Raw genomic sequence first — 718,507 nt, 5'->3', positions numbered from 1 at the left:
AGTCACCATCGGGGGTTTCGTTCATGATTTTCACCAACGCCCCGTCGGTGTCCGCTTCGAGCAGGGAATCCCACTCACGGCCCCAGACGACCTTGATCACGTTCCAGCCCGCGCCGCGGAAGAACGCCTCGAGTTCCTGCATGATCTTGCCGTTACCGCGCACTGGCCCGTCCAGGCGCTGGAGGTTGCAGTTGATCACGAAGTTCAGGTTGTCCAGGTTCTCGTTCGCGGCGAGCTGGAGCAAGCCACGGGACTCGGGCTCGTCCATTTCCCCGTCACCAAGGAACGCCCAGACCTGCTGGTCCGAGGTGTCTTTGATGCCACGGTTCTGCAGGTACCGGTTGGACTGGGCCTGGTAAATCGCGTTCATCGGGCCGATACCCATCGACACGGTCGGGAATTCCCAGAAATCAGGCATCAGGCGCGGGTGCGGGTACGAGGACAACGCGTGCCCGGCCTTGGACTTCTCCTGCCGGAACCCGTCCAGGTCCTCTTCGGTCAAACGGCCTTCCATGAACGCCCTGGCGTACATCCCCGGGGAAGCGTGGCCCTGGAAGAACACCTGGTCCCCGCCGCTGGGGTGGTCCTTACCGCGGAAGAAATGGTTGAACCCCACCTCGTACAACGTCGCAGCACCGGCATAGGTCGAAATATGCCCGCCCACACCAATATCCGAACGCTGCGCACGATGGACCATCACCGCGGCGTTCCACCGCATAAACGCCCGGTACCGGCGCTCGAACTCCTCGTTCCCCGGGAACGGCGCTTCCTGGTCCACCGGGATCGTGTTCACATAATCAGTGGTCGTCACCATCGGCACACCCACCGACCTGGCCCCAGCACGCTGCAACAAACTCCGCATAATGTACTGGGCCCGCTCGGTACCCTGCTCAGCGATCAACGCATCAAGGGACTCAATCCACTCCGCGGTCTCTTCCGGATCACGATCAGGCAGCTGGGCAGTCAACCCGCTGAGGATGTGTGAGGTCTCTTCTCCTGCAGCCACGTCCAACCTCTCTTCATTGAATGTCTGGGCGCTTGCTCTGTGGGGGCGCTCAAGGAATTTCGTATTGTGAGAATAAAATTCTGCAATTCGAGATTACGTCCGCCGATGGGCAGCGTCAACACGGATTGCGTATCCGAAACAGTCAACCCGCAAAGCTGGCGGCAAACAACCAAATGTGACCCTGCATACAGCGCGAAGCCTTGACCGGGCGTGACCTGCGTCATAGAGTTCTTTCACTATTCAATAACTCGATTCCGCAATGTGGAATCAGTACGAAGTGGAGATCCACGATGCAGACGACTTCATCAGTCGGCGTCAATGAGACTCCGGAAGACGCAAAGACGGGTGCCCCTAACCACCCGGTCGTGGGAAACACGGATCTTTGCGCGATTGCTTCCGAAGCCGCAGGCCGTACCATCAGTCCCAGTCTTTACAACATCGACCTCGCACCCACAAAGGCCAAGGGCCGCAAGTGGACCAGCTACAGCATCTTTACCCTCTGGGCCAACGACGTCCACAGCCTGGGTAACTATGCCTTTGCCATCGGGCTGTTTTCCCTGGGACTGGGAGGCTGGCAGATCCTGGTGGCCCTGGGCATTGGCGCCGTCCTTCTGTTCGCCCTCCTGAACTTCTCAGGCTTCATGGGCCAGAAGACAGGTGTCCCGTTCCCGGTCATGAGCCGCATCAGCTTCGGCATCAGGGGAGCCCAGATTGCCAGCCTCGTCCGCGGCGCCGTTGCCGTTGCGTGGTTCGGCATCCAGACCTACCTGGCGTCGGTGGTCCTCCGTGTCCTGCTGGTGGCTGTGGCTCCTGGCCTGAAGGACCTGGACAGCAACTCCATCCTTGGCCTTTCAACCCTTGGATGGTTCTCCTTCGTTGCGTTGTGGATCGTACAGCTGGTGATCGTGAGCTTCGGCATGGAAATGATCCGTAAATACGAAGCTTTCGCCGGACCAATCATCCTGGTGACCATGGCGGCCATTGCCGTATGGGTCTTCATCGAAGCCGGCGGCGCCATCCAGTGGAGCGGCATCAAGGGCCTCGAGGGTACCGAAATGTGGCTCACCATCTTCGCCGGCGGCGCGCTTTGGGTCTCCATCTACGGAACGTTCGTGCTGAACTTCTGCGACTTCACGCGCTCCTCCACCTCCAAGAAGTCGATCGTCAAGGGCAATTTCTGGGGCATCCCCATCAACATGCTCGTGTTCGGTGCGATCGTCGTGGTCATGGCCGGCGGCCAGTACAAGATCAACGGCACGGTCATCCAGAGCCCGTCGGATATTGTCCAGAGCATCCCCAATACGCTCCTGCTGGTCCTGGCGTGCCTTGCCCTGTTGATCCTGACCATCGCGGTGAACCTGATGGCCAATTTCGTGGCCCCCGTCTACGCACTGACCAACCTCTTCCCGCGGCACCTGAATTTCCGTAAGGCAGCATGGGTGAGCGGCACCATTGGCTTGATCATCCTGCCCTGGAACCTCTACAACAACCCGATCGTGATCGTGTACTTCCTCGGTGGCCTGGGTGCTTTGCTCGGCCCGCTGTTCGGTGTGGTCATGGCTGACTACTGGTTGGTCCGCCGCGGCAAGGTCAACGTTCCGGAGTTGTATTCGGAGGACCCCAAGGGGGCGTACTTCTACAAGCGCGGCGTCAACCCCAAGGCCATCATTGCCATGCTCCCGGCTGCTGCCATGGCTATAGCCATCGCCTTCATCCCCGCGCTGGCCGCGGCAGCTCCGTTCGCATGGTTCATCGGGGCGGGCGTCGCTGCGCTCACGTACTTCGTCGTGGCCGACAAGAAGCAGGTCCACGAGGACGTTTCCGGCGAGCCCATCGCCGTCGCCAGCACGCACTGAGCGCCGTCATCCCAAGATATAGAGGACATCCCATGCGAATCCTTGTCGCAAACGTCAACACCACCCAGTCCATGACCGATTCCATCGCAGCCCAGGCCCGTGCCGTGGCAGCACCGGGTACGGAAATCGTCGGAATCACTCCGCGGTTCGGCGCCGACTCCTGCGAGGGTAATTTCGAAAGCTATCTCGCAGCGATCGCCGTCATGGACGCCGTGGTCAACTATCCGGAACCTTTCGACGCCGTTATCCAGGCGGGCTACGGCGAGCACGGCCGTGAAGGCCTCCAGGAACTGCTGGACGTACCCGTTGTGGACATCACCGAGGCTGCGGCCAGCACGGCGATGTTCCTTGGCCACAAGTACTCGGTGGTGACCACCCTCGACCGGGCGGTTCCCCTCATCGAGGACCGCCTCAAGCTCGCCGGGCTGGAAGCGCGTTGCGCGTCAGTGAGGGCCAGTGGCATGGCTGTGCTGGAACTCGAGGAGTATCCGGAACGTGCCGTCGAGGCGATCGTGGGCCAGGCGGAGGAGGCTGTGCACAACGATAAAGCCGAAGTGATTGTCCTTGGCTGCGGTGGCATGGCCGGACTGGATGAGCAGATCCGCCAGCGCACGGGGGTTCCCGTGGTGGACGGAGTGGCCGCCGCGGTCACCATTGCGGAGTCACTGGTACGCCTCGGCCTGTCCACGTCCAAGGTCCGAACCTACGCAACGCCGCGTCCCAAGACTGTCGTAGGCTGGCCGATAACCGCAGCCCAGCCCGCAGCCCAGCCCGCGGACGCAACGCGCTGAACGCATCGCGCTCGTAGCAACCTCCTCGAAAGGCAACCACATGACTGACTCCAGCCTGCCCGCGGACCCCAGGGTCGCCGTCGTGACCGGTGCCGGTTCGGGTATCGGGCGGGCAGTTGCCCGGCTGATGCTCGCCGAGGGCTACCGTGTAGCGCTGGCCGGGCGTCGGGAGGCGCAGCTGCTGGAAACGGCCGGCGGCCACCCGGACGCACTTGCGGTTCCGTGCGATGTGACAGCGCCCGACGACGTCGCGCGCCTTTTCGCCGAAGTACGCCAACGCTGGGGCAGGGTGGATGTGTTGTTCAACAATGCCGGGGTCTTCGGACCCGCCGGGGATGTTGGCGAGATCAGTATTGAAGAGTGGGAAGCGACGCTGCGGGTCAACGTGACCGGCTCCATGCTGTGCGCGGCCGAAGCCGTGCGGACCATGAAGGAACAGCAGCCGCGGGGTGGTCGCATCATCAACAACGGCTCCATCTCGGCGCATTCGCCCAGACCACGATCCGTGGCCTATACGGTGACCAAGCATGCGATGACTGGTCTGACCAAGAGCATTGAACTTGATGGCCGGGAGTTCGGGATCACCTGCGGGCAGATCGACATCGGTAATACCCGCACGGAGATCATGGACACCATCGGCGTTGGCTCGGGCGCGCTGCAGGCCGACGGCAGCCGCAAGGTGGAGCCGATGTTCCCCGTGGAGGACGCTGCCCGTGCCGTGCTGATGATGGCCAACATGCCGGCAACAGCCAGTGTTGGCTCATTGGTGGTGACGGCTGCCGGCATGCCGTTCGTGGGCCGCGGCTAGAGGGTTTTCGTTCACTAACCGCCCGGCCGGGACCTCGCCGTACCGCCACCACCCACATTGAGTCCCGTATGCCTGCGACACGCCTGAACTGGGGTGTGTCGCAGGCATTTCTGCGTTCAAAGCCGGTGGTGGAGGCCCGGGCCCAAGACGTCCCAACCAAATGTGACTTCCGCATTATGGAAAAGGAATTTCCCCTTGCGGAATGGTGTGAGCGGGATTACATTTGAAAAACCCCCTCAAAACGTGGGGCTGTTCCCAACTGATTGGTTCAGATCAATGAAGATCCCAGACCCCGCGGCGCTGAAGGCGAGTTCGGCCCCGCAGAAGAAAAAGCGGCTGTACCAGTCGCTCTTTTTTCAAATCCTGATCGCCGTCGTCGCAGGTGTGCTCATCGGTCATTTCTGGCCGAACATCGGGTCCGCACTCCGGCCACTGGGTGATGGATTCATTCAACTCATCAAGATGATCATCGCCCCGCTGATCTTCCTCGTGATTGTCACAGGCATCTCGGCAGTGGGCGACGTAAAAGCGGTCGGACGGGTCGGGGTCAAAGCACTCCTGTACTTCACCGGCGCCACCCTCTTCGCCCTGGTTTTCGGGCTCATCGTGGGCAACATTGTCCAGCCGGGCGCCGGCCTGAACATCGATCCCTCAACGCTCTCCCAGGACGCCCTTAACGCCAAGACCGGCAACGCGCCTCCCAAGGACGCCGCCGCGTTCATCCTGGATGTCATTCCCGTCAGCGTGATCGGCGCCTTCGCCAGCAACAGCCTGCTCCAGGTGCTGTTCTTCTCGGTCTTCTTTGGTGCGGCCATCGTGGTCATCGGCCGCGAGCGGTGCCTTCCGGTCATCAGCCTGATGGAAACGGTCCTGGAGCTCATCTTCAAGATCATGTCCTGGATCATGAAGGTGGCCCCCATCGGCGCCTTCGGTGCCATGGCGTTCATCATCGGCCAATACGGTGTGGGCACGCTCGGAACTTACGCTCTCTTGATAGCGTCCTGCTACGGCGCGGCCATCATCTTCATCGGCTTGCTGTTCCTGGTGGCGTGGGGCTTCGCCCGGGTTCCGCTTTGGCAGTTCCTGAAGTACACCCGTGAAGAGTTCCTGCTGGCACTTGGCACGGCCTCCACCGAGGCTGTCATGCCACGCATCATGACCAAGCTGACCAACGCGGGCTGCTCCCGTGCCACCACAGGTCTTGTGGTTCCCACCGGCTACTCCTTCAACCTTGATGGCGCCGCGATCTACCTCTCCATCTCCCTGTTGTTCCTGGCCCAGGCATTCGGCCACAACCTGGACCTCGGCCAGCAACTGGCCGCGCTGGGTGTGCTGCTCCTGACCTCCAAGGGCATGGCCGGCGTCCCCGGTTCATCCTTCCTGGCACTCTCCGCCACCGCGGCCGCACTGGGGATCTTCCCGGTAGCCGGCGTGGCACTCCTCCTGGGAGCTGACCGCCTCATGGACTCCATGCGGGTAGTGGTCAACCTGCTCGGCAACTGCGTAGCGACGTTCGTGGTGGCCAAGTGGGAAGGCCAGTTCGACCGCAGCGTCATGGTCCGCGCCTTCAATGGCGAGATCACCAATGAGGACACCGCCATCATGCTTGGCAAGGAAGACGTCTACGCACAGCAGGAGCTGGAGCGCATCAGCGGCGGCCAGAACCCTTCACCGAAGTTCCGCGGCGGGCCAGCCGCAAACGAGATACCGCAGTTCGAAATGAGCAAGCCCGGCCAACCGTCAAACCCGGTCTGCCCTGACTAAGCAAGCAAACCTAAAGCCAGTGCCCTCAAGATCACGTCTTGAGGGCACTGGCTTTTTGCCGGCTAGAGGGGCAGCAGTTCAGACAGATCAGCGCGCAGGCCCGAGGCAGTGACTTTGTGGGCTGAAACAGCCTCCGCCCAGTTGAGGCGCCCCGTCACCAAACCCAGCCAGGTGTCGGCGTCGGTCTCTATGACGTTCGGGGGAGTGCCGCGCGTGTGGCGGGGCCCTTCCACGCACTGCGTGACGCCGAACGGCGGCACGCGGACCTCCACCGAATTGCCGGGCGCGCGTGCGGTGACTTCCTCCAGGGAGTAGCGCACCGCCGTCGCGATCACAGCGCGCGACGGCGGATTCCCGGCAGCGGCGCCGGACCCACCGGCGGCTTCACCGCTGGAAGGCCCGACGGCGGCTTGCCAGGCTGCCAGCGCAGCGCGGCCCTCGGAGATGTCGACGCGGCGTCGTGCAACAGCCATGGGTTCATTCCTTCTTAACTACTAGTCCAGCAGGGCAGAAACTGCGTGGCCCAACCGGATCCTGCCCACTTCGTGTCCGCCACCAAGAACAGGCTCCACCACCCGTTCAAGGACGTTGGAGACGGCCGGGATGTCCACGGCTCCGCTCACGGCGAGCAGGGTCAGTCCTACCAGGGAGGTGGCGCGGAGGTTGCCGTCGAGGACCTTGACTGCCACGGTGGCGCCGGTGGGTGTGGCCAACACAAGGACGCCCTCGGCCCCGATCTTGGCCAGGACCTCCAGTTCCTCCATGACCACGGTGTTCGATTCGCCCTTGCCCTGGACGGCCCACGGGTAATCCAGCATGGACGTTGCGATGGTGGCCGCGCGTGCGTTGGAAGATTTATCTCCCGGGGACTTGGCCAAGCGGGAGTAGGCGCGGGCGAGTCCGGTCAGGGAGATGGCGGCAACGGGTGCTCCGCAGCCGTCGATGCCAAGGTGCGAAATGGTTTCGCCGCTGTATTCCTCAATGACGGAGCGCACCCTTTGCTGGAGGGGGTGGTTTGGTTCCAGGTAGCTACGGAGGTCCCAGCCGTTTTCGGTGCACGCCCACAGGAAGGCGGCATGCTTGCCGGAACAGTTGAAGGCAAGCTTTGACTGTCCCCGCTCCGAGCGGACCAGCCAGTTACGGGCCGTCTCGTCCTGCGGCCACGCGGTGGGGCATTGCAGGTGTTCTTCCCGCACTCCGGCGGCCTTGAGCATTCCCTCCACCACATCCATGTGATCCAGGGATCCTGTGTGGCTTCCGCAGGCGACAGCAACTTGGGCACCGCGCAGGGGAACGCCTGACTGCATGGAGGCGAGGGCCTGGAAGGGCTTGAGGGTGGAGCGGGCGAAGACGGGAGCATCGATGTCGCCGAGCCGTGTGACCACCGAACCATCACCGGCGAGGACCACAGCCGCGCCGACATGGCGGGACTCGATAAAGCCACTGCGTTCGATCACTGCCAGTTCGACGGCGGACTCAACGTTGAACGTTTCATGCGAACTCATGGGCATGAAGCAAGTCTAGGCGCGGCTGAGTGCTTCCAAGGTCAGGTGCAGGCGTGCCGGGTCCGCTGAATGACACAGCTTAGACCGTGCGCTCCACACAAAGTACCCTTGAAGACTGTGAAGGTACTCGTCATTGGCCCAGGCGGCCGCGAACACGCCATTGTCCGCTCTCTGCTCGAAGACCCCAACGTCTCCGAGGTCCACGCGGCCCCGGGCAACGCGGGCATCAGCAAACTCGTTCCCACCCACGCGATCGACGGGAACAGCCCGGAAGCCGTGTCCGCCCTCGCCACCAAGCTGGGCGTGGACCTGGTTGTGGTCGGCCCGGAGGCTCCGCTTGCAGCCGGTGTCTCCGACGCCGTGCGCGCGGCCGGCATTCCGGTGTTCGGCCCCAGCAAGGAAGCCGCCCAGCTGGAAGCTTCCAAAGCATTCGCCAAGCAGATCATGGCCGAAGCCAACGTTCCCACGGCCATGGCCCGCGTTGCCATCAACGCGGAAGAAGCCGCAGACGCCCTGGACACCTTCGGCGCACCGCACGTTGTTAAGGACGACGGCCTGGCCGCGGGCAAGGGCGTAGTGGTCACCAACGACCGTGAAGAGGCCTTGGCCCACGCGCAGGCCTGCTTCGACGCCGGTGGAACCGTGGTCATCGAGGAATTCCTGGACGGACCCGAGGTTTCCCTGTTCGTCCTCTGCGACGGCCGCACCACCGTCCCGCTGTCCCCGGCGCAGGACTTCAAGCGCATCTTCGACAACGACGAAGGCCCCAACACCGGCGGCATGGGTGCTTACACTCCGCTCGAATGGGCTCCCGAAGGCTTGGTCCAGGAAGTCATCGACCGCGTGGCCCAGCCCACCGTGGACGAGATGGCCCGCCGCGGCACACCCTTCATTGGTGTCCTGTACTGCGGTTTGGCCCTGACCTCCCGTGGCACGCGCGTCATCGAATTCAACGTCCGTTTTGGCGATCCCGAGACTCAGGCTGTCCTTGCCCGCCTCAAAACGCCGCTCGGTGCGCTGCTGCTGGCAGCCGCCAAGGGCGAACTGGACACCGCAGAAGAGCTGCGCTGGTCCAAGGACACCGCGGTCGCCGTCGTCGTTGCAGCCGAAAACTACCCTGACGCGCCCCGCACCGGTGACCGTATCCGTGGCCTGAAGAAGGTTGACGAGCTGGACGGCGTCCACGTCGTCCACGCCGGTACCAAGCTGGACGACGAGGGCAAGGTTGTCTCTGCCGGCGGCCGCGTCCTCGCGGTTGTGGCGCTCGGTTCGGATCTGGTGGAGGCCCGGGAAAAGGCGTACGACGGCGTGGAGCTGGTTCAGCTTGAAGGCTCACAGTTCCGTACGGACATCGGAGGCAAGGCCGCGCGCGGCGAAATCCGGGTGCCGTACGCGGCTACCGGCACCATCCCGAAAGTGCAGGCCTGAGCATGACTGATTCCCTTCCCGCAGGTGGTTTCGAGACCGAGACCCTGAATCTTCCGGGCTGGACCCATGTCTATTCCGGCAAGGTCCGCGATCTCTACGTCCCGGCCGATGAAGCGATCACGGAAAAGATCGGCCAGGAATGCGTCCTGGTTGTGGCCAGCGACCGCATCAGTGCCTACGATCACGTCCTCAGCAGCGAAATCCCGGACAAGGGCCGCGTTCTGACCCAGCTGAGCCTGTGGTGGTTCGAGCAGCTGGACGTGGAGCACCACGTGCTGGCCTCAACAGTTGAGGGCGGCGTGCCCGCCGAGGTTGAGGGCCGGGCCATGATCTGCAAGAAGCTGGAGATGTTCCCGGTGGAATGCATCGCCCGCGGCTACCTCACTGGTTCAGGCCTGGTGGAGTACAAGGAGCACGGCACGGTCTGCGAGATCCCGCTGCCTGAGGGCTTGGTGGACGGCTCCCGCCTGGAGAAGGCGCTATTTACCCCCTCCGCAAAGGCCGAGGTGGGCGAGCACGACGTCAACATCACGTACGACGACGTCGTGGCCATGGTGGGCGATGACATTGCTGCCCGCTTGAGCGAGCTCACGTTGAAGATCTACACCCGCGCCGAGGAGATTGCCCGCGAACGCGGCATCATCCTGGCCGACACCAAGGTGGAGTTCGGTATCGACGCCGCCACCGGTGTGATCACCCTTGGTGACGAGGTCCTTACCCCGGATTCTTCACGGTTCTGGGATGCGTCCACGTATGCGCCGGGGAAGTCGCAGCCTTCGTACGACAAGCAGTACGTCCGCGACTGGCTGACGTCCGCCGAATCCGGCTGGGACAAGTCCTCGGACACCCCGCCGCCGGCACTTCCCGCCGACGTAGTGCAGCGCACCCGCGCCCGCTATGTGGAGGCTTACGAGAAGCTCACGGGCCGTACTTTCGCCTAAAGCACCCAACTGAGTCGCAGTTCATGCCGTTTTGAGCTCTCATAACGGCATGAACTGCGACTCACTTGTTTAATCAGGCTTCCGAGTGTTCTTTCGCTGCCCGACGCTCGGCAAGGCGGATCTCCAGGACGGCGTCCATGGCTTGCTGCACCCTGTCCGAGGCGCCGGCTGCACTGAAGTCGTGCTGGGCCTCTTCCAGGAACTGGAGTGCCTCCGCGGCTTCTCCGGCTGCCTTCAACGACTTGCCAAGCAGGAGTGAGACTTCACCGGCGGTGTGCCGGGCCAGGACCTTGCGGTCGGCGTGGATTTCGCGGAGTTTCTCGACGGCGGCCGGAATGTCACCCGTGAGGTACAGCCAGCGGGCGCGGATGAACGCGACTTCCAGCTGGTCCGTCTTGTTGCCGCCCACAATGGACAATGCGAGTTCAGCGCGCTCAATGGCGGACAACGTCTCCGGTTCCACGATGCCCGAGGACAGCCGGACTGCAGCCGATGCCTTGTTGAAGCGTGCCCACAGTTCGATGTCGTTGGCGGGGGAGAGCAGTTTGGCGGCGCGTTCGTGGTGCTTGATGCCTTCCACGTAGTCGTGCCGCATGAACGCGACGTTGCCCACCACCCAAGCGACCTCACCGGCCAACTGGGACATGGAGTGTTCGTCCATGTGCTCGATCATCGCCAGGCAGTAGTCCCAGGCCTCATCGAGCTTGCCGCTCTCAGCCAACGCACCGATCAGCGCGCGGTGCGCGCCGATGATGAGCGTGGAGCCCTTGGGCAGCTGCTCGCTCAGCTTCACTGCCTGCTTGGCATGCTCGACGGCGGTGGCCAGCTGCCCTTGTCCGTGACACACGGCGGCAAGCATCTGCCAGGCGCGCACTCCGAGGCCGGCCGATTCGGTGGCCATGGGATGCTCCAGCAGGTGCTCAACGATCTGCTGGCATTCCTTGAGCTGGCCTTGCTTCATGACGCACTCGGCCTGCATATAGGTCATGTTCCACCAGGCGCTGTTGTTCTTGGCCTCAAGGGCGATCTGCGCTGCGGTGGCGGCGTGGCTGGCGGCCAGCTGGTAGTCGCGCAAGTCCCATGCCTGCCGGGCGTAGAGACCCGCCAGGACGTATTCGGCATCGCTGACAGAGACGGGCTGGCTCCATGCTTCCAACGCTTTGGGAGCCAGTTCCAGCCGGCGTGCCAGCTCTTCGATGACCTCTGCCGTTGGCTCGCGCCGGCCGGTCTCAAGCAGCGAGATGTAGCTGGGCGAGTACAGGTTCTTGCCGAGCTCCGCCTGCGTTAACCCGCGTTCGAGCCGTTCGGCACGTAGTTTCTCGCCGAATCCGTTTCCCACGGGCCCCTCCTACAGGTGTCTTTTGACCAAAACCTTGACAGTCTCTGTGGAAAACATTTTACAATGTATGTCAACAGGGACCGCGCAATTTCCGTAACGAATCCGACTCGCATTGGGGTACATCATGTTCAAGAAAATCTTCGCGTCAGTGGCCTTGGCAGGCGCACTGACCGTCACGGTTGCGGCTCCCGCAGTCGTCTCTGCCGCTTCGGCAGCAGATTCCTCCACCGTAAGCGCCATTGGCAACTGGCCGGATCCTATGCGCATTGCGGCTCCGACCAAGTCAACGGACACCACGTACACGCCGATGTCCATTGGCAACTGGCCGGATCCAATGTAAATCAATTGTAGTTAGTAAAACCCCGGGGCGTGACGAGCGATGCCCCGGGGTTTTCTTTTGACCTTTGCGGCGCGCATTGCTGACGGGAAATATTCATTTGGTCAGCGATTCACGTTTGGCAGCAGCTGAAGCCACCAGAGCCGCTATGACGAGGAACAGCACCACCCCGGCTGCGGTGATCGAAGCCAAGGTTGGCGGTGCTGGCGTGGGAACCAGAAGTATGGCCGCCGCGCCTGCAGCAGAGCAGATGCCTCCAAGGATCACATACGGACCTGCTGCCTTGTGACCTGCAATCCACGCTTCCTCGGAAACCATGGTGGCCGCCAAGCGGATCCCGACCAGGGAGTTCATGGGGAGCTTGCCCTTGATGCAGACTGCCCCCACGACGATAAGCAGCACGCCCAAGCCGCCCAGAACGGCCATAAGTTGAATGATTTCTGCCTGCATTGTCCCGTCCGCCCCATTCCGCGATGTCGATGACGCCGATGTCGATGACTGCCAGGATGTTGCGCTGGCCCTTGAAAGCGTAGTGACAGCGGCTTCCCGTGCAAACAGCAGGAAGGCAGCCTGTGGATAACCGCGGGGGGAGTGGCGGACTTAAACAAAAAATGGCGCCGATTTCTCGACGCCATTTTCGTGTTTGGTCGGGATGACAGGATTTGAACCTGCGACCTCTTCGTCCCGAACGAAGCGCGCTACCAAGCTGCGCTACATCCCGATCCGCTGCGAAAGCAACTGTTCAAGAATAGCCGAAACGTCCCGTGATGCGAAATCGGGGAGCGGGTGTCCCTCGCCACACCCGCACCTGGCACCAGGACTACACCAGCGAGTCCCGCCAAGCCCCGTGCAACTGCGCAAACCGTCCTCCGCCACTGATCAGTTCAGCAGGCGTCCCGTCCTCGACGATTTGTCCGTCATGGACCACCAGCACCCGGTCGGCCGTCTCCACGGTTGAGAGGCGGTGGGCGATGATGATGGCTGTTCGGGCAGCGTTCCCGCCTGCGACTCCCTCCAGGAGGTGAGCCAGTCCTTGCTGGACCATGCGCTCGGAGGGAATGTCCAAGGAGGACGTAGCTTCGTCCAGAATCAATACGGCCGGTGCGGCAAGGAATGCCCGGGCAAAACCGATGAGCTGCCGTTGACCCGACGACACACGGCCTCCGCGCTTGTTGACGTCCGTGTCGTAGCCCTCGGGCAGGCTCGCGATGAACTCGTGCGCACCAACTGCTGCTGCGGCGGCTTCGATTTCAGCGCGCGAAGCCTCGGGGCGACCCAGAGCAATGTTGTCGGCAACCGAACCGCTGAAGAGGAAGGCCTCCTGGGTCACCATCACCACCGCCCGGCGGAGGTCCGCAGTAGCCAGGTCCCGCAGGTCCACTCCATCCAAGGTGATGGCGCCGGACGTGACATCGTAGAAGCGGGCCACCAGCTTGGCCAGCGTGGACTTACCGGCACCTGTCTGTCCCACCAAGGCGACTGTCTGCCCCGCAGGAATGTGCAGGTCCAGGGTGGGTACAACCAACTGGCCGTCGCTGTAGCCGAACTCCACGCCCTTGAAGTCGATCTCTCCGCGTGAGCTCTTCAAAGGCACGGGGTTCTTGGGCGGACGGACGGTGGGTACTTCTTCCAGGAGTCCGGACACCTTCTCCAGCGCTGCTTGGGCACTCTGGAAAGAGTTGTAGAACATGGCCATCTGGTCCACCGGCTGGAAGAAGCGTTTGGTGGAGAGGATGAGGGCCAGCAGGACGCCCACCGCGAGGTCACCGCTGAGCACCCGGAAGCCGCCAAACAGCAGGACTACAGCCACGCAGACGTTGCCGATCAGCACCAGGCCGGGCTGGAAGATGCCATTGAGGTTGATGGAGCGGACCGTGTTCTTGCGGTAGTCCTCAGCAAGTTGGCCATAGCGGACCGCATTTTCGCGTTCCTTGCGAAAGGCCTTCACCGCGCGGATACCCGTCATGGTCTCCACGAAGTGCACAATCAGTCGGGCTGAGACCACTCGCGATTCCCGGAACGCGATCTGCGAGTGTTTCTGGTACCAGCGGGCCAGGAAGAACATCGGGACGCCGGCCGCCAGCATGATCAGGCCACTGCGCCAATCCAAGGCAAACACCGTGAAGGCCGTAAACAGCATGAACAGCATGCCGGAAGCGAGCGAACTTACGCCGGAATCCAATAGCTCGCGCAGGGCCTCGAGGTCCGAGGTCTGCCGGGCAATAATGCGGCCCGAGGTGTACTTCTCATGGAATTCCAGGCTCAACCGCTGGGTGTGCCGGAAGACCCGCAGCCGCAGGTCCAGGAGCATGGCCTGGCTCAGCCGGGCCGTGGACGTCACATAGAGCGCAGTCATCCCGGCCGTGGCGATCGCGGCCGCCAGATAGAGGGAACCAGCCAGCACCAAGGGCCCGTTGTCCCCGGCCTGAAGTGCCGGTAGGGCGTTGTCGATCCCAAAGGCGATCAATGCCGGTCCGGCAACGCGGGTGAGCTGCGAAACAACCACCATCACGATCGTCAGCCAGAAACGCAACCGCACCGGGCGGATCAGCGAGGCAAGCAAGGTGAGCGACCGGCGTCGTACGGCTTTGCTGTCAGCCTTGCTGAGGAGGGTGTTGTCCTCGTTGGCAGTACCAAAGGTTGTGGCGCTCACCGGCGGGCCTCCTCAGCTTCTTCGAGTTCGTCCAGTTCGGTGTCAAGGTCCTTCGGACCGGCATCCAGGCTGGCGATGACGTAACGGTAGTGGTCGTTTTCGGCCAACAATTCCGCATGGGTTCCGACGGCGGTGATGGTCCCGTTTTCGAGCAACGCCACGCGGTCCGCCAAGGCCACGGTGGAGGGCCGGTGCGCGACGATCAGTGTGGTGGTCTCGCGGAGGACCTCCCGCAAACGGGCCTCCACGCGTTCCTCGGTGTTCACGTCAAGAGCCGACAGGGGATCGTCCAGTACCAGAACATGAGGCTTGGCGGCGATGGCGCGGGCAAGTGCGATGCGCTGCCGCTGGCCACCGGACAGGCTCAGGCCTTCCTCTCCGATGAGAGTGTCCACGCCGTCCGGCAACGAGTAGGCGAAATGGGCCTGTGCCACATCCAATGCCTCATCCAAGGCTGCGTCGCTGGGATCCGGTGCGCCGAGGAGCACGTTGTCACGCACCGAACTTGAGAAGAGCGTGGTGTCCTCAAACGCTACGGCAACCACCCGGCGGAGTTCGTCGATGTCGAAGTCGCGGACATCCACGCCGTCGATGGTTACGGCACCGGCCGTGACGTCGTACAGGCGGGGGACCAGTTGAAGCAGCGCGCTCTTGCCGCTTCCGGTGATTCCCACCAGAGCCATGGTTTCGCCGGGACGGATGTCCAGGGTGATGTCGTGCAGGAGGGTACCGCCGTCGTCGAACCCGAAACCTGCATGGTCAAAGCGGAGGGCGCCCTTGACGGTTTCCGGCACCACGGCCTTGTCCGGGGAAGTGATGGTGTTCTCTGTGTCCATGACTTCGAAGTGACGGTCCAGCGCGGTCTTGGCCGTGAGCGCCATGGCCAGGAGCATGCCCGAGAATTCAACCGGGGTAGCCACCACGGCGGCGGTGGCGAAGAATGCCACCAAGGAGCCGATGCTGAGCTGACCGCTCGCGGCGAGCATGACGCCAACCACCAGCCCGACACCCAAGGCGAGTTCCGGCAGCAGCGTCACAACCAGGGTGAAACCGGCTTGCTGCTTGGCCTTCGCGATCTCGGTCTGGCGCAGTTCTTCGGCCTGGCCATTGAAGTTCTCCAGTGCCTCGCGGCTCCGTCCGAACGCCTTTAGGACGCGGATGCCGTGAACGGACTCCTCAACGGTGGTGGCGAGGTCGCCGGCCTGGTCCTGGCTGAGGCGGGCCACCAAACTGAAGCGCCGCCGGAACCGGAAGGAATTGATCATGATCGGCACCGCGGCGGCGAGGAAGATGAGCGCCAACTGCCAGCTCATGGAGAACATCACTCCGACGCCGATGATCACCGTCAGCGTCGTGACTACCAACATGATTGCGCCAAACGCCATCCAGCGGCGCAGGAAGCTGAGGTCCGTCATGGCGCGGGAGAGCAGCTGCCCGGAACCCCAGCGATCATGGAACGCCACCGTAAGTTCCTGCAGGTGCCCATAAAGGGTCACGCGCATCCGGGTCTCCACCGTGGTGGCCGGGTTGATCACGAACTGGCGGCGTAAAGCCACGAGCCCGGCTTCGGCGACGCCAAGCGCAAGAATCACGACGGCGGCAATCCAGACTGCGTCAGTGGAACCGCCGGGCTGCAAAGAATTGTTGACCAGGACCCGCAGGACCTGCGGGATGGTCAACGCGACAATGCTGGCAAGCAAGGCGCAGATCAGGCCCATGAAAAGGCGCGGGAGTATGGGCCGCACGTGAGGGTACAGGCGGCCGACGGAGGTGAAAAATGAGGTTTGCTTGGACATGCCCGCTTCTCAACAGCTGGATCTTCAGATGGTGCGGAGGTAGTTTCCCGTAGCAACTACCCTATGCCATGGCGTGATTCGTTTCACAGGACCACGCACCCCAGGTGAAATGTTTGACCCAGTTATTGGGAATCGTAATGCTGTGCGAAGTTCAGTTGCGCGACGTGAGCGTCAGCAGCACCGCTTCCGGGCGGCAGGCGATGCGGACCGGGGCGAAGCGTGAGGTTCCGATGCCGCCCGAGACGTTCACCGGCGTCGTGAATCCGTTGCTTTCCCAATCGTGAAGGCCTTTGGCACGCCACGTGGGGAGATCGCAATTGGAGACCAGCGCGCCGTAGCCGGGGACGCAGACCTGGCCACCGTGGGTGTGGCCGGCGATGATCAGGTCTGCGCCCGCCTCGGTGAAGTGGTCCAATACGCGTTGGTACGGAGCATGGATCACGGCGACTTTGAGGTGCGGCCGGGCGTCCTGGTTCACGGTGCCGCGGGGCCAGCCAGCATAGCGTTCGCGGCCCAAATGAGGATCGTCCACGCCCGAGAAATCGAAGCGCAGGCCATTGAGCACCACCGACTGGGCGCGGTTGGTCAGGTCAATCCAGCCACTCATGCCGAAGGCCGAGCGGAGCTTGGGCCAATCGAGCTGCAGCGGCTCGGTCTTGGGTTTCGACGGGCCACGGAAGTAGCCCGCAGGGTTCTTGATCCGCGGGCCGTAGTAGTCATTGGAACCGGGAACGAAGACGCCGGGGAACTCGAGTAGCGGCCGAAGTGCCTCGACCAGAGGATCGATGGCCTTGGTGTGGCTCAAGTTGTCGCCCGTGTTCACCACGAGATCGGGCTTGAGCTCCGCAAGTGACTGCAGCCACTGGGTCTTCTTCAGCTGTCCGGGAACAAAGTGGATATCGCTGAGGTGCAGGACGCGAAAGGGCGCCGAGCCCTCAGAGAGGACCGGCAACGTTTCGTGGCGGACCCCAAACTGGTCCTTCTCCCACCACCCGTAGGCGGCTGCAGCGGTGCCTGCTGCTGCGCCGACGGCAGCAGTGACGGCGAAACCGCGCCCGAAAGAACGGACGCGGTCTGCCAGTGAATCCCGGAACGTCACCCGCTAGTCCTTGCCCGGGGCGTCGCCGCTGTTTCCATTGCCGTTACCGTTGTTGCCTGTCCCGGTGGACGGCGCCGGGTTCGGCGCCTGCTTCGGCGCGGACGGAGTGGTGTTCGACGGCGTGTTATTACGTTGCGGTGTCGGCTGGCCCAGCAGGTTGGATGGCGGCATCTGGAACGGGTTGGTGCCGTACGCCGGTGCAACAGCCAACATGTAGTTGGTGAACTGCGGGCCGGCGATCATGTAACCGTCAATGAAATCATAGAACTTACCGTTAACCGTGATGTTGCGTCCCTCACGCTTCTGGCTGCCCAGGGGGTCACCAAACCAGGACGCTGTCGCGAGACCCGAGGTGTAGCCAACAACCCACGTGGAGCCGTTCGTGTCGTTAGTACCGGTCTTGGCGGCGACTGGGAAGTTCTTGGAGTTCAGCGCAGGCCGGATCAGGGAGCCCGATCCTTCGTCCAACACCTTGCCCATGGCGTAGGCCACACCTCGAGCGACTTCGGGCTTCACAGCATCCTTACAGCTGGACGACTGGGCCGGAAGATCGGCGCCCGACTGGTCCTTTACCGAAGTAATGGCGATCGGTGCACAGTACTTGCCGTCGGCGGCGAAGGTTGCGAAGGCAGTGGCCATGGTCAATGGCGCCGTTTGGGTTGAACCGATGAGGTTGCCCAGGGTCGTCATTGGAACCTTGGGATTAGGATCCGAAATTTTGCCTGTGTCGTCGCGAGCTGGAAGTCCCCCATGGATGCCAGTGGCGTCAACAATCCCCTGGATACCGCAGAGGTCAAGTTGCGCCGCTGAGGCAAATGTCGCGGTGTTGATGGAGTTCTTCAGACCCCAGAGGACAGTCATGTTGCGGTAGTACTGCGGTTCGGCATTCTGCAGGTCGAAGCTGCCCTCGACGTTGGAGTCGTAGACACCGCTTGTCGGCGTAGGACAGGTGTTTCTCCATGGGTAGTTCACGCCGTATTTGCGTTGCGCAGCATTGATGGTGGTTTCCATCGACTTCCCCTCGTTCAGCCACTCGGCGAACGTAAAGGGCTTCATCGTGGAACCAGGCTGGAACCCACCGATGCCGTTGAGGTCGTTGCCGTTGGCGTCAAGGACGTCCACGTTGAAGTTCTGGGTCTGATCGAACTTGCCCTCTTGAGGGAGCCACACGGTGTTCTGGGCCATGCTGACGATCTGGCCCGTGCCCGGTTGAACGGAGACGATCGAGGCGCCCCACTTGTCCGGGTTGGCACCTGCCGTGGCGTCAACCTGCTGCTGGGCGACGTTCTGGGCGGTCGGGTCGAGGGTGGTCTGAATGGTCAGGCCGCCGCGCATAACGCGCTTTTCGCGCTCCTCCGTTGTGTCACCGTAGGCCGGGTTGTTCAGCAGGAGGTGGAGGACGTAGTCGCAGAAGTACGGAGCCATGGTGGCGTAGGCGCAACCTTGGCGGGCCGGGGTCACCTTGGTGGTCACGGGCGTGGCGACAGCTTCGTCGTACTGGGCCTGGGTGATCTTCTTCTGGGCCAGCATGGCGTTCAGGACAAGGTCGCGCCGCATCTTTGAGTTGTCCGGGTTGGTGATCGGATCGAAAGCTGACGGGCTGTTGACCAGGCCGGCGAGCAGCGCAGCCTGGGGAAGCGTCAGGTCTTTGGCGGTGGTGCTGAAGAAGAACTTGGACGCAGCTTCAATGCCATAGGCATCGCGGTTGAAGAAGACGATGTTGAGGTAGCCCTCAAGGATCTGCTCCTTGGAGAACTTCTTCTCCAGGGCGATCGCGAGCTTCATTTCGCGGAGCTTGTCGCCCACGCCCTTGTTCACACCGTTAAGGAGGACGTCGTCGCCCTTGCCGGAGGCCACCAGTGACTCGTTGATGACGTTGTTCACGTACTGCTGGGTGATGGTGGAGGCGCCCTGCTTGTTGCCGCGGGCGGTGCTCACCAGTGCTCGCATGATGCCGGTGGTGTCGATTCCGCCGTGCTCATAAAAACGGCTGTCCTCGATGGCGATGACAGCGTCCTTGATGAACGGGCTCATGGAATCCAGCGGAACCTTGGTCCGGTTCTCCGCGTAGATCGAGGCGATCGGCGAACCGTCCTTCGCCAGGATCGTGGTGTTCTGGCTGGGCGGATCCACCTGGAGCTCCGCCGGCAGAGTGTCAAAGAACTGGATTGAACCACTTGCGGCACTGCCCGAGACGGCAGCGGCGGGGACCAAAAGTCCCGCCACCAGGACGCCACAGATCGCACTCACGCCAAGGAAACCTAAAATCTTTCCGAGGGTGGTGGCAGTATCGAATATGGGGTTCTTGCGAGTCACCATGTTTTCCAGTTTACCGGCAAGGGCTAGGCTTTCTGTCATGACCAAATGGGAGTACGCCACGATTCCGCTCATTATTCACGCCACCAAGCAGATCCTGGACCAGTGGGGCGAGGACGGCTGGGAGCTTGTCCAGGTTGTCGGCGGCCCCGATGGCAAAGGCCTTGTCGCATACCTCAAGAGGGAGAAGCAGTAACCATGACCACCCCCGCAGAAACCACCTCTCCCGCGGAATCCGGCGCCCCGACGTCGGCCGTTGAGCAGCGTCTCGCCGAGCTCGGACTGACTCTTCCCGAGGTCGCTGCCCCCGTGGCCGCCTACGTCCCTGCCGTCGTCTCCGGCAACTACGTTTACACGTCCGGACAGCTGCCCTTTATTAACGGCAAACTCGAAGCTACGGGCAAGGTCTCCTTGGGCGAGTTGGGTGCCTCGGATGAGGCAACTGTTGATCCCGAAGAAGCCAAGCGCTACGCCGCCGTCTGCGCCATTAACGCACTGGCCGCCGTCAAGAGCGTCATCGGCGATCTCGACCGCGTTACCCGGATCGTCAAGGTTGTCGGATTTGTATCCTCCGAGCCCACCTTCACCGGCCAGCCCGGCGTCATCAACGGTGCGTCCGAACTTCTCGGCCAGGTATTCGGCGACGCCGGCATCCACGCACGTTCCGCCGTCGGCGTTTCCGTGCTGCCCCTCGACTCTCCCGTAGAGGTCGAACTCATCGCTGAATTCAGCTAAGGAACCGGTTCACTCACGTGCCGCAGCTTGCCCGCCGATTGTTTGTTCTCCCTCCCGAACTCGAGGGGGCAGCGCAAAACTGGCTTGAACTCGGCGAGCGGACCCCCCGGGCCGCCCGCTACGCATCATCCGTAGTTCTTCTGCGTGACTCACCCTCCGGCTTGGAGACCTGGCTTGGATACAGGCCAGGTTCCTCGCCGTTGGGTGTTGTGGCGTTCCCTGGGGGTTCCCTGGACCCGTCCGACGACGACCCCGTCGGTTGGGTAGGCCCCTCACCCCAGCATTGGGCTGAGCAGATGGGAACGGACGACGTCGGACTCGCCCGCCGTCACGTGGTGGGCGCCATTCGTGAGCTCTTCGAAGAAACGGGCGTCCTGCTGGCAGGTCCCGACGCTTCCTCCACAGTGGAGGCCAACTCAACAGTGGACTGGATGCGTGCCCGCGAAGCAGTGGCCTCCCAGGAGAAGTCCTTCACGGAAATGCTCACCAAGCGTGGGTTGTCGCTGCGCACCGACCTGCTGAAACCACTGGTGAACTGGCTCAGCCCGGACTTTGCGCACACCCGCTTCAACACCCGGTACTTCGCCGCAACGGTTCCGGTGAACCAGCAGCCCAGCATCCTGGGCAGCAAAGGCGTGTGGGGCCGATGGGTGTCCGCAGCAGAGGCAATTGCCCTCCGCGAGACCTCCGCACTGGGCGACGAAATCGCCCAGCCAAACACGGTTGGCCTGGCCCTCGGACAGCTTTTGGTGCCGGGCTCAGAAATCATGCTGGAAAAGATGGCCCACGCCAACGGGTGCATCGCCTACTTGAGCTACAAACGCAAAGCCCACGTTTACCAGCCCAAACTGGTGAACGAGGGCGGCATCCTGATGCTCGAAGTCGAAGCCGCCAAGACCGTCGCGGGAGAGCCCCAGCGCGAACGCTGACGCTTGCTCTCAAGACAAACAAAAAGCCGCCCCGGTTCCAGACCGGGGCGGCTTTTCTTGACGCTTTAGCGCGAACGCTGGCGGAGGCGCTGCATGTCGAGAATGACGACGGCGCGGGCTTCCAACCGCAACCAGCCACGCTGAACGAACTCGGCCAGAGCTTTGTTCACGGTCTCGCGGGAAGCGCCGACCAGCTGGGCCAGTTCTTCCTGGGTGAGTTCGTGGGCTACCAGGACGCCGTCGGTGGCCGGACGGCCGAAGCGGTCAGCCAGGTCCAGGAGGGCCTTGGCCACGCGGCCGGGCACGTCGGAGAAGACGAGGTCCGAGAGGGAGTCGTTGGTGCGGCGCAGGCGGCGCGCCAGTGCCTGCAGCAGCTGAGCGGAAACCTCGGGACGCGTGCGGAGCAGTGCGTTGAGGCTCTCGTTCTTCAGGCCGGCAAGGCGCGTCTCGGAGACGGCCGTGGCCGTGGCAGTACGCGGGCTGGGATCGAACAATGCCATCTCGCCGAAGAGTTCGCCCGGGCCGAGGATGGCCAGCAGGGACTCACGGCCGTCGGGGGAGGTGCGGCCGAGCTTCACCTTGCCGGAAACGATGAAGTAGAGCTGGTCACCCTGGTCGCCTTCGCGGAACACGGAAGCCCCGCGTGAAAGGTCCACCTCTGTGAGTTCGTCCGTCAGCAGGCGGAATGCGTCGTCGTCAAGGGTGGCGAAGAGGGGTGCGCGGCGCAATACCTCGATGTCCATGAAATCTCCTGAATATAAGTTTCGGTCGTGGCGCTCCAGCCATTGTTTCAGAATTTTTGAGCTTCTGTGACGTACTTGGCACCCGAAACGCTGAAATGGCGCGGGTTTGGGGCGTTCCGGGCCCCAAACGACGGCGTGAGAGAGGCGTAATGCCGCCCTGGGGAGGTGATGTGACTAACGGTTGGCTGTCAGGGTGCGCAACTACAATTGGCGCTACCCGGCTATGAGGAGCATTGGTGTTTGGCTTGACGATATTGGATTTGGCATTGATCCTGATGCTGCTGTCCTACCTGATCTATGGCCTGCGCAACGGCTTTATGGTCACCCTGGGCGGAATTGCAGGTTTCATTGTTGGTGCCATCGCAGCTTTCATTGCCGTGCCGCTCGTCAGTAACTGGGTTACCGACAGCGGCTGGAGGCTGACCGCCACGGTAGGCGCCGCCGTCGTACTTATCGCGTTGGGACATGGGCTGGGAACCATGATCGGACGCAAAGTCCGCCACGCGGTGCGGATCAAGCCGCTGCATGCAGTGGACCGGTTGATCGGTGGCGTTGTGAGTGTGGTGGTTGCAGCGCTGGTGATGTCCATGCTGGCCTTCAGCATCAGCTCCTTGGGTGTGCCTTTTGTGTCACAGCAGCTGGCTGAATCCCGCGTCATCCGTTACATCGACAACATCACGCCCACACCGGTCAAGAGCACCATGGCGCAGCTGCGCTCCACGGTGATCGGCGACGGCATTCCGAAGCTCATTGAAGGCATCGGCCCCGTCACACCCGTGCCTGTTCCCAACGCGTCCACGGACACTCCTGCGCTGAACCAAGCCGCGGAATCCGTCCTGAAGATCGCCGGAACCGCCTTTGAATGCGGGCAGAACCAGACCGGATCAGGATTCGTCGTCTCGCCCGGGCGCGTCGTGACCAATGCCCACGTTGTGGCTGGCGTGTCGCAGCCCGTTGTTGAAGTTCCCGACGGCGGTGCGTTGCCGGGTCGGGTGGTCTACTTCGACCCGCAGCGGGACATTGCGGTCCTGGCCGTGGACGGACTGCAGTCCAACCCTCTGCCGCTGAGCCCGGACCTGCCTGACGGAAGCCCCGCCGCTTTCGCCGGCTACCCGCATGGGGGTCCGTTCCAGTCGAAACCGGCAACCGTGCAAGGGATTTCCCCCATCCTGGTGCCGGACATCTACGGCAACAATCCTTCCCCGGAGCTCGTGTACAAGCTGGCCGGCGACGTCCAACCGGGCAACTCCGGCGGCCCTCTGCTGACGATGCAAGGCCAGGTGGCGGGCCTGATCTTCGCCAAGACCACCACGGACGCCGCCCTGGGGTTCGCTCTGACCATGACCGACCTGGAACCGGTGGCCGCCCAGGCTCCGGGTCTCAGCGATTCGGTCTCCGCTGGGCAGTGCACCCGCAAATAGCAGATGACCTCTCACATGGTGGGTGTTTTTGGTTGCTGCTCTCTCACGTTTTGGTCGTGATTCCCGGAGCCCTGCCCGCAGCTATAGATTGGGAACCATGACTGAAGCCACCCCCGCCACCGAAGCCGGTCGCGGCACCATCCTTGTGATCAACGGACCCAATCTGAACCTTCTGGGCACGCGCGAGCCCGAGAAGTACGGAACCTCCACGCTGGCCGACGTCGAGCAACTCGCCATGACGGCGGCTGCGGCCCACGGGTACACCGTCGACTGCGTGCAGTCGAACCACGAGGGCGACCTCCTTGACGCCATCCACGCAGCCCGCGGCACGGCCATCGGAATCGTCATCAATGCGGGGGCTTTCACTCACACGTCCGTGGCTCTTCGCGATGCACTCGCGGCGGTGCAGCTGCCCGCCGTCGAGGTCCACATCACCAACGTCCACCAGCGCGAAGAATTCCGCCACCACTCGTACCTCTCGGGCGTGTGCAACGCGATCATTGTTGGTGCGGGCGTGCTCGGGTACAAGCTTGCAATCGACTACCTGGCCGAGGCGGTCTAGCGCCAACCGGTGAGCGAGCGTTCCCGGGATGCCCGTGGGAGGTGAGCGAGGGTCAGAGGGCCGTGAGCCGCAGGAGAACTGCGTGCTCGGGGTTCAACACAGGCATTGGTAGCCCGACTTCGCCCAGGAACCGCCCGTTGGCCTCCGCCCCTGAGGCCAACCAGGGTGCCGGTTTGGCCTCAATGAACGTGTGCCCGTAGTCGGCGTCCGCCGGGGTCGGGAAGAGAAGTTCCACCCGGTAGGAACGCAACGGATCCAACCCCGGCAGCGCCACGCGCCCACTGTGTTCGGCGAAGCCCGTCCGGGTCTTGACCACAGCGAAAAGGGCTGCGGTGCTGCCAACCGGAGTGCCGCCGTCGCGGGATGGGGCCACCACGCCATGGACCATCAGCGACTCATCCGGCACGTCGGCCCGGACCATTCGCCCACTGTGGATCAGGCCGCGGTGTTCCTTGTACAGGGCGATGAAGCGTTTGAGTTCCTCGCGCGCGGGGCCCGCGACCGAGCGGACGTCCCACTCCATACCGAAATGTCCGAACAGGGCTGTGATGGCGCGGAACGAGAGGTCATGCGTGCGTCCAGTCGTATGCGAGGTGTCCGGTCCAATGTGGGCGCCCACCAGTTCAGGAGGCACTACCAGCCCGGTCCAGCGCTGGATGGTCTGCCGCTCCAGGGCATCGTTGCAGTCCGAAGCCCAGATCCGGTCTGTCCGCTCCAGAATCCCGAGGTCCACGCGGGCACCACCGGAAGAGCAGCTCTCAATCTCGACGCCGGGGTGTGCCGTCCGCAAAGCGTCGAAAAGCCGGTAGGCGGCCAGTGTTTGCTCGTGCACCGAAGCCCGTCCCGCATGGCCGTGCTCCAGAAGGTCCCGGTTTTGGTCCCACTTGAGGTAGCTGATGTTGTTCTCCCGCAGGAGGGAGTCAATCCGGTCGAAGACGTACTGCCAGGCCGCGGGGTTGACGAGGTCGATGACGTGCTGCTGCCGCCACTCCAGCGGAAGCCGGCCGCCGTCCTTGTAGGTGGCCGCGGAGGGGCCGACGATCCACTCCGGATGCGCCCGGGCAACGTCAGAATCCAGGTTCACCATTTCCGGCTCCACCCAGAGCCCGAACTCCATGCCGCGCGATGTCACGGCGTCGATCAACGGAGCTAGGCCGGATGGCCACACGGTTTCGTCCACATACCAGTCGCCCAATCCGGCGTGGTCGTCGCGGCGTCCGCGGAACCAGCCGTCGTCGAGCACGAACCGTTCAACGCCGAGCTCGGCAGCGGAGCCTGCCAGTTCGATCAGCGACTCCAGGTTGTGGTCGAAGTACACCGCTTCCCATGTGTTGAGGACAACTGGGCGCGGCGTGGCCACGTGATGCGGACGGGAACGGAACCAGCTGTAGAAAGCCTCACTGATACCGTCCAGCCCGCGGTCCGAGTAGGCGGCAAACAGCGCAGGAGTCGTGTAGCTCCCGCCCGGCTGCAGGACCACTTCAGCAGGTCCCAGAAGCTCAGACCCACCCACCATGGTCCGGCCGTCGGCAACGCTGTCAGCAAACTGCTCGTGATTGCCGCTCCACGCCAGATGAGTGGCCCACACCTTGCCGTGACGGTTTCCGAAACCGGCAGTCCCGGCTGCCAGCAACAGCGACGAATCATGGCCCGTGCGGCCGTGGCGCCCGGTGCGGACCCACGTTCCCTGCTGGATGGAGCGCCGCTGTGGATGCCGTTCGCGGCACCAGCGGCCGGTCAGGTCCAAAAGTTCGACGGCGTCAGGCGCCACCGGGAGCATGGTGGCCAGCTCGTCCACCTGGAAGGGTGACGAGCCGTCGTTGCTCACAGTGTGCCGGAGTTCCAAAAGCCCGCCCGGGTGCAAGGTGAGGTTGCTGGTGACGGTGATACCGGCGTCGGGATCCGACTGAAGCACGACGGCGGTGGTCCCGTCCGTGGTGGCGCTCACCGCGCGCAGGCGTACTGAAAAGTCAAAGCCGGGTACGCCGTCGGTGACGCGGTGGCCGCGGAGTCCGGGCCGGCCCTGCCACGATGACGATGCCTGGGGGAGGAGCCCGGCCGGGACGTTGGCGTCGATGGACGACGGGGGAATGGGGGCGTTGAGGATGGAGAGGTCCGGCAGGGTATCGCCCAGGTCTGCTCCCCAGTGGGTTATCTCAGCCTCTCCACGGTGGGTGCTGATCACCAGGCTGGTACCTGCGGAACGGAGATGGAGCGGTTGCATGCTGTGAGTCACTTTCGCATAAGGGGCGTAGTTCGAGTCTATGGATGAGTCGCTGGGCCCGCACTGCGCGTTTGAGGGGCGTCAAAGTGCGCAGTGCGGGCGCTTCAGGGAAAGGGGTGTTACTTCGCGAAGAGTGCGTTGACTTGCTCGTTGGCGGCTGTCAGCGAACTTGCCGGGGATTTGCCGGAGACCACCGCGTCCATGGCCGGCTTCATGATTCCAGCAACCTTGGATGCGTTGTCCGTGATGGGGAGCATGAAGGTGGTCTTGTCCTTCACATGCTGGGTGAATGCGCTGACGTCCACGTTCTTGGCCTTGAAGGCGTCTGCGGCTTTCTCGGAAGAGGTGGTGATGGCCGGGAACACGACGGCCTTGGAAGCAACAACGTCCTGGCAGGCGGCGGAGCCGAGGTATTCGACCCACTTGACGGCGGCATCCTTCTTCTTGGTGCCGGCCCACACGGAATCGGCCAGGCCATTGAACATGGAGGCGCGCTTGCCTTCGGGGCCCTGAGGCGTGGGGGCGATGCCGAGGTCGATGCCCTTGTAGCTGGTGTACTGGCCGATCATCCAGGAGCCATTGCTGTTGATGGCGGCTTTGCCTGCACCGAAACTGTCGGCGGCGTTGGCACCAACGGTGGTTTCAAGCTTGGGCATGTAGCCCTTCGCAGCGAGCGAGGCCCACCAGTCGATGGTGTCCTGGAGCTTCTTGTCGTCGTAGTTGAAGTGGGTGCCCCAGGGGTTCTTGTCTGTGGTGGTCCAGCCAGTGGTGGCGGACAAGTAGCTCCACTGCGTCTGGCCGGCGTTCTCGGCATCGGAGCCCGGCAGGCCCAATCCGTAGACGGCAACATTGTCCTTATCGAAGCCCGCTTCGTCGCCGCGCTTGCCGTTCTTATCGACCGTAAGGTGGGCAATTGCTTTCTCGTACGTGCCGCCGTCCTGCGCGTTCCAGGTCAGGGATCCCATCTGTTCCGGGGTGATGCCGGCGTCGGCGGCCATCTTCTGGTTGTAGAACAGCGCCACGGTGTCCCAGTCCTTGGGCAGGCCGTAGCGTTTGCCGTCCTGTCCCACCCAGAGGTCAGCGAGGCCTTCGTTGTACTGGGAAAGGTCCACGTTGTCCTTCGAGACGGCGTCATCGAGGGCCACCAGCTGTTTGGTCTTGAGGAAGTCCGGGTACTTGGACAGGTGGTCCGTAAAGACGTCCGGCGCAGTTCCGGAGGCCATACCGTTGGTGAGCTTGGACCAGTAGTCGTCCCAGCCTGTCTGGGTGATCTTGACGGTAATATCCGGGTTGGCTTTGGTGAAGTCAGTGGCGCACTGCTGGTAGGCAGGGAGCTGGTTGGCGTCCCAGAGCCAGTAGTTGATCTCGCCCTCGGCGGAGTCTCCGCCGGAGCTGCCACCGGAGTTACCGCCCGAGCAGGCGGACAGTGCGAGGACAGCGGCAGCGGCTACGACGCCGATTGCCTTCTTTTTCATCATGGTTGGTCCTTTCGGGACAGGATGGGTGCGTGCCGGCGCATGCCGGTTTCCGCGTGGAGGAGGCAGAGCTATTTGGTGCCGTTGAAGCCGATGGAGTTGACGATCCGTTTGCCGAAGATGGCGAAGAGGATCAACACGGGTGTGGCGGACACGAGCGTTGCGGCCATGAGCCCGGACCAGTCCGGAGCGCCCTGCGGGGACTGCGATTTGAAGACTCCCAGCCCTACGGTGAGCACCCGGGATTCCTCGGAGGTACCTACGAGCAGTGGCCAGAAGTATTCGTTCCACTGACCCATGAAGGTCAGCAGCGCCAAGGTCGCGATCGGGGCTGCGGCGTTGGGCATGATGATCTGGAAGAAGATCCGCCAGTGCTTGGCGCCGTCGAGCATTGCAGCTTCTTCAACTTCCCGGGACATGTTCAGGAAGAACTGGCGCATGAAGAAGATCGCGAACGGCGTCATGAACAGGTACGGCAGCACGAGTCCCAGCATTGAATTGAGCAAGCCCAGGTTCTTGATGAGCAGGAAGTTGGGCAGGGCGGTGAAGATCGGCGGGACGAGCATGGTGGCAAGGAACAGGGAGAAGACAGTGTCGCGGCCTTTCCACCGCAGGCGGGAGAAAGCATAGGCGGCCATTGAGCTGAAGAACACCGCACAGGCCGTGGTGATCCCGGAGAAGAGCAGCGAGTTCCAAAGGTACTGCCAGAAATTGATCGATGCGCCCGAGCCGCCTTCTGCGATTGCTTCCGAGGCACTCTGGAGGCCGAAGACCCGCTTGAACGCGCCCAGGTTGAAGTCGGCCGGCAGCAGGTTGGCGGAGTTCGCGGCGAGGGAGCCGTTGGAGGACAAAGCTGTGCGCAGCACCCAGTAGAAAGGCAGGATGCTCACTGCTATGGCCACGGCGAGGAGGATCAGGGCGATGGTGCGGCGCCAGTTGAAGGGACGGCGGAGTGGACGGCGGACGGCGTTCTTGGGTGAGGTAAAAGTGGTCATGGCGTGTCCTTAGTCCAGGTCCGACTGGTTGCCGCGGAGGAATTTCATCTGGATAAAAGCGACGACGGCGAGGATAAGGAAGAGGATGACCGCCAGGGCCGATCCGTAGCCGAAGTCCTGTTCGTTGAAGGCGCGCTGGTAAATGTAGAACTGCAGCACGCGGGTCGCGTTGACGGGACCGCCGGCAGTGGTGACCGCAACGGTGTCAAAGACCTGGAAGGAACCAATCACGGTCACTACAAGGACCAGTACCAGGACCGGTCGCAGCAGCGGCAGGGTTATCCGCCGGAAAGTGTTCAGGGCCTTGGAACCGTCGATGCTGGCGGCCTCGTAGACGCTGTTAGGGATGGCCTGGAGCCCGGCGAAGATCAGAAGCGCCGTGTACCCCATATGCCGCCACGTATTGATGAGGGCCTGCGTGGGGATGGCCCATTGCTCGCTGCCGAAGAATGCCACCCGGGGCAGCCCGGTCCATTCGATGATCTGGTTGATGATGCCGATCTGGTAGTCCAGCATCCAGAACCACAGCAGGGCCGCGATGACGTTTGCCATCAGATACGGCATCAGGAGCGCGCCGCGGATGAGGGTCGACTTTGCGACTCGGTGCATCAGGATTGCAAGGCCCAGGGCCAACGCCGTCTGAAGGACAATGTTGATCACCACGTATTCCGCCGTGACGCCCAGGGCGTTCCAGAACAGCGGATCCTTGGCTATGCGTTCGTAGTTCCGTGCCCCAATCCATTCCGGGTCTCCCAGGATGCTGTACTCGGTGAAGCTGAGGTAGATGCCCCGGATAGTGGGGACGAGGTAGAAGAGGATCAATCCGACCATCGCTGGAGCGATGAAGAAGAGCGCGACCTTCAGGTCTCCAATACCGCGGAACCCGTCGGATGGTTTTCCCCGCTTCCGTGACTTCCGCGGCGCCCTGGCGGAGAGCCCCGGATCCGGTTGCTTGGTTAGCGTGGTCATCTTCGACCCTTTCTGGGAGTGATGCGGGTAACAACTGAAGGCGAATCTACACGAGTAGATTTTGGCTTGGCAAGGGTTGACGCAACATTTTGATGAAAAATGTTCAGAAATGTTGTTTCTGTTGACTCGTGTAGATCGCGATGCGAAACTCGTCCGTACGTCCCGAATGACAAACAAGCGGCTGCACCCGTGGCCCCAGGAAAGGTAAACAATGACGTTTTCGATTGGTGTTGTGGGAGCCGGCCAGTTCGGCAGCCAGTTCGCCCACCTCTTCAAGCTCCACCCCGGTGTCAGCGAGGTCTACGCGGTGGACGAGCTGCCCGAACGCGCCGCGGCGGCGAAAGACCGCTGGGGCTTGGACGGCACCATGGCCTCCTTCGAGGATTTGCTGGAGTCCGACGTCGATGCTGTCGCCATCTTCACGCAGCGGTGGACGCACGGCCCCCTGGTTGAGCGGGCCCTCAGGGCCGGAAAGCACGTCTATTCAGCGGTTCCCATGGCCATCTCCGAAGAGGAGATCGAGCGCATCATCGAGGCCGTCCGCGAAACGAAGCTCGTATACGCGATGGGGGAGACCAGCTACTACAACCCCGCCACCGTCTTCGCCCGTCAGCAGCACCAGGCCGGCAAATTCGGCCGGATCTTCTACACCGAGGGCGACTACGTCCACGACATGGACCTCGGCTTCTATGAGGCCTACCAGTACAGCGGCGGGGAGCGCTGGAAGGAAACCGCCAGCTACCCGCCAATGCTCTACCCCACGCACGCCATCGGCGGGGTCCTTGGTGCGGTGCCCGGCCACGCCGTCAGCGTGAGCTGCATCGGGGTCAAGGACGAGCGGGGCGACGGCGTCTTCGACAAGGACGTCAGCATGTTCGCCAACGACTTCTCCAACGCCACGGCCTTGTTCGAGATGAACGACGGCGGTGCGATGCGGACCAACGAGATGCGCCGCGTGGGGTATCCCTCCCACATCCGGGAGTCGCGCTTCCGCTTCTTTGGCACCGAAGCCAGCTTTGAGCAACTAGCAACCACCACGGTGTGGCAGGACAAGTCCACAGTTGAAGACGTTTCGGAGCAGGTGGAGACCAAACCGACCATGTCCGCCGACGATCCCTCTTTGGCAGACGTGGCGCCGGAGCTACGGGATGCCTTTATCTCCGGACTGGCTCCGGTGCACGATCAGTCCCGGCTCCCGGAGGAGTTCCTCGGAGCGCCCAACGGACACGAGGGGAGCCACCAATTCCTGGTGGACGACTTTGTGACCGCCGTGAACAACCGCAGCCTGCCACCGGTCAACGCATGGGTGGCCGCCCGGTTCACGTTGCCGGGAATCGTGGCCCATGAGTCTGCGTTGCGCGGCGGGGAACGCCTTCCCATCCGCGACTTCGGTGATGCTCCCGTGGAGTAGCTAGCATTTACCCCATGACAACAACAGCTGTACCCACCCCGCGCGGCCCGGTAACACGCAAAGACGTGGCCCGGTACGCCGGGGTGAGTACCGCCGTCGTCAGTTATGTGGTGAACGGTGGGCCCAAGAACGTGGCCCCCGCAACAGAAGCGAAAGTCCGGGACGCCATCCGCATCCTCGGTTACCGGCCCAACGCGGCTGCACGTGCGTTGAAGCTGGGTTCCAGTGAGACCATCGGCGTTGTGGTGCCGGACAACACCAACCCTTTCTTCACGCAGCTTGCCCACGCGGTTGAGGATGCCGCTGCGGAACTGGGCTTCGGCATGGTGCTCACCAACTCGGACGGAAGCCTGACGCGTGAGCGCAAGAACATCCGCACGCTCGCTGCCCGGCAGGTGGATGGTGTGTTCCTGGCCAGTTGCGTGTTCGATCCCGATGTCACGGAACTGGAAGCCTCGGAAATCCCGGCCGTTCTGCTGAACAACGCCGGATCTCCGCCGGGTTTCAACAGTGTGGGTGTTGATCTGGAAGCTGGAGCGCGGGCTGCCGTGGACCACCTTATTGGCCACGGCCACACCAACATCGGCCTGGCAATCGGAACCAACACAGGCAACCAGCTGGACGGGCGCGAAGTCGGCTGGCTCGCGGCCCTTCGTGAGGCCGGCCTGCCCGACGGCCCCATGCTGCACGGACCCTTCAGTCGTCCAGGCGGCTATGAGGTAGGCAAACGGTTCCTGTCCATGGCGAACCGGCCCACCGCGATTTTTGCCAGCAACGACATGCAGGCCATCGGCATTCTCCGGGCGCTCCATGAGGCAGGCGTCCAGGTTCCCGGCGAGCTGGCGTTGGTTTCGTTCGACGGCTCCCTGGACGCCGAATACAGTTGGCCGGCCCTCACCACTGTTGCCCAGCCGGTCAAGGCGATGGCCCAGGCGGCCGTCCGGGCCTTGGTGGGCAAGGGGCGCGGCGAGGAGCTCCAGCACCAGATCCTGCCCACCGAGCTCATCATCCGGCAGTCGTGCGGCTGTAAATAGCACCGCGGAGCCGTCGGACGCGGCGCCGGCGGACGCGGAGCCGTCGGACGCGGACGACGGCGGCTCCCGGGCTAGGAGTCCACGCTCGCGTAGCGTTCGGGACGGGCCAGGACTTGACCGATTTGCGCGGTGCCGGCGGCTACGGCAAGGCGCACCAGCAGGAACCCGGCGGCGAACACACCGCCGATGGTCAGGAACACCACAGGCCGGGTCAACAGCACGGCACCGGTCAGCGGCAGCACCAGGACAGCGGCAGCGGCTGCAGAAATCCCCGCCACCAGGAACAGCGGCGACATCACGGCCTTGACGCGCGCTGCCACCATCAGCTTCCGCGGCATGCCGACGCGGTCAAGTGCCACCAAGGTTGACGCGCGGTCCAGCACGGCAGCAGCCTGGTTTACACCGGCTGAGCAGGCCACCATCAGGAATGAGCCCAGCAAGGTGATCATCACGCCCGTGTTGATGTCCCGCACCAGGAGAGTGGCTTCGGTGTCGCCCGCGGTGCCCATCGTGTCAGCTACCGCCATGCCTACACCCACAAAGACCCCCACAAAACTGGTCATCGCGACGCCCCCAACTTGCCGCCACGATTCCTTGGGACTCTCCAGCACGGTGCGTGCCGCCAACAATTGCTCCGGCCCTTTGGCCCGCTTCAGTTGCGAAGATGCCCGCAAGCGCAGAATCCAGGGGCCCATCAGGTTCAGTGCCAGCAGAGCAAGACCGAAGCAGCCACCCATGACGGCGATGATCACAATGAAGGCCCCAAAGCTGCTGAGCATGCCCATCGCAACCACACCGATCGCCACAACAACAGCCGCAATGAGCCCGCGGACCCAATGCGCGCCGTCGGCCGTTTGCCGGGTCCGGACACCCAACGGTGTCACCACAACTTTGCGGAGCCCCAATGCGGCGCTTGCCGCCGCGAGGACGCAAACGGCCAGGATACAGCCGGCAATGGACGGCACGGACAACCATGCATGGCTGCCGATTGACTGGCCACGGAACTGGATCAAACCCAGGAACGGGGCCGTGCACGCGTAAAGTCCCGCACCAGCCACCGCTCCCACTGCCGCGAGGACGGTTGATTCGATGACCGTCATCCAGACCACTGTGGCGCTGTTGGCGCCCAACAAGCGCAATGAAGCCAGGCGGTCATCACGACGCCGGGCGGCCAGCCGGGCGGCTGAGGCACCGAGCGTCAGCAACGGGATGATGAGCAGGACCATCGCGACGACGGCCAACGCTTGGTAAGTGCCCGCGATGTCGTCAGTCCAGGACCAGAAAACCTGTGAGCCGCCGGCAACTGTGAGGAGCAGCGCGGTTACGGTTCCAAAGGCCAGGATGGGCAACCCGGCATCCCGCAGTCCCGTTTCCCGGAGGCTGCTGCCGCTGCTCCGGGCAAGGTACGGCGTGAGGCGCAGGGCCATTGTGAGGCTAGACATTGAAGGCACCCTTGAAGTTGTTGCCGGCGGCAGCGTTATCGGCAGCATTGTGAATTGGCGCAGCGGTTTGGGCCGGTGGGGCGGCTGGCACGTGCACGCCGCCCGCACTGTCCGCAACGATCCTGCCGTCCCGAAGCTCCACCACCCGTTGGCAGCGTGCGGCCACCTGCGGATCGTGGGTGACCACCAGAAGCGTCCGCCCATTGGCAGCCACGGAGTGGAGCAGGACATCCAGGACTTCGGTGGACGTTGCCGAATCCAGGGCACCGGTGGGCTCATCGGCAAAAACCACCCGGGCACCGGTTACCTGGGCGCGGGCGATGGCCACACGCTGGACCTGCCCGCCGGACAGTTCGCCCAGCCGGCGTTGCTCCATCCCGGCCAGACCCAGGGCCGCGAGCCACTCCGCGGCGCGGGACTCCGAGGTAGCCCTGTCCGTTCCGTTCAGCATGAGCGCCAAGGCTACGTTCTCCACGGCAGTCAGTTCCGGCAGGAGCATGCCTTGCTGGAACACGAAACCGAACTCCTCACGGCGCAGACGGGACAACGCAGCGTCCGCCAAGGTGTCCAGCCGCAAAGGCGCCGAAGGGGTGTTCAAGGTGATCGAACCGGCGTCGGGCCTCAAAATTCCGGCGAGGCAGTGCAAAAGGGTGGTCTTACCGGAACCCGAGGGGCCGATGATCGCAATGGACTCACCGGCGTTCGCTGTGAAGTCGACGTGGTCCAGGGCGATACTGCCGGGGTAGTGCTTGGTGAGCTGTTGGGCGTGGAGGATGGCGTTCATATATCCAGCATCCCTGCGGCCCCTGTCCTGGGGCGTCAGCCTGGTGGTTGAACTCTGCGGGCCGGCCTCCACCCCCGGTATGAGACCCAAGTAAGTCGCAGATGACGTCGTTCTGAGCTCTTATAACGACGTCATCTGCTACTTACTTGGGGTCATCTGCTACTTACTTGGGTCAGGCGCCCGCGATTCTCAGCTTCGCCACGTTTTCGGCCAGCACCCGGCGCGCATCCTCTCCGAGGAGCGAATCGGTGATGAGTTCGTCGGCCTCATCCAGCTGGGCGATCGAGGCTATGCCCACCACACCCCATTTGCTGTGGTCCGAGAGGACTACTGTGCTGCGGGCAGAGGCCATAAAGGCACGGTCGGTCTCCGCTTCCAGCAGGTTCGGTGTAGTGAAACCAGCCTGGGCATCCATGCCGTGGACCCCCAGGAAAAGCAGGTCCAGGTGCAGTTGCTTCAGGGATGAGGTGGCGATCGGACCCACCAGGGCGTCCGACGGGGTGCGCTCGCCGCCGATCAGGATCACCGTGGAGCCGAACCGTGCCGGGCCTGACGACGCGCCGTGGTGGAAGAGATCCGCGATCCGCACCGAGTTGGTCACCACGGTGATGCGTGGACCGTTGACGAGTTCCTTGGCCAGGGCCCAGGTGGTGGTGCCGGCGCTCAGTCCAATCGCCATGCCTTCCTGGACCATGGAGGCGGCTTCGACCGCGATCGCATGCTTCTCAGCGGTGAGCTGGGTGGATTTCAGCTCGAACCCGGGTTCGTGTGTGCTGGCATCACCCGGCAGTTTGGCCCCGCCATGGATGCGCTCCACCCGGCCCGTTTCCTCGAGGGCTTCGATATCTCGTCGGACGGTCATGGGGGAGACACCCAGCAATTGGGCAAGGTCCGAGACGCGCACCACGCGTTCGCGCTGGACGGCATCAATGATGGCGGAGTGGCGTGCTGCCTGAAGCATCAGGACCTTTCTGGGTACCTCGTCAAACATGCGTCTGAGTCTGGCTCCAGTCTAGGACGCGGCCTCCGTTTATACGCGCGACGACGCCCCTAAACGCCCGACGACGCCGCTCGCCCCGGGCGGCGAGCGGCGCCGTCGTCGTATTGGTACCCCGGGCGACGCTACTTGCGCAGCGACTCGGCGATCTGGGTCATGATGCCGGGGTCTGCCAAGGTGGTGGCGTCGCCGGTGTCGCGGCCCTCTGCAATGTCCTTCAGGAGGCGGCGGACGATCTTGCCCGAGCGGGTCTTGGGCAGTTCCGGCACGACCAGCAGTTGCTTGGGCTTTGCGATCGGTCCGATTTCCTTGCCCACGTGGTTGCGCAGTTCCAGCACCGTTTCGTCGCCGTTGTTGACGGCGTCACCGCGGAGGATGACGAACGCGACGACGGCCTGGCCGGTGGTCTCGTCAGCGGCGCCTACGACGGCTGCTTCTGCCACGGACGGGTGGCTGACCAGCGCGGATTCGATTTCGGTGGTGGAGAGGCGGTGACCGGAAACGTTCATGACGTCGTCCACGCGGCCCAGGAGCCAGACGTCGCCGTCCTCATCCTTCTTGGCACCGTCGCCGGCAAAGTACATGTCCTCGAACCGGGACCAGTAGGTGTCCTTGAAGCGCTCCGGATCGCCCCAGATTCCGCGGAGCATGGAGGGCCACGGTTCGCGGACCACCAGGTAGCCGCCTTCGCCGTTGGCCACCGAGGCACCGTTTTCGTCCACCACGTCAACAGCGATGCCGGGAAGCGGGACCTGCGCCGAGCCGGGCTTGGTGGCGGTGACGCCGGGCAGCGGGGCGATCATCTGGGCGCCGGTTTCGGTCTGCCACCAGGTGTCCACAATCGGAGCGGGGTGTTCCTTCTTCTCACCGTTGTTGCCTGCGTTTCCGCCGATGACGTCCCGGTACCACATCCAGGCTTCCGGGTTGATGGATTCGCCCACTGAGCCCAGCACACGGATGGAGGAGAGATCGTACTTGTCCGGGATGTCCCGGCCCCACTTCATGAACGTCCGGATTGCGGTGGGGGCTGTGTAGAGGATGGAGACCTTGTACTTCTCCACGATTTCCCACCAACGGCCCTGGTGCGGGGAGTCCGGGGTGCCTTCGTACATGACCTGGGTGGCGCCGTTGACGAGCGGTGCGTAGGTGACGTAGGAGTGGCCGGTGACCCATCCGACGTCGGCGGTGCACCAGTACACGTCCGTTTCGGGGTGGAGATCGAACACGGCCTTGTGCGTGTAGGCACCCTGGGTGAGGTACCCGCCGGTGGTGTGCAGGATGCCCTTGGGTTTGCCGGTGGTGCCGGAGGTGTAGAGGATGAACAGCGGGTGCTCGGAGTCATGCCCCACAGCGGTGTGCTCGGTGGAGGCCTTGTCCACGGTGTCGGACCACCAGAGGTCGCGGCCTTCCACCCAGTTGACGTCCTCACCGTTGCGCTTGACCACAACGACGTTCTGAACTGTATGACCTTCTTTGGACAGGGCTTCGTCAACGGCCGGCTTCAACGCGGAGGGCTTGCCGCGGCGGTACGTGCCATCAGCAGTGACCACGAGCTTGGCTTCGGCGTCCTCGATCCGGGAACGCAGCGCGTCGGCGGAGAATCCACCGAACACCACGGAGTGCACGGCCCCGATCCGGGCGCAGGCAAGGAGCGTGATGACGGCCTCGGGGATCATGGGCAGGTAGACGGCTACGCGGTCGCCCTTGGCCACGCCGAGGGACTCGAAGGCGTTCGCGGCCTTCTTGACCTCTTCGGTCAGCTGCGCGTACGTGTAGGTGCGGGTGTCTCCGGGTTCGCCTTCGAAGTAGATGGCAACGCGGTCGCCCAGCCCGTTTTCGACGTGCCGGTCCAAAGCGTTGTAGGCAGCGTTGACTTCGCCGCCAACAAACCATTTGGCGAACGGCGGGTTGGACCAGTCCAGCGTCTCGGTGAAGTCTTTGTCCCACGTCAGCAGCTCGCGGGCCTGCTTGGCCCAAAAGGCCGGGCGGTCAGCCTCAGCCTCTTGATAAGCATCCGCTGATGCTATGGCGTTCGCGGCGAACTCGTCCGAGGGCGCGAACTTGCGGTTCTCGTGAAGGAGGTTTTCAAGGGCCTCGACGTGTGTGGATCCGGTGGTGTCCTGAGACATGGTGAACCTCATTATTCATCGATCTTTGCTGCGGGAGCCCGCCGTTAGGCCCGCAGAGTACTGTCCGCCTTCCACACTATCGCCTCGAGAGGTCCTACGTGTGCGTGGTCACAAACGCGGCAGCGAGCGGCGTATTTTTAGCGCCGAATGGCACCTTGGGCCTCGGGGAAACGCTTACATGACGTACGACGGCGGTACGCGCCTGCCGCGGTGGGGCCCGGGACAGCGGGTCACTTTCTGTAAGTAACCTTGGAGTTCCCTGTGGGCCGGACCGCGGGACCGTTTTCAGCTAGAAGGCTGTCAGTGGGGTGGCATAGGCTGAAGAGGTCTTGGGACGCATCTTCAGGCGTGTCCAATGATGCCGCGGAATCCCGCGTGGATCATCGGGCGGACTGCCCAAGGCGCCGCCGTACGAAGGAGAAATACATGAACCAGCTGAGCCCAGGACCGCACGACTCACAGCCGACGGGACCGGACACCACGGCTGGAACGGCCACTGCAACAGGTGGCAACGCTGCTGCGCAGGGTACCTCTGCCGTACCAGGAAAAAGTGACACCCCCGCCAGCGGAGCGTCCAGGTTCGACGCCGTCGCCGGCCCCTTCACCGTCCGGGACCTGACCGTCTTTGGCTCCGCGCTCCTGATGTTCATTGCATCGCTACTGCCTATGTTCGGCTCGCTCTACAACCTCTGGAATGTAGGAAGCCTGTTCTTCCTTTTGTTGGGCATCATCCTGCCGTTGATCGTTGTGGCGCTTTTCGTTGCCCGTCGGCTGCAGCCGGGAACCATCGTCCGCGTCGGATCCCTTTCAATTGACCAGTTCGCGTCCGTCGTAGCGTCCTTTGCGTTCACGTTGTTCTTCCTGGTCGCCGCCAGCTCATTCAACGGCAGCGTACTTCTGGGCCTGGTGGGCTCCGTTGGCTTGCTGGCCTCCACGGTTCTTGCGCCGCACCTGCCTTTGCTCTCCGCCGACTTCAAGGGACGCGCTGAAACTCCGGCCCATGTGGTTGCCCGTGAGGCAGCAATTCCCAGCCGTAAGCCTGCAGCTCCCAAGGCACCGAAAGAGCCCAAGGCTCCCAAGCCCGCCACGACGACTTCGCCCGCCACGACGACTTCGCCCGCACCGGGCGCTTCCAATGCGGGTGCAGGCTTCCACGGAACCGCTGCGGCATACCCGGCTTCCGGAACCGCTGCCGCATCTGCAGCAGCCCCCGGCGCTGGTTCTCCTGCCGCTGTATCTCCCGCCACGGGCAACCCGGGCGCGGAATCAGGCAATGCCAGTGCCGTCGCCAGCCCGTTCGCCCCGCCGGCAACGTACGGAAGTGCACCGTCGCCGGCAACGGAAGCACCCGCCGTCGTGCACTCTGCTGACTCCAAGCCCGCTGGGGAGCCGGTAGCCAGCCCCGAAACGGCCGCCGCCGAACCCGCCTCAACGGCGCCGGAGCGCGACGACGCTGCGAAAGACCAGCAGCTCGCGGACGCATCGGCGGATTCACGGCCCGTGGCTGCCGAACCGGCCACCACGCAGCACCCGCAGCAGCCGGCCGCACAGCAGGCGGGAACCCAACAGCCGTGGGCTGCCACCATGGCCACCCCGATAGTTTCCGGCGACACCCGGAAGGTCAGCGACACGATCGGCGCCACAGTGGACCCCGCCAGCCGGCCCGAAGAGTCCGACGCGCCGCAGTACGAGGCCTTTTGGTTCGCCGTAGCCCAGCCCCGCACCGCGTACGACGAACACTCGGGCGCTCCCGCTTTCATCATCGAACCCGGGGGCTGGGTGCTCGCGCTCGAAGACCGCGGACATGAGTTCCTGGTCCAGGACACCGACGGCAAGGTCGGGGTTCTCCGGGAGCTCAGCAACATCGAACGCGGCTAGGCAGGAACGCCGTGGCCATCACCCCAGCAGGTTCGCTGCTCGCACTCAAGCGCAGGGCCCGCAAGATCAACAGGGTCCTCGCTGAGAAGTATCCCTACGCGCATGCGGAGCTGGACTTCAGGAATCCCTTCGAGCTGGTGGTGGCCACGGTCCTTTCCGCCCAAACCACGGACGTCCTGGTCAACCAGGTCACCAAAATCCTGTTCGCCCGCTACCCCGATGCCCGGGCCATGGCCGAAGCCGAGCCCGCCGAACTGGAGGCGATCCTCCAGCCGACCGGCTTCTTCAGGGCCAAAGCCCGGAATGTCCTGGCGCTGAGCACGCGGCTTGTTGATGAGTACGACGGCGAGGTCCCCGGCAGGCTAGAGGACCTGGTAACGCTTCCGGGTGTCGGACGCAAAACCGCCAACGTGGTGCTCGGAAATGCGTTCGGCATTCCCGGAATCACCGTTGATACCCACTTTGGACGCCTGGCCCGCAGGTTCGGCTGGACGGAGTCGGATGACCCCGTCAAGATCGAATTTGACGTTGCCGAATTGTTTGAGCCCCGGGACTGGACCATGCTGTCGCACCGTGTGGTTTTCCAAGGACGGCGGGTTTGCCACTCACGGAAGCCGGCCTGTGGTGCCTGCCCGGTGGCAAGCCTGTGTCCCAGCTACGGAGAAGGCGAGACGGACCCCGTCAAGGCCGCAAAACTCCTGAAGTATGAGTTGGCCCCGGGCAATGAGGAATTGCTGGCAAAACTGCTGGCCGAGACAGACCGTGCCGCGGAGATCCGCATGGAATCGCAAAGGAGGCCCGGGTGACCGCGCTGGAGGAACTGACCGCCCTGGTGTCCCGTTTCGAGGCGGGTCAGCAGCAGCACTCCGCCCTCTGGGAGCTGCTCCCGGTCACCACCGAGACCAACCGCGCAGCTGCCGTCCTCATGCTTTTTGGTGTGCTGGACGACATTCCCGCCGAATCCGGTCAACAGATCGCTCCCGCAGATCTGGACGTCCTGCTGCTCGAGCGGGCGCACACCCTGGACGACCATCCAGGGCAGGTGGCCTTTCCGGGCGGCAGCGTGGACCCCGAAGACGAATCCGTGGTGGCAGCCGCCCTGCGCGAAGCAGTGGAAGAAACAGGGTTGGATGCCGGCGGTGTCCGCGTGCTTGGAGTCATTCCGGAACTTGGACTCATCCGCAGCAACTTCCGGGTCACCCCGGTGTTGGCGTGGTGGGATGCCCCATCGCCTGTCCGTGTAGTGGATTACGCCGAATCAGCGCAGGTCTTCAGGGTCCCGGTCCGGGACTTGCTGGACCCTGCCAACCGGGTCACTGCCACGATTTCCCGTTTCGGCCGGACCTACACAAGCCCGGGCTTCACCATCAACGGCGTGCTGGTGTGGGGCTTTACCGGCATGGTCCTCAGCGGCCTCTTCGACGAACTGGGTTGGACTGTCCCCTGGGACAGAGCCAGGCTTCACGACATCGACCTCTGACACCGCCGCCGGTGCAGCCGTTCAGGCGGCCTTGCGTGCCGGCGTCGAACGGTCCACGATCAAGCCAGTGGCGGCATTCTCCCGCACGGCCTTGATGCCGGCCACAACGCCGTCAAGGTGCGGGAACGTTGGCGATTCCGCCACCACGGTCCCATCGGCTGCTGTGAGACGGAACCGGTATGCCCGATCGTTTTCCTTGAGAATTTCAAACCTGCCTGCCATGCTTTTCCCCCTTGTGATGCTTCCCTGCATGCCGCGTGGAACGTGTCCACATAGCGAAAGTAGCGGGAAGCCGTGGTAAAGCAAAGTCATCCGTCATCCCTCGGTCATCGCGCCTCATACGGCGAGATATGACTGGAGAGTCTTAAATGCTGCCGCTAATGTGCGGCTATTTCGCCTTGTCATAGGATTCGACGACGGCGACGCTCACCGGAAACTCCACCGGGATCCGGCCGAACATGAGCTCTTTCGCGGCGGCAGCGGACTCTTCTATGGCGCGGATGCATGCGTCCACGGCAGCATCGGGGGCGTGGACCATCACCTCGTCGTGCAGGAAAAAGACGAGTTCCCCGGACGGCGACCCTTCCGCGCGCAAAGCCCGCAACCGGCGTCGTAATTCGGCCAGCCAGCAGGCCGCCCACTCAGCTGCGGAACCCTGGACGACAAAGTTGCGGGTGAAGCGGCCGCGCGAACGGGCCAAGTTGTCCGCCCGGCGTTGTTCCTCGGCGGTGGTCGATTGCTGGCTCCGCAGCCAGCCGGCCGACGGCGGCGGGCTGCTCCGGCCCAGCCGCGTGGTCACAGTCCTGCCGGCTTCGCCTTCCCGGGCCGCCTGTTCCACGAAGCCCACCGCGCGGGGATACGTCCGCGCAAGTTGTGGCATGAGCCTTCCCGATTCGCCAGTTGTGGCACCGTAGATCGCTCCCAGCAGGGCAATCTTCGCCTTCGCACGGTCGCCACCGAAGCCTTGGGCTGCGATGCCGGCGTAGAGGTCCTTGTCGCGGGCGGCCTCAGCCATTTTCGTGTCCTGGGCCAGGGCCACCAGAACCCGGGGCTCCAACTGTGAGGCATCAGCCACTATCAGCTTGTGTCCCGGGTCAGCGTGGACTGCTGCCCGGATATTGCGCGGAATCTGCAGAGCGCCTCCGCCACGCGAAGCCCAACGGCCGGACACCACGCCACCCACCACGTACTCGGGATGGAACCGCCCATCACGCACCCACGCATCCAACCAGGCCCATCCGTTGGCGGTATGCAGACGGGAAAGCTTTTTGTAGGCGAGCAGTGGCTGGATGGCCGGGTGTTTGGACTCCTGGAGTTCCCACTGCCGCGTGCTCTTGACCTCGATGCCGTTGCGGTGGAGCGCCCGCATGAGATCCTGCGGGGAGTCAGGGTTCAGGCTGGGGGAATTGAGCATTGTCCTCAGCTCAGCGCAGAGGGCCTCCAAAGCCGGGGGCCGGTGCCCGGGCGCAGGTCGGGGCCCGAGCACATCGGCCAGGATCTGCTGATGCAACTCTTCACGCCAAGGGACCCCGGCGTGCTGCATCTCGACGGCAATGATCGCGCACGCTGATTCCGCTGCCAGGAGCAACTGCAGCCGTTGCCTGAGCTGATTGTCCGTGGCCAAGTGGGCCACCGCTTGCTGCTGGGCCGCGAACTCTGCCTTCAGTTCGGCCAGGCCCGCCCCGGGAGCCGACTGGGAGAGGTCCTCGAAGAGGGCGCCCTGGTCCGCGGGCGGCGGTGGCGGCTGGAGGACGCGGGGAGGGGCGTCGTCATCCTGGGTTAGCTTGACCGCATTCTTCGCATAGTCCGTATGGGCGGTGAACTCGGAGTGGGCCAGGATCGCACCGCACAGCGCCAGGTCATGGCACCGCTCCAGCTCGACCCCCTGGGCCAGCAGTTCCGGGTACCAGTCCTGCGCGCGTTGCCACACCCAGCGGGGCCGCTGGGCTTCGAATTCACGGACGACGCCGGGCAGCTCACCGCGCGTGAGGACGCGGGCGTCGGCAGTGCCTTTCCCGGTGGGAGAGATCCGCTGTATGGCTGCGCCATCCGGGTGGGCGGCCAGCAGCAAATACATGCGTTCCATTCTGCCTTGTTGCTTGTGCTCCCGGCGTACAAGCGCCTTGTTGCAGGTGACTTGTCCTCCACATCCCTTGTTGGCGCATCCCGGGAGCGGGCTTTTGCACATAGGGGCAGCTGCTCCTTATCCGGATTCCGGGATACGGCCACTGTGGTTCCATGAGCAAACGAAATCGTCGGCACCGGCAATCCTTCAGCCAAGCCCCCGAAGGGGATGCAGACCGCCATTGGCTACCCCGGGATGCCTCCGGGGTACTCCTCGTTTCGGCGGACCCGTACCTCCAGGAGGAAGCAAAACGGGTTGTGGCCGCGGCGGGTGGAACGCTTCGAACCGCCGCCAGCGTAACGGAAGCCGTCCACGGATGGGACAGCGCGGACGTTGTCCTGGTGGGCAGTGATGTCCGTGAGCTGCCACCACGGCGGCGGGCGCCCTCAGTACTGTTGGGCAGGGCCGGTGAAGGGGACGGGCTCTGGCGGTTGGCTGCAGCGCTGGGGGCGGAGCGGGTGGCAGTTCTTCCGGAAGCCGCTGCCTGGCTGGCTGAGCACCTGAGCATGTCCGGCTCGCCCGACCCCGGGGGCACAGTGACAGGGATCGTCGGTGGTTGTGGCGGCGCCGGTGCGTCAACAACAGCCGTCTGGCTGGCCCAGGCCGCAGCTTCGGAAGGCGTCAGTACCCTACTTGTCGACGGGGATCCCTGGGGAGGTGGGCTGGAGCTTGCCCTCACTGATGGGTCAGTCCCCGGTCTTCGCTGGCCGGACTTCCAGGAAAGCCGGGGAAGCATTGATCCAGCCCAATTCCGGGATTCCTTGCCTGCTGCCGGTGGATTCACGTACTTGTCCTGGCCCGGTACACGGGAAGCGGTAAAAAGCCCGGATGCCGGCGCCGTTGCCGCCGTCATGGATGCTGCGCGCCGGGGCTTCGAACTCATCATCGTTGACCTGGGACGCAGTGGCGAGGGCGTGGGGAGGCTCGCATGGGACTGCGACAAACTATTGCTTCTGACCACCGCGCACCTCAGATCAGCAGTCGCATCTGCCCGGATCCTGAATGAACTGCCCCCAGTGGAGACCGGACTGATCGTGAGAGGGAACAATGCATTGCCCGTGGACCCCTCATTCATCGCCGAATCGCTCGGGCTCCCGCTGCTCGGCGTCGTTCCCGAAATACGGGGAGTCGCCGCAGGCACGGAAATGGGCCGCTTGCTTGAAATGGGCAGGCGCAAGAGCATCAGTCGCTTCACAGACGAGGTGCTGGAACTGAAGGGAGCCCTCAAATGAACCGTTTCGCCGACGGACCACGCCGCCGGCAGAACCCGAAACTGGACTCTGGTCTGCTTGAAACGGTTCGCGAGTCGGTACTTGCCAACAACGGACCAGTCACCCCGTCATCGGTGGCAGCAGCCGTGCAGGCGAGCGGCAGGTTGTTGGGTACTGCGGGCGCTTTGGAAGCCGCGTATTCGATCAACGCCGAACTGAACGGGCTCGGACCTTTGCAGCAGCTCGCCCAGAATCCGGCTGTCACGGATATCTTCGTCAATGCACCGGATTCGGTCTGGTTCGACCGTGGTCGGGGCCTGGAACGCAGTTCACTCCGCTTTGACGCCGAGCACCAGGTCAGATCGCTCGCCTCCCGGCTGGTTGCCGCTGGCGGACGCCGCCTGGATGATGGCTCCCCGTGCGTGGACGTGCGGCTCAAGGGCGGCTACCGGGTACACGCAGTGCTGTCTCCGATCTCCACCTCCGGAACCCTCCTGTCCATTCGGATTCGTCGCGAAGAAGTCTTCACACTGTCGGAGCTACGGGCAGGCGGCATGTTTTGCGAGATGGTCGAGGCAGTTCTCCGGGCCATCGTCGAGCAGAGGCTGAGCTTCCTCATCAGCGGCGCCACGGGATCAGGGAAGACCACCCTCCTGTCCACCATGCTGGGCCTCAGCGACCCGGGCGAACGTTTGGTTCTGATTGAGGACGCCGCCGAGCTCAACCCGGTCCACCCCCACGTTGTCAGCCTTGAATCACGCCACGGAAACCTTGAGGGTGGAGGCTCTTTGGACCTGGGCGAACTGGTCCGCCAGGCGCTCCGCATGCGGCCTGACCGGTTGATCGTCGGTGAATGCCGGGGCGCTGAGGTCCGTGAACTGCTGACGGCCCTGAACACTGGACATACCGGCGGAGGTGGCACGATCCACGCCAACACAGCCGAAGCGGTGCCCGCGCGCCTTGTTGCCCTCGGCGCGCTCGCGGGGTTGAACGCCGAAGCCGTCCAGTTGCAGGTTGCCTCGGCACTTGACGTCGTCATTCACGTCGCCAGGACCCAGTCCGGACGCAGGGTTGCTTCCATTGGAATAATGACCCAAACAGCCACAGGACCGGAGGTGGTGTCCGCACTCAGCCTGGGTCCAAACGAAATATTGCACGGACCGGCGTGGCCCGAGCTCTCGGGGCGCCTCGCCCTGAAACAACAAGCATGAGCAGCGTCTTCATCCTGGTCCTGGCCTCGGTTGCGTGGCTGCAGCTCCGGGGCAACCAGGCTGATCGTCGCCGCCTGGCGAGAAGCCTTGGCCGACAAGAGCAGCCGGGCGCCGGGTCTCCACAGCAGTTTCCGGCCCTGCGATTACGGCGCCATAGAACTCCCGAACCCCTGTCCTTGGTCGTCCTGGTCCAGCAGTTGGCAGCATTGCTGCGGGGTGGCCGCGGAACGTCGCGGCTGTGGGAAGAACTGTGGCTTGTCCATGCCGCCGGATCACCAGGGAAACCCGCCTCAGCCACTGGCGCCGGAGACGGCAAGGCCTCGCTTTCCAGTGCGTCGCTGAAAGTCCTGGCAGCGGCCCGGGCCGCCTCCAGCGTCGGAAATTCTCCTGCTGCAGCGATCCGTGGAACTGCAGCACACATCTACCCACCTCGCCGAAGCTCCGAGCGCAGGGTGTGGATGGAACTGGCCGCGTGCCTGGATGTTGCCGAAAGCAGCGGATGCCCCTTGGCGGACCTCCTGGCCCGCTTCGCGGCGCAACTGGAAGCCGAGGAAGATGCCGAGGCGGCACGCCAAACAGCACTCGCAGGGCCCAAGGCCACCGTCCGGCTCCTGTCGTGGCTCCCGTTGCTGGGACTGGGGCTCGGCATGGCCCTGGGCGTGGACCCGCTCGGTATCCTGCTGGGCAACCCCTGGGGCGTGGCCACCTTCGTGGCCGGACTCGTGCTCACAGCAGCCGGACGCATGTGGTCTTCGAAATTGGTCGCAGCCGCAGCGGGAGGAAGCTGATGCCCGAAGCCTGGGTCCTCTTGATGATGGGTGTACTGGCACTCGCAGCATTCGTTTCATTTCCGCCCCCTCACAGCCCCCGCTGGCTGCTTGCGGACGGGACCGGCCCATCGACTAAGTCCGGCGCATCGACTGTCTCCGGCGCATTGAAGGCCGGCGAGGCTCCGGGCAATATTGGCTCCGGAAAGGACGGCCTTCGCGATACCGCCATGATGCTTGAGCTCATGGCTTCCATGCTGGACGCCGGGTCCGGGATAGGGAGGGCCTTGGAACTCCTCGCCAGAGCGGCATCGCCTCCCATTGGTCAGTCCTTGCGACCAGTCGTTGCAGCGCTGGCCATTGGCGCGGATTGGGACACTGCCTGGCAAACGCCGGCAGGGCACGCCCCCGAAGTTCTGCGCCTCAGGGATGCGCTGACCTTCGCCGCTCTTACCGGGGCTCCGTCAGCGTCGATCCTCTACGCGCAGGCTGCCAGGGAACGGCGCGGGCGCTTTCGGGCTGCAGAAAAACGGGCTGCGGCCTTGGGCGTGAAACTCGTGGTGCCCTTGGGGCTTTGCTCGCTTCCGGCCTTTATCTGCCTGGGCATCGTGCCCGTACTGATCGCCATGCTTCCCGCGGCGTGACCGAATGTTTCACCGTCCGTCAGCCGCGCTCCGACCAGCACTGTTCCTCCACAGTCAGTCGATCCGGACGGGTTTTCCACTTGCAGGAATCCCATTCTTCCGGCGCCCAACGGGCCTGCGGAAGAGTCGAAGCAGCCAGTGGATGCTGGCGTCCCTTGAAAGGAACACACCGTGAAAACAACTGTCAGTCCGCCCGTCGCCGCGCTCATCGGCCCGGTTGCCCCGTCCCTGTCCGCCCGTACGGAAGAACCAAGCCACGCGGTTCTGGCGCTCCGGGACCCCGAACCTGGGGTGCAGTCCGTTCCGTTGCGAACCGGGCAAGGTCGCCGGTCCAACAACCGGCCACGGACAGGTCCCGGCAAACGGCGCATGGGCTCGGAAACGGGCATGGCTACTGCCGAATACGCGATCACCACCTTGGCCGCGGTTGGTTTGGCCGGATTGCTCGTGGTCATCCTCCGCAGCGAGGAAGTACGGGGCTTCCTGCTCAACGTTATCCGCACGGCTTTGTCCTTGCCATGACGGAGGTGCTGCCTGCCCGCAGGACAGTGGTCGCAGCAGTGCGGGAGCACGGCGCGGTCACTGCCGAGTTCGCTGTTGCCTTGCCGGCCGTGGTGCTGCTGCTGGCTTTCCTGTTGGCAGGCGGCGCTGCCGGCCTGACGCAATTGCGGCTGGAGGAGGCAGTGAGGGCCGGGGCCCGGGCTGCGGCGCGGGACGAGTCCATTGGCTCGGTGGAAGGTGCTGTCAGGCGGCTTGCGGGAGAAGGCGTCACGTCGTCGGTGACAGAGGACGGCGGGTGGCTGACGGTCACTGCTTCCTCACCGGTAGGGGGCGCCTTGGGTTCATTGATCCCATGGCGTCTGACAGCTTCTGCGGCCGCTCGCGCAGAGACGGCAACTCCGTGAGGACCCGAGCCATCAGTGTCGGTTCCGAGCGTGGATCGGGGACGATGCTTGCGCTTGCCTTGGGTGCTGTGGTGATGGCCCTCCTGCTCGGTCTGCTCCTTTTGGCGCAGGCGGGGGTCTTGGCGTCCCGCGCGGCCTCTGCTGCCGACCTTGCGGCCCTCGCGGGAGCCGATGCCGCCCGCGGCCTGACATCGGGAGAGCCATGTGAAGTGGCTGCGAGCGTCGTGGGACAGCACAACGCAACCCTGACATCCTGCGTGGTAACGGGCGGAGAAATAGTGGAGGTGGTTACGGAATTGCCCTATCCATTCAACGTGGGAGTCGCCACGGGCCATGCGAGAGCGGGGCCACCTCCATAGCGGCTGCTTAGGCGGCGTCCTTCAACAAGACGCCGAGGAGCGTGATGGCGGCTGCCTTGTCCAGGGGATTGTTCTTGTTGCCGCATTTTGGGGACTGGACGCAGGACGGGCAGCCGGCCTCACATTCACAGGCCTTAATGGCGTCGCGCGTGGCGGTCAACCAGGTCTTGGCTTTTTCGAACCCCCGCTCCGCGAATCCGGCGCCTCCGGGATGCCCGTCGTAGACAAAAATCGTAGGCACCCCGGTATCGGCGTGCAGGGCAGTGGAAACGCCGCCGATGTCCCAGCGGTCGCTTGATGCAACCAAGGGCAGAAGACCGATGGCTGCGTGCTCTGCGGCATGGAGCGCACCGGGGAACTCCGATTCCACCAGCCCGGCGCCATGCAGCGAACGATTGTCCACCACGAACCAGACGGCCTTGGTAAAGAGATCCCGGGCTCCGAGGTCCAGTGGTTCCTCGCCGAGGATCTCATTTGAAATCAAAGCCTTGCGTTGGAAGGAGACCACTTGGGTGGTTACTTTGACGTCGCCGAAGTGCACTGTGACGTCTCCCCATTGAACGGTTCGTGTGGTTTCCAGAACCTCGATCTGCGTCACATCCCGCGCCGTCGTGTAGAAATCGGGATTCACGCGGCGCACCATGACGCAGTGGTCGGTCTCATTGAGATCCTCCACCAGATAACTGTCGCCCTGATGGACGTAGATGGCCCCCGTGTGGGCCTGGTAGTGGGTTTGCGGCGAGTCCATGGTTCCCAGCAGGGATCCGGTCTCGGCATCCACGATGCTCACAGGCCCACCGCCGTCGGCCCGCAGGTTCACCATCCCGGCTGCGCTTTCGGGATGCGTCCAGAACCATCCCGCCGGCCTCTTGCGCAGATACCCTTGGGCCACCAAGCGATTGAGGAGACCCTCTGCTGTGGGGCCAAAAAGATCGAGTTCAGCCGGGCCGATGGGCAACTCGGCAGCAGCCGCGCAAAGGTGCGGGCCCAGGACATAGGGGTTGCCAGGATCGAAGACCGTTGCCTCCACCGAGACGTCAAAGATGGCCTCGGGGTGATTCACCAAGTAGGTGTCCAGGGGGTCGTCGCTGGCCACAAAAGCAGCGATCGCGTCCTGCCCTGCCCGCCCCGCCCGGCCGATTTGTTGGAAGAGGGAGGCGCGGGTACCAGGCCACCCCGCAACCAGCACCGCGTCCAGTCCCGAGATATCGATGCCGAGTTCGAGCGCAGACGTGCTGGAGACCCCCAGCAGCTGACCGGACCTCAGCGCCTGCTCCAGGGCCCGTCGTTCTTCGGGCAGGTAGCCGGATCTGTACGCCGCCACCCGCCCCGGGAGGCTGGGATCCACCTCGTCCAGAAGCCTCTTCGTGATGGACGCTATGGACTCTGCTCCACGCCGGGACTTGATGAACGCGATGGTGCGGACCCGGGACGAAACCAGGTTCGCCAGGATGTCGGCCGTTTCTGCGACTGCCGTCCGCCGCTGTTTGGCCCCGTTCTCACCTTTGACATCGGTCAGCGCAGGTTCCCAGAACGCCACCGTGGTGGATCCGTGCGGGGAGCAATCCTCGGACACTTCCCGCACAGGAGCGCCAATAAGCCTTCCAAAGGAGACGGCGGGATCCGACGCGGTGGCCGAGGCCGCGATGAACACGGGTTCGGGGAAGGAGGTCCCTGCGCCGTAGTAGGCGCAGATCCGGCGAAGACGCCTCATGAGATTCGCGACATGCGAGCCAAAGACTCCACGGTAGCTGTGTGCTTCGTCCACGATCACGTAGCGCAGCCTTCGGAAAAACCTTGCCCACCACGTGTGGTTGGGCAGGATCCCGAAGTGCAGCATGTCGGGGTTGGCCAGGATGAAGTTGGCGTGGTCCCTGATCCATCGACGGGACGAGACGTCAGTGTCGCCGTCGTATGTTTCGGCCCGGACGGTGGGCAACTTCAACGCGCGGATCGCGGCGAGCTGGTCAGCGGCCAGCGCCTTGGTGGGGGAGAGGTAGAGCGTGACGGCCCCGTCCTCGTGGATCTTTCCGGGATCGGCCAGAACCTGCAATTCGGAACGGTGTATGGCATCCAAAGCCGGCAGCTGATACGCCAGCGACTTACCGGAAGCGGTTCCCGTGGCGATGACCACGTGCTGGCCGCCATGGGCGATGTCGGCGGCCTGGATCTGGTGCCGGTACGGCTCCTGGATTCCCAAGGTTCCGTAGGCGGCCACAACATCCGGATGCACCCAGCCCGGCCAAGGCTCGTTGACGGCCTTCCGTGCGGGAATCGTGTGGACATGGCGAAGCTGCTCAGGGTCGGAGGTCCGGCCCAGCAAGGAGATCAGCGAATTCGGTGCAGCCACCGAATCATTCTGTCACTCTGCGGAGGCGCTGACGGCGGCCCCCGGGGAAGCCGCCGTCGAACCTGGCCGCAAAGCGGCAAACTTCAGGCGCCGGAGAGATCCGAGCCATCCGCCCCGCTGGCCGACATCATGAGCACATGGCAGACGACGTCCCAGCCAAGGTGCGAGTACAGCTTCTGGCCATCCAGGGATGCCAGGAGGAGACCGTTTTCGACGTCATGGGAGAAGGCCTGGGCGGCGAGTGCCTTCATGATGAAGCTGCCCAGTCCGCGGCGTTGGAACCGGGGTTCGGTGACGATCTTGTCGAACACGGCGGTGCCGTTCACCACATACACCCTGCCGCTGGCGGCCACTTCTTCGCCGGCGTGCACCACTGCGTAATGGACTCCGTTGGATTCGGACGTGGCGAGTTCAAGGTCATCGTCAGGAAGCCATGGATCCTCGGCGTCCTGCGTTTCCATGTCAACGATCATCATGGTTTGGGAAGCGGAGGTCACTTTCAGGCCGTGCTTCTCAGCCAGATACTTGTACCGCTGGACGTCGTTGGTGAGCACCGTCAGGATCCGGGTGGGGGCTTCTCCGGTTTTACCCGCCAGGACAGCGAACTCTTCGTCAGAGGGATCGTGGGCAAAATACTCCCAGTCACCTGTCTTGTCGGCGCGAAGCGCGGCAGGGAAGCGTCCCTCTTGGCGTGACTCATAGCCCCGGCAGCCGGACCAACCGGCCACCCAGACTTCCAAGAGGTGAGCAATGTCTTCAACCAAGGCGTCTGGACTCATGTAGAGAGAGTATGCCAGCGCCCCCTGAAGGAACAGTCCGAGGTCAGCAGAAGGATCGTTGCTTATTGAATTGTGACGTGCGCCCCGGGCGCATCCGGATTTTACTGCACCAAGTACCCTTTAAAAGTGGCTTTGAACCGAATTGTGCTCTTCTATGGCTTTACTCCGATCGCCGACCCGGACGCCGTCCGTCTGTGGCAGCGCGCCCTCTGCGAAAAGCTGGGCCTCACCGGCAGGATCCTTATTTCCAAGGACGGCATCAACGCCACCGTGGGCGGCGAACTGAACAACATGAAGCAGTACGTCAAGACCACCCGGGAGTACAAGGGTTTTCACGGGATCGACTTCAAATGGTCGGAAGGCAGCGCTGCGGATTTTCCGCGGCTCAGCGTCAAGGTCCGCGACGAAATCGTTTCGTTCGGCGCGCCGGGTGAGTTGAAGGTTGATGAGAACGGAGTTGTGGGCGGCGGCAAGCACCTGCAGCCCGAGGAACTTCACGCCTTGGTGGATGCGAAAAAGGCCGGGGGCGACGACGTCGTGTTCTTCGACGGCCGCAACGCTTTCGAGGCCCGGATCGGCAAGTTCAAGGACGCGATCGTTCCGGACGTGGACACCACCCACGACTTCATCAAGGAACTCGATTCGGGCAAGTATGACGACCTCAAGGACAAGCCTGTAGTTACCTACTGCACTGGGGGAATCCGTTGTGAAGTGCTCTCCAGCCTGATGGTCAACAGAGGGTTCAAAGAGGTTTACCAGCTGGACGGCGGGATCGTCCGTTACGGCGAAACGTTCAAGGACCAAGGCCTGTGGGAAGGCTCCCTCTACGTGTTCGACAAGCGCATGCACGTCGAATTCAGCGAGGAAGCCAAGACCATCGGCGAGTGCGTGAGGTGCGCCTCGCCTACCAATAAATTCGAGAACTGCTCCAACCCCAGTTGCCGCACGCTCACCTTGTACTGTGCCGAATGTGCTTCAAGCCCGGAAACGCTTCGCTGCCCCGGTGGCTGCGACGCTGCCTGAGTGAAAGCTCACAGCCTGCTCACCCGATAGGCGAAGTTCGCGTTCGCCCCTGCGCCCACCGTAATTGACAGCACAGCGTCCTTTTCGAGCTGGACCACGCTGACCCGGGCGTTGGCGCACCCCAGCGTGAGGTCGACAAGATCGGCCTCTCCCAGCTTGACCGCAAACGATACCCGCCGTGTGCCGCGGCAGGCCAAGGTAACAGCATAGGTGCCGCCCGGCAGCTGGACAGTTTGCTCGGTCCGTGACTCACCGGCAGTCAGGGAGCCGCTGCTTGAATAGAACGACCGCCCCTGGGATTCGGGCAAAGCAGCGGTGGCCCACTCGTCCAGCGCCTTGCCGGTCACCGTGGATTCCAATGCTGGATCCGGTGGCAGAACCACGTTGGTCGGGCTTGGGGCAGCACTGGTCGCGGCCTTGCTGCCGTCCTCGTACGTATATTCGCAAGCGCTCACGCTTCCGCAGAGCACAAGCAGTCCGACGGCGGCCCTTGCCAGCCGCTGTGCCGTTCCGGGGGGAGCTGCCCTGCTGCCCATGAGCTGACTTTACGCCCGTGCGGTCTCCGGCTGAAGGCCACCGTGAGGTGGTTGTGGCGGCGTCCTAGCTGCCTGCCGGCACCAGGTGGTAAGCAAAGATCAGAGGGGCGTCAACACTGCTGGTGGAGATGCTGACAGGACCGTTTCCAGGTACCTTGATCTTCACCACATCGAGGCTGGCGTTGCAGGCTGCTGCGGCGTCGGTGATCTTCTTTCCGCCGGAAGAGACTGCGAAGTAGGCCTTGCCGCCGCCATCGCATGCCATGGTCAGCGTGTAATTTCCGGCTGGAACCCCGGCTGACTCCTTAACCAGCGGATCCCGGTTGAGGATCTTGCCCGAATCCTCCAACACAGCGGTGCTGGCTGCGGGGAGGACCTTCTCCTTCCACGCAGGGACGTCGGCGTCCTGGATATTAACCGGAGCCTGGCAGGCGGAAACCCCCAGCAGCGCAGCGGCAGTGATGGAAACAAGGCCGGCAAGGCGCCTTGCGGTGGAGAAAGTGAGCATGGATCCAACGCTACCGGGTTCAGGAGGCAAGCTTTGTCCACATAGCGCGAACTACGAACCATGGTGCAGCTGTGCCGCACCTACACTGGCAAGGTGACTGACACAGCTTCCTTGTTTACCGCCGGCAATACTGATGATGCTCCCCGCAGCGACCGGCCGGACCTTCTCCTGGCCCTGGCCTCGGACCTTCGCGCTGTCTCCTACACCGTTGACGGCGTTGCAGTTCTCCTCGGCGGATCCGCCTCCGAAGCTCTGTCCCGGGACCAGCTCGTTCCAGCCCTGTTGGCCAGTGAACGTCAGGTGCTGTCCGAGGACCCGGAGGTCCGCGCGCTGGCCGTCATTGTCCGCCTATGGCTTTTGGCGGTTCCGCAGACCGCCGCTGATGTTGATGCCGCCCTGCCGGGAATTCGGTCCCGTGGGCTGGAAATTCTGGGATTGGTCACTGTTGAATCCGGTCTGGTCAGGGCCAAGGTGGACCTTCGGCCTTATGGCTGGGATGCCAACGCCGATGGCACTGGAGGGGCGGAACTCTGGGTGGCCAGCGACCTCGCTGCCCATCAGCAGCCAGGAGTCTTGAGGCACGATCATGTCTTGGGGATTGGCCAGGCCTCCACAACCCTTGTCCGGACAACGTCCCGGCGGCACACCGGGCGCGCACTGGATCTGGGAACAGGCTGCGGAATCCAGACCTTCCATCTCCTGCACCACTGCGAACATGTCACCGCTACGGACATTTCCGCCCGCGCCCTCGCGTTCACCCGCTTCAACCTCCTGCTCAACGCCGCCGAGCTGGACCTGGACCCAAACAACCTGGAAACCCGGGTGAGCTTGCGGCTGGGCTCGCTGCTGGAGCCGGTATCGGGGGAATTGTTTGGTTTGGTGGTGTCCAATCCACCGTTCGTCATTACGCCCCGCACCGGCGGGGAATCGTCGGCCGAGCAGTTCACCTACAGGGATGGCGGATTACCGGGTGACGGGATCGTGGCCTCACTCGTGCAGTCCCTCGGCTCTGTCCTGGAACCGGGCGGGACTGCGCAGATGCTGGGAAACTGGGAAATTGCTGCCGGGGCCGGCTGGAAAGACCGTCCGAAGGCGTGGCTGAAGGATTCAGGCTTGGACGTGTGGTTTATCCAGCGCGAGCAAGTTGGCCCTGAACAATACGCGGAAACCTGGTTGCAGGATGCTTCGCAGAACCGTGAAGGCGGGCATTACAAGGACGCCTACGCCGCCTACCTCAGTGACTTCGCCTCCAGGAAAGTAGAGGGTATTGGTTTTGGCATGATCCTCCTGCGTCGCCCCGAGGAGGGGCACAGTGCAGTGATCAACAGTTTCGAGGAAATCACGTACCCCATAGAGCAGCCGATCGGGCCGCATCTGGGTGCCGCGGTAGGGAGGGCAGACTGGGTGTCTGCGCACCCGATCCCGGAGGCGCATCTCATCGTGGCCGAAGACGTTACCGAGGAACGCCACCAGCGGCCCGGAGCGGCCCATCCGGGTGTCATTCTCCTGCGTCAAGGTGCCGGTCTGCGACGTACCAACCTGCTGAGCACCGAACTGGCCGGCTTCGTTTCAGCCTGCGATGGGCAGCTGTCTGTCAGGCAGATCGTTTCTGCATTGGTGGCATTGCTCGGCGGTGACGACACCTTCGACGAGGATGCTTTCCGTGAGGGATTGTTCAGCGAGGTCACCAACCTTGTCCTCGATGGTTTTCTGCTCCCCGATCCGGAGCGGTACGGCTCATGAATGGCCCAGGCGTGCCGCGCCCGCGGAAGACCGGTCCCCCGGATAGTGACCCTGACTACACTGATGAAGTGATTGCGAACAACGAGACATCCCAAACGTCGGGAGATGCCCCGCGGCGGAAGCGGGCCGAGAAGACGGTTGAGATTACCGATCCCAAGGCTATCCGCGCTCTTGCGCATGCCGCCCGCATTGAGGTCATCTCCGAGCTCTATGCCACCCAGGTAAGCCACACGGCCACCGAACTGGCTGCCAGGACGGGGCTCACCCCGAGCGCCATGAGCTACCACCTCCGGGCTCTCCAGAAGTGGGGAATCGTGGCGCCCGCGGAGAACTCGGGAGACGCCCGTGAAAGGCGTTGGAAAGCGGCCGGGACGGACTTCACGATTTCCGGGGGCAGCGTCGCCAGCCCGGAGATCGCTGTGGTGGACCTGGAACTGGACGCTTTCCGCCGCAGGGCTTCCGCATTTGCCAAAGCCCGTGGTGAGCGGCGGCAACGGGGGGATACGGGGGAGGAGCCCGCAGCAGTGGTCCTCTCAAGCAACCTGTTGTACCTGACCAACCCGCAGAGGAAGGAGCTTGCGGACAGAATCCGGGAGGTTGTGCGGGAGTACGAACTTGAGGATCCCACCCGGATTCCCGAGGGCGCACAACGGATGGCAACCCTGTGGTCGATGATCCCGGACGACCGCGTGGCGCCGGGCCAATAGCACCATCCCAGGTCCCCGAAGGACCGCCTGGTTTCCTTGGCCAAAACGCAGGATTCTGCAAACTATGGTGAACTAGGCCAATATGGGCAGCAGCCCAATTACACATTTTTTCTGTAGGAGCACCGTGCCCAGCAAGGCAAAAACCGGCAAGAAACTCGTGATCGTGGAGTCTCCGGCCAAGAGCAAGACCATCGCCAAGTACCTGGGCGAGGGCTTCATCGTCGAGGCTTCCATCGGCCATATCCGGGATCTTCCCCAGCCGTCCGACCTCCCTGCAGAACTGAAGAAGACTTCGCTGGGCAAGTTTGCGGTGGACATCGAAAACGACTTCAAGCCGTACTACGTGGTGTCCCCGGACAAGAAGAAAAAGGTTGCCGAGCTCAAGGCCCAGCTGAAAGATGCTGATGCCCTTTACCTCGCAACCGATGGGGACCGCGAAGGCGAGGCCATCGCGTGGCACCTCCTGGAGGTCCTGAAGCCCAAGGTCCCCGTGTACCGCATGACCTTTGGTGAAATCACCAAGGAGGCCATCCACCGGGCCATGGACAACCTTCGCGACGTCGACACCGCCCTGGTCGACGCGCAGGAAACCCGCCGTATCCTTGACCGGCTCTACGGTTACGAAATTTCCCCGGTTCTGTGGCGCAAGGTTGCCCGCGGACTCTCGGCCGGCCGCGTCCAATCCGTGGTGACCCGCATGGTGGTTGACCGTGAACGCGAACGCATGGCGTTCCGGGCAGCCTCCTACTGGGACCTGACGGGTCAATTCGGCGCAGGATCAGGATCCTTCAAGGCCAAGCTTGCCGCCGTGGATGGTTCCAAGGTTGCCAGTGGCCGGGACTTCAACGACAACGGCCAGCTCACCTCCAGCAACGTAGTCCACCTCAACGAGGAACAGGCCACGTCCCTGGCGACCGGGCTGGAAAACGCTGATTTCCGTGTCCGTTCCGTAGACACCAAGCCGTACACGCGCAGGCCTGCAGCTCCCTTCACCACCTCCACGTTGCAGCAGGAGGCCGGCCGCAAGCTCCGTTTCTCCTCCAAGAGCACCATGCAGATCGCGCAGCGACTGTATGAAAACGGCTACATCACCTATATGCGTACCGATTCTTCGGCACTGAGCGATGAAGCACTGACCGCTTCCCGCCGCCAGGCTGCGGAACTGTACGGACCCGAGTACGTGCCCCAGAGTCCCCGCGTCTACGCAAACAAAGCTGCCAATGCCCAGGAAGCCCACGAAGCCATCCGCCCGGCTGGTGACTCCTTCCGTACGCCCGCCCAGGTTGCCAAGCAGCTGAGCGGCGACGAATTCCGTTTGTACGAACTCATTTGGAAGCGCACGGTCGCTTCGCAGATGGCCGATGCCAAGGGATCCACTGCCACGATCCGCCTGGGCGCAGTTGCCGCCGATGGACGTGACGCAGAGTTCTCCGCCTCCGGCACGGTCATCACGTTCCCCGGCTTCCTTGCTGCCTACGAAGAGGGCAAGGACGAAAGCCGCGGCGACGACGACTCCGATGAAGCCCGACGCCTGCCGAACGTTGCCAAGGACGATTCCCTGACGGCTTCGGACATTGTGGCTGTGGGCCACGAAACGTCCCCGCCCCCGCGGTACACGGAAGCGTCCCTCACCGCTGAACTGGAAAAGCGCGGCATTGGCCGGCCCTCCACCTATGCGTCCACGATTTCCACCATCCAGGACCGCGGATACGTCCGGAAACAGGGCTCGGCCCTGGTTCCCAGCTGGATTGCATTCTCGGTGATCCGGTTGCTGGAGCAGCACTTCACGGACTACGTGGACTACGAATTCACGGCTGACATGGAAGGCGACCTGGACAAGATCGCCAATGGCCAGGCCGCGGGTACCGCCTGGCTCAAGCACTTCTATTACGGTGAAGACGCCGATCCTGGCCTGCTCAGCATCGTCAACAACCTGGGCGAGATTGATGCGCGGGAAATCAACTCGGTGCCGATCGCAGAAGGCATCACGCTGCGCGTTGGCAAGTTCGGACCCTACCTGGAGAGCTCCATCCCCACAGTGGATGAGAAGACCGGCGAGGTAGTCGAGTCTGCCCGTGCCAACGTCCCGGAGGAACTCGCTCCCGACGAGCTGACGGCCGAAAAAGCCAAAGAGCTGATGGAGACCGCTGCTCCCGAAGAGCGTGTTTTGGGGACCGACCCGCACACCGGTCACACGGTGGTGGCAAAGAACGGTCGCTATGGTGCCTACGTCACCGAGATCATCCCGGAAATGACCGAGGAACAGTTGGCCAACCAGCCGGTGGAGTACTACAAGAACGGCAAGCCCAAGCCTCCCAAGAAACCTGTCAAGGCAAAGCCGCGTACCGGTTCGCTGTTCAAGTCCATGACGGTGGACAGTGTGACGCTGGAGGAAGCCCTGCAGCTCATGAGCCTTCCGAGGGTCCTCGGCGAGGACGCTGAAGGCAACCCCATCACCGTCCAGAACGGCCGTTTTGGTCCGTACTTGAAGAAGGGCACGGACTCCCGGTCCATCGGATCCGAAGAGGAAATCTTCACGATCACCCTGGACCAGGCCCTGGAGATCTACTCTCAGCCCAAACAGCGCGGAGCACGGGCAGCGGTCCCGCCCTTGGCCGAGTTCGGCCCGGACCCCGTCTCGGAGAAGAACATCGTGGTGAAGGAAGGCCGCTTCGGGCCGTACATCACGGACGGCGTCACGAACATTACTGTCCCGCGCTCAACCTCGCTCGAGGAACTGACCCGGGAACGCGCCGTCGAACTTTTGGCTGAAAAGCGGGCCAAGGGTCCGGTCAAGCGGACCACCACGCGCAAGGCCCCCGCCAAGAAAGCCGCAGCCAGGAAGTAACCGACGACTCGGCCGGGAAGCAATCGCGAATTGCGTCCCGGCCGTCATCGTGGTCGAGTAGAACCATGACTGAACAGACGGATTCCCCGGACAACGGACCCTTGAACGACCTCGAGGCGAAGCTTGCCTCGGCCGACCAGCCGGACGCGAACCCCGTGGACGTCATCCTCGCCTTCCTGAACAACGAGGTCTACCTGGTCAGCTCCGAAGCCGTGGACGGACCTGATTCCTCGGTTGAGCCTTTGGTGCTCTCGAACGCCGATGGGCAACCCGTGCTGGCTGTCTTCAGCCACCCCAGCCGTGTTGACAACCGCTTCCTCGAAGCCGCGCCGCACGTCCTGGGCACCATGGGTTCGGCCATCCTTGGAAATATCGGTGATGAGCTCGGCATGGTCATCAACCCCGGAAGCGAATTCGGCTTCGAAATCGATCCAGAGGGCATTGCGAATATCCGGCGCGACTTCAGGCGTGCGGATGAGGCAGCAGATCAGGCGGAGTAACGGCAGAGCCTGTTACATTCCGTCAGCGAAACGTCACCGCCAAGTTGCTTACCGGGCTTCGAATCGGTGAATAATGGCAGAATGCGTCTTGGCGTTCTCGACATCGGGTCCAATACCGTCCACCTTCTCCTGGTGGACGCCCACCCAGGCGCGCGCCCGGTGGCTTTCGCCTCCCATAAGCGTCCGCTATCGCTGGTCCAGTACCTTGACGGTGACGGGAATATCAACGACGCCGGCCAGCATGAGCTGATTGAGTTCGTGCTCGAGGCCTGGGAGTTCGCTGCCAGCCATAAGGCTGAGGACCTGCTGGCGTTCTGTACTTCGGCAATCCGCGAAGCAACCAACGGCGCGGAGGTCCTGGCAAGGGTCAAGCACGAAACAACAGTGACCCTCCAGGAACTGACAGGCAGCGAAGAAGCCTCCATGACGTTCTTCGCCGTCCGCCGTTGGTACGGCTGGGGTGCCGGACCGATCCTGGACCTGGACATCGGAGGCGGCTCCTTTGAAATGGCCTACGGCACTGACGAGCTCCCGGAGTTCGCCACATCGGTCCCCCTTGGTGCCAGCCGCTTGACGAGGGACTGGCTCCACGACGATCCGCCCAGCGCCAAAAGCGTCAAGGAACTGCGGCGCTACATCCGATCCACGCTGAAGCCCGTTGTCCGCAACTTCCACAAACTTGGCCGTGCGAATCTTGTCGCCGGAACGTCCAAGACCTTCCGCTCACTGGCCCGAATTGCCGGGGCAGCACCGAGCGCCGCCGGACCCTATGTGAAGCGCGAGCTCCATGCGGCGGACCTTGGATTGTGGGCACAGCGGATTTCCGCCATGACGGTGGAAGACCGGCTGTATCTGCCGGGAGTTTCGGATGCCCGCGCGCGGCAGCTGCTGGCCGGTGCGTTGGTTGCCGAGGCCGCCCTGGAGCTCTTTGAGTTCCCCAAGATGGAGATCTGTCCCTGGGCCCTGCGGGAAGGGCTGATCCTGCGTCGCCTGGACCAGTTGGTCTTTGAGGAAGCCCTTGATCCTGCGCCACATGTGGGTAAAAGGAAGAAGAACAAGTCAAAGAAGAAAGCGGCCAAGGAAGACGGCCAAACAGCCGACACTGAAGATTCCCACCCGGAAGTCAAAGAGTTTCCGGTCCCGGTTAATACCCCTGCCCCTTCCCCCATTCCAGCCCCCGCGGCAGGCGGGCTGGCCTCCTGAGATGAGCAACGACGTCGAACCTGCAGTGAATGACCGCCAAATCCCAGTGGCGCTGTCCAGCGCCTCCGTCTACCCCCTGAGCGTCCATGACGCTTTCGCCGTAGCCCAGGACCTGGGCTATGAGGGCGTCGAGGTGATGGTCACCAACAACGCCGTGAGCCAGGACCCCGCTGCCCTGATCCAGCTCAGCCACCGTTACAAGCAGGAGATCGTCTCCATCCATGCACCAACCCTGCTGTTGACCCAGCAGGTGTGGGGCACGGCGTGGAACAAGATCGAAAAATCCTGCCAGATGGCCGCTGAAGTGGGCTGCGACACCGTGGTGGTTCATCCGCCTTTCCGTTGGCAGTCCAACTATGCGGAGAACTTCGTTGAAGGTGTTCGAGAAATAGCGACGACCTACCAGGTCCGCATCGCCGTGGAGAACATGTACCCGTGGCGCGTTCGCGGCCGGGAGGCGGTGGCCTACCTGCCGCACTGGGATCCGCTGGGACAGGACTACGACGACGTCACGTGGGACTTCTCGCATGCCGCCACTGCCGGGGCCAACAGTTTGGAAGCCATCAAGGCCCTGGGGAGCAAACTCCGGCACGTTCACCTGACCGACGGCTCGGGTTCTGGCAAGGACGAACATTTGGTTCCCGGCACCGGAACCCAGCAATGCGCCGATGCCCTGCAGCACCTGGCAGCGACCGGTTTTGACGGCGTCGTGGTGGCGGAAATTTCCACCCGCAAGGCGAAGGTGGCGGGGGAGCGGGAGGAAATGCTCGCCGAAACCCTTCGTTTCGCACGGCAACACCTCACGGTTCCGGCGACCGCGGAGCGCGGCTAGAACCGGCCCTGCGGGGTTCCCACCGCTTCTGCGGAATCAGCAATGGCCTGGCGGCGTTTGGATGCTGCCGGGCCATTGCGCGTCTGCAACGCCTGGAGCATGGCTGCGGCGTCGAAAACGCGAAGGCACCGGTTAAACGCGAAGGCACCGGTTAAATGCGAAAGCACCGGCGGCCGAATCGGGAAATGGGGGAAAACCCGCCCGGCCACCGGTGCTGCTGGCGGACATCCCCATGCCCGCCTCATCACTCGCACCCTCAATGAGGTAACTACTAAGTTACGGACCAAGGATGGGTGCTGCCTGCAATAACCTTGGGAACAAGCTGTGAATCCGGAATCCATTCGACCCCGTCCGAGGTCTGCTGCAATGATGGAGCCATGAGCAACCGAATCGCTTTCCTTGGCTGTGGATCCATGAACGAGGCAATCATGGGGGGTCTGCTCGCTGCGGGCACAGACCCTTCCGACATCGTCGCAACGGTTCGCCGGCCGGAACGCGCCGATGAACTGGCCCAACGCTACGGCGTCATGGCGATTGCCGGCGAGGAAGAACCAGACAATAACAAGCTGGCCACCAAAGGCTCCGGCATGGTCATCCTGGGCGTCAAGCCTGTAGGAATCCTGGACCTGGCCCGGGAGATCAGTCCTGCCTTGTCGAAGGACACCGTCGTGGTGAGCGTCGCAGCGGCGGTTTCCATCGCGCAGCTGGAAGCGGCACTGCCGGAAGGCCAGCCGGTGATCCGCACCATGCCGAACACGCCCGCCCGGCTTGGCCGCGGCGTCGTCTCTGTTTCGCCGGGCACGCACTGCACCCCGGAGCAGCTTGAACAGGTCAAGAAGGCGCTGGCCGGTGCCGGCAAAGTGGTGGAGATCCCGGAAGAGCAGGTGGACGCGTTGTCTGCCATCAGCGGTTCAGGCCCGGCCTACGCGTTCTACCTCGCCGAAGCCATGGCAGCTGCGGGCGTTGAGCTTGGTTTGGACGAAGAACTGTCGGTGATGCTGGCCCGCGAAACGGTGGCCGGTGCAGGTTTCATGCTGGCCGAACCCGGAGCGGACCCCCGGGCCCTTCGCGTTGCCGTGACGAGTCCCAACGGCACCACTGAACGCGCCATCATGGCATTTGACGACGGCGGGATCCCCAAGATTATCGCCGACGGCGCCAGGGCCGCAGCGGCCCGGGCAGCGGAGATCACCAAGCAACTCGGCTAAATCTCCCAGCAACCCGGCTAAATCTCCAAGGCGCGCTACGGCCTCGCGGCGAAGCGTTCCAGCAGGTCCACGTGTCCGGACACGATCAACATGTCGTGGCCGGACACTTTGGTTTCCGGCCGGGCGTAGGTGAAGTCCTCGCCCGGGGTTTTCACACCGACAATCGTCACGCCGTACTTGGAACGGACCTTGGATTCTTCCAGGGTGAAGCCGACGGTTTCCTTGGGCGGGTACATCTTGACGATTGCGTAGTCGTCGTCGAACTCGATGAAGTCCAGCATCCTGCCCGATACCAGGTGGGCAGCGCGCACGCCGGCGTCGGCTTCAGGGTAGATCACGTGGTTGGCGCCGATGCGGGTGAGGATCTTGCCGTGCGAGGGAGTGATGGCCTTGACCCAAAGGTGCTGGATGCCAAGGTCCACCAGGTTCACGGTGATGAGCACAGAGGATTCAATGGAGGTTCCCACACCCACTACGGCGGAGCTGAACTCCTGGGCACCGAGCTGGCGGAGGGCGTCGATGTTGGTGGCGTCGGCCTCCACAACGTGGGTCAGCACAGGAGCCCACTTTTGGACCAGCGTGCGGTCGCGCTCGATGGCCAGGACTTCGCGGCCTTGCTTCACCAGTTGCTCGGCTGTGGCGGAGCCGAACCGGCCCAGGCCAATGACCAGCACTGGGGCATTGTGTGCGGGGCGGTTGGCAGCCCCCGTGGTGTTAGCCAATGATTGGCCTCTCTTCCGGGTAGTGGAACAGCTGGCTGCGCTGGCGCAGGGCCAGGCCGGCTGCAAGGGTTACGGTGCCGACGCGTCCGGCGAACATCAGCGCTGTCAGGACATAAACTCCCGACGGCGGCAGCTCGGCACTGAGGTTGGTGCTGAGTCCCACGGTGGCGAAGGCGGAGATGGATTCAAAAAGCACCCTGTCCAGCGACGCTCCGCTGATGGAGAGCAACAAGAATGCTGCCACGGATACCAACGTGGCGCCAGCGACGATCACGGAGATGGCCACGCGCATGGTCCCCTGGGGAATGGTGCGGCCGTAGACCTTCACATCGGCGTCACCGCGGGCTTCGGCCATGATGGCGAGGAACATCACGGCAATGGTGGTCACTTTGATGCCGCCTGCCGTGGATGCGGAGCCGCCGCCGGCAAACATGAGGGCATCGGTCAGGAGCATCGTGGTGGACTCCATGTGGTTCTGGTCCACCAGGTTGAAGCCGCCCGAGCGCGTCATCACCGAAGCAAAGAGCGAATGCGTAATTTTGTCGCCGAGGCCCATGTTGGCGATGGTCCGCACGTTGTCCCACTCCATCATGGCCCAGAGCACCGTGCCGGCGGCGAGCAGAATGAAGGAAACCTGGATGGTGAGCTTGGTGTGGAGGTTCCACTTCTTCCAGTTGAGGCCGTTCTGCTGCAGCACCATCACTACGGGAAAGCCAAGGCTGCCCAGGAATACCCCGAGCATCAGGGGCACCAGGATCCAGAGGTCTGTTTCGTAGGGAACGATGCCGTCGGAGTGGGGCGTGAAACCGGCGTTGTTGAACGAAGAGATCGAGTAGAAGACCCCGTGCCAAACGGCTTGCCAGAAGTCTTCACCGAGTACGATGAAGCGCGGAATCAGGGCCAGGGCGAGCGCCCCTTCGATCACTACCGAGGTCACGATCACGATCCGGAGCAGGGTACCGACTTCGCCGAGACGGCCCGCGTTGTTCATGGCTTCCTGCGCGATGAGTTTGCCGCGCACGCCCAGCCGCTTGCTGACCATGAGGGCCAGGAGCGAGGCCAGCGTAAGGGTGCCCAAGCCTCCAACGAAGATGCCCACCAGGATGACGAGCTGGCCGAAGAACGTCCAATGGGTGGCTGTGGACACCACGGTCAAACCAGTGACGCAGACACTCGATACGGCCGTGAACAGGGCCTGGTGCAGCGGCGTCACTACTCCTTCCGCCGAGGCCGCGGGAAGGGACAGCAATCCAGTGAAGAACAGGATGACGACGGCGAACACCGTCAGTGCCAAACGCGCCGGTGAGGTGTTGGCAATGTTGTCGATGAAGTCACGCACCCGCGTGAAGATCCACAGACCTTCGCGCTCCTGCTGGACGGGTTGCCAGTTGCTCGGGCTCGTTGACCGCGACTGGCTGTGGGACATGGCGTTCTTCCTTGGTTGAAACAAGCTTTCCTGAGTAGTAAACCACTATTCGCGCGCGTAACCGGGCGTTGAGGCGTTCCAGGCTCAGGTAGCCTGTTCTGGATGAACTCCAGGCTCGGAACAGCTGCTTCCAGCATTACGCGGTCCGCACTGCCAACGACGGTGGTGTGGGATCCAGCCATGACTGCCTACAACTTTGGTCCGGGCCATCCCATGGCTCCGCAGCGGCTGGAACTGACAGCCCGCCTGGCCGAATCGTTGGGTCTCTTCGGACACCGGCACGTTGCGGTGGAGGCGCCCGGCCTGGCGACCGACGTCGAACTTCTTTCAGTCCACAGCTCCGGGTATGTGGCGGCCGTGCGGCGGGTCAGCGCGGACCCGGGCAATCCTGAGGAAGACCGCGGCCTGGGCACCGAGGACGACCCCGCCTTCGCGGGAATGCATGAGGCCAGCGCCCGACTGGCCGGGGGGTCGCTGCTGGCAGCCGAGACCATCCTTTCCGGCCGCGCCGTGCGGGCCGTGAACTTCAGCGGCGGGATGCACCACGCCGCACGGGAGCGGGCCAGTGGATTCTGTGTCTACAACGACGTCGCCATGGCCATCCAGCGGCTTCTCGACGGCGGCGTGCAGCGGGTGGTGAGCATCGACGTCGACGCCCATCACGGGGACGGCACGCAGAGTATTTTCTGGAACGACCCCCGGGTCATGACCATCAGCCTTCACGAAACAGGACTCACGCTGTTCCCCGGAACGGGCTTTGCCAATGAAACCGGCGGGCCGGACGCGACCGGAACAGCAGTCAACGTTGCGCTTCCCACGTTTACCGGAGACGCGGCGTGGCTGCGGGCCTTCCATGCTGTGGTCCCGCAGCTCGTGGGTGCCTTCCAACCCGAGGTGATCGTCAGCCAGCACGGCTGCGACTCCCATCGGAACGATCCGCTGACGCACCTCAACCTGAGCGTCGACGGACAGCGGGAGGCCGCTTCCGCCGTCGCCAGCCTTGCGGCCCGGTACTGCGACAATCGCTGGATCGCCACCGGGGGAGGCGGCTACGACGTCACCGGCGTGGTGCCCCGTGCGTGGAGCCACCTGATCGGGATGGTGACCCAGCGCCCCGTGCCCCTCAGCACTCCGGTGCCGGAAGCCTGGCGGACTTATGTGAAGGAAACGTACGGAGTGGCGGCCCCGGAATCGATGGGTGACGGAGTGGACGTGTGGTGGCGTTCCTGGGAGGTTGGCTACGATCCCGCTGACGAGGTTGACCGGACCGTCATAGCCACGCGCAAGGAAATTTTCCCGCTGTACGGATTGGATCCCTGGTTCGACTGAGACGTGGTTCCTGGTTCGACTGAGACGCGGTTCCTGGCGCGCGCTTCGACTGGCGAAGCTTCAACCCGGAACAGGGATGCCAATCGGCGTATATGTCGCTAGGGTGTAAGGCATGGTGACTGACGACGTATTTGCCGTCATAGCTGAGGCAACCAGGCGCGACATCCTGGTCTCCCTCCGCTCTGGGGATAAGGCTGTAGGCGAACTGGTGGAAGAACTGGCTGCAAGCCAGCCCACTATCTCCAAGCATCTGAAGGTGCTCCGCGAGGCCGATCTCGTCAGCATGCGCGCCCAGGGCCAGAAGCGCTTCTATGCGCTCAATCCAAAGCCGCTCGCCGGCGTCGCCACCTGGCTGGAGACGTTCGACGTCGGCCCCTCGGCTCCCGCCGCCGTCGCGCCTTCCGCTGCGCCGGCTCCCGCCGCCGTCGCACCAGCCGCGCCCGTCGTGCCTTCCGCTGAGCCGGCAGCCACCCCAACAGGGGCGCCGACACTTCCCGAAGCAATCAACCAAGCCGCAAAGGTCCATGCAAGCGGCACCCCTGTCGCGCTCGATCCGGCGTCCGACGATACTGTTCCCCAGCAGATCGGCCGGACCGTGGGCCGGGCGGCCACGAAGGCTGCCGATCTGTTGGCCAATCTTCCGAATCTGCCCAATCTTCCCAAGTTTGGGCGCAAACGCTAAGAACCCCCGATCTAACGTGATCCTCGTCACATTGTGAGTTTGCTTTAACCTTCCATTTCCTTGATTTATCGCTGATTTTCTACAGTTGTGTTAACTCCATGCGGCGGGTCATATTGGCTCCGGATGGAGATCCTATGTCCTCGGGTGCAACCATGGGCGGGACTGATTCGTCCCGCCGCTGGCCGGCGCACCGAGGTTAGGAAGACGCATGGATTCAAGGCTCGAAGCCGTCCGCGACACCGTTCTGGCGAGGAACCCGGGGGAGAAGGAGTTCCACCAGGCCGTCAGCGAGGTCTTCGAAAGCCTTGGCCCGGTGCACGACCGTCATCCCGAGTTCCTTGAGGGCGCCGTCCTGGAGCGCCTCTGCGAACCCGAACGCCAGATCATCTTCCGCGTCCCGTGGACCGACGACGCCGGACGCGTCCACGTGAACCGCGGCTTCCGGGTGGAGTTCAACTCAGCGCTCGGCCCCTACAAGGGCGGACTCCGCTTCCACCCCTCGGTGTATCTGGGCATCGTCAAGTTCCTTGGCTTTGAGCAGATTTTCAAGAATGCGCTCACCGGGATGCCAATCGGCGGCGGCAAGGGCGGTTCTGACTTCGATCCCCGTGGGCGCTCAGACGCCGAAATCATGCGGTTCTGCCAATCGTTCATGACCGAGTTGTACCGGCACATCGGCGAGTACACTGATGTGCCCGCCGGTGACATTGGCGTGGGTGGCCGTGAAATCGGCTTCCTCTTTGGCCAGTACAAGCGCATCACCAACCGCTACGAATCCGGCGTCCTCACGGGCAAGGGCATTTCGTGGGGCGGTTCCCTGGTGCGACCCGAAGCGACCGGGTACGGCACTGTGATCTTCGCCGGGGAGATGCTTAAGACCAAGGGCCAGTCCTTTGACGGCCAGCGTGTTGTGGTGTCCGGTTCGGGCAACGTCGCCATTCACGCGATTGCCAAGGCCCAATCCCTCGGCGCCACCGTGGTTGCCTGTTCCGACTCCGCCGGTTACGTCGTGGACGAGGCGGGGATCGACGTCGGGCTCTTGAGTCAGATTAAGGAAGTGGAGCGCGGACGCCTCACGGACTACGCCGCGCGCCGTCCGGGTGCCAGTCACGTCGCCGGCGGTTCCGTATGGGATGTGAACGGTACTGTCGCGCTGCCGTGCGCCACGCAGAACGAACTCGACGGCGAGGCCGCCGCCAAGCTGGTCAGCAATGGATTGATCGCGGTAGCTGAGGGTGCCAACATGCCTTCCACGCGCTCGGCTGTGTCGGTCTTCCAGGAGGCCGGGATCCTGTTCGGGCCGGGCAAGGCCGCCAATGCCGGTGGTGTCGCGACCTCCGCCCTGGAAATGCAGCAGAATGCCAGCCGCGATTCCTGGTCTTTCGAGCATACCGAGCAGCGCCTCACCGAAATCATGGTGGGCATCCACGACCGCTGCGCTGAGACGGCCGAGGAATACGGTGCGCCCGGAAATTACGTGGTGGGCGCCAACATTGGTGGTTTCGTCAAGGTGGCCGACGCGATGCTTGCCCAGGGCCTGATCTAGCGCCCAAACCCAACTGAGTAGCAGCAGAGGCCGTTCTGAGCTTTCAAAACGGCCTCTGCTGCTACTTACTTGGGTGGCCTCAGCGCTGCAGGAGGCGCACGTGGTCCGGGTTGAGGTCGGAGACCTTGCTGACGCCCAGGAGTGCCATGGTGCGGGTCATATCCTTTTCCAGGATCTGGATGGTGCGGTCCACGCCCTCGCGGCCACCGGCCATCAGGCCGTAAAGGTAGGCGCGGCCGATCAGTGCGAAGTCGGCACCCAGGGCCAAGGCGGCCACGATGTCGGCACCGCTCATGATGCCCGTATCCAAAATGACCTCGGCCTTGCTGTTGTCTGCCTTCAGCGCCGAGGTGACTTCCGGGAGCAGGTGGAAGGGAATGGGCGCGCGGTCCAGCTGGCGGCCGCCGTGGTTGGACAGGATGATGCCGTCCGCACCGTGGTCAACAACGCGCCGGGCGTCCTCAACGGTCTGGATACCCTTGACCACCAGCTTGCCCTTCCAGGTTTCGCGCAGCCAGTCCAGGTCTTCGTAGGTGAGGGTGGGGTCGAACATGGAGTTGATCAGATCCGCCACAGTCCCGGTGTAGCGCGAGAGCGATGCGAACGTCAGGGGTTCGTGTGTGAGGAAGTTGAACCACCAGGCCGGTCGGTAGGACGCGTCCAGGACCGTCTTCACCGTCAGTGCCGGCGGGATGGTCATGCCGTTGCGGACATCGCGGAGACGTGCCCCTGCCACCGCTGTGTCCACGGTGACCATGAGGGTGTCGTTTCCGGCTTTTGCGGCGCGTTCGATCAGTTCGAGCGAGCGGTCGCGGTCGGTCCACAAGTACAGCTGGAACCAGTTGCGGCCGTTCGGGGCAGCCGTGGCGACGTCCTCGATGGATGCGGTGCCCATGGTGGACAGGGTGTAGGGAATGCCGGCAGCTTCAGCGGCCTGGGAACCGGCGTACTCGCCTTCGGACTGCATCATGCGGGTGAAGCCAGTGGGTGCAATGCCGAACGGAAGCCGGGATTCCTTGCCGAGGATTTCCGTGCGGAGATCGATCCTCGACACGTCCCGAAGGATGCCCGGGCGGAACTCGATGTCCTGGAATGCCTGGCGGGCCCGCCGCAGCGTGATTTCTTCTTCGGCTGCACCATCGGTGTAATCAAACGGCGCCTTCGGGGTGCGGCGCTTGGCGATGTCCCGCAACTCCCAGATGGTGCTGGCGCGCTTGAGGCGCGCGGTCTTGCTGAATTCGGGTTTCTTGAACTGCATCAACGGCGCAAGGTCCGAGACTTTGGGGACGCGGCGCTTCAGTGCCGGGGGCTGCACGACGGCGGGACGCGGCTGGGGCGGGCGGCTCACGTTTTCGTCGCTGCCGGCATTGGCGGGCGCGGCCGTGATTTTGGGATCGAGGGTGTCGGTCATGCGGTTCTCCCTTGAATTCGGTGTGGTCTAACCACACTGTAATCCATGTGGTTGGACCACATCAACTAGTATTCCGTTATGCGTACCCACGAACTTGTCCTGCAATGGATCGAGAAGCAGCTCTCCGACGGCGACCTCACGCTCGGAGGGCGCCTGCCCGGTGAGAGGACCATGGCGGAGCAGCTGCAGGTATCCCGGACCTCTGTTCGGGAAGCGGTCAGGATTCTTGAAGCGATGGGTGTGGTCCGCGCCGGCGTTGGTTCGGGAAAGGATGCCGGAACCGTGGTCATCGCCGAGCCGGGCTCGGCGTTGGGGTCCACCCTTCGGCTCCATGTCGCCACACGGCATCTTCCCGTGGCCGACATCGTGGAGACGCGGGTCCTCCTGGAATCCTGGGCGGCAGAGCGCGCCACAGCGGGTGTTCCGGCGCTTGGGGAGGCCGCGGATCTGCTGGACCGGATGGATTCGGAGCAGGATATCGATGCCTTCCTGGCGCTGGACGCCCGTTTCCATGTTGCCCTCGCCGAGGCGGCGGGAAACGCCGTCGTCAGTGCGATGATGGCGTCGCTGCGGGGTGCGATCGAAAACTATGCGGGTGAATTGACGGAGAACCTGCCCGACTGGAGCGCGACGTGCGTCAGGCTCCGGGCGGAACACCGGGCCATCCTCGCCGCGGTGAACAACAACGACGGCGGCACGGCGGCCGCGCTGGTGGCGGCCCATATCCAGGGCTTCTACAAGGAAGCCGGAGTGGGTTCGAACCCCGCGCGTGATTAAGGCAACGCGGGGTCACTTGGGGCCCATGAAAACCCTCTACATGGGACTTAAGTGACCCCGCGTTGCACCTAGGCGTGCTTAAGGGCCGGGGCTGCGGTGCTCTTTCGGATCTCGACCCTCGGCGGGAATTCGTCCTGCGCCTGGACGGGGGCATCGCCGGCCTGCTGGATCTGTTCCCGCATCCTGCGCCAGGCCAGGCTTCCGAGCTCATTGATGGGCACGGCCGCAGTGGTGAGCGGGGGTGTGGTGTATTTGGCGAACGGAATGTCATCGAAGCCAGTGACTGAAATGTCCTCGGGGACGCGGATTCCGCGCTCGTGCAGACCGCTGAGCAGGCCCATGGCAACGAGGTCGTTGAAGGCCAGGATCCCTGTGGCGCCGCTGGCGATGATGGCGTCCGTGGATTCGTGACCCGAGTCGAAGTTGGATCCGCCATGGAGCATCTGTAGTTCGATCTCAGGGTGTTCCTTCCGGAACTGGTCCAAACCCACCAGGCGCTGCCGGTTTGAGGCGCTGTGCTCGGGTCCTGACAGGAACACGAGGCGGCGGTGACCCAGGGATACCAGGTGCTGCGCCAGTTCCTGGATGCCCTGGCCATAGTCCACGCTCAGGCTCGGAGTGTTGGTGGCAATGGTGGTGCGGTTGATGAGCACCAGCGGGTGCAGGGTCGGTGCCAGCTCCTCAAGTTCGGCGTCGCCCATGCGGGGCGCGCACAGGACGACGCCGTCACAGCGGCGGCGGGCTTCCCCGGCCAGGATCGCTTCTTCGCTGGTGACTTCCGAAGAGTCGGCAATGAGGACGCGGTACCCATCCTGGGCTGCTGCGATGCTGAGCCCGCGCAGAATCGCCTGGAAGGTCGGGTTTGCCAGGTCCGGGACCACTATGCCGATGGTGTCGGTTTTCCCGAGTGCCAGGCTTCGGCCCACGGGGTTGGGTTGATACTTGAGCTCGGCCGCAGCTGCCCGGACCCGCGCGGCGATGCCGGGATCAACCGCGGCGTTACCGTTCATGACGCGTGAAACCGTGGCGTGCGAAACGCCTGCCTTCTCCGCGACGTCGGCAATCCCAACGCGCCTGTTGGTGTTCCTGCGTGCCATGTAGCCCCTTCCCTTTTGCCTGTCTCCCGTGTGCTCCGTCGTTGGAGCAGTGGTTGACGTGACCACCAGAGTCTTGATAGAAAGCTTATATCCCTCCGAGAAAACGCTTTCTCACTTATTCTTCCACACGAACCCGGGCCGTCAAACGGTTCACTCCTGCCTTTTGAAAGGGGCATTCACATGGTCAACGTCGACTCAGCCGAGACCCGGACCCCAGCAGCAGAAACGGCGAGCCGGACAGAAAGCCGCCCACGGACCAGGATCGCCCTGATCGGAACAGGCGGCCGCTCGGAAATGTACATCCGGGCCATCTACGGACAGCACGCGGATGTCGCCGAACTCATTGCCTTGTCTGACGTCAACCAGGGCCGGGTGGACTTCTATCGGGAGCTCATCAAGGAACTCGGTGGAACAGTGCCGGTGGCGTCATTCGAGCCAGGCGAATTGACCGGTTTCATCCAGTCCAACGGCATTGAGCGCGTCATCGTCACCACCCCCGACTACACCCACGCGGACTACATCGTGGAGGCACTTGAGGCCGGCGCCGACGTCGTGGTTGAAAAGCCGCTGACCATCGACGTCGAGGGCTGCCGCCGCATCACCGAGGCGGTCGCCAAGACCGGCCGCAACGTGGTTGTCACGTTCAACTACCGCTACTCGCCCCGCAACAGCGCCCTCAAGGAAGTTATCCAGAACGGCGTGATCGGCAAGGTGACGTCCATCGACTTCAGCTGGGTGCTGGACACCGTGCACGGTGCTGACTACTTCCGCCGCTGGCACCGTGAAAAGAAGAACTCCGGTGGCCTGTTGATCCACAAGGCCTCGCACCACTTCGACCTCGTCAACTGGTGGATCAACGACGTTCCCGAGCGTGTGTTCGCCTCCGGCGGTCTGCGGTTCTACGGTGACAAGAATGCCGCCGAGCGTGGCTTGGGTGCCCGTCCGGAGCGCGGCACGGTTGACGGCCTCGAGCACGACCCGTTCCGGCTGGACATGCGCGAGAACGAACGCCTGAAGGCCCTCTACTACGACAACGAAAAGTTTGACGGCTACCTCCGCGACCAGGACGTCTTCACCGAGGGCATCACCATCGAAGACAACCTCGCACTGGTGGTGGACTACCAAGGCGGTCCCACACTCAGCTACTCCCTGAACGCCCACAGCCCGTGGGAAGGCTACCGCGTCACCGTCAACGGCAGCGAGGGCCGGGCGGAACTCGAGGTGGTGGAACGCGCCGCCGTCGAATCCAGCACCGACAAGAAGACCGTGGTGGACCCGAGCGCTACCCCCATCGAAGAGGACGATGCTGTCCGCCGCAACGGCGAACGCCTGGTGGTCCAGCGCCACTGGGAAGCTGCCTACGAGGTGCCGATCATCAACGGCGAAGGTGGCCATGGTGGCGGCGACAACCTGCTGCTCTCGGATCTCTTCAATGGTCCCGGCGTCGATCCCTTGGGCCGCCCGTCCGGTTACATCGACGGACTCCGTTCAGTGTCGGTGGGCATTGCCGGCAACCAGTCCCTGGACACAGACCTCCCTGTCCGTATCAGCGAACTTGGTCTCGGGGCTGATCTCAGCCGCAGCCAGGCCTGACCGGTTCACTACCCACGCAAGGAACAGATCATGAGCAGGATTTTCGTCACCGGTGGTTCCGGCAGGCTCGGCCGCAGCGTTGTCTCCGGCCTGGCCGGAGCCGGCCACACGGTGATTTCCGTTGACAGGGACGCCATCCCGGCCGAACAGCTGCCGGCCGGAGCCGAGCAGTACACCGCAGACCTTCTGGCACGGGGGGAAGCGGAGCGGCTCATCCGCGAAACAGCGCCCGACGCCGTCATCCACCTCGCCGCTATTGCCGTGCCTTTCAGCGCACCTGAGGACGTCATTTTCAGCACCAACACGCGGCTCGCCTACGCGGTGGTCAGCGCGGCCACGGACGCAGGTGTCCCCAAGATCGTGACGGCAAGCAGCCCGACGGCCCTGGGCTATGGTTCCCCGGCCGGGTGGCTTCCGCCGTCGTTCCCGCTGGACGAGCGGACGCCGCCCAAACCGTGGAATGCCTATGCCCTTTCCAAGCTGATCGCCGAGCAAACGGTACAGATGTTCGCAGCGGCGCAGGGAGACAAGATCCGGTACGCGGCATTCCGGCCGTGCTTCGTGATCTCGCCGGAGGAGTGGGAAGGAGCGCTCACGCAGCAAGGCCACACGGTCCGTGAACGCCTGGATGATCCCGCGCTGTCCGCTCCGGCCCTGTTCAACTACGTCGATGCCCGGGACGTGGCTGACTTCCTGGATGTCCTCCTGGACAAGATGGACACGATTCCCAACGGCGAGGTGTTCTTCGTGGGTGCGAACGATGCCCTGGCCACGGCGCCGCTGGCCGGGCTGTTCCCGCGGTTCCTGCCCGGCAGCGGCCCTTTGACCGAACACTTGACCGGAACAAGCCCGGCGTTTTCCGTCGACAAGGCCCGAGGGCTCCTGGGCTGGGAACCAAAACGCACGTGGCGCACCGAACTCACCCCGCCCTATGCGGGTCCCGACACTGCCGCAAACCGAGCACCACTCAATGACGAGATCCCCGCCGGCTTGGTTCCGGCGGGAGCAACCAAGGAGACACCATGAATTTCGACGGCGTACTGTTCTTCCCCGTCACACCTTTCGCTGAAGACGGCTCCGTGGACATAGCCCTGCTGAAGGAGCACATCACCTCGCGGCTGCCGTTCGGACCGGGCGGCGTCTTCCCGGCGTGCGGCACCGGTGAGTTCCATGCCCTGTCCATCGATGAGATCCGCACCGTGGTGACTGCCGCCGTCGAGGCCGTTGCCGGGGCCGTTCCGGTGGTCTCAGGTGCCGGCGGTCCACTGGGCCACGCCATTGCCGCTGCCAAAGTTGCTGAGGAAGCCGGTGCGGACGCCCTCCTGGTCCTCCCGCCCTACCTGGTGACCGGTCCCACCGACGGCGTGGTGGCCTACGTTGAGGCCATCGCTGCGGCCAGCAGCCTGCCCGTGATCGTCTACCACCGCGGTACGGCGAAGTTCACGGCAGAAGCCATCACCCGCCTCACCGCCAATCCGAAGGTTGTTGGCTTCAAGGACGGAATCGGGGACGTAGGGCTGGCCCAGGAAATCGTGTCGGCCATCAATGCGAGCGGGCGCAAGGACTTCGCGCTCTTCAACGGACTACTCACGGCGGAACTGACCCAGGGCGCCTACCGCGGCCTGGGGATCCCGCTGTACTCTTCGGCAGCGTTCGCCATGGCTCCTGAAATCGCCAAGGCTTACTATGACGCCTACATCTCCGGTGACGAAGAGCGCCGTCACGCGCTGCTTGAAGGTTTCTATGGGCCGCTGGTCCGCCTTCGCGACCAGACCCCCGGTTTTGGCGTCTCCCTCATCAAGGCCGGCCTGCGGCTCGCGGGATTGCCCGTTGGCCCGGTCCGTCCGCCGTTGGTTGACCCCAGCGAGGAGCAGCTCCTGGAACTCAAGGCCATCCTGGCCAAGGGCCACGAGCTGGCCGGCAGCTGATGGCCGCCCGCATAACGGGCCTCACCACCCGGCTCATCACGGTTCCGCTGCTGCGCAGCTGGGGTGCGGAGGCGCCCGAGAACCACGTGATTGTCACCGAGCTGACCACGGACGACGGCGGCACGGGCCACGGCTTCTCGTGGACACCCACCATCGGTCCCCAGGCAGTGAAAGCCCTGTTGGATCACGACATCGCGCCCTTCGTGGCCGGCATGGACACGAACCCTGAGACCGTCTGGGACCAGCTGTGGAAACGGCTGCATGAAGCGGGCGGGGGAGGGCTGACAACCATCGCGATGGCCGGCGTTGACCTGGCCCTGTGGGACCTGAAAGCACGTCAGGCTGGAACGTCCGTCACGGGGCTCCTGGGCCAGCGCCAGGAATCCGTGGAGGTGTACGGCTCCGGGGTAAACCTGCACTACACCCTCGAACAGCTCGTGGAGCAAGCCGAACGCTGGGTTGCCGCAGGACACAACGCTGTGAAGATCAAGGTGGGTAAGCCCGAGCTCCGCGAGGACGCCGAACGCGTTGCTGCTGTGCGCCAGGTGATCGGTCCCGACCGGCTGCTCATGATCGACGCCAACCAGCGCTGGGACCTCGCCCACACCTTCCGTGCCTTGGATATTTTGGGGGAGTACGGACTGGAGTGGCTGGAGGAGCCCATCCGCGCCGACGACCTCTGGGCCTACCGCCGCCTTCGCAAGCACTCGCCGGTACCCATTGCCCTGGGGGAGAACGTGCACACCATCTACCGCTTCCGCGACTTCATCGAAGCGGAAGCCGTGGACATCATCCAGCCCAACATCGTCCGGGTGGGCGGCATTACCCCATTCCGCAGGATTGTGGAGTTGGCCCGCACCCACAGCATCCGGGTGGCACCGCACTTGCTTCCGGAACTCTCCGGACAGTTGGCGCTCACTTTGGCTGAGCCGGTCAGCGTTGAGGACGTGGAAGATGCCTCGTTCGGCCAACTCGGGATACTGGCCGGATCTTCCCCGGTGCGGATCAGCAACGCCACAGGCACCATCAGGCTCAGTTCAGCGGGTCTTCCCGGCCTCGGATTCGAGTTCGCCGGGGCATCGCCGCTGACGCCGGCCCCTGACACTTCAGCCCTCGAAAGCAAAGGAAACCGCATTGAGTACAGCAACTCTTGACCTGACAGCCGTCACAGCCGCAGCCACGGCAGCGGCGAAGGTGACCGCAGCAGCTTCCGACGCCGAACGCGCGGCCTGGTTGACCGCCGTCGCCGACGCTTTGGACGCCAATGTCACTGAGCTGGTAGCTATCGCCGACTCTGAAACGAGCCTGGGGACCGTCCGGCTCACGGGCGAGGTGGCCAGGACCAGCGGGCAGCTGCGCCTGTTCGCCAACGTCATCACCGAAGGCTCGTACCTCGAAGCCGTCATAGACCACGCCGACCCGTCCTCCACTCCGCCCAAGCCCGACCTGCGCCGCATCCTGCGGCCGATCGGCCCCGTGGCGGTGTTCTCGGCGTCGAACTTCCCGTTCGCGTTCTCCGTGGCGGGCGGCGATACAGCGTCCGCGCTGGCTGTCGGCTGCCCGGTGATCGTCAAAGCACACTCGGGCCACCTTCGCTTGTCCCAGCGGACTGCGGAGATCGTCAGCGAAGCCCTGGCCCAGGCCGGAGCCCCGGACGGAATCTTCGCGCTGGTCAGCGGACGCGAAGCCGGCACGGCACTGGTCCAGGACCCAGCCATCAAGGCAGTTGGCTTCACCGGATCCATCCCCGGCGGCAGGGCCCTGTTCGATCTCGCGACGTCCCGCCCTGAGCCCATCCCGTTCTACGGCGAGCTCGGCAGCTTGAACCCGGTGGTCATCACGGCGGAAGCGCTCGCGGAACGCGGACAGCAGCTCGCGGCAGGCCTGGCGGGTTCCTTTACCCAGGGCGCCGGCCAGTTCTGCACCAAGCCCGGTCTGGTCTTCATCCCGGCAGGGTCGGATTTCGCTTCGCACCTTGCCGAGGCCAGCAAGGACAAGCCAGCAGCCGCCATGCTGACCGAGCGCATCGCCGAGGCCTATCCGGATGGGTTGCGCAACGTCGCTGACCAGCCGGGGGTCGCCGTCGTCAGCGGCACGGTGGAGCAGGACAGCCTGGCGGACGGCGCCGCGCCCGTGGTGTTCTCCACCAGCGCCGCCAATGTGCTGGAACGCCCGGAGGAGCTGCTGGAGGAATGCTTCGGCCCCACCACGCTGCTGATCGAGTACACCTCGCAGGACGAACTGTCCGCCGCGCTCGCGAAAGTTCCCGGGAGCCTCACGGGCACGGTGCACGCGCAGCCCGGCGAGGACGTTTCTGCGTTGGTGGAGCAGCTCAGCACTTTGGCAGGCAGGGTCTTGTTCGATGGCTGGCCCACCGGGGTTGCCGTGAATTGGGCCCAACAGCACGGTGGCCCCTACCCGGCCACCACTTCCCTGTTCACGTCCGTGGGGGCCACGGCAGTCCGCCGTTTCCAGCGCCCTGTTGCCTACCAGGACGCGCCTGAGAGCGTGCTGCACCCGGCCCTGCACGACTCCAACCCGCTGGGTATCCCGCGCCGCGTGGACGGTGTCCTGACGCTCGGCTAACGCACCCAACCGCACCCAACCAAGTAGCAGATCAGGCCGTTCTCAGCGCTCAGAACGGCCTGATCTGCGACCCAGTTGGGTAGGCACGAACGAAAGGGGCGGGGTCACCATCACGGTGACCCCGCCCCTTTGGTAGTGGGTGCAGGAGCTACGGGCGCAGTGTCAGGGGTCGACGGTGGCCGTCAACGTCGGTGGTCGGCCACCGCTCGTCTGCCGTCAGGACGCGCAGGCCGGAATCCGTGAGCAGCACGGTGTCCTCGATCTTCACACCAGGGCCGGACGGGTTCCACGTGAAAGGCTGGTTGAGCACGATGGAGTCCGCCGCCTCGGCCGTCACCCGGGGATCGCGTCCGGCGTAGCCTGCGGGACCGCCCTGATGGTGCAACGTCCACTGGTCGGCGCCGAATCCGTGCCGTGCATAGGCTTGCTGGATCTCGGTGAAAACCTGGTTGAGCCGCGCTCCCGGGACTGTGGCCCGGAAGATGTCGGCCTCCACCGCTGCGATGCGGGCTTCGGCGTCGAGCTCCTGGGGAGTACCGGCGTCGAAAGCTACCCAACGGGTCACGTTGGCCACCAAACCGTTGCGGCGTGCGCACACCACGGCCATGGCCCGGCGCCCGATCGGGGCATGGGTGGCCAGGGGATGGCGGAAGTCGCTGCGGCTGGAACCGTTGCACAGGAGCACGAGCGGCTCGGCGCCTACCGACACAATGCGGGCGGCCAGCTGTGAGACCAGCTGGAATTCCGTTGTTTGCGGGGTTGCGGCCGCCAGGACATCTGTCATGGCCTGTGCCGCATCGACGGAGAGTTCGTGATAGCGCGCCGTTTCTGCCGGGAGCAGCTGTTGGCGGGCAGCCCGCAGCTCCGTGGTGACGGTGGCTTCCACCAGCGGGTCACCATCGACGGCCAGGGCTGCTGCTGCCGCATGCAACTGCCCGTGCCACGGGACGGTGTCCAGGCTGACCCCCGTAGGCAACTCCTCGGCCGCCATGCGCCCGGCCTCGTTGTTGAAGGTGACCAAATGGTCGCCGCTACGGTCCACCAGGAGGGCTGCGATGGGGTCGCCAGCAAGGCTGATGTGCACCCGGCTGCCGTCCAGGTACCAGGTGAGGGCGGTGTTGGAGGTCAGCAGAAGTGAGTCGCGGCCCGCTGTGTCCAGGATGTCCAGGACACGGCGACGCTTCACGGCACGGTCTGCAACGTTGCCCGGAGCGGTGGTCGCCCGAGCCGTGGCGGATTGAGTAGGTGTGGTCATGCCTGTTCCCCCAAAGTGGTGATGAGTTGTTCAATGTCGTGGGTTGCGAGGAACCCGTCCGCGATCAATACGGTCACTGTCCGGTGGACCGGGCGGTCGGGTTCCGTGGCCACCGGGCGGTCCCATGCCAGGGACAGCCCGACGCCGGGATAGCCCGAATGCCGCACGAACCATGGGTCCGGGGCCTGCGGCGAGGCGAGGAACACGAGCGTTGCCGGGGGTCCCAGCCCGGGGTCACCGGTGACATGCGCTGCGCTGGAGGTTCCGGCGTCGAACGTTCCCGACCACGCCAGCCACGGGGCCACGCTGCCGTGCACCGCATCCTCGCCCCGGGTTTCCGGGGTCCAGATGGTGGCATCTCCTACTTTCGGTAAACGCCAGAAGAAGCCGCCGTAGCCGCCCTGCGGCCGCCCGTTGGAACCCGGGCTGCCCAGCAGCACGGGACCACCAGTGGCGGACTCAAGCGTGAAGTCCAGCGTCAGTTTCCATACGGAATTTCCGACGGCGGCCCAGCGCCACCCGCGCTGCTCGCGGAGCAGGGGTGATCCGTCAGGCCGTACCCAGCTCAGCCTCTCCTGCCTGTACCCGTCGCCCTGTACCGCGGAGTCGGTGACGATCCTGCCGTGGTCCTTGCGCCAGACATACGCTCCGGCGTCACGGGTGTAGGTCCTGCCTCCCCAGAAGTTGATGCCATCCACGTCCTGGAGGGCCACGCCCGCCCCGAGGTGCCACACGTGGTCCTCCGGGACGTGGTCGGTCACGACGGTTCCGGCGAGGGTCCGCACGGGGTGGAGGTAGGGGCGGGGCGAGGAGGTGGGCCGGATGTGGGATCCGTCCTGGAGGGTAGCCACCGGTGTGTCATTGATCCTGAAAGCGGGGTCGCCGGACGCAGTCCAGGGTGCCCCGAGTTCCGCGAAGGTGGCCTGGCCAAGGGCTGCCCGTCGGATCAGGGATTCAATGCCGTGGACTACGGGGTGGGCGTCGTCGCCGTCGCCTTCCCACGACACCCAGTCCGGGTGGATCGGCTGTGGTGAGTAGGCAGTGCGGATGGCCTCCAGGACCGCCATGTACGCGCCGGCACCGCTGAGCGGGCTGAGCAGCTCTGCCTCGCTCCTGGCCCCCAAGAGGTTTTCCAGGAGGTCGATACGTCCGAAGGCGACGGTCCGGACACCTTCAGCGGTGGTGATCTCCACGCGGTCTTCCGTGTAGGAGAGTGTGAGCTGGCCCAGCGTGCCGAACACGGTGACCGATGGCTTGGACTGCACGGGCGCGCAAAGCGTCAGCGCGCAGGTCAGCACCATGCCGTCAGTCGTCCGCACCCGCACTACGGAGGTGTCGTCGCTCTCCGTATCGTTGGCCCTGTAGAGATCTGTGTCCACGGACTGCACGTCGGTCACGGTCCGCGCACCTGCAAGCCGCAGCCCGGTAGCGACAGCGTGCGCCAAGGCATTGGTGGCTACGCCGTCCACCACGTCCGTTCCGTTGAGGCTTCGCTTGCCGGCCCAACGGGAACGCTTGAAGTATGCCTTGTTCCGCAGCCACAATCCTGTGGCGCTGATGCCCCGGATTTCGCCGATTTCGCCTGATTCCACCAGTTTTTCGATAGCGGGCAACGCGTGCGACCCCAGGCTCTGGAACCCCACTTGCACCAGGCGGCCCGCGCTCGCTGCGGCTGCCATCACTTCCTCGTATTGCGCCATGGACGCCACGGGCGGCTTCTCCAGGTACACGTTGGCACCGGCCTGCAGGGCTGCGAGTGCCAGGGGAGCGTGGGTTTGGATGGGGGTGGAAACGATGACGACATCGGGGGCGGTCCCTGCAGCCAACAGTTCATCGAGGGAAGCGAAGACGCTGACTCCGGGGCCGAGTGTGCCGCCGGCAGGAGGCAACGGATCGGCGACGGCTACCAGTTCAAGGACACCGTCAGCGCCCAGGCGCCCAAGGTTTTCCAGGTGCCTTTCGCCGAAGCCGTGCACACCCACCAATGCGATGCGGGGAAGCCGGGGGCGGTTGTCCACTGGGATGGCGGTTGCGGGTTGGGTCATGAGTCTGTCCTAGTGCGGTCAGGTACGGGTGAATTGATGCGGTGCCCGGGCCGCAAGGCAGCGGCGAGGAACGCTGCCGCCTCCTCCTGCATGGCCCGGCTGAAAACGTGTGGTTCCCGCCAGAAGCTGCCGCCGTACAGCCCGGGCGGCAGGTGACCGGCCAGGTAGGCATGGGCGTCACGCATTCCCTGTTCCGGGAAGAGGGGGTCATCCAGGGCGTACTGGACCAGCGCCCGGGCCGTGGACCGCGTGGCCAGGTCCGGCCATTCCCCGAGCCTGGCGAGGCCGGGGGAGTGCAGCAACCACGAGTGCGCGTCCAGGTAGGCAGGCAGCAGCGAGGCGAAGGTGGTCATCATGCACGTCACCACGTAGCTGCGGATCACGGGGCTCAGGGCGGCAAGCAAGAGGGCCCGGCCGCCCCCACCTGAAAAACCAAGGCAGGCTATCCGGTCCTGGTCCACCCCGGGCAGCGAGGCGAGGACACCCAGCGCAGCAAGGTCGTCGTGGGCAACTGTCCCGGCAACGGTGGTTCCCATGAGTGTCGCGGCTTTCGCCACGGTTTCCTCGTGGGCCGCCGCCGCGGCGTCGTAGCGTTGCTGCGTGGAAGGTTCGACGCCGGCCTCCCGCCAGAGTGCCTGCTGGCCGTCGATTGCGTTGGCCGTCCGCCGCGGCAGGGGATCGAGTCCGAAGCGGCGGCTGCCCCACATGAAGGTGTCATGGGCCAGGACCGCGAAACCCTGCTGGGCCAACCACGTGGCCAGCGCCCGTCCGCCGTAGAGGCTTGCCCGGATCTCCAAGGGCGGAACACCGGCGTCGTGATCCGCGGGTTGATCCTGGAGGGCCACCAACCGCTCGGCTCCGCAAAACTTGAGTCCGCCGTGGCAGTGCAGGGCGAGCACGGCCGGAAGCGGGCCGGTAACTCCTGCAGGGCGCACAAACCAAGCAGCTGTCCGTGGTCCGAAGCCCAACTGCCAGGACAGCGAAGAGGTGATGACGCCGTCGTGCTCCGTCTCCCGGTGCGTTGTGTACGCAAGGTTCGAAGGGACGGCCGGTACGCCCAGGACATCGGCGAGTTGCCGGCGCTCAGGGGAGTCAGCCTCGTGGCGATGGGCTGCCATGTAGACGGGCCAGTCTTCGTAGCCGCCCAGGGCGGTGGGACGGGTGGGCGGCATTGCCACGTCAGTCCGGGTCATGGCAGGCGGGGTCGGTGGGAAACAATGGTGTCCTGCCTTGTCGGTGCGGAGGGTATGCGAATACTCACGCCGGGCTTCTTCAGCGTGAAAAACCATATGCGGCGGTTTCGCAAGAAAACGCTTTCTCAAAAATTAGCAAAAGGCTGTACATGGGTCAAGAAAACGTTTACTTTGGTACGGAGCCGCTGAAACCGGGACCCGCATCCTGGCACTTCGAAGGGGTAGCGCCAAAGGATTGGCGACGTCCCGGCAGGCAAACACCAACCACACCCGTACTACGTGGATGGCCACGATGACCAAAGGAGACCACATGGCCGCATACGAATACGCGGGGACGCCGCAAGGCGCCCGCGGGACGGCGAGGGGGAAGCAATGAGCGCTATAGGCGAACTCTCATCCATGACCCGCCGCAAGGGCCCCATGACCAAGGAGGAGAAGAAGGCGAACGGCCGCGACAACAAGGCCGCCTATGTCTTCCTCCTTCCGTGGCTGCTTGGCCTGGCGGTCATCACGGTGGGGCCCATGCTCATGTCGCTCTACCTGTCCTTCACGGACTACAACCTCCTCCAGCCCCCGGAATGGGTAGGCCTGGACAACTTTGTCCGCATGTTCGGCGATGCCCGGCTGCACAACTCGCTGCGGGTCACTTTCACCTACGTGCTGGTGGGTGTCCCCCTCCAGCTGGCGGTTGCCCTGGTGATTGCCCTGGTCCTGGACAAAGGCCTTCGCGGGTTGCCGTTCTACCGTTCCATCTTCTACTTGCCCTCCCTGCTGGGCGGCTCCGTAGCTGTTGCCATCCTCTGGAAGCAGATCTTTGGCACCACCGGCCTGGTGAACCAGGTCCTGGCAATGATCGGAATTGAGGGGCCGGGCTGGATCTCGGATCCCAATACCGCCCTTGGCTCCATCATCCTGCTCCACGTGTGGACCTTCGGCAGCCCCATGATCATCTTCCTGGCCGGGCTGCGGCAAATCCCGGTGATGTACTACGAGGCAGCCAAGGTGGATGGGGCCACCACGCTCCAGCAGTTCTGGCGGATCACCCTGCCCATGCTGAGTCCCATCATCTTCTTCAACCTGGTGCTGCAGATCATCGGTTCGTTCCAGTCGTTTACCCAGGCGTTCATCGTCTCCGGCGGCAATGGCGGACCATCGGACTCCACCATGTTCTTCACCCTGTACCTCTATCAAAAGGGCTTCGGCCAGTTTGATATGGGCTACGCCTCAGCGATGGCCTGGTTCCTGCTGGTCATCATCGGTGTCTTCACTGCCATCAACTTCATCGCTTCAAAGTATTGGGTGTTCTACGATGACTAAACTCCAGACCCTCCCCGCCGCCAGTGGCGGTCCCGCCGAAAAGTCCGGGAAGAACCCTCGCCGGCGTGAGTCCCGTGGAAGCCTGGCTTTCAGCCGCAGTGCCCGCGTCAAAGGCCTGATCAAGCACGCGATCCTCATCGTTGTTGGTGGCGTGATGATCTACCCGCTGCTGTGGATGGTGATTTCCTCCCTGCGGCCAAACGACCTCATCTTCCGCGAGCCCGGCCTGTGGCTGAACAACCTCGAAATGAGCAACTACACGGACGGCTGGTCGGCGCTGACGCACCCGTTCGGGCATTACATGATCAACTCGGCGATCGTGGTCCTGGGCTCGATTGTCGGCAACCTGGTCTCCTGCTCCATGGCCGCCTATGCTTTCGCCCGGCTGCAGTTCACCGGTAAGAAGCTCTTCTTCGGCATCATGCTGCTGACCATCATGCTGCCATTCCATGTGGTGATCGTTCCGCAGTACATCCTGTTCTCGCAGATCGGCTGGGTAAATACTTTCTGGCCGCTGATTGTGCCCAAGCTGCTGGCCACGGATGCGTTCTTCGTGTTCCTGATGGTCCAGTTCATCCGCGGCATTCCGAAGGACCTCGATGAGGCGGCCCGCATCGATGGTGCAGGGCACCCCAGGATCTTCCTCCGGGTCATCCTTCCGCTGATGGTCCCGGCCCTGGCCACCACCACCATCTTCACGTTCATCTGGACCTGGAACGACTTCTTCGGGGCCTTGATCTACCTGACGGACCCGGACATGTTCACCGTTCCCGTCGCGCTGCGCGCCTTTGTGGACTCGCAGTCGGCCACCAGTTGGGGATCGCTGTTCGCGATGTCCATCGTGTCCCTGCTGCCGGTGTTCCTGGTGTTCCTCTTCGGCCAGAGGTTCCTCATCAAGGGCATCGCAACCACCGGTATCAAGTAGCCGTGCCGGTTTCCTGCCAGAGGGGGCGGTCCGCTGCCCCCTCCAGGTGGGCGCCGCCGTCGGACTTTCCGGACAAAAACAAGCACACATCTTGTCATACAAGAATGTGACTTGTACCATAAATTGGAACCAAGAAAACGCTTTCTCAGCCATTCCATCGCATCAGGATCAACGAAGATCGGAGACATCAGTGCCCGTACATCCAGAGGGTGAAGCAGTCGCCCCCGCAGCAGCAACAGCAACAGGAGGTCCTTTGGTTGCCAAGGCCAAACGCACCAAGCGCAAGCTCCGTGCCTCAGCCCTGATCGCAGCCACGGCGGCCGCGGTTCTTGCGCTTACCGCCTGTGGCGGCGGCTCGGAACCCAAGAGCGCCGACGGCAAGGTTGAACTTCGCTTCTCCTGGTGGGGCGGCGACAAGCGGGCCCAGCTGACCCAGGAAGCCATCAAGGCTTTCGAAGCCGAGAACCCCAACATCACCGTCAAGGCCGAGTTCGGGGACTGGTCCGGATATTGGGACAAGCTGGCAACGCAGGTGGCTGCCAACGACGCTCCGGACATTATTCAGATGGACGAAAAGTACATCACCGAATACTCCACCCGCGGTGCATTGCTTGACCTCTCCAAGTACAAGATCGATACCTCCAAGCTGGACGAAGCTGCGCTGAACGCAGGCAAGGGCGAGAAGGGTCTGACGGGCATCGCGGCAGGCATCAACGCAGCCACCATCCTCGCTAATCCGGCGGTCTTCCAGGCTGCAGGCGTAGCCCTCCCGGACGACAAAACCTGGACCTGGGAAGATTTCGAGCGCATTGCCGCCGAAGTAACGGCCAAGTCTCCCAAGGGCACCTACGGTGCCGCAGCCTATGGCACGGACGAGGCTTCGCTCGGGGTCTGGCTGCGACAGAACGGCAAGTCCCTCTACACCCAGGACGGCAAGCTCGGCTTCGAGCCCTCCGATATCAAGGGCTACTGGGAATTCCTGAAGGACATGAGCGAGAAGAAGGCGGTCCCGTCGGCGTCGGAAATCGTTGAAGCGGAAGCCGCGCCGCTTGACCAGAGCGGGCTCGCAACCGGCAAGAACGGCATGGCGTTCTGGTGGTCCAACCAGCTCCCCGCCCTGGAGAAGGCAGCGGGTGGCGAGCTCCAGATCCTCCGTTTCCCGTCCAAGACGGGCAAGGCTGACGACGCCGGGCTTTGGTACAAGGCTTCACAGTTCTGGTCTGCGTCCTCACGGACCAAGCACCCTGAGGAAGCTGCCAAGTTCATCGACTTCCTGACCAACAACGTCAAGGCCGGCGAGATCCTCCTGGCTGACCGCGGTGTCTACCCGAACTCCGACGTCCGGGAGGCAATCGCACCCAAGCTTGCCAAGGCCGACGTCAAGGTAGTGGACTTTATCGGCGCCATCAAGGACGAACTCGGTGAGGCGCCCGCAGCCCCGCCGAAGGGTGCCGGTGCCATCCAGGAGATCATCAAGCGCTACACCTCGGAAGTCATGTTCAACAGGCTTTCGGCCGAAGAAGCCGGCAAGAAGGCCGTGGACGAAATGAAGTCCGCCATCAGCTAGCTTTCCTGCAACGGGAACCGCGCCCCGGGCTGGTCATTAGTGACCACCCGGGGCGCGGTTTTTTGTGGAGTCAGTCTTCCGCGATGACGGCGACTGCGCCGGCGGGAACCACGCCGGTGAAGCGCTCCCCGCTGAGGAGGTCCTCGCCGTCGGCCTTGACGGTGGCGTCCTCCGTGCTGTGGTTGAGGGCGAACAGGAAGGTCCGGCCGTCGTCGGACTGCCGACGGGAAAGCTCGACGCCGGCGGAAGCTTCGGTCACGGGCCTCACCCCGGCTTCCTGCACCAGTCGTGCGGTCAGCGCTTCGATCCCGGCGGCGTCCGGGAGGGTCGCGAGGTACCACGCAAATCCTGTTCCAACGCTGCGCCGGGTCAACGCCGGAACGCCCTCCAACGGGTAGCCGGTGAATGTGGCCTCCACTTGCGTGCCAGGTTCCGCGTGGACATGTTCGCTCCACACCGAGCCCGCCGTTCCGTCGCTCAGGGTGACGGTGGTGCCGGGGAACAGCGGATGGAATTCCTCGCTGCGGACTCCCAGCAGTTCCCGGAATGCGCCGGGGTAGCCGCCCAGGCGTACATGGTCCCGTTCGTCCACGATGCCACTGAAGTAGCTGATGAGGACCGTGGCCCCGCCCTCGGCTGCGGCGGCTATTGAACCGCTGGCAGCGTCCGTCACGGCGTAGAGGGTGCAGACCAGGATCAGCTCGTATCCAGAGAGATCGGCGGTAGGGTGCACGAAATCAACGGTGATCCCACGCAGGTAGAGTTCCCGGTGGAAAGCCCGCATGGTGTCCAGGTATTTCAGCGAATTGCTCGGATGGGAGTCCAGTTCAGAAGCCCACCATGCTTCGTAATCGAACACGATTGCCACCTGGGAAACCACCCGCGAACCCTTGACCGGTTCCAGCCTGGTGAGGGCCTTCCCGAGCTCCACAACGTTCCGCCATACCTGGGTATCGCGGCCGCCGTGGGGGACCATGGCCGAGTGGAACTTCTCTGATCCGGCTTTGCTTTGCCGCCACTGGAAGAACATGACAGCATCAGCGCCGCGGGCCACATGGCCGAGCGAGTTGCGCAGCATTTCACCGGGCATTTTGGGCTGGTTGTGAGGCTGCCAGTTGACCGCGGATGTTGAGTGCTCCATCAGGATCCAGGGCGCGCCGCCTGCCACGCCGCGGGTAAGGTCCGCGCTGAACGCCAGTTCGATCCCGCGCTCCGGGTCGGCGGCCACCAGGTAGTGGTCATTGGCCACCACGTCCATGTCCTTGGACCAATCGAAGTAGTCCAGTGACTTGGTCGCGCTGGACACCATGAAGTTGGTGGTGGCCGGTATGTCCGGCGTGACCTCGCGGATGACAGCCAGCAGTTCCCGGTAATAGTCGATGAACGCCCACGAGTTGAACCGGGCGAAATCAAGTTGTTGCCCTGGGTTCAGGGTTGTGGGCGCGGCTCCCGGCGGGATGATCTCCTCAAAGGAGGCGTAGTGCTGGGACCAGAAGGCTGTTCCCCAGGATTCGTTGAGTTCTTCAATGGAGCCGTACCGCCGCTCGAGCCACGCCCTGAACGCGGCGGCATCCTCTTCGCCGTGGAACTCGCCCACGTGGCAGCCGAGTTCATTGTCCACGTGCCAGAGGGCAAGGGCGGGGTGGTCTTTGTAGCGTTCGGCGATGACCCTCGTCATGGTGGCGGCGTACCTGCGGTACACAGCGGACGACGGCGTGTAGTGGCGCCGCGAGCCCCTCTCAAGTCTGGTTCCTTCCGCCGTGACGGGCAGGATTTCGGGGTACTTGCGGGCCAGCCAGGCCGGGGGTGATGCGGTGGCCGTGGCAAGGGCAACTTTGATGCCGGCACCGTGGAGGTTGTCCATGACCTCGTCCAGCCACGCAAAATCGTAGTTGCCTTCGGTGGGTTCGAGCAGGCCCCAGGAGAAGATCCCGACGCTGAGGAAGGTGACGCCGGCTTCCTTCATGAGTTCGATGTCTTCCAGCCGGACATCCTCGGGCCACTGTTCCGGGTTGTAGTCACCGCCGTATGCGAGGCCGTCCAGGCTGCTCCACACGTTGGGGCGGTGGGGTGTTTCGGGGGAGGTCATGGTGACTCCTTGCTCGGGTTGGCGGATTCGGAGGGAAGCGGTGCGGCGGAATGGGCTAAGCGGTTGTCTTTGGAAAACGCTTGCCCAGATTGTCCAATGAGGATATTGTATCGATTCAGAACGAGTGTAAGCGAGATCACTGCCACGTTGCAGAAACTCGGAAAGCTTGCACCAACTGAGCAAGGAGGCTCTCATGATCGATAGAAGGAAATTCCTCACCACGGTGGCTCTCGGCACGGCATCTGCCGCGTTCCTCTCCGCTTGTGGCCAGTCCTCGTCCAGCGGACAGGCCGGTACCGCTGACAAGCCGGTCACTATCACCTACACCTGGTGGGGCAATGATGACCGCGCCGAACGCACCCGCAAGGCCATCGCGTTGTTTGAGTCCAAGAACCCGGACATCAAGGTCAACGGCAACTTCTCGGACTTCGCCGGGTATTGGCAGAAGCGCGCTACGGAGGCCGCCGGCGGCGGCTTGCCGGACGTGATGCAGTGGGATCTGTCCTATCTGCGCGATTACGGCCAGCGGAACCAACTGCTGGACCTGGGGACCGTAAAGATCAATACGGACGCCTTTGAAAAGTCACTCCTTCCCTCGGGCCAGATCCGCGGCAAGACCTACGGCATCCCCACCAGCACCAACGCCTTCGCGGTGTACTACGATCCCGCCAAGCTCGCTTCACTGGGCATCGCGGAGCCGGACGGTTCCTGGAACTACAAGGAATTCAACGCCTTCCTGGCGGAGGTTGGCGCCAAGGGCAACGGCACGTTGTTCGGCGGCACCGACTACACGGGCATCTGGTGGAACTTCAACATCTGGCTGCGGCAGAACAACATCAAGGCCTTTACTGACGAGGGCAAGCTCGGATTCTCCAAGGACGACCTGAAGAAGTGGTGGAACCTCACTGCTGACCTGCGCGGCACCGGTGCGATTGTGGGCGAAGACAAGGCAACCCAGCTGCTGCCCAAGTCCCCGTTCGGGTCGAATGTCACCGCTACCGAAGTCACGTGGGACAACTTCATGGCCGGTTACCTCGCAGACAGCGGCGCCAAGGAACTCAAGCTGGTTCCCGTCCCCTCTGATGACCAGGACAACCTGGGCCTGTTCCTCAAGCCCTCCATGCTCATGGTGGCCAGTGCCAAGACCAAGTACAAGGATGCTGCTGCCCGCTTCATCGACTTCATGGTCAACGATCCCGAGGTCGGCCAGATCTTCAAGACCTCCCGCGGTGTGCCGGCGTCGAAGACCCAGCGTGACGGCACAACCTTTGAAGGCACCGACAAGCTGGTGGTCGATTACGAGAAGTCCATCGAGAAGTACCTCAAGGACGCACCGGAGCCGCCCATCGTTGGTTTCGGCACCCTCGAGTCCACGTTCAAGCGGGTCACCCAGGACCTGAACTACGGCAAGCTCACCGTGGACGGCGCAGTGGATGCGTGGTTCAAGGAAGCTGAAGACCTCATTAAGCAGAACGCCTGATCCAGACCTTCTGTGTCTGATCCTGGCTTCCCAACTGACGGACTGATCTCGTGACTCAAAGCCCAACCCTGAGCAGGCGCACCGCCTCCGCTCCCTCGCAACCGCGCAAGTCGCGGCGGCGCGGGGCGGACGCCCGCGCCGGCTACACCTTCCTTTTGCCCTGGCTGCTGGGATTCATCGCCCTGACCGTGGGCCCGATGATTTCCTCGCTGTACCTCTCCTTCACCAACTACAACCTGTTCGATGCCCCCAAGTGGATCGGATTCGATAACTACGCCACCCTCTTCCAGGACGAGCGCTTCCTGCAGTCGGTGGGTGTGACCCTGCAGTATGTGGTCTTCGGTACCCCGCTGAAGCTCGCAGCAGCATTGGCCATCGCGATGTTGCTCAACAGCAAACGCAAAGGCCAGGGCTTTTACCGGTCCGCGTTCTACGCCCCGTCCCTGATCGGCGCGTCGGTGTCCATCGCGATCGTCTGGAAGGCGATGTTCGGCGATTCCGGGCCTGTGGACCAGGGACTGTCCTTTTTCGGAATCAACCTCGGCGGCTGGGTGGGCAATCCCAACATGACCATGGGCATGATGATTCTGCTGACCGTCTGGCAGTTCGGCGCACCCATGGTGATCTTCCTCGCCGGCCTCAAGCAGATCCCCACCGACCTTTACGAAGCAGCATCGATGGACGGCGCCGGCCCGGTCAGGAAGTTCCTGAACATCACCTGGCCCATGCTGTCCCCGGTGATCTTCTTCAACCTCCTGATGGAAACCATCCACGCCTTCCAGATCTTCGCCTCCGCCTACATCATTTCCAACGGTGAAGGCGGGCCGGCAGGATCCACCCTCTTCTACACCCTTTACCTGTACTTGCGCGGTTTCTCCGATTTCCGGATGGGCTACGCCTCGGCAATGGCCTGGCTCCTGGTGATCGTGGTCGGCATCATTACGCTGATCTTCTTCAAAACCTCCAAGTCCTGGGTCCACTACAGCGGTGATGCAAAATGACAACCACGGCAACGCCCGTCACGTCCACGTCCAGCAGTCCGGCGCCGGCCTACAACCCGAAGTCCGAATCCACCACAGCCAAGCGGATCAAGAGCGCAATCTTCCACATCATTGCCCTGGCACTGGTGGCCATGGTCCTCTACCCGGCCCTGTGGATGATCACCTCGGCCTTCAAACCGAACTCCGAAATCGGCGGGGCGAACAATGCGTTGTGGTCGAACAACTTCAGCTTCGACAACTTCGCCACGGCCATGGAAGGCATCGGCGGGGTTTCAACCCTGACGTTCTTCACCAACTCGTTGATCCTGGCAGTCGGCGCCGTCGTCGGAACCGTGCTCTCGGCATCCATCTCCGCCTACGCCTTCGCCCGTATCAACTTTCCCGGCCGCGGGCTGTTCTTCGGCATGATGATTGCCACCTTGCTCCTGCCGTTCCACGTGGTGATCATCCCGCAGTACATCGTGTTCCAGCAGCTTGGGCTGGTGGACACCTACGTGCCCCTGCTGATCGGCAAGTTCCTCGCCGCGGACGCGTTCTTCGTTTTCCTCATGGTCCAGTTCATGCGCGGCCTCCCGGCCGAACTGGACGAAGCCGCCCGGATCGACGGCGCCGGACACGTGAGGATCTTCGGATCGATCATGCTCCCGCTCATGAAACCGGCACTGATCTCAACGTCGATCTTCTCCTTCATCTGGAGCTGGAACGACTTCCTGGGTCCGCTGCTCTACTTGAACACCCCCGAAAAGTACCCGCTGCCGTTGGCCTTGCGGCTCTTCGTGGACCAAACCCAGTCCTCGGACTACGGAGCCATGATCGCCATGTCGGTCCTGGCACTCCTTCCGGTGCTGGTCTTCTTCCTCGTCTTCCAGCGCTACATCGTCGAAGGCGTTTCAACGCAGGGCCTCAAGGGCTGAAGGAGCGACGGAAATGAGCACCATGGACACCGCCGGCAAGTCGACATCGAAACCAGGAATTCCGGTCAACCGCTTTGCCCTCTTCGCCGAGACCATCCTGGCCGGAGTCATCGTGCTCCTCCTGTCCATCCCCCTGGTGACGGCGCCGGCTGCCTACGCGGCCGGCGTCGCGCACCTGGAAAGGCACCTCAGCGGAAGGGACGATTCGCTTCGCAGCCTGTGGGGGAATTTCCGCCGCGCACTGCCCGGCAGCTGGAAGATGGGAATCACGACGGCGGCAGCCGCCGTCGTGATTGTCCTTAACCTGTTGCTCGCGCTGGTAGGCCAACTGCCCGGCCGGGCAGCAATCCTGCCCGCAACCCTGATACTGGCCGCCGCAGGGGCCGTGCTGTTCCTGCGGATCGCCGCGAACTGGAGCGGGGCAGTGACCTGGTATGGCGACGCGGGCCGGGAAACCGCCGACGTCCCCGGTCCCCAGCGCTGGGCTGCTGCCTATGCCGGTGCCAAGGCTGACTCGCTCCGGGACTGGAGCGGCTCACTGCTGCTGCTCGCGGCCGTGTTCATGGCAGTGGTGTTCGTTTGGATGCTGCAGGCGCTGTTTGTCATTGTCCCCGGAACGCTGGTCCTGGCCGCCGCAGGCATCAAAATCCGTTCGCAACGCCAGGTCAAACCTTCCCGTCCACTACGCTGAATCGAGCAGTCCTCCCAGTGCCGCCGCGCCTGTTTACACGTCGATCTTCCTCCGCCAAACCCGCAAGCCGGCGTGTCCGCCCGGTAGAGACCTGGCACTATCCGTTGCGGCACCACAATTACCGGCTCTTCGTGGCTCTCTCCTTGGTGGGCAGCGGCGGGGTCTGGATGCAGCGGCTGGCCCAGGACTGGCTGGTTCTCCAGCTCACCGGCAGTCCGGCTGCCGTGGGTCTGGCCGTCGCTCTCCAATTCCTGCCCATGCTGGTGGTTGGGCCCGTCAGCGGTGTCCTGGTGGACCTTTTTCCCAAACGCCGCATCCTTGTTCTCTGCCAATCGGTGGCCATCGCACTGGCTGCCGGGCTCGCTGTCTGGAACGCGATGGGAGGCAGCGACGTCTGGGTGGTCTACGCCGCATGCATCGCACTGGGAGTCACCAGCGCCATTGACGGACCCGCGCGGCAGGTTTTCGTCAACGAAGTAGTGGGCGACGCCGGGTTGCCGGCGGCCATCGGATTGAACAGCGCCATCGGCCAACTGGGCGCCATGGCCGGACCGGCACTGGCGGGCGTTGTCATTGCCCATGCGGGCCCGGCGGCGGCTTTCGCGGCCAATGCCTGCCTGGGGGCAGCGGTCCTGGTGATGATCGCCGCCATCAGGCCAGGAGAACTCCATCACTCAGCGACGGCCCCGGATCCGGCGGCCCGGAAAGGCCGTGTGCTGGCTGGATTCCACTTTGTCCGTGCCCGCCCACGACTCCTTCTCACCATGCTGTTGGCAGGGCTGCTGGGTGCCTTCGGCATGAACGGTCCTGTGGTTCTGGCCGCCTTCGCCGACCGGGTCTGGCACAGCGGTCCTGCGGGCTTCGGCCTGTTCAATACTGTCAGCGCCCTCGGCGCGTTGGCCGGGGCGCTGGTGGCCACCCGGATCAAGCGCTTTGGCCGCAAAGGGATCGTAGCCAGTGCGGGGCTTTTCGGGTTGACGCAATCGATCGCGGCAGTGATGCCCACGCAGGAATGGTTTGTGGCCATGCTGGTGGTGGTCGGCTTCATGACGCTCGTTTTCCTGACCAGCGCGGCCACCGCTGTGCAGCTTGAAGCCGGCGCGCATGTCCGGGGACGGGTCCTCGCCCTCTATTTTCCGCTGCTCCTGGGCGGCCATGCCCTGGGTGGGCTGCTGGCAGGATGGCTCACCGAAGACTTCGGCGTACGGACCGGGCTGGTGGTGACCGGTGCTTTGGGCATGGTCTCCGCCGTGGTCATTGGCCTCCTGATGTGGCGCTCAGGGCGTCGTCGCGTCCAGCCGCAACCAAGTCCTCGATCTCCGTCGGATCCAACAAGCCGTCACTGATCCAGACGGAAATTGTCCGCGTCAGCGACTCTCCGGCAGCCAACTCGACGGCCTCATCCCAGGCCAGGGCCGAACCAACTGCCGGGTAGCCCCCACACCTGACGAACCAAGGGTCCGCCGATTCCCGGGGTGCGGCGAACACCAAGGTGGCAGGGCCGGCGTCGAACTCTCCCGTCCACGCCAGCCACGGCGAAACCGAGCCGTGCACGGCGGCTTCGCCGTCGCCTGTGGAGGAAAAGACGCGCGGTGAGGCATTGGCCGGAAGCCGCCAAAAGAACCCGCCGTAGCCGCTGCCGGCGGCACCATGCGATCCCGGGCTGCCCAGGGAGGCATTGACGACGGCGGTGAGCCGGGTCCGGATGTCCAGTCGCCACGTCCGGGCGGTAATGACGGTCCGTTCGAAGGTGCGGCGTTCCTGGAGAAGGAGACTGCCGTCTGAACCGAACCAGTCGAGGTCCAAGGTGGTGCGGTCGGCATCGAGGGCAGCGCCGGCAATCCCGACTCGGCCGTGATCCATCAGGTCCACGTACTTTCCCGCGTTCCGGCGGTAGCTCCGGCCTCCCCAGAAATTGCTGCCGTTGACGTCCTGCAGGGCGAAACCCACCCCCAGGTGCCAGACGTGGTCCGACGGAAGATGGTCAGTCACCACTGTCCCGGAGGCGGTGCTGACGGGGTGCAGGTAGGGGCGGGGCGAGAGCCAGGACTCGAGGCCACTGCCGTTCCGGAGCATGGTGTCGGCCGGGCCGCTGCCGTCGGTCGGGCCGGCCGCGAAAAGCGGTTCGCCCGCGAAAAGCGGTTCGGTGTTTGTCGTGGCCCGTCGTGCCCAGGGCAGGCCCAGCCCGGCGAAGGTGGCGTGGGCGAGCGTTGCACGTTCCACGGCATCCTGGATGCCCGGAATCACCGCATGCGCCTCCAAGCCCGTGCCTACCCACTCCACGTAGTCCGGGGGGATCGGCTGGGGTGGTTCGGCGGTGCGGATGGCTTCCACAACGCGCATGAACGCGCCGCTGTGGTGGAGTGGACTGATCAGCGGGACGCCGCTGGAGAGGTGCTCGATCAGGTTCACAGTGAGGTCCTCGCGTCCGAAGACGCGGGTGCTTTCGCCGGCCTCCGTGGTGACGGTGACGCGGTCCTCCGTGTAGTGAAATACGGCCGTTCCTTCTGAGCCATGCAGTGTGATGTACGGTTCCACTGATTCGGCCGAGCAGAGGGTGAGGGCACAGGTGATCGGCAAGCCGTTGAGGGTCCGGAGACGGATCACGGAGGTGTCGTCAGCTTCAATGTCGTTTGCACGGTAGAGGTCGGTCTCCACCGAGGCCAGCTCGTGTGCTTCCCGGGCCCCGGCGATGCGCAGGGCCGTGGCAATCGCATGGGCCAAGGGATTGGTGGCAACGCCGTCCACCACGTCCACCCCGTCCAGGCTGCGCTTTCCTGCCCAGCGAGAGCGTTTGTAGTATGCCCGGTCCCGGACCCATCGCCCGGTTGCGGAGATTCCTTTGAGGGTGCCTATGCCGGGGAAGTCCGCCGTGGATTCGCCGGCCGCCAGTTGTTCCATTGCGGCCAGGGCATGCGAGCCAAGGCTTTGGAAGCCCACCTGGACACTCCGGCCGGTGGTGGATGCTGCTTCCTGGAGCCGCAGGAAATCCGACATGGAGGCTACGGGTGGCTTCTCCAGGTAGAGGTTCGCGTGGGAAGCCAGCACGGACAGCGCCAGGGGAGCGTGGGTCTGGATGGGTGTTGCCACGATGATGATGTCCGGACGATGGTCTGCGGCAAGCAGTTCATCCAGCGTCCCGTGGACTGCCGTGGTCTCCGGCAGGGCTCCTGCAGCGGGGGGATTGGGGTCAGCCACTGCAACAAGTTCCACCAGCCCATCGGCGGTGAGGCGCTTGAGGTTCTGGAGATGATGCGTGCCGAATCCATGGACTCCAACCAAAGCGATCCTTGCCCGTACCGGAGTGGTTCCGGATGGGCTGTGCAAGGGCATCGAACTCATGGCGGGCTCGAGGGACGGGGTATCCATGGCTCTCCTCTGCTGGGGCTGCAACGAAGGCGCGTGACGTCGTCGTCGAAGTAATTACGGTGTACGGTGCTGCCTAAGACTCTACTCAGCAAGCGCTTTCCAATGGAAGGTTCAGTCCAGTGTAGCGCCGAAAAAGCAAAAATGTAACGATTCAAAAAGTGAACTTACCGGTCGGCTTCCAGGTCGGCTTCCAGGTCGGCTTCCAGATCGGAAGCTGGGCCCGGTGCGGCAAGCTGCTGCAGGGGACCGGCGGCCCCCGCGCCCTGTGACAGCGCCCACAAAACCATGACGTAGGATGACCTCATGCCTCTCTTTGACCTCCCCCTCGAGCAACTCCGCGAGTATGTCTCAGCCGCGGTCCCGCCGGCAGATCTGGATCGGTTCTGGGACCGGACCATAGCCGAAGCCCGCGCTGTCCCGCTGGATGCGGTGTTTGAGCCGGTGGACAACTACCTCAGCGTCATCGACACCTTCGACGTCACGTTCTCCGGCTTCGGGGGAGCCCGGATCAAGGGGTGGCTTCACCTTCCGGCGCACCTGGAACCGGGCAAGCAACTTCCCGTGGTGGTGGAATACATTGGCTACTCCGGCGGGCGCGGCCTGGTCAACCAGAACACCCGCTGGGCACAGGCCGGCTACGCGCACTTCATCATGGACACCAGGGGGCAAGGCTACGGCGGTGTCTCCGGCGACACCCCGGATCCGCACCCGTCAGCGGGAGAGGTCAACTATGCGGGCCTGATGACCCGGGGCGCGGACCACCAGGACAACTACTACTTCCGGCGGGTCTACGTGGACGCCTTCCGGGCGGTGGAAGCGGCACAGCACCATCCCGCCGTCGACCCTTCCGCTGTGGTCCTCACCGGCGTGAGCCAGGGTGGCGGCATTACTGTTGCGGCTGCCGGACTGACGGCCGGAAGGCTCGACGGCGTTATCGCCGCGCTGCCCGACGTCCCCTTCCTGCAGGACTTCCCGCGCGCCATCGACATCACACCACGTGGCCCGTACCCGGAGATCGCCGGATTCCTGGGCCGGCACCGCGACCGTTACGAGCCCATGCTGGCTGTGCTCAACTACTTCGACGGCGTCCACCTCGGCCGGGCGGCAAGCGTTCCGGCGTTGTTCTCGGCAGCACAGATGGACGATATTTGCCCGCCGTCCACGGTGTTCGCGAGCTACAACAACTACGGCGCTGATTCCCTCGCAAAGGGCAGCGCGCCCGCCAAGGACATGGAGGTCTACCGCTTCAACAACCATGAAGGCGGCCAGGAACACCACTGGATCAAGCAGTTGCAGTTCCTGCGCAAACTTTTGTCATCATGACGAACGCGATTTGCCGGTCCCGATCGGCCGCGGTTATGGTGTGGCTATGACAAACCGTTGGTATGCGTATTTTTCGTTGGCTCTGGAGGGGCCCGCGTCTAACTGACACGCATCCAACTTTCCTTCAGAGCCAACAGGGCAGAGATGATTCTCTGCCCTTCGCCATATCCGGCGGGTTCTGAAAAGGGGCCCGCTCCGTTTCCCGGACAGGACCCAGACATGACCAGCACCGCCCCAGAATCCATCGAAGCGATCGACTCCCCAGCCGCCACGAACGTCGCGCAGCCTGCCACCTCCAACCTGAGGGTGGCCCGCTTCGAGCCGCTTCCGGCCCCGCAGGACCTCATCGCCGAGTTGCCGCTGGACGCCCGCTCAGCAGCCGTCGTCGACCGCGGCCGCGACCAGGTCCGCGCCATCATGGACGGCGTCGACGACCGCCTGCTGGTGATCGTGGGACCCTGCTCCATCCACGACCCCAAGGCCGGGCTTGAATACGCCCGCCGTCTGGTCAGCCAGGCCGAGAAGCACAAGGAAGACCTTCTGGTGGTCATGCGGACGTACTTCGAGAAGCCGCGCACCACAGTCGGGTGGAAGGGCCTCATCAATGATCCCCACCTGGACGGCAGCCATGACATCGCTGCAGGCCTGCGTGCCGCCCGTGGATTCCTGAAGCAGGTCACCGCGCTGGGCCTGCCCACAGCCACCGAATTCCTCGAGCCCATCAGCCCGCAATACATGGCTGACCTGGTCTCGTGGGGTGCCATCGGTGCGCGCACCACCGAAAGCCAGATCCACCGCCAGCTTGCCTCGGGGCTGTCCATGCCCATCGGCTTCAAGAACGGCACCGACGGCGACCTCCAGGTTGCCATCGATGCTTGCGGCGCCTCGGCCGCTGAGCAGGCCTTCCTGGGAATCGACGACGACGGCCGGGCGGCTCTTGTGGCGACCTCCGGAAATCCGGACACGCACGTCATTCTCCGCGGCGGACGCAAGGGACCGAACTACTCGAAGGACGACGTTGCAGCGGCTTCCGCCAAGCTGGCGTCCAAGGGGCTCAACCCCCGCTTGATTGTCGATGCCAGCCACGCCAACAGCGGCAAGAGCCACCACCGCCAGGCGGAGGTCGCACTGGAAATCGGTGCCCAGCTCGAAGCAGGCGCCTCCTCCCCGATTGCCGGCGTCATGCTGGAGAGTTTCCTGGTGGGCGGCGCGCAGAACCTGGATGTGGCCAAGCAGCTGGCCGGCGAGCAGGAGCTCGTGTACGGCCAGAGTGTCACCGACGCCTGCATGGAATGGGATGTCACCGCTTCGGTGCTGGAACAACTCGCGGCCTCGGCCAGGAAGCGCCGGGAAGTCTCGGGGGAGTAGTTCGGAGGGCGCCGTTTCGTGGCCGCGCTGCGCAACCTGCCACGCGTTCGGCACTCCCGGCAGCGAGCCCACGAATCGGGCGCTGCCGGTGCCGGCCGAGCAGGGGGAGTAGGGTCCCACTTCCTGGAAAAGCTTTCACATAGGCCCCATCAGCCTCTAGAGTATCTAGCACATGGTTGTTTGATGGCTCAGCATCGTCACACCGTTCCTGGGGGTGTCCTAGTCGGCTGAGAGCAAAGGAATATGGGAAATGTCCGCGGAGACTAACTTCTCGAATGCGCGTTTCATGACGGTGGCTGAAGTGGCCGACGTCCTGCGTGTTTCCAAAATGACCGTGTACCGCCTGGTCCACTCAGGGGAAATGCCGGCCGTCAGGTTTGGCCGTTCTTTCCGGGTCCCCGAAGAAGCCGTGGCCCAGTACCTCAAGGGCGCTGTGGTTGACGGGCAATCCGAGACCGCCTGAGGCTTCCGGGGTCCGTCCAACGGACCGTGGTCATGGGGTGCCCCTTTGAAGCGGTACTCTGTTAAGGAACGTTTTACGTCAATGTAAGAATCTGTCAGTTGTACTTGTCTGCTTCCGCGGATCTGTTCCAACAGACAGGAACTTCTAGTTTGTAAGGAACTTTCGTGGGTTCAGTTATTAAGAAGCGCCGCAAGCGTATGGCAAAGAAGAAGCACCGCAAGCTGCTTCGCAAGACTCGCCACCAGCGCCGCAATAAGAAGTAGAGATACTTCATCAAGCGTGAATGCCCGTTGCCTCTCGAGGTGGCGGGCATTTTTGCATCCCTGACGCTTGCTCACGTCCGCGGCCGGGCGAAGCCGGAGGGGGGTGAGGGAGGGTTGGGCTAGAGGCGGGGGCCGCGGAATCGTGAGAAGCCACGCCACAGGCCGTAGATCGCCCCGCCGACGGTGGCGGCTTTGAGGCCGAGGGTTGCTGCACGTCGGCCGGAACGGAAGTCGTAGACGGGCCAGTTGTTGTCGCGGGCATGGCGCCGCAGCTTGGCGTCAGGATTGATGACGACTGGGTGCCCCACCATTGTCAGGAGCGGGATGTCGTTGGCGGAATCGCTGTAGGCCCAGCAGTGGTCCAGATCCAGGCCCTCCCGGTCAGCGATCAACTGGACAGCCACTGCCTTCGCGGGTCCGTGCAGGATGTCTCCGACCAGTTTCCCCGTGTACATGCCCTCATGCACCTCGCCCACGGTCCCCAAGGCGCCGGTGAGCCCAAGCCGGGTGGAAATGACAGTGGCAACTTCGATCGGCGTCGCCGTCACCAACCAGACCTTACGGCCAACTCTGAGGTGTTGCTCAGCCAGAGCCTTGGTTCCGGGCCAGATCCGCGACTCGATCATTTCGTCGTAGACCTCTTCACCCAAGGCCTTGATGTCATCAACAGTGATGCCGGCCGCCAAAGTCAGGGCGGAGTCGCGAACGGCATGGACGTCCTCCATGTTCTCGCCACGCATCACGAACTTGAACTGCTTCCAGGCGAAACCAGCCGCTTGCGGCAAGGTGAAAGCTTTGCGTTCATACATTTTGCGTGCCACGTGGAAGAGGCTGGCACCCTTCATCAACGTGTTGTCGACGTCGAAGAAAGCAGCTTCGCCGCTGTGCTTCTGCGCTTGGGCAGCAGCGGCAACGGCGACGTTCTTCTCCTCGGGCATGCCTTGAGTCTAGTCAATGGCGGGTACCTCGCGTTGAGGGCGCACTCTAACCGCCCTCACGGGCGGGACGTGAGGGAGGGGTGCGGGGCGGTTACCGTTAATGACATGCCTACTCCCGACGTCGTTCTCCTCACCAAAGCTGACTGCCACCTCTGTACGGCCGCCCGTGCCGCCGTCGAGCGGGTTACTGCGGACCTCGGCCTGGGCTGGTCCGAACAGTCGATCGACGCCGATCCCCAGCTTCGGGAACGCTACGCGGAAGAGATTCCGGTGGTGCTGGTGAACGGTATCCAGCGCGATTTTTGGAAGATCGACGAGGACCGGCTGACCCGCACCTTGAAGAAAGCCCTGGAGGGCTGAGGGTGGGGTTGTCCGTATGTAGCGGCTTTTGTTGAGTCCGGCCGGGGGTCATAGAGTGGAACAACAAAGCGACGCAATGGAGAATACCGTGACTGCGCTGGAACCGTCCGCGGATGCACTATCCGGGGACAACGAACCTGCGGCAAAGCAGATCCCGCCCGCGGCTGTGGCCCGGATGACCCTCTATTTGCGTGCGCTGAACTCTCTGCTGGCCGAAGGGGTTGAGCGCGTTTCCTCCGAGGCGCTGGCAGAGGCGTCAGGTGTCAGTTCCTCCACGCTCCGCAAGGACCTTTCCTACGTAGGCTCCTATGGAACCCGCGGCGTGGGCTACGAGGTCCAGTACCTCAGCCGTCACATTGCCGCGGCGCTGGGCCTGACCCATGACTGGAAAGTGGCAATCGTCGGTGCCGGTAACCTCGGCAAGGCCCTTGCCAGGTACGGCGGCTTCGAGTCCAGGGGATTCGACGTCGTCGCCATCTTTGACGCCGACCCCATGGTGATCGGCAACGAGGTGGGTTGGCTGCGCGTCAGCGATTCGGCCGAACTTGAGCGGGTCCTGGAGCGAACCCACACGAACATGGTGGTGCTTGCCCTGCCGGCCACGGTGGCGCAAGCAGTGTGCGACCGCGTCATCTCCGCCGGAATCAGGAGCATCCTGAGCTTCGCGCCGGTGCTCCTGCAGGTCCCGCCGCATGTGAATCTGCGGAAAGTGGACATGGCCACCGAGCTGCAGATTCTGGCTTACCACGCACAACGGGCGCAGACCCCGGGCCAGGCTGTTTAGCCTTCGCCGGATCCGCGCCCGTTGTGGTGTGCTTCCAGTCCTGTCGCTTTAGCGTCCGGAGGGAGTCTGGTACGGGTTTCCGAACTGCGCCGTCTTCCGGAAGTACGGAGCCGACGCCGGGAGGTACAGAAGGACGATCGCTGCGATTCCGAGCAGTGCTGAAAGCGTGGCAAGGCTGAGCGGCACGAGGGCAAAGATCGACAACGCAGCAAGGACGGTGCCAAGGATGCGTGCCCAGTTGCGGCCCTTGCGGACGTTGATGGCGACGAGAGCGTACAGGCCGGCACCGATGACTCCGAGTGCAACCATGACGCCCACGATGAAGCCCTGGACATCTTCGAAGCGGACATCCGCGGCGCCGCCGGCCGACATCTGGTCTTCGAACATGCTCCTGAAGGAGGGGTCGTTCATCGCCGCCATGGAAATAAGGATGGAGATAAGCCAGATTGCGCCGGCGCCGATAATCAACCAGAAGGCGATGTTGACCATTTGCGGGACTGTGGCAGGGCCCGGCTGCTGGCTTGGCCAGTTGGTGTCCTGGCCGTACTGCGGTGCCTGTCCATAGGGGGAAGCGCCGGTCTGGCCGTACTGGGGCGCAGGAGGCTGGCCGTACTGCGGGGCTGCCGGCGGCTGGGTCTGCTGGCCGTACTGGGGCGCGGCGGGCTGGCCGTACTGCGGGGCTGCCGGCGGCTGGGACTGCTGACCGTACTGAGGCGCGGCGGGCTGTGCGCCCGGCTGCTCAGGCTGGTTGGAGTCGCCCGGGTTCGACGGCGGGTATGGAGGGTTGCTCATGGCATTCCTTTGCTTGTTCGACTGCAGGTACGGCCGCCGGGATCAGCAAAGTGACCCTGCCCCCAGCGTGGTTCTGTTTCCACCGTACCCCCAGGTCCCCGCGCCGTTGCATACCACACGCAGGAATTTCAAGAGGGCAGGGAAAATCATCATGTTGGCGTACGTCTTCATGATGAAGGCCGCGGGGATCCCCGGGATCCGGCCGCGGCCTTCTGCTCAGAACATGCCTAAACGAAGTGTTTTTGCGATTCGGGGAGCCACATCATGATCGCTGCGGCAACAGCGGCCGCTGAACTGAGCAGCCCCAGGTTGAAAGTAATCAGAAGGAAAAGCAGGGAGAAGACCGCGAAGCCACCCAAAATGGAGAGGACGAGCCGGGCCCAGCGGGCTCCCTCCTTCATGCGGATGGCGATGAAGGCGTAGACGGCGGCCATGATGATGCTGAAGACGAAGTTGAAGATCCCCGTCCCGATGGCCAGTGCTCCAAAGTAGTCGCGGTAGATGAAGATGTTGGCGAAGTTGGCGATGACGCCCAGTGTCGCTGCCGCGATCCACAGCCAGTAGGACGTCGTGAGGGTCTTCGGGATGCCCGTGGTATCACGGAACCTTTGTGCGATGTTGCTGAAGTCCAGGCCGAATACGTTCCGCGGAGGTGCGTTGTAGCCCAATCCGGCGGGAGGCGCGGGGTTCGGGCCGGCGGGTGCTGTGTAGGCGGGTTGTCCCGGCTGCTGGTAGGCCGGGGGAGGTTGGAAACCTTGCTGCCCTTGGTAGCCGCCTGGCGGAACTGATCCGCCTTGGGGAGGCTGGTAACCACCGGGAGGTTGGTAGCCCGCAGGAGGAACATTGCCTGGCTGCGGTGGCTGGGCGCCGGGCTGCTGTGGCTGAGGTGCTTCATCTGGGGTACTCATGGCATCACTGTAGACCGCAGGTTGAAGGTTGCATAGGAAATTCGGAGCCAACTCGCAGCTAAATACAGGGTGTTTGCCGAACAATAGCCGGGTGACTCATGTGTATGCGAAACGGCGCCCCTGCAGCGCGAGGCTGAACAGGGACGCCGTCCGGTGTGTTCTGGAATCAGGCTGCGGCCGGAGCGATGAACGCGAGTTCCAGGTTGATGACCACCTTGTCGCTCACCAGGACGCCACCGGCTTCGAGGACTGCGTTCCAGGTAAGGCCGAAGTCCTTGCGGCTGATGGTGGTTTCGCCGGAGACGCCTGCCCGGGTGTTGCCGAACGGGTCAACTGCAACGCCGTTGAACTCGGTCTCGATGGAGACCTCCTTGGTGACGCCCTTGATTGTGAGATCGCCCACGAGGTCGAAGCTGTTGCCGTTGGCCTTGACGTGGCGGGACACGAAGGTGATTTCCGGGAACTTCTCAACATCAAAGAAGTCTTCGCCCTTGACGTGGCCATCGCGGTTGACGTCGCCGGAATCGAAGCTGGCGGTCTGGATGGTTGCGTTGACCTTGGAGTCGGTGAGGGTCTCGCCAACTTCCAGGGTGGCCGAAGCGTCCTTGAACTGGCCGCGGACCTTGCTGATGCCTGCGTGGCGAACGGTGAAGCCGATCTCGCTGTGGGAAGCGTCGAGGGTCCAGGTGCCGGTGGTGACGGAAGCGGGGAGGGTCATCATGGTTGTTGCTCCTATAAGTAGTGGAAGGTACTGCGTGCTTGCCTGGTTGAAGCCAATTGCTTGAAGCCAATTGCTTGAAGCGTCAACCGAGCTTCGTACCCAGTATAAACATGCATATGCATCTTTTATTCCAACTCCGCGGAACATTTCGGAAAAACTTTGAGTTCTACTTCCTGTAGAAGATTTCGGATCGACCCGCTTCTTTGAGAAACTGGTAAACATGCCCCAAGCAACTGTCCATCTGCTTCGCCATGGCGAGGTCCATAATCCCGACGGCGTCCTCTACGGTCGCCTGCCGGAGTTCCAACTCTCCGAGCGTGGCCGGGAGATGGCCCGTATGCTGGCCGACCACTTTGTTGCCCGTGCCGCCGATGGTGCGAAGATCGTCCACCTGGTGGCCTCGCCGTTGACCCGTGCCCAGGAAACGGCAATGCCGACAGCGGAAGCGCTGAACCTCGAGATCACGGTCGAACCGCGCATCATCGAAGCCGAGAACCACTTCCAGGGACTGCACCCCACCAAGAGTGAATTCCTGAAGCCCAAGCACTGGTTCTACTTCCGGAACCCGATGCGACCCTCCTGGGGCGAGCCGTACAAAGAGCAGGCGGCCCGAGTGCTGGCTGCCGTTGAGGACGCCCGCGTAAAAGCAATTGAACTGGGCGGGGACGGAGCTGAGGCCATCCTGGTCAGCCACCAGCTTCCGATCTGGTCAACACGGCTCACGGCGGAGGGCCGGCGCCTGGCGCACGATCCCCGCAAGCGTGAATGCACTTTGACGTCGCTGACGTCCTTGACGCTCGACGACGACGGCAAGATCATCCGGGTTGAGTACAGCGAACCTGCCGCCGCCCTGCTTCCCGGTGCGGCCAGCACTCCGGGGGCATAGGAAGACATGGACAACAACCTTTCACGTCGAGGCGTTCTGACCGCCGGTGGTGTCCTGTTGGCGGGACTGACCATGGGGCTTTCCGCGTGCGCCCAGAAAGACTCCCTTGCAGAGCAGGCCAAGGCGGGGGACAACAAGAACTACGTTGCCGGCGACGGCTCGGTGACCGAATTCGCCAAGGCCGACCGCGCAGCGCCCGTAGCACTCAAGGGCACCCTGTTCAACGGAAATGAAGTCAAGCCCGAGGACCTCAAGGGCAAGGTCACGGTCCTGAACTTCTGGTTTGCTGCCTGCGCTCCCTGCCGGATCGAAGCGCCACAGCTTGAAGCGCTGCACCAGGAATTCAAGGACCAGGGCGTCCAGTTCTTCGGTGTGAACCTCCGCGATGAGAAGGCCACCGCTGATGCCTTCGACAAGACGTTCAAGCTCACCTACCCGAGCTTCAACGACAAGGACGGGTCCGTGCTGCTGTCCGTGTCCGGCATCGTTCCCCCCGGTGCGGTCCCCACCACCTTGGTCCTGGACAAGGAAGGCAAAGTTGCCTCCCGAGTGCTCGGTGAGATTGAAAAGAGCACCTTGAAGGCCCTCATCAGCTCTGCAGTGGCCGAGTAGTCGCCGTGAACAGTCCTTTCGCCGAGACCATCCTTAACGGTTCCCTGCTGCTGGCCGTGCCGGTGGCATTGCTGGCCGGCCTGGTCTCGTTCCTGTCGCCCTGCGTGCTGCCCTTGGTGCCCGGGTACCTCGGGTACGTCACGGGACTGACCGGCGTCGACCTCGAAAAGCAGCGGCGAGGCCGCATGCTGGCGGGGATCGGGCTGTTTGTCCTCGGCTTCTCGGTGATTTTCGTGCTCCTGGGCGGCGCTTTTGGCCAGCTCGGCACACTCCTGACCGGTCCGCAGAACGCCTGGATCACCCAGCTCTTGGGCATTCTGGTGATCATTATGGGCGTGGTGTTCATGGGTGGTTTCGGCTGGTTGCAGCGTGACGCCAAGATCCACGCGAAACCACCGGCAGGTCTGTGGGGTGCGCCGCTGCTTGGACTCACCTTCGGTCTCGGCTGGGCACCATGCATTGGGCCCACCTACTCCGCGGTACAGTTGCTGAGCTTGTCCGGGGGATCCTCGGCTGCCAAGGGGGCGCTGCTGGCGTTCATCTACAGTCTTGGCCTGGGCATCCCGTTCCTCCTGATCGCCCTGGCCGTCCGCCGGGGCATGGGTGTCATGTCCTTTTTCCGCAAGCACCGTTTGGCTATCCAGCGGATCGGCGGAGGCATCCTGATTTTGCTTGGCATCCTGATGGCCACCGGGGTGTGGGGCCACTGGGTGACCGAGTTGCAGTACTGGTTCCAAAACGACGTGAAGTTGCCAATCTGATGAGCGAGTCCGTGAAAGCCAAGAAGAAGTCACCATCCGCCGGCAGTATCAAGGCAGCGGAAGGAAAACTCCAGCAGGCCAAGTCCGACGCCGCGGTACCCGTGCTCGGATTCAAAGGCATGCTCCGGTGGGCCTGGACCCAGCTGACCAGCATGCGCACGGCACTGTTCCTGCTGCTCCTGTTGGCCGTGGGTGCGGTGCCCGGTTCGCTGTTCCCGCAGCGCGCCGCCAACCCTGTCACGGTTACTGAGTGGATCAAGAACAACCCTGCAACCGGGCCGTTCCTGGATGCCCTCCAGATGTTCGATGTCTACTCGTCCGCCTGGTTCTCGGCGATCTACATCCTGCTGTTCATCTCGCTGATCGGCTGCGTGACCCCCCGCGCCATCGCACACTACAAAGCCATGAAGTCCCAGCCGCCGCGCACCCCCAAGCGCCTTTCGCGGCTTCCGGAGTACGGAACCCTGGCGCTGCCCGCCGACGCCGGGATCCCGGCGTCGAAGGCCATCAACGATGCCGCCGGGCTGCTTAAGAAGCGCGGCTACCGCGTTGACGTACGCGACGCCGACGGCGCCCTGCCGTCCCTGGGTGCCGAGCGCGGCTTCCTGAAGGAAGTGGGCAACCTGGTGTTCCACACCTCGTTGATCGGCGTGCTGGTATCCGTGGCGATCGGTGGCCTCTTCGGTTACAGCGGCCAGCGCATCCTGGTGGAAGGCGAAACGTTCGTGAACACCTTGGTGGGCTACGACCAATTCACGCCAGGGACAAACTTCCAGAGCAGCTCGCTTCAGCCCTATTCCGTCCGTTTGGACAAGTTCCAGGCCACTTTCGACCGGGAGTCGCCCAAGAAGACCGGCCAGCCGATTGACTACACGGCCGAGGTGACTACCAAGGAAAACCCGGACGCGCCCGAGCAGAAGGAAGTCCTGAAGGTCAACGACCCCATTTCCCTGGGCGGAACAAGCCTGTACCTCACGGGCAACGGCTATGCACCCGTGGTCACGGTCCGGGACGGTGACGGCAACGTGGCTTTCCAGGGTCCCGTTACGGCGAAAGTCCAGGGCGCCAACTACTACTCGTCCGTGGTCATCAAGGTCCCGGACGGCACGCCCGACCAGCTCGGCTTCAACGGCTTCTTCCTGCCCACGGCCTTCGAGTCGGAACAAGGGATCTCCTTCAGTGCCGACCCCGCTTTGGCGAACCCGCAGTTGAACCTGGATTCCTACTACGGCGATTTGGGCCTGGACGAGGGCACACCCCAGAACGTCTTTGAGCTGGACGTCAAGAACCTCACCCAGCTGAACGGCCGCAAGCTGGAGGCGGGCGGCATCGTCCTTGGCCTGGGCCAGACCGCAACGCTGCCCGAAGGCAAGGGAAGCATCACCTTCGACAGCGTCAAGAAGTACATCGGCGTGGACATCCACCACAACCCCGGCCAGCTGTACGCCCTCATCTTCGGCCTGTTGGCGGTGGGTGGCCTGATGGTTTCCCTGTACGTCAACCGCCGTCGCGTGTGGGTCCGCACCGGAACCCACGAGGACGGCCGCACCATGGTGGAGTACGGCCTGCTGGCACGCGGCGAAGACCACCGCCTCGCCGGAGAAGCAGCAGCATTGCGTGAACTCTTTGCCCGCGAATGGAACATCCCGGAATCACCGGAGCCTCCCGCACCACGAACCGTCTCTTCCTCAACCTCGAAGGACCAGTAATGCCAGCCATCAACGAAACCCTGGGCCAGTACAGCGAGCTGTTCATGCTGTTGGCCGCCGGCACGTACACCGTGGCGTTCATCGCCTTTGCCTGGGATCTGGCGAAGAGCAGCAAGACCTTCCAGGCGGTGGATCTGAAGGCAGCAGCCAGTTCCACCAGCGAAAAGGTAAGCGTTGCCGCCGGCCGCGTTGGAGCTGCCCTGTCGGGTGCCGACGCCGGCGGGCCGGCCGGGCGTGCCGAGCGGCCGACGTCGGGCCTCACCCACGCGGGGGGAACCGCCGCAGGTGACATGAAGTACACCGCTGAACGCCGTGTCCCGGCGCGCGTAGCGGTTGCCCTGACGGTGCTGGGCGTGCTGATCCATGGTGCAGGAGTTGTGACACGTGCGCTGGGTGCCGGTCGTGTGCCGTGGGGCAACATGTACGAGTTCCTCACGACGGGTGCGTTCGTTGCCGTAGCTGTCTTCCTGATCACGCTGATCCGCCGCGACCTGAGGTTCCTGGGCACGTTCGTCCTGGGCTTGGCGATCATCATGCTGGTGGCTGCGTCGGTGTCCTTCTTTACCCCGGTTGGACACTTGGTCCCCGCTTTGCAGAGCTACTGGCTCATCATCCACGTCTCCATCGCAGTTCTGTCATCCGCATTGTTCACCCTGACCTTCGCCATGTCCGTTCTGCAGTTGCTGCAGTCTTACCGGCAGAAGAACCTGAGCGCTGGACGCAACGACAATCTCGCCTTCATGAGCGTGGTTCCCAATGCGCTGAGCCTGGAGAACCTTTCCTACCGCATCAACGCGATCGCCTTCATCGGCTGGACGTTCACGCTCATGTTCGGTGCCATCTGGGCCGAGAAGGCCTGGGGCCGGTTCTGGGGCTGGGACCCCAAGGAAGTCTGGACCTTCGTGATCTGGGTTGTGTACGCAGGCTACCTGCACGCCCGGGCCACCCGTGGTTGGACCGGAACCCGCGCAGCGTGGTTGTCAATCGTTGGATACGCCTGCGTCATCATCAACTTCACGTTGGTAAATACGGTTTTCAACGGCCTGCATTCCTACTCCGGCCTCTAAGGTCCAATCCGGCGCTGAGCAGGAGCTTTACTCCCGTAGTCATCTGCGGCCTCGAGAAATTGACAATTCGGTGTAGCAATTAAGCCTTTTGCGGGCTCATGGCAGGTGCTAACTTGTTCAGGACCCGCTAGTGAAGCAGCCCGCTTGCGCCGTGCCATGCGATCTTTCGAGGTACCAATGAGCTATGTTCTCGCCATTGACGTCGGGACAAGTTACACAGCCGCAGCCCTCATCAAGCCTTCCGGGAGCTCTGCACCCACCCCTGAAATCCTTCCGTTGGGGATACATGGGAATGCTGTGCCCTCGGTGCTTTTCTACGCGGACGACGGCCGGATCCTGGTAGGTGAGGCCGCTGAGCGTCGGGGTTTGGATGATCCCCGGCGTATGGTCAGGGAATTCAAGCGCCGCATCGGCGACTCCGTTCCACTCGCAGTGGGTGAAGCATGGATGTCGCCCGAGGACGTTTACGCCACCATGGCCCGATGGGTGGTGGACAGGGCCGAAGAACGCGAGGGATGTCCGCCGTCGTCGATCGTTCTGACACATCCCGCCGTGTGGGGCGGGCACCGCACCTCAACGGTCCTCGCGGCGTTGAACGCAGCGGGGCTGCGGGATGCGACCCTGATCAGCGAACCGGTTGCGGCCGCCCTGCACTACGCCACCCAAACCCGCGTGGAGGATGGCAGTACCGTTGCCGTGTATGACCTTGGCGGCGGAACATTCGATACCGCCGTCCTGCGAAAGGCGGGTGCCGGCCGCTTCGAGCTCCTGGGCCGTCCCGACGGCATTGAGACCCTTGGCGGCGCGGATTTTGACGCCGCCGTGCTGCGCCACGTGGTCGGTCAGCTCGGAGACGCACTGGCGGGAATCGAACCGGAGGCGCCGGAAAGCAAGGCAGCATTGTCCAGGCTGCGGAGGGAGTGCCGCGAAGCCAAGGAAGCGCTGTCCATGGACAGTGAGGCCAGTATCGCCGTCGCGCTGCGGGGAATCCAGCGGACGCTGCGGCTGGTGCGGTCCGAGTTCGAAGCCCTGATCGAGGCCCCCATCCGGGAAACCGTGCACGCCCTCGAGCGGAGCCTGCGCAGCATGCACATTGAGCCCAAGGACCTGAGTGCCGTGCTGCTCATCGGTGGCTCGTCGCGGATCCCCCTGGTGGCGGAAATGATTTCGGTGGAACTGGACCGGCCTATCGCCGTCGATGCCGACCCCAAGTCCTCCATCTGCCTGGGTGCCGCTGTAGCCGGACTCGGCATGGGAACTGCAGCAGACAAGTACACGGTTGAATCCGCTGCCGCCCTGCCAGCGGCACCCGAGGGAAACGACCCTCCTGAACGGGCCAGGGCCGCACGGCCGCACATCGTCAGCTCCAGGCCTCACTTCGGTGCCGTCAAGGCCGCGGCCACTCCCGGCGGCGCTCACCGTTCCCACGTCCGGCTGGCTGCAGCGGCGGTTGCAGCAGCAACAGCGCTGACCATCGCCACCGCCACAGCGGCACAGAGCCCCGAGGGCAGCGGCATGCTGGCGTCCATGTTCGGAAGCCAGGCTGCCGACGTCATGCGCGGCGACGGCCCCCCGGTTGCCGCAGCGCAAGCCAACGGCGCGGGCGGTGGAGGCGCGGGTGCGGTACCGGCAGTCGGGGGTCCGACGGCGGGACTTGAGGCGAGTGCCAGGGCTGGAGTGACGCGGGCGGGGACAGGGACCGGTAAGAGCCCGGCGCGGTCGGGAAGCACAGGAAACAGCGGCCCGGGCGCAGGATCGGGGACGGCCACAGGTCCGTCAGCCGGGACGGGCGCAGTGGGCACGGGTAACACTGCCGCGACGGGCGGGGCTGCCGCGACAGGCAGTCCGGCAGGAGCTACGACGCCGGGAACGCCCGGGAGCGGCTCCAGCAACCCGCCGGTGTCGACGCCCACCCCGGAGCCTACCGGCGGGGCCGCCAGTGGCCCCACGCCACCTCCCGCAACCACGCCACCCACCGTGCCGCCACCGGCAACCGATCCCACAACGCCTCCTGTGGTTCCAACGGACCCGGTCATTCCGTCGCCGGAACCCACGGTGCCGCAGCCGGAGCCGACAGCGACCCAGGATCCTGTCCCACCGTCGCCCGAACCCACTGTGCCGCAGCCCGAGCCCACCATCCCGCCGGCCACACTCGCCCCCGAACCCCTGCCAACGGAAACAAGTCCGGCTCCGGACCCGGCTCTGACCCCGGCGGTCTGACCCATGGCGGGGCAGGACCATCGACCCCGGCTTTTTTCGTCTGGGCGGGCCGAGCCGCCGCCCGGCCACACGGCCGGCGCCAGGGCGGAAGTGCCAGGCCACCTGGCCGGCGCCAGGGCGGACGTGCCAGGCCGTGAACTGTCCGGTCAGCCTGCCGCAGTCCAGGAGTTGCTGCTGGGGCTGTCCCTGGGGTTTTCCCTCCACTCCCTGCTGCCCGGCAGCCTTGAACACCGCGAAGACCTGGACTCCGTCATCAACCTGGCAGAGGACGCCGGATTGATACTGCCGGACGGATCAGTGGTGGGGACCGTCCACAATGCCCTGCTTGCGAGTACACCGCCGGCTCGCCTCCGAGCACTGCAGAAGGAATTGGTGGACAGGACCGCTGCGGCGGGGCGCCCCTTGGGCGACGTAGCCCGTCAGCTTGCGCGGGACGGCTTTCAGGATCCACGGGTTGCCGCGGAGCTGGAGCATTCTGCGGACGGGGTTCTGGAATCCGATCCGGGCCTCGCGGCCGAACTCTATGCCGAGGCACTGCTCGCCGGGGGACAGGAGAGCACCACCGCAGCCAGGCGGGCACAGGCAGCAGCCGCCTTGGGGGATCTGGACACGGCCGGCAGGATCGTGGACCGGCTGCTGGCAACACCGGATGCCCCGGAGTTGCGCCTCGGAGTTGACGTTGCTGCGGCTGTCTGGGCGCAGCGGGGCATGCTGTCCCGGAGCGCGGACACCTACACCTGGCTGGGGCCGGACAGGATCGGGGGCTCGGCGCCCCTTGCGGCCGTGGCCTCGATTGGTTCGGGCAACGTGGCGGGAGCCAGGCAGTTGGCGGCCGCCGCCCCGCCGGATGGCTCACCCACCCTGTTGGCTGTTGCACTGTCCTTGACCCAGCAGGGACTTCTTCAAACACTGGGGCCCAGGCCGCAACCAGCGCTGCCGGAGCTCATTCGGGCCTCCGACATGATGAACGCGGCCGGCACGTCCATTCCCCTTTTGGAGACTCCGGCGGCCCTCGCAGCGCTGTGCGCCCTGCACACCGGGGAAGCCGGCATCGCGGACACCGTCCTCAAGGCAGCTCTGGCCGCTGGACAGGGAGGCAATACGGCCCGGCCCAGGCTGTTCCTGTTGCAGGCGTGGAGCGCCATGCAGCAGGACAATGCGGACGAAGCCCGCTTGGCGATCAATGAGGCCGTCAAGGCGAACCACTGGCCCCTGACGCCCCGTGATGACTTCCTGCTGGCGGCACTGGATGTCGGCTTGGCACGCCGGGGCAGCGAAGTCCACGAACTGGTACTGGCGTGGGAACGCGCCCGCGAGGCAATGATGCATGTGTCCGTGGACCTGTTCAGCCTCTTGCCGTGGGGAGAGCTCATGATTACCGCCGCACGGTTGAGGGAAACCCGGAGGGTGGGGCATTACCTGGACGGAGTCTGGCATTTCCTTGGCCGGCTGGGGGATGCTCCGTTGTGGTCGGTGCCCCTGCATTGGGCCGGAGTGCAGGCCGCCCTGCTGGGTGAAAGCCCGGCCGGACTTGCCCCGCATGCTGCTGCGCTGGTGCGGGCCTCCGAACACAGCCACCTGGCGTCCGTACTTGCTGCGGCCGGCAAGGCCTGGGTTTCGGTCCTGGCCGGACGGTTTGAAGCGTCCGACGTCGAAACCGCCGCCCGCGGTTTGGCCTCCACAGGGTTGCCGTGGGAAGGCGCACGGCTTGCCGGCCACGCTGCGGCACACGCCGAAGAGCGGCGGGACATGGTACGGCTCCTTGCCTGTGCCCGGGACATCCATCCCCAAGGCGCTTCCGCATCGGCCCCACCTCCAGAGCGGGCCGGCGCCCCGCAAGCTGAAATGTCTTTGCAAGCACCTGCCGGTGACTTTGGGACCCAGGGGGGCCATGACTTGTCCGGCCTCAGCCCCAGGGAGCGTGAAGTGGCCCGGCTCGTCCTGGAAGGCAAGACTTACCGTGAGATCGGCGAGGCCATCTACATCTCTCCCCGCACTGCGGAGCACCATGTGGCCCGCATGCGGCGTCGTTTGGGGGCGGAGAACCGTTCCGAACTTCTGGTCCGCCTGCGCCTGGCGTTGGGGGAGGGGCACCCGCCTCCGTAAGCGCGGCCCCCTCAACCCCCTAACGCAAAACCCGGCAATCCCCTAAAGGCGGGGCACAGGGTAGGGGGACCACCCCCGATGCCCGGTCTTTGGTCCCGGCAATACGTTGAATGCAAGCCCGGCAAAGGCGCCGGGCCAATGTCAAAAACCACAGAATTTGAGGGAGCACTCCAATGCCAACACTCGCACAACAGCTCGTGCAGTTCCTGATGAGCCTGTTCAACGATCCTGACGCCGCGGAAGACTTTGTTCGCGATCCAGAGGCGGCACTCGCCGCAGCCGGCCTGCGTGATGTCTCCTCCGCAGATGTCGACGCCGTCCGCCCGGTGGTCCTCGACTACGCACCCATCAATGCACGGTCGTCCTTCGACCGTGAATACAACACCGGAGGTAACCACGCCACGACCGGCGGCGGACGTCCCGAGCACGACGGCGGCGGATGGAGCGGCGGCGGGCGCCCCGGGCACGATGACGATGACGAGCACGACGGCGGCGGGGGCGCTGGCGGTGCCGGCGGTGGTTGGGGCGGCGGCCACGACGACCACGATGACGAGCACGACGGCGGTGGCGGTGCCGGCGGTGGTTGGGGCGGAGGCCATGACGATCATGATGACGAGCACGACGGCGGTGGCGGTGCCGGCGGTGGTTGGGGAGGCGGCCACGACGACCACGCACACGCCGTCCAGCAGCTTGTCCACGTGGTGAACAACTACTCCTACACCACCACCATCGATGACCGCGACACGATCACCGACCAGTCCGTCAACCAGAACATCTGGGCAGACGGAGACGTCACGCAGTTCTTCAACCAGGATGCCGTCACGGCCTCCGGTGATGGTGCGATTGCCGCCGGTGACGACGTCACGAACTCCGGCAACACCACCACCACAACCACTACTACCAACAACGATGACCACTCCGTGGACAACTCGGTCAACGTCAATACCAGCGGTGACAACAACGACGTCTCCGTAGGCAACGACTACTCGGATCATTCGGTGACCAAGGACTCCTACAACACGGACGATTCCTACAACACTGAGGATTCGTACAACACCGATGTTGATCTGGACGTGGAGATCGAGGATTCATTCAACGAGGACAACTCCAACCACACAACGAACACCACCAACACAACGAATACGACCACCACGACGACCACCACCAACACGGCCACGGATTCGTTCAACGACAACTCCACGGACGTGGATGTCGACCTGGAGGACGTACAAGTGGTGAACGACTCCGTGGTGGTCCAGGACAACGAACTGGACCTGGAGTACTCGCCGGACAACTCCACGAACGTGGAAGTGGACGACGTCAACGTCATCAACGATTCCATCGTGGTGGCAGACAACGAGTTGACCTACACCGAGGACAACTCCACCACCGTGGGCGACGTCGATGTTGACTACACCAACGTCGAGGACAACGTGGTTGTGACCGACAACGAGCTCGATGTCGAGTACAACGACATTGATGATTCGGTGGTGGTTGCCAAGAACGACGTCGACATCGACTGAGGCAGCACCCTCCGCGCAGGAACAACAAGCACAGCGCGGTACCCCAGCAGTGCCCGGCAGGTGGACACCTCCTGCCGGGCACTTCGTGGCCCCCGGACAACGGGTGGCATGTGAGGCAAAGGAAGAACCGTGGCGGAAACTGTACGCATGACCACCCTGGTGGAGCACGGGATAGTACTGGCAGGGGAGCGGAACGACCTCCGGCGGCGCTTGGACAACACGCTCCGACGACTGCAGGACCCCAACGTCAGGGTGATCGTGGTGGGCGAGTTCAAACAAGGAAAGAGCCAGCTCATCAACGCCTTGGTCAACGCTCCTGTGTGCCCGGTGGATGACGACATCGCCACGACGGTTCCCACGCTGGTAAGGCAAGGTGATCCGGCGTCGGCGGTTGTCCTGGTCCCTGCCGCTGATGCGCCCGGAGCGGACGGCAGTACGGACGTCGACGGCGGGGAGGCCCGCCTGGAGCGCAAGCCCGTACCGTTGGCCGAATTGTCGGACTTTGTCTCCGAGAAGGGAAACCCCGGAAACGCCAGGAACATTGTTGCCGCGGAGGTGGCCCTTCCCAGGAAGCTCCTCTCAGGCGGGCTCTGCATTGTGGATTCCCCGGGAGTGGGCGGGCTTGGCTCAACCCATACCCTGACCACGCTCACAGCGCTGCCCTCGGCGCACGCCATGCTTTTTGTCTCAGACGCGTCCCAGGAGTACACCGAACCGGAAATGCGCTTCCTCCGGCAGGCGATGCGGGTAAGCCCCAACGTGGGCTGCGTACTGTCCAAAACAGACCTCTACCCGGCCTGGCGCCAGATCGCTGAGCTGGACAAAGGGCACCTGGCCGACGTCGGGCCCGGCATCCCGCTGTTTCCTGTCTCCTCGGAGCTCCGTCTTCAGGCCGCGAGGCTCCAGGACAGTGAGTTGAACAACGAATCCGGATTCCCCGAGCTGGTCTCCTATCTGCGAAACACCATCGTTGCGGAGGCCGCCATCATCCAGCGTCGATCCGTAGGCAACGACCTCATGTCGGTTACCGGGAACCTCATGCTGGCGTTGCGGTCAGAACTTGGAGCACTGGAAAATCCCGAAGACACACCGCAGATGATCGCCGGCCTGAAGGCGGCCAAGGAAGACGCGGACGCGCTCCGCAAGAAGTCCGCCCGATGGCAGACCACCCTGAACGACGGCATCGGCGATCTCATTGCGGACATGGAATATGACCTCAAGGACCGTCTCCGGCGGATACAACGCGAGGCCGAGGCAGCCATTGACCAGGGCGATCCCGGCCCCGCGTGGGAACAGTTCGCCAAGTGGCTTGAACAAAGTGTTGCCGCTGCTGTGTCCGACACCTTCGTGTGGACCAGCGAGCGGGCCCAGTGGCTGGCCGGACAGGTGGCGGAGCATTTTTCCGAGGACGAAGTGGCCTTGCCTGCCTTCCACGTCGCTGACACCGGCGGCGTGCTTGACCCCGTGGCAGAGATCCAGGACATGGAAGACGGCCGCATGGGACCGGTACAGAAGATCCTGATCGGCATGCGCGGCTCCTATGGCGGGGTGCTGATGTTCGGGCTGTTGACGGGTTTGTTCGGCTTGGCCCTGATCAACCCCCTGTCTGTGGGGGCAGGCCTCATGCTGGGCCGCAAAGCGTACAGGGAGGAACAGGAAGCACGACTGAAACGCCGGCAGTCAGAAGCCAAGATCCTGGTGCGGAAACAGGTGGACGACGTCGTATTCCAGGTGGGCAAGCAGCTCAAGGACCGCTTGAGGCTGGTTCAGCGGGCAACCCGGGACCACTTCACCGACATCGCGGAGGAACACCACCGTTCCCTTACCGAATCCGTGGCTGCGGCGCAGAAGGCCGCAGCAACGTACGCTGCGGAGCGGGACCTGCGGATCAAGGAGATCAAAAACCAGCTCAAAGCCGTGGACACCCTGCATGCGGTTGCCCGGCAACTCCAGGAGGAGGGGGCCGACGGACAGCACCCGGTGCCGGCGTCGTCCACGGTTCCGGCGGGATGAACGAACCGGGTATCGCCGGCGCAGCGGAGCTCCTCCGGCAAGCACGCGAGGTCTTCCAGGGGGACCCGGCCGCCCTGGCTGTCCTGGACGAGCTCGACCAACGCCTCGCCGGGCCGTTACGCATAGCCATCGCCGGGATGGTCAAAGCCGGAAAGTCCACCCTTCTCAATGCCATCATCGGCGAGGAGATCGCCCCCACCGACGCGGGTGAGTGCACCAGGATCGTCACCTGGTACCGCTACGGGCACGCCCCTCGCATCACCCTGCACCCGTTGGCCGGCGGACCCCAGGCTCTGCCGGTGAACCGTGAAGATGGCCGCCTGGTGTTTTCATTGGGGGGATTCCAGGCAGAGGATGTGGAAAAGCTGGTAGTTGATTGGCCCGCGGCCAGCCTCCGGGACCTCACCCTGATCGACACCCCGGGCATCGCTTCCCTGTCCAGGGACGTGTCCGGGAGGTCCACGGCTTTCCTGCTTCCCGAAGACGCTCCCACTGCGGCCGACGCCGTCATCTACTTGATGCGGCACCTGCACGCCTCGGATATCCGGTTCCTGGAATCGTTCAAGGACACCGCCGCAGGGAAGTCCGGGACCGTCAACGCACTGGCTGTGCTCTCACGCGCAGACGAGATAGGAGCCGGCAGGATAGATGCGCTCATCTCGGCTGCCGTGATCGCCGACAGATACAGCCGGGACGAAAACCTCAAACCTCTTGCCTTGGGAGTGGTACCCGTTGCGGGGCTGCTGGCGCAGAGCTCCCGGACAATGCGCCAAAACGACGTCGACGCCCTCATGCTCCTGGCGCGCATGGAACGGGCCCAGCGCGAAAAGATGATGCTTTCTGTTGATCGCTTTGTCCGTGCCGACGGACCGGACGGAGTGGAGCCCGCGCTGAAGGCTTCCCTGGTTCAACGGTTCGGCCTGTTCGGGATCCGGCTGGCAGTGGCCCTGATCCGGGGCGGAATCACCCATCCGACTGAACTGGCGCACGAATTGGCGCGACGCAGTGGGTTGGGCCGTTTGCTGGACACCGTGGCCTCGCTGTTCCAGACCCGGGCCGACGCCCTCAAGGCGCGTGCCGCCGTCGTAGGTTTGGAAGCATTACTGGGCGGCTCCCAACCGGGCCAGGCAGCCGTCTTCGAACCGGCACTGGAACAGTTGCTTGCCGGGACACATGAATTCCGGGAACTGAGGCTCCTGGGCTCCCTGCGGACCGGTGGGGTGGTCCTGCCACCCGGGCAGGCGGAGGAAGCCGAGCGGCTGGTGGGCGGCCGGGGCAACCTTCCGTTCCAGCGGCTGGGACTAACCCCGGAAGCTGGCACGGAGGAGATCGCGCGGGAAACCCGGAGCACCCTGGACCGTTGGCGGCAGATCGCCGAAAACCCGCTGTTGGTAGAGTCGTCGGCGGTGGACGCCTGCCGGGTGGTGCTGCGCAGCTGCGAAGGTATCCTGGCGGCTATGCCCGCCGTCCGCTGAGCAGCCAGGCGGATGTGGAAGGCAGGAAAAGCAGGATCAAGCCGGCTGCCGCCAGGATGAATTGCGCGGCGAGGAGAACCATGGCCATGACGCCGTCATTGCCCGGAGCCACCACATAGTCCGCTGTGATCACGGTGACCACCGCGTGGAGGAGGACCAGGGGAGCCAGAGCCCACCGGGGCCACGTGCGTAGCCTGAAGAGGATTGCCAGAAGGACAGCTTCCATCGCCACCACCCCTGCGATCATGGCCAGGCTGCCGAGGAATACGACGGCGGTGGCCCCGTCGACGGCTTTGGCGTCGCCGTCCGGGACCATGGACTGGATAATGCCCTTCAAACGCTCAAAATGAGCGTCCCTGCCGAGGAATCCCGTGAACACGACCGCGATGCCGGCCACGAAACTTGCCAGCCACAGCGAACGGGACAACCGGGCCGGGCCGGGAGGCTTCACGGCCACGGGTATGGGAGGCGGCGTGGAAAGGGACATGCCGGGGCGCTGAGGTGGAGCCGGTGGCCCGCTGACTGATGGCGTGGAGGGTGTCTGCCGTGAACCATCAGCTTGCTGGGCCATGTTCGCCTACTTCAGCTCGTCGGTATCATGCGTATCCGGCTCACCGCGTTTGGCATCATCCGTGCCTGACGACGTGTCCCGGAGTTTGCGCTCCTTGGCTTCGAGATCGGCCTTGAGCTTCTTCAGGCGGTCCTCTTCGGCTTGGTTGCGGCGTCGGGTCTCCAGGTTGCGGAGGAACTCGGGGTCGTCGTCCGGTGCGGTGGGGTGGCGCCGTACAGGCGTGGCTGTGGGTTTGTTGTACGGACGGCCGAAAATGAACCACAGAACGGCACCCAGCAACGGCAGGACGATCATCACAATGATCCATGCCGTTTTCGAAATGCCGCGGGTCTGGTGACGGTCCGTGCGTATGACATCCACCAGGGCATAGACGAAGACAACAAGAACGACGACGACGCCTATAACGCGGAGCATGCATCAAGTCTAGTGCCCGGAAGCCGTTCGCTGGACGCCCTCTTTGGGCCGTGACCAGAGTGCAACCATCCGGGCGGCTAAACTTGGATGGTGGCTTTCCTGAAGTATTCCCTCATCCGCCTGGCGCTGTTCGTGCCGTTGTTCATTATCTTCGCCCTTTTGCAGGTGGGTCTGCTGCCGGCGGCGATCTTCGCAGGGCTCATGGCCTTCGCCATCAGCTACCTGTTCTTCCAGAAACAGCGCGACGCCGCCACGGCCGCCATGCGCGAGCGTTTCTCCGGGCGAGCCAAGCCCATCCGCACCGCCGGCGAGGTTGAAGACGCCGAAGCTGAGGACAGCCTGGTGGAGAAGAACCCGGACATTGCAGTCAACAACGACAAGCGTCCCGGCACGGTTTAGGCAATTCAAACGAAGAACGCCCCTCAGAACATTTCTGAGGGGCGTTCTTTGTTGTGAAGCCTAGAAGCCGCGGCTCAGGATGAGCCCCAGCGAGAACAACAAGCTGTAGCCGAGGTTGATCAGGCCGGTCTGCTTGAGCACCGGGATCAGGCTCTTGCGCTTCTTGCCGTTGACCATCAGCCATGCAGGCATGAGGCAGGCGGGGATCAGCAAGAGCACGATCAACATCCACGGCTTGGTAGGCGCCAGGACGATCACCAGCAGGATGGACACGGCGAGCATCAGCACGTAGCTTTCGCGGGCATGCCGGTCGCCCAGACGAACCGCCAAGGTCCGCTTTCCTGCCGCAGTGTCCGTAGGGATGTCCCGGACGTTGTTGGCCATCAGCAAGGCGCAGGCGATGAGGCCGGTACCTATGGCGCCGATGACTGCCGCCAGGCTGACCTGGCCGGCCTGGGTGTAGGTGGTCCCGAGGGTGGCTACCAGTCCGAAGAACACAAAGACAAAGACGTCGCCCAGGCCCAGGTAGCCGTAAGGGTTCTTCCCGCCCGTGTAACCCCACGCGGCAAGGACGCAGCCGATACCCACCAGGATGAGCCACCAGGTCTGGGTAATGATCACCAGGATGAGACCGCACAGCATCGCAGCGCCGAACAGGGCGAAAGCTGCCCATTTCACCTGTTCCGGCTTCGCTGCCCCGGAACCCACCAGGCGCAGCGGGCCAACCCGGTCTTCATCGGTTCCGCGGATGCCGTCGGAGTAGTCGTTGGCGTAGTTGACGCCGATTTGAAGCAGAAGCGCGACGAGCGCCGCGAGGATCGCGTTCGGCAGCCGGAAAGCATGGAGCTCGTACGCCGCTGCCGAACCGATCAGGACCGGCGCAATTGCCGCGGGCAGGGTGCGGAGCCGGGCTCCTTGGATCCATTGTGCAGCTGTCGCCACGTGTAATACCTCGTGTGTTTCGCGTTTGATCCCAGTTGGGGGGAAGAATCAGTTGGGGGAAGAACTTGTCTATTGTCCCTGATGCAGATTGGAAAGCTGTTCAATCATGGCCAGCCTGTCCGGTTTTCCGTTCGGCAGCATCAGTAAATCCTTGTCGGCAAGCACCGTTTTGGGTGCCAGGACGCCCAGGACGGCTTCCCGCCGGGCCGTGAAACCTTTAATGCCTTCGGGGCTCGGGTCGGCGACAGCCACGTAGGCTGCAACAGCCTGGCCCCATTCCCGCGAGGGGACGCCGGCGACGAAAGCCGCGTTGACGCCGTCGAGCTCTTCCAGCTTGCTTTGGATGTAGGCGGCGGAAGCCTTGACGCCGCCGGTGATGATGACGTCGTCGGCACGCCCCAGTACGGTGAGTTTGCCGTCGGGGGACAGTTCACCGAGGTCGCCGGTGACGTACCAGCGTGTGCCGTCCTCTTCGAAGAAAGCGTCGGGACCGGCGTCCAGGTAGCCCGCTGCCACAGTGTCGCCACCCAGCAGGACGCGGCCTTCCAGTTCGCCGTCACCGATCCGGATTTCGACGCCGTCCAGCGGCTCGCCGTCGTAAACGCACCCGCCGCACGTCTCGGCTGAGCCGTAGGTGGTAACCACCTTCAGGCCCTCCGCCCGGGCGGTGGCGAGGAGCCCGGGTGATGCCGGTGCGCCGCCCAGCAGGATGGCGTTGAAACGGCGCAGGACGGCGAGGGTTTCGGGTGCGGGGGAGTCCAGGAGCCGCTGCAGCTGCGTAGGTACCAGCGAGGTGAACCGGATCTTGTCCGTCAGTTCCTCCGCCGCGGCGGTGAAAGCCTCCGGCGTGAAGCCGTTGGACTGGTCCATTACCCACGGCCGGGTCCCCGCGTAGAGCGAACGGACCAGCACCTGCACGCCGGCCACGTACTGCAGGGGCAGTGCCAGCAGCCACTGGCCTTCGCCGCGCAGCGCCATGGCGGTTGCCACCGACGACGCCGCGAGGGCATCGACGGTCAGGACGGTTGCTTTGGGTGCACCCGTGGAACCGGAGGTGCGGACCACCACTGCGGCATCGTCGACGCCGGTCTCCACAGGGACGGCTTTCGGCTCGCCGTCGCCGTCCACGACGATTTCCACGGCGGGACCCTCGCCGTGGAGGGCGGCCATCAGGGCTTTGAGAACAGGATCGACGTTCACAGGGGAGTCCTAGAAGTAGTAGGGGAAGCTGGACCAGTCGGGATCGCGCTTCTGGAGGAACGCTTCTTTGCCCTCCACGGCCTCGTCGGTCATGTAGGCCAGGCGCGTGGCTTCCCCGGCGAAGACCTGCTGCCCGGCCAGGCCGTCGTCGGCCAGGTTGAACGCGAACTTGAGCATCCTGATGGCCTGCGGGGACTGGCGTGCGATGTCCGCGGCGTATTCAAGGGCTACTTCTTCGAGGCGCTCGTGGTCCACAGCCTCGTTCACGGCGCCCATGCGGACCATGTCCTCGGCGGAATATTCGCGGGCCAGGAAGAAGATCTCCCGCGCGGCTTTCTGGCCGATCTGGCGGGCCAACAGCGCAGAGCCGTATCCGGCGTCGAAACTTCCTACGGTCGCGTCCGTCTGCTTGAACTTGCCGTGCTGGCGGGAGGCGATGGTGAGGTCGCTGACTACGTGCAGGGAGTGCCCGCCGCCGGCCGCCCAACCGTTGACGACGGCGATGACCACCTTGGGCATGGTCCGCATGAGCCGCTGGACTTCCAGGATGTGGAGGCGGCCTGCTCGGGCGGGGTCGATGAATTCGGCGGAGTCCCCCTCTGCGCCTTCCACTTGGTAGCGGTAGCCGTCACGGCCGCGGATCCGCTGGTCGCCACCGGAACAGAACGAGTGTCCGCCGTCCTTCTCCGAGGGGCCGTTGCCGGTGAGCAGAACGGTGGCGACGTCGGGGGTCATGCGGGCGTGGTCCATGGCCCGGTAGAGCTCGTCCACTGTGCCCGGACGGAAGGCATTGCGGACTTCGGGGCGGTTGAAGGCGATGCGGACTGTGGGGAGGTCCTTGACGGTGCCGTCCGCTGAAGGCTCAACCTGCCGGTGGTAAGTCATGTCCTTGAAGTCGTCGAAGCCGGAAACTGTGCGCCAGCGCGAGGGGTCAAAGATGTCGGAAACCTTGGCAGGGAGATCAGTGTTCACATACCGAGTCTAGTAATGGCCTTAGCTGATGCAGAACTCGTTGCCTTCCGGGTCCGCCATGGTGTGCCATTCGTGGGGTCCCTGGCTGGCGGTCCAGAGGTGCTTGGCGCCGCGGGCCTCGAGCTCCTTGCGCACAACGTCCTTGTCGCGGCCGTCCAGTCGGACATCCCAGTGCACCCGGTTTTTGACGGTCTTTTCATTGGGATCCGTCTGGAACAGGATCCGCCGCCCGGTCGTGGGAGTGGTGTCCCCGGCGGGGATGATCGCGCAACCTTCGGCCCACACCAGCTTGCCGTTGTGGATGATGGTCTGGTCTTCGGTGGCATAACCCTGCTCGATCATGGAGCGGATGAAGGCCTCATCCTGTGGCTCAACGCTCCATTCGAGGGTTTGGGCCCACCAATCGGCGAGGTCGTGGGGCTTCTTGCAGTCGACTACTACCTGGATGTTGAGTGTCATGCCCACCAAGCTATTCCGACGGCGGGTGGCTGGGTAGCGGGATGCGGTCAGTTTCCGTCCGGGTTACCCAGCTGGGTCGCAGATCAGGTCGTTCCCAGCGCTCAGAACGACCTGATCTGCGAGCTACTTGGACAGGAGTTCGGGCGGGACTGCATAGATCAGGACGACGGCCATGAGGTTCTTGGCGGCGTGAACAAAGTAGGAAAACATTAGATTTTTGCCGGTCCAGACGTAGACGGCTACCAGCACTGCGGCCATGCCCAAATAGGGCGCCAGGGCGGACAGCACCAGCCCCTCACGGCCCACCACGTGGATCGATGCGAAGACGAGCACCGAGATCACGCAGCAGATCCAGATGTTCACATGCTGCGACAACTTGCCGATCAGGAGATGGCGGAACAGGTATTCCTCAACGAACGGCCCCAGCACCACCAGCAGGGGAACCATCAGCCAGGCCGGAACGTGTTGCAGCAGCCCCTGGATTCCCAACTGGTTCTCGGAGCTCTGGGCGGTCCCGAACGCCGCCACGAGCAGAGCCGTGAGGATGAGCATCACCACGATCGCCAAGGGAATCATGCCCAGGGTGAACCACGGACGCGTTCCCAGGATCTTGAGGTCCCGCCCCACCACGCGCCAGGCTGACGCCACGGCAAATATTCCGACGCCGGCATAAAAGATAGCGTTGACGGCATAGGACGCGGTGGCCGGGTCGGTGAACAGCTGAAGCATCAGCCTCTCGACAGCTTCACCGCTGACCGTGAAGTACACGGTGAATCCGAGATAAACGGCTACGGCCAAGGCATCCAGGGCAGTGAATCTGTACAAAGATGCCTTGGTGTGAAGAGTGCCCATGGGTCAAGCCTAGCTTTGCTGCCCGATGCTCCGGATCAGGTGAGGCCCGACCTCAGGACTGCCCTGTGAGGGTGAGGGTGATGAGGACGCAGTTCAAACCGACGATCAGCACGGCACTGGTCCAACCTGCGATTTTCAGCGGCATGCTGTCGGCGTGGAGGCCCATGACGTCCTTCTTGCCGGTGAGCCTGATAAGGGGAATCAACGCGAAGGGGATACCGAAGCTGAGCAGCACCTGGCTCAGCACCAAAGCGAGTGTCGGCTCAATGCCCGCGCCCAGGACGATCAGCGCAGGGATCAGGGTGATGACACGGCGGGTGAGCAGGGGAATGCGGACTTTGAGGAGACCGCCCATGATGGTCGCGCCGGCGTAGCAACCAACCGAGGTGGATGCCAGCCCGGACGCCAGGAGCCCGATTGCGAAGATCACGCCGATGGCTGGGCCCAATGCGGATGTCACTGCGGCGTGGGCGCCTGCGATGGTGTCCGTGCCTTCTATGCCGCGCAGGCTGGAGGCGGCGAGCAGGAGCATCGATATGTTGACGACTCCGGCCAGCAGCAGGGCGCCGACGACGTCCGTGCGGGTGGCGCGGATCAGCTTGGTCCGGATGACGGGGTCGGGGGAGAAGCCATGCCGGTCACGGGCAAGTGCCGAGTGGAGGTAGATCGCGTGGGGCATCACTGTGGCGCCAAGCATGCTCGCTGCCAGAAGGATGGTGTCCGTGCCTTCAAAACGCGGAACCAACCCGCCAAAGGCGCTGCCGGCATCAGGGGGATTGACGAACAGTCCGGACACGAAGCCCACGGCGATGATCCCCAGGAGAACCAGGATGGCGTATTCGAACGAGCGCTGGCCCCGCCGCGACTGCAGTGCCAGGAGCAACATGGAAGCGACGCCGACAATCACTCCTCCGGCAAGCAGCGGGATTCCGAACAGCAGGTTCAAGGCCACGGCTCCACCGATGACCTCTGCCATGTCCGTGGCGCCGGCGACGACCTCCGCTTGCAGCCAATACAGGCGCCGGCGCTTGTTTCCGAGCCGCTTGCCCAGGATCTCCGGCAGGCTCATGCCCGTGGCGAGGCCGAGTTTGGCTGACTGGTATTGGACCAGGACTGCCATGGCGTTCGCTACCACCAGTACCCAGACCAGCAGGTAGCCATAGTTGGCACCGGCTGTGAGGTTGGCTGCGACGTTTCCGGGATCCACGTAGGCGATTGCGGCAACGAAGGCTGGTCCCAGGAGCAGGAGCCGGGACCATACTTTGCCGGATGTGGCACGTGTTTCCAGGGCGGGTGCAGCCATTGGGGTTCCTCATCGTTGGGGGGGGGTACTCACTAAGAGGATAGCGAAATTTAGGCATACCGAAAAGTTTTATTTAGGCAATCCATTGGAGAACCTCCCTGCCAACTGCAACGCGGGGTCAGATATGGCCCATCCGGAGGCCAAACATGGGCCATATCTGACCCCGCGTTGCTTTGAGGGGGAGGGGTGTTGTTGCCTGCGTCACGGGCCTTCCGGTTAATCCCGTAAGATAGACGGGTTGCGCGAAGCTTCGGCGTTCTGCGTTCTTTGTCACACTTCGGGATCCTCAAAGCGGGAAAGCTCGAATTATGTGTGCCAAAGCCGCCCGTGTCCCGGCACTGGGCGAAACCCCTACAGCAATACCCCAACCCACAAGGAACAGCTGTGCCGCAAAGTACTCCCACAGATCTCCAGAGCCCCAAGGCGTCATCCGCAGCCGCGGGCTCCACCCTCAGCGCCGAGGGATACAAAAAGACCCTGAGCCGCCGTCACGTCACCATGATCGCCATGGGCGGTGCCATCGGCGTCGGCCTTTTCATGGGTGCCGGTGGCCGCCTGGCCTCCACGGGCCCGGCCCTGATCTTCTCCTACGCCATTGCCGGCGTCATCGCTTACCTGCTGATGCGTGCGCTCGGTGAACTCATCATGTACCGCCAGACGTCGGGCTCCTTCGTAAGCTACGCCGGCGAGATGTTCGGTAAGAAGGGCGCCTTCCTTTCCGGTTGGATGTACTTCATCAACTGGGCCATGACAGGCATTGCCGAACTCATCGCGATCGGCCTGTACTTCCAGTTCTTCTTCCCCAACGTGCCGATTGAACTGTCCGCCATCGCCGCATTGGTGCTGCTGGTGGCCGTGAACCTGTTCAGCGTCAAGGCATTCGGCGAGTTCGAATTCTGGGCATCCTGCCTCAAGGTCGCAGCAATCGTGATCTTCCTTGCTGTTGGTACCTTCATGGTTGTCACCAACGCCAAGGTTGGCGAGGGACACGCGTCTGTCGCGAACCTCTTCCACGAAGACGGCGGCATGTTCCCCAAGGGCGGCCTGGTGATGATCCTGGTCCTCAACGCCGTGATCTTCGCCTACAACGCCATTGAACTCGTCGGCATCACCGCTGGTGAGATGGAGAACCCGGAACGTGAAGTTCCCAAGGCGATCCGCGCCGTCGTGATCCGTATTGTGGTCTTCTACGTCGGTTCGGTGACGCTGCTTGCCATGCTGCTTCCATCCGACCAGTACGTTGCAGGCACCTCGCCGTTCGTTACCGTGTTCGGCCAGATGGGCCTTGGCTGGATGGGCGATGTCATGAACATGATCGTCATCACCGCCGCGCTGTCCTCCTGCAACTCCGGTCTCTACTCGATCGGCCGCATCTTCCGGACCATGGCCAACAACGGCCACGCCCCGCAGTGGCTCACCAAGATGTCCACCCGCCACGTGCCGTACGCGGCCATCCTGGCCATCGGCGGCGTTTACCTGGTGGGTATCCTCCTGAACATCTGGCTGGGCGGCTCGCACGCGTTCGATCTCGCGCTGAATACCGCCTCCATCGGCGTCATCTTCACGTGGGGATCCATTTTCGCGAGCCAGATTGCCTTGCGGAAGAAGCGTGGCAAGGTCTCCAGCCTTCCCATGCCCGGTTCGCCGTGGACCAGCTGGCTTGGCCTCATCGCGCTGCTTGTCATTACTGTGCTGATCGGCTTTGACACCATGACCGACAAAGCCACCGGAGAGGTGTTCCTGTTGGGCCTGTGGACCCTGGCGACGATTCCGTTCTTCGCCTTGGTGCTGTGGCTTGGCTGGCAGAAGGTCAAGAACAACCAGCCGAAGAGCGAACTTTTCAGCTGACGCTTGTGACATAACAAACGCACGACGACGGGCGCCCCTTCCGGTGATTGGTTCACCGGAAGGGGCGCTTGTGGTTGTTCTGCGTGGGTTTTGCTGGAAGGTTTTGCTGGAATCAGCCCGCCAGGTGCTTCGCGAAATGCTCCTCGATACGCTGCCAGGCTTCGGGGGCCGAGGCAGGGTCCGGCTTGATCCCCATGACCCGCATCAAGGGACGAAGCAGCTTGGGACCGACCGGGGCGTCGTTCATGAAGGCGTGGCCCGCCGTCGGAAATTCCTTGACGTCGTGCTCGACGCCGAGGCTGGTGAGGGACTGCTCCAGCTTGGCGGCGGCTCCGGGCAGGGTCCGGTCCTTGCCGCCGTAGTTGGCGACCACCGGGCAGGCACCCAGGAGGGCACTGTCCAGGTCCCGCGGCAGTTGGCCGTAGTTCACGGAGGCTGCGTCAAAACCGTCGTTCGCCACCAGCAAGGCGAATGCGCCGCCCATGCAGAAGCCGATGACGCCCACCTTGCCCGTGCACCTGTCATCGCTTCGCAGCCACTCCCGGGCGATTGCCACGTCGGTGAAGGCCCGGCCCCCGCCTGAGAGCAAAGAGCGCATGGTTGCGACGAGGCAGCGCCTGGTGCCGCCGTCGCTGTACAGGTCCACAGCGATTGTCAGGTAGCCCGCCGCAGCCAGCCGGTCTGCCTGCCGAAGCATCACGTCGTTCAGGCCAAAGGCCTCATGGATCATCACAACGCCCGGGAACGGCCCCTCTCCCCGGGGTTCGGCGAGGTATCCCTTGAGGGATGCGGAGCCTCCCGCTGCCTTGCTTTGCCCGCTCAGATCGATGGTGACCATGGTTTGGCCTTTCAACGTGGTTTCCCCCGACGGCGGTTTTTGTCAGTGCCCGGGGATAGGCTCGAAGCATGGAATTACCCACCACTTTGACGCAGCATATCAACGCCGGACCGGGGAAGGCTTGCCCTGGCATGCCGGATCTTCCGCAGGAATCCGGGAAGGCGGAGGCACTCTGATGGCGGCTGCGAAGGTTGCGGCCCCTAAAATCTCTCCGGTGCGCCTGGAGGAACTGCGCGACGACGACGCCCCGGACTTCCAGCGCGGCGAAAGGTACGACGGCGTCCGGCTCACCCGGGTCTCGGCGGACGGGGAGGAGCTGAGTGGCGCGGATTTCATCGAGTGTGAATTCAACGGTGTGTCCTTCAATGAGGCGCAGTTGCGTGGGGCGACGTTCCGTGAGTGCATTCTGGCTGAGCCGTACGCGCCCGTGTTCATGGCTGCGCGTACTTCCTGGCAGGATGTGGAGATCACCAATCCGCGGTGGGGTTCGGCCGAACTTTATGAGGGCATCTGGCGTTCCGTCCGAATCGACGGCGGCAAGCTGGACTACGTGAATCTCCGCGGGTCCAAGCTCATGGATGTGCAGATCTCCGATTGCATCATCAATGAACTCGATCTCGGTGGATGCACAGGGACCCGGGTTGCTTTGAAGAACTCCACCATCGGCACCCTGGACGTCACGGGTGCCAAGCTCAAGGACGTGGATCTGCGGACGTCGGAATTCCGGGGCATCAATGGTTTGGCAGGGTTGGCTGGGGTGGTGATTGACGACTACCAGCTGAGTCTGATGGCGCCCCTGCTGGCTGGTCACTTGGGGATCCGGGTGGTCTGAGCGGGGTCGCGGGACGGTCCGGCGGAGAGGTTCATCTGTTGACCGTCCCGCAGGGCCGTGTAATCTTTATAGAACGAACGGTCGGTATATTATTCCGGGCCGGTCCCTTTCACTTTCGCGAAGGATGTTCTCATGGTCGAGGCTTTTCTTGTTGGCGGCGCACGGACGCCCGTAGGTCGCTATGGTGGGGCGCTGTCCTCAGTCCGCCCCGACGATCTCGCCGCATTGGTGGTCCGGGAAGCTGTGGCGCGTGCCGGCGTCGATCCTGACTCGATTGATGAAGTGATCCTCGGCAACGCCAACGGTGCCGGCGAAGAAAACCGCAATGTTGCCCGCATGGCAACCTTGCTTGCCGGACTGCCCCTCCACATCCCGGGCATCACGGTCAACCGACTGTGCGCCTCGGGTTTGAGCGCCATCATCATGGCCAGCCAGATGATCAAATCCGGTGCCGCGGACATCGTGGTGGCCGGCGGCGTCGAGTCCATGAGCCGTGCACCCTGGGTCCAGGAAAAGCCCGCCACCGCGTTCGCCAAGCCGGGCCAGATCTTCGATACCTCCATCGGGTGGCGCTTCACCAACCCGTTGTTCACCAAGGGCGGGCTGTCCCGTGACGGCAAGATGACCTATTCCATGCCGGAAACGGCTGAGGAAGTGGGCCGTGTGGACAACATTTCGCGCGAAGACGCTGATGCTTTCGCCGTCCGTTCGCATGAACGCGCCCTGGCAGCCATTGCCGGCGGCCGGTTCATGGACGAGATCGTTCCCGTCACCGTCAAAACACGGAAGTCCGAGACTGTGGTGGACACGGACGAGGGCCCCCGCGAGGGAACCACCATGGACGTCCTTGCCGGGCTGCGGCCCGTTGTTCCGGGCGGATCCGTAGTGACCGCTGGCAACTCCTCAACGCTCAACGACGGCGCCTCGGCCATCATCGTCGCTTCCGAAGCCGCCATCAAGAAGTTCGGCCTCACGCCCCGCGCCCGCATCATCGACGGTGCCTCGGCCGGTTGCGAGCCGGAAATCATGGGCATCGGACCGGTCCCGGCCACGCAGAAGGTCCTGGGACGCACCGGGCTATCAGTGGACCAGCTCGGGGCCGTGGAACTCAACGAGGCCTTTGCCACCCAGTCGCTGGCCAGCATGCGTCGCCTTGGACTCGACCCCGAAATCGTCAACAACGACGGCGGCGCCATCAGTTTGGGACACCCCCTCGGTTCCAGCGGCTCAAGAATCGCCATCACGCTGCTGGGCCGGATGGAACGCGAACTGACCACGGTGACGGGACCAAAGCTCGGTCTGGCCACCATGTGCATCGGCGTAGGCCAAGGCACGGCAATGCTGCTGGAAGGCGTGTAATGGCACTGAATCCCGAGGATTTCACCACGCTTCTGCTCGAGGAGCGCGACGACCGCCTGACCGTTCTGCTGAACCGCCCCGAGGTCCGCAACGCCATCGACCAAAAGATGGTGGACGAGCTTCATGCGGTGTGTGCCGAGCTGGAACGCAACCCCAAAGTCCTGATCATCGCGGGAACAAATGGGGTCTTCGCCTCCGGGGCCGACATCGGACAACTGCGGGAGCGGCGCCGGGACGACGCCTTGCAGGGGATCAACTCGACCATCTTTGTCCGCATCGCCAAGCTGCCCATGCCCGTCATTGCCGCCTTGGACGGCTACTGCCTGGGAGGCGGTGCCGAGCTCGCCTACGCTGCGGACTTCCGGATCGGCACCCCGAGCGTGCGGATCGGAAACCCGGAGACCGGCCTGGGCATCATGGCCGCTGCCGGCGCTACCTGGCGCCTGAAGGAACTCGTCGGTGAACCGAAAGCCAAGGAGATACTACTGGCCGGCGCGGTGCTGCGGGCCGAAGAAGCCCTGCGGATCAACCTCATCACGGGAATCTACGAGGCACCCGAGCTGATTGATGCGGCTCATGCTCTGGCGGACCGGATCGCCCGGCAGGATCCGATGGCCGTGCGCATCACCAAGTCGGTGTTCCATGCGCCGGCGGAGGCCCACCCCGTGATTGACACACTCGCCCAGGGAATCCTCTTTGAGTCCCAGGCCAAGTTCGACCGCATGCAGGCATTCCTCGATAAGAAATCGGCCGCTTCGCACGACAAAGACGCCCCCGCGCAGGACAGGAACCGGAAATGACCGCAGTACCCGAAATTCCGCACGTCGTAGGAGTGCTGGGCGGTGGCCGGATGGGTGCCGGCATCGCGCACGCCTTCCTCACCAAGGGGGCCACCGTGGTGGTGGTGGAACGCGACCATGAGGCTGCAGCCGGTGCCCACTCCCGGGTAGCCGACGCCGTGGCAAAATCCGCTGCCCGCGGCACCCTCACGGAAACTACCGAAGATGTGATGTCCCGGTTCAGTGCCTCCACGGACTACGAATCGTTCATCCACTGTGGCTTGGTGGTGGAAGCCGTGCCGGAGGACTACGACCTCAAGGTCACGGCGCTCAAGGCGGTGGAGGAGCACCTCTCTGCCGATGCCTTCCTGGCCTCCAACACGTCGTCGCTTTCGGTCACAGGACTCGCCAACGAACTTCGCCGTCCCGCCAACTTCGTCGGGCTGCACTTCTTCAACCCTGTTCCCGCCTCCACCCTCATCGAAGTGGTGCTGGCCAAGGAGACGTCTCCCGAACTCGCTGCTGCGGCGAAAAGCTGGACTGAGGCACTCGGCAAGACCGCCGTCGTCGTCAATGACGCTCCTGGCTTCGCGTCCTCACGGCTGGGCGTGGCGATTGCCCTGGAAGCGATGCGCATGGTGGAAGAAGGCGTGGCCTCAGCGGAAGACATCGATGCCGCCATGGTTCTCGGCTACAAGCACCCCACAGGACCGCTGAAGACCACGGACATCGTTGGGCTGGATGTGCGGCTCGGCATTGCCGAGTATCTCCATTCCACGCTGGGTGACCGTTTTGCTCCGCCGCAGATCCTGCGGGACAAAGTGGCGCGGGGCGAGCTGGGCCGCAAGACCGGCAAGGGTTTCTTCGACTGGAACGACTAATCGCCGCAGCCGGTTAGGCTATCCGGGTGACTTTCATTGAACCCATCACCTTGACCGGCAAGTTCGTGACCCTTGAGCCGTTGACGCAGGAACACCACGATGGCCTGGTGGACGCGGCCCGGGATGGCGACTTGTGGAAGCTCTGGTACACCTCGGTTCCCACTCCGGAGGGCATGGCTGCGGACATCGAACGCCGCCTTTCGTTGCAGGAGGCCGGCTCCATGCTGCCCTTCGCCACACGGTCCAGGGCTACGGGCAAGCTGATCGGCATGACCACCTACATGAACATCGACGCAGCGACCCCTCGCGTGGAGATCGGTTCCACTTGGAACGCGGCCTCGGCGCACGGCACGGGAACCAACCCGGATTCCAAGTTGCTGCTGCTGAGGCACGCCTTTGAAGTGTTGGGCTGTCCTGCCGTGGAATTCCGCACGCACTGGCTGAACCACCAGTCCCGCGAAGCCATTGCCCGGCTCGGCGCCAAGCAGGACGGGGTGCTCCGGAACCACTCCCGCACCAAGGACGGCGTGCTTCGCGACACCGTGGTGTTCTCCATCCTCGAGCACGAGTGGCCGGCTGTCCGCAACGGTCTGGAGTACCGGCTGGCCAAGTACGGCGCCGAGGGGTGAGCTTTCGGCGGTAAGCGCCGGCGTTTAGTCCCGAGAGCTCACCCCTCGGCGGGCAGTTAGTCCCGAGAGCTCACCCCTCGGCGGGCAGTCCCTTCCTCGCACCCAATGTGCTTAGCTGGCTGCTATGGATGGGACTTCTTCAACTCACCAAAGTGTCCACTGGGATGGCGCTGTCAACGCCTGGAAGATCGCCGGCGACGTGTACCGGATGGGTCGCCACGAATGGGTCACCGGGGACGGCTGGCAGCAAATGTACGACGACGGCGTCCGCACCGTGATCGACCTCCGCGCCTCGCGCGAGCGGCGGCAACGCGACACCGATCCCGAGGTGCCGGACGATGTGAAGGCGCGGATCGACGTCGTCCATTGCCCTACGGAAGACCCGGACCACAGCCAATTCGATGAGTTGTTTGGTCCGTACCTGAGGGATCCGGCACAGTACGGCGACTATCTGCAGCTGTTCGGGGACAAAGTGGCCGCGGTTTTCAAGGCCATTGCTGCCTCACCGGGCAAAGTGGTGGTGCACTGTTCTGCCGGGAGGGACCGGAGCGGCATGATCGCCCTGATGCTGCAGCGGCTCGCGGGGATGGACGATCAGGAAATCCTTGCCGGGTACGAGCTTGCGGCCCGGGGAATCAACGAGCGGCACCGGACCCATGGCGCGCCACACGCACATGATCCGTACCTTCCCGATGAGCAGCTCGAGGCCATGGTGGCCGAACGCCTGAGGAGCCTGCGGATCTTCCTGGCTTCGCTTGATGTTGCTGGATTCCTCACGGACAACGGGGTTTCTCCGGAGGAGCTGGGCGCGGTCCGGGCCAAAGTGGGAGCCAGGCCGGACTTCCCCGGTTGAAAAACAACTGCTGTACTCGCCGGGGGATTCATGTACCCTGTATATATTACCGAACGGCCGGTCAGTAATGTTGGCTTCTGTCATCAATGACCGTGCCGATTTCATGTGCCTTGGAAGGACCCGTCGACGATGACCACTACCGCAGTCGCCCCGGAAACCACAGCCGTTGCCACCGTCCCCAGCTACGTCCAGGGGGCCTGGTGGACCCCGGCGCCTGACGCCAGGAAGGTTCCTGTACGCGACGCCAGCACCGGAGAAGTCCTGGCGAACGTGAGCACCGACGGACTGGACCTCGCCGCCGTCGTGAATTTCGCGCGCACTACCGGCCAGGCCGAACTTGGAAAACTGACGTTCCACCAGCGCGCACTCAAGCTCAAAGAGCTTGCCATGTACCTCAACGGACGCCGTGAAGAGCTCTACGCGTCTTCCTCGCAGAGCGGCGCCACCAAGATCGACAACATGATCGACATCGACGGCGGCATCGGTGTCCTCTTTACCTTCGGTTCCAAAGGACGCCGCGAACTCCCGAACTCACAGGTCATTGTTGACGGCCCCATGGAGGTGCTCTCCAAGGACGGCTCGTTCGCCGGTCAACACATCTACACCCGCATTCCCGGCGTCGCCGTGCAGATCAACGCCTTCAACTTCCCGGTCTGGGGCATGCTGGAAAAGTTCGCACCCGCGTTCCTGGCCGGCGTTCCCACCATCGTGAAGCCGGCGACTCCCACGGGCTATGTGGCCGCTGACGCCGTGAAGGCAATAGTCGAGTCCGGCATCCTCCCGGCAGGTTCCCTCCAGCTGATTTCAGGCTCCGCGCGGACCATCCTGGACGAACTCGACTACCGCGACCTCGTCTCCTTCACCGGCTCGGCGTCCACCGCGAACTCGCTCAAATCCCACCGCAACGTGGTCCAGGGCGGCGTTCGCTTCACCTCCGAGACCGACTCGCTCAACGCCGCCATCCTCGGTCCCGACGCCGTCCCCGGTACCCCCGAGTTCGACGCCTTTGTCAAAGCGGTCGTCACCGAGATGACCGTCAAGGCGGGCCAGAAGTGCACCGCCATCCGCCGCATCATCGTTCCGCAGGAGCTGACCGCCGACGTCGCGGCCGCCGTCGGGGCCCGCATCAACGAGCGCGTTGTCCTCGGTGACCCGCGCGCCGAGGGCGTCACCATGGGCGCCCTGGCTTCCCTCGAACAGCTCGCCGACGTCCGCGCGGCCGTGCAGTCAATGCTCGACGCCGGAGGTGAACTTGCGTACGGATCTCTCGATTCGCCGTCGGTGACCTCCGTTGGTGGCGCGGTGGGCGTTGTGCAGGGCGGTGCGTTCATGTCGCCCGTGCTCCTCAACTGGGCCAACGCCGAAGCCGAGGAAGTCCACTCCCTGGAAGCTTTCGGGCCTGTTTCTTCCGTGCTCGGGTACTCCGACCTTGCCGACGCCATCCGCTTGGCAGCCCGCGGCTCGGGTTCGCTGGTGGCCTCCGTGTGCACCAACGATCCCGCTGTCGCCCGCGAACTGGTGACGGGAATCGCCGCCCACCACGGCCGCGTGCACATGCTGAACCGCGAAGACGCGCGCTCATCCACAGGGCACGGATCGCCCGTACCCCACCTGGTCCACGGCGGTCCCGGCCGGGCCGGCGGCGGCGAGGAACTGGGCGGCATCCGCTCCGTCCTGCACCACATGCAGCGCACGGCCATCCAAGGGTCCCCGAACATGCTCACCGCGGTCACTGGCCAGTGGCACACCGGTGCCGACCGCAACTTCACGGTCGAAACCGAAGGCGAGCACCCGTTCCGGAAGCACCTCTCAACCCTGCGCATTGGCGACGCCGTCCGTTCGGACCTGCGCCAGGTGAGCCTCGAAGACATCACCGCCTTCGCGAACTCCACGGGCGACACCTTCTACGCGCACACCAACCAGGAGGCTGCCGAGGCCAACCCGTTCTTCCCGGGCATCGTGGCCCACGGCTACTTGCTGCTGAGCTGGGCCGCAGGTCTGTTCGTGGAGCCCGCGCCGGGTCCCGTGCTGGCCAACTACGGCCTGGAGAACCTGCGCTTCATCACCCCTGTTGCAGCGGGTGACTCCATCCGGGTCACGTTGACCGCCAAGAAGATCACCCCGCGTGAGACCGACGAGTACGGCGAGGTGGCCTGGGACGCCGTCCTGACCAACCAGAACGACGAAATCGTCGCCACCTACGATGTCCTGACCCTCGTGGAGAAGTAACCCTCCCTCAGGTCCCTGGGGTTTGGTGGTGACGCCGGCTCACGAACAAAACGCCTTCCCACATTGTGGGAGGGCGTTTCGTTTTGAGCCTGCGCGTCTGAGGGCGTGGGCTGTGCGGGAGGGTCAGGCTGCGGTGTGGAGTCCGTCGAAGGCCATGGTGATGACGTCGTCCGCGAGCTTCTCGGGGGACAGTGAGCCGCCGGGCTTGTACCACTCGACGATCGAGTTGATGGTGCCGAACAGGAGGCGTGTGACGGTCCGGGGATCGATGTCCTGGCGCAGGGAGCCGTCCTCGCGGGCAGCGGAGATCAGTTCAGCTACCTTGTGGTCGAACGCGCGCCGGCGTTCCAGTGCGTCCCGTTCGATCTCCGTGTTGCCACGCAATCGCAGGAGCAGGGTCACGAACGGCAGCCGGTCCACCAGCACGGCGATGGTCTGCCGCAGCACGAACTCGAGGCGTGCATCGGCGGGCCCTGACGTGGCCGAGGGCTCCTCCAGGATGGCCTCAAGACCGCCCAACGCGTGGTCCAGGGCGAGCTTCAGAAGATCGCCCTTGGACGGCACGTGGTGGTAGATGGCTGACTTGGAGATCCCGAGGTTCTCGGCCAGAATGCCCATGGACGTTGCGTCGTACCCGTGGCGGTTGAAGACGTCGACGGCGATGCGGAGCACCGACTGCTGGTCATAACCGGGCCGTCCGCGCTTGGTGGTGGTCTCAGTAGGCATGCTGGCATTTTCTCATGATCTCAACGGGGGGAGGCGCTCAGCCCTTGGGCCGCATGTCGTAGATCCGGCGGAGCTTGCCATTTGACCGCTCAAGCGAACCTGGCTCCACAACATCGACGACGCAGGATGACCCGACGTGGATCTTGATCTGCTCACGCAAGGCGTGTGCCGCCGTCGTGCCGGCATCAGCGGTGACGTTTTCGCGCCGCTCGATCTTCACGGTCAGCGAGTCCATGCGTTTGCCCTCCGGGCGGGTGATTTCAAGTTGGAAGTGTGGGCTGAGCTCGGGGATACGGAGCGCGATTTCTTCGATCTGGGACGGGAAGAGGTTCACGCCGCGGAGGATGATCATGTCGTCGCTGCGTCCGGTGATGCGGCCCATACGGCGGTGCGCGGGGCGTGCGGTGCCGGGGAGCAGGCGGGTGAGGTCCTTGGTGCGGTACCGGATGATGGGCAGGGCTTCTTTGGTCAAAGAGGTAAACACCAACTCGCCCGGTTCGCCGTCAGCAAGGACCGTGGAGTGATCAAAGGGATCGATGATTTCGGGGCGGAAGTGGTCCTCCCAGATGTGGCAGCCGTCCTGCGTCTCAACAGCTTCGCCGGCGACGCCCGGACCCATGACTTCGGAGAGCCCGTAGATGTCCGAGGCTTTGATGTTCATGGTGACTTCGAGTTCGTGGCGCATCTCTTCGGTCCACGGTTCGGCGCCGAGCACGGCGTACTTGAGCGAGGTGGACGTGGGATCGATACCCATGTGCGCCATGGCGTCGGCGATGGTGAGCAGGTACGTGGGGGTGGCCAGGATGGCGTCCGGCTTGAAGTCCTGGATGAGCTGGATCTGGCGTTCGGTCTGGCCGCCCGACATGGGGATGACGGTGCAGCCCAGCGCTTCGGCGCCTGCGTGCGCACCGAGGCCCCCGGTGAAGAGGCCGTAGCCGTAGGCGTTGTGCACCTTCATGCCGGGCCGGACGCCGGAGGCGCGGAAGGAGCGGGCCACCAGGGTTGCCCAGTTGGCGAGGTCGTTCTTGGTGTAGCCCACCACGGTTGGCCGTCCGGTGGTGCCGGAGCTGGCGTGGATGCGTGCCACCTGGTCCTGCGGCACGGCGAACATGCCGAACGGGTACTCCAGGCGGAGGTCTTCCTTGGTGGTATACGGGAACTTGCCAAGATCGCTGAGCTCGCGCAGGTCGGTGGGGTGCACGCCGGCTTCGTCGAACTTGCGCTTGTACAGGGGAACGCGGTCGTAGGCGTAGGCCACGGTGTGCTGCAGGCGGGTGAGCTGCAGTGCCTCGAGTTCGTCGCGGGAGATGGTCTCTTCACGGTCCAGCACGGGAGCACTGGCCTTGGAGTCGGCAGTAGCGGGTGCGGCCACGGTGTTCTGGGTCATGGGGGTTCCTACTTCTTGGAGATGGTACGGCTGCGGCCACGGAACTCGGCAATGAGTTCGCCGGGCGCGGTGTCGGGGGTGGCGTCGGGTGAAGCCGCGAAGATCTGGATGTCGTACAGCCCGCTGCGTCCGGTGCTTGCTCGGCGGTTTGCGACGGCGGTAACCACCTGGCCTTGGAAGGCCGGCTTGATGAAGTTGATGTCGACGCCGGAGGCTACCGTGATGGAGGCCGCCTCCTCGGGCGTCGGGTTGGCCGGGTTGCAGGCCAGTGCGAAAGCGGTGTCGCCGAAGGCAAAGATCATGCCGCCGTGGGCCATGCCGAATCCGTTGAGCATCTCCTGCCGGAGGTGCATGCGGATGGTGGCGTGGCCGTCGTCGAGTTTGAGGACCTCGATACCCATCCATTCGGACGCGTAGTCGTTCGTCAGGATGTGGTGCGATGCACCGGAGAGGGTTGTTTCAACCATGCGTCATTGCCTCCAGCTTTATTTACCGAATGTTCATTAGGTAATCCCAGATCGCGCCACGTGTCAAGACTGGGCCACTATTCGTCCCGGCCTAGTAGCCTCGTGTGCATGCCCGAAATTGAGCTCCCGATTGTCACCGACCGCCTGATCCTGCGCCGTTTCGTCGTGGAAGATCTCGAACGCTTCCACGAATACCAGGCCCTCCCCGAAACAGCCCGCTTCCTGTTCCGCCACGAACTCACCAAGACCAGGTCCATGGAAGTCCTGGGGCGCTACGCCAACTTCGAGTTCAACCAGGAAGGGGACTGGGTTTGCCTGGCCATTGAGCGCCAGGACCAGCCGGGCCTGGTGGGGGAGGTAGTGCTGAAATGGCTGGAGGGCACCGGGCAGGGAGAACTTGGCTGGATCCTGCACCCGGATGCCCGCGGCCACGGGTACGCCACCGAAGCAGCCGAAGCCGTTCTGCGCCTGGCATTCGAGCACTTGTCCTTCCACCGCGTGGACGCCAAGCTGGACGCCCTCAACGAAGGCTCGGCAGCGGTCTGCCACCGGCTCGGGATGCGTTTGGAGGCAACCTTGGTGGACAACTGGCACTACAAGGGCCAGTGGGCCACGGAGAACATTTACGCAATCCTGGATTCTGAGTGGCGCAACCGGCACCGTCCGTGGACCCGCAGCGTCAGCTGACCGGCCAGGTGTCGTGGTGCTTTAGTTGCTCGGTCAGCTGCGCCTCGGCCAGCGGCCTGCTGAAGAAGTACCCCTGTCCACTGGTGCAGCCGATGCCCAACAGATACTCAGCCTGTTCCGCAGTTTCGATGCCCTCCCAGACGGCCTTCAGCCCGCATGCCCGGATGAGCTGCAGGACCGCTGCCAGGAGGGCAGGCTGGGAAGGATCGCTTCCCAGTGCTGACAGGAGCGTCCTGTCCACTTTCACTGTGTCCACGGGCAACTGCCGCAGATAGCTGATGGACGAATAGCCCGTGCCGAAGTCGTCGATCTCCAGGCCCACGCCCAGGCGGCGCAGGCTGTTAAGGGTGTATCGGTCCAGGTCGTTTCCCTGGATGACGGCGCTCTCGGTCAGTTCAAGCACCAGGAGTGACGGGTCCAGATCCGCCGAAGCAAGTGCTTCCCGCACGTCCTCCACGAACTCCAACCGCTGCAGGTCCGCCGCCGAAACGTTGATGCGCATGCTGAAGTGGTGGCGTCGGGTCAGTGGGTCGCTTCGCCACTGCTTCAACTGTTCGACGGCGGTGCGGAGCACCCAGCCGCCAAGATCGGAAATCATGCCCGTTTCTTCGGCAATGGGGATGAATTCATCGGGCATGACGAGTCCGCGGGTGGGGTGGTTCCAGCGGACCAGCGCCTCTACGCCTTCGATTTCCCGGGTGTCCAGCCTGACGATGGGCTGGTAGTGGAGCACCAGCTGGGATCCGGCGATTGCCTCCTTGAGTTCGCCGACGAGTTGGTTGCGCATCTGCCGCGCATGCAACATGGCCGGTTCGAAGACTTTCAGTCGCCCCCGGCCGTCGGATTTGGACTCGTACATGGCGATGTCCGCTTCCATCATGAGTTCCTCCGCGCGCTGGCCGGGCTCGGCCATGCGCAGGCCCATGCTGGCACCGCACCGGAGGTGCTGGCCCTCAATCGCCATGACTTCCACGACGGCGGCAAGGATGCGGTTGCCGATGACGGCGGCTTCGCTGGGGGTTACTCCGGGGATCAACACCGCGAATTCATCGCCACCCATCCGCGCCACCATGTCCTGTTCCCGGACCGCTCCGCTGATTCTCCCGGCTACGGTTTCCAGGACTTTGTCGCCGATGGTGTGGCCCAGGGAGTCATTGATGGCTTTGAAGCCGTCCATATCCAGCAACAGGATGGCCGCGCGCTTCCTGCCGTCCGCTTCCCCGGCCTGCACTTCGTTGAGCGCGGAGGCGAATGCCGAACGGTTGTGCAGGCCCGTCAAAGGATCGGTCATGGCCATGCGGCGCATGGCGAGGTGGGCTTCGTTGAGCTGTTGGGTACGGGCCTGCACCCGCTGTTCGAGCTCCTCGTAGACTATCTGCAGATCCTCGGCCAGGAGGTTGGTGCCCATGATCACGGCGTCGATCTCATCGCGCGCTTCGGAGACCTGCACCCGGGTGGTCAGGTCCCCTGCCGCGAGCCGGACGATCCCTTCGAGGAGCAGCTCCAAGCGGGGATCGTTGCCGGAATACATGCTTGCTTCGGACACGACTAAACCTTGGGGGGCCCGTCCTGCAGTTCAACAGTTTTCTGCAGGTAGTCGCGAACGGCTGCACTCCGCTCGGGCAGGGCCGCTTGGTCGAAGAGCCTGGCGGCGAGTTCGCAGGCTGCCAGGCCCTCGTCGGTCCGGCCGGAGTCCAGCAATGAGCGGGCCAGGAGGAAGTGGGCCTCGGCCGCAGTTTGGGTGGCCAAAATGGAAGAGCGGGCACTCAACGGCTCAAGGATGGCCAGTGCTTCCTGCATTTGGCCGTTGAGGTAATTCCAGTGGGCGCGGACCAGCGACATCTCCAAGTGGTCCCGCTCGGATCCGCCAACGATATCGGTGGCGAGCTCAGCCCGTTCGATGCAGCGCAAGGTGGCGGCGTCGTCGAGTTTGGCCTGGAGGCGCATTTCGGCTGAGGCACGGTTGAAGCGTGCCCACAGATCGACGTCTTTCGACGGCGACAGCCGTTCTGCGGCAAGGTCGTGGTACCTGCCCCCGTCGGCGACCCGGTCGGCCAGGAAAGCTACGTTGCCGATCACCCAATAGCCCTTACCGGCTGTGTCCTCGTCAATGTCGTCGTTGATCAGCGTTTCCAGGACAAGGCATTCCCGCCATGCGTCATCCAGGAGCCGGCTCTCGGCCAGGGCAGCGATGAGCGCCCGTTGGGCCAGAATCTGCACGTACAGCAAGTCAGGGTCCAGAGAGGCGAGCTTCGCGGCATCGGCCGCGGTGGTGGCAGCCTCCGCGAGCCGGCCGAGGCCTTGGAATGCCACGGCCACCATGGTTCCGGCTTTGGCACCAAGCTCGGGCGAAGTGGCTGTGAAGCTGTGGTCCTTCAGGTCCGTGGCCAGGTGCAGATATTCCTCGATCCGTCCTTGGTCCCGGAGGCATTCGGCCTGCAGGTAACGCATGTCCCACCAGGAATGGTCGTCCCCGGCGGCCGAGGCGAGCTCCGCGGCTTCACTTGCAAGCCGGAAGGCCTCGTCGAAATCCCGTTCCTTCCATTTGGCCCGGGCCGTAAGACCGGCCACGAGGTGCGAGGCGAGGTGGGGACTATTCATCTGCCTATTATCCATGTCATTGCCGACGAAAAGCTCGTATAGTTTGCCCCGTGACTTTATTCAAGTCACAGTCAACAATTCGCATCAGTACGAAAGGGCATAGCGGATGAAGAAATTTGCGGCAACCCTGCTCATGGCGGCAGTTCTGGCAGTAACGGGATTCGCTGCTCCGGCTAATGCCGAGCCTTCGCAGGACAGCACGGCAATCGGCTGGTGGCCGAACAGCACCACCACGACCAAGACGAGCACCACCAGCATCGGGTGGTGGCCGAACTAAACATTGGGGGAGCCTCTCAAGGCCACTTGACATAAAATTGATGCCCCGGGCCACGGCCCGGGGCATCAATTTTTGTTTCAAAGTATGTCGCGCATTAGTGACCGCCCGGGTGTGGTCCCGCCGAGGCATTGACAGGGCTGTCACAGGGCCTTGAACCTACGGTCCGCCGACAGGCAGCTCAACGGACACTGTGGTTCCGGAGCCGAGGGTGGAGTCAAACACCATGCGTCCCATGTGGCGGCTGATGATGTCGTGTGCGATTGCCAGGCCCAAGCCGCTGCCGGGAACTGCGGCCGAAGTGGCATTGGATGCCCGGTAGAAGCGAGTCAGGATGTGGGGGAGGTCGTGTTCGGGAATGCCCAGGCCGTTGTCCGCGATCTTCACCAGCGCTGCCCGCCCGCCATCCTCGGAAGATGACACGGCGCTGCTGATGCCCACGCGGCCGCCCTCGGGGGTGAACTTGATGGCGTTGGCCACGATGTTCGTGAAGACCTGTTCCAGCTTTGCCTCGTCCGCAGTGACTTCGATGTCCTCGGGACCCTCAGTCACGGACACCGACACGTGTCGTGACTCTGCCAACGGCCTGAGCGTAGCGACGACCACCTGGAGGAGCTTGGCGATGTCCACGGGCTTGAGGTCGAGATTGCTGCCGTCCTGCATCGACACCGTCAGCATGTCCTCGATGAGCTTCCGCAGGCGGCTGGAGTTTCGGGCTATGACGTCCAGCATCCTGTTGATCCCGTCAGGAACCGGGCCGCCTGAACCGTCCTGGATCATGTCCAGGTACGCGGTGATGGAGGTCAACGGGGTGCGAAGCTCGTGGTTCACGGTGGCCAGGAAGTCGGTCTTGGCCTTGTCCAGTTGCCGCAGTTGATGCAGGACCCGCTGCTGTGCGCTGATCAGGTGTCCCTGGATAAGCCCGTGTGCCACGTTTCCGGCTACGTGCTGCAGGAGCGCGATTTCCGGTCGGGTCCACTCATGGCGCTCCTCCACAGTGGAGAGCAGGATGATGCCCATGGCTGAGGCGCCTTCACCCACGGGCAGCAGCACGGTGGAAACGGGGTTGAGTTCAGTGGACCAGGTTTTCAGGGCGGAGGCGATGGCCGAACCGGGGTCCTCGCGGTGGTCGGTTACGGCCAGCACATCGGCCGCGGCCCACAACTTGTTGGCCACCTCCATGATGGTGCCCTCACTCTCACCCAGCCTGGCCGGAAGCATGGGGCATCCCGGGCGGCTCCATTGGGCGCGGATGGTGGGGACCCGTTCGTCCTGGAACGTCGCAAACCAGACGTGGTCCACGCCCAGGGCGTCGCCGAAACCTTGGACAACATGGTCTGCGATCAGTTGGGGGTCATTGGTTTCCCGGATAGCCGACGAGACGCCGCGCAGGCTTTCGCGCAATGCCTCGACCTCACCCCGGGAGCGTGCCCGTTCCTTTGAGCGGCCGATCAGGGTCTGTACCCGATGGACAATTTCGTCACCGCGGACAGGGCCCATGACGTAGTCGGCCACCCGCCACGACTCGAGTGCTTCCACATCCAGCGATTCCGCTTCACCGAGCAGGAGCAATACCGGGATTCCGGGGTTGTGGAGGGACCGGCCGAGCGCGCATTCCGCCACTACTACCGAAGGACCCTGGTGCTGGAGCAGCGAAGCCATTTCCCCGGCGTTCCTGGCAGGAAGAACGCGGAAGCCGGCTGCGACGAGGGCCTCCGAGGCCAGGGCCAGGCGGTCCGCATCGGTATCTGCAACCACTGCGGAAAGGGAGAGCTGTACTTCGGCACCGTCCTGGCCCACTGAGCCCCTTCCCTTCACCGCTTAACCACGTAAATTCCGGATGTGGCAACACCCTATCAGCGGCATGGCGGGGTACGGACGCCTCGCAGCAAATGGGCCGGATGAGTCGTAGGTCACGCCTTTACATTGTCCTTCGGATTCGACAGCCTTGAGGAAGCACCGCAGCCCCACTGTCGGTGGCACAGAATTGGATGAGGAAAATCGTGGACCAACCCACCACACCCCAGGAACACCAGCAGGTGACGTTTCAGCTGGATCTTGAAGAGTCCGGAATTTTGCGTCTGACCTGGCCCCGCGGCGCAAGGATCAAGGAATCGGATGCCCAGCGGGCCATGGACCGGGTCAACGAACTGTGCGGCCAGGAACGCCACCCCATGATTGTGGATATGGCAACCACGGACGATGTCACCCGCGGCGCCCGTTCCGTGTTCGCCAAACCCTGCCAGGCCAACAGGATCGCCCTTTGGGGTTCGTCGCCGGTGGACAGGGTCATCGCCAATTTCTTCCTGGGCATCATGAAGCCGCCGTGTCCCACCAAGTTCTTCACGTCCGAAACAGAAGCGCTGGAGTGGCTGGGGCAGGCCTAAGGCACCCTATATTTGGAGCATGCTCTCTGCGCTGAGGAAGTACCTGCTGATTCCACGCCTCATCAGGCTTTCCTCTTCCGCGCCCAAGGATCCGCTGACCGCCTGGGACCAGTACTGGGGCAATGTTCGCTCAACGGGGGCCAACGGCGATGTCCTGTGGGACTCGGGAAGCGACCATGAACTGAACGGTTACCTTCCCAAACTGGCGCAGCTCGATCCGACCCTCCCGGTGGTGGATGTTGGATGCGGCAACGGCAGTTTTACCCGGCTTCTCGCCGAACACTTCCCCTTGGCCTTGGGGCTGGACTACTCCGCCAACGCCGTGGAACGCGCCCGGCAAGAGTCTGCAGGCATCACGACGGCGGCATTCGCCGTGTGCGACATGACGGCACCGGACGCTGCACAGACTGTCGCAACGGCGCTGGATAATGCAGGCTGGGCCGGCGATGCCAACGTCTTCATCCGCGGCGTGCTGCACGTGCTGGACCGCAAGGGACGTGCCGCCATGGCAGCAAACCTGCTGCCCGTCGTCGGAGGCCGCGGCAGCGTGTTCCTGGCAGAGACAAATTTTCCCGGCACCCCGGTGGACTACGTCAGTCACCTTGGGGCCACCCGGAAGTCGATCCCCGCGCCGCTTGAGTGGGCCATCCGGGGATTGCCCATGCCGGGACGGTTCGGCGCAGCGCAACGCGCCAAGGCCTTTCCGACGACGGACTGGACCCTTGTGGAGGACGGCGCAACCAGCATCGAAACCCGTCCGTTGAGCAACCCAACGGTTCCGGATGTGATCCCGGGGTATTACGCACTGCTCCGGGCGCGGCAACTCAACTGAGTAGCAGATCAGGCCGTTCTCAGGGCTGACAACGGCCTGATCTGCTACTCAGATGGGTGCGCTTGCCTATTTGAGCCCGGCGCCGGGGAGCAGTTCCGTGGCGCCGAGGGAATCAGCGATGAACGCGTAGTCCCAGGCCCTCTCCCGCCACTGGACGTAGCGGCCGGATGCGCCACCGTGGCCGCCATCCATCTCGATTTTCATGACCACCGGCTCCGTTCCCGTGGCGGTGGCGCGCAGCGCCTGGACCCACTTTGCCGGTTCAACGTAAAGCACCCGGGTGTCATTGAAGGACGTCACGGCCGCGATCTTTGGATAGGCCGTGGCTCCCACATTCTCGTACGGAGTGTAGGACTTCATGTACGCATACGCCTCGGGATCGGTGATCGGGTTTCCCCATTCCTCCCACTCGAGGGCGGACAAGGGCAGCTCAGGGTCCAGGATGGTGGTCAGGGCATCCACGAACGGCACTTGTGCCACCACGGCAGCGTATTTTTCGGGGGCCATATTGGCGATGGCGCCCATGAGCAGTCCGCCTGCTGAACCGCCCATCGCGGCAATACGCGAGGGGTCGACCAGGCCTGAGACGGCCAGCCAATCCGTGGCCGCGATGAAGTCCGTAAAGGTGTTCTTCTTGTTGAGCTTCTTCCCGTCCTCGTACCAGTGGCGCCCCAGTTCGCCCCCGCCCCGGATATGGGCGATGACCATGACGATGCCACGGTCCAGGAGGGACAGCCGTGCTACGCCGAACCCGGGGTCCATGCTGACCTCGTACGAGCCGTATCCGTAGACGAGGCCCGCCGCTGTGCCGTCCGGCTGTACCGAAGCGTGACGCAGCACCGACAACGGGACCCGCGTGCCGTCGTCGGCGGTTGCCCACTCACGAGTCGCAACGTAGTCCGAAGAGGAGTAGCCGCCCAGGACCGGGCTTTCCTTGCGGAGCAGAAGCTGTCCCTCGGGCAGCCCGGGCGTCGGGAGCACGAAGTCGTACACCCGTGACGGTGTGAAGTAGGAGGTGTAACCCATCCGGATAACCGGGGCTTCATAGTCCGACCCCGAAACGCCTGCCGTGTAGAGCTCTTCGTCAAAAGCCGGTTCCACCGGTGCGCCCTGCGCAGGGGTGCCCAGTCCTGCCAACGGCAGCACCTGCACCCTTTCGATGGTGTCCTTGCGGATGGAAAGAACCAGATGGGTGGAGGTCACGCCTGCGCCGTTGACCCGGACGTCGTCCGAATGCGCGACGACGGTGCGCCAGTTCTGCGCGGCGATGGGCTTGGTGAGCTCCGACGGGTCCACCAGGCTGACCATCGAGTTGATGGCGTCCTTGTTGTGGGTCAGCAGCAGCGTCTCCCGTCCTTCGAGCAGGAAGGGCTCGGCCTCGTAGAGGATGTGCTCCCCGCGTGGGATGACAGTCTTGAGGCCGGCGTCATAATCGTGAAAGCGGAGCAGACGGGTTTCGCTGAACTCCGAGCAGCCGATGCTGAGCACGAGGTGGCGCCGGTCGGAGGCGAGGTCGAAGCCCAGCCACATGGCGACGTCGTCCTCCTGGTAAAGCACCTCATCCTCGGCGACGGGCGTGCCCAGAACGTGGGATTTCACCTGGTAGGGCCGCCATGACTCGTCAACCACTGTGTAGAAGAGTCGGGTGCCGTCCGGGGAGAAAGCAACCCCGTAGAAAATGTCTTCAATGACATCCGGGAGGAGTTCGCCGGTGCGCAGGTCCTTGATCCGGAGCGTGAAGCGTTCGTCCCCGGAGTTGTCCACCGCGTAGGCGTAGAGGTTGCCGTCCACGGGCACGGCAGCGCCGCCGACGCTGAAGAACGGTTGGCCTTCGGCTTCGACGTTGCCGTCAAGGAGCACCTCCTCGCCCGGAAGTTCCACGCCAGCCTCCACGGCCGGGGGCGTCCAGTCAGCCACGGGATCGCCTGTGTTGCGGGCCAGGACACGGCACTGGATGCTGTACTCTTTGCCCTCCACCGAACGGCTGTAATACCACCAGCCGTCCTTACGGCTGGGGACCGAAAGATCCGTTTCCTGGGTGCGGCCCTTGATCTCCTGGAACATTGTTTCGCGCAAGGGTTCCTGGTGCGCAGTCACGGCCTCCTGGTAGGCGTTCTCCGCCTTCAGGTGCTCCACGACCTCCGGCGATTCCTTGTCCCTGAGCCATTCGTAATGGTCCACGAAAACATCGCCGTGATGTTCCCGGCGGGTGGGAACCCGCTTGGCAACGGGCGGCTCCGGAACAGTTTCGCGGGCGACCGGGGATGCAGAAGAAATGTGGCTCATGGGGCCACTCTATAGATGCGCTCCGACACTGAACCAGCAATTTCGCTCAGAGCGCCGGGGCCTTCCCGTGGTCGCTGATTGTTGCCTGTGACTTGAAAGTTCAACCGGGGATTGGCGTCATGACTTATGCCTATCCCTCACTCCATTTATTGCGAGCACGATTTCGTACGGTGCCCGGAAAGTTGGAGGTTCGGATGTTCACGATTTACCCGCAAAGTCTTCACCCAGTCAAGAGAGGGAATCCTCATCCGCGGTGGCCCTCCGACTCCATGCGCCGGTCCATCGTGGACCTTGAGGTGATTATTCCTGTGTACAACGAGGCCACGAGGATTCCCCACACCCTGCAGCAAACCATCGACTTCCTGGCCGGCCAGGCGTGGTCGTCGCGCATCGTAGTGGTGGACAACGGAAGTGTGGACGAGACCGTTGCGGTGGTGCGGCGGATCTCCCGCGGGCAGCGGGGCATCGTGCCGGTGTCCGTGGTGGGCTGTGCCCGCCGGGGCAAGGGGGCGGCAGTCCGCCGGGGCCTGCTCAGCGGAACATCGAAATTCACCGGCTTCTTCGATGCCGACCTTGCCACTCCGCTGGAAACGCTCAGCAAAACCATGGCCCACCTCTCGCGCGGCGCGGCAGCAGTCATCGCCTCGCGCCATTCACCCGGTTCCACCTTTGTGCGGCCCCAGCATTTGGGACGCAGGGTGGGCGGCACCGCCTTCCGGGTATTGACGCGTTCCAAGGTCAAAGGCATCCAGGACACCCAGTGCGGTTTCAAGTTCTTCGAACGGGACGCGCTCACCGCGGCCATGGTGCAGTGCCGGAGCACCGGGTTCGCCTTTGACGTCGAACTCCTCCTGCGGCTCCAGAACAACGGCGCGAGGATCATCGAACTCCCCGTGGCCTGGACGGATGGTGCTGAGTCCACTTTCCGGCCCTTCCACGATGGCGTGGCCAGCTTCGCGTCAGTGATCCAACTTCAGAAAGCAACACCATGACCTTTGTCCTGCCCGACCTGAACTCTCCCGCGAAGCTTGCCGGAAAGCACGTGCTGGTGCTCAACTGGCGCGACATCCGGCACTCCCTGGCCGGCGGGGCCGAGCAATACATGCACCAGATATCCAGGAGGTGGGTGGACAGCGGGGTCAAGGTCACCTGGTTCACCGCGCGCGACGCCGGCCAGTCGCCGGAGGATGCGATCGACGGCATCCGGATACTCCGGGCCGGCGGCGCGCTGTCCATCTACGCCAAGACCGCACGCCGGCTCCTGCGCAGCGCCGGACAATTCGACGCCGTTGTGGATTGCCAGAACGGGATTCCCTTCTTCTCACCGCTGTTCCTGCCTAAGGATGTTCCGATCATCCAACTGGTTCACCACGTACACCAGGAGCAGTTCCGCAGCAGGTTTTCTCCACCGTTGGCCGCTGTGGGCCGGTTCCTGGAGGGCACCGGAGCCAAGAGGGTCTACGGGCAGCGCTCCATGGTTGCGGTGTCGCCGTCCACACGGCTGGAACTGCGGAAGCTTGGCTTCGGGAGCCCCATCCACGTGGTTCCGAACGGCACCAACGATCTCCCCAGGACGGTGGCCCTGCGGGCAGCTGAGCCAACTGTCGCCGTCGTCAGCCGTTTGGTGCCGCATAAGCGGCTGGACCTGCTCCTGGGCCAGTTCGCCATCGCTGCCAGAACCGTTCCAAAGCTGAAGCTGGACATCGTTGGGGACGGGCCGGAACGGGGACGTCTGCAGCAGATTGCCATGGACCTGGGCCTGGATCATGCGGTGACATTCCACGGCTATCAACCCGACGGCGTTCGCGACGAATTGCTGGGCAGGGCGTGGCTGACAGCTTCCACCTCGGCTTCCGAAGGCTGGGGTTGTTCGGTGGTTGAGGCCGCGGCGTGGGGAGTTCCCTGCCTGGCCCTTCGGGTGCCCGGAATACGGGACTCCGTGGTTGATGGCAGGACGGGCTGGCTGGTGGACAACCCGGGCGATATTGGCCGCACCATGGCTCAGGTCATCGCCATGTTGTCGCGGCCCGGCAGCTTTACGGATATTGCGGCAGATTGCAGGGAGTGGGCACGCTGTTTCACCTGGGAGCGCAGTACCAGGCTGCTCACAGGAGTGCTGCTGGAGGAAGGGAAATTGCGGCGGAACGGTGGAGATCCCCGTGCCTGCCATTCGGATCTCTCCACCCTGGTCCGTTTCGAACTGCCGCACGGAGCCTCCCTGGCGTCGATTTTGCGGCCTACCGATGAAGTAGCGCTTAGCGATGACGGGCGCGTGGCGATCCTCATGAAGGGGCGCGACGAGTTCGAGGCCTTCGCTGCCGCACAGAGCATTGGCGTTGCCAATCCGGAACTCCGCCACGCGGGCCGCAACACGCTTCTTGCCGGACCCGAAAGCCTGTTTGTCCCGGCTGATGCCATCGATGGCCAATAGCAGTACTCCATCAGCAGATGGATCCCAGCGCCCCACGACCATCGAAGTGCAGGACGGACCCCTGGCCAGGACACGGTCAGAACGCAAAGACACAGCACCGGAACACGACTCAAAAGTAGCCCGCAACAGTGGCTTTCTCGCCGTATCCGCAGGAGTGGTGGGCGCGGTCAGTTACGCCTGCACGCTACTGATGGCGACAATGCTTGAAACCACGGAATACACTCACTTCGCCGCGGCGGCCATGATTCTGGGGGTGGTTGGAATTGTGGCCAATGCATTGGTCCCCCTTCCCTTGTCGCATGTGGTTGCCGTTCATCCGGAAGCCAGCGAGGAGCGGCGGAACGGGATGGCATTCTCGGTGTACGTGTCGGGTTTGGCGGGACTTGCCGCAGCCATCGTCACAGGCGGCGTGACACTTGCGCTCGCTACTCCCGCCTTGGCTGCAGCAGTTGCGTTGGCCGCGCTTGCGATTTTCGTGGCGAACGCACCTGCCGGCTGGCTGCAGGGTGAGCTCCGCTTCACTTGGTACGCCGTGTCCACCATCGGCGAGGTTGTCCTCAGGTTCGGTTTCAGCCTGCTGGTGATCTGGATGGCTTGGGGCGCCGGGGGAGCAGTTCTTGGCTTCGTCGCCGGGTGTTTGGCGCCGCTTGTTATCCCGTGGTCGTTCTACCGGGACCTCCGGTGGCGACCCCGCGTGTTGCTGGAGAAATGGCGATGGGCAGAAACGAGCGATATCGCGCTGGTTCTCTGCGTGGTCTCCGTTCTGGTGGGCGTCGACGTTGTGGTGGTGGGCTATCTCGACGGCGGTTCCACCGCCGCGGCCGGTTTCCAAGCACTCGCCACGATCGCCAAGGGGCCTGTCTACGTTGCCGCAGGGACGGCATTGGTGGCATTTCCCCTGCTTCGCATTCCCGGTGCCAGGACAGCAGAGGTACTCGGCGCGTCCTTCGCCTCCTTCGGGCAACTGGCAGTGGTGGCCTTCGCCATCATCGCCACGGCACCGCCGCTGCTGGCTGGCCTGGTCATTCCACAGAAATACCACGGCTCATTGGGGCTGTTGCCCTGGCTGGCGGCCTCCGGCCTTGGCTATGCGGTCCTCATGGTGCTCTCCACGATCCTTCTTGCCGTGCGCGCCTACCGCCGCTGCCAACTCGGGCTGGCGTGCGCTTGCTTCCTGGTGCTTGGCGGGCTCTGGGTCGGCTGGGAGGTAAATGCAGTGGCGGGCATGGCGGTAGGTGCCGCCATCGGTGCCGTAGCGGCTGGCCTGGTCATGGCAGCCCTGGCACGCCCTGTACTGGCCGCTGCCAACCCGGGAAAAGGAACACGCCGGTTCGTCATCCTGGCGACCGCCCTGATCCTGATCCTTGCCGTGGCGGCCCATCTGCAGCCATTGCTTTGGCTTGCGATCGCCATGATCAGCGGTGTTAGCGTACTTGCCCACCAGCGCGGCCTGCTGCCGCGGAGGAACGACTTCAAGCTGCGACGACGACAGCGCGCGGGTACCGGTAGGAGCGCGGGTACCGGTAGGAGGAGGTCCAGCAGCCGGGCCCATCACGGCATGGCCATTTTCGCACGCCACCTGCCCGCCCGGAGGAACCCCGCTTGGATGAACAAGACGCTCACCCGCACATGGCCCGCCTTCACTTTCATTGTCGTCGCGGCATTTGGCGTCCGTGCGCTGGGCCTGGAGCGCGGTTTCGAGTTGTGGGTGGACGAGATGTTGTATGTGCGGCTGGGGGAGTCCGTGAGTAACGGCGAGTTCCCCAGGTTGCCGGACGGGCCATTCTTCCTCCATCCGCCCGGCTATTTCATGCTCGAAGCCATCTTTATCAAGTTCCTGGGCATCACAGGAGACATCATCGACGTCACACTTCAGGTACGTTGGCTCAACAGCGTCATGGGCGCCGTCACGGTGGGCCTCGGATTCTTGTTGGTTGGCAGGGTGGCTACGAACGTTGCCGCCTGGCTTACCGCTGTTCTTCTGGCCTTCGAGCCTTTCGTCCTTCGCAACAACAGCCATGCCTTCCTTGAGACGTCAGCAATGGTTCCCGCGTTGGCAGGGATGCTGGTGGTGGTGGGTACCCGTGTTCCGGAGAACAGGCTGCGATGGTTCCTGAGGCTGGCGGCGTCCGGGCTGCTGTTTGGCTACTCCATTTTGTGCAAGGACTTCTTCTTCATTTGTACGCTGGCGCCAGTGGCGGCTGCTGTCACGTGGAAGAAGACGCTACGGGGGCGGGAGGCACTGGTGTTGTCCGGCTTCGGACTCCTGCCCTACGGAACCTATCTGGTGGCGGTTGCTGCCAGTGGTCATTTTTCCGACTGGTTTTGGGCCAAGTCCAACGGCTTGGTGCGGATGTCCGGGGTAGAGAAGAGCACGGGGTTCACGGCTGAAGGATCGCCAAGCCTGGTGTCCCGTCTTGTCGAGCAAAGTGGCCACTTTGGTACGAGCTACCTCCTTCTCGGCTTGTGCCCATTGGTGGGACTTTTTCTGTGCTTCAGCCACCATCCAGGGAGGCGCCTGATTGGCCTGGTCGGTGTGGCACTGGGTTCTGCGGGCGTCTACAGCGCAGCGTTCGGAACGTTCGAGGAACAGTACGGCTACGGCGTGATGGTTGCTGGCGTGCTGTGTTCCGTCCTTGCAGTTGTGGAGTTCAAGGAGCGGTTTTCCCGGACTCGCAAAACGCTCGGGATCATGAGTGTCCTGTTCGTGGCGTTGACCGTGATGTTGGGACTTCGCACGGAGCTGACGCCCGATGACGGCTTTGCCCGGGCCAACGACTGGATTCAGGCCAATCTACCCGCAGACGCGAGAGTCAGCGTCACGAACAGCACGGGCCAGTTCGCCTATATGGATGATCCGCGGTTCGGCATCTGGCCATCGGCGCCGCTGATGCAACAGAACGGGGCAAGTTACATACTGACTCAGTCCCAACCCACCAGCCAAGGGTACGGCTACGCAAATCCCACCATGCTCGCCTGGTTGAAGCAGCATGCAACACCCATGATCACCACGCCCGGCCCGACCAACGGCGAAACGACCATCTGGTTTGTCGATCCAGCCGTTCTCGAACGGGCGGCGATGGCCAACATCGGCGAACCCTCCAAGAGCTACGGAACGGAACGATAGATGAGAGTCCTGCATTTGGGTTTCGAGGATCCACGCATGCCCGGCGCAGGCGGGGGATCTGTGCGGACCCATGAAATCAACCGACGGCTGGCGGCCCAAGGCTTTGACGTTACCGTGCTGACAACCCGGTACCCGGGCTGGCGGGAACGCTTCCAGGACGGTGTGCACTACGTCCCGATCGGCTTTGGAAGGGGATCGAACCGGCTGACCAGGCTGATTGGCTACATCGTGCGCTTGCCCTACGAGGTACATAAGCGCCGGTCCGCGACAGAGCTGGTGGTGGAGGACTTTTTTGCTCCGTTCTCCACGATGGCTGCCCCGCTGTGGACGAATCGACCCACGATCGGGGTGGTGCAATGGCTTCATGCGGCGGAAAAAGCGCGGCAGTACAAACTGCCACTGCAGTGGATCGAGCGATTGGGCGTCCGGACACACAGCAGGCTCATCGCTGTCTCGGAGGGAATCAGTGAGCGGCTGAAAGAGGTGAACCCGGCACTCCATGTCGATGTCATCGGCAACGGTGTGGACCCTGGAATATGGGATACGACGCCGCACGTTGGTCAGGATGTCCTTTTCGTAGGCCGCCTTGAAGTGGGGCACAAGGGCCTGGACCTCCTTTTGCAAGCGTGGGCCGAAATCCGTGGACGGATAGATGGCAAGCTTCTGATCGCCGGCACCGGCCCGGACGAAGAACGGTTCCGCGCGTCCATCGACGACGCCGGCCTCTCAGGCTCCGTACAGATGCTTGGCTGGTTGGCCGGTGAAGAAAAGATCCAGGCATTGAGCAATGCACGGTTGCTGGTGGTGCCCTCCCGCCACGAGACTTTCGGGTTGGTGGCCATCGACGCACTTGCAGCAGGAACCCCGGTGATCGCATTCGACATTCCCTGTTTGCGGGAGATCATCCCGCCCGGCGTTGGGTGGCTTGTCGAAGCGTTCAAGGTCGAACAATTCGCCCACCAGATAGTCCGCAGCTATGGCCAGGACGGACTGGAGGAAGTAGCAGCCCGGGGACGGAAGTTCGCTGCCGGCTACAGCTGGGATGCGCTCGCCGGAATGCAGGCCGGGGCATACCGCACGGCTCTTGCTGAACTACGGAATCCACAAAGCCGGGCCCACCACGCTGAGAGGGCTTAGATGCCTGTCCGATCACGGGTTGAAAGGTCAATGGCCGGTAACGCGCCGTGGCTGTTCCTGTCACCCCATCTCGATGATGCTGTGTTGTCCTGCGGCGCCTTGCTCGAGGCACAGGCCAAGGAACGCGAGATCATTGTGGCCACGCTCTTCACCGAGGCGCAGCCGTCGCCGCACACCCGGGCAGCCCGGTCCTTCATGCGCCAATGCACCATACCGGACGCCGGCGAACTGTTCGAGGCCCGGCAACGTGAAGACCGGGCGGTCCTGGAAGCAATGGGGGTTCATCCCATCCACCTTGGCCAAGTGGACGCGCTCTTTCGACGCCGGCGCAAGCCACCAATGGTGTGCAGCAGCGCCTGGGACCGGCTCCTTCCGGAGTTGACCCATCGCTACCCCACCTACCGTTTCGACATCGCGATGGGCAGGATCGCAAAGGGCGACTACGCCCTCATCCGTTCGCTCGGAGCCGCCGTCGCGACGCTGTTGGCGGAGACCGAAGCGGAACTGCTCTTCTGCCCGGCCGGCGTGGGGAAGCACGTGGACCACCTGATCACCCGCCAACTGGGTCAGGGGTATCCGGAGCACGTGGTCATGTACTCAGACTTCCCCTATGACGTGGCGACGGCTCCGGATCAACGGCACATGTCGAAAATGGGGTTTGTGCCGTGGACCTGGGACACGGGACTGAACGCCAAACAAGCGCGGATCAGGGAGTACGCAACGCAAGCGGACGCCCTGTTCCCTGGCGGAAACATTCCACGGAAACCGGAAACCTACTTTGTGCCCGCGCCCGTACGGGCAGGGTGACCTTCATTCCGCATGGAATGAATCGGCCAAGGCCACCCTGTTCCTGCCTGCAGCTTTGGCGGCGTACAGGGCGAGGTCGGCCTCCCGCAGGAGATGTTCGGTTCCGGCGGGGTGGCCGCCCGGGGAAGCTGCGATTCCCGCGCTGATGGTCAGGACGCCGTCGGGGTCGCCGGAGTGCTCGATTGTCAGGTCATGCACGGCTGACCTGACCCGTTCCATGACCAAATCCGCCGTGGCGGCCGACTGCTCCCGGAGCAGCAACAGGAACTCTTCCCCGCCAAAGCGGTACACGGCATCGGTGGCCCGGACTTGGCTGGCCAGGGTGTCGGCAATGGCAACCAGTGCGGCATCTCCGGCTTGGTGGCCGTAGATGTCGTTATAGCTCTTGAAGTTGTCAACATCCACCATTGCCAGGCAGTATCCATGGCTCCCGTCATGCAGCTCGCCCAGATCCTCGGACAGCTTGAGCCGGTTGTGCACCTTGGTGAGGGGATCCGTGCGTGCTTGCTCGGTCAGCGCCGAACGATACCGGGCCAGGTCCGCATGCAAGGACGTAATGCGCTGGGCCGCCAGTAGCCGGATGTGCAGGCTGAAAGGGTCCAGGGGCTTGGTGACGTAGTCGTCAGCACCTGCCTCCATTCCGGCAAGGACGTCTTTCCGTGACCCATGGGAAGTCACCAGGATGACGTACGTGTACCGGTCCTTTCCCGCTGCCCGGATGGCACGGCAGAGGTCCAGCCCGTTGAGCCCGGGCATCATCAGGTCCGTCACCACGGCTTCCGGGCTGTGCTCCTGGAAGAGTTGCCACGCCGAGTCCCCGTCCACGGCCACAATGCAGTCGTGCCCGGATTGCTCCACCGCCGCTTTGGTGATCATGCGGGAGATTTGGTCATCGTCCGCGATAAGGATCTTCATATGGCTCCCAATAAGATGCGCTCAAGGGCGTCGTCAGCCCTTGCCAGTTCTTCGGTCAGCCGCTCCAGAAGCCGTGTTCCGTCCGCGACCAGCTCCGGGCCGCCTTCCCGTCCAAGGGTTTCCAGTTCCCGGCACAGGGCTGCGGCTCCCACGGCTCCGATGTTGGCTGCCGCGCCGGAGAGTTTGTGCGCCGCCGCTTCCACCCCGGAGGGTTGCCCGGCGTCGATGGCCGAACGCAGCGCCTCCACGGTTCCACCGGCATCCTCGCGGAAGGCTTGGATGGCTGCCGGGAGCAGGCCAACGCCGTCGTCGGGTCCGAGTTCGCGGAGGATCTGCAGCCGCCCGGTGTCGAGAACCTCCGCATCCGACGACTGCGCGCCCGACGACGGCGCGTCCGACGGCGGTGCTGCCGCCGGCTGCGGCTCCCCGGCGGCTGGCTGCGTGACAGCGGCAGCGGATGCCGCCGTCGTCGGTTCCTCCAGCTGCGGTACCCACCGCGCCAGGACGGTGCCCAGCGTTGCGAGGTCGACGGGCTTGCTGATGTAGTCGTCCATGCCGGCCGCGAAGCAGCGCTCGCGGTCCTCGTTGAGGGCTCCGGCTGTCATGGCGATGATGGGGATCCTGGCCGAATGCCCGTTGCGGGCACGAATGGCGCGGGTGGCATCGAACCCGTCCATGACCGGCATGTGGCAGTCCATGAGGACCGCCGCGTAGTTTCCGGACAGGGCCGCCGTCACGGCCTGTGCGCCGTCTTCGACAATATCCACGCCGTATCCGAGGCGGTTGGCCATGCCGCGTGCCACCAGTTGGTTGACCTCGTTGTCCTCTGCCACAAGCAGCTTTCCCAGCCGCGGTACCGGCTCGGCGGAGGCAGCGGCGGCTGTTGGTGACGGTGCTGCGGGGGCGCGCATGGTTTTCGTGGCCACGAGGCGAAGGAGCCGGTTGTAGAACTCGGAGCTGCGGACGGGTTTTGTGAGGTACTCGCGGATCCCTGCTGCCGCCAGGTCAACTTTGTCCACCAACATGGTGGAAGTCAGCAGGATGATCCCGGGCGTTCCGGGGTTGGTGCTTTCATTGTTGATGAGCCGCGCCAGTTCCAGGCCGTCTGTGTCGGGCATGCACATATCCACGACGGCGATGTCGTAGGGATGGCCTGCCTGGACGGCGGTACGGTATTCGGTCATTGCCGAGGAAGCATCAGCCACTGCCACCGGCGTCATGCCCCAGCTGTCCAGCTGGGTTTCCAACACGAGGCGGTTGGTGGCGTTGTCATCCACCACCAACACCCTCTTGCCCGCCAGGGAAGCAGGCAAAGTGAGGGTTTCCGAGGCCGGCGGCCCGACCGGCAGTTCCAGTTCAAACCAGAATTTGCTCCCTTCGCCGAGCTCGCTGTCCACACCGATGCGGCCACCCATGGCCTCGGTGAGCCTCCGGGATATGGCCAGTCCCAACCCTGTTCCGCCGTACCGGCGCGTGGTGGACGCATCTGCCTGGGCGAAGGACTCAAACAGTCGGTGGTGGTCGTCGGCGCCGATACCGATTCCCGTGTCGCGGACTTCAAAGCGCAGCGAGGCGTTACCTGCATCTGTCCCCAGCACGGAGACTTTGATTTCGACTTCGCCCGACGGGGTGAATTTCACGGCGTTGGAGGAGAGGTTCACCAGGACCTGCCGGATGCGGCCGGAGTCGCCCATGAGCCGTACCGGGACATCAGGATGGCAGTAGGAAATGAGTTCCAGGTTCTTGCCTTGTGCCGCCTCGGCAACGAGCCCGGCCACTTCTTCCACGAGGGCCCGGGGATCGAAGGCGGTGACTTCCAGGTCCACTTTCCCGGCTTCGAGTTTGGAGAAGTCCAGGATGTCGTTGATCAGCGTGAGGAGGACTTCGCCGGCGCCCTTCACACCTTGGGCGTATTGCCGTTGGCCCTCGCTGAGCGGCGTGTCCATCATCAATGAGGTCAGACCGATCACGGCATTGAGCGGCGTGCGGATCTCGTGGCTCATGGTGGCGAGGAATTCGGACTTGAGCCTGCTCGATTCCAGTGCTGCTTCACGTGCGGCCAGAAGTTCGGATTCCACGGCTTTGCGCTCTGTGATGTCACGGGAAATGAAGGCCACACCGCGTATCCCGGACGCGCTCCGGACCGGTGAGAGGGTGACGGATACGGGGATGGTGGCGCCGTCGCCCCGTTTGCGTTGCGTTTCGTAGTTCTGGACGTCCCCGGTCAGGGCGGTGGTTTCCAGGGCGAGGCGTTCCTTCTCCCGCACGTCCGCCGGGATGAAGAAGTCGCCTTTGCTGCCGATCACCGCGGACGCCGGGTAACCAAAGATCTTCTCCGCGCCGGGGTTCCAACTGGTGATGACGCCGTCCAGGCTTTCGCCAACGATCGCGTCGCCGGAGGAATTGACGATCGCTCCCAGCCCTTCAAGTTCGGCCGTGCGTTCGGCCACTTTCGACTCAAGGTCGCGCGTGAGAGTCACGTTTTCGACGACGATCAGCACCTGGCGCACTATGACGAACCCCAGGACCAGCAGGCCGGTGACAAGCAGGACGCGGTCAGCGCCGATGGGACCGGTCCTGGAAAAGAACACGGCGCTGAAGACGGGGAGGTAGGGGAGCAGCTCGAGCGCTGCCGCGTAGCCGCGGCCATCCTTGCGTGCGCTGTCTGTCTCCGGAATCAGGGGGCTCAACGCCACCAAGAGGAAGGCGAGCACCCACCCCAAGGCCAGGGGTGAGCCGGTGACACCGGAAATGCCTTCCAAGGTGAGCCGCATGTAGGCAAGGTCCGTGAGGGCAAGGATCCAGAAACCGATGCCCAGGCTTAGCCACGGCAACCGGCGGCCGCGGGCTGCGCGCATGGTGAGGACGATGACCACGGAGACCATGAAGACGTCCGCGATCGGGTAGGCCATCTGGGTTATGCGGGCAAACGTGTCAGTGTTTTGGGCGCCGGCAAGGGGCCCAAGGACGGCGCTCCAGGCGATGAAGAACGTGGCAGTTGCCACCACGCCCGCGTCAAGGATGGCGCGGCGCAATGGCAGCCGCAGCCCCTGTCCGCGCAACAGCAGCACCAAGCCGATGGAGGACGGCAGCGCGTACCAGACAAAACCGACGTCGGCGAACGACGGAAAAGGGTAGTTGTGATCCAGTGTGATGCCATTGAAGGTCCAGATGGCCTGTCCGGCGGACCAAAGAGCCAGACCCGCAACAACGAACCATCGGCCTGTGGTGTTGTCACGCCTTTTGGGGGCTGCGCGGGTGTGGGTAGTAAGGGCGGTCAGCACGGCTGTGAGAATCGCCAGGTCACCTGCCAGCTGGGCAGTAGGTGTGCCGTTTCCGCTTCCCAGGCCAACGGCCAGCAGCACCGCACAAAAGGCGACAGCAATCAGGAAAAACGGCAGACCGTGTCCTGACCACGAGCGCTTCGAAAGTACCTCGTGCTTCACTCCCGCCACTGAACCCCTGCCTTCAAAAGTGGCCCCACACCAAAGCGAACAACGCCGTCTTAGCTGCGCTGAGGAGAGCATACGCTGAAACCACGCATTCAGGGCACAATAAATGGCCTGTGAAGCGGGCATGACTCCATGTACTCCCGTAAACCGGGTCCGAGTACTGCCAAGTAGTCCATTCCTTGAATCTGCGTAATACCTGACAGCTCCGTGCTTCCGCTACCGGGAAAGTCGAGTAGCTCCTACTCGTGCAGCGGGCAATACACAATTCCTATATTTGAATTCGCAGGGGTTTATTGCAATTCCGTTCCTCCGGCTCAGCGGTGGATCGCACCCCGCCCTTGTGCGGCGGTGCTCTTCCCAATACATAGCTGCGCTATCTGCACCAGGGCCGCAACGGCTCCCACGCGCGGTCCGAGCCATGGAGTCCCGGGGTTCCCATGAACATGAACGATGTAGATTTCCAAACGTCCCTCAACAAGAACAATGGCGTTGGCCGGCAAACGCCGTTCAGCAAATCAAAGCTCATGATTGCCGGTGCCGTGCTTGCATTATTGGCGTTGATCCCCCTGCTTTTCGGGGTGGTCAATTGGGCCACGCACCCGGCCGGCAGCGAGCAGCAATCAGTGTCGAATGAACAAGCGGCTGCGCCGGAGGCAGTGCCCTCTGCCCCTGCCGCCGATCCTGCTTCGGCAGCACCGTCACAGGATCCGGCAACCCAAGTGGCTCCGGCTGCCGAGGTACCGGCGGCAGCTCCTGCCGCTGAGCCTGCCGCCGTCCCTGCAGCGGCCGCCGAACCAGTTCCGGCTGCCGATCCCGCACCTGCCGCTCCCGCCGGTGATCCCAACCTTTATACCGTGGCATCGGGTGACACAGTGGGCTCCATTGCCGCAAGGTTCGGCGTGGACGTCAACGCCATGTTGGCTGCGAACGGCCTGGGTGCCTACTCGGTGATCGTCCCGGGCCAGGTCCTTAAGCTGACGGGACCGCCTGTTGCTCCCGTCGCCGCGCCGGCCGCAGTGCAGGCCCCGGTTGCACAGGCCCAGGCTGCAGCCGCCCCCGCCGTCGTGGCGGCACCAGCACCGGCACCGGCACCAGCACCCGCGCCGGCACCAGCCCCGGCTGTCCGGACGATTTACGTGGCAGGCGCCGGTGGCCAATCACTGGTGGACGCGTGCATCGGGCCGATCAACTACACGCCAACCAACGCCTACGCCGTGTTCATCACCGAGCATGATTTCTGCGGAGGATGGGCCCGGTTCTCGGGGATCGGGGTCGGGGAGACCGTTTCCATTCCTGGTTACGGAACCTTCACGGCCACAGGCAGGGGCCAGGTGCCCAACCCGGGAACCACCAACGATGTAGCAGCAGTGTTCGGCGGATTCCCTGCAGTAGTCCTTCAGACCTGCATTCCGGGCACCAACCAGATGCTGGTGATTGCCCTCAACTAGCAGCTGTTAGCTGGCCGGCGCCGTCAGGCGCGCAAACCGGAGGATCCCCAGGATGGCCGGGGCCAACTGATCCTCCATCTGGTGGTAGACCTCTTCCGCTCGTCGGTAGGGGTCTACCACGTCGTTGTCGGCAGGATCGGACGGCAGTGCCAGGTGCCGGACAGATGCTGCCCGGGCGGGGAGGGCCCGCCAGAAGTCAACGATGTCCCCGGTGGCGGGAGCGTCGTCGCGGGTCTCCAGGACGGCCAACATGCGCGCAAATTCCCGGACGGTGAAGGTGCGTTTGAGCAGGGAGGCGTCCAATTGGAGCACTTCGCCGCGGTGTTTGGACGTCATGGCCAGCACCAGGTCGGTTTCCCGGAGGATTTTCTGGTTCAGTTGCCGGGCGGCGAAATCCTCCGGCGTCCCGCGGAAGGTGCTGATGATCTGCGCGGACAGGGGCTGGATGGGTTCGCCCACCATGGCCCGTGTGCCGGCGCTGCGGACCTCGAATGATCCGGGACTTACCTGGTTGAGCCCAGCCTGGAGCAACCTCTCGGCCACGGGGGAGCGGCAGATGTTTCCGGTGCAGACGGTGAGGATTCTGAAGGGCTGGGGCGATTGCACGTAGGGCTCTTTTCTTGCGTTGGCGTGGGGCGGTTGAGGCCCCATCCCAAGTTAACACGGGGAATCTCAGGAGCCTTGTCAACAACGCCAGGCCTCCGGAACAGTCATCAACGGGTCGCGCGGCCTTCCTGTGAACGCTTGACTGAATTCACCCGCTCCGCATATTCTGAACGAACGGTCGGTAATTTATTAGGAGCAACCATGGCATCGCAGAATCTGCAGTCAGTGCCCGCTGAGCTGTCCCCGGAAGAGCAGGAGCGGGAGGCGGCCGGACAGGCGTATTTTGATCGCATCATTTCGGAAGACTCACGCATCGAACCGCGTGACTGGATGCCTGCGGCTTACCGCAAGACGTTGCTGCGCCAGATCTCGCAGCACGCACACTCGGAAATCATCGGCATGCAGCCGGAAGCCAACTGGATCACGCGCGCACCCAGCCTGAAGCGCAAGTCCATCCTCATGGCAAAGGTCCAGGATGAGGCGGGCCACGGCCTGTACCTGTACTCCGCAGCAGAGACGCTGGGGCAGAGCAGGGACCAGATGATGGAAGACCTGATTGCAGGCAAAGCCCGGTACTCCTCCATCTTCAACTACCCCACGATTTCCTGGGCAGACATGGGGGCCATTGGCTGGCTGGTGGATGGCGCCGCCATCTGCAACCAGGTGCCCCTGTGCCGTGCCTCGTACGGTCCTTATGGTCGCGCAATGGTGCGCATCTGCAAGGAAGAGTCATTCCACCAGCGCCAGGGTTTTGAAATCCTGCTGGAGCTGTCCAACGGCACGCCTGCGCAGAAGCAGATGGCCCAGGACGCCGTGAACCGCTGGTACGCGCCGTCGCTGATGATGTTCGGCCCGCCGGATGACGATTCACCGAACTCCAAGCAGTCCATGGCCTGGAACATCAAACGCTTCAGCAACGACGAGCTGCGCAGCCGGTTCGTCGGCATGATGGTGGAGCAGGTCAAGGTCCTGGGCCTCACCCTCCCGGACAAGGACATCCGTTTCAACGAAGAAACCAAGAAGTGGGAGCACGGACCCCTGGACTGGAATGAGTTCAAGGAAGTCCTGGCCGGCCGCGGTCCCTGTAACTCGCAGCGCATCGAGCGCCGCCGCGAGGCACACGAAAACGGTGCCTGGGTTCGGGAAGCAGCAGTGGCCTACGCCCGCAAGCAAGCAGAGAAAGTGAACGCAGCATAATGGCTCCCCACGGTAACCCGGAAGAACCGGCAAGCGCCGCCAGCGAGATCAAGCGCGAAGCCCCCAAGGTGGCGGCTGCCAACGCAGAAAGCACGACGACGGCCCCCGCCGCGCGCCCGGGCGGCACCACCGGCGGCGCCAAGGAAGAGCACCCGTGGTCCTTGTGGGAGGTCTTCGTGCGTTCAAGCCGTGGCCTGTCCCACGTGCACGCAGGTTCCTTGCACGCCCCGGATGCGGCGATGGCCCTCCGGAACGCCCGCGACCTTTACACCCGCCGCAACGAGGGCGTCTCCATTTGGGTGGTCCCGGCCGAGGCGATTTCCTCCAGCGATCCCGACGCCAAGGGTGCCTTCTTCGAGTCCCCGCAGGGCAAGGACTACCGCCACGCCACCTACTACACCAAGAGCGAAGGCGTGAAGCACCTGTGAGCACCAAAGACACTGACTTCGCAATCGAGGGACACGGCGATATCTCCGTCGGCGTTCACGGAGCCGGGGCTTCCGGAGACGGTTCGGCCAGCGCCACCCGCATCACGCCAGGCAACGCGCTGCGGCCCGAGGACATCGCGCTGGAAATCAGCCGCGGACAGGTCAAGCCGAGTGAGGACATCGCTGGGTTTGCCCTTCGTTTGGGCGATGACGGTCTGATCCTCGCCCAACGCCTGGGCCACTGGATTTCCCGTGCGCCGGAGCTTGAGGAGGACATCGCCCTTGGCAACATTGCACTGGACCAGCTGGGCCACGCACGCTCCTTCCTGACTTACGCCGGAGCCGCCTGGGACAAGTCCGAGGACGACCTTGCCTACTTCCGCCGCGAGCACGAGTTCCGCTCGGCTCACCTGTTTGAGCAGCCCAACGGGGACTTCGCCGTCACCATTGCCCGCCAGTTCATCGTGAGCTTCTACCAGTACGAGCTGTACAGCCGGCTGGTGGAGTCCACGGATTCCACCATCGCCGCCATCTCTGCCAAGGCTGTCAAGGAAGTGGACTACCATCGCGACCACAGTGCCCAGTGGGTGTTGCGCCTTGCCGGCGGGACCGATGAGTCCCGCGCCAGGATGATTCAGGGCTTCAAGCTCGTGTGGCCGTACGTGGACGAACTCTTCGAGGACGACGAACTCACCACCCGCCTGTCCGAATCCGGAGTGACAGTCCAGCCTTCCTCCCTTCGCGACGAATTTGACCGCCTCACGGGGCAGATCCTGGCCGAGGCCGAGCTGGACATTCCCGGTGTCCCACAGGCGCCCGGTGGCGGCCGGCGCGGGAAGCACTCCGAGTTCATGGGCTACATCCTGGCCGAAATGCAGGTTCTGGCCCGCGAGCACCCCGGCGCGAGCTGGTGAGCAGCATGACGACTCTGTCACGGACGCAGGTACGCACTCAGGAGGAGAGGGCCTGGGACATCGCGTCCACGGTCTGCGATCCGGAGATCCCGGTCCTCACCATCGAGGACCTTGGGATCCTGCGCGGCGTGCGGGTTGTTCAGTCGCCTGAGGCGGCCACCGCTGATGGCAAGCACGACGGCGGCCCGGCAAGTACCGCCGTCGAGGTCACCATCACGCCCACGTACTCGGGCTGCCCCGCGATGGACGCCATTGGCGACGACCTTCGCAAGGCTTTCGAGAAAGAGGGCTACGCGAGCGTTCACATCAACCTGGTGTTGTCGCCGGCATGGACCACTGACTGGATGACCGAATCCGGCAAGGCCAAGCTGGAGGAGTACGGGATTGCTCCGCCCAGCGGCAGGGCTGCAGCAGGCGGCCATTCTGGTCCCGTCCGCCTGAGCCTTGCCGTGAAATGCCCCCAGTGTTCCTCACTCAATACCAAGGAACTCACCCGCTTTGGTTCCACTTCCTGCAAGGCGCTGTTTGTCTGCCAGGACTGCAAGGAACCGTTCGACTACTTCAAAGTCCTCTAAGGAAGCAGCCATGACCACCGAAACACAGACGGCCAGTCGCCGTCGTGCGTCTTTCCACAATCTGACCGTCGCGGAAGTCCGGCGCCTCACGGACGATGCCATCGAGGTCACGTTCGGTGTCCCGGCGGATTTGGCGGGCCAGTATGACTACCTTCCCGGCCAGTACGTTGCCTTGCGCACCACGCTTCCGGACGAGGACGGTGAACCCCATGAGGTCCGCCGCAGCTACTCGATCTGCGCAGAGCCGCGCAGCTTCGAGGACGGCAGCAGCGAGATCCGCGTGGCCATCAAAAAGGACCTGGGCGGCCTGTTCTCCACGTGGGCGAATGCCGAGCTGAAGGCCGGGGACGTTTTGGATGTCATGAGCCCCCAGGGTGCGTTCATTTCGCGGCATGGCAAGGACGGTTCACCGGTCCAGCACAACGTCATGAATTCCATGAACCATCCCGAGGAACTGGCGGGGGAGCCGGGCAACTTCGTGGCGATCGCCGCGGGTTCTGGCATCACGCCTGTTATCGCGATTGCGCGCACGCTCCTTGCCGCCAACCCGGAAACCACGTTCGACCTCGTGTACGCGAACAAGGCTGCCATGGATGTCATGTTTCTGGAGGAACTGGCGGACCTGAAGGACAAGTACCCCACCCGCCTTGCGCTGCACCACGTGCTGTCCCGGGAGCAGCGGATCGCGCCGCTGATGACCGGCCGCATTGATTCGGAGAAGCTGCAGGCCCTGTTGTCGTCGGCGATTCACGCCGAGGACGTTGATGAATGGTTCCTGTGTGGGCCGTTCGAGCTGGTCCAGCTGTGCCGGGATACCCTTGCCGCCCGCGGCGTGGAACCGGAGCACGTCCGTTTCGAGTTGTTCACTACCGGCCGTCCCGACCGCCCTGAGGGCAACGCCGGCCGCCCTGTTGTGGAGGACGAGTCGCAGGACACCTACAAGATCACGTTCACGCTGGATGGCCTCACCGGCGACGTCGCCAGCCCCACGCACGCCCGCGAGTCCATCCTCAACGCAGCCCTTCGGGTCCGCCCGGATGTTCCTTTTGCCTGCGCCGGCGGCGTGTGCGGCACCTGCCGCGCCAAGTTGATCACCGGTACGGTGACCATGGACGAGAACTACGCCCTTGAACAGGACGAACTGGACAAGGGCTACGTCCTCACCTGCCAGTCCCACCCCACCAGCGAAGAAGTTACCGTCGACTTCGACGTCTAAGGAGTCCCATGATCGAGCTCTCCATTGCCAACGGCATTGCCGAAATTGTCCTCAATGCCCCCGAAAAGCTGAACTCGCTCAACGAGGACGCGCTGGCAGAACTGGATAAGGCGTACGACGACGCTGCTGCCGCCGCCTCGCGCGGCGAAGTGCGGGCGCTGCTGCTTCGCGGCGAGGGCCGGGCCTTCTGCGCCGGCCGCGACATAGCTGCCGTGACTCCTGAAACCGATGACGCACAGGCGTATCTCGGGGGACTCGTGGAGCCGCTGTTGAAGAAGATGGCAGCGTTCCCGGCCCCCACATTTGCTGCCGCCCATGGCGCCTGTCTGGGAGTCGGGCTGGGGCTGCTCCTGGCCACCGATGTGGTCTATGTAGCGGAGAATGCCAAGTTCGGGTCTCCGTTCGCGAAGCTGGGCGCAACCCTGGATTCGGGCGGGCACTGGTACTTCACCGAGCGCCTGGGCATGCACCGCACCCTGGATTTGATCTACACCGCAGATCTGATCTCAGGGGCCGAAGCCGTGGCTCAGGGGATGTTCAGCCGGGCGATGCCCGCGGATGTTTTGCTGGATGAAACGCGGGCCATTGTTTCGCGGGTGGCCGTTGGGGCGACCCAGGCGTTTGTTGCGTCCAAGGAGCTTGTTGCCCACATCCGCGACCAGCGCCTGGGGCTGTGGGATTCCATGGTGGAGGAGAACGCCGAGCAGGCACGCCTGTGCAAGACCGACGACTACGCCGAGGGTTTCCGGGCCTTCCAAGAGAAGCGGGCGCCGGTTTTCAAGGGCTAAACGAATTCCTTGAGGAGCTTGTACCCGGCCACTTTTCCTTCCAGTGAGATCACTGCCATGTCCTGATCCGTGGTGGTCACATCGGTCAAAGCGCCGTAGGTAAAGGCCAGGGTAGCCGAGCCCCCCTTCAGACACGGGAAGGCCGTTTGAGTGCCAGCGCCTATTTCTCCGCCCGGCCGATCCTTATAGGGTCCGTTCGGTGGAACGGTGTATGTTGCGTTCTTCCAACAAATGAAGCCGTCGTCGAAACCTGCCCCGCGGGGCTTCCCGGTGCGGGTGTCTACCAGGTTTGAGTCCCAGAACGTGCCTGCAATCAGGAACTCACCGTGGCTTGCTGAAGGGATGAGGCCGTACTCGTCCCAGCTGTAGACATAGACAGGTTTGCTTTCCCAGGATGCTTCGCCGGTCAGGGGATCGTAGCCCACTACTTTGGATCGGGCGCCCCGGTATTTGCCCGCGGGAAACTCGATGTAGCCGTCCACGTATTCGCACCGTATGGGCAATGCAGTTCCATTGCCCATCTTGGTGTCACCAGGACTCATTGTCTTTGAGCATTGGAGTGTGGAGGCATCCGCTGTCCACAAAACCCGTCCGCTGGAGGCACGGAAACCGACGGTTTTAGTAGAATCGCGAAGGTTTACCGACAAGGAGTTTTCCAGGAATTTTTCGGGGTCGACACCCGTGGGATTGATTCCGACCGAGCCCACGTAGAGATCAAGCTTCTCGGAGTACGTGAAATGCCAACCCAAATCGGTGGAGGCACCTTTTCCAAAAACCTTCTCTACCTCGACCTGCCACTTGACCTCGCCGTAAGAGACGTGAGCCAGCTTTTCGACACCGTCTTTTTCCACCGCATACAGTTCTTTGCCTACTGGCTGGAAGACACCGGTGAGATCGTTGATGTCGGCGCCGCCGGACTCATCGCCGGATTCCAAGTCCACCCAGTGTTCAACTGACTGCGCTGAGTCGTCAAAGGCGATAAAGCACATGTCGAAGAGTTCGTCACAGGCGAAAGGGCGCGTACTGACCAGTTCAGGCCTTCCGCGGTAGAGCTCTTTGCCGGTGCCCAGGTCAAAGGCGACAGGCGAAGTCCACCAGACGACGTCAGTGTCGAAGCCCGCCGGAGCGGCAGCAGCCTGCAGGAAGATCGCGGCACTTTTCCCCGAAGCTGTCCTTGTCAGGGCAGGTTTCAACGGGTTCCCCGGAGCGTCGTATCCCGGATGAACCGGCTGCTTCCACAATTCCTTGCCCGTAGCCACGGAAAGGGCGTGCGCCTCCACGCCTTCGGTACCGCGGGTGTAAACCAAGGCCACGCCGTCGGCCACCACAGGCTGGCCGATGGGATCCAGCGCAACTTCCCAGGCCGCCGTCGCGGTTTCCTTGTTACGCGGGGGCGCCTCGCTGGAGGCGGGTGGTTTGGAGGTCCCGGCCGGCGCTGAGAGTGGCAGCGGGAGCATGGTGCACGCCGAAAGCAGGACGGCGGTCCCGAGTGCCAGCGCACCGAGCCCCCAGGAGGTGAGGTGGGCGCGCAGCATCGCGGGTTGTGAATGAGTCAAAATTCCCCCAGAAAAAAGGCCATCCAGACGTGGCTCAAATAGAGAATACAGCCACCGGAGTCAAGTCAACATCCCATGACAAAGGTTGTGTGGCCGGACCTGAGGGCGTTAATAGTCAGGCCGGCCACACTGGCTGCTGCCGGGGAAGGGGGAAAGCAGCCGAAGGCGCCGCTGGCTTCGTCGTCCAAAGGCCAGTCGGTGCTCCGTGATTGGTCAGCAAGGGCGTTGCCCTCCGACTACGGCTGTCTCTCGTCCCCCATTTGGACAGCCTCACATCAATTGAGTGGGAACAATTGCCGGAACGTGTCGTGATTCCGGGGTCCTGTTCGTAATGGATTGGGCAGCTTCCAGAATGCCTGCAATCCAGCGCTCTATTCCGCCGTTCGCCGGGCGGCTGATATAGGTGCCGGTGCCGGGCAGATCCAGGACAGCTACAGGGCTGCGGCCGGTGTGATGCGGGCCTGCGTAAAGGGTCAGCTTTCCCCGGTGGATCCCCGTCACGGAGAGGCAGAGCTCGGTCCGGGCAGCCAACGTGGACTCCCACGCGGCAAGCGAGGCGGGTGTATGGGTGGTGATGGCCATCTTTTCCTCGTTCGAAGTTGATGCACAAAAGCGACGGCCGGGAGTCGGGGGGACGTGATCCGGCCGTCGCTTCGTGTTCCCGGCGGGCACCCGGGAAGTGTGCGGCTTCAGCTCAATGAGCGAGCATCAGCTTTCTGTCATGCGCGACGCCGGCGGGTCATCACAGCCAGCACCACGCCTGCGGCCAGGAGTACTGCGCCGATGCCGGCCACCAGGAACGAAACGCCACCGGTGACGGCCAACGGTGCCGGCTGGGCCTTGGGACCAACCGGGGTTTCAGCAGAGTCCGTGGGTGAGGAAACGTCGCCATCGGGGCCGACTGCCTTGGCGCCGGCCACGTTCCGGATCGGCTGACCGGACTCCACATCCTTGGCCTGCACCTTGTAGGCAGCGGTGCAGGTCACCGTTTCTCCCGGGGCGAGGCTCGTCGCCGGGCATTCGATGGTGACCCCGGCGTTGCCGAGCATCGGATCGTCAACCGCGACGTCGTTCAGCGTCACCGTCCCGGTGTTGGTCACCGCGAATGTGTAGTTGACCGTTTCCCCGGCGTCGGCGAGGTTGTCGCCGTCGGCATCAACCAGTGCAGCAGACTTGTCGATCACCAGTGCAGCAGCGTGCGGCACGTTCGTGGTGGTCGAGTCTTCATTCGAGGTGGTGGGCTGGTTGTCGGGGTCGGTTCCGGTGGCCGTAGCCACGTTGTGGACCTTGCCCGCATCCACGTCAGCCTGGGTGAGCACGTAGGGTGCAGTTGCCCTGCAGTGAGTGGATGCCCCCACCGCGAGATCGACGGCTTCACAGGTCACCGCACCGGCCAGGGGATCGTTCACTGTGATCTGGCGGACCGGTACATTGCCGTCGTTGGTGACCACGAAGGTGTAGTCGATGGTGTCTCCGGCATCGATGATGCCCGAGGCGTTGGCGTCCTTGATGGCCCCTGCGGACTTCTCAAGGGTCAGGGCCGGGGCCTGCTCGGTGACTGGAGTGTTGGTGGTATCCGGGTCGGAGACAACCTTTTCCGTGTCGGGGTCCATGCCCTCGGCGTGGGCGGTGTTACGCACTACGTGTGCTGCTTCATCGGCTGATGTCACAACGTACGGTGCATCGGCGGCACAGTTGGTTGTTGCGCCTGGAGCCAGCTCCGTGACTTTGCAGGTGACGGCGCCCGCAAGCGGATCCACCACTTCCACGGCGGTTACCGGGACGTTGCCGGTGTTGGTGACCGTGAACGTGTACGCGATGGTGTCTCCGGCATCAGTGATCCCGGAATTGTTCACATCCACCGGAGCCGCGGCAAACTTCTCCAAGGACAGGGACGGGGCGGGAACCGTGACCTTGGTGGTGGTGGTGTCCGGAGGGGAGGTGACGGGGTCGCCGTCGGGATCCGTACCGGTAGACGTGGCGGTGTTGTCCACCGAACCGTGAAGCTCATCCACGGTGGTCACAACGTACGGGGCGTCGCCCGTGCAGCTGATGCTCTCGCCGGGTGAAAGAGCGTTCTTTTCGCACGTGACGGAACCGATTTTTGGATCGTTGACCTTGACGTCATGCAACGGGATATTGCCGGTGTTGGTGACCACGAAGGTGTACGCAATGGTGTCTCCGGCGTCCGTGATGCCCGAGTTGTTCTTGTCCACCGGCGTGCCGGCAGTCTTCTCGATGGACAGCGACGGTGCGGGAGCGCTGACCGGGGTTTCGGTGCTGTCTTCGTTGGAAACTACAGGCTGGTTGCGGGGATCGGTGCCCTGGGCCGTGGCAGTATTGAGCACCTTGCCGGCCGTTTCGTCTGCTTCGGTGATGGTGTAGGGCTGATCAGCCTTGCAGTTCGTGGAGGCGCCAGGGGCAAGTGATGTGGCCTCGCAGCTTACTGCGATTGCGGGGTTCCGGCCGCTCAGCAACTTGTCATTGATGACGACGCCGGAGACCGGCAAGTTGCCGCTGTTGGTCACCAGGAACGTGTACGCGATGGTGTCTCCGGCGTCGGTCAGACCCGAATTGTTGACATCAACCGGCGTGCCGGCACTCTTTTTCAGGGTCAGCGCCGGTGCGGACGCGATCGGCGTCGTGGTGGAATCGTCGTCCGTAGCGTCAGGCAAACCGGCTACCGTTCCGGTGGCTGTGGCCTTGTTGATCACTTGGCCGGCAGTGACATCGTCCTGGGTGAGTTGGTAGGGCGGAGCCGTGCAGGTGACGGTCGCTCCGACGGCCAGGGGGCCGGGAGGGCATGTGACTGCTCCCACCAGGGGATCGTTTACGCTGACTGTTTCCAGCGGGACGGTTCCGGTGTTGGTGACGTCAAAGGTGTAAGGGACAGTGGAGCCGGCTGTGTTCCCGCTGGGGGCGCCGGCCTTCTTGTCGAGGACCAGATCCGTGATTCGTGCGGCGTTGGTGAACGTGCAGAGCACAGCAACCCCATCGGATCCAGCTGCGGGCATGGTGAAGCTGCCGCTGGTTCCTGTGCCGCTGGAGATCGGAGCACCGTTGTTTTCATTGATGCACGACCAGCTTGAGGCGTATCCCACGCCCGTGCTGCCGGACTCGGAAATGGCATATGTGGTTCCTGTGCGGCCGAAGACCGGGCCCACTACTTCGCCGGGCTGGACCTGAAGTCCGTTCTCAGTGCCGGCGGTGGTGGCTTGAACGCCGGATACCGGAAGACCGTCACCCGTCAGGGTGAGTGTGGCCTGGTCGGCAGGGGCGACGCGGCCGTGCGGGAAGTCTTTCTTGACCGTGATGGTGTTGGGGGTTGCACAGGAGCCCAGGTCCACGGAACCGGCCTGGGAGAAGGGCTTGGAACTCAGGACTTCGCCGGAGATGGGGTCCACTTGGCGGAGGGTGTCCGAGCTGCCCAGATAGACCAGGCCGTCACCACCAAACGCGATGCCGTTGATGGGCTGCGGCGTGGCGATTGAGACCAGCTGGTTGGCCGTCACGGCAACGGATGCGCCCGCTGCCGCGGGTATCTCCTGCTGGATGACAGAGAGGATGCTGTGGGTTGACCCACCGCCCATCACGTACAGGCGGCCCTGTTTGTCGAAAGCCCAGTCGCCGTTGGCTCCGGCATTGGGGATGTCACCGCTGGCCACCAGGCCGATTGAGACATTGTTGACGGTGTCGAACCCGTAAACGCGGATCGTGTTTCCGGTGAATCCGCCGTAGTAGTAGAAGCCGTTTTCAGGATTGATGGCACCGTGGGTGACGGGAGTTCCTGCTTCGCCCGCGCCCAGGACCGAGGTGGTGTTGGACGCACGGTCGTGGCGGTAGATGGTCCGGCCGGTGTCGTTGCTGTTGGGCAGGACGCCGATGGCAGCACTGCCATCGCCTGCAATGCCAAGACCATTCAGGTTTTGGTTGGATCCGGCAATGGTGAAGTTCCCCACGCTGGTCTGTGTCCCTGTCTCGGTGTTGACGAGCCACAAGTTGCGGTTGCCGCTGCCTTGGACCGAGTACACGGCCCCACAGCTCAACGCATCTGCCGCCGTGGCCGGGCCTGCCGACAAAGTCAGCGCACCTCCGGTAAACAAACCGGCGACGACGGCGCTGCTCGCCAAGAGTGCCAAAGCCTGCCTGCCGCCGCGCCTGCCTTTGCCGGTCCGTGGCCGGCGTCGGGCAGGAAGCCCGGCCGGCCTGTGTATATGTCGTTGATCTGCACCGACGGCGGGACCTGTCGTCCCGCCGCTGAGTCGGTTAGTGCCGTCAGCCAATTACTGCACCCCTTTAAGGTGTCCGGTGGGAGCAGAACCTTCCGCTCCCAGAGATTCGGGCGCTCCGTAGCTGTTAGATCCTGCACGCAAGAGCCACCCCCCATGACCCGGCGATGGGCATCGCCGGGCCGTAAACTTTCACTTCCGTAGCCCGCGTCTGGGCGCGAGCCATCAACAATTCGGTCTGGTTTGCCTCCCAAAGCCTCTTTGATGCCGTTTCGGCACAACTGTGATGCGCCCGGCTAACCGGCAGGCACACAGGAGTCGGCGCCGTTACTTTGAACGGTTAGCCGATGAAACGGAGTCAGGGCACACGCCCTTCACGATGTATACGGCTGTCACTTAAAAACGTGACGCGGGAAATCGAAAGTTTTTTTATTCAGTCCTTCTCAGGGGACTGGGGGAGCTACGCGGTGCAGAACCACCACCACCAGGGGCAGGGTTCCCCTGGTGTGACGGTGGGAGTGGGAGTGGGAGTGGGAGTAGGCGTAGGTGTTGGCACGGTTGTGCTGGTGGGCGAGGGGGTTGGATCTACGCTGGGCGTCGGCTGTTGGGTTTGGGTGGGGCTCGGCTGCTGCGTTTCGCTGGGGCTCGGCGCAGGTGTGGGGTTTGTGGGCAGGGGTGTGCTGGTTGGCAGGGAAGTCGGGGAGGAACCCGGCGTGGGAACGGCGATGGTCGGTGCGGCCATAGTCCCTTGCGGTGAGAACCCGGGTTCGCGCCTTGGGGTGGTCTGCGGCGTCGAACCGGTGGGTGAGTCCGATGGAATCGGGCGGATGGATACAGGCAGCGGGACCTGGAGTGCTTTGGCAGCTGGCTGGTCCAGCCAGATCACGGTGTGATCCGCGTCCGGACCTTCCTGCGGGACCCCGGCGCTGCCCGCGCCACCGTCCGCAAAGTTGTTTCCTGCCGGAGGCGCTCCAAGGGGTCCCGATTCTGCTGGCGAATTCGCCGCATCCGTAGCTGATGGGCTTGAGCCCAAGCCCGTCGTGACGGCGATGGCTCCGGTTGCCACGCAGGCAACCACAGCGATGGCCGCCGCCCACGCCCCGATTCCCATTCCTGCGGAGTGCGCAGCGGAACCGGTGGCGCCTTGGGCTCCCGGAACCTGTGTGCCTGGCGGGGTGCCCGTGCCGGGCAAGGCCACAGCTCCGGGAGCAAGCATCACGGGTACAGCGGCCGGTCCCACAAGCCAGGGCGCGACAGCCCGGCGCATGGTGGATCGCACGTCCATCAAAGCCACGGCAGCTGAGGTGCAGGCGAGGCATTTATCGAGGTGCTTCTGCAGGCGCACGTCGTCAAACGGGGACAATCCGTCAACCACCGACTTGGCCAGGAGCGGCACATACGGCTTGCACGTTTCATCGAGGGAGGAGTCCACGTACGCTTCCAGGTAAGCGAGCCGGAGCCCCTTGCGGGCCCGGGCGGCGATGGCTGAAACGGCGTTGGGTTCCAGGCCCAGCAACGGGCCTACCTGGCGGGGCCGTTCGCCCTCGACGTCCACATGCCACAACACGGTCTGCCAACGGGCCGGCAGGGACGCGAAGGCAGCACCAGCCAGTTCCCGGTCCTTCTCGTGCAGGATCTGCTCGTAGCCGTCCTCGTCGTGCGGAAGCTCTATCGGCTCCTCCACAAGTTCCTGGCGGGACCGTGCTGACCAGTGGTCTGCAGCGGTGGTCTTGATGGCCCGCAGGAGATAGGGACGGAATGGTCCATCCGGTCCGTTTCCCCGCTGGATGGCGTGAATGACCTTGAGGAAAGCCTCGGAGCTGATGTCATCGGCGTCGAAGTCGTTGCCCAAGAGCCTCTTGGCGTAAGAGAGCCCGGAAGGGGCATGGCGCCGGTAGAGCTCTTCGATGGCCGCGGCGTCCTGGTCGTGGACGGAAGAAATCAGTTCTTCATCCGACGGATTGACAGGCAATTTCCCGGGATGCCCGGTCACGGCATTTCACCGGTGAAAGCCTGCCTGGTGCTGCCCGAAGGCAATAAAAGGTACTTCCGTGTGGTTTTCATCGTTCTGTATCGCCCCCATAGCGTTTTCAAAACCGGTGTCGGCTGGAATAGCAATTGCGCCTGTTTCCGGACACGTCAGCGCGTTCCACCATTGAAGTTCCGTAATGGGATTTCCAGGTATGGATAGTGGCGAGCCGACTGGACCCCTCCAGGCTCTGTTGCCCGCTGACGCGTAGCCATTCTTCCTGCATCCTATATGAGAAGCATGAATGCAGAATGGGGCCGTATTCCGCAGAGGCCCGGCCCTGGGTAAATGCCGGTGATGGGCGTGACCCGCACCACATCCGGGGATTGCCCGGTCTACACTGGGAAGGCGGCGCACGCTCGTGGAACGGGGTCCGCGCAATTCGATGGCGAATTGGAGGAAAACTGCATGCCAAGTGTCACTGCCGCTGCAGCGCGCATGGATGGCCTGAGGCTTTCCGCTCCTTCGGAGTACGCCCGCATCCTTCGCAAAGCCCACGAAGCCACCATTTCGGGTCGTCCTGATCCCCACATTCCGCAGTCCCTCCTGGAGTCCTGGCAGCGTTCCCTGGCGCTGGGGATCAATCCCGAGCGGCACAGTCCTGTCAGGCGCCACGAGGTGGAAGACGCTCGCAAGCTCGGCGCCGGTCATCCTTTGGCGCCTGTCATCCCGGCACTCACGCAACTTCTTGCCGATGAATCGGCTGACGGCCGGCACCTCCTGATTGTCACGGACCATCTGGGTGAGGTGCTGTGGCGGGTGGGCAGCAGCCACGCCCTTCGGCAGGCCGATTCCTTGGAATTCGTTGAAGGCGCGGACTGGTCGGAGTCTGGAATCGGCACCAATGCCATCAGTGAGGCCCTGATTACGGGGGCGCCGGCACAGCTCCTTTCAGCCGAGCACCTCGTGCGTTCACACCACGAGTGGGCCTGCACCGCTTCTCCCATCCGCGACCCGCACAGCAACCGGATCCTGGGCATTCTGGATGTATCCGGGCCCATCGACTCCGTGACGCCGGACAGCCTGCGCATGGTGCGTTGCGCCGTAAGGCTGGCCGAGGAGCTTTTGCGCTCAGCCCGTCCGCACGCACCTCACACGGTTCCCGCCAGCGCGGACCCCACCAGCGCGGTCAAGGGAACAACCGCCACGCTGAAGCTCAACCTGTTGGGGGACACCCCCACAGCGGAGGTCGACGGCGGTGGGCGGCTGCCGTTGACGCTCCGGCGGGCTGAAATCCTGGCTTTGCTGGCCTCGCGTTCGAGTGGTTGGAGCGCCGAGGAGTTGGCCTTCCATTTGCACGGCGAGGATGGCGCGGCGGCTTCTGTCCGCACCGAGATGCACCGGATCCGTGCCGTCCTGGGAAAGGTCCTGGAGGCCAACCCCTACCGTTTCGCCGCCGGACTGACTGTGATCACCGATGTCTCTACGGTGACCGAACATTTGCGGAAGGCCCGTATTGCTGAAGCACTCCAGGCCTACAGTGCTCCGCTCCTGGTCCGCTCCGGAAACCTCGCCATCGAGATCCTCCGCGAAGAACTCAACGCGGCCGTCAGCGCCTCGGTGCGCGCCAGCGGCGACCCGGACCTCATCCTGCAATGGGGTTCCAGTGATGTGGGGGCCGACGATTTCGAAGCGTTGGCTGCCGCGCGGGCAGCGGCCGGGGACGATCCCCGCCTCGGAATGCTGCAGGCGAGGATGGCCAGGCGCGAGCGCGAGTTCAGGGCCTAGCCAGCCGCGTAAAACGTACGACCACGCCACCCGCCGCGGGTGGCGGGCAGCGCCGTCGTCGATGTTGTATGTCAGTGCCGCCGGCGTGCTTGGGGCTTGAGTTCGTGCGCGCCGTAGCTGTTGTCGTCCGGATTGACCGTGACGCCGGGTTCCACGATCTCGTCGATGCGGTCCAGAACGTCCGGGGTGAGAGTGACCGAGGCCGCCGGAAGGTAGGACTCCAGCTGTTCCATGGTGCGCGGGCCAACGATCGCTGAGGTGATACCGGGATGGTTGATGACAAAGGCGATGGCGAGCTCTATAAGACCAAGCCCGGACTGTTCAGCCAGTTGTGCCAGGTCTTCCACAAGATCGAGCTTGCGCTGGTTAGCGAACTTCGTCATGTCGAACCTGGCGCTCGGACGTGCACTCGATGTGGGCGCCGATGCCGAATCCTTCCGCCATCGGCCCGAGAGCCAGCCGCCGGCCAGCGGACTGTAGCTGAGGGCACCCATCCCATGGCGCTGAACGGTGGGAAGGACATCTTCTTCGATCCCGCGCGCAAGAATCGAGTAGGGCGGTTGCTCGGTGACGAAGCGCTCCAGATTCCGTTCCCGCGCCGCCCATTGCGCCTCCACGATTTGGGATCCTGAGTAGGACGAGGAGCCGATGTAGCGGACCTTGCCCTGACGGACCAGGTCCGTGAGCGCACCCAGTGTTTCCTCCACGTCCGTATCTGGACTGGGGCGGTGCACTTGGTAAAGGTCGATGTAGTCGGTGTTGAGACGGCGCAGGGAGTTCTCCACCTCACGGATGATCCATCGGCGGGAGCCGCCGCTCTGATTGGGGTCGTCGGGGTCCATGGGCATGAAGAACTTTGTGGCGAGAAAGACGTCGTCGCGCCTGCCTTCGATTGCCTGCCCCACGATCTCTTCAGAGATGCCGCCGGAGTAGACATCCGCGGTGTCGATGAAGTTGATTCCGGCGTCCAAGGCCCGGTGAATGATCCGGGTGGCGTCGGCGTGGTCATTGTTGCCCCAGGGGCCGAACATCATGGCACCCAGGCAAAGGGGGCTGACCCGCACGCCGGTGCGTCCCAGAAGTCGGTATTCCATAGCGGTTCCTTAGTTCGGTTTCAGGCTTCAGGTTTGCTCGGTTCTAGGCTTCAGGAATGACCATGGCGAACCGCTCCTCGCGGGCTACGTCAGGGTCCGGTCCGTTGCGGACGCCGGTGTCCAGGGCATCGATGGCGCCAAGTTCTGCCTGGCTGAGTTCGAAGTCGAAGACGTCGAAGTTCTCGGAGATACGTGCCGGGTTGGTCGATTTCGGAATGGCTGACCGGCCCTGCTGCAAGTGCCAGCGAAGCATGACCTGGGCCGGGCTCTTGCCATGCCTGCCGGCAATGTCGGCAATGGTGGGGTCCTCCATCACGTTCCGGCGGGCTTCGCCCCAGCCGGGGTAGAACGTGATCCCACCGATCGGCGACCACGCCTGGGTGAGTACACCGTGCTCATGGTTCGCTTCCTGGACGTTCCCTTGGATGAAGTACGGGTGCAGTTCCACCTGGTTGAGTGCGGGAACGACGTCCGTTGCGGCCAGGAGCTGTATCAGGTGGTGGGGCATGAAGTTGCTGACGCCGATGGCACGGACCTTGCCTTCCGCGAGCAGACTTTCCAGTGCCTTGTACGCGGCGATGACCTTGTCAAAACGGTCCGGAGCGGGCTGGTGCAGGATCAGCAGGTCGAGATAGTCCACACCCAGCTTGGCCGTGGCCTTCTCCCATGCGTGCCGTGTCTGGTCGTATCCGTAGTCGCTGACCCAGACCTTGGTTTCGATGAATACCTCGGACCGGTCCAGGCCGCTGTTGCGGATGCCTTGTCCGACTTCCCGCTCGTTGCCGTAGGCAGCGGCAGTGTCGATATGCCGGTAGCCTGTGGCCAGGGCAGCTTCAACCGCCGCTGTTGTCTGCTCCGGGGGACTTTGGAAGACACCCAGGCCGAGGGCGGGCATCGTGACGCCGTTGTTGAGAGTAAGTTCCGTATTCATGCTTTCCATGGAACAGCACTTCCAAGCACTCCGGGAGTAACTCGTGTTCAGGGTAATGTCAGTGCCTCCCACCACGGCCGGCCCCCGCGTAGCGTAGAGCCATGACACTAAGCGACGACGTTCGCAAATTCCTGACCTCCCGCCGTGCACGGATCACTCCGGAGGAGGCAGGCCTGCCCGCGTACGGAGGCAAGCGCCGCGTGACCGGACTGCGCCGCGAAGAGGTGGCGATGCTTGCCGGCATGAGCGTGGACTATTACATCAGGCTTGAACGCGGTAATCTCTCCGGCGCTTCGGACAGCGTCCTGGAGGGGCTGGCCCGCGCCTTGAAACTCGACGACGCCGAGACGGCCCACCTTTTCGATCTGGCCCGCTCCACGGCGGCGTCGCCGCGGGCCCGACGAAAAAGCAGTCCCCAGACCGTGCGTCCCAGCGTGCAGCGCGTCATCGACGCCATCAGTTCGGCGCCCGCTTGGGTCCGCAATGACCGCGGTGATGTCCTCGCGTCCAACGAGCTGGGGAGGGCTCTCTACCTGGACATGATGGCTGAGCGTCCCGGCCCGCCGAACAGTGCCCGGTTCACTTTCCTCAATCCGAAGGCCCGCGAATTCTTCATTGATTGGGAACGCAGCGCTGACGATATTGTCGCGGCCCTGCGGTCGGCTGCGGGAAGGAACCCCTACGACAAGGACCTCAGCGATCTCGTCGGAGAACTTTCCACCCGCAGCGAGGAGTTCGGTACGCGATGGGCCCGGCACGATGTGAAGTACCACCGGACCGGGCGCAAGCGTCTCCACCATCCCATCGTGGGCGACCTGGACCTCAGCTACGAGGCCCTGGAGCTGGCAGCAGATCCAGGGCTGCGCATCAATGTCTACACTGCCGAGGAATCCACGCCCTCGGCCGATGCACTGAAAGTACTTGCCAGCTGGGTCGCCACCCAGCGCGAAACGGCCAAGGCCACCGTCAACGAGGAGCAATAATCCGCGGTACTCCTTCCGCCGATATGCCTAGGGGTGGACATACCTAGGGATGGACTTGCCTAAGGATGGACGAGGATCTTCACTGCGGTGTCATTGTGGTGAATGAGCGTAGTGAAGCCTTGCTCCACCAGGTCTTCCAACGCGATTTTCGCGGTAATGAAGGGCTCCAGATCCACCTTCCCCTCCTGGACCAGCTTGATGGCTGCGGCATGATCCCGGACGTAGGCTATGGTGCCGCGCAGGTCGATCTCCTTCAGCACGATCTTCTGCATGTCCACTGTTGCCGGGCGGCCCCAAATGGACACGTTCACCACCACGCCCGCGGGTTTCACCGCTGTCAGGAGAGTATCCAGCACCGCGTTGACTCCGGCGCACTCAAAAGCCACGTCCGCGCCCACGCCGTTGGTCAGCTCCAGCAGCCGTTCCTGCAGGTCCTCCTGGCTGGGGTCAATGACATAGTCAGCCACCCCGCTGGACATGGCTTTGTCCTTCCGGGCCGCGCTGAGCTCGCTGATAACTGTGGTGACTCCCTGGCTTTTCAACACAGCGGCCGTCAATAGCCCGATAGGTCCGGAGCCACCCACCAAGGCAACATCTCCGGGCTTGGCACCGCTTCGGGCGACCGCATGATGCGCCACGGACAGGGGCTCGATCAATGCAGCCTGATCCAGCGGGATATTGCCCACCTTGTGGACCCATCGGGTGTCCACAACCACCATGCCGCCCAGGCCTCCACCTCCGCCGGAGAGCCCAATGAAGCCCATCTTGGTGCAGAGGTGATAGTTGCCTGCTTTGCAGGGCGGACACTCGTCGCACACGAAATATGGTTCCACCACCACGTTGTCGCCCACTGCGAGCGCGTGGACGCCGTCGCCGACCTCCACGATTGTTCCCGAGAATTCGTGGCCCATGGTGACGGGGGCTTCTTCCCCTGACAGGGGATGGGGGTGTCCGGGTGCCGGGACAAAGATGGGCCCTTCCAAGTATTCGTGGAGATCGGTTCCGCAGATGCCGCACCATGCCACCTGGATCTTGACTGTGCCGGGCCTAACCTCAGGCTCGGGGACGTCGTCGATCCTGATGTCGTTGCGTCCGTGGAATCTTGCTGCTTTCACAATGGGCTCCTTCAGCGGGTGTGGTGGGATGGCTGCAGGCTGTACACGGGGGTGGGGATTCCCTCCATGCGGGCCTTGAGCTGCAGGGCGAGGTACTTGGAGTAGTGCCGGCTCTGGTGAAGGTTTCCGCCGTGAATCCAAAGGTTCTCCACATTGGTTGGCTTCCACATGTTGCGCAGTTCTCCCTCCCAGGGACCCGGGTCTTTGGGAGTCTCGGAGCCGTAGCCCCAACACCTGCCCACCTGGTCTGCCACTTCGGGGGAGACGAGGTCGGCGAGCCAGCCGTTCATGGAGCCATAACCGGTGGCGTAAATGATCACGTCGGCTTCGAGTTCATCGCCGTTGTCCATGATCACGGCGTTGCCGGTAATTTTGCTGACCTGGCCGTTGGCGAGTTTCACGCGGCCGTCGATGATCAGCTGCGAAGCACCGACGTCGATGTAGTAGCCGGAGCCGCGCCTCAGGTACTTCAGGAACAGACCGGAGCCGTCCACTCCGAAGTCCAGCTCGAATCCGGCGGCTTCGAGCTGGGAGTAGAACCCGGCGTCGCGCTTTGCCATCTCCTGGTACACCGGGACCTGGGCCTCCGGGAGGATGCGGTAGGGGAGTGAGGCGAAGAGGAGGTCGGCCTTTTCGGTGGTCACTCCGTTGGCCAATGCCTTTTCGGAGTAGAGGTCCCCGAGGGCCAGGTCCATCAGCGATTCGCTGCGGGCGATGTGGGTTGAAGAACGTTGGACCATGGTCACGTCCGCCCCGTGCTCCCAAAGGTCAGCGCAAATATCGTGGGCTGAGTTGTTGGAGCCGATCACTACTGCTTTTTTGCCGGTCCAGTCGCCACCGCCGGGGTGCTTGGAGGAGTGGTATTGCTCTCCAAGGAAGGTTTCGGCGCCGTCGAACACCGGGATGTTGGGGTAGCCGGAAACGCCCAAGGCGAAGACGAGTTGCCGGGGACGCAAGGTGACCCGTTCGCCGTCGCGGATGACGGCTACCTCCCACGTGTTGCTTTCCTCATCCCACCGCGCTTTGGTGCATTCGGTGTTGGACCAGTAGTTGAGCTCCATGATGGAGGTGTAGTGCTCCAGCCAGTCGCCGATCTTGTCCTTGGCCGCGAAGACCGGCCAGTCGTCGGGGAAGTTCAGGTAGGGCAGGTGGTCGTACCAGACGGGGTCGTGCAGGTGGAGGGACTTGTACCGGTTGCGCCAGGCGTCACCGGGGCGCGCGTTCTTGTCCACAATGATGGTGGGCACGCCCATCCTCCGGAGCCGCGCGCCGAGGCCGATGCCGCCCTGCCCTCCGCCAATGACCAAGGCGTACGGCTGGTCCTCGTAGCCGAGCCTGGCAGCTTCTTCTTCTTTGCGTTCCAGCCAGGACTTCCTGCCCTTTTCAATGCTGTGGGCCACTCCTTGTTCGCGGTGTGGGCCCTTCTTTTCTTCGAATCCTTTGAGCTCCTGCATGGTTGTCAGCAGGGTCCAGCACTTTCCGTTGCGGAGCCGCAGGTGGGCGTAGCCCTTTCCTTGCAGGGTCTCGAAGTTCACCCAGGCTTCGGGATTTGTGGCGTCCCCTGTAGCGTTTTCGGCCAAAGCCCAGTTGGATGGTTGGACGTCGCTGAGCACGGCCTCCAGCATGTCCTTGATCCCGGCCTTGCCCTCCATGGTCTTGAGGTTCCAGGTGAAGGAGACGAAGTCGCGCCAATACGATTCGTCGTCAAACAGCGCCAGTGCTGCTTCGATGTCGCGGCTGCGCAGGGCTGCATCGAACTGCGCCAGCCAGGTTTCCACGGCACCGTTGGGTGTTTCAGGCATGATTCCTCTTTCCGTTGCTTGCGGGTGGATACCATCCGGCACATCATTCGCTGGAAAGTGGTCCACATCACAAGTAAAGGGCTTTGGGGGTTACAAGAGGGTTACACGGGAGGTTGGGGGTGAGCACCGTGGGCAGGATATGCAACTTCCATAGCCGGGGAGGGTTACGGGTGTTCTACTTGCCTCTATGACTGAGTTGTTGAAGCAGCACCCCAACGAACCGCACAATGACGGCATCGCGGCGCGCCTGAACTGGCTGCGAGCGGGAGTCCTTGGTGCCAACGATGGCATCGTCTCGGTGGCCGCCACAGTGGTGGGCGTCGCTGGGGTGACCAACGATGTCACTCCCATTCTCGTGGCAGGTGCGGCGGCTGTGGTGGGCGGCGCTGTCTCCATGGCCCTGGGCGAGTACGTCTCGGTCAGCAGCCAAAGTGACAGCCAGCGGGCCCTGATAGAGAAGGAACGGCAGGAACTTCTCGACGATCCAGACGGCGAGTTGGAGGAGCTTGCCGCCATCTACCAGGCGAAAGGTCTCACCGAAGCCACCGCGCGGAAAGTGGCACGCGAACTTACCGAGCATGACGCCCTGGGTGCCCATTTGGAAGCCGAATTGAGGATCGACGAGACGGAGGTGGCCAGCGCTTGGCATGCAGCCCTTGCTTCGGCCATGGCGTTCACGGTCGGCGCGATACTTCCCTTGCTGGCGATCCTGCTGCCACCGGCCGAAATCCGGATCCCCCTCACGTTCGTGGCCGTGGTCATCGCCTTGGCCATCACCGGCACGGTGAGCGCCAGGATCGGTGGCAGCTCCAAGCGGAAAGCTACTCTGCGCCTGGTCATCGGTGGGGCCCTTGCCATGGCGTTCACCTATGGCGTTGGCCTGCTGCTGGGTACCACAGGCATAGCTTGATACAGGAGCCCGGGCACGCTGGGGGAAACGTGCCCGGGCGGTCTTTGGAGTGAGATCCCGGTTAGGCTGCCGGGACGTTGTTCTTCCAGGACTTCCAACCGGCGTAGCTGCCGTCAAGTTCGACGACGTCGTACCCGGCCCGGCGCAGGGCGCTGGCGGACACCGAGTTCCGGACGCCGGACTGGCAGTAGGTGACGATCGTGCCGTTGGCGGGCAATTCGTCCAAGTGCCACATGAGTCGGCCGCCGCTGAGCTGATATGAGCCCTGGACATGACCGGCGGCATGCTCGGTTTTGTTCCGGATGTCCAGCACCATTGCGGCGTTGAAACCTTCGAGTTCCTCCGGCTGGACGAGTTTGGGGATGGTCGTGGGGAGCCCTGTGATGCTGGTGACGTAGCCGGCGACGTTATCGATGCCAACCCGGACCAGGTGGTCCGACATATCCTGCGCCTGTTCCTGGTCGTGGGCCAAGAGGACCAGAGGGTTCTTATCGGTCTCCGGGTTGACCACCCATGCGCTGTAGCTGGCCACGGATTTCCCGGCGGGAACGTTCAGCGACCGGGCTACGGTGCCGTGATGGACTTCGCTGTTGGAACGGGTGTCGATGAAGGTCAGGCTGTCCGCCTCCAGTCCCGCGGCAACAGTTTCGGTCGCGAGTTCAGGCAGCGGCGTCCGCTCACCCAACACGGCAGGGCCTTCGCGGTTTTCCCGTTTCATCCGTCCGAAGTAGGCGTGCGCGTCAGGCTGTCCATGGAGGAGTTCGTCGATGAAACCCTGCTCGTCGTTGGCGGCGAGGTAGGGTCCCCACCAGGCGTAAAGCCGTTCATAGCCGACTGTGGAGGACGGGATCGCCCCGAGGGCCTTGCCGCACGCACTTCCGGCCCCATGGGCGGGGTGGACCTGGACATAATCGGGAAGGGTGAGGAATTTGTCCCGCAGGCTGGAGAAGAGCTGCTTGGCACCCTCGAAGCGGGTGTCCACGCCACCGGCTGCCTCGTCCAGCAGGTCCGGCCTTCCCAGGTCGCCAGAGAAGACGAAGTCACCGGAGAGGAGGTAGCCGGGCTGGCCGCTGAATGCGCCGTCGGTAACCAGGAAGGACAGGTGTTCCGGCGTGTGCCCGGGGGTGTGGACGGCTTGAAGGCTGATGTTGCCCACTGTGATCTCATCGCCGTCGTACAGCCGTTCGCCGTCGAATTCGTACTGCCACTCCGGGCCGCCCTCGCCGGAGACGTAGATCGTCGCGCCGGTGGCCGCGGCCAGCTCGCGGGTGCCGGACAGGTAGTCGGCGTGGATGTGCGTTTCGGTGACGGCGGTGATCTTCATGCCGTTCTTCGCCGCCAGCTCCAGGTAAACCGCGATGTCGCGGCGGCCGTCGACGACAACGGCTGTGCCGTTGGCTTGGCATCCGATCAGGTAGCTGGCTTGGGCGAGGTCTTCGTCGTAAATGCGCTCGATGAGCATCTGGGTGCTCTCCTTTTGATGGAGGGTTTGTCTGGGATTATTTTTTATACCCCTGGGGGTATTACGCAAGGTGTGTTCGTGGCTGGACCTGGTGCTGAATATGGGTCGGTCCTCGGGCAAAATAGTGGGAAGTCCCGCTTGAGTTCAGGCGGTCATGCCGCCAGTCACGGTGTCGGCCCTGAATCCCGCGCATTTCAGGACATCGGCGACGCCGGCGCTGCGGCGCTGGTTGGTTTCTGTCACGGTGATTTCAGCCATGGGATTCTCCTTCAGGTTGCGAGGCTTATGCGGTAATGGTTCCGGCGGTGACCCAGGCCGCGACGGCGAAGATCAGTACCGCGAATGAGATGCGGATGTGTTTGTCATGCAATCGGCGGGCCAACCGGGCCGCGACGACCGAACCCACAATGGCCGGGACCGCGAAGGCCGCGGTGGTGGCCCAGTGGATGGTGTAGCCGGTGGCGTGGGCGCTGAAGCCGGCGGCGGAATTGATGACGATGATCGCCAACGAGGTCCCGACGGCCTGCTTCATGCGCAGGCCCAGGAAGATGGTCAGTGCGGGGTGATGAGGAATCCGCCTCCCACGCCGAGCAACCCGGTGAGGAATCCGACAAGCAGCCCCACTCCTACGGCTTTGGGGGCGCATGCTCTTAGCACCCTGCTCGGTCCAGTGCTGCAGGAACCTTCGATTTCGCGGGTCTTCATGAGCATTCGGATGCCCGCAGCCACCATGATCACCGCAAATGCCAGCATGAGCATGTTTGGATCCAATAGTTTGCCAACCGCCGCCCCGGCCCAGGCTGCCGGAATGCCCGCACCTCCCACCAGGGCTATCACGGGCCAATTGAGGCCCTCGCGAATCCGTGGGAGTAGGGCCGTGAGTGACGAAATTCCTACCACCAGGAGCGAGGTGGGAATGGCCTGGGCCGGGTTCATGCCTACGCCATATACCAAAGCCGGGACGGCGATGATGGATCCGCCACCGCCCACCACGCCCAGTATTATTCCGACGAACAGCCCAAGGCCCAGGGCGGGAATCATGCCGCGGCGTCCTCGTGGGGCTGCTGCACGGGAAGCCGCAAGATGGCGCTTTCGCGGCTGGGTTCCTCGGCGGCCTTGTTCCAGGGCATGGCGGCGAGGGCCTTGCCCATGGCGCAAGTGTTGGTGGTGGCCGAGAACGTCAGTCCGGCTCCAATGGCGCCCGACAGCATTCGCACCTTGGGGGAGAGCAGCCTGCCTCCGGCGAGGCCGAGTATCACCAAGGAGCCTGCGGCCAGGCGGACTTGGCGTTCAAGGTCCCAGCGGTCCTTTCCTTTGACGACATCGCCGCCTGCTGCAGCGAAGGCGGGAACTCCGCCGGTGAGGACATGGGCTGAGTCCAGGCCCACAGATGCCATGCGCTGGCGGGCTTGCTCGGCCCGCACTCCGGACTGGCAGACCAAAATCACGCGTGAACTGAGTCGGGCCGCCAGCTCATCCGTGTGCTCGGACAACAGCGGCAGCGGCACGTTATATGAGCCACGGATGTGCAGGGAGTCGAATTCAGCAGCTGAGCGCACGTCGATCACCATGAGGTTCTGGTGCTCCTGGAGCCAGGTCTTCAGTATTTCAGGAGCGAGTGCTGGTGCCTTGCTGGGGGATGTCATATGTGGCCTCTCAAGGAACTCGGTAAAATACCCCGCCGAGTATTACAGATACCCCCCGGGGTAGTCAAAACACCCGTGGGGGTATACTGCTGGGGATAGCAGACGCACCGATGGAGAATTCATATGGAACTGAACCCAGCCGAACTCACGCCCGTGATTAACCGCCTCAAGCGTGCCCAAGGCCAGCTCTCCGCCGTCACGCGGATGCTGGAGGAAGGGCGGGACTGCAAAGACGTAGTCACCCAGTTGGCTGCGGTGTCCAAGGCCCTTGACCGTGCCGGGTTCGCCATCATCGCTACCGGCCTTGAACAGTGCATAGTCCAACAGGACGCCACTATGGATAAGAAGGACCTGGAAAAGCTCTTCCTGTCCCTCGCCTGATCCGACCCAAGGAAACCCTGAATGGTTACCATAGGCGGCCTCCCGGCCCACATCCTCTTGGTACACGGCGTGGTGGTCCTTGCGCCCCTGGCGGGCTTGATGGCAGTGATCTTCGCGCTTTGGCGTCGCAGCAGGGACCTATCTGGCGTGGCCCCTAAGCGTCCTTGCGGTGATTCTGGTGCCGTTGGCGGTCTTGACCGCAGAAGCGGGCGAACAGCTGGAGAAAGCAAAACCTGTATCGGATCTCATCAGGGAGCACGCAGCACAGGGCAGCTTCTTCAGGTTCGTGACAGTGCTTTTCCTGGTGGCGGTCATATTGCAGGTTCTCGCTGCCTTCCCGTCCGTGTTGAGCCGCTGGAATACGCTCGAAGGACTCAATCGGGCACTGGCAACACCGTGGCTCGTGCCGGCCACATCCATTCTTGGGGTTGCCGCCGCCCTGTTCCTGATCTACGAGTCGGTGGTGACCGGTCATTCCGGGGCGGCCTCGGTGTGGAGCGGAATCTCCGCCGATGGAGCGCCCTGAAGTCGAAGGCGCCGGGCCTACATCGGAACTGCCCCAACAGCGGAGTATTCGCTCTTCAGTTTCGTGGTCAGGCGCTCGATGTTCTTCGTTGACGGATTCCCGGACGCGACGGCGCTGAAGTCCACAACCATCCAGTTCCTGCCGCGCACAACGTTGATATCACCTTGCCGGGAATCGGCCAGAATCCTGTAACTCGTCTCCACGCTTTCCGGGTCCGGGTAGAGGTCCACCTGCACGTGCTGCGAGCAAAGTCGCTGGGCCGTCACCAATTTCCCGCCGTCGCCCATGGGAACGATCGGATCGCCGACGGGCTGGGCATCGCAATCCAGGACGTCATCCACGGCCGCGAACGCTTCGTCGATGGAGTTGAAAGAGTGGAGGTCAGAGGTGGGCTTTTGTTGCCCTGTGCACGCCGTGATGCCGGCATGAGTGCGGAAACGTTCGACGGCGGCAATGTACGACGACGGTAGCGTCACCGTCCGCTGGTGCTCGACCAGGGTTAGGCTGGGGTTTCATAAGTTTTGGGGGAATGAATGAGACGTGGCTGGACGCTTTGCTGCGCAATGGTCATCCTGTTGGCCTTGTCTTCATGTGCCCGGCCTCGCATCGAGGAACTGGGACGAAGCGCCATCCGGGACCGCGCTGCAGAGGGCATGGACTGGTTCAAGGGGTTTACCGCGGCCACGGATATGTCCGATAGAGACGGCGTGCGCTCAAAGTTGCAGGGAAGCAATGTCACTTACTCGTTCGGCTGGGAGGCCGACGGCGACTTCTACGCCGACCGGTACTTCCGCGAACACCTAACCACCAGTGGGGGTTGGTGGGCTGAGCAGCGAACTGTCAACGCGTGTGTGCGATACACGGCAAAACCCGAAGGGCCGATCATGTCATCGGTGGCCTGTCCGGACAGGCCACCGTTCACGGAGCGGGTCGACGAGCAGGTCACCATTGGCGGGAAAGAATGATGAGTATCTTCCTTGGGTACGCGGCGCCGTGACCGAATGACACCGTGGAGCTAAGCATCATCGCCGACGGACAAAAGCAGGCACTGCTGTGGAGGCCGGAAATCGACGGCGTCAGCCTCGTATATACCAATAATCCACCTGCATTTGTTGCCTGACGGAGCTCGGCTTGCTCAAGCCGGTAAATCGCTCGGAGATCGCGGGTCCTAGTCTTCTTGGTTCTCCTGCGCCGCGCGCTGTCGCAAAACCTGCCGATCCTCCCAGACTCTGGCACCGATGAGGGCACCTCCACCAATCCCAATCACGGCAGTCACAGTCAACGCGACCAGACCGGGACTTCCCTTGCCCAGAGCCGAGAGCACCAACCACGCGGTCGGCACTGCGGCAACGCAAACTCCAGCCGTAAAGAGCACCACAAACAAGGGCTTCTTCATATCTCGATCTTCCTGTGACGCGTCAGCCCTCGGACCAACCGATGACTAGATGTTGAACGGCCGCATCACTACCAGCACCAAAATCGCCAAGACGATATCCATGACCGCCAACACGATCCCGGCAGTGGCTTTGACGCCTTGGGTCTCGGCTTTGCGGGCATAAATGAAGGCAGCGATGCCCAAGGGAATTCCGAGGATGAACATCCCAATGACGCCCATGATGATGGAGGTCCTTTTGTAGGTTCGCCCGAGTCTTCTTTGAAACTCAATGTCAGTGGTGTCGGTAACAGTCGTCATTTGTCTCTCATTTCTTGGTATCCGGCTTGAAGGATAACCCGGTGGGACGTTGACTCCTGTAATTGGTGCCCCAGCACCGTTGTCACGTTTGCCGGTAACCGCCCTATCCTTGATTAATGAGTGACATCGCCCCGTCCACCATTGCCTTCGAGGGCCACTTCGCCCGCGAGTTCCCCGAGCTGGCTGTTCCGTGGCGGGCGGAGGAGGCCCCGGATCCGCGGCTTCTGCTGGTTAATGAACCACTCGCCGTCGAACTTGGCTTTGATCCTGGTTTCCTTCGGAGCCCGGAGGGCGTGCGGCTGCTGATTGGCAACGCCCTGCCGGAGGATGCAACCCCGGTGGCGCAGGGCTATTCCGGGCACCAGTTCGGCTTTTATTCGCCGCGGCTCGGGGATGGGCGTGCCCTCCTTTTGGGCGAGATCGCCGGCGCTGACGGGAAGTTCCGTGACATCCATTTGAAGGGCTCCGGCCGGACGCCGTTTGCGCGGAACGGTGATGGTCGGGCCGCCGTGGGCCCCATGCTGCGGGAGTACATCGTCAGCGAGTCGATGCATGCCCTGCACATTCCGACCACCAGGTCCCTCGCAGTGGTTGCCACGGGCCGATCGGTTCAGCGCGAGACGGTCCTCCCGGGCGCGGTCCTCACCCGAGTGGCGGGCAGCCACATCCGGGTGGGCAGCTTTCAGTACGCCAGGGCCAGCAACGACATCGAACTGTTGCGCCGCTTGGCCGACCATGCAATCGAACGCCACCACCCGTCGTCGAGCACTGAAGACAACCCGTACCTCGCCCTGCTCAAGGGCGTCATAGCGGTCCAGGCGCGGCTTGTGGCCCAGTGGATGCTGGTGGGCTTCGTCCACGGCGTCATGAACACGGACAACATGACGGTGTCCGGCGAAACCATCGACTACGGTCCATGCGCCTTCATGGACGGGTTCGATCCCATCGCGGTGTACAGCTCCATCGACGAGCAGGGCCGCTACGCCTACCGCAACCAGCCGGTGGTGGCCGAATGGAACCTGGCCCGGTTCGCCGAATCGCTGGCACCCCTGATCCACGATGATGAGGAGCAGGCGGTGGCGCTCGCCGTCGAAGCACTCGGCGGGTTCCGGCAGCAGTACAGCGCCGCATGGTTCGGCGGCATGCGAGCCAAGCTTGGGCTGCCGGAGGGAATGGACGACGCCGTTGCCTCGCCTTTGGTGGATGACCTCCTTAAGTTGGTGCAGGAGGCCCGCGCCGATTACACGTCGTTCTTCCGTAACCTCGGCAAGGCGGCGCGCGGTAATGCCGAACCCGTCCGCGGCGTGCTTCTTGACCTCCCGGCCTTTGACGACTGGCTGGAACGGTGGCGTGCCCGGAACCCGGATGCTGACGCCATGGACCGCGTCAACCCGGTCTATATTCCGCGCAACCACCTGGTGGAAGAGGCTCTCGCGGCTGCGACAAACGGGGACATAGGCCCGACGGCGGAGCTGCTGGAGGCGCTCAGTTCCCCTTATGTGGAACGTCCCGGCTTGGACAGGTTCGCGGATCCCGCGCCGGAGAGCTTCGGCCCGTACCGGACGTTCTGCGGAACGTAGTTTTAGGAACCTAGTTTTAAGTGCCAAGGGGAGGCGACCCGGACGGGTCGCCTCCCCTTGGCGTCTTGTCGTTGGACTTAGCTCCAGACGGCCCTGACCACCATGTCTGCACCCGCAGCCAGATGGTTGCCTGTGTGTCCCGCATCCAGAACACAGACGTCTTCTGACTCGGGTGGTCCTGTTGATATCAGGCACTCTGATGCCCTGAAACTCAGGAGGTCTACTGGGAGGTTGTCGCCTATGCGAAGTTCACTCATGATGCCCTTTTTTGTGATGGTCCCGGGCATCGCCACAAAGTCGCTGGCCCGGGGGTTTGGAGAGTTTTCTCCTGTGTGGACGCCGGACTTCATCAGCGGATAACTCCATACTGCCTTGATTTACCGGTGTCCGTCTACGCGGGCGTTTGAGAGCCTTAGGTGATTTTGGTGTCGCGCACGATTGCCATGAGTTCATCGCGGAGGCCTTGAGAGTCCAAATTGATGGTTGAGAGCACGGTGTTTTCCTGGCCGTGGGACTGTTCCAGCAGATCAAGTCCCAAGGGGGTGATTGACACCAGTTGGCTGCGGCGGTCGAAGCGGTTGGGTTCTTTGAGGATGAATCCCCTGGCTTCGAGCCTGTTGAGGAGTGGACCCATGGTCTGGGCTTGCACGCGGACGCTCTGGGCAAGCTTTCCGGGAGTGATGGGACCGCCGGAAGCAACGGCGTCGAGGGTGAGCACGGCCGGATAGGTGAGGCCAAGTGGGCGCAACTTATCGTTCCAGGCCAGCTCCACCAGCCTCGCCGCCGTAGACAGCAACCGGCTGGTTGGCCAACGGTCCATATCAGGCATTCAGGCACCCCCGGCCTTTCGCAAATAGTCAGCTTACTTACTAGGTTACATCAGCCGTCCGCTTGAGTGTTGCGAACCAGTGTCGACCGAGGGCCGGCCGGATCAATTGTTCACCTTTTGTATCCGCTGGTCGGCTAGGGTTTCGCTATGTCCAAGCCCCTTGTTGATGACACCGCCGGGCACGTCGTGCACTTCGTTGAGCGGCTCGATGCATCGGCCCCTGTTCCTTCCTCGCTCATGCTTCCCAAGCATCTGGGGGCTTTCGGGCGGCTGTTCTTCGCCTTGGTGAATGTGCTTGCGACGACTGCCGCAGTGGACGCGGTGTATCTGCTGTGGACGGAGGAGACTCCCGGGCTGTGGTTCAATGTGCTGTTCTCAGTCATGATCGGCGCCATCCCCGTGGTCTTATGGGCCATCCTGATCGGGACAGGTGCCGAAGCGAAAGCTGACCTCCAGAGGCAGGCCGTGTGGGAACGGGGCCGCCATCTCGCCAAATCCTGGCCAGGGATAATTCTGGCGCGTGACACGAGACTGGCTGAGGAGGGCTCCGTATCTTCATTCCACGTCACGGTTGAGCTTGACGATGGTTCGAAAGTCAGTGGCTGGTGGCGGCCCCTGAAGGCTTCCAGCAGGTTGCTGCTTCAGCCGCAAGTTCCGGGGATTGGTTCGGCGGTCCTGGTTTGGCGGGTGGCCGGGGACAACAGGGCGGACAGTCCGCTCATCATCCAGGTCATCGATCCGACCGTTGTGCAGCAACGGCGGCCCCTGTAGGAAAGGCTCAGGAGAGCTCGTACGCCGGCCGTCCGCCGCTGCGCTCATCGCTGTGCACTTGCAAGGCGCGGCGCATGGCCTGGCGGTTTTCTTCGACTGCTTCGAGGTTGCCGGCCACCCGGTAAAGATCGGCGGCCCATTGGAACTCGTCAGCGGCGGCACGGAAACGGGCTTCGTCGAACAGGCGCCGGCCAATGTGGTGGCGGACGTAGGCTTCCTCATCGGGGGTCCGAACGGTACGGAGGGCCTTTTCGTGCAGAACGGCGGCGTCGTGCCAACGGTATTGCCGTTGGTAGACCTGTGCGAGGATCAAAAGCAGCTCACGGCGGTCGGGGGAGTCGGGGAGCAGCTTGAAGCCTTCATCCAGGGCTTCGGTGTCCCGGCGAAGCAAGCCCAAGTACCTTATGCGCTCCATGGGTGGACAGTCACCGGCCAGTGCAGCTTCCAGCGCGGCGCGGTTGATCACCACGTCGCGGAATGTCGAAGGGTCAGTACGCCAAAGACTTGCAGTATCTTCCACCGTGTTGTGCCCCCCATAGGACTGTTACGGAGCCGACTGGGTTACAGCCGCCGTCGACGGCAAGCTGCACAAGTCTCCATAATCTCATGAAGTGAACGCCCCGCAAGCCAATCGTCAGTGGAGCTGGCTGTCAGGGGGAGTAACCCGCCAGGAGTGGAACGGAACAGTCAGGCCGGCGCGGGTTGGGGCGCAGGTGAAGGGGCCGGCGAAGGCAGCGAGTTCGGGGGAGAAGGGGACCACGCGCACCAGTTGCAGTGGGCCGGTTCCTGCCGCGGCCCGGATTGTCAGTGCGTCGCCCGAGCGGCTGATCCGCACACGGACCCGGCCGCCGTTCCATTCCGGGACCGGGGCCAAGGACCAGTCCGAAAAACGGTCGGTGACCACCGCGCCCAGTTGGGCGGCGCCGTCGGCGAATTCAACGCCCGCCTTGACCCAATGATCGGCACTGACGCGGACGAAAATCCCTGCCTGGTCAAACTGCTGCGAGAAGGCGGCGGTGAACTCAACCTCCATGGCGCTGTCCAGCGGAAGCGGGGCGAGCAGCGCGTGTTCGGTGTCGTGCACGAAACCATAGGAGGTGACGCGCCAGGCGTCGCTGCCTTCGGCCGCGGTGACCAGGAGGTCGGTTCCATGCTCGACGACGGCGGCCGGCCGGGTGGTCCACTCGCCGCAGCTCCACGCTAGTTCCGTACTCACAGTGCTCCTTGTTTCCCGCGAACAGTGACTCCACTCTGACATATGGCACGGCAGTGCCAATGACGCGAACACGGGTAGGTATTTTGTTGTGCTGATGGAGACAAAAGGCAAGTACCAATTACTCGGGTGCTGTGAAGATAATTGTTCTTTACTGGGTCCAGCGGATCGCCGCAGCGGCTGACGGTCAGGTAGGAGGTGTGGGATGGAACAGATTGAGTTGGACGACAGCGTCCTCAGTGTGGAAGAAGGCGTCCTGCATCTGGTGTGGCATCACGGTGTCCGTATCGAGGCGGGGAACGCCCGTGCAGCCGTGGATGCCGTGAACAAACTTGCGAATGGCCGGACACTTCCGCTGCTGGTGGACATGGCTGCCACCCGGTTCCTGAGCAGGCGGGCGCGGGAGGTCTTCGAGGAACCGTGTGCGGCCTCAAGGATCGCAATTCTCGGCGAGAGTCCGGTAGACCGCACGGTGGTCCAGTACCAGCTCCACACCAGCAAGGTCCCGTGCCCCACCATGTTCTTCACATCGAGGCTGGAGGCGTTGGGATGGCTGGCTGAGGCTGCCACGGCCGAGGGGGCGTCTGTTGGTGCCGCTGGCTGATCCTCAGGCACGATTCCTGCGGATGTAAGTACAGTCGCCCATGAATACATCCAAATCTGTATCATGGACCCATGGAGACCCTCACGCACGCGCCCGTGCTGGCACGTTTCGGATATGCCGTTTCGGATACGACCAGAGCCCAGGTCCTGCTTGCCCTTGCTGAGGCTTCGGCCTATCCCTCAGATCTTGCGGAGTCCATAGGTGTTTCCCGTCAGAGCATGTCCAACCACCTGACCTGCCTGCGCGGCTGCGGACTGGTAGTTGCTGTTCCGGATGGACGCAGGATCCGCTACGAACTCGCCGATGCCCGGCTCGGACACGCGATCAAGGACCTGCTGGGTGTCGTGCTGGCTGTGGACCCGGCCTGCTGCGCCCCTGATGGGACGTGCCTGGCATGAGCACCACTCTTCCCTCCGCAGCCTTGGACCGTCGTCTTGTCCTGATGAGGCGAATCCGCCTCTTCGCGGCGGCGACCATCACCTATAACGTGATCGAAGCGGTCGTAGCGCTCTGGGCGGGCGGCGTCGCGGACTCTTCGGCCTTGATTGGCTTCGGCCTGGACTCTGTGATTGAGGTGACCTCTGCGCTGGCCTTGTCATGGCAGTTCTCCTCCAAGGACCCGGAGCGGCGAGAACACCTGACGCTTCGGATCATCGCAGTGTCGTTCTTTGCCTTGGCAGTGTTTGTTGCTGTTGACGCCATCCGGTCCCTCGCCGGAGGCGGCGAGGCGCAGCATTCCACGGCAGGCATTGTGATTGCAGCCCTGAGTTTGGCGATCATGCCGGTCCTGTCCTGGGCGCAGCGCCGCGCCGGCCGTGAACTCGGCTCAAAAACAGCTGTCGCCGACTCCAAACAAACACTTCTGTGCACTTACCTTTCGGCCGTCCTCCTTATCGGCCTGGTGCTGAACAGCACGCTGGGCTGGTGGTGGGCCGATGCCGGAGCGGCACTCGTCATCGCGGCAATTGCCGTCCGCGAAGGCATCGAAGCCTGGAAAGGCGACACTTGCTGCACTGTTCCCGGGAAGGCCGCGGACCTGGGTGAAGCCTCCGCCGACACCGACGATTGCTGCACGCCTTCGGGCTAGTCCTCGAAGTTCAGGTTCCCTTCGGCGCTTCCGGTTACCCTTGCCACGATCTCTTCCGCCACAGTGCGGAGTTTTTGGTTGCGATGGCTGGAGGCCGTGGTCAGCAACTGGAAGGCCTCGTCGTGTCCACAGCGGTTCTGGGCCATGATCACGCCGCAGGCAAGGTCAATCACGGTTCTGCTGGCCATGGCAGCCTTCAAATCTGTGTTCAGCTGCTCTGTGGCCTCGATCCGGATGGCGAGGCGCAACGTGCTTCCGGCAACCTCCGCGAAATCAGTGGCCTCCCTGATGACGTCCTGGGTGAACAATCCCGGTGCCGGAGCGAAGAAGTTCAGAACTGCCTCCGAGGTTTCGCCCAGCATCATAGGCACCCCGAGGGCGCTGTGGACGCCTTCCGCAGCCAGGAGCCGGCTGTACTCGGGCCAATCGACGTCAGTTTCGACGTCGGCCAGCAGCACCGGGCGCCCCTTGTCCAGGGCGTCCAGGCAGGGACCCTCCTTGAGGGTTTGTTCAATATGGTCCAGGTGCACAGCCTTCTCACTGCTGCCTGCAACGGTGGCCGTGCGTTTGCGGCGGCGAAGAGTCACGGCGCAGTCGATGTGGGCTCCGCTGGCCTGGCTGATGGCAGTTGAAGCGAACCGGGTCAGGCCATCCAGGATTGCCTTGATGTCCGCGGAGCCAGCCACCAGCTCGTGCAGCCCGCGGATGTGCTCGGTAGGGTCAAAGGTCTCCATGGGCCTAATGGTAGGCCACTCCAGCCTTGCCTGCCCCCTGCTTTAGCCACCTACGTCGATGTGGGTACACGCAGCCCGGGACTATCCGCCTCCGCCCGGCGTACATGCGGGAGCTACCTGCCCGTAAGGCTCACCTGGGGTGATGCCATGGGGACCAGGGTTTACAAGCTCACTGAGACCAACGATGGCCGCTGCCTCTTCGAGATGTCCGAAAAAATCGGCGGCCCCATCTTTCCGCTTTTCGCCAACAAGATCCCGTCCTTTGACGCCAGTTTCACCACGTTCGCGGCCGACCTGAAGTCTGCGGCGGAAAAGGCTTGAGGTTAACGACGGCGGAAACCGGCCCCCGGACTTAGGGGACAAACCTGTAGCCCATCCCTGGCTCGGTGATCAGGTGCCGCGGGCTGCCCGGTTCTTTTTCGAGCTTGCGGCGGAGCTGGGCCATGTAGACGCGCAGGTAGTTGGCTTCTTTGGCGTAGGCAGGTCCCCAGACTTCCGTGAGGAGTTGCTGCTGGGTGATGAGCTTGTCCGGATTTCTGATCAGGATGTCCAGGATGTTCCACTCCGTAGGTGTCATCCGGACGTCCTGGCCCTCCTTGGTGATCTGCCTCTTGCCCAGGTCCACGGTAAAGGAACTGGTCTCAACCTTGGTGACCTCTTCCATGGGCTCGGTGCTTCGCCGCAACAACGCCCGCAGCCTGGCCAAGAGTTCCTCCAGCCCGAAGGGTTTGGTGATGTAGTCGTCGGCACCAGCGTCCAGAGCTTCAACTTTGTCGTTGGAGCCGTGCCGGGCGGAGAGCACCAGAATCGGTACGGCGCTCCATTCACGCACGGCTGTGATGACGGCGTTCCCCTCCATATCGGGCAGGCCGAGGTCCAGGATCATTACCGCGATGGGCCGTTGGGCGGCGGCGCGAAGAGCGGATTCGCCATCGGTGGCGGTCACCACCGTGTATCCCTGGCCTTTCAAGGTGATGGCGAGCGCCCTGACAATGTGGGGGTCGTCGTCCACGACCAGAATGTTCACTAGGGGCCTTTCGGGGCAGGCAGTGCGGGGACGGAGGACGCCGCGGGGCGGTGCGGCAGGTCCGGGGCGGGACCTGTGGAGAGGGGCAGCCTGATGAGCATGGTGAGCCCGCCTCCAGGTGTTTCTTCGGCGGTGAGTGTGCCACCCATGGCCTCGGTGAATCCTTGGGCTACGGCAAGACCCAGGCCAACTCCTGTGGTGGTGGGAACGTCGTCCAGCCGTTGGAAGGGCTGGAACATTTTGAGGACGTTGCTGGCCGGGACGCCTTGGCCGTGGTCGATGATGCGGAGTTCACCGGCGGGCCTGCCGTCCAGGGTCGTGGTGCTGAACCCTCCCGCGGCGCCGGCGATGACAACCTCGGAGTCCGGGGCATACTTCACCGCATTTTCCACGATGTTCGCGATCACCCGTTCCAGCATTCCGGCGTCGGCGTCCACTTCGGGCATGTTGGGTGGCAGGTCCACCCGGACGCGGCCGGAGGCGACGCCGTGCAAGGCGGCAGGTATCACGTCGTACCAGCGGAGGGGTTTGATGAGGGCGTTGACGGAGTCGGAGGTGATGCGGGACATGTCCAGCAGATTGCCCACCAGTCCGTCCAAGCGGTCCGAGCATTCGTCGATGGTGGCCAGGAGTTCCTGTTCCTCTTCCTCGGTGTACTTCACACCGGGCTGGCGCAGGCCTCCAACAGCGAGCTTGATGCCGGCCAGGGGAGTGCGGAGGTCGTGGGAAACGGCCCTGAGGATGGAGGTCCGCATGGTGTTGCTTTCGGCCAAGCGGGTCACTTCCCGGCGGGTGGCGGCGAGCTGGCGTCGTTCCAACAAAGCGGAGAGGTGGGCGCCGAAGGCGCCGAGGAGACGGCGGTCGCTGGCGGGGAGCACCCGGCCTGTGAGAACCAGCCTGGTGGTGCTGTCCACTTGTTCAATGTTGTCGGTATCGTCCGGGCCGCTTTGTGGTGTTCCTGCCGCAGCCACACGACGCCATTCCGGGTCAGCTGGGGATCCCCGGAGCTGCCGGTTGTCCGCGGCGGAGGATACGTAGAGGGCCGCACTGTGGACCTGGAAGACCTCCAGTGCTTGTTCCAGGAGATCCTGCACAGGGTCCTCTGCAGTGGTGGCCCCGCGGGTGAGGTCTGCCAAGGTGGCTGCTTCAGAACGTGCGCGTGCTGCCTCTTTCGAGCGCCGGGCGGAGAGGTCCACCACCACAGCTACGGCGGAGGAGACCCCGGCGAACACCAGGAGGGCCAGGAGATTCTGGGGATCGCTGATGGTCAGGGTCCCCATCGGGGGGATGGAGAAATAGTTGACCAGGACGCTGCTCCAAAGGGCACCCAGGAGGGCCGGCCACAAGCCACCGACCAAGGCAACGGCTACTGAGCCGCTGAGCTGGATCAGAACGGCCGTGGCGATGTTGTGCGAGGGCGCCGCGGCAAGCATCAACTGCAGGAGCACGGGGACAATGACGGCCATGGCAAAACCAACGGCTACCCGCACCCGCCCCAGGTCGCGTTTGCGTGTGCGCTCCAGGCCCCGGCCTCCCAGGGGGTGGGAGACCATGTGGACGTCGATGTCGCCGGATCCCCTGACCACACGGCTTCCCACCCCGCCGCTGAGCAGGCTCGCCGGGAATTTGCGCCGTGATACTCCCACCACGATCTGCGTGGCGTTCACACTCCGGGCGAAGTCCAGCAGTGCCTTGGCGGGGTCTTCTCCGGAGACGGTGTGGTAGCTGCCGCCGAGGTCTTTGATCAGGGTGCGCTGGGCTTCCAGGTCCTGGGGTGATTCGGCGGCAACACCGTCGGCGGCGCGGACGTGGACTGCCAGGAGGTCGCCGCCGTTCACCCTTTTGAGGATCCGGGCGGCGCGCCTGATCAGTACTTCGCCTTCGGCTCCGCCGGTCAGCCCGATGACGATGCGCTCGCGGGCGGGCCAGCTTTCCTCGATCTGGTTCTCTGCCCTGTAGCGTGCCAAACCTTCGTCCACGCGGTCGGCAAGCCAGAGCAGCGCCAGTTCGCGCAGTGCTGTCAGGTTGCCCACGCGGAAGTAGTTGGAGAGCGCAGCATCGATTTTGTCGGCGTGGTAGATCTTGCCGTCGCCCAGGCGCTGCCGGAGGAGCTCGGGCGAGATGTCCACCAGGTGAATCTGGTCAGCTCGGCGGACGACGTCGTCGGGGACTGTTTCTGCCTGTTTTACGTCGGTGATGGCACTGACAACATCGCCCAGGGAGGCCAGGTGCTGCACGTTCACGGTGGACAGGACATTGATTCCGGCGTCCAGCAGTTCCTCAATGTCCTGCCAGCGTTTCCCGTTACGGCTTCCGGGAATGTTGGTGTGGGCGTATTCGTCCACGACCGCGGTGTGCGGGCGCCGGGCCAGGACCGCGTCCAGGTCCATCTCTTCGAAGGTGCTTCCCCGGTATTCGATGGTCCGGGTGGGCAGGATCTCCAGCCCCTGGGTGAGTGCCTGGGTGTCGGCGCGTCCGTGGTGCATGGCGAACGCCACCACAACGTCTTCGCCGCGCCCCAGCAGCCTGTGGGCTTCTTCGAGCATGGCGTAGGTTTTGCCGACGCCAGGTGCTGCCCCCAGAAAAATCCTCAGTGTTGCCCGCGCCATGTCCTCATTCTTCCACTCGGGAACCGCAGCTGATTACGGGTTCGCGGCCAGCCGGGCGACATCGAGATTCAGCAGTGTCACGTTGACCGATGGCTGGCTGAGGAATGCCTCGAGCCCGCTGCTGGTCTGCTGGTCCACCAACGTCTGAACGTCGGTTGCTTCCAATCCGTGGGCTTGGGCCACCCGTTGGACCTGAAGATCCGCGTAGGCCTTGGAAATGTGCGGATCCAGTCCCGATCCGCTGGCCGTGAGGGCATCGGCGGGAACGTCGGACGGGCTGGCGCCCTCCTCTGCCGCGATCGCTGCCCGGTTGCTGTTCACGGCGTCCAGGAGTTTGGGATCGTTGGGCCCGAGGTTGCTGGCAGAGGACGACGCCGGGTCCCAATTGACTGCCGACGGCCGGGCATGGAACCACTGCGGGCTCTGTGTGCCCGATGAATCTGCGGCAGCCTGCACTATGAGCGCCGATGCCGCGGGCTGCCCGGCGGAGTCCTTCACGATGGACCCGTTGGCTTGGAACGGCGCAACCAGCTGTCCTGCGCCGAAGACGGCCAGGGGGTAGAGCAGCCCCAGCACAATGGTTGCCAGCAGCAGGAACCTGGCTGCGGTGCCTGCTTGGCGGAGGTATCCGGAAATGGTGTTCATGGGTGGCTCCTAGCCGATGCCTGGGATGAGGGAGAGGACCAGGTCGATGAGTTTGATTCCGAGGAACGGGGCAACCAACCCTCCCAGTCCGTAGAGCAGCAGGTTGCGGCCCAGGGCCTGGTTGGCGGACACTGCCCGGTACTTCACGCCCCGCAGTGCCAGGGGAACCAGGACGACGATGATGAGGGCGTTGAAGATCACGGCCGACAGGATGGCCGACGCCGGACTGGCCAGTCCCATGATGTTCAGCAGCCCAAGCCCGGGGAACGCCGCTGTGAAGAGCGCCGGGACAATGGCGAAGTACTTGGCAACATCGTTGGCCACGGAGAACGTGGTCAGGGCACCCCGGGTGATGAGCAGCTGCTTGCCGATGCCCACAATGTTGATCAGTTTGGTGGGGTCCGAGTCGAGGTCCACCATGTTGGCTGCTTCTTTGGCCGCCGGTGTACCGGAATTCATGGCCACTCCAACGTCCGCTGCCGCAAGCGCCGGGGCATCGTTGGTGCCGTCGCCGGTCATGGCCACCAGGCGCCCTTCGCCTTGTTCCCGGCGGATGACGTCGAGTTTGTCCTCGGGCGTGGCTTCGGCCACGAAGTCGTCCACGCCGGCTTCCGCGGCGATCGCTTTGGCCGTCACCGGGTTGTCGCCGGTGATCATCACGGTTCGGATCCCCATGGCGCGCAGCTCGGCGAAGCGGGCTTTCATGCCTGGCTTGACCACATCGGCCAGGTGCACGGTTCCCAGAACCCGTGCGCCGCCGTCGTGCGTGTTTTCGGCTACCAGCAGTGGGGTGCCGCCTTGGGCGGAAATCTCCTGGACGCGGCGCTGGACTTCGGCTGGGAGCCGGCCGCCGGCGTCGGTGACGAAATGCGCGACGGCGGACGCCGCACCTTTGCGGATGAGGCGACCGTCCAGGTCCAGACCACTCATGCGTGTGCTGGCGGTGAACTCCACAATGGTGATGTCGGAGTAGGCGGTGCGCAGGCCGGCGAGGTCGGGGCCGCCGATGCCGCGGGCGTCGGCGAGCTCCACGATGGAACGGCCTTCCGGTGTTTCGTCGGCCAGGCTGGAGAGCCGGGCGGCGGCGGTGAGTTCATCGAGTTCGACGTCGTTGGCCGGGAAGAAGTTCACGGCGCGGCGGTTTCCGTAGGTGATGGTGCCGGTCTTGTCCAACAGCAGGGTGGTGATGTCGCCGGCTGTTTCCACGGCCCGGCCGGAGGTGGCCAGCACATTGTGCTGTACCAGCCGGTCCATGCCCGCAATGCCGATGGCCGGGACCAACGCACCGATGGTGGTGGGGATGAGGCAGACCAGCAGGGCAACCAGCACGATGGGCGAGGGCGTGGCGTTCGCCAGTGACGCGAAGGGCGCCAGGGCCATGGTCACTACCAGGAACACGATGGTCAGTGAGACGAGCAGGACGTGGAGGGCGATCTCGTTGGGGGTCTTTTGCCGGACGGCGCCTTCCACCAGCTTGATCATCCTGTCGATGAACGTTTCGCCGGGCTCTGCGGTGATGCGCACGACGATCCTGTCGGAGAGGACCCTGGTCCCGCCGGTGACCGAGGACCTGTCGCCGCCGGATTCCCGGATGACGGGGGCTGATTCGCCGGTGATGGTGGACTCGTCCACGCTTGCCAGGCCTTCGATGATTTCGCCGTCGGAGGGGATGACGTCCCCGGCTTCGCAGATGACGACGTCGTTGAGCTTCAAGTCAGTGCCGGCCACCTCTTTGGTGGTCCCGTCGTCCTGGCGGAGCCGGGCCATGACGCCCTGGCGGCTTGCCCGCAGACTGTCCGCCTGGGCTTTTCCGCGGCCTTCGGCGATGGCTTCGGACAGTGTTCCGAACAGCACTGTCAGCCACAGCCATGCGGTGACCGCGATACCGAAAATGTCGGGCTTCACGGCGCTGATGACAGTGCAGGCGGCTGCTCCCACCAGCACAACGAACATCACGGGGGAATGGACCATTTGCCGGGGGTCGAGCTTTTTGAACGCGACCGGGAGGGCTGCCCGCAACGAGGCGGCATTGAGCTTGGCCGGCGCCTTGGTGTGGTGCTTGTGTTCCGGTGGAACGGGCGGAGCGTCAACGGGATGGCTGAGGTTTTCGGACTCCGCGGCCGGAGCCGTGCTGGAGTTGGTCATTTGATAAGTCCTTCTGCGAGGGGGCCCAGAGCCAGGGCGGGGAAGTAGCTGAGCGCGGTGAGGATCACGGTCACGGCCAGCAGCAGTGAGCCGAACAGCGGGCCGTGGGTTGGTACCGTGCCGGAGGAGGCAGGGACTTTCCTTTGCCGTGCCAGGGAGCCTGCGAGCGCGAGGACCAGGGCAATGGGCAGGAACCGGCCCAACAGCATGGCGAGCCCCAACAGGGTGGAGAGGTAGGGACCGGAGCTGGTGATGCCGCCGAAGGCTGAGCCGTTGTTGTTGGCGCCGGAGGTGAACGCGTAGAGCAGTTCGCTGAATTGATGCGGTCCTGATGCCGGGGCATTTGCCATTACTTCCGGCAGGAGTGCCGAAACCGCTGCGAGTACCAGCACCAGGGTGGGGGTCACCAGGATGTAGAGGGCCGCGATTTTCATTTCGCGGGGCGTGATTTTCTTGCCCAGGAATTCCGGGGTCCGCCCCACCATCAGCCCTGCAATGAAGACCGCGATGATGGCCAGGACCAGCATGCCGTAGAGCCCGGATCCTGTTCCGCCGGGGGCCACTTCGCCGAGCATCATGTTCAGCATCGCGACGCCGCCGGCCAGGGGAGGCAGCGAGTCGTGGGCGACGTTCACCGCTCCGGTGGAGGTCAGGGTTGTGGACGCGGCGAAGATGGAACTGGCCGCGGGGCCGAGGCGCTGTTCGAAGCCTTCACCCAGGCCGCCGGCTGCCGCCGTCGATGTTCCTTGTGCGGAGGAGACCGCCCACGCCATGAGGCACGTCGAGGTCAACCAGAGGGCCCCCATCACCGCGGCGACGGTGTAACCCTGCCGTTGGTCCCCGACCATCCGCCCGTACATGTAGGGCAGTGCTGAAGGGATGAGGAGGATGAGGAACACCTGGAACAGGCTGGTGAAGACGTTCGGGTTTTCGAAGGGGTGGGCTGAGTTGGCGTTGAAGTAGCCGCCTCCGTTGGTGCCCAGGACTTTGATGGCTTCCTGCGAGGCCACCGGACCGCCGGGAATGGTCTGGGCGGCGCCGGTGGCGGCGTTCGTGACGTCGGTGGACCAGAAGTTCTGTACGACGCCGCCAATCACCAAGGCGATTGCCGCTACGGTGGCGATGGGCAGCAGGATGCGGAACGAAGCGCGTGCCAGGTCTACCCAGAAGTTGCCCAGCCGGTCGGTTGTGGTTCTGACGATGCCGCGGATCAGGGCCACTACCACCACGATTCCCACTGCTGCCGAGAGGAAGTTCTGCACGGCAAGCAGGCACATCTGGACGAAGATGCCCACAGTGGCCTCGGGAACGTACGTTTGCCAGTTGGTGTTGGTGACGAACGAGATGGCGGTGTTCATGGCAACCCATGGGTCCACGCCCGGCAGGGAGTTGCTGCCCGGGAGCACGTCCTGGAGACGCTGCAAAGCGAAGATCACAAGAATGGAGATCAGGGAGAAGAGCAGAACGCTGCGCAGATAGACAGACCAGCTCTGTTCAGTCCCGGCGTCCACTCCGGCCAGGCGGTAGAGGACCTTTTCAGGCTTTGAGTGTTTGGTGCCGGAGAAGACCCGGGCCATGTACACGCCCAAAGGCTTGTGCAGCAGAACCAGGACCAGAACGAGTACGGCAACTTGGGTGATGAAGGATGCAGTGCTGAAGACCACCCGGGGTCACCACTTTTCCGGGTTGAGGAGCACTGCCAGCAGGTACCCTGCCACAGCCAGGCCGAGGATGAACAGGCTGACCCACATGATCGCGTCCGCGTTCATCGCCCACTCACCGGGCCTTCGCCGTCCACCATCTTGCCCAACAGGTGGGCCACCCACATCACGATTCCCATGCTCACCACAAGAATCACCACAACAGCCACGTCGGCCACTGGAACGTCCTTTCATCAGTGCCCCTTCTTCTGGGGCTGATGCCAGTCAACTCCTGCAAAAGTGGCGAAAAGACGTTCCTTACGGTTCCTTAATGCGGACGTGGGAAATCTTGATGCGGTCTTAACGCCGGGGCGTTTGGGAGGCGTTAAGGATTCGTCAAGATCGGCCTGGTTCCTGCCCGTTCTTTGGTGGTCGGTGCTATTTTCGGCACGAACCTTAACCACTGGAAAGATGGGCATGACTGAACGCACCTTATCCCGCCGCAGCCCGCTGCAAGTGGCTGTTGCCGAGCAAGGACAGCGGCTGATGTCGGCGCTCCTTCATCCCGTCCGTTTAGTCCCGCTTGCGTTCCTGGCTGTGATCATCGTGGGCGCCGGCATGTTGATGCTGCCCATTTCCCGGGCCGGCGAGACCGGCGACGTCGTCACCACCGCGTTCTTCACTGCCGTGTCTTCTGTGTGCGTCACCGGTCTCATCACCGTGGACACTGCCACGTTCTGGACGCCGTTCGGGCATGCCGTGATTCTGGGGCTGATTCAAGTGGGTGGCTTCGGGATCATGTCTTTGGCAACCTTGCTGGCTTTGTTTGTTCGCAAGACCATTGGCCTGCGTGGCCAGCTGGTGGCGCAATCGGAGACCCACACCCTGAACTTCGGAGATGTGAAGTCCGTACTCTTCAAGGTCCTCAAAATCATGGCTGTTTTCGAAGCTTCCACGGCGCTCGTCCTCACGGCGCGCTTCTGGATCGCTTACGACGACAACCTTGGTACCGCTCTATGGCATGGGATCTTCCATGCCATTTCCGCTTTCAACAACGCAGGCTTTGCCTTGTACAGCGACAACCTCATTGGATTCGCCGAGGACCCCTGGATCATCGTCCCCATTTGCGCGGCCATCGTTGCCGGAGGCTTGGGGTTCCCGGTGATCATCCAGTTGTTCAGGACCGGGCTCAAGTTCAAGAACTGGACCATCCACCTTCGCCTGACCCTGTATGGTTCGTTGCTGCTGCTGGCCGTTGGCGCAGTCCTGTTCGCCGCTTTCGAATGGAACCGCGCGGAGACTTTGGGACCACTGAGTTTTGGTGGGAAATTGCTGGGTTCCCTGGCAGGCAGCGTGTTCCCCAGGACGGCGGGCTTCAACAGCATCGACTACGGTGCGGCCACGCCGGAAACCTTGATGATCACCAACATTTTGATGTTCATCGGCGGCGGTAGCGCGGGAACGGCCGGCGGTATCAAGATCACCACCTTCCTGGTTCTGGGCTTCGCCATCTGGAACGAGGTCCGGGGACGCGAGCAGGTCACCATCGCGCACCGCTCCATCAGCTCTTCCACTCAACGACAGGCGCTCACTGTGGCCCTGCTGGGTGTGGGGGCCGTCATCCTGGGGACACTGCTGCTCCTCATGGTTACCGACTACAGCCTGGAGAAGGTGCTGTTCGAAACCATCTCCGCTTTCGGCACGGTGGGCCTCAGTACTGGGATCACCTACCACCTGCCGCCTACAGCCGAGTGGGTGCTGATGGCCTTGATGTTCACAGGCCGTATCGGCTCAGTCACCGTGGCCTCAGCCATCGCGCTGGCCTCCCGGCCAAGACTGTTCAATCTCCCGGAGGAACGGCCGATCATCGGTTAAGGGCGGAAAATTACGACGGCGTTGCTGCCGCCGGCTTTTGCGTGAGCCAGCTCCGGACGGAGGCCCGGCGGACCCGGCTATTGGAAGCAGTATGTACTGCTGATTCTGAGTCTCACCATCAGATGAGGTCTTTGAAGATGTCCCATCCGGTTCCGGGTTGGCCCTGGTTGAAGAGCGAGTAGTCGCCGTCTACGCCGATGTTGGCGTAGAGGAAGAGATCGCCGTCGTGGTTATAGGCGATGAGGTCGTTCCTGGAAGTGTTGTATGCCTTGGTGTAGGGGCCGGCGCTGCTGATTTCCGTCATTTCACCCCAGCCATGGCCCACCCACAATGGTGGGTTCCAGCCCCCGTGCCCGTTGGTGGGGTACTGATAGAGGAAGCCGCTGCGGTCTCGGGCGAAGATGTCCGGGGTCCCGTCACCGGTGGAATCTCCGGCCGCGATGATCTTGTCGAAGATCTGCCAGCCTGAACCTACTCGTGACGGCGCAAGCCATCCTCCGGTGCCGTCGCCGGGGTAGAGGTGCAGGTTACCTGAGCGGTCACGGGCGAGGACGTCGTTGATGCCGTCACCGTTGAAATCCCCGGGACCGACGATCGAGTCGAAGATGTTCCAGCCGGATCCGACCTGTTTGGGTGGGAGCCAGCCGCCGTCCCCGTCGCCGGGGTAGAGGTGCAGGTTACCTGTGGCGTCACGGCCCAGAACGTCGTTGTTTCCGTCTCCGTCGAAGTCGCCCGGGGAGAAGACGATGTCGAAGATGTTCCATCCCGTTCCGACCACTCGGGGTTCGTCCCAGGAGCTGGGGAACTGGAGGAGCTCTGTACCCGGCCCCCAGTAAATCCATTTCGGCTCGTACGTCCGTGGATAGAGAACCAGGTCCCCGTCATTCGTGCGGCCCAGCAGTTCAAAGTTGCCCCGGCCTGTCCAGCCCATGGCACGGTTGGATGCTTCAATGGGAGGCGTCTCCCTGCTGTGGAAGACCTTCGGTGTTTCGCACGTGGTGTGGACAACCATGGAGATGCGGTTGCCTCGGTCCTCGGGGATGAGTTTCAGGAATTCCCCTTGCCGCTCCGCAGGCAACGGATCACCGTTGCTGAGCCATTCGAGGACGAACCCGTTCGGGGCGTCCTCGGTCTTGCACTTCTGGAACTGCGCTATCCCCAAGGTCAGCTCGGACCCTACGTATGGGAGCCCCACTATGGGCGGGACAAATTCGGATACTTGCGGCGTTGACCCGGTGCCTTCATCAGCGATCGCCGGAGCAACGCCGACTGGTCCCATGACCAAGACGGCAAGTACCGCTGACTTCAACGCGAACGAACGAAAATTTCCCATGATCCCCCAATTTCTGCCCTAAGGCCATTTTGCAGTCCCGGACCCGCGGTACGCCAGCGCCTCACCGGGCCATGTCGACGTCGATCCCCAGACCGTGGAGCACTGCCGTGTCGTAGAGCAGCCGCCCGATCGCGAGGTCCAGCATTCCGATTCCCACAGAATTGAAGAGCGTAATATCGTCCGCGTTAATGCGTCCCGGAATGTCTTGGGTAATCACCGGGCCAAGCTCGCCCTGGATGTCCTCAACTGTCATGGCTCCTTCCGAGACAGCCATCATGAGGTCACCGGATTTCTCCTTTGCCGTCGCCAGGCTGTCCACAAATACCCGCGCCCTCCGCATTCCTTCTGAATCGATTTCGCGATGCGTGGGCCGTGGCCGTGCGCCCACTGCGTTGATGTGTATTCCCGGGCGGAACCAGTCACCCCTCACCAAGGGTTCCACGGACGGGGTAAGGGTGCACAGGATGTCGGCGGCTTCAAGCACGTGCTGGATGTTGGATGCCGTCTCTACTTGGACCGGGTGGTGGGCTGTCTTGGCTTTGAATGCTGCCAGGGTGGTTGCGCTGCGGGACCACACAACTACCTTTTCGATGGGAAGAACATGCAGCATCGCCTCCACATGTGCGATTGCCAATGCACCTGCGCCCACCAGGCCCAAGGTTGAACTGTCGGGGCGCGCCAGGTACTTACTGGCAACGGCGCTGGCGGCAGCGGTCCTGGTCCGGGTAGGTATGCGGCCGTCCAGGAGGGCGAGTGTTTCGCCGGTTCGCCGATCAGCCAAGAGGATGCTGGAGCGCTGCGTTGGCAGGCCGAGCGCGTGGTTGTCGGGTATGTCGGAGAGCAACTTCACGGACGCGAGCTGTTGAGCCTCCGCGAGCCCGGCCATGAGAAGGTGCCGGGCTTCGGAAGTGGGCAAATGGAGGGATACGGGTCCCGGCTGGACTGCGGTTCCGCGGGCGATGTCGCCAAAGCCGCGTTCGACGGCGGCAATGGTTTCAGACATGTTCGTCAGGGACTCCAAAACCGAAGCTGTCAGTACGAGTGTCATGGGCGTCTCTGTTCGTGTGGTGAGGAGTTCTTGGTTGATTGACCGCCCCGGGAGCGGCGGGTCGGGAGTTTCCCTTCAAGCTGGGAAATGGCAGGAGCCCGGCTGTGCTCGATGTGGGCGATGGCCAGTGCCGAGGCAAGTTCGGCTTGTCCCATGCAGATCGCCTGGCAGAGTTGCCTGTGTTCGTGGCAGAGCACGGCGGCGTCCTGATGGACTACGTTGCCGAAAAGCCACCGCATGCGGTTGGCCACGGGGCGTATGACTGACGTCAGCAGTTCGTTGCCAGTAAGCCGGAAGATCTCGTCGTGGATGGCCACGTTGGTTTTGGCGCGGAGGTCTTCATCGTCGCTTTCCACCAAGTCCTCGGCGAGATCCATGACGGCGAGCAGCCGGTCCGTGGCCGCGCCATCTGCAACCTGGCGGGCTGCGATGCTGGCCGCCGAGACCTCTATGCTCAAGCGAATGTCGAAGACTTCGTTGACGTCCTGAATGGTCATTTGCCGGACCAAGGCACCATGCCGTGGCCCTACGGTGGTGAAGCCGTCTGCTTCAAGCTGGAGCAGGGCCTCCCGGACCGGCACACGCGAAACGTTGAGTTCGGACGACAGCTCCCTTTCCCGCAGCCAAGTACCCGGCGGGAGGTCACCGCTGATGATGCGGTCCCTGATGTGCACGTACGCCAGTGTTGTCCGGGACGTTGAGGCCGGGGTGTCCTGTTCGGGTTCAGTCATGGGCGTGTTCCTGTTCTGATGGTGTGGGGTCCGGGCAAGCCGGACCCCACACAGTCATTTGACGTGTCGAAGGAAGTTGGCGGTGCGTTCGTTTGTGGGGTTGTCCAGCACTTCGGCGGCCGTTCCCGATTCGATGATTCTTCCTTCGTCCATGAACACCACCCTGTCCGCGACTTCCCGGGCGAAGGCAATCTCATGGGTAACGATGATCATGGTCATACCCTCCTCAGCCACCCGCTTCATGACCGCCAGGACATCGCCCACCAGTTCCGGGTCCAAGGCGCTGGTGGGTTCGTCGAAGAGCATTAGCTGTGGTTTCATGGCCAGTGCTCGTGCGATGGCGACCCGTTGTTGCTGACCGCCGGAAAGCTGAGCCGGGTAGGAATCCTTCTTCAGGCCCAGGCCTACTTTGTTGAGGGCATCAAGGCCCAGCTTGTTTGCTTCAGCCCGTGAAATGCCAAGGACGTGCCGTGGCCCATAGGTGACGTTCTGGAGGACGGTCATGTGGTTGAACAGGTTGAAGTGTTGAAAGACCATGCCGATTCTTCGCCGCATCCTGGCCGCTTCGCGCTCCGTGTGCTCATAAAGCTGTCCCCTGTGGGTCTTGAAGCCAACCCGGTCTCCATCAAAGGAAATGACGCCGGATTCGATGCTTTCAAGCCCATTGATGCATCGCAGCAGTGTGCTCTTGCCCGAGCCGGAAGGCCCCAGGACACAGACGATTTCGCCTGCCTCCACGCTCATGTCCACACCGCGGAGGATGTGATTGCTTCCAAGCCATTTGTTGACGTCCGCGGCCACCATCAACGGGGACGCTACTGCAGTTGAAGTCACGGTTGTCCTGCCTTTCGAAGCTGCTGTTGTCCCGGCGGGCGGCGTGTGAAGAACCCTCGAATTGTCAGCCTGGCCGGCACTCCCTCCGGATTGAACCGGCGTTCCAGGAAGTACTGGCCCACACTGGCGACGCTGACCAGGACGAGATACCAAACCGTGGCAACGATCAGCAACGGAACAATTTTGAAGTTCTGCCCGTAGACGAGTTGCGTCTGGGTCAAAAGATCACTGCCTCCGATGGCCGAGACAAGGGAGCTTGCCTTCAAGAGCCCGATGAACTGGTTGCCCGTGGGCGGAATGATGACCCGTATGGTTTGTGGCAGCACGATTCTGCGAAGGGCTTGGCCGCGGGTGAGACCAATACTCAGGCCTGCCTCCGTCTGTCCTTTGTTGACCGCCAGGATGCCTCCGCGGATGATTTCCGCCATGTACCCGGACTCGGCCAGTGAAAGCGCACAGAGCCCGGCGGTGAAACCGGAAATCAGCTCATTCGTGTCCCGCCCCAGGATGGTGGGGTAGAGGACTGCGAGGTTGAACCAGATGAGGATTTGTACCAGCAGCGGTACGCCACGGAAGAACCAGACGTAGAGCTTGCCCACGGCGGATGCCACGCGGTTTCGGCTTTGGCACATCAGCGCGACACCGAAGGCGAGAACTACCGAAATCAGCATGCTGAAGACTGCGAGCTCCAACGTCACCGTGATGCCTTTGAGGATGGCGGGATGAAACATGAACTGGGCCACGCTGGGCCAGTCCAGCTTCTCGTTGGCTGCCTGGGACCAGGCGAACGCACCAAGGGTGGCCAGAATCAGTGCACCTGCGGCCCACTGCCCGTAAGGTATCCGTTTTCTGGCCCTATCCGGCGCCGCATGCCCCGACTGGCCCGGAGCTTGCCGGGACGTGGTGAGAGGCACCTCGGCTGCAGCCTGCATATTCATCAGCGCTCCGTCCTGAACGCTCATTTGGCGAGGTTGATTCCGGGCTGGGGGAGATCAATAACGGCCACATCCCACTTCTTCAGGATGGCGTCGTAGGTCCCGTCGGCGTGGATCGCTTCCGTTGCCTTCAAGAAGGCGTCGCGAAGTTGGGGACTCTGTTTGTTGAAGATCATGCCCAGGAAGACTTTTTCTTCGAAGTTCACCGGGACGGAATCGAGTTTCCCGCCGGTTTCCCTTTGGACTACTGAGACGGCCATATCGGGCCAGAACATGGCATCCACACGTCCTGAGGTGAGCGCCAGGTTCTTGTCGCTGCCGGTGGGAAAGGTCACCAGTTCCGGTGCGGGTTTGCCTTCAGCGGTGCATGCGGTGGCCATGAGGTTGACCAGGCGTTCGTCGTCGTTGCCTTTGACTCCGCCGATCTTGATTCCGCAGCCGCCGTTGACTTCACTGGTGATTTTCTTCGGGTTGCCTTTGGCCACCATGAAGACGGTTCCGGCCACCTGGTAGTCCACGAAGTCCACTTTTTCCTGGCGTGAAGGCCGGTCTGTCATGCCGGCGATCGAGGCATCGAACTTGCCGTTCTGTACGCCCACCAGCAGTTGATCGAAGGGTACTTTCTGGTAGGTGACTTTCAGGCCAAGCTTGGCTGCCATGGCATCCATCAGGTCGATGTTGAAGCCCTTCACGCCGTCTTCGCCGATGGGGGTGTAATTCGCGGGTTCAAAGTCTGGCTGGGTACCAACGGTGATCGAGCCTTTGGCCTTGACCTCTGCGGGCAGCAAGTCGCTGAGCGTGGGATCCACCGCAGCTGATGGTTCAATATTTGCGGCGGGCTGGGCAGCGTCACCGCAGCCGGCTGTGCTGGCCAGCACGGCGGCGAGAAATGCCGTAGCGGCAGCTTTCTTCCAGTTTGCAGATACCTGCGGAGCAAAGTTCTTCATTGATCAATCTCCTAGCAATGTGAAGGGAACAAATTGGGCAGCACGGATCGGCCCGAGGTATGACCTCAGGTGTTTCGGGAGGGGTGGTTGTTAGCGGGCGGCCGCTGGAATCAGGTCGCTTCGCGGTTCGTCCACAAAGACGCCGTCGGATGCCATTTGGTCCCAGATCCTTTGGACGACCTTCCCGGCGTCGCGGACCAGCCGGGCTTCGTCGACGATCGTCAGGGCACCATCGCGGACCTGCCATTGGCCGTCGGTCATGACGTTCCTGACGGAGAGCCCGTTGGCGTACATGAGGTGGTTGAGGGGCTCGCGTGGAATTGTTCCCACACCTACAAAGAGGCCGCTGACATCGATGCTGGTGAGGTCGGCTTTGGCTCCGGCTTCGATGCGGCCCAGATCTTCGCGTCCCAGGCCCCTCGCTCCACCAAGCGTGGCTGCCTCCACCGCGGTCCAGATGGAGGGGCGAACCATGGGGACGGGTGTGGTGTCGCCCAGGAAATCAGCGCGGATGCGACCATAAATGACTGCCATCTTCAGATTTTCGATGTAGTCGTTCGAATGTGTGTCCAAGCCGATGCCCGAATTCACGCCTGCCCCCAGGACTTCGGGCCAGGGCCATTGCGCCGGCGTCACGCCCGCTCCTGTCCCGGAGGGACAATTGGCGAACGTGAAGCTGGAATTGGCCAGCAGCGGGAGGTCACGCTCGTAGTCGATACCCAGCAGGTGGGCGCCAAAGACGCGGACTGATCCATCAAAGATCCCCATGCTGTGCAGCCACGGAATCTCGTCCTGGCCCCATAGCCGGTTCATTGCCACCTTGTCAGGTTGGGGTGACCGTCCGTATCCGGCCTGCAGGTGAATGTGCAGGCCGTGCAGCTCTTGGGCCGCGGATTTCATTGCCGCAAAGGTCTCCGGTGTATGAACCGCATTGGTTGCCGGTGCCATCATGGGGAGGATCCGTCCATCGTCCGCTCCGTTGATGGTCCGGGCATAGGCCAGGTTTTCCTGGATTTCGGCCAGGGTTTCGGGAACCGAGTCAAACAGCACACGATCATCTGTTCCCCGTTTCCAGATGGGAAGGATCCTCTTCATCCCGGGGACGGCGCCGGATGGATATCCGCGGATCCCGAACTGTCGGGCTACCCGGACGTAGGACTGCATTGAGCGGAGCCCTTTGGACATCTCCACTTGGGTGGTGCAGCCGCCGCGAAGGATTTCTGCCAGGTTAAGTGCGGTCATGGTGTCCAGGTCTTCGTCGGGAAGATCCTCCAACAGCACCATGGCGTTCAGGAATTGCCGGCCCTGACGCAGTGGGGCGCCCTTGCTCATGGGCGTCAGGTTTCCTTCGACGTACCCTCGCGTGGCCGCTCCTCCAGCCACGTGGCTGTGCATGGAGATCAGGCCGGGCAGGAGCAACTGCCCTGTCATGTCCACACGCTCGTCCGTTGTGCCGCTCCGGGGACGGACGGATTCGATGACGCCGTTCTTCACCACTACGTCGTGGTCGGCCAACAGCACCATTTCGTCATTGATATGCGCCAAGACCCAGCTTGGGGCCAGGACCAGCGGCTTGCTGTGGTCGCGCAAGCCGTCGACGCCGAAGCCGCGCACCTTTGCGCGGTTGGCGTCACGCAGAACTTGGCCCGCCAATACTGCGGAACGCGACGACTGTTCCCTGAGGGTTTCAACTCCATTGTCGGCTTCTCCGTCATTACCGCAGGTGGCGCAACCCGTTGCGGTTCCTTCCGGGACCGCCTCTATCTCAGCCATGCGTTCTCCTCTTCATCGAGGCGCCACCAAAATGACGCCGAATGCGCTCACGGTATACCAAGCTCGAAATAAGCGTCAATGGCCTGCTGGCAAAGTCTCTACATGGCAGTCAAGTCTCGATTTGAGAGCCCTCCTTGGCATACCAAGTCGCTATTGCTTTCACCTTCTCTTGGACTTAGTCTTGATAGTGTTTTGAAAATATGACGATCGTTACACAAGCTCAATACTTCTCGACTGCCTGCTGGGACAGGCAGTTGCGCTGGCCGGCGCAGGGATCGCGTGCTATCTGCTCAGATGGAGGGATCTCAGCGCGTAGGAAGCCTGGGTGCACCCCGCGGAGGATGACGTCCGGCCGGCGCATCTCATCCTGAGGGCGACTCGCGTGTACCCCGAACGGACTACCCAAGTGAGCACCCTGGGGTGACGCGCCCGCGGGCAGGAAAAGCGAGGCTGGATACAGGGCGCACGGCGCGCGCTGGAAAGGCATGTTTGAAGAAGTCAGTTAAGCGATTGCTCGTATCAGTGACAGCCGTTGGGGCGGTGTTGGGGCTCGGGCTGGCCACTACAACCGTGGTGAATGTGGTGGCGAGCAATTCCGAGAGCAGCAGGATCGAATCCTACGGGCAACGGGTGGACGTGGATGGCAGCAAGATCAACGTCCTGGTTACTGGCAGCGGCATCAAGGACATCGTCCTTCTGCCGGGATTCGGAACATCGTCGCCGGTGCTGGACTTCGCACCTCTGGTCCGTGATCTTTCCAAGGACCATCGGGTCATTGTGGTTGAGCCCTTGGGATATGGCTTGAGCGATGGCACTGACCGGGAACGAACCACCCAGAACATCGTGCAGGAAGTCCATGGCGCGCTGCAGGCCCTGCACGTCAACCGCTACATCTTGATGGGACACTCGATCGCTGGCCTCTACGGGATCGACTACGCCAACCGATACCCGGAGGAAGTCAGTGCCTTTGTCGGCATCGATACCTCGGTGCCGGGGCAACCGGGCATGGATACAGAGTTCCCTACGGGCCTGATGTCTGCGGCGAAAAACCTTGGTCTGCTGCGGCTGCTCACAGCTGCCGCCGGCCCCACCAAGAGCCCCGCCTATACCGACTATGCCCGTGACCAGATGCAGATGCTCACCAACCGCAACTCCATGTCGCCCACGTACCTGAACGAGATGAGCCACATTTCCTCGAACTTCCAGAACGCCCTGGGAACCAGCTTCCCGAAAGAGCTGCCGTTGTTGCTGTTCGTGGTGGCGGAGAACCGTGAGAACCCGGAGTGGCTCGAGCTGCATCGGGACCAGGCTGCCAGCGTCACCGACGGCACCGTGGTGCCCTTGCCGGGCGAGCACTACCTCCACCACACGCACGCGGGGGAGATCGCGGATGGAGTTAGGAGCTGGGAGGCAGGGCGGCGTTAGGTCGTGCAGTGGAGTTGTAAGAAAGCGCACGACGGCGGTGCTGAAGTCACGAAGCCGCGGAACCATGACTACTTCAACCGTTGCCAGGGAAGGACAGAGTGAAGGAGCAGCAGATTTGGCGCTCAGTCTATGGTCATGCCTAAATCCCAACATATATGCTCCAACAAACACGCATCTCACTCGGGCGATCTTTTCGGAAATGCGTGCTTACTAAATGGGTGCAAACTATTGAATTGAGGCATTTCAATGGTGAATCGATTTCCAAGATGCTTGGAGGCCTGGGCGCTGGCTTGGCGATCGTGGTAGCCGGCGCAGCCGGTGTCTCTTGGTTTACCCGCCCAAAATCCAACGTCGGGGATGGCCAGATGGCCGAGCGAACTGTCCAGTCTCCTTCCGGTGCGGCCGACGGGAACGGCACGCAAGATCAGGTCTCGTGAGTGATCCCGGCCGCCGCCTTAGCGGCGACCTGCACGCTCTCCCATCCGCGTCTAGCTGCTGCCACTGTCTTATCGTGCACCTGGGCGTCTTTGTCAAGCAGGATAGCCACCAGCGTCGCGTTGACGATATCTTCGCGAATTTCAGCCAACCAACGGCTGCGTATAGTCGGCATCACTGGCACGCGTGCCAGTATCGTCAGGTAGTGACCGCCGGCGAATGCAGCGGCCAAGCAGATGGCCCCCGTGACTACAAGTTTGACGAGGTCGTTCTGGTTTGTGGCCACGATGTACGCAGGAGGCGCGATCAAGGCAATGATGAGTCCTGCACGTAATAGTAAGATCTTTCGTGCCCCGCCGGAGGCCCGTCGCCGCCCTATCGTTGCGGCCAGCCGCTTGTCGCGGATCCCCTGTGCTTTTAGCCGCCACTGACGTTGAGTACCCAGATGTTCGCTAACGATGGCACGAGCTTCGGCTAACTCTTCTGGATTGTCTTGCCTGAGCTCAGCTACGGAAGGATCGGTAACGTCCGCCCAAGCACTTTCGAGGCGACGGTCGATGGCAGCAGCCATATCATCCAGACTTAGGCGCGCTGCGCCCTGGGCGGCCTCTTCGACCCGGATTTTTACAGTGGACGTTGGGTATCGTTCCCCAATGGTCTCCGTCCGATTCCCGTAGCGGGGTGATCCATCCGGCAGATGGTAGTCGTTGCGCATGCTTGTCCCTGGATCGATCGCCAGGAGTCGAAATCCAAAAGGTGACCATGGCGCGCGGCACCTTGCCGTCCATCTACATTCTGAGCTACATCGCCAGACGTTACGCGACTTGACGCAATCATTACCGCCGTTCCTGGTTCATGCTCTGTCGGCTAGGCCCAACGGTGGCTCCGACGGCACCGTAGTGGCCCTGCCCGGTGAGCACCACCTTCACCACACGCACTCGGGGGGAGATCGCGATCGGGGTTAGGGAGTGGGCGGCGGGGCGGCGGTAGGTCGTGCCTTTCTGCCAGCGGCGAGGCGAGCGTACGCTGAGGCCATGGAGTCCGAAGTCAGGACCTTGTCTCTGAACACCGGGATCAGCGTGCCTTGTTTTGTTCAAGGAAACCTTGAACAAGCAATTGACGACGGCGGCGCCCCACTTCTGCTCCTGCACGCCTGGGGCGAGTCCTGGCGGAGTTTCAATCGCCTTATTGCCTTGCTTCCGACGTTCAAGATCATGGCCCCTGATCTGCGAGGTCATGGTGCGGCCGACAAGCCGGCAGACGGCTACTCGCTTTCTGAAGTTGTTGAGGACGTCGTGGCGGTGTTGGAGGATTTCGGCGCCAAGCAGGCGCATGTCCTGGGTTCATCCAGTGGTGGCTACGTTGCCCAGCAACTTGCTGTCTCTCATCCGGACCTTGTTGCATCCTTGACGATGGTAGGTGCACCCCTGACGCTCCACGGAAGGCCACCATTTGCAGCCGAGGTGGAGCAGCTCACCGAGCCAATCTCTGAGAACTGGATTCGAGAGTCTTTGTCCTGGTACAGAATGCTGCACGCCGTGCCGACCTCATATATTGAGGACCGAGTGCAGGACGGTCTCGCCATGCCAGCCTCGATTTGGAAGGCTTCACTGCGGGGATTCTACGAGGCCGTTCCTCCGACGGAGACCGGCGAGATTTCCGTCCCGACGCTTATGCTGTGGGGCGCCCACGATCACCTTGTGCCACGACAACATCAGGAAACACTTGCCAGCCGTATCAAGGGTGCGCGATTGCAGATCTACGAGGGGACCGGTCATCTGGTGCTCTGGGAGTGTCCGGAGAGAGTTGCCGAGGATTTGACGCGCTTTCTCGGAGGGCTGTTCAAACGCCAGTAGCTTCGCCGATCGACTCGATGTAGCCCTCGGTTGCTTTCACCGTACGATGCTTCGTGCGCCGCCCACACCCTGTTATTGACGAGAACCTGCAGTACCGCTGAGAAGGGGATTAAACTGGGACCGGCGGAACATTCGCCGTCGGCAAGCCAGCAACCGGGGGTCGTGTCGGGAGCTCCTCCACCAGGCACGCGGGCGAGATCGCAGACGGAGTGGGAGTTACACCGGCTATAGTGTTAGGGTTCGCCTTCCGGTCAAATATACATGCGGTGTTGGTGTCGAAAGACCATGTCACGTCCGGAGCGCAACATCTTTGATCGAAATTGGGGCAAACTCTTGCCTCCTCGAGATATTTCCAACAACAATGCACGCGCTACCGATTATCAGCGGGAGCAAGTGAGCGAAAGGCGCTAGTCCGAACTTACCGGGTTGCACGGGAGCCTCGACAATGCCGAGGGCCAAGAGCGAAATCAACATCATGATGATGGCATAGCGCTCTTCCTTTGCAACCTTGCGTAACAGCGTGATACCAGCGATTGTGAGACACAGGATACCGAAGACGCCGCCAGCAACAGCGAATTCGAGCCAGATGTTGTGGGGGCTGTAGTTCGCGGTCAGCGACAGCTCAAGTGGTTGATTTGACCAGAAGGTAGGGCCGTATCCAAGTGCTGGGCTAGCCTGGAAGAGTTCTTGGGCCCTCGCCCAAAGTCCGCCCCGGAACGTCGCGAATTCACGGGGAAACGAGCCTACGGCCGTAACAACGGACGCCACCAAGACGCATGCTAGGGCTAAAGAGCTAACCCACTTACGTCGATCCCAATTCCCCGCTGCGAGCAATACTACGACTACCACAACCCATGCGGACAAGGCTGCTGATCGGCTACCGGAGGCTTCGATCACCACAAGACCGACAATTGCTGTGAGTACCAACGGAGTCGCTCGGAGCCCAAGAAGGGCCAAGGGCAGCAGGATCGCAATAGCCACACCCACAAAGTTCCCGTTATTTGTGATGGGAGACGTAAGCACCTCGCCAAAAATCGAGCACTTATCCAGCCGGCAGAGCCCAATCACATTTTCAGGGGCCGCAAACGAGGTCGCGGTGACTGCGAGGAGAACGCAGAATACTGACCATCGAGCTGAAGCGAACCAAGCCTCAAGGGGTATCGGCGCCGCACGCCGAAGCAACGCCGGTAAGAGCAAAACGGCGGGAAGAACCCCTGTAAATCCGGATCCCGCAAAGAGCGTAAATGGGATAGAGAACGCCACTCCAGCGAAGATCCACACGCCGGGAGCGAAGGGCTTGGCATCTTTTCTAAGCCGTGAAACCAGCATGACCAGCGCCATCAGAAGGGCCGGACCGTAAGTCACGAGCGTGTAGCTGGTGCCACTGTCTGCATCAGCTGCAAAGATAAACGATCCAAGCGCCGCCTTAACCGCGATGGGCCAAGTAACGGATCCGTGAAACCACAGCCACTCAATTCTTGGGAGCTGGAAAGTAGCTTTGCGGGAGAGGAACAGCGCCAGTCCCAGAAGCGCGAGGCATCCAAGGAGGGCGCCCTGAATGGTCACAGGCTCTCTTTCAAGTAGCGGCAGATCGTGACCGTCGCTAAGCAGCCACAGAGCAGCGGGAACACCAGCCACTGGTAGGTTGCTGTAATCCCCATGAAGATGATGGCCAAGAGTAAGACCACGCCCATTGCGAAGACCAAATAATCCCGCCTCTCGGAATGGGCTACAGGTTGAGCCGAGTAGTCCTCAAGGCCATCAGTGCTCTTGAGCTTCAAGGAGCCTGCAGGTGTTATTCCCCCAGTTGTCATGCAGCGATTCTACCGGAGCTGGCATTGCGAGCAGGATTCCGCTCCTCCTGACGCGTCGGCTCCCATTCAATCATTGAGGCAAAATATGTAAGCTCCTGGAGGACGGGTGGCTTGTCCGAGTTTCCTCACTGCCGGGTCAGGGAAAAGTGGTTCCTAGAGTCATTGACATCGGTCGGTGCCAGTGAGAAATAGACCACGCCTGAGTCGTTTCTGCCGCACCTAGCAAGCCGCGACGTCTCGGAAGAATCTTGATGGTGCAGGGTGGCTCCTCCAGGAAGCGCCCCCCTGACCGACGTAGCAGTGGCGGTTAGAGTTGTCTAGCGAGTCGTCAGTGCTAGCGTCACTATGAAAATAGTGACCCCCAGCACTATCACAAGGCCCAAATAGGCTCGCCACTTTGACCCTGTTTTGTGAGGGTTTATGTCTATGTACGGCACGTGGTGTCAATTCCCTTCAACAACAGCGTCAATGCTAGTTCTCATACCTTCGGCAGTTGGGTCCTTGCATGTACAAGGCAGGCAGCCGGCAGCGGCACGCCCCTTGTTGGGCAACATGTGATCGAGGCGTGCCGCCCACATCATCATAAGGCTACTTTCGAAAATGACCGAAAGATTAACGAACCTTGTTAGGTGGTCAGATTCGGTAAATGATTTACGAACCCCATGGGTGCATGTACCAGCTAAAAGAGGGTTATGCCTTCGTCGCCATAGTGAGCGCTCCAACGCAGCCCATATGGTCAGTCACTTCAGAACGGGCTGCGCTCGTCAACCGGCGCAAGATTAAGGAGTACACAAGATGCACCACATTGGATGTAGATTCAACCGTTTGCCGGTTGAATCGGTACTACGCTTCTGCCCGTTTAGGATCGGCGCTTCGCCTAATGAAGCGCGAACCGACGATCCCGATCATCGCGCCAAGTGTGTTCGTTACGACATCGCCGAGGCTGGGCACGCGTGCTGTTGTAAAAAGCAACTGTCCGAGTTCTATGCAGATAGATGCCAGTAAACCTGACGACGCTAATTTCCACCATGTCTGTGTGGGCAGGGCCATTGCTAGCAAGGCGCCGAACGGAATGAACATGGCGACATTCGCGGAGGCTTCTACGAACCTGTAGTCGAACCATCCTGGCACGCCAAGTCGGTGGAGATACTTCAGGGCCGAAGTGAGTGCTCCATTGATGGGCTTATCTACAGGTGTCGGCCAGAAGCCAATCACGGCGAGGCTTAAGAGGTAAAATACCGAGGCTATCCGCCAAGGGAATGGGTGCTGTTTCAAGCTCGCCTTTACGAATACAGAACTAGCGCGTAAGCGCTGACGGCGACGGCGGCCACAGCCAGCAAGGTTAGCAGCGAGTATTGAACGAGGTCGTGGGGGAACATGGGGCGACGCAACGGGGTCACCCGAAACGAACGTAGCCCCCTACGTCTTCTCCAATGCCGCCCCATAGTTCCTATGGATACCACACGTGGGATTCCTCATGAAAGGCGAATAAAAAATTAGGGTGGATTGCCAACGAATGCATCAGTTGGCAATCCACCCTCAAGTGGTCAAATTTCGACTAAGCGGAAACCTCGGAACCCTTTGCGCGGCGACGAGCTACCACAACGGAAGCCGTTCCTGCTGCCAGGGCGCCTGCGCCGACGAGGGACCACAGGATCAGGCTGGAGTCTGCACCAGTGTTTGCCAGCGGTACGCCGCCAGTATTTGCCAAGCCAGTGCCCGTTCCGGTACCGGCGTTGCCGCCAGTGTTGGAGAGTGCGGCTCCGCCCACTACCACCGTGACGGGCCCGACTGTGACACCAGAGGAGTTGCCAGTAGCGGTAACTGCGTAAGCGCCGGGCTCGTTAATGACAATCGGAGTCGAGAATGCGCCATTTCCATCGGCCGTGGCCGACAGTGTGGACGGAGCCAACGGGATAATCGCGGACACTGAGAGGCTTCCGGCGGAAACGCTTCCGCTAGCAGCGGGCGTGCCTGTCGGTGTCACGGTGATGGTAATGCCTTCACCAGGCGTGAAGCCCGTGCCGCTGAAGACGAAGGCTTCACCCGGCGCGACGGAAGCATCGGAAACTGCGACGCTGGTGTTCGGCGCCGGGTAGTTGGCGTTGTTAGCTACGGCCGGTACTGCGCCGAGAAGTGCGATGGAACCTGCGAGCGTAAGTGCTGCAAGAGATTTCCTCATGTGTGTCCCCCCTGAGACCCTAAATGGTACGACGTGGTGTTTGGAGATTTCCGAGACCCTACGAGACCGTAAGAGAAATCTCATGTGCTGCCCACGTAGAACTTACCATTCAATGCATGTCAGCGGCAAAGAAAATCCATACCCGTTACAAAGGATTAACGCGTTTGCCTCATCCTATTCACAGGCTGCAGGGCTTGCCGGTTTGATCACCTCATTGACAGGCTGTGTTGTTGGCGTGACAACTATATCTGGTTGGGCGTGCTGAACGATGTGTCCAAAATTGAACTCCAGACTCGTACTGGCCCCCGGAGCCAACTGTATGGTGCTTGTGGCTACGGCCCGTTGGCCATGACGTTGAGCGGCAAACGGGATCTTTTGACCATCTTTCACAACGGTGTCAATATTTGATTGCGCCGGTCCGTAAGCGACCACGTTCGTCTGTACTGTGCCGGCGGGTACTCCAAACGCTCCGCCGCCGGTCACATATTGCGGTAACGACGAGGCGGCGTCGTTGGGGGCCACGTTCGTGCTCGTTACCCGTACGGTGATTTCTCTGTATCCGTCACGCGTGCAATCTCTAACGACTTGGACGCTCCGCTTAATCCAGTAGTCCATTTTGGCTCCTGTGCCGTCGTTGAAATAGATTCCGAACTGAGCTGGCGAGATCGCGGGTCCGGATATCTTGCCGCTTAGCGAGTACTGCGCGATGATGGCCTGTTCCTCCGCTGCCGCTGACCAAAGGAGCAATCGATGCTCCGTAGCCCCCTTCGTGATGGCGTCCACGAGCTTCTTAGGATCAGCTTTGCCTGAAGACACGGCCCCGAAGATCTCCTTTGCGGCGCCCGCAAAATAGACATCTTGGAGTTTTGGTTCCTCTATCTTGGCGTAGGCATCTGACAAAAGCGTTCTTACGACGTTCTTGCCCGTTAACTCCGTAGGCAGGTCGCGGCCGATCTGTAGAACAGCGGGATCAGTGATTTTCACAGGACCGGTGGCGTCGAGAATGAAGCTCAAGGCGACAGGATCGAGTGACAAGACGCCATCCAGTTTTTCGCCCCTGCTCTTATCCCACATGGTTTGAGCCGTACTTGCAGTAGTCGCGAAGTCGGGGGTGAGATTGACGTCTTGCATGAACCTGCCCACACGAGCGGAGTATATCGCCCGTTCGTCAGCATCGATGGCTATGGGGGGCACGAAGACACCAAGTGCGGTCGCGCTAGTCTGCGACTCCAGCTTCAGGCTTCCCTTGTCCGCCTTGAGAACTGCGAGTGCACCCGGTATTCCGCCCGTTGCCCTCGATTCGGCATTATTCTGCATAAGAAGCAGGTATCGCCTTGGACCGTCAGCTCCCAACATAGATGGAGCTAAGTTGGCGGCATTCGCGGCTGATTCGAGGTCACCGCTGAGTTCGGCGAGTTCTTTGCGGGCCTGAACCAGGGGAGCGGAGACCTGGGGAAGAAGCGCATCGGAGTCGATTGACTCCAGACGTTTTGATGATTCTCGTACCGCATGGGCGGCTGCTTCCACGCGCGGGGCAGCTGATCGTAGCGGCTGTAGATCCATGCCTTCGGGCCCGGGAGACAGCGTCTCCCATTTCAGTGACTGAAATGCCTTCACAAGTGGGACGGCGCCGAGTCGCGCGACGTCGTCTGCCGAGGTTGCAACTTCGCTAGCGGCTTGAAGGTTATATCCAACTCCAGGGAGGGCCGAAACCATTTTCCAGACAGGATCGTTTGCGGCGTCGCGGGCTGATCCCGTGTGCTGGACCAACGACTGAACAGTTGCCGCCGCACCAGTCGCATCGTTGGCAGCCATCTGTGCCTTCAGTGTCGGAAGGAGACCTGTCGCGGCCTCCAACTCGGATTTGACTGTTGCTGCCTTAGACATCGTCCATGCCGCCGAACCGCCGAAGAAGACGGCGAAAGCCAGTACCCAAAGGGCCATGGACAAGACTCTCCTACGAAGGCGCCGCTTCGACCTGGTTCCGTTACCCGCAGTTCTTGCGCCTTGGCGGGATCCGGCAGCTGTTCCTGTGCCCACTGCTTATGGCCTTCCCAGTCCACGGTACTGCCAGCCTGCAGAGCGCCATTTTCCGGGATCTAGGATATTTCGCCCATCTAAAATGCGAGGGGAAGCAACAGAGTCTCGTAGTAGATGGGGATCGAGGTCCCGGTATTCTTGCCACTCGGTGAGAAGCAAAACCGCGTCTGCTTTGTCTACGGCCGAATCAACGTCTTCTACGTACTGGAGTTCGGGGAAGCGCCTGGCGGCATTTGGCAATGCCTTCGGATCTGTCACCGTCACCACAGCCCCCTGCAACTGAAGCTGCGCAGCGATGCTTAGGGCGGGGGAGTCACGTACGTCATCGCTTTCGGGTTTAAACGACGCCCCCAAAACTGCAATTCGCATGCCTAGGAGGCTCCCACCGCATAGTTCGCGCGCCAATTCTACAACGCGGGTGCGGCGCCGCATGTTGATGGCGTCAACTTCCCTGAGGAATGTCAATGCTTGGTCGGCCCCCAGCTCCCCGGCTCGAGCCATGAAAGCGCGGATGTCTTTCGGCAGGCAGCCCCCACCAAAGCCGATTCCCGCATTCAGGAATTTCCGACCGATTCTGTCGTCCATTCCAATGGCGTCGGCTAGGCGCGTCACGTCTGCCCCGGCCGCTTCACAGAGTTCAGCCATAGCATTGATGAACGATATTTTTGTGGCGAGAAAAGAGTTCGCCGCAGTTTTTACCAGCTCAGCGGTAGGTAGGTCAGTTACAAGGCGAGGCGTTCCAGCAGACAAGGGTGATTTGTAAACTTCGTCAAGCACTGCAACAGCATCGTGATCTTCAGAGCCACCATCTACACCGTAAACGAAACGATCAGGATGAAGTGTGTCTGTCACAGCATGTCCCTCGCGCAAGAACTCAGGGTTCCAAACCAAGTGAGCGAGGGGCTGGTGTCCTGCTACCAACTCTGCAAGCCGTGCAGCTGTGCCCACAGGAACGGTTGATTTTCCAACTATGACGTCGCCAGGAGCCAAATGCGGAAGCAGACTCAAGGTCGCAGCATCGACATAAGTCAGATCGGCACCGTTTTCGCCCTTTTTTTGAGGTGTGCCAACGCAAATGAAGTGCACATCGCAGTTTGCGGCAGCGGCCATATCTGTCGTGAAGGAGAGCCTGCCCGTCTCTTGGACATCTTTTAGAAGATCTTCCAAGCCCGGCTCATAGAACGGGGCCAGTGCACCTGATAGGTCGGAGATCTTACGCTCATCCACATCAATTCCAACGACTTCGTGACCAAGTTTCGCCATGCATGCCGCATGGACGGCACCAAGGTAACCGCAACCTATGACCGAGATTCGCATGAAAGAGCCTTCCGATTACCTACATACTTATGGCGACAGCTTGCCAACCACTTGAACTTATTTAGACTGCGCCGCTACTTGTGAAGACGGCCTTGAAAGTCTTAAAGAGAATCAGCACGTCGCCCATCAGCGACCAGTTCTCTACGTAGTAGAGGTCGAGGCGAATGCTCTCCTCCCACGTCAGATTCGAGCGGCCGCTGACTTGCCAAAGTCCGCTCATTCCCGGACTCACGTAAAGGCGCCGATAGGCAGCATCGTCATAGAGGGCGACTTCTCCGTGCCGTTGCGGTCGCGGCCCGACCAAGCTCATGCTTCCACCCAGAACATTTAGCAGTTGTGGCAGTTCATCAAGGGAATACTTGCGCAGAACTCGACCGATCGGTGTGATCCGGGGATCATTCTCCACCTTAAAGAGTGGCTTGTCCGCCGTACCCTGAGCCTCGAGCAGCGCTTTTAGCTCAGCGTCGGCGTTCGGCTTCATGGAACGGAACTTGAACATGTCAAATGTCGTTCCTCGAAGTCCAATCCGTTCTTGGCGGTAGAAGATAGGTCCGGGGCCGCTGAGCCTGACGAACAAGGCAATGCTCACAAGCAGCGGAGAGAGCGCTAGCAAAAGAGAACCGGCGATGGCAATGTCGAATGTACGCTTGGCGACTCTCTTGCCACCTGTGAGTTTTGGAGTCGAGACGTGGATCAATGGTAGACCTGCGACTGGCTGGGTGTGGATGCGAGGACCAGCAACGTCAGTAAGGGCGGGAGCCAAAATCATCCCGATGTCGCGAGCAGAAAGTTCCCACCCCAAACGCCTCAGATCCTGCGGGTGCATGTTGACCCCGGCGGAGATTGCCACTGCATCAACCTTAGCCTCAAGAATCGCCGCCAATATCGAGTCGAAGTCGCTACCTACTCCTGTAAGCGGCACGCTTAGACGAGAGGCTGACTCCGAATCGTCAGGGGCCCCAGGGACATGGGCAGCAACGGGAAGATACCCTGCATGGGGCGCACCCAATAAGGAGCGAATGAGGTGTTGGGCGGAGTGGGTTCCACCGATAATCAAGACCCGAGACATGCTCTTACCGTGCTGCCGGTCAAGACTTAAATGCTGGCGAACGAGCCATCTTGCTGCGAGAAGTGTGACTGCGCCAGCCGGGAAGGCTAATCCAACGTAGCCCCTGGCTGTGTCTATTTTTGAGAGCATAGGAAAATATCGCAACAAAACCGAACAGCCAAGCTGAAGCCGCTATGACCCGTTTATACTCCTCGCTTCCAGAGCCTAGAATTTTTGCTTCGCGACTTCCCCAAACTTCCAACATCAACCACCACGCAACAGCCAAAACTGCTGAAAAAACAATGTAATCACCGTCTTTGACATCCTGGGCGTTCAGATCACTGAAACCAAACCGAACACCAAAGGCTCCAACGACAGCCCAAGCAACTACGGCTGCGTCAACAAATCTGAGGCGTCGCGCGTATCTACGGCGCCACTGAGGCAGCAGGCCTGCGGCTTGCTGGACTGACATAGTCTCCGGCTTGGTCATTCCATCCCCCATTCAAAGGCCGTGGGTCAATCTCTAATGTGGTCAATATTGCTTTTGTACCAGTCCACTGTGGATCGGATCCCGGAAACAAGATCGATACTGGCCGTCCAGCCTGACGTGGTCAGTTTCGATACATCGAGCAGCTTTCTTGGAGTCCCATCCGGTTTCGACGTGTCCCAATTAATGGCACCCGAGTACCCTACGGCTTCCGCCACTATTCCTGCGAGTTCCTTGATGGTGACGTCCTGCCCGGTCCCTACATTGACCTGTTCAGGGCCGTCGTAGTTTTCTAATAGGTGCAAGCAGGCGGAAGCCATGTCATCGACATGAAGGAACTCTCGACGGGGTGAACCCGAGCCCCAGTTTGTCACTATCGGGGTTCCCGAGGCCGCAGCTTCGTCATATCGACGGATCAACGCGGGAAGCACATGCGAACCCTCAGGAGAGAAATTGTCGCCAGGGCCGTAAAGGTTGGTTGGCATAGCGGAAATCCACGGGAGGCCATACTGCCTTCTGATGGCCTGCACGTGCATGATGCCAGCAATTTTTGCTATCGCGTACGCATCGTTGGTTGCTTCAAGATGGCCAGTGAGGAGTGACTCCTCGCGAATGGGCTGCTCTGCAAACTTCGGGTAGATGCAGGAGGACCCGAGGAATAGAAGACGCTCGGTACCATGTTCCCGCGCGGCGTCCAATACGTTCACTTGTATGCGGAGGTTATCGCTGAGGAAGTCGACAGGATAAGTACTGTTTGCAAGAATCCCACCGACTTTTGCGGCAGCCAAGACCACGTAACGCGGCTTGTTACTTGCGAAGAATGCAAATACTGCTTCCCGATCCTTGAGATCCAGCTCCGAAGATCCTCTACCAATGAGGTTTTCAAAACCCTCTGACTCGAGCCTGCGCCAGATAGCTGAGCCGACTAGCCCCTTGTGGCCAGCAACATAGAATCGCGCCTCGCGATCTAGCGGGGCCGGCTGAAACTGGGTCAAAGCCGTCACTAGAGCTTCCAACTCTCAAGATCGACGGAATCGATCCAGTGGTTCCCGGCGTGCTTCAAAGCCTCAATATCTGCGTCGACCATGATTCGGGCCAGTTCCGGCGTCTGAACAGTTGCCTTCCAGCCCAATTTCTCGTGAGCCTTGGAAGCGTCGCCTACTAGAGCATCAACTTCCGTCGGTCGCAGGTAACGCTCGTCGAAACGCACGTGTTTCTCCCAGTCCAGGCCGGCATGCTCAAAGGCAATTTGGAGAAAATCCTTCACCGTATAGTTTCCACCTGTAGCCAAAACGAAATCTTCGGGCTCATCGGCCTGAAGCATACGCCACATGCCTTCGACGTACTCTGCTGCGTAACCCCAGTCTCTGACAGCATCCAGGTTGCCCATATAAAGCAGCTCCTGGCGTCCAGCTTTGATGGCAGCGACGGCGCGCGTGATCTTACGCGTCACGAATGTTTCCCCGCGGCGCGGTGACTCATGATTGAAGAGGATGCCGTTCACCGCATACATGCCGTATGCTTCACGGTAATTTTTGGTTACCCAGTAGCTGTAAACCTTGGCTGCTCCGTAAGGAGAACGAGGGTAGAAGGGGGTGTCCTCATTCTGCGGGGGCGGGGTTGCCCCGAACATCTCCGAGGACGATGCCTGGTAGAACTTAGTTTCGATTCCGGACATGCGAACTGCTTCGAGAAGCCGAATGGATCCGATGCCAGTCGTGTCACCCGTGTGCTCTGGCTCGTCAAATGAAACACGGACATGAGACTGAGCAGCAAGGTTGTAGACCTCGTGAGGACGGATTTCTGCCATGAGCGTCACGAGCCGAGCGCCGTCGCTTAGATCCCCATAGTGAAGGAAAAGTTTGGCCGTTGGATCGTGAGGATCCACGTAGAGGTGGTCAATCCGAGCCGTATTGAACGTGGATGCTCGGCGAATGAGTCCGTGTACCTCGTACCCCTTCGCGAGAAGTAGTTCCGCGAGGTACGAGCCGTCCTGCCCAGTGATACCCGTAATGAACGCGCGTTTTGTCATTTTGTCCCCATGGTACGTAATTGATCAATCGCGAGCCCAGCGGCCGCGCGATGATGCCAGGCTTGTATCGGACATATCTTATGTCCGGTCGTCCGTGTCTCGGAAATTTTGGTTGGTCATGATGCCAGCGTTACAGGCTGTTGAAAGAGAACACTCGATTGGTCTACGAGTCCCTTTGAATGAGCTGTTGCGTGGGGGATCCTGTCGAACGGACCACTCCTACGGCTGAGGCTGGGTTTCCGGCGATGATGCTGTGATCAGCAAATTTACCACTTACCACAGCTCCAGCTCCGACTACCGAGTTGTCGCCGATCGTGGACCCTTTGAGAATGATGGCATTGGCGCCTATAAAAACGTTCTTCCCGATGACAATGGAATGCGACGGCTCAGGCGCAGGCATGGGCAGGTATCGCCGATCAAGAGCATGTATCGGATGAAAGTCTGTGTCAACGATCATCGCATTGGCTCCGACCAGGCAACCGTCCCCGACTTGGATGGACCTAGCTGCAACGATCGTGGCGCCACTTATGCCGCAATCCTTGCCAATCCTGATTTCTGCATCAGGCTGGACGGCTCGAAGAATAGCCGGATGGTTGACGCCGATGACTTGAAGTCTTGCCCAGGATACAGCTACAAAATTTTCACCGATGCTAATATTCGCACCTGAACGACAAGATACAACAGGGAGGCCGACGAAACGAGCGTTCTTAAGGCCGACCACTCCTTTTCTTCGAAGAATAAAAACTATGAATCGAGATAATGCCGAAATTATAAAATTTTTCACAGGAACCTCTTTAGTAGCCGTAAGCAAGACTAAGTTCTTTACTGCTTTCCCTGCCGATTCACGCGCTTGAATGCAACTCGAATGCTTGGGATAACTTGTAGGACAAGCATTGATGAAGCCATGGCAAGATATGGTGCTGCAGCACCGAGGTGCGGCACGGAAAGCACGATTAGGGCAACGGTACTGGCAGCAACAAGGACTACACATGCAGCTTGGAACCACAGCCCTTTGGTATCACTCAGCAACATTGCGCTGGGTTGGTGAACCGCCGTAACAAGCAAATAGAGCGCTGCCGCTAGCGCAAGCAGGATTGGTGGCGAAACCTGGCCGTCGGAAAGTACGGCCGCTGCCGTAGGGGCGAGGAGGAACAGCATCGCTGAGAAAATGAGTCCAATGAAAGCAAAGAGCAACAAGTGGTGCTTGTAGGCGGTCATCGAGAGACTGTTATTGTGAAGATCTTTTCTGTATCGCGCCCACAGGTTTTGGCCCACTACGCCCGTAATCGCAAGAAGCGGTCCTAGGAACTGGGCAACCAAGGAGTACTCGGCTACATTCTGAGGCGTGCCAAAGTGGGACAAAAGTACCCTATGGCTTTGGAATCCAATCGACATTCCGATGGAGACGATGAGGAATGGTGCTGCAGTTTGCCAAAGTGGAGTTTCTATCGGGTTCCTAGAAAACCAGGAAGTAAATGGACGATTCAGTCGCAGTCCATAACGTCGGCGGGCGACAAGATATCCTACTGCGGCCGTCGCGAGGTAAGCCGTCCCCGGACCCAAGAAATAAGCGTATGCAGGTGCGCCGAGGGCCATCAGCGGAATATAAATACACACCTGTACTAGTGGCCCAACCAACCCGATGCGGACGACATCGATCATCCGTCCAAGCCCCTGAAGCACGCGGCCGCCCATGCCGAGGGGGATTGCCAGCGCTATACAAGCAAACGTATAGGCAGTTGCTTCCGGTATGCCCGGGGTATCGGCGAGGTTTCCAAGTAGGCCATCAAACGAAAATACGTAGTATGCAAGGGCGGTAACGCAGATCACGAGCAGCATTAAGAGGACCATGAAGTCTCGCGCCTTAGAGACTGTCCGTCGGTACTGTCCGCGTGTCAGCCGTGCAGCGGAACGATCTGAGGTGGCGTTGACGATGCTGGCCCCGAGGCCCAGATCCGCGAAGGGGAGGAGGTTGACGAGTGACGCAACGATGGCGAAGGCCGCGTAAGCCGAAGAGCCATGCTGACGTGACAAAACGGCGATAGCTATGACATTGGCCCCGAAACCCGCTATCAACGCAATTAGGCGGTAGAGGGCCACCCCTCCCAGGTCGATGTCTCTTGCCCTTGCAAGTAAGGCTGTCATGTTCGTCCTTACTCCCGGCTTGGGGCAGGACGCGAGATGCGCTTCAGGAGCTTCCCTGGCAGGATCTTTGGGGCAACCATGATTGAACGAAGTATCCAGGTAACAGCACTGGTCTTTCGACCGTTTGCCCATGCTGTTCTTGCGGCGCGAGTGTATGCCGCCCCTTTGATTTCCTGGAACGACATGAGGTTTGCACGTATCCCTGTAGCGGAGGCGTAGTGCTTTCTGATGGCTTCTTTGTCCGCTATGGCTCTAGTTGGTGCGTGACTCGATTTTCCTGCATAAAGGCGGTATCTGGTTGCTGGCTGGTCATGCATTCCAACTCGTCCCACCATGGACAGGCGAATTATCATTTCGTAGTCCTCGGCGTAGCGAGTATCAAGCGATGGAATGCTGAGGCGAGCTGCGCGGTCGAATGCCGATCGGCGCATAACTGCCGCAGCCGGTGGCCAAGGTCCGAAACCGGTAAGCAGCAAGTCTTCCGTGGACACGGCCCGGTAATGACGCTCAAGCAGATGTTCGCGGCCGTTTGGATCTACTCCGATGACGCGCCCACCCACGACGCAGAGATCAGGGTCCGATTGGAGCATGCGAACTGATTCTGTTACGCCATCGGGTATCAGTTCATCATCGGCATCGAGCAGGGCAATAAAGTCTGTTGAGCTGTGGCTGATTCCGTTGCGGCGGGCATGGGATGCGCCAGCATTGGACTGCGCGATTACTTCAGCTCCAGCGTCCCGGGCGACAGTCGCAGTCGCATCTGTTGAGCCGTCATCAACGACCAGTATTCGGCATCTTTCTATGTCGCGGCAGCTATCGATTGCTCGGCGAATCGTGTCCTGCGAATTGTAGGCAGGAATAACCACAGTGACGACATTCATGGTGCTCAAGATGCATCTCCCGTCGATAGCTTGGGATTGGCCCTACGAAGAGGTCTCCGCAACAGGCGTTCAAGCATGGTGAAGCCTGCAAAGAACACTGACAAGGCGCTATCGATTGTGGCCGAACGGGTGACGCGGACATTCGCAACGCCTCTGGCTCGAATCATGTCCTTGTAGTGAGCCCATGCGTTCCTGGTGGAACCAGCGCCAAGTGCGTCGAAGTCGCACAATACTTCGGCCCAAACTGCCGGTAAGGACCTCATGGAGCATTCCATCATAAATAACTGATCCGCGGTCAGTCCAAATTTAGTATCGTATCCTCCGACCTCCCAGAACAGCTCGCGGGAGAAAACCGTGGCTTGATGGGGAATGATACGTCCGCCGATAAGGAAACGCGCGTGCTCAAAAGGAACTTGGCCGCCGACGCCGATGGAAGTGGACTCGCGAATGATATTGCTGAGTCCATAGCCCCAATGGAATTCTGACTCAGTAAACTTTGAGGCAACAAACGATGCGGATTCCGAAGAGTGAAAAGTATCTGAGGAATGCAGGAACCAGAGCAAAGATCCCGTGGCCATCTTTGCGCCCTTGTTCATGGCATCATAGCGTCCGTCATCTTTTTCGCTTATCCACTGGAGGGAATCATCCAGGCTCGCCAAGTATTCAGCAGAACCATCCGTCGAGCCGCCGTCGACGATAATATGTTCGATGTCAGACCATGCCTGGTCCTTCACGCTGGCAATCGTCTTCTTAAGGCCCTCAAGATCATTCCATGCAATCGTAATGACGCTAATTTTCATTGAGATGCCTTTCATTCCGATGGCGGTGCCGTCGCTGGTGTGCCCGTATGGCGGAGCCGTACGCCTGCGCTAGGATTCGTCGGGCATCCTGCACGGAGTGTCTTTGAGCAACCGCTTCGGTCATTTCAGTAACTAGCTGTTCGTGGCTCGGATCAGAGAAGAATGTTATAACGCTTTCGGCTATTCGGTGGGCGGGCGCCGAGACCGTGTAATAGCCCAGGGAGCTCATCGTGGGGATAGCGCGTGCGATGACAGGCGTACCTAGGCTGGCGGCCTCAATCGCCGAGATGGGGGCCGCTTCCCACGCCCCCGTATGAACGTAAAGGTGGGATGCAGCTACCTCGCGGCGAGCTTGTTGGGGGCTCACCCATCCACTAACCCGGACACCGGACTCAAGCAGTCGCTTCTTCATTTCGGTGTCTCCGTCACCTACCCAGACAAAGTCGATTTTCCCACCCACAAGCTCCGCCACTTCCGCAAAAAGAATGGGATCCTTTTGCGGTCCGATTCGGCCCACCATGGTTACGCTTGGGCGTTCGTTCTTGGTCACGTCCGCATTCATTTTGGGGACTGCGTTGGGAACGAAGTGAACAGGCATGCGAGCGTTGAGCAGAGAACCCAACTTAGCCTCGTGTGGACTCACGGCAACCAAGGTCTGGGTACGTGCGGCCAAAAGTTGTTCCACCATCCTTAGCGCCTTTTGCCACGCCTGAGACTTGTCGCGCCGCTCAAAGGCATAGCAGTGTGGGGAGTAGACCAGTGGGCTTGTTGTCGGTGCCAATAGACGTGCTAGGCCGGCAAAACTTGAGTGGATATGTACGACGTCGGGGACTTCACTCTTTATCAGGGTGCGGACCCTGAGCAAGTAATTGAACAACGAACCGCTGTACTCAATAACGCGTGTGTTAGCCGAAAACTCGCCGGCAGATTCACCGTGTCGTGGCCGTCCGAAAACGATATGCTGGTCCGTGGCGAGTAGATGGGTGTATTTAGATATTGCATTTTGAACACCTCCACCCATGGCTTCAGTGACGTGCAGGATCTTCACGAAGCCTCCAAGGATCTGGTGGCAGACCGCGGGGAACCATTTGCGATGGAAGAAATGATGTCAAGGAGCCTATTTTCCTTTAGGCGAACTTCGGCCTTTTTTGTCTCTATAACACTCCAGAAGGCCTCTGGATCTTCATGTATTCGCTTCATCAGCGCCTCTACTTGGGGCAGCGTCGCATCACGTGCGTTGAGTACGAATTCATCCAAACCGATATCCTCATATGCGCCCCACCCTTTGCGTTCATAGCTGAGATGGATCGCGGGGAAGCCGGCTATCAAGGATGACAATGCGCCGTGCAGACGGGTGCTGACCACGATGCGCGGGGATGCATCTGCTAGGACTTCGGCCATGGGCCGGGGAGTGCCCGTGCCCAGACGCTGAGTTAGCGGAAGGTCGTCGTTCCCCCCTCCCGTCGATTGGAGGGCCCACTCGAATCGCTTGGAATCGCTGGCGTCATTGAGAAAATCGTAGTAGGTGCGTGGCCTAGGAAGTTCGCGCGCGACAATAATCGGGTCTTCCATCAGGCGGGCTGAGGCTCCTGTTTGCCTATGTTGGCGAGCAAGCTCAAGCACGGCTAGGTCGGGCATCCGTAGGACAGACGCTACGTTGGAAAACTCCGTCAAGGACCTGTCGTCTCTGACGCATACGGTATGGACTTTGGCGAGTTGACGCGCTACTGCGCGTTTGTAAACTCCCCTGAATGGACCAATACTCTGCGAAAGATAAATAGCCTTATGGCCATAACGAGCAGCCAACTTCAACTGACCGTAATGAGCGCCCCAGCTCTTGATTGCTGGGCCGATGCTACCGCCCCGGAGGTATCCTCCGCCGACTGCCACAATCAAATCTGCTTGCTCTGCTAGTTCCCTGATCTCGTTGGAGGGTCCAAGGAAACCCGTTGCCAACATTGCTGCACGACGGGGAATCCGTGCGGATTTACCCAATAAGCGATCACGCCATTGGATGTAGTCGGCGCCTGCAAATGCGCTTGCCTCGGAAGCAATGACGCGGAAGTCTGCGCTGCCCAAAGCCCGCACAACTGTAGCCTTCGCCAGCTCGACTAGTAGCCCATCACCGGAGTTCTTCGGGCTATACGCGTGTAGTAGTAGAACGCGTGGTGAGCTAGCTGCCCAGGTAGTCGACAATTGAACTCCTCAGGTTTAGGTTCTGTGATGATTCGAGCGCATCGGCAAAAGCCTTGGCGCGAACGTCAGGCTGTGTTGCCAGCGTCGACACGATTGACTCGAACTCTTGCCCATTGCTAAATAGCCACATCGGGCCGTTCTTTTCGAGATCCTGGAATGCTTCGATTCGGCTGCCGACAGTCGATCGCCCTCGCGCTCTTGCTTCCCAGACAACCAAAGGATTCAGTTCCCATCGGCTCGGCATGATGACAGCATCGGACCAGTCAAGGTGCGAGACCACGTCGTCCACGTGGGAAAGGAACTCTAAACTGTGCATGGGTTTGAGTTTTTTGTGAAGCTCTGCGACATTACGCTTCTCCTCGCCGTCGCCGAGGCATCGGATATGCACCGGAACCGTGACGTCTTTGAGTAGGTCTGGAAGCCGATCGAGCCCCTTTTGTTTCGAAATTCTTCCTGCAAACACCAGACGCACAGAATCAAGGACGCCGGCTCTAGGCGGAACGAGCGGCTTCACCGCTCGCTTAATGATGTTGTGCTCGACCTTGACTCTTCGCGAGTCCCCAAATCCGCCTTCAATTAATTCGTCCACGGCTCGGTTGGAAGGGGCTGTAATCAGTCCAGCCCGCCGCACGCCACGCTTCACGATGATGTTTTCAACTTTGCCCTGGACTCCAGCAGAGTCCGTGGAGGGCAGTTGGTGAAAGCTCGCTGCAAGACGTTTACCTGCCAAGGCTCCGGGTGGAAGAAGACCAAGCACTAGGTGGCTGCCTCGCATGAGCGAATATATTTTATCGCTAGCGCTGACGAAACCGCGGAGGCGGAGCGCAGCTTTCAGAACTCCTATGGGATTTCTAGGGAGTTCAAGTTCGATAGTTCTACCGACTAACTTTTTTACCGGCTCGTGATTGCGGTTACCCGAAAACAGGATTAGCAGGGTCAAGTCTTGAGCTGGGAGCTTTCCGAGGATTCCTTCCAGTGCGCCCTGTGCGCCCCCGCCCTCCAGCCAGGGGACCAGGATAAGGGTTTGCGACATCCGGGGTTGTCGTTCTTGTCCGCTAGGCATGATGGATTCACTTTCGTATCGCGTAGACCCAATGGCTAGTTACGCATGACCCTTTTGTCCTCGGTGTTTACCACGCCATTTGCCGACGCGGATCCGTCATCGAACGCTGGAACGGTTCGACTCGTGCTCTGGGGCAGTTGAGCTTGCTGAGCTTTGAGGGCTGTCATGCCCGTTGACCAGCGCGGTGGGGAATACTTTCGAGCCTCGCATGGGAGTGGTTTCGTCCGTGGGGCGGTGGCTTTCGTAGTTGGTGTAGGAGTATGCGTATGCATCCGGCCCCTTGGTTGGAAGCCGATTGAGCACGACTCCGAGAATGTTCGCTTCCACGAGTTGCAAAGCGGCAAGCGACTTGGTCAGGTCTTGCGTCCTCGTCTTTTGCGCGCCGACCACGACTACTACACCGCCTGCGTGTTGCGAAAGAACTGCCGCGTCAGTTACAGGCAGCAACGGTGGGGCATCGATGATCAGCGTGTCGAAGACGCTTTCCAGACGCTCAATAAGGACCTTCATGTCATCGGACCCCAACAGCTCACTGGGGTTAGGGGGTATCTGCCCTGATGCGAGTACATACAGGTCGTTTGCACCCCAAGGTTGCAGAAGGTCGTTCACGTCGGCAGAGCCCACCAAAGCTGTCGTTAAACCCGCGCTTCGCTCTAGTCCAAGGTATTCGGCGACCATCGGTCGTCGGAGGTCGGCGTCGATTAGGCAAACACTTTGTCCTGCCTCGGCCAACGCAATCGCTAGGTTTATGGCGGTTGTGCTCTTGCCTTCGCCGGGGAGGCTGGATGTCACGACAAAGCTCTTCGCATGACCAGCAACGTTTGCGAATTGCAGGTTTGTTCTCAGCTGACGGAAAGACTCTGCCCGAGGACTTTGGAATGCCGCCTGAGTGAGCAGGGGCTTCTTTTCAGCGTCAGCTTCGAACGCTATCCCACCGAGCAAGGGTTCGTTGGTTACTGCCCGAAGGTCCACCTCACTCTTGATTCTTGTGTCGAGGAGAGTACGAAGTGCCGCGATGCCTAGCCCTGCGACCAATCCGATCAAGAACCCCAGGGCAAGATTAAGTTTCGTGTTGGGTGCGGAAGGAGATGCCGGGGCAACCGCCGGGGAGATGACAGACAGACTGATGGGGGACGTTCCTCCAGCCTTCGGTCGTTCAAGAGTGTCAACAGCATTGACAAGGCTCGAAGAAATCGCCTGCGCGATTGCGGCCGCCTGAACCGGTGAGGAATCAGATACTTCGATGCTGATAAGTACAGTGTTGAGATCAGACGAAGTCTTTACTCGCTTGCTTAGTTCTTTAGGCGTAATGTCCAAACCCAATGCATCAATTGCCGGTTGCAGGACTACCGGCGTTGCAACTGTCTTTACGTATGACTGAACACGAGCTTGACTGAAGGTGTTTCCTTGCTGCAGTTCCTGAACGGATCCGGAACTCTGGATGGCAACGAACAATTGAGTTTCGGCGGTGTAGGTCGGCTTCGCTGCGATGGAAACCCCGCCACCCACTGCTAGCCCTGCTAGCGACATGGCAACAACTAATATCCAGTTTCGGCGAAGGATTCGAAGATAGTCGCGAAGATCCAAACCATGGCCCCCTATTTTGCATTTATGAAAACCTGCCTTGAGGCATGTCCCCAGCACGGCACTTCCTGCGGTCCTGATGATTCTACCCGTTGCAGGGCCCCCACAGCGCTCCATGGTTGCCTCGCACTTACTGTTACGGCAGAACCATCGAACTGTGAAAAGTGACTTCTTCTCTTAAGTTTGTGACATGGGAGCTGATTACTTCGACTGTCAGCCGTACTGATGTGACATATGCCCTGCTACCTGACCTGAACAGCCCGAGGTGAATGGCTTAGGCGACGACTGGTGCCTTGAGTTGTTGCAAGCACTCCCTACCTGAGTCTGATCTTCTAAACCACCCGCTCCATCCCGAACTCCTCCACGCGGCTGCCCACTCCCAGCAACTCGGCAATCGCCGCAATAGTCCGCTCGGAAGCCAACCCGTCTCCATAAGGGTTCACAGCGTTCGCCATGGCCTCGAAGTGCGAGTCGTCGTGCAGCAGTCGGCTCACCTCGGCCACAATCCGTTCTTCATCCGTACCGATCAGCGCAACCGTCCCGGCTTCAACGGCTTCGGGGCGCTCTGTGTTGTCGCGCATCACCAGCACGGGCTTGCCCAGGCTCGGTGCTTCTTCCTGCACTCCGCCCGAGTCGGTCAGGACAATGTGCGCCAGGGAGAGCATGCGAGTGAACTCGCCGTAGGCCAAAGGCTCTGTAACAACTACATTCGGCTTCCCGTCCAACGCGGGGAGCACGGCTTCGCGGACCACGGGGTTTTTGTGGGCGGGCAGGACGATCGTCAGCTCGGGTTCGGCGTCGGCAATCCGTGCCAAGGCCCGGCCCACTCCGCGCATGGCATCACCCTGGTTCTCGCGTCGGTGGGTGGTGACCAGAAGAATGCGGCGGCCACTCGCAGCAAGCGACTCCAACGCGGGATCAGAGAACGGCACCTGCTTATCCACGGTGGTCAGCAGAGCGTCGATCACCGAGTTGCCCGTCACCACGATGTCAGCAGCAGCAACGCCCTCGGCCAGCAGGTTGGCCCGGCTGGTGGTGGTCGGTGCCAGGTGCAGGGATGCGATCTGGCTGGTGATCTTGCGGTTGGCTTCTTCCGGGAAAGGGGAGAGCAGGTTCCCGCTGCGGAGGCCAGCCTCCACATGGACCACAGGAATGCCGTGATAAAAGGCAGTAATGGCGCCGGCGGTAGAGGTAGTGGTGTCGCCCTGCACGATCACCGCGTCCGGCTTGCCCGCAGCAAACAAAGTATCCAGCCCACTCATGGTGCGGGTCATGATGTCCGTGAGGGATTGACCGGGCTGAAGAATGTTCAGATCGTGGTCCGGAGTTATCCCAAAAAGCTCGTTGACCTGATCCAGCATTTCCCGGTGCTGGCCGGTGACCGTCACTACGCACTCGAAGAGCTCCGACTCCATCAGTGCACGCACAATCGGAGCCATTTTGATGGCTTCCGGCCGGGTCCCAAAGATAGGCATGATGGTGTGCACGTTTTCCCCCAAAAAGACCGGCCCTAAGGCGCCCGAAACTAGTGCAATCCTAGCCGTTCAACAGGACGCAAGATTCACCAGAACCCTTAGCATTCCGGGCGTAACCAGACATCGAACAGGCCACCGGTTTCCACCACGAACCGCCACAGCCAACCGGTCGGCGAGAGCTTCGGTTCAGCGCCCACCATCTGCACGTCCGCGCCGATGCACTGCTTCATCAAAGTGCCCGCCCGGAGCAGGTGATAATCGGAGGTCACCACAGTCACAGACTTCCACCCGTGCTCCGCGGCAAGATCCCTGAGGTGGGCTGCTTCGCCCCTGGTGTTCAGCGGATCCGGACGGAAGCAGTCAAGGTGAGCGTCGCCGTCGTGCGCTTCACAAAACTCATCCGAACCGGCGTTGGCTGGCAAGCCGGTGGTGACCACCACCAGATCCGGAATGTCCAACTGCTCACGCAAAGACAAGCCCACTGGGAGGCGTTCACTGCTCATGCCGCCCAACACCACAATGGCGTCGGTCCGCTGGGGAGTGGCGTGGGGCGGGTTGTGGAAGAGCTGGTAGGCGGCAATCAGCCACAGCAACCCGGCGAGCAAGCCAGCGAAAAAGGTCCAGGCGAGCTTCCTCCGGAACGTCACCGGGTATCAACGTCTTCGAACACCAGGAAGGTTTGGGTATCCAGGATGCCCTCCATGGACTGCAGCTGATCGAAGATCACGCGGCGGAGGTGGATGTTGTCGGTGGCGCGGACTAGCAGGATGACGTCGAAGTCGCCGCCCACCAAGGCGATGTGGTGGATCTCCGGAATGGCCCGGAGCTGTTCCTTCAGCTCACGCCAGGAATGCTGCTGCACCTTTAACGTCACGTAGGCGGAAGATCGCAAGCCGGCCTTGATGGGATCCACCAGGGCCGTGAACTTGGTCAGCACGCCCTCGCCGGTGAGCCGGGCAATGCGCGAATACGCGTGGGCGCGGCTGATGTGCACGTTCTCGGCCACCTGGGTGATGGACATGCGCCCGTCGGTGGTGAGCTCGCGGATGATGTCCCGGTCCACACTGTCCAGCGGTACGGCGGTCTGCTCCGCCTCCGTCTCACTCAAAGCAGGCTCCAATTCGTCTACAGCACAGGGGCGTAACCCAGCTCACAATTGCAATTCGTCTTTCAGAATACCCAGTTTAGGCAAGGGCTTCCATGATTCGGCGGAAAGCTGGATACGAAACTTCGCCAGGGAACATACTGGAAGCACATAGTGGCTAGAGAAGGACGGACCAATGACGATCCACGCAGACCACTCTGCGCCGGAAACGGCAGTAGAGGACCAGGCTGCTGACGTTCGGACAAAATTCGGCATCAGCGTTGAGGACTACATGCTCCCCGCCCGGCACCAGATCCAAATGGTGAACCCGGATGGCACCCTCCGCCCCCATGACGAGCAAGGCACCGAACCCGGCCACGAGTACCCCACGCCAAGCGACGCTGAACTGATGGCCGCTTACGAGCAGCTCGTCGTCGGCCGTCGCGTCAACGACCAGAACTCGGCGCTCGTCCGGCAGGGCCGCATGGCCGTCTACCCCTCAAGCCACGGCCAGGAAGCCTGCCAGGTGGCAGCTGCCATGTGCCTCAGCGAAGGTGACTGGCTGTTCCCCACCTACCGCGACGCCGTCGCCGTCATGACCCGCGGGGTGGACCCCGTAGAGGTGATGACCATCTTCCGCGGCGACTGGCACGGCGGATACGACCCCAAAGAACACAACGTCGGCATCCAGTGCACACCGCTGACCACGCAGCTGCTGCACGCCGTCGGTGTTGCCCACGCGGCCAAGCTGCGCGGTGAAAACACGGTGGTGATGGCCATGTGCGGCGACGGCGCCACCAGCGAGGGTGACTTCCATGAGGCCCTGAACTTCGCCGCTGTCTTCCACTTGCCCGTCATTTTCTTCGTGCAGAACAACAAGTACGCCATCTCCGTACCGCTCAGTCACCAGTCCGTGGCGCCGTCGCTGGCCCACAAGGCTGTTGGCTACGGCATGGCCGGTGAGCGCGTGGACGGCAACGACCTCGTAGCGCTGCTCGCCGTGATGGACCGTGCCGTGAAGCTCGCCCGCGAAGGTTCCGGACCTCTGCTGATCGAGGCCCACACCTACCGCATGCAGGCCCACACCAACGCCGACGACGCCACCCGCTACCGCCCGGACAGCGAAGTCGCCGAGTGGCAGGCCAAGGACCCGCTCACCCGGATGAAGTCCTACCTCGCGGACAAGGGTCTGCTGGACGACGCCGCCAGCAACCGCATCGCCGAGCACGCCGAAGCCGTTGCCACCCAGCTCCGCGAAGGCCTGGGCGAGGAAGTTCCGGTGCAGCCGCTGGACCTCTTCAAGTACGTCTTCGCCAAGCCCACCCCGCAGCTGAAAGAGCAGTCAGACATGCTCGCCGGCGAACTCGCACGAGAGGAGAGCGCAAAATGACCGTCACCACCACTGCCGCAGGCACCGCCAACGTCAGCGCCGCCACCGCCAACGCCGCCGCTTCCGCCGCGGCCACGGCCGAGGCAACCGGCCCGCAGAGCCTCACGATGGCCAAGGCCCTCAACACAGCCATGGCCGACGCCATGCGCGCCGACTCCTCCGTCCTGGTCTTCGGCGAGGACGTGGGCATGCTGGGCGGCGTCTTCCGCATCACCGACGGCCTCATGGCCGAGTTCGGCGAACAACGCTGCTTCGACACCCCGCTCGCAGAATCCGGCATCGTCGGCATGGCTGTGGGCATGGCCATCAACGGCATGCGCCCCGTGATCGAAATGCAGTTCGACGCCTTCGCCTACCCGGCCTTCGAACAGATCGTCAGCCACGTCGCCAAAATGCACAACCGCACCAAGGGCAAGCTCAAAATGCCCATGGTCATCCGTGTTCCCTACGCCGGCGGCATCGGGGGAGTGGAGCACCACTGCGACTCCTCCGAGTCCTACTACGCCCACACCGCGGGCCTCAAGGTCTACACCCCCGCCACCGTGGCAGACGGCTACCGGATGCTGCGCGAAGCCATCGATTCCGATGACCCTGTCATGTTCATGGAACCCAAGAAGCTCTACTGGTCCAAGGACCAGGTTGACTTGGGTGCCCTCCGAGCAGAGCACGACGCCGGTACCTCCACCGAGGGCCGCGCGGCTGTCGCCCGTCCCGGCACGGACGCCACGCTCATCGCCTACGGACCGTCGGTCCCCACCGCGCTCGCCGCTGCAGCTGCCGCCGCCGAAGAGGGCCGCTCACTGGAAGTCATCGACGTCCGCACCCTGGTCCCCTTCGATGACGAAACCGTCTGCGCGTCCGTGCGCAAGACGGGACGCGCCGTCGTGATCGCCGAAGCCCATGGATTCGCGTCCGTGTCTTCCGAAATCGTGGCCCGCGTCCAGGAACGCGCCTTCCACTATCTCGCCGCGCCGATCCTCCGCGTAACCGGCTTCGACGTCCCCTTCCCCTCTCCCAAGCTGGAGCACTACTACCTGCCGAGCGTCGACCGCATCCTCGACGCCGTCGACGACCTTCAATGGGAGGACTAACCATGAGTTCAGATATGCAGGTCTTCAAACTGCCCGACCTCGGCGAAGGACTGACCGAGGCCGAACTGGTGAACTGGCTCGTCGCCGTCGGTGACGAGATCGTAGTTGACCAGCCCATCGCCGAAGTTGAAACGGCCAAGTCCATGGTGGAGGTGCCCTCGCCTTACGCCGGCACCGTTGCCGAGCTGCATGGTGAGGCCGGCCAAACGCTCGACGTCGGCAAGCCACTGATCTCGATCGCCCGCGCCGGTTCTTCGGCAGGTTCGCCCGCTGCCGCGGCTCCTGCTCCGGCTGGTTCCGTTGATCCTTCGCCGGTGTCCTCGGGTCTCGACGTTTCCTCCGCCGTGGAAGCTGCTGCCGAGACGTACCGGACCGAGGAGAAGGCAGGCTCGGGCAACGTGCTGATCGGCTATGGGACGCCCGGGGGAGCAACCGGTGGCCGGACCCGGCCACGTAAGGCGAGCGTCGCCGTCGTCGATTCTCCTGTTGCTGAGCCTGCACCCGTGATGGAGCCGGCTGTTGCCGGGACGCGCATCCCGGGCAAGCTCAGCGCCGTCATCTCACCGCTGGTGCGCAAGATGGCGCGCGACCACGGGGTTTCCCTGGACGCGATTGAGGGTTCGGGTGCCAGCGGGCTGATCATGCGCAAAGACGTGGAGGCTGCGATTTCTGCGCCGGAGGCTCCTGCTGCTGTGGAGGCTCCGTCTGTTTCTTCGGCTCCTGCTTCTGCCCCTGCTGATGCGGGTGCCGTTGATGGCAGGACCGGCTTGGCTGTGTCTGCCCGGACGCCGGTCCGTGGAGTCCGCAAGGCCGTGGCCGCAAACATGACCAAGAGCCGTTCGGAGATCCCCGAGGCCACGGTATGGGTGGACGTGGATGCCACCGCATTGTTGGAGATGCGCGCTGAACTGAAGGAGCGTGCACCGCACGATACCCCTGGTCTGCTGGCCTTCATCGCTCGTTTTGTCACGGCTGGGTTAAAAAAGTACCCGGCCCTGAACACCCGCCTTGAAACCGTTGCCGACGGCTCGCAGGAAATCGTGGGCTTCGACGGAATCAACCTCGGTTTCGCAGCACAGACCGATCGCGGACTCGTAGTCCCGTCCGTGCGCAACGCCCATGGGATGAGCGCCCGCGAGCTGGACGCAGAGATCCGGCGACTCACCGCCGTCGCGCGCGACGGGAAGGCGACCCCCACCGAACTCGGCTCCGGCACCTTCACCCTGAACAACTATGGCGTGTTCGGCGTGGACGGCTCGGCCGCGATCATCAACTACCCGGAAGTTGCGATGCTCGGCGTCGGCCGCATCATCGACAAGCCCTGGGTGGTCAACGGTGAACTCGCCGTCCGCAAGGTCACCGAACTGACCCTGGCCTTCGACCACCGCGTCTGCGACGGCGAAACCGCTGCCGGCTTCCTCCGGTACGTGGCCGACGCTATCGAGAACCCCGGTGGCGCGCTCGCGGACATGTAACCCCCGACGCTCCCTCACGTCCCTAGGGTTTGGGCTGGTCGCTCAACTCCCGGGGGCTCGGGGTGCCCGGGACCAGCTCCTGGCCAACCGTGGGCACCGACCCCGGCCACTCGCCGTATCGGGCCACTAGATCGGCCCCGATCAAACTGACCGCCGAGCCGGCGTACTTCAGGGAGCCGAGCCCAAGGCTGGCAAGCGCCGCCGAGGTTGTTTCTGCGGTGCGGCCGGGACCGCTGACTCCCAGAGTGACGTATTTCTCCGGCGCGTCCTCGTCCTGGGACCACACCTGGGCCAGGACATGGTCCAGCAGGGTGGCCTCGTCGCCGGTAAAAGCCTCTGTGACTTCCACGTTCACGGAAAGGTAAGGGGTCAGGCCGTCGTATGCCCTGCCAATGCGCGCCGTAACTCCAGGTGTTTTGGCGATGTCGGCTTCGGCCATGGAAGTGCTGCGCCGGGGCTCTGAACTATCGGCGGGCACTGTGCATCCGGCGAGCAAAGCAGCGCAGAGCAACAGGATGGTGAGGCCCGCTCCGGAGCGTCTCCCCATCACTTGCCCGGCGGATCTATGTCGGCACGCTCGGCAATGACGATGTCTTTCACATCAGTAACGTCCGACGGCTCCGGCGCCGGCACAAACAAGGCCATGGGAAGGGTGACATCCGAGCACTCCAAGTCTGGGATCCCTACGCTGGTCTCCACCCTCATGGTTCCATCGGGAAGCCGTTCCATCCGGTACTCCACCCCGTAGCCCTTCAACTCGGTTGTCACGTCCCCCTCCGCTGAGGACCATTCCGTTGCTTTGCAACCCCTCACGGCGGCCCGGTCCGGGTCTCCCCGAAAGTTGGGCGTCACGGAAAGGGGCAAGAACGGTGTCGGGCCGGGGAGAATGTCCGGGCGCCGTTTCTGTTTCACGTCGTCCAGTGCCGGCCTCGCAGCACGACTCCGCGCGTCCCTGCTGGCAGTTTTGACCAGCTCAGGTATGGAAAAATCGTTGATGTTGCGTGCCACAGCCTCAGCTTCGAGGAACTTGCGCGTGGCTTGAACCCAGGGGTCGGACTCCAAAGGCCCGCTGGGGGCGGCGCCTTGCCACTCGACTGCGGGATACGGCGGCGCGGGCCGCTTTTGAACCCGGCCTCCTGCCAGCCCGCCGGCCGTAACTGCGGCGAGCACAACCATTGCCGTAGCTGAAAGCAGGCAGCGTTGCCGCCGTCGTGAATGTGTACTGCGCATGTCTTCCCCCAAAGTTGCCCGAACTTTTCCCGGGCACCTTCAACCCTAGGGGTGAACAGGGGAGGCTGCGATGGGCACCGCAACCCATCGGGGGCGAATGGGTCCTCAGCCTGGTGAGGACACGCCGGGAATTTTGGCAACTGCTTCTTCCGCTGCCGCCATTGGGCGTGACGGTGTTGCGGGGGTGGTGCAACCGCTCAGCAGGAAAACGACGACGGCGGCCGCCGCGCCCTTTCGGAGGGTGCTAGTGATCCGCAGGGTTCACATCCTGGTTGTCGTCGCGCAGTGCGTGGACCATGCTTCGAAGGACTATTAGCGCATTGCTTTGTTCCTCCTGCGTCAGGCCGGCCAGCATCCGGTCCTCCACGGCACGGACCGCGACAGTGGCCTTCTCCAGGCTGCGCCGGCCGCGAGGCGTGAGCTGCGTGGGAAGGACTTTCCCCACGCGGGCCTCCTCCGGGCGGGTGACGAAGCCGTCCCGTTCCAGTGCCTGAAGCAGCACGTTCATGGATTGGCGGGTGACAAACGCTCCACGGGCCAGCTCTGAGTTGGACAGGCCGGGGCGCTGGGCCAGGAGTTCAAGACAGGAGTAATGAGTGATGGTCATTCCGAGTGGCCGGAGCGCTTCTTCCATGGCGGTGCGTAGGGCACTCGATGCTTCTTTGAGCAGATACCCCAGCGACGTGGTGAGGTCGATGCCGCGTTGACTCATGTCAGTATTCTGACATAGGTTGTCCGTGTCAGATAACTGACATCCAATCGAAGGAGCAGCACATGCCCGTCACCGGCCCCGACTTCATCTCCCTCCAAACACGCGATCTCAAGGCTTCCCAAGCTTTCTACGAGCAGTACCTCGGCCTTGTCCGCTCCCAAGCCGGTCCGCCCCACGCCGTCGTGTTCGACACGAAGCCGATCGCCTTCGCACTCCGCACCATCGCTCCCGGGACGGACCTGACGTCCGTCGATCAGCCGGGCATTGGTGCCGCGATCTGGCTTCACGCCACTGATGTCCAGGAAATACACGACGCCTTGCTCGGCGGCGGCCACACCATCATCACCGACCCGATCGACGGCCCGTTCGGCCGCACCTTCACCTTTGCCGATCCTGACGGGTATCACGTGACGCTTCACGACCGCGCCTAGGCGCTTCGCCCGCGAAAGGTTCCCGCCGGCGTCGAGTAGCCTTGCACGCAACCGACCAACAAACATGCGGCCGGCCAACAACAGAAGGAAGTGGTGCAATGCAGCAGTATGTCGTGCTCCAGGTGATCCTGAAAGAGAAGATGTGGGGCGCCGGTTCGGGCAACCTTCCTTCCCTGGAAAAGGCCATCAACGATCAAGCCGCGAAGGGTTACCGGCTCCACACTATTACCACAGCCAGCAGCGGGAGCAAGGGAGTGATCGGCGGCGGAGATCGCATTCAAGCCACCATGGTGTTTGAGCGCATCGGCTAAGTCGTTCAGCAACGAGGATTCCTGACCCTGTCATAATCGGCGTTGTGTAGCTTTTGCAGCCGATAGTCAGCTTACAATTTCCTGGGGGTCAGCTGGTGGTCTCCAGTTGCCCGCGGTCAGCCGCTCAGAGCTGCCGCGATTTTCCCTAGGATGCCCAGTGAATAGACCCCGACTCCGCCCTGCAAGAACCATCGGTTTGGCCATGGCCACACTCTTGATCAGCGGAGGGTTGGCCGTCCAGCCGGCCGTCGCCGGTCAGATAGACATCATCCCGAGCACTCCGAAGGTCCTCAAGCCTGCCACTGACACCTCGACTGACCAGTTCATCGTGGGTATTCGGGACAGCGCCGCCCAAGCGGCCGCAGTGAAAGCCGGGAACGCAGCAGACCATGCAGCCGCCAAGCTTGGTGTGCAGGCTAAAAGCTCCCGCGAGAACGCAACCGGTGGCCACGTCATCAAGCTCGATGAAGCACTTTCGGCCTCGGAAGCCCAAGCATTCGTGGAAACCCTGCGCGCGGATCCCAATGTGGCCTACGCAGAGGCTGACGACATCATGCGCCCCACCTCGCACTCCCAGGATTATGGCTACCTGGAGCAATGGAATCTGTGGGACAACTTCTCAGGCATCCGCACCCCCGGAGCCTGGGACTACAACCACGGCGAAGGCGTAGTAGTTGCGGTGGTGGATACAGGCATCACCAGCCACCCCGAGCTCAACGCCAACGTGCTGCCCGGCTACGACATGATCTCCAGCGCCGCCGATGCGCGCGATGGTGATGGCCGCGACCCCAACCCTGCCGACCAAGGCGATTGGGTGCCCGCAGAAGAGTGTGAGTCCGGCAGCCCCGCTGAGAACTCTTCATGGCACGGAACCCACGTTGCCGGAATCGTGGCAGCCCTCGGCAACAACAGCATCGGGATCTCCGGTGTAGCGCCATCGGCCAAGATTCTCCCCGTCAGGGCGCTCGGCGTCTGCGGCGGCTACAGCTCCGATATTGCCGATTCCATCATCTGGGCCGCCGGTGGCGTGGTGGCTGATGCTCCTGTCAACCCCAACCCGGCAAAGGTCATCAACCTCAGCCTCGGCGGCATCAAAGAGTGCTCCACCACGTACCAGAACGCCATCAACTTTGCGTACAACGCCGGCGCCGTGGTCGTTGCCTCTGCAGGCAACTCCAACCGCCCCGCCGCTGATGCGAGCCCCGCGAACTGCCAGAACGTCGTCGCAGTAGCTGCCAGCGACAAGGCTGGAGCGCGGGCCGTGTACTCCAACTACGGCTCCACAGTGGACGTCACGGCACCCGGTGGCGACATGTCCACTGACGTGAGCCGTGGAATTTTGTCCACCCTGAACTACGGAACCACCACGCCCGGCGAGCCCGCGTTCGCCTGGATGGAGGGAACGTCCATGGCCGCTCCCCACGTGGCCGGCGTTGCAGCACTTCTCATGTCCGCAGAGGGAAGCACCGTCACTCCTGCACAGGTGGAGCAGCAGCTCAAAGAATCGGCCAGGCCGCTGCCGGGTGGTTGCTCGGCCGGATGCGGCGCGGGCCTGGTGGATGCAACCACGGCATTGAAGAAGTTCGGTGGCACCGCTCCCGCTGCGGCACCGAACAAAAAGCTCACCGACTTCAACGGAGACGGTACCAGCGACGTCATTGCCCGCGACGGCAGCGGTGCTCTGTGGCTTTACCGGGGCAACGGCTACGGAGGCTGGAAGGGCGGCCGCACCCAGATCGGTGTGGGCTGGAACGGAATGACCTCCATCGAGGCGCCGGGCGACTTCAACGGCGACGGCTACGCAGATGTCATTGCCCGCGACGGCAACGGCGTGCTCTGGCTTTACCCGGGCAACGGTTGGGGTGGCCTGCTGGGTGCCCGTCAGATCGGCGCCGGCTGGAACGTGATGACCTCCATCAAGGCATCCGGCGACTTCAACGGCGATGCAACAGCTGACATCATTGCCCGCGACGGCAACGGTGTGCTCTGGCTTTACCCTGGCAACGGCACCGGCGGCTGGCTGCAGCCGCGCCAGATTGGCGCCGGCTGGAACGTCATGACAGCCATCGACGGCGTGGGCGACTTCAACGGCGACGGCAAAGCGGACGTCATTGCCCGCAACGGATCCGGTGCACTTCTGCTGTACCCGGGGAACGGCGCAGGCGGGTGGCTTGCCACCAGCCAAATCGGCTCGGGCTGGAACATCTTCAACGCCATCGAGGCGCCGGGTGATTTCGACGGTGACGGCAAGGTGGACGTCCTGGGGCGCAGCACCGGCGGAGACCTGGTGCTCTACGCAGGCAACGGCTCCGGCTGGTGGCTGTACTCCGCACAGATCGGCGCGGGCTGGAACGTCATGACCGCCATTCTCTAAATCCCTTCACCGGCGGTCCGGTTCATTCCGCTCCCTCCCAGCTTTCCGTGGGTAGAGTAGAGGCCTGAACATCGCCGGATTGCAGTGGATACGGAGAACGCATTGTCAGCTTGGCTGGAACTTGGACCGGACAACTACGTCTTGGAAACCGAGGGATCGTTACTCAACACCGGGCTGGTGGTGGGCTCTGAGCTCGCCATGGTCATCGACACCGGCTGTGGCCCGCGCCAAGGCCGGGAGATCCTTGCCGCGGTTCGCGAAAAGACCCAGCTGCCGCTGGTGGTGGTGAACACCCATGCGCACTACGACCACTTCTTCGGTAACGCCGTTTTCGCTGACGACGGCGTTACCGAGTTTTGGGCGCACGCCAACTGTGCGGCCACCATCGAACGCGACGCCGACAACCAGCGGCGCTTCGTGGCCACCAACGAACCCGAGATGGCAGCGGGGGAGGGCGACGCCGTCGAGATTGTTGTCCCGAACGCGCTGGTCCGCGACCAGCCTGTGCTGGTGGACCTCGGCGGAATCACCGCCACCCTGTTCTACCTGGGCCGTGCCCACACGGACGGCGACCTGCTGGTAGGCACCAGCTCCACCCTGTACGTGGGGGACCTCGTGGAGCAGGGCGCTCACCCGTCGTTCGAGGATTCCTATCCTGAAGAGTGGGCGGATGCGCTGCGGCACATCTCGGCGCTCAGGCACCGTTACGAATTCCTGGTCCCCGGCCACGGAAAACATGTGAGCGACGAATTCGTCAAGACCATGGCGGACACCATGGGCACCGCCGTTCGCCAGGCAACCCAGTCCATCCGCGACATGCCGTCCGACGCCACCAAGGCCATCCCCGTGTTGCCCTACGGCCCGGAACAATCCCGGTGGTTCATCAAGCGGCTGCAGGAAACCAACGCCCAAGGACGCACCTCACTGGGCACACCGGACTTCGGCCCAGGGGCCACAGGCTCCTACCCGTCATAAACAAGGTTCCTTATAAATTTCTCATCTTCTTTACTCCTGACTATGGACTATTCCAATAGTCCTTCCTAGGATGAAGGCGACCATTGGTTCGCGACTACCTGGGGGTGTCGAGATGAGGGGTTCACGCGTTTTCCCGCGTGCTGCCAGCATTCTCCGCTCTGTCATGGTCGCGGGAGCAGGTACCGCAATTTGGATGGCGCTCTCAGCCACCGCCGCTAACGCGGACGCGAGCCATACCGAAAAGAACCTCTTGGAGAGCACCACCTCCTCCAGCACCATCAGCGTTCCGCTTCCCGACGTAGCACTGCCGGCCGCCGTCAAAGGATTGCTGCCGGCCGATCAGCTCACCGTCCCCCTTCCTGCCGTCACGCCTGCGATGCAGCACTCTGGCGGGGCAGCGGATCAGGTGGTCGGCGCAGTGCCGGTGGTCAACCAGATCCTTCCCGCGGACACAGCGGGAACAGTCGTCAACACAGCGCTGGTTCCGGCTACGGATGCCGTGGACCGCACGGTGGACGTTGTTGTCCCGCCGGTTAACTCAGTTCTTGAACCTGTGCGCCTGGAACCCGTGACGGATGCGGTCAACCCGGTGGTGGAGCCAGTCGTGGGCGTGGTTGATACTGTTCTGCCACCCCTTGATTCTGTGGTTCCTCCGGTGACCATTCCACCCGTGGTCGTGCCGCCGGTAGCCGTTCCTGACATCGATGTACCAGCCGCACCCGGCACCGACGGGGCAGTAGCGCCCGCAGCGCCGGACGCTGGCACCCAGCCCGCGACCGGCGTCGTAAGTCCACCTGAACCGGCCACCAGTGCCCCGGCTGCACAACCGAATCTTTCCGCACCATCAACTGCCGTTGGGCTCGAGTTCGAGGCCTCACCGTGGGTGATGTCCACCCGCAACTTCGGCCCCACCGGCATCACTGCAGTGCTCGGCGGGTCCTCCTCACCCGCCGATCCCGCAACACCTACCGGGCTGCCCGGTGATCGCGACGCGGTCCCATCAGGCCTGGCCGGCAGTGGTTCCGCCGGGTCCTCGAACGCTCCGCCAAACCCGGCGGCAGCGTTCCTCTCCGCCGCCCTGATTATCCCTGCCGACGCACTTCCTGGCCTCACAACGGCCAGCGACGAACAACATCCCAAGCCGGTTTCATTCGATCCCGGCTCCTCTCCTGACTAGGTCCCCAGCCTTGCTGCACCGACTTTCGCGGCAGACGGCACTACAGGCGATCCGTCATCGGACGTCTCCGGGAACAAGACCTTCAGGAGAAAAACACCATGAACACGACCATTCGCAAGTGCCTGATCGGCACCTGCTTTGCCGGGGGCATGATTGTCCTCAGCGCCACCGCGGCAAACGCCGCGGACACCACCAGCGGCAAGGACGGACTTCTGTCCGGCACGCAGGTGGTGGCGCCAGTAGCAGCGCCCATCAACCTCGGCGCAACCTCTCTGGGCCTGGTGGGGGACTCGGCGGCAACCAGTTCAGCCACACCTGCTGCCAGCTCGGGTTCAGCACCCGCAGCCACCACCAACGGTTCCAACGGCATCGGATCCGGGACGCAAGTCGTAGCTCCGGTAACGGTGCCCGTAAACCTGGGCTCGTCGTCAGTGGGTCTGCTGGGGGGCTCCACTGCGGCGAGCTCAGCCACACCTGCCGCCCCTGCCGGGGCAACAAGTTCGACGCCGGCAACCACCACCGGCGGCGCCGACGGCGTCGCTTCGGGAACCCAGGTTGTGGCGCCGGTGGCGATCCCCATCACGGTGGGGTCGACGTCGGTCGGCGTCCTCGGTGACTCGGCAGCAACCTCAGGATCAACAGCTCCTGCACCGGCCCAAGCGCCTGCGCAGGCAACAACGTCGGGGGGAGAGGGTATCGCGTCCGGCGCTCAGGTAGTGGCTCCGATTTCGGTCCCTGTTAACATCGGAGCCACTGCCGTGGGGGTGGCCGGTGATTCCGCAGCTACGTCCACTGGCGGAGGTTCGGCTGCTGCTCCTGCTGCCTCAGGTGCTTCGACGTCCGGGTCTGAGGGCATTGGTTCGGGAACGCAGGTTGTCGCTCCGATTACTGCCCCTATCAACCTGGGCGCTACCTCGGCTGGGCTGTTGGGTGACTCGGCAGCCACCACTGGCGGGACCAATGGTTCCACGGGTGGCACGACCGGCACGGGCACCACGCCCGGAGCCAGCACTTCCGGTTCCGAAGGTATCGGTTCCGGGACGCAGATCGTTGCTCCGATTACGGCTCCGGCAACCGTTGGCTCCACGTCGGCTGGTGTGCTGGGTGATTCCTCGGCTACTACTGGTTCCAATGGTTCGACGGGCACCACCGGCACGGGCACCACGCCTGGTGCCAGCACTTCCGGCGATGACGGACTCCTGTCCGGTACGCAGCTGATCATCCCGATCACGGCTCCGGTAACCGTTGGGTCAACCTCAGTGGGCATCGGTGGCGGTTCCGTCGGTACCGTGACCCCGCCGGTAGTAACGCCTCCGGTCGTAACCCCTCCCGTTGTCACGCCTCCGGTCGTAACCCCTCCCGTTGTCACCCCGCCGGTTGTCACGCCTCCGGTCGTAACCCCGCCGGTTGTCACGCCTCCGACCGAGACGCCGATTAGTGGAGGCCCCTCGACCGGTGGAGAACCCGGCGTTGACGAGCCCGTTGCCGGCACCGTGACGGGAAACCTCACTGGCGGAAGCATCCAGACCGCAGGCAGCGTCCACACCACTGCTGGCACCAAAGGTTCAGTGACCGCGGCGGTCCCCACCGCCGTCGGGAGTGCCAATACCCTTGCTGCCACGGGACTGAACAGCAGCTTTGCACTCTGGGCAGGGGCATTGCTTGTGATGGGCCTGGTCCTGACCGCCCTTGGTCGCCGGAAGGCAGCCGCCATCCGCAGCTAAGGAGCCGGTAGCAATCCCGCTTCGCATGTAGTTGTTGCGGCTCCGATCACCGGAGCCGCAACAACTGCGCGCCGCCCCCGTTGGCGTCACGCGGTCATCGCGGCGCTTCCACGAGTTCTAGGATGAAAGGGATGACCACCACCCAAGCAGACAAGAACTTCAGCCTTCGCAGCATTGCGCTTCCGGCCTTCGGGCCCGCTCTGCTGTTCTGTATAGGCGAGGGGGCGGTCCTGCCGGTTATTGCGCTTTCGGCCCGGGAGCTTGGGGCTTCGGTGGCGGTCTCTGCGTTGATCGTGACCCTGATCGGACTCGGTTCGTGGATCTTCAACATCCCGGCGTCGATCATCACGGAGAAGTTTGGCGAACGATGGTCGATCGTTGGTGCCGGGGCATTGGGCGCCATGGCACTGGGAGCGGCCGCCTTTGCCCCGCAACTGGAGCACGGGCTTTGGCTGCTCGCCGCTTCCATGACGTTGGTAGGCATGTCTGCGAGCGTCTTCAACCTCGCCCGGCAGAAGTTCCTCACCGAGGCCGTGCCGGTGATGTTCCGCGCCCGTGCGCTGTCCACCCTGGGCGGTGTCACCAGAATCGGTATCTTCATTGGACCGTTCATTGGTGCCGGCATCATGCAGTTCGCCGGCATCAGCGGGGCGTACTGGGTAGGTTTCGCAGGGATGATGGCCGCGGCTGCCTTGTCGCTCACCATCCCGGATCTGGTGGTCCCCGAAACGTCCGACGGCGGCCCGCGCCCTCCCGCTTCCACCCTGCGGAACGTTGCGGTTTCGCATGCCGGGGTGTTCCTGAGCGTCGGATTCGGGATCCTGCTGCTCAGTGCGCTGCGGGCGTCACGCCAGGTTGTTATCCCACTGTGGGCCGATCACCTGGGCCTCGACGCCACCCACGCCTCCCTGCTGTTCGGCTTGTCCGGGGCCATCGACATGCTGGTCTTCTACCCGGCAGGCAAGCTCATGGACAGGAAGGGGCGGCAATGGGTGGCCATACCGTCAACCGTGATCATGGGAACGTCCCTGATCCTCATCCCGTTCACCGCCGGCTTTGTTCCGTTGCTCCTGGTGGCTTTGCTGATCGGGTTCGGAAACGGCATCAGCTCCGGGCTGATCATGACGCTCGGGGCTGACTTCTCGCCCGACAACGGGCGGAGTCACTTCCTGGGAATCTGGCGCTTCATCGCGGACTCGGGTGCCACCGGGGGGCCAGTGCTGCTCTCCGGTCTCACCGCAGCAGTCTCGCTCTCCGCCGGGATCTGGGCCACAGGCATACTGGGCTTCGCAGCGGCGGTGGTGTTCGCCGTCGCAATTCCGCGGCTGAAGCACCGGCGCAACTACTGAATCGGGCGTGGCTTCCCCACCCGCTTTCAACCCGCTGGGGCCTCAAAACAACCCGAACCAGCTTGTTCCAGAGCCGGTGCCAGTTAAAGAACGTCAGGATGCCGAGGAGCCAACGGGAACGGGGCGCCTCCAGGCCCGATCCGGGACGTTGCCTGTCACCAAGGCGACGGCGATCACCAGCAACACCAGCCCCCACGTCGCGTTGGCCGTATCAAGGGCCGTCCGCATCACCACGAAGGGCGGAATGATGGCCAGCACAGTCGCAGCGACGATCCGCCACATCGCCGGCCTCGACGCACCCGGGGCAAGGGCTGTGCTTGCAAGTTCCAGCCGGACCAGTGGCAAGGAGGCCAGCAGTACCAGGGCCCACGCCGCCACGTAGAAGAGGGGACGGCTGAGCCACCAATCCACGCCCGCAGGCTCAGGGAACGGCAGCCGCAGCAGCAACGCGATCCCGAACATGGCGATGATCAACGGCAGGTGCCAGAGGTAGATGGTCATGGCCCGGCTGCCCACAACGAACATCACTTTCTGCACCCAGCCCTGACGCACACAACGCTGCAGTGCCCGGTATGCAGCCTTGACCAGCAGCACGTGCGCCAGGCCCACAAGGATCAGGGGAAACATGGGCGGATTCTGGTTGGTCAGCATGTCCACGGGATACGGGCCAGAATGGGTGAGCAGAACCATCGCCGCGTAGCAACCCGCCGCAGCCAGAACCAGCTGCCACCGCGCAAAGCGGTCAAAAAAGCCATCGGCGTAGAAGAATCCCAGCTGCTGCAACAGGCCCCAAACGAAAACCATGTTCAGCAGCCCGATCGGGTTGGAGTCGAAACCCCAGGGATTGTGCTCCAGGCCCAGGCGGAAAACATCTACGACGACGGCGCCCGCGGCCAACGCTGCGACGGTCCGGTAGGGTGCGGCTTCGTGAAGTTTCGCCATGGTGGGGACAATGGCCTGGCAGATCAGGTACGCGGCAAGGAACCACAGCTGCACGCCTGCTCCTGCAGCGATGACGGCGAGCAGATCGCCCGGGACGCCGGCCGCCGTCGCACTCCACAACGCAATGGCGAGGAACGCATACAACGCAACCGTAGGACGAACCAGGCGCAGCACACGGTTCCTCAGGTAGTCGCCGGCGTCGCCGCCCTTGCGTCGCAGGCTCCGCCACGAGGTCAAGGAGGCGAAACCGCCCACGATGAAGAAGAGGGGCATGACCTGCCCGAACCAAGTGCCTTGCGCGAACCAGTTAAGGGAGGTCAGCGGATTGCCTACGCCTATACCGGACTCGTCCACGCTGATGCCCATCATGAGAAGGTGCACGGCCACCACCGCGAACATGCACGCAACCCGGATGAAGTCCACCACCAGATCCCGGGTGGCGGGTACGACGACATCCGGGGTAGCGCTCCGCCGTGAGGCGGACTTGCGGGACGCTGAGCCAAGGGCGGATGACATGGGAACTCCTCGAATTAGCCACCGTTTATCCATCGATTGGATTAACTGTAACGTATGAAGAGCGGACAGTCGACGTCATCCCCGGAAATGTGCCTACATGCAGGGTGGGGTGGGCATAACCGGGCGTAGTCTGGAAGAGGACCTTCGTCCGCGATCAACAAAGTGTTTCACCGGCGCGCATGGCGCATTTTGCGAATCCACCCCCCACCAATGAAGGGCAGTGCTGATCGTTGTGCACATCAAAGAATTCTGGGACCAGCTTTCTCCCGAAACACAGCAATGGCTCGTCGACAATCCGGGAACCAGGATTGTGCCGAGGACCGTCACCGCAATCATCAACGGGGAAACGGGGGAGGGCGACACCGTAGACGCGCATGGTGGCACGGTGCTCACGGAAGAGGATCAGCAGTTCATCCACGAGCAGGCGCGGCGGCGTGGAGCTGCTTCTGAGGGAGAGCCCAAGTTCTTCGACTCGGTGGGCCCGGAGGACTAGAGCCTCCGAGCGGCGCGTCCCTTAGCGCCGATCGCCCCCGTAACCAGTGGTGCGTGGGGCGCGAACGGGTGCGCCGCCGTCGCGTAAGTGGTGCGTGGGGCGCGAACGGGTGCGCCGCCAGTCGGCCGTCGCCCCACCAAGCGCGTTAGGCCTTGCGGGCCGCCAGGCCAAACAACCACGTGCCGCCCAGCGCTGAAAGGTAGCCGGCGATCACGATGAAGGCCGTGCCCGCCCAGAAGTAGTCGATGGTGCTGTCAGTGCTGAGCCCAGGCATCACCTGGAGCAATGAGTAAGCGGCCACAATCAAGGCCATCAGCAGCGCGGCAACAGTGAGCCACACCCAGATCCGGGAGGCGGCCCAATGCTCGCCGTAGCCCTTCCATACGTTCCATGTGCGGCCTGTCCGCAGGACCAGCCATCCCGCCGGTAGCATCACTGCGCCCACCACCAGGAACGCGGCGATGACATCGGCGGGGCGGTGCCACTGGTTGATGAGGGTGGAGACTCCGGTGGCCACAGCGAAGGTGCTTCCCAGGAAGCCTGCCAGTGGACGCCAGCGCGGGGACACCATCAGGAAGACGGCTGCTGCAGCGGAGGCGGCGAGGGTGGTGTGCCCTGAAGGGAGCGAGTTCAGTTCCAGTGTCTGCACGCCACGGTCGGGGCGGTCCGGGATGAAGAACTTGAGGACCTGGGTGGCCAGGTTTGCGGCGACGCATGCGGCCACGGCGATGCCCGCGGCCTTCCAGCGGCGGCGCGCCACCGTCACGAAGAGCACCATGATGGTGGCTATTGCCAGCGAGAGCATCGGAAGCATGTCCAGGAATTCCGTGGAAGCCCGGCCCGCGGTTCCACTGAGGGTTGTGGCTTCAACCAGCGCCGACTCGTCAATGAACTGGCCGGGGGTGGTCCGCACAAAGAAGTAGTACGTCGCCACGAGGCCCACGATGCTGGCGGCCGTGGCCAAGCAGAAGAGGAAGCCTGTGCCTGTGCCTGCGTCGCGTGCTTGAAGCGGCCGTTTGCTCGACCTCCCGCTGGTGCGGAATTGCTGGGAACTCATTCTGACTAGACTGCCACAATTCGCTGGACGCCTCATGTGAGCTTTCCCCGCGCGTTGCGGGGTTAGTGAGGCACTCGCAACATTCCTGTGACACTTGACACGTGTTAGGTGCGCGTCATAGTCTTCCTAACACGTGTTAGGGAAGGAAATCTACATGTCGGGAACCAATGGGGCTTTGCGCGAATTCACACGTAGAAGTGCCCTTACAGCCCTCGGCGCCGGGATTGTGGGAGTCACTGCGGCATCGTGGCCGCGCTTGACCGGGGCCGATATCCCAGGCCGGGGCGACAACAGCCTCAGCATCGCCATCATGGGCACCGCCGCGGACGCCGCAGCCCGCCAGAAGGTCATCGACGCCTTCGCAAAGGTCCACCCCGAGATCAAGGTCAAAGTCCAGGCCATCCAGGCCGTGGACTGGAAGGACTTCTTCACCAAGATCCTCACCATGGTGGCAGCCGGCACTCCGCCGGACGTCGTGTATGTGGCCACTGAAGGCGCCCAGCTGTTCGCTGAAAAGCTGGCACACCCACTGGACGAGTACCTTCGCCGGGATGCCGGGCACATGAAGGAATACTTCGCAGACGTCCACCCCAGCCTGGTGGAAGCGTTCATGTACAAAGGCAGCCTGTTCCAGCTTCCCATCGACTGGAACGCCGCCAACATGTACTACAACACCACCGCGCTGCGGCAGGCCGGCCTGGACAGGCCGGCCGACGACTGGACGCACACCGACTTCCGGGCCACCCTCGCGGCCATGAAGAAGGCGAATCCCAAGGACTTCACGCCGTACTACTGGACCAATCGCCTGTTCGGCGGGGTGGTCCCGTGGCTCTACGCCAACGACACCAGCTTCCTGAAGGAAACCAAATCCTCGGGCGGCGAATGGCTGTGGGACGGCTTCTACGCCAACGACCCCTCCCGCAGCCTCCGCTCCGGCGGCTACCAGTGGCTGGAGCCCAACGCGGACGATCCCCGGGTCTTCGAATCCTTCGACTACCTCCGAGGACTGGTCAAGGACGGGCTCGGCGTCCGGCCCGAGGAAGGCGGCGGCAGCGCCCTGATCGGCCTCTTCGCCTCCAACCGGATAGGTACGACGCCGGCAGGCGGCTATTGGGTCCAAGGTCTCCATGAAGCGGGGATGACAGAGGACGGTTTCGACGTCCAGTTCTTCCCCAAATGGCGGTCACAGCGGCACCAGTTCGGCACGGCCGGCTACGCGATCATGAAGACCGCCAAGGACAAGGACGCCGCCTGGGAATGGGTGAAGTTCAGCTCCAGCCTGGAAGCCATGCGGATCGTGTTCCCCACGCCAAACACCACCCCCGCGCGCCGCTCCATGGTCAATGAACAGCTCTATGCGGGAACAGGTCCACGGAACTGGAAGGTCTTCTACGACACCCTGGACAAGTTCCCCACCACAGGTCCCATTCCGGCGCCACCCCAGCAGGCCGCCGTCGAAACAGCCCTGATGAAAAACGTAAGCCTGGCCGTCAGCGGCGACGAGCGCCAACTCAAGGACGCTCTCAACTCCATGCAGCGCGACCTTGAACTGGCCCTGAGGAGGCAGCCATGAGTACCGCAACCAGTACCCCCACCGGTACGGGGAGCGAGCCGGGTCGCCGGCAAGCTGCCCATAAGAACGCGCAGGGGACCAAGCGCGGCCGCGTCCAGCAGCGCTGGCTGCCGTGGGCTTTCCTGGCCCCGACCATCGCGGGCATGGGCATCTTCACCCTGCTTCCGATCGTTGCCTCGATAGCACTGGCCTTCTTCCGCTGGGACATCATCTCCGCACCGACGTTCGTTGGCTTCGACAACTTTGCCGAGGTAGTCCAGGACCCCACCGTCCGGGTCTCGTTCCTGAACACCATCGTCTTTGTGGTGGTGGCCGTAGCACTCCAGTTGGGCCTCGCGCTGGGCCTGGCGATCATGGTGCAGGAAAAGCTTCCGGCCTGGCTGCGGGTGTTCTTCCGCTCCGCGTTCTTCTTCCCGCTGATCCTGTCCGCAGCATCGGTCTCAATCTTCATGCGCTACCTCTTCAACGAGCAGTTCGGCGTCGTGAACTGGTTGCTGTCCATTGTTGGCATCCCCGCGGTTCCCTGGCTGACGACGCCAGGTGGGTCGGCCGCCGTCGTGATTCTTGTGTACGTGTGGCAGAACTTCGGGTTCTCGTTCCTGCTGTTCATCGGCGGGCTCGCCTCCATTCCGGTGGAGACCTACGAGGCCGCGTCCATTGACGGCGCCACCGGTTGGCGCAAGCACTGGTTCGTCACGTTGCCGCTGCTGAGCCCCACCACCCTGGTGGCCTCCGTCATGGCCATCATCAACGCGCTCCAAGTGTTCGACCAGCCCTACGTCCTCACCCGCGGCGGGCCCGGCGACTCTACGCGCACAGCCGTCATGGTGATCTTCGAGTCCGCGTTCCAACGCCTCGAGTTCGGCCAGGCCTCGGCGATCGGTGTGATCCTCACGCTCATCATCATGGCCATCACGGCCGCGCAGTTCCGGCTCAGCAAACGATTCGTCTTCTACCAGTAAGGCCCGCCATGACAACCATTCAAGAACGTGTCACCACCACGGAGCCTGTAGTCACCCGGAAGAAGCGCGACTGGTCAGTGGCCGTCCGCGTCATCGTCTTGCTGATCGCGTCCGTCTTTGTCCTGGGCCCCGTGCTGTGGACCCTGTCCACCTCGCTGCGGCCGCCGTCGGAATCCTTCAAGCTGCCGCCCGCGTTCCTTCCGCTGAACCCGGACCTGACCTCCTACGAACAAGTGTTCAAGCAGCTAAACATCGCGGCGTTGGTAGTGAACAGTGCCTTGGTGACGGGCCTGATCGCCGTGGGGCAGATGATCACGGCTGCCCTGGCCGGGTACGCGTTCGCGCACCTGAAATTCCGCGGACGTGGCGCACTGTTCTCCATCGTCCTGGCCACCATGATGGTGCCCGCGCAGGTCACGATCGTGCCCGTCTTCATGCTGATCCGCGGCGTGGGTCTGTCCGACACGCTGCTCGCGCTGATCATTCCGGCCATCCCGACGGCGTTCGGCACCTTCCTGATGCGCCAGTACTTCATGGGGTTGCCGGGTGAGCTCGCTGAAGCGGCTGCGATCGACGGAGCCTCGCCATGGCGGACCTTCCGTTCCGTGTATGCGCCGCTGGCGATGCCCGGGCTGGCGATCGTAGGCATCCTCGCCTTCAACTTCCACTGGAACGAATTCTTCCGGCCCCTCATCATGACCATCTCCGAGCAGAACTTCACCCTGCCACTGGGCCTGGTGTCGCTCCAAGGCAACCTCGGCACCGGAAGCATCTCCGTGGTCCTTGCCGGTGTTGTCCTCTCCATGATTCCCGCGCTGGTGGTGTTCATGTTCGGCCAGCGTGCGCTGCAGGACGGGCTCACCGCAGGCACAGGCAAATAATTTCCCTCTCCACCCTGAAAGGTGTTCCGTTGACGGACCTTGCACTCTCTTCCTCCCTGCTTTCTGCTTCGACGCATCCGGATCCGGCGTTCCCGCGCTTCCACCCGAGGCCGGCGCAGGGCTGGATCAACGACCCCAACGGTGTCAGCTACATCAACGGCCGCTACCACGTGTTCTTCCAGTACAACCCGCACTCGGCCAGGCATACCCAGATCCAGTGGGGGCATGTCAGCTCCCCGGACCTGGTCCGCTGGGAAGAGCACCCGGTGGCGCTCGTTCCCCAAGCCGGCGGACCGGACTCCGCCGGGTGCTGGACCGGGGTGGTGACCTCCGACGACGGAGTCCCCACCGCCGCCTACTCCGGTGTGCAGGACCACGGCGGGCATTCACAGGTTGTCATCGCACGCGGCTCCTCGGATCTGGTGTCCTGGGAACAGAACGGGCACGTGGCTGCGTCAATGCCTGAAGATCCGTTGGTGACTGCGGTCCGTGACCCCTTCATCTTCCGCTTCAACGGTGGCCGCTACGCCATGCAGGGAGCCGGACTGGCCGATGGGCGCGCCGCCTTGCTGCTGTACTCGGTGTCCGACATGGAGAACTGGGAATACCAGGGAATCTGGCTGACCACGGCTGACCCGGTAGCCGCCGTCCACACCCCGGCAGAGATCTGGGAATGCCCGCAGCTGGTGCAGGTTTCCTCGGGCGAATGGGTCATGATGTTCTCTCTGTGGCTCTCAGGGGACGATCACGAGCACGCGAACGGTGTAGGCCACCTGATCGGTTCCCTCTCTGCGGATCCCGAAACCGGGCTGCCGGTGTTCAGCCCGGTCTCAGGTGGGAAGTCCGACCTCGGCCGCGACTTCTACGCCCCGCAAATCATGCAGCTCTCTTACGGTTCCGCGGATACTGAGCCTGCGGCGCTCCTGTGGGGTTGGGCAAACGAGGGACCCGGACGTGACGGGCGGCGTGGCCGCACCCAGGAAGAAATCGACGACGCCGGGTGGTCGGGTGTTCTGACGCATCCCCGCGTTTTGTCGGTGGTTGACGGGACGCTCGTGGTAGCTCCTGCGTCCGAGGTTGAAGCGTACCGGGGTGCTTCCGTGGTTGCCGGCGCAGCCGGTTCCGTGGCGGTCCCGGGGTTTGCCGAGGTGCTGGTTCGGGGTGCCGGGTCCGGTTCCGTGGACCTGGTGCTGGGTTCGGGGGACGAGGCCCAGGTGGTCTACTCAGGCACCCTGGCTGCCGGCGAGGAACTGCGGATCTTCATCGATGCCTCCCTTGTAGAGGTGTACCGCTCCGGGGCCGTGGCGACGACGCTCCGGGCGTACCCCGCTCCGGGGGAGTCCTGGACGCTGGCCCTGCCCGAGGGTGCGACTGCCGATGTGTGGGAGTTGGCGCTGCCCGCTCAGTAGTGCCGCGTGGCGACGGGCTCAGCGTGGTGCTGGGCCCGTCGACTCACGTACCACCAAGCGGCAGGGGACCATCGTCTCCATGCTGCGTGCCGCCGTCGTACCTTCACCGCCCTCGATGGTGTCCAGCAGCGTGGTCATGGCCGCGCGGCCTATCTCACGCAACGGAAGTGCCATGGTGGTCAGTGCCGGGACCATGGTGTCCGCGATGCGGGCCTCGTCGTCGTAGCCCATGATGGACAGATCCCGGGGGACACTGAGGCCCAAACGGGCCGCGGCCAGGGCAACGCCCACAGCCAAGCGGTCGTTGGCGCACATGATGGCCGTCGGCCGATCAGCCGGGGACACGTCGTCGAGCAGTTTCATGGCGCCGTGGTAGCCGGCATCAATGTCCCATCCCGCCATGAAGACCCGCTCTTCACGGACCGGAACGCCGGCCAGGCTGTGGGCTTCCCGGTAGCCCTGGACGCGCAACGGTGCTGCAGGCGAATCCTCGGAGCCGGCGAGCAGCGCGATGTCCCGGTGCCCCCATTGCAGCAGGTGTTCCGTGGCTTCCCTGCCGCCGGTGACCTCGTCCGGAATGACATGGTGAAGCTGCGGTTGCGGCTGTTCGTCGTAGCAGTTGGCCAGCACGGACGGGACGCGGATCATCCCCTGCGGGATCTCGATCGGCTTCAAGCCGACCGTCACATACATCAGTCCGTCCACCTGCCGGTCCAGGAGAGTTTCTATGGCGCTCGCATCCCGGGCAGTATCGCGCTCGGTGTCCATGACCACAGTGACGAATCCACGGCTGCGGGCGATGTCGTCGGCCCCGCCGATGATGTTGCCATCGAACGGGCTCACCACCACTTCGTCGGACAGGATGCCGATGACCCTGGACCGCTGGTTCCGGAGGCTGAGCGCGATCGCGTTGGGGGAATACTTCAGCTCCTTGGCCGCCTGGCGGATCCGGTCCTGGCTTTCCTTGGCCACGTTCCCGTCACCGCGCCCGTTCAGGACCAGCGAGACCGCGCTTCTGGAAACTCCCGCCAACTTGGCGACGTCCAACGCGGTGGCCTTGCGGTTCATTGGCTTCCTCTCCTGCCGGTTACTCAGCAGTCTACCTAACGCGTGTGAGGGTGCCCCTCGGGGCTCAGGAGCCATAACCCATCCCGGAGTTGAAGGACTGCACCCACTGCATGCTTTTAGCGGAACCCACCACGATGTAGGTCAGCCAACCGGCAACAAGAAGACCCACCGGCCACCATCCTCGTCCTGAGGCGACCTTGTTGACCACCACTGCCCGGCCGATCACGTATACCAGCCCGCCCATGTACATAAAGGCCCAAGCCCAGTGGAATGGCCGGACCACACCCTTGCCTCGCAGACTCCGGTAGTCGAAGAAGGCCAGGGCAACCGACCCCACATAGACCAACGCCAGAGCACCCAAGAGAAGGAAGTAGCCGGCATCAAAAATGGACGCCGGATCAGGAACGGGGTCGCCCGCACGTGTTGTCACGAAACGGAATTTCGGATTCCACGCGAGCATAAGGATTACGGGAAGCAAGGGCATCCCCGCCATGATCCAGATGAAGGGGTTGTACACCGGCGTCTCGGGGCTGATGGGTGGGCGACGCCCCAACTGCTGCGAAGCGGGTGGTCCCACGAGTTCCGTCCAAGCGGTGCCGTTCCACCACCGCAAACAGCGGGGATCAACCGTGTCGGGATACCATCCCGGCGCCGCCGTCACGTGGTGACCGAATAGCCGAACTGGTTGTACATCGACTGCATCATGTTCGACGTCCAGATGCCGGCAACCACCAAGCTGACAACGAACACGGCAATGGTTACCCAGATCGGCCACAGGCCGCGCTTGGGGGCGACCTTGTTGACGATGATCGAACGGCCAATCACGTAGACAACCGAATTGAGGAACGCCCACGCCCAATGGAACGGACGCTCGACGCCGGACTTCAGCAGGCGCTGACGGTCCAGGTAAGCGAAGAACACCGAGAGTCCGTAGGAGATGAAGCCCGACCCCAGGAGCAGGAAGTACGCCGGGGTATAGATGGAAAACGGATCAACGGTGGTAACGCCCTGCCGTGTGGTGATAATCCGGAATTCCGGCTGCCACGCCAGCATGAAAATGACCGAAACCAGCGGGAGCAAGGTGATGACCCAAATGAACGGGTTGTAAACCGGCGTCCGCTCGTTTATCCGGGGACGCGGCTGAGGGACCGGCGCCTGGTACTGCATGGTGCGCGGAGCCTGTTGGGCAGTCCACGCCGTGCCATCCCACCAGCGGACAAACCGCGGGTCCGATGGGTCCGGGTACCAGCCCGGAGGTGTTGTTGAACCGGGCATTGCTTGAGTCATTTTTCCCCCACGTTGTGTTGTGACTTCGAGAATATCGCGGTTGCCCTGTCTCGGTAATCAGGCGACCTTCCCCAAGGGATATGTGGCGGTGTATGGATGGAGCATGAGCTTCTTCGACGACCTCCCTGAGCCACCGCCCCGGCCACGCCAACCCCAGCCGGTTCGGCCGGAATGGGCAGGGCCGCCGTCGGGCGAACTGCCAGGTGTTGTGTCTCCCTTGGGCTTCGTGCTCCGCGGTCCCAACGCGGTGGTGGCGCTGAAAATGGTGGAGGTCTTCTCCACGGGTTGCCTGTTGGACCTCGTATGGTGCGTGCGACGTTCGGACGAATCCGATCAGGAGTGGCGGGAGGTCATGGAACGGAGCTTCCAGGGGCCTGGGCGGCCGGGAATCCTGATCGGGGCCAGGCTCCCGGACGGGCGCAAGGCTTTTGCCGGGACAACAACACCATCCATGTTCGAAGGTTCCGAAGAGGTTGCCGGACCAGTTCTTGTGGACTGGGGAGGCGCCGGCGGCAGTGCCGGTGACCAACAGGCAGAAGGCTCTGTCCGGTACTGGCTGTGGCCCCTGCCTGCCGAGGGGAGCTGCAAATTGTTGCAAAGTGGGATGACCAGGGGTTGCCCGAGAGCACCCTGAAAGTGCCTGGGGATCGCTTGGCAACGGCACGAGGAGAAGTGCGCGAATACTGGCCGGTGTAGTTTTCCACATAGCCCATTTCGCTTGTCCCGGGCCTAAAATGCCGCCGGTACAGTGGCACTATGCCTGTTCGCCTTCCTGACCTTCAAGAACTGCTCGATTCCGCTCATGTCGTCTCGTTACCCATGCGCGTCAAGTTCCGGGGCATCATGGAGCGGGAGACCCTCCTTTTGCGCGGACCGCTCGGCTGGGGAGAGTTCTGCCCCTTCCCGGAATACGACGACGACGAATCCTCCCGTTGGTTGGCGGCCGCCTTGGAAGCGGGCTGGCTTGGGTTCCCGGACGCGCTGCGGGACAACATTCCGGTAAATGCCACGGTCCCTGCCGTTTCGGCAGACCGCGTGCCCGAGGTGCTTGCCCGGTTCGGCCGCGTAGATGCAGTCAAGATCAAAGTCGCTGAAAAAGGACAGCAGCTGTCCGATGACCTGGCAAGGGTAGCTGCTGTGCGCGAGGCCCTTCCGGATGCCGCCATCCGGGTGGACGCCAATGGGGGCTGGGACGTGGAGCAGGCAGTGAACGCGCTGGGGAAGCTATCAGCTGTCGGCTTGGAATACGCAGAACAACCCGTTCCAACCATTGACGGCTTGGCAGAAGTCCGCCGCAGGCTCTCTACCGCGGGAACACCGGTTCTCATCGCCGCTGACGAGAGCGTACGCAAGGAAGATGACCCCCTGCGCGTGGCAAAGGCCGGGGCCGCCGACCTCATAGTGGTCAAAGTCGCCCCCCTTGGGGGAGTACGCCGTGCGTTGGACATCGTCCAGCAAGCTGGGCTGCCCGCCGTCGTCAGTTCCGCGCTCGATACCTCCGTGGGAATCCGTGCGGGTCTGGCGCTCGCGGCGGCCCTTCCTTCGCTCCCGTACGCCTGCGGCTTGGGCACCGTTTCGCTGTTTGCATCAGATATCACAAGGGACCCCTTGGTGTCCGACGACGGCGCCATCCGCGTGCGGGACACTGCTGCGGATCCCGGGCTGCTTGAGCAGTACGCGGCTTCGGGGGAGCGCCGGGATTGGTGGCTGGACCGCCTGCGACGCGTCCACTCCGTCCTGGCTGAGCACCAGCACCGTTTGTTCACCGGGTCTTAACCGGAGGGACCTCTCAGCTTTGGATTCCGCTGAAAGGCTCAGCGGGAACCTCGTACACACTCTGGAAGGTCCCCCATGTCTGAAACCACCGGACGCTCGTTTCCGCTGCTCCCCATGCTCGGCCACACCAAAGGCAAGCGCAGCGCCGTAACGTGCGCACTCAAGTGTGACAACGCCTGCGCCGGCGATGTCTGCAACACCAGCGCCAACGGCTACTTCCGGGACATCGCCTCAACGGCCATGTCCCGCCGCGCCGCCCTGGGACTCGGCGCAGCAGGTGCGCTCGCCGTCGTACTTGGTGGTGCCGTCACCGGAACTGACTCTGCAGTCGCCGATTCAGGAAACGGACTGTCCAACGCTGCCAAGAAGGGCTTCGAGAAGTCCAAGCTCCAGTTCACGGCCATCAAGCCGGTCGACGCCGCCGTCGACGCTTTTACCGTTCCCGAGGGCTTCGGCTGGAACCCCATCATCCGCTGGGGCGACCCCCTGTTCGCCGACTCGCCTGCTTTCGACATCACCAAGCAGACGGCTGCCGCCCAGGCCCGTCAGTTTGGCTACAACAACGACTACACGGACATCCTGCCGATCCCCGATTCCAAGGACCGCCGTGCCGTGCTCTTTACCAACCACGAGTACACGAACGAGAACATCATGCTGCCGGTCGGCTTCGATGCAGCAGAGGCCCGTGCCATCGGTCGGGCAGCACACGGCCTGGCCGTCGTGGAGCTGGAACGCAAGAACAAGAACAAGCCGTGGAGTTACGTCCAGGGTGCTGCCCTCAACCGGCGCTTCCTCACCGACACTGTGTACGAACTGACCGGTCCTGCCGCCGGCACAAACCTCGTCAAGACCATCGACGACCCCGCGGGCCGCTGGATCAAGGGCACCCTGGGCAACTGCTCGGGTGGCACCACGCCTTGGGGCACTATCCTCTCCGGCGAGGAAAACTTCAACGGCTACTTTGCAGCACTCGGAACCAGCGACGCGGACAAGCGTTACGGCCTCTCCTCCAAGGCAACCACCCGCCAGTGGGAGCTCGACGAGCCGCGCTTCGACACCCGCAATTCCGGATACGCCAACGAAAGCAACCGCTTCGGCTGGATCGTGGAAGTCGATCCGTTCGACCCCACCTCCACCCCCAGGAAGCACTCTGCAATGGGCCGCTTCAAGCACGAGGGCGCCAACGTCATTCTTGCTCCGGACGGTCGCGTTGTGGCCTACATGGGTGACGACGAGCGCTTCGACTACCTCTACAAGTTCGTCTCCAAGGGCAAATACCAGGCGGGCGATTCCAAGGCCGCACGCAAGAACAACATGAGCCTGCTCTCCGAAGGCGACCTGTACGTTGCCCGCTTCACCGGCGACTCCCCGGCAGCGGAGATCGACGGCACCGGCAAGGTCCCCGCCGACGGAGCCTTCGATGGTTCGGGCGAATGGCTGCCGTTGGTTGTCGGCGGCGCCTCAGCGGTTCCCGGCATGTCCGTGGCAGAGGTTTTGGTGTACACGCGGCTGGCCGCTGACAAAGTTGGCCCCACCAAAATGGACCGATGCGAAGACGTGCAACCCAACCTGCTCACCGGCAAGGTCTACGTCGCCTGCACCAACAACTCCGACCGCGGCAAGGCCGGCAAGGAAGGAGCAACGGAGGTCAACCCGCGCACGCTCAACCGGGATGGCCACATCGTCGAGATCACCGAAGGCAAGGCGCAGACCGGTACCAACTTCAACTGGACCCTGCTGCTGGTCGCCGGCGATCCCGCCAAGAACAACTCCACATACTTCTCCGGGTTCCCGGCCAACAAGGTGTCGCCGATTTCCTGCCCCGACAACGTAGCCTTCGACTCCGTCGGCAACCTCTGGATCTCCACCGACGGCGCCCCGTCCACCATTGGCTACAACGATGGCTTGTTCAAGGTCACTCTTGAAGGTCCGGAGCGCGGCAAGGTGGAGCAGTTCCTCGCTGTTCCCCGCGACGCCGAAACGTGCGGCCCGATCGTCCACGACGACGAGCGCACAGTGTTTGTCGCAGTCCAGCACCCGGGTGAAGAAGGCACGTTTGACGCGCCCCACTCTTACTTCCCGGACTACGTTCCTGCAGGAACCGCCCCGGCGGCCGGCGCGGTTCGGGCACCCCGCCCGTCCATTGTGCAGGTTTTCCGCAAGTAGCTGAAACACTGAAACGCTCCCTTGTCCTGCGGAGATAAGGGAGCGTTTCTGCACCCCACGCTTGCTCACCTCCCGCGTGTTTGCTGCGATCGTTCGCTCACCTACAAGGCCTCTGGCAGGTTACGGTTCAGCGGCGTATGGTCAGTCGCACCATGACTGAACAGCAGCCCTACGATCTGGTCCAGCGTTATCCCCACTTCGAACTACGCCGTTATCCCAAGCACGTTCTCGCCGAGGTGCAAGTGCACACGGCTTTTGATCGTGCCGCAAACGAGGCTTTCCGTTACCTCTTCAACTACATCAGCGGGAGCAACAAGGCCCGGCGGAAGCTGTCCATGACCGCCCCCGTGCTTCAAGAGAGCGCATCGTCCGAGGAAATGGTCATGACGGCGCCAGTTCTGCAGAGCGGTCCGGTCCTGGGAGGCGGAGACGAAGACTACGTCGTGGCTTTCGTCCTGCCGTCCGGAGTGACAGCGGCCAATGCCCCTATACCCGACGAACCCAGGGTCAAAATCCGTGAGGTTCCGGGCTCGTTGACAGCGGTGGCCCGGTTCACTGGAAATGGATCAACGACGGCTTTCCAACACCACAGTGTTGCGCTGCTGGAGGCACTCCGGCTGGCTGGCCTGACGCCCGTAGGGTCTGCCAGGTTCGCGCGTTTCGATCCTCCCTTCAAACCGTGGTTCCTTCGGCACAACGAGGTCGTGATCGACGTCGAAGAACCCGAAGGCACCCGCGCGTAAGGAAGGGTTTGGATGAACGGCGTGGGATGTGAGCGAGCGTTGGGGGACCGCGTGCGCCAATAGACTGGAGCGGTGACTTCCCAGGACTCTCTGACATCCATCGCCGCCGCCCGGATCGCCGTGACTGCTCTGCTCGACGGCGGCGTGCGGCACGCGGTGGTGGCTCCCGGTTCGCGGTCGGCGCCCATGGCGTACGCTCTCGCGGAAGCTGAGGCAGCTGGCCGTGTTCGCCTTCATGTCCGGATAGATGAACGCGACGCCGGGTTTACGGCCCTTGGCCTCGCGCTCTCCACCGAAGCCCCGGTCGCCGTCCTGACCACCTCCGGCACAGCAGTGGGGAACCTGATGCCGGCCGTGATGGAAGCCAACCACTCGGCCGTACCCGTGGTGGTAATTTCCGCGGACCGTCCCGAAGAGCTGCACGGCACCGGGGCGAACCAGACCACCATCCAACTGGACCTTTTTGGCGATCACGTGCGTTTCGCCGTCGACGTCGCTGCGGGGGACAACCCTCAGAAGGCTGTTGCCACCGCTCTCTACGCTGCCACCGGCGCACTCGAGGACACGCCGCCAGGCCCCGTCCAGGTGAACATCGCTTTCCGCGATCCGCTGACTCCCGAAAACGGTGATGCCCTGCCGGACACGCAGGGACACGGGGTGTTCCATTACGACGCCGGGCCGCAGGCTTTGGATCTTGCGGCAGCTTCCAGCGAACTCGCTGAGCGACGGACCGTGGTCCTCGCAGGCCATGACGCCGGGCCTGTGGCTGAGGCGTTCGCACGTGCCCATGGCCTTCCGTTGCTGGCAGAGCCGTCCTCGAACGCCCGCTTCGGCCCCAATGCTGTTGGCCCGTATCGCGTATTGCTGGAGCATTTTGGCCCCGGTTCGCCTGCTCCCATTGAACGTGTGGTCCTTTTTGGCCGCGCCACGCTGTCCCGCCCTGTGGCGTCACTTCTGGCAAGCGAATCGGTGGAATCAGCCATCTACCAGCCGGTTCCGGTTGCTTGGTACGAAGCTGGCCGCCGACGCGAAACTCCCATCGAAACCCTCCCCGAACTTGGCGCTTTCGCCGGCCGCGGTTCTGCGGATTGGCTGGATTCCTGGCTTCTTGCCGGTGCCGCAGCCCAGCATGCGTTGGACGGAGTACTCGCGGGTGAGACTGCGGCAAATGGCCCCTCGGTGGGAGCTGTGGTCTGGGAACACTCCCGTGGCCAACTTGTCCTGGGTTCCTCCAATGGCATCCGCGACGTCGACCTCGCCGGCCTGCCCCACCACCACCCGATCGCCACCGTTTACGCCAACCGTGGTCTCGCCGGCATCGACGGCACCATCGCCACGGCTACAGGAATCGCGCTGGGCAGTGGACGCGAAACCACCGTCCTCCTGGGGGACGTCACGTTCCTGCACGACGCCGGTGGCCTGCTGCTGGGTCACGGTGAACCGGTGCCGGACCTCCGCATCGTGGTGCTCAACGACACCGGTGGCGCCATCTTCGCACTCCTCGAACATGGCGCCGTGGAAGACTCAGGCGCCTACGGCACCGCCGTCGAACGCCTCTTCGGCACCCCGCACTCAGTGGACATCGCGGCACTCGCGGCGGCGTACGGCGTCGGACACCAAGCGGTAAGTACGACGGCGGAACTCGCCGACGCGCTCAAGGCGCCGCTGAAGGGGCGCACCATTGTGGAAGTGCGCGTGGACCGGGCGGGCCTGCGCGGACTGCACGCCCGGATCAAGGAAGCCATCAACGCCGCCGTGGGCCACGGAAACTGACGAGGGCCACGGAAACTGACGTGGGCCACCGGAATTTGGGTGTCGCTGGTCCGTTGTCCGGGCACTGGGGAGTGTGCGTGGCGTGCGGCGGGTTGTCCACATAGGCAAACTCTGCCCTCGAACCTCAGCTGCCTTCGACGAAGACTGTTGGAATGCGAAGGCTACCCAAACTCATTCTCGCCAAGGATCTTTCCATCCTCGGAGGCGATTCCAAGCGACTGTCCATGGATGCGAAGGCCGGAAAGCTCGTTCGCATCAGGCACGGTGTCTACGTCGACGCCCCGCAATGGCAGAAGTTGGAGAGCTGGGAGCGGTACGCCCTGAACATAGAAGCGGCAGCGGAGTGCTTGGCTGCTCCGACCATCTTCTCGCATCACTCGGCGGCGTCGATCCACGGGATCCCCACTATCCTGCGCCACCAGCCTGTCCATGCGCTGACCACTTACGCCGGCGGAGGCCGTTCCCGTGCGGGTGTGAAACGCCACTTTGTCATCAAAGGAAGCGAGCGGGCCCAGGAGGTCAAGGGATTCCTGGTCACTGACAGGACCCGGACGGTATTGGACATCGCTGCGTCGGTTCCGTTTGCCGAGGCCATTGTTCCGATCGATTTCCTGCTGAACAAAAAGCGAAACTCCCAGCCTGTGACCAAGGATCAGCTCCTGGACGGCATCCGCGGGACCTACTCCAAAGCGGCGGACAGGCGTATCACGGCGGCGATAAATTTTGGTGTCGGAAACTCTGGTTCCCCCGGAGAGTCCTATGCCCGCGCCTTGATGCACGTCGTCGGATTCGAGATGCCTCAGCTCCAGTACGCGGTGAACACCACGAAAGGAACCGTGTACACGGACTACTACTGGAAGGAAGTCGGGTTGGTTGGGGAATTCGATGGCCGCGAAAAGTACATGAAACCGGAGTACTTGAAGGGACGTACTCCTTCCCAAGTAGTGATCGAAGAGAAGGACCGCGAGGACGCCATACGCGCCACCGGCCGAAGAGTGTTCCGGCTGGTGTGGAGCGACCTGACGGTGAGCAAGCTGGAACGCGCGCTTGAGGCAGCCGGGGTTCCCCGCCGTCGTCGTGCTTCTGCAGGCCACGCAAATTCGTAGGTGACCCGGAAACGGGAGGGCGACACCCGAATGTGGGTGTCGCCCTCCCGTTTCTGTGGCGCTAGCGAATATGCACGGCGCCAGCGAATATGCGCGGCGCTAGTTCTCCTCGACGCCGATGTGCGTCGGGTCAAGGACGCGGCGCAGGAATTCCTTGGTACGCGGCTGGGTGGGGGCGCTGATGACGTGCTCGGCCGGCCCTTCCTCCACCACAACACCGGCATCCATGAAGACCACGCGGTCGGCCACTTCGCGGGCAAAGCCCATCTCGTGGGTAACAACCAGCATGGTCATGCCTTCCTGGGCCAGCTTCCGCATGACAGCAAGGACGTCGCCGACGGTTTCAGGGTCCAGAGCGGAGGTGGGCTCATCGAAAAGCATGAGCTTCGGATCCATGGACAGGGCACGCGCGATGGCCACGCGCTGCTGCTGGCCGCCGGAGAGCTGGTCCGGGAAGCGGTCGGCCAGGTGTCCCAGGCCAACGCGTTCAAGGTTGTGGCGCGCAACGTCGGCTGCTTCGGACTTGGAGCGCTTGAGAACCTTCATCTGTGAGATGGTGCAGTTCTCCAGCACGCTGAGGTGCGGGAACAGGTTGAAGTGCTGGAAGACCATACCGACGCTTTGGCGCATCTTGTTGAGGTCCACGTCGGGATCTGTCGCTTCGAACTCGCCCACGTTGATGGTGCCGGCGTTGGGGTGTTCCAGCAGGTTGACGCAGCGAAGAAGGGTGGACTTGCCTGAACCCGACGGTCCGATCAGGCACACAACCTGGCCCGGTTCCACGGTCAGTGAGATGCCCTTGAGGACCTCGTTGTTGCCGTAGGACTTGCGCAGGTCTTTGATGTTGACGCCGGCGGCGCGAACGGTGGCCGTGCTCCCAGTGGAGTTATTCATGACTGTCCTGCCTATCGCTTGGTCCGCGCGGAGCGGCTTTCGAACTTCCTTGCAAGGAGGCTCAAGGGGATGGTGATGACCAAGTAGAAAGCGCCTGCCACGAGCAGGGGAGTGAGGCCCGCGCCCAGGCTTGAGATGCCGTCGCGGCCGAACTTGGTGAGCTCGTACTGGGAAGCTGTGAGGCCCAGGACGTAGATCAGCGAGGAGTCCTTGGTGAGCAGGATGATCTCGTTGGTCAGCGGGGGGAGGACGATCTTGAACGCCTGGGGAATGACGATCGAGACCATCGCACGCCAATGCGGCATGCCCAGGGAACGGGCTGCTTCCATCTGGCCCTTGGGCACGGCCTGCAGACCGGCGCGGAGGGTTTCAGCGATGTACGCCGACGCCACCATGCCCAGCGAAACCATGACCACGATGTTGACGTCCCACTGCACCCCGAAAGCCAGGGGGACACCGTAACCGAAGGCGATGAAGACCAGCAGGGCCGGCACGCCGCGGAAGAACTCGATGTATCCGGTGGCGATCCAGCGGTACAGAGGGAAGGAGGAAAGCTTCATGAGGGCCAGCAGGAGGCCGCCCGACAAGCCCACCACGAAGGCCAACGCCGTGTAGATGAGGGTGTTCTTGAGGCCCACCAGGAAAATGTCCGGGAACATCGGCCCGATCTTGGCGAAGTTGAAGACGCTGGTGCCGATCGTCTTCCAGTCCACAGCAAGGATCACTGCGGCCAGGACCACGACGAATATCCCGGCCTGGACGTACAAACTGACTTTGGCTCGTTGACGTGCAGTCATTGCCATGGTGTTCTCACATTCATGTTGCGCAGCCGGGCCCCGAAACAACGTGTCGTTTCGGGGCCCGCCTGCGTGGATCTCGGGAGAGCCGGGGCTCGGACTACTTGGTGGCTTCGCCGAACCAGGTGGTCTGGAACTTCTTCAGGGAGCCGTCGTCCGTGAGGCGCTTCAGGGTGCCGTTCACGGCGTCTGCCATGGCGGTGTTGCCCTTCTTGATGGCGATGCCGAGCTTCTCGCCGGTCGCGTAATCCTCAACACGCTTCAGGTTGGAGTCGTCCTTGATGGCGTAGCCCAGAACGGACTGGTTACCGATGGCTGCGTCGATGGTGCCGGCCTTGAGGGCCTGGACCAGGAGTCCGGAGTCCTCGAACTGCTGCGCGTCGATGCCCTTGTCCTTGGCGTACTGGGCGCCGGTGGTGGCCTGCTGGACGCCCACCTTCTTGCCCTTGGCGCCGTCGATATTGTTGATGCCGGAGGACGAGGTAGCCACGAGGGTCAGGTCGTCATCCAGGTACGGGTTGGAGAAGTCCATGACGCTCTTGCGGACGTCGGTAATGGAGATCGAGGAGATGGAGACGTCGCAGCCAGTCAGTGCGGTGCCGGTCTCGATGGCCTCGAAGGAGCTGTCCACCACGTTGAGTTCTGCCTTGGCGTCCTTGGCGATCTCTGCGGCGATGTCCATGTCGAAGCCGACGATCTTGCCGTCCTTCTGGAATTCAAAGGGCTCGTAGGGGACGTCCGAGCAGACGGTCAGCTTGCCGGCATTGATGAGTTTCAGGCCCGAGCCATCCGAGGCCGCGGGAGTAGAGGAACCACCACAGGCGGTGAGGGCCAATGCGCCGGCTGCAAGCACGGCGGCAATCTTGGTGCCGGACAGAACCGAACGGGAGATCTGCATGTTGTTTACCTTTTGTTGCGGTGGATGCTGAACTGAGTCGGTTTTAGTGTAGCGCCGAACATGAGATGTGCATCACAGGAAACGAAGTTTCACTATTAGATAACTACTTTACGCACTTATCAACCACAGAAAAGGAAGAGCTGTCTGGAATCCCAGATTCAGCGCTTGATTCCCAGAGCCTCCAGCATGGGCCGGAACTTGGCCCAGGTCTCGGCCAGCTCCGCCTCCGGCTGGGAGCCTTCCACAATGCCGCACCCTGCATAGAGACGAACGGTGTTGGCATCTTCAATGACAGCCCCGCGCAACGCGATGCCCCATTCGCCGTTGCCTGCGGCATCCAGCCATCCCACCGGTCCGGCGTACGGACCGCGGTCCAAGTGTTCGAGTTTCCGGATCAAGGCACCCGCCACCAAGGTAGGTGTTCCGCACACCGCGGCAGTGGGATGCAGCGCGTTGATCAAGGCCAGGCACGTGGGCACGTGACCTTCGATATCGGCGAGTTCGGCCTTCACATCCGAAGCAAGGTGCCACACATTTGGCAGCTCAAGGATGAAGGGCTCGCTGTGGGAATTCATCGCCTCCGAGAAAGGAGCCAGTTGCCGGGTCAGCGAGTCAATGGCGATCTCATGTTCATGGCGTTGCTTTTCCGAACCGGCCAGAACCCGTTCGGCATATTCCATGGGGGAGCCATCCATGCCGTCCGCATCCCGGCGATCCAGCGTCCCTGCCAGCACCCGCGCCTGCGCAGTGCGGCCCTCCACCTGGATGAGCATCTCGGGCGTCGCGCCTACCAGGCCATCAACACCGTACGTCCAGCATTCGCGGTACCTTGCGGCCAGTTGCCGAAGAACCTCCGCAGCGTTGACGCCCGCTGGAAGGCTCGCAACGACGTCGCGCGCCAAAACCAACTTCTCCAGCTTGCCGGCGCGGATCTCCTCCACTCCGTCGGCCACAGCCTTCATCCAGTTCGCCTCGCTGAGGGAACCATGGCTGAGGAAACCCGCCGAACCGTTTGCGGCAACAGCCTCAGGTGAGGGTCCGACGTCGGACCCTCCGGCCGCAGGGTCGTCGCCGTTCGGCTCCGGCTGGCTGAGCCAGTGTTCCACCGAGGCGAGGACGCCCGCCTCGGTGAGGGGAGCGTCGTCGAAAGTCAGTTGGGTAGCCCAGCCGCGGCCATCGCGGATGCCCACCACCAATTCCGGGAGGATCAGACGGGACACGTGGGGGGATGTTTTGGAGAACGCGAACGAGCCAAATGCCACTGGGCCGGTGCCCGGAAGCTCCACATGGTCCGTGATCTCTGCCTCAAGAATGAGGTGCCGCCACCAGATGTCGGCCTCAAGGAAGCGGTCCGGGCCGGTGGCGTTGAAACGGGTCAGCTCGCCGTAGCCCACCAGGCCGGCTTCGCGTCGGGACCAGCAAAGGACGTCGTCCCGCACCAGAAACGACGGCAGCCCCCCTGGGGATGATTCAACATCGAGGGGGACTGTCAAGGTGCGGAGCGTGCTCGTCATGATGGAACAACAGTACTCCCGCACGCAGGCAGAACCTGAGCCGACTTCTACAGCGCAGCAAAGTCGGTTGAATGTCTGAGACAATTACAGGGTGAACCGAGCATCCTTGGAAAAGCGTCCGGACGAAGTTGCGACGATGTTTGATGATGTCGCCCCAAAATACGACGTCGTCAACGACGTCCTGTCCATGGGACAGACCCGGCGCTGGCGCCGGATCGTGGTGGACGCCATGGATGTCAAAGCGGGCCAGAAGGTCCTTGACCTCGCCGCCGGAACGGGCACTTCCAGCGAACCCTACGCCGACTCCGGCGTGGACGTAGTGGCGTGCGACTTCTCCCTGGGCATGCTCAAAGTGGGCAAGCGCCGCCGCCCGGACATCGACTTCATCGCCGGTGACGCCACCAACCTGCCGTTCGCTGACAACAGCTTTGACGCCTCCACCATTTCCTTCGGCCTGCGCAACGTCGTGGAACCCCGCAAGGCCCTGGAGGAAATGCTCCGCGTCACCAAGCCCGGCGGTCGCCTGGTCATTGCCGAGTTCTCGCACCCCGTGGTTCCCCTCTGGCGCAACCTCTATACCGAGTACCTCATGCGCGCGCTCCCGGCCATCGCCACCAAGGTGTCCTCAAACCCGGATGCCTACGTCTACCTGGCTGAGTCCATCCGCGCCTGGCCGGACCAGGACCACCTTGCCCAGTGGCTCGCAGACGCCGGCTGGACGGACATCACGTACCGCAACCTCAGCGGTGGCATTGTTGCCGTGCACCGTGCGCAGAAGCCCGCCGAGCACCGCGAAAGTGTTCCCGTTGCCAAGCTGCGACGCCAAATCAAGCCGCGCCACCAGGCCGGCTAGCTCCGTACTGCCTGCTGACTTAGGACGACGTGAAAGTACTGATTGTTGGCGCGGGCCCGGCCGGGTCCACCGCCGCGTATTACCTCGCCCAAGCGGGCATCGACGTCACGGTGCTGGAAAAGACGTCGTTTCCCCGCGAGAAGGTCTGCGGAGATGGCCTCACCCCGCGCGCCGTTCGCGAGATCCAGAAGCTCGGCCTGCCCCACGCTGTTGAGGAAGGGTGGCGCCGGAACAAGGGCCTGCGTCTCATCGCCGGCGGCCGCACCATCGAGTTGCCCTGGCCGGAAGTAGCGGACTTTCCTGCGTATGGACTGATCCGCACACGTCTTGGCTTCGATGAGGACCTTGCCCGCCACGCCGAGTCGGCCGGTGCAGTGGTGTTGGAGCGCCACAGTGTCACTTCCGCACTGACTGCCGACGACGGCCGTGTCACCGGAGTCCGCGCTTCAATCCTTGACGAGTCCGGGCGCAGGACGGGCGAAACGCGTGACTTCCATGCCGACGTCGTACTCGCCGCCGATGGGAACTCAACGCGAACCGCGGTGTCGCTGGGAATGCACAAGCGTGACGACCGCCCGCTGGGCGTCGCCGTGCGCACCTACTTCACGTCCCCCCGCCATGAGGACGACTGGATGGAAGGCTGGCTGGAACTGCCCGGCAAGTCCGGCAAACCGTTGCCCGGTTATGGCTGGGTGTTCGGCGTCGGCGACGGTACGTCCAACGTGGGCCTGGGCATCCTGAACTCGTCCAAGGAATTCGGCAAGCTCGACTACAAGCAGGTCCTGCGCGAATGGACCGCCGGCATGCCCTCGGAATGGGGTTTCACCCCCGAAAACCAGGTGGGGGAGATCCGCGGTGCCGCGCTGCCCATGGGCTTCAACCGCACGCCGCACTACTCACCCGGTCTGCTCCTGCTGGGCGACGCCGGCGGCATGGTGTCCCCGTTCAACGGCGAAGGCATTTCCTACGCGATGGAGTCAGCCCGGTTTGCCGCCGAGTTCATCATCGACGCTTCCTCCCGTTCGGCGTCAGCCGGATGGACCGCCGACGACGCCGATGCGCACCTTTCGCGGTACGCGGACTACGTGCGGGACCAGTGGGGCTCGCATTTCACGCTGGGGCGGATGTTTGCCTCCTTGATCGGCAAGCCTGCCGTGATGAAGCTTGCCCTGCGCACCGGCATGCCCATTCCAGTGCTGATGCGCTTTGTAGTGCGCATGCTCGCGAACCTCACCGACCCGTCCGCGAAGGGCTTCGAAGACCGTGTGATCCGGGTCCTCGAGATGCTGGTTCCGGCAACGTCCAACACTTCCTCTGCCCGCGCTTTGACGCCGGCAGGCTCCGACACCGCGGTTTCCGCAACAACTAGTTAGGGTTAACCCGTGACGAACTCTGCCGAACACAGCTGGACGCATGCCGGGCACGGCTTGCCGGATTCCACCGAGCCTTCCCTCAACACCACGGCAATTGCAACGGGCCTCCAGCTGCCCGCAGGTTTTGCTGCCATTGCAGGTGACCCCGAGCTTGGCCCTGCCATCACCAACAACCTGGCCCGGGTGGAGAAGAAGCTTCGCGAAGCCATCTCCAACTCGGACCCCCTTGCTGATGCGACGTCGCGCCACCTGGTGGAAGCCGGTGGCAAGCGGATCCGTCCGTTGCTGACCCTGCTGTGCGCACACTTGGGCGACGCCTCCCGCCCCGAGGTTGTCCAGGCCGCCGTCGTGTGTGAGCTCACCCACCTGGCTACGCTGTACCACGACGACGTGATGGACTCGGCCCCGTTCCGCCGTGGAGCTCCCACCGCCCATGAAGTTTGGGGCAACTCGGTGGCCATTCTCACTGGTGACCTCATCTTTGCCCGTGCGTCCATCCTTGTCTCCGAGCTCGGTTCGCGTGCCCTCGGCATTCAGGCCCGTACCTTCGAGCGGCTGTGCCTTGGCCAGCTCCACGAAACCGTGGGACCGCGCGAAGACGAAGATCCCGTTGAGCACTACCTCTCCGTGATTGCTGACAAGACCGGTTCACTGGTGGCAGCTTCCGGCCAGCTCGGTGCGATCTTCTCGGGCGCTGACGAGTCGTTCGAAGACCTGCTGGTGGAATACGGCGAAAAGGTGGGCGTGGCCTTCCAGCTGGCCGACGACGTCATCGATGTCACCGGTGTGAAGGTCAAGTCCGGAAAGTCCCCGGGCACCGACCTCCGCGAAGGTGTTCCAACTCTTCCCGTCCTGTTGCTGCGCCGCGATGCTGCGGCAGGGGACACCTCCGCTGCAGAGCTCCTTGAGTTGATCGACGGCGACCTCTCCTCCGACTCCGCACTGGCAGAGGCTGTGGCCGGCCTGCGCGAGCACCCGGTCACCAACGAGTCCTGGAAGATCGCACGCCAGTGGTCCGCCGAGGCCGTTGCGGCGTTGGCACCGTTGCCCGAAGGCGTGGTGAAGGCGTCCCTGACCAACTTCGCCCACGCAGTGGTGGACCGCAGCAGCTAGTTTTCCTCGACTTAGGCAGGCGTCCGGACTTTCATAGTCCGGGCGCCTGTTTCGTTCCGGGGCCCATCGGGTGGCCATCACCGGGGCGGATGCGGTGTCTGCACCACCTACTTTGAGGTTCCAAGGGTGACGAAACGCCAGCGGTTACGGCGTGTTGGGTGGTTGGGAAATCAGAGTGGGTGGTGGCCGCACGTACCGAGACTTGAACTCACGGGAAAAACGGAATGGCCCCGGCTCGCTGCAACGTTACGAGTCATACGCTGCACCGAACCGGGACCACAATCTCCGTTCGCATCAGACCCACCGGAGGCATTTAGTGGATCCGTGAAAAGTTTATGACAAACCTGTCACATATGCAACTCCTTAGGTCATTGGGTTTCTCCCTTAGCTAGGGCGATTTACAGCAGGCGCCAGTCCTCCACCACCAACTTTGAATTTCGGAAGCGACGGACACGCCGGTTGGGGGTGTGTTGCAGCTTTCCAAGTGTTCAAAGGGGGTGGTGGACGTACTCGGAGTTGTCCACATACGGGACTTCCCAGCAACCGCAGACTCCCCGCCGAAGCCAGCATGGCTGTATGAACATCGAGAATTTCCTCCGCAGCCGGCACGGAGCAGCAACTACAGGCACCCTGCTGACCGCGGGCTTCACTCGTCGCATGCTCACGAAAGCGGTAAGGGACGGAGTAGTGAACCGCCTTCACCGTGGCGTTTACACGTCCAGAGAAGCGGACCCCGACGTCGTTGCCGCCTTTCGGGCCGATGGCATGCTTACCTGCGTTTCAGCAGCTCGCTTCTATCGGCTTTGGACCCTTGAGGACCCCGGCTCCCTCCATTTGAGCTGCAGCACTGGACAAGCGAGGCGGGGTGTAGTCCATCACGGAGTCTGCGTGCACCCGGCGCACCCGTACCTTCCTGTCGCAGGGGTGGCCGATGTCTTGATCCACGCCCTCAGATGTCTCCCGGAACTTGCAGCTCTCGTCATGGTGCAGAGCGCGGTTAGCCAAGCCCTCCTGTCTACAGATTTCTTGAAGTCGAAGCTCCCAGGCAACAGAAATGGCAGAACCCGTGGAACCTTGGACTTGGTTCTACCTCGTGCCGACTCCCTCTTAGAGGTGCTGGCCCACACACATTTCACGCGGGCAGGCCTCCGAGTCCGTATGCACGTGGATGTGCCCGGTGTGGGAGAGGTGGACTGCCTGGTCAATGAATGCCTGATTGTAGAACTCGACGGCGGCACTCACCTGGAGCCGAAGCAGGTCAAGAAGGACCAATACAGGAATAATGCAGGCATGCGCGGAGGCCTGCTGACCCTGCACTACTACTACGGCGACGTCGTTCATCAGCCGGAGCGCATGGTTGGTGAAGTCCTGGCAATCCTGCGAAACCGGGAAGCCGGCCGCTTCGGCCCATTCCGATACATAGCCGTCGCGCCGCCGTCGACATAACCGTCGCGCCGCCGTCGTAAATTCCTGTCTGAGGCGTACCGCCATCACCAACTTTCGCCACATACTTCCGGCTATACGCCGTCGACGCCGCGTGTCGGGGCGTCGTCAACATCAATGTGGGTGGTGGCCGCACAGGCCCGGAACACAAAACAGCCCCTATGCAATCAATTTAGGTTGCTTAGGGGCTGCGCGTCGTTCAATCAGGGTCAGGAAGCCGCGGGGGCGCCGGGAGAACTAGTCTTCGTCGTTGAACGCCCACTCGAACATGTCGAAGACGAACTCGGAGAACGTGCCTTCCTCGCTCTTCCACTGGCCGCGGGCGTTGTTGCGGCGCCAGACGATGGGATCCGGGACGCTGAGGTCGGCCGTGCGGAAGCCCCACGTGAACTGCTCGTCCTCGTCCTCAAGGAACATGAGGAAGCCTTCGTCATCCACTTCCAGTTCTTCAGGGTCCCAGAAGTAGTGGTAGGCCTCCATGAGGTCCTCGCAACCGCCGATGGCCAGGTAGAACTCGCGAAGAACCAGCGGGATGGTGAAGGAGTGTTCGGCGAGGGCGTCGTCCAGTTCGTCGGGCGTGAGGCCGTCTTCTTCCTGCCATTCATCCTCGAGATACTTTGGGACCAGCGCGCGGAACTTCTCGAGGAACATGTCAGTCATGCTCTTATCCTAGCTAATCCCGGGCACCCGAAATTGCGCCCCCACCGGTACCGGCACGGTGCCATCCCCGGACAGCCAATGGCACATACCAGCCGCGTCGCCAGGCCGTCACCCGGAAGGCGAAAACAACACCGGCAATGACACAGGCCGTGAGTCCGGTGAAGAGCCCAAGGTGCCACATCAACGTGGTCAAGCCCGCCCCCACGAAGGCAGGCAGCGCATAGATATCGCGGTTGTTGAACAGCGTTGGGATTTCATTGGCCGTGATGTCCCGCAGCAAACCGCCGCCCACTCCCGTGGTTACGCCCAGCAAAATCGCGGCTACCGGGTTCATGCCCGCGCTGATCGCCTTCAGGGTGCCGGTGATGCAGAACAGGGCGAGGCCGCCGGCGTCGAACAGTGTCAAAAGCGAGGTGAAGCGCTGGACCGACGAAAACAGGTAGTAGACCAGCATGGCTGCGAGCAGCGGCGGCGCCAGATAGGCAGGATTCGTGAAGGCGATGGGAGGCCCGGCATTGATGACGATGTCGCGGATCACCCCGCCGCCCAGGGCCGCGATGGAGGCAAGCAGTATGGAGCCAACAAAGTCGAACTGCTTCCGGGCGGCCAACAATGACCCGGAAACTGCGAAAAAGAACACGCCGATGAGGTCAAGCCAGAGAAGAACAATGTCAATGGAAATCAAGTGGACTGGTTCTTTCTTAACGTGCTTCACAACAGGTGCTGGCTCAACGTTACGCTAGCTCCCATGAACAGCCCCGTTTTGATCGCTTGCGCCCACGGAACCCGCAACGCTGAGGGCCAGGCGGCCATCCGCCGGGTCATGGCCGAGATCGGGGAACTCCGTCCCGGACTGCGGGTGGTTGAGGCCTACGTTGACGTCCAGGAACCCGAATTGGGCGGCGTGGTGGAGGGCCTGCCCGAGGGGACTGCCGCCGTCGTCGTACCGCTTTTGCTGTCCACCGGCTTCCACATCAAGGTGGACGTGCCCAAAGCGATCAAAAGCCGGCCCGAGGTGGTGGCCGCCAGGCCGCTAGGCCCGGATCCGCGGCTTGCCGAACTACTGGCGACCCACTTGCGGGCGGCAGGCCTGCAAGAGGACGACGGCGTCCTGCTGGCCGCCGCGGGCTCGTCGCTGCCGGACGGATCGGTGGACTCGGAGGAGCAGGCGCGCCTGCTGGGGGAGCTGCTGCCGAACAAGGTGCGGGTCGCCTATGGTGCCAGTGCCCAGCCAACAGTGCCCGACGGCGTCGCCTCCTTGCGTGCCGAACTCGCCGCCGACGGTGGGACAGGCAGGGTCTTCATTGCCTCCTACCTGCTGGCAACCGGCTACTTCCACGACCAGCTGGCCAAAGCAGGTGCGGACGTTGTTGCGGCTCCACTGCTGCCATCGAAGGTTCTGGCCGAGATTGCCCTGGAACGCTACGACGCTGTGTTGGAAAGCCTCTCCTAACCTTTGTTTGCAAGGAAAACCGGACTTCGGGGAACTGCATATCCAGCGGCCCGGAACAAGGCCGCTGGCGTGTTCGTGACGAAATGTTTCCCTAGGTGACTCAACATTTCCGGACCTTTGCTGGCGAAATCTGGCCAGACCTACAGTCGATGTATGACAGATACAGCTGTAGCCGGTGCGTCCGCTGACGCCGCAGTCCCTTCGCGCCCAGCACGCACCCGCCCGGCGGCCAAGCCCCACGGCCAGTGGAAGGTTGATGGCACTGCGCCGCTCAACGCCAACGAGACCTGGAAGCAGGAAGACAACGGCCTGAACGTCCGTGAGCGGATTGAGTCTGTCTACTCCAAGGAAGGCTTCGACTCGATCGACGGAACCGACCTCCACGGCCGTTTCCGCTGGTGGGGCCTCTACACCCAGCGCAAGCCCGGGATCGACGGCGGCAAGACCGCAACGCTTGAACCGCACGAGCTCGAAGACAAGTACTTCATGCTGCGCGTCCGCATCGACGGCGGTGCACTCACCACCGAGCAGCTGCGGGTCATCGGCCAGATCTCCGTGGACTTCGCACGCGGCTCGGCCGACCTTACGGACCGCCAGAACATCCAGCTGCACTGGATCCGCGTGGAGGATGTGCCGGAAATCTGGCGCCGTCTGGAGGGCATCGGCCTGTCCACCACTGAAGCGTGCGGCGACGTCCCCCGCGTTATCCTCGGCTCCCCGGTTGCGGGCATTGCCAAGGACGAGATCATCGATCCGACGCCGCTCATCCACGAACTCGCAGAGCGCTTCATCGGCGACCCCGAGCTCGCCAACCTGCCGCGCAAGTACAAGACCGCCATCACGGGCCACCCGTCCCAGGACGTAGTGCACGAGATCAACGACTTCGCCCTGGTCGGCGTGGTCCACCCCGAGCTCGGCGCTGGCTATGACCTCTGGGTTGGCGGCGGCCTGTCCACCAACCCACGCCTGGCCGAACGCCTGGGTGTTTTCGTTTCCGCCGACGTGGCCGCTGAAGTGTGGCTCGGCGTCACCAGCATCTTCCGTGACTACGGTTACCGCCGCATGCGCACCAAGGCCCGCCTGAAGTTCCTCATGAACGACTGGGGTCCAGCCAAGTTCCGCCAGATCCTCGAAGACGAATACCTTGGCTTCAAGCTTCCGGACGGCCCTGCCGCGCCCAAGCCCACCGCGCCGGGTGACCACATCGGCGTGCACGAGCAGAAGGACGGCAAGTTCTTCATCGGCGTCACGCCAACCGTGGGCCGCACGTCCGGCGAGGCACTGGTGACGCTGGCTGACACCCTGGAGAAGCACGGCAGCTACCGTCTGCGCACCACTCCGCACCAGAAGCTCGTCATCCTGGACGTGGCCAAAGATGAGGTGGAGCCACTCATCGCTGAACTGGACACCCTGGGCCTCTCCGCCCGCCCGTCCGTGTTCCGCCGCGGCACCATTGCCTGCACCGGCATCGAGTTCTGCAAGCTGGCCATCGTGGAAACCAAGGTCACCGCGGCCACGGCCATTGCCGAACTGGAACGCCGCCTGGCCGACCTCGTGGAGACCAAGCAGCTGCCCTCGGCACTATCCCTCCATATCAACGGCTGCCCGAACTCCTGCGCCCGTATCCAGACGGCCGATATCGGCCTGAAGGGCATGATGCTGCCAACGCCCGACGGCGACCCCACCCCCGGTTTCCAGGTCCACCTCGGCGGCGGGCTGGCCAACAACCAGCGCGAGGAAGCCGGTTTGGGACGTACCGTCCGCGGCCTCAAGGTCACGGTGGAAGACCTGCCCGATTACGTGGAGCGCGTGGTCCGCAAGTTCGTCGCCGTAGGCGCCGAGGGCCAGACCTTCGCCGAGTGGGCACACTCCGCAGATGAAGGAGACCTCCAATGACAGATCCCCAAACGCTCCCGGCCGTGCGCACGCTGAGGTCCCACGACGAGCTCAAAGCATTGGCCGACGCCGGTGCAGCGGAGCTCGGCTGGAACGCCACGGCCCAGGAAGCGATCGCCTGGGTGGCGCGGAACTTCGAGCTGCCCGCCATCACCGTTGCGTGCTCCATGGCCGACGCCGTCCTGCCGGCTTTGGTCGCGGACCAGCTTCCCGGCGTCGACGTTTTGTTCCTCGAAACCGGCTACCACTTCAAGGAAACCTACGAGACCCGCGACGAAGTAGCCGCCAACCTGCGCGTCAACGTAGTGGACGTCCTGCCGGAGAACACCGTGGAGCAGCAGGACCGCCTGCTGGGCAAGGATCTGTTCGCCCGGGACGCCGCACAGTGCTGCGCGTTGCGCAAGGTCCAGCCGCTGCGGCGTTCGCTGTCCGGCTACGAGGTGTGGTTTACCGGCGTCCGGCGCGACGAAGCCCCCACCCGCACCAACACACCGGTAGTCACCTGGGATGAAGGTTTCGGCCTGGTCAAGGTGAACCCGATGGTGGACTGGTCCTTCGATCAATTGCTGGAGTACTCCGAGGACAACATCCTCCCCGTTAACCCCCTCCTGAGCCAGGGCTACCCGTCCATCGGCTGCCAGCCCTGCACCCGCAAAGTGGCCCCGGGTGAAGACTCCCGAGCCGGCCGCTGGGCAGGTTCCGACAAGACAGAATGCGGACTACACACATGAGCACGTACACAAAAGAGGAGTCCACGGTGGAAGTTGCAGCGGCAGTCGACGCCCCCTCAGTCGAGCGCCTGAGCTCCCTGGACACCCTCGAGTCCGAAGCGATTCATATCATCCGCGAGGTTGTTGCCGAGTTCGAGAAGCCTGCGCTGCTGTTCTCCGGTGGCAAGGACTCCGTGGTGATGCTGCACCTGGCCACGAAGGCGTTTTGGCCGGGCAAGGTTCCTTTCCCGGTGCTGCACGTCGATACCGGCCACAACTTCCCTGAGGTCATCGACTTCCGTGACCGCACCGTTGAGCGCCTGGGCCTGAAGCTCGTGGTTGGTTCCGTGCAGGAATTCATCGACCGTGGTGAATTGGCTGAGCGTGCCGACGGCACCCGCAACCCGCTGCAGACCGTTCCGCTGCTGGACGCGATCCAGCGCAACAAGTTCGACGCCGTGTTCGGCGGCGGCCGCCGTGACGAGGACAAGGCCCGTGCCAAGGAGCGCATCCTGAGCCTCCGTGACGAATTCGGCCAGTGGGATCCGCGTAACCAGCGCCCCGAACTGTGGAACCTGTACAACGGCCGCCACACGGTGGGCCAGCACGTCCGCGCGTTCCCCATCAGCAACTGGACCGAGCTGGACATCTGGCGCTACATCGAGCGCGAGAATATCGAGCTCCCCAGCCTGTACTACGCCCACGAGCGTGAAGTCTTTGCCCGCGACGGCATGTGGCGCGCTGTGGGCGAAGTGTCCCAGCCGCTGCCCAACGAGGACGTCATCACCAAACTGGTGCGCTACCGCACTGTAGGTGACATGTCCTGCACAGGTGCGGTTGAGTCCGATGCACGCACCGTGGCCGACGTCGTAGTTGAAGTCGCCGCCTCCACCCTGACAGAACGTGGCGCCACCCGGGCAGATGACCGCATCTCCGAGGCCGCCATGGAAGACCGCAAGAAGGACGGCTACTTCTAAATGAGCACCGAAACATTGGCTGCCGGACTGGAAACAGCCCTGCCCACAACACTGTTCCGTTTCGCAACTGCCGGATCGGTCGACGATGGCAAGTCCACTTTGGTGGGCCGCCTCCTTCACGATTCCAAGGCGATTCTTGCTGACACGCTCGACGCAGTCGCCCGCACCTCCGCGGACCGCGGCTTCGGTGGGGAGAAGGGCGGCATTGACCTGGCCCTCCTGACCGATGGCCTGCGTGCCGAGCGTGAGCAGGGCATCACCATCGATGTGGCTTACCGCTACTTCGCAACGGACCGCCGCAGCTTCATCCTGGCGGACTGCCCCGGCCACGTTCAGTACACCAAGAACACGGTGACAGGCGCTTCCACTGCGGATGCCGTCGTCGTACTCATTGACGCCCGCAAGGGTGTGCTGGAGCAGACCCGCCGGCACCTGTCCGTTCTGCAGTTGCTGCGTGTTGCCCACGTGATTGTGGCTGTGAACAAGATCGACCTGGTGGACTTCAGCGAGCAGGTATTCCGCGACATCGAGACCGACGTGCAGAAAGTTGCGCGTGAACTCGGCCTTGGTTCGGATGGTGTCGCAGATTTGCTGGTGGTCCCCGTATCCGCCCTGGACGGCGACAACGTGGTGGACCGCTCCGAGCGCACCCCTTGGTACACCGGTCCTGCGCTGCTGGAGGTCCTCGAAACCCTCCCCGCTGCTGACGAACTCGAAGCCGAACTGGAGAGCTTCCGTTTCCCGGTCCAGCTGGTGATCCGTCCCCAGGGTGCCCTGGCTCCGGATGCTGTAGCTGCCGGGCTCGATGTGGAGGCGTACCGCGATTACCGCGCCTACGCCGGCCAGATCACCGAGGGCTCCGTGAAGGTCGGCGACGAAGTTTCCGTCATCAGCCCGGGCCACGAGCCCCGCACCACCACGGTGATCGGCATCGACTTCGCCGGCCAGTCGCTGGACGAAGCCGCAGCGCCCCAGTCCGTTGCCATTCGTTTGGCTGACGAGATCGACATCGCCCGTGGCGACACAATCGCCGCAGCCGGGACTGTCCGGGAAAGCACGGCTGACCTGTATGCGTCGCTGGCGTGGCTCTCGCCGAAGCCCCTCCGTGAAGGCCAGAAGGTCCTGGTGAAGCACGGTACACGCACGGTCCAAGCGCTGGTCCGCAACGTTACGGGCAAGCTGGATCTGGCCACGTTCAACGTGGAGCCGGCGTCCACCCTGGAGCTCAACGACATCGGACACGCGCAGCTCCGCCTCGCCGCAGCGTTGCCGCTGGAGAACTACCTGCACCACCGCCGTACCGGAGCGTTCCTGGTGATCGACCCGATCGACGGAAACACCCTGGCCGCCGGTCTGGTCAAAGACCACCCGGGTGACCACGAAGACGAACGTTACGTCATCTAGGGTCATACGTAGTCACAAACCGCAGCTTGTTCGCGACTCCTCACGTTGTACGGCGGGAATTTCGAACAAGCTGCGGTTTTCTTTTTTGGGGAAGGACCCATGCCACAGAACACCACACTCAGCACCCTTTTGGCTTCCGGGAAGGACCTTGTCCTGGACGGGGCGCTGGCCACGGAACTGGAAGCCCACGGCTGCGATCTGGAAGATGCCCTGTGGTCGGCCAAGGTCCTGCTGGAACAGCCGCACCTGATCAAGCAGGTCCACCGCGACTACTTCGACGCCGGAGCCTCCGTGGCGATTACCGCCAGCTACCAGGCCACTCCGCAGGGATTCGCGCGGCGTGGGCTTTCCGTTGAAGAGTCGTTGGAACTGGTTGCCCTGAGCGTCCGCTTGGCCGATGAGGCCCGGAACGAACACGCTGCGGCCAACCCGGATGCGGGCGCACTGTTGGTGGCCGGATCCGTTGGTCCCTACGGCGCCTACCTTGCTGACGGCTCCGAATACCGGGGCGATTACACGCTTTCCGCCGCGGAATTCCGGGACTTCCACCGGCCCCGGATCGCAGCGCTCGCGGAGGCTGGCGCGGATTTCCTGGCGTGCGAGACGCTGCCGTCGTACGCCGAGGCAGGGGCGCTGTTGGCGCTCGTGGCGGACTACGACGTCGAATCCTGGTTCACGTTTACGCTGCGGGACAGCGGCCACATCAGTGACGGAACGCCGTTGGAGCAGGTTGCTGCGCTGCTCAGCGCGGAACCGCGCGTGGCCGCCGTCGGCGTTAATTGCGTGCCGCTGGAACTGGTGTCGGATGCGCTGGGCAACCTTCAGAAGTTCTCCAGTAAAGCCTTGGTGGCGTACCCGAACTCGGGCGAGAGTTACGACGCCGTGACGAAAACCTGGGGCCCGTCCGAAGGCACTCACGGTGGCGGCACGCTGGCGGGCAACGCTGCGCACTGGCGCGGGCGTGGAGCCCGTCTCATAGGTGGATGCTGCCGCACAACTCCGCGCGACATTGAAGAGCTGGCAGCGAATATGACGCCACGTGAACCTGCGTGAACCTTGATTTCTACGGGATTGAAGCCGAAATATGACAGTCCCTACTGTGAAGGCATGACCTCTCCGGAATGGTCCTTGCTTGCCCAACACGGGCGATGTCACGGGGCCTGATCTTCGCCCCCTTCGCATCCCACTTCCCATAAGGACCTCCCATGGCAAACACACCCGAGTCACAGAAACCCGATTCCGGTACCACCCGCATCGTCGCTGGTGAGACTGCGTCCAAGCCCAAGCGTCGCCGCACAGTAGAGATCGCCCTGGCCGTTGGTTTGGTGCTGCTCATTGGTGCTGGTGCTGCGGTTGCGTCGGCTGTTTCCAACAGCAACCAGGCAGCCCCGGCTCCTGCCACCACGCCCGCGGCGGAGCTCAAGCTCGGTTACTTCAGCAACGTCACGCACGGCCCGGCGCTGGTGGGCACCAGCAAGGGCATTTTCGCCAAGGAACTGGGCGAGACCAAGCTCAGCACGCAGGTCTTCAACGCCGGCCCTGCCGCCATTGAAGCCCTGAACGCCGGAGCGATCGATGCCACGTACATCGGCCCGAACCCGGCGATCAACTCCTACGTCAAGAGCAATGGCGAGTCCATCAGCATCATCGCCGGTGCCGCTTCCGGTGGTGCGCAGTTGGTGGTCAAGCCGGAGATCACCTCCGCTGCCGACCTCAAGGGCAAGGTCCTGAGCACGCCCCAGCTCGGTGGAACCCAGGACGTGGCATTGCGTGCCTGGTTGGGCCATCAGGGGTTCAAGACCAACACCGATGGCAGTGGTGATGTGAACATCAATCCGACCGAGAACGCGCAGTCGCTCAAGCTCTTCCAGGACGGAAAGCTCGACGGCGCGTGGTTGCCTGAGCCGTGGGCTTCCCGTCTGGTCCTGGAGGCCGGGGCGAAGGTCCTGGTGGACGAGAAGGACCTGTGGGAGAACGGTGACTTCACCACCACCATCCTGATTGTGAACAAGAAGTTCGCCGCGGAGCACCCGGAAACTGTGAAGGCACTTTTGAAGGGTCACGTGGAGTCGGTGAACTGGCTCAACAATGCTTCGGCGCAGGAGAAGGCGACCACCATCAACGCGGTCCTCAAGGACACTGCCGGTAAGCCGCTCCCGGCGAACGTGATTGAGCGTGCGCTCCAGAACATCAAGTTCACCACTGACCCGCTCGCCGGGACGTACAAGAAGCTCCTCCAGGACGGCGTGGACGCGGGAACCACCAAGACCGCCGACATCAACGGCATCTTCGACCTCCGCACCCTGAACGAGGTCGAAGGCAAGAAAACCTCAGCCGCAGGACTCGGCCAGGATTAAGCAGTAACGGGCTGGTCCGCTTCCCTTGCGATTCGCGCGGGGGAGCGGACCGGCCCTTAGGCACATCAGCTCTACCAATCAACACGAAGGACGGGACCATGCCAGTCGTACTCGAGAACCTGGGGAAGCGCTTCGGCGACGGTGCCCCGGTGCTGGACGACGTCAACGCCACCATCGCGAAGGGTGAGTTCGTCGCCCTCCTTGGTGCGTCCGGCTGCGGCAAGTCCACGCTGCTGAACATCATGGCGGGACTTGAGAAGCCGACGTCGGGCGCTCTTGAAGTACCCAGCGACGGCGCGGCCTTCATGTTCCAGGACGCGTCCCTGTTCCCGTGGCTTACCGCGCGGGGAAACATTGAGCTTGCGCTGCAGTTGGCCGACAAATCCAGCACCAAGGCCGGCCGCCGGGACCGGGCCAACGAGCTGCTGGAACTGGTCCACCTGGGCGGCGCGGGTGACAAGCGCCCCCACGAACTTTCCGGAGGCATGAGGCAGCGCGTTGCGTTGGCCCGTTCGCTGGCCCAGGATCGTCAGCTTTTGCTGATGGATGAACCGTTTGCGGCCCTTGATGCGATCACCCGGGACCTCCTCCACGACGAGCTTGAGCGCATCTGGAAGGAAACCGGGCGGACCATCGTGTTCGTGACCCATAACGTCCGCGAGGCCGTACGCCTGGGCCAGCGCGTGCTCCTGTTGTCTTCGCGTCCCGGCCGTGTGGTGGCTGAATGGGACGTCACTGAGGAACACCGTACCGATGCCGGTCACGCTGGGGAGCTGACCGGTGTCATCACCCGCCGTCTTCGCGAGGAGATCCGCCGCCATGCCAAGTAACCCCATCACCACCGAAGAGCGGACCCTTCCCGTGACTGAATCCAAAGAGCACATCACGTCGCCGTCGCTGAAGGGCAACGCCTCGGAACTCCGCGACCTCGAAGCCGGCCTGGACAATCTCCAGTCGGACCTTGGCCGCAAGCGCGGCATCGAATGGAAGCGTGTCCTGCTTCCCGTTGTAGCGCTGGTGGTTCTCATTCTCGCCTGGCAGTTCTATGTATCGCTGGGCCTTAAGCGCCGCGACCAGGTTCCCGGGCCCTTGGACGTTCTCAACCAGCTGGTTGTTTTGTGGGGTGAGGGCAAGGTCCAGGAATCCGTGTGGACCTCGTTGCAGCGCGGCCTGGTGGGCTTCCTGATCTCAGTAGTGGTCGCCACCCCTGTGGGCTTGCTGCTGGCACAGGTTGCTCCTTTGCGCCGTGCCTTTGGGCCGCTGATTTCCGGCCTCCAGGTGTTGCCGTCCGTTGCCTGGGTTCCTGCGGCCATCATCTGGTTCGGCCTCACGGACGCAACGGTGTACTTCGTGGTGCTCATGGGTGCCATCCCGTCCATCATCAACGGGCTCATCTCCGGCGTCGACCAAATTCCGCCGCAGTACCGCAGCGTCGGTACCGTCCTCGGTGCGAACCGGCTGCAGATGGCGCTGCAGATCATCCTCCCTGCGGCTCTTCCCGGGTACATCGGTGGCCTGAAGCAAGGCTGGGCGTTCTCCTGGCGTTCCCTCATGGCGGCTGAAATCATCGCCGTCGGTGGCACCATCGGCTTCGGTCTGGGCTCGCTTCTTGACCAGGGCCGTGCGTTGTCCGACATGGCAATCGTCATGTCCGCGATCCTGCTGATCCTGTTCGTGGGCATCCTGATCGAGCTCCTGGTGTTCGGCCCGATCGAGAAGCGTCTGCTTCTGCGTCGTGGTCTGCTGGCGGGCAGCTCGCGGTAACCCACCCTTCTAAGGCAACGCGGGGTCACTTATGGCCCATGTTTGGTATCAACATGGGCCTAAAGTGACCCCGCGTTGCTGTGTCCGGGCGTCAGAGACCGGTCAGGAGGCCTTTCATGTCCTGGATCTCCTTTTCCTGCGCCGCCACGATGTCCTTGCCGAGTTGGACCGCGTCCGCGTATTTTCCTTGGCTGATTTCGGTTCTAGCCATGGACACAGCACCTTCGTGGTGAGCGATCATCTGAGTCAGGTAGAGCTTGGCTGCTTCCGTGCCTTGGGCGTCCTTGAGCTTCTGCAGTTCGGCCTCGCTCAACACGCCGTCCATGCTGTGGCCATCGTGCCCGGAGGAGTCCATGACTGGCATGTTCCAGCTCTGCAGCCAGCCCGTCATCGTTTGGATTTCAGGGGCTTGGGCGGCTTTGATCTGAACTGCCAACCCGTTCACGGCTGCCGGGATGTCTTTCTTGGCCAGGATCGCGTCCGACATTTCGACGGCTTGCGCGTGGTGCGGAATCATCATCTGGGCGAACATGACGTCTGCCGCGTTGTGAGCTGACTCAGAGTTGTTTGGCGAGGGGTTGGTCGTGGGCGCCGACGTCCCATGATCCATGCCCGGCATCGAATCCGAGCCGGAATTCGAAGCGCAGCCGGCCAGCGCGATCAGTGCCGCGAGAGCAGTGCCCGTGATGATAAAGCGTGTTTTGTGCATCAGTGAATGGTCCTTTGACGATTCAGGCGGCATTTTGGTCTGCCGCGGAGGGTAAGCAATGGAGACCCGGAGCTGTGGAGCTCCGGGATGGGAGGGGACGGACGCGTGTCGGCGACCCGTTCCAGTGCTTACGTCCTGCTGATGCTGAGCTGCCCCGGAGTGGGGGCTGTCGGTTGATAGGTCCAGGATGGCTGGGGCTCGTCGTGTCCCCGGTCCGGGGAATCGGCTGGGACGGCGTCACCGGGAGGCGATGCGGCGAGGGAGCCGGTTTTCAACGAAGGGGTGCAATTGGCGCTGGCGGCCTGGGAGCAGGCGCAGCTTCCCGACGTGCACTTGTCTGCCTCAGCAGGCGGAGTTTCCGAAAGGTGCTGCGGGGAGCCGTGTGCGTTGTGGATGGCAGAGGCCGTCGGAAGCGGCGTGGCTGCGTTGACCGAGTGCGTACCGTGCGATCCGTTGACCACGTGCATCCCCAAGATGCCGGCAATGACGGCTGCCACCAGCAGCAGGAGCGGAGCGCGCCGTCGGAAAGCCGCAAGAGTCAGGTGGGACAAGCGATTGTTCACTGTACCTGTCCTCCTTCCCCTTCGCTCCGGACATCAGCAGCATACCCCGGGAGGGTATTTAGGTCGAGTTGGCAGCAGCGGAGGCCGCTCCGACCCGCAAACCCTCCGGACGTGGAAATCCCTGGAGTCCGGAAAAGGATCCCGCGATCCGCTGCGTCGATCTGCTTGGAGCCCTAGAATCGGCGAATGGGCCTTCTAACGTTCAGCATCAATGTCACCTTGGACGGTTGCGTCGACCATCGGGAGGGCATCGCCGATGACGAAACACACGCCCACTTCACCCGGCTCCTGGAGGAAAGCGGTGCAATGCTCTGGGGCCGCACCACCTACGAAATGATGGAGAGCTACTGGCCGCTGGTGGCCCGCGGCGAAGTAGAAGCTCCACCAGCCCTGCGCGATTGGGCGCTCGCCCTGGAGAACAAGCCGAAGTACGTCGTATCGTCCACCCGGAGTGACTTTCCGTGGACCAACAGCCACCACTTGGTGGGCGAACTCCGTGCGGCGGTGCAGGACCTCAAGGATGCAACACCCAACGGGGTGCTTGTCGGCAGCGGCAAACTCGCCACAGAGCTGGACAGGCTGGACCTGGTCGACGAGTACAAATTCCTGATCCACCCCATGATCACCGGCCACGGTCCCACCTTGTACCAAGGCGGACTGCCCGGCACAAGGCACCTGGAACTGATCTCAGCGGTGCCGCTGAACGACGGCGCAGTCGCCATGCACTATCGGCGTGCTGATTGAGGAATGAGCGGGCACTGGTCAGCGTTGTTCCGGACATGCACAACAAGCGGATCGGTTTCCTGTCCTTTGGCCATTGGGCCCGCGTCCCAGGCTCCCTGGTTCCTACGGCCGGCGAGGCCCTGAAACAGGCGATCGAGCTGGCCGTCGCCGCGGAGGAAGCGGGCATCGACGGCGCGTTCTTCCGCGTGCACCACTTTGCGCGTCAGCAGGCATCGCCGTTCCCTCTTCTGGCAGCCATCGCAGCACGGACAAGCCGTATCGAGATGGGCACCGGCGTGATCGACATGCGCTACGAGAACCCGCTCTATATGGCCGAGGAAGCCGCTGCCACGGACCTCATCAGTGACGGCAGGCTGCAGCTCGGTGTGAGCCGTGGTTCACCCGAGCCTGCCCGGAACGGCGCAGCGAATTTTGGTTACGTCCCAGCCGACGGTGAAGACGGCGGTGACATGGCCCGGCGTCACACAGCGTTGTTCCGCAAAGCCATCGCCGGTCACGGCGTGGCCCAAGCAGATCCGCACTACTCCGGAGGTGCGACAGGCTTGCTTCCCATCCAGCCTCAATCACCGGGCCTTCCGCAGCGGATCTGGTGGGGAGCAGGGACCCGCAAAACAGCAGTCTGGGCCGCGGAGCAGGGCATGAACCTCATGAGCTCAACGCTCCTCACTGAAGACACCGGCGTGCCCTTCGATGAACTCCAGGCAGAACAGATCCGGATGTTCCGCGAAGCCTGGGCCGCTGCAGGGCATGATTTCGAGCCCCGGGTTTCGGTCAGCCGCAGTGTCATCCCGATTGTGGATGCTGAGGACAACCGCTACTTCGGCCTCCGCGCCCAAGCAGACAGCCAGGATCAAGTCGGAATCCTCGACGGCGCGTTGTCCCGTTTCGGTAAGAGCTACATCGGCGAGCCGGACGCGCTCGCCGATGAATTGGCTGGAGACGCCGCGGTCCAGGCGGCTGACACCGTCCTGCTCACTGTACCGAATCAGCTTGGTGTGGATTACAACGCCAAGCTGCTGGGTAATGTGGCCAAACACATCGCCCCGGCGTTCGGGTGGCAGGCCACTCACGTGGTGTGATCCGGGTTGTGAACTGGACGGCCCTGCAAAGGCCGGTAGTGTTGCTCGCTGTGCGCGGTTGCCGCGCACCCCAAGAGCATTCGTGCGTTACGTCAACGACGACGGGACGCACCCGGACATTTAAGGTTTCCCATGGACATTCAGAATCTCCTCGAAGACATCGTCGGCGCAGTCCAACCGCACGTTGGCCAAGGGAAGGTGGCCGACTACATTCCGCAGCTGGGATCTGTAGATCCGGATCAGTTCGGGATCTCGGTGGTTACCCGGGAAGGTGAGGTGTTCTCGGCCGGGGATGCCCACGTGGAGTTCTCCATTCAAAGTATCTCCAAAGTCTTCGCCCTGGCTTTGGTACTGGCTTCCGACGGCGATCGCATCTGGAAGCGTGTGTTCCGGGAACCCTCGGGCAATCCGTTCAACTCGCTGGTTCAGCTGGAGAGCGAGGAAGGCATTCCCCGGAATCCGTTCATCAATGCCGGTGCGATCGTGGTGACGGACCGGCTCCTGAGCCTGACGGGGAACGCTGCCCACGCTGTCCGGGATTTGATGCGCCAGGAGACCGGTAATGAGGGCGTCGATACGGATCAGGTGGTGGCGTCGTCCGAACTGGGCAAGGGGCACCGCAATGCTTCATTGGCGCATTTCCTGGCCAGCTGCGGCAACTTGGAGAACCCGGTGGATGACGTCCTGGATTCCTACGCCAAGCAGTGCGCCTTGGCCATGACCTGTGAAGATCTTGCCCTCGCAACCCGGTTCCTCGCCTCGAACGGCCTGGGGGCGGACGGGACGCTGGTGTTGTCGCCGGCACAAACCAAGAGAATCAACGCCGTGATGCTGACCTGCGGAACGTATGACGCCGCAGGCGAGTTCGCGTACCGGGTGGGCTTGCCGGGAAAGAGCGGGGTTGGCGGCGGAATCGTGGCCGTGGTTCCCAACAAGTGCGCCATCAGCGTGTGGAGCCCGGGTCTGGGCCGGTCCGGCAACTCGGTTGCGGGAGTGGCCGCATTGGACGAGTTCACTACCCGTACCGGGTGGTCGGTCTTTTAGGACGCCGGATCACCGCATCCTGTTGCAGAGTTTTTGTGACGTTGGATTACCCAGCGTTACCGGTTGTTTCCGAGCCTTTGAAGCATATTACGGCGCCGCCCTACAGTTTTTTCATGGCAATACAGGACATTTACCCCACCGCGCTGCGGCTGCTCGGCCGCCCGGTGCTGGTTGTGGGCGGCGGCCCCGTCGCGGAGCGCCGCGCCAAGGGGCTGCTCGACGCCGGTGCGAAAGTCACCGTGGTCGCTCCCGTTGCCACTGAAACACTTCAAGGCCTGGGCGCATCAGGACTCCTCACCTGGGAAGCGCGCGAGTATCGCACGTCAGACCTCGACGGCGTCTGGTTCGTCCAGACGGCCACTGGCACTTCCGCTGTTGACACCCAAGTAGCGGCCGACGCCGAGGCGCAGCGTATCTGGTGCGTCAACGCTTCGGACCACGAAGCGTCAGCGGCGTGGACCCCCGCCGTGGCTGTGGTGGATGACGTCAAGATCGCCATCAACGCCGGGGGAGATCCGCGCCGCGCCATGGCTCTGCGCAATGCTGTCGCCACCGCGCTTGAGACAGGCGACCTGCCGCTCCGCCGGCACCGCAAGCCGGACGTCAACGGCAAGACTCCCGCAGGTTCAGTCGCTCTGGTCGGGGGCGGTCCGGGCGACTCGGGACTCATCACCGTCCGTGGCCGCCGCCTGCTGGGCCAGGCCGACGTCGTTGTTGCCGACCGTCTTGGTCCCCGAGGGCTGCTCAAAGAGCTTGCGCCGGACGTCCGCGTGATCGAGGTCGGCAAGACGCCGGGCCATCATCCCGTGCCGCAGCTTGAGATCAACAGCATCCTCGTGGACGAAGCCCTGAAGGGCAACCGTGTGGTCCGCCTGAAGGGCGGCGACCCCTATGTCCTGGGCCGCGGTGGCGAGGAAGCAGAATTTTGCCGGCAAAACGGCGTCGAGGTTGAAGTGGTGTCCGGCGTGACATCCGCGATCTCGGTTCCGGCAGCGGCCGGCATCCCGGTGACGCACCGCGGACTGGCGAAGGGCTTCAGCGTCGTCACCGGCCACGAGGAGCTGTCCGAAGTCCCCGCACGCCCGGATCACACTGTGGTGTTGCTCATGGGAGTGGCGCAATTGCGCGATTCCGCGGCTGCCTTGGCAGGCTCGGGTCTGCCTTTGGACACTCCAGTAGGTATCGTAGAGAACGGGTATTTGCCGGATCAGCGCGTCACCATCGGCACCTTGGGAAGCATCGCGGACCAGGCGGAAGCCGTGGGTGTGGCCAATCCAGCGGTCATCGTGATCGGCGATGTGGTCCGGGTCAGCCCCTTTGCGCCACAGCATTTCAAGACCGCTGACTACAGCACTATTACCCCAAATCGTCCCCGCGTCCGCAGTAACTGAGAAGAAGAAGGAACACAGCCGTGTCAATTAGCACCCCCGTAGGTTCTGCGGACCGTCCGCTCCGCGTCGCCGTCATCGGCTCCGGCCCCGCCGGCGTGTACGCAGCTGACATCCTGACCAAGAGCGAGGCCGTCAAGAGCGGCGAACTCAACGTCAGCATCGACCTCTTCGACCGCTACCCGGCCCCCTACGGCCTGATCCGTTACGGCGTTGCCCCGGACCACCCCCGCATCAAGGGCATCGTCAACGCCCTGCACAAAGTGCTGGACCGCGGCGACATCCGCTTCTTCGGCAATGTCGACTACGGCACGGACATCTCCATCGAGGACCTCCGCAAGCACTACGACGCCGTCATCTTCGCTACCGGCGCCATCAAGGACGCCGACCTGAACATCCCGGGCATCGAGCTTGAGGGTTCCTTCGGCGGCGCGGACTTCGTCTCCTGGTACGACGGCCACCCGGACGTTTCCCGCGAATGGCCGCTGGATGCCAAGGAAATCGCCGTCTTGGGCAACGGCAACGTGGCACTCGACGTGGCCCGTGTCCTGTCCAAGCACGCCGACGACCTCCTGGTCACCGAGATCCCGGACAACGTCTACGCCGGGCTGAAGAACTCCCCGGTGACGGACGTTCACGTCTTCGGCCGCCGCGGCCCCGCCCAGGTCAAGTTCACCCCGTTGGAACTGCGCGAACTTTCGCACTCCAAGGATGTGGACATCATTCTGTACGCCGAGGACTTCGAATTCGACGAAGAGTCCGACCGCCAGATCCAGTCGAACAACCAGACCAAGACCATGGTCGGCACGCTCACCAACTGGATCGCCGAGCAGCCGGAGGACCTTTCCGAGCTGAAGGCTTCCCGCCGCCTGCACCTGCACTTCCTGCACAGCCCGGTGGAGATCGTGGACTCCGCAGAGACGCCGGGCAAGGTTGCCGGCATCAAGTTCGAGCGCACCGAGCTGGACGGTACGGGCAACGCCCGCGGCACCGGTGAGTTCATCGACTACCCGGTGCAGGCCGTGTACCGCGCCATCGGTTACTTCGGTTCGGCGCTTCCGGACGTTGAGTTCGACCACAAGAAGGGTGTCGTGACCAACGACGGCGGCCGCGTCCTGGACGCCGATGGCCAGCACGTGCCGGGCCTCTACGCAACGGGCTGGATCAAGCGCGGTCCTGTGGGCCTCATCGGCCACACCAAGGGTGATGCCTTGGAGACCGTCACGTACCTGCTGGAGGACCGCGAAAACCTGCCGCTGGCCGAGGTTCCCGCGGCAGACGCCGTCGTGGATCTGCTGGACGCCCGCGGCGTGAAGTTCACCAGCTGGGAAGGCTGGCTGGCACTGGACGCCCACGAACTCGCCCTCGGCGCGGCAGCTACCGAGGCCGGCGGTTCGCACGGTGTTGAGGTCAAGCGCGAGCGCGTCAAGGTTGTGCCGCGCGAAGACATGGTGGATATCTCCCGCGACGGCGTATCCGCGCAGGTCTAATCTCTCTGAAAACAACGCGGGGTCACTTATGGCCCATTCCGGTCGTCGGGATGGGCCATAAGTGACCCCGCGTTGCTTTAACCTGAAGTATGGACGTCGTCGTCATTGAAACGCCCCAACTGGGCGACCGCAGTTACCTGGTGCACGACGGAACCGTTGCGCTGGTGATCGACCCGCAACGGGACATCGACCGGGTGGAAGCGGCAGCAGCCGACGCCGGCGTCCGGATCACGCACGTGGCCGAAACCCACCTGCACAACGACTACGTCACCGGCGGCCTGATCCTGGCGGAGAAGCATGGTGCCGACTATTTGGTGAACGGTGCGGACGAGGTTTCGTTTGCCCGGGTCCCCGTCTCCGACGGCCAGGTTCTTCGCGTCGGCCGGCTCCTGGTGACAGTGGTGGCCACTCCGGGCCACACGCACACGCACCTGTCATATGTGGTTCGGGATGACGCGCACGACGGCGGCCCGGAGGCTGTGTTTTCCGGCGGCAGCTTGCTTTACGGTTCCGTTGGGCGGACGGATCTGGTCTCGCCCCATGACACTGCGACGTTGGCTCACCAACAGTATTCTTCGGTCCGTCGACTGGTGGACTCCGCCAAGCCGGACGCGGCCCTCTACCCAACCCACGGCTTCGGGTCGTTTTGCTCCATCGGACCCGCGAGCCACCAGGATTCGTCAACCATCGGCGAGCAGACGGAGGCCAACCACGCTCTGACCGATCCCAATGAGGAACATTTCGTCTCTGAGCTACTGGCGAACATCACCGCCTATCCCGCGTATTACGCCCACATGAGTCCGCTCAACGCGGCCGGTGTTGGCCCGGCGCACTTGGCTGTGCCGGACTCCGTGGACGCCAAGGAACTGGACCGGCGTCTCACAGCGGGGGAGTGGGTGGTGGATCTGCGCAACCGCGTGGCGTTCGCGGACAACCACCTGCACGGCAGCGTGAGCTTCGAGTACGGCCGCGGGGACAATTTCACCAGCTACCTCGGCTGGGTGATCCCGTGGAAGCAGCCGCTCACGTTGCTGGGGCCACGGGATGAGGTGGAGAAGGCGATTCGTGACCTGGCGAGGATCGGAATCGAAAGTCCGGATGCCGCCGTCGGGCCTCATGGCAGGACAATCGACTTGAGGGCCTTGGCACCGGAGTCTCCACAAGTGAGCTACCCGCACGGGGACTGGAGCCTTTTGTCCAGGGAGAGAAAGCCGGAGGACGTGGTGCTGGACGTTCGTCGCCCGGAAGAGTTCGAGGCCTCCCACGTGCTGGGTGCACTGAACGTACCCGTCCATGAGCTGCTGGGAAGGATCACGGAGCTGCCCGAGGCCAGGACCTGGGTGCACTGTGCCACGGGGTATCGGGCGAGTGTTGCCGCCAGCCTGCTGGACCGGACCGGACGCGAGGTGGTGCTGATCGACGCCAGGTTCAGGGACGCGGCCGGGGCAGGGATTGAAACGAGCTAGCTAGCGCGGGTTCTGGTCCGAGCAGTAATCGAGGTTCCGGTACACGCTGCGTACTGCGGCGTCGGGATCGCGGGTTTCCAGGGCGTCCACCAGTTCGTCGTGGCCCTCGCGGGGAATGCCGTTGAAGCCGCCCTTGCGTTGCTGCCGGAGGAGGTCGTTGTGGAAGACTCCGCCAAAGGAAACATAGAGCTGGTGCAACAGAGGATTCCCTGATGCCAAGGCGACGCGTTCGTGGAACTCCCAATCGGCGCTGGCCCACGCGGGGTAATCCTCGGCCAGCCACGCATCGTGGCGGGCGGCCAGGAGGCGGCGCATCTCGGCCAGGTCTTCCGCGGTGGCGTGTTTTGTCGCCAGGCGGGCAGCCTGGGTGTCCAGGCCGAGCCGGACCTCCACAATGTGTTCCTGGGTGTGCTCCAGGTACATGCGCTGGGCTGCTCCGGACATCTCGCTGTTTGCACGCACATACGTGCCGTCACCGCGACGGACTTCCAACATGCCTGAATGCGCCAGTGCTTTGATGGCCTCGCGGAGGGTGCCGCGGGAAACTCCCAACGTGGACATGAGCTCGGGCTCAGCCGGGATGCGTTCCTGCAATGGCCACTCGCCGGATTTGATCATGTCCCGCAGCTTCGCGGTAATTTCCTCGGCCAGGGCAGGGCGGTGGGAAGGCGTCAGGGTCATGCGGTCCTCGGTGCGGTCTTGGTGGCAGTGCGCTTGCTGGTAAGCAGGTGGCAAGTGACCATGAGTGCCACAGCCACGATGGACAGCAGGCTCATGGGCAACACCCAGCCGCCAGTGGCGCTGTGGAGCAGCCCCATCCCGAACGGGCCGATTGCCGCAATCAAGTATCCCAGTGATTGGGCGATGGTGGAGAGCGCTGTGGTTTCCGCCGTCGAACCTCCGCTGCGGCTGATGATCACCAAAACCAGCGGGAAGATACCCAGGCCGAAACCGAACAGCACAGCAGGCACAACGGCCATCGACGTCGGCAGCCACAGCATGGCGGCGATGGCCAGGAGCGTGGAGCTGCTGGCGAGGTACAGGGCGGGGCGGAGCATGCCCGGCCGTGAGCCGAAAGCGAGGAGGATCATTCCGGCCGCCACCGACACCAGCTGCATGACGCCGAACTGCAGCCCGCTTTCGGAAGCGCTCAGGCCCTGCGAAGTCAGGATGTAGGCGAACCAGCTCATCACCGCATAAGCCAGGAAAGCCTGGAACGTGAAGATGGCGGTGATCAGGATGCCAAGGCGGGTCCGGAGCAGCGGCCACATGGAGACGCGGGGCCGATCGGTTTCGGTGCTGTTCCGGTGCGTGTGCAGGACAACCGGCAGGAAGCCCAGAAGCGCGGCAACCCCGAGCAGGCCCCACGCAGCCAGCCCCATGGACGGCGAGCCAAGCTGCTGGGCCATCGGGACGCTGACCGCTGCGGCAAAGGTGGCACCGCCGGACATCGTGAAGGTGTAGAGCCCGGTCATCATGGACGTGCGGTCCGCGTAGTGCTCGCGGATGAACGACGGCATGGCCACGTTGCACACGGCCAGGCCGGACATGGCCAGTACGGTGCCGCCCAGCAGTGCGCCGGTCACCGGCACGCCACGGACCAGAAGGCCTGCAGCCAACAGAGCCAAGGCGATGGCAATGGCTTTCTCAACACCGACGCGCCTGGTCAACCAGGAGGTTCCCATGCCCGCAACGGCAAAGCACAGCAGCGGGATGGAGGGCAGGATCGATGCCACCAGGGCCCCGTAGCCCAGGACCTGCTGCAGTTCGTGGAACAGGGCAGCGGCGCTGGTGATGCCGGCACGCAGGTTCAGTCCGATGAGCACCACGGCAATAATGCCGACGACGGCGACGACCCTCGTTCTCGGGACTGCCTGGTTAGCCGAAGCGGAAGAAGCCTGGGTAGCAGCAATCGTCGGGATGTTTCCTGTCGTGGGTGTCAGAGGGGTCGTCGCCATATCTAAAGGTTAGACGTTTGACGTCTAATGTCTACAGTTTTGTGGCGAAGCTCTCCGCCTGCTGCCTAGCGGGGGTTTCGGGAGCCCAACCGCTGGACCGCCAGGGCAAGCCACAGCTGCACCCGGTCCTGCGTCTGCGACGGGTCGTAGCCAGTCAGCTCGGTGATCTGGGCAAGGCGGTACCGAACGGTGTTCCTGTGGAGGGTGAGTGCCTCGGCCACCGCGGCAACAGAGCCGTTGTGGTTCAGATAGCTCTCCAGGGTGGCCACCAGCTCTGCACCATGGGCAGCATCGAACTTGCGGAGCGGGGTGAGCGACTCGCTGGCCATGTCTGCCAGGGGAACGTCCTCGCTGGCCAGCAGCAGTGAGGTCAGGCTCAGCCGTTCCGGCTCGTTGACCGGCAGGCCGTGCGCCGCGGCGTCGCGCGCTTCAAAGTAGCTCCAGCGCAGGCCGTTCGGCTTGGTATAGGCCCCGCCGATACCGATCACTGCATGGATGCCGGCCTCCTGCAGGTGGTCGCTGAGGCTCTTGGCCAAGGCGGTGGCGGAACTGCCGTCGTCGCTGACCACCGTCACCAGGTCCTTCCCGACGACGGCGCTGACGCCGCCTTCCAGCGCCTGGGGCAGGGAAATGCTGACCAGCTGTTTGTGGTGTGCCGTGGACTCGGCAACCAACACCACGTTCTTCCGGGTGCTGTTGATGCCCACGCCGGCCAGGCGGCGGGCGGCCTCGATGGTTTCCAGGGTGCCGTGGATGACGTCGTCCAGCACTTGCCCGGCCATGGCACGCTGGGACTGGCGCTGCTTGACCATGTTGTTGAGCTCCACGCTGATGAGGTTCTGCGCGTAGCTGACGATTCCCGAGTCGATGAAAGGCTGCCGCAACCAGAGCGTGCAGGCGTCCCTGCGGCCGGTGGGAATCGGATACGAAGCCCAGCCATCCGCCGTCGGGGCCGGCTTCCCGGGCACGCTGTTGTAAAGCTGCGCGCTGAACTGGGTGAGCACCACGTCAGTGCGCAACATGCTGCCAAGCTGCTTGAGGAGTTCATTGAGGCCGCCGCCGGTCAAGAGCGAGCGGGCCAGGATCTGGTGGCCGGCGAGGAGGCGCTCCAGGTTGGAATAGTGGTCTGCGGAGTGGGACTCTGCCACCAGTTTCCCGATGGCGATGAACGGGATTTCGTAGGGCACCTCCACCAAGGGCAGTCCCCAGCGGTTGGCCTCGGCGATCAGGGCCTCCGGAACGGATTCATGGGTGAGGCCTATGCCGAAGCCGATGCCCACGGCCCCCGCCCGTTGGACCTGGCGGACGAAGCGCCGCTGGTCAGCTGCGCTCTTAAGGCGAAGGCCGGTAGTGAGGACCAGCTCCCCGCCGCTCAGGAACCGCTGAGGGTCTTCCAACTCGGTCACGGCAACCCAGCTGATGTCCTGGTTCCACGTGGTCTCGGCAAGGCCGGATTGGCGGAGTTTCAGGGAGGGGACAGCGACGAGTGAAGCGAGGGACAGGGCCATTGTTAAAGCGTAACCCGGCGCTGGGCAAGCGCACTAAGCGGGGTGGGCTTGTGTGTGCAGCTGACTATTCCTTGGACCCCCTCCCTGGCATAGGCTCTGATCAGCTAAACCCATGCCCAGACACCGAAAGAGGGTTGCACACCGTGGTTCAAACCTTGCAGAACTTCATCAATGGCGAATTCGTCACGCCGGCAGGTACGGGTCTCCTGGACATCGTGAACCCCGCCACCGGGGAAATCGTTGCCAAGTCTCCCATTTCGGTGCAGGCCGATGTGGACGCTGCCATGACCGCCGCGAACCAGGCCTTCAAGACCTGGAAGAAGGCAACCCCCGGCCAGCGTCAGCTCATGCTGCTCAAGCTCGCCGACGCCGTGGAAGCCAACAGCGACGAACTGGTTGAAGCCCAGCACCGCAACACCGGCCAGGTCCGCTCCCTGATCGCGTCCGAGGAAGTTGCCGCCGGTGCAGACCAGCTCCGCTTCTTCGCCGGTGCCGCACGCATCATGGAAGGCAAGTCCGCAGGCGAATACTTCGAGGGCCACACCTCCTACGTGCGCCGCGAACCGATCGGCGTCGTAGCCCAGGTTGCTCCGTGGAACTACCCGTTCCTCATGGCCATCTGGAAGATCGGTCCCGCACTGGCTGCCGGCAACACCGTTGTCCTGAAGCCCTCGGACACCACCCCTGAATCCACCCTGGTGCTGGCCCGCCTCGCCGGGGAGATCTTCCCCGCCGGCGTGCTCAACGTTGTCCTGGGTACCGGCGAAACCGGTGCCATGATGGTTGACCACAAGGTCCCCGGCCTGGTCTCCATCACCGGCTCCGTCCGTGCAGGCATCGCAGTGGCCAGCGGCGCAGCCAAGGGCCTCAAGCGTGCCCACCTGGAACTTGGCGGCAAGGCACCGGCAATCGTCTTCAAGGACGCCGACATCAAGAAGAGCGCAGCGGCCATCGCCGAGTTCGCCTTCTTCAACGCCGGCCAGGACTGCACCGCCATCACCCGCGTGCTGATCGAGGACTCCGTCCACGACGACGTTGTGGCAGCCATGGTGGAGCACACCAAGACCCTGCACACCGGTTCGCAGAACGACGAAGACAACTACTTCGGCCCGCTGAACAACGTGAACCACTTCAACGCAGTGACCTCCGTGGTTGAGCACCTGCCGGCGAACTGCAAGATCGAAACCGGCGGCCACCGCGCAGGCGAGAAGGGGTTCTTCTTCGAGCCCACCATCATCACCGGCGCCAAGCAGAGCGACGACATCGTGCAGAAGGAAACCTTCGGCCCGGTCATCACTGTGCAGAAGTTCAGCACGGAAGAAGAAGCGCTCGAGCTGGCCAACGACGTCGAATACGCCCTGGCGTCCAGCGTCTGGACCACCGATCACGGCACGGCCATGCGCATGAGCCGTGACCTGGACTTCGGTGCGGTCTGGATCAACACCCACATCCTCCTCACGGCAGAAATGCCGCACGGCGGCTTCAAGCAGTCCGGCTACGGCAAGGACCTCTCCATGTATGGCGTCGAGGACTACACGCGCATCAAGCACGTGATGTCTGCACTCGATGCATAACCCGGCTTCCCAGAAAGGCAACCACCTCATGACCACCACCGCGAACGAACTCTCGTACCGCATCGAGCAGAAGCGCAACATCAACGGCGCCTTCCCCGGCCCCAAGTCGCAGGCACTGGCTGAGCGTCGCTCCGCCGTCGTAGCTGCCGGCGTCGCCTCGGGCGTCCCCGTCTACGTTGAAGACGCCGACGGCGGCATCATCCGCGACGTCGACGGCAACTCCTTCATCGACCTCGGCTCCGGCATCGCCGTGACCAGCGTCGGCGCGTCCGACCCCGCCGTCGTCGCCGCTGTCCAGGAGGCTGCCGCGCACTTCACGCACACCTGCTTCATGGTCACCCCGTACGAGGGTTACGTTGCAGTTGCCGAGCAGCTCAACCGCCTCACCCCGGGCGACCACGCCAAGCGCACCGTGCTGTTCAACTCCGGCGCTGAAGCCGTGGAGAACGCCGTCAAGGTTGCACGCCTGGCCACCGGCCGCGACGCAGTGGTTGCTTTCGACCACGCGTACCACGGCCGCACCAACCTGACCATGGCACTGACCGCCAAGGCCATGCCGTACAAGACCAACTTCGGCCCGTTCGCGCCCGAGGTCTACCGCATGCCCATGAGCTACCCGTTCCGTGAAGAAAACCCGGAAATCACCGGTGCCGAGGCCGCCAAGCGCGCCATCACCATGATCGAGAAGCAGATCGGTGGCGACCAGGTTGCCGCGATCATCATCGAACCCATCCAGGGTGAGGGTGGTTTCATCGTTCCTGCCGAAGGCTTCCTGCCGGCACTGTCCGCATGGGCCAAGGAAAAGGGCATCGTCTTCATCGCCGACGAGGTCCAGTCCGGTTTCTGCCGCACCGGTGAATGGTTCGCTGTTGACCACGAGGGTGTTGTCCCGGACATCATCACCATGGCAAAGGGCATCGCCGGCGGCCTCCCGCTGTCCGCGATCACCGGCCGCGCAGACCTGCTCGACGCCGTTCACCCGGGCGGCCTCGGCGGTACCTACGGTGGCAACCCGGTTGCTTGCGCAGCAGCACTCGCAGCGATCGACACCATGGAGCAGCACGACCTCAACGGCCGTGCCCGCCACATCGAAGAGCTCGCCCTGGGCAAGCTCCGCGAACTGGCTGAAGAAGTTTCCGTGGTTGGCGACATCCGCGGCCGCGGAGCCATGCTGGCCATCGAACTGGTCCAGCCCGGTTCCAAGGAGCCGAACGCCGAGCTCACCAAGGCCGTTGCCGCCGCTTGCCTCAAGGAAGGCGTCATCATCCTGACCTGTGGCACCTACGGCAACGTGATCCGTCTGCTCCCGCCGCTGGTCATCAGCGACGAGCTGCTCATCGACGGCCTCGAAGTCCTCGCCGCAGCCATCAAGGCCAACGCGTAACTTTCACCGCTTGACGCACACAAGGAGGGCCGGGATTTCCCGGCCCTCCTTCTGCGTTCCGCGCCGGGATCGCCGGAGCGCGCCGGGATCGCCGGAGCGCGCCGGGATCGCCGTAGCTACACAGCGATTCCGCAGGGCTCCCGCGATCTCGACGCCGGAACGCCCTAGGTGCCCAGCGTCAGGTTCTTCTGGTGGCCATGCCCGTCCAGCTGGACCTCGATGACCACGGGCCCGGCACTGACCAAGGCCACGCCGTCGTCGGCCTGTACAACGGTGCGCCACTGGGAACCAGGCGGCGTGATCCGGAGGCTGGCCTGGGTCCGGGATGGGTCGGACAGGGACAGTGTGAGCTGGTTGCCGGCCTGGTGTGCTGCCAGGGTGCAGGGGCCGGAGACTGTATAGCCCCCTGCGGTGCCTGCTGCGAAGAAGTTGGCCAGGACAAGGTGGTCCTTGTCCACCTCCACCATCTGGGCCTCCGACGAATTGGCCAGGACTTTGACATCGGGGTTGGCCGACTGGGAGAACGTGGTGGAATGGCCTGCCGCGGGCAACACCATGTAGGCATAGCCCGAGCCCACCGGATCAGTGCCATGGCGGTGCGTGATGGTCACATAGTCCCGGGTAACAGGATCGGTTGACCCGCCGGTGTCGGCCCCGGAGTTCACGTCGAACCAACTCCCTGTCCGGCGGACCACGGCCACTTCAGGCTCCCCGGATACTCCCGGCGCCTCGAGGAACACATAACCGCCGTGCCCCTCGATGTGCACGGACCTCTTGAGCTGCACCGCTGCATCCCCGGGAGCCATGCGACGGTTCCGGGAATCGGTCCGCAACGCAGGCACGGTCCCTGACGCGAACGCCCTGTTCTCCACCGTGGTCTGGACAGCAGCCCCACCCGTGCCGGTAATGCCCGCCCCCAGGCAGACCACCGCGTCATCAAGGGAGAACCAGGACTTCCTGCCGGACAACGTCTTGTTGTGGTTGAGGTGATCCATGCCGATGACACCCCATCGACCGTCCATGGTGAGCCCACCGGCAAAAGCCTGGAAAGCGCGGGGAATTCCGGTCCCGGCGCCTCCCGCGCCGCTGGCTCGTACTTGGTCGTTGACCGTGGTGCCGGGAAGGGCATAGGGATCCACCGTGGGCCAGAAATCTGAGCTGAATTGCGAGGGGTCCTGGCGGGTGTAAACGAACGTCATCCCGTCGCCCTGGTACCAGCCGAGGTTGTTCTCACTGTTGCCCCACTCGTACCTGCCGATCCGCTTGGAGGACAGGTTCACGGTGCAGCCCCATTGCTGCCGGTGGTGGACCAGTCGGTCCTGGTCAGCGAACATGCGGCTGTACACCGGTGCCGGCGCGGAGACCACGGTGGTATTGGAGAGGACGTCCAGGGACAACAGGGACTTTGCCAGGCTCTGCGTTGGGTGTCCCACGAGTTTCTGGTCCGCACAGCGTTCCAGCCAGCCCTTGGCCAAGGCCAGGAACCGGGAACGATACGGCTCTTCGCAGCCTGGCGCCAACAGCAGCACCGCAGAGATCAGGCCGAAGCCGCTGACGTAGTCGGGTTCCCGTTGCCGCGACACGGCGCGGCCGCGGACGGTGTCCATGATCCGGCCGTCCCATACGAACGGGGCATAGGTCCGTTCAACTGCGTCAAGGAGCACGGTTCTTTTCGGGTCGTTGACGGCCCACGTGCTGCCACCGAGCATTGCGATGATCTCAGCGATACCGGCTAACGCCACCACGCCGTAGGTCCCGGCATAGGGCAGGTAGGTGTGCTGCACGAAGGACCCGTCGGTATAGAAGCCGTCGCCGCTGGTCACGTAGGTGAAAACACTGTTGACGCCGCCGCGGACGGTGTCGCTCAGGGCATCGCGTCCCAACACGATTTCATCGGGACTTTTGTCGAGGATGCCGCGCATGCAGCAGGCCAGGGCCTTGTCCACGCGATTGGCGCCCGTCTCGGCGAAAGTTGTAGCACGGCCGCGCCAATTCGGGTTGGGCGTGAACCAGCGGACAGCTGCCAGCAGGGACGTCCGCAGGCTTTCGGGGACCTCGGAATGAAGCAGTGTCAGGATATCCACGGACTTGCGGGGAATACCGATTTCCCAGAACCACCAGTTTCCGGCAGCGCGCATCCCGGGCTTGTACGCGGTGTCGTTGAGGAGCTTCAACCCGGCAACGATGTCAGCGGCCAGTGCCGGGTTCCCGGCGTAGGGATTGCCGGGTACTGCGTAGCCCAACGCCATGTCGTGGAGGCGGTTGAAGTGCAGGCCCAGGTTGCTGGTAGCCGTAGCCGACTGTCCTATGCCCGTCAGCGGGATATCGGGCCACAAAGACGTCCGGACCGGCGCTTTGTCCATGGTGGTCCACCACGTACCGGCGGTGTTTCCCGTCCCTTCGAGCTGCCCTGCGAGTTCGGGGACATCCGCGGCGCTCCGGCTCCCGGTAAGGACCAGGCGTCGGCGATCCACGAGTTCCTGCAAGCCGGCGTCGCCCGCGGCCATGGACGGCGCTGCCTGGGACAGCAGGGCCCCGGCGAGGGCGGCAGCCCCCGTGGTGCGGAAGAGATTTCGGCGGCTCATGGTGGGTCCAGTGAAGTTCAAAACTGCTCCGTTCAAAACTGTTTCGGGGGTGAAGGGAATGCGGCTGCGGTGATGCTTTCCGCAGCTTTACGTCCGGTTCCCGGGCCCCTCAACAGCAGTGAACGGAGTGTTCACGACTGTTTGGGAGGTGACACCGAGTCGCGGATGACTATGTGCGTGCCCACGGTGAGGGTGTTGTCAGAGGAGGCACCGGCGTCGTGCGGTGACTGGGCCAGCGCCAGCCGCACGGCTTCGCGTCCCAGTTCCTCAAGCGGCACCCGCACAGTTGTCAGGCGCGGACGCAGCTCGCTGGCCACAGGAACGTCGTCGTAGCCAACCACCGAAATGTCCTCCGGGACCCTGATTCCGCGTTCTTCGAGCGCCTCCAGGATTCCGGCGGCCACGAGGTCGTTGGCGCCAAAGACGGCTGTGAACCCAAGGTCCTGCTCCAGCAGTTCGCGCATCCGGCTGTAGCCGAAGCCGCGGCCAAAGGCTCCTTCGTGGACCAGTGCAGGATCGCGTTCAATACCGCGGGCATCCAGGGCGCGGTAGAAACCGGCCAGCCGGGACGCCGTCGTCGAAAAATCACGGGGGCCACCGACGTAGAGGATCCTCCGGTGTCCCTGCGAGATCAGGTAGTCGGTGATGGCGAAGGCGCCTCCTTCGTTGTCGTAGGTGACCATCTTGGTGGGAACACCAGGGCCCAGGGACGGCCTGCCGCAGAGGACCAACGCGGATCCTGCCGCTGCGAGTGCACGGGCACGGTCGGCCATCTGCTTCCGATACCTGGGATCATCCGACGCTCCGCCCACCACGATCACCGCGTCAGTCCGCTGCTCGCGCATCAGGTCCACCAGCGCGAGCTCACGTTCCTTGTCGCCGTGGGTGGCGGTGATCAGGCACAGGCGGCCCTCGGCGCTCGCCTGCCGCTCCACGCCCCGTGCAATGTAGGCGAAGAAGGGGTCGGCGACGTCGTTGATGATGATTCCGACAGTGCGGGTGGTGGCGCCGGCCAGGGCACGGGCATGCGCGTTGGCCACGTAGCCGAGGTCCGTCACGGAGCGGAAAATCCGCTCACGCGTGGCTTTGGCCACTGGGTAATTGCCGCTCAGGGCCCTGGAAACGGTGGCCACGGACACGCCGGCCGCCTGCGCGACGTCGGCAATGGTGGCGCCGCTGCCGCCGCGGGCATGGATCGGATCTGTGGGGGAGCTTTTGTCAGTCACTAGGCGATTCTCGCAAGATCCGCCGCCAATACCGGATAAGCCAAGGGCAAGCCCTCGCTCAATCGCCGGACTTCCATGACTGCGTGGCTGCCCAAACGGTGGATCTCGTTGCCCATTGCCCCCGCGATATGGGGAGTCAGCACCACATTGGGCAGGGTGTGCAGGACCGAGCCGGCAGGAAGCGGTTCTGGATCCGTGACATCCAGATACGCGTCAAGCCGTCCGGAAACGAGCTCCGAGGTCAGGGCTGCTGCATCGATCAGGGCGCCGCGGGCGGTGTTGATGACCAGTGTCCCGTCCTTCATGAGGGCAAGTTGCTGCGCACCGATAATGCCGCGCGTTTCAGCGATGTCCGGTGCGTGGATGCTCACCACGTCGGAAAGGGCGCAGAGCTGGTCCAGGCCAACGGCTTCAACGCCCAGTTCGGCGGCCTCGACGGCGGTGAGGTAGGGGTCGTAGACAAGTACCCGTGCGTCGAGGTTCTTGAGCAGTCCGATCACTTGGCGACCGACGCGGGAGGCGCCCACCAAGCCGATAGTGACGCCGTTGGTTCCGATGGCAGGGAACCCTGCGGTGTTGCGGGAGGCGCCTGTGATGCGCAGTTGTTCGCTGAACCTCCGGGCCCTTTTGAGGCCCATGACGATCGCGGCGAAGGTGAACTCGGCCACCGGCACAGCATTGGCCGCGGCCGACGACGACACCTGGATTCCCCGTGCGTACACCTCAGGGGACAGGAAAGTTTTCACGGTGCCTGCCGCGTGGATGATGCAGCGCAACCGGGGCAAGTGGTCCAGCACGAAGGCATCAATGGGAGGGGCACCCCACCCGGTGATGAGCAGTTCGACGTCTCCGAGGCGCTCCAGGGTGCCCGGGACGGTGAAGTCGGAGACGGGTTCGGGATCCAGCAGGGTGACGATTCCGCGGAGCCGGGCAAGGTCTTCGGTGCTGAACAGCGTGGGCAGGTTACTGAGGCCCATCACGAACGCAGCCTTGATGATGCCGGCGTGCTGGAGGTTGGTGGTCACTGCAGGTTTCCGTCCGGTCGTGGTGGTCATGAATAGAAAGCGCTTGCTATTTTGATGTCAGCGTAGGTGCGTCATGGAAAGGCTGTCAATCCCGGATTCCAATGAATATAAGGATCTGAGCGTGTTATTGACATCACACATTTCTTCTGGGTAGCTTGTTCCCCATAGTAAACGCTTACTATTTCTAGCCGTTGAGCGCTTCCGGGCGCCGGGCCACTCCACATCCGCCGGTTACGGCGCAGACAGAGGAAATACATGAGCAGCAACAGCCAGACACTTACGCCCCAGGCGGGCACCGACGTCGGCATCCCGGCGCCGGTGGCGGAAGGCCGCCGTCGTGGTCGCCCACCGGCGGACGCGGGGCAGGGCCGCAAGAAAAGCCTCATGGCCCGGATCCGACGCGACAAAGTGATGTTGCTGTTGATCGCGCCCGGCTTCCTGTACTTCGTGGTGTTCCACTACGTCCCACTTGCCGGCAACATCATCGCGTTCCTGGATTACAAGCCGTACCTCGGTTTCGTGGACAGCGTCTGGGTGGGCCTGGAGAACTTCGCCGCCATGTTCCAGGACGGCGCCTTCTGGGAGGCCCTCCGCAACACCCTGGTGATCACGGGGCTCCAGCTGGCACTGTTCTTCCCGGTTCCCATCTGCCTGGCCCTGCTGCTGAACAGCATCGTGTCCAACAGGATCAGGAAGTTCGTCCAGAGCGTGGTCTACCTGCCGCACTTCATCGGCTGGGTGATCATCGTGGCCGTTTTCTCGGAAGTCCTCGGTGCCACCGGCGCTGTCCCGCACCTGCTGGAGAGCCTTGGCCTTCCGCGCTTCGACGCCATGACCACTCCCGGGTTCTTCCCCTTCCTGGTCACCATCCAGTCCATCTGGAAAGACGCGGGATGGGGGACCATCATCTTCCTGGCAGCCCTGATGAACGTGGACCAGGAACTATACGAAGCCGCGGCCGTGGATGGAGCCAACGCACGCCACCGGCTGTGGCACATCACCCTCCCGGGGATCATGCCGGTGATCATCCTGCTCCTCATCCTGAACCTTGGCAGCATCCTGTCCGTCGGCTTCGAACAGATTGTCCTCCAACGCGACAACGTGGGCCCCGGAGCCGGCGAAGTGCTGGATACATACGTCTATTTCCACGGCATCCAGGACGGCCAGTGGGGTCCTGCAGCAGCCGTGGGTCTGGTGAAGGGCATCGTCGGCCTGGTCCTGGTGCTCAGCGCCAACAAACTGGCCCATCTCTTTGGACAGGAAGGTGTCTATTCCAATGGCAAATCCAAGTAGCACGCTGGCGTCCGGCCTGGGCCGGCTGAAGGCCAAGGACACCCGCCCCATCTGGATGGAGAAGCCCAAGCCCGCCGTCCAGGTGTCCAAAGCCATCGCCCTGGTGATCATCTGCTTCCTGGCCCTGTACCCGTTGCTTGCCGTCCTGGCCACGAGTCTCTCCAGCCAAAGCGAGATCGCCAACAACAACGGCCTGGTCCTGTTTCCCAAAGAGCCCACGTTCGCTGCCTACCAAACAATCTTTGCCGGCGGCGTCGTGACTGATGCGTTGATCCGCTCACTCCTCATCACCACAGTGGGAACAGCCCTCTCCGTGGTGGTCACGGTCGCGATGGCGTACGGCCTCACACGGAGGGATCTGGTGGGCGGGCGTTTCTTCCTCATGACAGCCCTCTTCACCATGCTCTTCAGCCCCGGCATCATCCCCAGTTTCCTCATGGTCAAGGAACTCGGACTGCTGGACAGCTACGCGGCCCTGGTCCTGCCCACGTTGATGAGCGCTTTCAACCTGGTGGTGGTCCGGTCGTTCTTCATGAACCTGCCGCAGGAACTGTTCGAAGCCGCGAAGATCGACGGCGCGGGAGACTTCCGCATCCTGGTCCAGATGGTGCTGCCACTCTCACGGGGCGTGCTGGCCGTCGTCGGGCTCTTCTACGCGGTGGGCTATTGGAACGCATTCTTCAACGCAATGCTCTACCTGAACGACGACAAGTGGCCGCTGTCCATGATCCTGCGCCAGTACGTGCTGCTCGGCCAGCCCATGGGCGACTCCGCAGTAGCCGAAATCGCGGTGCCGTCGCAGGCGATCCAGATGGCCGTCGTCGTGATTTCCCTGATCCCCATCGTGATCGTGTTCCCGTTCCTCCAGCGGTACTTCACCAAGGGCGTCCTCACCGGCGCCATCAAAGGCTAGTCAAACTCTCCATTCTTGAAAGGGAAGACCCATGAACGCAGTACCTTCTGCCGGCCCCAGCCGCCGGAACTTCCTCTCGGTAGCCGGCATCGGTGCGCTCGCTCTCGTCAGCGGCGGAGCCCTGGCCGGGTGCGGACAGCGCACTACCAGCGTTGCGTCGAACGCCAGCGAAGCTTTGTTGCCCACGCACATGCCCCTCCAGGCAGCCGCCGCCGACATCCCCGGTACGGCCCAAGGTGTGCCGTCAGCGTTCTACAAGTACCCCGCACCTTTCCGCAGTGTGCAGGCAGCACCGCTGAAGGGTGGCAAGATCACAGCTATCACCAACCTCTTCGGGACGGCCCCGAACGCGCGGGCGGACAACCCGGCGTGGCAGGCCATCGAAGCCCGCTTGGGCGGGCAGGTGGAGATCACCTCGGTCTCCTCGGACGACTACGCCACCAAGTTCAACACGATCATCGCAGGCGGCGAACTGCCCGACCTCATGCTCAACGACGGCGCCGCAGTGCCCAACATCGTGGAGTTCCTGCAGGCCAAATGCGCGGACCTGACCCCGTTGCTCGGTGGCGACAAGATCAAGGACTACCCCAACCTGGCCGCCATCCCTGAGGTGTTCTGGAAGCAGACAGTCCAGGCCGGCAAGCTCTACTCGCTGCCCATCCCGCGCAACCTGACCGGTGGATCCGGCTTCGTGAACCAGACGCTGCTGGAGAGTGTCGGCATCAAGTCCACCGAGGACATCAAGGACAAGGACGACTTCTACCGTGTGGCCAAGGAGCTCACCAATCCCTCGAAAAACCAGTGGGCGTTGGGCAGCACCAAGTTTGGGCTCACCATGCTGCACCATATGTTCCGCACACCAAACGTGTGGAAGAACGACGGCGGCAAACTCACCCGGGCGTTCGAAACGGACGAATACCTGGCCGCGATCGAATTCGCAGCCAAGCTCTACAAGGACGGTCTGTACGTGCCTGGTTCCGAGGGCTGGACGAAGTCGCAGATGGTGAACTCCTTCATCTCCGGCAAGGTGGCCATGATCTATGACGGACTACCGGCCTACATCGGACCTACAGGCTACGGCCGCAGCATTCCCGCGGCGAACAAGGCCAACAAAGCCGTGCCTTTCATTCCCGTAGGCCACGACGGCGGCAAGGCCCAGACCTGGCTGGACAACGTCACGTTCGGCACCGTGATGCTGAAGAAGGCGGACGAAGCCAAGCTCAAGGAAGTCCTGGCCGTGGCCAACTTCCTGGCGGCACCGTTCGGCAGCGAGGAATACCTGCTGCTCAACTACGGTGCGGAAGGAGCCGACTACACCTTGGACGCCAACGGAAACCCGGTGGTGACCGAGCGTGCCCTGCTGGACAATGCGGTTCCGTGGAAGTACCTGGCTGCACCCCAGCAAGTGGTCTACGACCCGAGCAATAAGGACATTGTGGATGTCATGCACAACGCCTACTCCAAGCTCATTCCACTGGGCGTCGAAGATCCCTGCGGCACGCTGTTCAGCCCCACCAACGCCAGCAAGGGTGCCAAGCTGGGCCAGCCCGTCTCCGATGCTGCCACTGCGGTCATTGCCGGGCGCGGCACCATGGACGCGCTCAAGAGTGCCGTGGCTGACTGGAAGAAGAATGGTGGCGACACCATCCGCAGCGAATACGAGTCAGCGCTGGCCAAGTAGCCAGTCCGAACAAACCAAGGATCCAACACTGTGACACAGCCTCCGCCAGTAACACAGCCCTGGCTTCCCAGTCCCGACCCCGTCCTGTCCCCGTTCACGGGCTGGACCCGGGGCCACTGGGAGAATACGGCCGACCACTGGCTCGAATACATCCGTGCGTATTCCAGCCCTCTCAAGGCCAGTCCGCGCCTGCCGGGCCCGGTGACGCGTGACGGCGAGCGCCGGGAAGGCATGGAGGCCATCGGCCGGAGCCTGCTGATGGCTGCGCCGCGTATCGCCGGTGCCCGTGGCCAGGACCGGTTGCAGCTGGCGGCTTGGTACCGGGAGGCGCTGCTGGCCGGTACTGATCCTGACGGCGCGGAGCGTTGGCCGTTGGGCGTCACGTGCAAGTCTCCTTTGTTGGGGGTGACCAACTCGATCGTGGAGGCTGCGAATATTGCCTTCTCGCTCCACATTGCCAGGGAGTGGTTGTGGGAGCCGTTGGATGTAGGCGGGAAGAAGCAGGTTGCCGACTGGTTGCGGCACCATGCCCGGCTTGAGGTGTGGGGCAACAACTGGCAGCTCTTCCCGGCTATGGCGGAGGGCTTCCTGCGTTCGGTGGGCGAAGACGTTTCGGGCTGCACGGGGGCTCGGAACGTGGCCCGTGTGGAGTCCTGGTACTTGGGCGACGGCTGGTACACGGACGGGCCGGAACATGCCATCGACTACTACAACGCGTGGGCCATCCACCCCTATTTGTGGGCTTGGTATGACATGACCGGCCGGGGGGACACCCCTGAGGGTCGTCGTCACTTGGAGCGCTTGCGGGAATTCGTGGGCACGCAGAGCCTGATGTTCGCCGGTGACGGGGCCGTGCTGCATGTCGGCCGATCTCTGGCGTACCGCACTGCGGTCCTGGCGGCCCTGTGGTGTGCGGAGATCTCGGGAGTGAACCCGCTGTCCCCGGGTGCTACGCGTCGCCTGGCATCGGGCGTACTGGCGAACTTCACCGCGAAGGGCGTTGGTGTTGATGGTCCGCCGAGCCTGGGCTGGTACGACGAACACCTCGGGTCCTGCCAGGCGTACAGCGGCTTCGGTTCACCGTACTTGGCCGGCATCGGCTTCCTTGGTTTGGCGCTGCCGCCGGAGCACAGGGTTTGGCAGGACGTGGAAGAGCAGCAGCCCACCGATGGCCCGGCTACCGTTCGGGCTTTGCCGGATGTGGGGTGGACTTTGGCCGGCGGTGCCGGTTTGGTCCGTCTCACGAACCATGGCAGCGATCATTGCGGCCTGCCGGTGGGTGGCGGCACGGACCCTGACGATCCGCACTACGCCAAGTTCTCCTACTCCACCCACACAGCGCCGGGGACGGGAGTTGCGTGGGAGGACAACGTGGACGGTCACCTTGCGTTGTTGGGCTCCGACGGCGTGGCGAGCCGGCGTTGTGCCCTCCGCGCCACCCGCACGGACGGAGCCGTCAGCGGTTCTGTCCACATCCCGCAGTTGTATGGGAAGACCTTGCCCGGCACGGCTGTTACTACAGTTTCCGTGGCGGACGGCATCTACGAGCTTCGCTGCCATCTGGTCCGCGGACCGGTGGAGTATGCGGTCCGGGAAGGTGGGCATGCCGTGGCCAACGCCATGCAGATGGACGTGGGAATCACCGGGGACACCGCGTGGGTGAGCAACGGCGATGTGTTCGCCGCTGTGACGGCCGTCCACGGCTGGGAGGAGCCACGGACCACCCGCTATACGGGTGCCAACGCCATGGGCGAGCACTCAGCAGTCCCCAGCTTCAGCGCGCAGCGCAGCGGTGAGGAAACGGTCCACGTTGCCCTCCACACGCTGACCCGGGGACAGGCTCCGGCGCCGGAAACGCTCAAGGCGGCTGCCGCCGTCGTGGTTTCCGGCACGGACGTCTCCGTGTCATGGGCAAGCGGAAAGTCGCAGACTTTTGACTTGCGGACGTTTGTTCCGTGGGACGGGCAGGTGGGTAAATGATGGACCTCAAGTACGGGGCATCGCGGGAAAAACCCCGTGAGGATGCGGCAATGAAGCGGTTCCGGGGCCATCGCGTGGGCCAGTTCATTCACTGGGGTCTTTACGCCCTGCCGGCAGGCCGCTGGGAAGGGAAGGACGTGGAATTCGCGGCGGAGTTCCTGCCGCGCGTGGCGAAGATTCCCCAACATCGCTGGGAGGCGCTCGCCAACGATTTCACGCTGGCGGATTTCGACGCCGAACGGTGGGCAGACACGGCCGTGGCGCTGGGTGCCCGCTACATGACCATCACCACCAAACACCATGATGGTTTCTGCTTGTGGCCGAGCGCGCATACCGACTTCCATATGGGGAACACCCCTTCCGGTCGCGATGTCCTGGGCGAACTGGTGGCGGCGTATGAAGCCCGGGGGATTGACGTCAACTTCTACTACTCGGTGCTGGATTGGCGGCACCCGGACTGGCGTTTCACACTGGAGAACGACGCCGACAACCTGGCTTTCGCCCGTTACCTCGACTTCGCGATGAAGCAGTTGGTGGAACTGGCCGAACGCTATCCGAGTGTGAAGGGTTTCTGGTTCGACGGCACGTGGGACGAATCAGTGAAGGCCAACGGGTGGTGGACGTGGGAAGTCGAACGGATGCTGAAGGAACGTATTCCCGGCGTGGTGGTCAACAGCCGCTTGCGCGCGGACGACTTCGGAGCCAGGCACGTGGACTCCAATGGCTTACTCATGGGCGACTACGAAAGCGGCTACGAGCGCAGGCTGCCCGAGCCGTGGGACCGGAGCGTGGCAGCCCACGACTGGGAAGCGTGCATGACCATCCCGCAGGCGAGCTGGGGCTACCACCAAGGGCCTTGGGCGCAGTCGACACTCAAGCACCCGTGGGATGTGGTGGACATGATCGCCCATTGCACGTCCTTGGGCGGCAACTTCCTGCTGAATTTCGGACCCCGAGGCGACGGCTCCATGGCACCGGCAGAGGTGGAAATCGCCCGCACGGTGGGGCAGTGGCTCGGAGTCAACGGTGAAGCGATCTACGGCTGTGGCTTCGCCGAGGGCTGGGACTACCCGGGGTGGGGATACTTTACCCAGGACAGCAGCACGGGGCAGGTGTTCGCGGTGGTGACACGGGAGCCGGCGTCCGGGCGGATCCGTTTGGAACTGCCCACGGGCATGGAGCTTGTGGGTCTGCAGTTGCTGGGCTCCGCCGGGCACCCGTTCAACGAGCACCCGTTCAAGAGGCTGGCCGGCTCCGTGTTCGAGGTGGATTTTGAGGGTGCACCGAGCGCCGGTCCGCTCGTGTTCGCGCTGGAAACCGGTGCCATTACCGGTCCAGTGGCCGAAAAGGAACCCAACCCGGACGCGCTCGACTAAAGCAACGCGGGGTCACTTATGGCCCATAAATCCCCTCGGGATGGGCCATAAGTGACCCCGCGTTGCTGTTTAACGGGCGGCAGCCAGACGGGCCTTCTTCTTGATCACCGAGTTCTTCCGGGTGGTGCGCAGCATGTCGATGGTCAGGAGGACCAGGGCGAGCCAGACGACGCAGAAGCCGACCCAGCGGGCGGTGGTCATGGTTTCGTGGAACACCAGCAAGGCCACGACGAACTGGAGGATCGGGGCGAAGTACTGGAGCAGCCCGATGGTAGTCATCGGCAGTCGACGGGCCGAGGCGCCAAAGAAGAGCAGCGGCACGGCCGTGATCACACCAGAGGACACCAGGAGCCAGAAGTGTCCTGCGCCCAGGGTGGTGAGGGTCTCAGCCCCCGTGACGCCCAGGACTACCATTGTGATGGCTGCGAAGGGAGCCAGCACCATGGTCTCGACGCTCAGGCTCGTGAGGGCATCCACTTTGGGACCGACACGCTTTTTCACGAATCCGTACAGGCCGAAACTGAACGCAAGAATCAGTGCGATCCACGGGAGTTGACCGTAGGAGAAGGTCAGGACACCCACAGCGACGAAGCCGATGCCCACGGCCGTCCACTGCAAGGGGCGCAGTTTCTCTTTGAGGACAAACACACCCAGAAGGACCGAGACCAGCGGGTTGATGAAGTAGCCCAGGGACGTCTCAACGGCGTGGCCGGTGGTGACGCCGAAAGTGTAGGTGAGCCAGTTGATGGCGATCAGTCCGGCGGCCAACGCGAGCGGCCCGAACACACTGCGGTCCTTCAACGCGGCGCCGAAAACCCTCCAGGCCCGCGTGATGGTTATCAGGAGCGCGCAGAAGATGAGGGACCACACGATCCGGTTGGCCACAATTTCAATCGCCCCGGCAGGCATGAGGATAAAGAAGTAGAGGGGAAGCAGCCCCCATAGTCCGTACGCGCCGATGCCGAACAGAATTCCCGCGGTCGACTCGCTCCTCACCGGTTTGGCCGGACCGCCGGTGCCTTTGCCGCCGCTCCCGGGTTCCGCCGTCGCGGGCTGGTTTGAAGGGGAGCCTGAGATGATCTGTTCGGGAGTCGACACATTTTCGCCAACACCAACAGTCCCCGCAATATTCCGCAATCTTTGTGAATCTTTGTGACTCCTGCCATATAAGCGGCCGGGTGTAGGGTCGGCACCTAGAATTGAAGTCTGCGCGCCCCCAACAGCGGCGTGGCTCACTGCTTCGGAAGGGCTCACGGTGTCCAACTCAGCCGCAACCATCCCCAATCGTCCGCTTCGCATTGCCATTGTGGGCGCAGGCCCTGCAGGTGTTTACGCCGCGGATATCCTGACCAAGTCCAACGAGGTCAAAGACGGACACGTGGAAGTGAGCATCGATCTCTTCGAGGCGTATCCCGCACCATACGGGCTGATTCGCTACGGCGTTGCGCCGGACCATCCCCGCATCAAGGGCATCGTGAACGCCCTGCACAAAGTGCTGGACCGCGGCGACATCCGCTTCCTGGGCAACGTCACCTACGGCCGGGATCTGACCCTTCACGACTTCCGCGCCTTTTACGATGCCGTGATCTTCTCCACCGGCGCCATCAAGGACGCGGACTTGAAGATCCCGGGCATCGACTTGGAAGGCTCTTTTGGTGGCGCGGACTTCGTCTCCTGGTACGACGGCCACCCCGACGTGCCCCGCGAATGGCCGCTGGACGCCAAGGAAATCGCGGTCATCGGCAACGGCAACGTGGCACTGGACGTGGCCCGGATGCTGGTCAAACACCCCGAAGAACTGTTGGTCACCGAGATTCCGGACAATGTCTACGCCGGCCTCAAAAGTTCACCCGTCACTGACGTGCACGTCTTTGGCCGCCGCGGCCCCGCGCAGGTGAAGTTCACGCCCCTGGAACTGCGCGAACTGTCCCACTGCAAGGATGTGGACATTGTGCTGTATCCGGAGGACTTCGAGTTCGACGAAGCCTCGGATGAGGCGATCAAATCAAACAACCAGATCAAGACCATGGTCAACACCATGACCAACTGGTTGGTGGAGGAGCACGCAGAATCGGAGCAGCCCTCTTCCCGGCGCCTGCACCTGCACTTCCTGCACAGCCCCGTGGAGATCCTTGACTCGCCCGAAACCCCCGGCAAAGTGGCTGGCATCAAGTTTGAGCGGATGGAACTGGACGGTACCGGCAACGTCAAGGGCACCGGCGAGTTCATCGAATATCCGGTCCAGTCCGTGTACCGTGCCATCGGCTACCACGGATCGCCGCTGGAGGAACTTGAATACGATGCCCGCCGCGGTGTCATACCGAACGACGGCGGCCGCGTCCTGGGTGCCGACGGCAAGCCCGTGCCGGGAATCTACGCCACCGGCTGGATCAAGCGCGGACCCGTTGGGCTGATCGGTCACACCAAGGGTGATGCCCTGGAGACCATCGGGTGCCTCCTCGAGGACCGGCTTGCCCTGCCTCCGGCCGAGAATCCGGACCCGAAGGCCATCATCGACCTCCTGGACGAACGCGGCATCGAATACACCACGTGGGAGGGCTGGAACAGGCTTGATGCCCACGAAGCAGCGCTCGGTGCCTCATGGTCCGCTTCCGACGCGAACCCGAACGGCGTGGAACGCGAGCGGATCAAGGTTGTGCCGCGCGAGGAAATGATCCGGGTCTCCCGCGGCTGACAATCTTCTCCGCCCGAACTAGACTGCTGGGTACTGTGCCGCCCACCACATGCACGGTATCCAGGGGAGTTCGATGAGGAATCCAGTCCATCCAATGGCTCCAGGCGGTGATGCCGCGGAGCTGCTGCAGAAGCGCGCCCTGGCCGGCCACGAGCATTTGGAGGCTTGGCGCGGAGGAACCAGCGTTGAGATCCCGGGCCTTCGTCGCCTGGTCCACGAATCGTGGCAACGTTCGGCCAGCCTGAAAGCCAATCCGGATGTTCCCGAGGCGCCCTTGGCGATGGATCGCGACGAGCTGGGAGAGTACCGCCGTCAGCATCCCTTGGCCACCATCATGCCCGTCATCAAGAAACTCCTCGTCCAGCCAAGCCATGACAGTGGGCTGCTCGTGGCGGTGGGCGACGACGTTGGCCGGCTTCTGTGGGTGGATGGCGATCCTGTGATGCAGCGGCGGGCCGAAGGCATGATGTTCGTGGCGGGCGCCGACTGGTCCGAAGCGTCCGTGGGCACCAGTGCACCCGGTACGGCGTTGGCCCTGGACCGCAGCATCCAGATTTCCGGTGCCGAGCACTTTAAACGCTCCGTCCATCCGTGGAGCTGCACCGCCGTTCCCTTCCACGACCCCGATTCCGGAGCCGTGCTGGGCGTGGTGGACATTACCGGTACCGAGACTGCCGTAGCGCCGCACACCCTTTCCCTGGTGGAGGCAACGGTCGCAGCCGCCCAGGCGCAGTTGCGCATCGAGCGGCTGCAGCTTGCCGCTGCGGTTCGCGAGAAACCACGACGCCGGAGCACGGCGGCCGCCTCCGGCAACGCCCTGTACCGCAACAGCCTTCAGTTGCTGGGGCGTGACCAGGCCTTGTTGAGCATCGATGGCCGGACAGTGTCCTTGTCCGCACGACACAGCGAGATCCTTGCCATCCTGGGCAACTATCCGGAGGGGCTCAGCGCCGAGGACCTCTGCGCCCAGCTGTACCCGGGCGAGGGATCTTCAGCGACGCTCCGTGCCGAGATGGTGCGGCTCCGTAAGGTGGTTCAGGAGCTCAGCCCGGACGCGGTCCCCGAATCGCGTCCGTACCGCCTGCCCGTGGAACTGCTTCCCGACTCCGGCCAGGTGCTTAGCTGCCTGCAGCGCGGCGCCCACCGCATTGCCTTGGAAATCTACAAAGGTGCCCTGTTGCCGCGTTCGGAAGCGCCCGGCGTCGTGCAGTTGCGTGAGCGGGTTTCGCACCTGCTGCGCGAGGCGCTGCTCACTGATGGCAGCGTCGAATCCCTCCTCAAGTACGCGGAGCTGCCCGAGGCGAAGTACGACGTCGACCTCCGCCTTGCCGTGTTGAAGCTGCTGCCGCCGCGCTCACCCAAGCGGGCCGCCGTCGTGGCTGATCTTGAACGGATCGACGACGAGCTCACTGCGTGAGTTGAATCACATGGTTGCAACGTAGCTGCAACCTCCCCGCTCCTAGGCTCGAATCAATGGCGACAGCCACCGTGATTCGCAGCAAAGGAGCTAGCAATGACCGTTTATGCACAGCCGGGTGCCGAGGGTTCGAAGGTTACTTTCAAGGACCGCTACGAAAACTGGATCGGCGGCGAGTGGGTTGCCCCGGTCAAGGGTGCCTACTTTGAAAACATCACACCGGTGACGGGCAAGGCTTTTTGTGAAGTGGCCCGTGGTACCGCCGAGGACATCGAACTTGCCCTGGACGCCGCGCACAAGGTCGCCCCGTCCTGGGGGAAAACCTCCGCGACCGAACGCGCTGCGATTCTGAACAAGATCGCCGACCGCATCGATGAGAACGTCGAACTCCTGGCCGTTGCAGAGACCTGGGACAACGGCAAGCCCGTCCGCGAGACCCTCAACGCCGATATCCCGCTGGCCGCCGACCACTTCCGCTACTTCGCCTCGGCAGTGCGTGCCCAGGAAGGCCACCTCTCCCAGCTGGATGAGGACACCACGGCGTACCACTTCAAGGAACCGTTGGGCGTCGTTGGCCAGATCATCCCGTGGAACTTCCCCATCCTCATGGCCGTGTGGAAGCTCGCCCCGGCGCTCGCCGCCGGCAACGCGGTCGTCCTCAAGCCCGCCGAGCAGACGCCCACCTCCATTCTGGTCCTCATGGAACTCATCGGTGACCTCCTTCCGGCCGGTGTGGTGAATGTGGTCAACGGCTTCGGTGTCGAGGCCGGAAAGCCGCTGGCGTCCAGCCCCCGCATCCGCAAGATTGCCTTCACGGGTGAGACCACCACAGGCCGGTTGATCAGCCAGTACGCCTCCAACAACCTCATTCCCGTCACTCTGGAACTTGGTGGCAAGAGCCCCAACATCTTCTTCGACGACGTCGCCGCACAAAACGACGCCTTCTACGACAAGGCCCAGGAAGGGTTCACGCTCTTTGCCTTCAACCAGGGCGAAGTTTGCACCTGCCCGTCCCGTGCTCTGGTCCAGGAAGGTATCTACGACTCCTTCATGACCGACGTCGTGGCCCGAACCAACAAAATCATCCAGGGCAACCCGCTGGACACCGAGACCCAGATCGGCGCGCAGGCCTCCAACGACCAGCTGGAGAAGATCCTGTCCTACATCGACATCGGAAAGCAGGAGGGTGCCAAGATCCTCACAGGTGGGGCCAGGGCCGAGCTGTCCGGAGATCTGGCCGGCGGTTACTACGTGCAGCCCACCATCTTCGAAGGCCACAACCGGATGCGGATCTTCCAGGAGGAGATCTTCGGCCCGGTGGTGTCCGTTACCAAGTTCAGTGACTACAACGACGCCATTGGAATCGCCAACGACACCCTCTACGGGCTCGGTGCCGGCGTCTGGTCACGCAACGGAAATGTCGCCTACCGCGCAGGCCGGGAAATCCAGGCCGGCCGCGTGTGGGTCAACAATTACCACGCCTACCCGGCAGGTGCCGCCTTCGGTGGCTACAAGTCCTCAGGTATTGGCCGTGAAAACCACGCCATGATGCTGGACCACTACCAGCAGACCAAGAACCTCCTGGTCAGCTACAACGAGAACAAGCTCGGCTTCTTCTAAACCCGTCCTGTTCATCGATCAAAGGAGATCGTCAATGTCCACCATGCAAGCAGCAGTAGTTACTGAATTCGGAACCGACCTGAAGGTCATGGAGGTCGAACGCCCGACGCCGGGTCCCGGCCAGGCGCTGGTCCGCCTCATCACTTCCGGGGTTTGTCATACCGATCTGCACGCCGCCGAAGGCGACTGGCCGGTCAAGCCGACACCGCCGTTCATTCCCGGGCATGAGGGAGTGGGTGAAGTGGTGGCCCTGGGCGAGGGGGTTACCGACGTTGCTGTCGGCGACTTGGTAGGAAATGCCTGGCTGTGGTCTGCCTGCGGAGACTGCCAGTACTGCCGGACTGGGTGGGAAACCCTGTGCGAGTCACAACAGAACGGTGGCTACAGTGTGGATGGTTCGTTCGGCGAGTACATGCTGGTGGACACACGCTTCGCTGCCCGCATCCCGGCAGGCTCGGATCCGGTGGAAGTTGCGCCGGTGCTCTGCGCCGGAGTCACGGTTTACAAGGGGCTGAAGATGACCGAGGCCCGGCCCGGGCAGTGGGTCACCATCTCGGGTATCGGAGGCCTGGGGCATATCGCGGTGCAATACGCGGTGGCGATGGGCCTGCGTGTGGCAGCAGTGGATATCGCCGATGACAAGTTGGCACTGGCCAGGGAACACGGTGCCGAGCTAACCGTCAACGCGCTGCATGAGGATCCCGCCGAGGTGATCCAGCGGGAAACCGGTGGCTGCCACGGGGTACTGGTCACGGCTGTGCACCCCTCGGCGTTCGGTCAGGCCATCGGCATGGCCCGGCGCGGTGGCACGATCGTTTTCAACGGGTTACCCCCGGGCGACTTCCCGGCACCGATCTTCGAGATCGTCCTCAAAGGCCTCACGGTCCGTGGTTCGATCGTGGGTACCCGTCAGGACCTGGAAGAAGCATTGGAGTTTTACGCCCAGGGAAAGATCAAGCCGACGGTCTCCACCCGCGAGTTGTCAGAAGTCAACGCGGTCTTTGACGAGATGAAGCACGCCAAGATCGACGGCCGAGTGGTTCTGAAGTTCTGATGAACCACAACATGTCCCAGGACATCCTGAAAGCTTCCGTGACGCTGCCCGGGGAGGACTTCTCCCGGGTGGCGCTCACAGGAGCATCCGTGGAACTGCTCCTGAAACTATGGGAGCAGCACGGACCCCTGATGTTCCACCAATCAGGCGGCTGCTGCGACGGTTCGTCACCCATGTGCTACCCGGCGGGGGAGTTCCTGACAGGTGACTCCGACGTTCTTCTTGGTCGTTTTGACCTTGGGAATGGCGGGGAAACCAAGCCCTTGGAGTTTTGGATGTCCAAGGAACAGTTCAACTACTGGTCGCACACCCACCTCACTGTGGATGTGGTCCCGGGCAGGGGCAGTGGGTTCTCGGTTGAGTCTCCCGAAGGGAAACGATTCCTGATCCGTTCAACGCTTATGGACTGGGACGTGCCGGCCTTTTAGGGCGCACGGCTGGTGTGATGGGGACTACGTGCTTTCATCACACCAGCCACACCTGTCACTGGCATTCCGGGGGCGTCTCACTATTTGGGATAAATATGGCCGTCCAATGGCCGGACACTATTCTTGATGAGTCCTATACCACCCCCCTCCAGAATGTGGCATTTTTATGAACATTTTCAGGACCAAGTCGATTGAACAGTCGATCGCCGATTCCGACGAGCCAGGTCGCAAGCTCAAACGCAGCCTGAGCATCTGGGATCTCATGATCATGGGCGTCGCCGTCGCTGTCGGCGCCGGGATCTTCTCGGTGGGCGCCAAGGCTGCCGCCAACTTTGCCGGCCCCGCCGTCACCATTTCCTTTGCCATCGCTGCTGTTACCTGCGCGCTGGCCATCATGTGCTACGCCGAATTCGCCACCGCCATTCCCGTGGCCGGCTCCGCCTATGTGTTCACCTACGCCACCATGGGTGAGGTCCTCGCGTGGATCATTGGCTGGAACCTCATCCTTGAACTTTTCACGGCAGCGGCCGTGATCGCCAAGTACTGGGGCATCTACCTCAGCACGGTGTTTGGCCTGATGGGCCTGGACGTTCCGCCGTCCATCCCCGTAGGCGGAATTGACCTCTACTGGGGCGCCTTCCTCATTGTTGCGATCTTCACCGTATTGCTGGTGCTGGGGACAAAGTTGTCCGCACGCGTTGGCAACGTCTTTACGTTGATCAAGATCGCTGTTGTGCTGTTCGTGATCGTGGTGGGTTTCAGCTACGTGAAGTTCTCCAACTACACCCCGTTCGTTCCCGCTTCCGAGCCGACGGCCGGTACGGGAGCAGCGGACGTCATGAAGCAGTCCTTCTTCGGCTTCCTCACCGGCGCAGCTCCGGCCCAGTACGGGACGCTGGGTATCTTCGCCGGCGCTGCTTTGGTCTTCTTCGCTTTTATCGGCTTTGACGTAGTGGCAACCTCGGCAGAAGAGGTCAAGAACCCGCAGAAGACCCTCCCGCGGGGCATCTTCGGCGGCCTGGCGCTGGTGACTTTGCTCTACATCCTGGTCTCCCTGGCACTCACCGGAATGGTCTCGTACACTCAGTTGGCCGAGGTCAAAAACCCCACGCTGACTACAGCATTCGAAGCCGTGGGCAACACAGACGCAGCCAAGGTCATCGCCTTCGGCTCCTTGGTGGGCCTCACTACTGTCATCATGGTGCTGCTCATGGGCCTGTCCCGTGTTGTCCTGGCCATGAGCCGCGACGGGCTGCTGCCCCGCTCGCTTTCCAAGACCAGCGAGAAGCGTTCCACCCCTGCTCGATTGCAGATCATCTGCGGTGCTGCCGTGGCGATCGTTGCCGGCGTGACGAAGGTGGACCTGCTGGAGGAAATGATCAACATCGGAACGCTCTCGGCGTTCGTGATGGTCAGCCTGGGCATCCTGGTGCTCCGCAAGAAGCGCCCCGACCTCAAGCCTGCCTTCCGCGTTCCGTTCGGCAAGGTTGTTCCATGGGTCTCTGCAGTTCTCTGCCTCTACCTGATGACCAACCTGGCGGTGGAAACCTGGATCTTCTTTGCGATCTGGCTGGTAATCGGCATGGTGATTTACTTCTCCTACGGCCAGCGGCACTCGCGGCTCAACGAGAAGTTCGCATCCGCCAAGGCCGCCGTCAACGACGCCAAGGGCGACCGTCAGACCGAGGGCGACGAGGACGAAGACAGCTTCACCAAGGTCTGAATCCATCGCTGCTGCTTGTCAGACAGCTGCCTGTTTTACCTCGAGGTTTTACCTCAAGGAGAACGCCCGGGAACCGTTGGTTTCCGGGCGTTCTCCGCGTCCGGGAGTGTTTCCTTTCACCGGCCGTCCTCACAGGCACCAGTCCTGACGGTCACGAGTCCTGACGGCCACCCCTTAGGGCGCCGCGTGCTCACTGACCCACTCCACCAGGGGCCTCAGCGTCTCCCACCGCGAGGCGATTTCATCCTTGGCCGCTACGGTGGACAACCATGACGGCTGTCCGACCTCCACGCCGGCCGACAGGGACTTGTGTTTGAGCAGCTCAGCCCTTGGATGATCTTTGTCGAAACCGCGGGGAACGGTCTTGAGTTTCTCCCCTTCAACCGCGAAGCCGGCGTCAGCCACAGCATCAACGATCTTTTGCAGTGCCAGGCCACTGTCCGGCGCGTCGACTGCTGCCCGGTAGCGTGCCAGCTGAGCCGGCGTATGGGAGTGGTAGCCTCCACCAATCAAGAGACCGTCGGCACTGATCTGCACATAGTAGCCAACGCCCTCCTGGCTGGCCGCGAAGGCACCCTGTGCTGTTTTGTAGGGTGACTTGTCCTGGGAGAACCGGATGTCCCGGTTGGGGCGAAAGATCTTGGCGGGCCCAAACCGGGGCTCCAGCTCCGCGAGGAGAGCCGTCAGCGGCTCCCTGACCTCGGCGTCGTACGTTGCCTTATGTTCCAGCCACCACTCGCGGTTGTTGTTCTCTTCAAGATCCTCGTAAAAGCGGAACGCGGCCGCATGAATGCCTTTGAATGTGTCCATACAGGGATCCTATGGACCGGAGCGAGGGCACAGCCATAGGAGGACTGTCCTATGTGGAAACAACGGATATGTGGAAACAAAAGAACACCCCGCTGCGGTGTAAAACCGCAGCGGGGTGTTCCCGGAATTGCAGAAAGGAAAGACGCTTAGAGCTTGTTGGCTGCTTCGGCGTCGGACTCGGTCTGGCCAGCGCCCAGGTTGGCACGCAGCTTGGAGCCGAGATCGGCGTCAACGTTGGTCCAGTACTGGATGGCGCGTTCCTTGATGTCGGCGTTCTTCACGCCGCCCACGGCACCGGTGATGGTGTCCAGGAGGCGGGCCTTGGCGGCGTCATCGTAGACCTCGCGGTACAGGGTACCGGCCTGGCCGAAGTCGTCATCCTCAGCGTGCAGGGTGTGTGCGGAGAGCGTGAGCTCGCCGTCGTTTTCCCAACCACCGGCGGGGGATGCGGGCTCAACAGCAGCCGGGCCACCAACGGAGTTCGGTGCGTACACCGGGGTGCTGGGGGAGTTGAACAGGAAGCGTCCCTGTCCATCCTGGCTGTAGTTGTTGACCTGGTTCTTCGGCTGGTTCACCGGGATCTGCGCGTGGTTGGTGCCCACGCGGTAACGGTGTGCGTCTGCGTAGGAGAAGATGCGGGCCTGCAGCATCTTGTCCGGCGAAGCCGCAATACCCGGAACGAAGTTCGACGGCGCGAAAGTGGCCTGCTCGATCTGCGCGAAGTAGTTCTCCGGGTTCTTGTTCAGCTCCATGGTGCCCACGTGGATCAGCGGGTAGTCGGAGTGCGGCCACACCTTGGTGAGGTCGAACGGGTTGAAACGGTACGTCTTGGCATCCTCGTACGGCATGACCTGGACGTGCAGTTCCCAGGAGGGGAAGTTGCCATCGGCAATGTTCTCCTGGAGGTCGCGGATGTAGAAGTCCGCGTCCGAACCGGCCAGCTCTTCAGCCTGGTCGCCCGTGATGGTCTTGACGCCCTGGTTGGACTTGAAGTGGTACTTGACCCAGAAACGCTCGCCGGCGGCGTTGATCCACTGGTACGTGTGCGAGCCGTAGCCCTGCATTTCACGCCAGGAAGCCGGGAGGCCGCGGTCGCCCATGAGCCAGGTGACCTGGTGGGCGGACTCGGGGGAGAGGGTCCAGAAGTCCCACTGCATGTCGGCGTCACGCAGGTGGGTACCCGGGAGGCGCTTCTGGGAGTGGATGAAGTCCGGGAATTTGATGCCGTCGCGGATGAAGAAGACGGGGGTGTTGTTGCCCACGAGGTCGTAGTTGCCCTCGGAGGTGTAGAACTTCACGGCGAAACCGCGGGGGTCGCGCCACGTGTCGGGAGAACCGTTCTCGCCTGCAACGGAGGAGAAACGGATCAGCATGTCCGTCTCGACACCCGGCTGCAGGAAGGCAGCCTTGGTGTAGGCAGAAACGTCAGAGGTGGTCTTGAAGGTACCGAAAGCTCCGCCACCCTTGGCGTGAACTACGCGCTCCGGCACCCGCTCGCGGTTGAACTGGGCGAGCTTTTCCACCAAGTAGTGGTCGGCGAGGATGATGGCACCGTCAGCGCCGACGGACTTCGAGTGCGCGTCGGACGTAACGGGGGCACCTGACTGAGTTGTTGAAATGGCAGTCATTGTTCTCCTTTTTCCTATTTCTGGGTTACTGAAGTATTTACGGGAAGCTGTTGTTTAGCCTGGCAATCCTGGCAGATGCCCTGGTACAGGACGTCTGCGATCTGGATGGTCATCGGCTTGGAATTTTCATCCCAGTGTGGAGTGAGGCACGGAGCGTGTCCCACTGCGCAGTCCACGTCCTCCACCTTGCCGCAGCTGATGCAGACAGCGTGGTGGTGGTTGTCACCGACCCGGGTTTCATAGAGTGCCGGGGAGTGCGGGGGTTCAAACCGGCGCAGCATCTGCAGGTCCGTGAGATCGCTGAGCACTACATAAACGGACTGCGCCGTCAGTTCAGGAAGTTCCTGGCGGGCAGCGGCAAGGATGCCTTCTGCCGGGGAATGCGGATGGTGCTGGACCGCGGCGAGCACTGCCAACCGCTGTTTGGTCACACGACGGCCGTGGGCATGCAGGGCGGCTGCCCATTCTGCCTGTTCGGCGGTGTGATCTGTCATGCATTCATTGAAACACTTATTTTGAGGAGTTCACAATAAGGCAAGGCTAACTTCCGGTGAACGTAATAATTCCACTACCGGGTTGACGTCCTCTCCGGCCGAACGGCCGAGCGCATGCACCCGCAATGGCCTTCCCGGTGCCGGCGACTCCACTGCCAGGCAACTGAATCCGCTGACGCCACCGGCCAGCGGCAGCCCGCCCAGGGATGCAGCGATTGCCAGAAGGTCGGCAGGCAGGAAGTCCCGGACGGAAGCTACGCCTCTCACAGGCTCCATCACGGTATGGCGCTCACCCGCCGGGATTGTCCGCACCAGCAGTGCGGGGTCAAGGACAGGTTCGACGGCGGCACCGGGCCCCTCCGCGAACGCCAGGACCGCGTCCGGCAGGTCGCGGCGAAGCACCTCACGGATCGCCTCGTCAGTGACCTCCAGTTCGGACTCGGGGAGTGCCACCCGGCGGTGGGCCGGAAGCGAGAGCTGATGTCCCGGCGTCGTGGTTTCTCCATCCCAGCGGCCGAAAAGGTGGAACGTGGGAGTTGACGATTCAGCCACCGGTTCTCCCAGCCCGGCCCCCAACGGATGCCACTGATGGGCGAACATGACGACGCAATGCTCAACTCCCAGCACTTTTGCCAGGGCTGTGCGCGCCAGATGGTGGCAAAAGAGCCAGTCCGTTGCGGACGGGAGCGCGAAATCGGTGGAGGGATCCGACAACCTGATCACAACGTGCGCGGCTGTGAGGGGGTGACGTGGCCGGGCGATCTCCCAAAAGCCCGAACGGTACAGCAATCGTCGTGACATGACCATGTCAACTCCTTCCCCGGGGTGAGCCTACCAAGCCGTGGCGCTGGTTAGGGTTGGACGGTGGCAAAACTACTGGCAGATATCACTCCCCTCAAGGAGAGTCCTGCTTTTCGTCGTCTCTGGCTGGGGGCGTCCGTTGCCGCCATCGGCACCCAACTGACCCTCGTGGCCGTCAGCCTGGAGGTGTACCGGCTGACCCAGGAAAGCTTCTACGTAGGGCTCCTGGGCATCTTCGCGTTGATTCCCCTGGTGATCTCCGGCCTTTACGGCGGATCCATCTCCGATGCCTACGACCGCCGCAAAGTGGCCCTGATCGCATCCCTCGTCCTATGGGCCTCCACAGCCGGCCTGGCCATGCAAGCCTGGCTCGGGCTCGGCAACATCTGGGTTCTTTACGCGTTGGTAGCCATCCAAAGCGGCGCGCAAGGCATCAACGGGCCTGCCCGGAGCGCCATCATTCCACTCCTGGTCCGCAAGGACCTGCTGCCCGCTGCCAATGCCTTGAGCATGCTGACCTTTGGCCTCTCGATGACCGCCGGACCTCTATTGGCCGGGGTGCTCGTTGCAACCATTGGCTTTGGCTGGACCTACACGATTGATGTCATCAGCTTCACGTTCGCGCTCTGGGGGCTTTTCAGACTGCCGCCGCTGCCGCCCTCCAAAGATGCCGTGCGGCCCGGGTTCCGCTCGGTGGTGGAAGGCTTCCGCTTCCTTGGCGGCCGGCCCAACGTCCGCATGACCTTCATCATCGACCTCATCGCCATGATCTGCGCGCAACCCCGGGCACTGATGCCCGCCATCGGCGCCGTGATGATCGGTGGCGGTGAGACCACAGTTGGGGTGCTGCTTGCCTCAACGGCTGTAGGGGCGTTTCTTGCAGGCCTCTTCTCGGGGCCTTTGGGAAGGGTACGCCGGCAGGGCAGCGCGGTGGTGTGGTCCGTGATGGGGTGGGGCGCCTCAATCGCCGGCTTTGGACTGGTGGTGCTCCTGGCGGCTGATGCTGGACGCAATGGCACCACGCCGTGGCTAATACCAGCTGCGTTCTGCTGTGCGCTGGCCGGTATTTCGGATTCGGTCAGTGCTGTTTTCCGGACCACCATTCTCCAAGCGGCCACCCCGGACCATCTGCGCGGGCGATTGCAGGGGGTATTCATTGTGGTGGTAGCGGGCGGACCCCGGGTGGGGGACATGCTTGCCGGCGGAGTGACACAGTTCCTCAGCGAAGGTGGGGTGCTGCTGCTCGGTGGACTTTTGTGCATTGCCCTGGCGTGGCTCGCGTCCCGTCTCCAACCCGGCTTCGTGGCCTACGATTCAAAGCACCCGGTGCCCTGAACGCCCGTCAGCCGGGTCACCCTACAGCGGAACATGGCGGGCGGCGTCGGCGTTAAACGGGTGACGGCCCCTGCCGGAACCGAAGAGACCAGAGCCGAAGAAAGAGAACGAGAGCAACGTGCATAAACACAACAATGGACTCAAGACCGCGGCATTGTTCGGTGTGCTGTGGGCGGTGTTGTTGGGTTTGGGTGCCATCATTGCCGCAGGAACCCGGAGCACTGCGCCCATCTGGATCATGGCCCTGATCGGCGTCGGCACTACCGCGTATGGCTATTGGAACAGCGACAAGATCGCCATCCGTTCCATGGCTGCTTACCCGGTCACTGAGGTCCAGGCACCCCAGCTGTACCAGATCGTCAGGGAGCTTTCCGTGCGGGCGAACAAGCCCATGCCACGGATCTACCTCTCACCCACCATGACGCCCAATGCCTTCGCCACGGGCCGGAACCCCAAGAACGCGGCTGTGTGCTGCACTGAAGGGATCCTGCACCTGTTGGACGCCCGCGAACTCAGGGGTGTGCTGGGCCATGAGCTGATGCACGTGTACAACCGCGACATCCTGACGTCCTCGGTGGCCGCGGCCGTGGCCGGTGTCATCACGTCCGTGGGCCAGATGCTGCTGATCTTCGGGGGCGGTGACCGGCGCAACGCGAACCCCCTGGCCACCATCGCCATGGCACTGCTGGCGCCCTTTGCTGCCTCGCTCATCCAGATGGCGATCTCCCGGACCCGCGAATTCGACGCCGACGAGGACGGTGCAGAACTCACTGGCGACCCGCTGGCGCTGGCCTCGGCGCTGCGCAAGATCGAGTCGGGGGTGAGCCAGTTGCCGCTTCCGCAAGACCAGCGGCTGGTCAATGCCTCGCATCTCATGATCGCCAACCCGTTCCGTGGCGGCGGGATGCGGCGCATGTTCTCCACCCACCCGCCCATGAAGGAACGCATCAGCCGGCTGGAGGGCATGGCAGGACGCCCGCTCGCCTGACCTGATTGAAGCAAGAAGCTTGGCGGAGACAGCGCAGTGGTGCTACTTGCTTTGTTCTGCGCGCCGCGCTGCTCCGTTATGGGGGGAGCCGCTGACGGATCTCCTCATCAAGTCCCGTGGCCAAGCCACGCTGTCAGAAGCGTTCCGGCAGTGACGTGACTAAACAGTTGACCAATAGTTTGCGTTTGGGTTCATCTCTGCCGCGAGTTCATTAAATTCGGATGAATCCATGTCAAGAGAACCATCCTCACCCACGTGAAAGACGGCTCGAACGATTGCTTCAGCAAATGCTCGCAGCACATCTCTAATGGAGCAGAAAATGATCTTGTGATCCGATAAGGAGGATCGCATTGAGGGAAAACTTAATAAACGGGGGGCAATAGAGAATTAGTTTGGTTTCGACCGGCTGTGTTTCTATGACAGTACGGCTACTGAGGTATCTCGGACGCCAGCATGTCTGGTTCCAATACGTGCCCGTTCCCGTCTGTCTCCACAATATGCCCATTGCCGTCTTGAACGATGAATTCACCGACCACGGTTGTCCCATCAGGGTCGTAGACGGGGATCGCGTAACTCTTTCCTTGGCGTTCTGCCTGCCAGGCCAAGGCCTCCTCAGGGGTCCTGAACGTTTGCATCATGGACACTCCTGTGGCGTCATCCAGTTCGGCTTTTCTGACATACCCGAACTGTCCGTTGGTGGCTTTCACAGCAACCAATTCTGGTTGCCCATTTTCGTTCTCAGCCCCGTAGGTTTCTCCGTTCGCATTTGTGGCCCAGTCGGTCGACTCTACGTCGACAAAGGTCCAGGTCAGTCGCCACTGGCTCTGCGCTTGGGTGTTGATGGTCGTAGTCTCTTTGCCGGGAGCGACAGGAAGCTGGAACCTGGTGGTGGCGCCACGTCCTTCAAGGTCATGTTGCTTGCACGTACTGGTCGCCCCTGATTCGTAGGCCCAGGAGCCAGTTGTCAGACACGTCATCTCCAGTCGGATAGCCTTGGCTTCTTTCGGCGCCGTACCTAAATCGATGGTGGCCGGACCGGTATGGGATTCGGTCGTTGGGGTACCCAAGGGGGTGACGATTGGCGCTCCAGGGATGTTCAGAAGACCGGCTGCAGTTGCTCCGACTCCACCAAGCACCACGGCACCGGCGAACACACCTGCACCAAGCCACCAACGCGCGGCTTTTCGAGGCCGGGCGGAGGCTGTCTTGTTGACCCGGGAAACCAGCTCAGCGCGTAATGCCTGACTGAAGCTCTCGTCGACTTTGAGATCGCTCATGATCCGTTTCCTTCCATGACAAATTGAGAAGGGGGTGCTGGCTTCGGTTGCAGGACATCCTTGATCTTCGAGCGGGCACGGTGCATCCGGCTCTTGGCGGCGGCTGGTGAAAGATTCAGGAGTTCCGCAGCCGCATTCACCGAATACTCTTCGAAGACAACAAGGCTGATCAAATGGAGATCGATTGAGCCGAGAGTCTTCAGGGCGTCAACAACGTCTTGATCCAGCACAGACTGAAAGTATGTAGCTTCGCCACTGTCTACCTGGGCTTCGTCCTGCCGTGGCAACGAGTCGAGCATTCTTCGATACCTGGTGGATGCCCTGTTGGTATTCCGGGCGACATTGGTTGTTGTCACCAAAAGCCAGGGAAGGATGGAGTGTTCCACCAGAACGACCTTCCGGCGTTTCTTCCACAGCTCAAGGAATGCCGTTGCCAAGATGTCTTCGGATGTGTGGCGATTGCCGCAGAGGCGGTACGCATGCCGGAAAACCCTGTCGCGGTGCCGATCGAACAGCGCGCCGAACGCTGCGCCGTCACCGGCCAGACTCCGTGCCCACAAACCGGCATCTTGAGATCCCATGTTCCCCATAACCTGTAGTGTCCGCGAGGAGGCAAAAGGTTCCATAATTTCGCAAAATTTATGAAAGTTCTTTAATTCCTGCGCTGAATCCCGGGAGGCAAGACAGCGCACGACGGCCGTTGGAAGCAGCCTGAGGAGTCGTCACAGCAGGGTCATAGACGGCGGCCACGGCCTTGGCTGTGGTTGCCCGGACGTGTGGCGCTCGGGCAACCACATGATCTCCGTGACCCAAGGGGTATCCGCCCGGAGCCGCGTACAGAAGGCCAGCGCACCGATGTCCGATCTGCCGATGCTTGAGGATTCCCTGATCCGTCCGGCGATCTCATTGAGGACCTCGTTATAGGCGGGAGAGATCTCCGCCTGGAAGGAGGTGTGCACGGTGAGCAGGGCTGTGCACTGTTGGCGCCGGGGGTCGTTTTCGGTGCTCCGCGTGCCGAATCAGAAGATGCCGTTGGAATTGGCCTTGGGCAGCGTAGAGACTGCTACGGGAACAGCCCTTCGCCGATGTATCCACCCGCTTGCACTCCGGGGGGCACCGCAAAAAGGCCCGAACCTGTGTGCTTCAGGTACTCCACGGACAACGTGTCGCCCTTGGCCAGCGCCAGTTGCATGGGCACGTAGTGCGTCCGCGGATCCTTCACGAAAGCGATGAAGAACAGCCCGGCGTCGAGGTGTCCCAGGCCGTCTGAACCATCCGTGAAGTTGTAACCGCGGCGCAGCATCCGCACTCCGTTGTTCTGGTCCGGATGGGCCAGCCGCATGTGTGAGTCCATCGGAATCAACGGTTCCCCATTACGGCCCGCCATGGCAAAGTCCGGCGTGGTGAACTCATCTCCGCCCGACAAAGGAGCGCCGGCTCCCTTGGTGCGCCCGATCAGTCCTTCCTGCTCCCGCAGCGAGGTGCGGTCCCAGATTTCGATGTGCATCTGGATCCGACGGGCCACCAAATAGCTGCCGCCGGCCATCCACTGCTCGGACGCCGGACCACCGGGCGCCACCCACACGTGCTCGTCCAGCAGTGCGTTGTCCTCGACCTTGAGGTTGTTGGTGCCGTCCTTGAAACCGAAGAGGTTGCGGGGAGTCACCTGCGCCCGGGACGTTGAGGAGGTGCGTCCGAAGCCGAGCTGGGACCAGCGGACGCGGACCTTTCCGAATCCGATCCTTGCCAGGTTACGGATCGCGTGGACGGCAACCTGCGGGTCATCCGCGCAGGCCTGCACCACGATGTCACCGCCTGTGCGCCCCGGCTGAAGGTCGTCGCCTGGAAAATGGGGAAGATCGATCAAGGCCTCCGGCCGCCGCCCGTCCAGTCCGAACCGGACTTTGCCGTCCTTCTCGAACAGTCCGGCCCCAAAGCCAAAGGTCAGAGTGAGTTTCGAGGCCGCCAGGTCCAAGGCCTCACCGGTGTCTTCCGGTGGGGCGTCATAAGGGCCATCGACGGCGCCGGTCTTGCCGGTGGGATCACCTGCGGCCATGGCCTGCGCTGCGGCGGTCCAGTCCTTGAGCAGCTTGATGAGTTCTTTGCGGTCCTCGGTGGTTACATCGAACGCGGCCATATGAAGACGGTCCTGGGCAGGTGTCGTGATGCCTGCCTGGTGGTCGCCAAAGAATGGAACTACTGCTTCGGCGGCAGTGGGTACGGAGGCTGATGCCGCGTTCGCTGTCACGGCGTCGTGGCCCAGGAAACCGGCGGCCAGTCCGGCAACGGCTCCGGCCCCGCCGACGCCCGCCAGAGACAGCAGGCCACGGCGCGACATCCGCGCGGTGCCGCTTCCAGCGGCAGCCGCTGCGCCGCCGTCGGACGCCTCCCGGGACTTTACGACGTCGTTCGGCTCACCGGAACGCTCGACGTCGGCGGCGTCACCGGTGTGCCCGAAGGGGCAGCCGCTCACAGAACCACGGCTGAAGTGAGCTTGGAGAGGGGCTCACCCAGCGAGTCAACCAGCGATGCCAGTCCCTGGACCTGCTCCGGGCTGAGCTCGTTGTAGTACGTGAAGCCGTCGCCCTTGGCGTGCTTCTTCAGTTCGGCCTGGAGGGCGGCAAACTTGTCGTCCAGGGACTTGGAGAGCTCTGCGTCTTTCTGCTCCAAAGCAGGCTTCAGGCTCTCGAAGGCGATCCGGGCGCCATCAACGTTGGCCTGGAAGTCCCAGATGTCCGTGTGCGACCAGATTTCCTCTTCGCCGGTCACCTTGCCGGTGGCTACTTCGTCAAGGAGTTCCTTGGCGCCGTTGCCCAGTTTGTCCGCCGTGAGTTCAACGGTGCGCGTGCGGGTGGCGAGGTCTTCGGTGTCGGCCACCAATTGCTTGGAAATGGCGGTGCGCTCAGCGGCGGTCATGGCCGTGTAGCCGGTGGGCGGGAAGAGGTCCTTTTCGGCGCGGTGCCATCCGGTCCATTCCTGTCCTGGTTCGAGATCGGCTTCACGCGCGTCCAGTTTCGGGTCGAGGTCGCCGAACGACTCGGCCACGGGCTCGATCCGCTCCCAGTGCATGCGAGTGGCTGCGTAAAGATCGCGTGCCTTGGCTGCATCCCCGGCAGCGAAGGCATCCGCGAAGGCCTTGGTTCCGGTGACGAGCTGTTCGGTCTGGTCCTTGACGTAGGCTGCGTACTGCTGGGTTCCGGTGTCCAGGAGCTTCTGGAAATCGGCGTCGACGCTGGGCTTGTTGCCGGACTCGGTGACCTCGAAGGAAGCGCGGATACCGTCGCCCTGCATGCCTGGCTTGCACGCGGTGTTGTATTTGCCGGCCGGTGCTGTGACCACCAGGTTGCGGGTGATGCCGGGCCCGATGTTCTCTACTTCGCCGAGGATCCGCAGCCCATCCTCTGCCAGCAGGTAGAACTCTGTTACCTCGGTGCCTTCGTTCTTCACCGCGAAAGTGAGGTTGCCACTCGGTGCCGTGGAGGCGGACACCTTGCATTCGCTGGCCGTGCTGCTGACCTGGATGGGGCCATCCGCGGCAGCGGTGGTCTTCGTGTTGTCGGTGCACCCCGCAAGGACCAAGGGCACTGCTGCGGCCGCACCGATCACGGCAAGGGTCTTACGAAGTTTCGGTGAAACGGGCATGGGTGAATCCTTTGTCTACGGAGAATGCGGGTGGCCCGGCGGCTTGGGGGATGGGGCCTTAGGGCTGTGTTGCAACAGCGGGAGCTGAGATGGTGCTGGCGGCTCTGGGCGTTGAGGAACGGTTGGCCCGGATGTACAGGGTCAGGACGGGGATTACGTACAGCAGCCACGCTGCCGCTTCCAGCCAGGTGGTGGCGGGGGAGAAGTTCAGGGTGCCCTTGAGCAGGGTGCCGTACCAGGACGACGGCGGGATGGCGGCTGAGACGTCGAAGGCCAGGTTATGCAGGCCTGGGAGGATGCCGGCTTCCTGGAGGTCGTGGACGCCGTAGGCCAGCACTCCGCCTGCAATGACGATGAGGCCCACTCCGGTCCAGGTGAAGAAGCGGCCCAGGTTGACCTTGAGGACACCCCGGTGCAGCAAGTATCCCAGTCCCGCGGCAGTAACCAGGCCAAGCAGCGCGCCGAGCAGGGGAAGGGTTGTTTCGCCGGTGGCCTGGGCTGCGGCCCAGATGAAGAGTGCGGTTTCGAGCCCTTCACGGCCAACGGCCAGTGCGGCCACGAGCACGAGGCCCCATGCGGCGCCGTCGGCCGCTTTGTCCACCTGGGAGCGGAGTTCGCCGCCCAGGCTGCGGGCGGTCTTGGCCATCCAGAAGACCATCCAGGTCACCAATGCCACTGCAACGATCGACAGTCCTCCGCCGATCGCTTCCTGTGCCTCGAAGGTCAGACCACGGGGTCCGAAGGTCAGCAGTGCGCCGAAGCCGAAGGAAAGTGCGATGGCGATGCCCACGCCGATCCAGAGGCGCGGGATCAGGTGCCGCCGCCCGGTCTTGATGAGGTAGGCCATCAGGAGGACCACGATGAGTGAGGCCTCGAGGCCTTCACGCAGGCCGATCAGGAAGTTGGCGGTCATGTGGAGTGTTCTTTCGCTAAGGGGAGCCGTACTTAGGCTCGCCTAAGGAAGAAGAATACTGTGCCGCGGCTATTACGCAAACTAATCGTGCTCTAATTTTCCCGTCCATTACGACAGTCGCTGTAGTTACGGGCAGCAAAAAGCCGGGATGCGCCGCCCTGATGGGGCGCGTATCCCGGCTTTTTGCTTGCTGTTGCCGGCTGCGTTAGCTGCGGAAGTTCACGAACTGGAGGTCGGCCTCTTCGAACTTCTTGAGGATGTTCATGGTCTCCTGAAGGTCGTCGCGGGACTTGGAAGTCACGCGGAGTTCGTCGCCCTGGATCTGGGACTTGACGGACTTGGGGGCTTCATCGCGGATGATCTTGTTGATCTTCTTGGCGATGTCCTGCGCGATGCCTTCCTTGATGGTGCACTCCAGGCGGAACTCTTTGCCGGAGGGGTAGGGCTCGCCCTGGTCCAGCGACTTCAGGGAGATGCCGCGCTTGATGAGCTTGGACTGGAAAACGTCCAGGACTGCAAGGACGCGGTCCTCGGAGTTTGCCTTCATCAGGATCTTCTCGCCGCTGAAGTCGATCTCTGCGCCGACGCCCTTGAAGTCGTATCGCTGCGCGATTTCCTTCTGGGACTGGTTCAGTGCGTTGGCGACCTCTTGCTTGTCTACCTTGCTGACGACGTCGAATGTGGATTCGCCTGCCATGACTCTCCTTAGGTTGGGGGCCCTGTGAGGGCGGGTTGGGTCTGGCATCCAGCCTAGTACGGAAGCCGGCACTTGGGACGGTGGAGGTCTTTCACAGTTCGCTCACAGCACACGCAAGGTGGGAACCGAGGTAGGTGGCCGAGAGTTGTACCAGTTGAAAGAACGTATCGTCGGAGGATCAGCATGAGCAGCAAGGCCGTCCAGTCCATCAGCAAGTCCGCCACAGCAGCGGCCGGTTCAATCGGCACGGCGGCCGTAGCTGCTGCAAGCGCCGTAGCTGCGGCGGCCGTGGCAGCGTCGATCGTGCTGAGCCCGGTTCCCGATGCCACCGCACGCATGGACGGTGTTCATGCGGATCTTCTGCGGGCTGTGCAGCTCAACCAGATCACCGCCGAGCAAGCCGAGAGGTTCGAAGCCAAACTTGCCGGCCGGATCCTCGGAGAAGCCTGAAATACGCGGAAATCCGGGGTGTCTGCGCTCGATTAGATTCTTCGCTGAAACTTCTGTAAGGTTGTCTCTGCCTTCGGTTACCGGATCGAAAGAAATGGTCTCCGGAAGTGATCTTCTTTTGAAGTTCGGCAGATTACCCGAGCGGCCAAAGGGGGCTGACTGTAAATCAGCTGGCAACGCCTACGGGGGTTCGAATCCCTCATCTGCCACCCAAGGAAAATCCCCGGAACCAGTGGTTCCGGGGATTTTTTTGTGCTCTTGAGGATGCCGTCAGGGCCGAGGGGTGTACGGCCACCACCCATTTTGATTCTCAGAGCCGGGGGACACGCCGAAGACCACGGCATGTCACGGGGCACGAGTGGCCAAAGTGGGTGGTGACGGCCCGGCCGACCTGTGCGCGAAAGGTCCGAAGCGGCCGCTCAGCGACTCTCGGAGATTTTCCGGAGTTCCGCGATCTCCAGCCGCAGGGCAGCAATCTCCTTGACAAGATCCGCCATCTCGGCCAGGACGGGTTCCTCGGCCGCTGCAGCCTTTTCTCCCGCGGCGGCGGCGACGCCCTCGGCATTCTCCTCGATCCGCTGCACGAGCCAGGACGCGATGGAGGCTGTCACGATACCCAGGACCGCAATGCCGCTCATCATCAGGGCCGCGGCCACCACCCTGCCAATAGGCGTCACCGGGTACAGATCGCCGTAGCCCACGGTGGTGATGGTGGTGACGGCCCACCAGGCTGCATCACCAAAGGTCAGGATCTTGGCGTCGGGGGCGTTCTGTTCAACATCCAACACCGCAAGGGCGCCGATGAGGATGAGCATGGCGGCGGCCCCGGCGACGTAGGTGGCCACCCGTCCCCGAAGTGTTTCGCCCACGGTGCGTTGCAGCACGGAGAGCAACGTGACCAGGCGCAGCAGCCGCAAGGGCCGGAAGAAGGGGAGCACCACGATCAGGAGTTCGTGGAGGTTCCAGACAAACCAGCGCATGCGGTCTTCGGCAAGCCAGAGGTTGACGAAGTAGTCCAGCGCGAAGATCCCCCAGGTGATCCAGAGAATCACTTCGAAAGGCGCTGCCGAGGGCCCGTCGACCCGGCCAATGACCTGCCACGCGTAGGCGGCGAGGAATATCAGTGCCGTGGCCATGAGTGGCCATTCGACGAGGTCCCGGTATCGCGCTTGAGTCATACGGGAATACTAGCCACTGGCCGGGCCGGCGGAAGGCGTTCTCAGGCGGTGGTTTCCAGCCAGTAGCCGTCCAGGTGGTGCACCAACTGACGGCCCAGGCCACCCTTGAGCTGGATCCAGAGGGTGCTGCGGTCGTCGGTCATTCCGTCCAGGGTTCCTTCGATGCGGTTCCCGCGCGCGTCCTGGAGTGCCACGGCCTGGTGGCGCTGGAGTTCGGGCCAGACGTCGCCGCTGGGCCTGGTGGTTTGCAGCGTGCTCAAAGGGACCCCCTGATGTGTTCTTCCAATACGAGTTCCAGATATTGTGCACGTCTTTGATGAACCTGCGGTAAACGTTAGTGCAATCGTTGGACATAAAGTTGAACCAACAGCCCGGCGCGTGCTCGGTCCTTCGGCGAAATCCGGGTGGCGTCCCACATTGCGGGCGGCATCTTCCACATGAAGTTACTGATGGGTAACATTGCTGTCATGCACCTGCTTCTTCGCACCCTCATGTTGCTGTTTACGTCCTCCAAGCGCCCGGCCCTCAATGTTTGGGACGAATCGTCGCTGCCCTTGCGGGTGCTGCCCACAGACATCGACATCGCCATGCACGTCAACAACGGCATGTACTTTTCCCTGATGGACTTGGGCCGGTTCGACCTCATGGTACGCAGCGGGATCTGGAACAAGATGCGCAAGCGGGGCTGGAGCCCGGTAGCTGCGGGGGAGACCATTGCGTTCCGTAAATCCTTGCAGTTGTGGCAGCGCTACACCATTGAAACCCGAATCATAGGGCTCGACACCAAAGCGATCTACTTCGAGCAGCGCATGGTGGTTGACGGCGAGATCTACGCCCGTGCCCACATCGCCACCCGACTGGTTGCCAAGGGCAAGCCGGTAACCCAGGAAGAGATCATCGCAGAGTTCGGTGCGCCGCCCGCGGACCTTGAACTGCCCGGATGGATCCACGAGTGGCGCGAAAACAACGCGCTCCCGGGAGCGCGCCGTCCCGCACCGCACGTCTGGAACTAGACGCCGACATCGCGGCGCTGCAAGGCCAAGGTTCCCAGCGCCACCAGTGCCGCCGATATGCACAGCAACCCTGTCACGGCGCCCCAATCAGCCCCGTTGGACACGGGTGAATTGCCGTAGGCCCAGTGATACGGCGAAAGGTTCAGCAGCCACTCCACGTCGGGACTTTGCCGTCCCACAGCGTTGAAAACGTAGCCGAGGACCGCAACAGCAGCACCGGCAGCGACTCCGTACACCTTTCGACCTGTCAGGGCGCCGGCGAACAATGCCGCTGTACCGCTCAGAAGGGCCAGGGCGGCAAACAGCAGCACGGCGCCAAAAAGGTGCCCGACGTCGATTTCAAGTTTCGCGGGTCCGTTCAGTACCAGCACCAGCACGAAGACCAACGCAGCGAGCAGGACAATGCGGACCAGAATGGCCAAAGCCCGCTCAAGGACTACCTGCACGCGGGTCACGCTATGGGCAAGGGTAAGTTCCAGGAGCCCGGATTCCTCATCCCCTCCCACCGCGGCCGCGCCCCAACCCACCGAAGCCATGGACATCAGCAGGAAGCCGATCAGTCCGAAAAGGGTGGCCTGGGTGTAGCCGGGACCTGTGGCTATTTGGTCGTAGTTCAGGGCCTTGGTCATGCCTTGGGGCAGGGCATCGATCATCTGCTGCATCTGGGCGCTGCCTCCGATGGAGGGGTACAGCGGCAGGTACAGCATGATCGCGCCCGTGAGCCCCACGGCCCACGCCACAGTGGAGCGCCACGAATCAGTCAGAGCTTTGGTGAACAGGGGCAGTGGCCTAGGCACGGTGGGCTCCTTCCGGTTGTCGGCTGGCTCCCGGTGCATTCCCAATACTGGAAGCATCTCCGCCCGTGTAGAGGGTCAGGACAGCCTCTTCCAGGTCCGGCTCTTCAAGGACCAGGTCTGTCAGGTGCAGCCGCGCCAGTTCCTGGACCAGCGGTTGGATATGACCGGACAGCGTGGCGGTGGCTTCCACGGTTCCTGCCGCGTGGCCATCGGCCGGCAGCTCCCGCACCGCCACATTGGCGACGCCGGGCACCCGTGCCAGCAGCGCGCCGACGTCGTGCGCTTCCGTTCCGGTGCTGTTGAAGCGAAGCTGCCTGACCGCCGCAGTCCGCAGGGCCTCCACGGTGGAAACGGTGACAATGTTGCCATCGCGGAGGATGGCGACGGCGTCGGCGGCCAGTTGGACTTCGCTCAGCACGTGCGAACTGAGGAACACGGTGGCACCGCCATCCACGGCCTCGCGGACCATGGCATGGAAAACCTGCTGGACCAGGGGGTCAAGCCCGCTGGTGGGTTCGTCCAGGACAAGAAGCTCAGGCTTGTGCATGAAGGCCTGCAGGAGTCCGAGCTTTTGCTTGTTTCCCTTGGAAAGCTTGCGGGTCTGCCGGTCCAGGTCCAGGTGGAGCCGGTCCGCGAGATCGTTCACGTGCCGTTGGTCCACCGGGCCACTGATCGCAGCAAAATGCTCCAGCATGCGGCGGCCTGTGGTGCGGTTCTCCAGGTACAGCTCTCCAGGAAGATAGCCGATCCGCTTGCGGAGCTCCGTCCCCGCCCGCCTCGGATCCTGGCCCAGGACGGAGATGGAACCCGCGCTGGGCCGGATGATGTCCAACAGGCAGCGCATGGTGGTGGTCTTTCCAGCGCCGTTTGGCCCGATCACCCCGAACACAGTGCCGGGTTCCACAGCGAAATCCAATCCGTGCAGAACCTCGCGCTGACCGAACTTCTTGCGTAACCCCTCGACGACGATTGCCTGGGTCACGGGGCATGCTCCCTTCCGTTGTTGGCGTTGTTTTCTTCCAGGGCTTCGCGGGCTGCGTTCAAAAAGCGCGGGTCCGAGTAGAAGCCATGCGTATAGATCTCAAGGAGTGGCAGGGTGAGCTGACGCAGGAGGTCAGGGGCGATGCCGTTGGGCTCCGGAGCCGGAACGCCCAAGGACCGTGAGAGATGCCTGCCCAGCATGAGGACTGCGAGGCTGTTGGAGGCGATGACCACCGCGACGGATCGGATGTCGTCGAATTTCCGGATGGTGCCCGCTTCGATGCCGGTGTGAATGATGTCCTGGCACTGCTTCACGACGGCGTCGAAGAAGGCATCGCCCGCGTCGGACTCATCGCCCAGGCTGCGTCGGATGTAGGCGATCTCTTCCGTGTATTGATCCGGATTGTTCAGGTAGTCCTGGATGAGCCTGCCGGTGGAACCCGGGTCCGCCTTTTCCCGGCCCTGGGTGGCTGTTTGGGCGAGGACGTGCTGGTCGCAGGCCTCGCGGAGACCGGCCTTGCTGCCGAAATGATGAATGACCAGCCCTGGGCTGACGCCGGCAAGGGAGGCGACCGCCCGGACTGTGGCGCGGGAGAAACCCTCGCGGCCGAAGAGCCCGATGGCGGCGTCCCTGATGCGGGCCCGGGTGGTTAAATCGTCTGCGGTTGAACGCATGTTTCATACGCTAAACACTTGTTCAATGCGAATCAAGGGGTTCCTGATTCGGAAGGCTGCCGCTTTATTCCCAGTGACGCGGGAAGCGAACAGGGGGACATCCGGCGGGACTTCACCGGCCGGGACGCGTACCGTGGGACCATGGCTACAGTTGACATCACTGGTGAACAGTTCGCATCGACCATCGAGGACAACGACATTGTCCTGGTGGATTTCTGGGCTGCATGGTGCGGCCCCTGCCGGCAGTTCGCGCCCACCTACGGAGCAGCATCGGAAAAGCACTCCGACGTCGTCTTCGCCAAAGTGGACACCGAAGCCGAGCAGCAGCTCGCCGCCGAAGCCGGAATCACGTCCATCCCCACGCTGATGGCTTTCCGCGAAAAGGTGCTCGTCTTCTCGCAGCCCGGCGCGCTGAATGCCCAGCAGCTTGAGCAGGTCATTGATGCCGTGAAGGGCCTGAACATGGAAGAAGTCCACGCCCACGTCGCCAAGTCCCGTGCCGAAGCACAGGAAAAGGCACAGGAAAACTAGACTCCACCCGGCGAAATCGCCGTTAAAGCCTCGAGGTCGCCGGAAATTTCCGGCGACCTCGAGGCTTTAAGGCGTCCTGGCAGTGCTTGAGCGGTCTCCTATAGACGTTCCAGCTTTACGGGCTCGGCAAGCAGCGCGCTGAGTGACTCGTTCAGGTCCTGGACAGCGATGCCCTTGGAGTGCTTGTCCAGCAGCTCCTCGGATTCCCAACGCTCGGTCAGGACGAGCTTTTCCTCGGTGGCTTCAGTCAGTTCGTAGCGGATGCAGCCGGGTTCGTTGACGACCTCATCGATCGCGATTTCCAAGGCGAGCTTCACGCGGAAGAACTCGCCTTCGTTGGGGATGAACGTGGCCTGCAGGTCAATGGGTGCACTCATGGTTTCAACCCTACCGGCAGGACACGGTGCCACTGGAGGTGGTTACGGTTCTGTTGCGCGGCAGGGCTTGGTAGCGTTCCGTCATGTTGTCCTACACTGCCGGAGACACTGACGTCCCGCTGCTCGAAGAGACCATTGGCGCCAATTTTGAGCGAATTGCCGCCCAGTTCCCTTTGCGGGACGCCCTCATCGAAGCCGCCGCGTCGCCCGGCGGTGACGCCCGGCGCTGGAGTTACCAGAAACTGAACGACGACGTCGATCGCCTCGCCCGCGCCCTGCTCGCCACCGGCGTGGCCAAGGGCGAACGGATCGGCATCTGGAGTCCCAACTGCGCCGAGTGGACCATCCTCCAGTACGCCACCGCCAAGATCGGTGCGGTGCTGGTGAACGTGAATCCCGCCTACCGGAGCCACGAACTGGAATTCGTGGTGAAGCAGAACGGGATGCGGATGCTGGTGTCCGCCCCGACGGACAGGAACAGCGACTACGTTGGCATGGCCAGGCAAGCGGCGGCCACCTGCCCTGAACTCAAGGAGGTTGTGTTCCTGCCCGGAGATCCTGCAGCGGGGCTCAGCGTGGGCATTCCGGAAGCCGGCCACGAACTGACGTACGCCGAGCTGCTGACCCGGGCGGACGGCGTCGGGCTTTCGGCCCTGCGCGACCGTATGGCCCAACTGGACCCGCATGACCCCATCAATCTGCAGTACACCTCGGGCACCACGGGTTTTCCCAAGGGCGCAACCCTGACCCACCACAACATCCTGAACAACGGAAACTCGATTGGGCGGCTGCTGGGCTACACCGAGCACGACCGCGTAGTGATTCCGGTGCCGTTCTACCACTGTTTCGGCATGGTGATCGGGAATCTCAATGCTCTGAGTTTCGGGGCGGCCACCATCGTTCCGGGCAGGGGATTCAGCCCTTCGGCCGCGCTGGAAGCGGTGCAGGACTTTGGCGGGACCTCGCTGTATGGAGTGCCAACCATGTTCATCGCGGAGCTCGCGCTGGAGGATTTCGGCTCCTACGACCTCTCAACCCTGCGAACCGGGGTGATGGCAGGTTCGCTGTGTCCCATCGAAGTGATGCGCCGGGTCATCGACGAGATGCACATGGTGGATGTGGCCATTTGCTACGGCATGACCGAGACCTCGCCGGTGTCCACCATGACGCGTGCCGGGGACACCCTGGAACAACGGACGACTACCGTGGGCCGGACCATGCCGCACCTGGAGAGCAGGATCGTGGACCCGGGTTCCGGGGAAATGGTGGAGCGCGGGGTGATCGGCGAGCTCTGCACCCGGGGATACGCCGTGATGGAAGGCTACTGGGGGCAGCCGGACAAGACGGCCGAGGCAATTGACGCTGAGGGATGGATGCATACCGGGGATCTTGCGCGCATGGACGAGGACGGCTACCTGGTGATTGAGGGCCGCATCAAGGACATGGTGATCCGGGGCGGGGAGAACATCTACCCGCGCGAGATCGAGGAGTTCCTGTATCTGCACCCGTCCATCCAGGATGTGCAGGTGATTGGCGTGCCGGACGCGAAATACGGCGAGGAACTGATGGCCTGCATCATCCTCAGGCCCGGCGCGGAGCCGGTGACGGCGGCGGACCTGGCGGAGTACTGCCGGGGCAAGCTGGCGCACTACAAGATCCCGCGATACATCGACATCCGCGAGAGCTTTCCCATGACGGTTTCCGGCAAGGTCCGCAAAGTGGACATGCGCCAGGAAGCCGTGTCCCGCCTCCACCTCTAAAGCAACGCGGGGTCACTTATGGCCCATGTTTCCGCCATTTATGGGCCATAAGTGACCCCGCGTTGCAGTTGGGCGAAGGGAACCTGTGGATAACTCCATTCGATGGCCCCATTGCCGAGACACTGGAATGCATGGTTCGCATCAGTCCCTTGCCCGAGGTCCTCGGCGCCCGTCCTTTTACCGTCTATGAGTCGCGCGCTTTGGGTGTGCCCAGGAAGCGTCTTCGGGCAAAGGACATCAAGGATGGCGGCCGGCTTATCTACCTGCCAAAGGAAACAGATCCGGATCTCATCGAGCGCGCTCGGGTGCTTACGGCAGCTACCCCCGGTGCCTGGGTTTCGCACGAAACCGCGGCCGTACTGACCGGGTTGGGGCTGCCGCCGTGGATGGGGAACGGCGAAACGGTACACCTGAGCAAGCCGCATGAACTACCCCGGGTTCGGCGGGCCGGTGTGACTGGTCACAGAGTTCGTGTTTTGCCGGGCGAAGTCATGGACCACCAGGGGATTCCGGTAGCGGTCCGCCCCAGAACCTGGCTTGATCTGGCGAAGTCGTTGCCGCTTCCGTATGTGATCGCGATGGGCGACCAACTCATCCGCCAGCCCAGGCCGGCCCTGGAGATGCGTACTGAGCCGTATGCCCATAGTTCCGGTTTGAGGTTGCTCATCCGGCAACATCCCAACCTCCAAGGGGTGGAGAAGGCGCGTTTGGCGTTGGACGAAATGCGGGTGGGCGCGGACTCATTTCCTGAGACCTTCCTGCGCCTGGCTATGCGGGACGCCGGTCTTCCGGAACCTGAACTGCAGTTGCCGCTGAATCCCGAGGACCCGTGGTCGCCGACGGCCGATCTTGGCTATCGACGCTTCCGGATCGCGATCCAGTACGACGGCAGACATCACCTTTCCAGGGAACAGCAGTCAAGGGACAACCGGCGTGATGAAGCGTTCCTCAGCGCGGGGTGGTCGTATTTCAAAGTGAACGCCGATGACTTGGCGGAGGGGTTCGCCGGAGTGATCTCACGCATCAGATCGGTGTAAGCCAACGCGGGGTCACTTATGGCCCATAAATGGCGGCAACATGGGCCATAAGTGACCCCGCGTTGCTTTAGTGGTGGCGGTGATCCTGGACAGTCATTCTGGGGCCGAAGGTTGGCTTGCGGAATCCACTGAGGTACAGCATCCGGACCAGCCGTTGCCTCTGCCCGCGCCACGGCTCCAGCAGTTCGATCATCCCGGCGTCGTCGGTCTTCTGCCCGGTCAGTGCGTAGCCCACGTAGGACGCCAGATGGTAGTCGCCCACGGAGATTGAATCCGGGCAACCATGGGTCCGCTGGACAACCTCGGCTGCCGTCCACACCCCGATCCCCGGAATGGTCTGCAACCTGGCACCGGCCTGCACGGAGTCCAGCCCGGCCAAACGTTCAAGCGCGACGGCGGACTGCAGCGCCCGCATGACAGTGGCCGAACGCTGTGGTCCAACTCCGGCTTTGTGCCACTCCCAGGAAGGAATGGCCAGCCATTGACGTGCGGTGGGAGGAACCAGGAGACCAGCTGGTGCTTTACCGGGGGCAGGCGTTCCATACCGGTACATCAAATACCGGTAGCCACGCCTTGCCTCCAAAGTGGTGACCTTTTGCTCCAAAATGGTGGGCACCAGTGAGTCAACCACACGCCCGGTGGAGGGCAGGCGCACGGCCAGGTTCCGGCGTCGTGCTTCTGTGACGCGGCGCGGGAGCGTGGCATGGAAAGTGGGGTCATCAAAAGCCGACCAGTCGTCGTCGGCACCCAACAACCGGGGGACCCCGGCCACTGCGTCCGATGCTCCCGGACCCCAGGCCTGGGCGTCAACGAATGAATCCGGACCCAGGCCACCGCAGGAGAGCCGAAGGGTCACCGGCCCGGCCGGAGCCGTGAAAGCCATCCAGTAACCGCTGGCGTGCGCCGCGAAGGACGGGTCCGCGTTGCCGCGCATGAGCGGAAACATGGTTTGGTCCAGGCGGAAGGAGCCGCCCGGATGCCATCGGACGGCTGCATCCGCCGCGGCCGCGACAAGAGGCGGGGCGTCTGCAATGGTCATGTTTTCATGGTCCCACGACGGGCTGACAATCCCATCAGAAGCCCCTTACGGCGGCGGCTGTCGGGGGCTAGACTCCGTGCTGTGGCGTGGGTGGGCCGCGCCGGAACCAGCCAAAACTCCAGGAACCAAACCCGCAGAAGCGAGGAGCGCCAGCCATGGCCGCCATAGTGCATTTTGAGATACCCACCGAAGACACCGAACGGGCAAACACCTTCTACCGGAATACCTTCGGGTGGAACCTGAGCCCCATGCAGGGGATGGATTACACGATCGCCCTCACGGCTCCCTCCGATGAGCAGACGGGCACCCCCAAGGAACCGGGCGCCATCAACGGCGCGCTGTTCCCGAGGACCGATGCGTTGAAGACCCCCATCCTGACCATCGACGTGGACGACATCGACGCCGCTCTTGGGCAGGTGGAGTCCGCGGGCGGTTCGGTGGTCCAACCCAAGAACGCCATCCCCACCATGGGCTGGTACGCCTACTTCAAGGACACCGAAGGCAACGTCATGGGTGTGTGGCAGACAGACCCGTCGGCAGGGAGCTAGCCGGACGAAGCAAGTCCCAAAGCGGGCAGGCGGTAACTTTGTACCTATGAAGTACGCCCAGTCCGTGTTGGACCTCATCGGCAATACGCCCCTCATCAAGCTCAACCATGTTACGGACGGGATCCGGGCAACCATCCTGGTGAAGCTCGAATACATCAACCCCGGCGGCTCCATCAAGGACCGGATCGCCGTGAAGATGATTGAAGAGGCCGAGAAAGACGGACGCCTCAAGCCGGGCGGAACCATTGTTGAGCCGACGTCGGGCAACACGGGCGTGGGGCTGGCACTCGTCGCCCAACAGAAGGGCTACAAGTGCGTCTTCGTGGTCCCGGACAAGGTGGGCGAGGACAAGCGTGCCGTCCTGAAGGCGTACGGTGCGGAGGTGGTGGTGACCCCCACCGCCGTAGCTCCTGACAGCCCGCAAAGCTATTACGGCGTCTCCGACCGCCTGGTCAGCGAGATACCGGATGCCTTCAAACCCGACCAGTTCTCCAATCCAGCGGCCCCCGGCAGCCATTTCGAGTCAACCGGCCCGGAAATCTGGAACGACACCGATGGCCGTGTCACGCACGTGGTGATCGGGGCCGGCACCGGCGGGACCATCACGGGCACAGGACGGTACCTCAAGCAGGTTTCCGCTGACCGGCCGGAGTCCGACGGCGGCCCGGTCAAGGTCATCGGTGCGGACCCGGAAGGTTCGGTCTACTCAGGCGGTACCGGCCGTCCTTACTTTGTTGAGGGCGTGGGCGAGGACATGTGGCCCGCGAACTACGATCCCTCCATCCCTGACGAGGTCATTGCCGTTTCGGATGCGGATTCCTTCGCCATGACGCGCCGCCTGGCAAGGGAAGAAGGACTGCTGGTGGGTGGTTCCTCCGGCATGGCGGTGGTGGCTGCGCTGCAGGCCGCCAAGGACCTGGACGACTCTGCCGTGGTGGTGGTCATCCTTCCTGACTCGGGCCGTGGTTACCTCGCGAAGATCTTCAACGACCAGTGGATGCGCTCCTATGGTTTCCTTTCCGGCGGCGAAGAAGCCTCTGTTGGGGAATTGCTCAAATCCAAGACGGGCGAGATGCCGGACCTGGTCCACATCCATCCCACCGAGACCGTCCGCGACGTCATCAACATCATGAACGAATTCGGCGTCTCCCACATCCCCGTCCTCTCGCAGGAGCCCCCGGTAAAGATGGGCGAAGTCCTGGGCGCGGTGGACGAGCGAAGCCTCACCAGCAAGCTGTTCCGGGGTGAAGCGAAGCTCTCGGACAAGATCGCCGAGCACATGGGGGAGAGGCTCCCGGTGATCGGCTCACTGGAGACCATCTCCGCCGCGCGCGAGCTGCTGTCCGACGTCGATACCGTCATGGTGACTTTCGCTGGCGCCCCGGTTGGAATCCTGACCCGCCACGACCTTCTCGCCTATCTGAGCAACTGAAGCGCCCCGCTTCATCCATACTGTTGAACGAACAAAGAGGAGCTTCCATGTCTGCCAACCCCAACGCCGGTTTCAACACGCGCGCTGTCCACGCCGGACAGGCCTTCGAACCCCGCACCGGCGCGGTTGTACCGCCGCTGCACTTCAGCTCAACCTACGCGCAGGATGGCATTGGCAACCTGCGTTCGGGGTATGAGTACGGCCGCGGCGGCAACCCCACCCGGGACGCCCTCCAGGAACAACTGGCAGCCCTGGAAGGTGGCTCAGCCGCATTCTCCTTCGGTTCAGGACTCGCAGCCGAAGACTCCCTGATCCGGGCCGTGGCCCGTCCCGGTGACCACATCGTTTTGGGCAACGACGCCTACGGTGGCACCTACCGGCTCATCAACCGGGTACTCGGCGACTGGGGCATCGGGAACACCCCGGTGGACATGTCCGACCTCGACGCTGTTGCTGCCGCGGTTGCTGCGAACAAGACCCGCATGGTGTGGGTTGAGACGCCGTCCAACCCGATGATGAAGATCACGGACATCGCTGCGCTCGCCGCCGTGGCGCACGACGCCGGGGCCCTCCTGGTGGTCGACAACACCTTCGCGTCCCCCTACCTGCAGAACCCGCTCGCCTTGGGTGCCGATGTGGTGGTCCACTCGACCACCAAGTACATTGGCGGGCACTCCGACGTGGTGGGCGGCGCCATTGTGGTCAACGACGCCGAACTGGCCGAAAAGATCGGATTCATCCAGTTTGCCGTGGGCGCTGTTTCCGGTCCGATGGACGCTTTCCTGACCACCCGTGGCTTGAAGACCCTGGGAGTCCGCATGGACCGCCACAGTGACAACGGCCAGGCCGTGGCCGAGTGGCTGCTTCAGCGTCCGGAAGTGGAAGCTGTGCTGTACCCGGGCCTGCCCGACCACCCCGGCCATGAGCTCGCTGCGAAGCAGATGAAGAAGTTCGGTGGCATGGTGTCCGTGCAGTTCAAGGGCGGTGAAGCTGCGGCACGGACGGTTGCTGAGAACACGTCCGTGTTTACGCTTGCCGAATCCCTGGGCGGCATCGAGTCCCTCATGAACTACCCCTCGGAAATGACCCACGCTTCCGTGAAGGGAACTGAACTCGCGGTCCCCGTCAACCTCCTGCGCCTCTCCTGCGGCATCGAGGAAGCCGAGGACCTGATCGCTGATCTTGAACAGGCCTTCGCCAAGATCAGCAACGGCTGACATGGTGGCTTCTCCTTCACAGACGGTGGCTTCCACCACCAAACGGGGCTGGATCCTCACAGTGGCAGCTGCCGTTGCCCTCGTGGTGGCGGTGTGCTTCCTGTACGCGTACTACGAGCCCGCCCTGAACGACTTCGAGGTCTACTACTACGGTGGTGGGAAGGTCATGGAGGGTGGCGACCTCTACGCCATCCGCGATGGACTGCCGTTTACCTATCCGCCGTTCGCAGCCCTCCTCTTTGCAGGGCTGGCGGCGCTGGGGTTCTTCGCCGGCAGCATGGTTTTCATTCTGGTGGCCCTGCTCGGTGCGGCCACCGTGGCAGCCTGGCTGGCCAGGCACTATTTCGGCCTCACGACGTGGCGGGCAGCTTTTGCCGACTACCGGTTCAGGACCACGGCGCTGCTGGGAACCGGCGCCATCCTGCTCCTGGGCCCATGGCGCGACACGTTCGTCTTCGGGCAGATCAACATCATCCTGATGGGCGTGATCCTGGCTGATTTTGCCCTCTATGGGAAGGCCCGTGCGGGTGCCATCCAGTGGCCCGCGGGTTTGCTGATCGGCTTGGCTGCCGGTGTGAAGCTCACTCCTCTTGCCTTTGGTTTGTACTTCCTGGTCCGCCGCGACTTCAAGGCACTGGGGTGGATGGCCGCTGGCTTCTTTGGCTCGATTGCGGTGGCGTGGGCTGTACTGCCCCAGGCTTCGGTGGATTTCTGGACCAAGATCCTTCCCGACACCGGCCGGATCGGTGGACCGGCCTACGTTGACAATCTGTCCGTCAAGGGCCTGCTCCTCCACTTCGGCATGCCGGACTCTTCGGTCACCAATCTTGTGTGGATGGTGCTGTCCTTGGTCCTGGTGGTGATCGCCGGCCTCATCATCCGGTGGTCCGTGGCTGTGGATGAGAATTTCGTTGCAGTCTCTGCCACCGCCATCCTGATGCTCCTGATCAGTCCGGTGTCGTGGTCGCACCACTGGGTGTGGGTTGCCGTGGCCCTGCCCAGCATGGCGTTTGCGATGCACCGTGTGCCCTCCCGGAACGGACGGATGCGGCTTGCGGGGTGGGTGATTGTGGTGTGCTCCACCGTTGCCTTCTACATGACACCAAAAAACCTGGCCGTGTGGGCGGGTGCCGCCGAATGGGGCAAGGACCCCCAGACCCAGTGGCAGCTCATGGTGTCGAGCCTGGGTGTAGTGTGCGGGATTGCCATGCTGGTCTACTGGGCCTTGGCGTACCACCCTTCCCGGGCCGGTTTGCTTCCCGGCGCGCCTGCCCTGAAAGTGCGCTGACCGCCTGACGCAAGCAGTCCTGCCCTTGTCCGCTGTGCCGGGCCGTATGCGGCCGGCAGGCAGGACAAGGGCAGGATCCGCCCCGGCACTTAGCCGGAGACGCCCTCCCGTCCGTCCTCTTCGCGGCCGGTCAGCCTGCGGCGGAACGTGGCGTCTTCGGCGGCCGTGATCTCCACGTCATACCAACCGTTCATGGTGTCCCAGCCGATCTTCTTCGAGTGCCCGGCTTTGAGCTTCACGCTGTCGCGGCCCGGCGCGTACTGCAGCGACTGCAGGGCCAGCGTCACCGTGGTTGCACCGTTGTTGCGCACTTCCAGTTCCACGGCCTTATTGCCGCGCCGTCCGTTGACTGAAACGTCGACGCCGGACGCCGCACCCGCCGTCGTGCCCTTCAGTTCGTACTGGAAGCGGTTGGGGCCGGTGACGACGACGTCGAACGCGCCTGAGCCGAGGGGGAGCTCCACGCTCTGGCTCCCGAGGACGTCCACGTGCCGGGGTTCGGTTACCTCGCCGGTGTAGCCATACACGGTGAAGTGGGTGGAGCGTGTGCCGCTGTTGCCCAGTGCGAGGACCAGCTTTCCCGGCTGGGCTGTGGCTGAGACCCTCGGACGGTAAGGGAGCGGGCGGGCCGGGCGGCTGCCGTCCTCCTGGATTGGGGCCACCTGTACCGTCGGGGGATTGGGGCGCCAGCGGCTGATCTTTGCCGGAACAGCGGCGGGGTGGTCGAGCGTTGGCGGAGTTCCGGGCGCCTGGAAGTTGAAGACGCCGGTCAGGTCGCCGCAGACTTCCCGGCGCCAGGGCGAGATGTTTGGTTCCTGCACGCCGGTCCACCGTTCAAGGAAGCGGAGGACGGAGGTGTGGTCGAAGATTTCGGAGCTCACATAGCCACCCACCGTCCATGGCGAGACCACCGTCATGGGTACCCGCGGACCGAGCCCGATGGGCCGTGCCGTGGTCCAGTCCGCTGACTCACCCGAGGCGGGGCGTGGTTGGACAGGTGGCGGAACGTGGTCGAAGTAGCCATCGTTTTCGTCGAAGTTCAGGAAGATCGCGGTGCTGTCCCAGGTGTCGGGGTTGCTTGCCACGGTGTCCAGAAGACGGTAGACGAAGTTCGCGCTGCCCACCGGAGTTGAGGCTCCGGGGTGCTCGGAGTCGGCGGCCGACGGTACCAGCCAGCTGACCTGCGGGAGGGTGCCTGAGGTGATGTCGGCGCCTAACCGATCCAGGAGGGTGTCCGGCCGGCCACGCCACATGGCTTTGTCGAAGAGGGACCTTTCAGCGTCCGTGAGGGTGGCCCGGCCCTGCTCCAGTTGTGCCAGCAGGCGTTCCTGTTCAGCGGCCGGCTTGCCCGCCAGGTTGTCGTAGAACTCTTCGGTGGTCCGCAGCTTGCCCTCAACGGAGGCGAGCATCTTCCGGCCGATCGCTTTGAATGTCTGGAAGTATTCCACGGCGTTGTCCGTGAAGTTGTCCCAGTCCTGGTAGATCCGCCAGGAGACCCCGGCCTGTTCCAGCCGTTCGGGGTAGGTGGTCCAGTCGTAGCCGGCGTGGTCATAGCCGTAGGCAGCATTGGTCACTGCCCGGTTGTTCGTGCCGGGCTCTTTGCCGGTGGTCCCGCTCCAGAGGTAGTTGCGGTTGGGATTGGTGGAGCCGTTGACGGAGCAGTGATAGGCGTCGCAAATGGTGAAGGTGTCTGCGAGTTCGTATTGCAGCGGGATGTCCTGGCGCTCGTAGAAGGTCATGGTGGATGCGCTCTTGGCAGGAATCCACTGATCGCACCAGCCGTTGTTCCAGGCCGTGGTGGTTCCCTTGAAGGAGTGGTCGAGGTCTCCCAGGTATTGGATGTCGGTGCCGGGCCGTCCCGCGAGTTCGGCCGCTTTGCGCAGGGAGAACGGCAGGACGGTCTCCCCGGTGGCGCGTGGTTGTTCGAACATGGATTTGCCGTTGGGAAGCCGGGGGACGGAATGGTCACCGTAACCGCGGACTCCGCGGAGTGAACCGAAGTAGTGGTCAAAGGAGCGGTTCTCCTGCATCAGCACGATCACGTGCTTGATGGATTGCAGGCTCCCCGGCGCTGTTGGCCTGGCCATTGCGGCCTGCACCGAGGGGGGAAGCAGTGATCCGGCCGCCGCAAGCGCCGTCGCTGCAGCTGCTGTGCCGAGGAATCCGCGCCGGGAGATTCCGGGTGATTCGGTTGAACGTTTCACCATGTCAGGGTTGTTCAAGGACATTCAGGGTGCCTTTCGTGGTCAGAGTTGACCCGGCAAGCGTAGGCACGGCAGATGAACCGCCGGTGAACCCGGGAGAACCTGCAGGGTGTGTCGCCGTCATACTATGGCTTTCTTTAGGAAAGTCAGCTAGCTTGGTGCGCATGCCTCTTCGCTCTGACTGGTCTGCCCGCACGTGCAGCCTCGCCCGCGGCCTCGATGTCCTAGGCGACCCTTGGGGAAGCCTGGTGCTCCGGGAAATCTTCTTCGGCAACGGTCGTTTCGAGGCCATCAAGCACCGGCTCGAGGTAGCCGACACGGTCCTCAGTAAGCGTTTGGGATGGTTGCTCGACGCCGGTTTGCTGGCACAGCGCCCCTACCGGGACGGGAGCCGCACCCGGCAGGAGTACGTCCTCACCGCCAAGGGCGAGGACGCCCTGCCCGTCCTGAACGCCATCATCATTTGGGCAGAGAAACACCTGGACGCACCCAACGAGGTATCCCACATGCGGGTCATCCACACGGACTGCGGACAGGCGACGTCGTCAGCCGATACCTGCACCCACTGCGGCACCCGCCTCACAGCCGCCAACACCAGCTGGCACAGCTTCAAGCGGACAGAGCAGCCCGTCCCCCTGGCCGTAGCACCCCGTGAACCCCAAACCAAAGACGCTGAAACGGAGATCCCCGCATGACCGCTCCCGACGTCACAGGAACCTCAGCCGAGAAAACCGGAACGCCGGGCTCCCCCACCGGGAAACGGCGACGCTTGCACCCCGCCTGGATCGTGGCGGCCGTGGCCTTCCTTGCGCTGGTGGGGGCAGCCGGTTTCCGTGCAGCGCCCGGCGTGCTGATGGTCCCGTTGCAGCAGGAGTTCGGCTGGTCCACCACGGTGCTGTCATTGGCTGTCAGCATCAACCTGGTCCTCTTCGGACTGACGGCACCTTTCGCAGCAGCCCTCATGGAACGCTTCGGCATCCGCAAAGTCACCTCGCTGGCTCTCTGCCTGATCGGCCTGGGTTCAGCCCTCACCGTCCTGGTAAACCAGTCCTGGCAGATCCTCCTCACCTGGGGAGTGCTGATCGGGCTGGGTACCGGGTCCATGGCCCTGGTCTTCGCCGCGACCATTGCCAACACCTGGTTCGCCAAGAGCCGCGGCTTGGTGATCGGCATCCTCACCGCAGGAAGTGCCGCGGGCCAGCTGGTCTTCCTGCCGTTTATCGCCGCGCTCGCCCAAAACCCGGGCTGGCGCGGAGCGTCACTCCTGATTGCCGCAGGTGCGCTCGCCGTGGTGCCGCTGGTGCTGCGCTGGTTGCGGAACTCGCCGGCCGACGTCGGGGTGTTGCCTTATGGTGCCCAAGCACCTGAGTCCACGGCCGTCGACGCCGGGACCACAGGGGCGACGTCGGGCAAGGCCGCCGCTGTGGTTGAGTCGCCCGGCTCGTCGGATTCCCCCAACGCAGCCGTCCGGGCCTTGCAGGTCCTCAGGCGTGCCATGAAAGTCCGGACGTTCTGGGCTTTGGCGGCCGGGTTCGCGATTTGCGGAGCCACCACCAACGGGCTCATCGGTACGCACTTCATTCCGTCGGCCCACGATCACGGTATGCCCGAAACCACAGCGGCAGGCTTGCTGGCCGTCGTCGGGATTTTCGACATTGTGGGGACCATCGCCTCCGGCTGGCTGACCGACCGCTTCAACCCGAAAGTCCTGCTGGCCGTGTACTACCAATTCCGTGGGATCGGGCTGCTGGTGCTGCCCTTGCTGCTGGGCTCGTCCGTTGAACCGAGCATGATCATCTTCGTGGTGGTGTACGGGCTCGATTGGGTAGCCACCGTGCCGCCCACCGCAGCGATCTGCCGTTCGGTGTTCGGCGCGGACGGTTCTGTGGTGTTCGGCTGGGTGTTTGCCGCCCACCAACTCGGAGCCGCTGCGGCTGCCCTCGCTGCCGGGTTCATCCGCGACGCCACCGGGCACTACAACTATGCCTGGCTGGGGGCGGCAGCCATGTGCACGGTGGCTGCGGTCATCAGCGCCACCATCCGCAAGGACGCGGTGAAGAAGGAACCCGTGGCGGTTGTCTGATACGGGGTTCTTGAGGCCCCGCAACGCAGGGGGTGGCGTTGTGGGGCCCGCTCTGCGCGGAATTCCCGCGTTGAATCGCGCAAAACAGGCCCCGCAACGCAGGGGGTGGTGTTGTGGGGCCCGCTCTGCGCGTTTCGAGAGCTCGGAAACGCGCAGAGTAGGCCCCACAACGGGGGAATCTAGCCCGTTTCGGTGATCCGGAGGGTCAGCGTCCGGGCTTCCGGCCGCAAGGCGTAGTCCGGCCAGACGTCCGGACCGCACGCCCTGGACCCCAGGCCGTGCTGGGCGGCGTCGAGGTACAGGTAGCTGCTTTGGCTTGCCGGCAACTCGTGCGGATGTGCGGCCGCGGAGATCTCCTGGGCTGTGTGCCGGGAAAGCGTGAAGCCCGGCAAACGGCCACGGGAGTCCGGGAACGCGTTGAGCTGCAGCCACGGACTGCCGGAGTTCTGCAGCTCCAATGATCGGACGGCGCTCCTGTGACCCGACTCCTGCGGCTTGGCGTACTGCACCGAAAGCTCCTCGATTCCGGAGGAATACCGGCCAACCAGCGTCGCGTGCATGCTGTCGGGGTAGGACTCGCGGGGACCCGTGCCGAACCACGAGGCGCCATCAACAGAGCCAGGCAGATCCAAACGGACGCCAACGCGTGGCCAGATGATGTTCCAGCCGGTGCTCGGCACCAGGTCCAAGCGGAGCCACAGCTCGCCCTCGGAAAGTTGCCAGTTTTCCTCCACGGAGACCCAATGGGCGGTGTCGGCTGCGGCGTAGCGGGTATGGATGACCACGCCCGAATCGTCGGCAGCCACCTTTTCCACCCGGCCCGTGAGCCTGTCCAGGCCAGCGGCACGCCAGATGGTTTCCATGGACGGGGCTGGAACGCCGTCCCCGTTGTTGAGCCAAGGGTCGGCGAGGTCGTAGCTGCCGCGGCCGGCACCGGCGTCGTTATCCGTGGGAGCACGCCACAACTCCAAGCGGGGGCCGGACACTGGCAGCCCCGCCAGGGAAACCAAGCGCCCTTCTTCGAACCGGGCAGGACCCAGGGTTACAGTGGGCTCCACCCTGGCAGCGCCACGTCCGGCGGATGTCAGGGGCCGAGGGGCTGCCGGGCGGGAACGTGACCCCGCCAGCTCCAGCTGAGCCGCCGAGATCACGTGGCCGGCCTGAGCCCAAGCAGTGTCCTTGCGGAGCACCGCCTCTACGGTCAGCCAGTGTTCGCTGCTTCCCGTCACCTGCAACGCGGGCAGTTCCACCCGGGCCGTGTCACCAGCCCGGAGCGAAGCGCTCATGGAATCAACAACCTCGAGCTCTCCGGCCATGCCAAGGACGCCGTCCACCTCGGTTCGCCAGCGAATCATTACGTCCGACGCGTCTGCGGTGTGCCGCAGGTTGGCGACGGAGACGAAGCGGCGTGTGCCGCCGTCGTGCGTTTCGGTGGAGAAGCCCAAGCGGATCGGTGCGACGATCTGCTTGTACTCGAAAAGTCCCGGGCTGGGGGTCGAGTCCGAAAGGACCATGCCATCCATCACGAAGTTGCCGTCGTGCACCACCTCCCCAAAATCCCCGCCGTAGGCGAAGAACTCCGTGCCATCGGCGGTGGTGGTCCGGATGCCGTGGTCCCGCCATTCCCAGACGAAGCCGCCGTGCAGCCGCGGATAACGGTCCATGAGGTCCTCGTACTGGTCGATGGCGCCCGGGCCGTTGCCCATGGCGTGCACGTACTCGCACAGGATGAACGGCTTGGTGCGCTGCCGCGCCGACTCCGCAGCGGAGCAGCCAAGCAGGAGGGAGCCTGCGTCATCCCGGCCGATCGCCTCTGTTTCCGGCACCGACGAGTACATCCGCGAGTACACGTCGGTATAGGCGCCCGTGTAATCACCCTCGTAGTGGACGGGGCGGCCGGCATCGCGGGCATGGGTCCACGCAGACATCGCTGCGAGGTTGGAGCCGCTACCGGACTCGTTGCCGAGGGACCACATGACGATGGAGGGATGGTTTTTGTCCCGCTCCACCGTGCGCTCCATGCGGTCCACGTACGCCTCACGCCAGGCGGGGTCGTCGCTGGGGTTGCCCACCCAGCCGTGCCGTTCGAAACCGTGGGTCTCAAGGTCGCACTCCAGGATCACCCAGAAGCCCAGCTCATCCGCGATGTCCAGCAAACGCGGGTGCGGCGGGTAGTGGCTGGTGCGGATCGCATTGACGTTGAACTGCTTCATCATGGCAAGGTCCGCACGGGCGAAGTCCTCGTCGAACACCCGTCCCCGGTCCGGATGCGTCTCATGTCTGTTTACGCCGTGGAACACCACGCGCCGGCCGTTCACCAGGAACTGGTCGCCCCGGATCTCCACGGTGCGGAAGCCCAACCGCAGCGAAACGGTCTCGCCTTCGCTGGCCACGGTCGCGTTGTAGAGGCGCGGAACTTCGGCGGACCACGGCTCGACGGCGGTGATCGCCACCGGGGCGACGTCGGCAGCGGAGTTCCAGACGACGTCGATGTCCAGTTCGGGGACGGACAGGCGAACCGGGAAGGCGGCCTCATCTGCCGTGATCTCCGGATCAATGACCCCGGCGCCGGCGGTGAAGGACGTCTGCAACCAGACGTCGTCCAGTCCGGTTCGTGCCCGCGACTGGAGCGTCACGTCGCGGTAGATGCCCGGCATCCACCACTGGTCCTGATCCTCAACATAGCTCGACGCCGACCACTGGTGGACACGGACGGCCAGTAGGTTGCTTCCCGGGCGGAGCGCCTCGGTCACATCAAATTCCTGCGCCAGCCGGCTGCCTGTGCCAACACCGACCTCGGTTCCGTTGAGCCACACCTTGTAGCGGGATTCCACGCCGTCGAAACGCAGCACGGTCCTGTCCGCCCCGTTCCAGTCCGCCGGAAGTTCGAAGGTCCGGCGATAGTCGCCGGTAGGGTTTTCGTCCGGGACATGCGGTGCGTCAGCCGGGAAGGGGAACTGGACGTTGGTGTAGATGGGCCGCCCGTAAGCGCCGTCGCCCTCCAACACCCAGTGCGCGGGAACCGGGATCCGGTCCCAGCCGGAATCGTCCAGGTTCTCTTCGGCCAGGCCTTCAACTGCTTCGCCCGCGGGCAGGACGCCGCGTCCGCCGGGTGTGCCCGGTGCGCCGGACAGCAGACGGAACCGCCACTTGCCGTTTAAGGAAAGAGTGGGTGCGTCGCTGTGCAGCCATGACCTCGCGGGGAGCCGGTTGCCCGTTCCTGGACCTGGGTCTGTGATGTAGCCGGCTGTTTGGTAGGTGGTCATTTACTTGACGGCTCCTTCTGTCAGTCCTCCACGCCAGAAGCGCTGCAGGACAATCATGGCGATGCTGAGCGGAATGATGGAAAGCAGCACCCCGCCCGTGGTCAGTTCGTAGAATTCAGGCAGGCGGTCCACTTGGCTGAGCCAGTTGTTCAGGCCCAGGGTGATCGGGTAGAGCTCGGAGTCCGAGAGCATGACCAGCGGCAGGAAGTAGTTGTTCCAGATACCCACCAGTTGGAACAGGAACACCGTTACCAGTGCCGGGGTCAGTACCTTGAGTCCGATGGTGTGGAAGATCCGGAGTTCGCCGGCACCGTCGATCCTCGCGGCCTCGATCAATGAGGTGTCAACGGTGGCCTGCGCGTAGATCCGGCACAGGAACAGGCCGAACGGCGAGACCAACGACGGCAACAGCACGCTCCAGTACGTGTTGGCCAGGCCCATCTGGCTGAACAGCAGGAAGAGCGGGAGCGCCGTCGCTGTACCGGGAACCAGGACGCCGCCAAGGATGGTGCCGAATACCAGGTTCCGTCCCTTGAACTCGTACTTGGCCAGGGCGTAGCCGCCTGCTGCCGCAAAATACGTGGCCAGGAGCGCACCAACGCCGGCGTAGATGGCCGAATTCAGGAACCAGCGGCCAAAGATTCCATGGTCGTAGCTGACCACCCGGCCGAGGTTCTCCCACAAAGAGAATGTGGGAGCGAACCAGAAGCCGTTGGTGGAGAAAAGGTCGGACGTGGACTTCGTGGAGGCAACGAAGACCCAGTACACGGGAATCAGGAAGTAGAGGGCAACCACCACCAAAAGGGCGGTGACAATGATGGTGGACGACCGCCGTCGGCCGGCTGATCGGTCTGGACCAGCGGACCGGGTCCTGGCAGCGGGTGTGACGGTTGGCTTGGTAGCAGTAGCGGTCATGATGACTTCCTGTTGGTCAGTGCGAGGAAGGCGAAGGAAAGGGCGAAGGCGGCCACGGCGATGATGACCGACTGGGCAGCAGCAACGTTGTAGTCGTTGTAGGCGAAGGCCGTGGTGTAGGCGCTGAGGTTGGGCGTGTATTGGCTGTCGATGGCAGGGGCCACCGTTTTGAGTACCTGTGCTTCAGCGAACAACTGCAGTGTGCCGATGATCGAAAACACGGTGGTCAACATGAGGGCCGGACGGATCAGGGGGAGCTGGATGCTCCGGGCCACGCGCCACGTCGAAGCACCGTCCACTTTCGCTGCCTCGTAGAGTTCCACCGGAATGGCCTTGAGCTGCGCCACGATGATCAGCATGTTGTAGCCCGTGTAGCTCCAGGTGACGATGTTGGCGATGGACCACAGCACGCTGTTGGCGCCCAGGAAATCCGGGGTGAGACCTACGAGCTTGGCCGCATCAAACAGGGGACTGAGGCCGGGCACATAGAGGAACGACCACAGGATGGTGGCAATGACACCAGGAACGCCGTAGGGCATGAAGTAGGCGGCACGGAAGAAGCCGGGCCACTTGGCCGAGGCCGATTCCAACATCAATGCCAGGACAGTGCAGAGAACGATCATGACGGGAACCTGGACGATCCCGAACAGCAGCATGCGGCCGATCGATGCCACGAAACTGCCATCGGCCATGGCCTGGGCATAGTTGCCGAACCCGGCGAATTCACTGGTCACGCCGGCCTCGCCGAAAAGTCCGTTTCTGGTCACCTTGGTGAAGCTGGAGAGGATCGCCACCACGATGGGCAGCAGGAACGTCAGGGCGAAGAGCGCCAGGAACGGGGCCAACAGGAGCCAGGGTGCCCGTCCTGCTGCGCCAGTGCGTTTGCCGCGGCGGGGCGTTTGGGCTTGACGCTCTGCGCCAGGTGCCACACGGGTGGTCGTCATGCCGCTTCCTTCCGGATGGTGAGGCCCTTGTTCTTGAAAACAGTGATGATCTGCTGCTCGGAAGCGGCAATCGAGTCCACCAGGGAAGTCCCGAAGGCCTTCTTCCGGAAACCGTCACTGAGGATGTTGAAGGACTGCTGGGTCACGGGCCACCAGGACCAGTCGGGGTTTTGCTGCCGGGCCGCCGGGACGAAGACGTCCTGGTTGTAGTTCTGGCCGCCGAAGAACGCCGATGGTTGCTGACGGTCGGTGCCAATGAAATCGGGATTCGGTGACCAGCCGATGCCGCTGTTTTTGATCTCGGCGTCAATGCCTTCTTTGGAGGTGGTCAGCCAGATGGCGAACTCCAGCGCTTCCTTGGGGTGCTTGCTGTTGGCCAGGACTGCCGCGGTGGAACCGCCCAGATAGCTGGAGCCAAATCCTGTGCCGCCCCACGTGGGCATGGGGGCAACCCGCCACTTTCCCTCGGAACCACTGACGCCCTCGACCAACGCATCGCCCCAGCTGCCGGTGACGGTGGAGGCGATGCCACCCTTGCCTGCCGCAGCGAACCATCCTGGAGTGAAAGCGCCGTAAGCGGTGGTGACGAGGTCGTCGTCGATCGCTTTGTCGAAGAAGCGTGCGGTGTTGAGCGTGGCGTCGTCTGTCATGTTGATGACCCAGCCATCCTCCTCCGGACGCAGCCACGCCGCTCCTGCCTGTCCGGCGAAGGAAGCAAAAGGTGAGGCGTCGCTGATCGGGAAGCAGTCCAGGTACGCGTCCACGGAGCGGAGCTCGCGGGCCAGTCCGGCCCATTCCTCCCACGTTTTCGGGGGAGTTCCGCCCACCTTGTCCAGAATGGCCGGTTGGTAGAACATGGCCATCGGGCCGGAGTCCTGGGGGACTCCGTAGACGCCGCCCGTGTAGCTGACCTGCTTCCACAAAGTGGGGTCGAAGAGGTGCGCGTAGTCGTTGGCGCCGTAGCGCGAGATGTCCACCAGTCCGTTCACCAGCATGAATTCCGGAATCGACCGCAGCTCCACCTGGGCCAGGTCCGGGCCGCCCCCGGCTGCCAGCGCCGAGTAGAGCTTCTGGTATCCGCCTGCGTTGCCGCCCGGGATCCACACGACATCCACCTGGATGTTTGGATTCGCTGCGTTCCAGATGTCGGCAACGTTCTGGAAGTCCTTCAACCACGCCCAATAAGTGAGCCGGACGGGACCGCTGGCGGCGGGGAGGGTGGGAGCAGCGTTGACGGACTGGGTTCCCGGCGTTGCGCAGCCGGACAGCAGTCCCATGGCTGCGGTGCCCAGGCCTGCGCCCAGAAGTTGTCTTCGAGTGAAACGGGTCATGAGCCTTCACCTCTTTGTGTCAGGTTGACGTTGCCAGGCACCCGGAGGGCGGGGCCCGGCATGTCGATTGTGACCACGGTAACAGATAATTCGAGTGGTTACTCGAATTTCGACAGGGGTCCGTATCCGCGTACACTGGCTAGCCATGACCACAAAGGACGTGGGCCGCACAGCGAAGCGCGGCCCCTACGCGAAATCCGAGGAACGGCGCCAGACGATACTGGATGCTGCGCACGCGGTCTTCGCTGCCCGTGGTTACCGTGGCGGATCGTTGCAGGAGGTTGCGGACCGAGCAGGGATGAGCCAGACCAGCTTGCTGCACTACTTCCCATCCAAGCGCGACCTCCTGATGTCAGTGCTGGAACGTCGCGACGAGATCACCAGTGGCGCTTTTCCCGATGACATGGAGGAAGGCTTGGCGGATTCCGTCATCCGGACGGCCCTCCACAATGAGGACATTCCCGGCGTGATCGAGCTCTACACCGTACTCTGCGCCGAATCGGTCACGGATGAGCATCCTGGGCGGGACTATTTCACCGAGCGCTACGGGCGATTGCGCGCAAGCTACGGTCGGCGGTTCGCTGAGTTGGCCGCTGAAGGCAGGCTCCGCCCTGGAGTGGATCCGGACCAAGCTGCGACCTCCTTGGTTGCGCTCTGGGACGGGCTCCAAACCCAGTGGCTTCTTGCTCCGGATCAGGTGGATGTGGCCAAGGGTCTTCGCGGCTACCTGAACCTGGTGATCCTCCCCGGTGCTGACCCAACTGGGTAGCAGATAACGTCGTTCCCAGCGCTGGGAACGACGTCATCTGCTACCTACTTGGGTGGGCTAGCCGCGGAAGGCCCCGATGCCCGTGATGTGCTGGCCCAGGATCAGGGTGTGAACCTCGTCGGGGCCCTCGTACGTCCGCACCGACTCCAGGTTGTTGGCATGCCGGAGCGGTGAGTAATCCAGCGTGACGCCGTTGCCGCCCAGGATAGAGCGGGCGTCGCGGGCGATCTTGATGGCTTCCCGGACATTGTTCAGCTTGCCCATCGAAATCTGCTGCGGCTGGAGCTGCCCGGAGTCCTTCAACCGGCCCAGGTGCAGGGCCAGCAGCGTCCCCTTCTGGATTTCCAGCAGCATGTTCACCAGCTTCTCCTGGGTGAGCTGATAACCGGCCAAAGGTCGCCCAAACTGTAACCGGTCTCCGGCATAGGAAAGTGCGGCCTCGTAGGAATCGCGCGCCGCCCCCATGGCGCCCCAGGCGATTCCGTAGCGTGCCTCGTTCAAGCACGAGAAAGGTCCCTTGAGTCCCATGGCACCCGGGAGGAGTGCCTCCGGCCCCAGCCGCACGGCGTCGAACGTTACATCGCACTGAACGGACGCGCGCATGGAGAGCTTCGGCTCGATCGGCGTGGCGGAAACGCCGTCCGTCCCGGCGGGAACAAGGAAACCGCGGATGCCATCATCAGTCTTTGCCCACACCACCATCACATCGGCAAGGGAAGCGAGCCCGATCCAGCGCTTGGCGCCAGCCAGAATCCAGCCGTCGGAAGTCTGCCGGGCAACGGTGGTCATGGACGACGGATCGGACCCCGCCGTGGGTTCGGTCAAGGCGAAGCAGCCGATCAGTTCGCCGGCAGCCATCCGGGGGAGCCATTGCTCCTTCTGCTCCTCGGAGCCCCACTTGTGGATGGCGGTCATGGCGAGTGAACCCTGCACCGAGACGAAGGTCCGGATGCCGGAATCGCCCGCTTCCAGCTCCATGGCTGCCAAACCATATTCGACGGCGGTCCGGCCGGGACAGCCATAACCGTCCAGGTGCATGCCAAGGACACCGAGCTCGCCAAGTTCAGGGGCGATCTCCCGGGGAAAGACCGCGTCCTCGTACCAGCGGGAGATGTTCGGGCGGATCCGCTGGCTGGTGTAATCGCGGACTTTATCGCGAAGGGCCAGCTCATCATCCGAAAGCAAAGAGTCCAGGGCAAGGACGTCGGAGGTGTTCGTCGTTGAATCTCTCATTCCAGCATCGTAGGCGCACCCGGCTGCCGGAGGGCCACCCTCTTCAGGGGTCATTGAAGGCCCTTCAGTAGGATGGGTGCGGGGGCGACACACTTCCCCCACTGAGACTTTGCTAATTTGGGGGATTTTGTATGGCACTGCCTGACGTCGATTCAAGGGCCGCAACCGATGCCTCGCGGACGCAGGGAACCGCGCCGACGTCTCCGGTGCTGCTCCGCCTGCTGCTCCGCCTGCTGCCCCTGGCCGTGGTGGTCTTGCCGGTGTGGATGATGCTCGCGGAGTGGGCCAAACAGGGGCTGGACTTCAGCGTGTACTGGTTCGGCGGGAGCATCCTGAACCATGCTGGTTCCTCGCCCTCGGACCTTTATGGACCCACCGTCGCGACGGCAGGCGGCCCCCAGCTTCCCTTCACGTACCCACCTTTTGCCGCGCTCGTGTTCGGGCTGCTGGCCCGGCTGCCGCAAACCACTGCACTTAACCTGTTCAATGTTGCCGGTGTGGCCGTTGCCGGCTGGGTTGCCGTCACGATTGTCCGTTACTGGTCAGCAAAGGCAGACCTTCGGAGCGCGCTGTCCTCCACGAAGGGTTGTTGGATTGCTGCAGCCCTCTTCCTGGCGATCCTGTTCCTGGGGCCGTGGCGCGAGACGTTGGCTTTCGGTCAGATCAACATCCTGCTCATGGGCCTCATGGTGGTTGACTTGCTGGTGCTCTCCAGGCGCCGGGGTTCCCGGGCAAGCGGGTTCCTTGTGGGTGTCGCCGCAGGCATCAAGCTGACACCCTTGGTGTTCGGACTGTATTTCCTGATGCGCAAAGACTGGCGTGGCCTTGCGAATATGTCCCTGGGGTTCGTCTTTACGGTGTTGCTCGGCTGGGTTGTGCGACCGGCGGAGTCCCTGAAGTTCTGGCTGGAGATCCTGCCCGACACCTCGCGGATCGGAGGAGCCGGCTACGTCGACAACCTTTCCATCAAGGGTGCCCTGCTGCACTTCGGAGTTCCGCAGGATGCCGTGACCCTGCCGTGGCTCGCGCTGAGCCTGGGAACGTTGGTTCTGGCGGCCTTCCTGATCAGGGCAGCGAGCCAGCAGGGAGCCCGGGTCGTAGCGGTCTCCACCACCGCACTGGCCATGCTCCTCATCAGCCCGGTTTCCTGGTCGCACCATTGGGTCTGGATGGCTGTGGTCCTGCCGGCGTTCGCCTGGACCATCAAGGAGACCCCGGCGCGGTTGAAGGCCCAGCGGACAGCGATGTCAGCCGTTCTGGGTCTCTCCACGCTGGTGTTCTTCTTCTCGCCCAAGACCATCGGCACAATGCTCGGCGCCGCGGACCTGAACGTCCAGACCCCCGGGGTGTGGATCATGGCCTCCAGCGCCGGTGTCTTCTGCGCCGTTGCTGTCCTGGTGTGTTGGCTGGGAGCCCTGCGCCGGAACGCCATCCGCACTGAAGAGGTGCCGGACGTTCCCACGCGTTTGCGTGAGTGGGCCGCAGCCCAGGTTCAAGCCCGCAACTGAGCCGGTTGGGAGCGCGGGCTACTCTCCGCGCACCACACCGGCGTCGGCCCGTTCACCCGTGAAGTAGGCCCGGGTGGAGGGAGCGAAGCGGCACACAATTGCCAGGACCACGCCGAGTGCCAGGAGCAGCACACCGCTCACGAAGGCTCCGCCGATCCCGAAGATCTGCGTATCGCCGTATGCCGGGTCCCACATCTGAACCGCGGAGATGAAGAACGCCGCCGTGAGAGACAGGGCACCCAGGAGCGGGAATATGCCCCGGAACCAGAGATTGCGGGCAGAATCCCGGAGTGTCGAGCGGAAGAACCAGACGCAGGAGAACCCGGTCAGGGCGTAGTAGAAAGCGATGAACAGGCTGATGGCGCTGATGGAGTCGGAGAGCAGGTTCTCGCTGAGGAAACTCATGGCTACGTAATAGACCACGGCCACCGCGCCCATCACCTGGGTGGAGTAGCCCGGCGTCATGAAGCGCTCGTGGACCTTGCCGAAGCGTGCCGGGAGGGCGCCATGGACGCCCATGGACAGGGTGCCCCGCGCCGTTGGCAGGATGGTGGTCTGTGTGGAAGACAGGACCGACGCCAGGACGGCGACGACGATCAGCCAGCCCCAAGGACCGAGAACGACATCCTTCATGGCCAGGAAGACGTCGTCCTGGTTGGCTTCGTTGCCCAGGCCGATTCCATCGGTTCCGATGGTCGCGTACATCATCACCAGCAGGGCGACGGAAACATAGATCGCTACCAGCACGGAAGCAGAAATCACCGCACCGCGGCCGGGAGTCTTGGCCGGGTTCTCGGTTTCTTCGTTCAGGGCGAGGCAGGTGTCCCAACCCCAGTAAATGAACAATGCCAGCAAGGCGCCGTGAACCACGGCCCCGGGATCGGCAAACGCCCCCGCCGGGTTGAACCATTCGAAATCGAATGCCTGCCCCTCCGGCGCACCGCCCGCGATCCGGAAAATGATCGCCACCGCAAAAATGCCGAGCGAGATGTACTGGATGTACGTCAGCGTCCGTTGGACGTGTTCGCCCAGCCTGATGCCGCGGTGGTTCACGTAGGTCATGAACACGATGAACAGCACGCCGGTCGCGGTGACCAGCCACTTGTTGTCGGCCAGTGAACCATCTCCCACCAGCAGCCAGAGGTACTTCCCGGCGATCTGGGCCAGATTTGCCAGCACCACGATCCCGGCCAGGGCCACGCCCCAACCTCCCAGCCAGCCTGCCCACGGACCGAACGCTTTGCGGGCCCAGAAGAACGTGGTTCCACAATCCGGCATGGCGCTGTTGAGTTCACGGAAGGCGTAGGCAATGAACAGGACGGGAATGAAACCGAGGACCAGGATCAACGGCGTGTAGTTGCCGTTCACGGCAACGATGAGTCCCAGCGTGGCGGCCAGAGAGTACACGGGCGCGGTGGACGCCAGCCCCAGCATGACTGAGTCGCCGAGGTCCAGGATCCCTGCGTGGAGGCCTTTGGAAGGTACGACGGCGGCAGTGTCGCCGCCCGCTGGGCCGCCACCCGGCGTCGAGGTCTCAGTGCTCATGGTTTTCAGTCCTCATAGTGCAGCTCCGTAAGAAGTGGCAGGGGGCGCTATGGGCGCCGGGGCGTCGATGGTGTTGGGAACAAAGCGGCAGAAATAGTCCGTGATGGGTCCGTCCGACTCGCGGATTCCGCACCCCACCGACTCGCCGTCAACCACCCAAAGTCCCAGCACGGGGTGGTTTCCGTCGTAATCGGGGAGTGGATGGTACTGCTGGTAGCACCAGCCTTCCCGGCCGTAACCACCAGGCTGGGAGATGTCGATGCCTGGGGCGTGGATCCGGATGTTGTCGCCTTCGCGGCCGTGAAGAGGCTTGGCCACCCATTCCTTCAGCGGTCCGGGGTCCCCCAGGTAGGCGGGCAACAGGTTTTCATGGTTCGGGTAGAGGTGCCACAGCGCAGCCAGCAGGGCTTTGTTGGACAGCAGCATTTTCCATGCAGGCTCAACCCAGCGCGGGTTGTGCGCGCGCTGTAAAAGGCGGTGCCCGAAAGGTTCCTTCATCATCAGTTCCCACGGATACAGCTTGAACATGGTGCTGATCATGAAATTGTCCAGGTCCACGAACCGGTTCAGGTTCGGGTCCCAGCCAATGTCCGACATGTTGATGCCAATGGTGGTCCAGCCGCCCTGGCTGGCGACGTCGCGCATGTAGGCGGCCGTCATCCAGTCCTCGCCGGACTCCTCGGCTTCGGAGTGGGCAACATGCAGGGTGCTCATGCCGGTCCGGAACTGCAGTTTCTTCCACTGCCGGATCAAGGCCTCGTGGATACCGTTCCACTGGTCCTTCTCCGGGAAGACGTCCTGCAGCCAGAACCACTGGGCCACCGACGCTTCGATCAGTCCGGTGGGGGTGTCGGCGTTGTACTCCAGCATTTTGGCCGGACCGCCTTTGCCGTCATAAATGAAGTCGAAGCGGCCGTAGATGTCCACGTCCCCGGCCTGGAGCGACTCGGCGGCAAGCTCCAGCGCCTGGCGCCCGATGCCGATGTCGCCCATGGCGCCGCTGGCAAGGTACTTCGCTGCCTCCAGGCACATGAGGTGCATGTCTTCGGCGGTCTTCTCGAGCGTTTCCACCTCGTCCATGGTGAACTCGTAGTAGGCCGATTCGTTCCAGTACTCGATTTTGCGGCCATCGGGCATGGTGGTGGTGGAGAAAACCAGGCCCTGTTCTTCGATCTTTTGCTTCCAGTCCGGCCTGGGCGCGGAGTGCAGTCGACGCACGCCTAGCCTCCCGAGCTTCCGCCGCTTTTGGAACTGCTGCCGAAGCCGCCACGACTGACCGTGCCGCCCTTGGTGCTGTATCCAGTGGAGGACTTGGCTCCCTGGGGCACCGTCTTGGTGGCGCTTGGGTAGGAGCTGCGGTTCTGGCCGACGGCGGGCACGCTGGCACCGCGCGAGTAGAAGTACCAGGCGTAAACCCCGGAGCTCCGGCCGGCCGAGCTGCTGTTGTTGCATTGGTCATCGTCAACGCGCTCGCCGGTTTCTTCGTTGAAACAGACCTGGGCGTAGTCAGCTTCCTGTTCGTTGGAGGCGACGATGGCGGTGATGGTTCCAGCCAGCAGGGCGGTCACACCCAGTCCCACCACGACGGTGCGGCGCTGGGAACGCTTTTTCTTCTTCGCTGCCGCGGCGGCATCACGTTCGCGTTCGCGTTCGAACGGGTCCACGACGGGAAGCGGTTGCCCCGGCTGGGCTTGGCCTGCAGTGCCGGCAGCGGCTGATGCCCCGGCGGGTACCTTCTTGTTCCTTGCCGGTTTGTTCCTGGCAGGTTTTCCGCCCTCTTCCGGAGCGTCTTCCACAGGGGTGAAGAGCTCAGGGTGGAGTTCGGGCTTGGGCACCTGCCAGGGAGGCGGCTTGGGAGGGTTGTTGGCCGCGTTGAAGGCATCGTTGTTGTCCCCGCCGCTGCCTTTGTTGCCGGCCGCGTCAGGGCTGTCTTTCGGGTCCATTTGTATCCCCCTGGATAGACCGTGGTGTGCCCGGCGCCACGCCGGGACCGGAATGCTCAGAGCAAGCCTAGTCCTTGCGAACGCTGCAGGCACTCACCCCGGCTCAAAGTGGGGAGAAGTACCCACCTTGGGAACCGTGTAAGGATGTAGCCATGGCGGGAACTGAGGCTCAGGGCAACGGCGATGACGGCACCCTGCTGAAGTTTCCGACCGTGCGCGGAATCGGCCGTGGACGGGTAACGGCAGGACTGGTTCTGGCACTTCTGCTCCCGCCGGCGGTGGAACTGGCCGTGACCGTCCTTAACTTCCGTAACTTCGCCATGATCATGCTTCTCCAGCTGGCTGTGGCTGTGGCGGTGGCGGCCATTGGGGGTCTCTGGCCGGCCGTGGTTGCGGCGGTGCTGGGCAGCTTCCTCCTTAACTACTTCTCGGCAGACCCTGTTGGTTCGTTGTCCATTGCGGATCCCACCACGTTGTTCACCCTGGTGGTGTTCCTGGCCGTTGCCTGCGGGGTGGCCTTGGCTGTGGGACTGGCCAGCCGCCGGGCACAGGAAGCGGCGAGGTCCGGGGCGGAAGCCACGGCGCTGAGTGAACTTGCCCTCCGGATACTGAGTTCGGACGGAAGCCTGGAGACCTTCCTCGAGAAAGTACGCGGCAATCTGGGCATGGACGCCGTGACGCTCCTCGGCTCGACGGTTACCGCTGTCCGTGGTGCGCCGGCTGAATGGCGGGTCCTGGCCAGCGCCGGCCCCAATCCGCCGGTGACGCATGCCGCGGCCGACCATGCCGCCGTCGTCGATCCGCATTACACGTTGCTGCTGCGCGGAGGTCCCCTGTCTCCGCATCATCAGCGGATGCTGGTGGCGTTCGGCGCGTTCGTGGTTGCGGTGCGGGAGCGGCAGCAGTTGGTGAAGAGCCGGAGGGACAACATCCGGTTGTCCGAGGGCAACAAGATGAGGACGTCCATCCTCCGGGCGGTTTCCCACGATTTGCGGACTCCACTGGCTGGGATCAAGCTCGCCGTGAGCAGTCTCCGGCAAGACAACGTGACCTTCCCTCCGGAGGTTGAGCGGGAACTGTTGGAGACCATCGAGGATTATGCGGACCGCCTGGACCATTTGGTGGACAACCTCCTGGACATGTCCCGCATTACTGCGGACGCCGTGAATCCGTTGTTGAGCGGGATTCTGTGGGCGGATGTGCTGCCGGATGCGTTGCGGGGCCTACCGCACGAGCGGCTGCGCAACGAGCTGCCGCCCAACCTCCCGCCTGTGCAGGCGGACGCAGGAATGCTGGAACGGGTCGTGGCCAATATTGTGGAGAATGCCATGAAGTACGCCCCCGATTCGGACGTGGTGCTGACGGCCCGGGCCGGCGAAGGCATCACCTTGGGGGAGCAGCCCGCCAGCGAACTGCGGATCACGGACCACGGAAAGGGTGTGGGCCACGAGGAAGTCCTCACCATGTTCCAGCCGTTCCAACGCTTTGGTGATTCGTCCGCGGCCTCACCCGCGGGAGGTTCAGGGACCGGTGGCGGAATCGGCTTGGGGCTTGCCGTGGCGAAGGGCTTCAGCGAGGCCATGGGCGGCAGGCTCGCGGCGGAGCCGACGCCGGGTGGCGGCTTGACCATGGTTGTGACCCTGCCGCTGTGGACAGGTGACCCGCTATGACGCTGGTGTTGATCGTTGAGGACGAGGCCCGCATTGCCCGGGCCATGCAGGTCACCCTCCAAGCCCACGGGTACCAGGCGATGACCGTGGGCAACGGAGCCGACGCGCTGAGTGCAGCTGCGAAGCATCCGGTCAACATCGTGGTGCTGGATCTTGGCCTGCCGGACATCGACGGCGTGGAGATCATCCGCCGCATCCGGGGCTGGAGCAGCATGCCCATTATTGTCTTGTCGGCCAGGCACGCTTCCGAGGACAAAGTGGAAGCGCTCGACGCCGGTGCGGACGACTACGTGACCAAGCCTTTCGGTTTGGATGAGCTTCTTGCGCGGCTTCGCGTGGCTTCGCGTCGTGTCGTCACCGGAGCAGAAGAACCTACCCTGGCGACCGCCGATTTCGTGGTGGACCTGGCCGGGAAGCGGATCGTGAAGGACGGGTCCGAGATCCGGCTGACCCCCACTGAGTGGAACATCCTTGAGCTGCTGGTCCGGAACAAAGGCAAGCTGGTCAGCCAGCAGCAGATCCTTACCCAGGTCTGGGGACAGGCCTATGCCAAGGAGACCCAGTATCTGCGGGTCTACATCGCCCAGCTGAGGCGCAAACTGGAAAGGGACCCCGCGGAGCCACGCCACCTGCATACGGAAGCAGGGATGGGCTACCGTTTTGATCCTTAGCCCCCTGCCCGTCCATCCGTAGACTGGTGCCCATGAACACCGCTTCCGTCCTTGCCGTTTGCCGCGTCCATCAGTTGCTTCCCGATCCCCTCGGAAGTGTGGGCGTCACCGCCATCGACAAACGTCCCATTGAGGGACCGGTCAAGGTCCACAAGCTGGGTGTCCACGGGGACGTGCAGGCCAGCCGTTTGCACCATGGTGGGGAAGACCAGGCCATCTACGCCTACTCGCAGGAGGACGCCGATTACTGGTCCGGCGGGTTGCAGCGGGACCTTCCGGCGGGAATTTTTGGCGAGAACCTGCGCGTGTCCGGAATTGAGACCACGGGAGCTGTGATCGGCGAGCGGTGGAAGATCGGGCTGGATGTGGAACTGGAAGTGACCTCTCCACGGACACCCTGCGCCACGTTCCAGCGCGTCTTGGGGGAACCAACCTGGGTCAAGCGCTTTTCCGAGGCCGGCCGGGTGGGTACCTACCTGCGGGTGGTCAAGACAGGAAGCATCTCAGCGGGGGACCACATCCACCGCACGTTCATTCCCAAGCACGGCATCACCGTGGGCCAGTGGTTCAGCGAGCCCACTCCGGAGCTGGTCCAGATCCTGCTTGATGCGGAGGCAGACGGGGAGATCCGATTGCAGGAGGATTACCGTCCCGAGTTCGACAAAGTGCTGCGAAGGAGCGGACTCTAGCAGCTCCGGACGCCGGGTGTGAACAAGCTCACCCGGCCTTCGTGTGCTCTTAAGTCGCGGTGGGGCCACCCTGTGCCCTACACTTGAAATATCCCCCACTCCGGAAATCCCTTTATCCTGCCCAATTCTTGAGGCAGGACTGGTAAGTGTTGGGGCCCGCAAATGTGTGCGGGCATTTTCATAGGGAGAGCCGGCTAAAGAAAACGCTGTACAGACTGCTGGGATAGCAGCCAAGAGATGCAGCGGGAAGTCCTGCCATGGGATTGCGATAGCGCCGGACTTCTTGCGAAAGCAGGGCACCTTGCCTGCTCTCGCGACGAGTAATGCGGCCAAGCCCAACCGGGCCGCGCCGACTGCCCTATGGATGAGGAATTTCCCCCTATGACCGAAAATCTCAACGAAAACTTCGACGCCCGGAACGCTGAGTCTGCTGAAGCAGCAGCCGAGACCTCCGCTCCCGCCGAAGCTGAAGCACCGGCTGTTGCCGCTGCCCCCGTCGAGACCGCTGCAGCTGAGACTGCAGCCCCCGCCTTCACCGAAGCTCCTGCCCCCGCGGCAGAAGAAGGCGAAGAAGAAGGCGTCAAGTTCGTCGATCTTGGCATCGACGGCCGTGTTCTGGCCGCCCTGCAGGATGTTGGCTACGAGAAGCCGTCCCCCATCCAGGCAGCCACCATCCCCCTGCTCCTTGAAGGCCGAGACGTCGTGGGCCTCGCCCAGACCGGCACCGGCAAGACCGCAGCATTCGCTGTTCCTGCCCTGTCCCGCCTGGCTGAACTGCACGACCTCAACGGCCCTTCCCGCAAGACCCAGGCCCTGGTCCTGGCTCCCACGCGTGAACTGGCCCTGCAGGTTGCCGAGGCCTTCACTTCCTACGCCAAGCACATCGACGACTTCACGGTCCTCCCGGTGTACGGTGGCTCGGCTTACGGCCCCCAGCTGGCCGGCCTGCGCCGCGGTGCCCAGGTTGTCGTCGGTACGCCCGGCCGTGTAATCGACCACATCGCCAAGGGTTCGCTGGACCTCTCCGAGCTCCAGTACCTGGTTCTTGACGAAGCTGACGAGATGCTCCGCATGGGCTTCGCCGATGACGTGGAGCAGATCTTCCAGCAGACCCCGGAGAGCCGCCAGGTTGCACTGTTCTCTGCCACCATGCCGGGCCAGATCCGCCGCATGTCCAAGCAGTACCTGAACAACCCTGCCGAAATCTCCGTGAAGTCCAAGACCACCACGGGTGCCAACACCAAGCAGCGTTACCTCCAGGTCATGGGCCCGCACAAGCTGGACGCCCTGACCCGCATCCTTGAGGTTGAAGACTTCGACGGCGTTATCGCCTTCGTGCGCACCAAGATGGCTACCGAGGACCTCGCCGACAAGTTGAAGTCCCGTGGCTTCCAGGCTGCCGCCATCAACGGCGACATCCCGCAGCAGCAGCGCGAACGCACTGTTGACGCGCTGAAGGAAGGCCGCATCGACATCCTGGTTGCTACCGACGTCGCGGCCCGTGGTCTTGACGTTGAGCGCATCAGCCACGTCATCAACTACGACATCCCGCACGACACCGAGTCCTACGTGCACCGCATCGGCCGTACCGGCCGCGCAGGCCGTTCCGGTGACGCGATCCTGTTCATGACGCCGCGTGAGAAGTACTTGCTGCGTTCCATTGAGAAGGCCACGCGCCAGCCGGTGGAGCAGATGCACCTGCCCACTGCCGAAACCGTCAACACGCTTCGCCTGGGCAAGTTCGCCGAGCGCATCACCGAGACCCTCGCCTCCGAGGATGTTGCGGCGTTCCGCGACCTCATCTCCTCCTACGAGGAAGAGCACAACGTTCCGGCCTCGGAGATCGCTGCTGCGCTGGCCGTCATGGCACAGGGCGGACAGCCCCTGCTGGTCAAGGAACTGCCTGCAGCTCCGGAGTACCAGAAGCGCGAGCGCTCCAAGGACGGCTTCGGTTCCCGTGGCCCGACCCGTGCGCTCACCGAAGGCAACGCCACGTACCGGATCGCCGTCGGACGCCGCCAGCGCGTCATGCCGGGCTCCATCGTGGGTGCCATTGCCAACGAAGGTGGCATTTCCTCCGCTCAGATCGGTGGCATCGACATCCGCTCGGACCACTCCCTGGTGGAGCTTCCGGCAGACCTGAGCCCGGAGCAGTTGCGCGCACTGTCCCGCACCCGCATCGGCGGCGAGCTGATCCACCTTGAGCTGGATAACGGCCGCAGGCCCAACGCCGAGCGTGGCGGCTACTCCGGTGGTGGACGCGGTGGCTACGGCGACCGCGAGAACCGCGGTGGCGGCAACTTCAAGGGCAATGGCGGATTCAAGAAGGAGTTCCGCAAGTCCGACGGCGAGCGTTCCTCCGCTGACCGTGGTGGCCGTTCCTACAGCGACCGCACCGAGCGCACCGCAGGCAGCTACGGTGACCGCGACCGCGGCCAGGCGAGCGGCTCACGCTTCGGTGGCCATGGTGACGGTGCCCGCAAGCCCCGCACCGGTGGCGAAGGCAGCAACCGCGACTTCAACCGCAAGGGCAAATGGTAAACACCAGTCCAGCGGTAGCTATTAGGTAGTTCCCGTCAGGGGGCCGGCTTTCGAGCCGGCCCCCTGCGGCGTTTAACGGGGTTCCGCGCGGGACGTCACCGGCCGTACGATCAAGGCACGGGCCGGACCGCAGAACAGGGGAGAGTGCTCCATGGGCTTGCTGGATAACTTGAAGAAGAACCTTGGCTTCGGGGACAAGGGATACGGGGACAGGGACCACGGAGACAGGGAACACGGGGACAGGCAGCACACGGACAGCGTTCCTGCTGACAGTGCGGCGCCGGCGTCATCGGAGGAACAAACTGCCGTGACCCAGGCTGCAGAGGATGCCGCCGTCGTCGAGGTTTCAGCATCGGACACCGCCGCAGCCGAAGCCGCGGCAGCCCAGGCAGCGCAGCAGCAGGCAGCAGCGGATGCCGCAGCCGCTGCGGAGGCCTCGCAGGAGGGCTTGGAGCCCGAGGCCCCGGAAGTCCGGCCACAGGCCCAGGAAGCGGCTGCTGAGGCCGCAGCAGGGTCAGGACAGCCCGGGCCGGTGGCACCGCGTGTCACAGAAGTTGTTGTGGAGCACGGGGACACCATGAGCGGGATCGCTGCGCAGTTCGGAGTGGACCTCGGCGCATTGATCGCAAGCAACGCGGACACGGTGCCCAACCCGGACCAGATCTACCCGGGTCAGGTGCTGCGCTTGCCCTGATTTTCTCCGTTTGTAGATCAGGAAAAAGGCGTCTTTGCAAATTGTGTCGACGCCATTTTTCCCGGTCGATTCGCCGATTTGTAGCTTCTGAAAACGTCCGGTAGAGTATTTACTCGTTGCCCCCCTAGCTCAGTGGTAGAGCGCGTTCTTGGTAAGAACGAGGTCACCGGATCGATTCCGGTGGGGGGCTCTGGATGAGGGCCTGTGTCAAGGCGGTTTTGACCGGCTTGACACAGGTTTTTCTCATTCGTGGCGGTGTAGCTCAGTTGGTTAGAGCGCACGACTCATAATCGTGAGGTCGGGAGATCGAGCCTCCCCACCGCTACAGAGCAAGACCCCGCAGATGATGTCTGCGGGGTTTTTCGTTTATGGGACACAATGGGTCCATGAGCCGAATCGCGATTATTGGCGGCCACGGGAAAGTGGCCCTGCATCTGTCCCGGATTCTTAGTGGTGAAGGTCACGACGTCACGTCGTTCATCCGCAATCCCGATCATGTGGCGGATGTCACGGAGACCGGAGCCTCTGCCGAGGTGCTTGACGTTGAAAATTCGACGACGGCGGAACTCGCCCATGTGCTCCGGGGCCATGACGCCGTGGTCTGGTCCGCGGGGGCCGGCGGGGGCAATCCTGCCAGGACGTACGCCGTGGACCGGGACGCGGCAATCCGTTCCATGGACGCGGCAGCGGAGGCGGCTGTCCGCAGGTATGTCATGGTGTCCTACCTTGGGGCTTCCAAGGACCACGGGGTCCCGGCAGAGAACCCCTTCTTCGCTTACGCGGAGTCCAAGGCGGCGGCCGATGACTACCTGCGCGGCACTGACCTGGACTGGACCGTGCTGGGCCCTGGCACCCTGACGAACGACCCCGCCACTGGCCTGATAGAGCTGAATCCGGAAAACCCGGGCGACGGCACACAGACCTCCCGGGCCAATGTTGCGCTGGTGGCCGCGGCGGTCCTGGAGCTGCCCGGGACCGTGGGCCGGACCATCCCGTTCAGGGACGGTACCGAGGACGTAGTGGACGCCCTGACCAAGGACTGACCACCGGTTCTGTCTGTGCCTCGGGATATGTTGGTAGGGAACTTTTCCGGTGTTGCCCGGGGAGGGGCCGTACACCATTCGGGGAAGCAGGAACATGGATCAGCTGGCGCTCATAGTCGGATTGCTGCTTGCAACGGTGGTTGCTGTCGGTGTGGGGGACCGGCTCCGGCTGCCGTACCCGGTCCTGATGCTGCTCCTTGCGGTGGCGCTCACGTTTATTCCGGGCTTCCCCGAGTTTGAGATTTCGCCGGAACTGATCCTGCCGATCTTCCTTCCGCCGCTGTTGTTCGCCACGGCCCAGAAGAGTTCGTGGGCGGTGTTCCGGGTGCGCTGGCGGACTTTGCTGCTGATGGCGGTGGCGCTTGTGGTGGTCTCCACTGCCGCGGTCGCGGGTGCTGCGTGGCTGATGATTCCGGGGATCGGAATCCCCGCGGCGATCGCTTTGGGTGCCATGGTGGCGCCGCCTGATCCCGTGGCAGTGGAGTCCGTGGCCGGCCGGGTGCATATGCCGCGACGGCTCGTGACGGTCCTCCAGAGCGAAGGCCTCTTCAACGATGCCGCGGCCATCGTGATCTTCCAGGCTGCCGTGGCCGCCACGATGTCGGGCAAGGAAGTGGGCCCGGAAGTGATCCCCCAGTTCGTGCTGGGTGCGGCACTTGCCGTGGTGATCGGCATTGCGATGGGTTTGCTGACCCGGTTCATCACCAAACTGGTGACGTCCATGGTGGCCAGGAGCGCCGTGACCTTGGTGGTTCCTTTTGCGGCCTACATCCTCGCCGAAGAGTTGCACGCCTCAGGCGTGGTGGCCGTCGTCGTCACTGCCTTGGAACTGCAGCGCCATGCCCGTCCCCAGGACGCCGCTGAGCGCGTCACAAGGACGGCATTCTGGGACGTGGTGGAGCTTCTGGCCACGGGCCTTGCCTTCGGCCTGGTGGGGCTGGAAATCCGCCAGGTCATCCGGGATGAAGGAACGGCCATCTTTGGGATGATCGGGATGGCGGTTGTCATCTGTGTCCTGGTTTTTGTGGTGCGGTACCTCTGGCTTGGGCTGCTTGCCCTGACTGCCCGACGGCGGCGCAACCTTCTGCAGCCCACCTCACCCAAGGAGGTGCTGATTTTGACGTGGTGCGGCATGCGGGGTCTTGCCACGCTGGCCCTTGCGTTGGCGCTGCCGCTGACGTTGCCCGACGGCAGCGACTTCCCTGCCCGGCACGAGATCCTGGTCATTTCCTGCGCCGTGCTTTTGGCCACCTTGGTTCTTCCCGGGCTCACCCTTCCGTGGCTGATGCGCGTGCTGGATGCCACGGAGGACGGCTCCCATGAAAAGGACGCCGCCAAGGAGCTGGCCAAGCGGGCCCAGTCCGCTGCAGTCTCCGCGCTCAAAGAGCACGATCTCATGAAGGAACTACCGCCGGAGAAAGTTGCGCTGATCAAGGAGAAGATGCGGCGCCTGCATGCCGAGCTTTTGGACGGCACCTTGCGGAATGAATCTGCGGCCGAAAAGCGCAAGCGGGGACGTGAGCTTTCCATCGCCGTGCAGACCATCGCCTTGGATGCTGCCCGCCAGGAAGTGGTGGCGGCCCGCAATGAACTGGGGACTGATCCCGAGGTGGCTGACAGGGTCCTGCGGCAGCTGGACCTGCGCACCATGTCGATGCCGGACTAGCCGGCCGCTGTGTGTCCCGCCGCTGTGTGTTCCGCCGCTGTGTGTTTCGGCAAGGACGCCGGGTAGAGGTCCAAGGCGTGTTCCTCGACGTAGTCCAGGGCGTGGCGGATTGCGCCAAGTGACACGATCCCGTCGCCAAGGACCGAGGCAGCCAGCCGCGGTGGAGTGAAGGTGAAGTCCGGCAGCTGTTTGCCGATGCCCGGAAGCAGGGCTTGGGCTGACGGCGCAACGCCGCCCGCAATGACTACCAGCTCCGGGTTGACCAGCGTGGCGATGGAACCAATCACCCGTGCCATGCGCCCGGCCACCCGGTCCAGGGCTTTTAAGGCGGCGTGGTCGCCGTCGGCTGCTGCCTTGAAGACCATTTCAGCGGTCAATGCGGCAGGATCCTGCCCGCAGAGCTCGCCCAATACTGTGCTGTCCCGCGCCGTTTCAAGGGCTTCCTGTCCCCAGAGCACGGCATAGTGGGCGATTCCGTAGGTGTCGCCCACGCCGTCGACGTTGTCGAGGAACCCCAGCTCCCCGAATCCGCCTCGCTGGCCGTGGAGGAGGCGGCCGGATTCCAGGATGCCGGAGCCCAGGCGGTCGCCGGCCAGCATGACCACCAGGTTGTCCACGCCTTGGGCTGTGCCTTGCCATCTTTCGGCCAAGGCCGCCAGGTTGGCGTCATTTTCCAGGAGTACTTTCCATCCGTGCCGCTCGGAGATGATGCCGCGCACATCGAAGGACTTCCAGAATTCCTGCACGGTAAGGACGTCCCCGTCACGGCTGACCGGGGCAGCCACTCCCACCGACACGGCCAGTACGGAGTCCGTTGTCGCGCTGGCCTTATCCAGTGCGTCTGCAGCGATTTTGTCCAGGACATCAGCGCGCTCATCGGCGCCCACGGTGTCTGTCCGGAAGGACATAGTGACCTGGGACAGGGGAGTGCCGGCCATGTCAGCCACGATCGCGGTGATCTTGTTGGCGCCGATGTCGATTCCGATCACGGTGGCCGCGCTGTCGTCGAAAACAAAGCGTCGGGCCGGCCTGCCTTTGACGTATTCCCCGGCTCCCCGCTGGTTCTCCAGTTCCTGGAGCCAACCCAGTCGGACCAGTTCGTCGCAGATGGAGATGACCGTGGCGCGGGAGAGTCCCGTGGAGGCCATCAGCTCCGTGCCCGTCACCACTCCGGCGCCGCGCATGGCCTTGAGCATCGCGCCGGCATTGACCCGGCGGACGAGTTGGGTGGACGGAGCAGTTCCGGTCAGCATTCCGACTCCCGATGAATGAGATGCCGCCCATCGGGGTGACAGGACGGTGCATCTAAATTTAGTGCATAAATTTAGATGACAACACATTTCGTCCTTCACTTGACGGTGTGGCGGCCATCACCCAACATTATCGATGGGTTGTAAATTTATGACCTATCAAAAGTTGGGCAGCGGCCGCACCAGGCCACTCCGCCACGGCACGGAAGCCAACGGAGTTCCCGCGACGAAAGGACTATGGAGTCTGTGAAAGCAACGCGCAGGAAACGCCTGGCGGCGATGGTCCTGGGGCTGGCCCTCCTGGCCGGCCTCCTCTCGGGCTGTACCGGAACGCCGGGCAAGGAGACCATCCGCTTCACCTTCAGCAAGCGCGAGGCCATCGGCTTCATGACCAAGCTTGTCGCGGACTACAACGCCTCCCAGGACAGAACGGAGGTAGTGCTGGACACCTCCGGTGTGGACGTCGTTTCCGCCAGCTTCGTCAGGGGTAATCCGCCGGACGTGGCCCTGGCGAACTACAACATGGAGACCTCCCGCTTCGTGCAAAGGGGAGCCCTGAGTGACTTGTCCGGCACGGAAGCCGCCGGCCGCATCCGGGGGGACCTCCAGCCACTCATGGACCAGTACGGTTCCTACCCCGGCCGCACCAGTGCGTTGCCGTACTCGGTCATGGCGTCGTCGGTGATCTACAACAAGGAGATCTTCGCAGCTCACAACATCGCCGTACCCAAGACCTGGAGCGAACTGATCGCGGCGTGCGAAGCCCTCAAGGCAGTGGGTGTTACCCCCTTCTATGCCACGTGGAAGGACGACTGGACGATTGCGCAGGGGTGGTTCGACTACTCGGTGGGCGGCCAGGTGGACACCATTGACTTCTTCAAGAAGCTCGCCGCCGAAGGCACCCGAGTGGGGCCGGATTCATCGGCCTCCTTCCAAAAGGACTTTGACCAGCCAGTGGGGAAGATGCTGACGCTGGCGCAGAACTATGTCAACAAGGACGCCGCGAGCCGGGCCTACGGGGACGGCAATCTCGCTTTCTCCCAAGGTAAGGCGGCCATGTACCTGCAAGGCCCCTGGGCGTTCAGCGAGATTGCCAAGACGGCCCCCGGCATGGAGCTGGGTACGTTCCCCCTGCCGATGACCGAGGACCCCCAGGACCTGCGCGTCCGCGTCAACGTTGACCTCGCAGCCTGGATCCCGGAAGCGTCACAGCACAAGGAGGCCGCGCGCGAATTCCTGGAGTACCTCTACCGTCCGGAGGTGATCGACGCCTACAACGCATCGCAGCTGGGCTTTGGGCCCACCAAGGATTCCGCCAAGGCCACCGACCCGCGGGTTGCGGGCATGGCGGAGTACTACGAACAGTCCCGCGTGTACCAGGGCCCGTCCGTGCTGGTTCCGCGCACCATCCCCATCATGAACTACACGCAGGCAATCGTCTTCGGCGCATCCCCTGCATCCACCCTCCGCACACTCGACGCAGATTGGGCGCGGCTGGCGTTCCGCCAGTAGTGCAGATTCCAGGGAGTCAGACACATGTCCAGCATCAGCACGTCATCCACGTCCAGCACGTCATCCACCTCCAGCGCGTCATCCACATCCAGCACATCCGCCACGTCCAGCCCGGCCAGCCAACGGAAGGCCGGGCGGCCACTGCGGAGCCGGCGCCGGGTGGAACCCATCTTCTACTTCTTCCTGGTGCCCAGCCTGGTCCTGTTCACCTTGGCCATCACGGTTCCGGGCATCATCGGCATCTTCTTCAGCTTCACCGACTCGATCGGAATCGGCGACTGGGACCTCATTGGCATCACCAACTACATAGCGATCTTCAGTGATCCTGCCATCCTGCAGAGCTACTTGTTCACGTTCGGCTTCTCGATCGTCACGGTGATTGCGGTCAACCTGGTTGCCTTCCTCCTGGCTGTGGGGCTGACCGCCCGCATCCGGATGAAGACGGCATTGCGGACCGTCTTTGTTATTCCGATGGTGGTCTCCGGCATCATCATCGCCTACGTCTTCAACTTCCTGTTCTCAAATTCCCTCCCGGCGGCAGGTGCTGCGGCAGGAATCCCGTGGCTGGAGAACAGCCTGCTGGCCAACCCGGACCTTGCGTGGATCGCAGTGGTGCTTGTGACTGCCTGGCAGGCGGTGCCGGGGGCATTGCTGATCTACATCGCTGGCCTGCTCGCCGTGCCGGAAGATGTCTACGAGGCCGCCGGGATCGACGGCGCCGGAAAATTCCAGCAGCTGACCAAAATCACGCTTCCCCTCGTCGCCGGCTACGTGGTGATCAACGTCATCCTCGGTTTCAAGGGCTTCCTTAATGCCTTCGACATCATTGTGGGGCTGACGAACGGCGGCCCGGGAACGTCCACAAGGAGCATCGCCATGACAGTGATTGCGGGCTTCAACGGCGGGGACTATGCCTACCAAATGGCCAATGCCACGATCTTCTTCGTGGTCGCCATCCTGATCTCTCTCCTTCAGCTTTCGCTGACTCGCGGACGGAATGCACTCTGATGACCACTCAAGCCACCCTCCCCATCGATGACACCCAGCGTGGGTCCGGCGCGCGGACCCACCGGCGGAAGAAAGCGGCTCCGTCCCCGGAGCGGGTCAACTGGCCCGCAACCACCATCCTTGTGCTGTGCGCTGTGACTGTCCTGCTGCCCCTGTACGTGACGGTTTCCATGGCTTTCAAAACACAGGGTCAGGCCGTGGACGGCAACGCATTCTCGCTTCCGGCGCCGTTCAGCATTGACGGCTTCGTCCAGGCATGGACCCTGACGAACTTCCCTGTGGGGGCAGCCATGTCCTTGCTGGTCACGGCGGGGACTGTGCTGGCCACCATTGTCCTGGCCGCCTTTGCCTCGTATGCCATCGTGCGCAACTGGGAGCGCCGGTTCTTCCGGTACTCGTTCTTCTACCTGCTGGGCGCCATGTTCATCCCGTTCCCTGTTGTTGCCCTGCCGCAGATCCAACTCACAGGCCACCTGGGCCTGGACAACCCGTTCGGCGTCATCCTGCTGGCCACCATGTTCCAGCTGAGTTTCAGCGTGTTGCTCTTCACGGCGTTCCTCCGTTCGATCCCCCTGGAACTGGAAGAGAGCGCCAGGATTGACGGCGCCACCACGTGGCAGACGTTCTGGAAGCTGATCTTCCCGCTCCTGGCACCCATGAGCGCCACGGTGGGGATCTTCGCCTTCCTCTATGCCTGGAATGACTTCATGATGCCTTCGCTGATCATTTCGGATCCGGCGCTGCAGACTCTTCCGGTCCGTCAAAACCTGTTCCAGACCCAGTTCAGCAACAACTACCACGTGTCCTTTGCCTCGTATCTGATGGCGATGGCGCCGGCGATCGTCGCCTACCTTTTCACGCAGAGGTGGGTCATGGCCGGTGTCACCCAGGGTGCCGTCAAGGGCTAGACCAATGTTGACCTTCCGCGACCTGCGTTTCATACTGGTCCCGGAGCTAAATTTAGATTCTAAATCAAAGGAGTTTCGTGAGCACCTCCGCCACCCAGGCACACCGAACCGACGCAGAGCGCATGTCCGATCCCAACTGGTGGCGCCAGGCGGCTGTCTACCAGATCTACCCGCGTAGCTTTTATGACGCGAACGGAGACGGTCTGGGCGACATCAAAGGCATCACGGCCAAGGTTCCCTACCTGAAGGAACTCGGGATCGACGCCGTCTGGCTGAGCCCCTTCTATCCGTCGGCGCTCGCCGACGGTGGGTACGACGTCGACGACTACCGCAACGTGGACCCGAAGCTCGGGACGCTCGAGGACTTCGACGAGATGGCAGCTGCCCTGCACGAAGCGGGCATCAAGATCGTGGTGGACATCGTCCCCAACCACTCCTCCGACCGCCACGAATGGTTCAAGGAAGCCCTGGCATCACCCAAGGGCTCAGCGGCCCGCGATCGGTACATCTTCCGTGACGGCAAGGGCGAGAACGGCGAACTGCCGCCGTCGGACTGGGATTCGGTGTTCGGCGGACCCATCTGGGAACGCATCACGGAACCCGATGGAACGCCAGGCCAGTGGTACCTGCACATCTTCGCGAAGGAGCAGCCGGACTTCAACTGGGAGAACCCGGAGATCCGGGAGGACTTCCTGAAGACCCTGCGCTTCTGGTCCGACCGCGGCGTGGATGGGTTCCGCATCGATGTTGCCCACGGCATGGCCAAGGACCTTTCCGAGCCGCTGCCCATGAAGGCCGACCTTGAAGCCAAGGCACACGGCACCGACGGCTTCATTGACGGTTCCCACCCGTTCTGGGACCGCGATGAAGTCCATGAGGTCTACGCTGAGTGGCGCAAGCTCTTCAACGAGTACAACCCACCACGCACCGCCGTGGCAGAGGCCTGGGTCCACGAGTCCCGCCGGGCCCGTTATGCCAGCCCGGAAGGCCTCGGCCAGGCATTCAACTTTGACCTCCTGCAGTCCGACTTCGATGCCGCGTCGTTCAAGAAGATCATCACGGACAACCTGGTAGCAGCCAAGGAGTCCGGAGCGTCCTCCACGTGGGTCTTCTCCAATCACGACGTTGTTCGGCACGCCACCCGTTACGGCCTGCCCAAGGGCGGCTCCGTAGCGCAGGGAACCAACGCGGCACAGGACGTTACGGGTGGAGAGCCCAAGGGCCAGGACGGCAAGGGCTGGTTGCTGGCCGGCGCGCCGGCCGAGGAGCTCGACGTCGAACTCGGCTTGCGTCGGGCACGCGCCGCGACGCTTCTGCTGCTCGCGCTTCCGGGCTCCGCATACCTGTACCAGGGCGAGGAACTGGGTCTTCGCGAAGTGACGGAGATCCCCGACTCCGAACGTCAGGACCCATCGTTCTTCAGGAACCCCGGCGTGGAGATCGGCCGCGATGGTTGCCGTGTCCCGTTGCCGTGGACTGCGGAGGGTTCGTCCTTCGGCTTCGGCACCGGTCCGGCGCACCTGCCTCAGCCCGAATGGTTCGCGGACTATGCAGTAGCCAAGCAGGAAGGCGTTGAGGGCTCCACCCTGGAGCTGTACCGCAGGGCACTCCACCTGCGCAGTGAACTGCAAACGGATGAAGAACTCGAGTGGGTGGAGACCGGCAACGCCGAAGTGCTGCACTTCCGCCGGCCCGGAGGATGGCACACCGTCACCAACTTCGGCGGGGCGCCGGTTGATCTGCCCGAAGGTGAAGTCGTGGTGGCGAGCGGTCCGTTGGACAACGGAAAGCTCCCGTCCGACACCACGGCCTGGATCGTTTCCAAGGCCTAAGGAGCCACATTGACCAACGCGAACGGGCGGGGACGCCTCATTTACGGCTGCATGGGGCTTGGCGGTCCTTGGGACGGCACGTCCTACGGCGCTGCCGAGATTGACCAGGCCGCCGCCGTGATTGACGCTGCACAGGGCATCGGCATAGGCCTTTTTGACCATGCGGATATCTACCGCAACGGCAAGTCCGAGGCCGTGTTCGGCGAAGTCCTCGCCCGTTCGCAGGGTCTGCGCGAAAAGATCACGCTGCAAACCAAATGCGGAATCAGGCTGGGGGAGCGGGGCCTGCAAACCCACTACGACCTGAGCCGTGAAGCAATTCTTGAACGGGTCAATGAAAGCCTGAAACGCCTTCAAACGGACTATGTGGACGTCCTGCTCCTGCACCGCCCCGATCCGTTGATGGACCCGCGCGAGGTGGCGGACGCCGTCGGGCAGTTGATGGCCGAAGGCAAGGTGCGGCAGTTGGGCGTGTCCAATATGTCCGCTGCTCAGATCGCGTTCCTGCAGGATGCGCTGGAGGCGCCCATTGTGGCCAACCAGCTTGAAATGAGCCTGCTTCGCAGCGACTGGTTGGAAGGCACCGTGCTGGTCAACCATCCCGCGGATGCCGGCTACAGCTTCCCGCACGGGACGTTGGAGTACTGCATGTCCAAGGGGGTCGAGCTGCAGGCCTATGGTTCGCTGGCCCAGGGACGCTATACGGGCGCCAGGTCCGGGGATCTGTCTCCGGCTGAGTCGGCAACAGCGACCATGCTCGAAGACCTGGCGGGGGTGCATGGCACAACCCCTGAATCGGTTTTGCTTGCCTGGCTGATGAAACACCCGGCCAGGATCTCGCCGGTGGTGGGAACCACGAATCCGGCCCGGATTTCAGCGTGCGCGGACGCCGCGGCGGTTGCCGGGAAGATGACCCGGGCGCAGTGGTACGGCCTGTGGACGACGGCCCGGGGAAGCAACCTCCCCTAACCCAACTGAGTCGCAGTTGACGTCGTTTTGAACGCTCAGAACGACAGTTACTGCGACTCAGTTGGGTTAAAACAGCAACACATGACTACGAATCGCGGTTGATCGGAGCAACCACGGAGTACGTGGTCGAATCGCCCTGGAGTGCCTGGCTCGGCTTGCCGTCGATGCTGACAGGGATGTCACCGGCAATGGTCACCCGGTTGAGCTTGCGCGGCTGGCCGTCGTAGTTGTCCGGGGCGTAGTGCTGCGTGATGCGGTTATCGAACAGGACCACCTGGTTCGGCTCCCAGTTCACCCGGACCACGTTCTCCGGACGGGTCACATACGCCTGCAGGAGACGGATGATGTCCTTCGATTCCGTGTTGGACAGACCAACGATCCTGAGCCGCTGCGCGAAGCCCCCAATGAACAATCCGCGCTCGCCGGTCAGGGGATGGACCCGCACCACCGGGTGGGCCGTCTCGAACTTCAGCCGGGTGAACTCCTTGCGGCGCTCCTCGGCGTTCTGGTGTTCCAGGTTCTTGGGCACCGAGTAGTCGTAATCGTTGGTGTGGATGGCCCACAGGGAGTCCGCGAAGGTGCGCAGCTCATCGGGGAGGTCCTGATAGGCGCCGGCCGAGGACGCGATCAAGGTCTCGCCGCCGTAAGCGGGCAGGTCGATGCTGCGCAGCGTCGAAGCCTGCGGCGGGTTGACCACGAACGTGACGTCAGTGTGCCAGTTGTTGGCCGAGCCGTTCTCGCTGTCCACGGGCAGGACGTTCTCTTCGCCCTCCACCGATGCCACTGTTGGGTGCGCCTTGGTGAGCGGGCCGAAGTGCGAAGCGAACTTCACCTGTGCCTCATCGCTGAGGATGTTCGCCTCACGGAACACCAGGGCCTTGTGTTCATTGAGCGCTGCCCGGATCTGGGCCACGGTGTCCTCGCTGAGATCCCCGCTGATGTCCAGCCCGCGGATTTCGGCGCCGATGCGTGAGCCGAGTTTGGCGAATTCGAGTTTGGTTTCGGTAATGACGGTCATGATTCTGTTTCCTTACTTGTTGTGATGGTTGCGGCGGATGCCGCGGGGGTAGGTTCTAGGAAGCTGCGGCGCCCACGGCGGTCCGCCAGCGGGAGAAGTGCCGTTCAAGTCCGACCAGCAGGAAGTTCACGCCAAGTCCCAGCAGGGACACCGTGAGGATGCCCGCGTACATGTCGGGGATCAGGAAGCTGCTCTGCGCGTTCACGATCAGGTAGCCCAGGCCAGCCTTGGCGCCCACCATTTCGGCGGCAATCAACACCAGGATGGACGCGGTGCCGGCCATGCGGATCCCCGTGAAGATGGTGGGAACGGCGGAGGGCAGGATGACCTTCTGGAACAGCCGGAAACTGTTGAGCCCCAACGAACGCGCGGCCCTGATCAGCAGCGGGTCCACGGTCTTCACACCGGCGATCGTGTTCAGGAGGACCGGGAAGAACGCGGCATACGCCACGATGCTGATCTTGGATTCCTCGCCGATGCCCAGCAGCAGAGTGAAGACCGGCAGCAAGGCCAGTGCGGCAGTGTTCCTGAACAGCTCCAGCAGCGGGTTCAGGACCGAATTCAGCCGTCCATACCAGGCAATCAGGAGGCCCAGGGAAACACCGGCCACCAAGGCTGCGCCGAAGCCGGCCACCGAGCGGGTAAGGCTGGCCGCGATATGGCCCTGGATGGTCCCGGACTCGAACAGCTTTCCCCAGGCCAGCAGGACTTCGTGCAGCGGCGGCAGGAACACCCGCGTCGAGGGACTCGCCAGGTACGTCGGTCCGAGCTCCCACAGCGCGAGGAACGCCAGGATGGCGGCGGACTTCCACAAGCCCGACCCCAGTGCCGCGGTGACCCGGCGGACACGGCCGGCGGCCGGCGTCGGACGTTCCGTTGCGGGAACCGGTGCAGCGGAAGGCTCGACGGCGGTCCTCGCCCCGGTCACGACGCCCGCCTGGGGTGCCGCTTCTTTTTGCGTCAGCGTGGTGGTCATCAGGCTGCGCTCCTTTCGGGAATGGTTGCGGGTTCGTCGGGGGCGCTGCCGTCGGGCAGGATCTTGCGGTGGCCCGCGTCCTGGGCCCGGCGGACTTCGTCGTGCAGGAGCGTCCAGACCTGATGGCGGTGCTCCACGAAGGCGGGGTTGGAACGGATGTCCTCGTCGCCGTCGCGGTCCGGAATGTTGATGTCCACGATTTCCTTAAGGCGTCCCGGGCGGGCGCTGAGCACGGCAACGCGCTGGCCGAGATACACGGCCTCGTCGATGCCGTGGGTGATGAACACGATCGTCTTGCCGGTGGCCTTCCAGATCCTGAGGAGCTCGTCCTGCAGCTGCTCCCGGGTCTGGGCGTCCAGGGCCGCGAACGGCTCATCCATCAACAGCACATCCGGCTCGTAGGCCAAACTCCGTGCGATGGCTACCCGTTGCTTCATGCCGCCGGACAACTCGTGCGGGTAACGGTCCTCAAAGCCCGCCAGCCCTACCAACGCCAGGTACTCGCTGGCTTTCGCAGCGCGCTCACGGCGGTTCAGCTTCCTGCCATCCGGGCCCACTCCTTCAAGCCCGATCGATACGTTGGCCGAGGCCGTGCGCCAGGGAAACAACGCGTACTGCTGGAACACCACGGCCCGGTCCTTGCCCGGTCCGCTTACTGCCTTGCCGTCCACCAATACCTCTCCCGAGGTGGGCGTGGAAAGCCCGGCAAGCAGGTCCAGAAGCGTGGTCTTGCCCGAACCGCTGGGCCCCACCAGGGTGAGGAACTCGCCGTCGCGGACATCCAGGCTGAGGGAGTCGATGGCTGTGAGCGTCGTCGCGGGAGTGGTTTTCGTGGCCCGGACCGTAAATTGTTTGCTGACATTCCTGAGACTGATCTTCGCGGTCATTCTCATCCCTTCTTCGCGGCGGCGAGATCGTTGAAGTCGTTGGTGTAGTACTTGGACGGCGTGAGCTTGTCCTTGACGATTCCGGCCGAGTTCAGCCACGTCTCCCACCGTGTGAAGTCCTGGTCCTGGATCACGCCTGCATCCGGCACGCCGGGGCTCTTCCAGAACTTGAGGTTCGCCGTGCTCTCGTTGCGGCCGCGGCTTTCGATGATCTTGGTAAAGCGGGCAATGACTTCATCGCGCGGTGTTTCCGCCGCCCATTTGATGGCCTTGGCAACGCCCGTGGTGAAGGTGCGTGTGGTGTTCGGGTTCTTTTCGATGAAGTCGTTGCGGAGGACGATCTGGCCGCCGGCAAAGTTACCGAAGAGTCCCACATCGCTGAACAAGGACCGCAGACCGCCGGCCTCAATGGCCCGGTCCTGGAGCACGCCGCCCAAAGTGCCCGCATCCACCTGTCCGCGGCGGATTGCTTCTTCCGTGTCGTTGGGAGCCAAGGGAACAAGCTGAACCTGCGCGATCTCGTCCTGGCTCAGGCCGTTCTTGGTGAGGTAGCTGTTGATGACGGCTTCATGGTGGGCGCCAAGGGTGTTGACCGCGATCTTCTTTCCGATCAGGTCCCGGGGTTCCTTGATGGGGCTCTCTGCCTTCACGTAGTAGCCGCTGAAGGTCTTCTCATCCGAGCCGTAGTAGTTGACCACAGCCTTGACGGGGGCGCCGGCCTCGATCAGCTTGACCACCGCGCCGGAGAACGCGCCACCGAAGTCTGTCTGGTTCGTCGCAGCTGACTGGATGTCCTGGGGGCCGCTGGTGGTGTTGCCTACCCAGTTCAGCTTCAGGTCGCCAAGGTATCCGAGGTCTGCTGCCAGCTCGGGGAAGGTCACGTTGTTGGCGGAGCCCTGGTACCGAAGTTCTTTGACCTCGTTGCCTGGCTGACCGCCCTGACCGGCTTCGGCTGCACCGCCGCAGCCGCTCACCGTCAGCGCTAGTACGACGGCGGCCGCGACGCTCAGGAGGGGCAGATGCAGTTTCATGGGAGCTACTTTCGATGGGTTGGAGTGGGTATCGGGTGGGCCGCTGACGTAATGGCCAGGGACCCTGCGCAATGGCTTGGGAACGATGAAAGCCCATGGCGACGGCGTGTGGGAAGTGGCGCGGTAACGCCCGGAAACGCTGCGAAACAGCCCGAAACGGGACGAAATCCTGAGCCACGCCCGGCAATCGGAGGACTCAAGACGCAGTGTTGAGTCCCGTGAACAACAGCGACAGGTGCGACGGAGATGACTGGCGCGGACCGCCGTCGGACGTTCATACTGCGGGACTCCACAGTCATATGGGGTTTAGTTCGTATTGATCCTCACAAGGAGGCCGGATTCTTCGCCTTGCGGGCGGCAGGGCAGATACGGTAGATACATGACGTCTAGCATCGCCGCCGAGTCCATTCGGCCCACCCGCAACATTCCCGCCGACATCGCCCGTTCATGGCTTCTTGTGAATGCGATGAAAACGGAGCTTTTCGACGAATCCGCTGGTTCGCGCGCAGACGCCATCATTCTTGACATCGAAGATGCCGTGGACCCTTCCCAGAAGGATGCCGCGCGCGAAAACGTGGTGAACTGGCTGACCGCAGGTGGCCAGGCCTGGGTCCGCATCAACGATGCCACCAGCAAGTTCTGGGCCGACGACCTCGCCGGACTGCGCGGCACTCCGGGTCTGCTCGGTGTGATGCTGGCCAAGACCGAGTCCGCCGACCAGGTCACCGAGTCCTACCACCGCATGGACGGCAAGACTCCCGTGATCGCGCTGGTGGAGTCTGCCCTGGGCATCGAGGAAGCCAACCACATTGCCCGTGCGCAGGGCGCTTTCCGTCTTGCTTTTGGTTCCGGTGACTTCCGTCGCGACACCGGCATGGCTGCCACTCCGGAAGCCATGGCCTACCCGCGTGCCAAGCTGGTTGTCGCCAGCCGCGTCGGCAACCTGCCGGGACCGATCGATGGCCCCACCGTAGGCACCAACCACCCCATCCTGCGCGAGCAGACGGGCATCACCGTGACCATGGGCATGACCGGCAAGCTGTGCCTGGCCATCGACCAAACCACTGTGATCAACGAGGTCATCAGCCCCACGCCGTCGGACGTCGCCTGGGCCACTGACTTCATGAACGACTTCGAAGCCAACGGCCGCGTCATCCGCGACGGTTCCGACCTGCCGCGCCTGGGCCGTGCCGAGAAGATCATGAAGCTCGCCGTGGCTTTCGGAGTCCAGCCTTCCCTGTAGGCAAGCTGGTCAGGTAAAGATGCTGGTCCACGGAGTCGTTTGGGACTCTTCCTCTCCGGCGTTGAGGCTCTGGTCCCCGGAGCCGGAGTTCACTGATGTTGCGTTGGCCCGGGGCTCAGCCCTGGGCCTGCGCGTTTTCCCCGGCTTGTGGTGCCTTGGCCACACCAAGGTCCACGGCCCGGGAGACCGCACTCATGTTCCTTGTGGCAGCGGCTCCCGTGCGGAGCGGGGCAAGCAATGCGGTACCTGCTTCGCCCGCGACGATTCCCGGCTGATGCACGACTTCCACCGGGGCGGCTCCGTCCCTGCCGGCCTCCGCGCGTACCTCATGCAACCGCATTGGCTCTACGTTGCTACCTTTGCGAACGGGGCCACCAAGATCGGTACCGCGTCTGCGCCACGCAAGTGGAACAGGCTCGCCGAGCAGGGAGCGGTTCACGCTTCCTATGTAGCCCATGCTGAAGATGGCCGCGTGGTCCGGGTCCTGGAGGATCTTGTGACCCGTGAGCTCGGCCTGGTGCAGCAGGTCCGCTCCGCTGCCAAGGTGGCCGGACTCGTGGAGCCGCGCGACGCCGTCGAGCTTGCAGGGGTGAACCGGCAGCACTCCGGGCGCGTGCGGAGCTTGCTGGGTGGGCTGGCCATGACCGGTTTCGCCGTTGTGGAGGAAGAGTGGGACAGGCCAGCCTTGGCCGACACCCTCTGCGCCGTTCGAACCGGCGGCGTGCGTCACCGCTATCCGTCAGCCTTCGACGACGGCGGGCACGGCCTGCGGATCCGCTCACTGTCCGGGGCGGTCGCCTTGGCCGGCCTGCCGGACGCTTCAGGCAACGAGGTCGAGGGAAGCTTCGTCGCAGATCTGGGCGCTTTGAAGGGCCGCAAGATCGAGTTCGGCCCGCACACTACCGAGATCCCGGCCTTGCAGGACTCGCTCTTCTGACCCTTCTCCTTCGGCGAGGGGCGACGTCCCGACCCTAAAGAGGGCTCCTTTCCCTTGAAAGCCAACCCCTCGCACCCACCCCGTTAGACTTGTACGGTGCTAGAACAATTCTGGGCCACCGCCTCAACCTCCTACAAAGCGCTGGTTTTCAGCGCCATGGGGCTGATCGCCGTAGGGCTCATCCTGTCCATTGTTGGGAACACCACGGGGAACCAGGGGCTGGCGTTGGCCTCTTTGCCCGTGATCGGTGTCGGTTTGATCCTGCACGTCACAGGACTGGTGGTCCGGGGCCAGAAGATCCGCAAGAGCTACAAGAAGTAGCGTGCCTCCGGGCTTCACTCGGCCCGGGAAGCTGCCGCCCGATAGGGTTGGACCATGAGTATCAATCCGGACCTGCAGGGCCGAAGCTACCCTGCCGCAGAGGTATACGACGTCGGCCGTGAAAAAATCCGCGAGTTCGCCAAGGCCGTGAAAGCCACCAACCCGGCGCACTTCGATGTTGAGGCAGCAAAGGCCCTGGGCCACAGCGACCTCGTGGCACCGCCAACGTTCGCCATTATTGTCGCCCAGCGTGCTGACGCCCAACTGGTGGAGGATCCCGAATCGGGCATCGACTTCTCCCGGGTGGTCCACGCCGACCAGCGGTTCACGCACCACCGCGCCATCGTTGCCGGCGACCGCCTGGTAGCCGAGCTGCACGTGGACGGCGTCCGGGCCATGGGCGGGGGAGCCATGATCACCACACGCTCCGAAATCTCCACGGAAGCCGGCGAAAAGGTCGCCACCACTACCTCGTCCATCCTGGTCCGCGGAGAGGGACAGTAACCATGAGCCACACTTTCGAAGAACTTAGCGTCGGCCAGGAAATCGGCACGCGCAGCATTCCCGTCACCCGGCAGGACCTGGTGAAGTACGCAGGAGCGTCGGGGGACTTCAACCCGATCCACTGGAACGAAGCCTTTGCAACGTCCGTGGAACTCCCGGGCGTCATCGCCCACGGCATGTTCACCATGGGCGCCGCAGTCCAGCTGGTGAGCGACTGGGCCGGCGACCCCGCCGCCGTCGTCGATTACCAGACGCGCTTCACCAAGCCGGTTCTGGTGGCCGACACGACCGGCACCGATGAAGCCGGCGCTGTCATTGACGTCACCGGCGTGGTGGGAGCGCTCGACGCCGATGCCCGCACCGCCCGCATCGACCTCACCGTGGTAGCGGCCGGACAGAAAGTCCTCATGAAGTCGCAGGCGGTTGTGAAGGTCTCTTGAACCAACCGAACACCACCCACCAAGGCAGCGAACCGCGCGCCACCGCGACTGCGATGCTGCGGTGGCGCGCCGCTGTTCTTGCTTCCTATGCTGCCAGCGGGGTGGCTTTCGCAACGTGGGTGTCCCGGCTCCCGGCCATCCGTGACGGCCTGGACCTGACGCCGGGCGGCATCGGCCTGTTGCTGATGTGCATGACGGTGGCGTCGTTCATCTCGATTTCGGCCTCAGGCCTCATCGTGCTTCGCCTGGGTCCGAAGCTGACCACGAGAATCGGCAGTTGCATGGTGGGGGCGGGGCTGGTTGTGGTCGGCGTAGGGACCTCGCTCGCCGCCAACCCGCTGGTGGTTGCGGCTGGACTGGTGGTGCTGGGCCTGGGTACAGCAAGTTGGAATACGGCGTCCAACGTGGAGGGAGCGGCCCTCGAACGGGCACTCGACCGGCACATTATGCCGCACCTGCACGGGGCGTTCAGCCTGGGAACTGTGGCTGCGGCAGGCTTTGGTGCCTGGGCAGCCGCCGTGGACATGCCGGTTTTCTGGCACTTCCTGATTTCGGGCTTCGTGGTGACGGCCTCGGTAGTGACGGCGGGCTTCTGGTTCCGCTCGGAAAAGACGGCCCAAGCCGCCACAAGCTACCGGCCCAGGGAGACCGATACCTTCCGTGACCCTTCCACGGGCCCCCTGCCTGTCATCACTCCCGCGCCATCCGGCCAGGATGGAGACAAGGCAGCCGCCCCGCTGGACAACAAGCGTCTTGTTGCCCTCGCATGGCGCGACCGCCGGACGCTGCTGATCGGTGTCCTGGTCCTTGGCCTGGCTTTGGCTGAAGGCGCTGCGGGCGACTGGGTGGCCTTGGCGCTGGCAGACGGGCACGGCCAAAGTGATGCTGCCGGCGCCGTAGGTTACGGGGTGTTCGTGACGTTCATGACCATCGGGCGCTTCACAGGGACGGTCATCCTCGACAGGTTCGGGCGGGTTCTGGTGATGCGCTGGTGCTCGGCCACCGCCGTCGTCGGCCTTGCGCTTTTTGTTTTTTCGCCGGTTCCCTGGCTTGCCTTTGTTGCGCTGGCCGTGTGGGGACTTGGCGCTTCGTTGGGTTTCCCCGTCGGAATGTCTGCCGCCGCCGACGACCCCGTTCATGCCGCCGCCCGCGTCTCTGTGGTGTCCACCATCGGCTACGGGGCGTTCCTGTGCGGCCCTCCGCTCCTTGGACTGCTGGCTGAGCACTTCGGCATCCTCCATTCCCTGCTGGCACCGCTGGTGCTTTTGGTGGTCAGTTTCTTCCTGGCCCCGCTGGCCGGCCGGCAAAAGGCCACGTCTGTGGAGTCGGCCGACGCCCGTTAGGCTTGATTGGTGACCCAGATGCTCCTTTCAGAATTGACCACAGCTGCCGTCGGCGGCCCCGCAGGGAACTATGTTGAGGCCCGCACCGAAGCAGAAATCATCGACGCCGTCCGCTCGGCCGACGCTGCGGGGGAGAAGCTCCTGATCATCGGCGGTGGCTCCAACCTGCTGATTTCCGACGACGGCTTCCCTGGCACAGTGGTAAAGATCGCGTCCGAGGGCTTTGCAGTGAACTCCGAGGACAGCTGCGGTGGTGTTTCCGTGGTGGTCCAGGCGGGCCACAACTGGGATGCACTGGTGGAGCACTCCGTGCTGCATGCGTGGTCCGGCCTGGAGGCGTTGTCCGGCATCCCCGGAGCCACAGGCGCCACCCCGGTGCAGAACGTGGGTGCGTACGGAGCGGACGTGTCACAGACCATTGCCGCCGTCCGGACATGGGACCGGGAGCGCAACGCCGTCCAGACTTTCACCAATTCCGAGCTGAAGTTCGGCTACCGTGAGTCAATCCTGAAGCAAACCACTGTTGAAGGGTCCCCCCGCTATGTGGTCCTGACCGTCGAGTTCCAGCTGCCGTTGGGCCGGATGAGCGCCCCTGTCCGTTACGCAGAATTGGCCCGGGCGCTGGGTGTCGAGGCAGGCAAGCGTGCCTACTCGAACGACGTCCGCCGGGAAGTCCTTCGGCTCCGGGGTTCCAAGGGCATGGTCCTGGACGCCGCCGATCGCGATACGTACTCCACCGGTTCCTTCTTCACCAACCCCATTGTCCCCGCAGACCAGGCTGCCGGGCTCCCGGAGAATGCCCCCAAGTATCCTGCCGGCTCAGACGGCCTGGTGAAACTCTCCGCTGCCTGGCTGATCGACCAGGCCGGATTCGGGAAAGGCTTCGGGCTGGAGGAATCCAGTGTGTCCGGGGGGCGGGCTTCCCTGTCCACCAAGCACACCCTTGCCATTACCAACAGGGGCTCGGCCTCCGCAGAGGATATGCTCGCCATCGCGCGCGAGGTGAGGGCCGGCGTCGTCGAACGCTTTGGCATTGAACTGCACCCGGAACCGCTGCTGATCGGCGTCAACCTCTAGCGCACTCCCGCGAGGGGTGAGATCTCGGCTCTATGTGGGGCGTGGCTTTGGGTTGAGACCTGACCCCTCGGCGCGCAAAGGCTAGCGCGTGCGGCGTTCGGCGATGGGCAGCACTTTGTTGAGCAGCAGGAAGGTGAGCCCGCAGCTGACCGCTCCCAACAGGAAGATCTGGCTGAACGCGATGCTTTGCGGCGACGGGCCGCTGGGCATGAACACGCCCGCCGTGGCAAAGCCCACCAGGCCCAGCAGCAACACGATCGCGCCGAGGAGGAAGCTGCGGACCTGCGCTGCGGCGGCGGGGTAGTACCAGGGCTCGGGAGCATCGTCATGACGGCCCGCGGGAGGTTGGCTGGCCGCTGCCGTTCCGATCAGCAGCGCCGCAGCAGCTGTCGCCACCAAACTGACGGTCTGGATGGCCTGCATGGAGGGGGAGAGGCTCACTCCCGTTCCCACCGCCACAATCAGCCCGGATCCGAGTCCCACAAGCGTGCAGAACCAGCCGGCGGTTGCCAACCACCGGCTCAACGGCCGCACAAACGGAGCGAGATCACCAAAAAGCATGAATTCATCCTAGAAGCCGCTGCTGGGTGACGGCTGGGAGGCGCGGCAAGGTTCCCTGTACTTGCCGGTCCTTTTAGGATGAAGCATGCCTGTACCCCTTACCCCGCGCGTTCTGGGCCGCTTGCGGCTCGCCAACCAAGGCCTGTTGGGTGGCGGCTTTCCCACGGTTCCCGGTGCCGTCCGCTGGATGACCGCCATGCAGGCACAGGACCTTGGCGCGGCCCTGTGGGCTGTGGGCCAACGGGTCCCCGGTACTGCCGCCTCGGATGTCCGGGCGGCCCTCGACGCCGGGACGGTGGTTCGCTCGTGGCCGATGCGCGGCACGCTGCATCTGCTGGCACCGGAGGACCTTCGTTGGATTCTGGGCATCACCAGTGGCCGGCTGATGAATATGGTTGCTGGGCGCCACCGGGAGCTTGCCATCACCCCGGACGACATCGCACACTGCCGGGACATCGCCTTCAAAACCGCCGAAGCCCTCAAAGCAGAAGGCAGACCAGGGGCAAGCCGTGAGCAGCTCTTCCAGGCCTTCGAGGAAGCCGGCCAACTCACCAAGGCCCAACGGGGCATTCACTTGCTGGGCAGCCTCTGCCAGCGGGCGTGGCTGGTTCAAGGGCCCATGGCGGTGAACAAGGGCAAGGTGGGGGTGCAGCAACTGTTCGTACCGTTCGACGAATGGATCCCGGAGTCACGCGACCTGAGCCGTGAGGAAGGCATTGCCGAGTTGCTCGTCCGGTACGTCAGGAGCCGCGGGCCCGCGACCATCAAGGATTTCTCGTGGTGGAGCCAGATCCCGCTGAAGGAGGCACGGGCCGCGCTCGATGCCGTCCGGGACAGCCTGGTTGAGCTGCAGTTCGGCGGTTCCAGCTATTGGCTCACGCCGGAGTCGGCCGCAATGCTCGACGACGGCGTCCCCGGCTCGCGCTCGTTGCTGGCTCTGCCTGGGTTCGACGAGTACCTGCTCGGTTACCAGGACCGGAGCCTTGTCCTCGCTCCCGGCTATTCGGAGCTGGTGGTGCCCGGAAAGAACGGTGTGTTCAAGCGGATCATGGTCTCCGGGGGCGAGGTGATCGGTACCTGGGCCAGGACCGTGAGCGGCAAGACGGCAGGAGTCGCAACTGAACCCTTCGCTGGTCCGCTGGGGCCGGGAACGGAGAGGTCGTTCCAGGCCCAGGGCCGTGCGTACTTGAAGTTCATGGCGGCCTGAACGTCGAAAACCCGCTGTTCCATTGCCGGGAGGCAGCGGAACAGCGGGTTTCGAACGCGAGGGCAGAAGCCTAGAGCTTGCCCGTCACAATGTTAAGCATGCGGCGCAGGGGCTCCGCTGCGCCCCACAGGAGCTGATCGCCCACGGTGAAGGCGCTGATGTATTCCGGACCCATTTCGAGCTTGCGGATACGGCCCACGGGGATGTCCAGCGTGCCCGATGCTGCAACCGGGGTCAGGTCCGCCATGGAGGCTTCCTTGGTGTTGGGAACAACCTTGGCCCACTCGTTGTCCTTGGCCAGGAGGTTTTCGATCTCGGTCACGGACAGGTCTTCGCGCAACTTCAGCGTGAGGGCCTGGGAGTGGGAACGCATGGCTCCGATGCGGATGCACAGGCCGTCCATGGCGATGTGGTCCTTGCCCGCGGTTCCGGTTCCGGTGCCGAGGATCTTGTTGGTCTCGACGCCGGCTTTCCACTCTTCCTTGGACTGTCCGTTGCCGAGGTCCGCGTCGATCCAGGGGATCAGCGAGCCTGCAAGCGGCACGCCGAACTGGGTGGCGTCGACGCCGGTGCGCTGGGTGGCCAGTACCTTGCGGTCGATCTCCAGAATGGCCGAGGCGGGGTCTTCCAGTTCGCTGCTGACCTCGTTGTTAAGCGTGCCGAACTGGTTGAGGAGCTCGCGCATGTGGCGCGCGCCACCGCCCGAAGCGGCCTGGTACGTCATGGACGTGCCCCACTCCACGAGGTTGTTCTTGAAGAGGCCGCCGAGACCCATGAGCATGCAGGAAACCGTGCAGTTTCCGCCAATGAAGTCCTTTACGCCGCCGGACAGTCCGGCGTCGATGACGTCTCGGTTGATGGGGTCCAGCACGATGATGGAGTCATCGTTCATGCGCAGAGTTGAGGCAGCGTCGATCCAGAGGCCGTCCCAGCCACGGCTGCGGAGTTCGCCGTGGACCTGCTTGGTGTAGTCGCCGCCTTGGGCGGTGACAATAATCGGCAGCTTGGCCAGCGTCTCAATATCGAACGCATCCTCGAGCTTGCCTGCCCCCTCAGCAAAGGACGGGGCGGCACCTCCTGCGTTCGAGGTGGAGAAAAATACCGGGTTGATGTTGGCGAAGTCGTTCTCTTCCTGCATGCGCTGCATCAGGACGGAGCCGACCATGCCACGCCAACCGACCAGTCCTACGGACGGATTAGCTGCTGTAGTCATTCACCAAGTCTAGACTTTCGGAGCTAAGTGCCGCTGTTGGTTACGTCACGCGCACGAAGCGCGACGACGACACTCGCCGGTGGGGGCAAGAGGCGGCTGACGCGCTTGCCTAGTGGCCGGCGTCGGGCCCTTGCAGTGCGTCGGGTTCTTGCAGCAATGCGGCCTTGCGCTTGCGCAGGGCAAAGAAGGCACCGAAGGTGAACACCTGGGTCACCACCACCAGGACGATGATTCCAACAATCTTGTTGCCGCCCAGGATCATGGTGAGGCCAACAACGGCCGAGAGCAGCGCGAAGAGTGGCAGCAGCATGTAGCCCAGCACGAACAAGGTCTCAGGTTTTTTCAGCATTTCCGGTACGTCCTGCTTTCCTAGCTTTCGTTCCGGCGCCACGTAGTGAACCGGTAGTTGGTGCCGTTCTTTGCGGTGAGCCAACCCTCTGCGGGTGCCATGGTGTCAAAGGTCCAGTCGTCGCCGAGCTCGGGCGCGTAGGTGTCGCCCTCAACATCGGTATCGATGATGGTGATGACCGCCAGGTTGGCGATGCCCATGGATTGGCGGTAAATCTCGCCACCGCCGACGATCCACACTTTCTGGCCGCCCGGCGCGAACTGGGATTCCAACAGGGCCGCGTCAAGCGATGAAACCACGACGGCGCCCTGTGCCTCGGGCGAGGATGCCCACTTTTCGTTGCGGGTCACCACGATGTTGGTGCGCCCCGGGAGGGGGCGGTACTTTTCGGGGAATGATTCCCAGGTCCTGCGGCCCATGATGACGGGGTGTCCAGTGGTGATCTGGCTGAAGTGTTTCATGTCCTCGGGCAGCTGCCACGGCATGGTGCCGTCCTTGCCGATGACACCGGATGTGGTCTGGGCCCAAATCATGCCGATGCCGGTCATTTTGGCAGCGGTCTCCTGGGTGAAGATGACGCCTGGGAGCTGGTCCGGGCCGGGGGAAGACGTGCTCATACTGCGATCGGCGCCTTGATGGTGGGGTGGTGCCGGTAGCCGACAATCTCGAAGTCATCCAGCGTGTAGTCAAAGATCGAATCCGGCTTGCGAAGGATCTTCAACTGCGGGTACTCGTACGGTTCACGGCTGAGCTGCTCCGCGACCTGCTCCACGTGGTTGTCGTAGACGTGGACGTCGCCCCCGGTCCACACGAATTCGCCGGGTTCGAGACCGAGCTGCTGCGCCACCATGCACGTCAGGAGTGCGTAGGAAGCGATATTGAAAGGAACGCCCAGGAAGGTGTCCGCGGAGCGCTGGTACAGCTGGCAGGAGAGCTTGCCGTCCGCAACGTAGAACTGGAAGAACGCGTGGCACGGTGGCAGCGCCATGTCCTTGAGTTCGGAGACGTTCCAGGCGGAGACGATGTGGCGCCGGGAGTCCGGATTGGCGGCGAGGCTCTTCATGACCTCGGAGATCTGGTCGATGTGTCCGCCATCGGGCGTTGGCCAACTCCGCCACTGCACGCCATACACAGGACCCAGTTCGCCGTCGGCGTCGGCCCATTCGTCCCAGATGGAGACGCCCTGATCCTGCATCCATTTCACGTTCGAGTCGCCGCGGAGGAACCACAGGAGTTCAACTGCCACGGATTTGAAGTGGACCCGCTTGGTGGTGATCAGCGGGAAGCTCTCGGCGAGATCGAACCTCAACTGGCGGCCGAACACGCTGCGCGTTCCGGTTCCGGTGCGGTCCGACTTGTGCGTGCCGTTGGCCATGACGTCGCGCAGGAGGTCTTCATATGGGGTGGGGATGCTCACGGGTCCAGCTTACTGGTCAGCCTGCCTCGAACCAGATCTATGAGAGTGTCGTCACGAATGCCTGCCTCACGCGCGCTCCGTATCAAAACGTCGACGGCGGCCATTACCGCAGCGTCTCCGCCCGCCACGCCGTGCGGCGCCCCAGGCGGCCCGACGACGATGGTCCCGTTCCGGCGTCGTGATTCTATGAGGCCGGACTGTTCAAGTTCCTTGTAGGCACGTGCCACCGTCCCCGCGGCGATGCCGAGGTCCGCTGCCAGGCTGCGGACCGTGGGCAGCCGGCTTCCCGGTTCCAGGACCCCGACGGCGATCAGCGAGCTCAGTTGCCGTCGGATTTGTTCATAGGGCGGGACGGGATCGGAGAGGTCCAAAGTGACCCGGGCGGTCATCGTGCCCGTTCCGCATGCGGGGCGGGTTCGCCGCGGGGGATGGCGCGGAGCAGGCTGCGGACCGGTACGACGGCGACAATCACCGCCACCGCCGCCAGAACCATGCCCGCCGTGGTGGCCGGACTGGGGGCCAGAGAAAATTCGCCGCCTGCCGGTTGGACCACCCTGGACCAGGCATCGCCGGTTATGAGCAGCAGGGCTGCTGCCTGCCCCAGGCAGTACGCGGCCAGTGTCCGCACGATCCGGTACATGCTGATCGCCCGCAACGCCGCATCCAGCCCCGCTTCACCGTTGCCTTCCGGAACACCACGACGACGGCGAACGGCCAGAATGGCCAGCGTGCCTGCGATGCCAACGACCGCAGACAGCACGAGCACCCCAAGCCACGACCTCAAGCCGCTTGGTTGGACTTCGGCCGCGATGGCGAAGGCCACTGCAAGGCCGAACACCAGGGCGCTCCCGATCGCGAAAGCGAGAAGTCCTGTCGAAACAGGCTGATGTGGCCACTGGACGGGAGCCTCGGGCCGGCCGTAATTTCGTGCCGTGAGCATGTCACCCGCTGCAATGGTCGCCAGCAGGATCATTGCCGCAACGGCTGTGAGGGCGGGGAATGCCCACGGATCCAGCGGGCGGGAAGCGCCAAGGATCACCACGATTCCGGCCACGAGCACCAGTCCGCCCACCACGCCCAACGCCGCACCGGTTGAGATGCTCAGGCGCGCGGCTCCGTGGGTTCGGGGGTTGGCCCGGAGCGTACTGATGCTGATGTCCTTTTGTGCTGTGGCGAGGGACGGGAGCTGGGGGACCCGCCACCACCACATGACGAGCAACACGGCCATGTTGACAAGACCCAGCACGTTGAACAACGAACTCTGCCACAGTGCTCCAGGAGCTGGCTGAGTGGCGAAGTTCCCTGCGATGGCCGCCAACCCGGCGGCGATGGTGGCCACCGTCCGCAGCAAACGGTTGGCACCGATGGCCCGGAGTGCCCGGTTGTCGTCGTCGTCGAGCGTTTCCAACCGGCGACGACGTGCTGTCAGCACCAGGACCAGCCAGGTTCCCAGGGCGAGGACCAGCAGCGCTCCACCCAACCACGCGGCCAGCTCCCAGCCGGGAATCCGGCCCTCCTGGCCTTGGCCCACATATCCGTTGTCGGATGGCTGTGTCACGCCCCCTGGGGTCGGCATCACCGGTGTGTGCCCGGGAAGCGTCGCAGTCCACGCGATCACCAGGGCTGCGAAGACGAAGACTCCTGCAGTGGTCCATGCAAGTTTGCGCGGAAGGAAATCGCGGATCCGGCGCACTGTGAGTTCGGCGTACCTGCGTGGTGCCTTGGGTGCGGGGTAGCTCAGTTGTCCAAGGGCATGCACGGTCAGGCAAGCCAGAACCGGCCAAGCAAGTGCGCCGGCGATTTGGCCGGGGGTTGCGGCCGCACTTGAGGCCGTGGGGTTCGCAACAATGATCCCGGTCCTCATGGCGCCTTGCAGGGAACTGGCCATCCAGCCAATGATGCCCACCCACAGGCCGTGCGAGGCTACGGACTCGGCGTCCGGCTTGGACCACACCTGCATACGCAGGAACAGGTAGACGAGCACTGCACCCACCACCGGGCCCAGGAAGAACAACGTTGGCATGGCAACCACGACAAGACCCCCACATCTTTTGTATCAATCTAGTGATACAAAGACGTGGGGGTCAACCCTGAGTGGGCTTCTAGTCGTCGAAAGGTTTGACCTGCTCTACGGAAACTATCTTCCGCTCGGAACCCCGTGCTACCTGGCAGACAATGACCTCGCCGGGCGAAAGAAAGGGATCCGCGGAGGGCAGGACGGCGCGCAGGTTCTGCGGCATGTGCTGGCCCAGTTGCTTCAGGGCTGTGGGCAGGGCCGGCCGGTGCGTGCACACCGCTATGGGCAGCTGCTTGTCGAACAACGCCTCGATGGCTGCAGCCGTCTTTTTTGGAGAGCGCTGATGGTGGTGCTCGGTGAGCGCTTCCACCAACTTGACCTTGGCTCCCGAGGCTTTCGCATACGGCGCGATGGTTGCCACGCAGCGGGCCCACGGGCTGCTCACCAGGCGCTGCGGTTTCCACACGTTCAGGAGGCGCTGGACCGCGATGGCCTGTCGCTGGCCAGTGGCCGCCAAAGGACGGTCCCCCTCAGCCTTGGTCCAGGACGATCGCGGCTTGGCTTTTGCATGACGGATCAAAATCAAAGGCCACGTATCCAACTCCCCGCGGACGTGTGCCTTCTCCAAGTACTCCAGGGGCAAAACGTCCGTAGGATTGCTGAGAAATGACGCCGCCCGGTCGGGGCTGCACCACATCACGCTGTCCACTTCCTTGCCGTCGGGACGCAGCTGTTCGCCGTTGACTTTGGCAGCCCAGTATTGGACCACCTTGAGGCCGGCGGACACGTGGTAGTGGATGGCCGGGAGGGGAATGCCCAGCGGAGCCTGCAGGCCAATCTCTTCCCACACTTCACGGGCCGCGCATTCCGGAACCGTTTCGCCGGCGTCGAGCTTTCCCTTGGGCCATGACCAATCGTCGTAGCGGGGCCGGTGGATCAACAGAACCTCCAAGGCGCCCTTGTTCAGGCGCCATGGGATGGCGCCGGCAGCGACGACGGCTACCGGTTCGCCGGGATGCTCTGTTTGGTCCGCCACGGGGGTATCGCTGTTCAAATCTTCTTACCTCCGTGCCGACGCGCGCTGGCGCGAACGCGACTCCAACAGCCAGGACTGCATATCCAGCAACGGCTTGCCGTCGGCATCCAGGTGGTGCCTGGTCCAGTGTCCTTGGTTGTCCAGGTGCCAGCTGGCAGTTCCGTCGTCAACGTAGCGGCGCATCAAGTCCATGACCGTGGTGATGTCCTCCTTGCTGGACAGCTGCACCAGGGCCTCCACGCGGCGGTCCAGGTTGCGGTGCATCATATCGGCGGAGCCGATGTACACCACGGGTTCGCCGCCATTGCCAAAAGCGAACACCCGCGAGTGCTCAAGGAAGCGGCCAAGGATGGACCTGACCGTGATGTTCTCGCTGAGGCCGGGAACACCGGGACGGAGGGAGCAGATGCCACGCACCACGACGTCCACCTTCACACCCGCCTGGGAGGCGCGGTAAAGGGCGTCAATGATGGCTTCGTCAACCATGGAATTGACCTTGATCTGCACCAGGCCGGGAATGCCGGCGCGGGCGTTGCGGATCTCGGTTTCAATCCGCTCCACGAGGCCGGCCCGGACCGAGCGCGGTGCCACCAGCAGCCTCTTGAAGGTGGACTTGGGCGCGTAGCCGGAAAGCTGGTTGAAGAGCTTGGAAAGGTCCTCGCCCACCTGTTCGTTGGCCGTCAGCAAACCAAGGTCTTCGTAGTAGCGGGCGGTGCGGGGGTGGTAGTTGCCTGTACCGATGTGGCAGTAGCGGCGGAGGCCATCCACTTCCTGGCGCACCACCAGGGACAGCTTGCAGTGGGTCTTCAGGCCAACAATGCCGTAGACCACGTGGACACCGGCCTGTTCCAGCTTGCGCGCCCAGGAGATGTTGGCTTGCTCGTCAAAACGGGCCTTGATCTCCACCAGGGCCAGAACCTGCTTCCCGGCCTCCGCAGCATCGATCAAGGCGTCCACGATCGGGGAGTCACCGGATGTCCGGTACAGGGTCTGCTTAATGGCCTGGACCTTGGGGTCCGCTGCAGCCTGCTCAAGGAACGCCTGGACGGAGGTGGAGAAGGAGTCGTAAGGGTGGTGGAGCAGGATGTCCCTGCGGCGCATGGCCGCGAAGACGTTAGCGGCTTTGGAAGTCTCGGACTCATTGAGGTACCGGGAGGTGTGCGGGACGTGCTTGGGGTAGTGGAGGTCGGCACGATCGATGCCGCTGATCGCGGACAGCCCGCGCAGGTCCAGCGGCGCTGGCACGGAGTAGACCTCGGACTCCTCAACACCCAGTTCCCTGATCAGGAGGGCCTTGATGTTCGGGTTGATGTCCGTGGTGACTTCCAAACGCACGGGAGGGCCGAACCGGCGCCGCAGCAGTTCCTTCTCCAACGCCTGCAGAAGGTTCTCGGCGTCGTCCTCTTCAACTTCCAGATCCTCGTTGCGGGTCACCCGGAAGGTGTGGTGTTCCAGGACCTCCATGCCGGGGAAGAGCTTGTCCAGGTGGACGGCGATGACTTCTTCCAGCGCGATGAACCGGGCAACGCGGCCGGGAATGGCACCTGCGCGCGGCCCATCCACGGAGATCAGGCGGGGCAACTGGTCCGGAACCTTGACGCGGGCGAAGAGCTCCTTGTCGCTGATCGGGTTGCTGACAATCACGGCCAGGTTCAGGGAGAGTCCCGAAATGTACGGGAAGGGGTGGGCAGGATCCACGGCAAGGGGAGTCAGGATGGGGAAGACCTTCTCCTGGAACATGACGCTGATCCGCTGGCGGGCATCTTCATCCAGCTCATTCCAATGCATGAGGTGGATGTGTTCGTAGGCAAGGGCCGGCCGGATTTGCTCGGCGAAAACGCGGGCGTGGCGTTCCTGCAGCTTGTGCGCCTCTTCACCGATCTGTTCGAGCACCTCGATGGGGCTGAGCCCAGCGGGGGAGGGGACAGCGAGTCCGGTGGCGATACGGCGTTTGAGGCCGGCCACGCGGACCATGAAGAACTCGTCCAGGTTGGAAGCGAAGATCGAGAGGAAGTTGACGCGTTCCAGCAGGAAAAGATCAGGATCTTCGGCAAGTTCCAGCACGCGGGAGTTGAAGGCAAGCCAGCTGAGCTCGCGGTCCAGGAAGCGGTCCGGGGAGATGTCGCCTTCGGGTTCCAGGCTTGGTGCGAATTCGGGGATATCGATGCGGTCCTGGGTGGCCCGCGAGGCCGGCACTTCCGACGATCCGAAGCGCGGAGGCAGTGTCGCCCCCTTAGAGGTGGATCCGGCGATGCCGACGGGGTCCGGCTGCATGGGGCTCTCCTAAGCTCAGGACTGGGTTTGTCTCCCACATTACAAGCAATCGCGGTGTCCGAATCCAACGAGCCACCGCCTTTCCCCGCGGTGATCCCGCCAGGTTAATTTTTCGTTAACGGACCGTACATCACATCGGTGTCCCAGCGGACGAATCCCAATTTCTGGTATAGGGCCACAGCTGCCTCGTTGTCGGCGTCCACGTACAGCATCACGGCATGGAGGCCCTTGTCCTGCAGGTGTTTGATTCCGGCAACAGTCAAGGCTTTGCCGAGTCCCAAACCCTGCGCAGCCGGAGTTACTCCCACCACGTAGACCTCGCCGATCGCCGGGTGCGGGCCTTGCCCGGGGTGGACCTTGGTCCAGTGGAATCCCAGGAGTTCGCCGGCGGTGTTGACGGCCAGGAAGAAGCCTTCGGGATCGAACCAGTCTTCTGCTTTCCGTGCCTCGAGGTCTTCCAGGGTCATGGAACCCTGCTCGGGGTGGTGGGAAAATGCGGCGCGGTTGGCGGCCAGCCACGCCTGTTCGTCCTGGCCCGGCACGAAGGCGCGCAGCGAAACACCGTCCGGGAGGACGGCGTCGGGCAGTGCGGACGTTGAAGACATCAGCCGCATCTTCCACAACTCCCGCACCGGCCCGTAGCCGAAACGGGTGGCCAACTGCGCAGCAGCCTCGTGGTCGCCGTGCGACCATGCGCTGAGGCCTTCAAGGCTCCGTTCGTTGTGCAGTGCGTCCAAAAGCCGTCCGGCCACCCCCTGGTTCCGGTAACTGGGATGGACGGCCAGTTCCAGCACACCGCTCGCGTCCGGCGCTTCAACGACGACGGCGATTCCCGCCAGGTCTTCGGCGGTCGCCGGATCTGAATCCTCGGTTGGCGCGTAAAGCGCGAACGACTGGACGGAATGGTCACCCCCGTCGGCTCCGCGCAGCATCACCAGGGTCTGCTCGGACAGGGGCGGGTTCCCGTCGGATTCCTCCGCCGCGGCCGTGAGTGTCTTGAAATCCCTGAGGAGTTCGGCGTCCAAAGCGCCCTTGATGATCAGTACAGGCCAGTTCTCCGGGTGCGCATGACTCATGGTGCAAGGCTATACGCCCCGGGCAAGCCCTGGGATTTGATGTCTCGGAGCAACGGCGGTAGTGTCGTTATCTCATTCGGCTTTGGCCGGGTACAGGGGGGATCCACCAGTGGGGTGGCCTCGATACGTTCGACCCGTATGTCCTCCACCAAGCAATGCAAGGAAAGGCCGGGATCCGTGTGGATCCCGGCCTTTCCTTTTATCAACAACTCAGGCTTCGGAGAGCTCGTCGTCAGGCAATCGCACCAGGGTGAGCCTGTAGCCGACGTTGCGGACCGTGCTGATGAGGTTTTCGTGGTCTACGCCAAGCTTGGCGCGAAGACGCCTGATGTGGACGTCCACCGTCCGGGTGCCTCCGTAGTAGTCATAGCCCCAGACCTCCGTCAGCAGTTGCTGCCGGGTGAATACCCGGCCGGGGTGCTGTGCCAGGTATTTCAGGAGCTCGAACTCCTTGAACGTCAGGTTCAGGGGTTGGCCGCTGACACGGGCGGTGTAGCTGGCTTCGTCAATAACGACGCCGGCGGCCCGGATCTCAGTCTGGGTCTCTTCCTCGCCGGGCACGGCACGTGCCATGGCCAGCCGGATGCGGGCTTCCACCTCGGCAGGTCCGGCGGAGTCGAGCACGATGTCATCCACGGCCCAGGCCGAAGAAACGGCAGCCATGCCACCCTCGGTAAGGATCAGCATCAACGGTGCGCTGAGTCCGGTGGCCTTGAGCAACTGCGTCAGCGAGCGAGCCCCCACCAGGTCCTTGCGGGCATCGAGGAAAACTATGTCCGTGGGGTCGGTTTCGAGCAAAGCGGTTGGTTCTGCCGGGAGGATGTGCACACGGTGGTTCAACAACTCCAAGGCAGGCAAAATGTCCACCGAAGAGCCGGTGCTGTTCGTCAGGAGCAGGATGTGCGACATAGTTCCTCCAATGGGCTGTACGCGCATCATCGGGCGTCGAAACCGGAGTTTCACCGGCCGGTCCCAGCGCCCTGCGGCCCTTGCCCGTTGTGACGGGATCGAGGCCGGGACAGTGCGCTGTTGAAGTCTGAGTATACCCATCAGTGCCCTGCGACACATGGATTCGTGACGGCCTGGCAGGGGAATTACGACATATTGGGTCGGTTTAAGGCAGGATTGTCGGGAGGCCGTAGAAGGCGCATCGGATTGAGGTCGGGCACACAGTGAAGTCTTGGAGCATCGGGGTATTCGGACTCGTGGCGCTCGCGGCCATCGTGGCCAGCACCTTCGTTTCCCGGGAAGCCATGGTGGGGGTGGGCATTGCGGCGTCTGCAGCAGTGGGCATCGGCTGGCCGCATTTCCTGGGCGTTCCAGCCAAGAAGACGCTGGCGGCCGTCATCGGATTGGCCGGCGCGGGATCGGCAGTAACGGCCGCGTACCTGCCTGCCCCCGGCTTTCTCGACGGAACTCCGGCATTTGTTGCCCTGGGTGTGATGTCCGTCTTCATTGTCCAGCTCGTCCGGGGCACCGGCCAGGCCCAACGCCTGGAGTCCACGCTTGGCTGCAGTGCCGGCGTGCTGCTGAACTGCCTGGGCGCGGGCTGGATAGCCGGTGCCAGGTTCAATGGCGTCAAGGAAATGGTCCTGGTTGCCGGCCTGAGCGCAGCTGTTGCCCTGTTGGTAGGCATCATCCGTTGGCCGGACCGCATCGTGGCGCCGCTCGGGGTGGTCATGGCGGGCCTCATGGGTCCCCTCGCCGGCCTGGTTTTCTCGGACATCGCGGTACTGCCCGCTGCCTTGGTGGGTGTCGTGGTGGGTTCGGTACTGGTGTGTTTCCGCCGCATGACCACCCTCAGGCGGGGGAGGCTTAACATTCCGGCAGCTGTTGGAATGGGTGTAGCCCCGGTCTGGGCCGTGGGTGCCTTGGCATACTTCATAGACAAACTACTCATCTACTAACGGTTAGGATTGCATCATGTCTGTACTCGCATTTGAAATCTTCTTCCTCGTTCTCCTTGGCCTGGCCAGCATCGCCATGGCGTGGTTTGCGGGATTTGTTGTCTACCGCCTTTTCAAGGGCCAGAAGTAAGCCTTCTGGTTCTGCAGCCCAACCGAGGTAACCGTTGTGCCTATTGAGATCCCCACAGATCTGACACCCGAACTCGTTCCGCTTTCCTGGCTCATTGGTGAGTGGGAGGGCCGCGGCCGGCTCGGCAGCGGCGACGAGGATTCGGAACATTTCGTCCAGCACGTTTCGTTCACCCACAACGGCCTGCCGTACCTGCAGTACCGGGCCGAGACCTGGATCAGCGACGACGCCGGCGCAAAGTTGCGCCCGTTGACGGTGGAGACCGGGTTCTGGGCGCTGGAACGGAAACTTGAGGAAGGCGACGGCGGCCCTGGACTGATTCCGGCCGATATTGTTCCCGTTCTCAAAACGGCAGACGAGGTCGAAGAACGCCGCAACAAGGACGGCGGCTTCGATATCTCCGTTTCGATCGCCCACCCCGGTGGAATCACCGAGCTTTACTACGGCCAGATCAAGGGACCCCAGATCCAACTGAGCACCGACATGGTGATGCGCGGGAGCCACTCCAAGGAATACACTGCAGCCACCCGGATCTTCGGCTTGGTGGATGGCAACCTCCTGTGGCGCTGGGACGTCGCTGCCAACGGAAAGACCCTCGAAGCCCACGCATCGGCGTTCCTGCACAAGGTTTCCTGACCCAAGGGTTCACCGTACGTTCCGCGCAGCACGCCAGGCAGAAGGAGCAGACAGTGACCGAAAATTCCAAGCCCGGGGGTTACGAGGGCCTCAAAGCCGTCTTCTTCAACGGCACGCTGAAGCCCTCCCCGCAGCTCAGCAATACCGATGGCCTGATCCGGATCAGCCGGGACATCATGGAGAAGCAGGGCGTCACAACCAGCCTTATCCGCACTGTGGACCACGACATCGCCAGCGGTGTCTATCCGGACATGCGTGAACATGGCTGGAAGACGGACGAATGGCCTGAGCTCTATCCAGCTGTCCGCGAGGCCGATATCGTGGTGGTTGCCGGTCCCATTTGGTTGGGCGACAACTCCTCCCAGACCAAGAAACTCATTGAGCGGCTGTACGCCCACTCCGGTGAGCTGACCAGCAAGGGTCAATGGGCTTTCTACCCGAAGGTGGGCGGTTGCCTGATCACCGGCAACGAGGACGGCATCAAGCACTGTGCCATGAATGTGCTCTACAGCCTCCAGCACATAGGTTTCACGATCCCACCGCAGGCCGATGCCGGATGGATCGGCGCTGTTGGCCCTGGTCCCAGCTATTTGGATGAAGGATCCGGCGGTCCGGAGAGTGATTTTACTAACAGGAACACCACTTTCATGACCTGGAACCTGTTGCACATGGCCAAGCTCCTGCGCGATGCCGACGGTATTCCCGCTTACGGCAACCTGCCGGAGGAGTGGAAAGCGGGCACCCGGTTCGATTTTGATAATCCCGAATACCGTTGAACCGAAAAATTGCCCAATCCGGAATACCCCTGAGCCGCAAGGACTTCTACTACATATGACTTACAAGAGCCCTCTGTTGTCGCGCCCTGGCGCCGTCGAAGATACCGGCCTGGACGAAGGTGTCGCGGCGCACTATGGCGAACCGTTGCGTGAGCAGCGCGCTTTGGCAGCGGGCACCGCCGTCGTGGATCTTTCCCACCGCGGCGTGGTGACTGTGGCCGGCCCGGACCGGCTGAGCTGGCTGAACACGCTGTCCTCCCAGCAGCTCACCAACCTGCAGGCAGGTGTCTCCAGCGAACTTCTGTTGTTGAGCGTCCAGGGCCGCATTGAGTTCGACGCGCGGGTTATCGACGACGGCGGCACCACCTGGCTGATCGTCGAAGCAGCTGAAGCGGCACCCTTGGCTGACTGGCTGAACAAAATGAAATTCATGCTCCGGGTCGAGATCCACGACGTCTCGGAGCAGTGGGCCGTGGTGGGAGCCACCAAGCCGCTGGAGCAGTTCTCCTCCCGCCTCGTCTGGGAGGATCCATGGCCGCACGTCGGTCCGGGTGGCTACGCGTACAGCATCGTGCCCGAGGAATCGCACCCCGGGCTGGAGCGGCCCTGGTTCGAATACCTGGTTCCTGCAGCTGAGCTTGAGAGTGCGGTGGAGGGTCTCCCGCTGGCCGGCGCCATGGCTGCGGACGCGTTGAGGGTGGCCGCCTGGCGGCCCCGTCTGGGCGCGGAGACCGATGAGAAGACGATTCCGCATGAGCTCGATCTGCTGCGCACCTCGGTGCATCTGAACAAGGGATGCTACAAGGGCCAGGAAACCATCGCGCGGGTGCACAATCTTGGACACCCTCCCCGGCGGTTAGTATTCCTCCAGCTCGACGGTTCCCAGCACACCTTGCCGGCTGTGGGCAGTGTTGTCTTTGCCGGGGAACGCAAGGTGGGTACTCTGACATCGGTGGCGCAGCACTTCGAGATGGGGCCTGTGGCTTTAGCCGTGATCAAGCGGTCCGTTTCGGCGGAGGAAACCCTCACAGTAATGGACGGCGAGGAGCCTTACATTGCAGCCCAGGAAGTGATCGTCGCCCCCGACGCCGGACAGGTTGTCGGGCGCCAGACCGGATTCCTGAAGGGACCCCACCGATGACCCCAAGTGATGGCCCTGCTGCCACCAACCCCCAGACCGGCCCCGATGAGGAGACGCTGGCCTTGGCCCACGCCCTGTTCGACGCCGCCCGCGGGGGAGACACGGAGCTGCTCCGGGGCTACTTGAATGCCGGAGCCCCCGCCACCCTCACCAATGCGGCAGGCGACTCGCTGCTGATGCTCGCGGCCTACCACGGACATGAGGACGCGGTGCAGCTGATCATCCACCATGGCGCGGATGTCAACGCTGCGAACGACCGCGGACAGACGCCCCTCGCTGGTGCCGTTTTCAAGGGATACACCGGGGTCGCCAGGGCTTTGCTGGATGCGGGAGCGGATCCCGACGCCGGGACGCCCAGTGCGCGCGACGCCGCCTCGATGTTCGCCAGGACGGAAATCCTGGCCCTCCTGGGCTGACCCATTCTTCCAAGCAACCCCGGCTGCTGCTGCAGCCGGGGTTCACTTGCACCTGATTACTCCACGTGGAATAGTTGTTGTGGAATATTCTTGATGTGAGGGGCAGGCTGTGGCCAAAAGTGCTGAGTTGACGCCGTTGGGCGTTGCGTCGCTGGCGCTTCTCGCCGAGCAACCCATGCATCCCTACGAGATGTACCAGTTGCTGATGGCCCGTCACGAGGACCGGTTGGTGAAGGTCCGTCCGGGCACGCTCTATCACGCGGTCGGCCGGCTTGAGGAACACGGACTCGTGGAGGCGACAGGGACGGAGCGCGAAGGCAACCGTCCCGAGCGGACCACCTATCGGATTACGGAGGCCGGACACGCGGCGTTGGACGCACGGCTTCAGGCCATGCTCGCCGCTCCCGTCAACGAATACCCCGTCTTTCCCCATGCCATTGCCGAAGCCCACCATCTCCCCGCCAAGGTGGTGACCGGCCTCCTGGAGGACCGGGTGGTCGCCTTGAACGCCGACCTCGACTTCCTGATCCACGCCCAGGAGGCTGTGACGGCCAAGGGGCTGGACCGCAAGTACTGGATCGACATCACTTATCAGCAAGCCATGCTTCGAACCGAGATCGCGTGGATCCGCGGTCTCCTTGAGGAGTTGGGCACCGGGCAGCTGCCTTGGGACGAACCCCGCCCTGCCCTCACCGGACTTTCAAACAAGCCAAAGGAATCCCTTGGAAAACATAGCTAAGCCATGGCCCGCATTGTGGTCACTCGTGGTGGGCTTCTTCATGATCCTCATCGACACCACCATTGTGTCGGTCGCGAATCCGCGGATCATGGAAGGCCTTAACACAGACATCAACGCCGTCATCTGGGTCACCAGCGCCTACCTGCTGGCCTATGCGGTACCTCTTCTCATCACCGGCAGGCTTGGCGACCGCTTCGGGCCCAAGAACCTGTACCTCATCGGCCTGGTCGTCTTTACTTTGGCATCCCTGTGGTGCGGACTCTCCGGTGACGTGACCATGCTGATCGCAGCCAGGGCTGTCCAAGGCCTCGGCGCCGCGATGATGACGCCCCAGACCATGGCCGTCATTACGCGCATCTTCCCGCCGGACCGGCGCGGTGCGGCCATGGGTCTGTGGGGAGCCACGGCAGGCATGGCCGTGCTGGTCGGCCCCATCCTGGGCGGCGTGCTGGTGGACAGCCTCGGCTGGGAGTGGATCTTCTTCGTCAACGTCCCCATCGGTCTTGTCGCTTTCATCCTGGTCACCCGGTTCGTGCCCAAACTGACCACGCACAGCCACTCCTTCGACGTCCTGGGCGTGCTGCTTTCCGCCGTGGGGATGTTCCTGCTGGTCTTCGGAATCCAGGAAGGCCAGACCTACAAGTGGGGCACCGTGACCGGTTTCATTTCCGTGTGGGGCCTGATCATCACCGGCCTTGCGGTTCTGGTGGTCTTCGTCCTCTGGCAGTGGATCCTTGAACGCCGCGGCGGTGAACCGCTGCTTCCCCTGGGCCTGTTCAAGGAGCGCAATTTCTCCTTGGGCAACACCGCCATCATGGCCGTCGGCTTCACGGTGACAGCCTTCCCGTTGCCCACCATCTTCTATTACCAGACAGTCCGGGGCCTGACACCAACGCAGTCGGCCCTGCTCATGATCCCCATGGCAGTGATCTCAGGTGCCCTGGCCCCGTTCGTGGGCAAGCTGATCGACCGGGCCAACCCCCGATGGTTCGCGTCCTTTGGCCTGGTATGCCTCTCCGCGGCCCTGTTCTGGACCGCTTCCTTGCTGGGTCCGGACACTCCCATCTGGATGTTCCTGCTGCCCAGCGCCTTGCAAGGTGTTGCCAACGCCTTCATTTGGGGGCCGGTGTCCAACGCCACCACCCGCAACCTGGAACCGCGCCAGGCCGGTGCGGGCTCGGGCGTCTTCAACACCACACGCCAGATCGGTGCCGTGCTGGGTTCGGCCGCGATCGCTGCCCTGATCCAGTCGCGGCTGGCGGCTGAGCTTCCTGCCGCACCAGCGGGTGCGCCCGTCGGCGAGGTATCCATGGGCGGCACTTTGCCGGAATTCCTGCACGCAGGCTTCTCGACGGCGATGAGCCAGTCCATCCTGCTGCCGGCCTTCGCGATCCTGCTGGGCGCCGTCGTCACCTTGTTCTTCGGCAAACCGAAGTCCGTTTCCGGTTGGGGTGCCAAGCCGCCGGTCCAGGCTGAGGCAGCTGACGCCGAACTCCCGCGCTAAGAGTAGATAGTTTGTCCAGCTGATGCCCGGGGCGGCCGCCTGAAGGGTATCGGCTGGACAAAACTCTGAGCAGAATCAGCCCAGGAGCACGCTCGCGTGGAGCCCGCCCGTGGCGAAGCCAAGGCTGCGGTCCATCGCGAGCGCTCCGGTGTTGCTGACGTCGGCTTTCCATTGCAGGGTCAGCCCCGCAGCGAGGGCTTCGTGCGCGGCGATCGAAGCGGCCAGCGTCCCGATTCCGCGCCTGCGCCACGGGGGAGCCACCAGGACTCCCATGTTGGCCAGGATGCCCTCCCACTCGGAGTAGGCCCCGCAGGCTACAGGGGTGGGCTGCTCCTCTTCCGGATGCATGATGGTGAACCGGTGTTCCAGATTGTGGAGTCCCACTTCATTCACGTCATCCGGAGGGCAGAGTCCTTCAAGACTGATGGCCTCGGGGTTGCCGTGCGAAACGGTGAGGTCCTCGGACGGCTGCTGCAGGGGAAGATCGTCCGCGAAGAACAGGGCCGACGAACCAAGTCCGTGCCCACCGTGCGACCGCGTCAGCGTCAACAACGTCACGTGCTGGGCCAATTCGGTATCGGGGATTCCGGCCGCCGCATCAATCGCCCACTGCGGACCCACCAGGGCCGAGACGCCGAACAAGCGCAGGAAGACCAGCGCCCGGGCTGAGTCGTCAACGCGGATGATCCTGGCGCCAGGGTCGCCCGGAGTAGTCCCCTCAGAGGAGAGTTCGGCAGCAGCGCCGGCGAAAGCGTCGTCGTCGAGCCCCAAATGGCGAGCCCACGCCAGCTGGATGATGGCAGCGGACGTGGGCTCCAGAGTCATGGATTCAGCCTAGCCGAACAGGACCGATGCTTCGTCGTAGCGGTGCTGCGGCACGGTCTTGAGCTTGCCGAGGGCTTCCTCGAAGCCCACGTGCGAGATGTCCGTGCCCTTGAGGGCAACCATGGTGCCCCAGCGGCCTTCGACCACGGAGTCGATGGCAGCCATGCCGAGCCGGGTAGCAAGGACGCGGTCGTAGGCGGTGGGTACGCCACCGCGCTGGATGTGTCCGAGGATGGTGGCGCGGGTTTCAATGCCGGTACGGGCCTCGATCTCCGGGGCCAGCTGGTCGGCGATGCCACCCAGGCGGGGCCGGCCGAAAGTATCCAGGCCACGCTCGGAGTGCGGGGATTCCATGTGGTCCGGAACAAAGCCCTCCGCCACAACCACCAAGGGCGCACGGCCACGGTCGTGGGCTTCCTGGACCCATTCGGTGATCTGTTCGATGCTGGCCTTCTGCTCCGGAATCAGGATCGCGTGGGCGCCGGCCGCCATGCCTGCGTGGAGGGCAATCCAGCCAACGTGGCGACCCATGACCTCGGCGATCATGCAGCGGTGGTGCGATTCGCCCGTGGTGCGGAGCCGGTCGATGGCTTCGGTGGCGATCTGGACTGCGGTGTCAAAGCCGAAGGTGTAGTCAGTGGCGTCGAGGTCGTTGTCCACCGTCTTGGGCACGCCAACGATTTTCAGGCCGGCGTCGGTGAGGCGTTTGGCCGCAGCCAGGGTTCCCTCGCCACCGATCGCGATGATTGCGTCGATCCCCAAACGTTCCATGTGGGCCTTGATGACATCCGGACCGCCACCGTTTTCGAACGGGTTGGTGCGGGAAGTTCCCAGAATGGTTCCACCCTGCTTGGCGATGCCGCGGACCATGGTGCGGGGAATGTCGATGACATCGCCTTCAACCACGCCGCGCCAGCCGTCGCGGAAGCCGACGAATTCCTGGCCGTGGATGGCGATGCCTTTGAGGACTGCTCCCCGGATCACTGCGTTGAGTCCGGGGCAGTCGCCACCGCTGGTAAGAATGCCAATTTTCATGTTTGCTCACTCATGGCTTGGAGGAATACGTGCAAGAGCGCCACGCTGAGCTCCCCATGATTGTAGACGGGCATGTGGGGTGCGACACAAACGGTTACCTTTGAGTCCAACTGTGCGGTGCTCGAAACATGGCCGAAATCAGCAAAAAAGCGCCCCGCCGGTTGACGGGGCGCTTCCTGTGTGTCCGGGTTTGTCCAGCTGGTTACCGGGACCGTTGGCTGATGAAGGATTCGAGGGCGATCTTGCCGTTCTGGTCCGGAAGGATGAGCCAGCCGAGGATGTACACCACCACTGCCGGTCCCGGAAGCAGGCAGAACAGCAGGAAAGCAACCCGGACATAAGCTACGTCCACCCTGAGCTTCGCGGCAATGCCTCCGCATACGCCGCCCAGCCAGCGTTGTGGTCCCCGCTTCAGGCCGAAGCCCCTGACGATGCTGAAGAACTTGTCCATGGCTACACACTTCCCTGTTGTGGTTGCTTTGTCACGTGGATTGGATGGATCAAGGGGCCGGGTTCGTTGATTTCCCGGATCCCTTGCGGGCCGAGAGGAGTCCGCCGACCACCAAGGCGGCGCCGGCTCCGATCATCAGGCCGATCAGCACATACGTACCGTTCAAGGACACCCAGCCAAGAGTGGAAATGATGATCAGTGCAGCCAGAGCCACCACGATCAGCCCCCACACCACGGTTCCAATGCGTGCCTGCGTGGGATCGGCCTCCTTCTCTTGTTCCACCCGGAAGGCAGGCTCCAAGGGAGGCGTCAGGGGGATCTGCTTAAGGCCGGGCTTCGGCAGTGCTTCGGTAGGGCGGGTTCCCTTGGGCAGTGGCTCGGTGGGCTGTGACCCGGGGGTTTCGAAAGGCTCGTTCGTGCTCATGTCAGTTTCCTTCCTTGATGGTCACGTTGCTGAAGGTTCCGTCAATTTCCACAACGAGATTGGCCCCCGGTTTCCCGGTGTTGTAGAGGGTTCGGTCGTCCTGGAGGCGTCCACCCCGGTCGGCCCCGCGCTCGTTCAGGTTGCCGAAGGTCATGTCCGCCTTGACCTCCACTGGAACATCGTCGGGGATGATGACCGTGACGTTGCTGGCGGTGGCGTCCACCGGGACAAGGACCTCGGAGATCAGCGGCGGCGTGGTTGCGACATTGCTCAGGTCCACAGTGCCCTTGGCACCGGTGACACTAATGCCCTGTTTTGCCTGCTCCAAGCTGGTCGGTGCCCAATTGACATCATGGAATGTCCAGCGGTCGCCGTTCCTGGGAACCACGTTGAAGATTCCTCCAATGATCAGTGCGACCACGGCCAGGAAGCCCAGGAATCCCGACGTCCTTCCCCGGAGCCCGGCGATCACAATGCCCAGGCCCAATACGGCTGCGGCCGTAGCCCACACCACAGCGTTGGCAGTGTTGCCCAGGTCGATGACGTGACCGGCGTCGAGGGCCTTCAACGTGCCGCCGGCCAGGAGCGCTGCACCTGCCGACACTGCGACGATGGCGGCGCCGGGTCCTTTGCGTTTGGGCGTGACCGGCTTCGGGGCCCAGCCTTGCGGGGGAGTGGGGCCGTACGGCGGCCGCGGACCTGAAGGAGGGGTCGGCCCGGAACCGTACCCGCCCGGAGCATGGACTCCGCTGCGGGGTCCCGAAGGAGTGCCCGCACCGTAGACAGGTACGCCGGTGTTGCTTGTCGCAGCCGGGGAGGCCGGGTAGGCGGCCGGAGCGCCGTAGGCGGCGGTTCCGCCGGGTGCCGCCGCGTAGTTCTGCGGGCTCATGGGAGTGGCCCCTTTTGACGCCTTGTTCCGCTGGACCAGGTAGTAGATCAGGTAGAAGACACCGCCCATCCAGAACAGCGTCCAGAACAGGCCGGGCAGTCCGTTCCAACCCCATCCCCAGAAACCGCGGCCCAGGCTTGGAAGTCCGATGATGACGGTGATGAGCGCGCCTGTCATTCCTCCCGACCAGCGCCCGGCGCCTGCCTCCTGGACGTGGATCCGGCCGTCCGGTTCGGGCAGGAGTGCCCACGCGATGCCGTAGAGGAGAACCCCGACTCCGGCGAAGAGCGCCAGGACAATGAAGATTCCGCGGACGATCAGCGGATCAATGCCGAACCGGTGGGCCACTCCACTGGAAACTCCGCCGATCCAGCGGTCAGGTCCGCGGCGGATGCCTTGGCTGCGGATCCAGTCGAAGAAGTTCTGTTGGGGCGCCTGGGGAACGTCGCCCGCTGGCGCATAGCTGCCGGCTGCGGGGCCCGTCCCGGCGGACGCTCCGGCGGTGGGCTGGTCCGCAGCCCCGGAGGTTGATCCGGAAGCCCCGGAGGTTGATCCGGAAGCCCCGGAGGTTGATCCGGAAGCGCCGGAGTCGGAAGGGCCGGCGGAGCCGCTGGAGCCGGAAGGGCCGGCGGTGCCGGGCGTTCCGGGTTCCTCTGGGTTCATGCTGTTCGCGTTCATACTTCGATCCTGCCGTCCAGGCCTGCTTGCCCTCTACTGGGGGATACCCTGAATGATCCCTGAGAGAGCCCCTGACCCTGCCGGAATCCGGTTCGGGGAACCCTGATCCGTGTTTGGATTGGTACATGACAACCGCCGTTGAACGCCCCCCGCTGGTCCGCAGCAGCGACCGCATGATCGCGGGCGTCTGCAGCGGACTGGCGGATCACCTGGGGTGGCCGGTCAAGTTCGTGCGGCTGGGCATGGTGCTGGCCTGCTTTGCCGGCGGCGCAGGCGTGGCGTTCTATGCGTGGCTGTGGACCATGGTTCCCACCGCGGATGAGAGCGCCAAGCGCAATGCCCGCCGTCCGGCGTCGCCCATTGCTCCTGCCGTCAGCCTGCCGCCACTGCCGGCCGGCGGCGCCACTGCGGCCCGGCCGCAACAAACGTACGACGCCGGACCCGCACCGGCGGCTTTCAGCGGACCGGCGGTGGCTGGTGCGGCGGGTGGTGGCTCGGTGGCGGCCGGAACCACGGGGCCGGCCGCAGCAGTTGCAGAGGACGTCCCAAATCCGCCTGGAAGCTGGTGGGACGGCAACCCGCTGGGCTCCTGGTTCTCCTTCCGGAAGATCCAGTACGGCAAGGAGATCCTCCTCGGTGCTGCGCTGCTGCTGGTGGCCGCCATCCTGATCGCCCGCCAATTCGGTGTTGACGTACCTTTGGGGACTTTGATTCCCGCAGCGGCCATCCTGGGTGGAGCGGCCATCGCGTGGATGCAGCTGGATGAAACCCGCAGGGCGGGCCTGGTGGACAAGACAAAAGCGGACCAGGCCGGTGGCTGGGTCCGCCTCGCAGCGGGCCTGGCGCTGGTTGTGGCAGGCGTCCTGGTGATGGTGTCCGGTTCGGGCTCGTGGGAACAGACCTGGCTTGCCCTGCTGGCCTCCGTGGCTGTCCTGGGTGGCGTTGCCTTGGTGTTGCTGCCCTGGGGGCTGAAGTTCTGGAAGGATCTGGAAACCGAGCGGGCCGGACGTGTCCGTGAGACCGAGCGCGCCGAAATCGCCGCCCATCTACATGACTCTGTGCTCCAGACACTGGCACTTATCCAGCGGAGGGCGGGATCCGAACAGGACGTCGTCCGCCTTGCACGCGCACAGGAACGCGAACTGCGGGCCTGGCTCTTCAGCGACCCGGCCAAGGAAACAGGCCTCCTGGCTGAGCGGATCAAGTCGATCGCGGCCGAAGTTGAGGACTCCCACGGCAACGCAGTTGAAGTGGTCACAGTGGGCGATACCGAAATGACGGAACGGCACGAGGCCCTGGTGCAGGCGGCCAGGGAAGCGATGCTCAATGCGGCCCGGCATGGTGGCGGAACGGTCTCGGTTTACCTTGAGAGTACCGAGGGCAACACTGAGATCTTCATCAAGGACCGGGGTCCCGGTTTTGTCCTTGACGCCGTGCCCGACGATCGACTGGGCGTCAAGGAATCGATCATCGGCCGAATGAAACGGCACGGTGGCACCGCGGTCATCAACAGCAGCAGCGACGGCACGGAAGTCCGGTTGGCCCTACCGTCGGCTCCTTCGGATGCGGGTGAGCAGCGAAAAGGTGAAACCCTCGTCAGTGAAGCCCGAAGCAGTGAAGCCCGAGCCAGCGAAACCCGAAGCAGTGAAACCCGAGCCAGCGAAACCCGGAACGGAGAAATGAAGCAATGACGATCAACCCCGATGGTGGCCCAGGACGCAGCGTACGCGTGGTGATCGTGGATGACCACACCATTTTCCGCTCCGGGTTGAAGGCCGATCTTGACGCACGCATGGACGTGGTGGGCGAAGCCGGCACGGTGGAGCAGGCCATTGCGGTGATCGCGGAGACCCGCCCCGAGGTGGTGCTCCTGGACGTTCACCTTCCCGGGGGATTGGGTGGCGGCGGCCGTGAAGTCATCGCCGGTTCCTCCGCTTTGCTGGGCACCACCAGCTTCCTGGCCCTGAGTGTTTCCGACGCCGCGGAGGACGTGGTTTCAGTGATCCGGGCCGGAGCCCGCGGTTACGTTACCAAGACCATTTCCGGCAAGGAGATTTCCGATGCCGTGATCCGGGTTGCCGATGGCGACGCCGTGTTCTCCCCACGGCTCGCTGGATTCGTGCTGGACGCGTTCGGGACGGCTCCGGCGGACATCGCCGATGATGAACTGGACAAGCTCTCTGCCCGGGAACTCGAAGTCATGCGGCTCATCGCCAGGGGATACAGCTACAAGGAAGTTGCCAAGGAGCTGTTCATCTCCATCAAGACGGTGGAAACGCATGTCTCGGCTGTCCTGCGGAAGCTCCAGCTCTCCAGCCGCCACGAGCTCACCAAGTGGGCCGCAGAGCGACGCCTCCTCTAACGCCCGCTCACATCCCAGGCCTTAAACGCGAACGCTCTCCCACCTGTCCTGGTGGGAGAGCGTCGCTTGGCTGTTGCTATTTGGCCTTGCCCAGGAATTCCTGGATGCGGCGGACACCCTCAGCGAGGTCGTCATCGCCCAGCGCGTAGGAAAGCCGGACGTAGCCCGAAGGGCCGAATGCCTCGCCCGGAACCACGGCCACCTCGACTTCGTCGAGGATCAGTGCGGCGAGTTCAGCAGAAGTGGTCGGCCGGACCGGACCGTTCGAGGTCTCGAACTCCTTGCCCAGCAGCCCGCGGACGTCCGCGTACACGTAGAAGGCGCCGGTCGGCGTCGGGCATTCAACGCCGTCAATCGCGTTGAGGCCGGCGACAATCGCCTTGCGGCGGCGGTCGAAGGCAACCTTCATCTCGTCGACGGCGGTCAGCGGACCCGTGAGGGCAGCGGCGGCTGCGATCTGCATGATGTTGGAGACGTTGGACGTCGCGTGCGACTGCAGGTTGGTGGCGGCCTTGATGACGTCCGTGGGGCCGATCATCCAGCCCACGCGCCAACCGGTCATGGCGTACGTCTTTGCCACGCCGTTAAGGATGACAACTTTGTCGCCAAGCTCCGGGGCCGCCGTGGCGATGGAGGTGAACTCCACGCCGTCGTAGGTCAGGTGCTCGTAGATTTCGTCGGTGACAACCCACAGGCCCTTGGCTGCAGCCCACTTGCCGATCTCCGCAACCTGCTCCGGGCTGTAGACGGCGCCGGTCGGGTTTGACGGAGAAACGAACAGGAGGATCTTGGTCTTGTCCGTGACGGCGGACTCAAGCTGGTCAATCGTCACCAGGTAGCCCTGCTCCGGGCCGGCGAAAACCTCGACAGGCACGCCACCGGCCAGGCGGATGGCCTCCGGGTAGGTGGTCCAGAACGGGGTGGGGATGATGACCTCATCGCCCGGATCCACCAACGTGGCGAAGGTGTTGTACACAGCCTGCTTGCCGCCGTTGGTCACCAGGACCTGGGCCGGATCAACCTTGTAGCCCGAGTCCCGGAGGGTTTTGTCGGCAATGGCTTTCTTCAGTTCCGGCAGCCCGCCCGCGGGTGAGTAACGGTGATACTTCGGCTGCCCGGCTGCCTCGATGGCTGCCTGGACAATGTAATCGGGAGTGGGGAAATCCGGTTCCCCGGCACCGAAACCAATCACGGGACGACCCGCGGCCTTCAGTGCCTTGGCCTTGGCGTCAACGGCAAGGGTGGCGGACTCGGCAATGGCTGAGATTCGCTGTGAAATGCGGGCGGCAGTTGTTCCGGCAGACATCTATGTACCGTTCTTCGCAGGCAGCTCGTGGGCTGGATGATGGGATTCGACGTAAACTACCTTATGCTGTTCTGCGGAGCTCCCGCGTGCCCACCCGGCTTTGTGACTGATAATGCTGGTCACAGGCCGAAAAGGGGACTGGGAGGTCCGGAACAGGGCCGGTTCGACTATCGCGAAATTCTTGCGTAGACTGGTTCACCGGTGTTGAAAAGCATCACAGGCTGAAGTGCGGCCTGAAACATGGATTCGATCCATAGGGTAGTGGCGCAATTGGTAGCGCAGCGGTCTCCAAAACCGCAGGTTGCAGGTTCGAGTCCTGTCTGCCCTGCGCAAGCTGTTCCGGCGGAAACGCCGGGGCAAGCGCAGCAACCATGGCTCTGATCAGAGTCGGGTCAACGACTTTGCAAGGTGAGTGAGGACCAGGTGACCGAAACAGCTGCCAGCAGCTCGAAGGGCCGTCCCGCCAAGAAAGCCGATCGCGGCTTCTTCGCCCGTATTGCACTCTTCGTACGCCAGATCATTGGCGAGTTGAAGAAGGTCGTTGCGCCCACCCGCAAGGAACTGATCAATTACACGCTCGTGGTGCTGGTGTTCGTGGTCATCATGATGGTCATCGTCACCCTTCTGGACCTCGCCTTCGGCACGGGAGTCAGCTGGGTCTTCGGTGGGTCAGGCGCTACGGACCGCTAAGCGGATCTGTCCGCAAACTGTGTGAAATCCCTTGGTTCGCCAGGAATTTTGCGGGGTTTGCGGAATTGAGCCATTTAAATAGGCATGTTAGGCAATGAGGAAGCAGGAGACCAAGTGTCTGAGCAGGAGCTCGAGGTAAACGAGACTGAGCTGGATGGGCCCGCTGAAAGCACGGACGAGGCTGCAGCTACGGCTGTGGAAGAGTCCGAGGTCGATTCCGCTGCGCCCGAATCTGCCGATGTCGACTCTGAGGATTCCGAGGAGGACTTCGAGTCCGACGTGGATGAAGAGTCTGACGACGCTTCCGGCGAGGCTGCCGACGTCGACACCGCGGAAGCGTCCGACGGCGACCAGCTGGCTGCCGCCGCTGCGGCAGCGCCTGCTGATCCCGCAGAGGAGTTCAAGGCGAAGCTGCGCCGCCAGGAGGGTGACTGGTACGTCATCCACTCCTACGCCGGTTACGAAAACCGCGTCAAGGCCAACCTTGAGACCCGAATCCAGACCCTGGACATGGAAGATTACATCTTCGAGATCCAGGTGCCCATGGAAGAGGTCGTCGAGATCAAGAACGCGCAGCGCAAGGTTATCAACCGCGTTCGCATCCCCGGTTACGTCCTGGTCCGTATGGACCTGACCGACGCTTCCTGGGGCGCCGTCCGGCACACTCCCGGTGTTACCGGCTTCGTGGGCAACGCCCACAACCCGGTCCCGCTCCGCCTTGACGAGGTCTTCTCCATGCTCGCCCCGGTCTTCGAAGAAGAGCAGGCAGAGCAGGGCAAGCCGGTCAACAAGCAGAACCAGGCTCCCGTGGCCGTCGACTTCGAGGTCGGCGAGTCGGTCATCGTCAAGGAAGGTCCGTTCGAGACCCTTCCGGCAACGATCTCCGAGATCAAGCCCGAGTCCCAGACCCTGGTGGTCCTGGTCTCGATCTTCGAGCGCGAAACCCCGGTGACGCTCGCATTCAACCAGGTCACCAAGATCTAGCTGATTCCAAAATTTCGCTCCTGTTCTGCCTGCTTAGCAGTCCGGGAGCGGCCGGCCGCCTCGCCATGGCGGCCACCAACCTGGGACGCGCTCCTGTGTCCCAGGAAGCTATTGAGAGAAGGACCCTACATTGGCTCCCAAGAAGAAGGTCACCGGCCTCATCAAGCTGCAGATCCAGGCAGGTGCCGCTAACCCGGCCCCGCCGATCGGTCCTGCGCTTGGCCAGCACGGTGTCAACATCATGGAATTCTGCAAGGCGTACAACGCTGCAACGGAATCCCAGCGCGGAAACGTTATCCCGGTTGAAATCACGGTCTACGAAGACCGTTCCTTCACCTTCATCACCAAGACCCCGCCGGCTGCAGAGCTCATCAAGAAGGCTGCAGGCGTCGCCAAGGGTTCAGCAACCCCGCACACCGTCAAGGTTGCCAAGCTGACCCAGGCACAGGTTGAGGAAATTGCTTCCACCAAGATGGAAGACCTGAACGCCAACGACATCAAGGCAGCTGCCCTGATCATCGCCGGCACCGCCCGCTCCATGGGCATCACGGTCGAAGGCTAGAACCCTCGAAGGCCAATCGCGGCCTTCACCCGCCGGGCAACCGGCATCTGAAACATTGAAATGTCGCAGGATCCTTGCCGGATCCGCGGCTTGTGGCAGGGCCCAGCGCGGTCCGCAGACCACAACTGCACAAGGAGAAACAGCAGCATGGCAAAGCGCAGCAAAGCATATGAGGCAGCCGTAGCCAAGATCGAGGCAGACAAGGTCTACGCCCCGTTCGAGGCCATCACCCTCGCGAAGGACACCAACCCTTCCAAGTTCGACGCAACCGTTGAGGTCGCTTTCCGTTTGGGCGTTGACCCGCGTAAGGCCGACCAGATGGTTCGTGGCACCGTCAACCTGCCCCACGGCACCGGTAAGACCGCCCGCGTCCTCGTGTTCGCAACCGGCGACAAGGCTGAAGCAGCAATCGCTGCCGGCGCCGACTTCGTTGGTTCCGATGACCTGATCGAAAAGATCGCCGGCGGCTGGACCGACTTCGACGCCGCAGTGGCAACCCCTGACCTCATGGGCAAGGTTGGCCGCCTCGGTAAGGTTCTCGGCCCGCGTAACCTCATGCCGAACCCGAAGACCGGCACGGTTACCCCGGACGTCACCAAGGCTGTCAACGACATCAAGGGCGGCAAGATCGACTTCCGCGTCGACAAGCACTCCAACCTTCACTTCATCATCGGCAAGGTGTCCTTCGACGCCACCAAGCTGGCTGAGAACTACGCAGCAGCACTGGAAGAGGTGCTTCGTTTGAAGCCGTCCGCTTCCAAGGGCCGCTACATCCAGAAGGCCACCGTTGCCACCACGTTCGGCCCGGGCATCACCGTTGACCCGAACGTCACCAAGGTTCTCACCGACGCGTAAGCTTCGCGAGCACTGGCTCTGAAAGGACCGTCCGGCTTTTGCCGGGCGGTCCTTTTCTTGTCACTTCCCGTTTTCCTGTCAGCGCTTGTCTTTTTGACCGTCTGTTCCCGGCGGCGGGGGAGCCGTAGGCTGTGGTGCGTGACGTCGTCGATCATTTCCTGGCCTGCCGGACTGACCGTGGAGCGGATCTCTGTCCCCACCAGTCCAGACGCCATGGGCGCCCCTGATTTCCGGGCATTTCACCAGCTGAACGTCGCCCACGCCCTGGAACTGTGGGGCAACCTGGACCGTTGCGCCACCTTGGCCGAGGCCGTCCTTTTTTGGCAGGGAAACGAGTACGAGGAGCGCCAGGTCCACGTGGCCCGCCTTGACGGCGTGGTGGTGGGCTGGGGCACGCTGACGCTGCCCCTGAGTGAAAACACCACGACGGCGGGTGTGGACGTGCTGGTCGACGCGGACTTCCGGCGTCGCGGCTTTGGATCCCGGATCCTGGCCGTGATGGAAGAGCTGGCCAGCGGGCGGGGGCGCGTCTCCTTCGACGCGTACTGCGGTGAACCCATTGCCCCTGTCGAGGCCGGTGTGGAGCTGCTGGAGGCCAAATCCGGCTCAGGCGGAGTCCCACTGGGTGCGGCGTCCACCCGCTTCGCCCTCCACCACGGTTATTCGTTGGAGCAGGTGGAAACGAACAGCACACTTTCCCTTCCCGTTCCTGAGGCATTGCTCGGGCCCTTGCAAGCGGGCGCCTTGAAGCGCTCCGCAGGCTACAGCGTCCTGGGCTGGCAGTCGCGTTGCCCCGACCACCTTGTGGACGCCTTTGCCCGCCTCAAGGGCCTCATGAGCACGGAGGTTCCCATCGCGGGCCTGGGCTGGGAAGGTGAGGAGTGGGACAACGCTCGTGTCCGCCGGGAGGAAGCCACCTGGCAGGCAAGCGGTGTGGACTCCGCCGTGTGCGCAGCCCGCTTCGACGCAACAGGTGAGCTGGCTGCCTATACGGTCCTGACGCACCGGGAAGAGGCGCCGGCGGTGATCTACCAGGAGGACACCCTGGTTGCTCCCGGGCACCGGGGACACGGCCTGGGGATGCTGGTTAAAACCGGCAACCTTCGCCGCGCAGAGGAACTGTGGCCGGCCGCCACGTCGGTTATGACATGGAACGCCGTTGAAAACCAGCATATGCTGGCCATAAATATCGCCCTTGGATTCAAGCCGTCCGGCTTTGAAGGCGAATGGCAGAAACGGCTGGGATGACTGTAGACGAGACGGGTACCGTTCAGGTCGGGCAGCTGTGGGTGCCTGACACCCTGGATAGCCCTGATGCCCAGGATTTCCTGGACGCCGTGGAAGTCGGGCGCCGGGTGCGGATGGAAACGTGGGGGAGCGACGACCTCGCCTACACCCCTTTGGAAAAGCTGTTGGAATTTTCCGATCCCTATGAACGCCAGATCATCCTGGTTGCCAAGGTTGAAGGCGTCATCGTCGGAGTGGTGGACATCGCCCTGCCGTTGGCCGACAACATGGACCTGGCCGAGTTCACCTTGGACATCCTGCCCGACTACCAAGGGCAAGGAGCCGGACGGCAGCTGCTGGAGGCCGCAGAACAGCTGGCCCGTGCCGAAGGCCGGACCATGATCCTGGTGGACACCAACCATCCTGCGACGTCGCTGACGGAGGTACCGGAGGATCAGATGATTCCGGGCAGCGGGGCCGGCTTTGTCCCTGTGAGCAGCAGGGAGGTGGACTTCGCCAGGAAGGCCGGTTACACGCTCCAGCACATCGAACAGTTCAGTTCGTGCATCCTTCCCCTGGACTCCCAGCTCGTGGCTGACCTCCAGCTTGAAGCGGAGGAAGCCAATGGCGGCCGTTACGCGCTCCACCACTGGACCGACCGTTGCCCGGAGGCCTGGCTGGAGGCTGTTGCCGCGCTGGAAAACGCCGCGGGCGAGGTTGTGCGGGAGGACGCCGAGGACGATGCTCCGGAGGTTGAGGCCAGCGGCATGGTCTTCGACACGGCCGTTCTTCGGGAAACAGAAGACGCCGCTTTGGCGCAGGGACGACGCACGGTGGTTACCGCCGTCGAGCATCTTGAGAGCGGCAAGCTGGTGGGCCTGACCACCATCAGTGTCCTGGCCCACCGCCAGGACGTGGTCTTCCAGGACGACACCCTGGTCCTCCAGGAGCACCGCGGAAACAAGCTTGGCTTGCTCATCAAGGTGGCCAATATGGAACGGCTCAGCGAGCAGTTTCCGGATGCCCGGGTGATCTACACGTGGAACGCGCCTGAAAACCGCTATCTCTTGACAGTAAACAAGCAGCTGGGATTCACCACCGCCGGTATCACCGGACTGTGGCAGAAGGAGCTTCCCGGGCGCGACGACGGGCCAACGGTCTCCGAATAGCTGCCCCTGACGTGCTGTGCCGGCCCCGATTTGGTTTGCCGAACGCTGTCCCGTAACCTTGAAGTACCAAAGACCGTCGGTTGATGGGAATCCACTCTTTCGAGCACAGCTCAATTCTGTAGCCACGCCCCTGAGAACAAAGTGAATTCCTTGACGAAGGACCCTGAACATAGGGCGGCCGGCGCAGGTGAACGAAGCTGACTCCATGGATAAAACCGTGTTGAGCCAAGCCCCGTGCATCTGCGCGGGGCGTTTTTAGTTTTAGCTCTCGTGAGCGGGGACCCGGAAGACCGGCTTTATTCCCCGGAAGGAGGGTTATGACAACGCCTAGCAAGGTTTCCGCAGTTGCGGAAATCACCAACGATTTCAAGGAATCGAACGCGGCTGTCCTGACCGAATACCGCGGGCTCACTGTTGCACAGCTCAAGGAACTGCGTGTTGCGCTCGGCCAGGACACCAAGTTCTCGGTCGTCAAGAACACCCTGAGCGCCATTGCAGCCAAGGAAGCTGGAGTTGAAGCATTCAACGATCAGCTTGCCGGCCCTACTGCAATCGCCTTCATCAAGGGTGACGCTGTTGCTGCTGCCAAGAGCCTGACGGACTTTGCCAAGGCCAACAAGCAGCTGGTTATCAAGACCGGCGTCTTCGAAGGCAAGGCATTGGACGCAGCAGGAGTTGCCGCACTGGCAGCCCTCGAGTCCCGCGAACTGCAGCTCGCACGTGTTGCTGGTGTCCTCAAGGCTCCTGCATCTGCTGCTGCACGCATCATCGACGCTCTGCGCCTCAAGCTTGAAGAAGAGGGCGGCGCATCTGCACCGGCCGCTGAAGAAGCCCCGGCCGCTGAAGAGGCTGCTGCTGAAGAGGTTGCGGCTCCGGCCGAAGCCGCTGAAGCTGCAACCGAAGAGAACTAAGTTCTCCCCTCAATCAAACTCTGGTGCATGGACCGGCTTGGCCCGGACCTGCACCAACTAATGGAAGGACGCCACCATGGCGAAGCTCAGCAACGAAGAGCTCATTGAAGCTTTCAAGGAACTGACCATCATCGAGCTCTCCGAGTTCGTCAAGCTCTTCGAAGAGACCTTCGAAGTTACGGCTGCTGCTGTTGCAGTTGCTGGCCCCGCTGCCGGCGGTGCTGCTGAAGCTGCTGAAGAGAAGACCGACTTCGACGTCGTCCTCGAAGCTGCTGGCGACAAGAAGATCGCAGTGATCAAGGAAGTTCGCGCCATCACCTCCCTCGGCCTCAAGGAAGCCAAGGACCTGGTTGACAGCGCACCGAAGGCTGTTCTCGAAGGCGCCACCAAGGAAGCTGCAGAGAAGGCAAAGGCTCAGCTCGAAGAAGCTGGCGCAACGGTTACCCTCAAGTAACTCGTTTTGCTTTTGGAAGCCCCGCCCACTCCGACAAGGAGCGGGCGGGGCTTCCTGCTTTTAACAGCAACGCGGGGTCACTTATGGCCCATCCCAAGGGGATTTACCGGCCATAAGTGACCCCGCGTTGCTTTAAGAAGGTTCGCTGATGTCCGCTACTACAGCGCCCAGGGCCGAAGTCAGTGCATCGGCGTCGACGAACGCACTGCGCCCGTGGGCTCCGGCACCCATGGAAATCCGGCGGCCGGCGATGGTGGCGTCGGCGTACACGGGCCACGCGGTTGTGCTGCCCAGGGGAGTGATGGTTCCGCGTTCGTAGCCCGTTGCATCCAAGGCAACCTCCGCAGGCGGGAGCGACAACTTGTTGACGCCCACCAACGCGCGCAGCTTGGGCCAGGAGATCTGGCGGTCCCCGGGAATAAGGGCGAACAGGAAGCTGCCGTCACGGTGCTTGACCACCAGCGACTTCACAATGTCCCCCGGCCTGATCCCCAGGATGGCGGCGGCCTCTTCCAGGCTGCGCGCTGCGGGACGCTCGACGACGTCGACGTCCAGTCCGCGGGCAGCGGCGTCGGCCAGGAACCGCTCCGCACCCTCAGTCTCAATGCCGCCCATCAGTCGCGGTACAGCAGTAGTGCTTCGCCCTGGCCGCCTCCGCCGCACAGGGAAACCGCAGCCTTGCCCGTTCCCCGGCGCTTGAGTTCATGGGCAGCGTGCAGGGCAAGCCGCGCGCCGGACGCTCCAATGGGATGGCCCAGAGCGATGGCGCCGCCGTGGATGTTGCACTTTTCCAGGGGATAGCGCAGGTCCTTGAGGGACTGTACCGCCACCGACCCGAAGGCCTCGTTGATTTCGATGAAGTCGAGGTCTTCGGCCGTCCACCCGGCACGCTTCAACGCCTGCGCGATCGCATTCGACGGCTGCGAGTGCAGCGAGTTGTCAGGCCCGGCCACCTGGCCGGGCTTGCCGACCACAGCGAGGTATTCCAGCCCGTTGTCCCGGGCGAAGCGGCGACTGGTCAGCACGAGTGCGGAGGCGCCGTCGGACAGGGGAGAGGAGTTACCCGCTGTGATGGTGCCGTCCGTAGCGAAGGCAGCCCTGAGCGGAGCAAGGGTTTCCACCGTGGTGTTGGGCCGGACACCTTCGTCCGTGGTGAGGACCAGTGGATCCCCTTTTCGCTGTTTGACCTTCACGGGAGCAATTTCGACGTCGAAGATTCCGTCCGCGATCGCGGCGGCGGCGCGCTGGTGCGAAGCCGCAGCGACTTCGTCCTGGGCCTTGCGGTCTATGCCGAGGGTGACGTTCTTGGTTTCGGTGGACAAGCCCATGGACTGTCCGTCGAAAGCGTCAGTGAGGCCGTCGTGGGCAGCAACATCCAACGCCTGGATGGAGCCGTACGTCCAGCCCTGGCGGGAACCGGGGAGCAGATGAGGGGCCCGCGTCATGGACTCCTGGCCCCCTGCGACCACCACTGTGGCATCGCCGCTGCGGATCATGCGTGCGGCATCAATGACCGCGGTCAGTCCCGAGAGGCACACCTTGTTGATGGTCACGGCCGGGATGTTCCAGCCCACGCCCGCAGCGATGGCGCTTTGCCGGGCCGGATTCTGGCCGGCACCTGCCTGTAGGACCTGGCCCATGATGACGGCATCGACCTGTTCGGGTTTTACTCCGCTCGCCGCCAGTGCGGCGCCGATGGCGTGCGCACCAAGTTCGACGGCGGTGAAGCCGGCCAGTTGTCCGTTGAGGCGACCCTGTGGGGTGCGGGAAGCGGCGAGGATGACAACGTCATTGTCGTCAGCGGAGTTGCTCATGGTCTCTCTTCCGGTCCGGGAATGGTGTAGCAAGGCTATCGCGGTGTTTGCCGCTAACCGTTAAACGATCCTGCCCGTCCAGGCATTCCGGGCATTCCAGGTGGTGCGGTCTTCCGGCATTCGGTGCCTGCGGCAACGGTGCTTGCAATCACGGACGATCTGGGGTAGACAGGAAGACTGCTTTGCCGTATCGTAGATATTTGCGTCTTCCCTGTTAACCTTCAGCCTTCATATAGCGGTGGGCTTTACCTCTCAGCTGCGTCATTGACGTGCCGTTCCGAAACGTGCACAGCCATGCGCAGACTGGGTCCGGGTCATATAGCGGAACCGGATTAAGTATCCTGCGGAGCACTCTGCAGAATGCAAACGGGGGAGATCTGAAAACGCCTGAAGGTCTGTGGAAGGATCCCTCTTGGTCGCCTCGAGCACCTCTAATAACGAAACCGCTAACACGGCAAGCACCGATGGTGCCACCCGCCGCCTCTCATTCGCAAAGATTCACGAACCCCTTGATGTTCCGAATCTTCTCGCCCTGCAGACGGACAGCTTTGACTGGCTCGTCGGAAACGAACGCTGGCAGGCGCGGGTAGCGAAGGCTGTCGAGGAGGGCGACCTCAGCGTCGCCACCACCTCCGGACTTGCCGACATCTTCGAAGAGATCTCCCCTATCGAGGACTTCCAGGGCACCATGTCCCTGAGCTTCTCCGAGCCGGAGTTCGCTGACCCGAAGTACACCATGGCCGAATGCAAAGACCGTGACGCCACCTACTCGGCCCCGCTGTACGTCAAGGCCGAGTTCATGAACAACAACACGGGCGAAATCAAGCAGCAGACCGTGTTCATGGGCGACTTCCCCCTCATGACTGAGAAGGGAACGTTCGTCGTCAACGGCACCGAGCGTGTTGTTGTCTCCCAGTTGGTCCGTTCGCCGGGCGCCTACTTCGAGCGCACAGCAGACAAGACCAGTGACAAGGACATCTTCACTGCGAAGATCATCCCGTCCCGTGGTGCTTGGTTCGAACTCGAAATCGACAAGCGCGACCAAGTGGGCGTACGCCTTGACCGCAAGCGCAAGCAGTCGGTCACGGTTCTCCTGAAGGCCCTCGGCTGGACCGAAGGCCAGATCCTGGAAGAGTTCGGCCAGTACGACTCCATGCGCGCAACGCTGGAGAAGGACGCCACCGAGACCCGCGAAGACGCGCTTCTGGACATCTACCGCAAGCTGCGTCCGGGCGAGCCGCCCACAGTCGAGGCTGCCCAGTCCCTGCTGGACAACCTGTACTTCAACGCCAAGCGCTACGATCTTGCCAAGGTTGGCCGTTACAAGATCAACCGCAAGCTCGGCATCGACCGCTCCCTTGGTGACAAGGAAGCTTCGGTCCTGCACGTTGAAGACATCGTTGCCATGATCAAGTTCCTCGTTGCGCTCCACGCCGGCGAGAAGACCATCATGGGCAAGCGCGACGGCGAAGACCACGAGCTCCGCGTCGACATCGATGACATCGACCACTTCGGCAACCGTCGCATCCGCGCCGTGGGCGAACTGATCGAGAACCAGGTCCGCACCGGTCTTTCCCGCATGGAACGCGTCGTCCGCGAACGCATGACCACGCAGGACGTCGAGGCCATCACGCCGCAGACGCTGATCAACATCCGCCCTGTTGTGGCAGCCATCAAGGAGTTCTTCGGAACCTCGCAGCTGTCGCAGTTCATGGACCAGAACAACCCGCTCTCGGGTCTGACCCACAAGCGCCGCCTGTCGGCACTTGGCCCGGGTGGTCTGTCCCGTGACCGCGCAGGCATGGAAGTTCGAGACGTCCACCCGTCCCACTACGGACGTATGTGCCCCATCGAAACTCCTGAAGGCCCGAACATTGGTCTGATCGGTTCGTTGGCTTCCTACGGCCGCATCAACCCGTTCGGCTTCATCGAGACCCCTTACCGTTTGGTTTCCAATGGTGTTGTCTCGGACGAGGTCCAGTACCTCACGGCCGATGACGAAGCCGAGGTCCTGATTGCACAGGCCAACGCTCCGCTGGATGCCGACAAGAAGTTCTCCGAAGAGACCGTTCTTGTCCGTGCCCGCGGTGGTGGAGGCGAGCCCGTTCTGGTTCCCGCTGCAGACGTTCAGTTCATGGACGTTTCCCCGCGCCAGATGGTGTCCGTGGCAACGGCATTGATTCCGTTCCTCGAGCATGACGATGCCAACCGTGCGCTCATGGGTGCCAACATGCAGCGCCAGGCTGTGCCGCTGGTCCGCTCCGAGGCTCCTTTCGTGGGTACCGGCATGGAGCGCGCAGCAGCAGTCGACGCCGGTGACGTTGTCATCGCGAAGAAGGCCGGTGTGGTCACCGAGGTTTCCGCCGAACTCGTTGTCATGATCAACGACGACGGTACTGAGACCAACTACCGCATCAACAAGTTCGCCCGTTCCAACCAGGGCAACTGCTACAACCACCGTGTTCTGGTCAACGAAGGCCAGCGCCTGGAGGTTGGCGGCATCATCGCCGACGGTCCCGCAACGGACCAGGGTGAGCTTGCCCTCGGTAAGAACCTGCTCGTGGCATTCATGTCATGGGAAGGCCACAACTTCGAGGACGCCATCATCCTGTCCCAGCGCATTGTTGCTGAGGACGTCCTTTCCTCCATCCACATCGAGGAGCACGAAATTGATGCCCGCGACACCAAGCTTGGTGCCGAGGAAATCACCCGTGACATCCCGAACGTGTCCGAGGAAGTCCTGGCTGGCCTGGACGAGCGCGGCATCATCCACATCGGTGCCGAGGTTGAAGCAGGCGACATCCTGGTAGGCAAGGTCACCCCCAAGGGTGAAACCGAGCTGACCCCGGAAGAGCGCCTCCTCCGCGCCATCTTTGGTGAGAAGTCCCGCGAAGTCCGTGACACCTCGCTGAAGGTTCCCCACGGCGAGTCCGGTACGGTCATTGGCGTTCGCGTCTTCGACCGCGACAACGACGACGAACTGCCCCCGGGCGTGAACCAGCTGGTCCGCGTTTACGTTGCAGCCAAGCGCAAGATCACCGACGGCGACAAGCTCGCCGGCCGTCACGGCAACAAGGGTGTTATCTCCAAGATCCTCCCGATCGAGGACATGCCCTTCCTTGCAGACGGTACCCCGGTGGACATCGTCCTGAACCCGCTTGGTGTTCCGGGTCGAATGAACGTTGGCCAGGTTCTGGAAACCCACCTCGGTTGGGTTGCCAAGACCGGTTGGAAGATCGAAGGCGAGCCGGAGTGGGTCAAGAACCTCCCGAACCTGCCCCGTGAAACCGGCCAGACCACCGTTGCTACGCCGGTGTTCGATGGCGCCCGTGAAGAAGAAATCACGGGTCTGCTTGACTCCACCAACGTGACCCGCGACGGCGACCGCCTGATCGATTCCTCCGGCAAGACCCGTCTGTTCGACGGTCGCTCCGGCGAGCCGTTCCCGGACCCGATCTCCGTCGGTTACATGTACATCCTGAAGCTCCACCACCTGGTGGACGACAAGATCCACGCGCGCTCCACCGGCCCGTACTCCATGATCACGCAGCAGCCGCTGGGTGGTAAGGCTCAGTTCGGTGGCCAGCGCTTCGGTGAAATGGAAGTGTGGGCGCTCGAAGCTTACGGTGCCGCCTACACGCTTCAGGAACTCCTCACGATCAAGTCCGATGACATCCATGGTCGTGTGAAGGTCTACGAAGCCATCGTCAAGGGCGAGAACATCCCTGAGCCTGGCGTTCCCGAGTCCTTCAAGGTCTTGATCAAGGAAATGCAGTCGTTGTGCCTGAACGTGGAAGTTCTTTCCACCGACGGAACCACGATCGAAATGCGTGACTCTGATGACGCAGTCTTCACGGCTGCGGAAGAACTGGGCATCGATCTGTCTCGCGCAGAGCCCAGTTCCGTAGAAGAGGTCTAGCAGCCGTTCCGGCGGGCAGGGCAACACCACTGCCCGCCGGGACAGCTCCCTCTTCCCGTAACCAAGACTTCAGAATTTAGAGAACAAGAGAGAACAGGGACCATATGTCCAGCGAATCCTCCTTCGGCCTCATGCAGATCGGCCTCGCCACCGCGGAAGACATCCGTGGCTGGTCTTACGGTGAGGTCAAGAAGCCGGAAACCATCAACTACCGCACGCTCAAGCCCGAGAAGGACGGCCTCTTCTGCGAGAAGATCTTTGGCCCGTCCCGCGACTGGGAATGCTACTGCGGCAAGTACAAGCGCGTGCGCTTCAAGGGCATCATTTGCGAGCGTTGTGGCGTTGAAGTCACCCGCGCCAAGGTGCGTCGTGAGCGCATGGGCCACATCGAACTGGCTGCACCTGTAACCCACATCTGGTACTTCAAGGGCGTTCCCTCGCGCTTGGGCTACCTTTTGGACCTGGCACCGAAGGACCTTGAGAAGGTCATCTACTTCGCTGCCTACATGATCACCAGCGTTGACACCGAAAGCCGTCACGCCGAACTGCCGAACCTCCAGGTTGAGCACGACCTCGAGAAGAAGCAGATGATCGACAACCGCGACAGCGACATCGCCACGATCGCCCGCGACCTTGAAGACGAGCTTGCCCGTCTTGAGGGCGAAGGCGCCAAGGCTGCCGACAAGAAGAAGGCCCGCGACTCCGCCGACCGCCAGATGGCGAACGTCCGCAAGCGTGCCGACGCCGACATCGAGCGCCTTGAGCAGGTCTGGGACCGCTTCAAGAACCTCAAGGTCGCCGACCTTGAAGGCGACGAGGGCCTCTACCGCGAACTGCGCGACCGCTATGGTCTGTACTTCGAGGGCTCCATGGGCGCCGAGGCAATCAAGAAGCGCCTCGAAACCTTTGACATGCAGGCTGAGGCTGAGTCCTTGCGCGACACCATCCAGAACGGCAAGGGCCAGCGCAAGACGCGTGCCCTGAAGCGCCTGAAGGTTGTCAACGCGTTCCTGACCACCAACAACAGCCCGCTCGGCATGGTTCTGGACGCCGTCCCGGTGATCCCGCCGGAACTGCGCCCGATGGTCCAGTTGGATGGTGGCCGCTTCGCGACCTCCGACCTCAACGACCTCTACCGTCGTGTGATCAACCGCAACAACCGTCTCAAGCGCCTGCTTGACCTGGGTGCTCCGGAGATCATCGTCAACAACGAGAAGCGCATGCTTCAGGAAGCTGTTGACAGCCTCTTCGACAACGGTCGTCGTGGCCGCCCCGTCACGGGTCCGGGCAACCGTCCCCTGAAGTCCCTGAGCGACATGCTCAAGGGCAAGCAGGGCCGCTTCCGCCAGAACCTGCTCGGCAAGCGCGTCGACTACTCCGGCCGTTCGGTCATCGTTGTCGGTCCGCAGCTGAAGCTGCACCAGTGTGGTCTGCCCAAGCAGATGGCCCTGGAGCTCTTCAAGCCGTTCGTGATGAAGCGCCTGGTTGACCTCAACCACGCCCAGAACATCAAGTCGGCAAAGCGCATGGTCGAGCGTTACCGTCCGCAGGTTTGGGACGTGCTGGAAGAGATCATCACCGAACACCCGGTGCTGCTCAACCGTGCACCTACCCTGCACCGCCTCGGCATCCAGGCCTTCGAACCGCAGCTTGTGGAAGGCAAGGCAATCCAGCTTCACCCGCTGGTTTGTGGCGCCTTCAACGCTGACTTCGACGGCGACCAGATGGCAGTCCACCTGCCGCTGAGCCCGGAAGCCCAGGCCGAAGCACGCATCCTGATGCTGTCCTCGAACAACATCCTGAAGCCGTCCGATGGCCGTCCGGTGACCCTGCCTTCGCAGGATATGATCATCGGTCTGTACCACCTGACCACCAAGCGTGTCGGTTCCGCCGGCGAAGGCCGTATCTTCTCCTCGGTTTCGGAAGCAATCATGGCGTACGACGCCCGTGAGCTGCACCTGAACTCCCAGGTCAAGATCCGCCTGGACGACTTCGTGCCGTACGCAGGATGGGAAGCTCCGGAAGGTTGGGAGCCCGGTCAGCCGGCTCTCGTTGAAACCTCCCTCGGCCAGGTCATCTTCAACCAGACGCTGCCTGAGGATTACCCGTGGGTTGAGGCTGTTGCAGACAAGGGCGAACTGTCCCGGATCGTCAACGACCTCGCAGAGCGCTACCCGAAGGTTGTAACGGCGGCAACGCTGGACAACCTGAAGGATGCCGGCTTCTACTGGGCCACCCGTTCGGGTGTCACGGTTGCCATCTCCGACATCGAGGTACCGACCTCCAAGCCCGCCATCCTGGCTGGTTACGAGAACATGGCTGCCAAGATCCAGGGCCAGTACGACAAGGGCCTGATCGACGACGACGAGCGTCGCCAGGAACTGATCGAGATCTGGAACAAGGCCACCAACGAGATCGCCCAGGCGATGCGCGACAGCCTGTCCCCGATGAACACCATCAACCGCATGGTGTCCTCCGGTGCACGTGGTAACTGGATGCAGGTCCGCCAGATTGCGGGTATCCGTGGTCTTGTGGCCAACCCGAAGGGCGAGATCATTCCCCGCCCGATCAAGTCCTCCTACCGTGAGGGCCTGTCGGTTCTGGAATACTTCATCGCCACGCACGGTGCCCGTAAGGGTCTGGCCGATACCGCTCTGCGTACCGCCAACTCGGGTTACCTGACCCGTCGTCTGGTGGACGTTTCGCAGGACGTCATCGTCCGTGAAGAGGACTGTGGCACCGAGCGCGGTCTGGTCACCCCGATCGCCGTGCCGGATTCCAACGGTGAGCTCGTCCTGGACGAGAACGTCGAGAACAGCGCCTACGCACGTACGCTGGCTGTCGACGTCGTCGATGCCCAGGGCAACGTCCTGGCTGCCGGCGGCACCGACTGCGGCGACGTCGTCATCGACCAGCTGCTGGCTGCAGGCATCACCGAGGTCAAGGTCCGCTCCGTACTCACCTGTGAGTCCAAGGTCGGCACCTGCGCGCTTTGCTACGGCCGTTCGCTGGCCACCGGCAAGACCGTTGACATCGGCGAGGCTGTGGGCATCATCGCCGCACAGTCCATCGGTGAACCCGGTACCCAGCTGACCATGCGTACGTTCCACACCGGTGGTGCTGTTTCCGCCGGCGGTGGCGACGACATCACCCAGGGTCTGCCCCGTATCCAGGAGCTCTTCGAAGCCCGTACTCCGAAGGGTGTCGCACCGATTGCTGAAGCAGCCGGCCGCATCACCATCGAAGAGTCCGAGCGCCAGATGCGCCTGGTCATCACTCCGGACGATGGTTCCGAAGAGATTGCCTACCCGGTGCTGCGCCGTTCCCGTCTCCTCATCGAGGATGGCGAGCACGTCAGCGTCGGCCAGAAGCTGATCAACGGTCCGGTGGACCCGAAGCAGGTTCTGCGCATCATGGGCCCGCGTGCCGCACAGAAGTTCCTCGTGGACGAAGTGCAGGGCGTTTACCGCAGCCAGGGTATTGGTATCCACGACAAGCACGTCGAGGTTATCGTCCGCCAGATGCTGCGCCGCGTGACCGTCATCGAGTCCGGCGACTCCGACTTGCTCCCCGGTGAGCTTGCAGAGCGCGCCCGCTTCGAGGACGAGAACCGCCGCGTCGTGTCCGAGGGCAAGGCCCCGGCTTCGGGTCGTCCGGAACTCATGGGTATCACCAAGGCTTCCTTGGCTACCGAGTCCTGGCTGTCGGCAGCTTCCTTCCAGGAGACCACCCGCGTCCTGACGCAGGCGGCCATGGAGGGCAAGAGCGATCCTCTGCTCGGCCTGAAGGAAAACGTCATCATCGGTAAGCTCATCCCGGCTGGTACGGGTCTGCCCCGCTACACAGAGGTCACTGTGGAGCCGACGGAAGAAGCAAAGGCAAGCCTGTTCACGGGCCCCAGCGCTTTCACCGACTTCTCCTATGACGCCCTGGGTGGCGATGGTGCTCCCGAGTTCCACGCCATCCCGCTGGATGACTACGATCTCGGCAACGACTTCCGGTAAAAACGGCAGTCAGCGTTTTGACGGTCGGGCCCCGCACTTTCGAGTGCGGGGCCTGACCCGTTAACGCACCTTGTGCGCGGCGACCCGGGGGAGGGGAGGACGACGGCGGCAGTCCAGGGCCGCCGTCGTCCTCCATACACCCGATTAAGGCTCCAGATCAAGCCGTGCTAGACTTTTGGTAATTGTTCTGTGTGGCAGTGGATGAAGGCCGCCGCAGCATCATTTTGGTTTTGTTCTCATGGTGCTGGGTGGAGCCTGTTTCCGGGTTGCGGGCAACATGCGCAACGAATGCCGCACTTTTGCACGCCTACCGGAGTTTCGGCCGGCTGCACGAGCAACGCCAAAGTTCCCACGTTTACACCGGCTGGCGCCTGTGTGTGGGGGCAGAGATCAAACAACGGAGAACACGAAAGTGCCTACGATTAACCAGCTGGTCCGCAAGGGCCGCACGCCGAAGGTCTCCAAGACCAAGGCTCCCGCGCTGAAGGGCAGCCCGATGCGTCGCGGTGTTTGCACCCGCGTTTACACCACCACCCCCAAGAAGCCGAACTCGGCTCTTCGTAAGGTGGCACGTGTGCGCCTCAACGGTGGCGTGGAAGTTACCGCTTACATCCCCGGTGTTGGCCACAACCTCCAGGAGCACTCCATCGTGCTCGTTCGTGGTGGTCGTGTGAAGGACCTTCCGGGTGTCCGCTACAAGATCGTCCGCGGCGCACTCGACACCCAGGGTGTCAAGAACCGCAAGCAGGCCCGCAGCCGTTACGGCGCAAAGATGGAGAAGAAGTAATATGCCTCGCAAGGGTCCGGCCCCGAAGCGGCCGCTAGTTTCCGATCCCGTTTACGGCTCCCCGTTGGTCACTCAGCTGATCAACAAGGTTCTGGTTGACGGCAAGAAGTCCACCGCAGAGCGCATCGTTTACGGCGCACTCGAAGGTGCACGTGCCAAGTCCGGCGGCGACCCCGTTGCCGCTCTCAAGAAGGCCATGGACAACGTCAAGCCTTCCCTCGAGGTGCGTTCACGCCGCGTTGGTGGCGCCACCTACCAGGTTCCGGTTGAGGTCAAGCCGGGCCGCTCCACCGCCCTCGCTCTGCGTTGGCTCGTGGGCTACTCCAAGGCCCGCCGGGAGAAGACCATGACCGAGCGCCTCCAGAACGAAATCCTGGATGCCTCCAACGGTCTCGGTGCCGCTGTCAAGCGTCGCGAAGACACCCACAAGATGGCCGAGTCGAACAAGGCCTTCGCACACTACCGCTGGTAAAACTTCCCGAACGCCGCCGGCTCCACCGAGCCGGCGGCGGACGTGTAGTCCATCCGAAAGGGAGACCCCGTGGCACAGGACGTGCTTACCGACCTTAACAAGGTCCGCAATATCGGCATCATGGCCCACATCGATGCCGGCAAGACCACCACTACCGAGCGCATCCTGTTCTACACGGGTGTGAACCACAAGATCGGCGAGACGCACGACGGCGCCTCGACGACTGACTGGATGGAACAGGAAAAGGAACGCGGCATCACCATCACGTCTGCCGCCGTGACTTGCTTCTGGAACCAGAACCAGATCAACATCATCGACACCCCGGGCCACGTGGACTTCACGGTCGAGGTTGAGCGCTCCCTGCGTGTCCTCGACGGCGCAGTCGCAGTGTTCGACGGCAAGGAAGGCGTGGAGCCGCAGTCCGAGACTGTTTGGCGCCAGGCTGACAAGTACAACGTTCCGCGCATCTGCTTCGTCAACAAGATGGACAAGCTCGGTGCCGACTTCTACTTCACCGTAGACACCATCATTTCCCGCCTTGGTGCCAAGCCGCTGGTCATGCAGCTGCCGATCGGTGCCGAGAACGACTTCATTGGTGTGGTTGACCTCCTCGAAATGCGCGCCCTGGTTTGGCCTGGCGACGCTAAGGGTGACGTCACCATGGGCGCTTCCTACGAAGTGCAGGAAATCCCGGCGGACCTCCAGGCCAAGGCCGAAGAGTACCGTGCACAGCTCGTTGAGACTGTGGCCGAGGCTTCCGAAGAGCTCATGGAGAAGTACCTCGAAGGTGAAGAACTCACCCTTGAGGAACTCAAGGCCGGCATCCGCAAGATGACCATCAACTCCGAGTTGTACCCCGTGTTCTGTGGCTCTGCCTTCAAGAACCGCGGCGTGCAGCCGATGCTTGACGCTGTTGTCGACTACCTGCCGAACCCGCTCGACGTCCCGCCGATGATCGGTCACGATCCCCGCGACGAAGAGAAGGAACTGACCCGCAAGCCGTCTGCAGACGAGCCGTTCTCGGCCCTCGCCTTCAAGATTGCTGCGCACCCGTTCTTCGGCCAGCTGACCTTCGTTCGCGTGTACTCCGGTCACGTCGAGGCCGGCGCCCAGGTTGTTAACTCCACCAAGGGCAAGAAGGAACGTATCGGCAAGCTGTTCCAGATGCACGCCAACAAGGAAATGCCTGTTGAAGGCGCTACCGCCGGCCACATCTACGCAGCCATTGGTCTGAAGGACACCACCACGGGCGACACCCTGTGCGATGCCAACAACCAGATCGTCCTCGAGTCCATGAGCTTCCCGGAGCCCGTGATCTCGGTTGCCATCGAGCCCAACACCAAGGGTGACCAGGAGAAGCTTTCCACGGCCATCCAGAAGCTCTCCGCTGAGGATCCGACCTTCCAGGTCTCCCTCAACGAAGACACGGGCCAGACCATCATCGCCGGCATGGGCGAGCTCCACCTGGACATCCTGGTGGACCGCATGCGCCGCGAATTCAAGGTCGAGGCAAACGTCGGCAAGCCGCAGGTTGCTTACCGCGAAACCATCAAGCGCGCAGTCGAGCGTCATGACTACACGCACAAGAAGCAGACCGGTGGTTCGGGTCAGTTCGCAAAGATCCAGATTGCGATCGAGCCGATGGACACCTCTTCAGGCGAACTGTACGAGTTCGAGAACAAGGTCACTGGTGGCCGCGTTCCGCGCGAATACATCCCGTCTGTTGACGCCGGTATCCAGGATGCACTGAACGACGGCGTCCTGGCCGGTTACCCGGTTGTCGGCATCAAGGCCACGCTGATCGACGGCGCGTCCCACGATGTTGACTCCTCGGAAATGGCGTTCAAGATCGCCGGACGTATGGCTTTCAAGGAAGCTGCACGCAAGGCGAACCCTGTTCTGCTTGAACCGCTGATGGATGTTGAGGTCCGCACACCTGAGGAATACATGGGTGATGTTATTGGTGACCTGAACGCCCGCCGTGGCCAGATGCAGTCCATGGAGGACGCAGCAGGTGTGAAGGTTATCCGTGCACACGTTCCGCTGTCCGGCATGTTCGGCTACATCGGTGACCTGCGGTCCAAGACCCAGGGTCGCGCTGTGTACTCCATGACGTTCAACAGCTACGCGGAGGTCCCGAAGGCAGTAGCCGACGAGATCATCCAGAAAACCCGCGGCGAGTAATCTCCCGGTAACGGATGCAATTCCGGTATCGGGAAGGCATCTAAGCGCTTGAGGCGGGGCTGTGGCGAGAGCTGCAGCCCGGCCCCTGCGCAAACAGGCTCTAGGAACTATCATTGGTTCCTGAATCTGCAATTTCACCAAAACCAAGCCCCCAAGTAGACTTGCTAAAGTTTCTGCCGCGAAAAGCGCGGCCGAGGAGCACTTCACTTGAAATCGTTCTAGGAGGAACCTGTGGCAAAGGCAAAGTTCGAGCGGACTAAGCCGCACGTCAACATCGGCACCATTGGTCACGTTGACCACGGTAAGACGACGCTGACTGCCGCCATTTCCAAGGTGCTGTACGACCAGTACCCGGATCTCAACGAGCAGCGCGACTTCGCGTCGATCGACTCCGCTCCGGAAGAGCGCCAGCGCGGTATTACCATCAACATCTCCCACGTGGAGTACCAGACCGAGAAGCGCCACTACGCACACGTAGACGCCCCCGGTCACGCTGACTACATCAAGAACATGATCACCGGTGCTGCCCAGATGGACGGCGCAATCCTCGTGGTTGCTGCAACCGATGGTCCGATGGCTCAGACCCGTGAGCACGTTCTGCTCGCCCGCCAGGTTGGTGTTCCCTACCTGCTGGTCGCACTGAACAAGTCCGACATGGTTGATGACGAAGAACTCCTCGACCTCGTCGAAATGGAAGTTCGTGAGCTCCTGAGCTCGCAGGGCTTCGATGGCGATGAGGCTCCGGTTGTTCGCGTTTCCGGTCTCAAGGCTCTGGAAGGCGACCCGGTTTGGGTCAAGTCCGTCCAGGACCTGATGGCAGCTGTCGACGAGTCCGTTCCGGACCCCGTACGTGACCGCGACAAGCCGTTCCTGATGCCGATCGAAGACGTCTTCACGATCACCGGTCGTGGCACCGTTGTTACGGGCCGCGCCGAGCGTGGAACCCTCGCCATCAACTCCGAGGTTGAGATCGTTGGCATCCGCCCGATCCAGAAGACCACGGTTACCGGTATCGAGATGTTCCACAAGCAGCTCGACGAAGCATGGGCCGGCGAGAACTGTGGCCTTCTGCTCCGCGGTCTCAAGCGCGACGATGTCGAGCGTGGCCAGGTTGTCGTCAAGCCGGGTTCCATCACCCCGCACACCGACTTCGAGGCAAACGTCTACATCCTTTCCAAGGACGAAGGCGGACGTCACAACCCGTTCTACTCCAACTACCGCCCGCAGTTCTACTTCCGTACCACGGACGTAACCGGCGTTATCACCCTGCCGGAAGGCACGGAAATGGTTATGCCTGGCGACAACACTGAGATGACCGTTGCGCTCATCCAGCCGATCGCTATGGAAGAGGGCCTCGGCTTCGCTATCCGCGAAGGCGGCCGCACCGTTGGTTCGGGACGTGTCACCAAGATCATCAAGTAGTCACTGCTTGTAGATCAGTGATCTCCCGGCCCAGCCGGTAGTTTGCTTGGAAGAACCCCACCGCTTCTGCGGTGGGGTTCTTCTTTGCTATTGTTTATCTATCGAATGGATAAAACGCTGGCGGATGCCCACTGCCAGCGACACCAAGGAGTTGCCATGAACGCCCTGCTGATCGTGATGCTTGTTGCCATCTCCGGGGTGATCGGCAATGCGTTGGGTCGGAGCCAAGGGCGTCGGTCGGCGCTTCGCGAGGACACCCACTCCCGGATGCCGGGCACCCAGGCGTACCAGGCAGGCTACCTGGCCGGACATGTGGCGGGTTGGCGCGATGCCGAGGCCAAACGCCAGGGGAGCAGCACACAGTCCCCGGCGCAACGGTCGCCTGCGGCTGTCCGCCCCACAGTTCAACAGTCTGCTTCACCGCGGCCCATCCCAGTGCCGTTCCCGCCCGCGCATCCTGCCAGTGCACGGTCAGCGCCTGTGCAGGTACCACTCCCTGCGCAGGGTCCACGTCCTGTGCAGGGGCAGTCTCCTGTGCAGGGTCCACCTCCTGTGCAGGGGCAGTCTCCTGTGCAGGGGCCGTCTCCCGTTCGGGAATCCCCGGCGGAGGTGGCGGCCCGTAAGGCGCGGCGCGATCAGCAGAACATCAACATCACCCTCTACGTCGCCAGCTTGCTGCTGGTGGCCGCGGGGGCCTTGTTTGTAGGGACCAGCCTCCCGGAATTGTTCCGATTCGCGGGGATCTGGTTCATCACGGCGTTGTTCTACATCTCAGGATTGATCATCCATGCGAAGATCCCGCGGCTTAGGCCGGCAGCGACGGCCTTCGTCGGGACCGGATTGGCACTGATTCCCGTTACCGGCTTGGCCATGTACAACTTCGTTCTGCACAATGGGCCCGCTGCCTGGCTGGTTACTTCATTGCTGGGGACCGTCGTGTATGCGTATACGGCGGTGAAGCTGGACAACAAGGTCCTGGCCTACTTGTCGATCAGTTTCGTTGTCTCCACGGCGTGGTCTGGAGTCTCCATGCTTGGCGGTGCGCTGGTGTGGTACTTCACTGCCCTGATCGGCGTTGCCATCCTCCTGACATTGGGGGCGTTGCTTCGTCCGCGGTGGATTCCTCCGCTGTATGTGCGCCCACTGATGCTGCTGCACCCCTATGTTGTTCCCCTGGTGGCCTTGGCCGTGACTTTCACTCCGCACCTTTTGTCGTACGGTGAGTATGCCCTGGTGATGCTGATGTGTGGCTGCTACTTCACAGTGATGGTCATGGTGCCTCGCGCCCGGTACAGGCTGCAACACTTCCATGCGGCCAGGGCCGCGCTGACTCTGTCCCTCCTGGGGCTGGTGTGGGACGTCTCTTCGGATGTCAGCGCAGTGCTTCTGGTTACTGTGCTCTGCCTCGGCGTCCAGTCACTGGGGGTTGCGTTCGGTGGTGCCAAGCTGGCTCCCCGCCTGCGATGGACTGACGCGGTATTGTGCTGGGGCCTGCAACTCGTGGCCGCCGCTGTTCTGACGGCGGTTCTGGGCTTCGGCAGCTTCGACCTTCCCGTCCATGTACCCCTGTACGTGACCATGCTGACGTCCATGGTGTTGGGCTGGAGGCTTGCACGGGAGCCGGCGCCCGCAGCCGCCGCTGTCCTGTTTGCGCCAGCTGCTGTTGCCGGGACCGGCCTCGCCCTGGCAGTCCTCGTGGGTGCTTGGCCGGTTGCCCTGCTCTTGGCAACGGCGGGCTTCTACTGGCCGGTGGCGGCGTTGCTTAGGCAGACGGCCAACCGGCAGCACTTGGTTCTCGCCGGCCGGATAGCACTGACGGCGGCTGTCCCGGCCACCGTGGCGGCCATCTTCGAACACAGCCCGGACAGGTTTGCCCATACCTTGGTGGCGCTCGTTGCCGCGGCGGGCCTTCAGGAACTTGGCAGTGCGGTACTGTGGCGGCGCGGCGTCCAGCTCGTGGCGCCGCAGGCAACTGCAGCCGTGGCCGGGGGCGTCGCGATGGCTGCGCTTCTGCTGCTGCCGGTCGTTGACCATGTCGCGGGTCGTCCGAGTGTTTCGTTGGCGGTTCTCCTGGTCCTGGCCACGGGACTGGCCTCCGGAATGCTGCTCTTGCGCTCCGTGAAGGGCACGCAAGGTGGCGTGGGGACGTGGACTCCGACAAGCGGGGAGGTGCTCGCTCCCGTCACTGCCATCGTTGCCGGCGCCGTCGCTGCTGCTGCCGTATCGCTGACGTTGGCGAACCTGGTGCTTCTGGCAATTACCATCTACTTCGGCGCCACTGCGTTACGGTTCAGGGGTCCGTACCCCCGCCAAGGCTACTGGTGGTTTGCACGCGCTGCTGGAACCTTGCTGACGGCCTCTGTCACTGTTGACGCGTTGCGTAGTGGCTGGACTCTGCAGATCGCGGGGGAGACTCCCGGTGTTCCGCTCGTCGTAGCAACTGTTGCAGCATTGCAGTTGGTGTTCCCCTTGTCCAGCCGGTTCCGGCCCCGGTTCCCGCGGGCTTCCGTTGTCGATGCGGCGGTTACGGTCGCGGTGATGGCGGGAGCCACCATCACGTTGTCATTTGGTGCGACGGCGGGAGGCTGGTTGCCCAGGGACAGTTGGCAACCGGGGGTGGTCGCCATCGCCACGGCCGTCGCTGCGGTCGCATGCACCGTGGTCCTGCGTGGTGGCCCGGGCGCCTGGGTTTTCGCTCCGGCAGCGTTGGTGCTGCTTCTGCCACTTCGGCTCGGGCACATCCACGACGTCGAGGTCCTCCTTGCCATTTTCGCTGGCTGCAGCGCCGTCATGATGGCCCTCGCCCGCAATTCCCGTGTACGCGGCGCGTACCTTGCGGGGCTTCGGATTCTCGGGGCGTCCTTCATCACCGTAGTGGTGGCGGATGCTACAGATTCCCCGGCTGCTGTGGTCATCGTGCTGGCTTTGCTTCTGCTGCTCCAGCATGTTCTGACCCTGTTCCTGCGTCAGCGCCACGTGGCCGTTGCCTTCCAACAGCCAACCACGTGGGCCGCCTTGGGTGCCCAGCTCTTGCTTCCTTTCGGCTACTTGGCGTCCGGGGCTTACGACGGCGGTGGTCGTTGGGTGGTCATGGCCGGCTTGGTCGTCGTCCCGGCAGCGGTGGCCATCGCCTGGCGTTTCCTGGGTGTGCGTGGAGCCCAATACCTGGGTGCCGCTGCTCTCGGGGCGCTGGTGATGGTTTCGGGGCCGGCGCTTCGATTCCCTTCTTCCACGTGGCTGTCGCTGCCACTGTTGAATGAGTCCCAGGTGCCCGTAACGCTGTTGGGGCTCGCTGCCTGCCTGGTTGTTTTCCGGATTGCCTTCCCGCCGCGGACCCAAAAGCCCGGTTCCACCACCCTGGTCGCCGTGGAGCGCTGGTTCTGGTTGGCGACCTCCATGGCTTTCGTGGGCCTCGGCTGCCTGTTGACCTTGCCTGTGGACTACGCCCTTACCGGGTTGTCGGTGCTGACACTGGCTGGCGTCCTGTTCGCTGCCTCCCATGTGGAAGGACTGCCTCGTCTTTATGCTGCGGCCGCGCCGGCGGTGCTGCTCGGTGCGGTGCCCGCCGTCGAGGGTTTGCTCCGCAACCTGCCCTTTGACGTCTGGTCGCATTACGCCGTCTGGCTCCTGGGTGCCGGCGGTGCGGCTGCGGGCCTGTACGCAGTGAGGATCATGGGGCCGGCGGCCATCCGCGGTGAGCTGTGGCGCGAGCGATCCCTGGCCGGCACCGCGGTGCTCGGACTGGCGGCGGCGGCCGTAGCTGGCATGATCCACGATGAGACTGCCTTGGTGGCCTTCGTGCTGGTGTCAGCCACAGGTGCGGTGGTGGTGGCCGAAGCTCCCCGGGGGAAGTGGCTCGCCGGCGAAGCGGCAAGCGTGATCTCCCTCGCCGCCCTGCAGCGGGCAGTGTTGTTCGTTGGTGATGCCCGCCCCGACTGGTTCTGGACTGTGCAGTGGTACGTCGTGGCAGCTGCTGTTTTGGCAGGACTGCGCTACATCAAGGGGCGGCGCTTCAACCAGGATCAGAGCCGGGCGGGCCTGCTGCGCCTGTGCATCGGGGCCGGGATCCTGTCTGTGACCTCAGTGGGCACCATTTTTGGTGGAACCGCGGGGCAGCAACTGTATGTTCTTGTGGCACACGTGGTGCTGCTCGCGGTGGGACTCATCGTGGCCGAGCGCCTGCTGGTTGCCTGGGGTGCCGTCGGCGTGGTGCTGAGCATCATGTGGGCGCTCCGCACCTACGCGTTCGCGATGCTGGCGCTTGTGGCCGTGGGCCTCATTGTGCTCGCGGTGTGGCGCTTGAACCGTAAACCGCCCACCGGCCCCGACGACGCGGCCGTCAGCGATGGCTCGAATAACACAGAGTCCTCGCGGGGCTACGGCGGCGTCCGATAGGGTTGGATTCTACGAAGAGGAGCACGGTGTGGAATTCCTGATTTTCCTGGTAGTCATAGCTGCCATTGCTGGTGCGGTTGTGTGGGGACGCAAGAACTTCCGGCAAGAGATCGACAGGGCCAAGCGCATCAGGCGGGCCAACAAGAACCAGTAGCATCGGGCGGCGAGGGCCGGGCTACCCGCCTACCGGGCCAGCGCCGCCAATTGATCCCAGCACCGACCCGGCAGCGATTTAACCCGCTTGCGCTACTCAGCCTGGCTGCCCTGCTCCTCCCGACTGTGCTGCTCCCGGACGCGCTACTGGTCCCGGACGCGCGCCCGCGCCAAGGCCCTGAGCCAGTAGAACGATTCCTTCGGCGTCCGTTCCAACGTCTCGAAGTCCACATGGACCAGGCCGAAGCGTTGCGAGTAGCCGGCTGCCCACTCGAAATTGTCCAGCAGCGTCCACACGTAGTATCCGCGCAGATCCACGCCCTCCGCCACGCCACCCGGGCCGGTCGCGCTGACGGCGTGGCCCAGATGCTCAGCCAGGTACGCGATCCGGTTGGTGTCCTGGACAGGGCCGTCCACATGGGCGGGCTCCGGAAAGCTGGCTCCGCCCTCAGTGATGAACACAGGGGGCAACGCATCCCCGTAGCGCTGCTTCATCTCCTGGAGCACCGTGGCGAGTTGCTCCGGTGCTTCGGGCCAGCCGAAGCCCGTGGTCTGGTACTCCTGATAGGCGGCCAGGTGGAACGGGATGTTTGCCATCTCCTCCGCCTGCCCGGTAGGAATTTCAGCCGGGCCCCGCCCCGAAGCCACCTTGATGGGGTAGTAGTAGTTCAAGCCATAGAAATCCAGGGGCTGGCTGATTGTCTCGAGGTCGCCGTCGAGCACAGGGCCCAGGGAACGGAACCATGGCCACAGGGGAAGTGATGGCTTGGGGTACTTGCCCAAGAGGACTGCGTCGGCGTAGATGCGGTTCAACATCAGGTCCAGGGCCTCAGCCATAAGGCGGTCCGAGAGCCGGTTGCTTGCCGGCCGGACGGGGGAGTGCATATTGGACAGGCCGATCTTGCCTTTAACACCCTCTGCCCTGAGTGCTTTGACTGCCAGCCCGTGGCCCAGCAGCTGATGATGGGCGGCGGGCAGGCTGTCGAACAGGAGCTGGCGGCCCGGGGCGTGCGCCCCCAACGCGTAGCCCTGCAGGGTGACGGACACGGGTTCGTTCACTGTGACCCAGTGGTCCACGCGGTCGCCGAACCGGCGTGCGGCCACAGCGGCATAGTCTGCCAGCCGCCGCGCCGTGTCCCTGTTCATCCAGCCGCCTGCATGCTCAAGGGCCAGCGGGGTATCCCAGTGATAGAGGGTGACCATGGGGGAGATGCCAGCGGCCAGGAGCTTGTCCAACAAGCGATCGTAGAAGTCCAGTCCCCGCTGGTTGACCGCCCCCCGGCCGTCGGGTTGGATCCTTGGCCACGACAACGACAACCGGTAGGAATCGACGCCAAGCTCCTGCATGAGGGCTATGTCCTCGTCCGCGCGGTTGTAGTGGTCGCAGGCCACGGTGGGGGAGCCGCCGTCGACGATTGCTCCTGGCTTTTCCGCGAACGCATCCCACCCGGACGGCCCGCGGCCATCGGCCGTGAGGGAACCCTCGATCTGGAAGGCGGCAGCTGCCACCCCCAACGTGAAACCAGGCCGCAGGCGTGCAGCGAGATCTTCCACTGAGCCTGAATCCTGGACGGACATGCCACCATCATCCCCAGTTGGCGAAGGCCGGGCAATGCCCAATGCGGGCCGATTGGCCTTTGCTCCGGATTTCCGCCATACTGGATGAGTTGTTCAAGCGCTTCTTCGTGTCCCGATCCGGATAATGCCGGGTGTCAGGGTCCAGGTTGAAGCCCAAACATAACCCTGAACCCCATGGAATGCGGTCGAGTCTGCGTGGAAATCGCGACACGCCCGACCGCGGGGGTCGGTGCGCCGGCAGGTTGAGGAACCCGGAATATCCGGATTCAGCTTGTGCGGCGTGTGGTGGTAAAACCTCAAACGCCTCGGCGGCCACATCAACAGGTAAGTAAACAGAGCAGCCCTAACTAGAGCAGCACTAGCTGAAAGAGAGTCAGGCGACATGGCGGGACAAAAAATCCGCATCCGGCTGAAGTCATATGACCACGAGGTCATTGATGTTTCAGCGCGGAAGATCGTTGAGACGGTCACGCGCGCAGGCGCAACGGTAGTCGGCCCGGTGCCGCTGCCCACGGAGAAGAACGTTTACTGCGTTATTCGCTCTCCTCACAAGTACAAGGACAGCCGTGAGCACTTTGAAATGCGTACTCACAAGCGTCTGATCGACATCATCGACCCCACGCCGAAGGCCGTTGACTCGCTTATGCGTCTCGACCTGCCTGCAGACGTGAACATCGAAATCAAGCTCTAGGGAGGTGCTGAGAGACTATGACCGCAACCCGTAACGTAAAGGGCCTGCTGGGCACGAAGCTCGGCATGACCCAGGTCTGGGACGAGAACAACAAGCTCATCCCGGTAACTGTCGTCCAGGCTGACTCCAACGTCATCACGCAGCTGCGCAACGCAGATGTCGATGGCTATGTCGCCGTCCAGATCGGCTACGGCCAGATCGACCCCCGCAAGGTCACCAAGCCGCTGGCTGGTCACTTTGAAAAGGCTGGCGTTACCCCTCGCCGCCACGTCGTCGAACTGCGTACCGCAGACGCCGCATCCTACGAGCTGGGCCAGGAGCTCTCTGTTGAGATCTTCGAAGCCGGCCAGAAGATCGACGTCGTCGGCACCTCCAAGGGTAAGGGCTTCGCCGGTGTTATGAAGCGTCACGGCTTCCACGGCGTTGGCGCTTCCCACGGTGCCCACAAGAACCACCGTAAGCCTGGCTCCATCGGTGGCGCATCCACCCCGAGCCGCGTCTTCAAGGGCCTGAAAATGGCCGGCCGCATGGGCGCCGAGCGTCACACCACGCTGAACCTCACGGTTCACGCTGTTGACGTTGAGAAGTCGCTGCTCCTTATCAAGGGTGCCGTCCCCGGTGCCCGCGGCCAGGTCGTACTCGTACGCACCGCCGTGAAGGGAGCCTAGTTCAATGACTAGCACTGTCAAGGTAGACCTGCCTGCAGAGATCTTCGACGTCCAGACCAACGTGCCGCTGCTGCACCAGGTCGTCGTCGCACAGCTCGCTGCTGCACGCCAGGGTACTCACAAGACGAAGACCCGCGCCGAGGTTTCCGGTGCAGGTCGCAAGCCGTTCAAGCAGAAGGGCACCGGCCGCGCCCGTCAGGGTTCCATCCGTGCTCCTCACATGACCGGCGGTGGCGTTGTCCACGGTCCGACACCTCGTGACTACAGCCAGCGCACCCCCAAGAAGATGAAGGCTGCTGCACTCCGCGGCGCCCTGTCTGACCGCGCCCGCAACGGTCGCATCCACGTCATCGCTGAACTGGTAGCCGGCACCAAGCCGTCCGCCAAGGACGCACTGGCTTCGCTGCGCTCTGTCACTGAGCGCAAGAACCTGCTCGTCGTTATCGAGCGCGCCAACGATGTTGCTGCACTTTCCGTGCGCAACCTCCAGGATGTTCACGTTCTGTACGCAGACCAGCTGAACACCTACGACGTGCTCATCTCCGACGACGTGGTCTTCACAAAGGCTGCTTTCGAGGCGTTCGTCGCTGACAAGGCAAAGAACGAGGAGGCCTCCAAGTGAGCGTAACCACCATCAAGGATCCGCGCGACGTCGTGCTTGCACCCGTCGTTTCGGAAAAGAGCTACGGTCTGATCGACGAAGGCAAGTACACCTTCCTGGTGGACCCTCGCTCGAACAAGACCGAGATCAAGCTGGCCGTTGAGAAGATCTTCTCGGTCAAAGTTGACTCGATCAACACCATCAACCGTGCCGGTAAGCGCAAGCGCACCAAATTCGGCTGGGGACAGCGCAAGAGCACCAAGCGTGCAATTGTCACCCTCAAAGAAGGCACAATCGACATCTTCGGCGGTCCGCTCGCGTAGCGGAGACCACTTTAACGAGGAAATAAATTATGGGAATCCGTAAATACAAGCCGACTACCCCGGGCCGTCGTGGCTCGAGCGTAGCCGACTTTGCTGAAATCACGCGATCGACTCCGGAAAAGTCGTTGCTGCGTCCGCTGCACAAGACTGGCGGCCGTAACAACTCCGGTAAGATCACCACCCGTCACAAGGGTGGTGGGCACAAGCGCCAGTACCGTCTGATCGACTTCCGTCGTCACGACAAGGACGGCATCAACGCCCGCGTTGCCGAAATCGAGTACGACCCGAACCGCACGGCTCGCATCGCACTCCTGCACTACGTTGATGGCACCAAGCGTTACATCATCGCCCCCAACAAGCTGTCCCAGGGTGACTTCGTCGAGGCTGGCCCCGACGCTGACATCAAGCCGGGCAACAACCTGCCGCTGCGCAACATCCCGGTTGGTACCGTAATCCACGCAGTTGAACTGCGTCCGGGTGGCGGCGCCAAGATGGCACGTTCCGCAGGTGCTTCGGTACAGCTCGTTGCCAAGGAAGGCCGTTTCGCCCAGCTGCGTCTGCCCTCCGGTGAAATCCGCAACGTTGACGTGCGCTGCCGCGCAACCGTCGGCGAGGTCGGCAACGCCGAGCAGTCGAACATCAACTGGGGCAAGGCCGGCCGCATGCGCTGGAAGGGCGTTCGCCCGACTGTCCGTGGTGTAGCCATGAACCCGGTTGACCACCCGCACGGTGGTGGTGAAGGTAAGACTTCCGGTGGACGTCACCCGGTTAACCCGAACGGCAAGCCTGAGGGCCGTACCCGCCGTCCGAACAAAGAGAGCGACAAGCTTATTGTTCGTCGCCGCCGTACTGGCAAGAACAAGCGATAGGAGCCTGGACACATGCCACGCAGCCTGAAAAAAGGTCCTTTCGTTGACCAGCACCTCTTTGTGAAGGTCGCACGGGAAAACGATAAGGGCACCAAGAACGTCATCAAGACCTGGTCCCGTCGTTCGATGATCATCCCCGACATGCTCGGGCACACGATCGCCGTACACGACGGACGCAAGCACATCCCGGTGTTTGTCACTGAGTCGATGGTCGGGCACAAGCTCGGCGAATTCGCTCCCACGCGGACATTCCGCGGCCATGTTAAGGACGACCGTAAGGGCAAGCGCCGCTAAGGCGCCTGACCTTACGTCTTAGACGAGAGAAGGAAAGCAATGGAAGCCAAGGCTATTGCGCGTCACATCCGCGTAACGCCTATGAAGGCCCGGCGCGTCGTCAACCTTGTTCGTGGTAAGCAAGCGAATGAGGCTCTGGCAATTCTGAAGTTTGCCCCCCAGGCAGCTTCGGAGCCGGTATTCAAGGTACTTCAGTCGGCAATGGCCAACGCACGTGTCCTCGCGGACCGTGACGGCGTTGCATTCGACGACAGCGACCTGTTCATCAGCGAAGCATTCGTTGATGAAGGCCCGACCATGAAGCGGTTCCAGCCGCGTGCCCAAGGCCGCGCCTACCGCATCAGGAAGCGGACCAGCCACATCACGTTGGTCGTGGCAACCCCCGAGAAAGAGGAGGCTCGCTAAGTGGGACAGAAAGTAAACCCGCACGGGTTCCGACTCGGCATCACCACCGACCACGTTTCGCACTGGTTCGCTGACAGCACCAAGCCGGGACAGCGCTACAAGGACTTCGTCCGCGAGGACATCAAGATCCGTCAGCTCATGTCCACCGGCATGGAGCGCGCCGGCATCGCCAAGGTCGAGATCGAGCGCACCCGTGACCGTGTCCGCGTGGATATCCACACGGCACGCCCGGGCATCGTCATCGGTCGCCGCGGCGCCGAAGCAGACCGCATCCGCGGCGAGCTCGAAAAGCTCACCGGCAAGCAGGTTCAGCTGAACATCCTCGAGGTCAAGAACCCCGAGATGGAAGCACAGCTTGTTGCCCAGGGCATCGCTGAGCAGCTGACTTCCCGCGTGGCTTTCCGCCGTGCGATGAAGAAGGCAATGCAGTCCGCACAGCGTGCGGGTGCCAAGGGCATCCGTGTTGCTTGCTCGGGTCGTCTGGGTGGCGCAGAAATGTCCCGCTCGGAGTTCTACCGCGAAGGCCGTGTGCCCCTGCACACCCTCCGCGCGAACATCGACTACGGCTTCTACGAAGCCAAGACCACCTTCGGCCGCATCGGTGTGAAGGTTTGGATCTACAAGGGTGACGTAACCGCCAAGGAACTGGCTCAGCAGGCAGCTGCTGCTCCGTCCCGTGGCCGTGCAGGAGACCGTCCGGGCCGCCCGGGTGGCGACCGCCGTCGTCGTAACGACCGTCCGGCAGCTGAGGCAGCACCTGCTGCCGTTGAAGCACCGGCCGCTGAAGCTGCTGCTCCGGCAGCAGAAGGAGGACAGGCTTAAATGCTTATCCCACGTCGAGTCAAGCACCGTAAGCAGCACCACCCGGGTCGTTCCGGCGCTGCTACGGGCGGCACCAAGGTCAGCTTCGGTGAGTACGGTATCCAGGCCCTGAGCCCGGCATACGTTACCAACCGTCAGATCGAGTCCGCTCGTATCGCGATGACCCGCCACATCAAGCGTGGCGGTAAGGTCTGGATCAACATCTACCCGGACCGTCCGCTGACGAAGAAGCCTGCTGAAACCCGTATGGGTTCCGGTAAGGGTTCTCCGGAATGGTGGGTCGCAAACGTCAAGCCGGGCCGGGTTCTCTTCGAACTCTCCGGTGTCAATGAAGAGGTAGCTCGCGAGGCCCTGCGCCTGGCAATCCACAAGCTGCCGTTGAAGGCACGCATTGTGCGTCGCGAAGGTGGTGAATAGAAATGGCAGTAGGGTCGAAGGATCTCGCACCCGCACAGCTGGACGGTTTCGACAACGAGCGTCTCGTTGAAGAACTCCGCAAGTCCAAGGAAGAGCTGTTCAACCTGCGTTTCCAGTCCGCCACCGGACAGCTGGAGAACCACGGTCGCCTGCGCGCGGTAAAGAAGGACATCGCACGCATCTACACCGTTCTCCGTGAGCGCGAGCTGGGCATTCGTGCCGAGGTTGCCGCACCGGTTGTGGAAGCCAAGGAAGAAAAGAAGTCCAAGAAGGCTGCCAAGGCTGAAAAGGCCGAGGTTGAAGCTGGAGAGGACGCCAAGTGAGCGAGAAGGAAACTGTGACGGAAGCAGCAGCCAGCGCTGAACAGCGCGGTTACCGTAAGACGCGTCGCGGCTACGTTGTCTCTGACAAGATGGAAAAGACCATCGTTGTTCAGGTTGAAGACCGCGTAAAGCACGCTCTGTACGGCAAGGTTATTCGCCGCACCTCGAAGATCAAGGCTCACGACGAAGAGAACACCGCCGGCATCGGCGACCTCGTTCTCATCTCTGAGACCCGCCCGCTGTCCGCTACCAAGCGGTGGCGTCTGGTGGAGATCCTCGAAAAGGCCAAGTAAATCCAACGCCAGGCACGCCTGGCCGTGATTCACTGGAAAGGTCCGCATTCCCTACGGAATGCGGGCCTTTCCGCTTTCCGGCCCGTTTCGGCTGCTGGCCTTAAACGTGCTAGGATATTGAGTTTGTATGGCGCCACTTGTGCGTCGTCCACTACCTCGTAAACAATCGTGCCGCTGCATACTGCCCCGCGCAGAGTTTTCTGCAAGGGAAGCTGATGCTTGTGGCACGGGCGTTTAGGCCTGTTCTGGCAAAATCCAGGCAGGTCAAGAGACACCCCGATCAACCGTTCCGCAAGGCTCATTCCGTATGCATGATTTCGGTCTGAGAACCGGCGCGACGCAAGGAGTAGAAATTGATTCAGCAGGAGTCGCGACTCAAGGTCGCCGACAACACGGGTGCTAAGGAAATCCTTACCATTCGCGTTCTCGGTGGATCCGGTCGTCGCTACGCAGGCATCGGCGACGTCATCGTCGCCACCGTCAAGGACGCTATCCCTGGCGGCAACGTAAAGAAGGGTGACGTCGTCAAGGCTGTCATCGTTCGTACCAAGAAGGAACGCCGCCGTGCGGATGGTTCCTACATCAAGTTTGACGAAAACGCAGCTGTGATTCTGAAGAACGACGGTGACCCCCGCGGTACCCGTATCTTCGGCCCGGTTGGTCGTGAACTTCGCGACAAGAAGTTCATGAAGATCGTTTCGCTGGCCCCGGAGGTGCTTTAGTCCATGGCTAAGATCAAGAAGGGTGACCTCGTTCAGGTCATCACCGGCGCCAAGCAGGAACGCGGCGGAGACCGCGGCAAGCAGGGCAAGGTTCTGCGCGTATTCCCGGACACCAACCGCGTGCTGGTAGAGGGAATCAACCGCGTCACCAAGCACACCAAGGTCGGTCAGTCGCAGCGCGGCACCAAGACCGGTGGCATCGAGGTCGTTGAGGCCCCGATCCACGTTTCCAACGTTGCTCTGGTAGACCCGTCGACCAAGAAGCCGACCCGTGTTGGTTTCCGTCTCGACACCGTTGAGAAGGATGGCCGCACCAAGACCGTCCGTATCCGCGTGTCCAAGGCCACCGGGAAGGACATCTGATGAGTGAAACACTGTCTGAGACCACTGTCGCAAACAAGATCGTTCCGCGTCTGAAGACGAAGTACGCAGAGACCATCAAGAAGTCGCTGCAGGACGAATTCAACTACGCGAACGTGAACCAGGTTCCCCGCCTGGTGAAGGTTGTAGTGAACATGGGTGTTGGAGATGCCGCCAAGGACTCCAAGCTGATCGACGGCGCTGTCCGCGACCTCACCCTGATCACCGGCCAGAAGCCGCAGGTAACCAAGGCCCGCAAGTCGATCGCCCAGTTCAAGCTGCGCGAAGGCATGCCCATCGGTGCACACGCAACTCTGCGTGGAGACCGCATGTGGGAATTCGTGGATCGTCTGGTTTCGCTGGCTCTGCCCCGCATCCGTGACTTCCGCGGCCTCAACGGCAAGCAGTTCGACGGTAACGGCAACTACACCTTCGGTCTGACCGAGCAGGTTATGTTCCACGAAATCGACCAGGACTCCATTGACCGCGTACGCGGCATGGACATCACGGTTGTCACCACCGCCAAGACCGACGACGAAGGCCGCGCGCTGCTCAAGGCGCTTGGTTTCCCGTTCAAGACCGAAAACTAACTACGTGACAGGTCCGACTGCGCAGGCTCCTAAGAGCAAGCACAGCGGAAACCGGTACGAGGAAGGGCTATAGCCCAAATGACTATGACAGATCCTGTCGCAGACATGCTCACGCGTCTGCGCAATGCAAACTCGGCATACCACGACACCGTGTCCATGCCGTACAGCAAACTGAAGGCACGCGTTGCTGACATCCTGAAGGCAGAAGGCTACATTGCCGGCTGGAAGGAAGAGGACGCCGAGGTTGGCAAGAAGCTGACCATCGACCTGAAGTTCGGTCCGAACCGCGAGCGTTCCATCGCTGGCGTCCGCCGCATCTCCAAGCCGGGCCTCCGCGTTTACGCGAAGTCCACCAACCTGCCTCACGTGCTGGGTGGCCTGGGTATCGCAATCCTGTCCACCTCTTCCGGCCTCCTGACTGACAAGCAGGCCGGCAAGAAGGGCGTGGGCGGCGAAGTCCTCGCGTACGTCTGGTAACGGGAAAGGAAGAGAATAATGTCACGTATTGGACGTCTCCCCATCACCGTTCCTGCCGGAGTTGAGGTCAAGCTCGATGGCTCCGTCATCAGCGTCAAGGGTTCCAAAGGCGAGCTGAGCCACACTGTGGCCAGCCCGATCGAGGTCTCCCTGGAAGAGAACACTCTCACGGTCACCCGCCCGAACGACGAGCGCAACTCGCGTTCGCTGCACGGCCTGACCCGCACCCTGATCGCCAACATGATCCAGGGCGTTACCGAGGGCTACGAGAAGAAGCTTGAAATCGTTGGTACCGGTTACCGCGTTCAGGCAAAGGGTTCTGACCTGGAGTTCGCTCTGGGCTACAGCCACCCGGTTAACGTCTCTGCACCCGAAGGCATCACCTTCGTAGTAGAGGGTCCGACCAAGCTCTCTGTTGCGGGTATCAACAAGCAGCAGGTCGGCGAGGTTGCTGCCAACATTCGCAAGCTGCGCAAGCCCGACCCCTACAAGGGCAAGGGTGTCCGTTACGCCGGCGAAGTCATCCGCCGCAAGGTCGGAAAGGCTGGTAAGTAAACCATGGCCATCGCAATTAACAAGAAGCGTACGAACAAGAGCAAGTCGGCTGCACGCAACCGTCGCCAGCTTCGTATCCGCAAGCGCATCACCGGTACGGCTGCACGTCCTCGTCTGGTCGTCAACCGCTCGGCACGCCACATGTTCGTCCAGGTTGTCGATGACAGCAAGGGTGTAACCGTGGCTTACGCTTCCACTCTGGAAGCTGACCTTCGTGCACTTGACGGAGACAAGACTGCCAAGGCCAAGCGCGTCGGCGAGCTCGTTGCCAAGCGTGCAAAGGCTGCAGGCGTCGAGGCTGTTGTCTTCGACCGTGGCGGTAACAAGTACCACGGCCGCATCGCCGCCGTCGCTGACGGTGCTCGCGAAGGTGGGCTGGCACTGTGACCGTTGAAAATAACGAAAAGGACATTCAGGTGACTGAAGCTGTAGCTGCTGAAGCAACTGAGACCGCACCCGCTACCGATGACCGCCGCGGCGGACGTCGTGGCGACCGTGGCCAGGGCCGCGGCGACCGTGGTGGCCGTGGTGGCCGCGACGGCGGTCGTGAAGCCGAGAAGAGCCAGTTCGTAGAGCGCGTTGTCACCATCAACCGCGTTGCCAAGGTCGTCAAGGGTGGTCGTCGCTTCAGCTTCACCGCCCTGGTGGTCGTCGGTGACGGCAACGGCATGGTCGGCGTCGGCTACGGCAAGGCCAAGGAAGTTCCCGCTGCTATCGCAAAGGGCGTAGAAGAGGCCAAGAAGTCCTTCTTCCGCGTTCCCCGCGTTGGCAACACCATCCCGCACCGTGTCCAGGGTGAGGCTGCTGCAGGCGTTGTCCTGCTGCGTCCGGCTTCCGCCGGTACCGGTGTTATCGCCGGTGGTCCGGTCCGCGCGGTATTGGAGTGCGTGGGTATCCACGACATCCTCTCCAAGTCGCTCGGTTCTTCCAACGCGATCAACATCGTTCACGCGACCGTTGCCGCTCTGAAGCAGCTCGAAGAGCCCGCTTCCGTGGCTGCCCGCCGTGGCCTGCCGCTGGACGAGGTTGCTCCTGCTGCTCTGGTGCGCGCGCTCCAGAACCAGAAGGCAGGTGTTTAGTCATGGCTAAGAACCTGACTCCCTCCGACGCCCAGTTGGAGATCACCCAGATCAAGGGCGTCATCGGCGCCAAGCAGAACCAGATCGCTACCCTTCGGTCCCTCGGCCTGAAGCGCATCGGACACACTGTTGTCCGTACCGCTGACGCCGTAACCGTTGGCATGCTGAACACGGTTCCGCACCTCGTGAATGTAGAGGAGGCGAAGTAATGGCAGAGAACAAGACCGCCGCAGAGGCTGCTGAGAAGCAGAACACTCTGAAGGTCCACCACCTGCGTCCCGCCCCGGGTGCCAAGACAGCCAAGACCCGTGTTGGTCGTGGTGAAGGCTCCAAGGGTAAGACCGCTGGTCGCGGTACCAAGGGTACGAAGGCCCGCTACCAGGTAAAGGCTGGCTTTGCCGGCGGCCAGCTGCCGCTGCACATGCGCCTGCCGAAGCTGCGCGGCTTCAAGAACCCGTTCCGGGTTGAATTCCAGGTTGTAAACCTGGAGAAGCTCAACGAGCTGTTCCCGGAAGGTGGCACTGTCACCGTTGAGTCCCTGGTTGAGAAGGGTGCCGTTCGCAAGAACCAGCCCGTAAAGGTGCTCGGCACCGGCGACATCACCGTCAAGGTTGACGTCACCGTGCACGCATTCTCTTCCAGCGCTGCGGAAAAGATTGCCGCAGCAGGCGGATCCACCACTGCCCTCTAAGGGTTTGTGGGGCATCAGCCCGCTGTAACAAAGAATCCCGGTATGCGGGGCTTCGGCCCCGGATACCGGGATTTTTTTCGTGGTTGTGGACTCTCGATTATTACGACGGCGTCACAAGCAGTTAGACTCGGTTGTTGGGTTTCATTGAGCCCGACCACATCCTTGTACTTTCTACTCAGGAGGACGCTTGCTAAGCGCATTCGGCCGGGCGTTTCGGACGCCTGATTTGCGACGCAAGTTGTTGTTCACGCTGGGAATCATCACAATCTTCCGCTTGGGAGCTTTCATCCCCTCGCCTGGTGTGAACTACCAGAATGTCCAGCAATGCTTGAACAACGGTGACACCTCGCAGGGCATCTACCAGCTGGTGAACTTGTTCAGCGGCGGCGCGTTGCTGCAGGTCTCGATCTTTGCCCTGGGCATCATGCCCTACATCACGGCGAGCATCATCGTGCAGTTGCTCCGGGTGGTTATTCCCCGGTTCCAGCAGTTGTACGAGGAGGGCTCATCGGGCCAGTCCAAGCTGACGCAGTACACCCGGTACCTCACCATCGCACTGGGCCTGTTGAACGCCACCACCCTGGTGTCCTTGGCCCGTTCCGGTCAGTTGCTTCCTGGCTGCAACCTGCCGATCATCCCCGATGAAAGCATCATCACCACCCTCCTGATCATCATCACGTTGACAGCGGGCACGGGCTTGATCATGTGGATGGGCGAGCTCGTCACCGAGCGCGGCGTCGGCAACGGCATGTCGCTGCTGATCTTCACCTCCATCGCTGCCGGCTTCCCCCGCTCACTTGGTTCCATCTGGGAGACCAAGGGCCCGGGAACGTTCTTCATCGTTCTTGCCATCGGCCTGCTTACCGTGGCCCTCGTGGTCTTCGTTGAGCAGTCGCAGCGCCGTGTCCCGGTGCAGTATGCCAAGCGCATGATCGGTCGCCGCACCGTGGGCGGCACCAGCACCTACATTCCCATCAAGGTGAACATGGCCGGCGTCGTGCCTGTCATCTTCGCTTCCTCCATGCTGTACCTGCCCGGCTTGATTTCGCAGTTCAACCAGCCGAAGCCAGGGGAGCAGATGGCCCCGTGGGTTGAGTGGATCAACAACAACCTCACCCGTGGCGACCATCCCATCTACATGGCGCTTTACTTCGCCATGATCGTGTTCTTCACCTACTTCTACGTAGCCATCACCTTCAACCCTGAAGAAGTGTCGGACAACATGAAGAAGTACGGCGGGTTCATTCCGGGCATCCGGGCGGGTAAACCGACCGCGGACTACCTGCAGTACGTGCTCTCCAGGATTACTTTGCCTGGAGCCCTCTACCTGGGCTTCGTGGCGTTGATTCCGCTGGTTGCACTCGTCCTGATCAATGCCAACCAGAACTTCCCGTTCGGTGGCACGTCAATCCTGATCATGGTGGGTGTTGGCCTGGAGACCGTCAAGCAGATTGATGCGCAGCTACAACAACGTCACTACGAAGGGCTTTTGCGATGACGAGAATGCTGATCATTGGACCTCCCGGTTCGGGCAAGGGTACACAGGCTGAGCGGATTTCCGAGCGCCTCGGCGTAGTCGCCATCTCCACCGGCGACATCTTCCGTGCCAACGTCAAGGGCGAAACCCCCTTGGGCATCGAAGCCAAGAAGTACATGGATGCCGGCGATTTCGTTCCGGACAGCGTTACGAACAACATGGTTCGTGACCGCCTGAGCCAGAGCGACGTCGAGAACGGCTTCCTCCTGGACGGTTACCCGCGCACCACTGCGCAGGTTGACTACCTGGACCAGATCCTCGCTGAAGGTGAGCAGGAGCTCGACGTCGTGCTCCAGCTGACTGCGGACGATGAAGAACTGGTTGCCCGGCTTTTGGGCCGTGCCAAGGAGACCGGCCGCTCGGACGACAACGAGACCGTGATTCGTCACCGTCTCGACCTCTACCACGAGCAGACCGAAGCCGTTGTGGCGAAGTACGCCGAACGCGGCATCCTCACCAAGGTGGATGGCATCGGCGGTATCGATGAAGTTACCGACCGCGTGCTGACCGCTATCGAGTCGGCCAAGGCTGTCTAGGGTTTTCCACATAGCCGGGCAACCGGAACTTGAGTGAAGGGTGTGTCCCGTACCATAGGTGCGGGACACACCCTTTTTCGTTGACGCGGCACATCCTTGGGGGAATCGCATGCAGACAGCTCTGTCGGGACGTAGCCGGATTTCGGGGCTTGAGGTTTACCTGCCGCCCACGCGGCTGGACACTGCCGCCGTCGAACGCCGCATCGCTGATTCCAGTCCCGGGTTCCGGGTCCCGAAAGGCCTCATCGGCCGGGTCACGGGGATCCGTTCCCGGAGTGTCATGTCCGCGACGGAGCAGGCCTCCGATCTGGCGGCCAACGCTGCTGCCAAAGTCCTGGCCGAATGTGGACTGCAGGCACCTGACGTGGATCTGCTGGTCTTCGCCTCTGCCAGCCAGGACATGGTTGAACCGGCCACAGGACACATGGTGGCGGCGAAACTGGGACTTTCGTGCCCGGTGATGGACGTCAAGAACGCCTGTAACAGTTTCCTCAACGGTATGGAGGTTGCCGATGCGTTGATCGCCGGAGGGCGTTACGCGAGGGTTCTGGTGGTCACGGGGGAGTCGCCCTCCCGGGCGGTGCGGTGGTCGGTACCGGACTTCCCCACGTTCGCCTCCAGCTTTCCCGGGTACACCATGAGCGACGGCGGGGCAGCAGTGTTGCTGGAAGCCGCGGTTGAGCCTGGCTCAGCTGGGGGCGGGGCGGCCGGAATCCTGGCCATGGGCTTTACGGCGCGAAGCAGCCATTGGTCAGTAGGTACCTTGGCGGCGGGAGGTTCGGCGTTCCCGCGTGATCCCGAGGCCAGCTATTTCAGCATGGACGGGGAAAAGCTCAAGGACGCGTTCCTGGACCTCGGTTCGGACATCCTTGATGAAACGCTCGCGGAAATGCACCTCGCATGGACGGATTTTGCCGTGGTCTGCGTGCATCAGGTCAGCGCACCCTACCGGCAGATTTTCGCCGAAGGAGCCGGCGTTCCTCCGGAACTGCTGGTTCATTCCGTTGAGGACTTTGGCAACCTCGCCTCTGTCAGCCTTCCCCTGCAATTGAAGCTTGCCGTGGACAGTGGCAGGGCTGGTCCCGGTGACCTTGTGGCGTTGGTCGGTTTGGGTGGCGGCGTGAGCCTGGGCATGGCGGTGGTGCGGCTATGAACGCGGAGTTGCATGACAGGCTATCAAGCACGGCACCCACCCGGTCCTTGTGCGTGGCCATGCCGATGCTCAATGAAGAGAAGCTGGTACGGCAGGCACTGGACTCCTTGGCAGCACAATCTTTTCCGGACTTCACCGTGGTAGTAGTGGATAACGGCTCCACGGACCGCAGCTGCGACATCGTGGCCGGCTTTGCGGCGGAACATCCGCGCATGGACATCAGGTTGGTTCACGAAAGCCAGAAGGGCACGGGTGCGGCAGCTGATTCCGGTATGCGCTTTGGCGTGGAACACGGTGCGCGGTGGCTGGCCCGCACCGACACCGACTGCCTGGCCGCGCCTGACTGGACCGCGCGGATCATGGCTGCATTTAAAGACGGCCTGGAGCTCATCGCCGGACAACTGAATCCCCGCGAGGACGAGGGCATTACCTCCCGTGAACGGCTCATGATGCTGTTGGCCGTCGAGGTAGCTTCGTTCTTCGGCCGGATCCGGCCCGGCAACAAGGGTGAGGGGTACTTGGGTCCATATCAGATGCTCCCCGGTTGCAACATGGCCATCACTGCCGACATGTACCAGCGCTCAGGCGGTTTCCCCAGAAGCAAAATCGAGGACCTCCATGAAGACCGGGCCTTGTCCAACCGGGTACGGAAGCTGACGCGGAACTACGCCCTCAGACGCGATGTTGTGGTGTTTGGTTCCTCCCGCCGGGTGAAGGCGTGGGGGCTGAAGAACACGCTGGCCTGGTATGCGGACCACCGCTACCGGCCCGAACACGTGGATATCCGGTGACGCGCGGATTCCAGGAGACCAGCGCGCGGGCCGCGGCGCGCAAGATTCCGGCGAACCCGGCGGCAAACCGCCAACAGAACACTGCGGAACGCTGGGAGCGCCGTGTCCATCTCGGAGCCCACCCGGTGTTGTATCCCATCATCCGCGGACTGGGCGGACTCCGTCCGGTGCTTCGCATCCCCGGGCTGGGTGTACTGGTCAGCGAAGCGGGACTGGTACGCGAGGTCCTGATGAGTCACGACGCCTACGTCAAGAACGGCCCATCAGGCTCGGGTGCATTGTGGACTCCCGTTGTAGGGCCCAAGGCGCTGGTGAACATGGACGGTGAGGAACACCGGCTACTGCGACGCCGTTTGGGTGACCTCTTCACGCCCCGCTCCGTGGAAGGCATCGTGGAACCGGCAGCGGCCGCGCTGAAGTCGCGCGTGCACGAAGAACTGGAAGCGCGCGGCCGCGTGGACCTGGTGGACTGCGTGAAAGAACTGGCCGGCGGCGTCATTTCGCGCCTGCTGGGGGTTCCCGAACATGCCCCGGGAAGGCTGGCAGACAGGGAGCTCTTCGACCTGGGGTCCTCCATTTCGTCGCTTGTCCGCCTGGGCCGACCGACGCTCACCGCAAGGCAAGTGGCCAAGGGGCGATCCGCCGTCGACGTGCTGGCCGGACCAGTCCGGGCGGCCTACAGGGAAAGCGACCCCGATACCTTCCCCGGCAGGCTCCGCGAACTCGGCATGTCCGAGGACGAGGCCATGGGCATCATCAGTGCTTTCGTGATGGTGGGCACAGAAACCCTGGTGTCGTTCGTGCCAAGGCTGGTGGCGTTGCTTGCCGACAGTGGACGGCTCGGTGAACTGGCCGCGGACCGGTCCGCTGTTCCGGCCGCAGTCAACGAGGCCTTGCGCTTCACGGTTCCCTCACCGATGATGCTGCGGGACGCAGTGGTTGATGGATCACTAGGCGGCACGAAGGTCCTCGCCGGGGACAGGATCCTGCTCTCAACCATCCATGCCGCCAAGAGCCTGGGTGGCTTTGATCCGGCGCAGGCAACACCACAGCAGGCACGTCAGCTGTGGTTCGGTGCCGGACCGCATTTCTGTATTGGCATGCCGCTTGCCATGGCAGAAATCAATACGACGCTGGAGCTGCTGCTGGACCTGTATGCACAGCGGCCCTGGCACATTGCTGCCCGCCAGGTCAGCAGGGGAGTGCTGATTCCCGGGTACCGGAAGTTGGAGCTGGCCCATGCCTGATGAAACACCTGGGCAATCCTTGGTGACCCGGGATTTGATCACTGCAGTCTATGCCTCGGCGGATCGCGTTCCCGACCGTCCCGCCATCACGGCGCCGGGCAAAAGACAGCCTCCGTGGGCGCGATGGGGAAACGACTGCGTCCGGCCCGGCCGTACCATCACGTACCGCGCGTTGGTGGACGGCATTGAGGCCACGGCCCGGCGTTTACAGGATGACGGATTCGGGACAGGGGAGCGGATGCTCTTCTCGGTCCGGCCCAGCCCCGAAGCGTTTATTCTGGCACTCGGAGCCGTGAGGGCGGGTGGCTCCGTGGTGTTCATCGATCCCGGCATAGGGCCTGCGCTTTTCCGCGACCGGGCAGAACTCGCTGCCCCGCGCTGGGCCGCATCGGAATCACTTCTGTATGCCATCAGTGCCAAGAGCCCGCTTCGCCCCATCGCACGCGGCCGCGGCCTGCTCCTCCCGGACTACGGGGCAATGGACGTCCGCCACTACTACTCCGGGCCGTGGCTCCCGGGCGTACCCCGCGGTGCCTCACCGGTCAAAGGGCTTGCGGCACCGCTTCCCCAGGGGCAGGACTCCGCCGGACCCACGGAAACAGTGACCGAACAGGAGGCGGTGATCATCTTCACCTCCGGCACCACGGGCGCACCCAAAGGGGTCATTCATACGAGGGGATCCCTGGCCGCAGGCTTCGGGCAGTTATCGACGCGATGCAGCTTCGGTGAGGGCGACCGGATCCACTCCGAGCAGCTCATGATGGGCCTTCCCGCCTTGATCGCCGGTGCCCACTGGACCATGCCCGGTTATGGTTTCTCGGCACACATTGACCCGCTACGCCTGGCAGGCGAGTTGGGCGCCGTTGCCGGGAAGGAAGCGTCGTACGACGCCGCCACCCACCTTTTCCTGGTGCCCTCACAACTGGCACCCATCCTGGATGCCATCGAAGACGGTTCCGTCACCCTGCCCGCGACGCTGAGGACGGTGATGCTGGGGGCCGCGCCCATCCTGGCACCCTTCCTTGAACGGGCAATGAGGCTCATGCCCGGAGTCGGGTTCAAGCTCATCTACGGCATGACCGAGGTACTGCCCATCGCCATTGCCGATGGCCGGGAGAAACTGGCCTTCGCATCCGGGGCCGAAGCAGAGTTCACCGGGCCCGATGGCAGCGGTGAAGGCGACTTCCTCGGAGAGCCGCTGCCCGCCGTCGGGATCCGCGTAGCAGTCGACCATGAGCTGTTCGCCCGCGGGCCGAACATGTGCCTCGGCTACTTGGGCGAGGACCCGATGGTGGAGCACGCCACTGGTGATCTGGTACGGCTGGACCACGGAGGAACCGGTGCGCCCAGGCTGGTCATGATCGGACGAAAGAAGGACATGATCATCCGGGGTAAGACAAACATCTACCCGGCGTTGTATGAGCCGGTCATCGCAGCTGTGCAAGGGGTCCGGAATGCCGTCATGGTGGGCGTACCGGACAGCATCGGAGATGAAGCGGTATGGCTGGCGGTGGTCCCTGAACCCGGCGGGCCCGCTGCTGCGCTGAAGTCCCGGTTGGCCAGGGAATTGCCGATGATCATCGATGAGTCCGCCCTTCCGGACCACATCGAAATCCTGGAATCCATCCCTTCCTCCGGCAGGCACCGGAAGCCTGACCGGGTGGCCCTGCGTGGGATGTTTGCCGCGCGGCGGGACCCAGGGGCGGACGCATGAGAATCGCTGTAACCGGCGCCACGGGGTTCATCGGTGGGGCCGTGGCCAACGCTGCCGAAGCCCGGGGCTGGGAGGTCGTCCGGTATGCCCGACGTCAGGGGAAGGGCTTGAGTTACTGGGACCTGGCCGGTCTGCCACCCGCTCGTATTCCGCACGTGGATGCGGTTGTCCACGCCGGCGCCCATGTGGCCGACTGGGGAGACACTGCCGTCTTTCACCGGGCAAACGTCGAAGGGACCAGGGCCGTTGCTGAAGCATTCGCAGGGACACGCCTGGTGTACATCTCAAGCTCCAGCGTCTATCCCTGGTGGGAACCGTGCGTGGACCGTGCTGAGGAAGAGGTGGCTGCGAGGCACCTGAACGCCTACGGACGCAGCAAGGCGCTCGCCGACGTCGAAGCGAGGAGACACGGTAATGCCCTGGCACTGCGCCCCCACGCCGTTTACGGGCCGGGAGATCGGACACTGTTGCCCCGTCTCGTCGGCAACATTCGTGGAGGGCGGCTGCTGAGCATCGGACACGCCGGGGTGAAGCATCAACTGACGCACGTGGACAACCTGACGCGTGCCATACTGGCCGCCTGCCAGTCGACGGTGCGCGGTGCCGTGAACGTGGGCGATGCCCGGCCTGTGGAGTTGGGGGCAGTGCTGCGGCAGGTGCTTGACGTTTCAGGCCACAGCGACGTCCCTGTCACCTATCTTCCGGAGCCTGCAGCCATGGCGCTCGCGGCCGTTTCGGAGGCAGCCTCACGGGTTACCGGCCGTGTTCCGAAGATTACCCGCTACGCCGTCAGCCAGGTGGGGAAGCAGCGGACGTACTGTTTGGACCGGCTGCGCGGAGAGCTGGGAATCGAGCCAATTTCGACCACAGTCGCGGATGCGGGAAAATGGTTGGAGCACGGGGCCTGATCGGTCCCAACAGCAACCTTCCAGAGGAGAACATGGCGTTCGGTCAGCCCCGCATTGAATATAAGAACAACGAGCAGATGCGTACGATGCGCCAGGCCGGGCTTGTCCTGAGCAGGGCACTCGATGCTGCCGTTGCGGCTGCCAGGCCCGGTGTCACTACCAAGGACCTGGACGACGTCTTTGCCGCGGTCCTCAATGACGCAGGAGCCAAGTCCAACTTCCTCGGATACCACGGATTCCCCGCGACCATCTGCGCCTCCGTCAACGAGGAAGTAGTCCATGGCATACCCGGTGGCCGTGTCCTGCAAGACGGAGACATCATCTCCATCGACGGCGGCTGCATTGTGGATGGCTGGCACTCCGACTCGGCGCGGACAGTGATCGTGGGCACCGCGGACCCGGAGGACCAGCGGCTTTCGGATGTCACCGAGGCCGCCATGTGGAGGGGCATCGCCGCCTTGGCCAAGGGCAAGTTCGTGGGTGACATCGGTAACGCAATCGATGACTACGTTTCCTCGGTCCCCGGCAAGCCCCTGGGCATCCTGGAGGACTACGTCGGCCACGGCATCGGTTCCGAAATGCACATGGCCCCGGATGTCCTGAACTACCGGACCAGCCACCGCGGTCCCAAGATCCGCCCGGGGCTGTGCCTTGCCATCGAGCCCATGCTGGTTCGCGGCGACATCGAAACTGCCACCCTCGACGACGACTGGACAGTAGTCACCACTGACGGAAAGCGTTCCTGCCAGTGGGAGCATTCGGTAGCAGTGCACGAAAAGGGCATCTGGGTCCTGTCCGCCCCCGATGGAGGCGCGGAGCAATTGGCGCCGCTCGGCGTCGTGCCTGTCCCCATCCCGTAACACCTCCAAAAAGAAGAGCGCGGCTACCGAAGTAGCCGCGCTCTTCCTTTGCCAGGAAGTGGGTCAGGACTTCAGCTTCGGCTTGACGTCCTTGGTGTAGATGCCCTCGAGCGTCTTCTTCAGCTCGGTCATGGTCGCCTGCACGTCGCCTTGCTGCGTGAGGATTTTGGCTGCGGACTTGGCCATTTCCTGGTCTGCGCCCGGCAGGAACACGCGGGCGTTGTCCTGGACCTTGGTGGCAGCGAGCTGGTCCATGGCTGTCTTGATCTGCGGAGTGGCCGCGAGGACAGAGGATATGTCTGCCGAGAGCCGGGTTGGCATATAGCCGGTGGCGGCGGAAAAGGCGGCAGTGTTCTCTGGCTCTGTCATGAACTTGAGGAAGGTTGCCGCGGCCAGTTGCTCTTCCTTTGTGATGCCGCTGGGAATGCCCAGACCCGCACCGCCGGTGGGGCAGACGCTGCTGGGGACTTCGGGGCCGCCGGGAAGGAACCCGACGCCCACGTTGAATTTGGCTGCCTTCAGGACCCCCAGGAGCGAACCCGTGGAAGAGATGGTGGACGAGGTGATTCCGGCGGCAAAGTCGTCGGCGGCTTCCTTGGAGGAAACACCGGCCCAGCCGTCCTTGTAGATGGAGTCCTGGGCCCACTGAAGGGCGGCCACGGATTCCTTGGAGTCGCAGGTGATGTCCCAGCCCTTGGACCAGGCGCCGCCCCAACCCCACAGGTTGTTCTGCAGAGTCCACCCGGCGTAGCCGGCCAGCGCCGGGTAGATGTAGGCGTACTGCGCGCCGGAGGTGGCTTTGAGCTTGGGAGCCCACTCCGCGAACTCCTGCCATGTGGCCGGTGCGCGGTCCGGCAGGCCTGCTGCCTTGAAGTGGTCCTTGTTGTAGTAGAACAACGGGGTGGAGCGGCCGTACGGAAGGGCCCACTGCTTGTCGTCGTACTTGTAGTCGTCCACCAGTGATTTCTGGAAGTCGTCGATCTTGATGTCCAGCTGCTTTACCAGGGGGTCGATAGGGATGATGCTGCCGTTGGAGAAGTAGCGGAACCACCAAACGTCGGAGAGCACAACCAGCCCGGGCAGTCCGGTCTTGGCTGCCTGGGACGTCTGGAACTTTTGCGCGATCTCCTCATAGTTGGCGCCCGCGGTCACCAGGTTCACCTTGATGTCCGGGAACTTGGCCTGGAACTTCTCGATGATCGCCTTTTCCACGTCCTGGGACTTCCCGGGGTGGTTCGTCCAGAAGTCGATGGATGCGGCCGGCTTGACGCCGCTGAAGTCGATCGTTGCGGTGTCGACGGCGTCTGCCGTGCCCGCCGTCGACGGCCCGCCGCATGCGGCGAGGGCCGCTGCTCCGGCTCCGAGGCCCGCCAATCCCAGGAAATGGCGGCGGTCAAGGTTGGTACGCATGATGCTTCCTCTCAATAACTGACTTTGATGCGAATGGTGTGGTGGAGAATCAACCGGTGACACTGCCTTGGGTCAGTCCGGCAACGATGTAGCGCTGGAGCGCGGCAAACACCAGCAGGATTGGCACGATCACCAGTACCGCGCCGGCCATGAGGATTCCCCAGCCGGCTCCGTTGCTTTCGGAGTTCTGGAGGAGGGTCAGTCCTACCGGAAGCGTCATGGTTTCGGGCCGGTCCGTGATGATGAGGGGCCAAATGTAGTCGTTCCATTCGCTGACCACGGTCACCAGCGCCACGGTGGCGATCGACGGGACGGACACGGGAACGATGATCTGCCACAGCCTGCGCCAGTGGCCGGCGCCATCAATTTCGGCCGCTTCAAGGATCGACGGCGGCAGGGTCAGGAAGTGTTGGCGCAAGAGGAACGTGCCGAACGCCGTACCGAGTCCGGGAAGGATGATGCCCCACAGGGTGTTCTTGCCGCCCATGCCGGCAATCAGGATGTAGTTGGGCAGTATCGACACCTGCGCCGGGACCATGAGGGCCACAAGGATCAGCACGAAGATCACGTTCTTGAACGGAAAGCGTACGAAGACCAGCGCGTAGGCGGTGAGGATCGCAAGGACCACTTTCACTGAGGAGCCCACCATGGTGACGATCAGACTGTTGGCGAAGAACTGCGCGAACGGGACGGTAGTCATGGCCGTGACGTAGTTCTGCAGGTTCAGTGACTCGGGAAGAATCTTGAGATCCATGGTGACGATCTCGCCGGGTTGCTTGAAGGAACTCAGGAGCATCCACAGCAGCGGCAGGAAAACCACCAGCGTGGCAATGATCAGCGGGACGTACCCTGTTGCCACTGTCTGGACAAGATTGGATTTGGACAGAGGACGCTCCAGTGGAGCGTTTTGTTGCGGCTCTTCACGCTCGACGACGGGTGCTGGGGCGCTCATGAATAGTGGACCTTTCGCTCAACGAACCGGAGTTGGAGGACCGTGATGACCAGCAGGATGGCGAAGAGGATCACCGAGATTGCGGCCGAGTAGCCCGCCCTGTTGTATGCGCCGAAGGCCTGCAGATACGCCTCATAGATCAGCGTGCTGGTGCCGTTGCCCAGAGGGGTCATGATGCGGATGAGGTCGAACGCCTGCAGGGAGCTGAGCATGGTGGTGATGAGCAGGAAGAACGTGGTGGGCGAGAGCAGCGGCAAGGAGATGTTGAAGAACCTTCGGAAACTGTTGGCCCCGTCCAGTGCCGCGGCTTCCATCACATCGCGGGGCAGGGACTGCAGTCCGGCCAGGAACACGACCGCGCAGTAGCCCAGGTTCTTCCACACGTAAACGATGATGACCATCACCAGGGAGAGCTGTGGATCGTTGATCCACTGGGGGCTTTGTTGGCCAAGCCCGCGGAGGATCCAGGCCAGCACCCCGTATCCGGGATCGAAGATGAACAGCCACACCAGGCCGACGCCGACGCCGGACAGCACGTAGGGTGCGAACACCGCGGACCGGGCGAATGTGGTACCCCGGACCTTGGAATTCAGGGCCAGGGCGACCAGCAAGCCAAGGACCATGGAGCCGCCAACGGTCAACACTGTGAAGATTGCCGTGGTTCCCAGCACCTTGGACGCGTCCTCACTGGTGAAGAACGTGACATAGTTCTGCAGCCCGACCACGGTGGCTGATGCCGAGCCAAGGGTCCAGTCCAGTGTGGAGTAATAGATGTTGTTGATCAGCGGCCAATAAGTGAAGGTGCCGATCAACACGAGGTTGGGCAACGCCATGGCCAGGAACACCACGAAATCCTTGCGGCTGCGGCCTGACCAGCGGCGTCTGGCCTGAGCGGGATTGGTTTTCGCAGCGGGTCCGCCGGGCGGGGCGGCGTCCGGCCGGGCTGACCGGTCAGCGGGCGTGGCGCTGCTGTTGTGCATCAATGGGGCAGTCATGTATTACTCACGGTTTCGGCGGATTGCGGGGCGCCTGCTCCCTGCCAGGGGCGGCGAAGACAGGCTTAGCTCACCACATTGGCGCTACTCGCCCCGGCCAAAACGGGCCTCTGTAGCGAGAGTTGTCTTACACTTCCGGACCCGTTTACCGTGCGTTACGCGCAAGTTCGTATTTGAGGCGCGGCTCCCACTTCCTCGCGCTGGCGGGGTGGAGAATGGATCCATGAACGCAATCACAGACGTGCCGGGGATCCGTGTTGGGCATGCGCAGAAGAACGACGCCGGCTGGCTGAGTGGCGTGACTGTGGTCCTTCCGCCCGTGGGCGCCGTGGGCTCCGTGGACGTGCGCGGCGGGGGCCCGGGCACGCACGAGACCGACGCCCTGGATCCAACCACTCTGGTGTCCACGGTTGATGCCGTGGTCTTGACCGGCGGCAGTGCTTTTGGATTGGCTTCGGCTACGGGTGCCCAACTCTGGTGTGAGGAACAGGGGCGCGGCTTCGCCGTTCCGGGAACTGTGGTGCCGATTGTTCCGGCCGCAGCCATCTTCGACCTCGGACGGGGCGGTGACGTCACAGCGCGGCCAAACGCGGACATGGGTTACCAGGCAGCCGCCGCAGCGTTCGCCTCAGGCGACCGTGCCGCCGTCGAGCGTGGAAACATTGGCGCGGGAACCGGTGCCGTTGTTGCCCGCGGACAGTTCAAGGGTGGGATTGGTACGTCGTCCATCACTCTTGACGGAGGAGTCATTGTTGGGGCCATTGCCGTGGTGAACGCGTTGGGGGCGCCGGTGTTTGGTCCTGCGGAGCCGCGACCCTCCGCGGGTGGGAAGTCCGAGCCGCAGGGCCTGAACACGACGCTCGTGGTGATCGCGACGAATGCTGTGCTCGATGTGGCTGAGTGCAAACGGACTGCCTCTGCCGGGCATTCCGGTTTGGCCAGGGCCCTGGACCCTTCCCATACCCTCGCGGACGGTGACACCGTTTTCGCTCTGGCGACAGGCGCCGTCGCTCTGGACCGCAGCACCGAACAGGCGCGGCAAGTATCGCTGATCACCCTCCAAAGCGCGGCGGCAGAGGCAGTCCGGCTGGCCATTCTGGACGGCGTTTTGGCGGCCGAAAGCGTCACGACGGCGGCCGGTCACTTCCCGGCCTATCGCCAGCAGGGGGAGTGACGGCAAGGGACACGTGCGCTACCATGGTCGGATTTAACTTTCCAGCCTGATTGGCGTAGAGTTATTTGTTGGTTGTCTGTGCAGCCGCGCCCTTTTTGGTGTCGTGGTTCCAAGGCGGTCAAGCAAACAAAAAACGTCCGCTGGATCTTCGGTGCCTAACCGGAGGACGGTGGCAAACAACAGTTAGCGGAGGATATGGCCAAGAAGGACGGGGTCATTGAGATCGAGGGCGTTGTGACTGAGGCGCTGCCCAATGCGATGTTTCGTGTTGAGCTCACCAACAAGCACGTCGTTCTCGCACACATCTCTGGGAAGATGCGACAGCACTACATTCGAATCCTCCCCGAGGACCGGGTAGTGGTTGAGCTGAGCCCATACGACCTCACACGTGGTCGTATCGTCTACCGCTACAAGTAAATTGCTGGGCGGCAGGCAATAGTGCCAAGCCGCTCCAGCAGATCAACTGCAAAACACGCAAAGGAACGCCATGAAGGTCAAGCCGAGCGTCAAGCAGATCTGCGACAAGTGCAAAGTGATCCGCCGTAACGGCCGGGTCATGGTGATCTGCGAGAACCCGCGCCACAAGCAGCGCCAGGGCTAATTCCCCTTAAGGGAATCAGCGCCCGCAAGGGCAAACCTGGGTTGCTAGCCCACGCAAGTAAATAAAGGCAGCACAAGCTGTGCCAGGACTGCTTTACAGAGCCTGGTCAGCGAACCCCCGGTCGGAGGCTGGGGCCGCACTGAACGTGCGGGTGTACTGCCTACGACCTCCGGTTTATTCAAGGAGTACTGCCACTATGGCTCGTCTCGCTGGCGTAGACATTCCCCGCGAAAAGCGGTTGGAAATTGCGCTTACTTACATCTACGGCGTGGGCAAGACCCGTGCACACGAAACCCTGGCTGCCACCGGCATCAGCGCTGACGTTCGCGTCAAGGACCTGACTGACGCCGAACTGGTTCAGCTGCGTGACTACATTGAAGGCAACTACAAGGTTGAGGGTGACCTTCGCCGCGAGGTAGCCGCTGACATCCGCCGCAAGGTTGAGATCGGCAGCTACGAAGGCCTGCGCCACCGCAAGGGCCTGCCCGTACGCGGACAGCGTACGAAGACCAACGCTCGTACCCGCAAGGGCCCGAAGCGCACCGTCGCCGGCAAGAAGAAGGCCGGACGTTAATCCCTCGGGATTGACCTGGTTTTCCCCCGATAACTTTCTGTAGGAGAAACAATGCCCCCGAAGACTCGTGGAGCGGTTCGTAAGCCGCGTCGCAAGGATAAGAAGAATATTGCGCTTGGCCAGGCGCACATCAAGAGCACCTTTAACAACACCATCGTGTCCATCACGGACCCGAACGGTGCTGTTATCTCATGGGCTTCCGCCGGTGAGGTTGGCTTCAAGGGCTCCCGTAAGTCCACCCCGTTCGCTGCCCAGATGGCTGCCGAAGCTGCTGCAAAGCGCGCCCAGGAGCACGGTCTGCGCAAGGTTGACGTCTTTGTCAAGGGTCCGGGCTCCGGACGCGAAACCGCAATCCGTTCACTTCAGGCCGCTGGCCTCGAGGTTGGCTCCATCCAGGATGTCACCCCCAGCGCCCACAACGGTTGCCGCCCCCCGAAGCGCCGCCGCGTCTAATTAGGTCTTCCCTGCCTGACCGGCCGGGCCTGCTATGGAGGTTTTCCTTCCATCAGCATGGCCCGGCTGGTCAGGCTGGAAACCGAAGCCGATTTCCACCACCTGTGTTGCGTCATATAGCGGATGCTCGCCGAAAGGAAACCTAAGTGCTCATTGCACAGCGCCCCACCCTGTCTGAAGAAGTTGTATCCGAGAACCGCTCCCGTTTCATCATTGAACCGCTGGAGCCGGGCTTCGGCTACACCCTCGGAAACTCCCTCCGCCGTACCCTGCTCTCCTCCATCCCCGGTGCCGCTGTAACCAGCATCCGGATCGATGGCGTGCTGCACGAGTTCACCACGGTTCCCGGTGTCAAGGAAGATGTCACTGAGATCATCCTGAACATCAAGAACCTTTCGGTTTCCTCCGAGCACGATGAGCCGGTTGTTGCTTACCTGCGCAAGCAGGGCCCCGGAGTCGTCACCGCCGCGGACATCGCTCCGCCGGCCGGCGTCGAATTCCACAACCCGGATCTGCACATTGCCACTCTGAACTCGAAGGGCAAGTTCGAACTCGAACTGACCATCGAGCGCGGCCGTGGCTACGTTTCGGCAGCTCAGAACAAGTCCGGCGACTCCGAGATCGGCCGTATTCCGGTTGACTCGATCTACTCGCCGGTCATGAAGGTAACTTTCCGCGTGGAAGCTACCCGTGTTGAGCAGCGCACCGACTTCGACAAGCTCATTGTCGACGTCGAGACCAAGCAGGCAATCGCTCCCCGCGATGCTGTCGCTTCCGCAGGCACCACCTTGGTGGAACTGTTCGGTCTGGCTCGTGAGCTGAACACCGCAGCTGAAGGTATCGAGATTGGCCCGTCGCCGACGGACGCTGCCCTGGCAGCGGACATGGCTCTGCCGATCGAGGATCTGGACCTTACGGTCCGTTCCTACAACTGCCTCAAGCGTGAGGGCATCCACACCGTGGGTGAACTCGTTGCCCGCTCCGAGGCTGACCTGATGGACATCCGTAACTTCGGTGCGAAGTCCATCGACGAGGTCAAGGCAAAGCTCGTGGAACTGGGTCTGTCCCTCAAGGACTCCCCTCCCGGTTTCGATCTCGCAGCCCGCGCCGCAGCCATCGAAGAGGACGACGCCGCGTTCAGCGACGACGAGCTCTAAACAGCAGATCTTGGCCGCCGGGTCCAGCAATGGACCTGACCGGCTTACATAACAGGAGAAATAACTATGCCTACCCCCACTAAGGGTCCGCGCCTCGGAGGCGGCCCGGCTCACGAGCGTCTGATGCTCGCGAACCTGGCAGCTGCTCTGTTTGAGCACAAGCGCATCACCACCACGGTCACCAAGGCCAAGCGCCTCAAGCCGTACGCAGAGCGTCTGGTCACCTTCGCCAAGCGTGGCGACCTCGCTTCCCGCCGCCGCGTTCTCGGCCTGATCAGCGACAAGGGCGTTGTCCACGAGCTGTTCACCGACATCGCCGGCGCCGTTGCCAACCGCGATGGTGGCTACACCCGCATCACCAAGATCGGCAACCGCAAGGGCGACAACGCTCCCATGGCTGTCATCGAGCTCGTCCTCGAGCCGGTTTCCCCGAAGCAGGCCGTTGTTGCTGAAGCAACTGCTGCTGCTGCCAAGGCTGCTCCGGCTGCCGAGGAAGAGGTCGTAGAGACCGAAGCCGCTGAAGCTGAGACCGCTGAAACCGAAGAGGCTCCGGCCGCTGAGGCAGAAGCTGCTGAGACCGAAGAGGCTCCGGCCGCTGAGGACAAGAAGTAATTCACTGAATTCTTCACAGTAGACTTAAGTCTATGAACGAACGAAAACCCGCTGCCCCCGTTTTGGGGGGCGGCGGGTTTTTGCGTGTCCGGCTGGATCTCTCGTACGACGGCGGCCCGTTCAGCGGGTGGGCATTGCAGCCGGGATTGCGGACCGTACAAGGCTCCCTCGAGGAGGCTTTGGCGCTCCTTTTGCAGCGACCGGTCCGGGTCACGGTGGCCGGCAGGACCGACGCCGGAGTCCACGCCCGCGGCCAAGTGGTCCATCTCGACGTCACCGAAGCTGAGTGGCTGTCACTGCCGCGCGGGCACGAACTTGATCCCGCCGTCGCGCTATTGCGTCGGCTCCGAGGCGCTTTGAGCCGCATCCTCGGTGACCTCACCGGTGCGGTGGAAGTGCACGACGCCGGCCTGGCGCCCGAAGGTTTCGACGCCCGCTTTTCCGCGCTGTGGCGCAGGTACAGTTACCGGATTGCCGACGGTCCCGAAAGGTGGGACCCCGTGCTCCGCGGGATAACGCTTTGGCACAAAGCGCCCTTGGATGTTTCGTTGATGAACGACGGCGCTCAGTCCTTGTTGGGGCTCCAGGATTTCCGCTCGTACTGCAAGCCCAGGGAAGGTGCCACCACCGTCCGTGAGCTGCAGAAGTTCGTCTTTGAACGTGGGAGCGATGGCGTCATTGTTGCGACCGTTCAGGCTGACGCTTTCTGCCACAACATGGTGCGCTCGTTGGTTGGTTCGGCCCTGCGGGTAGGGGAGGGGCTGGAATCTCCTGAGTGGCTACACTCGCGGCTCTTGGAGCGCAGACGCGATGCAAAGTCAGTGTTGGCAGCGCCTCATCCGTTGGTCCTGGAAGAGGTGGCGTATCCCTCCGACAGCGAGCTGCTGGCCAGGGCTGAACTGACGCGGGCGCGGCGGGAGTAGCTTTTCTGTCCTTGCCCGGATGTCGTTAGCCCGGACGTTGGAGGACCCCCTCCCGGCTCTGGGTACCGGAAGGGGGCCGTTGTGGCACTCCGTGGTCTGGGATCCGCGAAGTGCCGGTCTATTCCCCGCGGGCAGGATCAGCTGAAGGCCTGAATGATCCTGATTGCCGCGGGACCCAGAAGGACTATGAACAGCACCGGAAAGATGCAGAACAGCAGTGGAAACAGCACCTTTACCGGGAGTTTCATCGCTCGCTCTTCTGCGTTCTGTCTGCGCCTGACGCGTGCCTTCTTAGCCTGGGCCCGAAGCACGTTTGCAATGCCGATTCCGTATTTGTCGGCTTGGATGACAGCCAGGACAAAGCTTCGAATGTCCGGGACCGCGCATCGCTCGGCCAAGGCCTCATAGGACTCTTGCCGGGGACGTCCCACTTGGATGTCTTGCAAAGTTCGCAACAGTTCGTCCGGCAGGTGCCCCGATCCCTGTACTGCTGCCCTTTCCATGGCCGACTCGAACCCGAGGCCGGCCTCGACCGAAATCAGCATTTGATCGAGAGTATTCGGAAACTCAAGTTTGATGGACTCTTGCCGTTTGATCCCTGTGTTGTAAATCAAGAGATCGGGTAGGAAGTACAGAAATATGGTCAGGAAGAGGCCAAGACCGACCATTCCTGGACCGGGGCTGAGAAGAAACAGGAAGACGCCGCCGACTGCTCCGGCCAGTGCCAGGGCCGGCTTCAGAGACATGAGCTTAGGCAGGGGCATCGACATCGGGCGCCCAGCCAGGGCAAGCCAGTGATCCAGCTTGGCCTCGTAGCTTCCAGGAGTCAGCTTCCTGGCAACACCCAGAAGGAGCGGTGGGCGCCGAAGATTCGCACCGCCACTTTGCGTGAAGCCGGAACCGAGGTTGCTCTGAATGGCAACAATGCCCTTCCGGTCAATGCTGAGCAATGACCAGGCAAAATAGGCCAGAGGAAGAACGATGAGGGCGATAATCAGCCATGCGATGGGAGTCATGATCATTGTCTCCTAGAACTTGATCTTCACTGTGCGGCTCATCCAGAAGCCTCCGACGGCGAACAGGATCACACTGACAACTATCAAGGCAATCCCAAGGGGGTGGCCGGTGAAGAGTTTCAGGTACCCGGGGTTTAGTGCTGACATGAAGATCCCCACTGCCACGGGAAGAATCATCAGAACCACGGCTGACATCTTTCCTTCAGCGCTCAAAGCACGCACGTGCCCCTTGATCTCGCTGCGTTCACGGATGGTTCCTTCAACCTGCTCCAGAACCTCGGCTAGGTCACCGCCCACTTCACGGTTGATCTGGATGGCTTGGCCAATCCAACGGAAATCTTCGCTGTCCATCCGCGCAGCGCAGTCTTCTATCGCCTGACGTGCGTCTTTGCCGACCCTTACTTCGTTGACGATCCGGCTTAACTCTTCTGATGTCGGAGCCTGGGACTCCTGGGCTGCGGCTTGCAGGGACCTCATAATGCCGTGCCCGACCCGAAGCCCGCCGATCAGCATCTGGATAGTGTCCGTCAGTTGTCCCTCGAATTTGGCGCGTCGTTTCTGTGTTTTGGAAACCAATACCAATTTCGCCAGAAACGGCACCGAAAGCGCCAAGAAGATACCGACGAAGAGGTTGAAGACAAGTGCGCCAACGACTGCCGTGACTACGGCGCCGGCGACAACCAGAACCATGAAGTCGGCAGGGGCCTGTTTGACTCCGGCTTGGTAAAGAACTTCCCGATTGAAGGGTCCCCCCGAACGTCCCAGTACGTTGTCCATGAAGCGAACGGCGGTATCGGAGACCAGGCCTACGGCGGACGTATCGCTAGAAGTTTCCAAACGACGCCGCTCGATGGGAATACTGTCGCGTCGCGGTTTAAGGACAATCGCGACCAGAATGGAGAGAGCAACCATGCACAGTGTGACGGCAAGGATGAAAACCCCTGGGGATTCCACGGCTACCGCCTCCCTGCATTGATGGGGGCGACACCAAAGATAGCCGGCGATACCTGGATCCCAAGTTCGGCGAACCGGTCCAGGAAACGGGGACGAATGCCCGTCGGGATGACCTTGCCCAAGAACCGGCCTTGGACATCCAAGCCTGCCGAATAGTCGAAAAGGAAGACATCCTGCAAGGTCACGACGTCACCTTCCATCCCCTGAACCTCAGTAACGTGGGTAACACGGCGGCTCCCATCGCGTAACCGGGTGACCTGAACAATGAGGTCAACTGCCGAAGAGGCCTGTTCGCGGATCGCCCGGAGTGGAAGATCCATTCCAGCCATGAGCACCAAGGTCTCCAGGCGGGCGACCGCATCGCGGGGGGAGTTGGCATGCACGGTGGACAACGATCCATCGTGGCCGGTGTTCATGGCCTGAAGCATGTCCAGTGATTCACCCCCGCGTACCTCGCCCACGATGATCCGGTCCGGACGCATACGAAGAGAGTTCCGAACCAAGTCGCGGATGGTGATGGCGCCCTTGCCTTCGATATTGGGTGGCCGGCTCTCCAACCTGACCACATGACGCTGCTGCAACTGCAGTTCGACCGCATCCTCGATGGTGACGATCCGGTCGGATTCGGGGATGAAGGATGACAACACATTGAGCATGGTCGTCTTGCCGGTGCCTGTGCCACCAGAAACGATGATATTGAGTCGGGCCCGAACGCACGCGCTCAACAGTTCGGCCATCTCCTGGCTCATCGATCCCCATTCGATGAGGTTTCGAACAGTCAGTGGAACATGACTAAATTTCCTGATGGTAAGTGAGGGACCGTTGATCGCCAAAGGAGGGATGATCGCGTTGACACGGGAGCCGTCTTCCAGCCTGGCGTCCACCAACGGAGAAGATTCATCGATGCGACGCCCAACCTTGGAAACGATTCGTTCGATCACCTTCCGCAGGTGATCATCCGAGCTGAACTGGAGTTCAGTGAGAGCCAGATGACCGTGGCGCTCCACATAGATCTGGTCGAATCTGTTCACCATGACTTCCGTGACGGAGGGGTCCTCCAATAGCCTCTGAAGGGGACCGTAGCCCATCACTTCGTCGGATATTTCGCGGATAAGCCGGCGCCGTTCCTCTGGTGTAAGAGGTACTTGCTCGTCATCGATAACCGCTGAAAGTTCCTCCACTGCGAAGGAGCGGAGATCCTCTTCAGATGAAGAAGTGTCCCCCAAGCGGCTTCCTATGCGTTCAAAGAGGGAAGCTGCAGCACGTTTTTTGAGACCGGCCAGAGCATCTACTGCCGGTGCCGTCGGCGCACCGCCCAACATTGGGGTTGATGCCGAAGGGAGCGCGGCCCATTCGCCCCCGGCAACCACTGCCATTGGTTGTGAATCACTTGGGGCAATGGCGGACAGCGGATTGTTTTTCGAAAGCCTCTCGGAGAGCTTCATGACACCACCACCCTCCGGTGCAGCTTGTTCTGGGGAGCCGATTCCAAGCGGGGGTCGAAGCGCTGGACCAGCTTCTTCAGGCCCTTGAGGGCCGAGTCCCTGGCCGTCCCTTGAAGTACAGGAATGCCGCGATTGGTTGAATACGGCAACGTCCTGGATCGCGGTATCACCGTGTCGACAGGCACTCCGATGGTGGCTTCGACATCCTGGACAGAGAGCCCGCTTTTTCGGTCCGCAAAGTTCAGCACTGTGTGCCGGCCCTGTGGCAAAAGCTGGAGTTCCTTCAGAACGCTAAAACACTTCCGCAGACCCCTGATGCTCGGCACATCCATGCCGCAGACCCACACGCCGTCGGTAGCCAACTCCAGGGTGGCCAGGCAGTGTTCGCCTAGACCTGGTGCAGTATCCACTACTACGTACTTGAACTCCGTAGCCAACTGGTTGAGGAGGCGGGTGACGTGTTCGGCAGTAATGTAGTCCGAGTCAGAGGGCCTCTGAGGTGCGCAGAGTGCATAAATTCCTGCCGGGTGGACGGTCAAAAACGCCTTGAGGACCATGGCGTCCTGCGCCGCGGCCCCATGCACTGCCTCGGTGATGGAGTGCTCCGGTTCCAGCAGCAGACCTGAAGCGACGTCCCCGAACTGCAGGTCCAGATCCACGATCACCACGCTCATCGGTGCGATGTTTCCCAGCCCGATGGCCAAATTTGTGGCGACGGTGGTCTTGCCCACTCCGCCTTTGGGTGACATCACCGCAATGATGCGTCCCCGCTCCTGCCCGGATTCGGCGGCAGGCTGCATTCCGCGTCGGCGGCTCGCTGCGGCCAAGCAGGCGCGCTCCAGAAGCACCCGAAGCTCGTTCACCTCTGCTTCAGGCGCCACAACATCCCTGACCCCGGCATGCATGGCTTTGAGCACAACGTCGGCTGTCGGATCGGCGACCATGAGAAGGCTTATTTCCGGGTATTGGAGGTCGAGCACAGTGGCCAGCTTGAAGGCATCGTCGGGATTCACTCCCGGGCCGAGAATCATGACCTCAGGAGGCGCCCCAGTGAGTTGCTTGAAGATTTCGTCGGTGCCGGCTTGAAGGACTGTGGGCGACAAAGTTTGAAGGTCGCCATGCAGGGCTCCAGTGATTGCTTGGCGTACGCGGGTCTCGAAATCACGTACTGCAGTGATGGCTACGAAGCGGCTCATTGGACCAGCCCTCCGAACGTGGTTGTTGGTGGATCGGTTTTGACGGTCTTCTCTGTCTGCTTGGAGAGCCAGAGGGTGCCAAATTCTGCGCCAAAGACCATCTTGGCTGCGTTCGCGTCGCTCAATGCCACGGTGACATACGCGGACCCATTGGGAAGTGCGACTGCCTTTTCAGTTCCGGCGGATTTTTCCGCTTCGGGGGCAGCCTGCTGGACCGCTGTGACCAGAACGTCGTGGTACAGGAGCTCAGTGAAGTCCTTCCAGCCACTTAACCCGGCCGGCACGTTGGCTCCTGCCTGGATCGCCTCATCGAGTTTGAAGGAAGCGAAGACAGTCACGGTATCCCCGGCCTCTACCCGGCCCCCCAGCATGCGCTCAGGAGCAAGGACAAAAGTGGCTTCCTGCAAACCCTCCGGTACGGGAACAGTTCCCGGGACCAGCTCTTTGGGGCTGACCAGCTTTACCCCCAGAAGCTGTTCACCCGGCTGAAGGTCAGCCGAGGTCACCTTTCCTTTTTGATCGGTGAGGGTGTTGATGGTTCCCGGTGCCACCGCGGACTGAGGCAAAGTTTCGGTTTTGAGCTTGGACTGGATGTCCTCTGCCTTGGTGCCGGCAGGAATGCGTTCCTTGACGACAAGTACACTGACGGGATCAAGCCCTTGCTGTGCCCGTTTGTCTGCTCCCTGTACGTAGGTGACCAGTAGAACGATGCCTGTGACTGCCAACAGCAATGCAGCAATGCCTCCCAGTAGGCGTGTTTTCACTTTGTAACTCCCTTCGAGTTCTCGTGAGATTGGTGGCGGGGCGCTCATCGAGTGCCTATTTGGTGAGCGTGACCACCGACGCTCCATAGTTGGGAATGCCACCGGAGACTTGTGAACCTTCTTCGAGTGACACGAAACGGGAGAAAAATCCCTGTAGGGCCCTGCAGTTGTTGGTGCAGCTGGGCGCTGCGGGGTCCAGCTGCTGGCCGCCGTCGAACTTGTACCCGGTCACCTGGAACGCGGCGAAACCAATGAGGGTGTATTTGGTCTTGTTGCCGTTTTGCGCTGCCGTCTTGAAAAGCGGGATTAGTGCGGGTTCATCCATGATGTGCGCAAGCACGGTGTTACAGGTGGCGGCATTGGGAAAATGGTTGCCGGGCTGGCCCTGCACCACCGCGCCGATGTTGATGTCTGTGGAACATGCGGAAGTGGTTTCCAGCCAGCCAAAACCGCCAGGCTGGTAGCCATTTTGCGCTACGCACCCACCCACAGCGGGTGCGTTGGTGTCGTAGCGAAGGGTGACGTGGGTGGGAACAGGATCGCCTGAGAACGTGCCGGTTGAGTTCAGCGAGGCAAGTTGGGCAGGCGATAAGTACTTCTTGAACACGCACTCGCTGATGGTCCAGGGCAGGGTCGTCGCTGACGACGGAGCTCCCCACGAGGCTTCGGCAGAAGCGTCAACCGACGCGGTGTCGAAGCCCATGGACTGTGCGAAGAACAGCGAGAGGCTGTTTTGCCCGGCTGTGTCCCTGGCATTGGTCACGACCCGCACGGTGGTGGCAGCGGGAAAGGTGACGACAGCGCCGCTGGTGTTGTCGTTGGCATTGCTGTTGGCGAACTGATTTCCTGTGGAAGTGCTGCTTCCACAGCTGCCTCCAGCACAGTCGGTTGCGATGGCCAGTGCCGCAGCATCGGCACCGTTCTGCAGTTGCGCCTTTTCCGCATAGATCGCCCCGACGTCCACTGCCAAGGCAGCAAATCCCAAAAGAACCACCATGAGGACTGCGACGATGACGGTGGATGCGCCCCGTTCCTTGGAATAGTCGCCCGCATCCTCTCGAACGTGCTGCCGGACTTTTGTCAGCCACCGCATCTCATCACCCCTACTCCGGAAAGATTGAGGGGGAAGATGCCGATGCCATCCAGAAAGCCGGTCATGGAAGGCAGCGAAACGCTTGTGGTTACCTTGACGTTGGAGCCCGGAGCGCAGCTCGAAGCATTGTTTGTGACCGTAACGCCTAAGCCGTCCAGAGCCGGCGCGGCGGTCAAAGCTGCTCCGGAGACATTCAGACTGCCGTCCTGATAGTGCACCGCCGCGTAGCGGGCCCCTTCGCGGGCAGCCTCGGTCAGCGAAACCTGGACATTGTAGGCGCGTCCAAACTCGATGATGCCGAAAAGGATGAGCAGCAAGAGTGGCAGTATGATGGCCAATTCCACGGCCGCAGCGCCACGCTCATTCGTTGTGGATTTCACGTCCATCTCCCGGTCCCAGATCCCAACAGTAGGTGCTCTTAAAGCAACGGGTTGGCCGGGCTTGCCAGTGGGCAGCCGCGACCAACCGCGTCACGGATCAGGCCTAAAGGACGCCGTCGAACAGGGCGGTGACCCGCAGGCCGAGAGCTACGGCGGCAACCCCCACGACGACGGCGATGGCGGCGATGATCAGGCCGTATTCAACCATCGTTGCTCCCTTCTCTTCCTTGGTGAAGCGGTCCTTGACGCCGGCGATGAAAGCGATGGTGTTGATCATGAAAGCAGACATTGGAAAATCCTTCCCAGAAATGAATTTGATTAGAAGAAAACGAGTGAGTAAAGCTGATGTATAAAGCAGTTCGAGATTTGAAAGGCTCTTGTTGCTTCCAGCCGTTCGAATTCGATGACATAAGAATTGACCCATCGCACAACAAGCCACAATGCGTAGCCGTACTCGAATTATTCGGGCGTGCATTACCTGCCCGAGGGGGGAGTGGGCGCGAAGTACTCAGTTCCGGTTCCCGTGCAGGGCGAAACTACTTGGTTCCAGCAGGAGCCTTATTAGTTAGAGGACGCCCTTCAGTGGGGGTAAGGACGTACTTGGTCCGGGTCAGTGCAGGGCGAGAATTACCGCAAAAACCGCAAGAACCATTGCCGGGCCATGTGCCGTTTCGGCTGGTTTCCCGGCGGAACGCAGGCGCAACATCGCGAGCGTCAGCACTCCGCCCACCACGAATCCCAGCAGGCCGCCGAACAGTACTTGCTGCCAACCCAAGTAGCCCAAGTACATTCCAAGTGGTGCCGCGAGCTTCACATCGCCCATTCCGAGGCTTCCGGGCGAAATAAGTCCCAGAATCAGGTAGCCAGCGAAGAGGATGAAGCCGCCGGCGAGTGCCCGGAGCAGCTCTGTCCAGCCCGGTTCCAGCGAGGAAGACAGGGCCAGGAGTGCCAGGCCACCGCTAAGAAGGGTCAAAACCAGGCGGTTCGGGAGCAAATGCAGCATGAAATCAATACGTGAAAGTTGCACGCCCAAAAGAGCCAGTAACAGAAAGGCCGGCAATTCTGCCCCCATCCCAAACCGCCACCCAAGGAGTGCAAAAAGCAAGGCGGTGACTGCCGCCGTCGTGATCCTTACCCCTGAGGAGGGGAGTCCGCCGAGCCGCGGCAGGGCGCGGGCGATCAGGAACTCCGCGGCGGGACTCAGGAGGAGGCCAGCGAGAGCCAGCAGAAGCGGCATGGCAAGTCCGTCAGTCACGTGCACTCCCTCATTAACACAGGTTCACCCATGTGTGCTCACCCCATTTTGACCCGGGCGCCCCGTTGAAGGTATTGTTTAGAGTCGTTGTGCGTGTCCTATCTCGATGACACATGCCTACAGGGGGATCCAGTTGCAGGATCGCTAACTCCATGGGCATTTCGAGATCCTGGGATAACTGGTACATAGAGCCCTCACCTCTGCTCCGGTAGCGCATACATAGTAGGTACACGCCTCACTGCGTGTCGCCTAAAACATGAACGCCAGAACAAGAACGAGGCAAAACCGTGCGTACGTACACCCCGAAGCCCGGCGATATCAACCGCCAGTGGCACGTCATTGACGCCACCGACGTTGTCCTTGGTCGTCTTGCCAGCCAGACCGCAACACTGCTGCGCGGAAAGCACAAGCCGACCTTTGCGTCCCACATGGACATGGGCGACTTCGTCATCATCATCAACGCTGAAAAGGTTGCCCTCACCGGCGCCAAGCTGGAGCAGAAGCGCGCATACCGCCACTCCGGTTACCCGGGCGGCCTGACCTCCGTCAACTACGCCGAACTGTTGGAATCCAACCCGGTTCGCGCTGTTGAGAAGGCCATCAAGGGCATGCTCCCCAAGAACTCCCTGGCAGCTCAGCAGCTGGGCAAGCTCAAGGTCTACGCAGGCCCGGAGCACCCCCACGCGGCACAGCAGCCTAAGACTTTCGAAATCACCCAGGTCGCCCAGTAGTCCTGGCCACCAACCAACTTTTCATTACAAGGAGAACCGTGGCTCAGAACGAAGAACTGACCGCCGAAGCCGTCGAGGCTGAGGAAACCCTCACCAGCTACACCTCTGAAAGCAGCGCAGCTGCTGAAGATGCTCCCAAGAAGGAGCGCCCGGCACTGACCGTTGCCGGCGCAGCTGTTGGCCGCCGCAAGGAAGCCGTTGCACGCGTTCGCGTTGTTCCGGGTTCCGGCAAGTGGATCATCAACGGCCGCGAGCTGGCCAACTACTTCCCGAACAAGCTGCACCAGCAGGATGTCAACGAACCGTTCCGCGTTCTTGACCTCGAAGGTGCATACGACGTCATCGCCCGCATCCACGGCGGTGGCCCCTCCGGCCAGGCTGGTGCACTGCGCCTCGGCATCGCCCGTTCACTGAACGAGATCGACGTCGACAACAACCGCGCCACCCTCAAGAAGGCAGGCTTCCTGACTCGTGACGCCCGCGTCATCGAGCGTAAGAAGGCCGGTCTCAAGAAGGCACGCAAGGCTCAGCAGTACTCCAAGCGTTAATTCGCTTCACCCCATTACAGGGGTATCGGAAGTCCGTTCCGCCGTTTCGGTGGGGCGGACTTCCGTCGTTTAAACCGTGCGGCGCCGCGGGCCGGGACAGGCCGCGACAAGACGCTCCGGTGGCCCGGTGAACGGGTGGTGCCGTGGCGTCGTCTAAACTTGACCCGATGTCTAGATTATTTGGAACAGATGGCGTGCGCGGTCTCGCGAACGGATTACTCACCGCCGAACTGGCTATGCAGCTCGCGCAGGCGGCCGCCGTCGTACTCGGCCATGACCGCGCGACGGACGGAAAGCGGCCCCGCGCCGTGGTCGCCCGGGACCCCCGGGCCAGCGGTGAATTCCTCGCCGCCGCCGTGGAGGCAGGGCTTTCGAGCTCCGGAATCGACGTTTACGACGCCGGTGTCCTCCCCACCCCGGCTGCGGCTTACCTGGTGGCAGATCTCGACGCCGATTTCGGTGTCATGCTGTCCGCCTCCCACAACCCTGCACCGGACAACGGAATCAAGTTCTTCGCCCGGGGCGGCCAGAAGCTTCCCGACGACGTCGAGGACGCCATCGAAGCGCAGCTTGGCAAAGAGCCGCAGCGGCCGGTAGGCGCCGACGTCGGACGCATCCAGCGCTTCTCGGACGCCGAGGACCGGTACATCGTGCACTTGCTCGGCACGCTCCCGAAGCGCCTGGACGGCCTCAAAGTAGTGCTTGACTGCGCCCACGGTGCCGCAAGTGGCTGCTCGCCCCAGGTGTTCAAGGACGCCGGCGCGGATGTGGTGGTCATCGGAGCAGAGCCTGACGGCCTGAACATTAACGAAGGCGTTGGTTCAACCCACCTGGGTCCGTTGAAGGAAGCCGTGGTCAAGCACCGCGCGGACCTCGGCGTAGCGCACGACGGCGACGCCGACCGCTGCCTCGCCGTTGACCACGAAGGCAACGAAGTGGATGGTGACCAGATCATGGCGATCCTGGCACTGGCGCTCAAGAAGGCCGGCAAGCTCAAGGACGACATCCTGGTCGCCACGGTCATGAGCAACCTCGGGCTGAAGATCGCCCTGCGCGATGCCGGCATCACCATCCGCGAAACCGGTGTTGGTGACCGTTACGTGCTGGAAGAAATGCGCGACGGCGGTTACAACCTCGGCGGCGAACAGTCGGGCCATGTGATCTTCTCCGATTACGCAACCACAGGCGATGGCGTCCTGACCGGACTGCAGCTTGCCGCGCAGGTGGCCCTCACTGGCCGCACCCTCCAGGACCTTGCCGGTGCGATGACCAAGCTTCCGCAGCTCATGATCAACGTCAAGGGTGTCGACAAGGCCCGTGCCGCGACTGACGAAGGCGTGGCTGCGGCTGTGGCCGCAGCCGAGCTTGAACTCGGCGAGACCGGCAGGGTGCTGCTGCGTCCTTCCGGCACTGAGGCGCTGGTCCGCGTGATGGTGGAAGCGGCAGACATGGAAACGGCCGAGCGCATCTGCACCGAGCTCGCTGCCGTGGTCAAGGAGCGCCTGGGGGCCTCCAGCGAAATGGCCGTCTAGGAACCGGAGCTAGAGGTAGTCCGGAGCGGCTTCCAGCCCGAAGTACTCTTCGAGAGTCGTGATGCCGCGTGTGGCCATGTCCACCGCGGCATCCACTCCGATGTACCGGAGGTGCCAGGATTCGTAGAAGTAGCCTGTGGTGTCGTGGAACATCCAGGGGTACCTGACGACGAATCCGAACTTGTGCGCATTGGCTTTGGCCCAGATCGCTGCCGGCTGCTCGGCGAAGCATGGCTGGAAGCTGCACGCTCCGCCTCCGTCGCCGATGTCGAATGACCAGCCCGTCTGGTGTTCGGAGTGCCCTGGCCGGGCCGAGGCACGGTCGGCTGCGGCCTGGCCCGTGCTGGCAACATATCCGTTGTATGTGGATACCTGGGTTGTGTAGGAACGGTAACCCGAGGCCAGTGTCATGATGACGCCCTCCGAGGCCGCCGCCCCGAACATCTTCTCTGCGGCAGCCGCCGTCGTGCTGTTCAAGAGGGCCGCTTCGCCGCTGACGGCGAGCCTGATGGCCGGCTGCACCAAATCGGCCGGCACAAAGTCTTGCGGGTTCAAGGGCCTGTGCTTGTTGACGATCACCCAAGGACTGGTGGGATCCGTCAGGGAGTGCTGGGGCTTGATGGTGCTGGAAGGAGCCGGAGCGGGCGTAGCGGCGATGGTGGGCTCTGTGGTGGCCGACGGCGTCGCGGTTGCGGCAGGGGAGCTTGAGGCGGGCGCAGCGGACGTTACGTCGCCCTGGGCCGGCATGCTGGCGGCAGCAGGGGAGGGTACCCCGTCCTTCGGAGTGCACGCTGTCAGGGCGGCGAGGCCGGCGCTGGCCGTGAGCAGCCCGGCGAAAGCCCGGCGGCTGGGCATCGGCGTGTTGTCGTTTGGCATCTAGACCTTCCTCAGCAGCATGCGCCTGATGGAGTGGTCTGCGTCCTTGGTGAGCACCAGCTGTGCCCGACCCCGTGTAGGCAAGACGTTTTCCTTGAGGTTGGGCTCGTTGATGCGCTTCCAAATACCGCGGGCGGTGGACTCGGCGTCCTCGTCCGACAACGTGGCGTACCGGTGGAAGTAGGACTCCGGCTGGGCGAAAGCCGTACTGCGCAGCTTCCGGAAACGGTCCACGTACCATTCCTCGATGTACGAGGTCTTGGCGTCGACATAAATGGAGAAATCGAAGAAGTCGCTGACGGCCAGGCCCTGCTTGCCGTCCATGCGGGGCCGTGCCGGTGCAAGCACGTTCAAGCCCTCGACGATCAGGACGTCGGGGCGGCGCACAACGACTTCCTTGCCGGGCACGATGTCGTAGGTAACGTGCGAGTACCAGGGCGCCCGGACTTCCTCGGCTCCGCCCTTGACCTCCGAAACGAAGCGAAGGAGTCCGCGCCGGTCGTAGGACTCCGGGAAGCCCTTGCGCTCAAGGAGGTGCCGGCGCTTGAGCTCTGCCAGGGGGTAGAGGAAACCATCGGTCGTGATGAGTTCCACATTTGGCGTACCGGGCCAGCGGCGCAGCATTTCGCGGAGCACACGGGCGATGGTGGACTTGCCTACTGCCACGGAACCGGCCACTCCGATCACGAAGGGCGTGCGCTGGGTTTGCTCACCCAAAAAGGTGGTGGTTGCGGCGTGAAGCTGGTGTGATGCCTGGACGTACAGGTGGAGAAGCCTGGACAAGGGAAGGTAAACCTCCCGGACTTCCTTCATGTCCAGGGGGTCACCGAGCCCGCGCAGACGGAAAATGTCCTCTTCGTTGAGGGGCTGCTCCATCTGTGCTGCGAGCCGGGACCAGGTCTGGCGGTCCAGCTCAACAAACGGGGAAGCGCCGTCGCCATTAGCTTCGGTGCGTTGCAAAGTCACGATCATGATTCTGCCCTCCGCGCGGCTGAACAGGAAATGCGCGGTGGCTGTTGGATGAATTATGGGCGCTGTGGGGGTCGTGAGCGGCAGCAGGAAATGGGATGTCCCACATCAGTTGTTTGCGCTAGCCGTTAGGCTTGTACCCATGTGTGGAATCGTAGGCTATGTTGGCAATTCGTCTCGCGAGGCAGCTGGTTACAGCGCCCTTGACGTCGTGGTGGAAGGGCTGCGCCGTCTGGAGTACCGCGGCTATGACTCCGCCGGCGTCGCAGTAGTGGCTGATGGGGCCATCTCATCCCGTAAAAAGTCCGGCAAGCTGAGCAACTTGATCGAGGAACTGGAAGCGCATCCCGTTCCCAAGTCCCTGACAGGCATTGGCCACACCCGGTGGGCCACGCACGGCGGACCCACCGACCGTAACGCCCACCCGCACCTTTCCGACGGTGGACGGTTGGCTGTCATTCACAACGGCATCATCGAGAACTTCGCTGAGCTCCGCCAGGAACTGCTCGCCAAGGGTGTCACGTTCGAATCCGAAACGGACACCGAAGTCGCTGCGGCACTTCTGGGAGACATCTTCCGGAACCAGCTCAACGGCGACGGCGGCAACCTCACCGAAGCGATGCGCCTCGCCTGCCAGCGCCTTGAGGGTGCTTTCACGCTCCTGGCCGTGCACGCCGACCAGCCTGACCTCGTAGTTGCGGCCCGCCGCAACTCCCCCCTGGTGGTGGGCCTGGGCGATGGCGAGAACTTCCTCGGCTCCGACGTCTCAGGCTTCATTGACTACACGCGCCGCGCTGTGGAACTTGGCCAGGACCAGATCGTCACCATCACCGCGGACACCGTTGAGATCACCGATTTCTTCGGCGCACCGGCCGAAGGCAAGGAATACCACGTTGACTGGGACCCGGCTTCGGCTGAAAAGGGCGGCTTCAGTTCCTTCATGGAGAAGGAAATCAACGACCAGCCTGACGCCGTGGCACAGACCCTCCTGGGCCGCTCCGACCTCAACGGCAAGCTGACGCTGGACGAGCTCCGTATCGATCCCGAGCTCCTCAAGCAGGTGGACAAGATCATCGTCCTCGCCTGCGGTACCGCAGCCTACGCGGGCCTGGTGGCCAAGTACGCAATCGAGAACTGGTGCCGTATCCCCACCGAGGTGGAGCTTGCCCACGAGTTCCGCTACCGGGACCCGATCGTTGACTCCAACACCCTGGTGGTTTCCATCAGCCAGTCCGGCGAAACCATGGACACCCTCATGGCTGTCCGTTACGCCCGGGAACAGGGCGCCAAGACGATTTCCATCTGCAACACCAACGGATCCACCATTCCGCGTGAATCCGATGCCGTGCTGTACACGCATGCCGGCCCGGAAATCGCGGTTGCTTCCACCAAGGCCTTCCTGGCGCAGATCACGGCTGCCTACCTCCTGGGCCTCTACCTCGCCCAGCTGCGCGGCAACATCTTCTCCGGCCAGATCAAGGATGTCCTCGCGGACCTTAACAAGATCCCGGCCAAGATCCAGTCAATCCTGGACAACGCCGGACCCCTTCGCGAGCTTGCCCGCAGCATGAAGGACGAAAAGTCGGTGCTGTTCCTGGGCCGCCACGTTGGCTACCCCGTAGCACTCGAAGGCGCCCTGAAGCTCAAGGAAATCGCCTACATCCACGCTGAAGGCTTCGCCGCCGGCGAGCTCAAGCACGGCCCGATCGCCCTGATCGACGACGGCCAGCCGGTCTTCGTCGTCGTGCCGTCCCCGCGTGGCCGTGACTCCCTGCACTCCAAGGTGGTCAGCAACATCCAGGAAGTACGCGCACGTGGTGCACGCACCCTGGTGATCGCCGAAGAGGGCGACGAGTCGGTCAAGGACTACGCAGAGCACGTCTTCTACGTACCGGAGACGCCTACTCTGCTCATGCCGCTGCTCACCACGGTTCCGCTGCAGATCTTTGCTGCCGAACTGGCCGGGGCGAAGGGTTACGACGTCGATCAGCCGCGTAACCTTGCCAAGAGCGTGACCGTAGAATAACCGCATGATTGTTGGCATTGGCGTAGACGTCGTAGACATTGAGCGGTTTGGCCGGCAGCTTGAACGGACTCCAGGGTTGAGGGATCGCCTGTTCGTGCCTGCCGAGCGTGAACTCAACACACGGTCCCTGGCCGCCCGCTTCGCAGCGAAGGAAGCTGTGGCCAAGGTCCTGGGCGCACCGGCAGGCATGAATTGGCAGGACTGCTGGATCGGCCTGGACCAGAATGGTCCCACCATCCAGGTCAAGGGGACTGTGCTTGCCGTCGCAGAGGCCAAGGGCGTCAAGCGCTGGCACCTGTCAATGAGCCACGACGGCGGCATCGCCACGGCAACTGTCCTCGCTGAGGGCTAGACGGACACTTCAACAATGATCAGCGCCTTCACCGGACAACAGATCAGGGACGCGGAACAACCGCTCCTGGACTCCGGTGAGGGCGCTGTTCTCATGCAACGGGCAGCCTACGGCCTTGCCCAGGCAGTCATCCGTGAACTGAAGAAAAAGCGCCGGTTGGCTGGAGCGAGCGTCACGGTCCTTGCCGGCAAAGGCAACAACGGCGGTGACGGCCTCTATGCTGCCGCGCATCTCGCCCGACGCGGAATGCGCTCGACGGCGGTACTCGCCGCCGATTCCGTCCACGCGGAGGCATTGGCCGCTTTCCGGGCCGCAGGCGGGCGGGTCTTGCAACTCGGGACTTCCAATGCCGAAGAACTCGCCGTTCTGTGCGCCGGCGAGGACGTCATCATCGATGCTTTGCTGGGCACTGGTGCCCGCGGAGGATTGCGGGACGCCCCTGCGGAATTGATTGCCGCGCTGCAGGAACTCGGCCCCCGGCTGGTTGTAGCCTGCGATGTCCCCAGTGGGCTGGATGCCGGCACGGGAGAGGTCCATTGGCCGGTGCTGGATGCGGATGTCACGGTCACCTTTGGTGGCTTCAAGGCAGGGCTCCTGACCGATCCGGGCGAGGGCTGCGCGGGGCGGGTGGAACTGGTGCGGATCGGCATCGAACCTGCACTTCCGGAACAAGCGCCGGAGCTGCGCCGCCTTACTGGCCGGGACCTGGGCGCGTTGCTGCCCCACCCCGGCCGGCGGTCCCATAAATACTCCCGTGGCGTCCTGGGCGTCGTCGCGGGCTCGTCCCGTTTTGCCGGCGCCGCTGCCCTGGGTGTGCACGCAGCGGCCCTCGCGGGGGTAGGCATGGTGCGCTACATCGGCCCCGAACCAGCGGCACGAATGGTTCTTTCCCGAACCCCGGAGGCTTTGTGGGAGAGCGGGGATCCGGGCCGCGTGCAGGCTTGGGTGGTGGGTCCGGGCGTCGACGGCGAGGAGCAGCTGGGCCGGGCAGGAGCTGCCGTGGAGATGGCTCTTGGCAATGATCTTCCGGTGGTGGTGGACGCCGGGGCACTGAGCCTGCTGCCGGAACGCTGCCCGCCCCACTGGATCCTCACCCCGCATGCCGGTGAACTTGCGTCGTTGCTGGACTCGCTTCCTTCCACCGGTGAAGTGGCGGTGACCCGAGCCGACGTCGAATCCCGGCCCCTGCACTTCGTACGCCAGGCTGCGCAGCAAACCGGAGCCACAGTGCTCCTGAAGGGTGCCACGACACTTGTGGCGTCGCCGTCGGGAATTGTTTTCAGCCAGTCCGAAGGCACCCCCTGGATGGCGACCGCCGGCAGCGGCGATGTCCTGGCCGGAGTGCTGGGAGCGTTGGTGGCGCAGGCTGCTGACGGGATTGCCGACGACGACGCCGCGTATGCCGGCTTGGGCCTGGATCCCGCCGACCGCTGGGCTGCTGTGGCGGCCGTCGCGGCCAGCGTCCACGGACGGGCCGGGACCGTCGCATCGGCAGCTTGCAACGGTGGCCCCCTTACAGCCTCGGCAATCGCTGAGGCTGTACCGGGCGTTATTGGTTCGCTCAGCGCGGAATACGACCGAACAATACCGTAAGGTTACTGTCGTTGTCAGGGTACTGAGTAGGCTTGCAACAGTTGTTCGCATCATCAAGAGGAGAACGCATGGAAGTCTGGCCTGGATCGGCTTATCCGCTGGGTGCCACCTTTGACGGCACCGGCACCAACTTCGCGCTGTTCAGCGAGAAGGCCGAAAAAGTGGAGTTGTGTCTCTTCGACGACGACGGCGGGGAAGTCCGCGTAGAAGTTACCGAAGTAGATGGTTACGTATGGCATTGCTACCTGCCGCAGGTGCAGCCGGGACAGAAGTACGGCTATCGGGTTCATGGGCCCTACGATCCCGATGCCGGTCAGCGCTTCAACCCCAACAAGCTGCTGCTGGATCCGTACGCCAAAGCCATTCACCGGCAGATCGACTGGGATCCGTCCCTGTTCTCCTACAATCTGGGAGACCCGGATTCGCGGAACGATGAGGATTCAGCGCCGCACATGATGCTGGGCGTGGTCATCAACCCGTTCTTCGACTGGGACGGCGACAAGCTCCTGAGGATTCCGTACCACAAGTCGGTCATCTATGAAGCCCACGTCAAGGGGCTCACCCAGCTGCACCCGGAAGTACCCGAAGAGCAGCGCGGCACGTACGCCGGCGTGGCACACCCTGCGGTCATCTCGCACCTGCAGAAGCTCGGGATCACCGCCATTGAACTCATGCCGGTGCACCAGTTCGTCAACGACGGCATCCTGCAGGACAAGGGCCTGAACAACTACTGGGGCTACAACACCATTGGTTTCTTCGCGCCCCACAACAGCTACAGCTCCAAGGGCGACACCGGCCAGCAGGTTCAGGACTTCAAAGCCATGGTCCGTGCGCTGCACACCGCGGGCATCGAAGTCATCCTGGACGTCGTGTACAACCACACTGCCGAAGGCAACCACCTGGGGCCCACGTTGTCCTTCAAGGGCATCGACAACTCCGCGTACTACCGCTTGGTGGAGGATGACCAGAAGTACTACATGGACTACACGGGTACGGGTAACTCGCTGAATGTCCGAAGCCCGCACTCACTGCAGCTGCTCATGGACTCCCTCCGGTATTGGGTCACGGAAATGCACGTCGACGGCTTCCGCTTCGACCTCGCCTCCACACTTGCCCGCGAGTTCTACGACGTGGACAAACTCTCCACCTTCTTTGAACTCATCCAGCAGGATCCGGTTGTTTCCCAGGTGAAGCTCATCGCTGAGCCGTGGGACGTCGGTCCCGGCGGCTACCAGGTTGGCAACTTCCCCCCGCAGTGGACCGAATGGAACGGCCAGTACCGCGACACGGTGAGGGACTTCTGGCGCGGCGAACCGTCCACGCTGGGCGAATTCGCATCACGCCTCACAGGCTCGGCCGATCTCTACGAACATTCAGGCCGGCGGCCGGTTGCGTCCATCAACTTCGTCACCGCCCACGATGGCTTCACGCTGGCGGACCTGGTCTCCTACAACGAGAAACACAACGAGGCCAACGGCGAAGACAACAACGACGGCGAATCCCACAACCGTTCATGGAACTGCGGGGAAGAAGGGCCCACGGACGACCCCATCGTCCTTGGCCTGCGGGCACGCCAGCAGCGGAATTTCATTGCCTCACTGTTCCTGTCCCAGGGTGTTCCCATGCTTCTCCACGGTGATGAACTCGGCAGGACGCAGAACGGCAACAACAACGGCTACTGCCAGGATTCCGAGCTCACCTGGATCAACTGGGACAATGTGGACCAGCCGCTCATCGAATTCACCGCGGCGGTCAGCGCCCTGCGCGCCAAGCACCCCAGTCTGCGGCGAAGCCGGTTCTTCGACGGGCGCCCCGTGCTCCGCGGAGAGGGCGAGCGGCTTCCGGACATCGTATGGCTGGATGCCGATGCCAGCACCATGAGTCCTTCGGATTGGGACGAAGCCCTTGGCCGCTCGGTTGGCGTGTTCCTTAACGGTGACGGCATCCATGGACGCGACAACCAGGGCCGCCGCATCACCGACGTCAACTTCCTGCTGTACTTCAACGCAGACCAGGAAGACGTGGACTTCAGGATTCCGTCCGACGAATATGCGCCGGCTTGGGATGTCATGATCGATACTGCGGGAGAGGGCGCTGAAGCGGGTGTCATCAAGCCCGACCAGATCCTCTCCGTGGGCGGCAAATCGCTGGTTGTCCTGCGTGCGCACAGCACACCCGAGATTGAACCTGACCACTCCGTTGCTGCCTCGCTTGCAGCATTGACGCAGACGAGCACCCCTGAAACGGCCTCGATGACGGCTCCCGCTGTCACCTCGCTGCCGTATGACTACAAGGGCACCGCCCCGGAGGACGACGCCGGCGACGCCGCGGAAGCGGGCGAAGCGAAGGAATCCGAATCATGAGGACGCCGGTCTCCACCTACCGCCTGCAGATCCGTCCCGGCTTCACCTTGCAGGATGCCGCCGAACTGACAGGTTACCTCCACTCGCTGGGCATCGATTGGGTGTATGTCTCGCCCATCCTGACCGCGGAGCAGGGCTCGGACCACGGCTATGACGTGACCGATCCCTCCACAGTGGATCCCGCCAGGGGAGGCTCCGAGGGCTTGGCTGCCCTGTCCAGGGCCGCCAAGGACAACGGCATGGGGATTCTTGCCGACATCGTGCCCAACCACATGGGCGTTGCCTCTCCCAAGCAGAACGCCTGGTGGTGGAGCCTCTTGAAGGATGGGCGGGATTCCAAGTACGCCGAGGCCTTCGATGTGGACTGGGAATTCGGCGGCGGAAAGATCCGGATCCCGGTCCTGGGCAGCGACGACCACCTCGACCAGCTCAAACTGATGGACGGCGAACTTCGTTACTACGACCACCGGTTCCCCCTGGCCGAGGGAACGTTCGCACCGGAAGACAACCCGAAAGACGTTCACTCGCGCCAGCATTATGAACTGATCGGCTGGCGGCGGGCAGACGCAGACCTGAATTATCGCCGCTTCTTCGCCGTGAACACCCTGGCGGGCATTCGGGTTGAAATTCCCTGGGTGTTCGACGAGTCGCATGCCGAGGTTGTCCGCTGGTTCCGCGAAGGCCTGGTGGATGGACTCAGGATCGACCATCCGGATGGGCTGGCCGATCCGGAAGGCTACCTTGCCAGGCTTCGGGAGGTGACCGGGGGCGCCTACCTGCTCGTGGAGAAGATCCTCGAACCAGGTGAGCAGCTTCCGGAGACTTTCAGTTGCGAAGGCACCACCGGTTATGACGCCCTCGCGGACATCGACCGCTTGTTCGTGGATCCAACCGCTGAGGATTACCTCAATTCCCTGGACGCACGGTTGCGGAACACGGAAAAGCCGGCCGATTACGCCGAGATGATCCATGGGACCAAGCGGCGGATTGCTGACGGTATCCTGCGCTCGGAGATCCTGCGGCTCGCACGCTTGGTGCCGGCCTCCCTGGAGCTGCCGTTCGCCAAGGTGGCCGACTCCCTTGCCGAGGTCATCTGCTGGTTCCCCATCTACCGGACATATTTGCCCTATGGCGGGAAGACCCTCGTGGAAGCAATCGAGCGGGCGGGCCGGCACCGTCCCGAACTCGAACCCGTCCTTGGGAAATTGCAGCCGCTCCTGTTGGATCCAGAAAGTGCTTTGGCACGGCGGTTCCAACAGACGTCCGGAATGGTGATGGCCAAGGGCGTGGAGGACACAGCGTTCTTCCGCTACACCCGCCTGGGCTCACTCACCGAGGTGGGCGCAGATCCTACCGAGTTCTCGCTGCCCACCGGAGTTTTCCACGAACGGATGGCCCGGCGCCAGCAGCTCCTGCCACTGTCCATGACCACCCTGAGCACGCACGACACCAAGCGGAGCGAGGACGCCAGGGCACGGATATCGGTCATTTCCGAGGCCGTGCCGGAGTGGGAACTTTTCCTTGGAACAGTCCAGCAGCTCGCACCGATCCCGGATGGTCCGTTGGCGTCCCTGGTCTGGCAGTCGATCGTGGGTGCCTGGCCGGCAGACCGCGGACGGCTACAGGCATACGCCCTGAAAGCGGCGCGGGAGGCCGGCAACTCCACCAACTGGACCGACCCGAACCCGGAGTTCGAACGGCAGCTCGCAGCCGCCGTCGACGCCGCGTTTGACGTTCCCGAGGTCGCGGCCGCCCTGAGCAACTTCGTGGCGGAACTGGAACCCTACGGGACCTCCAACTCGTTGTCCGCCAAGTTGATCCAACTCACCATGCCCGGCGTCCCCGACGTTTACCAAGGCACGGAGTTCCGGGATGGCTCACTGACCGACCCGGATAACCGGCGGCCCGTGGACTTCGCGGAACGCAAAGCGGCTTTGGCGGCATTGGACCAGGGGGCGACGCCATCGTTCACGGAGGAATCGGCCAAACTCCTGGTGCTCTCGCGGGCGCTGAGGTTGCGTCGGGACCGGCCCGGGCTGTTCGAAGGGTACTTGCCCGTCGCAGCGCAGGGAGCGGCAGCAGGACACGTGGTGGCCTTTGACCGCGGCGCTGGTCGTCGTGGCGCGCTGACCGTCGCCACGCGCCTTCCCCGACGACTGGCCCGGGAGGGCGGTTGGCGGGACACCGTCATCGAACTCCCCGCGAACTGCAAGGACGAACTCACGGGGGCAAGTTACGCCCCCGGTGCTGTCCAGCTAAGCACTTTGCTGGAGCGGTACCCCGTGGCGCTGCTGGTGCCCACCGACTGAGGCCACCACGCATCACGGCAACGCACGCTTAAGGAACGTACAGGGGAACATTATGCTGAAGCACGCTGCTGGAAAGAATCTCTTTGATGTCTGGGCGCCGAACGCAAAGACCGTTCGGCTGGTGGCCGGAGGCCACGAATACGTCATGGAGCAATATGACGACGCCGCTGCCCAAGGTTGGTGGCGCGCCCCGGCTGACGCAACGGCAGGGAAAGCCGACGGCGTGCCGTACGGCTACCTCGTGGACGGAGAAGGTCCATTCCCTGATCCGCGTTCGCGGCGCCAACCAGAAGGCGTCCATGGCTTGTCTTCCACGTTCGACCCGTCCGTCCACGAATGGAAGGACGCCGGCTGGAAGGGACGGAGCCTGAAAGGCTCTGTCATCTACGAGCTGCACCTGGGCACCTTCACTCCGGAGGGCACACTGGATGCCGCCGCTGGAAAACTGGACTATCTGGTGGACCTCGGCATTGATTTCATTGAGCTCCTGCCGGTCAACGGATTCAACGGCGTCCATAACTGGGGCTACGACGGCGTCCTTTGGTACGCCGTGCATGAGCCCTACGGTGGGCCGGCGGCCTACCAACGGTTCGTGGACGCCGCACATGCTGCGGGGCTCGGTGTCATCCAGGACGTGGTCTACAACCACCTCGGTCCGAGCGGAAACTACCTGCCAAAGTTCGGTCCCTACCTGAAATCGGGGGAGGGCAACACCTGGGGCGACTCAGTGAACCTTGACGGCCCGGGGTCCGATGACGTGCGCCGCTACATTCTGGAAAATGCGGCGATGTGGCTCCGTGACTACCACGTGGACGGACTCCGGCTCGATGCCGTCCACGCACTCCGGGATGAACGGGCCGTGCACATCCTTGAGGATTTTGGTGCGCTGGCTGACCAGATCGAATCCGGGACGGGGATACCGAAAACCCTGATCGCAGAATCGGACCTGAACAACCCACGCCTCATTTATCCCCGCAAGGACAACGGCTATGGGCTCGAAGGGCAGTGGAGCGACGACTTCCACCATGCCGTTCATGTCAACCTCAGCGGAGAAACTACCGGCTATTACTCGGACTTCGAATCGCTGTCCGTGCTGGCCAAAGTCCTGGAACACGGCTTCTTCCACGACGGCAGCTACTCGAGCTTCCGGGGTCGCCATCATGGTCGGTCAATCCGGCACGACCTCGCGCACCCATCGGCTTTGGTGGTCTGCCTGCAAAACCACGACCAAATTGGAAACCGGGCCATTGGTGACCGGCTCACGGCAACGCTGTCGTACGGCAAGCTGGCCGTGGGTGCCGTGCTGACCATGACCTCGCCCTTCACCCCCATGCTGTTCATGGGGGAGGAGTTCGGTGCTTCAACGCCGTGGCAGTTCTTCACCTCCCACCCGGAGCCGGAGCTGGGCAAGGCCACCGCAGAGGGACGGATCAAGGAGTTCGAACGGATGGGTTGGGACCCCGCCGTTGTCCCCGACCCCCAGGATCCCGGGACTTTCCAACGCTCCAAGCTCAAGTGGGAAGAGGCCAGCGAGGGAGACCACGCCCGACTGCTCCAGCTGTATAAGGATTTAGCACAGCTGCGTCGGAACACGCCTGAGCTCGTGGACGGCGGCTTTGGAGATACCTCCGTGGAATTCGACGACGAGGAACACTGGCTGCAGATGTCCCGCGGCAACGTCCGCGTGGTGTGCAACCTCGGGGATGAAGCACTTGCCACACCCCTGAAGGGTTCCCTGTTGCTGGCTACCGACCCCGAAGCAGCCCTTGACGAGGAGACGCTGACCCTCCCCGGCGCCAGCGCCGCCGTCGTGCGCGTCTACTGACCCAAGCAATGAACCGGGGTGACGGCGCCCACATGGCGGACACCGCCGTCGCCCCGGTTTCTGCAGTGGCAGGATGGTACGTATGACTTATTCGGCTGCGGAAAACCGCTACGAAACCATGCCCTATCGCCGTGTCGGACGCAGTGGACTCAAGCTGCCCGCCATCTCGCTGGGCCTTTGGCACAACTTCGGCGACGACAAGCGCTTCGACGAACAGCGCGCCATCCTTCGGCGTGCTTTCGACCTCGGCGTCAATCACTTCGACCTCGCCAACAACTACGGTCCGCCGGACGGGTCCGCCGAGACGAACTTCGGACGCCACTTGAAGGACGACTTCAAGCCCTACCGCGACGAACTCGTCATCTCCACGAAAGCCGGCTACTACATGTGGCCCGGCCCGTATGGAGAATGGGGTTCCCGCAAGTACCTCATTTCCAGCCTCGACCAGTCCCTGGAACGCATGGGCCTGGAGTACGTGGACATCTTCTACAGCCACCGACCGGACCCGGAGACGCCGCTTGAAGAAACCATGGGCGCCCTGGACTACGCGGTCCGCTCAGGCAAGGCGCTGTACGCGGGCATCTCGTCCTACACCCCGGAGCAAACCCTGGAAGCGGCCCGGATCCTCAAGGAGCTCGGTACCCCGCTCCTGATCCACCAGCCGAGCTATTCCATGCTCAACCGGTGGACCGAGAACGGCTCGCCCAACCTTTACGAGGCATTGGACCAGGTAGGTGCAGGCTCCATTGCTTTCTCGCCGCTGGCCCAGGGAATGCTGACCGACCGGTACCTCAACGGTGTGCCGGCCGATTCCCGCGCAGCGAAGGAACGCTTCCTGTCCGAGTCGCAGCTGACCGAGGACAAGCTGGACCGCGTGCGCGGACTCAACGCCATTGCCCAGGGCAGGGGACAAACGCTAGCCCAAATGGCTGTGGCCTGGATCCTCCGTGATCAGCCGAAGGGTTCACCGGTGACGTCGGCCCTGATTGGTGCCTCCAGCGTGAAGCAGCTGGAAGACACGCTCAGCGCCATCCACAACCTGGAGTTCAGCACGGAAGAGTTGACGGCGATTGACGAATTCGCCGTGGAATCCGACATCAACCTGTGGGCTCAAAAGTAGCCGTTCACGACTGACATGAAACTGGAGGGGCCGGCCGGGAACAAAGCCGGCCCCTCCGGTGTTGGATACAATGCAAGTGTGCGCCGAATGGCGCCGTGCCAATCAGTCGTGCGTTGAACTCAGTCAGCGGCATGCCTGGCACCTGAGGTTTAGTTCTCAAAAGGAGTTCCGTGTCTTCACATCCGATTCGTGTTGCCATTGTCGGCGTAGGTAACTGCGCCGCATCGCTGGTCCAAGGTGTTCAGTACTACCGCGACGCTGACCCCAAGGCCACGATCCCGGGTCTGATGCACGTCGAGTTCGGCCAGTACCACGTCAACGATGTCCACTTCGTTGCTGCTTTCGATGTTGACAGCAAGAAGGTTGGACTGGACCTGGCAGATGCCATCGGCGCCAGCGAAAACAACACCATCAAGATCGCCGACGTCCCCGCCACGGGCGTCACCGTTCAGCGTGGCCACACCCTGGACGGCCTGGGCAAGTACTACCGCGAAACCATCGTTGAGGCTCCGGAAGAAGCCGTGGACATCGTCGCTGCCCTGCGCGAGGCGAAAGCGGACGTCATGGTCTGCTACCTGCCGGTTGGTTCGGAGCAGGCTGCCAAGTTCTACGCCCAGTGCGCCATCGACGCCGGCGTCGCTTTCGTCAACGCCCTCCCCGTCTTCATCGCCGGCACCAAGGAATGGGCTGACAAGTTCACCGAAGGCGGTGTGCCGATTGTTGGCGACGACATCAAGAGCCAGATCGGTGCCACCATCACCCACCGTGTGATGGCCAAGCTGTTCGAAGACCGCGGCGTGACCCTGGACCGCACGTACCAGCTGAACGTCGGCGGCAACATGGACTTCAAGAACATGCTGGAGCGCGACCGCCTGGAGTCCAAGAAGATCTCCAAGACCCAGGCCGTGACCTCCAACGTCGAGGCCGAGCTGCACGCCGATGATGTCCACATTGGCCCGTCCGACTACGTCGCCTGGCTTGATGACCGCAAGTGGGCGTTCGTCCGCCTGGAAGGCCGCAACTTCGGCGATGCCCCCGTCTCCCTTGAGTACAAGCTCGAGGTATGGGATTCCCCGAACTCTGCCGGCGTGATCATCGACGCCATCCGTGCCGCCAAGATCGGCCTTGACCGCGGCATCGGCGGTCCGTTGCTCTCGGCTTCCAGCTACTTCATGAAGTCCCCGCCGGAGCAGTTCAACGACGACATCGCCCGCGAGAAGGTCGAAGCCTTCATCCGCGGCGACATCGAGCGCTAAACACCGGCAACAAACCCTGGTTTTATCTGACGCCCCTGCACACTGTGTGGGGGCGTCAGTCGTCTCCCGGACCCTCCATCAGGTTCCGGTCGTTTGGGGCCAACGCTCCATCACGATCCGGTGGGATGTGATGGAGGGTTAGAAGAGGCCCGTGGGATTGCCGTCGGCGTCGACATCCATGCGCATGGCAGCCGGTTCCTTCGGGAGTCCGGGCATGGTCATGACGGCCCCGGTCAGTGCGACGATGAAACCGGCACCGGTTTTCGGGATGAGGTCTCGAACATGGACCCTGAAACCCTTGGGCGCTCCTAGCCGGGAGGCGTCGTCAGTGAAGGAGTATTGTGTCTTGGCCATGCAGACAGGCATGCCGGACCAGCCGTTCTTCTCGATCTCCACAAGGCGTTTGAGGGCCGGCACGGAGAACTCCACGCCATCGGCCCCGTAGATCTCCAGCACAATCGTCCGGATCTTGTCCTCCACGGGCAGCTCGAGCGGGTAGAGGTGATGGAAACTGGACGGCGCGTCCAATGCTGCTGCCACCTTGGCGGCGAGTTCGTCCCCGCCGTCCCCACCCCCACCGCGCCCCCAAACGTCGGCGACGGCGGCCTCCACCCCTTCCGCGGCACACCAGGCCAGGAGCCAGTCGAGTTCCTCCGGAGTATCAGTGGCGAACTTGTTGATGGAGACAACGGGGGTGATGCCGAATTTGGCGACGTTCCGGACGTGCCTCTTGAGGTTCTCAACTCCGGCGGCCATGGCATCCATGTTGGGTTCGCCCAGCTGCTCCTTGGGAACGCCGCCCTGCATCTTGAGCGCGCGGATGGTGGCAACAACCACGACGGCGGATGGTGCCACCGCTGCGATCCTCGCCTTGATGTCCATGTACTTTTCGGCGCCAAGGTCCGCTCCGAAGCCTGCCTCGGTGACCACCACGTCGGCAAGCTGCATGGCCGTCCTGGTAGCGATCAGTGAGTTGCAGCCGTGGGCGATGTTCGCAAACGGGCCCCCATGAACCAGGGCCGGAGTTCCGGCGATGGTCTGGACAAGGTTTGGCTTGATGGCGTCTTTCAAAAGCATCGTGAGGGCGCCCTCAACACCGAGATCCGCCACGGTGACCGGTGCCCGCTCGTAGGTGTACCCGAAGGTGATCCGGCCCAGCCGGCACCGGAGATCGTCCAGGTCCGTTGCCAAACAGAAGACGGCCATGATCTCGGACGCCACGGTAATGTCGAATCCGTCCTGCCGGGGCACGCCCTGCGCGGGACCGCCGAGGCCGATCACCACTTCACGCAAGGCACGGTCGTTCATGTCCAGGACGCGTTTGAACGTCATGCGGCGGGGGTCGATTCCCAGTTGGTTACCTTGGAAAATGTGGTTGTCCACCAGGGCCATGAGGGCGTTGTTGGCCGAGGTGATGGCGTGGAAGTCCCCGGTGAAATGCAGGTTGATATCGTCCATTGGCAGGACCTGGGAGTAACCGCCTCCCGTGGCCCCGCCCTTCATGCCGAGGATCGGTCCCAAGGAAGGCTCCCGGAGGGCGATCATCACATTGTTTCCGGCGCGGGCCAGGGAATCGGCGAGTCCTACCGTGGTGGTTGATTTTCCTTCGCCGGCGGGCGTGGGGGACATGGCTGAAACAAGCACCACTTTTCCCGGCGCCTTGTCGGCTGGGAGCACCAGCTTGCTTATGTCGATCTTGGCTTTGTAACGCCCGTAGAGCTCAAGGGCTTCCACATTGATGCCCGCTTTCTGGGCGATCTCCTCGATGGGGAGCATTGCGGCATTGTGGGCAATTTCAAGATCACTCATGACCTTGTCTTCAGACATCGTTGTCCTTCGGCTGGATGTTCCCGTATCAGGGCTGACGCTTATGGCGCGCTAACGCTGTGCGCGACAATCTACCAGCCGCAGGGCCGGACGCCGGTGAACCTCAGGTCCTCGGAAGCAGCAGGCCCGCGACGGCTTCGCGGTAGCTTTCCAGGGTGATCGCAGCCGTGCGCTGCCAGCCGAACGACTCGGCGTGGGTGGCCGCGAGCCGGCCCATGTCCTCGCGGGTCTGGACATCGTCGTAGAGATCCTCGAGGGCATCGGCCCAGTCCGTGGGGTTGTGCCCGTCCACCAGGATTCCGGTGCGGCCATCCGAGATTGCCCGGGACAGTCCACCAACGTTGGTGGCGACTACCGGGGTACCGCACGCCTGTGCTTCCAAAGCCACCAGCCCGAAGGATTCACTGAAGGATGGCATCACCACGACGTCGGCCGAGCGGAACCACCCGGCCAGTTCGGGCGCGACCACCGGCGGTCGGTGGGTGACGACGTCGTCGAGTCCTGCTTCGTGGATGATCTGTTGGAGGTTGAAGTCCTTGGCCCCGCTCAACGAGCCCAGGATGGTCATCTCCAGGTCGATGTCCGGCCTGCGCTTGCGGAGGATGCCGGCGGCCTTGATGAAGATCTGGGGACCTTTGAGCCGCTGGATCCGGCCGGCGAACAGAATGTGGAAGCTCTCCGGCCGCACTTCCAGCCGGGCACGGGACTTCCTGCGGAACGAGGGCGTAAAGACGTTGAGGTCCACTCCGGGTGGAGCGATGTCGATCCTGTCACGGTCGGCCCCGTAGTGGGACACAAGTTCATCGGCTTCAGCAGGGGTGTTGGCTATTAGGCGGGCCGCACCATCGACGATCCGCTGCTCGCCGTTCTCGCGACGCCGTGGCTCCGGGTGTTCGCCGGGTTGCAGTACGAGGTTTTTGACCTTCGCCATGGTGTGCATGGTGTGCACCATTGGAACGCCCCATAACGCAGACAACTCCAGCCCGGCAACGCCGGATACCCAGTAGTGGGAGTGGATGGCGTCGTAGCGGCCATGCATTTGCTGATTCCGGATGTGGTCGATTTCGAGCACCATTTGGTGCAGCAGCTCCGGCAGCTCTTCCTTGGGTATCCTGCGGCGGGGTCCGGCCTTGACGTTGTGGACGCAAACGCCGGGACCTGGATGCTCGACGGCGGGTTGGTTGGCTTTGGTGGCACGCGTGAAAATCTCCACTTCCACACCCGACTCGGCAAGGGCTATGGCCAAAGCCCGGACGTAAACGTTCATGCCACCGGCGTCACCGGCCCCTGGCTGTTCCATGGGGGAGGTGTGCAACGACAAGAACGCCACTCGACGGACCATCGGCATCGCACTCCTCCTGGCTTTCATTGCACGTGGCTTTTGCCCTGCAGAAAACACTACTCCTGCGCATCCGTGCCTCTATAAAGCGGCCTCCATAAAGCGGCCCCGCTATGTGGACAAGGCTGCTAGCGTGTGGGCTGTGAGCCAAGAACAAAGCTTTGACATCCGCAGCGCAACACCGGGCGACTGGGCCGGAATCTGGTCAATCCTGGAACCCGTGATCCGGGAGGGTGAGACCTTCACCTGGGATCGCGGCACAACGGAGGACGAGGCAAGGGTGAAGTGGACCAAAGAAGCGCCAGGCCAGACCTTTGTCGCCGTCGACAAGGAGTCCGGCAGGATTCTCGGTACCGGCGAGTTTCACCCCAACCAGGGCGGCGGTGGCAGTCATGTCGCCAACGCCGGTTACATGGTGGGTGCCCACCACACGGGCCAGGGTATTGCCCGTGCTCTCTGCGCCTACTCAATTCAGGAAGCCAAAGCGGCAGGGTTTTACGCGATGCAGTACAATGCGGTGGTGGAAAGCAACGTTAGGGCCGTGTGGTTGTGGCAGTCCATGGGATTCCGGATCCTTGCCACCGTGCCGGAGGCCTTCAACCATCCCGAGATCGGCTACGTGGGCCTGCACGTGATGTACCGCAAACTCTAGTCCCGTCCCGGCACTGACCCCCAGAGCCCGGCCAGCGCGGGGAATGCCTCCTCATAGCCTGCGAGCAGTTGCCTGCCCAGCGGCTCGGAACCCACCAACGGATGAACCGCAAACGCCTGTACGGCCGCTTCGCGGTCGTGGTCACGGACGGCGCGGATCGTCAGCCGCTCCACCTCCTTGACGTGCTGCATCAAGGTGAGGAACGGGCCGGGTGGCCGTTCCTGCGCGACTGCCACCGCGCCGTCGGGCGTCACTTGGGAGGGGACTTCGACGACGGCGTCCGGCGGCAGCCCGGGCACGGCCACCTCCGCAAGGTGAAGACTTTCGGCGGGCAGCACCGGAGCGTTGGGCACGTTGAGGATCAGCTGGGCGGTCCCGCCGACCGAGCCGACCGAGCCGATCGAGCCGACCGATAGAGCGCGCATCACGGCCAGGGCCACCCGTTCGTAGCCGCCACCAGCGAGATCGGACTCGTCGCGCTGTTCCCCGTGGGTGCGGGCTTCGGCGAGGTAGCCTTCTTCGCGGGATCGCCGGGCCGCATCCCATAAGGCATAGGCATCGGCCGCCCGTACCAGATCGGGGTAGAGCGAATGCTGCTGCTGGTGGATGGACGCCCCACGGGTTTGGCGCTGACCACGGATGGCTTGGGTGGCCTGCGAGGTCCGATAGTAGTAGTAAAGGTACTCATTGGGCAGGCAGCCGAGCTTTTCCAGGGTGTGCTGCCCGAACAGCCGCCCCTCTTCCATCGACTCGAGCGCTGCTGGATCGGCCAGCAGTCCGGGCAGCAGGTCCTCGCCACCTGGTGCCAGCCGGTAAAGCCAGCCGAGGTGGTTCAGCCCGTAGTAGCCCACGCCGTCGAGGTTTCCTTCCTCCAGCGGGAAACCGGCCGCGCGGGCCGCCCGCTGGGCCAGGCCCCCCGCGGAATCACAGATCCCGATCACCCGGCTCCCAAGGACCGGAACCAGAGCCTCCGTGACCATTCCGGCGGGGTTGGTGAAGTTGATCAGCCATGCATCGGGGCAATAGCGCCGCATGGCCCTGGCGAGTTCCAGCATCCGGGGGATGGACCGCAGGGCGTAGGAAATCCCGCCGGCTCCCGTGGTCTCCTGGCCCAGCAGCCCGAGATCCAACGCAACACGCTCATCGGCGATCCGGCCGGCTGTTCCGCCGGGCCGGATAGCTGCGAACACCACATCGGTGCCCGTGAGCGCCTGGCCGAGGTCGCTGCAGGCGACGACGACGGGACCGGAACCCGGGGCGGTGGGCATATCGCGGAGGACGGCCTGGATGGCTTGGAGCCGTTGCGCATCGACGTCGAAAAGCACCAATTCGCTGACCAGGCCAGCGAAGGGGCCAGTACACAACGCCCGGTACACAAGGGGAACCCGGAATCCGCCACCGCCGGCGATCATGAGCCGCATGTTCCGAGTCTATGCAGCCCCGCAAGCTGCGGCGTAGTGTGCCGTTCATGGACGCTATGCCGCAGCGACGATTCGACCCTCTTGCCGCCGTAAGGTCAGACGTTGATGCCGGGTGCGACCTTCTCCTGACCGGTACGGTCTTCCAGGACATTATTTTCACTGGCCTTCCCCAAGCACCGGAACCCGGTACTGAAGTATGGAGCGAGGGTATGGGCAGTTGCCCGGGAGGAGTGGCCAACCAGGCCATCGCTGCAGCACGGCTGGGGTTGCGGACAAATCTTGCGGCGACCTTCGGCGACGACGGTTACGGTGACTACAACTGGCAGATCCTGGAGACGCAGGAGCACGTTGACCTTTCACTGTCCCGGACCATTCCAGGGTGGCACTCGCCGGTCACGGTTTCCATGTGCGTAAACCAGGACCGCTCCATGGTCACCCACGGCCACCCTGCCCCGATCAGTTCTTCCCAGCTGATCGGCCAGCCTCCCCGGGCGCTCGCAGCCGTCGCGGACCTGGAGGAGGAAATGGAGCCGTGGATGCTGGCCGCAGTGAACTCCGGGACCAAGCTTTTTGGAGTAGTGGGCTGGGACCCCACCGGGAAATGGTCCCAGCGCAGGCTTGACCAGCTTGAGCACTACTACGCGTTCCTCCCCAACGCACCGGAGGCCATGGCCTTCACGGGCAAATCAGACCCCTGGGCGGCCCTGTACTCCCTGGCCGACCGCGTACCGGTCGCCGTGGTGACACTCGGCCCCCAGGGCGCGGTGGCCGTGGACTCGGAAACCGGCGAGGAGGAGTGGGTGCCGTCCCTGCCGGTCCCGGCGTCGGATCCCACGGGAGCAGGGGACTGCTTCGGTGCTGCCTTCATTGTGGGGTGCCTCGCAGGATGGCGGCTGGGTGACCGCCTGCGCTTTGCCAACCTGTGCGCTTCACTTGCCGTCCAGGAAGTTGGCGGCTCCTTGGCCGCACCCGGCTGGGGAGACATCGCGGACTGGTGGCAGCGGGCAAACGCCCGCAAGGAGCGCCAGTCCAGCCAATGGCTCAGGCGCTTCGCGTTCCTTGAACCGATCGTGAAGGACATTCCCGCTGAAGCCCAACGGCGTGCCCGGGCCACTATCGCGCACTTGTCGGACGCCCAGTAGCGGCGAACGCCCGCGGGCAGTTAACCCGAATTCACCGGCACCACTAGAATCTCTAGGGTGACTTATGAAGCAGCTGCAGATATCGGGATCGGCGAAAGGGCCTCAATAGCCAAATCGGCGGTGCTGGAGCGGTCCGCGGTGATCGATCTCGAAGCTGTACGCCATAACGTGCGGCAGTTCGTCGCCATCGCCTCTCCTGCCGCGGTCATGGCCGTCGTGAAGGCAGACGCGTATGGTCACGGAGCCGTCCAGGTTGCGCGGGCAGCCCTCGACGCCGGAGCGGCGTGGCTCGGGGTGGCGCACATTTCCGAGGCACTCGCCTTGCGGGCCGCGGGCATCGACGCCCCGTTGCTTGCCTGGCTGCACACCCACGAGAGCAACTTCCAGGCAGCGGTTGCCGCCGGCATCGACGTCGGAATCTCCGGTTGGGAACTCGACGCCGTCGTCGCGGCAGCCCGCGAGCAGGAACGGCCCGCACGGGTCCATCTCAAGGTGGACACCGGCCTTGGGCGCAATGGCTGCACCATTGCCGACTGGGACCAGCTGCTGGGCCAGGCCATGGACTACCAGGACCAGGGCCTGCTGCGCGTGGTGGGCATCTTCTCGCACCTCGCCGTGGCTGATGAACCGCACCGCCCCGAAACCGATGAGCAACTCGCTGTTTTCCGTGAGGCCATAGCCATGGCTGAAGACGCGGGCGTGGACACGGAAGTCCGGCACATCGCCAACACTCCCGCCACGTTGTCCCGCCCGGATTCGCACTTCGACCTTGTACGCGTGGGACTGGGCGTCTACGGATTGTCGCCCTTCGAAGGTGCCACGTCGGCCGAACTTGGCCTGCACCCCGCCATGACTGTCCGCACGCTCCTTTCCAACTGCAAGAAGGTACCGGAGGGCCAGGGTGTCTCGTATGGCCTGAACTACCGGACCAGCGAGGAAAGCACCCTGGGTCTGGTGCCGTTGGGCTATGCCGACGGCGTCCCGCGCATCGGCACCGGTGGACCCGTCCGCGTCAACGGAGTCAACTACCCGGTGGTGGGCAGGATCGCCATGGACCAGATGGTCATTGACCTGGGCCCCCTGACGCCCGAAGCGGCTGCGGAGCTCCGGGGAGCCGAAGCCGTCATGTTCGGCGACGGCTCCGATCACGGCCCCACGGCCGACGATTGGGCCGCAGCAGCCGGAACCAACAACTATGAAATCGTCACCCGCATCAGCCAACGGGTGCCGCGAAGCTACGTCAACGAGGTCCCCGCCCCGCCGGCATCACCGGCAGGCGTTGCCGCCGAGGCCAAGGCTGGGGCGCTGTGAGCGAACCCCTGTGGGAGCGCACGCTTAAGGTCACGACGGCGGAGCAGACACACGCGCTCGCAGCAGCGCTCGGTGAGGTGCTTGAAGCCGGCGACCTCCTGGTCCTCACTGGCGAACTGGGAGCGGGCAAGACCACGTTCACCCAGGGGCTGGGGGAGGGCCTGGGTGTTCGGGCCGGCATCATCTCGCCGACCTTTGTGCTGGTCAGGATCCATCCGAACCTGCCGGACGGTCCCAGGCCGGGTGGGCCCGACTTGGTCCATGTTGACGCGTACAGGCTGGACTCGGCCGCGGAGATCGACGACATCGACCTTGAGAACACCATGGACACTGCCGTCACCGTAGTGGAGTGGGGTCGGGACCGGGTGGAGCACCTCTCGGACAGCCGCCTGGAAGTTGAACTGCACAGGGCCGTCGGCGGCGGAGGCACGGCGGCAGCAAACCGGACGGATGAAGTACTGGACTTCGACACCGACGACGACGACGAGCCCCGCACCATTGTGCTCCGGGGAATCGGTCCACGCTGGGCGGACGCGCCACGACTCCTGGATGCCGCAGGCCAACCGGACACCGCAGGCCAACCGGACACCGCGAACGAGGGACATATCTGATGTTGATCCTGGCCATTGATACATCCGCCGTTGCCAGCGCGGCCCTGATCTCCGACGACGCCATGGAAAGCGTGGTGGATTCCTTCGCCACGGAAGATACCCGCAGCCACGCCGAAGTTCTTGCCCCGGGCATTGGGAAATTGTTGGCCGGTGCCGGCCTGACCGGCGCGGACATCGACGCGATCGTCACTGGTGTGGGCCCAGGCCCGTTTACCGGGCTCCGCTCGGGTATCGCGACCGCCCGCACGCTGGCGTTCGTGTGGAACAAACCGTTGTACGGCCTGATGAGCCTGGACGCCATTGCACTTGAGGTGGCCGAATCCACCGCGGCAGCTCCCGAGTTCCTGGTGGCAACGGACGCCCGGCGCAAAGAGGTCTACTGGGCGCGGTATTCGCTGGAGCACGGCCAGTTGCCCGATCTCGTGGATGGACCGCACGTGGGCTTCGCTTCCGAGCTGCCCGACTTGCCCGTGTTTGGCGCCGGTGCTGGTCTGTACGCGGATGTCCTCAGGGCCGATGAAGACTTCGCCGCCACCCAGCCCGACGCCGCTTCCCTTGGCCAGTTCGCCCTGGCCCGGCTCGCGTCAGGCCGGCCTCTCCTGGATTCCACCCCGTTGTATCTGCGGGAATCCGACGCCCAGGTCCCGGGACCCAGGAAGCGTGCACTTTGATGGGACGGAAACTGTGAAATTGTCACCCAAGCTGGAACTTGCCGGGGTTTCCCTGCGCGATATGACCGAGGCCGACATCCCTGCCGTGGAGGCCTTGGAGCGCCGGTTGTTCCCTGTGGACGCATGGCCCTTGCAGATGTTTTTCGATGAGCTGGCCCAGCCCGAAACCCGCCGTTACGTGGTGGCCGAAGCCGCGGAGGAGATCGTCGCCTACGCGGGGTTGATGTGCATCGAGCCGATCGCGGACGTCCAGACGATCGCCGTCGTGCCTGAATTCGAAGGCCGGGGCATTGGCTCCGCTGTCCTGGCGGAACTGATTGCTGAAGCGCGGCGGCGCCACGCGGCTGACGTGCTGCTGGAAGTGCGGGCGGACAACCCCCGTGCCCAGCAGCTTTACGTGCGTTTCGGTTTCGAGCAGATCCACGTCCGCCCCCGCTATTACCGCGACGGAACAGATGCCTTGATCATGAGGCTGACCTTGAACGAACAACACCCTTCCGAAGGAGCCCCAGCGTGAGCGGCCTTAATCGACAGCAGCCGCTGGTGCTCGGCATCGAATCGTCCTGCGATGAGACAGGTGTCGGAATCGTCCGCGGGACCACGTTGCTCACCAACACCGTGTCCTCGTCCATGGACGAGCACGTGCGCTTTGGTGGTGTCATCCCGGAAATCGCCTCGCGGGCGCACCTGGACGCTTTCGTACCCACGTTGCAGGAGTCGCTGCATGAGGCCGGGGTCACCCTGGACGAGATCGACGCCATTGCCGTGACGTCCGGCCCGGGCCTTGCCGGGGCGCTCATGGTGGGCGTTTGTGCTGCGAAGGCCCTGGCGGTTGCCACGGGGAAGCCGCTGTATGCGATCAACCATCTGGTGGCGCACGTTGGCGTTGGCCTGCTGGATGGAAGGCGAGCCCTGGATGGAAGGCCCAGTGCGGATGGAAAGCACGACGCCGCTGCTGCCGCCGGCTTGGGTGCCGGGCAGTTGCCGGAGAACCTCGGGGCACTCCTGGTATCCGGGGGCCACACGGAAATCCTGCGCATCCGCAGTATCACCGACGACGTCGAGCTGCTGGGTTCCACCATCGATGACGCCGCCGGGGAGGCCTACGACAAAGTGGCCCGGATCCTTGGCCTGGGCTATCCGGGTGGGCCCGCGATCGACAAACTGGCGCGCCAGGGCAATCCCAAATCCATCCGCTTCCCGCGCGGCCTGACCCAACCCAAGTACATGGGGACCGCCGGGGAGAAGGGGCCGCACCGCTATGACTGGTCCTTCAGCGGCCTGAAAACGGCGGTGGCCCGCTGTGTGGAACAGTTCGAGGCCCGTGGCGAGGAAGTGCCGGTGGCAGATATCGCTGCCGCTTTCCAGGAAGCCGTGGTGGATGTCGTCACCTCAAAGGCAGTTCTGGCATGCAAGGAGAACGGCATCACGGACCTCCTGCTGGGAGGCGGGGTGGCTGCGAACTCCCGGCTCCGGGAACTGACCGGGCAGCGCTGCACTTCGGCCGGGATCAGGCTTCACGTGCCGCCGTTGGACCTGTGCACGGACAACGGGGCCATGGTGGCGGCGCTGGGAGCACAGCTGATCATGGCCGGCATCGGTCCCAGCGGGGTGGAATTCGCACCGGATTCCTCCATGCCTGTCACCACCGTGTCAGTGCCTGCCCGGGCCGTCAGCCCGGGCAGGTAAATCCGGGGATCGCTAGGCGTCGGGGCCTTTGCGCATCTGCTGGACGAGGTCCATGACCACTGCCTGCAGGTCGCCATTGTGTTCGGCCGCCACGCGACGTTGTCTCTGGTAGCTGGCGCCGCGTTCCACGATCTTCAGGACGTCGGCCAGTTCTTCGGAGCACCCGAGCTTCGCTGCCACAGGCTCAAGGCGCGCAACGGTTTCGGCCAGGTGCTCGGTGACCAGCTGCTCGTTGCCCGCAGCGTCGAGGATGATGATGGCTTCCATTCCGTACCGCGCGGCGCGCCACTTGTTCTCCTGTACATGCCAGGGCGGCATGGTGGGAATGCTGCCGCCGGCGTCGAGGATGGAGGAGAATTCGTCCACCAGGCACTGCGTAAGGGCCGCAATGGCGCCGACTTCCTCGAGGGTTGCCAGGCCGTCGCAGATACGCATCTCGATGGTGCCCAGGTTGGAAACCGGGCGGATGTCCCAGCGGATTTCGGAGGTTGAGTCGATCACTCCTGTGGTGAACATGTCCTGGACGTAGGATTCGTACGCTTCCCAGGTTTCGAACTGGAAGGGCAGCCCTGCCGTGGGGAGCTGCTGGAACATGAGCGCGCGCTGTGACGCGTAGCCTGTTTCCTCACCGGCCCAGTAGGGGCTGGAAGCGGACAATGCCTGGAAGTGCGGGAAGTAGTTGACCAGGCCATCCAGGACGGGGAGGACTTTTTCCTTCCGGTCGATGCCCACGTGGACGTGAACGCCGTAGATGACCATTTGGCGTCCCCACCATTGGGTCCGCTCGATCAGTTTGGCGTAGCGCTCTTTGTCCGTGACGGGCTGCAGCAGGGGAGGGCTGAAGGGGTGGCTGCCGGCGCAAAACACCTCGACGCCCATGGGGTCGGTGACTTCACGGACGGCGGCGAGGGAACGGCTGAGGTCTTCTTTGGCGTCCTTGACCGTCTCGCAGATCCCGGTGACGAGTTCTACGGTATTGAGGAGCAGTTCGCGCTTGATGTGGGGGTGTTCGTCGTCCTCATTGAGGTCCGGGTGGTTTGCGGCCACGCCCTTAAGGACGTCGTTTGCGACGGATACCAGTTCCCCTGTGCGTGCATTGACGAGCGCCAACTCCCACTCCACACCCAGTGTCGATTGCCTGGATGGCGCAAAATCAATCTGCACGTAGTCCCCTCATTGTGTTGTTTCAGCCGGACGCGGTTCCCCGCTGCGGGGCCGCCAGCGGTCGGATCAAGTCTAATGCAGCCGGAACGCCCCTGATTGCGGCGGGTTCCGGCCTGAAACGTCCCGTCACTTGCTAATGCGAACCATTCGCATTAGAGTATGGTTCATGCACCTCACAGTCGTCAGTTCCCTGGATAGCCAATGCCGTGAGGCAGCCACCGAAAGGCTGGGGCGGACCCATGCCAATTCCGTGGTGGTCCTCCACGACCTACTGGATGGCTCACTGGTCCTGCGGCGCGTTTACCGTAACGGCCAGTTGTTCGAACGTGGGACGACGATCCTGGAACACGGTTGCCTTAGCTGCACTGTTCGGCTTGATGTGGTCCCGACGGCGGAACGACTCGCCGCGTGCGGTTTCGACCACGTCGTCCTTGGCCTGCCGCCAGGTGTCGCAGCGGGGATGGCCGTGGCCGAGCTCCGCACCGGTCTCAGCCGCCCGGCGGTCATCGACAATGCCGTGCTTGCCCTGGACCCCGCAGAGTTGGATGACCATATTTGGGATCGCCACACCTTGTTTGAGTCCGGGTTCACCTCCATGCCGCAGGATGAACGCACCAGCGGCGAATTCCTGATCGGTGAGTTCGGACATGTGGATACCGTGATGGCCTACCCGGGATTGGGGGCCGTGTTGACCGGGGTTCCCCGCGAGGGTTCCCCGCAGTGGGTGTCGGGGGTGGAGTTGCTTGGCGAACTGGCACCACATGCCTCCGTTGCCGGAGCCGCCGATGATTTCCGGCCGGGTTGCTTCGACCCCGCCGAAGCCGCGGCCCGCAACCGTCCCGGCGTCGTGCGTGTGCCCCTGGCTGAAACGGAAGGTTCCTTCAGGACAGTGCTGCATCGGGCAGTCCGGCCACTGCACCCGGGCCGTTTCCGGGAGGCGCTGCCACGCCTGGCTGTCGGCATGCACTGGATGCGGGGCCGGCTGTGGATAGCCTCCGCTCCCACAAAGCGGATAGCTGTCCAGGGCATTGGGCCCCGGATCTGGCTTGAAAGCACCGGCAGCTGGATGGCCGATTCCACGGAGGCCGCCTCCACGGCAGTGGGCCCGCGCGCAGAGCCGGGTGCCGACGTCGACGCTTTCCTCGACTGGCACCCCAGCCATGGGGACCGTGGCACCGTCCTTGCCATCACGGGGCGGTCCGAGGATGTTGATGACGCGGAAATCCGTGAACTCCTGGAAGGCTGCCAGCTGACAGAGGCCGAAATGACCATGGATGCCGGCGCGTGGGATGACCCACTGGAACTCAGCGACGCCCTCTAAGCCAAACACCAACAAAAAAAGGAGAAACACCATGAAGGTCCGAAACTCGCTGCGTGCACTCAAGAAGATCCCCGGGGCGCAAATCGTCCGCAGGCGTGGCCGCACGTTCGTCATCAACAAGAACAACCCGCGCATGAAGGCCCGCCAGGGCTGACCGCACGGAAGTCTGAACGGGCGTTGTTTAATGGGTGGATGCCCATCCTGAACAAAGACATGTCATTGTGCATTTCGCTCGCGGCCCGGCCCAGCAACATCGGGACGAGGTTCCATAACTATCTGTACGATCTGCTCGGCCTGAACTTTGTCTACAAGGCATTCGCCCCCGCGGACATCACCTTGGCAGTGGCGGGCATCCGCGGCCTCCCGATCCGGGGCGCCGCGGTGTCCATGCCCTACAAGGAAGCCGTCATTCCGCTGGTTGACGTGATGGATCCGTCGGCCAAGGCCATTGATTCGGTGAACACGATCGTGAACAACGACGGCGTCCTCACCGCCTACAACACCGACTACATCGCGATCGCAAGGCTCCTGAAGGACCATGAGGTTCCTGCCGGCCATACCGTGCTCCTGCGCGGGGCCGGCGGGATGGCCAAGGCCGTTGCCGCGGCACTCAGGGATGCCGGCTTCACGGCGGTCACCATCGTGGCACGCAACGAAACCACGGGCCGTGCGCTGGCGGACCTCTACGGCTTCGGGTGGCAGGACGACGTCAACGGATCAACCGCGGACCTCATCATCAACGTCACTCCCTTGGGCATGGCCGGGGCAGACGAGACTGTCCAGTCCTTCGACGACGCCACCATCGCCGCTGCACAGGTGGTGTTCGACGTCGTGGCCCTTCCCTCCGAAACGCCGCTCATCGCGGCCGCGCGCGCTGCAGGCAAGCCGGTCATCACCGGTGCCGAGGTCATCGCCATCCAGGCCGAGGAACAGTTCGTCCTGTACACAGGCGTTCGCCCGACGCCGGGTCAGGTCCGGGAAGCCTCGGAATTCTCGCGTCGCTGACGCCTCAGGCCTGCTGGGCCCGGGCGGTCACCGGTTCCACCACCACAGCCACTCTTTCCTCGCCGATCCTGGTGAGGACAAGAGTGGCTGTTTTCGCATCCTTGCCCTTGGCAGGTTTGGCGGGGAGCAGCTGCTTCCGCAGTTCTTCGGGAGTCACTGCCGTGCCGCGCTTCTTGATATCCAGCACCGTGATGTTGTTCGACTTCACCCACGCTTTGAGGGCCTTGACGTTGTACGGCATGACGTCCAGCACCTTGTAGGCGCGGGCAAAAGGGGTGTCGTGGAGTTCCGGGGCACAGATATAGGCAATGTGTTCATCCACCAAATGCCCGCCCAGGCGCACGGCCACATCGGCCACCAGGCCTGCGCGGATCACCGCACCGTCCGGTTCGTAGAGGAAGCCTTCAATGGGCCCGACGGCGGCTTCCGGACCACCGCCGAAGTCCTCGCCGCTGGTGATTTCAGCGGCGCCCTGGCTGCCAAGGACCAACGCGGCGCGGCGGACGCCAGGGCGGGCTACTGAGTTGAACCACAAGGTTGCCTCGGTGACATCGCCGCCCACAGATACCCACTGGGCCTCGCAGCCCGAAGGTACTGAGTCGTGGGGGATGCCCGGACCCATTTTCACTCCAACTGCACGCCCGGTAGCCGCCACGCTCTCCACGAACGACAACGGGGGCGAGAAGGCCTCCGGATCCCAGATCCTTTTGGTTCCAGACGTGGAGGTGGTGCGTCGCGCAGGGTCCATCCACACGCCGTCGATGCCCTCAAGCTCCACCGATTCCGCATCCGTGTGTACCACCGTTGCATGCGGGAACGGCATGAGGTTGATCATGGCGCAGGCGGCGGTGGTTTCGTCCATCTCCACGGCGGTGACAGCTATGTCCATGGAAGCCATGGCCATGGAATCGGCACCAAGGCCGCAGCCAAGATCGGCAACATGGGCGATTCCGGCCTGCGCGAAACGTTCGGCGTGACGGGCGGCGACGTTGAGCCGGGTTGCCTGCTCCAGGCCTGCCTGGGTAAACAGCATCTGCCTGGCGAATTCGCCGAACTTCGCCTCAGCCCGGGTCCGCAAGCGGGATTGCGTTAAAACGGCCGCGACCAGTTCGGGGGAGTGACCGGCCTTCCGGAGGCTGGCATTGATGCTGAAAGCATCAGCTTCACTGTAGGGCCCCAGCGAGGCAAGAAGCTCCCAACCTTCAGTGGTCAATAAAGGTGCGATCTGTTCCTGCGGTGCATGAGGCATGGGAACAAGCCTAACGGCGCGCGTCATGGCTGCGTGACTGGGGAATCAGCCGGATAGGGTTGTTTTCATGGAAGACAACGCAGCACCACAGCCCTCCCGCCTCACCACGTATGCCCGTCCCGCCCTGATCGCGGGCGCGGTCATCGCGGTTGTCTGCATCGGCTTGCTGATCGTTATTTTCGCGCTGGATTCCTTCAACGCGGCGGCCTATTCCGTCTCGGGCAAGAGCGTGAACGACGCCACCGACGAGGCACGCGACATCCGCGATCTTTACGCCGGTGCGCGCCTGGGCGGGATTATCGCGCTGGTGGTTTCCGGCGTCGTAGCGGTGGCTTCCGCAGTGGTGCTTTACCGGAACCGCGGCAGCGCTTCACTGGATGAGGACGACGACGGCGAAGACTATGACCTGGATGACCTCAGGGACCAGTGACAGCGTTCACCAATGACGAAATGCTGGCACTCACCTTGACCGAGTGCTAACGCCTTACATAGAGTCTAGTTAGCACTCTCCCCTTGAGGGTGCTAATCACGCCAGGCGTCCACCGGCACCGCGACGACGGTTGTACGCCACGGCACCCTAGTTCTTAGTCCATGAATCAGCTCATGAAAAGGAGAGTCCGAGTGTCGGTCTCGATTAAGCCTCTTGAGGATCGTATTGTTGTTCGCCCGCTCGAAGCAGAGCAGACCACGGCTTCCGGCCTGGTTATTCCGGACTCCGCACAGGAGAAGCCGCAGGAAGGCGAAGTTGTTGCAATCGGCCCCGGCCGCTTCGATGACAACGGCAACCGCGTACCGGTTGACGTAGCTGTTGGCGACGTCGTCATCTACTCCAAGTACGGTGGAACCGAAGTCAAGACCGGCGGCAGCGAGTACCTCGTTCTGTCCGCCCGCGACGTCCTTGCGATCGTCGTAAAGTAACTTCCTGGAGCCCCGCACCGCCGTCGCGTTGGAATCATTCCGAGCGTCAGCGGTGCGGGTTTTCTGTCTCGAAAGGACACAACCATGGCAAAGCAGCTTGCTTTTAACGATGCTGCCCGCCGGTCTCTTGAGGCCGGTATCGACAAGCTCGCCAACACTGTCAAGGTGACGCTGGGCCCGCGCGGCCGCAACGTCGTCCTGGACAAGAAGTGGGGCGCCCCCACGATCACCAACGATGGTGTCACCATCGCACGTGAAGTTGAGCTTGACGACCCCTACGAGAACCTTGGCGCCCAGCTGGCCAAGGAAGTAGCAACCAAGACCAACGACGTCGCCGGCGACGGCACCACCACGGCAACCGTGCTGGCCCAGGCCCTGGTCAAGGAAGGCCTGCGCAACGTTGCTGCCGGCGCCGCTCCTGGCGAGATCAAGCGCGGCATCGAAGTTGCCGTTGAAGCCGTCGCTGCACGCCTCCTGGAGAACGCCCGCGAAGTCGAAGGCACCCAGGTAGCCAACGTTGCAGCCATCTCCGCGCAGAGCGATGAAGTTGGCGAGCTGCTGGCTGAGGCGTTTGGCAAGGTCGGCAAGGATGGCGTCATCACCATCGAAGAGTCCTCCACCACGCAGACCGAACTGGTCCTGACTGAGGGCATGCAGTTCGACAAGGGCTACCTCTCCCCGTACTTCGTCACCGACGCAGAACGCCAGGAAGCTGTCCTCGAAGACGCCCTCATCCTGATCAACCAGGGCAAGATCTCCTCGCTGCAGGACTTCCTGCCGCTGCTGGAGAAGGCCCTGCAGGCCAACAAGCCCCTCTTCATCATTGCTGAAGACATCGAAGGCGAAGCCCTTTCCACTCTGATCGTCAACCGGATCCGCGGCACGCTCAACGTTGTTGCCGTCAAGGCTCCGGGCTTCGGCGACCGCCGCAAGGCCATGCTCCAGGACATCGCTACGTTGACCGGTGCCCAGGTTGTTTCCCCGGACCTCGGCCTGACGCTGGATTCCGTTGGCCTCGAGGTACTCGGTACTGCCCGCCGCATCACGGTCACCAAGGACAACACCACCATCGTTGACGGTGCCGGTTCGGCCCAGGATGTTGCCGACCGCGTTGCACAGCTTCGCGCTGAACTGACCCGGACGGATTCGGACTGGGACAAGGAAAAGCTGCAGGAACGCCTGGCCAAGCTGGCTGGCGGCATCGGTGTCATCAAGGTTGGCGCAGCCACCGAGGTTGAGCTGAAGGAAAAGAAGCACCGCATTGAGGATGCCGTTTCCTCGACGCGTGCAGCCCTCGAAGAAGGCATCGTTTCCGGTGGCGGTTCGGCCCTGATCCACGCCCTGAAGGCCCTGGACGAGTCCCAGGCAGTCAAGGACCTCGAAGGTGACGCTGCGGCCGCTGTAGGCATCGTTCGCCGCGCACTGGTCCAGCCCCTGCGCTGGATCGCCCAGAACGCCGGCTTCGACGGCTTCGTGGTCACCGCCAAGGTTTCCGAACTTGAAGCCAACCACGGCTTCAACGCCAAGTCCGGCGAGTACGAGGACCTTATCGCCGCCGGGGTGATCGACCCCGTCAAGGTCACCCGCTCGGCACTCCGCAACGCCGCTTCAATCGCTGCCCTGGTTCTCACCACCGAGACCCTGGTTGCCGAGAAGCCCGCTGAGGAAGAAGACGCACACGCAGGACACCAGCACTAAGCGCTTGTCCTTCTGAAACCCCGGTCGCACCGAGTTGTGACCGGGGTTTCTGCGTTAAATTCCTGTGCTATGCATCACATCCTGCGGGGTCGCGAACCGCTGCGGTGCGAAGTACCTGGCTGAGGCATCGGCACAGGTCACGCACAGGAAGAGCTGCAATAATGGATGGCTGAGCCGGGGCCGTGGGGAGGTCCGGAGCGCGGCCGGCGGCACCCTTGAACTGGGGGCGGGTGGGCTGGACCGCGTATTATGGATGCTTTGTGCCAGCCGCTTTAAGGAACTGCCTAACGTGACTACCCCAGCGATTACAGCCCCTGCCCACCGTGGCAGGCGGGCTTCCGGTCCCGTTGGAAAGTCCAAGTTCCGCCCTGAAATCCAAGGTCTCAGGTCCCTCGCCGTCCTCATGGTGGTGAGCTACCACATCTGGATCGGCCGGGTTTCCGGAGGGGTGGATGTCTTCCTCCTCATCTCCGCGTTCCTCATGACCCTGCAGTTCACGGGACGTTACAAACAGGGCCGCCCCATGGACCTCCTGCGGCACTGGCTGCACCTGTTCAGGCGGCTGCTGCCCGCCGTCGTGGTTGTCCTTCTGGGAACGCTGACGGCCACCTTTGTTCTCTTGCCTCCCACCAGGTGGGCGGAAATTGTCCAGCAGGCCTGGGCGTCCTTGTTCTACTACGAGAACTGGCTGCTGCAACAGCTTGCCGTGGACTATTACGCCACGGACCACAGCATGGCCAGCCCGGTGCAACACTTCTGGTCGTTGTCCATCCAGGGGCAGGTGTTCATCATCTGGCCGGTGATCTTCGCAGCTGTTGCGCTTCTGTGCCGCCGCTTCGCCCTCAGGTACCGGGCCACCCTGGTGTACGTCTTCGCCATCATTTTCCTGGTCTCGTTCGTCTACTCCATCATCTTCACGGCCACCAACCAGGCTGTGGCGTACTTCGATACCTTCGCCCGTCTGTGGGAATTCGCCTTGGGCACTTTGCTGGCCCTGGTGCTGCCGGGCTTGGACTTCTCCAAACCGGTCCGCGTAGTGATGGGTTGGGTGGGGGTGGCCGCCATGCTCACCTGCGGCATCCTCTTGCAGGTCCAGACCGCCTTTCCGGGATTCGTGGCGCTGTGGCCTACCCTGGCGGCCGTAGCGGTCATCGCAGCCGGCCAGACCGGGAGCCGATTCGGCGTCGACCGGATCCTGAGTTCCAAGTTCCTGGTGCGTCTGGGTGACAACTCCTACGCCCTGTACCTCTGGCACTGGCCCATCCTGGTGATCGCCTTGGCATGGAGCGGCAAGGATCATGCGGGATGGCTTTCAGGCACGGCCATCGTTGCGCTGTCGCTGCTGCTGGCCTTCCTCACCACCAAGTACGTCGAGAAGCCCTTCCGTCAGTGGAAGTGGCCAGAGATGAAGCGTCGGCGTGCGCTGATCGCCATCGCCGCATGCGTGGCAGTTGCCTCGGCGCCCCTCATTGGTTTCCAGTACAAACTGGACCTGGACGAACAAGCTGCGCAGGCGCGGATGGTCTTTGACAATCCCGGCGCCAAGGCTCTTCTGCCCACCTATGTGAACCAGATCGCCCCCAACGCCCTCACCCAGCCCACCGCGGAACGGATCGGGCGCGACTGGGCCAAGCTTCCTGACGGTTGCTCCGGCGATACCAAACCTGACTCGCAGCTGCTGCGGGACAACTGCCAGCAGAATGATGTTGGATCTGATGCCACCAAGACGGTCCTGGTAGTGGGCAACTCGCATTCCCAGCAGTGGCTTGCCGCGCTGGGCCAGCTGGCGGAGGAGCACCACTGGCGTTTGTATGCCTTGCTGTACGGGGCCTGCCCGTTTGCGACCGACGATTCCGATGTTGAACCCGAGTGCAACGAGTTCAACAAGGAAGTCCGCAAGCATATTGAGGAGCACGCCCCCGATGCCGTCTTCACGGTAGGCACCAAGGCCGAGCCATCGGAGCCGGACGAGAAGCTGACGCATGGCTTCGAGGAACTTGTCTCGGAAGTCACCTCCCGGGGAACACAGGTCGTGGCCATCCGGGACAATCCCCGGTTCACGTACAGCCTCACCGACTGCACCCTCAACAAGGGAGTGGACAGCCCTGACTGCCGGCCGCTGAAAGCGGACGTACTGGCAGAGCCGAGTCCCTTCGAGGAAGTCATGGGCAAGTACCAGGACCTTTTCGTGATCGACATGACAGACCTGATCTGCATCGGGATCTACTGTCCGCCCATCATCGGCAATACCTTCGTTTACCTGGACGACAACCATTTGACCAAGACCTACGTGAAGAGCATGACGGACATGCTTGATGAGAGGTGGTTTGCCGCGACGGGGTGGCAACGATGATGAGCACACGCACCAGCACGCGAAGCGTGGACAAGAGCACGACGCCGGAACGCGGCTTCCGTCCGGAAGTCCAGGGCCTGCGCGCCCTGGCTGTGCTGATGGTTGCGGCGTACCATATCTGGCTTGGCCGGGTGTCGGGCGGCGTGGACGTGTTCCTGCTCATTTCGGCTTTCCTGCTGACGTTGTCGTTCACACGGAAGCTCGAAGCCGGTTCGCCGCTGAAACTGCTGCGGCACTGGCTGCACGTGTTCAAGCGGCTGCTGCCCGCCGTCGTCGTGGTGTTGCTGGGCGTCCTGCTGGCAACCTGGGCCTTCATTCCGCAGAGCCGCTGGCCGGATGTGCTTGCAGAGGCCTGGGCGTCACTGTTCTACCGGCAGAACTGGCAACTCGCGGACAACGCCGTGGATTACTACGCCCAGGACCATTCCGGCGCCAGCCCGCTCCAGCACTTTTGGTCGTTGTCCGTCCAGGGCCAGGTGTTTGTCCTGTGGCCTTTGGTTTTCGCTGCCGTCGCGCTGCTGCAGCCGCTTTTGGCGAGGCTTCTCCCGCAGGGGCGGACGCTGAGCCACCGCAGCCTCCTTTTCTTCGCTTTCGGTGCGGTCTTCCTGGCTTCCCTGGTGTTTTCCATCGACCAGACCGCCAACAACCAGGAGTACGCCTACTTCGATACCCGCGCCCGGCTTTGGGAGTTCGCACTGGGGTCCTTGCTGGCCCTGGCCCTTCCGTACCTGAAGCCCGGACGCAGGCTCCGGGTGTTCCTTGGCTGGGCCGGAATCTCCGCCATGCTCGCCTGTGGGCTGGTCCTGACAGTGGACCGCTCCTTCCCGGGATTCATTGCGCTGTGGCCCACGCTTGCCGCCGCCGCCGTGATCGTCGCAGGGCAGAGCAACAGCCGTTTCGGCGCTGACCGTCTCCTGAGCTCGCGGCCATTGGTTCTGGTGGGCAACAACTCCTACGCTCTTTACCTTTGGCACTGGCCCGTCCTGGTGTTCTTCCTGCTGGTCAGCGGCACCACCGCTCCGGGCCTCCTGCAGGGCCTGGGCATCATGGCGGCGTCCATGCTCCTTGCGATCGGCACCACCAGGTTCGTGGAGGAACCCATGCGCCGCTGGAAGTGGCCGGACGTGCGTTCCTGGCGCGCCGCCGTCGTGATAGCCGCCTGCGGTGCGCTTCTTGCCATGCCCGTGACCGTGTGGCAGGGCGCCATCGCCGCCGAAGATGCGGCGATCGCAGGGCAGCCCAAGGAAATGACGCCGGGGGCCGCAGCGCTGTCACCCGAATTCGTGGGACAGCCCGCCCAGGAGGCCATGATCATTCCGGCGCCTGCGGCCATGAAGGACGAGTGGGCTGACATCGACGGACTGTGCACCGGTGACAACGTGCCGAGCGACCCTTTGCTTCAGGGCTGCCTCCAGAACGACGAACCCGACGTCGTCACCAAGAGAATAGTGGTGCTCGGTGATTCCCACGCCCAGCAGTACATGGCTGCACTGGGCCCCATCGCCAAACAGCACGGCTGGGAAGTGGTGACACTGCTGAAAGGCAGTTGCCGGTTCGGCGCCGAAACCACCGAACGTACCAGCGAGTGCAACGAATTCAACAAGGCCAGCGCCAATTACGTGATGGAACACAAACCTGACGCTGTGTTCACCGTGGCGTCACTGACGCACGCGGATGCCCCGTTCGAGACGGAGGTGCCCGGCTACCTCGACGGCATCAAACCGTTCACGGATGCGGGGATCGATGTTGTGGGAATCCGCGACAACCCCCGGTTCAGCATCAACATGCCCGAATGCGTGCAAAAGAAGGGCCCGGACTCACCCGATTGCAAGGCGCCGCTGGAAGAGTCACTGGCGGAATCTTCACCCCTGGATGACTACGTTGGAAAGGTCGACCGGCTGCACTTGATGGACATGAGCGACTTCATCTGCGAACAAGGTACCTGCCCTGCGGTGGTGGGCAATGTCTATGTCTACAAGGACGACAACCACCTCACCAAGACCTACGTGCAAAGCATGATCCCCATGTTCGAGGAGCGCCTCCTGGCAGCCACAGGCTGGTCGCGCAGCTGATTTTTCGTTTCCACCGGGACCGGAAGACCCACGACGGCGGCCTGCCGCCCGTGCTGTTGCTCACACTCCGGCGTTACGGAATATGGCGATTGGCGCGGAGGTTCTACTATTTATTCAACACTTATGCACAGGCCAGTCCCGTAATGACGGGCTGGTCATCAGTTGCAACCCCTACCAGTTAAGCCCCCGGAACCAAGGTAAGAGGCGCACTCATGACCCAGCCCGAACACAATCCCTTCGGCCTTATCGGCCTGACCTACGACGACGTCCTGCTGCTTCCCGGACACACGGATGTCATCCCGTCCGAAGCTGACACGTCGTCCCGGATCTCCAAGCGCATTACCGTGCAGACGCCGTTGCTGTCCGCTGCCATGGACACCGTGACCGAATCCCGCATGGCCATCGCCATGGCGCGGCAGGGTGGCCTGGGCGTGGTTCACCGCAACCTCGCCATCGACGACCAGGCCGAACACGTGGACCGCGTCAAGCGCAGCGAATCCGGCATGATCACCAATCCGCTGACCATCGGTCCGGAAGCAACCCTGCAGGAACTGGATGAGCTCTGCTCGCGCTACCGCGTGTCCGGCCTGCCTGTGGTGGACACCGACGGCCGTCTCCTGGGCATCGTGACCAACAGGGACACCCGCTTCATCCCGGAATCGGACTTCCCGTTCCGCAGTGTCAGCGACACCATGACCAAGATGCCCCTCATCACCGGGCACGTGGGCATCAGCCGTGACGAAGCCTCACACAAGCTGGCCACCAACAAGATCGAGAAGCTCCCGCTGGTTGACGAACAGGGCCGGTTGAAGGGCCTCATCACCACCAAGGACTTCACCAAGGCCGAGCAGTACCCGCTCGCCACCAAGGACGACGAAGGCCGCCTGCGGGTCGGCGCTGCAATCGGCTTCTTCGGTGATGGCTGGGAACGCGCCATGAAGCTCATCGACGCCGGCGTTGACGCACTGTTCGTTGACACGGCCAACGGCCACTCCCAGGGCGTGCTGGACATGATCCGCCGTCTGAAGTCCGATCCTGTTGCAGCACACGTCGACGTGATCGGTGGCCAGGCGGCCACCCGCGAAGGCGCGCAGGCTTTGATCGACGCCGGTGCCGATGGCATCAAAGTTGGCGTTGGCCCCGGATCCATCTGCACCACCCGCGTTGTGGCAGGTGTGGGTGTTCCGCAGATCACCGCCATCCATGAATCCGCCAAGGCTGCCATCCCTGCCGGCGTTCCGCTGATCGCCGACGGCGGCCTGCAGTACTCGGGCGACATCGGCAAGGCGCTGGTTGCCGGAGCGGATACCGTGATGCTCGGATCCCTCCTGGCAGGCTGCGAGGAATCGCCGGGCGACCTCATTTTCGTCAACGGCAAGCAGTTCAAGAGCTACCGCGGAATGGGTTCCCTGGGTGCCATGCAGTCCCGTGGCAAGAACACGTCCTACTCCAAGGACCGCTACTTCCAGGCTGATGTTTCCGGCGATGACAAACTCATTCCGGAGGGCATCGAGGGCCGCGTTGCGTTCCGTGGCCCGCTGGCATCGGTGGCCTACCAGTTGGTTGGCGGTCTCCGCCAGACCATGTTCTACACGGGAGCGCCTACCATCCCCGAGCTCAAGGCCCGCGGCAAGTTCGTCCGGATCACTCCGGCCGGTTTGAAGGAATCCCACCCGCACGACATTCAAATGACAGTGGAAGCCCCCAACTACGGCTCCCGCTAAGCACCTACTGTTCCCCGCGGATTTTCCGCGGGGAACAGTAGTTTAACCACCCGACGGAATTGTCGGCCCTCGGGAATAGGCTGGGCACATGTCAGAGAAGCCCGCGCAACCGCGGCACCCGGAGTCGATCCCGCTGAACCCGGGCCAACCGGGGAAAGCGCCGCCCCGCAAGCTGGCCTTGCGGCCGTATGCACGCGCCGTCGGGCAGGTCCTGAAGGTGAGTTTCAAGGCGTCACCGGTGGCGGTCATTATGAAGGTCCTTGGCTCGGTGATTTCCGCCACCCTGCCGCTGGTCACCACGTACTTCGCAGCGCTGACCACCACGGCCCTGGCGGCCGGCTATGCAGGAGACCCCGACGCCGGCCCGCGCGCAGTGCTGTACGTCGTTATCACGGCAGCTTTGGGCTTGTTCTGGGGTGCTTTCAGCAGCGTGGACCGCTACATCCAGCAGTTGATGAGCTTCAAGGTGGGCGCCATCGTGGGCGACCTGATGTACCAACGGTTCCTGGCCCTTGAATTCTGGCGCTATGACGACAAAGAGACAGTGGATCTCTATGATCGGGCCAAGCGGTTCTCGGACTCGTATGCGCGGGTCCTGGACCGGATTGCGGCCATCTTCACGCAGCTGGTCTCGGTGATCCTTGCCGTCGGCGCGTTGCTGTTGGTGAGTTGGTGGATTGCCGTGATCGTGCTGGTGGCGATCGTCCCAAGCGTCTACCTCCAGTTCAAGCTGTCGCGTGAACAGATCGCCCATTGGAACACCCAGGTGGATTCGCGCAGGCAGCGCCGGATGATCGAGCAGAACCTGCTCCGGCCACAGCACATTGCCGAGATGCGGCTGTACGGCATTGTCGGCTACCTCATGGAACTCCGCTCCAGGTTGAGGGATGCCGACGAACGCAGGCGCCTGGACTTCCAAAAACGGTATATCCCCAAACAGCTGGCTGCCGACGCCCTGCAATACGGCGCTGAAGTTGTGTCGCTGGTGTGGGTGGTGGGGCAGATCATTGCCAGGGCCCAGCCCGTGGGACAGTTCCTCTACGTCCAGCAGATCGTCAGCCGTGCATTGTCAACGGCGAACAACCTGGTGTCCTCGCTCAGTTCCATCGACGAGGACCTCGCCAACCTGAAGGACTACGAGCTGTTCATGGCGTTGCCGGTGCCCAGCGGCCACGAACAACCCTTGGAAGCGTCGCCCACTACCGTGGAACTGCGTGACATCCGCTTCAGCTACACGGGAAGCGACATGGAAGTCATCAGGGGTATTTCCATGACCATCAAGGCCGGGCAGCACATCGCCATCGTGGGGGAGAACGGCGCCGGGAAATCCACGCTCATCCGCATCCTGGCCGGGCTCTACCGGCCCGACTCCGGCCAGGTCTTGTTGGACGGGAAGGATCTGGCCGGAATCGAGGTGACCAGCTGGCACCGGCACCTGGCAGTCCTGAGCCAGGAATTCCTGAAGTACGAGTTCGCCACGGCCGCAGAGAACATCTACCTCGGCGACGTCGACCTTCCCCGGGACGATCTGCGCATCCGGAAGGCGGCGTCCGACGCGGAGGCCATGGAGTTCATCGACAAGCTGCCAAACGGGCTGGAAAACCATGTCAGCAATTGGATGGAGGATCCACGCGGGCGGAAGGGAAGCGGGCTCTCCGGCGGCCAGTGGCAGCGGCTGGCAATGGCCCGCAACTTCTACCGTGACGCCTCATTCATGGTGATGGACGAGCCCACCTCAGCCATTGATGCCCTGGCCGAGCACCGGATTTTCACACGGCTCTTCGCCGACCGCAGCAGCACCATCATCGCCATCAGCCACCGCCTTGCCACCATTGAGAAGGCAGACATCGTCTACATGCTGGAAGACGGTCGCATCGCCGAACAAGGCACGCACAGGGAGCTGGTTGCCCTGCGTGGCCGGTACTTCCGGATGTTCGAATCCCAGCTTTCGGTGGACGAGACCAGCCGGGAGAGCCCGGAGGCTTAGAGCGGGCCGTACCCGGCATCGCCAATGGGATCCCGCCAAGTGGCAAGGTCCTGTTCCAAAAGCGCCCGGAAGCGGGGATCAGTCGCAGCTTTGCGGCGAAGGGATTCCCGTGAACGGCCCATGATGGTGGCCGGAACGATGATTCCAACCACGAGGAGGGCGACCATAAAGACGAGAATTGTGGCCAGCGTCAGCAGGGCCCCGGGATCCTGCCAGGTCGATGGCTTGGCCGTGAAGCCCAACAGAGCAATGAAGACGACCAGGATGAAGCCCACGAAGGAAAACGCTCCCCGCATGCTCCCCGGTCCACGGTTGACCAGCGCCCGGCTTGTCCGCGGCAACCGGTCCCGAACCCGGACGTAGAAGACGCCGCAGAACACCGCGACTGCCGCGCCGGGAAGGCTGAGGGCGGCAACGGTCGCAAATGTGCCAAGCCGGACGGCGAGGACCACGCCCAGGAGGACGAGGATCCCTCCGATTCCGATCCCGGCAGCCCAGGCTCCCATGTAGGCGCCGCGCGCGCCGGCAATTTCGCGCAGACGGGAGCGCGCATTCGCCGGAGAGATGGCGGAGAGCTCAGGGGACAGCCAATGGTCCAAGGAGCGGTCGGAGTGGAAAAGTGGAGCGGGGCCGGACTGGTAGCTCACGCGGTTTGCTGCTCCAGCCCAGCGCGGATTCGCGAATCGAGTTGCTCGGGCGCGAGGACCGACGAATCCAGGTTTTCGCCCTCGCCGGCGGCGATTGAAAGGGAACCGTCAGCCTCCGCCTTGACGTGGACTGCACGGGAGGTTCCGTCCTTGAAATGCCGCCGGGTTGTGGCGGCCGCGGGGAACCCGTCCGGCGCTTGGTTCAGATAGTAGTCGGCCATCTGAATGGCCGTGGTGACCATGCCTTCGGAGCCTGTAATCGGGTGCAGTTCGTGGACGCCGTACTTGCTGAGGTTGAGCAGCAGGGCGCCCTGTTCGGCGCCGAACATGAAGGAGACATGTTCAGAGGACGGGGTCACCAGGGCGGTTTCCAGCCACGACGTGGAATCCGCAAGCACTGCTGTAACTGTTGCAGCCGGGCCGACAGGCTGGAGTGCGTCGTTTTCGATCTTCATCAGTCCACGCTCCAACAGCGTGGAAACCCCTGCCTGTTCCAGGGGAGCCCCGGCTGCGTGGTCGAGGCGGAAGAGGGTCTGGCACCTCAGCGCGCCGTCGGTACCAGCCAGTGCAATGAGTGCGATGAGCTCATGTTCGGTAATGAGCAATGCCTGGGTTTCTTCGGTCTGAGTGGTCATTTCTGCCTTCTTTTGAGCGGTTCTGTGTCCAGTCTAGGAAGTCGCGGGATCAGGTGAGCCATCCCCAGACCTTTTTTGCACCATCGGCTATTGCCCCGGCAGCATTCTGGGCGCCTTCCCAGGCATGTTTGGCGCCGTCGGCGATCATCGAAGAAGCGGAGTCGTAGCCCATGTTGGTGGCCAAAAGGCCCAGGCCGCCCCACGCGATACCGGCAATGGCACAGGCAGGTCCGATCACCGGGACAAAGCTGCCCACGGCCAAGGCGGCAGAGATCCCGCCGTCCACCGCCATTCCGGGATGTCCGGTCTGGATGCCTTGGTAGACCTGCAACCCGCCGGTCACGACTCCCAAGGCTCCCGACACACGGCCAAGCATCGAACTGCCGTTGAGCAGCTGGGTTCCCTTGACATACCCCGCGCCGGCGGCCTGACCGTACTGGGCACTAAGCCACGGCCACTTGGTCAGTTCTGTCACCAACCCGCCTTTGGCCATCTGGGCCAGGATGGAGTCCGCCGCCAGGCCGTTCGCGGTGACGAGGGCGTTTCCGGCCCACCATCCCTGGCTGCCGGTGACGCCGAGAACGCCTTCCAAACCAGTGGTAGGGGTGGCCTGGCTTCCAGTGCCGCCCGGAACCTGTGGGACGTTCGGGCCGCCTGGCCCACCCGGTCCGCCCGGCCCACCTGGTCCGCGGCCGGCCACGCCGCCGTCGGTGCTGGCTTTCTGCTGTTCATCGGCCTGGGTACGGAGCATCTTGGACGCGTCATCCAGGGAACGGGACGCCTTGTGCAACATGGGCCGCAGGGTGCTGGTCCAATCGCGGCGGAAGCGCTCTCCGTCGGTTCCTTTCCACGCCACGCTGGAGATCAGGCTGTTGACCTGGAGTTCCTGGTTCTGGAGCCGGCTGCCGGCCTGTCCCATTTGTTTGGATAACGAGCGGAGCTGTTCAATGTCGGCTCCGTAGAATCCGGGCGCCATGGTTCCCCCTTGCATGGTGTGGTGTGTTTCCGCAGGCTATCGGATTCGTCCGGCATCGTGCCATGGGCACCTCTGCCCATGTGGAAACTGCCCGGCACACACGGCAGGCAGCACGGGCATGCGGGATGGTTCGAGCGTCTGTTCGAGCGTCTTAAGGCTTCTTTCGTCACTTTGTGAAGGGCTCACGCGATTTGCCGAATCGGGGTTCCGGGAGGGGTCCAGTAAAGTAAGAGCCGTGACTTATGAGATTGAGATTGGCCGTGGCAAGCGTGGGCGTCGTGCCTACTCCCTGGACGACATTGCGATCGTCCCCAACCGCCGGACCCGCGATCCCAAGGACGTCTCCGTCTCCTGGCAGATCGACGCCTACAAGTTCGACATTCCGGTGATCGCAGCACCCATGGACTCGGCCATGTCGCCGGAAACCGTCATTGCGTTGGGCCGCTTGGGTGGCCTTGGCGTCCTGGACCTCGAGGGCCTGTGGACACGCTACGAGGATCCGCAGTCCGTGCTGGATGAGATCGCAGCGCTCGCCGGTGAAACCGCGAGCCCCGCCGTTACCCGGCGGATGCAGGACCTTTACCAGGCACCGATCCAGCCTGAACTCATTACCAGCCGTCTTGCCGAAATCCGCGCCTCCGGCGTAACGGTGGCAGGCTCCCTGACGCCGCAGCGGACCCAGGAGCACTACAAGACGGTCCTCGCAGCCGGTGTGGACATCTTCGTCATCCGCGGCACCACCGTCTCCGCCGAGCACGTCTCCAAGAACCACGAGCCGCTGAACCTGAAGCAGTTCATCTACGAACTCGACGTTCCCGTGATCGTCGGCGGTGCAGCCGGATACACCCCGGCGCTGCACCTCATGCGCACCGGCGCAGCCGGCGTGCTGGTCGGCTTCGGCGGCGGGGCAACCACTACCACGCGCCGGGCTCTGGGCATCCACTCGCCGATGGCTTCGGCCATCAGCGATGTCGCCGCCGCCCGCCGCGATTACCTTGATGAGTCCGGCGGCCGCTACGTGCATGTCATTGCCGACGGCGGCATGGGCGCCTCGGGCGACATCGTCAAGGCAGTTGCCATGGGCGCCGACGCCGTCATGCTGGGCAGCGCACTGGCGCGGGCTGAAGAAGCCCCCGGCAAGGGCTGGCACTGGGGCCAGGAAGCCCATCACCTTGAACTCCCGCGCGGCGACAGGGTCAACGTTGGGACTGTGGGCCCGTTGGAAGAAGTTCTCTTCGGTCCCGGCCACCACACCGACGGCACCTCCAACCTCATCGGCGCCCTGCGTCGCTCCATGGCGACCACAGGCTATTCGGACCTGAAAGAGTTCCAGCGGGTCGACGTCGTCGTCTCGCCGTACCTCGGCTAGGACTGGGACGGAAGGAGGGCCCCGGGAGCAGCGCGCTTTGCTCCCGGGGTCCTTTTTTTGCCGGATCCTGTCCGGACGCACCTCATCGGCGGCCCTGCCCAAGGCGACGAGCAGCAAGTAGGGTAGGGGATTACCAGCTGTTGCGTTTGAGGAGGGGTCCGATGAGCAATGTCGCAGGCGGTCCGCAGGTGAATTCTCCGGGGGCACTGAGCCCGGAATCCCGTGCCGCGTCCATAGATGTCCTGAAAGCCACTGCCGAGCCGGGCAAGGAGTTGGACATTCTGATTGTCGGTGGCGGCGTGGTGGGTGCCGGTGCTGCCTTGGACGCAGTCACGCGCGGTCTCACCGTCGGCATTGTCGAAGCCAGGGATTGGGCGTCCGGCACGTCATCCCGTTCCTCGAAGCTCATTCACGGTGGCCTCCGTTATTTGGAGATGCTGGATTTTGGCCTGGTCCAGGAAGCCCTGCAGGAGCGCGGACTGCTGATACAGCAGATCGCCCCCCACCTGGTCCGACCCGTACCGTTCCTCTATCCGCTGACCCACCGCTTCTGGGAACGCCCCTACGTGGGCGCGGGCATCATGTTGTACGACACCCTGGGTCTGACCTCCGGACACAGCCGTGGTGTTCCCATGCACAAGCACCTCTTCCGCCGTGGCACGCTGCGTGCGGCTCCCAGCCTCAAAGACGATGCCTTCGTAGGATCGATCCGCTATTACGACGCCCAAGTCGATGATGCCCGGCTGGTGGTCAACGTGGTCAGGACAGCGGCCCATTACGGTGCCCATGCAGCCAACCGGGTCCGCGTGGTGGACTTCCTCCGGGAGGGCGAACGCGTGGTGGGTGCCAAGGTGGAAAACCAGGAGGATGGCAGCGTCTTCGAGATCCGGGCCAAGCAGGTGGTGAACGCCACCGGCGTGTGGACCGACGAAACGCAGGCCATGGTCACCGACCGCGGCCAGCTCAAGGTCCGCGCCTCCAAGGGAATCCACCTGGTGGTGCCACGGGACCGCTTCCAGTCCACTGTTGGATTGATCCTGCGGACCGAGAAATCGGTGCTGTTTGTCATTCCCTGGGGGCGGCATTGGATTATCGGGACCACGGATACCGATTGGAAGCTGGACAAGGCCCATCCGGCCGCCTCCAGCAAGGACATCGATTACGTGCTGGAACACGTCAACAAGGTGCTCAAGCGCCCGCTGACGCGTGAGGATGTGGAAGGAGTCTACGCAGGCTTGCGTCCCCTCCTGGCCGGAGACAACGACTCCACCGCCAAACTGTCCCGCGAGCACGTGGTGGCCCACCCCGTCCCCGGACTGGTGGTGGTGGCCGGCGGGAAGTACACCACCTACCGTGTCATGGCCAAGGATGCCGTGGACGAGGCAACGAGGGCCATGGACGAGCGTGTCCCTTCCAGCTGCACCGACACCATTCCTTTGCTGGGAGCTGAGGGATTCAAAGCGGCATGGAACCGGCGGGGGAGGTCCGCCGAGCAAGCCGGCGTGCACGTGGCGCGCGTGGAGCACCTGCTTAACCGCTTTGGCTCCATGGCATCGGAAGTCCTTGCCGCGATCTCCGACAGGCCCGAACTGGGTGAGCCTCTTCCGGGCGCCGACGACTACCTCGCGGCCGAAGTCGTCTACGCGACCACCCATGAAGGCGCACGGCATGTCGACGACGTTTTGACGCGCCGTACCCGGATCTCCATCGAAGCGTGGGACCGGGGTGTGTCTGCGGCGCCTGTAGTGGCTAAGCTGATGGGAGAAATCCTGGGCTGGAGCGATGCTCAGCGTGAGAGCGAGATCAAGCACTACCTTGCACGTGTGGAGGCTGAACGACTCAGCCAGCAGCAACCCGATGACGAATCGGCCGATGCCGCACGCATGGGAGTGGATGACATCGTTCCCCTCCGCTGACAGGCGCAGGGAGTTGAGGCCGGGAGGCCACATGGAGGGAACACGACTTGGCTGAACCACTGGACCGATATGATGCGGAACTGACCACCCCCGACACGGTCATCCTTGAACTTGTTGCCGAGGACAAGATCGACGCCGCAGCACAGTTGGCTCAAAAACTCCATCAGGCCGGCAGGATCTCGGACCTCGATGGTTTCCTGGAGCAGGTACATTCACGCGAACACCAGTTGGCCACGGGGCTCCCCGGGGGCATCGGCCTTCCGCATGCACGCAGCGAATTCGTGGACCGGATCTCCATCGCCGTGGGCGTCACCAAGTTTGGCCACGCGCTGGACTTCGGAGCGGCCGATGGGCCGGCCACGCTGATCCTTCTCATCGCCACACCTGCCAGCTCCTTCTCGGACCATCTTGAAGTTCTGGCCACGCTTGCGCGGTCCCTCTCCAAGGAGTCGTTCAGGGAGTCCCTGCGCCGCGCGCACGACCCCGAAGTGATTTCAGAGCTCATCAATTCCAGCCTGGTCTTCTTCGACCACTAAAGGCGGGGCGGCCCTCCGAGGGTATCCCGGGGGCCGTTTCGTTGTTCTACAGCCGGACGAAGTACGGTTAAGGGGTGTTGAAAACCGCTCTCAAACCCCGCTGGATCGCAGGACTGGTCTTTGCGCTTGTGTTGTCCGGGGTGTTTGTGCTGCTCAGCCAATGGCAGCTCAGCCGGTCCACCCAGCACGAGAGCCCTGCTGCTTCCACCACTGAAGTAGTCAAACCCCTGGTTGATGTCCTGCGGCCGGGCCATTTCTTCCCTGGCTCGGTCTCCGACCAGATGGTCACGGCCACCGGCTCTTACGATCCAGCCAAACAGGTCCTGGTCGAAGGCAGGCTGTACAACAACCAAAAGGGTTTCTGGATCGTCACGGCCTTCGCGGTCCAGGACGCTCCTACGCTCAAAGGTGTCGCAGCGTCACCGCAGATGTGGATTCCCGTTGCGCGCGGCTGGGTGGCCGATGCAGCGCAGGCCGGTCCGCCGCCGTCGGGCACCCTTACGCTGACCGGTCGCCTCATCCCGTCCGAAGCGCCCGTACCAAATGTCGACGCCGGACCGGGCCGCGCGTCCGCGGTCTCCACTGCGGAACTCATCAACAGCTGGGAAGTTTCAAGCTACCCGGGTTTCATCGCGGCCACATCCGAGGTGGCAGGCGGTGTGACGCTCCCACTGGGCGCCGATGTCAAGGCCCTCAATATTCCGCCGCAGCCGCCGGCGGAACAGATCAACTGGCTGAACCTCTTCTACGCCGTTGAATGGGTGGTGTTCGCCGGATTCTCCGTCTTTATCTGGTGGCGGCTGGTGCGTGATGACTACCGGCGGGACCTCGAAGAGGATGAGGACGACGAGTATGACGACGAGTTCCCGGACGACCCCCATCCCCTGCCCGCAACCACCGAACCTGCAAGTCCCGACCCAGAACATAAGGTGCAGCAATGATTGAGCCCAAACCTGCCATCCAGCCTGAGCAGTCAGGACCCAAGCCCAAAAAGCGGCGGTTCGGCGGCACGGAGGCCCAGATCCGTTCGGCCTTGAAGTTCTACAAAGTCATGGCCTACCTGACCGGTGCCATGTTGCTCCTGCTGTGTGCTGAACTGATTGCGCGCTACGTCTTCGGTGTTTCGCTCTTCGCCGGTGGAACCAACGCTGTGACCGGCCAGCCCTTCGGCTTTGGCTTCGCCGAGTCCGAGCCCAAGGGCGTCATTGGCGGTTTCAACATTTCCACCACAGTGCTGATCGTGCACGGTTGGATGTACGTGGTTTACCTCGTGTCCAACTTCCGCTTGTGGTCGTTGATGCGGTGGCCGTTCTCCAAGATGGTGCTGCTGGCACTGGGCGGCGTCGTTCCGCTGTTGTCCTTCATTGTGGAGAAGAAGTTCCATGCACAGGTCGAAGCAGAACTGGCAGCCAACCCCCAGGCTTCCAAGCGCTACTAGGCGCCGCCGGTCGTTCCCGATGTGAGATGCCTAACGGGAGTGCCCGTTTTGGCCTCCGGCCGCCCTTGTCAACGTGCACGGGGGCGGTCCGGCAAAGTAGTCTTGGTTGGTGACTACTCCCACCGCACCCCAGACTTCCCAGAAGCCGGTGCTGGTTGTTGACTACGGTGCCCAGTACGCGCAGCTGATTGCCCGCCGCGTCCGTGAAGCAAATGTGTATTCGGAAATTGTTCCGCACACCTTCACCACCGAGCAGCTTCTGGCCAAAGACCCGGCAGCCATCATCCTTTCAGGCGGCCCCTCCAGCGTCTACGCTGAAGGCGCACCGTTCGTGGGCGCCGACCTCTTCGAGGCCGGGGTTCCCGTTTTTGGTATCTGCTACGGATTCCAGGCCATGGCGAACGCCTTGGGCGGCAAAGTGGCCCAGACCGGGCTGCGCGAGTACGGCGCAACCGAAGCGCTCCTGGTGGGTGACGCGCGGTCCATCCTCGACGGCGTCCCGGCCTCCCAGAACACCTGGATGAGCCACGGCGACTCCGTCCACGAGGCACCCGAAGGCTTCGAGGTGCTGGCAACGACCGCCGGAGCCCCGGTGGCTGCCTTCGCGAACGACGAGAAGCGCCTCTACGGCGTGCAGTGGCACCCGGAAGTGAAGCACTCCGTTCTTGGCCAGCATGTCCTGGAGAACTTCCTGTTCAAGGGCGCCGGCCTGAGCCCCAACTGGACCACGGGCAACATCCTTGAAGAGCAGGTGGAGCGCATCCGCCAGCAGATCGGCGATTCCAAGGTCATCTGCGGCCTTTCCGGTGGCGTTGACTCCGCTGTTGCCGCTGCCCTGGTCCAGCGTGCCGTTGGGGACCAGCTCACCTGTGTCTTCGTTGACCACGGTTTGCTCCGTGAAGGCGAAGCGGAACAGGTCGAACGTGACTTCGTGGCCGCAACGGGCGTTAACCTCTATGTTGCCAACGAGCAGGAACGCTTCCTGTCGGCTCTTGCCGGAGTCAGCGATCCCGAAACCAAGCGCAAGATCATCGGCCGCGAATTCATCCGCGCCTTCGAGGAAGCAGAGCGGGCCATCGTCGCCCAGGCTGCTGCCGAAGGCGAGAAGATCAAGTTCCTGGTCCAGGGCACGCTGTACCCCGACGTCGTCGAGTCCGGCGGTGGCGAGGGTGCTGCAAACATCAAGAGCCACCACAACGTAGGTGGGCTCCCCGATGACCTGCAGTTTGAGCTTGTCGAGCCGCTGCGCGCCTTGTTCAAGGACGAGGTTCGCGCCGTAGGTGCCCAACTGGGCCTGCCGCAGGAAATCGTAGGCCGCCAGCCCTTCCCCGGCCCAGGCTTGGGTATCCGCATCGTGGGCGAGGTGACCAAGGAGCGGCTCGACCTGCTGCGCAAGGCTGATGCCATTGCGCGCGCCGAACTGACGGCCGCGGGCCTCGACAACGACGTCTGGCAGATGCCGGTGGTCCTCCTGGCCGATGTCCGCAGCGTGGGCGTCCAGGGCGACGGCCGCACCTACGGACACCCGATCGTGCTGCGCCCGGTCTCTTCCGAAGACGCCATGACGGCGGACTGGTCGAGGTTGCCCTACGACCTCCTGGCGCGCATCTCCAACCGCATCACCAACGAGGTGGATGGGGTTAACCGAGTGGTGCTGGACGTCACCAGCAAGCCACCGGGAACCATCGAGTGGGAATAGCATTCTGAGTGGCCGGCTTCCATCGGGAAGCCGGCCACTGTGCTTTTCCGGCAATTCCCACCCGGTGTGCGACAAACATGAAGCATTGAAACCGGGCAATTTCGCGTCGGAACAGCGTTGCGGAGCGGGCTGGCCGTGGATTCCCGCTACCCTCGAAAGTATGCCGGTATGGTCCAAGGCGTCTAAAGCTAGTACAGAAAAGAAGGCAGAAGTTGTGTCAGTAGGTCAAGGCCAGGAAGAGGGCTCCGAAGAGCTCCGCAAATGGCTGTCTGGTCTCAAACCTGTCACCGGGGCCGACACTATGCTGCGTTTCGTCAAGACGCCCGAAGGCGCCATTGACCTCAGCAACGCGCACCCTTCGGGGCTGGCGCAGTTGCTTGCAGGGCGCCGGACGCGTCTGTCGACCCTGATCCGGGACCGCCAGCAGTACTTGGTTGCGGCCCGCGCGGCCCGCAATATCCGTTCCAAGATCTTCGAACTCAGCAATGACCGCGGTATCGAAGCCGGGTATCTTTCCGCCGGCACCGTGGTGTGGACGTCGGCGGTGGGCGGCAAGCCACAGCGCGTCTCCGCACCCGTGATGCTCACTTCCATCGTCCTTACGGTCCGGCCGGGGGAGGACGACTTCGAACTCCAGCTCACCGAGCAAGCCCGGATGAACCCTGCCCTGGTGCGGCACCTCAAGACTGTCCATGGCATCGTCTTCGACGTCAACGCCGTGGCCCGGATGGCCTACAACACCGCACGTTTGGATCCGCAACCAGTCCTGGATCGCCTGTCAACGCTGGTTCAGCCCATCCACGGCGCTGAGGTTGAGTTCAACCTACTGGTCACAACACTGGCCGATCTGTCGGGCAACCTGGATGATCCCTGGATCAACCTGAACAACCCCACGGTTGCGGCCCTGGCGACTGCGGCCAACGGTGGCGACATTGAGCCGGAATCCATCAAGGCAGGCAGGTTCCCCAGCCTGGACCTCCGTGACCCGGCCGAAGAATTGCTCCTGCTCGACGCCGACACGGACCAGCAGTACGTTGTGGACGCCGTTCGCGCTGGAGACTCCCTGGTGGTCAGCACACCCCCGGGCAGCGGACAAACGCAGACAGCCATCAATGCCATTGGCGCGTTGGTGTGCGAAGGCAAGTCGGTCCTGGTGGTGGGGGACAGGCAGTCCAGCCTCGCCGGGCTTTCCGCGCACCTGGAATCACTGGGCCTTGATTCGCTTCTCTTCCGTCCCGGCAATGGAACCACCCCCCAGCAGCTCAAGGGCCAGCTGGTCCGGGCCATCATGCGCAACGAGAAGGCGCTGGAGCCCCAGCTTGGAAACCTTCACCAGACCTTGACCGGGCATCGGCACGCGCTAATGGACCACGTCGCCTCCCTGCATAACGTTCGTGAACGGTGGGGATGCTCCCCGTACCAGGCCATGCAGTCCCTCGCTGAACTGACATCGATCCACCCGGCTCCCTCCACGACGGTTCGCTTGAAGCGCAGTGTCCTGGACAACATCAAGGACCGGGAAGAGCTGGCGGCCCGGCTGCGTCGCGCTGCCGAACTTGGCAGTTTCAGCCGTGCTTCGACCACCAGCCCCTGGTACGGTGCCCGACTGGTTACCCGCAAGGAAACCGAGGAAGCGCAGCAGCTTGCCCGCGTTGCGGCTGAGAAGCTCCCGGTCCTGCGTGACCGCATGAAGCAGGTGTCCGACCATGCTGAGATCCGCCTGGGAGATACCTTCACGGAGTGGGGCGCTCAGCTCGAACTCCTGATCGCCGTGCGCGAGAGCCTGGACAAGTTCACGCCGGATATCTTTGACCGTCCGGTTCACGACTTGATCTCCGCGACGGCCAGTTCTGCTTGGCGCCGCGAGCGGAACATTGAGATGCCTTCCATGCAGAGGTCCCGCCTGCGGCGGGTCGCCAAGGAGTACGTGCGGCCCGGCGTTCACATTGCCGACCTCCACAGCTCGCTTGTCCTTGTCCAGGAGCAGCGTGCATTGTGGGCCGGTTACGCCACCACGCAGCGGCACCCGGCCGTGCCTTCCGGCCTGGCCGATCTCGGCGCTCTTTACCGGGAGCTGGATGCTGAACTGCGGCGCCTCGGTGAGGCACTCAAACACACATCGGCCGGGGGCTCGCTTCACGGTACGCCCTACGCGGAGCTGATGGAACGACTGGAACAGCTAGTGGCTGACACCGCCACGCTCGAAACGTTGCCTGAACGCACGCTCCTCATCGAGGAAATGCGCGAGCACGGCCTCGGGGAGCTCTTGGCGGATCTGGCGGAGCGGGAGGTCCCGGCATCCTCGGTGGCCGCAGAGCTGGACCTGGCGTGGTGGCAGTCCGCGCTAGAAGCGATGATCAGTGGAGACGACTATCTCGCGATGTCCGACGGCGACTCCCTGCGGCGTCTTGAAGCTGAATTCCGCCTCGCAGACCAAGCCCACATCGCCAGTGGTGCCGCCCGGCTCCGGTGGCAGCTGGCCCAGAGATGGCGCCAGGGACTGGTGGACCACCCGCGCCAAGCGGAACTGCTGCGTGCCTTGCTGAAGGACGGCCGGGTGACACTGCCAGCGCTGAGTGCCCAAGCCCCGGACCTCGTGCCTTTGCTGGTGCCGGTGTGGTCCGTCAGCCCGTACCTGCTTACCGGTGTGCTGCCTGCCGAGCAGAAGTTTGATGCTGTTGTCGTCATCGACGCTGAGTCCACCTCGTTGCAAGCAGTCCTTCCCGCAATCGCCCGCGCAGGGCAGGTAGTTGCATTTGGTGACGCGAAGATTGCCAATGCGCGGACGTTCAGCGTGGCCGTCGAACCCCCGGTTGCCGGAGTCGCGAGCCACGAAACTGTGGAGAGTGCTTTCAATGCCTTGGCCAGGGTCCTGCCATCGTGGCAGTTGAACTGGGTGTACCGGGCAGTGGACGAAGACCTGATTCTGCAGCTGAGCAAGAACTACTACGACGGCGGGCTGAAGCGACTGCCTGACGGCAACTCGGTCACGGGATTGGATCGCTCGATCCTTGTTGAATACATCCCTGATGGCACGGGCCTTCCGGGAGCCGATCACGAGGGGGTTGAGTCGGTCACTGCCGAGGTCAACCGTGTGGTGGATCTTGTCTTTGAACACGCCACGCTGCGTCCCCGGACCAGCCTGGCCGTGGTGACGGCAAGCCTGCGCCATGCTGCCAGGATCGGCGAGGCAATCAGGCTTCAACTGCCAAACCATCCATTGCTGTCTTCCTTCTTTGCTGCCGGACCCGAATCTTTCCGCGTGGTGGATCTGGAACGCGCTCAGGGCCTTGTCCGGGACCATGTGATCTTCTCCCTCGGATATGGCCGCACCCCGCATGGCCGGGCGCTCCACTCCTTCGGGCCGCTGTCCACTGAGGGTGGGCGCAACCGCTTTGCCTTGGCGATGACCAGGGCGCGGCGCTCCATGCACGTCCTGAGCTGCTTCCGGCCCGAAGACCTCGACCTGGATCGCCTGGCCCACGGAGCAGTGGACTTCTACGAGTTGTTGGACAGGGAACTCTCGGGGAACAGCAACCTCGGTACTCCGGCCTCCCGTGCCGTTGCCAGCGAGCAAGCTCTTGGCGAGGACCCGTTGGTGGCGGATCTGGGCGAACGTTTGCGTGCCCGTGGCGCGAGGGTCTGGCACCTCTACGACGGCGTGCTGGACATTGCCGCCGCAGCCGATCCAGTGCACACCATTGGCAGGGAGGGCGCTGAAATTCCCACGCCCGTAGCCATCGAGTCCGATGGCACAGAGCGGTACCGGCGCATGAGTGTCCGGGAACGCAGCAGGTTGCGGCCGCAACTGCTGGAGCGCATGGGGTGGCGCTATATGTCGCTGTGGACGATCGAGGTCTTTACTGACCCGTCCTCCTGCGCCGACCGCATCGGTTCCTACCTTGGGTTGGAGAACCACATTCCAAAGTCTGCCGAGTCGTCCCAGCATGGCTTCCTGGACATGGATGTTGAACAATTGAATCTGCACAAGGCGCAGCCAGTGTTCACCCGTTCCCCGGCCACCGGCCCGGATCACCACACCGCGGAGGATGCCAAGGGGGCGCGGGACCAGGCAGGGGACAGGAAAGAAGTACCAATGACGGAACAAGGAAACGGTTCGCCCGACGGCTCTACCGGAGTCAACGGTGGATCGGACAACGGTGGATCGGACAACGCGGCAGTGGAGAAGACCGCAGAGCCGACGGCTTCCAAGCACAGCTCCGGCGGTATCCTCCCTACTAAGGCCGCGGAGGACGATCCCCGCAGATGGGGCGATGAAGCAGGCTATGACCACGAGCAGTGGTTGAAGGAGCAGAAGCCCCCGCACTGGGGCTGATCGATTGAACAGCTTCACGGGCTGACCAGAACGAAGAAGAGCTTGCCTTGCGTGGATGCGCCGGCAAGCTTTTCTGCTTGTTGGGCGTTGGCGGCGACCACCACCAGCCCTTCGGTATCGCTGGTGCCAAGCCATTCGCCGGCTTTACCGCCCTGGGTCGAAGTCCAGAGCACAGGGACAGGACCCGCCAGAACCTGGCTCTGCCGGGATTCGTCATAGCTGCCGGACGCCGTGAGGACAACCGTCACCAGTTGCCCCGGCGACAGGAGTTGGATGGAGGAAGGATCTGCCATGCGGAGGGGGACGGCGGCGGAACCTGCGGGGGTGCCCGTGAGCAGACCAGGGCCGAGAAGGTTTGATTCCGTAGGTGTTTGACCCTTGTGCAACGGTGAAGCCAGTTGTCGCCCAACCAGGGTGGCGACATCATCCACGGATGTGGAGAGGGCCAATTCTGCTGCGACATCGACCCTGATGAAATCGGACTCCTTCAGGCTTGCACCGGCCGGGAGGTCGCGGGCTGCCACAAGGACGCTGACCCGCGCAGCCGACGCAGGAGTCAGCTGCTGGACAGCCAGCCCGGCAGCAAGACATAGGAGCAACGCGACGCAAAGCCGTCGGTTGCGGGCAAGCCACGCCCTAAGTGTGCGTTTTCGCTGTGGAGGCCCGCTGCGCCCGGTGCGTCCCAACCCCCGGGGAAGGCGCCCGAGGGGAGATGGCGGATAGTGCTGCAACCGTTCATGTCCAGCTGTTCGTGCTGATCGCTCGGCAAGGGCAAGGAGGGCACTGCGGGATGTGTGTGACATGCCGCCACGGTAGCCAGCAGCCACGGCCGCCTAACAGGGGCCTGGTTTCCTATGTGGAAAAGTTCCGGAGCTAGCTTGCTGCAGCGGCCGGTGCGGGAGCGGGGGTGGCCGCAGCCGCTGGTGCCGCCGGTGCCGTGGGCGCAGCGGATACGGTGCTGCCCTTGGCGTCGCGGGAGTCGGTGCGGTAGAAACCGGAGCCCTTGAAGACAACGCCGACGCTGTTGAACTTCTTGCGCAGCGTGCCTTTGCATTCAGGGCACTCTGTCAGGGAGCTGTCTGAGAAGGACTGGACGATGTCGAAGGCATGGTCACAGTCTTTGCAGGCGTATGCGTATGTGGGCACTGAGTTCCTCCTTTAGGACAAAGTTCAGGTCCTGTTCCGCTGTGCCGAACAACGTTCGCATTAGCAGTCCCAGGGCCTGAGTGCCAATTCTATCATCCGTCCCACCATCGCGTGCCAGCACTTGTGCCGGAGCTCACCAACCGGAATCTACCTGGAACAGCCAGGAGTCAGGCGGGTTCTGCCGCGTTTTCGAGCACCACAACGCCCGAAGGTGTCAGCACTTCCCGCACGGGGCGATCAAAGGCTTCGGCGGGTATGGAGCCTGAAGGCAACAGATCGTCGTCGTACACCACCGCGATGGTGGGCGGCCGCCGACCGGAAGCGTCCAGGCCCTGCAGGAGCCGGTCGTAATAGCCGCCGCCTTGGCCAATCCTGTTCCCGTCCTTGTCCACGGCGGTAGCGGGCATGAAGATCCCGGCCGCCGAGGCAACCACGGAGCTGTCCAACCGCTCGCCCACGGGTTCGTCGATGGGTGCGTAGCTGGATCGAACGAACACCGTGGACGGCGTCCAGTAAACCCAACTCAGCTGCCGGTCCGGTTCGCAGACGGGAAGCAGGACATCATGGCCCGCTTCATGAAGGGCTCCAAGCAGTGGCATGGTGGGTGGCTCGAAGGCGACCCCCACGTATACCGCGAACATGGCGGCTTCGCCGGAGGTGACGGTTTCAGCCCACGTGGAACCGTGCCGGGCCAAGGCTTCGCCGGCTTCGGCGATTTGCTCGAAAGTCAGGGCCCTTCTGTACAGTCGCCGGCTTCGGCGGATGTCTTCTTTCGATGCCATCTGTATCCAATCCTGGGAGTTCGTCGGGTGCAGTTAAAGTGTTTCCTGGTGTGTCGCCGGCAATAAAATGTGCGGCCCGCGCGGCGGGGGGTTTAGCTGATGCTCTGTTCCTTCCGTTACATTAGTCCGGTGACTCTCGATAACAACGCTGTCCGTAAGGCCGTCATCCCCGCAGCGGGTCTTGGTACCCGGTTCCTTCCCGCCACCAAGGCGATGCCGAAGGAAATGCTGCCTGTGGTCGACAAGCCCGCCATCCAGTACGTCGTCGAAGAAGCGGTGAAGGTTGGCCTGCACGACGTCCTCATGATCACAGGACGCAGCAAGCGCGCCCTGGAAGACCACTTTGACCGGGTGCCGGCGCTTGAAGCGACTCTGGCTGAAAAGGGCGACACCGCCAAGCTCGAGGCGATTCAGTCCGCCACCAACCTCGGCGACATCCACTACGTCCGGCAGGGTGACCCGAACGGCCTCGGCCACGCCGTCCTTCGTGCAAAGCAGCACGTCGGCTACGAGCCCTTTGCCGTCCTGTTGGGCGATGACCTCATCGACGCCCGCGACGACCTCCTGAGCGAAATGATCGCGGTCCAGCAGAAGACCGGCGGTTCCGTGGTGGCCCTCATTGAGGTGGAGCCTTCCAAGATCAGCGCCTACGGTTGCGCCGACGTCGAGGACATCGGCGAAGACGGATACGTGCGGATCAAGCAGTTGGTGGAAAAGCCGTCCCCGGAAGAAGCACCTTCAAACCTCGCCGTGATTGGCCGCTACGTGCTGCACCCGGCCGTCTTCGAAGTCCTGGAGCAGACCGGCCCCGGCCGAGGTGGCGAAATCCAGCTGACCGATGCCCTCGAGGTACTGGCTGCCGGAGAAGGCGAAGGCTACGGCGTGTACGGCGTGGTCTTCCGCGGCCGCCGCTACGACACCGGCGACAAACTCAGCTACCTCAAGGCCTGCATCGAGCTCGCGTGTGAACGTGAGGACCTTGGTCCTGAGCTGCGCGAGTGGCTGCCGAACTTCACCGCCACGCTTCCCCAGTAACACGGATGTACGGCTCTGCGATCTGGCCGGTAACGCTGGAGTGCGGAGACCTGGCCCTTCGGCCAATCCGCTACCGCGACAAGCGGGAATGGTCCGAGGTCCGTTCCCGGAACAGTGATTGGCTGGCGCCGTGGGAGGCGTCCAACCCGGCCCCGGGTGGCCGCCTCCCCAGCTACCGCCAAATGGTTGCGTCCTTGAACGAGCAGGCCCGCCAGTCCACCGCTTTGCCTTTCGTCATTGTTGAACGCACGGCGGGCGAGCGGGAACCCGCAATCGTTGGCCAATTGACCGTCTCCTCCATTGTGTGGGGATCAGCTATGATGGCCACGCTGGGTTATTGGGTGGACAAGGACCGGGCCGGACGCGGCATCGCCCCCACCGCGGTGGCCATGGCCACGGACCACTGCTTCACCGTGCTGGGGCTGCACCGGATGGAAATCAACATCCGTCCCGAAAACGGGCCCAGCCTGCGGGTGGTGGAAAAGCTCGGATTCCGCGACGAAGGGTACCGGGAACGGTATCTGCACATCAACGGGCAGTGGGCCGACCACCGGTCCTTTGCGTTGACCTCGGAGGAGGTCCCGGAAGGGCTCCTGCGCAGATGGCTCAAAGGACAAACGGGCAGGTCATAGGGCTTTTCGGCTTTATCTCCAGTCATTTGCGGACTCGACCACGACACACCGGCCGCAATGCCGCCGCCCCCGGTGATTTGCTTCTACGGTTTTGAATGTGGACTTCCCTCTCAGCAGCTCAGTGATACTCGTGGTCACTGTCGCGCTGTGGATGGTCTGGGTGGCGCCGTACGTTCTTCGGAACAGGCGGCAACAAGTCCAAGCGGCCGCTGTTCCAGCAGAGGCCTTCGACGACGAACCAGACGAACCGCAGGCAGGGGTGGTACTGACTTTGGCACCTCAGCAGGAGAAACCGATGGAGACCATGCACAGCAAAGCACAGGCGTCGCCCCAGGAATCCCGCGCGTCAGAGCCATCCTTGGGGAAGTCGTCCAGTACGCCGTTCACCATCCGCTATGCGAGGCTCACCCTGGCGGTGTCCGGGCTCGCCTTGCTGGTGACGGCAATCGTTTCCGGGATCCTTCGTCTTTTCGGCACAGGCACTGTCTGGTTGCCTCTGGTCTCGCTCATCGGTGCGGTGGTCGCCGTCGTCGTTTTGCGTAAACTCGCCCTTCGGGATCTCCGCGAACGACGCGCACGCCGTGCAGCGCAGGCGTCGCCCATCCCTACGCCGGCACGCTATCTGCCGAAAGAACCGGTTGTCGAGGCGAAGGAAACCACAGTTTTCGACGCCGAAGCCACCAGCCGTGAGGCCGCCCGCTTGTCGGCAGTTGAACTTCGCCAAGCAGCACTGGCCGTCGCGGTTGCGGCCGGCGACGAGTCGGCGCAAGCCGCCGTTGACTCCAAAGGTGCGAGCTGGAAGCCCGTTGAAGTTCCCAAGCCCACGTATGTTGATGCTGCCAAGGCGCCCCGCCCGGCCCCTCAACCTTTGGACCTCCCCGAATCGCCAAAGCCTGTCGGAAAGCCTGTCCTGAAGCAGGCTGCAGGAACCGCTGAAGCAGTTGCAACCGCCGCGGCCTCGACCAAGAGCGCCCTGAGCAACCTGGACGATGTCCTGCAACGACGCCGCGCGTAACAGGCCATGTCTTCCATCTGCGTCGCTGGTGGCACTGGACAGGTGGGACGCGAGGTTGTCCGGCTCGCTTTGGCGGCAGGGCATAAGGTTTCAGTCCTCAGCCGGCACGTTCCGCCGGTCGGTTCTGCCAGTCATCACGACGGCGCCACTTACTTCGCCGGCGACGTCACCACAGGCGAAGGCCTGGCGGCCGCAGTGGCGGGTGCCGACGTCGTTATTGATTGCCTTGAGGGCCAGTTCGGCAGGGCGCAAAAACAATTCGCCGACGGCGGCGCGCGGCTTCTCGCTGCTGCCCACGCGAACGGGGTGCCAAGGGCCGTGATGCTGTCCATCATCAACTGTGATCTCAGCGGGTTTCCCTATTACGTGTCCAAAGCGGACAAGGAACGAAAGTACGCCGGGGCGCCGCTGGAAACCGTGATGGTCAGGGCGACCCAATTCCACGGCCTGGTTGCCGGTATCTTCGCTGCAGGCGCCCGGGTCGGGCTGATCCCGGTCTTTAAGGACGTGGACTTCCAGACGATTTCTCCAGCCGATGTTGCCGCTGTGCTGCTGGAAGAAGCAGTGGCGGATTCCGTTCCTGCGCAGCACCACCTGCGGACGGTGGCTGGTCCGGAGGTGCTCTCCATGCGCGCCATGGCCGGGTCTTGGAAGGCTGTGACGGGTGCGCGGGGTGTGATTGTCGGTGTTGCGTTGCCCGGCCGCATGGGGGCGTTCCTGCGTTCCGGACACAACCTCGCTCCGGAGAAAGCGCTTGGCACGGAGACGTTCGTGTCCTGGTTGGAAAAGCGCCGGGAAAGTTTGTAGCCTAGGGACACTGGTCCGGCTGAAACGCCTGCTCCAGGGGCTATAGCTCAGTTGGTAGAGCGCTTCGTTCGCATCGAAGAGGTCAGGAGTTCGAATCTCCTTAGCTCCACAGATAACTTCCGTACAGCTGCTATCTCGCCGGCAGTGAACGCGTTTCCTCGGGTACTTCCCCCACGTGGCTTGACGCCAGCAATTGAAGGGCTTCTGCGGCGGAAGATCCAGGATCGGCTGCGTACATGATGATCCGGTGGCCCGATTCGTCCGGAGGGGTAAGGACCTCGAAGTTGAGCACCAGACCACCAACATGCGGGTGATGCAGGTGCTTCAGCCCGGACATGCAGTTCTCAACCGGGTGGCGGGCCCACAAGGCTGCGAATTCCTGGCTTTTCATGGTCAGCTCGCCCACCAGGGACGCCAGTTGAGGGTCGTCAGAGGATTGACCGGCAACCAAGCGCAGCGATGAAACAGCCCGCCTGGCTTCCTCCGCCCAATCTGTGTACAGCTCACGGGTGTGGGCGTCGAGGAACAACATCCGGGTCAGGTTCGGCCTTGCCGCCGGCGTTGAAGGCGCAGAGAAGTCCAGGTGCCCGGCGACAAGCCGGTGGCCAAGAGTATTCCATGCCAGCACTTCACTCCGGCGTCCCAGGACGACGGCCGGTGTGGTGGGCATCGAATGAATCAACCTTAGGGTACCGGGCCTTGCCTTGTCCGGCTTGGTGGCTGTCCGTCTTTTGGTGGTCGTGGCCCGGGCAAGGTTGAAAAGGTGCGTACGTTCATCGCTGTTCAGGTTCAGGGCCCGGGCAATTGATTCGATGACAGCCTCGGAGGCGTTGCTGCTCTGGCCTTGCTCAAGGCGCGTGTAGTACGTGCTGCTGACTCCGGCAAGCATCGCCAGTTCTTCCCGGCGAAGCCCTGGCACGCGGCGGATGCCGTAGTTGAGAAGGCCGACATCTTCCGGCTGCAGGGAAGCGCGCCGGACACGAAGGAACTCCCCAAGTTCGCTTTGACTAGTCATGAACCCATTCTGCCGGTCCGGCCGGATGCTGTCCTGTCCCTGCCAGGGGTAGGCAAGAGGGGGTGTGGTTGATGCCCTGGCATTCGGTGAATGTGGAGGTTCCAGGTGCTGCCGACGGACGCAGCCACGACTCCACCGAAAGGCAACAGCAATGACCTCGCAACCCGACGTATCCACAGGACCAGTTCCGTCCCCAACAGGGGCACGCGGCAATACCTCGCCACCAGGACGGATGGCAGGCAGGCAGCGGCTGGCGCTCCTCATCCTGCTCGCGGCCAGCTTCACCCTGGCCGTTGACTTCTCCATCCTCAATGTCGCCCTCCCGGCCATCGGCGCCGACGTCGGCTTCAGCTTGGAGAACCTCCAATGGATTGCGACGGCGTTCGCCTTATGCGCCGCCGGGCTGACTTTGCTGTTCGGGCGTGTCGCCGACATCGTTGGGCGCCGCACGATGTTCCTCACAGGGATGGCCTTGCTCGGGGCCGCCTCACTGGCCGGTGGCATGGCGGCCGACCCGGCGGTGTTGCTGACCGCCCGCGTGGGTCAGGGCATCGCGACAGCCATCGTCGTGCCGACGGCCTTGTCACTGTTGCTGGACGCGTTTCCGGAAGGACCGCTCAGGGACAAAGCGCTGGGCCTCAACGGTTCCCTTATGGCTGCCGGTTTCACCACAGGCGCCATCCTTGGCGGGCTCCTGACCGACCTCCTCAGCTGGCGGTGGGCCTTCTTCCTGAACGTTCCAGTGGCCGTTGCCGTGCTTGCCGTCGCTCCTATCGTCCTGGCCGAGAGCAAGCCCGCTGCCAAGCTGCGGTTGGACGTTCCGGGCGCCATCACGGTGACGCTTGGCCTTCTGGCCTTGGTCTTCGGACTCACTCATGCGGCCGAACACTCGTGGACCGATCCGCAGACCCTGGGTGCCCTGGGGGCCGCCGTCGTATTTTTCAGTGCCTTCGCAGCAGTCGAGCGGCGTGCGGCGGCGCCGTTGGTGCCGCTGGACATACTTAAGCGGTCAAGTGTGGCATGGGCCAACATCGCAGGCATTCTGGCGTTCGTCACGGAGACGTCCCTGGTCTTCCTCCTGACGCTGTATTTGCAGCGGGTCCTCGGCTATACGCCGTTTGCTGCGGGCCTTGCGTTCGCCGTATTGGGCCTTGGGACTGTTCTGGGCGGTGTCCTCGGGCCAAAGGTCATCGGCAGGATCGGGAGCAAGAAGGCGATCGTTTATGGATTCATCGTCCAGGCAACGGCCACCGGCCTGCTCGTGTTGCTCAGCGCTGATCCTGCCTCCATCGGACTGCTGCTGGGGGCAACGTTCATCGGGGGAGTCGCGAACCTCGTGGTCATTGTCGGATTCATGGTCACGGCAACATCGGGCCTGCCCGAATCCGAGCAGGGTTTGGCCACCGGACTGGCAACCATGAGCCAACAGATCGGCATCACCCTGGGCATACCGGTCATGAGCGCCATCTTTACCGCGCACCTGCTTGCCAGCGGCCACCATGATATTCCTGCAGTTCTCAGCGGCGTCACCGCCGCCATCTGGGTGAACGCCGGGCTTTGCGTGCTGGCGGCTCTCTGCGTGGCGATATTTCTCCGCAAACCGACACCGGTCATCTCCAGATGACGGTGTGCCTCGGACTCGAGCGCTACATCTGCACAGGATCGGAAGAGAAGCGGGCTGCGCGGGGAGCAAGCTCGTTGCCCTGGCTCTGAGTCAGCACGCCGTACAGGTCGGGCCTGCGTCCGCGCAGCCACCGTCTTCCGGTGGAAAGGGGTATGAGTGCGAGGTCGAGGTCGGCTGTGACTATCGCTTCATCGGCAGCCCAGGTTTCTGTAATGACGGTGCCGTAAGGGTCGATAATCATTGAGTTTCCTGTCCGGATTTCGTCGTCGTCACGCCCAACCCCGTTGCTGAAGAGAATGAAGATCCCATTGTCATGGGCCCGCGATGGCAACCAGCGCATGAGCCACCCCCGGCCATGGGGCCCGCGGAAGGCATCTTCGATGGCCGCGGGATCTTCAGTTCGCTTTTCCCATAGCTCCCTGGGGATTGGCTTCATGCCTTGTGGACTCCGCGAGTTGGTACCACCGGTTTGATGGGGAGCCAGAAGCACGGAGGCGCCGAGCAGGGCCGTCGCCCGTACGTTCTCAACGAGATTGTTGTCCCAACAGATCAGGATTCCGGCTTTGACGCCCCACGGAGTATCAAAGACTGTGAATTCGGAGCCGCTGTCCACGGCGTCGTGTTCGAAAGCATGGATCTTGCGGTGCGTGTGGAGCTTCCCGTCAGGAAGGCAAACTGTGTACGAGTTGTAGAGCCGGCCGGCGCTGTCTGTCTCGAGGTGCCCCACGCCAATACCAACTTCCAGCTGGAGGGCGAGGGCACGGATCGTGCTGACGCTGGGACCGTCCACTGGTTCGGCCAGTTCCATCAACCGTTGGGTCGTCTGCCTGCGAAGGTGCCAGTATCCGATCAAGCACATCTCCGGAAATGCGATGAGTTGGCTGCCGCCGGCCGCCGCTGCAGTTGCCAGCCGGCGAATGGTTTCGAGGTTGAGGTCAGGGCGGTCGGGGACTGCTTCGAACTGCACGGCTGAGGCGCGAAGTGTGGGTTGTGGATCCTTGGACATGGAATTCTCCTTTTTTGCGGACCTTCCAATGCTCGACCGCCGCATTACATTCCGTCCAATGAAAATTTTCCATTTTTTCATTCTGATCAGGAATGGAAGTTGCCGAAGGATCAAGACCAGGCGTAGCTCCATGCTTAGGTAGTGTCGGGGCATGGAACTACGCCTGTTGCGCTCATTCATCGCCGTCGCCGAGACCGGTAATTTCGGCACTGCCGCAAAGGTGCTCTTGACATCCCAATCCGCCCTGACCAAGCAGATCCAACTCTTGGAACGTCAGGCGGGGAGCACACTGTTCACTCGAGGGCGCCACGGCGCAGTCCTGACCCCTGCGGGACATGCCCTGCTGGTGGACTCGATGGACGTGGTCCGAAGGGCCGATGCACTTGCCCGAAGGATGGAGCAGGTGGCGGCAGGAGCCCTGGGTGTGTTGAACGTAGGCTTTGGAATGTCGTCCATGGACGTCGCCCCGCTCGCGGTGGCACACTTCCGGGCCACGCACCCGACAATCCAGATTGGGCTCGAAGACATGTCCTCATCGGCACAGTTCGATGCCCTGCGCGATGGCGCCCTCAGTGTCGGCTTTGTTCGTCTGCCGGCACCGCCCGACATCGCATCGGAAGTCATCCGGCACGATCGGTTGGCGCTCGCCCTTCCAAGGAATGAGCCTGCTCCTGAAACAGATTTCGCAGGGCTGCAATCGTGGTTCCACGACCGTCCACTGATTCGACTGCTACCGACGCGGGGACCCGGGCTCGCCTCTCAAACCAGCCGATTGTTCGCGGAGCTGGACTGCAAGCCCGGAGTCCTCCATGAGACTTCCGACTTGTTGACGGTGTTGGCCCTGGTCGCGGCAGGAGCAGGTTCGGCCCTGGTGCCGGCACGCTCCGCAGCGATCGTCCCTGATGGGGTAAACCTGATACCGATTCCCCTTGCCGCGGCGTCCTGGGCCATTGGAACCGCGTGGCTGGGTGAGGTCCAAAATCCACTCGTGTCCGCCTTCCTGAACTCAGTCAGGACCCTGGGCTGAGGTGAGGCAGCGCAGCACTACCGGCGGTCATCAGACTTTCGCCGGCGCCTGACGTTTCGAATGAGGAGCCACCCCAGGAAAGCCGCCAACGCCGCGTACACGGCGTAGTTGAGGAACCGCGAGTACTGGTCGATCAAGTGGTACTGGGTGCCCAGTAACGAGCCGAGGCCGATCAGTATTGCGTTCCACAGGCCTGCGCCGGCAATCGTAAAAATGGAGAACGTCATGAGGTTCATCCGTTCGGCGCCTGCGGGCAGGGAGATGAGGCTCCGTACCCCGGGGAGTAACCTGCCGAAGAAGATTGCGGACTTGCCGTGGCGTTCGAACCAGCCGGAGGCTTTCTCGAAGTCTTCCCTGTCCACCAGGGGGAGTTTGGACAGCAGCGTGATCGACCTTTCCAGGCCAACCTTGTAGCCGAGCCAGTACAGAACCAGCGCCCCCGCGTAGGCGCCAAGCGTGCTGGTGACGAAGACCAGAACGATGTTCATGCTTCCCTGCTGGGTGAGGAAGCCCGCGAGGGGGAGTATCACCTCGCTGGGGATCGGCGGGAACACCGTCTCCAGAAACGTCATCAGGCCGACACCCCATTCGCCCAGGGCATCAATCACCCGGGCAGCGATTCCCACTATGCCGGTCAAGTCTTCGGTCGAACCTTGGGCTCTCAGTACACTGATCAACTCTTTGCCCTTTCATGGCCTCGGCACAGTAAACGCTATTGGCACGAGTGCTTTTGGGCAAAGCAGCCCTGCCTGGAAGGACCGCTGCCGCCCCGCTTCCAGAGGCCCATCCTGGTCTTTACCAGGACCCGGCGGATCGGCAAGGATGAACAGACCACCGGACCGTGCCCCAAGGAGCATCCGCGATGACCAAGTATTTGATCTCTTTTCCCAGTGCCGCCATGGACATCCCGGCGGACGAACTCCCGGCAGTGGCTTCCGCTGCACATGCCGTAGTGCAGGAGGCCAAGGACGCGGGAGTGTGGGTGTTCGGCGGGGGTATCGATGAAAGCGTCCCGCCGGTCATGGTCGACGGCGGTGGCTTGGTTCGGGAGGGCACGTACCCACAGACGACGCAGCTCGACGGTGGTTATTCCATCCTCGAGTTGCCTTCCTACGATGCAGCTCTGGGATGGGCTGCCAGGATGGCGGCGGCTTGCCGCTGCGCGCAGGAGGTCAGGGCGTTCCAGTACGATCCTGCCAGCTGACGCCCATTGTTTTGCTCGCACTCCACCTATATCGTTAACTATATCGTTCAGTATCGTTCGTGACTTTCAGAGGTGAGCTTGATGCACAATTCATTCCCTTCCAATGGCTTTATGGGCAACAACCTGGACGGCATGTGGCAGGCCGTTGAGGAGTTTCGCTCACGCTTCGAGAAGCGATCCGGGGGCCGGGCCGGCCGGGGCGAGTTAAGGACGGCGATTTTGGCCCTTCTGGCAGAGCGTCCCATGCACGGTTACCAGATCATCCGGGAAATCGAGGAGCGCAGCGGCGGTAGCTGGAAGCCCAGCGCCGGTTCTGTCTACCCAACACTCCAGCTGCTCTCCGATGAGGGATTCGTCAGTTCGGAGGAAGCAAGCGGACGCAAGATCTACGCCCTGACCGAAGCGGGCAGGGAAGATGTGGCAAGCTCCGAAACAGCGGCACCCTGGGGCTCCGTGGGTGCTGCATCCGGTCCTGGATTCGCCGCATTGCCCAAAGCCGGGGTTGAGCTCGCCCAGGCCGCAGCGCAGGTGGGCCGGACGGGAACGCCTCAGCAAGTTCGGGAGGCGGTGACGGTGCTCGAGGAGGCACGCCGCCGTCTGTACTCGATCCTCGCCCAGGACTGAACGGGTGACGTCGGTTCGACCGGATCAGGCAGAGCACGTCCCGGGCGCTGTGAGTGCAAGTGCCCGTTACCGTCGCATCCTGCGGTTTGCCGCCTGGCATCTTGCGGTGACGTGGTGGTTCGAGCTATTCCTGCCAAGGTTGGGCCTGCGCCGGCTGACTGACCGCAATCGTGCCCGCCGAATGCGGCGTTTCGCCCAACGGTTCCACCAACTAGCGGTGGAACTTGGCGGACTGATGATCAAGGTGGGACAGTTCATGTCCTCGAGGCTTGACGTCCTGCCGCCGGAGATCACCGCCGAGTTGGAGGGCCTCCAGGACGAAGTGCCGCCTGTCCCGTTTCCAGCTATCCGCCAACTTGCGGAGTCAGAACTGGGCGCCCCCTTGGAGTCGGTGTTTGCCTCCGTTGAGGAGGTGCCCATTGCGGCGGCCTCGCTGGGACAGGCCCACCGTGCCAAGCTTCTGGCAGGCAACGCAGAGGACACTGGCCTGAGCAGCGTGGTGTTCAAAGTCCAGCGGCCCGGGATACAGACCATCGTCGATATCGATCTGGCTGCCCTGCGCAGGGTAGGAGGGTGGCTCAGCCGGATCCGCATTGTGTCAGACCGCGCCGATGTTCCCGCGCTGATCAAGGAATTCGCACAGACCAGCCTGGAGGAGATTGACTACCTGAACGAGGCCGCGAATTCGGAGCGGTTCGCGGCAGACTTCGCCCATGACCTCCGGGTGACTGTGCCGGGAGTGGTGTGGGAGCGGACCACCCGCCGTGTGCTGACGCTTGAAGATGTGACCGCCATTAAGATCATGGATGCGGAGGCGCTGCGGTTGGCGGGTATTGATCCTGCGACTGTCGCACCCGTTTTCGCTTCAGTGATGTTTGACCAACTGTTCACGAATGGCTTCTTCCACGCAGACCCACACCCCGGAAACATCTTCGTCACCCCGAATACCGGCGCCCCGGAACACCCCTGGAAGCTAACCTTCATAGATTTCGGCATGATGGGCGAAGTTCCAGCGAAAACACGGACCGGCCTTCGGAAGCTCCTGATAGCGGCGGCCTCACGGGACGGTAAAGGGTTGGTGAATGCCATCAGCGATGTCGGCGTGCTGATGCCCTCTGCTGATACGGGAGAACTGGAGCGGGCCATGACGCAGCTCTTTGCCCGCTTTGGCGGCATGGGCTTTGCTGAGCTGCGTGACGTGGACCCGCGGGAGTTCCGGGAGTTCGGGGCAGAATTCGGAAGCGTCATCCGCTCGTTGCCGTTTCAGTTACCCGAGAACTTTCTGCTCATTGTCCGCGCGATGTCCCTCACCTCGGGGGTTTGCAGTTCCTTGGATGCCCGGTTCAACTTGTGGGACTCGGTTGAGCCCTACGCGGCACAGCTCCTGCGCGATGAACGCGGCAACCTGGTAAATGACATTGCGGCCCAGGCCGTTGATGCAGCAACGCTGGCCTTGCGCCTGCCGAAACGGCTGGACAACCTGGTTACCCGGGTGGAGGACGGTTCCCTGCAGGTCTCGAACCGCAAGCTGGAACGCCAGCTGGCGCGGATCATCCGCCTGGTCCGTTACGGGGTGGCCGCTGTGATGTTCGGTGCGCTGCTCATAGCCGGTTCCGTGGTCCGGGGAGGGGATGTACTGCTTGGCAGTGTGCTCATGTTTTCGTCACTGATCCCGTTGCTGGGTGCCCTGCTGACGGGGCGCCGACACAGTCGGTGAGGGCCACGACCCTGAGCTGCTGCGCCGTAGAATTACCCTGTGACTGAGACCCCCGCCCGTCGTCGCGAGGCATCCGGCGGCCTGAACGGGCCCATCCTGGCAGGCGTCATGCCTGGGCAGCATCCGTCGGTTGTGGAGCAAGCGGCCTTGGTGGCTGCCGGCGCAGGCCTTCCGCTGGTGTTCGCCTACGCCGATGTCACTGTCTATCCCGTGGACGGAACCACGGGAGGACCGGCGGCACCGATTGATCCCGACGGGGTGGACGGCGATGCCCCTAACGCCGTCGAAGCCCTGAAGACCACCATCGCCGGTCAACTGGCCGGACTTGATATCCAATGGTCGGTCGCACCGCTGGCGGGCGAGCCTGCCAAGGCGCTCGCCCGGGAGGCCGAGGACATTGGAGCGTCCATGATTGTGGTGGGTACGCGCGAACACCACCTGACCGCGGCACTTAAAGACGCAACCGCCGGTTCCGTTGCCCGCCATCTGTCACACCGGCAGAATCGCCCTGTGCTGGTGGTGCCAGTGAACCCGCGGGTCCCGGACTACGATGACGAGGAATAGAGCCAAACGCCCTGTCCACCTGCATTGGGGGTTCATGGGAATCGTCGCCGCGGGAGGGGTGCTGGGTGCACTGACACGCTATGGCCTGGGAACCGTGATCCCGGCGCCCGGAGCTTGGCCCCTGCCCACCCTGATCATCAATCTTTCCGGGGCTTTGGCTCTTGGCGCCCTTCTGGAGGGGCTCTCCCGCAGGGGTCCCGACGTCGGAAGCCGGCGGGTCTTGCGGCTTGCGCTGGGAACGGGGTTCTTGGGCGCCTACACCACCTACAGCACTCTGGCGGTGGACGCCGTCCACCTGCTGGCCGCTGATGCGGCTCCCGCAGCTGCCGGCTACCTCACGGCAAGCCTCCTGGGTGGGGCCGCCGCCACGACTGCGGGCATATGGCTCGGCGCCTGGCATCACAGGCTGACCGCAGGCGCCCGCTCATGACGGTCCTCCTGCTTGGTGTGGCCGGAGGAGTCGGTGCTGCTGCCAGATTCCTGGTGGATGGCCTCATTCGCGCCAGGCTGAAGACCGCGCTCCCGTGGGGCACAATCCTGATCAACGTTTCCGGCTCGTTGGTGCTTGGCTTCCTGGCCGGGTTGATGATGCGCGGCGCGGCGTCCGGGTCCCTGTATCTGGTCCTGGGCACCGGTTTCCTGGGCGGTTATACAACGTTCAGCACGGCCAGCCTGGAGACCATCCGGCTTATCCAGAGCGGCAGGACGGGGCTGGCCCTGATCAACGGCGTGGGGTCCATGGCCGCCTGTGTCCTGGCCGCCGCAGCCGGTGTCGGGCTCAGTTTTCTCCTGCCGTAGGCAGTGTGCGCGCGCCCATGAAGGACGCAATCGCGCGGCTGTAGGATCGAGCCATGGCTAAGAAGACTTTCAATGAACTGTTGTCCGCCCAGGTTGCCAATGAGTTTGCAGCTTCCCAGCAGTACATCGCCGTGGCTGTGTACTTTGACGGTGAGGATTTGCCACAGCTTGCCCGGCATTTCTACCGCCAGTCCCTGGAAGAACGCAATCACGCCATGATGATGGTGCAATACATGCTGGACCGTAACGTCCACGTGGAAATCCCGGGAGTTGCCCCTGTGCGGAACAACTTCACCAACGCCAAGGAACCCATCGCCCTTGCCTTGGAACAGGAAAGGGAAGTCACCCGCAACATTGAGGAAATGTTCCGTGCTGCCCGTGCCGAAGGTGACGCCCTGGGTGAGCAGTTCATGTTGTGGTTCCTCAAGGAGCAGGTTGAAGAGGTCGCATCGATGACTACGCTGCTCAACATCACCGAACGCGCTGAGAATCTCTTCGACATTGAGAACTACGTCGCCCGCGAGGCAGTGGGCGACGGCGGTCACGATGCCAGCGCGCCCTCCGCCGCCGGTGGCGTCCTTTAGGAGCCGGAAACGCCTCGATGCGATACGTCTGACGAAGAGGTCGCAGGAAGCTCAGCTTCCGGCGGCCTCTTCGCGTGCATCGTCGTCGTCCCCGTGGGACCGGCCGAGCAAGGACAGACGGCTCGCGATGCGGGCGAAGTCCACCGGAAGGCCGCTGCGGTCGGCATCCAAGTCCCAGTCCAGCGGGCCTGGGCCGACCAGGAACAACGTAATGTCCTGATCGTGCAGCACGTCCACCACATTGCTGAACCTTTGCCAGGCCGGAGCGGATGCTGCATCAGCTTCCGCAGGTGAGGGGACGCCGTCGATCACCCATGTCGTGAATGTTTCCGCCAGGGCCAGATAGTCGGAGGTGGAGGTCAACCCGCCGCACAACTCCTGGAAGCCGACCCAAAGGAGCTCGGGATCAGAGTTCTTGACCACGATTGGTTGGGTAGTAGGGGTCAGCACCCGGCTCTGGACCTCTGACGGAATGAACAGGCCCAGCCGGCCCAGCTGCCGGGGCGTACCGGGTGTGATGATCTGTCCAGCCTTGAATGACTCGGACCCTTGCGGCGGTGTGGACCCCGATGCCGGGAAACGCCGGAAGTCGGACGAACCGTCGATCTTCACAATGTCCATCATCTCCTTGATGGCCTCAATGGTGGGCAGGAAATGGTCGTGCCAGAGGGGGTTGGGCAGGAGTTCGTCCGGCGCGTAATTGGACGTGACCGCCAAGGGGATGCGTCGCTGCGCGGCGGTGCGCAGCAGGCGCGCAATGAACATGCCGTCACCGACGTCGTGAACGTGGAATTCGTCAAAGAAGAGCACGTCAATGTCATCCAGCAGAGAGTCCACGGACTGTTGGATGGCCGTCGAACTGCCCGCATTGGAACCGTGGGTTCCGGCGTGGAGGCTGCGGAAGAAGTCGTGGAAGTGGACCCGCCGTTTCCGCACGTCCAACTGAGCGAAGAAGCTGTCCATCACCCAGGTCTTTCCGCGCCCCACAGGTCCGTGGAGGTACAGGCTTCGAGGCGCTTTCCTGGAGAGGGTCCGACGCCGGACCGTCACCTCCGCGCCCATGGCCGCCAGCCGTACAGCTGCCCGCTGCTGGCTGTCTTCGAGCGCAAAGCCGGACTGTCCGGCGTCGATGTTTATTCCTTCAAGCAATTTTTGGGCGATGTCCCGGGTTGCTCGTGGAGTTGGCCTCAACAGAGGCCTCACAGCCACCCTTTGCGTTTGAAGATGAGGTACATCAGCAGCGCCGCGCCCACCATGAGGCCCAAGGCCATGGGGTAGCCAAAGTCCCAGTGGAGTTCGGGCATGTTGTCGAAGTTCATTCCGTAGATGCCCGCCACGAACGATGGTGCGAAGAGGATGGCAGCCCAGGAGGAGATTTTCTTGACTTGCTCGTTTTGTGCGGCGCTGGCCTCGTTCTGCCGGTTGGCAGTGAGCGTGCCGTCCAGAGTGAGGGCGTTCTGCAGCAGGTCCCTGAAGGAGTTCACCCGGGAAATAACGCGCTGAACGTGGTCTTCAACATCCCGCAGGGAGCGTTGGAGCTCTATGTCCACGCCATACTTTTCGAAGCCCCGCTCCAGGAGGGACATGATGTCCGGGAGTGGCTGGATGGCCCGCTGGAACTGGATCACTTCGCGGGCGAGCTCATAAATCCTTCGCGATACGGCGCTGTCGCCGCTGAAAAGCTGGTCCTCGATCTCGTCGATGTCGTTTTCCAGGCCGGCGACCACGGGCGCGTAGTCATCAACCACTTGGTCAAGGAGCGCGTACAGCACTGCTTCGGGCCCGTGGCAGAGCAGGTCAGGCCGTTCTTCCAAGCGGTGGCGGACCCGGGCAACTCCACCGGTTTCAGCGTGCCGGATGGTCACCACAAAGTTGGCGCCGGTGAAGATGTGCAGTTCCCCGAACTCCACGGATTCGGTGTCATCCAGGTATCTGGCCGGCCTCAGCACCGTGAAGAGATTGCTGTCGTAGCGTTCAATCTTGGGCCGCTGGTGTGCGGAAACAGCGTCCTCAACCGCGAGCCGGTGAAGTCCGAACTCCCGGGCCACAGCGGCCATTTCTTCCTGCGTGGGGCGGTAGAGGCCAATCCAGGCCATGCCGCCATGTTTTGCGAGGGTTTCGAAGGTCTGCTCGAGGCTGTGCGGGGTTGCTGTGCGGACGCCGTCCACGTACACGGCGTTGTCGATAATGGTCACAGGTTGAACGCTACTGCATGGCCCCGATGATGGCGCCCGCGACGGTCATGGCAATGATGTCGTGGCCTGAATCGATGACGGTTACGGCCGACGGGCGTCCCGCAAATCCGTTGTGGATCACGTGGCCCCCGGCACGGAAGACCACGGCGAGGATCAAAGCGAAAACGCCGGCTGCCCAGAAAGTGTTGATGCCAAGCGCGCTGAGCAGGATGGCCAGGAGAATGCTGGTTACTGCTGCTGCGAGCATCATGGGTACCCAGATGCCGGCCCCGCCGTCAATGTTCTTCAGATCGTCCTCTGTCTTGCCAATGGCTTGCATCCACCTGCGTCCAAGAACTGCCGGCATGTACCAGACAAAGCCGATCACCATGCTTGAAACGAAGGCCAGGAGAACGGCGAGCCAGTTGATCTGGGAGATATGTGAGAGCCAATCCATGCCTAAGATCCTAGTTCGTTCAGGCTTCTGCGCCCGGGCTCTGGTTCTCGTTCCTGCTGCGTGTTGGTGCTGAGGCCATCCGGCCGATGAGCGGTTCCGTCCGGTATGGGATGTGCGTGTGAAGCGCCAGCACCGTTTCTGTCCTGATCACTCCTTTTGTCCGGAGGACGGAACGCAGCGCGGACTGCAGGTTGTGGGTATCGGTTGCCACCACCCGGCACCACAGATCACCCCGCCCGGAGATTTCATGCACTTCCAGGACCTGGGGGATGAGGCGCAAGGCGCCGATAACGCCGTCGAGTTCGCGGTGGGTGACCTCGATCGTGACGAAAGCGACGACGTCGTATCCCACCTTCTCCAGGTCGACCTCCCGTCCCGCGGCCTGAAGGACGCCCGTACGGAGCAGGCGTTTCAGTCGGCTTTGGGCGGTGTTCCTCGCGATGCCCAGCCCGTCACTTAGTTCGGCGATCTGGATGCGCGGATCCTTGATGAGTTCCAGGAGGATCCGCAGGTCCATGGGGTCGAGGGTGTTCAAATGGTCACTCCAGATCACTCGGCAGCTACGTCTTTGGGTATTTTGCTCAATCTTTGCATGTTTACACTTCGCCTAGCTCAGTGCTCCTGCATTCTATTGCCATCAATAGTTAGCCGGCGGGTGTTTCCCACAAGGAAACCGGCCACCAAGTCCGAAGGCATGGAAATGACTGTCTTGAGCGAACTCCGCATGCGTCCGGCCACCGCCGGACGCTGGGGATGGGATGCCTCCACCACGGCCAGGCTGGTCCTGGCAGGAGTGGTGATCTTCACGTTGCTGGTTGGCGCGAACCTCGCCACGCCCCTGTACCCCTTGCTCCAGGCCAGGATCGGATTGTCATCGCTTGACGTGACCGTGGCTTTCTCAAGCTATGTCCTGGCCTTGGTAGCGGTCCTCATGGTGGCAGGGCACTGGTCGGACCACATCGGGCGCCGGGCAGCGTTGGTGCTTGCAGTCCTGGTGGGTCTGGTGGGTGGAGCGATCTTCGCCAACGCGGACTCCCTCCTTGCCCTTTCTGCCGGCAGGGCGCTCCAGGGTGTCGCAGTTGGGCTCGCTACTGGAGCAAGTTCCGCGGCACTGCGGGAGTTGCTGCCCCAACGCCCGGACTGGGCTTCGCGCTTCACCTTGCTTTCTTCGGCAGGCGGCGTGGCGGCGGGCCCCGCCATAGGCGGTCTTTTGTCGCTCCTCCCGGACCCCACCCGCACGCCGTACTACGTCCACTCGGCTGTGCTGCTGGCTGCACTGATCCCCCTGTGGCTGCTGAAAGCCAGGCCTGCGATCGCCCCCGCTGAGGGCCCCAAAGCCCACAGGGTGCTGGCCCCGCGGAAGCCGTCCATCTCAAAAGATGCCAGGGGAGCTTTCTGGATGGCGGCCGCCACTGGATTCCTGAGCTTTGCGGTGTTCGGTTTCTGCTTGTCATTGGCGCCCGGATACTTTGCCACAGTGGTTCACGCTGACTCCCGGCCCTTGATCGGAGTGCTGGCCGGAGTCACCCTGGGCGCATCAGCACTCAGCCAATTGCTGGGTGTCCGCGGACGCCTGGTTGTTCCGGTGGCGCTCGCGGTACTGGGCGTATCCGTGGTCCTCGTGGGAGCTGCCGCGGCGTGGTCAAGTCCTTGGCTGCTGGTGGCAGCGAGCATCACGGCCGGCATGGGCCAGGGCATTGCTTTCCGGCAGGTATTCAACGAGGTCGCCGGAAAAGTGGAGGCCGCCCGCCACGCGCAGGTCATCAGCACTGTCTACGTCATCACGTACCTGGGCAGCGCTGTTCCGGTGATCGGGCTGGGAATCGCAGTAACGGCACTTGGCCTGCAGGCCGCCGTCGTGGGTTTCACCGCACTGTGTGGCCTGGCGGCGCTGACGTTGGCCGCCGTGTCCATGAAGGGTGCCTTGCGGGACTGACGCTGCAAAGCCGGTGCTGACAGGGTCGGAGCTACTCGGGGAGTGGTCCCCGGTTGCCCGGGATGTGCTGGAACACCATGGTGGTTTCCGTGTGGCCGACCACGGGGTCGGTGGCGAGGTTGTCCAGGAGCCAGTTGCGGAGGTCATCGGTATTCGCGACGGCGATGTGCAGCAGATAGTCCACGGAACCGGTGGTGTGGAACGTTGAGATGACGGCTGGAAGCTTGGGCACGCGCGCCGTGAAGCGGTCGATCTGGTCACGGTCGTGGGCCCGGAGACGGACAGCGATCAATGCCTGTACCGAGCGGCCAATGGCCGGCAGACTCAGCACGGCCTCGAAGCCTTCAATAATGCCGCGCTCGGACAATGCCCTGGTCCGCATCAGGGCCGTGGACGGGGCGATCCCCACGAGCTCCGCCAACTGCTTGTTGGAAATGCGGGCGTCGTCCACCAAGGCAGCAAGGATCCGCTCGTCGATCGCGTCCAACGGCTCTGCGCTGCCCGTGCTTGACCGAACATTCTTCGTGGGGTTGCTCACGGATCCTCCTGAAATTGCCTTTCACCCATCCTAAGCGGTGAATTCTTCAGGTGACTATCGTTTTGCGGGCCGGCTGCGGTCCCTTCTGCGGTCCAACCGCTGGAGTGGTTCGCTCAGCAACATCAGGAGCAATGGCAGATTTCCTGCGGACGGAATCACGACCGCAACGAGCAGGGCGGCGAGGAAAAGCCCGGCCACGATCGCACCGGCCCGGATTCCGGAGCGTACCTCCACGGCGTCCATGTGGTGAAGGTCGGGATGTGAACTGAGATAGACGCGTGCCAGCAGAAGCATGAGGCTGGTGGCAAACAATGTCCCGATGTACACAAGGGGTTGGGCCCAGTCGGCGTCCATCTGGGTGGAGAGCGACGTGGACACGGGCATGACCACAATGAAGAACATCCAGGCTACGGTCAGCCACAACAGCCCTGCATCGATCTGCCGGACATTACGGAACAGCCGATGGTGGTGCGTCCAGAACACGGCAATGAGGACGAAGCTGAGGGCAAAACCCAGCAGGGCGAATTGCTCCTCCACAAGCCATTGCGCCGTAGTTCCGTGATGATCCGCCAGTTCCCCCACGCTCTCCATGAGAGGGAGGATCAGCAAGGTCAAAGCAATCGCCACCACGGCATCGGTAAACGCCTGCAAACGTTCCGGTGACGACAGTACCCGTGTACCCGCGAGCTGTGTCATGCCTCCGATTGTAGGACCAGCAGGGCCGGAATCAGGGGGAAATCCGTGATGGACGGTGCACTGCCAAGGTGACGGCCGCCGTCGTGCATGACAGGGCGATGACGCCAACCGCCAAAGCTGTCCATCCGAAGCGCTGGAAGACCAGGCCGCCAGCCCAGCCGATCACGCTGGAACCGAGGTAATAGGACAGGTTGTACAGGGATGCTGCCTGTGCCCTGCCGGTAGTGGCAATGGCGCCGGTCCAGCCGGATCCGACGCTGTGGGCTGCGAAGAACCCGCCGGTGAAAATTACCAGTCCGGCAAGGATGCACACGAGGTTATCCAGCAGGGTCAATGCCAAGCCGGCCGACAAAATGATGATGCCCGCTACCAGGACATTCCGCCGTCCGAACCTGGTGGTGAGCCCGGCCGCCCATCGGGAACTCACCGTACCCGACAAGTAGGCAAGGAATATGAGGCTGACCACCGTGGCCGGCAGCCCAAAAGGCTCGGCATGCAAGCGGAAGCCCAGGTAGTTGTAGACCGCCACAAAACCACCCATGAGCAGGAATGCCTGCAAGTACAAGGACACGAGCCTTGGATTGCGTGAATGTCCTCCCAACGTACTGATGGCTCCGCGGAAACCCGCTGGCGGTGCAGGCGTGAAGCGACGCTGTTTGGGAACAAGCACCAGGAACAGGACAGCGGCCACGGTAGCCAGCAGGGACACGGCAAGGGCAGCTGCGCGCCAGCCCCACAATTCGCCGACGGGCCCCGCCACCAGCCGCCCGGCCAGGCCGCCCAAAGTAGTGCCGGCAACATAGCTGCCGGCGGCAAGGGCCGTGTGGATCCTGGTGACTTCCTCATTGAGGTACGCAATGGCGATTGCGGGGATGCCGCCCAAGGCCATGCCTTCGAGCATCCTCAGCCCCAGCAGCATGGGCACGTTCGGGGCCAAGGGAACAAGCAGCCCCAGGATGGTGGCGGCAGCTATGCCGATGGCCATGGCGCGGACCCTGCCGATCCTGTCGGCAACAAACGACCACGGAAGCACTGTGGCGGCAAGACCGACGGTGGCGAGGGAAATGCTGAGTGCAGCTTCCGCGGCAGTGACGTGGAGATCCGCTGCCATCAGGGGCAGCACAGCCTGGGTGGAATAGAGCTGGGCGAATGTCGCGACGCCGGCAAGGGCCAGTGCCGCCAGTACGCGGCTGTAGCCACGGGACCCCTTGACGTGCCCGTCCCAGCTGTCTATCCCAGGCTCAAGGCTCGTTCTGTTCACCGGCCCAGCGTAGGACGACGTCGACTACCCATTCCAATGCATGAGTTGCGTATAATTGATGCATTCTTGCATGATTCGCCAGGTAAGGGGAACGTCGTGGAACCGGATCACCAGCAGCTTGTCCAACTCCTCCCGCTCCTGCCCGTCCTGGCAGAACTGGGCCGCACGGAACACATGACCGAAACGGCGGAGCTACTTGGGGTGCCGCAGTCCACGGTCAGCAGGGCCGTAGCCCGCGCCAGTGCGATTGTTGGGATCGACCTGCTGGTGCGGGACGGTCGCGGTATACGACTCACCTCCGCGGCGAAGGCGCTCCTGCCGTACATCGACGCTGCGTTGGAGGATTTCCAGGCCGGCCTGGACCGGGTGCGCCATGAATCGGACGTGGTGCGGGGGCGGATCGGGGTTTCGTTCCAGCACACGTTCGGTGAAGCCACTCTCCCTCTCCTGATCAGCGCGTTCCGCGGCCGTCATCCCCACGCATCCTTCGAACTCTGGCAGGGGCCCCGCGACGATTGCCTGCAGCAGCTTGCCAGTGGGGAGATGGATTTCGCCTTGACGGCGCCCATAGCGCCGGAGGGCCGGGGCATCCGCTCCCACCCGCTCTACCGGGAGCCACTCAGGGCTGTGCTGCACTACCGGCATCCCTTGGCCGGGCGGCCCAGCGTTGACCTCTCCGAGCTGCGGCACGAGCCCTATGTGACGCTGCCGGCCGGAGTAGGCTTGCGGGCATTGGGGGAGGCCCTGCTCCGTGAAGCGGGGTTCCGGCCACGCATTGCCTTTGAGGTCCAGGAGTCTACCTCGGCCCGCGGGCTGGTTTCCGCCGGCCTGGGCTTCAGCATTCTTCCACCGGCCGGGCCAGGCTCCGGCACCGGCCAGTTCCTGCCCAAGGCCGAACTCGGGCTTGTAGAGGTTCCCATCGAATCCGATTTGGCCTTCCGGCAAATTGGTATTGCCTGGCGGGAGCGGAACTTCGAGCCCGACGCCGTTCGGCTGTTCCGCGAACTGGTGGTGACCGAAGGCGGCGAACTGTTGGCCGAACTGGTCAGAGCCCGTTCAGGAAGTCCGTGACAACATCCCGCGCTGATCCTGTTCGCGCCTGCCGCCAGCCCGTGCCTGCCCACAAGTTGAGGCGTTGCGGGTCACCTGCCGCGGACGCCGCAGCACGGACCGGGGCGGTGAGGTGGTGGATGGCCGGGTAGCCCTTGGGGGCGTTCGGGTGATTCTGCACGAATTCGTTCACCAGGGAGCGTGCCGGGCGTCCCGTAAAAGCACGGGTCATGGTGGTCTCCGTGAAAGCAGGATCTCCCAGGGCGTCTTTATGGGTCTGCCTCGCTCCGCTCTCTTCGGTACGGACCAGGGCTGTGCCAATCTGGGCGGCTTCGGCGCCCGCGGCCAGCACCCCGCGCAGCTCGCTGCTGCCCATGATCGCACCGGCCGCTATGAGCGGAAGCCCGACGGCGGAACGCACCTGGGTGACCAGCTCCGCCGTCGTACTGGCCGTCGGGGTTGCCGAATCAGCCGTCAGGAAGGACGCACTGTGTGCGCCCGCCGAGGTGTGCTGGACGACCAGGGCGTCAGGACCCTCCTCCGCAGCGGCCAAGGCTTCCTGAACGCTTGTCACGCTGGTTACGACCAACGTGCCGGCCTTTCGCAGGGACTGGATCACTGCCCGCCCGGGCAGGCCGAAAGCGAAACTCACCACTTCCACCGGGTCCGTCATCAGGACATCGATCTTTTCCTGCCACGCGTCATCGTCATCGAGGCGAAGCGGGGGCAACGTGACACCATACTGTGCCGCCTCCGGTTCCAGCTCAGTGCGATACGCTTCCAGCCGTGCCCGCTCCCCGGGCCCAGGCGAGAGTGCCTCCGCGTCCGGAACGAAGACGTTCATGCCGAACCTGACTCCCAGCGCCCTCGCCGCGGAGATCTCCCCAGCCATGGAAGCGGGACTCTTGTACCCGGCAGCGAGGAAACCCAGCCCGCCGGCTTCATGGACAGCCTGCACCAGCGCCGGCGTTGATGTTCCTCCGGCCATGGGGGCCGCAATAAATGGTGTGCCAAACAGGAATTGAGGTATGGTCGGTTCCTCCTCAGGACGCTCCAAGCTAGTCTTTCACGGTGAACAATCGTGACTCCGCCCTGCATTCCCCTGCCCCCGCCGCGACCGCGAGCGGCACCGTCATCGGGCTCGACATCGGCGGCACCAAGACCCGCGGCGTGAGGTTCCAGGACGACGAACCGCTCCGGGACGAGACTGCAGGCAGTGCCAACGTCCAGAATGTCAGCCGGGAGCAGGCTGCGGCGAACTTGGCTGAACTGTTCGGAAAAATCGGTGGTGGCCGGATCGACCAGGTGTACGCAGGTGCCGGTGGAATCGATACGGAAGAAGATGCCCAGGCGCTCGCTGACCTCATCGCTCCCCATGCGCCGGGGGCGCGCATCACCGTGGTCCACGATTCGAGGCTGCTGCTGGCAGCCGGGGGAGCGAGCACCGGTGTGGCCGTCATTGCCGGAACAGGTTCGGCAGCGTGGGGAAAGAACGACGCCGGCCAGGAAGCCCGGGCGGGTGGCTGGGGCTACCTCCTGGGGGATGAAGGAAGCGGATACTGGCTGGGAAGGGAAGCCGTGCGGCACAGTTTGCGGCGGATGAACCAAGGGCTGGAGCCTGACCGTCTGAGCCGCGCCCTCCTGGATTCCTGCGGAGTGGATGAACCGGGGAAGCTCATAGCCCTGTTCCATTCACCGGACACAGGCCGCCGCTACTGGGCCCAACAGGCCCGGGTCGTAGTGGAAGCAGCCGATGCCGGCGACGAGGCCGGCCAGGCCATGGTGGTGCAGGCCGGGCGTGACCTCGCCGATCTCGCCGGCCAGGCCATCCGCCAACTGGGCCTTAACGGCCCGGTCATATTGGGCAGCGGGCTGGGAATGAACGTTTCCCGTTTGCAGGATGCGTTCACGTCGGCGCTCGCCGAGCAAGGGATCACTGATGTGCGGATCCTCCGGCAGGATCCGGTCTTCGGTGTTCCCCGGCTGGTGGCTGAGCAGCGGGTGTAGGGCTCAGCCCCGGGTCCGGGGGCGCAGCTTGACGCCGGGAAGCGGGGGAGCAGGAATCCGGCCGGCTTCGGGACCGGCATCAGGTCCGTGGCCTTGGACTTGGCCGAAGCGCGAGGCCGCGGCAGCAGCGGCGTCGAGTAATCCTTCCGCTTCCCATTCTTCACGGGCCCGTTCTACTTCCTCGTGGGTGCGCCCAACGAAGTTCCACCACATGAGGAGGTCTTCGCCGAAAGGCTCGCCGCCAAGGAGCATGAAGCGGGTTTCAGGCTGTGCTTCCACGGCGAGGCTGGACCGGCCGGCGCCGAGGTAGGCAAGAGGACCGGCCTGGACCTCCTGGCCGTCAATGACGAGGTGGCCGTCCAGGACCAGTACGGCGTGCTCGAAGTCGGGCCGCAATGGAAGTTCCAGCCGGCCGGATCCCACGATGTCGGCGCCCACGATGGGACTGAACATTGTGGCAGGGGAGCGCTGTCCGGCGAACTCGCCCACCATGACTGTGGCCGAGAAACCGTCTCCTGTGGCCACCGGCAGGTTCCGGACCTGCTCGAATGACGCTGCGCGGTGGCGATGCTCGTCCGGAAGGGCAACCCAGAGCTGGAGCCCCCGAGAAACCGGTAATTCCTCGACGAGCGGGCTGGAACCGTCTCCGGTAGTGGCCGGAAGGACCGAGAACTCCGAATGGGAAATACCGTTGCCGGCGGTCATGATGTTCAGCTCGCCAGGCCGCACCACAACGTCGCTCCCCACGCTGTCGCGGTGCCGCACGGCGCCTTCCAACGGCCAGGTGACAGTCTGCAGGCCACAGTGAGGGTGGGGAAGGACGCTCATGGCCACCCGGTCAGGGCCAAAACTGTCCAGGAAGCACCAGGCTCCGACGGTCGGCAGTCCCCGCTGCGGCAGTGTCCTCATGACGTTCATGGCGCGGACGCCGCCCAAGGGGACTTCCCGTTCAGGCCACAGTTGAACGCATGGCCCCTGGCCTTCGGGTGCGGCAGGGCAAACTTCCTGTGCAGGGGAAGTATCAAGATTGGTCACGTGTTCATCACCTGTGCATAAATGTTGGAAATTGAGCTAATCTGTTCCGTGTGAACAACGCCCTTTTGAGCTACCACGACGCCGTCCTTTACCGTTCGGGTGAACCGTACCGCATCCTCGCTGGAGCCATCCACTACTTCCGGGTTCACCCCGGGCTGTGGCGGGACCGCCTGCGTCGGCTCAAGGCCATGGGAGCCAACACTGTAGACACCTACGTGGCCTGGAACTTCCATCAGCCGCAGCGTGATGCAGCACCGGACTTCACTGGCTGGCGGGACATCGGGCACTTCATCGACCTCGCAGCGGAGGAAGGGCTGGATGTCATTGTCCGCCCGGGTCCCTACATCTGCGCCGAATGGGACAACGGCGGCTTCCCGTCATGGCTGACCGGTATCCCGGGCATCGGGTTGCGCTGCATGGACCCGGTTTTCACCGCCGCCATTGAGGAATGGTTTGATCATCTCCTGCCGATCGTTGCTTCCCGGCAGACCTCCATGGGCGGGCCGGTGGTAGCCGTGCAGATTGAGAACGAGTACGGCAGCTACGGCGACGACCACGAATACATCCGCTGGAACCGCAGGGTGCTGGAAGAGCGGGGCATCACGGAACTGCTGTTTACAGCCGACGGCGGCACCGACTACTTTCTTGACGGCGGTGCGGTTGAGGGAACATGGGCTACGGCAACGCTGGGAAGCCGGGGAGACGAGGCCGTGGAGACGTGGAAACGGCGCCGGCCGGGTGAGCCGTTCTTCAACGTTGAGTTCTGGGGCGGCTGGTTTGACCATTGGGGTGAACACCACCACCGCCGTGATGCTGCCGATGCAGCCCGTGAAGCACGGAAGATGCTTGATCTTGGTGGCTCCGTCTGTGTCTACATGGCCCATGGCGGGACCAACTTCGGCCTCGGATCCGGCAGCAACCACGATGGCTCCCGCTTGCAGCCCACGGTCACAAGCTACGACTCAGACGCTCCCATCGCGGAGAACGGTGCCCTGACGCCGAAATTCCATGCGCTCCGGGCAGAATTCTTCCGTGCGCAGGGCCTCGAGGAGATGCCCGGGCTCCCCCTCGAATTGTTGGCGGACCCTCCGGTGGTACCGGCGCAGTCCCTGCCACTGTCCGCGGGCATGGATTTGCTTGAGCTTGCGCGCAGGTCCGCCAAGCCCGTCAGCAGCGTCAAGCCCCTCAGCTTCGAGCAGCTCGGACTCGACGCCGGTATGGTCCTGTACTCGGCCGACGCCATCCTCCCTGGCCGCGCCGAGGCTCCCAGCGAGTGCCGGTTGAAGATCACGGGCTTGAACGACCGCGCCTACATCTGGGTGGATGGCGTTTTTGCCGGAGTGCTGGACGACACCAGCGGCGCTGAAGGCTTGCCCGTGACAGGCACCGGCGCCTCCGCCAAGCTCGACATTCTGGTGGAGAACCTGGGACGCATCAACTACGGGCCCCTCACCGGGCAGGGCAAGGGCATTCTGGGTGGCGTCCTGGTGAACCAGCGCTATACGTTCCACTGGACACAGGTTCCGGTGGCCCTCTCCGAGTGGGGAAACGATGAGCTGGAACACCTTGCCGGGGCCGACTTTGACTTGGGAGAACCGGCCGATACGTACATTGCCTTGCCCGACTCCGGGAAGGGCTTCGTCTGGCTCAATGGTTTCCTTCTCGGTCGGTACTGGGAAAAAGGGCCGCAGGTCACGCTTTACGCGCCCGCACCGTTGCTGAACGCAGGCCTCAACCACATCAAGGTTCTTGAACTCGGCAAGCCGGGAACCGTCGTCGAGCTGCGTGCCAAGCCGGACCTCGGCCCCGAAGAACCGGGCCCCATCGCTGCCGCCGAATTGCCGTAGGGAGCGGGCGAAGGGAATTATGCTGGCACGATGAGCCCGCAGTTCGACACCCGCCCCGCAGCCTACGCCGTCATCGTCAAGGAAGAGCGCATACTCCTAGCCTACTGGAAGCAGGATGACAAGGAAGGATGGACCCTTCCCGGCGGTGGCCTTGACTTTGCCGAACACCCCGTGGACGGATGCCGGCGCGAAGTCCTGGAAGAAACCGGCTACGAGGCCAGGATTGACCGCATGCTGGGGATCGACGTCGGACACTGGCCGGGAGAGACGCGTCCGGACGGGTCCGTACGTGGCTTCCAGGCCCTGCGGATTGTCTACGAGGCCACCGTAGTGGGCGGAGAACTGACATATGAGGTGGACGGCAGCACAACCCATGCCGCGTGGATTCCCTTGCACGACGTCGTGAAGCTGAACAGGGTTTCCCTGGTCGATACTGCACTGCGCCTCCTTAGTGAGCGCCCGGCAGACGGAAAGCCCAGCACGCAGGGCTAGCCAAGCTGCCCAACAGTTGGCTAGGCTTGGCATCGTTGCCGGCCTCCACGCCGGTCCTGATGCCCAAGGAGGTGGATTTTGATGATTGCCATAACTTCGCGCGCCCCGCACGCGGCGGCGCACCGTCATCACACCACTCATCCTGTCCCGGCATCTGCCCGCCAGTAGCAGGCAACCGGGCCTCAACAGAGGCATCTCATTGAACACTTACGCTTCTTCAAGCGACCCTTCAGCCAGCACCACCATGCAGTTCCGCGGACCGGCGGAATACGGCTTCACAGACAGAACAGCTGCACTCTTCAGCGCCAACCTCCCGGCGGTCAACCAGGACACGGCCAGCGCGGGCAGGGTGGTCCGGCTGGACCGCAACCGGGTGCTCGTGGCATCCGCTGACCACCTTTTGCATCTTCCCTATCCTGCCCAAGGACTGGTACCTGCCACTGGCGACTGGGTCTGGCTTGGCCACAACAACGCAGGCGAGCCGGCCGTCGTCGACGTTCTGCCGCGATACTCGGCCTTGAGCCGTAAACGCGCCTTTGAGGCTTCCTCCGAGGAACAAGTCCTTGGCAGCAACATCGACATTGTGGCGGTGGTGGTCCCCGTGGACCGGCCGTTGACCCACAACCGACTGGAACGCACGTTGGTGGCTGCCTGGGATTCCGGAGCCACTCCGTTGGTGGTCATCACAAAAGCCGACCTGGCGGATCTTGCGGATGACGTGGTGGGGGAGGTCATCGTGCAAGCGGCCGGCGTGGAAGTGGTCACCACCTCGGCAGAGCAAGGTGATGGGCTCGACGAACTGATGCAGCACATCCCGCCCGGTGCCACCCTGGTCCTGTTGGGTCCTTCAGGAGCGGGGAAATCGACGCTCATCAACGCACTCGCCGGCCAGGACATCCAGCAGACCGGTGCAGTCCGTGCAGGCGACGGCAAAGGCAAGCACACCACAACGGCCAGGGAACTGGTGCCCCTCGGTGGCGGAGCTGTCCTGATGGACACCCCCGGCGTCCGCGGGTTCGGGCTCTTCGACGCGGAGGACGGGATGGAGGAGATGTTCGGAGACCTGGACGAACTCTTCGCCCAGTGCCGTTTTGCTGACTGCGCCCACCAGGCTGAGCCGGGCTGCGCCGTGCAGCAGGCGCTCGCGGAAGGGGCCCTGGATGCGCGGCGATGGGCCAGCTACCTGAAACTGCAGCGCGAGCTGGCCGCACTGAACCGTAAGCATGATGCCGCGGCCCGCCGCGCCTACCAGCGTGAATGGCACCAGAAGGTGATGTCGGCAGACAGGGGCCAACGCGCCGTCGAACGTTATAAACACGACCAGGCTGAGGAACGGTCGGGCAGGGGAGCCAAACGAAGGAAGCGGTGAAACATTGCCGATTGATTACGGAAGTCGTGCCGCCGCTGACATCGTCGGTGGTGCTGGCTACGCTGGGTGAAGATTGCTTTGCAGCCAAGTAATAAGAATGCATATGATCATCAGGCCCTACCGATGTTCTCGACCACAGATAGGTAAGCCCGGGTATGGCCGAAGCCATGATTGAGTTCCAGAGCGTCACCAAGCAATACCAGGGCGGGCAACCGGCGGTGGATGCCCTCAGCATGTCCATCGACAAAGGTGCCATTACCGTGTTCGTTGGGCCTTCCGGCTGCGGCAAGACCACGTCCCTGCGCATGATCAACCGCATGGTGGAGCCCACCAGCGGGACCATCACCGTAGCCGGTGAGGACGTATCCCAGGTTCCCGCGGCCAAGCTGCGCCGCTCCATGGGCTACGTGATGCAGTCCTCGGGCCTGTTGCCGCACCGCTCTGTACTGGACAACATCGCCACCGTCCCGCGGCTTAACGGCGTGCCCAAGGCAGCGGCGCGGAAACGCGCGGCGGAACTGCTCGACGTCGTCGGGCTGGCTTCGGTTCTCGGGAAGCGCTACCCGAGCCAACTCTCCGGTGGTCAGCAGCAGCGCGTCGGGGTTGCCCGGGCGCTTGCTGCTGATCCGCCGGTCCTGCTCATGGACGAACCGTTCAGCGCCGTGGATCCCGTGGTCCGCGACGAATTGCAGCAGGAGCTGCTTCGCCTGCAACGCGAACTTGCCAAGACCATCGTGTTCGTCACGCACGACATTGACGAAGCCACTGTGCTCGGCGACAAAGTGGCGGTGTTTGCCGTTGGCGGCAAGCTGGCCCAGTACGCAGCGCCGGAGGAAATCCTCAGGGCACCGGCAAACGACTTTGTCGCCTCCTTCGTTGGGCGCGACCGCGGATTCCGGCACCTGGCTTTCAACCCGGCCGATGCCGTGACCTTGCACCCGGTGACCATGGTCGGCGCCAACGACGGCCAAAGCGCTGGACGCCGCTCGGGGGAGTGGGCCCTGGTGGTCGACACCGACAACCGTCCGTTGGGGTGGTCCTCGCCGCGTGACGGCGCCGGTCTGATCCCCGGTGGTTCGCTCTTCCGCAAGGGGGACACGCTGCGCCGCGCTTTGGACGCCGCGTTGTCGTCGCCGTCGGGTCTTGGCGTGGCAGTGGACGACGACGGCCGGGTTGCCGGAGTCCTGAAGGCGCCGGAAGTCCTGGCCTTGATCGAGGAAGTCCGCCACCACAGGGAGGACGCCACCTGATGGAGTGGTTCCTCGCCAACAGCGGTATGGTCCTGGGACTTGCCGGCCAGCATCTGGTGCTGGCGATCGTTCCCATGGTCCTGGGATTGTTGATTTCCATTCCCCTGGCCCAGCTTGCCCGGCGGAACAGCACGCTCCGCTCAGTGGTGGCTACTGCGACGTCACTGCTCTACACCATTCCTTCGCTTGCCCTGTTCATCATTCTGCCCACGATTCTGGGCACAAGGATCCTGGACCCCCTGAATGTGGTGGTGGCGCTGACCATCTACGCCGTGGCCTTGCTGGTCCGCGCAGCGATGGACGCGTTCGACTCCGTGGACGATGATCTCCGGAACGCGGCCGTTGCCATGGGCTTCAAACCCATGGCCCGGTTCTTCCAGGTGGACCTGCCGTTGTCCCTCCCGGTGATGTTCGCCGGCCTTCGGGTAGTGTCGGTCAGCAACATCTCCCTGGTCAGCGTTGCGGCATTGCTGGGCGTAGGGAACCTTGGATTCCTCTTCACCGACGGATTGCAACGCACTTTCATCACTGAAGTCGTGGTGGGAATCCTCGCCATCCTGGTCCTGGCCTTGCTGATGGATGCTGTTCTTGTGGTGTTGGAACGACTCCTGACGCCCTGGACCCGCGCGGCAGGGGGCAAGTCTTCCGGTGCCGACGCCACCACCTTGATCACTGAACCCAAGTCCGGACCCGGCCTGCCGCATGCAGGTCTGCGAACAGATCCGGGGGCGTCAGGATGAATATTTTTGCCGAGACCATTGCGTGGCTCGCCGACCCCAAACACTGGACCGGAACCGGGGGAATTCCCACCCGCTTGCTGGAGCACCTGCAATACAGCGGGCTTGTCCTGCTCATCGCCGCAGTCATCGCCGTGCCGGTGGGCCTGTTCATCGGGCACACGGGCCGGGGCCGCGTTGTGGCTGTCGCCGTAGCCGGCGCCCTCCGCGCCTTGCCCACCCTTGGCCTGCTGGTCCTTTTCGCCTTGCTCGCCGGGAGCGGACTCATGCCTCCAGTCTGGGCGCTGGTGATCCTCACCGTGCCGCCGCTTCTCGCCGGTACCTACGCCGGTATTTCCAGCGTTGACGCCAATGTGGTTGATGCTGCCAGGGCCGTGGGCATGACCGAACTGCAGATCCTCTTCCGGGTGGAACTGCCCAATGGCCTGCAGGTCATGTTCGGTGGCATCCGAACCGCGGTGTTGCAGGTCATCGCGACTGTTTCCGTGGTTGCGTACCTGCCGCTGGGAGGGCTGGGCCGATACTTGTTCGACGGCCTTGTCCTTCAGGATTTCCCCAGGATGCTTGGCGGCTCGTTGCTCATCGCCGGCCTGGCGATCGTCGTGGACCTGATCCTCGCTGCAGTGCAGCGGATGGTCCTTTCTCCAGGCCTCACCCTCGACTCAAGAGGCAGCCACAAGGCCGCCGAAGATCTCACAGCCGCGGCTCCAGCCGGGGCTGCCGTTCAAGGAGGTACACCATGAAGAACCCCGTCCCCATGACCCTTACACGCCGTGGTCTCGGCGGCCTCGCAGCCGGTGTGGGTGTGGCCCTCGCCTTGAGTGCTTGCGGCGGCAGCCCCCTGGCCACTCCGTCCTCCGCGGCCCCCAGCGGCTCGTCCGGCGGAGGTTCCCTGGTGGTTGGTTCTGCCGACTTCCCCGAGAGCCAAGTCATCGCTGAGATCTACGTGGGAGCCCTTAACGCCGCAGGCCTCACGGCCACGTCCAAGCCGAACATCGGTTCGCGTGAGATCTACTTCAAGGCAGTGCAGGATGGCTCCATCGACCTCGTACCTGACTACTCCGGCAACCTCCTTTCCTTCGTAGACACCGAGGCCGCGGAGGTCTCGGCCGATGACGTCTACAAGGCGCTCCCCGGCAAGCTTCCTGAGGGCCTCGGGGTCCTGGATGCTGCCAAGGCAGAGGACAAGGACGCCATGGTGGTCACCAAGGCGACGGCCGAGAAGTACCAGTTGAAGTCCATCGAGGACCTGGCCAAGGTGTGCAAGGACTTCACCATGGCTGCTCCGGCAACGTTCGAGACCCGCTCGTACGGCTTCCCCGGCCTGAAGAAGAACTACAACTGCGAGCTCAAGGGCCTGCAGCCGTTCAGTGACGGCGGTGGCAACCTGACCCTCCAGGCTCTGTTGGAGGACAAGGTCCAGGTGGCCGACATCTACACCACCACGCCGTCCATCGTTGACAACGACCTCGTGGTCCTTGAAGATCCCAAGAACAACTTCAAGGCCCAGCAGGTCCTGCCGCTCTACAGCAAAGCCAAGATGACGGACAAGGCCAAGGAAGCACTCAACAATGTTTCCAAGATCCTCACCACCGAGGACCTCATCAATCTGAACAGGGCCGTAAGTGGCGACCAGAAGCAGGCACCCAAGGACGCAGCAGCAGCGTGGCTGAAGGACAAGGGCATCGTTAAGTAGCACCCGGACAAAACCGCGTACGACGGCGGTGACGGACCCGCGCGGGTCCGTCACCGCCGTCGTCGTATATGTGAGTTAAGTCTCAGCTGAACTCCATCACCCGTATGGCATATTTGAGGAATGGCGAAATTCAAGCAGTCCACCAAGCTTCATAATGTCCTCTACGACATCCGTGGACCGATTCTTCAGGCCGCCCAGCAAATGGAGGCGGAGGGTCACAGAATCCTCAAACTGAACATCGGAAACCCGGCCCCGTTTGGTTTTGAAGCGCCCGACGCCATCTTGGTGGACATGATCCGCCACCTCCCGAACGCCCAGGGCTACAGCGATTCCCGCGGAATCTTCTCGGCCCGGACAGCCGTATCGCAGTACTACCAAACCCGTGGAATCCAGAACATCCACGTGGACGACATTTACCTGGGCAACGGGGTCAGCGAACTCATCACGATGTCCCTCATGGCTCTGTTGGAGGATGGGGACGAGGTTCTGATACCCACACCGGACTACCCGCTGTGGACTGCCTCGGTTGCCCTCGCCGGTGGCCGCCCGGTGCACTACCTCTGCGATGAGGAGTCGGGCTGGCAGCCCGACCTTGAAGATCTCGAATCCAAGATCACGCCACGAACCAAGGGCATCGTGGTGATCAACCCGAACAACCCCACGGGTGCCGTATATCCGGAAGAGACACTCAAGAAGATTGTGGCCGTGGCAGAAAAGCACGGCCTGGTGCTGTTCGCCGATGAGATCTACGAAAAAATCCTCTACGAAGATGCCGTCCACACCAACCTCGCCGGGTTGACCGGTGACGACGTCCTTTGCTTGACGTTCAGTGGTCTGTCCAAGGCTTACCGTGTCTGCGGTTACCGTGCCGGTTGGATGGCTATCTCCGGGCCGAAGAAGGACGCCGCAGATTATCTCGAAGGCATCAACCTCCTGGCCAACATGCGCCTGTGTGCCAACGTTCCTGCCCAGCACGCCATTCAGACTGCCCTCGGTGGCTATCAGAGCATCAACGACCTCATCCTGCCAGGCGGCAGGCTCCTGGAGCAGCGCAACAAGGCCTACGACCTCCTTAACGCCATCCCGGGAGTCAGCACCCAGCAGGCACGGGGTGCCTTGTACCTGTTCCCGAAACTGGATCCCGAGGTTTACCACATCAGGGACGACGAAAAGTTTGTCCTTGACCTTCTGAAGGAACAAAAGATCCTGGTTTCCCACGGACGTGCGTTCAACTGGGTTCGTCCTGACCACTTCCGGATGGTGACTTTGCCCAACGTTAAGGACATCGAGGAAGCGATCGGCCGCATGGCGGACTTCCTGTCGAGGTACCCGGGCAACTAGCCTGAGGTTCATAGCCGCGCCATGAGGGCGCGTCCGGGCAGAAGGGGTATGCCACATGGCTGCTGCAGTTGAGTTTGCCAAGAGTCCAGCCGAAGTTCTAAGGGTTGGACCAGGCTTTTCGCTGGCAAGCGTTGATCCGCAATCCACTCCTGGTTACACGGGCAACAAAGCTGACGGCAAGGCGTTGCTGGAGGCACAGGATGCGCGGCTGGCGGAGCTGCAGGAAAAGCTCTTCGCCGAGGGCAGGGCGGGCAGCGAGAAACGGCTCCTGTTGATACTCCAAGCCATGGACACCGCCGGGAAAGGTGGCATTGTCAGCCACGTAGTGGGCGCCATGGATGTCCAAGGCGTTCAAGTATCAGCATTCAAGGCCCCAACTGACGAGGAAAAGTCGCACGACTTCCTGTGGAGGATCGAGAAGCAAGTCCCTGCCGCCGGAATGGTGGGAGTCTTTGACCGTTCACAGTACGAGGATGTCCTGATTCATCGCGTCCACGGCTGGGCCGACGCTTCCGAGTTGGAACGCCGGTATGCTGCGATTAATGACTTCGAGACCCGTCTTGCCGAGCAGGGCACCACCGTGGTCAAGGTCATGCTTAACATCAGCAAGGACGAGCAAAAGAAGCGACTCATTGCCAGGCTTGACGATCCCACCAAACACTGGAAGTACAGTCGGACGGACCTCGCTGAGCGGGCCTTCTGGGATGACTACATGGCGGCCTACGACCTCGCCTTTGAGAAGACCTCAACGGATGTGGCGCCTTGGCACGTCGTCCCGGCAAACAAGAAGTGGTACGCCAGGATCGCCGTGCAACAGCTGCTGCTGGATGCACTTGAAGGCTTGGACCTGGACTGGCCCAAAGCAACCTTTGACGTCGCCGCCGAACGCGCGCTGGTGGCGGATTCCTAGCAGTCCCGTGCCTCCAAGCTTCAGTCGGAGCCGGCGGCAGCTCCGGCGTCGTTCCCTGCGTCGCGGGCGGTAGCCAGGCGTTTGCGGGCGCCTTCCAGCCAGTCCTCGCAGCGTTTGGCAAGGGCCTCACCGCGTTCCCAGAGGGCCAGGGACTCTTCGAGGCTGGCCCCGCCTGCCTCGAGCCGGCTGACGACGGCGACCAGCTGTTCGCGGGCTTCTTCGTAGCTCAGGGAGTCCAGGGGATCGGTCCCGGAGGCTGTTGGATTGTTGTCGGTCATGATGTCCTTTGCGTGGTTTTGCCGGGCTGTGGGGAAATCACGGTTCCAGGATCTCCCCGTGACCGGCGGAGACGGCCTTGAATCGTCCGTGGGCAACCCGAATGGCGAGTGCTGTACCGTCCGGAGCCTCCTCGGGAGTGCTGACCACATGGTGGCCTGCCTGGTCCTCTCCCATGAGTTGGACAACGGCGTAACCGCGGTCCAGGGTCTTCTGCGGTGACAGTGCCCGGACCTGGGCCCGCAGGTGATGCACTTGGTCCAGTGCCCTCACAACGGCCGTGCTGACCGCTGAATGTGTTCTGCGCTGCAGGCGATGGATATCCTCCGCGCGGGCGTCCACCATGGTGGCCGGCGAGGCGAGGACCGGGCGTGATTTCAGGGAATGAAGCCTGTCCATTTCGCGGTCCACCATGCGGCTGATGCCGCGGCGCAGGTGCTCCCTCGCTTGCCGGACCATGGCCAGTTCTTCTGCGACGTCCGGAACGATCCGCTTGGCGGCATCCGTGGGTGTGGACGCGCGGAGGTCCGCAACATCATCCAGGATGGGCCGGTCGGCCTCATGGCCGATGGCACTGACCACAGGGGTGCTTGCTGCCGAGACCGCGCGAATGAGGTCCTCATTGCTGAACGGGAGTAGGTCTTCGAGTGCGCCACCACCGCGGGCCAGCACGATGACATCCACGTGCGGATCGGCGTCGAGTTTCTTCAGGGCGGCAATGATCTGGGAAACTGCGGTGTTTCCCTGGACGGCCACTTCCCTGACATCAAACTCAACGGCGGGCCACCGCAGGGCAGCATTGCGCATGACATCCTTCTTGGCGTCCGAGTCCCGGCCAGTTATCAGGCCGATGCGGTGGGGGAGCAGTGGCAGCTTCCTTTTCCGGGAATCGGCAAACAGGCCTTCCGCTGCAAGGGCCTGGCGCAGCCTTTCGATCCTCGCCAGCAGGTCACCGAGGCCAACCGGCCTGATGTCCTTGACCGACATGTTCAGGCGCCCGGTTTTCACCCAGAAGTCCGCCTTCACCAGGGCAACCACGCGCGATCCGCGCTCCAGCGGTACTTTTTGCCGGTCCAGCACGGTGGACCATACGGAGGCAGGCAGGGAAATTTCGGCGTCGACGTCACGGAGCGTGAGGAAGGCGTTGCCGCCCCTGCGGTTCATCTCAATGACCTGGCCCTCGATCCACGCAGCCGGTGCACGCTCAATGTGGGCCTTGAGTTTCCGGGACAGCAGTTGCAGAGGCCAGGGATTGTCCGGGCTGGTTTCAGCAGCGGTCCCGGGAAGGGTTGATTCCGGCGTCGCTTCAGCGGACATGGCTGGTCCGTGCCTGTTCCGGTCGCTGCGGTTGTGGCTGCATTCTTGTTGTCCTCGTTCAGGGGTGCGTCCTTGGATGCCGGCCGCCTTCCAACTCTATCCATAGCTTTATCGCCGGCCCCGACATTTTTCCTATCATGTGGACAGACCTAGGATGGTGGCACTGCCCCCAACCCCAAGGATGACCTTGCGTACTTTTGTCACAGCAGTTGGAGTGGTCCTCGCCGTGCTCCTCACGGCCATCGCCGTTCCCACCGCGTGGGTGGACCAGAACATCGTCAAGGAAGAAGGGTTTGTCCGCATCGCGGGATCCCTGGGAAATGATCCCGGATTCCAGAGCAAGCTGGCCGCTGCCGCTGTTGGGACCTTTGAGTCCTCGGTGGATCTCCCGGATCCCATACAGTCCCTGGCCGCCGACGCCCTGCGGAAAGCTGCCTCGGGCATGCAGTCGTGGAGTGACTATCCAAAGGCTTGGGAGGACACTGTCAGGAACAGCCACAGGCTCAACTTCGGCACAGCGGACCAACCCGAAGAAGCCCGCGGCAGTACGGCTCTGGTCCTCGATATCGGTCCCATGGTCAGGCTTGTTCGCGACCACTTCGCCGAGGCAACCACGATTCGGATTGATGTTCCGGCCGAGAGCCTGGTGTCGCTGGGGCAGCCCTCCCACCGGCAACTTGTTGAGCGTGTCGCGGCCTTCGCTCCCTTGTGGTGGGTGGCGGCGCTCGGCGCCGTGGTTTCGGCCCTCCTCGCGCTCGTTGCCTCACGACGGCGTTCCCTGGTGATGGTGTTCCTGGGACTTGGTGGATTGGCCCTTTCGGCCCTCTGGACTGCCGGGGCTGATCTCGCCGGGGGAGTGGTGGGGAACCTCGACAGTGCCAATGGTGTTGCGGAGCTGTTCAAGGATGAGTTCCTCACTGCAGCCAGGACAGGCTTTGGGCAATGGATTGTTGTTGCTGCGGTGGTATCCGGGGCTGTCCTTGTGGTGGGCGTCATAGCTGCGGCGGTGTCAGGGCGACAACGGTCACGTTCTGCCGTGAGCTAAAGGCCGGGCCGGTAGCATGGAGACATGACCAGCACAGCAGTTTCCATTCCTATGCCAATGGTGCCCCGCAGACGGCGATCTCCGGAAGAGGTACAGGCAGCGGCTCCCGTTACGGGTCCCAAGAAGGTCCTGCTGGCAGCCCCGCGCGGCTACTGTGCCGGTGTGGACAGGGCTGTCATCGCTGTTGAGAAGGCCTTGGAGCACTACGGGCCGCCCGTCTACGTCCGGAAGCAGATCGTCCACAACGTCCATGTGGTCAGTTCCCTGGAAGAACAGGGCGCCATTTTCGTGGAGGAAACCGACGAAGTTCCCGAGGGCGCCCTGGTGATCTTCTCGGCACACGGCGTTTCTCCCGCTGTTGTCCAGTCGGCTGAGGACCGCGGCCTTCGCACCATCGATGCCACCTGCCCCTTGGTCACGAAGGTTCACCGCGAAGCTGTCCGGTTCGCCAAGGATGACTACGACATCCTGCTCATTGGCCACGAAGGCCATGAAGAGGTTGAAGGTACGGCCGGCGAGGCTCCCGAGCACATCCAGATCATCAACGGCCCGCACGAGGTGGACAAGGTCACTGTCCGTGACCCGGAGAAGACCATCTGGCTCTCGCAGACGACGCTGAGCGTGGACGAGACCATGGAAACTGTCCGTCTCCTGAAAGACCGCTTCCCGACCTTGCAGGATCCGCCCAGCGACGATATCTGCTACGCCACCACCAACCGCCAGGTAGCCATCAAGAAGATCGCTCCGCAGGCTGACCTGGTGATCGTCGTGGGTTCCGCGAACTCGTCCAACTCGGTACGCCTGGTTGAAGTTGCCCTCGAATACGGAGCCAAGAGTTCATATCGTGTCGACTTTGCGAACGAGGTGGACGAAGCCTGGTTCGAAGGTGTGGCTACCGTTGGTGTGACCTCCGGGGCCTCTGTTCCTGAAGTCCTGGTGCAGGATGTCCTGCGACTGCTGGCGGACTATGGCTACGGTGAAGTTCAGGAAGTTGTCACGGCAGAAGAAGACCTCCTCTTCTCACTGCCCAAGGAACTGCGTGCAACCTTGAAGAAGGCCGGCGACGTCACGCGCGCCCTGGGTGGGCGCGGCAACCGGCCCTCGTCCTAGGGCCCAAACCCAGACACTGGGCTCCGAACATTTGACCCGTCGCGGGCCGCCTACGGACGGCCTGCGACGGGTCTTTTAATAAGGCTCCTGAATCGCGTTGATCAGGCTGCTGAATCGCGGTCTTCCCTGTTTTCAAGGAGCTCCGGGGCTGCCAGGGCCCGGGGCACGGCTTCCACTTGCGGCGGTGCTGTGAGGCCGGCATCGTCCATGGTGTTGAGCTTGCGGGCCGTGGGGAGCACTCGTGCTTCCAAGGTGCCCACCATGGCGTTGTAGCGATCTACGGAGGTCTTGAGGGAGCTCCCCAGCTTGCTGACATTCTCACCCAGTGTGCCCATGCGTTCGTACAACTGCTTGGCGAGCTCAAACAGCTCGTGGGCACTGTCCGTGAGGACATCCTGCCGCCAGGTGAAGGCTACGGATTTGAGGACAGCCAGCAGCGTGCCGGGGGAGGCCAGGACGACGTTCCTGGACAGGGCGTGCTCCAGCAACGCGGGATCGGCCTCAAGCGCGGATGCCAGGATGGACTCCGCCGGAAGAAAACAGATCACCAGTTCGGGGGAGTTGCCCGGAATATCCCAGTACTTCTTGGTAGCCAGAGCATCGATGTGTGCCTTAAGGGCTTTGGCGTGCTGTGCCAGGAGTGTTTTTGAGTCCTGGTTGCTGGCAGGGGTTACCGATTCACCGAAGGCCCCGTCTCCATGCAATTGCTCCTGGGCCGCGAGGTAGGAGGCCAACGGGACCTTGGCGTCCACCACCAGTTGCTTGCCGCCGGGCAGCTGAACCACGAGGTCGGGCCGCAACGTGTTCTCGGTTCTGCCCGAATGCACCTGTTCGTGGAAGTCCACATGGCGCAGCATCCCGGACGCTTCCACCACCCGGCGGAGTTGAACTTCACCCCACTGGCCACGAGCGCTGTTGGAACGGAGAGCGGAGGCCAAGGCGTGGGTGGACCTGAGAAGCTGTTCATCGGAAAGTCGTGCGTCCTGCAGTTGCTGGGCAAGCTGTCCGTACTGCTCAACGCGGTCCCGTTCCAGCAACGACACCTGTTGCTGAACCGCAGTCAATTTCTCGGCTACGGGAGCCAAAGCCCGTAGAACACTGCCATCGGAATTCCTGGCCGCGCTCAACTCGCGGTTCTGCGTAAACAACAGCCGCCGCTCGGCGTCGGCCGCTGCCAACTGGGCCGTCACCTCCGAAAGCCGCGACGAGACGGCGTCGAAGTCCTCTTCCAGGCCGGCGCCCCGGCGTCGGAAAACAACGTAGCCGGCAGCGAGACCAACAGCAGCGCCGACCAGCAGCATCAGCAGAGCCAAAACCAATCCAAATCCATCCATGAGGCAACCCTGTCACAGGGGTCCGACAGTTTTAGCGAGGCGCCCGGCAGGAGGCGCTCTGACTTCCCAAGGCAAGCGGGGACGCGCTTCCTACGGGTAGAATCAATGCTCGTGGCTCTTACTATTGGCATCGTCGGACTGCCCAACGTCGGCAAATCAACCCTTTTCAACGCACTGACCCGCAATCAGGTGCTCGCAGCGAACTACCCGTTCGCTACGATCGAGCCCAACGTTGGCGTCGTGAACCTGCCGGACCCCCGCCTGGCGAAGCTGGCCGAGATCTTCGGTTCGCAGAAGTTGCTGCCCGCTCCCGTGTCCTTCGTGGACATCGCCGGTATCGTCAAGGGCGCATCCGAAGGCGAAGGCCTGGGCAACAAGTTCCTGGCCAACATCCGCGAGGCTGAAGCCATCGCCCAGGTTGTCCGCGTTTTTGACGACCCCGATGTCATCCACGTCGACGGGAAGGTCGACCCGCGCTCCGACATGGAGACCATCAACACCGAACTGATCCTCGCTGACCTTCAGACCATCGAAAACGCCATCCCGCGCATCGAAAAAGAAGTCAAGATCAAGAAGCGCGACGCCGCAGAACTGGCCGCCATTAAGGCCGCCCAGGCAGTGCTGGAACGTGGCGACACCATCTTCTCCTCCATCAAGAGCGACAAGCTCGAAATGGGCCACCTCAAGGAGCTCGGACTCCTGACGGCCAAGCCGTTCATCTACGTCTTCAACGCGGACGAGGGAATCCTTGGCGACTCCGCCAAGCAGGAAGAACTGCGCGCCCTGGTGGCGCCCGCAGACGCTGTATTCCTTGACGCCAAGCTCGAATCCGACCTCGTTGAACTGGACGAGGAAGAGGCCCGCGAGATGCTGGAAATGAACGGCCAGTCCGAATCAGGCCTCGACCAGCTGGCACGCGTCGGGTTCCACACGCTCGGCCTGCAGACCTACCTTACGGCCGGCCCCAAGGAAACCCGTGCATGGACCATCCGGCAGGGCGACACCGCACCGCAGGCAGCAGGCGTGATCCACTCCGACTTCCAGCGTGGCTTCATCAAGGCCGAAGTTGTCTCCTTCGATGACCTCATCGAGGCAGGATCCATGGCCGAGGCAAAGTCCCGCGGGAAGGTCCGCATCGAAGGCAAAGAGTATGTAATGGCCGACGGCGATGTGGTTGAATTCCGCTTTAATGTCTAGATTTTATTAGATGGAAATATGCCGCCCCCCGTGAATCGGAGGGCGGCTTATTTTTTTGTGGTGTGTGCCGGGGTAGTCCGCCGGTTATGACGACCCCGTGAAACATGCCTGGCTATGGCACCATGAGCTGTAGAGAAAACAATAGGGGGAAATTGTCATGACCGAACCACATCAACCGCCTGCCGCGCCGGACGGGCCGCCGCAGAATACAGTCCCGCACAATGCGGCACCGGACAGCCCTTCAGTCATCGGCGCAGAGACCGGCGCCAAAAATTTCGGCTCTACCAACGCCGGCCTCAAAAGCGGGCCGTTGTCCGGCGTCGTCAATTCCTTTGACGCCAAGTCGCTGATTCCGGGGGCCGTGGTGGGGGCCATTTCCTATGCGGCCGTTCTCATCACCGCACTTCTCTTCCTGATTCTGGCTCTTATAGGTATCGCCCTCAGCAACGGCGGCAACACCGATCTACCGTCCAATTCGATGGTTTCCGGCGGCAATAGCAGCAGCATGCCGTCCCCCTGGTCCCTGATGGGTCAGTTGGCCGTTCAAGTGGTGGTCATGAGCCAGCTTGGGGCGCTTGGCACGAGCATCGACGCAACCATCCCCTTAGTTGGCAGCGTCAAAGGTTCAGCATCATTCTTTGCCGTTCCACTGTTGTTGACTGCCATCTCAGTTGCGGTCCTGTTCCTTGCCGCACGGATTGCCGCCAAGCGGTCCAACGCCCACACCACGGCCGGAATCTGGATCGAGGCAGCAACAGCCGGCCTCGTATTCACTCTCCTGGTCAACATCTTCGGCGCGATATTTGCCGTGAACCTGCCCGTTTCCAACGTGAAGATCAGCTCGATCGGGGCCGTGACCTTTGGCTCTGTGTTTTTTGCGCTGATCCTTGGAACCCTTGCCGCATATTTGGGCCGGATATCGGGTAAACCGCGCGTCCCGGCGCGTAGTGGGCCGGGTGCCGCAATTGGTCGGGCCTTCGAAGCTGTGGCCGTTCATTATGGTGCATTTCTTGCCATTGCGATTCCCGTCCTGGTAATTGCCATGGGCATTAAGTCCGGATGGCAGGCCTCGCTCTCCTCACCTTTGTGGGCGCCCACGGCAGGCTTTTTCATGTTCGGATTGGGCCACCTGAGTGCCGTCAGTCGCACCTGGAATTCCGGTTCCAGCATGTCGTCGTCAAATTCATCAGGCTCGGATATCAGCTTTGGATTCGGCAATGCACTCACCCAATTCGGCGTGCCGGGCTGGGCCGGGTGGCTGATGCTTCTCCTGGCATTGATCTCTGTCGTGGTGGCTTCTGTTTTCTGGTACCTGCGCCGGGGGCCGATGGTCAGCAACAAGATCACCGACTGGGTCCTGCTTCCCGCTGCCTTCCTTGTGGCCGGGACGCTGATGACGTGGCTCAGTGGTGTAACAGGAACGTTCGACGCCGGGTCACTGGCTTCGGGGTCCGTCAGTATGACGCTGGCGTGGTGGACGCCGTTCTTCTTGCTGCTTTGGGGCGGCGCAACGGAAGTTTCAGCACGTTTCCTCGCGCCCCGGTTGAGCAGCTATGTGCCCTTGTCCGTGGCGGGCAGGATCGCTCCTGCCCGGCCTGTCGCTGCTGAGCAGGCGGCCACGGCTCCTGATGACGGTCAATCCGTGCCGGCTGACGCTGCGGGCTACCCGGCCATGGCACCCAGGGAGCCCATGACTCCCCAGGCGAAGCGCAAGCTGAGCCTGATCCTGGGAGCAGCAGGTCTGGTGGTCGTACTGGTCGTCGGGGGATTCATCGCCGTCGATATGATCAAGGGCAACAACGGACCAGACAAGGCCGTAGCCGGCTACCTCCAAGCGATGCAGAACGGCGAGGCATCCAAAGCGATGGCCATCGCCGATCCCGGCGTCGCCAGTGACCAACGAATTCTGCTGACCGATGAGGTCTATTCCAAGGCGGGCAAGCGCATCGACAGGTTCGAGATCTTGTCGACGAGTGTCTCGAACGACACAGCCACCGTGGTTGCGGCCATGTACCAGGACGGCCGGAGACAGCAAACGACCTACCGTTTGCATAAGTCCAACCCGGAGTTCTTGGACGATCACTGGGTCATGGACTCTGCGTCTCCCCGGACGTTGCGCATTTCGTCCGACACCCCGGTGAAGACCCTCCTGATCAATGGACAGCCAGTTGATGTCAATCTCTCCGACAGCCGCTCCGTGACATATCCCGCCTTGCCCGGCGAGTACACGGTGGAGTTGCCATCCTCGGAGAAGTACCTGACGGCTCCGAAGCTGACCACGATGGTGACCATCGGCACGGTGTCGACTTCTTCAGCGGCCAGCCTGAAGGTGGAAGCTTCCGAAGCATTGAAGACAGAGGTGATGGCCCAAATCGATGCCTACCTGGCTGAATGTGTGAAGTCCACCGAGGCCCGGCCAGCCAATTGCCCTTTGAACAGCTACAGTTCCTCGCGCTACACAAAGAACTTCCGCTGGGCACTCACCACCAAGCCCACGTTCGTTGTCAGCAAGGGCTACGGCGAAACCCCTTGGCGTGTACGCACGTCGAATCCGGGGAAAGCGACCGTCACTTACGAGAAGGACAACTCATATGGTTTCGGGACGCCGGACTGGAAAACCACAACGGACACCACCTCAGTCTCACTGAGCGCCAACATCAGCATGGATGGTGGCAAGGTAAAGGTGTCGTTCAACGACTACTAGGATCCACACGTTGAGGCCCTTCCCGGTTCGCCGGGAGGGGCCTCAGCAGTATGAAGAACTTTAAGTTTCAGGGAAAGCCAACGAGAAAAGCGGTCACGGAACTGCCGTTGCCAGTGACCCCGCTCATCCACGGGGCGAGAAATGAAGTGGGAACCGGGTTGCTTCTACGCCCGAAATACGTCCTGTCCTGCTGTCAGACAGCGAATGCTACCACTGGGTAACGTTTGACTTGAAATTCCCGGCGTTTTAGGCATGTAGAGGTTGCGGAACGGTTACAGTTTGGCCAGCATGTTCCAACATCCGGACGCAATGTGGGTAGGCTTACACTCACATGTAGGCAACGTCACAGTAGGAATCTGTGCCCTGCCTTGGGGGAACCTACCAAAATTCCCCTGATCAACTTCCCGACTCATAGGAGGCGGAATGCGTTTCTCGCGCACTTCCAAAGCTCTAGGCGTAGCGGCGATCATCGCCCTCGCAGTGACCGGTTGCGGCGGCGGCGGCGGCAGCAACAACAACAGCTCTGCCGCAGCTGACCCGAACAAGGTCATCTCCGCATACAGCAACGAACCGCAGAACCCGCTGCTGCCGGCCAACACCAACGAGGTGTACGGTGGCCGCGTCGTGGAGCTGCTGTTCGAAGGCCTTCGTGCCTACGACTCCGACGGCAAGCCGGTCAACGCCCTGGCAGATTCGATCGAGACCACCGACTCGCAGAACTGGACCATCAAGGTCAAGTCCGGCGCCAAGTTCACCAACGGAGAGGCCATCACGGCCAAGACCTTCGTTGATTCCTGGAACTTCGCCGCACTGAGCACCAACCTCCAGAACAACGGCTTCTTCTTCGAATCCATCGAAGGCTACGCCGACGTCAGTGCGGTCAACGAGACCACAGGCGCTGACGGCAAGAAGACCTCCACTCCGGCGCCGACGGCACAGACCATGTCCGGTCTCGCTGCCAAGGACGACCAGACCATTACGGTCAAGCTCTCCCAGCCGGAGGCTGACTGGTCCCTGCGTCTTGGTTACTCCGCCTTCTACCCGCTTCCTTCCGAGGCCCTGAAGGACCCGAAGAAGTTCGGCGAGAACCCCATCGGCAACGGCCCGTACAAGTTTGAGAAGGAAGGTGCCTGGGTACACGACCAGTCCATCTCCCTGGTCAAGAACCCGGACTACAGCGGACCGCGTGCCGCCAAGAACGGTGGCGTGACCTTCAAGTTCTACACCGATCCCGGCCCCGCATACACGGATCTCCAGGCTGACAACCTCGACGTCACCGACGTCGTTCCGTCGAACGCCCTGAAGACCTACACCACGGACTTCCCGGACCGGAACTCCACCCGTCCGAACGCCAACAACTCCACCCTGAACATCCCGGGCTACAACCCGAACTTCCAGGGTGAAGCTGGAACGCTGCGTCGCCAGGCTCTGTCCCACGCCATCAACCGTGAAGAGATCACCAAGGTCATCTTCAACGGCACGCGTACCCCGGCCACTGAGTTCACCGCACCGGTCCTCGACGGTTACAACGATTCCATCCCCGGCAGCGACGTCCTGAAGTTCGACGTCCAGAAGGCCAAGGATCTGTGGGCACAGGCTGAGAAGATCAAGCCCTACGACGGCTCCAAGCCGCTCCTCATCGCCTCCAACACTGATGGTGGCAACAAGGAATGGATCGACGCCGTTGCAAACGGCTTCAAGAACAACCTCGGCATCCAGGCTGAAATCCAGCCGTTCGCCAAGTTTGCTGAAGTTCTCGACCTGCGCAAGTCGCAGTCCCTCCCGGGTCTGACCCGCGCCGGCTGGCAGGGCGACTACCCGTCCCTCTACAACTTCCTGGGACCGGTTTGGGCAACCAACGCATCGTCCAACTATGAGAAGTACTCGAACCCTGAGTTCGACAAGCTCCTCAAGGAAGGCCTTGCAGCCAAGACGCCAGAGGACGCCAACAAGAAGTTCAACCAGGCACAGGAAGTCCTCTTCAAGGACCTCCCCGGCCTGCCGTTGTGGTACCGCGCAACCCCGATCGTCTGGAGCAACAATGTCGTCTCAGCTGAAACCGGCTGGAACGGCGGCATCCGTTACTTCGACATTGAGGCCAAGTAGTCCTCAGGATCTGAACTTGCCGTAAGGCAAAGGGGGTCCGGCCAACGCGCCGGGCCCCCCTTGCTTGCTTGGCAGGAAGGCACACATGACATTCCAACGCCCAACCAACGGAGAGGGGTGACCGGTGGTTCGCTTCATTTTCCGCAGGCTCCTCCAGGTCATCCCGGTATTCCTGGGGACCACGCTCCTCGTGTATTACATGGTTTTCGCACTCCCCGGAGACCCAATTGCTGCGCTCTTCGGTGAGCGCCAGCCTCCGCAGAGCGTTATCGACGCCCTGCGGGCGCAGTACAACCTGGACCAGCCGTTCTGGGTTCAGTATGGACTCTTCCTCAAGAACCTGTTCACCTTTAACCTTGGCGTCGACTTCACACAGCAGCCCATCGCTGCCGCTCTTGCCAGGGCGTTCCCCGTAACGGCCATGCTTGCGATCGAGGCCCTGATCATCCAGGCAGTCTTCGGCATCGCCTTCGGTGTCTTCGCCGGGCTGAAGAAGGGCAAGCTGTTCGATTCCACGGTCCTGGTCGTCTCACTCCTGGTGATCGCTGTTCCGACGTTCGTTCTCGGCTTCGTTTTCCAGCTCATCTTTGGCGTTCAACTCGGTTGGGCAAAGCCCACAGTGGGTGCCAATGCTGACTGGGGCAACCTGATTCTTCCCGCTGTAGTCCTTGGACTCGTGTCCTTCGCCTACGTCCTTCGTCTTACGCGGGCATCAGTCAGCGAAAACATGAACGCTGACTACGTCCGGACCGCCACCGCGAAGGGGCTCTCCCGTCCCCGCGTGGTTATTGCCCACATCCTCAGGAACTCCTTGATTCCAGTGGTGACCTACCTGGGTGCGAACCTTGGTGGCCTCATGGGCGGCGCCATTGTTACGGAGGGCATCTTCAACGTGCCGGGAGTTGGAAACAAACTCTTCCAGGCCATCCAGCGCAGCGAGGGGCCGACCATCGTAGCCATCGTCAGCGTCCTGGTCCTGGTCTTCGTTATCACCAACCTCCTTGTTGACCTCCTGTACGCCTGGCTTGACCCGAGGATCCGCTATGACCAGTAATACTGAACACTTCGTGGCTCCTGTCGAGGAGACACCGCTTCTGGCAACTGATGCTGTCAAGACAGATCAGGCGCCCCTGAGCCTGTGGGCTGATGCGTGGCGCAAGCTGCGGCGTCGCCCCCTGTTTATTGTTTCCTCGCTTCTGATCCTGCTCCTGGTGACTGTTGCGCTGTTCCCTGGACTCTTCACAAGTGTCGAGCCCAACAATGACTGCCAGCTGTCCAACTCTGAAGGTGCACCCACAGCAGGCCACCCGCTTGGCTTTACCTTGCAGGGTTGCGACGTTTACTCCCGGGTCATCCACGGTACGCAGGCGTCACTGTCGGTGGGCGTTCTGTCCGTTCTCGCCGTCGTCATCATCGGTGTCACACTCGGAGCCTTGGCCGGCTACTACGGTGGATGGCTTGACGCCGTCCTGGCCCGCCTTGGCGACATCTTCTTCGCCTTGCCGATCATCCTTGGTGCATTGGTCATCACGCAGCTTCCGTTGTTCCGTGAGAACAGGAGCGTCTGGACCGTGGTCATGACCATATCCCTGCTGGCATGGCCGCAAATGGCACGCATCACCCGTGGTGCGGTCATCGAAGTGCGCAATGCGGACTTTGTCACCGCTGCCCGTTCGCTGGGTGTCTCCAAGTTCGGTGCCCTGGTCAAGCACGCACTGCCGAATGCCCTCGCTCCGGTGATCGTGCTGGCAACGCTTGAACTGGGTGTCTTCATTGTTCTGGAAGCCACCCTGTCATTCCTGGGTGTTGGTCTGCCCGGCAGCGTGATGTCATGGGGTAACGACATCTCCGCGGCCAATGCGTCCATCCGTACCAATCCCGGTATCCTGCTCTACCCGGCAGCCGCCCTGTCCATCACCGTCCTGAGCTTCATCATGCTTGGCGACGCCGTCCGCGATGCTCTTGATCCCAAGAGCCGTCAGCGCTAAGGAGGCGAACATGACTTCTGCCAACATCAGAATTGATGAAGCCACTGCACCAGTACGGCCAATCCTGGAGATCAAGGACCTGGCCATCACCTTCAAGACCGGCTCCGGCGAGGTCAAGGCGGTAAAGAACGCCCACCTGACCATCATGCCGGGCGAGACGGTCGCCATTGTGGGTGAGTCGGGTTCAGGAAAGTCGACGACGGCGCTGGCCGCCATCGGCCTGTTGCCCAACAACGGCCGCGTCTCGGGTGGGCAGATTCTGCTCGACGGCGAAGACATCGCCCATGCGCCGGAAAAGCGCATGATCGAACTCCGAGGCAGCCACATCGGCATGGTTCCCCAGGATCCGATGTCCAACCTGAACCCTGTGTGGAAGATCGGTTACCAGGTCCGTGAGACCTTGAAGGCCAATGGTCGTCCGGACGGACCCGAAGACGTCGCACGCGTTCTTGCCGAGGCCGGGCTTCCTGATGCTGCACGGCGTGCCAAGCAGTATCCGCACGAGTTTTCCGGTGGTATGCGTCAGCGCGCGCTTATCGCCATCGGCCTGAGCTGCCAGCCCAAGCTCTTGATCGCCGACGAACCGACGTCCGCACTGGATGTCACAGTTCAGCGGAGGATCCTGGATCACCTGGACAAGATGACTACGGAGCTTGGTACGTCCGTATTGCTCATCACCCACGACCTCGGTCTTGCTGCCGAGCGCGCGGACAAAGTCATCGTGATGTACCAGGGCAATGTGGTGGAGGCGGGACCTTCCCTGGAACTGCTCCGCAACCCGCAGCACCCCTACACCCGTCGCCTCGTTGAGTCGGCACCTTCGCTGGCCTCGCGCCGGATCCAGGTTGCCAAGGAACAGGGGGTGGAAGCCGAGGACTTGCTGGCTCCTGTGGCTGTTGCCAAGGAACGCTCCACGGATGAAATTCTCCAGATCAAGAACCTGCGCAAAATCTACAAGTTGCGACAGGGCCTCGGTCAGACGTCCGACTTCGCTGCGGTTGACGATGTCAGCTTTACGGTAAAGCGGGGGACCACGACGGCCATTGTGGGCGAGTCCGGTTCGGGCAAGTCCACTGTGGCCAAAATGGTTCTCCAGTTGGAAAAGCCCACAGAGGGCCAGATCGTTTTCGACGGTGTGGACACAGCGGGGCTCAAGGGCAAGGATTTGTTCAAGTTCCGTCGCCGTGTGCAGCCGATCTTCCAGGATCCCTATGGTTCCCTGGACCCGATGTACAACATCTTCCGGACCATTGAAGAGCCGTTGCGCGTGCACAAGATCGGAAATGCGGCCAGCCGTGAAAAGAAGGTCCGTGAGCTGTTGGACCAGGTGGCTTTGCCGCAGTCCATGATGCAGCGGTACCCGAACGAGCTCTCAGGCGGCCAGCGTCAGCGTATTGCCATCGCGCGTGCCTTGGCATTGGATCCTGAAGTCATCATCTGTGACGAGGCCGTATCCGCTCTGGACGTCCTGGTCCAGGCCCAGGTCCTGAACCTGTTGGCCGATCTCCAGGACAACCTCGGTTTGACCTATCTGTTCATCACCCACGACCTCGCCGTAGTCCGCCAGATCGCAGACCACGTCTGCGTCATGGAAAAGGGCAAGCTTGTGGAAACGGGCAGCACGGATGACGTCTTCGATAACCCGCGGGAGGCCTACACCCAGGCACTCCTGGATGCGATTCCCGGTGGCTCGCTCCTGCTGCCGCCCGCGGTGGCCTGACCGGCGTCGTAATCCTGCTGCGGTTCAGCAGAAGAGCCGGTGGTTCCCTGGAGAGGGAGCCACCGGCTCTTGCCGTTTAAGTTCGGTTGTCTACTTGGCAGGCTGGGGGTTGTCCGGGCGGGCAGTGAGGCCCAACGCCGTGAGTTCCCGGGCCAGGGCCACACCAAGCTTTGCGTGTCCGGTTGCCCGCAAATGGACCCCGTCCTGAAGGTCGCCGATGGCGTCGTAACGGGTGAGCCAGTCGCCGGCACTGACGAACGGGATGCCGTGCTTGGCAGCGATCCGGCCCAGCAGGGCGTCCACTTCCGTTCGGCGTCCTCCTCCGTTGCTGATGCCGCGGGCGAGGGTGCCGATCATGGCCAGGCGTGAGCCTGGGTAGCGGGTTTTCAAGGCGGCGAGCAACCGCTCGGCGTTGCCGGTGATCTGAGCATCCGTGGCGCGCTGTGTGGCGTCGTTTCCGCCGCCTTCCACCACGATCAGAGGTGGCTCGCCGTAGGGGAGGACCCAGTCGCCGCGCTGCAGCGCGTCGATGTAGTTGCCGGTCTTGCCGTTGGTGGCGACGTATCCGGTACCGCCCATGCCCACCACGTGCAGTTTGTACCCCAGGGCTGCGATGCCTTGCTGCGGCCAGGAACCTGCAGGCATGGCCTGTGAGTCGCCGATCAGCACGGCGGTGTGGCGCACGTCGGCCAACACCAATTCGTTGCGGTTGTTCGTCGGGTTTTTGTAAAGGGAACCGGCAGGGAGATTCAGGGCGCTGGGTGCAGGGGCAACCCTGAGCGGCTTATCCGAGGCCGCCGTCTGGGCCGGCGCAGGCGCGGCTGATTGCGAGGGGGCACTGCTGGGCACTGGGCTTGGTCCGCAACCCACCAAAAGAACGCCGACGGCGATCAATGGTGCGATCATGCGGAACACGGCCGAAGATTGACGCATTGATTGGTCTCCGTGGGGCACTGGTTCTGCTGCAATCATGGGGCACCCGGGCGGGAAAATCCAGCATCTTGACTTGTGTTTACGAACACGTGACCTGCTGTGACCGCCACCACAATACGGGGGGTGATGGCTTGCTTTTTAGGCTCAGAAATGCATCTGCGTTTAGACTGGATGCAGGTGCCCTGTGTCCCGGGGTCTTTTCGCTGTGTGTTCCGATCAAGTCGATCAGGTATGCGCGCGGATACAAACAGCTGACTTCACCACTGAATCGAGTCATTACCGCATGTCTGAAACCATCACCAACACTGCGTCGCGGAGCGATCTGCGCAACGTCGCGATCGTCGCACACGTTGACCACGGTAAGACCACCCTGGTCGACGCCATGCTCAAGCAGACCAACTCCTTCGCTTCCCACGGTGAGGTTGAGGACCGCGTCATGGACTCCGGTGACCTGGAGCGCGAAAAGGGCATCACCATCCTCGCCAAGAACACCACGGTTGCCTACAACGGCCCGTCGTCCAACGGCGAGACCATCACCATCAACGTGATCGACACCCCCGGCCACGCCGACTTCGGTGGCGAGGTGGAGCGCGGTCTGTCCATGGTCGACGGCGTCGTCCTGCTGGTTGACTCTTCCGAGGGTCCCCTGCCGCAGACCCGCTTCGTGCTCCGCAAGGCCCTTGCCGCGCACCTGCCCGTCATCCTCCTGGTCAACAAGACCGACCGCCCCGATGCCCGCATCGACGAGGTTGTCCACGAGTCCATGGACCTGCTCCTGGGCCTGGCTTCGGACCTCGCGGACGAAGTTCCGGACCTCGACCTGGACAAGGTCCTTGAGGTTCCCGTTGTCTACGCCGCCGCCAAGGTTGGCCGCGCGTCCCTGGACCAGCCGGCCAACGGCTCGGCCCCGGAGAACGAGGACCTTGAGCCCCTCTTCAAGACCATCATTGAGCACATCCCCGCTCCGACGTACAACCCGGACGGCGTGCTGCAGGCGCACGTGACCAACCTGGACGCATCGCCGTTCCTTGGCCGTCTCGCCCTGCTGCGCATCTACAACGGCACGCTCCGCAAGGGCCAGACCGTCGCTTGGGCTCGCGCCAACGGTGAACTCAAGAACGTCAAGATCACCGAGCTGCTGGCAACCAAGGCCCTCACCCGCGTTCCTGCCGAATCGGCTGGCCCCGGTGAAATCGTTGCTGTTGCCGGCATCGAGGAGATCACCATCGGTGAAACCCTGACGGATGCCGAGAACCCGCAGCCGCTGCCGCTCATCACGGTGGATGATCCCGCGATCTCCATGACCATCGGCATCAACACCTCGCCGCTGGCCGGCAAGGTCAAGGGTGCCAAGGTCACCGCGCGCCAGGTGAAGGACCGCCTGGACAAGGAGCTCATCGGTAACGTCTCCATCAAGGTGCTCCCCACCGAGCGTCCCGACGCCTGGGAAGTCCAGGGCCGTGGCGAGCTCGCGCTGGCCATCCTGGTAGAGCAGATGCGCCGTGAAGGCTTCGAGCTGACCGTGGGCAAGCCGCAGGTTGTCACCAAGACCATTGACGGCAAGCTCCACGAGCCGATGGAACACATGACCATCGACGTACCGGAAGAGTACCTCGGCGCCGTCACCCAGCTCATGGCAGCCCGCAAGGGCCGCATGACCAACATGGCCAACCACGGCACCGGCTGGTGCCGCATGGAGTTCATCGTTCCGGCACGTGGCCTGATCGGTTTCCGCACCAGGTTCCTGACGGACACCCGCGGTGCCGGTATTGCGGCATCCATCTCCGAAGGCTACGAGCCGTGGGCCGGCCCCATCGAGTACCGCACCAACGGTTCGATGATCGCCGACCGTGCCGGTGTTGTGACGCCGTTCGCCATGATCAACCTGCAGGAACGCGGCTCCTTCTTCGTGAAGCCCACGTCCGAGGTTTACGAAGGCATGATCGTGGGCGAGAACTCCCGCGCCGACGACATGGACGTCAACATCACCAAGGAAAAGAAGCTCACCAACATGCGTGCAGCTTCCTCCGACACCTTCGAAAACCTGACGCCGCCGCGCGATCTTACCCTCGAAGAGTCCCTCGAATTCGCCCGCGAGGACGAGTGCGTCGAGGTGACCCCGGAATCCATCCGTATCCGCAAGGTCATTCTGGACTCCAATGAGCGTGCAAAGGCCAACCGCGCCCGCGCCAAGTCCTAGCCCTTACTGGTTCATAACCAGCTAGGGACAGCTACATGAAGAAGAGGGTCGCCGGTACGATCCGTGGCATAGCCGCGGCCGTACCGGCGGCTCTTTTCGTTGCTGCAGCAGGAACCGCCCTGCACCGGCAAACCGTCCAGTTCTCCGGCGTCGAGGTCTTCTGGGGCGTTGCAGCGGCTCTGGTGCTCGTCGCTTCTGTGCAGTTATGGTTGGCGGCCTGGTCGCGCTCCATAGTCCCGACGGCGGTGGCAGGCGTGGTGGGTTATGCCGTCGTCGGCGTTTTGTCGTCGGCGGGGCCGGACAAGCAGTTGGTGCTGGGCGATGCTGTGGGAAACGTGTGGGTTTTCGGGATCTGCGCTGTGACGCTGGTCATGTTGGTGGCGGCCAGCCGCCTTCGAACTACCTCGCCTGTCGCCGCGGCGGTGGAGGCGGAACCTCTTTCGCGGCGATGACCATCGCCAACGGGATGTCGACGTCGGAGGTGCGGGTCCGTACCGTGCAAACGGTGTCGTTGCTGGCCACCAGATAGCCCAGGGCGTCCGTAAGGCCGTCCTCGATTTTGTAGCGCACCACCACCCGGATGCCCGGAGTTGCGTTGAGCAGGAACTGTCGCGGAGGCAAGTGTGGCGGATTCACCGTTTCATACTAAGACGCGGGCTAGGTTGGCGTGATCGCACTGTTGGATAATAGGCTCAGAAGTTGAGTGCCCGGCATGATGCCGGCAGTATTACCCGGCCATCGCCGGGACAAACCGTGGAGAGGTCTGGGACGTGACGTACGTAATCGCGCAGCCGTGTGTGGATGTCAAGGACAAGGCATGTATTGAAGAATGCCCTGTCGACTGCATTTACGAAGGTGAGCGTTCCCTCTACATCCACCCCGACGAATGTGTCGACTGTGGTGCCTGCGAACCCGTATGCCCGGTAGAGGCCATCTACTACGAGGATGACACCCCGGAAGAATGGGCCGACTACTACAAGGCCAACGTCGAGTTCTTTGACGACCTCGGCTCTCCGGGTGGAGCGGCCAAGATCGGCAACACGGGTAAGGATCACCCGTTCATCGCTGCCCTGCCCCCGCAGAACCAAGACCACTAAGGGCGGTAGCTAGGTTGATCTCAGCGGCACCGGCTTTCGGCCTGAACCTGCCTGACTACCCATGGGAAGCCATGGCGCCGTATGTCGCCAAGGCTGCCAAACACCCCGGCGGTGCGGTGAACCTTTCCATCGGAACGCCGGTGGATCCCACGCCCGGACTGATCCGGGATGCGCTGGCCAACGCAGCGGATGCCCACGGCTATCCGACGGTGCACGGCACTGAGGCACTTCGTCAGGCTGTTGTTGACTGGTTCGCCGGCAGGCGCGGGGTGCCCGGGTTGGATCCCAAGGACGTCATGCCCACGGTGGGTTCCAAGGAACTGGTTGCCTGGCTGCCGTTTCTGCTCGGATTGAGCGCCGGTGACGTGGTGGTCCGGCCTACCGTCGCGTACCCGACTTATGACATTGGCGCCTCACTGGCAGGTGCCACTGCGGTTGCTGCAGATGACCTGGATGAGCTGGACCCCGCCACCCGCGCCAAGGTCCGTCTGATCTGGATCAACTCTCCGGGCAACCCCACGGGCAGTGTCCGGGATGTCGTGTCCCTCCGCCGGATCGTGGCCCAGGCCCGTGAGCTGGGTGCCGTGGTGGCCTCGGACGAATGCTACGCAGAACTTGGCTGGGGTGAGTGGGATGCCCAGCGCGGGGGAGAGGCTGTCCCCAGCATCCTGGATCCCCGGGTCACGGACGGGTCCACCGATGGCTTGCTGTGCGTCTACTCGTTGAGCAAGCAATCCAACCTTGCGGGTTACCGGGCAGCCTTCGTCGCGGGTGATTCCGCGATCATTGCCAACCTGGTCAACAGCCGCAAGCATGCAGGCATGATCGTGCCCTTCCCTGTCCAGGAAGCCATGCGCGTGGCCTTGGGCGATTCCGACCATGTGCTCGCGCAGAAGGACCTCTACCGGGGACGGCGCGAACGGATCGTTCCTGCCTTGGAGAAATTCGGATTGACGATTCACGAGTCCAAGGCCGGGCTTTACCTGTGGTCCACAGCCGGCGAGGCCACCTGGGACACGGTCGCACGGTTCGCCGACCTCGGCATTGTGGTGGGTCCGGGAGTCTTCTACGGCGACGCCGGCAACGGTTTCATCCGGGTTGCCCTGACCGGGAGCGACGAGCGAATTGATGCCGCAGTTGAAAGGCTTGTCGCCAACGCATAACAATGCTGTGACTTGCGCCACTAATAGCGTCATTCCGCCAGTAACCGGGGGCTACGGATTAGTTCCGCAGGGTTACTGGCGGTAACTTCTTAACTGACTATCAATGGTGGCCTTCTCTAAGAATGCACTTCGGCCGTTGGAGCCCTGCAACAGCAGGGCCTAAAGCGGCGACACCAGAAGGTGGTTGGACAAGCGTTCGATAGAGGCCCATAGGCCTCATGAAGGGGACTCCATGACTGAGACCACCAGCGCGACACTGCGCCATGCCGGCGGCGAACTCGAACTGCCGCGCATCAAGGTTGTAGAAGGAAACGAAGGCTACGACGTTTCCAAGCTGCTGAAGCAGACGGGCGCCGTTGCCTATGACCCCGGCTTCATGAACACAGCGGCCACCACCTCGGCCATCACCTACATCGACGGCGACGCAGGCATCCTGCGGTACCGCGGTTACCCCATTGAGCAGCTCGCACAGCACTCGAGCTTCCTCGAAGTTTCCTACCTGCTGATCTACGGCAACCTTCCCACTCCCACGGAGCTGGAAGAGTTTGATCAGAAAATCCGCCGCCACACGCTCCTGCACGAGGAACTCAAGGGCTTCTTCGGTGGATTCCCGCGTGACGCGCACCCCATGCCCGTGCTGTCCTCGGCTGTTTCAGCGTTGTCCACGTTCTACCAGGACTCGCTGGATCCGTTCAACGCCGAGCACGTGGAAGTTTCCACGATCCGCCTGATGGCCAAACTGCCCGTCATCGCGGCCTACGCGCACAAGAAGTCCATCGGCCAGCCGATGCTGTATCCGGACAACTCCATGAACCTGGTGGAGAACTTCCTGCGCCTGAGCTTCGGTCTCCCGGCTGAGCAGTATGAAATGGACCCGGTTGTCGTCAAGGCACTGGACCTCCTGCTCATCCTGCACGCTGACCACGAGCAGAACTGCTCCACCTCCACCGTGAGGCTGGTGGGCTCGTCCAACGCGAACCTCTTCGCTTCGGTTTCGGCCGGCATCAACGCCCTCTTCGGTCCCGCCCACGGTGGTGCCAACGAGGCCGTCCTGAAGATGCTCCGCCAGATCCAGGCTGACGGCATCAAGCCCGAGGACTACATGGAGAAGGTCAAGAACAAGGAAGACGGCGTCCGCCTCATGGGCTTCGGACACCGTGTTTACAAGAACTACGACCCCCGCGCCAAGATCATCAAGGCCACGGCACACGAAGTCCTGGGCAAGCTCGGCGGCAACGACGAACTCCTGGATATCGCCATGCGCCTCGAAGAGAAGGCACTGGCTGACGACTACTTCATCCAGCGCAAGCTGTACCCGAACGTGGACTTCTACACCGGTCTGATCTACAAGGCCATGGGCTTCCCGGAAAAGATGTTCACCGTACTCTTCGCCATTGGACGCCTCCCGGGCTGGATTGCCCAGTGGCGCGAAATGATCAACGATCCCCAGACCAAGATCGGCCGCCCGCGGCAGCTCTACACAGGGGAGCCGGAGCGCAACTACCCGGCCAACTAGTTTCAGGCCAACAACGACGGCGGCCGTCCCACCTCACGCGAGGTGGGACGGCCGCCGTCGTTATTCCCGCCCAAAAAAGCATCGCGGGGTCACTTGTGGCCCCTTGGAGGCCCCAACATGGGCCATAAGTGACCCCGCGTTGCTTTAGGAAGCGTTGTAGCCGAAGGGGTTGTTCTTCTGCCAGCGCCAGTGGTCCTCGCACATCTGGTCCACGGTCTTGGTGGTGGACCATCCCAGGTCCGCAAGGGCTGAGGAAGCGTCGGCCCAGAAGGCAGGGAGGTCGCCGGCCCGGCGGCCGGTGATCTCGTAGGGGATTGGCTGGCCCACGGCCTTCTCGAAGGACCGCAGGACCTCCAAGACCGAGGAGCCGCGGCCGGAGCCCAGGTTCCAGCGGCGGACGCCCGCACGGTCCGCGATGTAGTTCAGGGCTGCTACGTGGCCATCCGCAAGGTCCACCACGTGGATGTAATCGCGCTGGGCCGTGCCGTCCGGGGTGTCATAGTCCCCGCCGAAGACCATCAGCTTCTCGCGGCGTCCAACAGCCACCTGTGCGATGAAGGGTACAAGGTTGTTCGGGATGCCCTGCGGGTCCTCGCCGATGCGGCCGGACGGATGGGCGCCCACCGGGTTGAAATAGCGCAGCAGTGCGATATGCCAGCGGTCGTCGGCGTTGCCAAGATCGGAGAGGATGTCTTCGATCTGTTCCTTGGTGCGGCCGTAGGGGTTGTTCGCTCCAATCTCCATCTTCTCGATGTAGGGGATCGGGTTGTGCTCGCCATATACGGTGGCCGAGGAACTGAAGACGATGGAGCGCACATTGTGCTTGTCCATGGCGCGGAGCAGATTTAGGGTGCCCACGATGTTGTTGTAGTAGTAAGCGAGCGGCTCCTGGACGGACTCTCCTACAGCCTTCAAGCCCGCAAAGTGGATCACGGCATCGATCTGGTGCTGGTCAAACACGGCCTCGACGGCGGGCTCGTCCACCAGGTCAACCTTGTGGAAGGCGGCGGTCTTGCCGGTGAGCTCGGACACCCGGCGGAGGGATTCTTCGCTGGAGTTCACCAGATTATCCAGCACGACGACGTCGTGGCCGGCTTCCTGAAGGGACAAGACGGTGTGGGATCCGATGTAGCCGGTGCCACCCGTGACAAGAATTTTCATGGTCCCTACGCTATCGGAAATTGGAGCCACGCCGCTTTGTATTGAGCGGTGTTGAAGCACGTTCGTGCTAAAAACAACTGGTGCCCAAAATTGTTGATGCCGAAGCCCGGCGCCAGGAAGTAGTCCAAGCAGTATTCCGGATCATTGCCAGTGATGGCTTGGAACGGGCATCCCTCCGGGAGGTGGCGGACGAAGCCGGATTGGCCGTGGGCTCGGTTCGTCACTATTTTGCCAGCAGTGACGAACTCCTGGTCTTCTCCTTTGGAGCGGTCATTGACCGCATCGCAGGGCGCCTCGAAACGGCGCTGTCCGAGGTTGAACTGGAAGTCGCCGGCAGCCCCGGGCACCAGGCTGCCGTCCTGAATCTCCTGGGCCAGTTCCTTCCCTTGGATGAGGAACTCGCTGTGGACGCCTGCGTCTGGATGGCCTTCCGTCACGCCGCTCGCATCAAGCCCGTCCTCGCCCCGGAAGCGGAGCGGAGCCACCGGACAGTGGCAGCCGTGGTGGGTCGTCTGATCCTGCTCCTGAACCCCGGCCAGGCGGATGCCCGGCAAGTCCTGGTAACCGAAGCGGAACGCCTTCTGGCAACCCTGGACGGGCTGTGCATGCACGCCCTGCTCCAACCCGAGTGGATGACGGCCGAGGTGTGCAGCGACGTACTGGCATCGCACTTGAAGTCGTTGTCCGGGCCGGCAGCGTCCTAGTACCGCTACGCCAATGCCCTGCCAACGGCATGGGACAGGGCAGCCCATCAGGAATAGACTGGGAGATGTCGGTATCCTGCTGATGGAGGTCTTGGGATGCACGTATCAGACGGCCAGGGGTGGCGCATCACCATGGATACGTCCGGACCGATGCTCATCGCTTTGTATTTGCGTGATGTTGCCGGCCTGGACGGTGCCGGCAGGCCCAGTCTCTCCCACGCCGATCCCAAAGTCCGGCACGCGGACCACAGCCATCTCACCTCTGACGTGGGCGGCATCAACGCCCTCAAGACCGAATGGGAAGCCTGGTGGGAGAGCCTGCTGAAGTCCTATCCCAAGCCGGTATCTGAACTGGCGCCGCCCAGCTTCAAAGCCTTCGGCAACTCGCCGGCCCTCCAACGCGTCCTGCAAGCACATTTCGGATCGGCGTTGGGCTGGGCGACGGACAGGATCGATGAGTACGCCCATCTTGAGGCCGAGCGTGAAGCCAATGGCCTGACGCAGGTCCTCAACGAAATGGTGGAGGACAGATTACTGGAAGTCGGGCGCAGCGCCCGCGACTTTGAGCTGACCATCATCGAATTGCCGCTCAACGAGCCCCGTGCCTGGTACCTGGAACCTGACACCATGATCATGAGCCACCGGCTGATGTCGGAGCCTGATGCCTTCCGCAGCTACGTCCAGCCCGTAGTGGAGATGCTCGCCTGAGCTAGGTGGCCGGGGCCGAGACCGTTATGGTGACGATTTCCGAGGGTGCCGCGGCAGCGTGCCAGCCATCGCGCTTTTCCCGGTTCCAGGTCTGGCCGGCCACATCCACCTGGGTGATGGACAGGGTCTTGGCATTTGCCACGGCCCAGTGCGCCACAGCCCAGGCCTGTGTACCGGAAACGTCCACTTGTACCGAGCGGCCCTGGACCGTGGCCGCCTGGGTGCCGAACGCCGTCGTAAGTTCATCCACGACGACGGCCGGGTCGCCTGCCGCTTCGGGCATGCGCAGTTCACAGTTCAGTGACGACTCCGAGTGTCCGGTCAGGGCTGACGCGAAGGCCCGTCCCATGGGCTCATGCTGGGCGTAGGCGCGGGGAAAGGCCGAACGTTGGACAGCCTGGGCGGCCTGGGTGATTTCCATGGTCTCGTATCCGGGCACCTTGACCAGGCCGTCGTAGAACGCGTTGGTGGCGTAGACGGGGTCCATGATCTGCGCCTCGGTGCCCCAGCCCTGGGACGGCCTTTGCTGGAACAGGCCCCGGGAGTCGGGTCCGGCGTCGTCACCGTAGTTGATGTTGCGCAGCCTGGATTCCTGCATGGCCGTGGCCAAGGCTATGCTGGCGGCCCGGGGCGGCAGGCCACGTTTGACTGAGATCGCCGTGATGAGCGAAGCATTCGCGGCCTGGTCCGTGGCGAGCTCGTGGCTTTCAGAGCCGACGACGGCGACGCAGCGCTCCGTGACCAGGGTCTCGGAGCGCTGCAGTACAGCCACGATTGCATAGACGGCCCCTGCTACGAGGGCCAGGGCCAGCACCGCTACGATGGCGCGGCGGAACCGGCGCACGGATGTCCTCCTGCTAGTTGGCGTGAAGGGCCTCGTTCAGCTCCACCGTCTGGCCCTTGCGCGGAAGGACTTCCACGCCACCTGTGGTGGAGTTGCGGCGGAAGAGCAGGTTGGGGACACCGGAAAGTTCCACAGCCTTGATGATCTGGCTGGTGTCTTCGCCGTTCTCGTCCTTGGGGCCAGGGACCCGGACACGCGTTCCAGCGGTGACGTAGAGGCCGGCTTCAACTACGGAGTCATCGCCGATGCTGATGCCCACGCCGGAGTTGGCACCCAAGAGGACACGCTCGCCCAGGGCAATCTTTTCCTTGCCGCCACCGGAGAGCGTTCCCATGATGGAAGCGCCGCCGCCGACGTCCGTGCCGTCACCGGCCACAACGCCAGCCGAGATGCGGCCTTCAACCATTGAAGTGCCAAGGGTGCCGGCGTTGAAGTTCACGAAGCCCTCGTGCATTACCGTGGTGCCCTCGGCGAGGTGGGCACCCAAGCGGACGCGGTCGGCGTCGGCAATGCGCACGCCGGTGGGGAGAACGTAGTCGACCATGCGCGGGAACTTGTCCACGCCGTAGACCACGACGTTGCCGCGCTTGCGCAGGCGTGCGCGGGTCAGCTCGAAACCGTCGACGGCAGCCGGACCGAAGTTGGTCCAGACCACGTTGGGGAGCTTTGCGAAGATGCCATCCAGGTTGATGCTGTTCGGCTTGACCAGGCGGTGGGACAGAAGGTGCAGGCGGAGGTAGGCATCGGCAGTGTCTGCCGGAGCGGCGTCGAGATCGATCTGCGCGAAGACCACCTTCTGCTCGGTGCCGCGGTCGGCGTCCTTCCCGGAGTCGGCAAGGGCCGTGAGCGCGGGGTCGGCGTTTTCGACGTCGCGCAGGGTCTCGGCAGCGACGCCCAGAGAGGGCGCGGGGAACCAGACATCCAGAACGGTTGCTTCCCCGGAGGCCGAAGTGGCTATGGTGGCGAGGCCGAATCCGTAAGCTGATCGATCGTTGGTGGGCGCGTTCGCGGGCGCAGCGGAGGAAGCAGTTTCAGTCATGGGCCAAGTCTATCCAGCAGGCGGAGGTCGGCTGAAACGCGTCTCATGCCGGTGAAGTCGCATTTGTTGGCATTAAGCTGGACGAGTGACCCTGAATCCTGCTCCCGCCCTTCTTGACCTGCGCCAGGACGTTGCCCTGCTGACGGCCGCGATCATTGACTTCAACAGCGTCTCCGGCAACGAGACCGAACTGGCCGACGCCGTCGAGGCCGCCCTTCGCGCGATCCCCGACTACACGGTGGTCCGCGACGGAGACGCCATCATCGCCCGTACAGAACTTGGCCGTCCCGAGCGCGTCATTCTTGCCGGCCACCTGGACACGGTTCCCCTTCCCACAGTTGAAGGATCGCTGGGCACCGTGCCGGCAACGTGGGAATCGGGTACTCCGGGGGAGGGCGTTCTGTATGGTCGCGGCACCACTGATATGAAGGGCGGCGTCGCGGTGCAGCTCGCGCTTGCGGCAACGCTGTTCGACGGCGGGGTGCAGCCGGACAAGGACGTCACCTTCGTCTTCTACGACCATGAGGAAGTGGAGGCGGTCAAGAGCGGTCTTGGGAGGCTGGTCCGGAACCATGGAGACCTCCTGAAGGGCGACTTCGCCATACTTCTGGAGCCGACCCACGGCACGGTGGAAGGTGGCTGCAACGGAACAAGCCGTTTCGAGGCCACCACGCTCGGTGAGACAGCCCACTCCGCACGGGCCTGGATGGGCGTTAACGCGATCCACGCCGCTGCCCCGATTCTTGGGCGCTTGGCTGCGTACGAGCCCAAGACCATCAACGTGGACGGCCTGGACTACCGCGAGAGCCTCAACGCCGTAAAGATCAACGGCGGAACGGCCGGCAACGTGATCCCGGACCGTTGCGTGGTTGAGATCAATTACCGCTTTGCCCCGGACAAGACGCCGGATGAGGCCGAAGCCCACGTCCGCGAACTCCTGGAAGGCTTCGACGTCGTCCGCACGGACGCCGCCGCCGGCGCGCGACCGGGACTGAACCACCCGGCGGCTGCTTCCTTTGTTGCCGCGGTGGGCGCCGAGCCGAAGCCCAAATACGGATGGACCGACGTCGCGCGTTTCAGTGAGCTGGGCATCCCGGCGGTGAACTTCGGGCCCGGCGATCCGCTGCTGGCGCACAAGGACAACGAACACGTCGACGCCGATGCCATCCGTGAGTGCCTCCGCGCGCTCAGGACATGGCTGACGCCGTAGTTCGCAAAGTTCGCACACGGGAAAAAGAAGGTCCGCAGCCGGCTTGGCTGCGGACCTTCTTATCTTGATGCGGGGCTACTTCTTGTCCGGACCCTCCACCGAATCCTTGGCGATGGGGTCGTTCCCACCGACCATGAGGCCGGTACGGAGGCTCGGGGCGGCCACACCGCCCGCAGCCTTCTTGGATCCGCGCCGTTCGATCATGATCGCGATCCGGGACACCGTGAGGTTGATCAGGATGTAGATCGCGGCGCCCACAAAGAACGCCGGGAACAGGAAGTCCGGGCCAAGGAAGTCTGCCATGATCTGGATCTTCCGCAGCAGTTCCTCGTAGCCAACGATGTAGCCGAGCGAGGTGTCCTTGAGCAGGACGACCAGCTGGGCAACCAACGAGGGAAGCATGCGCCGGACTGCCTGGGGGAACTCGATGGACATCCGTGACTGGAAGCTCCGCAGGCCGATGGCAAGGCCGGCCTCGCGCTGTCCCTTCGGGAGGGACTGGATGCCGGCACGCAGGATCTCGGCGAAGATGGCTGCGTTGTAAAGAACCAGGCCTACGACAACTGCCTGGAACTGCCCGGTGGCGAACACCAGCAGAACGAACAACATCATGAGGACCACGGGCATGCCGCGGAGGAACTCAAGGACCACCTGGGTAGGAATGCGGATCCACGGGATCAGGGAAATGCGCAGCAGGCAGAGTGCGATTCCCAGCGGGAATGCGATGATCGCGGCCACGGCGGCGGCGGCCAAGGTGGAGAGGATGCCTTGGCCGATCAGGTTCCAAACATCCGGCGCCATGGGACCGTAGAAGATCTCCCAACGGTCGGCGTCGAAGATTCCTTGCTGGGCCAGGGTTGTAACGGCAATGGCCAGGACACCGAGGATGATCAGGATTCCTGCTGCAGAACCGATGAGCGAGTAGAGGCGGGCCTTGGGCCCGGGGACGTCGTACAGGACCGAGGTCATCGGGCAATCGCCACCTTTCGTTCAACAAAGTGCGCCAGGAGGCCCAGGGGAACCGTGATCAGGAGGTAGAAGAACGCCACCCCGAGGAGGATCCAGAGGACCTGGTTTCCGTAGTCATTGGAGAGCTGACGACCGTAGCCGAACAGCTCCAGGACGAAGAACGCGCCGGCCACCGAGGAGTTCTTCACCAAGGCGATAAGGATGTTGATCAACGGCGGCACCACGGTGCGGACGGCCTGGGGGAGAACGATGAAGCCCAGGACCTGGGTGAAGGTCATGCCGATGCTGCGGGCAGCTTCAGCTTGGCCAACGGGCACGCTGTTGACACCGGAACGAACGGCTTCGGCGATGAAGGCCGCTGTGTAACTGCTCAGCGCGATGATGGCGGCCACTTCGAACTGTTCGAACTTGACGCCCAGCCGGGGGAGAACGATGGCTGCGAAGAAGAAGATGATGGTCAAAGGGGTGTTACGTGCAACCTCAACATAGAACATGCTGAAGCCGCGCAGTGCAGCCACGGGGGAAACCCGCATGGCCGCCAGGAGTGTGCCGACAATGAGGGCAATGATTCCTGAAATGACGGAGAGATAGAGGGTACGGAGAAATCCGTCCCAGTATTCGGGGAGGCTTGCTATGACGGCGTCCATGGCTTCCTTTGGCTGCAGCTAATCAGGGAACAGGGTCCTGGATTCCGCAACTGCCGCCGTCCAGGTGGGCGGCGGCAGTTGACGGGTCCCGACTAGTAGCGGTTGATCGCAGGAAGTTCAGGAGCGGTCTTGATGACCTTGCCTGCCGTGGCTTCCCAAGCCTTCTTGTAGGTGCCGTCCTTGGCGAATTCCTCAAGCTGGTCGTTGATCCAGTTGCGGAAGACGGTGTCGTCCTTCTTCAGGCCGATGCCGTAGGGCTCCTTGGTGAAGGTCTCATCAGAGGCGAGCTTGAAAGCGTCCGGTTCCTTGTCGACGTAACCGGCGAGGATCACGTTGTCGGTGGTAACAGCAACAACCTGCTTGTTGCGCAGCGGCTCAAGGCAAGCGGTGTAGGTGGCCGCAGGGACTACCTCAGCCTTGTACTTTTCTGCGATGGTTTTGGCCGGGGTGGAACCCGTGACGGAGCAGACCTTCTTGCCGGCAACATCCTCGGGCTTGGTGATGGAGTTGTCGTCCTTGTTCACCAGCAGCGCCTGGCCTGCTTCGTAGTACGGTCCAGCGAAGGAGACCTTTTCCTTACGGGCATCGTTGATGGTGTAGGTGGCAATGACGAGGTCAACGCGGCCTTGCTCAATGAAGGATTCGCGGTTCTGGGAGACGGTCTCCACCCATTCGATCTTGTCGGCGGCGATGCCCAGCTTGGCGGCGATTGCCTTGCCCATTTCCACGTCGAAACCGACAGGCTTGCCATCCAGGCCCTTCTGGCCGAAGAGCGGCTGATCGAACTTGGTGCCGATCTTGATCGTCTTGGCCTCGCTCAGCTTCGCCATGGTGGTGCCGGCTTCGAAGCTCGCGGAAGCAACGGGGGGAGTGGTGGTGCTGCTGCCGCCACAAGCGCTCAGCGTCAGGGCAAGAGCAGCAGAAGCGGCCACCAGGAGTGACTTCCTCCGGGTAATAAGAGACTTCATGGTGTTCCTTTCATTGGGTGGCCGCCTTACGGCCGGGGTGCGGGCGGTAAGGAGCTAGTGGGTCAGTAGCTTGGACAAAAAGTCCTTGGCGCGGTCGCTCTTCGGGTTGGTGAAGAACTCCTCCGGGGTTGCGTCCTCTACGATCTGACCATCGGCCATGAACACCACACGATCAGCAGCCTTGCGGGCAAAGCCCATCTCGTGGGTTACCACGATCATGGTCATGCCTTCCTTGGCCAGCTGGATCATGACGTCCAGGACTTCGTTGATCATTTCGGGGTCCAACGCGGACGTAGGCTCGTCGAACAACATCACCTTGGGCTTCATGGCAAGGGCGCGGGCGATCGCCACACGCTGTTGCTGTCCGCCGGAGAGCTGCGCGGGCAGCTTTGGAGCCTGGTGGCCCACGCCGACACGCTCAAGGAGGGCCATGGCTTCCTTGTCCGCGGTGCCCTTGGCAACCTTCTTGACCTTGATCGGCCCCAGGGTGACGTTCTCAAGAATCGTTTTGTGGGCGAACAGGTTGAAGGACTGGAACACCATTCCGACGTCGGCCCGCAGGTGCGCAAGGTCCTTGCCTTCTTCGGGAAGCTTCTTCCCGTCGATGGCGATGTCGCCGTCGTCGATCGTTTCCAGACGGTTGATCGCGCGGCAGAGGGTGGACTTACCGGAACCGGAAGGTCCGATAACCACCACGACCTCACCCTTCTTGACCTGAAGGTTGATGTTTTTGAGGACGTGCAATTGACCGTAGTGCTTATTGACGCCATTCAGGGAGACGAGGGCATCGCCGGACGCTTGAGTAGTCATACGAAGAATCTAGCGAACAAAGAAGCAAATATGACCACGGTCACGGCAACTTCCTGAAGATCGTGACTGAACAGAAACCTGCTCCCCAGCCATATACCAGACTGCAATACAAGAAGCGGGTCGCTGCGATGGAGCTGGCGTCCATAGGCGCTAGCCTTGGGCAATGAGCATCAGCCAGCACTCAATTCCCAACCCGGATGCCAATGGCCACGACAGGACCGCCCACGTGCCCCTGCCTTCGGAGATTGCGCCAGCCAAGCACAAAGGCTCTTTGGAGCTTCGGCGCAAACAGGCCGATACGGGAATGTCGGACCAGCATTTGCTGGATACGAGCGGTGCCGGACAGTTCATCCATACAGATCCCTGGCGCGTCCTTCGGATCCAAAGCGAGTTCGTGGAAGGCTTCGGCGCCCTGGCCGATCTCGGCCCTGCCGTGAGTGTATTCGGTTCGGCGCGCACCAAGCCGGGGACCGAGTACTACGAGATGGCTGTGGAAGTTGGACGCAAACTCGCGGAGTCCGGGGTTGCGGTCATCACAGGCGGTGGACCCGGTTCCATGGAGGCCGCGAACAAAGGTGCTGTTGAGGGCAACGGGATCTCCGTGGGCTTGGGGATCGAGCTGCCTTTCGAACAGGGCCTCAACCAGTGGGTGGACCTGGGGATCAACTTCCGGTATTTCTTCGCCCGCAAGACGATGTTCGTCAAGTATGCGCAGGGCTTTGTGGTGCTGCCTGGCGGGCTCGGAACCCTCGACGAGCTCTTTGAAGCCATGGTCCTGGTCCAGACCCGCAAAGTGACCTCCTTCCCGATTGTCCTCCTGGGCGTTCGGTTCTGGGGCCCCATGATCGAGTGGATCAGGGAAACCCTGGTGGCAGAGGGCATGGTGTCCGAAAAAGACCTCGACCTGATCCAGTTGGTCGATGACCCGGCCGACGCCGTCCACCGCGTGCTTCATGGGGCTCCGCTTCCCACACCCACGGGAGAACAGCGCCCCGAGTAGCGGCGTGTTTCTGGCACGATGGACACTGTGAGCTTTTTCCTGGTGTTTCTGGCGATTGTCCTGGTTGGTGCGGCGCTGTACCTCGGCGCCGGAATGGTCCGTGGGCGCACGATCGGAGCGGGTCTCGATGACCCGGTTCCGAGCCTGCCCCCGGTGCTTTTACCGGCAGAGGCGCGGCCGTCCGACGTCGACTCCCTGCGCTTCGCGCTGGGGCTGCGCGGGTACCGGATGGACCAAGTGGACCAGGTTCTCGATGACCTCCGGGACCAGCTGCGGGCGAGGGACCTCGAAATTGAGCGGCTTGGCGTGCAGGTCCGGGAGCTGTCCGGGGACGGCGAAACCGGCCGGACAGGGCAGTGAACCGGCCGGATGCGGCAGTGAACCGGCCGGATGGGACGGTGACTGTTCCGGCGCCCGCCCTGCACGGCGAAGGGGCCACAGCGAGGCTCTCCCGGGCAATGATGGATGCCGGGTCAAGGATGTCCGGATGGCCTTGGTGGTTGCAGGTATCACTGATCTTCGTGGCCGCCCGACTGGTCAGTGCCTGCATCTTCATGGCGGCAGCGCTCCAGCAGGGAACCAACCCATGGTTTCCGCCGGCTCCCGACTATTGGAACTTCATCACAATCTGGGATGCCCGCTGGTACCAGCGTGCTGCCGATGAAGGCTATCCTTCGGTCCTGCCAGTAGATGCCAACGGGGTAGTCAAGGAGAACGCTTGGGCGTTCTACGCTCTTTTCCCGTTCCTGGGACGCGGGCTCGCCGCCATGACCGGCCTTGGCACATTGCAGGCCCTGACGGTCATAGCGATGCTTTCGGGACTGGCTGCTGCCCTGGTGATCTTCAAGCTCTTCCGTGAATTCGCGGGGAAGCGCACGGCTCTGTGGGGCGTCGTTTTCCTGTCGACCTTCCCCGTGTCGCCCATTCTCCAGGTGCCTTATGCGGAGTCGTTGAATCTGCTGCTGCTGGCGGCATCACTGCTTCTGGTGGTCAGGCGCCGTTATCTGTCAGCGATTCCCGTGGTCCTCCTCATGTGCCTGTCCAGGCCTACCGGAGTGCCGTTTGCCGCCATGTTGGGATTGCTGCTGCTGTGGCGTCTCCGGGAGCGGTTCAGGCGCCCATCGGAGGGCGCGGTATCCTCCACCCGCAGCCTGCTCGGTTTGGGAGCATTGGTGGTGGCAACGGGGCTCGCCGCCCTCGCGTGGCCGGCCATAGCCTGGGCGGTGACCGGCGACCCGGCAGCCTACACGCGGACTGAAACCGCGTGGCGCGGACACGACCTCGTGCCCTTCAAACCGTGGTTCGACACCGGACGGATGCTGTTCGGTCCGGTGCTTGGGGTCCTTGCACCCTTTGTCTTCACCGGAGCGTTCGTGCTGGTCATGATGTCCGCCCCGGTGCGGGCGCTGGGGACGGAATTGCGGCTATGGTGCGTCTGCTACATGGGTTACCTGCTGGTTTTCCTGCACCCCCAGACCAGCACCTTCCGGATGCTCCTGCCGCTGTTCCCCTTGGCCCTTGCGGCGGCTGCGCTGTCAAAGTCGAAGGCGTACCGGGGGACGGTGGTGGTGATGTTCGTCCTCCTCCAAATTGTCTGGGTGGTGTGGCTGTGGGCCTGGGCCCAGCTTCCCGGAGGAGGCGACTATCCGCCCTGACGTGGACCTTTGCCCGCCAACGCGAATATGTACAAAGCCCGGACAAATGGGCCGCTGATTTCGCTACGGGCGGGTAAGTACGGGATAATGGACCAAGAGCAAGGACAAAGCACCTAACAGTGCCCGGCCATGGCGGCCTCCCAAGCGGTGCCGCCGGCTGCAATTGCGACGCGGATCCAGCCCGGCCGGGTTGGGCGTGACTTGGGACAAATGGAGGGGATTTTCCTAATGGCGGCTATGAAACCACGGACTGGCGACGGCCCTATGGAAGTTACCAAAGAGGGACGCAGCCTCATCATGCGTGTGCCGCTCGAAGGTGGCGGACGGCTTGTGGTTGAGCTCAATGCCGCCGAAGCGGAAAACCTCAAGGAATGCCTCGTAGGTGTGACCGAATAGAGTTGCGAAGCAGGGCCCGGCGTGAGCTGGAGCCCTGCTTTTGTTTAACCCCGAAGCCCGCCGGCTGCCCGCGTCGGGCCGCCCACGTCCCCCTACTTCTTAACGGCCACCAGAAGACCATCGCCGGTGGGCAGCATTGCTGAAGCCAGCCGTTCGTCGTCGCGTATTGCCTTGCCGATCTGGCGCAGCACTACGGTAGTGGCGTCCCGCGCCGCCGGGTTGGAGACGCGGTCCTTGTCCAGGGCATCGTTGATGACGAGCGTGCCGCCGGATTTGAGCAGGCGGATTGCCTGCTCCACATACTTGGGAAAGTTCGGCTTGTCGGCGTCAATGAACACCAGGTCATACGCGGAGTCGGTCAACCTTGGCAGGACATCCGCGGCGCGGCCCGAGATGGTGCGGGTGCGGTTGGCTGGACTGCCGGACTCGAGGAACGCTTCCCTGGCTGCCTTGAGATGTTCGACGTCAACGTCGATGGTGGTCAGCACGGCCTGGGGGCTCAGCCCACGCAGCAAGCAGACGCCTGATACCCCGGCTCCGGAGCCAACCTCCACCACTGTCTGGGCCTTGGAAGCTGCAGCGAGCACTGTCAGGACGGCGCCCACGCCGGGGCTGATGGGAGTTACGCCCAACTCGAAGGAACGCTCACGGGCGCGCAACATCACGTCATCCTCAGCTGGCAGATCTTCTGCGTAGGACCAGCTGCTTGACTTGTCGGCACTCATGAAGGGATTCGCTTTCCGCGGGTAGGGGTGTTTGTACCAGACTACTGTGTCTGCCCCCGCTGGACCGCCGTTGCCGGGCGCCCCGGGGCTGTGTCCGGCTATGTTTTCAGCCTTGCGGGAAAATCTGCGTCCAGTCAGGAAATTCCCAGACAAACTTGGGATGATATTGCTCCGGTCATCCAAGAGGTGGGCGGCACCGAATAATCGGTGAACCACAGTTTGAGGGGAGTGGACGATGCCGGCATCCAATGCTGCGCCAGTCCTGACATCAGAGGGCCTTGAGGCAGCCACTGACTGGGTCATGCCCAGCTGGGAGGAAGTGGTTTCCAACCACTCCGCCAAAGTTTATCGCCTCGCCTACCGCCTGACCGGCAACAAGTTCGACGCCGAGGATCTCACCCAGGAGGTCTTTGTGCGGGTCTTCCGCTCGCTCGAAAACTTCAAACCCGGAACACTCGACGGTTGGCTGCACCGCATCACAACCAACCTGTTCCTGGACCAGGCCCGCCGCAAGAGCAGGATCCGCTTTGACGCGCTTGCCGAGGACGCGGAATCACGACTTCCCGGACGTGAACCGGGCCCCGAGCAGAGCTTCGAACACAACAACCTCGACCTCGATGTCCAGCGGGCCCTGGAGGAACTCCCACCCGACTTCCGCGCCGCCGTCGTGCTGTGCGATCTTGAAGGTCTTTCCTATGACGAAGTCGCCGAAGCCCTGGGCGTGAAGCTCGGCACCGTCCGGTCCCGTATCCACCGCGGCCGCACCATGCTGCGGGAGAAACTGGCCCACCGCGACCCCCGTCCGGCCGAGGCCCGCAAGCCGCGCCTGAAGATGCCCCGCATCGCAAGTATCCTCTAGGTTGTCGATGCCCCGACGTCCTCATCGCCCGGGAGCTTCGTACCGGCGGAAGTTTGCTGCGCTGCGTCATTCCCGGAGCCCGGAGCATGTGCAGGAATGTGTAAAGTGCCGTGCCATGCAGCGCCAGGAGCAGCAGTATATTGAACGCCTCCGGGGTGCTGCTGTGCCTGAGGCCAGCCATGACCTCGCAGCCAGGTTGATCCAGCACACTGAACGGCTCGCAAACCGCCCGGCACCGCCCTCCGATGCACCACCTTCACGGAATGGAATCCGCCGGAGTCTGAGGATCACGGCCATCGCCGCAGGCACCCTGACGGTTTCGGCCGCGGCCCTGGCTGTCTCGGCCTTCACCGTGGCGGGGGATGAGGTGCCGCAGGCCTTTGTGGAAAACAACGACGCCGGAGTCCTCGCCGGGGCTTGGACGGGCGGGCCCATGGATTCCGCCGTAGCGCCGGCTTTTCGGACCGGGAGCACGGTCACCCTGAGCCCGGACCAGCTGGATGCCCTCAGGGATGAGGGCTGGGCATGTCCTGAGCTGGCCGGAATGGGCTTCAGCGTCGTGTCCGCCCAAGCCACCATGCTCAATGGACATCCGGCTGTTGAACTCAGGCTTGAGCACAACGGTCATTTCGCCACCATCGTGGAGGAACACCGGCCCGCGGAGCCGGATCACTCCGGACAGTCGACGACGGCGCAGCTCTCGGTCACCCAGGGAACACCGTGGAAGGCCGTCTACTCCACGCAGGCAGCGGTGATCAGTTATGCCTCCGATCTCCCGGCAGAGAGCGCCGATGACGCCGTCCCGGAAATAGTCCGGGCCGGTGATTCCCTGGCGCGGGCTCCTCACACCGGGGGATCCGAGGCCTGGTACCCCAGGCTGCTCCGGGGACTTCAGACCCTTCTTCGCCCCGCTGGTTTATGAGCGGCACCACAGACAAGGTAATCTTCGTAGCGTGCTTGGAATCAACGGCCCGGAGTTCATACTCCTTCTGATTATCGGCGTACTCGTCATCGGTCCCAGCCGTTTGCCCGAATACACTCAAAAGCTGGCCAATTTGGTCAAGGAAGTGCGACGGATGGCTTCCGGCGCGCGCGAGCAGATCAAAGAAGAAGTCGGCATCGACATCGATGAAGTCGACTGGAAGAAGTACGATCCACGCCAGTACGATCCCCGCCGCATCATCAAGGATGCCCTGCTGGACGACGACACCAAGCCGGTCAGTGCCGGAGGACCGGTGGCCGCGGCGACCGCTGTTGCCGACGAGTCCAGGCCCAAGGCTCCAGTGCGGGTCATCGAGAGGCTCGCAGAGGGCGAAGCCGCGCCTTTCGACACCGAAGCAACCTGAGTCAACAGCCTTCACGATTCCCGTGTAGCCCCACACGCCCGCGCGTGCAGCTGGCGGGTCCTAGCGGGGTTCGATTCCCAACGACATGCCGGACAAGCCGCGTGGCCGGGAAGCCAAGGCCGAAGCGATCCCTTCCATGGCCTTGGCAGCGGCCGTGTCGGGCGCTGCCAGGACCACCGGCTTTCCCGCATCGCCGCCCTCGCGCAAGCGGATGTCCAGCGGGATCTGACCCAGCAGTGGAACGTCGCGGCCCACGGCTGTGCTCAGTCTTTCAGCCAGGATGGCGCCTCCGCCGCTTCCAAACAGTTCCATGCGACCGCCGTCGGGCATTTCCAGGAACGACATGTTCTCTATGACGCCGGCCACTTTCTGCCCGGTCTGCGTAGCGATGGTTCCGGCGCGTTCAGCGACGTCGGCTGCTGCTGCCTGCGGTGTGGTGACCACCAGGATTTCAGCGTTCGGCAGCAGCTGCGCCACGGAGATTGCGATGTCGCCCGTGCCCGGGGGCAAATCCAGGAAGAGCGCGTCGAGGTCACCGAAGTAGACGTCGGTGAGGAACTGTTCCAAGGCGCGGTGCAGCATGGGGCCGCGCCAGGCCACGGGCTGGTTGCCTTCAACGAACATGCCAATGGAGATGACCTTCACGCCGTAGGCCACTGGCGGCAGGATCATGTCATCCACCTGCGTGGGCTTCTGGGTGATACCCATGAGGGCGGGTACGGAGAATCCGTGAACGTCCGCGTCCACAACTCCCACCCGGAGGCCCTGGGCCGCCAGGGCGCACGCAAGGTTGACCGTGACGGAGGACTTGCCCACGCCGCCTTTTCCGCTGGCCACGGCGTACACCTTGGTCAATGACCCCGGTTTGGCGAACGGAATGCCGCGCTGGCCACCCGGGCCGCGAAGCTGTTCCTTGAGGGCTTCGCGCTGGGCAGGAGTCATGACTTTCAGTTCCACGTCCACGCCGGTAACACCATCCACCCCCATGAGGGCGTTGGTCGCGTCCTGGGTGATGGTTTCGCGCAGCGGGCAACCGGCAATCGTCAGCAGGACGGCGACGTGCACCATTCCGTCATCGTCGGAAGTGACCGATTCCAGCATGCCCAGTTCCGTGATGGGGCGCCGGAGTTCGGGATCAATGACCGTTGCCAGGGCAGCATGCAGCGCCTCGGCGGTTGCGGTGCTCATAACGTTCAGGCCCGGCTTTCAGGAGTGTCTTGGGATGGCTTGGCGGTGGAATGCTGGGGTCCGGCGGCCCGGGGTGCACGCACCTTGGGGATCTGCTGGGTGCGGGGTCCCCGGGACTTGTCCCGCTTCTCCTTCAGTTTCTCCTTGACCTTCTCTCCAGGCGATTCCGAGCCATCGGCGGAGGCTTCGCTTTCGCGGAGTTCTTCCTGCGCGTCGATGATGTCCTCGAGCAAGCTGCGGAGCTCGGCCCGGACGTAGTCACGGGTGGCTACCTCGCGCAAGGCGATGCGGAGTGAAGCCAGTTCCCTGGTGAGGTATTCGGTGTCAGAGAGGTTACGCTCAGCACGCTGGCGGTCCTGCTGGAGCGAGACACGGTCGCGGTCATCCTGCCGGTTCTGGGCCAGCAGGAGCAGCGGTGCCGCGTAGGAAGCCTGGAGGGACAACATGAGAGTCAGGAGGGTGAAGCCCAGCTCCATGCGGTCGAACTGCCACTCCGTGGGCGCAAACGAGTTCCAGGCGAGCCAGAAAACACAAAACACGGTCATGTACACCAGGAACGTTGGCGTACCCATGAATCGGGCAAAACCTTCGGTTGCATTGCCGAAGGCGTCAGGGTTGGGGGAGAACTTGGGGAGGATCCGTTGACGACCGCTCAGTGGCGTATCCAGGCTGCTGCCCGGGCGTGCCGTGCCACGGGGGGAACGGGTGGCGTTGTTGTCAGCCAATGCGGCCTCCAAGTTTCCTTATCGGGGCGTCGTCCTCGTGGGCGCGCCAATCATCCGGTAACAGGTGATCCAGCACGTCATCAACAGTCACCGCCCCCACGAGGCGGCCGTCGTCGTCCACGACTGGAAGCGAGTTCAGGTTGTACGTGGCCAGGGTCCGGGCGACCTCGCTGATGCGGGCCTGGTCCGAAAGGGGTTCCAGGTTTTTGTCCACGAGGTTGCCCAGGGGCTCCGGCGGAGGGAACCGCAGCAGCTGTTGTATGTGCACTACGCCGAGGAAACGTCCCGTGGGCGTCTCCAGGGGCGGGCGCGCAATGAAAATGGAGGAGGCCAGCGCCGGTGAAAGTTCTTCCCGGCGGACATGGGCCAGGGCCTCGGCCACTGTGGCTTCCGGCGGCAGGATCACCGGAACGGGGGTCATTAAACCACCGGCGGTGTCTTCGTCGTATTCCAGGAGGCGGCGCACATCTTCGGCTTCCTGGGGTTCCATCAGCTGCAGCAGCTCTTCAGCCTGCGCAGAAGGGAGCTCGGCCAGGAGGTCGGCGGCGTCGTCCGGGTCCATCTCTTCCAGGACGTCGGCCGCCCGCTCCACGTCCAGCGCGGACAGGATGGTGACCTGGTCGTCTTCCGGGAGCTCCTGGAGGACATCGGCGAGCCGCTCGTCCTGAAGTTCACTGGCGACTTCAAAGCGCCGTTTATCGCTCATTTCCTGCAGGGCCTCGGCGAAGTCGGCAGGTTTGAGGTCTTCGTGCGTGGCAACGAACTGGGTGGCTGCCTGGGGTTCGTTGTGGCCACCGGTCTGGGCGTCGGCCCAATCGATGATCAGGGTTTCGTTCCGCCGGAGCCTGCTCAAGGGGGAGAGTGAGTGACCGCGGCGTACGAACAGCTTGCTCACGAACCAGTCCTTTGACCGGTGCTGGTCCATGGCGATGTCTTCAATGGTGGCGTCGCCACTGCCGTCGGCCAGCGTGACCCGGCGGTCGAACATCTCGGCCACCACCAGCGTTTCGGCGCCGCGCTGCTCGAAGCGACGCAGGTTGACCAACCCCGTGCAGATGATTTGGGTCTGGTCGATGGAGGTAATGCGCGTCATGGGGACGAAGACGCGTTTCTTGCCAGGCACCTCGACGACGATGCCGACGACGTGGGGCGCGCCGCGGGTCCCGCGGGAGAGCACCACGACGTCCCGCAACCGGCCCAGACGATCGCCCAGGGGGTCGAAGACGTCCAAGCCCAGAAGGCGCGCCACGAAGACGCGAGAAGGATGTGTGCTCATGTTTACAGGCTACCGAGTCTGCTCTCTTTTAGCTGAATTCCAGCCGCTTCACATGTCCATGGGACACAATGGGGCTATGTCTAACATTTTTGGTGCCCCCAAAGCCATTGAGGAATCCCGCAGCGTCCCCCAAGGCGACACCGTGGGTTCATATACCTCTTATTTGGATGCCCAGAAGGCGGTGGACTACCTCGCGGACCAGCAGTTCCCGGTTCAACTGGTGTCGATCGTGGGCAACGACCTCAAAATGGTGGAGCGGGTGACCGGTCGACTGAGCTACCCGAGGGTGGCATTGTCCGGTGCGCTGAGCGGCATGTGGTTCGGCCTGTTTGTCGGGGTCATGCTCTCCTTCTTCACCCCTGCCGGCGGTCCGTTCTCCATCATTACCTCTGTGTTGATGGGCGCGGCCTTCTTCATGCTCTTCGGCATCGTCACCTATGCCATGCAGCGCGGCAAGCGCGACTTCACCTCCACCAGCCAGGTGGTGGCCACGAACTACGACGTCATCGTGGCCCAGGAGGCATCCCACGAGGCACGCCGCTTGCTCCAGCAGCTGCCAATGAACCCGTCACAGGCCGCCACGGCCCAGACCAGCAACTACACCCAGCACAATCCTCCGTTCCAGCAGCCGGGGCAAGCCCCGGAGCGCCCCTCCACGTGGAACGACCCCTACGGCCAGCGCGGTCCGGCCGCAGGTCAGCCCGGAAACCCAGGTCAGCCCGGAAACCCAGGTCAGCCGGGATACCCCGCTCAGCCCGGAAACCCGGAAGGCGCCCCCGCCCAGGCATCGCAGAACCCGAAGCCGGCGGCCGTCCGTTACCCGGACCTCCCCGACGGCCGTCCCCAGTACGGAGTCAGGGTCACCGAGGGCCAGCACACCGAGGGCCAGAACACCGAGAGCCAGAACAATGCTCCCAGGGACGCGCCGCAGCAGGCAGGCCCTGACGGCTCGTCCAAGGAGTAGCCGCTAAACAGGGCACTAAACAGGGCACTAAAACAACAGGCACCAAACAACAGGGAAGGCCACCGGATCACCGGTGGCCTTCCCTGTTTGTTCCGGAGTGAAAGGGCTTTAGCCCTGTGCGTCCTGGTAGATGCCCGCCATCCAGGCCTCGACGTCGTCAGCCTTGCGCGGCAGGGCGGCGCTGAGGTTGACGGGGCCGTCGGCAGTCATGAGGATATCGTCTTCAATCCTGACACCAATCCCGCGGTATTCCTCCGGGATGGCAAGGTCCTCTTCCTTGAAGTACAGGCCCGGTTCGATGGTGAAGACCATTCCCTCAGTGAGGACGCCATCCAGGTAAAGCTCCCGCTTTGCCTGGGCACAGTCGTGAACATCCAGGCCCAGGTGGTGGCTGGTGCCGTGCGGCATCCAGCGGCGGTGCTGCTGGCCCTCCTGGCTGATCGCTTCGTCGACGGATACAGGCAGCAGGCCCCATTCGGCCAGGCGCTCAGCCAGGACGGTGGTGGCCGCGGTGTGGATGTCGCGGAACTTCACGCCAGGCTGCGCGGCTGCGAAGCCGGCGTCGGCGGCGTCGAGCACTGCTTCGTAGACCTTGCGCTGGACATCGGTGAAGGTACCGGTGGCCGGCATCGTACGGGTGACGTCCGCGGTGTAGAGGGAATCTGCCTCCACCCCTGCATCCAGGAGAAGCAGCTCGCCGGCGTTGACGGTTCCCGAGTTGCGGGTCCAGTGCAGCACGGTGGCGTTGTTACCGGACGCTGCAATGGTGTCGTAGCCGAGTTCGTTGCCTTCTTCGCGGGCACGGGCGAAGAAGGCACCTTCAACAACGCGCTCGCCGCGCTTGTGCGTCAGGGCGCGGGGAAGTGCGCGGACGACGTCGGCGAAGCCCTCAACGGTGGCTGCCACCGCGATCTTCATCTGCTCGATTTCCCATTCATCCTTGATGAGGCGCAGCTCGGAGAGAGCTTCGCTGAGCTTCTCATCAAGGGCGTCCAGTTCACCCAGGTCCAGGGTTTCGGGATCCTTGGCGGTGTTGTAGCGGGCGGTATCCACCAGGGCATCGATGTTCTCGTCCACCTTGCGGACAAGGCGGATGGAGATCCCGCCGATCTCCGGGGCGCCCACGTTCTTGGTGATGGCCATTTCAAGTTCGGCGATGTGCGCTGTGGGCAGGCCAAGGCGTGCTTCGAATTCGGCGAGCGTCGGGCGGGCACCGATCCAGAACTCACCGGCACGGGAGTCGGCGTAGAACTGTTCGGTGTCGCGGCCGGCCAGCGGACGGAAGTAGAGCGTGGCAGTGTGGTGACCGCCGTCGTCGCCCTTTCCTTCGGCTGCCGGCTCAAGGATGAGGACGGCGTCGGGCTCGTGGTCCACGCCCAGGCCGGTCAGGTGCGCGAAACCGGAGTGGGGGCGGAAGCGGTAGTCGCAGTCGTTCGAGCGGACCTTCAGCGGTCCGGCCGGGATGACAAGCCGTTCGCCTTTGAACAGTTCGGAGATGCTGCGACGGCGGTGTGCGGCGTGGTCTGCAACGGCGTCACGTGCAGGGGTCACCTGCGGGGCGGGCGCCCAGTTGCTGGCCATGAATGCCTTGAAGGCATCGGACGTGGGCCTCTGTGAGCGGTTGTTGACGCGCTCCTGCAGCGGCTGGGAATTTGTGGAGTCCATGTTTTGGGTGTTTTCGGCATCGTTCACTGTTACATCGTCCCACCAGTTCCGTGAGGAGGCCAACGGCGCAACACTCCAAGCGCGCCTGCATCCCATAGGCTGGGGAAGTGAGGATAGACCTGCATGCGCACTCCAACGTTTCCGACGGAACCGAAACACCCGACGGCGTGATCGTTTCCGCCGTGGCCGCCGGGCTGGACGCCGTTGCCCTGACCGACCACGATTCGACGGACGGGTGGGAATCTGCGGCGGCGGCTGCGCAGGAGCATGGCATTGCGTTCGTCCCCGGCATGGAGATTTCCTGCCGCACGGAGGAAGGGATCAGCGTCCATCTCCTCAGCTACCTTCACGATCCTGCGCATGAGGGACTGCTGGAGGAAATTACGAAGTCCAAGGATGCCCGCCTCACCCGGGCCGAGCACATGGTGACCTTACTGTCCGAGGATTACCCGCTGACGTGGGACGACGTCATCCACCACGTGGCACCCGGCGCCACGGTAGGGCGTCCCCACATCGCCGATGCCTTGGTGGCAGCTGGGGTCGTGGCGGACCGTACCGAAGCCTTCACCTCCATCCTTACTTCGCACTCGCGTTACTTCGTGCAGCATTACGCACCCAACCCGGCATTCGCCGTCGGGCTTGTCCGGGCCGCTGGCGGCGTTCCCGTCTTCGCGCATCCGGTGGCCTCATCGAGGGGGCGCATCGTGGGGGAGCGCACCTACCGGGACATGATTGACGCCGGACTGCTGGGCCTGGAAGTGGAGCACCGGGACAACCCTCAGGAAGGACGCGCCTTCCTGCGTGGGCTTGCGGCAGAGCATGGGCTGCTGATGACGGGATCCTCCGACTACCACGGGGCAGGCAAGCCGAACCTGTTGGGCGAGAACCTGACATCGCCGGAGGTTTTGGCGCGGATCGAGGAGTTGGCAACGGGCAGCACGGTGGTTCGGTGAAGGGGGCCCGCTGATGGACCTGCAATTGCTTGCGTCCGTGATCGTCACCCTGTTCGTGATCATGGATCCGCCGGGAACCGTGCCGATCTTCATGTCGTTGACGGCCCAGCTTTCCGCGAAGGACCGAAACCGTTCAGCGTTCCAGGCACTCCTGGTGGCAACAGGCGTGATCGTGCTGTTCGCCATCTTCGGCCAGTCCATCCTGAACTACATGCACATCTCGCTGGCGGCCCTGCAAGGTGCAGGAGGCTTGCTCCTGGTGCTCATCGCCTTGCAGTTGCTGACGGGTTCAACCAGCGGGGAAGAGAACGCCGCCAAGTACAAGAACGTGGCTTTCGTGCCGTTGGGAACGCCGCTCATGGCCGGCCCGGGCGCGATTGTCGCCGTGATGGTCTTCGTCCAACAGTCCAGCGAGTTGTCGGACTACCTCGCTGTGGGGCTGGGCATCACGGTGGTGCTGGCCTCGTTGTATCTGGCAATGCGGTTCGCAGGCGTGGTTCAGCGGGTGCTGGGTGAGAACGGTGTTGAGCTGGTGACCAGGATCGCCGGCCTGCTGCTTTCAGCCATCGCCGTGCAGATGATCGCCGACTCCGTGACGGCCTTCGTCAAGGGTGTGGCCTGAACGTGCGGTCAAGGACGGCCAGGCAATAACGGGGCCTGGAGGCTGCTTGGCATCAACTCGTGGAATCCGGCTTTGCTGCCCAGTCGTTTCCGCATGACCTCGATGGCCTGTTCATTCTGGTCGACGCACACAAAGCTGCGCCCCAGCTTGGCTGCTACGGCGCCGAGAGTCCCGGAACCTGCGAAGAAATCAAGGCACCAGTCGCCTTCACGGCTCGAGGCTGAGACGATCCTGCGCACCAGTCCTTCGGGCTTTTGGGTGGGGTAGCCGGTCTTTTCGCGTCCGGTGGGGGAGACGATGGTGTGCCACCAGACGTCCGTGGGCAACTTGCCGCGTTCGCGTTTGGCCGGCGTCACCAGACCCGGCGCCATGTACGGTTCCCGGTCCACTTCGGCGTTGTCGAAGTGGTACTTCGCGGGGTTCTTCACGTACACCAGGATGTTGTCGTGCTTGGTGGGCCAACGGTTCTTGGCGCGGGCGCCGTAATCGTAGGCCCAGATGATTTCGTTGAGGAAGCATTCCCTGCCGAAGATGGCGTCGAGCATCACCTTGGCGTAGTGCACTTCCCGGTAGTCCAGGTGCAGGTACAAGGTGCCGTCGTCGGCCAGGAGCCGCCAGGCCTCCACGAGTTTGGGTTCCAGGAAGGACCAGTAATCGCTGAAGGCGTCGTCATAGCTGTGGAGGGCGCCCTTGATCGTGTCATAGGAACGGCCCTTGAAGCCCACCCGGTCGCCGTCGCCGTCGGCGTTGCGGACCATGCGGGTTTCCTGCCGCCGCTGGACCCGGCCCGTGTTGAAGGGCGGGTCCACGTAAATGAGTGTGAAGGCGCCGTCCGGCAGCGTTGGGAGGAATTCCGCGTTGTCCGCGTGCACCACCATGTTGCCGCCGTCCGGCGCCCAAACAGATTCAGTCATCGACGGTTTTAGGCCTCGGCGTTGCCTGGCTGTGCAGCAGCCGTCTCGCCTGAAACCACTTCACCGTTGCGGCGACGCGTGCGGGTACGGCGCGTGCGTGCGGGCTTCTCCGCGTTGTCCGCAGTGGCAGTGCGGGATTCTGAGGCACCGGTGGTCGGAGCTGCGTCGCCGTCAGAAGTACGACGACGACGGGTGCGGTTGTTTCCGCCCTCGCCCCGGGATTCGCTTGAGTTACCGGACTTGCCGGAGCGGCCGCGGCCGCCGTCGCGCTTTCCGTCACGTCCGCCGTCGCGCCCGGAACCGCCCGAACGTGCGTTCTTCTTGCCGGTCTCGCCCAGGTCCTCAAGGACCTCGGCGTCCACGCCGGCGAGGACGCGCTTATTGCGGGGCAGACGGCCCTTGGTGCCCTCGGGGATGTCGAGGTCCGTATAGAGGTGCGGTGAGGACGAGTAGGTCTCAACGGGCTCCGGAACACTGAGTCCCAGGGCCTTGTTGATCAGGCCCCAGCGCGGCATGTCGTCCCAGTCGACGAACGTGACGGCGGTGCCCTTGTTGCCGGCGCGGCCGGTGCGGCCAACGCGGTGCAGGTAGATCTTTTCGTCTTCGACGCACTGGTAGTTGATCACGTGCGTGACGTCGTCGACGTCGATGCCGCGGGCCGCTACGTCGGTAGCCACCAGGACATCCACCTTGTTGTTGCGGAAGGCACGCAGAGCCTGTTCGCGGGCGCCCTGGCCGAGGTCGCCGTGGATGGCGGCGGCGGCGAAGCCGCGGTCAACCAGTTCCTCGGCAACCTTCGCTGCTGTGCGCTTGGTCTTGGTGAAAATGATGGTCCTGCCACGGCCGCGTGCCTGCAGGATGCGTGCCACTACCTCGGTCTTGTCCATGGCGTGGGCACGGTAGATGAGCTGGCGGATGTCGCGCTTGGTCAGCCCCTCATCGTTCGGGTCGGCTGCCCGGATGTGGGTAGGCTGCGTCATGTACCGGCGTGCCATGGCAATAACCGGGCCAGGCATGGTGGCGGAGAAGAGCAGCGTCTGGCGGACCGCGGGGGTGCCGGCGATCAGGGTTTCGACGTCCGGAAGGAAGCCAAGATCCAGCATTTCGTCGGCCTCATCAAGGATGACCATCTTGACGTTCTTGAGGCTCAGGTGCTTCTGCTTGTAGAGGTCGATCAGACGCCCGGGCGTACCCACGACGATTTCGACGCCCTTCTGCAGCGCATCGACCTGCGGCTCGTAGGCGCGTCCACCGTAAATGGTGGCGATACGGGCGTTCCGCTTGCGCGAGGCTGCCTGGAGGTCGTTGGCAACCTGCACGGCGAGTTCACGCGTAGGGACGATCACCAGGGCCTGGGGCGCGCCCGGGACAGCGAGTTTCCCGTAGCCCGCGTCATCCCTGCCGACAACGCGCTGCAGGGCGGGGATTCCGAAGCCCAGCGTCTTGCCGGTGCCGGTCTTTGCCTGGCCGATGATGTCATGGCCGCTCAGCGCGACCGGAAGGGTCATCGCCTGGATGGGGAAGGGGTGCGTGATACCGGCGTCGGCCAAGGACTCGACGATGTCGGCGCGGACGTTGAAGTCCGCAAACGACTTTTCCTCGATCTCGTGGGGCGTCTCATCCGAGATGATCGTTTCCTCGGGTTCGATGGTTTCAGTTCCGGTGGAGTCCGTCAGGACTTCATGGGTGTGCAATTCACTCACAGGGAGTTTCCTTATTCATTTGGGCATTGGCGCTGCATGCTCAACGGGGGCGGCGGAGCCGTACCGGAGCAGAACGGGCGCGCAAGCAAGTCCAGTGGAAGCCGATCGCGGGCTATCTAAGTACTGGCACTGGTGACCAGTTGGTACATCTCAAGATCGCGTAGGGGCGGGCTTGTTGAGTTCAAAAATTAACTGAATCAACGACCGGGCATCCATTACTACACGCCCAGTCTATCCTCTGGGAGCCATAAAGCCCGGATCGTCGGGTGATGCGCGTCAGTTCAGAAGCTCAAACCGGATCTCACGGCTGGCTATATCTGCCCTGACAAGGCGCACCCTGACCTGGGTGCCGGACTCAAGTTCGCCGTCGCACCGCGCGGTGACGGCAGGTTCTGAGATCTGGACGACCCCGGATGGGCCGCCGCCGTTTCCGTTGCTTTTGCCGTTTCCATTGCCGTTTCCGTTGGCGGGCTTGGATCCGGAAATCACCACGGCATCGAAGTCCTGCCCCACATGGTTGGCCACAAGTGCCGCTTCCACGGTATCGAGGGCAGCACGCTCGAGCCGCCCCGCCAACTGGTCGGAGGCTCCCATGATGTCGGGCAACGATGGAAGGGCCTCCCTGACCCAACCGGGAATTTCCTTGCCATTGCAGAGGGCATCGCAGATCACCAGGACGAACCTGTCGATGAGTCGACGCAGGGGAGCGGTGGTGTGGGCATACGGGGCGCCGATGGCTGCCTGGATCACGGTGTCCGGCACTTCGCCATCGAAAGGGGTGTATCCGGCGCCCCTGAACAGCATCCCGGCGGAGTGCAGGATGGCGAGCTGCTTCGGATCAGAGGCGTCCAGGGTACGCAGGTACTCGCCGTAGGTGACCTGGCCGTCCCACGGCTTGCCCAGGGCCGCGGTTTGCCGCTTGAAGTGCTGGAGGGACCTGTCGTCGGGGGCGGGCATGGTCCGCAGGATGCCGACTTTTCCGTCAAGCATCAGCTGGGCCGCGGCCATCCCGGTCATGAGGGAGATCTGTGCGTTCCAGTCCTCCACGGGCAGTGACGGCGCTGCAACGATCCTGTACCCGCCGCCGTCGGTCGCCTGGACGATCTCCTGCTCGGGCATGTTGAGGCTGGCTCCTCCACGCAGCCTCTCAAGTTCGACCCGTTTCAGACCCACCTCTTTGAGGAGCTGCAGAACGGGCGGTGCCGAGCCGTCGTCGATCTGCTGTTGGGCACCTTTGTAACTGAGCTTGGCGCGGCTGCGCACAGTGGCACGGCCGATGGAAACACTAACCACTTCCGCGTTGCCATCGAGGTCGAAATCCCAGACGAACGCTCCGCAGTCCTGATCGGCAAGCAGGCTTCCGGCGTTTTCGCTGATGATCTCCGGGTGCAGCGGGATGCGCCCGTCCGGCGCATAGAACGTCTGGCCGCGGTGCCGGGTTTCGGCATCCAGTGCTCCGCCCGGGGCTACGAAGGACGGTACGTCCGCAATGGCGTACAGAACCTTGTACCCCTGACCGTCGCGGTCAATGAACAACGCCTGGTCCAGGTCCGTGGAGGTGGCAGGGTCAATGGTCAGGAAAGGGATGTGCTTGAGGTCGTGGCCGGGCAGGCGGAGGGATTCGACGGCGTCCCGGGCCTCCCGGACGGCATCAACCGGATACTCGCCGGGCAGCTCCAGTTCCGTCCGCAGGGCCGCGAAAGCCGCTGCGAGCTGGTCGGATGAGTCGTCGACGTTGGGTGCTATCCGATGATGTGACACGAAAATCAGGGTAGCCCGAAACCGGCGGATAGTCTTGGATCATGGGCACTTCCCCGGACGCACCAGCTTCCGCCGGGCAACTCGCGTCACAGCTCCTGGGAGCCATGGCGTACGGAGAGTTGTCGGCTTTTGGACGCCTTTCCACAGATTCCCGCTACGCGCCCACCCTCCATGACAGGGCTGTGCTGGCGAAAATTGCTGTGGGCGCCTACGGAAACTTCGCGCTGCTCAACGGCAGGCTCTCCGAGATGGGAACGGACCCGGAAGAAGCCATGCTGCCCTTCCAACGCGCCTTCGACCACTTCCATGAACGCACCCGGCCGGGGGATTGGTTCGAATCCGTCATGAAGGCCTACGTCATCGATACCGTGTCGTCGGACTTCTACCGCACCATAGCGGGGTTCCTCGATCCCGGTACCCAGCGCCTTGTTGAGCAAGTGGCCTCCCCGGACCAGGCCACGGAGGTCCTGCGTGTGCTGTTGAGACGGGCCTTGTCGGATGACCCCAGGCTGGCATCGCGGTTGGCGCTATGGGGCCGGCGGCTGGTGGGGGAAGCTCTCACACAGGCGCAGCGTACCGGCCTGGAACACCCCCTTCTGGGGCCCCTGCTCAGAGGCGGCGGAGATGCCCGTGCCAAGGTGCGGCGCCTGACCGGGGAACTCGCAGAAAAGCACGCCCACAGGATGGCGGGCCTGGGCCTGGCGGCCTGACCCCGGGAGCAACAACCGCCGTCACCTTCGAAGGTCCGCGCCCCGGGGAGCGTTACGCGGCGGCGTCGAGAGCTTCGAGCAGCGACTTGGCGGCCGCCGTCGGATCTTCCGCCTCTGTAATGGCGCGAACGACGACTATGCGGCTGGCGCCGGCATCAAGCACCTGTTCGACGTTGCTGAGGTCGATTCCACCGATCGCAAACCACGGCACCTCCACGGCGCCGCCGGTGGTCTCATCCGCGCGCCTGATCGCTTCCGCGGCATATGTGACCAAGCCGGTTCCTACCGCTTCGCGGCCGGGTTTGGTCGGGGTTGCCCAGACCGGTCCGACACAAAAATAGTCCAGCCCCGGATCTCCGGGCGAAGCGGTGATCGCGGCATTGACCTGCTCGGGCGTGTGGGTGGAGAGGCCGATCGAAGCAGGGCGGGGGAGGAAGGTGCGGGCAATCTCCAACGGGAGGTCTTTCTGGCCCACATGGAACACAGGAGCCCCGGAAACGCTGGCAACATCGGCCCTGTCATTGACCGCCCAGAGCCGTCCGTGCCGTTCTGCGACGCTACGCAGGACTGCCAGCAATTCCAATTCCTCGGCGGCTTCGATTGTCTTGTCACGGAGTTGGATGATATCCACTCCGCCCTGGAAAGCGGCGTCGACAAAGTCTTCAAAGTCGCCTTGGCGTTTGCGCGCATCAGTGCACAGGTAGAGGCGGGCGCTGGCGAGGGCATGGTGCTGGGTCATGGAATCCACAGTAGTTCCTCTAAACTGGGCACGTACTGCGGGAGCCGTGACGCGCGTCTTTATGACTGTCCGGCTGAGAGGGCTTCAGAGCCGACCGCTTGACCTGATCCGGCTAGTACCGGCGTAGGGAAGGAAACAAATGGCAGAAGCCATTCACGCGGATGTTGCCGTTATCGGCGGCGGCGTCATCGGACTGGGCATCGCCCACGAGGCCCGGCGGCTGGGCCGCTCCGTAGCCCTCATCGATCCGGCACCCGCCACGGGTGCGACATTTGCAGCTGCCGGCATGCTGGCTCCCGTCAGTGAACTCCATTACCAGGAAGAAGACCTCCTGGGCCTCATGCTTGAGTCATCGAAGTTGTGGCCCTCGTTTGCCGGCGGCCTTCGCCAAGCTGTGGAAGCTACCGGATACCGCACGACGCCGACTCTCGCCGTGGGTGCCGACGCCGCCGACCGCCGTGCGCTCGCAGACCTTCGAACCGTCCAGCTTGCCGCAGGCCTTGGGGTCGAACCGTTGTCGGTGCGGACTGCCAGGGAGCGCGAACCGCTCCTGAGCCCGCAAATTTCCTGTGCCTTTGAGATCCCCGCAGATCATCAGGTTGATCCCCGGAAGCTGGCGGGCTGCCTCATGGCAGGGCTGGCCGCGCATTCACCCGGCGACGACACGTGGGTGGGCGGCGCCAGGGACGGTTTTGCCGTTGCGGACTCCGCCCACGGCTTGTTGTGGGATGGGCGTCGCGTGGCCGGAGTGGAGCTCGGATCCGGGCAGTCCGTCCTGGCCGGCGAGACCGTTGTGGCCAACGGGCTGGGTGCTCCCGCGCTGGCTGGCCTCCCCGAAGGCCTGGAACTTCCGGTCCGGCCGGTCTACGGAGATATCCTCAGGCTTCGGGTCCCGGCGCACCTCAGGCCCCTGCTCACAGCCACCGTGCGTGGCATGGTCCGCGGGGTGCCCGTTTACATCGTTCCCCGGGACGACGGAACAGTGGTCATCGGAGCCACCCAGCGCGAGGACGGCTTGTCGGCGACTTCCAACGCAGTCTCCGCCGGCGGCGTTTACCAGCTCCTTCGGGACGCCCAGGTCCTGGTTCCTGCCGTGGCCGAACTTGAACTCCTGGAAGCAACTGCACGCGCCAGGCCAGGAACTCCGGACAACGCTCCGTTGCTGGGCCGCGTAGCCGAACCGGACGGGTACCTGGCAGGGCTGATCGTTGCCACCGGATTCTTCCGGCACGGTGTCCTCCTCACCCCTGTGGCCGCCAGGATCGTGGGGGAGCTGCTCACTGGTTCCCCTGATTCCCGCTGGTCCATTTTCCGGCCCGACCGTTTCAGCGCATCGCGGGGTCAGCCATGGCCCATGGAAGTCCCCGCAGGGGGCCATCAGTGAGCCCGCGTTGCCCTCAACTCCACAGCAAGGAAACAGCATGAACATCAAGCTCAACGGCGCAGCCCACCAGGTGCCCGCCGACGCCTCCGTCAGCACGCTCGTCACGGCCGTCACCGGCCGCGTACTTGACCACCGCGGACAGGCGGCCGACGGCGGGAAGCTGGGTGTCGCCGTCGCCCGCAATTCCGAGGTGGTGCCACGCAGCCAGTGGGCAGCGACTCCGCTGGCCGACGGCGATGAACTCGAACTCGTTACAGCAGTACAGGGAGGCTGAACCATGACCACAGCAAACACCGAAATCCGCACAGACGCCCTGGTGATCGACGGCGTCGAATTCGGGTCACGCCTGATCATGGGCACAGGGGGTGCGCCGAGCCTGGACGGGCTTGGAGCCGCGCTCCTGGCATCGGGAACCGAGCTCACCACCGTGGCCATGCGTCGCTATTCGCCGGCCGAAACCGGTTCGCTCTTCCAACTGTTGGTGGACAACAGCATCCGGGTCCTGCCGAACACAGCAGGCTGCTTCACGGCGAAAGACGCCGTGATGACGGCGGAACTGGCACGTGAGGCGCTGGAGACCGACTGGGTCAAGCTTGAAGTCATCGCGGACGAGCACACGCTCCTTCCTGACGCCGTTGAACTGGTGGACGCCACTGAGCAACTTGTCAATCGAGGCTTCAAAGTGTTCGCCTACACCAACGACGATCCCGTGCTTGCGCTGCGGCTCGAGAACCTCGGCGCCTCGGCGGTCATGCCGCTGGGCTCGCCCATCGGCACCGGCCTGGGCATCCTGAACCCGCATAACATCGAGCTCATCGTGTCCCGGGCTTCGGTGCCGGTGGTGCTGGACGCCGGGATCGGAACAGCGTCCGACGCCGCACTCGCCATGGAGCTGGGCTGTGACGCCGTTCTGCTGGCCACCGCCGTGACCCGCGCGCAGAACCCCGTGCAGATGGGGCAGGCCTTCAAACACGCCGTCATCGCCGGTAGGCTGGCCAGGCAGGCAGGCCGGATTCCGCGGCGTGAACACGCCTTGGCGTCCTCGGCCATGGAAGGCCGGGCAGAGTTCCTCTGAAAACCGGTTCCCTACCAACAAGGAGCCGTCATGGCTGACAGGAAAGAACCGGTGCCCCAAGCAGCCCTCGAGGCCGCTCTCGTGGACCTCGTGGGGTGGAGGCTCCAGGACGGGCTTGTCACGGTTTACAAGACGTCGACGGCGGCCGAAGCATTGGCGCTCATCGCGGCCATAGGACAGATCGCCGAAGAGCAGAACCACCATCCGGATCTTGACTGGCGGTACAACAGGGTTTTCCTGCGCTACGTGTCCCATGACGCCGGGGGAGAGGTAACCCAACGCGACCTCGCCGCTGCCGCCTCCGTTAGCGACGCGGCCTCGGCCGTGGGCGCCGTTGCCGAGCCGGGTCGCTACCCGGGCGCGGAGGGCCGTTAACCAGCAGTGACCACCACCCGGAGGTGATGGTCAATGCTGTATTTTTTGAGCCTAGAGCCGCAAGGCCTTGGTCAGTGCCTCAGTATCATGCTTGGTGCGCGTACGTCCCAGATAGACCACAACACCCGCTGCCGCGGCAGTTCCCAGCACTATGGGCAGGACCCAAGGAATCCACGTAGCGCCCGGCTGGTAGCCCAGGCCGGCGCTGATGAAGGCGATCCAGGCCAGGGTGCCAACAGCCGCGGCAACGCCTGCAGGCAACGCCACACCGTACCTGCTGTGCCGCTTATCGGTGGCCCACACAATGAAACCAGCAGCAACGGTGGCCAGGACCACGATGACAAGTGAAAGCATGAGACTCCTTAGCGGACGAAGGCGGGGCGGAGGACGCTAGAGAGCGCCGAAGCCGACCCGGCGGACTTCCTCGGCCCCGATTTCGACGTAGCCGAGGACGTTGCCGGGAACGATGACCTGGCGGCCCTTTTCATCCGTAAGCCGCAGTTCGGAGCCCTTGGACACGGCCTCGGCCACGATCTTGGCTACGGCGTCAGCGTCCAGGGCGGATTCGAGCACAATTTCACGGCCAACGTTCTGAATGCCGATCTTTACTTCCACAGCAAGGCCTCCAAGCCAATCAAGTGTTAAGTCAGTCCTCTATTTGTAGCTTAGGACTCTTTGGGGAATCGACTGATTCCGCGCCAAGCTAAACGATAGATCAGATCACTGGCGACATCGAGGTCCAGGTTTCCGTCCGTTTCAAGCCAATAACGGGCGCTGACCTGGGCCATTCCCGCCAAACCGCGGCCCAGGAGCTGGGCTTCGAGGGGCGGAAGTTTGGTGTCCTCGGCAATGACGTGGGCGACGGCGTCGGCGAACGTCTTGTTGAACGTTTCCAGGCGGGAGCTGACATCGGGATCGTTGATGAGGTCGGACTCAAACACCAGACGATGCGCCTGGTCGTCGTCGGCAATGAACCTGTAGTAGGCGCGCATAACGGCCTTGACGCGCTCTTTGTTGTCCGTGGTGGAGTTCAGTGCACCGAGCATCAAGTCCGTCAGGGTGGCCAGATGACTGTCCAGGAGGGCCATGTACAGCTCCCGTTTGGACGGGAAGTGCTGGTAGAGCACCGGCTTGCTGACGTGTGCGGTTTCTGCGATTTCGTCCATCGCCGCGCCGTGGAAGCCGTTGGAGACGAAGACTTCCAAGGCGGCGTTCAACAGCTGTGCGCGGCGTTCGTCCCGCGGCAATCTTGGTGAACGAGGTGAACCGGTCCGTTCCTGCTTTGCGGGTGCCCCATCGTTTGCCCGTGTGCCGTCAGCCACAGTCTGCCGCCTTTCCTTTGCAGTTATGACCACTCTACCGGTGGGTAATATGACCGGGCGGCATCGGCAGGCATACATTGGGGTATGGCCTCAATTGTTGCTGCCCACTCCGCTGCGCCCACCGTCCTGCCGCCCCTTGTTGAACCGGCCGTCGAGCTCTCGCCGGCCGAGGTTGAGCGGTACTCACGGCATCTCATCATTCCGGAAATCGGAGCCGTGGGCCAACGCAGGCTCAAGAATGCGAAGGTTCTTGTCATCGGTGCCGGTGGCCTTGGCTCGCCCGCGCTGCTTTATCTGGCCGCCGCCGGCGTGGGAACGCTCGGGATTGTTGACGACGACGACGTCGACCTCAGCAACCTCCAGCGCCAGGTCATCCACGGGGTCAAGGACGTTGGTACGCCCAAGATTGAGTCGGCCCGCCGTGCGATTGCCGAACTGAATCCCTTGGTCAACGTGGTCCTTCACGACCTCCGCCTGGACTCTTCCAATGCCTTGGAACTCTTCGCGCAGTACGACCTCATCCTTGACGGTGCGGACAACTTCGCCACCCGGTACCTGGTCAATGACGCTGCAGCGATCCTTGGCAAACCTTATGTGTGGGGTTCCATCTTCCGTTTCGATGGCCAAGTCAGCGTCTTCTGGGCACAACACGGACCCAGCTACAGGGATCTCTACCCCGAGGCGCCGCCGGCAGGCTCCGTGCCGTCCTGCGGCGAGGGCGGCGTGTTCGGCATGTTGTGCGCGGCGGTCGGGTCGCTCATGGTGACAGAAGCCGTGAAGCTGATTACCGGCGTCGGACGTTCCCTGCTGGGACGGGTGGCTCTGTTCGACGCGTTGGGCGGAAGCTGGCGCGAGATCAAGGTGTCCAAGGACCCGGAGGCCGAGCCCATTACGGAGCTGACCGACTACGAGGCCTTCTGCGGTGTGACACCCGCCGCCGCCACAGACCAGGACCATACCGTGACTGCGACCGAACTTGCCCGGATGCTGGCCGAACGCGAAGCGGGGGAGCGGGACTTCGAACTCGTCGACGTCCGTGAATCCGGAGAGCACAGCATCGTCAGCATCGACGGCTCGGTACTCATCCCACAAGGCCGCATCCTTTCAGGCGAGGCGTGGGTGGAACTTCCGCAGGATAAAGACATTGTGTTCCACTGCAAGGCGGGCACGCGCTCGGCGGCCGTGCTGGAAGCCGCACAGAAGGCCGGCTACAGCCGCGTCAAGCACCTCGACGGCGGTATCCTCGCCTGGGTGCGGCAGGTGGAACCAGCCAAACCCGTTTACTGACCATTGCCCGTTTCCCGGCTTCTCTGGGAAGCTCAAGCATGAGCGAAGAATGGACAGAAACAGAACAGCGGCCCATCGGCTCCGGGTTCGGGCACGGAACCACTGCCATGGAGGTCATCGACGGGATCAACCTGCGCGGCAAGTCGGCGATCGTCACGGGCGGTTATTCAGGGCTTGGACTGGAGACTGTGCGGGCCCTCGTCGCGGCAGGGGCTGAGGTAACGGTACCCGCGAGGCGGCTTGAGCACGCCCGGTCCGTCCTGGCGGATGCGGGTCTTGCCGGAGAAGTGCACGTGGAGCATTTGGATCTGGCCGACCAGGACAGCGTCAAGGAGTTCGCCGCACGCTATCTGGCTGACCACGGGAAGCTGGACATCCTGATCAACAATGCAGCCATCATGGCCAGCCCGGAACAACGGGTCGGACCAGGATGGGAAGCCCAATTCGCCACGAACCACCTGGGACACTACACCCTGGTGAATCTGTTGTGGCCGGCGTTGGCGGCCTCAGGTGATGCGCGCGTTGTGTCCTTGTCATCCACGGGCCACAAGATCTCCCCGATCCGGTTCCACGACGTCGACTTCAGCACCTCCTACGACAAGTGGCAGGCCTATGGCCAGGCCAAGACTGCCAATTCCCTGTTTGCGGTGGAGCTCGACCACTTGGGTCGAAGCTCCGGCGTGCGGGCCTTCGCGGTCCATCCCGGCGGCATCATGACCGAGTTGCAGCGGCACCTGCCCAAGGAAGAAATGGTGGCAGCCGGCTGGATGGATGCCGAAGGCAACGTCCGCGAAGGTTTCAAGACCCCTGAACAAGGTGCGGCGACGTCGGTGTGGGCAGCCACCTCGGAGGCCCTCAACGGCAAGGGTGGCGTCTACTGCGAGGACTGCGATATCGCCAAACCCACGGACAAGGAGTCTCCCTTGGCCCGTTACCAGGGCGTGGACGCCCACGCCGTCGACAAGGCGGATGCGAAGAAGCTGTGGGCGTTGTCGGCCGAACTGACCGGAGTCAACGCCTTCGCCTAGGTGCGTGGAGCGTCAGGCGCTTTCAGAACGGAGCTGGTCGTGGTCCACGGGGCATTCCGTGGCCGCGGCCGCTGCCTGCGGTTGCTCCACCTGGATTCCATACAGTGCCTCGAGGGCTGCGACGTAATCGTCCTGCTGACCGTTCGCGGCAAGCTCACGGGCCCGGACCGTGGGGATGTGGAGGAGCTGCTTGACCATCCGGCGAAGCGCGAACTCCACTTCCTCGGCGGCGGCGGTGCAACCGTGCCGGGCGCGGACCTTCTCCATCTCGGCGTCCAGGACGTTCATGGTGTGGCGACGCAGCGCCACAATGGCTGTGTCCACGGAACGGGCTTCGCGTTCGGACTCGAAGGAGGCCGCAGCGCCCGTGACTATTGCGCTGGCCTGCGACAACGATTCAGCCTGCTCCTGTGGCGCGGCCAGCCGAACAGACTCGAGGGTCAGCAATTCAACGCCGTCGAGTTCACCAACCGCCGGATCAAAATCATGGGTAAGGGCAAGGTCGATGGCAATCAACGGCTTGCCCGAGTTTGCGCGGACACGTTCAAGGTCTGCGGCTTCGACCCGGTTGTCTGAGCCACTGCAGCCGATCATGACGTCGGCGGCGGCTACGGCAGCGGGGAGGGTATCGGCGTCGAGCGCGTTGCCACCGCGCGTGGCGACGAAAGCCTCCGCACGGCCGGAAGAAGAGTAGACGGAGATGTCCGTGCAGCCGCGTTCCCGCAGGAGGGACATGGTGGCGCCGGCATAGGCGCCCGTGCCAAAGACCACGACTTTCTTGGTGGACCAGTCCTCACTGTCGGCAAGGTCCGTGGCGAGATCCAAGGCCACGGAGACGATGGACAAGCCGCGGGAACCGAGAGCGGTTTGCGCGCCAACGTCCTTGGCCGTCTTGGAAGCAGCCTGGAAGAGCCGCACAAGACCGGAGCTCGCTGTGCCTTCCTGCTGGGCTGTGATGAGCGCACGGCGAACTTGGCCGGCAATTTCACGCTCGCCCACCACGGCAGAGTCCAGTCCGGCGCTTACCGCAAAGAGGTGTCGGGTGACCTCGGGACCGGTATGGGTAGCGAAAGAACGCGAGACGAGTTGTTCGTTGAGGCCGCTGAGCTCACTGATCTGGGAAACCAGGGCGGAACGGGCTGCTTCGAGGTCAGCCCCGTTGGCCGTTTCACCATAAACCTCGTAGCGGTTGCAGGTGGCAAGTACCACCGCACCGGACACCACGGGGGAATCAGTAAGGGCTGCCGAGGCAAGCCCAGAGGAACCGTTGCTCAACTGAGCGACGGTTTCGAGGTCGATGTCGGCGTGTGTAGCCACCAATGAGAAAAGAACCACAGCACCCCAATCATAGCTTTTTCGTAGCCCGGTAGAACAATATGGCGCCGTGGGGATCACCACGGAGGCCAGTGATCCGTGCCACAACGGCGCTATCCGGGCGGACGTGACAGTTTGTCGTTATCTTTTGTCCCGGATTTTCGGCACAATCAAAGGCATGACTTCTAGCACGGCAGCATCCAAGAGTACGGCCTCCAACTCCCCGGCGGGTAGCCTCGACGCCAACCACCCGCTCAAGGACGGGCGTACCTCGGACTCACCGCTGATCACGGCCTACCGTGGTGGAAAGCCGTCCCGCAGGCCGGTGTGGTTCATGCGCCAGGCAGGCCGCTCCCTGCCCGAATACCTCAAGGTCCGCGAGGGCGTTGCCATGTTGGATTCGTGCTTGAGGCCGGAACTGGCATCGGAAATCACGCTGCAGCCGGTTCGACGCCACGACGTCGATGCCGCCATCTTCTTCTCGGACATCGTCATCCCCCTGAAACTGGCAGGCGTCGGGGTGGACATCGTTCCGGGCGTTGGTCCGGTCCTGGACAAGCCGGTGCGAACCGCCGAGGACGTCGCTGCCCTGCCCACGTTGACCTGGGAAGCCCTCGAACCCATCCGCGAAGCCGTCCGGCTCACGGTTGCTGAGCTCGGTTCCACGCCGCTCATCGGATTTGCCGGCGCGCCGTTCACGCTGGCCGCCTACATGGTTGAGGGCAAGCCTTCCCGCGACCACCTTGGCCCGCGGACCATGATGCATGCCGATCCGGAAACCTGGACCGCGTTGGCCAACTGGGCCGCCGACGCGTCCGGGCTGTTCCTCCAGGCGCAGCTCGAAGCCGGTGCTTCCGCAGGGCAGCTGTTCGACTCATGGGCGGGCTCTTTGGGCCTGGCCGACTACATCAAGTACGTTGCGCCGGCCTCGGCCCGCGCACTGGACCACGTTCGGGGACTCGGTGCGCCGCTGATTCACTTCGGCACCGGAACTTCCGAGCTTCTGGTTGCCATGCGCGATGTTGGGGTGGACGTGGTGGGAGTCGACTACCGGCTGCCCCTGGATGAAGCCAACCGGCGCCTGGGCGGGACGGTTCCCTTGCAGGGCAACATCGACCCCGCGCTGCTTTCGGCCCCGTGGGATGTGCTGGAGGCGCACGTGCGGGAAGTGATCGAAGCCGGCGCCGCCGCCCCGGGACATGTGCTCAACCTGGGCCACGGCGTACCCCCGGAAACGGACCCCACCGTACTCACCCGCGTCGTGGAGCTCATCCACTCAATCCCCGCCAAGTAGGGCACATGCGCGGCGGACACGCAACGCACAAGCCACTCCCTCCCGAAAGCACCGCTGTGGTGGTGGGCGGCGGGATTTCGGGACTTCTCGCGGCGCGCGAACTGGCCATGGCCGGGACTTCCGTCACCGTACTGGAAGCAACCGGAACGTGGGGAGGGTGCGTCGGAGGCCACGTAGTTGCCGGCCTGCACCTGGACAGCGGAGCGGAGTCCTTCGCCACGCGGTCTTCAGCTGTGGCCGACCTCGCGCGTGAGCTGGGCTTGGCCGAACAAATCGTGGCTCCCCATCCCGGAGGGGCCTGGGTGCAGCTGCCCGACGGTCCGCAGGAGCTCCCCAAAACGGGTGTCCTGGGAATTCCAGCGAACCCTTGGGACCCGGAAGTCCGGCGTTCACTGGGATTCGTGGGGGCAGTGCGTGCCTCCCTCGACCGGTGGCTGCCGGCATCGGTAGGTACATCCTCCGAGGTCACCAGTGTTTCCTCGCTGGTAGCCGCCCGGATGGGCAGGAAAGTACTGGACCGGCTTGTCTCGCCCGTGGTGGGCGGTGTTCATTCGGCCGATCCTTCCCTCCTGGACGTGGATATGGTCGCGCCGGGACTGCGGGCGGGCCTGCGCAAACATGGTTCGCTCGCGGCTGCGGTCGCCGCGCAACGGAAATCCGGCAGCGCAAAAACGGGCAGCGGGCAGTCCGGTGCCGGACCGGCGAAGGCGGGTTCCGCCGTCGCGGGCCTCAAAGGTGGCATGAACACATTGGTGACCGCGCTGGTAGCTGACCTGCGGGAACGCGGTGTGGACCTGGTGCTTGACAAGCGCGCCGAGGAAGTGGCGAAGACCCGCACTGCCTGGCGGGTCACCGCCGGTGCTTCGACGTACGACGCCGATCGGCTGGTGGTCGCGCTGGACGGCCCGGCCGCCGTCGGGTTGCTGGAGAAGTCCTTGCCCGCGCTGGCCGCCTTGCGCCCTGCACCCGGGCCGCTGGTGAGCCTGGTGACCCTGGTTGTGGATCTGCCCGAGCTGGATCGTCGTCCGCGCGGGACCGGCATTCTCGTGGCGCCGCAAACCCCCGGGATCAAGGCCAAGGCACTGACCCACGCCACGGCAAAGTGGGACTGGCTGGCCGAAGAAGCCGGGCCGGGCACGCATGTCCTGCGCCTTTCCTATGGCCGGCGCGAGGAAACCGGCGGGGGAGCGGACCTTGTTCTGGATGATGACTCACTCCTGGCTGCGGCTTTGGAGGATGCTTCCGCCCTGCTGACGGTGCCGGTAACCAGTGCCGACGTCGTTGATTGGGACGTCGTGCGGTGGGCGGGGGCGTTGCCTTTTGCCGCCGTCGGTCACAAACAGCGTGTAGCCCAGGTCCGGGAGGCCTGTGCCGCGGCCGACGGCCTGGTGGTCGTGGGTGGCTGGCTGGCCGGAAACGGCCTGGCAGCGGTGGTGGCAGACACGCGGCGCCAACTCGCCCAAGGAAGCGCTGACGAACCTGCATTTCCGTGATTTGCGTCACTTCTACGCCTTGTAGAACTGATCCGTTTCGACTTAGCGGCTGGCACGGGGCAAACTTGAACCATGAGCCACACTTCTGTCGAATCTGTCACTAAAACTGCTGAAACCGAAGAGCGGTTCTTTACGCTCTGGACTGTATTCAAACGCTCGGCGGACGTCCTGCGCAGCGGCGATGCTGCACAGGAATTTGAAGCCCTGGTCGAAAAGCTTGCCGCCGATGGCGTAGTCCTGCGCGGCAGCTACGACGTCTCGGCCATGCGCTCGGACGCCGACATCATGGTGTGGCTCCATGGAGCCAAGCCGGAGGACCTGCAGGCGGCCGTCCGCTCCATCCGCCGAAGCAAACTCTTCGCCGGAACGGAAATTGTCTGGTCCGCCATGGGCGTGCACCGCGAGGCCGAATTCTCCAAGAGCCATGTCCCGGCCTACGCCCGCGGAGTTGAGCCCAGCACCTGGCTCTGTGTCTACCCGTTCGTCCGTTCCTACGAGTGGTACATCCTGCCCGCCGAAGAACGAGGCGCCATGCTGCGGGAGCACGGCATGCTGGGCCGCGAATTCCCCCAGGTCATCTCCAACACGGTCTCATCGTTCGCGCTGGGCGACTGGGAATGGATCCTTGGGCTGGAAGCACCTGAACTTGTGGACCTTGTGGACCTCATGCGCCACCTCCGCGCAACTGATGCCCGTAACCACGTCCGCGAAGAAATCCCCTTCTACACCGGCCGCCGCGTCACCGCAGCGGAGATTGCCGAGGTCCTGGCATGAGCACGCCCGTTGTCTCCACCGAGCTGAACGAAGTAACCGAACGTGGCCGCCAAGCGCCCCAAAACTACGATGCCGTGCTCCTCGCATCCTTCGGTGGTCCCGAAGGCCAGGAGGACGTCATTCCCTTCCTGCGCAACGTAACCCGTGGCCGCGGAATCCCCGACGAACGCCTCGAAGAGGTCTCGCACCACTACCGCGCTTTCGGTGGTATCAGTCCCATCAACCAGCAGAACCGCGAGCTGAAAGCCGCCATCGAGGCCGAACTGGCCAAACGCGGCATCGAGCTGCCGGTCCTCTGGGGGAACCGCAACTGGGACCCGTACATCGCCCCTGTCCTGCAGGACGCCTACGACGCCGGTCATCGCCGCATCCTGATGCTCACCACCAGCATCTACTCCTGTTACTCCAGCTGCCGCCAGTACCGTGAAGACATCGGCATTGCGCTGACGGAAACCGGTTTGGACGGCAAGCTCCAGGTGGACAAGATCCGCCAGTATTTCGACCACCCGGGAGTGGTTCAGCCGTTCCTGGAGGGGACTGCCGCCGGCCTGGACGAGATCCGTGGCAAGCTCGCAGCTGCCGGAGAAACCGACCCGGACACCAAGATCCGCGTCCTTTTCGCCACCCACTCCATCCCCACGCGTGACGCGGAGGCCGCCGGACGCTCCGCGGACGAACCCCGCGAATTCGCCGAAGGCTCCGCCTACGCCGCCCAGCACCTGGCCAATGCCAAGGCCATCATGGATGTCGTGGCGCCCAACGTCGCCTGGGACCTCGTGTACCAGTCGCGCTCCGGTGCGCCCCACATCCCGTGGCTGGAACCGGACATCAACGACCACCTTGAGGAAATCGCCCCCCAGGGCGTCCGCGGTGTGGTGATTGTCCCCCTCGGTTTCGTCAGCGACCACATGGAAGTTGCCTGGGACCTGGACACCGAAGCACTGGAAACCTGCAAGAACCTGGACATCGCTGCGACCCGCGTTCCCACGCCGGGCACGCACGCCGCGTTTGTGTCAGGACTGGTGGACCTCATCTGCGAACGCACGGTGGAGAACAACATCGCAGACCGTCCGCACGCCACGGACCTGGGCCCTTGGTACGACGTCTGCCGGCCGAACTGCTGCGAGAACTTCCGCGGTGCAAAGCCCGTCATTTCAGAAGTTGGCACCACGATCGGAACCCGCCACGACGCTTACCCTGCGTCAGAGGCAGCCAAGTGACCGTCCGCATCGGCACCAGGGCGAGCAAACTCGCTCTGACGCAGACGCAGCAAACCGCCGATAAGTTGGCTGCGGTGGGCGGTTTCCCGGTGGAACTCGTGCACATCAAGACCGAGGGCGACGTCAAAACCGGGTCCCTGTCCCAAATGGGTGGCACTGGCGTTTTTGTTGCAGCCCTGCGTGACGCCCTGCTGGCCAACAGCTGCGATGTCGCCGTCCACTCGCTGAAGGACCTGCCCACAGGCGCTGCAGTCGGCCTGAGCATCGCGGCCACGCCGCAACGCGTGGACGTTCGGGATGTCCTGTGTGCCCGCGATGGCATGACGCTTGCTGAATTGCCCGGCGGTGCCAAAGTAGGCACCGGGTCTCCCCGCCGTGCAGCGCAACTCCGGGCAGCCCGCCCGGACATTGAGGTCCTGGATATCCGCGGCAACGTGGACACCCGTCTGGGCCGCGTACCGGGGCTTCCCGGAAACCCGACTGAGGAGGTTGTCGCCGGCAAATCGTGCGACCTCGACGCCGTGGTGCTGGCCGCCGCCGGCTTGGAACGAATCGGCCGGCTGGATTCGGTGAGTGAGTTCTTCGGGACCGACGTCATGTTGCCTGCTCCCGGACAAGGCGCACTGGCCATCGAATGCCGCACCGACGACGCCCCCCGTCAGGCCGGCAACACCGAGGGCTCCAACGGTGTGCTGGCGCAGGCCCTGGCAGCACTGAACGACGACGACACCCGCCTTGCAGTGACGGCTGAGCGTGCCGTGCTGGCCCGGCTCGAAGCCGGGTGCGCGGCTCCGGTCGGTGCCTACGCCTTCCGGAAGGGCAGCATGCTGCACCTGGAGGCCGTGGTGTGCGCCGTCGATGGCACCAAGACGGTCCGCGAGAAGAAAGCCACTGACGGTTTGACCGAAGTGGGAGCTACGTTGCTTGGCATCGAAGTTGCTGAGCTTCTGCTGGCTGCGGGCGCCGCGGAGATCGCGGATCTTGCAGCGTCCTGAGCCAGCAAAACCGGGGCCGGCAAATCCGGCAGCGCTGGCCGGTCGGCGGATCCTGATCACCAGGAGCGCGGACCGGGCCCAGCCACTGGCGGACGCCCTGGGCGACCTCGGGGCGGAACCACTGGTGCTGCCATTGATCGACTTCGAACGGGCACATGACCAGTCCGGGCTCGACTCCGGCCTGGACAGGCTTTCCGCCGGGGGTTTTGATTGGCTGGTGATCAGCAGCATCACCACGGTGCGGGTCTTGTTGGAAAAAGCGGCCGGGCGCGGGGTGGACATCGCAGCCCTGCTGCCCGCCGGAACCAAAGTGGCCACCATTGGGCAGTCATCCCGCCAGGCATTGGAGTCCGTTGGGCTCGTCGTTGACCTGGCGCCAACAGACGTCCAGTCCGCCGAAGGTCTGTTGCAGGTGTGGGAACCCGCTTCGTCGCGGGTGTTCCTGCCGCAGGCCGACATCGCAGCGCCCGGGCTGAGGGAAGGTTTGGCAGCGAAAGGCGCGGACGTCACCGCAGTTATCGCCTACCACACTGTGGACTACCCGGCCCGTGAGGAAGTGCGCGTGGCCGGGGACGTTCCTGCCGCCGTCGTGCATCCCAACGTGCCGCATCCCAACGTGCTGCATCCCAACAGAGGCGCGCTGGCCGTCCTGGAACCGGCCGATGCCCGGAAGGCGTTCGACGCCGGGACCCTGGACGCTGTTGTTGCTGCCTCACCCAGCGCCGCCCGTCGCATTGCCACGTTGTTTCCGGAGCTGGGTACGTGCCGTTTCATCGCGATCGGACGCCCGACGGCGGCAGAAGCCTGGCGGCTTCACCTCACCGTGGCCGCCACAGCCAAAGAACCAACCACGGAGGGCATCGTGGCAGCCCTCGAATCTGTTTTCGCCAACGAAGGGAACCCGCAATGAGCTTTCCGAACCATCGTCCCCGCCGCTTGCGCACCACCCCTGCGATGCGCCGGCTTACAGCAGAAAACAGGTTGGCGCCGGCTGACCTGATCCTTCCCGCGTTCATTCGTGAAGGCCTCACTGAACCGAGCCCCATCACTTCCATGCCCGGCGTCGTCCAGCACACCACCGACTCGTTGAAGCGTGCAGCCGCCGAGGCTGTGGAACTGGGCGTGGGCGGCATCATGCTGTTCGGCGTGCCCGCCGTCCGTGATGCGCGGGGCACTGCCTCCCTTGATCCCGACGGCGTCCTGAACAAGGCCATCCGCGACGTCAAGGCTGAAGTCGGCGACGACCTGGTCATCATGGGCGATGTTTGCCTGGACGAATTCACCGATCACGGCCACTGCGGCGTGCTGGATGCCGAAGGATACGTGGACAACGACGCGACCTTGGAGATCTATGGCCAGATGGCCGTGGCGCAGGCAGAGGCCGGCGCCCACGTGCTGGGGCCATCGGGCATGATGGACGGCCAGATCGCCGTCATCCGCCAGGCGCTGGAGGAATCCGGCCACAAGAACACAGCGGTTCTGGCCTACGCCGCCAAGTACGCCTCCGCATTCTACGGTCCCTTCCGTGAGGCCGTCGATTCCCAACTCAAGGGCGACCGCCGGACCTACCAGATGGATGCCGCCAACCGTCGCGAAGCCATCCTGGAAGTGGAGCTGGACCTGGAAGAAGGCGCCGACATGGTCATGGTCAAGCCGGCCATGAGCTATCTGGACATCCTGGCCGACGTAGCCGCCATGAGCCCCGTGCCGGTCTCGGCCTACCAAATCTCGGGCGAGTACGCCATGATCGAAGCGGCTGCCGCCAACGGCTGGATCGACAGGCGCGGCGCCATTACCGAATCCGTGCTCGGGATCAAGCGTGCCGGAGCTGATACCGTCCTTACCTATTGGGCCTCCGAACTGGCAGGCTGGCTGAAGGAGTCCTGATGACATCCGTTTCCTCCGATCCCACGGAGCCGGTCGCAGCGGACCGGATACTGCTCGGCGTAAACACCTTCGGCGATGCCGGGCTCGACGCCGAGGGGAACCCCAAGGAGCACGCTCAAGTCCTGCGCGAGCTGCTGGAGGAAGCAAAGCTGGCTGACGCCGTCGGAATCCATGCGTTTGGCGTGGGAGAACACCACCGCCGGGACTTCGCGGTATCGGCGCCCGAGGTTTTCCTGGCCGCGGCAGCGGCGGTGACCTCGCGCATCCGGCTGGGCTCTGCTGTGACCGTCCTGAGTTCCGATGACCCCATCCGCGTCTTCCAACGGTTCGCCACCGTTGACGCGTTGTCCAACGGCCGGGCCGAAGTCATGCTGGGACGGGGCTCCTTCATAGAGTCCTTTCCGTTGTTCGGACTGGACCTGGCCGACTATGAGGTCCTCTTCGAAGAAAAGCTGGAACTCTTCGACAAAGTGCGGGCCCAGAAGCCTGTGCACTGGGAAGGGCGCACCAGGCCGAACGTCAACGGGCTGCAGGCGTACCCGAAGCTGCAGCACCACCTTCTGCCTGCCTGGATCGGCGTGGGTGGAACCCCGGAATCTGTGCTGCGCTGCGCCGAATACGGCTACCCCATCATTTTCGCGATCATCGGGGGAGAGCCGCGCCGCTTCGCGCCCTTGGTCAACCTCTACCGCGAAGCAATGGCCAAGTACGGGCACCCGATGCGCCAGATCGCAACGCACTCACCGGGATTCATCGCCGATACCGACGACGCCGCCCGCGAGGAACTTTTCCCGCACTGGCTCGAACAGCGCAACCGGATCGGTGCCGAGCGTGGCTGGGGTCCGGGAAACCGTGCTGAATTCGATGCCATGTGCGGCCCTGAAGGTGCCCTGTACGTTGGCTCGCCGGAAACCGTGGCGCAAAAAATTGCCCTGCTCAAGCGGAACCTAGGCGTGGATCGCTTCGACCTGAAGTACAGCAACGGGACGTTGCCCCACCAATCCATGATGCGTTGCATCGAGCTCTACGGCACCGAGGTGGCGCCGCGGGTTGCAGAGCTGCTGGCTTCGGCCTGAGCCACCTCCACCTTCGGGCGGCACGACCCGCCCGGAATCACTGAAAGAATAGGAACCATGACGTCAAACACCCCTGTGTCCGATCAGCTCTTCGACCGCGCACGGTCCCTGATGCCCGGCGGTGTGAACTCGCCGGTGCGCGCCTTCGGCTCCGTAGGGGGAAACCCGAAATTCATGGTTTCCGCCAAGGGTGCCTACCTGACCGATGCTGACGGCCAGGAGTACGTGGACCTCGTATGTTCGTGGGGCCCGGCACTGTTGGGCCACGCGCATCCGGCCGTGCTCGAGGCCGTCCACGCAGCCGTGGACAGGGGCCTTTCCTTTGGTGCTTCCACTCCCGACGAGGCCAACCTTGCCGAGATCGTCAAGGAACGTGTCTCCGCCGTCGAACGCTTGCGCATGGTGTCCACGGGCACCGAAGCAACCATGACCGCAGTGCGCCTTGCCCGCGGCTTTACCGGCCGCAACCTGATCATCAAGTTTGCCGGTTGCTACCACGGCCACCTGGATGGCCTGCTGGCAGCGGCAGGCTCCGGCGTCGCCACCCTGGCCTTGCCGGGTTCCGCCGGGGTCACTGAGGCCACCGCCGCTGAAACGTTGGTGCTGCCGTACAACGACCTCGACGCCGTCGAGGCCGCGTTCGCTGCCCACGGCAAGAACATTGCTGCCGTCATCACCGAAGCCGCACCAGCGAACATGGGTGTGGTCACCCCGGGTGAGGGCTTTAACGCCGGGCTCTCCCGCATCACCAAGGAACACGGTGCCCTGCTCATCCTCGACGAGGTCCTCACGGGGTTCCGCACCGGCTATGCCGGTTACTGGGGCCTGACGGGCCGGCAGGAAGGCTGGGCCCCGGACCTGCTCACCTTCGGCAAGGTCATCGGCGGTGGAATGCCGACGGCGGCACTCGGCGGCCGTGCCGACGTCATGGACTACCTGGCTCCCGTTGGCCCGGTTTACCAGGCGGGTACATTGTCTGGAAATCCTGTGGCCATGGCTGCGGGCGTCGCAACGCTGAGCCATGCAACTCCCGAGGTTTACGCTTACGTGGATGCGCGTTCACTGGAACTCTCAGCCGCACTTTCGGCAGCGCTGGATGCTGAAGGGGTGGACCACTCCATTCAACGGGCGGGAAACCTTTTCTCTGTTGCTTTCGGTACCTCGGCCCACGGCGTGCACAACTACGACGACGCCCAGGGACAGGAAAGCTTCCGTTACGCGCCGTTCTTCCACTCCATGCTGGACTCGGGCGTGTACCTGCCGCCGTCCGTCTTTGAGGCCTGGTTCCTGTCTGCGGCCCATGATGATGCCGCCATGAACCGCATCATCGAAGCGCTCCCGGCTGCTGCCAAGGCGGCAGCCGCGGCCTAGCCGACCATGCCCCGGGCATTGCCGCCAGCCGTTGCGGCAGCAATGCCCGGGGCATTGCCGCGCCCGCTCAGGGTAGGCTCGTAGGTGGAAACCCAACCCCAACGAATTTACGGTTTACCATGCGCAAGTCCCACACAATTGCATCCCTCAGTATGAGCATCGTTGCCGCTGGGGCCTTTGTCGCCGTCGCGTCAGGTTGTTCTGCCGGGACGGGATCGGGCGGGCCATCGTCCGCAGCGGAAACGTCGCAGGCACCCGCCTCATCGTCGCCAGGCGCGCCGACGAGCGCACCTTCCACTCCTTCCCCGGCGACCTCCGCAGCACCGACATCCGCTACACCGTCACCCGGTGCCGAGGCCCCGTCACCGGCCGAGCAGCAGCTGGCGGCTTTGAGCCTTGAGCAGCGTGTCGGCCAGCTGTTCATGGTGGCCGCCAAGGCTACGGGCGCTGAACCGGGAACCATGGAGGCGCTGAAGAAATACCATGCAGGGAATGTGTACCTCAGCGGGCGAAGCAAAGCCGGGACTTCCGCCACGGCTGCCGTCGTTTCCTCGCTGACCGGGACCGTTTCGCCTGCGACCACCGGCGGAGTGCCCCTTTTTGTCGCCACCGACCAAGAGGGAGGATTTGTGCAGGTGCTTTCGGGGCCAGGGTTCTCCACCATTCCCACCGCGTTGGTGCAGGCGTCATCGGGCGCGGCGAAGATCCGGGCGGATGCCACGGTATGGGGACGGGAGCTTCTCGGTGTAGGTGTCAACGTCAACCTTGCTCCTGTTCTGGACACCGTGACCAGTCCACAGTTTGCACCCTCGAACGGTCCCATCGGCCATTTTCAGCGCGAGTACGGCTTTGCGCCGGACACGGTCTCCGAACTGGGAAACGCCTTTGCCGATGGCATGAAGGACGCAGGGGTAGCCCCAGTGGTGAAGCACTTCCCGGGGCTGGGACGCGTGGTGCCCAATACCGACGTCACCAGTCATGTCCGTGACAGCACGACTACCCGCACGGACCCTGCCCTGGGGCCCTTCAAGGCAGCGGTCGCGCAGGGGGCCAAATGGGTCATGATCTCGAATGCCTTTTACGACAAGATCGACCCCGCGAACATTGCTCCGTTTTCGCCCATGGTGATGGACACGATGTTGCGGGGAGACGCTGGTTTCAAAGGCATCGTCCTGTCCGATGACCTGTGCAGCGCGGCACAATTGGAGGCTTGGTCGGATGCAGACCGTGCGCTGAACTTCTTTGGTGCCGGCGGAACCATGCTGGTCTGCGCTGATCCCGCCAGCATTCCGGCGATGCACCAGGCAGTGGTGAAGAAAGCCCAGGCGGACCCCGCCTTCCGCGCCAGGATCGACGCTGCCGCACTGACGGTGCTGCGCGTAAAAAACGGACAGTAGGCCCGGCGCTCCGGCAGCAGAAAGCCCCGCACTTCCATTGACAGTCATGACATGACCGTCGGGAAGGACGGGGCTTTCTGCAGTCCGGCTGGAGGGCGCCTGGAGCTAGAGCACGTCCGAAAGGAAGCCTTGGAGGCGTTCCGTCTGCGGGCTGGTGAACAGTTGCTCCGGAGGACCGGATTCCACCACCACGCCGGCATCCATGAAGGTCACGATGTCGGAGACGTTGCGGGAGAAGCCCATTTCGTGGGTTACCACCACCATGGTCATACCACCCTGGGCAAGATCGGTCATGAGGGCGAGGACGCCCTTTACCAGCTCCGGGTCCAGCGCGGACGTGGCTTCGTCGAAGAACATGACCTCTGGTTTCATGGCCAGCGCACGGGCAATGGCAACACGTTGCTGTTGCCCTCCGGAGAGGTTGGCGGGACGTGAATCAGCCTTGTGCTTCAAGCCCACAAGGTCCAGCTGCGCGAGGGCTTCATCGCGGGCCTGGTCTTTGGACATGCCACGGAGTTTGCGCAGTGCCAGGGAAATGTTCTCTGCAACGGTTTTGTGCGGGAACAGGTTGAACTGCTGGAAGACCATTCCAATGCGGCGGCGAAGCTCGTCTGGATTGTCCTTGAGCACCGAACGGCCATCCAGCAGGATGTCGCCCTGGTCGGGCTCGATCAGCCGGTTCATGACACGGAGCAGAGTCGACTTGCCCGAGCCGGAAGGGCCGATGACCGAGGCCGTGGTGCCCTTCTCAACATGGAGGTCGATACCGCGCAGCACATGGTTGCTGCCAAACGACAAATGGATGTTCTTCGCGGTGAGCGTCCCGGACGCGAATTCACTCATGCTTGGGCTCCTTTTCCAACCACTGCGGCTGCCTCATCCGGTTCCTTCTTCTCCGGGCGGCCGGCACGCATGCGGGCATCGATCCAGTTCACGAAATGCGTGAGCGGGATCGTCATTGCCAGGTAGAAGATCGCTGCTGCAACGTAGGGTGACAGGTTGCCGCTGTTGGCTGCTGCATCCTTGCCGATCTGGAAGATTTCGCGCTCAGTCGCCAGCAGGCCGAGCATGAAGACCAGGGACGATTCCTTGATCAACGCAATGAACTGGTTGACCAGGGCCGGAAGGACGCGGCGGATGCCTTGCGGCACCACTACCAGGCGCATGGACGAGCCGTAACTGAACCCCAGCGCCCGCGTGGCTTCAAGCTGGCCCTTGTCCACGCTCTGGATGCCGGACCGGAAGATCTCGCCAATGTACGCGCCGGACATCAGCGACAAAGCGGCGATGGCCATGGGGTACGGGCTGGTGGAACCGGTGAGTTCACGAATGATCGGACCGAAACCGAAGCCGATCACCAGGATGGTCAGCACCGGCGGGAGCCCGCGGAGAATGTCCGTGTAAATGCGGGCTACCCACCGTGCTGCCGCGTTCCGGGAAATCCCCATCAGGGCAAGCAGCATCCCGAGGGCGGTGCCAATGATGCCAGAGACGACAGCCAGGACGATCGTGTTGGGCAGACCGACGGCGAACATCTTGGGAATGACTTGGCCCATCGCCTCCCAGTCAAAGAAGGTATCGGCTAATTGATTGAGGATATCCATGGAACGCCTTGGTTACTTGGCCGGGAGCTGGACGGCCTTGCTGCCCGGCTTCCAGCCTTGCGGGGTCTGCTCTGCGGCAGTCGGACGGTCCTTGTACCACTCGGCCGTGAGCTTCGCCCAGGTGCCGTCAGCAATGACGGCATCCAGGCCGGAGTTAAGGGCGTCAATCAGCGGCTTGTTGTCCTTGTTCACAGCGTAGGCAGTGAAGTTCTGGGTGTTGACAACCTTCTCGGCGATCTTGGTGTTGTCGCCTTCCTTGACCTGGCCTTCGGCCTGCTGGGATGGGGCAACCCATGCGTCGATCTGGCCGTTCTTCACGTTGCCGTAGACGGTGTTGTAGTCAGGGAAACGTACCGGCTCAATCTTGAGGGTGTTCGTCATGTAGTCGTCCTGGACCGTGCCCTGGACAACGCCGATGCGGAGGCCTTCCTTGATGTCGCCGAAACCGGTGACCTTGGAGTCGCTCTTGGTCACGACGGCCATGTAGCCGAAGTCGTAACCGTTGGTGAAGCCAACCGTCTTACGGCGGGCGTCAGTGGTGGAGATTGAGGAGGATCCGACGTCGAACTGCTTGTTTCCCACCTGGGAGAGCAAAGCGGAGAAGTCAGTGGAAGCGAACTCGACCTTGAGTCCCAGCTTGTCGCCGATGGCGCGAAGGAGCTCGTTGTCGTAGCCGGTGAACTTGCCGGAAGGATCGATGAAGATGTTCGGCGGAGCGTCGGACAGGGTACCTACGCGGATGGTGCCGTCGGTGATGAGGCCGAGCTTGGACTTGTCGATCTTGTCCAGGGGAGTAACGTCGGCGGTGGTGAAGCTGTCCAGCGACTTCTGGTCGCTGCCGGCGAGGGCGTCAGTGGCACTTCCGCTGGGCTCAGAGCTTCCTCCGCCGCAAGCTGCCAGGGAAATCACCAGGGCTGCGGCCACGGGGGCAACAGACAGCCACTTAGGGGCTTTGAATTTCATGAAGAAATCACTTTCATCGGGTCACGGAGACGTTTCGCGGTGGGCGGGGAAACGGCAGCAATACAAAGGTTGGCTGTCCTAGCAGACTTCAACCCGCCAAACTTAATTATGTCACCAGCCCGTAGGCGCGCCGTGAATCGAAGAAATGGGTGCTCGCCCTCAATTTTTCCGAAGATAGTTCCCGGAAGAGCGTCATGGGGAGTTGACTGTTCCGGTTCTGGTGCCGGCGGTGGAATTCACGCCGGAACTGCGGGGTGCCGGGGGTTCCCGAAAAACATGTGACATGCGTCGCAGAAAGCCCCTTCCGGGGCCTGAAAGCTAGAAACCGCCGCGGCTCGCATCCTCCGGAGGAAGCACCGGCCACTCACCCTCAATAACAGCAGTTGGTTTGCTGCGGCGCAGGTACTGCTGGAAATCTGCGGCCTGGGATGCGGCCCAGTCTACTTGCAACTGGTGCAGCTTGGAGGCCGGCATCTGGAGCTTGGGGAACTTGCCGGCCATGGCGTCCAGCACCCTGAGTGTGGCGAGGGCGTCGGCGGCGGAGGTGTGGGCGTTGGTCAAATCGACGCCGTACTCCTCGCACAGGGCGGTCAGTGTCCGCTTGCCCTTGCGGTACCGATCCACCTGCTTGTTCATTACATAGGGATCGAGAACAGGGAAGCGGCTCAGTTGGGGAACGCCGTAGCGGGCGGATTCGGCCGCCAACACGGTGAAGTCGTAACTGGCGTTGAAAGCGATCACCGGAGTTCCGGCGTCGAACAATTCCTGGAGTACCGCCGCGACCTCGCGGGTGACCTCTGCCGCGGGTCGCCCTTCGGCCCTCGCCTTCTCCGTAGTGATGCCGTGCACTTCGCTGGCTTCGGCGGGGATTTCCACGCCCGGATCCGCCAGCCATTCGTGCTCCGCGATGAGTTCGCCGTGGGAATCGACCACAGTGATGGAAGCAGTGACGATCCGTGCGGAACGGGAGTTCTTCCCAGTGGTCTCGAGGTCGAATGCGGCGCGGGAGAGGGTGTTCCAGGAGCTCATGCTTTCACGCTACCGGCTGGCACCGACAGTACTGGGCAGGACACTCCTGCCGTTAGGCTGAACACATGCGGATGGAGTACGTAACGGCGGTTTTGGCCGTCGTGGACCTCGTTCCACCTGCTTCGGCAGTGTCCTACGGCGACGTCGCTGAGCTCCTCGGTTCCGGTGGGCCGCGGCAGGTTGGTGCCGTCATGAGCCACTACGGCAGTGCCGTGGCCTGGTGGCGCGTGCTGCGGGCCAGCGGGGAAGCTCCTCCCGGCCACGAAGCCGACGCACTCCGGCATTATCTGGAGGAATCCACTCCGCTGCACGGTGCGTACCAGGCATTCCTGCGGACTGGCGAAGGCAGGTGGCGGGTCGATCTCACGGCGGCCCGGTGGGCGCCTGCGGACGAGGATTTTGACCAACTTGATGTGATCTCCGACCAGTTGGAGCGTCGACTCCATATATTGTCGGTACCCGATGATGAAATGACTGTGTGACCGCAACTCCTGCCAAAACCCGCCCAGCATCTGCAGCCCTTCGGCTGTTGCCGCCGCGGCAAACCCGCTACGCGGCACCGTCCCTGTCTCCCGACCAGCACGCGGTGGTCGCCCTCCCGCAGGGGAGCGGGCCGATTCTTGTGCCGGGTGGTCCCGGAACCGGCAAGTCCACTGTGTTGGTGGAGTCGGCTGTCCGCCGTGTCCGCGAGGATGGCCTGGACCCTGAACAGATTCTCATCCTTGCCCCCGGGCGCCATGCGGCAGCTTCCCTGCGCGACACCTTTACGGGCCGGTTGGACCGCAGCCTTAGTACGACGCCGGCCCGCACCTGGGCTTCCTATGCTTTCGATATCATTCGGCGCGCCAAAGCTGAAGGTGTCCTGCCGCTGGCGCGGCCGCCCAAGCTCCTCTCCGGTCCGGAACAGGACCTCATCATCAAAGAGCTCCTGGAGGGCCACTCGCGTCCTGGCTTCCAGTTGCCTTGGCCGGATGACCTGGCCGCGGCCCTGCCCACCCGAGGTTTCCGCCATGAAATCCGCCAGTTGTTCGATCGCATCATCGAGTCCGGACGTACCGCCGATGATCTGGTGGGGCTGGCCTACGAGTGCGGGAGGCCCGACTGGATGGCGGCCGCAGAGCTCTACAGCGAGTACAGGGACGTCCTCGACCTCCGTATGCCTGAGGCCTTCGACCCCGCCGGGATCATCACCACCGCCCGGCAAATATTCCAGGACTCCCCGGAGTTCCTTGCTGAGGAACGGCGGAGGCTTCAATTGTTCCTGGTGGACGACGCCCAGGAATCCAATCCGGCGGTGTTCGAGCTCCTGGCTGACGTAGCTGAGGATAAGGACGCAGTGGTGACCTACTCGCCGGACACCGTGGTGCAGGGTTTCCGTGGTGCCCGGCCCGATCTCGTGGCGGAGTTGCCGTCCCTGCTGGGTGGTCCGGAGCGGGCCGTCCTGGAACGTCCGCTGTCCGTGACTCACCGCCACGCTCCAGCTGTGGCTGAAGCCTGGACCCGGGTAGCGGCCCGTATTTCGCAGCGTTCCGGCGGTCAGTTGGCGAGGCAGTTGGAACAACCGGCACAGGCTGGTGGCGTCACCAACGAATCCGTCCCGGATGGCCGGGTTGAGGGGCATGTGTTGCCCTCCGCCGTTCACGAGATGCGCTATGTCACCCAACGGATTCTTGAAGCCCAGCTGCGGGAGGGCCGCGAGTTCAGTGACATCGCTGTGATTGTCCGCAATGGCGGGCAAATCTCGCAGTTGCAACGCTACCTCGGTGGACAGGGCATTCCGGTGCGGGTTCCGGTGGCAGACTCTGCTGTCCGCGACGAAGTGGCGGTGCGTCCACTTCTTGAGGCTTTCGCCGTTGTGTTGGACCCGGCAAAGCTTACCCCCGAAACCGCTGTATCGCTCCTGACCTCGCGCATCGGCGGAGCGACGGCCATTGAACTGCGCAGACTCCGTCAGTCGCTGCGGCGTGAGGAACTTCTTGGAGGTGGCGGCCGGTCAAGCGACGCGTTGCTGGTGGAAGCCCTGCTGGAACCGGGAGCATTGGCATCGCTGGGTATCGAGGGCAGTGCGGCCCGGCGACTGGCGCGAACGATCTCGGCCGGTGCCGCAGCCGCTGCGGAAGCCGGAGCCAACGCCGAATCCGTTCTTTGGGCCCTGTGGCATGCCACAGGCTTGTCCGCACGATGGGCCGAAGCAGCATTGGAAGGCGGTGCCGGCGGGGCCCGCGCCGATCGCGACCTTGACGCCATGATGGCGCTTTTCCACACTGCCGAACGTTTCGTGGACCAGCTCCCCGGTTCAGGACCGGAGCAGTTCCTTGATTATTTGCTGAATCAGGAGCTGCCAATGGACACGTTGGCAGCACGCGCACAGCTCGAAGACTGCGTGGAAATCATGACCCCCGCCAGTGCTGCCGGCCGGGAATGGCCGGTAGTGATTGTGGCCGGGCTCCAGGAAGGTGTCTGGCCGAATACCCGCTTGCGCGGCGAACTCCTGGGCAGCACCGTGTATGCCGATGCCGTGGAGCACGGGGTGGACTACGCCCTGGGGCGGGGACCGCTCAGCCGGCTCCGGGACATCCGGTACGACGAACTCCGGAGCTTCTCCACCGCCATCTCACGTGCACGTGAAGTCCTGGTCTGCACGGCTGTCTCCTCCGAGGATGAGCAACCCTCCGCATTCCTGGACTACGTGGCTCCCCTGGGCCAAGGGGAATACAAGCGCGGATACACCCCAGTGGACCGCCCCATGACATTGCGGGCCCTCGTGGCCGAACTCCGGCAGCACGTCCAACTGGACGAGTCCTCCGGTCAGGAGCCGCTTGCTGCGCGCGAGGCCGCCCGGATACTGGCCAGGCTGGCCAGCACGGAGCCCCCGGTTCCCGGCGCGGACCCGGACACATGGTGGGGCCTTGCGCCCCTGAGTTCCGCGGACCCGGTTGTACCCCCGGGCGGCACAGTCCCAGTCTCACCGTCCAAAGTGGAAGCTGTCCACAAATCCCCGCTGGACTGGTTTGTCCAGGCCGCGGGAGGTGAGGCCGCCACCGATTTCGCACGCAGCCTGGGCACCCTGGTCCACAGCATTGCCCAGGACCTGCCCGAAGCCTCGGGCAGCGAGTATGTGGCCGAACTCGTCCGACGTTGGCCCACGTTGGGCATGAAAGACAACTGGGAGGGAAGGCTGGATTTCCAGCGGGCTGAGCTCATGGTCCGCAAACTGGCACAGTATGTCCTCCTCATGCGCAGCGAAGGCAGGAGCCTCCTGGCTGTCGAACACGACTTCGAGGTCCAGCTTCCTGACGTCCGGCCTGTGGCGATACCGGCCGGAGACCTGGACTCCCCAACCCTTCAACGCCATGCCGTGCTCCGCGGACAGGTGGACCGATTGGAGATCGATTCCGAGGGACGGCTGGTCGTCGTCGACCTCAAAACCGGCAAGCGGCAACCGGGCAAGGCAGAAGTCGCCAACCATCCGCAGCTGGGCGCTTATCAGGCTGCGGTTCTCAAGGGCGCGTTCCAGGACGCTCTGCCCTCGGGGGAGGAACCCGGCGCCGTGCTCCCGGCAGAGACCACGAAACCCCTCACCCCTGGAGGCGCTGTGCTGGCCCAACTGGGTACCAAGACCAAGAGCCCGGCCGTTCAGCAGCAGGCTCCCCTGGAGCCCGGAGACAACTGGGCAGAAGGCCTGGTCAATGAAGCCGCAGTGTTGATGGCCGGTGCAACGTTTGAAGCCCGTCATGATCCCGGCAAAGGCAGCCATGGCGGACATGGTTGCCGTCTTCCGGACATTTGCCCGTTGTGCGCGCGAGGAAAGCAGGTTACCGAATGAGCACTGAGCTCCTGGACGGTTTTGGGGGCCTGTCCTCCACTGTCGACGGCGGCGCGGCTACCCCGGAGCCCCGGTTTACTCCCTCGCAGCTGGCGGACATCCTGGGGGAGAAGAACCATCCCACGTCCGAACAGTCCACCATCATTTCGTCCTCCATGACGCCGCGTCTTGTCATTGCCGGAGCGGGTTCCGGAAAGACTGCCACCATGGCCGACCGTGTGGTGTGGCTTGTCGCCAACGGATGGGTTCGCCCGGAAGAAGTTCTGGGCGTGACATTCACCCGCAAGGCCGCAGGAGAACTGGCCAGCCGGATCAGGAGCAAGCTGGCCACCCTCCAGCGGGTTGCAGCCGAAGACGACGGCAGCATCGGATTTCCTGCGGACCTGCTCGGTGCTGATGATCTGGAGCCCAGGGTATCCACCTACCATTCGTATGCCAGCGGCATTGTGTCCGACTACGGCCTGCGCTTGGGGATCGAGCGCGACGTCGTGCTGCTGGGTGGGGCGCAGTCCTGGCAGTTGGCCAGCGAAGTCGTAGAAGCTTACGACGGCGACTATGAGCACTTCACCGCCGCCAAGTCGACGTTGGTGAACGGTGTCATCCAGTTGGCTGGTGAGTGCGCCGAACATCTCCAGGATCCCGCCATGGTGCGTGAATGGGTGCTCGAACGGGTGCAGGGATTCGAACAGCTCCCTTATGTGGCCGGAGCAAAGAAGAACCCCACACAGGCCGCGGGGGAAATGGCCGCGATGCTCAGGACCCGGGCCAGTGTGGCGGACATGGTGGTCCGCTACCAGGAGGCCAAGCGCCAGCGGGGGGTCCTGGACTTCGGGGACCTGGTGGCACTGGCTGCCCGGATTGCGCGGGACATCCCCTTGGCAGCCACCACCGAACGTGCGCGGTACAAGGTGGTGCTTTTGGATGAGTTCCAGGACACCTCGCACGCCCAATTGGTGCTGTTCTCGCGACTCTTCGGCCAGGGCCACGCCGTCACCGCCGTGGGCGACCCCAACCAATCCATTTACGGATTCCGCGGGGCATCCGCCGGGCAACTCTTCCACTTCGTGCAGGAGTTCCCGGTGGTGCTCAGCGCCAACGGGGAGGATGCGACGTCCTACGCTGTGGCACCCACCTCCTACCTGACCACTGCCTGGCGGAACGGAAGGAACATCCTCCAGGCAGCCAATACCATCGCAGCACCCTTGAACAAGGCTGCCGGCACCGGCGCAGTAGCGGGGGAGAAGTCGGAACCTGTGACCGTCGCCGTTCCCCCGCTGGTACCCAGCCCTGCCGCTGTGGACGGCAGCGTGGTGATCGGCCGGTTCGGCACGGATGAAGACGAGGCCGCGGCGATCGTTCGCGACGTCCGGCGTTACCAGCGAACTGTGTTTGAGGAAGAGGACGACGGCACACCCACGAAACCGACCATGGCGGTTTTGTGCCGCCGGCGCGCCCAAATGGAGTGCCTCCGCCGCGAGTTTGAACTGCAGGGAATCGCCTACGAGATCGTCGGTCTCGGCGGATTGTTGGACACCCCGGAGGTGGTGGATCTGGTGGCTACCCTGCGGGTACTGGCTGATCCAGGGCGTTCGGATGCACTGATGAGATTGCTTGCCGGGGCACGGTGGCGCATTGGTCCGGCGGACCTGATGGCTTTCAGCGACTGGTCCAAGTTCCTCGCCCGGCGACGGTCAGCCCCGGACACCCAAGGTGAAGCGAGTGAAACCAACGAGGAACCATCGGCCGTGGTGGTGGAAAGCGATATCACTGACGCCTCGAGCTTGGTGGAGGCTCTTGACTACCTCCCCAAGGCGGGTTGGACTTCCGGCCATGGAAGGAGCCTGAGCGGAGCGGCATTGGACCGCCTGCACACCCTGGCCGCCGAACTGCGTTCCTTGAGGAGTTTCATCGGGGATGACCTCACCACTCTTCTGGGCGAGGTGGAACGAGCCATGCTCCTCGACATCGAAGTTGCCGCCAAGCCTGGAGTCAGCATTCATCAGGCGCGGCGAAACCTGGATGCCTTCCAGGACGCCGCGGCCAACTTCCTCCAGACGTCGCAACGGATCGATCTTCTGGCCTTCCTGTCCTGGCTGGAGGCAGCGGCGTCCGAGGAAGGCGGCCTGGATATTTCCCCGGCGGAAACCAACCGTGAAGCCGTGCAGCTGCTGACTGTCCACGCCTCCAAGGGCCTGGAATGGGATGTGGTCTTTGTGCCCGGCCTTAACGCAGGTTCGTTCCCCAGCAACAGGGATTCCCGGTGGAGCACCGGCGCCGCGGCTCTGCCGTGGCCGCTGCGCGGAGATCGTGCCGACCTTCCTCAATGGGACCTTGACCAGCCCGACCAGAAGGGCTGGCTGGATGCGGAAAAGGACTTCAAATCGGAAGTCCAGCACCACGGCGAAGCAGAGGAACGCCGCCTTGCCTACGTTGCCTACACCCGGGCGAAGTTCGTCCTATGGGCCTCCAGCGCAGCCTGGAATGGTTCGCGCTCGGGGATGGCTGGAATGTCTGCCTTCCTTTCCGAGCTTGCGCCTCTTGCCGGGCTGGAGCAGGAAGGCGAAGAAGGGCCTCACGGCAGAGGGGCTCAGGCCCTCGTCCACCCCGATTCAGTGGCGGAAGAATCCTTACCCGACACCAGTCCTTTGACCACTGAGCTCGAGGTAGCCCAGTTTCCGTACGATCCCCTTGAAGGGCCTTCCGACCCCAGGACAGGCGCCCGCCTCAGGCTGGCGCCTGGTCGTCGCGATGCCATGGACCGGGCCGCAGCAATGGTGCGGGCATGCATGGAAGAGCCCGGCAGCGAACCTGCATCGTTACCCTTGGGCGGTGCGGCCGGAAAGTGGGCGCAGGAGGCTGAGCTGTTGCTGGATCGGCAGAGGCGGCGGAAGGCGATTCACGACATCCATCTGCCCAGCCATATCTCCGCATCGCTTTTCGTGGACCTCGGCGACAATCCTGCCGCTGTTTTGTCCCAACTCCGCAGGCCCGTTCCCCGGGAGCCGGGCATCTCGGCGCGAAAGGGTACGGCTTTCCACGCCTGGGTGGAGGAGTACTTCGGTACAACGGGAATGCTGGACCTCGACGAAGCACCTGGCTCGGACTCCCATATTGACGAGGCCTATGGCCTGGACGACATGGTGGCGGCGTTCAAGCAGTCCGAATGGGCACAGCGCGCCCCGGCTTTCGTTGAAGTGCCCGTGGAAACCCGTATCGGCGACGTCGTTGTCCGTGGGCGGATCGATGCGGTGTTCCGTGACGCCGATGGCCGGTGGCAGCTGATCGACTGGAAGACGGGACGACGTCCGGCGGGCAAACAACTGGCAAGCCGTGCGGTGCAGCTTGCCGTCTACAGGCTGGCGTGGGCGCGGCTCAAGGATGTACCTCTTGAAGACGTCAGCGCAGCGTTCTACTACGTGGCCGAAGACTCCGTGGTGCGCCCGCACGATCTCGGCAGCGCCGCGGAACTGGAACAGATCATTGCCAGGGCGCTGAAGGACAATTGAGGAGCAGTAAGGATCAGGAGCGGTCCGCAGTGTGCAGCGGCGTGACTACGCTGATGGCAGCCGTGGACGTATCGTCATGATCGCTTGACGCATCGCTTCCGGCCCGATCGGAATCCGCTGAAGCTGCCGGATCAGTCGAATCGGTGGACCCTTCGGCAGTAGGCTCCGCAGCGGGAATTGCTGCCACCGAAACTGTTGGACCGGCGTCGGGAATTGCCACCACGCTGACCGCAGGTTGCTGGGCGGCGGCCATCGCGGCCTGATGCTCGGCGATTTCCTTTTCGGCTGCTTCTGCTTCTTCATCGAGGCGCGCCTGCTCCTCGATGTCGCTGGCGAGGGACTGAAGCATGGACTCAGCCTCCGCCGTCATGCTTTGATGTCCGGCAGCCATGGCCTTGACCAGATACTGGGCCAGTGCGAACTCTGCCAACAGTGCAGCGCGCCGGAGCAGGTGGGCGTCCGGGGTTTCCCTGCGGGCCTCGGTGTAGTGGGCCAGCACTGCCTCCACGAAGGATGTTTCGTTGGAAGCCACCAGCCACGCGAAGTCGTCGGCAGGGTCACCGATCCGAAGGTCAGTCCAACCGGTGACTGCCGTGACGGTGTCGTCCTGGACCATCAGGTTGTCTTCGTGAAGGTCGCCGTGGACTACGGAGGTATTGAAACGCCACAGGGCGACATCTTCCAGGGCGTGCTCCCACCGGCGCAGCAGCGTGGCAGGAATCTTGCCCGTTGTGGCCGCTTGGTCCAGTTCGTTGAGCTTGCGTTGCCTGAATTCATTGGCCGAGTAGCTGGGGAGGTCCGCATTGATGACCAGGCTCAGCGGAAGGTCATGGACAGCGGCCAATGCAGTGCCGATTTCCTTGGCCAATGCCGGGCTGCTGGCCGAGAGCTCCTCAATGGACAGGACCGACCCCTGCAGGTGCGCGTAGACGAAGGTCGTGAGAGCGCCCTGCCGGACGGTGCCGGCAATGGTGGGCACATGGAAGGGCAGCTCGGCCCTGACGGCAGGAGCGAAGGCGCGGAGCACCATGAATTCAGTTTCCAGCCGCGTGCTGGCTTCAGGGTGGCGCGGCGAACGGACCCGCCAGCGTTTGCCTTCCGCGTCGAGCAGCGACGCGGAGTCGAAGTCTGCGTCGTCGTCGGGGGAATAGGCTGTAGCCGTCGGCGCAAAACCAGGCACCGCCGCAGTTGCTATAGCGGCCAGTTCGAGCGGTGTTCTTCTCACCTCTCCACGGTAGATTGAGTGCGGCCGATGGCCATGATGCAGCGCGGCGAGTCTCCAGATCTGCAGCAAATCAACAGCGGAACAGCCCAAAAGACCGGCTTGGCTGTGTTCCGGGGCCGGCTCTCCACAAGCGGCGGGCCCTCCAAATGTTTTTTGTCGGTACGAGTCAGTACGGTAGATACATGAGTCATACGGAGTCGCCGGCGCTTGCCAACCACCTGATGGACACTGTTCTTCCCGTCCGCCCTGCCATGGTGGATCGCGGCTCGGGCATCCGTATGAAGCCCGGCATGGTTGAGGACGTCATCGCGTCCGGCACTGCCATGGCCATGGTCATCTCGCAGCGCAAGGCGCTGGTGACTGCGGAGGGACTCTGGTTCGGCGATGCCACCGCCCTCTGGGCCGCCCTCAAAGAGTCCGACGCCGGTGCCGCCGCCATTTATTTGGGGACCACTCTGATGTCGTCCTCGTTGCCGGAAGGAACTCCGGTCCTCCTCTTCACAACCACCGATCCCCCGGCAGCGGGTACGGCTACCATTCCCTCGGACGTCCAGTGGGCAGGGTTCCGGGAGGTCGCGGCCACGTTGGATGCCATGGACACCGCGTTGTTCATCGAAGCCAGTGCGATTTCCAACTGGCATGCCACCCACACGCACTGCCCGCAGTGCGGCAGCCCCACGGAAGTCGAAGCCGGCGGTTGGGTCAGGCGCTGTCCCAAGGACAACTCGGAGCATTACCCGCGGACCGATCCTGCCATCATTGTCACTGTGGTGGGACCTGACGGTCGCCTCCTCTTGGGTGGCGGTGGGCCCGTTGACGCCAAAAACTACTCCACCCTGGCTGGATTCGTTGAGCCGGGCGAATCCCTGGAACAGGCTGTGGTCCGGGAAATCGGGGAAGAGGTGGGTGTCCGTGTGACGGCCTGCCAGTACCTTGGCTCGCAGTCCTGGCCTTTTCCCGCATCGCTCATGCTGGGGTTTACGGCCACCACGGACGACACCGTTGCCAGGCCCGACGGCGTGGAGGTGACCCGCGCGCGGTGGTTCAGCAGGGATGAGCTGCAGGAAGCTGTGCTCAGCGGCGAGATCACGATTTCCACCCGGCTTTCGATTGCCCGTTCCTTGATCGAGCATTGGTATGGCGGCGTCATCGAAGACCTTCAGCCGTGACAGAGGTGTTTTTCGACGCCGGTGGCTCACTGGAGGAGCGTATCCTCGGCGGCTTGGATGACGAGCAACGCGAAGTGGCCAGTACCCTGGCCGGTCCCATGTGCGTGCTCGCCGGCGCCGGTACGGGAAAGACGCGCGCCATCACCCACCGTATTGCGTACGGTGTCCACTCCGGGGTGTACAGCCCGCAGCGGTTGCTTGCGGTGACATTCACTGCGCGCGCGGCTGCCGAAATGCGCAGCAGGCTCCGCGATCTTGGTGTGGCCAATGTGCAGGCCCGCACCTTCCACGCCGCAGCTTTGCGGCAGTTGCAGTTTTTCTGGCCGCAAGCCATCGGCGGCACGCTGCCGAACCTGTTGGACCACAAAGCCAACATGATCGCCGAGGCCTCCCGCCGGTTGCGCCTCAGCACGGACCGTGCCTCCATCAGGGACCTGGCAGCGGAGATCGAGTGGGCCAAGGTATCCATGCTGACTCCCGCCAATTACCTGGAGAACGCCCAGGGCCGCGGGACACCGGGCGGGTTCGACCTGACGGCTGTTTCCAGGGTGTTCCAAGCCTATGAGGACATCAAGACCGACCGTAACGTCATCGACTTCGAGGACGTTCTGCTCATCACCGTGGGGATTCTCCAGGAGGATCCCAAGGTGGCTGCGACCGTTCGCGAGCAGTACCGGCATTTTGTGGTCGATGAGTACCAGGACGTTTCTCCGCTTCAGCAGCGGCTGCTGGATTTGTGGCTTGGCGGCCGCGATGAGTTGTGCGTGGTGGGGGATGCCAGCCAGACCATTTACTCCTTCACAGGAGCGTCTCCCAAGCATCTGTTGGGTTTCAAGGCGCAATTCCCTGGTGCAAGCGTGGTCAAGCTTATCCGTGACTACCGGTCCACACCGCAGGTTGTGAAATTGGCCAACGATCTTCTGGGATCCCGGCGGAGCGGAGGACCGGTGGCCGACGCGGCATGGGCGCCGCCCCTCAAGCTCGTGGCGCAACGTCCGTCCGGTCCGGAACCGAAGTTCATGGAGTGCCCGGACGACGAAGCGGAAGCAGCTGTGGTGGCGGGCAGGATCCAGGAGCTGCTCGACGCCGGGGTCCAAGCCAGTGAAATAGCCATTCTTTTCCGCACGAACGGTCAATCCGAGGCCTACGAACAGGCGTTGGCATCAGCGGGCATCGGCTACCAGCTTCGGGGCGGGGAGCGGTTCTTCGCACGGAAGGAAGTCCGTGATGCCATCCTGCAACTCCGGGCTGCCACCCGGGCCGTCGCCGAAGGGCCCCAGGAACCACTGGGCCAGATCGTTAGGGACATCGTCGCGTCCCTGGGCTACACCGAAGCTGCCCCGCACAATGGGGGAGCACTCCGTGAGCGATGGGAGTCGTTGGCAGCGCTGGTCGCTTTGGCCGACGAGCTTGCGGTCAGCCGCGGTGAGTCGTTCACTTTGGCTGAGTTTGTTAATGAACTCCAGGAACGTTCCGTGGCACAGCACGCCCCCACGGTGCAGGGTGTCACGCTTGCATCGCTCCACTCAGCCAAGGGCCTGGAATGGGATGCAGTATTCCTGGTGGGCCTCAGCGAAGGTCTGATGCCGATCTCCTTCGCCGATACACCCGAAGACGTGGATGAGGAACGCCGTTTGCTTTACGTGGGCATCACCCGCGCACGTGAACACCTGAATCTGTCATGGTCAACAGCACGTACACCCGGTGGAAGGGCAAACCGTAAACCGTCGAGGTTCCTGGACGGGCTTCGTCCCGACTCCGTGGCGTCTGCAAACGCCCGCAGCAAGTCAGGTCCGGTGCGCCGGAAAGCTGCCGCGCCGGCGTCGTGCAGGGTGTGTGGAAGCATGCTCGCCACTGGCGCTGAACGGAAGGTGGGGCGGTGCAACCAGTGCCCGCCTTCCTACGAGGAACAAACGTTCGACGCCCTGAGGCAGTGGCGCAAAGACGAGGCAAAATCCGCCGATGTCCCTGCCTACGTCGTGTTCACCGATGCCACGTTGACGGCCATCGCGGAGGCCAAGCCAACCTCCTTGGAGGAATTGGCGGGCCTGGCAGGAATTGGCCCGTCCAAGCTGGAGCGTTACGGCGAAGCGGTCCTGGCGGTCCTGGCGGAGAGCGCTGTTCTCTGATGGCAGGTGCACGTGCAGGGGACCGCGAAGTGCCCCGCGTGACGGACGACGGCGCTCCGGTGGTTGTGCGCCGGTCAACCAGGCGGCGTCGAACGGTCGCCGCGTTTTGGGAAGACGGCAACGCCGTGGTTGCCATCCCGGCCAGTTTCACCAAGTCCCAGGAACGTGAATGGGTACAGCGAATGCTCGCGAAGCTCAAGAAGCAAGGCGAGCAGCGGTCCGGCAGGAGCAAACGTCGCCCGGCAACCGACCAAGTACTTGCTGAACACGCCGCGCATCTTTCGCGTACTTATCTCGGAGGCCGTGCTGTCCCGACGTCGGTCCGCTGGGTCGGCAATCAGAACTCACGGTGGGGTTCGACGACTCCCGCCGATGGCAGCATCAGGCTTTCCAACAAGCTCCAGCCCATGCCGCAGTGGGTGATCGATTACGTCCTGGTGCACGAGCTCGCGCACTTGCTCGTTGCCGGACACAATGCGCACTTCTGGTCGTTGGTCGAGGCTTACCCGGAGACCCAGCGGGCCAAGGCCTTCCTGGAGGGAGTAGCTTTCGCGACGTCGAGGGGGCTCACCGGAGAATCCGGCGCCGAAAACCACTCCGACCCAGCCTCGGACTTAGTGGATTAACGCAGCAACGGCCGCCGTTGGCGGCGACCGTTGCTGTGGGGTATTTTTCGGGGCGCGCCCAGGACCAGCCGACCATTTGGCAGGTCGACTATTTCACGGGGGGCTCGGGGTCGTTGACGTCGGAGTCAGGCTCGTCGGCCGGGGTGTCCGACGGTTCAGTTTCACCGGCGTCGTCGGCCGTTTCGTAGCCGCCGTCCAGCAGTTTTTGGAGGGCGTCGTCAACTTCGCTGTCGCTTGCCTCAGCGAGCCGCCTGCGCTCGGAGAAGCCCTTGGGATCGTCCAGGTCCGCGCCGGTGGGCAGCAGGTCCGGATGGTGCCAGATGGCGTCGCGTCCGGCGATGCCGCGCTCTTCCTTGAGAGTGGCCCACAAGGTGGCAGCCTCCCTGAGGCGTCGAGGACGCAGCTCCAAACCCACCAATGAGGAAAAGGCATGTTCTGCCGGTCCACCTGTGGCACGCCGGCGTCGGACTGTTTCACGCAGGGCGGTGGCGGAAGGCAACACCTTGTCAGTGGCCTCAGCGGTCAGTTCGTCCACCCAACCCTCAACAAGGGCGAGGGCTGTCTCAAGCTTTTCCAGGGCAGCCGTCTGCACGGGGGTGCGCTCCGGAGTGAAGACGCCCTGGGACAGGGCTGCCTGGATGCCTTCAGGGTTGCTGGGATCGAGGTCCCGGGCAAGGTCCTCAATGCGGGACATATCGATGTGGATGCCGCGGGCGTAGGCCTCGATGGCGCCCAGCAGATGGCCACGCAGCCACGGAACCTGCACGAACAATCTGGCGTGCGCTGCTTCACGGACGGCCAGGAACAACCGGACGTCGTTCTCGGGCAAGCTGAGCCCTTCGCCAAATTTGGCGACGTTCGCCGGCAGGAGTGCCATTTCCAGGTCCGCCAACGGGACACCGATGTCGGTGGAACTGACAACTTCCGCGGACAGGGCTCCGATGGCCTGGCCCAATTGCATGCCGAAGATGGCTCCGCCCATGTTTTGCAGCATGGAAGAGGCTCCGCCCATCATGGACTTCATTTCCTCGGGCATTTGCTGGGTGAGTGCGTTGGACAAGGCGTTGGCGACGCTGTTCGCTACCGGTTCGGTCAGCCGCTTCCAGGTCCCCAGTGTCGCTTCCACCCATTCAGCGCGTGACCAGCCGCGTCCGATCAATCCTGTTGCGGACAGGTCAGTGACGGGATCGAGCCAGAGTTCGGCGAGCCTTAACGCTTCGTCGACTTCCTTGGCCTGCTGGGCAGTGACCGAAGGGTCGCTGCTGGAGGCGGCTACCCGTCGCGCGTTCTCATGCGCAAGCTGCCAGTTCACAGGTCCCTCGGACGTGGAACTCATCATGGCCTGGACCTGGGCGAACATTTGCTGGAGCAATTGGGGGTCGTTGGGCAAGCCCGCAGCCTTGGCCAGTTCAGCGGGATCGATGTTGCCCATGCCTTGTCCGCCCATGAGGTTCTGCAGCATTTCTGCCAGGGGATCCTTGGGGGTCTCGTCGTCGTTGGACGGGTTGTTGGGGTTGGAAGTCATGGTGCCGCCGATCGTCGAACTGGCTGGTGATCCCTTTCACCGTACCCCGCGGCTGGAAGGCTGTCTGCCCGGACGCGGCGTCGTTCGCTGTAGGCAAAGCAGTACAGCAACGCCGTACCGCGTAGTGTTGATGTTTGGTATGTGTTGCCGTCGCCTGCGGCTGCAACGAGCCACAGGAACCGGTCATGCCATGCCGGAAAAAGAGAGGCCTCAATGCTTACTTCGCCCAGCCCCGAGGGCCCCTTCACCTCGCGCCAAACCCAGGATCCGCGTCTGGCGTCCGACGCCGATTCCTCCCAGGTGCCTCCGGCACCTCCGGGCAACAGCCGCTACATGATCATGGTGATTTCAGGGTTGCTGGCTTTGGGTCTCGGCATCGGGGCGGCGGCGTTGCCTGTTCCGTATGTCATCGAGTCAGCCGGTCCGACGTTCAATACTTTGGGCAAGGATGGCGACAAGCCCGTCATCAGCATTTCCGGCCACGAGGCGTTCCCGGCCAAAGGAAACCTGGACCTTACTACCGTGGTCATGACCGGTGGTCCCAAGACTCCCGCCACGATTTTCGATGTCTTCCGCGCATGGCTGGACAGTTCCAAGGCGATCTACCCCGAGGAACTCATCTATCCCAAGGGGACCACTGCGGAGCAGACGGTCCAACAGGGCGAAATCGACATGCAGACCTCGCAGGAGAATGCGGTGGCCGCGGCGCTGCGGCAGCTGGATATTCCTTTCGAGCAGCGGTTGGATGTTGCCGGCTTGTCGGACCCGTCGCCGTCGGCCGGCAAGATCAAGGAAGGTGACCGCTTGAAGACCATCAACGGGAAGGCCATCACCTCCATGGCCGTAGTACAGGCCGAACTTGCCGCAGGCGCGGGAGCTCCTGTCGCCGTCGAGGTAGAGCGTAACGGCGCCCTCGTCACCGAAACAGTAACCCCCACCAAGAACCAGGCTGACCGGTACGTTCTCGGTGTGCTGTTGTCCAGCGACTTCACCTTTCCTTTCGATGTCAGCATTTCCCTGGACAACGTCGGAGGTCCCAGTGCGGGAATGATGTTCGCGCTGGGAATCGTGGACAACCTGACACCGGGTGATCTCACCGGTGGCAAGCACATTGCCGGCACAGGAACCATTACCGCCGACGGCAACGTGGGTGCGATCGGTGGCATTGCGCAGAAGATGATTGGCGCCCGCCAGCACGGGGCAACAATGTTCCTTGCCCCGGCGGCGAATTGTTCAGACGTGGTGGGGCATGTCCCGGATGGTCTTCAGGTCGTCAAAGTGGAAACGTTGGCTGACGCAACCGCTGCCGTGGAGCGACTCGGGGCCGGACAGGACACGGCGGGCCTTCCCACCTGCACAAACAACTAGACTGGCGGTGGAACTTAGCTCCATCGCCACTCGTGGCATATATGACGGCCTCCGCCATATCCCAGCGGCAGAGAATGTCAAGTACTCGCACACCGACTGTTCACTGACACCAATGAGGTACAGAGTTTGTCCCGTCCCGCCAGCTCCAACCCGCCCGGAAGATCACCGCTGAGACGAGGTGCCCTTACTCCGACGCTCATTGTCGTGGCTGTGGCCGTCGTCGGGTTCATTTTCTTCGCCAATGTGTGGACTGACGTCCTCTGGTATCAGCAGCTTGGTTTCTTCGAAGTTTATCTTCGGGAAAATCTTGCCAGGATCATCACGTTCCTGGTCGGTTTCGCCATGATGTTCGCAGCGGTCTTCTTTGCCATCAGGATCGCGTACCGCTCACGTCCCGTCTACGCGCCTGATGCGGAGTCCCGGGACAACCTGAACCGCTACCAGGCTCAGCTCGAGCCGGTCCGCCGGGTGGTCATGATCGGTCTGCCCATCCTCTTCGGACTCTTTGCCGGCAGCGCGGCCGCCAGCCAATGGCAAAAGGCGTTGTTGTTCTTCAACCAGGAGCCTTTCGGCCAGACCGACCCCCTGTTCAACCTCGACATCAGCTTCTACCTGATGTCGTTGCCGTTCCTGGGTTTCGTCACCGGGTTCCTGATCAGCATTACCGTGGTGGCAGGCATCGCCGGCATCCTCACCCACTATCTCTATGGCAGCATCCGCCTCATGGAGCGTGGCATCTTCACCAGCCGCGCAGCGCAGATCCACATTGCGGTGACGGGCGCGCTCTTCCTGATCCTGCTTGGCGTCAACTTCTGGCTGGACAGGTACACCACCGTCCAGAGCAACTCCGGCCGCTGGGCCGGCGCCTTGTACACGGACGTCAATGCCGTGGTGCCCACCAAGGCGATCCTCGCAGTTGCCGCGGCCTTGGTAGCCATCCTGTTCATCATCGCCGCAGTCATTGGCCGCTGGCGCTTGCCGGTCATCGGGACCGCGATGCTGGTGATCACGGCCATCCTCGCCGGTGGCGTCTACCCCTGGGTTATCCAGCAGTTCCAGGTTCGACCCTCGGAAAACACCCTCGAGCGGGAATTCATTGACCGCAACATCAATATGACCCGGTCTGCGTACGGCCTGGACAAGATTGATGTCTCTGCCTACAACGCCACGACGACGGCCACGGCCGGCGCGTTGGCCGCGGACGCCCAGACCGCAGCCAACATCCGGCTCCTGGACCCGAACCTCATCTCGTCGGCGTTTGCCCAGCTTGAGCAGTTCCGTCCGTACTACCAGTTCCCGCAGACCCTGAATGTGGACCGCTACATGGTGGACGGCAAGGTCCAGGACACAGTGATCGCAGTCCGTGAACTGAATCCTGATGGCCTCAGCGCCAACCAGCAGACCTGGGTCAACAGGCACATCGTCTACACGCACGGCTATGGCGTGGTGGCCGCAAAGGGCAACAAGTTCACCGCTGACGGCAAGCCGGAGTTCCTGCAGTCCGGTATTCCGTCCAACGGAGTTTTGGGCAACGACACCACCTATGAGCCCCGGATCTACTTCGGCGAGAACTCGCCTGAATACTCGATTGTCGGTGCCCCGGATGGCGCTCCGAACCGCGAGCAGGACCGTCCGGCAAGCCGTGAAGGCGGGGGAGAGACCCAGTACACCTTCAGCGGAAATGGTGGCCCGAATGTGGGCAATTGGCTCAACCGGATTCTTTACTCCATCAAGTTCCAGTCCTCGGATCTGCTGCTCTCCGATGGCGTTAACGCAGAATCGCAGATTCTCTACGACCGCAACCCGCGCGAACGGGTGGAGAAACTCGCTCCTTACCTGACGGTTGATGGCAATGCCTACCCGGCTGTGGTGGACGGTCGCGTGAAATGGATTGTGGATGGCTACACCACCAGCCAGTACTTCCCGTACTCGCAGCCGCAGCAGTTGCAGAACGCCACGGCTGACTCGCAGACCAGCGCCGGCCGCACGGTTGCCCTGCCGAACAGCTCGGTGAACTACATCAGGAACTCGGTCAAGGCCACCGTAGATGCCTACGACGGTTCGGTGAATCTCTACGCGTGGGACGACCAGGATCCCATCCTGAAGGCATGGCAGAAGGTGTTCCCGACCACCATCAAGCCGTATTCCGAGATGTCAGGCGATCTGATGAGCCACGTGCGCTACCCGGAGGACCTCTTCAAGGTCCAGCGCGAACTCCTGGGCCGCTACCACGTGACGGATCCTGACAACTTCTACCAGAACAACGATGCTTGGAGCGTCCCGAACGATCCCACCGTCTCCGAGGCAGTGAAGCAGCCGCCGTTCTACATGTCCCTGCAGATGCCGGACCAGGAGAAGCCTGCGTTCCAGCTGACTTCCTCGTTCATCCCGCAAACCGTGAACGGAAACGCCAGGAATATTCTGTACGGCTTCCTTGCGGCGGATTCCGACGCCGGTAGCGTCAAGGGCGTCAAGGCGGACAGTTACGGGAAGCTGCGGCTCCTGCAACTCCCAACCGACACTCAGGTTCCTGGCCCGGGACAGGCCCAGAACAAGTTCAACTCAGACCCCACCGTGTCACAGGCGTTGAACCTCCTGCGCCAGGGTGCGTCCGACGTCCTGAACGGCAACCTGCTGACCTTGCCCGTTGGCGGTGGCCTGCTCTATGTCCAGCCTGTGTACCTGAAGTCCACGGGTGAGACGTCCTACCCCACGCTGCAGCGCGTCCTGGTTGCCTTCGGCGACAAGATCGGTTTCGCGCCGACACTTGACGCGGCCCTGGACCAGTTGTTCGGTGGTAACTCCGGTGCGACGGCGGGCGACTCTGCCAACAACGGACAGACACCCGCCACGCCGCCGGGCACAACCACGCCGCCCGCCGGACCCACGGATGCCAAGGCTGACCTCAAGGCAGCCCTGGATGCAGCCAACAAGGCCATCCAGGACGGTCAAGGGGCTCTTGCCAAGGGTGACTTTGCCGGTTACGGCGAACAGCAGAACAAGCTGTCAGAAGCCTTGAAGAAGGCCATGGACGCTGAAGCCCGACTCGGGACAACGTCGACGCCGTCAGCTACTCCAAGCGCGACGCCGTCACCATCGCCGAGCAGCTAAGGCCGCCCGACGACTGAAGGCCGGCACCCGCTCCTGATGGAGCGGGTGCCGGCCTTTTTGGCGAGCGCCACCCTGCCCGGGGTGGGGGAGACGCACATCACGTCGCCAGGATTTGGTCTGCCATTCACCGGACGGTAATGTTGTTCTTGCGACGCGGGGTGGAGCAGTTCGGTAGCTCGCTGGGCTCATAACCCAGAGGTCACAGGTTCAAATCCTGTCCCCGCAACTGGAGAAAAGGTCCGGATCAGTAATCACTGATCCGGACCTTTTGCTTTGCCCTGCGAACCCTCCCTCACCTCCCGCGTGCTTGTCTGCGAACCCGCTTCCACGTCCCGCGTGCTTAGCCGCGACCCTCGCTCGCATTCCATCCCCTTAGGCGTGCGCCAGGAGCGGAGAGTGATCTGCGGCACGTTATCCGCGCTATGGTCAGAGGCACCCTGAACCGTGGGGTAGAGTTGTTCTTGCGACGCGGGGTGGAGCAGTTCGGTAGCTCGCTGGGCTCATAACCCAGAGGTCACAGGTTCAAATCCTGTCCCCGCAACTGGAAAAAGATCCGGATCAGTAAAACTGGTCCGGATCTTTTGTTTAACCAAGTCGCTGAACAGTGTTGCCGACAACGTGGGTGCTAGCATCGAATCCGGATTTGCTGAGGCAGGAAAGACTTCGATGGGACCCCCAATGGTCAATGGTGACGACAACTCAGGCTCCGATCGCCAAGTCCTTCAGAGGGACAGCCCTGTAGCGGTGTACCAGCAGGTGGCTGACGTCCTGACGGAGCAAGTGAGCCGTTTGGAACCGGGATCACGCATTCCAACCGAAGAGGCCCTCATGGGCGAATACGGGATCAGCCGGACCACTGTCCGGAAGGCAATCGAAACGCTGGTGTCCAAGGGACTGCTGGTCCGCCGGCAGGGGAAAGGCACGTTCGTGATGGCCCAGCGTCCGGTGAAGATGCTGAATCGCCTGGCACCCTTCATGGAGACTTTCACGGCCGCCGGCATGAAGACCGTCAAAGGTCTCATCGAATACAAATGGATGGAAAAGGACCGGACTGTCCCAGCCAAATTGGTTTCCGCCGATAATCTGGTCTTGGTTATCCGACGCTCGTACTCGAGCGCCGGATGGCCCTACGCCATTGCGGAGATCTTCATCCCCTCACACATTGGGCGCCACATCAGCCTGGCTGATGCCGAGCGTAACTCCATCTACCAGGTTATTCAGGATCGAACGCTGAAGCCCCTGCATCGGGCTGAGATCACTGTGACCATGCATGCGCCCCCCGAGCACCTGGCGGACGCTCTGAACGTGCGTGGGTTCGCTATGGTGCCCCGGCTTGAACGGACCACGTTGGGACCCCATGGAGAGGTCCTGGAGTGCACCGTGACCTATTTCCACCCGAAGGGATTCGAAATTCGCGCCGAGGTGGCTACAGATGCCAGCCCGGGGCAGGAAACACCGCTATCCGCCGAAGGACAGGCGGCCAACGCTTAAAATCCAAGTGGGCAGGATCCCTCGGGATCCTGCCCACTTGACTGTCAGCAGTTCGTGGAGGGGAGCCCTCCGGTTCTGCTTTAGAGTTTGTCGAAGTCCGCTTCGTCGACCGTCGCCTCAGCTGAAGCAGGGGCTCCTGCGCCGATGGCAGGCTTGGAGCCACCCGACTTCAGTGCAGCAAGACGGGCTTCGATTTCGGTCTGCTCGCCAAGATCCTCAAGCTGGTTGAACTGTGCGTCGAGGCTGGAGCTGGCAAGCTCCTGCTGGCCGAGGACCTTGGCCTCTTCGCGGCGGATCTTTTCCTCGAAACGGCCCACCTCGCTGGTCGGATCCATGATGTCGATGCTCTTGAGGGCATCGTGTACCTGGGACTGGGCGGCGGCCGTCTTGGAACGGGCCACCAGCTCGTTGCGCTTGGCTGTGAGCTGGTTGAGCTTGTTCTTCATCTGGTCAAGACCGGTCTTGAGCTTGTCCACCACCTCGGTCTGGGAGGCAATGCTCGGCTCGGCAGCCTTTGCCTCGGACTCTGCGGTCATCTGGCGCTGGATGGCCACCTTGGCAAGGTTGTCGAACTTCTGGGCATCCACGGTGTCGCCGGCAGCGCGGTACTCGTCGGCCTTCCGGGACGCTGCCAGGGCCTTGTTGCCCCAGTCCTGTGCATTCTTGACGTCCTCGTTATAGTCCGCCTGCAGCATCCGGAGGTTGCCGATGGTCTGTGCCACCGCGGACTCGGCCTCGGCAATGTTGTTCGTGTAGTCGCGGACCATCTGGTCCAGCATTTTCTGCGGGTCTTCTGCCTGGTCAAGCAAGGCATTGATGTTGGCCTTTGCCAGCTGGGAGATCCGACCGAAAATGGACTGCTTAACCATGGTGTTGCCTTTCGTCCTGCTCAGTGGTGACACTGAAATCAGTGATCAGTTGTTGTACCGCTTCTATGCGGGGCATGGACCCCGCCTAGTCTCTTTGGCTAGAAGTCGCCGCCACCGCCACCGTCGCCGCCCCAGCCGCCGCCGTCGAAACCGCCGCCGGAGTCGCCGCCGCCACCCAAGAAGCCACCGCCGCCTCCGCCGTCGTTACCTCCGCCGCCCCAGCCGCCTCCGCCGCCGTTCAGGATGGAGTTGATGAGGATGCCCCCGAGGATGGCACCGCCGAGGCCACCGCCGCCGCCACCCCCGCCGAACATTCCACCGCGTCCGTAGCCTTGGTCGGCGTAGCCGAACTGGTCGACATCGGACTGCGCGAGTTGCGCAGCTTGGGCTGCGAGCGAATGCGCCTGCTGAGCGTAGGTGAGAGCCGTGACGGGATCATTGCGTGATATGGACAGCGCGTAATCGAGGTTGCGCTGGGCCTCCGCCAACCTGGTCCGTGCCTCTGTGCCCACCCCGCCGCGACGTGCTGTGATGTAATCGGACGTTGCGCTGATCTGTGCCTGCGCTGCCATGATGGTCTGCTGAAGCGAGGCCTGCGCTCGACGAGCTTGCTCCTGCTGATCGCGGACACCGGACAGAGACTGGTCGAGCGCCTGATGAGATGACTCCAGGCGGCTGAGCGTCGCAATGGGGTCGATTTTTCCACCTTGGATCTCAGTCTTGACCTGTGCCAAGGCCGCTTCCACGCCCGCCACTGGTCCGGCGAGCTCCGGGTGCGCACCGGACTGAATCAAGGCCCTTGCTTGGGCGAGGTCCTGGCTGGTTTCCGCTACGGCGCTTTCCAAGGAAGTACGGGCCTCATCCAGGCTGCCGGCCGTCTTGGAGATGGCATCGATCAACACGTTGGTTTGGTGCAGGCTTTCCTCCGCGGCGCGCACTGCCACAGCGGCCAGGCTGTTCTCGCCGCTTGCCAACTTCTCTTGGGCGGCGTGGGCGGCGTTCTGCACGAACGCGAGTCGCTCCTTGGCTTGCAGGATGTTGTCGGAGACCTGTGTCAACGCGGTTTCGGCATATTTGGCGCGCAAGACTTCGAGCGACTGCTCTGCGCTGGCGATCTTTGCATCAGCCTCCTTGGCTCCGGCGGTCACTGCTGCCAGAGCCTGAGGGGCGTTCTTCTCAAGCTCGCGCAAGGAATCGAAGTCAGCTTTCTGATCGCGAAGCGAAGCCAGAGCAGCTTCTGAGCGGCGAATGATTTCGCCGAGCCAGCTCCGTTGCTGTTCTTCGGTGTCAGGAATGTGGTCATCCAGCTGCTGCTGCAGCTTGAAGGACTCCGTCATGTGGCCCTTCGCCTCTTCCAGGGCCTTGGTGAAGTTGCCGATCGCGGAATCACCGTACTGGGCCTGCGCGAAGCCGAGTTCCTGCTCGCTCGACTTGATGGCGTCGTCAGCCTCGATCAGCAGTGAGCCGCTCTTCTGGCGCAGTTCCGGAATGCTGAGACCAGCCAGCGGATCAAGTGCCTCACCCTGCGGTCCATAGCTGGCGCTGACAGCCTTGGTGCTGCCCTTCTTTCGCCGGTTACGGAGATAGAGGTACGTGCCGGCACCGCCGGCCGCAACAACACCAACCCCCACGAGGACACCGACGCCCGCGTTGCCGTTGGGAACTGTTCCGCTGCCTCCGCCTGCCGCATCGCCGATGGCAGCTGCTGCGTCTATGGCAGCCTGGGCGTAATTACCGGCACGCAGCTGAGGATCGATTGCCTTACTGGTGATCGTGTCCCTCTGGGCATTGGTGATCTTGCTGTTGTTGGGCTTGCTCAACTGGTACTGACGCGTCTCGGTTGCCACAGCGAGAACCAGGGCGTTCGGCCCAAGCTTTGCTTTGTCGGCGACCTCGGCAGCCCACGCAACGCGATCTGTAGGATCCTCGAAGCGTTTTACGAACACGGCATGCAGCGTCATGGCGTGGTCTTTACCGAGTTTCTGGATGGCCTCTTCGACCTTCGCTTTGTCTCCACCAAGTACGCCAGCCGAATCCACAATCTTGGTGGTGGGATCGAGTGTCACCGGGCTCTCTGCCCAAGCCGCGCCGGCCGGGAGGGCCAACAATCCAGCCACGCCGATGACAGCGAGTACGCGTTTAAATATTGACCGCATGTGCAACCCTTCAGCACGTCTGCGACTGGAACAAGGCGTACCAATCGTCACAGAATGCTCAGCGCCCCCACGCATGGTGTAAAGCCGCAGGTCGCTGTGGCAATTCCTCTTGATTCTATGGTGCACCCCATGACCCGTCCACAGGGGTGAATATGCCACCAGCGAAATATAGGAGAAACATGGATTGTTCTGTCGTTGAGGGGCATCGGGAGGGGCAGATAAACGCGGCAATGCACCTTTCAGGAAGCTCCCAGCGAACGTCCCCTTTTGTTCCAGTTATTGGGTACATAGTTGTTGAAGACGAGGACGAAAGGAAGACCCATGACGGAGAACCCAGCGCAGGGCAACTCACCGGAAAACCGGGAGCCATCCCAGCCCCATGCAACATCGGGCCAGCACAACGACGCCTCCCGGCACAGCGATGACTCCCAGCCGCAGCAGCCTGCCTGGACTTCAGGTCAAAACCAGGGCAACCAAACTGCAGCCCAACCCACCACACCCTTGCCGGCTTACCAGCCGCAGGCGCAAGGCCACGGGCAGCAGCCGGGCCAGCCGCCTTATTACGCAAATCCGCAACAGCAGGATCCGGCGCAGCGCCCCGGCTACCCACAGCACCAGCCCTTCTATGGGGGCGGAGCGAACCCGGCCGGCAACAACCCCGGTCCGCAGTTCACCAGCGCACAAGGCCAGCAAGCACAGGGCCAGCACACCCCCGGCATGCAGCACGCGCCCGGCCACTCAACGGTAGCCACCAAACGCAAGCCCGCCTTCGGTGTGGGAACCCTTGTGGCGAGCATGCTCGCAGCGGGGCTCATCGGCGGTGGAGTTGTCGCCGGCAGCAATGCGTTGTGGGACAACCCCGCCCCGGCGGCGTCCACGGGTGGCCAGTCCAGCACTGTGATCGTGAACAACAAGGATGATGTCAACGTCATCACCGCAGCGGCGGCCAAGGCTTCTCCCAGCGTCGTCACCATCAAGGCAACCAGCGGCAACGAGGGCGGAACCGGATCCGGAGTCATCCTTGACGATCAGGGCCATATCCTCACCAACACCCACGTGGTGACGCTGGACGGCGCTACCTCCAACGCCGCCATCGAGGTCCGGACCAGTGACGGCAAGGTCCTCAAGGCAACCGTTGTTGGAACGGATCCATTGTCGGACCTCGCCGTCATCAAGGTCAGTGACGCGTCAGGTCTGGTTCCTGCAACTTTGGGTGACTCTTCCAAGATCAACGTGGGGGACACCGCCGTCGCAATCGGTTCGCCCTTGGGCCTGACCGGCACGGTGACGGACGGTATTGTTTCCACCCTCAACCGCACCATCAGCGTGGCTTCCTCGGCTGCCCCCAAGGAGGGCACCGACAATTCGCAGGGCGGTGACCAGGGCTTCCAGTTTGCGCCGCCCAACGGCCAGCAGGGACAGTCCACGGCAAATGAAGGTTCCATTGCCATCAACGTGATCCAGACCGATGCCGCGATCAACCCGGGCAACTCGGGCGGCGCGTTGGTCAACAGCAAGGGCGAGATCATCGGTGTCAACGTCGCCATTGCCTCCGCCGGCAGCGGCACGTCCGATTCGTCAAGCGGCAACATCGGTGTGGGCTTCAGTATCCCGATCAACCACGCCAAGCGCGTTGCCCAGGAGATTATCGATTCCGGCAAGGCCAGCCATGGACAGTTCGGTGTTTCCGTCCGGGCGAAGTCGGCCACCAGCAGCGACTCAGGGTTCAGTGTGGGCGCCGAAGTCGCCTCGGTGACTTCCGGTTCCGCCGCAGCCAAGGCGGGCATCAAGGTGGGCGACGTCGTCACGAAGTTCGGCGACTACGCTGTCAGCGATCCCAACCAGTTGACCGCAGCGGTCCGGGAGCAGCCCGCAGGCGCCAAGGTCAAGGTCACCATCCAGCGCGGTGGCCAGAGCCAGGAGGTCGAGGTCACCCTCGACGCCGCACAGCAGTAAAGCCTGAAAGCGGCAACGCCCGACGACGGCCGGCACCTTGGAGGTGCGGGCCGTCGTCGTGCCGTCCCGGCGTGGTTGCGCAGGGGTGAAACAGGGGTTAACGCTGGGAGTGGTTTTCTGCGGGCAATATGCTTAGCTAGGACGAGCCCACGCGCTGGGCAATTCACGGCCACGCTGTTGCGGTTGGCCGTCCACAAGCATGGAAGGCTGCTTCGAAGACAGTGGAAGAGACATTGAAGATTGTCGTTCTGGTCAAGCACGTCCCGGACGCGCAGTTCGACCGGCACATCACCGGACCTGCCAACACAACCGACCGCGAAGAGAGCATCCTGTCCGAATTGGACGAGTATGCCCTCGAGGCTGCATTGCAGCTGGCCGAGGAACGCGGCGGGCCGAAAGCGGGCAATGAAGTCATTGCCCTGAGCATGGGTCCTTCGGGTGCGGTCAACGCGGTCAAGAAGTCGCTGCAGATCGGCGCGTATTCGGGAGTCCACCTCAGCGATGACGCTCTGGCCGGCTCGGATGCTGCTGCCACGTCGCTGGCGCTTGCTGCTGCGATCCGGCACATCTCAGCCGACGGGCGGCCGGTGGACCTGGTCCTGACGGGCATGGCGTCCACTGATGGTGAGACGTCGCTGGTCCCGGCCCAGCTCGCCGAGCGGTTGTCACTCCCGCAGGTGACTTTCGCCTCCAGCCTGGAGATCGCGGGGGGCCAGGTCACGGCCCGCCGGGACGCGGGTCCCTACTCTGAGACTATTGAGGCTGCGCTTCCGGCCGTTGTTTCGGTGACTGACCAGATCAACGAGCCCCGCTATCCCAACTTCAAGGGCATCCTGGCAGCCAAGAAGAAGAAGATCACCTCCCTGACCTTGTCCGACATTGGTGTGGACGCCTCGCAGGTCGGCCTCGCCGGGTCCTGGACCGTAGTTGAGTCGGCCGAAGCGCGGCCGCCGCGCACCGCAGGCACCATCATCACCGACGAAGGCGACGCAGGCATCAAGCTGGTCGACTTCCTTGCCGCCCAGAAGCTGCTCTAAAGGGGACTCCAACCATGGCAAATGCACTTGTTTTCATTGACAACCCGGGAGCCGCTCTCAAAAAGAGCAGCCTGGAGCTCCTGACCATTGCCCGCTCGCTGGGGGAGACCGCCGTCGCGCTTACCGGCGAGCTGTCCGACGACGTCGCCGCCACCCTGGGTGCCTATGGCGCCACGACGGTTTACCGACCGTCCACGGACGATCTCGACAACTATCTGGTGGGTCCCAAGGCTGCCTACCTGGCCGCTGTGGCCGCAACCTCCGGAGCCACGGCGGTCCTGCTCGACAACTCTCCCGAGGGCAAGGAAATCGCCGGCCGGCTTGGAATCAAACTGAACGCCGGAGTCATCACCGATGTTGTTGGTGTGGAGCCTGATGGCACCGCGCACAAGTCGGTCCTGGCCGGCTCTTACAACACCTCCGCGAAGGCCACCACTGCGGTGACGGTGCTTTCGGTCAAGGCCAACAACGTTGAGCCCGCACCGGCAGGCGAGGCGTCTGTTCCGGCAACCACCACGGTGGATGTTCCGGGAGACGCTGTTGCAGGTTCGGCTCGTATTTCGGCACGCGCCGAGAAGCCCGTGAGCGGCCGTCCGGACCTTAGCGAAGCCAGGATCGTGGTTGCCGGCGGCCGCGGCGTGGACGGAGATTTTGGTCCGCTTGAGGAACTCGCCGATGCCCTCGGTGCTGCCGTGGGTGCCTCCCGCGCTGCCACCGACGCAGGGTGGATCGGCCATGACGCACAGGTGGGGCAGACGGGCGTCACGGTTTCACCGCAGCTGTACATCTCTGCCGGGATCTCCGGAGCCATCCAGCAGAAGGCCGGCATGCAGACGTCGAAGGTGATTGTCGCAGTCAACAAGGATGCCGAGTCGCCGGTCTTCGAAATCGCCGACTACGGCATCATCGGTGACCTGTTCAAGGTCATCCCGCAGGCTACGGCCGAGATCAAGAAGCGGAAAGGCTGATCCCTTTGCCTACTGACGCTACGTCAGCAAAGAGCCCGTTCGACGCCTCCAAGGAGCGCGTCGAGCGGGTGCTTTGTTTTACTGCCCATCCTGACGATATCGATTTCGGTGCCGCGGGAACCATCGCGGCGTGGACGGCCGCCGGCGTCCAGGTCAGCTACTGCATCATGACCGACGGCGATGCTGGCGGCTTTGATCCCGCGGACCGTGCCCGGATCATCGATCTTCGGGCCGAGGAACAGCAACGGGCTGCCGCACTGGTGGGCGTGACGGACATCCACTACCTTCACGAGCGCGACGGCTACCTGGAACCGTCACACGGCGTCATCAAGCAGGTGGTGAAGCTTATCCGTGAAATCCGCCCCGACATTGTGCTGACCATGCACCCTGAACGCAACTGGGACCGTCTTCAAAAGAGCCACCCGGACCATTTGGCAGCCGGGGAGGCGGTGACCCGGGCGGTCTATCCTGCCGTGGAGAACCCGTTCGCGTACCCCGAGTTGGCTGCGGCCGGCCTTGAGGCGTACAAGCTTCCGTGGCTGTGGTTCATCTCGAGTCCGGAGTCCAGGGAGAACCATTTTGTGGACGTGTCGGCCCACGTGGATGCCAAGATTGAGGCCATCCGGGTCCACGCCAGCCAGCATCCCGATGTTGCCGGGATGGAGCGTGTGGTCCGGGGGATGATGCTGGCCAATGGTGAGCGAAGTGGCCTCCCCACGGGAACCAGCGTGGAGGCATTCCATGTGGTGTCGGTCAACGGATCCAGCACCATCGCCGGCTTCTGACATTGCCGTGGTGTAACCCGTGTCATATGCTTGATCTCGGTTAAATCATATTTATTCGAGGAAGGCAGACTTTGATGGCGAAGACTGCGCAACAACCCGTGCTGGTGATTATGGGAGTCTCCGGCTCAGGCAAGTCCACCGTGGCAGGAGTGCTTGCGGGCAAACTGGGATGGGATCTGGCCGAAGGCGACGATCTGCACCCCGAGTCGAACGTCGCCAAGATGCACTCAGGGCAGGCGCTCACCGACGAGGACCGCTGGCCCTGGCTTGGCATCATTTCCGATTGGATCACCGGGCACGTCGAAGCAGGTGTGCCCGCGATCATCACGTGTTCTGCATTGAAGAAGAAATACCGGGACGTTCTCCGTGCGGAAGGGGTGGTCTTTGTGTTCCTGCAAGGCAGCAAAGACAAGATCTCCGACCGACTGGCGTCCAGGCACGGCCACTTCATGCCGCCGTCGTTGCTCGAGTCGCAATTCGATGCACTTGAGGAACCGACTGAGGACGAGAACTACATTTCGCTGTGCGTCTCGGCCTCGCCGGCAGAAGAAGCCGATGAAGTCATAGAACGCCTTGGGTTGCACCCCGTCACCGGGGACGCCGAAGCGGGCGCCAAGTGATTGCACTCCAGGCAGCCGCACAGGTGCAGGAATGGACCGGGCACGACACCCAGCTCCTGGTGGTGGCGGCGCTCGGTATCGCCCTGATTGTGGTCCTGATCGCCAAGCTGAAGCTGCACCCCTTCCTGGCACTGGTCCTGGGCTCGGCCTTCGTCGGGCTCGCCTCCGGCGTGGAACTGGGCAAGGTCATCACCAATTTCGAGGACGGTGTGGGAGGCGTCCTCAAGGAGGTCGGGCTGCTGATCGCCCTCGGCGCCATGCTGGGGAAGTTGCTCGCGGACTCCGGTGGAGCAAACCGCGTGGTGGACACCCTGCTGGCCAAGGCAAGCGGCAACAAGCTGGTCTGGATGATCACCCTGGTGGCCGTCATCATCGGGTTGCCGATGTTCTTCGAGATCGGGCTCGTCCTGCTGCTCCCCGTGATTGTGCTGGTGACGCAGCGATCCAAGATGAAGCTCATGAGGATCGCGATCCCGGCGCTGGCCGGCCTGTCCGTGCTTCACGGCCTGGTGCCTCCACACCCGGGACCGTTGATCGCCATCAGTGCGGTGAAAGCCGAACTCGGAACTACCCTCGGCCTGGGCATCCTGGTGGCAATCCCCACAGTCATTATCTGTGGCCCCCTGTTTTCGCGCCTGGCAGCGCGGTGGGTCCCTGTCGACGCCCCGGCAGTTGCCGGTGGCATCGACACCCAGCACACAGCGGACCTCAGTGAGGTCAAGCGCCAGCCATCGTTCGTGGTCACCCTGCTGACCATTATCTTCCCTGTCGTCCTGATGCTGCTGAAAGCCTTGGGTGGCATCATCTGGCCTAATCCTGACACCGCGCCGGCCATCCGGATCTTCTTCGACTTTGTGGGCCAGCCATTGGTAGCCATGACCCTTGCGGTCCTGGTGGCCATTGTGACCTTTGGCTATGCCGTGGGCTTCACGGGCAGCAGGATCACGGCCAAGCTGGGTGAAAGCCTTGGTCCGATCGCGGCGATCCTCTTGATCGTTGGTGCAGGTGGTGGTTTCAAACAAACCTTGATCGGGGCGGGCGTGGGTGACGCGGTGAAGAAATGGGCCGAGGGCGCCAACATGTCCGTCCTGGTGCTGGGCTTCATCGTTGCCGTAGCGCTCCGGCTGGCAACCGGCTCAGCCACGGTGGCAACCGTGACAGCCGCGGGGATCGTGGCGCCGCTGGCCAGCAGCCTGAGCCCAACCCATGCGGCGTTGCTCGCTTTGGCAATCGGTGCGGGCTCCTTGTTCCTCTCCCACGTCAACGACGCGGGGTTCTGGCTGGTCAAGGAGCTGTTCGGGCTTACGGTGGGCCAGACCTTCAAAACGTGGTCCGTGATGGAGACACTGATTTCCGTAGTCGGCTTCGGCTTCGTGATGCTTCTGTCGCTGGTGTTGTAGCTTCACGAATCAAGCAGCAAACAACGACGGCGGCCGTCCCCAAGGTGGGACGGCCGCCGTCGTGCATTAATTCCTTGCGCTTCAGGCGCTGAGGGCAACCACCAGAACCGGAGCGCTGGTGGGAGCCTTCGACCCACCGGCCGGTTCAACCGTGATGGCAACGGACGAGGCCGAGGACAAGCCCTTCACCACTGCTGGTTTCGAGAGCGTCTGGGCATCCATGGTTCCCTGGGGAACCGGCGCGGAGCCATCCTTGGGCAGCGTCCACAGCTGGTAGACCTTGCCATCAGGGGCAGGGGCCACCCCGTCCATCAGGACCACGAACGAATCCTTGGCCGATGACGCGGAAATCGTGGCTGTACCGCCGCCGGGAACGGGGGCCGACTGCTTCTGAACATCCTGGGCCTGCAGTACCTGGTTGACGGGATCGTTCTGCGCAGAAACATAGGCGCCCACGCCGATTCCGCCGAGACCGATCACTGCCGCTGCCGCCACCCCAACGAGCCAGCGGCGTGCGCCGCTTGTCCGCTGCCGCTCTTCGCGTTTCGCCCTTGCCGCCGCGAGGTCGTCGACGGCGGGAGCCGCCACGGTCGGTACTGCCGGTTCCGCGGACGGCGGGGCTGCTGCCTCCTGGGTGATCCGTTCCATGATGTTGCCGAAGAGGCTTGCGGGGGGCTCGTCCTCGGCAATGAAGCTCACTGCCAGGGTTTCGCGCGCCTCGCGGACCCGCTCAAGGAACTCGGGTCCTTCGGGCGCGTCCTTGACATAGTCATCGATCATGGCCCGTTCGTCGTCGCTGACGGCGTCCAGGGCGTAGATCTCAGCCAGTTCGAGCACGCGGCCCTCAGCGAGATCTGTTGCGATGTCGTTGGCAAACATTCTGCGGATAAAGCCTCCACCGGTGTTTTCGCTCATATCAGCCCACCCCCAGGCAGGTCTTCAAACGCAGCAGTCCATCCCGGATGCGCGATTTAATGGTTGGTACGGCCGCGCCGAGATGTTCAGCCACTTCGCGGTAGGTCAGGCCGCCGTAGTAGGCGAGACGGACGGACTCGCGTTGGGTGTCTGTCAGGGTACCGAGACAGCGGCTCACGGCTTCGGCCTCGAGATTGCTGTCTGCCTCTTCGGCAACAAGGTCCCGGTCCAGGTCCTGGCTCGCGGCACCGTAGCGGGCCTCGCGGTCCGTGGCCGCCTGTACTGCCCGGACGCGGTCGATGGCCCGGCGATGGGCGATGGTCATGAGCCAGGCAAGAGGCGTTCCCGCGGCGCGGTCGAAGTTGGCCGCACCCTGCCACACCTGGATGAAGACCTCCTGGGTGGCGTCCTCACTGAGGTCCGGGTCTATGAGTACGCGCCTGGCCATGCCGAAAACACGCCGCGAGGTCAGTGCATAGAACTCGGCGAACGCCTGCTGGTCTCTTGCTGCCACGAGCTCAAGCAAGCCGGTCAACTGGGTGTTGAGGTCAGTGGCAGTGCCGGTAGCTTGGTAGACCGGGGGGCCGGGGTTGTTGGGGATGTCCATTACTGTCCAGCATATGTTGTCGCGTCTGAATCCGGCAGCACTGCGGGGTCGCGTTGCGGGCGCGGCGATGTGGCCGTGCTGTGCTAAAGCCCTGGTCTGCAACGCGCTCACGGAGGCTCCCTCACTGAATGTCCCTTGCAGGATTGTCCCTGCGTAAGGTATTCGGTGCAGTGGCCTCCGTGGATGGGCTACACCTTGGCGCCGGCAAAACCGTTCTGCCGCCAGGCCTCAAAGACGGCGATCGAGGCAGCGTTGGCAAGGTTGAGCGAACGCAGGGATGGCCTCATGGGCAGCCGGACCCGCGCAGTGACATGCGGGTCGCGCTTGAGCCACTCCGGCAGGCCCACGGATTCGGGTCCGAACATCAGGACATCGCCCGGGCGGTAGTCGATGTCCGTGTACGACGTCTCGCCGTCGGAGGTGTAGGCAAAGACCCGCTCGGGCTGCAGTGCTTCCCAGGCTGCTTCGATGTCTTTGTGGACCGTGACGACAGCGAGGTCGTGGTAGTCAAGGCCGGCCCGGCGAAGCTTGGCATCGGAAAAATCGAAACCAAGGGGCTCCACCAGGTGAAGCTCGGCGCCCGTAATGGCGGCGAGGCGGATGGCGTTGCCGGTATTGCCCGGAATTTCTGGAGTGTGGAAGAGGATGCGGAACACCGTCCCATCTTAGTCAGGCGCGCGTTGGACACCTGGCACAATGCGGAGCCACGCCATACCCCGAAGCTAGTGCATACCCCGAAGCAGCCTGGCCAGCACGGGAACCACAACGGTGTTGGGAGCGGGCCCCGAACCCAGGAATTGCTTCAGTCCCCGGACAAGACCAGCGCCATTGACAATCTCGACGGCGCTGCCCTGGCCCTTGTCGTAGTGATCAATGACGGGCTCGTGCAGGTTGCCGTCCGGGCTGTGCAGTACTACCCAGCCGGTGACGTTCAATTCGGGGAAGATGTCCTGCATGTGGCGGACGATGTGGGCCAGCTGCGGGGGAGCGACGGAACGGCCCCCGTGGCGCAGTGAATGACCGTCCCAGGCGTACGCGCCCTTGGGCAGCAGCATGGAACCAACCAAGGCCAGCCTGTAGCCGGAGAGGACCGCGTGGTCGATGTGGTTGTTGTCCGACGGCGAGCGCAGGCCGTTGATCAGCCGGGCGGCCGGGATGGCGGGAAGGACCTGCCGGCTGATGAGCTGCACCGTGCGCATTTCCCGTTGGATCCGGGCCTCGGCGCCGAAGATTCCGCGCTTGCGGGGAAGCCCGTGGACTTGTTGGGCCGCTTCAGCTGCCGTAACAAGGGGGACTTCGTTGGGGTCGTCGAAGGCGGGAACGTAGACCGGTGGATCGCCGGCGGTGTTGCGTTGCGTCGGGGGCCGCTTGACGTTGGTGGTTGCCGACGGGCCTGGCGCCGGCGTGCCCGAGTAGTCTCCTGGCCGGGCCTGGGCGCGTCCGGAGGTACCGCTGGCGTATCGGCGATCGTATTCGGCCCTGCGCTGTGGGTCGATGAGTGTCTCGTACGCCAGGGTTACGCGCCGGAACGTCTCTGCCTCTCCACCGTGGTCGGGGTGGGCTTTCCGGGCAGCCTTGCGGTAGGCCACTTTGATCTCTTTGTCCGTCGCGGTGACGGCTACACGGAGAACCTGATAATGCGAACTGCTGCCCTCGGCCAAGCACGGGCCCTTCTCTAGGATGACGGCCGCTCCATCGGGGCGGTACTGGCAAGTTTATCCAGCCACTATGTGAACGTCGGCACCGGGGCGCGTGGTTCCCCGGCTGGCATAATTCGGGCTGTGACTCCTCCGGAACGTTCCCGATCCTCCGCGGCGCAGGGAAGCATTGTGCTGGCCGTAAACCCGGCGGCTTCTTTTGGCAGGTCCCGCGGGGCGGGGGACAAAGCCGCAGAGTACTTCCGCGCCGCCGGTTGGGACGTCGTCGTTCTCCAGGCCGACGGCTATGAGCCGTTGGTGACGCTGGTGCAACAAGTGTTGGCCTCCGATGCGGAGGTGGCAGCTCTGGTGGTGGTCGGTGGTGACGGGATGATCCACTTGGGCGTCAACGCGCTCGCGGGCCTTCAGGTACCGCTCGGGATCATTCCCAGCGGAACGGGCAACGACGTGGCCCGGCTTTTGGGTTTGCCCTTGAACAATCCCGCTGGTGCGTGCCAGCGCGTCCTGAACGCCATGGTGGCGGGCGGGCGAAGGATGGATGTCGGCAGGGTCAGGGCAGGTGGGAAGACCACCTGTTTCGCCGGCGTACTGTCGGCAGGGTTTGATGCCGCTGTGAACGAGCGCGCCAATTCCTGGCGCTGGCCGCGGGGGAAGGGCCGTTACAACCTGGCGATGCTGAGGGAGCTTGGTTCTTTCCGCCGGATTGAGTACAGGGTTTGTGTCGACGGTGTGTGCTGGGACCAGGGTGCGTTGCTCATTTCCGTGGCGAACGGGCAATCCATCGGCGGCGGCATGCGCATCACCCCCGACGCGTTGCCGGATGACGGATGGCTTGATCTTTTTGTGGTGGAGCCCTTGTCGCGGCTGAAGTTCCTCGCTATTTTTCCGAAAGTCTTTGCGGGCAAGCACACAAGCCGGTCCGAGGTGATGATCCGCCGCGTCCGGAAAGTCCGTCTGGAGGCCGAGGGAGTTGTGGCTTACGCGGATGGTGAGCGGCTTGGGGCGTTGCCTGCGGACATCGATGTCCTTCCATTGGCGCTGCATGTCCTTGCCTAGATTGCCCCGCCCGGGCGGAGAATGATTGCGGGCGGCTAGACTCGGACGCGGCAGGGCGCAGTCAGGCGGCATGGCATAGAGGCGGGAGCAACAGGTGGCGTTCAGCGTTCGACGGCGGTTGGCGGGGTCAGTTGCCTTGGGAACCGTAGGCGTCGTGCTTGCTTCCTGCAGTGTGAACGTTCCGGACCCTTCGGCACCGAAGCCGTCGCCGTCGCAATCCACTCTCGCCACTCCCACCATCACGCCCGGGCATGATGCCGAGGCTGTGGCCGCGAAGGACCTGCCGTTGACAGCGGGCGGTACTTTGGCTCCCGGTGATCCCGTGACAGTGTCCAGCAAGCTGGAGGAGGTGCCCGGCTGGTCCGTGGTGCACTCCGGCCTCCAAGGCGAGGCCCGCTTCAAGAAGTCGGACGGGTGCACGCTGGCAGCGCGTGTCAGCGTCAACCAGGGCCCTTTGGTTGTGGCCGGTGACGATGCTGCCTCCACCAAGGAACTTTTTCACTACCTTGATGCGGGAATTAACGTGGACAAGCTGAAGCCGGCCTCATTGAGGTGGGGCCAGGACACCGATAAGCCGGTTCGCAGCGTGGAGTTCCTGGCGTTGGAATCCTCCGCAGCATCGGGCGGCCAACCGGTGGTGGTGCTTGCCAGGCTGTTCAGCGCACCTGCGTCCTCGGTGTACATCTCCCTGGCCTGTCCTGACGACGCCTCCCTGGCCAAGGCACGGGCTGAGGTCGAAGCGAAGCTGGCGGTGGTTCCACCGTCGTAGCGGGACGGCGGCGGCACGTATTTCCCGCGGTTCGGGGTCTGGCAATGAGCGCCAGGACTAAAGCAACGGACCTTGTTTTTAGAGTTATCCTGTGGGCATGGGTACAACCGGTCTTCCATGGGCCCGAAGAATCGCGGCCGTAGCCACCCTTGGCGACTCACACCGCCGTCGGCTCTTTGAGTACGTCCTGCGCGCCGGGCAGCCGGTCGGCCGTGACGAGGCCGCCTCCGCCATGGACCTTCCGCGGAGCACGGCATCCTTTCACCTGGACAGGCTGGTACGTGAAGGACTCCTGAGTGTGCAGTTCAGGAAGCCCGCGCATAAAACGGGACCCGGTTCCGGGCGGCCGGCAAAGCTCTACAGTCCGGAACTTCAGGAAGTAACAGTCTCCATCCCCGAACGACACTATGACCTTGCCGGGCATCTTATGGCTGAGGCGATCTCACGGTTCACGGCCCAAGGCGTGCCCGTGGATGCTGTCCTGGGTGAGGTCGCCGCGGACCGGGGGAGGCTCTCAGGAAGGCCGGGCGACTTTCCTGGTGCCCTGCGCGAGCTCGGCTATGAGCCGTCCCCGGATGAATCCGGAGGGTACCGTCTGCGCAACTGTCCTTTCCATCGCTTGTCGCAGGACCACGAGGACGTGGTGTGCGCCATGAATGGCGCCTTCCTTAGGGGAGTGGCTTCCGCATCGGGTTTGCCGCCCGGGGCCGTAGTGCCCGATCCGGGCGATGGGCATTGCTGCGCACGCGTTACCCCCGCTGGGAACAACACTGAGCGCTGAGCTTCGGCATCGGTAGAATGGCAAGGTGCCTGTATACCTTGACCACGCCGCCACCACGCCCCTTTCGGCGGAAGCGCTGACCGTGATGACACGTGAGTTGGCGAAGACGGGAAACCCGTCCTCCCTCCACGGTGCCGGACGCAGGGCACGGCGCGCCGTAGAGGACGCCCGCGAAACCCTCGCCGCCGCGGCAGGCGCCCATCCATCGGAAGTCATCTTCACATCCGGTGGGACAGAAGCGGACAACCTCGCAGTCAAGGGCCTCTACTGGGCCCGCCGCGACGAAGACCCCCGCCGGACCCGCATCCTCTGTTCCGCCGTCGAACATCACGCGGTCATGGACACCGTCGAGTGGCTTGAGCGCCATGAAGGGGCGGACGTCACATGGCTTCCCGTGGACAGCGAAGGTGCGGTCCGGCTGGATGCTGTCCGGAAGGAGATCAGCCGGGATCCCGAATCCATTGCCCTGGTAACGGTGATGTGGGCCAACAACGAGGTTGGCACCATCCAGCCGGTAGCCGGGATCGTGGAGCTCGCCTCGCCGCATGGCATTCCCGTCCACTCGGATGCTGTGCAGGCCTTCGGATCAGTCCCGGTCGATTTCAGGGCCTCGGGTTTGTCTGCCATGTCCGTGTCGGGACATAAGCTGGGCGGTCCCGTGGGTGTTGGTGCGCTGTTCCTTGGCAGGTCCGTGAAGCTGACTCCCGTCCAGCACGGGGGAGGCCAGGAACGGGACGTCCGCTCCGGCACATTGGATACCCCCGCCGTCGCCGCTTTCGCCGCGGCAGCAGAAGCGGTCACCGCGAAGCTGCCGGAGGAGCGGGAACGGCTGGCGGCGTTGCGCGACCACCTCATCCGGGGAGTCCTCGAAGCGGTTCCCGACGCGGTGCTCCGAGGCGCCGCGGGTGAAGGCCGGCTTCCCGGCAATGCCCACTTCACCTTCCCCGGTTGTGAAGGCGACTCACTGCTTTTTCTGCTGGACCTCGCTGGTGTTGAGTCCTCAACGGGTTCGGCGTGCACCGCCGGTGTGCCGCGGCCCTCGCATGTCCTGCTGGCGATGGGACTCGATGAGGATACTGCCCGTGGCGCCCAGCGCTTCACCCTGGGACACACATCCACCGAAGCTGATGTCGAGGCCCTCCTGAAGGCACTTCCGGAAGCTTGCGCCAGGGCGCGGCAAGCAGGCATGGCCGGTCATGAGTCCTCCATCCAGACTGCGGCTACCGTTGCCCGGCGGGGTGTGGCCTAAGCCACCACGATTGCAGGCCTATCCAGGCAGCAGTTCTTCGAGGGATACGTCCGGGTCGGTGAGCTGGCGGACATCCACTGCCACCCGTTGGGAGATCAGCGCCTTGATGGGTTTCTGGACACGCCGCTGGTTGACGCTCATGCCGGCAACCACCCTCTCCTGACTCAGCCAGAAGGCGATGAAGCTGCCGTCCTCCATTGAGCCACGGATCACCGGTTCCATGCCCGCGGCCAGCGACGGGTAGCCGGAGTACTCCATGCCCACGGTGAACTGGTCAGTATAGAAGTACGGCACCGCATCCAGTACTGCGTCCTGCCCCATCATGGACTTTGCGGCGACTTTGCCGCCATTGAGCGCGTTGGCCCAGTGCTCGCTGCGCTGATGCCCGCCGGTGAAGGGGTGGAACGCGTTGGCTGCGTCCCCTGCCGCCAGGACATCCGGGGCGCTGGTGTTCAAACCGGCATCAACCAGGATTCCATTGCGCAGGGCCAGCCCGGCGGTCTCCGCCAGCGCCGTGTCCGGAGCGACGCCCACTGCGATGATGACGACGTCGGCGGGTAACGTTTCGCCGGAATCGGTCAGGACCGCTGTTGCCCGCCCACTCCGTCCTTCGATGGAGGCCGCGCTCGCAGGGAGACGGAAGCTGACACCCTGGTCTTCGTGCAGCTGACGGAAGAACGTGCCCAGCTCGGGTCCAATGGCCGCGCTCAGCGGGATGTCCTCGAGGCCGAGCAGGGTCACCTCGTTTCCGTAAGTGCACGCAGCGGCCGCCAGTTCCATACCGATCCATCCGGATCCGACCATGACTACCTTGCGTCCCCCGCCTGCCAGGCCAGCTCTGAGCTGCAGGCTGTCCTCGAAGGTCCGGAAGGTCATGACGCCGTCAAGATCGGCTCCGGGGAGCGGGATTCTGCGGGGCCGCGCTCCTGTGGCGATCAGCAGTTTGCTGTACGGCAGCCTCCGGCCGTCGGCCAGTGCAACCGTGTGGCCGCCGGGATCCAGTCGCGTGGCCGGAGTGCCAAGGAGGAGTTCGACGTCGTTCTCGTGGTACCAATCGGCCGGCACCACCTCCACGGATGCTTCATCTGCCTTCCCCAGGAGAAACTCCTTGGAAAGGGGAGGCCGGATGTAAGGGGTCCGCGCCTCGGCCGCCAGAAGGGTGACTGCGCCGGCGTAGCCCTCGGTCCTCAGGGTTCTGGCGGCGGTGGCGCCTGCCAGTCCGCCACCGGCTATGACTATCGCTTCTTCTGCCATGTCAGCTCGATTCTAAAACCAGTAATCTTGACTTTAGAAGCCCACGGTGGGTCCGTCAAGAGGATTTACCTCTGACGTGGTATCGCCCATAGAATGGATGGGCGTCCACGGCTCTCACGAGCCGAGAGGCCGCCACATCCCTTGATCCAGAAAGCCAGCATGCGAGTACTTGCAGCAATGAGCGGCGGAGTGGACTCCGCCGTGGCCGCCGCCCGAGCCGTTGAGGCCGGGCACGACGTCGTGGGGGTCCACCTCGCGTTGTCCCGCATGCCGGGGACCCTGCGCACCGGCAGCCGGGGCTGCTGCACCATTGAGGACTCCCGTGATGCCTGGCGGGCCTGCGATGTCCTGGGGATTCCTTACTACGTGTGGGACTTCTCCGAGCGGTTCAAGGAAGACGTCGTCCAGGACTTCATCGACGAATACGCCGCCGGCCGGACGCCCAACCCGTGCATGCGCTGCAACGAGCGCATCAAGTTCGCGGCATTGCTGGAGAAGGCGATCGCCCTTGGTTTCGATGCTGTTTGCACCGGTCACTACGCCAAGGTGATCGAAGACGCCGACGGCAACCGCGAACTCCACCGCGCCGCCGACTGGGCAAAGGACCAGAGCTACGTCCTTGGCGTCCTGACCCATGAGCAGCTCAAGCACTCCATGTTTCCGCTGGCGGACACGCCATCCAAGGCCGAGGTTCGTGCCGAAGCTGAGCGGCGCGGCCTGTCCGTGGCCAACAAGCCGGACAGCCACGACATCTGCTTCATTTCCGACGGCGACACCCGTGGCTGGTTGGCTGAAAAGATCGAGATGACAACCGGTGACATCGTTGATGAAACCGGCGCCAAGGTGGGCGAACACCCGGGTGCCAACGCCTTCACTGTCGGACAGCGGCGCGGACTGAAGCTGGGCACTCCCGCCGCTGACGGCAAGCCGAGGTTCGTCCTGGAGATCCGCCCCAAGGAAAACAAGGTAGTTGTAGGCCCCGAAGCCCTGCTGGCGATCGACGAGATCCGCGGCATCAAGGTTTCCTGGGCCGGCCTGCCCATCCCTGAGGTTGCCACTGGCGTTGCATTCGAATGCCACGCCCAGGTCCGTGCCCACGGAGATCCCGTCCCCGCAGTAGCGCGGGTGGAAGCCGTTGAGGATGAGTCCGGTGTGGAACGGGCAGAGCTTGTGGTTACCTTGACCGATCCCCTGCGTGGTGTGGCCCCCGGCCAGACCGTGGTTCTCTACCAGGGCAGCAGAGTCCTGGGACAGGCAACCATCGACGCCGCCCGCTCCCTTCAGCGGGTAGCCCTCCAGTAGCCATTGCCTCCGGAATGCCCCGCCACCATACTGGGCTAAGCAGCGTTTCCGCTGCGGTGTTTGGGGTCCGCATTCGGGACGGCGATGACTGTGGCATTTCCAAAGAAGAGCCCGGGGGACATCAAAGCCGGGCAGATGGTTTCCTTGACCATCCTTGCTGAGGGGCCGATAGCCCCCGCCGGGGGGCCGCCACTGACGGCACAGGTACGCATACCGGTTGAACGGTTGCGGAGAGGTCCCACCGGCCACCGTTACGCCATCCATATCCGGAAGTGGCGGGGGACCACTGTCTCCCCGGTCAGCCTGACGCAGCCGGGAGATCCGTGGCGGTTGATTTCCGAACCACCGCCGGCCGGCCTGCGCGAGCTCCTGGATGACACCCGCTTTCTTGCCCAGCACGTCTACGGTGTCGCCATGAGCACGCTGGAAATCTTCGAATCCACCCTGGGCAGGCGCATGCCGTGGAATCCCGAAGGGCGTGTGGTGCTCAAAGCCCGCGACCTGGTGACCGCCACGGACACCGGTTACGAGCGGGGAACCAACATCATTCGTTTCGGTTCCGTGGACCGGATGGGATACAAGGTCCCTACTGCCCTGTACCGCGACATAGTTGCCCACGAAGTGACGCATGCGATCCTTGACGGGTTCAGGCCAGCGTGGGCGGACCAGATGGCCACCATGGAACAACTGGCCATGCACGAGGCGCTGGCCGACATCGTGGCCATCCTCTCCGTGTTCTCCTCCAAGGAGGTTGTGTACCGGCAGCTCGAAGCCGCAGCAGGTGGTTTCGAAGCGGGGCAGCAGGTTGACGACGAAGTCCTGATGCGTTCCCTTTTTGACTTCGCGCGGGATCTCTTTGCCCGTGGGCCGCTGCGCGAGCCGTTCGTCGGGGCCGCGCCCGAGGGGTGGCAACGGCTCCCCGAACCCCATGCGCGCGGTGCTGTTGTGGTGGGTGCGGTGCTTAGGGCAGTCCAGCGGTTGTGGGCCGAGAGGAACGCCCGCTATGGCGGGTTCCACAGCCTCCAGCAGAAGGCCGAATCCGGTTCGATTGTTGCGACCAGGATCCTTCGCATGGTGATCCGGGGCCTGTCCTACATGCCACCGGTGGATGTTTCCTGGCGCGACCTCCTGCGCGGAATCATTGCCGCAGACCTGGACATGGTTCCTGACGACGCCCATGGATACCGGGAAGCGCTGCAGGCCGAGTTTTCCGCGATCGGCCTCCGCCGGGTCTCGCTGAACAACATCAGCGGAGTGGAGAACTACAGCGGACTCCGTTACCCGATCCGCCTTTCGGCGCTGGGATCAGATCCCCAGGAAGTGCAGCGCTTCGTGTGGGAGAACCCGCGGCTCCTGGAAGCGGCCCGCCTCGAGCGGCGTACCCCCTTGAGCTCCACCCGGGTCCGGACTTCCGAGCGCGTTTCGCCCGATGGCTTCATCATTTCCGAGATCGGAGCCTCCTTCATCCAGACGGTCAGGATGAGCCGGAAGGAAGCCTATGTGCGCCTTGGCGTGAAGACCGGGCGGGACTTCATCGACGTTCGCGGAGGAGGACTGTTGAGGTTCGACGCCGGTGGCCGCCTGGTATACGCCGCACTCAAGCCTGTCATGGACAGGGAGCGGCAGGGCCAGCTGTTCGGTTCCGACCAGCATCACGAAGCCGAACAGGCGGCCTCATCCGGGGTACGGAACAAATTCCACGGAACCGGAGACTAGCACCGCAAACGAAACCACGCGGGCCCGCTGCCCGCCAGCCTGGGAACGGCGTTCAGGCTCCCCAGGCTGCCTTGCGTGCAGTCCTTGAGGCCTCAAGCTGCGCCACCTGGTCGAAGCCGCCGGCCTTCAATCCCTTGCTTACTTCCTTGAGGAGGTCAGCCCGCCCCAAGCTTCCGTCGCTGCGCAGGCATTTGACCAGGTTGTACGTGAACGCGCCGTTGTACCGGCCTTCCATCAGGGCATCCGCGGCGGTTTGGTCGGATCTGCAGGCCGCCATGAGGACCGGTGTGGACAGCTTGGCGGTCTTGACGATGTCGCGCAGGGTCCGGGTCTCCAGGTCCTCGTTCGCCATGACGGCCCGGGGCGTTGGCCCCGGCAGGAAGCGCGGCCGCCGGCCGGGAATCAGGTCCAGTGACTTCAGTCCGGTACCACTGTGGCAGGTATCAAGCAGCACATCCATGAGGACGCCATCAGGAAGGCGGCCGAACACGGCAGCCAGTTCGTCGTCTGAAATGACCGTGCCGGGATCCCAGGAGTCACCGGAATCGTTGATGTCATGGCAGGCAAAAGCTTCATCGAGGCTGTCGTCTTCGTCGCCGCCTGTGTCGGGAATCTGTGTGCCATGGCTGGAGAAGGTGAACACGATCTGCTGGACCGTGCCCTCTGCCGCTGCGTCCACCAGCTTGTTGACTTCGGCCAGGACCATCTTCTTGGTTGCTTTGTCATCCCTCAGGACTGTGATCTGTGACGCGGGAAATCCATAGCTTTCCTCGAGCAGTCCGGCCAGATCCTCGGCGTCGTTGACGCAGCCGTGAAGCCAGCTGGACTCCGGAAGGTACTTGAATTTGTTGATCCCCACACAAAGGGCTGCCTTGTCCATGAGCCTGACTTTCGACGTGTGATCCAGCGGTTGAGCACCCGGGATAAACCATATTCCCGTCCCACCCGTCCGGCAATGCTCCCGTGGTGCCCGGGCGAAGCTACTGGAAAGTAAATTTTGTGTCTCAAATCACCAAAACGGGGGTTCGCAGGCTTCGAAGTCTGGTTGAATCGAGGCACTAAGAGTGTGCTCCGTCACAAATATCCCACGGCGGAGCATCGAATCCATCGAACAGAAGGTTCACCAGATGGCACTGAACAAGAAGGCCCTGCATGGCGCTATCGCGCTGGCGGGCATCTCCGCATTCGCCTTGACGGCATGCACGGGCCCCTCCGGCGGCGGCTCCTCGTCTGCTCCGGCGGCCGCGGGCCCCATCGCCTACGGCACCACAGACAAAGTCACATCACTGGACCCTGCGGGTTCCTATGACAACGGTTCATTCATGGTGATGAACCAGGTCTACTCCTTCCTCCTGAACTCCAAGCCCGGCGGGGCGGAACCCGTACCGGACCTGGCAGAATCCTCGTCCTTCACGGCCCCTTCCGAGTACACAGTCAAGCTCAAGTCCGGGCTCAAATGGGCCAACGGCCACACGTTGGATTCCAAGGACGTGAAGTTCTCCTTCGACCGCCAGGTGGCCATCAATGATCCTGCCGGTCCGGCATCGTTGTTGACGAACATCGAGAGCGTCAGCGCACCCGATGCCACCACCGTGGTGTTCAAGCTCAAGAACGCCAACGATCAGACTTTCAGCCAGATACTCAGCAGCCCTGCCGCTCCGATCGTCGATGACGAGGTCTTCCCGGCAGACAAGATCCTCTCCGACGACGAGATCATCAAGGCGAACGCGTTCTACGGCCAGTACACCATTGACAGCTACAAGAAGAACGAACTTGTCAGCTTCAAGGCCTTTGCCGACTACAAGGGCGTCCTTGGGAAGCCGGCCAACGATGCAGCCACCATCAAGTACTACGCCAGCCCCACCAACCTGAAGCTGGAAATCCAGCAGGGCGCCATCGACGTCGCCTTCCGCAGTTTGAGCGCTACGGACATCGACGATCTCCGCAAGGATTCCAAGGTCAAGGTACTGACGGGTCCGGGTGGCGAGATCCGCTACATCACCTTCAACTTTGACACCATGCCGTTTGGAACCAAGGCAACCGGAGCGGACCCGGCCAAGGCATTGGCAGTCCGCCAGGCCGTGGCCAACCTCGTGGACCGCCAGGCGATCGCCGACCAGGTCTACAAGGGCACCTACCTGCCCCTCTACTCCAATGTCCCCAGCGGATTCCTCGGAGCCAATGAGTCCTTCAAGGATGCTTACGGCGACGCCGGCAAGCCCAGCCTGGACAAAGCCAAGAAGGTGCTCACTGATGCAGGAATCACTGACAAGGTGGCCCTGAACCTGCAGTACAACCCGGACCACTATGGCGGATCATCCGGTGACGAGTACGCCATGATCAAAGAGCAGCTGGAGAAGTCCGGCCTGTTCACGGTGAATCTCCAGTCCACCGAATGGGTCACCTACAGCAAGGCCAGCCGTGCCGACGAGTACCCGCTGTTCCAGTTTGGCTGGTTCCCGGACTTCAGCGACGCCGACAACTACCTCACCCCGTTCTTCCCCGAAGGCGGATTCCTGAAGAACCACTACAACAACCCCACGGTGAACGACCTCATCGGCAAGCAGCTCACCGAAGCCGACAAGACCAAGCGTGAAGCGGACATCAAGGACGTCCAGAACGCGCTGGCCAAGGACATCTCCACCCTGCCGCTGCTGCAAGGCGCCCAGGTGGCTGTTGTTGGAAGCGGTGTGAACGGCGTCGACAAGACGCTGGATCCTTCCTTCAAGTTCCGTCTCGGAACCGTGTCCAAGTAACAACACTCTGTGATGGGGGAGGCGGGCCACTGATCCAGTGTCCCGCCTCCCTTGCTGACCACCATCGTGGCCGGCGCGTATCAGCCAATCCCGCGCAATCCACGGGCAGGAAATACAGGTAACAATGACAACAGTTATAGAAGTACCCGAGGCTGAGCCCGGGGTAGTTGCTCCCAGGAGCAAGTCCAAAGGCGGGGGTGGGCTCGGCAGGTACATCGTGATCCGGTTCTTCCTGATCATCCCTACCGTCTTCATTCTGGTGACCCTCGTGTTCTTCCTGATGAGGGTCATCGGCGACCCCATCACGGCAGCGCAAGGTGGCCGGCTTCCTCCCGATGTCCTGGCCCAGCGGATCCACGACGCCGGTTACGACCGGCCGGTCCTGGTGCAGTACTTCGAGTACCTGGGCCAGCTCATCACCGGCAACTTCGGCACCACCATCACGGACCGGCGGCCGGTTGTGGAGGTACTCACCACTTTTGGCGCAGCAACGCTCGAGCTTTCCATCAACGCGCTGATCGTAGCGCTCGCCGTCGGTATCCCGTTCGGCCTCATCGCCGCCCAGCACCGGGACAAGACCCCGGATGCCTTCCTGAGGTTTTTTGCAATCCTCTGCTACGCAACGCCCGTGTTCTTCTCGGGGCTGCTGCTTAAGCTGACCTTCTCGGTCTGGCTCGGTTGGCTCCCGGTAGCTGGACGTGCGTCAACGCGGACTGAACTGACCATGAGCAGCCTCGCGGCGCCGTCGGGCATTTATTGGCTTGATGCCATCCGCAGCGGCAACTTCACGGCACTGGGCGACGTCGTTTCCCACGCTGTCCTTCCCGCCATTGCCCTTGGCTTGCTCACTGCCGGTGTCTTCCTGCGGCTGGTCCGAACCAACGTGATCGGGACCCTGGGCAAGGACTACATCGAGGCAGGACGTTCAAGGGGCGTCAGCGAGTTCCGGCTCGTGACCAAGCACGCCTACAAGCCAGCCCTCATCCCCATCATCACCGTGATGGGGCTACAGATCGCGCTCATGCTCGGTGGTGCAATCCTGACGGAGACCACCTTCGAATGGAAGGGTCTGGGATACCAACTGGTCCAGTACCTCAACGCCCGTGACTTCGTCGCGGTACAGGGCATTGTGGTCCTGCTGGCCATCATCGTGGCCGTTACCAACTTCATCGTGGACATCATTGCCGCGCTCATCGACCCCCGAGTGAGGTACTGACCATGAGCACCCCCACACTCACCCCGCCAAGGCAGCCGCTGTTCTCCCGGCTCCCTGTCATCTCACACCTCAAGAAGAGCGTCGGGCTACAACGCGGCATGCTCGTTGTTGGCGTCGTCCTCAGCGGGCTGTTCATCCTCACAAGCATTTTTGCGCCCCTGCTGGCGCCCTATGGCTACTCCCAACTCAGTGACGCTTCGGGTTCCTTCCCCACCCAGCAGGCCCCCGGAGGCAAGCACCTGCTGGGGACCACAGTTGGCGGCTACGACGTCCTGTCCCGCGTTGTCTGGGGATCGCAGACGGCTGTAACGGTCATCATTGTTTCCGTTGCCATGTCACTCTTCCTCGGCGTCGCCCTTGGCCTGCTCAGCGGGTACTTCGGCGGGTGGCTGGACCGGATACTGGTAGTGGTGGCCGACGCCATCTATGCCTTCCCCACCTTGCTCCTGGCAATCGTCATTTCAATCGTCATCAGCCGCGGCCAGTCCAGCTTCTGGGGCGGTATCTTCTCATGCGCGTTCTCCATTACTGTGGTGTTCGTTCCGCAGTACTTCCGGGTGATCCGTGCCGAAACCATCAGGCTCAAGGCAGAGCCGTTCGTGGAGTCGGCCAAGGTTCTTGGCGCCTCCAGCATGCGCATCATCGGTCGCCACATTTTCAAGAATGCCACCCGAACCCTGCCGCTCATGTTCACCCTCAACGCCTCTGAAGCGATCCTCACGTTGGCGGGTCTGGGCTTCCTGGGATTCGGCATTGAGCCCACCTCCGCGGCGGAATGGGGATTCGACCTCAACAAGGCACTGGCAGACACCTCCTCCGGTATCTGGTGGACCGGTGTCTTCCCCGGCATCGCGATTGTGCTCACGGTCCTGGGCCTCACGCTCGTGGGCGAGAGCATCAACGACCTCAACGACCCCCGTATCCGGGGACGCAAACGAGCGGGGGGCGGCGCAGGAACTCCGGCATCACCAGGAACGCCGTCCGCACCGGCAGAGGCAGGTAAGCCATGACCACCAATCTCGGACAAGTTTCGGACCAGGCGCCCACAGGGCAGCCGGTCCTGACCATTGACCATCTCCAAGTCACCTTCGCCACCGACGGCGGAGACGTACACGCCGTCAAGGATGTCAGCCTTGAGGTAAACCCCGGCGAAGTCGTCGCGATCGTGGGGGAGTCCGGCTCCGGAAAAACAGTCACAGCCAAGACCATTCTTGGCCTGCTTCCGGAAACAGCCATCAGTTCGGGCGCAGTGCTGATCAACGGAAACAACGTGATCAGCGTCAGCAAGTCCGCGCTGCGCAAGATCCGCGGCCGCGACGTGGCGATGGTCTTCCAGGAACCCTCCACTGCTTTGAACCCGGTCTTCACCGTTGGCTGGCAGATTGCCGAGGGCATCCGGGCACATGCATCCGACGGCGGGCGCATCTCCGCCAAGGAAGCGAAACTAAGAGCCACCGAGGCCCTGCGCAAAGTAGGAATCCCCGATCCCGAGACACGGGTCAACTACTACCCCCACCAGTTCTCCGGCGGACAGAAACAACGCGTGGTCATTGCCGCCGCGCTTGCCTTGGATCCGGGCCTGATCGTGGCCGACGAACCCACCACGGCCCTTGACGTCACGGTACAAGCCGAGATCCTCCAACTGCTCCGGGACCTGCGGGACAACTACGGGACGTCGATCGTGCTCATCACCCACAACATGGGCGTCGTGGCAGACCTCGCAGACCGGGTGGTGGTCATGTACCAGGGCGACGTCGTGGAAGAGGCCCCCTCCAAGGTGCTCTTCGCTGAGCCCCGCCAGGAGTACACCCGGAAGCTCCTCGCCGCCGTGCCCCACCTGGGCCGCGACTCGGCCTCCGAAGGGGCACGCAGCAGGCTCCACCAGGACGGAAAAGTCCTGGTGGAGGCAAAGAACCTCACCATTGAATACCCTGGCCGTTTCGGCAGGCACGGGTTCAAAGCAGTGGACAATGTCAGTTTCACCGTCTCCGAGAACGAGGTTTTTGGCCTGGTAGGGGAGTCAGGTTCAGGCAAATCCACCATTGGACGGGCCATCGCGGGCTTGAACCGGACAACGGGCGGAAGCCTGAAGGTGCTGGGCTACGAAATGCTGGACTTCAAGGAGCGGACTTTCCGGCCGCTGCGCAAAGAGATCGGTTTTGTGTTCCAGGATCCTGCAGCGTCGTTCAACCCGCACCTCACCATCGGTGAGTGCGTCGCTGAGCCGCTGATGATCCACACCAAGCCGGGTGCGGCTGAGGCGCGTAAGAAGGTCGGCGAGTTGCTCGAGTCAGTCCAGCTGCCGGCGTCGTACGCGCAGCGGTACCCGCACGAACTCTCCGGCGGGCAACGCCAGCGCGCTTCCCTGGCACGATCCCTGGCGCTGAACCCGCGGCTCCTTATCGCCGACGAACCGACGTCCGCGCTGGATGTGTCGGTGCAGGCCAAGGTATTGGACCTGTTCAAGGACATCCAGGAACAGTTCGGATTTGCGGCGCTCTTCATCAGCCACGACCTCGCGGTGGTGGACATGTTGTCCCACTGGGTAGGCGTCCTCTACAAGGGGCAGCTGGTGGAGCAGGGGATCGGAAACCACGTGATGGGCTCACCGCAGCATGAGTACACCAAGCGGTTGATCGCCTCCTTGCCGGTGCCGGACCCCGAAGAACAAGCACGACGGCGGGAAGCGCACCGGGCGCTGCTGGGCGGCTAGCTCCCACAGCCGAACGCCGCAAAAGGCGCGTCCTGCCGTGCAGGGCGCGCCTTTTGCGGTCTGTTGCTGGGTAACTACTCGGAGACGATCGAAATGTTGAACATTTTCCCTTGGGGCTGCTGCATGAAAATCCGCAGCCACAGGGGCAACCACATTTCCATTCCCCGTGCTGCGTCCAGTCCGCCCAGGTCCCGGATGTGCCCGGGTTCCCACGCAAATTCCTGCAGCAAAGCCGAAACCGTGGACTTGGCGTCGGCGTCGTTGCCGGCCATGAAAATGTCATGGGGAGCGGGAAGGCGCCCAGGGTCCACCATCACCGGCGCGCTGACCGTATTGAGAGACTTCACAACACGGGCCTTTGGGTAGCTCCGTTGGATGGTCTCGGCGATGCTGTCCGTGTTGCAAACCGTCAGCGAGGGGGGAAAGCCCTTGGAGCCGTCCAGCGGATTGGAGACATCCAAAAGGACTTTCCCGTTGAGGTTGTCCGCACCGGCTTCGGCAAGGACGGCCAGGCTGACCGTTCCCGGCGTGGCATTGATGACCAGGGTGGCCCGTGAGCACGCTTCCGCGAAGGAACCCGCATGCCCAAGGGGCCCAGCCTGCTCTGCCCACTGAACGCCTTTGGGGTTGCCTGATTCCCGGGAGCCCATAGTGACTTCATGGCCGAGTGCCACCAGCTTGCCAGCCAATGCATGGCCCACCATCCCCGTGCCCAGAACCGCGATTTCCATGAGAGCTCCTTTGTCGAAACTGCAGTGATGGTGCCATTGTGCTCCGCTTCATGCGCGGAAAACACTGCGTCCCACACCATAGACTTGGATGCATGACCGAGCAGAACAATGCCCTTTCCCATGACGACGATTCCTTCAACCCGGCTGCGAGCTCCCTGGCCGGCCACGTTGACCGCTCCGTCATGGAGGAGCTGTTGTCCATCCGGTCCAGCATCGACAACATCGACGCAACCTTGGTGTTCCTGCTCGCGGAGCGGTTCAAGGCAACCCAGAAGGTGGGGGTCCTGAAGGCAACCCACAAGCTGCCGGCCGGGGACCCGGGTCGTGAAGCTGCGCAGATAGCCCGGCTTCGCCGCCTCGCCGAGGACGCCCACCTCGATCCTGCCTTCGCCGAAAAATTCCTGAACTTCATCATCAGCGAAGTAATCCGCCACCACGAGGCCATCGCCGAGGATCACCAGATTTCCAGCCGGCAGGCCTGATCCATGTCCTTGGCGAGTGACGTGCGCGCAAGCGCGACTGCCTTGGGGCCGTGGCCGGGCAACGATCCCGCCGAGGCCATCCGGATCATCCGCGGGGAGCTGGGTGATCCGCATCTTCCTTTCCTGCCGGAACTGCCGGCACGCGGAGTGGGTTCCGATGCAGTCGGCCGCACCGGATCACTGCTCGTTGACCTGGACATCGATGTCCAGCCGCATGGATGGCGTTTGGTGGACAGGCCTGGCAAGGATGAACGGCGCGCGAGCTCGGCCCTGGCAACGGACATCAATATTCTGGCCGATGTGGCCGGTGCCGAGGACGTGTCAGCGACTGAATTCAAGCTCCAGTTGATGGGGCCGTTGAGCCTGGCCGCCAGCCTTCACCTGCATAACGGCGAACGCGCGCTGCTGGACTACGGAGCCAGGAGGGACATTGCGGAGTCTCTGGCCGCCGGCGTGGCGGAACACCTCCGCAAAGTCTCAGCGGCCGTACCCGGCGCCCGCCTGGTGGTCCAGGTGGACGAGCCGGATATCGCTTCCGTCATGGCCGGAACCATCCCGACGGCGAGTGGTTACCGGACGCTGCGATCCATCGACGGCGAGGAAGTCACCGGGGCCTGGCGGTTGGTGATCGACGCGCTCAAGGCCGCGGGCGTCGTCGAGACAGTCATTTCGGTACCGGAAATCGAGGCACCCATCGATCGGATCCTGGCTGCTGGTGCCGACGGCGTGGCAGTGCCGTTGAAGGCGCTGACAACACGCCAATGGGAGCAGCTGGCCGGTGCTGTGGAAAGCGGGAAGCGGGTATGGGCCGGTGCGTTGTGGACCGGCGACCCCCGGGCCCAACTGCCCAGGACAGCCGAGGTTGTGGAGAGCATCTGGAAGCCTTGGCGCCAGCTCGGCCTGGAGGCGTCCGGTCTTGCCGGTCTCCGGGTCACACCTTCCGCGGGGCTCGAGGACTTTACACCTTCGGCGGCAAAGGATGTGCTGACGAAGTTGACGAAGGTTGCCGATGGCCTGGACCAACTGGCCCAGGGCTAGAGACGCTGTTCCCAACGGTCCGGTTCGGCATAACGGGGAAGAGCCGTCCCCGGCACGGTACCGGGCAGGTACGGCGCAAGCCGATAGTCGAAACGACCCGCGTACACCAGCACCAGCCCGATCTGCGGCTGGATGACTTTTACTTGGATGCGGTGCTTGCCCTCGGTCCGGTCCCACCATTGTTCTGCGTAGGCTTTGGCATCCAGTGCCGCGGGAAGCGGGATACGGAGGGGCCCAAGGAACAAGCGGCTCGCCCGGGAAATACCGCGAAGGCGGCCTTCATCGGTGACCGCGACGTCCAGATCCGTAGCCAGGCGCCGATAGCGGCCAATATGGTCCACCAGTCGCGCCCGGTCGTTTGCTTGCCGCCCCGGGGACAGGACAGCGCTCGTGGTGTCGTGGAACAGCCGGGTGCCGCTGGGGAAGTAGATCTCGCGTCGCGCCGTCAGCGCCGGACGGCCGAACGGATCAACGTGTGCATGGTTCTCGATGCGGAAAGGAATGCGCTCACCGTACTCCGGGAAGAACGCTTCCTCGCTCCCTGTGAGGGCGAGCAGCGGCCGCAGCCATCGTTGCCGGCAACCGACAACGTCAAAAACGCCCTCCCCGATTCCATACGATCCGGAGCCGGCCGCCAGTGAAAAGTACTCCTGCACTTCAGGAGCCAACCTGGTGAAGTCTTCACCGAGGGCAAGCTGGTAAATTGGCGCGTTCATGGCTGTCCTTCCTGGATCTGGAAACTAGAGACGACCGGCTGCTTTGAGCCTGATGTAGGTGTCAGCGAGCAAGGGCGGAACATCCAGCGGTTCTGCGTCCACCACTTCGGCTCCGAGCTGACGCAATTGGGCAGTGACTGCTGCGCGCTCAAGAAGCGCGCGTTCGGCCGCGGCCGCCCGGAACACCTGGCTGGCTGTGGTCCGTTCGGCCTTCATGGTCGCCAGCAGTGGATCGCGAACCGAGGCAACAATTACCACGTGCTGGCGGGACAGTTGGGCGACGGTGGGGAGCAGTCCCTCTTCGGGGGCGCCGCCGTCGAGCGCCGTCAACAGCACCACCAGCGAACGGTGCGCAGAAACGGCCCGTACTTGTCCCGGGATCTGCTGCCAGTCAAGTTCGATCAGTTCGGCTTCCAGCGGCGCCATGGCCTGGACAAGCTGCCCGAGCAGGTTTCCCTTGGAAGCCGACTCGACCCTGGCCCGGAGCCTCCGGTCATAAGCAAGGAAGTCCACGCGGTCCCCACCTCGTTCGGCCAGCACCGCGAGCAGCAGCGCCGCCTCGATCCCCGTATCGAGCCTCGGCTCGTCTTCTATCCTGGCGGCCGCCGTGCGGGACGTGTCAAGCACGACGACGACACGACGGTCGCGTTCGGGGCGCCAGGTCCTGACCACCACGGACGTGCGACGGGCCGTGGCGCGCCAGTCGATGGACCGGACGTCATCGCCCCGGACATAGTCCCGCAGCGAGTCGAACTCGGTTCCGGCACCGCGGATCTGCACCGCGGCCTTGCCGTCCAGTTCCCGGAGCTTCCGGAGCTTTGAGGGAAGATGGCGTTTCGAGTGGAAAGGAGGCAACACCCTTAGCTGCCCGACGAGTGGCCGGGTGCGTTGTCTGGCTGCCATGCCCAGTGGCCCCAAGGAGCGGATGGTTACGTGCGGGCTTTCCAGGTCGCCGCGTCTCCGGGGTACCAACGTAACCGTCATCCGACGACGTTCGCCGGCCGGCACTGCCAAGTGCTGAACAGGATCAATGGCCCCGGCGGACGGTTGCCAGGCATCCCGGAGGACGGCGTTCAGTTTCCGTCCGGTGGTGTTGGTCACCGACACCACCGACTCCGCGTTGCCTGCCAACGTGACATTCCCGGGTTGCCGTCGCTCAAGGACGAGCTTTGCCGGAGAGACCGCCAACAGCAGGTCGAGAACCAGCGCCAGCACCAGGAAAACGCATACCAACAGGGCCGTCAGCCATGACGGAAACAGCACCAACGGCACCAAACCCGCCAGGGCCAACACGACGAAGCGACCGGTGATGGCCATTCAGGCCCCCACGGCCAGGCAGATCCGTATCACCGCGGCACCGGAACCGAGGCGAGGATGCTCCCCAGGACGTCATCAACCTGGATCCCGTCCATCTGGGCTTCAGGCCGGAGCCCCACCCGGTGCCGGAGGCACGGAAGTGACAGGGCCTTGACGTCGTCAGGGGTTACAAAGGTCCGGCCGGACAGCCAGGCCCACGCCTTGGCTGTATTGAGCAGGGCGGTGGCACCACGGGGGGAGACGCCCAGCTGGAAGGACGGAGCGGACCTGGTGGCCCGGACAATGTCAACGATGTACGACAAAAGTTCAGGAGCAACGGCAACCTGTGCCACTGCAGCCTGCGCCGATGAAAGGTCCGAGGCTCCCGCCACCGGCCGCACCCCGGCCGCTGCAAGGTCCCGCGGGTCAAAGCCATTGGCATGGCGTCGAATCACCTCGATTTCCTCTGACCGTCCGGGAAGCGGCATGGTCAATTTGAGGAGGAAGCGGTCAAGCTGTGCCTCCGGAAGGGGGTAGGTTCCTTCGTACTCCACCGGGTTCTGGGTTGCGGCCACGATGAAAGGTACGGGGAGTGGGCGCGAAACACCGTCAACCGACACCTGCCGCTCTTCCATCGCTTCGAGCAAGGACGCCTGGGTTTTGGGCGGCGTCCGGTTGATTTCGTCCGCCAACATGATGTTGGTGAAGACGGGGCCTTCGCGGAACGTGAATTCCGAGGAGTGGGAGTCGTAGACAAGCGAGCCCGTCACATCGCCTGGCATGAGGTCAGGGGTGAACTGAACGCGCTTGGTATCCAGGCTCAATGCGGTGGACAGCGCCCGTACCAGGAGCGTTTTGGCCACACCGGGTACGCCCTCCAAAAGGACATGCCCGCCACAGAGCAACGCGATCAGCATTCCGGTGACCGTGGGATCCTGCCCGACGACGGCCTTGCCCACTTCGGCACGCACGTTCAGCAGCGACTGGCGTGCCGGGTCCTCGGCAACCGGACGCGGGCGGCTTTCGTCGCTGGCCGGTACGTGGTTGTGCGGTGCCTGGTTGTGCGGTGCTTGGTTGTCCGGTGCCTGGTTGGCCTGCTTCATGGGGTCGTCTTGTGTCGCAGGGGCGTGTTGTGGCATCGCCCCGCCCGTGTACTGGTTGTTTGAGTCCGTGTAGCTGTTCGGCTGGCTGCTCATCGGGTTCTCGCCTCCTGTTCTATTCGTTCAAGCTTTTGTGCCCACTGCACCAGTTGTCCTTCGGTCCCGGGCATGAAGTCGACCAGGACCCACCGTAGTTCCGGGGCCGGCCGCTCCAGTCGTCGCGCGCATGCGTCTACTACGGCGTCCGTGGTTGCGTCGGCTCCGAGGTTGAAATGGCGGGCGAGGCGGGTCAGGGTCCCTGCCCGCAGGTTCCCGGCCGCACGCTCCACAGCCCGTGCATCCTGGTAGAGCCGGGCCCTTCCTTCAGCCGATTCGGCTGCTTTGACCACGACGGGAAGGGGTTCGAAAACGAGGGGGCCCAGGCGCCGTCCACGCCAGCCGATTGCCAGCAGCGCCACGATACCCAGCCAAGGCCCCGCGAAGGCCAACCATTTGGGCGCAAGTTCGCTGAGTGTGGGAGCCGTATCGCTCGCGGAAATGTCCTTGACGCCGGGCAAATACCAAATGAGGTCGGGGTTGTTCCCCAAAGTGCGAAGAGCCAGGGCGGCGTTGCCCTGCAAGGCAAGGTGCTCGTTGTCCACCAAATCGGTGCTGCCCAGGACCACCAACGTGCCGTCTGCGGATGCCGCGTACAAACCGGGCCCGTCACCTCGGCTGGAGTAACACGCTTCGGGTCCCGAATAGACGGAGCCCTGCGCCGACACCGGGCCCGAGACCGTGGCGTCCTCCACGGCGCAGGCGGGTTCGATGACCGTTTGGCCCTCGGGAATCACGCCGCCGGGACGGAACCCGGGACCAAGCCCGTTGAGTGTTCGCAGCCTTGGCGTGACCACCACCACGCGGTCTGCGGCCGCCGTGAGGTCCTTGAGCCGGGATTGGTCCAGGTATCCGCGGGGGTCATAGAGGAAGAGTGTGGCCTGGTCCTTGTCCGACAACGCCGACACAGTGTCGTCGTAGGAATCCGTGGTGGTCAGGGCCACTCCGTGCCGTCCCAGGATCTCCGCTGCGGCCATTGCCCCGTCGGGGGCAGGGTTCCGCGCGGAGAGCGCCCGGGGGTCGGTCGCGCCGGACATGTTGGAGACGGCAAGATACGTCACCAATCCCACCAGAAGCGCGCCCAGCGCAATCCACGTCAGGTGTTTGCGGAACCATCGGGGGAAAGCCTGCCCGGGGGAGGGGACAGGGGGTGCGGGCTCGTGATCCTGCGCGGGCTGGTTGGCGGTCAGTGTCATCGGGGCACCGCGAATCCTGTGTGGACTACGCCGTCGAAGTCGGGTTTCATCGTCAGCAACTCGGCATCCAGCGCGCGGGTGGACTCATAGTCTGCGCGGGTTGCGCCCTGCTCGCCGTACCGGATGGCGTCGAAAAGGAGGGCCGCTGCACCCAGGCGTTGCTGGGCCGTGCTGAAAACCTGCCCCAATTGAGCCGACGCTTCATCGGCAGTCCTGCCTGCCCGGACATCGATGATGTCCCGTTCTTCGGCCGATCGGACCAACGCCCGGAACTGGTCGACGACGGCGGCCGCCCAGTCGCCGTCGTCGGCAGCCGTTGACGCCCGTTTCCGGTAGCCGTCGGCATCCATGGTGCTGTCTGCTCCGTAGATGTCCTCAGTCCGGGATCTCCGGCGCGCATTCAGCCGGGGCCGGACCACAATAACTGCGACGATGATGAGCGCCACGGCGATGGCAACAATCGCGGGCAGGGCGAAGTTGGTGTCCGGGCCTGTTCCGTCTCCCCCCAACGTTGAAAGCCAATCAAGGAAGTCACGCCATAACTGGTCCACCCATCCGGGGCGGGCATCGGGATATTGGGGTTTGGCAAGTTCTTCAAGGGCCCAGCGCCGGGCTTCTTCGCGGTCCGGAGTAACGGGCGGCTCCATGGACAACAAAGGACCAATCACACCCACGGGGGTTGCCGTCATACCTGGGGCCAGCCAACGGGACCCGGCGCAGCCGAGGGGCCGCCCGGTACCCCGTCCGGGTCCGCGCCGGTTTCCAGCATCCTCATCAACTCAACATCAAGGCCGTCACGCCGCATGCGGAGGTCCATGTAGAGCAAAGCCGAGACTGAGGACTGGAAAGCGAACGTAACCGATCCCACGAGGGCTTGGATGGCCGTGGAAATAACGGTGGTAATAACCAGCATGGAAGTGGTGGTTTCGGCATCCGGATGGGGTGCCACAGTCCCGCTGATTAATCCGGCGGCCAGGGATGCCGGGATCTGCACGACCTGGGCGATGATTCCCAGCATCAGGGTTACCACCAAGGTGATCCCGAATATCCGCCACCAATTGTTCTTGGTCAGCTGCCACGATCTGAGGAGGCCGTCGTAAACGCCCGTTTGCTCCACCACTATGACAGCCGGCGCAAGCATCAGCTTCAAGCCGATCCAGAGAAAGACAACCACGGAGCCAAGACCCAGGGGAAGGACGATCAACAGCGCACCGGGTCCCATGGCTGTCAACAACAACACTGCGATGCCCACCACGGCAGCCAAAGCAAGTATCCCGCCGATGGTCAACAGTCCGGCGACGCCCAACAGGCGAAGAATCCGTTTCCCGGCAAGCTTCCACATCTGTTTGAAACCTGTCCGCCGGTTGAGGACGGAACGGGCCACCGGGACTGCCAAAACACCCTGAAGGACAGAGCCCAGGAAACCGAGCAGCAGTGAAACCCCCAGGGCTCCCGCCATCAAAGCGAAAATCGGGCCCATGGCTTCAGCGAAATCAGCCCTGGAGTCCACTGATTCCAAGGAGACCGTCATTTGGACCATCAGCACTGAGATGACCCCGATGACTACCGCTCCCAGCGCCTGGACAATCAACGCCGAGCCGAACATCGAGGCAGCGTTGCGCCGGATCGTCTGGAAGGACCCATCAAGGATTTCGCCGAACTGCAACGGGCGCAGCGGGATGACTCCGGGTTTGGGTGGAGCTATGTACTGGGGCTGGCCATAGGGAGGCCCGGGGGGCCATGCGGGGCCAGGGGCGCCCTGCCAGTTTTGCCCTTGGCCCGGGGGAGCCGGCCACACTGATGGCCCGCCCCACTGGGGCTGGTTTCCCCACGCAGGTTGGCCACCGGGAATTTGACCTCCCGGCATTTGGCCACCGGGCATTTGGCCGCCGGGCATTTGGCCACCGGGCGGCATGCCGTACGGTGGCTGGTTTTCCCACGCCGGCTGGCCACCCGCCGGCGGGCGATGGCCGTGGTCTGGCTGTGACACGTTTCCTCCCCATGAGGTCCGGTCCGCCGACATTCGACGTCCCCCATGCGGACCTTCGCACCCAGCCTATAGTCCCGCCGTCGTCCCTCATAGCCCGCCGCACGAGCCGCGTTTGCGGGCGTGCCGCACCGTGGTGCAGTACGGTGGAACTGCCCCCTTGGGCGCCATGCCGTGCGCGGCGCCCAACAGGACAAAGACTTGGTGATAAGGGAATATATAACTATGAAGGCACGCATTCTGGTAGTTGACGACGACGAAGCACTCGCAGAGATGATTGGTATCGTCCTGCGGAATGATGGCTTCGAGCCGGTGTTCTGCGCAGATGGCGGACAGGCCTTGGAGGTGTTCCGCTCATCCAAACCGGACCTGGTGCTGCTGGACCTTATGCTGCCTGGCTCTGATGGCATCGAGGTATGCCGGCAAATCCGGGGGGAATCGGACGTCCCGATCGTCATGCTCACCGCGAAGTCCGACACCTCCGACGTGGTCCGCGGACTTGAGTCCGGCGCTGATGACTACGTGCCCAAGCCGTTCAAACCTGCCGAACTTGTGGCGCGTGTCCGTGCGCGGCTGCGGCCGGGCGATCAAAAGGCCCCGGAAACCCTGCGTATCGCGGATGTGACCATCGACGTCGCCGGCCACCTGGTGACCCGCGGCGGAGACCGTATCTCCCTGACTCCCCTTGAGTTCGACCTCCTCGTTGCCCTGGCACGCAAGCCGTGGCAGGTCTTCACCCGGGAATTGCTCCTGGAACAGGTCTGGGGCTACCGGCACGCTGCCGACACGCGCTTGGTCAATGTGCACGTCCAGCGTCTGCGCTCCAAGATTGAACGCGATCCTGAAGCGCCCGAGGTCGTTTTGACGGTGCGTGGTGTCGGATATAAAGCAGGTTCCTGAGTCCCCGGCCGGAGAAACCGGCAAGCCTGATGAAGCCCTGGGGGCAGCAGGTCCTGACGCAGAGGGTGCGGGGACCGGGAGTCTGGCTCCGCCGTCGACGGCCGAACCAACACAACCACAGCAGGTCCGGAACCTGCCGTGGCTGCTTTCCCGTGCCCGGATCTGGACCCGCCGCGGGCTGATCCTGGTCCTTCGTGTTTCCCGCCTCGTTACCATCGGCGTACGCCAGATCAAACCGGGGCTGCGCTTCCTGTGGCGTTCGATTCTCCGCCGCTGGCGGCGTTCCATGGAATTCCGCACCGTCCTCACCACCCTGCTGCTGGCCGTGACATCTTTCGCCATCGTTGGCGCCTACCTGTCCAACCAGATAGCCAACAACCTCTTCCAGGAACGCCTGGCCCAAGCTGAATCCGAGTCGCGGTACAACGTCAAACAAGTCCAGGACACGTTCGACGGCGCGCAAGTCACCGACCAGTCCAGCGTCATCACCCTCGTCTACGACACGTTGACAGCAGTCGAAGGCCGCGGTTCGGTCATCCAGCGGAGATACGTTTTCGAAGCGGCGCCGGAACAGACCAAACCCCGCAACCGGTGGGTGGAGTCTCGTGCCTCGGACCAGCTGACCATCCGGGTGATACCCCCCGACCTCCGCAAGGCCGTCCAGGAAGGTGGCAAGCAGCAGTTCTGGGCACCCACCCAATTCCCAGTGGGCAATGAGGACCGCCCCGGAATTGCGGTTGGAAACAAAGTCACCTTCAACGGCACCGTCTACGAGCTGTACCTGATTTACGACCTCAACACCGCGCAGCAGACCTTGGACGAGATCCAGAATGTTTTGTGGGCAGGTGGTGCGGCCCTGGTCCTGATGATCGGTGCCATTGCCTGGTACGTAACCCGGAACGTCGTCAGTCCGGTCAGCCATGCCGCCGTCGTCTCCGAGAAGCTGGCTGCAGGGCAGTTGCAGGAGCGCATGGTGGTCAAGGGCGAAGACGAAGTAGCCCGGCTGGGGGCATCCTTCAACCACATGGCGGCGAGTCTCCAGGAACAGATCACCCAATTGGCCACTTTGTCGCAGATGCAGCAACGCTTCGTCTCCGATGTGTCCCACGAACTGCGCACCCCGTTGACCACCGTCCGGATGGCGGCCGAAGTCCTCTTCGATGCCCGTGATGATTTCGACCCCATGAACAAGAGGTCGGCGGAGTTGCTCTACTACCAGGTTGAGCGCTTCCAGTCATTGTTGTCGGACCTGTTGGAAATTTCCCGCTTCGATGCTGGTGCCGCTGTTCTCGACGCTGAACCCCAGGACATCTTCCAGGTCGTCGCCCATGTGGTGGAAGGCGCGGCGCCGGTGGCGGAAGAGTACGGTTCGGAAGTCCGACTCAACGCCCGGCAGAAGAGCATAGTGGTGGAGATGGATTCACGGAGAATCGAACGGATCCTCCGCAATCTGTTGCTCAACGCCCTTGAACACGGAGAAGGCAAACCGGTCCACATTTCAGTTGCGGCCAACCACGACGCCGTGGCCGTGTCCGTCAGGGACCATGGGATAGGCATGAGCCAGGCTGAGGCGGCCCGGGTATTCGACCGCTTCTGGCGCGCGGACCCCGCACGGGCCCGGACCACAGGCGGCAGCGGCCTGGGCCTGTCGATTGCGGCCGAGGACACCAAGCTCCACAACGGGTGGCTGCAGGCGTGGGGCAGTAAGGGCGCCGGATCCAACTTCCGATTGACACTGCCCCTGCGGCAGGGAGGTTCGATCGTCAAGTCCCCGCTGCTGCTGGAACCTGCCGACATAGATTTCCCCGGCGCCACAAGCGAACGGCATGTACTTGTGCTCGGCACGGACAACACAGGCACCGCGCTTGAATCCCCCTCCGGCAGTGGAGAGCCGGCGGCCCAGGATCACGAACAAGGGGAGAAGCCATGACAGAGTCCGGATCCGGGCGCCGCAGGACCTTCCTGGCATTGCTGGCTGTGGTCCTGCTCCTGCTCTCATCCTGTGCACAGATTCCCCGTTCCGGCCCGGTTGGCAAGAGCAAGGACGAAGGCGCCGGAAATCCCAACGCACCTGTGTTTTTTCCGGCCGCACCACGGGAGGGCTCAAGTCCGGAATCGATCATCGAGGATTTTTACATGGCCGGCAGCGGCTATGAGGACGACTACCCTGTGGCCCGCCAATACTTGACGCAGGCTCAGTCGGTCACGTGGAAGCCGGATAAGCGGGCAATTGTTTTCCGCGAGGCAGAAGTGGTCAAGTCCTCGGTGGAAAATGAGTACCTTTATGTGCTCGACCTCGCCTACTCCGTGGATGCCGACGGCGTTGCAACGCAGTACCCGCCGGGAACCAAGGAGACCATCCCGCTGACGCTCGAACAGGTGGAGGGGCAGTGGCGGATCTCCAAGGTGCCGGACGGAACTGCGATTCCCGAGGAAACCTTCAAAGTGATCTACGGGGCGTTTCCCATCTACTTCTATGATCCAACCTTCACGTATGCGGTGCCCGATTACCGGTGGTTCATCAAAAAGAACACGGTCAAGTCCATGACCAGCGCCTTGCTTGCCGGTCCAGCGCCGTATCTGCGCGGCGCTGTTGTCAGTGCCTTCCCTTCAGGAATGAAGCTCGCCCGTGAATCCGTTCCGGTGGTTTCAGGTGCAGCGCAGGTGGATCTCTCGGCCAAGGAGTTGTTCGACGCCTCAGCCGAAGACCGTCAAAGGATGCAGAACCAGTTGGCTCTCACGTTCCGTAGCCAGCCGGACGTCATCAACGTGCAACTGCGCGCAGACCAGGACCTGGTCCGGGTGGAAGACAATGGCACGGTCCTGCCGCCTGTGGTGGACAAGACAGTTCCGGCCCGCCAGATCGCGGTGAACAACGGCGAACTGGTGCGTTACGAAAACAACCGGATCGCGCCGCTCCCCGACATCCAGTCCGTAGCAGGACTCGGACCGCATTCGCCGGCCGAATCACCGGCATCCCAGACCACCGCCTTCCTCAACGGGGACAAGACCACCCTCTACTCGATCGAACCCGGTCAGCCTGCCCGCCAGCTGACTACCAGAAGCACGCTCACCGGACCGTCCTTCAGCCCCCAGGACTGGGTGTGGACAGCAGGTCCAGGAGCCAACGGGGCGGCAGAAGTGGTGGCCTACAAACCCACCGGAATCGCACCGGGCATGGCAATTCCCAACGTCACCATCACCCCGTCGTGGCTTTCCGGGCGAACCGTGAAGGACTTCAGGGTTTCCAGGGAGGGAACAAGGGCACTGGTCATTTCCGAGGCCAACGGAAAATCCACCGTGCAGATCGCCGGCATCGTCCGTAATCCCGACGGCGTCCCCAAGGACCTCACTGCCCCCATTACACTCATCACCACCGGCGCGGCAGACCAGGGAGTCTGGGTGAACGCTTCAACTGTGGCAGTGATGTCCGCTTCGGCCACGTCCACCGTGGTTCCGGAGTTGCTCTCCCTCGCATCAGGGGAGGCGCAACAGCTTGCTCCCTGGGACGGACTGACCAGCATCAGCGCGGGCAATGGTCCCGAGCAGATCTTCGGCCAATCCGAGGCCGGCATTTTCCAACGGGTTGGAAATGGCTGGGAACTGCAACTCAAAGGCCCCACGGAACCGGCTTTCCCTGGGTGATGCTCGCGGAGGATTGTCCACATAGCACGCGTTGTGGCTTCTTCCTTGGAGGGACCAGGGACAAACTGGGTCAATGATCCTTCCACCCAGCAGTCGGTTGTTCGGCGGAGAAAGACGTCCCGGCCGGGACCCGGATCTGTTGGCGCCCGACCCGGGCAGGGCACCTCGCCGCGGAAGGGACCCCAGACGGAGTGGGCGGTTGATTGCGGCCTTGCACGGCGCGCTGGAAGACCTCCGGACAATTGTGGTTCCCGTCGAATGCGTCTGTTGCGGCGTGGAAGACACCGTCCTTTGCAGAGGTTGTGCCAAACGTGTCCGCCAACTGTGTGGACAGCCCTTCCGGGCAGAGCTGCAATCGCCGGCGCTTGTGGCAGTCGACGGCGGGCCGCGGCTCGGCGTCGTTGCTGCGGGACCCTATCGGGACGAGTTGGCGCAATGCCTGCTTTCGTTCAAACACTTCGGTCAGTGGCGTCTGGCGGGTGTTTTGGCAGGCTGCCTTGGCAAGGCCCTGGATGCTGCCGTTGGCAATGAGACCGGCTTTTGCCTTGTTCCCGTTCCAACCAGCGGCAGCGCGTACCGAAAGCGCGGATTCAGTCCGCTGCATTTGATGCTCCTCATACTGCGTCTGCGCCACTCGCATACCCAAAGCCCGCACCGCGATGTGCTGATGAAGGTCCGGGTCTTATCCTTCCGCAGGGACGGCCGGGGATGCCTCCCGAATTTGGCGTCAGGAGTCGTGGACGCATTATTAGGCAGTCATACCAGGGATGGAGGTTCAGGCCAGAAGGGGCTGGGGCGCGGTGAAAGGTCCCGCAAGGTCAGAGGTTCCATGCGCGTCAGGCGTACACGGACAAGGCTGGTCCAGGGAACGAGGTGCATCCTTGTGGACGACGTCCTCACAACAGGGGCAACTCTTGCCGAGGCGGCACGTGCTGTGGAAGCCGCAGGAGGCGTAGTCTGCGGAGCGGTCGTGTTGGCGGCCACGAGGCCACCAGCCTACGCCTCAATGACGCCAGCACACGACCACCCGTGAAGCTGTTAAGACTCAATCAAAAAATAAGTGGCCAAAGGATGAATAACGCGTTGCGATGAACTAACGTCGATCTTGGGTACCAAGAAAAGATGTACCTGTCGATAGCGGCTCGGAAAGGGGCTCGACTGTCCGTCAGATCAGCCCCTAACAGTGCCGTTGTCGTGTCACCTGAGTTATTTGGAGGGCACCATGGAGTTCATGATCAGCGGACGAAATCTGACAGTTTCAGACCGCTTTCGCGAATACGCCGGCGAGAAAATCTCTAAGATTGAATCGTTGGGGGACAAGGTCCAGCGAGTAGACGCCAAGGTTTCAAAGGAAACCAATCCCCGGCAGACCCCGGGTGAGCTCACCGTCGAAGTGACAGTCCTGGGCCGAGGCCCCGTTATCCGTGCCGAGGCCACAGCCGCTGACAAATTCGCTGCCTTCGATCTCGCGTACAACAAGCTCCTCGAGAGGCTTCGTCGTGCGAAGGACCGGAAAAAGGTGCACCACGGCCGGCACACACCCAAGGCCGTGCGGGAAGCTACGGCAACTCTTGAACCCGCAAGTGCCAACGAGCCTCTCTACGTGGAGGCCAGCAACCATCAGGAGGCCGCTGCGGATGCAGTGGAGCGTTCTCCTTATGACATCGAGAACGACATCCCTGCCGGCGACTCACCTGTTTTGATCCGCCGGAAGGTGTTCCCTGCTGCATCCCTGACACTGGATGATGCGGTAGACAACATGGAACTGGTGGGGCACAACTTCTACCTCTTCCTGGACAAGGAAACCAACGCACCATCGGTCGTCTACCGGCGAAGCGGCTGGACCTACGGTGTAATTACCCTTGATTCCACCTGCGAACCCGGCGAAGATGCCGTCGAGGAGAAAATCCTCGCGTATCGTTCCGACGACCAAGCCGCCACCGCCAAGTAAGGCCTGCCACTGACGAAGGGATACCAATGACCGCTTCGCTGAGCCTCTCACAGGCGCGGCGGATCGCATTGGCAGCTCAAGGATTGGCAAAGGTCCGGCCCGCTGGCCCCGTGACTGCACGGGCAGTGGGCCGGACCTTTGCCCAAATACAGCTTGTCCAGATCGATTCCGTGAATGTGGTCGCGCGCAGCCACTACCTTCCTTTCTTCTCCCGGCTGGGAAATTACGACCCCAACATTCTTTTCACCCTGTCCGCCCGCAAGCCCCGGAAAATGATGGAGTACTGGGCGCACGAGGCCAGCTTCATACGGCCCGAGCACTTCCCGGATTTGCTTCAATGGCAGAAGCGCGCATGGGTGGGGGCGCATCGCCTGGATCCCGGTATACGCCGGGACATGGAGGATCGAATTCTGGCGGTCTTGAACGGTGGTCCCCCCATGACCGCCTCGGAACTCACCGCGAAACTCGGACACACTCCCGTAGCCGATCGCGATAATTGGGGTTGGAACTGGAACATCGTTAAAAGGGTTTTGGAACACCTTTTTGAAGAAGGGCGCGTTTCGGCTGCGTCCCGCACATCCCAGTTCGAACGCAAATACACTCCCACCTCGCGTGTGGTTACCACCTATCCCACGCCTGCCGTGGATGCCGGAGGCGCCCTTGACCGCCTGATTGAGGCAGCAGCCCGGGCACACGGCATAGGCACAGTAAGGTGCTTTTCCGATTACTTCCGGACCCCGCTCAAGGCGGGGGCAGAATCAGTTGGAAGGCTGGTGGGCGCCGGCGTGCTGGAACCCGTGACGGTCCGGGGATGGGAACGGGAAACTTTCAGGCATATCGAAGCCAGACTTCCCCGGAAGGCCGAGGGGCGGGCGCTGTTAAGTCCCTTCGACTCCCTCGTCTTTGAACGTCGGCGTCTTGAGGAACTCTTTGGCTTCCACTACCGGATCGAGATTTACACCCCTGCAGCGAAGCGCCGTTTCGGTTACTACGTGCTGCCTTTCCTGCTCAGGGAGCGCATCGTAGCCAGGGTCGACCTGAAGGCGGACCGTACAGCAGGTCAACTGCTGGTTCGCTCGGCGTTCCGGGAGCCGGACGCGCCGGCGGATACCGCCGTCGAGCTTGCTGCTGAACTAGGGCTCATGGCGGCATGGCTCGGCCTGCATGATGTAGTGGTATGGCCGGCCGGGGATCTCGCGGGCGACCTGGCGGAGGCTGTTACCGGACGGGCAACGCTTCCCTACGCAGAACCCCGAAACGCCAGTCCGCTCAGAGGTGAACCCGGCCACGCTGCCTTGGTCTCTCCCGTAGACTGAAACAGCCAGAATTCGGCAGCATGAGACTGGGAGCACTTTCACGTGGCATCACTAATCGAAAAACTTCTCCGCACGGGTGACAAAAAGACCCTTAAGCAACTGCGGAACTATGCCGATTCCATCAATGCCCTGGAAGACTCTTTCAAGTCCTTCACGGATGCCGAACTCCGCGCCGAAACGGACGTTCTACGGTCCCGGTACCAGGATGGGGAGACGCTGGACGCATTGCTGCCGGAAGCCTTCGCCGCCGTGCGGGAAGCTTCATCCCGAACCTTGGGCATGCGCCACTTCGACGTGCAGCTTATGGGCGGTGCCGCACTTCACCTGGGCAACATCGCTGAAATGAAGACCGGTGAAGGCAAGACCCTCGTCGCTACGGCGCCGGCTTACTTGAATGCGCTCACCGGCAAGGGCGTGCACGTAGTGACCGTCAATGACTACCTGGCTGAATACCAGTCCGAGCTCATGGGCCGCGTCTATCGGTTCCTCGGCCTCACCAGCGGCTGCATCCTCTCCAATCAGGATCCAACGGTCCGCAGGGAGCAGTACGCAGCGGACATTACGTACGGAACCAACAACGAATTCGGCTTCGATTACCTCCGGGACAACATGGCCTGGGACGCCAGTGAGCTGGTTCAGCGCGGACATAACTTCGCGATTGTGGATGAAGTCGACTCGATCCTCATCGACGAGGCCCGTACGCCGCTCATTATCTCCGGTCCGGCCCAAGGCGACACGAACCGCTGGTACAGCGAATTCGCGAAGGTTGTCCTCCGGCTCCAGCCCGATGTCGACTACGAAGTGGACGAGAAGAAGCGAACCGTCGGAGTCCTTGAGGCCGGTATTGAAAAGGTGGAGGACTACCTCGGGATCCAGAACCTTTACGAATCGGCCAACACCCCGCTTATTGGCTTCCTGAACAACGCCATCAAGGCCAAGGAACTTTTCAAGCGGGACAAGGACTACGTCATCCTCGACGGCGAGGTCCTGATCGTTGACGAGCACACCGGACGTATCCTGGCCGGACGCCGCTACAACGAAGGTATGCACCAGGCCATTGAGGCCAAGGAAAACGTCGAGATCAAGGCTGAGAACCAGACCCTCGCCACCGTGACTCTGCAGAACTACTTCCGCATGTACTCAAAGCTCTCCGGCATGACCGGCACGGCAGAGACTGAAGCCGCCGAGTTCATGAGCACCTACAAGCTCGGTGTGGTTCCCATCCCCACCA

General features: G+C 63.0%; 660 protein-coding genes, 8 tRNA genes, 2 pseudogenes and 1 riboswitch (1 of these 671 cut by a window edge). Of the genes and pseudogenes, 399 read left to right on the top strand and 271 right to left on the bottom strand.

Annotated elements, in window-relative coordinates:
- Positions 1–1,006 (bottom strand): annotated as a pseudogene (locus IEY62_RS04625) (pyruvate dehydrogenase (acetyl-transferring), homodimeric type); the annotation flags it as partial.
- A 290-nt stretch (positions 1,007–1,296) separates the two neighbouring features.
- On the opposite strand from IEY62_RS04625, the gene IEY62_RS04620 reads away from it, so the two are divergent.
- The 4 genes from IEY62_RS04620 to IEY62_RS04605 all read left to right on the top strand — a co-directional run bounded on the left by IEY62_RS04620 (position 1,297) and on the right by IEY62_RS04605 (position 6,225).
- Positions 1,297–2,862, top strand: a complete 1,566-nt coding sequence (locus tag IEY62_RS04620) for an NCS1 family nucleobase:cation symporter-1 (protein ID WP_189014319.1) — start codon at positions 1,297–1,299, stop codon at positions 2,860–2,862.
- A 32-nt stretch (positions 2,863–2,894) separates the two neighbouring features.
- A complete protein-coding gene (locus IEY62_RS04615; RefSeq protein WP_189014317.1) occupies positions 2,895–3,653 on the top strand; it encodes an aspartate/glutamate racemase family protein in 759 nt (252 codons plus the stop codon).
- 40 nt (positions 3,654–3,693) lie between these two features.
- The gene (locus IEY62_RS04610; protein ID WP_189014315.1) at positions 3,694–4,461 is read left to right on the top strand and encodes an SDR family oxidoreductase; all 768 of its coding nucleotides are present in this window, start codon (positions 3,694–3,696) and stop codon (positions 4,459–4,461) included.
- A 276-nt stretch (positions 4,462–4,737) separates the two neighbouring features.
- Positions 4,738–6,225: a cation:dicarboxylate symporter family transporter gene (locus IEY62_RS04605; RefSeq protein ID WP_189014313.1), complete on the top strand. Its 1,488-nt coding sequence runs from the start codon at positions 4,738–4,740 to the stop codon at positions 6,223–6,225.
- Between the two features lie 62 nt (positions 6,226–6,287).
- Here IEY62_RS04605 and IEY62_RS04600 read toward each other — a convergent pair whose 3' ends face one another.
- Together IEY62_RS04600 and IEY62_RS04595 are read right to left on the bottom strand one after the other, a co-directional pair.
- Complete coding sequence (locus tag IEY62_RS04600) at positions 6,288–6,698, bottom strand: sterol carrier family protein (RefSeq protein WP_189014311.1); 411 nt, start codon at positions 6,696–6,698, stop codon at positions 6,288–6,290.
- 21 nt (positions 6,699–6,719) lie between these two features.
- Complete coding sequence (locus IEY62_RS04595; protein ID WP_189014309.1) at positions 6,720–7,736, bottom strand: asparaginase; 1,017 nt, start codon at positions 7,734–7,736, stop codon at positions 6,720–6,722.
- A 111-nt stretch (positions 7,737–7,847) separates the two neighbouring features.
- On the opposite strand from IEY62_RS04595, the gene purD reads away from it, so the two are divergent.
- Entirely contained in the window at positions 7,848–9,158 is a 1,311-nt protein-coding gene (purD, locus tag IEY62_RS04590; protein WP_229785078.1) for a phosphoribosylamine--glycine ligase, read from the top strand.
- 2 nt (positions 9,159–9,160) lie between these two features.
- On the top strand, positions 9,161–10,099 hold the full coding sequence (locus IEY62_RS04585; protein ID WP_189014304.1) for a phosphoribosylaminoimidazolesuccinocarboxamide synthase: 939 nt from the start codon (positions 9,161–9,163) through the stop codon (positions 10,097–10,099).
- A 73-nt stretch (positions 10,100–10,172) separates the two neighbouring features.
- Here IEY62_RS04585 and IEY62_RS04580 read toward each other — a convergent pair whose 3' ends face one another.
- Positions 10,173–11,438 carry a helix-turn-helix domain-containing protein gene (locus IEY62_RS04580; RefSeq protein ID WP_189014302.1) on the bottom strand — a complete coding sequence of 422 codons (1,266 nt, stop codon included), beginning with the start codon at positions 11,436–11,438 and terminating at the stop codon, positions 10,173–10,175.
- Between the two features lie 124 nt (positions 11,439–11,562).
- Here IEY62_RS04580 and IEY62_RS04575 point away from each other — a divergent pair, with 124 nt between their 5' ends.
- Entirely contained in the window at positions 11,563–11,778 is a 216-nt protein-coding gene (locus tag IEY62_RS04575; protein ID WP_189014300.1) for a hypothetical protein, read from the top strand.
- Positions 11,779–11,871: 93 nt separating this feature from the next.
- On the opposite strand, the gene IEY62_RS04570 is transcribed toward IEY62_RS04575, so the two are convergent.
- The 6 genes from IEY62_RS04570 to IEY62_RS04545 form a co-directional block, all read right to left on the bottom strand.
- Positions 11,872–12,225, bottom strand: coding sequence for an SdpI family protein (locus tag IEY62_RS04570; protein ID WP_189014298.1), 354 nt, complete (start codon positions 12,223–12,225; stop codon positions 11,872–11,874).
- A 194-nt stretch (positions 12,226–12,419) separates the two neighbouring features.
- A tRNA-Pro gene (locus IEY62_RS04565) sits at positions 12,420–12,496 on the bottom strand.
- 99 nt (positions 12,497–12,595) lie between these two features.
- On the bottom strand, positions 12,596–14,428 hold the full coding sequence (locus IEY62_RS04560) for an ABC transporter ATP-binding protein (RefSeq protein ID WP_189014296.1): 1,833 nt from the start codon (positions 14,426–14,428) through the stop codon (positions 12,596–12,598).
- Positions 14,425–16,224, bottom strand: a complete 1,800-nt coding sequence (locus IEY62_RS04555) for an ABC transporter ATP-binding protein (protein ID WP_189014294.1) — start codon at positions 16,222–16,224, stop codon at positions 14,425–14,427. Before IEY62_RS04555 ends, IEY62_RS04560 begins: the two co-directional genes overlap by 4 nt.
- A gap of 151 nt (positions 16,225–16,375) precedes the next feature.
- Entirely contained in the window at positions 16,376–17,323 is a 948-nt protein-coding gene (locus IEY62_RS04550) for a metallophosphoesterase (protein ID WP_189014292.1), read from the bottom strand.
- Positions 17,324–17,326: 3 nt separating this feature from the next.
- Positions 17,327–19,681, bottom strand: a complete 2,355-nt coding sequence (locus IEY62_RS04545) for a transglycosylase domain-containing protein (RefSeq protein ID WP_189014289.1) — start codon at positions 19,679–19,681, stop codon at positions 17,327–17,329.
- Here IEY62_RS04545 and IEY62_RS04540 point away from each other — a divergent pair.
- From IEY62_RS04540 to IEY62_RS04530, 3 genes are read left to right on the top strand one after another with little or no spacing between them, the layout of a single operon-like run.
- Positions 19,680–19,835: a DUF4177 domain-containing protein gene (locus IEY62_RS04540; RefSeq protein ID WP_011775990.1), complete on the top strand. Its 156-nt coding sequence runs from the start codon at positions 19,680–19,682 to the stop codon at positions 19,833–19,835. The genes IEY62_RS04545 and IEY62_RS04540 overlap by 2 nt on opposite strands.
- A gap of 2 nt (positions 19,836–19,837) precedes the next feature.
- Positions 19,838–20,374 carry a RidA family protein gene (locus tag IEY62_RS04535; RefSeq protein WP_018777050.1) on the top strand — a complete coding sequence of 179 codons (537 nt, stop codon included), beginning with the start codon at positions 19,838–19,840 and terminating at the stop codon, positions 20,372–20,374.
- A 17-nt stretch (positions 20,375–20,391) separates the two neighbouring features.
- On the top strand, positions 20,392–21,303 hold the full coding sequence (locus tag IEY62_RS04530; RefSeq protein ID WP_189014287.1) for an NUDIX hydrolase: 912 nt from the start codon (positions 20,392–20,394) through the stop codon (positions 21,301–21,303).
- A 65-nt stretch (positions 21,304–21,368) separates the two neighbouring features.
- Here IEY62_RS04530 and IEY62_RS04525 read toward each other — a convergent pair whose 3' ends face one another.
- Positions 21,369–22,046, bottom strand: coding sequence for a Crp/Fnr family transcriptional regulator (locus IEY62_RS04525; RefSeq protein WP_011775987.1), 678 nt, complete (start codon positions 22,044–22,046; stop codon positions 21,369–21,371).
- A gap of 236 nt (positions 22,047–22,282) precedes the next feature.
- On the opposite strand from IEY62_RS04525, the gene IEY62_RS04520 reads away from it, so the two are divergent.
- Positions 22,283–23,467, top strand: a complete 1,185-nt coding sequence (locus IEY62_RS04520; protein ID WP_189014285.1) for a MarP family serine protease — start codon at positions 22,283–22,285, stop codon at positions 23,465–23,467.
- 97 nt (positions 23,468–23,564) lie between these two features.
- Positions 23,565–24,029 carry a type II 3-dehydroquinate dehydratase gene (gene aroQ, locus IEY62_RS04515; protein WP_189014275.1) on the top strand — a complete coding sequence of 155 codons (465 nt, stop codon included), beginning with the start codon at positions 23,565–23,567 and terminating at the stop codon, positions 24,027–24,029.
- Between the two features lie 52 nt (positions 24,030–24,081).
- Here the strand turns inward: aroQ and IEY62_RS04510 are convergent, their stop codons facing one another.
- The 4 genes from IEY62_RS04510 to IEY62_RS04495 all read right to left on the bottom strand — a co-directional run bounded on the left by IEY62_RS04510 (position 24,082) and on the right by IEY62_RS04495 (position 29,692).
- Entirely contained in the window at positions 24,082–26,253 is a 2,172-nt protein-coding gene (locus tag IEY62_RS04510; RefSeq protein WP_189014273.1) for an alpha-galactosidase, read from the bottom strand.
- A gap of 119 nt (positions 26,254–26,372) precedes the next feature.
- Positions 26,373–27,731 (bottom strand): ABC transporter substrate-binding protein, encoded by a 1,359-nt coding sequence (locus IEY62_RS04505; RefSeq protein ID WP_189014271.1) that lies wholly within the window; start codon positions 27,729–27,731, stop codon positions 26,373–26,375.
- Between the two features lie 68 nt (positions 27,732–27,799).
- Positions 27,800–28,723 carry a carbohydrate ABC transporter permease gene (locus IEY62_RS04500; protein ID WP_189014269.1) on the bottom strand — a complete coding sequence of 308 codons (924 nt, stop codon included), beginning with the start codon at positions 28,721–28,723 and terminating at the stop codon, positions 27,800–27,802.
- A 9-nt stretch (positions 28,724–28,732) separates the two neighbouring features.
- On the bottom strand, positions 28,733–29,692 hold the full coding sequence (locus IEY62_RS04495; RefSeq protein ID WP_189014267.1) for a carbohydrate ABC transporter permease: 960 nt from the start codon (positions 29,690–29,692) through the stop codon (positions 28,733–28,735).
- A gap of 211 nt (positions 29,693–29,903) precedes the next feature.
- On the opposite strand from IEY62_RS04495, the gene IEY62_RS04490 reads away from it, so the two are divergent.
- The gene (locus tag IEY62_RS04490; RefSeq protein WP_189014265.1) at positions 29,904–31,103 is read left to right on the top strand and encodes a Gfo/Idh/MocA family protein; all 1,200 of its coding nucleotides are present in this window, start codon (positions 29,904–29,906) and stop codon (positions 31,101–31,103) included.
- 14 nt (positions 31,104–31,117) lie between these two features.
- On the top strand, positions 31,118–32,137 hold the full coding sequence (locus tag IEY62_RS04485) for a LacI family DNA-binding transcriptional regulator (protein ID WP_189014263.1): 1,020 nt from the start codon (positions 31,118–31,120) through the stop codon (positions 32,135–32,137).
- A 71-nt stretch (positions 32,138–32,208) separates the two neighbouring features.
- Here the strand turns inward: IEY62_RS04485 and IEY62_RS04480 are convergent, their stop codons facing one another.
- The 4 genes from IEY62_RS04480 to acs all read right to left on the bottom strand — a co-directional run bounded on the left by IEY62_RS04480 (position 32,209) and on the right by acs (position 37,489).
- The gene (locus IEY62_RS04480) at positions 32,209–33,564 is read right to left on the bottom strand and encodes an FtsX-like permease family protein (RefSeq protein WP_189014467.1); all 1,356 of its coding nucleotides are present in this window, start codon (positions 33,562–33,564) and stop codon (positions 32,209–32,211) included.
- 7 nt (positions 33,565–33,571) lie between these two features.
- Entirely contained in the window at positions 33,572–34,363 is a 792-nt protein-coding gene (locus tag IEY62_RS04475; protein ID WP_189014261.1) for an ABC transporter ATP-binding protein, read from the bottom strand.
- Between the two features lie 172 nt (positions 34,364–34,535).
- Positions 34,536–35,324 (bottom strand): DeoR/GlpR family DNA-binding transcription regulator, encoded by a 789-nt coding sequence (locus tag IEY62_RS04470; protein ID WP_189014466.1) that lies wholly within the window; start codon positions 35,322–35,324, stop codon positions 34,536–34,538.
- 161 nt (positions 35,325–35,485) lie between these two features.
- Positions 35,486–37,489: an acetate--CoA ligase gene (gene acs / locus IEY62_RS04465; RefSeq protein WP_189014259.1), complete on the bottom strand. Its 2,004-nt coding sequence runs from the start codon at positions 37,487–37,489 to the stop codon at positions 35,486–35,488.
- Between the two features lie 426 nt (positions 37,490–37,915).
- Between acs and IEY62_RS04460 the strand changes: the two genes are divergently transcribed.
- From IEY62_RS04460 to IEY62_RS04450, 3 genes are read left to right on the top strand one after another with little or no spacing between them, the layout of a single operon-like run.
- Complete coding sequence (locus tag IEY62_RS04460; RefSeq protein ID WP_189014257.1) at positions 37,916–39,367, top strand: hypothetical protein; 1,452 nt, start codon at positions 37,916–37,918, stop codon at positions 39,365–39,367.
- 11 nt (positions 39,368–39,378) lie between these two features.
- Positions 39,379–40,173, top strand: a complete 795-nt coding sequence (nth, locus tag IEY62_RS04455; RefSeq protein ID WP_189014255.1) for an endonuclease III — start codon at positions 39,379–39,381, stop codon at positions 40,171–40,173.
- Positions 40,170–40,847, top strand: a complete 678-nt coding sequence (locus IEY62_RS04450) for an NUDIX hydrolase (protein WP_189014253.1) — start codon at positions 40,170–40,172, stop codon at positions 40,845–40,847. The genes nth and IEY62_RS04450 overlap by 4 nt, the downstream gene beginning before the upstream one ends.
- Positions 40,848–40,868: 21 nt before the next feature.
- Here the strand turns inward: IEY62_RS04450 and IEY62_RS04445 are convergent, their stop codons facing one another.
- Complete coding sequence (locus IEY62_RS04445; RefSeq protein WP_179128305.1) at positions 40,869–41,069, bottom strand: YegP family protein; 201 nt, start codon at positions 41,067–41,069, stop codon at positions 40,869–40,871.
- A gap of 166 nt (positions 41,070–41,235) precedes the next feature.
- A complete protein-coding gene (locus tag IEY62_RS04440) occupies positions 41,236–42,924 on the bottom strand; it encodes a bifunctional 3'-5' exonuclease/DNA polymerase (protein ID WP_189014465.1) in 1,689 nt (562 codons plus the stop codon).
- 161 nt (positions 42,925–43,085) lie between these two features.
- Between IEY62_RS04440 and ssd the strand changes: the two genes are divergently transcribed.
- From ssd to IEY62_RS04405, 7 genes are all read left to right on the top strand, one after another.
- Positions 43,086–44,204: a septum site-determining protein Ssd gene (gene ssd / locus IEY62_RS04435; RefSeq protein WP_229785066.1), complete on the top strand. Its 1,119-nt coding sequence runs from the start codon at positions 43,086–43,088 to the stop codon at positions 44,202–44,204.
- Positions 44,201–45,394 carry a TadA family conjugal transfer-associated ATPase gene (locus IEY62_RS04430; RefSeq protein WP_189014251.1) on the top strand — a complete coding sequence of 398 codons (1,194 nt, stop codon included), beginning with the start codon at positions 44,201–44,203 and terminating at the stop codon, positions 45,392–45,394. Before ssd ends, IEY62_RS04430 begins: the two co-directional genes overlap by 4 nt.
- Positions 45,391–46,182 carry a hypothetical protein gene (locus tag IEY62_RS04425; RefSeq protein WP_189014249.1) on the top strand — a complete coding sequence of 264 codons (792 nt, stop codon included), beginning with the start codon at positions 45,391–45,393 and terminating at the stop codon, positions 46,180–46,182. Before IEY62_RS04430 ends, IEY62_RS04425 begins: the two co-directional genes overlap by 4 nt.
- Positions 46,182–46,805 carry a type II secretion system F family protein gene (locus IEY62_RS04420; protein ID WP_229785064.1) on the top strand — a complete coding sequence of 208 codons (624 nt, stop codon included), beginning with the start codon at positions 46,182–46,184 and terminating at the stop codon, positions 46,803–46,805. Before IEY62_RS04425 ends, IEY62_RS04420 begins: the two co-directional genes overlap by 1 nt.
- Positions 46,806–46,976: 171 nt before the next feature.
- On the top strand, positions 46,977–47,327 hold the full coding sequence (locus IEY62_RS04415; RefSeq protein ID WP_229785062.1) for a DUF4244 domain-containing protein: 351 nt from the start codon (positions 46,977–46,979) through the stop codon (positions 47,325–47,327).
- Positions 47,324–47,710 carry a TadE family type IV pilus minor pilin gene (locus IEY62_RS04410; RefSeq protein ID WP_189014247.1) on the top strand — a complete coding sequence of 129 codons (387 nt, stop codon included), beginning with the start codon at positions 47,324–47,326 and terminating at the stop codon, positions 47,708–47,710. Before IEY62_RS04415 ends, IEY62_RS04410 begins: the two co-directional genes overlap by 4 nt.
- Positions 47,659–48,069: an Rv3654c family TadE-like protein gene (locus IEY62_RS04405; protein ID WP_189014245.1), complete on the top strand. Its 411-nt coding sequence runs from the start codon at positions 47,659–47,661 to the stop codon at positions 48,067–48,069. Before IEY62_RS04410 ends, IEY62_RS04405 begins: the two co-directional genes overlap by 52 nt.
- Before the next feature lie 7 nt (positions 48,070–48,076).
- On the opposite strand, the gene IEY62_RS04400 is transcribed toward IEY62_RS04405, so the two are convergent.
- The gene (locus IEY62_RS04400) at positions 48,077–50,419 is read right to left on the bottom strand and encodes a DEAD/DEAH box helicase (RefSeq protein ID WP_189014243.1); all 2,343 of its coding nucleotides are present in this window, start codon (positions 50,417–50,419) and stop codon (positions 48,077–48,079) included.
- Positions 50,420–50,502: 83 nt separating this feature from the next.
- The gene (locus IEY62_RS04395; protein WP_189014241.1) at positions 50,503–51,198 is read right to left on the bottom strand and encodes a GNAT family N-acetyltransferase; all 696 of its coding nucleotides are present in this window, start codon (positions 51,196–51,198) and stop codon (positions 50,503–50,505) included.
- Positions 51,199–51,324: 126 nt separating this feature from the next.
- On the opposite strand from IEY62_RS04395, the gene trhO reads away from it, so the two are divergent.
- Positions 51,325–52,221 carry an oxygen-dependent tRNA uridine(34) hydroxylase TrhO gene (trhO, locus tag IEY62_RS04390; RefSeq protein ID WP_189014239.1) on the top strand — a complete coding sequence of 299 codons (897 nt, stop codon included), beginning with the start codon at positions 51,325–51,327 and terminating at the stop codon, positions 52,219–52,221.
- Positions 52,222–52,229: 8 nt separating this feature from the next.
- Here the strand turns inward: trhO and IEY62_RS04385 are convergent, their stop codons facing one another.
- Together IEY62_RS04385 and IEY62_RS04380 are read right to left on the bottom strand one after the other, a co-directional pair.
- Entirely contained in the window at positions 52,230–52,757 is a 528-nt protein-coding gene (locus IEY62_RS04385) for a hypothetical protein (protein WP_189014237.1), read from the bottom strand.
- Between the two features lie 64 nt (positions 52,758–52,821).
- The gene (locus tag IEY62_RS04380) at positions 52,822–53,265 is read right to left on the bottom strand and encodes a hypothetical protein (RefSeq protein WP_189014235.1); all 444 of its coding nucleotides are present in this window, start codon (positions 53,263–53,265) and stop codon (positions 52,822–52,824) included.
- Positions 53,266–53,325: 60 nt separating this feature from the next.
- Between IEY62_RS04380 and IEY62_RS04375 the strand changes: the two genes are divergently transcribed.
- From IEY62_RS04375 to IEY62_RS04350, 6 genes are all read left to right on the top strand, one after another.
- A complete protein-coding gene (locus IEY62_RS04375) occupies positions 53,326–55,008 on the top strand; it encodes a DUF7059 domain-containing protein (protein ID WP_189014233.1) in 1,683 nt (560 codons plus the stop codon).
- Positions 55,005–55,715 carry an ArsR/SmtB family transcription factor gene (locus IEY62_RS04370; protein WP_189014231.1) on the top strand — a complete coding sequence of 237 codons (711 nt, stop codon included), beginning with the start codon at positions 55,005–55,007 and terminating at the stop codon, positions 55,713–55,715. The genes IEY62_RS04375 and IEY62_RS04370 overlap by 4 nt, the downstream gene beginning before the upstream one ends.
- Positions 55,716–55,839: 124 nt before the next feature.
- Entirely contained in the window at positions 55,840–58,563 is a 2,724-nt protein-coding gene (topA, locus tag IEY62_RS04365; RefSeq protein WP_189014229.1) for a type I DNA topoisomerase, read from the top strand.
- Between the two features lie 65 nt (positions 58,564–58,628).
- Positions 58,629–59,063: an SseB family protein gene (locus tag IEY62_RS04360; protein WP_189014227.1), complete on the top strand. Its 435-nt coding sequence runs from the start codon at positions 58,629–58,631 to the stop codon at positions 59,061–59,063.
- A gap of 81 nt (positions 59,064–59,144) precedes the next feature.
- Positions 59,145–60,266, top strand: a complete 1,122-nt coding sequence (locus IEY62_RS04355; protein WP_189014225.1) for a Ppx/GppA phosphatase family protein — start codon at positions 59,145–59,147, stop codon at positions 60,264–60,266.
- A gap of 1 nt (position 60,267) precedes the next feature.
- Positions 60,268–61,098 carry a sugar phosphate isomerase/epimerase family protein gene (locus IEY62_RS04350; RefSeq protein ID WP_189014223.1) on the top strand — a complete coding sequence of 277 codons (831 nt, stop codon included), beginning with the start codon at positions 60,268–60,270 and terminating at the stop codon, positions 61,096–61,098.
- On the opposite strand, the gene IEY62_RS04345 is transcribed toward IEY62_RS04350, so the two are convergent.
- Entirely contained in the window at positions 61,095–61,265 is a 171-nt protein-coding gene (locus tag IEY62_RS04345) for a hypothetical protein (RefSeq protein ID WP_189014221.1), read from the bottom strand. The two genes, IEY62_RS04350 and IEY62_RS04345, sit on opposite strands and share 4 nt — an antisense overlap.
- A gap of 210 nt (positions 61,266–61,475) precedes the next feature.
- Between IEY62_RS04345 and proC the strand changes: the two genes are divergently transcribed.
- Complete coding sequence (proC, locus tag IEY62_RS04340) at positions 61,476–62,306, top strand: pyrroline-5-carboxylate reductase (protein WP_189014220.1); 831 nt, start codon at positions 61,476–61,478, stop codon at positions 62,304–62,306.
- A gap of 35 nt (positions 62,307–62,341) precedes the next feature.
- Here the strand turns inward: proC and IEY62_RS04335 are convergent, their stop codons facing one another.
- Both IEY62_RS04335 and IEY62_RS04330 read right to left on the bottom strand, forming a co-directional pair.
- Complete coding sequence (locus tag IEY62_RS04335; RefSeq protein ID WP_011775951.1) at positions 62,342–62,980, bottom strand: potassium channel family protein; 639 nt, start codon at positions 62,978–62,980, stop codon at positions 62,342–62,344.
- 40 nt (positions 62,981–63,020) lie between these two features.
- Positions 63,021–64,454 (bottom strand): TrkH family potassium uptake protein, encoded by a 1,434-nt coding sequence (locus IEY62_RS04330; RefSeq protein WP_189014219.1) that lies wholly within the window; start codon positions 64,452–64,454, stop codon positions 63,021–63,023.
- A gap of 102 nt (positions 64,455–64,556) precedes the next feature.
- Here IEY62_RS04330 and IEY62_RS04325 point away from each other — a divergent pair, with 102 nt between their 5' ends.
- The 3 genes from IEY62_RS04325 to gdhA all read left to right on the top strand — a co-directional run bounded on the left by IEY62_RS04325 (position 64,557) and on the right by gdhA (position 68,011).
- The gene (locus IEY62_RS04325; RefSeq protein WP_189014218.1) at positions 64,557–65,783 is read left to right on the top strand and encodes an acetoin utilization protein AcuC; all 1,227 of its coding nucleotides are present in this window, start codon (positions 64,557–64,559) and stop codon (positions 65,781–65,783) included.
- A 112-nt stretch (positions 65,784–65,895) separates the two neighbouring features.
- Positions 65,896–66,465 carry an ArsR/SmtB family transcription factor gene (locus IEY62_RS04320; RefSeq protein ID WP_189014217.1) on the top strand — a complete coding sequence of 190 codons (570 nt, stop codon included), beginning with the start codon at positions 65,896–65,898 and terminating at the stop codon, positions 66,463–66,465.
- Positions 66,466–66,673: 208 nt separating this feature from the next.
- The gene (gene gdhA, locus IEY62_RS04315; protein ID WP_189014216.1) at positions 66,674–68,011 is read left to right on the top strand and encodes an NADP-specific glutamate dehydrogenase; all 1,338 of its coding nucleotides are present in this window, start codon (positions 66,674–66,676) and stop codon (positions 68,009–68,011) included.
- Positions 68,012–68,090: 79 nt separating this feature from the next.
- Here gdhA and IEY62_RS04310 read toward each other — a convergent pair whose 3' ends face one another.
- Complete coding sequence (locus IEY62_RS04310; RefSeq protein ID WP_308424479.1) at positions 68,091–69,422, bottom strand: alpha-hydroxy acid oxidase; 1,332 nt, start codon at positions 69,420–69,422, stop codon at positions 68,091–68,093.
- A 78-nt stretch (positions 69,423–69,500) separates the two neighbouring features.
- On the opposite strand from IEY62_RS04310, the gene IEY62_RS04305 reads away from it, so the two are divergent.
- Positions 69,501–70,199 carry a FadR/GntR family transcriptional regulator gene (locus IEY62_RS04305; RefSeq protein ID WP_189014214.1) on the top strand — a complete coding sequence of 233 codons (699 nt, stop codon included), beginning with the start codon at positions 69,501–69,503 and terminating at the stop codon, positions 70,197–70,199.
- Positions 70,200–70,267: 68 nt separating this feature from the next.
- Here IEY62_RS04305 and IEY62_RS04300 read toward each other — a convergent pair whose 3' ends face one another.
- On the bottom strand, positions 70,268–71,296 hold the full coding sequence (locus IEY62_RS04300; RefSeq protein WP_189014212.1) for a LacI family DNA-binding transcriptional regulator: 1,029 nt from the start codon (positions 71,294–71,296) through the stop codon (positions 70,268–70,270).
- Between the two features lie 180 nt (positions 71,297–71,476).
- On the opposite strand from IEY62_RS04300, the gene IEY62_RS04295 reads away from it, so the two are divergent.
- The 5 genes from IEY62_RS04295 to IEY62_RS04275 are packed head-to-tail and all read left to right on the top strand — an operon-like array spanning position 71,477 to position 77,403.
- A complete protein-coding gene (locus IEY62_RS04295; protein WP_189014210.1) occupies positions 71,477–72,889 on the top strand; it encodes a Gfo/Idh/MocA family protein in 1,413 nt (470 codons plus the stop codon).
- Between the two features lie 30 nt (positions 72,890–72,919).
- Positions 72,920–73,915 carry an NAD-dependent epimerase/dehydratase family protein gene (locus IEY62_RS04290; RefSeq protein ID WP_189014208.1) on the top strand — a complete coding sequence of 332 codons (996 nt, stop codon included), beginning with the start codon at positions 72,920–72,922 and terminating at the stop codon, positions 73,913–73,915.
- Positions 73,912–74,817, top strand: a complete 906-nt coding sequence (locus tag IEY62_RS04285) for a 5-dehydro-4-deoxyglucarate dehydratase (RefSeq protein WP_189014206.1) — start codon at positions 73,912–73,914, stop codon at positions 74,815–74,817. Before IEY62_RS04290 ends, IEY62_RS04285 begins: the two co-directional genes overlap by 4 nt.
- Positions 74,817–75,971, top strand: a complete 1,155-nt coding sequence (locus IEY62_RS04280; protein ID WP_189014205.1) for a mandelate racemase/muconate lactonizing enzyme family protein — start codon at positions 74,817–74,819, stop codon at positions 75,969–75,971. The genes IEY62_RS04285 and IEY62_RS04280 overlap by 1 nt, the downstream gene beginning before the upstream one ends.
- Positions 75,952–77,403, top strand: coding sequence for an aldehyde dehydrogenase (NADP(+)) (locus IEY62_RS04275; protein ID WP_189014203.1), 1,452 nt, complete (start codon positions 75,952–75,954; stop codon positions 77,401–77,403). Before IEY62_RS04280 ends, IEY62_RS04275 begins: the two co-directional genes overlap by 20 nt.
- Before the next feature lie 148 nt (positions 77,404–77,551).
- Here IEY62_RS04275 and IEY62_RS04270 read toward each other — a convergent pair whose 3' ends face one another.
- The 3 genes from IEY62_RS04270 to IEY62_RS04260 are packed head-to-tail and all read right to left on the bottom strand — an operon-like array spanning position 77,552 to position 81,896.
- Entirely contained in the window at positions 77,552–78,658 is a 1,107-nt protein-coding gene (locus tag IEY62_RS04270) for a M24 family metallopeptidase (protein ID WP_189014201.1), read from the bottom strand.
- Positions 78,655–80,703, bottom strand: a complete 2,049-nt coding sequence (locus tag IEY62_RS04265; protein ID WP_189014199.1) for a DUF6807 family protein — start codon at positions 80,701–80,703, stop codon at positions 78,655–78,657. Before IEY62_RS04265 ends, IEY62_RS04270 begins: the two co-directional genes overlap by 4 nt.
- Entirely contained in the window at positions 80,700–81,896 is a 1,197-nt protein-coding gene (locus tag IEY62_RS04260; RefSeq protein WP_189014197.1) for a dienelactone hydrolase family protein, read from the bottom strand. Before IEY62_RS04260 ends, IEY62_RS04265 begins: the two co-directional genes overlap by 4 nt.
- 372 nt (positions 81,897–82,268) lie before the next feature.
- Between IEY62_RS04260 and IEY62_RS04255 the strand changes: the two genes are divergently transcribed.
- The 3 genes from IEY62_RS04255 (at position 82,269) to IEY62_RS04245 (ending at position 85,705) form a co-directional block, all read left to right on the top strand.
- A complete protein-coding gene (locus tag IEY62_RS04255; protein WP_189014194.1) occupies positions 82,269–83,213 on the top strand; it encodes a carbohydrate ABC transporter permease in 945 nt (314 codons plus the stop codon).
- Positions 83,206–84,138: a carbohydrate ABC transporter permease gene (locus IEY62_RS04250; protein WP_189014192.1), complete on the top strand. Its 933-nt coding sequence runs from the start codon at positions 83,206–83,208 to the stop codon at positions 84,136–84,138. Before IEY62_RS04255 ends, IEY62_RS04250 begins: the two co-directional genes overlap by 8 nt.
- A 190-nt stretch (positions 84,139–84,328) precedes the next feature.
- Positions 84,329–85,705 (top strand): ABC transporter substrate-binding protein, encoded by a 1,377-nt coding sequence (locus IEY62_RS04245; protein WP_189014190.1) that lies wholly within the window; start codon positions 84,329–84,331, stop codon positions 85,703–85,705.
- Positions 85,706–85,775: 70 nt separating this feature from the next.
- On the opposite strand, the gene IEY62_RS04240 is transcribed toward IEY62_RS04245, so the two are convergent.
- On the bottom strand, positions 85,776–87,794 hold the full coding sequence (locus IEY62_RS04240; protein WP_189014188.1) for a beta-galactosidase: 2,019 nt from the start codon (positions 87,792–87,794) through the stop codon (positions 85,776–85,778).
- 193 nt (positions 87,795–87,987) lie between these two features.
- On the opposite strand from IEY62_RS04240, the gene IEY62_RS04235 reads away from it, so the two are divergent.
- The 5 genes from IEY62_RS04235 to IEY62_RS04215 are packed head-to-tail and all read left to right on the top strand — an operon-like array spanning position 87,988 to position 93,226.
- Complete coding sequence (locus IEY62_RS04235) at positions 87,988–89,274, top strand: ABC transporter substrate-binding protein (RefSeq protein ID WP_189014186.1); 1,287 nt, start codon at positions 87,988–87,990, stop codon at positions 89,272–89,274.
- Between the two features lie 50 nt (positions 89,275–89,324).
- Positions 89,325–90,275, top strand: coding sequence for a carbohydrate ABC transporter permease (locus IEY62_RS04230; RefSeq protein WP_189014184.1), 951 nt, complete (start codon positions 89,325–89,327; stop codon positions 90,273–90,275).
- Entirely contained in the window at positions 90,272–91,189 is a 918-nt protein-coding gene (locus IEY62_RS04225) for a carbohydrate ABC transporter permease (protein WP_189014182.1), read from the top strand. The genes IEY62_RS04230 and IEY62_RS04225 overlap by 4 nt, the downstream gene beginning before the upstream one ends.
- A gap of 13 nt (positions 91,190–91,202) precedes the next feature.
- A complete protein-coding gene (locus IEY62_RS04220; RefSeq protein ID WP_407671465.1) occupies positions 91,203–91,880 on the top strand; it encodes a Poxvirus protein I5 in 678 nt (225 codons plus the stop codon).
- Between the two features lie 17 nt (positions 91,881–91,897).
- On the top strand, positions 91,898–93,226 hold the full coding sequence (locus IEY62_RS04215) for an MFS transporter (protein WP_407671464.1): 1,329 nt from the start codon (positions 91,898–91,900) through the stop codon (positions 93,224–93,226).
- On the opposite strand, the gene IEY62_RS04210 is transcribed toward IEY62_RS04215, so the two are convergent.
- Positions 93,135–95,249, bottom strand: coding sequence for a DUF6807 family protein (locus tag IEY62_RS04210; RefSeq protein WP_189014180.1), 2,115 nt, complete (start codon positions 95,247–95,249; stop codon positions 93,135–93,137). The two genes, IEY62_RS04215 and IEY62_RS04210, sit on opposite strands and share 92 nt — an antisense overlap.
- A 164-nt stretch (positions 95,250–95,413) precedes the next feature.
- The gene (locus tag IEY62_RS04205) at positions 95,414–95,554 is read right to left on the bottom strand and encodes a hypothetical protein (protein WP_189014178.1); all 141 of its coding nucleotides are present in this window, start codon (positions 95,552–95,554) and stop codon (positions 95,414–95,416) included.
- On the opposite strand from IEY62_RS04205, the gene IEY62_RS04200 reads away from it, so the two are divergent.
- The 4 genes from IEY62_RS04200 (at position 95,553) to IEY62_RS04185 (ending at position 98,666) form a co-directional block, all read left to right on the top strand.
- Positions 95,553–96,572 carry an acetylxylan esterase gene (locus IEY62_RS04200; RefSeq protein WP_189014176.1) on the top strand — a complete coding sequence of 340 codons (1,020 nt, stop codon included), beginning with the start codon at positions 95,553–95,555 and terminating at the stop codon, positions 96,570–96,572. The genes IEY62_RS04205 and IEY62_RS04200 overlap by 2 nt on opposite strands.
- 219 nt (positions 96,573–96,791) lie before the next feature.
- Entirely contained in the window at positions 96,792–97,940 is a 1,149-nt protein-coding gene (locus IEY62_RS04195) for a 3-deoxy-7-phosphoheptulonate synthase (protein WP_229785053.1), read from the top strand.
- Positions 97,941–98,190: 250 nt separating this feature from the next.
- Entirely contained in the window at positions 98,191–98,403 is a 213-nt protein-coding gene (locus IEY62_RS04190) for a helix-turn-helix domain-containing protein (RefSeq protein ID WP_017199160.1), read from the top strand.
- A gap of 164 nt (positions 98,404–98,567) precedes the next feature.
- Positions 98,568–98,666, top strand: coding sequence for a 30S ribosomal protein bS22 (locus tag IEY62_RS04185; protein ID WP_003792170.1), 99 nt, complete (start codon positions 98,568–98,570; stop codon positions 98,664–98,666).
- Between the two features lie 119 nt (positions 98,667–98,785).
- Here IEY62_RS04185 and IEY62_RS04180 read toward each other — a convergent pair whose 3' ends face one another.
- Positions 98,786–99,604, bottom strand: a complete 819-nt coding sequence (locus IEY62_RS04180) for an HAD family hydrolase (protein WP_189014174.1) — start codon at positions 99,602–99,604, stop codon at positions 98,786–98,788.
- A 105-nt stretch (positions 99,605–99,709) separates the two neighbouring features.
- On the opposite strand from IEY62_RS04180, the gene IEY62_RS04175 reads away from it, so the two are divergent.
- Complete coding sequence (locus IEY62_RS04175; protein WP_189014172.1) at positions 99,710–99,964, top strand: glutaredoxin family protein; 255 nt, start codon at positions 99,710–99,712, stop codon at positions 99,962–99,964.
- Between the two features lie 76 nt (positions 99,965–100,040).
- Positions 100,041–100,748 carry a redox-sensing transcriptional repressor Rex gene (locus tag IEY62_RS04170; RefSeq protein WP_189014170.1) on the top strand — a complete coding sequence of 236 codons (708 nt, stop codon included), beginning with the start codon at positions 100,041–100,043 and terminating at the stop codon, positions 100,746–100,748.
- Between the two features lie 48 nt (positions 100,749–100,796).
- Here the strand turns inward: IEY62_RS04170 and IEY62_RS04165 are convergent, their stop codons facing one another.
- The 3 genes from IEY62_RS04165 to IEY62_RS04155 all read right to left on the bottom strand — a co-directional run bounded on the left by IEY62_RS04165 (position 100,797) and on the right by IEY62_RS04155 (position 103,166).
- Positions 100,797–101,540, bottom strand: a complete 744-nt coding sequence (locus IEY62_RS04165) for a hypothetical protein (protein ID WP_189014168.1) — start codon at positions 101,538–101,540, stop codon at positions 100,797–100,799.
- Between the two features lie 227 nt (positions 101,541–101,767).
- A complete protein-coding gene (locus IEY62_RS04160; RefSeq protein WP_189014166.1) occupies positions 101,768–102,448 on the bottom strand; it encodes a hypothetical protein in 681 nt (226 codons plus the stop codon).
- 166 nt (positions 102,449–102,614) lie between these two features.
- Complete coding sequence (locus IEY62_RS04155) at positions 102,615–103,166, bottom strand: YceI family protein (protein ID WP_172323581.1); 552 nt, start codon at positions 103,164–103,166, stop codon at positions 102,615–102,617.
- Positions 103,167–103,389: 223 nt separating this feature from the next.
- Between IEY62_RS04155 and IEY62_RS04150 the strand changes: the two genes are divergently transcribed.
- The 10 genes from IEY62_RS04150 (at position 103,390) to IEY62_RS04105 (ending at position 117,541) form a co-directional block, all read left to right on the top strand.
- Positions 103,390–104,055, top strand: coding sequence for a histidine phosphatase family protein (locus IEY62_RS04150; RefSeq protein WP_189014164.1), 666 nt, complete (start codon positions 103,390–103,392; stop codon positions 104,053–104,055).
- Between the two features lie 6 nt (positions 104,056–104,061).
- Positions 104,062–104,667, top strand: coding sequence for a TlpA family protein disulfide reductase (locus tag IEY62_RS04145; protein WP_189014162.1), 606 nt, complete (start codon positions 104,062–104,064; stop codon positions 104,665–104,667).
- Positions 104,668–104,672: 5 nt separating this feature from the next.
- Positions 104,673–105,428: a cytochrome c biogenesis CcdA family protein gene (locus IEY62_RS04140; protein ID WP_189014160.1), complete on the top strand. Its 756-nt coding sequence runs from the start codon at positions 104,673–104,675 to the stop codon at positions 105,426–105,428.
- Complete coding sequence (resB, locus tag IEY62_RS04135) at positions 105,428–107,137, top strand: cytochrome c biogenesis protein ResB (protein ID WP_189014158.1); 1,710 nt, start codon at positions 105,428–105,430, stop codon at positions 107,135–107,137. Before IEY62_RS04140 ends, resB begins: the two co-directional genes overlap by 1 nt.
- On the top strand, positions 107,137–108,204 hold the full coding sequence (gene ccsB, locus IEY62_RS04130) for a c-type cytochrome biogenesis protein CcsB (protein WP_189014156.1): 1,068 nt from the start codon (positions 107,137–107,139) through the stop codon (positions 108,202–108,204). Before resB ends, ccsB begins: the two co-directional genes overlap by 1 nt.
- A 177-nt stretch (positions 108,205–108,381) precedes the next feature.
- Entirely contained in the window at positions 108,382–110,424 is a 2,043-nt protein-coding gene (locus tag IEY62_RS04125) for an Hsp70 family protein (RefSeq protein ID WP_189014154.1), read from the top strand.
- 3 nt (positions 110,425–110,427) lie between these two features.
- Entirely contained in the window at positions 110,428–112,530 is a 2,103-nt protein-coding gene (locus tag IEY62_RS04120; RefSeq protein WP_189014152.1) for a LuxR C-terminal-related transcriptional regulator, read from the top strand.
- Between the two features lie 173 nt (positions 112,531–112,703).
- Positions 112,704–114,053, top strand: coding sequence for an IniB N-terminal domain-containing protein (locus IEY62_RS04115; RefSeq protein WP_189014150.1), 1,350 nt, complete (start codon positions 112,704–112,706; stop codon positions 114,051–114,053).
- Between the two features lie 129 nt (positions 114,054–114,182).
- On the top strand, positions 114,183–116,066 hold the full coding sequence (locus tag IEY62_RS04110; RefSeq protein ID WP_189014148.1) for a dynamin family protein: 1,884 nt from the start codon (positions 114,183–114,185) through the stop codon (positions 116,064–116,066).
- Positions 116,063–117,541, top strand: coding sequence for a dynamin family protein (locus tag IEY62_RS04105; protein ID WP_189014145.1), 1,479 nt, complete (start codon positions 116,063–116,065; stop codon positions 117,539–117,541). Before IEY62_RS04110 ends, IEY62_RS04105 begins: the two co-directional genes overlap by 4 nt.
- Here the strand turns inward: IEY62_RS04105 and IEY62_RS04100 are convergent.
- Together IEY62_RS04100 and IEY62_RS04095 are read right to left on the bottom strand one after the other, a co-directional pair.
- Positions 117,522–118,112, bottom strand: coding sequence for a hypothetical protein (locus tag IEY62_RS04100; protein ID WP_189014142.1), 591 nt, complete (start codon positions 118,110–118,112; stop codon positions 117,522–117,524). The two genes, IEY62_RS04105 and IEY62_RS04100, sit on opposite strands and share 20 nt — an antisense overlap.
- Before the next feature lie 6 nt (positions 118,113–118,118).
- Positions 118,119–118,526 (bottom strand): PLD nuclease N-terminal domain-containing protein, encoded by a 408-nt coding sequence (locus IEY62_RS04095; RefSeq protein ID WP_189014140.1) that lies wholly within the window; start codon positions 118,524–118,526, stop codon positions 118,119–118,121.
- An 87-nt stretch (positions 118,527–118,613) separates the two neighbouring features.
- Between IEY62_RS04095 and IEY62_RS04090 the strand changes: the two genes are divergently transcribed.
- Positions 118,614–118,925, top strand: coding sequence for a DUF4229 domain-containing protein (locus tag IEY62_RS04090; RefSeq protein ID WP_189014138.1), 312 nt, complete (start codon positions 118,614–118,616; stop codon positions 118,923–118,925).
- A 60-nt stretch (positions 118,926–118,985) separates the two neighbouring features.
- On the opposite strand, the gene IEY62_RS04085 is transcribed toward IEY62_RS04090, so the two are convergent.
- The 6 genes from IEY62_RS04085 to IEY62_RS04060 form a co-directional block, all read right to left on the bottom strand.
- On the bottom strand, positions 118,986–119,867 hold the full coding sequence (locus IEY62_RS04085) for a 1,4-dihydroxy-2-naphthoate polyprenyltransferase (RefSeq protein WP_079580932.1): 882 nt from the start codon (positions 119,865–119,867) through the stop codon (positions 118,986–118,988).
- A 69-nt stretch (positions 119,868–119,936) separates the two neighbouring features.
- Positions 119,937–121,067 (bottom strand): AMP-binding protein, encoded by a 1,131-nt coding sequence (locus IEY62_RS04080; protein WP_189014136.1) that lies wholly within the window; start codon positions 121,065–121,067, stop codon positions 119,937–119,939.
- 9 nt (positions 121,068–121,076) lie between these two features.
- The gene (locus IEY62_RS04075) at positions 121,077–122,039 is read right to left on the bottom strand and encodes a 1,4-dihydroxy-2-naphthoyl-CoA synthase (protein WP_189014133.1); all 963 of its coding nucleotides are present in this window, start codon (positions 122,037–122,039) and stop codon (positions 121,077–121,079) included.
- A 21-nt stretch (positions 122,040–122,060) separates the two neighbouring features.
- Entirely contained in the window at positions 122,061–122,498 is a 438-nt protein-coding gene (locus IEY62_RS04070; RefSeq protein ID WP_189014131.1) for a VOC family protein, read from the bottom strand.
- Positions 122,499–122,621: 123 nt separating this feature from the next.
- Positions 122,622–123,350 carry a CPBP family intramembrane glutamic endopeptidase gene (locus IEY62_RS04065; RefSeq protein WP_189014129.1) on the bottom strand — a complete coding sequence of 243 codons (729 nt, stop codon included), beginning with the start codon at positions 123,348–123,350 and terminating at the stop codon, positions 122,622–122,624.
- A 52-nt stretch (positions 123,351–123,402) separates the two neighbouring features.
- The gene (locus tag IEY62_RS04060) at positions 123,403–124,653 is read right to left on the bottom strand and encodes an Nramp family divalent metal transporter (protein ID WP_189014127.1); all 1,251 of its coding nucleotides are present in this window, start codon (positions 124,651–124,653) and stop codon (positions 123,403–123,405) included.
- 384 nt (positions 124,654–125,037) lie between these two features.
- Here IEY62_RS04060 and IEY62_RS04055 point away from each other — a divergent pair, with 384 nt between their 5' ends.
- On the top strand, positions 125,038–126,501 hold the full coding sequence (locus tag IEY62_RS04055) for an amino acid permease (protein ID WP_189014125.1): 1,464 nt from the start codon (positions 125,038–125,040) through the stop codon (positions 126,499–126,501).
- A 112-nt stretch (positions 126,502–126,613) separates the two neighbouring features.
- Here IEY62_RS04055 and IEY62_RS04050 read toward each other — a convergent pair whose 3' ends face one another.
- Entirely contained in the window at positions 126,614–127,339 is a 726-nt protein-coding gene (locus IEY62_RS04050) for a dienelactone hydrolase family protein (protein ID WP_189014123.1), read from the bottom strand.
- 175 nt (positions 127,340–127,514) lie between these two features.
- On the opposite strand from IEY62_RS04050, the gene IEY62_RS04045 reads away from it, so the two are divergent.
- The 7 genes from IEY62_RS04045 to paaZ all read left to right on the top strand — a co-directional run bounded on the left by IEY62_RS04045 (position 127,515) and on the right by paaZ (position 134,901).
- A complete protein-coding gene (locus IEY62_RS04045; protein ID WP_189014121.1) occupies positions 127,515–128,171 on the top strand; it encodes a pentapeptide repeat-containing protein in 657 nt (218 codons plus the stop codon).
- A 132-nt stretch (positions 128,172–128,303) separates the two neighbouring features.
- Positions 128,304–129,530, top strand: a complete 1,227-nt coding sequence (locus IEY62_RS04040; protein WP_189014118.1) for a thiolase family protein — start codon at positions 128,304–128,306, stop codon at positions 129,528–129,530.
- Positions 129,530–130,330, top strand: a complete 801-nt coding sequence (locus tag IEY62_RS04035) for an enoyl-CoA hydratase/isomerase family protein (protein ID WP_189014116.1) — start codon at positions 129,530–129,532, stop codon at positions 130,328–130,330. Before IEY62_RS04040 ends, IEY62_RS04035 begins: the two co-directional genes overlap by 1 nt.
- A complete protein-coding gene (locus tag IEY62_RS04030) occupies positions 130,327–131,190 on the top strand; it encodes a 3-hydroxyacyl-CoA dehydrogenase family protein (RefSeq protein WP_189014115.1) in 864 nt (287 codons plus the stop codon). Before IEY62_RS04035 ends, IEY62_RS04030 begins: the two co-directional genes overlap by 4 nt.
- Before the next feature lie 26 nt (positions 131,191–131,216).
- On the top strand, positions 131,217–131,819 hold the full coding sequence (locus tag IEY62_RS04025; RefSeq protein WP_189014113.1) for a GNAT family N-acetyltransferase: 603 nt from the start codon (positions 131,217–131,219) through the stop codon (positions 131,817–131,819).
- Between the two features lie 124 nt (positions 131,820–131,943).
- Complete coding sequence (locus IEY62_RS04020; protein WP_189014111.1) at positions 131,944–132,672, top strand: tyrosine-protein phosphatase; 729 nt, start codon at positions 131,944–131,946, stop codon at positions 132,670–132,672.
- Positions 132,673–132,801: 129 nt separating this feature from the next.
- A complete protein-coding gene (gene paaZ, locus IEY62_RS04015; RefSeq protein ID WP_189014109.1) occupies positions 132,802–134,901 on the top strand; it encodes a phenylacetic acid degradation bifunctional protein PaaZ in 2,100 nt (699 codons plus the stop codon).
- 123 nt (positions 134,902–135,024) lie between these two features.
- On the opposite strand, the gene IEY62_RS04010 is transcribed toward paaZ, so the two are convergent.
- From IEY62_RS04010 to IEY62_RS04000, 3 genes are read right to left on the bottom strand one after another with little or no spacing between them, the layout of a single operon-like run.
- The gene (locus IEY62_RS04010; RefSeq protein WP_018776946.1) at positions 135,025–135,627 is read right to left on the bottom strand and encodes a TetR/AcrR family transcriptional regulator; all 603 of its coding nucleotides are present in this window, start codon (positions 135,625–135,627) and stop codon (positions 135,025–135,027) included.
- 37 nt (positions 135,628–135,664) lie between these two features.
- Positions 135,665–137,014, bottom strand: coding sequence for a phenylacetate--CoA ligase PaaK (paaK, locus tag IEY62_RS04005; RefSeq protein ID WP_189014106.1), 1,350 nt, complete (start codon positions 137,012–137,014; stop codon positions 135,665–135,667).
- An 8-nt stretch (positions 137,015–137,022) separates the two neighbouring features.
- Positions 137,023–137,481, bottom strand: coding sequence for a hotdog fold thioesterase (locus IEY62_RS04000; RefSeq protein ID WP_189014104.1), 459 nt, complete (start codon positions 137,479–137,481; stop codon positions 137,023–137,025).
- A gap of 108 nt (positions 137,482–137,589) precedes the next feature.
- Between IEY62_RS04000 and IEY62_RS03995 the strand changes: the two genes are divergently transcribed.
- Positions 137,590–138,168 (top strand): GNAT family N-acetyltransferase, encoded by a 579-nt coding sequence (locus tag IEY62_RS03995; RefSeq protein WP_189014102.1) that lies wholly within the window; start codon positions 137,590–137,592, stop codon positions 138,166–138,168.
- On the opposite strand, the gene IEY62_RS03990 is transcribed toward IEY62_RS03995, so the two are convergent.
- Together IEY62_RS03990 and IEY62_RS03985 are read right to left on the bottom strand one after the other, a co-directional pair.
- Positions 138,161–139,714, bottom strand: coding sequence for a putative bifunctional diguanylate cyclase/phosphodiesterase (locus IEY62_RS03990; protein ID WP_189014100.1), 1,554 nt, complete (start codon positions 139,712–139,714; stop codon positions 138,161–138,163). The two genes, IEY62_RS03995 and IEY62_RS03990, sit on opposite strands and share 8 nt — an antisense overlap.
- A gap of 2 nt (positions 139,715–139,716) precedes the next feature.
- The gene (locus tag IEY62_RS03985) at positions 139,717–140,769 is read right to left on the bottom strand and encodes a hypothetical protein (RefSeq protein WP_189014098.1); all 1,053 of its coding nucleotides are present in this window, start codon (positions 140,767–140,769) and stop codon (positions 139,717–139,719) included.
- 106 nt (positions 140,770–140,875) lie between these two features.
- On the opposite strand from IEY62_RS03985, the gene IEY62_RS03980 reads away from it, so the two are divergent.
- Entirely contained in the window at positions 140,876–141,046 is a 171-nt protein-coding gene (locus tag IEY62_RS03980) for a hypothetical protein (RefSeq protein WP_189014096.1), read from the top strand.
- 156 nt (positions 141,047–141,202) lie between these two features.
- On the opposite strand, the gene IEY62_RS03975 is transcribed toward IEY62_RS03980, so the two are convergent.
- Positions 141,203–142,843, bottom strand: a complete 1,641-nt coding sequence (locus IEY62_RS03975) for an ATP-binding protein (RefSeq protein ID WP_189014094.1) — start codon at positions 142,841–142,843, stop codon at positions 141,203–141,205.
- Positions 142,844–143,046: 203 nt separating this feature from the next.
- Between IEY62_RS03975 and IEY62_RS03970 the strand changes: the two genes are divergently transcribed.
- Both IEY62_RS03970 and IEY62_RS03965 read left to right on the top strand, forming a co-directional pair.
- On the top strand, positions 143,047–143,430 hold the full coding sequence (locus IEY62_RS03970) for a DUF7793 family protein (protein ID WP_229785051.1): 384 nt from the start codon (positions 143,047–143,049) through the stop codon (positions 143,428–143,430).
- Positions 143,431–143,449: 19 nt separating this feature from the next.
- Positions 143,450–144,262, top strand: coding sequence for a class I SAM-dependent methyltransferase (locus tag IEY62_RS03965; protein WP_189014090.1), 813 nt, complete (start codon positions 143,450–143,452; stop codon positions 144,260–144,262).
- A gap of 66 nt (positions 144,263–144,328) precedes the next feature.
- Here the strand turns inward: IEY62_RS03965 and IEY62_RS03960 are convergent, their stop codons facing one another.
- Positions 144,329–146,548, bottom strand: coding sequence for a S9 family peptidase (locus IEY62_RS03960; RefSeq protein WP_189014088.1), 2,220 nt, complete (start codon positions 146,546–146,548; stop codon positions 144,329–144,331).
- A gap of 269 nt (positions 146,549–146,817) precedes the next feature.
- Here IEY62_RS03960 and IEY62_RS03955 point away from each other — a divergent pair, with 269 nt between their 5' ends.
- The 5 genes from IEY62_RS03955 (at position 146,818) to IEY62_RS03935 (ending at position 154,050) form a co-directional block, all read left to right on the top strand.
- Complete coding sequence (locus tag IEY62_RS03955) at positions 146,818–147,540, top strand: glycosyltransferase (protein WP_189014086.1); 723 nt, start codon at positions 146,818–146,820, stop codon at positions 147,538–147,540.
- Positions 147,537–148,979 carry a glycosyltransferase family 4 protein gene (locus IEY62_RS03950; protein WP_189014084.1) on the top strand — a complete coding sequence of 481 codons (1,443 nt, stop codon included), beginning with the start codon at positions 147,537–147,539 and terminating at the stop codon, positions 148,977–148,979. The genes IEY62_RS03955 and IEY62_RS03950 overlap by 4 nt, the downstream gene beginning before the upstream one ends.
- A gap of 199 nt (positions 148,980–149,178) precedes the next feature.
- On the top strand, positions 149,179–152,106 hold the full coding sequence (locus IEY62_RS03945) for a hypothetical protein (protein ID WP_229785049.1): 2,928 nt from the start codon (positions 149,179–149,181) through the stop codon (positions 152,104–152,106).
- Positions 152,107–153,243, top strand: a complete 1,137-nt coding sequence (locus IEY62_RS03940; RefSeq protein WP_229785047.1) for a glycosyltransferase family 4 protein — start codon at positions 152,107–152,109, stop codon at positions 153,241–153,243.
- Between the two features lie 30 nt (positions 153,244–153,273).
- On the top strand, positions 153,274–154,050 hold the full coding sequence (locus IEY62_RS03935; protein ID WP_189014079.1) for a PIG-L deacetylase family protein: 777 nt from the start codon (positions 153,274–153,276) through the stop codon (positions 154,048–154,050).
- A 3-nt stretch (positions 154,051–154,053) separates the two neighbouring features.
- Here IEY62_RS03935 and IEY62_RS03930 read toward each other — a convergent pair whose 3' ends face one another.
- Together IEY62_RS03930 and IEY62_RS03925 are read right to left on the bottom strand one after the other, a co-directional pair.
- Positions 154,054–154,965, bottom strand: a complete 912-nt coding sequence (locus tag IEY62_RS03930; protein ID WP_189014077.1) for a GGDEF domain-containing response regulator — start codon at positions 154,963–154,965, stop codon at positions 154,054–154,056.
- The gene (locus tag IEY62_RS03925; RefSeq protein ID WP_189014075.1) at positions 154,962–158,420 is read right to left on the bottom strand and encodes a hybrid sensor histidine kinase/response regulator; all 3,459 of its coding nucleotides are present in this window, start codon (positions 158,418–158,420) and stop codon (positions 154,962–154,964) included. Before IEY62_RS03925 ends, IEY62_RS03930 begins: the two co-directional genes overlap by 4 nt.
- Before the next feature lie 434 nt (positions 158,421–158,854).
- On the opposite strand from IEY62_RS03925, the gene IEY62_RS03920 reads away from it, so the two are divergent.
- Complete coding sequence (locus tag IEY62_RS03920; protein WP_189014073.1) at positions 158,855–159,865, top strand: LysM peptidoglycan-binding domain-containing protein; 1,011 nt, start codon at positions 158,855–158,857, stop codon at positions 159,863–159,865.
- A 6-nt stretch (positions 159,866–159,871) separates the two neighbouring features.
- Here the strand turns inward: IEY62_RS03920 and IEY62_RS03915 are convergent, their stop codons facing one another.
- Positions 159,872–160,471 (bottom strand): arsenate reductase/protein-tyrosine-phosphatase family protein, encoded by a 600-nt coding sequence (locus IEY62_RS03915; RefSeq protein ID WP_189014071.1) that lies wholly within the window; start codon positions 160,469–160,471, stop codon positions 159,872–159,874.
- A gap of 201 nt (positions 160,472–160,672) precedes the next feature.
- Between IEY62_RS03915 and paaA the strand changes: the two genes are divergently transcribed.
- Genes paaA through IEY62_RS03885 form a run of 6 tightly spaced genes read left to right on the top strand, consistent with a single transcriptional unit; the run spans position 160,673 to position 165,589 of the window.
- The gene (paaA, locus tag IEY62_RS03910; RefSeq protein ID WP_144659203.1) at positions 160,673–161,668 is read left to right on the top strand and encodes a 1,2-phenylacetyl-CoA epoxidase subunit PaaA; all 996 of its coding nucleotides are present in this window, start codon (positions 160,673–160,675) and stop codon (positions 161,666–161,668) included.
- A complete protein-coding gene (gene paaB, locus IEY62_RS03905) occupies positions 161,668–162,096 on the top strand; it encodes a 1,2-phenylacetyl-CoA epoxidase subunit PaaB (protein ID WP_189014069.1) in 429 nt (142 codons plus the stop codon). The genes paaA and paaB overlap by 1 nt, the downstream gene beginning before the upstream one ends.
- The gene (paaC, locus tag IEY62_RS03900) at positions 162,093–163,010 is read left to right on the top strand and encodes a 1,2-phenylacetyl-CoA epoxidase subunit PaaC (RefSeq protein WP_189014067.1); all 918 of its coding nucleotides are present in this window, start codon (positions 162,093–162,095) and stop codon (positions 163,008–163,010) included. Before paaB ends, paaC begins: the two co-directional genes overlap by 4 nt.
- 5 nt (positions 163,011–163,015) lie before the next feature.
- Positions 163,016–163,585 (top strand): 1,2-phenylacetyl-CoA epoxidase subunit PaaD, encoded by a 570-nt coding sequence (paaD, locus tag IEY62_RS03895; protein ID WP_189014065.1) that lies wholly within the window; start codon positions 163,016–163,018, stop codon positions 163,583–163,585.
- A gap of 10 nt (positions 163,586–163,595) precedes the next feature.
- A complete protein-coding gene (paaE, locus tag IEY62_RS03890) occupies positions 163,596–164,801 on the top strand; it encodes a 1,2-phenylacetyl-CoA epoxidase subunit PaaE (RefSeq protein WP_189014063.1) in 1,206 nt (401 codons plus the stop codon).
- An 8-nt stretch (positions 164,802–164,809) separates the two neighbouring features.
- Positions 164,810–165,589, top strand: a complete 780-nt coding sequence (locus tag IEY62_RS03885; RefSeq protein ID WP_189014061.1) for an enoyl-CoA hydratase/isomerase family protein — start codon at positions 164,810–164,812, stop codon at positions 165,587–165,589.
- On the opposite strand, the gene IEY62_RS03880 is transcribed toward IEY62_RS03885, so the two are convergent.
- The 4 genes from IEY62_RS03880 to IEY62_RS03865 all read right to left on the bottom strand — a co-directional run bounded on the left by IEY62_RS03880 (position 165,586) and on the right by IEY62_RS03865 (position 173,346).
- On the bottom strand, positions 165,586–167,145 hold the full coding sequence (locus IEY62_RS03880; protein ID WP_229785045.1) for a hypothetical protein: 1,560 nt from the start codon (positions 167,143–167,145) through the stop codon (positions 165,586–165,588). The two genes, IEY62_RS03885 and IEY62_RS03880, sit on opposite strands and share 4 nt — an antisense overlap.
- Before the next feature lie 270 nt (positions 167,146–167,415).
- A complete protein-coding gene (locus tag IEY62_RS03875) occupies positions 167,416–167,727 on the bottom strand; it encodes a hypothetical protein (RefSeq protein ID WP_189014059.1) in 312 nt (103 codons plus the stop codon).
- A gap of 137 nt (positions 167,728–167,864) precedes the next feature.
- Positions 167,865–171,428: a DUF7507 domain-containing protein gene (locus IEY62_RS03870; protein ID WP_189014057.1), complete on the bottom strand. Its 3,564-nt coding sequence runs from the start codon at positions 171,426–171,428 to the stop codon at positions 167,865–167,867.
- Between the two features lie 406 nt (positions 171,429–171,834).
- Positions 171,835–173,346 carry a sigma-70 family RNA polymerase sigma factor gene (locus IEY62_RS03865; RefSeq protein WP_189014055.1) on the bottom strand — a complete coding sequence of 504 codons (1,512 nt, stop codon included), beginning with the start codon at positions 173,344–173,346 and terminating at the stop codon, positions 171,835–171,837.
- Between the two features lie 465 nt (positions 173,347–173,811).
- Here IEY62_RS03865 and IEY62_RS03860 point away from each other — a divergent pair, with 465 nt between their 5' ends.
- Positions 173,812–175,131: a helix-turn-helix domain-containing protein gene (locus IEY62_RS03860; RefSeq protein WP_189014053.1), complete on the top strand. Its 1,320-nt coding sequence runs from the start codon at positions 173,812–173,814 to the stop codon at positions 175,129–175,131.
- A gap of 71 nt (positions 175,132–175,202) precedes the next feature.
- Here IEY62_RS03860 and IEY62_RS03855 read toward each other — a convergent pair whose 3' ends face one another.
- Positions 175,203–176,225, bottom strand: a complete 1,023-nt coding sequence (locus IEY62_RS03855; RefSeq protein WP_189014051.1) for an aldo/keto reductase — start codon at positions 176,223–176,225, stop codon at positions 175,203–175,205.
- A gap of 43 nt (positions 176,226–176,268) precedes the next feature.
- Entirely contained in the window at positions 176,269–177,165 is an 897-nt protein-coding gene (locus tag IEY62_RS03850) for an aldo/keto reductase (RefSeq protein WP_189014049.1), read from the bottom strand.
- 92 nt (positions 177,166–177,257) lie between these two features.
- On the opposite strand from IEY62_RS03850, the gene IEY62_RS03845 reads away from it, so the two are divergent.
- Complete coding sequence (locus IEY62_RS03845; RefSeq protein WP_189014047.1) at positions 177,258–178,139, top strand: helix-turn-helix transcriptional regulator; 882 nt, start codon at positions 177,258–177,260, stop codon at positions 178,137–178,139.
- 59 nt (positions 178,140–178,198) lie between these two features.
- On the opposite strand, the gene IEY62_RS03840 is transcribed toward IEY62_RS03845, so the two are convergent.
- Together IEY62_RS03840 and IEY62_RS03835 are read right to left on the bottom strand one after the other, a co-directional pair.
- A complete protein-coding gene (locus IEY62_RS03840) occupies positions 178,199–179,254 on the bottom strand; it encodes a 2,3-butanediol dehydrogenase (RefSeq protein WP_189014045.1) in 1,056 nt (351 codons plus the stop codon).
- An 11-nt stretch (positions 179,255–179,265) separates the two neighbouring features.
- Positions 179,266–181,056: an NAD(P)/FAD-dependent oxidoreductase gene (locus IEY62_RS03835; RefSeq protein ID WP_189014043.1), complete on the bottom strand. Its 1,791-nt coding sequence runs from the start codon at positions 181,054–181,056 to the stop codon at positions 179,266–179,268.
- Positions 181,057–181,243: 187 nt separating this feature from the next.
- On the opposite strand from IEY62_RS03835, the gene IEY62_RS03830 reads away from it, so the two are divergent.
- Positions 181,244–181,966 carry a VIT1/CCC1 transporter family protein gene (locus tag IEY62_RS03830; RefSeq protein ID WP_189014041.1) on the top strand — a complete coding sequence of 241 codons (723 nt, stop codon included), beginning with the start codon at positions 181,244–181,246 and terminating at the stop codon, positions 181,964–181,966.
- Between the two features lie 61 nt (positions 181,967–182,027).
- On the opposite strand, the gene IEY62_RS03825 is transcribed toward IEY62_RS03830, so the two are convergent.
- The 3 genes and pseudogenes from IEY62_RS03825 to IEY62_RS03815 all read right to left on the bottom strand — a co-directional run bounded on the left by IEY62_RS03825 (position 182,028) and on the right by IEY62_RS03815 (position 185,074).
- On the bottom strand, positions 182,028–183,428 hold the full coding sequence (locus IEY62_RS03825; protein ID WP_189014040.1) for an MBL fold metallo-hydrolase: 1,401 nt from the start codon (positions 183,426–183,428) through the stop codon (positions 182,028–182,030).
- A gap of 283 nt (positions 183,429–183,711) precedes the next feature.
- A pseudogene (locus tag IEY62_RS03820) lies at positions 183,712–184,469 on the bottom strand (sulfite exporter TauE/SafE family protein).
- Complete coding sequence (locus IEY62_RS03815) at positions 184,466–185,074, bottom strand: rhodanese-like domain-containing protein (protein ID WP_189014038.1); 609 nt, start codon at positions 185,072–185,074, stop codon at positions 184,466–184,468. The pseudogene IEY62_RS03820 and the gene IEY62_RS03815 overlap by 4 nt, the downstream one beginning before the upstream one ends.
- Positions 185,075–185,197: 123 nt before the next feature.
- On the opposite strand from IEY62_RS03815, the gene IEY62_RS03810 reads away from it, so the two are divergent.
- Positions 185,198–185,455: a metal-sensitive transcriptional regulator gene (locus IEY62_RS03810; protein ID WP_189014036.1), complete on the top strand. Its 258-nt coding sequence runs from the start codon at positions 185,198–185,200 to the stop codon at positions 185,453–185,455.
- Positions 185,456–185,648: 193 nt separating this feature from the next.
- Positions 185,649–185,981, top strand: a complete 333-nt coding sequence (locus tag IEY62_RS03805) for a hypothetical protein (RefSeq protein WP_229785044.1) — start codon at positions 185,649–185,651, stop codon at positions 185,979–185,981.
- Positions 185,982–185,998: 17 nt separating this feature from the next.
- On the opposite strand, the gene IEY62_RS03800 is transcribed toward IEY62_RS03805, so the two are convergent.
- Positions 185,999–186,457 carry a hypothetical protein gene (locus IEY62_RS03800; protein WP_189014033.1) on the bottom strand — a complete coding sequence of 153 codons (459 nt, stop codon included), beginning with the start codon at positions 186,455–186,457 and terminating at the stop codon, positions 185,999–186,001.
- An 87-nt stretch (positions 186,458–186,544) separates the two neighbouring features.
- Between IEY62_RS03800 and IEY62_RS03795 the strand changes: the two genes are divergently transcribed.
- Positions 186,545–186,946, top strand: coding sequence for a hypothetical protein (locus tag IEY62_RS03795; protein ID WP_189014032.1), 402 nt, complete (start codon positions 186,545–186,547; stop codon positions 186,944–186,946).
- Between the two features lie 203 nt (positions 186,947–187,149).
- On the opposite strand, the gene IEY62_RS03790 is transcribed toward IEY62_RS03795, so the two are convergent.
- Together IEY62_RS03790 and IEY62_RS03785 are read right to left on the bottom strand one after the other, a co-directional pair.
- Entirely contained in the window at positions 187,150–187,377 is a 228-nt protein-coding gene (locus IEY62_RS03790; RefSeq protein WP_189014030.1) for a hypothetical protein, read from the bottom strand.
- A 45-nt stretch (positions 187,378–187,422) separates the two neighbouring features.
- On the bottom strand, positions 187,423–187,674 hold the full coding sequence (locus IEY62_RS03785; protein WP_189014028.1) for a hypothetical protein: 252 nt from the start codon (positions 187,672–187,674) through the stop codon (positions 187,423–187,425).
- A gap of 116 nt (positions 187,675–187,790) precedes the next feature.
- Between IEY62_RS03785 and IEY62_RS03780 the strand changes: the two genes are divergently transcribed.
- Entirely contained in the window at positions 187,791–189,254 is a 1,464-nt protein-coding gene (locus IEY62_RS03780; protein ID WP_189014026.1) for a protein adenylyltransferase SelO, read from the top strand.
- Positions 189,255–189,666: 412 nt separating this feature from the next.
- Here IEY62_RS03780 and IEY62_RS03775 read toward each other — a convergent pair whose 3' ends face one another.
- Positions 189,667–190,074: a MarR family winged helix-turn-helix transcriptional regulator gene (locus IEY62_RS03775; protein ID WP_189014024.1), complete on the bottom strand. Its 408-nt coding sequence runs from the start codon at positions 190,072–190,074 to the stop codon at positions 189,667–189,669.
- A gap of 156 nt (positions 190,075–190,230) precedes the next feature.
- Here IEY62_RS03775 and IEY62_RS03770 point away from each other — a divergent pair, with 156 nt between their 5' ends.
- Positions 190,231–190,854 carry a hypothetical protein gene (locus tag IEY62_RS03770; RefSeq protein WP_189014022.1) on the top strand — a complete coding sequence of 208 codons (624 nt, stop codon included), beginning with the start codon at positions 190,231–190,233 and terminating at the stop codon, positions 190,852–190,854.
- Positions 190,855–190,861: 7 nt separating this feature from the next.
- On the opposite strand, the gene IEY62_RS03765 is transcribed toward IEY62_RS03770, so the two are convergent.
- Positions 190,862–191,323, bottom strand: coding sequence for a hypothetical protein (locus tag IEY62_RS03765; protein WP_189014021.1), 462 nt, complete (start codon positions 191,321–191,323; stop codon positions 190,862–190,864).
- A gap of 165 nt (positions 191,324–191,488) precedes the next feature.
- Positions 191,489–192,112: a DUF1349 domain-containing protein gene (locus IEY62_RS03760; RefSeq protein WP_407671459.1), complete on the bottom strand. Its 624-nt coding sequence runs from the start codon at positions 192,110–192,112 to the stop codon at positions 191,489–191,491.
- A gap of 160 nt (positions 192,113–192,272) precedes the next feature.
- Between IEY62_RS03760 and IEY62_RS03755 the strand changes: the two genes are divergently transcribed.
- The 3 genes from IEY62_RS03755 (at position 192,273) to IEY62_RS03745 (ending at position 193,758) form a co-directional block, all read left to right on the top strand.
- A complete protein-coding gene (locus IEY62_RS03755; protein ID WP_189014017.1) occupies positions 192,273–192,671 on the top strand; it encodes a DUF7793 family protein in 399 nt (132 codons plus the stop codon).
- A 71-nt stretch (positions 192,672–192,742) separates the two neighbouring features.
- The gene (locus IEY62_RS03750; protein ID WP_189014015.1) at positions 192,743–193,069 is read left to right on the top strand and encodes an ArsR/SmtB family transcription factor; all 327 of its coding nucleotides are present in this window, start codon (positions 192,743–192,745) and stop codon (positions 193,067–193,069) included.
- Positions 193,066–193,758, top strand: coding sequence for a cation diffusion facilitator family transporter (locus IEY62_RS03745; RefSeq protein WP_189014013.1), 693 nt, complete (start codon positions 193,066–193,068; stop codon positions 193,756–193,758). Before IEY62_RS03750 ends, IEY62_RS03745 begins: the two co-directional genes overlap by 4 nt.
- Here the strand turns inward: IEY62_RS03745 and IEY62_RS03740 are convergent.
- The gene (locus tag IEY62_RS03740) at positions 193,755–194,492 is read right to left on the bottom strand and encodes a GAF and ANTAR domain-containing protein (RefSeq protein WP_189014011.1); all 738 of its coding nucleotides are present in this window, start codon (positions 194,490–194,492) and stop codon (positions 193,755–193,757) included. The genes IEY62_RS03745 and IEY62_RS03740 overlap by 4 nt on opposite strands.
- Positions 194,493–194,639: 147 nt before the next feature.
- Between IEY62_RS03740 and IEY62_RS03735 the strand changes: the two genes are divergently transcribed.
- Positions 194,640–194,813, top strand: a complete 174-nt coding sequence (locus tag IEY62_RS03735) for an SRPBCC family protein (protein ID WP_229785043.1) — start codon at positions 194,640–194,642, stop codon at positions 194,811–194,813.
- Positions 194,814–194,844: 31 nt separating this feature from the next.
- On the opposite strand, the gene IEY62_RS03730 is transcribed toward IEY62_RS03735, so the two are convergent.
- The 6 genes from IEY62_RS03730 to IEY62_RS03705 are packed head-to-tail and all read right to left on the bottom strand — an operon-like array spanning position 194,845 to position 202,687.
- Complete coding sequence (locus IEY62_RS03730) at positions 194,845–195,519, bottom strand: response regulator (RefSeq protein WP_189014009.1); 675 nt, start codon at positions 195,517–195,519, stop codon at positions 194,845–194,847.
- Complete coding sequence (locus IEY62_RS03725) at positions 195,519–198,128, bottom strand: ATP-binding protein (protein ID WP_189014007.1); 2,610 nt, start codon at positions 198,126–198,128, stop codon at positions 195,519–195,521. Before IEY62_RS03725 ends, IEY62_RS03730 begins: the two co-directional genes overlap by 1 nt.
- 33 nt (positions 198,129–198,161) lie before the next feature.
- Positions 198,162–198,773: a potassium-transporting ATPase subunit C gene (locus tag IEY62_RS03720; RefSeq protein WP_189014005.1), complete on the bottom strand. Its 612-nt coding sequence runs from the start codon at positions 198,771–198,773 to the stop codon at positions 198,162–198,164.
- A gap of 9 nt (positions 198,774–198,782) precedes the next feature.
- Positions 198,783–200,918: a potassium-transporting ATPase subunit KdpB gene (gene kdpB / locus IEY62_RS03715; RefSeq protein WP_189014003.1), complete on the bottom strand. Its 2,136-nt coding sequence runs from the start codon at positions 200,916–200,918 to the stop codon at positions 198,783–198,785.
- A complete protein-coding gene (gene kdpA / locus IEY62_RS03710; protein WP_189014001.1) occupies positions 200,915–202,582 on the bottom strand; it encodes a potassium-transporting ATPase subunit KdpA in 1,668 nt (555 codons plus the stop codon). The genes kdpB and kdpA overlap by 4 nt, the downstream gene beginning before the upstream one ends.
- Before the next feature lie 6 nt (positions 202,583–202,588).
- Positions 202,589–202,687 carry a potassium-transporting ATPase subunit F gene (locus IEY62_RS03705; RefSeq protein WP_079580898.1) on the bottom strand — a complete coding sequence of 33 codons (99 nt, stop codon included), beginning with the start codon at positions 202,685–202,687 and terminating at the stop codon, positions 202,589–202,591.
- Positions 202,688–203,035: 348 nt separating this feature from the next.
- Here IEY62_RS03705 and IEY62_RS03700 point away from each other — a divergent pair, with 348 nt between their 5' ends.
- Complete coding sequence (locus IEY62_RS03700; protein ID WP_189013999.1) at positions 203,036–204,433, top strand: TrkH family potassium uptake protein; 1,398 nt, start codon at positions 203,036–203,038, stop codon at positions 204,431–204,433.
- A 118-nt stretch (positions 204,434–204,551) separates the two neighbouring features.
- Here IEY62_RS03700 and IEY62_RS03695 read toward each other — a convergent pair whose 3' ends face one another.
- From IEY62_RS03695 to IEY62_RS03665, 7 genes are all read right to left on the bottom strand, one after another.
- Entirely contained in the window at positions 204,552–205,766 is a 1,215-nt protein-coding gene (locus IEY62_RS03695; RefSeq protein ID WP_189013997.1) for an FG-GAP repeat domain-containing protein, read from the bottom strand.
- A gap of 61 nt (positions 205,767–205,827) precedes the next feature.
- Positions 205,828–206,814 (bottom strand): ornithine cyclodeaminase family protein, encoded by a 987-nt coding sequence (locus IEY62_RS03690; protein WP_189013996.1) that lies wholly within the window; start codon positions 206,812–206,814, stop codon positions 205,828–205,830.
- Entirely contained in the window at positions 206,811–207,545 is a 735-nt protein-coding gene (locus IEY62_RS03685) for a GntR family transcriptional regulator (RefSeq protein ID WP_189013994.1), read from the bottom strand. The genes IEY62_RS03690 and IEY62_RS03685 overlap by 4 nt, the downstream gene beginning before the upstream one ends.
- 54 nt (positions 207,546–207,599) lie before the next feature.
- Positions 207,600–208,349 (bottom strand): amino acid ABC transporter ATP-binding protein, encoded by a 750-nt coding sequence (locus IEY62_RS03680; protein ID WP_189014452.1) that lies wholly within the window; start codon positions 208,347–208,349, stop codon positions 207,600–207,602.
- 26 nt (positions 208,350–208,375) lie between these two features.
- Positions 208,376–209,341: an amino acid ABC transporter permease gene (locus IEY62_RS03675; protein ID WP_229785042.1), complete on the bottom strand. Its 966-nt coding sequence runs from the start codon at positions 209,339–209,341 to the stop codon at positions 208,376–208,378.
- A complete protein-coding gene (locus IEY62_RS03670; protein WP_189013992.1) occupies positions 209,338–210,261 on the bottom strand; it encodes an ABC transporter substrate-binding protein in 924 nt (307 codons plus the stop codon). The genes IEY62_RS03675 and IEY62_RS03670 overlap by 4 nt, the downstream gene beginning before the upstream one ends.
- 90 nt (positions 210,262–210,351) lie before the next feature.
- Entirely contained in the window at positions 210,352–212,034 is a 1,683-nt protein-coding gene (locus IEY62_RS03665; protein WP_189013990.1) for an amidohydrolase family protein, read from the bottom strand.
- Positions 212,035–212,523: 489 nt separating this feature from the next.
- On the opposite strand from IEY62_RS03665, the gene IEY62_RS03660 reads away from it, so the two are divergent.
- Positions 212,524–213,459 (top strand): alpha/beta hydrolase, encoded by a 936-nt coding sequence (locus IEY62_RS03660; RefSeq protein WP_189013988.1) that lies wholly within the window; start codon positions 212,524–212,526, stop codon positions 213,457–213,459.
- A 233-nt stretch (positions 213,460–213,692) separates the two neighbouring features.
- Positions 213,693–213,896: a hypothetical protein gene (locus IEY62_RS03655; protein WP_189013986.1), complete on the top strand. Its 204-nt coding sequence runs from the start codon at positions 213,693–213,695 to the stop codon at positions 213,894–213,896.
- Here IEY62_RS03655 and IEY62_RS03650 read toward each other — a convergent pair.
- Complete coding sequence (locus tag IEY62_RS03650) at positions 213,884–214,609, bottom strand: hypothetical protein (RefSeq protein ID WP_229785041.1); 726 nt, start codon at positions 214,607–214,609, stop codon at positions 213,884–213,886. The two genes, IEY62_RS03655 and IEY62_RS03650, sit on opposite strands and share 13 nt — an antisense overlap.
- Positions 214,610–214,928: 319 nt before the next feature.
- Between IEY62_RS03650 and IEY62_RS03645 the strand changes: the two genes are divergently transcribed.
- Complete coding sequence (locus IEY62_RS03645) at positions 214,929–215,750, top strand: alpha/beta fold hydrolase (RefSeq protein WP_189013984.1); 822 nt, start codon at positions 214,929–214,931, stop codon at positions 215,748–215,750.
- A 288-nt stretch (positions 215,751–216,038) separates the two neighbouring features.
- Here IEY62_RS03645 and IEY62_RS03640 read toward each other — a convergent pair whose 3' ends face one another.
- The 21 genes from IEY62_RS03640 to IEY62_RS03545 form a co-directional block, all read right to left on the bottom strand.
- Positions 216,039–217,316 (bottom strand): O-antigen ligase family protein, encoded by a 1,278-nt coding sequence (locus tag IEY62_RS03640; RefSeq protein WP_189013982.1) that lies wholly within the window; start codon positions 217,314–217,316, stop codon positions 216,039–216,041.
- Positions 217,313–217,564, bottom strand: a complete 252-nt coding sequence (locus IEY62_RS03635) for a hypothetical protein (RefSeq protein ID WP_189013980.1) — start codon at positions 217,562–217,564, stop codon at positions 217,313–217,315. The genes IEY62_RS03640 and IEY62_RS03635 overlap by 4 nt, the downstream gene beginning before the upstream one ends.
- 843 nt (positions 217,565–218,407) lie before the next feature.
- A complete protein-coding gene (locus IEY62_RS03630) occupies positions 218,408–218,839 on the bottom strand; it encodes a VanZ family protein (protein WP_189013978.1) in 432 nt (143 codons plus the stop codon).
- 283 nt (positions 218,840–219,122) lie between these two features.
- The gene (locus tag IEY62_RS03625; RefSeq protein WP_189013976.1) at positions 219,123–219,746 is read right to left on the bottom strand and encodes an LPXTG cell wall anchor domain-containing protein; all 624 of its coding nucleotides are present in this window, start codon (positions 219,744–219,746) and stop codon (positions 219,123–219,125) included.
- A gap of 174 nt (positions 219,747–219,920) precedes the next feature.
- Positions 219,921–221,690 (bottom strand): DUF4012 domain-containing protein, encoded by a 1,770-nt coding sequence (locus tag IEY62_RS03620; RefSeq protein WP_189013974.1) that lies wholly within the window; start codon positions 221,688–221,690, stop codon positions 219,921–219,923.
- 99 nt (positions 221,691–221,789) lie between these two features.
- Positions 221,790–223,103 carry a UDP-glucose dehydrogenase family protein gene (locus IEY62_RS03615; protein ID WP_189013972.1) on the bottom strand — a complete coding sequence of 438 codons (1,314 nt, stop codon included), beginning with the start codon at positions 223,101–223,103 and terminating at the stop codon, positions 221,790–221,792.
- 61 nt (positions 223,104–223,164) lie between these two features.
- The gene (locus IEY62_RS03610) at positions 223,165–224,301 is read right to left on the bottom strand and encodes a sugar transferase (RefSeq protein ID WP_308424478.1); all 1,137 of its coding nucleotides are present in this window, start codon (positions 224,299–224,301) and stop codon (positions 223,165–223,167) included.
- Positions 224,192–224,641 carry a hypothetical protein gene (locus IEY62_RS21845; RefSeq protein ID WP_308424480.1) on the bottom strand — a complete coding sequence of 150 codons (450 nt, stop codon included), beginning with the start codon at positions 224,639–224,641 and terminating at the stop codon, positions 224,192–224,194. The genes IEY62_RS03610 and IEY62_RS21845 overlap by 110 nt, the downstream gene beginning before the upstream one ends.
- Positions 224,642–224,667: 26 nt before the next feature.
- On the bottom strand, positions 224,668–225,642 hold the full coding sequence (locus tag IEY62_RS03605) for a GDP-L-fucose synthase family protein (RefSeq protein ID WP_189013970.1): 975 nt from the start codon (positions 225,640–225,642) through the stop codon (positions 224,668–224,670).
- Positions 225,642–226,670: a GDP-mannose 4,6-dehydratase gene (gene gmd / locus IEY62_RS03600; protein WP_189013968.1), complete on the bottom strand. Its 1,029-nt coding sequence runs from the start codon at positions 226,668–226,670 to the stop codon at positions 225,642–225,644. The genes IEY62_RS03605 and gmd overlap by 1 nt, the downstream gene beginning before the upstream one ends.
- Before the next feature lie 163 nt (positions 226,671–226,833).
- The gene (locus tag IEY62_RS21840) at positions 226,834–227,454 is read right to left on the bottom strand and encodes an acyltransferase (RefSeq protein WP_189013966.1); all 621 of its coding nucleotides are present in this window, start codon (positions 227,452–227,454) and stop codon (positions 226,834–226,836) included.
- A gap of 38 nt (positions 227,455–227,492) precedes the next feature.
- Positions 227,493–228,815, bottom strand: coding sequence for a lipopolysaccharide biosynthesis protein (locus IEY62_RS03590; RefSeq protein WP_189013964.1), 1,323 nt, complete (start codon positions 228,813–228,815; stop codon positions 227,493–227,495).
- 8 nt (positions 228,816–228,823) lie between these two features.
- Positions 228,824–229,696 (bottom strand): glycosyltransferase family 2 protein, encoded by an 873-nt coding sequence (locus IEY62_RS03585; RefSeq protein WP_229785076.1) that lies wholly within the window; start codon positions 229,694–229,696, stop codon positions 228,824–228,826.
- A gap of 5 nt (positions 229,697–229,701) precedes the next feature.
- Positions 229,702–230,496, bottom strand: coding sequence for a glycosyltransferase family 2 protein (locus IEY62_RS03580; protein WP_189013960.1), 795 nt, complete (start codon positions 230,494–230,496; stop codon positions 229,702–229,704).
- On the bottom strand, positions 230,486–231,544 hold the full coding sequence (locus tag IEY62_RS03575; protein ID WP_189013958.1) for a glycosyltransferase: 1,059 nt from the start codon (positions 231,542–231,544) through the stop codon (positions 230,486–230,488). The genes IEY62_RS03580 and IEY62_RS03575 overlap by 11 nt, the downstream gene beginning before the upstream one ends.
- A complete protein-coding gene (locus tag IEY62_RS03570) occupies positions 231,541–232,692 on the bottom strand; it encodes a polysaccharide pyruvyl transferase family protein (RefSeq protein WP_189013956.1) in 1,152 nt (383 codons plus the stop codon). Before IEY62_RS03570 ends, IEY62_RS03575 begins: the two co-directional genes overlap by 4 nt.
- Positions 232,670–233,467, bottom strand: coding sequence for a glycosyltransferase family 4 protein (locus IEY62_RS03565; protein ID WP_189013954.1), 798 nt, complete (start codon positions 233,465–233,467; stop codon positions 232,670–232,672). The genes IEY62_RS03570 and IEY62_RS03565 overlap by 23 nt, the downstream gene beginning before the upstream one ends.
- 384 nt (positions 233,468–233,851) lie before the next feature.
- A complete protein-coding gene (locus IEY62_RS03560; protein ID WP_189014446.1) occupies positions 233,852–235,342 on the bottom strand; it encodes a polysaccharide biosynthesis tyrosine autokinase in 1,491 nt (496 codons plus the stop codon).
- Between the two features lie 329 nt (positions 235,343–235,671).
- Positions 235,672–236,814: a non-hydrolyzing UDP-N-acetylglucosamine 2-epimerase gene (gene wecB, locus IEY62_RS03555; RefSeq protein ID WP_308424477.1), complete on the bottom strand. Its 1,143-nt coding sequence runs from the start codon at positions 236,812–236,814 to the stop codon at positions 235,672–235,674.
- A 98-nt stretch (positions 236,815–236,912) separates the two neighbouring features.
- A complete protein-coding gene (locus tag IEY62_RS03550) occupies positions 236,913–237,461 on the bottom strand; it encodes a YdcF family protein (protein ID WP_189013950.1) in 549 nt (182 codons plus the stop codon).
- Complete coding sequence (locus tag IEY62_RS03545) at positions 237,458–237,922, bottom strand: Lrp/AsnC family transcriptional regulator (RefSeq protein ID WP_189013948.1); 465 nt, start codon at positions 237,920–237,922, stop codon at positions 237,458–237,460. Before IEY62_RS03545 ends, IEY62_RS03550 begins: the two co-directional genes overlap by 4 nt.
- A gap of 172 nt (positions 237,923–238,094) precedes the next feature.
- On the opposite strand from IEY62_RS03545, the gene pdhA reads away from it, so the two are divergent.
- Genes pdhA through IEY62_RS03530 form a run of 3 tightly spaced genes read left to right on the top strand, consistent with a single transcriptional unit; the run spans position 238,095 to position 241,854 of the window.
- Positions 238,095–239,288: a pyruvate dehydrogenase (acetyl-transferring) E1 component subunit alpha gene (gene pdhA, locus IEY62_RS03540; RefSeq protein ID WP_189013947.1), complete on the top strand. Its 1,194-nt coding sequence runs from the start codon at positions 238,095–238,097 to the stop codon at positions 239,286–239,288.
- The gene (locus IEY62_RS03535) at positions 239,285–240,379 is read left to right on the top strand and encodes an alpha-ketoacid dehydrogenase subunit beta (RefSeq protein ID WP_189013945.1); all 1,095 of its coding nucleotides are present in this window, start codon (positions 239,285–239,287) and stop codon (positions 240,377–240,379) included. The genes pdhA and IEY62_RS03535 overlap by 4 nt, the downstream gene beginning before the upstream one ends.
- Before the next feature lie 2 nt (positions 240,380–240,381).
- Positions 240,382–241,854 carry a dihydrolipoamide acetyltransferase family protein gene (locus IEY62_RS03530; protein WP_229785038.1) on the top strand — a complete coding sequence of 491 codons (1,473 nt, stop codon included), beginning with the start codon at positions 240,382–240,384 and terminating at the stop codon, positions 241,852–241,854.
- A 22-nt stretch (positions 241,855–241,876) separates the two neighbouring features.
- Here the strand turns inward: IEY62_RS03530 and IEY62_RS03525 are convergent, their stop codons facing one another.
- The 3 genes from IEY62_RS03525 to IEY62_RS03515 all read right to left on the bottom strand — a co-directional run bounded on the left by IEY62_RS03525 (position 241,877) and on the right by IEY62_RS03515 (position 243,796).
- Entirely contained in the window at positions 241,877–242,404 is a 528-nt protein-coding gene (locus tag IEY62_RS03525) for a hypothetical protein (RefSeq protein WP_189013941.1), read from the bottom strand.
- Positions 242,401–242,862: a hypothetical protein gene (locus IEY62_RS03520; RefSeq protein ID WP_229785036.1), complete on the bottom strand. Its 462-nt coding sequence runs from the start codon at positions 242,860–242,862 to the stop codon at positions 242,401–242,403. The genes IEY62_RS03525 and IEY62_RS03520 overlap by 4 nt, the downstream gene beginning before the upstream one ends.
- A 466-nt stretch (positions 242,863–243,328) precedes the next feature.
- Entirely contained in the window at positions 243,329–243,796 is a 468-nt protein-coding gene (locus tag IEY62_RS03515) for a MarR family winged helix-turn-helix transcriptional regulator (protein ID WP_189013939.1), read from the bottom strand.
- A gap of 62 nt (positions 243,797–243,858) precedes the next feature.
- Here IEY62_RS03515 and IEY62_RS03510 point away from each other — a divergent pair, with 62 nt between their 5' ends.
- The 7 genes from IEY62_RS03510 (at position 243,859) to IEY62_RS03480 (ending at position 252,137) form a co-directional block, all read left to right on the top strand.
- A complete protein-coding gene (locus IEY62_RS03510) occupies positions 243,859–244,227 on the top strand; it encodes a VOC family protein (protein ID WP_189013937.1) in 369 nt (122 codons plus the stop codon).
- A 98-nt stretch (positions 244,228–244,325) separates the two neighbouring features.
- Positions 244,326–244,538, top strand: coding sequence for a DUF4177 domain-containing protein (locus tag IEY62_RS03505; protein ID WP_011775776.1), 213 nt, complete (start codon positions 244,326–244,328; stop codon positions 244,536–244,538).
- A 202-nt stretch (positions 244,539–244,740) separates the two neighbouring features.
- Entirely contained in the window at positions 244,741–246,912 is a 2,172-nt protein-coding gene (locus IEY62_RS03500) for a S8 family serine peptidase (protein ID WP_189013935.1), read from the top strand.
- 102 nt (positions 246,913–247,014) lie between these two features.
- Positions 247,015–247,887, top strand: a complete 873-nt coding sequence (locus IEY62_RS03495) for an MBL fold metallo-hydrolase (RefSeq protein WP_229785034.1) — start codon at positions 247,015–247,017, stop codon at positions 247,885–247,887.
- Between the two features lie 193 nt (positions 247,888–248,080).
- Positions 248,081–249,064 carry a hypothetical protein gene (locus IEY62_RS03490; protein WP_229785033.1) on the top strand — a complete coding sequence of 328 codons (984 nt, stop codon included), beginning with the start codon at positions 248,081–248,083 and terminating at the stop codon, positions 249,062–249,064.
- Between the two features lie 98 nt (positions 249,065–249,162).
- Positions 249,163–250,788 (top strand): cell wall anchor protein, encoded by a 1,626-nt coding sequence (locus tag IEY62_RS03485; protein WP_189013929.1) that lies wholly within the window; start codon positions 249,163–249,165, stop codon positions 250,786–250,788.
- A 131-nt stretch (positions 250,789–250,919) separates the two neighbouring features.
- Positions 250,920–252,137, top strand: a complete 1,218-nt coding sequence (locus tag IEY62_RS03480) for an MFS transporter (protein ID WP_189013927.1) — start codon at positions 250,920–250,922, stop codon at positions 252,135–252,137.
- 93 nt (positions 252,138–252,230) lie between these two features.
- Here the strand turns inward: IEY62_RS03480 and IEY62_RS03475 are convergent, their stop codons facing one another.
- Positions 252,231–253,595: an acyltransferase family protein gene (locus IEY62_RS03475; protein ID WP_189013925.1), complete on the bottom strand. Its 1,365-nt coding sequence runs from the start codon at positions 253,593–253,595 to the stop codon at positions 252,231–252,233.
- 220 nt (positions 253,596–253,815) lie between these two features.
- Between IEY62_RS03475 and IEY62_RS03470 the strand changes: the two genes are divergently transcribed.
- Positions 253,816–254,088: a hypothetical protein gene (locus IEY62_RS03470; RefSeq protein WP_189013923.1), complete on the top strand. Its 273-nt coding sequence runs from the start codon at positions 253,816–253,818 to the stop codon at positions 254,086–254,088.
- Positions 254,089–254,233: 145 nt separating this feature from the next.
- On the opposite strand, the gene IEY62_RS03465 is transcribed toward IEY62_RS03470, so the two are convergent.
- Complete coding sequence (locus IEY62_RS03465; protein WP_189013921.1) at positions 254,234–255,145, bottom strand: phosphatase PAP2 family protein; 912 nt, start codon at positions 255,143–255,145, stop codon at positions 254,234–254,236.
- Between the two features lie 154 nt (positions 255,146–255,299).
- On the opposite strand from IEY62_RS03465, the gene IEY62_RS03460 reads away from it, so the two are divergent.
- From IEY62_RS03460 to IEY62_RS03445, 4 genes are read left to right on the top strand one after another with little or no spacing between them, the layout of a single operon-like run.
- Positions 255,300–256,718: an ABC transporter substrate-binding protein gene (locus IEY62_RS03460; RefSeq protein WP_189013919.1), complete on the top strand. Its 1,419-nt coding sequence runs from the start codon at positions 255,300–255,302 to the stop codon at positions 256,716–256,718.
- Entirely contained in the window at positions 256,715–257,680 is a 966-nt protein-coding gene (locus IEY62_RS03455; protein WP_189013917.1) for a carbohydrate ABC transporter permease, read from the top strand. The genes IEY62_RS03460 and IEY62_RS03455 overlap by 4 nt, the downstream gene beginning before the upstream one ends.
- 8 nt (positions 257,681–257,688) lie before the next feature.
- Entirely contained in the window at positions 257,689–258,561 is an 873-nt protein-coding gene (locus IEY62_RS03450) for a carbohydrate ABC transporter permease (protein ID WP_189013915.1), read from the top strand.
- Positions 258,562–258,590: 29 nt separating this feature from the next.
- Positions 258,591–259,970, top strand: coding sequence for a glycoside hydrolase family 32 protein (locus IEY62_RS03445; protein WP_189013913.1), 1,380 nt, complete (start codon positions 258,591–258,593; stop codon positions 259,968–259,970).
- A gap of 18 nt (positions 259,971–259,988) precedes the next feature.
- On the opposite strand, the gene IEY62_RS03440 is transcribed toward IEY62_RS03445, so the two are convergent.
- From IEY62_RS03440 to IEY62_RS03430, 3 genes are all read right to left on the bottom strand, one after another.
- Positions 259,989–261,038 carry a LacI family DNA-binding transcriptional regulator gene (locus IEY62_RS03440; RefSeq protein ID WP_189013911.1) on the bottom strand — a complete coding sequence of 350 codons (1,050 nt, stop codon included), beginning with the start codon at positions 261,036–261,038 and terminating at the stop codon, positions 259,989–259,991.
- A 64-nt stretch (positions 261,039–261,102) separates the two neighbouring features.
- Complete coding sequence (locus IEY62_RS03435) at positions 261,103–261,699, bottom strand: DUF2510 domain-containing protein (protein ID WP_189013909.1); 597 nt, start codon at positions 261,697–261,699, stop codon at positions 261,103–261,105.
- Positions 261,696–262,325 (bottom strand): DUF2510 domain-containing protein, encoded by a 630-nt coding sequence (locus tag IEY62_RS03430; protein ID WP_189013907.1) that lies wholly within the window; start codon positions 262,323–262,325, stop codon positions 261,696–261,698. The genes IEY62_RS03435 and IEY62_RS03430 overlap by 4 nt, the downstream gene beginning before the upstream one ends.
- A 103-nt stretch (positions 262,326–262,428) precedes the next feature.
- Here IEY62_RS03430 and IEY62_RS03425 point away from each other — a divergent pair, with 103 nt between their 5' ends.
- The 6 genes from IEY62_RS03425 (at position 262,429) to IEY62_RS03400 (ending at position 269,889) form a co-directional block, all read left to right on the top strand.
- Positions 262,429–262,959, top strand: coding sequence for a hypothetical protein (locus IEY62_RS03425; protein ID WP_229785032.1), 531 nt, complete (start codon positions 262,429–262,431; stop codon positions 262,957–262,959).
- A gap of 122 nt (positions 262,960–263,081) precedes the next feature.
- A complete protein-coding gene (locus tag IEY62_RS03420; RefSeq protein ID WP_189013905.1) occupies positions 263,082–264,101 on the top strand; it encodes an o-succinylbenzoate synthase in 1,020 nt (339 codons plus the stop codon).
- 75 nt (positions 264,102–264,176) lie between these two features.
- Positions 264,177–266,267: a PhoX family protein gene (locus tag IEY62_RS03415; RefSeq protein ID WP_189013903.1), complete on the top strand. Its 2,091-nt coding sequence runs from the start codon at positions 264,177–264,179 to the stop codon at positions 266,265–266,267.
- Between the two features lie 152 nt (positions 266,268–266,419).
- Positions 266,420–267,010 carry an SOUL family heme-binding protein gene (locus tag IEY62_RS03410; protein WP_189013901.1) on the top strand — a complete coding sequence of 197 codons (591 nt, stop codon included), beginning with the start codon at positions 266,420–266,422 and terminating at the stop codon, positions 267,008–267,010.
- 72 nt (positions 267,011–267,082) lie between these two features.
- Entirely contained in the window at positions 267,083–268,783 is a 1,701-nt protein-coding gene (gene menD / locus IEY62_RS03405; protein WP_189013898.1) for a 2-succinyl-5-enolpyruvyl-6-hydroxy-3-cyclohexene-1-carboxylic-acid synthase, read from the top strand.
- 152 nt (positions 268,784–268,935) lie between these two features.
- Complete coding sequence (locus IEY62_RS03400; RefSeq protein ID WP_189013896.1) at positions 268,936–269,889, top strand: hypothetical protein; 954 nt, start codon at positions 268,936–268,938, stop codon at positions 269,887–269,889.
- A gap of 99 nt (positions 269,890–269,988) precedes the next feature.
- Here the strand turns inward: IEY62_RS03400 and IEY62_RS03395 are convergent, their stop codons facing one another.
- The 4 genes from IEY62_RS03395 to IEY62_RS03380 all read right to left on the bottom strand — a co-directional run bounded on the left by IEY62_RS03395 (position 269,989) and on the right by IEY62_RS03380 (position 273,992).
- Positions 269,989–270,783 (bottom strand): amino acid ABC transporter ATP-binding protein, encoded by a 795-nt coding sequence (locus tag IEY62_RS03395; RefSeq protein ID WP_189013894.1) that lies wholly within the window; start codon positions 270,781–270,783, stop codon positions 269,989–269,991.
- 11 nt (positions 270,784–270,794) lie between these two features.
- On the bottom strand, positions 270,795–271,586 hold the full coding sequence (locus IEY62_RS03390) for an amino acid ABC transporter permease (RefSeq protein WP_018776841.1): 792 nt from the start codon (positions 271,584–271,586) through the stop codon (positions 270,795–270,797).
- Between the two features lie 94 nt (positions 271,587–271,680).
- A complete protein-coding gene (locus IEY62_RS03385; protein ID WP_189013892.1) occupies positions 271,681–272,478 on the bottom strand; it encodes an ABC transporter substrate-binding protein in 798 nt (265 codons plus the stop codon).
- A gap of 158 nt (positions 272,479–272,636) precedes the next feature.
- Positions 272,637–273,992: an isochorismate synthase gene (locus tag IEY62_RS03380; RefSeq protein WP_189013890.1), complete on the bottom strand. Its 1,356-nt coding sequence runs from the start codon at positions 273,990–273,992 to the stop codon at positions 272,637–272,639.
- A gap of 91 nt (positions 273,993–274,083) precedes the next feature.
- Between IEY62_RS03380 and IEY62_RS03375 the strand changes: the two genes are divergently transcribed.
- The 4 genes from IEY62_RS03375 to IEY62_RS03360 all read left to right on the top strand — a co-directional run bounded on the left by IEY62_RS03375 (position 274,084) and on the right by IEY62_RS03360 (position 278,777).
- Complete coding sequence (locus IEY62_RS03375; protein ID WP_189013888.1) at positions 274,084–274,845, top strand: demethylmenaquinone methyltransferase; 762 nt, start codon at positions 274,084–274,086, stop codon at positions 274,843–274,845.
- Between the two features lie 29 nt (positions 274,846–274,874).
- A complete protein-coding gene (locus IEY62_RS03370; RefSeq protein ID WP_189013886.1) occupies positions 274,875–276,218 on the top strand; it encodes a geranylgeranyl reductase family protein in 1,344 nt (447 codons plus the stop codon).
- Between the two features lie 9 nt (positions 276,219–276,227).
- Positions 276,228–277,331 carry a polyprenyl synthetase family protein gene (locus tag IEY62_RS03365; RefSeq protein WP_189013884.1) on the top strand — a complete coding sequence of 368 codons (1,104 nt, stop codon included), beginning with the start codon at positions 276,228–276,230 and terminating at the stop codon, positions 277,329–277,331.
- 576 nt (positions 277,332–277,907) lie between these two features.
- Positions 277,908–278,777: a type IV toxin-antitoxin system AbiEi family antitoxin domain-containing protein gene (locus tag IEY62_RS03360; RefSeq protein WP_189013882.1), complete on the top strand. Its 870-nt coding sequence runs from the start codon at positions 277,908–277,910 to the stop codon at positions 278,775–278,777.
- Between the two features lie 234 nt (positions 278,778–279,011).
- On the opposite strand, the gene IEY62_RS03355 is transcribed toward IEY62_RS03360, so the two are convergent.
- Together IEY62_RS03355 and IEY62_RS03350 are read right to left on the bottom strand one after the other, a co-directional pair.
- Positions 279,012–279,434 (bottom strand): SMI1/KNR4 family protein, encoded by a 423-nt coding sequence (locus tag IEY62_RS03355; RefSeq protein WP_189013880.1) that lies wholly within the window; start codon positions 279,432–279,434, stop codon positions 279,012–279,014.
- A 13-nt stretch (positions 279,435–279,447) separates the two neighbouring features.
- Positions 279,448–280,119, bottom strand: coding sequence for a trimeric intracellular cation channel family protein (locus tag IEY62_RS03350; RefSeq protein WP_189013878.1), 672 nt, complete (start codon positions 280,117–280,119; stop codon positions 279,448–279,450).
- Here IEY62_RS03350 and IEY62_RS03345 point away from each other — a divergent pair, their 5' ends adjacent.
- The 9 genes from IEY62_RS03345 (at position 280,120) to IEY62_RS03305 (ending at position 289,995) form a co-directional block, all read left to right on the top strand.
- Positions 280,120–280,887: a sirohydrochlorin chelatase gene (locus IEY62_RS03345; protein ID WP_189013876.1), complete on the top strand. Its 768-nt coding sequence runs from the start codon at positions 280,120–280,122 to the stop codon at positions 280,885–280,887.
- A 153-nt stretch (positions 280,888–281,040) separates the two neighbouring features.
- A complete protein-coding gene (locus tag IEY62_RS03340; protein ID WP_189013874.1) occupies positions 281,041–282,783 on the top strand; it encodes a nitrite/sulfite reductase in 1,743 nt (580 codons plus the stop codon).
- A complete protein-coding gene (locus tag IEY62_RS03335) occupies positions 282,780–283,514 on the top strand; it encodes a phosphoadenylyl-sulfate reductase (protein ID WP_189013872.1) in 735 nt (244 codons plus the stop codon). Before IEY62_RS03340 ends, IEY62_RS03335 begins: the two co-directional genes overlap by 4 nt.
- Positions 283,511–284,470: a sulfate adenylyltransferase subunit CysD gene (cysD, locus tag IEY62_RS03330; protein WP_189013870.1), complete on the top strand. Its 960-nt coding sequence runs from the start codon at positions 283,511–283,513 to the stop codon at positions 284,468–284,470. The genes IEY62_RS03335 and cysD overlap by 4 nt, the downstream gene beginning before the upstream one ends.
- Complete coding sequence (locus tag IEY62_RS03325) at positions 284,471–285,874, top strand: sulfate adenylyltransferase subunit 1 (protein ID WP_189013868.1); 1,404 nt, start codon at positions 284,471–284,473, stop codon at positions 285,872–285,874.
- A 99-nt stretch (positions 285,875–285,973) separates the two neighbouring features.
- Positions 285,974–286,927 carry a homocysteine S-methyltransferase gene (gene mmuM / locus IEY62_RS03320; protein ID WP_189013859.1) on the top strand — a complete coding sequence of 318 codons (954 nt, stop codon included), beginning with the start codon at positions 285,974–285,976 and terminating at the stop codon, positions 286,925–286,927.
- Positions 286,928–287,079: 152 nt separating this feature from the next.
- Entirely contained in the window at positions 287,080–288,231 is a 1,152-nt protein-coding gene (locus tag IEY62_RS03315) for an ABC transporter substrate-binding protein (protein ID WP_189013857.1), read from the top strand.
- 98 nt (positions 288,232–288,329) lie between these two features.
- Positions 288,330–289,061 carry an ABC transporter ATP-binding protein gene (locus IEY62_RS03310; RefSeq protein ID WP_189013855.1) on the top strand — a complete coding sequence of 244 codons (732 nt, stop codon included), beginning with the start codon at positions 288,330–288,332 and terminating at the stop codon, positions 289,059–289,061.
- Complete coding sequence (locus tag IEY62_RS03305) at positions 289,051–289,995, top strand: ABC transporter permease (RefSeq protein WP_189013853.1); 945 nt, start codon at positions 289,051–289,053, stop codon at positions 289,993–289,995. The genes IEY62_RS03310 and IEY62_RS03305 overlap by 11 nt, the downstream gene beginning before the upstream one ends.
- Positions 289,996–290,086: 91 nt before the next feature.
- Here the strand turns inward: IEY62_RS03305 and IEY62_RS03300 are convergent, their stop codons facing one another.
- A complete protein-coding gene (locus tag IEY62_RS03300; protein ID WP_229785031.1) occupies positions 290,087–290,704 on the bottom strand; it encodes a DUF305 domain-containing protein in 618 nt (205 codons plus the stop codon).
- A gap of 128 nt (positions 290,705–290,832) precedes the next feature.
- Positions 290,833–291,267, bottom strand: a complete 435-nt coding sequence (locus IEY62_RS03295) for a hypothetical protein (protein ID WP_189013848.1) — start codon at positions 291,265–291,267, stop codon at positions 290,833–290,835.
- 186 nt (positions 291,268–291,453) lie between these two features.
- Here IEY62_RS03295 and IEY62_RS03290 point away from each other — a divergent pair, with 186 nt between their 5' ends.
- The 6 genes from IEY62_RS03290 to IEY62_RS03265 all read left to right on the top strand — a co-directional run bounded on the left by IEY62_RS03290 (position 291,454) and on the right by IEY62_RS03265 (position 298,478).
- A complete protein-coding gene (locus tag IEY62_RS03290; protein WP_189013846.1) occupies positions 291,454–292,011 on the top strand; it encodes a dihydrofolate reductase family protein in 558 nt (185 codons plus the stop codon).
- A 35-nt stretch (positions 292,012–292,046) separates the two neighbouring features.
- On the top strand, positions 292,047–293,090 hold the full coding sequence (locus tag IEY62_RS03285) for an LLM class flavin-dependent oxidoreductase (RefSeq protein WP_189013844.1): 1,044 nt from the start codon (positions 292,047–292,049) through the stop codon (positions 293,088–293,090).
- A gap of 132 nt (positions 293,091–293,222) precedes the next feature.
- A complete protein-coding gene (locus tag IEY62_RS03280; protein ID WP_189013842.1) occupies positions 293,223–294,134 on the top strand; it encodes a glutaminase in 912 nt (303 codons plus the stop codon).
- A gap of 113 nt (positions 294,135–294,247) precedes the next feature.
- Entirely contained in the window at positions 294,248–295,525 is a 1,278-nt protein-coding gene (gene cobA, locus IEY62_RS03275) for a uroporphyrinogen-III C-methyltransferase (RefSeq protein WP_189013840.1), read from the top strand.
- A gap of 20 nt (positions 295,526–295,545) precedes the next feature.
- Positions 295,546–297,012, top strand: a complete 1,467-nt coding sequence (locus IEY62_RS03270; RefSeq protein WP_189013838.1) for an FAD-dependent oxidoreductase — start codon at positions 295,546–295,548, stop codon at positions 297,010–297,012.
- Positions 297,013–297,101: 89 nt separating this feature from the next.
- Positions 297,102–298,478 carry an MBL fold metallo-hydrolase gene (locus tag IEY62_RS03265; RefSeq protein WP_189013836.1) on the top strand — a complete coding sequence of 459 codons (1,377 nt, stop codon included), beginning with the start codon at positions 297,102–297,104 and terminating at the stop codon, positions 298,476–298,478.
- Here IEY62_RS03265 and IEY62_RS03260 read toward each other — a convergent pair whose 3' ends face one another.
- From IEY62_RS03260 to IEY62_RS03250, 3 genes are all read right to left on the bottom strand, one after another.
- Entirely contained in the window at positions 298,479–299,159 is a 681-nt protein-coding gene (locus tag IEY62_RS03260; protein ID WP_189013834.1) for a FadR/GntR family transcriptional regulator, read from the bottom strand. It abuts the gene before it with no gap.
- On the bottom strand, positions 299,156–300,436 hold the full coding sequence (locus IEY62_RS03255) for an MFS transporter (RefSeq protein ID WP_189013832.1): 1,281 nt from the start codon (positions 300,434–300,436) through the stop codon (positions 299,156–299,158). Before IEY62_RS03255 ends, IEY62_RS03260 begins: the two co-directional genes overlap by 4 nt.
- Positions 300,437–300,501: 65 nt before the next feature.
- On the bottom strand, positions 300,502–301,944 hold the full coding sequence (locus IEY62_RS03250) for a PucR family transcriptional regulator (protein ID WP_189013830.1): 1,443 nt from the start codon (positions 301,942–301,944) through the stop codon (positions 300,502–300,504).
- Between the two features lie 143 nt (positions 301,945–302,087).
- On the opposite strand from IEY62_RS03250, the gene IEY62_RS03245 reads away from it, so the two are divergent.
- Positions 302,088–303,518 (top strand): gamma-aminobutyraldehyde dehydrogenase, encoded by a 1,431-nt coding sequence (locus IEY62_RS03245; protein WP_189013828.1) that lies wholly within the window; start codon positions 302,088–302,090, stop codon positions 303,516–303,518.
- A 28-nt stretch (positions 303,519–303,546) separates the two neighbouring features.
- Entirely contained in the window at positions 303,547–304,902 is a 1,356-nt protein-coding gene (gene gabT, locus IEY62_RS03240) for a 4-aminobutyrate--2-oxoglutarate transaminase (RefSeq protein ID WP_189013826.1), read from the top strand.
- A gap of 164 nt (positions 304,903–305,066) precedes the next feature.
- Here the strand turns inward: gabT and IEY62_RS03235 are convergent, their stop codons facing one another.
- The 3 genes from IEY62_RS03235 to IEY62_RS03225 form a co-directional block, all read right to left on the bottom strand.
- On the bottom strand, positions 305,067–307,487 hold the full coding sequence (locus tag IEY62_RS03235) for a polysaccharide lyase 8 family protein (protein WP_229785030.1): 2,421 nt from the start codon (positions 307,485–307,487) through the stop codon (positions 305,067–305,069).
- Positions 307,488–307,618: 131 nt separating this feature from the next.
- Positions 307,619–308,713 (bottom strand): LacI family DNA-binding transcriptional regulator, encoded by a 1,095-nt coding sequence (locus tag IEY62_RS03230; protein WP_082499705.1) that lies wholly within the window; start codon positions 308,711–308,713, stop codon positions 307,619–307,621.
- Entirely contained in the window at positions 308,713–309,768 is a 1,056-nt protein-coding gene (locus tag IEY62_RS03225; RefSeq protein ID WP_229785029.1) for a hydroxyacid dehydrogenase, read from the bottom strand. Before IEY62_RS03225 ends, IEY62_RS03230 begins: the two co-directional genes overlap by 1 nt.
- Before the next feature lie 225 nt (positions 309,769–309,993).
- Here IEY62_RS03225 and IEY62_RS03220 point away from each other — a divergent pair, with 225 nt between their 5' ends.
- The 5 genes from IEY62_RS03220 to IEY62_RS03200 are packed head-to-tail and all read left to right on the top strand — an operon-like array spanning position 309,994 to position 316,981.
- The gene (locus tag IEY62_RS03220; protein ID WP_229785028.1) at positions 309,994–311,031 is read left to right on the top strand and encodes an ABC transporter permease; all 1,038 of its coding nucleotides are present in this window, start codon (positions 309,994–309,996) and stop codon (positions 311,029–311,031) included.
- The gene (locus IEY62_RS03215; RefSeq protein ID WP_229785026.1) at positions 311,015–311,944 is read left to right on the top strand and encodes a carbohydrate ABC transporter permease; all 930 of its coding nucleotides are present in this window, start codon (positions 311,015–311,017) and stop codon (positions 311,942–311,944) included. Before IEY62_RS03220 ends, IEY62_RS03215 begins: the two co-directional genes overlap by 17 nt.
- 31 nt (positions 311,945–311,975) lie before the next feature.
- Positions 311,976–313,625, top strand: a complete 1,650-nt coding sequence (locus tag IEY62_RS03210; RefSeq protein WP_189013822.1) for an extracellular solute-binding protein — start codon at positions 311,976–311,978, stop codon at positions 313,623–313,625.
- Positions 313,626–313,655: 30 nt separating this feature from the next.
- Positions 313,656–315,605 carry a DUF2264 domain-containing protein gene (locus IEY62_RS03205; protein ID WP_189013820.1) on the top strand — a complete coding sequence of 650 codons (1,950 nt, stop codon included), beginning with the start codon at positions 313,656–313,658 and terminating at the stop codon, positions 315,603–315,605.
- Between the two features lie 50 nt (positions 315,606–315,655).
- A complete protein-coding gene (locus IEY62_RS03200; protein ID WP_229785024.1) occupies positions 315,656–316,981 on the top strand; it encodes an alpha-L-fucosidase in 1,326 nt (441 codons plus the stop codon).
- A 69-nt stretch (positions 316,982–317,050) separates the two neighbouring features.
- Here the strand turns inward: IEY62_RS03200 and rarD are convergent, their stop codons facing one another.
- Positions 317,051–318,118, bottom strand: coding sequence for an EamA family transporter RarD (gene rarD / locus IEY62_RS03195; protein ID WP_189013818.1), 1,068 nt, complete (start codon positions 318,116–318,118; stop codon positions 317,051–317,053).
- Positions 318,119–318,236: 118 nt separating this feature from the next.
- Between rarD and IEY62_RS03190 the strand changes: the two genes are divergently transcribed.
- The 6 genes from IEY62_RS03190 (at position 318,237) to IEY62_RS03165 (ending at position 325,918) form a co-directional block, all read left to right on the top strand.
- A complete protein-coding gene (locus IEY62_RS03190; RefSeq protein WP_189013815.1) occupies positions 318,237–319,676 on the top strand; it encodes an FAD-dependent oxidoreductase in 1,440 nt (479 codons plus the stop codon).
- A gap of 73 nt (positions 319,677–319,749) precedes the next feature.
- Positions 319,750–321,093 (top strand): GAF domain-containing protein, encoded by a 1,344-nt coding sequence (locus IEY62_RS03185; protein ID WP_189013813.1) that lies wholly within the window; start codon positions 319,750–319,752, stop codon positions 321,091–321,093.
- Between the two features lie 96 nt (positions 321,094–321,189).
- Complete coding sequence (gene exaC, locus IEY62_RS03180; RefSeq protein ID WP_189013812.1) at positions 321,190–322,713, top strand: acetaldehyde dehydrogenase ExaC; 1,524 nt, start codon at positions 321,190–321,192, stop codon at positions 322,711–322,713.
- Between the two features lie 43 nt (positions 322,714–322,756).
- A complete protein-coding gene (gene adhP, locus IEY62_RS03175; RefSeq protein WP_110504021.1) occupies positions 322,757–323,767 on the top strand; it encodes an alcohol dehydrogenase AdhP in 1,011 nt (336 codons plus the stop codon).
- The gene (locus tag IEY62_RS03170; RefSeq protein WP_407671456.1) at positions 323,767–324,195 is read left to right on the top strand and encodes a DUF779 domain-containing protein; all 429 of its coding nucleotides are present in this window, start codon (positions 323,767–323,769) and stop codon (positions 324,193–324,195) included. The genes adhP and IEY62_RS03170 overlap by 1 nt, the downstream gene beginning before the upstream one ends.
- A 166-nt stretch (positions 324,196–324,361) precedes the next feature.
- The gene (locus tag IEY62_RS03165) at positions 324,362–325,918 is read left to right on the top strand and encodes an APC family permease (protein WP_189013809.1); all 1,557 of its coding nucleotides are present in this window, start codon (positions 324,362–324,364) and stop codon (positions 325,916–325,918) included.
- 174 nt (positions 325,919–326,092) lie between these two features.
- Here the strand turns inward: IEY62_RS03165 and IEY62_RS03160 are convergent, their stop codons facing one another.
- The 4 genes from IEY62_RS03160 to IEY62_RS03145 all read right to left on the bottom strand — a co-directional run bounded on the left by IEY62_RS03160 (position 326,093) and on the right by IEY62_RS03145 (position 329,651).
- Positions 326,093–326,728, bottom strand: a complete 636-nt coding sequence (locus tag IEY62_RS03160; RefSeq protein ID WP_189013807.1) for a DUF2461 domain-containing protein — start codon at positions 326,726–326,728, stop codon at positions 326,093–326,095.
- Positions 326,729–326,874: 146 nt separating this feature from the next.
- The gene (locus tag IEY62_RS03155; RefSeq protein WP_189013805.1) at positions 326,875–328,356 is read right to left on the bottom strand and encodes a catalase; all 1,482 of its coding nucleotides are present in this window, start codon (positions 328,354–328,356) and stop codon (positions 326,875–326,877) included.
- Between the two features lie 14 nt (positions 328,357–328,370).
- Positions 328,371–328,850: a Fur family transcriptional regulator gene (locus IEY62_RS03150; protein ID WP_189013803.1), complete on the bottom strand. Its 480-nt coding sequence runs from the start codon at positions 328,848–328,850 to the stop codon at positions 328,371–328,373.
- Between the two features lie 30 nt (positions 328,851–328,880).
- A complete protein-coding gene (locus tag IEY62_RS03145; protein ID WP_229785022.1) occupies positions 328,881–329,651 on the bottom strand; it encodes a hypothetical protein in 771 nt (256 codons plus the stop codon).
- Between the two features lie 63 nt (positions 329,652–329,714).
- Here IEY62_RS03145 and IEY62_RS03140 point away from each other — a divergent pair, with 63 nt between their 5' ends.
- Positions 329,715–330,986, top strand: coding sequence for an MFS transporter (locus IEY62_RS03140; protein WP_189013800.1), 1,272 nt, complete (start codon positions 329,715–329,717; stop codon positions 330,984–330,986).
- A 118-nt stretch (positions 330,987–331,104) separates the two neighbouring features.
- The gene (gene htpX / locus IEY62_RS03135; protein ID WP_189013799.1) at positions 331,105–331,974 is read left to right on the top strand and encodes a zinc metalloprotease HtpX; all 870 of its coding nucleotides are present in this window, start codon (positions 331,105–331,107) and stop codon (positions 331,972–331,974) included.
- 428 nt (positions 331,975–332,402) lie between these two features.
- Here the strand turns inward: htpX and IEY62_RS03130 are convergent, their stop codons facing one another.
- The 7 genes from IEY62_RS03130 to IEY62_RS03100 form a co-directional block, all read right to left on the bottom strand.
- A complete protein-coding gene (locus IEY62_RS03130) occupies positions 332,403–333,251 on the bottom strand; it encodes a peptidase M56 family protein (RefSeq protein WP_189013798.1) in 849 nt (282 codons plus the stop codon).
- On the bottom strand, positions 333,248–333,877 hold the full coding sequence (locus tag IEY62_RS03125) for an RNA polymerase sigma factor (protein WP_229785020.1): 630 nt from the start codon (positions 333,875–333,877) through the stop codon (positions 333,248–333,250). The genes IEY62_RS03130 and IEY62_RS03125 overlap by 4 nt, the downstream gene beginning before the upstream one ends.
- A gap of 96 nt (positions 333,878–333,973) precedes the next feature.
- Complete coding sequence (locus IEY62_RS03120) at positions 333,974–334,210, bottom strand: hypothetical protein (protein ID WP_189013797.1); 237 nt, start codon at positions 334,208–334,210, stop codon at positions 333,974–333,976.
- 104 nt (positions 334,211–334,314) lie between these two features.
- Complete coding sequence (efeB, locus tag IEY62_RS03115; protein ID WP_407671469.1) at positions 334,315–335,589, bottom strand: iron uptake transporter deferrochelatase/peroxidase subunit; 1,275 nt, start codon at positions 335,587–335,589, stop codon at positions 334,315–334,317.
- A gap of 131 nt (positions 335,590–335,720) precedes the next feature.
- A complete protein-coding gene (gene efeO / locus IEY62_RS03110) occupies positions 335,721–336,893 on the bottom strand; it encodes an iron uptake system protein EfeO (protein ID WP_189013795.1) in 1,173 nt (390 codons plus the stop codon).
- A gap of 58 nt (positions 336,894–336,951) precedes the next feature.
- Positions 336,952–337,806 (bottom strand): iron uptake transporter permease EfeU, encoded by an 855-nt coding sequence (efeU, locus tag IEY62_RS03105; protein WP_189013794.1) that lies wholly within the window; start codon positions 337,804–337,806, stop codon positions 336,952–336,954.
- A 205-nt stretch (positions 337,807–338,011) separates the two neighbouring features.
- Positions 338,012–338,503 (bottom strand): YajQ family cyclic di-GMP-binding protein, encoded by a 492-nt coding sequence (locus IEY62_RS03100; protein WP_018776783.1) that lies wholly within the window; start codon positions 338,501–338,503, stop codon positions 338,012–338,014.
- A gap of 183 nt (positions 338,504–338,686) precedes the next feature.
- Here IEY62_RS03100 and IEY62_RS03095 point away from each other — a divergent pair, with 183 nt between their 5' ends.
- Complete coding sequence (locus IEY62_RS03095; protein ID WP_189013792.1) at positions 338,687–338,953, top strand: hypothetical protein; 267 nt, start codon at positions 338,687–338,689, stop codon at positions 338,951–338,953.
- A gap of 127 nt (positions 338,954–339,080) precedes the next feature.
- Positions 339,081–339,162: transfer RNA gene (locus tag IEY62_RS03090), tRNA-Tyr, on the top strand.
- A gap of 210 nt (positions 339,163–339,372) precedes the next feature.
- On the opposite strand, the gene IEY62_RS03085 is transcribed toward IEY62_RS03090, so the two are convergent.
- Both IEY62_RS03085 and IEY62_RS03080 read right to left on the bottom strand, forming a co-directional pair.
- Complete coding sequence (locus tag IEY62_RS03085) at positions 339,373–340,131, bottom strand: potassium channel family protein (RefSeq protein WP_189013790.1); 759 nt, start codon at positions 340,129–340,131, stop codon at positions 339,373–339,375.
- A gap of 41 nt (positions 340,132–340,172) precedes the next feature.
- Entirely contained in the window at positions 340,173–340,391 is a 219-nt protein-coding gene (locus IEY62_RS03080) for a hypothetical protein (RefSeq protein ID WP_189013787.1), read from the bottom strand.
- A 207-nt stretch (positions 340,392–340,598) separates the two neighbouring features.
- On the opposite strand from IEY62_RS03080, the gene IEY62_RS03075 reads away from it, so the two are divergent.
- The gene (locus tag IEY62_RS03075) at positions 340,599–341,144 is read left to right on the top strand and encodes an acyl-CoA thioesterase (protein ID WP_189014429.1); all 546 of its coding nucleotides are present in this window, start codon (positions 340,599–340,601) and stop codon (positions 341,142–341,144) included.
- Here the strand turns inward: IEY62_RS03075 and IEY62_RS03070 are convergent.
- The 3 genes from IEY62_RS03070 to IEY62_RS03060 are packed head-to-tail and all read right to left on the bottom strand — an operon-like array spanning position 341,141 to position 343,597.
- Positions 341,141–341,941, bottom strand: a complete 801-nt coding sequence (locus IEY62_RS03070) for an ABC transporter permease subunit (RefSeq protein WP_189013785.1) — start codon at positions 341,939–341,941, stop codon at positions 341,141–341,143. The two genes, IEY62_RS03075 and IEY62_RS03070, sit on opposite strands and share 4 nt — an antisense overlap.
- The gene (locus IEY62_RS03065) at positions 341,934–342,923 is read right to left on the bottom strand and encodes an ABC transporter ATP-binding protein (RefSeq protein ID WP_189013783.1); all 990 of its coding nucleotides are present in this window, start codon (positions 342,921–342,923) and stop codon (positions 341,934–341,936) included. Before IEY62_RS03065 ends, IEY62_RS03070 begins: the two co-directional genes overlap by 8 nt.
- Positions 342,920–343,597: a TetR/AcrR family transcriptional regulator gene (locus tag IEY62_RS03060; protein WP_189013781.1), complete on the bottom strand. Its 678-nt coding sequence runs from the start codon at positions 343,595–343,597 to the stop codon at positions 342,920–342,922. Before IEY62_RS03060 ends, IEY62_RS03065 begins: the two co-directional genes overlap by 4 nt.
- Positions 343,598–343,738: 141 nt before the next feature.
- Here IEY62_RS03060 and trxA point away from each other — a divergent pair, with 141 nt between their 5' ends.
- Complete coding sequence (trxA, locus tag IEY62_RS03055; protein WP_018776775.1) at positions 343,739–344,128, top strand: thioredoxin; 390 nt, start codon at positions 343,739–343,741, stop codon at positions 344,126–344,128.
- A gap of 98 nt (positions 344,129–344,226) precedes the next feature.
- On the opposite strand, the gene IEY62_RS03050 is transcribed toward trxA, so the two are convergent.
- Positions 344,227–344,505 (bottom strand): putative quinol monooxygenase, encoded by a 279-nt coding sequence (locus tag IEY62_RS03050; RefSeq protein WP_018776774.1) that lies wholly within the window; start codon positions 344,503–344,505, stop codon positions 344,227–344,229.
- Between the two features lie 83 nt (positions 344,506–344,588).
- Here IEY62_RS03050 and IEY62_RS03045 point away from each other — a divergent pair, with 83 nt between their 5' ends.
- Together IEY62_RS03045 and IEY62_RS03040 are read left to right on the top strand one after the other, a co-directional pair.
- Positions 344,589–346,265 carry an AMP-binding protein gene (locus tag IEY62_RS03045; RefSeq protein WP_189013779.1) on the top strand — a complete coding sequence of 559 codons (1,677 nt, stop codon included), beginning with the start codon at positions 344,589–344,591 and terminating at the stop codon, positions 346,263–346,265.
- A gap of 131 nt (positions 346,266–346,396) precedes the next feature.
- Entirely contained in the window at positions 346,397–347,302 is a 906-nt protein-coding gene (locus tag IEY62_RS03040; protein ID WP_189013777.1) for an endonuclease domain-containing protein, read from the top strand.
- A 67-nt stretch (positions 347,303–347,369) separates the two neighbouring features.
- Here the strand turns inward: IEY62_RS03040 and IEY62_RS03035 are convergent, their stop codons facing one another.
- On the bottom strand, positions 347,370–348,341 hold the full coding sequence (locus IEY62_RS03035) for a DNA-3-methyladenine glycosylase family protein (RefSeq protein ID WP_189013775.1): 972 nt from the start codon (positions 348,339–348,341) through the stop codon (positions 347,370–347,372).
- A gap of 155 nt (positions 348,342–348,496) precedes the next feature.
- Here IEY62_RS03035 and IEY62_RS03030 point away from each other — a divergent pair, with 155 nt between their 5' ends.
- Genes IEY62_RS03030 through IEY62_RS03015 form a run of 4 tightly spaced genes read left to right on the top strand, consistent with a single transcriptional unit; the run spans position 348,497 to position 352,826 of the window.
- Entirely contained in the window at positions 348,497–348,889 is a 393-nt protein-coding gene (locus IEY62_RS03030) for a VOC family protein (protein ID WP_189013773.1), read from the top strand.
- A 46-nt stretch (positions 348,890–348,935) separates the two neighbouring features.
- Entirely contained in the window at positions 348,936–350,321 is a 1,386-nt protein-coding gene (locus tag IEY62_RS03025; protein WP_189013771.1) for a cystathionine beta-synthase, read from the top strand.
- Positions 350,322–350,368: 47 nt separating this feature from the next.
- A complete protein-coding gene (locus IEY62_RS03020; protein ID WP_189013769.1) occupies positions 350,369–351,538 on the top strand; it encodes a cystathionine gamma-synthase in 1,170 nt (389 codons plus the stop codon).
- A 1-nt stretch (position 351,539) separates the two neighbouring features.
- Positions 351,540–352,826, top strand: a complete 1,287-nt coding sequence (locus IEY62_RS03015) for a glycosyltransferase 87 family protein (RefSeq protein ID WP_189013766.1) — start codon at positions 351,540–351,542, stop codon at positions 352,824–352,826.
- A gap of 89 nt (positions 352,827–352,915) precedes the next feature.
- Here IEY62_RS03015 and IEY62_RS03010 read toward each other — a convergent pair whose 3' ends face one another.
- The gene (locus IEY62_RS03010) at positions 352,916–355,033 is read right to left on the bottom strand and encodes a phosphocholine-specific phospholipase C (protein WP_229785019.1); all 2,118 of its coding nucleotides are present in this window, start codon (positions 355,031–355,033) and stop codon (positions 352,916–352,918) included.
- Between the two features lie 161 nt (positions 355,034–355,194).
- On the opposite strand from IEY62_RS03010, the gene IEY62_RS03005 reads away from it, so the two are divergent.
- Both IEY62_RS03005 and IEY62_RS03000 read left to right on the top strand, forming a co-directional pair.
- The gene (locus IEY62_RS03005) at positions 355,195–355,725 is read left to right on the top strand and encodes a winged helix-turn-helix transcriptional regulator (protein ID WP_189013762.1); all 531 of its coding nucleotides are present in this window, start codon (positions 355,195–355,197) and stop codon (positions 355,723–355,725) included.
- A complete protein-coding gene (locus tag IEY62_RS03000; protein ID WP_189013760.1) occupies positions 355,722–357,113 on the top strand; it encodes an MFS transporter in 1,392 nt (463 codons plus the stop codon). Before IEY62_RS03005 ends, IEY62_RS03000 begins: the two co-directional genes overlap by 4 nt.
- Positions 357,114–357,292: 179 nt before the next feature.
- On the opposite strand, the gene IEY62_RS02995 is transcribed toward IEY62_RS03000, so the two are convergent.
- From IEY62_RS02995 to IEY62_RS02980, 4 genes are read right to left on the bottom strand one after another with little or no spacing between them, the layout of a single operon-like run.
- On the bottom strand, positions 357,293–360,379 hold the full coding sequence (locus tag IEY62_RS02995) for a glycoside hydrolase family 2 TIM barrel-domain containing protein (RefSeq protein WP_189013758.1): 3,087 nt from the start codon (positions 360,377–360,379) through the stop codon (positions 357,293–357,295).
- Positions 360,380–361,294 (bottom strand): carbohydrate ABC transporter permease, encoded by a 915-nt coding sequence (locus tag IEY62_RS02990; RefSeq protein ID WP_189013756.1) that lies wholly within the window; start codon positions 361,292–361,294, stop codon positions 360,380–360,382. It lies immediately after the preceding gene.
- Complete coding sequence (locus tag IEY62_RS02985; RefSeq protein ID WP_189013754.1) at positions 361,291–362,238, bottom strand: carbohydrate ABC transporter permease; 948 nt, start codon at positions 362,236–362,238, stop codon at positions 361,291–361,293. The genes IEY62_RS02990 and IEY62_RS02985 overlap by 4 nt, the downstream gene beginning before the upstream one ends.
- Entirely contained in the window at positions 362,235–363,569 is a 1,335-nt protein-coding gene (locus IEY62_RS02980; RefSeq protein ID WP_189013751.1) for an ABC transporter substrate-binding protein, read from the bottom strand. The genes IEY62_RS02985 and IEY62_RS02980 overlap by 4 nt, the downstream gene beginning before the upstream one ends.
- A gap of 145 nt (positions 363,570–363,714) precedes the next feature.
- Between IEY62_RS02980 and IEY62_RS02975 the strand changes: the two genes are divergently transcribed.
- Positions 363,715–364,338: a TetR/AcrR family transcriptional regulator gene (locus IEY62_RS02975; protein ID WP_189013749.1), complete on the top strand. Its 624-nt coding sequence runs from the start codon at positions 363,715–363,717 to the stop codon at positions 364,336–364,338.
- A 57-nt stretch (positions 364,339–364,395) separates the two neighbouring features.
- Here the strand turns inward: IEY62_RS02975 and IEY62_RS02970 are convergent, their stop codons facing one another.
- Positions 364,396–365,571, bottom strand: a complete 1,176-nt coding sequence (locus IEY62_RS02970; RefSeq protein WP_189013747.1) for an acyl-CoA dehydrogenase family protein — start codon at positions 365,569–365,571, stop codon at positions 364,396–364,398.
- Positions 365,572–365,702: 131 nt separating this feature from the next.
- On the opposite strand from IEY62_RS02970, the gene IEY62_RS02965 reads away from it, so the two are divergent.
- Positions 365,703–367,079 carry a glycosyltransferase 87 family protein gene (locus tag IEY62_RS02965; RefSeq protein WP_229785018.1) on the top strand — a complete coding sequence of 459 codons (1,377 nt, stop codon included), beginning with the start codon at positions 365,703–365,705 and terminating at the stop codon, positions 367,077–367,079.
- A gap of 18 nt (positions 367,080–367,097) precedes the next feature.
- Here IEY62_RS02965 and IEY62_RS02960 read toward each other — a convergent pair whose 3' ends face one another.
- From IEY62_RS02960 to IEY62_RS02950, 3 genes are read right to left on the bottom strand one after another with little or no spacing between them, the layout of a single operon-like run.
- Entirely contained in the window at positions 367,098–368,624 is a 1,527-nt protein-coding gene (locus IEY62_RS02960; RefSeq protein WP_189013745.1) for an APC family permease, read from the bottom strand.
- A gap of 12 nt (positions 368,625–368,636) precedes the next feature.
- Positions 368,637–369,842, bottom strand: a complete 1,206-nt coding sequence (locus IEY62_RS02955) for a glutathionylspermidine synthase family protein (RefSeq protein ID WP_189013743.1) — start codon at positions 369,840–369,842, stop codon at positions 368,637–368,639.
- Positions 369,843–369,844: 2 nt separating this feature from the next.
- On the bottom strand, positions 369,845–370,567 hold the full coding sequence (locus tag IEY62_RS02950; RefSeq protein WP_189013741.1) for a Tat pathway signal protein: 723 nt from the start codon (positions 370,565–370,567) through the stop codon (positions 369,845–369,847).
- Between the two features lie 152 nt (positions 370,568–370,719).
- Between IEY62_RS02950 and IEY62_RS02945 the strand changes: the two genes are divergently transcribed.
- From IEY62_RS02945 to IEY62_RS02905, 9 genes are all read left to right on the top strand, one after another.
- A complete protein-coding gene (locus IEY62_RS02945) occupies positions 370,720–372,237 on the top strand; it encodes a sensor histidine kinase (RefSeq protein ID WP_189013739.1) in 1,518 nt (505 codons plus the stop codon).
- Positions 372,234–372,908, top strand: coding sequence for a response regulator (locus tag IEY62_RS02940; protein ID WP_189013738.1), 675 nt, complete (start codon positions 372,234–372,236; stop codon positions 372,906–372,908). Before IEY62_RS02945 ends, IEY62_RS02940 begins: the two co-directional genes overlap by 4 nt.
- Before the next feature lie 32 nt (positions 372,909–372,940).
- Complete coding sequence (locus tag IEY62_RS02935) at positions 372,941–373,597, top strand: MOSC domain-containing protein (protein ID WP_189013736.1); 657 nt, start codon at positions 372,941–372,943, stop codon at positions 373,595–373,597.
- 381 nt (positions 373,598–373,978) lie between these two features.
- Positions 373,979–376,138: a DEAD/DEAH box helicase gene (locus tag IEY62_RS02930; RefSeq protein ID WP_189013734.1), complete on the top strand. Its 2,160-nt coding sequence runs from the start codon at positions 373,979–373,981 to the stop codon at positions 376,136–376,138.
- A gap of 151 nt (positions 376,139–376,289) precedes the next feature.
- On the top strand, positions 376,290–376,832 hold the full coding sequence (locus tag IEY62_RS02925) for a LysM peptidoglycan-binding domain-containing protein (protein ID WP_189013732.1): 543 nt from the start codon (positions 376,290–376,292) through the stop codon (positions 376,830–376,832).
- Between the two features lie 118 nt (positions 376,833–376,950).
- Positions 376,951–377,022 (top strand) — tRNA-Thr (locus IEY62_RS02920).
- A gap of 61 nt (positions 377,023–377,083) precedes the next feature.
- Positions 377,084–377,157, top strand: a tRNA-Met gene (locus IEY62_RS02915).
- Positions 377,158–377,218: 61 nt separating this feature from the next.
- A complete protein-coding gene (locus tag IEY62_RS02910) occupies positions 377,219–377,875 on the top strand; it encodes an NAD(P)-binding oxidoreductase (RefSeq protein WP_189013730.1) in 657 nt (218 codons plus the stop codon).
- 94 nt (positions 377,876–377,969) lie between these two features.
- Entirely contained in the window at positions 377,970–379,541 is a 1,572-nt protein-coding gene (locus IEY62_RS02905) for a Na+/H+ antiporter (protein ID WP_189013727.1), read from the top strand.
- On the opposite strand, the gene IEY62_RS02900 is transcribed toward IEY62_RS02905, so the two are convergent.
- Entirely contained in the window at positions 379,538–380,794 is a 1,257-nt protein-coding gene (locus IEY62_RS02900) for an ROK family protein (protein ID WP_189013725.1), read from the bottom strand. The two genes, IEY62_RS02905 and IEY62_RS02900, sit on opposite strands and share 4 nt — an antisense overlap.
- 234 nt (positions 380,795–381,028) lie before the next feature.
- Between IEY62_RS02900 and IEY62_RS02895 the strand changes: the two genes are divergently transcribed.
- The 5 genes from IEY62_RS02895 to IEY62_RS02875 all read left to right on the top strand — a co-directional run bounded on the left by IEY62_RS02895 (position 381,029) and on the right by IEY62_RS02875 (position 387,020).
- Positions 381,029–382,303: an ABC transporter substrate-binding protein gene (locus tag IEY62_RS02895; protein ID WP_229785017.1), complete on the top strand. Its 1,275-nt coding sequence runs from the start codon at positions 381,029–381,031 to the stop codon at positions 382,301–382,303.
- Positions 382,304–382,327: 24 nt separating this feature from the next.
- Complete coding sequence (locus tag IEY62_RS02890; protein WP_229785016.1) at positions 382,328–383,311, top strand: carbohydrate ABC transporter permease; 984 nt, start codon at positions 382,328–382,330, stop codon at positions 383,309–383,311.
- Positions 383,311–384,219, top strand: a complete 909-nt coding sequence (locus tag IEY62_RS02885) for a carbohydrate ABC transporter permease (protein ID WP_189013723.1) — start codon at positions 383,311–383,313, stop codon at positions 384,217–384,219. Before IEY62_RS02890 ends, IEY62_RS02885 begins: the two co-directional genes overlap by 1 nt.
- Positions 384,220–384,296: 77 nt before the next feature.
- A complete protein-coding gene (locus tag IEY62_RS02880; protein WP_189013721.1) occupies positions 384,297–386,051 on the top strand; it encodes a glycoside hydrolase family 13 protein in 1,755 nt (584 codons plus the stop codon).
- A gap of 9 nt (positions 386,052–386,060) precedes the next feature.
- Positions 386,061–387,020, top strand: a complete 960-nt coding sequence (locus IEY62_RS02875) for an aldo/keto reductase (RefSeq protein WP_404593864.1) — start codon at positions 386,061–386,063, stop codon at positions 387,018–387,020.
- Positions 387,021–387,105: 85 nt separating this feature from the next.
- On the opposite strand, the gene IEY62_RS02870 is transcribed toward IEY62_RS02875, so the two are convergent.
- Genes IEY62_RS02870 through IEY62_RS02855 form a run of 4 tightly spaced genes read right to left on the bottom strand, consistent with a single transcriptional unit; the run spans position 387,106 to position 390,932 of the window.
- Complete coding sequence (locus IEY62_RS02870; protein WP_189013719.1) at positions 387,106–388,038, bottom strand: TauD/TfdA dioxygenase family protein; 933 nt, start codon at positions 388,036–388,038, stop codon at positions 387,106–387,108.
- Positions 388,039–388,093: 55 nt separating this feature from the next.
- Positions 388,094–389,014 (bottom strand): ABC transporter permease, encoded by a 921-nt coding sequence (locus IEY62_RS02865; protein ID WP_189013718.1) that lies wholly within the window; start codon positions 389,012–389,014, stop codon positions 388,094–388,096.
- Entirely contained in the window at positions 389,014–389,901 is an 888-nt protein-coding gene (locus IEY62_RS02860; protein ID WP_189013716.1) for an ABC transporter ATP-binding protein, read from the bottom strand. Before IEY62_RS02860 ends, IEY62_RS02865 begins: the two co-directional genes overlap by 1 nt.
- A 2-nt stretch (positions 389,902–389,903) precedes the next feature.
- Positions 389,904–390,932: an ABC transporter substrate-binding protein gene (locus IEY62_RS02855; protein ID WP_189013714.1), complete on the bottom strand. Its 1,029-nt coding sequence runs from the start codon at positions 390,930–390,932 to the stop codon at positions 389,904–389,906.
- A 379-nt stretch (positions 390,933–391,311) separates the two neighbouring features.
- Between IEY62_RS02855 and IEY62_RS02850 the strand changes: the two genes are divergently transcribed.
- From IEY62_RS02850 to IEY62_RS02820, 7 genes are all read left to right on the top strand, one after another.
- Positions 391,312–392,175 (top strand): HpcH/HpaI aldolase/citrate lyase family protein, encoded by an 864-nt coding sequence (locus IEY62_RS02850; RefSeq protein WP_144648636.1) that lies wholly within the window; start codon positions 391,312–391,314, stop codon positions 392,173–392,175.
- A 19-nt stretch (positions 392,176–392,194) separates the two neighbouring features.
- A complete protein-coding gene (locus IEY62_RS02845) occupies positions 392,195–393,112 on the top strand; it encodes a DUF2797 domain-containing protein (RefSeq protein ID WP_189013712.1) in 918 nt (305 codons plus the stop codon).
- Between the two features lie 96 nt (positions 393,113–393,208).
- On the top strand, positions 393,209–393,433 hold the full coding sequence (locus IEY62_RS02840; RefSeq protein WP_189013710.1) for a DUF3188 domain-containing protein: 225 nt from the start codon (positions 393,209–393,211) through the stop codon (positions 393,431–393,433).
- 54 nt (positions 393,434–393,487) lie between these two features.
- Positions 393,488–393,937: a MaoC family dehydratase N-terminal domain-containing protein gene (locus IEY62_RS02835; RefSeq protein WP_018776733.1), complete on the top strand. Its 450-nt coding sequence runs from the start codon at positions 393,488–393,490 to the stop codon at positions 393,935–393,937.
- 2 nt (positions 393,938–393,939) lie between these two features.
- The gene (locus tag IEY62_RS02830) at positions 393,940–394,377 is read left to right on the top strand and encodes a MaoC family dehydratase (RefSeq protein ID WP_018776732.1); all 438 of its coding nucleotides are present in this window, start codon (positions 393,940–393,942) and stop codon (positions 394,375–394,377) included.
- Positions 394,374–395,720, top strand: a complete 1,347-nt coding sequence (locus IEY62_RS02825; protein ID WP_229785013.1) for an MFS transporter — start codon at positions 394,374–394,376, stop codon at positions 395,718–395,720. The genes IEY62_RS02830 and IEY62_RS02825 overlap by 4 nt, the downstream gene beginning before the upstream one ends.
- A gap of 9 nt (positions 395,721–395,729) precedes the next feature.
- Positions 395,730–396,797: a UDP-N-acetylmuramate dehydrogenase gene (locus tag IEY62_RS02820; protein ID WP_189013708.1), complete on the top strand. Its 1,068-nt coding sequence runs from the start codon at positions 395,730–395,732 to the stop codon at positions 396,795–396,797.
- Between the two features lie 81 nt (positions 396,798–396,878).
- On the opposite strand, the gene IEY62_RS02815 is transcribed toward IEY62_RS02820, so the two are convergent.
- Complete coding sequence (locus IEY62_RS02815) at positions 396,879–397,358, bottom strand: hypothetical protein (RefSeq protein WP_189013706.1); 480 nt, start codon at positions 397,356–397,358, stop codon at positions 396,879–396,881.
- Positions 397,359–397,443: 85 nt separating this feature from the next.
- On the opposite strand from IEY62_RS02815, the gene IEY62_RS02810 reads away from it, so the two are divergent.
- Positions 397,444–398,565, top strand: coding sequence for a winged helix DNA-binding domain-containing protein (locus IEY62_RS02810; RefSeq protein ID WP_189013703.1), 1,122 nt, complete (start codon positions 397,444–397,446; stop codon positions 398,563–398,565).
- Between the two features lie 70 nt (positions 398,566–398,635).
- On the opposite strand, the gene asd is transcribed toward IEY62_RS02810, so the two are convergent.
- The 10 genes from asd to IEY62_RS02760 form a co-directional block, all read right to left on the bottom strand.
- Positions 398,636–399,778 (bottom strand): aspartate-semialdehyde dehydrogenase, encoded by a 1,143-nt coding sequence (gene asd / locus IEY62_RS02805; protein WP_189013702.1) that lies wholly within the window; start codon positions 399,776–399,778, stop codon positions 398,636–398,638.
- A 109-nt stretch (positions 399,779–399,887) separates the two neighbouring features.
- On the bottom strand, positions 399,888–400,127 hold the full coding sequence (locus IEY62_RS02800; protein ID WP_189013700.1) for an NF038396 family protein: 240 nt from the start codon (positions 400,125–400,127) through the stop codon (positions 399,888–399,890).
- A 20-nt stretch (positions 400,128–400,147) separates the two neighbouring features.
- Positions 400,148–400,744: a dihydrofolate reductase gene (locus tag IEY62_RS02795; RefSeq protein ID WP_189013698.1), complete on the bottom strand. Its 597-nt coding sequence runs from the start codon at positions 400,742–400,744 to the stop codon at positions 400,148–400,150.
- A complete protein-coding gene (locus IEY62_RS02790) occupies positions 400,741–401,544 on the bottom strand; it encodes a thymidylate synthase (protein WP_189013696.1) in 804 nt (267 codons plus the stop codon). Before IEY62_RS02790 ends, IEY62_RS02795 begins: the two co-directional genes overlap by 4 nt.
- The gene (locus tag IEY62_RS02785; protein ID WP_189013694.1) at positions 401,541–401,933 is read right to left on the bottom strand and encodes a GntR family transcriptional regulator; all 393 of its coding nucleotides are present in this window, start codon (positions 401,931–401,933) and stop codon (positions 401,541–401,543) included. Before IEY62_RS02785 ends, IEY62_RS02790 begins: the two co-directional genes overlap by 4 nt.
- Positions 401,930–403,576, bottom strand: coding sequence for a hypothetical protein (locus IEY62_RS02780; RefSeq protein WP_189013692.1), 1,647 nt, complete (start codon positions 403,574–403,576; stop codon positions 401,930–401,932). The genes IEY62_RS02785 and IEY62_RS02780 overlap by 4 nt, the downstream gene beginning before the upstream one ends.
- Before the next feature lie 70 nt (positions 403,577–403,646).
- Positions 403,647–404,615 carry an NUDIX hydrolase gene (locus IEY62_RS02775; protein WP_189013690.1) on the bottom strand — a complete coding sequence of 323 codons (969 nt, stop codon included), beginning with the start codon at positions 404,613–404,615 and terminating at the stop codon, positions 403,647–403,649.
- Between the two features lie 6 nt (positions 404,616–404,621).
- Positions 404,622–406,871, bottom strand: a complete 2,250-nt coding sequence (locus IEY62_RS02770) for an RNA degradosome polyphosphate kinase (RefSeq protein ID WP_189013688.1) — start codon at positions 406,869–406,871, stop codon at positions 404,622–404,624.
- A 104-nt stretch (positions 406,872–406,975) separates the two neighbouring features.
- Positions 406,976–407,947, bottom strand: coding sequence for a mycothiol synthase (mshD, locus tag IEY62_RS02765; protein WP_189013686.1), 972 nt, complete (start codon positions 407,945–407,947; stop codon positions 406,976–406,978).
- 210 nt (positions 407,948–408,157) lie between these two features.
- A complete protein-coding gene (locus IEY62_RS02760; protein WP_018776718.1) occupies positions 408,158–408,856 on the bottom strand; it encodes a winged helix-turn-helix transcriptional regulator in 699 nt (232 codons plus the stop codon).
- A 263-nt stretch (positions 408,857–409,119) separates the two neighbouring features.
- Between IEY62_RS02760 and IEY62_RS02755 the strand changes: the two genes are divergently transcribed.
- From IEY62_RS02755 to IEY62_RS02725, 7 genes are all read left to right on the top strand, one after another.
- Positions 409,120–409,854: a permease gene (locus tag IEY62_RS02755; RefSeq protein WP_189013684.1), complete on the top strand. Its 735-nt coding sequence runs from the start codon at positions 409,120–409,122 to the stop codon at positions 409,852–409,854.
- Positions 409,855–410,020: 166 nt separating this feature from the next.
- Positions 410,021–410,620 (top strand): nitrobindin family protein, encoded by a 600-nt coding sequence (locus IEY62_RS02750; RefSeq protein WP_018776715.1) that lies wholly within the window; start codon positions 410,021–410,023, stop codon positions 410,618–410,620.
- A gap of 53 nt (positions 410,621–410,673) precedes the next feature.
- Positions 410,674–411,396, top strand: coding sequence for a flavodoxin family protein (locus IEY62_RS02745; RefSeq protein WP_189013682.1), 723 nt, complete (start codon positions 410,674–410,676; stop codon positions 411,394–411,396).
- Between the two features lie 55 nt (positions 411,397–411,451).
- Entirely contained in the window at positions 411,452–412,537 is a 1,086-nt protein-coding gene (ygfZ, locus tag IEY62_RS02740) for a CAF17-like 4Fe-4S cluster assembly/insertion protein YgfZ (protein WP_189013680.1), read from the top strand.
- Positions 412,534–412,953 (top strand): ankyrin repeat domain-containing protein, encoded by a 420-nt coding sequence (locus IEY62_RS02735; RefSeq protein ID WP_189013678.1) that lies wholly within the window; start codon positions 412,534–412,536, stop codon positions 412,951–412,953. Before ygfZ ends, IEY62_RS02735 begins: the two co-directional genes overlap by 4 nt.
- 109 nt (positions 412,954–413,062) lie before the next feature.
- On the top strand, positions 413,063–413,692 hold the full coding sequence (locus IEY62_RS02730) for a PadR family transcriptional regulator (RefSeq protein WP_189013676.1): 630 nt from the start codon (positions 413,063–413,065) through the stop codon (positions 413,690–413,692).
- Positions 413,676–415,196: a DHA2 family efflux MFS transporter permease subunit gene (locus IEY62_RS02725; protein ID WP_189013674.1), complete on the top strand. Its 1,521-nt coding sequence runs from the start codon at positions 413,676–413,678 to the stop codon at positions 415,194–415,196. Before IEY62_RS02730 ends, IEY62_RS02725 begins: the two co-directional genes overlap by 17 nt.
- A gap of 75 nt (positions 415,197–415,271) precedes the next feature.
- Here the strand turns inward: IEY62_RS02725 and IEY62_RS02720 are convergent, their stop codons facing one another.
- From IEY62_RS02720 to IEY62_RS02700, 5 genes are all read right to left on the bottom strand, one after another.
- Complete coding sequence (locus tag IEY62_RS02720) at positions 415,272–416,021, bottom strand: GNAT family N-acetyltransferase (protein WP_189013673.1); 750 nt, start codon at positions 416,019–416,021, stop codon at positions 415,272–415,274.
- A 9-nt stretch (positions 416,022–416,030) separates the two neighbouring features.
- Positions 416,031–417,056, bottom strand: coding sequence for a 6-phosphofructokinase (locus tag IEY62_RS02715; RefSeq protein ID WP_018776708.1), 1,026 nt, complete (start codon positions 417,054–417,056; stop codon positions 416,031–416,033).
- Between the two features lie 202 nt (positions 417,057–417,258).
- Complete coding sequence (locus tag IEY62_RS02710; protein WP_189013671.1) at positions 417,259–417,507, bottom strand: PspC domain-containing protein; 249 nt, start codon at positions 417,505–417,507, stop codon at positions 417,259–417,261.
- A gap of 49 nt (positions 417,508–417,556) precedes the next feature.
- Positions 417,557–417,931, bottom strand: coding sequence for a hypothetical protein (locus tag IEY62_RS02705; RefSeq protein ID WP_189013669.1), 375 nt, complete (start codon positions 417,929–417,931; stop codon positions 417,557–417,559).
- Position 417,932: 1 nt separating this feature from the next.
- Positions 417,933–419,498, bottom strand: coding sequence for a PspC domain-containing protein (locus IEY62_RS02700; RefSeq protein WP_189013667.1), 1,566 nt, complete (start codon positions 419,496–419,498; stop codon positions 417,933–417,935).
- 125 nt (positions 419,499–419,623) lie between these two features.
- On the opposite strand from IEY62_RS02700, the gene IEY62_RS02695 reads away from it, so the two are divergent.
- Complete coding sequence (locus IEY62_RS02695) at positions 419,624–421,189, top strand: ATP-binding protein (RefSeq protein ID WP_229785011.1); 1,566 nt, start codon at positions 419,624–419,626, stop codon at positions 421,187–421,189.
- On the top strand, positions 421,186–421,860 hold the full coding sequence (locus tag IEY62_RS02690) for a LuxR C-terminal-related transcriptional regulator (RefSeq protein ID WP_189013663.1): 675 nt from the start codon (positions 421,186–421,188) through the stop codon (positions 421,858–421,860). The genes IEY62_RS02695 and IEY62_RS02690 overlap by 4 nt, the downstream gene beginning before the upstream one ends.
- A 76-nt stretch (positions 421,861–421,936) precedes the next feature.
- On the opposite strand, the gene IEY62_RS02685 is transcribed toward IEY62_RS02690, so the two are convergent.
- On the bottom strand, positions 421,937–423,166 hold the full coding sequence (locus tag IEY62_RS02685) for a pyridoxal phosphate-dependent aminotransferase (protein WP_189013662.1): 1,230 nt from the start codon (positions 423,164–423,166) through the stop codon (positions 421,937–421,939).
- Between the two features lie 255 nt (positions 423,167–423,421).
- Here IEY62_RS02685 and IEY62_RS02680 point away from each other — a divergent pair.
- The 9 genes from IEY62_RS02680 (at position 423,422) to rplL (ending at position 430,018) form a co-directional block, all read left to right on the top strand.
- Positions 423,422–423,494: transfer RNA gene (locus tag IEY62_RS02680), tRNA-Trp, on the top strand.
- Positions 423,495–423,574: 80 nt separating this feature from the next.
- Entirely contained in the window at positions 423,575–423,856 is a 282-nt protein-coding gene (gene secE, locus IEY62_RS02675; protein ID WP_026267011.1) for a preprotein translocase subunit SecE, read from the top strand.
- A 114-nt stretch (positions 423,857–423,970) separates the two neighbouring features.
- Complete coding sequence (nusG, locus tag IEY62_RS02670) at positions 423,971–424,840, top strand: transcription termination/antitermination protein NusG (protein ID WP_189013660.1); 870 nt, start codon at positions 423,971–423,973, stop codon at positions 424,838–424,840.
- 130 nt (positions 424,841–424,970) lie between these two features.
- Entirely contained in the window at positions 424,971–425,402 is a 432-nt protein-coding gene (rplK, locus tag IEY62_RS02665; protein ID WP_011775609.1) for a 50S ribosomal protein L11, read from the top strand.
- A gap of 147 nt (positions 425,403–425,549) precedes the next feature.
- On the top strand, positions 425,550–426,257 hold the full coding sequence (gene rplA, locus IEY62_RS02660; protein WP_018776699.1) for a 50S ribosomal protein L1: 708 nt from the start codon (positions 425,550–425,552) through the stop codon (positions 426,255–426,257).
- Positions 426,258–426,470: 213 nt separating this feature from the next.
- Positions 426,471–427,505 carry a GNAT family N-acetyltransferase gene (locus IEY62_RS02655; protein ID WP_407671468.1) on the top strand — a complete coding sequence of 345 codons (1,035 nt, stop codon included), beginning with the start codon at positions 426,471–426,473 and terminating at the stop codon, positions 427,503–427,505.
- Positions 427,484–428,653, top strand: a complete 1,170-nt coding sequence (locus tag IEY62_RS02650; RefSeq protein WP_189013658.1) for a GNAT family N-acetyltransferase — start codon at positions 427,484–427,486, stop codon at positions 428,651–428,653. The genes IEY62_RS02655 and IEY62_RS02650 overlap by 22 nt, the downstream gene beginning before the upstream one ends.
- A 317-nt stretch (positions 428,654–428,970) precedes the next feature.
- Positions 428,971–429,564, top strand: a complete 594-nt coding sequence (gene rplJ / locus IEY62_RS02645) for a 50S ribosomal protein L10 (RefSeq protein WP_062073190.1) — start codon at positions 428,971–428,973, stop codon at positions 429,562–429,564.
- A 76-nt stretch (positions 429,565–429,640) separates the two neighbouring features.
- A complete protein-coding gene (rplL, locus tag IEY62_RS02640) occupies positions 429,641–430,018 on the top strand; it encodes a 50S ribosomal protein L7/L12 (protein WP_189013656.1) in 378 nt (125 codons plus the stop codon).
- 132 nt (positions 430,019–430,150) lie between these two features.
- Here the strand turns inward: rplL and IEY62_RS02635 are convergent, their stop codons facing one another.
- Together IEY62_RS02635 and IEY62_RS02630 are read right to left on the bottom strand one after the other, a co-directional pair.
- Entirely contained in the window at positions 430,151–430,633 is a 483-nt protein-coding gene (locus IEY62_RS02635) for an aminoacyl-tRNA deacylase (RefSeq protein ID WP_189013654.1), read from the bottom strand.
- Complete coding sequence (locus tag IEY62_RS02630) at positions 430,633–431,832, bottom strand: acetyl-CoA C-acetyltransferase (protein WP_018776693.1); 1,200 nt, start codon at positions 431,830–431,832, stop codon at positions 430,633–430,635. Before IEY62_RS02630 ends, IEY62_RS02635 begins: the two co-directional genes overlap by 1 nt.
- Before the next feature lie 412 nt (positions 431,833–432,244).
- Here IEY62_RS02630 and rpoB point away from each other — a divergent pair, with 412 nt between their 5' ends.
- The 8 genes from rpoB (at position 432,245) to IEY62_RS21775 (ending at position 449,169) form a co-directional block, all read left to right on the top strand.
- Complete coding sequence (gene rpoB, locus IEY62_RS02625; protein WP_026267008.1) at positions 432,245–435,751, top strand: DNA-directed RNA polymerase subunit beta; 3,507 nt, start codon at positions 432,245–432,247, stop codon at positions 435,749–435,751.
- Between the two features lie 104 nt (positions 435,752–435,855).
- On the top strand, positions 435,856–439,755 hold the full coding sequence (locus tag IEY62_RS02620; RefSeq protein WP_189013652.1) for a DNA-directed RNA polymerase subunit beta': 3,900 nt from the start codon (positions 435,856–435,858) through the stop codon (positions 439,753–439,755).
- 412 nt (positions 439,756–440,167) lie between these two features.
- Positions 440,168–440,542, top strand: a complete 375-nt coding sequence (gene rpsL, locus IEY62_RS02615) for a 30S ribosomal protein S12 (protein WP_009358312.1) — start codon at positions 440,168–440,170, stop codon at positions 440,540–440,542.
- Between the two features lies 1 nt (position 440,543).
- Positions 440,544–441,014, top strand: a complete 471-nt coding sequence (gene rpsG, locus IEY62_RS02610) for a 30S ribosomal protein S7 (protein ID WP_003803829.1) — start codon at positions 440,544–440,546, stop codon at positions 441,012–441,014.
- Positions 441,015–441,083: 69 nt separating this feature from the next.
- Positions 441,084–443,198, top strand: coding sequence for an elongation factor G (gene fusA / locus IEY62_RS02605; protein WP_018776690.1), 2,115 nt, complete (start codon positions 441,084–441,086; stop codon positions 443,196–443,198).
- Positions 443,199–443,429: 231 nt separating this feature from the next.
- Positions 443,430–444,620, top strand: coding sequence for an elongation factor Tu (tuf, locus tag IEY62_RS02600; RefSeq protein ID WP_018776689.1), 1,191 nt, complete (start codon positions 443,430–443,432; stop codon positions 444,618–444,620).
- A 156-nt stretch (positions 444,621–444,776) separates the two neighbouring features.
- On the top strand, positions 444,777–449,015 hold the full coding sequence (locus IEY62_RS02595) for a proline-rich domain-containing protein (protein WP_229785005.1): 4,239 nt from the start codon (positions 444,777–444,779) through the stop codon (positions 449,013–449,015).
- 28 nt (positions 449,016–449,043) lie between these two features.
- Positions 449,044–449,169, top strand: coding sequence for a hypothetical protein (locus IEY62_RS21775; RefSeq protein ID WP_268241107.1), 126 nt, complete (start codon positions 449,044–449,046; stop codon positions 449,167–449,169).
- Positions 449,170–449,312: 143 nt separating this feature from the next.
- On the opposite strand, the gene IEY62_RS02590 is transcribed toward IEY62_RS21775, so the two are convergent.
- Positions 449,313–450,746, bottom strand: a complete 1,434-nt coding sequence (locus IEY62_RS02590) for a GH1 family beta-glucosidase (protein ID WP_189013650.1) — start codon at positions 450,744–450,746, stop codon at positions 449,313–449,315.
- Between the two features lie 382 nt (positions 450,747–451,128).
- Here IEY62_RS02590 and rpsJ point away from each other — a divergent pair, with 382 nt between their 5' ends.
- The 28 genes from rpsJ to map all read left to right on the top strand — a co-directional run bounded on the left by rpsJ (position 451,129) and on the right by map (position 469,672).
- The gene (gene rpsJ, locus IEY62_RS02585; RefSeq protein WP_003803825.1) at positions 451,129–451,437 is read left to right on the top strand and encodes a 30S ribosomal protein S10; all 309 of its coding nucleotides are present in this window, start codon (positions 451,129–451,131) and stop codon (positions 451,435–451,437) included.
- Positions 451,438–451,454: 17 nt separating this feature from the next.
- Positions 451,455–452,105: a 50S ribosomal protein L3 gene (gene rplC / locus IEY62_RS02580; protein ID WP_018776685.1), complete on the top strand. Its 651-nt coding sequence runs from the start codon at positions 451,455–451,457 to the stop codon at positions 452,103–452,105.
- Positions 452,106–452,109: 4 nt separating this feature from the next.
- Entirely contained in the window at positions 452,110–452,727 is a 618-nt protein-coding gene (rplD, locus tag IEY62_RS02575) for a 50S ribosomal protein L4 (protein ID WP_018776684.1), read from the top strand.
- Complete coding sequence (gene rplW, locus IEY62_RS02570; protein WP_011775593.1) at positions 452,724–453,029, top strand: 50S ribosomal protein L23; 306 nt, start codon at positions 452,724–452,726, stop codon at positions 453,027–453,029. The genes rplD and rplW overlap by 4 nt, the downstream gene beginning before the upstream one ends.
- Before the next feature lie 29 nt (positions 453,030–453,058).
- Positions 453,059–453,898 (top strand): 50S ribosomal protein L2, encoded by an 840-nt coding sequence (gene rplB, locus IEY62_RS02565; protein ID WP_011775592.1) that lies wholly within the window; start codon positions 453,059–453,061, stop codon positions 453,896–453,898.
- 12 nt (positions 453,899–453,910) lie between these two features.
- Positions 453,911–454,192 (top strand): 30S ribosomal protein S19, encoded by a 282-nt coding sequence (rpsS, locus tag IEY62_RS02560; protein ID WP_011775591.1) that lies wholly within the window; start codon positions 453,911–453,913, stop codon positions 454,190–454,192.
- 39 nt (positions 454,193–454,231) lie between these two features.
- On the top strand, positions 454,232–454,597 hold the full coding sequence (rplV, locus tag IEY62_RS02555; RefSeq protein WP_018776683.1) for a 50S ribosomal protein L22: 366 nt from the start codon (positions 454,232–454,234) through the stop codon (positions 454,595–454,597).
- Complete coding sequence (gene rpsC / locus IEY62_RS02550; RefSeq protein WP_011775589.1) at positions 454,598–455,419, top strand: 30S ribosomal protein S3; 822 nt, start codon at positions 454,598–454,600, stop codon at positions 455,417–455,419. It abuts the gene before it with no gap.
- The gene (gene rplP, locus IEY62_RS02545) at positions 455,420–455,836 is read left to right on the top strand and encodes a 50S ribosomal protein L16 (RefSeq protein WP_003803795.1); all 417 of its coding nucleotides are present in this window, start codon (positions 455,420–455,422) and stop codon (positions 455,834–455,836) included. It abuts the gene before it with no gap.
- A 2-nt stretch (positions 455,837–455,838) separates the two neighbouring features.
- Entirely contained in the window at positions 455,839–456,159 is a 321-nt protein-coding gene (rpmC, locus tag IEY62_RS21630; RefSeq protein WP_014922387.1) for a 50S ribosomal protein L29, read from the top strand.
- Positions 456,156–456,452, top strand: coding sequence for a 30S ribosomal protein S17 (gene rpsQ, locus IEY62_RS02535; RefSeq protein ID WP_011775587.1), 297 nt, complete (start codon positions 456,156–456,158; stop codon positions 456,450–456,452). Before rpmC ends, rpsQ begins: the two co-directional genes overlap by 4 nt.
- 353 nt (positions 456,453–456,805) lie before the next feature.
- The gene (gene rplN / locus IEY62_RS02530; protein WP_003803789.1) at positions 456,806–457,174 is read left to right on the top strand and encodes a 50S ribosomal protein L14; all 369 of its coding nucleotides are present in this window, start codon (positions 456,806–456,808) and stop codon (positions 457,172–457,174) included.
- Between the two features lie 3 nt (positions 457,175–457,177).
- Positions 457,178–457,537, top strand: a complete 360-nt coding sequence (gene rplX / locus IEY62_RS02525; protein WP_144659420.1) for a 50S ribosomal protein L24 — start codon at positions 457,178–457,180, stop codon at positions 457,535–457,537.
- Positions 457,537–458,124 carry a 50S ribosomal protein L5 gene (gene rplE, locus IEY62_RS02520; RefSeq protein WP_018776681.1) on the top strand — a complete coding sequence of 196 codons (588 nt, stop codon included), beginning with the start codon at positions 457,537–457,539 and terminating at the stop codon, positions 458,122–458,124. The genes rplX and rplE overlap by 1 nt, the downstream gene beginning before the upstream one ends.
- A 78-nt stretch (positions 458,125–458,202) precedes the next feature.
- Positions 458,203–458,601 carry a 30S ribosomal protein S8 gene (rpsH, locus tag IEY62_RS02515; protein ID WP_011775584.1) on the top strand — a complete coding sequence of 133 codons (399 nt, stop codon included), beginning with the start codon at positions 458,203–458,205 and terminating at the stop codon, positions 458,599–458,601.
- 18 nt (positions 458,602–458,619) lie between these two features.
- The gene (gene rplF / locus IEY62_RS02510; RefSeq protein ID WP_018776680.1) at positions 458,620–459,156 is read left to right on the top strand and encodes a 50S ribosomal protein L6; all 537 of its coding nucleotides are present in this window, start codon (positions 458,620–458,622) and stop codon (positions 459,154–459,156) included.
- Between the two features lie 3 nt (positions 459,157–459,159).
- Positions 459,160–459,543 carry a 50S ribosomal protein L18 gene (gene rplR, locus IEY62_RS02505; protein WP_018776679.1) on the top strand — a complete coding sequence of 128 codons (384 nt, stop codon included), beginning with the start codon at positions 459,160–459,162 and terminating at the stop codon, positions 459,541–459,543.
- 29 nt (positions 459,544–459,572) lie between these two features.
- Positions 459,573–460,235, top strand: coding sequence for a 30S ribosomal protein S5 (gene rpsE, locus IEY62_RS02500; RefSeq protein WP_189013648.1), 663 nt, complete (start codon positions 459,573–459,575; stop codon positions 460,233–460,235).
- A 2-nt stretch (positions 460,236–460,237) separates the two neighbouring features.
- A complete protein-coding gene (gene rpmD / locus IEY62_RS02495) occupies positions 460,238–460,444 on the top strand; it encodes a 50S ribosomal protein L30 (RefSeq protein ID WP_026539814.1) in 207 nt (68 codons plus the stop codon).
- Positions 460,444–460,926 carry a 50S ribosomal protein L15 gene (gene rplO / locus IEY62_RS02490; RefSeq protein ID WP_018776676.1) on the top strand — a complete coding sequence of 161 codons (483 nt, stop codon included), beginning with the start codon at positions 460,444–460,446 and terminating at the stop codon, positions 460,924–460,926. Before rpmD ends, rplO begins: the two co-directional genes overlap by 1 nt.
- 187 nt (positions 460,927–461,113) lie before the next feature.
- Positions 461,114–462,424, top strand: a complete 1,311-nt coding sequence (gene secY / locus IEY62_RS02485) for a preprotein translocase subunit SecY (RefSeq protein ID WP_144659427.1) — start codon at positions 461,114–461,116, stop codon at positions 462,422–462,424.
- Positions 462,425–462,429: 5 nt separating this feature from the next.
- Positions 462,430–462,999: an adenylate kinase gene (locus IEY62_RS02480; RefSeq protein WP_189014405.1), complete on the top strand. Its 570-nt coding sequence runs from the start codon at positions 462,430–462,432 to the stop codon at positions 462,997–462,999.
- A gap of 109 nt (positions 463,000–463,108) precedes the next feature.
- Positions 463,109–464,152, top strand: a complete 1,044-nt coding sequence (locus IEY62_RS02475; RefSeq protein WP_189013646.1) for a 3-oxoacyl-ACP synthase III family protein — start codon at positions 463,109–463,111, stop codon at positions 464,150–464,152.
- The gene (locus tag IEY62_RS02470) at positions 464,149–464,943 is read left to right on the top strand and encodes a glycosyltransferase family A protein (protein WP_229785004.1); all 795 of its coding nucleotides are present in this window, start codon (positions 464,149–464,151) and stop codon (positions 464,941–464,943) included. The genes IEY62_RS02475 and IEY62_RS02470 overlap by 4 nt, the downstream gene beginning before the upstream one ends.
- Positions 464,940–466,190, top strand: a complete 1,251-nt coding sequence (locus tag IEY62_RS02465) for a cytochrome P450 (RefSeq protein WP_229785003.1) — start codon at positions 464,940–464,942, stop codon at positions 466,188–466,190. Before IEY62_RS02470 ends, IEY62_RS02465 begins: the two co-directional genes overlap by 4 nt.
- A complete protein-coding gene (locus IEY62_RS02460) occupies positions 466,183–467,904 on the top strand; it encodes a class I adenylate-forming enzyme family protein (RefSeq protein ID WP_189013644.1) in 1,722 nt (573 codons plus the stop codon). The genes IEY62_RS02465 and IEY62_RS02460 overlap by 8 nt, the downstream gene beginning before the upstream one ends.
- Positions 467,901–468,812: an NAD-dependent epimerase/dehydratase family protein gene (locus IEY62_RS02455; protein WP_189013642.1), complete on the top strand. Its 912-nt coding sequence runs from the start codon at positions 467,901–467,903 to the stop codon at positions 468,810–468,812. Before IEY62_RS02460 ends, IEY62_RS02455 begins: the two co-directional genes overlap by 4 nt.
- A gap of 32 nt (positions 468,813–468,844) precedes the next feature.
- Positions 468,845–469,672, top strand: coding sequence for a type I methionyl aminopeptidase (gene map / locus IEY62_RS02450; protein ID WP_189014399.1), 828 nt, complete (start codon positions 468,845–468,847; stop codon positions 469,670–469,672).
- A 63-nt stretch (positions 469,673–469,735) separates the two neighbouring features.
- Here the strand turns inward: map and IEY62_RS02445 are convergent, their stop codons facing one another.
- From IEY62_RS02445 to IEY62_RS02435, 3 genes are read right to left on the bottom strand one after another with little or no spacing between them, the layout of a single operon-like run.
- Entirely contained in the window at positions 469,736–471,082 is a 1,347-nt protein-coding gene (locus IEY62_RS02445; RefSeq protein ID WP_189013640.1) for an ABC transporter substrate-binding protein, read from the bottom strand.
- A 49-nt stretch (positions 471,083–471,131) separates the two neighbouring features.
- Positions 471,132–472,034, bottom strand: a complete 903-nt coding sequence (locus IEY62_RS02440) for a carbohydrate ABC transporter permease (RefSeq protein ID WP_189013638.1) — start codon at positions 472,032–472,034, stop codon at positions 471,132–471,134.
- The gene (locus IEY62_RS02435; protein ID WP_189013636.1) at positions 472,031–473,029 is read right to left on the bottom strand and encodes a carbohydrate ABC transporter permease; all 999 of its coding nucleotides are present in this window, start codon (positions 473,027–473,029) and stop codon (positions 472,031–472,033) included. Before IEY62_RS02435 ends, IEY62_RS02440 begins: the two co-directional genes overlap by 4 nt.
- A gap of 223 nt (positions 473,030–473,252) precedes the next feature.
- Here IEY62_RS02435 and IEY62_RS02430 point away from each other — a divergent pair, with 223 nt between their 5' ends.
- The 8 genes from IEY62_RS02430 (at position 473,253) to truA (ending at position 478,523) form a co-directional block, all read left to right on the top strand.
- Entirely contained in the window at positions 473,253–474,203 is a 951-nt protein-coding gene (locus IEY62_RS02430) for a P1 family peptidase (protein WP_189013634.1), read from the top strand.
- Between the two features lie 195 nt (positions 474,204–474,398).
- Positions 474,399–474,620 (top strand): translation initiation factor IF-1, encoded by a 222-nt coding sequence (gene infA / locus IEY62_RS02425; RefSeq protein ID WP_011775571.1) that lies wholly within the window; start codon positions 474,399–474,401, stop codon positions 474,618–474,620.
- Positions 474,621–474,690: 70 nt separating this feature from the next.
- Entirely contained in the window at positions 474,691–474,804 is a 114-nt protein-coding gene (gene rpmJ / locus IEY62_RS02420) for a 50S ribosomal protein L36 (protein WP_011775570.1), read from the top strand.
- Between the two features lie 196 nt (positions 474,805–475,000).
- On the top strand, positions 475,001–475,378 hold the full coding sequence (gene rpsM / locus IEY62_RS02415) for a 30S ribosomal protein S13 (RefSeq protein ID WP_011775569.1): 378 nt from the start codon (positions 475,001–475,003) through the stop codon (positions 475,376–475,378).
- Between the two features lie 51 nt (positions 475,379–475,429).
- The gene (rpsK, locus tag IEY62_RS02410) at positions 475,430–475,831 is read left to right on the top strand and encodes a 30S ribosomal protein S11 (protein WP_014922380.1); all 402 of its coding nucleotides are present in this window, start codon (positions 475,430–475,432) and stop codon (positions 475,829–475,831) included.
- A 146-nt stretch (positions 475,832–475,977) separates the two neighbouring features.
- Positions 475,978–476,988, top strand: a complete 1,011-nt coding sequence (locus tag IEY62_RS02405; RefSeq protein WP_011775567.1) for a DNA-directed RNA polymerase subunit alpha — start codon at positions 475,978–475,980, stop codon at positions 476,986–476,988.
- A gap of 66 nt (positions 476,989–477,054) precedes the next feature.
- Positions 477,055–477,600 carry a 50S ribosomal protein L17 gene (gene rplQ, locus IEY62_RS02400; protein WP_189013632.1) on the top strand — a complete coding sequence of 182 codons (546 nt, stop codon included), beginning with the start codon at positions 477,055–477,057 and terminating at the stop codon, positions 477,598–477,600.
- A 32-nt stretch (positions 477,601–477,632) separates the two neighbouring features.
- Positions 477,633–478,523, top strand: coding sequence for a tRNA pseudouridine(38-40) synthase TruA (gene truA, locus IEY62_RS02395; RefSeq protein ID WP_189013630.1), 891 nt, complete (start codon positions 477,633–477,635; stop codon positions 478,521–478,523).
- Positions 478,524–478,660: 137 nt separating this feature from the next.
- Here truA and IEY62_RS02390 read toward each other — a convergent pair whose 3' ends face one another.
- The 9 genes from IEY62_RS02390 to IEY62_RS02350 all read right to left on the bottom strand — a co-directional run bounded on the left by IEY62_RS02390 (position 478,661) and on the right by IEY62_RS02350 (position 486,608).
- Positions 478,661–479,539 carry a type II secretion system F family protein gene (locus IEY62_RS02390; RefSeq protein WP_189013628.1) on the bottom strand — a complete coding sequence of 293 codons (879 nt, stop codon included), beginning with the start codon at positions 479,537–479,539 and terminating at the stop codon, positions 478,661–478,663.
- Between the two features lie 12 nt (positions 479,540–479,551).
- A complete protein-coding gene (locus tag IEY62_RS02385) occupies positions 479,552–480,493 on the bottom strand; it encodes a type II secretion system F family protein (protein WP_189013626.1) in 942 nt (313 codons plus the stop codon).
- A 2-nt stretch (positions 480,494–480,495) separates the two neighbouring features.
- Entirely contained in the window at positions 480,496–481,815 is a 1,320-nt protein-coding gene (locus tag IEY62_RS02380) for a CpaF family protein (protein ID WP_229785075.1), read from the bottom strand.
- A 119-nt stretch (positions 481,816–481,934) separates the two neighbouring features.
- Entirely contained in the window at positions 481,935–483,134 is a 1,200-nt protein-coding gene (locus IEY62_RS02375) for an AAA family ATPase (protein WP_189013622.1), read from the bottom strand.
- Positions 483,131–483,898 (bottom strand): Flp pilus assembly protein CpaB, encoded by a 768-nt coding sequence (gene cpaB / locus IEY62_RS02370; protein WP_189013620.1) that lies wholly within the window; start codon positions 483,896–483,898, stop codon positions 483,131–483,133. Before cpaB ends, IEY62_RS02375 begins: the two co-directional genes overlap by 4 nt.
- Positions 483,899–483,953: 55 nt before the next feature.
- Entirely contained in the window at positions 483,954–484,991 is a 1,038-nt protein-coding gene (locus tag IEY62_RS02365; RefSeq protein WP_189013618.1) for a Tad domain-containing protein, read from the bottom strand.
- Complete coding sequence (locus IEY62_RS02360; RefSeq protein WP_189013616.1) at positions 484,979–485,377, bottom strand: TadE/TadG family type IV pilus assembly protein; 399 nt, start codon at positions 485,375–485,377, stop codon at positions 484,979–484,981. The genes IEY62_RS02365 and IEY62_RS02360 overlap by 13 nt, the downstream gene beginning before the upstream one ends.
- A 97-nt stretch (positions 485,378–485,474) precedes the next feature.
- Entirely contained in the window at positions 485,475–485,660 is a 186-nt protein-coding gene (locus tag IEY62_RS02355) for a Flp family type IVb pilin (protein WP_189013614.1), read from the bottom strand.
- A 321-nt stretch (positions 485,661–485,981) separates the two neighbouring features.
- A complete protein-coding gene (locus tag IEY62_RS02350; RefSeq protein WP_407671467.1) occupies positions 485,982–486,608 on the bottom strand; it encodes a prepilin peptidase in 627 nt (208 codons plus the stop codon).
- 305 nt (positions 486,609–486,913) lie between these two features.
- Here IEY62_RS02350 and rplM point away from each other — a divergent pair, with 305 nt between their 5' ends.
- The 3 genes from rplM to glmM all read left to right on the top strand — a co-directional run bounded on the left by rplM (position 486,914) and on the right by glmM (position 489,437).
- On the top strand, positions 486,914–487,357 hold the full coding sequence (rplM, locus tag IEY62_RS02345; RefSeq protein WP_011775554.1) for a 50S ribosomal protein L13: 444 nt from the start codon (positions 486,914–486,916) through the stop codon (positions 487,355–487,357).
- A gap of 38 nt (positions 487,358–487,395) precedes the next feature.
- The gene (gene rpsI, locus IEY62_RS02340) at positions 487,396–487,905 is read left to right on the top strand and encodes a 30S ribosomal protein S9 (RefSeq protein ID WP_189013610.1); all 510 of its coding nucleotides are present in this window, start codon (positions 487,396–487,398) and stop codon (positions 487,903–487,905) included.
- A gap of 167 nt (positions 487,906–488,072) precedes the next feature.
- Complete coding sequence (glmM, locus tag IEY62_RS02335; protein ID WP_189013608.1) at positions 488,073–489,437, top strand: phosphoglucosamine mutase; 1,365 nt, start codon at positions 488,073–488,075, stop codon at positions 489,435–489,437.
- A gap of 9 nt (positions 489,438–489,446) precedes the next feature.
- Here glmM and IEY62_RS02330 read toward each other — a convergent pair whose 3' ends face one another.
- Together IEY62_RS02330 and coaA are read right to left on the bottom strand one after the other, a co-directional pair.
- The gene (locus tag IEY62_RS02330) at positions 489,447–490,313 is read right to left on the bottom strand and encodes a M15 family metallopeptidase (protein WP_189013606.1); all 867 of its coding nucleotides are present in this window, start codon (positions 490,311–490,313) and stop codon (positions 489,447–489,449) included.
- A complete protein-coding gene (coaA, locus tag IEY62_RS02325; RefSeq protein ID WP_189013604.1) occupies positions 490,314–491,285 on the bottom strand; it encodes a type I pantothenate kinase in 972 nt (323 codons plus the stop codon). It abuts the gene before it with no gap.
- Between the two features lie 139 nt (positions 491,286–491,424).
- Here coaA and glmS point away from each other — a divergent pair, with 139 nt between their 5' ends.
- From glmS to IEY62_RS02285, 8 genes are all read left to right on the top strand, one after another.
- Positions 491,425–493,308 carry a glutamine--fructose-6-phosphate transaminase (isomerizing) gene (gene glmS / locus IEY62_RS02320; protein ID WP_189013602.1) on the top strand — a complete coding sequence of 628 codons (1,884 nt, stop codon included), beginning with the start codon at positions 491,425–491,427 and terminating at the stop codon, positions 493,306–493,308.
- Between the two features lie 4 nt (positions 493,309–493,312).
- A complete protein-coding gene (locus IEY62_RS02315; protein ID WP_018776647.1) occupies positions 493,313–493,660 on the top strand; it encodes a holo-ACP synthase in 348 nt (115 codons plus the stop codon).
- Positions 493,661–493,675: 15 nt separating this feature from the next.
- Positions 493,676–495,253, top strand: a complete 1,578-nt coding sequence (locus IEY62_RS02310) for an NAD(P)H-hydrate dehydratase (protein WP_189013600.1) — start codon at positions 493,676–493,678, stop codon at positions 495,251–495,253.
- 68 nt (positions 495,254–495,321) lie between these two features.
- Positions 495,322–497,616 (top strand): glycogen debranching protein GlgX, encoded by a 2,295-nt coding sequence (gene glgX, locus IEY62_RS02305; RefSeq protein WP_189013598.1) that lies wholly within the window; start codon positions 495,322–495,324, stop codon positions 497,614–497,616.
- Complete coding sequence (gene treY / locus IEY62_RS02300) at positions 497,613–499,925, top strand: malto-oligosyltrehalose synthase (RefSeq protein ID WP_189013597.1); 2,313 nt, start codon at positions 497,613–497,615, stop codon at positions 499,923–499,925. Before glgX ends, treY begins: the two co-directional genes overlap by 4 nt.
- A 52-nt stretch (positions 499,926–499,977) precedes the next feature.
- The gene (treZ, locus tag IEY62_RS02295; protein WP_189013595.1) at positions 499,978–501,750 is read left to right on the top strand and encodes a malto-oligosyltrehalose trehalohydrolase; all 1,773 of its coding nucleotides are present in this window, start codon (positions 499,978–499,980) and stop codon (positions 501,748–501,750) included.
- Between the two features lie 82 nt (positions 501,751–501,832).
- Positions 501,833–502,870, top strand: a complete 1,038-nt coding sequence (gene mgrA, locus IEY62_RS02290; RefSeq protein WP_189013593.1) for an L-glyceraldehyde 3-phosphate reductase — start codon at positions 501,833–501,835, stop codon at positions 502,868–502,870.
- 170 nt (positions 502,871–503,040) lie between these two features.
- Positions 503,041–504,126, top strand: a complete 1,086-nt coding sequence (locus IEY62_RS02285) for an inositol-3-phosphate synthase (RefSeq protein WP_189013590.1) — start codon at positions 503,041–503,043, stop codon at positions 504,124–504,126.
- A gap of 138 nt (positions 504,127–504,264) precedes the next feature.
- Here the strand turns inward: IEY62_RS02285 and IEY62_RS02280 are convergent, their stop codons facing one another.
- Positions 504,265–505,953, bottom strand: a complete 1,689-nt coding sequence (locus IEY62_RS02280) for a formate--tetrahydrofolate ligase (protein ID WP_189013588.1) — start codon at positions 505,951–505,953, stop codon at positions 504,265–504,267.
- A 103-nt stretch (positions 505,954–506,056) separates the two neighbouring features.
- The gene (gene mshA / locus IEY62_RS02275) at positions 506,057–507,301 is read right to left on the bottom strand and encodes a D-inositol-3-phosphate glycosyltransferase (protein WP_189013586.1); all 1,245 of its coding nucleotides are present in this window, start codon (positions 507,299–507,301) and stop codon (positions 506,057–506,059) included.
- Positions 507,302–507,425: 124 nt separating this feature from the next.
- On the opposite strand from mshA, the gene IEY62_RS02270 reads away from it, so the two are divergent.
- Entirely contained in the window at positions 507,426–507,944 is a 519-nt protein-coding gene (locus IEY62_RS02270) for a GNAT family N-acetyltransferase (protein WP_189013584.1), read from the top strand.
- Here the strand turns inward: IEY62_RS02270 and IEY62_RS02265 are convergent.
- Positions 507,941–509,365, bottom strand: coding sequence for a family 4 glycosyl hydrolase (locus tag IEY62_RS02265; RefSeq protein ID WP_189013582.1), 1,425 nt, complete (start codon positions 509,363–509,365; stop codon positions 507,941–507,943). The two genes, IEY62_RS02270 and IEY62_RS02265, sit on opposite strands and share 4 nt — an antisense overlap.
- Positions 509,366–509,412: 47 nt before the next feature.
- Here IEY62_RS02265 and IEY62_RS02260 point away from each other — a divergent pair, with 47 nt between their 5' ends.
- The 6 genes from IEY62_RS02260 to tsaD are packed head-to-tail and all read left to right on the top strand — an operon-like array spanning position 509,413 to position 514,789.
- Positions 509,413–510,507 carry a carbohydrate kinase family protein gene (locus IEY62_RS02260; RefSeq protein ID WP_229785001.1) on the top strand — a complete coding sequence of 365 codons (1,095 nt, stop codon included), beginning with the start codon at positions 509,413–509,415 and terminating at the stop codon, positions 510,505–510,507.
- A gap of 57 nt (positions 510,508–510,564) precedes the next feature.
- Positions 510,565–511,818: an alanine racemase gene (gene alr, locus IEY62_RS02255; RefSeq protein WP_189013578.1), complete on the top strand. Its 1,254-nt coding sequence runs from the start codon at positions 510,565–510,567 to the stop codon at positions 511,816–511,818.
- Positions 511,815–512,429 (top strand): tRNA (adenosine(37)-N6)-threonylcarbamoyltransferase complex ATPase subunit type 1 TsaE, encoded by a 615-nt coding sequence (gene tsaE / locus IEY62_RS02250; RefSeq protein ID WP_189013576.1) that lies wholly within the window; start codon positions 511,815–511,817, stop codon positions 512,427–512,429. Before alr ends, tsaE begins: the two co-directional genes overlap by 4 nt.
- Entirely contained in the window at positions 512,429–513,100 is a 672-nt protein-coding gene (gene tsaB / locus IEY62_RS02245; protein WP_189013567.1) for a tRNA (adenosine(37)-N6)-threonylcarbamoyltransferase complex dimerization subunit type 1 TsaB, read from the top strand. Before tsaE ends, tsaB begins: the two co-directional genes overlap by 1 nt.
- A gap of 13 nt (positions 513,101–513,113) precedes the next feature.
- A complete protein-coding gene (rimI, locus tag IEY62_RS02240; protein WP_189013565.1) occupies positions 513,114–513,617 on the top strand; it encodes a ribosomal protein S18-alanine N-acetyltransferase in 504 nt (167 codons plus the stop codon).
- Positions 513,614–514,789 carry a tRNA (adenosine(37)-N6)-threonylcarbamoyltransferase complex transferase subunit TsaD gene (tsaD, locus tag IEY62_RS02235; RefSeq protein ID WP_189013563.1) on the top strand — a complete coding sequence of 392 codons (1,176 nt, stop codon included), beginning with the start codon at positions 513,614–513,616 and terminating at the stop codon, positions 514,787–514,789. Before rimI ends, tsaD begins: the two co-directional genes overlap by 4 nt.
- 12 nt (positions 514,790–514,801) lie before the next feature.
- On the opposite strand, the gene IEY62_RS02230 is transcribed toward tsaD, so the two are convergent.
- Positions 514,802–515,953, bottom strand: coding sequence for a glutamate--cysteine ligase (locus tag IEY62_RS02230; protein WP_189013561.1), 1,152 nt, complete (start codon positions 515,951–515,953; stop codon positions 514,802–514,804).
- A gap of 166 nt (positions 515,954–516,119) precedes the next feature.
- On the opposite strand from IEY62_RS02230, the gene IEY62_RS02225 reads away from it, so the two are divergent.
- From IEY62_RS02225 to IEY62_RS02215, 3 genes are read left to right on the top strand one after another with little or no spacing between them, the layout of a single operon-like run.
- The gene (locus IEY62_RS02225) at positions 516,120–517,274 is read left to right on the top strand and encodes a GTP-binding protein (RefSeq protein WP_189013559.1); all 1,155 of its coding nucleotides are present in this window, start codon (positions 516,120–516,122) and stop codon (positions 517,272–517,274) included.
- A 31-nt stretch (positions 517,275–517,305) separates the two neighbouring features.
- Entirely contained in the window at positions 517,306–517,428 is a 123-nt protein-coding gene (ykgO, locus tag IEY62_RS02220; RefSeq protein WP_011775528.1) for a type B 50S ribosomal protein L36, read from the top strand.
- A 38-nt stretch (positions 517,429–517,466) separates the two neighbouring features.
- Entirely contained in the window at positions 517,467–518,279 is an 813-nt protein-coding gene (locus tag IEY62_RS02215) for a shikimate 5-dehydrogenase (protein WP_189013557.1), read from the top strand.
- Between the two features lie 4 nt (positions 518,280–518,283).
- Here IEY62_RS02215 and IEY62_RS02210 read toward each other — a convergent pair whose 3' ends face one another.
- The gene (locus IEY62_RS02210) at positions 518,284–519,528 is read right to left on the bottom strand and encodes a class I SAM-dependent methyltransferase (RefSeq protein ID WP_189013548.1); all 1,245 of its coding nucleotides are present in this window, start codon (positions 519,526–519,528) and stop codon (positions 518,284–518,286) included.
- 67 nt (positions 519,529–519,595) lie between these two features.
- Here IEY62_RS02210 and IEY62_RS02205 point away from each other — a divergent pair, with 67 nt between their 5' ends.
- The 7 genes from IEY62_RS02205 (at position 519,596) to IEY62_RS02175 (ending at position 530,280) form a co-directional block, all read left to right on the top strand.
- Entirely contained in the window at positions 519,596–519,958 is a 363-nt protein-coding gene (locus IEY62_RS02205) for a hypothetical protein (protein ID WP_189013546.1), read from the top strand.
- Between the two features lie 191 nt (positions 519,959–520,149).
- Positions 520,150–520,446, top strand: a complete 297-nt coding sequence (gene groES, locus IEY62_RS02200; protein ID WP_018776625.1) for a co-chaperone GroES — start codon at positions 520,150–520,152, stop codon at positions 520,444–520,446.
- A gap of 84 nt (positions 520,447–520,530) precedes the next feature.
- The gene (groL, locus tag IEY62_RS02195; RefSeq protein WP_018776624.1) at positions 520,531–522,144 is read left to right on the top strand and encodes a chaperonin GroEL; all 1,614 of its coding nucleotides are present in this window, start codon (positions 520,531–520,533) and stop codon (positions 522,142–522,144) included.
- Positions 522,145–522,397: 253 nt separating this feature from the next.
- Positions 522,398–524,497, top strand: a complete 2,100-nt coding sequence (locus IEY62_RS02190) for an acyltransferase family protein (RefSeq protein WP_189013544.1) — start codon at positions 522,398–522,400, stop codon at positions 524,495–524,497.
- The gene (locus IEY62_RS02185; protein WP_407671449.1) at positions 524,494–526,569 is read left to right on the top strand and encodes an acyltransferase family protein; all 2,076 of its coding nucleotides are present in this window, start codon (positions 524,494–524,496) and stop codon (positions 526,567–526,569) included. Before IEY62_RS02190 ends, IEY62_RS02185 begins: the two co-directional genes overlap by 4 nt.
- A 212-nt stretch (positions 526,570–526,781) precedes the next feature.
- The gene (guaB, locus tag IEY62_RS02180; protein ID WP_018776621.1) at positions 526,782–528,293 is read left to right on the top strand and encodes an IMP dehydrogenase; all 1,512 of its coding nucleotides are present in this window, start codon (positions 526,782–526,784) and stop codon (positions 528,291–528,293) included.
- Positions 528,294–528,381: 88 nt separating this feature from the next.
- Positions 528,382–530,280 (top strand): ABC transporter ATP-binding protein, encoded by a 1,899-nt coding sequence (locus tag IEY62_RS02175; protein WP_189013542.1) that lies wholly within the window; start codon positions 528,382–528,384, stop codon positions 530,278–530,280.
- Here the strand turns inward: IEY62_RS02175 and IEY62_RS02170 are convergent.
- From IEY62_RS02170 to IEY62_RS02160, 3 genes are read right to left on the bottom strand one after another with little or no spacing between them, the layout of a single operon-like run.
- Positions 530,277–530,927 (bottom strand): hypothetical protein, encoded by a 651-nt coding sequence (locus tag IEY62_RS02170; RefSeq protein WP_189013540.1) that lies wholly within the window; start codon positions 530,925–530,927, stop codon positions 530,277–530,279. The genes IEY62_RS02175 and IEY62_RS02170 overlap by 4 nt on opposite strands.
- Complete coding sequence (locus IEY62_RS02165; protein WP_189013538.1) at positions 530,924–531,562, bottom strand: hypothetical protein; 639 nt, start codon at positions 531,560–531,562, stop codon at positions 530,924–530,926. Before IEY62_RS02165 ends, IEY62_RS02170 begins: the two co-directional genes overlap by 4 nt.
- Before the next feature lie 49 nt (positions 531,563–531,611).
- On the bottom strand, positions 531,612–532,538 hold the full coding sequence (locus tag IEY62_RS02160; protein WP_189013536.1) for a WXG100 family type VII secretion target: 927 nt from the start codon (positions 532,536–532,538) through the stop codon (positions 531,612–531,614).
- A 235-nt stretch (positions 532,539–532,773) separates the two neighbouring features.
- Here IEY62_RS02160 and IEY62_RS02155 point away from each other — a divergent pair, with 235 nt between their 5' ends.
- From IEY62_RS02155 to IEY62_RS02125, 7 genes are all read left to right on the top strand, one after another.
- Positions 532,774–533,907, top strand: a complete 1,134-nt coding sequence (locus tag IEY62_RS02155) for a GuaB3 family IMP dehydrogenase-related protein (protein ID WP_189013534.1) — start codon at positions 532,774–532,776, stop codon at positions 533,905–533,907.
- Positions 533,908–534,068: 161 nt separating this feature from the next.
- On the top strand, positions 534,069–535,823 hold the full coding sequence (locus tag IEY62_RS02150; protein WP_189013533.1) for a glycerol-3-phosphate dehydrogenase/oxidase: 1,755 nt from the start codon (positions 534,069–534,071) through the stop codon (positions 535,821–535,823).
- A gap of 47 nt (positions 535,824–535,870) precedes the next feature.
- Positions 535,871–536,359, top strand: a complete 489-nt coding sequence (locus IEY62_RS02145) for a PTS sugar transporter subunit IIA (protein WP_018776614.1) — start codon at positions 535,871–535,873, stop codon at positions 536,357–536,359.
- 74 nt (positions 536,360–536,433) lie between these two features.
- Positions 536,434–537,300, top strand: coding sequence for an SURF1 family protein (locus tag IEY62_RS02140; protein WP_189013531.1), 867 nt, complete (start codon positions 536,434–536,436; stop codon positions 537,298–537,300).
- Positions 537,297–537,797 (top strand): DUF3817 domain-containing protein, encoded by a 501-nt coding sequence (locus IEY62_RS02135; protein ID WP_189013529.1) that lies wholly within the window; start codon positions 537,297–537,299, stop codon positions 537,795–537,797. The genes IEY62_RS02140 and IEY62_RS02135 overlap by 4 nt, the downstream gene beginning before the upstream one ends.
- Positions 537,798–537,906: 109 nt before the next feature.
- A complete protein-coding gene (gene guaA / locus IEY62_RS02130; RefSeq protein WP_189013527.1) occupies positions 537,907–539,496 on the top strand; it encodes a glutamine-hydrolyzing GMP synthase in 1,590 nt (529 codons plus the stop codon).
- Between the two features lie 160 nt (positions 539,497–539,656).
- Entirely contained in the window at positions 539,657–543,832 is a 4,176-nt protein-coding gene (locus IEY62_RS02125; protein WP_189013525.1) for a DUF4011 domain-containing protein, read from the top strand.
- Positions 543,833–543,846: 14 nt separating this feature from the next.
- Here IEY62_RS02125 and IEY62_RS02120 read toward each other — a convergent pair whose 3' ends face one another.
- The 3 genes from IEY62_RS02120 to IEY62_RS02110 form a co-directional block, all read right to left on the bottom strand.
- Complete coding sequence (locus tag IEY62_RS02120) at positions 543,847–544,635, bottom strand: RcpC/CpaB family pilus assembly protein (RefSeq protein WP_189013523.1); 789 nt, start codon at positions 544,633–544,635, stop codon at positions 543,847–543,849.
- A gap of 70 nt (positions 544,636–544,705) precedes the next feature.
- Entirely contained in the window at positions 544,706–544,978 is a 273-nt protein-coding gene (locus IEY62_RS02115; protein ID WP_189013521.1) for an FmdB family zinc ribbon protein, read from the bottom strand.
- 167 nt (positions 544,979–545,145) lie between these two features.
- Positions 545,146–545,760 carry a 5-formyltetrahydrofolate cyclo-ligase gene (locus IEY62_RS02110; protein WP_189013519.1) on the bottom strand — a complete coding sequence of 205 codons (615 nt, stop codon included), beginning with the start codon at positions 545,758–545,760 and terminating at the stop codon, positions 545,146–545,148.
- A gap of 99 nt (positions 545,761–545,859) precedes the next feature.
- Here IEY62_RS02110 and galU point away from each other — a divergent pair, with 99 nt between their 5' ends.
- The 5 genes from galU to IEY62_RS02085 all read left to right on the top strand — a co-directional run bounded on the left by galU (position 545,860) and on the right by IEY62_RS02085 (position 549,358).
- On the top strand, positions 545,860–546,795 hold the full coding sequence (galU, locus tag IEY62_RS02105; protein ID WP_189013517.1) for a UTP--glucose-1-phosphate uridylyltransferase GalU: 936 nt from the start codon (positions 545,860–545,862) through the stop codon (positions 546,793–546,795).
- A gap of 5 nt (positions 546,796–546,800) precedes the next feature.
- Positions 546,801–547,427, top strand: coding sequence for a GNAT family N-acetyltransferase (locus tag IEY62_RS02100; protein WP_189013515.1), 627 nt, complete (start codon positions 546,801–546,803; stop codon positions 547,425–547,427).
- A 130-nt stretch (positions 547,428–547,557) separates the two neighbouring features.
- Positions 547,558–548,442, top strand: a complete 885-nt coding sequence (locus IEY62_RS02095; protein WP_189014394.1) for a hypothetical protein — start codon at positions 547,558–547,560, stop codon at positions 548,440–548,442.
- 6 nt (positions 548,443–548,448) lie between these two features.
- On the top strand, positions 548,449–549,249 hold the full coding sequence (locus IEY62_RS02090) for an SDR family oxidoreductase (protein WP_189013513.1): 801 nt from the start codon (positions 548,449–548,451) through the stop codon (positions 549,247–549,249).
- Positions 549,250–549,285: 36 nt separating this feature from the next.
- Positions 549,286–549,358 (top strand) — tRNA-Ala (locus tag IEY62_RS02085).
- Positions 549,359–549,379: 21 nt separating this feature from the next.
- Here IEY62_RS02085 and IEY62_RS02080 read toward each other — a convergent pair.
- Complete coding sequence (locus tag IEY62_RS02080; protein ID WP_189013511.1) at positions 549,380–550,264, bottom strand: helix-turn-helix transcriptional regulator; 885 nt, start codon at positions 550,262–550,264, stop codon at positions 549,380–549,382.
- A 232-nt stretch (positions 550,265–550,496) separates the two neighbouring features.
- On the opposite strand from IEY62_RS02080, the gene IEY62_RS02075 reads away from it, so the two are divergent.
- Positions 550,497–551,888 (top strand): MFS transporter, encoded by a 1,392-nt coding sequence (locus IEY62_RS02075; RefSeq protein ID WP_189014392.1) that lies wholly within the window; start codon positions 550,497–550,499, stop codon positions 551,886–551,888.
- 22 nt (positions 551,889–551,910) lie between these two features.
- Here IEY62_RS02075 and IEY62_RS02070 read toward each other — a convergent pair whose 3' ends face one another.
- Entirely contained in the window at positions 551,911–552,894 is a 984-nt protein-coding gene (locus tag IEY62_RS02070; RefSeq protein WP_189013509.1) for a nitrilase family protein, read from the bottom strand.
- 151 nt (positions 552,895–553,045) lie between these two features.
- On the opposite strand from IEY62_RS02070, the gene IEY62_RS02065 reads away from it, so the two are divergent.
- Positions 553,046–553,921: a LysR family transcriptional regulator gene (locus tag IEY62_RS02065; RefSeq protein ID WP_189013507.1), complete on the top strand. Its 876-nt coding sequence runs from the start codon at positions 553,046–553,048 to the stop codon at positions 553,919–553,921.
- A gap of 17 nt (positions 553,922–553,938) precedes the next feature.
- On the opposite strand, the gene IEY62_RS02060 is transcribed toward IEY62_RS02065, so the two are convergent.
- Positions 553,939–554,598, bottom strand: a complete 660-nt coding sequence (locus tag IEY62_RS02060; protein ID WP_189013505.1) for a DedA family protein — start codon at positions 554,596–554,598, stop codon at positions 553,939–553,941.
- Positions 554,599–554,783: 185 nt separating this feature from the next.
- On the opposite strand from IEY62_RS02060, the gene IEY62_RS02055 reads away from it, so the two are divergent.
- The 7 genes from IEY62_RS02055 (at position 554,784) to IEY62_RS02025 (ending at position 559,412) form a co-directional block, all read left to right on the top strand.
- Positions 554,784–555,125 (top strand): YciI family protein, encoded by a 342-nt coding sequence (locus IEY62_RS02055; RefSeq protein WP_189013503.1) that lies wholly within the window; start codon positions 554,784–554,786, stop codon positions 555,123–555,125.
- 81 nt (positions 555,126–555,206) lie between these two features.
- Positions 555,207–555,749, top strand: a complete 543-nt coding sequence (locus IEY62_RS02050) for a PadR family transcriptional regulator (protein WP_189013501.1) — start codon at positions 555,207–555,209, stop codon at positions 555,747–555,749.
- Between the two features lie 4 nt (positions 555,750–555,753).
- Entirely contained in the window at positions 555,754–557,466 is a 1,713-nt protein-coding gene (locus IEY62_RS02045) for an ABC1 kinase family protein (protein WP_189013499.1), read from the top strand.
- A gap of 39 nt (positions 557,467–557,505) precedes the next feature.
- Positions 557,506–558,030, top strand: coding sequence for a universal stress protein (locus tag IEY62_RS02040; protein ID WP_189013497.1), 525 nt, complete (start codon positions 557,506–557,508; stop codon positions 558,028–558,030).
- A gap of 34 nt (positions 558,031–558,064) precedes the next feature.
- Positions 558,065–558,460, top strand: coding sequence for a fluoride efflux transporter FluC (locus tag IEY62_RS02035; protein WP_229785000.1), 396 nt, complete (start codon positions 558,065–558,067; stop codon positions 558,458–558,460).
- A complete protein-coding gene (gene crcB, locus IEY62_RS02030; RefSeq protein WP_189013492.1) occupies positions 558,457–558,828 on the top strand; it encodes a fluoride efflux transporter CrcB in 372 nt (123 codons plus the stop codon). The genes IEY62_RS02035 and crcB overlap by 4 nt, the downstream gene beginning before the upstream one ends.
- A gap of 53 nt (positions 558,829–558,881) precedes the next feature.
- Complete coding sequence (locus IEY62_RS02025; RefSeq protein ID WP_189013490.1) at positions 558,882–559,412, top strand: ferritin; 531 nt, start codon at positions 558,882–558,884, stop codon at positions 559,410–559,412.
- Between the two features lie 51 nt (positions 559,413–559,463).
- Here IEY62_RS02025 and zapE read toward each other — a convergent pair whose 3' ends face one another.
- The 4 genes from zapE to IEY62_RS02005 are packed head-to-tail and all read right to left on the bottom strand — an operon-like array spanning position 559,464 to position 562,578.
- On the bottom strand, positions 559,464–560,615 hold the full coding sequence (gene zapE, locus IEY62_RS02020; RefSeq protein WP_229784998.1) for a cell division protein ZapE: 1,152 nt from the start codon (positions 560,613–560,615) through the stop codon (positions 559,464–559,466).
- A complete protein-coding gene (corA, locus tag IEY62_RS02015) occupies positions 560,612–561,607 on the bottom strand; it encodes a magnesium/cobalt transporter CorA (RefSeq protein ID WP_189013488.1) in 996 nt (331 codons plus the stop codon). Before corA ends, zapE begins: the two co-directional genes overlap by 4 nt.
- Before the next feature lie 10 nt (positions 561,608–561,617).
- Positions 561,618–562,043, bottom strand: coding sequence for a DUF1761 domain-containing protein (locus tag IEY62_RS02010; RefSeq protein WP_189013486.1), 426 nt, complete (start codon positions 562,041–562,043; stop codon positions 561,618–561,620).
- A gap of 19 nt (positions 562,044–562,062) precedes the next feature.
- The gene (locus IEY62_RS02005; RefSeq protein WP_189013484.1) at positions 562,063–562,578 is read right to left on the bottom strand and encodes an Lrp/AsnC family transcriptional regulator; all 516 of its coding nucleotides are present in this window, start codon (positions 562,576–562,578) and stop codon (positions 562,063–562,065) included.
- A 165-nt stretch (positions 562,579–562,743) separates the two neighbouring features.
- Here IEY62_RS02005 and IEY62_RS02000 point away from each other — a divergent pair, with 165 nt between their 5' ends.
- On the top strand, positions 562,744–563,979 hold the full coding sequence (locus IEY62_RS02000; protein ID WP_189013483.1) for an MFS transporter: 1,236 nt from the start codon (positions 562,744–562,746) through the stop codon (positions 563,977–563,979).
- Between the two features lie 31 nt (positions 563,980–564,010).
- Here the strand turns inward: IEY62_RS02000 and IEY62_RS01995 are convergent, their stop codons facing one another.
- The 3 genes from IEY62_RS01995 to IEY62_RS01985 are packed head-to-tail and all read right to left on the bottom strand — an operon-like array spanning position 564,011 to position 566,474.
- Complete coding sequence (locus IEY62_RS01995; protein WP_011775479.1) at positions 564,011–564,517, bottom strand: Lrp/AsnC family transcriptional regulator; 507 nt, start codon at positions 564,515–564,517, stop codon at positions 564,011–564,013.
- Between the two features lie 54 nt (positions 564,518–564,571).
- A complete protein-coding gene (locus IEY62_RS01990) occupies positions 564,572–565,213 on the bottom strand; it encodes a TMEM175 family protein (protein WP_189013482.1) in 642 nt (213 codons plus the stop codon).
- Positions 565,214–565,244: 31 nt separating this feature from the next.
- Positions 565,245–566,474, bottom strand: coding sequence for an MFS transporter (locus IEY62_RS01985; RefSeq protein WP_189013481.1), 1,230 nt, complete (start codon positions 566,472–566,474; stop codon positions 565,245–565,247).
- Between the two features lie 96 nt (positions 566,475–566,570).
- On the opposite strand from IEY62_RS01985, the gene IEY62_RS01980 reads away from it, so the two are divergent.
- On the top strand, positions 566,571–567,545 hold the full coding sequence (locus IEY62_RS01980) for a LysR family transcriptional regulator (protein ID WP_189013480.1): 975 nt from the start codon (positions 566,571–566,573) through the stop codon (positions 567,543–567,545).
- Here the strand turns inward: IEY62_RS01980 and IEY62_RS01975 are convergent.
- The gene (locus tag IEY62_RS01975; RefSeq protein WP_229784996.1) at positions 567,520–568,512 is read right to left on the bottom strand and encodes a nitronate monooxygenase; all 993 of its coding nucleotides are present in this window, start codon (positions 568,510–568,512) and stop codon (positions 567,520–567,522) included. The genes IEY62_RS01980 and IEY62_RS01975 overlap by 26 nt on opposite strands.
- 83 nt (positions 568,513–568,595) lie before the next feature.
- Between IEY62_RS01975 and IEY62_RS01970 the strand changes: the two genes are divergently transcribed.
- A complete protein-coding gene (locus IEY62_RS01970) occupies positions 568,596–569,531 on the top strand; it encodes an N-acetylglucosamine kinase (protein WP_189013479.1) in 936 nt (311 codons plus the stop codon).
- A gap of 3 nt (positions 569,532–569,534) precedes the next feature.
- On the opposite strand, the gene IEY62_RS01965 is transcribed toward IEY62_RS01970, so the two are convergent.
- Positions 569,535–570,566 carry a pirin family protein gene (locus IEY62_RS01965; RefSeq protein ID WP_189013478.1) on the bottom strand — a complete coding sequence of 344 codons (1,032 nt, stop codon included), beginning with the start codon at positions 570,564–570,566 and terminating at the stop codon, positions 569,535–569,537.
- A 50-nt stretch (positions 570,567–570,616) separates the two neighbouring features.
- Here IEY62_RS01965 and IEY62_RS01960 point away from each other — a divergent pair, with 50 nt between their 5' ends.
- From IEY62_RS01960 to IEY62_RS01920, 9 genes are all read left to right on the top strand, one after another.
- Positions 570,617–572,413 carry a glycoside hydrolase family 35 protein gene (locus IEY62_RS01960; protein ID WP_189013476.1) on the top strand — a complete coding sequence of 599 codons (1,797 nt, stop codon included), beginning with the start codon at positions 570,617–570,619 and terminating at the stop codon, positions 572,411–572,413.
- 30 nt (positions 572,414–572,443) lie between these two features.
- Positions 572,444–572,905: an NUDIX hydrolase gene (locus tag IEY62_RS01955; protein WP_189013474.1), complete on the top strand. Its 462-nt coding sequence runs from the start codon at positions 572,444–572,446 to the stop codon at positions 572,903–572,905.
- Positions 572,906–573,104: 199 nt separating this feature from the next.
- Positions 573,105–574,274, top strand: a complete 1,170-nt coding sequence (gene rsgA, locus IEY62_RS01950) for a ribosome small subunit-dependent GTPase A (RefSeq protein WP_189013472.1) — start codon at positions 573,105–573,107, stop codon at positions 574,272–574,274.
- Positions 574,275–574,429: 155 nt separating this feature from the next.
- Entirely contained in the window at positions 574,430–575,524 is a 1,095-nt protein-coding gene (locus tag IEY62_RS01945; protein WP_308424476.1) for an ABC transporter ATP-binding protein, read from the top strand.
- The gene (locus IEY62_RS01940) at positions 575,524–576,264 is read left to right on the top strand and encodes an ABC transporter permease (RefSeq protein WP_189013470.1); all 741 of its coding nucleotides are present in this window, start codon (positions 575,524–575,526) and stop codon (positions 576,262–576,264) included. The genes IEY62_RS01945 and IEY62_RS01940 overlap by 1 nt, the downstream gene beginning before the upstream one ends.
- A complete protein-coding gene (locus IEY62_RS01935; RefSeq protein ID WP_189013468.1) occupies positions 576,261–577,004 on the top strand; it encodes an ABC transporter permease in 744 nt (247 codons plus the stop codon). Before IEY62_RS01940 ends, IEY62_RS01935 begins: the two co-directional genes overlap by 4 nt.
- Positions 577,001–577,957 carry an ABC transporter substrate-binding protein gene (locus IEY62_RS01930; RefSeq protein WP_189013466.1) on the top strand — a complete coding sequence of 319 codons (957 nt, stop codon included), beginning with the start codon at positions 577,001–577,003 and terminating at the stop codon, positions 577,955–577,957. The genes IEY62_RS01935 and IEY62_RS01930 overlap by 4 nt, the downstream gene beginning before the upstream one ends.
- Positions 577,958–578,077: 120 nt before the next feature.
- Positions 578,078–579,298, top strand: coding sequence for a pyridoxal phosphate-dependent aminotransferase (locus tag IEY62_RS01925; RefSeq protein ID WP_189013464.1), 1,221 nt, complete (start codon positions 578,078–578,080; stop codon positions 579,296–579,298).
- A gap of 55 nt (positions 579,299–579,353) precedes the next feature.
- Positions 579,354–580,208 carry a polyphosphate kinase 2 family protein gene (locus IEY62_RS01920; protein WP_189013462.1) on the top strand — a complete coding sequence of 285 codons (855 nt, stop codon included), beginning with the start codon at positions 579,354–579,356 and terminating at the stop codon, positions 580,206–580,208.
- 20 nt (positions 580,209–580,228) lie between these two features.
- On the opposite strand, the gene IEY62_RS01915 is transcribed toward IEY62_RS01920, so the two are convergent.
- On the bottom strand, positions 580,229–580,486 hold the full coding sequence (locus tag IEY62_RS01915; protein ID WP_189013460.1) for an exodeoxyribonuclease VII small subunit: 258 nt from the start codon (positions 580,484–580,486) through the stop codon (positions 580,229–580,231).
- Between the two features lie 37 nt (positions 580,487–580,523).
- A complete protein-coding gene (xseA, locus tag IEY62_RS01910) occupies positions 580,524–581,801 on the bottom strand; it encodes an exodeoxyribonuclease VII large subunit (RefSeq protein ID WP_189013458.1) in 1,278 nt (425 codons plus the stop codon).
- Positions 581,802–581,982: 181 nt separating this feature from the next.
- Between xseA and IEY62_RS01905 the strand changes: the two genes are divergently transcribed.
- Together IEY62_RS01905 and IEY62_RS01900 are read left to right on the top strand one after the other, a co-directional pair.
- Positions 581,983–582,846 (top strand): hypothetical protein, encoded by an 864-nt coding sequence (locus IEY62_RS01905; protein ID WP_189013456.1) that lies wholly within the window; start codon positions 581,983–581,985, stop codon positions 582,844–582,846.
- A 24-nt stretch (positions 582,847–582,870) separates the two neighbouring features.
- Positions 582,871–583,956 (top strand): 4-hydroxy-3-methylbut-2-enyl diphosphate reductase, encoded by a 1,086-nt coding sequence (locus tag IEY62_RS01900; RefSeq protein WP_189013454.1) that lies wholly within the window; start codon positions 582,871–582,873, stop codon positions 583,954–583,956.
- A 101-nt stretch (positions 583,957–584,057) separates the two neighbouring features.
- Here the strand turns inward: IEY62_RS01900 and IEY62_RS01895 are convergent, their stop codons facing one another.
- Positions 584,058–585,290, bottom strand: coding sequence for a DNA recombination protein RmuC (locus tag IEY62_RS01895; RefSeq protein WP_189013452.1), 1,233 nt, complete (start codon positions 585,288–585,290; stop codon positions 584,058–584,060).
- A 111-nt stretch (positions 585,291–585,401) separates the two neighbouring features.
- Here IEY62_RS01895 and ychF point away from each other — a divergent pair, with 111 nt between their 5' ends.
- From ychF to IEY62_RS01865, 6 genes are all read left to right on the top strand, one after another.
- Complete coding sequence (ychF, locus tag IEY62_RS01890) at positions 585,402–586,487, top strand: redox-regulated ATPase YchF (RefSeq protein ID WP_189013451.1); 1,086 nt, start codon at positions 585,402–585,404, stop codon at positions 586,485–586,487.
- A gap of 157 nt (positions 586,488–586,644) precedes the next feature.
- A complete protein-coding gene (locus IEY62_RS01885; protein WP_189013450.1) occupies positions 586,645–589,191 on the top strand; it encodes a hypothetical protein in 2,547 nt (848 codons plus the stop codon).
- Positions 589,192–589,614: 423 nt separating this feature from the next.
- Positions 589,615–591,297 (top strand): peptide ABC transporter substrate-binding protein, encoded by a 1,683-nt coding sequence (locus tag IEY62_RS01880; protein ID WP_189013449.1) that lies wholly within the window; start codon positions 589,615–589,617, stop codon positions 591,295–591,297.
- Positions 591,298–591,421: 124 nt separating this feature from the next.
- Positions 591,422–592,351 carry an ABC transporter permease gene (locus tag IEY62_RS01875; protein WP_079580645.1) on the top strand — a complete coding sequence of 310 codons (930 nt, stop codon included), beginning with the start codon at positions 591,422–591,424 and terminating at the stop codon, positions 592,349–592,351.
- Positions 592,341–593,285 carry an ABC transporter permease gene (locus tag IEY62_RS01870; protein WP_189013448.1) on the top strand — a complete coding sequence of 315 codons (945 nt, stop codon included), beginning with the start codon at positions 592,341–592,343 and terminating at the stop codon, positions 593,283–593,285. Before IEY62_RS01875 ends, IEY62_RS01870 begins: the two co-directional genes overlap by 11 nt.
- A gap of 10 nt (positions 593,286–593,295) precedes the next feature.
- The gene (locus IEY62_RS01865) at positions 593,296–595,005 is read left to right on the top strand and encodes an ABC transporter ATP-binding protein (protein WP_189013447.1); all 1,710 of its coding nucleotides are present in this window, start codon (positions 593,296–593,298) and stop codon (positions 595,003–595,005) included.
- A 90-nt stretch (positions 595,006–595,095) separates the two neighbouring features.
- On the opposite strand, the gene IEY62_RS01860 is transcribed toward IEY62_RS01865, so the two are convergent.
- A complete protein-coding gene (locus IEY62_RS01860; protein WP_189013446.1) occupies positions 595,096–595,938 on the bottom strand; it encodes an SGNH/GDSL hydrolase family protein in 843 nt (280 codons plus the stop codon).
- A gap of 283 nt (positions 595,939–596,221) precedes the next feature.
- Here IEY62_RS01860 and typA point away from each other — a divergent pair, with 283 nt between their 5' ends.
- Positions 596,222–598,138, top strand: a complete 1,917-nt coding sequence (gene typA / locus IEY62_RS01855; RefSeq protein ID WP_062072937.1) for a translational GTPase TypA — start codon at positions 596,222–596,224, stop codon at positions 598,136–598,138.
- 35 nt (positions 598,139–598,173) lie between these two features.
- Positions 598,174–598,590 (top strand): hypothetical protein, encoded by a 417-nt coding sequence (locus tag IEY62_RS01850; RefSeq protein ID WP_189013444.1) that lies wholly within the window; start codon positions 598,174–598,176, stop codon positions 598,588–598,590.
- Here the strand turns inward: IEY62_RS01850 and IEY62_RS01845 are convergent.
- Positions 598,538–598,774 (bottom strand): putative acetyltransferase, encoded by a 237-nt coding sequence (locus IEY62_RS01845; protein ID WP_229784995.1) that lies wholly within the window; start codon positions 598,772–598,774, stop codon positions 598,538–598,540. The two genes, IEY62_RS01850 and IEY62_RS01845, sit on opposite strands and share 53 nt — an antisense overlap.
- A gap of 134 nt (positions 598,775–598,908) precedes the next feature.
- On the opposite strand from IEY62_RS01845, the gene fdxA reads away from it, so the two are divergent.
- The 3 genes from fdxA to IEY62_RS01830 all read left to right on the top strand — a co-directional run bounded on the left by fdxA (position 598,909) and on the right by IEY62_RS01830 (position 601,914).
- Positions 598,909–599,235, top strand: coding sequence for a ferredoxin (gene fdxA / locus IEY62_RS01840; protein WP_018776555.1), 327 nt, complete (start codon positions 598,909–598,911; stop codon positions 599,233–599,235).
- A gap of 14 nt (positions 599,236–599,249) precedes the next feature.
- Positions 599,250–600,398 (top strand): succinyldiaminopimelate transaminase, encoded by a 1,149-nt coding sequence (gene dapC / locus IEY62_RS01835; RefSeq protein ID WP_189013442.1) that lies wholly within the window; start codon positions 599,250–599,252, stop codon positions 600,396–600,398.
- Positions 600,399–600,630: 232 nt separating this feature from the next.
- Positions 600,631–601,914, top strand: coding sequence for a citrate synthase (locus IEY62_RS01830; RefSeq protein WP_024817462.1), 1,284 nt, complete (start codon positions 600,631–600,633; stop codon positions 601,912–601,914).
- A gap of 144 nt (positions 601,915–602,058) precedes the next feature.
- Here IEY62_RS01830 and galE read toward each other — a convergent pair whose 3' ends face one another.
- Positions 602,059–603,075, bottom strand: coding sequence for a UDP-glucose 4-epimerase GalE (gene galE / locus IEY62_RS01825; RefSeq protein WP_189013440.1), 1,017 nt, complete (start codon positions 603,073–603,075; stop codon positions 602,059–602,061).
- A gap of 80 nt (positions 603,076–603,155) precedes the next feature.
- On the opposite strand from galE, the gene IEY62_RS01820 reads away from it, so the two are divergent.
- On the top strand, positions 603,156–603,779 hold the full coding sequence (locus tag IEY62_RS01820) for a TetR/AcrR family transcriptional regulator (protein ID WP_189013438.1): 624 nt from the start codon (positions 603,156–603,158) through the stop codon (positions 603,777–603,779).
- A gap of 96 nt (positions 603,780–603,875) precedes the next feature.
- The gene (locus IEY62_RS01815) at positions 603,876–604,487 is read left to right on the top strand and encodes a hypothetical protein (RefSeq protein WP_189013436.1); all 612 of its coding nucleotides are present in this window, start codon (positions 603,876–603,878) and stop codon (positions 604,485–604,487) included.
- A gap of 1 nt (position 604,488) precedes the next feature.
- Here the strand turns inward: IEY62_RS01815 and IEY62_RS01810 are convergent, their stop codons facing one another.
- Together IEY62_RS01810 and dapD are read right to left on the bottom strand one after the other, a co-directional pair.
- Positions 604,489–605,331 (bottom strand): hypothetical protein, encoded by an 843-nt coding sequence (locus tag IEY62_RS01810; protein WP_189013434.1) that lies wholly within the window; start codon positions 605,329–605,331, stop codon positions 604,489–604,491.
- A gap of 13 nt (positions 605,332–605,344) precedes the next feature.
- Positions 605,345–606,370, bottom strand: a complete 1,026-nt coding sequence (gene dapD / locus IEY62_RS01805; RefSeq protein ID WP_189013432.1) for a 2,3,4,5-tetrahydropyridine-2,6-dicarboxylate N-succinyltransferase — start codon at positions 606,368–606,370, stop codon at positions 605,345–605,347.
- 85 nt (positions 606,371–606,455) lie between these two features.
- Between dapD and dapE the strand changes: the two genes are divergently transcribed.
- Positions 606,456–607,580, top strand: coding sequence for a succinyl-diaminopimelate desuccinylase (dapE, locus tag IEY62_RS01800; RefSeq protein ID WP_189013430.1), 1,125 nt, complete (start codon positions 606,456–606,458; stop codon positions 607,578–607,580).
- A gap of 75 nt (positions 607,581–607,655) precedes the next feature.
- Here dapE and IEY62_RS01795 read toward each other — a convergent pair whose 3' ends face one another.
- The 4 genes from IEY62_RS01795 to IEY62_RS01780 all read right to left on the bottom strand — a co-directional run bounded on the left by IEY62_RS01795 (position 607,656) and on the right by IEY62_RS01780 (position 610,974).
- Positions 607,656–608,549 carry an amino acid ABC transporter permease gene (locus tag IEY62_RS01795; protein ID WP_189013428.1) on the bottom strand — a complete coding sequence of 298 codons (894 nt, stop codon included), beginning with the start codon at positions 608,547–608,549 and terminating at the stop codon, positions 607,656–607,658.
- Positions 608,546–609,196 (bottom strand): amino acid ABC transporter permease, encoded by a 651-nt coding sequence (locus IEY62_RS01790; protein ID WP_189013426.1) that lies wholly within the window; start codon positions 609,194–609,196, stop codon positions 608,546–608,548. The genes IEY62_RS01795 and IEY62_RS01790 overlap by 4 nt, the downstream gene beginning before the upstream one ends.
- A 92-nt stretch (positions 609,197–609,288) precedes the next feature.
- Positions 609,289–610,164 (bottom strand): glutamate ABC transporter substrate-binding protein, encoded by an 876-nt coding sequence (locus IEY62_RS01785; protein ID WP_189013424.1) that lies wholly within the window; start codon positions 610,162–610,164, stop codon positions 609,289–609,291.
- A 54-nt stretch (positions 610,165–610,218) separates the two neighbouring features.
- Positions 610,219–610,974: an amino acid ABC transporter ATP-binding protein gene (locus tag IEY62_RS01780; protein WP_189013422.1), complete on the bottom strand. Its 756-nt coding sequence runs from the start codon at positions 610,972–610,974 to the stop codon at positions 610,219–610,221.
- Between the two features lie 163 nt (positions 610,975–611,137).
- Between IEY62_RS01780 and IEY62_RS01775 the strand changes: the two genes are divergently transcribed.
- The 4 genes from IEY62_RS01775 (at position 611,138) to IEY62_RS01760 (ending at position 614,025) form a co-directional block, all read left to right on the top strand.
- Entirely contained in the window at positions 611,138–611,974 is an 837-nt protein-coding gene (locus IEY62_RS01775) for an LOG family protein (protein ID WP_189013420.1), read from the top strand.
- An 18-nt stretch (positions 611,975–611,992) separates the two neighbouring features.
- On the top strand, positions 611,993–612,334 hold the full coding sequence (locus IEY62_RS01770; RefSeq protein ID WP_189013418.1) for a DivIVA domain-containing protein: 342 nt from the start codon (positions 611,993–611,995) through the stop codon (positions 612,332–612,334).
- Between the two features lie 119 nt (positions 612,335–612,453).
- Entirely contained in the window at positions 612,454–613,629 is a 1,176-nt protein-coding gene (locus tag IEY62_RS01765) for a hypothetical protein (protein ID WP_189014368.1), read from the top strand.
- A gap of 228 nt (positions 613,630–613,857) precedes the next feature.
- Positions 613,858–614,025: a DUF3117 domain-containing protein gene (locus IEY62_RS01760; protein WP_064721643.1), complete on the top strand. Its 168-nt coding sequence runs from the start codon at positions 613,858–613,860 to the stop codon at positions 614,023–614,025.
- A 92-nt stretch (positions 614,026–614,117) separates the two neighbouring features.
- On the opposite strand, the gene IEY62_RS01755 is transcribed toward IEY62_RS01760, so the two are convergent.
- Positions 614,118–614,750: an O-methyltransferase gene (locus IEY62_RS01755; protein WP_189013416.1), complete on the bottom strand. Its 633-nt coding sequence runs from the start codon at positions 614,748–614,750 to the stop codon at positions 614,118–614,120.
- Positions 614,751–614,985: 235 nt separating this feature from the next.
- On the opposite strand from IEY62_RS01755, the gene sigE reads away from it, so the two are divergent.
- The 3 genes from sigE to IEY62_RS01740 all read left to right on the top strand — a co-directional run bounded on the left by sigE (position 614,986) and on the right by IEY62_RS01740 (position 616,955).
- Positions 614,986–615,609 carry an RNA polymerase sigma factor SigE gene (gene sigE, locus IEY62_RS01750; protein WP_018776537.1) on the top strand — a complete coding sequence of 208 codons (624 nt, stop codon included), beginning with the start codon at positions 614,986–614,988 and terminating at the stop codon, positions 615,607–615,609.
- Between the two features lie 115 nt (positions 615,610–615,724).
- Positions 615,725–616,531 (top strand): hypothetical protein, encoded by an 807-nt coding sequence (locus tag IEY62_RS01745; RefSeq protein WP_229784994.1) that lies wholly within the window; start codon positions 615,725–615,727, stop codon positions 616,529–616,531.
- A gap of 31 nt (positions 616,532–616,562) precedes the next feature.
- The gene (locus IEY62_RS01740) at positions 616,563–616,955 is read left to right on the top strand and encodes a Sec-independent protein translocase family protein (protein WP_189013412.1); all 393 of its coding nucleotides are present in this window, start codon (positions 616,563–616,565) and stop codon (positions 616,953–616,955) included.
- A 60-nt stretch (positions 616,956–617,015) separates the two neighbouring features.
- Here IEY62_RS01740 and IEY62_RS01735 read toward each other — a convergent pair whose 3' ends face one another.
- The 3 genes from IEY62_RS01735 to IEY62_RS01725 are packed head-to-tail and all read right to left on the bottom strand — an operon-like array spanning position 617,016 to position 620,144.
- Positions 617,016–618,143: an Mrp/NBP35 family ATP-binding protein gene (locus tag IEY62_RS01735; protein ID WP_189013410.1), complete on the bottom strand. Its 1,128-nt coding sequence runs from the start codon at positions 618,141–618,143 to the stop codon at positions 617,016–617,018.
- Between the two features lie 5 nt (positions 618,144–618,148).
- Positions 618,149–618,880, bottom strand: coding sequence for a DUF1003 domain-containing protein (locus IEY62_RS01730; RefSeq protein ID WP_189013408.1), 732 nt, complete (start codon positions 618,878–618,880; stop codon positions 618,149–618,151).
- Positions 618,861–620,144 carry a magnesium transporter MgtE N-terminal domain-containing protein gene (locus IEY62_RS01725; RefSeq protein ID WP_189013406.1) on the bottom strand — a complete coding sequence of 428 codons (1,284 nt, stop codon included), beginning with the start codon at positions 620,142–620,144 and terminating at the stop codon, positions 618,861–618,863. Before IEY62_RS01725 ends, IEY62_RS01730 begins: the two co-directional genes overlap by 20 nt.
- 76 nt (positions 620,145–620,220) lie before the next feature.
- On the opposite strand from IEY62_RS01725, the gene IEY62_RS01720 reads away from it, so the two are divergent.
- The gene (locus IEY62_RS01720) at positions 620,221–621,108 is read left to right on the top strand and encodes a general stress protein (protein ID WP_189013397.1); all 888 of its coding nucleotides are present in this window, start codon (positions 620,221–620,223) and stop codon (positions 621,106–621,108) included.
- 108 nt (positions 621,109–621,216) lie between these two features.
- Here the strand turns inward: IEY62_RS01720 and IEY62_RS01715 are convergent, their stop codons facing one another.
- A complete protein-coding gene (locus IEY62_RS01715; RefSeq protein WP_189013395.1) occupies positions 621,217–622,800 on the bottom strand; it encodes an aminopeptidase P family protein in 1,584 nt (527 codons plus the stop codon).
- An 80-nt stretch (positions 622,801–622,880) separates the two neighbouring features.
- Between IEY62_RS01715 and IEY62_RS01710 the strand changes: the two genes are divergently transcribed.
- Positions 622,881–623,726 carry a PHP domain-containing protein gene (locus IEY62_RS01710; protein WP_189013393.1) on the top strand — a complete coding sequence of 282 codons (846 nt, stop codon included), beginning with the start codon at positions 622,881–622,883 and terminating at the stop codon, positions 623,724–623,726.
- A 13-nt stretch (positions 623,727–623,739) separates the two neighbouring features.
- A complete protein-coding gene (locus tag IEY62_RS01705) occupies positions 623,740–624,348 on the top strand; it encodes a MarC family protein (RefSeq protein ID WP_189013391.1) in 609 nt (202 codons plus the stop codon).
- Between the two features lie 8 nt (positions 624,349–624,356).
- Here IEY62_RS01705 and IEY62_RS01700 read toward each other — a convergent pair whose 3' ends face one another.
- The 3 genes from IEY62_RS01700 to IEY62_RS01690 form a co-directional block, all read right to left on the bottom strand.
- Positions 624,357–625,262: a DNA-methyltransferase gene (locus IEY62_RS01700; RefSeq protein ID WP_189013389.1), complete on the bottom strand. Its 906-nt coding sequence runs from the start codon at positions 625,260–625,262 to the stop codon at positions 624,357–624,359.
- Positions 625,263–625,270: 8 nt separating this feature from the next.
- Positions 625,271–626,965, bottom strand: a complete 1,695-nt coding sequence (locus IEY62_RS01695) for a DEAD/DEAH box helicase (RefSeq protein WP_189013387.1) — start codon at positions 626,963–626,965, stop codon at positions 625,271–625,273.
- Positions 626,966–627,241: 276 nt separating this feature from the next.
- The gene (locus tag IEY62_RS01690) at positions 627,242–628,726 is read right to left on the bottom strand and encodes an RNB domain-containing ribonuclease (RefSeq protein ID WP_189013385.1); all 1,485 of its coding nucleotides are present in this window, start codon (positions 628,724–628,726) and stop codon (positions 627,242–627,244) included.
- Positions 628,727–628,767: 41 nt separating this feature from the next.
- On the opposite strand from IEY62_RS01690, the gene IEY62_RS01685 reads away from it, so the two are divergent.
- Complete coding sequence (locus IEY62_RS01685) at positions 628,768–629,436, top strand: ferritin-like fold-containing protein (protein WP_189013384.1); 669 nt, start codon at positions 628,768–628,770, stop codon at positions 629,434–629,436.
- Between the two features lie 52 nt (positions 629,437–629,488).
- On the opposite strand, the gene thiE is transcribed toward IEY62_RS01685, so the two are convergent.
- The gene (gene thiE, locus IEY62_RS01680) at positions 629,489–630,175 is read right to left on the bottom strand and encodes a thiamine phosphate synthase (RefSeq protein ID WP_189013382.1); all 687 of its coding nucleotides are present in this window, start codon (positions 630,173–630,175) and stop codon (positions 629,489–629,491) included.
- 27 nt (positions 630,176–630,202) lie between these two features.
- Positions 630,203–630,322: riboswitch (TPP riboswitch) on the top strand.
- On the opposite strand from thiE, the gene thiO reads away from it, so the two are divergent.
- From thiO to IEY62_RS01660, 4 genes are all read left to right on the top strand, one after another.
- Complete coding sequence (gene thiO, locus IEY62_RS01675; protein WP_189013380.1) at positions 630,315–631,559, top strand: glycine oxidase ThiO; 1,245 nt, start codon at positions 630,315–630,317, stop codon at positions 631,557–631,559. (Overlaps the previous riboswitch by 8 nt.)
- A 37-nt stretch (positions 631,560–631,596) precedes the next feature.
- The gene (thiS, locus tag IEY62_RS01670; RefSeq protein ID WP_189013378.1) at positions 631,597–631,833 is read left to right on the top strand and encodes a sulfur carrier protein ThiS; all 237 of its coding nucleotides are present in this window, start codon (positions 631,597–631,599) and stop codon (positions 631,831–631,833) included.
- A 3-nt stretch (positions 631,834–631,836) separates the two neighbouring features.
- Positions 631,837–632,634 (top strand): thiazole synthase, encoded by a 798-nt coding sequence (locus tag IEY62_RS01665; RefSeq protein ID WP_189013376.1) that lies wholly within the window; start codon positions 631,837–631,839, stop codon positions 632,632–632,634.
- 30 nt (positions 632,635–632,664) lie between these two features.
- On the top strand, positions 632,665–633,009 hold the full coding sequence (locus IEY62_RS01660) for a 4a-hydroxytetrahydrobiopterin dehydratase (RefSeq protein ID WP_189013374.1): 345 nt from the start codon (positions 632,665–632,667) through the stop codon (positions 633,007–633,009).
- Between the two features lie 51 nt (positions 633,010–633,060).
- Here the strand turns inward: IEY62_RS01660 and IEY62_RS01655 are convergent, their stop codons facing one another.
- From IEY62_RS01655 to IEY62_RS01645, 3 genes are read right to left on the bottom strand one after another with little or no spacing between them, the layout of a single operon-like run.
- Positions 633,061–633,363, bottom strand: coding sequence for a hypothetical protein (locus IEY62_RS01655; protein WP_189013372.1), 303 nt, complete (start codon positions 633,361–633,363; stop codon positions 633,061–633,063).
- 36 nt (positions 633,364–633,399) lie between these two features.
- Positions 633,400–633,624 (bottom strand): DUF3107 domain-containing protein, encoded by a 225-nt coding sequence (locus tag IEY62_RS01650; RefSeq protein WP_018776516.1) that lies wholly within the window; start codon positions 633,622–633,624, stop codon positions 633,400–633,402.
- 50 nt (positions 633,625–633,674) lie between these two features.
- Positions 633,675–634,409: a TetR/AcrR family transcriptional regulator gene (locus tag IEY62_RS01645; protein WP_218670569.1), complete on the bottom strand. Its 735-nt coding sequence runs from the start codon at positions 634,407–634,409 to the stop codon at positions 633,675–633,677.
- Between the two features lie 6 nt (positions 634,410–634,415).
- On the opposite strand from IEY62_RS01645, the gene moeB reads away from it, so the two are divergent.
- Entirely contained in the window at positions 634,416–635,618 is a 1,203-nt protein-coding gene (moeB, locus tag IEY62_RS01640; protein WP_189013370.1) for a molybdopterin-synthase adenylyltransferase MoeB, read from the top strand.
- 38 nt (positions 635,619–635,656) lie between these two features.
- A complete protein-coding gene (locus IEY62_RS01635; RefSeq protein ID WP_189013368.1) occupies positions 635,657–636,646 on the top strand; it encodes an SDR family NAD(P)-dependent oxidoreductase in 990 nt (329 codons plus the stop codon).
- 12 nt (positions 636,647–636,658) lie between these two features.
- Here IEY62_RS01635 and IEY62_RS01630 read toward each other — a convergent pair whose 3' ends face one another.
- Positions 636,659–637,981 (bottom strand): glutamyl-tRNA reductase, encoded by a 1,323-nt coding sequence (locus IEY62_RS01630; protein ID WP_189013366.1) that lies wholly within the window; start codon positions 637,979–637,981, stop codon positions 636,659–636,661.
- A gap of 157 nt (positions 637,982–638,138) precedes the next feature.
- On the opposite strand from IEY62_RS01630, the gene hemE reads away from it, so the two are divergent.
- The 10 genes from hemE to IEY62_RS01580 all read left to right on the top strand — a co-directional run bounded on the left by hemE (position 638,139) and on the right by IEY62_RS01580 (position 649,467).
- Positions 638,139–639,254, top strand: coding sequence for a uroporphyrinogen decarboxylase (gene hemE, locus IEY62_RS01625; protein WP_189013364.1), 1,116 nt, complete (start codon positions 638,139–638,141; stop codon positions 639,252–639,254).
- A 5-nt stretch (positions 639,255–639,259) separates the two neighbouring features.
- The gene (hemG, locus tag IEY62_RS01620) at positions 639,260–640,747 is read left to right on the top strand and encodes a protoporphyrinogen oxidase (protein WP_189013362.1); all 1,488 of its coding nucleotides are present in this window, start codon (positions 639,260–639,262) and stop codon (positions 640,745–640,747) included.
- A gap of 72 nt (positions 640,748–640,819) precedes the next feature.
- The gene (gene hemQ, locus IEY62_RS01615; RefSeq protein ID WP_189013360.1) at positions 640,820–641,521 is read left to right on the top strand and encodes a hydrogen peroxide-dependent heme synthase; all 702 of its coding nucleotides are present in this window, start codon (positions 640,820–640,822) and stop codon (positions 641,519–641,521) included.
- On the top strand, positions 641,518–642,741 hold the full coding sequence (locus tag IEY62_RS01610; protein WP_189013358.1) for a ferrochelatase: 1,224 nt from the start codon (positions 641,518–641,520) through the stop codon (positions 642,739–642,741). Before hemQ ends, IEY62_RS01610 begins: the two co-directional genes overlap by 4 nt.
- On the top strand, positions 642,738–643,736 hold the full coding sequence (hemC, locus tag IEY62_RS01605; RefSeq protein WP_189013356.1) for a hydroxymethylbilane synthase: 999 nt from the start codon (positions 642,738–642,740) through the stop codon (positions 643,734–643,736). The genes IEY62_RS01610 and hemC overlap by 4 nt, the downstream gene beginning before the upstream one ends.
- A complete protein-coding gene (locus tag IEY62_RS01600; RefSeq protein ID WP_229784993.1) occupies positions 643,723–644,646 on the top strand; it encodes a uroporphyrinogen-III synthase in 924 nt (307 codons plus the stop codon). The genes hemC and IEY62_RS01600 overlap by 14 nt, the downstream gene beginning before the upstream one ends.
- A complete protein-coding gene (hemB, locus tag IEY62_RS01595; protein ID WP_189013354.1) occupies positions 644,643–645,623 on the top strand; it encodes a porphobilinogen synthase in 981 nt (326 codons plus the stop codon). The genes IEY62_RS01600 and hemB overlap by 4 nt, the downstream gene beginning before the upstream one ends.
- Entirely contained in the window at positions 645,623–646,699 is a 1,077-nt protein-coding gene (locus IEY62_RS01590; RefSeq protein ID WP_189013352.1) for an LLM class flavin-dependent oxidoreductase, read from the top strand. The genes hemB and IEY62_RS01590 overlap by 1 nt, the downstream gene beginning before the upstream one ends.
- 57 nt (positions 646,700–646,756) lie before the next feature.
- Positions 646,757–648,070: a glutamate-1-semialdehyde 2,1-aminomutase gene (hemL, locus tag IEY62_RS01585; RefSeq protein ID WP_189013350.1), complete on the top strand. Its 1,314-nt coding sequence runs from the start codon at positions 646,757–646,759 to the stop codon at positions 648,068–648,070.
- A 152-nt stretch (positions 648,071–648,222) separates the two neighbouring features.
- On the top strand, positions 648,223–649,467 hold the full coding sequence (locus IEY62_RS01580; protein ID WP_229784992.1) for a glycoside hydrolase family 3 N-terminal domain-containing protein: 1,245 nt from the start codon (positions 648,223–648,225) through the stop codon (positions 649,465–649,467).
- A gap of 105 nt (positions 649,468–649,572) precedes the next feature.
- On the opposite strand, the gene IEY62_RS01575 is transcribed toward IEY62_RS01580, so the two are convergent.
- The 4 genes from IEY62_RS01575 to IEY62_RS01560 form a co-directional block, all read right to left on the bottom strand.
- Entirely contained in the window at positions 649,573–650,310 is a 738-nt protein-coding gene (locus tag IEY62_RS01575) for an amino acid ABC transporter ATP-binding protein (RefSeq protein WP_189013346.1), read from the bottom strand.
- Positions 650,307–651,071, bottom strand: a complete 765-nt coding sequence (locus tag IEY62_RS01570; protein WP_189013345.1) for an amino acid ABC transporter permease — start codon at positions 651,069–651,071, stop codon at positions 650,307–650,309. The genes IEY62_RS01575 and IEY62_RS01570 overlap by 4 nt, the downstream gene beginning before the upstream one ends.
- Before the next feature lie 12 nt (positions 651,072–651,083).
- Positions 651,084–652,034: an ABC transporter substrate-binding protein gene (locus IEY62_RS01565; RefSeq protein WP_189013343.1), complete on the bottom strand. Its 951-nt coding sequence runs from the start codon at positions 652,032–652,034 to the stop codon at positions 651,084–651,086.
- Between the two features lie 318 nt (positions 652,035–652,352).
- A complete protein-coding gene (locus IEY62_RS01560; protein ID WP_189013341.1) occupies positions 652,353–653,063 on the bottom strand; it encodes a 3'-5' exonuclease in 711 nt (236 codons plus the stop codon).
- Positions 653,064–653,128: 65 nt separating this feature from the next.
- Between IEY62_RS01560 and IEY62_RS01555 the strand changes: the two genes are divergently transcribed.
- The 3 genes from IEY62_RS01555 to IEY62_RS01545 are packed head-to-tail and all read left to right on the top strand — an operon-like array spanning position 653,129 to position 660,395.
- Complete coding sequence (locus IEY62_RS01555) at positions 653,129–653,545, top strand: MGMT family protein (protein ID WP_189013339.1); 417 nt, start codon at positions 653,129–653,131, stop codon at positions 653,543–653,545.
- Positions 653,542–656,889, top strand: coding sequence for an ATP-dependent helicase (locus IEY62_RS01550; RefSeq protein ID WP_189013337.1), 3,348 nt, complete (start codon positions 653,542–653,544; stop codon positions 656,887–656,889). The genes IEY62_RS01555 and IEY62_RS01550 overlap by 4 nt, the downstream gene beginning before the upstream one ends.
- Complete coding sequence (locus IEY62_RS01545; RefSeq protein ID WP_189013335.1) at positions 656,886–660,395, top strand: ATP-dependent helicase; 3,510 nt, start codon at positions 656,886–656,888, stop codon at positions 660,393–660,395. The genes IEY62_RS01550 and IEY62_RS01545 overlap by 4 nt, the downstream gene beginning before the upstream one ends.
- Positions 660,396–660,408: 13 nt before the next feature.
- Here the strand turns inward: IEY62_RS01545 and IEY62_RS01540 are convergent, their stop codons facing one another.
- The gene (locus IEY62_RS01540; protein ID WP_189013333.1) at positions 660,409–661,620 is read right to left on the bottom strand and encodes a macrolide 2'-phosphotransferase; all 1,212 of its coding nucleotides are present in this window, start codon (positions 661,618–661,620) and stop codon (positions 660,409–660,411) included.
- Between the two features lie 182 nt (positions 661,621–661,802).
- Here IEY62_RS01540 and nudC point away from each other — a divergent pair, with 182 nt between their 5' ends.
- The 3 genes from nudC to IEY62_RS01525 are packed head-to-tail and all read left to right on the top strand — an operon-like array spanning position 661,803 to position 665,544.
- Positions 661,803–662,789, top strand: a complete 987-nt coding sequence (nudC, locus tag IEY62_RS01535; RefSeq protein ID WP_189013331.1) for an NAD(+) diphosphatase — start codon at positions 661,803–661,805, stop codon at positions 662,787–662,789.
- Positions 662,786–664,918, top strand: coding sequence for an ATP-dependent DNA helicase UvrD2 (locus tag IEY62_RS01530; RefSeq protein ID WP_189013329.1), 2,133 nt, complete (start codon positions 662,786–662,788; stop codon positions 664,916–664,918). Before nudC ends, IEY62_RS01530 begins: the two co-directional genes overlap by 4 nt.
- Complete coding sequence (locus IEY62_RS01525; RefSeq protein ID WP_189013327.1) at positions 664,918–665,544, top strand: M48 metallopeptidase family protein; 627 nt, start codon at positions 664,918–664,920, stop codon at positions 665,542–665,544. Before IEY62_RS01530 ends, IEY62_RS01525 begins: the two co-directional genes overlap by 1 nt.
- 88 nt (positions 665,545–665,632) lie before the next feature.
- Here IEY62_RS01525 and IEY62_RS01520 read toward each other — a convergent pair whose 3' ends face one another.
- Positions 665,633–667,069: a zinc-dependent metalloprotease gene (locus tag IEY62_RS01520; RefSeq protein ID WP_189013325.1), complete on the bottom strand. Its 1,437-nt coding sequence runs from the start codon at positions 667,067–667,069 to the stop codon at positions 665,633–665,635.
- Between the two features lie 213 nt (positions 667,070–667,282).
- Between IEY62_RS01520 and IEY62_RS01515 the strand changes: the two genes are divergently transcribed.
- The 5 genes from IEY62_RS01515 to IEY62_RS01495 all read left to right on the top strand — a co-directional run bounded on the left by IEY62_RS01515 (position 667,283) and on the right by IEY62_RS01495 (position 673,039).
- On the top strand, positions 667,283–668,437 hold the full coding sequence (locus IEY62_RS01515) for a YlbL family protein (RefSeq protein WP_189013323.1): 1,155 nt from the start codon (positions 667,283–667,285) through the stop codon (positions 668,435–668,437).
- A 126-nt stretch (positions 668,438–668,563) separates the two neighbouring features.
- Positions 668,564–671,548 carry a UPF0182 family membrane protein gene (locus IEY62_RS01510; protein WP_189013321.1) on the top strand — a complete coding sequence of 995 codons (2,985 nt, stop codon included), beginning with the start codon at positions 668,564–668,566 and terminating at the stop codon, positions 671,546–671,548.
- A 152-nt stretch (positions 671,549–671,700) separates the two neighbouring features.
- Positions 671,701–671,774: transfer RNA gene (locus IEY62_RS01505), tRNA-Met, on the top strand.
- Between the two features lie 241 nt (positions 671,775–672,015).
- Positions 672,016–672,089: transfer RNA gene (locus IEY62_RS01500), tRNA-Met, on the top strand.
- Positions 672,090–672,214: 125 nt separating this feature from the next.
- Positions 672,215–673,039, top strand: coding sequence for a GntR family transcriptional regulator (locus IEY62_RS01495; RefSeq protein WP_189013319.1), 825 nt, complete (start codon positions 672,215–672,217; stop codon positions 673,037–673,039).
- An 80-nt stretch (positions 673,040–673,119) separates the two neighbouring features.
- Here the strand turns inward: IEY62_RS01495 and IEY62_RS01490 are convergent, their stop codons facing one another.
- Entirely contained in the window at positions 673,120–673,908 is a 789-nt protein-coding gene (locus IEY62_RS01490; RefSeq protein WP_189013317.1) for a PspA/IM30 family protein, read from the bottom strand.
- A gap of 98 nt (positions 673,909–674,006) precedes the next feature.
- The gene (locus tag IEY62_RS01485) at positions 674,007–676,064 is read right to left on the bottom strand and encodes a TPM domain-containing protein (RefSeq protein ID WP_189013315.1); all 2,058 of its coding nucleotides are present in this window, start codon (positions 676,062–676,064) and stop codon (positions 674,007–674,009) included.
- Positions 676,065–676,385: 321 nt separating this feature from the next.
- Here IEY62_RS01485 and IEY62_RS01480 point away from each other — a divergent pair, with 321 nt between their 5' ends.
- The 6 genes from IEY62_RS01480 (at position 676,386) to IEY62_RS01455 (ending at position 682,830) form a co-directional block, all read left to right on the top strand.
- Positions 676,386–678,020, top strand: coding sequence for a S1C family serine protease (locus IEY62_RS01480; RefSeq protein ID WP_189013313.1), 1,635 nt, complete (start codon positions 676,386–676,388; stop codon positions 678,018–678,020).
- Between the two features lie 233 nt (positions 678,021–678,253).
- On the top strand, positions 678,254–679,057 hold the full coding sequence (locus IEY62_RS01475) for an electron transfer flavoprotein subunit beta/FixA family protein (RefSeq protein WP_189013311.1): 804 nt from the start codon (positions 678,254–678,256) through the stop codon (positions 679,055–679,057).
- A gap of 14 nt (positions 679,058–679,071) precedes the next feature.
- Positions 679,072–680,025, top strand: coding sequence for an electron transfer flavoprotein subunit alpha/FixB family protein (locus IEY62_RS01470; RefSeq protein ID WP_189013309.1), 954 nt, complete (start codon positions 679,072–679,074; stop codon positions 680,023–680,025).
- A 5-nt stretch (positions 680,026–680,030) separates the two neighbouring features.
- Complete coding sequence (locus tag IEY62_RS01465) at positions 680,031–680,810, top strand: PIG-L deacetylase family protein (protein ID WP_189013307.1); 780 nt, start codon at positions 680,031–680,033, stop codon at positions 680,808–680,810.
- Between the two features lie 74 nt (positions 680,811–680,884).
- The gene (locus IEY62_RS01460) at positions 680,885–681,430 is read left to right on the top strand and encodes a gluconokinase (protein WP_189013305.1); all 546 of its coding nucleotides are present in this window, start codon (positions 680,885–680,887) and stop codon (positions 681,428–681,430) included.
- A complete protein-coding gene (locus tag IEY62_RS01455; RefSeq protein WP_189013303.1) occupies positions 681,427–682,830 on the top strand; it encodes a GntT/GntP/DsdX family permease in 1,404 nt (467 codons plus the stop codon). Before IEY62_RS01460 ends, IEY62_RS01455 begins: the two co-directional genes overlap by 4 nt.
- A gap of 81 nt (positions 682,831–682,911) precedes the next feature.
- Here IEY62_RS01455 and IEY62_RS01450 read toward each other — a convergent pair whose 3' ends face one another.
- The 4 genes from IEY62_RS01450 to IEY62_RS01435 form a co-directional block, all read right to left on the bottom strand.
- On the bottom strand, positions 682,912–683,745 hold the full coding sequence (locus IEY62_RS01450) for an anti-sigma factor (protein ID WP_189013301.1): 834 nt from the start codon (positions 683,743–683,745) through the stop codon (positions 682,912–682,914).
- Position 683,746: 1 nt separating this feature from the next.
- Positions 683,747–684,463 carry an ECF RNA polymerase sigma factor SigK gene (gene sigK, locus IEY62_RS01445; RefSeq protein ID WP_404594014.1) on the bottom strand — a complete coding sequence of 239 codons (717 nt, stop codon included), beginning with the start codon at positions 684,461–684,463 and terminating at the stop codon, positions 683,747–683,749.
- A 77-nt stretch (positions 684,464–684,540) separates the two neighbouring features.
- The gene (locus IEY62_RS01440) at positions 684,541–685,008 is read right to left on the bottom strand and encodes a tRNA (cytidine(34)-2'-O)-methyltransferase (RefSeq protein WP_039242162.1); all 468 of its coding nucleotides are present in this window, start codon (positions 685,006–685,008) and stop codon (positions 684,541–684,543) included.
- 66 nt (positions 685,009–685,074) lie between these two features.
- Entirely contained in the window at positions 685,075–686,013 is a 939-nt protein-coding gene (locus IEY62_RS01435) for a J domain-containing protein (RefSeq protein ID WP_189013297.1), read from the bottom strand.
- Between the two features lie 120 nt (positions 686,014–686,133).
- Between IEY62_RS01435 and IEY62_RS01430 the strand changes: the two genes are divergently transcribed.
- The 4 genes from IEY62_RS01430 (at position 686,134) to IEY62_RS01415 (ending at position 689,865) form a co-directional block, all read left to right on the top strand.
- A complete protein-coding gene (locus IEY62_RS01430; RefSeq protein WP_189013295.1) occupies positions 686,134–687,066 on the top strand; it encodes a diacylglycerol/lipid kinase family protein in 933 nt (310 codons plus the stop codon).
- 94 nt (positions 687,067–687,160) lie between these two features.
- Positions 687,161–687,835, top strand: a complete 675-nt coding sequence (locus IEY62_RS01425; RefSeq protein WP_189013285.1) for a hypothetical protein — start codon at positions 687,161–687,163, stop codon at positions 687,833–687,835.
- A gap of 97 nt (positions 687,836–687,932) precedes the next feature.
- Positions 687,933–688,616 (top strand): helix-turn-helix transcriptional regulator, encoded by a 684-nt coding sequence (locus tag IEY62_RS01420; protein ID WP_189013283.1) that lies wholly within the window; start codon positions 687,933–687,935, stop codon positions 688,614–688,616.
- Between the two features lie 25 nt (positions 688,617–688,641).
- Positions 688,642–689,865: a cysteine desulfurase family protein gene (locus IEY62_RS01415; RefSeq protein WP_189013281.1), complete on the top strand. Its 1,224-nt coding sequence runs from the start codon at positions 688,642–688,644 to the stop codon at positions 689,863–689,865.
- An 18-nt stretch (positions 689,866–689,883) separates the two neighbouring features.
- Here IEY62_RS01415 and IEY62_RS01410 read toward each other — a convergent pair whose 3' ends face one another.
- Entirely contained in the window at positions 689,884–691,119 is a 1,236-nt protein-coding gene (locus IEY62_RS01410) for an NAD(P)/FAD-dependent oxidoreductase (RefSeq protein WP_189013279.1), read from the bottom strand.
- A gap of 177 nt (positions 691,120–691,296) precedes the next feature.
- Here IEY62_RS01410 and mnmA point away from each other — a divergent pair, with 177 nt between their 5' ends.
- Together mnmA and IEY62_RS01400 are read left to right on the top strand one after the other, a co-directional pair.
- The gene (mnmA, locus tag IEY62_RS01405; protein ID WP_229785072.1) at positions 691,297–692,421 is read left to right on the top strand and encodes a tRNA 2-thiouridine(34) synthase MnmA; all 1,125 of its coding nucleotides are present in this window, start codon (positions 691,297–691,299) and stop codon (positions 692,419–692,421) included.
- Positions 692,422–692,511: 90 nt separating this feature from the next.
- Entirely contained in the window at positions 692,512–694,137 is a 1,626-nt protein-coding gene (locus IEY62_RS01400; protein ID WP_189013275.1) for a gluzincin family metallopeptidase, read from the top strand.
- A 52-nt stretch (positions 694,138–694,189) separates the two neighbouring features.
- On the opposite strand, the gene IEY62_RS01395 is transcribed toward IEY62_RS01400, so the two are convergent.
- The gene (locus IEY62_RS01395; protein ID WP_189013273.1) at positions 694,190–695,017 is read right to left on the bottom strand and encodes a caspase family protein; all 828 of its coding nucleotides are present in this window, start codon (positions 695,015–695,017) and stop codon (positions 694,190–694,192) included.
- 247 nt (positions 695,018–695,264) lie between these two features.
- Between IEY62_RS01395 and IEY62_RS01390 the strand changes: the two genes are divergently transcribed.
- From IEY62_RS01390 to IEY62_RS01375, 4 genes are all read left to right on the top strand, one after another.
- Positions 695,265–696,893 carry an ABC transporter substrate-binding protein gene (locus tag IEY62_RS01390; protein ID WP_189013271.1) on the top strand — a complete coding sequence of 543 codons (1,629 nt, stop codon included), beginning with the start codon at positions 695,265–695,267 and terminating at the stop codon, positions 696,891–696,893.
- 124 nt (positions 696,894–697,017) lie between these two features.
- Complete coding sequence (locus IEY62_RS01385) at positions 697,018–698,109, top strand: ABC transporter permease (RefSeq protein ID WP_189013269.1); 1,092 nt, start codon at positions 697,018–697,020, stop codon at positions 698,107–698,109.
- A gap of 2 nt (positions 698,110–698,111) precedes the next feature.
- Positions 698,112–699,119 carry an ABC transporter permease gene (locus tag IEY62_RS01380; RefSeq protein WP_189013267.1) on the top strand — a complete coding sequence of 336 codons (1,008 nt, stop codon included), beginning with the start codon at positions 698,112–698,114 and terminating at the stop codon, positions 699,117–699,119.
- Entirely contained in the window at positions 699,116–700,822 is a 1,707-nt protein-coding gene (locus IEY62_RS01375) for an ABC transporter ATP-binding protein (RefSeq protein WP_189013264.1), read from the top strand. The genes IEY62_RS01380 and IEY62_RS01375 overlap by 4 nt, the downstream gene beginning before the upstream one ends.
- A gap of 74 nt (positions 700,823–700,896) precedes the next feature.
- Here the strand turns inward: IEY62_RS01375 and IEY62_RS01370 are convergent, their stop codons facing one another.
- A complete protein-coding gene (locus IEY62_RS01370) occupies positions 700,897–701,553 on the bottom strand; it encodes an NADPH-dependent F420 reductase (RefSeq protein ID WP_189013262.1) in 657 nt (218 codons plus the stop codon).
- Between the two features lie 92 nt (positions 701,554–701,645).
- On the opposite strand from IEY62_RS01370, the gene IEY62_RS01365 reads away from it, so the two are divergent.
- The gene (locus IEY62_RS01365) at positions 701,646–702,035 is read left to right on the top strand and encodes a chorismate mutase (protein WP_189013260.1); all 390 of its coding nucleotides are present in this window, start codon (positions 701,646–701,648) and stop codon (positions 702,033–702,035) included.
- A gap of 3 nt (positions 702,036–702,038) precedes the next feature.
- Positions 702,039–703,073: a uroporphyrinogen decarboxylase/cobalamine-independent methonine synthase family protein gene (locus IEY62_RS01360; RefSeq protein WP_189013258.1), complete on the top strand. Its 1,035-nt coding sequence runs from the start codon at positions 702,039–702,041 to the stop codon at positions 703,071–703,073.
- Here IEY62_RS01360 and IEY62_RS01355 read toward each other — a convergent pair.
- Genes IEY62_RS01355 through IEY62_RS01330 form a run of 6 tightly spaced genes read right to left on the bottom strand, consistent with a single transcriptional unit; the run spans position 703,070 to position 709,467 of the window.
- Entirely contained in the window at positions 703,070–703,789 is a 720-nt protein-coding gene (locus IEY62_RS01355; RefSeq protein ID WP_189013256.1) for a DUF4166 domain-containing protein, read from the bottom strand. The genes IEY62_RS01360 and IEY62_RS01355 overlap by 4 nt on opposite strands.
- Positions 703,790–703,813: 24 nt before the next feature.
- Positions 703,814–705,106, bottom strand: a complete 1,293-nt coding sequence (locus IEY62_RS01350) for a DUF58 domain-containing protein (RefSeq protein ID WP_189013254.1) — start codon at positions 705,104–705,106, stop codon at positions 703,814–703,816.
- A gap of 29 nt (positions 705,107–705,135) precedes the next feature.
- Positions 705,136–706,281, bottom strand: a complete 1,146-nt coding sequence (locus tag IEY62_RS01345) for an AAA family ATPase (RefSeq protein WP_189013252.1) — start codon at positions 706,279–706,281, stop codon at positions 705,136–705,138.
- On the bottom strand, positions 706,278–707,477 hold the full coding sequence (locus IEY62_RS01340) for a DUF4350 domain-containing protein (protein WP_189013250.1): 1,200 nt from the start codon (positions 707,475–707,477) through the stop codon (positions 706,278–706,280). The genes IEY62_RS01345 and IEY62_RS01340 overlap by 4 nt, the downstream gene beginning before the upstream one ends.
- On the bottom strand, positions 707,474–708,166 hold the full coding sequence (locus tag IEY62_RS01335; protein WP_189013248.1) for a DUF4129 domain-containing protein: 693 nt from the start codon (positions 708,164–708,166) through the stop codon (positions 707,474–707,476). Before IEY62_RS01335 ends, IEY62_RS01340 begins: the two co-directional genes overlap by 4 nt.
- Positions 708,163–709,467: a DUF7847 domain-containing protein gene (locus IEY62_RS01330; protein ID WP_229784989.1), complete on the bottom strand. Its 1,305-nt coding sequence runs from the start codon at positions 709,465–709,467 to the stop codon at positions 708,163–708,165. Before IEY62_RS01330 ends, IEY62_RS01335 begins: the two co-directional genes overlap by 4 nt.
- Positions 709,468–709,689: 222 nt before the next feature.
- Between IEY62_RS01330 and mtrA the strand changes: the two genes are divergently transcribed.
- The 3 genes from mtrA to IEY62_RS01315 are packed head-to-tail and all read left to right on the top strand — an operon-like array spanning position 709,690 to position 714,009.
- Complete coding sequence (gene mtrA / locus IEY62_RS01325) at positions 709,690–710,364, top strand: MtrAB system response regulator MtrA (protein WP_189013247.1); 675 nt, start codon at positions 709,690–709,692, stop codon at positions 710,362–710,364.
- The gene (gene mtrB, locus IEY62_RS01320; protein WP_229784987.1) at positions 710,336–712,294 is read left to right on the top strand and encodes an MtrAB system histidine kinase MtrB; all 1,959 of its coding nucleotides are present in this window, start codon (positions 710,336–710,338) and stop codon (positions 712,292–712,294) included. Before mtrA ends, mtrB begins: the two co-directional genes overlap by 29 nt.
- Positions 712,291–714,009, top strand: coding sequence for an LpqB family beta-propeller domain-containing protein (locus tag IEY62_RS01315; protein ID WP_189013246.1), 1,719 nt, complete (start codon positions 712,291–712,293; stop codon positions 714,007–714,009). The genes mtrB and IEY62_RS01315 overlap by 4 nt, the downstream gene beginning before the upstream one ends.
- A gap of 70 nt (positions 714,010–714,079) precedes the next feature.
- Here IEY62_RS01315 and IEY62_RS21625 read toward each other — a convergent pair whose 3' ends face one another.
- Positions 714,080–714,613: a hypothetical protein gene (locus IEY62_RS21625; protein ID WP_229784985.1), complete on the bottom strand. Its 534-nt coding sequence runs from the start codon at positions 714,611–714,613 to the stop codon at positions 714,080–714,082.
- Positions 714,614–714,616: 3 nt separating this feature from the next.
- On the opposite strand from IEY62_RS21625, the gene IEY62_RS21835 reads away from it, so the two are divergent.
- From IEY62_RS21835 to secA, 4 genes are all read left to right on the top strand, one after another.
- Positions 714,617–715,042, top strand: coding sequence for a phosphoribosyltransferase family protein (locus IEY62_RS21835; RefSeq protein ID WP_308424475.1), 426 nt, complete (start codon positions 714,617–714,619; stop codon positions 715,040–715,042).
- Positions 715,043–715,231: 189 nt separating this feature from the next.
- Positions 715,232–715,960 carry a ribosome hibernation-promoting factor, HPF/YfiA family gene (hpf, locus tag IEY62_RS01305; RefSeq protein WP_189013244.1) on the top strand — a complete coding sequence of 243 codons (729 nt, stop codon included), beginning with the start codon at positions 715,232–715,234 and terminating at the stop codon, positions 715,958–715,960.
- 26 nt (positions 715,961–715,986) lie between these two features.
- Positions 715,987–717,276, top strand: coding sequence for a winged helix-turn-helix domain-containing protein (locus IEY62_RS01300; protein WP_189013243.1), 1,290 nt, complete (start codon positions 715,987–715,989; stop codon positions 717,274–717,276).
- A gap of 42 nt (positions 717,277–717,318) precedes the next feature.
- On the top strand, positions 717,319–718,507 hold the 5' end (the start) of the coding sequence (secA, locus tag IEY62_RS01295; protein ID WP_189013242.1) for a preprotein translocase subunit SecA. Its footprint extends 1,553 nt past the window's final position; the window shows 1,189 of its 2,742 coding nt (coding positions 1–1,189); it begins with the start codon at positions 717,319–717,321; its stop codon lies beyond the right edge, outside the window.

Source organism: Paenarthrobacter histidinolovorans, assembly GCF_014647595.1.
Lineage (GTDB): Bacteria > Actinomycetota > Actinomycetes > Actinomycetales > Micrococcaceae > Arthrobacter > Arthrobacter histidinolovorans.
The sequence above is the reverse complement of the archived record's forward strand: the minus strand, read 5'-3'. Positions and strand labels throughout refer to the sequence as shown.

Coding starts and splice junctions, on each gene's coding strand:
- IEY62_RS04620 (WP_189014319.1), top strand. CDS start 1,297: ATGCAGACGACTTCATCAGTCGGCGTCAATGAGACTCCGGAAGACGCA.
- IEY62_RS04615 (WP_189014317.1), top strand. CDS start 2,895: ATGCGAATCCTTGTCGCAAACGTCAACACCACCCAGTCCATGACCGAT.
- IEY62_RS04610 (WP_189014315.1), top strand. CDS start 3,694: ATGACTGACTCCAGCCTGCCCGCGGACCCCAGGGTCGCCGTCGTGACC.
- IEY62_RS04605 (WP_189014313.1), top strand. CDS start 4,738: ATGAAGATCCCAGACCCCGCGGCGCTGAAGGCGAGTTCGGCCCCGCAG.
- IEY62_RS04600 (WP_189014311.1), bottom strand. CDS start 6,698: ATGGCTGTTGCACGACGCCGCGTCGACATCTCCGAGGGCCGCGCTGCG.
- IEY62_RS04595 (WP_189014309.1), bottom strand. CDS start 7,736: ATGCCCATGAGTTCGCATGAAACGTTCAACGTTGAGTCCGCCGTCGAA.
- IEY62_RS04585 (WP_189014304.1), top strand. CDS start 9,161: ATGACTGATTCCCTTCCCGCAGGTGGTTTCGAGACCGAGACCCTGAAT.
- IEY62_RS04575 (WP_189014300.1), top strand. CDS start 11,563: ATGTTCAAGAAAATCTTCGCGTCAGTGGCCTTGGCAGGCGCACTGACC.
- IEY62_RS04570 (WP_189014298.1), bottom strand. CDS start 12,225: ATGCAGGCAGAAATCATTCAACTTATGGCCGTTCTGGGCGGCTTGGGC.
- IEY62_RS04555 (WP_189014294.1), bottom strand. CDS start 16,224: ATGTCCAAGCAAACCTCATTTTTCACCTCCGTCGGCCGCCTGTACCCT.
- IEY62_RS04540 (WP_011775990.1), top strand. CDS start 19,680: ATGACCAAATGGGAGTACGCCACGATTCCGCTCATTATTCACGCCACC.
- IEY62_RS04545 (WP_189014289.1), bottom strand. CDS start 19,681: ATGACAGAAAGCCTAGCCCTTGCCGGTAAACTGGAAAACATGGTGACT.
- IEY62_RS04535 (WP_018777050.1), top strand. CDS start 19,838: ATGACCACCCCCGCAGAAACCACCTCTCCCGCGGAATCCGGCGCCCCG.
- IEY62_RS04525 (WP_011775987.1), bottom strand. CDS start 22,046: ATGGACATCGAGGTATTGCGCCGCGCACCCCTCTTCGCCACCCTTGAC.
- aroQ (WP_189014275.1), top strand. CDS start 23,565: ATGACTGAAGCCACCCCCGCCACCGAAGCCGGTCGCGGCACCATCCTT.
- IEY62_RS04510 (WP_189014273.1), bottom strand. CDS start 26,253: ATGCAACCGCTCCATCTCCGTTCCGCAGGTACCAGCCTGGTGATCAGC.
- IEY62_RS04505 (WP_189014271.1), bottom strand. CDS start 27,731: ATGATGAAAAAGAAGGCAATCGGCGTCGTAGCCGCTGCCGCTGTCCTC.
- IEY62_RS04500 (WP_189014269.1), bottom strand. CDS start 28,723: ATGACCACTTTTACCTCACCCAAGAACGCCGTCCGCCGTCCACTCCGC.
- IEY62_RS04495 (WP_189014267.1), bottom strand. CDS start 29,692: ATGACCACGCTAACCAAGCAACCGGATCCGGGGCTCTCCGCCAGGGCG.
- IEY62_RS04490 (WP_189014265.1), top strand. CDS start 29,904: ATGACGTTTTCGATTGGTGTTGTGGGAGCCGGCCAGTTCGGCAGCCAG.
- IEY62_RS04485 (WP_189014263.1), top strand. CDS start 31,118: ATGACAACAACAGCTGTACCCACCCCGCGCGGCCCGGTAACACGCAAA.
- IEY62_RS04480 (WP_189014467.1), bottom strand. CDS start 33,564: ATGGCCCTGCGCCTCACGCCGTACCTTGCCCGGAGCAGCGGCAGCAGC.
- IEY62_RS04475 (WP_189014261.1), bottom strand. CDS start 34,363: ATGAACGCCATCCTCCACGCCCAACAGCTCACCAAGCACTACCCCGGC.
- IEY62_RS04470 (WP_189014466.1), bottom strand. CDS start 35,324: ATGCTTCAGGCAGCACGCCACTCCGCCATCATTGATGCCGTCCAGCGC.
- acs (WP_189014259.1), bottom strand. CDS start 37,489: ATGTCTCAGGACACCACCGGATCCACACACGTCGAGGCCCTTGAAAAC.
- IEY62_RS04460 (WP_189014257.1), top strand. CDS start 37,916: ATGAACCAGCTGAGCCCAGGACCGCACGACTCACAGCCGACGGGACCG.
- IEY62_RS04445 (WP_179128305.1), bottom strand. CDS start 41,069: ATGGCAGGCAGGTTTGAAATTCTCAAGGAAAACGATCGGGCATACCGG.
- IEY62_RS04440 (WP_189014465.1), bottom strand. CDS start 42,924: ATGTATTTGCTGCTGGCCGCCCACCCGGATGGCGCAGCCATACAGCGG.
- ssd (WP_229785066.1), top strand. CDS start 43,086: ATGAGCAAACGAAATCGTCGGCACCGGCAATCCTTCAGCCAAGCCCCC.
- IEY62_RS04430 (WP_189014251.1), top strand. CDS start 44,201: ATGAACCGTTTCGCCGACGGACCACGCCGCCGGCAGAACCCGAAACTG.
- IEY62_RS04425 (WP_189014249.1), top strand. CDS start 45,391: ATGAGCAGCGTCTTCATCCTGGTCCTGGCCTCGGTTGCGTGGCTGCAG.
- IEY62_RS04420 (WP_229785064.1), top strand. CDS start 46,182: ATGCCCGAAGCCTGGGTCCTCTTGATGATGGGTGTACTGGCACTCGCA.
- IEY62_RS04410 (WP_189014247.1), top strand. CDS start 47,324: ATGACGGAGGTGCTGCCTGCCCGCAGGACAGTGGTCGCAGCAGTGCGG.
- IEY62_RS04405 (WP_189014245.1), top strand. CDS start 47,659: ATGGCGTCTGACAGCTTCTGCGGCCGCTCGCGCAGAGACGGCAACTCC.
- IEY62_RS04395 (WP_189014241.1), bottom strand. CDS start 51,198: ATGAGTCCAGACGCCTTGGTTGAAGACATTGCTCACCTCTTGGAAGTC.
- IEY62_RS04385 (WP_189014237.1), bottom strand. CDS start 52,757: ATGGGCAGCAGGGCAGCTCCCCCCGGAACGGCACAGCGGCTGGCAAGG.
- IEY62_RS04380 (WP_189014235.1), bottom strand. CDS start 53,265: ATGCTCACTTTCTCCACCGCAAGGCGCCTTGCCGGCCTTGTTTCCATC.
- IEY62_RS04375 (WP_189014233.1), top strand. CDS start 53,326: ATGGTGCAGCTGTGCCGCACCTACACTGGCAAGGTGACTGACACAGCT.
- IEY62_RS04370 (WP_189014231.1), top strand. CDS start 55,005: ATGAATGGCCCAGGCGTGCCGCGCCCGCGGAAGACCGGTCCCCCGGAT.
- IEY62_RS04360 (WP_189014227.1), top strand. CDS start 58,629: ATGACTGAACAGACGGATTCCCCGGACAACGGACCCTTGAACGACCTC.
- IEY62_RS04355 (WP_189014225.1), top strand. CDS start 59,145: ATGCGTCTTGGCGTTCTCGACATCGGGTCCAATACCGTCCACCTTCTC.
- IEY62_RS04350 (WP_189014223.1), top strand. CDS start 60,268: ATGAGCAACGACGTCGAACCTGCAGTGAATGACCGCCAAATCCCAGTG.
- proC (WP_189014220.1), top strand. CDS start 61,476: ATGAGCAACCGAATCGCTTTCCTTGGCTGTGGATCCATGAACGAGGCA.
- IEY62_RS04330 (WP_189014219.1), bottom strand. CDS start 64,454: ATGTCCCACAGCCAGTCGCGGTCAACGAGCCCGAGCAACTGGCAACCC.
- IEY62_RS04325 (WP_189014218.1), top strand. CDS start 64,557: ATGAACTCCAGGCTCGGAACAGCTGCTTCCAGCATTACGCGGTCCGCA.
- IEY62_RS04320 (WP_189014217.1), top strand. CDS start 65,896: ATGGTGACTGACGACGTATTTGCCGTCATAGCTGAGGCAACCAGGCGC.
- gdhA (WP_189014216.1), top strand. CDS start 66,674: ATGGATTCAAGGCTCGAAGCCGTCCGCGACACCGTTCTGGCGAGGAAC.
- IEY62_RS04310 (WP_308424479.1), bottom strand. CDS start 69,422: ATGACCGACACCCTCGATCCCAAAATCACGGCCGCGCCCGCCAATGCC.
- IEY62_RS04305 (WP_189014214.1), top strand. CDS start 69,501: ATGCGTACCCACGAACTTGTCCTGCAATGGATCGAGAAGCAGCTCTCC.
- IEY62_RS04300 (WP_189014212.1), bottom strand. CDS start 71,296: ATGGCACGCAGGAACACCAACAGGCGCGTTGGGATTGCCGACGTCGCG.
- IEY62_RS04295 (WP_189014210.1), top strand. CDS start 71,477: ATGGTCAACGTCGACTCAGCCGAGACCCGGACCCCAGCAGCAGAAACG.
- IEY62_RS04290 (WP_189014208.1), top strand. CDS start 72,920: ATGAGCAGGATTTTCGTCACCGGTGGTTCCGGCAGGCTCGGCCGCAGC.
- IEY62_RS04285 (WP_189014206.1), top strand. CDS start 73,912: ATGAATTTCGACGGCGTACTGTTCTTCCCCGTCACACCTTTCGCTGAA.
- IEY62_RS04280 (WP_189014205.1), top strand. CDS start 74,817: ATGGCCGCCCGCATAACGGGCCTCACCACCCGGCTCATCACGGTTCCG.
- IEY62_RS04270 (WP_189014201.1), bottom strand. CDS start 78,658: ATGACCACACCTACTCAATCCGCCACGGCTCGGGCGACCACCGCTCCG.
- IEY62_RS04265 (WP_189014199.1), bottom strand. CDS start 80,703: ATGACCCAACCCGCAACCGCCATCCCAGTGGACAACCGCCCCCGGCTT.
- IEY62_RS04260 (WP_189014197.1), bottom strand. CDS start 81,896: ATGACCCGGACTGACGTGGCAATGCCGCCCACCCGTCCCACCGCCCTG.
- IEY62_RS04255 (WP_189014194.1), top strand. CDS start 82,269: ATGAGCGCTATAGGCGAACTCTCATCCATGACCCGCCGCAAGGGCCCC.
- IEY62_RS04250 (WP_189014192.1), top strand. CDS start 83,206: ATGACTAAACTCCAGACCCTCCCCGCCGCCAGTGGCGGTCCCGCCGAA.
- IEY62_RS04240 (WP_189014188.1), bottom strand. CDS start 87,794: ATGACCTCCCCCGAAACACCCCACCGCCCCAACGTGTGGAGCAGCCTG.
- IEY62_RS04235 (WP_189014186.1), top strand. CDS start 87,988: ATGATCGATAGAAGGAAATTCCTCACCACGGTGGCTCTCGGCACGGCA.
- IEY62_RS04225 (WP_189014182.1), top strand. CDS start 90,272: ATGACAACCACGGCAACGCCCGTCACGTCCACGTCCAGCAGTCCGGCG.
- IEY62_RS04220 (WP_407671465.1), top strand. CDS start 91,203: ATGAGCACCATGGACACCGCCGGCAAGTCGACATCGAAACCAGGAATT.
- IEY62_RS04210 (WP_189014180.1), bottom strand. CDS start 95,249: ATGGATACCCCGTCCCTCGAGCCCGCCATGAGTTCGATGCCCTTGCAC.
- IEY62_RS04200 (WP_189014176.1), top strand. CDS start 95,553: ATGCCTCTCTTTGACCTCCCCCTCGAGCAACTCCGCGAGTATGTCTCA.
- IEY62_RS04205 (WP_189014178.1), bottom strand. CDS start 95,554: ATGAGGTCATCCTACGTCATGGTTTTGTGGGCGCTGTCACAGGGCGCG.
- IEY62_RS04195 (WP_229785053.1), top strand. CDS start 96,792: ATGACCAGCACCGCCCCAGAATCCATCGAAGCGATCGACTCCCCAGCC.
- IEY62_RS04190 (WP_017199160.1), top strand. CDS start 98,191: ATGTCCGCGGAGACTAACTTCTCGAATGCGCGTTTCATGACGGTGGCT.
- IEY62_RS04180 (WP_189014174.1), bottom strand. CDS start 99,604: ATGCCCGAGGAGAAGAACGTCGCCGTTGCCGCTGCTGCCCAAGCGCAG.
- IEY62_RS04175 (WP_189014172.1), top strand. CDS start 99,710: ATGCCTACTCCCGACGTCGTTCTCCTCACCAAAGCTGACTGCCACCTC.
- IEY62_RS04170 (WP_189014170.1), top strand. CDS start 100,041: ATGGAGAATACCGTGACTGCGCTGGAACCGTCCGCGGATGCACTATCC.
- IEY62_RS04165 (WP_189014168.1), bottom strand. CDS start 101,540: ATGAGCAACCCTCCATACCCGCCGTCGAACCCGGGCGACTCCAACCAG.
- IEY62_RS04160 (WP_189014166.1), bottom strand. CDS start 102,448: ATGAGTACCCCAGATGAAGCACCTCAGCCACAGCAGCCCGGCGCCCAG.
- IEY62_RS04155 (WP_172323581.1), bottom strand. CDS start 103,166: ATGACCCTCCCCGCTTCCGTCACCACCGGCACCTGGACCCTCGACGCT.
- IEY62_RS04150 (WP_189014164.1), top strand. CDS start 103,390: ATGCCCCAAGCAACTGTCCATCTGCTTCGCCATGGCGAGGTCCATAAT.
- IEY62_RS04145 (WP_189014162.1), top strand. CDS start 104,062: ATGGACAACAACCTTTCACGTCGAGGCGTTCTGACCGCCGGTGGTGTC.
- resB (WP_189014158.1), top strand. CDS start 105,428: ATGAGCGAGTCCGTGAAAGCCAAGAAGAAGTCACCATCCGCCGGCAGT.
- ccsB (WP_189014156.1), top strand. CDS start 107,137: ATGCCAGCCATCAACGAAACCCTGGGCCAGTACAGCGAGCTGTTCATG.
- IEY62_RS04125 (WP_189014154.1), top strand. CDS start 108,382: ATGAGCTATGTTCTCGCCATTGACGTCGGGACAAGTTACACAGCCGCA.
- IEY62_RS04120 (WP_189014152.1), top strand. CDS start 110,428: ATGGCGGGGCAGGACCATCGACCCCGGCTTTTTTCGTCTGGGCGGGCC.
- IEY62_RS04115 (WP_189014150.1), top strand. CDS start 112,704: ATGCCAACACTCGCACAACAGCTCGTGCAGTTCCTGATGAGCCTGTTC.
- IEY62_RS04105 (WP_189014145.1), top strand. CDS start 116,063: ATGAACGAACCGGGTATCGCCGGCGCAGCGGAGCTCCTCCGGCAAGCA.
- IEY62_RS04100 (WP_189014142.1), bottom strand. CDS start 118,112: ATGGCCCAGCAAGCTGATGGTTCACGGCAGACACCCTCCACGCCATCA.
- IEY62_RS04095 (WP_189014140.1), bottom strand. CDS start 118,526: ATGCTCCGCGTTATAGGCGTCGTCGTCGTTCTTGTTGTCTTCGTCTAT.
- IEY62_RS04090 (WP_189014138.1), top strand. CDS start 118,614: ATGGTGGCTTTCCTGAAGTATTCCCTCATCCGCCTGGCGCTGTTCGTG.
- IEY62_RS04070 (WP_189014131.1), bottom strand. CDS start 122,498: ATGACACTCAACATCCAGGTAGTAGTCGACTGCAAGAAGCCCCACGAC.
- IEY62_RS04065 (WP_189014129.1), bottom strand. CDS start 123,350: ATGGGCACTCTTCACACCAAGGCATCTTTGTACAGATTCACTGCCCTG.
- IEY62_RS04060 (WP_189014127.1), bottom strand. CDS start 124,653: ATGGCTGCACCCGCCCTGGAAACACGTGCCACATCCGGCAAAGTATGG.
- IEY62_RS04050 (WP_189014123.1), bottom strand. CDS start 127,339: ATGGTCACCATCGATCTGAGCGGGCAAAGCAAGGCAGCGGGAGGCTCC.
- IEY62_RS04045 (WP_189014121.1), top strand. CDS start 127,515: ATGGCGGCTGCGAAGGTTGCGGCCCCTAAAATCTCTCCGGTGCGCCTG.
- IEY62_RS04040 (WP_189014118.1), top strand. CDS start 128,304: ATGGTCGAGGCTTTTCTTGTTGGCGGCGCACGGACGCCCGTAGGTCGC.
- IEY62_RS04035 (WP_189014116.1), top strand. CDS start 129,530: ATGGCACTGAATCCCGAGGATTTCACCACGCTTCTGCTCGAGGAGCGC.
- IEY62_RS04030 (WP_189014115.1), top strand. CDS start 130,327: ATGACCGCAGTACCCGAAATTCCGCACGTCGTAGGAGTGCTGGGCGGT.
- IEY62_RS04020 (WP_189014111.1), top strand. CDS start 131,944: ATGGATGGGACTTCTTCAACTCACCAAAGTGTCCACTGGGATGGCGCT.
- paaZ (WP_189014109.1), top strand. CDS start 132,802: ATGACCACTACCGCAGTCGCCCCGGAAACCACAGCCGTTGCCACCGTC.
- IEY62_RS04010 (WP_018776946.1), bottom strand. CDS start 135,627: ATGCCTACTGAGACCACCACCAAGCGCGGACGGCCCGGTTATGACCAG.
- paaK (WP_189014106.1), bottom strand. CDS start 137,014: ATGACCCAGAACACCGTGGCCGCACCCGCTACTGCCGACTCCAAGGCC.
- IEY62_RS04000 (WP_189014104.1), bottom strand. CDS start 137,481: ATGGTTGAAACAACCCTCTCCGGTGCATCGCACCACATCCTGACGAAC.
- IEY62_RS03995 (WP_189014102.1), top strand. CDS start 137,590: ATGCCCGAAATTGAGCTCCCGATTGTCACCGACCGCCTGATCCTGCGC.
- IEY62_RS03985 (WP_189014098.1), bottom strand. CDS start 140,769: ATGAATAGTCCCCACCTCGCCTCGCACCTCGTGGCCGGTCTTACGGCC.
- IEY62_RS03980 (WP_189014096.1), top strand. CDS start 140,876: ATGAAGAAATTTGCGGCAACCCTGCTCATGGCGGCAGTTCTGGCAGTA.
- IEY62_RS03965 (WP_189014090.1), top strand. CDS start 143,450: ATGCTCTCTGCGCTGAGGAAGTACCTGCTGATTCCACGCCTCATCAGG.
- IEY62_RS03960 (WP_189014088.1), bottom strand. CDS start 146,548: ATGAGCCACATTTCTTCTGCATCCCCGGTCGCCCGCGAAACTGTTCCG.
- IEY62_RS03955 (WP_189014086.1), top strand. CDS start 146,818: ATGCGCCGGTCCATCGTGGACCTTGAGGTGATTATTCCTGTGTACAAC.
- IEY62_RS03950 (WP_189014084.1), top strand. CDS start 147,537: ATGACCTTTGTCCTGCCCGACCTGAACTCTCCCGCGAAGCTTGCCGGA.
- IEY62_RS03945 (WP_229785049.1), top strand. CDS start 149,179: ATGCTTGAAACCACGGAATACACTCACTTCGCCGCGGCGGCCATGATT.
- IEY62_RS03940 (WP_229785047.1), top strand. CDS start 152,107: ATGAGAGTCCTGCATTTGGGTTTCGAGGATCCACGCATGCCCGGCGCA.
- IEY62_RS03935 (WP_189014079.1), top strand. CDS start 153,274: ATGGCCGGTAACGCGCCGTGGCTGTTCCTGTCACCCCATCTCGATGAT.
- IEY62_RS03930 (WP_189014077.1), bottom strand. CDS start 154,965: ATGAAGATCCTTATCGCGGACGATGACCAAATCTCCCGCATGATCACC.
- IEY62_RS03920 (WP_189014073.1), top strand. CDS start 158,855: ATGAACATGAACGATGTAGATTTCCAAACGTCCCTCAACAAGAACAAT.
- paaA (WP_144659203.1), top strand. CDS start 160,673: ATGGCATCGCAGAATCTGCAGTCAGTGCCCGCTGAGCTGTCCCCGGAA.
- paaB (WP_189014069.1), top strand. CDS start 161,668: ATGGCTCCCCACGGTAACCCGGAAGAACCGGCAAGCGCCGCCAGCGAG.
- paaD (WP_189014065.1), top strand. CDS start 163,016: ATGACGACTCTGTCACGGACGCAGGTACGCACTCAGGAGGAGAGGGCC.
- paaE (WP_189014063.1), top strand. CDS start 163,596: ATGACCACCGAAACACAGACGGCCAGTCGCCGTCGTGCGTCTTTCCAC.
- IEY62_RS03885 (WP_189014061.1), top strand. CDS start 164,810: ATGATCGAGCTCTCCATTGCCAACGGCATTGCCGAAATTGTCCTCAAT.
- IEY62_RS03875 (WP_189014059.1), bottom strand. CDS start 167,727: ATGGCCATCACCACCCATACACCCGCCTCGCTTGCCGCGTGGGAGTCC.
- IEY62_RS03860 (WP_189014053.1), top strand. CDS start 173,812: ATGCCAAGTGTCACTGCCGCTGCAGCGCGCATGGATGGCCTGAGGCTT.
- IEY62_RS03855 (WP_189014051.1), bottom strand. CDS start 176,225: ATGGAATACCGACTTCTGGGACGCACCGGCGTGCGGGTCAGCCCCCTT.
- IEY62_RS03850 (WP_189014049.1), bottom strand. CDS start 177,165: ATGGAAAGCATGAATACGGAACTTACTCTCAACAACGGCGTCACGATG.
- IEY62_RS03845 (WP_189014047.1), top strand. CDS start 177,258: ATGACACTAAGCGACGACGTTCGCAAATTCCTGACCTCCCGCCGTGCA.
- IEY62_RS03835 (WP_189014043.1), bottom strand. CDS start 181,056: ATGCCTGAAACACCCAACGGTGCCGTGGAAACCTGGCTGGCGCAGTTC.
- IEY62_RS03830 (WP_189014041.1), top strand. CDS start 181,244: ATGACTGAGTTGTTGAAGCAGCACCCCAACGAACCGCACAATGACGGC.
- IEY62_RS03825 (WP_189014040.1), bottom strand. CDS start 183,428: ATGCTCATCGAGCGCATTTACGACGAAGACCTCGCCCAAGCCAGCTAC.
- IEY62_RS03815 (WP_189014038.1), bottom strand. CDS start 185,074: ATGACATCCCCCAGCAAGGCACCAGCACTCGCTCCTGAAATACTGAAG.
- IEY62_RS03810 (WP_189014036.1), top strand. CDS start 185,198: ATGGAACTGAACCCAGCCGAACTCACGCCCGTGATTAACCGCCTCAAG.
- IEY62_RS03795 (WP_189014032.1), top strand. CDS start 186,545: ATGGTCATCCTGTTGGCCTTGTCTTCATGTGCCCGGCCTCGCATCGAG.
- IEY62_RS03790 (WP_189014030.1), bottom strand. CDS start 187,377: ATGAAGAAGCCCTTGTTTGTGGTGCTCTTTACGGCTGGAGTTTGCGTT.
- IEY62_RS03785 (WP_189014028.1), bottom strand. CDS start 187,674: ATGACGACTGTTACCGACACCACTGACATTGAGTTTCAAAGAAGACTC.
- IEY62_RS03780 (WP_189014026.1), top strand. CDS start 187,791: ATGAGTGACATCGCCCCGTCCACCATTGCCTTCGAGGGCCACTTCGCC.
- IEY62_RS03775 (WP_189014024.1), bottom strand. CDS start 190,074: ATGGACCGTTGGCCAACCAGCCGGTTGCTGTCTACGGCGGCGAGGCTG.
- IEY62_RS03770 (WP_189014022.1), top strand. CDS start 190,231: ATGTCCAAGCCCCTTGTTGATGACACCGCCGGGCACGTCGTGCACTTC.
- IEY62_RS03760 (WP_407671459.1), bottom strand. CDS start 192,112: ATGTCAGAGTGGAGTCACTGTTCGCGGGAAACAAGGAGCACTGTGAGT.
- IEY62_RS03755 (WP_189014017.1), top strand. CDS start 192,273: ATGGAACAGATTGAGTTGGACGACAGCGTCCTCAGTGTGGAAGAAGGC.
- IEY62_RS03750 (WP_189014015.1), top strand. CDS start 192,743: ATGGAGACCCTCACGCACGCGCCCGTGCTGGCACGTTTCGGATATGCC.
- IEY62_RS03745 (WP_189014013.1), top strand. CDS start 193,066: ATGAGCACCACTCTTCCCTCCGCAGCCTTGGACCGTCGTCTTGTCCTG.
- IEY62_RS03740 (WP_189014011.1), bottom strand. CDS start 194,492: ATGGAGACCTTTGACCCTACCGAGCACATCCGCGGGCTGCACGAGCTG.
- IEY62_RS03735 (WP_229785043.1), top strand. CDS start 194,640: ATGGGGACCAGGGTTTACAAGCTCACTGAGACCAACGATGGCCGCTGC.
- IEY62_RS03725 (WP_189014007.1), bottom strand. CDS start 198,128: ATGGCGCGGGCAACACTGAGGATTTTTCTGGGGGCAGCACCTGGCGTC.
- IEY62_RS03720 (WP_189014005.1), bottom strand. CDS start 198,773: ATGAACACCATTTCCGGATACCTCCGCCAAGCAGGCACCGCAGCCAGG.
- kdpB (WP_189014003.1), bottom strand. CDS start 200,918: ATGACCAACTCCAGCACGGCTCCGGCCGCGGAGTCCGAAAACCTCAGC.
- IEY62_RS03705 (WP_079580898.1), bottom strand. CDS start 202,687: ATGAACGCGGACGCGATCATGTGGGTCAGCCTGTTCATCCTCGGCCTG.
- IEY62_RS03700 (WP_189013999.1), top strand. CDS start 203,036: ATGACTGAACGCACCTTATCCCGCCGCAGCCCGCTGCAAGTGGCTGTT.
- IEY62_RS03695 (WP_189013997.1), bottom strand. CDS start 205,766: ATGGGAAATTTTCGTTCGTTCGCGTTGAAGTCAGCGGTACTTGCCGTC.
- IEY62_RS03690 (WP_189013996.1), bottom strand. CDS start 206,814: ATGACACTCGTACTGACAGCTTCGGTTTTGGAGTCCCTGACGAACATG.
- IEY62_RS03685 (WP_189013994.1), bottom strand. CDS start 207,545: ATGACTGAACCCGAACAGGACACCCCGGCCTCAACGTCCCGGACAACA.
- IEY62_RS03680 (WP_189014452.1), bottom strand. CDS start 208,349: ATGGTGGCCGCGGACGTCAACAAATGGCTTGGAAGCAATCACATCCTC.
- IEY62_RS03675 (WP_229785042.1), bottom strand. CDS start 209,341: ATGAGCGTTCAGGACGGAGCGCTGATGAATATGCAGGCTGCAGCCGAG.
- IEY62_RS03670 (WP_189013992.1), bottom strand. CDS start 210,261: ATGAAGAACTTTGCTCCGCAGGTATCTGCAAACTGGAAGAAAGCTGCC.
- IEY62_RS03665 (WP_189013990.1), bottom strand. CDS start 212,034: ATGGCTGAGATAGAGGCGGTCCCGGAAGGAACCGCAACGGGTTGCGCC.
- IEY62_RS03650 (WP_229785041.1), bottom strand. CDS start 214,609: ATGCGCAACGACTACCATCTGCCGGATGGATCACCCCGCTACGGGAAT.
- IEY62_RS03645 (WP_189013984.1), top strand. CDS start 214,929: ATGGAGTCCGAAGTCAGGACCTTGTCTCTGAACACCGGGATCAGCGTG.
- IEY62_RS03635 (WP_189013980.1), bottom strand. CDS start 217,564: ATGACAACTGGGGGAATAACACCTGCAGGCTCCTTGAAGCTCAAGAGC.
- IEY62_RS03625 (WP_189013976.1), bottom strand. CDS start 219,746: ATGAGGAAATCTCTTGCAGCACTTACGCTCGCAGGTTCCATCGCACTT.
- IEY62_RS03620 (WP_189013974.1), bottom strand. CDS start 221,690: ATGGCCCTTTGGGTACTGGCTTTCGCCGTCTTCTTCGGCGGTTCGGCG.
- IEY62_RS03615 (WP_189013972.1), bottom strand. CDS start 223,103: ATGCGAATCTCGGTCATAGGTTGCGGTTACCTTGGTGCCGTCCATGCG.
- IEY62_RS03610 (WP_308424478.1), bottom strand. CDS start 224,301: ATGCTCTCAAAAATAGACACAGCCAGGGGCTACGTTGGATTAGCCTTC.
- IEY62_RS21845 (WP_308424480.1), bottom strand. CDS start 224,641: ATGACCAAGCCGGAGACTATGTCAGTCCAGCAAGCCGCAGGCCTGCTG.
- gmd (WP_189013968.1), bottom strand. CDS start 226,670: ATGACAAAACGCGCGTTCATTACGGGTATCACTGGGCAGGACGGCTCG.
- IEY62_RS03590 (WP_189013964.1), bottom strand. CDS start 228,815: ATGACAGCCTTACTTGCAAGGGCAAGAGACATCGACCTGGGAGGGGTG.
- IEY62_RS03585 (WP_229785076.1), bottom strand. CDS start 229,696: ATGAATGTCGTCACTGTGGTTATTCCTGCCTACAATTCGCAGGACACG.
- IEY62_RS03580 (WP_189013960.1), bottom strand. CDS start 230,496: ATGAAAATTAGCGTCATTACGATTGCATGGAATGATCTTGAGGGCCTT.
- IEY62_RS03565 (WP_189013954.1), bottom strand. CDS start 233,467: ATGCGAGGCAGCCACCTAGTGCTTGGTCTTCTTCCACCCGGAGCCTTG.
- wecB (WP_308424477.1), bottom strand. CDS start 236,814: ATGCCTATCTTTGGGACCCGGCCGGAAGCCATCAAAATGGCTCCGATT.
- pdhA (WP_189013947.1), top strand. CDS start 238,095: ATGACGATCCACGCAGACCACTCTGCGCCGGAAACGGCAGTAGAGGAC.
- IEY62_RS03535 (WP_189013945.1), top strand. CDS start 239,285: ATGACCGTCACCACCACTGCCGCAGGCACCGCCAACGTCAGCGCCGCC.
- IEY62_RS03530 (WP_229785038.1), top strand. CDS start 240,382: ATGAGTTCAGATATGCAGGTCTTCAAACTGCCCGACCTCGGCGAAGGA.
- IEY62_RS03515 (WP_189013939.1), bottom strand. CDS start 243,796: ATGAGTCAACGCGGCATCGACCTCACCACGTCGCTGGGGTATCTGCTC.
- IEY62_RS03510 (WP_189013937.1), top strand. CDS start 243,859: ATGCCCGTCACCGGCCCCGACTTCATCTCCCTCCAAACACGCGATCTC.
- IEY62_RS03505 (WP_011775776.1), top strand. CDS start 244,326: ATGCAGCAGTATGTCGTGCTCCAGGTGATCCTGAAAGAGAAGATGTGG.
- IEY62_RS03500 (WP_189013935.1), top strand. CDS start 244,741: ATGGCCACACTCTTGATCAGCGGAGGGTTGGCCGTCCAGCCGGCCGTC.
- IEY62_RS03490 (WP_229785033.1), top strand. CDS start 248,081: ATGGCGCTCTCAGCCACCGCCGCTAACGCGGACGCGAGCCATACCGAA.
- IEY62_RS03485 (WP_189013929.1), top strand. CDS start 249,163: ATGAACACGACCATTCGCAAGTGCCTGATCGGCACCTGCTTTGCCGGG.
- IEY62_RS03480 (WP_189013927.1), top strand. CDS start 250,920: ATGACCACCACCCAAGCAGACAAGAACTTCAGCCTTCGCAGCATTGCG.
- IEY62_RS03475 (WP_189013925.1), bottom strand. CDS start 253,595: ATGTCATCCGCCCTTGGCTCAGCGTCCCGCAAGTCCGCCTCACGGCGG.
- IEY62_RS03465 (WP_189013921.1), bottom strand. CDS start 255,145: ATGAGTTCCCAGCAATTCCGCACCAGCGGGAGGTCGAGCAAACGGCCG.
- IEY62_RS03460 (WP_189013919.1), top strand. CDS start 255,300: ATGTCGGGAACCAATGGGGCTTTGCGCGAATTCACACGTAGAAGTGCC.
- IEY62_RS03455 (WP_189013917.1), top strand. CDS start 256,715: ATGAGTACCGCAACCAGTACCCCCACCGGTACGGGGAGCGAGCCGGGT.
- IEY62_RS03450 (WP_189013915.1), top strand. CDS start 257,689: ATGACAACCATTCAAGAACGTGTCACCACCACGGAGCCTGTAGTCACC.
- IEY62_RS03440 (WP_189013911.1), bottom strand. CDS start 261,038: ATGAACCGCAAGGCCACCGCGTTGGACGTCGCCAAGTTGGCGGGAGTT.
- IEY62_RS03430 (WP_189013907.1), bottom strand. CDS start 262,325: ATGACTCAAGCAATGCCCGGTTCAACAACACCTCCGGGCTGGTACCCG.
- IEY62_RS03425 (WP_229785032.1), top strand. CDS start 262,429: ATGAGCTTCTTCGACGACCTCCCTGAGCCACCGCCCCGGCCACGCCAA.
- IEY62_RS03420 (WP_189013905.1), top strand. CDS start 263,082: ATGCCTGTTCGCCTTCCTGACCTTCAAGAACTGCTCGATTCCGCTCAT.
- IEY62_RS03415 (WP_189013903.1), top strand. CDS start 264,177: ATGTCTGAAACCACCGGACGCTCGTTTCCGCTGCTCCCCATGCTCGGC.
- IEY62_RS03410 (WP_189013901.1), top strand. CDS start 266,420: ATGACTGAACAGCAGCCCTACGATCTGGTCCAGCGTTATCCCCACTTC.
- IEY62_RS03400 (WP_189013896.1), top strand. CDS start 268,936: ATGCGAAGGCTACCCAAACTCATTCTCGCCAAGGATCTTTCCATCCTC.
- IEY62_RS03395 (WP_189013894.1), bottom strand. CDS start 270,783: ATGAATAACTCCACTGGGAGCACGGCCACCGTTCGCGCCGCCGGCGTC.
- IEY62_RS03390 (WP_018776841.1), bottom strand. CDS start 271,586: ATGGCAATGACTGCACGTCAACGAGCCAAAGTCAGTTTGTACGTCCAG.
- IEY62_RS03385 (WP_189013892.1), bottom strand. CDS start 272,478: ATGCAGATCTCCCGTTCGGTTCTGTCCGGCACCAAGATTGCCGCCGTG.
- IEY62_RS03380 (WP_189013890.1), bottom strand. CDS start 273,992: ATGACGAGCACGCTCCGCACCTTGACAGTCCCCCTCGATGTTGAATCA.
- IEY62_RS03360 (WP_189013882.1), top strand. CDS start 277,908: ATGAACATCGAGAATTTCCTCCGCAGCCGGCACGGAGCAGCAACTACA.
- IEY62_RS03355 (WP_189013880.1), bottom strand. CDS start 279,434: ATGACTGACATGTTCCTCGAGAAGTTCCGCGCGCTGGTCCCAAAGTAT.
- IEY62_RS03340 (WP_189013874.1), top strand. CDS start 281,041: ATGACAGATACAGCTGTAGCCGGTGCGTCCGCTGACGCCGCAGTCCCT.
- IEY62_RS03335 (WP_189013872.1), top strand. CDS start 282,780: ATGACAGATCCCCAAACGCTCCCGGCCGTGCGCACGCTGAGGTCCCAC.
- cysD (WP_189013870.1), top strand. CDS start 283,511: ATGAGCACGTACACAAAAGAGGAGTCCACGGTGGAAGTTGCAGCGGCA.
- IEY62_RS03325 (WP_189013868.1), top strand. CDS start 284,471: ATGAGCACCGAAACATTGGCTGCCGGACTGGAAACAGCCCTGCCCACA.
- mmuM (WP_189013859.1), top strand. CDS start 285,974: ATGCCACAGAACACCACACTCAGCACCCTTTTGGCTTCCGGGAAGGAC.
- IEY62_RS03315 (WP_189013857.1), top strand. CDS start 287,080: ATGGCAAACACACCCGAGTCACAGAAACCCGATTCCGGTACCACCCGC.
- IEY62_RS03310 (WP_189013855.1), top strand. CDS start 288,330: ATGCCAGTCGTACTCGAGAACCTGGGGAAGCGCTTCGGCGACGGTGCC.
- IEY62_RS03305 (WP_189013853.1), top strand. CDS start 289,051: ATGCCAAGTAACCCCATCACCACCGAAGAGCGGACCCTTCCCGTGACT.
- IEY62_RS03300 (WP_229785031.1), bottom strand. CDS start 290,704: ATGCACAAAACACGCTTTATCATCACGGGCACTGCTCTCGCGGCACTG.
- IEY62_RS03290 (WP_189013846.1), top strand. CDS start 291,454: ATGGGCCTTCTAACGTTCAGCATCAATGTCACCTTGGACGGTTGCGTC.
- IEY62_RS03285 (WP_189013844.1), top strand. CDS start 292,047: ATGCACAACAAGCGGATCGGTTTCCTGTCCTTTGGCCATTGGGCCCGC.
- IEY62_RS03280 (WP_189013842.1), top strand. CDS start 293,223: ATGGACATTCAGAATCTCCTCGAAGACATCGTCGGCGCAGTCCAACCG.
- cobA (WP_189013840.1), top strand. CDS start 294,248: ATGGCAATACAGGACATTTACCCCACCGCGCTGCGGCTGCTCGGCCGC.
- IEY62_RS03265 (WP_189013836.1), top strand. CDS start 297,102: ATGGACGTCGTCGTCATTGAAACGCCCCAACTGGGCGACCGCAGTTAC.
- IEY62_RS03260 (WP_189013834.1), bottom strand. CDS start 299,159: ATGACCCTGACGCCTTCCCACCGCCCTGCCCTGGCCGAGGAAATTACC.
- IEY62_RS03255 (WP_189013832.1), bottom strand. CDS start 300,436: ATGGCGACGACCCCTCTGACACCCACGACAGGAAACATCCCGACGATT.
- IEY62_RS03250 (WP_189013830.1), bottom strand. CDS start 301,944: ATGGCCCTGTCCCTCGCTTCACTCGTCGCTGTCCCCTCCCTGAAACTC.
- gabT (WP_189013826.1), top strand. CDS start 303,547: ATGACCACCACCGCGAACGAACTCTCGTACCGCATCGAGCAGAAGCGC.
- IEY62_RS03235 (WP_229785030.1), bottom strand. CDS start 307,487: ATGAGCCGCCGAAATCTCTTCCGCACCACGGGGGCTGCCGCCCTCGCC.
- IEY62_RS03225 (WP_229785029.1), bottom strand. CDS start 309,768: ATGACCACCACGACCGGACGGAAACCTGCAGTGACCACCAACCTCCAG.
- IEY62_RS03220 (WP_229785028.1), top strand. CDS start 309,994: ATGAGCAGCAACAGCCAGACACTTACGCCCCAGGCGGGCACCGACGTC.
- IEY62_RS03215 (WP_229785026.1), top strand. CDS start 311,015: ATGGCAAATCCAAGTAGCACGCTGGCGTCCGGCCTGGGCCGGCTGAAG.
- IEY62_RS03210 (WP_189013822.1), top strand. CDS start 311,976: ATGAACGCAGTACCTTCTGCCGGCCCCAGCCGCCGGAACTTCCTCTCG.
- IEY62_RS03200 (WP_229785024.1), top strand. CDS start 315,656: ATGAAGCGGTTCCGGGGCCATCGCGTGGGCCAGTTCATTCACTGGGGT.
- IEY62_RS03185 (WP_189013813.1), top strand. CDS start 319,750: ATGAGGAATCCAGTCCATCCAATGGCTCCAGGCGGTGATGCCGCGGAG.
- exaC (WP_189013812.1), top strand. CDS start 321,190: ATGACCGTTTATGCACAGCCGGGTGCCGAGGGTTCGAAGGTTACTTTC.
- adhP (WP_110504021.1), top strand. CDS start 322,757: ATGCAAGCAGCAGTAGTTACTGAATTCGGAACCGACCTGAAGGTCATG.
- IEY62_RS03170 (WP_407671456.1), top strand. CDS start 323,767: ATGAACCACAACATGTCCCAGGACATCCTGAAAGCTTCCGTGACGCTG.
- IEY62_RS03165 (WP_189013809.1), top strand. CDS start 324,362: ATGAACATTTTCAGGACCAAGTCGATTGAACAGTCGATCGCCGATTCC.
- IEY62_RS03160 (WP_189013807.1), bottom strand. CDS start 326,728: ATGGACACATTCAAAGGCATTCATGCGGCCGCGTTCCGCTTTTACGAG.
- IEY62_RS03155 (WP_189013805.1), bottom strand. CDS start 328,356: ATGACTGCCATTTCAACAACTCAGTCAGGTGCCCCCGTTACGTCCGAC.
- IEY62_RS03150 (WP_189013803.1), bottom strand. CDS start 328,850: ATGACAGATCACACCGCCGAACAGGCAGAATGGGCAGCCGCCCTGCAT.
- IEY62_RS03145 (WP_229785022.1), bottom strand. CDS start 329,651: ATGTCACGACGATTGCTGTACCGTTCGGGCTTTTGGGAGATCGCCCGG.
- IEY62_RS03130 (WP_189013798.1), bottom strand. CDS start 333,251: ATGAGCGATCTCAAAGTCGACGAGAGCTTCAGTCAGGCATTACGCGCT.
- IEY62_RS03125 (WP_229785020.1), bottom strand. CDS start 333,877: ATGGAACCTTTTGCCTCCTCGCGGACACTACAGGTTATGGGGAACATG.
- efeB (WP_407671469.1), bottom strand. CDS start 335,589: ATGTCGCGCCGTGGCCTGCTGTCTCTGGCGGGCGTCGGCGGGGCCGGA.
- efeO (WP_189013795.1), bottom strand. CDS start 336,893: ATGCCCGTTTCACCGAAACTTCGTAAGACCCTTGCCGTGATCGGTGCG.
- efeU (WP_189013794.1), bottom strand. CDS start 337,806: ATGACCGCCAACTTCCTGATCGGCCTGCGTGAAGGCCTCGAGGCCTCA.
- IEY62_RS03100 (WP_018776783.1), bottom strand. CDS start 338,503: ATGGCAGGCGAATCCACATTCGACGTCGTCAGCAAGGTAGACAAGCAA.
- IEY62_RS03095 (WP_189013792.1), top strand. CDS start 338,687: ATGAGCAGCAAGGCCGTCCAGTCCATCAGCAAGTCCGCCACAGCAGCG.
- IEY62_RS03085 (WP_189013790.1), bottom strand. CDS start 340,131: ATGACTCAAGCGCGATACCGGGACCTCGTCGAATGGCCACTCATGGCC.
- IEY62_RS03075 (WP_189014429.1), top strand. CDS start 340,599: ATGCACCTGCTTCTTCGCACCCTCATGTTGCTGTTTACGTCCTCCAAG.
- IEY62_RS03060 (WP_189013781.1), bottom strand. CDS start 343,597: ATGCGTTCAACCGCAGACGATTTAACCACCCGGGCCCGCATCAGGGAC.
- trxA (WP_018776775.1), top strand. CDS start 343,739: ATGGCTACAGTTGACATCACTGGTGAACAGTTCGCATCGACCATCGAG.
- IEY62_RS03050 (WP_018776774.1), bottom strand. CDS start 344,505: ATGAGTGCACCCATTGACCTGCAGGCCACGTTCATCCCCAACGAAGGC.
- IEY62_RS03045 (WP_189013779.1), top strand. CDS start 344,589: ATGTTGTCCTACACTGCCGGAGACACTGACGTCCCGCTGCTCGAAGAG.
- IEY62_RS03040 (WP_189013777.1), top strand. CDS start 346,397: ATGGTTCGCATCAGTCCCTTGCCCGAGGTCCTCGGCGCCCGTCCTTTT.
- IEY62_RS03035 (WP_189013775.1), bottom strand. CDS start 348,341: ATGACCATTGCAGACGCCCCGCCTCTTGTCGCGGCCGCGGCGGATGCA.
- IEY62_RS03030 (WP_189013773.1), top strand. CDS start 348,497: ATGGCCGCCATAGTGCATTTTGAGATACCCACCGAAGACACCGAACGG.
- IEY62_RS03025 (WP_189013771.1), top strand. CDS start 348,936: ATGAAGTACGCCCAGTCCGTGTTGGACCTCATCGGCAATACGCCCCTC.
- IEY62_RS03020 (WP_189013769.1), top strand. CDS start 350,369: ATGTCTGCCAACCCCAACGCCGGTTTCAACACGCGCGCTGTCCACGCC.
- IEY62_RS03015 (WP_189013766.1), top strand. CDS start 351,540: ATGGTGGCTTCTCCTTCACAGACGGTGGCTTCCACCACCAAACGGGGC.
- IEY62_RS03010 (WP_229785019.1), bottom strand. CDS start 355,033: ATGGTGAAACGTTCAACCGAATCACCCGGAATCTCCCGGCGCGGATTC.
- IEY62_RS03005 (WP_189013762.1), top strand. CDS start 355,195: ATGCCTCTTCGCTCTGACTGGTCTGCCCGCACGTGCAGCCTCGCCCGC.
- IEY62_RS03000 (WP_189013760.1), top strand. CDS start 355,722: ATGACCGCTCCCGACGTCACAGGAACCTCAGCCGAGAAAACCGGAACG.
- IEY62_RS02995 (WP_189013758.1), bottom strand. CDS start 360,379: ATGACCACCTACCAAACAGCCGGCTACATCACAGACCCAGGTCCAGGA.
- IEY62_RS02990 (WP_189013756.1), bottom strand. CDS start 361,294: ATGACCGCTACTGCTACCAAGCCAACCGTCACACCCGCTGCCAGGACC.
- IEY62_RS02985 (WP_189013754.1), bottom strand. CDS start 362,238: ATGACGACCACCCGTGTGGCACCTGGCGCAGAGCGTCAAGCCCAAACG.
- IEY62_RS02980 (WP_189013751.1), bottom strand. CDS start 363,569: ATGACCCGTTTCACTCGAAGACAACTTCTGGGCGCAGGCCTGGGCACC.
- IEY62_RS02975 (WP_189013749.1), top strand. CDS start 363,715: ATGACCACAAAGGACGTGGGCCGCACAGCGAAGCGCGGCCCCTACGCG.
- IEY62_RS02970 (WP_189013747.1), bottom strand. CDS start 365,571: ATGAGAGATTCAACGACGAACACCTCCGACGTCCTTGCCCTGGACTCT.
- IEY62_RS02965 (WP_229785018.1), top strand. CDS start 365,703: ATGGCACTGCCTGACGTCGATTCAAGGGCCGCAACCGATGCCTCGCGG.
- IEY62_RS02960 (WP_189013745.1), bottom strand. CDS start 368,624: ATGAGCACTGAGACCTCGACGCCGGGTGGCGGCCCAGCGGGCGGCGAC.
- IEY62_RS02950 (WP_189013741.1), bottom strand. CDS start 370,567: ATGGACCCGAAAGACAGCCCTGACGCGGCCGGCAACAAAGGCAGCGGC.
- IEY62_RS02945 (WP_189013739.1), top strand. CDS start 370,720: ATGGCGGGAACTGAGGCTCAGGGCAACGGCGATGACGGCACCCTGCTG.
- IEY62_RS02940 (WP_189013738.1), top strand. CDS start 372,234: ATGACGCTGGTGTTGATCGTTGAGGACGAGGCCCGCATTGCCCGGGCC.
- IEY62_RS02935 (WP_189013736.1), top strand. CDS start 372,941: ATGAACACCGCTTCCGTCCTTGCCGTTTGCCGCGTCCATCAGTTGCTT.
- IEY62_RS02930 (WP_189013734.1), top strand. CDS start 373,979: ATGACCGAAAATCTCAACGAAAACTTCGACGCCCGGAACGCTGAGTCT.
- IEY62_RS02925 (WP_189013732.1), top strand. CDS start 376,290: ATGGGCTTGCTGGATAACTTGAAGAAGAACCTTGGCTTCGGGGACAAG.
- IEY62_RS02910 (WP_189013730.1), top strand. CDS start 377,219: ATGAGCCGAATCGCGATTATTGGCGGCCACGGGAAAGTGGCCCTGCAT.
- IEY62_RS02905 (WP_189013727.1), top strand. CDS start 377,970: ATGGATCAGCTGGCGCTCATAGTCGGATTGCTGCTTGCAACGGTGGTT.
- IEY62_RS02900 (WP_189013725.1), bottom strand. CDS start 380,794: ATGCTGACCGGAACTGCTCCGTCCACCCAACTCGTCCGCCGGGTCAAT.
- IEY62_RS02895 (WP_229785017.1), top strand. CDS start 381,029: ATGGAGTCTGTGAAAGCAACGCGCAGGAAACGCCTGGCGGCGATGGTC.
- IEY62_RS02890 (WP_229785016.1), top strand. CDS start 382,328: ATGTCCAGCATCAGCACGTCATCCACGTCCAGCACGTCATCCACCTCC.
- IEY62_RS02885 (WP_189013723.1), top strand. CDS start 383,311: ATGACCACTCAAGCCACCCTCCCCATCGATGACACCCAGCGTGGGTCC.
- IEY62_RS02870 (WP_189013719.1), bottom strand. CDS start 388,038: ATGACCGTCATTACCGAAACCAAACTCGAATTCGCCAAACTCGGCTCA.
- IEY62_RS02865 (WP_189013718.1), bottom strand. CDS start 389,014: ATGACCACCACGCTGACGCAAAAAGAAGCGGCACCCCAGGCGGGCGTC.
- IEY62_RS02860 (WP_189013716.1), bottom strand. CDS start 389,901: ATGACCGCGAAGATCAGTCTCAGGAATGTCAGCAAACAATTTACGGTC.
- IEY62_RS02855 (WP_189013714.1), bottom strand. CDS start 390,932: ATGAAACTGCATCTGCCCCTCCTGAGCGTCGCGGCCGCCGTCGTACTA.
- IEY62_RS02850 (WP_144648636.1), top strand. CDS start 391,312: ATGACGTCTAGCATCGCCGCCGAGTCCATTCGGCCCACCCGCAACATT.
- IEY62_RS02845 (WP_189013712.1), top strand. CDS start 392,195: ATGCTGGTCCACGGAGTCGTTTGGGACTCTTCCTCTCCGGCGTTGAGG.
- IEY62_RS02835 (WP_018776733.1), top strand. CDS start 393,488: ATGAGTATCAATCCGGACCTGCAGGGCCGAAGCTACCCTGCCGCAGAG.
- IEY62_RS02830 (WP_018776732.1), top strand. CDS start 393,940: ATGAGCCACACTTTCGAAGAACTTAGCGTCGGCCAGGAAATCGGCACG.
- IEY62_RS02815 (WP_189013706.1), bottom strand. CDS start 397,358: ATGCTTTTTGGTGATCTCGCTCCGTTTGTGCGGCCGTTGAGCCGGTGG.
- IEY62_RS02810 (WP_189013703.1), top strand. CDS start 397,444: ATGCCTGTACCCCTTACCCCGCGCGTTCTGGGCCGCTTGCGGCTCGCC.
- asd (WP_189013702.1), bottom strand. CDS start 399,778: ATGACTACAGCAGCTAATCCGTCCGTAGGACTGGTCGGTTGGCGTGGC.
- IEY62_RS02800 (WP_189013700.1), bottom strand. CDS start 400,127: ATGCTGAAAAAACCTGAGACCTTGTTCGTGCTGGGCTACATGCTGCTG.
- IEY62_RS02795 (WP_189013698.1), bottom strand. CDS start 400,744: ATGAGCACGTCTTCCCCCGGCCCGGACCAGCTCCCAGGCGTCATCTTC.
- IEY62_RS02785 (WP_189013694.1), bottom strand. CDS start 401,933: ATGACCGCCCGGGTCACTTTGGACCTCTCCGATCCCGTCCCGCCCTAT.
- IEY62_RS02770 (WP_189013688.1), bottom strand. CDS start 406,871: ATGCAGCCGGACCCCGTCGGCATCGCCGGATCCACCTCTAAGGGGGCG.
- mshD (WP_189013686.1), bottom strand. CDS start 407,947: ATGAGTCATGCGCACCCGGAGAACTGGCCTGTACTGATCATCAAGGGC.
- IEY62_RS02760 (WP_018776718.1), bottom strand. CDS start 408,856: ATGTCGCACATCCTGCTCCTGACGAACAGCACCGGCTCTTCGGTGGAC.
- ygfZ (WP_189013680.1), top strand. CDS start 411,452: ATGACTTACAAGAGCCCTCTGTTGTCGCGCCCTGGCGCCGTCGAAGAT.
- IEY62_RS02735 (WP_189013678.1), top strand. CDS start 412,534: ATGACCCCAAGTGATGGCCCTGCTGCCACCAACCCCCAGACCGGCCCC.
- IEY62_RS02720 (WP_189013673.1), bottom strand. CDS start 416,021: ATGACTCTGGAGCCCACGTCCGCTGCCATCATCCAGCTGGCGTGGGCT.
- IEY62_RS02715 (WP_018776708.1), bottom strand. CDS start 417,056: ATGAAAATTGGCATTCTTACCAGCGGTGGCGACTGCCCCGGACTCAAC.
- IEY62_RS02710 (WP_189013671.1), bottom strand. CDS start 417,507: ATGGACAAGTTCTTCAGCATCGTCAGGGGCTTCGGCCTGAAGCGGGGA.
- IEY62_RS02705 (WP_189013669.1), bottom strand. CDS start 417,931: ATGAGCACGAACGAGCCTTTCGAAACCCCCGGGTCACAGCCCACCGAG.
- IEY62_RS02700 (WP_189013667.1), bottom strand. CDS start 419,498: ATGAACGCGAACAGCATGAACCCAGAGGAACCCGGAACGCCCGGCACC.
- IEY62_RS02695 (WP_229785011.1), top strand. CDS start 419,624: ATGACAACCGCCGTTGAACGCCCCCCGCTGGTCCGCAGCAGCGACCGC.
- IEY62_RS02690 (WP_189013663.1), top strand. CDS start 421,186: ATGACGATCAACCCCGATGGTGGCCCAGGACGCAGCGTACGCGTGGTG.
- IEY62_RS02685 (WP_189013662.1), bottom strand. CDS start 423,166: ATGTCTGCCGGAACAACTGCCGCCCGCATTTCACAGCGAATCTCAGCC.
- rplA (WP_018776699.1), top strand. CDS start 425,550: ATGGCAAAGCGCAGCAAAGCATATGAGGCAGCCGTAGCCAAGATCGAG.
- IEY62_RS02655 (WP_407671468.1), top strand. CDS start 426,471: ATGGGCGCCCCTGATTTCCGGGCATTTCACCAGCTGAACGTCGCCCAC.
- IEY62_RS02650 (WP_189013658.1), top strand. CDS start 427,484: ATGGCAGAAACGGCTGGGATGACTGTAGACGAGACGGGTACCGTTCAG.
- rplJ (WP_062073190.1), top strand. CDS start 428,971: ATGACAACGCCTAGCAAGGTTTCCGCAGTTGCGGAAATCACCAACGAT.
- rplL (WP_189013656.1), top strand. CDS start 429,641: ATGGCGAAGCTCAGCAACGAAGAGCTCATTGAAGCTTTCAAGGAACTG.
- IEY62_RS02635 (WP_189013654.1), bottom strand. CDS start 430,633: ATGGGCGGCATTGAGACTGAGGGTGCGGAGCGGTTCCTGGCCGACGCC.
- IEY62_RS02630 (WP_018776693.1), bottom strand. CDS start 431,832: ATGAGCAACTCCGCTGACGACAATGACGTTGTCATCCTCGCCGCTTCC.
- IEY62_RS02620 (WP_189013652.1), top strand. CDS start 435,856: ATGTCCAGCGAATCCTCCTTCGGCCTCATGCAGATCGGCCTCGCCACC.
- rpsG (WP_003803829.1), top strand. CDS start 440,544: ATGCCTCGCAAGGGTCCGGCCCCGAAGCGGCCGCTAGTTTCCGATCCC.
- IEY62_RS02595 (WP_229785005.1), top strand. CDS start 444,777: ATGAACGCCCTGCTGATCGTGATGCTTGTTGCCATCTCCGGGGTGATC.
- IEY62_RS02590 (WP_189013650.1), bottom strand. CDS start 450,746: ATGTCCGTCCAGGATTCAGGCTCAGTGGAAGATCTCGCTGCACGCCTG.
- rpsJ (WP_003803825.1), top strand. CDS start 451,129: ATGGCGGGACAAAAAATCCGCATCCGGCTGAAGTCATATGACCACGAG.
- rplC (WP_018776685.1), top strand. CDS start 451,455: ATGACCGCAACCCGTAACGTAAAGGGCCTGCTGGGCACGAAGCTCGGC.
- rplD (WP_018776684.1), top strand. CDS start 452,110: ATGACTAGCACTGTCAAGGTAGACCTGCCTGCAGAGATCTTCGACGTC.
- rplB (WP_011775592.1), top strand. CDS start 453,059: ATGGGAATCCGTAAATACAAGCCGACTACCCCGGGCCGTCGTGGCTCG.
- rpsS (WP_011775591.1), top strand. CDS start 453,911: ATGCCACGCAGCCTGAAAAAAGGTCCTTTCGTTGACCAGCACCTCTTT.
- rplV (WP_018776683.1), top strand. CDS start 454,232: ATGGAAGCCAAGGCTATTGCGCGTCACATCCGCGTAACGCCTATGAAG.
- rplP (WP_003803795.1), top strand. CDS start 455,420: ATGCTTATCCCACGTCGAGTCAAGCACCGTAAGCAGCACCACCCGGGT.
- rpmC (WP_014922387.1), top strand. CDS start 455,839: ATGGCAGTAGGGTCGAAGGATCTCGCACCCGCACAGCTGGACGGTTTC.
- rplX (WP_144659420.1), top strand. CDS start 457,178: ATGGCTAAGATCAAGAAGGGTGACCTCGTTCAGGTCATCACCGGCGCC.
- rplE (WP_018776681.1), top strand. CDS start 457,537: ATGAGTGAAACACTGTCTGAGACCACTGTCGCAAACAAGATCGTTCCG.
- rpsH (WP_011775584.1), top strand. CDS start 458,203: ATGACTATGACAGATCCTGTCGCAGACATGCTCACGCGTCTGCGCAAT.
- rplF (WP_018776680.1), top strand. CDS start 458,620: ATGTCACGTATTGGACGTCTCCCCATCACCGTTCCTGCCGGAGTTGAG.
- rplR (WP_018776679.1), top strand. CDS start 459,160: ATGGCCATCGCAATTAACAAGAAGCGTACGAACAAGAGCAAGTCGGCT.
- rpmD (WP_026539814.1), top strand. CDS start 460,238: ATGGCTAAGAACCTGACTCCCTCCGACGCCCAGTTGGAGATCACCCAG.
- rplO (WP_018776676.1), top strand. CDS start 460,444: ATGGCAGAGAACAAGACCGCCGCAGAGGCTGCTGAGAAGCAGAACACT.
- IEY62_RS02480 (WP_189014405.1), top strand. CDS start 462,430: ATGCTGATCATTGGACCTCCCGGTTCGGGCAAGGGTACACAGGCTGAG.
- IEY62_RS02475 (WP_189013646.1), top strand. CDS start 463,109: ATGCAGACAGCTCTGTCGGGACGTAGCCGGATTTCGGGGCTTGAGGTT.
- IEY62_RS02470 (WP_229785004.1), top strand. CDS start 464,149: ATGAACGCGGAGTTGCATGACAGGCTATCAAGCACGGCACCCACCCGG.
- IEY62_RS02460 (WP_189013644.1), top strand. CDS start 466,183: ATGCCTGATGAAACACCTGGGCAATCCTTGGTGACCCGGGATTTGATC.
- IEY62_RS02455 (WP_189013642.1), top strand. CDS start 467,901: ATGAGAATCGCTGTAACCGGCGCCACGGGGTTCATCGGTGGGGCCGTG.
- map (WP_189014399.1), top strand. CDS start 468,845: ATGGCGTTCGGTCAGCCCCGCATTGAATATAAGAACAACGAGCAGATG.
- IEY62_RS02445 (WP_189013640.1), bottom strand. CDS start 471,082: ATGCGTACCAACCTTGACCGCCGCCATTTCCTGGGATTGGCGGGCCTC.
- IEY62_RS02440 (WP_189013638.1), bottom strand. CDS start 472,034: ATGAGCGCCCCAGCACCCGTCGTCGAGCGTGAAGAGCCGCAACAAAAC.
- IEY62_RS02435 (WP_189013636.1), bottom strand. CDS start 473,029: ATGACTGCCCCATTGATGCACAACAGCAGCGCCACGCCCGCTGACCGG.
- IEY62_RS02430 (WP_189013634.1), top strand. CDS start 473,253: ATGAACGCAATCACAGACGTGCCGGGGATCCGTGTTGGGCATGCGCAG.
- infA (WP_011775571.1), top strand. CDS start 474,399: ATGGCCAAGAAGGACGGGGTCATTGAGATCGAGGGCGTTGTGACTGAG.
- rpmJ (WP_011775570.1), top strand. CDS start 474,691: ATGAAGGTCAAGCCGAGCGTCAAGCAGATCTGCGACAAGTGCAAAGTG.
- rpsM (WP_011775569.1), top strand. CDS start 475,001: ATGGCTCGTCTCGCTGGCGTAGACATTCCCCGCGAAAAGCGGTTGGAA.
- rpsK (WP_014922380.1), top strand. CDS start 475,430: ATGCCCCCGAAGACTCGTGGAGCGGTTCGTAAGCCGCGTCGCAAGGAT.
- rplQ (WP_189013632.1), top strand. CDS start 477,055: ATGCCTACCCCCACTAAGGGTCCGCGCCTCGGAGGCGGCCCGGCTCAC.
- truA (WP_189013630.1), top strand. CDS start 477,633: ATGAACGAACGAAAACCCGCTGCCCCCGTTTTGGGGGGCGGCGGGTTT.
- IEY62_RS02390 (WP_189013628.1), bottom strand. CDS start 479,539: ATGACTCCCATCGCATGGCTGATTATCGCCCTCATCGTTCTTCCTCTG.
- IEY62_RS02380 (WP_229785075.1), bottom strand. CDS start 481,815: ATGTTGGGCGGTGCGCCGACGGCACCGGCAGTAGATGCTCTGGCCGGT.
- IEY62_RS02375 (WP_189013622.1), bottom strand. CDS start 483,134: ATGAGCCGCTTCGTAGCCATCACTGCAGTACGTGATTTCGAGACCCGC.
- IEY62_RS02365 (WP_189013618.1), bottom strand. CDS start 484,991: ATGCGGTGGCTGACAAAAGTCCGGCAGCACGTTCGAGAGGATGCGGGC.
- IEY62_RS02360 (WP_189013616.1), bottom strand. CDS start 485,377: ATGGACGTGAAATCCACAACGAATGAGCGTGGCGCTGCGGCCGTGGAA.
- IEY62_RS02355 (WP_189013614.1), bottom strand. CDS start 485,660: ATGTCTGCTTTCATGATCAACACCATCGCTTTCATCGCCGGCGTCAAG.
- IEY62_RS02350 (WP_407671467.1), bottom strand. CDS start 486,608: ATGCCGCTTCTGCTGGCTCTCGCTGGCCTCCTCCTGAGTCCCGCCGCG.
- glmM (WP_189013608.1), top strand. CDS start 488,073: ATGTCTAGATTATTTGGAACAGATGGCGTGCGCGGTCTCGCGAACGGA.
- IEY62_RS02330 (WP_189013606.1), bottom strand. CDS start 490,313: ATGCCAAACGACAACACGCCGATGCCCAGCCGCCGGGCTTTCGCCGGG.
- coaA (WP_189013604.1), bottom strand. CDS start 491,285: ATGATCGTGACTTTGCAACGCACCGAAGCTAATGGCGACGGCGCTTCC.
- glmS (WP_189013602.1), top strand. CDS start 491,425: ATGTGTGGAATCGTAGGCTATGTTGGCAATTCGTCTCGCGAGGCAGCT.
- IEY62_RS02315 (WP_018776647.1), top strand. CDS start 493,313: ATGATTGTTGGCATTGGCGTAGACGTCGTAGACATTGAGCGGTTTGGC.
- IEY62_RS02310 (WP_189013600.1), top strand. CDS start 493,676: ATGATCAGCGCCTTCACCGGACAACAGATCAGGGACGCGGAACAACCG.
- glgX (WP_189013598.1), top strand. CDS start 495,322: ATGGAAGTCTGGCCTGGATCGGCTTATCCGCTGGGTGCCACCTTTGAC.
- treY (WP_189013597.1), top strand. CDS start 497,613: ATGAGGACGCCGGTCTCCACCTACCGCCTGCAGATCCGTCCCGGCTTC.
- treZ (WP_189013595.1), top strand. CDS start 499,978: ATGCTGAAGCACGCTGCTGGAAAGAATCTCTTTGATGTCTGGGCGCCG.
- mgrA (WP_189013593.1), top strand. CDS start 501,833: ATGACTTATTCGGCTGCGGAAAACCGCTACGAAACCATGCCCTATCGC.
- IEY62_RS02280 (WP_189013588.1), bottom strand. CDS start 505,953: ATGTCTGAAGACAAGGTCATGAGTGATCTTGAAATTGCCCACAATGCC.
- mshA (WP_189013586.1), bottom strand. CDS start 507,301: ATGCCGATGGTCCGTCGAGTGGCGTTCTTGTCGTTGCACACCTCCCCC.
- IEY62_RS02265 (WP_189013582.1), bottom strand. CDS start 509,365: ATGCGGCTCATGATCGCCGGCGGTGGCGGATTCCGGGTTCCCCTTGTG.
- IEY62_RS02260 (WP_229785001.1), top strand. CDS start 509,413: ATGGACGCTATGCCGCAGCGACGATTCGACCCTCTTGCCGCCGTAAGG.
- tsaB (WP_189013567.1), top strand. CDS start 512,429: ATGTTGATCCTGGCCATTGATACATCCGCCGTTGCCAGCGCGGCCCTG.
- IEY62_RS02225 (WP_189013559.1), top strand. CDS start 516,120: ATGCACCTCACAGTCGTCAGTTCCCTGGATAGCCAATGCCGTGAGGCA.
- ykgO (WP_011775528.1), top strand. CDS start 517,306: ATGAAGGTCCGAAACTCGCTGCGTGCACTCAAGAAGATCCCCGGGGCG.
- IEY62_RS02215 (WP_189013557.1), top strand. CDS start 517,467: ATGCCCATCCTGAACAAAGACATGTCATTGTGCATTTCGCTCGCGGCC.
- IEY62_RS02210 (WP_189013548.1), bottom strand. CDS start 519,528: ATGCCTCATGCACCGCAGGAACAGATCGCACCTTTATTGACCACTGAA.
- IEY62_RS02205 (WP_189013546.1), top strand. CDS start 519,596: ATGGAAGACAACGCAGCACCACAGCCCTCCCGCCTCACCACGTATGCC.
- groL (WP_018776624.1), top strand. CDS start 520,531: ATGGCAAAGCAGCTTGCTTTTAACGATGCTGCCCGCCGGTCTCTTGAG.
- IEY62_RS02190 (WP_189013544.1), top strand. CDS start 522,398: ATGCTTTGTGCCAGCCGCTTTAAGGAACTGCCTAACGTGACTACCCCA.
- IEY62_RS02185 (WP_407671449.1), top strand. CDS start 524,494: ATGATGAGCACACGCACCAGCACGCGAAGCGTGGACAAGAGCACGACG.
- guaB (WP_018776621.1), top strand. CDS start 526,782: ATGACCCAGCCCGAACACAATCCCTTCGGCCTTATCGGCCTGACCTAC.
- IEY62_RS02175 (WP_189013542.1), top strand. CDS start 528,382: ATGTCAGAGAAGCCCGCGCAACCGCGGCACCCGGAGTCGATCCCGCTG.
- IEY62_RS02165 (WP_189013538.1), bottom strand. CDS start 531,562: ATGACCACTCAGACCGAAGAAACCCAGGCATTGCTCATTACCGAACAT.
- IEY62_RS02160 (WP_189013536.1), bottom strand. CDS start 532,538: ATGGCGCCCGGATTCTACGGAGCCGACATTGAACAGCTCCGCTCGTTA.
- IEY62_RS02150 (WP_189013533.1), top strand. CDS start 534,069: ATGAGCAATGTCGCAGGCGGTCCGCAGGTGAATTCTCCGGGGGCACTG.
- IEY62_RS02135 (WP_189013529.1), top strand. CDS start 537,297: ATGATTGAGCCCAAACCTGCCATCCAGCCTGAGCAGTCAGGACCCAAG.
- IEY62_RS02125 (WP_189013525.1), top strand. CDS start 539,657: ATGCCGGTATGGTCCAAGGCGTCTAAAGCTAGTACAGAAAAGAAGGCA.
- IEY62_RS02120 (WP_189013523.1), bottom strand. CDS start 544,635: ATGTCACACACATCCCGCAGTGCCCTCCTTGCCCTTGCCGAGCGATCA.
- IEY62_RS02110 (WP_189013519.1), bottom strand. CDS start 545,760: ATGGCATCGAAAGAAGACATCCGCCGAAGCCGGCGACTGTACAGAAGG.
- galU (WP_189013517.1), top strand. CDS start 545,860: ATGCTCTGTTCCTTCCGTTACATTAGTCCGGTGACTCTCGATAACAAC.
- IEY62_RS02100 (WP_189013515.1), top strand. CDS start 546,801: ATGTACGGCTCTGCGATCTGGCCGGTAACGCTGGAGTGCGGAGACCTG.
- IEY62_RS02090 (WP_189013513.1), top strand. CDS start 548,449: ATGTCTTCCATCTGCGTCGCTGGTGGCACTGGACAGGTGGGACGCGAG.
- IEY62_RS02080 (WP_189013511.1), bottom strand. CDS start 550,264: ATGACTAGTCAAAGCGAACTTGGGGAGTTCCTTCGTGTCCGGCGCGCT.
- IEY62_RS02075 (WP_189014392.1), top strand. CDS start 550,497: ATGGCAGGCAGGCAGCGGCTGGCGCTCCTCATCCTGCTCGCGGCCAGC.
- IEY62_RS02070 (WP_189013509.1), bottom strand. CDS start 552,894: ATGTCCAAGGATCCACAACCCACACTTCGCGCCTCAGCCGTGCAGTTC.
- IEY62_RS02065 (WP_189013507.1), top strand. CDS start 553,046: ATGGAACTACGCCTGTTGCGCTCATTCATCGCCGTCGCCGAGACCGGT.
- IEY62_RS02055 (WP_189013503.1), top strand. CDS start 554,784: ATGACCAAGTATTTGATCTCTTTTCCCAGTGCCGCCATGGACATCCCG.
- IEY62_RS02050 (WP_189013501.1), top strand. CDS start 555,207: ATGCACAATTCATTCCCTTCCAATGGCTTTATGGGCAACAACCTGGAC.
- IEY62_RS02035 (WP_229785000.1), top strand. CDS start 558,065: ATGGGAATCGTCGCCGCGGGAGGGGTGCTGGGTGCACTGACACGCTAT.
- crcB (WP_189013492.1), top strand. CDS start 558,457: ATGACGGTCCTCCTGCTTGGTGTGGCCGGAGGAGTCGGTGCTGCTGCC.
- IEY62_RS02025 (WP_189013490.1), top strand. CDS start 558,882: ATGGCTAAGAAGACTTTCAATGAACTGTTGTCCGCCCAGGTTGCCAAT.
- IEY62_RS02010 (WP_189013486.1), bottom strand. CDS start 562,043: ATGGATTGGCTCTCACATATCTCCCAGATCAACTGGCTCGCCGTTCTC.
- IEY62_RS02000 (WP_189013483.1), top strand. CDS start 562,744: ATGACTGTCTTGAGCGAACTCCGCATGCGTCCGGCCACCGCCGGACGC.
- IEY62_RS01990 (WP_189013482.1), bottom strand. CDS start 565,213: ATGACACAGCTCGCGGGTACACGGGTACTGTCGTCACCGGAACGTTTG.
- IEY62_RS01975 (WP_229784996.1), bottom strand. CDS start 568,512: ATGGCCGGAGGAACATCAACGCCGGCGCTGGTGCAGGCTGTCCATGAA.
- IEY62_RS01955 (WP_189013474.1), top strand. CDS start 572,444: ATGAGCCCGCAGTTCGACACCCGCCCCGCAGCCTACGCCGTCATCGTC.
- IEY62_RS01945 (WP_308424476.1), top strand. CDS start 574,430: ATGGCCGAAGCCATGATTGAGTTCCAGAGCGTCACCAAGCAATACCAG.
- IEY62_RS01940 (WP_189013470.1), top strand. CDS start 575,524: ATGGAGTGGTTCCTCGCCAACAGCGGTATGGTCCTGGGACTTGCCGGC.
- IEY62_RS01935 (WP_189013468.1), top strand. CDS start 576,261: ATGAATATTTTTGCCGAGACCATTGCGTGGCTCGCCGACCCCAAACAC.
- IEY62_RS01930 (WP_189013466.1), top strand. CDS start 577,001: ATGAAGAACCCCGTCCCCATGACCCTTACACGCCGTGGTCTCGGCGGC.
- IEY62_RS01925 (WP_189013464.1), top strand. CDS start 578,078: ATGGCGAAATTCAAGCAGTCCACCAAGCTTCATAATGTCCTCTACGAC.
- IEY62_RS01920 (WP_189013462.1), top strand. CDS start 579,354: ATGGCTGCTGCAGTTGAGTTTGCCAAGAGTCCAGCCGAAGTTCTAAGG.
- IEY62_RS01915 (WP_189013460.1), bottom strand. CDS start 580,486: ATGACCGACAACAATCCAACAGCCTCCGGGACCGATCCCCTGGACTCC.
- xseA (WP_189013458.1), bottom strand. CDS start 581,801: ATGTCCGCTGAAGCGACGCCGGAATCAACCCTTCCCGGGACCGCTGCT.
- IEY62_RS01905 (WP_189013456.1), top strand. CDS start 581,983: ATGACCTTGCGTACTTTTGTCACAGCAGTTGGAGTGGTCCTCGCCGTG.
- IEY62_RS01900 (WP_189013454.1), top strand. CDS start 582,871: ATGACCAGCACAGCAGTTTCCATTCCTATGCCAATGGTGCCCCGCAGA.
- IEY62_RS01895 (WP_189013452.1), bottom strand. CDS start 585,290: ATGGATGGATTTGGATTGGTTTTGGCTCTGCTGATGCTGCTGGTCGGC.
- IEY62_RS01885 (WP_189013450.1), top strand. CDS start 586,645: ATGACCGAACCACATCAACCGCCTGCCGCGCCGGACGGGCCGCCGCAG.
- IEY62_RS01880 (WP_189013449.1), top strand. CDS start 589,615: ATGCGTTTCTCGCGCACTTCCAAAGCTCTAGGCGTAGCGGCGATCATC.
- IEY62_RS01870 (WP_189013448.1), top strand. CDS start 592,341: ATGACCAGTAATACTGAACACTTCGTGGCTCCTGTCGAGGAGACACCG.
- IEY62_RS01865 (WP_189013447.1), top strand. CDS start 593,296: ATGACTTCTGCCAACATCAGAATTGATGAAGCCACTGCACCAGTACGG.
- IEY62_RS01860 (WP_189013446.1), bottom strand. CDS start 595,938: ATGCGTCAATCTTCGGCCGTGTTCCGCATGATCGCACCATTGATCGCC.
- typA (WP_062072937.1), top strand. CDS start 596,222: ATGTCTGAAACCATCACCAACACTGCGTCGCGGAGCGATCTGCGCAAC.
- IEY62_RS01850 (WP_189013444.1), top strand. CDS start 598,174: ATGAAGAAGAGGGTCGCCGGTACGATCCGTGGCATAGCCGCGGCCGTA.
- IEY62_RS01830 (WP_024817462.1), top strand. CDS start 600,631: ATGACTGAGACCACCAGCGCGACACTGCGCCATGCCGGCGGCGAACTC.
- galE (WP_189013440.1), bottom strand. CDS start 603,075: ATGAAAATTCTTGTCACGGGTGGCACCGGCTACATCGGATCCCACACC.
- IEY62_RS01815 (WP_189013436.1), top strand. CDS start 603,876: ATGCACGTATCAGACGGCCAGGGGTGGCGCATCACCATGGATACGTCC.
- dapD (WP_189013432.1), bottom strand. CDS start 606,370: ATGACTGAAACTGCTTCCTCCGCTGCGCCCGCGAACGCGCCCACCAAC.
- IEY62_RS01795 (WP_189013428.1), bottom strand. CDS start 608,549: ATGACCTCGGTCCTGTACGACGTCCCCGGGCCCAAGGCCCGCCTCTAC.
- IEY62_RS01790 (WP_189013426.1), bottom strand. CDS start 609,196: ATGGACGCCGTCATAGCAAGCCTCCCCGAATACTGGGACGGATTTCTC.
- IEY62_RS01785 (WP_189013424.1), bottom strand. CDS start 610,164: ATGAAGTCTCTTATTACCCGGAGGAAGTCACTCCTGGTGGCCGCTTCT.
- IEY62_RS01780 (WP_189013422.1), bottom strand. CDS start 610,974: ATGACTACTCAAGCGTCCGGCGATGCCCTCGTCTCCCTGAATGGCGTC.
- IEY62_RS01775 (WP_189013420.1), top strand. CDS start 611,138: ATGAGCATCAGCCAGCACTCAATTCCCAACCCGGATGCCAATGGCCAC.
- IEY62_RS01770 (WP_189013418.1), top strand. CDS start 611,993: ATGGACACTGTGAGCTTTTTCCTGGTGTTTCTGGCGATTGTCCTGGTT.
- IEY62_RS01765 (WP_189014368.1), top strand. CDS start 612,454: ATGTCCGGATGGCCTTGGTGGTTGCAGGTATCACTGATCTTCGTGGCC.
- IEY62_RS01760 (WP_064721643.1), top strand. CDS start 613,858: ATGGCGGCTATGAAACCACGGACTGGCGACGGCCCTATGGAAGTTACC.
- IEY62_RS01755 (WP_189013416.1), bottom strand. CDS start 614,750: ATGAGTGCCGACAAGTCAAGCAGCTGGTCCTACGCAGAAGATCTGCCA.
- sigE (WP_018776537.1), top strand. CDS start 614,986: ATGCCGGCATCCAATGCTGCGCCAGTCCTGACATCAGAGGGCCTTGAG.
- IEY62_RS01745 (WP_229784994.1), top strand. CDS start 615,725: ATGCAGCGCCAGGAGCAGCAGTATATTGAACGCCTCCGGGGTGCTGCT.
- IEY62_RS01735 (WP_189013410.1), bottom strand. CDS start 618,143: ATGAGCACCGCAACCGCCGAGGCGCTGCATGCTGCCCTGGCAACGGTC.
- IEY62_RS01725 (WP_189013406.1), bottom strand. CDS start 620,144: ATGAGCACACATCCTTCTCGCGTCTTCGTGGCGCGCCTTCTGGGCTTG.
- IEY62_RS01720 (WP_189013397.1), top strand. CDS start 620,221: ATGTCTAACATTTTTGGTGCCCCCAAAGCCATTGAGGAATCCCGCAGC.
- IEY62_RS01705 (WP_189013391.1), top strand. CDS start 623,740: ATGGACCTGCAATTGCTTGCGTCCGTGATCGTCACCCTGTTCGTGATC.
- IEY62_RS01700 (WP_189013389.1), bottom strand. CDS start 625,262: ATGACTGAATCTGTTTGGGCGCCGGACGGCGGCAACATGGTGGTGCAC.
- IEY62_RS01685 (WP_189013384.1), top strand. CDS start 628,768: ATGGGCACTTCCCCGGACGCACCAGCTTCCGCCGGGCAACTCGCGTCA.
- thiE (WP_189013382.1), bottom strand. CDS start 630,175: ATGACCCAGCACCATGCCCTCGCCAGCGCCCGCCTCTACCTGTGCACT.
- thiO (WP_189013380.1), top strand. CDS start 630,315: ATGGCAGAAGCCATTCACGCGGATGTTGCCGTTATCGGCGGCGGCGTC.
- thiS (WP_189013378.1), top strand. CDS start 631,597: ATGAACATCAAGCTCAACGGCGCAGCCCACCAGGTGCCCGCCGACGCC.
- IEY62_RS01665 (WP_189013376.1), top strand. CDS start 631,837: ATGACCACAGCAAACACCGAAATCCGCACAGACGCCCTGGTGATCGAC.
- IEY62_RS01660 (WP_189013374.1), top strand. CDS start 632,665: ATGGCTGACAGGAAAGAACCGGTGCCCCAAGCAGCCCTCGAGGCCGCT.
- IEY62_RS01655 (WP_189013372.1), bottom strand. CDS start 633,363: ATGCTTTCACTTGTCATCGTGGTCCTGGCCACCGTTGCTGCTGGTTTC.
- IEY62_RS01645 (WP_218670569.1), bottom strand. CDS start 634,409: ATGTATGCCTGCCGATGCCGCCCGGTCATATTACCCACCGGTAGAGTG.
- moeB (WP_189013370.1), top strand. CDS start 634,416: ATGGCCTCAATTGTTGCTGCCCACTCCGCTGCGCCCACCGTCCTGCCG.
- IEY62_RS01635 (WP_189013368.1), top strand. CDS start 635,657: ATGAGCGAAGAATGGACAGAAACAGAACAGCGGCCCATCGGCTCCGGG.
- hemE (WP_189013364.1), top strand. CDS start 638,139: ATGACTTCTAGCACGGCAGCATCCAAGAGTACGGCCTCCAACTCCCCG.
- hemG (WP_189013362.1), top strand. CDS start 639,260: ATGCGCGGCGGACACGCAACGCACAAGCCACTCCCTCCCGAAAGCACC.
- hemQ (WP_189013360.1), top strand. CDS start 640,820: ATGAGCCACACTTCTGTCGAATCTGTCACTAAAACTGCTGAAACCGAA.
- IEY62_RS01610 (WP_189013358.1), top strand. CDS start 641,518: ATGAGCACGCCCGTTGTCTCCACCGAGCTGAACGAAGTAACCGAACGT.
- hemB (WP_189013354.1), top strand. CDS start 644,643: ATGAGCTTTCCGAACCATCGTCCCCGCCGCTTGCGCACCACCCCTGCG.
- IEY62_RS01590 (WP_189013352.1), top strand. CDS start 645,623: ATGACATCCGTTTCCTCCGATCCCACGGAGCCGGTCGCAGCGGACCGG.
- hemL (WP_189013350.1), top strand. CDS start 646,757: ATGACGTCAAACACCCCTGTGTCCGATCAGCTCTTCGACCGCGCACGG.
- IEY62_RS01580 (WP_229784992.1), top strand. CDS start 648,223: ATGAGCATCGTTGCCGCTGGGGCCTTTGTCGCCGTCGCGTCAGGTTGT.
- IEY62_RS01575 (WP_189013346.1), bottom strand. CDS start 650,310: ATGAGTGAATTCGCGTCCGGGACGCTCACCGCGAAGAACATCCATTTG.
- IEY62_RS01570 (WP_189013345.1), bottom strand. CDS start 651,071: ATGGATATCCTCAATCAATTAGCCGATACCTTCTTTGACTGGGAGGCG.
- IEY62_RS01565 (WP_189013343.1), bottom strand. CDS start 652,034: ATGAAATTCAAAGCCCCTAAGTGGCTGTCTGTTGCCCCCGTGGCCGCA.
- IEY62_RS01560 (WP_189013341.1), bottom strand. CDS start 653,063: ATGAGCTCCTGGAACACCCTCTCCCGCGCCGCATTCGACCTCGAGACC.
- IEY62_RS01555 (WP_189013339.1), top strand. CDS start 653,129: ATGCGGATGGAGTACGTAACGGCGGTTTTGGCCGTCGTGGACCTCGTT.
- IEY62_RS01545 (WP_189013335.1), top strand. CDS start 656,886: ATGAGCACTGAGCTCCTGGACGGTTTTGGGGGCCTGTCCTCCACTGTC.
- nudC (WP_189013331.1), top strand. CDS start 661,803: ATGAGTCATACGGAGTCGCCGGCGCTTGCCAACCACCTGATGGACACT.
- IEY62_RS01525 (WP_189013327.1), top strand. CDS start 664,918: ATGGCAGGTGCACGTGCAGGGGACCGCGAAGTGCCCCGCGTGACGGAC.
- IEY62_RS01520 (WP_189013325.1), bottom strand. CDS start 667,069: ATGACTTCCAACCCCAACAACCCGTCCAACGACGACGAGACCCCCAAG.
- IEY62_RS01515 (WP_189013323.1), top strand. CDS start 667,283: ATGCTTACTTCGCCCAGCCCCGAGGGCCCCTTCACCTCGCGCCAAACC.
- IEY62_RS01495 (WP_189013319.1), top strand. CDS start 672,215: ATGGGACCCCCAATGGTCAATGGTGACGACAACTCAGGCTCCGATCGC.
- IEY62_RS01490 (WP_189013317.1), bottom strand. CDS start 673,908: ATGGTTAAGCAGTCCATTTTCGGTCGGATCTCCCAGCTGGCAAAGGCC.
- IEY62_RS01485 (WP_189013315.1), bottom strand. CDS start 676,064: ATGCGGTCAATATTTAAACGCGTACTCGCTGTCATCGGCGTGGCTGGA.
- IEY62_RS01480 (WP_189013313.1), top strand. CDS start 676,386: ATGACGGAGAACCCAGCGCAGGGCAACTCACCGGAAAACCGGGAGCCA.
- IEY62_RS01470 (WP_189013309.1), top strand. CDS start 679,072: ATGGCAAATGCACTTGTTTTCATTGACAACCCGGGAGCCGCTCTCAAA.
- IEY62_RS01460 (WP_189013305.1), top strand. CDS start 680,885: ATGGCGAAGACTGCGCAACAACCCGTGCTGGTGATTATGGGAGTCTCC.
- IEY62_RS01450 (WP_189013301.1), bottom strand. CDS start 683,745: ATGAGCGAAAACACCGGTGGAGGCTTTATCCGCAGAATGTTTGCCAAC.
- IEY62_RS01420 (WP_189013283.1), top strand. CDS start 687,933: ATGGGTACAACCGGTCTTCCATGGGCCCGAAGAATCGCGGCCGTAGCC.
- IEY62_RS01410 (WP_189013279.1), bottom strand. CDS start 691,119: ATGGCAGAAGAAGCGATAGTCATAGCCGGTGGCGGACTGGCAGGCGCC.
- mnmA (WP_229785072.1), top strand. CDS start 691,297: ATGAGCGGCGGAGTGGACTCCGCCGTGGCCGCCGCCCGAGCCGTTGAG.
- IEY62_RS01395 (WP_189013273.1), bottom strand. CDS start 695,017: ATGGACAAGGCAGCCCTTTGTGTGGGGATCAACAAATTCAAGTACCTT.
- IEY62_RS01390 (WP_189013271.1), top strand. CDS start 695,265: ATGGCACTGAACAAGAAGGCCCTGCATGGCGCTATCGCGCTGGCGGGC.
- IEY62_RS01385 (WP_189013269.1), top strand. CDS start 697,018: ATGACAACAGTTATAGAAGTACCCGAGGCTGAGCCCGGGGTAGTTGCT.
- IEY62_RS01380 (WP_189013267.1), top strand. CDS start 698,112: ATGAGCACCCCCACACTCACCCCGCCAAGGCAGCCGCTGTTCTCCCGG.
- IEY62_RS01375 (WP_189013264.1), top strand. CDS start 699,116: ATGACCACCAATCTCGGACAAGTTTCGGACCAGGCGCCCACAGGGCAG.
- IEY62_RS01370 (WP_189013262.1), bottom strand. CDS start 701,553: ATGGAAATCGCGGTTCTGGGCACGGGGATGGTGGGCCATGCATTGGCT.
- IEY62_RS01365 (WP_189013260.1), top strand. CDS start 701,646: ATGACCGAGCAGAACAATGCCCTTTCCCATGACGACGATTCCTTCAAC.
- IEY62_RS01360 (WP_189013258.1), top strand. CDS start 702,039: ATGTCCTTGGCGAGTGACGTGCGCGCAAGCGCGACTGCCTTGGGGCCG.
- IEY62_RS01355 (WP_189013256.1), bottom strand. CDS start 703,789: ATGAACGCGCCAATTTACCAGCTTGCCCTCGGTGAAGACTTCACCAGG.
- IEY62_RS01350 (WP_189013254.1), bottom strand. CDS start 705,106: ATGGCCATCACCGGTCGCTTCGTCGTGTTGGCCCTGGCGGGTTTGGTG.
- IEY62_RS01345 (WP_189013252.1), bottom strand. CDS start 706,281: ATGAGCAGCCAGCCGAACAGCTACACGGACTCAAACAACCAGTACACG.
- IEY62_RS01340 (WP_189013250.1), bottom strand. CDS start 707,477: ATGACACTGACCGCCAACCAGCCCGCGCAGGATCACGAGCCCGCACCC.
- IEY62_RS01335 (WP_189013248.1), bottom strand. CDS start 708,166: ATGACGGCAACCCCCGTGGGTGTGATTGGTCCTTTGTTGTCCATGGAG.
- mtrA (WP_189013247.1), top strand. CDS start 709,690: ATGAAGGCACGCATTCTGGTAGTTGACGACGACGAAGCACTCGCAGAG.
- IEY62_RS01315 (WP_189013246.1), top strand. CDS start 712,291: ATGACAGAGTCCGGATCCGGGCGCCGCAGGACCTTCCTGGCATTGCTG.
- IEY62_RS21625 (WP_229784985.1), bottom strand. CDS start 714,613: ATGCAGCGGACTGAATCCGCGCTTTCGGTACGCGCTGCCGCTGGTTGG.
- IEY62_RS21835 (WP_308424475.1), top strand. CDS start 714,617: ATGCTCCTCATACTGCGTCTGCGCCACTCGCATACCCAAAGCCCGCAC.
- hpf (WP_189013244.1), top strand. CDS start 715,232: ATGGAGTTCATGATCAGCGGACGAAATCTGACAGTTTCAGACCGCTTT.
- IEY62_RS01300 (WP_189013243.1), top strand. CDS start 715,987: ATGACCGCTTCGCTGAGCCTCTCACAGGCGCGGCGGATCGCATTGGCA.